Origin of the sequence: Bacillus sp. THAF10, from assembly GCF_009363695.1 — a bacterium.
Classification (GTDB): Bacteria; Bacillota; Bacilli; order Bacillales; family Bacillaceae_I; genus Sutcliffiella_A.
The window spans coordinates 838,625-1,761,370 of record NZ_CP045403.1 but is presented as its reverse complement, the minus strand read 5'-3'; the positions used below and the strand labels follow the sequence as shown (position 1 = coordinate 1,761,370).

Annotated in this window: 951 protein-coding genes, 18 tRNA genes, 3 rRNA genes, 6 pseudogenes, 12 riboswitches and 2 other annotated features (2 of these 992 only partly in view); of the genes and pseudogenes, 270 read left to right on the top strand and 708 right to left on the bottom strand. The window is 38.7% G+C overall.

Annotated elements, in window-relative coordinates; genetic code table 11:
* The 61 genes from FIU87_RS09260 to FIU87_RS08960 form a co-directional block, all read right to left on the bottom strand.
* On the bottom strand, positions 1–232 hold the start of the coding sequence (locus tag FIU87_RS09260; protein WP_152444331.1) for a chemotaxis protein CheA. Its footprint begins 1,796 nt before the window's first position; the window shows 232 of its 2,028 coding nt (coding positions 1–232); its start codon is at positions 230–232; the stop codon falls past the left edge of the window.
* An 11-nt stretch (positions 233–243) separates the two neighbouring features.
* A complete protein-coding gene (locus tag FIU87_RS09255; protein WP_152444330.1) occupies positions 244–1,326 on the bottom strand; it encodes a protein-glutamate methylesterase/protein-glutamine glutaminase in 1,083 nt (360 codons plus the stop codon).
* Positions 1,327–1,349: 23 nt separating this feature from the next.
* Positions 1,350–2,222 (bottom strand): MinD/ParA family protein, encoded by an 873-nt coding sequence (locus tag FIU87_RS09250; protein ID WP_152444329.1) that lies wholly within the window; start codon positions 2,220–2,222, stop codon positions 1,350–1,352.
* Positions 2,219–3,334, bottom strand: a complete 1,116-nt coding sequence (flhF, locus tag FIU87_RS09245) for a flagellar biosynthesis GTPase FlhF (protein ID WP_172971005.1) — start codon at positions 3,332–3,334, stop codon at positions 2,219–2,221. The genes FIU87_RS09250 and flhF overlap by 4 nt, the downstream gene beginning before the upstream one ends.
* A 2-nt stretch (positions 3,335–3,336) precedes the next feature.
* On the bottom strand, positions 3,337–5,376 hold the full coding sequence (gene flhA, locus FIU87_RS09240; RefSeq protein WP_152444327.1) for a flagellar biosynthesis protein FlhA: 2,040 nt from the start codon (positions 5,374–5,376) through the stop codon (positions 3,337–3,339).
* Between the two features lie 25 nt (positions 5,377–5,401).
* Positions 5,402–6,490 (bottom strand): flagellar biosynthesis protein FlhB, encoded by a 1,089-nt coding sequence (gene flhB / locus FIU87_RS09235; RefSeq protein WP_152444326.1) that lies wholly within the window; start codon positions 6,488–6,490, stop codon positions 5,402–5,404.
* A complete protein-coding gene (gene fliR / locus FIU87_RS09230; protein ID WP_152444325.1) occupies positions 6,491–7,267 on the bottom strand; it encodes a flagellar biosynthetic protein FliR in 777 nt (258 codons plus the stop codon). It lies immediately after the preceding gene.
* Positions 7,268–7,271: 4 nt separating this feature from the next.
* On the bottom strand, positions 7,272–7,541 hold the full coding sequence (gene fliQ, locus FIU87_RS09225; RefSeq protein WP_152444324.1) for a flagellar biosynthesis protein FliQ: 270 nt from the start codon (positions 7,539–7,541) through the stop codon (positions 7,272–7,274).
* A gap of 14 nt (positions 7,542–7,555) precedes the next feature.
* Positions 7,556–8,221, bottom strand: coding sequence for a flagellar type III secretion system pore protein FliP (fliP, locus tag FIU87_RS09220; RefSeq protein WP_152444323.1), 666 nt, complete (start codon positions 8,219–8,221; stop codon positions 7,556–7,558).
* Positions 8,218–8,883, bottom strand: a complete 666-nt coding sequence (gene fliO, locus FIU87_RS09215; protein ID WP_152444322.1) for a flagellar biosynthetic protein FliO — start codon at positions 8,881–8,883, stop codon at positions 8,218–8,220. The genes fliP and fliO overlap by 4 nt, the downstream gene beginning before the upstream one ends.
* A 17-nt stretch (positions 8,884–8,900) precedes the next feature.
* The gene (locus tag FIU87_RS09210) at positions 8,901–9,263 is read right to left on the bottom strand and encodes a chemotaxis protein CheY (RefSeq protein WP_152444321.1); all 363 of its coding nucleotides are present in this window, start codon (positions 9,261–9,263) and stop codon (positions 8,901–8,903) included.
* Between the two features lie 19 nt (positions 9,264–9,282).
* Positions 9,283–10,503 carry a flagellar motor switch phosphatase FliY gene (gene fliY, locus FIU87_RS09205; protein ID WP_152444320.1) on the bottom strand — a complete coding sequence of 407 codons (1,221 nt, stop codon included), beginning with the start codon at positions 10,501–10,503 and terminating at the stop codon, positions 9,283–9,285.
* The gene (gene fliM, locus FIU87_RS09200) at positions 10,493–11,491 is read right to left on the bottom strand and encodes a flagellar motor switch protein FliM (RefSeq protein WP_152444319.1); all 999 of its coding nucleotides are present in this window, start codon (positions 11,489–11,491) and stop codon (positions 10,493–10,495) included. Before fliM ends, fliY begins: the two co-directional genes overlap by 11 nt.
* 36 nt (positions 11,492–11,527) lie before the next feature.
* Positions 11,528–11,959 (bottom strand): flagellar basal body-associated protein FliL, encoded by a 432-nt coding sequence (fliL, locus tag FIU87_RS09195; RefSeq protein ID WP_152444318.1) that lies wholly within the window; start codon positions 11,957–11,959, stop codon positions 11,528–11,530.
* Positions 11,946–12,164, bottom strand: a complete 219-nt coding sequence (locus FIU87_RS09190; RefSeq protein ID WP_152444317.1) for a flagellar FlbD family protein — start codon at positions 12,162–12,164, stop codon at positions 11,946–11,948. Before FIU87_RS09190 ends, fliL begins: the two co-directional genes overlap by 14 nt.
* 41 nt (positions 12,165–12,205) lie before the next feature.
* On the bottom strand, positions 12,206–13,690 hold the full coding sequence (locus FIU87_RS09185; RefSeq protein ID WP_152444316.1) for a flagellar hook-basal body complex protein: 1,485 nt from the start codon (positions 13,688–13,690) through the stop codon (positions 12,206–12,208).
* Between the two features lie 58 nt (positions 13,691–13,748).
* On the bottom strand, positions 13,749–14,399 hold the full coding sequence (gene flgD, locus FIU87_RS09180; protein WP_152444315.1) for a flagellar hook assembly protein FlgD: 651 nt from the start codon (positions 14,397–14,399) through the stop codon (positions 13,749–13,751).
* Entirely contained in the window at positions 14,399–15,601 is a 1,203-nt protein-coding gene (locus tag FIU87_RS09175) for a flagellar hook-length control protein FliK (RefSeq protein WP_152444314.1), read from the bottom strand. The genes flgD and FIU87_RS09175 overlap by 1 nt, the downstream gene beginning before the upstream one ends.
* A gap of 14 nt (positions 15,602–15,615) precedes the next feature.
* Positions 15,616–16,200: a MotE family protein gene (locus FIU87_RS09170; RefSeq protein ID WP_152444313.1), complete on the bottom strand. Its 585-nt coding sequence runs from the start codon at positions 16,198–16,200 to the stop codon at positions 15,616–15,618.
* A gap of 4 nt (positions 16,201–16,204) precedes the next feature.
* On the bottom strand, positions 16,205–16,654 hold the full coding sequence (gene fliJ, locus FIU87_RS09165; protein WP_152444312.1) for a flagellar export protein FliJ: 450 nt from the start codon (positions 16,652–16,654) through the stop codon (positions 16,205–16,207).
* Positions 16,655–16,662: 8 nt separating this feature from the next.
* Positions 16,663–17,976 (bottom strand): flagellar protein export ATPase FliI, encoded by a 1,314-nt coding sequence (gene fliI, locus FIU87_RS09160; protein WP_172971003.1) that lies wholly within the window; start codon positions 17,974–17,976, stop codon positions 16,663–16,665.
* The gene (gene fliH / locus FIU87_RS09155; RefSeq protein ID WP_172971002.1) at positions 17,973–18,749 is read right to left on the bottom strand and encodes a flagellar assembly protein FliH; all 777 of its coding nucleotides are present in this window, start codon (positions 18,747–18,749) and stop codon (positions 17,973–17,975) included. The genes fliI and fliH overlap by 4 nt, the downstream gene beginning before the upstream one ends.
* The gene (fliG, locus tag FIU87_RS09150) at positions 18,742–19,761 is read right to left on the bottom strand and encodes a flagellar motor switch protein FliG (RefSeq protein WP_152444310.1); all 1,020 of its coding nucleotides are present in this window, start codon (positions 19,759–19,761) and stop codon (positions 18,742–18,744) included. Before fliG ends, fliH begins: the two co-directional genes overlap by 8 nt.
* Positions 19,762–19,780: 19 nt before the next feature.
* Positions 19,781–21,370 (bottom strand): flagellar basal-body MS-ring/collar protein FliF, encoded by a 1,590-nt coding sequence (fliF, locus tag FIU87_RS09145; protein ID WP_152444309.1) that lies wholly within the window; start codon positions 21,368–21,370, stop codon positions 19,781–19,783.
* A 57-nt stretch (positions 21,371–21,427) separates the two neighbouring features.
* Positions 21,428–21,721 (bottom strand): flagellar hook-basal body complex protein FliE, encoded by a 294-nt coding sequence (gene fliE / locus FIU87_RS09140; protein ID WP_152446484.1) that lies wholly within the window; start codon positions 21,719–21,721, stop codon positions 21,428–21,430.
* Between the two features lie 13 nt (positions 21,722–21,734).
* Positions 21,735–22,187, bottom strand: coding sequence for a flagellar basal body rod protein FlgC (flgC, locus tag FIU87_RS09135; protein WP_152444308.1), 453 nt, complete (start codon positions 22,185–22,187; stop codon positions 21,735–21,737).
* Positions 22,187–22,576 (bottom strand): flagellar basal body rod protein FlgB, encoded by a 390-nt coding sequence (gene flgB, locus FIU87_RS09130; protein ID WP_152444307.1) that lies wholly within the window; start codon positions 22,574–22,576, stop codon positions 22,187–22,189. Before flgB ends, flgC begins: the two co-directional genes overlap by 1 nt.
* A gap of 262 nt (positions 22,577–22,838) precedes the next feature.
* Entirely contained in the window at positions 22,839–23,618 is a 780-nt protein-coding gene (codY, locus tag FIU87_RS09125) for a GTP-sensing pleiotropic transcriptional regulator CodY (RefSeq protein ID WP_060665889.1), read from the bottom strand.
* Positions 23,619–23,841: 223 nt separating this feature from the next.
* The gene (hslU, locus tag FIU87_RS09120) at positions 23,842–25,242 is read right to left on the bottom strand and encodes an ATP-dependent protease ATPase subunit HslU (RefSeq protein WP_152444306.1); all 1,401 of its coding nucleotides are present in this window, start codon (positions 25,240–25,242) and stop codon (positions 23,842–23,844) included.
* Between the two features lie 17 nt (positions 25,243–25,259).
* A complete protein-coding gene (gene hslV, locus FIU87_RS09115) occupies positions 25,260–25,802 on the bottom strand; it encodes an ATP-dependent protease subunit HslV (RefSeq protein ID WP_152444305.1) in 543 nt (180 codons plus the stop codon).
* Between the two features lie 25 nt (positions 25,803–25,827).
* Positions 25,828–26,736: a tyrosine recombinase XerC gene (gene xerC, locus FIU87_RS09110; RefSeq protein ID WP_152444304.1), complete on the bottom strand. Its 909-nt coding sequence runs from the start codon at positions 26,734–26,736 to the stop codon at positions 25,828–25,830.
* A gap of 64 nt (positions 26,737–26,800) precedes the next feature.
* The gene (gene trmFO, locus FIU87_RS09105) at positions 26,801–28,102 is read right to left on the bottom strand and encodes an FADH(2)-oxidizing methylenetetrahydrofolate--tRNA-(uracil(54)-C(5))-methyltransferase TrmFO (RefSeq protein ID WP_152444303.1); all 1,302 of its coding nucleotides are present in this window, start codon (positions 28,100–28,102) and stop codon (positions 26,801–26,803) included.
* 99 nt (positions 28,103–28,201) lie between these two features.
* Positions 28,202–30,280 carry a type I DNA topoisomerase gene (topA, locus tag FIU87_RS09100; RefSeq protein ID WP_152444302.1) on the bottom strand — a complete coding sequence of 693 codons (2,079 nt, stop codon included), beginning with the start codon at positions 30,278–30,280 and terminating at the stop codon, positions 28,202–28,204.
* 426 nt (positions 30,281–30,706) lie between these two features.
* Positions 30,707–31,588, bottom strand: coding sequence for a DNA-processing protein DprA (gene dprA, locus FIU87_RS09095; protein ID WP_152444301.1), 882 nt, complete (start codon positions 31,586–31,588; stop codon positions 30,707–30,709).
* Positions 31,589–31,853: 265 nt separating this feature from the next.
* Positions 31,854–32,756: a succinate--CoA ligase subunit alpha gene (sucD, locus tag FIU87_RS09090; RefSeq protein WP_152444300.1), complete on the bottom strand. Its 903-nt coding sequence runs from the start codon at positions 32,754–32,756 to the stop codon at positions 31,854–31,856.
* A gap of 19 nt (positions 32,757–32,775) precedes the next feature.
* Positions 32,776–33,936 (bottom strand): ADP-forming succinate--CoA ligase subunit beta, encoded by a 1,161-nt coding sequence (gene sucC, locus FIU87_RS09085; RefSeq protein ID WP_152444299.1) that lies wholly within the window; start codon positions 33,934–33,936, stop codon positions 32,776–32,778.
* A gap of 227 nt (positions 33,937–34,163) precedes the next feature.
* Complete coding sequence (locus tag FIU87_RS09080; RefSeq protein WP_152444298.1) at positions 34,164–34,460, bottom strand: EscU/YscU/HrcU family type III secretion system export apparatus switch protein; 297 nt, start codon at positions 34,458–34,460, stop codon at positions 34,164–34,166.
* Positions 34,457–35,512, bottom strand: a complete 1,056-nt coding sequence (locus FIU87_RS09075) for a hypothetical protein (RefSeq protein WP_152444297.1) — start codon at positions 35,510–35,512, stop codon at positions 34,457–34,459. The genes FIU87_RS09080 and FIU87_RS09075 overlap by 4 nt, the downstream gene beginning before the upstream one ends.
* Before the next feature lie 12 nt (positions 35,513–35,524).
* A complete protein-coding gene (locus FIU87_RS09070) occupies positions 35,525–36,298 on the bottom strand; it encodes a ribonuclease HII (RefSeq protein WP_152444296.1) in 774 nt (257 codons plus the stop codon).
* A 69-nt stretch (positions 36,299–36,367) separates the two neighbouring features.
* On the bottom strand, positions 36,368–37,225 hold the full coding sequence (gene ylqF, locus FIU87_RS09065) for a ribosome biogenesis GTPase YlqF (protein ID WP_152444295.1): 858 nt from the start codon (positions 37,223–37,225) through the stop codon (positions 36,368–36,370).
* A gap of 35 nt (positions 37,226–37,260) precedes the next feature.
* Positions 37,261–37,812 carry a signal peptidase I gene (lepB, locus tag FIU87_RS09060; RefSeq protein WP_152444294.1) on the bottom strand — a complete coding sequence of 184 codons (552 nt, stop codon included), beginning with the start codon at positions 37,810–37,812 and terminating at the stop codon, positions 37,261–37,263.
* A 154-nt stretch (positions 37,813–37,966) separates the two neighbouring features.
* On the bottom strand, positions 37,967–38,311 hold the full coding sequence (gene rplS / locus FIU87_RS09055) for a 50S ribosomal protein L19 (protein ID WP_152444293.1): 345 nt from the start codon (positions 38,309–38,311) through the stop codon (positions 37,967–37,969).
* A gap of 128 nt (positions 38,312–38,439) precedes the next feature.
* Positions 38,440–39,174, bottom strand: coding sequence for a tRNA (guanosine(37)-N1)-methyltransferase TrmD (gene trmD, locus FIU87_RS09050; protein ID WP_152444292.1), 735 nt, complete (start codon positions 39,172–39,174; stop codon positions 38,440–38,442).
* Positions 39,175–39,693, bottom strand: a complete 519-nt coding sequence (gene rimM / locus FIU87_RS09045) for a ribosome maturation factor RimM (RefSeq protein ID WP_152444291.1) — start codon at positions 39,691–39,693, stop codon at positions 39,175–39,177.
* Between the two features lie 79 nt (positions 39,694–39,772).
* Positions 39,773–40,003 (bottom strand): KH domain-containing protein, encoded by a 231-nt coding sequence (locus FIU87_RS09040; RefSeq protein WP_152444290.1) that lies wholly within the window; start codon positions 40,001–40,003, stop codon positions 39,773–39,775.
* An 8-nt stretch (positions 40,004–40,011) separates the two neighbouring features.
* Positions 40,012–40,284: a 30S ribosomal protein S16 gene (rpsP, locus tag FIU87_RS09035; protein WP_152444289.1), complete on the bottom strand. Its 273-nt coding sequence runs from the start codon at positions 40,282–40,284 to the stop codon at positions 40,012–40,014.
* A gap of 120 nt (positions 40,285–40,404) precedes the next feature.
* Positions 40,405–41,751: a signal recognition particle protein gene (ffh, locus tag FIU87_RS09030; RefSeq protein WP_152444288.1), complete on the bottom strand. Its 1,347-nt coding sequence runs from the start codon at positions 41,749–41,751 to the stop codon at positions 40,405–40,407.
* Positions 41,752–41,763: 12 nt separating this feature from the next.
* Entirely contained in the window at positions 41,764–42,099 is a 336-nt protein-coding gene (locus FIU87_RS09025; protein WP_152444287.1) for a putative DNA-binding protein, read from the bottom strand.
* Between the two features lie 106 nt (positions 42,100–42,205).
* The gene (gene ftsY, locus FIU87_RS09020) at positions 42,206–43,201 is read right to left on the bottom strand and encodes a signal recognition particle-docking protein FtsY (protein WP_152444286.1); all 996 of its coding nucleotides are present in this window, start codon (positions 43,199–43,201) and stop codon (positions 42,206–42,208) included.
* A gap of 15 nt (positions 43,202–43,216) precedes the next feature.
* Positions 43,217–46,783, bottom strand: a complete 3,567-nt coding sequence (smc, locus tag FIU87_RS09015) for a chromosome segregation protein SMC (RefSeq protein ID WP_152444285.1) — start codon at positions 46,781–46,783, stop codon at positions 43,217–43,219.
* 90 nt (positions 46,784–46,873) lie between these two features.
* Positions 46,874–47,611: a ribonuclease III gene (gene rnc, locus FIU87_RS09010; RefSeq protein ID WP_152444284.1), complete on the bottom strand. Its 738-nt coding sequence runs from the start codon at positions 47,609–47,611 to the stop codon at positions 46,874–46,876.
* A 339-nt stretch (positions 47,612–47,950) separates the two neighbouring features.
* Positions 47,951–48,184, bottom strand: a complete 234-nt coding sequence (acpP, locus tag FIU87_RS09005) for an acyl carrier protein (RefSeq protein ID WP_152444283.1) — start codon at positions 48,182–48,184, stop codon at positions 47,951–47,953.
* Between the two features lie 53 nt (positions 48,185–48,237).
* Positions 48,238–48,978, bottom strand: a complete 741-nt coding sequence (fabG, locus tag FIU87_RS09000; RefSeq protein WP_152444282.1) for a 3-oxoacyl-[acyl-carrier-protein] reductase — start codon at positions 48,976–48,978, stop codon at positions 48,238–48,240.
* Positions 48,971–49,924 (bottom strand): ACP S-malonyltransferase, encoded by a 954-nt coding sequence (gene fabD, locus FIU87_RS08995; protein ID WP_152446483.1) that lies wholly within the window; start codon positions 49,922–49,924, stop codon positions 48,971–48,973. The genes fabG (FIU87_RS09000) and fabD overlap by 8 nt, the downstream gene beginning before the upstream one ends.
* Complete coding sequence (gene plsX / locus FIU87_RS08990; protein WP_152444281.1) at positions 49,924–50,943, bottom strand: phosphate acyltransferase PlsX; 1,020 nt, start codon at positions 50,941–50,943, stop codon at positions 49,924–49,926. The genes fabD and plsX overlap by 1 nt, the downstream gene beginning before the upstream one ends.
* 19 nt (positions 50,944–50,962) lie before the next feature.
* A complete protein-coding gene (gene fapR / locus FIU87_RS08985) occupies positions 50,963–51,529 on the bottom strand; it encodes a transcription factor FapR (protein WP_152444280.1) in 567 nt (188 codons plus the stop codon).
* Between the two features lie 117 nt (positions 51,530–51,646).
* Positions 51,647–53,695: an ATP-dependent DNA helicase RecG gene (recG, locus tag FIU87_RS08980; RefSeq protein ID WP_152446482.1), complete on the bottom strand. Its 2,049-nt coding sequence runs from the start codon at positions 53,693–53,695 to the stop codon at positions 51,647–51,649.
* The gene (gene sdaAA, locus FIU87_RS08975) at positions 53,688–54,575 is read right to left on the bottom strand and encodes an L-serine ammonia-lyase, iron-sulfur-dependent, subunit alpha (protein WP_152444279.1); all 888 of its coding nucleotides are present in this window, start codon (positions 54,573–54,575) and stop codon (positions 53,688–53,690) included. Before sdaAA ends, recG begins: the two co-directional genes overlap by 8 nt.
* A 64-nt stretch (positions 54,576–54,639) precedes the next feature.
* On the bottom strand, positions 54,640–55,302 hold the full coding sequence (gene sdaAB / locus FIU87_RS08970) for an L-serine ammonia-lyase, iron-sulfur-dependent subunit beta (protein WP_152444278.1): 663 nt from the start codon (positions 55,300–55,302) through the stop codon (positions 54,640–54,642).
* A 72-nt stretch (positions 55,303–55,374) separates the two neighbouring features.
* On the bottom strand, positions 55,375–57,042 hold the full coding sequence (locus FIU87_RS08965) for a DAK2 domain-containing protein (protein ID WP_152444277.1): 1,668 nt from the start codon (positions 57,040–57,042) through the stop codon (positions 55,375–55,377).
* A 15-nt stretch (positions 57,043–57,057) separates the two neighbouring features.
* Positions 57,058–57,420 (bottom strand): Asp23/Gls24 family envelope stress response protein, encoded by a 363-nt coding sequence (locus FIU87_RS08960; RefSeq protein WP_152444276.1) that lies wholly within the window; start codon positions 57,418–57,420, stop codon positions 57,058–57,060.
* A gap of 365 nt (positions 57,421–57,785) precedes the next feature.
* On the opposite strand from FIU87_RS08960, the gene rpmB reads away from it, so the two are divergent.
* Positions 57,786–57,974: a 50S ribosomal protein L28 gene (gene rpmB, locus FIU87_RS08955; RefSeq protein ID WP_152444275.1), complete on the top strand. Its 189-nt coding sequence runs from the start codon at positions 57,786–57,788 to the stop codon at positions 57,972–57,974.
* Positions 57,975–58,089: 115 nt separating this feature from the next.
* On the opposite strand, the gene spoVM is transcribed toward rpmB, so the two are convergent.
* The 17 genes from spoVM to FIU87_RS08870 all read right to left on the bottom strand — a co-directional run bounded on the left by spoVM (position 58,090) and on the right by FIU87_RS08870 (position 75,681).
* Positions 58,090–58,170 carry a stage V sporulation protein SpoVM gene (gene spoVM / locus FIU87_RS08950; protein WP_060665857.1) on the bottom strand — a complete coding sequence of 27 codons (81 nt, stop codon included), beginning with the start codon at positions 58,168–58,170 and terminating at the stop codon, positions 58,090–58,092.
* 47 nt (positions 58,171–58,217) lie between these two features.
* Positions 58,218–58,874 carry a thiamine diphosphokinase gene (locus FIU87_RS08945; protein ID WP_152444274.1) on the bottom strand — a complete coding sequence of 219 codons (657 nt, stop codon included), beginning with the start codon at positions 58,872–58,874 and terminating at the stop codon, positions 58,218–58,220.
* A gap of 48 nt (positions 58,875–58,922) precedes the next feature.
* Positions 58,923–59,573 carry a ribulose-phosphate 3-epimerase gene (gene rpe / locus FIU87_RS08940; RefSeq protein ID WP_152444273.1) on the bottom strand — a complete coding sequence of 217 codons (651 nt, stop codon included), beginning with the start codon at positions 59,571–59,573 and terminating at the stop codon, positions 58,923–58,925.
* A 4-nt stretch (positions 59,574–59,577) separates the two neighbouring features.
* Positions 59,578–60,456 carry a ribosome small subunit-dependent GTPase A gene (gene rsgA, locus FIU87_RS08935; RefSeq protein ID WP_152444272.1) on the bottom strand — a complete coding sequence of 293 codons (879 nt, stop codon included), beginning with the start codon at positions 60,454–60,456 and terminating at the stop codon, positions 59,578–59,580.
* A gap of 19 nt (positions 60,457–60,475) precedes the next feature.
* Positions 60,476–62,446 (bottom strand): Stk1 family PASTA domain-containing Ser/Thr kinase, encoded by a 1,971-nt coding sequence (gene pknB, locus FIU87_RS08930; protein WP_152444271.1) that lies wholly within the window; start codon positions 62,444–62,446, stop codon positions 60,476–60,478.
* A gap of 5 nt (positions 62,447–62,451) precedes the next feature.
* Positions 62,452–63,201 (bottom strand): Stp1/IreP family PP2C-type Ser/Thr phosphatase, encoded by a 750-nt coding sequence (locus FIU87_RS08925; RefSeq protein ID WP_152444270.1) that lies wholly within the window; start codon positions 63,199–63,201, stop codon positions 62,452–62,454.
* A gap of 9 nt (positions 63,202–63,210) precedes the next feature.
* Positions 63,211–64,296, bottom strand: coding sequence for a dual-specificity RNA methyltransferase RlmN (rlmN, locus tag FIU87_RS08920; protein ID WP_152444269.1), 1,086 nt, complete (start codon positions 64,294–64,296; stop codon positions 63,211–63,213).
* 2 nt (positions 64,297–64,298) lie between these two features.
* A complete protein-coding gene (rsmB, locus tag FIU87_RS08915) occupies positions 64,299–65,636 on the bottom strand; it encodes a 16S rRNA (cytosine(967)-C(5))-methyltransferase RsmB (RefSeq protein WP_152444268.1) in 1,338 nt (445 codons plus the stop codon).
* A gap of 1 nt (position 65,637) precedes the next feature.
* The gene (gene fmt, locus FIU87_RS08910; protein WP_152444267.1) at positions 65,638–66,582 is read right to left on the bottom strand and encodes a methionyl-tRNA formyltransferase; all 945 of its coding nucleotides are present in this window, start codon (positions 66,580–66,582) and stop codon (positions 65,638–65,640) included.
* A gap of 7 nt (positions 66,583–66,589) precedes the next feature.
* Entirely contained in the window at positions 66,590–67,069 is a 480-nt protein-coding gene (gene def, locus FIU87_RS08905; RefSeq protein ID WP_152444266.1) for a peptide deformylase, read from the bottom strand.
* A gap of 23 nt (positions 67,070–67,092) precedes the next feature.
* On the bottom strand, positions 67,093–69,501 hold the full coding sequence (gene priA, locus FIU87_RS08900; protein ID WP_152444265.1) for a primosomal protein N': 2,409 nt from the start codon (positions 69,499–69,501) through the stop codon (positions 67,093–67,095).
* Complete coding sequence (coaBC, locus tag FIU87_RS08895; RefSeq protein ID WP_152444264.1) at positions 69,498–70,703, bottom strand: bifunctional phosphopantothenoylcysteine decarboxylase/phosphopantothenate--cysteine ligase CoaBC; 1,206 nt, start codon at positions 70,701–70,703, stop codon at positions 69,498–69,500. Before coaBC ends, priA begins: the two co-directional genes overlap by 4 nt.
* Before the next feature lie 75 nt (positions 70,704–70,778).
* The gene (gene rpoZ, locus FIU87_RS08890; RefSeq protein ID WP_152444263.1) at positions 70,779–71,012 is read right to left on the bottom strand and encodes a DNA-directed RNA polymerase subunit omega; all 234 of its coding nucleotides are present in this window, start codon (positions 71,010–71,012) and stop codon (positions 70,779–70,781) included.
* A gap of 1 nt (position 71,013) precedes the next feature.
* Positions 71,014–71,628: a guanylate kinase gene (gene gmk, locus FIU87_RS08885; RefSeq protein WP_152444262.1), complete on the bottom strand. Its 615-nt coding sequence runs from the start codon at positions 71,626–71,628 to the stop codon at positions 71,014–71,016.
* A gap of 14 nt (positions 71,629–71,642) precedes the next feature.
* Positions 71,643–71,906: an extracellular matrix/biofilm regulator RemA gene (gene remA, locus FIU87_RS08880; RefSeq protein ID WP_152444261.1), complete on the bottom strand. Its 264-nt coding sequence runs from the start codon at positions 71,904–71,906 to the stop codon at positions 71,643–71,645.
* Between the two features lie 60 nt (positions 71,907–71,966).
* Positions 71,967–72,839, bottom strand: coding sequence for a YicC/YloC family endoribonuclease (locus tag FIU87_RS08875; RefSeq protein ID WP_152444260.1), 873 nt, complete (start codon positions 72,837–72,839; stop codon positions 71,967–71,969).
* 160 nt (positions 72,840–72,999) lie between these two features.
* Positions 73,000–75,681, bottom strand: coding sequence for a calcium-translocating P-type ATPase, SERCA-type (locus tag FIU87_RS08870; protein ID WP_152444259.1), 2,682 nt, complete (start codon positions 75,679–75,681; stop codon positions 73,000–73,002).
* A gap of 159 nt (positions 75,682–75,840) precedes the next feature.
* Here FIU87_RS08870 and FIU87_RS08865 point away from each other — a divergent pair, with 159 nt between their 5' ends.
* Positions 75,841–77,547: an Rqc2 family fibronectin-binding protein gene (locus FIU87_RS08865; protein WP_152444258.1), complete on the top strand. Its 1,707-nt coding sequence runs from the start codon at positions 75,841–75,843 to the stop codon at positions 77,545–77,547.
* A 95-nt stretch (positions 77,548–77,642) separates the two neighbouring features.
* The gene (locus tag FIU87_RS08860; RefSeq protein ID WP_152444257.1) at positions 77,643–78,413 is read left to right on the top strand and encodes a SurA N-terminal domain-containing protein; all 771 of its coding nucleotides are present in this window, start codon (positions 77,643–77,645) and stop codon (positions 78,411–78,413) included.
* Between the two features lie 340 nt (positions 78,414–78,753).
* On the opposite strand, the gene pyrE is transcribed toward FIU87_RS08860, so the two are convergent.
* From pyrE to FIU87_RS08635, 45 genes are all read right to left on the bottom strand, one after another.
* Entirely contained in the window at positions 78,754–79,386 is a 633-nt protein-coding gene (pyrE, locus tag FIU87_RS08855) for an orotate phosphoribosyltransferase (RefSeq protein WP_152444256.1), read from the bottom strand.
* Positions 79,383–80,105: an orotidine-5'-phosphate decarboxylase gene (gene pyrF / locus FIU87_RS08850; RefSeq protein ID WP_152444255.1), complete on the bottom strand. Its 723-nt coding sequence runs from the start codon at positions 80,103–80,105 to the stop codon at positions 79,383–79,385. Before pyrF ends, pyrE begins: the two co-directional genes overlap by 4 nt.
* Positions 80,077–81,018: a dihydroorotate dehydrogenase gene (locus tag FIU87_RS08845; RefSeq protein ID WP_152444254.1), complete on the bottom strand. Its 942-nt coding sequence runs from the start codon at positions 81,016–81,018 to the stop codon at positions 80,077–80,079. The genes pyrF and FIU87_RS08845 overlap by 29 nt, the downstream gene beginning before the upstream one ends.
* Positions 81,015–81,791, bottom strand: a complete 777-nt coding sequence (locus FIU87_RS08840; protein WP_152444253.1) for a dihydroorotate dehydrogenase electron transfer subunit — start codon at positions 81,789–81,791, stop codon at positions 81,015–81,017. Before FIU87_RS08840 ends, FIU87_RS08845 begins: the two co-directional genes overlap by 4 nt.
* Positions 81,788–85,006, bottom strand: a complete 3,219-nt coding sequence (gene carB / locus FIU87_RS08835; RefSeq protein WP_152444252.1) for a carbamoyl-phosphate synthase large subunit — start codon at positions 85,004–85,006, stop codon at positions 81,788–81,790. The genes FIU87_RS08840 and carB overlap by 4 nt, the downstream gene beginning before the upstream one ends.
* A complete protein-coding gene (locus FIU87_RS08830; RefSeq protein WP_152444251.1) occupies positions 84,991–86,088 on the bottom strand; it encodes a carbamoyl phosphate synthase small subunit in 1,098 nt (365 codons plus the stop codon). The genes carB and FIU87_RS08830 overlap by 16 nt, the downstream gene beginning before the upstream one ends.
* Complete coding sequence (locus tag FIU87_RS08825) at positions 86,085–87,374, bottom strand: dihydroorotase (protein ID WP_152444250.1); 1,290 nt, start codon at positions 87,372–87,374, stop codon at positions 86,085–86,087. Before FIU87_RS08825 ends, FIU87_RS08830 begins: the two co-directional genes overlap by 4 nt.
* On the bottom strand, positions 87,340–88,266 hold the full coding sequence (locus FIU87_RS08820; RefSeq protein ID WP_152444249.1) for an aspartate carbamoyltransferase catalytic subunit: 927 nt from the start codon (positions 88,264–88,266) through the stop codon (positions 87,340–87,342). Before FIU87_RS08820 ends, FIU87_RS08825 begins: the two co-directional genes overlap by 35 nt.
* A gap of 172 nt (positions 88,267–88,438) precedes the next feature.
* Positions 88,439–89,761 (bottom strand): solute carrier family 23 protein, encoded by a 1,323-nt coding sequence (locus FIU87_RS08815; protein ID WP_301538670.1) that lies wholly within the window; start codon positions 89,759–89,761, stop codon positions 88,439–88,441.
* Between the two features lie 150 nt (positions 89,762–89,911).
* On the bottom strand, positions 89,912–90,454 hold the full coding sequence (gene pyrR / locus FIU87_RS08810) for a bifunctional pyr operon transcriptional regulator/uracil phosphoribosyltransferase PyrR (protein WP_152444247.1): 543 nt from the start codon (positions 90,452–90,454) through the stop codon (positions 89,912–89,914).
* Positions 90,455–90,658: 204 nt separating this feature from the next.
* Positions 90,659–91,573, bottom strand: coding sequence for an RluA family pseudouridine synthase (locus FIU87_RS08805; protein ID WP_152444246.1), 915 nt, complete (start codon positions 91,571–91,573; stop codon positions 90,659–90,661).
* Positions 91,573–92,040 carry a signal peptidase II gene (gene lspA / locus FIU87_RS08800; protein ID WP_152444245.1) on the bottom strand — a complete coding sequence of 156 codons (468 nt, stop codon included), beginning with the start codon at positions 92,038–92,040 and terminating at the stop codon, positions 91,573–91,575. The genes FIU87_RS08805 and lspA overlap by 1 nt, the downstream gene beginning before the upstream one ends.
* Positions 92,041–92,334: 294 nt before the next feature.
* Positions 92,335–95,103 (bottom strand): isoleucine--tRNA ligase, encoded by a 2,769-nt coding sequence (ileS, locus tag FIU87_RS08795; RefSeq protein ID WP_152444244.1) that lies wholly within the window; start codon positions 95,101–95,103, stop codon positions 92,335–92,337.
* A 60-nt stretch (positions 95,104–95,163) separates the two neighbouring features.
* Positions 95,164–95,390: a binding site (T-box leader), on the bottom strand.
* Positions 95,391–95,455: 65 nt separating this feature from the next.
* Positions 95,456–95,956 carry a DivIVA domain-containing protein gene (locus FIU87_RS08790; protein WP_152444243.1) on the bottom strand — a complete coding sequence of 167 codons (501 nt, stop codon included), beginning with the start codon at positions 95,954–95,956 and terminating at the stop codon, positions 95,456–95,458.
* Between the two features lie 83 nt (positions 95,957–96,039).
* Positions 96,040–96,813 (bottom strand): YlmH family RNA-binding protein, encoded by a 774-nt coding sequence (locus FIU87_RS08785; protein ID WP_152444242.1) that lies wholly within the window; start codon positions 96,811–96,813, stop codon positions 96,040–96,042.
* 72 nt (positions 96,814–96,885) lie between these two features.
* The gene (locus tag FIU87_RS08780; protein ID WP_152444241.1) at positions 96,886–97,155 is read right to left on the bottom strand and encodes a YggT family protein; all 270 of its coding nucleotides are present in this window, start codon (positions 97,153–97,155) and stop codon (positions 96,886–96,888) included.
* Positions 97,156–97,161: 6 nt separating this feature from the next.
* A complete protein-coding gene (locus FIU87_RS08775) occupies positions 97,162–97,629 on the bottom strand; it encodes a cell division protein SepF (RefSeq protein ID WP_152446481.1) in 468 nt (155 codons plus the stop codon).
* Positions 97,630–97,646: 17 nt separating this feature from the next.
* On the bottom strand, positions 97,647–98,333 hold the full coding sequence (locus FIU87_RS08770; RefSeq protein ID WP_152444240.1) for a YggS family pyridoxal phosphate-dependent enzyme: 687 nt from the start codon (positions 98,331–98,333) through the stop codon (positions 97,647–97,649).
* Entirely contained in the window at positions 98,326–99,162 is an 837-nt protein-coding gene (pgeF, locus tag FIU87_RS08765) for a peptidoglycan editing factor PgeF (protein WP_172971001.1), read from the bottom strand. Before pgeF ends, FIU87_RS08770 begins: the two co-directional genes overlap by 8 nt.
* A 103-nt stretch (positions 99,163–99,265) precedes the next feature.
* Positions 99,266–99,526: a YlmC/YmxH family sporulation protein gene (locus FIU87_RS08760; protein ID WP_152444239.1), complete on the bottom strand. Its 261-nt coding sequence runs from the start codon at positions 99,524–99,526 to the stop codon at positions 99,266–99,268.
* Between the two features lie 116 nt (positions 99,527–99,642).
* On the bottom strand, positions 99,643–100,422 hold the full coding sequence (sigG, locus tag FIU87_RS08755) for an RNA polymerase sporulation sigma factor SigG (protein WP_152444238.1): 780 nt from the start codon (positions 100,420–100,422) through the stop codon (positions 99,643–99,645).
* Positions 100,423–100,562: 140 nt separating this feature from the next.
* On the bottom strand, positions 100,563–101,282 hold the full coding sequence (gene sigE / locus FIU87_RS08750; protein ID WP_152444237.1) for an RNA polymerase sporulation sigma factor SigE: 720 nt from the start codon (positions 101,280–101,282) through the stop codon (positions 100,563–100,565).
* Entirely contained in the window at positions 101,242–102,198 is a 957-nt protein-coding gene (gene spoIIGA, locus FIU87_RS08745; protein WP_152444236.1) for a sigma-E processing peptidase SpoIIGA, read from the bottom strand. Before spoIIGA ends, sigE begins: the two co-directional genes overlap by 41 nt.
* A gap of 321 nt (positions 102,199–102,519) precedes the next feature.
* Complete coding sequence (ftsZ, locus tag FIU87_RS08740) at positions 102,520–103,686, bottom strand: cell division protein FtsZ (protein WP_152444235.1); 1,167 nt, start codon at positions 103,684–103,686, stop codon at positions 102,520–102,522.
* 50 nt (positions 103,687–103,736) lie between these two features.
* Positions 103,737–105,026 carry a cell division protein FtsA gene (gene ftsA, locus FIU87_RS08735; protein ID WP_152444234.1) on the bottom strand — a complete coding sequence of 430 codons (1,290 nt, stop codon included), beginning with the start codon at positions 105,024–105,026 and terminating at the stop codon, positions 103,737–103,739.
* Positions 105,027–105,130: 104 nt separating this feature from the next.
* On the bottom strand, positions 105,131–105,499 hold the full coding sequence (locus FIU87_RS08730; protein ID WP_152444233.1) for a small basic family protein: 369 nt from the start codon (positions 105,497–105,499) through the stop codon (positions 105,131–105,133).
* Between the two features lies 1 nt (position 105,500).
* Positions 105,501–106,220, bottom strand: coding sequence for a DUF881 domain-containing protein (locus FIU87_RS08725; protein ID WP_253905544.1), 720 nt, complete (start codon positions 106,218–106,220; stop codon positions 105,501–105,503).
* Positions 106,221–106,251: 31 nt separating this feature from the next.
* The gene (locus FIU87_RS08720) at positions 106,252–106,938 is read right to left on the bottom strand and encodes a DUF881 domain-containing protein (protein WP_152444232.1); all 687 of its coding nucleotides are present in this window, start codon (positions 106,936–106,938) and stop codon (positions 106,252–106,254) included.
* Positions 106,922–107,728, bottom strand: a complete 807-nt coding sequence (locus tag FIU87_RS08715; RefSeq protein WP_253905543.1) for a cell division protein FtsQ/DivIB — start codon at positions 107,726–107,728, stop codon at positions 106,922–106,924. Before FIU87_RS08715 ends, FIU87_RS08720 begins: the two co-directional genes overlap by 17 nt.
* Positions 107,729–107,820: 92 nt before the next feature.
* On the bottom strand, positions 107,821–108,729 hold the full coding sequence (murB, locus tag FIU87_RS08710; RefSeq protein ID WP_152444231.1) for a UDP-N-acetylmuramate dehydrogenase: 909 nt from the start codon (positions 108,727–108,729) through the stop codon (positions 107,821–107,823).
* A 363-nt stretch (positions 108,730–109,092) separates the two neighbouring features.
* Entirely contained in the window at positions 109,093–110,193 is a 1,101-nt protein-coding gene (spoVE, locus tag FIU87_RS08705) for a stage V sporulation protein E (RefSeq protein WP_152444230.1), read from the bottom strand.
* A 75-nt stretch (positions 110,194–110,268) separates the two neighbouring features.
* Complete coding sequence (murD, locus tag FIU87_RS08700) at positions 110,269–111,621, bottom strand: UDP-N-acetylmuramoyl-L-alanine--D-glutamate ligase (protein ID WP_152444229.1); 1,353 nt, start codon at positions 111,619–111,621, stop codon at positions 110,269–110,271.
* Position 111,622: 1 nt separating this feature from the next.
* The gene (gene mraY, locus FIU87_RS08695; protein WP_152444228.1) at positions 111,623–112,597 is read right to left on the bottom strand and encodes a phospho-N-acetylmuramoyl-pentapeptide-transferase; all 975 of its coding nucleotides are present in this window, start codon (positions 112,595–112,597) and stop codon (positions 111,623–111,625) included.
* A 218-nt stretch (positions 112,598–112,815) separates the two neighbouring features.
* Positions 112,816–114,285 carry a UDP-N-acetylmuramoyl-L-alanyl-D-glutamate--2,6-diaminopimelate ligase gene (locus FIU87_RS08690; protein WP_152444227.1) on the bottom strand — a complete coding sequence of 490 codons (1,470 nt, stop codon included), beginning with the start codon at positions 114,283–114,285 and terminating at the stop codon, positions 112,816–112,818.
* 120 nt (positions 114,286–114,405) lie between these two features.
* The gene (locus FIU87_RS08685; RefSeq protein ID WP_152444226.1) at positions 114,406–116,337 is read right to left on the bottom strand and encodes a stage V sporulation protein D; all 1,932 of its coding nucleotides are present in this window, start codon (positions 116,335–116,337) and stop codon (positions 114,406–114,408) included.
* Positions 116,338–116,527: 190 nt separating this feature from the next.
* A complete protein-coding gene (locus FIU87_RS08680) occupies positions 116,528–118,744 on the bottom strand; it encodes a penicillin-binding protein (protein WP_152444225.1) in 2,217 nt (738 codons plus the stop codon).
* Positions 118,744–119,103: a cell division protein FtsL gene (ftsL, locus tag FIU87_RS08675; protein ID WP_152444224.1), complete on the bottom strand. Its 360-nt coding sequence runs from the start codon at positions 119,101–119,103 to the stop codon at positions 118,744–118,746. Before ftsL ends, FIU87_RS08680 begins: the two co-directional genes overlap by 1 nt.
* A 23-nt stretch (positions 119,104–119,126) precedes the next feature.
* Positions 119,127–120,065 (bottom strand): 16S rRNA (cytosine(1402)-N(4))-methyltransferase RsmH, encoded by a 939-nt coding sequence (gene rsmH / locus FIU87_RS08670; protein ID WP_152444223.1) that lies wholly within the window; start codon positions 120,063–120,065, stop codon positions 119,127–119,129.
* 113 nt (positions 120,066–120,178) lie between these two features.
* The gene (gene mraZ, locus FIU87_RS08665) at positions 120,179–120,610 is read right to left on the bottom strand and encodes a division/cell wall cluster transcriptional repressor MraZ (RefSeq protein WP_152444222.1); all 432 of its coding nucleotides are present in this window, start codon (positions 120,608–120,610) and stop codon (positions 120,179–120,181) included.
* Positions 120,611–120,910: 300 nt separating this feature from the next.
* A complete protein-coding gene (bshC, locus tag FIU87_RS08660) occupies positions 120,911–122,539 on the bottom strand; it encodes a bacillithiol biosynthesis cysteine-adding enzyme BshC (protein WP_152444221.1) in 1,629 nt (542 codons plus the stop codon).
* 82 nt (positions 122,540–122,621) lie between these two features.
* Complete coding sequence (locus tag FIU87_RS08655; RefSeq protein WP_152444220.1) at positions 122,622–123,011, bottom strand: DUF3397 domain-containing protein; 390 nt, start codon at positions 123,009–123,011, stop codon at positions 122,622–122,624.
* A gap of 55 nt (positions 123,012–123,066) precedes the next feature.
* Positions 123,067–123,984, bottom strand: a complete 918-nt coding sequence (locus tag FIU87_RS08650) for a 2-dehydropantoate 2-reductase (protein ID WP_152444219.1) — start codon at positions 123,982–123,984, stop codon at positions 123,067–123,069.
* 105 nt (positions 123,985–124,089) lie between these two features.
* Positions 124,090–125,634, bottom strand: a complete 1,545-nt coding sequence (locus FIU87_RS08645) for an acyl-CoA carboxylase subunit beta (RefSeq protein ID WP_152444218.1) — start codon at positions 125,632–125,634, stop codon at positions 124,090–124,092.
* A 39-nt stretch (positions 125,635–125,673) separates the two neighbouring features.
* The gene (locus tag FIU87_RS08640; RefSeq protein WP_152444217.1) at positions 125,674–125,886 is read right to left on the bottom strand and encodes an acetyl-CoA carboxylase biotin carboxyl carrier protein subunit; all 213 of its coding nucleotides are present in this window, start codon (positions 125,884–125,886) and stop codon (positions 125,674–125,676) included.
* A 33-nt stretch (positions 125,887–125,919) separates the two neighbouring features.
* On the bottom strand, positions 125,920–127,263 hold the full coding sequence (locus FIU87_RS08635; protein ID WP_152444216.1) for an acetyl-CoA carboxylase biotin carboxylase subunit: 1,344 nt from the start codon (positions 127,261–127,263) through the stop codon (positions 125,920–125,922).
* 221 nt (positions 127,264–127,484) lie between these two features.
* Between FIU87_RS08635 and FIU87_RS08630 the strand changes: the two genes are divergently transcribed.
* Entirely contained in the window at positions 127,485–127,988 is a 504-nt protein-coding gene (locus FIU87_RS08630; protein WP_152444215.1) for an N-acetyltransferase, read from the top strand.
* A 231-nt stretch (positions 127,989–128,219) separates the two neighbouring features.
* Here FIU87_RS08630 and FIU87_RS08625 read toward each other — a convergent pair whose 3' ends face one another.
* The 5 genes from FIU87_RS08625 to FIU87_RS08605 form a co-directional block, all read right to left on the bottom strand.
* Positions 128,220–128,621: a thiol-disulfide oxidoreductase DCC family protein gene (locus tag FIU87_RS08625; RefSeq protein ID WP_152444214.1), complete on the bottom strand. Its 402-nt coding sequence runs from the start codon at positions 128,619–128,621 to the stop codon at positions 128,220–128,222.
* Positions 128,622–128,725: 104 nt separating this feature from the next.
* Entirely contained in the window at positions 128,726–129,343 is a 618-nt protein-coding gene (locus tag FIU87_RS08620; RefSeq protein ID WP_152444213.1) for an RsfA family transcriptional regulator, read from the bottom strand.
* 91 nt (positions 129,344–129,434) lie between these two features.
* Positions 129,435–130,196: an enoyl-CoA hydratase/isomerase family protein gene (locus FIU87_RS08615; RefSeq protein ID WP_152444212.1), complete on the bottom strand. Its 762-nt coding sequence runs from the start codon at positions 130,194–130,196 to the stop codon at positions 129,435–129,437.
* 76 nt (positions 130,197–130,272) lie between these two features.
* The gene (gene rpmF / locus FIU87_RS08610; protein ID WP_152444211.1) at positions 130,273–130,446 is read right to left on the bottom strand and encodes a 50S ribosomal protein L32; all 174 of its coding nucleotides are present in this window, start codon (positions 130,444–130,446) and stop codon (positions 130,273–130,275) included.
* 32 nt (positions 130,447–130,478) lie between these two features.
* A complete protein-coding gene (locus FIU87_RS08605) occupies positions 130,479–130,994 on the bottom strand; it encodes a YceD family protein (protein WP_152444210.1) in 516 nt (171 codons plus the stop codon).
* A gap of 172 nt (positions 130,995–131,166) precedes the next feature.
* Here FIU87_RS08605 and FIU87_RS08600 point away from each other — a divergent pair, with 172 nt between their 5' ends.
* Positions 131,167–132,411, top strand: a complete 1,245-nt coding sequence (locus FIU87_RS08600; RefSeq protein ID WP_152444209.1) for a nucleotidyltransferase — start codon at positions 131,167–131,169, stop codon at positions 132,409–132,411.
* A 63-nt stretch (positions 132,412–132,474) separates the two neighbouring features.
* Here FIU87_RS08600 and FIU87_RS08595 read toward each other — a convergent pair whose 3' ends face one another.
* A complete protein-coding gene (locus FIU87_RS08595) occupies positions 132,475–133,494 on the bottom strand; it encodes a SepM family pheromone-processing serine protease (protein WP_152444208.1) in 1,020 nt (339 codons plus the stop codon).
* Positions 133,484–134,281, bottom strand: a complete 798-nt coding sequence (locus FIU87_RS08590; protein WP_152444207.1) for a patatin-like phospholipase family protein — start codon at positions 134,279–134,281, stop codon at positions 133,484–133,486. Before FIU87_RS08590 ends, FIU87_RS08595 begins: the two co-directional genes overlap by 11 nt.
* 306 nt (positions 134,282–134,587) lie before the next feature.
* Between FIU87_RS08590 and ylbJ the strand changes: the two genes are divergently transcribed.
* The gene (gene ylbJ, locus FIU87_RS08585; protein ID WP_152444206.1) at positions 134,588–135,805 is read left to right on the top strand and encodes a sporulation integral membrane protein YlbJ; all 1,218 of its coding nucleotides are present in this window, start codon (positions 134,588–134,590) and stop codon (positions 135,803–135,805) included.
* Between the two features lie 33 nt (positions 135,806–135,838).
* On the opposite strand, the gene coaD is transcribed toward ylbJ, so the two are convergent.
* Positions 135,839–136,324 (bottom strand): pantetheine-phosphate adenylyltransferase, encoded by a 486-nt coding sequence (gene coaD, locus FIU87_RS08580; RefSeq protein WP_152444205.1) that lies wholly within the window; start codon positions 136,322–136,324, stop codon positions 135,839–135,841.
* Between the two features lie 2 nt (positions 136,325–136,326).
* Complete coding sequence (rsmD, locus tag FIU87_RS08575) at positions 136,327–136,896, bottom strand: 16S rRNA (guanine(966)-N(2))-methyltransferase RsmD (RefSeq protein ID WP_152444204.1); 570 nt, start codon at positions 136,894–136,896, stop codon at positions 136,327–136,329.
* 367 nt (positions 136,897–137,263) lie between these two features.
* Here rsmD and FIU87_RS08570 point away from each other — a divergent pair, with 367 nt between their 5' ends.
* The gene (locus FIU87_RS08570) at positions 137,264–137,653 is read left to right on the top strand and encodes a DUF7147 family protein (protein ID WP_152444203.1); all 390 of its coding nucleotides are present in this window, start codon (positions 137,264–137,266) and stop codon (positions 137,651–137,653) included.
* Positions 137,654–137,704: 51 nt separating this feature from the next.
* Here FIU87_RS08570 and FIU87_RS08565 read toward each other — a convergent pair whose 3' ends face one another.
* On the bottom strand, positions 137,705–137,980 hold the full coding sequence (locus FIU87_RS08565) for a YlbG family protein (protein ID WP_152444202.1): 276 nt from the start codon (positions 137,978–137,980) through the stop codon (positions 137,705–137,707).
* A 105-nt stretch (positions 137,981–138,085) separates the two neighbouring features.
* On the opposite strand from FIU87_RS08565, the gene FIU87_RS08560 reads away from it, so the two are divergent.
* The gene (locus tag FIU87_RS08560) at positions 138,086–138,418 is read left to right on the top strand and encodes a hypothetical protein (RefSeq protein WP_152444201.1); all 333 of its coding nucleotides are present in this window, start codon (positions 138,086–138,088) and stop codon (positions 138,416–138,418) included.
* Positions 138,419–138,475: 57 nt separating this feature from the next.
* Here FIU87_RS08560 and FIU87_RS08555 read toward each other — a convergent pair whose 3' ends face one another.
* From FIU87_RS08555 to ylbD, 4 genes are all read right to left on the bottom strand, one after another.
* The gene (locus tag FIU87_RS08555) at positions 138,476–138,925 is read right to left on the bottom strand and encodes a YlbF/YmcA family competence regulator (RefSeq protein WP_152444200.1); all 450 of its coding nucleotides are present in this window, start codon (positions 138,923–138,925) and stop codon (positions 138,476–138,478) included.
* Between the two features lie 56 nt (positions 138,926–138,981).
* The gene (locus tag FIU87_RS08550) at positions 138,982–139,407 is read right to left on the bottom strand and encodes a hypothetical protein (protein ID WP_216647565.1); all 426 of its coding nucleotides are present in this window, start codon (positions 139,405–139,407) and stop codon (positions 138,982–138,984) included.
* A gap of 65 nt (positions 139,408–139,472) precedes the next feature.
* Complete coding sequence (locus FIU87_RS08545) at positions 139,473–139,712, bottom strand: YlbE-like family protein (protein ID WP_152444198.1); 240 nt, start codon at positions 139,710–139,712, stop codon at positions 139,473–139,475.
* A gap of 15 nt (positions 139,713–139,727) precedes the next feature.
* Complete coding sequence (ylbD, locus tag FIU87_RS08540) at positions 139,728–140,126, bottom strand: YlbD family protein (protein WP_152444197.1); 399 nt, start codon at positions 140,124–140,126, stop codon at positions 139,728–139,730.
* Between the two features lie 139 nt (positions 140,127–140,265).
* On the opposite strand from ylbD, the gene FIU87_RS08535 reads away from it, so the two are divergent.
* Entirely contained in the window at positions 140,266–140,751 is a 486-nt protein-coding gene (locus FIU87_RS08535) for a PaaI family thioesterase (RefSeq protein ID WP_152444196.1), read from the top strand.
* Positions 140,752–140,766: 15 nt separating this feature from the next.
* Positions 140,767–141,129: a hypothetical protein gene (locus FIU87_RS08530; protein WP_152444195.1), complete on the top strand. Its 363-nt coding sequence runs from the start codon at positions 140,767–140,769 to the stop codon at positions 141,127–141,129.
* A gap of 23 nt (positions 141,130–141,152) precedes the next feature.
* Here the strand turns inward: FIU87_RS08530 and FIU87_RS08525 are convergent, their stop codons facing one another.
* The gene (locus tag FIU87_RS08525; RefSeq protein WP_152444194.1) at positions 141,153–142,193 is read right to left on the bottom strand and encodes a CAP domain-containing protein; all 1,041 of its coding nucleotides are present in this window, start codon (positions 142,191–142,193) and stop codon (positions 141,153–141,155) included.
* Between the two features lie 151 nt (positions 142,194–142,344).
* Positions 142,345–142,758 (bottom strand): CBS domain-containing protein, encoded by a 414-nt coding sequence (locus FIU87_RS08520; protein WP_152444193.1) that lies wholly within the window; start codon positions 142,756–142,758, stop codon positions 142,345–142,347.
* A gap of 234 nt (positions 142,759–142,992) precedes the next feature.
* On the opposite strand from FIU87_RS08520, the gene FIU87_RS08515 reads away from it, so the two are divergent.
* Positions 142,993–143,349: a YugN family protein gene (locus FIU87_RS08515; RefSeq protein ID WP_152444192.1), complete on the top strand. Its 357-nt coding sequence runs from the start codon at positions 142,993–142,995 to the stop codon at positions 143,347–143,349.
* A gap of 48 nt (positions 143,350–143,397) precedes the next feature.
* Here the strand turns inward: FIU87_RS08515 and FIU87_RS08510 are convergent, their stop codons facing one another.
* Positions 143,398–143,736, bottom strand: coding sequence for an Asp23/Gls24 family envelope stress response protein (locus FIU87_RS08510; RefSeq protein WP_253905579.1), 339 nt, complete (start codon positions 143,734–143,736; stop codon positions 143,398–143,400).
* 230 nt (positions 143,737–143,966) lie between these two features.
* On the opposite strand from FIU87_RS08510, the gene ytvI reads away from it, so the two are divergent.
* Positions 143,967–145,025, top strand: coding sequence for a sporulation integral membrane protein YtvI (gene ytvI / locus FIU87_RS08505; RefSeq protein ID WP_152444190.1), 1,059 nt, complete (start codon positions 143,967–143,969; stop codon positions 145,023–145,025).
* Positions 145,026–145,231: 206 nt separating this feature from the next.
* Here ytvI and FIU87_RS08500 read toward each other — a convergent pair whose 3' ends face one another.
* From FIU87_RS08500 to cyoE, 7 genes are all read right to left on the bottom strand, one after another.
* Complete coding sequence (locus FIU87_RS08500) at positions 145,232–145,699, bottom strand: DUF420 domain-containing protein (protein ID WP_152444189.1); 468 nt, start codon at positions 145,697–145,699, stop codon at positions 145,232–145,234.
* 66 nt (positions 145,700–145,765) lie between these two features.
* On the bottom strand, positions 145,766–146,674 hold the full coding sequence (gene ctaG, locus FIU87_RS08495; RefSeq protein ID WP_152446478.1) for a cytochrome c oxidase assembly factor CtaG: 909 nt from the start codon (positions 146,672–146,674) through the stop codon (positions 145,766–145,768).
* Positions 146,675–146,852: 178 nt separating this feature from the next.
* Positions 146,853–147,185, bottom strand: coding sequence for a cytochrome c oxidase subunit IVB (gene ctaF, locus FIU87_RS08490; protein ID WP_152444188.1), 333 nt, complete (start codon positions 147,183–147,185; stop codon positions 146,853–146,855).
* A 6-nt stretch (positions 147,186–147,191) separates the two neighbouring features.
* Positions 147,192–147,815, bottom strand: coding sequence for a cytochrome (ubi)quinol oxidase subunit III (locus FIU87_RS08485; protein WP_152444187.1), 624 nt, complete (start codon positions 147,813–147,815; stop codon positions 147,192–147,194).
* Positions 147,815–149,701: a cytochrome c oxidase subunit I gene (ctaD, locus tag FIU87_RS08480; RefSeq protein WP_172971157.1), complete on the bottom strand. Its 1,887-nt coding sequence runs from the start codon at positions 149,699–149,701 to the stop codon at positions 147,815–147,817. Before ctaD ends, FIU87_RS08485 begins: the two co-directional genes overlap by 1 nt.
* A gap of 22 nt (positions 149,702–149,723) precedes the next feature.
* Positions 149,724–150,785, bottom strand: coding sequence for a cytochrome c oxidase subunit II (coxB, locus tag FIU87_RS08475; protein ID WP_152444185.1), 1,062 nt, complete (start codon positions 150,783–150,785; stop codon positions 149,724–149,726).
* Positions 150,786–151,027: 242 nt separating this feature from the next.
* A complete protein-coding gene (gene cyoE / locus FIU87_RS08470) occupies positions 151,028–151,972 on the bottom strand; it encodes a heme o synthase (RefSeq protein ID WP_253905542.1) in 945 nt (314 codons plus the stop codon).
* Positions 151,973–152,486: 514 nt separating this feature from the next.
* On the opposite strand from cyoE, the gene FIU87_RS08465 reads away from it, so the two are divergent.
* The gene (locus tag FIU87_RS08465; RefSeq protein WP_152444184.1) at positions 152,487–153,425 is read left to right on the top strand and encodes a COX15/CtaA family protein; all 939 of its coding nucleotides are present in this window, start codon (positions 152,487–152,489) and stop codon (positions 153,423–153,425) included.
* A gap of 126 nt (positions 153,426–153,551) precedes the next feature.
* Here FIU87_RS08465 and pyc read toward each other — a convergent pair whose 3' ends face one another.
* From pyc to glsA, 3 genes are all read right to left on the bottom strand, one after another.
* The gene (pyc, locus tag FIU87_RS08460; protein ID WP_152444183.1) at positions 153,552–156,995 is read right to left on the bottom strand and encodes a pyruvate carboxylase; all 3,444 of its coding nucleotides are present in this window, start codon (positions 156,993–156,995) and stop codon (positions 153,552–153,554) included.
* A 240-nt stretch (positions 156,996–157,235) separates the two neighbouring features.
* Positions 157,236–157,517, bottom strand: a complete 282-nt coding sequence (locus FIU87_RS08455; protein WP_152444182.1) for an Fpa/YlaN family protein — start codon at positions 157,515–157,517, stop codon at positions 157,236–157,238.
* A 94-nt stretch (positions 157,518–157,611) separates the two neighbouring features.
* A complete protein-coding gene (gene glsA, locus FIU87_RS08450; protein WP_152444181.1) occupies positions 157,612–158,541 on the bottom strand; it encodes a glutaminase A in 930 nt (309 codons plus the stop codon).
* 137 nt (positions 158,542–158,678) lie between these two features.
* Here glsA and FIU87_RS08445 point away from each other — a divergent pair, with 137 nt between their 5' ends.
* The gene (locus FIU87_RS08445; protein WP_152444180.1) at positions 158,679–159,179 is read left to right on the top strand and encodes a peptidyl-prolyl cis-trans isomerase; all 501 of its coding nucleotides are present in this window, start codon (positions 158,679–158,681) and stop codon (positions 159,177–159,179) included.
* 63 nt (positions 159,180–159,242) lie between these two features.
* Here FIU87_RS08445 and FIU87_RS08440 read toward each other — a convergent pair whose 3' ends face one another.
* On the bottom strand, positions 159,243–160,571 hold the full coding sequence (locus tag FIU87_RS08440; RefSeq protein WP_152444179.1) for a PhoH family protein: 1,329 nt from the start codon (positions 160,569–160,571) through the stop codon (positions 159,243–159,245).
* A 226-nt stretch (positions 160,572–160,797) separates the two neighbouring features.
* Here FIU87_RS08440 and FIU87_RS08435 point away from each other — a divergent pair, with 226 nt between their 5' ends.
* The gene (locus tag FIU87_RS08435; RefSeq protein WP_152444178.1) at positions 160,798–161,424 is read left to right on the top strand and encodes a YhcN/YlaJ family sporulation lipoprotein; all 627 of its coding nucleotides are present in this window, start codon (positions 160,798–160,800) and stop codon (positions 161,422–161,424) included.
* Positions 161,425–161,466: 42 nt separating this feature from the next.
* Here FIU87_RS08435 and FIU87_RS08430 read toward each other — a convergent pair whose 3' ends face one another.
* Positions 161,467–161,925: a PNPOx family protein gene (locus tag FIU87_RS08430; RefSeq protein WP_152444177.1), complete on the bottom strand. Its 459-nt coding sequence runs from the start codon at positions 161,923–161,925 to the stop codon at positions 161,467–161,469.
* 318 nt (positions 161,926–162,243) lie between these two features.
* Between FIU87_RS08430 and FIU87_RS08425 the strand changes: the two genes are divergently transcribed.
* The gene (locus FIU87_RS08425; protein WP_152444176.1) at positions 162,244–162,444 is read left to right on the top strand and encodes a YlaI family protein; all 201 of its coding nucleotides are present in this window, start codon (positions 162,244–162,246) and stop codon (positions 162,442–162,444) included.
* Positions 162,445–162,446: 2 nt separating this feature from the next.
* Complete coding sequence (locus tag FIU87_RS08420; RefSeq protein WP_152444175.1) at positions 162,447–162,893, top strand: hypothetical protein; 447 nt, start codon at positions 162,447–162,449, stop codon at positions 162,891–162,893.
* Between the two features lie 184 nt (positions 162,894–163,077).
* On the opposite strand, the gene FIU87_RS08415 is transcribed toward FIU87_RS08420, so the two are convergent.
* The 3 genes from FIU87_RS08415 to typA form a co-directional block, all read right to left on the bottom strand.
* On the bottom strand, positions 163,078–163,362 hold the full coding sequence (locus FIU87_RS08415; protein WP_152444174.1) for a hypothetical protein: 285 nt from the start codon (positions 163,360–163,362) through the stop codon (positions 163,078–163,080).
* Between the two features lie 16 nt (positions 163,363–163,378).
* Positions 163,379–163,693 carry a YlaH-like family protein gene (locus FIU87_RS08410; RefSeq protein ID WP_152444173.1) on the bottom strand — a complete coding sequence of 105 codons (315 nt, stop codon included), beginning with the start codon at positions 163,691–163,693 and terminating at the stop codon, positions 163,379–163,381.
* 87 nt (positions 163,694–163,780) lie between these two features.
* Positions 163,781–165,616: a translational GTPase TypA gene (gene typA / locus FIU87_RS08405; protein WP_152444172.1), complete on the bottom strand. Its 1,836-nt coding sequence runs from the start codon at positions 165,614–165,616 to the stop codon at positions 163,781–163,783.
* Positions 165,617–165,745: 129 nt separating this feature from the next.
* Here typA and FIU87_RS08400 point away from each other — a divergent pair, with 129 nt between their 5' ends.
* Positions 165,746–165,931 carry a YlaF family protein gene (locus tag FIU87_RS08400; protein ID WP_152444171.1) on the top strand — a complete coding sequence of 62 codons (186 nt, stop codon included), beginning with the start codon at positions 165,746–165,748 and terminating at the stop codon, positions 165,929–165,931.
* 39 nt (positions 165,932–165,970) lie between these two features.
* Here FIU87_RS08400 and FIU87_RS08395 read toward each other — a convergent pair whose 3' ends face one another.
* Together FIU87_RS08395 and FIU87_RS08390 are read right to left on the bottom strand one after the other, a co-directional pair.
* Positions 165,971–166,768: an inositol monophosphatase family protein gene (locus FIU87_RS08395; protein WP_152444170.1), complete on the bottom strand. Its 798-nt coding sequence runs from the start codon at positions 166,766–166,768 to the stop codon at positions 165,971–165,973.
* A 141-nt stretch (positions 166,769–166,909) separates the two neighbouring features.
* A complete protein-coding gene (locus FIU87_RS08390) occupies positions 166,910–167,101 on the bottom strand; it encodes a hypothetical protein (protein ID WP_152444169.1) in 192 nt (63 codons plus the stop codon).
* Between the two features lie 208 nt (positions 167,102–167,309).
* On the opposite strand from FIU87_RS08390, the gene FIU87_RS08385 reads away from it, so the two are divergent.
* Positions 167,310–167,960 (top strand): YktB family protein, encoded by a 651-nt coding sequence (locus tag FIU87_RS08385; RefSeq protein ID WP_152444168.1) that lies wholly within the window; start codon positions 167,310–167,312, stop codon positions 167,958–167,960.
* Between the two features lie 21 nt (positions 167,961–167,981).
* On the opposite strand, the gene FIU87_RS08380 is transcribed toward FIU87_RS08385, so the two are convergent.
* Positions 167,982–168,257, bottom strand: coding sequence for a UPF0223 family protein (locus FIU87_RS08380; protein ID WP_152446476.1), 276 nt, complete (start codon positions 168,255–168,257; stop codon positions 167,982–167,984).
* A gap of 50 nt (positions 168,258–168,307) precedes the next feature.
* Positions 168,308–169,267 carry an NAD(P)H-dependent flavin oxidoreductase gene (locus FIU87_RS08375; RefSeq protein ID WP_152444167.1) on the bottom strand — a complete coding sequence of 320 codons (960 nt, stop codon included), beginning with the start codon at positions 169,265–169,267 and terminating at the stop codon, positions 168,308–168,310.
* A gap of 223 nt (positions 169,268–169,490) precedes the next feature.
* Here FIU87_RS08375 and FIU87_RS08370 point away from each other — a divergent pair, with 223 nt between their 5' ends.
* Complete coding sequence (locus FIU87_RS08370) at positions 169,491–170,972, top strand: aminotransferase class I/II-fold pyridoxal phosphate-dependent enzyme (RefSeq protein ID WP_253905541.1); 1,482 nt, start codon at positions 169,491–169,493, stop codon at positions 170,970–170,972.
* A gap of 58 nt (positions 170,973–171,030) precedes the next feature.
* Here FIU87_RS08370 and FIU87_RS08365 read toward each other — a convergent pair whose 3' ends face one another.
* Positions 171,031–171,156, bottom strand: coding sequence for a GapA-binding peptide SR1P (locus tag FIU87_RS08365; protein WP_010192775.1), 126 nt, complete (start codon positions 171,154–171,156; stop codon positions 171,031–171,033).
* Positions 171,157–171,599: 443 nt separating this feature from the next.
* Positions 171,600–171,899 (bottom strand): DUF3055 domain-containing protein, encoded by a 300-nt coding sequence (locus tag FIU87_RS08360; RefSeq protein WP_152444165.1) that lies wholly within the window; start codon positions 171,897–171,899, stop codon positions 171,600–171,602.
* A gap of 150 nt (positions 171,900–172,049) precedes the next feature.
* On the opposite strand from FIU87_RS08360, the gene FIU87_RS08355 reads away from it, so the two are divergent.
* A complete protein-coding gene (locus tag FIU87_RS08355) occupies positions 172,050–172,472 on the top strand; it encodes a DUF1885 family protein (RefSeq protein ID WP_152444164.1) in 423 nt (140 codons plus the stop codon).
* 34 nt (positions 172,473–172,506) lie between these two features.
* Here the strand turns inward: FIU87_RS08355 and FIU87_RS08350 are convergent, their stop codons facing one another.
* Together FIU87_RS08350 and FIU87_RS08345 are read right to left on the bottom strand one after the other, a co-directional pair.
* On the bottom strand, positions 172,507–173,436 hold the full coding sequence (locus tag FIU87_RS08350; RefSeq protein ID WP_152444163.1) for a polysaccharide deacetylase family protein: 930 nt from the start codon (positions 173,434–173,436) through the stop codon (positions 172,507–172,509).
* A 112-nt stretch (positions 173,437–173,548) separates the two neighbouring features.
* Positions 173,549–173,791, bottom strand: coding sequence for a hypothetical protein (locus tag FIU87_RS08345; protein WP_152444162.1), 243 nt, complete (start codon positions 173,789–173,791; stop codon positions 173,549–173,551).
* A 218-nt stretch (positions 173,792–174,009) separates the two neighbouring features.
* Between FIU87_RS08345 and FIU87_RS08340 the strand changes: the two genes are divergently transcribed.
* Positions 174,010–174,417 (top strand): YbbN family protein, encoded by a 408-nt coding sequence (locus FIU87_RS08340; RefSeq protein ID WP_216647563.1) that lies wholly within the window; start codon positions 174,010–174,012, stop codon positions 174,415–174,417.
* A 41-nt stretch (positions 174,418–174,458) separates the two neighbouring features.
* On the opposite strand, the gene lpdA is transcribed toward FIU87_RS08340, so the two are convergent.
* The 5 genes from lpdA to FIU87_RS08315 form a co-directional block, all read right to left on the bottom strand.
* On the bottom strand, positions 174,459–175,871 hold the full coding sequence (gene lpdA / locus FIU87_RS08335; protein ID WP_152444160.1) for a dihydrolipoyl dehydrogenase: 1,413 nt from the start codon (positions 175,869–175,871) through the stop codon (positions 174,459–174,461).
* Between the two features lie 5 nt (positions 175,872–175,876).
* Positions 175,877–177,253, bottom strand: a complete 1,377-nt coding sequence (locus FIU87_RS08330) for a dihydrolipoamide acetyltransferase family protein (RefSeq protein WP_152444159.1) — start codon at positions 177,251–177,253, stop codon at positions 175,877–175,879.
* 96 nt (positions 177,254–177,349) lie between these two features.
* Complete coding sequence (locus FIU87_RS08325) at positions 177,350–178,327, bottom strand: alpha-ketoacid dehydrogenase subunit beta (protein ID WP_152444158.1); 978 nt, start codon at positions 178,325–178,327, stop codon at positions 177,350–177,352.
* Between the two features lie 3 nt (positions 178,328–178,330).
* A complete protein-coding gene (gene pdhA / locus FIU87_RS08320) occupies positions 178,331–179,446 on the bottom strand; it encodes a pyruvate dehydrogenase (acetyl-transferring) E1 component subunit alpha (protein WP_152444157.1) in 1,116 nt (371 codons plus the stop codon).
* A 774-nt stretch (positions 179,447–180,220) separates the two neighbouring features.
* The gene (locus FIU87_RS08315; RefSeq protein WP_152444156.1) at positions 180,221–180,886 is read right to left on the bottom strand and encodes a YkyA family protein; all 666 of its coding nucleotides are present in this window, start codon (positions 180,884–180,886) and stop codon (positions 180,221–180,223) included.
* A gap of 189 nt (positions 180,887–181,075) precedes the next feature.
* Between FIU87_RS08315 and def (FIU87_RS08310) the strand changes: the two genes are divergently transcribed.
* On the top strand, positions 181,076–181,630 hold the full coding sequence (def, locus tag FIU87_RS08310; RefSeq protein WP_152444155.1) for a peptide deformylase: 555 nt from the start codon (positions 181,076–181,078) through the stop codon (positions 181,628–181,630).
* Positions 181,631–181,650: 20 nt separating this feature from the next.
* Here def (FIU87_RS08310) and FIU87_RS08305 read toward each other — a convergent pair whose 3' ends face one another.
* Both FIU87_RS08305 and FIU87_RS08300 read right to left on the bottom strand, forming a co-directional pair.
* Complete coding sequence (locus tag FIU87_RS08305; RefSeq protein WP_152444154.1) at positions 181,651–182,442, bottom strand: Cof-type HAD-IIB family hydrolase; 792 nt, start codon at positions 182,440–182,442, stop codon at positions 181,651–181,653.
* A 19-nt stretch (positions 182,443–182,461) separates the two neighbouring features.
* A complete protein-coding gene (locus FIU87_RS08300; RefSeq protein ID WP_152444153.1) occupies positions 182,462–183,367 on the bottom strand; it encodes a DMT family transporter in 906 nt (301 codons plus the stop codon).
* 789 nt (positions 183,368–184,156) lie between these two features.
* Here FIU87_RS08300 and FIU87_RS08295 point away from each other — a divergent pair.
* Positions 184,157–184,366 (top strand): DNA-dependent RNA polymerase subunit epsilon, encoded by a 210-nt coding sequence (locus FIU87_RS08295; RefSeq protein ID WP_152444152.1) that lies wholly within the window; start codon positions 184,157–184,159, stop codon positions 184,364–184,366.
* Positions 184,367–184,372: 6 nt separating this feature from the next.
* A complete protein-coding gene (gene rnjA, locus FIU87_RS08290) occupies positions 184,373–186,040 on the top strand; it encodes a ribonuclease J1 (protein WP_152444151.1) in 1,668 nt (555 codons plus the stop codon).
* A gap of 44 nt (positions 186,041–186,084) precedes the next feature.
* On the opposite strand, the gene FIU87_RS08285 is transcribed toward rnjA, so the two are convergent.
* The 5 genes from FIU87_RS08285 to FIU87_RS08265 all read right to left on the bottom strand — a co-directional run bounded on the left by FIU87_RS08285 (position 186,085) and on the right by FIU87_RS08265 (position 191,775).
* Entirely contained in the window at positions 186,085–186,765 is a 681-nt protein-coding gene (locus FIU87_RS08285) for a potassium channel family protein (RefSeq protein WP_152444150.1), read from the bottom strand.
* 92 nt (positions 186,766–186,857) lie between these two features.
* Positions 186,858–188,705, bottom strand: a complete 1,848-nt coding sequence (locus tag FIU87_RS08280; RefSeq protein WP_152444149.1) for an ABC transporter ATP-binding protein — start codon at positions 188,703–188,705, stop codon at positions 186,858–186,860.
* 15 nt (positions 188,706–188,720) lie between these two features.
* Positions 188,721–190,475, bottom strand: a complete 1,755-nt coding sequence (locus FIU87_RS08275; protein ID WP_152444148.1) for an ABC transporter ATP-binding protein — start codon at positions 190,473–190,475, stop codon at positions 188,721–188,723.
* A gap of 226 nt (positions 190,476–190,701) precedes the next feature.
* Positions 190,702–191,151, bottom strand: a complete 450-nt coding sequence (locus tag FIU87_RS08270) for a TlpA family protein disulfide reductase (RefSeq protein ID WP_152444147.1) — start codon at positions 191,149–191,151, stop codon at positions 190,702–190,704.
* A gap of 81 nt (positions 191,152–191,232) precedes the next feature.
* The gene (locus tag FIU87_RS08265; RefSeq protein WP_152444146.1) at positions 191,233–191,775 is read right to left on the bottom strand and encodes a peroxiredoxin; all 543 of its coding nucleotides are present in this window, start codon (positions 191,773–191,775) and stop codon (positions 191,233–191,235) included.
* Between the two features lie 355 nt (positions 191,776–192,130).
* Here FIU87_RS08265 and FIU87_RS08260 point away from each other — a divergent pair, with 355 nt between their 5' ends.
* Positions 192,131–192,967: a mechanosensitive ion channel family protein gene (locus FIU87_RS08260; RefSeq protein ID WP_152444145.1), complete on the top strand. Its 837-nt coding sequence runs from the start codon at positions 192,131–192,133 to the stop codon at positions 192,965–192,967.
* A gap of 23 nt (positions 192,968–192,990) precedes the next feature.
* On the opposite strand, the gene FIU87_RS08255 is transcribed toward FIU87_RS08260, so the two are convergent.
* From FIU87_RS08255 to FIU87_RS08235, 5 genes are all read right to left on the bottom strand, one after another.
* Entirely contained in the window at positions 192,991–193,236 is a 246-nt protein-coding gene (locus FIU87_RS08255; protein ID WP_152444144.1) for a YkuS family protein, read from the bottom strand.
* A gap of 69 nt (positions 193,237–193,305) precedes the next feature.
* Complete coding sequence (locus FIU87_RS08250) at positions 193,306–194,436, bottom strand: N-acetyldiaminopimelate deacetylase (protein WP_152444143.1); 1,131 nt, start codon at positions 194,434–194,436, stop codon at positions 193,306–193,308.
* A 68-nt stretch (positions 194,437–194,504) separates the two neighbouring features.
* Positions 194,505–195,215: a 2,3,4,5-tetrahydropyridine-2,6-dicarboxylate N-acetyltransferase gene (gene dapD / locus FIU87_RS08245; protein ID WP_152444142.1), complete on the bottom strand. Its 711-nt coding sequence runs from the start codon at positions 195,213–195,215 to the stop codon at positions 194,505–194,507.
* A 308-nt stretch (positions 195,216–195,523) separates the two neighbouring features.
* Positions 195,524–196,363, bottom strand: coding sequence for a DUF368 domain-containing protein (locus FIU87_RS08240; RefSeq protein ID WP_152444141.1), 840 nt, complete (start codon positions 196,361–196,363; stop codon positions 195,524–195,526).
* 103 nt (positions 196,364–196,466) lie between these two features.
* The gene (locus FIU87_RS08235; RefSeq protein WP_152444140.1) at positions 196,467–197,336 is read right to left on the bottom strand and encodes a transcriptional regulator CcpC; all 870 of its coding nucleotides are present in this window, start codon (positions 197,334–197,336) and stop codon (positions 196,467–196,469) included.
* Positions 197,337–197,442: 106 nt separating this feature from the next.
* Between FIU87_RS08235 and FIU87_RS08230 the strand changes: the two genes are divergently transcribed.
* Complete coding sequence (locus tag FIU87_RS08230) at positions 197,443–198,180, top strand: sulfite exporter TauE/SafE family protein (RefSeq protein WP_152444139.1); 738 nt, start codon at positions 197,443–197,445, stop codon at positions 198,178–198,180.
* Between the two features lie 225 nt (positions 198,181–198,405).
* Here FIU87_RS08230 and FIU87_RS08225 read toward each other — a convergent pair whose 3' ends face one another.
* The 7 genes from FIU87_RS08225 to FIU87_RS08195 form a co-directional block, all read right to left on the bottom strand.
* Entirely contained in the window at positions 198,406–199,914 is a 1,509-nt protein-coding gene (locus FIU87_RS08225; protein WP_152444138.1) for an MDR family MFS transporter, read from the bottom strand.
* A 249-nt stretch (positions 199,915–200,163) separates the two neighbouring features.
* Entirely contained in the window at positions 200,164–200,613 is a 450-nt protein-coding gene (gene cbpB / locus FIU87_RS08220; protein ID WP_152444137.1) for a cyclic-di-AMP-binding protein CbpB, read from the bottom strand.
* Between the two features lie 272 nt (positions 200,614–200,885).
* Positions 200,886–201,233: a YhfM domain-containing protein gene (locus tag FIU87_RS08215; RefSeq protein ID WP_152444136.1), complete on the bottom strand. Its 348-nt coding sequence runs from the start codon at positions 201,231–201,233 to the stop codon at positions 200,886–200,888.
* A gap of 196 nt (positions 201,234–201,429) precedes the next feature.
* Entirely contained in the window at positions 201,430–201,600 is a 171-nt protein-coding gene (abbA, locus tag FIU87_RS08210) for an antirepressor AbbA (protein ID WP_152444135.1), read from the bottom strand.
* A gap of 20 nt (positions 201,601–201,620) precedes the next feature.
* Complete coding sequence (locus FIU87_RS08205; protein WP_152444134.1) at positions 201,621–202,139, bottom strand: ribonuclease H-like YkuK family protein; 519 nt, start codon at positions 202,137–202,139, stop codon at positions 201,621–201,623.
* 193 nt (positions 202,140–202,332) lie between these two features.
* A complete protein-coding gene (locus FIU87_RS08200; protein WP_301538662.1) occupies positions 202,333–202,725 on the bottom strand; it encodes a YueI family protein in 393 nt (130 codons plus the stop codon).
* A gap of 17 nt (positions 202,726–202,742) precedes the next feature.
* Positions 202,743–202,982 carry a YkuJ family protein gene (locus FIU87_RS08195; protein ID WP_152444132.1) on the bottom strand — a complete coding sequence of 80 codons (240 nt, stop codon included), beginning with the start codon at positions 202,980–202,982 and terminating at the stop codon, positions 202,743–202,745.
* Positions 202,983–203,183: 201 nt separating this feature from the next.
* On the opposite strand from FIU87_RS08195, the gene FIU87_RS08190 reads away from it, so the two are divergent.
* Positions 203,184–203,420 carry a glutaredoxin domain-containing protein gene (locus FIU87_RS08190; RefSeq protein WP_152444131.1) on the top strand — a complete coding sequence of 79 codons (237 nt, stop codon included), beginning with the start codon at positions 203,184–203,186 and terminating at the stop codon, positions 203,418–203,420.
* Positions 203,421–203,456: 36 nt separating this feature from the next.
* Here the strand turns inward: FIU87_RS08190 and FIU87_RS08185 are convergent, their stop codons facing one another.
* The 5 genes from FIU87_RS08185 to fadH form a co-directional block, all read right to left on the bottom strand.
* Positions 203,457–204,089 (bottom strand): DUF3993 domain-containing protein, encoded by a 633-nt coding sequence (locus tag FIU87_RS08185; protein ID WP_152444130.1) that lies wholly within the window; start codon positions 204,087–204,089, stop codon positions 203,457–203,459.
* A gap of 347 nt (positions 204,090–204,436) precedes the next feature.
* Positions 204,437–204,676: a hypothetical protein gene (locus tag FIU87_RS08180; protein WP_152444129.1), complete on the bottom strand. Its 240-nt coding sequence runs from the start codon at positions 204,674–204,676 to the stop codon at positions 204,437–204,439.
* A gap of 81 nt (positions 204,677–204,757) precedes the next feature.
* Complete coding sequence (locus FIU87_RS08175) at positions 204,758–205,975, bottom strand: EAL domain-containing protein (RefSeq protein WP_152444128.1); 1,218 nt, start codon at positions 205,973–205,975, stop codon at positions 204,758–204,760.
* A 90-nt stretch (positions 205,976–206,065) separates the two neighbouring features.
* Positions 206,066–206,638 (bottom strand): LysM peptidoglycan-binding domain-containing protein, encoded by a 573-nt coding sequence (locus FIU87_RS08170; RefSeq protein ID WP_152444127.1) that lies wholly within the window; start codon positions 206,636–206,638, stop codon positions 206,066–206,068.
* A gap of 121 nt (positions 206,639–206,759) precedes the next feature.
* Positions 206,760–207,527, bottom strand: a complete 768-nt coding sequence (gene fadH / locus FIU87_RS08165) for a 2,4-dienoyl-CoA reductase (protein ID WP_152444126.1) — start codon at positions 207,525–207,527, stop codon at positions 206,760–206,762.
* Between the two features lie 188 nt (positions 207,528–207,715).
* Here fadH and FIU87_RS08160 point away from each other — a divergent pair, with 188 nt between their 5' ends.
* The 5 genes from FIU87_RS08160 to FIU87_RS08140 all read left to right on the top strand — a co-directional run bounded on the left by FIU87_RS08160 (position 207,716) and on the right by FIU87_RS08140 (position 211,924).
* Positions 207,716–208,600, top strand: a complete 885-nt coding sequence (locus FIU87_RS08160) for a metallophosphoesterase (protein WP_152444125.1) — start codon at positions 207,716–207,718, stop codon at positions 208,598–208,600.
* A 98-nt stretch (positions 208,601–208,698) separates the two neighbouring features.
* Entirely contained in the window at positions 208,699–208,911 is a 213-nt protein-coding gene (locus tag FIU87_RS08155) for a hypothetical protein (RefSeq protein ID WP_152446475.1), read from the top strand.
* A 311-nt stretch (positions 208,912–209,222) separates the two neighbouring features.
* Entirely contained in the window at positions 209,223–209,720 is a 498-nt protein-coding gene (locus tag FIU87_RS08150; RefSeq protein ID WP_152444124.1) for a L,D-transpeptidase family protein, read from the top strand.
* 133 nt (positions 209,721–209,853) lie between these two features.
* Positions 209,854–211,368, top strand: a complete 1,515-nt coding sequence (locus FIU87_RS08145) for an HD-GYP domain-containing protein (protein WP_253905540.1) — start codon at positions 209,854–209,856, stop codon at positions 211,366–211,368.
* 73 nt (positions 211,369–211,441) lie between these two features.
* Positions 211,442–211,924, top strand: coding sequence for a YkyB family protein (locus FIU87_RS08140; RefSeq protein WP_152444123.1), 483 nt, complete (start codon positions 211,442–211,444; stop codon positions 211,922–211,924).
* A 202-nt stretch (positions 211,925–212,126) separates the two neighbouring features.
* Here the strand turns inward: FIU87_RS08140 and FIU87_RS08135 are convergent, their stop codons facing one another.
* The 22 genes from FIU87_RS08135 to FIU87_RS08030 all read right to left on the bottom strand — a co-directional run bounded on the left by FIU87_RS08135 (position 212,127) and on the right by FIU87_RS08030 (position 236,598).
* The gene (locus FIU87_RS08135) at positions 212,127–213,029 is read right to left on the bottom strand and encodes a chemotaxis protein (protein WP_152446473.1); all 903 of its coding nucleotides are present in this window, start codon (positions 213,027–213,029) and stop codon (positions 212,127–212,129) included.
* Positions 213,030–213,153: 124 nt separating this feature from the next.
* A complete protein-coding gene (gene pepF, locus FIU87_RS08130) occupies positions 213,154–214,965 on the bottom strand; it encodes an oligoendopeptidase F (RefSeq protein ID WP_152444122.1) in 1,812 nt (603 codons plus the stop codon).
* 144 nt (positions 214,966–215,109) lie between these two features.
* Positions 215,110–215,817 (bottom strand): trehalose operon repressor, encoded by a 708-nt coding sequence (treR, locus tag FIU87_RS08125; protein WP_152444121.1) that lies wholly within the window; start codon positions 215,815–215,817, stop codon positions 215,110–215,112.
* Between the two features lie 26 nt (positions 215,818–215,843).
* Positions 215,844–217,544 carry an alpha,alpha-phosphotrehalase gene (gene treC / locus FIU87_RS08120; protein WP_152444120.1) on the bottom strand — a complete coding sequence of 567 codons (1,701 nt, stop codon included), beginning with the start codon at positions 217,542–217,544 and terminating at the stop codon, positions 215,844–215,846.
* A gap of 27 nt (positions 217,545–217,571) precedes the next feature.
* The gene (locus FIU87_RS08115) at positions 217,572–219,254 is read right to left on the bottom strand and encodes a glycoside hydrolase family 13 protein (protein ID WP_152444119.1); all 1,683 of its coding nucleotides are present in this window, start codon (positions 219,252–219,254) and stop codon (positions 217,572–217,574) included.
* Positions 219,255–219,316: 62 nt separating this feature from the next.
* Positions 219,317–220,732 (bottom strand): PTS system trehalose-specific EIIBC component, encoded by a 1,416-nt coding sequence (gene treP / locus FIU87_RS08110; protein ID WP_152444118.1) that lies wholly within the window; start codon positions 220,730–220,732, stop codon positions 219,317–219,319.
* A 23-nt stretch (positions 220,733–220,755) separates the two neighbouring features.
* A complete protein-coding gene (locus FIU87_RS08105) occupies positions 220,756–221,265 on the bottom strand; it encodes a PTS sugar transporter subunit IIA (RefSeq protein ID WP_152444117.1) in 510 nt (169 codons plus the stop codon).
* 112 nt (positions 221,266–221,377) lie between these two features.
* Positions 221,378–221,899 (bottom strand): CBO0543 family protein, encoded by a 522-nt coding sequence (locus FIU87_RS08100; RefSeq protein ID WP_152444116.1) that lies wholly within the window; start codon positions 221,897–221,899, stop codon positions 221,378–221,380.
* A gap of 161 nt (positions 221,900–222,060) precedes the next feature.
* Entirely contained in the window at positions 222,061–222,549 is a 489-nt protein-coding gene (locus tag FIU87_RS08095) for a hypothetical protein (RefSeq protein WP_152444115.1), read from the bottom strand.
* An 81-nt stretch (positions 222,550–222,630) separates the two neighbouring features.
* Complete coding sequence (locus FIU87_RS08090) at positions 222,631–223,896, bottom strand: MBL fold metallo-hydrolase (RefSeq protein ID WP_152444114.1); 1,266 nt, start codon at positions 223,894–223,896, stop codon at positions 222,631–222,633.
* Between the two features lie 55 nt (positions 223,897–223,951).
* Positions 223,952–226,168 (bottom strand): alpha/beta hydrolase family protein, encoded by a 2,217-nt coding sequence (locus FIU87_RS08085; protein ID WP_152444113.1) that lies wholly within the window; start codon positions 226,166–226,168, stop codon positions 223,952–223,954.
* A gap of 227 nt (positions 226,169–226,395) precedes the next feature.
* Positions 226,396–227,859, bottom strand: a complete 1,464-nt coding sequence (panF, locus tag FIU87_RS08080; protein ID WP_152444112.1) for a sodium/pantothenate symporter — start codon at positions 227,857–227,859, stop codon at positions 226,396–226,398.
* Complete coding sequence (locus FIU87_RS08075) at positions 227,856–228,143, bottom strand: YhdT family protein (protein ID WP_152446472.1); 288 nt, start codon at positions 228,141–228,143, stop codon at positions 227,856–227,858. The genes panF and FIU87_RS08075 overlap by 4 nt, the downstream gene beginning before the upstream one ends.
* 7 nt (positions 228,144–228,150) lie before the next feature.
* Entirely contained in the window at positions 228,151–229,326 is a 1,176-nt protein-coding gene (locus tag FIU87_RS08070; RefSeq protein WP_152444111.1) for an acyl-CoA dehydrogenase family protein, read from the bottom strand.
* A gap of 158 nt (positions 229,327–229,484) precedes the next feature.
* A complete protein-coding gene (locus tag FIU87_RS08065; RefSeq protein WP_152444110.1) occupies positions 229,485–229,931 on the bottom strand; it encodes a PNPOx family protein in 447 nt (148 codons plus the stop codon).
* A 128-nt stretch (positions 229,932–230,059) separates the two neighbouring features.
* On the bottom strand, positions 230,060–231,256 hold the full coding sequence (locus FIU87_RS08060; RefSeq protein ID WP_253905539.1) for a D-alanyl-D-alanine carboxypeptidase family protein: 1,197 nt from the start codon (positions 231,254–231,256) through the stop codon (positions 230,060–230,062).
* Positions 231,257–231,466: 210 nt separating this feature from the next.
* Entirely contained in the window at positions 231,467–231,931 is a 465-nt protein-coding gene (locus FIU87_RS08055; RefSeq protein WP_172971000.1) for a GNAT family N-acetyltransferase, read from the bottom strand.
* A gap of 389 nt (positions 231,932–232,320) precedes the next feature.
* Positions 232,321–233,913 carry a M2 family metallopeptidase gene (locus FIU87_RS08050; RefSeq protein WP_152444107.1) on the bottom strand — a complete coding sequence of 531 codons (1,593 nt, stop codon included), beginning with the start codon at positions 233,911–233,913 and terminating at the stop codon, positions 232,321–232,323.
* Positions 233,914–233,965: 52 nt separating this feature from the next.
* On the bottom strand, positions 233,966–234,856 hold the full coding sequence (locus FIU87_RS08045) for a GNAT family N-acetyltransferase (protein ID WP_172970999.1): 891 nt from the start codon (positions 234,854–234,856) through the stop codon (positions 233,966–233,968).
* Positions 234,857–235,177: 321 nt separating this feature from the next.
* On the bottom strand, positions 235,178–235,723 hold the full coding sequence (locus FIU87_RS08040) for a GNAT family N-acetyltransferase (RefSeq protein ID WP_253905578.1): 546 nt from the start codon (positions 235,721–235,723) through the stop codon (positions 235,178–235,180).
* A 20-nt stretch (positions 235,724–235,743) separates the two neighbouring features.
* Positions 235,744–236,082 carry a hypothetical protein gene (locus FIU87_RS08035; RefSeq protein ID WP_152444105.1) on the bottom strand — a complete coding sequence of 113 codons (339 nt, stop codon included), beginning with the start codon at positions 236,080–236,082 and terminating at the stop codon, positions 235,744–235,746.
* A gap of 9 nt (positions 236,083–236,091) precedes the next feature.
* On the bottom strand, positions 236,092–236,598 hold the full coding sequence (locus FIU87_RS08030; protein WP_152444104.1) for a GNAT family N-acetyltransferase: 507 nt from the start codon (positions 236,596–236,598) through the stop codon (positions 236,092–236,094).
* A gap of 376 nt (positions 236,599–236,974) precedes the next feature.
* Here FIU87_RS08030 and nagA point away from each other — a divergent pair, with 376 nt between their 5' ends.
* From nagA to FIU87_RS08015, 3 genes are read left to right on the top strand one after another with little or no spacing between them, the layout of a single operon-like run.
* Entirely contained in the window at positions 236,975–238,165 is a 1,191-nt protein-coding gene (gene nagA, locus FIU87_RS08025) for an N-acetylglucosamine-6-phosphate deacetylase (protein WP_152444103.1), read from the top strand.
* Positions 238,166–238,169: 4 nt separating this feature from the next.
* The gene (gene nagB, locus FIU87_RS08020) at positions 238,170–238,907 is read left to right on the top strand and encodes a glucosamine-6-phosphate deaminase (RefSeq protein ID WP_152444102.1); all 738 of its coding nucleotides are present in this window, start codon (positions 238,170–238,172) and stop codon (positions 238,905–238,907) included.
* Between the two features lie 12 nt (positions 238,908–238,919).
* Positions 238,920–239,651, top strand: a complete 732-nt coding sequence (locus FIU87_RS08015) for a GntR family transcriptional regulator (protein ID WP_152444101.1) — start codon at positions 238,920–238,922, stop codon at positions 239,649–239,651.
* 77 nt (positions 239,652–239,728) lie between these two features.
* Here FIU87_RS08015 and FIU87_RS08010 read toward each other — a convergent pair whose 3' ends face one another.
* Positions 239,729–240,340 carry a TetR/AcrR family transcriptional regulator gene (locus FIU87_RS08010; RefSeq protein WP_152444100.1) on the bottom strand — a complete coding sequence of 204 codons (612 nt, stop codon included), beginning with the start codon at positions 240,338–240,340 and terminating at the stop codon, positions 239,729–239,731.
* Positions 240,341–240,459: 119 nt separating this feature from the next.
* Between FIU87_RS08010 and FIU87_RS08005 the strand changes: the two genes are divergently transcribed.
* Positions 240,460–241,011 carry a hypothetical protein gene (locus FIU87_RS08005; RefSeq protein WP_152444099.1) on the top strand — a complete coding sequence of 184 codons (552 nt, stop codon included), beginning with the start codon at positions 240,460–240,462 and terminating at the stop codon, positions 241,009–241,011.
* A 310-nt stretch (positions 241,012–241,321) separates the two neighbouring features.
* Here FIU87_RS08005 and safA read toward each other — a convergent pair whose 3' ends face one another.
* From safA to FIU87_RS07945, 11 genes are all read right to left on the bottom strand, one after another.
* Positions 241,322–241,942 (bottom strand): SafA/ExsA family spore coat assembly protein, encoded by a 621-nt coding sequence (gene safA, locus FIU87_RS07995; RefSeq protein WP_152444097.1) that lies wholly within the window; start codon positions 241,940–241,942, stop codon positions 241,322–241,324.
* Between the two features lie 101 nt (positions 241,943–242,043).
* Positions 242,044–242,793: a threonine/serine exporter family protein gene (locus tag FIU87_RS07990; protein ID WP_152444096.1), complete on the bottom strand. Its 750-nt coding sequence runs from the start codon at positions 242,791–242,793 to the stop codon at positions 242,044–242,046.
* Positions 242,794–243,258 (bottom strand): threonine/serine exporter family protein, encoded by a 465-nt coding sequence (locus tag FIU87_RS07985; RefSeq protein WP_152444095.1) that lies wholly within the window; start codon positions 243,256–243,258, stop codon positions 242,794–242,796.
* Positions 243,259–243,432: 174 nt separating this feature from the next.
* Positions 243,433–244,074: an SDR family oxidoreductase gene (locus FIU87_RS07980; RefSeq protein ID WP_152444094.1), complete on the bottom strand. Its 642-nt coding sequence runs from the start codon at positions 244,072–244,074 to the stop codon at positions 243,433–243,435.
* 148 nt (positions 244,075–244,222) lie between these two features.
* Positions 244,223–244,687 carry a FixH family protein gene (locus FIU87_RS07975; RefSeq protein WP_152444093.1) on the bottom strand — a complete coding sequence of 155 codons (465 nt, stop codon included), beginning with the start codon at positions 244,685–244,687 and terminating at the stop codon, positions 244,223–244,225.
* A gap of 17 nt (positions 244,688–244,704) precedes the next feature.
* Complete coding sequence (locus FIU87_RS07970; RefSeq protein ID WP_152444092.1) at positions 244,705–246,084, bottom strand: PepSY-associated TM helix domain-containing protein; 1,380 nt, start codon at positions 246,082–246,084, stop codon at positions 244,705–244,707.
* 76 nt (positions 246,085–246,160) lie between these two features.
* Positions 246,161–247,546 (bottom strand): sensor histidine kinase, encoded by a 1,386-nt coding sequence (locus FIU87_RS07965; RefSeq protein WP_152444091.1) that lies wholly within the window; start codon positions 247,544–247,546, stop codon positions 246,161–246,163.
* Entirely contained in the window at positions 247,543–248,214 is a 672-nt protein-coding gene (locus FIU87_RS07960; protein ID WP_152444090.1) for a response regulator transcription factor, read from the bottom strand. The genes FIU87_RS07965 and FIU87_RS07960 overlap by 4 nt, the downstream gene beginning before the upstream one ends.
* On the bottom strand, positions 248,211–249,182 hold the full coding sequence (locus tag FIU87_RS07955; RefSeq protein WP_152444089.1) for a YncE family protein: 972 nt from the start codon (positions 249,180–249,182) through the stop codon (positions 248,211–248,213). Before FIU87_RS07955 ends, FIU87_RS07960 begins: the two co-directional genes overlap by 4 nt.
* Before the next feature lie 250 nt (positions 249,183–249,432).
* Positions 249,433–249,828: a hypothetical protein gene (locus FIU87_RS07950; RefSeq protein ID WP_152444088.1), complete on the bottom strand. Its 396-nt coding sequence runs from the start codon at positions 249,826–249,828 to the stop codon at positions 249,433–249,435.
* Positions 249,829–250,040: 212 nt separating this feature from the next.
* Positions 250,041–250,952, bottom strand: coding sequence for a phosphatidate cytidylyltransferase (locus FIU87_RS07945; protein ID WP_152446470.1), 912 nt, complete (start codon positions 250,950–250,952; stop codon positions 250,041–250,043).
* Positions 250,953–251,067: 115 nt separating this feature from the next.
* Here FIU87_RS07945 and FIU87_RS07940 point away from each other — a divergent pair, with 115 nt between their 5' ends.
* The gene (locus FIU87_RS07940; protein WP_152444087.1) at positions 251,068–251,619 is read left to right on the top strand and encodes a C40 family peptidase; all 552 of its coding nucleotides are present in this window, start codon (positions 251,068–251,070) and stop codon (positions 251,617–251,619) included.
* 31 nt (positions 251,620–251,650) lie between these two features.
* On the opposite strand, the gene FIU87_RS07935 is transcribed toward FIU87_RS07940, so the two are convergent.
* The 19 genes from FIU87_RS07935 to FIU87_RS07845 all read right to left on the bottom strand — a co-directional run bounded on the left by FIU87_RS07935 (position 251,651) and on the right by FIU87_RS07845 (position 273,734).
* The gene (locus FIU87_RS07935) at positions 251,651–252,556 is read right to left on the bottom strand and encodes a DUF6612 family protein (RefSeq protein WP_152444086.1); all 906 of its coding nucleotides are present in this window, start codon (positions 252,554–252,556) and stop codon (positions 251,651–251,653) included.
* 304 nt (positions 252,557–252,860) lie between these two features.
* Positions 252,861–253,442 (bottom strand): 3-isopropylmalate dehydratase small subunit, encoded by a 582-nt coding sequence (leuD, locus tag FIU87_RS07930; RefSeq protein WP_152444085.1) that lies wholly within the window; start codon positions 253,440–253,442, stop codon positions 252,861–252,863.
* Complete coding sequence (gene leuC / locus FIU87_RS07925; RefSeq protein ID WP_152444084.1) at positions 253,442–254,863, bottom strand: 3-isopropylmalate dehydratase large subunit; 1,422 nt, start codon at positions 254,861–254,863, stop codon at positions 253,442–253,444. Before leuC ends, leuD begins: the two co-directional genes overlap by 1 nt.
* Positions 254,864–254,886: 23 nt before the next feature.
* Positions 254,887–255,981: a 3-isopropylmalate dehydrogenase gene (gene leuB / locus FIU87_RS07920; RefSeq protein ID WP_152444083.1), complete on the bottom strand. Its 1,095-nt coding sequence runs from the start codon at positions 255,979–255,981 to the stop codon at positions 254,887–254,889.
* Entirely contained in the window at positions 255,978–257,528 is a 1,551-nt protein-coding gene (locus tag FIU87_RS07915) for a 2-isopropylmalate synthase (protein ID WP_152444082.1), read from the bottom strand. Before FIU87_RS07915 ends, leuB begins: the two co-directional genes overlap by 4 nt.
* On the bottom strand, positions 257,515–258,540 hold the full coding sequence (gene ilvC, locus FIU87_RS07910) for a ketol-acid reductoisomerase (RefSeq protein WP_152444081.1): 1,026 nt from the start codon (positions 258,538–258,540) through the stop codon (positions 257,515–257,517). Before ilvC ends, FIU87_RS07915 begins: the two co-directional genes overlap by 14 nt.
* A gap of 30 nt (positions 258,541–258,570) precedes the next feature.
* Positions 258,571–258,828, bottom strand: coding sequence for an acetolactate synthase small subunit (gene ilvN, locus FIU87_RS07905; RefSeq protein WP_152444080.1), 258 nt, complete (start codon positions 258,826–258,828; stop codon positions 258,571–258,573).
* On the bottom strand, positions 258,825–260,495 hold the full coding sequence (gene ilvB, locus FIU87_RS07900; RefSeq protein ID WP_152446469.1) for a biosynthetic-type acetolactate synthase large subunit: 1,671 nt from the start codon (positions 260,493–260,495) through the stop codon (positions 258,825–258,827). Before ilvB ends, ilvN begins: the two co-directional genes overlap by 4 nt.
* 70 nt (positions 260,496–260,565) lie before the next feature.
* A complete protein-coding gene (gene ilvD, locus FIU87_RS07895) occupies positions 260,566–262,233 on the bottom strand; it encodes a dihydroxy-acid dehydratase (protein ID WP_152444079.1) in 1,668 nt (555 codons plus the stop codon).
* 66 nt (positions 262,234–262,299) lie between these two features.
* A complete protein-coding gene (gene ilvE, locus FIU87_RS07890; protein WP_152444078.1) occupies positions 262,300–263,244 on the bottom strand; it encodes a branched-chain-amino-acid transaminase in 945 nt (314 codons plus the stop codon).
* A gap of 639 nt (positions 263,245–263,883) precedes the next feature.
* Positions 263,884–265,146, bottom strand: a complete 1,263-nt coding sequence (ilvA, locus tag FIU87_RS07885; RefSeq protein ID WP_152444077.1) for a threonine ammonia-lyase IlvA — start codon at positions 265,144–265,146, stop codon at positions 263,884–263,886.
* 134 nt (positions 265,147–265,280) lie between these two features.
* Positions 265,281–266,150 carry a (2Fe-2S)-binding protein gene (locus FIU87_RS07880; RefSeq protein ID WP_152444076.1) on the bottom strand — a complete coding sequence of 290 codons (870 nt, stop codon included), beginning with the start codon at positions 266,148–266,150 and terminating at the stop codon, positions 265,281–265,283.
* A 123-nt stretch (positions 266,151–266,273) separates the two neighbouring features.
* The gene (locus FIU87_RS07875) at positions 266,274–266,648 is read right to left on the bottom strand and encodes a TraR/DksA family transcriptional regulator (protein ID WP_152444075.1); all 375 of its coding nucleotides are present in this window, start codon (positions 266,646–266,648) and stop codon (positions 266,274–266,276) included.
* Positions 266,649–266,714: 66 nt separating this feature from the next.
* Positions 266,715–267,599, bottom strand: a complete 885-nt coding sequence (locus FIU87_RS07870; RefSeq protein ID WP_152444074.1) for a TIGR01777 family oxidoreductase — start codon at positions 267,597–267,599, stop codon at positions 266,715–266,717.
* 278 nt (positions 267,600–267,877) lie between these two features.
* Positions 267,878–269,500 carry a long-chain fatty acid--CoA ligase gene (locus tag FIU87_RS07865; RefSeq protein WP_172971155.1) on the bottom strand — a complete coding sequence of 541 codons (1,623 nt, stop codon included), beginning with the start codon at positions 269,498–269,500 and terminating at the stop codon, positions 267,878–267,880.
* Positions 269,500–270,501, bottom strand: coding sequence for a CaiB/BaiF CoA transferase family protein (locus FIU87_RS07860; RefSeq protein ID WP_152444072.1), 1,002 nt, complete (start codon positions 270,499–270,501; stop codon positions 269,500–269,502). Before FIU87_RS07860 ends, FIU87_RS07865 begins: the two co-directional genes overlap by 1 nt.
* A gap of 21 nt (positions 270,502–270,522) precedes the next feature.
* Positions 270,523–271,677, bottom strand: coding sequence for a thiolase family protein (locus FIU87_RS07855; protein WP_152444071.1), 1,155 nt, complete (start codon positions 271,675–271,677; stop codon positions 270,523–270,525).
* 19 nt (positions 271,678–271,696) lie between these two features.
* On the bottom strand, positions 271,697–272,893 hold the full coding sequence (locus FIU87_RS07850; protein ID WP_152444070.1) for an acyl-CoA dehydrogenase family protein: 1,197 nt from the start codon (positions 272,891–272,893) through the stop codon (positions 271,697–271,699).
* A gap of 73 nt (positions 272,894–272,966) precedes the next feature.
* A complete protein-coding gene (locus FIU87_RS07845) occupies positions 272,967–273,734 on the bottom strand; it encodes a 3-hydroxyacyl-CoA dehydrogenase (RefSeq protein WP_152444069.1) in 768 nt (255 codons plus the stop codon).
* A 141-nt stretch (positions 273,735–273,875) separates the two neighbouring features.
* On the opposite strand from FIU87_RS07845, the gene FIU87_RS07840 reads away from it, so the two are divergent.
* Together FIU87_RS07840 and FIU87_RS07835 are read left to right on the top strand one after the other, a co-directional pair.
* Positions 273,876–274,838, top strand: coding sequence for a D-2-hydroxyacid dehydrogenase (locus FIU87_RS07840; protein ID WP_152444068.1), 963 nt, complete (start codon positions 273,876–273,878; stop codon positions 274,836–274,838).
* Positions 274,839–274,894: 56 nt separating this feature from the next.
* Complete coding sequence (locus FIU87_RS07835; protein WP_152444067.1) at positions 274,895–275,734, top strand: STAS domain-containing protein; 840 nt, start codon at positions 274,895–274,897, stop codon at positions 275,732–275,734.
* 193 nt (positions 275,735–275,927) lie between these two features.
* Here the strand turns inward: FIU87_RS07835 and FIU87_RS07830 are convergent, their stop codons facing one another.
* Together FIU87_RS07830 and FIU87_RS07825 are read right to left on the bottom strand one after the other, a co-directional pair.
* Positions 275,928–276,251, bottom strand: a complete 324-nt coding sequence (locus tag FIU87_RS07830) for a cyclic-phosphate processing receiver domain-containing protein (protein WP_253905538.1) — start codon at positions 276,249–276,251, stop codon at positions 275,928–275,930.
* A gap of 292 nt (positions 276,252–276,543) precedes the next feature.
* Complete coding sequence (locus FIU87_RS07825; protein WP_253905537.1) at positions 276,544–277,281, bottom strand: YwaF family protein; 738 nt, start codon at positions 277,279–277,281, stop codon at positions 276,544–276,546.
* Between the two features lie 364 nt (positions 277,282–277,645).
* Here FIU87_RS07825 and FIU87_RS07820 point away from each other — a divergent pair, with 364 nt between their 5' ends.
* The gene (locus FIU87_RS07820) at positions 277,646–278,434 is read left to right on the top strand and encodes an alpha/beta fold hydrolase (RefSeq protein WP_152444065.1); all 789 of its coding nucleotides are present in this window, start codon (positions 277,646–277,648) and stop codon (positions 278,432–278,434) included.
* Positions 278,435–278,706: 272 nt separating this feature from the next.
* Here FIU87_RS07820 and rsgA (FIU87_RS07815) read toward each other — a convergent pair whose 3' ends face one another.
* Entirely contained in the window at positions 278,707–279,711 is a 1,005-nt protein-coding gene (gene rsgA / locus FIU87_RS07815) for a ribosome small subunit-dependent GTPase A (RefSeq protein WP_253905577.1), read from the bottom strand.
* A 434-nt stretch (positions 279,712–280,145) separates the two neighbouring features.
* Between rsgA (FIU87_RS07815) and FIU87_RS07810 the strand changes: the two genes are divergently transcribed.
* Positions 280,146–281,177, top strand: a complete 1,032-nt coding sequence (locus FIU87_RS07810) for an SDR family oxidoreductase (RefSeq protein WP_152444064.1) — start codon at positions 280,146–280,148, stop codon at positions 281,175–281,177.
* 323 nt (positions 281,178–281,500) lie between these two features.
* On the top strand, positions 281,501–282,178 hold the full coding sequence (locus FIU87_RS07805; RefSeq protein WP_152444063.1) for a LysM peptidoglycan-binding domain-containing protein: 678 nt from the start codon (positions 281,501–281,503) through the stop codon (positions 282,176–282,178).
* Between the two features lie 306 nt (positions 282,179–282,484).
* Here FIU87_RS07805 and abc-f read toward each other — a convergent pair whose 3' ends face one another.
* Positions 282,485–284,203: a ribosomal protection-like ABC-F family protein gene (abc-f, locus tag FIU87_RS07795; RefSeq protein ID WP_152444061.1), complete on the bottom strand. Its 1,719-nt coding sequence runs from the start codon at positions 284,201–284,203 to the stop codon at positions 282,485–282,487.
* A 428-nt stretch (positions 284,204–284,631) separates the two neighbouring features.
* Here abc-f and FIU87_RS07790 point away from each other — a divergent pair, with 428 nt between their 5' ends.
* Positions 284,632–284,910, top strand: coding sequence for a hypothetical protein (locus tag FIU87_RS07790; protein WP_152444060.1), 279 nt, complete (start codon positions 284,632–284,634; stop codon positions 284,908–284,910).
* A 41-nt stretch (positions 284,911–284,951) separates the two neighbouring features.
* Here the strand turns inward: FIU87_RS07790 and FIU87_RS07785 are convergent, their stop codons facing one another.
* The 6 genes from FIU87_RS07785 to FIU87_RS07760 all read right to left on the bottom strand — a co-directional run bounded on the left by FIU87_RS07785 (position 284,952) and on the right by FIU87_RS07760 (position 292,074).
* Positions 284,952–285,941 (bottom strand): acyltransferase family protein, encoded by a 990-nt coding sequence (locus FIU87_RS07785; protein ID WP_152444059.1) that lies wholly within the window; start codon positions 285,939–285,941, stop codon positions 284,952–284,954.
* Between the two features lie 210 nt (positions 285,942–286,151).
* Positions 286,152–286,415: an HPr family phosphocarrier protein gene (locus tag FIU87_RS07780; RefSeq protein WP_152444058.1), complete on the bottom strand. Its 264-nt coding sequence runs from the start codon at positions 286,413–286,415 to the stop codon at positions 286,152–286,154.
* A 93-nt stretch (positions 286,416–286,508) separates the two neighbouring features.
* Positions 286,509–288,041: an AbgT family transporter gene (locus FIU87_RS07775; protein WP_152444057.1), complete on the bottom strand. Its 1,533-nt coding sequence runs from the start codon at positions 288,039–288,041 to the stop codon at positions 286,509–286,511.
* A gap of 148 nt (positions 288,042–288,189) precedes the next feature.
* A complete protein-coding gene (locus FIU87_RS07770; protein WP_152444056.1) occupies positions 288,190–289,503 on the bottom strand; it encodes a helix-turn-helix domain-containing protein in 1,314 nt (437 codons plus the stop codon).
* Between the two features lie 28 nt (positions 289,504–289,531).
* Positions 289,532–290,842: an amidohydrolase gene (locus tag FIU87_RS07765; protein ID WP_152444055.1), complete on the bottom strand. Its 1,311-nt coding sequence runs from the start codon at positions 290,840–290,842 to the stop codon at positions 289,532–289,534.
* Positions 290,843–290,877: 35 nt separating this feature from the next.
* On the bottom strand, positions 290,878–292,074 hold the full coding sequence (locus FIU87_RS07760) for a M20 metallopeptidase family protein (protein WP_152446466.1): 1,197 nt from the start codon (positions 292,072–292,074) through the stop codon (positions 290,878–290,880).
* A gap of 216 nt (positions 292,075–292,290) precedes the next feature.
* Between FIU87_RS07760 and FIU87_RS07755 the strand changes: the two genes are divergently transcribed.
* Entirely contained in the window at positions 292,291–292,536 is a 246-nt protein-coding gene (locus FIU87_RS07755) for a hypothetical protein (RefSeq protein WP_152444054.1), read from the top strand.
* A 14-nt stretch (positions 292,537–292,550) separates the two neighbouring features.
* The gene (locus tag FIU87_RS07750) at positions 292,551–292,793 is read left to right on the top strand and encodes a hypothetical protein (RefSeq protein ID WP_152444053.1); all 243 of its coding nucleotides are present in this window, start codon (positions 292,551–292,553) and stop codon (positions 292,791–292,793) included.
* A 9-nt stretch (positions 292,794–292,802) separates the two neighbouring features.
* On the opposite strand, the gene FIU87_RS07745 is transcribed toward FIU87_RS07750, so the two are convergent.
* The 5 genes from FIU87_RS07745 to FIU87_RS07725 all read right to left on the bottom strand — a co-directional run bounded on the left by FIU87_RS07745 (position 292,803) and on the right by FIU87_RS07725 (position 295,596).
* Positions 292,803–293,087: a hypothetical protein gene (locus tag FIU87_RS07745; protein ID WP_152444052.1), complete on the bottom strand. Its 285-nt coding sequence runs from the start codon at positions 293,085–293,087 to the stop codon at positions 292,803–292,805.
* Positions 293,084–293,485, bottom strand: a complete 402-nt coding sequence (gerPC, locus tag FIU87_RS07740; RefSeq protein ID WP_172970997.1) for a spore germination protein GerPC — start codon at positions 293,483–293,485, stop codon at positions 293,084–293,086. The genes FIU87_RS07745 and gerPC (FIU87_RS07740) overlap by 4 nt, the downstream gene beginning before the upstream one ends.
* A gap of 15 nt (positions 293,486–293,500) precedes the next feature.
* Positions 293,501–293,707 carry a hypothetical protein gene (locus FIU87_RS07735; RefSeq protein ID WP_152444050.1) on the bottom strand — a complete coding sequence of 69 codons (207 nt, stop codon included), beginning with the start codon at positions 293,705–293,707 and terminating at the stop codon, positions 293,501–293,503.
* A gap of 21 nt (positions 293,708–293,728) precedes the next feature.
* The gene (locus tag FIU87_RS07730) at positions 293,729–294,157 is read right to left on the bottom strand and encodes an Hsp20/alpha crystallin family protein (RefSeq protein ID WP_172970996.1); all 429 of its coding nucleotides are present in this window, start codon (positions 294,155–294,157) and stop codon (positions 293,729–293,731) included.
* Between the two features lie 113 nt (positions 294,158–294,270).
* Positions 294,271–295,596 carry an MFS transporter gene (locus tag FIU87_RS07725; RefSeq protein WP_152444048.1) on the bottom strand — a complete coding sequence of 442 codons (1,326 nt, stop codon included), beginning with the start codon at positions 295,594–295,596 and terminating at the stop codon, positions 294,271–294,273.
* Between the two features lie 164 nt (positions 295,597–295,760).
* Between FIU87_RS07725 and FIU87_RS07720 the strand changes: the two genes are divergently transcribed.
* On the top strand, positions 295,761–296,159 hold the full coding sequence (locus FIU87_RS07720; RefSeq protein ID WP_172970995.1) for a hypothetical protein: 399 nt from the start codon (positions 295,761–295,763) through the stop codon (positions 296,157–296,159).
* A gap of 38 nt (positions 296,160–296,197) precedes the next feature.
* Here the strand turns inward: FIU87_RS07720 and FIU87_RS07715 are convergent, their stop codons facing one another.
* Positions 296,198–297,460: an ATP-binding protein gene (locus FIU87_RS07715; RefSeq protein ID WP_152444046.1), complete on the bottom strand. Its 1,263-nt coding sequence runs from the start codon at positions 297,458–297,460 to the stop codon at positions 296,198–296,200.
* A 329-nt stretch (positions 297,461–297,789) separates the two neighbouring features.
* Between FIU87_RS07715 and FIU87_RS21230 the strand changes: the two genes are divergently transcribed.
* Complete coding sequence (locus FIU87_RS21230; protein ID WP_152444045.1) at positions 297,790–298,266, top strand: IDEAL domain-containing protein; 477 nt, start codon at positions 297,790–297,792, stop codon at positions 298,264–298,266.
* 11 nt (positions 298,267–298,277) lie between these two features.
* On the opposite strand, the gene FIU87_RS07705 is transcribed toward FIU87_RS21230, so the two are convergent.
* Positions 298,278–298,508 carry a hypothetical protein gene (locus tag FIU87_RS07705; protein WP_152444044.1) on the bottom strand — a complete coding sequence of 77 codons (231 nt, stop codon included), beginning with the start codon at positions 298,506–298,508 and terminating at the stop codon, positions 298,278–298,280.
* Positions 298,509–298,851: 343 nt separating this feature from the next.
* Between FIU87_RS07705 and FIU87_RS07700 the strand changes: the two genes are divergently transcribed.
* Positions 298,852–300,012, top strand: a complete 1,161-nt coding sequence (locus tag FIU87_RS07700; RefSeq protein WP_152444043.1) for an aminotransferase A — start codon at positions 298,852–298,854, stop codon at positions 300,010–300,012.
* A gap of 340 nt (positions 300,013–300,352) precedes the next feature.
* Here the strand turns inward: FIU87_RS07700 and FIU87_RS07695 are convergent, their stop codons facing one another.
* From FIU87_RS07695 to FIU87_RS07680, 4 genes are all read right to left on the bottom strand, one after another.
* Entirely contained in the window at positions 300,353–301,498 is a 1,146-nt protein-coding gene (locus FIU87_RS07695) for a S8 family peptidase (protein WP_152444042.1), read from the bottom strand.
* 272 nt (positions 301,499–301,770) lie between these two features.
* Positions 301,771–302,901, bottom strand: coding sequence for a S8 family peptidase (locus tag FIU87_RS07690; RefSeq protein ID WP_253905576.1), 1,131 nt, complete (start codon positions 302,899–302,901; stop codon positions 301,771–301,773).
* Between the two features lie 244 nt (positions 302,902–303,145).
* Positions 303,146–304,495, bottom strand: coding sequence for a sodium-dependent transporter (locus FIU87_RS07685; protein WP_152444040.1), 1,350 nt, complete (start codon positions 304,493–304,495; stop codon positions 303,146–303,148).
* A 333-nt stretch (positions 304,496–304,828) separates the two neighbouring features.
* Positions 304,829–306,673, bottom strand: a complete 1,845-nt coding sequence (locus FIU87_RS07680) for a PAS domain S-box protein (RefSeq protein ID WP_152444039.1) — start codon at positions 306,671–306,673, stop codon at positions 304,829–304,831.
* Between the two features lie 429 nt (positions 306,674–307,102).
* Here FIU87_RS07680 and FIU87_RS07675 point away from each other — a divergent pair, with 429 nt between their 5' ends.
* Positions 307,103–307,972: an NAD(P)-dependent oxidoreductase gene (locus FIU87_RS07675; protein ID WP_152446465.1), complete on the top strand. Its 870-nt coding sequence runs from the start codon at positions 307,103–307,105 to the stop codon at positions 307,970–307,972.
* Positions 307,973–308,299: 327 nt separating this feature from the next.
* Here the strand turns inward: FIU87_RS07675 and hutG are convergent, their stop codons facing one another.
* The 10 genes from hutG to FIU87_RS07620 all read right to left on the bottom strand — a co-directional run bounded on the left by hutG (position 308,300) and on the right by FIU87_RS07620 (position 321,588).
* Positions 308,300–309,256: a formimidoylglutamase gene (gene hutG, locus FIU87_RS07665; protein ID WP_301538661.1), complete on the bottom strand. Its 957-nt coding sequence runs from the start codon at positions 309,254–309,256 to the stop codon at positions 308,300–308,302.
* Entirely contained in the window at positions 309,249–310,508 is a 1,260-nt protein-coding gene (gene hutI / locus FIU87_RS07660) for an imidazolonepropionase (protein ID WP_152444036.1), read from the bottom strand. The genes hutG and hutI overlap by 8 nt, the downstream gene beginning before the upstream one ends.
* Before the next feature lie 3 nt (positions 310,509–310,511).
* Complete coding sequence (gene hutU / locus FIU87_RS07655; protein WP_152444035.1) at positions 310,512–312,182, bottom strand: urocanate hydratase; 1,671 nt, start codon at positions 312,180–312,182, stop codon at positions 310,512–310,514.
* A gap of 20 nt (positions 312,183–312,202) precedes the next feature.
* A complete protein-coding gene (gene hutH, locus FIU87_RS07650; protein WP_152446464.1) occupies positions 312,203–313,684 on the bottom strand; it encodes a histidine ammonia-lyase in 1,482 nt (493 codons plus the stop codon).
* A 146-nt stretch (positions 313,685–313,830) separates the two neighbouring features.
* Positions 313,831–314,268 (bottom strand): histidine utilization transcription antiterminator HutP, encoded by a 438-nt coding sequence (gene hutP, locus FIU87_RS07645; protein WP_152444034.1) that lies wholly within the window; start codon positions 314,266–314,268, stop codon positions 313,831–313,833.
* Positions 314,269–314,547: 279 nt separating this feature from the next.
* Positions 314,548–315,165 (bottom strand): YfgM family protein, encoded by a 618-nt coding sequence (locus FIU87_RS07640; protein WP_152444033.1) that lies wholly within the window; start codon positions 315,163–315,165, stop codon positions 314,548–314,550.
* A 29-nt stretch (positions 315,166–315,194) separates the two neighbouring features.
* Positions 315,195–315,980 carry an SDR family oxidoreductase gene (locus FIU87_RS07635; protein WP_152444032.1) on the bottom strand — a complete coding sequence of 262 codons (786 nt, stop codon included), beginning with the start codon at positions 315,978–315,980 and terminating at the stop codon, positions 315,195–315,197.
* A 75-nt stretch (positions 315,981–316,055) separates the two neighbouring features.
* Entirely contained in the window at positions 316,056–318,113 is a 2,058-nt protein-coding gene (locus FIU87_RS07630) for a zf-HC2 domain-containing protein (RefSeq protein WP_152444031.1), read from the bottom strand.
* The gene (locus FIU87_RS07625; RefSeq protein WP_152444030.1) at positions 318,113–320,227 is read right to left on the bottom strand and encodes a sigma-70 family RNA polymerase sigma factor; all 2,115 of its coding nucleotides are present in this window, start codon (positions 320,225–320,227) and stop codon (positions 318,113–318,115) included. Before FIU87_RS07625 ends, FIU87_RS07630 begins: the two co-directional genes overlap by 1 nt.
* Positions 320,228–320,691: 464 nt before the next feature.
* Positions 320,692–321,588 (bottom strand): manganese catalase family protein, encoded by an 897-nt coding sequence (locus tag FIU87_RS07620; protein ID WP_152444029.1) that lies wholly within the window; start codon positions 321,586–321,588, stop codon positions 320,692–320,694.
* 160 nt (positions 321,589–321,748) lie between these two features.
* Here FIU87_RS07620 and FIU87_RS07615 point away from each other — a divergent pair, with 160 nt between their 5' ends.
* From FIU87_RS07615 to FIU87_RS07605, 3 genes are all read left to right on the top strand, one after another.
* Entirely contained in the window at positions 321,749–321,841 is a 93-nt protein-coding gene (locus tag FIU87_RS07615; RefSeq protein ID WP_152444028.1) for a YjcZ family sporulation protein, read from the top strand.
* Between the two features lie 172 nt (positions 321,842–322,013).
* Positions 322,014–322,484 (top strand): hypothetical protein, encoded by a 471-nt coding sequence (locus FIU87_RS07610; protein WP_152444027.1) that lies wholly within the window; start codon positions 322,014–322,016, stop codon positions 322,482–322,484.
* A gap of 4 nt (positions 322,485–322,488) precedes the next feature.
* Positions 322,489–323,271: an alpha/beta fold hydrolase gene (locus tag FIU87_RS07605; RefSeq protein WP_152444026.1), complete on the top strand. Its 783-nt coding sequence runs from the start codon at positions 322,489–322,491 to the stop codon at positions 323,269–323,271.
* Here FIU87_RS07605 and FIU87_RS07600 read toward each other — a convergent pair.
* Complete coding sequence (locus FIU87_RS07600; protein ID WP_152444025.1) at positions 323,268–323,558, bottom strand: hypothetical protein; 291 nt, start codon at positions 323,556–323,558, stop codon at positions 323,268–323,270. The genes FIU87_RS07605 and FIU87_RS07600 overlap by 4 nt on opposite strands.
* A 242-nt stretch (positions 323,559–323,800) precedes the next feature.
* On the opposite strand from FIU87_RS07600, the gene FIU87_RS07595 reads away from it, so the two are divergent.
* Both FIU87_RS07595 and FIU87_RS07590 read left to right on the top strand, forming a co-directional pair.
* Positions 323,801–323,989, top strand: coding sequence for an aspartyl-phosphate phosphatase Spo0E family protein (locus FIU87_RS07595; RefSeq protein ID WP_152444024.1), 189 nt, complete (start codon positions 323,801–323,803; stop codon positions 323,987–323,989).
* A gap of 149 nt (positions 323,990–324,138) precedes the next feature.
* Positions 324,139–324,594: a DUF2269 family protein gene (locus tag FIU87_RS07590; protein WP_152444023.1), complete on the top strand. Its 456-nt coding sequence runs from the start codon at positions 324,139–324,141 to the stop codon at positions 324,592–324,594.
* A 5-nt stretch (positions 324,595–324,599) separates the two neighbouring features.
* On the opposite strand, the gene FIU87_RS07585 is transcribed toward FIU87_RS07590, so the two are convergent.
* The 4 genes from FIU87_RS07585 to FIU87_RS07570 form a co-directional block, all read right to left on the bottom strand.
* Complete coding sequence (locus FIU87_RS07585) at positions 324,600–324,860, bottom strand: hypothetical protein (RefSeq protein ID WP_152444022.1); 261 nt, start codon at positions 324,858–324,860, stop codon at positions 324,600–324,602.
* Positions 324,861–324,934: 74 nt separating this feature from the next.
* Positions 324,935–325,708 (bottom strand): hypothetical protein, encoded by a 774-nt coding sequence (locus FIU87_RS07580; protein WP_152444021.1) that lies wholly within the window; start codon positions 325,706–325,708, stop codon positions 324,935–324,937.
* A 12-nt stretch (positions 325,709–325,720) separates the two neighbouring features.
* Positions 325,721–326,413 carry an ABC transporter ATP-binding protein gene (locus FIU87_RS07575; RefSeq protein ID WP_152444020.1) on the bottom strand — a complete coding sequence of 231 codons (693 nt, stop codon included), beginning with the start codon at positions 326,411–326,413 and terminating at the stop codon, positions 325,721–325,723.
* Positions 326,406–326,786 carry a GntR family transcriptional regulator gene (locus FIU87_RS07570; RefSeq protein WP_152444019.1) on the bottom strand — a complete coding sequence of 127 codons (381 nt, stop codon included), beginning with the start codon at positions 326,784–326,786 and terminating at the stop codon, positions 326,406–326,408. Before FIU87_RS07570 ends, FIU87_RS07575 begins: the two co-directional genes overlap by 8 nt.
* Before the next feature lie 424 nt (positions 326,787–327,210).
* Between FIU87_RS07570 and FIU87_RS21005 the strand changes: the two genes are divergently transcribed.
* Positions 327,211–327,366, top strand: coding sequence for a hypothetical protein (locus FIU87_RS21005; RefSeq protein WP_172970993.1), 156 nt, complete (start codon positions 327,211–327,213; stop codon positions 327,364–327,366).
* A 59-nt stretch (positions 327,367–327,425) separates the two neighbouring features.
* Here the strand turns inward: FIU87_RS21005 and FIU87_RS07565 are convergent, their stop codons facing one another.
* From FIU87_RS07565 to FIU87_RS07540, 6 genes are all read right to left on the bottom strand, one after another.
* Positions 327,426–327,746, bottom strand: a complete 321-nt coding sequence (locus FIU87_RS07565; protein WP_152444018.1) for a TIGR04104 family putative zinc finger protein — start codon at positions 327,744–327,746, stop codon at positions 327,426–327,428.
* Positions 327,747–327,952: 206 nt separating this feature from the next.
* Positions 327,953–328,909: a nucleoside hydrolase gene (locus tag FIU87_RS07560; protein WP_152444017.1), complete on the bottom strand. Its 957-nt coding sequence runs from the start codon at positions 328,907–328,909 to the stop codon at positions 327,953–327,955.
* 61 nt (positions 328,910–328,970) lie between these two features.
* Complete coding sequence (locus FIU87_RS07555; protein WP_172970992.1) at positions 328,971–330,047, bottom strand: Ger(x)C family spore germination protein; 1,077 nt, start codon at positions 330,045–330,047, stop codon at positions 328,971–328,973.
* The gene (locus FIU87_RS07550; protein WP_152444015.1) at positions 330,034–331,137 is read right to left on the bottom strand and encodes a GerAB/ArcD/ProY family transporter; all 1,104 of its coding nucleotides are present in this window, start codon (positions 331,135–331,137) and stop codon (positions 330,034–330,036) included. Before FIU87_RS07550 ends, FIU87_RS07555 begins: the two co-directional genes overlap by 14 nt.
* Before the next feature lie 21 nt (positions 331,138–331,158).
* Positions 331,159–332,679: a spore germination protein gene (locus FIU87_RS07545; protein ID WP_253905536.1), complete on the bottom strand. Its 1,521-nt coding sequence runs from the start codon at positions 332,677–332,679 to the stop codon at positions 331,159–331,161.
* A 346-nt stretch (positions 332,680–333,025) separates the two neighbouring features.
* On the bottom strand, positions 333,026–333,352 hold the full coding sequence (locus FIU87_RS07540; protein ID WP_152444014.1) for a hypothetical protein: 327 nt from the start codon (positions 333,350–333,352) through the stop codon (positions 333,026–333,028).
* Between the two features lie 206 nt (positions 333,353–333,558).
* Here FIU87_RS07540 and FIU87_RS07535 point away from each other — a divergent pair, with 206 nt between their 5' ends.
* A complete protein-coding gene (locus FIU87_RS07535) occupies positions 333,559–334,023 on the top strand; it encodes a sigma-70 family RNA polymerase sigma factor (protein WP_172970991.1) in 465 nt (154 codons plus the stop codon).
* Positions 334,024–334,060: 37 nt separating this feature from the next.
* Here the strand turns inward: FIU87_RS07535 and FIU87_RS07530 are convergent, their stop codons facing one another.
* Entirely contained in the window at positions 334,061–334,255 is a 195-nt protein-coding gene (locus FIU87_RS07530) for a hypothetical protein (RefSeq protein WP_152444012.1), read from the bottom strand.
* Positions 334,256–334,601: 346 nt separating this feature from the next.
* On the opposite strand from FIU87_RS07530, the gene FIU87_RS07525 reads away from it, so the two are divergent.
* Positions 334,602–334,784, top strand: coding sequence for a YkvS family protein (locus FIU87_RS07525; RefSeq protein ID WP_152444011.1), 183 nt, complete (start codon positions 334,602–334,604; stop codon positions 334,782–334,784).
* 43 nt (positions 334,785–334,827) lie between these two features.
* Here the strand turns inward: FIU87_RS07525 and FIU87_RS07520 are convergent, their stop codons facing one another.
* From FIU87_RS07520 to queC, 6 genes are all read right to left on the bottom strand, one after another.
* Positions 334,828–335,142, bottom strand: a complete 315-nt coding sequence (locus tag FIU87_RS07520) for an AbrB/MazE/SpoVT family DNA-binding domain-containing protein (RefSeq protein ID WP_152444010.1) — start codon at positions 335,140–335,142, stop codon at positions 334,828–334,830.
* A 244-nt stretch (positions 335,143–335,386) separates the two neighbouring features.
* A complete protein-coding gene (locus tag FIU87_RS07515) occupies positions 335,387–336,052 on the bottom strand; it encodes an NAD(P)H-binding protein (RefSeq protein WP_152444009.1) in 666 nt (221 codons plus the stop codon).
* A gap of 135 nt (positions 336,053–336,187) precedes the next feature.
* Positions 336,188–336,685: a preQ(1) synthase gene (queF, locus tag FIU87_RS07510; RefSeq protein WP_152446462.1), complete on the bottom strand. Its 498-nt coding sequence runs from the start codon at positions 336,683–336,685 to the stop codon at positions 336,188–336,190.
* A gap of 16 nt (positions 336,686–336,701) precedes the next feature.
* Positions 336,702–337,421, bottom strand: coding sequence for a 7-carboxy-7-deazaguanine synthase QueE (gene queE / locus FIU87_RS07505; protein ID WP_152444008.1), 720 nt, complete (start codon positions 337,419–337,421; stop codon positions 336,702–336,704).
* Positions 337,418–337,861, bottom strand: a complete 444-nt coding sequence (gene queD / locus FIU87_RS07500) for a 6-carboxytetrahydropterin synthase QueD (protein WP_152444007.1) — start codon at positions 337,859–337,861, stop codon at positions 337,418–337,420. Before queD ends, queE begins: the two co-directional genes overlap by 4 nt.
* Complete coding sequence (gene queC / locus FIU87_RS07495; protein WP_152444006.1) at positions 337,858–338,529, bottom strand: 7-cyano-7-deazaguanine synthase QueC; 672 nt, start codon at positions 338,527–338,529, stop codon at positions 337,858–337,860. The genes queD and queC overlap by 4 nt, the downstream gene beginning before the upstream one ends.
* Positions 338,530–338,647: 118 nt before the next feature.
* A riboswitch (PreQ1 riboswitch) is annotated at positions 338,648–338,693 on the bottom strand.
* A gap of 107 nt (positions 338,694–338,800) precedes the next feature.
* Between queC and FIU87_RS07490 the strand changes: the two genes are divergently transcribed.
* Positions 338,801–340,135, top strand: a complete 1,335-nt coding sequence (locus FIU87_RS07490) for a DUF2254 domain-containing protein (protein ID WP_152444005.1) — start codon at positions 338,801–338,803, stop codon at positions 340,133–340,135.
* Between the two features lie 40 nt (positions 340,136–340,175).
* Here the strand turns inward: FIU87_RS07490 and FIU87_RS07485 are convergent, their stop codons facing one another.
* The 3 genes from FIU87_RS07485 to FIU87_RS21380 form a co-directional block, all read right to left on the bottom strand.
* Positions 340,176–340,604 carry a hypothetical protein gene (locus tag FIU87_RS07485; RefSeq protein ID WP_152444004.1) on the bottom strand — a complete coding sequence of 143 codons (429 nt, stop codon included), beginning with the start codon at positions 340,602–340,604 and terminating at the stop codon, positions 340,176–340,178.
* A 47-nt stretch (positions 340,605–340,651) separates the two neighbouring features.
* Positions 340,652–341,416, bottom strand: coding sequence for a hypothetical protein (locus FIU87_RS07480; RefSeq protein ID WP_152444003.1), 765 nt, complete (start codon positions 341,414–341,416; stop codon positions 340,652–340,654).
* A 294-nt stretch (positions 341,417–341,710) separates the two neighbouring features.
* Complete coding sequence (locus tag FIU87_RS21380) at positions 341,711–341,824, bottom strand: DUF6254 family protein (protein ID WP_253905535.1); 114 nt, start codon at positions 341,822–341,824, stop codon at positions 341,711–341,713.
* A gap of 108 nt (positions 341,825–341,932) precedes the next feature.
* Here FIU87_RS21380 and FIU87_RS07475 point away from each other — a divergent pair, with 108 nt between their 5' ends.
* Positions 341,933–342,529, top strand: coding sequence for a CPBP family intramembrane glutamic endopeptidase (locus FIU87_RS07475; protein ID WP_216647560.1), 597 nt, complete (start codon positions 341,933–341,935; stop codon positions 342,527–342,529).
* Positions 342,530–342,531: 2 nt separating this feature from the next.
* Here the strand turns inward: FIU87_RS07475 and FIU87_RS07470 are convergent, their stop codons facing one another.
* The 8 genes and pseudogenes from FIU87_RS07470 to FIU87_RS21225 form a co-directional block, all read right to left on the bottom strand.
* Positions 342,532–343,554: a YkvI family membrane protein gene (locus FIU87_RS07470; RefSeq protein WP_152444001.1), complete on the bottom strand. Its 1,023-nt coding sequence runs from the start codon at positions 343,552–343,554 to the stop codon at positions 342,532–342,534.
* Between the two features lie 91 nt (positions 343,555–343,645).
* Positions 343,646–344,728, bottom strand: coding sequence for a homoserine O-acetyltransferase MetX (locus FIU87_RS07465; protein WP_152444000.1), 1,083 nt, complete (start codon positions 344,726–344,728; stop codon positions 343,646–343,648).
* 73 nt (positions 344,729–344,801) lie between these two features.
* Positions 344,802–344,917: riboswitch (SAM riboswitch) on the bottom strand.
* Positions 344,918–344,977: 60 nt separating this feature from the next.
* On the bottom strand, positions 344,978–345,256 hold the full coding sequence (locus FIU87_RS07460; RefSeq protein WP_152443999.1) for a hypothetical protein: 279 nt from the start codon (positions 345,254–345,256) through the stop codon (positions 344,978–344,980).
* An 81-nt stretch (positions 345,257–345,337) separates the two neighbouring features.
* Positions 345,338–346,219: a polysaccharide deacetylase family protein gene (locus tag FIU87_RS07455; RefSeq protein WP_253905534.1), complete on the bottom strand. Its 882-nt coding sequence runs from the start codon at positions 346,217–346,219 to the stop codon at positions 345,338–345,340.
* 212 nt (positions 346,220–346,431) lie between these two features.
* Positions 346,432–347,922, bottom strand: a complete 1,491-nt coding sequence (locus FIU87_RS07450) for a UDP-N-acetylmuramoyl-L-alanyl-D-glutamate--2,6-diaminopimelate ligase (protein ID WP_152443998.1) — start codon at positions 347,920–347,922, stop codon at positions 346,432–346,434.
* A gap of 228 nt (positions 347,923–348,150) precedes the next feature.
* A complete protein-coding gene (locus tag FIU87_RS07445; protein ID WP_152443997.1) occupies positions 348,151–349,845 on the bottom strand; it encodes a M3 family oligoendopeptidase in 1,695 nt (564 codons plus the stop codon).
* Positions 349,846–350,127: 282 nt separating this feature from the next.
* Complete coding sequence (locus FIU87_RS07440; protein WP_152446460.1) at positions 350,128–350,583, bottom strand: MarR family winged helix-turn-helix transcriptional regulator; 456 nt, start codon at positions 350,581–350,583, stop codon at positions 350,128–350,130.
* A gap of 121 nt (positions 350,584–350,704) precedes the next feature.
* A pseudogene (locus FIU87_RS21225) lies at positions 350,705–350,833 on the bottom strand (phosphonate ABC transporter, permease protein PhnE); the annotation flags it as partial.
* Between the two features lie 783 nt (positions 350,834–351,616).
* Here FIU87_RS21225 and FIU87_RS07430 point away from each other — a divergent pair.
* Entirely contained in the window at positions 351,617–352,348 is a 732-nt protein-coding gene (locus FIU87_RS07430) for a ZIP family metal transporter (protein ID WP_152443996.1), read from the top strand.
* Positions 352,349–352,378: 30 nt separating this feature from the next.
* Here the strand turns inward: FIU87_RS07430 and FIU87_RS07425 are convergent, their stop codons facing one another.
* On the bottom strand, positions 352,379–352,555 hold the full coding sequence (locus tag FIU87_RS07425; RefSeq protein ID WP_152443995.1) for an aspartyl-phosphate phosphatase Spo0E family protein: 177 nt from the start codon (positions 352,553–352,555) through the stop codon (positions 352,379–352,381).
* 227 nt (positions 352,556–352,782) lie between these two features.
* On the opposite strand from FIU87_RS07425, the gene FIU87_RS07420 reads away from it, so the two are divergent.
* Entirely contained in the window at positions 352,783–353,556 is a 774-nt protein-coding gene (locus tag FIU87_RS07420) for a divergent polysaccharide deacetylase family protein (RefSeq protein ID WP_152443994.1), read from the top strand.
* A 40-nt stretch (positions 353,557–353,596) separates the two neighbouring features.
* Here the strand turns inward: FIU87_RS07420 and cbpA are convergent, their stop codons facing one another.
* The 8 genes from cbpA to FIU87_RS07380 all read right to left on the bottom strand — a co-directional run bounded on the left by cbpA (position 353,597) and on the right by FIU87_RS07380 (position 361,895).
* A complete protein-coding gene (gene cbpA, locus FIU87_RS07415; RefSeq protein WP_152443993.1) occupies positions 353,597–354,235 on the bottom strand; it encodes a cyclic di-AMP binding protein CbpA in 639 nt (212 codons plus the stop codon).
* Between the two features lie 110 nt (positions 354,236–354,345).
* Entirely contained in the window at positions 354,346–355,683 is a 1,338-nt protein-coding gene (locus FIU87_RS07410; RefSeq protein ID WP_152443992.1) for a CoA-disulfide reductase, read from the bottom strand.
* A 200-nt stretch (positions 355,684–355,883) separates the two neighbouring features.
* Positions 355,884–357,241, bottom strand: a protein-coding gene (locus tag FIU87_RS07405; RefSeq protein WP_152446459.1) for an IS1182 family transposase whose coding sequence is annotated in 2 segments (ribosomal slippage) — positions 355,884–356,668 and positions 356,668–357,241 — 1,359 coding nt in all. Because the reading frame shifts where the segments join, the coding sequence is not laid out codon by codon here.
* A 129-nt stretch (positions 357,242–357,370) separates the two neighbouring features.
* Positions 357,371–357,904 (bottom strand): 1,2-dihydroxy-3-keto-5-methylthiopentene dioxygenase, encoded by a 534-nt coding sequence (locus FIU87_RS07400; RefSeq protein WP_152443991.1) that lies wholly within the window; start codon positions 357,902–357,904, stop codon positions 357,371–357,373.
* Between the two features lie 18 nt (positions 357,905–357,922).
* On the bottom strand, positions 357,923–358,561 hold the full coding sequence (locus FIU87_RS07395) for a methylthioribulose 1-phosphate dehydratase (protein WP_152443990.1): 639 nt from the start codon (positions 358,559–358,561) through the stop codon (positions 357,923–357,925).
* Entirely contained in the window at positions 358,558–359,223 is a 666-nt protein-coding gene (locus FIU87_RS07390) for a 2-hydroxy-3-keto-5-methylthiopentenyl-1-phosphate phosphatase (RefSeq protein WP_152443989.1), read from the bottom strand. The genes FIU87_RS07395 and FIU87_RS07390 overlap by 4 nt, the downstream gene beginning before the upstream one ends.
* Complete coding sequence (gene mtnW, locus FIU87_RS07385; RefSeq protein ID WP_152443988.1) at positions 359,220–360,464, bottom strand: 2,3-diketo-5-methylthiopentyl-1-phosphate enolase; 1,245 nt, start codon at positions 360,462–360,464, stop codon at positions 359,220–359,222. The genes FIU87_RS07390 and mtnW overlap by 4 nt, the downstream gene beginning before the upstream one ends.
* Positions 360,465–360,541: 77 nt before the next feature.
* Positions 360,542–360,644, bottom strand: a riboswitch (SAM riboswitch).
* Positions 360,645–360,722: 78 nt separating this feature from the next.
* Entirely contained in the window at positions 360,723–361,895 is a 1,173-nt protein-coding gene (locus tag FIU87_RS07380) for a pyridoxal phosphate-dependent aminotransferase (RefSeq protein ID WP_152443987.1), read from the bottom strand.
* Positions 361,896–361,995: 100 nt separating this feature from the next.
* Between FIU87_RS07380 and FIU87_RS07375 the strand changes: the two genes are divergently transcribed.
* Positions 361,996–362,778, top strand: coding sequence for a carbon-nitrogen family hydrolase (locus tag FIU87_RS07375; RefSeq protein WP_152443986.1), 783 nt, complete (start codon positions 361,996–361,998; stop codon positions 362,776–362,778).
* A gap of 454 nt (positions 362,779–363,232) precedes the next feature.
* Here the strand turns inward: FIU87_RS07375 and cspD are convergent, their stop codons facing one another.
* Positions 363,233–363,430 carry a cold-shock protein CspD gene (gene cspD, locus FIU87_RS07370; protein ID WP_064100611.1) on the bottom strand — a complete coding sequence of 66 codons (198 nt, stop codon included), beginning with the start codon at positions 363,428–363,430 and terminating at the stop codon, positions 363,233–363,235.
* Between the two features lie 479 nt (positions 363,431–363,909).
* Positions 363,910–364,012: riboswitch (SAM riboswitch) on the top strand.
* 96 nt (positions 364,013–364,108) lie between these two features.
* Between cspD and mtnK the strand changes: the two genes are divergently transcribed.
* Positions 364,109–365,305, top strand: a complete 1,197-nt coding sequence (gene mtnK / locus FIU87_RS07365) for an S-methyl-5-thioribose kinase (RefSeq protein WP_152443985.1) — start codon at positions 364,109–364,111, stop codon at positions 365,303–365,305.
* Positions 365,302–366,363: an S-methyl-5-thioribose-1-phosphate isomerase gene (gene mtnA, locus FIU87_RS07360; protein ID WP_152443984.1), complete on the top strand. Its 1,062-nt coding sequence runs from the start codon at positions 365,302–365,304 to the stop codon at positions 366,361–366,363. The genes mtnK and mtnA overlap by 4 nt, the downstream gene beginning before the upstream one ends.
* Before the next feature lie 167 nt (positions 366,364–366,530).
* Here the strand turns inward: mtnA and FIU87_RS07355 are convergent, their stop codons facing one another.
* The 3 genes from FIU87_RS07355 to FIU87_RS07345 form a co-directional block, all read right to left on the bottom strand.
* A complete protein-coding gene (locus tag FIU87_RS07355; protein ID WP_152443983.1) occupies positions 366,531–367,109 on the bottom strand; it encodes a DUF2087 domain-containing protein in 579 nt (192 codons plus the stop codon).
* A 328-nt stretch (positions 367,110–367,437) separates the two neighbouring features.
* Positions 367,438–367,929 (bottom strand): methylated-DNA--[protein]-cysteine S-methyltransferase, encoded by a 492-nt coding sequence (locus FIU87_RS07350; protein WP_152443982.1) that lies wholly within the window; start codon positions 367,927–367,929, stop codon positions 367,438–367,440.
* Between the two features lie 24 nt (positions 367,930–367,953).
* Complete coding sequence (locus FIU87_RS07345; RefSeq protein WP_152443981.1) at positions 367,954–370,167, bottom strand: PAS domain S-box protein; 2,214 nt, start codon at positions 370,165–370,167, stop codon at positions 367,954–367,956.
* 253 nt (positions 370,168–370,420) lie between these two features.
* On the opposite strand from FIU87_RS07345, the gene FIU87_RS07340 reads away from it, so the two are divergent.
* Positions 370,421–372,184, top strand: coding sequence for a B12-binding domain-containing radical SAM protein (locus FIU87_RS07340; RefSeq protein ID WP_152443980.1), 1,764 nt, complete (start codon positions 370,421–370,423; stop codon positions 372,182–372,184).
* 5 nt (positions 372,185–372,189) lie between these two features.
* Here the strand turns inward: FIU87_RS07340 and FIU87_RS21000 are convergent, their stop codons facing one another.
* Genes FIU87_RS21000 through FIU87_RS21545 form a run of 3 tightly spaced genes read right to left on the bottom strand, consistent with a single transcriptional unit; the run spans position 372,190 to position 372,689 of the window.
* On the bottom strand, positions 372,190–372,354 hold the full coding sequence (locus FIU87_RS21000) for a hypothetical protein (RefSeq protein ID WP_172970989.1): 165 nt from the start codon (positions 372,352–372,354) through the stop codon (positions 372,190–372,192).
* Positions 372,355–372,366: 12 nt separating this feature from the next.
* Positions 372,367–372,522, bottom strand: coding sequence for a hypothetical protein (locus FIU87_RS20995; protein ID WP_172970900.1), 156 nt, complete (start codon positions 372,520–372,522; stop codon positions 372,367–372,369).
* Between the two features lie 35 nt (positions 372,523–372,557).
* Positions 372,558–372,689 carry a hypothetical protein gene (locus tag FIU87_RS21545; RefSeq protein WP_301538660.1) on the bottom strand — a complete coding sequence of 44 codons (132 nt, stop codon included), beginning with the start codon at positions 372,687–372,689 and terminating at the stop codon, positions 372,558–372,560.
* A gap of 87 nt (positions 372,690–372,776) precedes the next feature.
* Here FIU87_RS21545 and FIU87_RS07335 point away from each other — a divergent pair, with 87 nt between their 5' ends.
* Positions 372,777–373,124 carry a DUF3905 domain-containing protein gene (locus FIU87_RS07335; protein ID WP_152443979.1) on the top strand — a complete coding sequence of 116 codons (348 nt, stop codon included), beginning with the start codon at positions 372,777–372,779 and terminating at the stop codon, positions 373,122–373,124.
* Between the two features lie 10 nt (positions 373,125–373,134).
* Here the strand turns inward: FIU87_RS07335 and FIU87_RS07330 are convergent, their stop codons facing one another.
* Together FIU87_RS07330 and FIU87_RS07325 are read right to left on the bottom strand one after the other, a co-directional pair.
* Positions 373,135–374,346 carry a bacillibactin exporter BcbE gene (locus tag FIU87_RS07330; protein WP_152443978.1) on the bottom strand — a complete coding sequence of 404 codons (1,212 nt, stop codon included), beginning with the start codon at positions 374,344–374,346 and terminating at the stop codon, positions 373,135–373,137.
* Between the two features lie 120 nt (positions 374,347–374,466).
* Entirely contained in the window at positions 374,467–375,825 is a 1,359-nt protein-coding gene (locus tag FIU87_RS07325) for a TrkH family potassium uptake protein (RefSeq protein WP_172970988.1), read from the bottom strand.
* 177 nt (positions 375,826–376,002) lie between these two features.
* Here FIU87_RS07325 and FIU87_RS07320 point away from each other — a divergent pair, with 177 nt between their 5' ends.
* A complete protein-coding gene (locus tag FIU87_RS07320; RefSeq protein WP_152443977.1) occupies positions 376,003–376,191 on the top strand; it encodes an alpha/beta-type small acid-soluble spore protein in 189 nt (62 codons plus the stop codon).
* An 86-nt stretch (positions 376,192–376,277) separates the two neighbouring features.
* Here the strand turns inward: FIU87_RS07320 and FIU87_RS07315 are convergent, their stop codons facing one another.
* The 3 genes from FIU87_RS07315 to FIU87_RS07305 all read right to left on the bottom strand — a co-directional run bounded on the left by FIU87_RS07315 (position 376,278) and on the right by FIU87_RS07305 (position 379,717).
* The gene (locus FIU87_RS07315; protein ID WP_152443976.1) at positions 376,278–377,465 is read right to left on the bottom strand and encodes an anti-sigma factor domain-containing protein; all 1,188 of its coding nucleotides are present in this window, start codon (positions 377,463–377,465) and stop codon (positions 376,278–376,280) included.
* Positions 377,434–378,216 (bottom strand): RNA polymerase sigma factor SigI, encoded by a 783-nt coding sequence (sigI, locus tag FIU87_RS07310; protein ID WP_152443975.1) that lies wholly within the window; start codon positions 378,214–378,216, stop codon positions 377,434–377,436. Before sigI ends, FIU87_RS07315 begins: the two co-directional genes overlap by 32 nt.
* A 412-nt stretch (positions 378,217–378,628) precedes the next feature.
* Entirely contained in the window at positions 378,629–379,717 is a 1,089-nt protein-coding gene (locus FIU87_RS07305) for an SDR family oxidoreductase (RefSeq protein ID WP_152443974.1), read from the bottom strand.
* A gap of 139 nt (positions 379,718–379,856) precedes the next feature.
* On the opposite strand from FIU87_RS07305, the gene FIU87_RS07300 reads away from it, so the two are divergent.
* From FIU87_RS07300 to FIU87_RS07285, 4 genes are all read left to right on the top strand, one after another.
* Entirely contained in the window at positions 379,857–380,753 is an 897-nt protein-coding gene (locus FIU87_RS07300; RefSeq protein WP_152443973.1) for a non-homologous end joining protein Ku, read from the top strand.
* A 52-nt stretch (positions 380,754–380,805) separates the two neighbouring features.
* Entirely contained in the window at positions 380,806–382,644 is a 1,839-nt protein-coding gene (locus tag FIU87_RS07295; protein WP_152443972.1) for a DNA ligase D, read from the top strand.
* Positions 382,645–382,684: 40 nt separating this feature from the next.
* A complete protein-coding gene (locus tag FIU87_RS07290; protein WP_152443971.1) occupies positions 382,685–382,972 on the top strand; it encodes a hypothetical protein in 288 nt (95 codons plus the stop codon).
* Between the two features lie 81 nt (positions 382,973–383,053).
* A complete protein-coding gene (locus FIU87_RS07285; protein ID WP_152443970.1) occupies positions 383,054–383,437 on the top strand; it encodes a DUF4183 domain-containing protein in 384 nt (127 codons plus the stop codon).
* A 44-nt stretch (positions 383,438–383,481) separates the two neighbouring features.
* Here FIU87_RS07285 and FIU87_RS07280 read toward each other — a convergent pair whose 3' ends face one another.
* On the bottom strand, positions 383,482–383,886 hold the full coding sequence (locus FIU87_RS07280; RefSeq protein WP_253905533.1) for a DUF4183 domain-containing protein: 405 nt from the start codon (positions 383,884–383,886) through the stop codon (positions 383,482–383,484).
* A gap of 302 nt (positions 383,887–384,188) precedes the next feature.
* Here FIU87_RS07280 and FIU87_RS07275 point away from each other — a divergent pair, with 302 nt between their 5' ends.
* The 4 genes from FIU87_RS07275 to FIU87_RS07260 all read left to right on the top strand — a co-directional run bounded on the left by FIU87_RS07275 (position 384,189) and on the right by FIU87_RS07260 (position 389,140).
* Entirely contained in the window at positions 384,189–385,331 is a 1,143-nt protein-coding gene (locus tag FIU87_RS07275; protein ID WP_152443969.1) for a mechanosensitive ion channel family protein, read from the top strand.
* A gap of 121 nt (positions 385,332–385,452) precedes the next feature.
* Positions 385,453–386,892, top strand: coding sequence for a spore germination protein (locus tag FIU87_RS07270; protein WP_152443968.1), 1,440 nt, complete (start codon positions 385,453–385,455; stop codon positions 386,890–386,892).
* Positions 386,893–386,904: 12 nt separating this feature from the next.
* Positions 386,905–388,017, top strand: a complete 1,113-nt coding sequence (locus tag FIU87_RS07265; protein ID WP_152443967.1) for a GerAB/ArcD/ProY family transporter — start codon at positions 386,905–386,907, stop codon at positions 388,015–388,017.
* A complete protein-coding gene (locus tag FIU87_RS07260) occupies positions 388,001–389,140 on the top strand; it encodes a Ger(x)C family spore germination protein (protein WP_152443966.1) in 1,140 nt (379 codons plus the stop codon). The genes FIU87_RS07265 and FIU87_RS07260 overlap by 17 nt, the downstream gene beginning before the upstream one ends.
* A 13-nt stretch (positions 389,141–389,153) precedes the next feature.
* Here the strand turns inward: FIU87_RS07260 and FIU87_RS07255 are convergent, their stop codons facing one another.
* The 5 genes from FIU87_RS07255 to FIU87_RS07235 all read right to left on the bottom strand — a co-directional run bounded on the left by FIU87_RS07255 (position 389,154) and on the right by FIU87_RS07235 (position 392,828).
* A complete protein-coding gene (locus tag FIU87_RS07255; protein ID WP_172970987.1) occupies positions 389,154–389,876 on the bottom strand; it encodes an alpha/beta fold hydrolase in 723 nt (240 codons plus the stop codon).
* 69 nt (positions 389,877–389,945) lie between these two features.
* Positions 389,946–390,566, bottom strand: coding sequence for an arylformamidase (gene kynB / locus FIU87_RS07250; protein ID WP_152443964.1), 621 nt, complete (start codon positions 390,564–390,566; stop codon positions 389,946–389,948).
* Between the two features lie 14 nt (positions 390,567–390,580).
* Positions 390,581–391,852: a kynureninase gene (kynU, locus tag FIU87_RS07245; protein ID WP_152443963.1), complete on the bottom strand. Its 1,272-nt coding sequence runs from the start codon at positions 391,850–391,852 to the stop codon at positions 390,581–390,583.
* Positions 391,853–391,940: 88 nt separating this feature from the next.
* The gene (locus tag FIU87_RS07240; RefSeq protein WP_152443962.1) at positions 391,941–392,168 is read right to left on the bottom strand and encodes a hypothetical protein; all 228 of its coding nucleotides are present in this window, start codon (positions 392,166–392,168) and stop codon (positions 391,941–391,943) included.
* A 117-nt stretch (positions 392,169–392,285) separates the two neighbouring features.
* Complete coding sequence (locus FIU87_RS07235; RefSeq protein ID WP_216647558.1) at positions 392,286–392,828, bottom strand: hypothetical protein; 543 nt, start codon at positions 392,826–392,828, stop codon at positions 392,286–392,288.
* Positions 392,829–392,970: 142 nt separating this feature from the next.
* On the opposite strand from FIU87_RS07235, the gene FIU87_RS07230 reads away from it, so the two are divergent.
* Positions 392,971–393,567 carry a hypothetical protein gene (locus FIU87_RS07230; RefSeq protein ID WP_152443960.1) on the top strand — a complete coding sequence of 199 codons (597 nt, stop codon included), beginning with the start codon at positions 392,971–392,973 and terminating at the stop codon, positions 393,565–393,567.
* A gap of 52 nt (positions 393,568–393,619) precedes the next feature.
* On the opposite strand, the gene FIU87_RS07225 is transcribed toward FIU87_RS07230, so the two are convergent.
* The 4 genes from FIU87_RS07225 to FIU87_RS07210 all read right to left on the bottom strand — a co-directional run bounded on the left by FIU87_RS07225 (position 393,620) and on the right by FIU87_RS07210 (position 397,837).
* Positions 393,620–394,297 carry a phosphatase PAP2 family protein gene (locus FIU87_RS07225; RefSeq protein ID WP_152443959.1) on the bottom strand — a complete coding sequence of 226 codons (678 nt, stop codon included), beginning with the start codon at positions 394,295–394,297 and terminating at the stop codon, positions 393,620–393,622.
* Between the two features lie 126 nt (positions 394,298–394,423).
* Positions 394,424–395,311, bottom strand: coding sequence for a 3D domain-containing protein (locus FIU87_RS07220; RefSeq protein ID WP_152443958.1), 888 nt, complete (start codon positions 395,309–395,311; stop codon positions 394,424–394,426).
* Positions 395,312–395,546: 235 nt separating this feature from the next.
* The gene (locus FIU87_RS07215; RefSeq protein WP_152443957.1) at positions 395,547–396,533 is read right to left on the bottom strand and encodes a class I SAM-dependent methyltransferase; all 987 of its coding nucleotides are present in this window, start codon (positions 396,531–396,533) and stop codon (positions 395,547–395,549) included.
* The gene (locus FIU87_RS07210) at positions 396,530–397,837 is read right to left on the bottom strand and encodes an FAD-dependent oxidoreductase (RefSeq protein ID WP_152443956.1); all 1,308 of its coding nucleotides are present in this window, start codon (positions 397,835–397,837) and stop codon (positions 396,530–396,532) included. Before FIU87_RS07210 ends, FIU87_RS07215 begins: the two co-directional genes overlap by 4 nt.
* A gap of 134 nt (positions 397,838–397,971) precedes the next feature.
* Between FIU87_RS07210 and FIU87_RS07205 the strand changes: the two genes are divergently transcribed.
* The 3 genes and pseudogenes from FIU87_RS07205 (at position 397,972) to FIU87_RS21370 (ending at position 399,611) form a co-directional block, all read left to right on the top strand.
* Positions 397,972–398,229, top strand: a complete 258-nt coding sequence (locus FIU87_RS07205) for a transcriptional regulator SplA domain-containing protein (RefSeq protein WP_152446456.1) — start codon at positions 397,972–397,974, stop codon at positions 398,227–398,229.
* An 11-nt stretch (positions 398,230–398,240) separates the two neighbouring features.
* Positions 398,241–399,269 carry a spore photoproduct lyase gene (gene splB, locus FIU87_RS07200; RefSeq protein ID WP_152443955.1) on the top strand — a complete coding sequence of 343 codons (1,029 nt, stop codon included), beginning with the start codon at positions 398,241–398,243 and terminating at the stop codon, positions 399,267–399,269.
* 125 nt (positions 399,270–399,394) lie between these two features.
* A pseudogene (locus FIU87_RS21370) lies at positions 399,395–399,611 on the top strand (hypothetical protein).
* Here the strand turns inward: FIU87_RS21370 and FIU87_RS07195 are convergent.
* The 9 genes from FIU87_RS07195 to FIU87_RS07155 form a co-directional block, all read right to left on the bottom strand.
* Complete coding sequence (locus FIU87_RS07195) at positions 399,596–400,507, bottom strand: type II secretion system F family protein (RefSeq protein ID WP_152443954.1); 912 nt, start codon at positions 400,505–400,507, stop codon at positions 399,596–399,598. The pseudogene FIU87_RS21370 and the gene FIU87_RS07195 overlap by 16 nt on opposite strands.
* Before the next feature lie 2 nt (positions 400,508–400,509).
* The gene (locus FIU87_RS07190) at positions 400,510–401,475 is read right to left on the bottom strand and encodes a type II secretion system F family protein (protein ID WP_152443953.1); all 966 of its coding nucleotides are present in this window, start codon (positions 401,473–401,475) and stop codon (positions 400,510–400,512) included.
* A 3-nt stretch (positions 401,476–401,478) separates the two neighbouring features.
* Complete coding sequence (locus FIU87_RS07185) at positions 401,479–402,831, bottom strand: TadA family conjugal transfer-associated ATPase (RefSeq protein ID WP_152443952.1); 1,353 nt, start codon at positions 402,829–402,831, stop codon at positions 401,479–401,481.
* The gene (locus FIU87_RS07180; protein WP_172970986.1) at positions 402,831–404,009 is read right to left on the bottom strand and encodes a CpaE/TadZ family protein; all 1,179 of its coding nucleotides are present in this window, start codon (positions 404,007–404,009) and stop codon (positions 402,831–402,833) included. Before FIU87_RS07180 ends, FIU87_RS07185 begins: the two co-directional genes overlap by 1 nt.
* 1 nt (position 404,010) lies before the next feature.
* Positions 404,011–404,565 carry a Flp pilus assembly protein CpaB gene (cpaB, locus tag FIU87_RS07175; RefSeq protein ID WP_152443950.1) on the bottom strand — a complete coding sequence of 185 codons (555 nt, stop codon included), beginning with the start codon at positions 404,563–404,565 and terminating at the stop codon, positions 404,011–404,013.
* Between the two features lie 17 nt (positions 404,566–404,582).
* Positions 404,583–405,512, bottom strand: a complete 930-nt coding sequence (locus tag FIU87_RS07170; RefSeq protein ID WP_152443949.1) for a TadE/TadG family type IV pilus assembly protein — start codon at positions 405,510–405,512, stop codon at positions 404,583–404,585.
* Between the two features lies 1 nt (position 405,513).
* Positions 405,514–405,885 carry a TadE/TadG family type IV pilus assembly protein gene (locus tag FIU87_RS07165; protein WP_152443948.1) on the bottom strand — a complete coding sequence of 124 codons (372 nt, stop codon included), beginning with the start codon at positions 405,883–405,885 and terminating at the stop codon, positions 405,514–405,516.
* Complete coding sequence (locus FIU87_RS07160; protein WP_152443947.1) at positions 405,882–406,382, bottom strand: A24 family peptidase; 501 nt, start codon at positions 406,380–406,382, stop codon at positions 405,882–405,884. The genes FIU87_RS07165 and FIU87_RS07160 overlap by 4 nt, the downstream gene beginning before the upstream one ends.
* A 61-nt stretch (positions 406,383–406,443) precedes the next feature.
* Positions 406,444–406,620, bottom strand: a complete 177-nt coding sequence (locus tag FIU87_RS07155; RefSeq protein WP_152443946.1) for a Flp family type IVb pilin — start codon at positions 406,618–406,620, stop codon at positions 406,444–406,446.
* 226 nt (positions 406,621–406,846) lie between these two features.
* Between FIU87_RS07155 and FIU87_RS07150 the strand changes: the two genes are divergently transcribed.
* The gene (locus FIU87_RS07150; protein ID WP_152443945.1) at positions 406,847–407,203 is read left to right on the top strand and encodes a DUF192 domain-containing protein; all 357 of its coding nucleotides are present in this window, start codon (positions 406,847–406,849) and stop codon (positions 407,201–407,203) included.
* Positions 407,204–407,250: 47 nt separating this feature from the next.
* On the opposite strand, the gene FIU87_RS07145 is transcribed toward FIU87_RS07150, so the two are convergent.
* Positions 407,251–408,306 carry a M42 family metallopeptidase gene (locus tag FIU87_RS07145; protein WP_152443944.1) on the bottom strand — a complete coding sequence of 352 codons (1,056 nt, stop codon included), beginning with the start codon at positions 408,304–408,306 and terminating at the stop codon, positions 407,251–407,253.
* Between the two features lie 209 nt (positions 408,307–408,515).
* Between FIU87_RS07145 and FIU87_RS07140 the strand changes: the two genes are divergently transcribed.
* The 4 genes from FIU87_RS07140 to FIU87_RS07125 all read left to right on the top strand — a co-directional run bounded on the left by FIU87_RS07140 (position 408,516) and on the right by FIU87_RS07125 (position 410,927).
* Complete coding sequence (locus FIU87_RS07140; protein WP_152443943.1) at positions 408,516–409,193, top strand: cobalamin B12-binding domain-containing protein; 678 nt, start codon at positions 408,516–408,518, stop codon at positions 409,191–409,193.
* Positions 409,193–409,561, top strand: a complete 369-nt coding sequence (locus FIU87_RS07135) for a hypothetical protein (protein WP_172970985.1) — start codon at positions 409,193–409,195, stop codon at positions 409,559–409,561. Before FIU87_RS07140 ends, FIU87_RS07135 begins: the two co-directional genes overlap by 1 nt.
* 507 nt (positions 409,562–410,068) lie before the next feature.
* Positions 410,069–410,593: a hypothetical protein gene (locus FIU87_RS07130; protein ID WP_152443941.1), complete on the top strand. Its 525-nt coding sequence runs from the start codon at positions 410,069–410,071 to the stop codon at positions 410,591–410,593.
* A 13-nt stretch (positions 410,594–410,606) separates the two neighbouring features.
* Complete coding sequence (locus FIU87_RS07125) at positions 410,607–410,927, top strand: CHY zinc finger protein (RefSeq protein WP_152443940.1); 321 nt, start codon at positions 410,607–410,609, stop codon at positions 410,925–410,927.
* Between the two features lie 346 nt (positions 410,928–411,273).
* On the opposite strand, the gene FIU87_RS07120 is transcribed toward FIU87_RS07125, so the two are convergent.
* Positions 411,274–411,597, bottom strand: coding sequence for an SCP2 sterol-binding domain-containing protein (locus FIU87_RS07120; RefSeq protein WP_152443939.1), 324 nt, complete (start codon positions 411,595–411,597; stop codon positions 411,274–411,276).
* 153 nt (positions 411,598–411,750) lie between these two features.
* Between FIU87_RS07120 and FIU87_RS07115 the strand changes: the two genes are divergently transcribed.
* Together FIU87_RS07115 and FIU87_RS07110 are read left to right on the top strand one after the other, a co-directional pair.
* The gene (locus FIU87_RS07115) at positions 411,751–411,999 is read left to right on the top strand and encodes a hypothetical protein (protein WP_152443938.1); all 249 of its coding nucleotides are present in this window, start codon (positions 411,751–411,753) and stop codon (positions 411,997–411,999) included.
* Positions 412,000–412,016: 17 nt separating this feature from the next.
* Positions 412,017–412,271 (top strand): hypothetical protein, encoded by a 255-nt coding sequence (locus FIU87_RS07110; RefSeq protein WP_152443937.1) that lies wholly within the window; start codon positions 412,017–412,019, stop codon positions 412,269–412,271.
* A 90-nt stretch (positions 412,272–412,361) separates the two neighbouring features.
* On the opposite strand, the gene FIU87_RS07105 is transcribed toward FIU87_RS07110, so the two are convergent.
* A tRNA-Val gene (locus FIU87_RS07105) sits at positions 412,362–412,433 on the bottom strand.
* Between the two features lie 77 nt (positions 412,434–412,510).
* Positions 412,511–412,822, bottom strand: coding sequence for a hypothetical protein (locus FIU87_RS07100; protein WP_152443936.1), 312 nt, complete (start codon positions 412,820–412,822; stop codon positions 412,511–412,513).
* Between the two features lie 154 nt (positions 412,823–412,976).
* Here FIU87_RS07100 and FIU87_RS07095 point away from each other — a divergent pair, with 154 nt between their 5' ends.
* The gene (locus tag FIU87_RS07095) at positions 412,977–413,528 is read left to right on the top strand and encodes an HD domain-containing protein (RefSeq protein WP_152443935.1); all 552 of its coding nucleotides are present in this window, start codon (positions 412,977–412,979) and stop codon (positions 413,526–413,528) included.
* A 53-nt stretch (positions 413,529–413,581) separates the two neighbouring features.
* On the opposite strand, the gene FIU87_RS07090 is transcribed toward FIU87_RS07095, so the two are convergent.
* From FIU87_RS07090 to FIU87_RS07075, 4 genes are all read right to left on the bottom strand, one after another.
* Complete coding sequence (locus FIU87_RS07090) at positions 413,582–414,169, bottom strand: SCO family protein (protein ID WP_152443934.1); 588 nt, start codon at positions 414,167–414,169, stop codon at positions 413,582–413,584.
* A gap of 176 nt (positions 414,170–414,345) precedes the next feature.
* A complete protein-coding gene (locus tag FIU87_RS07085; RefSeq protein WP_152443933.1) occupies positions 414,346–415,341 on the bottom strand; it encodes an aliphatic sulfonate ABC transporter substrate-binding protein in 996 nt (331 codons plus the stop codon).
* A 29-nt stretch (positions 415,342–415,370) separates the two neighbouring features.
* Positions 415,371–416,126, bottom strand: a complete 756-nt coding sequence (locus FIU87_RS07080) for an ABC transporter permease (protein WP_152443932.1) — start codon at positions 416,124–416,126, stop codon at positions 415,371–415,373.
* Complete coding sequence (locus tag FIU87_RS07075) at positions 416,123–416,896, bottom strand: ABC transporter ATP-binding protein (protein ID WP_152443931.1); 774 nt, start codon at positions 416,894–416,896, stop codon at positions 416,123–416,125. The genes FIU87_RS07080 and FIU87_RS07075 overlap by 4 nt, the downstream gene beginning before the upstream one ends.
* A gap of 231 nt (positions 416,897–417,127) precedes the next feature.
* Here FIU87_RS07075 and FIU87_RS07070 point away from each other — a divergent pair, with 231 nt between their 5' ends.
* The 4 genes from FIU87_RS07070 to FIU87_RS07055 all read left to right on the top strand — a co-directional run bounded on the left by FIU87_RS07070 (position 417,128) and on the right by FIU87_RS07055 (position 419,727).
* Positions 417,128–417,850 carry an alpha/beta hydrolase gene (locus FIU87_RS07070; RefSeq protein WP_152443930.1) on the top strand — a complete coding sequence of 241 codons (723 nt, stop codon included), beginning with the start codon at positions 417,128–417,130 and terminating at the stop codon, positions 417,848–417,850.
* A gap of 104 nt (positions 417,851–417,954) precedes the next feature.
* Positions 417,955–418,476, top strand: a complete 522-nt coding sequence (locus FIU87_RS07065) for a YjcG family protein (RefSeq protein WP_152443929.1) — start codon at positions 417,955–417,957, stop codon at positions 418,474–418,476.
* A 3-nt stretch (positions 418,477–418,479) separates the two neighbouring features.
* The gene (locus FIU87_RS07060; RefSeq protein ID WP_152443928.1) at positions 418,480–418,905 is read left to right on the top strand and encodes a GNAT family N-acetyltransferase; all 426 of its coding nucleotides are present in this window, start codon (positions 418,480–418,482) and stop codon (positions 418,903–418,905) included.
* 117 nt (positions 418,906–419,022) lie between these two features.
* Positions 419,023–419,727, top strand: a complete 705-nt coding sequence (locus FIU87_RS07055) for a DUF421 domain-containing protein (protein ID WP_152443927.1) — start codon at positions 419,023–419,025, stop codon at positions 419,725–419,727.
* On the opposite strand, the gene FIU87_RS07050 is transcribed toward FIU87_RS07055, so the two are convergent.
* Positions 419,697–420,608, bottom strand: coding sequence for an MBL fold metallo-hydrolase (locus tag FIU87_RS07050; protein ID WP_152443926.1), 912 nt, complete (start codon positions 420,606–420,608; stop codon positions 419,697–419,699). The two genes, FIU87_RS07055 and FIU87_RS07050, sit on opposite strands and share 31 nt — an antisense overlap.
* A 44-nt stretch (positions 420,609–420,652) precedes the next feature.
* Positions 420,653–420,916 (bottom strand): hypothetical protein, encoded by a 264-nt coding sequence (locus FIU87_RS07045; RefSeq protein ID WP_152443925.1) that lies wholly within the window; start codon positions 420,914–420,916, stop codon positions 420,653–420,655.
* 134 nt (positions 420,917–421,050) lie between these two features.
* Here FIU87_RS07045 and FIU87_RS07040 point away from each other — a divergent pair, with 134 nt between their 5' ends.
* The 3 genes from FIU87_RS07040 (at position 421,051) to FIU87_RS07030 (ending at position 423,906) form a co-directional block, all read left to right on the top strand.
* Positions 421,051–423,042 (top strand): ATP-dependent helicase, encoded by a 1,992-nt coding sequence (locus FIU87_RS07040; RefSeq protein WP_253905532.1) that lies wholly within the window; start codon positions 421,051–421,053, stop codon positions 423,040–423,042.
* A gap of 160 nt (positions 423,043–423,202) precedes the next feature.
* A complete protein-coding gene (gene sda, locus FIU87_RS07035) occupies positions 423,203–423,418 on the top strand; it encodes a sporulation histidine kinase inhibitor Sda (RefSeq protein ID WP_253905531.1) in 216 nt (71 codons plus the stop codon).
* A 26-nt stretch (positions 423,419–423,444) separates the two neighbouring features.
* Positions 423,445–423,906: a hypothetical protein gene (locus FIU87_RS07030; protein WP_152443923.1), complete on the top strand. Its 462-nt coding sequence runs from the start codon at positions 423,445–423,447 to the stop codon at positions 423,904–423,906.
* A gap of 40 nt (positions 423,907–423,946) precedes the next feature.
* On the opposite strand, the gene FIU87_RS07025 is transcribed toward FIU87_RS07030, so the two are convergent.
* The 12 genes from FIU87_RS07025 to FIU87_RS06980 all read right to left on the bottom strand — a co-directional run bounded on the left by FIU87_RS07025 (position 423,947) and on the right by FIU87_RS06980 (position 429,770).
* Complete coding sequence (locus FIU87_RS07025) at positions 423,947–424,207, bottom strand: sporulation-specific transcription regulator SpoVIF (protein ID WP_152443922.1); 261 nt, start codon at positions 424,205–424,207, stop codon at positions 423,947–423,949.
* 115 nt (positions 424,208–424,322) lie between these two features.
* Entirely contained in the window at positions 424,323–424,463 is a 141-nt protein-coding gene (locus FIU87_RS07020; RefSeq protein ID WP_152443921.1) for a YjcZ family sporulation protein, read from the bottom strand.
* 141 nt (positions 424,464–424,604) lie between these two features.
* Positions 424,605–424,769, bottom strand: a complete 165-nt coding sequence (locus tag FIU87_RS20990) for a hypothetical protein (protein ID WP_172970984.1) — start codon at positions 424,767–424,769, stop codon at positions 424,605–424,607.
* 51 nt (positions 424,770–424,820) lie between these two features.
* Positions 424,821–425,681 (bottom strand): DUF421 domain-containing protein, encoded by an 861-nt coding sequence (locus tag FIU87_RS07015; RefSeq protein WP_152443920.1) that lies wholly within the window; start codon positions 425,679–425,681, stop codon positions 424,821–424,823.
* A 23-nt stretch (positions 425,682–425,704) separates the two neighbouring features.
* Positions 425,705–425,896 carry a hypothetical protein gene (locus tag FIU87_RS20985; RefSeq protein ID WP_172970983.1) on the bottom strand — a complete coding sequence of 64 codons (192 nt, stop codon included), beginning with the start codon at positions 425,894–425,896 and terminating at the stop codon, positions 425,705–425,707.
* A gap of 5 nt (positions 425,897–425,901) precedes the next feature.
* Positions 425,902–426,258, bottom strand: a complete 357-nt coding sequence (spoVAE, locus tag FIU87_RS07005; RefSeq protein ID WP_152443918.1) for a stage V sporulation protein AE — start codon at positions 426,256–426,258, stop codon at positions 425,902–425,904.
* The gene (gene spoVAD / locus FIU87_RS07000; protein ID WP_152443917.1) at positions 426,258–427,271 is read right to left on the bottom strand and encodes a stage V sporulation protein AD; all 1,014 of its coding nucleotides are present in this window, start codon (positions 427,269–427,271) and stop codon (positions 426,258–426,260) included. Before spoVAD ends, spoVAE begins: the two co-directional genes overlap by 1 nt.
* Complete coding sequence (gene spoVAC / locus FIU87_RS06995; RefSeq protein ID WP_152443916.1) at positions 427,271–427,750, bottom strand: stage V sporulation protein AC; 480 nt, start codon at positions 427,748–427,750, stop codon at positions 427,271–427,273. Before spoVAC ends, spoVAD begins: the two co-directional genes overlap by 1 nt.
* Before the next feature lie 9 nt (positions 427,751–427,759).
* Positions 427,760–428,209 (bottom strand): YhcN/YlaJ family sporulation lipoprotein, encoded by a 450-nt coding sequence (locus tag FIU87_RS06990; RefSeq protein WP_152443915.1) that lies wholly within the window; start codon positions 428,207–428,209, stop codon positions 427,760–427,762.
* A 107-nt stretch (positions 428,210–428,316) separates the two neighbouring features.
* Positions 428,317–428,670, bottom strand: coding sequence for a DUF1360 domain-containing protein (locus tag FIU87_RS06985; protein ID WP_301538659.1), 354 nt, complete (start codon positions 428,668–428,670; stop codon positions 428,317–428,319).
* Between the two features lie 56 nt (positions 428,671–428,726).
* Positions 428,727–428,876, bottom strand: a complete 150-nt coding sequence (locus FIU87_RS20980) for a hypothetical protein (protein WP_172970982.1) — start codon at positions 428,874–428,876, stop codon at positions 428,727–428,729.
* Positions 428,877–428,966: 90 nt separating this feature from the next.
* Positions 428,967–429,770 (bottom strand): hypothetical protein, encoded by an 804-nt coding sequence (locus FIU87_RS06980; protein WP_152443914.1) that lies wholly within the window; start codon positions 429,768–429,770, stop codon positions 428,967–428,969.
* A gap of 179 nt (positions 429,771–429,949) precedes the next feature.
* On the opposite strand from FIU87_RS06980, the gene FIU87_RS06975 reads away from it, so the two are divergent.
* From FIU87_RS06975 to FIU87_RS06940, 8 genes are all read left to right on the top strand, one after another.
* Positions 429,950–430,684 (top strand): BMQ_0737 family morphogenetic spore coat protein, encoded by a 735-nt coding sequence (locus FIU87_RS06975; protein ID WP_152443913.1) that lies wholly within the window; start codon positions 429,950–429,952, stop codon positions 430,682–430,684.
* Positions 430,685–430,820: 136 nt separating this feature from the next.
* Positions 430,821–431,576 carry a hypothetical protein gene (locus tag FIU87_RS06970; RefSeq protein WP_152443912.1) on the top strand — a complete coding sequence of 252 codons (756 nt, stop codon included), beginning with the start codon at positions 430,821–430,823 and terminating at the stop codon, positions 431,574–431,576.
* Positions 431,577–431,707: 131 nt separating this feature from the next.
* Entirely contained in the window at positions 431,708–431,983 is a 276-nt protein-coding gene (locus FIU87_RS06965) for a hypothetical protein (protein ID WP_152443911.1), read from the top strand.
* An 81-nt stretch (positions 431,984–432,064) separates the two neighbouring features.
* Complete coding sequence (locus FIU87_RS06960) at positions 432,065–432,883, top strand: hypothetical protein (RefSeq protein ID WP_152443910.1); 819 nt, start codon at positions 432,065–432,067, stop codon at positions 432,881–432,883.
* Between the two features lie 12 nt (positions 432,884–432,895).
* Positions 432,896–434,200, top strand: a complete 1,305-nt coding sequence (locus tag FIU87_RS06955; RefSeq protein ID WP_152443909.1) for a nucleotide sugar dehydrogenase — start codon at positions 432,896–432,898, stop codon at positions 434,198–434,200.
* A complete protein-coding gene (locus FIU87_RS06950) occupies positions 434,193–434,909 on the top strand; it encodes a GT-D fold domain-containing glycosyltransferase (protein WP_152443908.1) in 717 nt (238 codons plus the stop codon). Before FIU87_RS06955 ends, FIU87_RS06950 begins: the two co-directional genes overlap by 8 nt.
* Positions 434,910–434,937: 28 nt before the next feature.
* Complete coding sequence (locus FIU87_RS06945; RefSeq protein WP_152443907.1) at positions 434,938–435,675, top strand: class I SAM-dependent methyltransferase; 738 nt, start codon at positions 434,938–434,940, stop codon at positions 435,673–435,675.
* Between the two features lie 6 nt (positions 435,676–435,681).
* Complete coding sequence (locus tag FIU87_RS06940; RefSeq protein ID WP_152443906.1) at positions 435,682–436,347, top strand: glycosyltransferase domain-containing protein; 666 nt, start codon at positions 435,682–435,684, stop codon at positions 436,345–436,347.
* A 1-nt stretch (position 436,348) separates the two neighbouring features.
* Here the strand turns inward: FIU87_RS06940 and rfbD are convergent, their stop codons facing one another.
* Genes rfbD through FIU87_RS06915 form a run of 5 tightly spaced genes read right to left on the bottom strand, consistent with a single transcriptional unit; the run spans position 436,349 to position 440,540 of the window.
* Positions 436,349–437,185: a dTDP-4-dehydrorhamnose reductase gene (gene rfbD / locus FIU87_RS06935; protein ID WP_152443905.1), complete on the bottom strand. Its 837-nt coding sequence runs from the start codon at positions 437,183–437,185 to the stop codon at positions 436,349–436,351.
* A gap of 36 nt (positions 437,186–437,221) precedes the next feature.
* Positions 437,222–438,175, bottom strand: coding sequence for a dTDP-glucose 4,6-dehydratase (gene rfbB, locus FIU87_RS06930; RefSeq protein ID WP_152443904.1), 954 nt, complete (start codon positions 438,173–438,175; stop codon positions 437,222–437,224).
* 10 nt (positions 438,176–438,185) lie between these two features.
* Positions 438,186–438,734 (bottom strand): dTDP-4-dehydrorhamnose 3,5-epimerase, encoded by a 549-nt coding sequence (gene rfbC / locus FIU87_RS06925; RefSeq protein WP_152443903.1) that lies wholly within the window; start codon positions 438,732–438,734, stop codon positions 438,186–438,188.
* Positions 438,735–438,761: 27 nt separating this feature from the next.
* Positions 438,762–439,625, bottom strand: a complete 864-nt coding sequence (gene rfbA, locus FIU87_RS06920; protein WP_152443902.1) for a glucose-1-phosphate thymidylyltransferase RfbA — start codon at positions 439,623–439,625, stop codon at positions 438,762–438,764.
* Between the two features lie 15 nt (positions 439,626–439,640).
* Positions 439,641–440,540 carry a CgeB family protein gene (locus FIU87_RS06915; protein WP_152443901.1) on the bottom strand — a complete coding sequence of 300 codons (900 nt, stop codon included), beginning with the start codon at positions 440,538–440,540 and terminating at the stop codon, positions 439,641–439,643.
* 198 nt (positions 440,541–440,738) lie between these two features.
* Here FIU87_RS06915 and FIU87_RS06910 point away from each other — a divergent pair, with 198 nt between their 5' ends.
* A complete protein-coding gene (locus FIU87_RS06910; protein WP_152443900.1) occupies positions 440,739–441,302 on the top strand; it encodes a hypothetical protein in 564 nt (187 codons plus the stop codon).
* Between the two features lie 14 nt (positions 441,303–441,316).
* On the opposite strand, the gene FIU87_RS20975 is transcribed toward FIU87_RS06910, so the two are convergent.
* On the bottom strand, positions 441,317–441,478 hold the full coding sequence (locus FIU87_RS20975) for a hypothetical protein (RefSeq protein WP_172970981.1): 162 nt from the start codon (positions 441,476–441,478) through the stop codon (positions 441,317–441,319).
* Between the two features lie 145 nt (positions 441,479–441,623).
* Entirely contained in the window at positions 441,624–441,845 is a 222-nt protein-coding gene (locus tag FIU87_RS06905) for a hypothetical protein (RefSeq protein ID WP_152443899.1), read from the bottom strand.
* A 432-nt stretch (positions 441,846–442,277) separates the two neighbouring features.
* On the opposite strand from FIU87_RS06905, the gene FIU87_RS06900 reads away from it, so the two are divergent.
* On the top strand, positions 442,278–442,649 hold the full coding sequence (locus FIU87_RS06900) for a hypothetical protein (RefSeq protein WP_152443898.1): 372 nt from the start codon (positions 442,278–442,280) through the stop codon (positions 442,647–442,649).
* Between the two features lie 22 nt (positions 442,650–442,671).
* On the top strand, positions 442,672–442,881 hold the full coding sequence (locus FIU87_RS06895; protein ID WP_152443897.1) for a hypothetical protein: 210 nt from the start codon (positions 442,672–442,674) through the stop codon (positions 442,879–442,881).
* Positions 442,882–442,898: 17 nt separating this feature from the next.
* Here the strand turns inward: FIU87_RS06895 and FIU87_RS06890 are convergent, their stop codons facing one another.
* Positions 442,899–443,624 (bottom strand): glycosyltransferase family 2 protein, encoded by a 726-nt coding sequence (locus tag FIU87_RS06890; protein WP_172970980.1) that lies wholly within the window; start codon positions 443,622–443,624, stop codon positions 442,899–442,901.
* Between the two features lie 146 nt (positions 443,625–443,770).
* Between FIU87_RS06890 and FIU87_RS06885 the strand changes: the two genes are divergently transcribed.
* From FIU87_RS06885 to FIU87_RS06870, 4 genes are read left to right on the top strand one after another with little or no spacing between them, the layout of a single operon-like run.
* The gene (locus tag FIU87_RS06885) at positions 443,771–444,703 is read left to right on the top strand and encodes a glycosyltransferase (RefSeq protein WP_216647556.1); all 933 of its coding nucleotides are present in this window, start codon (positions 443,771–443,773) and stop codon (positions 444,701–444,703) included.
* A gap of 39 nt (positions 444,704–444,742) precedes the next feature.
* Positions 444,743–445,807, top strand: a complete 1,065-nt coding sequence (wecB, locus tag FIU87_RS06880; protein WP_301538658.1) for a non-hydrolyzing UDP-N-acetylglucosamine 2-epimerase — start codon at positions 444,743–444,745, stop codon at positions 445,805–445,807.
* Between the two features lie 16 nt (positions 445,808–445,823).
* Positions 445,824–447,341 carry a glycosyltransferase gene (locus tag FIU87_RS06875; protein WP_152443893.1) on the top strand — a complete coding sequence of 506 codons (1,518 nt, stop codon included), beginning with the start codon at positions 445,824–445,826 and terminating at the stop codon, positions 447,339–447,341.
* On the top strand, positions 447,338–448,348 hold the full coding sequence (locus tag FIU87_RS06870; protein WP_152443892.1) for a polysaccharide pyruvyl transferase family protein: 1,011 nt from the start codon (positions 447,338–447,340) through the stop codon (positions 448,346–448,348). Before FIU87_RS06875 ends, FIU87_RS06870 begins: the two co-directional genes overlap by 4 nt.
* Before the next feature lie 104 nt (positions 448,349–448,452).
* Here FIU87_RS06870 and FIU87_RS06865 read toward each other — a convergent pair whose 3' ends face one another.
* From FIU87_RS06865 to FIU87_RS06855, 3 genes are all read right to left on the bottom strand, one after another.
* Positions 448,453–449,856, bottom strand: a complete 1,404-nt coding sequence (locus FIU87_RS06865) for an N-acetylmuramoyl-L-alanine amidase (protein ID WP_152443891.1) — start codon at positions 449,854–449,856, stop codon at positions 448,453–448,455.
* Between the two features lie 141 nt (positions 449,857–449,997).
* Positions 449,998–450,768, bottom strand: coding sequence for an enoyl-ACP reductase FabI (gene fabI, locus FIU87_RS06860; RefSeq protein WP_152443890.1), 771 nt, complete (start codon positions 450,766–450,768; stop codon positions 449,998–450,000).
* A gap of 245 nt (positions 450,769–451,013) precedes the next feature.
* Positions 451,014–453,077, bottom strand: coding sequence for a cation:proton antiporter domain-containing protein (locus FIU87_RS06855; RefSeq protein ID WP_152443889.1), 2,064 nt, complete (start codon positions 453,075–453,077; stop codon positions 451,014–451,016).
* Positions 453,078–453,456: 379 nt separating this feature from the next.
* Between FIU87_RS06855 and prpE the strand changes: the two genes are divergently transcribed.
* Complete coding sequence (gene prpE / locus FIU87_RS06850; RefSeq protein ID WP_152446453.1) at positions 453,457–454,197, top strand: bis(5'-nucleosyl)-tetraphosphatase PrpE; 741 nt, start codon at positions 453,457–453,459, stop codon at positions 454,195–454,197.
* A 305-nt stretch (positions 454,198–454,502) separates the two neighbouring features.
* On the opposite strand, the gene FIU87_RS06845 is transcribed toward prpE, so the two are convergent.
* The 4 genes from FIU87_RS06845 to FIU87_RS06830 are packed head-to-tail and all read right to left on the bottom strand — an operon-like array spanning position 454,503 to position 457,253.
* On the bottom strand, positions 454,503–455,408 hold the full coding sequence (locus FIU87_RS06845; protein WP_152443888.1) for an RluA family pseudouridine synthase: 906 nt from the start codon (positions 455,406–455,408) through the stop codon (positions 454,503–454,505).
* 13 nt (positions 455,409–455,421) lie between these two features.
* Positions 455,422–456,219, bottom strand: a complete 798-nt coding sequence (locus FIU87_RS06840) for an NAD kinase (RefSeq protein WP_152443887.1) — start codon at positions 456,217–456,219, stop codon at positions 455,422–455,424.
* A 17-nt stretch (positions 456,220–456,236) separates the two neighbouring features.
* Positions 456,237–456,869, bottom strand: a complete 633-nt coding sequence (locus tag FIU87_RS06835) for a GTP diphosphokinase (RefSeq protein ID WP_301538657.1) — start codon at positions 456,867–456,869, stop codon at positions 456,237–456,239.
* A gap of 15 nt (positions 456,870–456,884) precedes the next feature.
* Entirely contained in the window at positions 456,885–457,253 is a 369-nt protein-coding gene (locus FIU87_RS06830) for a UPF0738 family protein (protein WP_152443886.1), read from the bottom strand.
* Between the two features lie 429 nt (positions 457,254–457,682).
* Here FIU87_RS06830 and FIU87_RS06825 point away from each other — a divergent pair, with 429 nt between their 5' ends.
* From FIU87_RS06825 to FIU87_RS06805, 5 genes are all read left to right on the top strand, one after another.
* On the top strand, positions 457,683–458,291 hold the full coding sequence (locus FIU87_RS06825; RefSeq protein ID WP_152443885.1) for a CYTH domain-containing protein: 609 nt from the start codon (positions 457,683–457,685) through the stop codon (positions 458,289–458,291).
* Positions 458,288–458,953 (top strand): lytic transglycosylase domain-containing protein, encoded by a 666-nt coding sequence (locus FIU87_RS06820; RefSeq protein WP_253905530.1) that lies wholly within the window; start codon positions 458,288–458,290, stop codon positions 458,951–458,953. Before FIU87_RS06825 ends, FIU87_RS06820 begins: the two co-directional genes overlap by 4 nt.
* Positions 458,954–459,111: 158 nt before the next feature.
* On the top strand, positions 459,112–459,519 hold the full coding sequence (locus FIU87_RS06815; protein ID WP_152443884.1) for a globin domain-containing protein: 408 nt from the start codon (positions 459,112–459,114) through the stop codon (positions 459,517–459,519).
* Positions 459,520–459,536: 17 nt separating this feature from the next.
* Entirely contained in the window at positions 459,537–460,388 is an 852-nt protein-coding gene (locus FIU87_RS06810) for a ClpXP adapter SpxH family protein (protein ID WP_253905529.1), read from the top strand.
* Positions 460,389–460,497: 109 nt separating this feature from the next.
* Positions 460,498–461,202 (top strand): hypothetical protein, encoded by a 705-nt coding sequence (locus tag FIU87_RS06805; protein ID WP_152443882.1) that lies wholly within the window; start codon positions 460,498–460,500, stop codon positions 461,200–461,202.
* Between the two features lie 548 nt (positions 461,203–461,750).
* Here FIU87_RS06805 and pepF (FIU87_RS06800) read toward each other — a convergent pair.
* The 4 genes from pepF (FIU87_RS06800) to mecA all read right to left on the bottom strand — a co-directional run bounded on the left by pepF (FIU87_RS06800) (position 461,751) and on the right by mecA (position 467,505).
* The gene (pepF, locus tag FIU87_RS06800) at positions 461,751–463,565 is read right to left on the bottom strand and encodes an oligoendopeptidase F (RefSeq protein ID WP_152443881.1); all 1,815 of its coding nucleotides are present in this window, start codon (positions 463,563–463,565) and stop codon (positions 461,751–461,753) included.
* 97 nt (positions 463,566–463,662) lie between these two features.
* A complete protein-coding gene (locus FIU87_RS06795) occupies positions 463,663–464,853 on the bottom strand; it encodes a competence protein CoiA (RefSeq protein WP_152443880.1) in 1,191 nt (396 codons plus the stop codon).
* Between the two features lie 380 nt (positions 464,854–465,233).
* A complete protein-coding gene (gene cls, locus FIU87_RS06790; protein ID WP_152443879.1) occupies positions 465,234–466,745 on the bottom strand; it encodes a cardiolipin synthase in 1,512 nt (503 codons plus the stop codon).
* Between the two features lie 67 nt (positions 466,746–466,812).
* A complete protein-coding gene (gene mecA, locus FIU87_RS06785; RefSeq protein ID WP_152443878.1) occupies positions 466,813–467,505 on the bottom strand; it encodes an adaptor protein MecA in 693 nt (230 codons plus the stop codon).
* Between the two features lie 406 nt (positions 467,506–467,911).
* Between mecA and FIU87_RS06780 the strand changes: the two genes are divergently transcribed.
* Positions 467,912–468,568: a TerC family protein gene (locus FIU87_RS06780; protein ID WP_152443877.1), complete on the top strand. Its 657-nt coding sequence runs from the start codon at positions 467,912–467,914 to the stop codon at positions 468,566–468,568.
* 52 nt (positions 468,569–468,620) lie between these two features.
* Here FIU87_RS06780 and spxA read toward each other — a convergent pair whose 3' ends face one another.
* Entirely contained in the window at positions 468,621–469,019 is a 399-nt protein-coding gene (gene spxA, locus FIU87_RS06775) for a transcriptional regulator SpxA (protein ID WP_152443876.1), read from the bottom strand.
* A gap of 542 nt (positions 469,020–469,561) precedes the next feature.
* Here spxA and FIU87_RS06770 point away from each other — a divergent pair.
* Genes FIU87_RS06770 through FIU87_RS06760 form a run of 3 tightly spaced genes read left to right on the top strand, consistent with a single transcriptional unit; the run spans position 469,562 to position 474,611 of the window.
* The gene (locus tag FIU87_RS06770; protein ID WP_152443875.1) at positions 469,562–470,779 is read left to right on the top strand and encodes an efflux RND transporter periplasmic adaptor subunit; all 1,218 of its coding nucleotides are present in this window, start codon (positions 469,562–469,564) and stop codon (positions 470,777–470,779) included.
* A 9-nt stretch (positions 470,780–470,788) separates the two neighbouring features.
* Entirely contained in the window at positions 470,789–473,857 is a 3,069-nt protein-coding gene (locus tag FIU87_RS06765; RefSeq protein WP_152443874.1) for an efflux RND transporter permease subunit, read from the top strand.
* Positions 473,858–473,867: 10 nt separating this feature from the next.
* Positions 473,868–474,611 (top strand): SGNH/GDSL hydrolase family protein, encoded by a 744-nt coding sequence (locus FIU87_RS06760; protein WP_216647554.1) that lies wholly within the window; start codon positions 473,868–473,870, stop codon positions 474,609–474,611.
* Between the two features lie 26 nt (positions 474,612–474,637).
* Here FIU87_RS06760 and FIU87_RS06755 read toward each other — a convergent pair whose 3' ends face one another.
* On the bottom strand, positions 474,638–475,213 hold the full coding sequence (locus FIU87_RS06755) for a GNAT family N-acetyltransferase (protein ID WP_152443872.1): 576 nt from the start codon (positions 475,211–475,213) through the stop codon (positions 474,638–474,640).
* 167 nt (positions 475,214–475,380) lie between these two features.
* Between FIU87_RS06755 and FIU87_RS06750 the strand changes: the two genes are divergently transcribed.
* On the top strand, positions 475,381–475,569 hold the full coding sequence (locus tag FIU87_RS06750) for a hypothetical protein (RefSeq protein ID WP_152443871.1): 189 nt from the start codon (positions 475,381–475,383) through the stop codon (positions 475,567–475,569).
* A 38-nt stretch (positions 475,570–475,607) separates the two neighbouring features.
* Here FIU87_RS06750 and FIU87_RS06745 read toward each other — a convergent pair whose 3' ends face one another.
* The 6 genes from FIU87_RS06745 to FIU87_RS06720 all read right to left on the bottom strand — a co-directional run bounded on the left by FIU87_RS06745 (position 475,608) and on the right by FIU87_RS06720 (position 482,964).
* Complete coding sequence (locus FIU87_RS06745) at positions 475,608–476,822, bottom strand: putative glycoside hydrolase (RefSeq protein ID WP_152443870.1); 1,215 nt, start codon at positions 476,820–476,822, stop codon at positions 475,608–475,610.
* A gap of 325 nt (positions 476,823–477,147) precedes the next feature.
* Complete coding sequence (locus tag FIU87_RS06740) at positions 477,148–478,092, bottom strand: ABC transporter ATP-binding protein (RefSeq protein WP_152443869.1); 945 nt, start codon at positions 478,090–478,092, stop codon at positions 477,148–477,150.
* Positions 478,082–479,161, bottom strand: a complete 1,080-nt coding sequence (locus tag FIU87_RS06735) for an ABC transporter ATP-binding protein (RefSeq protein WP_152443868.1) — start codon at positions 479,159–479,161, stop codon at positions 478,082–478,084. The genes FIU87_RS06740 and FIU87_RS06735 overlap by 11 nt, the downstream gene beginning before the upstream one ends.
* A gap of 23 nt (positions 479,162–479,184) precedes the next feature.
* On the bottom strand, positions 479,185–480,195 hold the full coding sequence (gene opp3C, locus FIU87_RS06730) for an oligopeptide ABC transporter permease (protein ID WP_152443867.1): 1,011 nt from the start codon (positions 480,193–480,195) through the stop codon (positions 479,185–479,187).
* The gene (opp3b, locus tag FIU87_RS06725) at positions 480,195–481,124 is read right to left on the bottom strand and encodes an oligopeptide ABC transporter permease (RefSeq protein WP_152443866.1); all 930 of its coding nucleotides are present in this window, start codon (positions 481,122–481,124) and stop codon (positions 480,195–480,197) included. Before opp3b ends, opp3C begins: the two co-directional genes overlap by 1 nt.
* Positions 481,125–481,275: 151 nt before the next feature.
* Positions 481,276–482,964, bottom strand: a complete 1,689-nt coding sequence (locus tag FIU87_RS06720; RefSeq protein ID WP_152443865.1) for a peptide ABC transporter substrate-binding protein — start codon at positions 482,962–482,964, stop codon at positions 481,276–481,278.
* A gap of 330 nt (positions 482,965–483,294) precedes the next feature.
* On the opposite strand from FIU87_RS06720, the gene FIU87_RS06715 reads away from it, so the two are divergent.
* Both FIU87_RS06715 and trpS read left to right on the top strand, forming a co-directional pair.
* Positions 483,295–483,672 (top strand): DUF3899 domain-containing protein, encoded by a 378-nt coding sequence (locus tag FIU87_RS06715; protein WP_152443864.1) that lies wholly within the window; start codon positions 483,295–483,297, stop codon positions 483,670–483,672.
* Positions 483,673–483,716: 44 nt separating this feature from the next.
* Positions 483,717–483,927, top strand: a binding site (T-box leader).
* Between the two features lie 48 nt (positions 483,928–483,975).
* Positions 483,976–484,965 (top strand): tryptophan--tRNA ligase, encoded by a 990-nt coding sequence (gene trpS / locus FIU87_RS06710; protein WP_152443863.1) that lies wholly within the window; start codon positions 483,976–483,978, stop codon positions 484,963–484,965.
* Positions 484,966–485,013: 48 nt separating this feature from the next.
* On the opposite strand, the gene FIU87_RS06705 is transcribed toward trpS, so the two are convergent.
* From FIU87_RS06705 to FIU87_RS06665, 9 genes are all read right to left on the bottom strand, one after another.
* Positions 485,014–485,763 (bottom strand): YjbA family protein, encoded by a 750-nt coding sequence (locus tag FIU87_RS06705; RefSeq protein ID WP_152443862.1) that lies wholly within the window; start codon positions 485,761–485,763, stop codon positions 485,014–485,016.
* Between the two features lie 217 nt (positions 485,764–485,980).
* A complete protein-coding gene (gene opp4C, locus FIU87_RS06700) occupies positions 485,981–486,895 on the bottom strand; it encodes an oligopeptide ABC transporter permease (protein ID WP_152443861.1) in 915 nt (304 codons plus the stop codon).
* A gap of 14 nt (positions 486,896–486,909) precedes the next feature.
* The gene (locus tag FIU87_RS06695; protein ID WP_152443860.1) at positions 486,910–487,860 is read right to left on the bottom strand and encodes an ABC transporter permease; all 951 of its coding nucleotides are present in this window, start codon (positions 487,858–487,860) and stop codon (positions 486,910–486,912) included.
* A 241-nt stretch (positions 487,861–488,101) separates the two neighbouring features.
* Entirely contained in the window at positions 488,102–489,790 is a 1,689-nt protein-coding gene (locus FIU87_RS06690) for a peptide-binding protein (protein ID WP_152443859.1), read from the bottom strand.
* A 110-nt stretch (positions 489,791–489,900) separates the two neighbouring features.
* A complete protein-coding gene (locus tag FIU87_RS06685; RefSeq protein WP_152443858.1) occupies positions 489,901–490,923 on the bottom strand; it encodes an ABC transporter ATP-binding protein in 1,023 nt (340 codons plus the stop codon).
* Entirely contained in the window at positions 490,923–491,903 is a 981-nt protein-coding gene (locus tag FIU87_RS06680; RefSeq protein ID WP_152443857.1) for an ABC transporter ATP-binding protein, read from the bottom strand. The genes FIU87_RS06685 and FIU87_RS06680 overlap by 1 nt, the downstream gene beginning before the upstream one ends.
* A gap of 407 nt (positions 491,904–492,310) precedes the next feature.
* Positions 492,311–493,093 (bottom strand): DUF2268 domain-containing putative Zn-dependent protease, encoded by a 783-nt coding sequence (locus tag FIU87_RS06675; RefSeq protein WP_152443856.1) that lies wholly within the window; start codon positions 493,091–493,093, stop codon positions 492,311–492,313.
* A 118-nt stretch (positions 493,094–493,211) separates the two neighbouring features.
* On the bottom strand, positions 493,212–494,450 hold the full coding sequence (gene fabF, locus FIU87_RS06670; protein WP_152446450.1) for a beta-ketoacyl-ACP synthase II: 1,239 nt from the start codon (positions 494,448–494,450) through the stop codon (positions 493,212–493,214).
* 262 nt (positions 494,451–494,712) lie between these two features.
* The gene (locus FIU87_RS06665; protein ID WP_152443855.1) at positions 494,713–495,645 is read right to left on the bottom strand and encodes a beta-ketoacyl-ACP synthase III; all 933 of its coding nucleotides are present in this window, start codon (positions 495,643–495,645) and stop codon (positions 494,713–494,715) included.
* A 231-nt stretch (positions 495,646–495,876) separates the two neighbouring features.
* Here FIU87_RS06665 and FIU87_RS06660 point away from each other — a divergent pair, with 231 nt between their 5' ends.
* Positions 495,877–496,110 (top strand): hypothetical protein, encoded by a 234-nt coding sequence (locus FIU87_RS06660; RefSeq protein WP_152443854.1) that lies wholly within the window; start codon positions 495,877–495,879, stop codon positions 496,108–496,110.
* A gap of 39 nt (positions 496,111–496,149) precedes the next feature.
* On the opposite strand, the gene FIU87_RS06655 is transcribed toward FIU87_RS06660, so the two are convergent.
* The 3 genes from FIU87_RS06655 to FIU87_RS06645 form a co-directional block, all read right to left on the bottom strand.
* On the bottom strand, positions 496,150–497,109 hold the full coding sequence (locus tag FIU87_RS06655; protein WP_152446449.1) for a BMP family ABC transporter substrate-binding protein: 960 nt from the start codon (positions 497,107–497,109) through the stop codon (positions 496,150–496,152).
* A 153-nt stretch (positions 497,110–497,262) separates the two neighbouring features.
* Positions 497,263–497,847 (bottom strand): hypothetical protein, encoded by a 585-nt coding sequence (locus tag FIU87_RS06650; protein ID WP_152443853.1) that lies wholly within the window; start codon positions 497,845–497,847, stop codon positions 497,263–497,265.
* Between the two features lie 54 nt (positions 497,848–497,901).
* Positions 497,902–498,651 (bottom strand): alpha/beta hydrolase family protein, encoded by a 750-nt coding sequence (locus FIU87_RS06645; RefSeq protein ID WP_253905528.1) that lies wholly within the window; start codon positions 498,649–498,651, stop codon positions 497,902–497,904.
* Positions 498,652–498,922: 271 nt separating this feature from the next.
* Between FIU87_RS06645 and FIU87_RS06640 the strand changes: the two genes are divergently transcribed.
* Complete coding sequence (locus FIU87_RS06640) at positions 498,923–499,105, top strand: YjzD family protein (RefSeq protein ID WP_152443852.1); 183 nt, start codon at positions 498,923–498,925, stop codon at positions 499,103–499,105.
* 53 nt (positions 499,106–499,158) lie between these two features.
* On the opposite strand, the gene clpB is transcribed toward FIU87_RS06640, so the two are convergent.
* The 5 genes from clpB to FIU87_RS06615 form a co-directional block, all read right to left on the bottom strand.
* Positions 499,159–501,753: an ATP-dependent chaperone ClpB gene (clpB, locus tag FIU87_RS06635; RefSeq protein ID WP_152443851.1), complete on the bottom strand. Its 2,595-nt coding sequence runs from the start codon at positions 501,751–501,753 to the stop codon at positions 499,159–499,161.
* Between the two features lie 108 nt (positions 501,754–501,861).
* Positions 501,862–502,041, bottom strand: coding sequence for a YjzC family protein (locus FIU87_RS06630; protein ID WP_152443850.1), 180 nt, complete (start codon positions 502,039–502,041; stop codon positions 501,862–501,864).
* Positions 502,042–502,143: 102 nt separating this feature from the next.
* Complete coding sequence (locus tag FIU87_RS06625; protein ID WP_152443849.1) at positions 502,144–502,482, bottom strand: DsrE family protein; 339 nt, start codon at positions 502,480–502,482, stop codon at positions 502,144–502,146.
* Between the two features lie 22 nt (positions 502,483–502,504).
* On the bottom strand, positions 502,505–502,816 hold the full coding sequence (locus tag FIU87_RS06620) for a metal-sulfur cluster assembly factor (protein ID WP_152443848.1): 312 nt from the start codon (positions 502,814–502,816) through the stop codon (positions 502,505–502,507).
* The gene (locus FIU87_RS06615; protein ID WP_152443847.1) at positions 502,794–503,600 is read right to left on the bottom strand and encodes an alpha/beta fold hydrolase; all 807 of its coding nucleotides are present in this window, start codon (positions 503,598–503,600) and stop codon (positions 502,794–502,796) included. Before FIU87_RS06615 ends, FIU87_RS06620 begins: the two co-directional genes overlap by 23 nt.
* Positions 503,601–503,904: 304 nt before the next feature.
* On the opposite strand from FIU87_RS06615, the gene FIU87_RS06610 reads away from it, so the two are divergent.
* The 3 genes from FIU87_RS06610 to FIU87_RS06605 all read left to right on the top strand — a co-directional run bounded on the left by FIU87_RS06610 (position 503,905) and on the right by FIU87_RS06605 (position 505,167).
* Positions 503,905–504,711 carry a Cof-type HAD-IIB family hydrolase gene (locus FIU87_RS06610; protein ID WP_152443846.1) on the top strand — a complete coding sequence of 269 codons (807 nt, stop codon included), beginning with the start codon at positions 503,905–503,907 and terminating at the stop codon, positions 504,709–504,711.
* Positions 504,712–504,802: 91 nt separating this feature from the next.
* A complete protein-coding gene (locus FIU87_RS20970) occupies positions 504,803–504,955 on the top strand; it encodes a hypothetical protein (RefSeq protein ID WP_172970979.1) in 153 nt (50 codons plus the stop codon).
* Positions 504,956–504,957: 2 nt separating this feature from the next.
* On the top strand, positions 504,958–505,167 hold the full coding sequence (locus FIU87_RS06605; protein WP_152443845.1) for a DUF3813 domain-containing protein: 210 nt from the start codon (positions 504,958–504,960) through the stop codon (positions 505,165–505,167).
* Between the two features lie 44 nt (positions 505,168–505,211).
* On the opposite strand, the gene FIU87_RS06600 is transcribed toward FIU87_RS06605, so the two are convergent.
* Entirely contained in the window at positions 505,212–506,072 is an 861-nt protein-coding gene (locus FIU87_RS06600; RefSeq protein ID WP_253905527.1) for a YitT family protein, read from the bottom strand.
* Between the two features lie 199 nt (positions 506,073–506,271).
* Here FIU87_RS06600 and FIU87_RS06595 point away from each other — a divergent pair, with 199 nt between their 5' ends.
* Positions 506,272–507,138: a DegV family protein gene (locus FIU87_RS06595; protein WP_152443844.1), complete on the top strand. Its 867-nt coding sequence runs from the start codon at positions 506,272–506,274 to the stop codon at positions 507,136–507,138.
* 58 nt (positions 507,139–507,196) lie between these two features.
* Positions 507,197–507,328 (top strand): DUF3941 domain-containing protein, encoded by a 132-nt coding sequence (locus tag FIU87_RS06590; protein ID WP_152443843.1) that lies wholly within the window; start codon positions 507,197–507,199, stop codon positions 507,326–507,328.
* A gap of 44 nt (positions 507,329–507,372) precedes the next feature.
* Here the strand turns inward: FIU87_RS06590 and FIU87_RS06585 are convergent, their stop codons facing one another.
* On the bottom strand, positions 507,373–508,224 hold the full coding sequence (locus FIU87_RS06585) for a CvfB family protein (RefSeq protein WP_152446446.1): 852 nt from the start codon (positions 508,222–508,224) through the stop codon (positions 507,373–507,375).
* Between the two features lie 147 nt (positions 508,225–508,371).
* Here FIU87_RS06585 and FIU87_RS06580 point away from each other — a divergent pair, with 147 nt between their 5' ends.
* Positions 508,372–508,863 (top strand): YajQ family cyclic di-GMP-binding protein, encoded by a 492-nt coding sequence (locus FIU87_RS06580; protein ID WP_152443842.1) that lies wholly within the window; start codon positions 508,372–508,374, stop codon positions 508,861–508,863.
* A gap of 44 nt (positions 508,864–508,907) precedes the next feature.
* On the opposite strand, the gene FIU87_RS06575 is transcribed toward FIU87_RS06580, so the two are convergent.
* Positions 508,908–509,411, bottom strand: coding sequence for a GNAT family N-acetyltransferase (locus tag FIU87_RS06575; protein ID WP_152443841.1), 504 nt, complete (start codon positions 509,409–509,411; stop codon positions 508,908–508,910).
* Positions 509,412–509,493: 82 nt separating this feature from the next.
* Here FIU87_RS06575 and FIU87_RS06570 point away from each other — a divergent pair, with 82 nt between their 5' ends.
* Positions 509,494–510,357, top strand: a complete 864-nt coding sequence (locus FIU87_RS06570) for an SDR family oxidoreductase (protein ID WP_152443840.1) — start codon at positions 509,494–509,496, stop codon at positions 510,355–510,357.
* 430 nt (positions 510,358–510,787) lie between these two features.
* Here the strand turns inward: FIU87_RS06570 and FIU87_RS06565 are convergent, their stop codons facing one another.
* The 7 genes from FIU87_RS06565 to FIU87_RS06535 all read right to left on the bottom strand — a co-directional run bounded on the left by FIU87_RS06565 (position 510,788) and on the right by FIU87_RS06535 (position 518,502).
* Positions 510,788–511,717, bottom strand: a complete 930-nt coding sequence (locus FIU87_RS06565; RefSeq protein ID WP_253905560.1) for an IS3 family transposase — start codon at positions 511,715–511,717, stop codon at positions 510,788–510,790.
* A gap of 17 nt (positions 511,718–511,734) precedes the next feature.
* Complete coding sequence (locus tag FIU87_RS06560) at positions 511,735–512,055, bottom strand: transposase (protein WP_152443397.1); 321 nt, start codon at positions 512,053–512,055, stop codon at positions 511,735–511,737.
* 210 nt (positions 512,056–512,265) lie between these two features.
* Positions 512,266–513,291, bottom strand: a complete 1,026-nt coding sequence (locus FIU87_RS06555) for a LacI family DNA-binding transcriptional regulator (RefSeq protein ID WP_152443838.1) — start codon at positions 513,289–513,291, stop codon at positions 512,266–512,268.
* 79 nt (positions 513,292–513,370) lie between these two features.
* On the bottom strand, positions 513,371–514,930 hold the full coding sequence (locus tag FIU87_RS06550) for an alpha-amylase family glycosyl hydrolase (protein WP_152443837.1): 1,560 nt from the start codon (positions 514,928–514,930) through the stop codon (positions 513,371–513,373).
* Between the two features lie 66 nt (positions 514,931–514,996).
* A complete protein-coding gene (locus FIU87_RS06545; protein ID WP_152443836.1) occupies positions 514,997–515,839 on the bottom strand; it encodes a sugar ABC transporter permease in 843 nt (280 codons plus the stop codon).
* The gene (locus tag FIU87_RS06540; RefSeq protein ID WP_172970978.1) at positions 515,839–517,131 is read right to left on the bottom strand and encodes a sugar ABC transporter permease; all 1,293 of its coding nucleotides are present in this window, start codon (positions 517,129–517,131) and stop codon (positions 515,839–515,841) included. The genes FIU87_RS06545 and FIU87_RS06540 overlap by 1 nt, the downstream gene beginning before the upstream one ends.
* Before the next feature lie 81 nt (positions 517,132–517,212).
* Positions 517,213–518,502, bottom strand: a complete 1,290-nt coding sequence (locus tag FIU87_RS06535; protein ID WP_152443835.1) for a sugar ABC transporter substrate-binding protein — start codon at positions 518,500–518,502, stop codon at positions 517,213–517,215.
* 387 nt (positions 518,503–518,889) lie between these two features.
* Here FIU87_RS06535 and FIU87_RS06530 point away from each other — a divergent pair, with 387 nt between their 5' ends.
* Entirely contained in the window at positions 518,890–520,647 is a 1,758-nt protein-coding gene (locus FIU87_RS06530) for an alpha-glycosidase (RefSeq protein ID WP_152443834.1), read from the top strand.
* A 40-nt stretch (positions 520,648–520,687) separates the two neighbouring features.
* Here FIU87_RS06530 and FIU87_RS06525 read toward each other — a convergent pair whose 3' ends face one another.
* Positions 520,688–521,554 (bottom strand): helix-turn-helix domain-containing protein, encoded by an 867-nt coding sequence (locus FIU87_RS06525; RefSeq protein WP_152446444.1) that lies wholly within the window; start codon positions 521,552–521,554, stop codon positions 520,688–520,690.
* 119 nt (positions 521,555–521,673) lie between these two features.
* Here FIU87_RS06525 and FIU87_RS06520 point away from each other — a divergent pair, with 119 nt between their 5' ends.
* The 7 genes from FIU87_RS06520 to FIU87_RS06490 all read left to right on the top strand — a co-directional run bounded on the left by FIU87_RS06520 (position 521,674) and on the right by FIU87_RS06490 (position 529,301).
* Positions 521,674–523,026: an MATE family efflux transporter gene (locus FIU87_RS06520; RefSeq protein WP_152443833.1), complete on the top strand. Its 1,353-nt coding sequence runs from the start codon at positions 521,674–521,676 to the stop codon at positions 523,024–523,026.
* A 383-nt stretch (positions 523,027–523,409) separates the two neighbouring features.
* Positions 523,410–523,751 carry a P-II family nitrogen regulator gene (locus FIU87_RS06515; protein WP_152443832.1) on the top strand — a complete coding sequence of 114 codons (342 nt, stop codon included), beginning with the start codon at positions 523,410–523,412 and terminating at the stop codon, positions 523,749–523,751.
* A 31-nt stretch (positions 523,752–523,782) separates the two neighbouring features.
* Positions 523,783–525,162, top strand: coding sequence for an ammonium transporter (locus FIU87_RS06510; protein WP_152443831.1), 1,380 nt, complete (start codon positions 523,783–523,785; stop codon positions 525,160–525,162).
* Between the two features lie 127 nt (positions 525,163–525,289).
* A complete protein-coding gene (locus FIU87_RS06505; RefSeq protein WP_152443830.1) occupies positions 525,290–526,081 on the top strand; it encodes a carotenoid biosynthesis protein in 792 nt (263 codons plus the stop codon).
* Entirely contained in the window at positions 526,050–526,709 is a 660-nt protein-coding gene (locus tag FIU87_RS06500) for a lysophospholipid acyltransferase family protein (protein ID WP_152443829.1), read from the top strand. Before FIU87_RS06505 ends, FIU87_RS06500 begins: the two co-directional genes overlap by 32 nt.
* Before the next feature lie 19 nt (positions 526,710–526,728).
* Positions 526,729–527,838: a glycosyltransferase family 2 protein gene (locus tag FIU87_RS06495; protein ID WP_152443828.1), complete on the top strand. Its 1,110-nt coding sequence runs from the start codon at positions 526,729–526,731 to the stop codon at positions 527,836–527,838.
* Positions 527,835–529,301, top strand: coding sequence for a phytoene desaturase family protein (locus tag FIU87_RS06490; protein ID WP_152443827.1), 1,467 nt, complete (start codon positions 527,835–527,837; stop codon positions 529,299–529,301). The genes FIU87_RS06495 and FIU87_RS06490 overlap by 4 nt, the downstream gene beginning before the upstream one ends.
* 43 nt (positions 529,302–529,344) lie before the next feature.
* Here FIU87_RS06490 and FIU87_RS06485 read toward each other — a convergent pair whose 3' ends face one another.
* The 4 genes from FIU87_RS06485 to asnB form a co-directional block, all read right to left on the bottom strand.
* Entirely contained in the window at positions 529,345–530,181 is an 837-nt protein-coding gene (locus tag FIU87_RS06485) for a phytoene/squalene synthase family protein (RefSeq protein ID WP_152443826.1), read from the bottom strand.
* On the bottom strand, positions 530,147–531,649 hold the full coding sequence (locus FIU87_RS06480) for a phytoene desaturase family protein (protein WP_152443825.1): 1,503 nt from the start codon (positions 531,647–531,649) through the stop codon (positions 530,147–530,149). The genes FIU87_RS06485 and FIU87_RS06480 overlap by 35 nt, the downstream gene beginning before the upstream one ends.
* Complete coding sequence (locus FIU87_RS06475) at positions 531,646–533,127, bottom strand: phytoene desaturase family protein (RefSeq protein ID WP_152446443.1); 1,482 nt, start codon at positions 533,125–533,127, stop codon at positions 531,646–531,648. Before FIU87_RS06475 ends, FIU87_RS06480 begins: the two co-directional genes overlap by 4 nt.
* A gap of 395 nt (positions 533,128–533,522) precedes the next feature.
* A complete protein-coding gene (gene asnB, locus FIU87_RS06470; protein ID WP_152443824.1) occupies positions 533,523–535,373 on the bottom strand; it encodes an asparagine synthase (glutamine-hydrolyzing) in 1,851 nt (616 codons plus the stop codon).
* A gap of 238 nt (positions 535,374–535,611) precedes the next feature.
* Between asnB and FIU87_RS06465 the strand changes: the two genes are divergently transcribed.
* Positions 535,612–536,190 carry a DUF2777 family protein gene (locus tag FIU87_RS06465; protein ID WP_172970977.1) on the top strand — a complete coding sequence of 193 codons (579 nt, stop codon included), beginning with the start codon at positions 535,612–535,614 and terminating at the stop codon, positions 536,188–536,190.
* 44 nt (positions 536,191–536,234) lie between these two features.
* Here the strand turns inward: FIU87_RS06465 and FIU87_RS06460 are convergent, their stop codons facing one another.
* Positions 536,235–536,579, bottom strand: coding sequence for a YisL family protein (locus tag FIU87_RS06460; RefSeq protein ID WP_152443822.1), 345 nt, complete (start codon positions 536,577–536,579; stop codon positions 536,235–536,237).
* Positions 536,580–536,738: 159 nt separating this feature from the next.
* Between FIU87_RS06460 and FIU87_RS06455 the strand changes: the two genes are divergently transcribed.
* Positions 536,739–537,935 carry an ornithine--oxo-acid transaminase gene (locus FIU87_RS06455; RefSeq protein WP_152443821.1) on the top strand — a complete coding sequence of 399 codons (1,197 nt, stop codon included), beginning with the start codon at positions 536,739–536,741 and terminating at the stop codon, positions 537,933–537,935.
* 325 nt (positions 537,936–538,260) lie between these two features.
* Here FIU87_RS06455 and FIU87_RS06450 read toward each other — a convergent pair whose 3' ends face one another.
* Positions 538,261–539,163: a fumarylacetoacetate hydrolase family protein gene (locus FIU87_RS06450; RefSeq protein WP_152443820.1), complete on the bottom strand. Its 903-nt coding sequence runs from the start codon at positions 539,161–539,163 to the stop codon at positions 538,261–538,263.
* Positions 539,164–539,321: 158 nt separating this feature from the next.
* Here FIU87_RS06450 and FIU87_RS06445 point away from each other — a divergent pair, with 158 nt between their 5' ends.
* On the top strand, positions 539,322–539,501 hold the full coding sequence (locus FIU87_RS06445) for an aspartyl-phosphate phosphatase Spo0E family protein (protein ID WP_152443819.1): 180 nt from the start codon (positions 539,322–539,324) through the stop codon (positions 539,499–539,501).
* A 19-nt stretch (positions 539,502–539,520) separates the two neighbouring features.
* Here FIU87_RS06445 and FIU87_RS06440 read toward each other — a convergent pair whose 3' ends face one another.
* A complete protein-coding gene (locus FIU87_RS06440) occupies positions 539,521–540,723 on the bottom strand; it encodes a DUF418 domain-containing protein (protein WP_253905525.1) in 1,203 nt (400 codons plus the stop codon).
* 133 nt (positions 540,724–540,856) lie between these two features.
* Here FIU87_RS06440 and FIU87_RS06435 point away from each other — a divergent pair, with 133 nt between their 5' ends.
* The 6 genes from FIU87_RS06435 to FIU87_RS06410 all read left to right on the top strand — a co-directional run bounded on the left by FIU87_RS06435 (position 540,857) and on the right by FIU87_RS06410 (position 542,905).
* Complete coding sequence (locus FIU87_RS06435) at positions 540,857–541,078, top strand: spore germination protein (RefSeq protein ID WP_152443817.1); 222 nt, start codon at positions 540,857–540,859, stop codon at positions 541,076–541,078.
* Between the two features lie 13 nt (positions 541,079–541,091).
* Positions 541,092–541,349, top strand: coding sequence for a spore germination protein GerPB (locus FIU87_RS06430; protein ID WP_152443816.1), 258 nt, complete (start codon positions 541,092–541,094; stop codon positions 541,347–541,349).
* A 90-nt stretch (positions 541,350–541,439) separates the two neighbouring features.
* A complete protein-coding gene (gerPC, locus tag FIU87_RS06425; protein ID WP_172970976.1) occupies positions 541,440–542,066 on the top strand; it encodes a spore germination protein GerPC in 627 nt (208 codons plus the stop codon).
* Positions 542,067–542,243, top strand: a complete 177-nt coding sequence (locus tag FIU87_RS06420) for a spore gernimation protein GerPD (protein WP_152443814.1) — start codon at positions 542,067–542,069, stop codon at positions 542,241–542,243.
* Positions 542,244–542,245: 2 nt separating this feature from the next.
* Entirely contained in the window at positions 542,246–542,617 is a 372-nt protein-coding gene (locus tag FIU87_RS06415) for a spore germination protein GerPE (RefSeq protein ID WP_152443813.1), read from the top strand.
* A 69-nt stretch (positions 542,618–542,686) separates the two neighbouring features.
* On the top strand, positions 542,687–542,905 hold the full coding sequence (locus FIU87_RS06410; RefSeq protein ID WP_152443812.1) for a spore germination protein: 219 nt from the start codon (positions 542,687–542,689) through the stop codon (positions 542,903–542,905).
* Between the two features lie 50 nt (positions 542,906–542,955).
* Here the strand turns inward: FIU87_RS06410 and FIU87_RS06405 are convergent, their stop codons facing one another.
* The 4 genes from FIU87_RS06405 to addB are packed head-to-tail and all read right to left on the bottom strand — an operon-like array spanning position 542,956 to position 554,849.
* A complete protein-coding gene (locus FIU87_RS06405) occupies positions 542,956–546,375 on the bottom strand; it encodes an AAA family ATPase (RefSeq protein ID WP_152443811.1) in 3,420 nt (1,139 codons plus the stop codon).
* The gene (gene sbcD / locus FIU87_RS06400) at positions 546,372–547,550 is read right to left on the bottom strand and encodes an exonuclease SbcCD subunit D C-terminal domain-containing protein (RefSeq protein ID WP_152443810.1); all 1,179 of its coding nucleotides are present in this window, start codon (positions 547,548–547,550) and stop codon (positions 546,372–546,374) included. The genes FIU87_RS06405 and sbcD overlap by 4 nt, the downstream gene beginning before the upstream one ends.
* A gap of 16 nt (positions 547,551–547,566) precedes the next feature.
* The gene (addA, locus tag FIU87_RS06395; protein WP_152443809.1) at positions 547,567–551,337 is read right to left on the bottom strand and encodes a helicase-exonuclease AddAB subunit AddA; all 3,771 of its coding nucleotides are present in this window, start codon (positions 551,335–551,337) and stop codon (positions 547,567–547,569) included.
* The gene (addB, locus tag FIU87_RS06390) at positions 551,334–554,849 is read right to left on the bottom strand and encodes a helicase-exonuclease AddAB subunit AddB (protein WP_152443808.1); all 3,516 of its coding nucleotides are present in this window, start codon (positions 554,847–554,849) and stop codon (positions 551,334–551,336) included. The genes addA and addB overlap by 4 nt, the downstream gene beginning before the upstream one ends.
* Before the next feature lie 398 nt (positions 554,850–555,247).
* Between addB and FIU87_RS06385 the strand changes: the two genes are divergently transcribed.
* Positions 555,248–556,393: an MFS transporter gene (locus FIU87_RS06385; protein WP_253905574.1), complete on the top strand. Its 1,146-nt coding sequence runs from the start codon at positions 555,248–555,250 to the stop codon at positions 556,391–556,393.
* A 30-nt stretch (positions 556,394–556,423) separates the two neighbouring features.
* On the opposite strand, the gene FIU87_RS06380 is transcribed toward FIU87_RS06385, so the two are convergent.
* The 7 genes from FIU87_RS06380 to FIU87_RS06350 all read right to left on the bottom strand — a co-directional run bounded on the left by FIU87_RS06380 (position 556,424) and on the right by FIU87_RS06350 (position 565,278).
* Entirely contained in the window at positions 556,424–559,480 is a 3,057-nt protein-coding gene (locus tag FIU87_RS06380) for an efflux RND transporter permease subunit (RefSeq protein WP_152443806.1), read from the bottom strand.
* Between the two features lie 132 nt (positions 559,481–559,612).
* Positions 559,613–560,350 (bottom strand): 3-oxoacyl-ACP reductase FabG, encoded by a 738-nt coding sequence (gene fabG, locus FIU87_RS06375; RefSeq protein ID WP_152443805.1) that lies wholly within the window; start codon positions 560,348–560,350, stop codon positions 559,613–559,615.
* A 265-nt stretch (positions 560,351–560,615) separates the two neighbouring features.
* Entirely contained in the window at positions 560,616–561,170 is a 555-nt protein-coding gene (gene lepB / locus FIU87_RS06370; RefSeq protein ID WP_152443804.1) for a signal peptidase I, read from the bottom strand.
* A 73-nt stretch (positions 561,171–561,243) separates the two neighbouring features.
* Positions 561,244–561,849, bottom strand: a complete 606-nt coding sequence (locus tag FIU87_RS06365) for a TVP38/TMEM64 family protein (RefSeq protein ID WP_152443803.1) — start codon at positions 561,847–561,849, stop codon at positions 561,244–561,246.
* A gap of 64 nt (positions 561,850–561,913) precedes the next feature.
* Positions 561,914–562,894: an aminoglycoside phosphotransferase family protein gene (locus FIU87_RS06360; RefSeq protein WP_152443802.1), complete on the bottom strand. Its 981-nt coding sequence runs from the start codon at positions 562,892–562,894 to the stop codon at positions 561,914–561,916.
* Positions 562,857–563,225 (bottom strand): VOC family protein, encoded by a 369-nt coding sequence (locus FIU87_RS06355; protein WP_152443801.1) that lies wholly within the window; start codon positions 563,223–563,225, stop codon positions 562,857–562,859. Before FIU87_RS06355 ends, FIU87_RS06360 begins: the two co-directional genes overlap by 38 nt.
* 70 nt (positions 563,226–563,295) lie before the next feature.
* Positions 563,296–565,278: a S9 family peptidase gene (locus FIU87_RS06350; protein ID WP_152443800.1), complete on the bottom strand. Its 1,983-nt coding sequence runs from the start codon at positions 565,276–565,278 to the stop codon at positions 563,296–563,298.
* 353 nt (positions 565,279–565,631) lie between these two features.
* On the opposite strand from FIU87_RS06350, the gene FIU87_RS06345 reads away from it, so the two are divergent.
* Positions 565,632–566,009 carry a YhjD family protein gene (locus tag FIU87_RS06345; protein WP_152443799.1) on the top strand — a complete coding sequence of 126 codons (378 nt, stop codon included), beginning with the start codon at positions 565,632–565,634 and terminating at the stop codon, positions 566,007–566,009.
* On the opposite strand, the gene FIU87_RS06340 is transcribed toward FIU87_RS06345, so the two are convergent.
* Both FIU87_RS06340 and FIU87_RS06335 read right to left on the bottom strand, forming a co-directional pair.
* Positions 565,996–566,718 carry a DUF421 domain-containing protein gene (locus FIU87_RS06340; protein ID WP_152443798.1) on the bottom strand — a complete coding sequence of 241 codons (723 nt, stop codon included), beginning with the start codon at positions 566,716–566,718 and terminating at the stop codon, positions 565,996–565,998. The two genes, FIU87_RS06345 and FIU87_RS06340, sit on opposite strands and share 14 nt — an antisense overlap.
* 107 nt (positions 566,719–566,825) lie before the next feature.
* On the bottom strand, positions 566,826–567,368 hold the full coding sequence (locus FIU87_RS06335) for a competence protein ComK (RefSeq protein ID WP_152443797.1): 543 nt from the start codon (positions 567,366–567,368) through the stop codon (positions 566,826–566,828).
* A gap of 184 nt (positions 567,369–567,552) precedes the next feature.
* Between FIU87_RS06335 and FIU87_RS06330 the strand changes: the two genes are divergently transcribed.
* Positions 567,553–567,792: an IDEAL domain-containing protein gene (locus FIU87_RS06330; RefSeq protein WP_152443796.1), complete on the top strand. Its 240-nt coding sequence runs from the start codon at positions 567,553–567,555 to the stop codon at positions 567,790–567,792.
* Positions 567,793–567,847: 55 nt separating this feature from the next.
* Here the strand turns inward: FIU87_RS06330 and aceA are convergent, their stop codons facing one another.
* Positions 567,848–569,134: an isocitrate lyase gene (gene aceA, locus FIU87_RS06325; protein WP_152443795.1), complete on the bottom strand. Its 1,287-nt coding sequence runs from the start codon at positions 569,132–569,134 to the stop codon at positions 567,848–567,850.
* 33 nt (positions 569,135–569,167) lie between these two features.
* Positions 569,168–570,763: a malate synthase A gene (aceB, locus tag FIU87_RS06320; RefSeq protein ID WP_152443794.1), complete on the bottom strand. Its 1,596-nt coding sequence runs from the start codon at positions 570,761–570,763 to the stop codon at positions 569,168–569,170.
* Positions 570,764–570,991: 228 nt separating this feature from the next.
* On the opposite strand from aceB, the gene FIU87_RS20965 reads away from it, so the two are divergent.
* Entirely contained in the window at positions 570,992–571,141 is a 150-nt protein-coding gene (locus FIU87_RS20965; protein WP_172970974.1) for a hypothetical protein, read from the top strand.
* 398 nt (positions 571,142–571,539) lie between these two features.
* On the opposite strand, the gene FIU87_RS06310 is transcribed toward FIU87_RS20965, so the two are convergent.
* The 7 genes from FIU87_RS06310 to FIU87_RS06280 all read right to left on the bottom strand — a co-directional run bounded on the left by FIU87_RS06310 (position 571,540) and on the right by FIU87_RS06280 (position 578,380).
* Positions 571,540–572,802: a M48 family metallopeptidase gene (locus FIU87_RS06310; protein ID WP_152443792.1), complete on the bottom strand. Its 1,263-nt coding sequence runs from the start codon at positions 572,800–572,802 to the stop codon at positions 571,540–571,542.
* 114 nt (positions 572,803–572,916) lie between these two features.
* Complete coding sequence (locus tag FIU87_RS06305; RefSeq protein ID WP_152443791.1) at positions 572,917–573,225, bottom strand: AzlD domain-containing protein; 309 nt, start codon at positions 573,223–573,225, stop codon at positions 572,917–572,919.
* Positions 573,218–573,943, bottom strand: coding sequence for an AzlC family ABC transporter permease (locus tag FIU87_RS06300; protein WP_152443790.1), 726 nt, complete (start codon positions 573,941–573,943; stop codon positions 573,218–573,220). The genes FIU87_RS06305 and FIU87_RS06300 overlap by 8 nt, the downstream gene beginning before the upstream one ends.
* 117 nt (positions 573,944–574,060) lie before the next feature.
* Positions 574,061–574,840 carry an enoyl-CoA hydratase-related protein gene (locus FIU87_RS06295; RefSeq protein ID WP_152443789.1) on the bottom strand — a complete coding sequence of 260 codons (780 nt, stop codon included), beginning with the start codon at positions 574,838–574,840 and terminating at the stop codon, positions 574,061–574,063.
* A 75-nt stretch (positions 574,841–574,915) separates the two neighbouring features.
* The gene (locus FIU87_RS06290; RefSeq protein WP_152443788.1) at positions 574,916–576,466 is read right to left on the bottom strand and encodes a fatty acid--CoA ligase family protein; all 1,551 of its coding nucleotides are present in this window, start codon (positions 576,464–576,466) and stop codon (positions 574,916–574,918) included.
* A gap of 184 nt (positions 576,467–576,650) precedes the next feature.
* Positions 576,651–577,637 carry a lipoate--protein ligase gene (locus tag FIU87_RS06285; RefSeq protein WP_152446442.1) on the bottom strand — a complete coding sequence of 329 codons (987 nt, stop codon included), beginning with the start codon at positions 577,635–577,637 and terminating at the stop codon, positions 576,651–576,653.
* Positions 577,637–578,380: an MBL fold metallo-hydrolase gene (locus FIU87_RS06280; RefSeq protein ID WP_152443787.1), complete on the bottom strand. Its 744-nt coding sequence runs from the start codon at positions 578,378–578,380 to the stop codon at positions 577,637–577,639. The genes FIU87_RS06285 and FIU87_RS06280 overlap by 1 nt, the downstream gene beginning before the upstream one ends.
* 151 nt (positions 578,381–578,531) lie before the next feature.
* Here FIU87_RS06280 and yhfH point away from each other — a divergent pair, with 151 nt between their 5' ends.
* Positions 578,532–578,666, top strand: coding sequence for a protein YhfH (gene yhfH / locus FIU87_RS06275; protein WP_152443786.1), 135 nt, complete (start codon positions 578,532–578,534; stop codon positions 578,664–578,666).
* A 52-nt stretch (positions 578,667–578,718) separates the two neighbouring features.
* Here yhfH and FIU87_RS06270 read toward each other — a convergent pair whose 3' ends face one another.
* The 8 genes from FIU87_RS06270 to FIU87_RS06235 all read right to left on the bottom strand — a co-directional run bounded on the left by FIU87_RS06270 (position 578,719) and on the right by FIU87_RS06235 (position 590,729).
* Positions 578,719–579,729: a LacI family DNA-binding transcriptional regulator gene (locus tag FIU87_RS06270; protein WP_152443785.1), complete on the bottom strand. Its 1,011-nt coding sequence runs from the start codon at positions 579,727–579,729 to the stop codon at positions 578,719–578,721.
* 174 nt (positions 579,730–579,903) lie between these two features.
* A complete protein-coding gene (locus tag FIU87_RS06265; RefSeq protein ID WP_152443784.1) occupies positions 579,904–582,084 on the bottom strand; it encodes a YhgE/Pip domain-containing protein in 2,181 nt (726 codons plus the stop codon).
* Between the two features lie 70 nt (positions 582,085–582,154).
* A complete protein-coding gene (locus tag FIU87_RS06260) occupies positions 582,155–582,673 on the bottom strand; it encodes a TetR/AcrR family transcriptional regulator (RefSeq protein WP_253905524.1) in 519 nt (172 codons plus the stop codon).
* Between the two features lie 180 nt (positions 582,674–582,853).
* Complete coding sequence (gene hemY, locus FIU87_RS06255; protein WP_152443782.1) at positions 582,854–584,278, bottom strand: protoporphyrinogen oxidase; 1,425 nt, start codon at positions 584,276–584,278, stop codon at positions 582,854–582,856.
* Between the two features lie 25 nt (positions 584,279–584,303).
* Complete coding sequence (gene hemH / locus FIU87_RS06250; protein ID WP_152443781.1) at positions 584,304–585,245, bottom strand: ferrochelatase; 942 nt, start codon at positions 585,243–585,245, stop codon at positions 584,304–584,306.
* Between the two features lie 339 nt (positions 585,246–585,584).
* Positions 585,585–586,637 (bottom strand): uroporphyrinogen decarboxylase, encoded by a 1,053-nt coding sequence (gene hemE / locus FIU87_RS06245; RefSeq protein ID WP_172971153.1) that lies wholly within the window; start codon positions 586,635–586,637, stop codon positions 585,585–585,587.
* A gap of 114 nt (positions 586,638–586,751) precedes the next feature.
* Positions 586,752–588,407: an ATP-binding protein gene (locus FIU87_RS06240; protein ID WP_152443780.1), complete on the bottom strand. Its 1,656-nt coding sequence runs from the start codon at positions 588,405–588,407 to the stop codon at positions 586,752–586,754.
* A gap of 228 nt (positions 588,408–588,635) precedes the next feature.
* Positions 588,636–590,729 (bottom strand): transglycosylase domain-containing protein, encoded by a 2,094-nt coding sequence (locus tag FIU87_RS06235; RefSeq protein ID WP_172971152.1) that lies wholly within the window; start codon positions 590,727–590,729, stop codon positions 588,636–588,638.
* A gap of 290 nt (positions 590,730–591,019) precedes the next feature.
* On the opposite strand from FIU87_RS06235, the gene FIU87_RS06230 reads away from it, so the two are divergent.
* On the top strand, positions 591,020–591,532 hold the full coding sequence (locus tag FIU87_RS06230) for an antibiotic biosynthesis monooxygenase family protein (RefSeq protein WP_152443778.1): 513 nt from the start codon (positions 591,020–591,022) through the stop codon (positions 591,530–591,532).
* Between the two features lie 319 nt (positions 591,533–591,851).
* On the opposite strand, the gene FIU87_RS06225 is transcribed toward FIU87_RS06230, so the two are convergent.
* The 4 genes from FIU87_RS06225 to FIU87_RS06210 form a co-directional block, all read right to left on the bottom strand.
* On the bottom strand, positions 591,852–592,496 hold the full coding sequence (locus FIU87_RS06225; RefSeq protein WP_152443777.1) for a response regulator transcription factor: 645 nt from the start codon (positions 592,494–592,496) through the stop codon (positions 591,852–591,854).
* Positions 592,496–593,557, bottom strand: coding sequence for a sensor histidine kinase (locus tag FIU87_RS06220; RefSeq protein ID WP_367643910.1), 1,062 nt, complete (start codon positions 593,555–593,557; stop codon positions 592,496–592,498). The genes FIU87_RS06225 and FIU87_RS06220 overlap by 1 nt, the downstream gene beginning before the upstream one ends.
* Positions 593,550–594,347: a cell wall-active antibiotics response protein LiaF gene (gene liaF, locus FIU87_RS06215; protein WP_152443775.1), complete on the bottom strand. Its 798-nt coding sequence runs from the start codon at positions 594,345–594,347 to the stop codon at positions 593,550–593,552. Before liaF ends, FIU87_RS06220 begins: the two co-directional genes overlap by 8 nt.
* Before the next feature lie 141 nt (positions 594,348–594,488).
* Positions 594,489–595,178: a phosphatase PAP2 family protein gene (locus tag FIU87_RS06210; RefSeq protein WP_152443774.1), complete on the bottom strand. Its 690-nt coding sequence runs from the start codon at positions 595,176–595,178 to the stop codon at positions 594,489–594,491.
* 135 nt (positions 595,179–595,313) lie between these two features.
* Here FIU87_RS06210 and FIU87_RS06205 point away from each other — a divergent pair, with 135 nt between their 5' ends.
* On the top strand, positions 595,314–596,522 hold the full coding sequence (locus tag FIU87_RS06205) for an amidohydrolase (RefSeq protein WP_152446440.1): 1,209 nt from the start codon (positions 595,314–595,316) through the stop codon (positions 596,520–596,522).
* Positions 596,523–596,570: 48 nt separating this feature from the next.
* Here the strand turns inward: FIU87_RS06205 and FIU87_RS06200 are convergent, their stop codons facing one another.
* Genes FIU87_RS06200 through FIU87_RS06190 form a run of 3 tightly spaced genes read right to left on the bottom strand, consistent with a single transcriptional unit; the run spans position 596,571 to position 599,264 of the window.
* Entirely contained in the window at positions 596,571–597,296 is a 726-nt protein-coding gene (locus tag FIU87_RS06200; RefSeq protein WP_152443773.1) for an EcsC family protein, read from the bottom strand.
* Between the two features lie 20 nt (positions 597,297–597,316).
* A complete protein-coding gene (locus tag FIU87_RS06195) occupies positions 597,317–598,531 on the bottom strand; it encodes an ABC transporter permease (RefSeq protein WP_152443772.1) in 1,215 nt (404 codons plus the stop codon).
* On the bottom strand, positions 598,524–599,264 hold the full coding sequence (locus tag FIU87_RS06190; protein ID WP_152443771.1) for an ABC transporter ATP-binding protein: 741 nt from the start codon (positions 599,262–599,264) through the stop codon (positions 598,524–598,526). The genes FIU87_RS06195 and FIU87_RS06190 overlap by 8 nt, the downstream gene beginning before the upstream one ends.
* Positions 599,265–599,923: 659 nt before the next feature.
* Between FIU87_RS06190 and FIU87_RS06185 the strand changes: the two genes are divergently transcribed.
* Positions 599,924–600,346, top strand: coding sequence for an HIT family protein (locus FIU87_RS06185; RefSeq protein WP_152446439.1), 423 nt, complete (start codon positions 599,924–599,926; stop codon positions 600,344–600,346).
* A gap of 36 nt (positions 600,347–600,382) precedes the next feature.
* Here the strand turns inward: FIU87_RS06185 and FIU87_RS06180 are convergent, their stop codons facing one another.
* Positions 600,383–601,255: a hypothetical protein gene (locus FIU87_RS06180; protein WP_152443770.1), complete on the bottom strand. Its 873-nt coding sequence runs from the start codon at positions 601,253–601,255 to the stop codon at positions 600,383–600,385.
* A 101-nt stretch (positions 601,256–601,356) separates the two neighbouring features.
* Between FIU87_RS06180 and serC the strand changes: the two genes are divergently transcribed.
* Both serC and FIU87_RS06170 read left to right on the top strand, forming a co-directional pair.
* Positions 601,357–602,436, top strand: coding sequence for a 3-phosphoserine/phosphohydroxythreonine transaminase (gene serC, locus FIU87_RS06175; protein ID WP_152443769.1), 1,080 nt, complete (start codon positions 601,357–601,359; stop codon positions 602,434–602,436).
* Positions 602,437–602,562: 126 nt separating this feature from the next.
* Positions 602,563–603,090: a tryptophan transporter gene (locus tag FIU87_RS06170; RefSeq protein ID WP_152443768.1), complete on the top strand. Its 528-nt coding sequence runs from the start codon at positions 602,563–602,565 to the stop codon at positions 603,088–603,090.
* A gap of 45 nt (positions 603,091–603,135) precedes the next feature.
* On the opposite strand, the gene FIU87_RS21540 is transcribed toward FIU87_RS06170, so the two are convergent.
* Complete coding sequence (locus FIU87_RS21540) at positions 603,136–603,258, bottom strand: membrane protein YhzF (protein ID WP_301538656.1); 123 nt, start codon at positions 603,256–603,258, stop codon at positions 603,136–603,138.
* Positions 603,259–603,533: 275 nt separating this feature from the next.
* Here FIU87_RS21540 and FIU87_RS06160 point away from each other — a divergent pair, with 275 nt between their 5' ends.
* Together FIU87_RS06160 and FIU87_RS06155 are read left to right on the top strand one after the other, a co-directional pair.
* A complete protein-coding gene (locus tag FIU87_RS06160; protein ID WP_152443766.1) occupies positions 603,534–603,899 on the top strand; it encodes a YtxH domain-containing protein in 366 nt (121 codons plus the stop codon).
* Between the two features lie 94 nt (positions 603,900–603,993).
* Entirely contained in the window at positions 603,994–604,596 is a 603-nt protein-coding gene (locus tag FIU87_RS06155; RefSeq protein ID WP_152443765.1) for an HTH-type transcriptional regulator Hpr, read from the top strand.
* On the opposite strand, the gene FIU87_RS06150 is transcribed toward FIU87_RS06155, so the two are convergent.
* Positions 604,583–604,915 (bottom strand): DUF1878 family protein, encoded by a 333-nt coding sequence (locus tag FIU87_RS06150; protein ID WP_152443764.1) that lies wholly within the window; start codon positions 604,913–604,915, stop codon positions 604,583–604,585. The two genes, FIU87_RS06155 and FIU87_RS06150, sit on opposite strands and share 14 nt — an antisense overlap.
* 179 nt (positions 604,916–605,094) lie before the next feature.
* On the opposite strand from FIU87_RS06150, the gene FIU87_RS06145 reads away from it, so the two are divergent.
* Positions 605,095–605,649, top strand: coding sequence for a DUF3267 domain-containing protein (locus tag FIU87_RS06145; RefSeq protein ID WP_152443763.1), 555 nt, complete (start codon positions 605,095–605,097; stop codon positions 605,647–605,649).
* Positions 605,650–605,793: 144 nt separating this feature from the next.
* Positions 605,794–605,979, top strand: a complete 186-nt coding sequence (locus FIU87_RS06140; protein WP_152446438.1) for a hypothetical protein — start codon at positions 605,794–605,796, stop codon at positions 605,977–605,979.
* A gap of 114 nt (positions 605,980–606,093) precedes the next feature.
* On the opposite strand, the gene FIU87_RS06135 is transcribed toward FIU87_RS06140, so the two are convergent.
* Positions 606,094–606,180, bottom strand: a complete 87-nt coding sequence (locus FIU87_RS06135) for a YjcZ family sporulation protein (RefSeq protein WP_152446437.1) — start codon at positions 606,178–606,180, stop codon at positions 606,094–606,096.
* Between the two features lie 34 nt (positions 606,181–606,214).
* Positions 606,215–606,298, bottom strand: coding sequence for a YjcZ family sporulation protein (locus FIU87_RS06130; RefSeq protein WP_152446436.1), 84 nt, complete (start codon positions 606,296–606,298; stop codon positions 606,215–606,217).
* A gap of 305 nt (positions 606,299–606,603) precedes the next feature.
* On the opposite strand from FIU87_RS06130, the gene FIU87_RS06125 reads away from it, so the two are divergent.
* Positions 606,604–607,485, top strand: a complete 882-nt coding sequence (locus FIU87_RS06125) for a peptidylprolyl isomerase (protein ID WP_152443762.1) — start codon at positions 606,604–606,606, stop codon at positions 607,483–607,485.
* Between the two features lie 42 nt (positions 607,486–607,527).
* On the opposite strand, the gene FIU87_RS06120 is transcribed toward FIU87_RS06125, so the two are convergent.
* The 7 genes from FIU87_RS06120 to FIU87_RS06090 all read right to left on the bottom strand — a co-directional run bounded on the left by FIU87_RS06120 (position 607,528) and on the right by FIU87_RS06090 (position 616,842).
* Positions 607,528–607,704, bottom strand: coding sequence for a sporulation YhaL family protein (locus FIU87_RS06120; RefSeq protein ID WP_152443761.1), 177 nt, complete (start codon positions 607,702–607,704; stop codon positions 607,528–607,530).
* A 113-nt stretch (positions 607,705–607,817) separates the two neighbouring features.
* Positions 607,818–608,762: a 3'-5' exoribonuclease YhaM gene (gene yhaM, locus FIU87_RS06115; RefSeq protein WP_152446435.1), complete on the bottom strand. Its 945-nt coding sequence runs from the start codon at positions 608,760–608,762 to the stop codon at positions 607,818–607,820.
* A complete protein-coding gene (locus FIU87_RS06110; protein WP_152443760.1) occupies positions 608,762–609,997 on the bottom strand; it encodes an MFS transporter in 1,236 nt (411 codons plus the stop codon). Before FIU87_RS06110 ends, yhaM begins: the two co-directional genes overlap by 1 nt.
* A gap of 82 nt (positions 609,998–610,079) precedes the next feature.
* Positions 610,080–613,109 (bottom strand): ATP-binding protein, encoded by a 3,030-nt coding sequence (locus FIU87_RS06105; protein WP_172970972.1) that lies wholly within the window; start codon positions 613,107–613,109, stop codon positions 610,080–610,082.
* Positions 613,110–613,113: 4 nt separating this feature from the next.
* A complete protein-coding gene (locus FIU87_RS06100) occupies positions 613,114–614,349 on the bottom strand; it encodes a metallophosphoesterase family protein (protein WP_152443758.1) in 1,236 nt (411 codons plus the stop codon).
* A 341-nt stretch (positions 614,350–614,690) separates the two neighbouring features.
* Positions 614,691–615,947, bottom strand: a complete 1,257-nt coding sequence (locus FIU87_RS06095) for an ABC transporter permease (RefSeq protein WP_152443757.1) — start codon at positions 615,945–615,947, stop codon at positions 614,691–614,693.
* Positions 615,940–616,842: an ABC transporter ATP-binding protein gene (locus FIU87_RS06090; RefSeq protein WP_152446434.1), complete on the bottom strand. Its 903-nt coding sequence runs from the start codon at positions 616,840–616,842 to the stop codon at positions 615,940–615,942. Before FIU87_RS06090 ends, FIU87_RS06095 begins: the two co-directional genes overlap by 8 nt.
* A gap of 139 nt (positions 616,843–616,981) precedes the next feature.
* On the opposite strand from FIU87_RS06090, the gene FIU87_RS06085 reads away from it, so the two are divergent.
* On the top strand, positions 616,982–617,167 hold the full coding sequence (locus FIU87_RS06085) for a YhzD family protein (RefSeq protein WP_152443756.1): 186 nt from the start codon (positions 616,982–616,984) through the stop codon (positions 617,165–617,167).
* 244 nt (positions 617,168–617,411) lie between these two features.
* On the opposite strand, the gene FIU87_RS06080 is transcribed toward FIU87_RS06085, so the two are convergent.
* From FIU87_RS06080 to FIU87_RS06050, 7 genes are all read right to left on the bottom strand, one after another.
* Entirely contained in the window at positions 617,412–618,182 is a 771-nt protein-coding gene (locus FIU87_RS06080; RefSeq protein ID WP_152443755.1) for an enoyl-CoA hydratase, read from the bottom strand.
* Positions 618,179–618,574: a hotdog domain-containing protein gene (locus FIU87_RS06075; RefSeq protein ID WP_152443754.1), complete on the bottom strand. Its 396-nt coding sequence runs from the start codon at positions 618,572–618,574 to the stop codon at positions 618,179–618,181. The genes FIU87_RS06080 and FIU87_RS06075 overlap by 4 nt, the downstream gene beginning before the upstream one ends.
* A 126-nt stretch (positions 618,575–618,700) precedes the next feature.
* On the bottom strand, positions 618,701–620,221 hold the full coding sequence (locus FIU87_RS06070; RefSeq protein WP_152443753.1) for a coproporphyrinogen III oxidase: 1,521 nt from the start codon (positions 620,219–620,221) through the stop codon (positions 618,701–618,703).
* Positions 620,222–620,994: 773 nt separating this feature from the next.
* On the bottom strand, positions 620,995–621,885 hold the full coding sequence (locus FIU87_RS06065) for a nuclease-related domain-containing protein (protein WP_216647553.1): 891 nt from the start codon (positions 621,883–621,885) through the stop codon (positions 620,995–620,997).
* Between the two features lie 145 nt (positions 621,886–622,030).
* Positions 622,031–622,891: a Cof-type HAD-IIB family hydrolase gene (locus FIU87_RS06060; RefSeq protein WP_152443751.1), complete on the bottom strand. Its 861-nt coding sequence runs from the start codon at positions 622,889–622,891 to the stop codon at positions 622,031–622,033.
* Between the two features lie 157 nt (positions 622,892–623,048).
* Entirely contained in the window at positions 623,049–623,405 is a 357-nt protein-coding gene (locus FIU87_RS06055) for a YlbF/YmcA family competence regulator (protein ID WP_152443750.1), read from the bottom strand.
* 96 nt (positions 623,406–623,501) lie between these two features.
* The gene (locus tag FIU87_RS06050; protein WP_152443749.1) at positions 623,502–624,635 is read right to left on the bottom strand and encodes a DUF445 domain-containing protein; all 1,134 of its coding nucleotides are present in this window, start codon (positions 624,633–624,635) and stop codon (positions 623,502–623,504) included.
* A 100-nt stretch (positions 624,636–624,735) separates the two neighbouring features.
* On the opposite strand from FIU87_RS06050, the gene FIU87_RS06045 reads away from it, so the two are divergent.
* The 8 genes from FIU87_RS06045 (at position 624,736) to FIU87_RS06010 (ending at position 632,476) form a co-directional block, all read left to right on the top strand.
* Complete coding sequence (locus tag FIU87_RS06045) at positions 624,736–626,103, top strand: YheC/YheD family endospore coat-associated protein (RefSeq protein WP_152443748.1); 1,368 nt, start codon at positions 624,736–624,738, stop codon at positions 626,101–626,103.
* Between the two features lie 4 nt (positions 626,104–626,107).
* A complete protein-coding gene (locus tag FIU87_RS06040) occupies positions 626,108–627,181 on the top strand; it encodes a YheC/YheD family endospore coat-associated protein (RefSeq protein WP_152443747.1) in 1,074 nt (357 codons plus the stop codon).
* Position 627,182: 1 nt separating this feature from the next.
* On the top strand, positions 627,183–628,541 hold the full coding sequence (locus tag FIU87_RS06035; protein WP_152443746.1) for a YheC/YheD family endospore coat-associated protein: 1,359 nt from the start codon (positions 627,183–627,185) through the stop codon (positions 628,539–628,541).
* Complete coding sequence (locus FIU87_RS06030) at positions 628,538–629,731, top strand: YheC/YheD family endospore coat-associated protein (protein WP_152443745.1); 1,194 nt, start codon at positions 628,538–628,540, stop codon at positions 629,729–629,731. Before FIU87_RS06035 ends, FIU87_RS06030 begins: the two co-directional genes overlap by 4 nt.
* 52 nt (positions 629,732–629,783) lie before the next feature.
* The gene (locus FIU87_RS06025) at positions 629,784–629,996 is read left to right on the top strand and encodes a YheE family protein (RefSeq protein WP_152443744.1); all 213 of its coding nucleotides are present in this window, start codon (positions 629,784–629,786) and stop codon (positions 629,994–629,996) included.
* Between the two features lie 47 nt (positions 629,997–630,043).
* Positions 630,044–630,235: a hypothetical protein gene (locus FIU87_RS06020; RefSeq protein WP_152443743.1), complete on the top strand. Its 192-nt coding sequence runs from the start codon at positions 630,044–630,046 to the stop codon at positions 630,233–630,235.
* A gap of 66 nt (positions 630,236–630,301) precedes the next feature.
* On the top strand, positions 630,302–631,240 hold the full coding sequence (locus FIU87_RS06015; RefSeq protein ID WP_152443742.1) for a PucR family transcriptional regulator: 939 nt from the start codon (positions 630,302–630,304) through the stop codon (positions 631,238–631,240).
* A gap of 132 nt (positions 631,241–631,372) precedes the next feature.
* On the top strand, positions 631,373–632,476 hold the full coding sequence (locus FIU87_RS06010) for an ABC transporter ATP-binding protein (protein WP_152443741.1): 1,104 nt from the start codon (positions 631,373–631,375) through the stop codon (positions 632,474–632,476).
* Between the two features lie 44 nt (positions 632,477–632,520).
* Here FIU87_RS06010 and FIU87_RS06005 read toward each other — a convergent pair whose 3' ends face one another.
* Positions 632,521–632,763 carry a hypothetical protein gene (locus FIU87_RS06005; protein ID WP_152443740.1) on the bottom strand — a complete coding sequence of 81 codons (243 nt, stop codon included), beginning with the start codon at positions 632,761–632,763 and terminating at the stop codon, positions 632,521–632,523.
* Positions 632,764–633,011: 248 nt separating this feature from the next.
* On the opposite strand from FIU87_RS06005, the gene FIU87_RS06000 reads away from it, so the two are divergent.
* Positions 633,012–633,212: an alpha/beta-type small acid-soluble spore protein gene (locus FIU87_RS06000; RefSeq protein WP_152443739.1), complete on the top strand. Its 201-nt coding sequence runs from the start codon at positions 633,012–633,014 to the stop codon at positions 633,210–633,212.
* Between the two features lie 114 nt (positions 633,213–633,326).
* Here the strand turns inward: FIU87_RS06000 and FIU87_RS05995 are convergent, their stop codons facing one another.
* The 5 genes from FIU87_RS05995 to FIU87_RS05975 all read right to left on the bottom strand — a co-directional run bounded on the left by FIU87_RS05995 (position 633,327) and on the right by FIU87_RS05975 (position 639,729).
* On the bottom strand, positions 633,327–634,070 hold the full coding sequence (locus FIU87_RS05995) for an amino acid ABC transporter ATP-binding protein (protein WP_152443738.1): 744 nt from the start codon (positions 634,068–634,070) through the stop codon (positions 633,327–633,329).
* Positions 634,071–634,098: 28 nt separating this feature from the next.
* Positions 634,099–634,800, bottom strand: a complete 702-nt coding sequence (locus FIU87_RS05990) for an amino acid ABC transporter permease (RefSeq protein ID WP_152446433.1) — start codon at positions 634,798–634,800, stop codon at positions 634,099–634,101.
* Positions 634,787–635,608 (bottom strand): amino acid ABC transporter substrate-binding protein, encoded by an 822-nt coding sequence (locus FIU87_RS05985; protein ID WP_152443737.1) that lies wholly within the window; start codon positions 635,606–635,608, stop codon positions 634,787–634,789. The genes FIU87_RS05990 and FIU87_RS05985 overlap by 14 nt, the downstream gene beginning before the upstream one ends.
* Positions 635,609–635,944: 336 nt before the next feature.
* Positions 635,945–637,966, bottom strand: coding sequence for an ABC transporter ATP-binding protein (locus FIU87_RS05980; RefSeq protein ID WP_152446432.1), 2,022 nt, complete (start codon positions 637,964–637,966; stop codon positions 635,945–635,947).
* Positions 637,967–637,971: 5 nt separating this feature from the next.
* Positions 637,972–639,729, bottom strand: a complete 1,758-nt coding sequence (locus tag FIU87_RS05975) for an ABC transporter ATP-binding protein (RefSeq protein ID WP_152443736.1) — start codon at positions 639,727–639,729, stop codon at positions 637,972–637,974.
* A gap of 669 nt (positions 639,730–640,398) precedes the next feature.
* Here FIU87_RS05975 and hmpA point away from each other — a divergent pair.
* Positions 640,399–641,616: an NO-inducible flavohemoprotein gene (gene hmpA, locus FIU87_RS05970; protein ID WP_152443735.1), complete on the top strand. Its 1,218-nt coding sequence runs from the start codon at positions 640,399–640,401 to the stop codon at positions 641,614–641,616.
* A gap of 102 nt (positions 641,617–641,718) precedes the next feature.
* Here the strand turns inward: hmpA and thiE are convergent, their stop codons facing one another.
* The 13 genes from thiE to FIU87_RS05905 form a co-directional block, all read right to left on the bottom strand.
* Positions 641,719–642,366 (bottom strand): thiamine phosphate synthase, encoded by a 648-nt coding sequence (gene thiE / locus FIU87_RS05965; RefSeq protein ID WP_152443734.1) that lies wholly within the window; start codon positions 642,364–642,366, stop codon positions 641,719–641,721.
* The gene (gene thiD / locus FIU87_RS05960) at positions 642,363–643,166 is read right to left on the bottom strand and encodes a bifunctional hydroxymethylpyrimidine kinase/phosphomethylpyrimidine kinase (protein WP_152443733.1); all 804 of its coding nucleotides are present in this window, start codon (positions 643,164–643,166) and stop codon (positions 642,363–642,365) included. Before thiD ends, thiE begins: the two co-directional genes overlap by 4 nt.
* Before the next feature lie 15 nt (positions 643,167–643,181).
* Complete coding sequence (locus tag FIU87_RS05955; RefSeq protein ID WP_152443732.1) at positions 643,182–644,207, bottom strand: thiazole biosynthesis adenylyltransferase ThiF; 1,026 nt, start codon at positions 644,205–644,207, stop codon at positions 643,182–643,184.
* The gene (locus FIU87_RS05950) at positions 644,207–644,974 is read right to left on the bottom strand and encodes a thiazole synthase (RefSeq protein WP_152443731.1); all 768 of its coding nucleotides are present in this window, start codon (positions 644,972–644,974) and stop codon (positions 644,207–644,209) included. Before FIU87_RS05950 ends, FIU87_RS05955 begins: the two co-directional genes overlap by 1 nt.
* A 1-nt stretch (position 644,975) precedes the next feature.
* Positions 644,976–645,179 (bottom strand): sulfur carrier protein ThiS, encoded by a 204-nt coding sequence (thiS, locus tag FIU87_RS05945; RefSeq protein WP_152443730.1) that lies wholly within the window; start codon positions 645,177–645,179, stop codon positions 644,976–644,978.
* A gap of 6 nt (positions 645,180–645,185) precedes the next feature.
* The gene (gene thiO / locus FIU87_RS05940; protein WP_152443729.1) at positions 645,186–646,307 is read right to left on the bottom strand and encodes a glycine oxidase ThiO; all 1,122 of its coding nucleotides are present in this window, start codon (positions 646,305–646,307) and stop codon (positions 645,186–645,188) included.
* Positions 646,304–646,909 carry a thiazole tautomerase TenI gene (gene tenI / locus FIU87_RS05935; RefSeq protein ID WP_152443728.1) on the bottom strand — a complete coding sequence of 202 codons (606 nt, stop codon included), beginning with the start codon at positions 646,907–646,909 and terminating at the stop codon, positions 646,304–646,306. Before tenI ends, thiO begins: the two co-directional genes overlap by 4 nt.
* Before the next feature lie 89 nt (positions 646,910–646,998).
* Positions 646,999–647,105: riboswitch (TPP riboswitch) on the bottom strand.
* 350 nt (positions 647,106–647,455) lie between these two features.
* Positions 647,456–648,238 carry an energy-coupling factor transporter transmembrane component T family protein gene (locus FIU87_RS05930; protein ID WP_152443727.1) on the bottom strand — a complete coding sequence of 261 codons (783 nt, stop codon included), beginning with the start codon at positions 648,236–648,238 and terminating at the stop codon, positions 647,456–647,458.
* Positions 648,219–649,655 carry an ABC transporter ATP-binding protein gene (locus tag FIU87_RS05925; protein ID WP_152443726.1) on the bottom strand — a complete coding sequence of 479 codons (1,437 nt, stop codon included), beginning with the start codon at positions 649,653–649,655 and terminating at the stop codon, positions 648,219–648,221. The genes FIU87_RS05930 and FIU87_RS05925 overlap by 20 nt, the downstream gene beginning before the upstream one ends.
* A 21-nt stretch (positions 649,656–649,676) precedes the next feature.
* Complete coding sequence (locus tag FIU87_RS05920; RefSeq protein ID WP_152443725.1) at positions 649,677–650,258, bottom strand: ECF transporter S component; 582 nt, start codon at positions 650,256–650,258, stop codon at positions 649,677–649,679.
* Positions 650,255–650,938 (bottom strand): thiaminase II, encoded by a 684-nt coding sequence (gene tenA / locus FIU87_RS05915; protein WP_152443724.1) that lies wholly within the window; start codon positions 650,936–650,938, stop codon positions 650,255–650,257. The genes FIU87_RS05920 and tenA overlap by 4 nt, the downstream gene beginning before the upstream one ends.
* 110 nt (positions 650,939–651,048) lie before the next feature.
* Positions 651,049–651,156, bottom strand: a riboswitch (TPP riboswitch).
* 270 nt (positions 651,157–651,426) lie between these two features.
* Positions 651,427–652,713 (bottom strand): MFS transporter, encoded by a 1,287-nt coding sequence (locus FIU87_RS05910; RefSeq protein ID WP_152443723.1) that lies wholly within the window; start codon positions 652,711–652,713, stop codon positions 651,427–651,429.
* A 324-nt stretch (positions 652,714–653,037) separates the two neighbouring features.
* The gene (locus FIU87_RS05905; RefSeq protein ID WP_152443722.1) at positions 653,038–655,110 is read right to left on the bottom strand and encodes a transglycosylase domain-containing protein; all 2,073 of its coding nucleotides are present in this window, start codon (positions 655,108–655,110) and stop codon (positions 653,038–653,040) included.
* A 271-nt stretch (positions 655,111–655,381) separates the two neighbouring features.
* Between FIU87_RS05905 and FIU87_RS05900 the strand changes: the two genes are divergently transcribed.
* The gene (locus tag FIU87_RS05900; protein WP_152443721.1) at positions 655,382–655,894 is read left to right on the top strand and encodes a universal stress protein; all 513 of its coding nucleotides are present in this window, start codon (positions 655,382–655,384) and stop codon (positions 655,892–655,894) included.
* 102 nt (positions 655,895–655,996) lie between these two features.
* Complete coding sequence (locus FIU87_RS21220) at positions 655,997–656,557, top strand: hypothetical protein (RefSeq protein ID WP_253905523.1); 561 nt, start codon at positions 655,997–655,999, stop codon at positions 656,555–656,557.
* A 52-nt stretch (positions 656,558–656,609) separates the two neighbouring features.
* On the opposite strand, the gene FIU87_RS05885 is transcribed toward FIU87_RS21220, so the two are convergent.
* Complete coding sequence (locus tag FIU87_RS05885) at positions 656,610–656,939, bottom strand: hypothetical protein (protein WP_152443720.1); 330 nt, start codon at positions 656,937–656,939, stop codon at positions 656,610–656,612.
* Between the two features lie 12 nt (positions 656,940–656,951).
* Entirely contained in the window at positions 656,952–657,110 is a 159-nt protein-coding gene (locus FIU87_RS20960) for a hypothetical protein (RefSeq protein ID WP_172970971.1), read from the bottom strand.
* A 155-nt stretch (positions 657,111–657,265) separates the two neighbouring features.
* Here FIU87_RS20960 and FIU87_RS05880 point away from each other — a divergent pair, with 155 nt between their 5' ends.
* Both FIU87_RS05880 and FIU87_RS05875 read left to right on the top strand, forming a co-directional pair.
* Positions 657,266–657,613 carry a DMT family transporter gene (locus FIU87_RS05880; protein WP_152443719.1) on the top strand — a complete coding sequence of 116 codons (348 nt, stop codon included), beginning with the start codon at positions 657,266–657,268 and terminating at the stop codon, positions 657,611–657,613.
* Positions 657,614–657,928 carry a DMT family transporter gene (locus tag FIU87_RS05875; protein ID WP_152443718.1) on the top strand — a complete coding sequence of 105 codons (315 nt, stop codon included), beginning with the start codon at positions 657,614–657,616 and terminating at the stop codon, positions 657,926–657,928.
* A gap of 37 nt (positions 657,929–657,965) precedes the next feature.
* On the opposite strand, the gene FIU87_RS05870 is transcribed toward FIU87_RS05875, so the two are convergent.
* Positions 657,966–659,216, bottom strand: coding sequence for a dicarboxylate/amino acid:cation symporter (locus tag FIU87_RS05870; protein ID WP_152446431.1), 1,251 nt, complete (start codon positions 659,214–659,216; stop codon positions 657,966–657,968).
* A gap of 315 nt (positions 659,217–659,531) precedes the next feature.
* Between FIU87_RS05870 and FIU87_RS05865 the strand changes: the two genes are divergently transcribed.
* The 5 genes from FIU87_RS05865 (at position 659,532) to FIU87_RS05850 (ending at position 664,754) form a co-directional block, all read left to right on the top strand.
* Positions 659,532–659,762, top strand: a complete 231-nt coding sequence (locus tag FIU87_RS05865) for a hypothetical protein (RefSeq protein ID WP_152443717.1) — start codon at positions 659,532–659,534, stop codon at positions 659,760–659,762.
* 195 nt (positions 659,763–659,957) lie between these two features.
* Positions 659,958–660,785, top strand: coding sequence for an STAS domain-containing protein (locus FIU87_RS05860; RefSeq protein WP_152443716.1), 828 nt, complete (start codon positions 659,958–659,960; stop codon positions 660,783–660,785).
* 119 nt (positions 660,786–660,904) lie between these two features.
* Positions 660,905–661,099, top strand: a riboswitch (cobalamin riboswitch).
* 21 nt (positions 661,100–661,120) lie between these two features.
* The gene (locus tag FIU87_RS21535; RefSeq protein WP_301538655.1) at positions 661,121–661,243 is read left to right on the top strand and encodes a hypothetical protein; all 123 of its coding nucleotides are present in this window, start codon (positions 661,121–661,123) and stop codon (positions 661,241–661,243) included.
* Positions 661,244–661,441: 198 nt separating this feature from the next.
* Positions 661,442–663,694, top strand: a complete 2,253-nt coding sequence (locus FIU87_RS05855) for a ribonucleoside-diphosphate reductase subunit alpha (RefSeq protein WP_152443715.1) — start codon at positions 661,442–661,444, stop codon at positions 663,692–663,694.
* Between the two features lie 16 nt (positions 663,695–663,710).
* The gene (locus FIU87_RS05850) at positions 663,711–664,754 is read left to right on the top strand and encodes a ribonucleotide-diphosphate reductase subunit beta (RefSeq protein ID WP_152443714.1); all 1,044 of its coding nucleotides are present in this window, start codon (positions 663,711–663,713) and stop codon (positions 664,752–664,754) included.
* A gap of 122 nt (positions 664,755–664,876) precedes the next feature.
* Here the strand turns inward: FIU87_RS05850 and FIU87_RS05845 are convergent, their stop codons facing one another.
* Together FIU87_RS05845 and FIU87_RS05840 are read right to left on the bottom strand one after the other, a co-directional pair.
* Positions 664,877–665,656, bottom strand: coding sequence for an undecaprenyl-diphosphate phosphatase (locus tag FIU87_RS05845; RefSeq protein WP_152443713.1), 780 nt, complete (start codon positions 665,654–665,656; stop codon positions 664,877–664,879).
* 11 nt (positions 665,657–665,667) lie between these two features.
* On the bottom strand, positions 665,668–666,255 hold the full coding sequence (locus tag FIU87_RS05840; protein ID WP_152443712.1) for an undecaprenyl phosphate transporter UptA: 588 nt from the start codon (positions 666,253–666,255) through the stop codon (positions 665,668–665,670).
* A 147-nt stretch (positions 666,256–666,402) separates the two neighbouring features.
* Here FIU87_RS05840 and FIU87_RS05835 point away from each other — a divergent pair, with 147 nt between their 5' ends.
* From FIU87_RS05835 to FIU87_RS05815, 5 genes are all read left to right on the top strand, one after another.
* Complete coding sequence (locus FIU87_RS05835; protein WP_152443711.1) at positions 666,403–666,762, top strand: hypothetical protein; 360 nt, start codon at positions 666,403–666,405, stop codon at positions 666,760–666,762.
* 289 nt (positions 666,763–667,051) lie between these two features.
* On the top strand, positions 667,052–667,723 hold the full coding sequence (locus FIU87_RS05830; RefSeq protein ID WP_152443710.1) for a hypothetical protein: 672 nt from the start codon (positions 667,052–667,054) through the stop codon (positions 667,721–667,723).
* 201 nt (positions 667,724–667,924) lie between these two features.
* Positions 667,925–668,119 (top strand): hypothetical protein, encoded by a 195-nt coding sequence (locus tag FIU87_RS05825; RefSeq protein WP_152443709.1) that lies wholly within the window; start codon positions 667,925–667,927, stop codon positions 668,117–668,119.
* A 165-nt stretch (positions 668,120–668,284) separates the two neighbouring features.
* Positions 668,285–668,386: riboswitch (purine riboswitch) on the top strand.
* A gap of 126 nt (positions 668,387–668,512) precedes the next feature.
* The gene (locus FIU87_RS05820) at positions 668,513–669,109 is read left to right on the top strand and encodes a xanthine phosphoribosyltransferase (protein ID WP_152443708.1); all 597 of its coding nucleotides are present in this window, start codon (positions 668,513–668,515) and stop codon (positions 669,107–669,109) included.
* 18 nt (positions 669,110–669,127) lie between these two features.
* Positions 669,128–670,654, top strand: coding sequence for an NCS2 family permease (locus FIU87_RS05815; protein WP_152443707.1), 1,527 nt, complete (start codon positions 669,128–669,130; stop codon positions 670,652–670,654).
* A 35-nt stretch (positions 670,655–670,689) separates the two neighbouring features.
* On the opposite strand, the gene FIU87_RS05810 is transcribed toward FIU87_RS05815, so the two are convergent.
* From FIU87_RS05810 to FIU87_RS05790, 5 genes are all read right to left on the bottom strand, one after another.
* Complete coding sequence (locus tag FIU87_RS05810; protein ID WP_152443706.1) at positions 670,690–672,216, bottom strand: potassium/proton antiporter; 1,527 nt, start codon at positions 672,214–672,216, stop codon at positions 670,690–670,692.
* A gap of 12 nt (positions 672,217–672,228) precedes the next feature.
* A complete protein-coding gene (locus tag FIU87_RS05805) occupies positions 672,229–672,777 on the bottom strand; it encodes a tyrosine-type recombinase/integrase (RefSeq protein WP_152443705.1) in 549 nt (182 codons plus the stop codon).
* Positions 672,778–672,905: 128 nt separating this feature from the next.
* Positions 672,906–673,718, bottom strand: coding sequence for an undecaprenyl-diphosphate phosphatase (locus FIU87_RS05800; protein WP_152443704.1), 813 nt, complete (start codon positions 673,716–673,718; stop codon positions 672,906–672,908).
* A gap of 12 nt (positions 673,719–673,730) precedes the next feature.
* Complete coding sequence (locus FIU87_RS05795) at positions 673,731–674,684, bottom strand: calcium/sodium antiporter (RefSeq protein WP_152443703.1); 954 nt, start codon at positions 674,682–674,684, stop codon at positions 673,731–673,733.
* A gap of 29 nt (positions 674,685–674,713) precedes the next feature.
* Positions 674,714–675,448, bottom strand: coding sequence for a DUF3784 domain-containing protein (locus FIU87_RS05790; protein WP_152443702.1), 735 nt, complete (start codon positions 675,446–675,448; stop codon positions 674,714–674,716).
* A gap of 121 nt (positions 675,449–675,569) precedes the next feature.
* Here FIU87_RS05790 and FIU87_RS05785 point away from each other — a divergent pair, with 121 nt between their 5' ends.
* Entirely contained in the window at positions 675,570–675,935 is a 366-nt protein-coding gene (locus FIU87_RS05785) for a hypothetical protein (RefSeq protein ID WP_152443701.1), read from the top strand.
* Positions 675,936–675,976: 41 nt separating this feature from the next.
* On the opposite strand, the gene FIU87_RS05780 is transcribed toward FIU87_RS05785, so the two are convergent.
* The 4 genes from FIU87_RS05780 to FIU87_RS05765 all read right to left on the bottom strand — a co-directional run bounded on the left by FIU87_RS05780 (position 675,977) and on the right by FIU87_RS05765 (position 681,953).
* Positions 675,977–679,033 carry an efflux RND transporter permease subunit gene (locus FIU87_RS05780; protein WP_152443700.1) on the bottom strand — a complete coding sequence of 1,019 codons (3,057 nt, stop codon included), beginning with the start codon at positions 679,031–679,033 and terminating at the stop codon, positions 675,977–675,979.
* A gap of 42 nt (positions 679,034–679,075) precedes the next feature.
* Positions 679,076–679,690 carry a TVP38/TMEM64 family protein gene (locus tag FIU87_RS05775; RefSeq protein WP_152443699.1) on the bottom strand — a complete coding sequence of 205 codons (615 nt, stop codon included), beginning with the start codon at positions 679,688–679,690 and terminating at the stop codon, positions 679,076–679,078.
* 162 nt (positions 679,691–679,852) lie between these two features.
* Entirely contained in the window at positions 679,853–681,265 is a 1,413-nt protein-coding gene (locus FIU87_RS05770) for a sensor histidine kinase (RefSeq protein WP_152443698.1), read from the bottom strand.
* Positions 681,258–681,953: a response regulator transcription factor gene (locus FIU87_RS05765; protein WP_152443697.1), complete on the bottom strand. Its 696-nt coding sequence runs from the start codon at positions 681,951–681,953 to the stop codon at positions 681,258–681,260. Before FIU87_RS05765 ends, FIU87_RS05770 begins: the two co-directional genes overlap by 8 nt.
* A gap of 375 nt (positions 681,954–682,328) precedes the next feature.
* A riboswitch (cyclic di-AMP (ydaO/yuaA leader) is annotated at positions 682,329–682,475 on the top strand.
* 266 nt (positions 682,476–682,741) lie between these two features.
* Here FIU87_RS05765 and FIU87_RS05760 point away from each other — a divergent pair.
* Entirely contained in the window at positions 682,742–683,398 is a 657-nt protein-coding gene (locus tag FIU87_RS05760) for a potassium channel family protein (RefSeq protein ID WP_152443696.1), read from the top strand.
* 3 nt (positions 683,399–683,401) lie between these two features.
* Positions 683,402–684,724: a TrkH family potassium uptake protein gene (locus tag FIU87_RS05755; protein ID WP_152443695.1), complete on the top strand. Its 1,323-nt coding sequence runs from the start codon at positions 683,402–683,404 to the stop codon at positions 684,722–684,724.
* 48 nt (positions 684,725–684,772) lie between these two features.
* Here the strand turns inward: FIU87_RS05755 and FIU87_RS05750 are convergent, their stop codons facing one another.
* The 6 genes from FIU87_RS05750 to FIU87_RS05730 all read right to left on the bottom strand — a co-directional run bounded on the left by FIU87_RS05750 (position 684,773) and on the right by FIU87_RS05730 (position 688,830).
* A complete protein-coding gene (locus FIU87_RS05750) occupies positions 684,773–685,408 on the bottom strand; it encodes an FMN-dependent NADH-azoreductase (RefSeq protein ID WP_152443694.1) in 636 nt (211 codons plus the stop codon).
* 390 nt (positions 685,409–685,798) lie between these two features.
* A complete protein-coding gene (locus tag FIU87_RS20955; RefSeq protein WP_172970969.1) occupies positions 685,799–685,945 on the bottom strand; it encodes a hypothetical protein in 147 nt (48 codons plus the stop codon).
* Between the two features lie 103 nt (positions 685,946–686,048).
* Entirely contained in the window at positions 686,049–686,813 is a 765-nt protein-coding gene (locus FIU87_RS05745; RefSeq protein WP_152443693.1) for a DUF4825 domain-containing protein, read from the bottom strand.
* Positions 686,803–687,330, bottom strand: a complete 528-nt coding sequence (locus FIU87_RS05740) for an RNA polymerase sigma factor (RefSeq protein WP_152443692.1) — start codon at positions 687,328–687,330, stop codon at positions 686,803–686,805. Before FIU87_RS05740 ends, FIU87_RS05745 begins: the two co-directional genes overlap by 11 nt.
* 188 nt (positions 687,331–687,518) lie before the next feature.
* Positions 687,519–688,169, bottom strand: a complete 651-nt coding sequence (locus FIU87_RS05735; RefSeq protein ID WP_152443691.1) for a serine/threonine-protein kinase — start codon at positions 688,167–688,169, stop codon at positions 687,519–687,521.
* A gap of 223 nt (positions 688,170–688,392) precedes the next feature.
* Positions 688,393–688,830, bottom strand: coding sequence for a DUF6376 family protein (locus tag FIU87_RS05730; RefSeq protein ID WP_152443690.1), 438 nt, complete (start codon positions 688,828–688,830; stop codon positions 688,393–688,395).
* 621 nt (positions 688,831–689,451) lie between these two features.
* Between FIU87_RS05730 and FIU87_RS05725 the strand changes: the two genes are divergently transcribed.
* The 3 genes from FIU87_RS05725 (at position 689,452) to FIU87_RS05715 (ending at position 692,007) form a co-directional block, all read left to right on the top strand.
* Positions 689,452–689,769 (top strand): PadR family transcriptional regulator, encoded by a 318-nt coding sequence (locus tag FIU87_RS05725; protein ID WP_152443689.1) that lies wholly within the window; start codon positions 689,452–689,454, stop codon positions 689,767–689,769.
* Positions 689,769–690,956 (top strand): chromate efflux transporter, encoded by a 1,188-nt coding sequence (gene chrA, locus FIU87_RS05720; RefSeq protein WP_152446430.1) that lies wholly within the window; start codon positions 689,769–689,771, stop codon positions 690,954–690,956. The genes FIU87_RS05725 and chrA overlap by 1 nt, the downstream gene beginning before the upstream one ends.
* A gap of 91 nt (positions 690,957–691,047) precedes the next feature.
* A complete protein-coding gene (locus FIU87_RS05715; protein ID WP_253905522.1) occupies positions 691,048–692,007 on the top strand; it encodes a nucleoside hydrolase in 960 nt (319 codons plus the stop codon).
* Positions 692,008–692,235: 228 nt separating this feature from the next.
* On the opposite strand, the gene FIU87_RS05710 is transcribed toward FIU87_RS05715, so the two are convergent.
* Genes FIU87_RS05710 through FIU87_RS05700 form a run of 3 tightly spaced genes read right to left on the bottom strand, consistent with a single transcriptional unit; the run spans position 692,236 to position 694,326 of the window.
* Complete coding sequence (locus FIU87_RS05710) at positions 692,236–692,721, bottom strand: arsinothricin resistance N-acetyltransferase ArsN1 family A (RefSeq protein WP_152443687.1); 486 nt, start codon at positions 692,719–692,721, stop codon at positions 692,236–692,238.
* Between the two features lie 19 nt (positions 692,722–692,740).
* The gene (locus tag FIU87_RS05705; RefSeq protein ID WP_152443686.1) at positions 692,741–693,184 is read right to left on the bottom strand and encodes a MarR family winged helix-turn-helix transcriptional regulator; all 444 of its coding nucleotides are present in this window, start codon (positions 693,182–693,184) and stop codon (positions 692,741–692,743) included.
* The gene (locus FIU87_RS05700) at positions 693,181–694,326 is read right to left on the bottom strand and encodes an NAD(P)-binding domain-containing protein (RefSeq protein WP_152443685.1); all 1,146 of its coding nucleotides are present in this window, start codon (positions 694,324–694,326) and stop codon (positions 693,181–693,183) included. The genes FIU87_RS05705 and FIU87_RS05700 overlap by 4 nt, the downstream gene beginning before the upstream one ends.
* A 582-nt stretch (positions 694,327–694,908) precedes the next feature.
* On the opposite strand from FIU87_RS05700, the gene FIU87_RS05695 reads away from it, so the two are divergent.
* Positions 694,909–695,337, top strand: coding sequence for a hypothetical protein (locus FIU87_RS05695; protein ID WP_172970968.1), 429 nt, complete (start codon positions 694,909–694,911; stop codon positions 695,335–695,337).
* Positions 695,338–695,420: 83 nt separating this feature from the next.
* Here the strand turns inward: FIU87_RS05695 and FIU87_RS05690 are convergent, their stop codons facing one another.
* Positions 695,421–696,836 carry a SpoVR family protein gene (locus FIU87_RS05690; protein WP_152446429.1) on the bottom strand — a complete coding sequence of 472 codons (1,416 nt, stop codon included), beginning with the start codon at positions 696,834–696,836 and terminating at the stop codon, positions 695,421–695,423.
* Between the two features lie 127 nt (positions 696,837–696,963).
* Between FIU87_RS05690 and FIU87_RS05685 the strand changes: the two genes are divergently transcribed.
* Positions 696,964–697,863 carry a sulfite exporter TauE/SafE family protein gene (locus FIU87_RS05685; RefSeq protein ID WP_253905521.1) on the top strand — a complete coding sequence of 300 codons (900 nt, stop codon included), beginning with the start codon at positions 696,964–696,966 and terminating at the stop codon, positions 697,861–697,863.
* A 283-nt stretch (positions 697,864–698,146) separates the two neighbouring features.
* Here FIU87_RS05685 and mgtE read toward each other — a convergent pair whose 3' ends face one another.
* Together mgtE and FIU87_RS05675 are read right to left on the bottom strand one after the other, a co-directional pair.
* Positions 698,147–699,508 carry a magnesium transporter gene (gene mgtE / locus FIU87_RS05680; RefSeq protein ID WP_152443682.1) on the bottom strand — a complete coding sequence of 454 codons (1,362 nt, stop codon included), beginning with the start codon at positions 699,506–699,508 and terminating at the stop codon, positions 698,147–698,149.
* Between the two features lie 394 nt (positions 699,509–699,902).
* Positions 699,903–700,067: riboswitch (M-box (ykoK) riboswitch) on the bottom strand.
* Positions 700,068–700,120: 53 nt separating this feature from the next.
* Positions 700,121–700,447, bottom strand: coding sequence for a DUF3889 domain-containing protein (locus FIU87_RS05675; RefSeq protein WP_172970967.1), 327 nt, complete (start codon positions 700,445–700,447; stop codon positions 700,121–700,123).
* A 186-nt stretch (positions 700,448–700,633) separates the two neighbouring features.
* Here FIU87_RS05675 and FIU87_RS05670 point away from each other — a divergent pair, with 186 nt between their 5' ends.
* Positions 700,634–700,891 carry a YhdB family protein gene (locus FIU87_RS05670; RefSeq protein ID WP_152443680.1) on the top strand — a complete coding sequence of 86 codons (258 nt, stop codon included), beginning with the start codon at positions 700,634–700,636 and terminating at the stop codon, positions 700,889–700,891.
* Positions 700,892–700,958: 67 nt separating this feature from the next.
* Here the strand turns inward: FIU87_RS05670 and FIU87_RS05665 are convergent, their stop codons facing one another.
* The 17 genes from FIU87_RS05665 to FIU87_RS05585 form a co-directional block, all read right to left on the bottom strand.
* On the bottom strand, positions 700,959–701,498 hold the full coding sequence (locus tag FIU87_RS05665) for an NADPH-dependent FMN reductase (protein ID WP_152443679.1): 540 nt from the start codon (positions 701,496–701,498) through the stop codon (positions 700,959–700,961).
* Positions 701,499–701,627: 129 nt separating this feature from the next.
* Positions 701,628–702,260: a response regulator gene (locus tag FIU87_RS05660; protein ID WP_152443678.1), complete on the bottom strand. Its 633-nt coding sequence runs from the start codon at positions 702,258–702,260 to the stop codon at positions 701,628–701,630.
* The gene (locus tag FIU87_RS05655; protein WP_152443677.1) at positions 702,257–703,396 is read right to left on the bottom strand and encodes a GAF domain-containing sensor histidine kinase; all 1,140 of its coding nucleotides are present in this window, start codon (positions 703,394–703,396) and stop codon (positions 702,257–702,259) included. Before FIU87_RS05655 ends, FIU87_RS05660 begins: the two co-directional genes overlap by 4 nt.
* A 1,514-nt stretch (positions 703,397–704,910) precedes the next feature.
* Entirely contained in the window at positions 704,911–705,633 is a 723-nt protein-coding gene (locus tag FIU87_RS05650; protein ID WP_152443676.1) for an SDR family oxidoreductase, read from the bottom strand.
* Positions 705,634–705,682: 49 nt separating this feature from the next.
* Positions 705,683–707,440, bottom strand: a complete 1,758-nt coding sequence (locus FIU87_RS05645) for a phospho-sugar mutase (protein ID WP_152443675.1) — start codon at positions 707,438–707,440, stop codon at positions 705,683–705,685.
* Between the two features lie 171 nt (positions 707,441–707,611).
* Positions 707,612–709,267, bottom strand: a complete 1,656-nt coding sequence (locus FIU87_RS05640; protein ID WP_253905571.1) for a glycerol-3-phosphate dehydrogenase/oxidase — start codon at positions 709,265–709,267, stop codon at positions 707,612–707,614.
* Between the two features lie 204 nt (positions 709,268–709,471).
* Positions 709,472–710,962, bottom strand: coding sequence for a glycerol kinase GlpK (gene glpK / locus FIU87_RS05635; RefSeq protein WP_152443673.1), 1,491 nt, complete (start codon positions 710,960–710,962; stop codon positions 709,472–709,474).
* Positions 710,963–710,983: 21 nt separating this feature from the next.
* The gene (locus tag FIU87_RS05630) at positions 710,984–711,541 is read right to left on the bottom strand and encodes a glycerol-3-phosphate responsive antiterminator (RefSeq protein WP_152443672.1); all 558 of its coding nucleotides are present in this window, start codon (positions 711,539–711,541) and stop codon (positions 710,984–710,986) included.
* A 147-nt stretch (positions 711,542–711,688) separates the two neighbouring features.
* Positions 711,689–712,414 carry a GntR family transcriptional regulator gene (locus FIU87_RS05625; RefSeq protein ID WP_152443671.1) on the bottom strand — a complete coding sequence of 242 codons (726 nt, stop codon included), beginning with the start codon at positions 712,412–712,414 and terminating at the stop codon, positions 711,689–711,691.
* A gap of 198 nt (positions 712,415–712,612) precedes the next feature.
* The gene (locus FIU87_RS05620; protein WP_152443670.1) at positions 712,613–713,515 is read right to left on the bottom strand and encodes an AEC family transporter; all 903 of its coding nucleotides are present in this window, start codon (positions 713,513–713,515) and stop codon (positions 712,613–712,615) included.
* 141 nt (positions 713,516–713,656) lie between these two features.
* Positions 713,657–715,087 carry an aldehyde dehydrogenase family protein gene (locus FIU87_RS05615; RefSeq protein ID WP_152443669.1) on the bottom strand — a complete coding sequence of 477 codons (1,431 nt, stop codon included), beginning with the start codon at positions 715,085–715,087 and terminating at the stop codon, positions 713,657–713,659.
* 16 nt (positions 715,088–715,103) lie between these two features.
* Positions 715,104–715,826, bottom strand: coding sequence for a GntR family transcriptional regulator (locus tag FIU87_RS05610; protein ID WP_152443668.1), 723 nt, complete (start codon positions 715,824–715,826; stop codon positions 715,104–715,106).
* A 43-nt stretch (positions 715,827–715,869) separates the two neighbouring features.
* A complete protein-coding gene (locus FIU87_RS05605; RefSeq protein WP_152443667.1) occupies positions 715,870–717,213 on the bottom strand; it encodes a sulfoquinovose isomerase in 1,344 nt (447 codons plus the stop codon).
* A 126-nt stretch (positions 717,214–717,339) separates the two neighbouring features.
* The gene (locus FIU87_RS05600; RefSeq protein WP_152443666.1) at positions 717,340–719,382 is read right to left on the bottom strand and encodes an alpha-glucosidase; all 2,043 of its coding nucleotides are present in this window, start codon (positions 719,380–719,382) and stop codon (positions 717,340–717,342) included.
* Positions 719,383–719,394: 12 nt separating this feature from the next.
* On the bottom strand, positions 719,395–721,173 hold the full coding sequence (locus FIU87_RS05595; RefSeq protein WP_152443665.1) for a solute:sodium symporter family transporter: 1,779 nt from the start codon (positions 721,171–721,173) through the stop codon (positions 719,395–719,397).
* Positions 721,174–721,212: 39 nt separating this feature from the next.
* Complete coding sequence (locus FIU87_RS05590; protein ID WP_152443664.1) at positions 721,213–721,890, bottom strand: DUF4867 family protein; 678 nt, start codon at positions 721,888–721,890, stop codon at positions 721,213–721,215.
* Positions 721,891–721,962: 72 nt separating this feature from the next.
* A complete protein-coding gene (locus tag FIU87_RS05585; RefSeq protein WP_152443663.1) occupies positions 721,963–722,643 on the bottom strand; it encodes a transaldolase family protein in 681 nt (226 codons plus the stop codon).
* A gap of 234 nt (positions 722,644–722,877) precedes the next feature.
* On the opposite strand from FIU87_RS05585, the gene FIU87_RS05580 reads away from it, so the two are divergent.
* On the top strand, positions 722,878–723,297 hold the full coding sequence (locus tag FIU87_RS05580) for a DUF4395 domain-containing protein (RefSeq protein WP_152443662.1): 420 nt from the start codon (positions 722,878–722,880) through the stop codon (positions 723,295–723,297).
* A 52-nt stretch (positions 723,298–723,349) separates the two neighbouring features.
* Here FIU87_RS05580 and FIU87_RS05575 read toward each other — a convergent pair whose 3' ends face one another.
* A complete protein-coding gene (locus FIU87_RS05575) occupies positions 723,350–724,657 on the bottom strand; it encodes a DUF4179 domain-containing protein (protein ID WP_152443661.1) in 1,308 nt (435 codons plus the stop codon).
* On the bottom strand, positions 724,650–725,171 hold the full coding sequence (locus tag FIU87_RS05570; protein ID WP_253905520.1) for a sigma-70 family RNA polymerase sigma factor: 522 nt from the start codon (positions 725,169–725,171) through the stop codon (positions 724,650–724,652). The genes FIU87_RS05575 and FIU87_RS05570 overlap by 8 nt, the downstream gene beginning before the upstream one ends.
* A gap of 482 nt (positions 725,172–725,653) precedes the next feature.
* Between FIU87_RS05570 and FIU87_RS05565 the strand changes: the two genes are divergently transcribed.
* Both FIU87_RS05565 and FIU87_RS05560 read left to right on the top strand, forming a co-directional pair.
* The gene (locus tag FIU87_RS05565) at positions 725,654–726,553 is read left to right on the top strand and encodes an EamA family transporter (RefSeq protein ID WP_152446427.1); all 900 of its coding nucleotides are present in this window, start codon (positions 725,654–725,656) and stop codon (positions 726,551–726,553) included.
* A gap of 132 nt (positions 726,554–726,685) precedes the next feature.
* The gene (locus FIU87_RS05560) at positions 726,686–727,603 is read left to right on the top strand and encodes an aldo/keto reductase (RefSeq protein ID WP_152443660.1); all 918 of its coding nucleotides are present in this window, start codon (positions 726,686–726,688) and stop codon (positions 727,601–727,603) included.
* Positions 727,604–727,746: 143 nt separating this feature from the next.
* On the opposite strand, the gene FIU87_RS05555 is transcribed toward FIU87_RS05560, so the two are convergent.
* The gene (locus tag FIU87_RS05555; RefSeq protein ID WP_152443659.1) at positions 727,747–728,835 is read right to left on the bottom strand and encodes a polysaccharide deacetylase family protein; all 1,089 of its coding nucleotides are present in this window, start codon (positions 728,833–728,835) and stop codon (positions 727,747–727,749) included.
* 327 nt (positions 728,836–729,162) lie between these two features.
* Complete coding sequence (locus tag FIU87_RS05550; RefSeq protein WP_152443658.1) at positions 729,163–730,698, bottom strand: bifunctional GNAT family N-acetyltransferase/carbon-nitrogen hydrolase family protein; 1,536 nt, start codon at positions 730,696–730,698, stop codon at positions 729,163–729,165.
* A 232-nt stretch (positions 730,699–730,930) separates the two neighbouring features.
* Between FIU87_RS05550 and FIU87_RS05545 the strand changes: the two genes are divergently transcribed.
* On the top strand, positions 730,931–731,365 hold the full coding sequence (locus FIU87_RS05545; RefSeq protein ID WP_152443657.1) for a disulfide oxidoreductase: 435 nt from the start codon (positions 730,931–730,933) through the stop codon (positions 731,363–731,365).
* Between the two features lies 1 nt (position 731,366).
* On the top strand, positions 731,367–731,837 hold the full coding sequence (locus tag FIU87_RS05540) for a thioredoxin family protein (protein ID WP_152443656.1): 471 nt from the start codon (positions 731,367–731,369) through the stop codon (positions 731,835–731,837).
* A 36-nt stretch (positions 731,838–731,873) separates the two neighbouring features.
* Here the strand turns inward: FIU87_RS05540 and FIU87_RS05535 are convergent, their stop codons facing one another.
* Positions 731,874–732,269, bottom strand: a complete 396-nt coding sequence (locus FIU87_RS05535) for a DUF5365 family protein (protein WP_152443655.1) — start codon at positions 732,267–732,269, stop codon at positions 731,874–731,876.
* Positions 732,270–732,428: 159 nt separating this feature from the next.
* Here FIU87_RS05535 and FIU87_RS05530 point away from each other — a divergent pair, with 159 nt between their 5' ends.
* On the top strand, positions 732,429–733,319 hold the full coding sequence (locus FIU87_RS05530; protein WP_152443654.1) for an RluA family pseudouridine synthase: 891 nt from the start codon (positions 732,429–732,431) through the stop codon (positions 733,317–733,319).
* A 29-nt stretch (positions 733,320–733,348) separates the two neighbouring features.
* Here FIU87_RS05530 and FIU87_RS05525 read toward each other — a convergent pair whose 3' ends face one another.
* Complete coding sequence (locus FIU87_RS05525) at positions 733,349–733,771, bottom strand: GNAT family N-acetyltransferase (protein WP_152443653.1); 423 nt, start codon at positions 733,769–733,771, stop codon at positions 733,349–733,351.
* Positions 733,772–733,918: 147 nt separating this feature from the next.
* On the opposite strand from FIU87_RS05525, the gene FIU87_RS05520 reads away from it, so the two are divergent.
* On the top strand, positions 733,919–734,704 hold the full coding sequence (locus FIU87_RS05520) for a FixH family protein (protein WP_152443652.1): 786 nt from the start codon (positions 733,919–733,921) through the stop codon (positions 734,702–734,704).
* A gap of 228 nt (positions 734,705–734,932) precedes the next feature.
* On the opposite strand, the gene FIU87_RS05515 is transcribed toward FIU87_RS05520, so the two are convergent.
* Positions 734,933–735,760, bottom strand: coding sequence for an aldo/keto reductase (locus FIU87_RS05515; protein WP_152443651.1), 828 nt, complete (start codon positions 735,758–735,760; stop codon positions 734,933–734,935).
* Between the two features lie 143 nt (positions 735,761–735,903).
* Here FIU87_RS05515 and FIU87_RS05510 point away from each other — a divergent pair, with 143 nt between their 5' ends.
* Complete coding sequence (locus tag FIU87_RS05510) at positions 735,904–736,227, top strand: hypothetical protein (protein ID WP_152443650.1); 324 nt, start codon at positions 735,904–735,906, stop codon at positions 736,225–736,227.
* A 36-nt stretch (positions 736,228–736,263) separates the two neighbouring features.
* On the opposite strand, the gene wrbA is transcribed toward FIU87_RS05510, so the two are convergent.
* The 3 genes from wrbA to FIU87_RS05500 form a co-directional block, all read right to left on the bottom strand.
* On the bottom strand, positions 736,264–736,878 hold the full coding sequence (gene wrbA, locus FIU87_RS05505) for an NAD(P)H:quinone oxidoreductase (protein ID WP_152443649.1): 615 nt from the start codon (positions 736,876–736,878) through the stop codon (positions 736,264–736,266).
* 333 nt (positions 736,879–737,211) lie between these two features.
* Positions 737,212–737,358, bottom strand: a complete 147-nt coding sequence (locus tag FIU87_RS20950; protein WP_172970966.1) for a hypothetical protein — start codon at positions 737,356–737,358, stop codon at positions 737,212–737,214.
* 12 nt (positions 737,359–737,370) lie between these two features.
* Positions 737,371–738,672, bottom strand: coding sequence for a helix-turn-helix transcriptional regulator (locus FIU87_RS05500; protein WP_172970965.1), 1,302 nt, complete (start codon positions 738,670–738,672; stop codon positions 737,371–737,373).
* A 346-nt stretch (positions 738,673–739,018) separates the two neighbouring features.
* On the opposite strand from FIU87_RS05500, the gene FIU87_RS05495 reads away from it, so the two are divergent.
* Positions 739,019–739,534, top strand: coding sequence for a MerR family transcriptional regulator (locus FIU87_RS05495; protein ID WP_152443647.1), 516 nt, complete (start codon positions 739,019–739,021; stop codon positions 739,532–739,534).
* 28 nt (positions 739,535–739,562) lie between these two features.
* Here FIU87_RS05495 and FIU87_RS05490 read toward each other — a convergent pair whose 3' ends face one another.
* Positions 739,563–739,835, bottom strand: a complete 273-nt coding sequence (locus FIU87_RS05490; RefSeq protein WP_152443646.1) for a hypothetical protein — start codon at positions 739,833–739,835, stop codon at positions 739,563–739,565.
* Positions 739,836–739,954: 119 nt separating this feature from the next.
* On the opposite strand from FIU87_RS05490, the gene FIU87_RS05485 reads away from it, so the two are divergent.
* Positions 739,955–741,250 carry a sensor histidine kinase gene (locus FIU87_RS05485; RefSeq protein ID WP_152443645.1) on the top strand — a complete coding sequence of 432 codons (1,296 nt, stop codon included), beginning with the start codon at positions 739,955–739,957 and terminating at the stop codon, positions 741,248–741,250.
* A gap of 46 nt (positions 741,251–741,296) precedes the next feature.
* Here the strand turns inward: FIU87_RS05485 and FIU87_RS05480 are convergent, their stop codons facing one another.
* Positions 741,297–742,361, bottom strand: coding sequence for an SDR family oxidoreductase (locus tag FIU87_RS05480; RefSeq protein WP_152443644.1), 1,065 nt, complete (start codon positions 742,359–742,361; stop codon positions 741,297–741,299).
* A gap of 175 nt (positions 742,362–742,536) precedes the next feature.
* Here FIU87_RS05480 and msrA point away from each other — a divergent pair, with 175 nt between their 5' ends.
* Positions 742,537–743,664 (top strand): peptide-methionine (S)-S-oxide reductase MsrA, encoded by a 1,128-nt coding sequence (msrA, locus tag FIU87_RS05475; RefSeq protein WP_152443643.1) that lies wholly within the window; start codon positions 742,537–742,539, stop codon positions 743,662–743,664.
* 41 nt (positions 743,665–743,705) lie between these two features.
* Here the strand turns inward: msrA and proC are convergent, their stop codons facing one another.
* Both proC and FIU87_RS05465 read right to left on the bottom strand, forming a co-directional pair.
* The gene (gene proC, locus FIU87_RS05470; RefSeq protein WP_152446426.1) at positions 743,706–744,515 is read right to left on the bottom strand and encodes a pyrroline-5-carboxylate reductase; all 810 of its coding nucleotides are present in this window, start codon (positions 744,513–744,515) and stop codon (positions 743,706–743,708) included.
* Between the two features lie 106 nt (positions 744,516–744,621).
* Positions 744,622–745,887, bottom strand: a complete 1,266-nt coding sequence (locus FIU87_RS05465) for a hemolysin family protein (RefSeq protein ID WP_152443642.1) — start codon at positions 745,885–745,887, stop codon at positions 744,622–744,624.
* 180 nt (positions 745,888–746,067) lie between these two features.
* Here FIU87_RS05465 and FIU87_RS05460 point away from each other — a divergent pair, with 180 nt between their 5' ends.
* From FIU87_RS05460 to FIU87_RS05445, 3 genes are all read left to right on the top strand, one after another.
* Complete coding sequence (locus FIU87_RS05460) at positions 746,068–747,036, top strand: ring-cleaving dioxygenase (RefSeq protein ID WP_152443641.1); 969 nt, start codon at positions 746,068–746,070, stop codon at positions 747,034–747,036.
* Positions 747,037–747,626: 590 nt separating this feature from the next.
* Positions 747,627–747,806 (top strand): hypothetical protein, encoded by a 180-nt coding sequence (locus FIU87_RS05450; RefSeq protein ID WP_152443639.1) that lies wholly within the window; start codon positions 747,627–747,629, stop codon positions 747,804–747,806.
* Positions 747,807–747,889: 83 nt separating this feature from the next.
* Entirely contained in the window at positions 747,890–748,774 is an 885-nt protein-coding gene (locus tag FIU87_RS05445) for a GNAT family N-acetyltransferase (RefSeq protein WP_152443638.1), read from the top strand.
* Between the two features lie 13 nt (positions 748,775–748,787).
* Here FIU87_RS05445 and FIU87_RS05440 read toward each other — a convergent pair whose 3' ends face one another.
* The 9 genes from FIU87_RS05440 to FIU87_RS05400 form a co-directional block, all read right to left on the bottom strand.
* Positions 748,788–749,783, bottom strand: coding sequence for a DUF3231 family protein (locus FIU87_RS05440; protein ID WP_253905519.1), 996 nt, complete (start codon positions 749,781–749,783; stop codon positions 748,788–748,790).
* Positions 749,784–749,883: 100 nt separating this feature from the next.
* A complete protein-coding gene (locus tag FIU87_RS05435) occupies positions 749,884–750,735 on the bottom strand; it encodes a VOC family protein (protein WP_152443636.1) in 852 nt (283 codons plus the stop codon).
* Between the two features lie 114 nt (positions 750,736–750,849).
* Positions 750,850–751,362 (bottom strand): DinB family protein, encoded by a 513-nt coding sequence (locus tag FIU87_RS05430; protein WP_152443635.1) that lies wholly within the window; start codon positions 751,360–751,362, stop codon positions 750,850–750,852.
* 24 nt (positions 751,363–751,386) lie between these two features.
* Positions 751,387–751,788, bottom strand: a complete 402-nt coding sequence (locus FIU87_RS05425) for a DUF1761 domain-containing protein (RefSeq protein WP_152443634.1) — start codon at positions 751,786–751,788, stop codon at positions 751,387–751,389.
* 80 nt (positions 751,789–751,868) lie between these two features.
* Positions 751,869–752,654, bottom strand: coding sequence for an AraC family transcriptional regulator (locus FIU87_RS05420; protein ID WP_152443633.1), 786 nt, complete (start codon positions 752,652–752,654; stop codon positions 751,869–751,871).
* Between the two features lie 291 nt (positions 752,655–752,945).
* Entirely contained in the window at positions 752,946–753,959 is a 1,014-nt protein-coding gene (locus FIU87_RS05415) for an ABC transporter ATP-binding protein (protein ID WP_152443632.1), read from the bottom strand.
* The gene (locus FIU87_RS05410) at positions 753,952–754,965 is read right to left on the bottom strand and encodes an ABC transporter ATP-binding protein (RefSeq protein ID WP_152443631.1); all 1,014 of its coding nucleotides are present in this window, start codon (positions 754,963–754,965) and stop codon (positions 753,952–753,954) included. Before FIU87_RS05410 ends, FIU87_RS05415 begins: the two co-directional genes overlap by 8 nt.
* A gap of 15 nt (positions 754,966–754,980) precedes the next feature.
* Complete coding sequence (locus tag FIU87_RS05405) at positions 754,981–755,907, bottom strand: ABC transporter permease (RefSeq protein WP_152443630.1); 927 nt, start codon at positions 755,905–755,907, stop codon at positions 754,981–754,983.
* A 21-nt stretch (positions 755,908–755,928) separates the two neighbouring features.
* Entirely contained in the window at positions 755,929–756,828 is a 900-nt protein-coding gene (locus tag FIU87_RS05400; protein WP_152443629.1) for an ABC transporter permease, read from the bottom strand.
* Between the two features lie 369 nt (positions 756,829–757,197).
* Between FIU87_RS05400 and FIU87_RS05395 the strand changes: the two genes are divergently transcribed.
* Complete coding sequence (locus FIU87_RS05395) at positions 757,198–758,781, top strand: glutathione ABC transporter substrate-binding protein (RefSeq protein WP_152443628.1); 1,584 nt, start codon at positions 757,198–757,200, stop codon at positions 758,779–758,781.
* A gap of 165 nt (positions 758,782–758,946) precedes the next feature.
* Here FIU87_RS05395 and FIU87_RS05390 read toward each other — a convergent pair whose 3' ends face one another.
* The 8 genes from FIU87_RS05390 to FIU87_RS05360 form a co-directional block, all read right to left on the bottom strand.
* Complete coding sequence (locus tag FIU87_RS05390; protein WP_152443627.1) at positions 758,947–760,197, bottom strand: ATP-binding protein; 1,251 nt, start codon at positions 760,195–760,197, stop codon at positions 758,947–758,949.
* A gap of 302 nt (positions 760,198–760,499) precedes the next feature.
* Positions 760,500–761,669 carry a sporulation protein YhbH gene (gene yhbH / locus FIU87_RS05385; protein WP_152443626.1) on the bottom strand — a complete coding sequence of 390 codons (1,170 nt, stop codon included), beginning with the start codon at positions 761,667–761,669 and terminating at the stop codon, positions 760,500–760,502.
* Between the two features lie 306 nt (positions 761,670–761,975).
* Positions 761,976–762,119: a hypothetical protein gene (locus tag FIU87_RS20945; RefSeq protein WP_172970963.1), complete on the bottom strand. Its 144-nt coding sequence runs from the start codon at positions 762,117–762,119 to the stop codon at positions 761,976–761,978.
* Between the two features lie 102 nt (positions 762,120–762,221).
* Positions 762,222–764,117 (bottom strand): PrkA family serine protein kinase, encoded by a 1,896-nt coding sequence (locus tag FIU87_RS05380; protein ID WP_152443625.1) that lies wholly within the window; start codon positions 764,115–764,117, stop codon positions 762,222–762,224.
* A 423-nt stretch (positions 764,118–764,540) separates the two neighbouring features.
* Positions 764,541–765,041, bottom strand: coding sequence for a tRNA (uridine(34)/cytosine(34)/5-carboxymethylaminomethyluridine(34)-2'-O)-methyltransferase TrmL (trmL, locus tag FIU87_RS05375; RefSeq protein ID WP_152446425.1), 501 nt, complete (start codon positions 765,039–765,041; stop codon positions 764,541–764,543).
* A gap of 111 nt (positions 765,042–765,152) precedes the next feature.
* On the bottom strand, positions 765,153–766,067 hold the full coding sequence (locus tag FIU87_RS05370; protein ID WP_152443624.1) for an amidase domain-containing protein: 915 nt from the start codon (positions 766,065–766,067) through the stop codon (positions 765,153–765,155).
* Positions 766,068–767,497: 1,430 nt separating this feature from the next.
* Positions 767,498–768,406, bottom strand: a complete 909-nt coding sequence (locus FIU87_RS05365) for a nuclease-related domain-containing protein (protein WP_152443623.1) — start codon at positions 768,404–768,406, stop codon at positions 767,498–767,500.
* Positions 768,407–768,439: 33 nt separating this feature from the next.
* Positions 768,440–769,099, bottom strand: a complete 660-nt coding sequence (locus FIU87_RS05360) for a B3/B4 domain-containing protein (protein WP_152446424.1) — start codon at positions 769,097–769,099, stop codon at positions 768,440–768,442.
* A 127-nt stretch (positions 769,100–769,226) separates the two neighbouring features.
* On the opposite strand from FIU87_RS05360, the gene queG reads away from it, so the two are divergent.
* Positions 769,227–770,366 carry a tRNA epoxyqueuosine(34) reductase QueG gene (gene queG, locus FIU87_RS05355; RefSeq protein WP_152443622.1) on the top strand — a complete coding sequence of 380 codons (1,140 nt, stop codon included), beginning with the start codon at positions 769,227–769,229 and terminating at the stop codon, positions 770,364–770,366.
* 123 nt (positions 770,367–770,489) lie between these two features.
* Here the strand turns inward: queG and FIU87_RS05350 are convergent.
* A tRNA-Gly gene (locus tag FIU87_RS05350) sits at positions 770,490–770,563 on the bottom strand.
* 452 nt (positions 770,564–771,015) lie between these two features.
* Between FIU87_RS05350 and FIU87_RS05345 the strand changes: the two genes are divergently transcribed.
* The 4 genes from FIU87_RS05345 (at position 771,016) to FIU87_RS05330 (ending at position 773,211) form a co-directional block, all read left to right on the top strand.
* The gene (locus FIU87_RS05345; RefSeq protein WP_152443621.1) at positions 771,016–771,294 is read left to right on the top strand and encodes a helix-turn-helix domain-containing protein; all 279 of its coding nucleotides are present in this window, start codon (positions 771,016–771,018) and stop codon (positions 771,292–771,294) included.
* Positions 771,295–771,297: 3 nt separating this feature from the next.
* Positions 771,298–771,972, top strand: coding sequence for a hypothetical protein (locus FIU87_RS05340; RefSeq protein WP_152443620.1), 675 nt, complete (start codon positions 771,298–771,300; stop codon positions 771,970–771,972).
* A 192-nt stretch (positions 771,973–772,164) separates the two neighbouring features.
* The gene (locus FIU87_RS05335; protein ID WP_172970962.1) at positions 772,165–772,515 is read left to right on the top strand and encodes a cysteine-rich VLP protein; all 351 of its coding nucleotides are present in this window, start codon (positions 772,165–772,167) and stop codon (positions 772,513–772,515) included.
* Between the two features lie 114 nt (positions 772,516–772,629).
* Positions 772,630–773,211, top strand: a complete 582-nt coding sequence (locus tag FIU87_RS05330; RefSeq protein ID WP_152443618.1) for a hypothetical protein — start codon at positions 772,630–772,632, stop codon at positions 773,209–773,211.
* 85 nt (positions 773,212–773,296) lie between these two features.
* On the opposite strand, the gene FIU87_RS05325 is transcribed toward FIU87_RS05330, so the two are convergent.
* Positions 773,297–774,286 carry a DUF4062 domain-containing protein gene (locus tag FIU87_RS05325; protein ID WP_152443617.1) on the bottom strand — a complete coding sequence of 330 codons (990 nt, stop codon included), beginning with the start codon at positions 774,284–774,286 and terminating at the stop codon, positions 773,297–773,299.
* A 133-nt stretch (positions 774,287–774,419) separates the two neighbouring features.
* On the opposite strand from FIU87_RS05325, the gene FIU87_RS05320 reads away from it, so the two are divergent.
* From FIU87_RS05320 to FIU87_RS05305, 4 genes are read left to right on the top strand one after another with little or no spacing between them, the layout of a single operon-like run.
* Positions 774,420–775,046 carry a hypothetical protein gene (locus tag FIU87_RS05320; RefSeq protein ID WP_152443616.1) on the top strand — a complete coding sequence of 209 codons (627 nt, stop codon included), beginning with the start codon at positions 774,420–774,422 and terminating at the stop codon, positions 775,044–775,046.
* A gap of 4 nt (positions 775,047–775,050) precedes the next feature.
* Complete coding sequence (locus FIU87_RS05315) at positions 775,051–775,254, top strand: hypothetical protein (RefSeq protein WP_152443615.1); 204 nt, start codon at positions 775,051–775,053, stop codon at positions 775,252–775,254.
* 44 nt (positions 775,255–775,298) lie between these two features.
* Positions 775,299–775,904: an HNH endonuclease gene (locus tag FIU87_RS05310; RefSeq protein WP_253905518.1), complete on the top strand. Its 606-nt coding sequence runs from the start codon at positions 775,299–775,301 to the stop codon at positions 775,902–775,904.
* A gap of 2 nt (positions 775,905–775,906) precedes the next feature.
* Positions 775,907–777,598 (top strand): hypothetical protein, encoded by a 1,692-nt coding sequence (locus FIU87_RS05305; protein ID WP_152443613.1) that lies wholly within the window; start codon positions 775,907–775,909, stop codon positions 777,596–777,598.
* Positions 777,599–778,090: 492 nt separating this feature from the next.
* On the opposite strand, the gene FIU87_RS05300 is transcribed toward FIU87_RS05305, so the two are convergent.
* Positions 778,091–778,843, bottom strand: coding sequence for a hypothetical protein (locus FIU87_RS05300; protein ID WP_152443612.1), 753 nt, complete (start codon positions 778,841–778,843; stop codon positions 778,091–778,093).
* A gap of 629 nt (positions 778,844–779,472) precedes the next feature.
* Between FIU87_RS05300 and FIU87_RS20940 the strand changes: the two genes are divergently transcribed.
* The 3 genes from FIU87_RS20940 to FIU87_RS05290 all read left to right on the top strand — a co-directional run bounded on the left by FIU87_RS20940 (position 779,473) and on the right by FIU87_RS05290 (position 780,579).
* Positions 779,473–779,628 (top strand): hypothetical protein, encoded by a 156-nt coding sequence (locus tag FIU87_RS20940; RefSeq protein ID WP_172970961.1) that lies wholly within the window; start codon positions 779,473–779,475, stop codon positions 779,626–779,628.
* 203 nt (positions 779,629–779,831) lie between these two features.
* A complete protein-coding gene (locus FIU87_RS05295; RefSeq protein ID WP_152443611.1) occupies positions 779,832–780,395 on the top strand; it encodes a recombinase family protein in 564 nt (187 codons plus the stop codon).
* A 4-nt stretch (positions 780,396–780,399) separates the two neighbouring features.
* Entirely contained in the window at positions 780,400–780,579 is a 180-nt protein-coding gene (locus FIU87_RS05290) for a hypothetical protein (RefSeq protein WP_216647552.1), read from the top strand.
* A gap of 449 nt (positions 780,580–781,028) precedes the next feature.
* Here FIU87_RS05290 and FIU87_RS21215 read toward each other — a convergent pair whose 3' ends face one another.
* The 11 genes and pseudogenes from FIU87_RS21215 to FIU87_RS05240 form a co-directional block, all read right to left on the bottom strand.
* Entirely contained in the window at positions 781,029–781,748 is a 720-nt protein-coding gene (locus FIU87_RS21215) for a restriction endonuclease (protein WP_216647551.1), read from the bottom strand.
* A 400-nt stretch (positions 781,749–782,148) separates the two neighbouring features.
* Complete coding sequence (locus FIU87_RS05280) at positions 782,149–782,376, bottom strand: hypothetical protein (RefSeq protein WP_152443609.1); 228 nt, start codon at positions 782,374–782,376, stop codon at positions 782,149–782,151.
* A 108-nt stretch (positions 782,377–782,484) separates the two neighbouring features.
* Complete coding sequence (locus FIU87_RS05275; RefSeq protein WP_152443608.1) at positions 782,485–782,877, bottom strand: transcriptional regulator; 393 nt, start codon at positions 782,875–782,877, stop codon at positions 782,485–782,487.
* 240 nt (positions 782,878–783,117) lie between these two features.
* Positions 783,118–783,342, bottom strand: coding sequence for a hypothetical protein (locus FIU87_RS05270; protein WP_152443607.1), 225 nt, complete (start codon positions 783,340–783,342; stop codon positions 783,118–783,120).
* Positions 783,343–784,126: 784 nt separating this feature from the next.
* On the bottom strand, positions 784,127–785,119 hold the full coding sequence (locus tag FIU87_RS05265) for a tyrosine-type recombinase/integrase (protein WP_152443606.1): 993 nt from the start codon (positions 785,117–785,119) through the stop codon (positions 784,127–784,129).
* Positions 785,120–785,534: 415 nt separating this feature from the next.
* Positions 785,535–786,512, bottom strand: coding sequence for a HEPN domain-containing protein (locus FIU87_RS05260; RefSeq protein ID WP_152443605.1), 978 nt, complete (start codon positions 786,510–786,512; stop codon positions 785,535–785,537).
* Between the two features lie 23 nt (positions 786,513–786,535).
* A complete protein-coding gene (locus tag FIU87_RS05255; protein WP_152443604.1) occupies positions 786,536–787,306 on the bottom strand; it encodes a hypothetical protein in 771 nt (256 codons plus the stop codon).
* Between the two features lie 14 nt (positions 787,307–787,320).
* A complete protein-coding gene (locus FIU87_RS21365; RefSeq protein WP_253905606.1) occupies positions 787,321–787,551 on the bottom strand; it encodes a hypothetical protein in 231 nt (76 codons plus the stop codon).
* A 102-nt stretch (positions 787,552–787,653) separates the two neighbouring features.
* Positions 787,654–788,120, bottom strand: a pseudogene (locus FIU87_RS21360) (nucleotidyltransferase); the annotation flags it as partial.
* A gap of 612 nt (positions 788,121–788,732) precedes the next feature.
* A complete protein-coding gene (locus tag FIU87_RS05245) occupies positions 788,733–789,284 on the bottom strand; it encodes a tyrosine-type recombinase/integrase (protein WP_152446422.1) in 552 nt (183 codons plus the stop codon).
* A 167-nt stretch (positions 789,285–789,451) separates the two neighbouring features.
* The gene (locus FIU87_RS05240; protein ID WP_152443603.1) at positions 789,452–789,721 is read right to left on the bottom strand and encodes a hypothetical protein; all 270 of its coding nucleotides are present in this window, start codon (positions 789,719–789,721) and stop codon (positions 789,452–789,454) included.
* Positions 789,722–790,623: 902 nt separating this feature from the next.
* Between FIU87_RS05240 and FIU87_RS21355 the strand changes: the two genes are divergently transcribed.
* Positions 790,624–790,971, top strand: a complete 348-nt coding sequence (locus FIU87_RS21355; RefSeq protein ID WP_253905570.1) for a type II toxin-antitoxin system PemK/MazF family toxin — start codon at positions 790,624–790,626, stop codon at positions 790,969–790,971.
* A 40-nt stretch (positions 790,972–791,011) separates the two neighbouring features.
* Here FIU87_RS21355 and FIU87_RS05230 read toward each other — a convergent pair whose 3' ends face one another.
* Positions 791,012–791,773 (bottom strand): hypothetical protein, encoded by a 762-nt coding sequence (locus FIU87_RS05230; protein WP_152443602.1) that lies wholly within the window; start codon positions 791,771–791,773, stop codon positions 791,012–791,014.
* A gap of 376 nt (positions 791,774–792,149) precedes the next feature.
* On the opposite strand from FIU87_RS05230, the gene FIU87_RS05225 reads away from it, so the two are divergent.
* The 5 genes and pseudogenes from FIU87_RS05225 to FIU87_RS21665 form a co-directional block, all read left to right on the top strand.
* Positions 792,150–792,413 carry a hypothetical protein gene (locus FIU87_RS05225; RefSeq protein ID WP_152443601.1) on the top strand — a complete coding sequence of 88 codons (264 nt, stop codon included), beginning with the start codon at positions 792,150–792,152 and terminating at the stop codon, positions 792,411–792,413.
* The gene (locus tag FIU87_RS05220; RefSeq protein ID WP_152443600.1) at positions 792,414–792,854 is read left to right on the top strand and encodes a hypothetical protein; all 441 of its coding nucleotides are present in this window, start codon (positions 792,414–792,416) and stop codon (positions 792,852–792,854) included.
* Positions 792,847–793,089: a hypothetical protein gene (locus FIU87_RS05215; protein ID WP_152443599.1), complete on the top strand. Its 243-nt coding sequence runs from the start codon at positions 792,847–792,849 to the stop codon at positions 793,087–793,089. Before FIU87_RS05220 ends, FIU87_RS05215 begins: the two co-directional genes overlap by 8 nt.
* A complete protein-coding gene (locus tag FIU87_RS05210) occupies positions 793,089–793,727 on the top strand; it encodes a hypothetical protein (protein WP_152443598.1) in 639 nt (212 codons plus the stop codon). The genes FIU87_RS05215 and FIU87_RS05210 overlap by 1 nt, the downstream gene beginning before the upstream one ends.
* Positions 793,728–794,142: 415 nt before the next feature.
* Positions 794,143–794,190: pseudogene (locus FIU87_RS21665) on the top strand (sortase B protein-sorting domain-containing protein); the annotation flags it as partial.
* Between the two features lie 534 nt (positions 794,191–794,724).
* Here FIU87_RS21665 and FIU87_RS05200 read toward each other — a convergent pair.
* Entirely contained in the window at positions 794,725–795,003 is a 279-nt protein-coding gene (locus FIU87_RS05200) for a hypothetical protein (protein ID WP_152443597.1), read from the bottom strand.
* Positions 795,004–795,416: 413 nt separating this feature from the next.
* On the opposite strand from FIU87_RS05200, the gene FIU87_RS05195 reads away from it, so the two are divergent.
* Positions 795,417–795,674, top strand: a complete 258-nt coding sequence (locus tag FIU87_RS05195; RefSeq protein WP_152443596.1) for a hypothetical protein — start codon at positions 795,417–795,419, stop codon at positions 795,672–795,674.
* 30 nt (positions 795,675–795,704) lie between these two features.
* On the opposite strand, the gene FIU87_RS05190 is transcribed toward FIU87_RS05195, so the two are convergent.
* The 24 genes from FIU87_RS05190 to FIU87_RS05080 all read right to left on the bottom strand — a co-directional run bounded on the left by FIU87_RS05190 (position 795,705) and on the right by FIU87_RS05080 (position 807,675).
* A complete protein-coding gene (locus FIU87_RS05190) occupies positions 795,705–796,916 on the bottom strand; it encodes a DNA-methyltransferase (RefSeq protein ID WP_152443595.1) in 1,212 nt (403 codons plus the stop codon).
* Between the two features lie 13 nt (positions 796,917–796,929).
* On the bottom strand, positions 796,930–797,562 hold the full coding sequence (locus FIU87_RS05185) for an ApaLI family restriction endonuclease (RefSeq protein ID WP_152443594.1): 633 nt from the start codon (positions 797,560–797,562) through the stop codon (positions 796,930–796,932).
* An 849-nt stretch (positions 797,563–798,411) separates the two neighbouring features.
* Positions 798,412–798,564, bottom strand: a complete 153-nt coding sequence (locus FIU87_RS20935) for a hypothetical protein (RefSeq protein ID WP_172970960.1) — start codon at positions 798,562–798,564, stop codon at positions 798,412–798,414.
* A 6-nt stretch (positions 798,565–798,570) separates the two neighbouring features.
* On the bottom strand, positions 798,571–799,560 hold the full coding sequence (locus FIU87_RS05180) for a tyrosine-type recombinase/integrase (RefSeq protein WP_152443593.1): 990 nt from the start codon (positions 799,558–799,560) through the stop codon (positions 798,571–798,573).
* A gap of 171 nt (positions 799,561–799,731) precedes the next feature.
* Positions 799,732–799,815: transfer RNA gene (locus tag FIU87_RS05175), tRNA-Leu, on the bottom strand.
* A gap of 24 nt (positions 799,816–799,839) precedes the next feature.
* A tRNA-Leu gene (locus FIU87_RS05170) sits at positions 799,840–799,928 on the bottom strand.
* Between the two features lie 39 nt (positions 799,929–799,967).
* Positions 799,968–800,041, bottom strand: a tRNA-Cys gene (locus tag FIU87_RS05165).
* A 9-nt stretch (positions 800,042–800,050) separates the two neighbouring features.
* Positions 800,051–800,125, bottom strand: a tRNA-Gly gene (locus FIU87_RS05160).
* Between the two features lie 6 nt (positions 800,126–800,131).
* Positions 800,132–800,206 (bottom strand) — tRNA-Gln (locus FIU87_RS05155).
* A gap of 50 nt (positions 800,207–800,256) precedes the next feature.
* Positions 800,257–800,332: transfer RNA gene (locus FIU87_RS05150), tRNA-His, on the bottom strand.
* A gap of 16 nt (positions 800,333–800,348) precedes the next feature.
* A tRNA-Trp gene (locus FIU87_RS05145) sits at positions 800,349–800,422 on the bottom strand.
* 32 nt (positions 800,423–800,454) lie between these two features.
* Positions 800,455–800,538 (bottom strand) — tRNA-Tyr (locus FIU87_RS05140).
* Positions 800,539–800,546: 8 nt separating this feature from the next.
* Positions 800,547–800,622 (bottom strand) — tRNA-Thr (locus FIU87_RS05135).
* Between the two features lie 38 nt (positions 800,623–800,660).
* Positions 800,661–800,736: transfer RNA gene (locus FIU87_RS05130), tRNA-Phe, on the bottom strand.
* A 5-nt stretch (positions 800,737–800,741) separates the two neighbouring features.
* Positions 800,742–800,817: transfer RNA gene (locus FIU87_RS05125), tRNA-Asp, on the bottom strand.
* A gap of 4 nt (positions 800,818–800,821) precedes the next feature.
* Positions 800,822–800,898, bottom strand: a tRNA-Met gene (locus FIU87_RS05120).
* A gap of 28 nt (positions 800,899–800,926) precedes the next feature.
* Positions 800,927–801,002: transfer RNA gene (locus FIU87_RS05115), tRNA-Val, on the bottom strand.
* Between the two features lie 87 nt (positions 801,003–801,089).
* Positions 801,090–801,164, bottom strand: a tRNA-Glu gene (locus tag FIU87_RS05110).
* Positions 801,165–801,173: 9 nt separating this feature from the next.
* Positions 801,174–801,265: transfer RNA gene (locus FIU87_RS05105), tRNA-Ser, on the bottom strand.
* Between the two features lie 4 nt (positions 801,266–801,269).
* A tRNA-Asn gene (locus FIU87_RS05100) sits at positions 801,270–801,344 on the bottom strand.
* Positions 801,345–801,353: 9 nt separating this feature from the next.
* A 5S ribosomal RNA gene (gene rrf / locus FIU87_RS05095) occupies positions 801,354–801,470 on the bottom strand.
* A 119-nt stretch (positions 801,471–801,589) separates the two neighbouring features.
* Positions 801,590–804,523 (bottom strand): 23S ribosomal RNA (locus tag FIU87_RS05090).
* A gap of 328 nt (positions 804,524–804,851) precedes the next feature.
* Positions 804,852–806,404, bottom strand: a 16S ribosomal RNA gene (locus FIU87_RS05085).
* The 16S, 23S and 5S rRNA genes sit together here with 16 tRNA genes alongside, the layout of an rRNA operon.
* Before the next feature lie 398 nt (positions 806,405–806,802).
* Positions 806,803–807,675 carry a nucleotidyltransferase-like protein gene (locus FIU87_RS05080; RefSeq protein ID WP_152443592.1) on the bottom strand — a complete coding sequence of 291 codons (873 nt, stop codon included), beginning with the start codon at positions 807,673–807,675 and terminating at the stop codon, positions 806,803–806,805.
* 161 nt (positions 807,676–807,836) lie between these two features.
* Between FIU87_RS05080 and FIU87_RS05075 the strand changes: the two genes are divergently transcribed.
* A complete protein-coding gene (locus tag FIU87_RS05075) occupies positions 807,837–808,190 on the top strand; it encodes a YgzB family protein (RefSeq protein ID WP_152443591.1) in 354 nt (117 codons plus the stop codon).
* A 348-nt stretch (positions 808,191–808,538) separates the two neighbouring features.
* On the opposite strand, the gene perR is transcribed toward FIU87_RS05075, so the two are convergent.
* The 5 genes from perR to FIU87_RS05050 all read right to left on the bottom strand — a co-directional run bounded on the left by perR (position 808,539) and on the right by FIU87_RS05050 (position 812,686).
* The gene (perR, locus tag FIU87_RS05070; protein ID WP_172970959.1) at positions 808,539–808,973 is read right to left on the bottom strand and encodes a peroxide-responsive transcriptional repressor PerR; all 435 of its coding nucleotides are present in this window, start codon (positions 808,971–808,973) and stop codon (positions 808,539–808,541) included.
* A 121-nt stretch (positions 808,974–809,094) separates the two neighbouring features.
* On the bottom strand, positions 809,095–809,649 hold the full coding sequence (locus FIU87_RS05065) for a cob(I)yrinic acid a,c-diamide adenosyltransferase (RefSeq protein WP_152443589.1): 555 nt from the start codon (positions 809,647–809,649) through the stop codon (positions 809,095–809,097).
* A 102-nt stretch (positions 809,650–809,751) separates the two neighbouring features.
* Positions 809,752–811,299, bottom strand: coding sequence for an AbgT family transporter (locus FIU87_RS05060; RefSeq protein WP_152443588.1), 1,548 nt, complete (start codon positions 811,297–811,299; stop codon positions 809,752–809,754).
* A gap of 354 nt (positions 811,300–811,653) precedes the next feature.
* Positions 811,654–812,121 carry a thioredoxin-dependent thiol peroxidase gene (gene bcp, locus FIU87_RS05055; RefSeq protein ID WP_152443587.1) on the bottom strand — a complete coding sequence of 156 codons (468 nt, stop codon included), beginning with the start codon at positions 812,119–812,121 and terminating at the stop codon, positions 811,654–811,656.
* Between the two features lie 151 nt (positions 812,122–812,272).
* A complete protein-coding gene (locus tag FIU87_RS05050; protein ID WP_152443586.1) occupies positions 812,273–812,686 on the bottom strand; it encodes an ion channel in 414 nt (137 codons plus the stop codon).
* Positions 812,687–813,033: 347 nt separating this feature from the next.
* Between FIU87_RS05050 and FIU87_RS05045 the strand changes: the two genes are divergently transcribed.
* From FIU87_RS05045 to FIU87_RS05035, 3 genes are all read left to right on the top strand, one after another.
* Positions 813,034–814,329: a glutamate-1-semialdehyde 2,1-aminomutase gene (locus FIU87_RS05045; protein WP_152443585.1), complete on the top strand. Its 1,296-nt coding sequence runs from the start codon at positions 813,034–813,036 to the stop codon at positions 814,327–814,329.
* A gap of 346 nt (positions 814,330–814,675) precedes the next feature.
* Positions 814,676–819,148: a glutamate synthase-related protein gene (locus FIU87_RS05040; RefSeq protein ID WP_152446419.1), complete on the top strand. Its 4,473-nt coding sequence runs from the start codon at positions 814,676–814,678 to the stop codon at positions 819,146–819,148.
* 228 nt (positions 819,149–819,376) lie between these two features.
* On the top strand, positions 819,377–820,474 hold the full coding sequence (locus tag FIU87_RS05035) for an FUSC family protein (protein WP_152443584.1): 1,098 nt from the start codon (positions 819,377–819,379) through the stop codon (positions 820,472–820,474).
* A 45-nt stretch (positions 820,475–820,519) separates the two neighbouring features.
* On the opposite strand, the gene FIU87_RS05030 is transcribed toward FIU87_RS05035, so the two are convergent.
* From FIU87_RS05030 to fabL, 5 genes are all read right to left on the bottom strand, one after another.
* Complete coding sequence (locus FIU87_RS05030; RefSeq protein ID WP_152443583.1) at positions 820,520–822,265, bottom strand: ABC transporter ATP-binding protein; 1,746 nt, start codon at positions 822,263–822,265, stop codon at positions 820,520–820,522.
* A 128-nt stretch (positions 822,266–822,393) separates the two neighbouring features.
* Positions 822,394–822,924 carry a nucleoside tri-diphosphate phosphatase gene (locus tag FIU87_RS05025; RefSeq protein WP_152443582.1) on the bottom strand — a complete coding sequence of 177 codons (531 nt, stop codon included), beginning with the start codon at positions 822,922–822,924 and terminating at the stop codon, positions 822,394–822,396.
* A gap of 140 nt (positions 822,925–823,064) precedes the next feature.
* The gene (locus FIU87_RS05020; RefSeq protein WP_253905517.1) at positions 823,065–823,313 is read right to left on the bottom strand and encodes a YgaB family protein; all 249 of its coding nucleotides are present in this window, start codon (positions 823,311–823,313) and stop codon (positions 823,065–823,067) included.
* A 169-nt stretch (positions 823,314–823,482) separates the two neighbouring features.
* A complete protein-coding gene (locus tag FIU87_RS05015) occupies positions 823,483–823,662 on the bottom strand; it encodes a gamma-type small acid-soluble spore protein (RefSeq protein ID WP_152443581.1) in 180 nt (59 codons plus the stop codon).
* Positions 823,663–823,752: 90 nt separating this feature from the next.
* A complete protein-coding gene (fabL, locus tag FIU87_RS05010) occupies positions 823,753–824,502 on the bottom strand; it encodes an enoyl-[acyl-carrier-protein] reductase FabL (protein ID WP_152443580.1) in 750 nt (249 codons plus the stop codon).
* Positions 824,503–824,613: 111 nt separating this feature from the next.
* Here fabL and FIU87_RS05005 point away from each other — a divergent pair, with 111 nt between their 5' ends.
* Positions 824,614–824,838 carry a hypothetical protein gene (locus FIU87_RS05005; protein ID WP_152446417.1) on the top strand — a complete coding sequence of 75 codons (225 nt, stop codon included), beginning with the start codon at positions 824,614–824,616 and terminating at the stop codon, positions 824,836–824,838.
* Positions 824,839–825,154: 316 nt separating this feature from the next.
* Here the strand turns inward: FIU87_RS05005 and mutY are convergent, their stop codons facing one another.
* Both mutY and FIU87_RS04995 read right to left on the bottom strand, forming a co-directional pair.
* Positions 825,155–826,264, bottom strand: a complete 1,110-nt coding sequence (gene mutY / locus FIU87_RS05000) for an A/G-specific adenine glycosylase (RefSeq protein WP_152443579.1) — start codon at positions 826,262–826,264, stop codon at positions 825,155–825,157.
* Positions 826,261–826,599 carry a hypothetical protein gene (locus FIU87_RS04995; RefSeq protein ID WP_152443578.1) on the bottom strand — a complete coding sequence of 113 codons (339 nt, stop codon included), beginning with the start codon at positions 826,597–826,599 and terminating at the stop codon, positions 826,261–826,263. The genes mutY and FIU87_RS04995 overlap by 4 nt, the downstream gene beginning before the upstream one ends.
* A gap of 74 nt (positions 826,600–826,673) precedes the next feature.
* Here FIU87_RS04995 and FIU87_RS04990 point away from each other — a divergent pair, with 74 nt between their 5' ends.
* Complete coding sequence (locus tag FIU87_RS04990; RefSeq protein WP_152443577.1) at positions 826,674–827,654, top strand: metal-dependent hydrolase; 981 nt, start codon at positions 826,674–826,676, stop codon at positions 827,652–827,654.
* Positions 827,655–827,677: 23 nt separating this feature from the next.
* Here the strand turns inward: FIU87_RS04990 and FIU87_RS04985 are convergent, their stop codons facing one another.
* Positions 827,678–827,947, bottom strand: a complete 270-nt coding sequence (locus FIU87_RS04985) for a YfhJ family protein (protein WP_152443576.1) — start codon at positions 827,945–827,947, stop codon at positions 827,678–827,680.
* 125 nt (positions 827,948–828,072) lie between these two features.
* Between FIU87_RS04985 and FIU87_RS04980 the strand changes: the two genes are divergently transcribed.
* Both FIU87_RS04980 and FIU87_RS04975 read left to right on the top strand, forming a co-directional pair.
* The gene (locus FIU87_RS04980; protein WP_152443575.1) at positions 828,073–828,237 is read left to right on the top strand and encodes a small, acid-soluble spore protein K; all 165 of its coding nucleotides are present in this window, start codon (positions 828,073–828,075) and stop codon (positions 828,235–828,237) included.
* A 33-nt stretch (positions 828,238–828,270) separates the two neighbouring features.
* Positions 828,271–828,441, top strand: a complete 171-nt coding sequence (locus FIU87_RS04975; RefSeq protein ID WP_152443574.1) for a YpzG family protein — start codon at positions 828,271–828,273, stop codon at positions 828,439–828,441.
* Positions 828,442–828,578: 137 nt separating this feature from the next.
* On the opposite strand, the gene FIU87_RS04970 is transcribed toward FIU87_RS04975, so the two are convergent.
* Positions 828,579–828,950: a YfhH family protein gene (locus FIU87_RS04970; protein WP_152443573.1), complete on the bottom strand. Its 372-nt coding sequence runs from the start codon at positions 828,948–828,950 to the stop codon at positions 828,579–828,581.
* Positions 828,951–828,990: 40 nt separating this feature from the next.
* Between FIU87_RS04970 and FIU87_RS04965 the strand changes: the two genes are divergently transcribed.
* Positions 828,991–829,650, top strand: coding sequence for an SDR family NAD(P)-dependent oxidoreductase (locus tag FIU87_RS04965; RefSeq protein WP_152443572.1), 660 nt, complete (start codon positions 828,991–828,993; stop codon positions 829,648–829,650).
* Positions 829,651–829,676: 26 nt separating this feature from the next.
* On the opposite strand, the gene recX is transcribed toward FIU87_RS04965, so the two are convergent.
* On the bottom strand, positions 829,677–830,486 hold the full coding sequence (gene recX / locus FIU87_RS04960) for a recombination regulator RecX (RefSeq protein WP_253905516.1): 810 nt from the start codon (positions 830,484–830,486) through the stop codon (positions 829,677–829,679).
* Between the two features lie 96 nt (positions 830,487–830,582).
* Between recX and FIU87_RS04955 the strand changes: the two genes are divergently transcribed.
* The 6 genes from FIU87_RS04955 (at position 830,583) to FIU87_RS04930 (ending at position 835,799) form a co-directional block, all read left to right on the top strand.
* Positions 830,583–831,494 carry a TIGR01777 family oxidoreductase gene (locus FIU87_RS04955; RefSeq protein WP_152443570.1) on the top strand — a complete coding sequence of 304 codons (912 nt, stop codon included), beginning with the start codon at positions 830,583–830,585 and terminating at the stop codon, positions 831,492–831,494.
* Positions 831,495–831,516: 22 nt separating this feature from the next.
* Entirely contained in the window at positions 831,517–832,644 is a 1,128-nt protein-coding gene (locus FIU87_RS04950; protein WP_152443569.1) for an amidohydrolase, read from the top strand.
* A 231-nt stretch (positions 832,645–832,875) separates the two neighbouring features.
* Complete coding sequence (locus tag FIU87_RS04945; protein ID WP_152443568.1) at positions 832,876–833,439, top strand: GNAT family N-acetyltransferase; 564 nt, start codon at positions 832,876–832,878, stop codon at positions 833,437–833,439.
* Between the two features lie 100 nt (positions 833,440–833,539).
* Positions 833,540–833,662 carry a YfhE family protein gene (locus FIU87_RS04940; protein ID WP_152443567.1) on the top strand — a complete coding sequence of 41 codons (123 nt, stop codon included), beginning with the start codon at positions 833,540–833,542 and terminating at the stop codon, positions 833,660–833,662.
* Positions 833,663–833,786: 124 nt separating this feature from the next.
* Entirely contained in the window at positions 833,787–833,978 is a 192-nt protein-coding gene (locus tag FIU87_RS04935; protein WP_152443566.1) for a YfhD family protein, read from the top strand.
* 312 nt (positions 833,979–834,290) lie between these two features.
* On the top strand, positions 834,291–835,799 hold the full coding sequence (locus FIU87_RS04930; protein WP_152443565.1) for a gluconokinase: 1,509 nt from the start codon (positions 834,291–834,293) through the stop codon (positions 835,797–835,799).
* A 30-nt stretch (positions 835,800–835,829) separates the two neighbouring features.
* Here the strand turns inward: FIU87_RS04930 and nhaC are convergent, their stop codons facing one another.
* From nhaC to FIU87_RS04905, 5 genes are all read right to left on the bottom strand, one after another.
* On the bottom strand, positions 835,830–837,218 hold the full coding sequence (gene nhaC / locus FIU87_RS04925) for a Na+/H+ antiporter NhaC (protein WP_152443564.1): 1,389 nt from the start codon (positions 837,216–837,218) through the stop codon (positions 835,830–835,832).
* 664 nt (positions 837,219–837,882) lie between these two features.
* Complete coding sequence (locus FIU87_RS04920) at positions 837,883–838,509, bottom strand: metal-dependent hydrolase (RefSeq protein WP_152443563.1); 627 nt, start codon at positions 838,507–838,509, stop codon at positions 837,883–837,885.
* Positions 838,510–838,565: 56 nt separating this feature from the next.
* Entirely contained in the window at positions 838,566–839,309 is a 744-nt protein-coding gene (locus tag FIU87_RS04915; RefSeq protein ID WP_152443562.1) for a DUF2161 domain-containing phosphodiesterase, read from the bottom strand.
* A gap of 24 nt (positions 839,310–839,333) precedes the next feature.
* Complete coding sequence (locus FIU87_RS04910; protein ID WP_152443561.1) at positions 839,334–842,429, bottom strand: DEAD/DEAH box helicase; 3,096 nt, start codon at positions 842,427–842,429, stop codon at positions 839,334–839,336.
* A gap of 93 nt (positions 842,430–842,522) precedes the next feature.
* Complete coding sequence (locus tag FIU87_RS04905; RefSeq protein ID WP_152443560.1) at positions 842,523–843,011, bottom strand: hypothetical protein; 489 nt, start codon at positions 843,009–843,011, stop codon at positions 842,523–842,525.
* An 85-nt stretch (positions 843,012–843,096) separates the two neighbouring features.
* Here FIU87_RS04905 and FIU87_RS04900 point away from each other — a divergent pair, with 85 nt between their 5' ends.
* Positions 843,097–843,690 carry a vWA domain-containing protein gene (locus FIU87_RS04900; protein WP_152443559.1) on the top strand — a complete coding sequence of 198 codons (594 nt, stop codon included), beginning with the start codon at positions 843,097–843,099 and terminating at the stop codon, positions 843,688–843,690.
* A gap of 53 nt (positions 843,691–843,743) precedes the next feature.
* Here the strand turns inward: FIU87_RS04900 and FIU87_RS04895 are convergent, their stop codons facing one another.
* Positions 843,744–845,246 carry an amidase gene (locus FIU87_RS04895; RefSeq protein ID WP_152443558.1) on the bottom strand — a complete coding sequence of 501 codons (1,503 nt, stop codon included), beginning with the start codon at positions 845,244–845,246 and terminating at the stop codon, positions 843,744–843,746.
* A 157-nt stretch (positions 845,247–845,403) separates the two neighbouring features.
* On the opposite strand from FIU87_RS04895, the gene FIU87_RS04890 reads away from it, so the two are divergent.
* Both FIU87_RS04890 and FIU87_RS04885 read left to right on the top strand, forming a co-directional pair.
* Positions 845,404–846,828 (top strand): hypothetical protein, encoded by a 1,425-nt coding sequence (locus tag FIU87_RS04890; protein WP_152443557.1) that lies wholly within the window; start codon positions 845,404–845,406, stop codon positions 846,826–846,828.
* A 218-nt stretch (positions 846,829–847,046) separates the two neighbouring features.
* Positions 847,047–847,457, top strand: coding sequence for a sporulation protein (locus FIU87_RS04885; RefSeq protein ID WP_253905515.1), 411 nt, complete (start codon positions 847,047–847,049; stop codon positions 847,455–847,457).
* 54 nt (positions 847,458–847,511) lie between these two features.
* Here FIU87_RS04885 and FIU87_RS04880 read toward each other — a convergent pair whose 3' ends face one another.
* The 4 genes from FIU87_RS04880 to FIU87_RS04865 form a co-directional block, all read right to left on the bottom strand.
* On the bottom strand, positions 847,512–848,144 hold the full coding sequence (locus FIU87_RS04880; RefSeq protein ID WP_172970958.1) for a lysoplasmalogenase: 633 nt from the start codon (positions 848,142–848,144) through the stop codon (positions 847,512–847,514).
* Positions 848,145–848,255: 111 nt separating this feature from the next.
* A complete protein-coding gene (locus FIU87_RS04875) occupies positions 848,256–848,708 on the bottom strand; it encodes a flavodoxin (RefSeq protein WP_152443555.1) in 453 nt (150 codons plus the stop codon).
* Between the two features lie 14 nt (positions 848,709–848,722).
* Entirely contained in the window at positions 848,723–849,610 is an 888-nt protein-coding gene (locus FIU87_RS21210) for a hypothetical protein (protein WP_216647550.1), read from the bottom strand.
* Positions 849,600–850,067: a flavodoxin gene (locus FIU87_RS04865; protein ID WP_152446415.1), complete on the bottom strand. Its 468-nt coding sequence runs from the start codon at positions 850,065–850,067 to the stop codon at positions 849,600–849,602. Before FIU87_RS04865 ends, FIU87_RS21210 begins: the two co-directional genes overlap by 11 nt.
* Positions 850,068–850,240: 173 nt before the next feature.
* Here FIU87_RS04865 and FIU87_RS04860 point away from each other — a divergent pair, with 173 nt between their 5' ends.
* Positions 850,241–850,474: a group-specific protein gene (locus tag FIU87_RS04860; protein ID WP_152446414.1), complete on the top strand. Its 234-nt coding sequence runs from the start codon at positions 850,241–850,243 to the stop codon at positions 850,472–850,474.
* A gap of 98 nt (positions 850,475–850,572) precedes the next feature.
* Here FIU87_RS04860 and FIU87_RS04855 read toward each other — a convergent pair whose 3' ends face one another.
* The 3 genes from FIU87_RS04855 to FIU87_RS04845 all read right to left on the bottom strand — a co-directional run bounded on the left by FIU87_RS04855 (position 850,573) and on the right by FIU87_RS04845 (position 858,919).
* Entirely contained in the window at positions 850,573–855,675 is a 5,103-nt protein-coding gene (locus FIU87_RS04855) for a lamin tail domain-containing protein (RefSeq protein WP_152443554.1), read from the bottom strand.
* 172 nt (positions 855,676–855,847) lie between these two features.
* Positions 855,848–857,866 carry a glucose-specific PTS transporter subunit IIBC gene (gene ptsG, locus FIU87_RS04850; protein ID WP_152443553.1) on the bottom strand — a complete coding sequence of 673 codons (2,019 nt, stop codon included), beginning with the start codon at positions 857,864–857,866 and terminating at the stop codon, positions 855,848–855,850.
* A 207-nt stretch (positions 857,867–858,073) separates the two neighbouring features.
* Positions 858,074–858,919 carry a glucose PTS transporter transcription antiterminator GlcT gene (locus tag FIU87_RS04845; protein WP_152443552.1) on the bottom strand — a complete coding sequence of 282 codons (846 nt, stop codon included), beginning with the start codon at positions 858,917–858,919 and terminating at the stop codon, positions 858,074–858,076.
* A gap of 378 nt (positions 858,920–859,297) precedes the next feature.
* Here FIU87_RS04845 and FIU87_RS04840 point away from each other — a divergent pair, with 378 nt between their 5' ends.
* Positions 859,298–859,852 carry an RNA polymerase sigma factor gene (locus FIU87_RS04840; RefSeq protein ID WP_152443551.1) on the top strand — a complete coding sequence of 185 codons (555 nt, stop codon included), beginning with the start codon at positions 859,298–859,300 and terminating at the stop codon, positions 859,850–859,852.
* Complete coding sequence (locus FIU87_RS04835; protein WP_152443550.1) at positions 859,849–860,586, top strand: anti-sigma factor; 738 nt, start codon at positions 859,849–859,851, stop codon at positions 860,584–860,586. The genes FIU87_RS04840 and FIU87_RS04835 overlap by 4 nt, the downstream gene beginning before the upstream one ends.
* 44 nt (positions 860,587–860,630) lie before the next feature.
* Here FIU87_RS04835 and FIU87_RS04830 read toward each other — a convergent pair whose 3' ends face one another.
* Together FIU87_RS04830 and FIU87_RS04825 are read right to left on the bottom strand one after the other, a co-directional pair.
* Positions 860,631–861,422: a hypothetical protein gene (locus FIU87_RS04830; protein WP_152443549.1), complete on the bottom strand. Its 792-nt coding sequence runs from the start codon at positions 861,420–861,422 to the stop codon at positions 860,631–860,633.
* A 14-nt stretch (positions 861,423–861,436) separates the two neighbouring features.
* A complete protein-coding gene (locus FIU87_RS04825) occupies positions 861,437–862,042 on the bottom strand; it encodes a hypothetical protein (protein ID WP_152443548.1) in 606 nt (201 codons plus the stop codon).
* A gap of 193 nt (positions 862,043–862,235) precedes the next feature.
* Positions 862,236–862,339, top strand: a riboswitch (SAM riboswitch).
* A gap of 176 nt (positions 862,340–862,515) precedes the next feature.
* Positions 862,516–862,619: riboswitch (SAM riboswitch) on the top strand.
* An 89-nt stretch (positions 862,620–862,708) separates the two neighbouring features.
* On the opposite strand from FIU87_RS04825, the gene FIU87_RS04820 reads away from it, so the two are divergent.
* The 4 genes from FIU87_RS04820 to FIU87_RS04805 are packed head-to-tail and all read left to right on the top strand — an operon-like array spanning position 862,709 to position 866,432.
* Positions 862,709–863,740, top strand: coding sequence for a methionine ABC transporter ATP-binding protein (locus FIU87_RS04820; protein WP_152443547.1), 1,032 nt, complete (start codon positions 862,709–862,711; stop codon positions 863,738–863,740).
* Entirely contained in the window at positions 863,730–864,380 is a 651-nt protein-coding gene (locus FIU87_RS04815; RefSeq protein ID WP_152443546.1) for a methionine ABC transporter permease, read from the top strand. Before FIU87_RS04820 ends, FIU87_RS04815 begins: the two co-directional genes overlap by 11 nt.
* A 15-nt stretch (positions 864,381–864,395) precedes the next feature.
* Positions 864,396–865,220 (top strand): MetQ/NlpA family ABC transporter substrate-binding protein, encoded by an 825-nt coding sequence (locus tag FIU87_RS04810; protein WP_152443545.1) that lies wholly within the window; start codon positions 864,396–864,398, stop codon positions 865,218–865,220.
* 15 nt (positions 865,221–865,235) lie between these two features.
* Positions 865,236–866,432: a M20 family metallopeptidase gene (locus FIU87_RS04805; protein WP_152443544.1), complete on the top strand. Its 1,197-nt coding sequence runs from the start codon at positions 865,236–865,238 to the stop codon at positions 866,430–866,432.
* A 331-nt stretch (positions 866,433–866,763) separates the two neighbouring features.
* Here the strand turns inward: FIU87_RS04805 and FIU87_RS21350 are convergent, their stop codons facing one another.
* The 7 genes from FIU87_RS21350 to FIU87_RS04770 form a co-directional block, all read right to left on the bottom strand.
* Positions 866,764–867,918, bottom strand: a complete 1,155-nt coding sequence (locus tag FIU87_RS21350; protein WP_253905514.1) for a hypothetical protein — start codon at positions 867,916–867,918, stop codon at positions 866,764–866,766.
* On the bottom strand, positions 867,905–868,429 hold the full coding sequence (locus tag FIU87_RS04795; RefSeq protein ID WP_152443543.1) for an RNA polymerase sigma factor: 525 nt from the start codon (positions 868,427–868,429) through the stop codon (positions 867,905–867,907). The genes FIU87_RS21350 and FIU87_RS04795 overlap by 14 nt, the downstream gene beginning before the upstream one ends.
* A gap of 94 nt (positions 868,430–868,523) precedes the next feature.
* Positions 868,524–869,021, bottom strand: a complete 498-nt coding sequence (locus FIU87_RS04790) for a GNAT family N-acetyltransferase (protein ID WP_152443542.1) — start codon at positions 869,019–869,021, stop codon at positions 868,524–868,526.
* 21 nt (positions 869,022–869,042) lie between these two features.
* Complete coding sequence (locus tag FIU87_RS04785; protein WP_152443541.1) at positions 869,043–869,222, bottom strand: DUF4083 domain-containing protein; 180 nt, start codon at positions 869,220–869,222, stop codon at positions 869,043–869,045.
* Entirely contained in the window at positions 869,219–870,184 is a 966-nt protein-coding gene (locus FIU87_RS04780) for a DUF2268 domain-containing putative Zn-dependent protease (RefSeq protein WP_152443540.1), read from the bottom strand. The genes FIU87_RS04785 and FIU87_RS04780 overlap by 4 nt, the downstream gene beginning before the upstream one ends.
* Before the next feature lie 70 nt (positions 870,185–870,254).
* Positions 870,255–870,851, bottom strand: coding sequence for a YdcF family protein (locus tag FIU87_RS04775; RefSeq protein WP_216647549.1), 597 nt, complete (start codon positions 870,849–870,851; stop codon positions 870,255–870,257).
* A 33-nt stretch (positions 870,852–870,884) separates the two neighbouring features.
* Positions 870,885–871,148, bottom strand: coding sequence for a hypothetical protein (locus FIU87_RS04770; protein ID WP_152443538.1), 264 nt, complete (start codon positions 871,146–871,148; stop codon positions 870,885–870,887).
* 91 nt (positions 871,149–871,239) lie between these two features.
* Here FIU87_RS04770 and FIU87_RS04765 point away from each other — a divergent pair, with 91 nt between their 5' ends.
* Positions 871,240–872,172: a phosphotransferase gene (locus tag FIU87_RS04765; RefSeq protein ID WP_152443537.1), complete on the top strand. Its 933-nt coding sequence runs from the start codon at positions 871,240–871,242 to the stop codon at positions 872,170–872,172.
* Between the two features lie 17 nt (positions 872,173–872,189).
* Here the strand turns inward: FIU87_RS04765 and FIU87_RS04760 are convergent, their stop codons facing one another.
* Complete coding sequence (locus tag FIU87_RS04760; RefSeq protein WP_152443536.1) at positions 872,190–872,798, bottom strand: rhomboid family intramembrane serine protease; 609 nt, start codon at positions 872,796–872,798, stop codon at positions 872,190–872,192.
* Positions 872,799–872,813: 15 nt separating this feature from the next.
* A complete protein-coding gene (locus tag FIU87_RS04755; protein WP_152443535.1) occupies positions 872,814–873,164 on the bottom strand; it encodes a VOC family protein in 351 nt (116 codons plus the stop codon).
* 175 nt (positions 873,165–873,339) lie between these two features.
* Here FIU87_RS04755 and FIU87_RS04750 point away from each other — a divergent pair, with 175 nt between their 5' ends.
* From FIU87_RS04750 to FIU87_RS04740, 3 genes are all read left to right on the top strand, one after another.
* Positions 873,340–873,672: a four-helix bundle copper-binding protein gene (locus FIU87_RS04750; protein ID WP_152443534.1), complete on the top strand. Its 333-nt coding sequence runs from the start codon at positions 873,340–873,342 to the stop codon at positions 873,670–873,672.
* A 295-nt stretch (positions 873,673–873,967) separates the two neighbouring features.
* Positions 873,968–875,335, top strand: a complete 1,368-nt coding sequence (locus FIU87_RS04745) for a sensor histidine kinase (RefSeq protein ID WP_152443533.1) — start codon at positions 873,968–873,970, stop codon at positions 875,333–875,335.
* Positions 875,310–876,002: a response regulator transcription factor gene (locus FIU87_RS04740; protein ID WP_152446412.1), complete on the top strand. Its 693-nt coding sequence runs from the start codon at positions 875,310–875,312 to the stop codon at positions 876,000–876,002. The genes FIU87_RS04745 and FIU87_RS04740 overlap by 26 nt, the downstream gene beginning before the upstream one ends.
* Positions 876,003–876,053: 51 nt before the next feature.
* Here the strand turns inward: FIU87_RS04740 and FIU87_RS04735 are convergent, their stop codons facing one another.
* The 12 genes and pseudogenes from FIU87_RS04735 to FIU87_RS04685 form a co-directional block, all read right to left on the bottom strand.
* Positions 876,054–876,644: a YdhK family protein gene (locus FIU87_RS04735; RefSeq protein ID WP_152443532.1), complete on the bottom strand. Its 591-nt coding sequence runs from the start codon at positions 876,642–876,644 to the stop codon at positions 876,054–876,056.
* 82 nt (positions 876,645–876,726) lie between these two features.
* On the bottom strand, positions 876,727–877,395 hold the full coding sequence (locus FIU87_RS04730) for an SGNH/GDSL hydrolase family protein (protein ID WP_152443531.1): 669 nt from the start codon (positions 877,393–877,395) through the stop codon (positions 876,727–876,729).
* Between the two features lie 18 nt (positions 877,396–877,413).
* A complete protein-coding gene (locus FIU87_RS04725) occupies positions 877,414–877,896 on the bottom strand; it encodes a hypothetical protein (protein ID WP_152443530.1) in 483 nt (160 codons plus the stop codon).
* 102 nt (positions 877,897–877,998) lie between these two features.
* The gene (locus FIU87_RS04720; RefSeq protein ID WP_152443529.1) at positions 877,999–878,388 is read right to left on the bottom strand and encodes a nucleoside 2-deoxyribosyltransferase; all 390 of its coding nucleotides are present in this window, start codon (positions 878,386–878,388) and stop codon (positions 877,999–878,001) included.
* A gap of 71 nt (positions 878,389–878,459) precedes the next feature.
* A pseudogene (locus tag FIU87_RS04715) lies at positions 878,460–878,912 on the bottom strand (ASCH domain-containing protein).
* 68 nt (positions 878,913–878,980) lie between these two features.
* Positions 878,981–879,199: a hypothetical protein gene (locus FIU87_RS04710; RefSeq protein WP_152443528.1), complete on the bottom strand. Its 219-nt coding sequence runs from the start codon at positions 879,197–879,199 to the stop codon at positions 878,981–878,983.
* 7 nt (positions 879,200–879,206) lie between these two features.
* Positions 879,207–879,308, bottom strand: a pseudogene (locus FIU87_RS21345) (ADP-ribose pyrophosphatase); the annotation flags it as partial.
* 78 nt (positions 879,309–879,386) lie between these two features.
* On the bottom strand, positions 879,387–879,887 hold the full coding sequence (locus FIU87_RS04705; protein WP_253905513.1) for a GNAT family N-acetyltransferase: 501 nt from the start codon (positions 879,885–879,887) through the stop codon (positions 879,387–879,389).
* Positions 879,888–879,901: 14 nt separating this feature from the next.
* On the bottom strand, positions 879,902–880,147 hold the full coding sequence (locus FIU87_RS04700; protein WP_152443527.1) for a hypothetical protein: 246 nt from the start codon (positions 880,145–880,147) through the stop codon (positions 879,902–879,904).
* 31 nt (positions 880,148–880,178) lie between these two features.
* Positions 880,179–880,457, bottom strand: a complete 279-nt coding sequence (locus FIU87_RS04695) for a hypothetical protein (protein WP_152443526.1) — start codon at positions 880,455–880,457, stop codon at positions 880,179–880,181.
* Between the two features lie 7 nt (positions 880,458–880,464).
* The gene (locus tag FIU87_RS04690; protein WP_152443525.1) at positions 880,465–881,442 is read right to left on the bottom strand and encodes a quinone oxidoreductase family protein; all 978 of its coding nucleotides are present in this window, start codon (positions 881,440–881,442) and stop codon (positions 880,465–880,467) included.
* A 357-nt stretch (positions 881,443–881,799) separates the two neighbouring features.
* A complete protein-coding gene (locus tag FIU87_RS04685) occupies positions 881,800–882,522 on the bottom strand; it encodes a D-Ala-D-Ala carboxypeptidase family metallohydrolase (RefSeq protein WP_152443524.1) in 723 nt (240 codons plus the stop codon).
* Positions 882,523–882,787: 265 nt separating this feature from the next.
* Between FIU87_RS04685 and FIU87_RS04680 the strand changes: the two genes are divergently transcribed.
* The gene (locus FIU87_RS04680) at positions 882,788–883,336 is read left to right on the top strand and encodes a PadR family transcriptional regulator (RefSeq protein ID WP_152443523.1); all 549 of its coding nucleotides are present in this window, start codon (positions 882,788–882,790) and stop codon (positions 883,334–883,336) included.
* A complete protein-coding gene (locus tag FIU87_RS04675) occupies positions 883,336–883,815 on the top strand; it encodes a DUF4188 domain-containing protein (protein WP_152443522.1) in 480 nt (159 codons plus the stop codon). Before FIU87_RS04680 ends, FIU87_RS04675 begins: the two co-directional genes overlap by 1 nt.
* A 412-nt stretch (positions 883,816–884,227) precedes the next feature.
* Here the strand turns inward: FIU87_RS04675 and FIU87_RS20930 are convergent, their stop codons facing one another.
* Genes FIU87_RS20930 through FIU87_RS04645 form a run of 7 tightly spaced genes read right to left on the bottom strand, consistent with a single transcriptional unit; the run spans position 884,228 to position 887,102 of the window.
* Positions 884,228–884,392, bottom strand: coding sequence for a hypothetical protein (locus tag FIU87_RS20930; RefSeq protein WP_172970955.1), 165 nt, complete (start codon positions 884,390–884,392; stop codon positions 884,228–884,230).
* Between the two features lie 34 nt (positions 884,393–884,426).
* On the bottom strand, positions 884,427–885,158 hold the full coding sequence (locus FIU87_RS04670; protein ID WP_152443521.1) for a phosphotransferase family protein: 732 nt from the start codon (positions 885,156–885,158) through the stop codon (positions 884,427–884,429).
* 12 nt (positions 885,159–885,170) lie between these two features.
* Entirely contained in the window at positions 885,171–885,371 is a 201-nt protein-coding gene (locus FIU87_RS04665; RefSeq protein ID WP_152443520.1) for a hypothetical protein, read from the bottom strand.
* 47 nt (positions 885,372–885,418) lie between these two features.
* On the bottom strand, positions 885,419–885,817 hold the full coding sequence (locus tag FIU87_RS04660) for an NUDIX hydrolase (protein ID WP_152443519.1): 399 nt from the start codon (positions 885,815–885,817) through the stop codon (positions 885,419–885,421).
* 32 nt (positions 885,818–885,849) lie between these two features.
* Positions 885,850–886,203, bottom strand: coding sequence for a cell division protein FtsK (locus FIU87_RS04655; RefSeq protein ID WP_152443518.1), 354 nt, complete (start codon positions 886,201–886,203; stop codon positions 885,850–885,852).
* Positions 886,200–886,763: an AAA family ATPase gene (locus FIU87_RS04650; RefSeq protein ID WP_152443517.1), complete on the bottom strand. Its 564-nt coding sequence runs from the start codon at positions 886,761–886,763 to the stop codon at positions 886,200–886,202. The genes FIU87_RS04655 and FIU87_RS04650 overlap by 4 nt, the downstream gene beginning before the upstream one ends.
* Before the next feature lie 39 nt (positions 886,764–886,802).
* The gene (locus tag FIU87_RS04645; RefSeq protein WP_216647548.1) at positions 886,803–887,102 is read right to left on the bottom strand and encodes a hypothetical protein; all 300 of its coding nucleotides are present in this window, start codon (positions 887,100–887,102) and stop codon (positions 886,803–886,805) included.
* Positions 887,103–887,200: 98 nt separating this feature from the next.
* Here FIU87_RS04645 and FIU87_RS04640 point away from each other — a divergent pair, with 98 nt between their 5' ends.
* A complete protein-coding gene (locus FIU87_RS04640) occupies positions 887,201–887,734 on the top strand; it encodes a GNAT family N-acetyltransferase (RefSeq protein WP_152443515.1) in 534 nt (177 codons plus the stop codon).
* Positions 887,735–887,752: 18 nt separating this feature from the next.
* A complete protein-coding gene (locus FIU87_RS04635; RefSeq protein ID WP_152443514.1) occupies positions 887,753–888,064 on the top strand; it encodes a hypothetical protein in 312 nt (103 codons plus the stop codon).
* A gap of 30 nt (positions 888,065–888,094) precedes the next feature.
* On the opposite strand, the gene FIU87_RS04630 is transcribed toward FIU87_RS04635, so the two are convergent.
* The 7 genes from FIU87_RS04630 to FIU87_RS04600 form a co-directional block, all read right to left on the bottom strand.
* A complete protein-coding gene (locus tag FIU87_RS04630) occupies positions 888,095–888,817 on the bottom strand; it encodes a S26 family signal peptidase (RefSeq protein ID WP_253905569.1) in 723 nt (240 codons plus the stop codon).
* Positions 888,814–889,362 (bottom strand): sigma-70 family RNA polymerase sigma factor, encoded by a 549-nt coding sequence (locus FIU87_RS04625; RefSeq protein ID WP_253905512.1) that lies wholly within the window; start codon positions 889,360–889,362, stop codon positions 888,814–888,816. Before FIU87_RS04625 ends, FIU87_RS04630 begins: the two co-directional genes overlap by 4 nt.
* A 162-nt stretch (positions 889,363–889,524) precedes the next feature.
* Entirely contained in the window at positions 889,525–890,286 is a 762-nt protein-coding gene (locus FIU87_RS04620) for a TerC family protein (RefSeq protein WP_152443511.1), read from the bottom strand.
* Positions 890,287–890,632: 346 nt separating this feature from the next.
* Positions 890,633–891,205: a histidine phosphatase family protein gene (locus tag FIU87_RS04615; RefSeq protein WP_152443510.1), complete on the bottom strand. Its 573-nt coding sequence runs from the start codon at positions 891,203–891,205 to the stop codon at positions 890,633–890,635.
* A gap of 46 nt (positions 891,206–891,251) precedes the next feature.
* Entirely contained in the window at positions 891,252–891,602 is a 351-nt protein-coding gene (locus FIU87_RS04610; protein WP_152443509.1) for a VOC family protein, read from the bottom strand.
* 39 nt (positions 891,603–891,641) lie between these two features.
* Positions 891,642–892,409 (bottom strand): hypothetical protein, encoded by a 768-nt coding sequence (locus tag FIU87_RS04605; RefSeq protein WP_152446410.1) that lies wholly within the window; start codon positions 892,407–892,409, stop codon positions 891,642–891,644.
* Positions 892,410–892,435: 26 nt separating this feature from the next.
* Entirely contained in the window at positions 892,436–893,686 is a 1,251-nt protein-coding gene (locus FIU87_RS04600; RefSeq protein ID WP_152443508.1) for an MFS transporter, read from the bottom strand.
* A 95-nt stretch (positions 893,687–893,781) separates the two neighbouring features.
* On the opposite strand from FIU87_RS04600, the gene FIU87_RS04595 reads away from it, so the two are divergent.
* Positions 893,782–894,135 carry a DUF3889 domain-containing protein gene (locus tag FIU87_RS04595; protein ID WP_152443507.1) on the top strand — a complete coding sequence of 118 codons (354 nt, stop codon included), beginning with the start codon at positions 893,782–893,784 and terminating at the stop codon, positions 894,133–894,135.
* Between the two features lie 16 nt (positions 894,136–894,151).
* Here the strand turns inward: FIU87_RS04595 and FIU87_RS04590 are convergent, their stop codons facing one another.
* The 4 genes from FIU87_RS04590 to FIU87_RS04575 form a co-directional block, all read right to left on the bottom strand.
* On the bottom strand, positions 894,152–894,463 hold the full coding sequence (locus tag FIU87_RS04590) for a hypothetical protein (protein ID WP_152443506.1): 312 nt from the start codon (positions 894,461–894,463) through the stop codon (positions 894,152–894,154).
* A gap of 28 nt (positions 894,464–894,491) precedes the next feature.
* Positions 894,492–895,061, bottom strand: a complete 570-nt coding sequence (locus FIU87_RS04585; protein WP_152443505.1) for a hypothetical protein — start codon at positions 895,059–895,061, stop codon at positions 894,492–894,494.
* 100 nt (positions 895,062–895,161) lie between these two features.
* Positions 895,162–897,033, bottom strand: coding sequence for a squalene--hopene cyclase (shc, locus tag FIU87_RS04580; protein ID WP_152443504.1), 1,872 nt, complete (start codon positions 897,031–897,033; stop codon positions 895,162–895,164).
* A gap of 128 nt (positions 897,034–897,161) precedes the next feature.
* The gene (locus tag FIU87_RS04575; RefSeq protein WP_152443503.1) at positions 897,162–897,428 is read right to left on the bottom strand and encodes a hypothetical protein; all 267 of its coding nucleotides are present in this window, start codon (positions 897,426–897,428) and stop codon (positions 897,162–897,164) included.
* A 327-nt stretch (positions 897,429–897,755) separates the two neighbouring features.
* Between FIU87_RS04575 and FIU87_RS04570 the strand changes: the two genes are divergently transcribed.
* Positions 897,756–899,129, top strand: a complete 1,374-nt coding sequence (locus tag FIU87_RS04570) for a copper amine oxidase (RefSeq protein WP_152443502.1) — start codon at positions 897,756–897,758, stop codon at positions 899,127–899,129.
* Positions 899,130–899,170: 41 nt separating this feature from the next.
* On the opposite strand, the gene FIU87_RS04565 is transcribed toward FIU87_RS04570, so the two are convergent.
* Together FIU87_RS04565 and FIU87_RS04560 are read right to left on the bottom strand one after the other, a co-directional pair.
* Positions 899,171–899,563: a DUF2178 domain-containing protein gene (locus tag FIU87_RS04565; RefSeq protein WP_172970953.1), complete on the bottom strand. Its 393-nt coding sequence runs from the start codon at positions 899,561–899,563 to the stop codon at positions 899,171–899,173.
* A gap of 1 nt (position 899,564) precedes the next feature.
* Positions 899,565–899,762 carry a helix-turn-helix transcriptional regulator gene (locus FIU87_RS04560; protein WP_152446409.1) on the bottom strand — a complete coding sequence of 66 codons (198 nt, stop codon included), beginning with the start codon at positions 899,760–899,762 and terminating at the stop codon, positions 899,565–899,567.
* 148 nt (positions 899,763–899,910) lie between these two features.
* Here FIU87_RS04560 and FIU87_RS04555 point away from each other — a divergent pair, with 148 nt between their 5' ends.
* Complete coding sequence (locus tag FIU87_RS04555; RefSeq protein ID WP_152443500.1) at positions 899,911–900,492, top strand: cupin domain-containing protein; 582 nt, start codon at positions 899,911–899,913, stop codon at positions 900,490–900,492.
* 14 nt (positions 900,493–900,506) lie between these two features.
* On the opposite strand, the gene FIU87_RS04550 is transcribed toward FIU87_RS04555, so the two are convergent.
* The 4 genes from FIU87_RS04550 to FIU87_RS04535 all read right to left on the bottom strand — a co-directional run bounded on the left by FIU87_RS04550 (position 900,507) and on the right by FIU87_RS04535 (position 903,889).
* Positions 900,507–901,715: an aminotransferase-like domain-containing protein gene (locus tag FIU87_RS04550; RefSeq protein ID WP_152443499.1), complete on the bottom strand. Its 1,209-nt coding sequence runs from the start codon at positions 901,713–901,715 to the stop codon at positions 900,507–900,509.
* 119 nt (positions 901,716–901,834) lie between these two features.
* Positions 901,835–902,581, bottom strand: a complete 747-nt coding sequence (locus FIU87_RS04545; protein ID WP_152443498.1) for a DUF3169 family protein — start codon at positions 902,579–902,581, stop codon at positions 901,835–901,837.
* A complete protein-coding gene (locus FIU87_RS04540) occupies positions 902,578–902,790 on the bottom strand; it encodes a helix-turn-helix transcriptional regulator (protein WP_253905511.1) in 213 nt (70 codons plus the stop codon). Before FIU87_RS04540 ends, FIU87_RS04545 begins: the two co-directional genes overlap by 4 nt.
* 322 nt (positions 902,791–903,112) lie before the next feature.
* Positions 903,113–903,889 (bottom strand): nucleotidyltransferase domain-containing protein, encoded by a 777-nt coding sequence (locus FIU87_RS04535; RefSeq protein ID WP_152443496.1) that lies wholly within the window; start codon positions 903,887–903,889, stop codon positions 903,113–903,115.
* Positions 903,890–904,025: 136 nt separating this feature from the next.
* On the opposite strand from FIU87_RS04535, the gene FIU87_RS04530 reads away from it, so the two are divergent.
* Entirely contained in the window at positions 904,026–905,711 is a 1,686-nt protein-coding gene (locus FIU87_RS04530) for a transglutaminase domain-containing protein (RefSeq protein WP_152443495.1), read from the top strand.
* Positions 905,712–905,761: 50 nt separating this feature from the next.
* On the opposite strand, the gene FIU87_RS04525 is transcribed toward FIU87_RS04530, so the two are convergent.
* From FIU87_RS04525 to FIU87_RS20925, 9 genes are all read right to left on the bottom strand, one after another.
* Complete coding sequence (locus tag FIU87_RS04525) at positions 905,762–906,424, bottom strand: type 1 glutamine amidotransferase domain-containing protein (RefSeq protein WP_152443494.1); 663 nt, start codon at positions 906,422–906,424, stop codon at positions 905,762–905,764.
* 163 nt (positions 906,425–906,587) lie between these two features.
* On the bottom strand, positions 906,588–907,517 hold the full coding sequence (locus tag FIU87_RS04520; protein WP_152443493.1) for an HD domain-containing phosphohydrolase: 930 nt from the start codon (positions 907,515–907,517) through the stop codon (positions 906,588–906,590).
* Positions 907,518–907,581: 64 nt separating this feature from the next.
* Entirely contained in the window at positions 907,582–908,133 is a 552-nt protein-coding gene (locus FIU87_RS04515; RefSeq protein WP_152443492.1) for a hypothetical protein, read from the bottom strand.
* A gap of 200 nt (positions 908,134–908,333) precedes the next feature.
* Positions 908,334–909,365: a Delta(5) desaturase DesA gene (locus tag FIU87_RS04510; RefSeq protein ID WP_152443491.1), complete on the bottom strand. Its 1,032-nt coding sequence runs from the start codon at positions 909,363–909,365 to the stop codon at positions 908,334–908,336.
* Positions 909,366–909,838: 473 nt separating this feature from the next.
* Positions 909,839–910,789 carry a DMT family transporter gene (locus tag FIU87_RS04505; protein ID WP_152443490.1) on the bottom strand — a complete coding sequence of 317 codons (951 nt, stop codon included), beginning with the start codon at positions 910,787–910,789 and terminating at the stop codon, positions 909,839–909,841.
* A gap of 84 nt (positions 910,790–910,873) precedes the next feature.
* Positions 910,874–911,767 (bottom strand): ABC transporter permease subunit, encoded by an 894-nt coding sequence (locus FIU87_RS04500; RefSeq protein WP_152443489.1) that lies wholly within the window; start codon positions 911,765–911,767, stop codon positions 910,874–910,876.
* 12 nt (positions 911,768–911,779) lie between these two features.
* Entirely contained in the window at positions 911,780–912,694 is a 915-nt protein-coding gene (locus tag FIU87_RS04495; protein ID WP_152443488.1) for an ABC transporter permease subunit, read from the bottom strand.
* Between the two features lie 118 nt (positions 912,695–912,812).
* Entirely contained in the window at positions 912,813–913,100 is a 288-nt protein-coding gene (locus tag FIU87_RS04490) for a hypothetical protein (RefSeq protein WP_172970952.1), read from the bottom strand.
* A gap of 39 nt (positions 913,101–913,139) precedes the next feature.
* On the bottom strand, positions 913,140–913,289 hold the full coding sequence (locus tag FIU87_RS20925) for a hypothetical protein (protein WP_172970951.1): 150 nt from the start codon (positions 913,287–913,289) through the stop codon (positions 913,140–913,142).
* Between the two features lie 160 nt (positions 913,290–913,449).
* On the opposite strand from FIU87_RS20925, the gene FIU87_RS04485 reads away from it, so the two are divergent.
* Positions 913,450–914,346 carry a helix-turn-helix domain-containing protein gene (locus FIU87_RS04485; protein WP_172970950.1) on the top strand — a complete coding sequence of 299 codons (897 nt, stop codon included), beginning with the start codon at positions 913,450–913,452 and terminating at the stop codon, positions 914,344–914,346.
* Positions 914,347–914,549: 203 nt separating this feature from the next.
* Here the strand turns inward: FIU87_RS04485 and FIU87_RS04480 are convergent, their stop codons facing one another.
* From FIU87_RS04480 to FIU87_RS04455, 6 genes are all read right to left on the bottom strand, one after another.
* On the bottom strand, positions 914,550–917,039 hold the full coding sequence (locus tag FIU87_RS04480) for a DUF2705 family protein (RefSeq protein WP_152443485.1): 2,490 nt from the start codon (positions 917,037–917,039) through the stop codon (positions 914,550–914,552).
* Positions 917,040–917,089: 50 nt separating this feature from the next.
* Positions 917,090–917,980, bottom strand: coding sequence for an ABC transporter ATP-binding protein (locus FIU87_RS04475; RefSeq protein WP_152443484.1), 891 nt, complete (start codon positions 917,978–917,980; stop codon positions 917,090–917,092).
* Between the two features lie 620 nt (positions 917,981–918,600).
* Complete coding sequence (locus tag FIU87_RS04470; RefSeq protein WP_152443483.1) at positions 918,601–919,677, bottom strand: Gfo/Idh/MocA family protein; 1,077 nt, start codon at positions 919,675–919,677, stop codon at positions 918,601–918,603.
* 90 nt (positions 919,678–919,767) lie between these two features.
* Positions 919,768–920,277, bottom strand: a complete 510-nt coding sequence (locus FIU87_RS04465; protein WP_152443482.1) for a YehS family protein — start codon at positions 920,275–920,277, stop codon at positions 919,768–919,770.
* Between the two features lie 113 nt (positions 920,278–920,390).
* Positions 920,391–921,473 (bottom strand): D-xylose ABC transporter substrate-binding protein, encoded by a 1,083-nt coding sequence (xylF, locus tag FIU87_RS04460; RefSeq protein ID WP_152443481.1) that lies wholly within the window; start codon positions 921,471–921,473, stop codon positions 920,391–920,393.
* A gap of 18 nt (positions 921,474–921,491) precedes the next feature.
* On the bottom strand, positions 921,492–922,746 hold the 3' portion of the coding sequence (locus FIU87_RS04455) for a response regulator (RefSeq protein ID WP_152443480.1). 284 nt of this gene lie beyond the right edge of the window; only the last 1,255 of its 1,539 coding nucleotides appear in the window; its start codon lies off the right edge, out of view — the gene reads right to left on this strand; its stop codon occupies positions 921,492–921,494.

Genomic DNA, 922,746 nt, shown 5'->3' with positions numbered 1-922,746 from the left:
TACTATTGCGAATTAAGTCTAGGACGTTTTCCATTTGATGTGTCAATGCTGCAAGGTCCTCATATCCCATCGTCGCAGACATCCCTTTTAAGGTATGCGCGGAACGAAAAATATCATTTACAAGTTCAAGATTTCCTGGAAACTTTTCAAGTTCCACAAGCTTATTATTTATCTCCTGCAAATGCTCTTTACTTTCTTCCAGAAAAACATCTAAATATTGGTTTAAATCCATACTTCGCACCCCTATTTAATAGTATATTGGTGGATCTTTTTTGCAATATCATTGATGGGATGTACTTCATCTACTAGCCCTGTGTGAAGCGCGGCCTTAGGCATCCCATATACAACAGCCGTTTCCTCTGACTCTGCGATGCAGATTGTATTGGGTGGTTTAGTTTGCTTCAATAAACGGATACCCTCCGTACCGTCATTTCCCATTCCAGTTAACACAACTGCAATTTTTTGATAGTTTTGCAGATGATTTACCGATGTAAAAAGAAAGTCAACAGATGGTCTGTGCCCCTTTAACGGAGGAGAGTCATGTAGATGTATATACAAATCTCTGCCTTTTTTAACTATGCCCATATGGTAATCACCCGGTGCAATGTATGCAGTTGCATTTTCCACCTTTTGATTATGTACTGCCTCCACCACAGTAATGTTACTCATCGTGTTTAAGCGATTAGCTAATGATTTGGTAAAATGCTTAGGCATGTGCTGGACAATTAATATTGGTGCAGGAAACGATTCAGGAAGCGAAGCTAAGATGGTTTGTAGTGCTCTAGGTCCTCCTGTCGATGTACCAATGCAAACGAGTGTATTCTTATTTTCGCTTGTCTTTTCTAATAGTTCTATTTTACTATTACCTGTTATTGCAAAGGGTATATTTTTATTCTCTTCAGAGAAATTTTTTAACGTTTTTATATTCGTTTTGGAGGCCAGAAGTATTTTTTCTACTAATTCCTCTTTTACTTTATGTATATCTAATGAAATGGCACCCGAAGGCTTGGCAACAAAATCTACTGCCCCATATTCCATCGCAACAATGGTATTCAAGGAACCCGTTAAGGTTGTGCTTGATAACATAATCACGGGGAGAGGGTGCTCTTTCATGATTTTTTTCAACGCTTCTAGTCCGTCCATTTTCGGCATTTCAACATCCAAGGTGACTACATCTGGTGCAAAATCATTAATTTTGTTTAGCGCATCTAGGCCGTTATTTGCCGTCGCAATCACCTCAATGGAAGGGTGTTTTGACAGCATATCGGACAAAAGCTTTCTCATAAAGATAGAATCATCTGTAATGAGTACCTTTACTTTTTTCATCCTTTACTCTCTCTCCTTCCATCCTATCCAAATAAACTACGCAACTTTGTAAAAAAGTTTTGTGACTCAATGACCGTTTGAACTGTATTATTACTTAGGTATGTAGAAGTGAGCTTTTTTAATGCTTTGCTTGCCTGACATGATGGAAACCTTAGGAAGAAAGGCGTTTGTTCCATTACAGCTTTCGGTACATGTTTGTCATCTGGTAAATAGCCAATATAACAAAGTTCTTTTTTTAGGAATTTTGCTGCAACAGAATTCAACCTTCTAGCTGTGCTTTTTGCTCCAAAGGAATCAATGGCTCTGTTAATAAGAAGTTGAAATTTAATAGAATCCGCTTCAGGATGACTACAAACAAATTTAATTGCCGAATAGGCATCTGTCATTGATGTTGGTTCACACGTTGAGAGGACAAATACTTCATCACAGGATAATATTATTTTTCTGCTTTCAGTGGTAATTCCAGCTCCCATATCAAAAAGAATAAAATCATAGTTAACGGAAATTTGTTGAAGCTGTAAGAAAAATTGATTTCTTTTTTGTTCATTAAAGTAGAAAATATCTCTTAGACCTGAGCCTCCTGCAATATAAGAAAGCCCTTCAGGACCTTTTCTAGTAATATCTTCTATGGTAAGTCCTCGCTCAAATAAATCGACAATGCTGTATTTCTGCGTCATTCCCATAAGGACATCAATATTTGCCATCCCAATGTCCAAATCTAGTAACAATACCTTATAGCCCTTTGTTTGAAGTGCTAGCGAAAAATTTAGAGAAAAATTCGATTTACCTACTCCGCCCTTGCCACTGATAACGGCAAATGTTTTTGCTTCCTTCTTGCCTTGATCACTACCTAAACTTTTCATGCTATCCCTTAAAGACTGAGCTTGATCAATCATATTTTTAGTTCCTCAATGACACAATCCACCATCTTATCCTTTGTCATCTCTAAAAGATCCTCTGGAACGTTTTGTCCATTTGTAACAAAGGCTGTCCCTTTTTTATAATGCCTCGTCATTTCAAACAAAGCGCTAGGTCCTGTCGTTTCATCCATTTTGGTAAAAATAAATTGGTCAATTCCAATATCCCAGAACTGTTCGGTAATCTTTTTCATGTCCTGTACTTTAGAGGCTAAAGACAAGACTAAAAAAGTACTCATTTCATCCCCAAAATTCAGGATTTCTTCTAATTCCTTTACGTACTGTTTATTCAGATAATTCCTTCCTGCTGTATCAATAAACACCACATCCAAGTCAGTTAGCTTCATCTTTGCTTTATGAAAGTCTTCAGCGGAATAGCAAACCTCAATAGGAGCCTCTAAAATATTTGCATACGTTTTTAACTGTTCTATAGCTGCTATCCTGTAGGTATCAGTAGTGATAAAGCCTACTTTTTTCCCATGCTTTAATTTCGCAGTTGCTGCAAGCTTAGCAAGTGTTGTAGTTTTCCCTACTCCGGTAGGACCAACAAGGCAAATGTATTTTTGCAGAAATGACCGATTCTCAAAATAAACATCGGAAATCGCTTCTTGCATTTTTTCTTCCGTATGCTCTAACAATTCTTGTAAACTCGGATGATTATTTTGCCACATACGATAGAGGTAATCGTTTATCTCCTCTGTAAAGGATGGATCTAAATCAAGTTTGGTCACCTTTTCTTCCAGCAGGATTAAATAATCAGGTACATCCGGATTTCTGCCTGCATTCTTTGTTAAGTGCTTCATCATCCTTTTCATTTCCTGGATGCTGTCTAAAAGCTTTTCTTGTTCAAAGGAAGAAATATTGTTAGGTTGTGGAGGTACCTCATTACGTGCAGAATGCTTACTTTTTATGTTCTGTTCCATGACAACATCATCCACAGCAGCAATTACTTCGACACTTTTTTTCGTGACCAGACCAAAAAATTTGTTTGTTTTTACAGCTTTTGAGTTCAAGATGACTGCATCATTCCCTAACTCTAACCGGACAAGCTCCATCGCTTCTTGCATGGTATCTGCTTTGTATTTTTTCACCTTCATCCTTCCACATTCACCACCCCGATGCTTTGTACTTCAATGCTGGCTTCTAATTCATTATAAGAGATAACCGGAACTTGTGGCAGGTACCTCTCTAGTAATTGTTTTACATACATTCTTACAGCAGGTGAACACAATAAAATCGGTGTTTGTTCATAAATAGTAAACTGCTCCATTTGTTCTCCCACTTTTTGTACTATATCCATGGCACGGTTAGGATCTAAGGAAAGAAAATTTCCATGATCTGTTTGTTGGATGTGATCGGCAATCATTTTTTCTATCTTTCCAGAAAGCGTGACAACTTTAAAGGTTTCATTTTCCACTACATACTGGTTGGTAATTTGTTTGCTTAACGCCTGCCTAACATACTCAGCAAGCAGATCAGTATCCGAGCTCATTTTTCCATAGTCTGCTAATGTTTCAAAAATGATAGGTAAGTTTCTAATAGAGACGTTTTCCTTTAATAGTTTTGCAAGCACCTTTTGCACATCACCAACGGATAGAGGGGATGGTGTTACTTCTTCTACTAGTATTGGTGCGTTTTCCTTTAAATGATCAATAAGTTGCTTTGTTTCCTGTCTGCCAAGAAGTTCGTAGGCATGCTGCTTCATTTTTTCTGTAATATGGGTGGAGACTACCGATGGAGGATCTACCACCGTATACCCATACATTTCTGCTTCGTCCTTAAGCTCCTCACTTATCCATTTAGCAGGTAAGCCAAAAGACGGTTCTATCGTATCAATACCTTCAATCACTTGCTCTTCCATTCCTGGACTCATGGCAAGGTAATGGTCTAGAAGTAGTTCTCCTTTTGCTACTTCATTGCCTTTTATTTTCAATCTGTATTCGTTAGGCTGAAGCTGTATATTATCCCGAATTCGAACAACGGGGATAACCAAGCCAAGCTCAAGTGCTAATTGCCTTCTTATCATAACAATCCGATCAAGAAGGTCCCCACCTTGTTTGGAATCCGCAAGTGGAATCAGTCCATAACCAAACTCAAACTCGATAGGATCAACGGACAATAGATTTACAACACTATCTGGACTCCGCATTTCATCAGATACTACCTCTTCTTCTGGCTCTTCTTCTACAAAGGCACTTTCTTTTTGTTTTTTACTTATTAGATACGCACCAACGATGATAAGTGCCGCAATAGGTGCAGTAAGGAGTGGTCCAATTGGAGTGACAATCCCTAACAACAATATTGTGCAACCTGCCACATACAGCATTTGAGGATAAGCAAATAATTGCTTGCTTATATCTCCACCAAGATTCCCTTCAGAGGATGCTCTCGTTACGACAATACCTGTTGCAGTCGCAATTAAGAGGGCAGGAATTTGAGATACTATGCCGTCCCCTACCGTTAAAAGCGTAAATTTTTGAGCCGATTCTCCAAAGCTTAAACCCATTTGCGCCATCCCTATTACAATTCCAAAGATAACATTGATAAAGACGATAATAATTCCTGCGATTGCGTCCCCTTTTACAAATTTACTGGCACCATCCATCGCTCCATAAAAATCGGCTTCTTTCGCAATTTTTTCCCGTCTTTCTTTGGCAACCTGCTCTGATATCATTCCTGCATTCAAATCAGCATCAATACTCATTTGCTTACCAGGCATCGCATCAAGAGTGAATCGTGCAGCAACTTCTGATACACGCTCGGCTCCTTTTGTAATAACAACAAATTGGATGACAACGAGGATAATAAAAACAACCAATCCTACCACAACGTTTCCTCCAACAACGAATGTACCAAACGTTTCTACAACAGTACCCGCAGTTCCTTCACTCAGAATGGATCTTGTGGTAGAAACGTTTAATCCTAGCCGATATAAGGTCAGTAGTAATAGTAATGAAGGAAAAATTGCAAATTGCAAAGGCTCCTGAATGTTCATCGTTGTTAACAGTACAATTAGAGCAAGGGAGATATTAATAATAATAAAGATACTTAGCATCCATGGATAAAATGGAATAATTAACATGGCAATAATCAGGATGACACTAAGTAAAACGGATAAATCTCTTGCTGACATCTTTTTCTATCTCTCCTTTTCGACTCTACTTTACTTCGTTTTTTAATCGATAAACATAAGCTAAAATTTCTGCAACTGCTCCAAAGAACTCTTCAGGAATGGCATCACCGATTTCAGCCTGACTATATAGGGAACGTGCCAGTGGTTTATTTTCTATGGTCACAACTTGGTGCTCTGCTGCTTTTTCTTTAATTTTTTTCGCAACATAATCCACACCTTTTGCAAGAACGATTGGGGCATCCCCTTTTGACTCGTCATATTTTAATGCGATAGCATAATGCGTTGGATTGGTAATGACTACATCCGCATTCGGAACATCTTGCATCATCCTCTGCATCGCCATTTCCCGCTGCTTTTGCTTTATTTTTGATTTAATTAACGGATCCCCTTCTGTTTTCTTATACTCATCCTTCACATCGTGCTTAGACATTCTGATGTTTTTTTCAAAATCATATTTTTGATATAAATAATCAAAAACAGATAAAAACAACAACGCGCCGCCTGCAAACAATCCCATTCGAATGGTAAGCGAACCTAGAAACGATAATGCCTCATGAATATTTTTTTGTGAGAGAATCAGCACCTCATCAAGACTAAACCATAAAATCGCAAAAGTAATAACACCAACCACGACAATTTTCAGCATGGATTTTACAAATTCAACAATAGCACGAACGGAATAAATCCTCTTAAACCCTTGAATCGGATCAAGCTTATTCAATTTCATTTGAATGGCTTCTGTTGAAAACAATGGTCCCACCTGCAGAAAGTTTGCAACGAGTGCTCCAATAATTGCTGCAAGCATAATGGGTCCGACAATCCAAATTAATTCAAGCAAAATATCAATAAATATTAGATGGATTTTATCTGGGGTTACTTCCTCTAACATATTAGTTTGAAAAGATTGAACAAAAAGAGCCAACACACCGTTTTTCATCCAAGGTCCGATTGCAAGTAAACAAAGAAAAACAGCGAGTAACACAATAGCTGTGTTTACGTCAGAGCTCTTAGCTACCTGCCCTTTTTTCCTTGAATCTTGCCTTTTTTTCGGAGTAGCTTTTTCGGTTTTCTCACCAGCAAAAAATTGTAAATTTAATTTCAGCATTGTTGCCATTTAGAAACCTCCAAGCAATTCCATCAAACCTCTCATGGTATGAAGCATCATTTCAAACAACTTATAGAAAAGGGTAAAAAGGATCGTCAGGGAAAAGATGATTGTCACAAAACTAACGCCAATCTTTAGGGGCAACCCAACGACAAACACATTAAGCTGTGGAACCGTTCGTGCGACAATTCCAAGAGCTACGTCTACTAAAAACAACACTCCAACGATTGGGAGGGCCATTTGCAAGGCGATCACAAACATCCCATTCACGGTGTTTAAAACTCTTTCAAATACCGCTTCCTCTCCAAGAGGTAACCATGACTGCGTTATAGAAATGAGCTCATAGCTATAGAAAATTCCATCGAGCATAAGATGATGTCCATTGACTGAAAGTAGTAACAGCAAAGAAAACATATAGAAAAATTGACCGATTATTGGACTTTGAATGCCTGTTTGCGGATCAATAACATTGGCAATAGCAAAACCCATTTGAAAATCAATAAATCCACCTGCGATTTGTATGGCGGCAAGAACCATATAGGCAACCAGCCCGATTAATAGCCCAATCATCATTTCTTTGATAACAAGGAATATATATGCACCATCAATTCCTAAAACAGGTAGATCCATCGAAAATGTCATTACAAGTGAAAAGAAAAATCCCAATCCCACTTTAAAAGTGGCAGGAACATTCCGATATGAAAAGAGTGGGAGCGTGACAAAAAAGGCTGTTACTCTCGTTAGTACCAGTAAAAATGCCGGAAAATAATTAATCCATTCTAGCATAGTACTAGTTTACAAATCGGTGAATGTTATTGAAAATTTCCAATGCGTAAGAAAGCATGGTGGACAACATCCACGGTCCGAATACAACCAACCCCACAAGTACTGCAACAATTTTCGGAATAAATGCAAGGGTTTGCTCTTGTATTTGTGTTGTTGCTTGAAAAATGCTGACAATTAACCCCACAACTAGAGCCAGTATTAAAAGAGGGGCGCTGATCAACAGAATCGTATACACGCCTCTTTCAGCCATTGAGATTACAAATTCCGGGCTCATGTTTACACCTCGTATTAAAATGTTTGCAATAAAGACTTCACGATTAAATACCATCCATCTACTAACACAAAAAGAAGGATTTTAAAGGGCAAAGAAATCATTACTGGCGGAAGCATCATCATACCCATACTCATAAGCACACTTGCTACCACCATGTCGATGACTAGAAATGGAATAAAAATCATAAACCCAATTTGAAAGGCTGTCTTTAATTCACTAATTGCGAAAGCTGGAACTAATACAGTCAAAGGAATATCTTCAATCGTTTCCGGCCTTTCCATTTGGGCATAATCCATAAACAACGCCAAATCCTTTTGCCTTGTATGCTTACTCATAAACTCTTTCATTGGTATGCTTGCCCGTTCGTAGGCTTCATCTAAAGAAATCTCTTCATTAAACAAAGGCTGCAAAGCGGTATCATTTACTTCAGCAAAGGTCGGCGCCATGATAAAGAACGTTAAAAACAAGGCAAGTCCGATTAACACCTGATTTGGTGGCATTTGCTGTGTTGCAAGAGAAGTTCTTACAAAGGACAACACAATAATGATTCGTGTAAAGCTTGTCATTAAGATGAGAATAGCAGGTGCTAAGGAAAAAATAGTTAATAGTAATAGTAATTGGATAGAACTTGAAACAGTGGATGCTTCATTTCCACTGAATAATTCAATAAAACCAATCATTTCTTAAATCCTTCCTTGTTTTGCATATCATTCATTTTAGTCTTTCTGTCTTCTGATATTTTTCCAAGCTGCTCTTTTAACAAAGAGGAAAAAGTGGAGGTACGTTTTGCTTTTTGGTAATGGTTCCATTTATCCGATATGTTCGCTAATAGATTTGGTGGTAACGCTTGAGAATCTATTTGCTCTTGATAGGATGTTAGGATGCGTTTTCTTTCCTCTTCATCAGTAATTTCCTTCAATAGACTGATAGATTCTCCAACACCCACTACTAAGATGTTGTCCCCTACTTTAACAAGCTGAAGTGACTTGTTAGCTCCTAAGCTCGTTCCACCTATTGTCTCTATTGCCCTTGTACCACCAAGTTTATTTCGCTTATTGATAAATTTCAGCGCAAGGTAAAGCAGTGCAAGCACAAACATTAATGCAAATATCATTTTGATAAAATCAAAAAATGTAACAGAAGGAGCATTGGCCACCAGCTCCTTGTCAACAGGTTCGGAATCCGAGATGTTATTTTCATCAGGATCACTACTTTCCCCTGAGGGTTTTTCTTTATCATAGGCATCCCGAACGCTATCTCCAACTGCAAATGCTACCTGTTGAAATGGCAAGGTGACCATAAAAATAACTGTCACCAATATCATGATGTGACGCTTTTTCACACACAAAAGGAACACCTCTACGCCAATGTTTTGTGAATGGCTTCAATTACTCTGTCAGCTTGAAATGGTTTAACGATGAAATCTTTTGCTCCAGCTTGAATAGCATCGATAACCATTGCTTGCTGCCCCATAGCAGAACACATGATGACTTTTGCATTTGCATTAATTGCTTTTATTTCTTTCAGGGCTGTAATCCCATCCATTTCTGGCATCGTAATATCCATTGTCACCAAATCAGGATGAAGCTCTTTATATTTTTCTACAGCTTGGGCACCATCAGCTGCCTCTCCTACCACTTCATAGCCGTTTTTTGATAAAATATCCTTTATCATCATTCTCATAAATGCTGCATCGTCTACAATTAGTATTCTTTTTCCCATGTCAATTCCTCCTAGTGTTTTAACGAAGTTTTCTAATTCTATCAGACTGACTAACGATATCTGTTACTCTCACTCCGAAGCTTTCATCTATTACAACTACTTCTCCTTGGGCAATGAGCTTATTATTGACAAGAATGTCTACCGGCTCACCTGCAAGCTTATCCAATTCGATAATCGAGCCTGTTGATAATTCCAGAATGTCTTTTACAGAACGTTTTGTTCTGCCAAGCTCAACCGTAACTTGTAGTGGAATATCTAAGAGCATATTTAAGTTGTTTGATTCTGTTTCTTCTACTGCTGTTGTTTCAAAGCTTGAAAAAACTGCAGGTTGGACGTTTACATGTTGCTGTTTTGCTTGTTGGTGATTTTCTACTTTTCTTTCTACTGGAGGACTTTGGTGATTTGAACCATATCCTTTGTCTTCATACCTAGAAGCAGATGCGGCGCTTTCGGTGTAGGAAGGTGGCAACGAGTGCTCCTGTTCATAAAAATTAGTCGCGTCATTTGAAAATGTGTCAGGCTCATCAAGCTTTTGTTCCACTTCATTAGAACCTTTTGGATTCAAAAGTTCCCCCACTAGGCTCTTCGCAAATTCTAAAGGGAGAATTTGCATGATAGATGAATCTATTAAGCTTCCTATTCTGATAGAAAAAGCAACTTTTATTAAAAGCTCATCTTCCGGAAGCTCTGTCGTACCTTCTCCTTCCTTGAAATCAAGGAGTAACACAGATGGTGGAGAAATGTCTATTTTTTTTGCAAAAACAGTAGACATAGAAGTTGCTGCAGATCCCATCATTTGGTTCATGGCTTCATGAACGGCACTTAGATGGATTTCATCAAATTCTATTTGCGGATTTTCTCCTGTCCCACCAAGCATCAAGTCAGCAATAATAGCGGCGTCCTTTTGCTCCACCACCAATATATTTGAACCTGAAAAACCTTCTGTGTAACTTACACGAATGGCGACATAGGGTTCTGGAAACTCACTTTCAAGCTTACTTTTTTCTATCAGTGATACTCTAGGAGTAGTGATGGACACTTTTTGATTTAACAAAGTGGATAAGGCAGTTGCTGAACTACCAAAAGATATGTTTCCTATTTCACCTAAGGCATCCTGTTCCATCATTGAAAGATAATCCTCTGTATTCAGATCAGCATAGAGGGGTTCTTCATCGTTGTTATCTGTCCCTCGAAGCAGGGCATCTATCTCATCTTGAGATAACATTCCATCACTCATCATCTTCTGATCCCTCCTTGATTTTTTCGATAATTTGTACTGCTAAGTTTTTCTTCACCTGGCCTACTTGTGCTTTAAAAGTAGGCTTACTATCCACGTTGAGAATAATGGGTGAGTCTATTTTTTGATCCAGTGCGATCACATCGCCTATGCTAATATTTAATAAATCTGCAAACGATATCTCTGAGGTGCCAAGCTCCGCACTTACCATTAACGGTGTGGCTCGAATTGCTTTTTCAAGGGCTGCAATTTCATGCGGTTGCCTTACTTTGTTTTTTTCTTCCATCCAATAATGTGCAGTCAGCTTAGGTATTACTGGTTCTAGCACTACATGTGGAATACAGATGTTTATTACTCCTGTTACATCCCCAATCGTAATATTCATTGAAATGACAATAACTGTTTCATTTGGAGAAACCATTTGCAGAAACTGGGGATTCACTTCTAAATCAGTTAGAATGGGCTGGATAGTAGCAATGTTATCCCATGCTTCTCCAAAGTTCTCAATAGCCCCTTCAAAAAGGGATGTCATTAGCCTTGTCTCTATCTCAGTTAAGCTGTCTACCTTATTTACTCCTGACCCTTTGCCACCTAGCTGTCTATCTAGCATCGCATAGGCAATGGTAGGGTTTATTTCAAGCACAACCCTGCCTTCAAGTGGAGCTACCTCAAAGACATTTAATATGGTCATCTTTGGAATGGACCGAATAAATTCTTCATAAGGAAGCTGATCAACTGAAGCAACACTAATCTGAATATACGTGCGCAATTGCGCTGAGAAATAGGTAGTCAGTAATCTAGCAAAATTCTCGTGTATTCTTGTTAAATTTCTAATTTGATCCTTTGAAAACCTTAACGCCCTTTTAAAATCATAAACTTTTACTTTTTTGTCCTGCTGTTCTTTCTTTAATTCTTCTGCATTCATTTCTCCTGTTGATAGTGCAGAAAGAAGGGCATCTATTTCACTCTGTGACATTATTTCAGTAGACATAACCCACCACCTATTCTCTTGTCGCCTTCTTGGTGATTAATTTTGAAGAAGAAAGGAGGTTGCGTATACCTTCACAATTTCTCCCTCTTGCATAATTTCGTTTATTTTCGCTTGAATATCCCCTTCAAGCTTTGTAATGCCTTCCCCACCACTTAAATCAGCGGAAGATAGATTTGAAATTTCATGAATGACGATATTTTTCACTTGAAATTCACGTTTTTGGAGCTCGGAAGTTGCTTTTTTTCCGTCAGTTTGCACCTTCATCGTAAGACGAACGTATCCACCGCTCTTCAAATTCGTCGTGATTTCTTCAAAATCAACAGAATACTTCAAGACCTCATCAATACTTGGTTCACCTGTTTCTTCATCTGCAAAAAATTTATCCATGGAGACGAGAGCTACTACGCCTAAAAGTGAAATAACTAGTAAAATAACGATCATTGCATTAAGTAGTTTATTGCGAAACATCTTTTTCCGCCTCCAAATATGTACCATGATGCATATGTGCATAAAATGCCTTGCTAAGTAGGAGCACGTCCTGCATTCTTTCTTTAACAATCAATTTCTTACCATTGTTGAGTGTAATCATGGTGTCAGGAGTTTCTTCTATCTGTTCTATATGCCAGACGTTTACCGTGAATTCTTTGCCATTAAGTTTGGTTAACTTTATCATGACAGTCGGGCTAAGCTTTTATCAGCTTAGCCCTTCCTCCTTTACCGCTTCAGATTGACAAGCTCCTGCAATATTTCATCGGATGTTGTAATGATTCTCGTGTTTGCCTGGAATCCTCTTTGGGCTGTAATCATCTCTGTAAACTCTTCTGAGAGGTCTACATTGGACATCTCTAAAGTTCCAGATATGATAGAAGCTGCACCATTATCACCAGGGCGGAACATTTCTTCTAACTGTATGCCATCTCCATTTTTGTCCATCGTCCCTGAATTGTTGGATTGTTGGAAAAGATTTTCCCCAACTCTTTCAAGACCGGCATCGTTTGGAAACTTAGCAAGCATCAGTTGTCCTGCAACTTTCAAATTACCGAACTGATCGATAAAGTTTACCTTTCCATCACCAGAAATACTAAAGCTTCTGGCATTAGGAGGAATCTGAATCAAACCGGCACTTCCGCTTAAAGAATCCGTCCATGTTGGCAATTGGACCATTTCAGCAGTGGCAACAAAATTTTCAAACGTACGATAAGCGGTATCTAGATTGCCTTTGACTGATTGAGCATAACTCACAAGGTTAGAAAGATTATTAATATTAGCAGTATCTTTGGTTGGCATTGCCCCAAAATTGTTATCTTGCACAACTGGATCATTAAGCTGATAAACAATTTCCCCACTATCACTTATAAAGCTAGCAATGGCATCATTTAATGCTACTCCTGATTGATTAAAAGCATCGAACTCACCGGAGTAAATATTATCGTAAAAATCATTAAACTGGTCACCTGCATTATCCCTTGCTTCAAGCGCTGCTTGTGCCGCTGCTAAAAGCTGTGGATCTGTTCCACCTGCTTCTAAGCTAGCTTTTTCAGCATCTTCATACGTGCGTTGTGCCTCTAAAAATCTCATTGCTAAATCAAGAAATTTGTTGGTATCATTACGGAAATCACGATATTCATCAAAGAAAATTTCCCCGGCATTTAATGCTGCATTAGAGGCACCAATGATATCATCGTTTGGTATCTTCTTTTCTCCAGTTTCCCCAATCAAATACATACCATTGGCATTTACAATATATCCATTATTATCAAGATAAAAATTACCAGAACGAGTGTAGTTAAGAGACATCGCATTATCAACGGCTCCACCCAAAATTCGATTATCGCCATACATAGTATCGGAATCAACGTTTACTCTTGTGATATCTGCTATCGATGCTACTGCAAAGAAGCCATCACCAGATAGCGCAAGGTCAAGTGGTCTTGCAGTAGTTTGCAAGGACCCTTGTGTTTGTATAGAATCGATGCTACTAATCATAGATCCTAGTCCCACTTGCTTTGCATTCATACCACCTCTGCCAGCTGCTGGTCCGCTTGCTCCAGATAACTGTTGTACCATCATTTCTTGGAAAGTTGCTCTTCCCTTTTTAAAGCCATACGTATTTACGTTGGCAATATTATTACCGATAACATCCAACTTGGTCTGAAAGTTTCTTAGGGCCCCTATACTTGAATACATGGAACGAAGCATGTAATTTCCCCCTCATATATTGGCTTTGCTTTCTTACAAAGCCAGAATAGTAGTTTACTTATTGCGAGATTTTCGTTATTGCATCCAGTGGAATGTGTCTATTTGTTAATCGCGGATCTTCTGAGATAAGAAAGATTTTCCCTTCTTTGATTACGACAGATTGGACCAGCGCATTTTCTATCGTTTCGTTGTCTTGATTGATTGATACTTGTTTGCCTATGAGATTACTTGCTGAAAGGAGGGCGTTAGCAGAAGCTTCCGTGCTTTCTCCTTGGTTCACTTTTGTAATCTGCTCTACTGCAATTTCAGTAGCATCATTCATGACTAGTCTTGCTTTCCCTTCTTGTAAAGAAATTCTCTCAACAGTCCCTGTTTTTTCTTCCACAAACTGTTCGCCATCTACTTCATAAATATTTTGATAGGTTAGATTCGCTCCTAAGTATGCTTGAAGTGAAAGAACGTTCATCTTATTTTGAGAAGAGATAAACCCTTCCATGCTTTTGTTTAAATTTGTCATCTGTTCTAAAGATGTGAAATTTGCCATTTGTGAGATGAACTCTCTGTCTTCCATCGGATTGAGAGGATCTTGGTTTTGAAGCTGGGCAATTAACAGGCGAAGAAAGTCATCCTTCCCCATTACATTATTGTTTTTAGCTTTTTCATCAGGGCGATTCTGGATAAACAAATCGGCTGAAATTTTATTGGTCATTATTGCTCACCTTCTGATTTTTCTTGTTCTAATTCTTCTATGAGTAACGCTTCAAATGAAGGAGCATCTTCCTTGTTTTTATCTTGTTCAGAAGAATTTCTATCCTGTTGCCGCTCTTGAAAAGTTTCTTTATGCTGCTGAGAGAAGCGTTGTTCTTGCTCATGAAACACGATATCAAGCTTGTCTATATTTATTGTAGAAGTGGTTAAGTTTTGTTTTAATGTCGCTAATTGACTTTCTAGAAGACTAGCAGCAGATTTTGAGTGAACAATAATTTTGGCAACAAGTCCTTGTTGTGTTTCTTGTAATTTAATGTGTAGGGTTCCAAGATGATCTGGAGTTAATCTAATAGTCATAGCTTGATTTCCATTGACAAATCTGGATTGGGCTTTAGACAGCACACCTTCTAGCTTTTGTAAAAGCTGTTCTCTAGCTTTATCGAATGTGGTTGTATCTATTGTCCATTGCAACACTGCTTGCTTAGGCTGTTGAAGGGTAGTGATGGATACTGGTCCCATTGATTGGTTTGCTTCATTCCATGAAGGAAGACTCGTAAATTTAATTGTTTTATCCTGTTGTTCAGATGGTAATCTTCTATCAGGAATTTGTGCCTTTAACCTTTGTTCCACCAACATTAACAGCTCTTTCATGCTGGAATTCTCTTTAGTTTCATTCAACTCTGTAGCTTGCTGATTTTCTTGTTTCGCCAAAAAATCTTTTACTAGTAAAACTACACGATTAGATAAACTTGCAAGCTGTTCACTCACTTCCTCAAGCGATGGAAGTGATGATTGTTGCGGCTGCTGAGATCCATAAACTGCAAGAATTTCAAGCATAAGAAAAGACTGCTCAAGAACAGCATAGAATTCTTCTGGTAAGGGAGTAGTTTCTTGATTCTTACTACTAATTAATTCCTGCAATTTATTTAATATGGAAATTTGCAAAGAGAGCAATTCTTCCATGCTACCCAAATCTTCAGTTGTAATTTCTAGATCCTCATCTGTCTTTACCGTCTCATTTAGCTTATTGATATCTCCAGACCGGTTATTTTGGCTAATTAAACCTGCACTCAATAAGTGATGAAACTGCCCAGCTAACTCACTTACGGAGTTATTTTCGTTTTGACTTCTAGTTGTTTTGGGTGTATCCCCCTTGCGAAGAGCTGTAACATCGCTTGAAACCATAACGTTCAAGGCGCTCATTCCTTTCCAGTAGCTTATTCTTCATTTGCTAAGCGCGTTGTTATTCTAGCCGCTTGTTCAGGGGGCATCTGTCCGAGAATAGAAGAGGTTTTGGCTGTGCTTAACTCTTGTAAAATACGAATGGCCATTTCTTCTTCAAGCTCTAAAATAATTTCGGATGCTTTTCTGGTAGACATCCCTTCATATAACTTTGCTAACTCTTTTGTCGATGCTTTCACGTTTTCCTGTTCTGTTTCAAGGTCCTCAATTCGTTTATTTGCTTGTTCTAGCTGAGCGACTAGCTTCGTAATTTCTTGTTGCTTTCTATTAATCTCACGCTCAAGCTGTACCATTTCCTGAGAAGAAGTTTCTTTTTCTGCTGGCTGTTTTTCATTAGTCTTTGTGTCCTTTTTTCCTTGATCTTCTTGTTCAGAAGCCGTTTCCACTTTATCCGGAATAAAGGTTTGTGCTATTTCAAACACATTTTTGCCCTGATACGTAAGATAGCCTAATAAAAGGACAGCGGCGAAAAGAAGTGGTATGACAAACAAATATAGAAGCCTTTGCATAAAAGAGTATTTTTCTTCTTCCGTTTCAATATTTTTTTCTTTTTTCATCATTTACTCACCTATTTGTGTGCTGCGAATAGTGGAGAATGGAAATTTCATCTATAAAGGTTGCCTCCATTTTTGAATCAACCTGTTTTCGATAGATCTTTCCTTTATCGTCTAGTACCTCATATTTTTTGTATTCAACCGAATGCTCTTTCAGCTTTTCTTCCTTGAGGGTCATATATGCTCTTGCATGACTCACTTTCTTTTGCTGGTGCATCAGGTTTTTTTCCAAGTTACCCATGAAAAATTGTTGTTGTTTGAGTGTTGCAATTGGAATACCTGATTTTAATTGATCTTGCAACTCAGCTTCTAACGTCTCTTTCTTTTTCAAGAGCTCATATAAAGCATGTCCTTCTGTTTCGAAGATGTTTAAGGCAAGTTGGTATTCTGAGCTTGCTTGATTTTTTTCCGCATTTTTTACAACAAGAATTTTTTCCAATCTATCCTTCTGTATGAGCATTCTTACACCTACTTCATAAGATCTGTGAGTTTATTCAATGTTTCTGTATACTCCCACTTTTCATCTACCTCTTGCTTAATAAAATTTATAATGGCTGGATGGGATTGAATGGCATCATCTATTTCTATGGAGCTACCACGTTTATAGGCTCCTATGTTGATAAGGTCTTCTGCTTGATAATATTTTGATAATTTATTTCTTAATTTTTCAGCACATAGCTTGTGATCTTTTTCTACCAAGTGATTCATCACACGACTTACACTCTTTAGAATGTTAATGGCAGGATATTGACCTTTATTCGCTAAATCGCGGTCTAATACAAAATGACCATCAAGAATTCCTCGTACGGTATCTGCGATAGGTTCGTTCATGTCATCACCATCCACTAATACGGTATAAAAGGCGGTAATCGTGCCATTTTTGTTCGTACCAGTTCGTTCTAATAGCTTTGGAAGCATGGAGAATACAGAAGGAGTGTATCCTTTTGTCGTTGGCGGTTCGCCTATTGCCAAACCGACCTCTCTTTGTGCCATTGCTACCCTAGTCACAGAGTCCATCATTAGCATGACATTGTAGCCTAAGTCTCGAAAATATTCAGAAATAGCAGTAGCAGTATAAGCTCCTTTTATTCGCATTAAAGCCGGTTGATCTGAAGTTGCCACCACGACGATGGAGCGCTTTAAGCCTTCATGGCCTAAATCCCGTTCGAGAAAATCCTTTACTTCTCTTCCACGTTCTCCTATCAGTGCAATCACATTAATATCTGCTGTTGTATTTCTCGCAATCATTCCAAGTAACGTACTTTTGCCAACACCACTTCCTGCAAAAATGCCTACCCTTTGTCCTTTTCCTACGGTCAAGAGGCCATCAATCACTTTCACTCCTACTTCAAGCTCTTCTGAAATAGATGGTCTTGACATAGGATTTGGCGGGGTTTGATCTGTGGTATATTTTTTCAGCCCGAGTGGCAGCTTTTCTTCTGGGTCTAAGGGTTTTCCTAACGCATCTAGTACCTTCCCACGTAGTTCTTCCCCTATTCTAATTTCTAATGGGTTGTTTGTGGCTTCTACCATACAACCAGGTCCTATATCATGAATATCTGTAAAAGGCATTAGAATAACATGTTCATCTCGAAAGCCGACTACCTCTGCTTGAACGATCTTTTTTTTATTTTTACTTATGATGATATTACAGACATCGCCGATGGAACTTTCTGGACCTTTAGATTCAATCATCAGGCCAATCACTCGCTTTACCTTTCCATACCTTTTATAGGAACTAATAGCTTCGACTTCTTTGATTAAATCTGTGACTGTTATCATGAGTTAGACTCCGAATTTATCAACTGCAACAAATGCTCTTTTATCTCACCTAACTGAATTTGAATGGATACTTCCATCCTTCCGGCAGAAGAATCAATGTAACAGCCTCCCTGAGAAAGGTCGGAATCTGGAAAGATGAGAAGTTCGTATTGACTGTTTAAGGCGCTTTGCAGAAAATCTTTGTTCTCTAAAAGGTATGGGAAATGAATAGGACTGGTATAGATGCGAACCTCTTCCTTTTCCTTTACTTCTTTAAGGGCTTCTTTTACCATTTTCGTAAATGCCTCTGGATTAGAATCTAGTGTAAAACCAAGGATCTTCTCTGCTACCTTCATACTAAGAAACATGATGTCTTCCACCGAGTTGTCTAGCTTGTCATGATAATCCTTTTTTGCTAGCTTCAATACATCTTCGGCCTCTTCAATTAAAGCACTGTATTGAAGTGATGCTGATTCTTTTCCTTCTTGAAAGCCCTGTTCAAGACCTATTTCTCTTGCCGCCTTTTCTAGCGCTTGTTTCTCTGTATCCCAGGCTTGTTTTTCTTGTTGAATTTTTTCTTCCATCGCCTGTCTGATTTGATTAGCTTCCATTAGAATTTGATCAGCATCTTGCTTAGCCTGTGCAAGCAATTGGTTTATGGAATCAATAGAAAGGGTATGGTCTTCTGTCAGCCCTTGATCTTTTTTTCGTTCTATAAAAATTGGGGCGACCTTAATTGCGACCGACGTACTTTTCTTTTCCTGTAAAAGAGTAGATTTGATCAACTTAGACAATGATGTCATCTCCTCCACCACGGGCAATAATGATTTCCCCAGCTTCTTCTAGCTTTCTAATAATGCCAACAATTCTTGATTGTGCCTCTTCAACATCCTTTAAACGTACAGGTCCCATATACTCCATATCGTCTTTCATTGTTTCGACCATACGTTTGGACATGTTCTTAAAGACAATTTCTTTCACTTCTTCACTCGCCACCTTTAAGGCAAGCATAAGGTCTTCGTTTTCCACATCACGAATCACTCGTTGAATGGCCATATTATCTAATGTAACGATATCTTCAAACACAAACATGCGTTTTTTAATTTCTTCCGCTAGCTCTGGATCCTGGATTTCAAGGGAATCCAGAATAGTTCTTTCTGTGCTTCTGTCCACTTGATTTAAAACATCAACCACCGCATCAATTCCACCTGTATTCGTATAATCGCGTGTAACAGTTGTTGATAACTTTCTTTCCAAGATTTGCTCTACTTCATTAATAATTTCAGGTGAGGTGCTATCCATGACAGCGATTCTTTTCGCAATATCTGCTTGTAGCTCTTGAGGCAGTTCTGAGAGAATCTGACCAGACTTAGTTGGTTCCAAATAGGAAAGAACTAGAGCGATGGTTTGTGGATGCTCATTTTGAATGAAATTTAAAATTTGTGATGCATCCGCTTTTCTAGCAAAATCAAAGGGCTTAACCTGTAAAGAAGAAGTGAGTCTAGTAATAATAGCGGATGCTTGCTCTTTTCCTAACGCCTTCTCCAACACCGTTTTCGCATAGCCGATTCCACCTTGCGAGATATAATCTTGAGCCAATGCGATTTGATGGAACTCTTCTAAAACATCTTCTTTAATATGAGAGTCCACTTTTCTAACTCCACTTATTTCTAATGTCAACTTTTCTATCTCTTCTTCAGAAAGATGTTTATAAACGTATGCTGACACGTCAGGTCCAAGTGAGATTAATAATATGGCTGCTTTTTGTTTATTGGTAAATGCTTTTGTTTGATTAGCCTTTGCCAATTACCTATCCCCTTTCACTTTATTCAGACAACCATGATCGCAGCAGCTTTGCAAACTCATCTGGTTTATCTTTCGCTAATTTTTCCAGCTGCTTTCTGCGCACAGAGCTTTCTGATTCTTTTTCGTTGTGAATGTCAGGAACGGATACTGGAACAACTTCCTCTTCCTCTACCAATTCTTCTTCTTCTGGTTCTTCTCGTTTTCTGCGTAATAACAAGAATAATAGAATTAAGATAACCACAAGTAGAATTCCTGCGATAACATACACAAACACCGGAATGACAGGAGATTCGGTTTCAGCTATTTCCATTTTTCCGTTAAACGGCTGGACAGAAACGACGATTTTCTCCTCTAAATTCTCTATTTCTTGATTTTCACCTAATGTTTTTTTATCAATGGAGGTTTGGACAATGGTAGAAAGGATTTGTCTGATGTCCTCGACCGTATTTTCCTGCATGGAAAGCGGGTCATCCGCAATTGGCGGTTCCACCATAACCTGTATGCCCATGTCTCTTATCTTATATGGACTTTCTACTATTTCTTTTCTTACTCGATTTACTTCATTGTTAATTCTTTCTTCCATTCTCTCGTAATCGCCACTGCCATTGCCTCCACCCGCTACATAATTAGGGATGTCCGCTTCACCTGTACCTCCGACTCCACCTGCTTCGTTCTCATTACCAGTGTAGGTTTCTGTTATCCTTTCCACACTAACGGCAAGACCTTCCATGTTTTCTTCATCCACAGGGGTTACAAGGTTCACTTCACTGTTTTCTTGCGTAAAGTCAATATCAGTAGTCACAGATACGACTACTTTGTTAAAGCCCATCATTACACCAAGCATTTGATGAACTTGTCTTTGAATATCTCTTTCTATTTCTTTTTTCAACTCAAGCTGAGAAGCCGCAGTAAAAGAATTTTCACTATTTTGATTATTTTTGTAATCAAAATACTCAACATTTTGGTTCATGATGACGATATTATCTGTAGATAAATTAGGAATGCTTTTGGATACCAGGTGATAAAGTGCGTCTATATGAGATTGATCAAAGTTGTAGCCAGGTTCATTATGTATAACAATAGACGCTGATGCCTCCTGGGTGGATTCTCTGACAAATACACCCTCTTGTGGCAAACTAAGCATTACTTGTGCATTCTTAACTCCTTCTATTCCTTTGATCAGGTTTGCTAGCTCCGTTTGCATAGCATCGAGTTTCATTACTTGAAACTCGTTATCTGTCATTCCGAAGCCAGATCTCTCGCCAAAAAAGCTGTAATCTATGCTTCCGCTTTTTGGTACACCCTCTGCAGCCAGTTCCACTTTCAAGCTGTCCACCACTTGTTCTGGAACTAAAATGGAAGTACCATTGTTTGTTATTTCTGAAGCGATCCCTCTGCTGTCCAAAACTTCCTTAATTTGTCCTGTTTCTTGTACGGTCAAGTCTTTGTATAGAGGGGCCATATTTGTTTTTGACATAAAGAAAATAATGGCTAAAATTGCAAAAAATGATACAATCACTGAACTGATTACGGCTGTCTTTTGGGCTTTGCTTCTATTGCTCCAAAATGAAGCTGTCTTCGTCTTAAAGGCTTGTAATTTCTCTTTCATTCCGTCAATTCCCCCGGTTATTATCTTGCAGCAACATTATGCAGTAAATAACCGCATTTAAACATGCATTCGCATGATTTCCTGATAAGCTTCTACACCTTTGTTTCTAACTTCTAATGTGAGTTGCATCGCAACACTAGCTTTTTGTTGTGCAATCAATACATCGTGTAGTTCCACGCCTTGATTGTGAACTAGCTTAGTCGTCATGTCATTTGAATGAATTTGTGATGTGTTTACCTCGTTTAAGGCATTTTTTAAAAAACTCGAAAATTGCTGTTGAACTTCACTGCTTGATTTCAGCTTGTCTCCTTGAAAAGTCATTTGCGGACTGTTTCCTATTTTGCTTATCATCATTTAGCCCCCTTTATTTCCCTATTTCCAACGTTTTCATCATAAGTCCTTTAGAAGCGTTAAAAACGGTAACGTTTGCTTCATAGGAACGGGTAGCTCCCATGAGGTCTACCATTTCTTTAAGAGGGTCAATGTTTGGCAACTCTACATAGCCCGCTTCATTAGCGTCAGGATGCTCCGGATCAAACACTAATCGAAAAGGTGTTTGATCTTCGATAATTTTAGTCACCTTCACACCATTTCCAGCTCCACTTCCAGATCCAGTCGCCTTTTGAAGATAGGATTGAAAACTATTCTCCCGCGGAGCTGTTTCCACCAATTTTCTTCGATATGGCTCCCATTGGCCGTTTCGGTACTCTCCTCTTGTTGTATCAACATTTGCCATATTAGAGGAAATAACATCCATTTTGAGTCGTTGCGCCGTGAGAGCAGAAGCGGAAATATTCATACTGTTAAACATAGACATTACGCTTTGCCTCCTTTAATCACATTCTGTATGGATTGAAACTTTCCATTCAATTGATCAACAAGCGTGTAGTAATAGATTTGATTTTCCGCAAGCTCTGACATTTCTTTATCAATGTCTACATTATTACCATTAGGTGAATATGAATGGTTGGAAGATGCTATTTGAAAAGATTGATTACCCCTACCTTGGAATTCATGGTGTCGTTTATCTGTTTTTGTCGATTGAAGAGCCTTATTAAATTCCTGACCAAAGCTTGGTGTAACCTCTCTTCTCTTAAAGTTAGGAGTATCAACATTTGCTATATTATGTGAAATTGCTTTATGCTTCGCACTGGAATATTGTATCCCCTTTTCCAAAGCTTGGATTGATGTCGAAAAAACCTTCATTTCTACCCCCGTAAATCTGTCTTTTGTTTCGAAATATATAGTTTTGTCGAAAATTGTATGTCTTGTTTAATTGTAAATTAAGGTAACGAATATGTCTATGTGTCAAATGTTAAAAAAAATCAGCATTTTGGCTCATTTTTGTTCATAGATACAAAGACCTAGATAAATATTCCATTTTTATCGAAAGGCATTATTCACAAAAAAAGGTCCGACATTACTACAATATGTAGTAATTTGTCGGACCTTTTTAATAATGATAAATTTAGTGGGATTTTAATTTTGATAATTCAAATAGGAACTTGTCGTTTAAGACTTTGATATACGTTCCTTTCATTCCTAATGAACGAGATTCAATAACACCAGCGCTCTCTAATTTACGCAATGCATTTACAATTACAGAACGGGTAATTCCAACTCTGTCAGCAATTTTACTTGCTACGAGCAATCCTTCTTTTCCATCAAGTTCTTCAAAAATATGTTCAATTGCTTCAAGCTCACTATAGGATAAGGAACTGATCGCCATTTGCACGACTGCTTTACTTCTTGCCTCTTCTTCAATTTCTTCTGCTTTTTCACGGAGAATTTCCATTCCTACAACGGTTGCTCCGTATTCTGCTAATATTAAATCATCATCGGAGAATGGCTCTTGTAAACGAGCAAGGATTAGTGTTCCTAATCTCTCTCCACCTCCAATGATTGGAACGATTGTCGTTAAGCCAGATTTAAACAGCTCCTTGTTTTCAACAGGGAAAGCAGTGTACTCGCTCTCTACATCAAGGTTAGAAGAAGTTTCTGAAATATTGAAAAGGTTTTTCGTATACTCCTCTGGAAACTGGCGATCTTCAAGCATTTTAATCATGCGCTCGTTTTCTATTTGTTGGTTAATGGAATAGCCTAATAGTTTACCGCGGCGAGAAAGAACGAATACATTCGCTTCAATCACATTGCATAATGTTTCTGACATTTCTTTAAAGTTTACTGGCTTACCAGCTGCTCTTTGTAGCATTGCGTTAATAGTTCTCGTTTTCTGTAATAATGGCATGTTTATTTCCTCCTAGAATCTACATTCACTTTTTATAAAATGGCTGTTTTCACAAACTTTGTTGCTCTGGGTATTATTAGAATTTCCGTAATTATCGTTGCTGTCGTGCTCTTTTCTTGGGAAGTAGTTTTAAATAGGTGGCAATATCTTGATTGTGTTATTGGAAAAAGTCCTAATTCCGACTTTTTCTTAGGTTTTTAGCAACAATCTTTTAGAATAGAGCCTATAAAATAAATTGACTTAAATCTTTATTTTTAACAATACTACCTAGTTTATCATCTACGTATTGTGGGGTGATGACGATTTTTTCTAAATTGATATCTGGAGCTTCAAAGGATAAATCCTCAAGAAGCTTTTCAAGGATCGTATGCAATCTCCTGGCACCGATATTATCCGTTTCTTGATTCACACTATAGGCTACTTCTGCTAGTTTACGAATAGCATCGTCAGAAAATTCGACTTTTATACCTTCTGTTTCCAGTAAAGCAATATATTGCTTAAGCAGGGCATTATCAGGTTCAATTAGAATTCTTACAAAATCCTCCACGGTTAGCTTAGTAAGCTCCACACGAATTGGGAAGCGCCCTTGAAGCTCCGGTATAAGGTCGGAAGGTTTTGCAATATGAAACGCTCCTGCTGAGATAAACAAGACATGATCCGTTTTTACTTGGCCATATTTCGTTACGACGGTGGAACCTTCTACAATCGGGAGAATATCACGTTGTACTCCTTCTCGGGAAACATCTGCAGAGGAACCACTGTTTTTCTTCGCAATTTTATCGATTTCATCAATAAAAATAATTCCAGTTTGCTCTGCTCTTACAATTGCTTCCTGAGTAACTTCATCCATATCAATGAGTTTTTGCGCTTCCTCATTTGTCAGTACCGGCCTCGCTTCTCTAACAGTAAGTCTACGCTTTTTCTTTTTCTTTGGCATGAGGTTGCTTAAGGCATCCTGCATGTTCATGCCCATTTGTTCCATACCCGACCCTTGAAGCATATCAAACATGGAGCCCGACTGTTCTTCCACCTCAACCGTAATATATCTGTCTTCAAGTTCACCAAGCGCTAATTGATGGGCTATTCTTCTACGTTGTTCTTTTATCGATAGTTCCTCTTGTTTTTCTTGCTCCTCTGTATCCTGTGAGGCAGTATTGCCGCCAAAAAACATTTCTAAGGGATTTTTATAGGAGGTGTTTTTTTGTTTTCCAGGAACCAATAATTCAACGATTCGTTTATTGGCATTCTCAAGCGCCTTATCCTTTACGCTTGTCATCTTTTCCTCTTTTACAAGGCGAACGGAGGTTTCTACGAGATCACGTACCATAGACTCCACATCTCGACCTACATAGCCTACTTCTGTGAATTTGGTTGCTTCCACCTTAATGAAGGGGGCCCCCACAAGCTTTGCGATTCTTCTGGCTATTTCTGTTTTACCCACTCCGGTTGGCCCAATCATTAAAATATTTTTCGGAACCACCTCTTCACGCAAGCTACCTTTTAAAAGACTTCTCCGATACCTGTTCCTTAAAGCTACAGCAACAGCTTTTTTAGCATTTGTTTGTCCTACAATATATTGATCAAGCATATCTACTATTTGCCTAGGGGTTAATTTTGTACTCATCTCCACAACCGCCTTTTCTATAGTTCTTCTACAATAATATTGTCATTTGTATACACACATATCTCGCCGGCAGTTTCAAGCGCTGCTTTTGCAATATCGTGAGCTGTTAAGGTTTCTCCGGCATATCTTTTTAATGCTCTACCAGCAGCCAGTGCGTAGTTTCCACCAGAGCCAATGGCAAGGACGCCGTCGTCAGGTTCAATGACCTCACCAGTACCTGAAACAAGCAGCAAAGTAGATTCGTCCATGACAATGAGCATCGCTTCTAGTTTTCTCAGAACTTTGTCACTACGCCATTCCTTTGCAAGCTCGACACTTGAGCGCTGGATATTTCCATTATACTCTTCAAGCTTTGCTTCAAACATTTCAAACAGCGTAAAGGCATCAGCCACTGAACCGGCAAAGCCAGCAAGAATTCTACCGTTGAAAAGCTTGCGTACTTTTCTGGCTGTGTGTTTCATCACCACTGCATTTCCAAAGGTAACCTGTCCGTCACCTGACATGGCACATTTTCCATTATGTTGAACAGCAAAAATTGTCGTTGCATGAAATGATGACATGAAATGCTCCTCCTCTTTTCTTTCCCTAAGCACGAGGGTGAAATTGATTGTACGTTCGTTTCAAGTGCTCTTTAGTCACATGAGTATAAATTTGAGTGGATGAAAGGTTCGCGTGCCCTAAAAGCTCTTGAACAACTCTTAAATCAGCGCCTTCATTCAAGAGATGGGTAGCGAATGTATGGCGCAGTGTGTGTGGACTGATATGTAATGTAGCACTTGCCTTCTTTACCATATCATTTAACACAACCCTCACTCCACGTGGCGAGAGGGGACCTCCCCGGAAATTTAAGAAGAGATGCCTTGTCTCGTTTGCAGATTGCTGATTTTGTGCGAGCTCCACTCGGCCATTTTCTAAATATGTACAAAGAGCCTTATGAGCGTAGCTACCAAACGGCACGTATCGCTGCTTATTTCCCTTACCTCTAACCAAAATTGTTTCAAGCTGCAGATCAATATCTTTAAGCTCAATTCCACAGCATTCACTAATACGAATACCTGTGCCATAAAGGAGCTCAAGTAGTGCTTGATTGCGTTGACCTAAAGCAGTGGAGGTGTCAGAGATTTCAAAAAGTTTTTCTAATTCCTCCTCATAAAGAAATTTTGGAAGCAATTTCTCTAGCTTTGGAACGGAAATCGCTGAGAATGGATGCTGATCCATTTTATTTTCTTTTAAAAGGAACTTAAAAAAGCTTCTTAAGCTTGATGCCTTTCTAGCAATTGTTCTTCGCGCGTATTTTTTTTGATGAAGCTTTGTTAGATACAAACGCGCTTCAACATGTGTCACTTCAAACAATTGCGGAATCGCTTCCTCTTTCATGAATTCAAAAAATTCCTCAATATCTTTTTCATAAAATACAATAGTATATTTTGAATAGTTTCTCTCGATTTGTAAATATTCTAAAAAAGACTGTAACGCAACTTTAACATTTTCCATCTTTTTCACCTCACAAGGGCTACTAAATATTATCACAATTTAGTAGCCCTTGCAATTAATTTGATTAACTTTTTACAAAATTCTGAATTGTTTCCAACGCTCTCCTAGCATGCGCTTCATTGCGCTCTTGCTTGTTTTTTATCTTAACAGGCAGATCTGGTAAGAGTCCAAAATTAGCATTCATTGGCTGAAAGTTTTTCGCGTTTGTGGAAGTAATATAATGAGCCATACTTCCGATGGTTGTTTCTTTTGGGAATACTAATGGCTCTTGGCCTTGTACGAGTCTAGCAGCATTTAATCCTGCAATTAAGCCCGAAGCTGCAGATTCCACATACCCTTCTACCCCTGTCATTTGTCCGGCAAAGAATAAATCATCTCTTTCCTTGAATTGATAGGTAGGCTTTAACAGGTTTGGTGAATTGATAAATGTGTTACGATGCATTACGCCGTAGCGAACGATTTCTGCATTTTCCAAGCCTGGAATAAGACGAATGACTTCCTTTTGGGGTCCCCATTTTAAATGTGTCTGAAAACCAACAATATTATACAACGTACCAGCTGCATCATCTTGACGAAGTTGAACCACTGCATAAGGTCTTTTTCCTGTTTTCGGATCTTCTAGTCCAACAGGCTTTAATGGACCAAAAAGCATGGTCTTTTTTCCGCGATTCGCCATGACTTCAATAGGCATGCACCCTTCGAAAAATATCTCTTTTTCAAATTCTTTTAAAGGAACCGTTTCCGCTGCGATGAGTGCTTCATAGAATCTGTTAAATTCTTCTTCGTTCATCGGACAGTTTAAATAAGCTGCCTCACCTTTATCGTATCTTGATTTAAGATAGACAATATCCATATTAATACTGTCTTTTTCAAGAATTGGCGCAGCTGCATCATAAAAGTAAAGATACTCTTCTCCTGTTAACGATTGAAGCTGCTCTGATAAAGATTTGGACGTTAAAGGTCCTGTGGCAATGATTGTTGGACCTTCTGGTATTTCATTTACTTCTTCATGAAAAACGGTAACATTTGGATGCTCTTTCACTCTCTCGGTTACTCTTTGAGCAAATTCATGGCGGTCCACAGCAAGCGCACCACCAGCAGGTACTGAACAGTCATCTGCTGATTTAATAATAACGGAATTAAGCATCCGCATTTCTTCCTTTAACACTCCGACTGCATTTGTAAGATTATTTGCTCTAAGAGAGTTAGAACAAACTAGCTCTGCAAATTTATCCGTATGGTGAGCAGGTGTTTGCTTCACTGGACGCATCTCATATAAATGGACATTAATTCCTTGGTTAGCAAGCTGCCATGCTGCTTCGCTCCCAGCAAGACCAGCGCCAATTACGTTTACTGTTGTTGTCATGTTGAATTCCTCCTAACTTTTGTGGCAAAGGAAAAAGGGCTGACATTCCTGCTTAAGTGCCAGTCCCCTTTTTTAGTGGATGAACATTCAAATTGGAAATTAGCCTTGAGCTTCTTCCTTGTAATCACATTCCACACATTGTACTTGTACACCTTTTTTGAGTTTTTTCTCGACGAGCATTGCTTCACACTTCGGACATTTTCGGGCAATTGGTTTATCCCATGAAAGAAATTCACAAGCAGGATATTGATCACAGCCGTAAAAGATTCGTTTCTTCTTACTCTTCCTCTCCACGATTGTCCCTTTATCACATTTTGGACAGGGAACACCAATATCCTTGACAATTGCTTTAGTATTGCGACAATCAGGAAAATTAGAGCATGCCATGAATTTACCATATCTGCCCATTTTATAAACCATTTCATGACCACATAATTCACAATCTTCACCAGCAGGTTCATCCTTAATTTCTATTTCCTGCATTTCCTTCTCGGCCTTTTCTAGCCTTTTAGCAAATTCATGATAAAAGCCGTCAATGATATTTACCCAGTTCACTTTCCCTACTTCTACATTATCTAGATTCGTTTCAAGATCTGCAGTGAATTCCACATTGATAATCTCAGGGAAAAACTCCAAGATGAGCTGAATCACAATTTCCCCTAGTTCAGTAGGAACAAAACGCTTGTTATCGAGTGCTACATAGCCCCTTTTTTGGATTGTATCCAAGGTTGGAGCGTAAGTGGACGGACGCCCTATTCCAAGCTCTTCTAGTGTTCGGACTAGCCTAGCTTCTGTATAACGTGGTGGAGGCTGAGTGAAATGCTGCTTTGGTTCTAGGTCTTTCGAGAAAACCGTATCCCCTTTTTCCAACGGAGGCAAAAGATTTTCTTTTTCCTCTTGCTGGTCATCGTTTCCTTCGACATAGACCTTCATAAATCCAGGAAACTTTACTGTCGAACCAGTTGCTCTGAAAATAACCTCATTTTGAGAAAGGTCTATACTAACAGTATCCAATATTGCCGGTGCCATTTGACTAGCAACAAATCTTTCCCAAATCAACTTGTATAAACGGAGCTGATCTCTTGATAAGTACTCTTTTAGCGATTGTGGATCCTTTATTGTAGAGGTTGGACGAATAGCTTCATGCGCATCCTGTGCATTGGCTTTTTTCGTTTCTTTTCTTTCTTCTGTTAAAAGAAACTTTTCACCATAGGTCTTCTCAATGTATTCTGCAGCTTCCTTTTTAGCTGTTTCAGAGATTCTTGTGGAATCTGTACGCATATAAGTGATAAGACCGACCGTTCCTTGTTTGCCTAGCTCAATTCCTTCATAAAGCTGTTGAGCGAGCATCATTGTTTTCTTCGCTCTGAAATTAAGTTTACGAGCTGCTTCTTGTTGCAAAGAAGATGTTATGAACGGAAGCGCTGGGTTTCGTTTTCGTTCCTTTTTCGTCACGCTGTTAACTGTAAAAGAGTTACCCTGTAACTTTTTAAGAACCTTTTGAACTTCTTCCTCTGAGCGAAGTTCTGTTTTCTTGCCATGCTCACCATAAAAGCTTGCTTCGAACTCTTTTGATTTATTTGTTACGAACATACTTTTTATGGACCAGTATTCTTCAGGTACAAAAGCTTTAATCTCTTGTTCCCTTTCAATGATAAGGCGAACAGCAACCGATTGAACACGTCCAGCACTGAGCCCTTTTTTCACTTTCTTCCATAGTAATGGACTAATATTGTAGCCTACAAGGCGATCGAGGATTCTTCTTGCTTGCTGTGCATCCACAACATCCATATTGATCGGTCTTGGATGCTTAAAGGATTCTTTTATGGCATCTTTGGTAATTTCATTAAAAACCACTCGACAATCAGAAGAAATGTCGATATCAAGGCTGTGTGCCAAATGCCATGCAATTGCTTCTCCTTCTCTATCGGGGTCAGCCGCGAGATAGATTTTTTTTGCTTTTTTGGCTGCTGTTTTTAATTCTTTTAAAACAGGTCCTTTTCCTCGAATGGTTATGTACTTAGGATCAAAATGATGTTCCACATCTACCCCCATTTGACTTTTCGGAAGGTCGCGAACATGACCCATGGATGCTTTTACTTTATATTTTTTTCCAAGATAGCGTTCAATAGTTTTTGCTTTCGCTGGTGATTCAACTATTACTAGATAATCTGACATTCAGGTAATCCTCCTCAAGAGGGTAAATTCTTTAGAAAAAACATTCTCACCGTTTCTTCAAAGTTTTTAGCTTCTATATTTATTCTATTTAAGGTTATCATTTTACAATTTACAAATCTTCCCCATTATTAAATAGAAAGAGACGGTTTGTCAAACTAGAGTAGTTCATACTATCTCTATTTTCCTTGTTGACATTCTGTTAAACCATTAAATCCTTATGTATTATATGTAGACACAGAATTAGTTTTATATACTTCTCCAACAGGAAAAAGGTACAATCTGCAATATCATTGTACCCTATAATAATATAGACATATATTCATTTGTAAAGTAAAAAAAGAAAATTAACTAAAAAAATATATATTTTTTGACATAATTCTGTATTTATCATGAAATTTCTACACTATTCTGAGTACAAGGATAAAGCTAGTATTGGGGTGGTGTTAATTCTTCTAAAATATCTTCATGTTGTAGCACTAATTTTGCTCCTTGCTTAATCAGAGTATTAGGACCTCGTGATGTTACCGAAAGGATGGAACCAGGAACTGCAAAGACTTCACGTCCCTGTTCAACGGCTTGATCAGCCGTGATCAGGGAGCCGCTTCTCTCTTTTGCTTCAATAACAATGACTCCTTCACAAAGACCACTGATGATTCTATTTCTTTCAGGAAAGTAATATTTTTTAGGAGATTCATAAGGAGGATATTCTGACACTAACAAATGATTCTTCCCAATTTCATCTGCAATAGCATGGTGTTCTTTTGGATATAGCTTGAGGATACCTCCACCGAGAACTGCAATTGTCCTGCCTTGATTTTCAAGGGTTATTCTGTGGGCGGAGATGTCGATGCCTTTTGCAAGACCGCTGACAATGGTGAATTGTTTATCTATTAAAGGTGGAAGTAATTTGCGGATGGATTGATTGCCATAGACTGTCATATCTCTTGAGCCAACTACAGCAATCATGCGGGTCTTAAAGAGTGCGAGATTCCCTTTAACGTATAGCACAAACGGAGGATCGTAAATCTCTTTAAGTAACCGGGGATATTCTTTGTCAAGTATAGTGGTTGTGAAAATGTTGTTTTGCTCATACTTTTTTAATAGAAGGTCTACATCTGTTTCTATTATATAGCGATAGATTTTTTGAACTTTATCTTGTGAAATACGAAGGGATGTAGAAAGCTTATCTGGAGAGGATGTAAAAAGGAATTGTAAGGTGGGATCTAGCTTAAGAATGTTACTTAATAGTAATCGGCTAATATGAGGGCAATGATGGAGAAGAATTAGCCTTTTTCTTACCTGTTTCATGAAAAATAATCACCTCATTTTATCTAGTTTTTTTAGCAGGATGTTTTCGAAAAACTTGTTGCTACTGCGTATAGTTAAGCCACACGTAACTTCCGCTGTCGTGCTTATTTCGTGGAGGTAGCTTTAAACTTGTGGCAATTGTTCTTCGCATAATGATGAAAAAAGTCCTAAAGCCGACTTTTTCCATGTTTACAGCAACAATCTTATAGAAAAAAGCTTATTAGAAAGAGGGATAGCCATTGTGACTATCCCTTTTTTCTTCCTATTAATGTGTTTTACACTTATCAAAAATTCCTTGCTCTTTAATTACTTTGATTAGTGTTTCTCCCATAACAGATGGTGTGTCCGCAACTTCAATGCCACACTCATTCATAACACGGATTTTCTCATCAGCAGTACCTTTACCACCAGAGATAATCGCACCAGCGTGACCCATACGTTTACCTGGAGGTGCTGTGCGTCCGCCAATAAAGCCAACAACTGGCTTAGTCATGTTCTCTTTTACCCATAGAGCAGCTTCTTCTTCAGCTGTCCCACCGATTTCACCAATCATAATAACCGCATAAGTATCTTCGTCTTCATTGAATGCTTTTAACACATCGATGAAGTCCGTTCCGTTTACAGGATCGCCACCGATACCTACTGCTGTGGATTGACCAATACCTGCTTGAGATAATTGATGAACGGCTTCATATGTTAACGTACCAGAACGGGATACAACACCAACATGTCCTTTAGTATGGATGTAGCCAGGCATGATCCCGATTTTGCACTCGTCTGGAGTAATAACGCCAGGGCAGTTAGGACCAACTAAACGAGTCTTTTTCCCTTCCATATAACGTTTTACTTTTACCATATCAAGAACTGGTATATGTTCCGTAATACAAATAGCAAGATCAAGTTCTGCATCCACTGCTTCTAAAATTGCATCTGCTGCAAATGGAGCAGGAACATAGATAACAGAAGCATTAGCACCAGTAGCCTTCACTGCTTCTTCTACTGTGTTAAATACAGGCACACCTTCTACTTCCGTGCCGCCTTTACCTGGAGTAACTCCACCAACGATTTGTGTACCATATTCAAGCATTTGCTTTGTATGGAACAACGCTGTAGATCCAGTAATACCTTGTACGATTACTTTTGTATCTTTATTAATAAAAACACTCATCAAATGTCCCCTGCCTTTCTTATCCTACTTGTGATACGATTTTTTGTGCACCATCAGCCATAGATTCTGCTGCCACAATATTTAAACCGGACTCATTTAAAATTTGTTTTCCTAAATCAACGTTCGTACCCTCTAGACGAACTACTAGCGGTACACTTAGTCCTACTTGTTTCGCTGCTTCTACAACTCCAGTAGCGATGATGTCACATTTCATAATTCCACCGAAAATATTAACGAAAATTCCTTTTACGTTATCATCGGATAGGATAATTTTGAAAGCTTCCGTTACTTTCTCAGCAGTTGCACCGCCCCCAACATCAAGGAAGTTAGCAGGGTCCCCACCGTAGTGTTTAATGATATCCATCGTTGCCATCGCAAGACCAGCACCGTTTACCATACAACCAATGTTACCATCTAAGCTGATATAGCTAAGGTCATATTTAGATGCCTCGATTTCTTTTGCATCTTCTTCCTCAAGGTCACGGTACTCTACGATATCCTTATGACGGTATAAGGCATTGGAATCAAAGTTCATCTTCGCATCAAGTGCCATTACATTGCCATCACCCGTTACAACGAGTGGGTTGATTTCCGCAATAGAGCAGTCCTTTTCTACAAATGCTGTATAAAGGCCCATCATGAACTTAACTGCTTTTCCAACCAGTTCCTTAGGGATATTGATGTTAAATGCTACACGACGAGCCTGGAAGCCTGTAAGACCTACAACAGGATCAATTACTTCTTTGAAGATTTTTTCAGGCGTTTGCTCTGCCACTTCTTCAATTTCCGTTCCGCCTTCTTCAGATGCCATTAAGACAACACGAGAAGTCGCACGATCAAGAACTAAACCAATGTAATATTCCTTTTTGATATCGCATCCTTCTTCAATAAGTAAGCGTTTTACTTCCTTACCTTCTGGACCTGTTTGGTGTGTAATTAACGTTTTTCCAAGAATTTCGTTCGCATATTCACGAACCTCGTCCAAATTCTTCGCAACCTTTACACCACCAGCTTTACCACGCCCACCAGCGTGAATTTGTGCTTTCACAACACAAACTTTTGTTCCTAATTCTTTTGCTGCTTCTACTGCTTCTTCCACAGTGAAGGCAACGCGGCCGTTTGGAACAGCAACCCCGTATTTTCTGAGGATCTCTTTTCCTTGATATTCATGGATATTCATTTCCCATCCTCCAATCTTATGTATAACAGATTATTATTTAAAAATAGACTGCGCTTTCATTTTATAAAATGCGCATACAAATGTCTACCTTTCTGCAAAAATATTATACTATTTTCAAAAAAATAAAATATAACCATTCTTCCAGTACCTTTAGAATATGATTGTTGAGCGTCAGTGAGGGAGAATTGACTGATTATTCAATCTTTTTTCATTATCCTAATAAACCTTCACGTGCCCTTTTTCACATTCTTTTCTTCTTCTGAATGAAGGCTATATACATAGGCTAATACCTCTGCAATAACCTCATATAACTCCTCTGGAATCGTGTCATTTAACTCTACTTGCATTAAGAGTTCGATAAGCGCTTCATCCTTTTGAATGGGAATATTATTTTTTTCGGCCTCTCGCAAAATATTATTGGCAATTAGCCCTGCCCCTTTTGCGTTGACAACCGGTGCCGACTTTTTGGATTGCTCATATTTTAATGCTACCGCTTTGATTCGTTTCTCCCGCTCATCGGTCATACTCTAATATCCAATCCTTTCTCTGGTGGTGTCAACACTCGCTCTAAAAGACGTAAGGATATCCCAGCTGTTGCCTCTTTCTCTAGAAACTCGGTTTTAACAGAGGTGAGGACATAACCTTGATCTGTTAATGATTCTTTTAATGTGTTAGCGCTATTTTCTATAAGTTTAGCAAGAGGTGGATATTCATGTTGGATGTGCAAATTAACTGATTTGTTTTGAACGAACATATCAAGCATGAGGGTAGAAAAGATAGGCATGTCTAAAAAAAGCACAATCCTACAATAATCAGGATCAATTGCTCCTTCTCTTTTTCTTGCATTAATATGGATGTACCAATCTTTTCTTTTTTCCTCATACTGCATTGGGAAAGGGATAAACCACTGCCCCATATTTGCGTCTTCCTTCGAGAGAAGCTGAAAGCCTGCTATTTTTGACAGTACAGCTGAAACGATTGCCTTTTCTGATGGTGCCTTCAAAGAGTGCAAGTATTCTATTAAAAGGGGCTTAAGCTGTTCCATTTTTATGCTAGTGAGAGCTTGATTTTTTGCAAGCATGGAAGCAATACTATTTTCAAAGTTTAATCCCAGCTTTGTAAAACTTGTTTTTAGTTGATGAACAAGTTCTATTGTTGTTGAGTCAGAGAAAGACAACGGCAAGCTTTTTAACAGAGAAATTAATTGCTGTTGAACAGGTGTTGGTTTATCTGTTTTACTAAGTAAGACTTCAAGCTTTGTAAGAGATTCTGAAAAAGTTTGAGAGTCAAACATAGCTTTTATAATACCTGGTAGCTCATTCACTTTTAAGGGGGAAGCGCTTCTTTGTAAAACCTCACCTACAAACGCTAAAGCAACCCCCTTTTTTTGTGGAGGGAGGATTTCAATAGTCTTGTGAACATCCGTCAAGTTACCTTGCAAAGGGGACTGCTCTTTGACAATAGCGGAAGAAAGCAATGCAGTAGTAGCTACTTCTTTCACAACAGAACTGTCCCTTACTACGTGTGATATAGATGAATTTGGAATTTTCGCCTGTAGTAGTTGCCAAATATTCATACGTTCTCCCTATTAGCGACGGACCATCTCTTTTACTGGTGAAAAGCTGATTCGATGTTCTTTAGTCACCCCGATTTCTTCTAAAGCTTGCAGATGCTCTTTTGTCCCATATCCCATGTTCCGTTCAAAACCAAAGCCCGGATACATCGTGCTTAACTCCTCCATGTATCTGTCTCTAGTTTCTTTTGCAAGCACTGACGCTGCAGCAATGGAAACGCTTCTGGCATCTCCCTTAATAATAGAAGTTTGAGGAATGGTAATCTCGAGTTTCATCGCATCAATTAAAAGATAATCGGGTTTTTCAGCCAGGCTATTGATTGCTTGTATCATCGCTCGTTTCGTCGCTTCGTATATATTTATTTGATCTATCTCATGTGAATCAATAATGCCTATACTATAGCTTAATGCATGTTCTTTTATGTAGGAATAAAATTCTTTCCGTTTTGCTGGAGATAGCTTTTTGGAGTCTGTTAAACCCCTCAGATAAAAATGTTGTGGTAACACCACTGCAGCAGCCACGACCGGGCCTGCTAAAGGACCCCGACCAACTTCATCCACTCCAGCAATTGCACGATAGCCCTTGTCAAAAAGGTCACGCTCAAAGCTTAACATTTCCTCGAATTGCTGTTTAAACGCTTTTTCTTGTATGTTGCTTTTTTCCCATCGTCTTAGTAGTGCTTGGACTCCTTTTCGCTCATCTTTTTGCAAACTATTTAAAATGGAGGAATCTTCTTCTGATAACTCTTGTATAATTGCCTCTATTTCTTTTATCGACTTTTCTCTCATAACGTTGACTCCTTGATTGCTTTTTGTCTAAAAATAAAGAAAAAGGCTCACGTCATGATGCGAGCCTTTTCAAAGGGTTTCTGGACGTTCGAAGCTCAGTTTACCAAGCTTTTCAGAACGTATTTCTCTGATAATCAATTCTGCTGTTTTGTCATAATCAATCATTCCGCCACTCATCATACAGCCACGTTTTGACCCAATTGCATCAAAAAGATCGACAATATCTGTTGGAATTTCATCGAGAGCGTAGCGTTCCTTTAGTCTATCAGGATAATGCTCCGTTAAAAATCGCAAAGCAAAAACAGCAATGTCTTGCAGGTTGATTATGGTATCCTTAATCGCTCCTGTAGTAGCTAAGCGGTATCCTACTTGTTGATCTTCAAATTTCGGCCAGAGTATTCCGGGGGTATCGAGTAACTCCAGTTCCTTGCCTACCTTTACCCATTGCTGCGCCTTTGTCACGCCTGGTCTGTCTCCGGTTTGAGCGATGTTTTTCTTTGCGAGTCTATTGATAAGTGTTGATTTACCGACATTAGGAATTCCCACGATTAAAGCTCTGATTGCTCTTGGACGAATGCCTCTGGATTGCATTTTTTCAAACTTCTCACGTAAAAGTTCTTTTGAGAGTGAGGAAATTTTTTGAATTCCCTTTCCAGTTTGTGAGTCAATGGCAATTGCTTTTGTAGTAGAACCCTCAACGTTAAAGTAATCCAGCCACTCACGTGTGATGTTGGAATCAGCCATATCCGCTTTATTAAGAAGGATAATTCTAGGTTTATTTGAGATAATTTCATCTATCATTGGATTTCTTGATGAAACAGGAATTCTTGCATCTACTAACTCATAAACGATGTCAATCAATTTAAGTTTTTCTGTTACTTGCCTCCGGGCTTTCGCCATATGCCCGGGAAACCACTGTATTGTCATGAATAAAGCCTCCTGAAAAACATAAAAGCTTTTTGTTATTTTACTTTTCTTAGATCTTGGAGCGGCCAGTAAACGACATTGGTTTTACCGAGTACTTCTTCTTTAGGAATCATGCCAATATGACGGCTGTCCTTTGAGAATCTGCGGTTATCACCTAATACAAATAAATGTCCATCTGGCACTTTTTGATGTCCTGTTTTTTCCTCAAGTGTAAAGTTTTCTGTTAACGGACCATCAGGATACTGCACTTTGTACTCTTCTAAATATGGCTCGTCATATGCCTTTCCATTAATATAAAGAACGTCATCTTTATACTCTATTTCATCACCTGGAAGGCCAATAATTCGTTTGATATAGTCCTTGTCCTCTGTGGCATGAAATACGACAATATCAAACCTGTCTGGTTCACCTATCATATAACCGACTTTATTAACAATCATTCTGTCTTGATTATAGAGGGTTGGCATCATAGAATCTCCATCGACTACAATTGGTGCAAAGAAAAAATATCGTATTGCTGCTGCTAAAATGACAGCAATAGCTAATGCTTTTATCCATTCCCATAGCTCATTTTTAGATCGTGCCATTTTAGTTCCTCCGCTGTTTACGTTAGGTTTCTCGTGCCAGGTTACTTTTTATGTACGAGTAATTATCATTATATACTTTAAAAGGTTTTTATGAAAACTATTTGAGGTTTGATTCTATAAAAAAGGGAGCTTGTCTCCAAGCTCCCCACTTTTATTATCGGATTTCTTTAATACGTGCTTTTTTACCACGTAATGCGCGTAGATAGTAAAGCTTCGCACGACGTACTTTACCACGACGAACTACATCAATTCCCTCAATCTTTGGAGAGTGAACTGGGAATGCACGCTCGACACCTACCCCGTAAGAAATCTTACGTACTGTGAATGTTTCGCTAATTCCGCCACCACGACGTTTGATTACTACACCTTCAAACACCTGGATACGCTCACGAGTTCCCTCAACAACCTTAACATGAACACGTACAGTGTCACCAGGACGGAAAGAAGGAAGATCAGTTTTTAACTGCTCTTGAGTAATTTCTTGAATCAATTTTTGCATGTTTTTCTACTCCTTTTCCACAGATGCTCATTCCATTCATAAAGATGCAGCGGAACATCGTTTTTAGACATAGCTTAAGCTAAGTCACAAATGATATCATAGCATAATGAATAAGTAAAATCAATCATTTAACGCTCTTTTTTTATCTCTTCCAGCCAGTTCTTTTGTTGATCTGTTAAAGGAAACGCTTCTAATAAATCCGGACGGCGATTCCATGTTCTTCGCAACGTTTCCTTCGTGCGCCATTCTTCAATATTGGCATGATTTCCTGATAAAAGCACATCTGGTACCCTCATGCCGCGGAAATCAGCTGGCCTTGTATAATGTGGATGCTCTAACAAACCTGTACTAAAACTATCCTGTTCATGAGAAGCAGCCTTCCCTAGCACGTCTGGCAAGAGTCGAACGACACTATCGACAACAACCATTGCTGCTAACTCCCCACCGGTTAACACATAGTCACCAATGGAAATTTCATCGGTTACCATATGTTCTCTGATTCTTTCATCATACCCTTCGTAATGACCACAGATAAGAATTATATGTTCTTCCTTAGCCAATTCTTCTGCTTTCCTTTGAGAGTATCTTTCGCCTTGCGGACACATTAAAACCACCCTAGGCTTTTTCTCAGACTCAGAAGTTAAACTCGTTATGGCATCAAAAATGGGCTGAGCTTTTAGGACCATCCCTGCTCCTCCACCATAAGGATAGTCATCCACGGTTTTATGTTTATTATCAGCATATTCTCTAAAATCTGTTACTCGATATTGTACCGCACCTTTTTCAGCTGCTTTGTTTAGAATGGACGACTCTAAAACTCCAGAAAACATTTCAGGAAAGATAGATAAAATATCAATCTTCATTTAAAACAGCCCCTCAAGAGGTTCAATGATGATGGTTTTCTCCGCTATATCTACCTTTTTAACAACAGAATCGATATATGGAATATAAATTTCTTTTCCTTTTTTCGGTTTCACAACCCACACATCATTTGCACCAGGTGTTAACACTTCTTTGACTGTTCCGATTTCCTCCATTGATTCTTGAAGAAGTACTTTACAGCCAATTATTTCGTGAAAGTAGTATTCCCCTTCTTCTAGGTCCCCTAGTTGATCCTCAGGTACTTTAATTATCGCACCTTTAAACTTTTCCACGTCGTTAACATTGTTAAAACCTTTGAAGGTCAAAAGGTCGAAGGATTTATGTACCCGTCTTGATTCTACGATTACTTCCATCGGCTCCGTGTGATTTTCTAAAAAAAGGTAAAGGCGATTTCCCTTTTGATATCTTTCTTCAGGAAAATCTGTTCTTGATACGACACGAACTTCGCCTCTGATACCATGAGTATTGACGAGCTTACCAACATTAAACCATTTTGCCAACTTACGCACCTCCAGGATAAAGGACTTCTTTTTAGGATGCCCCATTCAAACAGAAAGAGGGAAGCTAAATAGCCTCCCCCTACTCCATAATCTCTAATTGTACTCGTTTATTTTCATGTGCGGCTGCAGAGAAAAGAACCGTGCGGATTGCCTTAGCAATTCTCCCTTGCTTGCCAATCACTTTCCCTAAATCATCTTGATGCACTGTAAGCTGATACGTCACAGAGTTACCTGTATTTTTTTCCGTAACAACCACATTTTCTGGATGATCTACTAACGACGTCACAATTGTTTCGATTAAATTTGTCATTTTGCCTCTTACTTACCTAATTTAGCATTGTGGAATTTTTCCATAATGCCTTCGTTAGAGAAAAGGTTACGAACAGTATCAGAAGGCTTTGCGCCATCTTGTAACCATTTAAGTGCAAGATCTTCGTTGATTTTCACTTCAGCTGGTTGAACAACAGGGTTGTAAGTTCCAACTGTTTCAATGAAACGTCCGTCACGAGGAGAACGAGAATCTGCAACTACGATACGATAGAATGGGGATTTTTTAGAACCCATACGTTTTAAACGAATTTTTACTGCCATAATAAAATAGCACCTCCGAAAATATTTCACACAAGATAGTATGATAACAAGTAGTTAATAGTTTGTAAAGTGTTTTTTCTTGTCACTTTATTTATTTAGAGAAAAAATGGGAAACGATCGTTACATGAAAGGAAATTTAAAGCCACCTTTTTTGCCTTTTCCTTTTTGCATACTGGTCATTTGTTTCATCATTTTTTTCATCTCTTCAAATTGTTTTAAGAGACGGTTAACCTCTTGAATAGGTCTTCCGCTACCCTTTGCTATCCGTTTTTTACGGCTAGCATTCATTAAGTCTGGGTTGTCTCTTTCTGCTTTCGTCATCGATTGAATGATTGCTTCGACATGCCCAATCTGTTTTTCATCAACCTGAACATTTTTTAAGCCTTTCATCTTGTTTGCTCCAGGAATCATACCAAGGAGTTCATCAAGAGGACCCATATTTCTAACTTGTCCAAGCTGTTCTAGGAAATCATCAAACGTAAAATTCATGGTGCGAAGCTTTTGTTCCAGCTCTTTCGCCTTTTCTTCATCCACGTTTGTTTGTGCCTTCTCTATCAGAGTTAACACATCACCCATTCCAAGAATACGAGACGCCATGCGTTCTGGATGGAATGCTTCTAATGCATCAAGCTTTTCTCCCATACCAATAAACTTAATTGGCGTGTTCGTTACCGCCTTAACAGATAATGCAGCACCACCGCGGGTATCACCATCAAGTTTTGTTAAGACAACGCCTGTAAGACCAAGCTGTTCATTAAAACTTTCGGCAACATTAACAGCATCCTGACCTGTCATTGCATCCACAACAAGGAAAATTTCATCTGGCTTCGAAATTTCTTTCACCTGTTTTAGCTCATCCATTAGCTGCTCATCCACGTGTAAACGTCCTGCAGTATCAATCAGAACATAATCATGATGTTCATCCTTTGCCTTTTGGATGGCTTGCTTTGCAATTTCGACCGGACTAACCTGATCTCCGAGGGAGAAAACCGGCATGCTAAGTTGTTTTCCTAGAGTTTCAAGCTGCTTAATTGCGGCCGGTCGATAAATATCGGCAGCAACTAACAGTGGTTTTCTGTTATGTTTTTTGCGTAGAAGATTTGCAAGCTTTCCAGTTGTCGTCGTCTTTCCGGCACCTTGTAATCCAACCATCATAATAACAGTTGGCGGCCGGTTGCTTACGGCAATCTTACTTTGCTCTCCACCCATTAGCTCAGTTAATTCTTCTTTAACGACTTTAATAACCTGCTGACCGGGTGTTAGGCTTTTCATGACTTCTTGACCAACAGCTCGCTCGTTTACTCGTTTGACAAAATCTTTAACTACTTTGAAGTTTACATCCGCTTCAAGCAAAGCAAGGCGTACTTCACGCATCATTTCTTTTACGTCTTGTTCGCTTACTTTTCCTTTTCCACGAATCTTCTGAATCGTATTTTGCAAACGGTCGGCTAAACCTTCAAATGCCATGTATGCCGCCCCCTAATCTAATTTCTCAAGCGACTGAACAAGAGTATTCAGCTTAGAAGAGTTCATGATAGTGCTATCTTTAAGCTCTTCCTTTAACTGTTCGATCAAGCTCTGACGCTCTTGAAACTTTTGAAATAACAAAAGCTTTTCTTCATATTGCTCAAGCATTTGTTCTGTACGTTTAATGTTATCGTACACTGCTTGGCGACTAATGTCATATTCCTCTGCTATTTCACCAAGGGAGTGATCGTCTAGGTAATATAAAGACATATAGCTACGTTGCTTTTCTGTTAACAACGATTGGTAAAAATCATAGAGATAGTTCATTCTCGTTGTTTTTTCAAGCATTCTCTTTCACTCTCCCCTTGTTAAGTGAAATACCTTTACATTAGCATAGTTTACATGCTTACTCTTACTATGTCAAGTTTTTTTCTTGACTGTTTGATTTTACTACCTAGTCTTGTACTTCTTCTTTTTCCATCATATCAGCAAAAAGACCGTACACATATTGTTCTGCATTAAATTCTTGAAGGTCATCTGCTTTTTCTCCAAGACCTACAAACTTTACTGGAATTCTCATTTCATTTCGAATCGCAAGGACAATGCCACCTTTTGCTGTTCCATCAAGCTTCGTTAGAACAATACCAGTAACATTTGTTGCTTCAGAGAAAATTTTCGCCTGACTTAGGGCATTTTGGCCGGTTGTCGCATCTAAGACTAGAAGCACTTCATGTGGTGCTCCTGGTACTTCACGCTCAATTACTTTTTTCACTTTTTCTAGCTCTTTCATTAGGTTTACCTTATTTTGCAAACGGCCAGCAGTATCGCAAAGTAACACATCCACTTTTCTAGCTTTTGCTGCTTGAACAGCATCGTACATAACCGCTGCTGGATCGGAGCCTGAGGACTGCTTAATGACATCCACACCAACACGCTCGCCCCATACTTCTAGCTGCTCAATTGCACCTGCGCGGAAAGTATCTCCAGCAGCAAGTAGAACGCTTTTTCCTTCGTGCTTTAGCTTGTTTGCTATTTTACCTATGCTTGTTGTTTTTCCAACTCCATTGACACCAACAACAAGAATGACCGTTAAGCTATTTTCCTGTATGTTAAGAGAAGGCGTTACGTCTTCACCAGACTCATATATTTCCACAAGTTTTTCAGAGATAACACTCTTCACTTCAGCCGGGTCTTGAATGTTACGGCGTTTCACTTCCGTTTTTAATTCGTCAATCAATTCCATTACGGTATTTACGCCAACGTCAGCACTAATTAGGATCTCTTCTAGTTCTTCAAAGAAATCCTCATCAACCTTGCGATAGCGAGCCACAAGGTCATTTACTTTTCCAGAAAAGGAGTCCCGTGTTTTTGTAAGTCCTTCTCTGAATTTTTCAGTTACAGATTCAGTTTGTGTTGTTAGCTTTTCTTTCAGTTTTTTAAAAAAGCTCATGTTTTTGCACCCTCTCTATTGAACTAGTTCTTTTGATTCTTCTAATCGGACAGAAACAAGCTTAGACACCCCAGATTCCTGCATTGTTACACCGTAAAGAACATCACTAAATTCCATCGTTCCCTTACGGTGGGTAATCACGATGAATTGTGTTTCGGCGCTAAAGCGTTTCAGATATTGCGCAAACCGATGTACATTGGCTTCATCCAATGCCGCTTCTACTTCATCAAGAATACAAAACGGTACAGGGCGCACCTTTAAGATAGAGAAGAGAAGCGCAATCGCTGTTAATGCACGTTCCCCTCCTGATAAAAGCCCAAGATTTTGTAGCTTCTTACCTGGTGGCTGAGCAACAATATCCACACCTGTATTTAACATATCCTTTGGGTCTGTAAGCACTAGATCTGCTCTTCCACCTCCAAATAAAGAACGAAACACGTCATGAAAATGAGCCCTGATATTGGTGAAGGTTGTCTCGAAGCGTTTTTTCATCTCTTCATCCATTTCACCGATTACCTGGAACAACGTGTCCTTGGCCTGTTGAAGATCTTGCTGCTGCTCTTTTAAGAAGGTATATCTCTCGCTTACCCGTTCATATTCTTCAATCGCAGCAATGTTAACCGTTCCAAGCTCTTCGATTGCAAGCTTTATGAGCTTCACTCTTTTTCTAGCTTCTTCTATATCCAAATCTAAGGGATATTCTTCTTTTGCTGCTTCAAAAGATAGCATATACTCTTCCCTTAAATGCTCGAGTCTATTATCAAGCTCCACGTCCAGTCGATTGAGTTTGACTTCTTCGGCCTTTAACACCTCTGATACTTGCTTATATTGACGTTTAAGCTCTTTTAGCTCCCTTTCTTCACTTTCCACTTTTTCATAGAAAGCAAGACGCTCTGCACGTCGTTCAGCGATAAGCTTCACTGTGGTATCCTTGTCTTCTCGCTTTTGTATAGCAGCTTGTTCGAGCCTCTCTTCTCCAGATGAACTATCATCCATTTCACTATTAAGCAGCGCAAGGTCTTCTTTAATATCTGTTAGCTTTTCGGTTGACTGTTTTAAATCTAGTTGAATACCTGCTACTTTTTCGGACTGATTGTGTAGCTTTTCCTTCTTGCTTGCATACTCTATTTTCAATTGCGTTAACTCGTTTTGAACGGTTACTTTCGAAGCGTTCTGTTCGAGTTTTATTGTGTTTAGCTGAGATATTTTCTTATCCAGCTCTACGATTTGGAGACCAATCTCTTTTAAGCTTTTTTCCAAACTAACTTTCTTTTCTTCGGCATCTTTTAAGGAGGAAGTTAATTGTAGCTTTTCATAGTCGTATAAACTTAGGTGTTCATTGACATTTTTTTCTTCTAGCTCAACTTCTCTTAAAAGACTATTAATTTGTTGCTCTTTATAACGTAGTTCTTCTCCCGTTATTTTTTGCTCCTGTACGCTAGCTTCCTTTGCGGATATTTTCTCTTTTAAGGTTTTCACTTGGTTTTCTAAAAGATTTGTCTTCGTTTCCATTTCCTCTAATTTGTGGCTAATAGATTCAAGCTCTCTTCCTCTGCTTAACAGCGAATTCGATTTCTGCTTGAGCCCCCCACCTGTCATGGATCCGCCTGGATTTACCACATCTCCATCCAGTGTAACAATTCTATAACGATGACCAAGGAGATTTGCAAGCGTATTTGCACCTCTTAGATCTTTGGCAATGACGACACTGCCAAGGAGGTTATTTATGATGTTGCTATACTCAGAATCAAAAGAAACGAGTGTTGCAGCAATACCAATAAATGAATCATGATCATTTAATTGATTTAATTGATAGTCTGATAGCGTTCTTGGCTTCATTACCGTAATTGGTAAGAATGTCGCTCTTCCATAGCCATTTTGCTTCAAGTATTGGATGGACGTTCTTGCGTTTTGTTCGTTATCGACCACAATATGCTGTGTGGCACTACCAAGTGCGATTTCAATCGCCGTCTCATGCTCTTCCTTTACCTGCAGTAGCTCTGCGACAGCACCTTTTATACCTTGGAGCTTATTTTCATCCCTTGCCTTTAGAACCTCTTTAACTCCTTGAAAAAAGCCTGTGAAGTCACCCTGCATGGTCTCAAGCATTTCTTTCCTTGCACGTGTTTGTTGCAAATACTGATAGGCCTGATACAAAGTGGATTCTTTTTTCTCGTAAGATTGCTTGAATTGCTCAAGCTCGGCAAGTTCCTTTCTATATGTACCTACCGTTTTCTCTAAAGCATCTTTTACTTCTAGCAGATCAGCGGAGATTTTCTTCTTTTTCAAAAGGGTATTCTCTCGCAAATCAACGTACTTTCGATTACCTTCATCTAGCCTGTTAGCCTTCGAGCTTTCTTGTTTTTCTAGCTGTTCGATGTGTGATAGTTCATTCCTAAAGGTAGCCTGCTTGTTTAAAAGTTCAATATACTCACTTTTTAAAGTATCAATTTTGCTTTCAATATCTTCATCGAATTGTTCATGTAATGCTTGTTTTTCTTTGAGCTGTTGCTCTGTCAACACGAGTTCTTTTCGTAAATTTTCCAAATGCTCTTGATCGGATAAAAGCCTTGCTTTTTGAGTAGAAAGAAATTGTTCTAATTCCACAGCGTTTTTCTCTAGCTGTGCTCTATTAGTGCTTGCGTTCTTTTTTCTTTCCTTTAACACTTCTTTCCGGCCTTCAAGCTTCTCAAGCTCTGAGCTAGCTACAAGTAATGCTTGCTGCAAGGAATCAATCGATTCATCAAGCGCAGCAACTTTATCTTTATAACTCTCAAGAGTCGCTTCCTTTTCTGAAAGCATGGTGGAAAGAGAAAGTTCCTTCTCTGTGCTAGCCTTTACTTCCGTTGTTGTGTTTTCCCATTTTTGATGTAACTCTTCGATTTCAAATACAGTGACACCGACTTCAATTTGTTCGAGTTCTTCTTTTTTCTCCAGATAGTCCTTTGCAATAGAGGCCTGCATTTTTAACGGCTCCACTTGTCCTTCTAACTCGTATAGAATATCTGAAACTCTATTCAAATTCTCCTGTGTATCAGAGAGCTTGCTTTCGGCTTTCTTTTTTCTTGATTTATATTTTAGGACACCAGCGGCTTCTTCAAAAATACTTCTTCTTTCTTCCGCTTTACTGCTTAAGATCTCTTCCACTTTTCCCTGACTGATAATGGAGAAGGCTTCTTTTCCTAGACCAGAATCCATAAACAAATCCACGATGTCTTTTAATCGACAGGATTGTTTATTGATTAAAAATTCACTGTCCCCTGACCTCAGCGCCCTTCTAGTAACGCTTACTTCCATGTAGTCTATCGGAAGAATTCGATTGCTGTTATCAAGTGTCAAGGTCACTTCTGCCATATTAAGCGCTCTTCTACTGTCGCTTCCTGCAAATATGATGTCTTCCATCTTGGAGCCACGTAATGATTTAGCTGATTGTTCTCCTAAAACCCATCTAATTGCATCAATGATGTTACTTTTTCCGCTTCCGTTTGGACCAACTACTGCTGTTACACCAGGTACAAAATCAACGGATATTCTTTCAGCAAACGACTTAAATCCAACCACTTCTAATCGTTTGAGGTACATTAGATTTCACCTCATTTATTCTTTCCAAATTTTCTATGTACAGTAAGACAGCGATTCTGAAAAAAGATGTATCAGAATCGCTTACTATTCTTACTTTTTCTTTAGCTTATGAAGCGCTACTTGTGCTGCATGTTGTTCTGCTTCTTTCTTCGAACGGCCTATTCCTATTCCCATTTCTTCCTTATTCAAGGAAACTCTAGAGACAAATTCACGATTATGAGCTGGTCCTTTTTCCTCGAGAACCTCATACTCTATTGTACCAAGTGCATTGCGTTGAATGAGCTCTTGCAATTGACTTTTAAAATCCATCACATGAGAAAAAGCACCCTCATTTATTTTTGGATACACAAATCCCTCCAAAAATGTAAAAACCGTTGAAAGACCTTGGTCAAGATAGAGTGCACCAATGAAGGCTTCAAAGACGTCTGCTAGTAGCGCAGGTCTGGTACGCCCACCTGTAATTTCCTCTCCTTTACCAAGAAGAACGTATTGACCAAACGAAAGCTCGTTTGCAAAAGCTACTAATGAAGGTTCACAAACAATAGACGCTCTAAGCTTCGTCAATTGTCCTTCACTCATCATTGGATACTTTGTGTATAAGAATTGAGAAATGGTTAATTCCAATACGGCATCTCCCAGAAATTCTAAACGTTCATTGTCTTCATATGGCTTTCTGCGATGCTCATTCACATACGATGAATGGGTGAAAGCTTGGTATAATAATTTTTCATTTTGAAATTTTATATTGATGGAGTCTTGAAGTTGGGAAAATCGTTTTTTAATCGCTTCGGACTTCCATTCATTTGTTTTGCTCCTGTGTCTTGTCATTTTGGTGCCTCCAACATACAATCTTCTTTCTTTAATGAAAGTTGTATAACATTACTATTTTAACAAATTATTTTACGGATACAAATAGCAACGAAAAATTTTCAAGAATTGCTCGATGAAACTAGGCTATTGATTTTTGCTAAATTGTTTATTGTTCTTGGAGCAATGCTAAATCCTCCTCAGCAACACCTGTTGGCCTCTAGTCTATCGCTTCGTTCCTGAGAATTGTGTACACATTTGCTCCCATCATCAGCTGGGAACTCCTTAGTATCTACAATTGTCATGATCACAACCTTGAAAAAATAAAAAGCCCCACCGGAGTGAGGCAAATTGTCGTCATTATGCGTTTGCTTTTATGTAGTTTACCGCATCGGCAACCGTTGTAATGTTTTCAGCTTCCTCATCGGAAATTTCCATATCGAACTCATCTTCAAGTTCCATTACAAGCTCCACTACATCAAGAGAGTCTGCACCTAAATCGTCCTTGAATTTAGAATCTAAATTCACCTCAGACTCGTCAACTCCTAAACGATCAACGATGATCTTTGTTACACGCTCTAATACATCTGCCATAACTTTCACCTCCCCTCAAGTATTATAAGAAATTTCTTGTGAAAAAACCAGTATTACATCACCATTCCACCATCTACATGGATGGTTTGACCAGTAATATATCCACTGTTCTCAGAAGCTAAGAAAGACACAACAGAAGCAATGTCCTTAGCATCTCCAAATCTTGCTAAAGGAATTTGCTTTAGCATTTCCGATTTTACTTCCTCTGTTAGTTTGTCCGTCATGTCTGTAGTGATAAAGCCTGGTGCGATTGCATTCACCGTAATGTGGCGAGATGCAAGTTCTCGAGCAGTTGTTTTAGTTAGTCCGATCACACCTGCTTTTGCAGCAACATAGTTGGCTTGACCTGCATTCCCCATTACTCCAACGATAGACGCAATATTAATGATTCGCCCAGAGCGCTGCTTCATCATTTGACGGGTTACTGCTTTTGTAGCGTTAAAGACGCCTTTAAGATTAATGTTAATTACATCATCCCATTCATCATCTTTCATACGCATTAACAGGTTATCTCTAGTAATACCTGCATTATTAACTAAAATATCAATGGTTTCAAATCTAGCTACTGCTTCCTTCATCATAGCTTGAACTTCTTCCATATTTCCAACGTTTGCACGGAAGGAAAACGCGTTACCTCCAAGTTCTTGTATCGCTTCTACCACTTCCTGTGCTTTCGCTTCACTTCCTGAGTAATTGACAACCACATTAGCGCCAAGTTGTGCTAGCTCAAGGGCAATGGCACGTCCAATTCCTCGGGATGCTCCGGTCACCACAGCTGTTTTTCCTTTAAGCATTTTCTGCACCCCCATTAAAATGTTCCACTGCTTTTTGTAACGTTTCCTTATCATAAACAGGGAGGACGGTTACCTTCCTGTTCACCTTTTTAATAAGACCAGCAAGCACCTTCCCTTGGCCAACTTCTACAAAAGTGTCCACTCCAAGTTCCAGCATCTTTTCCACAGATTGCTCCCATCGGACAGGGGAATAAAGCTGTTCGACTAGCTTTGATTTAATTTCCACTTGGGAGACAACTGGTTCTGCATCCACATTTGCGATAACAGGAATAACAGGGTCGAAAATTTGAATCATGGACAGTGTATCCTCAAGCTTTGAAGCTGCTGGCTTCATTAAACTTGAATGGAAAGGTCCACTTACCACTAAAGGTATCACTCGTTTTGCCCCTTTTTCCTTTGCCAGCTCGGATGCAGCTGCCACTCCTGCAGCAGATCCTGAAATAACAATTTGCCCTGGACAGTTAAGATTTGCAAGCTGTACAGGCCCTGTATTATCCGTAGCTTCGTCACAAGCCTCTTGCAATAAAGCTTCCTCAAGACCAAGAACCGCTGCCATGGAGCCTTCTCCTGCTGGAACGGCTTCTTCCATGTATTTTCCGCGCATGTGAACCGTATACACTGCATCTTCAAAGCTAATAGCACCAGCTGCAACGAGTGCTGAATACTCTCCAAGACTATGACCTGCTGTAAAATCAGCTTTGATACCAGCATCAGTAAGCTTTTGTAAAATAGCGATACTAGAAGTAAGCAAGGCAGGCTGAGCGTTATAAGTTAAGGTTAATTCCTCTTGAGGTCCCTCAAACATTAAAGTGGAAAGTCCAAACCCCAGTTTTTCGTCTGCTTTATTAACAATTGCTTGTACTTCTTGATACGATGTGGAAAGCTCTTGCGCCATTCCTACACTTTGAGAGCCTTGCCCTGGAAAAACAAATGCTACCTTTCCCATCATTCTCCCCCATTCTCTTCAGATGTAACAAACTCCATCTTTTCGATAGTTTCGGAAATTGTTCCTACCATATTTGTTTCTAGCATTTCTCTCGTTTGCCTGATTGCATTGAAAATAGCATTTTCATCTGAGGATCCATGCGCTTTTACAACAGGTGCCTTTAGGCCAAAAAGGGCAGCACCGCCATATTCTGAGTAATCCATTTTATTTTTAATGCTCTTCAGCTTTGGTTTTAGTACCGCTGCTGCAAGCTTACTTTTCAAATCACTGGTAAGCACTTCTTTGAGCATATCAAAAACAGATAGTGCTGTTCCTTCAATCGCCTTTAAGGTTATGTTTCCAGTAAATCCATCGGTGACCACAACATCTGCTACACCATTTAACAGATCTCTTGCTTCTACGTTTCCAATAAAATGAACAACACCAGATTCTTTTATAAACTCAAATGCAGCTTTCGTTAACTCATTTCCTTTTTTGTCCTCTGTGCCAACGTTTAAAAGTCCGATACGAGGAGCCTTTATTCCTCGAACTTTTTCAGCATAAATAGAACCCATCAGTGCATACTGGAATAAATGCTCAGGCTTAGCATCTGCATTCGCCCCCACATCAAGCATAACAAACCCTTTTCCATCAACAGTAGGGAAAGTTGGAGATAGTGCCGGTCGTTCTATTCCTTTTATGCGACCAACAATTAACAAACCCGCCGTCATTAAAGCTCCTGTGTTACCGGCAGATATACATCCATCAGCACGACCCTCTTTCACTTCTTTGGCCATTAAAACCATGGATGAATTTTTTTTGCGACGAACGGCTCTTACTGGCTCTTCATCACCTGAAATAACTTCTTCTGTATGTAAAATGCTTATATTTGTATCTTTTGTTAAGTATTTGCGAATTTCTGTTTCATTGCCAACGAGTGTAAACGAAACATCCGTGTATTTTTCAACGGCTTGCATGACACCTTCCACAACTGATTTTGGTGCATGGTCGCCTCCCATTGCGTCAATAGCAATCCTCATCTTTATAACCTGCCTTTAACTAAGAACTTGTTTGGCGAAACATTTCAAATTCACCGTGGAAGACCTTTTCATTTCCTACTGAGCTTTTTACTTCGACAGTAGTTCTTCCCTTTTCTTTATCCACTTTGCCAACTGTTGCTTTTGCAACCACTCTTTCCCCTATTTTTACAGGTCTGGTAAAACGAATGGTCGCTTTGGCAGTTAGGGCCAGTTCATCATTAATGACTGCCACTGCAAGTGAATTCGCTTGTGCAAACAGATGATGACCTCTGGCAATCTGATTTCGTTTAAAAACATGTTCACCCTTTACATCAAAAATAGAAATCGCGCTGTCATCTAATTGTAAATCAATAATTTCACCAATCACTTCATCTAGAGGCAAAGAGCGAACCTCTTTTTCAAGCGTCCGAGCTGCAACATTTTTTATTCTTTCCCGAAGCTCTGGAATGTTTAATTCTAGCCGATCCAACCGCACTGTTTGGATGCTAACTTGAAAAAAATCAGCAAGCTCTTCATCGGTAATAAATGGATTATCTTTTATTTTTTCTTTTAAGAGTAATTGGCGTTCCTTTTTATTTCTTCTCATGTCAAACACCATCCGAACTATTATGACTAGGTACTAACAGTAGTATATATATTAATCTACAAGAATGCAAGATAAAATAAAGCAGTTCTGCCAAACTAGACAGCACTGCTTCATTCTTTAATCTAATTTATCTCCATCAAGGATACCGGAAGTGGTAATTAAATCACGCAGTCCTTCGTATTCTTCATCGTGCCAAAAGGAATCAGAGTAGAGAAGGTCGTGCGCATCCTGTCTTGCGACTTCTAGAGCACGATAATCATGTACCATGTCTGCGACTTTGAATTCTGGTACTCCACTTTGCTTTTTACCGAAAAAGTCACCAGGGCCACGCAACTCTAGATCTTTTTCTGATAACAAAAAGCCGTCGTTCGTTTCCGTCATGATTTTCATACGTTCTTTCCCTACTTCCGTTTTCGGGTCAGCTAGCAGGATGCAGTAGGATTGATGACTGCCTCGACCAACTCTTCCCCGAAGCTGATGAAGTTGTGACAGTCCAAACCGCTCGGCATCATAAATGACCATGATGGTGGCATTCGGTACATTTACCCCAACTTCTACAACAGTGGTGGATACCAGAAGCTGTACGTCGTTACTGGAAAACGCCTCCATCACCTTTTCCTTCTCTTCTGAGGAAAGACGACCATGCATTAATCCAATTTTCCATTTTTCCCGGTAATAGTGTGTCAGCATATCATGCACATCAATGGCATTTTGGACATCCAGCTTTTCTGATTCTTCTATTAGCGGACAAATCACATAGGCTTGTCTTCCTTTAAGCAGTTCTTTTTCCACAAAGCTAAGCACTCGATCAATCATTTGATGCTTCGCCCAATACGTTTCAATCGCTTTTCTTCCTGCAGGCATTTCATCGATAACCGATACATCCATTTCACCAAAAGCAGTGATAGCTAGGGTTCTAGGGATAGGTGTAGCTGTCATAAATAGCACATCAGGGTTTTCCCCTTTTTCCCGAAGGACCCTACGTTGCTCTACACCAAATCGGTGCTGTTCATCGGTGATAACCATGCCTAAATTGGCGAAATTCACCTCATCTTGAATCAGTGCATGTGTGCCTACTAAAATATCCACTCTACCAAGCTGTATTTCTTCTAATATTTCTCTTCTTTTTTTCCCTTTAACAGAGCTTGTTAGTAATCTTATCTGAACGGGTGTTTCAGCAAAAAGCTTTGTTAAGGATTGAGCATGCTGTTCTGCTAAAATTTCTGTCGGAACCATTAATGCTCCTTGACGTCCTGCCAGATATACTGCATAAAGGCTAATAGCTGCAATAACGGTTTTTCCTGAACCAACATCACCTTGCAGCAACCGATTCATTCGATACGGAGCTACTAAGTCATTCTGAATTTCATTCCACACTCTCTGTTGCGCTCCGGTCAACGGAAAAGGAAGCGATGAAATGAATTGCTCTAACCTTTTCACAGGAAAGGAATGTCCTATGCCCTTCGATTGCTCACGTTTATATTTTCTTAATGCCTGAATTTTTAATTGAAAAAAAAGAAATTCTTCATATACAAAATACCTTCTTGCATGTTTTAGCATGCTTTGATTTTCAGGGTTGTGTAAAGCTTTGACACACTCCTGCTTAGACGGAAGTTTATATTTTTGTAACAATAAGTGTGGCAACCTGCTTTCAAGCTGTTCCCCGTATAATGATAGTCCATTGGCAATGAATTTTCTCATCTGTTTAACGGTAATATTTCCTTTAACGGAATATACGGGCTCCACTTCCCGTTCCTTTAAGAAAGGTCCAAAATGAATCTCAGAAACAGTGATGGTCTGGCGATGCTGATCCCATTTTCCAGTAATGGTTACCGTATCATTAATATTTATTTTATTTTTAAAGTAAGGTCTGTTAAAGCAGATGGCCTTTACTAAAAATCTACCCACAAACACTCTGAACGTTAATCGCGATTTTTTTCTTGCATAATACATAAGAGAAGGCTCACCGTGAACCTTCCCCTCTACTGTTACTTTCTCATCATGCTTGACTTCCGATATATCTCTTAAACGATAATCCTCGTATCTGTACGGAAAATACAAAAGAAGATCTTCTACCGTAAAAATACCCATTGTTTGAAGGGAAGCGGCTGTTTCCTCTCCCACACCTTTAATCGTTGTAATTGGAAGGACAGATAAATTAGTCACCTTTTTGTAATGGAACACCAAAGATTTTCGCTTCAAGCTCGCGACCAGTTGGTGTTGCCGCCAACCCTCCTTGTGCAGTTTCTTTTAGTGCAGTAGGCATTGTCTGGCCAATTTTGTACATGGCATCAATTACCTCATCACATGGAATGGTGCTCTTTATTCCCGCTAAAGCCATATCTGCTGCAACCATTGCATTTGCCGCACCCATGGCATTTCGTTTTACACATGGCACTTCTACAAGACCTGCTACAGGATCACATACTAAGCCAAGCATGTTCTTTAATGTAATGGCCATTGCGTGTGCGCTTTGATCTGGCGTCCCACCAGCCATTTCCACAATTGCAGCAGCCGCCATACCAGAGGCCGAACCAACTTCTGCCTGACAGCCTCCTGCAGCACCGGAGATGGAAGCGTTGTTTGCAACTACAAATCCAAAAGCTCCAGAAGTAAAGAGAAAATCAATCATCTGTTCTCTAGTTGGGTTCAACACATCTTTGACCGCAAAGAGTGTACCAGGAACAACCCCAGCTGATCCTGCAGTAGGAGTAGCACAAATTGTCCCCATCGCGGCATTTACTTCATTTGTGGCAACCGCTTTGCTAACCGCATCCAGAATGTTTTTACCTGTAAGAAATTTTCCCTTTTCAATATATTGCTGTAGTAGAACTGCATCTCCACCAGTTAAACCAGAAACAGATCTTACACCTTCTAAGCCCTTGGCGACAGCCTGCTCCATAATTTCAAGATTTTTATCCATTTGATGCAAGATATCTTCTCTACTTTTTCCGGTGAATTCCATTTCTTGTTCAATCATAATTTCCGAGATTTTTTTATTGCTGCTATCTGCTAATTCAATTAATTCTGCGACATTACGAAACATTCTTTTTCCTCCTCAGACATAATACCTGATTTGATTGTAAGCGCTATCATTATTATTCTGCGAATTAATCAACTATTTTAGTAACCTGCGTGATGTTTGGAAGAGAGGATAGCTCTTCTAACACATGCTCATCAATATTTTGATCCACTTCAATGGTCATTAATGCTTTTTTTCCTCTTTCTTTTCTTGACACTTCCATATGGCCGATATTAATGGCAAACTTCGCCAACACATTTGCTACTCCTGCGATGGCACCATATCGATCGTCATGAACAACTAATATTGCCGGGTGATTACCTGAAAGTTTAAGTGCAAAGCCGTTTAATTCAATAATTTCAATCTTCCCTCCACCAATGGAAATACCAACAAGCTCAAGTTCACCTTGATCATCTCCAATAATAACTTTAGCAGTATTTGGATGGTCGGTTATGGCTTCTTCTTCATGAAAAGAAACCGTCATTTCTAAAGAATCTGCTATGTGCAAAGAGGTCTTTATGCGTTCGTCAAACGTATCAAAATCTAGAATCCCTCCGACAATTGCTACATCTGTTCCATGACCCTTATATGTTTTTGCAAATGAGCCATAAAAGTAAATGTTTGCCCACTTGGGCTGCCTTCCGAATAGACTTCTAGCAACTCTTCCAATTCTGGCTGCTCCAGCTGTATGGGAGCTTGAGGGACCAATCATGATAGGCCCAATTATATCAAATACACTTCTATATTTCATCTCAGCCCAATCCCCTTTACATCAATACAAAAGAAGGGTTTGATCCCTTCTTTTGTGATTTAAAATATCAAATTACTCAACAGAAAAAATAAAGGAATATAATGGTTGCTTTCCATTATGAACTTCTATTTCAGCATCAGGGTACGCTTCTTCAAGCTCACTTACAAGCTCGTCAGCATCCTCTTCTGATACATCCTCTCCATAAATTACGGTAAGGATCTCTGCGTCTTCATCCATCATTTCGTTAAGCAGCTGTTTTGCCGCTTCTTTTTTGTTTTTGTTCGTCAAAAGGATTTTTCCATCAGCAATCCCCATAAAGTCATCCTTTTGGATCTCCACACCGTCAATGTTAGTGTCTCTGACAGCGAAAGTAATTTGACCTGTTTTCACTGTGCTTAAAGCATCCTTCATCAAACTAACATTGTCTTCTAATTCTCCGGTAGGATTGAAGGCAAGAATAGCTGCCATTCCTTGAGGAACTGTTTTACTTTCGACTACCGCAACATGTTTCCCAGCAACCTCAGCTGCCTGTTTTGCTGCCATCACAATGTTACTGTTGTTAGGAAGAATGATGACATTGTCAGCATTCACTTCCTCAACTGCTTTTAGAATATCCTCTGTACTTGGATTCATCGTTTGGCCGCCCTCAATGACAGCTCTCGCTCCGATGCTTTTGAACAATTCAGAGATACCTTCTCCCATTGCCACAGTAATGATGCCAAACTTTTCACGCCTTTGCTTAGCTTCTGGCTTAGGAGTTGGATAAGCATCTTCTTCAAACAGCAGGTTGCTATGTTGTTCTCTCATATTCTCAATTTTCAGGTTGATTAAGCTACCATACCTTTGGCCATAAGTAAGAACATCACCGGGCTGTTCAGCATGAATGTGTACCTTTACAATTTCATCATCGGCAATGACAAGTAAAGAATCACCAAACTGAGATAAATCATTACGGAAGTCTTCCTCTGTAAATGGTTGTTTATTTTCTTCAAACTTCACCATAAATTCCGTACAGTAACCAAACTCAATATCTTCCGTGTTAATAGCGGAATGAACGTTTTTATGGTGTTCGGCGTTCACAAGCTCATTCATCGAAGTTTTTGGAACAATATCCTCTATACGTTCTCCTTTAAGCTCAGCAAGGAAACCTTCATAAATAAAAACAAGACCTTGTCCACCACTATCAACTACCCCAACTTCTTTAAGAACAGGTAATAAATCTGGCGTACGCTTTAAGGATGCATTCGCTTCTTTTAACGTTTCTTCCATTAATACGATAATATCATCTTCGTTTTTAGCCACTTCCACTGCTTTTTTAGCAGCATCTTTTGCAACCGTTAGAATCGTTCCCTCTACTGGCTTCATGACAGCTTTATATGCCGTTTGAACACCAGCTTCCAAAGCAGAAGCAAAATCTTTGCTTGTGATTGTATCCTTTGCTTCGATATGTTTAGAGAAGCCTCTGAACAATTGAGAAAGAATTACACCAGAGTTTCCACGCGCACCCATAAGTAAACCCTTCGCAAGTGCAGATCCTACCTTACCAATATGCTCTGTCACATTGTTTTTCACTTCTTTCGCTCCTGAAGTGATAGAAAGATTCATGTTCGTTCCCGTATCTCCATCCGGAACAGGAAAGACATTCAACGCATCCACCGTTTTTGCGTTGTTTGATAAATGATTTGCACCCTGAATAATCATTTGTGCAAAACGTTTTCCATTTAAAACTTTAATTGACACTATATTTCCTCCTTATTACGGGTTCGTCACTCGAACTCCCTGAACATATATATTTAATGAGTCTACGGAAAGACCGAGCATTTGGTTTAAGGTATATTTTACTTTTGTTTGCACATTATGCGCCACCTCGGAAATTTTCGTTCCATAGCTTACAATAATGTACATATCTATATGTAACAGATCTTCCTCTTGGCGTACAATCACACCTTTTGTGAAATTTTCTTTACGTAAAATTTCAGATAACCCATCTTTCAATTGACTTTTAGAAGCCATACCGACAATTCCATAACAATCTACTGCAGCTCCACCTGCAATTGTAGCAATGACATCGTTAGAAATATCTATTTGACCATAAGATGTTTTTAGTTCGATGGACATAAAGGTTCCCCCTTTAAATGTATTTTTCATCTTGTCTACTCGCTATTTTACTATAAATACGACCATTTTAAAAGCATTCGGGTACCATTGTAACAATACTATTATTATACTGAATGCTAAAAACATGTATGTCAAGGTTTTTTTCTTGAAAGCTTTTCACAGAACTATTGCAAAGTGTGGGGGAGTGTGTTAAATTATATAAGTATTTTCAAGTGATTATTTTAGTATAGAAAAACCATTTAAAAGTCCGCTTCTCATTGTCGTAGACTGCTTAGATTGTTTTTCTCGCTGTAAATAAGAAGGATCTTCTTATTACTGATGAAAATATTGAATGATGTTTCTTTGTAGTTAGGAGGGAATGGAATATGGCACGTAAATGTGTAATTACAGGTAAAAAGACTGGTTCTGGAAACGCACGTTCTCACGCAATGAACTCTACTCGTCGTAAATGGGGCGCAAACCTTCAAAAAGTTCGCATTCTAATTGACGGTAAGCCTAAGCGTGTATACGTTTCTGCAAGAGCTTTAAAATCAGGTAAAGTAGAACGCGTATAATCGTTCTGCACACTCAAAAGCGACAGGATAATTTCCTGTCGCTTTTTACTTATAATTTAATGTTTACATAATGTTATTACGATGAACTTTAAAAAGAGCACCCTTCTCAGGTGCTCTACTCTTTTTTAAACGACCCAAGCATTGCACGAATGATGCCGCCTAAAAACCTTGGTAATTTAATTGTATAAAACTTCATTCCATTCCCTCCTCAAAACTTTCCCTTTTACAATCATAAGGTCCGTTTTAAAATGATGAATGATAATCACGGCTCCTTATCACCATTAATATGCCTTCATGAAATGAAAAAGTACCATTTTCACAAACCATTTCATTACTAATACATAGTGTATCTCCCCATTTAATATTCCTGTTTGTTAAAGGATATTTAAAGCCTGTTAGTGTAATTCCTAAAACAAACCTGCTAACAGGAAGAAAGGAGGTATAAGGGAAGGAAGAATCTTTACACAATGAGTACGTTCCCTCTTTTACTACATGCATGCGATTTTGAATATCTAGAATCTCGATTCTACTCCCATGTTCCAAACCTTTTAGTAGTAGCTGAATGTTTGCAAGGAAGTGATCTAGCCTTCCTCCTGTTCCACCAAAGATTCTAATCAACGAAGGCTTTTGCTTTAAAGCCCAATTTATCGCTATTTCCGTATCTGTTTCGTTTTTTTCACTTGGAAAGATTTCTGCATCACTAAAGCGCTGTAATATTGTTTCCTTTTGTTCATTTGAGACAGAATCAAAATCCCCATATATTTTTTTAGGAGTTATGCCAGTCTCAAGGAGATAAGAAACTCCGCAATCTACTCCAATCCATAATACATCCTCACCATGAAAGCTCATTAAATCAGGAATGTTTTCTTTAGGGCCTCCTGCAACAATTTGAATGATCACGTTCTCACCTTCTTTCTAACGTAAAAAAGCCTTCCAAAAGAAGACTTTTTACTGGTTGTTTCGAATCGTTTGAATGGCTCTTTTTCGGTCTTCTTGATTATAAATGGCAGAGCCTGCAACAAGCACGTTCGCTCCTGCATCTACACAAAGCTTGGCAGTTTCGGCATTAACTCCTCCATCTACCTCTATTTCTACTTGTAAATTTCTTTCCTTAACATGTTGAGCAACCTGCTTTATTTTCGGAAGAACACTTGAAATAAAGGCTTGGCCCCCAAATCCTGGGTTTACTGTCATCAACAGAACGAGATCTACATCTTCAAGTATTGGCAAAATACTTTCTACCGGGGTTGCAGGATTGATGACGACCCCTGCTTTTTTACCAAAAGATTTAATGTGCTGGATGGTTCGGTGGAGATGAGGACAGGCTTCCACATGAACGGAAATAATATCCGCTCCAGCTTTAGCAAACGCCTCAATATACTTATCAGGATTTTCAATCATCAAGTGCACATCAAGCGGCAAGTCTGTCACAGGTCTCACTGCCTCTACGATTAAAGGTCCTATCGTAATATTAGGAACAAAATGACCATCCATCACATCAATATGAATATAATCTGCTCCTCCAGCTTCAACTTCTAGGATGTCTTTTTTTAGATTGGCAAAATCAGCGCTTAAAATAGAAGGTGCGATTTTTATCATAAGGTTAGTACCTCGGCTTTCTATTTCTTATTTCATCTACAAAGGAAAGGTAATGCTCATATCGAAAAGTGGCAATTTCTCCATTATCAACGGAAGCTTTTACCGCACACTTAGGTTCTTTTATATGCGTACAGCCCCTAAATTTGCAGCTATCGCTTTTTTCCACAAACTCAGGAAAGCAATCCTTTACTTCATCTGCATGAAGCTCTGTAAATTCTAGTGAGCTAAACCCAGGGGTGTCTGCAACAAAGCCATGATTAATTTCTATTAGCTCCACATGTCTTGTGGTATGCTTTCCACGACCTAAATGAGAGGAAATGATGTTTGTTTTTAGATCTAGCTCCGGTCGAAGGACATTCAAAAGCGAGGATTTCCCAACCCCAGATTGTCCTGCAATGACAGAAGTTTTATCTTTCAGATATGGAAGAATCTCTTTTAGTTGTTCTGGCTCTTTAGTTGACGTCAGCAACACTTCATATCCAACTTCACGGTAGTAATCTGCATACTGCATCAACTCTTCTTCTTTAGATAAAAGGTCCATTTTAGAGATGCAAATTAATGGAGTTACCCCTTTAGATTCAATTAGAACTAAGAACCTGTCTAGCAAACTTGTGCTAAATTCAGGTTCCATAGCAGAAAATACAAGGATAGCCTGATCAATGTTTGCAATCGGTGGCCTGATGAGTTCATTGGTGCGTGGGTGCACATCCATGATATAGCCCTCTTGGTCATTTTCCGCTTGAAAGACAACGATGTCCCCAACAAGAGGGGTAATTTTATTTTTTCTGAAAACCCCTCTTCCCCTACATTGGGTAACGGCACCGTCGGCTGTCAAAACATAATAAAAACCACTCAATGCTTTGACAATCTTGCCTTCTGGCATACACTCACTCCTTTAATGATTACTCAATATCGTCATAGTTTACTGTTTCTTTTTTGACAACTTCCCCATCAACACGTATCTCGTATTTAGCCTTTTGTTTGTATGCAACTGTTAAGGTGAAACTGGAAACTAAATCATCTGTAATGATATATCTTTCGATGGGCTCGTCCATATTTTCGCTATTTAAATCCTCCACAAACACTTCTACTGTTTGTTCTGCACCTTCTTCTTCCGGATCATATGTTACTTCAAGTGGAATATCCACTGTTTTTTCTTCTGGCTGTGGTCCTTTAGAGACCGTAAGTTTTATTTCATCGCCTTTAATCACTTGAGAATCTGGGGCTGGTTCTTGCTTTATAATATTTCCTTCTGAAACAGATTCATGATATTCTTCTGTCACTTTCGGTATAAGCCCTAATGTAGCTAAATGACGCTCAGCAAAGTTTAAGGAAGATCCTTCATAATTATCTAATTGAATGGGACTTGACCCTTTGGAAATATAAAGAGTGACAACCGTCTCATCAGGGATGACGGATTCGCCAGCTTCTGGCTCTTGACGAATAACAGAGCCTTCTGGGACGTCCTCAGAATATTCCTCTTCAGGCTCGTAATCCTTAAAACCTTTATTGGTTATACTATTAATTGCGACATTTGCTGGTTCATTTGTGTAATCTTCCATTTCCACCTTTTCTTTTCCAAGACTCAAGAAAATGGTTATTGCTTTACCCTCTTTCACTTCATCTCCAGCTGGTGGAACGGTGCGAATTACTTTTTCTTCTTCAAAATCATCACTGATCTCTTTTTTCGTCTCATCAATAACTAAGCCCATATCTGTAAGTTCTTTTATGGCATCTTCATGATCTTTTCCAGATACATCTGGAATTGTAACATCTTTAGGAAGAAGCAGGGATGGCAACCATGTTACCGCAGCAACCCCTCCCCCAACTAACAGAACCAATAAAATCAACAATGTCATGATCCATTTTTTCTTTTTCTTCTTTTTCGGAGGAGATGCTTTTTTTTCTTCTTTAGATGAATTATCCTCTACCGTCCTAATTTTAGTTTCGTCTTCATTAGGAAAGGAATGAAAACCACCTTTTATGATAGGAATTGCCTTTGTAGCTTCTTCATCTTCGTCAGGCACATGAAATTTAGGTTCATGCATACGATTTGGATCAAGGGCGGTCATGACATCCGTTTGCATTTCTTCAACAGAAGCATAACGATGAAGTGGATCTTTCGCCATCGCCTTTAAGATAATGTTCTCCATGCTTTGTGGAATACTTGGATTCCACCTTTTTGGAGAAGGTGTTTCTGATTGCAAATGCTTTAGTGCAATAGAAACAGCAGACTCACCTGAAAAAGGTAGCCTTCCCGTTAATAATTCAAACATGACAATTCCGAGTGCGTACACATCGGATTTTTTCGTTGCTAAACTTCCACGTGCCTGTTCTGGAGATAAATAATGAACAGATCCCAATAATGAGTTAGTTTGAGTAATGGTTGTTGAACTAAGAGCCATTGCTATTCCAAAATCTGTTACTTTAATGGTCCCATAATCATCAATCAATATATTCTGAGGTTTAATATCTCTATGAATAATTCCATTATCATGCGCGTGAGAAATAGCAGAAGTCAGCTGATTCATGATTTCTACCGCATTATAATGATCTACTGGAGCATATTGCTGTATATACTGTTTCAGCGTTTTGCCGGAAACATGCTCCATGACAATATAATATATATCATCCTCTTCCCCAATATCATAAATGCTAACAATATTTGGATGATCAAGGCTTGTTGCAGATTGAGCTTCTCTTCTGAATCTGCGAATAAATTCCTCATCGTTTGCAAAATCTAATCGTAACACTTTTACAGCAACATCACGGTCCAAAATCATGTCATGGGCAAGGTAAACATTCGCCATTCCCCCGCCACCGATGACTTCTTGTACTTTGTAGCGATCATTTAATCTTTTGCCTATTAACACCTATCTCACCCACTCCCTACTTCGGAGACAGATAATTCCAATATGGCTACCGTGATATTATCTTCCCCACCGTAATGGTTGGCGCGTTTTATTAGATCATGCGCTTTTTCAGAAACATCTTGGTCATCATTTAATAAGACCTCGGCAATCTCTCGTTGGCTTACTTTGTCACTTAATCCATCAGAACAAAGCAATACATAACCTGGATCGTCATATGTAATCGTTTTAACATCTATCTTCACTGTTTTTTCTGTCCCCAAAGCCTGTAGTATGACATTTTTTCTTGGATGATGCTCGGCATCTTCTTTTGAAATTTGTCCACTTTTCACTAACTCATTTACAAAGGTATGGTCCTCTGTAATCTGCTTGCTAATTTCTTTTGTAATGAGATAGATTCGGCTATCTCCTACATGCGCATAGGTGACAAAGGAATCTCCTAGAACCAACGCCACAATCGTTGTCCCCATGCCATTGCATTCCTCATGACTGTTTGCATGGTCAAATAAGAGCTGATTTGTTTGCATAACAAACGTCTTCAGCCAAGTTTCAGCAGGCTCAGGGGAAGAGATGTTTTCCGTCTCTTCCCACATTGCCTTCAAATGTTGGACAGCTTTTTCACTTGCAACCTCCCCAGCCTGATGACCACCCATGCCATCACACACAATTGCAAGTAATGTACCGTCTTTATTAACAAAGATTCCCCCATTGTCTTCATTATGTGAACGAACTCTCCCTCTATCTGTTAAAAAGACCATTAACCCCTGTCACCTCGTCTCTTCTTTCCGCTCCTTTGCACGCAGCTGGCCACATGCAGCATCAATGTCGTGACCTTGTTCACGACGTACAGTTACATTAACACCTTTACTCTTTAAGGTTTTTTCAAAAAGTTTAATTTGTTCTTTTGGTGTTCTGACATAATCACGCTCAGGAACATAGTTAACGGGAATTAAGTTAATGTGACATTTAACCCCCTTCACAAGTCTTGCAAGCTCTTCAGCATGTTCGACCTGATCATTCACTCCTCCAAACAATCCATATTCAAAGCTAACTCTTCGTCCTGTTTTCTTAATATAGTAACGAATAGAATCCATTAGCTCAGGTAGCTTATATGCTCGGTTAATCGGCATTAATCTAGATCTTAACTCTGTGTTTGGAGCATGAAGAGAAACTGCAAAATTAATTTGAAGATTCTCATCGGCAAATTTATAAATTTTTGGAATGATACCGCTAGTTGAAACGGTAATATGACGCGCACCAATATTAAGTGCTTTATCATGATTAATAATTTTTAAGAAATCTAACATCTCATCATAGTTATCAAAAGGTTCCCCAATTCCCATGATAACCACATGACTGACTCGCTCATCAAGTTCATCAATTGCTTGTTGGACTTTAACAACTTGCGCAACAATCTCACCGGCTTCTAGGTTTCGCTTTAATCCACCTAGTGTAGAGGCACAGAAGGTACATCCTATTCTGCAGCCCACCTGGGTTGTCACACACACCGAATTACCATATTCATGCCTCATCAGTACCGTTTCAATGGAATATCCATCATGAAGCTCAAATAAAAACTTCATGGTTCCATCGGAGGAGGTTTGTTGCACAATGGTTTTTAGCGTCGTCAGAGTATAAGTTTCCTCCAGCTTTTCTCGAAGGTTTTTCGACAAGTTGCTCATTTCATCAAAGGACGCTACTCGTTTTTGATACAACCATTCAAAAATTTGCGTGGTTCTAAATTTCTTTTCTCCAATACTTTCTAACCAGTCTTCCATTTCGTGCAATTGTAACGAGTAGATGGATGGTTTATGAGTTGCTTCTAGTTTGTTTTCTTTTTGTGTTTGTTCCATCTTTACACCTGCTTTCTTAGTCTAGCTATAAAGAATCCATCAGTACCGAAATGATGAGGCAAGAGCTGTAGCATCCCATCCTTCACAAGAGGGCTCACCTTTTTCGGCAATAGATCCTTCAAAGTTACATCTATTTCAAAATCACTATTCTTTTCAAGAAACTGTTGAACGACATCTGCATTTTCTTCTTTATCAATTGTACATGTACTATAGACTAAAGTTCCACCTTTTTTTACAAGAGGTGCCACTTCATTTAGTATAGCCAATTGTATCGAAGCTAATTGTTCAATGTCCTTATACGTTTTTGAATACTTCAGATCTGGTTTTCTACGTATAACACCAAAACCAGAGCATGGAGCATCCACCAGCACCTTATCAAACGATTCCTTTGTAAATACTTTCGTTGCGTTTCTGCTATCAAGAGACTGAGCTGTTAAATTGGAAAGCCCGAGCCTTTTTGCCTGATCCTTAATAAGTTTTACTTTGTGATCATGTAAATCAGTAGAGACGACACTGCCACTGCCTTGGAGTAATTCTGCAATGTGGGTGGATTTCCCACCAGGAGCAGCACAGCAATCATAAATATTGTCGCTGTTTTCCACTCCCAACGCTTTCCCGACAAGCATAGAGCTTTCATCCTGAATGGAAATGTATCCTTTTTTGTACGTGTCGGAAAACACCATATTTCCTTTAAGGGAAACTATGCTCTCTTCTGCTATTTCACCAGCTTGTACAGAAAACCCTTCTTCCAAAAGCATATCCAGAACTTCTTCCACATTGGCCTTCGTTGTGTTCACTCGGGCAGTTTGAAATGGAGCAACTAGGTTCATCTTACCCATATTTTCTGTTTCTTCTACTCCATACTGTGCTATCCATTTTTCTACGAGCCACTTTGGGTGACTGGTTGTAACAGATAGCCTTTCAGCATCGTCAGTTATAACAGAAAAATCAGGTGCGCCATTTCTTTGGAAGGATCGTAATACGCCATTTACTACTGCTGCAACCCCTTTATGACCTCTTGTTTTGGCAATTTCTACTGCTTCAAATATGGCAGCTCGTTCTGGAATTTTATCTAAATAAACCATTTGATAGACGGTCATTCGTAGCAGTACTTTTACCCAGTCTTGAAGTTTTTTCTGTTTTTGAATATATGGAGCTAAAATATAATCAAGGGTGATGCTACGCTGGATGGTCCCATATACAAGCTCGGTAAAAAGCCCTGCATCCTTTTTGTTTAACTTACCAGATTCAAGATAATTATTTAATAGCAGGTTGCTGTATGCCTGATTCTTTTCAATACTTAAAAGAGCTTCAAGAGCAACCTCTCTGACTTTTTTCATGTTATTCTCCTAGCTTCGTGCCTACTGTTAAATTGGCTCCGGCACCGTTTAAGAACTGTGAGCCTGACATTCTTTTTTTACCAGCAAGCTGTAAATCTGTTATTTTTATTGCCGTATCGTTACCAGTTTTTATAACCATACCATCCTCGTCTTTACGTATGATTGTCCCCACTTCACCTTCTGGGGAGCTTACAACCTTTTCCCCCCACCAGATTTTCATCACTTGACCCTCTAACGTGGTATATGCTACAGGCCAAGGATGCATGCCGCGAATATGATTATAGACCGATTCACCATCTTGTTCCCAGTTGATTTTTTCTTGCTCTCTTTTAATATTGGACGCAAAGGTAGCCTCTTGATGGTTTTGCTCCACTGCTGTTACCTTTTTCTCAAAAACTAACGGAAGGGTTTCAGAGAGAAGTTTGGCACCAGCAATGCTTAGCTTGTCATGTATGCTTCCAACATGATCATCTTCTTCAATTGGCACTTCCACTCTCGAGAGCATATCCCCCGCATCTAACTTTTCGACCATATACATGACGGTGACACCTGTCTTTTCCTCTCCTTTTATAATGGAGTAGTGGATAGGCGCACCTCCTCTATATTTTGGAAGCAACGAGGCATGGACGTTAATGCAGCCAAATTCAGGAGCGTCAAGCAATGGCTTTGGTAAAATTTGACCAAAAGCAGCTGTCACAATCAAATCAGGGTTTAGCCCGACTACTTTTTCATATTCTGAGGGCTCCTTTATCTTCTCTGGCTGTAAAACAGGAATGTGATGTTTCTCTGCTTCTACTTTTACAGGCGGTGGAGTTAGCACTTTTTTTCTGCCTTTTGGGCGATCAGGCTGTGTTACCACTGCAATAACCTCATAGCCATCTTTTATTATTTGTTGTAAAACAGGAACAGCGAAATCTGGAGTTCCCATAAACACAATTTTTTTCATCTCTTATTCACCCTTCTGCTTCTAGCTCGTTTTCTTCGAAGTATCTTGTCACTTTGCTGGTAAATAGAACGCCATTCAAATGGTCGATTTCATGTTGAATCGCTCTTGCAAGAAATCCACTTGCTTCTAACTCATACCACTTACCTTTTCTGTTTTGAGCCTTTATTTTCACCGTATTTGCTCGTTTGACCTCTCCATAAAGTCCAGGAAAACTTAAGCAACCCTCAGGGCCGACCTGCTCTCCTTGTGCATCGAGAATTTCAGGATTAATCATTTCAATTTTGCCGTGTTTATCATCAATATCCACTATGGCAATTCTTTTGGCAATCCCGATTTGTGGCGCTGCTAAACCGACTCCGTCCGCTTCAAGCATCGTGTTATACATATTGGAGAGTAAGCGATGTAATCTTTTATCAAAAACCGTCACCACTTCGCAATTTTCCTCTAAAACTGGAGACGGATATTTCACGATATCTAGTATTGTCAATCTTCATTCCTCCAAGCTTTTCTCTACATCAGCATATAAGGGTTTAAATCAATATGAATGGCTAATTTTTCTTGATCCATCGTTGTTTGATACTTTTCAAGAATACTCTTTAGAATCTCCTCAAGCTGTGGTTCTTTTTTATATTTAATAATACATTGATAGCGATAACGGTCCTTTATTCTCGAAATCGGCGAGGCAACAGGACCTAAAATAACCGCAGTGTTTGAAAGCTTTCCATTTAGATACCTTGTAATGCTCTCTGTTACGGATACCACCTTTGTCAGCTCCATATGAGTGACCGTTACGAGTGCAAGGTAGTAAAAGGGTGGATACTGATGAAGCTTTCGCACCTGCATTTCTTTATGATAAAACTGAAGATAATCATGGGAACCTGCCAACTCGACACTATAATGCTCAGGTGAATAGGTTTGAACCACAACCTCTCCTTTTAGAGTGTGACGTCCGGCTCTTCCTGAGACCTGGGTTAATAATTGAAAGGTTTTCTCAGACGAACGAAAGTCCGGAATATTTAGCATCGTATCAGCTGTTAGTACACCAACAAGTGTAACATAAGGAAAATCCAGACCCTTTGCTATCATTTGCGTCCCCAACAGGATATCAGCTTTACGTGCTCCAAACTGCTCTAAGAGCTTTTCATGGGCACCTTTTTTCCTGGTTGTATCAACATCCATCCGTATCACTCTAGCCTCTGGCAATAGCTTTGTCAGCTCTTCTTCTACCTTTTGTGTTCCCGTACCAAAAAAACGAAAATGCTCACTATCACAGCTAGGGCAAGTGGATTTGACAGGCTCTTCATACCCGCAATAATGACATTTCATCCCATTGGAACTTCTGTGATAGGTTAAAGAAATATCACAATGCGGACATTCTACCACATATCCACAGTCTCGACACATAACAAAGGAAGAATAACCTCTTTTGTTCAAAAATAAAACCGATTGTTCTCCTCGCTCTAAGCGCTCTTGAAGCTTTTCTAGAAGTGTTCTCGAAAACATCGATCGATTTCCTTCGCGAAGCTCTTCTCGCATATCCACGATATCCACATCAGGCATACCCTGTTCGCTCATTCGCTTGTCCATTTTCAAAAGCTTATACACGCCCTTTGACGCACGTGCAAAAGTCTCTAAGGTTGGAGTGGCACTTCCAAGCACAACCGGGCAATGATGGAACCGCCCTCTCTCCATGGCAATATCTCTTGCATGATATCGTGGGGAGTCTTCTTGTTTATAGCTGGTTTCGTGTTCTTCATCAATGATTATGATTCCAATGTTTTCAAAAGGTGCAAATATTGCTGAGCGTGCTCCCACAACTACCCGTACTTCTTTACGATGAATTTTGCGCCATTCATCATACTTTTCCCCCATACCAAGGCCACTGTGCAAAACGGCCACATCTGAGCCAAAACGAGATTTAAATCTGTTGACCATTTGAGGAGTAAGGGCAATTTCAGGTACCAACACAATCGCTTCTTTTCCTTTTTGCAAAACTTCATGGACAGCCTGCATGTATACCTCGGTTTTCCCACTTCCTGTTACTCCAAACATCACATAGCCATCATGCTTTTTTTGTTCAATCGAATCGAGAATAGGACTGATTGCTTCTTGTTGTTGGGGAGTAAGTGGAAGTGGAGAGGTGGGAGTGAACGTTCTGTCTTGATAAGGATCGCGATAGATCTCTTCGTCAACTTCTTCAATAATTCCATACTTCTTCAAGGCATCAATGGCAGCAGAACCTATTTGCAATTCCTCCATTAGCCACTTCTTTTCTAGTATTTCTTGTTGAGTCTCTAATAAATGATGAATTAACTTAATCTGGGCCTTTGCCCTTGTTGATATTTGCCCCTTTACCTCTAAGAGCTTTTCATGTGAAGCAATTATTTTAACAACCTTGTGTGTTTTCTTTTTTAGGCGATCTTTCACTTCGTAATAAACTTCAAGAGTATCCTCATCTATTAACGCTCTAATTTTCTGGAAATGGTTGGTCCCACTTAGTTCCTCAAACTTTATTTTGTCCTTCCCCTGAAAAAAAAGCTCTATTTCAGGTTGCAGTTTAGCGGGGTTTTTAACCATAATCCATTTTTCATATTTTGCCTTTAAAGCCGCTGGCAGCATAGCTTGATAAGCGGAAATCGTAAAGCACAAAGTGTGGTCCCTAAGCCATTCAGCCAGCTTCATTAGTTCGTTTGTCAGAATTGGCTCAATATCAATCAAGGCGGATATCGGTTTGGTTTTTTCGATGCTTGTGGTCTCTTTTACCTCAACCACAAACCCTTGAATTTGCCGGGGACCAAAAGGAACATTTACTCTCATTCCAGGCACAATTACTTCTCTCCATTGTTCAGGAATTTCATAATCAAAAGCACGATCCGTCTGTTTTACGGGTACATCAACGATTATACTGGCATATTTCATGCGTTTGGTTCCTTAAGCTTTTTGCTAATTTCATCTAATAAACGAGCAGCTACATCATTTTTAGACATCAAAGGGAGTGATTGAGCCGTTCCATCCTTATGAAATAGGGTAACAATGTTTGTATCTGTACCAAATCCGGCGCCGGTTTGGGTAATATTATTAGCCACAACGAGATCTAAATTTTTCTTTTGTAACTTCCCTTGCGCGTATTCTTCGACATTATTTGTTTCCGCTGCAAAGCCGACTAAGAATTGATGCTTCTTCTTCTCTCCAAGCGTTTTTAAAATATCCATCGTGCGCTCCATTTCAATAACCAGATCTTCCGTTTGTTTTTTCACTTTACGATCATAAACAAATTTTGGTCGATAGTCCGCAACCGCTGCTGATTTTATAACAATATCCGCTTCTTCGTAAAGGGAAAGAACTTTTTCATACATCTCTTGTGCAGATTCCACTCTATACGTACTTACATTCACCGGGTCACATAAATTGGTTGGTCCTGAAACGAGTGTCACCTTTGCACCCAAACTAGCTGCCTTTTCCGCGATTGCATACCCCATTTTACCCGAAGAATGATTGGAAAAGAAACGCACAGGATCGACCTTTTCCACTGTCGGACCTGCTGTGACAAGCACATTTTTTCCGCTGAGCGGCTTTTTTTCTTGAAAATAATTTTCCAAAGCAACCACAATGGACTCTGGTTCTTCTAATCTTCCTTTTCCAACATATCCACAAGCTAAAAAGCCCTCTCCAGGCTCAATAAAGTGGTAACCAAAAGATGCTAAGCGGGTCATATTATCTTTTACCGCTGGGTGATCGTACATATGGACATTCATGGCTGGTGCAATCCAGACTGGTGCGGTGGTTGCAAGGAGAGTGGTCGTTACCATATCATCTGCTATTCCATTGGCAAGCTTGCCGATGGTATTGGCCGTTGCGGGAGCAACAAGATTTAGATCAGCCCAATCTGCTAAATCAATATGGGAAATGACAGAAGGATCTTTCTCAGCAAACGTGTCGGTAAAAACTTCATTTCGTGAAAGTGCCTGAAAGGATAAGGGAGTCACAAATTTGCAGGCAGATTCGGTCATGATGACCTTTACTTCTGCTCCTTGTTGCACAAGCTTACTTGTTAAGGCAACTGCTTTATAGACAGCAATCCCCCCTGTGACACATAATAAGATTTTTTTGTTTTTCAACATGTAATCTACCCCCGTTTATAAAAAAGCAATGCCGATACCTTAAAAAAATAACAACCTATCTCTAGGTTGTTATTTTTACTTGTAATTAAGGATTCCTTCGCTTCTTTCAGCAGTTTTTATGGATTTTGCAGTTAAAAGTCCCGCATCGATCTCTTCTAGTGCTTTTCCGACGCATTTAAAGGAAGCTGTCTTTTCGATCATTTGATCATTTTGTTGCTGCATCTCTCTTGCACGTCTTGCTGATACAGTAACCAACGTGTATTTAGAATCAAGCTTTTGCATGAGTGAGTCAATAGATGGGTATAACATATTATTCAGCCTCCAGCATTTGTTTGTATTTTTCACGAAGTCGCGTCCGTTTACAATGTTCCGCTTGAACAATAGCTTGGATTCTGTCACAAGCTAGGTCTACTTGATCATTTTCGACCACATAGTCATAAGCATCCATCATTTCAATTTCTTCTTTTGCAACTGTCATTCGATTGTTAATTAGATCTTCTGTTTCCGTGCCTCTTGTTGTGATTCTGTTTTTTAATTCAGTAAGACTTGGTGGCATGAGGAAAATAAACACACCTTCTGGGAATTTATTCTTCACCTGAATGGCACCTTGTACCTCTATTTCTAAAAATACATCTTTTCCTTCTGCCAAGCACTGCTCCACATAATCAACAGGCGTTCCGTAATAGTTGCCAACATACTCTGCCCATTCGATAAATTTATCCTTTTCAATCAGTTCTTCAAAAACCTCACGGGATTTAAAGAAGTAATCCACTCCATCAACCTCGCCTTGCCTAGGGTTACGAGTAGTCATTGAAATGGAATAATGCAAACGAACATCATCTTTAGAAAACAAAGCTTTTCTTACTGTTCCTTTACCAACACCAGATGGCCCTGATAGAACAATTAATAATCCTCTATCCTTCATTTATCTATAAATACCTACCCTTCATCAGACATATCATCTTTATTAATTAGCCTTTGTGCAACAGTCTCAGGTTGGACTGCAGATAAAATAACATGATCGCTATCCATGACCAACACAGCCCTTGTTCTTCTACCATATGTTGCATCAATTAGCATACCTTGATCTCTTGCATCCTGAATAATACGTTTTATCGGAGCAGATTCCGGACTGACGATAGAGATAATCCTATTTGCAGAAACAATATTACCAAAGCCAATATTTATCAATTTAATATTCATGGTTCTCACCTCTAGTTACAAACTCTATTTTAACCTTGTTTTTCTATTGATAATCAAAGATTACTCAATGTTTTGCACTTGCTCTTTTATTTTTTCTAATGAAGCCTTCATATCCACTACAAAACTGGCAATCTTTGCATCATTCGCCTTGGAACCAATCGTGTTAATCTCCCGGTTAAGCTCCTGAGTGAGAAAATCTAGTTTTCTTCCCACAGGCTCTGAAATAAAGAGGCACTGTCGGCACTGCTCTAGATGACTATGTATTCTACTTAATTCTTCATTGATGTCTGCTTTTTCACTAAAGATCGCGGCTTCCGCAAGTATTCTTTGCTCATCAATTTGAGATTCGAGATATTCCTTGAGCCTTTTTTCTAATCTTTCCCGATAAGCAAGAGCGACAGATGGAGCTAACTGTTTAATACTGTCAGCATCATCTTCTATTTTGTCTAGGTGCACTTGGACATCTTCTCTAAGAGCTTCCCCTTCTATTTGTCTCATCTTGAGCAACTGTTCAGCTGCTGTTCGGACTTGCTCTAGTAAAGGAGTCTCTAATTCCGAGATGAGCTTTTCTGATTGTGATAGAACAAAAAGCTCTTCTATTTTAAGTATATCACTCACTTCAATAGAACCGGAAATATTATATCGATTTTTCATTTCTTGAATCTCTTCTATGTACATTCCTAAAAGATCCCAATCCACTGAAAGTTGTTTTCCAGATAAGCCTCCTTCAGTGGTGATAAATATTTCTACACGTCCTCTCTGGATGATGGACGCCACTTCTTTTTTTATTTTTTCTTCTAACAACATAAACTGCTTAGGCATCCTGACTATGATTTCACAAAATCTATGGTTAACAGATTTCATTTCGACCACGATTTTCACATTGTCATAGGATGCTTCTGAATGGCCAAAGCCTGTCATGCTTTTTACCATTAATCTCACGTCCGATCTTAAGTATATTTTTTTATACTTAGATGCTAAGCAACCACTATATTAGCACTCTTTGCCTTATTTTGAAAGTTATTTTTACAACATCCTAACACGTAAGAAAGGTAATAGAGACTTTTCTCTACTACCTTCTTTCACCATTATATCATATTTTTTTCTTTTTACTTGTAAAGAGAGATCCCACTAAAAGAAATGTTGGCAAGGAAGCCATTCCTAAGATCAGCAGCCATTCTTTAGGCGCAAGGGAGACAGTATGGAAGATAACTTGTAATGGCGGGTAGTAAATCACAATCAGCATGAGGATGATGCTAGAAATGACGGCTCCTACCAAATACAAATTCTGAAACGGGTTTCGATGAAAAATAGAACGGTCGCTTCGGCAGTCAAAGACATGAATCAACTGTGCCATAACTAAAGTTGCAAATGCTACAGTTTGTGCGTAGATAAGATTATCAGGATGTTGCTTATAGACAATCAAAAATGCGAGCAATGTAGCAAGTCCGATTAAAAAGCCTCTTGAGATTATTTTCCACCATAAACCGCGAGCAAAGACCCCTTCTTTTGGGTGTCTTGGCTTACGCTTCATTACATCACCCTCAGCTTGATCAAGTCCTAGCGCCATCGCAGGTAATCCATCAGTCACAAGATTCACCCACAAAATCTGGATTGGTACTAGTGGTAAAGGGAGTGCTAAAAGCATCGCAAAGAGCATCACGAGAATTTCTCCAACATTGGATGCTAGTAAATATCTGATAAATTTTCTTATATTCTCATAGATGTTTCTACCTTCTTTAATTGCAGCCTTTATCGTTGCAAAATTGTCATCAAGCAATACGAGGGAAGATGCTTCCTTTGCCACATCTGTACCGGTAATCCCCATCGCAATACCAATATCTGATGCCTTAATGGCAGGAGCATCGTTTACTCCATCTCCTGTCATGGCAACAATATGTCCTTTTTTCTGGAGCGCTTTGACGATGGAAAGCTTATGCTGTGGCGACACTCTAGCATAGACATACACGTCATCTACAATATCTTCTAGTTCACCTTGCGTCATGGTCTGTAAACTTTTCCCCTCTAAAACCTTACCACCCATTGGCAGAATCCCTATTTCTGTCGCAATGGCTTTCGCGGTAATCACATGATCACCTGTAATCATGACCGTTTTGATTCCAGCCTCCCTACACTCTTTCACTGCTTGCTTCACTTCTTGTCGTGGCGGATCAATCATCCCTTGTAGCCCTATGAAGATAAGATCTTTTTCTATATCCTTTTCTAACAACTCTTCATGAAAGGAGGAGATTGGTTTAAATGCCACTGCTATATTTCTAAGGGCCTGTGATGCTAAGCTGTGTACCGTATCTTTCACAGCATGCTGATGCTTATCAGAGAAAACCTCTCGTTTCCCTTGCCATAAAATCGCTTCACAACCATTTGCTATCACGTCTGGTGCACCTTTTGTAATAACAAACATCTTTCCGAGTTCATCCTTTACCACAACACTCATCATCTTTCTCTCTGAATCAAATGGAAATTCTTTTATCACTTGAAACTCTTTGCTGATGCCCTCCCGAGTATACCCTGCCTTCATGGCAGCAACCACTAATGCTCCCTCCGTTGGGTCACCGTCTAATACATATTGTTTGTTTTTTACTTTTAATTCAGCATTATTACATAAAAGCCCGAACGTAAGAAGTTGGACTAATGATTTTTCCATCACCGAGCTTTTATTGTTCTCTGTATGAAATTCTCCTTTAGGCTCATAGCCATTCCCTGTCACATGCCACATGTTACCTCCTGACCAGAGGTGAGTGACTGTCATTTTGTTTTGAGTGAGTGTGCCTGTTTTGTCCGAACAAATAACAGAAGCACATCCTAAGGTTTCGACTGCAGGGAGTTTTCTTACTATTGACTTTTGTTTAATCATCCGTTGAACGCCAAGTGAGAGCGCAACAGTCACAATGGCTGGTAATCCTTCTGGAATTGCTGCTACCGCAAGAGAAACCCCAGCAAGAAACATTTCATATAAGCTGTGACCTTGAATGACTCCCACTACTACGACAAGTACTGTTAAAATGAGGGCCACAGTAATTAAAATTTTTCCAAGCTGCTCCAATTTACGCTGCAGAGGCGTAATCGTTGATTCAGCAGATTGCAACAAATCGGCTATTTGACCCATGGCTGTATTCATACCCGTTGCCACCACTACACCAATTCCTGATCCTCTAGTTACAAGCGTTCCCATAAAGGCCATATTCTCTTGATCCCCTATTGCGACATCCATGCCGTGCACAGGCTTGTCACTTTTTATGGTAGGAACAGATTCACCTGTAAGCGCAGATTCTTCTATTTCGAGCGAGTTAGCCTGTACAATTCGTAAATCCGCTCCAATTCTATCGCCGCTTGAAAACTTAATAATATCACCAAGCACAACATCTTTTGATGCAACCTTTCGCCATTCGCTTTCTCTTAATACCATCACCTGTGGAGCAGATAGCTCTTTTAATGCCTGCAAGGATTTCTCGGCTTTTCTTTCCTGAAAGAAACCTAAAAATGCATTAATTACAACGATTGCAATGATGGCAACTGCATCAATGTACTCTCCTAATAGTCCGGAAATGAGTGTGGCAGCCAATAAAACGACAACCATAAAATCCTTAAACTGTTCTAAAAACAACAAAAAGGCGTTCGGTCGTTCCGCTTCCTTTAGCTCGTTCGTCCCAAATTGATGCAAACGGCTCTTCGCTTCTGACTCACTCAAGCCAGCATGGATATCAGAATTAATTTGTTGTTCTACTTCTTCTGCTCTCATTTCATGCCACTTCATCTGTCACACCTCACAACCTTTGCACAAAATCTATCTAACAAAGTCTATTCAGACCTGTCCAAAAAAATGATATACTTTTTGAGCGTTGCAAGAATCTATAAGCTATAATGAGAAAAAGAACCCTTGTATGCCGTGAAAAAGAAAGGAAGTTAATCCGACATGAGTTTTGATGGGATTTTTACATATGCCATGACAGCAGAATTGAAGAAGCTGGAAAATGGAAGAATTAATAAAATTTATCAACCTTATAAAAATGAATTAATAATCACTGTTCGCTCAGGAGGGAAAAACCACAAGCTGCTCATAAGTGCTCATCCTAGCTATGCTAGACTGCACTTAACAGAAGAAGCCTATGAAAACCCTGCAGAGCCGCCAATGTTTTGTATGCTGCTTAGAAAACACCTGGAAGGCAGCATTATCACAAACATCCATCAAGTAGGCATGGACCGTATCATCATCCTTGATGTGAAGGCACGCAATGAAATCGGTGATATTTCCTATAAACAGCTTATTGTAGAAATTATGGGACGCCACTCTAACATCATTTTTATCGATAAAGAAAAACAAATGATTCTAGATAGTATCAAGCATGTTCCAATGGCTCACAACAGGCATCGAAGTCTTTCCCCTGGTCAGCCATATGTGCTTCCTCCTTCACAACATAAGCTTGACCCTTTTGAAGTGACAGAAGAGGCAGTTAGAAACAAACTCGACTATTTCTCTGGAAAATTAGACAAGCAACTTGTTCAGCTCGTTGCTGGAGTTTCTCCATTATTTGCAAAAGAAGCAGTTTATCAAGCAGGCTTAGCTAACAGAGAGACGTTACCGAAAAGCTTCCTTCAACTCCTGGAGAAGGTAAAGCAACATGCGTTTCAACCGCAAATGATTATAACAGAAGACAACAAAGAACAATTTTACTTCATGAACCTTGAGCATCTAAAAGGAGAACGTAAGCATTTTCCAACACTCAGTGAGCTTTTAGACCGTTTTTACTTCGGGAAAGCTTCTAGAGATAGGGTGAAACAGCAAGCAAACGATTTGGACCGCTACATCACGAATGAAATTCAGAAAAACGAAAAGAAAATCCTAAAACTGGAACAAACATTAATAGATGCAAAAGAAGCAGAGAAGTATCAGTTGTACGGGGAACTGCTAACAGCAAATCTCTATCAGATCTCGCGCGGTGATAAAGAGGTAACTGTTACCAATTACTATGATGAAAATGGCGGCAGCATCACCATTCGTCTTGATGTACAAAAATCCCCATCAGCTAATGCTCAAGCTTATTTCAATAAATACCAAAAAGCAAAAAATTCCCTTTCCATTGTCGAAGAACAAATTGAAAAAGCTAAAAAGGAAATTCAATACTTTGACATGCTAAGTCAGCAAGTGGAAACAGCATCTCCTAAAGACATTCAAGAAATTCGTGAAGAGCTTATGGAAGAAGGCTATATGCGAATGAAACAAAGTCGCAAAAAAATCAAACCGCAAAAGCCTGTTTTAGAACAGTATACCTCTAATGAAGGCATCGAGATTCTGGTCGGTAAAAACAATAAGCAAAATGATTATTTAACAAACAAAGTAGCTCGCCGTGATGAAATATGGCTGCATACAAAAGATATTCCTGGGTCCCATGTGGTGGTCCGCAGTGAAGACCCTAGTGAGGAAACCATCATGCAGGCAGCGACCATTGCTGCATATTTCAGCAAAGCACGGCACTCAGGCTCTGTTCCTGTTGATTACACAAAAGTACGACATGTCAAAAAACCCTCTGGCTCAAAGCCTGGTTTTGTCATATACGAACAGCAGCAAACCGTGTATGTAACACCAGACGAAGAAGTAATTATCAGCCTGAAAAAATCATAAATCTATCCCAAAAAAGGGGTAAATATTTGCTTCCTCATAAAAACCATGTTTAAATGGAAAAATAGTTTTATATGCTTTAAATTGGAGGGTACAACATGAAAAAGATATCTTTATTTCTAGTGACCATACTTACAGTTGGAGTACTTGCAGCTTGTGGATCTAAAGATGACAATGCTGCTAAAGAAGGCAATAAAGAGCAAAACAAACAAGAAGAAAAAGCACCAGAAGCAGAAAAAGTAGATCCAAAAGAAACAGTCGCCATTGTAAATGGCAAAGAAATAAAAGGTGAAGAGTACAACATGATGCTCGAACAGACACAAATGATGATGATGCAATTTGGACAAGCTGGTGGCGACGCAGATAAAATGAAGGACCAAACATTAAATGCCCTAATCGACCAGGAAGTTCTATCTCAAGAAGTAGCTGACAAAGGCTACAAAGCATCTGAAGATGAAGTAAATAAATACTTGGAAGAAATCAAAGCTGGATATGAGAGTGAAGAAAAATTTAAAGAAGCTCTTGAAGGAACGCCATTAACCATGGAAACTCTAAAAGCACAACTTGCAGAAGAACTTGCTCTTGAAAAATACATGGAAAAAGAACTAGGCGAATCTAAAGTAACCGACGATCAAGTCAAAGATTACTACAATCAAGCAAAAGAACAAAGTGAAGCACAGCAAAAACAAGCTCCCGAAGGAGAAGAAAAAGCTAAAGAAGGCGAAGAAGCACCTGAAAGCAAATTCCCTGAGCTTGCAGAAGTAGAAGACCAAATTCGCGGTCAGCTTGAAAAAGAAGAAAAACAAAAACAACTACAAACCATCGTCGAAGACTTGAAAAAGAACAGCGACATTGAGAAAAAGATATAATGATGAAAAAGAGCTGTTAGAGCGTCTTCATTGACGTTCTAACAGCTTTTTATATGACCTTTATGGAAGAGTCTGCTCGTAAGGGTCCCCTCCACGTTTGATGTATGGGGTCACCAGTCTACCCTTACCGCACATTCCAACTAGAAAATAAACTATTATTTATTCAATTTTAACAAAAACTTTTTTGTAAAAAACAAAACCTCTCGTGATATCCCCTCTACCTTTGATAATAAACGACCAACCTTTCGAGATTCACCACAACCAGTAGCTTTCAAACCCACAGCCATTCATTTAAACAGTAAAACCCCCCTAATTCGGGAGGTTTTTTCAATTTTTTTCTTTAATAAGCCATCCAAGCCTCGCTTGTTGGGTTTTCTAGCCATTTGGATAGTTTTTTGCGGTCTGCTTCTCCAATATCACCGCGCTCAATCGCTGCTTCCATTAATGTTTGATAATCGCAAAGTGCCTCTGTTTTCACATTGAAATTTGCAAGATTATCAGCTGCCACATCTAAGCCATATGTAAAAATAGCTACCACACCGAGCACTTCACAACCTGCTTCACGCAGGGCTTCCACCGCCCCGATTGCACTACCACCTGTTGAAATCAGATCCTCCACCACTACTACCTTTTGACCTTTTGTGACCAACCCTTCAATTTGGTTGCCTTTACCGTGCCCTTTCGCCTTACTCCGCACATAGCACATTGGAAGGTTAAGCTCATTGCTTACAAGGGCAGCATGAGGAATTCCGGCTGTAGCTGTACCTGCAATCATCTCTGCCTCTCCAAAGCTGTTCTTAACTAGGGCTGCTAATGAATCTGCAACCTGTTTTCTCACTCTTGGATAGGAAATAGTCAGCCGGTTATCGCAGTATATGGGGGATTTTATGCCTGACGACCACGTAAATGGTTCATCTGGTTGAAAGAATACCGCTTTAATTTCTAGTAACTCTTCTGCTATTTTTTTGTTCATCCTATTTCCACTCCTTGCCATTGTTGTAGTATGGATTTATATGCTTGAACTGGGTCAACCGCACCAGTAATGCTCCGACCAACGACAATGTCCGTAGCACCTAATTTCCTTGCATCTTTAGGGGTGACAACACGCTTTTGATCATTAGCATCATCGCCTAACATACGAATTCCAGGCGTTACTTTTCTAAATTCGTTCCCAAGCTCTTCCATAAGCATGTTAGCTTCCAAGGAAGAACAAACCACTCCGTCTAAGCCTGCTTCTGCTGCTTTTTTTGCATAATGTAACACCGTTTCATTCATCGAAGCTCCCACTAATAAGTCTTCACGTAACCGTTGCTCTGTCATGCTTGTGAGCTGTGTGACTGCAATAAGAGAAGGAACATATTTTCCTGCAATAACAGCACCTTCCCTTAATCCTTCTAGACCAGCTTTCATCATCTCAGAGCCCCCTGCAGCGTGAAGATTTGTCATACTCACACCAAGTTTACCGAGTCCTTTCATTGCATGGTACACCGTGTTAGGAATGTCATGAAGCTTCAAATCAAGGAACACTTGATGTCCAGAAGCTACAAGTGCTTCAACGATGGTTGGTCCTTCTTGGTAAAACAATTCCATGCCTACCTTAACAGACAATTTTTCTTCACCAAATAGACTCAAGAAATGATCCACTTGTTGCTTTTTAGGAAAATCAAGTGCGACTATAAGCGATTTTTGCATGCTGCTTCCAGCTCCTTCCCGTGCATTCAGAAATATGTTCAAAACCAAGTTCATGAAGCTTTTGTGGTAGCTCCTCAATGATTGATGGACAGATATATGGATCAACGAAGTTTGCTGTTCCTACTGCAACGGCACTTGCGCCGGCATAAAAGTATTCCAACACATCTTCTGCTGATTGCACACCCCCCATTCCTATGATAGGGATACTCACCTTTTGGCTAACTTCGTGAATCATTCGGATAGCTACTGGCTTTATTGCAGGTCCTGATAATCCGCCTGTCTGATTTGCAAGAATTGGGCGGCCTGTTTTCAAATCAATACGCATTCCAAGTAAAGTATTAATCATGGTTAGACCATCAGCACCGGCAGCTTCAATACTTAAGGCAATTTCACTTATATTGGCTACATTAGGGGATAGCTTTACGTACACCGGAACGGAGGATACCTCTTTAACAGCTTTTGTCACTTGTCCAGCAATTACTGGGTCAGTACCAAAGGCAATTCCTCCTGTTTTTACGTTAGGACAGGATATGTTTAATTCTAAGGCATGCACATTTGGAGCTTTTGAAATTTCCTTGGCCACTTCTACATAGTCCTCTATTTTGGAACCTGCCACATTTGCAATAATTGGTACGTCATATTGTGCTAAAAAAGGCAATTCCTCGGAAAGTACTTTATCTAAGCCAGGATTTTGGAGACCGATGGCATTTAGCATCCCGGCATTTGTTTCTGCGACACGTGGTGTTGGGTTTCCAAAACGCGGTTCCAAGGTTGTTGCCTTAATCATTATTGCTCCAAGGACATCTAGATCATAAAACTTGGCATACTCCCTACCAAATCCAAAACAGCCGGATGCTGGCATGATAGGGTTTTTTAAATTCAATCCCGGTAACTGAACATCTAAGCATGTCATAAGACAACCTCCCCTGCTTTAAAGACTGGTCCGTCTGTGCAAACTTTTTTATAAGCATAGCCTTCAGGGTCTCCTTGTAGGTGACAAACGCAAGCAAAGCAAGCTCCAATTCCACAGCCCATACGCTCTTCAAGAGATAGGTACACATCATTTTTTGGATACATCGTTTCAATCGCTTTTAGCATAGGTGTTGGACCGCATGAGAAAAGGGTTGTAAATTCAGGGTTGATTTCCTCTAACAAATTGGTCACGTATCCTTCTTTTCCATAGCTTCCATCCACTGTTGTTACGTAGGTGTCGCCAAAGTAGGAAAAATCATTTTTATAGAAAACATCGTTTTTAGACTGAAAGCCGAGTACATGGGAGGTAGAAACACCTTTCCCATGCAGTTGTTTCGTAAGCTCTAATAATGGTGGAACACCGATGCCGCCACCAACAATTAATGCATGATCACCTCGTTGAAGATGTTGGATGGAAAAGCCATTTCCAAGGGGACCAAGAACATCTAGCATTTCACCTGGCTGCTTTAATGCTAACAGCTTTGTTCCTTTTCCTTCTGCACGATAGGTAATTTTACATTGCTGTTTTTCAGGAATAATGGATGAGATGCTGATGGGTCTACGCAGTAGCGTGTCCAACCCCTCTGATATTCGGATATGAACGAATTGGCCAGGAGAACTCATCTTACTTACGAGTTCTCCTTCCATCACCATTTCATAGATGTTACAAGCTATTTCTTTTTGGGAAACAACGGTCATCCATGCTTTTTTCATCCGCTGTACACCACCTCTTTGTTTTCGGAAACTAATGCGTCAATAGATTCTATGGAAAATGTCATAGATTCTAAGACTCTTAGAATTGCCTTAGCTGTATCAAGAGAGGTTAAGCAAGGGATACCGTTTTCTACTGATTCGCGTCTAATTCGAAAACCATCTCGTGCAGGCTGCTTGCCTTTCGTTAAAGTGTTAATGACAAATTGCGCTTCTCCTTTGCGGATAACATCTATTAGGTTAGGAGATTCGCCTCCAATTTTATTAACAACTTCGGATGGAATATTTTCTTGCCAAAAATACTCTGCTGTGCCTGCAGTTGCCAATATTTTGTAACCAATCTGGTGAAATCTTTTCGCAAGGGTTAATGCTTCCTCTTTATCCTTGTTTGCGATGGTGAAAAGAACAGAGCCGTAAGTCTTAATGGATATTCCTGATGCTACTAGCCCTTTATAAAGTGCTTTTTCAAGGGTAAAATCTTTCCCCATTACTTCCCCAGTTGATTTCATTTCTGGCCCGAGTGTGATATCGACATTTCGTAATTTTGCAAAAGAGAAAACCGGAACTTTTACGAACACTCCTGGTGTTTCAGGCTGTAACCCAGAATAGTAACCTTGTGATTGTAAGCTTTCGCCAAGGATAATTTTTGTAGCAACGTTAGCCATTGGAACATGGGTTATTTTGCTTAAAAATGGGACCGTACGGCTTGACCTTGGGTTCACCTCAATGACGTACACTTCTTCTTTATAAATGACAAATTGTATGTTTAGTAGACCAACGATGTTCAACCCTTTTGCAAGGCGAGTTGTGTAGTCCACTATCTTTTTCTTAATCTCATTGCTTAGTGTTTGCGGTGGATATACAGCAATAGAGTCTCCTGAATGAACCCCAGCGCGTTCAATATGCTCCATAATTCCAGGAATAAAAACATCTGTTCCGTCCGAAATTGCATCCACTTCAATTTCTTTTCCTGTCATATACTTGTCAATTAAAACAGGGTGTTCTGGATTTACTTTGACAGCATTTTTCATGTAAAGTAGCAGCTCTTCTGATTTATAGACTATTTCCATCGCCCGTCCACCAAGCACATAAGATGGTCTAACAAGTACTGGGTAGCCGATAGTCTCTGCAATTTCGACAGCCTGGGGAATCGAAGTTGCTGTTTTCCCTTTTGGTTGCGGAATGTCTAAGTTTGTTAATGTTTGCTCAAACTTATCTCTGTTTTCTGCACGATCTAAGTCCTCAAGGGTGGTGCCAAGAATTTTCACTCCTCTTGCTTCAAGCTCAGCAGCAAGATTAATGGCTGTTTGTCCCCCAAATTGGACAACCACACCTTTTGGTTTTTCAAGGTTTACGATATTCATGACATCTTCAATGGTGAGGGGCTCAAAATACAGTTTGTCAGAAATACTGAAGTCTGTTGACACTGTTTCGGGATTGTTATTGATGATGATTGCTTCATACCCTGCTTCTTTAATCGCCCACACAGAGTGGACCGTAGCATAATCAAATTCTACCCCTTGACCAATTCTGATTGGTCCAGATCCTAGTACAACAATACTTTCTTTTTGAGTGACAACAGATTCGTTTTCATCCTCATACGTTCCATAATAGTACGGAGTAGAGGATTCAAATTCGGCAGCACACGTATCAACCATTTTGTAGACAGGTTGAATGTCTTTGTCTAATCGAAGTTGATAAATTTCTCTTTCTGAGACACTCCAAAGCTTGGCAATGGTTTTGTCGCTAAAGCCCATCTGTTTTACTTCATGTAGGGTAGTCATACAACCTTTATTGGCAGTAATATGTTCTTCCATTGAAAGGATTTTGTGTATTTTTTGTAGGAAGAACATATCAATTTCGCACCATTCATGGATTGTTTCAATGGAATAGCCTCTGCGCATTGCTTCTGCGAGGTAAAACAAGCGCTCGTCCCCTGCTTTTCTGATTCTTTTTTCTACCAGTTCATCGGAAAAGCCTTCGCTGCCTTCAAGCTCTAGATAAAAGATGTTCGATTCTAAGGAACGCACAGCTTTCAATAAGGATTCTTCAAAAGTACGTCCAATTGCCATCACTTCACCTGTTGCTTTCATTTGCGTACCAAGGCGGCGGTTGGCAGATTCAAACTTGTCAAAAGGGAATCTTGGAATCTTTGTCACAATATAATCAAGTGCTGGTTCAAAGCAAGCATAGGTTTTTCCAGTGACTGGGTTCATCATTTCGTCGAGTGTCAACCCAACTGCTATCTTTGCTGCTAGCTTTGCGATAGGATAACCTGTTGCTTTGGAAGCTAGTGCAGATGAACGACTTACCCTTGGGTTTACTTCAATAATGTAATATTGAAAGCTGTGAGGATCTAATGCCAACTGAACGTTACAGCCGCCTTCAATTTCTAGTGCTCGGATAATCTTGAGAGAAACATTACGTAATAGCTGATACTCTCTATCACTTAAGGTTTGACTTGGTGCTACGACGATGGAATCTCCCGTATGAACACCAACTGGATCTATATTTTCCATATTACATACTACAATCGCATTATCATTGCAGTCACGCATCACTTCATATTCGATTTCTTTAAAACCGGCAATGCTTTTCTCTAAAAGACACTGTGTTACGGGGCTATTTTTCAGACCGCTTGAGACGATTTCATCTAGCTCTTCTGGATTAGAGCAAATGCCGCCTCCTGTCCCACCGAGGGTGTAAGCTGGCCTTACAATAACCGGGAACCCAATCTTTTCGACAAACTGATAGGCCTCATCAAGATTGGTAATAATCTCACTATCAGGAACAGGCTCATTCAGCTCCCTCATTAAGGTTCGGAAGAGGTCGCGGTCTTCTGCTTTTTGAATGGCAGATAGCTTTGTTCCAAGAATTTGAACATTACATTCTTCCAACACCCCAGCCTCAGCCAGCTCCACTGCAAGATTCAATCCTGTTTGCCCACCAAGAGTAGGGAGGATGGCATCTGGTCTTTCTTTTCGGATAATTCTGCTGACAAATTCCACCGTTAGTGGCTCCATATACACTTTATCCGCCATTTCTTGGTCGGTCATGATCGTTGCTGGGTTAGAGTTGACGAGAATTACGCGGTAGCCTTCTTCTCTAAGTGCGATGCAGGCTTGTGTACCTGCATAGTCAAATTCTGCAGCCTGCCCGATGACAATGGGGCCTGAACCTATTACAAGGATAGTGTGGATATCTAGACGTTTTGGCATAAGCGTTCTCCCTTCTTTGCTTCTTCAATTAAAGTCATGAAATGATCAAACAAATAGTTAGCATCTTCAGGCCCTGGGCTTGCTTCTGGGTGATATTGCACCGTAAAAACAGGGTGGATGGTATGCTTTAAGCCTTCAATTGTGCCGTCATTGAGCGCAATATGTGTTACTTCAAGATTAGTATCGAGAAGCGAATCCTCCGTTACCGTATAGCCATGGTTTTGCGAGGTAAGCGCAACACGGCCTGTGCTTAAGTCTTTCACTGGATGATTAGAGCCTCTATGTCCGAACTTCATTTTTTCTGTATTTGCTCCACATGCGAGGGCAAAAAGTTGATGGCCTAAACAAATGCCAAAAACCGGAACCACTCCAAGCAAATCCTGAATCATGCTTATTGCCTCAGGTACATCCTTTGGATCACCAGGCCCATTAGATAGCATCACGCCATCTGGACTTAATCTCATGATTTCTTCGGCTGTAATATTGTAAGGTACGACTACAACATCACAACCTCGTTTGTTTAATTCACGAAGAATTCCATGTTTCATACCAAAATCGACAAGAACGACTCGATACCCCCGACCAGGAGAAGGATACGCCGTCTTCGTTGACACTTGCTCCACTTGGTTGGTAGGCAACACACGAGACTTTAAGCTCGAAATCACTTCGTTTCTATCTACATCCAGCCCACATAGTGCTCCTTTTAAGGTTCCATGCTCTCGGATAATTCTAGTGAGCTTTCTTGTATCAATTCCAGCAATTCCCGGAATGTCCTTTGCTTTAAAAAATTCATCTAATGTCCACTGATTACGGAAGTTTGAAGGATATTCACTTACTTCTTTCACGATAAACCCATTGATAGCAGGGTCAATTGATTCAAAATCATCACGATTGATGCCATAGTTTCCAACAAGCGGATAGGTAAGAGTCACAAGCTGCCCGCAGTAAGAAGGGTCTGATAAGATCTCCTGATATCCTGTCATTCCTGTATTAAAAACTACCTCGCCAATAGAGTCCTTTAAGCTGCCAAATGCCTTTCCAACAAAGAATGTTCCATCTTCTAAAATTAGTTGCCGATTCATACTAGAACACTACCTTTCTGCCACACTAGTTTTCCATCTACAAACGTCATCACTGGCCAACCATTACATTCCCATCCCGAAAAAGGAGTGTTTTTTCCTTTTGATAAGAAATCTTCTGGATTAATCGTTGCTTTGCTATCTAAATTTATTACGGTAATGTCTGCTTTTGCTCCTACCTCTAACCTACCATAAGGAAGCTTAAACACCTGAGCCGGTTTCATTGTTAACCAATCTATCAGTTGCTTAAGGGTAAAAATGCCTGTCTCTACAAAATGAGTGTAAAGAAGTGGAAAGGCAGTTTCTAATCCCACAATTCCAAATGGCGCTCTTTCCATCCCTTCACTTTTTTCTTCCTTTGTATGCGGCGCATGGTCTGTAGCAATCATGTCAATGGTTCCATCGAGCAAGCCCGCAAGCAACGCCTTCTGATCCGCTTTTCCTCGCAAGGGAGGATTCATTTTAAAGTTAGCATCTAAGCCTGGTATATCCTCCTCACATAATAAGAGGTGATGCGGACTCACTTCTGCTGTCACATGTATGCCTGCTCTTTTTGCGTCTCTAACGACACGGACAGATTCTTTCGTACTAATGTGGCAAACATGATAATGACAACCTGCTGCTTCAGCTAGCAGTATATCTCGTGCGATGTGGACACTCTCACAAACCGATGGAATTCCGTTAATTCCATTTTCTTTGGAAAACATACCTTCATGTACTGCGCCTTTATTGATGAGGGTGTTTTCTTCACAATGAGCAACAATCGGCATGTTTAGTTCCGCCGCTCTTCTCATAGCCTCCAACATTTTCGAAGCATCCTGCACTCCAACCCCATCATCTGTGAAAGCAAATGCTCCTGCTTCTGTCAGCTCTTTAAAATTTGTGAGTTCCTGCCCTAGCTGTCTTGTTGTAATGCAAGCATAAGGAAGTACTCTGACCACTGCAGTTTCATCAATTTTTTTCGTCAACCAATGAAGTTGCTCTTTCGTATCTGGTGTCGGCCTTGTATTTGGCATCGCACATATTGTGGTAAAACCACCTTTTGCCGCTGCTTTTGTTCCTGTTTCGATTGTTTCTTTCTTCTCTCCACCTGGCTCACGTAAATGCACATGGACATCAATAAATCCAGGAGCAACTAGATTTCCTTCCAGATCGATTACGGTGTCAACACCTTCTTTATTAATATTGGAGGAGATTTCTTCAATGGTGTTGCCAGCTAACAAGATATCAACCTTGTCTATTTCTCCCTTTGAATTAAGCCATTTCCCATTCTTTAATAAGATTGTCATGTGCTCTTCCTCCTTCATTTTCTGTTAAGGCTCTTTTTAATACGGCCATTCTCATGTACAGCCCATTTTCCATTTGCTTAAAAATTCGGGAACGCTCGCATTCTACCAATTCTGCTGCAATTTCCACCCCGCGGTTTACTGGGGCAGGATGCATAATGATTGCTTTTTCTTTCATCTTCTTTTCACGTTGAATTGTCATACCATACTGATGATGGTAATCATCCAAATCATGTTGACTAGATAGGTGGCGCTCATGCTGAATTCTTAGCAGCATCACCACATCACTAGTAGAAATTGCTTCATCCATGGATATGTAGGTTTCTTTAGGATAGCTTTCATCCTGCCATTCTTGTGGGGCAACAAATTTTACATTACAGCCAAATCGTTTAAGCACTGCTGCATTGGATCTAGCAACTCGACTGTGGCGAATATCGCCAACTATTGTAATGTTCAAATCATTTAGTCTATCGAACTCCTGATAGATAGTCATTACATCTAGTAAGGATTGGGTTGGGTGATTTCCACAGCCATCGCCGCCATTTATAATCGAAGCGTTTATGGAAGAAAGTTGTTGAAAGTATTCTTCCTCAGGATGTCGTATAACCATCGCTCTCACATCAAGAGACTCTAGGGTTTTAACCGTGTCATACAGACTTTCACCTTTGTTCACACTTGACGTTGCTACCTCAAAAGGAATAACTTGAAGGCCTAGTTTTCTTTCGGCTACTTCAAAGCTACATTTGGTTCTCGTACTTGATTCATAAAATAGATTGGCCACAAATGTTTGGTGAGGGGGCGTCCAACTCTCCCCGTTTTGAAAACGGATAGCTTGTTCCATTAGTGTCATAATTTCCTCGTTTGATAAGTCTCTCATCGTTCGTAAATGTCCCATTTTCCACCCTCCGTTTCTATCAAAAAAACACCCAGTCCAAGATGGAAGGGTGTTTTAAGTACACTTAGTCTGATAGGAGGGTAAAATGGTACCCCAATAGCACATGTTCCACCTATCAAATCAAGCTTTTTTTCACCCTTGCCAGCCTCTCTGGACTTTTCTTAAAAGGTTGTTAAGCTACTGTATGTTGTTTTTCCTCTTCTTCAAAAAGATCTTCCTGCACTTTTTCTTTACCTGGCAATACGAGGTTTAAGATGATTCCAATAATCGCTGCAAGCGCCATTCCTGCAATCTGATACTCCGCCACTTGTACGAAAGCTCCTCCAACCCCGATAACTAGTGTTACAGAAGCGATAATTAGATTTCTCTTGATACTAAAGTCTACCTTGTTATCTATTAGTGTTCGAAGACCGCTTGCTGCAATGATTCCAAAGAGCAAGATGGAGACTCCACCCATTACTGCGCTTGGTATCGTACCTATTAATGCCGAAATCTTTCCAATAAAGCCGAACACGATGGCTAATACTGCTGCTCCTCCTACCACGAACACGCTGAACACTCTTGTAATAGCCAACACGCCAATGTTTTCACCATAAGTCGTGTTAGGTGGTCCACCGATTAAGGATGCAAGCATGGTTGCTACACCATCCCCTAATATGGAACGATGTAAACCTGGATTTTTAACAAAATTCTTACCGACAATCTTACTAATGACCATTTGGTCTCCGATGTGTTCCGCGATGGTTACTGCTGCGATAGGAACCATAAGGAATATGATAGAAGCTGTCATTGTTGGTGAATAATCTACAAATGGGATTATAAATTCTGGCGCTTCCACCCAGCTTGCTGCCCTAACAGAAGCAAGATTTACCAAGCCTGCAAAATAGGCGGTAACATATCCACCAACAATTCCGATCAGAATCGGGATGATACCAAAAATTCCGCGGAAGAAAATCGCACTAATAATGGTAATGGAAAGGGTTGTTAAAGCTACAAGTAAATGCTTGATGCTATACACCAGTTCATTTGGCGGAGCACCTGGATTTTCATACATAGCCATATCGACTGCAACCCCAGCTAGTCCAAGCCCAATAACAATGATGACTGGTCCAACTACAACTGGTGGAAGAATGTACATGATCCATTGATGTCCTAACAGCTTTATCAGCATTGCCACTAGCCCATAAACAAGACCTGCCATAAATCCTCCAACCATTGCTCCTCCAGGTCCTGCAAGCTCAGTGGCTGCAATTATTGGAACAATGAAGGCAAAGGATGAACCTAAATATGCAGGAATTTGTCCTTTGGTTATAAACAGATATGCTAATGTTCCTAACCCACTTGATACAAGTGCCACTGCTGGACTTAAGCCAACAAGTGCTGGAACGAGAATCGTTGCACCAAACATCGCAAATAAGTGCTGAATGCTAAAAATAAGCCATTTTGATTTTGATGGTACTTCTTTAATATCTAATACCGGTTTCTCTCTCATGATTTGACCTCCCAAAATTTCGCATAAAAAAACTCTTTGTGCAGCCTAGGGCACAAAGAGGTAGAAAGGTTCCACAATCTTTCTGTACACGTACAGAAATGTGAACCAGAATACCCCTTTGCGAGCCTCTCGGGACTGCAATTAAAAGGGTTTTTATTTTTCGTGTATACTAACTTGATCGTTAGAGTCTATTTCAGATAGCTCCACAACAATTTTTTCTGAACTTGCTGTTGGAATGTTTTTCCCAACAAAATCTGCTCGAATTGGCAATTCTCTATGACCTCTATCGACAAGCACTGCAAGCTGAATTTGTGAAGGTCTTCCAAAATCCATCAGGGCATCCATTCCGGCACGAACCGTTCTGCCTGTGAATAGGACATCATCCACTAGGATTACTTTTTTATCATTTATATCTACGGGAATATCCGAACCTTTTACCTGCGGCTCTTTATCTTCCGATTTTGTAGATAAGTCATCTCGATACAGAGTAATATCAAGCTCACCTACCGGAATTTCTTTTTCCTCAATTTGTTGAATTCTTGAAGCAAGCCTTTTCGCAAGATAGATTCCCCTTGTCTTGATACCTACAAGTACAGAATCCTCTATCCCTTTGTTACGCTCAATAATTTCATGTGCAATGCGAGTTAGCGCTCTTCTGATTGCCTGTTCATCTAGAACCAATGCTTTTTCTGCCATAGTGTTCACCTCTTTACTAAAATGTTCAGTAACAGAACAAAAAACCTCTCATCGTGCTGATGAGAGGTTTTTTCTAGGCGAACAGGAGAATGTGTGCACACAAAAACTCCTATCGTCTAGTTGCCGTTACCTTCTCAGCCTCACGGGACTGTCTTTAAAGGTCTTATTTAATTGATATGATTATCTCAAAATAACTTTAACCTGTCAATGATTTTTTATTCTCATTAAAACGCGCTCAAATTCTGGTGGAATTGGCGCTTGGAATTCCAAATATTCTTCTGTACGAGGATGGATAAAACCAAGAACACCTGCATGAAGAGCCTGACCATTAATATCTAGTGTTTTTCTTGGTCCATATTTTGGGTCGCCCGCAAGTGGATATCCAATATACTTCATATGAACACGTATCTGATGCGTTCTCCCTGTTTCTAATTGGCACTCTACATGAGTAAAGTCTTGATAACGCTCTATCACGCGGAAATGGGTTACAGCATGACGGCTATTTTCATCCGTGACTGTCATGCTTTGACGTTCTTTTTTGTCTCGTCCTATTGGGGCATCAATGGTTCCAACATCATGCGGAATCACTCCATGAACAATAGCTTGATACTTTCTGGTTACGGTCTTCTCGACTAGCTGGTTCACGAGTCTTTCATGAGCAAAGTCGTTCTTAGCAATCATCAACAGTCCAGAAGTATCTTTGTCTATACGATGGACAATTCCAGGACGCATCACACCATTTATTCCTGATAAATCCTTACAATGGGCCATTAAGCCGTTAACAAGCGTACCAGTATAATGACCTACTGCTGGATGGACGACCATTCCTCTTGGCTTGTTGACCACGATGACATCAGAATCCTCAAAATAGATGTCTAGATTCATCTCTTCAGGTAAAACATCTAGGATTTCTGGTTCAGGAATCGTAACAGTAATACTATCGCCAGTAGAACATTTATAGTTAGGCTTAATTGTTTCCCCATTTACAAGAACCTGTCCTTCTTTTATCCACTGTTGTACTTGAGATCGTGACCAATCGTCATGTTGGGTGGAAAGGACTTTGTCAATACGGTCGTTATTTTGTGATTCATCGATTGTAATCGTGAAAGTTTCTGTCATTAATTTGATAGCTCCTTCTTCTCTTTCTTACCTTCTAAGATAGTTAACACTAAGATAATTCCCACTCCAATTACGAGAGCAGAATCTGCCACATTAAAGATGGGAAAATCATATGTGAAGATAAATGTATTTATAAAGTCAATGACCTCTTGATGCAAAAGTCGGTCGATAAAGTTACCAATCGCACCACCGAGCATCAAACTCAATGCTAGCTTCATCCATGGTTGGTCCTTTGGCAGTTTTTGCAGATACACTATTAATCCAATGACCACGATCATCGTGATAGCATAAAAAAAGTACATCTGCCCTTCAAGGATACCCCATGCAGCTCCACGATTTCTGTGAGAGGACAAATATAAAAAGTTTTCAATGATTGGAATACTTTCTCCAAGCTCCATGTATCTCACTACTAACCATTTTGTAAGTTGATCAATAATAATAATAGCTAATGCGATTATGTAATACATTCTTACAGGTACCCCCAGCTTTTTATATGTACTTTTGAATTATAGCAAAACAATGTTTGTAAATAAAGTTAATTCACTATTATAAAAACCTCCACTAATCGTAGTGGAGGCCAAACATTCTCGCTGGTGATTTCCGCAAATCTGCTCCGCGTCCTTGGGGGGGCGATTGGTGAGCCTTCTCGGGCTTCGCCCTGTGGGGTCTTTAGTCTATCGCTTCTTTCCATTGGGAGTCTCTGCAGTTTGCTCCAATCAACAGCTGGGTTTTTCTTTCAACATTCATTTACTAAACTACATTTATGCTGTGTAGTTTTCTTTTACTACCGATGCACAACGCACACATAGTGTTGGGTGGTCGGTGTCTTGACCTACTGTTGGGGTAACCACCCAGCAACGGTCACATGTTTCCCCTTCAGCTGGCGTGACAAGGATGGCAGCATCATCGAATTGCTGTGCCGTTGATGGCGCATCTTCCTTACTGCCTGCAATTTCTAAACCTGAAACAATAAATAGCTGCTGCACATTTTCCTCAATGGAATCAAGCAGCGCTTTTGTTTCGCTAGTAGGATAAAGGGTGATTTTTGCTGCAAGAGACTTACCAATCACTTTTTCATTACGAGCAACTTCCAATGCTTTTAACACATCGTCACGCAATGTCATGAACTTATCCCATTTTGCTTCAATTTCCTTTGCATTTTCCACTGTCAACACGTCCGGCATATCAACAAGCTGAACACTTTCTTCTGTTACAAAGTCAATATGAGACCATACCTCATCCGCTGTATGAGGAAGAATAGGAGTCACAAGCTTTGTTAATGCAAGCAATGTTTCATATAACACCGTTTGGATAGCACGACGGTCATGCTGATCTTTTCCTTCGATATATAAGATATCCTTCGCAAAATCAAGATAGAACGAGCTAAGGTCAATTGTGCAGAAGTTATGAACGGCATGATAAATTCCTGCAAATTCGTATTCTTCATAGGATTTTTTCACTTTTGTAATCATGTTATTCAATTTTACAAGCATGTAGCGGTCTACTTCTCGTAAATCATTTACTGCAACAGCATTCTTTGCAGGGTTAAAATCAGCAAGGTTTCCAAGTAAGAAGCGGAAAGTATTACGAATTTTTCGGTATACTTCTGCTACTTGTTTTAAAATATTGTCAGACACACGAACATCCGCTTGATAATCTACAGATGCAACCCAAAGGCGCAGAATATCTGCTCCGAGCTGGTTCATTACTTTAGACGGTAGGACAACATTACCTACCGATTTACTCATCTTGCGGCCTTCGCCATCAAGTGCAAACCCATGACTGAGAATTCCCTTATACGGAGCTTTACCTGTAACGGCAACGCTTGTAGTTAAGGATGAGTTGAACCAACCACGATATTGATCAGATCCTTCTAAATAAAGGTCTGCTGGACGCTGTAGGTCGTCTCGTTCCTCAAGCACCGATTGATGAGAGGAGCCAGAGTCGAACCAAACATCCATAATATCCATCTCTTTATAGAAGGTACCACTCGGGCTACCCTCATGCGTAAAGCCTTCAGGAAGAAGCTCTTTTGCTTCCTTTTCAAACCAAATGTTGGAGCCATGCTCTCTAAATAATGCTGACACATGATCGATCGTTTCGTCTGTAATAATTTCCTGACCATTTTCAGCATAAAATACTGGAATTGGCACACCCCATGCACGTTGACGAGAGATACACCAATCCCCACGGTCACGAACCATGTTAAATAGACGAGTTTCTCCCCACGCTGGCACCCATTTTGTTTCAGCAACAGCCTGTAGCAATTGCTCTCTGATTTTATCAATAGATGCAAACCATTGGGCAGTAGCACGGAAAATCGTTGGCTTTTTCGTTCTCCAATCATGCGGATACGAGTGAGTGATGAAAGTCAGTTTAAGTAATGCACCAACTTCTTGAAGTTTTTCTGTAATTGGCTTGTTTGCTTCATCATAGAACAATCCTTCAAAGCCAGGTGCTTCCTCTGTCATTACCCCTTTTGCATCTACTGGACAAAGAACGTCAAGACCGTATTTTTTTCCGATTACAAAGTCATCTTCTCCGTGTCCTGGTGCAGTGTGAACACAACCTGTTCCTGCATCGGTTGTTACGTGCTCTCCAAGCATCACCAGAGAGGTGCGGTCATAAAGAGGATGTTTGGCCGTTACATTTTCTAGCTGTGAGCCTTTGAAGGTGTTTACCACTTGCGGGTTTTCCCATTCAAGTGTATTGGAAACAGACTCCAAGAGTTCCTGTGCAATAATATATTTATTTCCACCGGTTTCTACGACACTATAGTCAAGTTCTGCATGCACGGCAATTCCTAAGTTCGCTGGAATGGTCCAAGGTGTGGTTGTCCAGATGATAAATTGCTCTGTCCCATCTAATACACCTTTTCCATCCTCCACTTTAAACGCCACATAGATGGACGGCGAACGCTTATCTTGATACTCGATTTCTGCTTCAGCCAGCGCTGATTCACTAGATGGGGACCAATATACTGGCTTTAAGCCTTTGTAGATGAGCCCTTTTTTCGCCATATCACCAAAAACTTTAATTTGTTGAGCTTCATATTCTGGCTTTAAGGTGATATATGGATCAAACCAATCCCCACGAACACCAAGACGCATAAATTGTTCACGTTGATTGTTGATTTGGTCATAGGCATATTCTTCACAAAGCTTGCGGAAGTCTGCAACAGACATTTCTTTGCGTTTTACTTTTTTGTTTTTTGTTAATGCAGTTTCAATTGGCAAACCGTGCGTATCCCACCCTGGAACATATGGTGCATGGAATCCGCTCATCGATTTATAACGAACAATAAAATCCTTCAAGACCTTATTTAACGCATGACCCATATGGATATCACCGTTTGCATAAGGAGGGCCATCGTGCAACACGAACATTGGACGATCTTTTGTGCGATCTTGCACTTTTTTATAGATGTCCATCTCACTCCATTTTTCTTGTTGTTGCGGCTCACGATTAGGCAGGTTTCCACGCATAGGGAATTCTGTTTTTGGCATCAATAATGTATCTTTGTATTCCATCTGTCTTTCCTCCAACTATAAATGTATTTCCATCAAAAAATAAAAAAACCCCTCATCCCTAAAAGGGACGAGAGGATTTCCCGTGGTACCACCCTAAATTGACTAGAAAATCTAGTCCACTTTAGCATTCGTAACGTGAATGAGACGATTAAACCTACAAGCTTATTAGCCTTCAGAATAATACTCAAGGGTGATTTTCGCTACTGTTACTTATACTAGGCTCACACCATCCCCAGTTCGCTAACAATAAGTGATGCAGTAGTTACTGTCCCTCTCAGCGTTTTTATACGGTATATTAAAAAACATGATTTCGTTTCGTTATTATACTGAATATTACCTTATTTCGTCAAGGTTATACTCCGCTTTCTTCTAATTCTTTATCCTTTTCTTCGTATTCCATTAAATGCTCCCAATCGTCATTATCAATCAGCTCTAATTGAGCTTCTACGAGCATTTTAAAGCGATTACGGAAGATTTTGGATTGTTTTTTCAATTCATCGATTTCCACTTGAAGCTTTCTTGATTTTAATAAGGATTCATTGATGATTCGATCAGCATTTTTTTCTGCCTCTTTGATGATCAGCTTTGCTTCCTTTTGCGCATTTCTTCTAACATCCTCTGCCGATTCTTGAGCAACTAAAATCGATTTATTTAATGTTTCTTCGATTGTCGTAAAATGGGAGAGACGTTCCTTTAATTCTTTCGCCTTTTCTTCATGCTCTTTCTTTTCACGTAAAACCATTTCATAGTCTTTGATGACTTGATCTAAAAACTCATTTACCTCATCTTCATCATAGCCTCTGAAAGCTTTATTAAATTCTTTATTATGAATATCCAGTGGTGTTAAAGGCATTGAATGCCACCTCCATATAGTTCTCTTCTGCTACTATACATCATTCGACATACACAAGATATTTCCTGCATGTAGCATGCAATTTATTTTTGTTTTCCAGCGATGATTTTCCATTTATCCTTTTTTGTTTTTCCATCAATGGCAATGAGTTTACTTCTGCCAAATCCTCTTAAGGATAAGATATCTCCCTCTCTACATTCAAAGGCAGTTTCCTCTACAGTCTTCCAATTCACTTTTACTTTTTTCGCCCCTATTAATAGCTGAGTTTTTTGCCTTGATAGATTGTAAAGGGAAGCTAAAATGACATCAAGCCTTAAAGAGGCAGCGGTAGTGGAGTGCTCCTCCCAGCTTTCTTCGATGGCGTTTAGATAGGTTAATGGAATTTCTTTTAAAGCAACTTTAACTTTGCCTACCTCTTGCAATTGAAGTTCCACATAGGAGCTAACCTCTGCACTTAGGACAAGTTGTACATGTTTGTCTTGAAATAGGATATCGCCAAATTTACTCCGTTTTAAGCCAACGCCCATTAAAGAGCCCAGTACTTGTCTGTGTTCAATCTGGACAAATTTATCAGGATACGAAAGAGTATACCCTTTTAACTGAAAGTCCTCTTCAGACGGCACAAAATATGAAGGATAAAGGAGCGCTCTTTGTCTTTCCGCATTTTTTGCCCCGCCATGAAAAGCGAGTAAAACATCCTCGTTCTTTCCAATGACTTTTCTCACTATTTCTTGCTCTCTTGGGTCAAGAAAGTCTGTAAGTTTTGGTGCATATTGTGTTATGACTACTTCTTTCCATTCTAATACTTGGTCAATAAAGTCATGTTCTTCTGGTCGATAATGCTGATAAATACTCATTTTATCACTCTACTTACAATTAAATTGGCAAAATAAAGAGGGAAATCAACTCAGAGATTCCCCTCCTTTTGCTTATAATAAACCTAAAAGTCTAAACAATTCGTGTAAGCCGACTACTGCATAACGGAGTACAAAAATTGCCACAATCGGGGAAATATCAATCATTCCAAGTGGAGGAATGATTCTGCGGAACATATCCAGGTATGGCTCACAAATCTTCCCTAAAATCGCTCCAAATTGCGATTCTCTCGCCCCAGGAAACCAAGACATAAAGATATAGATGATTAATAAAATCGTGTAGAAAAACACTAATCTATCAAGTAAATAAAACAACAAATCCATAAACTTCTACCACCTCTTATTTGCAAAATCTTCTTGTTCCTGCTGAATCATTTCTGAAATGGATCCAGATACATCCACATTATCAGGAGTACATAAGAATATGTTTTGACCAATCCGTTGGATGTCGCCACCAATAGCGTAAACCGTGCCACTTAAAAAGTCGACAATACGCTTCGCTTGGTCGATATCAATTCTTTGCAGGTTCACAATGATTGCTCTTCTATTTTTTAAATGATCTGCGACATCCTGCGCTTCTGAATACGACCTTGGTTCATAAAGCACCACTTTTGATGTTTTTTGAACGCTTTGTAAGCTCACGACATTTTGTTTCGAGGATGAAGGCTGTGTTGTGCCTGAGCGGGTTCTCCTTGGCTCATCCACTTGTGTTTCCCCCTCATATTCCTCTGTTTCATTATACTCATATTCTTCATCATCTAATGCAAAGAAACTTTTAAATTTGGATTTAATCGTCATCATTCATACCTCCTCGTTTATTGTTCATTTCCTACAAGAGAGCTGCCGATTCGAATAAAAGTTGCACCTTCTTCAATCGCAATATGGTAGTCATTAGACATTCCCATTGATAATTCCTCACAAGGGGCATAGGGAAGATTCATATCCTGAATTTGATCCTTTAACATTCTAAGCTGTTTGAAGCATCCGCGGATAACGCTCTCATCCTCTGTGTGGGGGGCCATGGTCATTAAGCCAACTACTTCAATTTTTGGATAATGCTTTAATTTTTCGATAAATTCTATAACTTCTTCCTGGGCAAGTCCATGCTTAGATGCTTCTTCTGAAGCATTGACCTGCACAAAGCATTTGATGGTGTCTTCTGTGCGTTTATGTAACTCTTTTGCAAGTGATATCCGATCTAAAGAGTGGATGTACCCTACATGATTAATGACATTTTTCACTTTTTTTGATTGCAGGGAGCCGATAAAATGCCATGTCGCATCTTCCCCAATTTCTTCCCATTTTTCAAGAAGACCCTCATCACGGTTTTCACCAAGATGGACAATCCCTGCCTCTAATGCTTCTTTGGCTCTGTCTATAGAAACATACTTTGTAACGGCAATAATCTTTATTTCTTCTGGATTACGATTTAGATTTGCACATATATCTTGTATTCTTTCTTTTATTAATTGAAGATTGTTTTTGACGGGTTGATTACTCAAAGTGATTTGCTCCTTTCATTCCAATAAAGCTCATCATTCTCCCTGTATTCCCTTTATCCCGTCTGTGTGAAAAAAAGAGAGTGGAATCCTGGCTTGTACAATACTTGCTACAAAGGATATTTTCTTCTTTTACTCCAGCAATTTTAAGTAACTCAAAGTTAACAGCCCTTAAGTCTAATTCATATTGGCCAATGGATACTTCTGTGAAGGCTTTTTGATGACTTGCTTTGGGTAATACCTTCTTAACCTGATCGACTACGAAGTTATCAACAATATATTCATTTTTAGAGATGGAAGGACCAATTGCAACAAGGATATCTTTCACGTTAATCCCTTCATCCTTCCATCTTTGAATCATTTCTCCCGCAATATTATGAACCGTCCCCTTCCAGCCAGCATGGGCCAGGCCAATGAATTGATCTTCAGGAGAAATAAAATATAACGGCACACAATCTGCAAAGCATAGGGTTAATAAAACATCTTTCTTATTGGTGTAAACACCATCCGTTCTGTTTATTGCATTTGTATATTGATAGACACCTTTTCCTCGATGAGTGTGGTCTATCCTCTCAATATGATTCTCATGTGTTTGTTCACAGCCTACCCAATATTTTGTAGGAATATTGGTAAGCTTTGCAATTATTTCCTTGTTTTGTCCCACATGTTCCTCTGCATCATTCACATGTAATCCTGCATTGAGCGAGTGAAAAGGGCTTTCACTTACTCCCCCATTCTTCGTGGTAAATCCGACAGCAAGATTGGGCATGATACTTTTCCATTTTGGGACACCCAAAATTTGTTCTGTTTCTAAAACGAATGGTTCTGACATAAGTGGCACCTTCTTTATTACGGACATATTCCTTCATATTGTACCACATTTTTCTACATTCATTGAATGATATTCATCCCTTCGACAATAAATTTCGCGTTTTTCACTCCTCGTACGTTGTTTCCATTTTATTTTGATAGCGAACAAGAATAACATCAGCACCTATTTTAACAATATTGCGCCAAGGAATAACAACTTCTTCATCCTTCCCAAAAAAGCCTAACACTTTGCCACCACCGGTAATAATAATTGCTTCTATCTTCCCGTTTGTTAAATTAATGTCGATGTCTCCAATGTTTCCTAACTTTTTTCCGTCAGATACACTAACAACGTCCTTCATTTGAAAATCTGAAATTTTAACCATGCGTCATTCCTCCAAATTAATATCATTTATTAACTATATGATACTTGCCTCTTTCTTCATGAGGAAAAAAGAAAAAAAGCCAAAATCCCTTATAGCTGGAATTTTGGCTTCTTTCGTTAACTCTGTATATTTTTGTTCATTTGCTTTATTGCTGCTTTTTCAAGACGTGATACCTGGGCTTGTGAAATACCAATTTCGTCAGCAACTTCCATTTGTGTTTTACCTTGAAAAAATCTTTTTCTTAAAATGAGCTTCTCTCTATCATTTAGTCTTCGCATTCCTTCTTTGAGTGCGATTTCTTCAATCCACTGTATGTCCTTATTTTTTTCATCACTTATTTGGTCGAGAACATAAATTGGATCGCCACCATCATTGTAGATGGGTTCAAACAAGGATACAGGGTCTTGAATGGCATCAAGAGCAAACACAATTTCCTCATGCGGTACCTCTAATACCTTGGAAATTTCTTCAGCTGTTGGCTCTCTAGAGGTTTCACTCATCAATCTTTCTCTTACTTGCAACGCTTTGTAGGCAATATCCCGTAATGATCGAGAGACTCTTATTGGGTTATTATCTCTTAAATAACGTCTGATTTCTCCAATTATCATCGGAACTGCATATGTAGAAAATTTTACATTTTGTCCCAAATCAAAGTTATCAATGGATTTCATCAATCCAATGCAGCCAACTTGAAACAGGTCATCTACAAATTCTCCACGGTTGTTAAACCGTTGAATAACACTTAATACAAGCCTCAAATTCCCATTGACTAATTTTTCGCGCGCAGACAAATCACCGCTCTGCATTTCTCGAAATAACTTTCTCATTTCTTCGTTTTTTAGTACCGGAAGCTTTGAGGTGTCTACACCGCAAATTTCAACTTTATTACGTGTCATTCTTTCCCCTCCAGTCAGGAGTTGCTGTTCAGAGTCAGTATCTCCTTAGGAGGGAAAAATATGCACTTGTTAAAATCTATCTATTCTGACAAAAAGCGTAAACCCTTATCAATCTTAAGTAAAACTGAGAAAAAATTTTTTTACACCATTTTATTAAATTCTTTTCTTAATCTTTTTATGATTCTTTTTTCCAATCTAGAGATATATGATTGCGATATTCCGAGCATATCTGCTACATCTTTTTGTGTTTTTTCTTCTCCACCAACAAGGCCAAAACGCAGCTCCATGATTTGTTTTTCCCGATCACTTAAAGATTCCAATGCTTTTAATAATAACTTTCGATCGACGTTTGCCTCCAAATCCTTTGTAATGATGTCCTCATCCGTTCCCAACACATCGGATAATAACAATTCATTCCCGTCCCAATCAATATTCAGCGGCTCATCAAATGACACTTCTGAACGAACCTTGTTATTTCTTCGCAAGTACATGAGGATTTCATTTTCGATGCATCGAGAAGCATAAGTGGCTAGCTTAATTTTCTTCTCAGGATTAAAGGTATTTACAGCTTTGATCAATCCAATCGTTCCAATGCTAATTAAATCCTCAATATTGATGCCTGTATTTTCAAATTTTCTTGCGATGTAAACGACTAGTCGAAGGTTTCTTTCAATTAAAATCGATCTTGCTGCTTGATCACCTTTAGGAAGCTTAATTAATAAGTGCGCTTCTTCCTCCTTCGAGAGTGGTGGAGGGAGGGCTTCACTTCCTCCAATATAATAAATCTCATCAGTCTTTAATCCCAGTTTCATTAATAGTTTATACCATAAATACGTTAGCTTTATCTTGAGCTTCCCCAATGTTTATTCCTCCTTGCAGCATTTTTGGATGTAAGATGCACATATAGTCACCCTCAGATGAGAGGTTGGTTTTTGTCAATCCAATTAAAAACTTGCTCGTTTCTACATATTTTTGATCATGAATAATAATGGCTTTATCCGGCTTGATTGCAAGCATAAGCGTAGTAGCTTTTCCAACAGCCCGGTACGGGACAATTCGGATTCTATCTACCCACTTCGTATCAGATGAAAAAGTAGGCCAACCTTGTGTTTGTGAAATGGAGTCTACAGCTTGTATTAATTCTTGAGGAATGAATGCTTGCATCGCAGAGATTTCGGCAATCATAACGGGAGTTTTCGTGATAGGATCTAGTAGCTGATTACCGCTATCTACTAGAGCAGGGATAGTTATCACTTCCTTTTCTATCCAAATTTTAATGGTGGCTAATTGGTCGTATTTAAATTTTCTCGTCTCAATGGAGTCAAATTGTTTCTTGGAGAGAATTAAAAGAATGGGAAATCCGATAAGTACAAAGAGCCAGGATATAGGGTCCCCAAGTCCTCTTGTTAACGTCATGATGCTATCATTTGCAAATCGATGATCCACCTGTAATGCAAAATGAATGGCAAGCATGCCTCCTCCTATGGCAAAAGTCGTCACATAAAATACCAGTAAATTTTCCACAAAAGTTCGAATGCGGTGAAACCCAAAGGTTATTAGTATCATCGCAAAAGAAAACAAGATCTTTAAAAGGGGATTTGCGACTAGCGCTTGTAAAGGAGTAAACATAAGCACCACGATTAAGGAACCAATAAATGCACCAATACAAATTCTCCATGTCACCATTTGACGCTTTAATATATGCCCGGTAATTTTCAAGAGCAAAAAATCAAAACCAAAGTTTAATAGCCATATTGCATCTAAATAAACCGTCAAATTAAGTCCCTCATTTATTCCTCTTATATTTGAAACTAGTATAAATGACTGCTACTAGAAAGTCTGTCATTTCCTGCCGGTAGTAGATTACAATTTTTGAAAGATACGCACCATTTTTGTCGGAGTAATATTAGTGAAAAAATAAAGCTCTGTTTAACTACGCTGATGATTTCCGCAAAAGGGTCCGCTTCTGCGGGAGTCTACGCCTTTGCTACAATCAACAGCTAGAAACTTCCTTAATAACACTTTTCACTATCACCATTTTCAATACAAAAAGCACCAGACCTTATGATAAGGCTGGTGCTTTTGATTGCTTTTATATTAGCGACGACGATTTCTATTTCGTAGGAAAGTAGGAATGTCTAATGTTTCTTCCTGTTGATTTCCTTGATTTTGTGGACGTCTAGGTTCTTCCTGGCCTTGATAAACAGGCTCTTCACGTCTTTGTTCACGTTGTGGTGATTGCGGCTTTTGAGTAGGGGCCTTTTGAGCTCCAAAGACAGGACGACCACCTTGTTTGGCATGATTGATTTCTGCCTCACTAAAACCAGTCGCAATGACTGTAACGATAATTTCATCTTTTAGATTTTCATTGATTACAGAACCAAAGATCATATTAACTTCTTGATCGGAAGCAGACGCTACGATATCAGCAGCCTCTTGGACCTCGTAAAGACTGAGGTTTGTTCCTCCAGTGATGTTCATCAACACTCCTTGTGCTCCGTCAATGCTCGTTTCTAATAATGGAGAGGAAACGGCTTTCTTCGCAGCTTCGGATGCACGGTTTTCACCAGTTGCCACCCCGATTCCCATTAGTGCAGAACCTTTGTTACTCATAATTGTTTTCACGTCTGCAAAGTCAAGGTTGATAAGTCCTGGTGTTGCAATTAGATCAGATATACCTTGTACACCCTGACGTAACACGTTATCCGCTTCACGGAACGCTTCAAGCATTGGTGTATTTTTATCTACGATTTCAAGCAAGCGGTCATTTGGAATGACAATTAGGGTATCAACTGCTTCCTTCATTGCACCGATTCCACCTGCAGCTTGCGTAGCACGCTTACGACCCTCGAATGTGAATGGTCTTGTAACAACACCTACTGTGAGGGCATTCAAATCACGAGCAATCTGAGCAATAACTGGTGCTGCACCAGTACCAGTTCCGCCTCCCATACCAGCAGTTACGAATACCATGTCCGCGCCTTTTAACACTTCTTCTAACTGCTCCTTGCTTTCTTCTGCAGCTTTTTTACCTACTTCAGGGTTTGCACCTGCACCTAACCCACGAGTAAGCTTTCCTCCAATTTGCATTTTCACTTCTGCTTTTGATAGGTTAAGAGCTTGGGCATCCGTGTTAACGGCAATAAATTCCACACCTTGAACACCATGTTCAATCATGCGGTTTACTGCGTTATTACCTCCCCCACCAACTCCAATAACTTTAATCGTAGCTAATTGATCAATACTATTATCAAAATCTAACATGACTGTTCCTCCTAATTCTAAAAAAGTACTACCAATACAAAAACCGTCTATTATTCAAAGAAAAGTCCGAAAAATTTCTTTACTTTATTCCCAACCTTTTCTTCTTCTTGTTCTGGTTTTGATTGTTTTCCTTTTTGTTGAGTTTGTTTTCCACTACGTTTTTCTGTAAATTCATTTGAAGTTGCTGTAGCTTCAATTTTTCTGCCTTGAAGTTTCGCATTTTTATACGCAAATTGGATAAGACCTACTCCAGTTGTATATTGGGGTTCTCTGACACCAATATAATCCGGAACAGCTTTCCTGACATTATTGTTAAGAATAAGCTGAGCAAGCTCCAGGACTCCAGGCATGGAGGCAACTCCACCAGTTAAAACAAATCCTCCTGGTATCTCCTTAACTCCCAATCTTTTAATCTCGTGCTGGATTAATTCAAAGATTTCTTCCATTCTTGCTTCTATAATATCAGAAATTTCAAGCTGACTAAACTGTTGATGTTGATCGCTTCCGATTATTGGAACGCTGAAAACTTCTTCATCAGAGGCATGGTCATAAAAAGCATGTCCATGTTTTTGCTTTATTTTTTCTGCGTCCTCAGTAGAAGTTCGTAAGCCGATGGAAATATCCTTTGTAATATATTCACCACCCACAGGCAAAACGCTTGTCGCTTTTAAAAATCCATCTTCAAATACAGCGAGAGTTGTGGAGCCTCCACCAATATCAACTAGTGCTACTCCTAGGTTTTTCTCATCCTTTGAAAGTGCGATAGATCCTGCAGCAAGCGGCTGTAAACATATATCCGTTATTTCTAAACCAGCTCTTTCTACACAACGCAGTAAGTTATGTAACACAGTTTTTGATCCGGTAATGATGGTACCTTCCATTTCTAATCGAACACCAAGCATCCCTCTAGGATCATTGATTTCATCCAAACCATCCACGATAAATTGCTTCGGAATACAGTCGATAATTTCACGCTCTGGCGGGATAGAAAAGACTTGGGCAGCATCGATTACCCTTGCAATATCATCGTCTCCGATTTCTCTGTTTTCACTTGAAACAGCGACAACACCATGACAATCTTGGAGCTGAACATGATTTCCTGTGACGCCAACAACCACCCTGTTTATCGGCATGCCTACCATTCTTTCAGCTTGTTCTATTGCCTTATTTATGGAATGAACAGTTTCATCTATGTCTACAATCGATCCTTTTCTTAAACCAGTTGATTTTACATTACCGACTCCAATTATATTTAAAGTATCATTAACCATTTCTCCAATGATTACTTTAACACTGGATGTACCGATGTCTAAACTTACGTAAATCTCATTGCTGTTCATTCTCTGGCACCTCCTTCTACTCCTTAACAACCAATATTTTTTCAACAACAAACAAAAAACTTATTATATTAGAAAGTATTCCACACATATAATGTTTTCCCTTTTTAAAAATCACTTTTTTTCGATTTTTCTTTAGAAATAGACCATTTTGCTAATAATATTCTTCTTATCACCGCAATATTTTGGAAAAGCCTTACTCCAAACGCAAAAACTGCAGCTAAATATAAGTCTACACCAAGATGTACACCTAGAAAAGCTAAACTTGCTGCAAGCAGGATATTAAAGAAAAAACCAGATACAAATACTTTTTCATCATAATTATTTTGCAAATGAGCACGGATGCCACCGAATAGCGTATCAAGAGCTGCAAGAACAGCAATGGATAGATAGTTTGAATATTCATCTGGCACACGGATTTCCGAATACAACCCAAGCACAATTCCAATAATTAATCCTAGGAGAGGAAGCCACATGTCAACTCCCCTCCTTCCCAGCTTTTACCGGTTCCATATACTTTACTCTGATTTGTTCATCATAAGCTGGAACTGTCACTTCATTAATGGGTGTGCTTACATCTAGCATCAAATTTTCAATTGCAAATTCATCCATAGCCCTAGAAACCTGTAAACGATTGTAGAGCTTTGACGGGTCACTGGTAATTACGATGATTTCAAAATTGTCATTAGGAATCCAGGAGTTATTCACTTTCGTTCTGCCATTAATTTCTCTAATGACCGTGTGATTAACAATTCGTTGATTGGCGATACTAATTTCTTGGACCCCATAAGAATTTAACTCATTGACAAATCTTCTTAAAAGATCGGAAGATATATTATTCATTGGCTGTCCTAAAACTTCCTCACTAAACAACGGTTTGACTGTCATTCTAATTCCTGGCCCCTTCATCTCTGTTAGCCCTGCTTCTTGTTTTAATTCCTCAAGTGTCTCTCTGACAACCGTTCCCTTTGCTTCTTCCTGATCAATGGCATATTCCTGTATCATATTGTCATATTTTCTTATTTCTTGAATAATTTGCGACTGAATTTCTTGCTCTCGTTTCAAATCACTGCGAAGCTCCCATGTATCACGAGTGTCCCGAATGATCGGTTGCTTTACTGTTTGAAACTGTATGGCAATCATTAGTCCTACAATCATCGTAATAATGGTAAAACTTATTTTCCTTTTGTCCACCATGAACACCTAACCTCATAAGCATGCAGTCATTCTAACGGATAACAGGGTCGAGCACAACGAGATTATGCTCTTGTATCTTAACGGTAATATTATCAGCAACTAGTTGGTCCTTAACTCCCCCAAGAATATTGAGCGCTGCTACCATTACTTCCGAATCCCCTATCGCTGTTATGACGAATGGAGCAGGATGCTGATTGCCGTCAATAGTTATGACCGGACCATTGCAAATAATATAAGAGTCGTTTGTTATTCTCTGCCCATTAATAGCTACTGCAGCCGCACCAGAAATAAAAAGCTCATTCATCACTTTGAAAACATGGCTTTCATGCACAATGTAATTATTTATATTTTCTTCTGAAGGAGCATAAGAAGCATCCGCGAGTGTTACCTCTACTCCTTGTCCCTGTACTTTTACATTTCCATTATACATTCTGAGCTTGTCCACATCTTCCACGAGGTTAAACATTAATTGTTCTCCTCTAGCAAGCTCTTCTTCTATTGATTGTATTTCTTCTTGTTTTTGTAATAATTCCTGCTGAAGCTCTAAGTTGTGTTCTTCCGTTTTTAATAAAGTTTCTCTTATTGACCCATCTCGTTGCCATTGCCTGTCTGTAACATTTGCTTCTTCCTCATTTGTAAGTTGATAGGAATATGAAACGATAAACCCTAGCACAAGACAGACAAGCGACAGAACAACATGTTTACCCGTCACCTTCATCTGTTGCTTCCTCTTCCTCTCCAACTGATTCATATGGTTTAAAAAACGTACCAACCTCGATGTTTATAACTCCCTTAACAGCGGGATCTAGCTGCTCGACGATGGAAGGATAAGAGATCATTTTGTTAGCAAACCCAGGTATCGTCGCACTTACTTCAAATCCATCATTCATAAATAAAGTGATATGATGGGCATCGATGTCTGTAGGCGTGTGATGAATTTCTGAAATAGAATAAATGATAGATGGAGGAATTTTAATTAGCTCCCTAATAAAATTTTCCACCATCTCTCCGTTCTTCCAATTTAACATCAACGGAGCATCATCTGGTGTTGGTTCTTCTTTCGTAAGTACAGACAGCATTTTACCATTTTCCATGACAGGGTAATAGTTTTCGTTTTCGTATATATAAGCAACACGTTTAAATTCCTGAACGTTGATTACTACACTGTTGGGAAACTTTCTTTGCACTTTTGTTTGTGAAATCTCTTTGTGTTGTTTTATCAGATCCGCGACATCTTTTTCATTTACTCTCCAAATGCTAGTGTCCCCACTCAATTCTGCCAAAGTAATAATCTCTTTATCTGAGACGTGGAAGTTTCCCTCAACATCGATAGCTGATACTTTACTTAAGGGCGATTGTGAATAAATGATTAAAAAAAGCAGAATAAAAAACAAGGATAAATAAATGATTAATCTCCTGTTAGCCTTTTGCTTTCTTTGCTGCTTAATTTTCGGCACACGGTCTTCCAGTGTTACTACTTTCCCTTTTTCCATTGAAAACTTTTTCACCCCACCAAGCGTAATGATGCTACGCTGTTTTTATGCAAAGATTTTCTAGCATAATTATATCATAGATGGGGTGAATGCAAGGATAAAAACTACTATTTTCTTCCTATAATTTCAACTTCAGTTTCCATTTTGACGCCAAATTTTTCAAATACCGTCTTTTTGATAAAGGCGATTAAATCAAGGACATCCTGAGCCTTGGCATGGTTATCATTAACAATAAAATTACCATGCATCTCAGACACCTTTGCTCCACCAATCATATGGCCTTTTAAGCCTGCTTTTTCTATCAGCTGGCCTGCATAGTCAGGCAGTGGGTTTCTGAAAATACTACCTGCACAAGGATAAGAAAAAGGCTGGGTGTCACGACGGTAATCTTTGTTCTTTTGAAGAAGTGCGACTATTTCCTCTCTATTCCCTTCCTCAACTTCCAAAACCGCCTCTAAACAAATACCTGGTCGTTCTTTTTGAAGAATAGAAGTTCTGTAGGAAAAGTTTAACTCTTCTGGTGTTAACCAAGACATCGTTCCATCCTCAAAAAGAATATGAGCTTTTTTTAATACTTTTGACATATCTGATCCATGGGCACCTGCATTCATATACACAGCTCCACCTACTGATCCAGGTATGCCTGCAGCAAACTCAAGGTTAGCCAGCCCTTTTTTACTAATAATAGTGACAAGCTTGATAAGAGAGTAACCTCCACCAACATGAACCTCATTTCCTACTAACTCAAAATGATCCATGCCATTTCCAAGCTTGATGACGACTCCTTCTATTCCCTTATCTGATACAAGTAGGTTGGAACCTCTGCCAATTGCGGTCCACTTCATCTTATAAGCATCAATAACCTTCATTGTTTCTTGAAGTTTTTCTAGGCTCTTCGGCTCTACAAGAATGTCTGCTGGTCCACCAATTTTCATGGTCGTATGATTTGCCAATGGCTCATTGGGCAATACTTTGCCGACTTCTTTATCCTGCAGTTCTTTTAATAATTTTTCCAATGTCAAATCCTCCTAAACGCACGTTCATAAACACTTCAGCTTCATTATTTAATACACAGTGTATGCATTTATAAAATGAATGGTACATAAGCCTATCATATTAGAATCATTTGACCAAGTGAGTCTAGATTTCTATGTATGGAAGGAAAAAGGCTGTAGTTTAATACCCCTATCTCCCAATTGATAAACTTGTAAAAACAAACTGTGAATGGTACAAAATTGCACAATACTCTAATAGTATAACCCTAGTTAAAGATGTGCAACGAATATTAGTTATTGTAATCAAATTTTTATACTTTGTCATATAAACTCATAAAAACCCCTGACCGAAATGAATCCGGACAAGGGTTTTATTTTGTTGGACTAATATTTTGCATATCTGCTGATATTTAATAAAATCCCAACAGCAAGCAGCATTAATGTTAACGATGAACCTCCATAGCTTAAAAACGGGAGCGTGATACCAGTTACAGGCATTAAGCCCGTAACAACACCTACATTTATGATAACCTGGATGGCAATCATGGCTATAATACCAATGGCTAAAAAGCTACCATATAAATCAGGTGCTCCAATGGCAATTCTGACTCCTCGCCATAAAAGCAGCGCAAACAATAATACAACTAAGCTTCCACCAATGAAGCCAAGTTCCTCAGCTAGAATAGCAAAGATAAAATCCGTTTGCGGCTCAGGTAAGTAAAAGAATTTTTGCCTGCTTTGGCCGAGACCTAATCCTAAAAGCCCTCCAGGTCCGATTGCATAAAGAGATTGGATAATTTGAAACCCACTTCCTAATGGATCCTCCCATGGGTTTAAAAAGGAGGTAATTCGTTTTATACGATATGGTGCTGATAAAACGAGCCCCACAAACCCCGCTACTCCAAGAAGACCAAGCCAAGCAAAATGACTTATCCTAGCACCTGCAACATAAATCATCACGATACACGTGCCAACCATTACGGTGCCTGTTCCTAAATCCGGCTGCAGCATGATCATACCAAAGGCTAAAAAAACGAGTCCAAGACTTGGAACCAAGCCTTTTTTGAAGGAAGTAATTTTTTTTTGATTTTCACTTAAATATTTTGCAAGAAAAGCGATCATCGCTATTTTCATAAATTCTGATGGCTGAACGGAAAATGCGCCGACTCCAATCCAGCTTCTTGAGCCATTTCGCTCCATTCCAATTCCTGGTATCAGAACTATAACAAGCAGAAAAAAACAAACGAGAATCAATAGCTTTGCCCATGTTCGCCATGTCCAATAATCCACATTCATAATAAAAAACATCGCAGCAACACCTAAGCCAGCAAAGAGAAGCTGTCTTTTTGCAAAAAAGAAGGTATCCTGAAATTTATAGTCAGCCCATACTGCACTCGCACTATATACCATGATTAATCCGACTGCGAGCAGGGTCAATGTGGTTAGTATAAGGATAATGTCAGGAGTTGAACGCTTTTTAGACAAAGGAAACACCTCTAATAATGAAATTAGGGCTGCAGGATGTCTATACTCACTTCCAACACACATGTGGCCAAGCCCTTACTTAAGCTTATGCACCGCTTCTATAAAAATGTCTCCACGTTGTTCAAATGTTTTATATTGGTCCCAGCTTGCACAAGCAGGGGACAACAGGATAACATCTCCACTTTCTGACAATTCATAGGCTACCGGTACGGCTTTTTCCACATTATCGACATGTTTTACTTGATTTATTCCAGCCTTCTTGGCAATCTTTTTCAATTTTTCTGCAGTTTCTCCAAACGTCACAAGAGCTTTGACATTTTTAAGAGCTGGCAAAAGGTCATCAAACTCATTTCCACGATCTAGTCCGCCTGCAAGCAAAATCACATTGTCTTCAAATGAAGAAAGTGCAGCCTGTGTGGAAAGAATATTCGTTGCTTTAGAATCATTATAAAACCTTCTGCCTTGATAGCTTTCTACGAATTGCAAGCGATGCTTTACTCCGCTGAAAGTCGTTAACACAGCTTTAATCCCTTCATTTGTACCATTAAATAGCTTAACAGCTGAAATAGCAGCTAAAATATTTTCAAGATTATGCTTCCCTGGTAGTACAATCTCTTCGACCTCTATTATTGGTTCGCCTTTAAAATAAACCACTCCAGCGTCCATGTATGCCCCGTCCTCAACTTTACTTTTCGTTGAAAAAGGCACAATGGTAGCACCAGAACCTTTTACAAGCTCCATGACCTTCTTGTCGTCAGCATTTACAACAGCAAAGTCTTCACTTGTTTGATTCATAAAAATTCTCGCTTTGGCTCTTCCATATTCTTCTAGAGTTCCATGATAATCGAGATGCGCCTCAAATATGTTTAGCAGAATGGAAACTTTAGGGCGAAAGCTTTCAATGCCCATCAGTTGAAACGAGGACAATTCTGTTACCATCACATTCTGTTCGGTTGCCTCCTGTGCAACCTCTACTGCTACATTCCCAATGTTACCGGCAATCAACGGATTTTTATTAGAAGCTGTCAGCATCTCATGAATCAACGTTGTCGTCGTAGTTTTGCCATTAGAACCTGTGATAGCGATAAATGGAGCTTCACTTAATTCATAAGCAAGCTCCACTTCTGTATAGATTGGAATGCCTTTCTTTTCTGCTTCCACAAGCAGTGTATTGTTATAAGGAATTCCAGGGTTTTTGTAAATGACATCAATCTTTTGATCCAATAGAGAAAGAGGATGCCCTCCACAAACAACATCCATTCCAAGTGAAAGCAAATGCTGTGCATGTGTATTTCCTTCAAGAGGACTTTTGTCATTCACGGTTACTTTGGCACCTAGTTTATGTAATAATTCCGCTGTGGCAGTACCACTTTTTGCAAGCCCCAGCACTAAAACATGTTTATTCGCATAGTGATTAAGTTGTTTCATATCAGATCCACACCTCTAGATAAATTCCAAGGATTGAAAACAATAGTCCTACTGTCCAGAAAGTTACCACAACGCGCCACTCAGACCAGCCAACTAGTTCATAATGGTGATGCAATGGACTCATTTTAAAGACCCTTTTTCCAGTTGCCTTAAAGGAAATAACTTGTATGATAACGGAAAGAGTTTCAATGACGAATACTCCTCCTATAATAATAAGAATGATTTCAAGTTTCAATAAGACTGCGACTGTAGCGATCGCTCCACCTAGTGCAAGTGAGCCAGTATCGCCCATGAATACTTTTGCAGGATGTGCATTGAAAACTAAGAAGCCAAGGAGCGCCCCTACAACTGCTACTGCAAAGATGGATACTTCAAATTGTGACTGGTACCATGCTAGAACAGCAAATGCTCCAAAAGCCACCGAAGCTGTGCCTGAAACAAGGCCGTCCAGACCATCCGTTAGATTGACTGCATTAGAAAAACCAACTAACCAGAATATAAGAAAAAGAACATAGAAAAATCCAAGTTCAATAGAGATATCCGTACCAGGAATGCTAACCGCTGTGGAAAAATCAAATTGAACAAAAACGAAATAAAAAACAACGGCAATCACAATTTGCCCAATTAGTTTTTGCAAGGAAGTTAAGCCTAGGTTTCTTTTCAACACGACTTTAATAAAGTCATCCAAAAAGCCAAGTAACCCGTATCCCACTGTTACAAAGAGTAAAAGATACGTCTCAACAGATGCTTCAGCAAAGGTACCTGTTATAACAAGTGTCGTTACTACTATGGAAAGTAGTATCATAATCCCACCCATTGTCGGTGTTCCAGTTTTTACGAGATGTGATTGTGGTCCTTCTTCCCTGATGCTTTGACCAAACTTCAGCCTTCGCAGGAAGGGAATAAAAATTGGTGATAAAAGTACAGTAATTAAAAAAGATATAACGATTGCAAATAAAATAACCTGTTGTTGCATCGTTATTCCCTCCTTTCTTTTAGCAAAATAAGAGGTATTATCATCAACTATGATGAATAATACCATTTTGTCTTGATAATGAAACACATTATTAATTTCAGTGTACCAAACATAAATTTTATCTTTTTTTTATGCTCATGAAAATACTTTTTTTCATTTGTAATGAAAACGAAACGAATGTAGGAGCTTTGATGACTCATTACCCGTTATATTTTAGACTATGAACTTTTTTTTGCCTGTATGGCTTCAAGGGCTACTTTTCTGTCATCAAATTCGAGCGTCCTCTCACCAATAATTTGATAGGTTTCATGTCCTTTTCCAGCTATTAAAACAACATCTCCTGCTTTTGCTTCCGATATAACTTGGTAAATAGCTTTCTTTCGATCTTCAATAATCTCGTACTTTTTGTTTAATACACCAGCTTCCATATCAGCAAAAATTTGTGAAATTGCTTCTGATCTTGGATTATCTAATGTAAAAACCGCTTTATTCGCATAATTTACTGCAACAGCTGCCATTAACGGCCGTTTAGTTCGATCACGATCACCACCACAACCAACTACGCAATAGAGGTTTTCGCCTGACAGCTCTTTTGTTGCTTTTAGTACATTTTCTAGGCTATCGGGTGTGTGAGCGTAATCAACAATGACGGTGAAATCCTGACCTGCTTCTATTGCTTCAAATCTTCCTGGAACTCCCGTAATGCTCTCTACTACAGGAACAATTGTTTCCATGGGGATATTCGAAGCATAGCAAGCACTAATTGCAGCTAGCGCATTATAGACACTGAATTGTCCTACCATTTTTAAACGCACTGGAATAACCCTGTTATCAAATACAAGGTCAAAAGCAGTACCTTTGGCCGTGGCAACAACATTTTTGGCCATAATATCACTAGTTTCGGTGATACCGTATGTTAAAACTTGAGCGGCAGTAGCCGTTTTATAGAATTCACACGAAGGATCATCCGCATTTAATACAGCAAATTTTGGTTTACCTTGGTTGTATGTGTTTCCTAGTGAAGAAAATAGCAACGATTTTGCGAATTGATATTCCTGCATGGTTTGATGATAGTCAAGGTGGTCTTGCGTTAAATTGGTAAAAACAGCAACATCAAAGTCACAGCCATGCACCCTTCCCATGTGGAGCGCATGAGAAGAAACTTCCATTACAACCGTTTGAACATTTTCCTCTACCATTTGGTGAAAGGACTCCTGAAGTGTTAAGGCATCTGGAGTAGTATTTTTGACAGGAAAAGTTTCATTTCCGATTTTCATATAGATGGTGCCAATCATTCCTGTTTTTTGATTATACGCTTGATGAATAGCTTCAATAATATGAGTGGTGGTGGTTTTGCCATTCGTACCTGTAACACCTATTAGTTTTATCTTATGAGTTGGGTGGTGGTAAAAGACATCCGCTAAAATTGCCATCGCTTTTTTGGAATCAGGAACGACAATTACCGGTGCGGACAATGTCAGTTTTTTTTCAGAGATGATTGCTACAGCACCATTTTTAATGGCTTCAGAAGCGAATAAATGCCCATCAACCGTGTACCCTTTTATACAAAAGAATAAACTCCCCTTCCTCACGTTCCTAGAATCCATGGAAAGGGAGGTGATTTCAGGGTTACATTCAGAGGACACTTCATATCGATGAAGATTTTCTATTAGATGTTGAAGCTTCATGTAGATCAGACCCCTTTGGTAATCTTAAACCTAACTGCTACTTTACTTTATAATTCCATTCTATCCTATTTAGGAAAAATAAACCAATGACACCTATCTTTCTAAAACAGTATTTTTGGTTCAATCGCTCTCTTTCTTTCCAGATAGATACACTCTCACCGTGGAACCTTCCTCTACTTTTGTCCCAGGTGCAGGTGCTTGCTGGACAACGGTATCCCCTTCTCCGCTAACTTCTAGCTTGAGTGTTACAAGCTGCTGAAGTATTTCTTTTCTAGTCATTCCTTTTAGGTTGGGAACTTCTACAAGCGGGACGTCTGGCCATTGGAGTTCTTTTTCAATTTGACCTTTTCTTTTTTCCACATCCAGGGCAATTAGGCTATCCTCCATTATATTCCCGACAATTGGTGCTGCTACTACCCCACCGAATTGAACCGTCCCCTTAGGATTATCCACAGCAAGATAGACAACAATTTGAGGATCATCAGCTGGAGCGAAACCAATGAAGGAAACAATATGATTATTCTCCATATACCTTCCATCCTTCACTTTTTGAGCTGTCCCTGTTTTCCCGCCCACTCGATAGCCTTCAATGAATGCATTTCGGCCAGTTCCTTGCGCCACCACACTCTCAAGGGCATACCTTACCTGTTGAGAGGTTTCCTCTGAAATAACTCTGCGTTTCTCCACGGGAGTTTTTCTTGAAACCACCTCACCTGTTACAGGATCCACAAACTCCTTTGCAATATAAGGTGTATAGAGGATACCTCCATTAACCGCAGCAGCCACTGCAGCAACCTGCTGGATCGGAGTAACAGATACCCCTTGACCAAATGCTGTGGTTGCAAGCTCCACTGGTCCAATCTGCTCCGGTTTAAAAAGAATCCCTTTTCCCTCTCCAGCTAGGTCAATCCCTGTTTTTTCTCCAAATCCAAACGATTTAATATAATCAAAGAGTTTGTCCGTACCAAGACGTTGACCGAGCTCTACAAACCCAGGGTTGCATGAATTTTGGACAACCTCTAAAAATGTCTGATGGCCATGCCCACCTTTTTTCCAACAACGAAGCCTTGCACCATCTACCATCGCTGCGCCCCCATCATTAAATGTATCTTTTGTTAAGTTTACTTTGCTCTCCTCAAGAGCAGCAGCAAGTGTGATAATTTTAAAGGTAGATCCTGGCTCATACGTACTCCAAACAGGCAGATTTCTGTTATACACTTCTGGAGCAACACTTTGAAATTCTGCAGGATCAAAATCAGGTCTAGACGACATTCCGAGGATTTCGCCAGTGTTTGGGTCCATTGCAATGGCAATGATTCCATCTGGGTTGTACAATTCTTGTGCGAGATCAAGCTCCCTTTCCATAATGGTTTGAACCCGTGAATCAATCGTTAGTCTAAGGTCTAGTCCATCCTGTGGTGCCTCATAATCATCCGGAATATCTGGCATTCTTCTTCCTTTTGCATCGGAATAGAATTGAACATAGCCTTTTTCGCCCTTTAATTGCTCATCATAATATAGCTCTAAACCCATCAGCCCTTGGTTGTCAATCCCTGCAAAACCAAGAACATGGGAAAGATAGCTTCCAAAAGGATAGTGCCTTTTCGAATCCTCTGCAATATATACTCCTTTTAAATCGAGCGCTCGTATTTCCTTTGCTTTTTCGTGGGAGATTTTTCTTCCTTCTGGATTAATTTTTTCCATCGAAGAGTTTTTCGTGATCAGCTTGTACAACTTCTCTTTCGACATGTTTAAGACAGGTGCAAGTTTTTCGGCGGTTTCATTCGGGTCTTTAATTTGTCTAGGAACGACAAAAACGGTTGGTGCACTCATGTTGGTTGCTAGTGGAACCCCGTTTCGATCCATAATCTCCCCACGCTCTGGTTCAAAGGGAATATTGCGACTCCATGAATCCCTCGCCCTGTCCGTTAACATATTCCCAAGTGCAATTTGAACATACCCTAAGCGCAGATCAATGATACTGAACAGCAGAATTCCTACAAGAAGTACGATGGTTAGTCTTCTGCGCACCGTCACATGAGATACCCTCATCTATTCCGTTCCCCCTTTAAAAGTTTGCATCGAAAGCTCATACCACTATGAGCCCACTATATTCGTAGTAATATATGCTTGTACTTGAAGGGATAGAACTTTTCAACATCTCACAAAAAGAAACCTTAGAACAGAAAAACTGCTTTGCTAAAGGAGGTGTCCATCCTTCTGCAAAGCAGTAAATTGCACTTTATTCACCCTCTGAATTATTATCTTCGGAAGCTTCCTCTTCTGCTTCCGTTTGTGGTATCGGTCTGTTCGTACGAAGGGTTACCGTCAGTTCATTTCCTTTTTCCACAGGGGTTCCAGGTATGATGCTTTGCTCATGCACATACCCATTGCCCTTTACAGAAATGTCGAGGTCAAGTAAATTAGATAATTTCCTAACATCTCTTAGACTCCAACCAGTCATATCAGGAATAGGTGGAGAAGCCTCTGTTATTAAAATGACTCTCTCTCCTTTAATGACTTCCTGACCAGGTTGAGGGCTTTGTTTGATAATTTCCTTCCCTTCTCCTACAACCACATAGTCTGGTCCTTGACTCTCAGAAGAAACTTGCGTCACATTCTTCCCAACAAGCTCAGGAACCTTCACACCTACCTTCTTCTTTTTCGGTGTAGAGACTTGATTCTCATCAGGTTGAATGCTCATGTATTGAAGACTTCTTTTCATCACAGAATTAAACACCCCTGAGACTGGACCAGCACCATTTTCATGCTGCGCAATCTTGGGCTTTTCTACTGCAACATACATAATAAGTTCTGGGTCATCTGCGGGAGCCATCCCCATAATGGAATAGATGTACTCTCCATGACCTGATAAATAGCCTCCAGGACCAGGAATTTGTGCGGTTCCAGTTTTTGCAGCGACCTTATAGCCATCCACACTATATGGACGACCAGTTCCATTTTCCGCACTCACTACAGATTCAAGCACTTCTAATACTTTAGAAGCTGTATCCTCAGAAATCGGTTTACCTTGTTGTTTTGGTTTGTTTTCTAATACCACTTCATTAGTATTAGGATTAACTATTTTGTTAATCACGTAAGGCCTCATCATTTTCCCACCATTGGCAATGGCCGTTGCCGCTTGAATTTGCTGGATAGGAGTAAATGCAGAGCCTTGTCCAAAAGCGGTTGATATCCGGTCTCGATGATAGTGATAGTTGATGTTACTTGATACCTCATCTGGAAGATCTATCCCTGTTGGACTATCCATTCCGAATGCTTTTATATATTCTAATAGTTTATCTGTTCCCATTTTTTCAGCAAGCAACGCAAACGCTACATTGGATGAACGCTGTACGCCTTCCTTAAAAGAAATAACTCCCCAGCCAATTCTATTATGATCATAAACTGGAAATGGATCATTTGGGAGTTTGTAGGAGCCTGATTCATATAGCTCGTTACCGTTAAAAACTCCCTCTTCTATCGCAGCTGCAAGCGAGAAAATCTTCATCGTGGAGCCTGGCTCATAGCGGTACGAAATGGCATCATTATTCCAATTATCCGTAAGTCCTTCTCTTGTGTTCAAATCAAAGGTCGGTCTGGATCCCATCGCTAAAATTTTTCCGGTTTTCGGATCAGCTACAATCGCAATAATTCGTTCTGGTTGGTACTCTTTCACCACATTGTTCATTGCTTCTTCTAGAAAAGTTTGAATCGTGCGGTCTAAAGTAAGATGTACATTATTACCATTGATGGCAGGTGCATAGGAAACATCAGAATTCATTGATAGCTTAAAGCCTTTATTATCTGTTTTTACGGACAATGAGCCATTTTGTTCTTTTAATTCATCCTCTAACATTTTCTCTAAGCCTGATACTCCTTTAATTTCCCCATCATCATTTGGTCTTGCAAAACCGATTAGGTGACTAGCAAACTTCCCATTGAAATAAAATCGTTTGGAGCTTTCTACAAAACCAATACCAGGAAGCTCTAAATCTTCTATCTCCTTCTTGACAGAAAGAGGCAAATCTCTTCCGATCGCACCAAATTCAACTTGTTTTTTTTCTGATAAGAGTTTTTCTAAAATTATGCCAGAATCAGCTTCAAGAACTTCAGCGAGTTTAGCAGCTGTTTCCTCTGGTTTGACAACATGACGAGGCTCTTCTTCATCGACAGTCAAGCTTTCATCTAACACAGCAACGAGATTAAAGGAAGGCGTATCTTCAGCGATAGGCTTTCCTGTTCGGTCTAAAATAGCACCTCTTGTTGCTGTGATTTCCTTATTAACGTTGTATCTGTCACTAGCTTCAGCAGAAAGATTTTGACCATGAGCTTCTCCGGTAGCCTGAAGGTAGAAAAAACGCCCAATTAATAGAAAAAAGAGCAAAGCAAATAACACAAGTAAAATTGCTGCTCCTAAATGAATTCTCTTTTTTTGAACTAAGTTTTGGGTACTCATTAGTTGCCTACGTTCTTAACATTATTTCCATTTAAAGTAAGGCCAAGCTCCTTGGCTTTTTCTAAAATAACCTCGTAACTGCTTTCTTCAGCTACTCTTAATTCTAATTCACGGTTTGTTTTTAATTGGGACTCAATAGAACCTTCCATCGTCTGGATTTCTCTGTTCACATGATAAATTTCCACATGATTATTCACAATCGTTAACGACGTAAATGCTACCATTCCAACAAACATACAACCTAACACTTTTTCCCCTAAGGTAATCTTTGCTTGCTTTTTAATTGCGACTTTCTTTTTTGGTGCTTGTTGTCTACGTTCTTCATGTTGCCGTTGAATTTTATGCGCTAAATTACTCATCCTCATTCCCCCTGACTCTTTTTTTAGTCTCTTATTTTTTCTGCAACTCGCAGTTTCGCTGATCTTGCACGATTATTTACTTCTAGCTCTTCTTCACTTGGCAGGATAGGCTTTCGTGATACAAGCTTTAATATCGGCTGAAACTCATCCGGAATGATAGGCAACCCTGGTGGTAACTGGGGCAATTGACTTTTCTCTTTAAATGCCACCTTACAAATTCTATCTTCTAAGGAGTGGAAGGTGATGACACATACTCTTCCTCCTGGGTTCAGCACATCTATTGCTTGATGAATGGCATCCTCAAACACACCTAACTCATCATTGACTGCAATTCGGATGGCTTGAAACACTCTTTTTGCTGGATGCCCGCCTGTTCTTCTTGCTGGTGCCGGAATGCCATCCTTAATAATTTCTACAAGTTCCAACGTGGTAGGAATCGGTTTTGTCTTTCGATATTCTTCAATTTTTCTAGCAATTTGTTTGGAGAACTTTTCTTCGCCGTATTGAAAGAAAATACGAACGAGCTTTTCGTACGGCCATTCATTGACCACATCAAATGCACTTAATGGACTTTTCGTATCCATCCTCATATCTAATGGCGCATCATGATGGTAGCTAAACCCTCTCTCAGGTGTATCAAGTTGCGGAGAGGAAACTCCAAGGTCAAAGAGAACGCCATCTACTTTCGTTATGCCTTCTTCATATAATTTTTCTTTTAGGTGTTTGAAGTTACTTTTAATAAAGATCACTCTGTCTAGATAGTTATGTAACACACCTTTGGCATGTTCGAGCGCGCTGTCATCTTGATCGAAAGCAATCAGTTTACCTTTATCAGAAAGCCTCTTCACAATCTCAGAGCTGTGACCTGCTCCTCCAAGCGTACAATCCACATAAATACCATCTTCTTTAATGGCAAGAGAATCTACGGATTCATTTAATAAAACTGTTACATGGTGAAACATTCTCCACCGCCTTTCTAGCTCATGGCTGTTAACTTCTTGATGCTGCTAATTCTTTCACTATTTTCTCTAAGTTATTGTTGAATTATCCAAGCTGTATATAATCTATCCCTTTTTTATAAGTCAAAATCCACGAGGTTTTCTGCAATTTCTGCGAAGGAGTCTTCCGATTCTTCCACAAATGCATTCCAGTTTTCCCTGCTCCAGATTTCAATTCTGTTAGATACTCCAATCACTACGCAATCTTTTTCCAGTTGTGCATATTGAACAAGCGGGCTAGCAATATTGACACGCCCCTGTTTGTCCAATTCACATTCAGAAGCTCCTGAAAAGAAGAATCGTGTAAATGCACGGGCATCCTTTTTCGTAAGTGGAAGCTGCTTTAACTTTTCTTCAACAGTACTCCAATCAGAAAGTGGGTATCCAAAGAGGCATTTGTCTAAACCTCTTGTAAGAACGAAGGTTTCACCTAAGTGTTCACGGAACTTTGCAGGCACGATCATCCGGCCTTTTGCATCAATTGTATGATTATATTCCCCCATGAACATTCGGCTTTCCCACCTTTCTTCTACTTTCCCCCACAATCCCCCACTTCTCACCACTTACTTTATTGTACTATTCTCTTCCCTAAAAGAAAATCCTTTAAGCCTAATTTTTTTTCGTTTTTCATCTTTTTACAACATTTTTTGACAAAAGAACGAATTCGGGATGAACTTGACTTTTTTTGGCTTCGACTGAGCTTAAAACTGTGTTGTTTTTCTTTGTTTCTACAAAAACAGTCCTTTTTATTTTGTTTGATTGTCAGAAAAAAGACATAAAAAAAAGCAACGGAATTTCCGCTGCTTTCCCTATAATTTAATTACTTTATGTTTTCCGTTGTGGTGGAGTGGAAGTTGACAGACTCTATGGATGAGGTCGGTTCCATAGGTGTTCAGGAAATAAAAGATATTCCAAACTCTTTCCTGCGGCATCCCTTGCGGCCGTAGCGCAAGCTCCACTTTTTCATATTTTTTCATGATGTTTTCATGTTTTTCATAAGCAGATCGTTCCATCAAACGTTGTAAATAGGAGAACTGCCTGTCAATAAGACGCCAGTTTTTATCAAAAGCAGGTTCAAGATGGGGCATCATATCATTGCCTAAGTCTTTAAATTTCATATGCACTTCTTGGTATTCTTTTTGATAATGAGCTAGCTTTTCTTCTAATTGATGCAATTCTGTTTGATACAACCAAGCTTTCTTTTTGCTTTCTAGACCGTTCTCTAGTACATCTGTTAATGACTCTTCTAGATTTTTTAATGAAGCTTCTACATGCCGTTCAAGGAAAGTGAGAGAAATTCTTGGAACAACAGGGGGCATCTCTAAATTTACAGCCTCAAAGCTATCCTTTAATTCTGCCCAATAGCTGATTTCTCCAGGACCACCGATAAACGCCAGTGTTGGAAACAGAAATTCTTGCATTAAGGGTCTCGTGACAACATTATTGGAAAAATGTGCAGGAGCTTCTTCCATTTTCTTTTTAAGTTCTTCCAAGGTTAGCTTCAGGCCGGAATCTTTCGTTGTGGCGTACGCTTCTTTTTCATTCCAATAAAGGAGCTCTCTCTCCCCATTACGATGATAAAAAAGGTTCATCGAATCCTCGCTCACTTCAAGGAGTGGGGCATATCCGAGATTTTCGAGATTTTCCTGACTGTGTAAAACTCCTTTGGTTATTTCTTTATTTTTTTCTAAGAGCTCTAAAAAGAATTTTGTTTCAATTTTCCTTAAGTTTTTGTCAGAAGCATTTACAAGAACTAAACCGGTTCCTTTAAATAATTCAGTTATGATGTGTGCAAAAAAGTCGGTAATGCTTTGAGACTTAATAAGAGCATCTTCAAGCGAAGAGATAATGTTCACTGTATGGGCAGTTTCTCCAAAGCTTTTCACTACCTCTTTAGCCCATTCCTTCAATTCTTCCTTATTAAACTCAAGTTCAGAGACCATTTTTTTACCAGATCCCTTTAGAGAAAAAGCATATTTCTCCATTTTCTCCCCGAGTGGAGAATACACATGATTAATTTCTTGATAATCGTGATCCTCCCCAGCAATCCAAAAGACAGGAATGACAGGCACCCCTAGTTTTTCTTCTTGTTCGCTAGCAAGTTTGATGATACTGATAATCTTAGAAATAGAATAAATAGGTCCAGTTAATAAACCAGCCTGTTGGCCGCCAATAACTACTTGCGTTTTCGCTTCCTTTAATCTTTCAATATTTGTTTTTGTGTGATGATCTGCATCAAAATATGCATTGTATGCTAAAAGATGTTCTGCAAGCTCATTTCTAGGATAGTTTCTATTATTCAAGCTTTCTTTTCTTTTTTCATATGTATGCTGAATATGGGGATTATACGTGAAGAAGCGTAGGATGCTTTCTTCTCCCTCCATGTAAGCGGATGAAAATTTATTAATAGTAGGGAGAGATATTTCTACTACATTCATAAAGTACGTCCTTTCTAATCGTTCATATATGCTAAGTCTTTATGAGTATAGCACTGATTGTTATACATTCAAAAAATATTGCTTACACAAAAGAGTGATATACTCTTTGGAGAATACCGAAGACGGAAAGGAGAGAATAAACGACGAAAAACATAAGAAAATTTAGTCTCCAAAATCCCTTTATCACTCTTTTCAACTCTATTTCTTGTTTGACGATATAATTGGCAAGCACCACAAGGAATGCGCTGAACAAAAGGATAATCATGACCACCCAAAGCATGGTTTGATTCCAAATAATCACCAATAAAAAATGAACGGCCAAAATAAAAAAGAAAGTAGTCCCATCGATTGCTAGGTGAAAGGCCTTTTTATTATTTTTTGTGATAAATTTAGCAAGAGTATAAAAAAGGAACAATGCAATTATTGGGATGGTTACAAATGTAGCCACTAAGCCTACTACCAATTCCGACATAAAAAACAACCTCGTTTCATATAAGTTCACAAGCTGATGAAACTGTACCGGATGATTAGATGCCGCTTGTCTGTTTCCATTCCATAGCTTTAATGCTTTGATACATACATTCTGTAATAGGGAGCGCTTTTCCTTGTTTTTTTCCTAAATTTAAAATGTAGCCTAAAATGGCATCAACTTCTGTTTTTCTTCCTTCCCTTATATCTCTTTCCATTGACGAGAAATTAGAGGAAGTTGTTTGGCAAATCTTTTTCACATGCTCCCACTTTTCCTCTCTTTTATCTGGAGAGATTAAAAAGTCCACTTCCTTATACAGCAATTTCATCAAGCTATATAAATGAGGATTTTGTAACAGTTCACCATTTTTCACATGGTGGATGGCAGTGATTGGGTTAATGAGTGCATTTACCATTAATTTTGACATCAACATATCATGATAGTCTCTTTCAAATACAAGAGGAAAGACATCTCCCAGTAGCTGCTGCCAAATATTTAAGAAAGGGATATTTTCTATGTTTACACTCGAATGAAAAGCAGCAATCTTAGTTTGACCTACTCCTGTCCATTCATATGCTGCATCACTTCGTTTTTTTGCCCCGTGCTCCACGACCCCTAGCAATACTTCTTTCTGTTTGAAATCTTCCAAATGCCCTAGATGCGACATTCCGTTTTGTAAAAATAGAACCGTTTTGTCTATTGCCTGATTCTTAATCTTCTCCATTAGCTTCGGAAGGGAATATTGTTTAACAGCAACAAGAATAATCTCCTCACAAAAGACTGTATCTTCCTCCATCAAAGCTACTTTTACATCCCGTTTGCAAGCTTTTCCTTCTTTATATTGTGTGATTCCTTCCTCTCTAATTCTTGCAAGCTGCTCGTCTCTTCTAACATATAAAGTGACGTGAAACTCTTTGCGAAGATGATAAGAGAATAAAAGCCCTATTGCACCTCCGCCAATAATGGCAATCCTCATACAAACTCCTTCTTATTACCTATTTGTTGTTATTGTACCAATTAATCCTTCTATATAAAACACGATTAAAAAAGTTCAAGCCCGTAATTGGGCCTGAACTAATGGTTAAACCGGGTAAACAGGGTGCTTGCGTTGCGAGAAAGTCATCTGCTTGCTGGAATAGTAATGGAATCGATTGATTAAGACATCTCTCAGGTCCTTCGCCTGCACGATATCATCAACAATCATTTCTGAAGCAAGCTTGTAAATATCGATATGTTCTTTATATTCTTGATGCTTTTGCTGAACATAAGCGATTCTTTCCTTTGGATCTTCAATTTCATTAATCTTATTAGAATACACTGCATTCACTGCTGCTTCAGGTCCCATTACCGCAATCTGCGCTGTTGGTAAGGCAATACAACAATCTGGCTCAAATGCAGGGCCTGCCATCGCATAAAGACCTGCTCCATAAGCTTTCCTAACTACCACTGAGATTTTTGGAACAGTAGCAGAGCTCATGGCAGCGATTAACTTTGCTCCATGACGAATAATTCCTGCTCGTTCTACCTTGGTACCAATCATAAAGCCTGGAACATCCGCTAAAAATAGTAGAGGTATATGGTAAGCATCACAAAGCTGAATAAACTTAGCACCTTTGTCAGCTGAATCTACAAATAGCACGCCACCTTTTACTTTAGGCTGGTTTGCAATAATACCTACAACTTTGCCATCTATTCTGGCTAGGCCAGTAATCAATTCTGGGGCAAATAGCTTTTTAATTTCAAAGAAGCTATTGGCATCAATCAACTGATCAATTGCTTCGTACATATCAAAGGGAGCGTTCTGATTAACGGGAATAATATCCGTTAGAGAACGTCCTTCTTTTGGCGCAACAGGCTCCACTTCTTTAGAAACTTCTTGGTAACTTGCAGGGAAATAGCTTAGGTAGTTGCGCGCATGAGAAATAGCTTCTTCTTCCGTAGCTGCAAGCACGTCCCCACATCCACTTACAGAGCAGTGCATTCTCGCTCCACCCATTTCTTCCAATGTCACTTTTTCCCCAATAACTTTTTCAGCCATTCTTGGTGAGCCAAGATACATGGAAGCATTGCCATCTACCATGACAACAATGTCACAGAAAGCTGGAATGTAAGCACCACCAGCAGCTGATGGACCAAAAAGCAAGCAAATTTGCGGTACCATTCCGGAAAGCTTTACTTGATTATAAAAGATTTTTCCTGCACCACGGCGGTTTGGAAACATATCCAATTGGTCTGTGATTCTTGCACCCGCAGAATCCACAAGATACAAAATAGGAACCTTCAGCTTCTCCGCTGTTTCTTGTATTCTGATTATTTTTTCTACCGTCCGCGCTCCCCATGAACCAGCTTTAATAGTAGAATCATTAGCCATCACACAAACCGTTTGTCCATTCACTTTCCCTATGGCACAGACGACTCCATCTGCTGGTAACCCTTGTGCTTTATTGTTCGCAAAAAGGCCGTCCTCTTCATACTGGCCGTTATCAAATAATAGGGCAAGACGATCACGGACAAATAGCTTGTTTTGTTCCCTTAACTTGGCATGGTATTTTTCACTTCCGCCACTTTTAATCGTATCAACTGTTTCCTGAAACTCCTTTTCAAGCTCATTTGCAGTTTTTATCATAAGTATCCTCCGTTTCTCCCATCCTTGTTGTCAGAGCTGTTATTCTAGTTCCAATAAAATGTCTCCGTCATTAACGAAGTCGCCCTCTGCGATATTAATGGCAGCAACAGTACCATCCATCATCACTTCAACAGGTATTTCCATTTTCATAGATTCTAAAATAATGACCGTTTGACCAGCTTTTACTTCCTCCCCAGCTTGAACTAGTACCTTCCAAACTGTACCTGCCATCGATGCTTCTATTTTTTTCATTTCATTTTCCTCCTGAGATCATGTTGTATTTTTTTAGTTTGTTATAGGTTTTAATTCTTGAATAAATCCAGTATGATAGTCTCCTGATTGGAAGCTTTTTTCCTGTATGGCTCGAATTAAAAATGGAAGGTTTGTTTTAATGCCCTCTACTTTAGCCTGTTGAAGGTATTCTAGTGATTTCAGAATCGCTGCTTCCCTCGTCTCGCCACTAACGATAATTTTCGCAATCATCGGATCATAAAATGGCGTGACTTTCAGGTCTGGTCCATAACCACTATCAATTCGTACTCCATCCCTTTCAGGTAAATGCCAGGTGGTAATCAGTCCTGGAGATGGAAAAAATTTCACTGGATCTTCCGCATAAAGTCTAAATTCAATAGCATGGCCTTTACTGGAGATTTCCTCTTGCATAAGTGGTAATCTCTCACCACTTGCAACAAGAAGTTGCCATTCTACTAAATCTAGACCTGTGATAGCCTCTGTAATCGGGTGTTCTACCTGAAGTCTGGTGTTCATCTCTAGAAAATAAAAATTCTCTTTTTCATCCATAATGAACTCCACCGTACCTGCATTTTTGTAGTGTACCTGTTTACCAGCCTTCACTGCAGCCTCGCAAATTTTCGCTCTTGTTTCCTCGCTTAAATTTGGACTTTGGGCTTCCTCAATTACTTTTTGATTTCGTCTTTGTACAGAACAATTACGCTCGAACATATGTACAATGTTTCCGTGTGCATCACCAAAAATTTGCACTTCAATGTGCCTGCCGTTACCAACATATTTTTCAATAAACATATCTTCATTGTTAAAATAAGCCTTGGCACGTTTTTTTGTTTGTTCAAATGTATTTTCAATATCTTGCTTATTCTCACAACGGTGCATGCCAATTCCCCCACCACCGCCGCTTGCCTTTAACATAACAGGGAAACCAATCTCCTCAGCAAGTTCTAACGCTTCCTCTAGTGTGGCAACTGGTTCATTAGAACCTGGCACAACTGGTACACTTGCCTCAATCATGGCTCTTCGAGAGGAAAGCTTATCCCCCATCAAACGAATAACCTCTACATCAGGGCCGATAAAACGTAACCCAGCTTTTTTTAGCGCCTCTGAAAAATCTCCATTTTCCGATAGAAAGCCGTATCCTGGATGTACACCATCAACTTTTTCCTCCATCGCAATCTCTAAGATTTTTTCGACGTTAAGGTAGGATTGCTGTGGTGGCGCTTGTCCAATATGTCGGGCAATAGTAGCCTGCTGAACATATGGCATATCCTTATCTGCGTCGGAATATATTGCAACAGTTTCTATATTAAGACGGTTGCAAGTCCGGATAATTCGTTCTGCTATTTCTCCTCGATTCGCTATCAATATCCTTTTCATGTAACAATCCCCTTTCCCTCTGAACGTTTGCAGTATTCCTCCTCAAACTATTATTTCTACATAATTCTTTTAATTCCTGCTACATTTGCAAACGCTTTCTAAAATTATTGCAGAATTTTTTGTTATTTTGTTATATAATTAATATAAAAATAAACCATTTTACTTAATAAGTATAGTGGTAAGCGCTTTATTTAAAGAAGGATTTTGAAGGGGGAAGAAGTATGTCAGTAAAGAAACTATCCATTAACTATAAAACATTAGAAGAATTTAAGCAGTTTAGAGAATATGGCATCCAAGAGCTATCCATGCTAGAAGATCTTCAAGGAAACATTATCGACAATGACAGCGAATCTCCATTTTATGGTATCTATTACGGAGAGAAGCTTGTTGCAAGAATGAGCCTTTACAAAATTTCAAAAGAACTAGATCAATATTTTGAACCGCGTCAGGACTATTTAGAGCTTTGGAAGCTAGAAGTTCTTCCAAACTATCAAAGAAAAGGCTTTGGGAAGGAACTAGTAGAATTTGCCAAGGGCTATGGTTTGCCGATAAAAACAAATCCACGAATCAAGTCTCAGGATTTCTGGAATAAAATGGGCTTTACTGCCGTTCATTACGATGTACAGCGTGACCTTGGGGAAAATCCATTAGTTTGGTATCCAAAAGGCGTCACCGCTCAGGACAGACCTCAAGCTTCATTATCATTAGATGATTTAGATAATTAATTAGCAAAATGCTATCACCACTACTGTGATAGCATTTTTTCATAAAGCTCTTTTCTAAAAGATTGTTGCAAAAAACCTAAGAAAAAGTCGGCATTAAGACTTTTTCTATTCATTATTTGAAGAAAAGTTGCCACATATTTTAGCTTCCTCCACGAAAAGAGCACGACAGCAACATTGATAACAAGATGCTTATCTATACGCAGGTGCAACAATATTTACGAAAACAGTCTTTCATAAAAATCGGTTCTTTAGCTCTGGGCTTGGAAGCATGCAGGATTCACTTTTTCCAAACCACTTGTATCTGTTGTTTGCTATAAAAGAATACACCATGTCTCTAAGAGGTTTTGGAATAAGAATGAGTGGAAACAAAAACTTCCATGGCAGGTTTAATGCCTTGGCAACATAAAGAGCGGCTGATGATTTATCGTAGATTTTATCTCCTTGCACGAGGAAAAAGCTATTAAACTCTTCATTTGCATTGAATTTGTTTCTTAGAAGCTTTTTTCCAGCTTCTGATTGCAGGGATGCAAATTTAAAGACTTCATTTTTATCTCTTTTAATTACAAACGTCACTGCCGAATTGCAGAGATTGCAAACACCATCAAATAAGATGATTTGCTCACTATTTACCAAAACCTTTCCCTCCCAAAACTCTTCTGTCAGTCCCCATTATACTCCTATGAAACTCATAAAGAAAACCACCCTTTTGAAAAAGAAGTGGTTTACTGTTTTACCTTTTATTTTTCAACTCTTTCTAAATTACCGTTTCGGTCCATTTGAAATTTCACTTTTTTGTTTTTATCTTCATCTTGTAAAACCACCATTTTTCGAGCACGTTCCATAATTTCAATCAGGGCACGATAATCCTCTTCTACAAGATTCATCGATGATTCTAATGCAAGCTTTGCTTCTGCTAGCAGCTTCACATCATCTTCAAGCTCATTTATTTTTTTTCGGAGACTGATGTTTTCTTCTTTCATTTTTGTGTACTCATTTTCGAGCTGCTCCAAATGATTTAAATAGCTAATCACTGCTGATATGGTAAGATTGTCAGTTGGGTATAGCTTATTATTGATGGCTCTATAGGGATCCTCAACAGGGTGCTGTTGTTGCATAGCCTGTTCCTTTTTTAATTCTTTTCGCTGTTTCTTAGCAAGTTCTATACCAGCAGCATATTGCTTTCTCACATAAGAATTCCATCTAAATCCACAGGCAGCAGATGTTCTTGATAGCTTTTTTCCTACTTCCTCAAATGCTGTCAACTGTGTACCGCCTTCTCTAATATATCGTAAGACCACTTCCGCCAACAACAAGTCTTCATCTTGTGTCCAGGCATCTTGACGTACTGTAGACATGACTCTATCCCCCCACTCACTTTTTACCCTATACATATGCATGTAGTAGGAAAGATAGACTAATCATGTATTTAAAATAGAGGGGGTATCATTATCTTTTTTTTGCTTCTAAAAACATTTTTACTGCCTCGTGGTGCTCCTCGCTCTCCCAAAGGATTGCACACTGCTCTATTTCTGCTAGCATCCGCTCTTTCAAGTTGGATTGCTCCCATTTTCTTATAAAGGCTTTTTTATAGCTTCTAATAACAGGAGATGCAACATTTATCACTTTTTTCCATTCATCCAGTTCGTCTTCTAACACAATTCGTTGAATGAATCCAAGCTCTTTTGCTTCAGAAGCGGAATAAATCTTTGCAGATATTAGCATCTTCAAGGCATTGGCATGAGATAATTTTTCCATTAACATGCTTGCGCCACCCCAGCCTGTTGTAATTCCTAATTTCCCTTGCACAAACCCCATTTTACTTGAAGAAAAAGCCCATCTCTCATCACAAGCAGCAGCTATCTCACAGCCTCCTCCTATTGCGGTACCGTTGATTATCGCAATGGTAGGAACAGGTAGCGTCATAAGAGAATATAGAATTCTCCCCATTTTCTCAAGCATTCCTAAGGCTTCTTCTTTTGAGTATAATGCATGAAAAATGGAAAGGTCTCCCCCTGAACAGAAGGATTGATTTCCCTTCCCTGTGATCACAAAAGCACGAACGCTACTTTGTTCTTTCACTACAGTTAACGCATGTTCAAGCTCGTTCATGACATCAAAATCGATAGCGTTGCGTTTATCAGGACGGTTTATTTTAAACCAGTATAGTTGATTTTCATCTATGTATTGCTCGACTTTGGAACTCCCCATCTCCCTTTCCCCCTAAATAATCTTTTGAAAAAAACTTATATAAAAAAACACAAGGCGAGGGCCTTGTGTTTCTTTATTATTTATTTACTACTTCTTTTCCTTTGTAAGTACCGCATGCTGGGCATACACGGTGTGATAATTTCTGTTCACCGCAGCTTGGGCATTCTACCATACCAGGAACTTGTAGTTTAAAGTGTGTACGACGTTTTCTTTTTGCAGTTTTAGACGTTCTTCTAAAAGGTACAGCCATTCTTCCCACCTCCTTAAAAAAGAGTGAATTATCTACTCTTTGTCTTTCTCAAAAAACTTAGCCAAGCCTGCTAGGCGAGGATCCACTTTTTCTTTGGTTTCCTCTTCTGTGACAACTTCCCAGTCTTTTCCTGATTGTGGAGCTGCTTTCTCTTGATCAGGAGCTTCACTGAATACTTGCATTGGCACTTCAAGAATGATTGCTTCCCGAATGACAGGCATCAAATCTACTTGATCGCCTTCTACCAAATGAAGTTCTTCGTCTTCACTTTCATATTCGCCAGGCTGGAAAAGAAAAGTTTCAGTTGTTTTTATTGTAAAAGGATAGTCCACATCAACTAAAGTACGTGAACAAGGTAAAACCATCCTACCTTCCACAGTTAAGTGAAATGTAGCTTTTTTTGAACTTAAATCAGCTCTTCCAGTTACATGAACAGCATCAACAGAACGAATGTCGCTGTGTGCTGTAATATCACTTACATCAACTGTTTCGTCGATGTGTAACCCTTTATGCTGAAGCTGATTTAACTGAAATATTGTCCATTTCAACAAGATATTCACCTCAAGGCAACAAAAGTAATTATAGCTTTCAGAAGTTTATTTGTCAATGTTTTTTCTTTACACTATAATTATAGACATAATAACGTATTTCGAACAAAAAACCAATAAAAAATAGAAATTAATTATCTTTGCTTTTAAAGCTGAAATGAGTGGGTGAACGATGAAATCTTTAGGTGTAATTGTCGAGTATAATCCTTTTCATAACGGTCATTTATTTCATTTGACCCAATCGAAGGAAGCAGCACGTGCTGATGTAGTCATTGCTGTCATGAGTGGTCAATTCCTACAAAGAGGAGAACCTGCCCTTGTTTCTAAGTGGACTAGAACAAAGATGGCGCTTGCGAGTGGAGTGGACGTCGTTGTAGAACTACCCTACGCCTTTGCTACTCAAAAGGCAGAGGTATTTGCTAGTGGTTCTATTTCCATATTGTCTGCATTAAAATGTGATACCGTTTGCTTTGGCAGTGAACAAGGTAAAATAGAGGACTTCTATCGTACGTTACATATTATGGAGGAACATAAGGACAGCTATGACAGAAATGTTCAAAGATACATGAAGGAAGGATATAGCTTTCCAAAAGCATCTTCTCTTGCATTTATTCAGTTAACGGAAGATAAAGAGCATATTTTGGACCTAACTAAACCTAACAACATCCTAGGTTATCACTACATAAAAGCAATCATGGAACAGAATAGCTCGCTAAAAGGGTTAACAATTGAAAGGACCGCTGCTGGTTATCATGACCCTACTTTTAATGAAACCTCTATTGCAAGTGCAACTAGCATTCGAAAGCACATTTTTGGTAACAATGGAGATTTTGAGAAGGTACAGCGCTTTGTTCCTCCAAAAACCTATGAACTCTTATCTCTTTATTACAAGCAGACCGGAAGTTTTCATAGGTGGGAAGATTACTTCACTCTATTGAAATATCGCATTCTTTGTAGTACATCATCAGAGCTTGCAGAAATCTATGAAGTGGAAGAAGGCCTTGAGAATCGATTACAGCAAACGATAAAAGAAAGTCACTCTTTTCATGAATTTATGACAAGATTAAAAACAAAACGTTATACTTGGACAAGACTTCAAAGAGTTTGTACGCATATTTTAACAAACACCAAAAAGGAAGTTATGCTAGCTGTTTCTGCCAAAAAGCAGAGTGAATACATTCGTCTGTTAGGAATGAGCCAAAAAGGACGGGCATACTTAAGCAAGGTGAAAAAAGATTTGGACATCCCTTTAGTTGCAAAAGTTTCAGGTATTAATAGCACTATGCTTGAGATGGATGTTCGAGCAACACAAACGTATGCGATGAAATTTGATGAGCCCTCAAGAAGTCATTGGATGCAACAGGAATTCTCACGTCCCCCCATCCGTTATCATGAAGAGGAAGAAACATTTGATTAATCCTGATAGAAAAAGGCTGCTCAGATTAACCATCTAGAGCAGCCTTTTCTTATATAGATTTTCTTATTTAGGGTCTAATGCTTCTAAGTACGCAATTGCTTCATCGAATGTATCGACGGGAACAATCTTCATATCTGTGTTAATATCCTTTGCAGCTTTCATTGCTTCTTGATAATTGGAGCCTTCGCGACCATTTTCATTTGGAGCAAAGAAGATTTCCACTCCGGAATTATCGGCTGCAACGATTTTTTGTGCAATACCACCGATCCGTTGAACCTTCCCATTTTCATTCATAGCACCTGTCCCTGCAATTTCGTACCCTTTTGCAATATCTTCTTTTACAAGCTGGTTATAAATTTCCAAAGAGAACATTAATCCTGCTGATGGTCCGCCAATTTGAGAAGTATTGATTGAAATGTCAGGGTCCATTTCAATCGTATAATCTGTCATCAAGCTTATACCGATTCCTGGCCTATTAGGATCTTCAGGATGCTCTCCTAATGTAATCATTGCTGATTCTTGACGATCATCACGGTCAAAAATCAGTTCTATTTTATCACCAATCTTTTTTGAATTAACTTTATCGATTAATGCTTCAGCAGTGGTTGTATCTTCCCCATCTACTTTGGTGATACGGTCTCCTATCTTTAGCTTGCCTTCTGCTGCAAGCCCTTCCTTAACACTAAACACGTAGACGCCTTTCGTGATTAAATCGACCTTTTTCCCAGCCTTTTCATATGCAACTTTTATCGCTGTCTCCTTAGAGCTTTCCATCATATGTAATTGGCGGTAGGAATACTCTTCATCTGTTTCATCTTCACTACGTATTTGATTAATCGGAAAAATCGTTTGGTAATCGCTGACCTTCGCTAAGGCGTATGTAAATATATTGGCTTTTCCCATTTTCACGGTCGTCAGCATAAACTTTCCTTTATTTTCATAGCCGCCTTCCACTTCGACAAGTGGAGCTAAAACCTGAGCATCCCCTGGTCTTGTAACATAATAAGGTAGGGTGACAAAATTTAATACAATTGCGAGAATAACCCCTAACATTAATGACCTTTTAAACCATTTACTTTTCATGTTGCTGTTTCTCCTTCCACTCCTCCATAGACTTTCTAATATAAGGGATTTGTAACCTTGTTGCTTCCTCCCCAATCCTGATTATCTCTTCGATATTCGTAAATGCCCTGGAGCTATAATGGGCAACTGGTGGCCTAATCATGATGTCGGCCTCCAGTTCACTTCTTTTTACCAGTTCATTTTGCATGATATCTATGGTCTGAAGGATAACATCGAAAATAGAATCCACAGGCTCGTTTGTTTTTACTTGAGACACGTCAATGGCAATGACAATATCAGCTCCCATGTCTCTGGCAACACTTACAGGTACACGGTCAACTACGCCACCATCGACAAGTAGCCTGCCATCTAGCTTTTCAGGAACGAAAATTCCGGGAATAGAAATACTTGCTCTCACAGCGTCAGAAATGGGTCCCTTTTGGAGTACGACCTTTTCTGCTTTTTCAAGGTCAGTTGTAACAATGGACATTGGTATCGTTAACTCTTCAATATTTTTGTTTTGGGTAAACATCCTGATTAATTCCTTTACCCTATTGCCACTAACGAACCCCATTTTAGGAACGGTGAAATCCAAGTAATATTTCCGCTTAAATGCGGTGGCAATTTTATACAGACGATCCATATCATGACCCATTGCATAAATACTGCCAACTAAAGCCCCCATGCTGCTTCCTGCTATTAAATTGACAGGAATCTTTTCTTCCTGAAGTACTTTCAATGCACCAAGATGTGCAAATCCTCTTGCTCCGCCTGAGCCCAAAGCTATTCCAATTTTAGGATCCCTCAAGATATCACCCCAAGCTGTTTACAGCTACCTCTAGCCATACACCAGTCAAAATTAGTCAACTATTATTTACTGTATTTCCCGTCTCTTATATCATACGCTTCTCCTTTTACTAAGTGAACAAACTGACACATTCTTTACGTATTTTATGTTCTAAAAGAATACCCTTTCTACGTATGATTGAAAAGAACATAAACTCTTGTCCTCCATTGGACAAACCTTTACTTACAGGTAATTAATACTATTCTAACAAAAACCTGTTCATTCTTGTACAAAAAAGAAAGCCACGTATATAAGGAGGTAGCAAGATTGAATAAATCCAAGCTAAAAACTTCCATACTTGCACTTATTATTTTCCTCCTTAGCACATCTCTTATACTAAATCCTAAGGCATCATTTGAGGCGAGTGTGAGAGGATTAACGATGTGGTGGGAGATTGTGTTTCCTTCTCTTCTTCCCTTTTTAATATTAAGTGAGCTGTTAATAGGATTTGGTGTAGTAGCATTTATCGGTGTGTTGTTAGAGCCCTTTATGCGACCATTATTCCGCGTTCCTGGTGTAGGTGGATTTGTGTTAGCAATGGGAATGGCATCTGGGTATCCAACGGGTGCGAAATTGACGGTGCGTTTAAGAGAGGAAAATCAAATCACAAAACTAGAGGGCGAACGGCTCGTCTCCTTTACAAACTCCTCGAATCCTTTGTTTATTTTTGGTGCGATAGCTGTTGGTTTTTTTCACAACCCCAAAATTGGAATCATTCTTGCAGCCTCTCATTATATAGGAAATGTGTGTGTAGGCCTTGTTATGAGATTTTATGGACCCTACTATGAAAACTCACGTCATTCCTCTGTCCCACCTCAAAGAAGGATTCCTTTTATTCGAGCATTTTCTGAAATGCATAAGACGAGAATTGCCAATAACAAGCCGCTAGGAAAGTTGTTGGGAGACGCTGTCCTGTCCTCGGTTCATACACTTTTAATGGTTGGTGGCTTTTTAATTTTATTTTCAGTCTTAAACAGTATGCTAGCAATCGTATCTATTACCACTTTATTAGCAGCAATTATTAGTATCGTACTGGGATTGTTTGATATTTCAAAAGACCTAAGCTATCCTCTGATTTCTGGACTTTTTGAAATAACGTTAGGAGGGAAGCTTACAAGCGAAGTGAAAGATGTCGGTTTATTGGAGAAAGTAATAGTCACGAGTTTTTTCTTAGCTTTCAGCGGATTATCTGTTCAAGCACAAGTAGCCAGCATTCTCTCTGAAACAGATATACGATTTAAGCCGTTTTTTATCGCAAGAATCTTGCATGCCTTTTTTGCAGCTCTTCTTACTTTTGTCCTATGGAAGCCTCTTAGTAAAAGGCTTGGAGGGTTTGAAGCCTCGACAGGAGATGTGCCTGTTTTTTCTCCCATTATCGCAGATGGCTATTGGGAAAACATCATGACTAATTTACAACAGGTTGGACCTGTTTTTACTTTAGTCATGTTATGGATTTACATTTTTCTTTTGATGCGTAGAGCATAGGCCAGCACAACCAATTTGTGCTGGCCTAAAAAATTATCCTTGCTGGAATTTATGGCGAAGTGCTTCTTCAACAACTGGCGGAACAAGTTCTGATACTGATCCGTTATATTTGGCAACTTCTTTTACAATACTCGAGCTTAAAAATGAATATTGGTTATTTGTCATCATAAATAATGTTTCGATACTTTCATCTAACACTCTATTCATAGATGTGATTTGCATTTCATATTCAAAATCAGAAACCGCCCGCAGTCCTCTCACAATTGATCTAGCTCTTTTACTATGTGCATAGTCAATGAGGAGGCCATGGAACTCCTCTACTTCTACATTTCCAAACTCTTTTGTGACTTTTTGGATGAGTTCTACTCTTTCCTCCACAGTAAAGAGAGGTTTTTTGGAGGAATTATTTAATACACAAACATACACCTTATCAAACACTTTGGAAGCTCTTTTAATAATATCTAAATGTCCAAATGTAACCGGGTCAAAGCTTCCCGGACATACAGCAACACTAGCCATGGTTATTCCCCCTTATTCTCCGATCCGTAGCGGTAAACGGAAATGACAGTTAGTCCATAGTTTTCCTGTCTTACTCTTGTAAGCTCATCCATATTATCTTGCAAAACCACTTCATTGCTATGTTCTGCCATGATAATCCCCGATGGAGCTAAAAGCTTACAATCATGAATGATATGTAGTAACTCTTCTAAGTGATGCTTTTTATAGGGTGGATCCAATAAGATTAAATCAAATTGAATGTCACGTTTCTTTAACGCATTTAATGCTCGTTTCGCATCATTACGGTAAATTTCAACCTGATTCTCCATTTCAAAGCTCGCAACATTTTGCTTTATGGTCTGAATTGCTTTTCCATCTTTATCTACAAAAATAACCTTTTCTATTCCTCGGCTAACTGCTTCAATCCCAAGTGATCCGCTTCCTCCAAATAAATCAAGTGCCACACCACCATCAAAGTAGGGCCCAATAATATTAAACACCGCCTCTTTAACTTTATCCGTTGTAGGTCTTGTGTTCATTCCTGGAACCGCTTTCAGCTGTCTGCCTTTCCATTTCCCTGAAACTACTCTCATATGCTCACCTTACTTTTTTTCACTAAATTGCTAACCATCATTATCCTACCATATTAGACTTTGAATTCAAATGAATTTCCGATGTCTATACATGTTTTTAAAATCGTGTATAGCTTTTAGCGTTTTCGTTCATACTATTGTTTAACAACATCCTTTGTGTGATGTTGTTGCCAACCGCGGAGAAGACTTACGTTTCCCCATAAGTTCTTCCTCCGGTTTCTCCTCTCCCTTTGCCTTCTTAACCTTGATTAACTTCAAGGGATAGAAGGACCCTGCTTGGATATCCAGGCAGGGTTTTTTTTGTCGTGATAGCATGGTAAAGTTATGAATGAGGAAACACTGGTTTTTTATGAGAGGAGAAGTAGAAATGATACAACGTTTTATCGAACTTGGAGAAGGGTATTCAGATATTTACGAGCTGATGGAGCTTGCTAAAAGCAATAGTGATAGATTACAGCATATGATGATGTTACATACAGAAAAAAACGATCGTAAGCTATCATCTTTTGTAGTGGTAATGAAACCAACAAATCCTGGTGATTTTCAAGCACTTTATATCAGTTTAGAAGGAATTCCAAACTACCATCATCAAAGCAATAAACGTGCCGAGCTTTTCTTAAATTTAGCGGAAACACTAAACAAACAGGTTATTCAATTTGATGTAAAGCCATCTAGTACCTTTGTAGAAAAAGAGTTGTTCTTCCAATATCTCATTGGAATTCTTCGATTAAATCATTATATTCCTGCCCTGAAATAAGCAGAAAAAAGCAGTACAAATCAAACGTTACTTTGCTTGTACTGCTTTTTTTTATAGACCCATTTTGTAATCGTATTCTTTTGCTTTATCTGGTCGCGAATTTTCATAATGAGTTTTAATGGCATGCTTTGGAGAAACATCGACCTTTTTTACATAGGATTGTTTGTTCAGCTTTTCTACCAGCATCTCTACGTCATCACGATTACAATAGAAAAGCACATATTTTAACTTTTTGGATATATAAATAACGTTCCCGTAACGTCTTAAAAGCTTCGCCTGTTTCAATGAATGAAGCCAGACAACGATACCTTGTCTTTGTGATAACATACCTTTACCCCTTTATGTATCCCTTATTTATCTTTATCTAGTTTAGCATGAATGGAAAAATTATGACAAGTTAAAGAAAATATTTTATTGAGAGGGTGAGTGTGAATGGAGCTAGATGCGATTTGGAATTCTTTTTTAGAAGAGCTTCAAAAAAATGAACTAGTGCAGAATTGTTATCGAAAAAATGTTACCGGCATTCCCTTTCTCTATGTAACGGTTATGGAGGAACATAACGAAATCTGGGAAGAAAAGGGCCGCTCCTTTATACATGTCTGTGCAAAGAAAGCCATGTTTAAAAAGAAAGTAACGGCAGAAACGCATTTTTTCAGAAAACATCATTCTTTGTTTGTGTATCGTCATCGTTTTTTTGTACCTCAAGAAAAGATGTTTTGCTGTGGAAACCTTTGTGAAGACTGTATTCGTCTTAGAAAAACCTAACCTTAAAAAATCTCAAAAAAAAAGAAGCTGCAGCAAAGCACAGCTTCGTCATCACCCTTATCCAGCTTTACAGCCACATCCGCCGCCAGAGCCACATCCGCCACCACAGCTTGAGAGAGAATCAAAAAATGGATTTCCTGTTGGTACCTTTACATTTTCTGATACTGCCTTTCCAAGCATCACACTCACCTCATCGAGAAGCTTTTGAATATTGTTTTCCGCTTCCTTAAAGGCGTGAATGGTTTCATGAAGATCTAACTTGCGCTTAAGTTCCCGAGTCTCAAGTGTGACCTTGCGATAATCAGGATGATACTTTCCAAAACGTTGAACTTCTTCATATTTCTCTTTTATAGAATCAAATGAACGAATAAGCGCTTGAGCTTCTTCGTCATTTTGTAATTTATTTAATGAACGATGATAATCATCCGCAAGCTCTGATTGCCAGATCATCTTCGCCAATTCTTCTGCTCTTTCTGCCATCATAATGTGTTCAAGTGTAGCAAACATGGAATACACCTCCAATACAATCATACCATGATTTTCTAAAGATGTGTAATCCCCGCTCACTTTATCGTGATATTTATCGTTTCAGAAAGACCATATTCACTCTGATCATTATGTAGGAGCTTGATCGTTAATGGATGGTTACCCTTTTCCAAGTTTCTAAGAACGAATGCTCCTTTCGTATATGTTCCCATTTCTTTTTGGTTAGAATATACTTTAATCTTGCCTTCTCCGAAATGATTTTCTTCTTTATCACTAGTAAAATGAAAATCAGGGGTAACGATGCACTCAATATAAACATCATTTCCTTTAATAAAATGATGTACCACCATATCCATTTGTTCTTTCTTCTCTGTTGGTACGTGTGAAACCACCTTCATGACATTAACTCCTGCATCAACTGTAGATTCAGGTTTTTCGGGTTTATCTTTACACCCCACCAAAAGGAGAAATAAACATAAAAAGCTTATCCAACATTTTTTCATAAACAAACTCCTTTCTCAGCTAACCATTTTTCCTTAGTGTGAGAAAGGAGGACCTTTTCTATTCTTTAATCCATGTTCTTCATTGTTTGAAACATATGAACCATCATCGTTGCCATTTGGACTGAATTTTGAAACCTTTCCACTTTATGAGGAATTGTCTGTTTATAATAGTGCAAGGAAGACAGCTCAAAGTCCTCTAGTTTATCGGGATTACGTGTGAGTGTACGATACCAGCCAGGCTGCTCTCTCAAATAGCTTTTTAGGCTTTTCTTCTTCTGAATATATTCATATACGTCTTTACGCATCTATCTCACCCATTCTTAGTCTTTTCGGAAGGAAAACGGATTTTTGATGCCTGTAGAAGTGGAGGAACCACCTTTTGTTGAGTTGGGGAGAAATTGTTGAATTAGATCCTGAATATTCCCGATGGCATTGTTCATATTTGAAAGATGATATTGAACTTGGTTGACGTCCATTTTTTTTAAGGCTTGCATTACCTGAGGAATAACATCAGTTAAGGATTTTTCTTCCTTCTCAAGCTTTGCCTCTTCATTTCGAAAACTTTTCCAGCTTTCATCCTCTTCCCCAAGCAGGTACCATTCTTCAAACAGCTCTTGCCATGTTTTCTTTTTGCTTTTCACTTCCTCCGAAAGCTTTGGATGCCTTTTTACAAAATCCTTAAACTTTGCAATGCTTGGATGTTCCTCTTTCGTTGCCATTCTCTCACCTCACTCCTGTATAAATGCCTATAATATCTTATTGAAAAAAATGAAAAGCGTTCGCCTATTTTACTTTCCTTTTTCATCCTTACATTGTTAAGATGAAAATAGACTTTTTTGAAAGAAGGAAGGATAAATTATGAGCATTATTCAACAATGGACTGACTTTTTAAAAGATGCATCTGATGAAGAACAAGAAGCTGCTTCCTTATATTTAGAAAGCATGAAACGATTAAAAGAGGGAAAAAATGGCACTCCTATTGGTGCCTTAATGGGCATTAAAAGCACTTTCGAAGAGCCTGCAACGCTAACAATGGAGATACCAAACTCTCCGTTGCTGCAAAACTCCCTAGATATTTTGCACGGGGGATTGACAGCCACACTTCTTGATTCTGCGATGGGGACACTTGCCTTCAAAATAATCCCTGAGAACTGTGCAGCTGTCACGACAGAAATGAAGGTAAACTTTGTTGCCAAAGGTGTAGGTAATTCATTTAAATGTATTTCAAATGTCATACATCAGGGCTCAAAGATTCTTGTCATGGAAGGTAAAGTTTATCGTGAGGACGGAACATTAATTGCTCACAGTACAGGCAGCTTTTTCATCATCCCAAAAACCAAATAAAAAAGGGGTGTTTTGTTGGTTACCGCAATTGTCATTCCTGCTTTGATCCTATATTTTTATTTGGTGACAAAAAAGGAAAAAACAAAGCAAAGAGAACGCTGGGAGAAACTGAGCGAAATTCCCTTGGAAGCAAGTGTGGAGGGAGAGATCTTGGATTGTTTCACTGAGAAGAAACGATTTTATCATGAGTATTATTCCTTAGATACAACAATGAGAATCAAAGAAGGCAATAGCCTTATAAAAGCTCTTATCCGTCAGCAACTTAAGCCGGACACCACTCCATATTCCTTTTCAAAAGGGCAGACTGTACAATTACTTGGAAAATGGGAGGGCACCACTTTTCATATAGGAAAAATCATTCAAAAAAGACAGACATGAAACCCCATGTCTGTCTTTTTTAACTACCATTTTTCTATAAAATTTTGAGTATAATACTTTTCACTTACTCCGACCCCTAAATGCGTAAATCTTTTATTTAATAAAGTATTACGATGTCCTTCACTGTTAAGCCAACCTTCCACTGCGGCCATTCCATCTACATATTTAGCAGCGATGTTTTCTCCAGCTAAACGAAATGGAATCTCTCCTTCTGAAAGTCTATCAGAAAGACTACCCTTTGTAGGAGATGTGTGTGAAAAATAGTTTGTTTCACGCATGTCTTTACTATGAAAATATGCAACTTGTGAAGTTTCTTCGTCCCATTCCACATTATTTAGATCAAAGCGAAGGCGAATGATATTCGTGAAATCCATAATTTGCCTCGCATTTCCTTCTTCGACTTTTTTCCATTCTGCTGCTGTCAATTCCTGCGCTTCTAATAAAGGCCCCCTATACACCATTTCATAAGGACGTTGTTTAATAATGGTTTCTGAATCAATATAGCGTACACTTGATAATTTTTGAGTGAATTCATCAAAATAGAGCTGTACATAGAAATCCTTCACCTTTATCAATGGCCTAGTGGAGCGTTCGTTTTCTTTTAGTTTAAATTGGTAAGAACCTTCTTCATGTTCTACAGTCACACTCTCTTGAAAATCCATACTCTTATTCAAGTTTCCATAGCTCTCTCCAATAGGAAACTCTTGTTGAAAATTCTCTATTCCTGTATGAAAAATGGTAACCACTTTTTGATTCTTGACACCAAATTGTATGTAATTATCTAAATCCGAATTATACACCCACCACTCATAATCATAGGAGGAAAGGTCTTTTCTATTTGGTGGTCCAAACACTTCCTCTAACTTCTTTATGTCTTGTCCCATATAATTAGATAATCCTTCAATACTAGAATCTGTTTCTAATTCTGATGGGGTGTAGGTTTTCTCTTCTGTTCTATCTGCAATTCCTTGCTCTTTTATAAGACTTTCAATCTGATGAGGTTCGATGTTAACGAATAAATACAGGCAAAAAGCAATGAAAAGTAAAAATATAAGTCCTCTCATTCTATTTTCTCCTCCTCTTTTCCATTATATTTGCTGAATGGAAAAGCATTCTATTAAATTTATTCTATGTATACCCTTTTACAGAGAAATGAATACTCAAAAAAAAAAGGACTTTCACCAATGTTAATGGCTAAGTCCTATCTTTTTTTAATTAATGTTCAGAGATTTCACTTAGAGCATCTCCAGCTTGATCATCAGAATAGTTGTGAATGGCCAAATCTCCTAATGAAACAATGCCTATAAGATGTCCATTTTCTACGACCGGTAGCCTTCTTATTTGGTGTTCTGACATAAGCTCTGAAGCTTCAGCAAGTGATTCCTCAGGGGAAATGGTAATCAGGTGGTCGCTCATTACATTTGTCACTTGATTGGACCCCGGATGCTTTTCTGCTATACCTCTGACGACTAAGTCTCGATCGGTTATCATACCTAGAAGCTTTCCATTCTCCACGATAGGAATGGCTCCAACATCTAGGTCACGCATTTTCGATGCTACCTCGTAAACATTATCAAGAGGTGTGCAGCAATCCACATCTGTTGTCATGATATCTCTTACCTTTTTCATGTTTATTCCTCCATTTTATCGCATAGGTTTGTGTCTAAAAGAAGAGGATAGTAATAATCCATTCCACCATTTAGGATGACCATTTTCTACAAAATCATGACTTTTTCTGAAAAAACATTTCGTTGAAGAGAACTGTTGTCCTATTCTTTGTTGAAAGTTGTTCGCTTTCGTACTATTATTAACTAGGAGCATACTTTCTTACATATTAAGCGACACAAAAAGGAGTGCACATACATGAAAATTGAAAACACAGGTTTAGAAAATGAAAAAGTGGAATTATCACGCTGTACGGATATTATGGAAGACCTTGGTTTTGATCTTGCTGGTCAATGGGACTATGAACGCGTAACGTTTGATCGCAAGTTTGAGACGAAAGAGGGAGTATTTTATCTACGTGTGCAAGGATATGCTGTAGAAGGTGATATCGGAGGATCTCATGCAGTAATTAATTTTCTTACACCACTATTAGGGAAACACTATTATCCTCATGGAGTAGAATATGGGGAAGGCGAAACATTTCCCGCAAATGTTGTTTCCACATCTAAATCACTGCTGAAACAAGCAAAAGAGCGCATGGACGCAATAAAATAATGAAGTAATGGGTGAATTGCAATGCTTACATACGATTGCGTCACCTTTTTATTTTTTCCAAATTCCTTCAATGGACAGATTTACATTACTGACCTTGCACCCAGTAATAATCTCAATTTCTTCTTTAATGGCAAGCTGAAGTTTTTTACAAGCTCCTAGGATATCAGGTGTTGCAGAAATGGCTATTGTTAAATCAATGGTATATTCATTTCTGTCATTTATCTTAATATTTGCTGAGTTTCTTATCTCCCTTGTTAGTGCATAATAATACTTATTCAACGATCCAACAGGTAATAATTTTATCTCACTAAATTCAGAAACACAGATAGAAATAACTGTTTGTAAAATCAAATTACTCATTTCATCCTGCTTACTCATTAGTTGCATCAAAAGGCATCCCCCCTTACATTTTTTTGGAGAAATGACAGTGCAATGTACATATTGGTATTATTATTTTATGCTTTTGAAAAAATTAAAGTGCATGCCCTACTAGTAAAAATTACCCTTCATTTCACCACTATCTCTCCTACACATAATAATTTTCCTAGCTACTGTTCATTCCAAAGAAACCATACTATAATTAAGGTAGAAGTACTGGTTTAGAAAGGAGTCCATCATTGTCCACGCTTTTTAGTTTACGTACCCTGTTTATTCTTTTAATTATTGTGGCTGTGAGCTTGGTTGCGTTATTTATTTTACCAATTTCCGTTCCCATCATCGTTGCCTTAGTTACAGCATTATTTCTAGAACCTCTCGTGAGAGTAATCCAACAGCGAGCGAAAATAAAACGAAACTTGTCTGTTTTTATCGTATTTGTGATATTTTTAACAAGCATTGGCATTGCCGGTTATTTCTTAACAACAAAAGTAATTACAGAAGCCATCAACCTCGTAGAAAATGCACCTTCTTACATAAATGAAGTTAATCGTGTGTGGCGAGACTTTCAGGCTGACATTGAACTCGCTTCAGAAGATCTTCCGCCAGAGCTTGTGCGTGAGATAAGCAGTCAAATTGATAACCTTTTGTATGATTTAAGAATATACTTAACAGATTTATTTAATATAGAAAATATAAAAAGCATTTTCACTAATATTCCTAACTACTTAGTGAGCTTTATTGTCTTCTTAATTGCCCTGTTCTTATTTATGATTGACATGCCCCGATTAAAAGCGGGAATCTTTGCTCATCTGAAAGAAGAAACAGCTGACAAAGTAACATTTATGAGTTCCAGGTTATCCTACGTAATTTTTGGCTTTTTTAAGGCTCAATTTTTAGTGAGTGTTCTTATATTTTTTGTGAGTCTTATTGGTCTTTGGTTCATTGCTCCCGAGCACGCTCTCGTGATGTCATTACTTATATGGATTATTGATTTAATTCCTATTATTGGCTCGATTGTAATTTTAGGACCATGGGCATTGTATCATTTGATTACTGGTGACCTTGCACTTGGTACCCAGCTTGCTGTCCTTGCAGTCATTCTACTTGTCATTAGAAGAACTGTAGAACCAAAAGTAATGGGAACTCATATCGGGCTCTCTCCGCTTGCTACACTCATTGCGATGTATCTTGGCTTAAAGCTAGTTGGGGTATTAGGATTTTTTGTAGGTCCTCTTGTTCTCATTGCATTTAATTCTGCTAGAGAGGCCGGAATAATTAAATTGAACTTTAAAATATAACAAACATGCTGTTATCGCAGACTTTGTTGATACTGCGTATAGTTAAGCAACATGTAATCCACGTTGCTGTCGTGCTCTTTTCGTGGAGTAATTATCATATATATGGCAACTTATCTTCGTATAATGACTGGAAAAAATCTTAATAATCTTTTTGAAAAGAGCTAACAAAAAAAGTGTATGGAGTCTTCTCCAAACACTTTTTTTGCTTAATATCCTAGAATAGCTCTAACTACAGAAGTCGTTTCTCCGCCCTGGTAAATGATATAAAGCAAAGAGTAAACTGCAACTCCAGTGATGGCTGTTACAAACCACACGATACTTGTGACTGGGCCAAGCTTACGATGCTTATTCAATTTATTTTTATAGCCTGTCCATAATGAGATGATACCAAGAACGGCACCAACTGTTGCGAGTGTAATATGGAACAGTAAAAAAATCGTATAGTAGATCTTCACATTATCTGGTCCCCCAAAGCTTGTATTTCCGATAAAGATCGTTCGGGAGGCATAAATAATGAAAAACAAAATAGCAAAAATGGCTGCATAAAACATAACCTTCTTATGAGCTTCAAGTTTTCTTTGTAAAATTAAGTACCAACCAATCGCTACAAAAATGGCACTAAGTACAATAAAAAAGGTACTTATGGTTGGCATAATAGGAACAGAATAATCCATGTTGTTCTCCTCTCAATACTCTATGTAAAAAGCAGCAACAACACTGTGCTGCTGCTTTCTTTGCATTTACTCGACTGTTTTGGGGTGCATTGCTTTATTTAAATCCAATTCATCCTTTTCTCGCTCTTTTCTCGCCCAGCTAAAGAATACATAGGCTAGGATGCATCCATACATAATCTCTTGAATGATTTTCATGATAACTCCGCCAAGTCGTTGATCTTCTAAGAGTGGCATGGAATTGAACATTTCCGGTCCACCTAAATCTAATCCACTTAACGTTCCTGCAGGTACACATAATTCCAGCGCAGCAAGCCATGCGGTAAGCTCTGAATACGTAGAATATAAAGGTTGTTCTGCAAAAATAATTAATGCACAGGCTGGAGTTAGTAGCATGCCATCTGCCATAATATACCCTATTTTCTTTATACCTGATAACCGTTGTTCTTCAGGCAGTGGATTTACAAGCGGCCACCACATAATAAAAGCGCCTAAAAACATAACAGCAGTATATAGCGTATGGTAAACCATATCAACTTTAATGAAATCAAACACTACAGGCAAGTGATAAAGAGAGAACAATACATTAAAAACAAACAGTGCTATAAGTGGTTTGGAAAAGAAGCTAAAAACTGGTTTGATTACAGGAAAATTAATTACTTTTCGTAATACCCAAGCAGGCATGCCCATTAATAGAATAGGTGGTATTACAAGGTACAAGATAGCCATTTGTGTCATATGTGCACTTAGCATTAAATGACTCAATAGATCTACAGGTGAACCTTTTACAAGATAAAACAAAATCATACTGCTTAAAAAGAAGGTTTTTTGTTTAGTAGAGATGGGTTCAGAGTTCTTAAACCGATGTCTCCCTACTCCGGTAATATATAAATAAAACGAAATAATCAAAATGGTGGTTATTAATAAATACGGACTCCACAAAGCCTGAAATCCGAACATTTCTAGGTTGCCAATCATTTCTGTCACCTCAACTGTATGGAATGCTTCATCCATAGAACATACGAACATTATACTATATAATCCTGAGCCCCTTCAATGCACTGTAGAACTACTAGGATAGCTTTAAGGCAAATGTCATGATTTCGACAAAAAAAAGAGAAAGACCGTTCAATATGACGGTCTTTCTCAATTCCGCTTACCACCAGATAATAGTAGTAAACGCTAAGATAGTAATCAAGCCAACTGCTAAGCCAGAATATAAGAATAAAGCTGGCGTTTCATGTCCTTTATGATTCATATGCATGAAATAGTAAAGTTGGAAGATACATTGTACGATTGCTAGCAGAATGATGAATGGCATAATAAAGTACTTATCCATCTCCGCTCCAACCGCTAGGAATGCAAGCAATGTTAGGAAGATCATTAATACAAACGATACAACCTGATACTTCATTTCCTCTTTTGCTTTTTTACGACGATATGCTATATCTACTTTTGGGTTACCTGTATTTGATTGAGTATTTGCCATCAGTCATCACACCATCCCCATTAAATATACGACAGTAAAGATGAATAACCATACAACGTCGATAAAGTGCCAGTAAAGAGAAGCTACATAGAACTTAGGTGCATTGTATAGATCCAATCCACGATTCATGTTTCGGATAAGCAATGTTCCAATCCATAATAGTCCAAAAAGAACGTGGGCACCGTGAGTACCGACAAGTACATAGAATGCAGATCCAAATGCACTACTAGTAATTGTGTGTCCTAAATGTATATAATGATTGAACTCATAAATCTCAAGGCCTAGGAAGGATAATCCTAATAACCAAGTGATTGCTAACCATAACTGCATCTTTTTGAAGTTAAAGTTTTTCATGTGGTACATTGCGTACACACTTGTAAGAGAACTTGTTAAAAGAATCATCGTGGCAGCAAAAACAAGTCCAAGGTCAAACAAATCTTTCTTTTCCGGTCCTGCTACAATAGAGTCGGGACCACTTAAAGCTAAATATGTTGCAAAAAGTGAAGCAAATAGGACAGTCTCTCCGCCTAGGAAAAGCCAGAAGCCTAAGAATTTATTTTTTCCTTCAAGGGTAGCCTTTTCAGGCGAAGCTGGAAAAGTTTCTGCTGTGAATTTTTCTTCTGTATGCATTATAGCTTCGCCCCCTTGTCATCATCTTCTTTAAGAAGATCTTCTTTATGAATATGATATCCATGATCATCAATAATAGAACGGAAGAACATTCCACTTAATGTAACAAGTAATCCAATAATCATTACTGGAATACCCCACGCAAATGCGTTCTTAAACAAGATACCAAATGCTGCAATGAATAGTCCAAATGAGATAACAAATGGAATAATGGAACCGTTAGGCATATGAATATCCCCAATAGGCTCTGCAGGCGTCATGCCTTTCTTGCCTTCCATTTTTTCCACCCATAATGGATCAAGTCCACGTACAAGTGGCGTTTGTGTGAAGTTGTGCTCTGGTGGTGGAGAAGGAATGGACCATTCTAAAGTACGACCATGTCCCCAAGCATCTCCTGCAACCGTCTGCTTGCTTAAGAATGTTTTTACGATGTTAATTGCTAAAACTACTGTTGCAAGTGCCATGAAAATTGCACCAATAGAACTGATTAAGTTTGCCAAATCCCATCCTAAATCCCTTTGGAATGTGAATACACGACGAGGCATCCCCATTAAACCTAAGAAGTGCTGAATGAAGAACGTTAAATGGAAACCAATGAAGAACAACCAGAACGTAATCTTCCCAAGAGTTTCGTCCAAGATTTTTCCAAATATTTTTGGCCACCAGTAGTGTAGACCTGCGAATAGACCAAACACTACCCCACCAACAATAACGTAGTGGAAGTGAGCTACTACAAAGTAAGAGTCATGGTATTGATAGTCAGCTGCTGCTGATGCTAGCATTACCCCTGTTACTCCACCAAGTACGAAACTTGGAATAAAGGCAATAGACCAAAGCATTGCCGTGTTGATTTGTAACTGTCCGCCCCACATGGTGAACATCCAGTTAAAGATTTTAATACCTGTTGGTACCGCAATTGCCATCGTCGCAACTGCAAAGATCGCATTCGCAATTGGTCCAAGACCCGTTGTGAACATGTGGTGAGCCCATACCATGAATCCTAAGAATCCAATAAGAACTGTCGCGAATACCATGGAAGAGTATCCGAACAGACGCTTTTTCGAGAATGTAGAGAATACATCAGAGAAAATACCAAATGCAGGTAGGATCAAAATGTAAACTTCAGGATGTCCGAAAATCCAGAATAAGTGCTCCCATATAACGGTGTTACCACCAAGATTCGGATCAAAGAAGGCAGTTCCAAATAAGCGGTCAAACATCATAAGTGCCAACCCAACAGTTAATGGAGGGAAAGCGAAAAGAATTAATGCAGATGCTACAAAAGTAGACCAAGTAAATAATGGCATACGCATGTAAGTCATACCAGGTGCACGCATGTTGATAATCGTAACAAGGAAGTTAATACCCCCAATTAACGTACCAATACCGGAAATCTGAAGACCTAATGCATAAAAGTCAATACCAGACCCACTAGATGCCAAAGAAAGTGATGCGTAAGATGTCCATCCAGCATCAGGCGCTCCAGGTCCGTCTACACCAATAAACCAACTTAAGTTAAGGAAGATTCCTCCAAAGAAGAATAACCAGAATCCTAGTGCATTAATAAATGGAAAAGCTACGTCACGTGCACCAATTTGCAGTGGAACAGCCGCATTCATAAATGCAAATAACAAAGGCATTGCTGCCAGGAATATCATCGTTGTACCGTGCATGGTCAGGATTTCATTATAAAGCCCTGCAGCTAAAAAATCATTGTTAGGAATAGCTAATTGGATACGAATAAACATCGCTTCCAAGCCACCGACGATAAAGAAGAATCCGCCGGCCATAAGGTAAAGGATGGCAATCTTCTTATGGTCAACCGTTGTAAGGTAATCCCATACTGTTGCACCAAAGCCTTTTTTCTGTGCTAACGTACTCACAATGTAACCTCCCTTTCGATAGAATCTATTCTTCGTCCACTTTTAAGGACATTAAGTATTCAACAAGAGCGTCAATTTCCTCTTGATCTAAATTACCGTATTTTCCAGACATCAAGTTACCAGGCTTCACTTCATCTGGCTCTTTTAGCCATCTTTCCAGCTCTTCTGGATTATGCTCTAGAACGCCAGCAATCATTTGTCGGTCACCAAAGTTTGTTAAGTTTGGTCCCACGCCTGAATCGCCTTGGCTATCAGCACCAACAGCATGACAGGTGATACAGCTTTCATTGAAAATTTCTTCCCCAGCTTGAGCAAGGTCTGTATCAGCTTTATGCTCTTTTGCTTTCATGTTTTCAACCCATTGATCGAACTCATCACGAGGCAATGTTTTTACCTTGAAATCCATCAAACCGTGGGAAGGTCCGCATAGTTCCGCACATTTTCCATGGAAAAGATTCTTTGCTTGTCCAACACGTTTGGAATCAAAGTTTAACCAAAAACGGTTTGTGTTGTCAGTGTTGGTATCCATCTTTCCTCCTGCAGAAGGAATCCAGAAGGAGTGTTTAACTTGGCTTGCTTCTAGACTAAAATAAATGTTTTCATCGGTAGGTACATAAAGATCCTGACCTGTTGTAATGCCAAGTTGTGGGTATTCAAACTCCCACCAGTACAGATGTGCCGTAACATTTACTACAAGCGCATCTGATTCTTCTTTTTCCATTTCAGCTACATCTGCAAGCTGGAATGTGTAAGAAACAGTTGGAACTGCTAAGATAAGTAATAATAAAATAGGAATAACAGTCCAGGTAATTTCAAGCTTGTGGCTTCCTTCCACCTGTTTTGGAATGATATCTTCTTCGCCTTTACGTTGACGGAACTTTACCACAACATAAATGAAGATGATTGAAACCACAACTACAACTAAGATCATAATTGCGGAGCTTAACAGAATCAGTGATTTTTGAATATCTGCCACTTCACCAACTGGCTTAAGTGTAGATATAAACGGTTCACCACAGCCTGCTAAGAAAAGCGTCATGACACTGAAAAGTGATAATATACGCCAATTAGGTAGCCATTTCTTCATAGCCTAATCAAACCCCTCTTTCGTATTTAGTAAGTGAAGTAGAATGTATTGATAAATTCCTTCATTTCTTAGAGAAAGAATCTAATCATAAAATTATGTACCATTGCAAATAGAGATTAATCCGCAAAGTACAGTGGTTTTTTGCACCCATTGTTTACTATACCACAGGTTTAATACTTTCACCCTTTAAATTCAGGAAAATTAACAGCTATGCTTTGAAAGCAATAGCTGTTCTTCCTATTTTAAAAGATGGTTACGACAATCATGGAAACAAAAAGGATGGTGAGATAGTTAAGTGAGTAAACGAACATCAATGTCGCCCATTTCATTTCATCCTTCATTTTAAAGCCAGCTATGCTTAGAGCCAACCAACCAACATTCAATATCATGGCAAGAAAGATGAAAACCCCACCTAGATCAAACAACCAAAAAGGAAGAGGAAGTAAACATGCTACCCATACAAGCATTTGTCTTCTTGTCACAGCAAAGCCATGCACTACTGGAAGCATAGGTATCCCTGCATTTCGATATTCTTCACATCTTCTTATGGCAATGGCAAGGAAATGAGGAATTTGCCAAACAAACATAATAAGAAAAAGAATCCATGCTATTAATGAAAGATTAGCATCTACCGCTGCCCAACCAATCAATGGAGGTACGGCACCTGAAATGCTTCCAATAACAGTATTTAAGGTGTTTTTTCTTTTTGACCACATTGTATATAAAACCACATAGGTGAAAGCACCAATTAATCCAATTACTGCAGCAGTTATTGTTGTCATTGCCAGTACGATGGTACCGACGATTGTTAAGATAATGCCAAGGTATAATGCGCCTACCGGATTCATTCTACCGGTAACAGTCGGACGGTTTTTTGTTCGTGTCATTAAATGATCGATATCTCTATCTATATAGTTATTCAAGCTACAGGAGCCTGCAACAACTAATGAAGAACCTATCATCGTTAATAGAACAATATCTAAATTAGCAATAAACCCTTCAGGACGGGTGAAATATATGGCTAACCAGAGGCCGGTAAAAGTAGTAATAAAATTGGAATTAACGATTCCAATTTTAATTAGCGCTAAGAAGTCTTTCCATTTTGAAGGAGCAACTTCTATTCCTTGAGGACGTTCATCATTGGATATTGAAGCGGGCGCTTGGTCCATTGTCCTCAAATTTGCCATTTGAATTCCTCCTTTAAACCTATTGCAACAGCTATAATGTGAAGGCGTTTTCACACCTGAATTTCATGGAAAAAGCATTGAAATTACAGGGGACATTCGCAACATTCTCTCTGTATATTAAATCATATTTGCTAATTTCTTTGTGAATTATATTTGAAGAAAATATGACTAATTTGTGTCACCTGTTAAGAATGTTACCAACCCTTAATAAAACGGTATATAATAGGATTTGTTGTTGCTCTTATACATTCTTAAGAGCATCTTTGACACATCCCTTATATATTTCTAGCAAACTCCATCCCATTATTCAACCTTTTTTACAATAATAATTTCCTGCATCACACACATTGTAGGTTGTTGTCAATTTTCGTAGGATTGTGTAGTATTGGGAGGACGTTTATTATTTTACCATTTCTGTACCTTTTTTAATATGGCTTCGTTATTTTTTAAAGAATTTCTATCTAACATAGCCTTTCCTATAAGGGAGAAAAAAAATATCAAGAAGGTGAATCTTATGAACAAATTATTAAAATGGTTCGCCGTTTGCACTTCTATTATCATGCTATTTGTTTTAATCGGGGGAGCACTTGTAACAAAAACTGGTTCTGGCATGGGCTGCGGTAGATCCTGGCCTCTTTGTCACGGACAATTGATCCCAAGCAATATTGATCTTGCTCTCATTATTGAATTAAGTCACCGCATTGTATCATCCCTAGCAGGAATCATGGTGTTGATACTGGCAATATGGGCTTGGAAAGCAATCGGGCATAAAAGAGAGACGAAGTTTTTAGCGCTTGTTTCCATTCTTGTTCTTATATTACAAGGGCTTATCGGTGCAGCTGCTGTAATGTGGGGACAATCATCTGCAGTATTGGCATTGCATTTTGGAATATCACTTGTCTCCTTTGCTTCTGTATTTCTTCTTACACTTCTCATTTTTGAAGTAGACAAAAAGTTTGAAACGGAGCAATTAATAGTTGACCGACGAATGAGCTTTCATATCATTGGAATCATTGTTTATTGTTACTTAGTTGTATACAGCGGCGCACTAGTACGCCATGTTGGAGCAAGCTTAGCTTGTCCAAGTTGGCCAAGCTGTACAAGGAATGGACTCGGGCTACCAACACAAACGCATGAATGGATACAAATGGGACACAGGGCAGCTGCTGGCTTAATCGTGATTTGGATTCTTTATGTTACAATTCTTGCATTTAAAAAATATAAACATCAGCCTGTCATTCTTAATGGCTGGATTGTTTCTTCCATACTAGTGGTTTCCCAAGCAACAACCGGGGCATTGATAGTTGTTACCAACTTGAACATATTTGTTGCTCTACTTCACGCACTCATTATTTCTTGTTTGTTTGGAGTGTTAAGTTATTTGCTAATGCTAGTTAGTAGAAATAAGACAAATAGATTAAAGGTAGATAAACAAACTTCATCATCCATATAAAAAGAGAGGGGACACTCCCCTCTCTTTTTTTTAGCTCTTTTCTAAAAGATTGTTGCTATTAGCCTGAAATAAATCGGCGCAGTAGCAACAAAGTTTACGAAAGCAGCCTTTTATTATTGCTCGATGCTATACTTGCTCTACTTCAATTAGAAGATCGCCTGTTGCTATTCCCTCACCTGCTGAAGCATGAATTTCTTTCACCGTACCACTGAATGGTGCCTGAACGGTGGTTTCCATTTTCATTGCTTCTGTGATCATCAAATGATCCCCTCGTTTTACTTTTTCTCCCTTCTCCACTAAAACCTTAATGACGGTTCCTGGCATTGTAGCACCAATGTGGGATGGGTTGGATGGGTCTGTTTTTGGCTTGGTTAATACATCAGATTTCACACTTTCATCCTTAATGGTCACTTCTCGAGGCTGTCCATTAAGTTCAAAATACACGATTCTTGTTCCATCTTTTTGAGGCTGTCCAATGGATACCAGTTTTACATTTAACGTTTTTCCTTGTTCAATCTCCACTTGAATTTCTTCCCCAAGTCTCATTCCAAAGAAAAATGTTGGCGTATCTAGAACAGAAACATTTCCAAATTGTTCATATTTCTTTTGGAAATCCAAAAACACTTTTGGATATAAGGCATAAGCTAGCATTTCGTGGCTTGTTACTTGACGGTTTAACGTTTCATATAGCTCATTTCTCACCGCTTCAAAATTAACATCATCCAACAACTCGCCAGGGCGGACCGTAATAGGTGTTTTCCCCTTCAAAATGACCCTTTGAAGCTCTTGTGGGAACCCGCCATGTGGTTGACCTAAGAATCCTTCAAACAATTCGATAACAGAATCCGGAAAATCGATGGAGTCACCTTTCTCAAGTACATCCTGTTCAGACAGGTTATTTTGTACCATGAACAATGCCATATCTCCAACCACTTTTGAAGAAGGCGTTACTTTAACAATGTCACCAAACATATCATTTACGCGACGGTACATTTGTTTTACTTCTTCCCAGCGAGCACCCAGACCAACAGCTTTTGCTTGCTGCTGCAGGTTGCTATATTGTCCTCCAGGCATTTCATGCATATAAACCTCAGAGTGAGGACTATTCATCCCACTTTCGAAGTCGCTGTAATATTTCCGTACATCCTCCCAATAATGAGATAACTGTTCTAGTGCATCAACGGAAACATCCGGTTTACGGTCCATTTCCTCAAGTGCATAGTATAGAGAATTAGCACTTGGCTGGGAAGTTAATCCTGCCATGGAGCTTATAGCAACATCTACAATATCAACGCCAGCTTCAATCGCCTTTGCATACATATAGATTCCGTTTCCACTTGTATCATGGGTATGAAGATGGATTGGAATATCCACCGTCTCCTTAAGCGTAGAAATTAGTCTATAAGCGGATTGAGGCTTTAGCAAACCTGCCATGTCCTTAATTGCTAAAATATGTGCTCCGCTATTCTCAAGCTCCTTCGCCATGTCTTGATAATATTGAAGGTCATATTTCGTTCTGCTTGGATCGTTGATGTCACCTGTATAACAGATCGCTGCTTCTGCAAGCTTTCCACTATCACGAACAGCGTCGATGGCAAGCGTCATCCCCTTCACCCAGTTCAAGCTGTCGAAGATTCTGAACACATCTATACCAGCATGAGCAGATTTCTCAACAAACTCTTTAATTAAGTTGTCAGGATAATTTTTGTAACCAACTGCATTGGATGCACGAAGTAGCATTTGGAACAAAATGTTCGGTGCCTTCTCTCTTAGTGCCAATAATCTGTCCCATGGATTTTCACTTAAAAATCGGTACGCCACATCAAAGGTAGCCCCTCCCCACATTTCCATAGAAAATAAATTCGGGAGCAATTTAGCTGTTGGTTCCGCAATTTGTTTTAAATCGTTTGTACGTACTCTTGTTGCTAGTAAAGATTGGTGTGCGTCTCTGAATGTAGTATCCGTTAAAAGGACCTTATTCTGATCCTTTACCCAGTGTACTAGTCCATCTGCTCCACGTTGGTCGAGTATTTGCTTTGTTCCTTCTGGTACTTTTGTGATTAGTGAGGTATCTGGCATTCTTGGATTGGTGAAAATAGGCTTTTTCCTTTTTTCTACACCTGGAAAACCATTGACTGTTACATTACCAATATAGCTAAGCATCTTCGTTCCACGGTCTTTTCTTTTTGGAAACACAAATAGCTCAGGTGTTGTGTCAATAAAGGACGTATCATATTCCCCGTTCATAAATTTCGGATGTTTCACTACATTTTCCAAGAAAGGAATGTTTGTTTTAATCCCACGGATTCGAAATTCCTTTAAGTTTCTTTCCATTTTCGTCGCAGCCTGTTCAAAGGTGAGCGCCCAAGTGGAAAGCTTTACTAAAAGCGAATCATAATATGGGGTGATAACCGCTCCCTGAAATCCATTTCCGGCATCCAGGCGAACCCCAAAACCGCCACCGGAACGATACACATTGATTTTTCCAGTGTCAGGCATAAAGCCATTTAGCGGATCTTCTGTTGTCACACGAGACTGAATGGCAAACCCATTCACTTTAATATCTTCTTGCTTCGGAATTCCAAGCTTGTTGCTATGCAGGGCATGTCCTTCTGCAATTAAGATTTGAGTTTGGACAATGTCCACACCAGTCACCATTTCGGTGATTGTATGCTCTACCTGCACACGAGGATTTACTTCAATAAAAAAGAACTCGTCTCCAGCTACGAGAAATTCCACAGTTCCAGCATTAATATAGTCTACGTTTTTCATCAATGAAACCGCTGCATCACAAATGGAGTTTCTTAATTCTTCAGAAAGGGAAACACTTGGTGCAATTTCCACCACTTTTTGATGGCGTCGTTGAATAGAACAGTCGCGTTCATATAGGTGGATGATTTCTCCATGCTCATCACCAATAATTTGTACCTCAATATGTTTTGGATTCTCAATTAATTTTTCCACATACACATCATCATTACCAAAGGCAGCCTTTGCTTCTGATTTCGCGCGTTCAAATGATTCTTTAAGCTCTGATTTACTACGCACAATTCTCATTCCGCGTCCGCCACCGCCAAGAGCCGCTTTAATCATGAGCGGGTAGCCATATGTAGAAGCGAAATCCATCACTTCATCAAGTGAATGTACAGGACCATCTGTTCCTGGTATAACAGGTATGTTTGCAAGTTGAGCTTGCGTTCTTGCTTTTACTTTGTCACCGAACATGTCCAAATGTTTAGAAGTAGGTCCAATAAAAATAATACCCTCTTCTTCACATTTTTTCGCAAAATGAATGTTTTCGGACAAGAAACCATATCCTGGATGAATTGCATCGACACCATTCTTTTTTGCAATTTCAATGATTCCATCTATATCAAGATAGGCATCAATTGGCTTCTTCCCTTCTCCTACTAGATATGCTTCATCTGCTTTGTAGCGATGAAAGGAACCAATATCTTCATTGGAGTAAATAGCAACCGTTCGAATGTTTAATTCTGTACAAGCTCGAAAAACACGAATTGCAATCTCGCCACGATTGGCTACAAGTATTTTACTGATTTTCTTCGTCATTTTGTCTCCCCCTAGTAGCTACTTCTCTTTTGGAAAAGTTTAGAATATTTTTTCAATTATATTTGCCATTATACATGATATTGCGATAATTTTCCTCTTTTTCATATAAGAGTAGTGTAGATTAGTCAAAATCTTACTAAAAAACCGCAGTAGATCCTACGCGCAATCGACACTATCAAGATATTATTAGGTTAATAAAAACGCTCAATCAGTATTTTACCCGATTGAGCGTTTTTACTATTAATTTTTTTCCCAAGCTTCATATAAAGCAGAAAGTTCCTTTTCCAAGGTGGATAGGATGTCCTTTCCTTCTTTTTCAGATATAAGACCGAGTCGGACGGCAAAGTCCATCTCCCGGGATAATCCGAACATTTGTGTATCTAGCACCTCTTCATATAAAGGGCATTGGGGCATGGTCAAGTTGTCCATTTGCACTTGAATCAACTTCAATATTTTATCTGAATCGGCTTTTAAAAGCGAAATAGCTTTTTCACGATGATCGACCACGATTTCTGATGCCAATATCGATCCCTCCGTTTACGTACAAATACCTATCTTAATAATAAATTTTATCGTTAAATTAAAAAAAATGCAAGATAGATAAGCCTTTTCAAAACTAAAACATGCTTAAATCATACTTTTCCTGTAGTAATTCCAATAATTTCATACCTGTATGACTGTTTCCTACTTCATTTAAGGCAGGTCCGAAAATACCAATACCCATTCTTCCTGGTACGGCTCCCATAATTCCGCCTGAGACTCCGCTTTTTGCAGGAATTCCAATTTTAATGGCAAATTCGCCAGATGCATTATACATTCCGCAAGTGACCATAAAGGTTTTACATATTCTAGCGATATTTTTCGGGATGACCTGTTCCCCTGTGTATGGATTCAATCCGTCCATTGCAAATACAGCACCCATGCGTGCAAGCTGAAGGCAATTTAACTCAATGGCGCACTGCTTTGTATACACTTCCATTATTTCCTCGACATTGCCATGAATCACGCCATCGCCCTTCATATAAAAGCAGAGTGCCCTGTTTAAAAAGGAGGTCGTAAATTCTGAAATTGCCACCTCTTCACAGTAATTTATCTCGTCTTCATTTGTCAGTTTTTTGACAAAATCAATTATGTATTCTACTTTATCTTGAGCATTGCTACCTTTAATCATCGATGTTACGGCTAGCGCTCCTGCATTAATCATCGGATTAAGAGGTTTTGCCTTAGAAGAGGTTTCGAGTTTAATAATTGAATTAAATGGATCTCCAGTCGGTTCCATTCCAACACGATGGAAAACATGTTCAGGTCCATAATCCATTAAAACGATAGCCAAAGTAATAATTTTCGATACACTTTGGAGAGTAAATTTTCTTGTAACATCACCAGCAGAAATACATTGTCCATCAGGATAGGCAATCGCACATGAAAGATGATTTGGACTTTCACGTTGTAATGCAGGGATATAATTGGCTACTTTTCCTTCAAAATAAACCTGTTTTGCTTCTTCTACAAATGATTGTAATTCTTCACTGCTTCTGCATGCCATCACATAACACCCTTTTTATCAAAAATTCCTCTGAGGATTTATAAAATATCACCATGTTACTTAGATTCCCCACGGACATGACAAAAAAACACAGAAGTTATATAATAACGTAAAGCATTATATAGGAGGGGACAGCTGTGGAAAACATCATTAGAATAGAAGGTAAAGTCAATTACACCATCACGTTAGATCCTGGTGTTTGGATTTTTGATGACAGAAAAATAGATCTTACTACATATTTTACCGAAAAAAAACAGGCAGAAGCAGATACATTAGAAGAATACACAAAAGCGGTGTCAGAACATTGGGAACGAGAAATTAGAGAAGGTGCTATCTATCCACCTACCTTAAAGACGGAACGAAAATTTAAGAAGGAGCAGTTATTATCAGGTTCATTTGGGATTAAACTTAGTCCATTTTTGTTTAATGCAGAACCCCAAGCAGAGTCCTCCAAGGTTGTTTTTGTTGGGGAACACGAAAATATCGAAGTCGATATCTCTACAGCACAAAAGATGATTCTTGGCTTTTCAAAAGATGGGAAACCACTTTTAGAAACTGGACCAGTTCATGTTTATTATGAAGATGGTTCAAATAAAGACCATCCTTTAACACATGTTCATAAAATTGTCGTTAAATAATAGTTATTTTTTGATAAAGCTAGGGTCGCATCCATACCATGCGACCCTCTTTTTTTAGTTCCTTTATAAAAGATCCGCTGCAAGTTTGGCAAGCATGGATCTTTCTCCTTTAACAAGCTTCACATGTGCTGCAAGCTTTTGATCTTTAAACTTTTCCACAACATAGGTTAAACCATTGTTGTATTCATCAAGATAAGGATGATCAATCTGTTCTGGGTCTCCCATCAACACGATTTTGCTTCTGTCGCCCACCCGAGTCAGAATGGTTTTGACTTCATGTTTTGTCAGGTTTTGCGCCTCATCAATAATGATAAATTGTTCAGGTATGCTACGCCCTCTAATATACGTTAATGCCTCTACTTCTATGGAACCCATCCCTGCTAAAATCGCATCCAGCTCTCCAGGTTTCTTTGTATTAAAAAGATATTCAAGATTGTCAAAGATTGGTTGCATCCACGGACGAAGCTTTTCTTCTTTTTCACCAGGTAAAAAGCCAATATCCTTTCCTACTGGTACAATTGGCCTTGCGACAAGCAGTTTTTTATATCGATTTAAATCTTCGGTCTGCATAAGTCCGGCTGCTAATGCAAGTAAGGTTTTTCCGGTCCCTGCTTTTCCGATCAGCGTGACTAGCGGAATATCAGAGCGGAGAAGCGACTCAAACGCCATTGTTTGTTGTACATTACGTGGACGTATGCCCCAAATATGATCCTGGTCAAATACGAGTTTCTTCACTTTTTTTCCTGTCGAATCAATAATGCCAATGGCAGATGCGGAGCCACCTAAAGCATCCTTCATGATAATAAATTGATTTGCATAAAATGGATGACTCGCAAGCTCCCCTGCTTGTAGCTCCCCTTTCTCGTAGAAAGAATTAAGCAGGTCAGTTTGTACATAAATTTCCAAAAATCCCTTATATATATGGTCGACTTCAACCACCCTGTCATTTAAAAAGTCCTCTGAGTTTAACCCTATAGCATCGGCCTTCACTCTAACTAACGCATCCTTACTAACAAGAATAACAGAACGACCATTTTCTTTTGTTTCTTCCTCAAGCGAGAGGTTCTTGGCTACTGCAAGTATCCGATTATCATTTGTCTTTTCTATAAAAATTTCCTGCAACTCATGAAAGCTCCGGTGATTTAGCTCTATCCTTAAAGCACCACCGTTATGCAACGGAATCTTTTCATGAAGTTTTCCGCTTGATCTTAAAGAGTCAATAATTTTTGATACCTGCCTTGCGTTCCTTCCTATTTCATCCATATATCGTTTTTTCGAATCCACTTCTTCCAAAACCACAGCTGGAATAACTACTTCATTGTCACCAAATGAATAGATAGCATATGGATCCTGTAATAAAACGTTTGTATCGAGTACATAAATTTTTCCCAACTTGCCGCCTCCTACTCTCAGCTCTTCTATTTTCTTTCTGGAGTGAATCAAGGCATCCTCCTTCTCATTATATGGCCCCAATATAGATAGTGTGTTACTACTTGACCATAAAAGAGGGACGGACCGTTGATAAAATATATGTCGGAATGAATAAAGATAGAAGAACAAATAAACAATAAAATCAAGTCAGATGTATTTGGAATCAGTCCAAAAGGAGTGAAATGCGTTGAGTAAATATATAATCATGACACTAGCCTGTGTTATTATTCTGGCTGGTTGCAATAATCAGCCGAGAAATATTTCAAAAGAAGACGAGGACTCACGAATAATTCATGTAAAGGATTCTGCTGATGTTCACGTAGATCGAAAGACAGGACAAGAAGTATCTGCTCATCTTGTTGAGCTTGCATCTAGGGTTCCTAATGTTAATGATGCGACAGCTGTTGTCCTTGGTCCTTATGCCGTCGTTGGAATTGATGTAAATTCCGATTTAGATCGTGAAAGAGTAAGCACGATTAAATATTCGGTGGCAGAAAGTTTAAAGAATGACCCATACGGTGCAACAGCAATTATTTTAGCAGATGCAGACTCATTTGTTAGACTCGAGGAAATGGGAAGAGATATTCAAAATGGAAGACCAATTGGAGGAGTTTTGGAAGAGCTAGCTGAAATTGTAGGCAGAGTGATGCCTGAAATTCCAATTGATTTGAAAGAACCTACTGCACCAAATCCAACTGAACAAAATAATTCTCAACTGCCAAAAAATCAAAAACAACAACTAGAAAATAAACAACAAAAGCAGTCCAATCATCAAAAAGATGAAGACAGAAACAAAAAAGTGGAGCAAAACTAAACTTATACACATTCAAAAAGCCAGACGATTTTTCGTCTGGCTTTAAACATGGGAGCGGATAGAATTCATCACTTGCTCATCCAATTTCCTAGCTGCATCTAGGTCGTAGGTCTTCTCAAAAGTAGGAACATTACTGACTTTCGCACCATAAAACATGATATCTCTTACTTCTTGAATATCAAGCTGCAAGAGGGAAAGTCGTAGGGGTACCTCTTTCATTCGTTCTTCCTTCACAGTCGCAACAGTGTTGATGGAATAAACAGAGTTATTTGCTATGACCGTAATTACCACATTTTTATGAAATTGAATGTTCTCCATTATTCTTGAGGTAGAATTTACTGCGAGTAAGAGTGTTTTTTCATTTGAGGCATAAATCCATGAAACTGCATTTACATTAGGTCCTCTTGTATCATGATCAATTGTATGTACCGTCACTAAAATCTCTTGTTGAAGAGCGGCTAATAATGGCTGTATCAGAACATTTTCTACAAGATTTGGCATTGGTGATACCTCCTATAATCTCTCTAACCATTTATTTTTTTAGGCTCTTTTCTAAAAGATTGATTGTTGTGATTAACTTGGAAAAAGTCGGCTTTAAGGCTTTTTCCAATCTTTATCCGAAGAAAAATTGTCACATGACTAAATCTTCTTCCTCGAAAAGAGCACGACATCATCGTTGATTATGTTTGTCTTAGCTATTCGCAGTAGCAACAAAGTTTACGAAACAGCCTTTTTTTTATCATACCAAAAGATGAAAGAAGAAGAAACAGCCCCTTTATGCTATACTACTTCTATAATAATAGAAAATAGAGGTGTCGTATGAGAGTTAAATGTGTTATTTGCGAAAAAATTGAAAGTATAGATGATGAAACATTAATTGCAAAAAGGTTGCGTAACCGTCCCATTCATACATATATGTGCGACGAGTGCCATGATAGAATTGAAAAAAAGACGCTTGCTAGAAAAGCAACAGGAAACTTTCGTCTTTATGAACAAAAACAGAATCAGGATGAGTGGTAAAATTGATAAAAAGCGGTCTGATTTCAGGTTGTCTTAGTGGAATTTTAATGGGATGGTCGATGAAATTTTTTGAAGTAATCTCAGGAAAAAAAGTGTATGTGCTTTTATTAAATGTAGATTTTATTCCTGGCTTAAAAACTCAAAACTTCTCCGAGCTAACAGAGTTTCTGTTACATCTTATCATTGCTGTTTTCATTGGTTTTGTCTTTGGATACCTTGTAAAGAGATTAAAACTCCACTCTGTTAACAAACAGTTTCTTCTTTCTTTTATTCTAACATTCCCAACCATTCTCACCTTTTTTCCTTTAACCATTCTTGCAAAAAAAGCAACACCTCCTCCGTCCGATTTACTGGCGTTAACTCTTTGGTCCATAGGTCATCTTATATTCGCTATCGCACTTCCCGCTTTCTTTATCTTTTTTAATAGCTTTGGTAAACACCGCTCTTGATTTTAAGCAAATGGCTCCGCGTCTGCGTGGCTTGTTTAAAACTACCTCCACGAAAACAGCACGACTGCAACGTTGATTACGGGTGTCTTAACTATACGCAGGTGCAACAAAGTTCCTGCCTGTAATAAACAAAAAGGATAGCCTAATTTTTAAGTGGACTCACTTAAAAAAGGGCTATCCTTTTCTATTCATAGTTTTGGTATTTTTCTGGCTCATCGAGCATTTGTTCCAGCATCACATCAATTAACTCTATCGGAAACCTGACTTTATGCCGCTCCCCATCTTTATCATATTCCACAAAATACATCAAATCATCTTTTGTTACTTCAATATTGGATAACTGATGATCCTCATAAAGAATTCCCTTAAATAGGGCGGTTGTTTCCCTTGCTGATGTATCCTCTGGCCTTGCTTCTGAAACAACTTTAATGGTGAGCCAATTATAGAGTGTATCCTGAATGGATCTCATACAAGACGCCTCCCCTTTAGGTTTCTTGGCTCTCGGCTTGTTTAGAACGATGCAGACGAATTTTGTAGATTATGAGGATTAACGCTGCAACCACCAAGCCTTCACCAACAGGTAAAAATATACCTAGAAAGGTCAATACCGTACTTCCTAATATCAAGAACAAGTAGATGACTGCTGATTTTAGAATTGGTAGCTTCAAAGCAAATCCTAGCTTATATACAAGGATGGACAAACCTAAAATGGTAAAGTAAAGAAACCACATATTTACTTCAGGGTTTTCCTCGACACGATAGAGACTGGCAAAAAAAGATAGCCTTTGCGTAACATCCATTGTCTAGCCCCCATTTTCACAAAATTTTAGAAGGAAAGACACAGACGAATGTCCATGCCTTCCAACTTTTATAACATTAAACTTTCATTAAGCCTCTGCAAATTTTTTCTTTTTCGCTAAACGTTCGCGTTCGTTTTTGTCAAGAAGCTTCTTACGAAGACGAATGGATTGCGGTGTAATCTCACAATACTCATCGTCATTCAGATATTCTAATGATTCCTCTAATGTCATTAAACGAGGCTTTTTCATGCTGACAGTTTGATCCTTGGTAGCGGAGCGAACATTTGTCGCTTGTTTCATTTTACACACATTAACAACAAGATCATTTTCACGGTTATGCTCCCCAACGATCATGCCTTCGTATACCTCAGTGCCTGGCTCTACAAAAATAACGCCACGGTCTTCAATACCCATAATTCCGTAAGTGGATGCTTTTCCTGTTTCCATGGAAACTAGCACTCCCTGACGTCGTCCACCTACCTGACCTGGTGCCATTGGTTGGTAGCTATCAAAAGTGTGGTTGATAATTCCATAACCACGAGTTAAAGATAGGAATTCTGTCGTATACCCAATTAACCCGCGAGAAGGAACCATGAATATTAGACGAACCTGACCATTACCATTGTTAATCATATCCACCATTTCGCCTTTACGGGCACCGATGGATTCCATAATAGCTCCTGTGTAATCTTCTGGCACATCAATTTGTACGCGCTCCACAGGCTCAGATTTTACTCCATTTACCTCTTTAATAATTACTTCTGGCTTGGATACTTGCAGTTCAAAGCCTTCTCGGCGCATGTTTTCAATAAGAATGGATAAGTGAAGCTCGCCACGACCAGATACAACCCAAGCATCCGGGGAATCTGTTGGGTCTACACGTAAGCTTACATCTGTTTCAAGCTGTGCTTCCAAACGCTCTTCAATTTTACGGGCAGTCACAAACTTCCCTTCTTTACCAGCAAATGGACTGTTGTTCACTAGGAACGTCATTTGAAGGGTTGGCTCATCAATACGGAGTACCGGCAGAGCATCTTGATGATCGACTGGACATACTGTTTCCCCTACGTTGATGTCTTCCATTCCAGAAACAGCAACAAGGTCTCCAGCTTTTGCCTCTTCAATTTCCACACGTTTAAGACCGATAAAGCCAAACAGCTTCGTTACGCGGAACTGTTTCACTGAGCCATCAAGTTTCATTAAAGCAACCTGTTGTCCAACCTTCATTGTTCCACGGAAAACACGCCCTACACCAATACGTCCAACGTAGTCGTTGTAATCTAAAAGAGCAACCTGGAACTGAAGTGGCTCTGCACTGTTGTCCACTGGAGCTGGAATGTGGTCAATAATTGACTCATAAATAGCTTCCATGTTTTCGTCTTGCTTTTCTGGGTCTGTGCTTGCAGTACCGTTGATTGCAGATGCATAAACAACTGGGAACTCTAATTGCTCCTCTGATGCATCTAATTCGATAAATAAATCGATTACTTCATCAACAACTTCCGTCGGACGAGCAAAATCACGGTCAATTTTATTTACGACTACAATTGGCGTCAAGTTTTGCTCTAATGCTTTTTTAAGAACAAAACGTGTTTGTGGCATACACCCTTCATAGGCATCCACGACCAAGAGAACTCCATCAACCATTTTCATGATACGTTCTACTTCTCCACCAAAATCGGCGTGACCAGGCGTATCCATGATGTTAATACGAGTGTCCTTATAATTAATAGCAGTATTTTTTGCTAATATAGTAATCCCACGTTCTCTTTCCAAATCATTGGAGTCCATGGCACGTTCTGCTACCTGCTCGTTCGTTCTAAACGTACCAGCTTGATGTAGCAATTTGTCTACTAACGTTGTTTTTCCATGGTCAACGTGAGCGATAATTGCGATGTTACGAATATCATTGCGGATGTTCACTATTTCATCTCCCTAATTATACAACTTAATAACTTTAGTATTATACCACAAACATAGTAGAAAAGACGAAGGGACTTATGTAAAATATATGTTATATGTTTTTAGCGTTCCCAAAGGAGTTGATCTTATATGAAAGATATTAAATGGCCGATGTTAATTTTTGCTATTTTGGCAGCGGTTTCTCTTGGCTTAGTCGGCATTGCAATCGCAGAAAGAAGCCCACTTGGTATCGTTGGAGCTTTCGTGCTATTTGTGTTAGTAATGGGCTTTGGATTTAAAACAAAAAAGAAAATGCGTGAAAACGGGCAGCTATAAAATTAAAACCATGGAGCGAAATGGCTCCATGGTTTTTAGTTATTTTTTCAGTTTTGATAAATAATCTCTTGAAATTTCTTCATGTAAACCCGGTTTGCACACAAACACACTGTTCTGCCCTAAAAGGTTCAACGGTTCACCATGCAAGGTCGTTACCTTCCCACCTAATTCGGACACAATGATAAGTCCAGCGGCAAAATCCCAAGGAGACAACCTGAGCGTAAGGTAGGCATCTATTCTGCCCGTAGCGACATAGGCCATCTCTAATGCCGCAGACCCGTAGGATCTTGTACCTCTCACTTTTTTTACCAATGGTGACAATATGGTCGGGTCAATTCGCTTATTTTCTGTAATCCAAGTGGCATTAAGAGCAATGACTGCCTTTTCAACAGGTACTTTCTCGAGCTTTGGAAGTTGAAGGTCGTTTAAATAGGCTCCTTCCCCTGCTTTGGCATGATAAAGCTCGTCATGGACCACATCATAAATTAAACCGATTTTGCCCACACCATCTTCATAGACGGCAACCGAGATAGCAAAGTTTCGTTGCTGATGTACAAAATTCATCGTTCCATCGATGGGATCAATAATCCAGACAGTCCCATCTAATTTATCCAATTCATCGCCAAAGCCCTCTTCCCCTAAAATTTGATGCTCAGGGTAGGTTCCTCTTATTTTTTCAATAAAAAATTTTTCAGTATCTTGATCTATATCTGTGACAAGATCATCTGGTGATGACTTAGTATGTATCATGAGTTCTTTACTAAATGAGGACCTTATTCTTTCACCTGCTTCTTTTGTCCAGGCTTTTGCGTGCTTATCTATTTCAGACCAATTCAAGCTACTTCCCCTGCCTTTTACAATGTAATGGTAGAATAAATGTCGATATGTAGGTATTAGCTTACTCAATCATGCCCGATAAAGCAAGTAAAGGGGAACATAGAAAAACGAACCTCTTTAGGTCCGTTTTGTAGTATAACACTACGAAACCTCTAGACTTAGCATATCCTTGCGTAATTGCTCCAACTTGGCTTTGGATTTTTTGATTTTTTCCTGATCAGATTCTTGAATCGCTTCAAAAAGAACTGCCAGCTCGTAATCAATTTCTAGCTTTAGAACCGCTCGATGATTTTCCTCTTTTCTCTTTTTCCAAGGAGTCGCTACTTGTTTCATGTCATTCCCTCCCTCAAATGATATTCCTTTCCATAAACTTTAGATTCGTTTTTAAATGGTTGCTATATCATATGAAAAGAAATAAAGTTGGTAACTAAAATGTGCAGTTACCTACAGATAGTTTTTTATCCCATTAATCTTTTGGCAGAGAAGAATCGCTATGCTAAAATAAACCAGACAATAAAGATCAATGATGGAGTGAATGAGAATGGCAAAAAGGAAATTCAATGGGTTCAAAAAGAAGGATTTTGAGGTTTTTAACATAAATGGCTTAGAAAAAAGAATGGAAGCATTGCAATCACAGATTCAACCAAAATTCGAATTGTTAGGTGAGCATTTCTCTCCTACCTTATCAGCGATGACAGGAGATGAGATGCATTACCATGTTGCAAAACATGCTCGCCGCACAATAAACCCTCCTAAGGATTCTTGGGTTGCTTTTGCTAATAACTCCCGTGGGTATAAAATGCTGCCACATTTTCAAATCGGTCTTTGGGAAACTCATGTATTCGTTTGGTTTGCTGTCATATACGAAGCACCGTTGAAGGCTTCATTTGGAGAAACACTGTTAAAAGAGGTAAAAAAAATTCGAGATGAAATACCAACGGATTATGTTTGGTCTAAAGACCACACAAAGCCAGAAGTAATCAAGCAAAGTGAGTTATCCGAAAAGCAGCATAAGGAGCTTTTTGAGCGTCTTATTCAAGTGAAAAAAGCGGAAATTTTATGTGGTATTCAAATTCCTAAAGAAGAAGCTATAAAGCTTAGTGGGGATGAAACCATTGCTAGGATACAAGAAGCGTTCCAAACGTTAAGAGAATTGTACAATTTAACCAAACAAACAGCTGGCGCCTCTTAATCGGGCACCAGCTGTTTTGAATTATTTTGTCATCTTGACCTTATCTCCAGGTGAAAGTTCTTTTGCTTTTTTCATGGTTTGATAGATCGAAAAGCCACTTGATTCCTCGTACTCGTTCCCAAGGTTACGTTCTTGGGCTTTTCCTGGAACAATTTCTTTAAAACGGCGATATAATTCAAGTAGGCGATCTCGCTCCATCCCCTTTGTATAGGAATGCTCAACCGCTTCATAAAAGGCCATCACGTCAATCAGCTCTTCCGTTGACCAATCATAAGAAATGGGATATGTAAATTCCATCATTTCACCTCCATGTCATAATGAAAAATACAGTATAACATTTTTCTGCTTTAGTTTGCCCAGTTCTTTCTTATTTTCTCTCCATCGTTTATCATCCTTGAAATTAAGCTTTCAACGGACGGGACATCATCAATCAATCCCATCACTTGACCAGCCCAAGCAAAGCCTTCCTCTGTCTGGCCATCATAAATAAACCTTTTATTGGCTACCCCACTAATAAAACTTTTTAGATCTTCATATCCTTTAGCTTCTCTCTCCAATTGCAGAATCTGTTCCGTCCATTTATTATGAATTGCTCTTGCAGGTGCACCAAGACTTCTTTTTATTACCACCGTATCGCTTTCAGACCCTTTTACAAGTAACTCTTTATAGATGGGATGTGCATGTATGCATTCTTTTGTTGCAATGAATCTTGTGCCCATTTCAATCCCTTCTGCACCAAGTGACAACGACGCCATTAATCCTCTCCCATCGCCTATCCCACCTGAAGCGATAACTGGAATAGACAATGCATCCACTACTTTTGGGATAAGGACCATCGTGCCCAGATCGTTCTTGCCAAGATGTCCTCCCCCTTCTTGCCCTACAACCATTACAGCATCTGCTCCTAATTCCTCTGCTTTTTGTGCTTGTCGTTTTGCTGCAACCAGCACTAATTTCTTACACGACACCCCTTCTAAGCGATTAAAGATCGGAGCAGGATTACCACCTGTCATCGAAATAACCGGAACCTTCTCTTCTATTGCAACATCCAGCATATGTTCAAAAGGCCTGCCATGCTGCCCGATGGCATAATTCACTCCAAATGGTTTATCTGTTAGCTTCCTTGTTTTTCGTATTTCATCTCTTAACTGCTCAGGCGACTCTAGACTCATAGCAGTTATCTGTCCGAGTCCCCCTGCGTTCGATACAGCCGCAGCTAAGTCAGCATAAGCAAGATATGCTAGTCCCCCCTGTATAATTGGATACTTAATATCAAGCAACTTTGTCACGCGAGTTTCCCAATTCATAAAAGTATTCATCCTCTCTGTTGTTTCAATTGATGCTATTTTAATACTTTTCTTTTCCTATTTAAGAAATCCTGTTTTTTTTAGTAAAATAACCAAAATAAAATCTTTGCAACCTGACAGATAAATGCTATAATTTCATTTGTTTTACGTTTAAGTTTGTTCTATGAAAATAGATACGTTAAGATAGATGAATCTAAGAAAAGTAAAGAGGTGCAAAGGTAAGTTGACCTATACACAAAAAGATACTCCATTATTTTCAGGGCTCGTTCAGCACGCAGAGAAGAACCCGGTACAATTTCATATTCCTGGCCATAAAAAAGGAGCAGGTATTGATCCTGAATTCCGAAATTTTATTGGCGACAACGCTCTTTCAATAGATTTAATTAATATTGGACCACTTGATGATCTTCACCATCCAAAAGGAATGATAAAAGCTGCACAAGAACTTGCCTCCAAAGCATTCGGAGCGGATCATACCTTCTTTTCCGTTCAGGGTACAAGTGGAGCAATTATGACCATGGTAATGGCTGTTTGTGGACCAGGTGAAAAAATCATTGTTCCGCGAAACGTTCATAAGTCCGTTATGTCGGCTATTGTGTTTTCAGGGGCCGTACCTATTTTCATCCACCCAGAAGTAGATAAAGAGCTTGGAATCTCTCATGGCATTACTACAGACGCTGTAGAAAAAGCACTTCAGCAACACCCGGATGCTAAAGGAGTCCTTGTTATCAATCCTACTTATTTCGGAGTTTCGGCAGACCTTTGTCAAATCGTTGAGATTGCGCATTCGTTTAACGTACCTGTCCTAGTGGATGAAGCACATGGAGTTCATATTCACTTTCATGAAGAACTTCCGCTATCCGCCATGCAAGCTGGTGCAGATATGGCAGCAACTAGCGTTCACAAGCTTGGTGGATCCATGACACAAAGCTCTATCCTAAACGTCAAAGAAGGGCTTGTTAATGTCAATAGAATACAAAGCATCTTGAGCATGTTAACGACAACTTCTACCTCCTATCTATTACTTGCATCATTGGATGTTGCAAGAAAACGATTAGCAACAGAGGGACATGCGCTCATTGAGAAGACAATCCACCTTGCTGATAAAACAAGAAAAGCGATTAATGAAATAGAACACCTATATTGTGTTGGTTCTGAAATACTCGGTAGAAAAGCAACATTTGATTATGATCCAACTAAGCTAATCATCTCTGTCAAAAATCTAAATCTAACAGGTTATGATGTAGAAAAGTGGCTTCGTAAAAACTACAATATTGAAGTTGAGCTCTCTGACTTGTATAACATTCTCTGCATTATCACACCAGGGGATACGGAAGCAGAAACTGACATCCTAATTCAAGCGCTACGTGAGTTATCTTCTGAATTTACACACCAAGCTGGAAATGCAGATAATGAGACCAAGGTATTGCTTCCTGACATTCCAGTACTGGCAATTGCACCTCGTGATGCCTTTTATTCTGAAACAGAGGTCGTACCATTTGAGCAGTCTGCAGGTAGAATCATAGCGGAGTTTATAATGGTATATCCACCTGGTATTCCAATTTTCACACCAGGAGAAATTATTACGGATGATAACCTTACCTATATCAAAAAAACATTAGAAGTTGGTTTGCCTGTTCAAGGTCCAGAAGATGCTGAACTGAAGACCTTACGTGTGATCAAAGAACATAAAGCAATCAGATAGATAGTAGAATGAGAAAAGGGACCCCATTTGGAGGTCCCTTTTCTCATTCTATATATTTCTAGGCTAAATCTTCGCTTTTTTCAGAGCACTGGCAATCTGGACATTTTGCATAATAAGTCGTAACTTTTTCATCCTCAAAATGGTCTACCGCGCTGTTACAAGTTTGACAAATGATTGTACCCATACCCTCTAACCTCTTTCCTGTGAGAATTTTTTTGCAAAGCTGCCGTTAGTTTTGAAAGCGCTTTATGTTATTAATTATATGATAAACCGATAAATGTGTTATGTCAATAATTAAATTGTATGTCACATTTAAATTTTCATCACACAACGGTGTTGTTTTCCGCAAATGGCTCCGCGTCCTTCGGGGGTCTCATTTAGAAAAGCTCTTTTCTAAAAAATTGTTGCTAAAACCTAAGAAAAAGTCGGCTTTAAGACTTTTTCCAATCTTCGGGCTAAGAAAAATTGCCACGTTTTTAAAACTCCTCCACGAAAAGAGCACGACAGCAACGTTGATAACGGGTGTCTTAAAGATACACAGTAGCAACAAACTTTACGAAAACAGCCTTTAGAAAAGAGCAAAAAAAGAACATCGTCTTTTTTTAGACGATGGCTTTTGGTTAGGTGTTATTCATATTGCTCTTGGAATGGAATGGTTGGAATCGCTTCGGAAAAGAACTCTGCAAGGTCTTCTGCCTGCTGTGTTGATTCAATACGGAACACATGCTGAAGGTGGTTTAGGTCAGTAACATCTTTAGGATCGAGGAGAGTGGAGCGGCCGGTTTGCATGCAAATAACGAGTGGTTTACCAAAAAACATGTTTGTGTATACAATACCAAAATCATACCTGACATCTTTCGTTGTAAATCCAACAAAGCGAACTGGCACATTCTCATTGTTGTCATAAAGCTTGTCAAATAGGTTCATACTGTACCTCCTTATTATTTTTTGGTTATTCAGAATATTATTATAACTTATTGGATATTTAAATTGCAAGAATTTTCACTTAAGAGTTGTCTGCTTGTTTCTTCCAGTGCTAGAATAAGAATATGTTGTCTTATTTAGGAGTGAAAAACGATGGCCAGTAGTGCATATATTAACCTTGTGGAAAATTCAAAACAGAAAACCCTTACCATCGATGAAGTGAAAAATTTATTGCTCTATTATCAAGAAATTACATCAAAAACCGGGAAGCAATTAGCCTGGGAATATAGTGAAGCAGCCTTTCCTTATGAAATAAAGGAAAAGCCAGAAGGTGAAGGTGTTTGGTTTTATTTAAAGGCTAAGGAAGACCGTTATAACATGATTTTAATTGGAGTAGGAACGCAAGCAGCTACATCAGAAACAGAGCCGCTTTCTTACATTCAAATTACCCTTCATGATCAAAGTACACATGGAGATAAAGCCAAGGCCAATGAACTGTGTAAGTTTCTGGCAAAGAAGCTAGAGGCAGAATTAAAGTTGTTTACTGGCAGTATCATGTATTATTATAAACGTTAAAGAAAAGCCCACGTGTAAGCGGGCTTTTCTTTTATTATTCTGATGTGGTAACCTCTTCTTCCGCTCCAATTAAGTCAGGATCAACAATTTGATAGCCCTTTTCTTGAAGCCCCTTCACAATTCCTGGAAGAGCTTCGTTCGTCCATTCTCTGTCATGCATGAGAAGATTTGCACCGTTTCTTAGCTGATCGGAGTTTATCATAATCTCTTTCAGTGCTTCAGGTTCTCTGTATTCAGCTTCCCAATCGTAGCCATATGTCCAGTTCATGAGGATCATTCCTTCCTCTTTCACAAGCTCTCTAACATAATCAGTATTGGCTCCAAATGGGGCTCTAAAAAACCGAGGTTTTTCCCCTGTTATTTCTTCAATTCGTTCGTTCAATTCCATAATTTCTTCATACTGCTTGTCTTCTGGAATATTATCTAATGATTTATGCGACATGGTATGGTTTCCGATGGGAAACCCCATATCATAGATTTTCTTCAAGACAGCTTTTTCTTCTTCCGTTTCAATAAAATGTCCATTCACAAAAAAGATTGCTTTTACATTCAACTCTTGTAATGTTTTCGCCATCTCTAGCGCATACCTATCAGGAGCGTCATCAATAGTTAATAGGACAACCTCTGAAATAGCATCTTGAATTGGCTCGATGGAGTAATTGCCAGGGTTTACGATATATTGTGGTGTAACAGAAGTATTTTCATCTGGGGATGCGACCTCTTCATCCTCTTCACCCTTCCCGGGCTCTTCTTGCTCTTCTTGACCTTCGTCCGTTTCCTCCGTGTCATCTGGCGTTTCACCGTTAGTAGAGGCAGGGACTTCGCCATTGTTTTTATCCTTGTTTGAATGATTCTCCTCATTGGAAGCATTTTTTTCTTCTAATGCTTTCCCATCATTTTCGGGTGTGTCTCCACAAGCTGTTAGGAGGAGCATTAACAGTGTAGGTAGTATCCATTTTTTCATATTGTTTCCTCCAAAGGTAAAGTTCCTCTTTTATCATACTAGTAAATGCGGTTTAAAGGCAATAACTTTCCATATTTTTGGGGTCCTTTAAATGGAGGATTTAGTTCTTCCTTTAGAACACGAAGTAGAAAAAAAGCTGTTGAAAGCTAAAGAAAAATATAAAGCTTACGAGTGTTGTTACAAAAGCAGCTTTTTTCTTTTTCATTATAGCCATTGCCATCATATAACAAAGATAAATAAATATACCTAGAAGAATTATTTTAGCTTGTGTTTTATCTCTTGCAGAAAACCACTCTATGAAGCTGTAAGTACCCCAGAACATATTCTGAATGAGAAATACTACGTAACTTTTCATATAAGCAGCCCCTATTTGCATATTTCTATTTATGTAGCCGATTTTTGTAAATTAAAAACCTTATGAATAAATATGTTAGGAAGGAGTATTCTATTTTTCAATTTTGTAACATTTTGATAACAAATCCAGATTTGTGGATTTTTAATGGTAGAATAGCACCAATTATGTATAGACAAATGACATAAAAAACGTTATATTTCACCCCCATCGCACAGAAAGTGAGGATTGCCATGATAAGAGGCTCTGTTGTATTTTTTACGTTGTCTTTTTTCATTTTATCTTCCTGTCAGGAAAATGAATCTATCACACATATGGAAATTCCAGAGGATTCCCACACCCTTTTATTTTTCTCCGGGGAAACGAATGATCACGATGAAAGTACATATTATGATGCAATTATTGATGTGAAAAGTTCTGAGTCAGATGATTTGGAAAATATTGAATTTGTACATTCAGAAGGAAATAAGATTTTATATAAGCAATTTAATGTAACATCAACCCCTACTATAGTGGTTGTTCACCAGAATAAGATATTAACACAAATTGATGGCCCCCAATCAAAAGAGAACATTGTCGTTTCGATTGAAGAGGCATTAAATAAAGCTGACGGTTCAGCTTATAAATAAGTAAAAAGACCTCCTATTTTGGAGGTCTTTTTTAAATAATATTATTTTACAACATGAATCGGGCTACCCATCGCAACTTCAGCCGCTTCCATTGTGATTTCTCCCAATGTCGGATGAGCGTGGATGGTCATTGCGATATCTTCTGCAGTCATTCCTGCTTCGATAGCAAGGCCAAGTTCAGCAATCATATCAGATGCGCTAGAACCAGCAATTTGAGCACCGATGATTAAGCCATCTTCCTTACGAGTTACTAGCTTTAAGAAGCCGTCTGTTGCATTTAATGCTAAAGCACGACCATTTGCAGCAAATGGGAACTTAGCAGCAATTACTTCGATTCCTTCTTCCTTCGCTTGTGCCTCTGTATAACCAACAGATGCAAGCTCAGGCTCAGAGAATACTACCGCTGGAATTCCTAAGTAGTCGATTTCAGCTGGCTCACCAGCAATTGCCTCTGCAGCGATTTTACCTTCATAAGAAGCTTTGTGGGCTAGTGGTGGTCCATCTACAATGTCACCAATTGCATAGATGTTAGAAACACTTGTGCGGCATTGTTTGTCGATTTTCACTACGCCACGGTCCGTCATTTCTACCCCAACCTGCTCTAGGCCAAGTTCGTCTGTGTTTGGACGACGACCAACAGTAACTAGTACGTAATCAGCTTCGATTGTTTGCTCTTCGCCTTTTACTTCAATTGTTACTTTCACGCCATCTTCTGTTTCTTCTACACCTTTAGCCATAGCTTTTGTGAAGATTTCCACATTGCCTTTTTTCTTTAGATTACGCTTTACAAGTGAGCTCATTTGCTTTTCAAAGCCAGCCAAGATCTCATCTGCAGCTTCAACAATCACAACTTCTGTTCCAAAGTTAGCGTATGCTGTACCAAGCTCTGTACCGATATAGCCTCCACCAATAACAACAAGCTTCTTTGGAATGTCTTTAAGCGCTAATGCACCTGTTGAATCAAGCACACGCTTGGAATATTTAAACGTTGGAATTTCAATTGGGCGAGAACCTGTTGCAATGATACAGTTGTTAAACTTGTAAGTTTGTGCAGAGTTTTCGTCCATGATACGTACAGTGTTTCCGTCCACAAAGTAGGCTTCACCTGAAACGATGTCCACTTTATTCCCCTTAAGTAGACCTTCTACTCCGCCGGTTAATTTTTTTACTACGCCCGCTTTCCACTCTTGGACTTTAGTAAAATCAACTGTAACATTCTCAGCAGTAATTCCCATATCATCGGAGTGCTTAGCTGTTTCATAACGATGACCAGCAGAAATTAATGCCTTAGAAGGAATACAACCAACGTTTAGGCATACTCCACCAAGTGTGTTTTTTTCTACAATTGTTACCTTTTGTCCTAGCTGAGCAGCGCGGATTGCCGCAACATATCCACCAGGCCCTGAACCAATGACAAGCGTATCTACTTCAATTGCAAAATCTCCTACTACCATTTACCTTACCCCTCCATTAACAATAGTTGTGGATCGTTCAACAGACGCTTAATGTGGTTAAGCGCATTTTGAGCAGTAGCACCATCAATCATACGATGGTCAAAGCTTAGTGATAATGCAAGAACTGGAGCTACTACAATTTCTCCGTCTTTCACTACAGGTTTCTCAGCGATACGGCCGATACCTAAAATGGCAACTTCAGGGTGGTTAATAACTGGTGTGAACCATTGACCACCAGCAGAACCGATATTGGTGATAGTGCAAGATGCACCTTTCATTTCATCGGAAGCTAACTTTCCATCACGCGCTTTTCCAGCCAACTCATTAATTTCATTTGAGATAGAGAAGATAGATTTTCTATCCGCATCTTTTACAACAGGAACTAATAGTCCTTTTTCCGTATCAGCTGCGATACCGATGTTGTAATAATGCTTGTGCACGATTTCATCTGTTGCATCATCTAAGGATGTATTTAGAACCGGATACTCTCGTAACGCAGATGTAAGTGCTTTAACTACGTATGGTAAGAATGTTAACTTAATACCCTTATCTGCTGCAACTGTTTTGAATTTTTTACGATGGGCAACTAAATCTGTCACATCAATTTCATCCATTAGCGTTACATGAGGAGCTGTGTGCTTAGAGTTAACCATTGCTTTAGCAATCGCACGACGCATACCGCTCATTTTCTCACGAGTTTCTGGATATTGACCAGCAGGAATCGCTTGTTTTTCTTGTTTTGTTTCTTTTGCTTCCTCTTTTGCTGGAGCAGAATCTGTAGCAGTAGTAGCTTCTTCTGCTTTAGCGCCACCGCCAGAAAGGAAGGAATCGATATCACTCTTAAGAACGCGGCCATTATCTCCAGATCCTTGAACTTGACGAATTTCTACGCCTTTTTCACGAGCATATTTACGAACAGAAGGCATCGCAATCACACGTTTGTTCGGATCCACTTCTACTTGTTCTTGTGCGCCTGCGCCAGTTTCAGCTTTCGGCTCTTCTTTTGGAGCTTCTGCTTTTTTCACATCTTGTCCAGCTTCAGCAGTAGCTTGAACCTGTTCTTCTGTTTTTTCTTCTTTTTTCGGCTCTGGTTTTTCTTCGTCGCTACCGTGGTCGTCACCTTTGAATTTGAGGTCTTCGTAACCTGGTGCATCTAGTGTGATGATGGTTTGACCAACCGTTGCTACTGTTCCTTCGTCCACCTTTAATTCTTCAACCTTCCCTTTTACTGGGGAAGGAATTTCTACTACTGCTTTATCGTTTTGTACTTCACAAAGTATATCATCTTCTTCAATTTCGTCACCTGGTTTAACGAACCACTTAACAATTTCACCTTCATGGATACCTTCACCGATATCTGGCAATTTAAATTCGAATGCCACAGTCTTCAACCTCCTATGATAGATAAGTTATAGATAAAATGGAGAGCCCACTCTTTGCAAAGCTAAGAATGGACTTCTTCCCGATAGTTATAAAAATTAGAAGTTCAGAACTTTTTTCGCAGTTTCTAAAACATCTTTATGGTTTGGTAGCCATACACTCTCTGCTTGAGAGAATGGGAATACTGTATCTGGTGCAGCAACACGCAATACAGGCGCTTCAAGACTTAAAATAGCACGGTCATTGATTTCTGCAACCACGTTCGCTGCTATACCAGCCTGCTTTTGCGCTTCCTGAACAACGATAGCACGGCCTGTCTTTTCAACAGATGCAATAATGGTATCAATATCTAGTGGGCTGACAGTACGCAAATCAATCACTTCAGCAGAAACGCCGTCTTTCTCTAATACATCAGCAGCTTTTAAGCATTCATGAACCATAGCACCATAAGTAACCATAGTAATATCTGTTCCTTCACGTTTCACATCTGCTTTGCCAAGCTCGATTGTGTACTCCTCTTCAGGAACCTCCTGACGGAAAGAACGATATAATTTCATATGCTCTAAGAACACAACTGGGTCATTGTCGCGAATAGCAGCAATTAAAAGTCCTTTTGCGTCATATGGTGTGGATGGAATAACTACTTTCAGACCTGGTTGTTGTGCCATAAGTCCTTCTAAGCTGTCCGCATGAAGCTCAGGCGTGTGCACTCCACCACCGAAAGGAGAACGAATCGTTACAGGAGAGCTCCATTTTCCACCAGTACGGTAACGCATACGAGCAAGTTGTCCACTTACGGAGTCCATTACTTCGTATACAAAACCGAAGAATTGGATTTCCATTACAGGTCGGAATCCAGTTACACCAAGACCCACTGCAAGACCACCAATCCCTGATTCTGCAAGGGGCGTATCAAATACGCGATCTTCTCCGAACTCTGCTTGAAGGCCTTCAGTTGCACGGAAAACCCCACCGTTTTGCCCAACGTCTTCACCGAAAAGCAAGACATTTTCGTCATTTTTCAATTCTGTGCGTAACGCATCAGTGATTGCTTGAATCATAGTCATTTGCGCCATGGCTTACTTCGACTCCTTCTCTTTGTAAATTTCATTTTGTTCCTTAAGGTTATATGGAAGCTCCTCGTACATGAAGGAGATAAGGTCCGTTACTTTTTGTTTAGGTTGATCATCTGCTTTTTTGATTGCAACCTTAATATCTTCTTTTGCCTCTTCAATTACTTTATTTTCATCTTCTTCGCTCCAAATGCCCTTGTTTTCTAAGAACTTACGGAAACGAACTAGTGGATCCTTCTTTTCCCACTCGTCATCTAATTCAGAAGTACGGTAACGAGTTGGGTCATCCCCAGCCATTGTATGTGGACCATAACGGTATGTCAGCGTTTCAATTAACGTTGGACCTTCACCATTCACAGCACGCTCACGAGCATCACGAGTTGCTGCATACACTGCTAACGCATCCATTCCATCCACTTGAATTCCAGGAATACCTGCTGCTACAGCTTTTTGTGCAATAGTTGTTGCTGCAGATTGCTTTTCAACTGGAGTGGAAATAGCAAATCGGTTGTTCTGCACAACAAAAATTGCCGGTGCTTGATATGCTCCTGCAAAGTTTAACCCTTCATAGAAGTCACCTTGGGATGCTCCCCCGTCACCTGTATATGTAATAGCGACAGACTTTTTCCCTTTTTTCTTAAGACCAAGTGCCACACCTGCTGTTTGGATAATTTGTGCTCCAATAATAATTTGTGGTGGCAATAGATTTAAATCCTCTTGCATTTGGTTTCCGTGGAAGTGTCCACGAGAGAATAAAAACGCTTGATACAACGGCAAACCATGCCAAATCATTTGAGGAACATCACGGTATCCAGGAAGGATAAAGTCATCACTTTCTAACGCAAATTGAGAAGCAAGTTGAGATGCTTCCTGTCCAGCTGTAGGTGCATAGAAACCTAAACGTCCTTGTCTGTTAAGACTGATGGAACGTTGGTCAAGCACACGAGTGTATACCATGCGACGCATCAACTCTCTTAATTGATCATCACTTAATTCAGGCATTGCAGCTTCATTTACTACTTCGCCTTCTTCATTTAAAATTTGGAACGTTTGAAATTGCTCTTCCACTTTTGCTAACTGCTGCTTTGGATCTAACTTAGCATTTTTTGTTTTGGCAGCCATTAAAGTCACCTCTTCCTTTCTATTGAGAGAACTATTTTATCCATTGTTACATACAAAATTAGGTTACCCAAAAATTACATAAAAAGACATTTTTTCATATGCCCTGTACGAACTTCGTTGGAACCTGATACCGCTCAGTTAATTCTAGTTCTAAAAACTGTGCAAATTTCATCTGTATTAATAATACCAATGAAAATATTAATACAACTTTTCACCAAGGTCAAGTTTACAGTATAGGATTTAATTCCGTCAATTCCTTTGTATTACTAAGATTTCATACAACCAAAAAATGTAATAAACTTTCTGATAACTAAACTGTACTAATACAATTAACTTTTCTGTTTCATCACCAATCAACAAACTACAACAGACGGAAAATCACATTATTTTATGATAGCTTAATGTTGTTATTTACTCCTTTCCCGCTAATAACTCTTATTAATCTTTTGCTGCAAAAGATTATTCTAGCATACAAATAAAACAGATATTGTAGAGCCTTTGCTGTCCTTCGAGCAGAATTGTTATAAAACAAGGAGGGAAAAAAATATAGCTCTCTTCTTAATGATTGTTGCTTTTAGCCAGGATAAAGTCAGCTTTAGGATTTTTTCTAATCTTTAGGTAAGCTAAAATGCCACATATTTATATCTCCCTCTTCGAAAAAAGCATTACAACGGGTGTCTGAATAATAAACTGTAGTAACAAAGTTTGCGAAAACAGCCAAAAATAAAAACAACCCAAGGAACACAGTGTCCCTTGGGTAATTCTAATCACAGATTAATTATCATAGGATACATTTAAACCTGCTTGCTTGTAAAAATCTAATTTAGCTTTATTATATTGCTCAGTAAACGAATTAAAAGTTTCATTGGATTCGTTTACCTTATCATAGGATTCATTTAGATTGTTAATTTGTAATTGAAGCTCTTCTAGTGTTAAATCTTCCACTTGAAAAAGGCCATACAATTCCTTTTCTATTTCTACAGCTTCCATATAGTGGTTCCACAATGTTGTGTAAGCCTCATATCTTTGTTCCATCAGCTGATATAGAGATTGAGCTTCCTTTTTAAGTTTCTCATCCTCTAAAGCTTCAATAGAGGCCTTAACTTCTTCAAACTCTGCGCTTGCAGCTTCGATACTTTCTTTTTCCTTTGCCATCGCTGCTTCTTTTTGTTCAACAAGTGTTAATCCTTCTTGAGACAGTTTGACTATTTGGTCAAATTCTTTCATACCAAGACTAAGAATTTCCTCATAAATAGCAGACTCTTCTTTTTCTAATTCTAATAATGGATCTTGTTGTTCTTCAAAGCTAGCTTCTAATTCCACTACTTTTTCAAGTGTCTGGAAAATCTCTTGCTCTGGAGATTCCCCATTTACACAGCCAGACAAAAGTAAGGAAAAAGCGATCGCACTAGAACAAACCGTTTTTTTCCATAAATGCAATTTAATATCCCCCTAACATATCTTCTATTTAACTATAAAATTTATTGCTATTATTTACAATATTAAATTCCCTTCTCGAAGCATAAAAATAATACAGTATTCTTTATTCTTATTAAAAATCATCTTACTACCATTTAAAGCACACAATAGAGTATAGTAGCTATATATAGTGAGTTAGGAGTGACGAAAATGTTAACCTCAAAAGACATAATCAAAGAAGGAAATCCTACTTTGAGAAAGGTGGCAGAAGATGTACTTTTACCTCCATCTACAGAGGAAATCACCATTTTAAATCAAATGATGGAGTACCTTCAAAATAGCCAAAACCCAGAAATGGCTCAAAAGTATAACTTACGTCCTGGAATTGGACTTGCAGCGCCGCAAATCAACATTTCAAAAAAAATGATTGCCATTCATATACGGGATGAGTCAGGAAATCTACATAGTCATGCACTTTTCAATCCTAAGATTGTTAGTCATTCTGTTGAGAAAAGCTTTCTTACTTCAGGCGAGGGATGTTTATCGGTAGAACGGGAAGTGCCTGGGCTTGTGCCGCGATATGCTCGAATTACCGTAAAAGCAGTAAACACAGCAGGTGAAGAAGTGAAACTGCGCTTAAAGGGGCTATTATCTATTGTGTTTCAGCATGAAATTGATCATTTAAATGGTGTCATGTTTTATGATCATATTGATGCACAAAACCCATTTCAACCTCCACAAGGAGCCATTCCAATCGAGAGATAACAAAAGGCCTGATCAAGTGATCAGGCCTTTTGCTTTAACAACCCAAAATCGTGTAGTCCGTGCCAGATGCCGTCTTCTCCTACGTCCTTCGTTACATGCTTCGCTACTTTCAATAATTCAGGATGTGCATTTCCCATAGCAATCCCGTTCGCTACCGAACGTATCATTTCTATATCATTCAATCCATCTCCAAAGGCGTAAACATTTTCTGATTTGAAGGGTAGTTTTTGTAGCATTTTTTCAATTCCAATTGCTTTAGAACCGCCCTTTGGCAGAATGTCTGTGGAATATTGGTGCCAACGAATGTAGTGGAAATCACGATAAGTATCTACATAATGCTGCTGTTCATTTTCTTCGATGAAAAGCAAAGCTTGGTATATCTCTGTTGTTTCAAGGAAATCAGGTCCATATTCAGGATGAGTAAACTTTAAGCTGCCCATACTTTCATGAATGAATGGATGACTTTCTACATTTGACTTCATAACCTGATGATTTAAGTAAACAAGAGGATGATTCATCTTCTCAGAAAATTGTCTGAGCTCCTTCATCTTCTCAAGACTTAAAGGATTTTTATAAACCACTTCCCCTTCGAAAACAACATACTGCCCATTAAAGCTAACATAAGAGTGAATATCTAATTCCTTCCGAAGATCTTCAAACATAAAAGGAGCTCTTCCTGTTGCAATGGCTACATATACACCTTGTTCTTTTAATTCTTCTATTGCTTTTTTAGTGGAATTTGGGAGTTCCTTCTGATGATTTAACAACGTGCCATCTATATCAAAAAACACGATTTTATTTTCTTTGTTCATCTTTATCACCTAACTTCATTTAGACTGCGATTTTATTAACAGGTTTTTGTTTTTTTGCTTTCGTCTTATACGAGGATAAATATACACCAGAAAAGATAAGAATTAAACCAATAAGCATATGAGGTGTAATCTCTTCGTTTAATAAAAGGCTTCCCCACCCCATTGCTGTAAGGGGAACAATATAAGTAACAAGTGAAGCAAACTCGGCACTTCCCTCTTTTACCATGTAATAATAAAGAAGGTAAGCAATCCCTGATCCAAAAACACCTAATCCAATCAAGGAAAAAATGGTAGAAGCAGTTGTAACTGCTAGAAAGCCTTCTGGGGCAAGAACAAGCATAAAAATACCCGAAAGAATCCCTGCCATCGCAAGTGTACTGAAGGATATGATAGTAATTGGAATGTCTTGAAGGTATCTTCTGCTAAGGTGTGCGCCAAAACCATAGCAAATCGTTGCTCCAAGCATCGTACCCACACCAAAAAAATTATCCTGAAACAGTTGTATTATGTTCAACTTTAATAGCACCAAGATCCCAATAAAACCAACAAGCACACCAATCCATTGCATTGTTCTCATTTTACTAGAAAAAATCGAAAATCCAATAAGGATGGTCCATATAGGTGTAGTGGCATTAACAACAGATGCCATGCTAGAACTAATGGAAGTCTCACTGATTGCAATGAGCGCCCATGGAAGTGCGTTATTTAGTATTGCGATCAAAAGGATTGGAACAATTGGTAACTTTTTAATAACCTTCATTTTTTGTTGAATTAAAAGCAGAACGAAAAGTGTTCCTGCTCCGAACACACATCTCCAAAAAACCACCCCGAGAACACCTAAGTCCGTAACGAGAATTTTTATGAAGAAAAAGGACATTCCCCAGATTAAACTTAGGGTCAATAACGCTAAATAGAGACGTTTCATCTAGTTTTCCCACCTTAATCATTAGGGTTTCGAAATAAAAGTTTATTCTAACCTACATGAAGAAAACGCTTACTGTCAATGAAAACTTTAATCATTCTCTTTTCTAAACACAGTATGCGTATTCCCAACACAACAGTTATATGTTAATCTGATACTAACTATACGCAGTTTAAAAGTGGTCGTCTAGACGCAACCTACCATTCCTTTTGTGCTAAATTTCGTATTTTTACCAGCAACTATTTTTACTGTTTGATGCATATTAACTAGTAACAAACAGAACGATTTCGAGTACAGGGAGTGAAAGACTATGCTAAGAAGATTGCGAAGAAAACTGCTGCGGAGAATGAATGATATCTTAAAAAGAAAAACGATTGCTTAAATTTTTTTTAAAGAGTCCTCCATTCATAAAGAAGGACTCTTCTATATTTTCCCCACATAAATTTTACAAAGATACCTAGGGAAACTATAATAAGAATAACCCCGCCATAACCTGTCAGCGTATGCGAAAGCTCCCTGTGGGAAATATAGTATAAGGTTAGGTTGCATTAAAAGCATGAATTCCTGAGGCTTTTCGTATATAATAGGTTAATAATGGCTTAAAGGCCAATGAACGTTACATATAGTAAATACCATACTTACTGTCTTTTTGTAAGAAAAAAGTGCACAGAATGATGGACACATTTCTGCGTCGCCGGATACTTCCGCACTTTTTTCCTACTTAAAATATATTTATAAAACCATTTTCCAAGAGCTATGGGACGTGGGAGAAATGTTTAAGGAGAGATAAAGATGATTTTTAAAGTGTACTACCAAGAAGACGTTACGGAAGCACCAGTTAGAGAGAAAACCGAGGCTCTTTATATTGAAGCCACTGAAGTGTTTGAGGTTCGCAGGAAACTAAAGGACATGCCGTATAATATCGAATTTATCCAACCGGTTACTGGCGACTTCTTCGAATATGAAAAACAATCTGAAAACTATAAAGTATTGGAGATTTGATAGACAATGAAATTTGTAAAAAACAACCAAGCAGCGGTATTCGCTCTAGGAGGGCTAGGTGAGATCGGGAAAAACACCTATGCTGTTCAATTTCAAGACGAAATTATCCTAATTGATGCCGGTATTAAATTCCCTGAAGACGAATTATTAGGGATTGATTACGTTATTCCTGATTACACATACCTAGTTAAAAACCAAGAAAAAATTAAAGGACTTTTTGTTACCCATGGTCACGAAGATCATATTGGGGGAATTCCTTACCTACTTCGCGAAGTTGATATTCCTGTATATGGAGGGAAACTCGCTCTCGGTCTTATTAAGAATAAATTGGAGGAGCATGGTCTTCTTCGCAAAACAAAACTGATTGAAATTCAGGAAGATGATATTATTAAATTCCGCAAAACGTCGGTTACTTTCTTCCGTACTACTCACAGTATTCCAGATTCCTATGGTGTGGTTGTTAAAACACCTCAAGGTAACATTGTTCATACTGGTGACTTTAAATTTGACTTTACTCCTGTTGGAGAGCCTGCTAACTTAACAAAGATGGCGGAGATCGGAAAAGAAGGCGTTCTTTGCTTACTATCTGATAGTACAAATAGTGAAATCCCTGACTTTACAATGTCTGAGCGTCGTGTTGGTGAAAGTATTCAGGATATTTTCCGTAAAGTAGACGGAAGGGTCATCTTTGCTACCTTTGCCTCTAATATTCACCGCCTTCAACAAGTAACAGAAGCAGCGGTTGCTCATGGAAGGAAAATTGCTGTATTCGGACGCAGTATGGAAGCAGCGATTAATATCGGTCAAGAGCTTGGATATATAAACGCACCAAAAGATACATTTATTGAGGCAAACCAAATTAATAGAATGCCTGCTAACAAAGTGACCATCCTTTGTACTGGAAGCCAAGGAGAACCTATGGCAGCTCTTTCCCGCATTGCGAATGGAACACACCGTCAGATTCAAATCATACCAGGAGATACGGTTGTCTTTTCTTCTTCCCCAATTCCTGGGAATACATTAAGTGTCAATCGTACTATCAATATGCTTTTCCGCGCAGGTGCAGATGTAATCCACGGATCCTTAAGTGATATTCATACATCCGGTCACGGTGGTCAACAAGAGCAAAAACTTATGTTGCGCTTAATAAAACCAAAATACTTCATGCCAATTCACGGTGAATACCGCATGCAAATCACGCACAAACAACTTGCGATTGATTGTGGTGTTCGTGAGGAAAACTGCTTTGTGATGGATAATGGTGAGGTTTTAGCATTAAGTGAGGAAGAAGCATCTGTAGCTGGAAAAATCCCTTCTGGTAACGTCTATATAGATGGAAACGGCATAGGAGATATCGGAAACATCGTGTTACGAGATCGCCGTATCCTATCAGAAGAAGGCTTAGTAGTTGTTGTGGTTAGCATTAACATGAAGGATTTCAAGATTGCTTCAGGCCCAGACATTATCTCTCGTGGATTTGTGTATATGAGAGAATCTGGTGATTTAATTAATGATGCTCAATCTCTTATTTCTAAGCATTTGAATAAAATTATGGAGCGCAGAACAACACAATGGTCTGAAATCAAAAACGAGATTACAGACACACTTGCTCCATTCCTTTATGAAAAAACAAAACGTCGCCCAATGATATTACCTATCATCATGGAAGTATAAAAGACAAGATATAAAAACCTCAGGAGCTTAAGCTCCTGAGGTTTTTAATCTTCTACCACATTTTTTTCAAATCTATTGATATCTGTATCAGCACCTATGACAATAAGAATATCTCCTTGCCTGATTGGGTCTGTTGCTTGAGGAGAAACAATGATATCTCTTCCTCTTTTGATTGCGACAATATTAATTCCGTATTTGGCACGGATATCTAAACTTATTAAAGTTTTACCGTCAATCCTTCTGCTAGCTACAATCTCCACGATGCTATGTTCATCAGATAGCTCTAGATAATCTAATACATTGTTAGATACTATGTTATGGGCAATTCTTCTTCCCATATCTCTTTCTGGATGAACGACCTGGTCAGCACCGATTCGACTTAACACCTTTTCATGATAGTCATTTGTTGCTTTAACAGTTATATGCTTTACACCTAGCTCTTTTAGTATTAGGGTTGTCAGAATGCTAGCTTGGATATTATCACCAATAGCAACAATAACATGATCAAAATTACGGATCCCAATGCTTTTTAACACTGCCTCATCTGTACTGTCTCCAACTACAGCATGAGATGCAATGTTTGCAAACTCATTCACTCGTTCTTCATTATTATCAATGGCAAGTACTTCCACTCCCTCATTGCTCAATGCCTCCACCATGCTACCCCCGAAACGACCTAAACCAATAACGGCAAACTCTTTCTTTTTCAACGACTTTTCCCCCATATGGACTCAATTTTTATTCCTATTGTACCATAAAAAGAGCCAAATATATAAAAAGGACACCCTCAAATACGTTAGCGGGTGTCCTTTTTGCATCAACTTACATCAGACATGGTAAATTGAGCTTTTACAAGGTGATAATAAATCCCTTGATGCTCCATTAATTGGTCATGATTTCCTTGTTCCATAATGTTTCCATGATCAAGGACGATGATTTTGTCAGCTTCTCTTATCGTAGAAAGTCGATGCGCAATGATTATTGCAGTCCTACCATGTAAAAGCTTTTTCAAAGCAGTTTGAATTTGTACTTCTGTTTCTGTATCTATACTCGCTGTTGCTTCATCTAAAATAATGATGCTAGGATCTGCCAGTAAGGCTCTTGCAAAGGAAATCAATTGTCTTTCTCCTACTGATAATACATTTCCTCTTTCTTCTACCTCTGTTTCATATCCATTTTTTAATCTTTCAATAAAGTTATTCACACCTACTGCCTCTGCAGCTGCTTTTACTTCCTCATCCGTAGCCGTAGGACGACCAAAACGGATGTTATCATTAATGGTGCCAGAGAAAATAAAGGTATCCTGCAGAACAACGCTGATTTGCGAACGCAAGCTTTTTACAGAAATATCTCGAATGTTATGACCATCAATTTTCACTTCACCGCCAGTGGCATCATAAAACCGCGAAATTAAGTTGGCAATCGTGGTTTTCCCAGAGCCTGTATGACCGACTAAAGCAACCGTTTGACCAGCGTTCATGTGCAAGGAAATACTGTTTAAGGCCTTCCGTTTATTATCATATGAAAATTCAACATCTTTAAACTCGATCTCTCCCTTAATTGTATCTAAATGAATGGCATCTTCTTTTTCATCCACAATTGGTTTTTCATCTAGGAATTCAAAGATTCTTTCAGAGGAAGCCATCCCAACAAGCAGCATGTTATACAGCTGCCCCAATCGCGAAATGGGCTCCCAGAACATTCCTAAATAGAATGCAAAGGAAATAAATACCCCTAGTGTTAATGTGCTGGAGCCACCTGTTAGGTTTTGCTGAATTAAATAGGCACCAAACCAAATCAGGATTGCGGTACCAACTGCATTCGTCATTTCTACAAACGGTCTAAAGATAGCATTTTGTTGCGTTGCATTTCGCCAAGATTGAAAGTTCTCTGTATTAATTCTGTCGAAGAACCCCATGTTTTCTCTTTCCTGAGTAAACGATTGGGTCACACGAATTCCTTGAATACTTTCATTCAAATGTGAATTTAGCATCGCTTGCTTGATCCTTACATCCTGCCAAGCCCTTCTAATTTTCCTACGCAATTTAGTAGAAATTAAGAACATAATTGGCAATATGACAAGAATAGCAACAGCTAGTTCAGGACTTAAGGCGAATAGAATGATAACAATTCCTACTAAAAGAATAAAGTCCATTAATAGATTAATGACGCCATTTGTAAATAGCTCTTGAAGAGAATTAATATCATTCATTATCCTTACAAGAATGGAACCTGCTGAGCGCTGATCAAAGAACCTATGAGAGAGGCCTTGAACGTGAGTAAACAGATGTTTTCGCAAATCGTAAATAACATTCTGTCCAAGCATATTCATCCATCTAATCCTTAGCGCATTTGCCACATAGGACAAGCCATATAGCACGGATATAATAATAGCTAACTTAACAACCATATCCATATCGCGTTGATCAATGGCATAATCAAACATATATTTACCAATAATAATTGGCACAACCAGCCTTACTCCTGTAGCAATCAGCATCGTTATTATCGCCAGCGGGAGTAGGTTTTTGGAATACGGCTTCATATAGGAAAACAACCGTAACATTTGTTGCCAATTGAATGGTTTTTCAATCGCATTATCAGTAGAATAATAGAATCTTTTTTTCACATTGTCATTTAAGACAACCTTTTGTTTCTTACGCAACCTTCTCACCTGCCTTTAATTAGTCTGAGCTTCCAAAACCGTTTTTTGGTCTTTATATTGAATATCATAAATTCTTCGGTATGCACCGTTTTTGGCAACAAGTTCCTCATGTGTTCCTCTTTCGATCACTTTTCCTTCTTCCAGCACCAAAATTTCGTCTGCATGTTTTAATGAAGAAATTCTATGAGCAATAATGAACGTGGTTCTCCCAGCAAGTGCAGCTTTTAATTCTCTTTGGATGTTAAACTCTGTTTGCATATCAACGGCACTTGTCGCATCGTCCAATACTAGAATGCTAGGATCTAAAATCAACGCACGTGCAATGGCTATTCGCTGTTTTTGACCTCCAGAAAGCCCCATTCCACGTTCTCCAAGCATGGTATCGTACCCATCAGGTAGCTCCATAATAAAGTCGTGTGCCTGCGCCATTTTTGCTGCCCGAACAATCTCATCCATCAATGCATTCGGTCTTCCATAAGCAATATTGGATTTAATGGTGGAGGAGAACAGAAAAGACTCCTGCAACACAAAGCCAATTTGATTTCTTAAAGTGTAAAGGGAATAGTTGTTCACTTCTTCCCCATCAATTAAAATTCTTCCGGATTGCGGCTCATAAAATCTAGTAATTAATTGAGTGATACTTGTTTTCCCAGAACCTGTTTCCCCAATTAACCCAATTTGTTTCCCTGGAGGTGCATCAAAACTAACCTCTTCAAGCGCATTTTTTTCCTCATTGGGATAGGCGAAAGTGACACCTTCAAATGTCACATGGCCATCTAATTTAGCAACATCTTTTGCATCAGGATGATCCTGAATATCTTCTTCTGCTTCTAAAATCTCAAGCAAACGCTCTCCAGAGGCTTTTGCTTGAGAAAATTGATTTATCACAAATCCAAGGTTGGCAATTGGCCAAACAATATACCAAACAAGACTAAAGAACGCGACCAGTTCACCATTTGACAAATCCCCTGAAATGACTAAGTAGCCTCCAAATGCAAGCAACCCTACGACACAAGCATTCCCAATGAACTCCATTAGTGGGAAGAATTTTGCCCAAACATTAGAGGTAGCAATAAACTTATCCTTATAATCAACATTGGAATTATTAAATTTCCCTATTTGATGGTCTTCTCTAGATAGAGATTTTACCGTATTAATTCCACTGATGTTTTCCTGTACATTTGTATTCAATTTACCAAAGGATTTTCGTATTCCCCTAAAAGCCGGATGAACCCTTTTATCAAATCTGTAGGTAACAATCGCAAGAAATGGCATTGCCAAAAGTGTGACAAATGTCAGCGCGACGGAATAATAAAACATTAAACTTAAACTGATGGTAACTAATAATGCAAAACGAATCAGCTCGGCAAAACCAAAGGAAAGAAAGAAACGAAATCCTTCTACATCGGCTGTTAGCCTAGACATCAAATCCCCTGTTTTAGCATTATCATAGTATCGGAACGGTAGAAATTGCAATTTCTCATAAAGCTCGTTACGTAAGCGGTAAACCGACCTGATACCGAACAAATCACCGAGGTATTGGTTAAAAAACGTAAATACCCCTTTTAAGGCCATCAGACCGATAAATCCAATTGCAATGTACGGTACAAATTCAAACTGCTGTTTACTGATTACTTCATCTATTGTTATTTGTAATATCACAGGATAGATGACCGTGATCACTGTTACCAATAGTAAAAACACTAATGAAATATAGAAGTTTTTCCTGTAAGGCCAATAAAAATCTTTTAACTTCTTAAAAGTCTCCACATGTATTCCCTCCCTTTGTTTACTCATGCTGGAAAATATAAGATAGTATCTAATATATCGAGTTTCGAAATATTTATCCAGTCTTTTTTGGAAAAATTTAAATTATTTCTACTTTTATTCTAATCTTAAAATGATCCATTTGAAATGGAAGTGAGGTTGGATTTTCTCTACGACTTTAGAAGGAGATAAAAAAAATTGCCCAGAGTAAGGGCAATTTTTTGAAGGATTATTTGTCTGATTCCCCAAGCACACGATTGACACGCTTTTCAAGCATTTTCATGCCACTTCCTCCAGCTTGGAAATGGCGTAGATTGCCTTCTGCATCAAATACATAATAGGCGGGAACATATTGATTTTCAAAAGCATCCGTCAGCTTATGTTCACTGTCAACAAAGATTGGCTGCGTTATATCATGCTCACTTGCGGTTTTTTTAATTGCTTCTATATTAAGATCATCCTCAGATCGTGGCATATGAACGGCAATAACATTTAACTTATCCTTATAATTATCACGGAATTCATTAACCTGAGGCATCGCTTCCTTACATAGATGACAGCTTACAGACCAAAAATGGATAAGTGTTGGTTTTTCTCCAATCAGCTCTTCCTTCGACACTTGTCCGTTTAACCATTCTGTTGCACCAGTTAATTCTGGCATTGGGGAGCGTAATTTCATGCTCCTATCCCTCCTTTTTTATCTATTTGGTCAGAAAAGGCCTAACGCAATACGTTAGACCTTATTTCTTCATCAAATCAATTATAAAGTAGCTTGTCCAGGCTTCCAGTTCGCTGGGCAAAGACCACCAGTTTGTAATGCTTGAAGTACACGCAATGTTTCATCTACATCACGGCCAATGTTGTTATGGAATACAGTTTGGTACTGTAGTTCGCCTTCTGGGCTGATGATGTAAAGACCACGAAGCGCAATCCCCTCATCTTCAATTAGAACGCCATAGTCACGAGATACAACGTGGTTTGTATCTGCTGCTAATGGATATTTTAATTCACCAAGACCATTTTCCTTACGGTCAGTGTTAATCCATGCTAAGTGAGTGTGGATGGTATCTGTAGAAACTCCAATGATTTCTGCATCTAAGTCTTCAAACTCATCATAACGGTCACTCATTGCAGTAATTTCAGTTGGACATACAAATGTGAAGTCCATTGGATAGAAGAAAAGTACTGTCCATTTATCGTTTTTCATGTTTTCTTCCAAGCTTACTTTACCGAATTCTTTGTTTGGTAACACAGCATCCATTTCAAAACGTGGAGCCTGTTTACCTACCATGCGTTCTGCCATTTGTAAATCCCTCCAAGTTGTAATTTCAAATGAGAATTTAGCAAGTTAATTCTCATTTATTAAACTATTCAACATCAACTATTATATCTGTTGAGATTTTTTTAGTCAATATTAAATAATAATTAATTTAATTAAGCTTTATAGAAAATAGCTTCCGATTACCCTATGTTGGTATTCCCTGAAAAAAAGAAGTTCATCCCTTTGGGAATTTTTCTCGCTTTCTATACTATCATTCTTTTTTAGGAGAACAAAATGTTTCGCTTTAAAAATAAGCACTTTCCCCAATTATTTGGATTTCACAATAAAATACTTTATAATGCCTAAATAGGTATGACAAATATAAAGGAGAATCAAAATGGGAATTGACTTAACTGATATTGATTTTATGGCAATCTTGACGAGTTTAGGGATTATCGCAATTAAACTTCTTGTTATCCTCCTTGCATATGCCATCGTCAGAGCAGTAGGAACAAAAATTATTAGCAGGATCTTTGAAAAGTCAACACAGCGACAAGGTCTTTCACAAGGAAGAGCGAAAACTTTAGAGAAATTAACAACGAACATTTTTACATATGTATTAATTTTCTTTCTCGTCATTATGGTGCTTGAAAACGTATTTGAACTCGATACGACGGCAATTCTGGCAGGAGCGGGGATCGTTGGTCTTGCCATCGGATTTGGTGCTCAAGGCATCGTTAGTGATGTTGTAACTGGCTTTTTCCTTCTATTAGAAAAGCAAGTCGATGTGGACGATTATGTAACAACGGCAGGTTTTTCTGGAATTGTTGAGGAAGTAGGTCTTAGAACGACTAAAGTTAGGGATTTCGATGGTTCCCTTCATTATATTCCTAATCGTGAAATTACTAATTTAACCAACCATTCTCGTGGGAATATGCGTGCACTTGTGGATATTGGTATTTCCTATGATGATAATATTGACGAGGCTGTGGCAGTGATTCAATCTGTATGTGACCAAATTGCGCTTGAGGAAGAAGCAATTCTAGAGGGTCCAAATGTAGTGGGAGTGCAAAGCCTTGGAAGCTCTGATGTTGTACTGCGGGTCATTGCTAGAACAGCAAATATGGAGCAATGGGGAGTAGAAAGGAAGCTACGAAAAGCTATTAAAGAAGCACTCGATTCCAATGGAATTGAAATTCCTTTCCCTCATCAAGTATATATTGAAAAGAAATAAAAAAAGAGCCCTGGGCTCTTTTTTTATTGAGTAATTCTGCTTTCAACCTGCTGGCAAATTTGATCTGCGGTCATTCCACTAGCTTCTATAACCGAGCCAGCCGTTACACTATTAGAAATTCCCATTAAGTTGTTGTCAATTCCTGTAACAATACAGCAATCGCAGCCCTTTGCATCATTTTCATTTGTTAACGGTACAACCTCATACCCTTTTGCCTGCAATGCTTGTTGCACATCAGACAAGGATTGTTCTACACCGATTTTAGGCATAATTAATCCACCTCCTCCTCGATAATTTGGCTTGTTTCATTGAAATTATACGAGCAGCAGTAATATTGCCTAGTTTGCTTTAAAATTTAAGTATGAAATCATGGTATTAATGGCCACACCAATAGCATCCTCATTTGGATCAAGTTTGGCATGATGTAGCCCGTAAGGTGATTCCGCTCCTAACCAAAACATGAACCCGGGGATATTCTCAATCATATAGCCATAATCCTCACCCGTCATGGCTTCTTTACAAAGTATCATCTTCACATTTGTATTATCCTCCACAAAGCGCATAAACTCCTCGGTAAGAGCAACATCATTATCTACCTGATGATACATGCTTCCATAATCAATTTCTGTTTTACAGTTGTAGCCAACCTCCACACCTTGAACAAGTGCTTCGATTCGTTCTTTTACCTTTTTCATACTCTCTACAGACAGTGTTCTTATCGTTCCTTCAAGCCTTGCTTTTTCTGCAATGATATTTTGCACGGTACCGCCTGTTATTTTTCCGATGGTAATGACCGCACTATCTAAGGGATCAACATTTCTAGCTACAACGGTTTGTAGTTGGGTGACTAATGAGCAAGCTGCTACAACCATATCTATTGTTTGATGAGGGTATGCTGCATGCCCTCCTCGACCTTGAAGATCAATATACAATTCAGAAGTGTTCGCAAAAAGCAATCCTGGTTTTGTGGCTATTGTGCCAACTGGATATTCTGGTGCAATGTGCAAAGCAACAATCATATCCGGCTTCCAAGCAGAAAAAATGTCTGTCTTAATCATTTCTTCTGCCCCTCCTGGCCCTTCTTCTGCTGGCTGGAACATGAATAACAAGTTATCTTTAGGAGGATGGTGTGCAAAATGCGTGAGAATGCCAAGAGCAATACTCATGTGCATATCATGTCCACACGCATGCATCATTCCCTCATGCATAGACCGAAAAGTATAATCTGTTTCTTCTGTTATCGGCAATCCATCCATATCAGCACGATAACCAATAGTAGCGCTTGGATTTGTTCCGTTTACTTTAACAAAAATGCCTGTTTTCCATGTCTTCACCTCTAAATTATCTTGGGAGAGACCTTGTATATAGCGTAGCAAGTACCCTTGCGTTTTGGTTTCGTGAAAGCCCTTTTCAGGGATTTGGTGAAGCTCCCTTCTTACTTGCACAAAGGGATTATTTACATTAGACACAGTCAACCCTTCTTTCTTATCAATCTTAATAAAAAGACGTGGAAGAATTCCCACGCCTTTTTTCCTTATTATAACTGACGAAGCTCTTGTTTAATTTCCGTCTTTGATTTTGTCTTTTCGTCAATGTCTTTAATTTTTCTTGCTGGTGTACCTGCAACAACGGTATATGGAGCAACATCATCAATGACGATTGCACCTGCTGCAACAACTGCACCCTTACCAACTGTTACCCCTTCAAGGACAACAGCATTTGCTCCAATAACAACATCATCTTCAATGACAACCGGTTTAGCTGATGGCGGCTCAATTACTCCTGCCAATACAGTACCTGCTCCGATATGACAGTTTTTCCCAACAGTAGCTCTTCCGCCAAGGACTACGTTCATATCAATCATGGTACCTTCCCCTACGACTGCACCAATATTGATGGATGCCCCCATCATAATAACAGCATTGTCCCCAATTTCTACTTGATCACGAATGATGGCACCAGGCTCAATACGCGCTTTAACACCTTTCATGTCTAATAAAGGAATGGCAGAGTTGCGACGGTCGTTTTCTACGACAAAATCCTCTATTTTCTCTTCATTAGTCTTTAGTGCCGTTTCTATTTCAGCCCATTCTCCAAAAACAACTCCACTGTTACCGTTGAAAAATGTTTTTGAGGAAGCTCCAAAGTTGATTCCTTCTAGCTCTCCTTTAACATAAACCTTTACAGGTGTTGATTTTGTGCTATTTTGAATGAAAGAAATAATTTCATTTGCATCCATCATTTTCATTATGTATGTCCTCCTAAGCCTAAATGTCTTTATTCCTTTACTCTATCAAACAACAAAAATTGTGACAAGTAAAAATATTCCCAACCACCATTCTTATTTTATGACTATAAAAAAAGCGCTTTTCTAAAAGATAGTTGCTTTTAACCTAGAAAGAGTCAGCTTTAAGACTTTTTCCCATCTTGATGCCATAAAAAATTGCCACATGTTTAAGTCTTCCTTCACGAAAAGAGCACAACAGCAATGTTGATTAAGGGTGTTTTATCCATACGCAGTAATAAAACCATAAAAAAAGAGAGGTTTCCCTCTCCTCAACTTGATTCTTCCTGTTTTTTAACAAGCTTATTGTTGGTTCTAGCAATAAACTGGACGATGATTACGCCTGCGATAAATGCGAGAATGCATACAACATTTCCAAGCATGCTATTTGTAAAGCCTTTATATACTACCGCTGTTGAGCCCATCACAAGTCCGATGATGGCTGCAAAAGTCATTTTTGGATATTTATTTAAAATAATTTTGATCAATTTGCTTGAGACAATAAAACCAACTGCTACTCCTGCTCCAATAACGAAAATAACAGGGAAATTGAATGCTTGAACAGCTCCAATCGCTGTATGATAATAACCTAAGATTAACAGCACCATGCTTCCACTGATTCCAGGGAGAAGCATGCTCATGCTTGCAAGCCAGCCAGCAAAAAAGAGTGTAATTGCAGAGCCCACCGTTAATGTTTCAATGTCTGGCCTACTTGATTCCTGTAAAAATGCCATTGATCCGACAAGAAGAAGCGGGATAATTAATGCTATGTAATGCTGAGCCCTGAAGGTTTCAAGCATATTAGATTCTTTAGCCAATAATGGTAAAACTCCGACAATCAAGCCTAAAAATAAGAAATGTGTTTGCTGTGGATACGACTCTAATAAAAAGTCTAATACATGACTAAAGCTTACTAAGGCAACCCCTATTCCAATTCCCAGAGGTAGAAGAAATTTTAAATGTTTTGCCCAATCTCTACTGAAAAAGCCACTAATTGATTCGATTAAACGGTCATATATTCCTAAAATGAATGCAATCGTTCCCCCACTTACACCAGGAACCACATCGCATATTCCCATCAAAATGCCTCGATAAATGTTTTTCCATTCCATACGTTCTTTTTCCACCTTAATCTTTAGTCTAGTTTCTCAAGATACTATCATACTACTACTTCTTCTGTTAATCCAATGAAATCTTTTTTATCAACCACGAAGTTTATTTTTGATACGCAGAGACAATTTCCATAAATGCCTCTACCTGCTTTAGCCTAAAGGATGATTCATAACCAATTAGCCACGTATCACGATGTAAGTTAGAAAGATCATCTTCTTCTAGTGGAATTTTTTTAATTTTATCATAGTCATCCTTGATTGTAATGGAAGGAAGAATAGCATAGCCGATACCGTTTAATGCCATCTGTTTACATGTTTCAATTTGGTCTACTACAATGGTTCGTTTTGGTGGAGTCTGAAATTTCTTATGCCACCATACCTGTATTTCTTGGTAATAGGTAGAATCACTTTTAAATTGAATAAATGGTCGTTCCGTATGCTCAAGTGCGGCAATGTCATCAATTTCTGTATCCACTAGATACAGCTTGTCTGTCAATAAATGTTGTTTTACGCCCTTCCACTCGGGATTCCCTCTAATGATACCTAAATGAACCTCATCCTCATACAAACTTTTGACAATATCGCTGCTCCAACCGGTAACAAGAGACACTTTCGCATTTGGATATTCCTGAATATATCTTTTCAGCACTTTTGGGAGCCAGTACTGTCCTATGATAGTGGCAACGGCAATTTTCAACGTACCATATACCTCGTTTTCTAAGGAGGTAATCGCTTCTTTTACTTTCTCCTCTTTTCCAAGAACCTCTTGGGCAAACTCCACGATTTTTTCTCCTGCCGGGGTGATAAGCAACCCTTTTTGAGTACGAATAAAAATTTTCGTGTTCCATCCTTTTTCAATGGATTGTAGCCTTTGTGAAAGTGCTGGCTGTGAGACAAATAACCTCTCAGCTGCTTTGCGCATATTTTTCTCTTTTGCTAATATCGACAAAATATGAAATTCCGAAGTACTCATTGTCAACCCTCATCATAAGTTTTTCTTATATTATATCTTAATTATTACCTAATTTCATTATGACTATAAAAGGAATACACTAAAAGCAGAAAGAGGGTGCTAGATAATGGAAAGTACATACATGCTGCTGTCGTTGATAGGGTTTGTTGCCACATTCGTCGGTACTTTAGGAGGTGGAGGAGGTTTAATCAATCTTCCAGCCATGCTGTTGTTAGGTTTACCCATTCATACTGCTATTGCTGCAAATAAATTTTCCAATACGTTTAGTTCGTTTTCTAGTTTTTTCGCCATATGGAAAAAAGGAGAAGTAAATTTAAAAATAGGCTTGAAGGTTATTCCATTTACGATGGTCGGGGGAATCATAGGGGCTACCATTGCATCTCTGTTAAAAGAGGAAATTCTATTATTTATCGCTTTTTGTTTACTTATCTTCGCGACAACCTTAAACATCCTAAAAGGAAGAAGGAACAAACAGACGCAACCTGGGAATGAAAAACTTTTTTTACCTGCTTATATCGGGATTGGTTCCTACGATGGACTTTTTGGACCAGGTCAAGCAACGTTACTTATGCATAGTTTTATGAATGCGGGCTTCTCCTTTCTTACAAGTATCGGCCTTACTAGACTTCAAACCTTTTCAAGCTGCATCGTTTCCTTTATGGTCTATTTATCCTTAGGGCATTTTGACTGGCGCGTGGGGGTATCTTTAGGGATTGGCTCCGTGCTTGGGGCACAGGCTGCCATTAGGGTTGCTGATAAGCTTACTTTTTTGCCCTGGAAGCACATCTTAAGTGCCTTTTCTATTTACCTTATTTTTTACCTAGCTTACAAGCTTTTTATATAGCTCTTTTCTAAAACATTGTTGCTATAAACTAGGAAAAAGTCGGCTTTAAGACTTTTTCCAGTCATTATTCGCAGAAAAGTTGCTATTATATTTAAAACTTCCTCCACGAAAAGAGCACGACAGCAACGTCTATCACGTGTTGCTTAACTATACGCAGTAGCAACAAAGTTTACGAAAACAGCCGAAGGCCCCGAATTCTTATTGCACATAAATTCGGGGCCATGGTTAACTCTTTTTTGGCAAAAGTAAAATTAGAACAAAACTTATCAAGGCGAAGGCAGCGACGACTAGATACACTTGATGTAGGGCAAGTGATAAGCCGTCTTGAAGAAGGACCCTCATCGTATCTGAGAGCTGCTCACGTTGCTCTGCATTAAGCAACAATGTTGTGGAGTCTAAAGAAAACTCTTGTTCCACTCCATTGGTTTGTAAGTGTTTTTGTATGCGTGCATTTAAAATACCACCAAGTAAGGCAGCCCCTATAGTACTTCCAAGTGTTCTCATGAACATATTTGAGGCAGTTGCCACTCCTCGTTTTTGCCAAGGAACCGTACTTTGGATCGAGACAATAAAGGATGTTGTAGAAAAACCCATTCCTACTCCAATCATAAAGGAACCAAACGCAGCCCAAACAGGTCCATCATCTGGGCTTAAACTGATAAAGATAATACTTCCTAAAATCAGAGCCACTCCTCCGATAATGGATGTAGTTCGGAAGCCAATTTTAAGAAGTAGTCTCCCCGCAATCATCGCGGCAATTGGCCAGCCTATCGACATTGTTGTTAGCGTGAAACCAGCAACAATGGGGGAACGTTCCATCACACCTTGAACAAATGCAGGAAGGAAGCTCGAAATTCCGATTAACATGACGCCGGTAGTCAAAGAGGTGGTATTGGCGATTAAAATCGATCGTTCTCTCCAAATATCAAATGGCATCATCGGTTCTTTTGCCTTCTTTTCCTGTAGGATAAAGAGTAAGAAAGCTATGGCAGAGATCGAACTAAGCACGAAAACAGGACTCGATAGCCACGTCCACCTTACCCCTCCTTCCACCATGACGAGCATAAAACAGCTGACTGCGACGAATAATAGCCCCGCGCCTTTATAGTCAATGGAATGTTTTTTCTTTTCAATTCCTTCATGCAAAAACAAGTAAAGACCCACGATTGCAAGGATTCCAAGGGGAATGTTCACCCAGAAAACATATCTCCAGCTAACATACTGAACCAATAACCCTCCTATGGCTGGTCCCATAACCGCAGAAATTCCCCAAACACTTGATAAATACCCTTGAATTTTTGCACGTTCTTCTTTTGTGTACATATCCCCCACGATAGTAGAAGCGATTGGCATTACTGCACCCGCACCAAATCCTTGAATAAATCTAAAAAGTATCAACATCTCTATGGATTGAGCAAAGCCGCACAATAGTGAGCCTATCAAAAAAACGATGATTCCAAAGGTAAGTATTGGTTTTCTACCATACAAATCTGATAATTTTCCGTAAATTAAAACCGTAACGGCATTCATTAACAGGTAGGAGGAAAATACCCAGCTATATAAAGAAAAGCCCCCTAAGTCAGCTGCGATTGCAGGCATCGCCGTAGATACAATAGTTGCTTCTATGGCTGCCATGAACATAGCAAGCATGATGGCTGCCAGCACAAATGGTTTTTTAGTTTTATTTGGAGCTGCCTTTGCAATTTCTTTCCGTTCAATTGTTGCTGTTCCCATTTGCTTCCCTCTCTTTGCTTGTCCACTATTATTTCGTTTACCTATATAAATTCTAACGTTTATCGCAATTTTTGCAACATTTAGAGCTTTTCCTAAAGGCTGTTTTCGCAACTTTGAAGCTACTGCATAGAGGGATGACACCCTTAATCAACGCTGCCGTTATACTCTTTTCAAGGAGGAATATTAAAACATGTGGCAAAACTTCATCACATGGAGTCTGAAAACAGTCCAATATAAAAAAAGACCCTCTTATTGAAGGTCTTCTCTATTTTGAAAATGAACATGTAAGCGGTCAAGTATTGTTCTTCGGGTAAGTATCCCTTCAAACACACCTTCCTCATTTTTAACGCATACAAATGGATGATCGACTAAAAGTTCCAGCCCTTTTTCGACTGTATCAGAAAGCTGTAAACATGGTAACTCTTTGTTCATGACTTCTTCTACAATCATATTTTCCAAACGTTCGAATTCTATTCGTTCGAGCCCTAAAATGGAATCCATAATATGAGTAGTGCTTATCAAGCCATGAAGCATATACTTAGCGTCCAATACCGGTACTGCAGTGTACCCTGTTTTTGTAAGCACTAATAGGGCATGCTCTAAATTGTTCTTCACTTGAACATGTGCAACCCGTTCAGCTGGAATAATTAAATCTTTGATTGTTGCTCCTAATACTTTACTACTTGGGAGGCTGATCATTAATGTTCTTCCTCTCTTTATTTACTCTCTATTACAATATGCAAAAATGTGTAATTGACCAATATCATTGTAGCACACATTAGTCTTGTTCTCGAACTATTACGATTAATAATATTTCGCCTTTGTTCGACAGGCGATTTTGAAATATCTCAGGTTGAAATTATAAAAATGCATTAAAAAAACTTAAACAAAAGGTCTCGTATAATGACTATTCTACTAACTTCCTTAACTTATCTGTCATTTCTTCTGGAACAGTATAAATGATATGGGTATTATCCGTTTTCATTATGGCAGTTTTTTTGTCCTTTCTCTCCTATCCACAAATAAAAACTTTCCTGATTTTCATTGGTGTAGATGACTTCCAAAAAAAATTCAGGATTGGCCATATTCACATCTCCAGGTTCTTTTTTTGCAGCTGAGAAAATACCCTTAAACATTTTTATATCTTTATCTTTTTCAAAAACAGTTGGATTGACCCCTTTTGAAGTTGAAATAAAAACGTTAGAAATTGCATCATTTAATTTTAAGGTGTCGTTTTCTTCTGGTTCTATCTCAGATTTATTTGGTTCTCTTGCTGTAGTATGTATTTCTGACTGGCATCCGTAAAGATTGACAGACAAAAAAAGAAAGAATAAAAAAAAGAAATTTTTTTCATAGGATAGCCTCCAAAAAGTCTTGTACTCTTATTCAATTTAGACGAAAAAAACATCCATATAGTTACATTCGCCTTCATCATTAATAACCAGGTTTACGAAAACAGCCAAAAAGAAAAGAGAGATGCAGCATCAGATGCATACTCCTCTCTTTTTTTGGTGATTAAGAGATTTTCTCATATAATTCTATAAGCTTGCGATAAGTGGTTGCTTCCAGCATTTTTTGCCCTACCTCAAAATCATTTATTTCACTAATCACCAATTCTTTCCCAACATCTGTGGAAATAAGTAAGTTAACTAATAGCTCCTTCTCTTCTTGTGTTAAATGCAACATTTTTTTGCTCCCTCCTGCACTTACTTTGTATAGCGATTTGCATAGCAAAATGCTGTATAAGCGTCCGGTTTAATCTTGGCATCCAATCCCATCGCAGTTATTCTACCTGTCATTTCTTGAATGAAATCCTTTGTTGCACCTTTTTGTCCAATATCGAGGTGAATCTCAAAATGGAAATCTGCTCCATGTTCGATATGTGGATACAACAGGCTTTGAATCTCCGCTAATTTTTCCATCGTAAATAACATCGCAACTTCTTGGCTTAGAGCGGTTTCTAGTGATATCTTTTCGTGGAGACTTTTAATCACTCTCTTTGTAATATAAGGCCTGACACAGCCCCATGCACCTTTTCCAATTCTGTGAAGGTGAATAGCAGTCATGAACTTAGTTTCTCTTTGATAGACATGAGAATCTGTTCCAATTGATAGTAAGTATTGCGCCTTCACATCTTTTTGGATAAACAAAAGGATCTTTTCATAAGCTTGTTCAAAAGTAAGGTAGCCGTGGGTAATATTAAGAAATCTACTGGGGTTATCCATATAGCCACTTCCTTTATCCGTACTTTCCCTTATACTTATATGTTCCTTTTTCCCAAAAAATTAATGTTTTCTTTTTCTGATAAAATTGGACTATCTACATTATCGACTTGTAGCAAAAACTTTTATACGTAAAAAACAAAAACAAAAACCAAGCTAATTTTTTTTAGCTTGGTTTTTGTTCATGTTTTTTGAGTTAGATAAGATTTTTTTCAAAATCTTCCTGCGAGACGAAAATGTCTTCTTTATCAATCGCATGCTGCTCTACGAGGACAAGACCAATTTTCGTGGAGTTAGCTTTATTATCCACAATGGTAAAAGGAATGCCCGCTTCATTGGCCGCCTTGATATATTTAGAAAGGTGAGCGTAATTTAGATCTCCATCCAAAAATAGTCTAGAAGAAGAATGCTTTCTCATCAAATCTAAAATGGGTTTGTATAGTTTACTTTGCATCACCTGACCATTTGTTAGCGCGAGAATAATTCTTTCTCGAAGCTGAGACAAATACTCTCTCCGTTCATCAGGCTTTGTTTCAGGAGTCCCTTTTAGACCCCTATCTATATAGTCGTCCAAATTTCTACTCATCACACAAAATCCTTTCTAACCTAGTGAATCAAGTCAAAAATTTCGATGGCAATCATGTCGATATTATCAAATTGGTACGTTTTTGAGTTTTCTCCCTTTTGGAAAACTTCCAGCTCGTATGTATTGGATTTATCGAAAAACTTCACACTGCACACTTTTTCTCCATTTACTTCAAAATAACGCTGGGCAGGCTCATTTCCTGCTTCGGATGTTTCTTTTAAATCGTTTAATCTTTTTACAATTCCTACTAATAATGACATCTAACAACTCTCCTTTTATTCCTTCCTACCTATATCCTTTACCCAGAATTGTCTTTTTACACAATCCATTTATTTAAGGTAAAATACATGTAGAAATACATTTTATCATAGTCTTCGATTATAGCCTCTACTTTATTGTAGTCAAACATAACAAAAAAGTGGATGCTGTGAAAATTTTACTTATTAGGAGCTGACTTATTCATGAATATTACTCTTTATACACAACCAGATTGCCCTCCTTGCCAAGTGGTAAAGCAATTCTTAACACACTATAAGATAACCTATAAAGAAATAGATATTTCTCAAGATTCTCATGCAAGAGACTTCCTAGTACATGAACTTCAGTCATATTCCACTCCTACTGTAACAGTGGATGAAGAGATTGTAAAAGGTTTTGACCTTTCAAAGCTACAACAACTGTTAGGAATAGAGGAATAACTGCAAAAAAAAGAACGGATTTCGCTCCGTTCTTTTTTATCTTGTGACAACTGGCATACTTAAACTATAGCTTTCAGGGGTAAATAAAAAGGCGAGCATACTAAAAGGATAGTTTCCCTTCCATACTTTACTAAACGTACTTAAAGGGGTAATCGCTGCTTCTGGTTTTGATTCGAGAAAATCAGGTTTTTCATATTCAAAACCGTAGTCCGTTACGATAAATTTATTGTCGGTAAGCTGTAGCTTCACATATTCGTAATGATCAGCATATAGGCTTGGCATACTTTCATCCTCAGGGAAGAATTGATACACCGTAATGACGGATGAATTGTCTGACCATAACACCTTCGTGTCTTCATTATAGGAGAAAAAAGGAATGTAATAAATGGCAAAGTCTGTTCCGTACGTAGTGTAACCTTCTTGGTCCTTTACAAGATGCTCAGCTGTAAATAGCTGCTGATACTGCTTTGTAAAGTATGGATTTAATCGTTCCTCTACTTCAGCTTTAGTAAAATAATCCTCACCTATAGAAATTTGTGCAGAAAATGCTTCCTGTAAAAAAGAATAAACCTCTTTGTCCGAATACGGTTGTTGTTCCGCATGTGCTGAATGGTAACCACCTGTTAGGATTAGGAACAAAAGTATAAAGCCAGTCCACGTTTTTATCATGCAATTCTCCTCCTCTAGAGATGTGTTCTAATTGTATCAAGAACGTGAGCAATCTTGGCCAGTAACCGTTCGTGAAATTCATCTGAAAAATGACAAAATATTCACTCACTTCCTTTTTACCCTTCTCGTGGTTTATAAAACATGGCTGTGTTAAAGAAGAAGGTTGATAAGAAGTTGTTTCTAGCTATTGATTGTAGCAAAGGCGGAGGCTCTTCTCTCAGAAAGATGCGAAAGACTTGTGTCCCCACTGGCGTAGCCAAAGAGGCTTACAAATCGCCCCACAGAAGCGGAGCCATTTGCTTAAAACCTAATAAAAACCCTCTACAATTGTAAAGGGTTATTCTTCGTTACCATGTACGACTGACCGCAGCATAGGCGATATACAGCAAAATTAATACGGTTGCTACTGCCAATGCTACAAATACAGGGTTTTTTAAAACATAATGATGTTGCACTCCTTCACTAACGGACGAATCCTGAGTGGAAGATTGTGCATTTGTTTTTCTTCCAATCCTATAGGTGTATATCATTGCCCCAGCAACAATAAGCAAGGCCAATATTGCTAAAACGAAATCAAAAGAGCCCACTATCCCATCACCTCATTTGAGTGAAAATTATATTCTTAAGGTAAACAATGTGCTCTTTTCTATACGTTTTAGCTACAAATTTCACAAGAGGTCCTGATGTTCGTAAAGATAGTCATAGGAGATATCAATAAAAACAAAAAATGCTTGGGTTAGAGGATAGGAGTAGGTACGTACCGTCGCTCCAGTATCAATATCACTATATAAATCTGATAATATTCCTTTTTGTTCAACACTCATTTTCATTACATACTCTAAGAAATACGGTCTCCAGCTCCAGTTCTTTCCTCGAGCTTTTTCGGAAACAATCCATTGTCCCTTTATATTTTCAATGTTTGAGGAGAGTTGAAAACCATTTTCGTCACAAACATACATCCTAAGGCCAATATCTGAAAATCCCTTAGCAAGCGATAGCAACCATTTGTCTAGTTCTTCAATCGAAGTATTTTGTCTTAGATACGGTTGCATCCTTTCCTCAAGCATCGTAGTACATGAATAAATCGCCTGTAGCTTCCGTTTTTCATAGCGGATAAATTGTTGAAATTTTTCTATTAACATTTCTTTAGCGTGTGCGACATCAATGAAGTGTGGGCCTGGTTTATGAAGATAGAAGCCTTGATAATATCTTCCACCGTGTCTCCATGCATATTGGAGTTGAAAGGATGCTTCCATATTATGATACAACAAGGTTGCGCCTATTTTTCTTGCTAGTAGTGCTAGTGAATATAACATATCTTGTTGAGAGGCTACTTCATGAGATTGCCTCAGGATTCGCAAATCTACTTTTAGAATATTAGGAGCTAATCGCCCGATTTGATCCATGTTAGTACCGGAATCTCCAATATTAACAATGGCTACTTGAATGCCATAAGTTTTATAATAATTAAATAAATGCTCAAGGTACTCATTGCGTTCTCTTGTGGTATGTTTGTCGATTTCAATAACAATATTGGAAAGCTTTAAGCCTTTTGGTTCATAAGTAAGAAAGAGCTCAAGTAAGGATTCACCTTGGTCCTCTAATAACAATTCTACGTTTTGATTTAAAAAGAGTTTAAATGTACATCCGTTGTCTGTATATGTCTTTAACGCTTTATTAATGATCGTTCTTTCCACTTCAAAATGATAGTCACTAGGAACCGTATTGTCCTTAAAAAATGATCCAAGGCTAAAGGTGGTATTATCTTCAAGTTCAATTCTGCCTAACACCTCATAGCCAATTACTTCCTGTTTTTCTGCACTGAAAATTGCCTGATAATAGGGGATGACCCTGTTAATGTTTGCCATGATATCAAGTGGATCCATCCTAACTCCCCCTTATGTTCATTTATTTCATTATATCATGAGGAAAGTAGAATTAATGACCATGGATGTCACTCATAAATTTTTCACGTGTTATTTTGTACGTTTTGGAATGATTAAAGCTTGACCGATTTGTAGACAATCCGTATGAAGTTTATTGAGAATCCTGATTGCTTCTTTCGATACGTCATATTTATTGGCAATTTTATAAAGGCTGTCTGACATAACGACGATATGATGGTAACAAGGCACCTTTAATTCCATACCAACAAATACGGTATCTGAGGTTATACTATTAGCTGATTTTAATGACATTTCATCCATATCAAGGTTATGCGCAATGTCTTTTAACGTATCGCCTTCCTTAATTTTAATGTAGCCAAAAGTAGGTCCTTCCAAGACCTCCCTTACAGAGCCGTTTTTCTCTTCCAAAACAGCAATCAGAAATTGTTGAAATTTGATCCGATAACTGTTGATTGGTGTTCCTTTAGCTAAAGTCTTCCCAGCATAGTACCTAGCAGCTTCCAGAAGGGTTTTCCTTTTAGGGTGGATGTGATTTTCTCCCGCATACTCTGCAGCAAACTCATAGAAAGCTTCGTCTGAATTGATATAAAGTGTTAACTCGTGATTTTCTTCGTCCCATTCATGTTTATAAAAAATCCCCATAACATCCCGCCTTTTTCCATTAGTATGGACCAGGTTAGGATTAAATTATGAGGATCTTTGTTATATTTATTAGCACAGTTAAATCACACGGTTTATTTCTTCCATTTGCCCAGCCAATTCATTAAAATGGGAATGGGTGAAGCCATTGTCCACCGTCCATTGTGACACATTCTCCGTTTATGTATGCAGCTTTTTCTGAGCTTAAGAAATAGGCTAACTCAGCAATTTCTTCTGGAGTTCCAAACCTTTTCAATGGAACACTTTGTGCTACTTTTCTTGCTTCTTCCTCTGATTGCATTAGTTTGTCAGCGCCACCTGTCCTCTCAATTGGTCCTGGCGCAATTGCATTTACCCTAATTCCATACTTTGTTCCCCACTCCACTGCGAGGGTTCTTGTTAAGGAAAGCACACCAGCTTTTGCTGCAGCTGAATGAACAACTCCAGCTCCTGCATTCCAGGCATAGGTTGCAACCATGTTAATGATATTGCCTTTAATGTTTTGCTCCATCCAATACTTTCCAACTGCAGAACTACAATAGAATGTCCCATTTAAAACAATATCAATGACAGACTTCCAACCATTCACGGATAATTTTTCAGCAGGACAAATGAAATTTCCAGCAGCATTATTAATCAACACATCGATTCTTCCAAATTTCTCATGAGCGATCTCTACCATCTTGTCCACATGTGAAACTTCTCTTACATCCATTTGGAATGTTAAAACTTCTCCTTCTAATTCCTTCATTTCTTCCTTCGCCTTTTCCAGTCTTTCAACATCTCTTCCAGTGATGACTACGTTATATCCTTCCTTAGCATATTTCATTGCCATATACATTCCCATTCCACTTGATCCACCGGTAACAATCGCTACTTTTTTCTCAACCATACCTATCCCTCCATCATATTAATTTTGTGCTATTTTATTATTTTACTCTAATTTTCCAAATAATTAAAATGTTTTGTTAGTTTTTTCATAAATTGGAGGATGCTCGGGTAAGATAAAAACGAGAGATTGATGGTATAATAGAGCTGTTAAAATACTGATTAAAATTTTATAGCTAGGATGATTAATACATGTCTAAAATTACAAGAAGAAGCTTTTTTAAGCGAATATTCACCTCTCTATTTTTAGCATTTCTTGCTGGCGGAGTGGGGTATTATTATGCTAGATATATAGAACCAAAGCAAATGAATAAATTACATCATAAAATTGTTCATAAAAAAATTCCAAAAAGTTTTTCTGGTATAAAAATAGCTCAATTTTCCGACACACATATTGGACACTATTTCGATCGTGCAGAGTTAGAAAAGGTAGTCAGATTAGTGAACGAGGAACAACCTGATATTGTATTTTTCACAGGAGACTTGATGGATAATCCTTTGGAATATGACCGTTCTTACAACCTCATAAATATTCTTGATAAAATCCAAGCACCACTTGGAAAGTTTGCCATATACGGCAACCATGATCACGGGGGTTACGGAACAGAAACCTATGAAGCAATTATGGACAAGTCTGGTTTCACAGTTCTAAAAAATACTAATACGTTTATTGAACTTATTGATAAAAGTAGAATTTATATTGCAGGTGTAGATGACTTAATGTTAGGCAGACCGGATTTCAAGGAAACATTAAAGAATATTCCAGATGATGCATACACCATCCTTTTAGCGCATGAACCAGATGCTGCTAAAGCCATTTCCGAGGAGTTCAAGGTAGATTTGCAGCTTTCAGGGCATTCCCATGGTGGACAGGTGCAAATTCCTTTTGTTGGGCCACTTATCACTCCACCACTTGGAAGTAATTATTATGAGGGTTTTTATTATTTAAACGATATGACGCTTTATGTGAACAAAGGGCTTGGTACCACAAGGCAGCCTTATCGATTTCTTTCTCCACCAGAAATTACGTTTTTCACGTTAAAAACCGAAGAAGATGTTGAAGGTGAAACCCACTAGCTCCAATGCACGTTCCAAAATGGGCTAGCAAGTACAAGCGCACAGGCTCCTTTAATGCCATACATTATAGTGACACATTAAAGGAGGCATATGTCTTGATGTATCGAAATTTTCCACCTAATAGAAGATTGGCTGGATTTGGATTTGGGTTCCCTCTCTTTTTTCCATTTATAGGGGGATTAGCACTTGGAACGCTATTAGCTCCAAGACCATATTACCCGCCATACCCTTACTATCCACCATATCCACAGCCTTATCCGCAGCCTTATCAGCAGCCTTACCAGCAACCTTATTCGCCATATAATAGATAGGCTCTTTTCTAAAAGATTGTTGCTATTAACCTGGAAAAAGTCCACTTTAAGGCTTTTTCCAATCTTTAACCGAAGAAAAAGTGCCACATGATTAAATCTTGTACCACGAATAAGCATAACAGCCACGTTGATTACGGGTGTCCATTCTATACACAGTAGCAACAACGTTTACGATAACAGTCTATAGAAAAAATGGATGGTGATAAAGGGAAAGCCGTTGCATGGTGCACCGGCTTTTTTTAATAATGCTCTATTCTAGAAGATTGTTGCTAAAACCTAAGAAAAAGTCGGAGTAAAAGGAGGGAAGAAATTTGGCTGTTCATATCGTTAAGCCTGGAGAAACATTAAGCAGCATTGCCCTAAATTACAGACGAACATTAGCTGATTTACTAAGTGTCAATCCTCTACCAAACCCCAACATTATTGTTCCAGGCCAAAAAATCATCATACCGAACCTACCTGACGCAAACACCATTCCTTACACAATAGAAGTATCCATTTCCACTAGAAAATTGACCTTGAAGAAAAATGGAGTAGTTGTCAAAACCTATCCCATTGCAGTAGGAAGAATGCTTTATGAAACTCCTGTTGGAGACTATGTAATTGTCAACAGGGCCCCCAATCCCGGTGGTCCTTTTGGTGCGATGTGGCTTTCCCTTTCAAAACTTTCATACGGAATTCACGGCACAAATGATCCAAGCTCAATTGGGAATGCCGTATCTAAGGGGTGTATTCGCATGTACAATACGGATGTACTAGAGCTTGCATCTATTGTTCCAAACGGTACAAAAGTGTTGATTCGCCCCTAATTACTAATCGAATAATATCGGTAATCAGACTAGCTGTGAACACTGATTTTGTTTATACTTTAACTATACGTAGCAACAACAAAGTTTGCGAAATCAGTCTATATTAAATTTTGTCGACAAAGGAAGAGGTTTCTTGCACATTTCTATTTATTCTCAATTTATTAAGAGATTAATAATAAACTATCTAATCGGTTCGTCTATTGCTGTACTGGGTGTGGGAAGTGTATTAATTTTCACAACGCTTGATTTAAGTGAGCAAGAAACCTATATGATGGCTACCATATTAATCGTTTCTGCAGCAATCATGTTTATTTGTGAGCTCTCTTATTTTCACCATCAATTAAAACCAGTCAAGAAAATTTTTTCTTTTGCTACCCCATCAGTGGAGCAATATCATGCTGCATTTGTTCATTTACAACGCTTTCCTCTTTTGACGGTTAAACGTATTTTGGGCCCACATTTATTGGGACTCTCTGTTCCAGCAGTTTTGCTAGTATTGATTAGTATAAAGTTTAACTTCATCGAATTACCTTATAAGTATGTAATTTTCGCCTGCTTAGGGGCAGTCCTTATTGCGGGAATGCATGCGTTTATTGAATATTTTTTAACGATAAAAGCAATCCAACCAATTCTTATTAGTATTCAAGAAAAAGCCCAAGAAACTTTTCATTCGAAAATCACCCTAAATGGAGATATCATCGTTTCCCTGCGCTCAAAGTTTTTAGTAGGAGCCCTTTTTGTTGGTATCTTTCCAGTATTATTATTTAGCCTCGCGACACAGGTTCGCTTTGAAGTGGTATTATTAAGTATTAATTTTTGGAGCTGGGCATTTTTCATTCTTCTCATCGCTACAGGCTTCTCCATTTTTGGTGCCTTTTTATTGTTTAGAGACATCATCAAGCCTATCAATCAGTTAGTGACTGGGATGGAAAAAGTAAAAGACAACGACCTTTCTACCACAAACGAATTGTACTCAGATGAATTTTCAAAGGTAATAAAAGGGTTTAATTCTATGGTAACAGGCCTGCAAGAACGTAATGAGATAAACCGGCTATTACTGGAGAGCTTTTACCAGACGTTATCGACCACACTTGACGCTCGTGATCCCTACACTGCTGGGCACTCCTTGCGAGTTAGTCAATATTCATTGGAAATTGGAAGAAGAGCCAATCTGTCAGATATAGAGCTTGAATGTTTAAAAAACACTGCGCTTCTTCACGATATTGGGAAAATTGGAATAAGGGATTCTGTTTTATTAAAAGATGGCAAACTTACAGATGAAGAGTTTGAACAAATAAAAAAACACCCTGCACTTGGAGCTACCATTTTAGGGCAAGTTCAGCCTAAAGAAGCAATGTCTCCCCTAATACCAGGCGTACGTAGTCATCATGAGCGGTATGATGGAAGGGGTTATCCTGATCGATTATCCGGGGAAGACATCCCAGTTTTCGGCAGAATTATTGCCGTTGCCGATGCATTTGATGCCATGACTTCTGACCGCCCCTATCGGAAGGGAATGAATATGGATAAAGCGCTAAACATCCTAATAGATGGGAAAGGTACTCAGTGGGATCCTTTTTTTGTAGATATTTTTTATTCCATTATGTCTGAAAAGTCGAGAAAAAGTAAAAGAGTAGCCAATGAATAATGTTGGCTACTTTATTCTACCTTTCATTTTTCGCCCAGTAACTGTATAATAATAAAAAAGAAAGGAGTTTATTATGCATAATCAAAGCTATTATAATCAAAATAATAACAAATCCTCCGTAAAACCTTCTATTGAAAACCTCTCACGTGCCATCTTTACCGTGAATCGTCATGCGAAAACTGCACCTGATCCAAAGTATCTTTATACATTAAAAAGAAAAGCTTTGGAAAAGTTAATCATGGAAGGGAAAGCTACTAAAAAAGGATTACATTTCTCCAAAAACCCTAAAAACAGTCAACAACAATCGGATGTGCTTATTCATGCAGGAGAATATTTCTTTCATATTCCTCCCACTAAGGAAGACTTTGAAAAGCTTGAACATCTGGGAGAGTTGAACGATTATTACCGTAATCCTAAGGCCAACATGTCGCTTAACATTGCCAAGGAGCTACTGCAGCGCTATACCAATTTTTATCCAGATAATAATCAAAAGCATACTACTCGAAAAGCATACCAAAAACCTGTCTTTAAAAAGCTCGGTGAAAGCTACCTATAATCCTATTCAACAAACAAAGCTCATTCAAGAAATATTCTCTTGAATGAGCTTTGTTTTTATTGGTTATCTCTGTTAAACTCCGCTGTTGATTTTAAGCAAATGGCTTTGCTTCCGCAGGGCGAGTTGTGAGCGTCCTCGGGCTATCGCCCTGTGAGGTCACAAGTCTTTCGCTTCATTATGAGAGAAGAGTCTTCGCCTTTGCTTATTGGTTAAATAAAAGTTTGTCCAGTGTATCAATAAGCATGGATAATTGTGGTTTACTTATCTGTGCATCCGCACCAACACTTTCTCCTTTATGCTTAAGATGCTCCGTAATTAATGATGAAAAGATAATAACAGGGATTATGGAAAGTGAATGATCTTCTTTTATCTTTTTCGTTAAATGATGGCCATCCATTTGGGGCATTTCAATATCTGTGATTAGGAGATCTATTTGTTCTCCTTTACCTTTTACAGCATCTAACAAAAAGCCCCAGGCATCTGTTCCATTCTCAAAGAATTGAACATTTTTATATCCTGCCGATACTAAGGTTTCTTTCAAAAGCTTTCTTAGCATAGGTGAATCTTCTGCTATCATAATGCTTTTAGCACTTCTATCCAAGTTAACTTTCTTTTCATTTTGTTGAGACATTAAGCCAAGACCTGGATAAATATCAAATAGTATCTTTTCCACATCCAATAATAGTGTCATGGCTTCTCTTACCTTTATTACACCAGTAACAAATTCGTCCAAAGAGTGCTTTAATGATTCCGGCTTTTCTAAATCTTCCCATGTGAGCCGGTGAATTTGAGTTACTTCATCCACACGAAGAATGACTTTCATTCCATTAAACTCCGTGACTATAAATTTATCTTCTTTCCCAGTATGATCATTTATCATACCGAGTGTTCTTCTTAAATGAATAACAGGGAGTACCTCTCCTCTTAATTCTACCATGCCTTCTATATTAGGATGGGAGTGTGGGAGTTTTGTCACATGACAAGGTTTAATAATTTCCCTTACCTTTAAAACATTTATACCAAAGCTCGTATTTTCAAGAATAAATTCAAGAAATTCTACTTCATTTGTTCCAGAATCTAATAGTATGCTTGACTTTGTTTCCATTTGAAGACGCCCTTCCTCTGCTAATCTTATTATCTCTACTTCTACTATCGGCATAAGATCAGGTTTCTTGAGATTGGAGCCATCAAAAAAACGTCTTACAACGAAATGTAAGACGTTTTGGGCTTTAATGAAAAAGCTCTTCTAACTCATCAATTAGGGAACCAACATGTGCTACGGCAGTTTTGATAGGCTCCGGTGTAGACATATCTACTCCAGCCAATTGCATCAATTCCAGTGGTTGTAAGGTACTACCTGCCTTAAGAGCTTCAAGCCAACGTTGAACAGCCGGCTCTCCTTCTTCTTGAATTTGTTTTGCTGCGGCAGTTGAAGCGGTTAAGCCAGCCGAGTAGGTGTACGGGTAAAGCCCCATATAATAGTGAGGCTGTCTCATCCAAGTTAGTCCTGCTCCTTCATCAAGTTCTACACTATCTCCCCAAAAATCGCTAAGAACGGATGTCTTTTCTTCACAAAGCAATTTAGCAGTGATAGGGGTATCTTCATCAGCAAGTTTATAAATTCTTCTTTGCAGTTCCGCTTCTAAAATATGAGTAACAAAATTATGGTAGTAAGTTCCTAAGGACTGGAGAATAATCCAACGTCTCATTCTCTTATCATTTGGCATGGAAAGTAGGTGCTGACTTAACAGCATTTCATTCATCGTAGAAGGTGCCTCTACAAAATAACGGGATGGTCTTGTGCTAGAAATCCGTTGATAGCGGCCCGCTAATCTAAAATGACCCGCATGCCCAAGTTCATGAGCTAAGGTATAGGCGTTTCTCATCGAATCGCTCCATGTCATTAGAATATATGGATGAACGCCATAAGGACTTGAGCAGAATGCACCAGAGCCCTTCCCAACATTATCTGCCATATCTACCCAACGATTGTTTAACCCTTCTTCCATTATGGCGATATATTCTGGTCCCATCACTTCCAGGGATTTTAAAATTATTTTTGATGCTTCTTCATATGTAGTACTAGGATTAAATTCTGGGTCTAGTGGAGCTTTTAAATCACAATATTTCATTGTATCTAATCCTAAAACTCGTTGTTTAAGCTTTGCAAGCTTCCTCATATGTGGAGCGAGTTCTTTTTGGATAATATCCAATTGGTTGTGATACATTTCCTTTGTTACCTGTTGGCTATGAAGTAGCATATCCGTTACGGTATCAAAATTGCGGAGCCTTGATTCTATTACTTGTTTTTTCACTTCGGTTGCATAAGTGGCAGCATATGTATGCTTGTATTGTGATAGTTTTTCTGTATAGGCCTTATATGCTTTTCTTCGCAAATCTGTATTTGGTGATCCTTCGTAATTTGGAAAGGTATTAAATGTTAAGTGATGGGACTCCCCGTCATCTGTTTGAAAAGACGGAAACGATAAATCTGAAATTAAACTACGTTGATAAATCATATAAGGTGCCTGATGAACCTCAGAAAAAGCAGATAAGATCTCTTCTGCATCCGGGCTGAGCTTATGTGGTTTGGTTACGATAACATCTAATATTACTTTTTGAAAGTCCTGTAATTCTGGCTCATCGGCAAGGAATAACTTTAATTTTTCCTCATCTAATTGTAGAATCTCTGATTGAATAAACGAGGTTTCTTTGTTAAATAAGGAATAAACTCCTCCCACTCTAGAGGAATTTGCTTGATTTTCAGGATTTGTGCCATCCTCAGATTGCTTTAAAGATGCATACGCTAAGATTTTCCCCAATCGCTCTGTAAGGGCATCTTTTTTATTCATACAAGCTAATAAAGTAGCGGCATTTTCTATTACCCTTCCTTTAAACACTTTTAATAATTTCAAGTCTTCTTTTACCGCTATTAGTTCCGATTCCCATTCATAACTTGATGAAAAAAGGTCCTCCAGATTCCAAGTCTGCTCCACAGGTACTTCTGATCTTCTCACCGTTTTATTCAATAATTGAGCCATCGTTTTTCCCCTTTCTTCATTTATTTCGTATTACGAATTATCCTCCAGACTATTATACAATAATTTTCTTATTTTTTAAACAATTCCATTATTTATTCCTAAAGATAAAAAAACACCCCGCAAGTTGCGGAGTGCTAAAAGCCTTCATTTCATTCTTCTTGCAAAATCTACAAAACGGAACTTATCGAGGCGATGACGGGATTCTGTAAATTGAAAGGGGCTGGCATCGTCAAGGTGAACAATGCTCTTTACGACCACAACATGTCCTAACCCATGAAGATCTAAAAGCTCCTGATCCTTTACTGTAGCCTCTTCTACTGTCACTTCTTTATCAGCAAAAGCAATCACCAGACCCAGTTCCTCTTCCAAATAAGCATAAATAGAGCTTTTACAGCGGTCATGATTTAAATGATTCACCTGACTTTTTATGAAATAGTCCGTATCTAAAATAATGCTTTCACCATCTACTTTACGGGAACGCACCACTTTCCAAAGGTTTTCCTCCCCAAGCTTTGTCAGAAGCTCTGGGGATGCCTTCACCTCACTCAGTTCATGCACTTCTGTATCCCATGGTTTACCCATTTTTTCAGCTAGCTCTTTAAAGCTAACAAGACCAGAGATGGGAAAATCAAATTTATCCCGCTCTAACACAATAGACCCTTTGCCGCGAACTTTTTGGATAAAACCATTTTGTGAAAGCTTATTTAACGCCTTGCGTACCGTTTCTCTTGATGTATCATACATTTCCATTAGTTCATGCTCAGAGGGAAGTTTCTCACCTGCACTGTATACGTTGCTGTCCATTTTTTCTGTAAGCTCTTGATAAATGATTTGATATTTATTATTTTTCATTTTTACCACCTATAGAAATTGTAGCATTATTTCGTTAGGTGATAAATAATGGATTCATAGGGACGCAAAAGAATCTTTGAAAATTCTTCTGATGAATCGGAATAATTACTAAGTAAAATATTCGAATGATAGCCATCTACGTCCACATCCGTTGGCAAGGTAAATTCTGTATCCTTTCCATAATAGTTACTTACAACGAGCAGCTTCTCGTTTTCGCTATTACGCATATAGGAAAATACTTCAGGATGTTCTCCTTCTAAAATTTGAAAATCGCCGTGAGTGATGATGTCATATTCTTTGCGAAGAGTAATCAAGTTTTTGTAATGATAAAAAACTGAGTCTTTGTCTTCAAGAGCTGTCTCCGCATTTACTTCTTTATAGTTGTTCGCTACATTAATCCATGGAGTTCCCGTTGTAAAACCAGCATTTTTTGTGCTGTCCCATTGAACAGGGGTTCTAGAGTTATCACGAGATTTATGTTTGAGTATTTCTAGAATCTCTTCCTCCGTCATGCCTTCTTCTCTCTTTAAGTTATAGATATTTAAAGATTCCACATCACGATAATCACTGATTTTCACAAAGCCCGGGTTGGTCATCCCAAACTCCTCACCTTGATAAATGTATGGTGTTCCCCTCATCATATGCATGCTTGTTGCTAGCATTTTTGCAGATAAACGGTGATAATTTTTATCATCACCATATCGGGAAACTACGCGAGGCTGGTCATGGTTGCACCAAAAAAGTGCATTCCATCCTCCTCCTTTTTCCATCTCAACCTGCCAAGTAGAGAGAATATCCTTTAATTGCTGAAAATCAAATGGTGCCACCGACCACTTTTCTCCATTTGGGTAATCCACTTTCAAGTGATGAAAATTAAAGGTCATACTCAGTTCATGACGATCAGGGCGGGTATATTTTATACAATGATCTATCGTAGTAGAAGACATCTCTCCTACCGTCATGCTGTCATATTTACTAAAAACTTTTTCATTCATTTCCTTCATAAATTCATGAACTCTCGGGCCGTCGGTATAAAATTTCCTACCGTCTCCTGGAGGAACGGAACCATCATCATCTGGAAAGTCCTGGTCTTTAGAAATAAGATTGATTACATCTAATCGGAATCCATCTACCCCTTTTTCAAACCAGAATGTCATCATGTCATATACTTCCTGACGTACTTTTTCATTTTCCCAGTTTAAATCAGCTTGAGTGACGTCAAACAAATGCAAATACCATTGCCCTGTTTTTTCATCATACTCCCATGCATTCCCACCGAATTTTGATTCCCAGTTGGTAGGCTCCGTACCTTCTTCCTTGCTATCCTTCCATATATAAAAATCTCTATATGGGTTTTCTTCTTTCGCTTCCTTTGATTTTTGGAACCATTCATGCTCTGTGGAAGTGTGATTGACGACAATGTCCATAATTACTTTTATTTCTCTAGCGTGAGCTTCTTGTAAAAGTTGATCAAAATCATTCATGTTTCCATATTCATCATGTATGGAAAAATAATCGCTAATGTCATAACCATTGTCTTTTTGTGGAGACTTATAGATTGGAGTAAGCCAAATGACATCCACCCCAAGTTCTTTCAAATAGTCGAGCTTTTGGATGATGCCTTGAATATCTCCTACACCATTTCCTGTTGTATCTTGAAAGCTTTTTGGATAAATTTGATAAACGACAGACCTCTTCCACCAAGGTTCATTTTTTACATTTTTCATGTTCACACCGCTCCTCATTCAAACGCATTAATTTAACAAATACACTCTTGCCTCATAAGGCTGGAGAGTGAACTCAGTGATGCTGCTTTGTTCTTCCACCTCATAATTTCCAAGTAGTAACTGTTTGGTCATAAAATTGATTTCTCTTGGGAGTGTAAAGGTTGGTGTATTCCCATAGAAATTACACATAACCAGTAATTTTTTGTCTTCGTATTTTCTTGTATAAGCAAATATTTCTGGGTGATCTTCTAGTATTAATTCATAGTCACCATAAATAATTAAGTCTAATTGCTTTCGCAATTGAATAAGTGTTTTGTAATAATGAAAAATCGAATTTTTATCCTCAAGTGCAGCTTCTGCATTTATGTTTGGATAATTTGGGTTTACTTCTATCCAAGGTGTCCCCGTTGTAAATCCTGCATGTACTTCTTTGTTCCATTGCATGGGAGTTCTTGCATTATCTCGGCTTTTTGCAAATAAACTCTCCATTACTTTCTCTTCTGAGTATCCTGCTTCTTTTAGATCGTTATATGCCTGGATGCTTTCAATATCTTTATATTGATGGATGGAATCAAACTTCACATTTGTCATACCAAGTTCTTCTCCTTGATACACATATGGCGTTCCCTTCATCATGTGAAGTAGCGTAGCAAGCATTTTGGCTGATTCCACTCGGTACTCTTTGTCATCTCCAAAACGGGATACTGACCTTGGTTGGTCATGGTTATTAAAATAGAGACTATTCCATCCCTTTTCGACAAGCGCATATTGCCAGCGAGAAAGGCTTTGTTTCAGATCCATGAGGTCTAATTGTTTTAACTCCCATTTCCCTGATGGTCCATTATCAAGTCCCACATGCTCAAATTGAAATACCATATTTAATTCATTATTTTCTTCGGCAGTATATTCTAAGGCTTGCTGTGGAGAAACTCCGGGCATTTCTCCAACGGTCATCACATTGTATTTCGATAATACCTCTTGATTCATTTCTTTTAAATAGGAATGGATATTAGGGCCATTTCGATAATACTTGCTTCCAGATGCATACCGATTTCCTGGTTTCACTTCATCGTCTGGCAAGTACTCCTCTTTTGAGATAAAATTAATGACATCCATTCGAAAGCCATCAATACCTTTGTCCAACCACCACTTCATCATGCTGTAGATTTCTTCTCGTAATTCTTTGTTCTGCCAATTAAGATCCGGTTGCTTTTTGGAGAAAAGATGCAGATAATAATCTCCAGTTACCTCATTGAATTCCCAGGCAGAGCCACCAAAATTAGAACCCCAATTATTTGGTGCTCCTCCATCTTCCTTCCCATCTCTCCAAATATAGTAATCCCTATAAGGGTTATTTTTTGAGGCTTTTGCTTGTACAAACCATTCGTGTTCATCTGATGTATGATTGACCACTAAATCCATGACAAGCTTCATGTCACGGATATGTACTTCATCTAATAGATTTTCCCAATCCTCCATCGTGCCGAATTCTTTCATTATTTTTTGGTAGTTACTTATATCATAGCCGTTATCATCGTTAGGAGATTCATAAACAGGAGACAACCAAATGGTATCAATACCAAGCTCCTTTAAGTAGTCTAGTTTCATGATGATGCCTTGAATATCTCCAATTCCATCTCCGTCTGAATCCATAAAACTGCGGGGATAAATCTGGTATATGACACTCTCTTTCCACCAAGATCGATTCATTATGAGCCTCTCCTTTTAACCTAAAAACTGTAAAAAGGGGACTATCCCCCTTTTTACAGTTTTTACGCTTCTTTTTTCATTTTCACTTTTGCAATTAAGAATGTTAAAACAAACGGAACGACTAATACAATTCCCATACCTAAGAAGAACACTGGCCAGTATTGTGCCATGATAGAAAAGAAAGCAGGTATTCCTCCGACACCAATCGCTGGAGCTTTTACCCCTGCAATCGTGATAATTACACCAGCTATGGCGGAACCTAGCATTGCCGCAAAGAACGGATAGCGGAAACGAAGATTTACACCAAACATGGCAGGCTCTGTTATTCCAAGCCATGCTGAAATCGAGGATGTAAGAGCTAGACCTTTTAATTTTTCATCTTTAGTCGCAAGCATCATGGCAAAAGCAGCAGATCCTTGTGCAATATTAGACAAGGCAACCATCGGCCACAGGAATGTTCCACCAATTGCTGCAATGAGCTGAAAATCTACCGCTAAGAACGTATGATGCATTCCTGTTATTACTAGTGGTGCATATAATCCACCATAAATTAATCCACCTATAGCAGGTACTGCATCAAAAATATTTACAAATCCATCTGTTAAGAAATTACCGATAGCAAAGGTTACTGGTCCAATTGCAACAAACGTGATAAATCCAGTAAGCAATAGTGTAATCGGTGGAACAACTAACATATGAAACGCATCACTAACTCGTTTTGATAGGAAATTCTCAAATTTTGCAAGAACATAAGAAGCCACTAACACTGGTAACACTTGACCTTGGTAGCCTACTTTTTCAATCTCAAGGCCAAAGAATTTCCAGGTTCCTACTTCGCCAGCCTCCTGTGCTTCAGCATAGCCCCAGGCATTTAATAAATCAGGATGAACGAGCATCAAACCGAGCACGATACCAAGAAGCTCACTTCCACCGAAGCGTTTAACAGCTGACCACCCTATTAATCCAGGTAAAAATACAAAGGCTGTATTAGCGATCAAGTTAATGATGCTTGCTATATCGGCCCATTGTGTGTGTACGTCAATAACAGATTGTCCACTGTAAAAGATGTCTTTTCCAGTTAAAAGATTGTTAACACCCATTAATAAACCGGCTGTTACGATTGCAGGAAGAATCGGAATAAAAATATCTGCCAGTGTTTTAATCGCGCGCTGCAACGGATTTAAGTTAGACTCCGCGGCTTTTTTCACTTCATCCTTGGAAGCTTCTCCAACGCCTGTTATCTCTACAAATTCTTTATATACTTTATTTACGGTTCCTTGACCGATGACGACCTGAAATTGACCATTGGTAGAAAAGGAACCTTTCACAACATCAATTTCCTCTAGTGCTTCTTTATCTACCTTGCTTTCATCATGAAGGGCGAGGCGAAGACGTGTGACGCAATGTGTTGCTGCGCTAATATTCTCACTTCCCCCAAGTGCTTGGACAATCTCTTCTGCCTGTTTTCTAATGTCCATTTCTCTTCCTCCTGAATAACGATTTACGATTTCATTTTTATCTCAAATATTGCCGTTTGTCCCTTTGTTGCTTGATCTACAACATTCTTATCAAGACTTTCTATTACTTCACCATTTGTGATGACAATTGGAGTAATGGTATTTTCCGCCTTTTCCTTAACTAGATCTAGGTCAAAGCTAATCAATTTATCCCCAACTTTGACATTGTCTCCTTCCTTTACATGCCCATTAAAGCCTTCACCATTCATGGACACCGTTTCAAGCCCAACATGTATTAATATTTCCGCACCACTTTCAGAGCGAATACCAATGGCATGTTTAGTATGAAAGAACTGAATTATTTCCCCATTAACGGGTGATACCACTTCTCCATCTTCAGGAATAATTGCGATTCCATCTCCCATCATTTTTTGAGAGAAAGTAGGATCTGGAACCTCTGTCAACTCTGTCACTTTACCATTGATCGGAGCTAAGACGGTTTCTTCTGTTGGTGTTGGAGCTTGTTCTTTTTTTCCAAACAATTTTTTCAACATACAAATCCCTCCATTTTTATTTGCTAACCGCTTACATTTTGTATTCTTTGCTTCCTAACTTGTATATACATGTTTAGGTAATTAGTTTATCTTGTATATACATGTTCGTCAACTAATAACTTGATTGAAAATGTTTCTTTAAGAAAAAAAAGATTACTTTTGTGCTTAGTCCTAGTAGAAAAAAAGAAATTGCTGATTTCCAATGAGACCACTTTATCAATTCAAGCATGTGGAGCAATTGGAATATTGGTTCAAAAATATACGAGAAAATGACGGCTACTAGTAAAGCTCCAACTATGAAGGTTTTCCATGTTTTTGCATACTGATATAAAAGCATATACAAAACTGGAATAACTGCCACATCCGCGGATAAGAGCGTGGGAATATCCTTGTATAAGTCGTAAGGGTAATTCCAAAGATGGTAGGTTATCCCCGCTAAGTCAAACAAGCTTGCCAACAACGCCCAAAATAAACCGTAGGATAGGATTTCAAAAAATCGAGTGTTATCAACGATTTTCCACCAGAGGATCCATGGTAGGAAGAGAGACAAAAGTAAAAACCACCACCTGGGATCTGAAACAGTACTATTCATGATAAAGATACTGTGTAAAATGATGCTGTAGACCTTTTCCATTATGTACATTCCCTCTCTATGACAGCTTAAACACAGACTACCTCTGAATAAATCAATGGTCAGAAGCACTGTTATTCTTCCCCTGGGTGGTGTTTTTTACTCTTTTCAATAAAGAAATCGTATAAAGCAAAAAGCACCTTACCCAAGGTGCTTTTTGCTTTTTATAAACGGATAGTTGCTGTAAAAGGTATGACTGAAAACACTTTAAATGAGACGGTTACCTTCTCTGCATTTTGCACAGATTTTCGTTCTTTTGAATCGTCGGTTACATAAATACTGTAAAGCTCTTCTTTTTTTGCAGAATCACTAGGTATGGTGAATTCATTCATTTTTTCAAATTCATCTGTCTGGGTTTCCATAAAAGCTTGTTCCACTTCTTGGTCATTTCCACCACTTGAAAAACCGTTCATTTTTATGCTATAAGCTGTAGCTGGAACCTCTTTTTCATCTTTATCCAAAATCGTTGTTTTGAACACTTTAATCGGCATAACATATGGATTTTGAAGATTAATTGCTACACCATTTTGATGTTGTTCCATCGAGGCAGAAGCTACTATCTTCCCTTTCGTGGAATGGATGTAAAACAAAAACAGGCAAATGCTTAAGACGAATGCAAGGAGAATGCGAAATGGTTTACGAAATTTTTTCAAGTCATTAGACTCCTTTTGTAAATGAATTTCTCAAAAAAGTATCTTATCACCTTTACTATCACAAATCGAGAGAATTGAAACCTAGTCCTCTTTTACTATGTCTTCAAATTCGTCAATAAGCTCTCCTTTATTGTTATACAGCTGGGCTTTATCTCCTTTGTTGTTCCATAGATGGTCACTTAACCAATGAAGGTATTTTTTAATATGCTGTTTTTGTGCGCCTGACCCTATGTAGACGGTCTCACCTGCACCAAGCTTATAATTTTTTGGAAAATCAAAGGTCTGGTACCCTTTTTTGCTTACGAGTTTCCAGTCTGTCATATCGACCGTTTCCGAACTTTTATTTTCTAATGTGACCATTTCTTCCTTTACATCTAAATCTGTGATTACTACTGACTTTTCAGCTTCCTGCGGTTTCTGGTTTGCATAAAGCCATGGACGAACATTGACAAACAATAATTCTCCATCTGTCGTGAAGACAATGCTTCCTGATTCTGCAGTATTGTATATATCCGCACCGCTATCTAAGAGCCTAGAGACCACAGGAGAATGTGGATGATTAAAATCATTATTTCTTCCTGCAGAAATAACCGCAATTTTTGGTTGAACATCGTTTAAAAATGCGGTGGTAGAAGAGCTATTTGAGCCATGATGGGCTACTTTCAAAATCGTTGAGCCCAGATTGTACTTTCTGCTTAGCCTTTTTTCTTCTGCTTCCTCTGTATCACCCATTAACAAAAATTTCATGTCTTTATATGTAACATGTAAGACTATCGATGCATTATTATTTTCTTTTTCCTCTGAGCCACTATTGAGGACTTTTATTTCAAGATCAGGATCAATTTTCAGCTTCATCTTCTCTTTAGCGTATTGAACGGGCACGATATTATTCCATACGTACTGTTTATATTGGATAAACGTTAAGGTGGTATGAGCTTTTCCGCTATCTAATATTTTCTTTACTGGTACTTTCTCAAGCAAGGAAGGAATTCCACCAATATGATCAAAATCAGGATGGGTAATTACAAGTAAATCTAAAGAGGATACTTGAATGTTTTTCAAATAGTTTAACAGCATATTGGCCGATTTTTTCGGACCAGTATCAACTAAAATATTGTATCCTTTTGGCGTTTGCAACAAAATGGCATCTCCCTGACCGACATTAATGAAATGGACACGAAGTGTTTGCGTATCAAGAAGCTTATTCTCATCTGTGTCATATGTAAAACCATTAGAAGGGGAATATTCTCTGACTTTCGCCATGGAAGTCAGCATACTTGATTCTGTTATAGGTAGAGGATTAAGAAGAAACAGAATCAGAAACAAGGCTACAATTTTTTTAAACAAAAAGCTCTCCCCCTTTTGGATTTCTTATCCTTACTATGGGGGAGAGCACCTTATTTTATTCATCTTTCAGCTGGGTAGTAAATCCTATATTATCTAGTAAAATTAATCCACTTTCTGTTTGGTTAAACTCAAAAGAAATCTCTTCAATATCCTGATATTCTATGTCCGGAAAGCTTTCTTTAAGAAATGATATTGGCAGTTCATACGTTTGAAGCATGTGCTCATATTGGTTCCCTATTCGTTTGTTCCACCACTCAAAACGATAAAGCTTTGTAGTATAAGTTGGATCAATAAACATTGTTTTTCTTATTCTACTGTCAAAGTCGCCTACTCCTTTTGGCTTTAAACTAACGGAAATTGGGATAGCTTTATTCTCGTAGCCTTCAGGTAGAGGAATGTTATAAAAATCATACCTTTGTTTATGCGCTTGAATTGCATCAAACCTCAACACCGTATCTTTTTCAAAACTTGAAGAAATCCCCTCTGGTATTTGTAGTGTATAACGGCTAGTATTACTTCTCCAACCAAGCTTCACTACTTGATTTTCTTGCTTTTCTTGATTTCGGAGTAAAAGATTCATTTCCTTCCAAACAGATAAATTGTAACCGTTCAAATCGCCACCAGAAGAAGAAGTAAGGACATCCACATCTTCTTCAAAATTCGCCACAGGATCGAAGCTAGCATCTTCATATTGTATTCTTAAAGGATCTGTTGGTATAAAGGAAGCTGCTGCCTGCTTTTTCGTGAAGAGCGTCTTATATTCTGATTGATTTTTTAATGTAGCATCCAAAAATGCGGATATATAGGTCTTGGCAATATCTCTTTGAACATCTGGATCTAACAATTCTTCTCTATTCATAAACCACCAGTAAGGAGAAGGCTGATCCATTCCCCAGCTTGTGTTAAATTGGCCATGATTTGCACCATATAGATAGATACTGCTTTTAAACCCATCAAACTCTTCTGTGAACTGTATGCGTTTAAATTGCCTTATGCCCCAATAGTTCGTATGATCAGTGTCATTTCCGCCTTGAATCGTCAGATAGTTAACATCCTCTAAATCAACTGGCTGGTCTCCAGGTTGAAATCTGCCATCACCGGGAGAAATACCAATTAACGATTTAATGTTGAAATCAAAATTAAATCTTAACTTTGCATTGTTAGGAAAGCGCTCAAGTTCACTAAAGAGCTTAGCAGTACTAACAGCCTCTCCCCCTCTTGAGTGCCCTATTAACGCGATGTTTTCCATATCCACTTTCTGAAAGAGCTCGTGACTCTTACTATCATTCCACGTTTTCCATTGCTCTAAGTGCTTTAACAACAGCCACGCCCTTCCAGCGTTATCCCAGCCAATATGACCGGATTTCCCAGAGTTGATAAAATTTTGGTCAACAGAAACGGCAATATATCCCTTACTAGCCAGCATCTCTCCAAGGTATGCATATCCACCATCAGAATAGTCTACCATATTATGATTTCCATGAACCATTAACACAAGCGGATAGGTCTCGTCTTCGCTTCCAACCGGCATCCACACCCTCCCATTTACAGGAGCTTGTCTAAGGTTGAAACCCCAGAACCATTCCCTGTACCACTTGTTAAAGCCATGAGGTTGCACGGTATATGGTGCCAAGTTCACCGTTTTTGTTTTAAAAAGAACGTCTTTGTATTCCTCTCTTTTGTCCAAACCGCTTCCATATGTAAACTGTTTTACAGCATACTCTCCAATTTCAGCAGGATTACTGATGGTTGACGTCTCTTTCGCTCTTTCTAGGCTCCATTCTCCTCTTTCTCCATCTGTAGCTGTAAGATAAACAAATATACTGTGCAGAGCTAAGGTACACACAGCGGTGACGATAAAAGGAATCTTCGCTTTCTTTTTAAAAAAGTACATAGTAATACCAGTGAAACCACCTAACACTAAAACACTATACCCCATCATTCTAAAAAAAGGCCCCATATACATACCAACTGCGTAAATGGCAGAAACAGCACCTATTAAACATGCAAAGAGCAGTTTAGGCAATCCTCGTACAAATTTCCAAACTAGCACAGAGAGAAATACAGCTGTTGTCAAAGATAATAAGCCAACTCCAACTGTCAAAAGCACATCGATGTATTTTCCTGCACCAGTGTAAAAGAAAAACCCCATGAAAAATATGTAAATGCTAAGGTAGAAGCACAACCCAAAGACGATATACCTCCAACTACCCTTGATGAACGTACTATATTTTTCCATAATGTTCTGAAAAATTTTTTCCCACTTGTTCATTCTTTTTCACCTAGTCACATACGATTTTATTTTTAGATTAGGCTGTTTTCATCATGATGGTTGCTTTTAGCCAGAAAAAAGTCAGCTTTAGGATTTTTTTAATCTTCAGGTAAGCTAAATTGCCACATATTTATCTCTCCTTCTTCAAAAAGAGCACGACATCAACATGGTTTACGGGAGTCTTAAAAATACGTAGCAGCAACAAAGTTTGTGAAAACAGCCTTAGATTATGTAAGATACTCATCGATGATTTTGTTCTGTTCGTCCATACAATAGTGTTTACCAGCTAAGCTAAACCCTATATATGCTAAAAAGGATAATACGACCGGGATGACAACGCTATGCATACCAAATACATTTGGAGCATAGAGTGTAATTCCAATATACATCACCACACCTGTAATGATAGAGGCTAGTGCGCCCCATTTGTTACCCTGCTTCCAATAAAGCCCGAGGACAACTGGCCAAATAAAAGCCGCTTCTAAGCCGCCAAAAGCAAAAAGATTTAATGTAATCAAAAAGGCCGGTGGATGAATAGCCAAAAAAAACACGAGGATGCCTACAATGGTCGTTACTCCCATACTGATTCTTTTTATGCCTCTTTCTGATGCTTCAGGTTTTACATAATTTAAATATACATCCTTAACGATAGAGGAACTAACGATCAACAAGTTGGAATCCACAGTCGACATAATTGCTGCCATCGGTGCTGCTAATACAATCCCAGCTAACCATGGAGGTAAGACATGCAGCGCTAACAATGGCATTATAGTATCAGGGGTTTCAAGTCCTGGCAGTACTGCTCTTCCAAACACTCCCGCTAAATGCATACCAAGCATGATAAATCCAACCACAATGGTTCCAATAATCAAAGCCGCATGCATTGATTTAGTGTTACGATACGACATCGCTCTTATCGCTACCTGTGGCAAACCGACCACCCCTACTCCTACTAGTATCCAAAATGAGGATAGATATAACGGAGTAAGCGACTTGTCCGCACCAAATGGACTGATTAAATTAGGGTTTTCTGCAACGAGTTCAGTCATAATTGCAGGTACCCCTCCACCAGCAATGATCGTTCCTGCAAGAATGATGACCGTACCCACCACCATTACAATCCCTTGCATTCCATCTGTAATAGCAACTGCTCTGAATCCTCCAATGATTACATACACCAACACAGACAAAGCAAAAACAAATAAAGCAGCCGTGTAGGATAACCCTGTGACTGACTCTATCAGCCTAGCTCCACCAACCCATTGTGCTGCCATAGCCGAAAAGAGAAAGATGATAATACTACTAGCAGATAGCAAGACAACCCATTTACTTTTGTATCTTTCTTTAAGAAAGTCTATTAAGGTAATGGCCTTCATTTTCCTTGCGATGATGGCAAATTTCTTGCCTAAAATAGAAAGAACAAAATACCCTGTCACCACTTGAATCATCGCAAGCAAGACCCAGCCAAGACCTGTTTGATAGGCAATACCAGGTCCTCCAATAAAGCTTGAAGCACTTCCATAAGTAGCGACCATCGTCATGGCAAGCAATAGGCCGCCAAGTTCCCTTCCTCCAAGAAAATAATCTTGGACAAATGAGGATGAATCTCGCAGCTTTCTTGATGAGTATAAACCAATTAGAAAAATAAGAATTAAGAATACGAACAATGGAACAATAACTTGAAGATTCATGGCGAGTCCCCCTTTTCTTCCTCTTCTAGGGAGACATCCACAAACAAAAATTTCACCACAAGAACGACTAAGATCACCATGACGATAAATCCAAGCACACAGCTGTAAAAAAACCATGCGGGAAGTCCTAAAACATAGGAATACTCTAACACTGGACCAGAACCCAAACCATACGCAAACCCGTACCACCAAACAAATTGGAAAACTACGAGGGTTATTCCAATGAGTGCCTCCCGATGGGCAATACGATATCTACTATCTATTTTTTTCTTTTTCACTGTCATATTCCATTCACTTACCTTCATCACCAGAATCAAATGCCCTACTAGCAAAAAGATGGAGCGTTATTTCATCTGCTGGAGGATTATGCAGCCCTGCCCTAACATCTCGGTAGTATCGCTGCAGGGGGTGGTCGGCGTGAAGACTTTTCGCACCAACAATCCGCATAGCTTCATCGACCACCTTAATGCTTGCGTTTGTAGCCACTAATTTCGCTCCTGCCAAATCACTGATAAGCTCCTCTCTATCATCAGGATGCTCATCCCAATTCCTTGCTACACTATAAAGATAGTGCCGAGCGGAAGACAATTCTATATCCATATTCGCCACTCTGTCTCTTACTTTTGGCACATTCATTATCGGGTGAGGTAGGCTGTTCGGATGATAGGTCTTGGCAAAAGAAACTGCTTCATTTCTTGCAGCAATCGCAATGCCTAAATAACATGCTGGGATATGAAGCAACCACCCTTGAGGTTTAGGAGCCATTTTCTTTTTTATGTATAATAAAGCTTCTGAAGGTGCCACAACATTATCAATAAGTAGATCGTCACTTCTAGTTGCCCGCATACTCATGGAATTCCATGTTTCTTGTATGGATATTCCTTCCCACTCCCGCTTTAACAAGAATTCACCAACATCATCGGTGTCTTCTATAGACGCAGAAATAATGACATAATCAAGTGCTGGGGCAAGAGATGCGAAATTTTTTCTACCTTGTATTTTCCAGGTTCCATCTGAGAGCTGTTTTGCCATTGTTTCTGGTTTTCCCCCTCTAGCCGGACTTCCTGTTTTCGCCTCACTATGTGCACTATTAATGAGTTTTTTATATTGAATTACATCCTTACAAACCATTCTGTATGTAGCTTCAGGCCAACTATTATACACAGATACATTCATCATCATCCCGAGATGCCAACCTAGACTTAACGCAGTGGGGCCATCTCCTTGTGCAATGGTTTCTTGGAGTAGCAAAAAGTCATACAACCCTTTACCCTGTCCTCCAAACCTGGAGGGAATTGTAAAATCTAAAAACCCTGCATCCTTTAAATCCTGAAAATTCCGAAAAGGAAATTCAGCATTCTTGTCATAGTAAGCAGCTCGTTCTGAAAACGAAGCGGAAAGTTTTTTTGCTGTTGCCATAAACATTTTTTGTTGTTCTGTTTGGGCAAAATTTTTTATTGCATTCACGCATGTACCCACCTTTATGCAAGATATTCTTTATCTTATCATAATGAAAAACATAATCCATAAAAAAACAGCACCTTATTGAACTGCCCCGTAAAAATTAGATTAGTGTCTAACTTTATTGGGTCAGATCATATTGGCACTGTTTTATAAGACGTTTATTATCCTTTTAACATTTCATATACTTCATGATCGAGTTTTTTTGCAAGCTCCTCATCATATGTTTTCACATAATCAGGTTCCTGTGTAATCTTTCCGCCATAGAATATAACGTCTTCCACTGCTTCCACCTCTACCGTTACGATCCGATATTTCATTGTTTTATCAATGACATCAGAAACCGTTCCTTTTCCATTGATAGAATAGCAGCTTCCATCGCCATATACCCCAAGTATCAATTCTGGATTTTGCTGAATGTTAAAGGCGCTTTCCGCTTTGTGACCCAAGGCGAATTTAATCGTTTTACCGTCCTGATGGGCAACAAGCCAGGAAACAATACTTAAGTTTGGTTTATTTGTGTCTTTGTCTGAGGTGATAAGGGAAACGATTTTTTCTCCTTGTAATGCATCAATTAGTCCTTGATGGAGTTGTGTTTCTTTTTTTGGCATACCTATACCCCTCCTATTTTCTACCTATCTCCATTATATACAAATGCTGGACAAGAATCCAAATCTCAATAAACCTATACCCAAAGTATAAAAAAAATAACAGCATCCCATGCAAGGACGCTGTTATTTTAGCGATGAAAATTGCTTCTTTTTTGGTATCTTATGGAATTAGAAAAGCGTTCTTCTAGCTTTTTCCGCCTTTTCTTCTTTTGCTTCATGCTGATGATGAAAATAAATAGAAAAAGGCAAACAAAGATAAATACAATAAGGAGCATGTTACTTTTATTTTCAGTAGGTCTTTCTGCGCTCGCTACCGTCTCTGTTTTTGTGGAAGGAACCGGGCTTAGTTCATTCGTTTCCTTCTCCACGAGTACACCATCTTTTATTTGTTTCTCGTCACCCACTTGTACGACTAACTGCTTCTTCTCGTTCACTGCAAGCTGCACTTTGTCTTCTTCTTGCTTAGAAACATATACATGCTTTGCGAGCATATATTCTTTGCCCGATGCGTCTGCAATCATCTGACCTCTTTTTATTTTTTCTGAGGTAAAATATTGAAAGCCATAGTCCAAAATCGCCATGGTGTCATAATAACTGTAATATTTGGATGATGCCTTCAATGTCACTGCAATCAGGTCCATTCCATTTCGACTGGCTGAGGTAACTAAAGTATGACCAGATTCAGGAACATAGCCATTTTTCACACCAGTGGTGCCTTCGTAATCCCACAGTAAACGATGATGGTTATACAGAGTTGTTTCCCATCCTTCTCCAACCCAGTCCATGGTTTTTGTTCCGACTATTTCCATAAATATTTCGTTATTAAGAGCATATTGAGTAATTTTGGCCATGTCTTTCGCTGTGGTTACATGATCGGGATGGAATAAACCATGCGGGTTAGTAAAGTTCGTATTATCTACCCCAATCTGTTCTTTCACAAAGGTGTTCATTCTGTTTGCAAAAGCTGCTTCATTTCCGTCAAAATGTTCTGCTATCGCTGTTCCTGCATCGTTACCGGAGTTAATTAGCAATCCTTGGACAAGTTTTTTTAAGGATACCTTTTCTCCTTCAAGTAAGTAAACCCTTGAACCTTCTTGATTTCTGGCATTTTCACTTACCGTTACGGTCTCCTCCATATCTCCTTCTTCAATTGCAATAAGAGCGGTGACGATTTTTGTAATACTAGCAGGGTACATGACGCGTTCACTATCTTTCTCGTATAGTACTTCTCCAGATTTAGCATCTATTAAAATAGCAGATTCACTGAAAATTTCATTTATCGCTTCTGCCTGTATTGGTAGACTGTGACTAAGTAGGATAATCATTGTAAGAGGAATTATAAGAATGCATCTAAATATCATGTAAGGACAAACCTTTCTAAAACAAATCTTTTGGAAATCGACTAGAGTAAATTGTCATAAAAACTCGAAAACTCTCTACTAACCATTCTATATTAATTTCCGTGTATTTTCATAAGAAATTAATCATTTGTTAAAAAAGTCATAGATTTTTAATATTGAATGATCGTGTTCGTTTTATAGTTCTTTTTCCATTATAAATAAAGGTTTTTCACGATAAAATACCTTTCTCACCTTTTCAAACCCTAACTTCTTCCAATACAAAAGTCCCTTTTTATTTTCCTCTAAGCAGCCCAATCTAATTGTTTTTACATTCCTGCTTTTCATCATGCTCTCGTAATGGTCATATGCTTTTTTCGCCAGTCCCCTTCTCTCCCAATCGGAATGGATAATAAAAAGTCCCAACCAAGGATTGCCGTCTTTTGGATTTTTCATCGTAAAATCAATGATTCCTACGTAATTCTCTTCCCATCTAATGACGTATCTTTCCTTGTCGAGCTTTTCTTCTTTTTGTTCTTTTAGAATATCGTAGCGGGAAAGCGTTTCCTTTCCACTAGACAGCGCGTTATATGCTGGCTGCGAATTCATAATATCTACCTCTATTTGTAGTAAAGATTGTTGACTTTGTATGAACGTTATCATAAATTGGCCCCCCATGAACAAAAGCGCAATGCGCCCGTTTTGCGACGTACAAACTTTGTCTAGTTGCTGCGGCTAGCTCCTCGAGTCATAAGCCATCTTTTCTCCAGAGGCAAGAACAGCCTCCTGCAAAAAGCTGTCTTATGCTTGTCGGAGCTGAACGAGCCGCTTCACTTTTCGTGGCACTGAGCCGTATGAGATAAAGCAAACCCGAAGAGCGGATGCTTTTTCGTGTTGCCTTATCGTAAGGAGGTGAGGGAAGTTTGCTAGTCGCTGGCGCATGGAGCTGGACGCTGCTACTTTTGTTCCAGATATCCAAAGACATATTTTTTATAATTTCCTAAACAATAAAAAAGGTAAACAGAAGTTATCCCTCTGTTTACCCACTTCACCTAATATATCTCTTTTTCTGTTCGACAATATGATTTGACAAAATAGTCAGGGTTTAGTGGCTCCCCTGTTACTTTTTCAATCTTTTTGTTCCAATGGTAGCTTGCACCTGGAGCTAAAAATTCATCACGTATGAATGCTCCAACTCCTACATTGAAAAATTCTTTTGAGATGTGTGTGTGGATGTAATGGTATAGCTGAGCTGCTGTTAGTTCTCCTAACAAGTAATTCTGGTAATAAACCGGCGCAAGTGTAAAATGAATTTTTGCTGCCCAGTCGGGATTTGACTTGTCCTCTGGAGGGTTTAACAGCTGAATCTTTTCTACTGTTTCCCACCAGAGTGAAGGGAGATCTTGATCTGGATTTTCATATAATTTTCTTTCAAAGAAAACGAATGTAATAATCCAACGTGCAGAAACAAGCATTTTCAACTGCTCATGCTTTTCCAAGTCCGGCATAACCGACTCAAGTTTCGTTTCATCTAATTTTAGAAATTTCGAGAGCCATTCTCTATTCTCTGTCATTTTTCCAAAGAGCATGGCAATCGCTTCTGTTGTCAAAATGTGAGCAAAGCTTCGTAAAAGGTAAGGCAGATCTCGGTTTACATATTTATTATACGCCGCATGACCAAATTCATGGAGCATGGTACCCATCCAATATGTATTATCAAGGTTATTACAGAGCACTCTTATATCACCATCTCGGTTCATATCCATACAAAAAGCTGTTGGATTTTTCCCTTCTCTCGGGCTTAAGTCAGAAGAAGCATATAACCCGTCAATTGGCATATCCATAGAGTCAAACGTATCCGCAGTCAGCTGCTTTAAGTCTTTGCCTTTGAAGTAGCCGTCTAAGTTCGTCTTGTCATTGGCTGGCGCTTCTTGGAAAAAGGGATCAGCATAATGCCATGGTCTTAAGTCCTCTATATTTATAGAAAACTTGTGTGCTAACTCTTTGTCTAGTTCGTGTTTTAAAAGGCGAAATGTCTCTTCAGATTGGTCGAGAAGGTTCTCAAACATAGAAAATATCTCTTCTAGGTTTAACTCTTGATTAGCAAAAGCCATTTGATAATAATTATCATAACCAAGTGTGCGGGCAGCCTTGTTTCTTTTCTTAACAAGCTCTAACAATTTACTTGAAACGGCACCACCAACCTCTTTACTAGCTTTCCAAGCTTTTTCTCTTTCTACACAGTTTTTACTATTAAGTAAAATGTTTCGAATATCATTTGCAGATAGCTTCTTTCCATCAACTTCTGGTGTATATGTATTAAATATGTAGTTTAACTCAGAAGACAGAGCGGAAAGTTCTTCTATGGTTTTTTGATCTAATTGATTTTCTTTCATAGCCTTTTCTAATAATTCAAGCTGTCTTCTCTCGTCTTCTGAAAGAGTTGTGTCTTGCAAAAAAACTTTTACTTGCTCGTATTTTTGTTTATCCGAGTAGAATAAATTAAATTGTGCAGAAGCCTTTCCAGCTTCCTCTGCCCACTTCTTTTCCCCTGTAGTTTGCGCCATCCAGCTCGCATGCGTTGATTCTTTTAATAGTCTTTGAAAATGATCGTTTTGATCTTGCAAAAAAGTTGAAATCTGCATTTATAACCCCTCCTGAAATTTTTTCCTTTTTTTAGCTTTTTTCTAAGATAGTTTAGTTTCGTTCAGGTACTGGTGATTTTATCGATTTTTTCATCCACACTTGCTCAATTTTATGTTCAAAGCCTTTTTCGAGAAGATACTGATACACGGGCATGTTGGACGGTTGAAAAAATGCAACCATACGTTGATAATTCGTGGCAGAATAAGGAAACAATTGGGAAAACATGCTCTCTAGCACTCGGTCATGATTCTCCATTTCGTTTTTGATGAAACAATGCGTGACAATAACTGCGTTGAGTGTACCATCCTCCGTATATTGCCGTTTGAACATAGCGTATGCCACTGTTTCTCCTTCATCAGAAAGCAACTGTAGCGTTTGTCCTTCTTTCATGCACCACCACTGACTTTGCCATGGGGTATCTGTTTGATAGAGTGAGAGATGAGGTGCGGCAGAAGCGGAATTATAAACCGTCATAAAAGGATAACTGTCGTTGAATTCTGGTTGTCCTTCTGTACTTAGATGAATGACTTTATCTACAACTTCATAGCCTTTTGCTTGATAGAGGGATATCGCCTTTTCATTCTCTCCTATTGCTTCTAAGGTAGACAGGGTCACCCCTTCAGCGGAATAGATCTCAAGCGCATGATCTAAAAGCAGCTTTCCAACACCCTTTCTTCTGTAGGCTGTTGCTACCCCCGTGCCACCATTCCATGCTACCTTGTTCTTGCCAATGGTTCTTACACCACTCAATAGCAAACCGATTGGATTTTCTCCATCAAAAGCGACTAGAGAGAAAGAGGCTGAGATATTTTCCATACCTAGTCTTGCGGAAAATCTGTCCACATCCATTTTAGCATCAAAAAAGTAACCCTCAAAACCCTTGTTCCATGCTTCAACGGCCTGATTTAATGTACATTCACTTAATCTTTTAATCTGATACATGTACATTCCTCACCTTTCGTATAGATGGAATTTCATAGTAATCATACAATAGATTAACAAATAAAAACAGCAGATTTAGAATATTTAAATTTTTGTTCTAATAAGTATCCCATGCCCAGCCCTACTGATTTCCGCAGAAGGCTATGTTTTCTGCAGGGCTCCTCGGTTTAGCCTGTGGGGTGTGAAGATTTTTTGCTTCATTCTAGAGAAGAGTCTTCGCCTTTTGCTCCAATCTGCAGCTAGAAATCAATTTTTTTACTATTCATCATTAAGATAAAAAAACAGCCTGCCCATTAAAGGCAAGGCTGCAGTTTTAAAAATTTAAAGCTCCAGGTCTTCATGAAAGAAATCCTTTTTTAAAATGGAAAACACATTTGCATCATGGTAGACTCCACCCTGGTAAAGATAGCCCCTAAGTAATCCCTCATGGGTAAAACCGACTTTTTCTAATACTTTTCTTGAAGAAATATTCTCTGGATACACATTAGCTCCAATGCGATTATACTTCATCGAATCAAAACCATAATGAATGATAGCTGTAATTGCTTCAGTTGCATACCCTTTACCCCAATAAGGCAAATCAATTTCATAGCCTATTTCTGCTCTGGCATGCTTGTCTGATATTGCATGAAATCCGCACGTTCCTATTAATTTCCCAGATTCCTTTTCGACGATTCCCCATCTGTAAAGATTGGTGTAGTCATCAAGGAAATCTTTAATAAATTTATCTGCGTCAAGCTTTGTTTGAAATGGCTCCATACCATAAAATCTTGTCATTTCTGGTTGAGAAAAATATGCGTAGATAGTGTCAGAATCTTTCATTGATAAGTTGCGCAACTGAAGTCTTTCTGTTCTCAGCATTGGCACTGGCTTCAACGATAATCACCTTACCCCTCTGTCATTTCAGCAATAATGTACTCACTTGTCCACATTTTAAGCATGATGACTAGACTCTCTTCTTCTTTTGTAAACAAAAAAGTAGATCCTAGTTGATCTTCAAGAACCCAACCATCCTCTTCTATATAAGACAAAAGTACTTGAAAGCCTTCTCCCTCATTTAATTTTGTCATCATTGTCTTTGTATCGTTTTCTGTAGATACTGTAACAATAGATTTGGTTGAAAAAGCAAGCTTTACTGCTCCCCTTACATGTTCGTTAAAGGATAGAAGAATTCCTGTTACAAAAAGAATTCCTACAACAATTGTTATCGCCCACTTTATTCTCATTCCATCCTCCTATAATTCTATTTTTTTCCCAAGAATAATGAGATCCCTTTTCGTACCGTCAAGCTCTGCAACCTCAGGAAGCAAGCCCCATTGTGCAAATCCGTATTTTTGAAAAAGTCTGATACTCGGTTGATTATGTGCAAAAATAAATGCCACAAGATTTTCTATGTTTAGTCCAGGGCATTCCTTAATAATGGAGGAGAGCAACTGCCCACCAAGCCCTTTTCCGCGAGTATTTTCATGAAGATAGACACTAATTTCTGCCGTTGCTTGATATGCTGGACGTCCATAAAAATCCTGAAAACTTATCCAGGCACAAATGGTTCCATTGTTTTCAACCACCCATAAAGGTCTTTTTTCATGATGATCATAAAACCAGTTTAGGCGCATTTCTACTCCTACGGGTTCTGTATCTGCAGTTACCATTCTGCTCTCCACAGTGGAATTATAGATATCTACAATGGCTTGTAAATCTTTTATTTCTGCTTTTCTAATTGTTAGAGGGATGTTTGTCATGCTGGTTCACCTTTCTAGCATTTTATGCTTTTCTTCTTTAATTAGTATATTATTTCAAAAAAAATATAGATAGAATAAAATGATAGTAATAATCTGTCTATACCAATCATCGTTTTATAAAAACCCATGTGCTATCACTAAATTGGTATATACAACTATACATTTTTTTGGTAACCTTTTATAAAGAAGGATACTCGCTGTTGATTGCCGCAAAATGGCTCCGCGTCCTGCGTGGCGATGTGTAAGCCTCCTGGGCTACGCCTGTTGAGTCTACAGTCCATCGCTTCATTCCCGCGGGAGTCTCCGCCTTTTGCTCCAATCAACAGTTGCCTGCTAATAGTTAATATTTTCAACAAATCTAAAAAGGAGCTTATAGATGAAAAGACCTCCAAACAGTTATGCACTAATTTCCGTTCGTGTTATCACAGAAAAAAATATACTTAATGACGCGTATATAAAATGGAAAGACGGTAGGATTGTTGAGTATGGCACAATGGAAACCTACCAAAATAATGAGTCACTTATGGAATGGAATATGGGAGGTAAATTTATTGCAGCTCCAGGTTTTATTGACCTTCATATTCATGGTTCAAACGGTGCAGATGTGATGGATTGTAACGAGCAAGCTCTTCAAACCATCTCGAGCTCACTTGTAAAAGAAGGGACAACTGCGTTTTTAGCAACTACCATAACAAATTCCAAAGAAAAAATTACAAGCGCCCTTAAAAGTGTAAATCAATATATAAATAAAACAGCAGATACCCAAATTGGAAGCCAATTGCTAGGTGTTCACCTTGAAGGACCGTTCATTAACTCCATTCGTGCAGGGGCGCAACCATTAGAACATATTTATTCTCCATGTTTAGACACCTTTCAACAGTTTCAACTTGCATCTGGAAACCATATTAAAATCGTTACCATGGCACCAGAAATGCCTAATGGCTATCTGTTAGTGAAAAAACTTTCAGAAAGTGGAATAATTGCTTCCATTGGTCATTCAGATGCGCTCTACGAGGAGATGATTCTTGCAATGGAGGCTGGAGCCAAGCATGTAACACACCTATATAATGGCATGCGTGGTAGTCACCATAGAGAACCTGGTGTGGTAGGTGCCTCCCTTGCACACCCTGAGTTAATGCTTGAGTTAATTGCGGATGGAATTCACGTTCATCCTGCTGTCATTAAAGCTACTTATTTAGCAAAAGGAGCTAACGGACTTATTCTAATCACAGATGCCATGCGAGCAAAATGGCTAGAAGATGGGGAGTATGAACTAGGAGGACAAAGAGTTTTTGTAAAAAATAACACCGCACGTCTCCAAGATGGAACGCTTGCCGGCAGTGTGATAAAAATGAATGTTGCCGTTACGAATATGATGGATTTTACAGGTTGTACATTACAAGAAGCAATAAGGATGGCTTCCATCAATCCAGCCCGCCAACTAAAATTAGATCATCAAAAAGGAAGTATCGCCCTCGGTAAAGATGCTGATATTGTCATCTTGGATACAGATTTAAATGTAAAAATGACCTTTATTAAAGGAGAACTAGTATACAAGGGGGATTAGGCTGATGGATATTATTACGACTGCATCATATAAAGAAATGAGCAAAGTAGCTTCATCCATTATCATTTCAAATCTTCGAGTAAAACAAAATCTCGTCCTTGGTCTTGCAACAGGTAGCACCCCAAAGGGTACGTATCAATACTTAGTAGAAGATTATAAACAAAACCGCACTGATTATAGCAAGGTGAAGGCCTTTAACCTTGATGAATATATCGGACTAGGATTAGACCATCGGAACAGTTATTATTCGTTTATGCAAAAAAATCTTTTTCAATCTATCAATATGAAATCAGAAAATACGTTTATTCCAAATGGAACAGCGAAGGATATTTTCAGTGAATGTCAATCTTACGAAAATAAACTTGCTCAACACGGACCAATTGATATTCAGCTACTTGGTTTAGGTCAAAACGGGCATATCGGCTTTAATGAGCCAGGAACTTCTTTTCAAAGCACCACCCATCTTGTCGAGTTAACTCATTCCACTATAAATGCTAATGCCCGTTTCTTTGAAAGCAGCGATGAGGTTCCTACACATGCCATTACAATGGGAATCCACACCATTATGCAGGCGAAAAAGATACTCCTTCTCATATCAGGGAAAAATAAACAAGATGCATTCCAAAAGCTTCTTTACGGAGAATTATCAGAAAAATTTCCAGCTTCCATCCTGCAAACACATCCTAATGTTACGATCATTGCAGATAAAGATGTGCTTCAAAATAATCGCACCATTGCATGAAAGGAGAATCGTATGATTAATAAAACCTCACCCATACCAATTTATTATCAACTTGAATCACATCTAAAAGAACAAATAAAAGCTGGATTACTTTTGCCAGGTGATACCATTCCTTCTGAAAGGGAATTTGCCGAAAAATATGAAATAAGCAGAATGACCGTAAGACAAGCCATCAACTCTCTAGTGAACGAAGGACTTCTTTACCGTAAAAAGGGAAGTGGTACCTTTGTGGCAGAAAAGAAGTTAGAGCAACCACTACAAGGATTAACCAGTTTTACGGAGGATATGAAAAAGCGAGGACTGACGCCAACAAGTAGACTCATTCACTTCGAAATCGTCCCAGCGAGTACCTTTGTTGCAGAAGAACTACAAATTCGTGAATATGCTCCTGTTTATGAAATTAAGAGGTTAAGAATGGCAGACGGGGAACCTATGGCACTCGAAACAAGCTACCTTTCCGCAAATCTAGTAAAAGGACTTACAGAACAAGACGTTAATGCCTCTATTTACGCATATATAGAAGAAAAGCTACAATTAAAAATTTCTCATGCTGATCAATCTATTGAATCAGTCAAAGCTTCATTAGAGGATGAAAAGCTCTTACAAATGGAAAGACAACAACCTGTTCTTGCAATACAAAGAAACACCTACCTCCTAAATGGAACACCATTAGAGCTTGTTAAATCCCTATATAGGGGAGACCGTTATAAATTTCATATCCAAATGAACAGAATAAACGCGTAATAGAAAAAAGAGGCTGGGACCTAAAAAAACCGAACTGGTTTGATCAAATACTCCAATCAGTTCGGTTTTTACTTAGTCTAAAACCCTTTTGTCACAGCCTCTTTTGGTTTAATTATTTTTTGCAAATGTAAGTTTAACAGCTTTTCAGCTTTCAATCGAGGTAAGCTTTCTGGTTCAACAAGACCATGAATTGCGAGGCCGTCTACAAGAGCATGAAGAATCTCTGCTTCCTCTTCTTTCTTTATTCCCTCCTGCAATAATCCGAAGTGCTCTAATAAATCAAACATTTTCAATATCGCAGTGAATATACCGTCATCATACTTTACATAGGTTTCTTTTTTATGTAGTGAGTGAAACATAAAAGCAAACCATACTTCCATTTCTATTCTAGTTTCCGATGATGTGGGTATCATTTCAAGCAAGAGCCTTAATACTTTTTCAACAGGATCTAGGTCTCCCATGGCTATTTTTTCCATTCTTTTCGCTGCGTTTTCTTTCACTAAATTCATGGAATATAGCAACAATTCTTCATGTGTGGAAAAATAATGCCTTAGTGCTCCTAGTGATAACCCAGCCTCCTTTGCAATATTTCGGACAGTTGCTCCTTCCATTCCTTCTTTTTGAATAACTCTCCACGTAGCTTCAGATATTAAAACTCTTCTTTTCTCATGATCAACAATTTTTGGCATAGCTTCATTGTATCAAGAAAAAAAGGGAAAAACAATTTTAAAAATACACTTGTATTAAATAAAACGAGGTGTTATAGTACCTTATATAGCACAAATGTATTAAAAAGGAGCCGTCAGTAATGAATATGATTGCGTGGATGATTGTTGCTTGTGAAATATTATTTTGGGTTGTTATCATTTCTGGACTTGTTTTTCGGTATGTTTTTAATAAAAAAAGAACAGGTATTTTCCTTCTAGCTTTAACACCTGTCGTGGATTTAATTCTAATAGCTATTACTGGCTTTGACCTATATAAAGGTGCCACTGCTACAATCGCTCACGGCGTAGCTGCTATTTACATTGGCATTTCCATTGCCTTTGGAAAATCAATGATTAACTGGGCAGATCAACAATTTAAATACTACGTTACAAGAAATGGAGAAAAACAAAAAAAGCGTTATGGCAAAGAGTTTGCTTTTCATTATGCAAAGGGATTTCTGAGACATATTACGGCATTTATTATTGGTGGTTGCATTTTAGCGGGAATGATTTACTTCATTAATCAACCTGAAAGAACAGAGGCACTGCTTCATCTTTTAAGGGTGTGGACATTAGTTCTAGGGGTAGATTTTCTTATAACGTGTAGTTATTTTATCTTTCCCAAACCGAAAAAACTGAATGTACAGAATTAGAAAAAGAGGCTTGGACAAAACTTAAAAATACAAACAAAAAGACGAACAATAATAATGCCGGCATTAAATACCGCTATTGATTTCCGTGCAAGACTTCGCTTTCCGCGGGTGACCCGTGAGCCTCCTCGGCTTCGCCTGCGGGGTCTCACTTTGGCCACTTCTTTAAGCAGGAGTCTACGTCTTGCACTCCAATCAACCGCTGGTGTCATCTAAGAAGTAAAAGCATAAAAAACCGAACTGATTAGATCAAATACTCCAATCAGTTCGGTTTTTACTTAGGCTAAAATACTTTAATCCCAGCCTCTTTATATTATCTAGTAATAAACATCTGAGTCCAATAATGGCCGTATTGGCCACCTTTTGCATAGCCCACACCAATTTCGGTGTACTGACTTGATAGGATATTTTTACGGTGACCTTCACTGTTCATCCACGCGTTCATCACCTCTTGAGGTGAGCTCTGACCTGCAGCGATGTTTTCACCTGCAGCGCGGTATGAAATCCCGAAATCTTTTATCATCTGAAAAGGAGATCCGTACGTTGGAGATGTATGACTAAAGTACCTTTTGTCTATCATATCCTGAGATTTATATCTTGCAACTCTTGATAACTCCCAATTCAACTTTAATGGCTTAAGCCCATATTTAGCACGCTCTTGATTCACTAAAGCTGCTACCTTTTCTTCCTGAGTTTGTCCTTCTCCTTTTTCTGGAATAGTAATTCGTTGACCTGGGTATATCAAGTCCGGATTATTAATGGAAGGATTTGCAGAAATTAACTCAGATACACCTACCTGATATTTAACCGCAATTTTCCACATGGTATCTCCGGATTTTACCGTATGAGTTGTTGCTGCAAATGCAGCCGTACTACCACCAAAAACAAGTGCGACAACCAACAAAGTTATGAGGTATTTCTGTAAAGTTTTCATACTATTACTCTAATATGTCAATCGAAAACCGTAAACAAGTAATTATTGTAAAATAACGAAATATACTGTTAATTGCATGTCATGAATGTAACGAGAAAGATTTACCAAGAGAGAAATACAACCGCCACACCTGCACCGATGGCAAAAGCTGTGAGGAAAGCTTCTGCCCCTTTAGACAACCCAGATACAAAATGACCTGCCATTAGATCCCGTACTGCATTTGTTATTAAAAGCCCTGGTACAAGTGGCATCACTGAGCCAATAATAATCTTGTCCAGCTCCTTACCAATTCCTAAATTAACCATAACTAATGTAACTATGCCTATAATAAAGGCAGCAAAAAATTCCGCGAAAAATTTCACTTTTGTATAATGTTGAATGAATAAGAGGCCACAATAACCTAATCCACCTGCAATAATAGCTGGTAAAAAATCTGTCCATCCACCTTTAAACATAATGAGAAAGGATCCACTTACAAGTGCCGCAGCTAAAATTTGCAAGCTAATTGGAAAAAGTAAATGCGACGCTTCCAAATCCTCAAACGCATCTTTCGCATCTTTTACAGTGAACTCTCCAGCTGCTATTCTTCGAGAAATTTGATTCACTCGCGCTACTTTTTCCAAATCGGTAGTCCGAACATTAATTCTCACAAGTTGAGAGGGATTATCTCCATTTAAAGACATAAAAATACCAGTTGGAGTTACAAAACAATGTGTTTCCTCCATGCCAAATGAAGCTGCAATTCTTGTCATTGTATCCTCTACACGATATGTTTCCGCTCCACCCTCCATCATAATTCTCCCAGCGAGAAGACAGATTTCCATTATTGTTTTTGTGTTTTCCACCGCCATTTATTTCACCTCCTGGTTTGGCAGGACATTTCTTTTTATCACTTTCATCACTAGCTGCATAATAACCTCAGCAAAAACTAGTCCCATAGCAATAGCTCCAGAAATCATAAATGCCTTAGCTGCCAAGGGAATCGCACCCAAATAATCATTTTCAGCAACATGCCGCATCGTATTATAAGCAAGTCCTCCCGGAACAAGCGGGATAATCCCAGCAACACTAAAAATGATCATGGGCATTCGATACCTTTTTGCCATAATATGCCCAACAAGTGCAACCATAAATGAACCCACAAAAGAGGCTAAAACAGGGTCTATACCTGAATCTGCCAAAAGTATGTAAAAAATCCACCCAATCATCCCAACGGTGCCGCATTGTAGCAGTGCCCTTCTAGGAGCATTAAAGAGAACTCCAAAGCCTGCTGCAGCAATAAAACTAAAGCCAAGCTGTGATAAGATATAAAGCATGCTTTCACCTCATTCAAATCTAGTAAAGCTTATTATATAGTATATACATTGTTTATTCCTAGGTTTGTCATTAATTCAGTAAACTTTGGCATCAACACGTACCTTTTGGCACTTCGTTCAAATGCAATGATAACTTAAAAAAAGGCTGCCTCAATCTTTAGGCAGCCTCTAGCATCAGAATCTCTTTATTTCATCTTTTATCTCTGTATCTCCTGACACAAGGTCAAAGGATTTTCGATAGGTGTTTTTAGCATCCAATACCTCTACCAATACTTTCGCTACATCCTCCCGCGAAATTGATCCTCTTTCCAGTTTTTCTCCAACCTTCACCTTCCCAGTGCCAGGGTCATTTAACAAGCCGCCTGGACGCACGATGGTATAATCAAGCTGGCTTTCTATCAGCATCTTATCAGCATAATGTTTTGCCACATAATAAGGACGAAGGGCTTCATTCCAATTTTCACGATTGTTTGCTTGAAGTGCACTTACCATGACGAATCTTTTTATCCCTGCTTGTTCCGCTGCTTCCATCGCTTTTACGGCACCATCCAAATCAATTAACAAGGTTTTATCTGAACCAGTACTTCCTCCCGAGCCTGCAGCAAACACAATCGCATCGGACCCGTTTACAGCCTCTTTTATCTCGTCTACCGTACCTTCTAAGTCAGCTACAACAGACTCCACTCCATCATTTGAGAATTCATCCGCTTGTTCTTGTTTTCTAATCATTGCTATCGGTGTGTGGCCTTCAGTTTTTAAAAAATGAACAAGCTGTTTGCCAATTTGTCCATTTGCACCTACAACTGTAACTTTCATAAATGACACCCTCCTTAACAATTATTATGGGTATTATCGCAAACGATTAGCACAAAATCAAAGAAACTGATTCGACTTAAGGGAGATGATTAGGAAAATCAAAAACAACGCTAATTCTATTACGAATCGCGTTGCTTCAATAAAGAATTTAGTGATGATCATGCTCACTATTTTCTTCCTCTTTATTCACTTTTTCTTTTTCTAAAATGGCTTGGATATCCTCTTCTGATAGTTCACCAACAACAATTTGTTTTGTTGGCATGACATGCAAATCACGCGCTGTAACATGTGACTGAACACGATACACTCCCTTTTCTCTGAAAGAATGATCAGCAACATACTGACCGTCACTTGTGTGAACTGCATCCAAAAGAGTACTTTCTTCCTTACCCTCTTCCACATTCCAAATTTCAAATTTAACTTCTTTTGCATCCTCTACATTTTCCTCACCCTGGGTTACGTGTGTTTGAATCGTGACGGACTCATTCTCACTAACCTTTTCTGGCATGGAAATTTCCACCTCTATAATTTCAGGTGACGTGTTTTTTTCTGGTGCACTCGTGCAGCCTACTAACAAGAATGCCAGAATAAACACTAGTAATAGCTTCTTCATAAATCTACCTCACCTTTCTAATGTAACCATTCCTTTAAACCAGGGATTTTCTCCACTACTAATTTATCCAATATTAGAACAAGGATGATGGATATCCCAACAAGAGGCATGATGATACCAAGTAGGAGCATCATGACGGTTACCGTTCTTTTTATTTTGATATCCACATCTTTTCCTGGAGCACCTAGTTTGTTTTTAGGTTTTCTTTTTCTCCACATGATGATGGAGCTGATCATCATCGCAATTAAACCGATACATAATAGTAGTCCAATCAATTGGTTAGCTAAGCCAAAAAGCTTACCTTCATGCAAAGCTATCCCAAGTGTAATGGCTTTCCCCATTAGCCCATAATCATCATATCGCACATCTGTTAATACTGCTCCACTGTATTGGTCAACGTGTAAAGTGGCATTATCAAATGGCTTTGAATGAGAAGTGGAAATCGTATAGACTCCTCTCTCATTTTGTGGCATGGAGATCGTATAAGGCTTCTCGATATGCTTACTCTCTGCAATACTATTAACATCATGTAAGCTTAAAGATACATATTGGCTGTTTGCTGATTTTGGTACCGGAACATTTTCCGCTGCCCATGGAACATTCTCTGCAACATCCTTTGCTACTGTTACAGATTCTGGTTTTGGTCCAAACCCAAAAGAAAATGCTGGATATCCAGTATTCGTAGCCGTTGCTAGCTTGTTGATTTGTTCCCCCATTACACCCGACCATGGTAAACCTGTTAAGACCAAAATTATTAGGCCTAATGAAAGCCAAAACCCTAATGTAGCGTGCATATCACGCCAAAAGGTTCGACCCTTACTCCGCAGCCTTGGTAAGATGGTACCCCAAATGGTCAAGCGATTTCGCGGCCACCAAATATAAAGTCCTGTAAGCAACAAAAGGATAGCCCAGCATGCTGCTAGCTCCACAAGCCGATTAGCGACGGTACCTCCAATCAGCAGTTCACTGTGAAGCTTAACAAAAAAGGTCATTAGCTCTTTCTCCGCTGGAAGATTCCCCAATACTTTACCAGAGTATGGATCAACAAAGACACTTACCCTCTCGCCATTTTGCATAGTAGAGAATTTTGTACTTCTTTCTGCCTCTTGAAAAAAAGTTACACCTGATATACTTGCTTCAGGATAGGCTTCCTTGACCATAGTCATCTGGTTATTAGTAGATATACTACTTTCTTTTGTTTCCTCCACATAGTATAAATCCTGATAAAGAAAGGATTCAATTTGTGGTTTAAATAAATACACCGCACCACTAAATGCTAGAATGATTAAGAAAGGAGCAAAAATAAGACCTGCATAAAAATGCCATCTCCACATAGTTTGGTAAATACCATTTCTTGTTTGCTTTTTGTTCTCTTCCTGATGTACCTTTTTCTCCATAAGCATACTCCTTCATGTAAAATCTAACGTATGCCTATAGTGTAGAAGTCATTTGTGAAAAAAGAATGAAGGCTTATTAAAATTCAAATAATGGTAACTTTACGATTGCAGTTGTTCCAAAACCTTCTTCAGATTTTATAGTGATGCTACCGTTGTGCTTCTTCACAATTTGTTGAACAATGGAAAGCCCTAGACCTGTTCCCCCGAGCTTACGAGTTCTGGCTTTTTCAACACGGTAAAAGCGTTCAAATATATAGGGAACATCCTTTTCTGGAATGCCTACCCCTTCATCCCTTACTTTCAAAACTCCTTCCTCTTTTTCTTGATAAATAGAAATAGAAATTGTTTTACTAACTTCCGTATACTTAATGCTATTGCTTAATAGATTTACGATTACTTGATCCATACGAACAGGATCCCCTATGATGACAACGTCCTCATTTAAGTTAAGCTCAACCTTTAAATTCTTTTCTTTTATTTCCAAGTAAAAACGCTCTAGTACTTCTCTTAATAACTCTGTCAATATCACAGGCTCTTTGCTCATAGGGTAGGAGTCGCCTTCTAGCTGAGCTAAATCAAGAAGATCATGGACAAGTCGATTCATCCGTTCTATTTCCACTTCTATTGTCTGCATATACCTATCAGGAGTAATGATTTTTTCCTTTAATGCTTCATTATATCCTTTTAAATAACTTATCGGTGTTCTTAACTCATGTGAGACATTCCCTAAGAATTCACGTCTTTTTTCATCTACAGCTTCTAAATTTGTAGACATAACATTAATGGAGGTCCCAAGGCTGGCTATCTCATCCCTCCCTTTTACAGATACCTTTTTAGAAAAGCTTCCTTGTGAAATCTCTCTGGCCACAACGTCCATCTCTTTTAATGGTCTAACGATTCTATTCGTCATCTTCGTGCCAACTATAACTAATAGGACAAGTACAATAGCAAAACCAACTAATAAAAAGGTTTTGATTGGCTGAAATATCTCTGCTATCGCTGTTAATGGGACATACATAAAGATCACAGCTTCAAGTCTGTCATTAGATAATAACGGAATCACAACCGCCCGTATCTCTTGCTCTAACCCTTTATGATATTTAGTAAAGATAAGTGTTTTCCCTAAGAGAAGCTCCTGACGTTCACTAAATGTGATTAAATTTTGGTCTTCAAGTGAGTCAAAAGGAGCTCCGCTAGCTAACTCCATAGGATCATTAGTGAAAATGATTTTGGACTCAGAAGTTTCCTCCATCCAATTCAAACGTTCCCTAAACACTTCAAGATTTTCCTTGTAAAAAAACGATTCCAAGTGGGAACCTTGTTTTAATAGAAGCTCTGTTTGTTTTTCTATATAAAGTGTTTGATACAAATAATAGGAAACGATGACAATTAGTCCTATTGCTACAACTGATACCGACAAAATGGTAAGCCAAATTTTATTGCGTATTGATAAAGGCTTCATGCTTCATGATCCTCAATTTTGTAGCCTATTCCCCAAACCGTTTTAATATAGGAACCAGCATTTTTCAGTTTAAATCTTAACGTTTTTATGTGGGTATCTACTGTTCGATATGTGCCTTTTTCCGCATCTATTCCCCAGACAACATCATGCAATTGTTCCCTTGAAAAGACTTGTCCTCTATGTTCTAGCAAAAACAATAACAGATCATATTCTCTTCTTGCTAAAACAACCTTCTGATCAGCAACAAAGACCTGGCGAGCGTTTTTTTGAATGTGAATGTCGCAAAAGGACAGCATGTCAAAAAATGCTTGGTTTGAGCGGCGTAATAAAGCCTCCACCCTTGCTAGTAACTCTTTTGGGCTAAACGGCTTCATCACATAATCATCAGCTCCAAGCTTTAATCCTTTTACTTTATCCCATTCATCCCCTTTTGCTGTAACCATCAAAATGGGAGTGATATATTTTTGTCGTATTTTTTTACATGTGGTAAACCCGTCCATTTCTGGCATCATGACATCCAAAATTATTAAGTCTATTTTATGTAAATAAAGTAGATCCAGGGCTTCATTTCCGTTTTCCGCAAAAATAACTTGATAGTTTTCTTTTTGAAGATACATGCCCAGTAGCTCTCTCATATTCGCCTCATCATCTACCACTAGAATCTTCATTTTTCCTCGCCTCCTTTAAAAAGCAAGTAAGGACCACTTTCTGTAGGATAACTACCTGTAATCTCAAAATCGTTTATGTTAATTTTCGTTAACTCATTTCCATCTAGACTTGTTACGAAGATTTCTTTATCATCTGCAATCATATTTGTCGGATTATCGCTTAAGGTTACCTTCTTTTCTACTTCATATGTTTTTGGATCAATCTTCGCTACGGTATGGTCACCATGGCTAAGTACATACATTGGACCATCTTTTTCGTATTGTTTGATTTGTATTGGCATGAGCCCTGTTTCTACTGAAAGTTTTTCCTCTCCTGTCTTGGGATCATATCCAAAAATCCTCTTATTAGTTTCTGCACCTTCTCCATGCCCTCCAGTCCAAACATAATTCCCATCAAAGAATAACCCTTCTGGACGAGGGTTGACATCAAAGGTGTTCAAGATACCTTTGGTAGCTTTATCGACAACGGCTATATTCTCACTTCCAGCTGCAAGTACAAAAAGCTTCTCATTATGTAAAAACAAATGGGAAGGATACGCCCCTACATCAATCTTTTCACTGACTTTTTTTTCCGAAATATCTATCACCAATACTTGATTTGTTTCTACATTTGCCAGATAAAGGGACTTTCCTTCTTTATCATATGCAAGGTCGAGAGCTCCTTTTTCTAAATCCATAAATGGTGTGATTTTTTGTTTTCTCACATCAATTTGATATAACTTATCGGATTCTTTTACGGTTGCTAAAAATAAACCTGGCTTTAGCTCTTCTATCGCTGAAAACACAAACGGCATCGATACGGATGCTTTTGTTCCGTTCGTTGCATCTATGGCTGACATGGTTTTTTCTTTAATATGACTAACAAAAATAGTATTTTCAATGCTTATTTGTTTAGGCATATCAATTGTATCATCCGTACACCCAGCTAGGATAAGTATAATCGCTAGAACACTCCAAAATTTCAACATGAAAAACACTCCTAAAAAAAATACAGATTTAAGGATAAGATAAAATTTATTTTATAGAATAATTGTGAATAAATTGTGTGGAGTAAAAAGGAAACATAATAATTATTATTTTACACTAACAGTCTTAAAATAAGCGCTTTTGGGAATGGCAGATACAGAAAAATCGAGGAATGGAATGAAGGGTAGAGTTGATACACTCTAAAAAAGAAGGTGAGTGTAGAGGGAAACAATCCACCTATTTCCCCCTTTTTTAATCGTCATGTCTTACGAGTAATACTAATTTTAACAAAGGATAAAGCACAATGGCCATAGAAAGCTGGACATATAGGACCATCTCCACGGAAATTTTCTCCATAATTAACAGCAGCACCGAACAAACCACACTTGTTGCCATTAATATGTAGGCAACATGTCCACTTTTTTGATTAATCTCAGCACGTTTTTTCTTAGTTGGTTGATAACGGCGTCTCATCACGGACCGAATAATTTCAGAAAGTCCTAAAAGAATAAAGACCACTGGAATGTATTTTAACTTTCCAGAGTTGTGTGCTTCCACTAGTAAAAACACCCCAAATACCATAATAAATATAGGCAAACCAAAGGCAATTAGTGGTGTGTCATATAGAGATTGCTCTTCTTTTTCCAAAAAAAATCCCTCCCTAGCAAAAGATACGAGTATGTATAGTGTAAAAATAATCCGTAACAGTTGGTGCATTCAAAAGACCAAAAGAAGAATCGTTACATTATATGCAACGATTGCTAGAAAAAATGATAGATTTCTTTTTTACTTGGGCTCTTTTCTATTTCACTATATAAGCAAATTAAAATTGCCATATCAATCGTTTGCGAAAGCAGCCTTTACATGAAGTCAAAATAGTAACGAATGACGTGAAAGAAAATCGGAGCTGAGTAAGCAAGGCTATCTACTCTGGTTAAATAGCTTTTTTTCAGCACAGATGCTTTTTCCCCATCCCCAATTAATAAATCTCTCTTTAGTACAGAAACGGCCAAGCTCCCTCCAAAACATGCCACACTTATTAAAAGACCAGACAATATTCCGAACAATTCATCCAGTGGAGTTAAATATGGGAACAAGTTGTAGGATACACCTGTGGTTACAAAGGTAGAGATAAGAAAGCCTTCCCAAGTAATATTTGGGTTGGAAGTTGGAATGACCTTCTTTTTGCCAATATAAAGAGAGACAAGATATTGCACTACATCATGTAGCTGTGTAAGGACTACGAGATATAATACCAGGTTGGCACCGTATTCAGGTGTTGCTGTTTGGTAAAAAGCTAAATGACTTAAACCAAAAACCATCAGCATTAGTCCCCATTGAGTAGAGCTGACAGAACGTAAAAAACCAACTGTTCCTTTGCCAAGAATCCGAGGTAGTGGTAAAAATAAGAAAACGTATACCGGAATAAAAACGATAAACATCCCATACCAGCCAATATAAATCCAATAAAATTGAATCGGAATGGACAAGTACGCCCATAGAAAAAGCTGTCGGTCTACCTTTCTTGTCTTTAAAATAGAGAAATACTCTTTTAATGAGAAAAAGCATAAAAACATAAGTGCAAATAAGGAAACGAGAGGATTGAATAATGTGGCAACACTAAAAACAAATAACATTCCCCACCAGGTTTTAACTTTCACTCCCAATTCACTAAAATCCTTGGAAGTAGAGTTTTTCTTAACAATTAAATAAACGATAGTAAAAACACTAAGCCCGGCTGCAATTACCATCAAGGTAATGACCGCTTCCATTTCAAACATATTTATCCCCCTTCCTCCTTATTATGAAATTAATGGTTAAATTTGGTCAAGATAAATTATATAATGAAACTAGAAACCTATTAATAATGATACGTTGGTGATGGAGATGACAGAAAGCTATGTCTATATTTTACTTACAGATACTGGTACATTATTTACAAAATCGATAAAAAAGTATACAGGAGCACCCTATAACCATGTTTCCCTTTCCTTCGATTCGAACCTTGTTGAAATGTATAGCTTTGGTAGAAAACGGCCGAGTAATCCATTTAATGGGGGCTTTGTAAGGGAGGATGTGGAGTACGGTACATACCGGAAATATCCCGAAACCACCTGCGTGTTGTACAAAATGAAGGTAACACCTAGAGAGGTAGAAAAAATCAGGAGAATAATTGGTGTTTTTCAAAACAAAGAAAGAAAATGGTTTTATAACCTATTAGGGGTAATTGGTGTTTCAATCAATGAACCTGTTGAAATTGATTCAAGTTATTTTTGTTCACAGTTTGTGTCTGATGTATTACATCGAGCTGGAATAAAGCTGTGGAATAAACTTCCCTCCCTTGTTACGCCTGATGATTTTAGAAGTAGTGATCGACTTGAATGGGTATATGAAGGCAGGCTTTATGATTATGAGCCAGTGAAAAAAAGAGTAAAATAAAAGGTGGAAGATTTCCCTCCCACCTTTCTTACTACTCTTCGTCTGATTCTTCCGTATCTGGAAGGGAAATTTCCGTTGCTGCATCGACAATTTCTTGTGGAACGACAATTTCATCTACATCATTGAAATTGGAATAATTTGATATGACCTCTTGTACAACGGTTACTACTCCGCCATCGGAATCCATTTCCATGTCCATAAATATGTCCATTTTTACTAGATGAAATGATTCCTTTTCAATATGTATTTGGTAGTGAAACTGATTAACCGTAACCTCTTCATCTGGTAGATTACTATTTGTGATCCCATTAACCAATTTAATCAGTTCTGTTGCCTTCTCCCCTTCACTTTCAAAAGTCAACACATAGGAACCATTCTCTTCTGTAAGGACAAAATCTTCTGAGTAAGCTTTCAGCATCGATATCTCATCAAACATCTTTCCTTGCATATCCTTAAAACCATCCATCTGTAACGCATATTCTCTTGGTATACGAAGCCAATTTTCTTCAAAAGCATCATAATAATAGGCTCCATCATTTGCGATATATATCTCAATATCCACCTCTTCTGATGCTCCTGTATCATCTTCTAACACGGTAGAGGTAAGTTGATAAAGGGAAAATGGATTTTGAGTCACTTCTACTTCCATGGTGGAAGCAGATAACATCATTCCTTCTGTTGCAGAATTTATTTCTTGATTAATTTCAAATTCCATGGAATAACTAGACATATTATTCATTATCTCAGTAGACTTCTCCAATATTTCTCCTGCAGTCTGTTCTTTTTCTTTCTCTTCTGTAGTACTACCTTCTGCATTATTTCCATCTTTAGAGACTTCCCCTTCGCCTTTTCCATTAACAGAACTACCTGTTTGGCCACACCCCACTAGAAGCATGAATGAAAACAAAATAACTAGCAATAATTTAATACCTTTCACTTATTTCTCCCCTTTCCTTCTGGAAAATTCTACTCACTTAACATAACATTCTAATAATAACAGAATTTTCATATTTTTACGATTGTTGTAATATTTTTCTCAAAAAAAAGCTATGTTAAAAATTCTGTTGATAAAATGAGTTTCTAGCAGTTGATTGGAGCAGATGGCGGAGAATCTTCTCGGGAATGTTGCGAAGCTATGCAGGGCAAGCCAGAGAAGGCTTACAAATCGCCCCATGGACAAGGAGCAAATTTGCGGAAATCAACCGTGAAGTGTAAAAAAGCAAAAAAAAAAAAGAGAAACATTAAGTTCTCTTTTTTTCAAATGCAGCTATTTGTTTTTCATATATTTCTGTTAATCCTATATCGTCTAACCCTTTTAAGAGCATTTCTTTGCGATACGAATCGGTTGTGAACGGAAAAACACGTTCTCCTACCTGCAGCTCCTGAAACTCCAAATCAACATCTGCTTCTAAAACGTTTTTATCAGACAGAAAAAAAAGTTCTTCTACCTCTTCTTCTTTTAATATAATGGGCAAAATCCCGTTTTTGAAACAGTTGTTATAAAAAATATCTGCAAAGGACGAAGAGATGACTATTTTGATTCCATAGTCTAGTAGTGACCATGGTGCATGCTCCCTGGAAGAGCCGCAACCAAAATTCTTTCTAGCAAGTAGAATGGAAGCGCCACGATACTGAGGATTGTTTAAAATAAATTCTTCCTTTTCTCTGCCTTCTTCGTCAAATCGCCAGTCATAAAACAAGAATTGCCCAAACCCGGTCCGTTCAATCCGTTTTAAAAACTGCTTCGGGATAATCTGGTCTGTATCCACATTGGCTTTGTCTAAAGGAATAACCTTTCCTCTATGTGTGATAAGAGCTTCCATTAGACCACCTCCTCTGCTTTCAAGCCCCATTCATTCACATTAACAAAGTGACCCTTAATTGCCGCTGCAGCTGCCATGGCCGGGCTGACTAGATGCGTTCTTGCTCCTCTTCCTTGCCGGCCTTCGAAGTTGCGGTTTGAGGTTGAGGCACATCGTTTACCTGAGGGAACAACATCCGGGTTCATACTTAAACACATGCTACAGCCAGCGTCTCGCCACTCGAAGCCTGCTTCAAGAAAAACGTCATGCAGCCCTTCTTCCTCTGCCTGTTTTTTCACTTGTTTAGAGCCTGGCACCACTAGTGCAGTCACTCTAGATGATACATTTTTCCCTTTTACCACTTGTGCTGCCTGTCTTAAATCTTCTATTCTTGAATTGGTACAAGAACCAATAAATACATAATCAATCTCGATATCTGAAATTTTCATCCCCGGCGTTAGCCCCATGTACTCAATCGCTTGAGAAATGGAACGTCTATCTGATTCATCTTCTATGGCTTTAGGGTCTGGTACCCTCCCACTTATCTTCGTTCCCATTGATGGATTTGTGCCCCATGTTACCTGGGGCTCCAGATTGGTTATATCAAATTCTATCACTCTATCGTATACTGCTCCTTCATCTGAACGAAGTGCATACCATTCTACTTCTGCTCTATCACGATCTTCTCCTACTGGTGCATACTTTCTTCCATTTAAATAAGAGAAAGTTGTTTCATCTGGAGCAACTAACCCAGCTTTTGCCCCTGCTTCAATCGCCATGTTACAGATGGTCATTCGCTCTTCCATTGACATTTTTTCCATAACATCTCCTGTAAACTCTAGAACATACCCTGTCCCAAAATCCGTACCATGAGTGGCAATCAATGCAAGTATGATATCCTTAGCGGATACACCAAGTGGTCTTAAGCCTTTAAAATCAATTTTTAAGGTTTTAGGCTTGGTTTGCCATAGGCATTGAGTGGCCAATACATGTTCCACTTCGCTTGTTCCAATTCCAAAAGCTAGGGCTCCAAATGCCCCGTGAGTCGAGGTATGGCTATCTCCACAAACGATGGTTTTTCCTGGTTGCGTAAGGCCTAACTCTGGTCCGATAACGTGAACAATTCCTTGTTCGGAGCTGTGAAGATCTGCAAGCTTTATTCCAAACTCTTGACAGTTTTCCTCTAGAGTAGTCATTTGTTTTGACGCAATTTCGTCTGTTACATGAAAAGGATTGATGGTCGGAACGTTATGATCCATTGTTGCATAAGTCAGATCTGGCCGTCTTACTTTTCTTCCGGTTAATCTCAAGCCCTCAAAAGCCTGCGGAGACGTAACTTCATGGACCAAATGCAGGTCAATGTATAACAGATTTGGTTTGTTATTTTCTTTTACAACTGTGTGCCTATCCCAAATCTTCTCAAACAGAGTTCTAGGTTGCATGTCATTCACCTTCCTCATCCTATTTATCCATTCTGTATAGGTGTCCTTAGGTACCTTCTTACCGCTTCACCCATTTGAGCTGTTGTAAGAACTCCTTCCCAATCGGATGCAATATCACTTGTACGATTACCAGCTTCAAGCGCTGTATGAACCGCTGCCTCTAGAAATGCTGCCTCTTGTTCAAGTTTTAGAGAATGCCTAAAAAGCATGGCTACTGAAAGGATGGTTGCGAGCGGATTTGCCTTTTCTTGCCCAGCAATATCTGGAGCTGAACCGTGGATTGGTTCATAAAGTCCTAATCCAGTTTCTCCAATGCTTGCCGATGGGAGCAGACCAAGTGAACCAGTTAGCATGGAAGCTTCATCACTTAAAATGTCTCCAAACATATTTTCCGTCACTATTACGTCAAATTTTCTTGGATCTCTAATTAACTGCATGGCAGCATTATCAACAAGCATGTGGTCAAGCTCTACATCCGGAAATTCTTCTGCTAGGCGGTTTGCTACCTCTCTCCAAAGTCGGCTGCTTTCAAGGACATTAGCCTTGTCTACAGACGTGAGCTTTCCCCTTCTACTTTGTGCCACTTCAAAACCTTTACGAATAATTCTTTCTATTTCCTTTTCCGTATAAGATAAAGTGTCAATAGCCTCCAGCCCTTCTTCCCCATTTCTTCTCTCCCGTGGGGTGCCAAAATAGATCCCTCCTGTAAGCTCTCTGACAATGACAATATCTGTACCAATGACATTTTCGCTTTTCAATGGGGAGGCTTGCACAAGAGCATCATAGAGTTTTGCGGGTCGGATATTTGCGTAGAGGTTAAGAGCTTTCCTGATTCCGAGTAAGCCTGCTTCTGGCCTTTTTTCAGGCGGAAGATCATCCCACATTGGTCCACCTACTGCCCCTAAAAGAATGGCATCACTTTTTTGACACAATTCAACCGTTTCTGATGGAAGAGGAGTTCCCGTCTTGTCGACAGCAACTCCTCCAATGAGACCATACTGAATTTGAAATGTATGGCGAAAATGCTTGGCAACCTCTTCTAGTACCAGCACTGCCTCTCTTGTTACTTCCGGTCCTATTCCATCTCCTGGTAACACTGCTAACTTGAAATGACTCACCCTACCTCGACTCCTTTGGTTGCGTATCTTGAAAATTTTTCTTTAATGGATAGACGATTTACTGCATCTAAATAAGCTTTAGCTGAAGCTTCTAGCACATCATGCTCTACTCCTCTTCCATTAGATACATGACCATCGCAATTAATTTTCACATAAACCTCCGCTAACGCATCACTGCCGTTGGTGGTAGATTGAATGCGATAGTCTAATAAGGAAATTTCTTTGTCAAGAATGCGAGAAATAGTGTTATAAACAGACTCCACACTTCCCTTGCCAGTGGCAGATTCCTGCAAGATACTACCATCTTCCGTTTTTATAGCAATGGTGGTGGTTGGAATAATGTTGGAACCATAAGAAATCTGTAGGGTTTCCATTCGGTAATGAGGAAACAGTCCTTTAACAGAAGAATCCATCATTAATGCAAAAATATCATCCTCTGTAACTTCCTTTTTCTTCACCGTTAAATCCTTAAAGGCCTTAAAGAGCTTTTTGCCTTCTTCTTCTTTTAAAAACAATCCAAGTTCCTCACATCTCTGTTTAAAAGCATGGCTTCCTGAATGTTTTCCAAGAACCATCTTATTGGAATGAAGGCCTACCATTTCAGGATTAATCACTTCATAGGTGCTTTTGTTTTTCAATACACCATCTTGATGAATACCTGATTCATGGGCAAAGGCATTTGCCCCTACCACTGCTTTATTTTGTGGAACCATCATTCCTGTTAATTTACTGACAAGGTTGCTCGTTCGAACAGTTTGAGCTAAATCAATATTTGTTTCTACTCCATAAACATCTTTTCTGATTTGGAGAGCAACGATAATTTCCTCTAGTGACGCATTTCCTGCCCGTTCTCCAATCCCATTGATGGTTCCTTCGATTTGATCGACTCCACTTTTTATTGCCGACAATGAGTTGGATACCGCCATGCCTAAGTCATCATGACAATGAGCAGAAAGCTTCACTTTATGAATGTTCGGTACATGCCCTTTGATGTAAGTGATTAAACGAGCATATTCCTCAGGAGTGGTGTAGCCTACAGTATCAGGTAGGTTGACCACCTTCGCTCCTGCGTCAATTACTTTTTCGATGATATGGGCCAAAAACGGCCATTCACTTCTTGTGGCATCTTCTGCAGACCATTGCACATGATCGAAAAGCTTAGAAGCATATTCTACTGCTTTTACAGCTGTATCCACTACTTCTTTTGGTTTTTTCTTTAATTTATGTTCCATATGAATAGGAGAAGTAGCTAAAAACACATGCACACCATTCATTTCTGCATCCTTCACAGCTTCATAGACTGCGTCAATATCAGATTTCATCGATCTAGCAAGTCCTACAACCCGCGTGCGCTTGACTGCTTTTGCAATTTGTTGTACCGCTTGAAAATCTCCATAGGAGGAGGCAGGAAAACCTGCCTCCATAATATCTACTCCATATCTTTCAAGCTGCAGGGCAATCTCAAGCTTTTCATGAGGATGAAGGTTTACTCCAGCTGACTGTTCTCCGTCTCTTAGGGTTGTATCAAAAATGTCAACCTTTCGCACTGCCAACCACTCCTTTCTTTTTCGATTGAATGAATGGCATTTTGCTGCGGAGCTCCCTTCCTACCACCTCGAGTGGGTGTTGATTTTCCTGCTCATTGATGCTGTGGAACATTGGGCGATTTGCCTGATTTTCAAGAACCCAGCCCTTGGCAAATTGACCTGATTGGATTTCTGAAAGAATTTTTTGCATTTCTTTTTTCGTATCTTCATTTACGACTCTAGGTCCTGCAGTAAAATCTCCCCATTGTGCAGTATCAGAAATGGAATAGCGCATTCCCTCTAAACCGGATTCATATAAAAGATCCACAATGAGCTTTAATTCATGCAAGCATTCAAAGTAGGCAACTTCTGGTTGATAGCCCGCTTCCACCAGGGTTTCAAAACCTGCTTTTACGAGTGAAGTTGTTCCTCCACATAACACTGCCTGCTCTCCGAATAAATCTGTTTCTGTTTCTTCTTTAAAGGAGGTTTCCATTACAGCCGCTCTCCCAGCTCCCACTGCTTTCGTGTAAGCGAGAGCTACCGCTTTTGCTGTTCCCGTTGCATCTTGATGAACAGCAAACAACGCCGGAACACCGCCACCTTCTTCATAAACTCTTCTGACAAGATGTCCTGGACCTTTTGGTGCTACAAGGAATACATCCACATCTTCTGGGGGGACAACTTGATGAAAATGAACATTAAATCCATGTGCAAAAGCAAGGGCTTTTCCTGTGGTTAAATGAGGCTCTATTTCTTGTTTAAATACCTCTGGCTGTCTCTCATCTGGAAGAAGAACCATGATAACATCGGCTTGTGCTACTGCTTCTCCTACTGAGAAAACTGAAAATCCGTCTGCTTTTGCCTTTTCCCATGAACTACCTGGCCGAACACCCACGACAACCTCCACGCCACTATCTCTTAAATTTTGTGCATGAGCATGCCCTTGTGACCCATAACCGACAACTGCCACCTTTTTATCGTTTAATGCCGCTTGTGAGATATCATCGTTATAGTACATTTTTGCTCCCATTAATGCTCCTCCTTTTAATTGAAGATTCTGTCAATTTGTCATAGCAATTTGTTCGGATATATCAGTAATTTGTATCACATCGATTTGTTTATCAAGTTGTAGCTTTATTTTTTCTACCTCCTGCTCCTCTACTACCTTTACGACAATGGTCATCATGGAAATAGAAGATTCATTTACTGGAGCAACTGCAAGGCTTTCAATGTTCATTCCTTTCCGTAAAAACAAATTGGTCAACCTATTTAACACACCAAGCTGATTGTTGACTAATAGTGACAGTGTCCGCTTCATGGCTTCACACCTTCCATTTCTTGAATTCCCTTACCAGGAGCAATCATTGGGTAAACATTTTCCAGTTGTGTAACTCTGCAATCTATCAGGAAAGCTTCATCCAAAGAGAGAGCTTCCGCAAATGCTGCACGGAATTCTGCTTCATTGTGTACAAGTGCTGCTTTAATCCCAAAGGCATCTGATAGCTTAATATAATCAGGTTGATTAGGCAGCAAAGATTCTGAGTAACGCTCCTGATAGAATAGCTGTTGCCATTGTCGTACCATTCCCATAGATTGATTGTTTACGAGCACCACTTTAACGGGGAGCTTATATTCTTTTAATACGGCAAGTTCCTGTAAGGTCATTTGAAAACCAGCATCTCCTAGAATGGCAACAACTACTGCATCCTGCTCTGCCACTTGTGCACCAATTGCAGCAGGAAGCCCAAATCCCATCGTTCCAAGGCCTCCAGAAGTGACCCATTTGTTTGGTTTTTGAAAGCCGTGAAATTGAGCCGTCCACATCTGGTGCTGACCAACATCTGTTGTGACAATAGCCTCTCCCTTTGTCATCTCGTGGACTAATTCCACTAGTTTTTGAGGTTTAAAGGTTTGGTCATCCTCTTTGTACCATAAAGGGTATTCTTCTTTTAAACAGAAAAGCCTCTCTAGCCACTCTCCTGTTTCTCCACTTTCAGAAAGCTCCGTTAAGAGAAGCTCTATAGACTTTCTTGCATCCCCAATGACGGGATAATCTGTTGGAACATTTTTTCCAATCTCAGAAGGATCAATATCAAAATGAACAACTTGGGCAAACTTTGCAAATTCTTGTAGGTTGCCTGTAAGTCGATCATCAAACCTTGCTCCAATATTTATTATTAAATCAGCTTCGTATAAGGCAATGTTCGCCGTGTAGGTCCCATGCATTCCTGCCATTCCAAGAAACAAAGGGTGATCACTAGGAAAGCATCCCAGTCCAAGCAAAGTGTTCACTACAGGAATGGTAGTTTTAGCGACAAGGTTTTTTAAAACTTCTGTCGCTTTACTATGGAGCACGCCTGCTCCAGCTAAAATTACCGGTTTTTTCGCCTGTTTTATGGCGGTGGCTACTTTCCGAACTGCTTTCCCATCAGGCTCTATTTGTAACTTATAGCCCGGAAGATGAACTTCCTTTGTGTAATCAAAAATACCAGATACAGCTGTCACATCCTTTGGAATGTCAATCAGTACTGGTCCTGGTCTGCCGGTAGCTGCGATATGAAAAGCTTCTTTAAAGATTCGCGGTAGCTCTTTCACGTCCTGCACCTGAAAATTATGCTTAGTAATCGGCATGGAAATACCAAGTGTCGGCGCCTCTTGGAAGGCATCAGATCCGAGTACCTGAGAATTCACCTGGCCCGTGATGACTACTAAGGGAAGGGAATCCATCATTGCATCTGCAAGACCTGTCACAATATTTGTCGCACCTGGACCAGAAGTCGCAATAACCACACCGGGCTTGCCAGTTATTCTTGCATATCCTTCTGCTGCATGAATGGCTCCTTGCTCGTGTCTTGTTAATAGATGAGGAATGCCCCCGTCGTATAAGGCATCATAAATATTGAGCACTGCTCCCCCTGGATAACCAAAAATCACTTCCACTGCTTCTTCTTTGAGAGCTTCTACTATCATTCTTGATCCCGTCATAAGTCTATGTGCTACTTTCGTGCCATTGTGGTCACCCTTAGTCAATTGTTCTCCACCTCCTCATTTTTGTTTATACTTTTAAAACGCCTCCTGTATTGGCAGAGGTAACGAGTGCGGAATATCTGGCCAGATATCCACTTTTCACCTTAGGCTCAGGCTGTTTCCAGTTTTCTTTTCGTTTTTCCAGCTCTTCCTTTTCCACTAAAAGATGGATGCTACGCGCAGTTAAATCAATTTGAATCACATCCCCATTTTTCACAAAAGCGATGGGTCCTCCTTCTGCAGCTTCTGGTGAGATATGTCCAATTGAAATGCCTCTAGTAGCGCCGGAAAATCTTCCATCCGTGATCAGTGCAACCTTTGTAGACAATCCACGTCCAGCAATGGAGGAGGTGGGAGCTAGCATCTCTGGCATACCCGGTCCGCCTTTTGGACCTTCATAGCGGATAACCACCACATGACCTTCTTTAACTTCTCCGCTGTCAATGCCTTGTTGCGCTTCTTCCTGTGATTCATAAATAATTGCTTCTCCAGTAAAGGTTTTTATAGAAGGGTCAACAGCACCAACTTTAATGACGCCGCCATTTGGTGCCAGGTTACCAAAGAGAATACTTAATCCACCAACAGGGCTATACGGATTATCTTGTTTTCGAATAACCTCACTATTTACAATTTCAGCTTGTGCTACTACCTCCCCGATTGGTTTACCTGAAATCGTGAGTCGTTCTGGATGGATCGCGCCTTCAATCTGACATAATTCTTTAATGATGGCACTAACTCCACCTGCCTCATGAACATCTTGCATCGAATAATCTGAAGCAGGGCTGACCTTGCACAAGTATGGAACCCGTTCTGCAATTTTATTAACATCTTCTAGCTTATAATCAATGCCAGCCTCATACGCGATTGCAAGGGTATGTAAGACTGTATTCGTCGAACCCCCCATTGCCATATCAAGAGCAAATGCATCATCAATTGCTTCCTTGGTGATTATATCCCTCGGTCTGACATCATCCTCTATTTGACGAATTAAATGCTTGGCAGCTTCCTTGATTAGATTGTGACGTTCATTAGATGTTGCCACCATGGTACCGTTACCAGGTAGAGCAACTCCAAGCATTTCCATTAACGTATTCATGGAGTTTGCTGTGAACATTCCCGAGCAAGACCCACAAGTTGGACAAGCACTGGATTCGATTTCAAGTAGCTCTTCTCGAGACATTTTTCCAGAAAGTACACTTCCAACACCTTCAAAAACAGAAACAAGCGAAAGTGGCCTTCCGTCCTTTGTCCTTCCTGCTTCCATCGGTCCACCGGATACGAATACAGCCGGCACATTCGTTCTTGCCGCAGCCATTAGCATCCCAGGGGTAATTTTGTCACAGTTTGGAATATAAAACACACCATCAAACCAATGCGCATTAATGACGGTCTCTGCCGAATCTGCAATAAGTTCTCTGCTTGGTAACGAATACCTCATTCCAATATGTCCCATGGCTATTCCATCATCAACACCAATGGTATTAAATTCAAATGGTACCCCACCTGCTTCGCGAATCGCTTCCTTTACTACTTCGGCAAATTTATTCAGATGCATATGTCCTGGAATGATATCCACATAAGAATTACAGACACCAATAAATGGTTTATCCATATCTTCCGGTTTAACTCCCGCTGCATGTAACAAGCTGCGATGAGGCGCTCTATCAATACCCCGTTTGATTGTATTACTTCTCATAGGCTGTGACTCTCCTTTATAGGTGGCCGTTTATTTGCGGCCACCTTACTACTTTTTTAGATGTTTTTAATGGTTTAATGCTTCTCCTAAAAGCACTCCACCGCTAATTTCCCACCCGACCTTCGACTCTTCTGGATATACTTTATAGCCATCCTCCACTACCATTTGGCGGAAACGGTCTAAGATTTTATGTGTTTCTTTACCTGGTGTTCCATCTGCAATCTCTCTTCCATCTAAAGAAATTACTGGAATTACTTCAGCAGCAGTACCAGTAAGAAATACCTCATCAGCTACATACACATCATGTCTAGTAAAGGGCTGCTCCTGTACGTCATATCCCATTTCCCCAGCAAGTTCGATGATTGCGTTTCTTGTAATTCCTTCAAGCGCGCCTACGTAGCTTGGTGGGGTAAGAAGCTTATTGCCTTTAAGAATGAAAATATTTTGTCCAGAGCCTTCTGCAACGTACCCTTCTGTGTTTAATGTGAGGGCCTCATCAGCTCCGGCCATATTTGCTTCGGCTTTGACCATGATATTGTTCAAATAATTTAGGGATTTCACTTTTGGACTTAAAATATCTGGGCGATTTCTTCTTGTAGGAACCGTCACCATTCTAATTCCTACGTCATAAAGCTCTTTTGGGAATAATGCCAGCTGCTCAGCAATGACAATTAAGTTTGGAGTTTTGCATTTAGTGGGATCTAAACCGAGATCGCCGACTCCTCTTGATAGGACCAAACGAATATACGCGGTATCGTGCAATTCATTTTTCCTTAAGGTCTCCGCAATAATTTCCTCGAGTTCAGACATGGTGTAGGGGACATTCAAAAGCACAGATCTTGCTGAATCATAAAGTCTTTCCAAATGCTCTTTTAGGCGGAACACATTTCCGTTATACATTCGGATTCCTTCAAAAACACCGTCGCCATATAAGAATCCGTGATCATATACAGATACAACTGCCTTTTCTTTTTCTACTAGCTCACCATTCATATAGATGTATCTACACATTGTAATCTCCTCTTTTCTGTTTTTTGTTTTTTGAATATTCTGACACTTACAGGTTAAAAAGTTGCCTCTTGGCCAGGTTGAAAGAACGACATGCGTCCATCAGAACCTATCCGCAGAGGCTTTTTTCCTCACGGTGTACACGAATTCTAAATTGAATTGTGCTGGTATCGCTCGGACCAGACATGCTTTGAGCACCGGAACCCTAGACACCCTCCTGATATGAAAAAGGTTATTTCAGTTATCAATATTTCCTTGAGTTGTTGTTATTTTAATACCGTCCACACAGGAGGTCAACACTTAATTTCAGATAATTCTAATTTTACAGATAACATTAAAACGCTTTCATAATTACTGTTATAACAAAGAAACCGCTTACAAAAGTTTGTCAATTTTTTTTACAGGGCTCATTTTTCATTCAAAATAAAAAAAGACTGTTTTCGTAAACTTTATTGCTACAGGGGTATAGTTAATCAATACGTGATCGACGTTGCTGAAGTGCTCGTGGAGGAAATTTTATATAATCGGTTGGAAAAAGTCTTAAAGCCGACTTTTTCTTATGTTTTTAGCAACAAGCTTTTAGAAAAGAGCTTAAAAAAAAGAACGAGAATTCCTCGTCCTTCTTATACCGGTATTAAAAAGCTATATCAATAAATTAAACAGCTGCTTATCTTTATTGATTTCAATGTAGGCAAAACCTTTTCTATCCATTCGATCAATCAAGGAAAAATAGTCGTCAGGTTCTCTAAGCTCCACTCCAACCAGCACAGGTCCTTTATCTCGATTATTTTTCTTTGTGTATTCAAAACGGGTTATATCGTCCGTTTCTCCTAGGACATCTTCCATAAATTCTCTTAAGGCGCCGGCACGTTGTGGAAAATTTACGATAAAATAATGCTTTAGGCCTTCATAGATAAGAGACCGTTCTTTCATCTCTTGCATTCGGTCCAAATCATTATTTCCTCCACTCAAAATACAAACGACAGACTTTCCTTTAATTTGCTCTTTGTAAAAATCTAGAGCTGCAATAGGCATAGCGCCGGCTGGTTCAGCAATTATGGCATTTTCATTGTATAAATCAAGAATAGTAGTACATACCTTCCCTTCAGGTACAACAATGATATCATCAATGAGTTCCTTTGCTAGCTCAAACGGAAGATCACCCACTTTTTTTACAGCTGCACCATCAACGAAACTATCAATCTCTTGAAGGGCTACTACCTGATTTTCAGCTAATGATTGTTTCATACTTGGTGCTCCAAATGGCTCGACACCCACCATTTTCACTTCTGGTCTTTTTTCTTTAAAGTAGGAACCCACTCCTGAAATAAGACCACCACCGCCAATACTCATAAATACATGAGAACACTCTTCTGTCAGCTGCTCCTCTATTTCAAGCCCGACAGTTCCCTGTCCAGTTATCGTCAGCTTATCGTCAAATGGATGAATAAACTTCATTTCTTGCTCCTCACAAACCTTTCTAGCATGGTGATAGGAGTCGTCATATGTGTCGCCAATGAGAATAACTTCTGTGAATTCCCCTCCAAAAAATTCGACTTTTGATACTTTTTGTCTTGGAGTGGTAGTTGGCATAAATATTTTTCCTCTTATTTCTAGCTTTTTACACGCATACGCTACACCTTGAGCATGGTTGCCGGCGCTAGCACACACTACTCCTTTTTCACGTTGTTTTTCAGTTAAACTTTGAACAAGATAAAAGGCTCCTCTTAATTTAAAGGACCTGACAACTTGTTGATCCTCTCTTTTTAGATAGACTTTACAGTTATAACGCTCTGATAAAATCGGGTCAAGCTGAAGCGGTGTTTTGATAACTACGTCTTTTAGCACCTCATATGCTTGTTGAATTTCCATTGCTGATACCCTATCTTGCAATACTTTCGTCATGGAAGTCGCTCCTTTCGCAGGAATCATTACCTTATTTTTACAAATAACAAAATGAATATTGTGAATTATTGTACAACATGTAAATATTCGTTGTCACTATACAATTTGCCAAAAAAAAATAGCACACCGCAACTTTATCCAGTTGTAGTGTGCTTTTCCATTACTTCATGAAATTTTTTCTCACGCTCTGTTTTCTTCATTTTTGGACAAGTATAGCAAAAATGTCCTCCTTTGGTTTGGTAAGCAAGACAACACGATGGTTTTAATGGCAGTGGATCTTGTATATCCCATGGATTATCAATAAATATTAATTTTTTTGTATACGGATTTTTCTTGGTAGAAGCACCGAACAATTCCGGGAGAGCATCGTTCTTAAAGGTTTCCAATGCTTGTTCATAACTCACAAAAGTTTTTTGGTTAAGAGGTTTGGTCGAATGTATCATACGATGAGAGATCCAATAAAGACTGTGTGTAGCTTGATACCACATATGTTGTAAATTTGTATCAAATTGTTCACTCATTTTTATATACAAAGGAGTCATCACACTTTCATAAAAAGAGAATAGTACATTTGCATTCGTTAAAGGGACCAAATGTTTCTCATTGATAGTGAAAGAGAGCAGCATGGTGCCTTTAGCTGTTCTGTAAAGCTGAACAGTTATGTAAGATGGTTGTATATACTGAGATTGACTTTGCAAAAAATGCATCCAGCCACATAAATATCCAAACCAGCCAGCCAAATACATAGACGTTACACTATGATTGTCTGCCCTGATTCCCTCTCCATATAGTGTTATCAATTTATGTAGATTATCTTCGTTAATGATATCTGTTAAACTACATTCCCAGACAAGATTCGCTTTATTCTCCTTGGAAATGTAAAAATAGTGTTCCATCTGCTTCCAATCCCATTTTCTGTTGTCCAAGTTCCATTTCACCCTCCATTCCATGTTAATAAAAGGCTGACAAACTTCGTCAGCCTTTTCAGTAGAGTACTCTTCCATTTTCGTTTCAATTAATGATTTCCACTAATATTATAGATGGAGATATGCTAGATAGCTATGCACTTTTTCGACTATTCACATGGACTTTTTTGAACAAATTGGGTAGTTATGTTGTATTGGAAGTTATAATCCTTTATCAAATTTCTCTTGCGCGCTTGCGGTACGTTTGGCATAAGGAATTGCTTCTAAGCGTTCATAGGGAATCTCTTCCCCTGTATCCACGCAAATACCAAATGTGCCTTCTTCCAATCGTTCCAGTGCATCCTCAATTTCTTCAAGTAATCGTTCATCTATTTGTTCAAAGGTTTGCTCCTGTTCTCTTTCTACTCGCTCTGCATTCCCTTCTGCCAAATGATTACCTATCCCTGAAGTGATTTCGCCAGTTGACTCTTTTAATGATTGTTCCCGTACACTCTGCCCTTGTTTTGACTCTATATTTTCTTTCATCTTTTCTAATTTCTCTTTAAAGTGTTTTTTTTCATCCGTAGTTAGATTCATGAAATCTTCTCCTTTCTCCTAATGGAGGTATTCCCCAAAAGAAGTGGAGTAAAACAATCTTATATTCTATGAAATAATCTCTTTAAGAGCTTCTTCAATTGTAGGATATCGAAAGGTAAAGCCATTTTGAAGCAATCTCTCCGGCACTACCCACCTGCTTTTTAAGATTAATTCCGTTTCCGTTCTAATAACGACTGCTCCTAGCTCTAACATCCATGTTGGTGAGGGTAAACCTAATTTTCTATTCATTTTCAAACGCAACACCTTCATAAATTCTTTATTCGAAATAGGATTAGGTGCAGAACAATTAAATACTCCAGAAAGATCTTTTCTTGCTTTTAGATATAAAATGATTTGGTAAACATCTTCAATATGTATCCAGCTAAACATTTGGGTTCCTGGTCCCTGAACACCTCCAAGCCCAAACTTTACTAAATTCTTAAAAGGCGTCATCACACCTCCATCATTACCAAGTACTATGGCGATCCTTAGAGCAACCTGCCTTGTTTCTGCTAAGTCAAAATCAAAAAATGACTTTTCCCATGCTTTGGCAACTTCTACAGAAAATCCTTTCCCGATTTCTCCTGTTTCCTCTGTCATCGGGTGATCTTCTGCGTGCCGATAGATTGTTGCTGTGCTTGAATTGATCCATAGTTCCGGTTGGACCTTTGCAGCCGTTATTGCCTCTCCTAAAATTTTTGTTGTTTCGGTGCGCGAGTCGAAAATTTCTTGTTTGTTTTTTTCGTTGTAACGGCAATCGACGGATTTTCCTGCTAAATTTATCACCATTTCTGCTCCATTCACGGCTTCTGAAATCGCTTGTTTATTAGTCCAGGAAATATGCTGTTCTTGCCTTGAAATTATCAGGACCTGATATCCCTCGTTTTTAAATTTTTCTTCTAAGTAACGCCCAATAAACCCCGTTCCTCCAGCTAATACGACTTTCTTCATCGTGATCCCCCATTTTTTCCAACAGTTGCCTATATTTTACCACTATTAAGGACAAAAAACAGGACTCCCTTTTACAGAAGTCCTGTTTTTTATTAGGCTCTTTCTAAAAAATTGTTGTTATTTACCAGGAAAAGTCTGGTTTAAGACTTTTCCAATCTTTATGAAAAAATAATAGGAACATATTTAAATCTCCCGCAAAAAAAGCAGGTCAACAATGTTGCTAATGGGAAAAATTAATATGCACAACAGAAACAAAGTTAGCGAAAAAAAGCCTTTTATTATTCGACTGTGCTTTTCATTTCTTTTTCCACGATATCTCTAAGCGCTCTCTTTAAAAATTTCCCCACGGACGTTTTTGGAATTTCTTCCATGAAAATCACTTCATCGGGTAGCCACCATTTGGCAAATTGAGGAGCGATGAAATCTATTATTTCTCTTTTTTCCACTTTCCCCTTATAGGCATCCTTCAGAACCACACACGCAACAGGTCGTTCCTGCCATTCCTCGTGGGGGAGAGCAACTACACTTGCTTCAAATACTGCTTCGTGCGCCATAATCGCATTTTCAAGATCTACAGAGGAAATCCATTCTCCCCCACTTTTTATCAAATCCTTTGTTCGGTCCACAATTTTTACTACGCCTTCAGGATCAATCGTGACCACATCTCCTGTATGAAGCCAACCATCCACAAAAGCATCAGCTGAGCGCTCATCCTTATAATATTCATCGGCAATCCAAGGGCCTCGCAAGCATAGCTCACCCATTTCCGCCCCATTCCATTCTACTTCTCCTTCTGCACCAATGACCTTCATTTCTAAGCCTGGAACTAATAATCCCTGCATGGAACGGATATCAAGCATTTTCTCTTCGTCAAGCTCCGTTTGATGACTCTTAAGCCTAGACACTGTTGCAAGAGGGGTTGTTTCTGTCATGCCATACGCATGAAGGAATGGAATGCCATACTTCGTTTCAAATGCTTTAATCATTCCTCTTGGTGCAGCTGAACCTCCACATAATATGGCACGTAAACTAGAGGTATCATAAGAGCCTTTCTCCAGTTCATTTAATAAGCCTAGCCAAATGGTTGGTACTCCTGCGGTTACGGTTACTTTCTCCTTTTCGATCATTTCAGCCAGCAATTGTGGAGTGAATTGTGGGCCTGGTAGAACTTGAGTGGTACCAAACCAAGTAGCCGCAAAAGGCAAACCCCAAGCATTAGCATGAAACATCGGAACTACCGGCATGCATACGTCATATTCAGAAAGCGCAGCCGTATCAGCTAAACCAAGGGCAAAGCTATGAAGAACAAGTGAACGGTGAGAATACACTACTCCTTTTGGATTACCAGTTGTTGCAGAGGTATAGCAGATACCAGCTGGGTCATTTTCATCTATGTCTTTTACAAAAGCGTAATTAGGATCGGCTGTTTCTAATAGATCTTCGTAAGAAAAAACCGGATGCAAAGAGGTGGTAGGTATCTTTTCTTTATCTGTCATGATGATGAATGCTTTGACTGTTGAAAGTTGGTCTTTTACTCTTTCTATTAACGGGAGGAGATCTTCATCCACTAGCAATACAGAGTCCTCTGCATGATTGACAATATAGGTGACATGCTCTGGCGCTAACCGAATATTAATCGTATGCAGCACAGCGCCCATACCTGGGATACCAAAATAAGCTTCTAAATGTCTGTGGTGATTCCATGCAAACGTTCCAACCCTATCGCCTTTTTGTACTCCAATTTTCTCCAATGCACTGGATAGCCTCCGTGTTCTTTCGCCAATTTTACGATAAGACAGCCTTTGGACACCAGTTAACGTTCTAGAAACAACCTCTTTGTTTGGAAAGAATCTCTCCGCTCTTTCCAGCATCGAACTAACTGTCATTGGTACATTCATCATCATACATTACCCCTTTCAAAATTTTTCACATTTTGATAATAAGGAAATTGTGCGAGCTCTCCCACTTCTAAAACAGGAGTGAGACAGCAGTCTACATTCAAGCTAAATTGCATCCATTCTGAAAAACTTTTACTCCAAAAGAGTTGTTCCATCTCTTTAGAGAAAAGATTACTTTCATGTCGAGCGGAAAAATGTGCAGAGATCCACTCTTCTCTGTTAACGGCTTTACAAAAATTACTCCAAAACTTTTCCTCTAAAGCACCTAATGCCATAAACCGAGCATCCTTCGTTTTGTATAGCCCATAGCAAACTAGGTTCCCATTTAACTCTTTTATTCCATCTTCCTCTCCAGTTAGCTGATGAATCATGGTATGTACTCCCATAATGGATGTCATACAATCTGTGAGAGATATAGCATGATAGCCTCCTATTCCTGTTCGTTCTTTTTGAACTAATGCAGCGAGGATTTTTTCACAGGCTGCCATGCTCCCAAAATAATCAGCAAATGTGATGGAAGGATGAACCGGTTTCCCTTTATCATCCTTAAGTTGTGCCAACACACCACTTAGAGCCATATAATTAATGTCGTGACTGCCCAATAAAGACCACGGTTCTTCATTACGATAGCCATAAATCGAGCAATACACCATGTTAGGGTTTATTTTTTGAATATCTTCATAGCTTAAACCAAACCTTCCCATTACTCCTGGCCGGAAGCTTTCCACCATCACGTCAGAGGAAGAAAGATAATATTTCAATTCATGTTTGGCATCTGCTTCTTTTAAATTAATAAAAATGCTTTTCTTACCAGCGTTATTTGCTAAATAGACAACACTAGTTCCATCTTTTTTCACACCTGTATGACGGGCTGGGTCACCTAATGGAGGTTCCACCTTAATGACCTCCGCACCGAGCTCACTTAAACGTTGTGTGGCAAATGGCCCTGGTAGGTAGTTCGTAAAATCAAGAATCTTTACTCCCTCTAGCATTTTCTGCACCATGGTTAAGAAGCTCCTTATAATTTAGGAATCTAGTCTTTCTATAATTGTTGCATTTGCCATGCCATGTCCTTCACACATCGTCTGCAGGCCATATTTGCCTCCTGTTCTTTCCAGCTCATGCATCATACTAATCATGATCCTAGCACCACTTGCACCCAGTGGATGACCGAGCGCTATTGCACCACCATTAGGATTCAATTTGGCTGGATCTGCCCCGGTTTCTTTTAGCCAAGCCATCGGAACAGGAGCAAAGGCTTCATTTACCTCAAATACATCGATGTCTTCCAATGACAAACCCGATTTTTTTAGTACCTTTTCTGTTGCAGGAATAGGACCTGTCAACATTAAGGTTGGGTCAGATCCGACCACCACACGTGTGTGAACCTTAAAACGGGGCTTGAGTCCGAGTTCCTGAGCCTTTTCTTTTGTCATAAGTAATAATGCCGCTGCTCCGTCACTAATTTGACTAGCGTTGCCTGCATGTATGACTCCATTCTCTTTAAAAACGGTTTTCAACGTACCTAATGCTTCCACAGAAGTTTCTTTTCTCGGTCCAGAATCTTCCTTCATGATAAACTTGCTGCCATCCTCTAAAATAAGCTCCAACGGCATAATCTCTCGTTCAAAATAACCCGCTGCTTGTGCATTTAAAGCTTTTTGATGACTATGATAGGAGAAAGTATCCAATTCTTCTCTTGTAAATCCGTATTTCTCTGCAATTCTTTCTGCAGATAGACCTTGATTAATCATTTCGTATTTTTCCTGAAGCTTGTCACTGAATGGGGCCTTTTGGTAATTAGATCCCATCGGTACTCTTGTCATGTTTTCTACTCCACCGGCAATGACAATATCCATATCCCCTGCTAGAATTGCTTGAGCTGCAAAGTGCACTGCCTGCTGGGAGGATCCACATTGTCGGTCAAGAGTGGTACCGGGTACCTCGATTGGAAAGCCAGCAATCAGCGCTGCTACTCTAGCAATATCGCCTGCCTGCTCACCAGATTGAGTGACACACCCAAAGATAACATCCTCCACAAGAGCTGCATCAATTCCAACACGTGTCACAAGCTCCTTTAACACAACTCCTGCTAAATCATCGGGACGGTAATCTTTTAACAAGCCCTTCCTTCTTCCAACAGGTGTTCGTACTCCTTCCACAATGACAACTTCTCTCATGCTGCAAAGCTCCCTTCTATTACAATCCTAAGTTTTTGGCAATTATTGTTTTCATAATATCGTTTGTTCCAGCGTAAATACTAGCTACCGGAATATCTCGATATCTTCTGGCAATCTTATATTCTTCCATAAAGCCGTATCCACCATGTAGCTGCATGCATTGAGTGGCTATGTTTCTTGCAATCTCTGTAAGCTTCCATTTCGCCATGGATACTTTTGTGACTACATTCTCCCCTGCCATATGATCAGCAATAAGCTGGTCAAGAAATGCTCGTCCCATTTCCACTTCTGTTGCCATTTCAGCAATTTTGAACTGAGTATTTTGGAATTGACTAACTCTTTGACCAAAAGCTTCTCTGCTTTTCACATAGTCAATGGTAGAATGAAGCATATCCTCCGAGGCAATTTGAGCTCCAATGGCAACGAGCAATCTCTCCTGTTGAAGCTTGTCCATAAGGTAAAGAAAGCCCTTCCCTTCCTCCCCTAATAGATTCTCCTTTGGAACGATGCAATCTTCAAAAAACAACTCTGCTGTATCTTGAGAATGAAGTCCTACTTTATCTAGCTTTCTTCCCCTTGAAAATCCTGGATTATCTCGCTCAATCACTAAAAGACTAACTCCCTTATGCTGGGGCCTTATCTCTGTATCTGTTTTTACTGCGACTACAACAAGGTCTGCATGTATTCCGTTTGTGATGAACGTTTTTGTCCCATTAACGACATAGTGGTCCCCTTTAAGACGAGCAGTAGTCTTAATATTCGCAAGGTCTGAACCTGTCCCTGGCTCAGTCATGGCAATGGCCGTGATTGTTTTACCAGTTGTACATGAAGGCAACCAGCGATTTTTCTGCTCCTCTGTTCCGAAGGAGGTAATATAAGGAACCACAATATCATTATGAAGCGCAACTCCTATTAACCCTGTTCCAACTCTTTCCAATTCCTCATTAATAATAACGGAATAAGCCCAGTCTGTTTCACTACCGCCAAAACGTTCTTCAATATCTGGACAAAGATAACCCTGCTCACCCATTTTCGACCAAAAGGATCGGGGAATAATGCGATCCTCCTCCCACTGCTCATAATAAGGGAGGGCTTCTTTTTCAAGGAATTTGCGGAACGTCTTTCTGAATTGATGATGCTCTTCTGTTAAATATGGATGCTCTCGTTGCTTCTGTTTGTTTGAAAGCGATTTCAAATCTATCCACCTCTTTTCCATTTATTTCAGTAGGTCTATGCATGTAATATCTCACTTCTTCAAATGAGCCCGAATTCCCTCTTTCTAGCAGAAATTATTTTGGCTGCATTCGAATGGCCCCATCAAGTCTAATGGTTTCTCCATTTAACATTGGGTTTTCCAAAATACTTTGTACTAATTGAGCATATTCTTCTGGATAGCCTAACCTAGAAGGAAATGGCACCATTTTCCCTAATGAATCTCTCGCTTCCTTTGGAAGTGAGTCGAACATCGGTGTATGAAATAAACCAGGAGCAATAGTCATCACACGGACTCCAAACGCTGCAAACTCACGGGCGATTGGAAGTGTCATGCCTACAACGCCACCCTTTGATGCCGAATAGGCGGCCTGTCCTATTTGCCCTTCAAAGGCAGCAACAGAAGCTGTATTAATAATGACGCCACGCTCCCCTTTATCGTTAGGCTCGTTCTCTTTCATTTTTTCAGCTGTAAGTCGGATAACATTAAACGTACCAATCAGATTAATAGAGATCACTTTCGAAAAATCTTCGAGAGAATGTGGTCCGTTTCTGGTTAATACTTTTTGCGCAACACCTACACCCGCACAATTAACCAATGCATTTATATATCCAAATTTTCGTTCTGCCGCACTTAATGCCGCTTTTATTTCTTCATCTTTCGTTACATCTGCTCTTACATATATTACTGTATCTGCCAATTCCTCTTGAAGCATCCTCCCTCTATCCTCCGAGAGATCCACTATGATGGCCCTTCCGCCTTTGGCTACCACATTTCTCACCGTAGCCTCTCCTAGACCTGATGCACCACCTGTCACTAGTGCAACAACGTTTTGCATATTCATATACCTTACCTCCCTATTCTTTTCTCTATTACCTTTCGACAAATATCTAATTAATCCTCGAAAACTAGTCCTTAAATTTCAAAAAAGTGATTATTATCTGATAATATAGTGGTATCACTCTAAAAAGGAGATTGGACGTAGATGTCGAACAGACTTTTGCTCATTACACATAATATTGGAGAAAATTACTTAAAAGGTATGGAAACACTCCTTCCTAATTGGACCATTATCGCTGGAAAAGAAAAAGAAGTATGGTCTCCTCATATTAAAGATGCCGAAATTATTGTAGGGTGGAAAAAAGAGCTTGAAGCTTATGTTTTGAATAAAGACGCAAAACTTCGTTGGCTACAATCTTGGAGTGCTGGTGTAAATAGCATGCCATTAGCTAAAATGGCAGAGAAAGAGATTCTTTTAACAAGCGCCAATGGTGTTCACGCCTATCCCATTTCTGAAACAATTTTTGCATTAATGCTTAGTATGACAAGAAAAATACATACCTACGTCAATCAGCAACGTGAAAAAAAATGGCATCATGCCCATATGAGTATGGAGTTGCATGAAAAAACAATCGGAATAATTGGAGTCGGAGCAATTGGTCAGGAAACAGCCCGTATTGCCAAAGCATTTCGAATGAAGGTTCTAGGTGTCAGACATTCTGGACAGCCTGCTGAGAATGTAGATGAAATGTTCACTCCAAATCAGCTTGACGATATATTGCCACATTGCGATTATGTTGTCTTAACTTTACCTTTAACACCGGAAACAAAAGGATTATTTGATCAAAAAGCCTTTCAACTAATGAAAAATTCAGCCTTCTTCATTAATATTGGTCGCGGAGAAGTAGTGGAAGAGGAAGCTTTGATAAGAGCCCTTCAAACAAAAGAGATAGCTGGTGCGGGCTTGGATGTGTTTGTTACAGAACCACTGGAACAAGAAAATCCATTATGGGAAATGGAAAATGTCATCATCACTCCACATACAGCAGGCTCCACAGAGAACTATACAAAAAGAGTAATGGAGGAACTGTTTTTTCCAAATTTAAAAAAGTACCTTCAACACGATTTTGAGTTAAAAAATATTGTAGATTATAAAAAAGGGTATTAACAAAGGTTTACTATCATTGTATTTTGGGTATTATTCAACAGTTAGGGGGTATGGACATGCATCGAAACAGGGATTTGCATGACTATTTATTAAATAAGGCAAAGGTATTAACAGAAGAATGGTATGAATCACTGGATAAAAAAAATTCTTCGGGAGTATATGCTGCAACAAACCCGGAGATTATTAAAACGCTAAAGAGACAAAATTATGAGTTTCATTTACAGCTTTGCAAAGTATTTGTTGAAGAAGAAGAGAAATTTTTCAAAGACTTTGAGGTCTGGATTTTATCCATTGCACAAGACGAGCAACATCAAAGAACACCTATTCATCAAATACTAAGTGAATTTTTTCGAGTTAGAGAACAGTATCATTCCTTTATCACTGAATTTGTTCGGGAACAAGGGGAAACTAAAGAAAATGAACTCATATGGAAGGCTGTCGTTACGAGAGCATTTGATAAAGTTGTATTAAAGTTTGTAGAAGAAAATCAAAAGTATTCCACAAACCGTCTAGAAGCTCAACAAGCGATGATTCAGGAACTAAGTTCACCTGTAATTGCGTTGGATAATAAACGTGCGCTCCTTCCTCTTATCGGTGATATTGACACCACACGAGCGAAATTTATTCTTGAGCATACTCTTGAGCAGTGCGGAGAAAAAGGAATCCATCATTTATTTATTGACCTCTCAGGCGTTGTCATGATTGATACGCATGTGGCAGATCAAATCTTCAATCTTATAAAGTCGTTAAGCCTAATTGGTGTAAAAACGACACTATCTGGCATCAGACCGGAGATTGCGCAAACTACCGTCCAATTTGGTATATCCTTTAATGACGTCTCCATTAAACCTACTTTAGCAGGCGCATTGACACCTCCAACAAAAAATAAACGATAAACATAGAAAAAACTGAACGGTGGTTGAATCCGCTCAGTTTTTTTTATAAAAATTTCATTGTAATCATTGTTTGTTCACCAATTGATAGATGGTGTAGTTTAAAATGGATATCTTATCATGATGGAAGATTCGAATTATATAGTGGAACGAATCCTTTAAGCGGATGATGAAAGAACGTTCGTAGGGTTTCTTCCTAAAGAGGTAGCGGTCGAAGATAAACTTTAATTTCATATGGCATTTGGTTTTCGTGTTGTGCTTTTTTTAATCGATGATACATTGCTTTACTGCCAACCGAGTTTGCGGAATGAATTGTAATCCGATCCGCATACAGCTCGTACTCAACCATTTTTTCTACGAGAAGCAGACCATTTCTATACTTGTTTACCAAGTCATGGTCCAAAGAGAGATGCGCAATGGCATGATTCTCTAACAAGGCGAGGCATTGGTCAATGTCTTCTGCGAGGATATACCCTTCAGGACATTTGCGACTATCATCAAGAAAAACATTGATTTTCAAGATGACACCTCCAATATGCGACTTACCTTTAGTGTAACATATCTTTGGCTTTTTTAGTTGCTATCGACGTGGTATGAACGAAAAGCACTCTCAAAAGAGCTAAGACTGTGCTGAAAAACGGGATAGGCAATCTTACAATTTTACAGTAGAATAAAAGCAAAAGCCTCGGAGGTTGTAATTGAATGGGAATTTTAATTGATGTGCTAGTAATAGTAGTCTTTTCTCTCGTTTTTTTTGGTGTATACAAATACGTGATGAAAACACTTCGAAAATATTAAAAACGTTTGGGGCATTATCGCTCCAAACGTTTTTTGTTTTCAGCAGTTATCTTACTCTTTACATAAATTGGTAAATATAACAGGAAGAAGATTAGCAAAACGACCAATTCCAGCGTTAAAATATACCAAGGGTATGGCCCAAGTAAATCAATCAAACTCGCATTCGAGGGCTTTCTTGCGAGAAACATATAATTCCCACCTGTTGCCATGTTGATAAAAAAAACAATAAGCGCGATGATTTGTAACACCCCAAAAGCTTTCCATAAGGATTTTAAATTAATATGATATTTCTCCACCCAGAGCATGTAAAAGACCGCTAGGATAATGGCAATATGGGCAATGAAAAAGTGAAGAAAGCGAAAGTGCGGAAAATCATAGAACAATTCTGGCGTTATCATAGCCTGTAATGCTCCACCAAATCCGAGAAAATAAGCAATTTCAAAAGACCATTTTTGTTTACTCCAGATCATCCAAGTACATAAATAGATGCTGATGGAACAAAGTTGAAATGGAAGAGTAAAGCGAATGTCCCACATCCCTGTTACAAAGTACCAATAATTTAACCACAACTCTGATCCAATAAGGGCAATTAGGATTAACAGCCTGCCATTTGTTTTCATCCATTGTTTGTTTTTGAAAATGTACAGCAGCGCAATTAAGATGAAAAAGATACAAATTGCACTTAAATGCGAGCCAGAAAATAATAACGTTCCTTCCATATAAGCTTCTGGATCTGTATATGATTGAAGCACCCTATTCCCCTCCTAATCTTGTTATCTTTTGTTTTAACTATTTTCTCAAACTTAATTGTTACTTGCGTATAGTTATGACACCCGTGATTAACGCTACTGTCGTACTCTTTTCGTGGAGGAAGATTTAAACATGTGGCAATTTTATTTCGCATCATCATTAGAAAAAGTCTTAAAGCGGACGTTTTCAAGATGAATAGCAACAATCTTTTAGAAAAGAGCCTTTATATTCTATTCACAAAATAGTAAGAATTTGCAGGTTGAGTAATGTGCTCTTGAGCGTGTATACTTGAATTTGCAAGTTTTTTTTGTAGAATATTCGGGTATTAAAATGTTAATTTGAAAACGTTTATAAGTGAGGACCAATATGTATTATAAAACTCTAACATCTCCAAATTCGACAGAGTGGGTTGTCTTTTTTCATGGCTTTGGCGGAAATTCTTCTATTTTTTATAAGCAACTAAAAGCTTTTCGCTCTGAATATAATTTGCTTCTCTTGGATTTACCAGGACATGGGAAGTCTCCATATCCTAAAGGTGTGGACCTTTTTGAATATTCAGCTGAAAAAACGATGGAAATATTAAAACAGCTCAACATAAAAACGGCTCACTTTGTAGGTGTATCATTAGGCACCATCATCATGCAAGAAATTGCTCTTCGCAAACCCACCATCATTAAATCTATGGTTTTAGGTGGAGCTACCCCTAAGCTAAAAAAATGGGGTGAATTCCTTTGCCGTCTTTCGGTATTTTATCCACTAAGGAAAACGCTTCCTCATATGGTTCCGTACCGGATTTTTGCTAGGGTTCTTTTACCAAAGAAAAACCATTCTGATTCTAGAAAGGCCTTTATTAAGGAAGCCTACAAGCTCTCTAAAGAAACCTACCTTAGCTGGGTATTGGCAGGATTAAACGGCTATACCACTTATGACCGGTTAAAGGAGACGAAAAATAAAATTCCAAAGCTCTACATCTCTGGATCGGAAGACCATATGTTTTTACAGAACACGGAGGTTTATGCAAATCAAGAAGAAAATGCGGCGATGGAAATTATCCCAAAATGCGGTCATGTTTGTAACATTGAAGAGAGTGATAGATTTAACACCCTTTCCATTAGCTTTATGAAAAAGATAGATAAGATAAGTATCACTGCCTAACAGTTCGTACTTATCCCTAAGTTTAACATAGGAAAAAGCAGCTTTCCCTCGGAAGAGCTGCTTTTTTCATTAAGGCTCTTTTCTAAAGGCTCTTTTCTAAAAGATTGTTGCTAAAAACTTATGAGAAAGTCGGCTTTAAGACTTTTTCCAATCTTTAAGCGAGAAAAATTGTCATAAACTTAACATTTTTTCTATGAAAAGAGCACGACAACGACGAATATTGCGTGTTTCATATCTAGAAGCAGTAGCCACAAAGTCTGCGAAAACGGCCTTCATTCATTATTTTTTCTACTGTCACGAGCGTTGGATGAGATTTTTTTCCACTTTTGCTTCTCTGCTAGTTTCGCCTGCTTATCATTTTTTCGCTCAATGAAAGCAAGTTCTTTTTGCAGTTTTTGATAGCTTTGAAATCTTGAATGTTGAAGTTCTCCGTTATCAATCGCATTTCTAACAGCACAGTTTGGTTCTCCCTTATGTTTGCAATCACGAAAGTAGCATTGCTCCGCCAATATCTCAACATCTTGAAAGCTTTGACTTAATGCCGAATCTGCTTCCCACAACTGTAGCTCTCTCATCCCTGGTGTATCTAAAATTAAACCGCCTTGTGGTAATAAGTAGAGCTCCCGATAGGTTGTTGTATGACGGCCCTTGTCATCATCTGAACGTATTTCCTGAATAACTTGTTTGTCTTCATCAATCAAATAATTGGTCAGGGTTGATTTGCCTGTACCTGAGGAGCCTAACAACGCAACTGTCTTTCCTTCTTCAAAATATTGCCTAAGCTCTTCTGTTCCCATTTCTTCTTTGACACTGATCACATGCACTGGCAGGCCCATTGCAATCGTTTCTACAAGCGCTAGTTTTGACTCAACATCTTCACATAAATCTGCCTTGGTTAGTACAATGACAGGATTTGCTCCACTTTCCCAAGCCATAATTAGATATCTTTCTAGTCTTCTGGCATTGAAATCATCATTTAATGATTGCACTAAAAATACCGTATCCACATTTGCAGCAACAATCTGCTCTTCTGTCACTAACCCTGCTGCTTTTCTGGAAAATTTACTGAATCTAGGCAATGTTGCATGAATCGTCGCTTTTTTCTCAAGAGGCCTTTCAGAGATTACAACCCAATCACCCACAGCAGGGAAATCTTCTTTCGCGACAGCACTGTATCGGTATTTCCCTGAAATTTCAGCTAACCACTCTCCATTTTCTGCAGCAACTCTATACATTCTTTTATGCTCTAGCATGACTCTCCCAACGGCAAAGCCCAATGCTTCATAACTCTTATATTCTTGATTTAAATAATCATTCCATCCTAGCTTTGTTTTGTTCAAATTTGTTTCCTCCTAATGGAAAATAGATTTTTTTGGCATAACAAAAAGACCGCTCGCACGGTCTTTAATTTACATCATATAACCATGGGCAAAGTTACACAGCCCTGGAACAAATCTAATTTCCTTTAGAAAGATTAAAGTTTTCCACGCAAGGGCTGTGTGTTGATATTAAATTGATTTATTTTCATGATAGTAAATGTGCTCATACAACATCCCTCGCTTTCTTGTTTTCTTGAATATTCTTAATATATGCTAATTTCGGTAGAAAGTAAATAGATTTTTTTGCTACGAACCAAAACTCTTCAAAAAACAGGGATTAACCTTTAAAAGTAGAATACGTTATGTATTCAATTCTTTCAGGAGGCATGCAGATGAAAATTCTAATGATAGGCGGAACTCGTTTTTTAGGACGATTTATTGTCGAAGAAGCTTTAAAGCAAGGACATGAGGTGACGCTTTTTAATCGTGGCAATCATCCAGAAGTTTTCCCTCATGTAGAAACCATTGTTGGTGACCGTAATAAGGATCTGTCTCTTTTGGAAAGTGGAAAATGGGATGTGGCTATTGATACTTGTGGATATACTCCAACGGCTTTAGCTGAATCAACAAGAATTTTAGCAGATAAAGTGGATCATTATACCTTTGTTTCTAGTATTTCCGTTTATAAGGATTGGATACCTGACAAGATAACAGAAGATTATCCTGTACAAACTTTAACTCAAGAGAAGATAGAGCAAATTGGCTATGGAACGCAAGAAGAAATCTACGCTCATTATGGAGCGTTAAAAGCGGAATGTGAAAAAGCAGCAGAGCAACATATGTCAGATAAAATTCTCCACGTTCGCTCTGGTTTGCTTGTTGGTCCTTATGATTTAACTGACAGGTTCGCCTATTGGGTCAACAGAGTTGCACAAGGTGGAGAAATACTTGCACCCGGACGTAAAGAAAGGAACATCCAATTTATTGATGCTAGAGATTTGGCAAGCTGGATCCTCAAGATGGCTGATGAGAAAGTAACCGGTACATTTAATGTAACAGGGCCAACAACAAGCATTACGATGGAAGAATTCCTACACACATGTAAAGCGGTTACCGATTCCAACGCTACATTTATTTGGGCTGATGAAACCTTTTTATTAAATCAAAAGATAGCACCTTGGACAGAGATGCCCCTTTGGATACCAGAGGAATTTCCGTTAATAGAAGGTGGAGAGCCATGGCAAGGAGCAGGGACCATTAGCATTGAAAAAGCAATACAGCACAAGCTCTCTGTTAGACCACTCGAGGATACGATACAAGATATATGGAAATGGGAAGAGACACGGACAAGTGATGAAAGAAAAGCCGGGTTACATACCGACAAGGAACAAAAAGCACTAACTGACTGGAAAGTAAGAGATTAACCAAGAAAAACCTGGAGACATTCCAGGTTTTTTTAAATTAAGGCTGTTATCGCAAACTTTGTTGCTATTTTGTATAGATATGAAACACGCAATGATGGTTGCCGTCGAGCTCTTTTCGTGGAAAAAAGTTTTAAATATAGGTTGGCAATTTTCTTGATTGTATCACGGAAAAAAAACCTAATCGATTTTTTACTAGTTAATAGCAACAATCTTTTAGAAAAGAGCCTAATAAAAATGGGCTTCTTTATTTTCTATAGACAAGCGACGAAATACGATGCCAAACGTCAAATCTTATGTAGAAAAAAATACTAGGAGTGTACAACATGAAAAAACATCAAAAGCTAGCTTTGGCATTAGCTCTAACGCTAGGAATTTCAACAAGTATCGGTCTTTCCTCTCATGAAAATGCTGATGCTGCTCATATTTCATCTGAAGTAATTACGATAAAAAAAGGTGACACCCTTTATAGTCTTTCGAAAAAGTATCATATTTCTGTTGAGGATCTTAAAAAAAGGAATGATTTATCATCATCAAAAATTATTGCTGGTGACACATTAGTGATTCCTGAAATTCTCAAATCCACCGTAGAAAAAAGTGACACTCTTTATTCCCTTTCTAAAACATATGGCATAACGGTGAACGAATTAAAAACATGGAATAAGCTTACTCACGATACCATATACAAGGGGCAGTTATTATTAGTCAAGGAACCAAAAATCGTTAAGATAAAGAAGGGCGATACATTATACGCTCTTGCAAAAAAACACAACACGACCGTTAAGAAACTAAAGCAATGGAATGAGCTTACTTCCAATCTTATAATAACTGGAGAAATGCTCTATGTATCTCCTGCCCCAGAAAGCTTTACCATTACTGTGGCAAAAGGAAATACGTTGTATTCACTTGCAAAAAAATATGGAATAACAGTGAAGATTTTAAAAGACTTAAATAATCTCCAATCTGACACAATAAAGATCGGACAAAAATTAAAGCTAACCTAAAAGATTTAGAAAGAAACTGGGACAAAACTTAAAAACACATAAAAAAAGACGAACAATATTAATGACGGCATTAAATACCGCTATTGATTTCCCTGCAAGACTTCGCTTTCCGCGGGTGACCCGTGAGCCTCCTCTGCTTGGCCTGTGGGGTCCACTTCTCCCACAGGAGTCTACGTCTTGCACTCTAATCAACCGCTGGTGTCATCTAAGAAGTAGAAGCATAAAAAACCGAACTGATTTGATCAAATACTCCAATCAGTTCGGTTTTTACTTAGGCTAAAACACTTTTGTCCCAGCCTCTTTTTTTCATCCTATTTCCCGTTTTAATTTCATCAATGACTTCAACTCGTTATCTATCTCCAAATATTCTTTACTATCTTTATTCACAAGTGAGATTTTTCCTAGAAGTTCGGTAATCTTATTTTCCAAAATAGAAAGCCTTTCTTGCATTTCTTGTTTAGAAGGCTCCCAAGATTTTCTTCTATTTGCATCAAACTCTGTTAGTCCCGTTTCCACTCGGTGAATTTGATTCTGTTCAATAAGTAGGAGCTTATCACAAAGCCTTTCAATAAAGTATCGATCATGAGAGATGACAATCAGGGTTCCTTGAAAATTTGCCAAAGTATTCTCCAATTGTTCTCTGCTAGGTAAATCCAAATGATTCGTTGGCTCATCAAGGACTAACACATCATATTTCTTCATAATAATTTGAACAAGCTTTACTCGTGTTTTTTCTCCTAAGCTTAGGACCTGTAACAAATTATTCAACTTCTCCGTTGACATTCCCATGTTTGCAAACAACGTCCTTGCCTTCGTGATATTTTCCCAGCCCTGCAAATCCAGATAGTCCATTACCGTAATATTGTCAGGCATATCACTCACTTCTTGACTTAAATAAGCAACTTTTATAGAGGAGCTGACCCAAAGTGATCCTTTTGTAATTTCTTCTTCACCAAGCAACATTTTTACAAACGTTGTTTTACCTGTGCCGTTATCGCCAAGAAGCCCCATTTTCTCTCCATGTAATACATAGAAATTACTATCATGAAAAATAGTCCGTTCTCCGTAACATTTGGATAAAGCTTTTGCTTCTAAAATTCTTTTCCCTCTTTTTCCACTGTGTTCAAAATCAAATAAAATTTCCTGCTCCTCTTTAGGTTTCTCTATTTTATTTTGTTGAAGTTCCAATTCCAATCTTTTTGTTTTCGACTTAATTTGATTATCTTTCTTTTTTGCCTTGACGCGTTCATATTCCTTTAAGCCCATTTGCTTCCTTTCGCCAGGATTATCTCTTTTTCCAGCGTCCCGATGCGCTTTTTCTGACCACTGCTTTAGCGTAGCAATCTGATTTTCAATTTTATTTATTTTTCTTTGCTGCTTTTCATAGTCTCTTGCTTGTTGATCCATTCTCCTTTGTTTCTCTAAACGGTAATCTGTATAGTTTCCTTCAAAAATGGTCAGCTCCCCATTCTCCACTTCAAAGATTTTTGTTACCGTTTGATCTAAGAAGAATCTATCATGAGAAATGATAAGCGCGGCCCCCTGAAAACTTTTCATCTCTGAAACAAGCCAGCTTACCCCTTTCATATCTAAATGATTCGTTGGCTCATCTAGACATAACATTTGAGGAAGGTCCGCCCATATTTTTGCCAATGATAATTTTAAACGCTCGCCACCACTTAATCCGTTTTCTTGAATGGTTAGGACCTTTGTATTTAATCCCAGCTCACTTGCAGTACGCAAATAGTCTCTTTCCTTATCAAAAGGTAATGTATTCTTCAAGAGTTCATATTCGGTTGATTGCGGAAGATATCCTATTTTCAATGTAGGGTTTTTCCGAGAAATACTACCAACATCTGCCGTTATTTTTCCTATCATCAGCTTCATAAGCGTTGTTTTACCCGCTCCATTAATACCAACTAACCCAATTTTCTCTCCGTTTCTTATTTCAAGGGAAATATCCTTTAATACATCTCTATCTCCAAAGCTTTTACCGACCTGTTTTGCTTGTATTAATATGGTCATACCTAGCACCTCATTTTCTTTTTCTATTTTTTATGAATAATGAGCAGCTAAATTAATCATTAAAAAAACCTCCCTAGAATCCCTAGAGAGGTGGTAGTATGACAAGTCTGTTACTAGCATAAAAAAGCCAACAGCAAAAAACACATAGAGATAGTGTTTAATTTGTTGAATTTATGATAGGTAAAAAATGGGCAGACTAATCCAATTCTCTGGGATTCCTCATTTTATTAATAGCATGAGTACACTCCTAAAAATTAGATTAATTCCACATCGCACCGTTTACCTTCCTTTATCAATATTCTCTCTTAGTATATTTTCCCTTTTACAATGTGTCAATCCATATCGTGTTACTTTCTGAATTTTTTCTAAATTTTATGCTATACTATAGGAGAGAGATGTAAAATATTTTATTGGAGGTTTTGCAGTACATGGAATCTTTTTTTCCAGTGATTGCGCTTTTTCTGTTGGCAATTCTTGTACTTTCTGGTAGTGGTATCATGACTTATCTTAATCATAAAGTTCCTTTTGTTTTCGTAATCCTAACAATGGCCTCGTTTGGTATTCTTTACAGTATGCTGGCAAAAATCACAAGCCTTCTTCCAGTAATTATCACAATATCCACCATCCTCTCTCTGACTGGCATGTGGCTAGTGATTCATTACCGCTCCTATAGAGGGGGAAAACGATTAGAAAAACAAACGCCATAACATAAAAAACCCACTCACCTTTTATGGTGAGTGGGTTTGGTTTACCCATTTTTTATCGAAAGAGTTTCTTTTAAAAATCCAAAAGGTGCCGCTATTACCTTCACTACATATTTATTACCTGTTGCGACGGTAACAATAATACTTAATAACAGTAAAAACATATATCCTTCAGCAGAATTTATCGTTTGACCAATGACTGTTTCAAAGAACCATTTGATGATAAACCCGTGCAGAATATATACATAAAAGGATCTTCTTCCTATTCCTGTGAAAATATTTTTTTGCTTAGGAACTAGTGCAAAAAATGCAAAGGTTACCAGTAAGCTGCCACCATAAATACCAATACGTAGGAACATGTCAGCTGCTGATTCGAAAGTATACGTTCCATAAAGAATACTTGCACCATCAATTCCGCCTAGCAAGATGTAGATTGCTACAAACACAGTCACCAAAAAGCCTGCAGCATACCAACGATAAGCACCATCTTTTAAGCGTTCAAACAAATTTGTTCTAGTAAGAAAATATCCTATTAAAAAGAAAGGAAAGAAATAAAAAGTTCGATCAAGACTTAAAAACCTCTCTGGGATATCGATAAATCCAATACCAACACCAAGTAAAATGGCAATTGGAATGCTATACTGTGCTTTAAAACGAGCAAATAATGGCAATAAAAGCTTCCAAGCAATCATACTTAATAGAAACCACATTGCCCATCTTGGAGTGAAATATTCTAATGTCATAGATGGATCAGCATATAGCTTATTATAATACAGCGTAAATAGTGTTTGTAAAATTAAATAAGGTATTAAGAGCCTTGTAATTATTTTTACGTAATATCCTCTTTTGCGAAAGTTTGTACTAAAATGACCTGCAAGCAAAATGAAAGCAGGCATATGAAATATAAAGATAAAATGATAAATAGACACTAGCCACTCATCATCTGTGCGGTATGGTGAAATTAAATGACCAAAAACCACAAGGAAGATTAAAATAAACTTCGCATTATCAAAGAAGGAATCGCGGTTTTTCATGATGTTCTCCTCCATTTCTAGTTATACGAAGGTTTTTACCCAAGAATAATAGCATCATAAACCTGTTACATGTATATATTCGATGAGTATACCATGAACTTGTCCGTTCTCAAATGTAAAGTTTTCCTTTTGTAAAGGCTGTTTTCCAAGCCTTTAGAAAAGAGCTTAAATAAAAAATGCAGGAGAATATGTTATTCACCTGCAGCGATTTCAAAGAGGTTCTTCCCCTTTTAATATTCTAGAAAGGCACTCAACAGCTTCTTTCTCATCGGTTCCTTCTGCTTTTATTGTTACAACATTCCCATCTGTAATCCCAAGTGATAAGAACCCCATTAAACTTTTCGCGTTTATTGTCTTTTGGTGACGCACAATTTTTATGTCAGATACAAATTGACCTGCCATCTGAACGAATGCTTGATAAAACTGAGAATGAAGGCTATTTTCAATAACTACTGTAATCTGTTTGGAAACCATCACAAATCCCCCACATTACCATTAAATTTATATATGGTATGTGAGGGATAATCAATCCATGAATAATTTTTCTAAAATAGTACATTTGCCTAGTCACATGATTTTCATATCAATTCCAGGACCAAATGGTATACCTGCCAGAGCAAAGACGAGGAGCATGATTATCCAAAGTCCTAAGAAGATAAGACTATAAGGTAACATCAAGGAAATCAATGTTCCTAACCCTGCCTTCTTGTCATAATCCTTCATAAATGCCAATACAACCACCATATAGGGATTCAATGGAGTAATAATATTTGTAGATGAATCCGCAATACGAAAAGCTGCCTGAATAAATGCCGGGTGATAGTCAAGCATCCAAAACATTGGAATAAAAATTGGTGCCATTAAAGCCCATTGAGCAGATCCACTAAAAATGATTAGATTTAACACAGCAGCAAGAAGAACAAAGCCAATCACACCTGGAATGCCTGTCAGATTCATACTTTCTAATAAATCAGCTCCATTAACTGCAATCCACACTCCTAAATTGGACCAGTTAAAATAGGCAATAAACTGTGCCGCTGCGAAAATCAAAACGATATAGCCAGCCATATCTTTCATTGACTCCGCCATAAATTTTGGAACATCGCTAGTATTCTTAATTTTGCCGACTGTAGCCCCGTATGTTACACCTACAATGATAAAGAAAAATAAGGTTATGGGGACAATTGCTTCTAGAAACAATGAAGGAACAAGGCCTCCATCTTCATTACGTAAAATAGACTCTGGCCAGAAAACCGCAAGCGCTAAGAGTACAATATAGACAACTCCCGCAATAAGCGCATTTTTCAACCCTTTACTTTCTAACGGATTAGGCGCTTCAAGCTCTTTATCTACCTTGCCTTTGTAAATCCCTAACCGTGGTTCTATGATTTTCTCTGTAATTAACGCACCTGCTATCGCGAGGATAAAAACAGAAGTAACCATAAAATAGTAGTTATCCACAGGTGTAACGACCAACGTATCATCGAATGGCTTTATTGCCTCTGTTGCAATCCCTGATAAAAGTGCATCTGTTCCTGCCACAATGACGTTTGCCGTAAAACCAGCTCCTACTCCGGCAAAGCCTGCTGCCAAACCAGCAAGAGGATGGCGACCAATGGTATAGAAAATCATGGCCGCAAGAGGTGGCACAATGACAAAAGCTGCATCAGAAGCGAGGTTGCCTAGTATCCCAGTGAATACAATCGCATAGGTAACAATCGCTTTTGGCGCATTTAATATCGTTTTTTTAATCCCTGCTTCAATCAGTCCTACTTTGTCGGCAAGTCCGATTCCTAACATCATCGCAAGCACTAAGCCTAAAGGAGCAAAGCCAGTAAAGTTAGTCAGCATGGATGTGAGGATAAACTCTATCCCTTCAGCAGATAATAAGCTTTTGATCGGTAGCTCTTCCCCTGTCCCTGGATGCTCGACCGTTACCCCGAATTGTTTTACCATAAAAGAAAGTCCGACAATAAAAAGAGCTAAATAGACAAAGAGCATAAATGGGTCAGGAAGCTTGTTTCCTACTCGTTCCACTCCACCTAGTATTCGATCTAGAACAGAGGTCGATGTATCCTGCTTTGTTTGAAGTTGACTCATATTCCTCACTCCTTTTTTGGAAATGTTCCAAAATACTTCCTAAAATTGTTAGATTCATAATAAATTAAATTTTCAATCATTTCAGCAGTTTTTGATAAATGGAATATTTCTCCCTAAATCCCCATTTATTAAGGTATACTAACTAAACTTATGAATTTAAGAAACTTAATTCATATATCTTTCTAGGTCTTCCTCTATGACCTGATTGTTCTTCCCCAGAAACTTTGACGAGACCTGAGCGCTCCATTTCCATTAAAATTCTACGTGCATTACGCTCTGTGCTTTTCAACCATTTTGCGAGTTCTTGGGAAGTAATCACTTCTTTTTGATAATAGTGTGCTAATGATTTTATTTTCGAGACGATTGTTGGACTTATTTGAAGATCCTTAAATCTCTCTTCCCATTCCCTACCAAGAGAACGTGAGTGAAAAGATAACTTATCGGTTGAATGTGTAAATTCGGTAACTTCCCTATCCTCGTTTACACATACAAGCGTGGAGGATTGTTGCCTCGCATGGTGAAATGCTTGTCTAACATTTTCTTCTGCTGAAAGGACGGTTTCTCCAAACCCTAATCCTAATCTGACATCCAAATTACTTTGTACTCGAATATCTTCCATCAGTTCTAGCAGGGAACCCCCTTCAAGATGCCATTCCAATTCCCCTCTTGTAGTAAATAACAAGAACAGACCATCACCAAATTGCACAAAAGAGCCATTTACATCTTCTGCAAATCGTAGCATGAGCCGTTTGAGCTCCAATTCTTTTATTTTCATTTTATGTGAATAGTGCATTTCTTCCAGAGAAGCCGTAGTATGAATCACCTCAACGCCTAAAATGGCAATTTGTGATTTTCGATATCTTAGTGAGCGTGCCCGTTCAATGATTACTTCTAACGTGGATAATATTGCAAGGTCGGATGGAATCACGCGATAGCAAGGAATATTTGCTTCAGATAATGCTTGATATACCTTTTGAATACAAGTGAATGCTACCTCTATCTCCCCTTTTTCAAATAAGTTTTTATGAAAGGCGATAAGCTCTTCAGCTGGAACATACCCTTCATAAGAAAACGAATGAAACCTCATGGAATCAAGAGAAAAAAACGCTTTATTCATATCGATTCTATCCTGTCTGATGGTATCAAGACTTACTTGCTGAAAAATTTTTTGCTCCCTCACATGAGCTTCCAGAAGTGTCCCTAGGAAACTCGAACCAAAAAGCTCAGGGTAGTTTCCTTCCCTTTTTTTTATCAATTTTTTTGCAAGTGCATAGGAATAGGGAACTTGTCCAGAAAACATCCATTGCTCCACTATATTTTTATTTTGTTGGAAAATTTCGTCTATTTCTTCTAAAGCTTTATAAGGAAAAGATAAGAATTCAACATTACTAAACTCTTTTCCTACCGCTAAAATACGCTCAATTGAATCAGCTGGACCGATAATTCCAATTTTAATTTTCATAGCTCACCTCACGAAAAGTGTAGCAATTTTAGTTGTTATGAAGATATAGGATAGTGGAAAGATAAACGTCAAGTGCAACTTCTAAAACATCTTCATCAAAATCAAACTTTGGATGATGATGTCCCTTTGGCAAAGGCGTGCCAAAGACAAAGTAAGTTGCTTTTGCTCCATTCCTTCTCACATGATTGAGCATATAGGCGACGTCTTCTGATGCTTTTAAGGGTACCGTTTCAATCACCTTTTTTACTCTCGTGCTATTTTTAGTAGCATCTTCTACAATTTCTCTCCAGCCATTTTCACAAGCAGCTTCCACCCCTTTACCTACAAGCTGAATATCCGCAGATACTCCATATAGGTTGGCGGTACTTTCCAGTATTCTAACAGCTTCATCTTCCATGTATTGATTTAATAATGAGGTTTCCCCACGAGTTTCTAATGTCATAACTGCGTGATCTGCAATTACATTCCTCCCACTTCCTGCATGCAAAGTACCTACATTCACCCTTGTCACCCCATCAGAATGTCTCGGAATTGCATGAAGATGCAAGGATGAAGATGCTGCTGCTAGCAACGCGTTTTTACCAACTTGAGGCTCAACTCCTGCATGTGCTGCGCTTCCAATAAAGTTGACATCGATTTTAGAGGTGGCAAGGAATCCATGAGCAGATGCTACTACCTCACCCACTCTCATGGAAGAAATTCCAATATGACCACTTAAAAACAAATCCACTTCATCCAGCCAGCCTTTTGCAACCATCGACTTTGCGCCGCGGCTTCCTTCTTCAGCAGGTTGAAACATGAGGGTATATTTCCCTGTTAGTTTATCTTGATGACGGGAAAGATAGGTTGCAACGCCCAATCCTATTGCTGTATGACCATCATGTGCACATGCATGCATCACTCCTCTATTACATGAGGAAAAAGAGTGGGTGGAAGGAAAATGCTCTTCTTGCTGCTCTTTATTTTCCTCGATAGGTAAGGCATCAATATCAAAGCGAAGAGCCACATGCTTACCAGCTTTGTTTGTATCTAATGTTGCTACCAGTCCTGTATGGCCATCTTTCATTAACTGCAACCATTCCTCTGGTACACCCTTCTCTCTTGAGGTAGCCTCTTTGATTTTAAGTGTTACATCAGAAGGCACTCCCATTCTTTCCTCTGATACTAATGCATCCTTTCCAACAGCAAGAGAAAAACCCAACTCCTCTAAGATAGATCCTATAAAATAGGTTGTCTCATACTCTAGCCATCCAAGTTCAGGATTCTTATGAAGATGTCTTCTCCACGATAGTAAAGATGGAGATATTTCGGTTACAAAATCTGAGACGTTCTCCAACATGCCTCGCTCCTTTCCTCCAATCTAACGAGAATCTTTTATTTACTGAGTTTATCTAACGCTTTTAAGGTTACTTCAACAAACATATTTACCCCAAGAGGCAAGGCCAATTCATTAAATTCAAAGCTTGGATCATGTAGTGGTTTTTGATGCTCTCTTCCCTCTACAGCACATCCTAGCCAAAAGAACGCTCCTGGATATTTTTTCAGAAACCGAGAAAAATCTTCTCCTCCTAAGGAAGGATCTACGTCCGGAGTTGCTTTCTTTGAATGTAACAAATTCTGAGCAGTTTCTCGTACTAGCTGTGCCCACTTTGGGGTGTTAATGGTTGCTTCATATCCATCGATATATTCTATTTCAGCCCTTGCTCCCATAGCCTTTGCAGCATGGTCCACAATTTCATGAAACCTTTTTTTCACTACTTGTTTAATAGATTTTTTATATGTCCGAATAGAGCCTTCTATCACAACTGAGTCTGCTATACAATTGTATCTATATCCACCTTCTATTCGCCCAATTGTCACTACTGCTGCTTCTAAAGGATTGACGTTTCTACTGACAATTGTTTGCAGCATGGTGACTACATAATTCGCTGCGATAATCGCGTCATTCGTTTGATGTGGCATACTTGCATGTCCACCGTCTCCGTGAATCATCACCTTAAACCGATCTGTTGCACCCATCATTTCAAAATCTCGAATCCCCACTTGTCCAACCGGCAGATCCGGCCATACGTGCTGGCCAAATATAACATCAGGCTCATACTCTGAAAAAACTCCATCGTTCATCATCGGTTCCGCCCCTCCAGTAGGGGAAGCTTCTTCTGCTGGCTGAAAAACAAGTAATATGGTGCCAGCAATTTCTGATTTTTTTTCATTAAGGAGAATGCCTGCTCCTAACAACATGGCTGTATGAGCATCATGTCCACAAGCATGCATTTTTCCCTTTACTTTGGATGCGAATGGGACAGTTGCCTTTTCCGTAATTGGCAGAGCATCAATGTCGGCTCTAAGGGCAATCGTCGGACCTGGCCTCTCCCCTTTGATCATTCCCAGAATCCCTGTCTTTGCATATCCTGTTTGGTAAGGGATACCATTCTTCTTTAGCTGTGCTGCGATTTTCTTTGCCGTTTCATATTCTTCTCCACTTACTTCTGGGTATTGATGAAGATCTCTCCTAAAATCAATAAGCTCTCGATGGAGTGTTTCGTTTAACGTAGGTAATGATGATATCATCATTGGTATGTAACACTTCCCTTCGTGTGAATGCTAATTATGTCTTTAAAGGAAATAGTCCTTTTTTGTTCCGTAATTACATGTTAACATAGACAATTTCAATTTCAATAAACAATTTTTTATTTTCAGTTAATTTATCTCTTTGGTCACGTTCCTTATTTTTTTCGAATACTGTACACTAAAGGGTTACGTCGAAACGGGGATTGGAGGTAGCACATGCCAGTATCCATTATTTTCAATCAAATAAATGTTAACAGTATCAGTCAAAGCTCGGCCGTTGCCACAGGGCAAAACAACCAGCCCGATTGGACTACTCAAGGAAAATTAAATATGGGAAATGGAATTGAAATCGGTATCGTTGCCGTGACAAATGTTTGTAATGTTGTATTTGATCCTGATGGGGTTGATACTCCTATTGCTAACCCAGAGATTAACAATCCGCAGCCAACTGCTCAATTCTAGAAGGAGGTCTTTCTATGAAAAAGAAGGCTGCCTCTCCTATTCATATTTTGCTTGATAAAATAGAAGTAATGACAATCATGAATAACTCTGGGATTTTTACTGGAGATAATCTTCAAGCTAACTGGAGGACTTACCAAAAAACAAATATGGGTTTTGGATTAGTGGTTGGGGAAGACAATCATTCTAACTCTAACGTCAATATTGTCCATGATCCTGATGTAATGGATATGCCAATCCGTAGTACATCTAGTAATTAGTGTGTTTTCTCAAGTCTCTTTTATTTTCTTTTCACTTATTAGCTCCTGCAACCATTGTGGGAGCTCTTTATTTTCTGACAGCTCTAACATGTCAATGACGGAAGTATCACTAACTTGACTTTTCGTTCCATGAATTTCATGTTGTTCCCCGCTTATATTGCCAATGCCTTGATTATGTTTTTTGTTACTTTGAAAGTTTGCAGGATAATTGTTACCGAAATTAATGCATGAAGCGCTCTCCACTACACCAATTCTAATATTTCCAATAAAAAAATTAGGAGAATAGCTACTCATTTCCTCTTCCCCCTTGTATCGAAGGTAATGGTATACCCTCTTTTTTGTTCTGTTAACGTAATGCCATCTTTATCGGTTGATGTAATTTTAGTTGGTTTCGATTTCTTTATTTGTTTTTCGTGGATTAGTTTTTTTAAAGAATCCATTTGCCCCTTAGGACGATGACTCGGATTCTCAAAATTATTGCCAATGTTTAGGGTACCTGACAGCTGTTCAATATCAATATTATCAAGGTGATAATTGAATTTGTCTATGTGTGCTTCTTTAATCTCTAAATGTTTGATATGGTAGTGTAACTCTTGGGTTTTGTCTTCTTTTTTTGTTAAATAGTCTAACAGAAGATGTAATTGTTTTTCTAAAGCAACTAATCTCTTTTCCATATCTTGATTTTCCGTCATCTTAATCACAACCATTTAGTATGATTCTGTTCCAGCCTCTTCTGACTTAGCTAGTACTTTTTGTTCTGAGTAGCTAATATTGTTTTTCTCGCCAGAAATAATTCCAAATCCTTGGTTTTCTTTTTTCGTTGCTTTTGCTCCATAAATGATGTTTTCCCCATGATTAACAGAAGAAGAATTCATCAGCACATCCACTTTAAATTTATCGATTTGAAATTTCATTTCAACTTCTTGCCTCCTTTTTCATTCAGAGAAATCGATTTCTACTGTCATATCCTCTGTGTTTTTTTGAAAGGTAACATAGAGGATACCATTTTTGTATAATGCCTGAAGCTTTTGAGGAATGACGGAAAAGGGCAACGGAATGGCTCTTTTAAATTCTCCAAAAAAACGTTCACTCTGAATGAGATTTTCTTTTGAAATGGGATAGGGGTATGGGATCTTGCCTTTTATTAATAGTTGATTGTTTTTCACTTGTAGCCCAATATCTTCAGTGGAGGCTAATCCAGGCAATTCAAGGACAACCGTACCTTCTAATTCTGTTTCAAAAATATCCATCAATGGAATCCTTCTTGGTAATACTGGGAGCATATCCTTCCAAAATTTATCACCAAGAACTTCATCCAATTTTTCATTCATTGATTCCCATGGATTCTCATTCTTTTTCTTCATTCGCCTCCTCCCCATAAAAAATAGGATACTACCATGTATATGTGGGACATCTCTTTATTTATTCAGTGTAACGAGAAAAAGAGAAACCATGTCGTTTCTCTTTTCTCGAATGTTTATGCTTCTCTTTTGTACGGGACCTTTAGTGTTACGAGCATCCCTATCAAGGCAAGGATGATAAGGGATCCTAGAGCGGTTCTGCTTGCTAGATTACCATAATCAGCGAGCATCAAAGTGATCGTCCCGTATAATAGGGGGCCTACAATGGAAGACACTTTTCCAGAAAACGCGAAGAGTCCAAAGAACTGCCCCCTTTTCCCCTCAGGAGTTAGTTCAATAATAAACGTACGGGATGTTACCCAAGTAGCACCAAGGGCAACTCCAAATAAACTACCTGCTACCCAAAGCATCCAAGGCTGAACAGAAAATACCGCAAAGCACAGGGCCAAAATCAACAAACCTGCAACCGATGCAACAGCAAACTTTGATCCAATTGCTCTTGCGATATAGCCATAAACAAAGGAACCAATAATACTGGAAACGGTCGAGACTAAATACAATAAAATGAATTCTGATGCCGAAAAACCACCAATAGCCCTAGCATAAATCGCCATCATTGCTATGGCAGTTGCTATTGCATCGTTAATGAAAAAGTAAGCAATCATAAACAGGAAAACTGGTCGATAAAGTTTCATTTCTTTAAAGGTCGAATAAATTTCTTTATATCCACTAAAAAAGGACTTTTTTTCTATAACTTTCTTCGGCTTTTCTTTGAAAAAGAAAAACAACGGGAGGGAAAACAATAGGAATAATATCCCTGTTGGAATAAATGCCTTGTGAAACCCACTATCTCCTACATACAAATATACCGTTAATCCTAGAAGGGTTCCCATATAACCTACAGCTATGCCAAAACCTGAAATTAGCGGTAGTTCTTTTTTTGATCCTAAATCGGGTAGCATTGTGTCATAAAACACAAGGGAAGAATGAAAGAAGAATTTTGCAATCACAAACAAAATCAGAACAAGGATAAAGTTTATCTGCAGCCCCGCAAATGTTTGACTAGTTTGAAGTGAAGCAAACACTCCCATAAAGATGGTAGAAAAAACGGCAATGAAGGTAAATGGAATGATAAAACCCTTTCTTTTTCCTGTTCTATCAATTAACACACCGAATAAGGGAGAAAACATCACAAGGAAAAAACTTGCTGTTGCATTTGCATAGGATAAAAAAGTGCTAGCTATTTGATCCATTCGTTCGTTTGTACCGATTACTTCTTGAAGATAAAACGGGAAAAAGATGGTAATGATGTTAGAAGAAAAAATAGTATTTGCAAAATCATAAAGTGCCCACGATAAAATAGGTAGAGAAAAATATAATGCAAAAGGTGACCGAGGTTTTGGTTGATGATTTATTTTCGTACCGTTCTCCAGATTAGCCATCCTGCTTCCCCCATTTAGATATCTTTTATGAAGACAATTCTCTAATAATCCTTTTACTCCTCCTTTTTTATAAATATTCACAAAAAATTATTATAGAGAAGAACGAATGAATATTTTTCATTTATTTCATACTAAGGGATAAAAATAGGATGTGAGTAAATTTAATGAGTAAAATGTGTATTCTTCTTTCATGCATGCTTTTAGCTTTAACAGCCTGCACTAGTCCTGAGAGTTTAAAAAACACTGGTGATCAAGGGATTACGAATACAAAAAACCACGAGCTTTTAAGCGATGAAGAGCTAATTAATAATTCAAGAAATGAAGTCGTTTTAAACATTGAAAACAGACGGTTCACAAAAGAGGAAGCAAAAGCCCTTCTAAAAAATCATTTGAATTTATCTAATCATGATAAAACGGATCTTTCATATGAAGGAATAGACGGTGGCGAATATGTGTTTCACGCAACAGACCTTGTTCATTTTTCAAATCACCCAGAAAAATTATCAAGAGGATGGTATAAAGTGAATAGTTCAACAGGGAAAGTGTCCAAATGGAACAAATAAAAAAAAGCAGGATGGGTACTATGCCAATCCTGCTTACTTTATGTTGTTTTTCGAACAGTAGGTAACGTTACACTTACCCTTGTCCCAATATGTTCTTTGCTTTCATATTGAATTTTCCCCTTCATCTCATGAATAAGTCGGTTCGTTATCATACTTCCTAATCCAGTTCCTCTTGATTTCGTAGTATAATAAGGCAAGCCAATTTTCGCTAACTGGTCTTCTGACATCCCAATTCCATTATCAATGAAGGTTAATTGAACCGTGCCTCTATTCTCACCAGGCATTTTCTTTATTTTTAACAACCCACCCTGTTCTTCATCGATCGCTTCAATCCCATTTTTAATAATATTCATTATCGCTTGTTTTAAATGTTGTTCATCACTAAAAATATAATGTTCTCCGGCAAGTTCAAGATCAATGGAAACATTTCTGTATGACCCAAACGGTCGTAATAATTCTACAGAATCCTTTAACACCTTATTAATATCAACATAAGACAAGGTAAAATCTGTCGGCTTAGCCACTGTTAAATAATTTGTGATAATTTTATTCGTTCTATCAAGCTCATCGAGAATTAATGGCGCAAATTGTTTTAAGCTTTCATCCTTTGTATTCGAATTGATAAATTGGATAAACCCTCTAACAGTTGTAATCGGATTTCTAATTTCATGTGCAAACGCTGCCGCCATCTGTCCAACAGTTGAAAGCTTATCAAGATAAAGTGTCTCATCAAACTGTTGGTTGGCAATTATAAGTCGTTCTACCGTGTAGACTAAAGCAATGAACGTAATACCGAATGAGAGAAAATATACAATGTAGAAGTTCAAGTTCAAAAAGGAGACAGTGCTATACAATATAAAAATGTAGACCAGATAGTAAAACGAAATCACTATCATTCCATAAAGGATTTTATTAGCACTTCGAAGAAAAACGGATCGTAATAACAAACCAACTACTAATGCTAAGACAGAAACGGCGATACCAACATATACATATTCTCCTCCAATGAAAAAGCGTAAGCTAACCACAATGGATGCACAAAGAACACCTGGATACCAGCCCCCATATAAGGTAACAATCAAAATGGGAATCATCCGAAAGTCAAAGTGAGTATCCTCAAGCGTTTCAATAGGATACAGCATGCATAGCATGGCAGAAAAAGAACTAAAAAGTCCAAAAATCGTCATCTGTCTAAATGTTAGTGGTTTTCGTTTGCTAAACGGAAAAAACAAATTGACGTTAAAGAGCAAGGAGAAAATGATGGTAATATTCACAATCAACGGTTTGATAAGATACAGCATTTACATTAGAGCCTCCGATAGATTACACACTATATTGGTTACTTAACCCAGAATTTTGGTGACTTTTTGAAACAAAGACAATTTTTACACTCTCCCTATTATAAGGATGTTCCTTTATCCAGTCTAGAGTGGAGATAAAAATACAGGACTCTTTTCTAAAAAATTGTTTCATTCCATATAGAAAAAGTTGGATTTAAAACTTTTACCAATCGTGACGCGAAGAAAAAATGTCACATATTAAATCTTCCTCTACGAAAAGAGCACCATATCAACGTTGATTACGGGTGTCCTATCTTTATGCAGTAGCAATATAAAAACAGCCAAAAACAATGATGTTTTTCCTATCAAAATTATGGGTATATTCTTACCAAGCAATCAAATCAGAAAAACTGACACACATTGACATCATTTCCAGTATTTTTTCTGATATATCTAAATTTTCTAAAAAAACCTTCACAAATCAGCAAAAATATCAGATAATAGGAAAAAGGATGAGCAACACTCCCATCCTTTTCATGATTCACCCATCTTCAACCATTCAAAAATTAGCACAGGGGGTAGTAATTATGAATAAGCATTTTTCTTTTCAACCTGAACAATCTGTTTCATCTTCATTTAAAAGCTTAGAAATGACAAAAGAGGAAAAAGTAGCTCAAATCATCGTTGACTCTTCTGTATATCAATTTCATAAAAATAGGCTAATGAATGAAATAGATGAAGCACTTAGCAGTGGGAACCGAAAACAGTTTAAACTTTTATCAAGACAATATATTAAATTAAATAATGACTTTTCTCATTTGCAGTAAAAAGAAGCGGACTATTCCGCTTCTTCCTTACTGTCGGGAAAATTATTTTCTTTTACCGCTTCTTGTTTTTGTTTTTGACAACAAGAACAACCTCTTTTATTTATCTCTTTTTCCTGCTTGTACAAATACGCAAGCACCCCGACTAGTAAAAATGAAAAGACCCCAGATGATTCATTCTGAAAAAAAAGCTGCTCAGCATATTTCTCTAACAACCTTACCCAGATGTGAAGCACAATATCCATTACACATCCCCCTTTCAGACGGAATCCAACAGACATCAACTCCAGCAAATCAAAGGTGAAAGGAGCCAATATTGCGGCAATGGAACAGCAAGGTATTTTGTGAGAATATTCTGTGTTTATAATAATTATAGTTGATATGTAAGTAATTTCCTATCCTACTTGATACATATTTTTATAGGTCTTCACACGTATCCTCTTGACCAAACAGGTGTTTCCCTTTCTTTTATAGGTACCAAGATACCCCACTTCCTACCTAGAAAAAATCACTCGATAATACTTGGACAACTTACACAAAGTCAGTTAAAATGACAGAAAAAGTATCGTTTGTAAAAGGAGTATTTCGATGGAACATCTAATTAATCCGCAAGTCCGCACGATTGAAATATCAGGCATCCGGAAATTTTTTAATCTCGTAGCACAATATGAGGATGTTCTTTCATTAACCATTGGACAACCTGATTTCCCTACCCCCTCTCATGTAAAAACAGCCGGACAAAAAGCAATTGATGAAAATAAAACCGTCTATACACATAATGCAGGTATAATTGAGCTTCGAAAGGCTGCAGGTCAATTTGTTCAAAGTAAATATGGCCTTTCGTATAACGCAGAAAATGAAATTATTGTTTCTGTTGGTGCAAGTCAGGGTATTGATATTGCCTTTCGCACTATCCTTGAGCCAGGCTGCGAGGTGATTCTACCTGGACCAGTGTATCCTGGATATGAACCTATCATAAAATTATGCGGTGCCACTCCTGTTCATGTCGATACACGAGATACAAGTTTCCAGTTAACAGCTGAATTGATTGAAAAAAACATCAATGAAAAAACGAGATGTATCATTCTTCCATACCCTTCAAATCCCACAGGTGTGACATTGCCTATGGAAGAATTAGAAAAAATTGCGGAGGTACTAGCTGATAAGGAAATTTTCGTACTATCAGATGAAATATATAGCGAACTTGTTTTTAAAGGAAAGCATCATTCCATTGCAACCCTTCCTGGCATGAAGGAAAAAACGATCGTTATTAATGGTGTTTCTAAGTCCCATTCCATGACAGGTTGGAGAATTGGATTAGTACTTGGACCAGAATATGTGATGAAACAAATGCTTAAGGTACATCAATACAATGTATCGTGTGCCAGTTCTGTTTCACAATATGCTGCACTGGATGCGTTAACTACAGGAATACATGATGGAGAACAGATGAATGTAGAATATAAGGCTAGAATGGAGTATGTTTACGACCGTTTAGAGAACATGGGACTAGAGGTAGTAAAGCCTAACGGTGCCTTTTATCTCTTTCCATCGATTGAAAAGTTCGGCTTGTCTTCCTTTGATTTTGCATTAAAACTTGTTGAAGAAGCTGGAGTTGCCGTTGTTCCTGGAAGTGCCTTTTCACCCTTAGGAGAAGGATATGTCCGGTTATCTTATGCTTATAATATGGAAACTTTAGAAAAAGCGATGGACCGAATGGAGAGTTTTATTAAAAGGCTGTTTTCGTAATCTTTGTTGCTACTGCGCATAGTTAAGCAACACGTTATTGACGTTGCTGTCGTGCTCTTTTCGTGCAGGAAGTTTTAAATATATAGCAACTTTTCTTCGAATAAGGAATGGAGTAAAAGCAGACTTTTTCCTGGTTATAGCAACAATCATTTAGAAAAGAGCTTATTAAAAACATAAAATAATATAAGCATGGGGGAGTGTGTCATCACACACTTCTCCATGCTTTTTATTCTGAAGTTGCTAGAACAAAGCTTATTAATGCGGTTATATTACTTGAATTACATAAGAAATGCAAAATGCCTGCCCCAAAGTAGTGGGTACAGGCATTTTTACATTTTTCTTATTGAAGAGCTGCTTCTAGATTAATGACACCGTTTCCGTAATTGAAGGCGGACCCTAGATTTGTTGCAGTATCTCTTAATCTCTCACGAACTTGAACGTTTGTTAGGTTCGGATTTTGAGAGAGTAAGATAGCTGCTGCTCCGGCAACATGTGGAGAAGCCATGGAAGTTCCATTTAACTCACCATATTGATTGCCAGGTAGCGTACTATTAATGGAAACACCTGGAGCCATTACTTCCAGTTCATTACCAACACTAGAGAAAGAAGCACGCTTGTTATTTGCATCTACCGCACCGACCGCAATAACTGAATCGTATTTTGCCGGATAGCCGATAGTATTAACCAATCCAAAAAATGATCCACTGTTTCCTGCAGCTGCAACCACCACTACTCCACTATTGTAGGCATTATCACACGCTTGCTTTAAGGTTGTGGAGCCAGTGCTACCTCCTAAGCTCATATTGATAACATCGATGTTATTGTCGATGGCCCACTCAATTCCTTGAGCGATACCAGCAAGCGTTCCACTTCCATCTGCACCCAATACTTTGACTGCATAAAGATCAACATTGTATGCTACACCAAGTACACCTGTAGTATTGTTTAAACCAGCAATGGTACCTGCTACATGTGTTCCATGGCCATTTCCATCTGATAATGCATCTGGTTCACCAGAAACAAAGCTTTTTCCACCTACTACCTTTAAATCCTCATGACTAGCATCAATTCCCGTATCCAACACCGCTACTTTTACTCCAGAACCAGTAACATTCTGTGCGTGAGCAACATCTGCTTTTATGTGTGGAATTCCGTATGGTACAGTTTGAGCCGTTGCTTGCATTTTTACATTTTCTTCTACATAGTCTACAAGTGGACTTTTTTCAAGTGCTGCTGCAGCAACTTCTGGCAATGTAATATGTAAAACATTCATATGCTTGAAGCTATGTTCGACAGAGCCACCTAGTGTAGATACTAACGTACTGGTTTTTTTAGAAAGTGCGCCTGTGTTCAATCCAACTAAATATTCCTTCATAATTGGTTTAGCACTTACTTTTGCACTTGCATTGGATGGTGTTAGTGAAAAGGATAATACCATCACAGCCGCCATTACCAATACAGCAATTCGCCTTAACGTCTTGTTCATCTGTTCATCACACTCCGACTATTTTTTTCTAAATAATCTTACTATTTAGATACTTATGATATTAGCATAATACATCGGAGGATGTTATTGGGAAAATAAGAGAAAGGATCGTGAATGATACCGTCATTTCATTGGTCATTTTCCCAATGGTGCATCATGGAATAATTACTAAACTAAATACCTATTACTTTTCCCTTATGTTAGTATAATAAAAAATGCATCGGACACATTTTCCGTGTCCGATGCAAAATATATTTTAAAGGGGGAATTACCTATTGCAATGCACTTTCCACGTTGATTAAACCTTTACCATAATAAAATGAACTTCCAAGGTTAGTTGCTGTATTCTTAAGCCTGTCACGAACTTGAACATTGGTCATGCTAGGATTCTTAGCAAGAATTAGGGCCGCCGCACCAGCAACATGTGGAGATGCCATAGAAGTTCCATTATAAGATGCATAGTTGTTACCAGGTGTAGTGCTAAGGATACTCACACCAGGTGCCATTACTTCTAACTCATTACCAACACTAGAAAAGCTTGCCCGTTTATTATTTGAATCCACAGCACCAACAGCAATAACGGAACTGTATCGTGCAGGATAACCGATCGTATTTTGCTTTCCTCTCGTTCCTGAGTTACCAGCTGCAGCGACTACCACCACACCACTTGCATACGCATTATCACAAGCTTGTTTTAATGCCGTAGAACCAGAGCTTGCACCAAGACTCATATTGATAACATCCATGCCATTTGCAATAGACCACTCGATTCCTTGCGCAATGCCACTTATCGTGCCACTGCCTGAGGCACCTAGTACTTTAACAGCATAAAGGTCTGCATTATAAGCAACACCTAAAACGCCTGTTGTATTATTAAGTGCGGCCACCGTTCCGGCAACATGAGTGCCATGCCCATTCCCATCTTGATAAGGATTTGATTCACCAGAAACAAAGCTTGCTCCGCCTTTTACATTTAAGTCGGAATGATTAGCATCAATTCCTGTATCTAAAATCGCTACTTTCACACCACTTCCTGTTACACCCTGAGCATGTGCTTTATCAGCTTTAATATGAGGAACGCCCCATGGTACCGTTTGTGCAGTAGCAAAAACTTTAACATTTTCTTCTACAAAAGCAATATTTGGATTCTTCGCTAAAGCTTCGGCAGCCTTAACTGGTAGGGTTACTTCAACAACCTCCATGTATTGGAATGTATGTTGAATATCCCCCCCAACAGAAGTAAGAAGATTTTGTGCTGATTGGGCTTTTACTTTATTACCTTTTGCAAATCCCACTAAGTATTCTTTCTTCTCTAGCTTCGAGACATGAGTTTCGGCTTGTGCAGATCCAAAAGCCAAAGAGAAAGCAAGTATTGCAATAAGTATTACCGAAAAACCTTTCATCCACTTTTTCATTACATTCACTCCTTCATCCAATTTTCAGGTTCACAACAAATGAAAAAAAATGAAAATTCTCATTATTAAGAACCTTCATGAAAATTCTACCACCACAATGGTTTAAATCCTATTGGGAAAAGAAAGGAAAAAAAACGAAATCATTTCATCTATTCATTGACGTTTTCCCAATGGTAATAAATCCCATAAAAAAATACACCGGACAAATATCCGGTGTAAAGAAGAACATTATTTACTTGTCAAAAACCCCGAGAGACTGTAAAAACACAAGGAGAATTCCTCCTGGTATCACATATCTCATGAGAAAATACCACGTCTGGAAAAGTCCTTTTTTCACGGGGGATCCTTGGAAAAATTCATCTTCTAAGATGCTTTTCGGTACTCTATAGCCGACAAATATGGAAATCAATAATGCCCCTAGTGGAAGCCCAATATTACTTACCAAGAAGTCTGCAGCGTCAAACAGCAAAAGATCTCTAACTGTAATATGGGAAAGGACTCCAAATGATAAGGCAGACGGAATACCAAGGACAAAGATAATTAATCCTGTAATAAATGCAATTTTTCTTCTTTTTTCCTGGTTATCCTTAACAATAACCGCAACAATAATCTCTAATATTGAAAAAGCAGATGTTAATGTTGCAAACAATAGAAGAATTAAAAACATGGTCAAAAACATTGCCCCAAAAGGAAGTTGATCAAATACCGCTGGTAAAACGACAAACACTAATCCTGGCCCCTCATCTGGTTGTAAACCTAAGGCAAATACTGCTGGGAAGATAACAAGCCCGGACAACAGCGATATGATGATATTCAAACTAACAACAGACCCTGCAGATTTTACGAGGTCTTCCCCTTTTTCTAGGTACGAGCTGTATGTAACCATAATCGATATTCCGACACTAAGTGAAAACAGGGCCTGTCCAAGTGCCATCAAAAAGGTGTTCGGTGTAATAAGAGAAGGATCTGGTTTTAGAAAATATAATATTCCTTCTGACGCACCTTCTAACGTTAACGATCGAGCCAGTAATACAATAAAGATAACAAATAATAATGGCATTAAAATTTTGCTGGCTTTTTCTATCCCACTTTGGACCCCAGCCTGTACGACCCAAATGGTAATACCAAGGAAAATTATTTGGGCAATCAAAGCTTGTGATGGATTGGCAATGGTCTGTTCAAATAGACCTGTATATTCCTCCAAAGAAAATTGCGACAAGCCACCTGAAACACTTTTCCACAGATAGGTTAAAATCCAACCTCCTACTACGCTGTAAAAGGATAAAAGAATAAAGGAAGCAATAACCCCTAAAACACCTATGTAATACCATTTAGAATTTTTGGCGAGTTTTTTATAGGCGGTAACTGCATCTTTTTGTGTGGATCTTCCGATAATAAACTCTGCTAAAAGCATCGGTGCCCCTATAATTAGGGTGAAAAGAATAAATAAGAGAAAGAAAATCCCTCCACCATTTGTTCCAGCCATATACGGAAATTTCCATATTGCTCCAATGCCTATAGCAGACCCAGCTGCTGCTAAAATAAATCCTAGTTTTGACGTCCATTGCTCATGCTGTTTCATTTTTTAATACTCCTATTTTTCAGATTAGTCTCCTATCATACTATCCTTTAGAAAAAATGTATAGGGAATTTTCTGTCAAATACTACAGTAGTTTTTGGCAACTATTACATTGTAAGGATTCTCACTTTGGTGGTAAGATATTCTTTTTCTTATCTGTTTTCTATAATATTGTTGCTTTAAACTAGGAAAAAGTCAGCTTTACGACTCTTTTCAATCTTCAAACTAAGATAGAAAAATTGGTACGTGTGTAAAACTCCTCCACGAAAAAGAGCACAATAGCATGATGGGTGTCTTCACTATTCGCAGTAGCAACAAACAGGCCTTTACTTACGTTTATATTTTCGGAAAGCGAACTTCGATGATAGTTCCCTCTCCAACCTTACTTGAAACATGTACAGTTCCTTCATGGTTTTTAATAATGTTAAAGGTAATCATCAATCCAAGACCCGTGCCTGTTTCTTTCGTTGTAAAAAATGGGTCACCTAATCTAGATAGAATTTCTTCTGGAATCCCATCCCCTTCGTCTTGTACTTGAATTACCACTTCCTCGCCCTCTTCTTTTGAATGGATAAAGATTGTTCCTCCATTGGGCATCGCTTCGATTCCGTTTTTTAATAAGTTAATAAATACCTGCTTAATCTGATTTTGGTCGCATTTGATGGATGGGCTTGCAGCTTGAAATTTCATATTAAACCAGACATTGTTCATGATTGCCTGTGTCTCTAATAGGGTTGTAACATCATTAAGGAGGGAATGAAGGCTTACTGGATGTACGTAAGTTTGATGTGGTTTTGCAAGTAGTAATAATTCACTAAGAATCAACTCGATTCGATTAAGCTCGGATTCAATAATTTCAAAGTACTCTTTTCTGTCTTCTCTCTCCCGTTCCAAAAGCTTAAAAAAACCTTTTATTGCGGTTAAAGGATTTCGTATTTCATGGGCTATTCCAGCAGCTAATTGCCCTGCAACCGAAAGCTTTTCTGACTGCAGCATGATGGCTTCTGCTTGTTTTTTTTCTGTAATATCCCTGATAATTACTTGCAATGCGTCGTTGCCAAGATAGGTTGTTGGGATTGCCACAATTTCCGTATAAATCCGTTTTCCTTTCATTGTGGTCCATGCTTGTTCAAAAGTGGGAAGTTTCGCTCCACTCTTTTGACTAAATACCTCACTCCAAATTTTTACAAACTCACATCTATCTATATTGGTGTAAACACTTTTACCAAAAACATCACCATAATTTTCTACTTCGAGCATTTCAAGCCCAGATTCATTGATGAAGGTCCATTTTTCATCACAAATTACACCGATTGTATCGATAGAATTTTGCACAAGCTTTCGAAACCGCTCCCGGCTGTTTTGTAGTATTTTATGAAAATTCTTCCGATGAGAAATATCCACCAGCATCACAAAGGAAGCGGGATGGCCTTTATAGGAAGTTTGATTGGATACTACTTCCAAATCGATTGCCCTTCCATCAAAACGAATCCACCGTTGCTCCATCTGCCCGACTCTTAATCCCTCTTGTACTGATTTAATGCGCTTTTCTACAATTTCATGATAGTTTTCTTCTATGTATGTATACACAGAGGTTTCTAGTAATTGCTCCTTATGACAAGCTCCGAGCATGTTTGTTGCTGCTTCGTTCACAAACTTAATGATTCCGTCTGCAACAATTAACAACCCATTTGGTAAGTGTTCAATTAAATCATAAGCGGAATAATTCTCCTTGGCAGCATCAACAATCTTTGTGCGGTTTAATGTAGAGTTAATAGAAGCATTTTTAATCTCTACATGAGAGAATTCTCCAATATCTGAGATTGGTGAGAGCATGAGGACTATTTCCTTTATCCGATCTCCTGATGATTGCACCTCTGAAAGAAATGCCTCAAACCAAAGAAAGGTATGGTCTTTTTTTTGTATTCGAAAATAGCAATGTGTTTCTTGAGAAGGTTGATAAATTAGACTTTCAATTAAGTATAGATCTTCAGAATTAATCCACCTTTCTAATTTTGTTTCTAAAAGCTCATTCTTAGAAAAGCCAAGCAACGATTGACACGCAGAGGAGACATATTGAATTTCTCCTTCATCAGAAACCACCATAATCAACTGAATTTTTGAGGCAGACTCGTTCAATGGAGCTTTTTCCTTTTTAGCTAGAGAATCCTGGGTGTTCATCGTCTATTCCCCCCCTTTATGAATTATCTATAAGAAGCTATGATGGATATGACTTTTTTTCACTTTTCAATATTCCCTATTATACTACAATTTTCTTAATTTTTCTAAATATTAAAACTAATAACTCTTTGCAAATCTAGTGGTTTCTAAACATGTTTGTATGATGTAGAACATTATATAATGATAGAATACAAATAATTGATATTATCTAGATAAACTCTGTATAACACAGCAGTTGATTTCCGCAATTGACTAAGCGTTCTGCGGGGCGATTTGTAAGTTTTCTCAGGCTTTGCGCCTGTGGGACTCCAGTCTCTCGCTTTACTCCCGCGAGAGTCTCCGTATTTGCTTCCATCAATAGCAAGGAACGGCTTTCAATCAATATTCAGTTTTCATTACATAATGGAGAGGAAGTAGAGTATGAACACGATGAAAAAAATAGGTTTTATTGGAACAGGTGTGATGGGGAATAGTATGGCTCATCATCTACTAGCGATGGGATATGAAGTTCGTGTGTATACAAGAACTAAGGAAAAGGCTAGCTCTTTAATCGAAAAAGGAGCGAGCTGGGTAAATACACCAGGGGAAGCAACATATGGTGCAGATGCTGTTATTACGATGGTTGGATATCCAAAGGATGTGGAAGGAATATACTTCCATGAGGATGGTATTCTTGCTCATGCAACTACCGGGACCATGTTGATAGATATGACCACTTCCACACCAACTCTAGCCAGAAAAATCTATCTATCTGCAAAAGAGAAAGGGATCTATAGCTTAGATGCTCCTGTCTCAGGAGGGGATATTGGAGCAAGAGAGGCGAAACTAACTATTATGGTTGGAGGAGATAAGGAGGCCTTTGAACAATGTCTTCCTATTTTCAAAGCACTTGGTAGCAATATTATCCACCAAGGCGATGCTGGTGCTGGTCAGCATACAAAAATGTGCAACCAAATAGCAATTGCCACAAATATGATTGGTGTCTGTGAAGCGCTAGCCTATGCGGAAGCGGCTGGCCTTGATCCGGAGAATGTGTTAAAAAGTATCTCAAGTGGTGCAGCAGGAAGCTGGTCGCTGACAAATTTAGCTCCACGTATTATTGCTGGAAACTACGAGCCTGGTTTCTTCGTAAAGCATTTTATAAAGGATATGGAAATTGCCTTAGACGAGGCAGAACGAATGGGGCTGGAAGTACCTGGATTATCATTAGCAAGGGAAATGTATGTGAAGCTATCTTCTACTGGTGAAGAAAACAGCGGAACTCAAGCTCTGTATAAGCTCTTTGCAGAAAAAAAATAATAAAAAATGTAGAAGGCTGGGACAAAAGTGTTTTAGCCTAAGTAAAAACCGAACTGATTGGAGTAATTGATCTAATCAGTTCGGTTTTTTTAGTATTAAAATATGCTTTTACTTTTTAGATGACACCAGCGGTTGATTGGAGTGCAAGACGTAGACTCCTGCTTAGAGAAGTGGCCAATGTGAGACCCCCCAGGCGAAGCCGAGGAGGCTCACGGGTCACCCGCGGAAAGCGAAGTCTTGCACGGAAATCAATAGCGGTATTGAATTCCGGCATTATTATTGTTCGTCTTTTTGTTTGTGTTTTTAAGTTTTTTCCCTGATTCCTCTTTATTTTTTTCCTCTTAAAAATTCTAATAAACAATGAACGGCTACTCTGCTGGTCATGTCACGGATGTCAATCGTCGGATCTATTTCTACAATATCAAGACCACATACTAGGGGTTCTTTTCCAAGCTCAAAAATAGCTTCGAGAAGCTGTTCGCTTGTCATGCCACCTGGTCCAATTGCAGGACATCCTGGAGCAAATGCCTGATCAAGCACATCCATATCAATGGAAACATAGAGATGGTCCACTTTTTCTTTCAGTTGTTGCACAGCAGAAGCTAGTATCCTGTTTATCCCTTGCTTCCGTACATCAGCCATCGAATAAACCGTCACACCATGCTGTTTAGCATATTGATGATAGTAACTGCTGTTAGAGTAATTTCTAATTCCAATCTGCACAAGATGCTGTCCCTGGATCACGCCTCCCTCTATTAGGCGCCTGAATGGTGTCCCATTAGTTGGACCACCATCATCTGTATTTCTCAGATCATGATGTGCATCAAATTGAATGATTCCTATTTTTCCAGATTTAGATGCGGTTAACCCTTTAATAGTAGAATACGTTATGGAGTGATCACCACCAATAAAAAGTGGCAGGCAGTCTGGGTGCTTCCCTGTTATTTGTGCAACAGAGTTTTCAATGCGATGATAGGATTCCTCCACTTTTGTAGCATGCATATAAATATCTCCTGCATCATGTAGAACGTTGCATTCTCGTAAATCCAACTCATCCTCAAGTGCATAGGAAGAATATGAATGAAGAAGTTTTCTCACAACAGTTGGAGTAAAGCTTGCACCAGAATGACTGATAGATGGCTTGGATAGCGGTACACCAATAAGGGTGGGACCGCTCATTTCGGTAGTCCCATCCCAGTTTTTTAGAAGTTCAGCAGCCTTTGGGTATTGATGATCAATGAATCCAGGGCTCCCAGCCTGGACTAAAAATTCTGGTCTATGCAAAGGATGCGCCTCCTTTAGCCACTTCTTTGCCTTGTACATACACTGTATGTGCATGATTGACACCATAATGATAAGGCACATATTGATAATTTGGCGCGTTCCAAATGACTACATCTGCTCTACGGCCTACTTTAAGTCGACCTGCTTCCCCTTCTTTATGAATCGCTTTTGCAGCATTTACCGTAACCGCATTCCATATTTCCTCACACGTCATTTTCAGCTTGAGCATTGCTAGGTTCATGATAAACTGAATATTTTCTGTTGGAGAGCTCCCAGGGTTAAAGTCTGTTGCAAGCGAAACCGCTCCACCTGCAGCAATGATTTCCCTCGCCTTTGCAAATCCATCCTTATTTAAATAAAAGGTGGTTCCTGGCAACAATACAGCAACTGTATCTGATTGCCCAAACTTGGCGATTGCTTCATCTGATGCTGCGATGAGATGATCTGCCGATGCAGCTTGCAAATCAATGGCAAGCTCCGTACCACCAAGCGAGACGATTTCATCAGCATGTATTTTTACGGCAAAACCTGCTTCTTTCGCTTTTATTAAAAAATTGCGGGATTGTTCAATGGTGAAAACTCCCTCTTCACAAAAGATATCGACGAACTCTGCTAACTTTTCTTCTTTAATTTCTGCGAACATAGCCTCCATTTCCTCTAAAAAAGCATCAGGGTTCTGCTGAAATTCTTTAGGAATAGCATGTGCTCCTAAAAACGTAGAGGCAATAGTAACATTGTTATTTTTTTGCAATTCTTTTACCACTCTGAGCTGTTTTAGTTCTGTTTCCTTCTCTAAACCATACCCACTTTTCGCCTCGAGAGTTGTTACCCCAAAGCTAATTAAGCGGTTCAAGTGAAATTGGGCTTTGTGAACAAGCTCCTCAAAGGATGCTTCCCTTGTACTTTTTACAGTAGAATGAATGCCGCCACCTTGTTTTAAGATATCAAGGTATGGTACTCCCTGTTGTTTTAAGGCAATTTCGTGTTCTCTTGACCCACCGAAAACCAGATGGGTATGAGGGTCGACAAGGCCTGGGGTGACCAGACGATCCTCACAATCAACGGTGTTCTCTGCTTGATGAACGGTTGCTTCTTCTGTTGTTCCAATAAAAGCAATGATCCCATCCTTAAAGCCAATTGCTCCGTTTTCAATGTGTGGCAGGATAGTCATACTTTCCCCTTTTACCATGTCTGTCTCGTGGTCCATTGTTAATAATTGGCCGCAGTTGATTAATAAAGTATCTAATTTCATGGTTTAGTCACGCTCCTTCAAAAGAGGAATGTGCACGCCTTTTTCCTTTGCTACTTTTTTCGCAAGATCATAGCCTGCATCGGCATGGCGAACTACACCCATTCCAGGGTCTGATGTTAGCACACGCTCTAGTCTCTTAGCTGCAGCCTCGGTCCCGTCAGCGACAATCACCATTCCTGCGTGTAATGAATAGCCCATACCAACTCCTCCACCATGATGAACAGAAACCCAGCTAGCCCCGTTTACACCATTGATAAGTGCGTTTAGAATCGGCCAATCTGCTACAGCATCGCTTCCGTCAAGCATGGCTTCTGTTTCTCTGTTTGGAGATGCCACCGATCCACAATCGAGGTGATCACGTCCAATGACAATCGGTGCGGAAAGTTCCCCATTTGCTACCATTTCGTTAATAATCTTACCGAATTTTGCACGTTCTCCATACCCTAACCAGCAGATGCGGGATGGCAAGCCTTGAAAGGCCACTTTTTCTCTCGCCATGCGAATCCAATTGCATAAATGTGTATTGTCGGCAAACTCACGTAAAATTACTTCATCTGTTTTATAAATATCTTCTGGATCTCCTGATAATGCTACCCAACGGAAAGGGCCTTTACCTTCACAAAATTGCGGACGAATAAAGGCTGGAACAAATCCTGGGAAATCAAATGCATTCGTTACCCCTTCATCAAAGGCAACTTGCCTGATATTGTTACCGTAATCAAAGGTGATAGCACCTTTCTTTTGAAGTGTTAGCATCGCTTTCACATGCTCTGCCATACTCTCTTTTGCCAGTTTTACATATTGTGCCTGCTCATTTTTTCTTAGATTATTTGCCTCTGCAAGCGAGAACCCAACTGGAATATACCCATTTAAAGGGTCATGCGCGGATGTTTGGTCTGTTAATAAGTCAGGTGTAAAACCAAGTTCCACCAGCTGAGGAAGAATTTCCGCTGCATTTCCTAATAGTCCAATAGATAGAGGCTTTCCAAGTTTTTTAGCTTCTTCTGCTTTTTCTAGCGCCTCTTTGACACTGGTGACTTTCACATCACAATATCTCGTCTCTAAACGGCGGTCAATCCGGTGCTCATCTACTTCAATGGCTATACACACTCCACCATTCATCGTGACAGCTAACGGCTGAGCCCCTCCCATTCCACCTAAACCTGCAGTAAGTGTAATCGTCCCTTTCAGGCTGTTATGAAAATATTGCTTGGCTGCCTCTGCAAATGTTTCATAGGTTCCTTGCAAAATGCCTTGTGTTCCAATATAAATCCAGCTACCAGCTGTCATTTGGCCATACATCATAAGACCTTTTTGATCTAGTTCATGAAAGTGATCCCAATTTGCCCATTTTGGTACAAGATTGGAATTGGCCAAAAGAACTCGTGGTGCATCAGCATGACTCTTGAATACCGCGACAGGCTTACCTGATTGAACAAGTAAGGTTTCATCTTCCTCAAGATTTTTTAGTGATTCCACAATGGCGTCGAAGCTTCCCCAATTGCGGGCGGCTTTTCCAATTCCGCCATAAACGACAAGCTCTTCTGGAATCTCCGCAACTTCAGGGTCCAGGTTATTCATCAACATTCTAAGTGCTGCTTCCTGTACCCAGCCTTTTGTATTCAATTTGCTTCCTCTAGGTGCTTTTATCACTTTCACTTGTTCGTTTGCCATGTTCTTCATCCCCTTATATGTTAGTTACTTTCTTTCATCCATGAGGCAAGTGCTTCAATATCCTTAGAAAATACACGATCCTCTGAAATGGTCTCCACAATATTTCTGCCCTTTTGATACCATGCTTTCATCTCTTTAGAGGATAGGAATACACCTCTGTATTCCACTGCCTGCAAGGAGCAAATCCATTCAATTGCCAGCACTCTTCTGACATTTGCGATTATCTGATAAGCATGCCTTGCTCCAATGGTACCCATGCTCACATGATCCTCTTGGTTAGCAGAAGAAGGAATGGAATCTACACTAGCTGGATGGGCAAGTGTTTTGTTTTCCGACACTAGAGAGGCGGCACAATACTGCATGATCATCGCACCAGATTGGAGCCCTGGCTTAGGACTTAAAAACGGTGGTAAATCATTCAACTGCGGATTCACCAGTCGCTCTATTCGTCTTTCCGAAATATTTGCAAGCTCTGCCATTCCCATTTTTAGAAAGTCCATCGCAAAGGCAATCGGCTGGCCATGAAAATTCCCTCCGGAGATGACCTTGTCTCCATCATCAAATATTAATGGGTTATCGGTTGCAGCATTAATTTCAATCTCAAGCTTTTCCTTTACATAACCAAGCACTTGCCAGCTAGCACCATGAACCTGGGGAATGCACCTTAGCGAGTAGGCATCCTGCACACGTTTTTCCCCTTGCTTTGTAACAAGCTGACTTCCTTCAAGAAGCTTTCTCATTCTTTGAGCTACCTCAACTTGCTCTTTATAACCTCTAGCTATATGCACATCTTCATCAAGCGCATCGACAATTCCTTCTAGCCCTTCAAAGGTCATAGCGGCAATTCGTTCTGCTTGATAGGCCAGTTTCTCAGCCTCAAGGTAGGCAACCACCCCCACTGCTGTCATGGCTTGCGTACCATTAATTAAGGCGAGTCCTTCCTTTGCTTTTAACTCAAGGGGAATGATATTTTTTTCTGCTAACACACTAGCTGTATCCCGCTTTTCTCCCTTGTAAAAAACTTCTCCCTCTCCTAAGAGGGTTAATACTAGATGGGAAAGGGGTGCCAAGTCTCCACTAGCTCCAAGTGAGCCTTGTTGAGGGATGACAGGGTGAATACCTTCATTCACATAATCTAAAAGTCTTTCAATTAATATAGGCCTAACTCCTGAAAATCCCTTTAATAAGGCATTTGCTCTCAGAACAAGCATGGCACGAGCAATCCTTTCTGAGAATGGTTCACCTACTCCACAAGCATGAGAGAGAATTAAGTTACGTTGAAGTGCAGCCGTTTCCTCTACTGGTATTAGCACATCACTGAATTTCCCAAAGCCTGTGGTAATTCCGTATACCACTTTTCCGTCTAAGACTATTTTTTCAACAGCACCGCGACTAGCTGTTACTCGAACCATGGCATCTTTGCATGGTGTTACTTTTGCATTTTCAAACAAAATTTTGTTCAATTGTTCTAATGTCAAGGATCCTCCGTCTAAGGTTATCATTGCAACACTCCCCTTTTCCTTGTGTTTCTCCATTTACAAATCCCCCTTTTACACACAAAAAGAGGCCATACTTTAATTAGGTATCTAATCAAAGTACAGCCCCCTATTTTCTAAACAACTATGGGCATTGCTATTTTTTTGTTCTATTAAATATGATTGATGCCAAGGCCGATGGTTTCGTGCTCGGAGCCTCTAACAGGAGCGCCAATTGTGCCGTACAATGCAACAGCAATCCAATCGCCTTCTTCCATATCCTCATATGGATTTCCTCTGACAACGGCAAAGCGCAGGCCTACGGTTCTCATGACAGGACCTAATTGCACTTGCCCCCTTGTGACACCGCTAAGGGCATCCATTATCGCGTGATATAGCGCATGTGTTTCACGATAGCCGTCAGATTTAATAATTCCTTCTCGTTTGGCTGCCGTTTCAATCGCTGCAACTACCTTCTGAGAATCCATGGAACCTACTTTTCCAAGACAACTATTCCATTGAGATGGGATGCTAATACCCTCATCTTCCTGCTCCATCATAGCAAGTAAGATGGCATGCTTCCCTATTCTTCTATCCACTGCTAATACCATATGCATTTTCCTCAATACTGTAAATTTTCTAATAACTAATGTCTACTACAAGTGTATGATTGTTCAAGCTTCCTTGTCAAGGTGATTCTTTAGGTAAAGCTCTTTTCTAAAAGATTGTTGCTTTTATAGGAAAAAGTCGATTTTAAGACTTTTTCCAATCTTCAAGCTAAGAAAAATTGCCACATGTTTAATACTTTCTCCACGAAAAGAGCACAACAGCAACGTTGAATACGGGTGTCTAAACTATCCGCAGTAGCACCAAACTTTGCGAAAACAGCTTTAAGTTAAGTGCTCAAACTCTTTGTACAGCATGTAATATTGCAAGCCTTTCGTAACAGAAAGTACTTCCTGTCTTTTTTGTTTGGCAAGCGCAATGTCTTTCTTTTTTTGAGCTATCTCCAGCTGCATTGCGAGCTTCATCCAGTCTTTAGGCAAAAGAGCGATGAGATCTTCTGCTTGTTTGAACCTCTTCTCCTCTATAAGAATTCCCGCTTGAATGTAGGTTCTAATATCTGTTTGCTCTACCTTTTCTACTATTTCTTTTGCTTTCTCTAAGTTTTTTGCTTTCAAATGATACTGAGCCCAGAAAACAGCGGTTTTTTTCCCTTTCCATTTCCGTTCTAACTCTTCTAGTTCATTTTTTGCTTTACCTAGATCTCCATTTGCAAGCTCTAAAACAAAGCCGTAATACGGTTCTCTTCGCTTCTTTTCTAAATATTTTTCAATCTTTTCAACATCCCTTGATAGAAACATATAGCGGATATCACGGTAAGAAAAGGCGAAAAAAGCCAAAATAAGCAGGACAACAAAGCCCCAAAAATGAAATTGAATATCTAAAAATGCCAAAATGATACCGATGGCAAAACCACCAACAATAAGAAATAAGATGTTTTTCATTCTAGTAGTATTCCTCCACTATCTTCCTGTTAAATTGATTTAACCATTCCGCCATCTACAAGAAACGAGCTTCCTGTCATATAGCTATTTGCATCAGAAACTAAAAACGTCACAACCTTTGCAAACTCCTCCGGCTCACCGTAGCGGCCTAGCGGAATACCTGATTTCACCTTTTTCTCCATTTCTTCCTTTGTAATTCCTTGTTTTCCAGCATTAACTTCATCTAAAAAGGCAACTCGGTCGGTAGCAATACGACCTGGTGCGACGGTATTAATCAGGATGTTGTCACTTGCAAGCTCACCGGCAAGTGTTTTTGTCAAACCAACAATTCCCGTCCGAAACGTATTAGATAAAAGGAGTCCAGCAATCGGCTCTTTAATGGAGGAGGAAGCAATATTAATGATTTTTCCACCATTCTTTTTCAGATGTGGAAGAGCTTCGCGGATCATGCGAATGTAACTTAACAGATTCAGTTCAAAAGCGGACTGCCACTGTTCATCGGTAATTTGTTCAAAGCTGCCTGCTGGTGGACCACCTGCATTATTAATAAGCACATCAAGCTGCCCGAAAATATCGATCGTATGCTTGACTGCCTGTTTGATATCCTCAGGCTTTGTAATATCGGTTGTTATGTAAGTAACATGACCATGGTGCTTCATGGTTAACTCATCTTGAAACTTTTGAAGTTTCTCCTCATTTCTGCTTGCAAGGACGACGTTCATTCCTTCTTTTACGAAGGATTCTGCGATTGCTTTCCCGAGTCCTTGACTTGAAGCTAACACGAGTGCTGTTTTTCCTTTTAAGTTCAATTCCACAATCAACACGACCTTTTCGTTAAGATAGTTTTATTATAACGCAAAACGGCCCGATAGAAGGACCGTTTTGCACTGTTAGTTTAATGGAATGCGATGCTCGTTCTCTTTGAAAATATAATTATTTAGGATGATACCGGACTGGATGAACAAGGAGGATGATGGTGGACCTTGAGGAACTAAGCTCAAGTTAAAAAAAGTGACATTTTCCTCCACACCATTATCATCATACCTTGCCTTGTCTTCTGGATAAATTCTTGTACCAGTGTCATCATGGTATTCCCAATAAAAGTCCCTTGTTAAATTATATTGTGTTTTTCTCCCAGAAAGGATAACATCCAACCAGCCATATTCATTTCTATTAACAGTTAATGTCTCCGTCTTGTAGCCACCAAGGTCTATTTCAAACGGTTCATTTTCCACTTCCTTTAATGGAACAGTAAAGGAATGAAAGCCAGGTTCCATATACTGCAAATAACGAATCTCTGTTGAATAAGTTGAGTCTGGTGAATCCTCACCCTTGTATTCAGAGTAATCCCTATCTGCTGTAAGAGTGGAAAAAATCATTTCATATGGGCTTTTCTTATTAAAAGCACTATATGAAGGATATGGAATAGGGACAAGGTATTCGTTTTGATTATTTACGAGTGTGAGTCCACCTGTGATACGATGGAAGCTATCTAAAAAGGCTTTTTCGTAGTGAGCATCGGTTTGTTTCAGCTTTCGATCAATCCTACTAACTTCTTCCTCTTTCAAGCGCATATCATAGACGATTTTACTGCCATACTTCCCTTTTTCAAAGGTGAGGATTTCGACTTCAATCTTGTCATCTATAACCACTGTTTCATTCACGGTAACTAGCTCTGTTTTCCCCATGCCTTTTTTATACTGAAGGGGCACCTTTATATTCCAGACACCAGCCCAGCCATTTACGTTTCTAAATTTCACATGGAGGGTAAACTCAGGTGGCAGTGACCCGCTGTTCAGCGGTTTTACGTAAAGCTTCCTTTCTCTATTCTGTTCATAGAGTTCGGTTTCTTCATGTAATCCCTGTTGATTCATCTGCTCCAAATAATTTGGGGAGTACTCCATAGAATGCTTTTTCCCGTCCTCATCTACTGCTTCTACAAACACAGTGTCCAATCCATTTCTACTCATTAACTCCTTGTTATCACTATCCACCTTATAAGTGATTACCATATGAATAGGGTCAACTTCTATACTTGTAATGTCCACGGTGATCTCATTGTCGGTAACAGCATAGGACCCTTCATCCCATACATTATAAAAGCTTCCGTGTGCAAGATAGTTCCCAACCAATTTTGTATATGGTTTAATCGTTTGTACAAGCGGAAAAGTAATGCCAAATATGAATATCAATGCTCCAACAATGAGGAGCTGAAATTTCCATGTACGGTGTGCTGTTTTTTTCGCTGAATACGGAGTCAGACCTTTCATAACCTCTTCATTGAAGTCGTTGTTTAAAGCCGGCAAATGAATCAAGTCGTTCATTATTTTTTCTTCACTTTCTAACGCTTTTATTACATCCCTGCAAGGAGGACAGAATTCCAGGTGATCGATCATCTCTTGCCGCTTATCTTTAGATAGCTTTTCATCCTTATAGTCTTGAAGCTGCCACAGTTCATAGCAATTTTCTAATGGTTTTGGGATGGTTTCGTGCAGATACTTCCTTATGCTATTTTTTGCTAGCTTGATAGCTTCTTGGTATTCTATTAGCTCCATCTTACACAGATTAGCTTTATCTGCTTCAGACAACCCCACATTTAAATACGAGAGGATGAATGCTCTCTTTCTTCCATCTGGAAGCACACGTAACTCTCTTTCAAGCACTTCTTCACGTGGCTTAAGTGCGCGGAGCCACGGGTCGTCTACTTGCGTCTTAGCAGGTACTTCAGCAAGAACCATTTCCAATATCAAGAAGGAAATATTCCCTTCTATATATGGAAGCTGTTGATAAACTTTCACTAGAATGTCTTTTGTGTACTTTTTTGCCATCTCTTCATGTTGAATCAACCTTAGTGTGAGTTGAAAGATAGGATTCTTGTACTCGTCTATGAAATGATGATAAGCGTCGATTTTTCCACTTATCACATCTTTCATTATTTTTGTTTCCATCACTCGTTATCTCCCGTTTTCGTATCTATAAAGAGCGGAAACCTTCTCCCAGCATGTTCATTGAATTGAGTGTAAACAGAATCAACCCTGATTTTTAACGTTTCAAGATTATCTCGATTAGTTAAAATCTCGCCATGAAATAATTTTTTCACTCCTTGTTTACTCGATTCTTCGTAATGATACCAACCTTCCATTGGTAGATACTCTCCTTGTTGATCTTCAAATTGCCAACCAATTTCACGTAGATTCTCACCAGAGTCATGCGTATTCCCACGAATAATAAGCTCATATTTATTTTCGTTTTCTTCCATTTGTTTAATTTGATAATCTATGAGCTCAATTCCATTAATCCATTGATTTATGCTGGTGCTTTCCGTTTCTTCAAATGGTACTTCTATAGAGAATAAAGCAGGTTCGCTATAATGACTTCCGAATATTTCAGCATAAAGCTTTCCATTTAAACTATCTAACTCTCCTTTTACTTCATGGTAATCTTGATCCATATAGTAGGTGGACACGTGCATTTCTATTGGTTTAGTTTGGTCATAGTCGTATATCTCATTCATAAAGAAAAAGGGCACTAAGTGTTTTTTATCTTCTGTCATGACAGCTATGCCTACATGGTGATTTGTCGTAAACTCTTCCAGCCTATGCTCTTGGCCATGCTCTTTTAAATAAGCATTGATTCTTTTCTTCTCTTCTTCCGTTTGCGTCACCTGATAGCGAAATTTCGCACCGTGTTTTCCATAGGTAATATCAAGCAATTCAAGTTCCAGCTTGTCTTTAAAAGATAGCTTTTCATTTAAATCGACTTTTACAAGAGAGCTCTCTATCTTATCGTAGTGAATGGGAATGTCCACATCCCAATTCCCATATTGCCCCTTGAGCTTTGAAAGTTCAACTTTGATAAAAAACCGATCTGGTAAATTCTCCTGTTCTTTTGGATGGATGATAATATATGGTTGATAATTTTCCTTTACTTCCTTGGCAACCTGTCCATGGTTCAAATATTCAGGATGTCCTAATTGAATAGGGTATTCCTTTCCTTGTTCATCTACAATTTTTATTGGGTAATACGAGTAAAAATCAAAGTCCTCATATTGATTGATTGTTACACTCTTTCCTTCCCGTTTCACATCATAATAAAGGAGCATATGCAGGGGATCAACGTCTATTTTTGTCACTTCAAACGTAAGTTCTTTATCGGTGACAGCATACGTCCCCTCCGCCCAAACATTATAGATGGTTCCATGCTCTAAGTAGGTTTTTACGGTTGCAGAAAACGACTCAATATTTGGGTAGATCAAACTAATGGCAAAAACGACTGCACCAATCATACCTAATGTCCGCAGCTGGTACTTCCATGTTTTATGTTTTGGTTTTTTTGGTTTGAAAGCTGGAAGATGAGCAAGGATTTCTTGGCTAAAGTCTTCCTTTATTGTTGGATTGAAAAGGACTTCATCTAATAAATCCTCTTCTCTTTGCAACCCTGCTAAGAGATTTCTGCAATGTGGACAAAATTCTAAGTGTTCTTCTAGCTTTACCGTTTCGTTTTCTCCGAGTTGTTTTTCTTTGTATTGGTTTAATTCAGTCAGCAAGTGACATTCCCCACCTTCAGAAATTCTATTCTCTAAAGGATTCTTCTTATTTCTGATCGTTTCCATGGCTTTGCTGTAATAAGCTTCCATTTCCTCTATCTCAAGGTTGCTTGTCCTAGAAATTTGCTGTGGAGTTAATTCCAGTATTCTGAAGTAGAGTAGAATACTCTTTTCTTGTAATGGCAATTCGAGGATACCTTCTTCTATTTCAATAAGACGGGGATTATGAAAGGAAGAGTGATCAGCATATTTACTGACATGAAAATCCGAAGGTATCCCTTCAGAGATATATTGCTGGTATAACCAATCAGAAAAAAGAACGGTATCATTGTATTGAGGAAGTGCTGCATATATCTTCTGAAAAAATGAGGAAACAATACTTTCTGCCTTCTCTTTCTCGCCAGTGATGTAATAAGAAACAGAAAATAACCTATTTTTATATTGATCAATAATTTCTTGATATCTTTCCTTTCTGCCCGAAAGTATTTCTTGAATTATTGCTGCTTCATCCTTCAAGTTTCTTTCCACCTTTTGTATGTAATGAACGGAATTTACTTAATTATACCATTTTTCTACAAGAATTTTCTAAATTGATATAATTTTTTGCATTCAATAAATAAAAAAAAAGAAAGTTGCACTCTTTCTGCAACTTCCTTTAGTAGCGGTATGGTAAATCACTTTTGAGAAAAATTTCTCTTCTTTTTTCATCGATTGACATACCCTGTTTGATTTTCACTTTTTTACTTCCAAATAAAATGGTTAGCATTGTTTTCATCCTCCATCATCCTTTTAATTCGTTCTCATCTACAGTATAGATTTTTTAGCGTTTATGGATAACAAACTCGAGAACGGTTTTTTTTCATTCTTTTACCTACAGTCATTTCCAGCTTTATACCGATTAATACTACGTCTTGAGGAGGATGGAAAAATGCCCATGAAAAAAAGAGATGTAAACACATCTCTTAGCCAATTGTCATTCCTTACATACCTGCAGATCTTTGAAGTCTTTTCGCAATCTCCATAAACTCTTCTTGTGAGATGCCTGGTGCAAATTCTTCTGGCAGGTTTTCAAGGTCAGGAACAGGTGCACCAGGTGGAGAGCCTTGGATAACCTCGAGTTTCCCTCCATCTTCCGGATGGCTACCTTTCCATATCATCGCGACATCTTTAAAATCATTTGGACTAAACGTATAAAGCTTTCTATGGACGCCTTCTGCTTCAAATTTTCTTGTCGTTTCAAATGCTCTATTCTCTAAGCTAGGTATTGGAACAAGCTTCGTTATATCCACTCCTGTAGCAATTTCTAACGCTTTTGCATATGCCACTACGTGAACTCCTCCACGAACGAGTAAATAACCAATCATTTCTCTAGCTACAGGATTATCCGTCATTTGATACACTCTCATCTTATGTGTTCTTGCTCCACATTCGAGGAAGAAGTTATGAAGCAAATCAAGCACAAGATTTCCACTATTAAATACATTATCCCCTGTCCACGCTCTCCCCATGGAGTCTCCAGCAAGTGCCGTTTGTGCATTAACAATATAATGATAGCTATTTCGAAAATCCTTCGTATGGCCAAGTGGTGTATCATCTGGTGGGGCTGGATAAGTTACTCCCTCTAGCATAAGGTTGATGGTGGTTGTGACTAATTCCACATGTCCTAATTCCTCTGCCGTTATGCTAGCAACTAAATCATAAAAAGGCTTTAATTTTCGTTTGTTTCGGAAATTGTTTGATTGAAACATATAATTGTTTAATGTAGACATTTCTCCAAACTTCCCGCCTAACAGCTCTTGAACAGCTGCTGCTCCATTTGGGTCTGGATTTTTTGGTTTGGGCAAATGAATTAATAACCGATTTGATCTTGTATACACCGCTCTCCCTCCTATGCATGCAAACAACTCTTATACATGTATGAAAGAAATAATCTGTCCTATGACAAAGAAATATGGGAACTGGGTATTCGCCCAATCCATCTGGGTGTTTGTAACATAAAGTAAAGTATCAGTATGAAAACAAAGGAGAGACGAGTACATGACTAGAGAAGCAGGCTGTGGTTCGGGATTTACTCTTTTCATCATATTATTTATTCTTTTAATCATTATTGGATCAGCATATATTTGTTAACTGAAAGCAAATGGAAAAAACGTAGGGAGATTGTGTTCCCTACGTTTTTGCGTTTTCACACGAACATAACATATTTTATTTTCAAATGGTCAAGCTAACATTAGAGTAATGGCAGGAGGAAAGATAATGAATCGACTCAGAGTATCCCTAATAATTGAAGGTATCTATTTAGATGAACAATTCAATTGAACGCTTATTATGGAGCATTGCCTTGCCAGGATTCGGTCAATTACTCAACAAGAAATATGTGAAAGGAATTACGTTTATCCTCTTGGAATTTATTATTAATGTTCAAGCAAACTTCAATTCCATCATCATGTACAGCTTTCAGGGTGAAATTAATTTAGCTGCAACGGAAGCAAATTACCAGTGGCTAATGTTTTATCCTTGTTTATACTTTTTTGCGATGTGGGATGCCTTTAAAGATGCAGGCGGGGGACAAGCTTCATTTGCTTATTTGCCTTTTGTGAGCTGCGCGTACTTTGTAACGGTTGGACTGATGCTTTCAAGTAAAATAAAAATATTTGGATACATGATTGGACCCGTTTGGCTGCCAATGCTTTTTGTGGTTCCAGGTCTTGTATTTGGTTTTTTTGTAAGGTTTGTTCTTAATTATATGAATCATAAATGGTCATGGAGATGAACGGATGGGATATATAACAACACATGATAATGTAAAAATTTTTTATCGTCTAGTAGGGTCAGGATCGACAACACTTTTATTTATTCACCCACCAGGTATGGGTCATATCACCTTCAAGCAGCAATTACCATTATCACGAAATTTTCGATTATTATACATAGATCTTAGAGGGAATGGACGAAGTGAACGAAACGATACTCCAATCTCCTTTCATTTATTGTGCAATGATATTGCGGAAGTTTGTAAAACGCTTCAAATTGAAAATGTAATTGCATGTGGATATTCAAATGGAAGCTCGATTGCATTAGAAACGGCTCTTACTCATCCACACTTGATTAAAGGATTGGTATTAGCAGGCGCATTTCCAAAAGTAAATTCCTTCACTTTATATATGGAGTTTTTATTAGGAATTTTAACTTCAAAAATGAATGGCATATCCCTTATTGCAAAGTCTATCAGCCATGCTCATGCATATACTAAAGGATTTGAGAAAGAAATGGAAAACTATTTTTTAATGACCAATTCTCAAACACTGCACGAGATGTATCAGGAAGGTTTAAGGTATGACTGCACTGCTAGATTACATAAAATATCTGCACCAATTCAACTAGTATACGGACAAAACGACCACTATGTTCATCACTATATAAATGAGTTTTTAGCTTATTTACCTCAGTCAAAAATTACGTTTATTGGAGGAGCGAAGCATCATTTACCAACAAAACATTTCAATGAATTTAATACCATCATTTCCGACTTTGCCTTAAAGGTCAAAAGTTTAGATTAGTTTGAAATTGTTTTCGTATTACCTTTCTGGATCAACGGGGTATTCTTGGTGGCATAAACACAGTTACGAGCTATTTTCATCCTACTTAAACTCGTTTTCAATGCCTCGTTTACATCCTTTTCACGATTTAAGTGAATATTTGTCATATCAATCATGGCACGAGCAACGTTTTCAAATGCTATCTTTAGCTCTGCTTCTTTCATTTTCCCTCCATCTTTAACCATCATTTTTACTAATTCATTAGCATAAAGATTCATTTTTTCTACCGCTTGATTTTTTCCACTCATCTAACCAGCTCCTTTTCTATAGAAAGATATGTTTTTATTCTACGCTTTACTTTTACTTTCCTTCATTATGACAAAAATAGAAAAACAATGAGGTTATTCGACTTCTACAAACATGCACCTAAAATCCTTCTTTTCGATTTACGAAGTTTTCCACGATAATACCTACTTTTTACACCAATCCTATTTTCTTACATTCCATAATCGACTATAATAGAGAAAATCCTTTTACGGGAGTGATTAAGATGAAAATTCAGGAGTTTGAATTAGAACAAAAACGGATTCAAATGGTGAAATCCGCTTTTAAAACAGGATTAACTTCTGAAGAAACTGTTAAGCTCAGTCAGGAGCTTGATGAAATGTTGAATGTCTTGATTCCCCCAAATAAAAAACAAAGCCATAACCACCTATTAAAATCCACTCTTAAAAAATAACTGCCATTTTACATGTTCCTATTTCTTATTCTACTAAAAGCTTGACACGTGATAGAGTCGAGCTTTTTCTTGTCTTTAACACCAGTAAATAACATGAATATCACTTTTCTCTCATATATATAAGTATCTAACAAATAGGGGGGATGCCTTTGAAATGGCTAGTGCTTATTCATGTGTTGGTGGCAATCATTGGAATTGGTCCCACGTTTTTTGGAAATATTCTATTGCGCAAACAGCAAACCATCTCAGACCTTCGGCACAATATTCTCCTTCAACACAAACTAGATTATTTCCCAAAGATTGGTGGGACACTCGCTGTTATTACTGGCATCCTCCTTGTTCTCTTCGGAAATTATGGCTCCTTCTTGCAAATATGGCTTTTTGGTTCCTTGTTGCTGTATCTTGTGATTCAAGTCCTTGTGATTGGCTTCATTTCACCAGCCCTAAGCGAACTTCAGCGGTGGCTATTACATCCTGAAAATCGCTCTACAACTCAACTGCCTTCTTCTCAAATTTTGCTTCATCATAAAATTTGGAATTTATACTTGATTGCTTCTTTTTTAGGATTTATTATTCTTGTGCTGATGATTTTAAAACCATCATAAGAAGCTCAAGCATTATGCTTGAGCTTCTCTTTGTTTCGGCTTTTTCGTTTCAAGTACACACTTTCTTTTCCCAAATAGCTATTAAAGAGGAGTTCCATTTTTTCTAAATCCTCAGAAGTTACCACAGAGTCCCTCTCATCCCAATGGATATCTGATATAAAATAATAATTTTTCACAGGCGAAAAAACGACTTTTGAATACGGAAATCGATCAAAGAAACCTAAAATTTTTCCTTTTTTCAAGTAGGAAATATTCAATAGTTCCATCCTAATCACCTGCCTTGTGGGATTTATATTGCTTTCTATACTTATACCCCCAAGTTAAAAAAGCTAACGAACGATTATCCTTCTAATTTCTTTATGTTTTGTTGCGATAGGAAGAATATTACTATTGCTACTAGCGTGAAAACAGCCAGTAAAGGAAGGGAAAATGTAGACATGGTCACACCAAGAGAAATCTCACTATACTGTTCATTGTTCAGAATTACTGTAGTTCCTATGCTCACAGCTTTAAAACTACCGAACTTTTGGAAGTATTGAAAAAGTGGACTTGTAACAAACAGCTCATGCAAGGAAATGAAAAGAAACAACAGCAACACATTTAGTCCGTATCTTCCAATTTTAAGATTTTTAGAATTGGCAACAGCAAATAGCGACCAGAAATAAATAGCCCATAAACCTAAATAAATAGCCATCCCCATTATGGTGGTTATCAAAGCTAGTGCATCTGTAAAGCTTTTCTCTTGAAGCACAGGCTCATTTACTAGTAAACTAGCAATGATGTATAGGAAGATACACGCCGTAATAGACAATAAACAATTAATGAACGAAATGAAAAATTTACTTGCTAACAACACTTTTGAGGATAAAGGTGAATGAAACCAAAGCTTAACTTTTACTTCTTTACTCAAGCTAAAAAACATGTCTGTTCCTATATAAAAAATATGAACGACAATTAATGTGATACTAATTGTTAATAAAATTTCGGACATATCAAAATATAAGGTGCAGATTAATCCTATTAGCCATAAAATAGCTAAAGAAAGATAGTTATGCAGCTGGGTTCTTATGGAAACCTTCCAATCCTTCCAAAGCAAACCATTCACACTGTTCATATTTATCCCATCCTATTCATCAAAATTTGAAACCATCCATTCCTTCACAGACAGTCCATTATTCGCTCTAATTTCTTCAACATTTTGCTTAGCAACAAATTCTCCATTTTTTAACACAACAACTTCATCAAGTAGGGATTCAATTTCAGCAATTTCATGAGTAGCAATGATGAGGGTTTGTTTACCAAACTCCACATAGTGTAAAAGGCCTTTCACAATGGAAACTCTAACCATCGGATCGAGTCCAGAAAAAGGTTCATCTAGCAATATATATTCAGCATTTCGAGAAAGTGCCAGAACTAGCTTGAGTCTTCCTCTGTTCCCTTTTGAAAGGTTTTTTATTTTCTTTCTTTTATCAAGTTTCATAAAAGCCAATAACTTTTCAGCCTTTTCCATTTGAAAATCTGCAAATTGAGATTGATAGAACTTCATCATATCCCAAACAGTAAATGCATCATAGAACACATCCTGTTCTGTTAAGTAAGCTACCTTTCTCGCAATTTGTCGGTCCACTTTATCACCATCAATAATAACTTTTCCTTTATCTGGTAAAACAAGTCCAGCCATTAATTTCAGGCTCGTAGATTTCCCGCTTCCATTTGGACCTAATAGACCAATAATTTTCCCTTTTTCAAAGGTAATGGTTTCGTTTTTTAGTGCGATAGATTTGCCATACTTCTTAGCAACATTTTCAAATTTAATCATTCTTGCTCTCCCCTTTTAACAAGAATTTCTGCACACTTGCTACCATATCTGTCTCCGTTGCACCTATTTCTCTCATATTTTGCACAAAGCTTTCCACTAATTTCGACTCAACATCCTTTTTTAACTGAACTAATATCTCCTGATTTTCTGTCACAAATGTCCCCTGCCCTCGTTTTGTTTCCACGATCTCCATTCTTTCCATTTCGCTATATGTTCGTTGAATCGTGTTTGGATTTACTTCCGAAATAATGGCCATTTCTCTAACAGAAGGAAGCTTATCACCAAGCTTTAAGTCTCCTCTAACAATTTCTCTCCTTATTCGTTCAATTATTTGAAGGTAGATGGGTTTATCTGTATCGTATTTTGCTGTCATTTTGCTTCCACCGCCTTATTTAATAACCATGAAGACAAATAAAAAAGACCTATCGCTTCTATGACGGACAGTACGACACCAACACAATGGAACAAAAACATATTCTTGCTTACTAGCCTTTCTTTCTTAAAAAGCCCCCTACATGCCACAATAGTCATTTCTTCACTCCGTTTCGTATTAGTGTTCTATTTAGATAGTACACTAGTACAAATTAACAATACAAGGTTTTTTTCACATTTTTTGTAAAAAATTTTATTTTAATTATACTAATAAAGTAATTGCTAACTTCACTATTTACAGGTAAAATGCTACTATCATTCATTTTTTTAGTTTTTTTTACAAAATTCTACTTTAATCTTTATTATTTGTTAGAATATTTTGTATAATATACATACAGATTTTTCGTGTAAGTAGAGGTGTAGTGATGGATACAAGAGCAAGGAGAATTGTCCGAAACAACAAAAAAAGCCGTTTTCATTATGTTCATGTATTGAAAGATTTTTTAAGTTCTTTTATTCTTCATATGGTTTCACTTGTCATTGTGGCTGCATTCTTAATATGGGCATTAGAATGGGTTTAAAGGAAAACAAAAAAGCGAGAAGGGACAAAAAAGTCCGTTCTCGCTTCATTTTTATCTCGTTATTTATTTAACGATTGATGCTTTGCTTTATGATACCGCACTTTCGTTGCAGAATATAAAACGCCTATTGTTGCTAATAGCAACACAGATATTACCTGTACCCACCTATTATGAATTCCAGCAACAGCACTGAAGGAGTACACAAGAATAATGGGAATCATCACTGTATACAAAGAAAGGATAAATCGAAACTTTTCATCGACCTCATAAACCGTTTCACATCTCTTGCAGCTAATCGGACGATAGCCAAAAAACACGGAAAAAAGCTTGGTTTTATAATGGACATTTTCTTTACAGTTTGGACATTGATGAAATGACATGGTTACTTCTCCCTCTATTTCATAACATTCTTATTATTCTATCATATCAAAACAGCTCCAAAGGTAGAAGAGAAACCTGAAATAAAAAAGCGAGGCTGGGACAAAACACTTTTGTCCCAGCCTCGTACTATTTTAATGCATCTTTTGATTCTTTAACATTTCTCAATAGATTGATGACGAAAACGAGTGATGGAAGACTGGATTCACTATTCATATTCCGGGAGAGAAGAAGTCATTACTTCCATAAAGTTTTCGGTGAACGCACCGTTGTCAAATTCAAGTGCAATCGTGAGCGTATTACCCTCTTCATCAGGCTTTGGCCTAAAGTCAGCCATGCTTACCCCACGAAGATTGCCTTGATCCTGACCAACCTTCACAACTTTTTCCACATATTTAAAAGCCTGAGGCATCGTTACTGCAAACAGCGTCATAACGTCATGAAGAGGACCCCCTTCAATTCCTGGAACTAATTTTTGATAAGCTTTAAAATAGTAGTCAAAGATTTCTCTCATTAATGGCTGATAAGGATTATTATGTTCTGAAGTAATTTGTTCAATCATTTCAGGAGTGATAATAGCATCATTGGTGACGTTAAGCGGATAAAGAATTCCGTTTTTAACCGTAGCCATGACAACTTCTGCCGCGAGGGGATCACCGTAAAAATTCGCCTCAGCTCCAGCAGTTACATTTCCAGGTATTAAAAAAGCTCCCCCCATTAAGAAAAAGCCTTTCACACGATTAACAAGCTCTTCTCCACCAAGATTAAAAGCTATTGCTAAGGAAGTAGCTCTGCCAACATCTACAATAACTAAATCCTCACCATACCTTTCAATCACTTGAAAAATGGCATCAAAGTTAAGCAGCTCTCCTTTGATGGTGGCAGGTGGCCTAATAGGACCTAGCCCCTGCTCGCCGTGAATTTCTGGATAAAAGGGAGAAAACTCTCCTGAAAGTGGGGTTTTCGCTCCTCCAATTAGTAAGACACCTTTTCTATTAGCAAGCTCTAGTAAATATGCAACATTTTGAGTTGCTTGTTTTTGCCTTACGTTCCCATAGCTCGTTACAACAGCAACTAATTCGAGTTCAGGGTTTAATAAGCTGTAAATAATAGCCAATGAATCATCAATTCCTGGATCACAAAACAACATAATTTTTTGAGGCATGTTATGTCCTCCTCTAAACAGCTTTGTTTTACCAGTATATTCATATGTCCTACATATTTGACTACTCTGTAACTCCTGTACTTACAATTCTAACCTTTGCTGTAACGGAAACCTTTAATTCAGGATACAATTGATCTTTCCATTTTTTCATGTCAAAGCCTCTTTTTCGGGATTTTACTTCATATCCAAACCCGATGGGATCTACTCCTCTTTTTATAAACTCTTGAATCATAGAATCAGATTCGGCGACAATCTTATCCTCCAAAATCTTTTGGAATTTATTTATTTCCTTAGGTGTAACTTTATTCCCAGTAAATTCTCTCAGCATGCCATCCACCTTTACTTCAATTTCAATCGTAGGCACATCATTTTTCCACTTCACATCGATATTTTTATCCGTTTTTATGCTTCTCACAGAAACATATTCTTTTTTGTCTGGAAGTTTAAAATTGACTGTTCCATCTGAATACCTATCCACTAGTGTCTTAAAGTAAAACAGTCGATCATCAGGAATCATCATTTCAAATTTATCCTCTTTTAAAACAGCGACTCCCACTATCTCCACTTTATCCTCCTTTTTTTTGAGCATTGGTAGATTCGGATCTTTTCCCTTTTGATAATAATCTGAGAGAAAGATGTGCATATTTGTATTTGGAACGTCTCTTTGCTCTATGTTATGTTTAAGCAGGTTAAATAAATGGTCCCCTGTTCCTCTCGTGCCCATGTTTTGCTCCAGAATTTCTTTTGTTTGTCCTTCTACAATTGCAAAATATAATCCTGTTCCAATACTTGCATCCCGTTGCAATCCATCAGCTACCTGAATAATTCCTTTTTTGGCAAGGTCCATATTGAACAAGACTACTTCTAAGCTTCCATTTACAATCGGTGAGGAAGACTCCTTTTGCACACTTCTTAAAATGTCCTTATTTTGCTCTGCTACTGCTGTAAACCTTTCATTTACGATCGTTTTATCTGCCTTATAAATTGGAACAACAAAGGTACCCATTATCTCATTTTCACTTATCAGATCAAAGCCTTCCGCAGATTCTATATTTACATCATCCACAATCTCTTTTTGCAGACAGCCTGTAAGAAGCAACAGTAAACAAATAGTACTTAAAACCTTAAGAAGAGGCATTTTCTTTTTTCCCCTTTCTCCAACGCGCAAATATAACCAATAAAAACAGTAATGGAATATAAACATATAACATGTAGAACCCTACTTGACCTATATAATCGTTTAATTTATTTATCAGTTTTCTATCCTCAAATTGATTCATAAGGATAAAGACGATAATGGTTAAAAGAAGTAGGGTTGTTCTATGCTTTAAGTTTGTCATTCTTTTGGCAAGGCGACTAGCACACCAGAGAAATATACAAACATTTGGTAAAATAATTAAGCACCAGTTCGCAATCCCGATATATTCTACACGCTCTACAAAGGGAAGCTCGATAATTTTCCAAATAGAGAGTGTTGCCCAAATGTTCTTTGCCAGCTTTCCTTCACTAAAGTAAGAAAATGTTACAAGAGCAAAAGTAACATAAACAAAAGTAGTTACAAATACACCTAAATGAGCCCACTTCTTTGATTTTTCAGGATTCTTTAGAAATGGGTAATAAATAAGTAATGTTTCAAAGCCTAACATGCTTAATGTCATATCTTTACTTGCAAGAAAAATATCCTTAAAGGAATGATCAAAGATAGGCAGAATGTTACGGAAGTTGGCATATTCCAGTGGAATGATCATCATCACATATAGATAAGAGGGCAGGATTACTCCTAAAAAGGCAATTCCTGTTATTACTCTAAAACCCCCTGTAATGATGTAATACACTAATAAAAGAAAAAACAGTGAAAAAAACCATGTTTTGAAATCTGGAAATAACCATACTTGAATCACTTCAATATAGGTTCTTAATACATTCACCGTTGAAGCTATGAAATAGAGGATGAAAAAGAGATTAAATCCTTGTCCTATCCACTTTCCATACACAAGCCTATGCGCGCTTGCCAAGTCACCTTTGCTTTTCTCACATATCTTGTACATCATATACACAACGATATGTGTAAAAATTCCTATAAGTATAATACCAATCCAGGCATCATAACCGGCTGACATTGCAATAATACGCTGGTATCCAAGTGCCCCAACTCCAAACTGTGTACTGTGAATTAAATAAAACACTAGAAAAGGTGAAACCTGAAACCGCTGTGGTATTGTTTGCAATGTCAAACCTCCCTTCTGTTTTTATTCATCTATATCCTTCTTCTTCTTCAGTCTCTGCTTAGAGCCCCGAATCGGATTTTGTGTTCGCAATTGTTCTGGTCTTTCTGTTTGCATGGAAAATGGTAATCTTAACAATGCATCCTTCATATCTTTCACTCTTGGAGGATATATTGGTTCTAGATACGGACGTCCGAGAGAAGTCAGCCTTAAAAGGTGTGCTGCAAGAACACTAAAGCAAAAAACAATTCCAAGTAAGCCCCATAATTCAGCAAACAATAAAAAAGGAAAACGCAGTAATCGGATGGTGTTACCCATTTTGTAAACAGGAGTGGTAAAGGAGGCAAGCGCTGCAAGTGCAACAATAATCAAAAGAACATTACTAGTCAGTCCTGCTTCTACTGAAGCTGTCCCGATTACAATTCCTCCTACGATACCAATTGTTTGACCTACTTTTGTCGGAAGTCTTGCTCCGGCCTCTCGTAAAAGCTCAATGGTCAATTCAAGAAATACCGCCTCAAGAATTGGTGGAAGCGGAACCTCTCTCCTAGAGGAAATCAATGTGCTAAGTAAATCTTTAGGAATTAATTCATAATGGAAGCTTAAAACAGCCACATAAATTGGTGTAACTAGAATAGAAAAAGCCACCCCAAACAAACGAATTAATCTAAAAAATGAGGAGAGCCAGTAACTAATATAATAATCTTCAAAGGAGGAGAAAAATTCTACCAATGTAGTTGGGCCAATAAGTCCATGAGGTGACCCATCGACCATGATGACGACCTTCCCCTCTGCAAGGGCAGATACAACCCGGTCTGGCCTTTCTGAATCAAGCAATAATGGAAAGATGGTATTCCCATTATCTGAAATTAATTGTCCGATATAGGAGCTATCATTAATATGGTCGAACTCAACCTCATCTAGCCTTTGTCTAACCGTATTTACATTCTCCATATTGACAATTCCATCCATATACATAACAGCAATTCTTGTTCTAGACATGGTCCCTAGCTTTTTTTGTTCGATAGTAAGCATGGGAGTGCTCATTCTTCGTCTAATTAAATTTATATTGGAATCAATATTTTCAATAAACGATTCTTTCGGTCCTATAACACTAAATTCAACTTCAGGTAATGACACTGCCCTTGCTTGGACAAATTCAGATCGCACTAATAGACCCTTTTTATCATTCTCACCTAACTGAATAAAAACAAAGCCACTCAGCATCTTTTCAAGGATTTCTTTTGGATCATCGCTAATGGTCACTACTTCAATGGGTAGCAGGTTTTTAATATCTTGAATGCTTGACCACGGTATGGTGGTAATGGGCTTTAAAATGTCTCGATGTAAATAATCTGTATCAATTAACGTGTAGTAATAATTTACCCACACCTTCTTACTTCCATCATTTGTATAATCGGAGAATCTAAGAAAGTCTATCGATTTTTTCATCTGCAAAAGCAGGTCTGTCACTGTCATCTCTTCCACCTTTGTTGATGGTGAGTTTTTTCCGCCTTTAAACAATTTTTTCAATAGGTTTTTCACCGTGTCCCCCCCTTTCGTTTGACACTTATCCGAAGAAAATTCTTTCTTATTTTCCCTAGAAAGAATAGGAATATACTTCTTTGTTCTTTTGAAAAGGCTGTTTTCGCAAAGTTTGTTGCTACTGCGTATCGTTAAAACACCCGTCATCAACGTTGTTGTCGTGCTCTTTTCGTGGAGGAAATTGAAACACGTGTCAATTTTTCTTAGCTCGAAGATTGGAAAAAGTCTTAAAGCCGACTTTTTCTTAGGTTTTAGCAACAATCTTTTAGAAAAGAGCTTTTGAAAAAAATGATTCATGAAGAAAGGAATAAAAAAAAGAGCCCTCTATTAGGACTCCCCTACTCAATTATTTAAATGGTCTTCTGATAATCTCCATCACATCAAAAATGCGAATATGATAAATGTTTTTATCTAAATCCTTAATTGTCAGCTTGTTAGCCGTATAACGAAAAGATTGTATGCGCCCTGTTATTTGGATTACATCTCCTTCAAACCAGATCGACATTTTAAAAATCTCTTTTTCTAAGTACATATGTCTTAAGAGCTTTTTTATATATTTAATATCAGGTATGTTATCTGGGACCATTAAAAACCCTTGTACCGTCTGATCCTTGTCATTCTTCCAAAGGAACATAGATTGATTAGCCAATTTATTTTCTTTTTTATATTCCATCGAAAAAACCCCTTTATACGTATATTAACTGTTCTACTTAGGAGAACATTTTGCGTATGATGTATTCTACTTGAAGGTTTGCATTATTTTCCCTTAATGCAAATGAATATATGATACAAACAAACATGTGAAGATTCTTTAAAACCTTCTTATCATTAATTTACCGGTAATAAGAGAGAAGCTAGCTTTTCGTTAGGATCTGCCAATTGCAAGCACCCTTTGAAGAAATCCACCAACAATATACTCCCATGATACACCATATCATAAAAACATTGAACATCCATAGTGATAAGGAACTTTATTTTCATGAAGCATCTGTCGCTCTTTGGGAAGCCACTCTCACATTTAAATGTCATAAAGGAGCGTTTTCTTCTTATGCATATTCCTGCATGAGAGGAAAAGTACTAAATCTCCTCAAAAAAGAAATAAAAAGAAGCTCAACAGAGATTTGTACTCTGTCACTTCCTGAACAACCTATCTTTTTAACCAATGCCATGATCGAGATAAATATAAAAAATCTAACACCCAAACAAAAGATTTGGGTAATAGAATATGTAATCAACGGAAAAAAGCTGAATGAAATTGCGAAGGAAAATGAAGTGACGGTTAGCGCAGTAAAATCATGGAGAAAAGAAGCCATTAAAAAACTAAAAAAAGAAATGAAATATTGATAAAAAGTAGCGGCAGCTTTTTACCAAGCTCCGCTACTTAACTTCTTGCAGTTTGCAAATATTGATAGATAACTTCCCCACCATGTCTGGCAATTCCACGGAAATGTTTAAAATCATCTCGTTGAACGAGCACGGTACGAAACGTCATAAATTCTTCCTTACCAACTCTATATTCACTTAATTCTCCACTTCTCAATTTCTCTAATATGTCTTGTGCTAAAGCTTCATTCATTTCACTCACCCTTTCATTCTAGGCTTTATTTTATCACTAAACTTTTCTTTTGCACACCGAAAAAACCCCTTCTAAGTTAGATGGGGTTCAATGGGGGATAAGGAATAAAATGAATGGGGCAATATGAATAGCCCTGAATTATCATATGAACAACAAGGAGCATTTGTTCCTTCAATTGCTCCTTATACAAATTTGAAATTAAATGAAAATTTAAAAAATATCCCTTCAAACTATTTACGTTTTTGCAAAAATAATGCAAAATGTATGTAATACTTTTTATCCACTACTATAGAAAGGCTTGTCCTTAATTGGAACTTGCTAACAACAATTTCAAGGGGGAAGAATAATGAAAAAGGCGGAAGTAGGTAACATTATCGAGTTTCGAGAAGGGTTAAAGGGGATCGTAGAAAAAGTCAATGAAAACTCTGTAATTGTAGATCTCACGTATATGGATAATTACCGTGATCTTGAATTAGAACAAAGAACTGTGGTTAACCATAAAAATTATAAGATTGTAAAAAACCTTTAAATACAAAAGGCTGACAAGCTTTGCTTGTCAGCTCTTTTGTTTCCTAACCTGTTTGTTCATCAATAATCTCTAGAACAACAGCCGATTTCTCTTTATCCAGCATGACAGAAAAGTGAGTCTCCTCATTAATATTTAAATTTCGTCTAATTTCAATCGGGATGTTAACTTTTCCATTGTTTGACACGATGGATTCATTAAAAACATGCTCTTGTTCTATTGGTTTCATCATTAGACCTAAAGGCTGTTCCATAATCATCAAAACATCTCCATCAGTAATTTGCAGTTGGTCTCGAATAGATTTTGGAATGGTTAAATGGCCAGATTTGCGGATTCGTCTAAATTCCTTCGTTAGGCTCATAAATTACACTCCTCTATTTTTTATTCATATTCCCTGCATTTCTAAAATGAAAACGACTAAGATTTTATGATGGCTCTTTTCTAAAAGATGGTTGTTATATACTAGGGAAAAGTGGGCTTTATAACTTTTTTTCCAATTTTCAAGCCAAGGAAAATGGATATATCCACGATAAGAGCCCGACAACAACCTTCATTACGGGTATCTTAAATATTCGCAGAAGTAACAAAGGTTGCGAAAGCAGCCTTTAAGAAAAGAGCTTTTTGATTAAATCTGACTCAACGATATGAACACCATCTCTTGCATCCTTCAAAAACCTAATCATTGCTTTTGCCACTGCTTTTCCATGAACAGCTTGATATTTTCTCCACTTTCCTTTTAATACTGGATTTAACAGCCAAGCGACCTGTTCTCCAATCTTTTCACCAAATCTAAATTCCTTACGATCACCTAGCAGTAGAGATGGACGGAAAAAGTAAGTTGACCTAATTCCTATTTCTTTAACTGCAGACTCCATTTTCCCCTTCACATTATTGTAAAAAACCGAGGAGTTTTCATTTGCACCAAGGGCAGAAACAATGGCGATTCTCGTTACACCTGAAGATTTCGCCAGTTTTGCTGATTCTACCACAAGATCAAAATCCACCTTTTTAAAATTTTCTTTGGAACCTGCTTTTTTTCTTGTGGTACCGAGGGCAATAAAAACATCATCTACCTGAAAGTGATCAAGATATTGGGCTAGTTCATCAAAGGATACAACCACTTCCTTTAGTTTTGGGTGTGATTGATTTGTCGGTGTCCTAACAAAGGTCGTAAGTTGTTCGTAATCTGAATTTTCCAAAATTTCTTCCTGCAAATAGGAACCAATTAAGCCTGTTGCGCCAATTAATAGCGCCTTTCGCTTCGTATCCATCTTTTGTATCCAATCCTCTCTGTTTTTCTACCTTCTTTATACCAAAATTATCTCACATTAACAACTTTTGTGTGTTATTTTGTCAGAAAGAAGCATACAAAAAAACACAGCGTTTTGCTGTGTTTTTTTTTGTAGTTATCTGTTATCAATCGTCTCTGGATACATGTCATGATTCATTAAACGATAGTGTGCCATCTCTTCATACTTCGTTCCAGGCTTTCCATAGTTCGTGTAAGGGTCAATCGAAATTCCACCTCGAGGCGTGAATTTGCCCCAAACCTCAATATAACGTGGATCCATTAATTCGATAAGGTCGTTCATGATGATATTCATGCAATCTTCGTGAAAATCACCGTGATTTCTGAAGCTGAATAAGTAAAGCTTTAAAGATTTGCTCTCTACCATCAGTTTATCAGGAATATAACTAATATATATGGTAGCAAAGTCTGGTTGATTCGTTTTTGGACAGAGACTTGTAAACTCAGGACAATTGAATTTCACAAAATAATCACGGTTAGGATGTTTGTTTTCGAATGTTTCTAATACATCCGGTGAGTAATTGAATAAATAATTGGTGCCTTGATTTCCTAGAAGGGTTACCCCTTCTAGCTCAGAATCGTTTCTTCCTGACATCATGTTCTCTCCTTTTTTATACTCCGCGTTTATTTCCCCAGACAAGCGTATGAAGCTGAGGTAAAACACGGACATTATTCATATTTTCGTCTTTCATCACTTGTTCTATTAACCATTCATATTGACACAGTAAGGTTTTCACTAAGCTTTCATCATTTTCAGTTGTTGTATCCTCATTGCCTACCTGAACATAAAACGCAACTTCAGGGTACCGCATATGAACTTGTTTAGCGTATGCAAGATCTTCAGAATTGAAGACAACTACCTTCAATGAGGTTTTCGCCACTTCTACCTTACTGATAATATTATCAAGTATGTCAAAGTTTGTTTCCATCTTTGAGCTAGGGGGTTTGGGTGAAATCGTTAAATCATCTATCTCTAATAGCCAATCTTGCCATTTGCTTCCTTGTGTTTCTAAAGCAACCTTTATCCCCTCAAAATGTAGAATATGAATAAGCTCTGCAATATTTTTTATTAAAGCAGGATTTCCACCTGAAATGGTAACGTGGTTGAAAGCATTGCCGCCTAGCTCCTTCAATCTTTCATAAATAGCAGAAGGCGTCATCATCACAATACTCTCTTTGGCACTACCGTCCCATGTAAATGCAGAATCACACCAAGCACAGCTATAGTCACATCCGGCAGTACGAACAAACATCGTTTTTTGGCCAATGACCATCCCTTCTCCTTGGATGGTCGGACCAAAAATCTCTAATACAGGAATAGTTTTGTTCATGATGATTTCCCGCCTTTTTTTGGCCTGTAGATACAATAGCTTGTTGGCGTTTCTCTTACAAACACCTGCAAACAGGTAGGCTTAGATGGCAGCTGTTTTAAATGATTCTCAATTGTTTCCCACATTACTCTTGCCACGACTTCTGTTGTAGGAAAATAGTATGGATTATGATCATTAAAAACATCCTCATGATCATTTAACGTTGTATGGTCAAATTTATCATGCAATAGTTTTTTTAATAATTGAAAGTTTACTAAGAAACCCGCATCATCTAAATTGTCACCAGCCACCGTCACATTGACAAAATAGGTATGTCCGTGCAATTGCTTACACTTACCTGCCGCATCTGTTGGAACGTAATGTGCTGCCGCTATTTGCATATCTTTGTTTAATTCATAGTTGTAATCATGGCTTACTTGTGGGTAAATTTGCTGAATCATCTTGATTCAACTCCTTTGTTCCTAGATGTCATATAGTCATCAAGCCCCCGCTTTCTAAGCTTACAAGCGGGACATTCTCCACACCCATCTGAAATTACTCCGTTATAACACGTCAGCGTCTTTTCACGAACAAAATCAAGTGCATTCAGATTATCTGCCAACTCCCATGTTTCCGCTTTGTTTAACCACATTAAAGGAGTATGAATAACAAAAGGATAGTCCATTGAAAGGTTTAACGTAACGTTAAGTGATTTAATAAAAACGTCTCGACAATCCGGATATCCGCTGAAATCTGTTTCGCAAACTCCTGTTACAATATGCTTTGCGCCTATTTGTTTCGCAGCCACAGCAGCAAAGGACATAAAGAGTAAGTTTCTGCCGTCTACAAATGTACTCGGAAGCTCTCCCTCTTTTTCTTCTATTTCAATATCACTTCTTGTCAAAGCATTAGGAGTTAACTGTCCAAGTAAGGACATATCTAGAATCCGATGCACCACTCCTAGCTCTTTTGCAATACTTTTCGCACATTCAATTTCTAATTCATGCCGCTGTCCATAGTGAAATGTTACAGCTTCTACTTCATCAAAGCGTTCTAGTGCCCAGAGTAAACAGGTAGTGCTATCCTGTCCGCCACTAAACACCACCATTGCTTTCTCTTTTTGTTTCATTAGAATCTCTCCTTTATTACAACTATATATAAACAAAAAACGCTAACCAAAAGGATGGGCTAGCGCATAACTTAAAGAAAATAAAAAAAACTATACCCTAAGGAATATAGTTGATTGTTTGTCCTTAGTTTTTTATAGAGGGTATTCGCTAGAACCTCTCCTTGCATCCCAATTGGATGAAGATTTTATTCAATTTAACTTTGTTACTATAACATAATTCTATCACCGATTCTACAAAAAAATAAACTTTTCATCTTAAGGAAGTGCAAATATGGCAAAATCAGCACGCATGTTACGTTTAAAAACAAGCTTTTGGTATTTACCATCCTTTTATGGGCTTTTAGCATTTGGTCTGTCTGTTCTAACATTAATCCTGGATCATTTTTTATTATCATCCAATACATTGAAGGGGCTTATCCCTTCCATCTTCTTAGCAGATATAAATCTATCACAAACGATTCTAAGCTCTATTGCTTCATCATTATTGACCATGACCACCATCACTTTTTCTACCATCTTAGTTGTCCTAACCACCTATTTATCTCAATTCTCTCCTAGGGCATTGCAAAACTTCATTACAGATCATGCAACGCAAAGGGTTTTGGGGATATTCACGGGTGGCTTTATCTATAGTATTATCCTACTGCTTTTCTTAAAAGAATCACATGAGAGTCAGCTTTTTCTTGTACCTTCCTTTGCAGTAGCAATAGCGATCCTTTGTTTAATTGTATTCATCTTTTTCATCCATCATGTTACAACATGGATTCAAGTGAGTAATCTTTTACATAATATTACGATAGAAACGTTAGATAATATGAAAGAGTTGTTTGAAGATAGTGACGCTTCTATTCATGATTCGCCTTGGGACAATTGGGAAAGTGAAGAAATTATCACAAAAAAAGCTATCACAATAACGAGTAAGGAACCTGGATACATTCAATATATCGATATTGAAGCGCTTGTAAACTTGGGGTCAGAGACAGATTCCATTATCAGAGTAGAAAGACATCAGGGTGATTACATCAATGAACATACACCCGTCCTTTCTGTTTGGCCTTCTGAATCAAAAATAATGAAAGAACATTTTTTAGAGCATGTGACGGTATCATTATTTAGGGCACCACTAGAAGATGTTGAATTTGGAATTAGAAAGGTTACTGAGATTGGTGTCAGAGCCTTATCTCCAGGTATTAACGACCCAAGCACAGCCGTTCATTGTGTAGAGCAATTAGGCACGATTATTTCTAAGCTTGCTTCCATCCAAGGTCCTGCTCCATATTTTAATGACACCCACAAGAATTTACGGGTAATTGTAAAGACACCACAGTTCTTTGACTATTTGACGATTGCTTTTTCACCTGTCATTCGATATGGAAAAAATGACATTGATGTTATCTGTTCTGTTCTTAACGAGTTGAAATTTATCGCAGATCACTCACTACCCTTCAGAAAGGACGAAATTTGGAATTTCACCTTGCACATACTTGAGTCCACTAAAGAGGAAAAATACCTTACTTTAGAAACGAAAAGATTAAACGATAAATATAAAGAACTGTCTTACTCTTTAGGACGCCACAAAGAATTACTCAAGCTACTCGACTATTGATAAAGCGCAGCAAAAAACCCTTCAATTTTTTGAAGGGTTTTTATCTGTCCACAGTTCCGACTCCAAGAACAAGATTGTTCCAAAGAATATCTTCAATTTTATCCTGCTTTTCTAATGGACAATGAATCATTATAATGACATCGGCATCTGATTCTCTTTTTCTCATGCTTTTTTCACCTTTTTTAGTAAAATAATAATCAATCAGAAATCCAACAATAAACCCAAATAGCAATCCAAACAATCCCCATAGTATAGGTCCAAGATAAAAAACATAACCGTAAATTACACCAAGAAGCATAAAAATAATACCAAAAATTGCAGCCAAATCAACTAAACTTCTTCCATCTGTTCGATGCATCGAGTCAATTGTTTTCGTTTGGTATTTCACTTTATCAAGCGGAACAACTAAAATTTGGTCCTTTCTAAGACCTAGCTCTTCCAACTCTCGTAATGTAAGTTCCATTTCCATGTTATATTTAAAGGTTGCGAAAATGTACATTACTTCCCAGCTCTTTTCTATATTGGCATTTTATAATGTGGATCTTGATATTTATTCTTTAACTCTCTACCAAGGTACTTATCAATAAATTTATTCAACTCTACCGCAGTGACATAAGAGTCATAGGCAGCAAAGCAATAGATAGAAGGGATAAACAAAAACCACTGCGGAACGAGAATTTTTGTTGCCGATTGGAAATCTCCCACTAGCGTGTAATGAATGGCTGGAAAGACATTGGCTTCATATGTAATTACGAGCCACCAGGTCAATACAAATATGACAGATAAGACCCTTGTAACATATAAGTTTCCAAGGCCAGGAGTTATAAGGGACCAAACTACCGCAAGCACCGGATTTTTCTTATCAAGAACATTAATCTCAAACAAGGACGTATTGGTGATTTGATATGGAAAACCCTCATAGTATGCAAGAGAATAATGCTTGTTCAATTCAATGGTGAGACGATAGCTGTCCCAAATAGAAAACACATACATACAAATATATAAAATTATCCAATGCTCATCTAATACTGCGATTGCCTCATCAAATTTCCCTATCATCGTTAAAAAGATTGCTTCGTTTAAATGTGCAAGGTTGTTTATGATAACTTCCCAAGAAATTAGGATAAAAGCTGTCAAGTATTTGGAAAGCATGAAATGACCAAAGCCAGGAAAAGCAGCTCCCCACCAAGCGATAACAAAAGGTTTTCTGTAATGTAGCAAGCTAGTTGTATATGGGCTTACGATGGCCACATACCGCTTCTTCTCCTGGTGGTTCCCCAAAGCTACCTCCTCCTCAACCTGTAATTTCTTCCCATAGTATGCTTTTAAACACCCTTCAATATACCCAAAAAGCTTTTCCTACAAATAATGAAGGAGTTGGGTGTTCGGTATAATTTAATATGGAGGAGGTCCATGGTAAAAAGAGAGACAGAACGTTTGTGGGACAACTGCTTTAAGGTCCCTATCTTGGTTGTCGCGATTAGATGCTTTGCTCAACCAACCAAACAAAATAATTGCCCAGAAAGCTTGTTACCTAACGCTTCCTGGGCTCTCCATATTGAGATTCAATTAAGGTTATTTTCCTTTTCGATCAGCTAATTCTTCAAAGCTCTTCACTTTGCCATGCTGATTTTGGGATTCTTTTCTTACTCTTCTTTGCCTTTCCTGTTGGCTTTTTGATTGTGTCATCTTCTCGCTCCTTTCATCGTTCCCTCCTTCTTAGTATGGTCGTTTCCTGATTTGCATTTTACTGTTAAAATAAGGTTGCAAGGAGTGGAGGGAAACGTTTTGAGAAGCTTGCAATTTGTATTAATCTTTTGGATCTTAGCCTGTACAATGATTAGCTGGAGTTTTTTATCTCCTGACTATTTTTGGATATTATTTCCTTTATCTCTTTTTGTACTAGCTTGTTTTAGTATATATAAGGAGCATAAAAAGGCATTGTTTACTTTATCTAAGTCGACTTTTGTAATAGCTTTGCTTAGTGGAATTGGGATTTATCTTTTCTTCCTTTTAACTTATCTTTTCATAAAACAGGTACCTTACCCAATAATTGTGTATGTAACTGATTTGTATAATTTGGTAGGACCAAAGGAGTGGTGGCATTATGTATTACTTGTCTTTGTTATCATACCTGGTGAAGAATTGTTTTGGAGGGGATTTATCCAAAAGCAACTTAAAGAGTTGGGGCCACTGAGGAGTGTATTAATAGCTGCAGCCTTATACTCATTAGCACATGCGTGGACAGGAAATCCAATGTTAATGGCAGCAGCCTTTACAGGTGGCTCAGCATGGGGGTTTTTATTTTTAAGGACTGGATCATTATCTGTTGTGATTATATCCCATCTGGTATTTGATTTATTACTTTTAGTGCTAGTTCCATTAACATTTTGAGTTTATTTTCTTACAATTAATAACAGCAGAAATGCCATACTAACATAGCCAAAGAAGGGGTATAAATGTTCAATCAGGCTGCCATAGCCTATTTGACTAATCATATAAATGATGGTGACCAACACGAAAGTTATCAGATATTTAGATATCCCCAACATACTTTCCAACTGACGCTGCAATCCAAAGATATCGCTAACTACAGAAGTAAAGATTTCACCATATATTACGAATACATAGATGCCGAAAAAGGACAGCATTCCAAACTTCACCACTTCAGCCATCGGTATCTCAAACGTATGAAAATTTGGTAAGGATGCAATGGAAATATGACAGGAAATTAATATAAAGCACAGGATTAATCCTCCTAGAAATCCCCCACGTTTTATGACCCATTCATCCTTTGCTTCCTTTGCTAACGGAACAAGTACTGGCTGTGCCATGGCAAGATTAAAAGCAACATACATAAACGGTGCCAGCCAACCTTTCATTCCTTCTGAGACCGGCTTTAGAGTCATAAAAGTTAGACCATCCTCAAAAATTGCATGACAAGCGATGAGCAAGCTAAATAAAATCATTACAGGTACTACGATAATATTTACCCCAACAAGCCCTTTGACCCCTCCTATTACAACGGCTACTGCAAGAAACACAGTTAACAAAAGCCCAAGTTGATAGGACCAGCCAAGCTGTTCTTCAAAAACTGCTCCAGCACCAGACAACATCACAGCACCAACTGAAATTAATATTACTAGCATAAACAGATTAACAAATGCACCTGCGGATTTTCCAAATAAGTATTGATTGAATTCATTATAGGAATTAGCTTTTATTCGGCTTGCCATTAGCATCATTTTTGTTCCAAGCCATATAAATAATATCCCACTCATTAAAATCGTAATAAAACCAATCCAACCGTACTGAGTGAAAAACTGAACAATTTCTTTTCCTGTAGCGAATCCTGCACCTACGATTGTCCCTATATAAACAGCACCAATTTGACAAGCACTTAGCCAACTTCTTTTCACCGTTGCCCCACCTTCCGCCGAACTCCAAAATAAAAACCTGCTTGTCTATATATATGAAACAAGCAGGTAGGAAAGAAGGGATATCCTAAATTCAAGTATTATCTTTTTCGATGAGGTTTTTAATGGTGTCTCCCCATTTTTCAAATTCAACTAAAAAGCCATCATGTCCAAACATCGTTTCTACTTCAAGGTGGGTCGAATCCTTGTTTATAGATTGAAGGTACGCTACAGCTTTACTAACCAACGAACCCGGATAAAGCAAGTCTCCTTTAAAGGATATAAAACAAACGGTGGCTGAAATTTCTTTTAACGCATTTTTCCAGCCCTTTCGGTTGTCTCCAATATCAAATTTATCCATGGCATTTAACAATCGTAAGTAGCTATTTGCATCAAATCGACGAGAAAATTTCTGTCCTTGGTACTTTAAATAGGAGTCCACTTGAAATTCATGCTCTTGTTTTTTTTCTCTTTTAAATCGTTCATTAAAGAGTGTATCTGAACGATAGGTAACAAGACCAACCATTCTAGCAATTTCAAGCCCTTTAATCACTGCTCCTTCTTGATAATGGCCATTATCGAACTCTGGATCGTTTATGATTGCTTGCCTTCCAATTACATTATAAGCAAGGGCATAATCAGTAAAATAGGGTGTAACTGCTATTGGAACAATGATTTCAGCAAAATCAGGGTAAAGAATTCCCCATTCCAACACTTGCATACCGCCAAGGGAACCACCGATAATGGCTTTTACATTTTTCACGCCTAAAGTTATTAGTCCTTGATACTGAGCATGCACCATATCACGGATGGTAATGACAGGAAAATCACTACCATATGGTTTTCTTGTCGCAGGATTTATCGATGTAGGTCCTGTTGTTCCATTACAACCCCCGATTACATTCATCGTGATTACTTGAAATTTGTCTGTATCTACATATAGCCCTGATCCAATAAAATCTCCCCACCATCCCGGGTTATCTTGATTCCCAACTGAAACATGATTTCCTGTTAATGCATGACACACAAGAATGGTACCCAGCGTAGGAGTTCCTACTTTTTCATAAGCAATTACTACATCAGAAAGCTCTTCCCCACTTTCTGTTTTAAATTTACCGATGGAGACTGTTCTAATTTCTTTTTGAATGTCTTTTATACTCACATCATTTCCTCTCATTTCTATACATTTTTACATCACATCATACAAATAAAAAAACTCCCTTCCGATAGGAAGAGAGTTTTTTTATCTCCTCTTATCTTTCAGACATACTAGTCTGCAGGATGTAGCACCTTCTCAAGAAATTATTTTTCTTGAAGGGTTGCCGGACGTCTTCGGGCCTGTTCCCTCAGTCACTCTGGATAAGAGTTATACAATTATATTTAGACAGTGTGTTGTGTTAGCTTTTTGCAATTATAGCAATCCCCTTTAAAGAAAGTCAATACCATCTTCCTTCATTCGAAGCCACCGAAAGCCCCTGCTTTTGAATTCAGGTATTAGTTGTGATTTCTTCTTTGGAAATTCCTTTTTAGGGGATTTATGGATGAATTTCACCGAGTTTTTTATTGATTTATGTGCAAATTCAGCTTCTGCCACAATACGTTCTTCAAACTTCTCATTTGCCTTCTCTACTTTGTTTTTTGACTGACAAGCTGAAACGTTAAACAATAGAACAATGGAAAATAGACAATGAAAAATACAGGTCACGATTATTTACCTCCCAAATTTATCGTCACCTGTAGCACATTGAATATGCGCTTCTTCTTCATTTGTTACAGAACTGTAAAACTACTTTAATCTATATTCATGTAAATGAACAAATTGGAAACCTAAATTTATTAATTCTAAAACAGCTTCCTTTACACCGTCTGCGGTTTCGCTTTCAGGGTGATTCATGTGCAAAATAATAACGGAGCCTGCGGTGGCACTTTTCATGGAATCGACTACTTGTTCTTTTGAAAATGTCGCTCCTGCGTCTCCAATCACATCAAAGTTCACCACTTCCAAATGAAGATCTTCTGCAATTTTTACTGCAACATCGTCATAAAAGGCAGTTCCAGAACGATAATATTGCGGGAACTTCCCTGTCAGCTCAAAAATTTTTAACTGATTTCCCATGATTTCTTCTACAATTTCCTCTTTACTAGTAGTACTTTCTATCCCCCATGCGCTACGTCTAGAAACGGCAAGAGGTTTATGTTCGGTTCCATGATTTTGAATGGTAAACAAAGGATTTGCTGCGAGCTCTAGAAAAATGTCGCGGTTTGCATCTATCCATCTTGCATTAATAAACAAATCAGCCTTAATGTTATGTGTGATAAGGAAATGAATTAGCTCTTCGTCAAAGCCGCTGCCTGTCTCCCCGCCACAAGCATCCAGGGTAAGAGCAATTACCTTATCTTTTGTATCCAATTTTGTTTTTACACCACTAACGTATTCCGAGAATTCTGTCGGTTCTGCATACACTTGTCCAGAGACCTCATGCGCTCGCTGTGTCCATTCATTTCTTACCGTTACATTATGTTGATCTAACCAATAAAACTCTTTCCTTGCTTTACCTCTCTCTAATAAAGGTGCTTCTTCGACTATGGTTACTGCCTGATCTGTCTGTTTTGCACAACCAACTACAATCATGAAAATAATGAAAAAGATAAGGGTTTTTTTCAACAAGAAGCTTCCATCCTTTGTGTTTTTTACAAAAATATTTCTATACCAACGTTGCTGTCGTGTTCTTTTCGTGGAGAAAGTTTTAACCAAGTGGTTTAAAATGGCTTAAAGTGTTAATTGCCAACAATCTTTTAAATCAGATACAAAAAAGAAGACTAGCTGTTGGTTCACGTATTTGTGAACCAACCTTCTAGTCAGTAAATAGTTCCAATCATCTATGTTGTAGGTATTTTATCTGTTAATGGGAAGGCTTTTACTGCATTTAACGTGATTTCTTTTTCATCAAACGGGACTACTTCTTTTCCAACTAACTGATAATTTTCATGTCCCTTTCCTGCTATAAGGATAACATCACCACTCCCTGCAAGTTCAACCGCTCGGGTAATGGCTTCTTCTCTATCAGGAATACATTCATAGTTGTCATGAACGGAGCCAGCTGCCATCATCTCGACGATTTCTTCTCCAGGCTCATCAAGCGGGTTATCTGTTGTATAAATGACAAAGTCTGACTTCTCTGTTGCAATTCTCCCCATTTTAGGGCGCTTGTCTTTATCTCTTCCACCACCTGTGCCAATAATGGAGATAATCTTATTGGTCGTAAACATCCGAATGCTGTCTAATACTTTCCCAATTGCATCTTCCGTGTGAGCATAATCAATGATTACATTTCTGCTATCTCCAGTTGGGAATGTTTCCATCCTACCACTAGGAGGTGTCGTTTCATTTACGTGTTTTAGAATCCGCTCAAATGGCATACCTTTGTCCCAGAGCACGCAAATGACAGAGAGAATATTGTAGACGTTGAATTCTCCAAGGAATGGGATTTCCAGTTCAAATTCGCCAAAGTTTGTTATCAGAGTAAAGCTTGTTTTGCTTTGTTCAAAACGAATATTTTCTGCTTTGAAATCGGCATCGTTTTTTATGCCATAGGTAATAATTCTTGCGCCTGTCATATCCGAATAATCTTTCGTTGTCTCATCATCAGCATTTAGGATGGCTGCTTTATCTTTTCTAAGGTCCTGTCCAAGCTGTGCGAAAAGAAGCCCTTTTGCATTCTTATAGTGTTCCATTGTCCCGTGGAAATCAAGATGATCCTGAGTCAAGTTGGTAAACACGCCATTTTGGAATTCGATACCTGTAAGCCTTCCTAACACTAAACCGTGTGAGGACACTTCCATCACCACATCCGTGACACCCGCTTCCACCATGTCTTTTAACATTCTTTGCATGGTCAGTACATCACTTGTGGTATTTTTACTCTCAAATTTTTCTCCATCTATATCAATTTCAATTGTTCCGCTCAAACCTGTTTTATACCCCTCTTTTCGCATGATATTGTTTATCACGCTTGAGACGGTGGTTTTGCCATTTGTACCTGTAACTCCTACAATTCTGAGCTTTGTAGATGGATAATCAAAAAATTTGTTCGCTAAATGACCTAACGCCCTTTCGGTATCTCGAACATGAACATAGCAAATTCCATTTTGCAATTCATTCGGTAGATCTTCAACGACTATAACAGACGCTCCTTTGTTAATGGCTGAATCTATGTAGTTATGTCCATCAACGGTATAACCCTTTATACAGACAAAAACTGAATCGGGTGTTACTTGTCTGGAATCAGAAAAAATATTGGAAACCGATAAAGGAAACTCTCCATATACTTTACGTATGGACAGATGGGAAAACAGTGAATTTGTTTTCATGGATGCCACTTCCTTACTGTTACATTTTATGTGTTAATTTTAGTATTTTCATTATTGTATCTTTATCCCTTACCTAATATTGGTAGAATTATTATGGGTTAAAAAAATGAGAATGGATAAACTATATACCCTTTATTCTACAAAATCAACATCAAAAGGGAAAGGATAATCTATTGTTAAATCTAGATGGAAAAAGCTGCCGTAAGTACGACAGCTTCTCGATTTTCCTTATAATGCTTTATCGTCAATATTGTTGAGATAAGCTTCAATTTCACCTACTACCGATTCCACACAACCTTCTTCAAATGGAGACCGAAGACCTGCTACTTTAACTAGTTGAGTAAATGATTTGCTTCCCCCTTGTTTGCATAGCTCTAGATAAGACTCCCATGCCTGTTCTTGATTTTCTTGTGCAAGCTTCCAATATTGCAGGGCACAAATTTGAGCAAGAGTATAATCAATGTAGTAAAACGGAGAGCGGTAAATATGTCCTTGACGCTGCCAGAACCCTCCAGCTTCTAGATAAGTATTTCCATCATAGTCTCTTTCCGGCAAATACTTTTTCTCGATATTTCTCCAAGCTTGGTTTCTTTCTTCCGGTGTTGCTTCTGGATTTTCATACACAAAATGTTGAAATTCATCTACTGCCACCCCATAAGGTAAGAATGAAATGGCTCCGCTTAAATGAGAAAATTTATATTTATCTGTGTCCTCAAGGAAAAACTTATTCATCCATGGCCATGTAAAGAATTCCATACTCATCGAGTGAATTTCACATGCTTCATATGTTGGCCAGTTGTATTCAGGCACTTCATAACCGCGGCTCATATAAACTTGAAACGCATGGCCCGCCTCATGTGTTAGTACATCAATGTCGCCACTAGTCCCATTAAAATTAGAAAAGATATATGGTGACTTGTAATTAGAGATATACGTACAATAACCACCAGCTTCCTTGCCTTTCTTTGCAACAAGGTCCATGAGGTTATTATCAATCATGAATTGGAAAAATTCTTTTGTTTCTGGGGAAAGCTCCTCATACATTTCTTTGCCATTTTCGATAATCCATTCAGGAGAACCTTTTGGCTTTGCATTTCCAGATTTGTATTTAAATCCTTCATCATAATATTTCAAAGCCTCTACACCAATTCTCTCTTGCTGTTTCTCAGAAAGTTTTGATACAAGAGGTACAATGCTATCCTTAACCTGATCTCTGAATTTCGCTACCATTTCGGCATTGTAGTCTGTTCGGGTCATTCTTGCATACCCAAGCTCGACAAAATTACTGTAGCCGAGTTTCTTTGCCATTTTTGTCCGGACTTTTACAAGCTGATCAAATATCTCATCAAATTCAGCTTGATTTTCTTGGAAGAATCCAAATTTTGCTTCACTTGCTTTTTTTCTAATGTCTCGATCTTCTGATTCTGTGTAAGGATCAAGCTGGGCTAGGGTCAATTCTTCTCCATTAAATGAAATTTTAGCAGAAGCAACGAGCTTGGAATATTTCGTTGAAAGCTTGTTTTCCAATTGAAGATCTTCAATGATGGAATCATCAAACGTCTTAAGTTCACATTCTGCAAGCGCGAATAATTGATTTCCCCATTTTGCCTCTAACTCACTTCTAAAAGGTGATTGTACCAGGGCTTTATAAAATTTTGTCTCCAAAGATTTTGTGATTGGTTCTACTTCATCAAGAAAATCCTGTTCGCCCTTATAGAATTCATCATTGGTGTCGATGGAGTGACGAATATACACAAGATTAAAATCTGTACTAAGGTTGTTGCGGATTTCATTAATCTCTTTCATCGCTTCTTCTTGCTGCTCTAAAGTTTTGGCATTTTCAAATGTTTCTAGGGCACTTAAGAAAGCTTTTTCTACTTCATCCATATTAGGACGATTATAAACAAACTCTTCAAATCTCATTATGTAAATTCCCCTTTTTATAGACTTTTTACGATGTATAAATTCGACAAAAACTAGGGTATTCCTCTATTATTTATCCTTTTCTTTCACTTATCGAAAAAAAAGGCTGTTTTTGTAAATTTTGTTGCTACTGCGTTTGGATAAGGCAGCTGTCGGGGGTTTTTCGTGGAGGAAGATAAAGCAGCGGCAATTTGACTCAACATAAAAATTGGAAATAGATCACTTTAGACAAGTTACTAGCAACAATCTTTTAGAAAAGAGCCCAAAAAAAAGCAACCTTTCCTATGAAAGGTCGCTTTTGGTTTGGGCGTTGAGTCCAAGTTTTTTTATAAGGTCAATGGCATGTTCTTTTTCATTCTGTGAAAGGCCTTCTAAGAGCTGATGAATGTGCTCTTCGTGTTTAGGGAAGATTTTTGCGAGCAACTCTTTACCCTCTTCCGTAATTTGGGCATAGGTTACCCTTCTGTCTTTCGGGCAAGCTTTTCGGTTAAGTAAGCCCTTGCTCTCTAATTTGTCTACAACATAGGTTATGCTTCCACTTGCAAGCAAGATTTTACCACCGATTTGCTGAAGTGGCTGTTCACCCTTATGGTAAAGAAGCTCTAACACAGCAAATTCAGTTGGATTCAATTGAAAAGATTGTATGGACTTGTTCGCTTGGTCATTAATTGCTCTAAATGCACGCGAAAGCACGATAAATAATTTAAGAGAAGTATCTAATTCATGTCTTTGGGCCATCATTTTCATTCCTTTTTAATATCTTGAATTAAAACTAATTTTAATGCAACTTAGTTGGATAGTCAATGACCTTCTAAGAGTAAAAGAAAGAGCTGATCTAAAAGACCAACCCTTAAAAAAATTATACGATTCTTTTTCTGATGGATGAAGATAGGAAATCAATTACTCTAACAACAATAATTATAACAAATAGAATTAACCCCATCTCTTCCCAGTTGCGGTTCATTTGTGAAATTTGAATCAACGTACCATTCAGGAATGATGAGGGACGTCATTCCTGAAGGCTCAATAAAATGTGGATACAATTTGAATAAAATATCAGAACAAAAGCGCAATGCGCCCGTTTTGCGACGTACAAACTTTGTCTAGTTGCAGCGGCTAGCTCCTCGAGTCATAAGCCATCTTTCCTCCGGAGGCAAGATCAGCCTCCTGCAAAAAGCTGACTTATGCTTGTCGGAGCTGAACGAGCCGCTTCACTTTTCGTGGCACTGAGCCGTATGAGATAAAGAAAACACGAAGAGCGAAAGCGATTCGATGTTGCCTTATCGTAAGGAGGCGAGGGAAGTTTGCTAGTCGCTGGCGCATGGAGCTGGACGCTGCTACCCATGAGTATCCTAAAATTCAAAAGCGCAATTCGACCGTTTTGCGACGTATAAACTTTGTCTAGTTGCAGCGGCTAGCTCCTCGAGTCATAAGCCATCTTTCCTCCGGAGGCAAGATCAGCCTCCTGCAAAAAGCTGTCTTATGCTTGTCGGAGCTGAACGAGCCGCTTCACTTTTCGTGGCACTGAGTCGTATGAGATAAAGAAAACACGAAGAGCGTTAGCTTTTTCGTGTTGCCTTATCGTAAGGAGGCGAGGGAAGTTTGCTAGTCGCTGGCGCATGGGACTGGACGTTGCTACTTTTGTTCCAGATATCCACAGACGTATTTTTTATAATTTCCTAAACAATGATAAAAGGTGAGGCTGTTATTTCTAACAGGCACTCACCCTATAAACGTAAGGAAAATTAAAAAAGAAAGGAATTTCTATTATATGAAAGAAGCGATGATTGGGAGTGCTTTGGCAGCATTGTCGACAGGTGTTGGCGCACTGCCAATATTGTTCCTTAAAAATACACTTACACATAGATGGAGAGATACACTTCTTGCACTAACGGCTGGCATTATGATGGCAGCAGCTACCTTAAGTTTAATTCCTGAATCGTTATCATACGGAGGGTTCTTGCCCTTAAGTGTTGGGTTGCTTCTTGGTGTAATTACATTAACTGTTTTGGAAAAATCAATACCTCATATTGATTTAGAGCATACAAGGAGTGGCATTGCGTTTGATAAGAAGGCGATGTTGATTGTGGCCGCCATCACCTTACATAATATTCCTGAAGGTTTATCTGTTGGAGTAAGCTATGCATCCGATGCGTTAGAAACAGGAAAATTAATTGCCTTTGCGATCGGTTTACAAAATGCACCGGAAGGATTTCTTGTGGCGTTATTCTTAATGAACCAAAAAATTTCAAAAGGCAAAGCCTTTGTAGTGGCAACGTTAACTGGTGCAATTGAAATCCCTATGGCAATGCTTGGTTTTTATCTCACTTCCATTGTCTCTTCTCTAGTACCCTATGGATTAGCTTTTGCTGCAGGAGCAATGCTATATATCATCTATAAGGAATTGATTCCTGAAAGCCATGGGGATGGTCATGAAACTTCCTCCACCTACGCCTTTATCATCGGTATGTTGTTTATGGTCCTTCTTATACAGATTTTTTAGCCCTCAGTTTAGAAGGCTTCCAAGATTTTTCTAGTTTTTCTTTTCAAAAATTATTTCCTGATATTGATAAATCAACTTGTCCAAATCTTGGCTGCATTTTACAGTTTGTTCGCTAACATAGCCTGTCTTGTTAGCAACCGCTATCATGTTATCTCTTTTCTCTTTTATCATCAATAATAACTGATCTACATACCCTTCATACGACAAAATGATTCTCTCCTTCACTCAAAATAGTCACATTTGTAAGTATTACAATAATTTGAAAAATTGTAAATAGATTCGCAAAGTTAGACATATTTTTTAATGAATTATTTTTTAGCGGATTACAAACAATAGGATGAAGTACCTAGAGCGAGTAAGGATTTCATAATAATATAGGGAAAGAAAATTGCGAAAAATGTCGTCATTTAGCGAAAAAATAGGCAGGTGTAACTATGAGAATCGTACAAATCATTTCTATTTTTGTTATTTTTTCTTCATTCTTATTACCAGATGGTGTTAGCGCAAATGAACATACTTCAACAAAAGTCGCTATTGTTATTGATGATTTGGGGAACAACATGAAAGGAACAGAAGAAATACTCTCTCTTCCTGTAACACTAACCGTTGCCGTCATGCCTTTCCTTTCAACAACAGAAAAGGATGCAAAAATGGCCTACAAAATGGGGCATGAAGTGATTTTGCATTTGCCCATGGAGCCAATCAAAGGAAAAAGCAGCTGGCTTGGTCCTGGTGCGATTACCTCAGGTCTATCTAATGAAGAAGTCTATAAAAGGGTTAATGATGCAATTGATTCTGTTCCACATGCAGTAGGTATTAATAATCATATGGGGTCTAAAATAACTGCAGATGAACGTATCATGAAAATTATTCTTGAAATATGTAAAGAACGGAACCTTTACTACCTTGATAGTAAAACTTCTAAAAAAAGCGTAGTAGCACCTATTGCAAAAGAACTTGGTGTTCCATTTTTAGAGAATGAGATGTTTTTCGATGAAGTGATGACTACCAATCATATTGTTAAACAGACCAACCATTTGATAAAAAAAACAGAGGTGGATGATTCCATTATTGCTATCGGGCATGTGGGAATTGCAGGTGAAAAAACGGCTAGTGTTCTTAAAGAATACATTCCCATGATCCAAAAGCATGCTCAAATTGTAACACTATCCAATCTCTTGGTAGAAAAAGAACTTTTGCACGAATAAAAAATGGCCACTTTCTCTATGGAGAGTGGCCATTTCCATCTTATTTTGTTACATCAATTTGATCCACATGCGTCACTCTGAATTCTTTTTCTCCAAGCTTTTTGACAAGCTTATCTAATTTTTCTTGAGATAGCGATGCTGGGAGGTTGACGATAACCCTCCTCAAATATTTCTCACCATTATCTAGTGTTAACATTCCATCTATGTTAATATCCTTCATCATAGACACAAGGTCCTTTATTGCTCCCTTATGCTCAATGGTTGCTATTGTTAGAGTATATCCACCTGTCTTCATGCCAAATGAATCTGCTAAAACATCCATTACATTAGCGTGGGTAAGGATACCTAGAAACTCATTTTCCTCATTTAAAACTGCGATAAAAGGTAAGCGTTTAATTGTAAAAAATGCTGTAAAAAACGAGTCTTCCTCGTAGATAAAAGCATCTTTATTTTGAATAAGCACTTCAATCGAATCAGTCTCGCTGCCTTTTCCTTCATATAAATAATCTAGTAAATGCACCTTATACACAAGGCCTAAAAATGCATGTCCATCATTTGATAAGACGGGGATACATCTAAAGCCTGTATCTTTTATTTTTTCATAAGCCTCTTTCACTGTGTAACTTGGTTCACAGTATTGGACATTGATTTTCGGCACAAAATTGTAACGTACTTTCACGCAACTCACTCTCCAATCGTTTTCTCTCTATACTATGTAATCGATAAAACTACTATTACCATAGCATAATCCCTTAACAAGGTAAAGAAAATTCATAATATTATAATAAATCATTTCGCCGCATTAGCGGCAACTTGCACGGCATCCCATACAGTAGCATAAGGAGGTGCATAGCTCAAATCAAGCATGGCAATTTGCTCAGTTGTCATACCATTCGTAATAGCTACAGCAAATACGTCTGCTCTTTTTGCTATACTTGGGTCTTTACTAAGCATTTGGACCCCCAAGACTGTTTTGGCGTCTTTTTCATAGACAAGTTTTATATGAATTGTTTCCGCATCAGGGTAGTAAGAAGCATGACTGCCCGCTTCCACCATTACCGACTCATACGCAATCTTTTCTTTCTCCGCTTCCTTTTCCGTTAAGCCTGTCATCGCAGCGGTCCACTCCATTACTTTTACAACATTAGTACCTAAAATACCGGGAAACTCTTTGGAATTTCCGGCAATATTTTCTGCCGCTACTCTTCCATGTTTATTAGCGGTTGTACCAAGCGCAATATTGACAGGCTTATTCAAAAGCAAATGCATACTTGTAGCACAATCTCCTGCAGCAAAAATGTTCTCGACGCTTGTTCTCTGCTTTTTATCCACAATAATTGCTCCATTATCAAGCATGTTTAATCCGATGTCACTGACAATATCGGTATTTGGTTTGATGCCAACATTAATTACTACTGCATCTACCTCATAGCTTCCTTTATCAGTAAGGATATGTGTTACTTGATTTCTTGATACTTTTAACTCTTTCACTTCTTCACCTGTTCGAATCAACGCTCGTTCTTGTAGCGACTTAGCTAATATATCTGCCACGTCTTTATCATAATTTGGGAGAATTTGATCTTGAAGCTCAATGACAACTACTTCTTTTTTAAGCTCAAGCATTGTTTCCACCAATTCCATGCCTATGTACCCTGCACCAATAATTCCAACTTTTTTAATCTTCTCTTCTTTAAAATATTCTTTCATTCTTATACCATCTTCAAGCGTTTTTAATGTATAGATGTTACTTGCTTCTTTTGGGACGAATGGAGGCACAACTGGAATGGCTCCTGTTGCAATCAACAATTGATCATAAGCAGCGATGAATTGTTTTCCTGTTTGAAGGTTTATAACATGCACTTCTTTTTTTAATGGATCCACCTTAGTGACTTCATGATTTATATGAACACGTATCTCTCTTTCTTCAAAATCCTCCACGGTTCTTGCTAGTAGTTCTTCATGAGATGGCGTGACTCCTGATATATAGTAAGGAAGACCACAGGCACCATAGGAGATATGGGAATCCTTTTCAAAAACAGTAATCTTTATATCACCATTTAATCTTCTTAACTTAGATGCTGCACTCATTCCCCCAGCAATTCCACCAATGATGATGACATGTTCCATCTTAGCGCCTCCTATATTGTTTTCTCTCTTTATATTCCCACACGCCTCACTTAGTAGTCATATATCTAAAAAAGACCTCCTTAAGTGGAGGTCTTCAGCTTGTAGAGAAACCCTATGTTTTTCTCTACAAGCTTTTTTATTTTGGTGGACCATGTGATATTATCTTGCATCACACTTGAGAGAAAAAGGTTCCCACACACCTAGCCTAGCCGGGCTAGGTGTGTGGCAATCTTCTTCATGTTTTGGCAGGCTGCTGTGAGTAACACTTGTTCACTCACATTGCCTTCTCCCCTCAACCTACAGTAGCGAAGCCCATGCAGTTCTTTTGAATCTGCAAAGCTTCGCTCCACTTTTTCTTTCCTGTATTTATAAAGCATTTTTCCAGACTTAGAAAGCCTGTTTAATCGAACCTGTTCTTTATGATCTTCCCATACGTGACGGGTGACCACTTTTTGATGATTTTTGGATTGTGTACACTGATCAAGTAAAGGACAAACCTTACATTTCGAAGGATCCGATTTATACTCTCGATAGCCTTCGCGCGTGGTGGTTCGATAGGTTAAGACATCTCCGTTTGGGCAAATGTATTGATTGTTCTCTGGTTGATAGGTGAATTTCCATTTTGGAAAGAGACCTTTGATAGGGTGAAACCTTCTATGTGCGATTACTCCAAAGATGTTCCTATCCGATAATCCCTTACAAATGGGATTGGTAAGATAACCAGAGTCAAGTGCCACAGCTTCCACTTTAAATTCAAAGCGTTCCATTTGGCGGTCTATACGTGAGAGATAAGGAACAGAGTCATGAACGTTTCCAGGAGTCACAAAGGCATCAGTAATGATGTTAAATTTCATATCCGTCGTACGATGGTCAAGGTAACAGAACATTTCTTGCTTTTGATCTCGTGACATAAAGCCACAATCCGGATCCGTTAAACTTTTGCGGATTTCTTTGGTCTCTTTCACCTCCTCCCGTTCTTTTAGAGCTTTTTTCCGTTCTTTTCTCGATCCTCGCTGATAGCTTGATTTAATTCTTCTATGTATTCTCGTGTCTCTACTTCAACGGTTTTTCTTGTGAACTTATGCTTATTGGCGTTTGCTTTTAAATGGGTAGAATCCGTAAACAATACGCGTCCACCAACCATTTTGTGGTTCATGGCTTGAAGGACGATTTCATCGAATATCTCTTGGAAAATATTCGTCTTGTTAAAACGTTTGCGTCGATTCCAACTAATTGTGGAGTGGTGAGGAACAGGGTCGGTTAAACGTAATCCTAAAAACCAACGGTACGCGATGTTCATTTGAATTTCTTTTTCAAGTTGTCTTTCGGAGCGAATTCCATAAAAGTAGCCAATAAACATCATTTTGAAAAGTACGAGAGGGTCTAAAGAGGGACGTCCATTATCTTCAGAGTAGTAGGGGCGAACGCGTTCTAGGATGAAGGAAAAATCAATGTACTTATCAATTTTCCTGAGTAGATGATCTTGGGGAACGAGGTCTTCAATTGAGACAAACTCAACTTCATTTTGCGTTGTATTTCTTGTATTAAACAATAGAATCACCGCCTATATGTATTAACTATATTATAACATATTAACGCGGTAATTTGTTGAAGTTATTGAATATAAAAATGGCTGTCGAGACTTTCTCGACAGCCTGAAGACCTCCTTAAGTGGAGGTCTTTTTACTTAATTTTTCACTTCTTCTTTTTCGTAAATCGGAACCCATCCTTCTGTTGTAACAAAAATGCGAATGGCTACCACTTTTCTGTCTTCCATTAAGGTAAAATAATGACGTACATTTGGTGGAACAGATATAAGATCCCCAGGCTCTAATTCTACATCAAAAAAAGAGCCGTCCTTACCCTGGATAATAAAAATACCGTGTCCACTCACAATGAATCGAACTTCGTCATCAGTGTGGTGATGCTCTTGCTGGAAGTTTTTCAATAGTTGTTCCAAGTTTGGGGTTGTTTCAGATAACGAAATAACATCTTGTGATTTATAGCCTCTTTTTAGAGAAATGGCCGCAATTTCTTCCTTAAACACTTCTAGAATTTCCTCTTTGTTTTCATCGGTTAAAGTAAAATTTTCTTGGAGGTGCCCAGGCAATTTTGCAATTTCCCAGTTTTCATAAATAACCTCATTCCTGCTTAGAAATGCTTCTACCTGCTCCTTGCCACTTATTCTCTCACCAGTGTTATGTACTCTTATTTCTGCCATTAGTAATTCCTCCTTCTATTAAATTGATATTTTAGTTGGTAACAAGTTTTGGAGACTTAGTAGCTTTAATTGGTAGGAAAATAAAAACTCCCATGCCTCCAACTGTTTTTTCGCCTCAAATGCTGTTTTTCCCCACACCGTAATGCCATGATTTCTTATTAAAACAGCCCCATTATCCTTGTTTACATAACTTGTAAAAGCTAAAGCTAGCTTAGGGATATCGGCATAATTTTCAATAATAGGAATGGTGATTTCTCCATCCTCATCCCAAATTCCAAAAGCTTTAATTATCTCTTGCCCCTTAAATGTAATTTTCCCTCGGTCACCATACAGTTCTGATATCACATTATTGTCTACTGTATGAACATGCAGGGAGCAACCTGCATTTGTATGTTGATACACTTCTAAATGAAGCAGTGTTTCAGCAGATGGCTTTAACGTACTTGTTTCAATTGCCTTTCCATGCTCATCAACTAATAAAAAATCCTCCACTGTTCGTTTCCGTTTATCCTTCCCGCTTGAAGATACCAAAAAACGTAAGGGGTCATCTGATACCTTGATTGACAAATTTCCACTTGTACCCATAAACCAATCTCTTTGGGCAAGCTCTGCTTTTACCTCACTAAGCTCATTCCATTTTTGAATGAAGGTGCTCATGCCCTCACCTCGCTCTTTTTAAGGATTTCCATCACATCAAAAAACGTTTCAAAGCTAGAAAAAGGAATGCCCAAGTTTTTGCATTTGTCTGCTAGAAAGTCTCTGGCAATTACTTGATCTGCAAGCCTTGCAGCCTCTAAGTCTGTAATCGAATCGCCGATTACAATGATACGGTCATTTTCCTTACATAGACTTCTTATGATAGTTGGCTTACAGCACCCACAATCGTTTTCACAACTATTATCACAGGTGTGCGGCCAAACGATGCTAATTTGATTTTGTGAGAAATCAGAGCTGTTACAATAGATGTCCTCACTACTGATATAGCTGGCTAAAATGGGTTCTACAAAAAAATCGATTCCACCTGAGACAACGTACAAAGGAATATTCTTTTCCTTTGCATAAGAAACAAATTCAGCAAAGCCTTCTCTTATTTCCGCATGTTTCATAATAAAATTCTTAATGTCCTGTTTCTTAGAGGAAGGCAGTAAAGCAAACATCTTGCCAACTCCCTCTTTTATGGAGACTTCTTGGGCTAACACTTGATTCTTAATACCGTCCCATTCTGGGGGAGCAAACTCTTTCATAATGGCAATAATATTGTCACTGTTAGTAATTGTCCCATCAAAGTCACAAAAAATGATTGGTTGCTTGGTTGTCATTGTGCGACCTCAACATTACCCCATTGTTCAAGGGCAATTTTCAATTCCTCATGAGTAGAGGCATAGTTTTCTAACAGCTCACCAGCTAACACCGCTTCTACAGCTTGACGGAATGCTTTTCCTCCTGAAGCTGCACCAAGCTTATGTCCATGAATTCCTCCGCCTGCATTTATAATGGCATCCTTCCCAAAGTCTTGATATAAAAGAGGTACAAGACCCGGATGGATTCCTGCAGATGGTACTGGAATTGTCTTTTTCACATGTGCCTCCTCCAAGGTTAGGGCATCACGAATTCCTAAAGCCTGTTCTTTCGGTAGTGCGACACTTCCATATGGGGACGGAAATAACGAAAAATCTGCACCTGCGTACCTCAAAAGCTTTCCTAGTAGCAATTCATTTGAAATTCCATAAAATTCAGATGGAGTAAGGGCCCCACTTACAGCAGGATGAGCCATGATTGGAATAGAAATTTCCTTTTCCTCTACAAGCGCTTGTAGAGTGTCTAAACCATAGGAAAAAACATTAAACAAAAGTGCATCTGCCCCAAGCTCAGCTGCGCGCTTTGCTTTTTCTTTTAACTCAAATGTTCTACCGGTTAAATTAACGGCGTATCTTGCCCTGTGACCTGTTTCTTCGTAAACTTCCTCAAGCGCAATTTTCCCTTCTGTTATTCTTTTTTCAAATGGAGTGAAGTCGTTTTCAAAAAGAATCTCATCATCCTTAATAAAATCTACTCCTCCTTTTGCTTGCTCCTTTAACTGGTGGATAAGATAGTTCATATCTCTGCCAATGACACCTTTAAAAATACTCATGACAAACGGCCGATGAAAAACGCCAGTTAATTCTCTAAGACCAGTAATGCCAAGCTTTGGCCCTGGAAATGCTTGTTTTAGTTGCTCGTTAAACGTTAAGTCTATCAGCTTTATCTCCCCATCCAAGGAAAGCTTTCCGAAAACTGTCGTTAGAATTGCTGGAAGATCATTACTAAAGTTCCAAGCAGGGTAAGCAATTTGGATAATTCCTCTCGTGATGTTCTTATGCAAATAGCTGTTAACGACTTCGCTCGGTTCTAGCTCTTTTACACTTACCACTTTTCCTTTATGTTTTTTTAATTGTTCTTTTTCAAGCTGCGGTAAATCGGTCCAAGATCCGATTGTTAAGCCAAGCGCGATACCTTCTGCCTTTTTTTCAAGGTTTCCTTTATGATCATGAATCAGGTAAGTTGCGATTATTTCACTCATGTTCTTCATCCTTTCAACATGCTCTATAAAAAACAAAAAACCCCTTCGCTAAAGAAGAGGTTAGGTTATCTAACATCCTCTTATCTATCAGCGATTTGCTGCAAGAATTAGCACCGTGCTTGTAAAAAGTCGGTTGCCGGGTTTCATAGGGCTAGTCCCTCCACCTGCTCTTGATAAGATTGAATTAGGTTTTGATCATTTTTTTATAAAATCTAGTTGCGATTATGCCATCATTTCACGTGGATGTCAACAGAAATTTCAGAATATCTTCAACTCTCTGATTCTTTTTATTGCTTCTTTCAGCCTTTCCTCTTCTGTAAGCAATCCCACTCGGACGTACCCTTCTCCGTACTTCCCAAATCCAACTCCAGGTGCAACTACAACATGCGCCTCATGTAAAAGCTTGTCTGCAAAGGTAACAGATGTGTACCCATCAGGAACCTTTAACCAAGCGAAAAAAGATCCCTTAGGAGCTGTAACTTCCCAACCAAGTTGTTGAAGACCTTCGATTAGGATATTTCTTCTTTTCTCATACAAATTCACTAAATCCATCACACATTTTTGTGAATCTAATAGCGCTGTTGCTGCCGCCTCTTGAACTGCTCCAAATAAACTCACATAAAGGTGATCTTGCAAAAGATTTATGCTTGAAATAACATTTTCGTTTCCAATTGCGAAACCTACACGCCACCCTGCCATATTAAAAGTTTTAGATAGTGTATAGATTTCAATCCCCACTTCTTTTGCACCTTCTGTTTGTAAAAAGCTAATTGGCTTTTCTCCATCAAAGCCTATGGCACCATAAGCAAAATCATGAACCACACAAATATTATGCTTGGTGGCAAGCTCCACAGTTTGTTCAAAGAATTGTTTGTTCGCAACCGCTCCTGTTGGATTGTTTGGATAGTTAAGAAACATGAGTTTTGCTTTTTCTAAAACATCTGCCTCTAACTCTTCATAGTTTGGTAAAAAATGATATACTTCTTGTAACGGCATATATTCCATTTTTGCCTTTGCAAGCGCGACACCAGACCAATAATCAGGATAACCTGGGTCAGGAACAAGGACGGTATCCCCTTCATTTAACAAGCATAAAGGGATTTCCACTAGGCCTGCTTTCCCCCCAAAAAGAACTGCCACTTCCTTTTCTGGATCAAGATCCACGTCATATTCCCTTTTGTAGAATGACGCGATGGCTTCTTTCAAAAATGAGTGCCCTCTAAACGGGGAATATTTATGGTGATGTGGCTTTTGAACAGCGTTCTGTAAGGAGTTTACAATATGTTCAGGCGTTGGCTGGTCAGGATTTCCCTGTCCTAGATTAATAACATCATGACCCTGAGCCATTACTTTTCCCACTTTTTTCACTAAAGAGGCAAAAAACTGTACCGGAAGGGAATCTAAAAGTTCAGATTGTTGGAAATTCTTCATTTAGTCCACCTACTTAAAAAATTCTTGAAATCCTAGTCACAAATCATATATTGTTAGAATCAACTTGTAAAGCATTTTTTTCTATAAGGGAGGAAAGATTATGAGCTGGAAAATTGCTTGTATTCAATTTGATATAGCTTTTGGAGATCCTGAAAAAAACATTGATAAAGTGTGTGAATTAATAAAGAAAGCTGGGGAAGAACACCCTGATATAATCGTGCTTCCTGAGCTATGGTCGACAGGCTATGATTTAGAACGACTTGATAAAATAGCGGACTCTGGTGGTTTCGTAACAACAAAGTTACTCAAATCAGCTGCAAAAGAAGTTGGTGCACATATTGTTGGGGGCTCTGTTGCCAAAAAAACAAATAAGGGAATTTATAATACGATGTTAACAGTAAATAAAGACGGAGAAGTGGTCGGAGAATATAGCAAGCTTCACTTGTTCAGACTCATGGATGAACACCACTTTTTACAACCCGGAAAAACAGACGGGCTTTTTGAGCTAGATGGCGAAGCTTGTGCAGGCTTCATCTGCTATGATATAAGATTTCCTGAATGGATTCGCGCCCATACAACGAAACAGGCAAAAGCGATTTTCGTCGTTGCAGAATGGCCACTTGCGCGCGTGGAACACTGGCGAACGTTACTAATTGCACGAGCAATTGAAAATCAATGTTATGTGATTGCTTGCAACCGTTCAGGCGCAGATCCGAAAAACACCTTCGCAGGGCATTCCATGATTATTGATCCTTGGGGAGAAATTTTGGCTGAAGCAGGTGAAGAAGAAGAAATTATTACAGCCACTGTAGACTTAGCAAAAGTCGATGAAGTACGAAAAAAAATTCCAATCTTTGAAGATAGAAGACCACAATACTATTAATATCAAAAGCGAAATGCGCCCGTTTTGCGACGTACAATCTTTGTCTAGTTGCAGCGGCTGAACAAGCCGCTTCACTTTTTGTCGCACTGAGCCGTATGAGATAAAGAAAACACGAAGAGCACGAGCGTCGATGTTGCCTTATCGTAAGGAGGCGAGGGAAGTTTGCTAGTCGCAGGCGCATGGAGCTTGATGTATCAAAAGCGAAATGCGCCCGTTTTGCGACGTACAAACTTTGTCTAGTTGCAGCGGCTGAACAAGCCGCTTCACTTTTCGTGGCACTGAACCGTATGAGATAAAGAAAACACGAAGAGCTCGAGCGTCGATGTTGCCTTATCGTAAGGAGGCGAGGGAAGTTTGCTAGTCGCAGGCGCATGGAGCTTGTCGTATTAAAATCGAAAAATTGAACAAAAAATAAAAGGACCCTATCACTAGGGTCCTTTCTATTTGGCTAGCATTATTTTGTAACGTTAGCAGCTTGAGGTCCACGAGCACCTTCAACGATTTCGAAAGAAACTTCTTGACCTTCTTCTAAAGTTTTGAAGCCGTCGCCTTGGATAGCGGAGAAGTGTACGAATACATCGTCTTGACCTTCAACTTCGATGAATCCAAAACCTTTTTCTGCATTAAACCATTTTACTTTACCTTGTAACATGTTTGTTCCTCCTTGTGGTTAACCCACGTAAATATTACTATTCTTGCTCTTTCAAACATTTCAAGACGAAAACTTTGTTTCTGACTTTCCATATTCACGAACAAAAATAATAGTTTAATAATAACAGGTACTTATGTTTTTTTCAAGGTTAAATCCAAATTATTCATATTATCTTTTGTTATTTTTCAAAATAATCAGATTGCAAAAAGATGTTGACATTTTTCCAAGTGCCTTGTTATTATTTTCAACAAGTGATAATTTTCTAAATAATCAGCTTTGTTGAACAACGCTGTTGATTTTCGCAAATTGCTTCGCGTCCGCGGGGCGATACTGGAGCCTCCTCGGCTACGCCTGTGGGCTCTCCAGTCACTCGCTTCAATCCCGCTGGAGTCTACGCATTTGCTACAATCACCAGCTAGAAACTTCTTTAAATCACCGTTCATCATTAACAAAGCCAACTAATTAAATATGTTGTTTTACTCTTATCAAGAGCAGGTGGAGGGACTGGCCCTATGAAACCCGGCAACCGACTTTTTCAAGCACGGTGCTAATTCTTGCAGAAATTTTTCTGACAGATAAGAGGGGAGAAGTTAACTTCAAGCCTCTTTCTTGTGGAAAGGGGCTTTTATTATTGTAATAGCCCCGCTGTATTTTATTTCAATATAGGGGGAGAAAACCATGACAGTTACTTTAGCGAAAGACTATGAACCACTAACAGAGGCAACCGCTGTTACACTTGCCAAGGAGCTAAATTTTTTTAAAGAAGGATCATTATTGGCCTGCCGAGAAATTGGAGACGGAAATCTAAATTTAGTTTTTCATATTACAGATGAAAATAACACAGGAATTATCGTAAAACAGGCACTTCCCTATGCTAAGGTTGTAGGTGAAAGCTGGCCTCTTACTCTACACAGAGCGACGATTGAGGGAAATTATTTAAAGAATGCTGCTACCTTTGTGCCTAATCTTGTTCCAAAGGTTTACTATACGAATGAAACACTGGCAATTACGATAATGGAGGACTTATCACATTTAGAAATTGTCCGACATGGCTTTATTTCTGGCAAGGCATTCCCTCTTGTGTCCTCACATATTGGAGAATATCTAGCCAAAACGTTATTTTACACATCAGATTTTGGAATGAATCAACAAGAAAAGAAAAAGCTTCAACAGCTTTTTAGCAATCCAGAGCTTTGTAAAATCACCGAGGATTTGGTGTTTACAGACCCTTTCTTTGATAGTGAAACAAATGATTATGAGCCAGAACTCCTTAACTCTGTAGAAGATATTTGGAGCAATGATAAATTAAAATTGGAAGTAGCGAAGCTAAAGCAATCGTTTTTAACTAGTGGAGAAGCGCTGCTTCATGGAGATCTGCATACTGGAAGTATCTTTGCCAGTGAGATTGATACAAAAGTCATTGATCCAGAATTTGCTTTTTTTGGCCCAATTGGCTTTGATATCGGGCAGTTTTTTGCAAATATTTTATTGCAGGCCATCACTCGGGACGAAGATTCCAGAGGGGATATTACTAGACACATTCATCATGTGTGGGAAAGCTTCTCTCAAGTTTTTCGTTCACTTTGGGACAAGGAAAGTGTAGAAAAATTCACAACAACACCTCACTATTTCGAACATGTTTTAGAGAAAATTTTTAAAGATGCTATTGGATTTGCAGGTTGTGAGATAATCCGGAGAACAATCGGTCTTGCTCATGTCGCGGACCTTGATTCTATACAACCTGATGCCAAAAGGATTAACATCAAAAAACAGGCGCTTTCTCTTGGTAAGGCGCTTATTATAGATAGAGAATTGATTTCTTCCACTTCAGCGCTTGAAGAATTAATTAATATGAAGGAGTTGAAAGAATCATGACATTTACCTCTACCCTTCCTGTTTCCATCGAATGGAAGGAAACCTATATAAAGCTATTAGATCAGCAACGGCTACCTCAAGAAACAGTATTTTTAAACCTTTACACTTTAGACGAAGTGTATGATGCAATATCCTCCCTAAAGGTTCGAGGGGCGCCTGCCATTGGAATAACAGCAGCATATGGCCTTGCTCTTGCTGCAAAGTCATATCAAACAAAAAGCCTGGACGAATTTATTGAAAAACTAACAGAGGATAAAAATTATCTGGCGGGTTCACGACCCACTGCAGTTAACCTATGTTGGGCATTAGATCGATTATATCATTCCGCCCTTAAGGCAGTTACAATAAATGAAGCGAAGACAAACTTACTTCATCATGCAATACAGATTCAGCAAGAAGATGAAGCTACCTGCAAACAAATTGGCGAACATGCCTTAACTCTGTTTAAGAAAAATGATCATATCTTAACAATATGTAATGCAGGCTCTATTGCTACTGCTCGGTATGGCACTGCACTCGCTCCCTTCTACCTTGCAAAAGAGAGAAATTTCCCTTTAAAAGTATTTGCTTGTGAAACAAGACCTGTATTACAAGGTGCAAGACTAACTGCTTGGGAGCTGCAAAATGCAGGAGTGGATGTAACCCTTATTACAGACAATATGGCAGCACATACCATAAAGAAAAAAAATATAAGTGCTATCATCGTCGGAGCGGACAGAATCACTGCAAACGGAGATACCGCAAACAAAATTGGAACATACGGACTTGCTATTTTGGCAAAGGCTTTTGGTATACCCTTCTATGTAGCTGCTCCCTTGTCCACATTTGATATTTCAATAGCAACTGGAGATTCGATTATCATTGAAGAAAGAAATCCTGATGAAGTCACTCATATTGGGAACAAGAGGATAGCACCAGAAAATATCGACGTATTTAATCCGGCATTTGATGTAACTCCAAATGAGCTTATCACAGCCATCATTACCGAAGAAGGTGTTATTAAAGGTAATTTTACCGAATCGATTTTTTCTCTTTTCTCACAAAAGGATCTGTCGTAATAGACAGATCCTCCTTGTTTTATTTAGCTCTTTTCTAAAAGCTTGTTGCTATAAACTAAAAAAAATGCCACTTGTTTAAAACTCCTCCACGAAAAGAGCACGACAACAAGGAGATAACGAGTGTCTTAAAGATACGCAGTAGCCACAAACTTTACGAAAACAGCCTTTTATTTTAACCACATTTCTTTTGGATTCATTTCATAAATTCCAGCTTCACGATACATAAAATGGTTGATAATAAACTCTCTTCTAATCGTTGCATAGTCTTCATGGAATTGTTTGATATGCTCGTTTATTTCTTTTTCGGTATATTTCACGCCCATTTCTAAGTCCTTCATAATATGTTGAAAAATTATCAGCTTTTTCTTTCTCTGAGCTGGGATATTTTTTAATCTTCCGTCCTTTGTTAAAAAGTTTTGCAGAATTTCTTCTCTTTCTTTTTGTTCCATTATGGAAGCCTCCCCCTTTTTACTACGATTTAAAATATGATGAAGTCCTTCATGATACTGTGTTATGGATTTTTGATTAAGAAAATAAAAGACAGTGTTTTTTTCTCTTCTCTCGTATACAGCACTTATTTCTTTTAACTTACTTATGTGATGAGATACCGTTGGAGGCTTAATACCTAGTCGTTCTGCAAGTTCTTGCCCATTTAAAGGTTCCTCTGAAGAAAGTAGTACTAGCAATTTGATTCTTGTTTGATCTCCCATAACCTTATAAAAATTAACGAGTTTATCTAATTGCATGTTAAATCCCTCCCCTCTCTAATTAGATTTACATCTAATTAGAGAATAATCTAATTAGTGAGGGAATTCAATCTTTTTTACTTTCATTTTTCAATATTTGATTTTTTTCGTTATTATTAATGATTTGTAACTTTTCAACTATGTGTGTATAAAAAATTAATTTATTTACCCTTCCCATCATAATCGACTCCTGTTTTTTTGACTTAGGGAAACTTTTTTAGTCTTAGTAAATTATATGAGCCTAAGTAAAAAAATGACAAAGTTCTTTGCCTATTCTGTAAAAAAAAAAACGATAGAGTTTGTCACTCTATCGTTTTTGAAGTGTAGCCTATACAATGGCCCCTTCTAACTTTAGTAATTTTTCCTTAATATCAATTTTAGTTCCCGCATACCCTGTTAAGGCATTATTTTTTCCAATCACACGGTGGCACGGAATAATAATGGGAATTGGATTCCTTCTATTCGCTTGCCCTATTGCTCTAACTGCAAGTGGGCGATTAATTTCCATAGCTATGTCTTGGTAGCATTTCAATGTCCCATAGGAAATCCCATTTAATGCCTCCCACACTTGCATTTGAAAATCAGTTCCTTTTATTCTTAGTGGAATTTCAAAGTTTTTCCGTTCCCCAGCAAAGTACTCGCGCAATTGCTTTATTACCAATTGGCAAATTGGGTGTTCAGGAGCATATTGGTAGATAGGTGTGGATGAATCGATGTGTTTATTAAAGTCATCCTGAAAACCTACTTTTAATAAATAATTGTCATCACATACGACAAATAAATTTCCTACAGAAGTTTGTATCGTATCATAATAAAACATAAAGCTCCCTCTCTTTCATTATTTCTAGGCAGTTGGCGAGCCTACTGGAAGGTGAATATGAAAGGTTGTACCTCTCCCTACTTCACTCATTACTTCAATGCATCCGTTGTGTTCTTCTACAATTTTATAGCTTACCATAAGACCTAACCCTGTTCCACGTTCTTTTGTGGTATAGAATGGTTCACCTAGCTTTTTAAGCTTGTCATCTGGTATCCCAATTCCTTCATCTATTATGGAAATTAATATAAAATCATCTTTTTCTTTTTCTTTCTCAATGAAAACGGTAACTTTACCACCTTTTGGCATGACTTCTATTGCATTTTTCAAAATATTAATAAACACCTGTTTTAATTGGTTTGGCTCACAATATATATCTGGAACATTTTCTTCAAAGAAACTCGCAAATTGGATATTTTCTAACGAAGCCTGCGCACTTAAGAGATCCAGCGTTTCTTTCATGATCACAGTTGCATTTTTTCTTTGGTAGGAAATTGCTTGAGGTTTAGCTAAGACGAGAAATTCAGTGATAATCGACTCTATTCTTTTAAGCTCTGAGGTAATGACATCAAAATACATCGTATGCTGATTGTCCTCCATGCTATTTTGGAGGAGTTGAATAAACCCTTTTAAAGCGGTCATTGGATTCCTTATTTCATGAGCAATTCCTGCAGCAAGCTCTCCAACCACGGTCAACGTATCGGACTTTCTGAGTTGTTCCTCCATCTCCCTCTTTTCGGTTATGTTTCGGAAAATGGTCATATGCAGACCTTCAATGACATTCTTTTTAGCAGAGTATTCAATAATTTGAATTGAACCATCATTCTCATAACTAATTTCTCCACTTAGTTCATCACTGTCAGGACTTTGCTTCCACCTCTCTTTAATAGAATCAATTTGTTCTCTGTTAATAAATGATGACAGATAATTATTTATTAATTCTTCCTTTGAAAATCCTAGTATTTTGCTTGCATTAGGATTGGCGTCAATAATATTTCCAACTTCATCCCATAGAATGATACCATCCATTGCATTATCAAAAATCTTTCTGAATTTCTGTTCACTTTCTCTTAAGTCCTTTTCCATCTTTCTCCGTTCACTAACATTACGGAAAATAATCATGTTGTAGCCATCAATAATACCTTTATTTGCGGTAAACTCTAAAAGCTTTATTTGACCGTTAGGCATGTGGAATTCCAGCTCTTCGCGAATTTCGCCTTTTGCTCCAAATTGCTTCATAATCGAAAAGACTTTTTTGTTTTTCTTTGGAACAAAGTCATGAAGCTTTGACTGTATTAAATTTTCAAGTGGTAATTCAAAGGCTCTGCTTGCTGCTGGATTCGCTCTCATTATCTTCCCGTTATTATCGACAAGTACAATGGCATCAAGCGCATGCTGAAACATTTCCCTAAAACGTTTTTCACTTTTTTCAAGTTGAAGCTCCATGTTTCGTTTTTCCGTGACATCCCGCATAATAGCCAAATAATAGTCATCATATATGTTTGCTGTAATCGTAACTTCAAAAGTTTTCCTTTCTCCATTTTGGAGAGAAACAGGCAATTCTCCTCGTACTCTACCGTGCTTTTCGAGCAGATTCCATATCTTCTTCATCTTGATTTTAGAATCTGACTCAACAAAGTCATCTAGCTTTGACTGAAGAAGATCCATTTTTGGGAGCGCAAAATTGGAACAGAATGCTGGATTTACGTCAATAAAGTATCCATCTCTATCGAAAACGACAATACCATCTACTGCTCTATTTATCACGTCATGATACATTTGCTTATTTTTGCTTGTTTCTTTTTCCATCTGTTTCTTTAGGGTAATATCTCTAATGATACAAATATCTAAACCGCTCTCATCCGGATTTCGAACAGCAGAATATTCAATAAACTTAACTTTCCCACTATCCAAGCGGACGATTAATTCATTTTTCGATTCACCTAGTTCTTCTAATTGTGCTTCTTGATACTCTATTTCTTCCTTTGACATTAATTCTAGAAAATCATGAAGCTTTCTTTTTAGCAATTCCTCTTTTGGCAATTCAAAAAGATCACATGCTTTTTGATTTACTTGGAAAAACTCTAAATTCTCATTAAACAAGATTATGGAATCATTGGCATGTTCGAATGTAAGCTGAAGAAACCTATTTTCTTTTTCAAGCCGTTGAATTTGAGCAGTGAGTGTTCCTATTTCTGCCTCCAACTTTTTGGTTTCCTCTTTCACCATGTGTTGGATCATTGTACTTCCTCCACTTTTCAATTATTTCGCAGCAACGCTAATATCACATCTAATCCATATTCTTCTACGTTCCTCCTTAAAATTCCTTTGTTAGTCATATAACGCAATAAAAAAGTCATTTCAGAAATCATTTTGTAATATTTAATGCTATTGTGTAGATAATGGAAGAAAGAGCGTGTTACGTATAAATAGTAAGTATGATAAAATAGTTAAGTTAAACATTCTAGTATTATAGGAGATTGATGGATCTACCATGAAAATTATTGCTACAACCTTAAACGCAAAGTATATCCATACTAACCTTGCCATCCGCTTTTTAAAAGCTTATGCTGAGCCGGAGTATAAGATAGATATTACGGAATATACGATAAAAGATCCTGTGATGAATATAGTTTCAGATCTTATCCAACAAAAACCTGATGTTATCGGTTTTAGCTGCTATATTTGGAACATTGAAGAAACCATAAAAGTGATTAGCATGTTAAAGAAAATAAATCCTCATTTAGTCATCGTCCTTGGGGGGCCTGAGGTTACTTATGATGTTTCCTATTGGCTTGAACGCTTAAAGGATGTGGATTTCATTGTCCTTGGAGAAGGAGAAATTACCTTCAAGCAATTATTAAAAGAGCTCGAAGGAGACGGAGATTTTTCTAGCATTAGTGGGCTTGCCTACCGCCTTAACGAGGAAAATAAAATCTCTCCACAGCGTAATAAAGTCGATTTAAAAGAGCTGCCCTCCCCATATCGTTTCGAGGAAGATCTTCAAGCGCTGTCAAAGCGTGTCACGTATTTTGAAACAAGCAGAGGATGTCCCTTCAGCTGTCAATTTTGCCTCTCTTCCATTGAAGTCGGAGTAAGATACTTTGATCGGGAGAAAGTGAAAGAAGATATCCGTTTTCTTATGAAAAACGGAGCTAAAACGATTAAGTTTGTAGACCGAACATTTAATATTAGTCGTAGCTATGCCATGGAGATGTTTCGCTTTCTAATTGACGAGCATCTACCAGGAACCGTGTTTCAATTTGAAATCACTGCTGACATCATGCGTCCAGAGGTTATCGATTTTTTAAACAAGGAAGCACCAAAAGGGCTTTTCCGCTTTGAAATTGGTGTTCAATCCACCAATGATGCTACTAATGAGCTGGTGATGAGGAAACAAAACTTCTCTAAGCTTTCACGTACCGTCACGATGGTAAAGGATGGTGGGAAAATAGATCAGCATCTAGACCTTATCGCTGGCTTACCTGAAGAGGATTATCATTCCTTTAAGAAAACATTTAATGATGTCTTTGAAATGCGCCCTGAGGAGCTTCAGCTTGGATTCCTTAAAATGCTTCGTGGAACTGGATTAAGAATTCGTTCTGAAGATCATCATTATGTATATATGGATCAAGCACCATACGAGATATTAGGAAATAATGTGCTCTCCTTTGATGACATTATCCGAATTAAACAAGTAGAGGACGTTTTAGAAAAGTATTGGAATGATCATCGAATGGATGTAACGGTGGAATATTTAGTTACCAACGTGTTTGACACACCATTTGATTTCTTCCAACAGTTCGGGTCCTACTGGGATAAAGAGGGTTGGTCAAGAATTGGCCACCAATTGGAGGATTTGTTCAAACGCCTGGAAGCATTTTTACATTCGGTATCTCCCGAGGCGCTTTCTCTTGTAGAAAACCTAATGAAGTATGATTACTTGTTACATCAAAAATTTAAGCCTCGTAAACCGTGGTGGGAAAATAGAGTAGAGAAAGAAACAAGAACCAAGCTCTACAAAGAAATCTCTCAACAACCAGGTATTCTTGGTACCAGCTTTTCCGACCTGCAATTAACCGAAAAAGATCTTTACAAGCATACCATGATTGAATCCCTTCATTTTGACTTAGATCTTTATCGAAAAACAGGCAAGATAAAGAAAGAGGAAGGCTATGTGCTTGTGTATTTCAATCAATCGGAAAACAAAACAGTAATATATCCAATTAATAACATATCCAAAAAAAATGCTAGCTAATTCAGCTAGCATTTTTCCTTTTTATTCTTTTGTGTTTTAGCCTCTATCGCATTTTCAAAGGCTTTTGCTGCGTTGGGATCACCAAATTCTGGCCCAAACTCTTCATTCAAACTGTCTTGTGAAATAGCATGCTCCTCTTTATGAGCTTGCTTTTGTTTCTTATGTGTCATCTTAAATCCCCCTTATTTACCTTGTCTGCCTTTTTTTGAATTTCGGTTTGCTCCACGAATCATATCTTCCTTATCATATGCAGCAGAGAATTCTGTGTCTGGCAAGCTTTCCTTAGGAGTTTTATTGTTATTTTTGGCTGCATCATGTGCGACTTTCCTTTTTTCCACTACCTTCACCCCCATACTGTTAGAATGCCCAGCTCTTATTTTTCACATTCTTCATAAGCAATTAAAACGATATGCTCCCCAAGTTCCTCTTGAAGCTGTTTTTCAAATAGCGTAATTTTCGTTAAATTATCTTCTGACAGGTTTGCTAATTCAAATTCTTTCTGCAATTCATTCACCCCCTTTGGATTCTTTGTACATACTTATTTATTTTATAGAAAAGCTAAAAATATACCTTTAATGGGAGGTGAACAGGTATGACGGACAATAAAAAATCAAAAGACGTTCCATATTTAGAGGAAACAATGCCCCACCAAATCAATTCTCCAAGTTTTAAGGGAAGTAAAATTACCATGCAGCCACCGTTCATTAATGAACATGGAATTGTGATTGGAGATAGCTTATATAATTCTGATGATTCACCGTTAAACAATTGGAGTGACGAGGTAGATCCAGCCATCATGGCAGGAGATCATTGGGTGCATCCCACAAATGATATCGGTTGGAATTCTGCTGAAAACAGGGAGCTTATTGAAAAATCGAAGGCTCCTCAAGGTGTCCCATTTACTCACCCGGACAAAGACGTGAGCTATGATAGAGATTAAAAAACAGGGCTTAACTTTCCGCCCTGTTTTTGTCATTTTCCGGATGAATTCCTTTCATGGATATAAACAATGCAAGAGCACAAACTCCTGACAACACATAAAACATTAAAGTGTCCTCACCTTTTATCAACAGTGCAACTATTGGCGGTCCAAGTGCAACACCTATAAATCTCATGGAACTATATATAGATGTAATAGTTCCTCTTTCTTCTTTTTCGATTCCTTCTGTAATGAGAGCATCTAAACTAGGAAGTGCTACCCCTATTCCCAGTCCACCTACGGAAAACAGCGCCATCGTCATCCAAACACCCTCAAAAAAACTATTCGCAAACACACTGATCCCTAAAACCGTCACACTGAAGACAATAAGCCATTTCATTAGCACTTTGTTTTTTTGAATTTTTTTACCTGTAAAAAACGATGCGATGCATAAGGTAGCTAAAGGGACAGCTAAAAACACACCTTTTTTCACTCCCTCGATACCATGCTTCTTTTCCAATAAGTCAGACAAATAAAATAACACTCCAAATAAGACAAACATCAGGATGCAACCCACGAAGAAAATCGCAAACAGCCATTTGGAATCTTTGTGAAATATACCTTTTACAGCTAATAGAAATTCCTTAAACGGCAATGCTTTTTCTTTCTTCTTTGGACTTTTTACTAAAAAAAGCATGAGTACAATGGAAATAAGACAAAATACAGGGATAGAAAAAAAAGGAAGATACCAAACAATCCCCGCTAATAAGGCACCTAATACTGGACTAAGTACTTTTCCAAGCGTATTGGAAGTCTCAATAATTCCTAAGTTTTCACTAACTTCACTTTCACTCTTAAACATATCACCTACTAGTGGCATGACAATGGGAGCGGCTCCTGCAGCACCAATTCCTTGGAGTGTTCTCCCAACAAGTATAATCGAATAAGGATCTTCCATTTTCCAACCTGCCCAACCAGAAATAATACCACCAATTGCAGTAATAATTAGACTAGGAAGAATAACCGCCTTTCTACCGATTCTGTCTGATAAATAGCCTGCTATAGGAATAAGAATAATTGCTACGATGGAGTACACGGTAATAATCATACTAACCTGGAAAGAAGAAATATCGAGTTTCTTTTCAATCGTTGGAAGAACAGGTATTAACATCGAATTTCCTAAAGTCATTACAAGTGGAATCGATGCCAATGATACGATTGCCCATCTTTTTTCATGCTCCATCAATAGGACCTACTTTCATCATTTTCGTCTCTATTAATATGAATCCAAATGCTCTAAAATATTTACTCTAATAAAAGCTTTCAAAACAAGAAAAAGAGGCCCTATTCAAGGCCTCATTTTCTATCCAATTATGACACGCTCCACTGGATAGTGGTATTTAGGTGGTTTCTGTTTACTCTCCATAATGAAGAGAAAAGTAATCAGTCCTACACGTCCAATAAACATTAAGCAAATAATAACAAGCTTGCCAAAGGAGGATAAGTCAGGGGTAATTCCCATGGATAATCCTGTCGTACCAAAAGCAGAACACACTTCAAAAATAATTTGAATTAAGGCAAAATCCTCTGTAATAGACAAAATAATGATAGAGCTAAAACAAATGGTAATGGCGAGGATTAGCACCACTAAAGACTTGATAATATCCTCTTCGTGAATTTCTCTTCCAAACAATTTTATATTGCGATTCCCTCTAGCGAAATGATATAAAAACAAAATATTTAAGGCAAAGGTCGTCGTACGTATCCCGCCTCCAACAGAACTTGGAGACGCACCTATAAACATAAGACCGCTCATGACAAGAAGAGTTGGTAAGGTAAACTCGCTAACATCCATGGTAGCAAGGCCACCACTTCTCGTAGTTACAGATTGAAACATGGCATAAAACAGGCTTTCATGCCATGTCATACCCTTGAAATACTCATCAAACTCCAAAATGATGATGGCGATTGTCCCAAAGGTAATTAAAAAAGCAAATGTAATGCTGGTGATTTTCGTAAACAAAGAAAAACGGAATTTTCCATTCTTATGGACAATAAATTCTTTCACTTCCACTAGAACTGGAAAGCCAATCGCACCAGCAATAATTAGGATAATCACGATAAATTGGACAAAATAATCATTTGCAAATGGAACAAGAGAAGAGCCAGTTATGTCGAAACCACCATTTGTTGTGGCGCTTACTGCTGCGAAAAAACCTTGAAAATAAGCTTCCTGCCATGAATCGAAATAAGACAGAAAGTAAGTACCAAGAATGAAAGCCCCCACAAGTTCAATTGTAAGAATAAGCACAAGGATTTGCTTAACAAGCTTTACAATACCTGATAAATTTGATTGATTTTGATCAAGCATCATTAATCGACGTTCACGAAGGCCAATTTTTCTACCTAGTAACAGCCAAATGAATGTGCCTACCGCCATTACCCCTACACCACCAAATTGCAAAACGAAAGCAAGAATAAATACACCCGGAGTGGTAAATGTTTCTGCTGTACTAACAACAGTAAGTCCAGTAACACTTACAGCGCTCACAGCAGTAAACAAAGCGTTGATAAAACTCCATTCTGCTTCTTCATATCTCGCAATGGGTAAACTTAGAAGGCTAACAGCTACCAGCACAGCAATGAAATAAAAACTTACAATTAACTGCGCTGGAGATAAATTATGTACTTTCTCACTAAAAATAGCTTTAAATTTAATCATAACTTCCCTTTCAACAAACAGCATATATAAACAATATTAGTCTCATGGTAATCCACACCTATATTACAGTATTTGTCTAATACTTTCCAGTATGAATTAATTTGCAACAACAATACTAACGGTACAACTAATAATCCAAAAAATATTATTTAGTTGAACAAAAAAGGAGTGATAAAAATGGCACGACGTAATAAACTTCTCGTACCTGGAATTGAACAAGCATTAGATCAAATCAAATACGAAATTGCACAAGAATTTGGTGTATCACTTGGTTCTGACACAGTTTCACGCTCCAATGGTTCTGTAGGTGGAGAGATCACTAAGCGCTTAGTAGCTCAAGCTCAATCACAACTTAAAGGTAAATAACCATGGATAAAACCCAGAGATACAACTCTCTGGGTTCATTTATTATGTATAATCTAGATGGTAGAATAATTGTAAATAATTGCTGCTTAATGATGCCAGAGTTCTTTTTCCAGCTTGATGTTTTGTCTTACTTCATTTTCTTTTTTCTTCAAGTCTTTTTTACGCTCATTTATAATATGCTCTCTATCTTCTTTTCGATCTTGTCGACGTTCTTTTCTTTCCGCTTTGCGCTCTTCTTTCTTTTCTTTCCGTTCCGCTTTGCGCTCTTCTTTCTTTTCGTTCCGCTCCGTTTTACGCTCTTCTTTCTTTTCGTTCCGCTCCGTTTTACGTTCTTCTTTCTTTTCGTTCCGCTCCATTTTACGCTCTGCTTTCTTTTCGTTCCGCTCGGTTTTGCGTTTTGCTTTTTCATTTACCCGTGCTTCTTTTCGATCTTTCTTCTTTTCCTTTTGTTCTGCTTTTAGAGCTTTTTCAGCGCCTGCTTTCGAGACTATTTCAGATGTTTTTTCTGATTTAGGCGCATCAATGTTAACACCTGATGGCTTTGCCTTCACCTGTGTTGTTGGAATAACCTCCCGCTTTGAGGTATCTACACTATCCACAGTCTCCTGTTCTTTTTCTTTTTGAATAAACTTACCAGGAGAAAGTCCTTCTTTTAAGGCATCTGTTCTTTTATTTAAAGTGGATTCCATCGTAGTTATATTAACGTTTTCCGTTTTAATGGTTTCAGATAATGCGGTGATTTTCCCTTGCATTTCCGTTTTCCAACTCGATTTTGTTTCATTATTGATAAGAGAAGCGATTAATACCTCTCTGTTCTCTTTGAAATACCCTTGTTGCCGGATAACATCAAACAAGTCCGTTGTAACCTTCGAAATATCTTGTTTCTTCCATTCAACAAGTTGTTCAATGATTTTCCTGCCTTCATCATTATAAGCTTCCATAGAGATAACTTCCATTTTTTTATTGACCCCTAATTCAATACTTGGGTTTACATCCACTGATATATAAGCATAAACCTGGTTACTCACATATCTTGGATAAAATGAAAGTGCGAGGATAATAATTGCTGCTGCTACAATCATTGTCCATCTTGAAATTAAAATAGAATGAACTTTTTTCATTCTGCTTTTCTCTGTTTGATGAAGTGGGAAAAACGTTATTTCTTCCCCTATATCGACATGCCCCTTTTGTTTTCTTGATTTTAAAAATTCGCCCTCAGGGGTCAGAATAGTGACATCTTCGTCATGAACTTCGAGCACAATCCCTTTTTTCACTCGTAATCGCCCCTTTTAAATAATCTTTCAAATATATATAATCCCCCGATAATATAATCGAAACAGCGATGATATATTTACGGTTGCGCTCAATTGTTTTTCTGCTAACGTCAACCATCCCTTCTAACTGCTTCATTGGTATCATCTTTTTTTCAAATAGATGATTTTTTAATTCCGTTTCTTGAATAAGGGTATTGGCAACCTCAATAGCATTTTGCCTAGCATCTGCATGTTTTGGAGAGCACTCAATAAGGTCTGCAAAACTTAATCCAAAATCCTTTAAAACAGTTTGATAATACCGAATCTCTTCTCTGCGTTGCTCTTGTTCGATTTGCTTATTAAATTCTTCCACAGACAAAGTTGCCTCAATGCGATTGGAGGCATAATCATCTTGTTCCACGTCCTGCTCTGACATCGTAATGGTTGCATTCTTACTCTCTTTACGAATATAGTCAATCACTCTTCGTTTAATAATTAAGTCTGCAAAAGAAATAAGCGAGCTCCCTTTATCTTTAGAGTACTTTTCAATGGCTTCATTAAAAGCAATCAAACCAATACTGAATTCGTCGTCTGCTTCACTAATATATCGTTTACACACAGTTGATACACTTTTCGCAATAAAGGGTTTGTATTTATCAATCAATTTATTTTGTAAGTTTATATTGCCAGCTTGTATTTCCAGCACTTCATCTTCAAGAGTCTTTGTGCGTTGTTTGCCAAATTTAAAAAGTAGGCTCAGCACCGGCTTCACCTCTCCTCTTGCTTATATATAAAAAAATTCAAGTAATATAAGCATGTATTAAGAAGGAGGCTTTTTCATGCATAGAAAAAGTCACCTATCTATATATAAAGGTGTACTTTTATCTATAAAATGTCAATGTAAAAACCTGTTAAGGCTTGTGTGGATGTAAAAAAATTACAAATATTAATAAAAGGATTTCATTGAAGTAAATTTAGTGAATCAGAATTTGCTTGAAAAACATGTTTATTTAGGTGAATTTATTAATCCTCCCTTACTTTTTGTCCCTTTGTTATTGACTAGTCACTTAAATGTTACGTGAATGTTTCAATTTTTGCGGGGGAGAGTCAAAAAATAATTTTAGAATACTTCTAATTACCCAATTCATCATGCTCCACTAATTCTTTAGTAACCCTAAAAAAAGTTAGCTTATATGAATATGCTTTACGTTATCATCCTTATGTTCTACATAATATTTAACCATCGTTTCCGCCGTATCTATAAAACGAGGACAAACAATTCCTCCATCCTTTAGGATATTCTGTGCTTCAGAACAATCAAAGCTTCCCCTCCAAGTAAAATAATCTAATGCCTCTTTTTCCACTCTCAACCACTTTCGTGCACTTGGTACCTGTAAAAACAATTTAGCCATTTGCAATGGAAGAGAACCTCTCGGAGCTCGTTTTAACAGTTTTTCCATCAGAACACTATAAGCCTCTCTCATAGTAATAGGATGGGGATTCGTTAGATGCAACGTTTTTCCTAGTGCTGCCTCAGAATGGGTAAGATAGCACGTACTTTTTACAATATAATCAATCGGTACCACATTAAACTCTGCTTCTCCCTTCCCAAGATGCGGAATGACAGGAAGAAACCGTAAATGATCTAAAAAATTCAACATCAGGTATGGTCCATCGAACTTAATAGTCGCTCCTGTGAGGCTATGTCCTTTTACTATGCCAGGTCGGATAATCGTTACAGGGAGGTTATTCTTTGCTTGATTAACAATTATTTCCGCTAAATATTTCGTTTCTTCATAATGATTTTTAAAGCCTTCTTGATGAACAAGTTCACGTTCAAAAATCGTTCCTCCTCTCTTTCCTGCAACGTACGCTGTACTAAAATACACAAATCGTTTTAGATAAGGCAATGATGGCAGTAAATTTACTACTTGTTGGGTACCATTAACATTTACATGGGTAGCAATTTCTTTTTTTACTGCTAAATCATAAATAGCGGCCAAATGGAAAACATATTGAACGTTTTCGCGTATCAGCAAATGATCCTCGTTATTTAAGTTTAAATTTTGCTTGGTAATATCTCCTTCTATAAGGTGAAAGCTAGTATTTGGATAGGCACTTTTTAACTTTTGAATAAGCGAAGCGGAGATATTTTTTTGTGTAGGAAGTACCAAAAGAAAAAGATGATGAATATCCTTTCTTGTCTCTAACAATTCATGCACTAACTGTTGACAAATAAAACCAGGAAAACCCGTAAAGAAATAACCATTCACCCTTACCACTCCTTTTCTAACATACACTTTTAACTTTCCAAAAATAGTAATGCTTAACTTTTACATTAAGGATAAACTACAAACAAGCTGCTGAACAGAGGCTTTTATTATACTATTTAGAAAATTCAGGTGATATAACATGCACACAATGTGGAAGGGTTCCATCAGCTTTGGACTTGTGAATATACCAATCAAAATGTTCTCGGCAACTGAGGACAAGGACATTAAGTTACGTACACTTCATAAAGAATGCCACAGTCCTATTAAATATGAAAAAATCTGTCCAAACTGTGATAAAGAAGTAAAACAGGAAGATCTCGTAAAAGGGATCGAATATATAAAGGGAAAATTTGTCATTCTTGACGAAAAAGAATTAAAAGAACTTAAAGAAGAGCACGAGGATAAAAGTGTTAAAATCATTGATTTTGTCAAGCTAGAGGATATAGATCCTATTTACTTTAACCGCTCTTATTTTTTGGGACCAGGTGAGAATGGCAGTAAGGCGTATTCTTTACTTCGAGAAGCATTAGAAAGTTCTAACAAGATTGGAGTAGCGGAAATCACCATTCGCTCCAAGCAACAGCTAGCAATTGTTCGGGTGTACAAAGATTGTTTAGTAATGGAGACTGTTCACTATCCTGATGAAGTAAGAAGCACCACAGATGTCCCTGGTGTTCCGGAAAGAAAAAAAGTAGCAGAAAAAGAATTACAAACAGCCATCACGCTAATTGATCAACTTACAACTGAGTTTGACCCAGAGAAATATCATGATGACTATCGGGAAGCAGTCCTCCGTTTAGTTCATGAAAAAGTGAATAGAAAAGAAGGAACGACCACTCCAACAGAAAAGGCAGACAATGATAATATTGTGGATTTAATGAGTGCGCTCCAAGCTAGTATTGAACGAACGAAAGATCAAGGCCAAAAAACTGTAAAGAAAAAAAATGCTCAAGAAAAAGGTCAACCAAAGGAAAAAGCAGCTTCTTCAGCAACACCAAAAAAGAAAACCACAAAGAAAAAGAAAGCATCTAGCTAATTTGGTTAGATGTTTTCTGCGATTTATTAATTAAAGATTGGGAGGATTGAAAATGATCAAGCCGATGCTTGCCACTCAGCACCAGCAAGCACCAGAAGGTAGTGAATGGCTACATGAAGTGAAGTATGATGGGTATCGTTGTATTGCTATTATCACTGAAGCAAACATCCTTTTACAAAGCAGGAACGGAAGATCATTAAACCAAACATTTCCAGAAGTGGTTGACTTTCTAAATAACCTGAAACCAACTCTAAAGCATCGTCTCCCTATAATACTCGATGGAGAATTAACCATTCTTTTGTCCTCAAAGAAAGCTGATTTTGAAACACTTCAAAAACGGGGGAAAACCAAAACGGCTAATAAAATCACAGAACTTTCCTTGACAGCCCCAGCAACTCTATTAGTGTTTGACCTTCTTGAAGATGCAGGGAATTCAACAGTAGAGCAATCCTACGTAAAACGAAAAGAACATTTACGAAGGCTCTTAAGCGATTCTGACTTACCACTTAAACCTTCCCCTACATCAGAGTTAAGAGTGCAGTATCTTCCATATTATGATGAGGTAGAATTTTTATGGAATAGCGTGCAAAGTATGAATGGAGAGGGTTTGGTATCTAAAAGAAAAAACAGTACGTATCATTTCGGAAAACGCTCGGGAGAATGGATTAAAGTGAAAAATTTTAAAGTAGCAACTTGCTTCATTACTTCTTATGAAAAAGGAAATGGTTATTTTCATGTTGGAGTGTTTAATGAGGAAGGCACCATCATAAATGTGGGATTGTTTTCACATGGGCTTTCTTCAGAAGAGAGAAAGGCTCTTTTAAAGGTGATCAGAAACAATAGGATGAAGGAGGATACAAACTTTCTTTATCTCTCGCCTGGAATATGTGTCGATCTCAATTACTTAGAGCTCTATCAAGGTAAATTAAGACATCCAGAATTTAAACAATTTCGTTTTGACTTTAACGTAGGAGAGTGTTTGTTTTCTTCATTGTTTTTGCAGGAATTACCTCCAAATGTTGTCATTACTAATCCAAAAAAGCCGCTTTGGGACAAGCCACTCGTCACAAAGCAGGATTACCTGCATTTTCTTTTAGAATGCTCTCCCCTTCTGCTTCCTTTTATTAAAAATAGGCACTTGACCGTTATTCGCTTTCCACATGGAATGAATGGAGAAAGCTTTTATCAAAAAAACACTCCAGATTATGCACCTTCCTTTGTTCAAACGGATGAGTATGAGGGGAACCTCTATACTCTATGCAATAATTTAGACACGTTGATTTGGCTCGGCAATCAGCTCGCACTAGAATTTCACGTACCATATCAAACGATAGACTTTACGAATCCATCAGAAATTGTCTTTGATCTTGATCCACCTTCTCAAGATTACTTTTCTCTTGCCGTTATCGGGGCACTAAAAATGAAAGAGATTTTTGACACCCTAAAGCTTTCCTCATTTGTGAAAACTTCTGGTAGAAAAGGTCTCCAGGTATATATCCCTCTTCCTGAAAACAAATTTACGTATGAGGAAACCCGTAGATTCACAGAGTTTATCGCTTCCTATCTTGTAAAAAGTTACCCAGAGCAATTTACAATCGAGCGCTTAAAGAAAAACAGGGGAAAAAGAGTGTATTTAGACTATATCCAGCATGCAGCAGGAAAAACCATCGTTGCGCCTTATTCCTTGCGAGAAAATGTCTTACCTACAGTGGCAACCCCTTTGTATTGGGAAGAAGTAAAAGAGGAGTTACTTCCTGAGGCATTTACGATCTTTTCTGTGATGGATCGAATAAATAACAAAATGAATCCCTTCAGAGATTATTGGACTGTCGCTAATGCTCAAACATTTCGTGATGTACTCACTTTTTTGAATGGGAAAGATAAGGTATAGATTCATACATGATTGGGAAGGATGGACGTAAAAAAGAAAGGTGATGGATGTGCAAGCCTTTGTCATCGTCCCTCCAATTGTTGAAATGGAAGATAGCATTATCATTGAATTTATGGATGAAACAGAACCTGCTGAATTTAGGAAATATCGGTTGTTTTTACAAAAACATTCTTTGGATGTCGCAAAAATGATTGTATACCGACCAAATCTTTCATCTTGGCAAGACATTAGTAGTATGATTTCCCCTTTCTATCTTGCAAGTCTAAAAAATACCCTGCTTCTTCAAGCGAAAGAACATGCCTTTTTAGATAAGCAAGATATTTCTTAAATTAATGACCTCCCCATATACTCTTGTCCACTGCACTTTCCCTCTACTTACATACAATAGCAGTAGAATGGAGGTGAAAGTATGGCCCTTCAATTAATGAAATTGCATATTGTTGCAAACTCGACTGTTGGAGTAGATCCTACTATTACTAGGTTTTTTTATGTAACGACTGCTGACACAACTGCAGGTAATACCTTATCTATCGATACAGGTGATTTCTTTGATGATACAGGTGCTGCGGCTACCGCTCTTCCAGTACTAACGACAAATAATAGCTACTTTAATGTCTATGTTAATGGGGTGTTGCAAATGGAAGCTGTATCAACCTATACTCCTGGCGCACCACTTACGGGATCTTTAGATATTGCTGTACCTGCAGGGTCTGATCCGATTTTAAGTAATACTCCAATCGTACTAGAAGTTGCTAACTACAGTCCATCAGTGAATACAACGATAACCACATAAAGTAACATAAGGGTTCTTCACCAACAACAAGGGAGAACCCTTTTTTACTTGTTGTTATAAATGGTAATAAATTGAATGATAATCGGAGAGCCTGGGAGTGGGACGTCCTCTGTTTTCAGTTCTAGCTTATCTTTTTCAAGAGCATAGGTGACACACGGTTGTAAAACACCATTGACAAAGAGATTTGCATAGGAATATTCCTCTGAACTAAGAATACCTTTAGAACCATATTCCGTTAACTCATCTTTACTTGTATATATCCTTTTTTCACCTGCTGCAATGGCATTATATTGATACGTCTCTACATCTGCTATTTTTCTTTCAACAGTCACTGGTACTTGAATTTGGATACCTGTCGTCACATGTCGTTTATCAAACACCTTCTTTGTATGAATGACATGTTTGTTCTTATCGTTCTCCACACGCATCCCCTCTTTAAAGAAATTCATTTTCTATGTATAACTATATTTTTCTCCCTCCTTTGTTATTCATTGAATTATTATCTATTCCATAGTAATATTATGTTTTATGATGGCTGTTATCACAAAGTTTGTTGCTACTGCGTATCTTTAAGACACCCGTCATCAACGTTGGTGTCGTGCTCTTTCTTGGAGAAGTTTTATACACGTGGTAATTTTTCTTAGCTCTAAGATTGGAAAAAGTCATAAAGCGGACTTTTCTGGTTAAAAGCAACAATCTTTTTGAAAAGAGCTTTTATGATAGAATTCACTGCTCATAGGAGGTTTCCATTTTGAATGATATTATAAATGGGTTCATGGATTTTGCTACTGCAGATTTTTGGACAGACATGGGCTTTTGGATTGACCTTGGAGGAGCACTGGTTATTCTCCTGTTATTCCTGTTATGGAGAAAACTCTTTACGAAGTATTTTTTCAAAGGAATTTTGGCAATTTCTCAAAAGACACCGACTGACTTATTTACGTATATTGTTCTTTCTTTTAACAAACCTGTTCGGATGTTTTTTGTTATTCTAGGTTTATTCTTTGCTTTAAAAGCAGCACCTTTTTCCATAATGGAGCCTGTAACATTAGGTAGAATTATGCGCTCTGTTGTCATTGGATTGGTTTCTTGGGGTTTATATAACTTTATTCCTTATTCATCCAATTTATTTTCTAACCTTACACATCGTCTCGAAGTAGAAGTGGACAAAATCGTCATGCCTTTTGTTACTAAAGTGCTGCGGTTTATCCTCCTTGCACTATCTATTAGTATAATCCTTAGTGTGTGGGAATACGATGTTGGTGGAATTGTTGCTGGGTTGGGGCTTGGAGGTTTAGCGTTTGCTTTGGCTGCTCAGGAATCCATCAAGAATTTGTTAGGTGGAGTCATTATTGTTACCGAAAAGCCATTTACTATTGGAGATTGGATTAAAACACCTAGTGTAGAAGGGGTTGTTGAGGATATTACCTTCCGAAGCACGCAAATTCGCACTTTCGCACAGGCCGTCGTAACCGTTCCGAATTCCACGCTTTCTAACGAACCGATTACGAACTGGTCAAAAATGGGGAAACGACAAATCACATTTAAACTTGGAGTGCAATATGATACATCAAGGGCAAGCCTGGAGAGAGTTGTTCGCAGAATCGAAAATCTCCTCCGCAGTCATGTTGATATTGACCAAGAAACCATCATGGTTCGCTTTGATACCTTTGGTGCTAGCAGCTTAGATATATTTTTATATTTCTTCACAAAATCTGTAATGTGGAGCGAGTATCTTCAAGTGAAAGAGGATATTAACTTCAAAATCATGGAAATACTAGAAGAAGAAAATGTCGTTGTGGCATTCCCAACACGTACATTGCATTTTGAAAATAGCAAAGATGAAGAAAAAGTAAAAGAATATAGTGGATCAAGAGAACGTGAGAGAGCATAACCCTAGCAAAAGGGTTGTGCTTTTTTTTTGAGCCTTTTGATGGGCAAAACATTACCCAGTAAATGAATAATTACCACCTACCTAAAGGAGAATAAAGCTTAGAAGAGGAGGTGTATGTTTCATGGATAAAGAGACCTTAGTTTTTACAAATAGCTTAGAAGAAAATCTCTTACAGCTTAGGGAGGTATTTGTTTATTCTGAGGACTTTATCATAGACTATACACCAATTAACGGAGAAGACGCATTCTTAGTATACATAGAATCTATTGTTGATAAGAAGACAATAGAACAACGCGTGATTAAACCTCTTCACATAATGAATAGCTCTGATGAAAAAAGTAAAAGGACAGAAACCTTCGTCACTGAATCTAATAGTGTGAAAGAAATTACTAGTCGCCTATTAAACGGAAACTGTGTGTTACTTAAGAGGGGAACTGATTTACTCTTAGTGTTTGAGGCTGCCGCTTTTGAATCGCGAAGCATAAAAGAACCAGCATCTGAGGGGGTAATTCGTGGTTCTCATGATGGTTTTATTGAGTCACTTTCCACTAACATTTCTCTTATTCGCAAGCGGCTCCAAAACCCTAAACTAAAGATAAAGTACTTTACAATAGGGACAGAATCCAACACAAAAGTTGCAATGATTTATTTAGACCATATTGCTAATACATCGACCGTACAAAAAATCCAGGAGAAGTTATTGAGTATAGATATAGACTATGTGATGGCCCCTGGGCATTTAGAAGAATTTATCAGTTCAAATACTTCCATATTTCCAACCATGTTAAGCACAGAACGTGCAGATCGAACAGCTGCCAATCTTATGGATGGGAGAGTGGCCATCATAGCTGATAGTAGCCCAGGTGCATTGATTGCCCCATCCACCTTCTTTACCTTTTTTCAATCACCTGATGATTATAACAACAGGCCCTACTTCGGATCATTCATTCGTTTTCTTCGTATTTTTGGTTTTTTAATTACTGTCATGCTACCAGCACTATATATTGCAATTGTATCTTTTCACTATGAAATTTTACCAACAGAAATAGTATTTTCCATTAAGTCATCACTTGAATATGTGCCTTATCCACCTTTAATTGAGGCTTTTGCCATGCAAATCACGCTTGAAATATTAAGAGAGGCATCATTAAGACTTCCAAGTCGGATTTCACAAACGATTGGTGTGGTTGGTGGTCTTGTAATCGGGACAGCCGTAGTAGAAGCGAATCTTGTATCTAATACAATGATTATTGTTGTCGCTATAACTGCTATCTCCTCTTTTATTGTTCCTATAACGGAAATGGGATCTGCCATAAGGCTTCTCGGCTTTCCTTTCATGTTGCTTGCATCAATGCTTGGTTTTATTGGAATCAGCTTCTTTTTAATGTATGTACTAATTCATTTGTGCAAACTGGAATCGTTTGGAACCCCTTATTTCTCGCCACTTAGTACTTTGTCATGGAATGAATTAAAAGACACAATAATCAGGGCACCTGCTCCAACATTTACTCTCAGACCAAGAGATACGCAACCAAAGAAGAGACGAAAAACGAAAGGATAACGGGACTAAACGATGCAAAAGGTAATGGAAAGAAGTATCAGTCAAGGACAACTATTTTTCCTTATAATTCAAACACAAATTGGAGTTGGAGTCCTTTCCTTACCTTTTGCTGTCCATACTACTGCAAAAGGAGACGGATGGATATCCACTATACTTGCAGGGTTTGTTTTACAAATATGGATTTTCATCATAGTAAAACTTGCGCGCATGTTCCCAGAAAAAAATCTTTTTCAAACATTACGTGCTTTACTGGGTAAGTTTGTTGGTAATATACTCACCCTTGCCTACATTCTTTATTTTACAGCCCTAGCAAGCCTTGTAGCTGTTTTACAAACTGAATTAATAACCAAGTGGATATTACCTCTCACGCCTTATTGGGTAATCTATTTGTTCATTATTATCGTTGCAGTTTATTTAGCCACTGATAATATTTTGATGATTGCCCGTTTTTTCAGCCTATCTACAGGGATTATCATCTTCTTTATTATTCTTGTACTGACTGTTTACCAAGACGTAAATATCAACTATATTCTCCCGATAAAGCAAACGAGTTGGTTGGATATTTTTATTGGCATGAAAGAAGTCTTAATTGCTTTGGCCGGTTTTGAAGTGCTTCTTGTTATTTATTTTTGCGTATCGGACAAAAAGAAGACACTAAAAACGATGAGTTTAGCAAACCTAACCACCATGGCTATTTATACGTTTCTTGTATTTACAAGCCTCATATATTTTAGTCCAGAAGAATTGCCTCTTGTTCCAGAGCCTGTTCTCTATATGTTAAAGGCCATCTCCTTTGAAGTATTAGAGCGCCTTGACTTGATTTTTCTTTCCATATGGGTGATACCGATGACCAATACTTTTATCATCTACCTTTTTCAGGCTAGTGTAGGCCTTAAAGAGCTTTTTAAACGAGATACCCACTCCCCATTTGTGTTTATCATTGTTATCCCAATATTTTTATCTAGCTTCTTTTTACGTGACCAATTTTTAGTAGACGAAATCGGACAAGTGTTTCAAAATGTTGTCCTTTGGTTTGCTTTTGGTTTACCATTACTCCTCTTACTTATTGGCATGATTAGAAAATTAGTTAGGAAGGAGAAGGATCATAATGTCTCACCGTCGTAAGCTTTATTGTTTCATGATGACTATTCTTTCTGTGGTTTTGTTGACTGGATGCTGGGATCAAAGACTGTTAAAGGACTTAAAACTAGTTTTTACCATTGGCTTTGATAAAGGAAACAATGGAGAAGTTGTTTCTCATATCGCCGTAAGAGAAACGAAAAAACTTAGTATCGGTGGAAAACCAGGAGAGGCAACAATTGCAGTAATTAAAGGAGAAGGCGTTACATTGAGAGATACGAGATTATCTCTAGATAGAAGAATTCCGGGTGAATTTTCACCTAGTAAAACAAGGGCATTTATGATGGGAGCTGATTTGGCAAAAGAGGACATTTATTCTATTCTCGATATCATGTACCGCGATCCCAAGTCTCCCCTAGGAGCAATGTTAATGATAACGGACGGAAAATCAGAGGATATTATTAAAATGAAAACAGTAAAAGAAACGCTCTTAACAGAAGCAATCACAGATATTCTTCAAACCGCTGAAAACAACACGATTGTGGAAAACCACTCCATTCAAACGGTTTGCCCTATTATGTTTGATCCAGATGTCGACTTTTCCTTGCCGGTTATAAAAAAAATTGAGTCGAATGATATTGAAGTTTTAGGCATGGGTTTATTTAAAGAGAAGGCATATACAGGGGTACAGCTAGATGAAGAACAATCCATGTCACTACTGATGTTAATGAACAAAAAGGGGAAAATAGCAGAGGTAAATTTGTTGATACATCCAGAAGAAGAAAACATAAGAAACCGTTATTTGGCACTAAGAATAAATAAAGTTAAAAGAGAGATTAACACTACAGTACTTTCTCCAACTGATATTACAGTAGACATCACGCTTCATTTTTCTACTTCGATGGTAGAATACCCTAGGGATGGCGTAGTGGATAAAAAGGAAATTAAAGGGTTAGAAGAAAAAGCGGCAAAGCAACTAGAGGATAAAGCGAAAGAGGTTATTAGGCTTATACAAGATGCAGAGAGCGATGTGCTAGGGATTGGGCAAGAATTAAGAGTACACAACTATAAAGATTGGAAAAAAATAAAGTGGAGAGAAGTGTATCCATCTGTAAAAATAAATCCATCCGTTAGTGTGAAAATTATTGGTACCGGAATAATAAATTAGAAAAAGAGGAGCCTTAAAAGCTCCTCACAATCATTTCTGCGATCCTATCCCACTGCTCTTCTTTTGAAACTTTCGCTTCATTATCTCCCTTTTGAAGGCCATAATCCCCAAATTGCGAATGATTTCCCCCTTGGATGATGATCGTATTTGTTTGAACTGGCAAGCGTTCAAAGGCGTCGGTTAGATACTCCTTTTCAATTACACCATCAAGCTGTCCCTCAAGAGTAAGGACCTCTCCTTTAAAATCGCTCAAATCATCCTCTTCGGAAGGATAGGCAGCCATCAAAATAAGCCCAGCAACCTTATCAGGATTTTTCTTAACATATCGAGCTGCCATTGCCCCGCCTAGGGAATGACCAGCTAGGACCCATTCTCTGTCATCGAACTGTTTAAAAATCTTGTCAGCTTTATTAGAGCTTAAAACTGCAAGATGTAAGGGCATTTTTGCAATGATAAATGGTACCCCTTTCTCCGCAACCCTCATTCCTATCGGTGCGTATGCAGCTGCTTCCACTCTTCCGCCGGGATAAAAAATCACCCCGGCTTCATCTGTATCCTCTTTTGGATAAAATGTAATCCAGCCGCTGTTTTCACTCACTGAAACTTTGTCATTTGATTCCAAGCTTTCCTTATTCACTAATTTGTAAGGCGTTGCCCATAAAATTAAACAAGCAACTGCTACAACACTAAAAACGATACCAATCGTAACAAGACTGTATTTTTGCCACTTTTTCATTTTCATCCCTCATCTGTGTGGATTAGGTCTATTTTATGAAAACGAGAGAAAGAAAGCAAATTTTGGCAGTTACTTTAACAAGACTGCCCGAACAGGACTACCATCTGAGCCACTTATTTTAAGCGGAAGTGCCACTAATTGATACATCCCCTCTTCTACATGTGCGAGTTGGAGCCCTTCTAAAATAAATATACTCGCTTCATGCAGGGTATGGTGAATGAGTAAATCCTTACTGTCCAGAACATCCACACTTGGCAGGTCAAGACCAATAAGTGGAATTTCTAATTTTTTCAAGAATTCCACTACCTCTTTATCTAGCGTTGGAATGGTATCAGGAAAAACATCGTCATGCTCCCAAGCATTTGTCTTAAAAAGAATTCTTCTCCCTTGATGAGGAGCGAGCTTAGCTTTCATATTTTCTAAACTAAAAGCCTTCTGGTTACTCACATCGATTACCACTGCTTCACCAACAAAGGCCTCTAAAGGGATCTCTTCCAGCTTCTCTCCATCCTCTGCAAAGTGAAATGGTGCATCCACATGAGTGGCAGTATGGACACTCATATTGATACTGCCGACATTTACAGAACCTGTATGTTGCTTTGACCACTTAACATGATAAGAAAAAGGGGTGTCTCCTGGCCAGGTGGGCGTATTCTTATCAAGTGTTCGCGAAATATCAATTATTTTCATCACGTGCTCCTTTCTTATGCAACAACTTCCCGCTCATTTGAAAATTTCTCATATTTTTTATTTGTCATAATATCCTTTAATATTTGTACAGTGTTATAGACATCAGCGTAGGTAGAATACAGGGCAACAGGTGCTAACCGAATGATGTTAGGTTTTCTATAGTCAGGTACCACACCATGCTCCTTTAGTGCTTTACATATTCTTGCAGCTTCCGGGTGCATAAGGCTTACATGTCCCCCTCGAGAAGCATCTTCTCTAGGATTTACGATGTGGAATTGGTATCCTGATAACTCTTGTTGAATTAGTTCCATGAACACACTGGTTTGATGCAACGATTTTTTCCGGATATTTTCAATTCCCGCCTCTTCAAATATCTCTAATGACCCTAATAACGGGGCCATGCTAAAAATGTGCGGTGTGCCAATTTGATATGCCCCACTCCCACTTGCTTTAGTAAAGGTGTGGTCCATGTCAAACTGTTTTTGCTTGTCTGAACCAAACCAACCAGTAAGACCTGGCAATTTATCAAAATGTTTTTCATGAACAAATAATGCACCTACTCCACCTGGGCCGCTATTGAGGTATTTATAATTACACCAATACGCAAAATCAACTTCCCAGTCATGAAATTTGTGAGGGATTGCGCCAACAGAATGACAACCATCCCATCCTACGAGTATCCCTTTTTCATGGGCTGCTTTTGTAATTCTTTCGATTGCTAGTAATTGGCCACTACGATACAAAACAGTCGGTAATATAAGGAGGGCAACATCCTCCATTAAGCTTGAAAAAATGTCTTCTTCAGAAATGGTATAGCCGTCACGGCTCTTCACGCTGACTAGATGATCTTTGGGATCAAACCCTTTAAGCTTTAACATGCTTTGAATCGCATATATATCCGATGGAAAGTTTAATTCGTCTGCAACAATCTTGGTTCTTTTGCCTTCTGGTTGATAAAAAGTGGCTAGCAATTGATGGAGATTCGTTGTCGTAGAACCTGTTACAACTACCTCTTCCGCTTTTGCCCCAACAAGCGGTGCACTCCACTTTCCTAGCTTTTCAGCAAAATAGAACCATGGCTCCTCACCACTGGTCCAACCATCAATACCATGTTTTTTCCATGATTCTAGAAACTGAAGAAGGGATTGTTCCGCTCTTCTAGATAAAAGACCTAGTGAGTTACCATCCATATAGATAGTGCCTTCATTTATGTAAAACTCATTTCTGTAAGATTTTAGGGAATCGTCTCGATCCCATTTTTGTATACACTCTAAATTTATTGTCATCCTTCATCCCCCTTTACAGTCTTTATTATCTCATTTTTCTGAGAAAGAGGACAGCGTGCAAGAAAAAAAGACCCCGAAAAAGGGTCTCTTAACTGACATGCTGGGTTAATTGCTGAAACAAAACATTCATTTTCTTTTCTGCTTCTTCATTTAAATTATTACGTGTATGCAAGGAAGGATTACCACTAATTCGGAAACTATAGTCAAGAATTTCTGGATGCAATTCAGTATACATAAACTCAATTTTCACCTTATATCCTGCTGACTCCATCATCACTGTACAGACTTTATTACCCATAAACTCTGTGATTTTCACGATGGGGATTCCTCCTTCTCTCCTTTCACTTCGCTACGTAATATACTTCTACATAATCAGTCAAAAATCCTTGTATCCACGCCAAATTATTTGAATTTTCTGCAAGGTAATCTATTTCTAAAAATTTTGCTTTAAATAGTTGTTGATTCTTCTGATTTCTCGGTTATTCCCGAGTGCTTGGGTTACTCCCCAAATATTCGTTTCCCCTTCATCCTCCGTTACCTCATTTAATGTCACATCCAGGTCATGAAAAATGCGATGTAAATACTTCAATGCTGTCCGGTCATCCTCTCTCTCGACAAGAATCATCAATGCATTTGCGTTTTCCATATCATTTCGAACTTTTGAGGGACCAAATCCTTCTGTTTTCATCCAATTGACAGATGATTTTAATTCCTTCCATTCATCTGAAGTTTTTAGGTTTCGAAGGTCTACAGTATCTGCTCCTCCCCAACCAGTCACATTATTCAAATATTTGTGTTGGAGAGACAAGACTTCCAATGTTTGATTTTCTTTGTTTTCTTGAAAAATGACGGATTCTTCATACTCAAGATGCTCTATCTCCTGTACAGATGCAAGAGTAGTAGAGGAAAATAGAGATCCTTCATCTACAAAATCCACATAGTGGTACCCAATAATTCCTACTATAGAAAAACTCATTATCGCCATGATAGCCTTTAGCAAATCGCTTCACTCCCATAAAAGATGCCTCTTATCATCATTCTTCACCTGAACAGTTTTCGTATTTTTTGCTCATACATTGATAAATTGGTAACATAAAAGAAAAACATTAGGTGATCTCATGAAAAAATTACTTTATACCATTATTATCGTCTGTATTTTCATTATGTTAATAGGCTGTCAACAACAAGAAGAAAGTAATGAAGGCGGACCTTTAGATGGATTGTTTCAAGGGTTGGACCTTTCTTATAATGAATATAAATATATTTTTGAAGATGTTGTTCAGCGCGGGAAAAGCATGAATGTTGATAATGGGTTGGAAAAATGGGTAATCCGCGCCCTTGGAGACGAAAAACTAACGAATAAACGGGATTTAACAAAAGAAGAGGCAACAAAGCAAGCAGAATATGCTAAAAGCTATTACGAGGCACTTGAGGAGGTTTCTGAAGAAAAATACAACATTAGTATTTCAGATGCGGAACTTGATGAATGGATTTCAAATGGACCAGACCAACATGAATTCCCTCAGCAGCGCGCCTATGCTGAAGCGTTAGGGTTAACTGTTAAACAATTAAACCATGAATACGATAAAGACTTGTATCACCAAACCGTTCTTTATGAGAGATTAATTCCCGTTCTTCAAAAGGAATACGGTACACAGGATGGAGAAATTCTAAGAGAAAAATTTCATAAAGAGGTAGAAGACGCAATGAAATAGGACGGCTCTAAATTTACCGTCCTATTTTTCTTTGTTGTTATTATTTTGTTTCCTATTGTCGAAGCAGCTTCCATAGCTGAGCAGCAAAAATGCACGACAATAACCAAATCAACCCTAAGGAATAGCCTGCTAAAATATCTGTCGGATAATGAACAGTAAGATACACTCTACTGAGGCCAATACTTAAAATTAATAGGGAAAGTAACACAATGAAAAGGAGTCGCAACTTCCATTGTTTCTGCTCTTTAGCAAGTAAATAAACAATAAATCCATACAGAATAAAGCTTCCTAATGCATGTCCACTTGGAAAGCTATAGCCGCTCCCATCGTATTCCATTGCAATGGTAGGCCGCTCGCGCTGAAAGAAATATTTTAAAACTACGACAAAAAGTCCACCCCCAGCTGAGGCAATGACGATAAACAGCGCATGAATACGATCATGTTTTTTTAACCAAAGAAACAAGGCTACCACAATAGTAAGAGTGCTGATAACCCAAATAGAACCTAACTCAGTAATGATGGTAAATAACGATGTTAGAGTGTTATTCTCGATTGTTTCAAAATAATGGATGGTTATTTCGTCCAGGAGGAACTTTTCTTTTTCCAGCACATCCTCTGCAAGTTCTGCAAACAGCCCTCCTGCCGTAAACATAAAACATAGTCCCAATAAAACAAGAAAGCTCGGTAAAAGGATAGGCTTGTATTTTATCATCACATGTCTTTTATCCATTGAAATCTCCCATTTTAGTTTGTCCAGTTCCCTCTTTTCCTGTATTCCACGTTCTCTTACTCATAAACCTTTTGCCACAAATATAAGAGACCACCCAAAGCGAGTGGTCTCCTACATTCATTCGTATTATTTATAAACTTTCACTTGTACTTCTTGCACTCCAAAATCGATTGCATCTTGCTTGTCTGGAATAAAGATATCAATTCTGTTACCTTTGATAGCTCCACCAGTATCTCCGGCAATTGCTTCACCGTAGCCTTCTACCCATACTTTAGAGCCTAATGGGATAACATCTGGGTCTACAGAAATTACTTTCATATCAGGATTTTCTAATAAGTTAATTCCAGTAGATGTAATACCTGAGCACCCTTCACAAGTTGCTGTATACGCAGTTGCAGACATTGTCAGCTCTTGCGCTACTTCCGGCTCTCCAGCATTGTCTTCCTCTTCTGCTGGTGCTTCCTCAGCTGGCTTTTCTTCTGCTGGCGCTTCCTCAGCTGGTGCTTCTTCTGCTGACGCTTCTTCTGCTGGCGCTTCCTCAGCTGGCTCCTCCTCTACTGGAGCCTCTTCTGCTGGTTTTTCCTCAGCTGGTGCTTCTTCTGCTGGCGCTTCTTCTTTAACAGGAGTTTCTACTGCATCTGCGTTTCCAGCAGTATAGATAACAATTTCATCTCCAGCATAAATTAAATCTGGATTTGGAATCTCATTCCACTCAGCAAGTTTTTGAAAGTTTACACCATCATAGTTTTGTGAAATTCCCCATAGTGTATCACCTTTTTCAATTTTGTAGCGTTCAGAAAGGGCAACTTTCAACTGATCTTGAGGGTGAATAACGTTATTAGATAATCCGTTCCACTCTTTTATCTCATCCACTGTTATATTGTTTGCTTTGGCGATATCCCAAAGCGTGTCGCCTTTCTTTACTGTTACTTCTGCAGCAGAGGCATTGGAACCTAAGCTAAAAGTACCTGCAAGGGCCGCTGCTGTAACCAAGGAAACCATGGTCTTTTTCATAGTAACTACCTCCTATAGCATTGCCTATGTATTTGACTCACTGACTATCATCATAACATGTTTGAACTAGATTCAAAGAACAGTAGAATAACATTTTCGTTACAGAGATAACGGCTAGATTAAAGTACTGTTACGGGTTTTCCTTAATATAGAAGGTTAAGGAAAACTATTCTAACAAAGGATTTTCTAACCAAAAAAAGCTAAACTTGAACAAATTTCAAGTTTAGCTTTCCTTCTATTTTCTAAAAGTAATTTGATACCAGCCACCTTCTTTTATGACAGGTTGAATTTTTTCGAGCTTTAGGTTTGCTGCCTTAGCAAGTAAAGCTAATTCATTTTCTGATGGCAATGGGAAGAGGTTCTCAAAAGCAGTAAAAAAACTATTAAAAACACTGGAGAATTGTCCACCGTGCTTAGAGTGATGAATGGGAGTGACTACAGAAAGCACCCCATTATTTGGAATCCATTCACTTATTTTTTTGAAAAGGTCTTCTCTATCATCTGGAGAGATATAATGAAGAATATTATTAAGCATCACAAAATCGATTTTTTGCGATGGTGACCAACGATGAACATCTGCACAAATTATTTCAATTTGATCTTGGTTTTTGCAATTCTTCATTGCTTCTTTTGCGACTTCTTCATTCAATTCTATACCCATCATTTTCATTTTCGGGAATTTCTGTGAAAGCTGTAGCAAATATCCACCGCTGCCACATCCAACGTCGATTACTGTTTTCGGCTTAGTTTGTTTCATCACTTTCATCACCCTTGGTATAGCCAGCTTCTCTAATAACGAAGAAGTCTGAGCAACCACCATTCCATGTTCCTTTTGATTAAAGACTTCTTTTTTATCGGTAGTCATCATTTTCGGATATTTTATCAATGTTGGAATATGTAATTCCATCATTTCTTTTAACAGTATTCCTGTAGACCTAGGATTTTGTTTACTGGAGGGTACCATAAATTTTTTTACCGTCTGATACCGTTGCTTTGATTTTTCTTTTAAATATCCAATCACACCCCCAACTTCCACCCACCTTTTGAGCAACTCTTCTTGGAGCTCTTTTTCTTTTGCAACCTCTGTGACAGTTTTAGGTTTTTTAAATGCTTCATACAGGTCTAACTCATACCCCACATAAGCATGCCAGCTATATAAAAAAGGAAGATTTCTTTTCATATATCCCCTTGCTTTAAAAAGCCTTAAGTATTCACCAATCATCTACCTGTTCCTCCTTCTGTTCTCCATGGATAATCATCTTTTTCTGTATATAGATGGTCAATATCTAAACCGTCACCTTTGCTTTTTTTCCTTTTTGGAACAACACCAGATTGGATGGCTCTATCAACAATCGATTCCTTCCAGATTCCAAGTCCTGAAATATTAAGCATATGCTTTCTGTGAAGAATAGGATCATTTGTTAGTTGATGCAACACTTTGCTTCTCCAAGAAACAAAGTTTTTTAAAGGTTTAGAATAGGCAAGAGCCGAGAGATGACTTAGTTTAAGCACATATTTAACACGCGGTTTTCTAACCATTTCATAATAGGTTAAATGTGAGGAATCAAGATTGCTCTGGTCATACATCCAACATAGTAGTTCTCCTAAAACATCTCCATCCTGAATAGCAAGATTCATACCTTCTCCCGCCATAGGATGAACACTGTGAGCCGCATCTCCGAGCAATGCGACATTTCCCTTAAAATAACTAGCTGTATGATAATGAACGGGGATCATTAGTTGAATCTTCTTCCATGAATCCACCTGTTGAACATATCCATCAAGCTCTGGACATAATTCCAAGTACCTTCTATAAAATGAGTCAATCCCTTCCTGCACCATCTTCTTATATGACCCTTTTGGGATAAGATAAACCGTTCTAACCAATTTATTAGGTAGCGGAAATAGTCCAAGAAAGGTGTCATCGGTAGAGATGATTTTACCCTCTAATAAATGATCAGGTCTTGGAAAAGTTACCGTGAGAAAATGGTGATCATATTTCTTTTCTTTCATAGAAATATCCAGAGATTCTCTGACTTTCGATTTCCGTCCTTCTGCGCCAATGAAATAATCCGCTTGTATGTGTGTTTCTTCTTTATTAATCTTTACTACCGCTTTTTTATCTTCAAAGCCAATGAATCGAGCAGGTTGAATGTATTTAAAAGACGGATACTTTAAAGCTTCCTGTAACATAATTTTTTTTAACGTTTCATGAGGTATCATCAGGGCATAGTTATATGGTTCTGGTAGGATGTTGTAGCTCATGGAAGGGATGTTTTTTTGGGTTTTATCTTTTTCGACTAAATCAATTTTATTTATTTTGTGTCCATTTTCAAGGATTTTATCAAGTATATCCATTCTTTTAAAAATCGCGATTGTTTTTGGCTGTACAAGTTCTCCTTTGTACATATGTGGGCTCCCTTTTACTTGCTCAACAACAGTCACTCCAACTCCGCATTTTGCCAGTTTTAGCGCGACCGCAAGTCCCCCAACTCCACCTCCGATGACTAATACATTCGTTTTCATGTCCATTCACCACCTACCCATTTCATTCCACTAAATGATAAAAGCAAAACTTTCGAACTCTCCATAATTTCTCACGGATAATTTTTACTATGTACTTAAAACTAGTATGGAATAAAGAAAAGTAGGTGAACGTAGTGGACATATATCCTGAAGGGAATGCTTCTTCATTACAAGAAGGAGATACGATTTATTTATTTTACCGAAACCCACATACGCAAAATGTGGCTACCATTCAACAAGCTAGTATTGTCTCAAATCCTTATGATGGAGGAAAATTAGCGATGTTTCTTTATGATACCTACTATCCATTATCAGATGAGTTTGTATTTTTCACCTCATTAGACGAAGCCGAAGCATTGTATAACGATTATTTCGGTCCAACTTATGATTAAGAGAGGAGAATTTGATGAAACCTTTTGTTCCTCAGCTAGTATTTATTGAGCCTCGCGCACTAGAGTATCCACTTGGACGGGAATTGAAGAAGAAATTCGAAGGAATGGGGCTAGAAATTCGCGAAACAACCTCGCACAATCAAATACGAAATTTACCTGGAGATAATGACTTTCAAAAGTACCGAACCGCTAAATCAACCCTCGTGGTTGGAGTAAGAAAAACATTGAAGTTTGATTCCTCCAAGCCTTCTGCTGAATATGCGATCCCTTTTGCAACCGGGTGCATGGGGCACTGTCACTATTGCTATCTGCAAACAACGATGGGGAGTAAACCTTATATTCGTACCTATGTTAATTTAGATGAAATTTTTGATGCGGCCGAAAAATACATGGCCGAAAGGGCACCGGAAATTACCAGATTTGAAGCTTCGTGTACGTCTGATATTGTCGGTATTGATCATCTCACTCATTCCCTAAAAAAGGCAATTGAGTATTTTGGCAAATCTGAGCACGGTTTATTGAGATTTGTAACGAAATTTCATCATGTTGATCATTTGTTAGATGCTGATCATCAGGGCAAAACAAGATTTAGGTTTAGTGTAAATGCCGACTACGTAATAAAGAATTTTGAGCCTGGAACATCTTCTCTAGATTTGCGAATTGAAGCAGCCAAAAAGGTAGCAGATGCTGACTATCCGCTTGGATTTATTGTAGCACCCATTTATTTACATGAGGGGTGGGAGGAAGGATACAAAACCTTGTTCCAAAAGCTTTATGACAAGCTTCCAGCCAAAGCAACAGAGGATTTGACGTTTGAGTTAATACAGCATCGTTTCACTAAACCTGCTAAACGAGTGATTCAGCAAAATTATCCGATGACTAAGCTTGAATTAGATGAAGCAAAAAGACAATACAAATGGGGTCGTTACGGAATAGGAAAGTATGTGTATACAAAGGATGAAGCCACAGAAATAAAGGATACACTTTCTGACTATATTCATTCCTATTTTCCTCAGGCACGCATTGAGTATTTTACTTAAATAAAGAGGCTGGGACAAAAGTGTTTTAGCACAAGTAAAAACCGAACTGATTGGAGTATTTGACCAAATCAGTTCGGTTTTTTTAGTATTAAAATATACTTTTACTTCTTAGATGACACCAGCGGTTGATTGGAGTGCAAGACGTAGACTCCTGCGGAAGAAGTGGCCAAAGTGAGACCCCGCAGGCGAAGCAGAGGAGGCTCACGGGTCACCCGCGGAAAGCGAAGTCTTGCACGGAAATCAATAGCGGTATTTAATGCCGGCATTAATATTGTTCGTCTTTTAGTTCGTGTTTTTAAGTTTTGTTTCAGCCTCAACTTATCAGCTTATAAACCCCTTTGAATTAAATAAATTACCATCGGGCCGAGTAAAACAATAAAGATGGCTGGGAAAATAAGAAAGATTAAAGGAAAGACCATCTTAACCGGTGCTTTCATCGCTTGTTCACGTGCATTAAACACCCTTTGTTCCCTTATTCTTGTTGTAAGAATACTAACCGTTTTGGATAGACCCATCCCCAATTGATCGGCCTGTATTAATGAAGTGATGGCTTGTTGAAAGACAGGAATCTTCACTCGTTCCCGAAGTAACATATACGCCTCTTTTCTTGATTTACCAAGGCTCATATCTTCCATCATCTTCATAAACTCATCTGAAAGTGGACCAGCCAAGGTTTTGGAAACCTTCTGAAAGGATGCATCCAATCCCATTCCAGCTTCCATTGATAAATTTAGGAGATCAAAGAAGTCTGGCATCATTCGATCAATTTGTTTCATTCGTTTTTTGATTTTTACACTTAACATAAAGTTTGGAATGAACAGACCAAATAAACATAATACTATCGACAGGAAAAGGACAGAACTAAATGATTCTGCTCCTGGTACAAAAAGAAATAACGATAGAAAAAATAGCGATGTGCTAAATGTGAATTGAATAAGCATAAAATCTGCAGGACTCCAGCCGTTTGGCCTTCCCGCTTCTTCCAGCCTTTTTTCAAGATTAATCTTAGTTGATTCCTTCATTGCCTTCTTAATCCATAATCTTGCGCGATTCTTTAGAATAACAAATAAATCTCCTTCTTTTTTACCACCATTTTTCAGCTGTAAATTAGACAGTGGAAGAAAGGTTTGGACTCTTCTTTCCATCGCAAGGGAAGAGCGGAAAATGGTCATGGAAATAGCCAGGGCTAGTAAAGTCATCGTCATAAACGTTAATGCAACCAACAATAGGTTTCCCATGTTTACACCTCAATGCTCACAATTTTGTTTATGATAATCCATCCTAGAAACACGCCGATAAATGCCATGGAGAGCATCATCCAGCCTAGGGGATGTTGGAACATCATTTGAAAATAATCAGGATTTACGAGTTGGAGATATACTCCTATTGCAGCAGGAATGCAAATAATAACATACATAGAAAGCCTTCCTTGTGCTGTGAGGGTTTTCACCTCATCTTTTACCCTCAATCTCCCAATCATTGTTTCCTGTATGCTCTCTAATAACTTTGAAAGGTCTCCACCGCTTTCCCGTTGTATTAAGATAGAAGTTAACACCATTTCGAGATCGGGATTATTAAAAGTTGATTTTAATTGAGCAAATGATTCCTCTAGAGATAACCCTAGATTAACATTTTGGATTACTTTCCCAAACTCTTTTCCGAGTGGCTTTGGTGACTCTTCCGAAATTAATTTAATTACTTGCAAAAAACTGTACCCAGCACGAAGGGAGTTTGCCATAATTCCTAATGCCTGAATCAACTGTAGGCTTGCCAGTTTATTTCTTGAAATGATTGCTCTCTTCATTAAAATATATGGGACAATCAATCCAATGATAAAGCAGAGGACACCAATTAAAGCGGAAGAAAAAATCAGAAACAATACACAGCTAATCAATGCTGCCAACAAAATGGTTCTCACAAGAAATTCCCCTGGGCCAACACTGTATCCAGCGAACAAAAGCTGTTGTCTTAAGTTTGAAAGCTTAAAGTTTCTTTCGAGGGATTTGCTCATACCGATAATTGCTTTATTCTTTCTTTTTACTTTTTTCTTTCCATTTATCTCTGAAGGTATAGATGAATTCGATAATGACAAATATTTATACAGCCTTGCTATTTCTCTTGGTTGTTTATTTTTGATCATCATCAATAACAGGAAGAGGACAAAAAAGAATACAATGGAAAGAAATAATATTACAATCGTCTCCATTAACTATCCCTCCTCTGTGAACCATGAAGGTTGAATTTTTATTCCTTGGGCTTCAAACTTTTCAAAGAAGCTCGGTCGGATACCTGTTTTAACAAACTTCCCATTCACTTTACCAGTGTCACTCTTCCCTTGTTCTTCAAAAGTAAACAAGTCTTGCAGCACAATAGTGTCGTTTATGACCCCTAATACTTCCGTAATATGTGTAATCTTCCTAGTTCCGTCCTTTAACCTTACCTGATGGATAATTAAATCCAGAGCACCAGCAATTTGTTCTCTAATCGCTCGGACAGGAAGATCAAAACCAGCCATCATCACCATTACTTCAATTCTTGATAAAAGATCTCTTGGAGAGTTAGCATGACCCGTCCCTAAGCTTCCATCATGGCCGGTATTCATCGCTTGAAGCATATCAAGAGCTTCTGCGCTACGAACCTCTCCAACAATGATTCTGTCAGGTCTCATCCGAAGGGCGTTTTTCACGAGATCTCTTATTGTCACTTCGCCCTTTCCCTCCACATTAGCTAATCTAGCTTCCAAGGTAACAACATGCTCTTGAGAAAGCCTAAGTTCGGCTGAGTCTTCAATGGTAACAATTCGCTCATCTTCAGATATGAACGAAGACAACACATTAAGACACGTGGTCTTTCCAGATCCAGTACCACCGCTTACCATCATATTTAATTTTGCTTCCACACATGCCTTGAGGAAACTTGCCATATCATACGATAGCGCTTCGTTTCTTAAGAGATTTTTTATGGTTAATGGATTATCAGGAAATTTCCGAATGGTTAAGGTGGGTCCGTTCATGGCAAGGGGGGGAATGATGGCATGAACCCGTGATCCATCAGGTAAGCGGGCGTCAACCATAGGAAGGCTTTCATCGATTCTTCTTCCGATTGGCGCTACGATACGTTCAATAATCTTTAAAACATGTGCATTGTCTCGAAACGAAAAAGGAGTTTTTATTATCTTGCCATATTTCTCAATATAAATTTTATCTGGTCCATTCACCATCACCTCCGTTACTTCTTGATCCTTTAATAGCGGAGTTATAGGTCCATATCCAGTTAATTCATAGATGACATTTTGGATAATCACCTGTTTTTCCTCATAGTTTAATACATCATCTCTACTAAGGAAGAAATCATCGCTCAGCTCTGCAACTTTATCCTCTACTTCTCCATCCTCCACTGATAATCGTTTTAGTTCTTCTACTAAATAATTGTGCAGGAGTGTCTCTATTTCTTTAAATTGTAATGGATAGACTAATTTATTATTTTTACTTGAATGGCGAAACTCCTTTGGTTCTAAAACCATCTCGTTTTTTTCTCCATTCAGTCTTCTAAGTAAAGACATTATTTACTCCTCCCAGCACTTGCCACAGGTTCAGCCTTATATGACGCATGCTTTTGGATACATGCTTCAGCTATTTTTAAGTACATTTTTGACAGTGCACTTTTCGGACTATCGGCTACAAAAGGAACTCCTGAAGCAATGGATTTTTTTACGATTTTTTCATCAGAAGGAAGAACAGCAAGCTTATTCAATCCAAGAATTTTTTTCACATTCTCTTCTTTTAATGGATCATCTTTTTTTACATCATTCAGGACAATTAGGGGAGTCGCCTTCAACTGTAAAGAATGCAACGTATCAATAAAAAGCTTGGTGTTTCTAATAGCCGGGAGATTTCCTGTGCTTAAGACATAAATTTCATCCGAGAGTTCCAACGTTTCAAGGAAGAGGTCATCAACATGAGAGTGTGTATCCACTAAGATAATGTCATACCATCTTTTTAATTCTAAGAACAGCTCTCTTATATGTTCCGTTGTGATAATTTCAGAGAACTCAGGGCGTAATGGAGCGGCAATGATGGAGACATTTTCTACATACGTTTTTGTTAAATATGCTTGCACATTTCTATTTTTTCGGTCAAAATCTTCTTTCACCCACTCATAAATCGTTTTTTTGGGCTTTACATCGCAAAACATGCTAACATCACCAAATTGTAAATGAAGGTCAACGATGACTACCGATTGCTCCTCTTTCTGAAGGGAATAAGCAAGGTTAACCGCAAACGTCGTTTTCCCGACTCCTCCCTTAGTGCTGGAGACAGTAATAATTTTCCCTTCCTTATGTGTAAAACTTGGAACGAAAGTATCCTGCTTATGAATGTGATTTATATGTCTTTTGGATTCAAGCAAACAACTTTTGATTAATTCAATATCGTCCTGGAGGTTGATGCAGTCCATCATACCTGCTCTCATTGCTAGTCTGATATCCGCTTCTTTTAGATCCTTTCCTACCAAAATAACAAAGTTGTTTGGATGTAGCTTTTTTAACTGCATGGTTAGCGAATAAAAATTTGGGGAGATTGACTTATCGATAAAAATGATACGTTTGTCTGGCGCATTCATTTCATTCAGTAGTTCATCAATGGTTGTTAAGCCATTATAATTTTCATCTTCAGAAAGCCAGAGGATCATCTCTTGAATTTTTTCGTCATGTTCATTTAAAAAACCATACCATTTCAACATGTTACTGGCCTCCAATCTTAAGCAGCTGTTTTTCATCAATTAATACGTTTTCCTTTAATACAGAATCGTCTCCTTCAGGTCTGAGTAACGCATAGAGAGAATGTTGAGATGCAAAAGCAAGTTTTGCTCCTTCTTCAGGAGTTACTTCTACAGTAATCATCTGATATCTTGCAGCAGTTTCTGGGTCCTCTGCATTGTGGCCGATTGCTAATACTTTAATATTTTGTAAAACATAGGTTCCAAACTCAGCTGGTTCTTCTTCTTCTGAGTTTTTGTCCATTGAAATGATATTTGCGAAAATATCAATCATGGAACCAGATGTGAGGTTTCCTGATCCTCCTTGGACATCACTTACAGCGATAGATAGCGCTCTTTTTCCTTTTTCGATTGTTAACACTTCTTGAGGTGCTTCTGTTTCCGTTTCTTCAGCTGCAAGAACGACCTCTGAAGGTGAGGGATGCTTCTCTTTTCCACTAGGTATATAAAAGAGGGAGAAGCAAACTGTACTTACTATCCCAAATGTGATGGATAATAACCAAACCTTTTTCAATGTCATTTATGTTTTCCTCCTATTTAATAGTAGAGTTTTATTCTACTTATCCCATAATTTTTTACCTCATGACGAAACACTCCAGAAGTCACCATATTCACAAAATAACCCTTTACACTTTTCTCTGCTCCATTCGGTTCGACCTCAGCTATCCAATATGCAGCAAAACCAATAATTTTCACTTGGCTTCTACCATTTGCAACGCCGTAAGATTCTACCACAGGAACGATAGCTACCCTTGAACAATCTTTTGTTGCTGTGGAATGGGACTGACAATGGGCTTTTCCTTGATCATTTGCTATTCTTGTCTGAAAACCACTACGAACCTTCCCCCATTTTAGGCCTGGCTCTGTAGTTACTATGGTATTCACTTCTCCTTCAATCCCGTTTACAATATTCTCCTCTAACACATCGGCCCCGCGTCCCCCAATTGCAAGAAATCCAAAATTCCCTTGCTGAGGTCCTTCACTTCCACTAGCTGGTGTAAAATGCAAAGTATGTAGCTTATTTGGAACTGCTTTCGTTGCTGGAATTCCCACCGGCAAAACTTGAGAATGTTTTGCAAGTCCTTTTGAACTGTCCTTATATGCTTTCGTTTTAGCAAACACATCTACAGAAGAAAATCCAAATACTTTTGCAAAGGTCATCTCTTTCGGAACTGTTTTGTATATTGCTACATACCAAGATGTGACTGTAATCTCACTGGCTGCTACTGTTATTCCATTTTTAGCTGCCATTTCAATTGCAGTGTTCTTTATTTCCGTTTGCCCTTTCCCAAGCTGTTGTGCACCAGCTAGAGCAGCTGCGTCGATTGCTTTTTGAAGCTCACCCTTTTGATGGTATAGTCTGCCCCCATCAATGACGACACCACATAAACCTACCAATAGTGAAAGAATAAATGCCATCAACACTAAAGCATTTCCATCGTCGTTTTTTATCATTTTTCTCCACATATTACTCCACCCTCATGACAGACTTAGAAGAGAGAACAAATGTCTCTTGAAAGGATCTCCAAACGGGATTTACCATGTTGACTGGGTAACTAATCTCAATTTCAATATTTTCCCCAGGAATTCTTGCAGTAGAGGATATAGAAATGCTAACTGAATTGGAATCCAGACCTGTTGTTGCATTATTAATGGAAGTGATGACCTCAGAATTTGATTTTCCAACACTGGCCACTCTAGCACCCTCTCTAGCGGCATGCTCAAGTGCGATTGCTGCAAAAAGAACCCTCCCCATGTCAAACATCCCAAATAATAGAAACAAGATTAAAGGAAGAATAAGTGCAAATTCTACTAGCGATTGACCTTTTTGAGATTTCATATAAGTCCTCCAAAACAATAAAGACTTAAAACTCCTAAAGCAATTGGCACTCCATATGGAATGGAATGTTTAGCCAAAACTTTTTCCCCTTCCAAAGCAGGCTGCTTGTAAAAGAAACGAAACATTATGTTTCTTATAAAGAACAATATGTTCTTATTTTTCAAAAGAAGAATGATGGCAAACACTCCTCCGATTATCGCTGTATATAGAAAGGACTGAAATACTAGTTCTCCACCAATCATCGCACCTATCGAAGCCAGCAGCTTCACATCCCCTGCCCCCATTCCTCCAAATGCAAATGGAATAAACAGAAGAAAAAAACCTATAAACAGGCCTATAGCACTAAAAAGTAATCCATCGATGCCTGAAAGATACGTATTGTATGCTAAACCAAATAGTATCGCTGGGATTGTCACAGCATTTAAGATTTTTCTGTTTTGCAAATCTGTCAGAACAGAAATACCTAATACGAAAAATAATACTATGGTGATGAGCATGCTTTGCCTCCTTCACTATTAAAAAATAGCTCTGCTTTTTGTTGAAGCAGAGCTGTTAATGTTATTTCTTTTTCCCCCAGAGCTGATCTGAAATATCCTTAAATACATCATTTAGTGCGTCTCCAACTGTCGCAACTGCACTTATTACTGCTAATGCAATTAAACCAACAAGCAATCCATATTCTGATAAACCTTGCCCATCTTCTTCTTTAAACAAGCGAATCATTACATCCTTCATCGACAATTTCCTCCAGTCATTTTGTTCTTTATTTAGAACTTAGTTTGATAATATAACGAACTACCTAAAAAGAAAACTTCTGAATTTTGTTGTTTTCAGCCAAATTCTTGTAATTTTCTAACTTTTATTCTTGTTTTCTTCTAATATCTAACTATTTTGTTTTTTAAAACGAATGAGTTTTTCTTTATAATGAACAAAAAGGAACCATTTATATGGAGGGTTTAGCATGTTTATTGAAAAAAAAATAATACTTAAATCAGCAGATACGATATTTAGCAGGCTAATGGGATTAATGTTTAAAAAGGACTTGCTTGATGAGGGGTTGCTGATTACTCCCTGCAATAGTATTCATATGTTTTTCATGCGTTTTCCTATCGATGTCGTTTTTCTTGATAAAAATAATTGTATCGTTCTATGTATAAGACACTTTAAACCATGGCGGGTGTCACCTATTGTAAAAAATAGTTATTCTGTGTTGGAACTTCCGATAGGTAGTATTGATGAGTTTTGTCTAGAGGTCGGGAAATGTGTAACTCTTAAAACCGATGGGGCTAATCTTTCTATTGAAAAGATAACTTCATAAACATAAAAATTGCCCACAATCTTTTTCCAAGACGTGGGCAATTTCTTTTAATATTTCAGCATATCAGATAGCAAATAATGATAAATCAGCTTTTCCGTATTTTCAATAGAGCTTGTATGGGTTCGCTCGAAGGCATGGGATGATTCAATTCCGGGCCCAATCAACCCGTGAATAATATCGTGGCCGGACCGAATCGCAGCTGAAGCGTCTGATCCATAGAAGGGATAGATATCAAGTTTATATTCTATTTCGTTTTTTTCTGCCAAAGATACTAAATGCTTACGTAATCCATAATGATAAGGTCCACTAGAATCTTTTACACAAATGGAAACGGTATATTCATCAGATGATTGACCATCTCCAAGTGCCCCCATATCAACAGCCAAATATTCTACTGTTTCAGGAGTAATATTGGAATTCCCACCATACCCAATTTCTTCATTATTGGATATTAAAAAATGAGTGGTATATGGAAGCTTCACTCTCTGGGTTTTAATATGCTTTATTAGCTTTAACAAAATGGCAACACTTGCTTTGTCGTCTAAATGCCTTGATTTTATGTAGCCGCTCTCTGTCACTTGCACACGTGGATCGAAGGAAACGAAATCGCCTACTTCGATTCCGAGCTCACGAACATCTTTTTCATTCGAGACTCTTTCATCAATGCGAACTTCTATGTTTTCATCGTTTCGGGGAGCATCTCCAGCGTTTTTATAGACATGAACCGATGTTTGGCGCATTAAAATTGTCCCTGTGTACGTTTTTCCGGACGCTGTTTCTATTTCACAATATTCGCCTTCCACAGAATTCCACCTAAACCCACCGATAGTTGTTAGCTTTAATCTGCCATTTGGTTTAATCTCTTTCACCATCGCACCTAATGTATCCACATGTGCTGTTAGCATTCGATGCTCTTGGTGATTTGCTCCTTCAATGGTCGCAATTAATCCACCTTTTCTGTTACGTGCGATCTTCACATCGTTTGCTCGAAGAAACTCCTCCACATGTGAAATAACTTTTTCGGTATTTCCTGATGGACTTGGTATGGTCACAAGCTCTTTTATAAGTTTAATGGTTTCCTCCACATTTGGCTGATAATTCATTCATACACTTCCTTCCTGTTAAAATTTATGACATCACTCTTAGCATAATGGAAAATCCTGCACAAGTATAGACTTTGTCAAGGGATTTTCACGCCATAAAACATGGCTATTATCTTTGCATTCGGACATTTCAGAATACCTCTATATGATTTCAGCCTGTATATAGTATAATGGATTTCAAATATTAATGCTTCGTAAGGAGGGCTCACATGTTGGACACTTCCATAAAACTATCAGAATATCTACTAAAAAAAGATATTCAAAAAGGATGGGATTTACTTAATGAAGCAATAAATTGCGGTCATCATAGTGCATTTATTTACGACTCTCTCATACGTGATGCCATGTATCATGTTGGAGAGCTATGGCAGGAAAACAAAATTAATGTTGCTGAAGAACACCTTGCAAGCGCCACGTGTGAATATCTTTTAGCAATGTATGCTCAATCAAATTTAAAAAAACAATCATCGGATAAAGATACTTTCCCTCGCGTATTACTATTTTGTATTGAGGGCGAGGAACACAATCTTGGGTTAAAGATGGCTTCTTCCCTGTTTAAAGAGTTCGGGTGGGATGTGTATGACCTTGGAGATAATTTACCACTTGAATACGCTAAATACAGTCTGCAAACATGGAAACCAGATGTAGTTTGCTTGTCAGTATCAATAAGACATTATCTGCCAAAACTAAAAGAAACCTTACATACATTAAAAGAAATTAGTCCTTCCACCACGTTTATTGTTGGCAGCCGTTTGCACGATGAGTCAGCCTTTTTGTCGTGCTGTTTACCAGACACTTTGTTAGCAAAAGATCTTGATTACCTTTATCAATGGCTTTTAAGCTATCAGAGCCAAATGAAAGAATGGAACAGAGGAGTGATGATGTAATGTACCGAATTCCGGTTCCCTATTTAAAGCTTACTGATGACTTTAAAATTGTGGATGTGTCCCAGCCAGTCACTCATATCTTTCACCCGGTAATTAACTTCTTAGACCTTGTGGACCTTGAGAGCAAACGTAAATTCAAGCAAATTCTTCAAACAACGTCTATAGGTACAATGGAGGTCAATTTAAAAACAATAGAGTCTCCTACATCTTTGTTTAAAGTATTTTACAACTACCAGAAAAAGGATAAAATGATTCATTTAGTCTGTATGTCTGAAGATGCATCTTATCATACAGTGCAAAGTGAACTAAAAGAATGGCGACAGCTTCTTAGTGAAGAAGTAATTGATAATAATAACCGTCTTATTTAACATATTGACATTTGCAACTTAAAGTGTATAATAGAGTTTTGGGCAAACACCCAAAAATTATTAGTAACTTGATACAGAAAGGAAGAACGTTATGACATTCTTATGCTTTACGAATTATTCACAAGGATGCACTGGCGTTCCATATAGTTTTTCTCAGATAGCTTAATCGATCTGGCACGGTCTAGGAGCCGTAAGGACGTATGAGAGGTAGGGCTTACGTTGTTTAAGTAAGAAAACTACCATGGAATTTTAACCGCGGCAAACGAATTTAAATTCTTTTAATCACTATATACTATTGATTAAATCATGATTAATCAGATATTCAAAATAACCTTTTGAAATAGCATACTTGTGAAGAAGCAAGTTACTAATTAGCGCTTAAGTTAGCGCCACTAAACATAAGGAGTCAGGCTTATCTTTTAGATAACCTGGCTCCTTTTTCATTTGAAGCATTAGTAAAATTCGTGTATAATATAATGCTGTGTTTGTATTACAAGGGGGGATTAGATGTCTTTCACAAGCTTACTTTTAGCAAAAGAAGAGACAAAAGATAAAGAAGAGTTGAAAGAGGAGTTAGATCAATTAGAATTTCAAATGTTTCGGATGAAAGAAAACATGAAAGAAATCGCAAAAAAATGGCAGGTTATTGGCATTGACCAAACAAAAGAAGAAAACTGGGTGGTAGTATATACGAACGATGACCCGCACACCTGTAAAATAATGCTTAATGACTGCGAATCAGCCTATCGCGGCCATTGGGACTTCTCTATCCAAGCAACATATAAAGATAACGGTACTCTTTTCATCGGAGATATTAAAGGCCCAGAAAACAAAGGCTATGGCTCCATTTGTATGGACTATTTAAAAGAAGTAGCCAAAGATCAAAACGTTCATACCATTACAGGAGATATTGCTAAGAGAGACTGGGATCACCTTGAACGACTGGTTCATTTCTATAAAAAACACGATTTTGATGTAGAGTTGGACAAAGAGACAAAATCAGGAGAGATTGTCTGGCAGCCCTACAATTAACGGAGGTTTAACGATGTCCATTAAAGTTTTCGGCTCTACCATCGATCACGAAACGCGCTGTACACATTATCATTCCAAAAAGGATATCATTGCAATTAAATTTTATTGCTGTGGGGAATATTATCCGTGTTATCAATGTCATGATGAGCATGCTGATCATCTTACTACTGTTTGGCCAAAACAAGAGTTTCATCGTAAAGCGATTCTCTGTGGATGCTGTAAGACAGAAATGAGCATAGAAGAATACAAGGAATGTGATTCAGTATGCCCTTTTTGCAAGGAAGCCTTTAATCCAGGCTGTCAGCTGCATGCTCATCTTTATTTTGAGGTTTAACTGAAATAGTATAAAAGACAGGCGAAGTCACCTGTCCATCTTTTTCAAGTTTAGTCATCATCTTCATCATCATAAAAACCACAGCCACAGTTACTAGAACGCTCCTCTCTAAATACCCTTGGAGCTACAAAAGAATCGTCTTCCTCATCTCTGAAACAAGAATGGAAATGACAATGACAGCAACAATAGCATTTGCATTTCTTTTTACACTCAACATAAACGACACCCATGAGATTCACCTCCTCTATTGTTTCTAGTAAATTTTATGCAAAATGATAGATTTTGCTTGTACGAATATAACAAAATAAAAAAATAGACAGACGCATGGAGCGCCTGTCTATTAACTCTATTGATACTTTTCAAGTGCAGATTGAAGCTTTAATGCCAATCCTATGTCTCCCGTAACTTTTAACTTTCCTGTCATAAAAGCCATTGTTGTGTTAAAATTTCCAGCGATCATTTTTAAAATATTTTCGTCCGATAATTGTAGTGTGCAATCTGGCTGGGCCACTTCGCCAAGTTGCATCGCAACCTGGCCATTTTGGAATTGAATTTGATAAATCTTTTCATCACTTAAATTGAATTGATAGATTGCGTTCAACCTCTGGATACCTTCAGGATTCCCATTCATTTTCTCAATTAACTCTTCAAATGCTGCTTGTACACTCATTTTTTATCCCCTTTTAGAAATAGTTAATATTCTTATTTCGTTATAGTTTTTCAAATCCCTTTTTTCCAAATGAAAAACTTTTCTAATAATTTGTTCTCATATCAAGTACCGTATCATACATGTAGTATAACGCTTAAGGAAATGAGGGAAGGTATGGAAACTTGTAAAAGCTGTGCTTGTCATTATTTTAAAGATGCAAAAAAAGGAATATCATTCTTATTGATATTAGACGGAAGTAATGAACCATTATCTTTAGGTCAAACTGAAAGGCCAACCGAACTTTCATTTGTCTGTTTCAAAGACAACTGTTGCGTGACTTTTTCTTACCTAACAGCTGAAAGAGAAGTACAGCTTGTTATCCTTAATTGTGAGGAAATTGCCGTTGTTATTCCGTTAGACTAACCAGTTGGAGGGAAACTATGGAGAAGAGTAAGGCTAAATCACAACCAAGTAAGTGTAATAGCTGCTTATGTGACTTTTTTAAAGAGGCAAAGCCTGGACAACGATTTACTCCAATTTTAAGAGGACAAAGCACACCGGCACCTATCATTCTAACATTTATTAAATATGATCCAATGACATGTTGTGTTACTTTTTCATTCGACGAGGAAGGTTCGACTCTAATCGCTTATGGGGATTGCAACAAAATAGCTGGAATTATTCCACTTTCATAACAAACACGAAGAAAAAGACCACTTCCAAGGAAGTGGTCTTTTTTGGAAAACCCTTTGTTCCGAAAGGGTTTCATAGGGTTTGGCACCCAATGATCTGAGAGGGATTCGAACCCCCGACCCCTACCCTGTCAAGGTAGTGTTCTCCCACTGAACTATCAGATCGCAAATAAGTCGTATAACTTATTATAGTTAGCAGGAGCTTGATTGTAAAGCATTTTTTCTTAACTAGATACAATCAGTTAATTTTGATATTCTTTCTCTTTTCCCCCTGAAGAAAAAGCATCGATTAGTAAGATGATTGCTGTTACCGTATGAAGCGCCCAACCCAGTAAAAACACCCATGCCAAAAAGGAGGTTACTATTCCCCAAATACTGCCGTGATACTTTTGTCCTTCCTTTATCGAAAGTAGAAGGGTAATGATATGTAAAATCAACATAATACCTAAAGGAGCATATCCTGTTCCCATGACTACCAATCCACCAATAACAGGAATAGCCAAAAAACCTTCTAACCCACCTGTGATCCACTTTAACGTTGTTGATGCCTTCATAAAAACACCACCTCTAGTTTTATTCCAATTATATGCCAATATGGCATGAAAGCAACAAGAATATACGTTCGCGCGCTAAAGATTATTTTTCTTGAAGTTACTTGTACATATATGTTATTCTGTAAAGAAATACATTTTTTTAGGAGGGAGATAAATGAGAGACGTCACGTTAACCGAGATTTTCAAACACCCTATTACACAAAAATATTTAAAACGCTCAGGCTTTGCTCACGCTCTTGAAGTGGCAAATCATGCGTTTCATCTTGCCTTTAAATATAATGTAAGTGTAGACTTGGCAACAAAATCTGCTCTATTACATGATATTGGACATTATGAATGGTATCGTCAGGGAAAATGGGATTACGACCGTTACCGCGAGAACGATATTCACGCAATTAAGGGTGCAGAACGTGCCCATAAGCTTTTGATTCGCCTCGGAGAAAATCCACAAAACGCTAAACAAATAGCAGTTGCCATTCTCCTTCACACCGATTCTTATTTACCAGAAATGGATGTGAAAAGAAGTCCGTTACAAAAAGTCGTAAAGCTTGCTGATGAAATGGACGAAGAAAAAGGTGGCATGCATCATTACAAGCAGATTGACCAGGCAACGGCGCTTGAAAAAATTCAACAATTAGATCAACTTGTTGAGCATTACCTTCCAAGGCAACAGCTTCCTACACCTACTCAAGAAAACACCATATAAAAAAAGAGGTAGCATTGGCTGCCACCTCTTTCCTTGCTAGATACTGAAAGCCCTTACTCTACTACTTTTTCTAAATCCTCTATTACTTCCTCGTAAGGTACATCAAGACCACTATAGGACTCTCTTACAAATCCTTCTTTATCAATTAAATAAAAACTTGTGCTATGCATATATTGATCAGAGCCTTCTTCTTTCGCTGCTGGAACCAAAAAGGATACATTCGCAAAGCGTTCAATTGTTTTTTGATCATACCCAGTTACAAAGGTCCATCCAGAAAAGTCCGGTTTATAAACCTTCGCATATTCCTTTAGTACAGAGGGTGTATCCTCCTCTGGATCAATGCTAAACGAAACAATCGGAACTTCTACTCCTGCTTCTTTCATTTCTCTTTGCATCTTTGCCATATTCGCAGTCATCGGAGGACAAACTGTATCACAATTAGTGAAAATAAAGTTGGCAATCCAAAATTCCCCTTGTTGCTCCTTTGTGCGGAAAGGCTCTTCATCTTGCGTGACTCCTTCTAATTCGTCAACCTCTAGCTTCATGGAGAACTCATCATCTAAATTAATTTCCTTATCTGTACACCCTGCTAGGATAAACATCGCAAGAAGAACAAACAATAGTATCCAATGCTTTTTCATTTCATCAATCCTCCGTACTTAGAACAAAAGCGCAATGCGCCCGTTTTGTGACGTACAAACTTTGTCTAGTTGTAGCGGCTACTTTTGTTCCAGATATCCACAGAAAAATTTTTTGTGGTTTCCTAAACAACAAAAAAAGTGTCGAGACTATTATAGCCTGACACTCTATGAAAATGCTAGTCAACAAACCTCGTATCAATAAATTCTGTAAAATCCGGCTTCTCTTTTAAAAACTTCAGATCAAAAGACGAATTCGCAAATTCCTGAACTACTTCTGCATCTACTTCATGGGTAAAGCGGATGCGTTCCCACGCGGAGTCTACTACCTCCTTTGACAGTTCTTGGTTAGTCAAATCTTTTATAGAACTGATGGCAATCTCCTTTGCTTCCTCAGGATTTTCAGAAATAAAATCAACAGACTGCTGATGTGCGGTAACTAGTTTTTGTACCAGTTCGGTATTACTTTCTATTAATTTTCCACTAGTTACAAAAATCGTATTCGGAAGTGTCGTACCAAATGAAATTTCATCACTATCTACTAAAATGGTCGCACCATGCTCAATAGATAAAAGGGAAGCCCATGGTTCTGGTACAGCAGCAGCATCCACCTTGCCTGACTCAAACATCCCCCCATACTGAGCTGGGTTTCCGGTAACATGCTTCATTGTCCCTCCAATACGGGCAGACGTTAATCCGAAATCCTTTAAGAAGGTTTCCATTTGTACATCATGTGTACAGCCAATTCCTGGTGTGATAAAAGTAGCACCATCAAGTTCTTCAATGGAAGTAATTCCACTTTCCTTACTTGCAATAATGACCGTTCCACCAGAGGAAGCACCTGCTATCACCTTCACATCCGCTCCACTAACAAAGTTGTTCATAGCAGGACCCGGTCCTACTAGACCTCCATGGATGTCTCCAGTTTTTAGTGCCGTCATAAAGGCTCCACCATCAGGAAAGGTTTTGTATTCCACTTCAAAGTTTTCTCCTAATGCCTTTTCATACATTTTCTTTTCCCGTGCCACCATGGCAGGCACATGATCGATATTTGGGAAATAACCGATCACAATTTTTTCTTTTCCATTTGTTCCTCCTGTGTTCGAGCCACAGCCAGCAAGAATCCCCACCACTAGCAAAAACACCCCAATTAGCATTAACCAACCTTTTCTCATCGCGATACCTTCCTCTCCTCTGCTCTACATCATGAATCTAAGCCCCAGCGGCGAATTACATTTTTCTCAAAACGCTGGAAAATAACTAAATCAACAACAGAACCAATGACACAAATAATGATAATAACACCAAACACAAGACTCATCTGTCCAAAATCAGCTGCATACTTTAACGTATAACCAAGACCAGGTCCCATACTAAGTAGTTCAGCAGCCATCAAGGCTCTCCAGGCAAATGCCCAGGCTAGCCTTGCACCCGTTACGGCATAAGGAACCGATGCAGGTAAAATAATTTTCCAGAACATTTCAATTCCTGATGCACCCATGGTGGATGCGGCTTTTGTATATAATGGCGGAACACTTTTGATTCCCATGCGCATGTTAATGGTCATGACAAGCGTTCCACCGAGAGTAACAATAAAAATGATGGCTGTTTCGTTGAATCCAAACCAGATGATCGCCAGCGGCAACCAAACAATACTCGGAACACTTTGGAGGGCAAGAACTAAGGTACCTAAGGTTTCATCGGCAGTTTTTGATTTCGCTAATAAGATTCCTAGCAAAGTTCCGATGATAAGTGCCAAGGAAAGTCCAACTCCAAGCCTCTTAAAGCTTGCTCCAAGATCATATAGTAATGTTTTATCCATAAAACCATTGTATAAAGCAACTGCTACATCAGTTGGCTTTGGCATCACAACTTGTGACCAGCCAATAATTAACACCCCTACCTCCCAAATGGTAAACAGCAAAGTGAAGAAGATGAGGCGTTTTACACCTGGCTTCATAACCTCAACTCCTCCTGTACTACCTTCTCTATTTCTTCTTCCAACAAACGGCTTATCCTGGTCTCTAGAATTGCTACCTCTTGAGCTGTCCGCTCTCTAGGCCGCTCTATATCTACATGAATATCTGCAATGATCGTTCCTGGTCTTGTTCCCATCACAAGGATTCTGTCAGATAGCTTAATTGATTCATGGATGCTATGAGTGACAAACAGTACTGTTTTCTTTGTTTGCAGCCAAATGGTTTCTAGCTCATGCTGAAGACGCATCCGTGTTTGTTCATCCAACGCTCCAAATGGTTCATCCATTAATAGGACAATAGGATCCATTGCAAGTGCACGTGCAATGGCTACCCTTTGCTGCATTCCACCTGAAAGTTCATGAGGATACTGCTTTAGATTGCTGCTAAGCTGCACCATTTTTAAATATTGGAAAGCTCTTTGTTGCCTCTTCTCTTTATTTTTTATATCGCGTATGGCAAATAAGACATTCTCTTCCACTGTCATCCATGGAAACAGGGCTGCTTGTTGAAAAACCATCCCTCGATCTTTTCCAGGCTTTTTAATGACGGAGTTTTTCAATCGGATTTCTCCCTCACTTGGCTTCAATAGCCCAGCAACTATGGAGAGTAGCGTGGATTTCCCACATCCAGACGGGCCTAGAATGGAAACAAATTCTCCTTCTTTAATATCAACGTTTATTCTGGAAAGGACGGTCTTCTCTATACTTTGAAGTGTATAAGTTTTTGAAATATCTGATATCTGTAAAAACAACTGTTTTCACCTTCTTTATCCTTTTCCTATAATTCTGATTAAATTAATCGGATTAGTTTGATAAAATATATTATATAACGTATGTTTCAAAGGTCAATATATTGACAGAAAATTTTTTATCTTTTCACTACATTCATACGGATGCTCAAATTCTACACTTCAGGAAAAATATGATAAGATAAGTCATAAAGCGCTTACCTACACATAGAGACATCATGGGAGGTTATTAATATGAAGAAAAATATCGGGCGTATCGAGGAATTTTCGTTATACAGCAATGAATTAAAGGAAGAGATGACCTTAATGGTGTATACACCTGCAAATTATTCTCCTCTTTATAAATACAATATTCTAATTGCACAGGATGGGAAGGATTACTTTACCCTCGGCCGAATTGGCAGCACAGCGGATAAGCTACTTGAGGCAGGAGAAATTTCCAATACCATCATTGTTGGCATACCTTATAAGGATGTGAAGGATCGGTGGAGCAAGTATCATCCTGATGGGGAAAAAAACGGTGCCTATATACGGTTTTTGGCGCACGAGCTAGTGCCTTATTTGGATGAAAACTACCCTTCTTATCAAATGGGAATGGGACGTGCATTAATTGGTGATTCCCTAGCAGGGACTGTATCTTTAATGACAGCACTATCTTATCCGCATACCTTTGGTAAAGTCATCATGCAATCACCGTATGTGGATGAAAAGGTTCTTCAGAAAGTCGAAGAATTCGGACAACCCTCCTTCCTCTCGCTCTATCATGTGATTGGGACGAAAGAAACAGAGGTACCAACTACAAATGGAGAGAAGAAAAACTTCATTGATCCAAACAGAAAGCTACATGAATTGATGAATGAAAAAAGCTTTTCTGTTCATTATGAGGAATTCGAAGGCACACATACATGGACATATTGGCAGCCAGATTTAAAGAAAGCTTTGCCTTTGATACTATAGTAAGCAGCAAGTTATAAACTTACCTCGATTCTTTTCTATTCTTTTGAAAAAATTTAAGATAAAATAAAAGTAGTAGGAAATATAGATATTAGGAGGGATATTGGATGAAATATGGAATCGCTATTTTTCCAACAAAAAAATTACAGGACCTCGCAAATTCATTTCGCAAGCGTTACGACACACATTATGCGCTAATTCCACCGCATGTGACGCTGAAAAACTCGTTTGAAATTGATGAAAGTGATATGAAATCTGTGACGGATGAGCTTGCAGCTATTGCAAAAGAAACCGCTCCTATCCCTTTAAACATTTACAAAGTGAGCTCGTTTGCTCCTGTAAATAATGTCATCTATTTAAAAGTAGATCCAACGGACGAATTAATTCAATTTCATGAAAAACTTCATTCTGGATCCGGCTATTTCCAAGATAACCGTGAATATGCCTACGTACCCCATATTACCATCGGTCAAAATCTATCAGACGATGAGCACTCTGATGTTCTTGGAACGTTAAAAATGACGAATATAGAGCATGAAGAGATGGCAGACAGATTTCACCTATTGTATCAACTAGAAGATGGTATGTGGACCGTCTATGAAACATTCCGTTTTGGAAAGGATGCTTAAGCCTTGCACGTACAAGTCGTAAACACAGAAGAAGCGTTACAGCATGCATATGAGGTACGTAAAACCGTTTTTGTAAACGAACAACATGTTCCAATAGAAGAAGAAATAGACCAATTTGAAAAAGATGCTACCCATTTTGTTTTGTATGATGAAGATAAACCAGTGGGAGCGGGCCGTTTTCGAATTTTAGAAGGAATTGGAAAGGTAGAACGCATTTGCGTACTTCCATCCTATCGCACCAAAAAAGGGGCCGGAAGACAAATCATGGCTACCATTGAAGAGTATGCGAAAATGAAAGAAATCCATGTTCTAAAATTAAATGCCCAAACACATGCGGAACCATTTTATACAAAGCTTGGCTATGAAACCGTTTCGGATATTTTTTTAGATGCTGGCATTCCACATGTAACAATGACGAAAAACATATAAAAAGGATGTCTTTTTGCAGGGTAACCTACAAAGAGACATCCTTTTATTTTTTCATACTTCTTGCTATCTTAAGAAATACTACGTGTATGGATACTAGAAAAGGATGACGAAACAGCTATGCTAATGGACTTTGGTCGAATTACAATAGAACTAGTGGTTGGTTTCTTTGCTCTTTTTATCATCACGCAGTGGCTAGGGAAGACACAAATCACCCAAATCACTCCCTTTGATTTTATCTCGGCACTTGTTCTTGGGGAACTCGTTGGAAACGCACTTTATGACAATGAGATTGGAATAGAGAAAATTCTCTTCACGCTTGGACTCTGGGGGCTATTGATATTTTTACTAGAAACGATCACACAAAAGTGGCGCAAGACGAGAGGGTTTTTAGAGGGTAGACCTTCCATCGTCATACATAAAGGGGAAATCAATAAAAAAGAGCTTAAAAAAGCCAAGCTCGATATCGATCAGCTCCGACATCTTCTACGCTCGAAAGGAGCCTTTTCGTTACAAGAAGTGGAATATGCCGTACTTGAAACAGATGGGACAGTGAGTGTGTTAAAAAAACATCCGTACGCTGCACCTGTTAATGAAGATTTTCAAATTCCCTCCCGAAACGTAACACTTCCAGTACCTGTGATTTCTGACGGAGAAGTGTTGTCTGATAATCTAGATGAATTCAACCTTAAAGAGCATTGGCTGCTTCAGGAATTAAAAAAGACAGGCTACCATACCCCATCAAAAATTGCTTATGCTGAGTGGGAGGAAGGGAAACCTATCTTTGTCATTCCTTATTCACAAGAGGATCGGACTAATAACTGATTTTGGTACAGATGAAATTCAATGACGTTTTCCTGCATTAATTTTGTCAAATAAGCCGTTATAGCGGTGCGAAATAGCATAAAGGACGGCGCGTTTTTAATAGTAATACCTAGCTCTGTACATCCCATAGTAACCAGTGTTTCAATAGTGATACCTTGTTTTTGCTCTTGAATGAAACCTACAAGCATTTCTTCAACTTGTTGATGCACTGCTATGTTTTCTTCGATTGTATGTATAAAGGCTTCTTCATACCTTCCATGTCCAGGGACTGCCCCTTTACATGAAAGGTTTTTTATTTTCCTTAACGAAGAAAACGTTTGGTTTGCATCCACAATAAAGGGGATTTTATGCTTATGTAGAATATCTGCACCGAAGTAAGCATCTGCTGCAAAAAGAATATTTTCTACCACGACACCGTATTGAAAATAACTGTGACCAGGAAGCGAAATGGTTTGAAAGCTCCCCCCTCCGTTTATCTCAAAGGTTTTCTCTTCTGATACGACCCTATCCACTCTCATGGGTTTTCCTTCTAGAAACTTACTTCGCCATTCTTCCAAAGGGTGGGCACCATGAAACAAATAAAGAGGCTCTAGCATCGGGTTTTGTAGAATTGCGGATTCAAAATGAGGAGCAAACGTGTAGATATCGCGCTCACGTTGTAGATACGCTGCCCCACCATAATGGTCTGCATGGGCATGGGTTATAAAAAGATGCGAGAGAGGCAAGTTCATCTCTTCAAGCTTTCTTACTACAATCTTCATGGCCTGGTCTTCAAGGCCTGCATCAATTAACATTCCTGCATCGTTAGAAAATCTAATATACCCGATATTCACTGCTGCATGAAAGTAATATACATTTTCAGTAATCTTAAGTAACTCCATTTGTATACCCCTTTATCTTGAGAGAAAGCCATATTTTGAATAATTTACACATATTCTTGAAAAAGCTGACCTTTTCCTGTGAGCTGCGCTAATAATTTATCGTATTTTTTATCATCTGAAGCGTCTTTTTTCTTTATAAAACTTGGTTGCTTTAAATTTTGATGCACTTCCTGCCAGGTTAACTGTGAATCCAACTTGTAAAAATGAGGACGGATGACAGGGTCAAGCTTAATCCCTTCCTTCTCAGAAACAGTTCGGTTTGCATATTGCGTATAAGCATCCATTTGGACTGGTAGCAAATAGCCCATCCTATTCTCCCCTTTCTGAATCTACCTAACATTTTCCCCAAAATAGCGAAGAACAAACTTTCACTTACACATGTTTTCTCTATATATTATGTGATACGATGTATAAGATTGACCGGAAAAAGGAGTCTGTACATATGAAGTCAACCTATTCAAATAACAAAACGATGTTACTCGATAAGCTGCCAATCTTTACTAAAGAACTTACGAAGAGATCTACCAGTTTAAGTGGGTTTTTCCATAGATTACAAGAAAAAAACATCTTTTTAGATGAAGCTCAAAAGCAAGCTGTTTCTACAGTTGAAGGTCCCCTTTTAGTGTTAGCAGGAGCGGGAAGCGGAAAAACAAGGGTGTTGACGTCTCGAGTCGCATACATGATACAAGAATACCGTATTGATCCAAAATCCATCATGCTCATTACCTTCACCTCAAAGGCAGCAAAAGAAATGAAAGACAGACTCTCTCTTTATGATGATCCTGGCAAACATACTAATTCTCCTCTTTTATCCGGAACGTTCCATAGCATTTTTTATAGAATTTTGACGCATCATCAGCCACAGCGTTGGAATGGAGAAAATCTAATAAAATGGGATTGGCAAAAGGAACAGTTTTTAAAAACCGCTGGAAGGAAGATGGGCTTAGATGAGAAGGACTTTCCATATGACCAAGCCATTCAGCAAATCGGTTATTGGAAAAATAATATGGTGCTCCCTAACAAGACTTCAGCTGTTACAGAGTTAGAGCAGAAATTTACATCGCTTTACCAAGAGTATGAAGAATGGAAAAACACAAAAAATGTTTTTGATTTTGACGATATGTTGCTTGGCTGTTATACGCTTTTAGTAGAAAATCCTGCTCTCTTAGAAAAATATCAGGCTCGTTTTCAGTACTTTTTAATTGATGAATTTCAGGACATAAATAAAGTACAGTATGAAACCATGAAGCTGCTAGCCAAAAGCGGCAATCTTTGTGTGGTTGGAGATGATGATCAATCGATATATGCGTTTAGAGGAAGCAGCCCTGACTATATCCTTAATTTTCATCATGACTATCCTACAACAAAGGTTGTCACCCTTTCAGCAAATTATCGGTCTACACATGGAGTGGTTGCAGCTGCCAACGAAGTAATTGTGAAGAACGAAAGTCGCCGCCTTAAGAAAATGGTGGCTCAACGGGATAACAAGCATTTACCATTCCTTTTGTTTCCTCGTGATGAAGAAGAAGAAGCAACCCTCATTGTCCAAAATTTAAAAAATTTCTTAAGTTCAGGTGAGCAATTTCCTGACGAATTCGCGATCTTATATAGAACTCACACTGCAGCAAGAGCCATTTTTGAACGCCTGTCCCAATCTGGCCTTCCCTTTAGGATCGATCAAGACTTTGAGAGCTTTTATAAAAGAAGAGTAGTGAAAAGCATTCTTGGATTTTTACGATTAGGCCTTGATAAGGACAATGTCTCTGCCTTAGCAGATATCTTGCCTGCCCTTTTCTTAAAGCAATCCCATCTTCAGGATGCAAAGGCAATCAGTATTTTAGAAGATTGCAGCTTGGTAGATTCCTTGGATAAACTGACAAACATTCAACCCTTTCAGGCAAAAAAACTAAAGCGAATTCTTCCTTTATTCAACAGTTTGCAGGCTGTTTCCCCTTCCGTTGCGCTTGAGATGATTGAAAAAGATATGGGCTTTGATGATTACATAAAAAAACGTGGCAATGAAGGGAATACACTAGAGAAGGGATCTGATGATGTACGCGACCTAAAAGTTGTCGCTAGAAGTTTTAAAAGTGTCCAGAGCTTTTTAGACCATGTAGACGATATGATTGCTAAAACGGACGAAATGAAAAAGCTTAGTAAACAATATTCAAGAGCAATTCAGTTATCCACCATTCACAGATCGAAAGGCTTAGAATATAAACACGTCTACCTACTCGGAACGGTGGACGGATCTCTCCCACACGATTTTGCATTAGAAGCTTATAGAAATGGGGAAAAACAAGCTTTAGAGGAAGAACGTAGACTCCTCTACGTTGCCATGACAAGAGCACAAGAGAGCTTATCCATTTCCATCCCTGAAACGAGGCGAGGGAAAAAAGCAAATATGAGTAGGTTTATTAAAGAAATTCTCTAATCCACCAGGCAAATCCTTCTTTTTTCGTAGGATTTGCCGTTTATTTTTGTCAAGAGAACTAGCGGAAATTTTATTATTTTTTTCTTCCTAAAACTGCGTTTAACACCCTTGTAACTGGGTATGTACCCCATATAAAGGCAAGACGAAAGGGGTAGAATTAGTGAAGCCAACGAGTACTGTTTGCTCATGCTCGATTAGCAATCTTTCGGATGATTTATTAATCTTCGCATATGAACATGCCATTCAAGAAAAATTAGAAAAACATTTTATTGACTTGTTAGAAACGGAAATGAAAAATAGAAGGATTTTGTCTACTCAGAAATTGGAAAAATTCATCCCTTCCCTGCAAAAAAATGATACAATTTTAAATAGATAGAAAATTTAGTGCAAGGGGAGAATAACATGACGCAAGAGGTGCAAGAAAATCTAAAATACGATTTCCATAGAAAAACTGCTGTTACCTTATTCAATCAAGTGTGGGATTTGATGGAAAAAGAAGACCGTACGCCAGAAGAAGATTTTCAGATGATACATAAAGCACATGCTTCCAGGTTTCACTGGGGAGAAATTGGAGAACCTGTCAACTTTTCCAGAGGAGAATGGCAGATATCAAGAGTATATGCCGTATTAAAACGTGCTGAGCCTAGCCTCTACCACGCCAAAAGAAACATGGACATCTGCTTAGAGAACGATATAAAGGATTTTGACTTGGCATTTGCATACGAAGCACTAGCTCGTGCATATAGCATTGCTTTAGACCATAAAAATAAAGAAGCTTTCTTAAAGCTTGCTACAGAAGCAAGCTTTCACATTGAAAAAGAAGGAGATCGCAAGCTTGTGCTTAGTGATTTGGCTACCATTTAAAAAAACATCTGCCTTCCCATTTAGGTTGGCAGATGTTTTCTTATTTTTTCTTCTCATTTAGCATTTTAGTAATGGTCCCCATATCAATAGGTTTGTTTCCATTAATCAAAGTATGAACGATTTTATCTTCTAGTTCTTTAGGTACTTTTTTGTTCGCCATTGTTGCTACACGAGAAACAAGATTTCTGATCGTTTTTTCATCTTTGAAATTTGCGTTCTGCATGGAGTTCGCTAGTTCAAAGACATCCTTCATGTTTACCCCTGTTTTCTTTTCTATGCCCTTAAAAAGATTATTTTCCACACAACATCCTCCTCTCGGATATATCTCATTGTATGAAAATGCTAAAGGGTTGGTGACTACATAAAAAAGGAAAGCATAGGTGCCCTTCCCATACCTTCCTACTTTTCAATCATCATTAATAAAATTTAGATGCACCTACGATAATTAAAAGGATAAATAGTACAACGATTAAAACGAATGTACCACCGTAGTTGCCGCCGCACCCGTAACCGTACGCACCACCTACACCATAAGGATAGCCTCCATAATAACCCATAACCTCGCACCTCCTTGTGAAGTTTCCCTATTACTATATGATAGATGTTACAAAACGGTATGGGCGCATACAGAATAATGCCTTTTTATTTTTTTAAATGAACACACAAACGTACAAAAAAACAGAGTGATTTCACCCTGTTTAGCCTTCCAACCATTTTTCAAGATCGGAAATATGTTTGTTCAGTTTTTCTTCGAACGAGATAAAATCTTGATTCAAATTATTTGCCTTTCCTAACCCTTCTTCTATCCCCCAACGATCAAAAAGGAAACGTAGATGCTCTTCCCCAAAGTCAAATTCACTCATATGTTTTCACCTCTTTGATATTCTATGTAGAAATACCAAAGAGGTGGCTTCTCATTTCAATATTGGGCGTAGGATAGTTTCGGTTTCTTCTAAGCTAAAGGCGGTATTTTTGTAAAACACTCGGGCTTCATCAGAAACGGCCGTAACAGCTAAAAACTCAAAGTCGCTCACACATTTTTCAAGTGTCACCATTGTTAATAGTCTGTCTTTGTTTTTAGGTGATTCCAACTGATCGTTGTACAAATCAATTTTCATGTTCCCAAAGGTGTCAATCTGAGCTAAAAATACATCCTTTAAATGAAGCTTACGCTTGTTTAATTCCATCTCTACCCACTCAGGATTTAAACCTAATTGAGTAAGGGGATGCTCAAGGATATCGCCGTCCATAATAATTGTTTTTGGTTCCTTTTCCTCCACCGCAGCGTTAGGATGAAGATCGCCATAAGTAATAGGCTGTTTAAATTTCTTTAATAATACGCTCAAATCACCGTTAGACTCTAAAGTAGCAAATTCAATGTCATCGACCTCAAAGATGTCTTTTTTTCGGAGTTGCTCTAAAAATTCATCAATCGTATATTTTTCTTTTCGCAGATTTCCTTCTAATATTTTTCCATCTCGTACAAAGACAGTCGCGCTGCCCTCCAAAAAGTCGCGGAACTTTTTGTTTTTTAATGATATTCTGGATGTTATTAATGGAAACAAGGACCATATCAACACACTTGTTACGCCATTTTTTATATTTAGATCTGCATCCATTGACAGCGTTCCAGCAATGTCACCTACTGTTATTCCCACAATGTACTCAAAAAAAGACAGCTTTGAAAGCTGCTTTTTCCCTAGAAGCTTTGTTATGATAAATAAACCAATAATAATAGAAAAAGATCGAATGACAATCTCTATCCACTGGGGCAATCAAACCGCCTCCCTACCAACCCTTAACTGGATTTGCTCTCTAAATCCTGTAATCGTTGATCAATATTACTCAAAATAGTATCGATTTTCATCATAGATTCATGATAAGTGTTTTTTACAGCATTCCCATCTGCTTCTGCTGCATACACTTGCAAATTGTTACGAATCATTTTCAGACTTGCCTTGTTATGGGCTAACAACGTTCTTTCATCCATTTTCATTATCCTTTCGGTTTGAAAAGTAATGCTCCGATAAAACCAAACACGATCGCAGCGGAAATACCTGAGCTCGTCACCTGGAACATCCCTGTTAAAACCCCCACAAATCCATGTTTTTGTGCTTCTTCTAGTGCACCATGGACGAGAGAATTTCCAAAACTCGTAATAGGAACAGTCGCACCAGCTCCTGCAAAAGCAATTAAAGGTTCATATAGGCCAAGACCATCTAAAATTGCGCCACTAACAACGAGGATACTTAACGTATGAGCTGGTGTCAGCTTACATACATCAAACATTATTTGACCAATCACACAAATCAAACCGCCAACAACAAACGCCCAGAAAAATGATAATAGCATCAGTGCATCCCTCCCATTTCAATAGCCACAGCATGTGCGGTACATGGAATCGATTCTTTTTGTTGAAAGGACACAGGAGAAAGCAGCGCACCGGTTGCTACCACTAAAATACGTTGATAAGTGCCCTTTTTCATTTCATTTAGTAAATGTCCATATAAGACAACTGCTGAACAACCTGGTCCGCTTGCCCCTGCGAGAACTGGCTGACTTTTATCATAGATTTTCAATCCACAGTCCTGGTATTGTTGGTCTTCTATTTGTAATCCCTGTTCCTTTAATAAATCAAAGGAAACCTGCCTACCAATTTCACCAAGGTCGCCTGTAATGATTAGATCATAATAGGAAGGATCTCTGCCTGTATCCTTAAAATGGGCGGAAATGGTATCAACAGCAGCAGGCGCCATTGCCCCACCCATATTAAACGGATCCTTCAGTCCCATATTAACTACCTTTCCTATTGTAGCAGCCGTGACACAAGGACCTACTCCTGTATTACTGATAAGTCCCACACCAGCTCCTGTAACCGTCCATTGGGCAGTTGGCGGCTTTTGTCCTCCGTATTCTGTTGGATAACGGAACTGTTTTTCCACCGCTGCATTATGACTTGACGCTCCTGTTAAACAATAATTTGCCCCACCATAATTCACCATAAAGCTTGCTAATGCCAATCCTTCCATCGAAGTAGAACAGGCACCAAATACGCCAAGATAAGGGATTTCTAATGTTTCTGCCGCAAAGTTAGAAGGTGTCATCTGATTAATCAAATCGCCCGCAAGTAAAAATTGTACCTGTGATAAGTCAATGGCTGCTTTTTTTACTGCCGTCTGACATGCTTCTTCCAACAGAATACGATGTGCTTTTTCGTAGCTATCCTGCTCTAGCCATAGATCCTTATGTAGTCGATCAAAATCATCTGCTAGAGGTCCTTTTGCTTCAAATGGTCCACCAACTGTCGCTGATGAGAGAATAACTGGCTTATTAGAAAACAGCCATGATTGCTTTCCCTGTAGCATTAAATCCCTCCTAAGGAAATGATGGTGGTTTTAATTAGTGCAACGACAAAGGCGGAGAATACGCCAAAAAGAATAACCGATCCAGCTAGTTTAAACATATTGGATCCCACTCCAAGCACATATCCTTCTGTTTTATGTTCAATACATGCTGAAATTACCGCATTTCCAAAGCCAGTTACAGGTACAGCACTTCCTGCTCCACTAAATTGAGCAATCCGGTCATATACTCCAAAGCCTGTTAAGAGCATGGCAATAAATATCATCGTTGCTACAGTAGGATTTCCCGCTGTCACTTCCGTAAAATTAAAAAAATAAATATAAAACAGCTGTATTGCCTGTCCAACGATGCAAAATAGGCCACCCACGAAAAAGGCTACAACGCAATTTTTCCAAACTGGCCTTTTCAACTCTCTCTTTTGTTCAAATTGCTGATATTGCTTTTGCTCTGGTGACAGCTTAGAATCTTTTCCACTCACCATTGCCACCTCCTACTTTTCTTCTCGTAATGTTTTCATTTTATCTATTCTTTTTTCTAATTCTTTTTTAGGAACAACCTTTTGTTCAATATCTCTTCTAAGTCGCTCTATCTCCAAACGCATTTTCATGTCATGTGACACCACAACGTTCTCATCAGGAAATTCCTTCTCTAAGGCTTTCTTTACTTTCTTCTCAATCTTCTCTGTAAAGAATTTTTGGTATTGTGTTACGTGAAAGGCAACAACCAATTCATCTTCTGTATCAAAAGCTACTGCCCCTTTAACTTCTTTAAAATCCTTTGCAATTTCCTCTGCTCGCTTCTCTTTACTCGACGTTTCCTCTTTAGCATTCGATGTGCGCAAAAGTGTATCCTCCATGCGCTCCTTCACTTCTCCATTGCCACAACCTATTACGCTTAAAAAAAATAGTAAGATACAAAGCATACGTAAAATTCCGCTCATCTTTTCACCCCATTTACAACATCCTTGTTTAGGTTAATATTCTAATCCTTCGTCAAAAATATGTATGGTTCCATCAACAAAAAAAGCCCTCATAAAAAAGAGGACTTTTATCCTATCAGTTTTTCCACGACACTCTCTATTATTCCCGCTACTCCTGCTGCTGCAAAAATTAGTAACACCGGCTTACCGGCCATAGGATAAAACATAATCAATAAAAACAATCCCGTTGTTACCCACACACCTGTGCACCAATAGCAGCTAAGAAGCTCTCCCATCCAGCGTCTTAAGCCCTTCCCTTTTATGACAATATACTCTTCTATCTCGCCGTGCTCATTTTGTTCTTCCCGTTCTTCTAGAAAAGGCTTACGAATAAACCCTGCTATTTTGTCAAACACAATTAATCGTGTGATTCGGAAGCTTGCTAAGCCTAGCATTAAAAACCAAAACCAACTCTCTAACAAAAGAATTTCCCCCTTTCATATTGATAATATGTATGAAAGGGGGAAATAGTAATGAATTAAAATTCTTCCGTTATGATTTTTTTCTTTTTTCCACAATTACATCCGGAGGACTTTTTCTTCTTTTTTTGTGCTAATGTTTTGGAAGAAGTGATGATTTGCATCGGTTCCTTTGCGTAATGGTTGGAGTGAGAATAATGATACTTCATGCGAAAACCTCCATTTGTTCATAGTTAAGATACTATCATCTTATGCATGGATAACAAAAAGGGTTTCCGCGCCTGTACCAGAACGGTTGCTTAATTGTTTTTTTTCAAATTATTATAAAACCATGACTGCATTCTCTTGCTTTCTGTGAAAGTGTTCTGCTTTTTTTCTGTTAAACCCAAAACAGAGGTGGAGTCATGGACGAGCGTGTCATTTTTTTGTTCCAAATCACCTACACACATATTTAACTTTTCGATGTCCTCCACCAAAAGGCTGTTTTCATCCTTCAGACTTTTATACTCTGTTTGTAGCTCCTCTAGTTCCTTTTGAAAGTGCATGTTTTCCTTTTCCAGCTTTTCATTAATTTCTGCTACTATCTGATAACCACTTTGATCTCTGTTGGAGCGCTCGATTTTTTCAATGAGCACCTTGACCGTTTCCTTGACCATATCGTATTCTTTTTCCAGGTCTTCATTTATTTCTGTTTGTTTGGCTAGTTCTCTTTGTAATTCTTCCATTTCACTTTGAAGACGTTCTTTTTCATCTATGGCCTTTAAATGAGCATCCCGCTCCTTTTCACATTGTTGTTTCAACGCACTAAACTCTCCGCTAATGGTCAGTAGCTTTGTCTGATTATCTTCCTTCCATTTAGAAAGCTCTTTTTTAATCTGATTTGCTTCATGTAGCATTGCACTGTTTTTCTCTTTCAGTATCTGACATTGTTCCTCTAAAAAACGAATCGTGGATTTATATTCTGAGCGTTCACTTTCTACCTTTTTAAAAAATTCTTTGCTTTTCAGCCGTTTTATATCGGAAGTAAGGCGCCGTACTTCCGCACCAAGATGAATAATCTTCTGCTGTAAAATCACCTTGTTGTCTTTATCAGAGCTTTTCATGCTTATCCCTCCCAAAAACTCTCCCTTCTTACAAGTAATTCCTTTAAAGCCAAGAATATGACTACAAACTTGCAAAAAAGAAATTTGGGTTTTTGTCTCGGCACACTTACCCACCAAATTCATACTATACAGTAGCCCCGTAACCCAAATGGGTAATAAAAGTATAGGAGGAGTTTTTAGTGAGTCATAACGAAACTGAAAGAGTCTGTATAAAGGCTCGAAAGGTTTACGACTGGGTTACTCGCCAATTAGATGTTGCACTAAAACCTATCTGCAAAAACGACCTTGATGGCCTTTTTGCATGTAACCTAGACCACGAAGAAGATGACAACATAGCAGACATTTTGTGTGATAAAAAATTAGGACCATTGTCTGTTAAGTGCTTCTTATCCGATGATAACGGTCATAGAATTGATACGTTATCACATCACCATCACCGTCATCATAAAGGTCTTGTGTGCAAAGAAATCGAGCAAGCGGGAGGACGTCCTGACGTTGAAGTAGAAATCGACGGCACAGAGATCATCCTGCAGCGCGTGAAGGTTCTAATCAAAGGCTATGTAACTGTTCATATCGTAGATGAAATGGGTCAGGTAGTATGTTGCTCAGCACCAATTCCATTCGCAACAGTGCAAACATTCTTACTTTGCGCACCAGAAGGAACTGAGCTTGACTGCCATGTAACATTCTTTGAGTGTGACGCGAACCTTATCGCTACACCAGATCTTTCTCAACTAGACATCAACTTAATCTTGTGCCTAGACATCCAAATGGAAGCTGACGTAAAACTAGAAGTAGAAGCTAGAATCTGCAGACCACGTGAAGAAATCATTGAAGGACTACTATGCCCTATCAAAGAATTCCCACCACAATGTCCTGAGATATTCCCAGCACATACTAGAAGACGTAGATAATACCCTATTTAATAAAGGAAGATATCATACCTTTTAATCACCATCAAGGTCCAGGACTACTGGGACTTGATGGTGGTTTTGGTTTATCATGTGACAGCACATGATTACATAAAATAAAACAAGGAGGGATACCATTATGTCATCAAATCAAGACCTACAAATGTCAAAACAAATGATTATTCACTATAGATCGGAGCTTTCCAAATACAAACAAATGCTTGCAGAACTAGATAAACAGCTCGAAAAAGAAAAAGTTAGAAATGGCTATCTTCAAACGAAATTGAAGGATTTAATTGAAAATGACCTTTCTGAAATGCACAAAGAAATCAGCAAGCTCCATAACAAAATAACCTTCTTAGAAGTGGAGCTTGAGGAAGAAAGAAAAGTATATGCCTCACCAAAAGAAAAAACAACACCCATAGCATCTCAAACGACTTTTCATGTAAACGGCTACTTTAATTACGCCATCATCCTGCCAGATAAAGACGAAACCAACCTAACCGTTATAGGCGATCTTCACATTACTAACACAGGCTCACAGGATATTGAAAATCTACTTCTTTGCTTAAAGCTTTCCCCACCTCACACAGCAAGCCTATCTGGAAAAATTGCCACATCCAATATTTTAAAACAAGATCTTGATAACCAAGCCGTTGACTGGATATTTGCAACAGACGACTGGAAAACAAAAATCAAGAACGACGGAGAATACTGGATCTGCTCCACCAAATCACCACATCTTTCTGCAGGCCAAACCCTCTCCTTTAAAGGCTTTGAGCTATCAATACCAAGCGAAGCAAAAGGCAAACTTACATTGGAGGCCTTTATCTACGGAGAAAACCTACCAAATCCATTTGCCTCCAAAAACAAACTATCCATTCATCACCCATAGGCCAACTTACTAGATTACTAGAAAAAAGGCGCTTGTACTAAGGTATTAGCCCTAGCAGATAAACCCTCTAAGAATACATTAATGTAGGAAGTAAAATTCCTAATAACTCAAAATTAGAGGGAGGCAAAAAAATGAGTTTATACTATGAGTATAAGGCTTGTTGTAGCAAGAAAAAGGTTGAGGCGGTTGAAGATCGTAAGTTAGAGTGCTTTTGCAGTAAATTCCTAAAAGATTTTAGAGGTGACACTGTAACACTTCGCTTGATTGCAGGAGATGACCTTGAAAACGTAACTATTGCTTGTATTGATAAAGAAACAGGAATTGTAACTGTAACTAATGAAGATGGTACTTTATCATATGTTTGCTGCAAAGATATCATTGCAGTGCTACCTGAAATCACAGGATAATGGCAGTTTAATAGAATTAAGATTTTTACTTAAACCCTACCCCTTTCAGGGTAGGGTTTATTTTTAGAAGAAGGTGATCCTTTGACTAGAAGTATTATTGATAAACGCCTTAATCAATTTGAATCTCTTATTCCAAAAACAAGTCCTCTAAAAGAGCCTATAATTGTTTGTTTTGGTATTTCTTTCAAGAGTAAGAAAGTGTGCAAGAATTGGGAAATAGTACAAAAAAACTTATCCAATACATTAAGATCTATTTTTAATAATACAAAATCAAATTTTCTTATTGTTGTGGCAGGTCACGAAAAACCTAAAATAGCAGAAATTGAAAATGAAAAGGTAAAATGGATAAGCTCTCCATTCAAACCTCCAATTAGCCCAAAAGGCTTTAATTTAGATAAAAGGAAAAAACGTATTTTGATTGGAGCTTATTTAAGAACCATTCACTTTAATGGTTATTATATGCACTTAGATGCAGATGATTTAATCCATTATAAATTTATTGAATATCTCAACTCTCTTCCATTAAAAAAAGCATTCATTATCCGTGAAAGCTTCATGATAAATACAAATATAAAAGAAATTTGGGTTACAAAAAGGTTTTATCTCCATTGTGGATCGAGCAGTGTTATTTATTTCAATACCAATGAACTTCCATTAAGTTTTAAAAGAGATAAAAGTAAGTTTTCAAAGTTTGCATTTACTAGCCATAGATTAACACATTCAAAATTCAAAAAAAATGACTATCAATTCCTAGATCAGCCGTTAGTTCTTAGGGTCTTCGGATATGGTGACAATAACATGACAATTAAAGGTCTAATTAATATAAACGTTAGCTCACTTCAATATAGATCAAAAGGAGTAACATATGGTGATTGGATTTGGAATCATTTTAATGTATAGGTGGAAAAGAGGATGAAGTTTAAAAATGTTGATAACACTTACGAATCAAAAAGTGTAGCGGTTATTGGATTAGGCTATGTGGGTTTACCGTTGTCTCTTTTATTAATAAGAAAAGGTTTTAAAGTAACAGGCATTGAAAATAATCCTGCTAAGGTCAACAGTTTAAATGAAGGATACAGCCATATAGCGGATATTGATAACAGAGAATTAATAGAAGCAATACAATCAGGAAAACTATGTGTAACCACCGATTACAAGAAGATTAAGAATGTAGGGGTCATAATAATATGTGTTCCTACTCCCATTACATTAGAAGGGAAGCCAGATTTAACTTCCCTAGAGCAAGCCTGCCTCTCAATAAGTGCTCACTTACAAAAGGGACAGTTAGTTGTTTTGGAAAGCTCTACCTATCCAAGTACAACTAATACCGTTGTATTACCGTTGCTTGAAAAAGAAGATTTCAAAGCAGGAAAAGAGTTTTTTTTATCTTATTCTCCTGAAAGAATAGACCCTGGGAATGCAGTACAACTAGAAGTGATACCAAAAATAGTTAGCGGAGTTACTTCAGAATGTAAGAACAGAATTGCAAATTTATACAGCACCATTTTTTCAAAAGTTATTACTCTTAGCTCCACAGAAGCCGCTGAGATTACTAAGTTATTAGAAAACAGTTATCGTTTTATCAATATTACTTTTATCAACCAATTTGCGATGCTTTGCGACAAACTCAATATTAGTGCAAAAGAAGTAATAGACGCTGCTAGTACCAAACCATTTGGTTTTCAACCCTTTTACCCAGGTCCAGGCATAGGTGGCCATTGTATTCCAGTTGATCCCATGTACCTTAGTTGGTTATCTAAACAAAAAGGATTCTCTTTCGACTTATTGCAACTTACAAAAGAGATAAATGATAATATTTCATCTTACATTATTAATAAAATAATTGATTTCACCACACAAATGGAAAATAAAGAGATTCTTATCTATGGGATAACATATAAAAAGGACGTAGGTGATATAAGAGAATCAGTACCATTGAAAATTATGGAATCACTGAACAACTTGAAATTTGAAGTAAGTTACCACGACCCATATATAAGTAGCGTAACAATAAATAATCAGACATTACACAGTATTCCAATAACAGTAGAAAATATAAAGAAGGCATCAATAGTAGTTATATTAACAGACCACTCGTGTATCCCTCTTGAAACAATAGTTAATCATGCTAATTTAATTTATGACACACGAAATGTAACCAATAAATTTGATTTTAAAGAAAACATCTATTACTTTGGTGGTAAAAATTATGGATAAATTTTCTTTAAACTCGAAGTTCTTAACTAATAAAGATGTGCTAAACGAAATAAAAACTGCTCTAAATATAGGTAAGCCTTTATCATTGGTAAGAATTGGAGATGGTGAAAATATAGTATTAGCTCAAGACGATGTCTTACCTATGAAAAAAGTATTATCTCTCACATGGAGTAAGCGTGCAAACAAAGGTAAAAAAGGATTAAATCTACCAAATTTAAAACTAAAAAATGAACTAATACAATCTATTAGGGAAGCTTCTATTGTTGGGATATTACCTAATAATGATAGAAGAATAAAAGCTTCACCTCGACTGAAAAGAAAACTTACTGATAAAATATTTAAATTTCATAACATTGAGCCTAAAACTATTTGTGATGCATGTATAAACAGGGATTTTGCAAAGGATAAAATGTTTTGGAAGCTAATAAGAGGTAAGCGAATTTTACTGATTTACAGAAACCCAGTAGAGTTGAAGAATATTTTAACTGAAAAACCCTATAGTCAGAGAATAGAAGTCTGTACTTCATTTAGAGATTACAGTCAAATAGAAAAAACCATACACTTTGCCATTTCTAATAAAGATAAATTTGATATTGCGTTAATATGTTGTGGTGTAAATGCTGTTATTCTAGCCCAAAGGATTGCACAAGCAACTGATAAGGTATGTATTGATTTTGGAAAAGGATCAAACAAGGTATTAATGAAATAATTAAAACTCAATTTGATGGAGTGATTTTATGAATAGATATTGGAAAGATATAGTAGAACCCCTACTAGATTATTGCTCAGTAAATTCTATAGTAGAAATTGGAGTAGCAGGCGGTCTTAACACAAAGAATCTAATAAATTATTGTTCTCAAAAAGGATGCAATTATATAGGAATTGATCCCGCTCCTTTAATTGATATTTCTGAACTACAACATCAACATAGCTTTATGACTTTTTATAAAGATATAAGTTTGAATGCTTTATCACAAATTGATGAATTTGATGTGATTTTAATTGATGGTGACCATAACTGGTACACTGTTTTTAATGAACTAAAAATAATTGAAACTAAGACTTTGAAAAAAAATCAATTTCCATTAATTTTCTTACATGATATCTCATGGCCGTACGGAAGAAGAGATATGTATTATAATCCAGAATTAATTCCCCAGGAATTTAGAAAGCCATACGCAAAGCTTGGTATTAAAGAAGGAAAAAGTAAGTTAATAAAGAGTAACAATTCCAGGGATGTAAAAAATTCACATTTAAATAACGCTTTATTTGAAGGCGGTAAACAGAATGGTGTTATGACCGCAATTGAGGATTTTCTTAAAAGTACAAAGATGCCTGTTGGGTTTGAGTCAACAGAACTATTTCATGGTCTTGGAGTCCTTTTTCCTACTAACAACGAATACAAACTTCAGAAGGTTATAAAACAAAAACTTAGATTTGCAGAGAAAGAATATTTCAAAAACAAAAAAAGGTGATTAGTTATGAATAATCGTAAAATTGTAGTTTATACGGCAATTACAAATAATTATGATTCATTAAAAGAACCTACTTTTATTTCCCCAAATGTTGATTACATTTGCTTTACGGATAATAAGGATTTGGTGTCAGATATATGGGAGGTTCGTTTAATCGATAACACATTAACCTTAGATCATACAAGGAAAGCAAGAAAATACAAAATACTACCTCATCATTTTTTAAAGGAATATGAATATAGCATATGGATAGATGGCAGATATTTAATTAAAGGGGATTTGGTGGAATTATTAAATAAGCATCTTACTAAATCAAACCTTGCTGTGTATAATCACCCTCAAAGGAATTGTATTTATCAGGAAGCAAAGGCAGTTGTTGCTTTTAGAAAAGAAGAATATGCAATTGCGAAAAAACAATGTAACTTCTATAGACAAAAGGGTTACCCAAAACGAAATGGATTAATTGCAAGCCCAATAATTCTTCGAAAGCATAACGACCAAGGTGTTAGGAAACTAATGGAGGATTGGTGGGAACAGATACTATTATTTAGCAAGCGAGATCAGCTCAGTTTTAATTATTGTGCATGGAAAAACAATTTTAACTTTGAAATCATTAATGAAGGCACATATTACGATAACAATTATTTAGATATATTCAAACACTTGAAGTAATTTAAATTGTAAGGAAATCTTTTAAAGCCTCGCGCCAGCTTGGTAGAACATTAAATCCGTTCTTTATTATAGCGCTATTATCTAAAACTGAATTTTTAGGTCTGTATACATGACTAATGTATCTATCAGAGTTAACAGCCTTAATCACTACTGGGTGATTTAATTCTCTAAATATTTCACTGGCAAATTCAAACCATGAACAACTTCCAGAATTAGTAGCATGATATATGCCGAATTTGCCTGTTTTTATTAATTCAAGTAAAAATATTGCTAAATCTCTAGTGTATGTCGGACTTCCAAACTGATCATTTACTACTTCAATTTCATTAGAGGATTCCGCTTTTTCAATTATTTTTCTTACAAAATTATTCCCATTTGATCCGTATAGCCATGAAGTCCTTACAATAAAATATTTACTGCAAAGTGCTTGAACATTTTTTTCACCAAGATATTTAGACATTCCATAAATATTTTGCGGATTTGGTAAATCGGTTTCGGTGTAAGGTGATTTACTCATACCGTCAAATACGTAATCTGTACTAATATAACATAAACTAGCTCCAATTGATTCGGAAGCTTTTGCTACATTTTTTGCACCTAGTGAGTTAACTTGATAGGCTTTTTCCGGTTCTTTCTCTGCTAATGCAACATTTGTATATGCTGCTGAATGAATGACGACATCTGGCATATGCTTCCATAATAATTCTTCCACCTTTTTTCTATTTGTAACATCCAATTCTAATCTATTTAAACCGATAGTTTGCACCTTCTTCTTGTTTAGCATTTTCACTATTTCAAAGCCAAGTTGACCTTTTGCTCCTGTCACCAACACTTTCATTATCATCACACCTTTTTTTAGGCTATGAATGCAAAATTACCTCCACCATGATTCATTTTCTCTATACCATGCAATCGTTTGATTTAATCCATTAAAAAACTTGATTTTAGGATACCAACCAAGTTCATTCTTAATTTTGCTGGCATTAACTGCATAACGTTTATCATGTCCCTTTCGATCCTCTACATAGGAAATAAGATCTTCATCTTTCTTTAATAACCTCAATATTAATTTTACAAGATCGAGATTACTTATCTGGTTATTAGCTCCAATATTATAAACTTCACCTACCGCTCCTTTATTTAATACAACGTCTATTGCTTCACAATGATCCTTTACATGCAACCAATCTCTGACATTACTACCATCACCATATATAGGAATCATTTTATCCTCTAAAGCCCTTGTTAATATTAAAGGAATAAATTTTTCAGGATGCTGAAATGGACCATAATTATTTGAGCACCTTGTTATTATTGTTGGTAATTTATAGGTCTTATTATAGGAACGAACAAGGAAATCTGCGCCTGCCTTACTTGCACTATAAGGACTATTTGGAGAAAGATTAGTTTTTTCACTAAACATCCCTATATCGCCTAAAGTTCCATAAACTTCATCCGTTGACACCTGAATGAATTTTTCTATACCAAATTTTTTTGAAGCTTCGAGTAAAACCTGTGTACCGATAATATTGGTTTCTAAAAATAATTTTGGGTTACCGATGCTTCGATCAACATGAGTTTCTGCAGCAAAATTTATTACTGCATGCACGTTCTTCTTTAGAATTTTTTCAACTAAATCACTGTCTCTTATATCTCCTTTAATAAATTGGTAATTTAAGGAATCATTAACATTTTCTAAGTTTTTCATATTTCCTGCATAAGTAAGACAATCTAAATTGATTATTTTAATTTGCTTGTATTTTTGTAGCATATGTCTTACAAAATTACTACCTATAAATCCACTGCCCCCTGTTATTAGTATATTCATAAATCCTCCTTTAGAAAAAATTATTCTCACAATCTAGAAATGACGAAAGATTGTTATCCTTCTCAGAAGCTATAATTTTATCAAATGGCCAACTAATATTGAGGGATTTATCGTTCCAGATAATCCCTCTTTCATGTTTTTTAGAATAATAATTATCTACTTTATAAAATACATGAGTATCTTTTGTTAATGTACAAAACCCATGAGCAAAACCTTTTGGAACTAGTAGTTGTATGTTCTCGGCTGAATTAAGAATAAAACTTTGCCATTTCCCATAAGTTTTAGAGGACTTTCTCAAGTCAACAATCACATCCATTATCTCTCCAGCAATAACTCTAATAAGCTTTGTTTGAGCCCAAGGATTTAATTGATAATGTAAACCCCTTAATGTACCTTTATGCATAGAGTAGGAATGATTATCTTGAATAAATTGATAATGAAGCCCACTCTTATGAAATTCTTTTTCATTGAATGATTCAAGGAAATAGCCCCTACTATCGTCATGTTTTTTGACCTTGATTAACTTTGCTTCCTCAAAAATAGTATCAATTATTTCCAAACATTGATTCCTCCTTCATGTAGATTATTATTGAGAAATTCTTTTCAGATATGATCCATACTCGTTGTCTATATGATTATTCGCAAGCTTTTTCAACTGTTGCTTTGAGATAAAACCCTTATTAAATGCAATTTCTTCTATACAAGCTATTTTCAAGCTCTGTCTTTTCTCAAGCGTTTCTACAAAAAGCGAAGCCTCCAAAAGAGATTCTGGTGTACCTGTATCTAACCAAGCAAACCCTCTGCCTAGCACCTTAATTTTCAGCCTTTTTTGACTTAAATAATGTTTGTTTATATCAGTAATTTCTAGCTCTCCTCTTTTAGAAGGTTTTAGGTTTTTAGCTATATTCACGACATCGTTATCATATATATACAGTCCTGTTACCGCAATATTAGAATTGGGGTTCTGAGGTTTTTCAGTAATAGATAGAATTTCGCCACAAGAATTTATTTCTACTACTCCAAACTGGTTCGGATTATTCACATGGTAACCAAAAACTGTACCTCCAACATTATCGTTCGATGCTTCCTCTAGCAGGCTCGGAAATGTATGCCCGAAAAAAATATTATCTCCAAGAATTAAGGTAACATTATCTCCATTAATAAATTTTTCAGCGATAATAAACGCTTCTGCAATACCATTTGGAGCTCTTTGTTCTGCATATTCAATAGTTAATCCTAAATGAGAACCATCTCCTAACAAGTTTTGATATAATTTTATGTTATCCTCATCGGAAATCAACAATATCTCTTTTATATTTGCTAGCATCAATATTGATAATGAATAATAAATCATAGGTTTATTATATATTGGCAATAAATGCTTAGAAATTATTTTAGTAATTGGGAATAACCTGGTTCCTTTTCCACCAGCTAAAATTATTCCTTTCAAACGCACACCCCCAAATTATTTCTTTTTATATTTTTTTAGAATTTCCAAGAGCTCATTTACTCGTTGTTCAAATGTAAATTCCTCTCTAACTTTTTTTGTTAAGCTTGTAATGGTTTTTTTCACATCTGAATAAGAATTTTGTATTCTCTTATAGCAATCAGCTAATTCTTCCTTATTGTTATAAAATAAAATACCTTTTGGGAATAATTTTTCTAGTTCAGGATGATAGTCTGATATAATTGGTAACCCACAAGCCAATGCATCAAAAGTTCTATTGTTAATAAAACCGTATTTTTTCATATCTTCCCAATGGTCATTTAAGATTACTTTTGATTTTGAATACAATTGTCCTAAGTCCTCGTTTGGAACATAGGTATCAATTATGTATTTTTTTTCTATCCACTGTTCCCACCCGTTTCCCCATACTTTAATCGGAACATTAAGTTCTACAGACCATGGTACACACTGTCTCTTAATTCCTCTTGTATTACCTACAAAGATAACACCATCTCTTTTCAGTCCATCATTACCTTCATAAAACTCCTCCGTGTCTGTGCATTGAAGCAACGAAAAAACCGGCTTCTTTAATTTCTTTTTTAGGATTGCTGCATATTTTTCTGAGGCCACACAAATGATATCGTATCTTTTGTATTCGCTAAGCTTAACAGTTTCTGGATGACTAATATTCCACATAATGTTGATTGACTTCTTTGATGTTTTATATGGAAATCTCCCTCTAATAACAAATACAACATCTGCATTTCTTCTTACATTGTAATTTGGATAGTAATCAGTAACAACTTCAATACCACGTCTTTTAAGATATTTTGTAAGTGACCTACCAATATGATAATCTCCACTGTTCAATTGTTTATGATTTGCAACAGCTGGATTCTTTATTACCCATCTCAACATTTACACCTCCTCATAAAAATCAATATCTACATATATATATTTTTGTAATAACACGTACAATTACATATTTTTTACAAAAATAATCTGTTCAACTATTTCACATAAAATTTATTTATCTAAATATAGATAAATAATATTAGAGACTTATTGTTAAAGAACTATCAGGTCATCAACTCATTAATATTGGTGGTGAACACTATGATGGATGAAATAAAAAAGTTGGTTTTAAATAATCCTGGACAATTGACTGTTGAAGAATATTTAAATATTGCGCAGGAATTAAAACAATTGTCCCCATGTAACATGTTAGTTTTTGGTGCAGGAAGAGATAGCATATTGTGGGATACATTAAACAAGAATGGAAAAACAGTTTTTATAGAGGATAATATTGAGTGGTACGACCTAATATTGAATCAACACAAACATTTAGATATTAGATTAGTTCAGTACAATACAAAAAGAAGGGACTATCTAAAATTGTTAGATACTCCTCAATCACTTAACTTAAACCTTGATTTTGATTTGATAGAAACAAATTGGGATATAATTTTTGTGGATGGACCATTAGGAAATATTGATGATTCACCCGGTAGAATGAAAAGTATTTATACAGCTTCCTTTTTGGCACTCTCTTCAGATAGCACTTACGTTTATGTTCATGATTGCAATAGAGACACAGAAAAGATTTATTGTGATCGTTATCTACCAAAAGAAAGCTTAGTATTTACTACTTTTAAACTTAGAAAATATTATATAACTTAACTCAGAATCCTAATTTATTTTATAAACTGATTCAAAATCCAAGGCCTAACATTCAAATTCTGTAACCTAGGATCCATATTTCTCTTTTTGTCTTTCTTTATTTTTGCTTCCTGTTTTTTAATGTAGGTTGCCTCCTCGACTATTTTGCTTTCACCTACTACTCTTAATCCTTTCATGGTGTGCTCCACTCCTTTCTATATGCTGATAACAGTATATTCAAGCTTGTGTTACTTGTTTGTACTTGCTAAAAATTGTTCGTATGTCTTGCTTTATGGCATAGAAAAAACAGCTGCTTGAAAGTTGCAGCTGTTTTCTTTCGTGTTATTTTTTTTCAATGAATTCTCGTTGATTTGGCTGTGTTTTATCAGGTGCTTTTTCTTCCATCAGATATTCTACTCCGACTTGGACTTCTTTGGCTTCGCCGTTTCTGATGGCTAAAAGGATGGCATTTAGTGCTTCTTTTTCACTTATATCGGGTGGCAGGGTAAATTGCTTATGGAACGTGATGTGTAATTTTGCAGAGTGCACTTCTAGCGTCATCATAACTCCTCCCCTTTTTTTCACTAGGCTCTTTTTAAAAGATTGTTGCTAAAACCTATGAAAAAGTCGGCTTTAAGACTTTTTCCAATCATTATGCGAAGAAAAATTGCCACGTGTATAAAACTCCTCCAGGAAAAGAGCACGACAGCAACCTTTAACACGTGTGTCTTAACTATACGCAGTAGCAACAATGTTTGGGAAAACAGCCTTTCACTATTATTCCTAATCTATGCTGCGTGTGGCTTGTATCATGATAAAAAACCAGGCTTCAACCAAAAGCCTGTAGGTGTTTAAATCAGTTAGGGGGCTAAATAGAAAGTAATCAATTCATGAGAAGATGGACTTTTAAAAAGACTTAACCCCTTTAATTTGCAGGTACCTATTATTTATAGAATGAATAATGTAAGATAGCGAAAGAAAAAAGGAGGCAACACAATGGGAATTGTCTATATAGAACCATGTTTTGATAATAGCTGTTCAAGAGATTGTTCTTGCAATAAATGTAACCCGCTCCCCCCTCTGCCACCAGATGAGTTAATAGTAATTTTAGCAAGGCTTGCATCAGCGGAAGAAACAATTGCAGCAAATTCAGCCAAAATAACTGCCTTGGAAGCTATTGTTATGGCGCCTATAGATACCATTCGAACAGCATTTGAAGAGAATTTAGGAGAGACGGTCACCGTTAATACGACTTTTGACGTTGTAGAAGGAATCGTAACAATAGTAGGAATTGATGCGGTAGAAATAACAACCCAAACGGATGAAGTTTTTATTCTTCCATACACCAGTGTTATCAGCATATCCTAAGAGATAGAACGGAGGGAAAGTAGTGACATTTGCTGAAAATTTATCACTATATGTTAATCGTGATCTTGAAGTGTACGGAGCGAACCAGTTTTTTGTAGAAGGAATATTAAGGTCAGTCGGGACTGAATCTTTTGAAGTGGAAGTCAGGAATGGCTCTTATGTTACACCAACTGAATTAATAACCGTGTTCTTTGCAAACGTTGAAGGAATCCGGGTTTTAGCAACATCATAATAATAAAGGTAGCGAAATTATTCGCTACCCGAATTTATTTTTTCTAATAACCATTTTTTCCATATATTATATTCTGCTGTTTGTTTATTAGATGTACTGAATTTCCTCAGTCTCCTATTATATAAAATGTCATCAATAAATACGACTTTTCCTCTGATTGCTAAGGAACTTACCACATAAATATCCTCAAACATTCTACCCTCATACATATCTGATACATTCCAGCCTTTTATTCTTTTTACTTCAATAGTTTTATAAATTCTTGGTGCAATTGGTGTGGGATTATCGATATATTGTATATAGTTAACAAAATTACCTCCTTGTATTTTTGAAAAAAAAAGTTTCCCATCCCTCGTTCTTTCCCGCCATTCTTTATACTTTCCATATACTAAAACGACGTCATCTTGAAGTTTATTAATTTCTTCCCATGCCTTTTCTAAGCAATTGTTAGAAAGCCAATCATCTGCATCCAGTTCAACCAACCAATCTCCTTTTGACAGATCAAGAGCGATATTCATGCAAACTGATTTTCCTTTATTTTCTGAATTATGAATAATTGTCACATAGGGGAACGATTTCAATGAATTTAAGATTTCAAACGTGTTATCTACAGATCCATCATTTACCACGATAAGCTCCCAGTTCATCATGGTTTGAGCAAACACACTGTTGATTGCCTTTTTTAGGTATTCTCCATGATTAAATGTACAAATAACAATGGTAAATTTTAGATTATTTGTCAAATTTGCACACCTCCAATTATAAAATACATAATATAAAGTATATTTTTTTGCAATTAGATATGGAGAGTGGGTGATCTATCATCAACGTCATTATTTACCCTCCTACAATTGACTGGGATTTTATGAAACAGCGACCCCAACAATTAATGCAACAATTTGCGAAAAGAGGATTTACTGTTTATTACTTTAACAAAACGGAAAAAAATTGCGAAATGGAGCTACTCTCAACAAACCTTTTTCTAGTACATGATGATGATAAATGGTTTAAAGAAACATTACCCATAATTAAAAAAAGGAAAAATTGCAAAATAGGCATATGGTGTACTTGGGCTAAGCTTGCAAAAGAATTAGAAAGATATCAAGCAGATTGGATAATTTATGATTGTGTAGATGAATTCGCAGATTGGATGAAATATGAAGAGGAAATGATTGAAGTCGCAAATGCTGTTACCTGTACGGCAGAAAGAATTTTTCTCAGGTTAAAAAAAGCTTATCCCAACAAAAAGATTGAGCTACTTCCTAACGCATATGATGAATCGATGGGACTTCATTTACCAGCATCCAAATCATCGCCATTCCATGACAGAAAACAAATCGGGTACATTGGAGCATGGGCACCATGGATTGATGATCTTCTAGTAAAAAGACTCGCTCGGACTTTTAACGACGATGAAATTGTCATAATAGGTGTAGGATTTGGTAGAAAATTCAATTTAGGGTATTTATCAAATGTTACTTATTTAGGTCACCTTCCCCACCACCAACTTGGTACATATTTGAAGGAAATGTCAGTATGTATCATACCTTTTAAGATTACTCCTGTCACTTTAGCTACTAATCCTGTTAAGATGTATGAATATTTAGCCACAGGTAAACCCGTCATTTCCACTGCTTTACCTGAATGTGTTTTGGCCCAGCCATATGTTGATATAGGGAGAAACCATTCAGATTTTGTCACAAAAGTAAAATATCGGTTAGAACATCCAGGGGATAGTACAGGAAGACAACGTTTTGCTCTTTCCAACACATGGAAGCACCGGATAAATCAAGCTATCTCATTAATAAACAGCATATCTTAAACGAAAGGGTGTATTCCAATAACAAAGAAAATAGCCGTTGTGATAGGTACCCGTCCAGAGTTAATTAAAATGGGAGTGTTAATAACGGAACTAAAAAAAAGAAATTCTTCCCACCTTTATATACATTCGGGTCAACATTATGATTATCACATGGAGGCAATAGTTTCTGATATTTTTCAATTGCCTAAACCTGATTACCATTTAAGTGTTGGCTCTGGATCCCATGCTACAACAACAGCAAAAATCATGATAGAACTTGAACAAATTTTCCTAAAAGAAAAAATAGATACTGTAATTGTTCACGGTGATACCAATACCACCTTAGGAGCTTGTTTGGCTGCAGCAAAGGTACTAATTCCAGTTGCTCATGTTGAAGCAGGTTTGAGAAGCTATGATAAATCCATGCCAGAAGAAATTAATCGTATTTTAGTAGATAATATGTCCACTTACCTATTTACACCCACTATCATTGCATCCAACAATTTAAAAAAAGAAGGAATAACGAATGGTATTTACTATACAGGTCAATCCATTGTAGATGCAATTGAATATATAAAAAATTACAAAGGACTTAATGTTTTAGAAACTTATAAGCTTGCGCCAAAAAGTTATTTCTTTATTACCATCCATCGACAAGAGAACACAGACAATCATACGAGATTCACTTCTATAATTTCGGCTATTCTGGAATTAGCAGAACAAAAAACATTTAAACTTGTTATATCTATGCATCCAAGAACAAAAAAAATACTTAAAGAACATAACCTTTATCAAACCCTTCTAAACAATGCTTATATTCTTGTTCTAGATCCTCCACCAAACTTTTACGAATCTATCAAACTACAATCTTTTGCTAAATTAGTAATGACAGATAGCGGAGGATTACAAGAAGAATCATGTATCATCGGAACTCCATGTATCACTTTAAGGGAGAATACAGAAAGGCCAGAGACCATTCAGTGTGGCGCAAATTTACTTTCAGGTTACCAAAAAGACAAAATATTAAATGCTGTTCAAACAAGCATATTAAAACAAAATAATTGGACCCATCCTTATGGAAAAAATGGGGTCAGTGGAAAAATTTTAGACATAATTTTAAATTAATGTAAAGAGGTGAACCATGACTATCATCATTTATCCACCTACTATAGACTGGACATTTATGAGACAACGGCCTCAACACCTAATGAGTCAGTTTGCCCAGGATCATCACACAGTCCTATATTTTAATAAAGAAAATCAATCTGGAATGGTATGGAACGAAGTAGAAAAAAACCTCTTTACTATTAACCACGCACAATTCTTTATCGACCAAATTTTACCTTCTCTAAATGATAACAAATTATTTTGGACTTCCTGGAGCAAGAAAATCCCTTTTGCTAAACAATGTAGGGCTGACTACATTGTATACGATTGTGTTGATGATTTTCCCGAATGGGATATGGATGAAAAAAGATGGATTCATAAAGTGGATGCAATCATTTGTACAGCAACTAACTTAATGGACAAAATGAAAAAAATTGCACCCAAAACCCCCAAATTACTTGCACCTAATGGATGTGACTGGGAATTCTTTTATTCCTCTCAAAGCCTGAATACGAAAGTGTTAGAAGGCGTACCCACTACTGCTGGACCCAAGATTGGTTATATTGGAGCTTGGGCACCATGGGTAGACAAAGAGATTATTTCAAAACTAGCTGACACTTATCCACAAGGACAGATTATTATCATTGGACCATTATTATCTACTGAAATGATTAGCAAAAACAATGTACATTACCTTGGTTATAGAGATTATCATGAACTTCCTGTTTTAATTTCATATTTTGATACTTGTATTATTCCCTTTAAAATTAATCGAATTACTCAAAGTACAAACCCAATAAAGGTATATGAATATCTTGCTGCAGGAAAACCTGTTGTATCAACCGATCTTCCAGAAGTAAGAAATTTGACTCCTTTTGTTCACATAGCCAAAGATCACAATCAATTTCTTTCAATGGTTGATAATAGCATTGTGTCTAACAGTAATCCTTCAACCTTATCAAAATTTGCTAAACAATTTAGTTGGACTGAGCGCTATAAAGACATTTATCATTCGTTAGTAAATAGTTACCCTCTTCTAACTAAAAATAATAACAATTCAAAGCTTCTACAATCCTTCTCCTACCTTAATGAAACTTATGCCTTAAACCACTGCACTACCAATTCCTACTACGCTACTACTAACTTAAAAAATGACCCTCCTTTTATTGGCACAAAACCTTCAGGGGAGTATCATTGTTTTTTACTGAGTCCTAAAGAGGTTGTGAATATGAAAGCAGAGTACTATTATTTGGACATTGACGTAAATAATTCAGAGCAATTTAATACTCTGCATTTAGAAATAAAATACACCAAGGAATTAATTGATATTAACACCCTATCTTACTCAAACACTCTTTGCCTGCATTCTTATAAACACGTTCACTTATCCGAATCAATTAATAGTACTTTTTCAGTGAATATTACTGATTTAGTAATAAATTTAGGGTATATACCAAGCTTTCGATTAGCAAGTAAAAATCCTAGTCATATTAGGTTTAGTAACCCTAAATTATCCGTTTTTAAAAGAATCAAAGATGAGGTGAGTTTATGAAGTTAGGCATAGCGGGTTATTATGGAAAAGGAAATTTTGGAGACGAATTATTTTTGGAAACATTTAAACAAGTTTTATACAAGGATACAGTTTATCCTATAGTCAGTCATATAGACTTTCTATCCTCAGATGCTGTCATTATTGGTGGCGGTGATCTAATCATCCCCTATTCCTATAACAACACATATTTTCCAAAAGAGATACTGCACGTTCCTGTTTGGGTATATGGTGTTGGAGTAGTTGATTTTTATCCTCCTGAGACATGGCCAGAAGCTGAAGTTGAAAAGTATAGAGAAATTATATCGCAAGCTAATGGTTTATATGTAAGAGATTCTAATTCTGCAAAGTTAGCTAATTATATGAAGCTAAACTCCATGATTAGGGAAGTTCCGGATATAGCATTTAGTTATCGACAACCTAATTATCCAATCATAAAGAATCCACACAAAAAAACAATAGGTGTTTGTAGCTTCTCTTATGAAGATTTCCCCTTAGATAAAATGGCTAGAATTCTTTCCACCTTAAATTCTAAAGATTTTACCATTGTTTTAATTGAAGTTGTTGATATAAGAAATAAATTTACGGATCGTCAAACTTGTTTAAAGTTGAAAGAAAAAATTTTGAAGTATAACCCGAAATTTGAAATTATCATAAAGAACTATCAGTACCTAGATGTAACTTATAGTCATATTCAATCTTTAGATTATCTAGTCTCCTTTAAACTTCATCCATCACTGGTTGGAATTAGAAACAATATTCCTACGCTATGTCTTAGTAAATTAAGTAAGGTTAAAAGCTTGCTCCAGGCGTTTCATTTAACTGATTTTTATTGTGATTACGAAGAAGAAGAAGAAGCGATAAAAAACAAACTAGAGCAGCTTTTATTAATGGATGACCAAAGAATTAGTAAGGTAGCAATAAAAGTTAAAGAAAAAGAAAAATTAAGTGATGAATCACTTATCAATTTGAGAAATGATATAGAGAATTTTTTCAATATAATTAATTAGACAGTTTGTTTTAAGTTAACAAAGTCCGTTACCAATAAAGTCCTCATTTAAGAGTTATAATAGCATGATAAAAACCAGGCTTTATCCAAAAGCCTGGTATACCATTAGTTTGAGTTCCTTAATTCGACTAATGCATCTCGCATTTTTTCTATTTCTTGTTGTTTGATGGTTATCGTTTCTTCGAGTATTTTTTCATATATTTTTAGGATGAGCTGTCCATAATTTGTACCTGGAACTGCCCAGCGACCGTTGAGAGCAACCCATGTTGGAGCGATTCCTCTTGTCACCAAGTCAAAACGTGGGTCTACCTTGGGATAGGTGTTTGGTAGAGGCTTCTTGTTAGCGTAAGCATATAGGTGCTGAATATGTGCTAGCACTCCTTCTTCTGGAGTGGCAAATACTGCTCCTCTAACGTCACCTCCTGTGGCACCAATTCCTGCGAAGTTATTTTGGTTGGCTTTTACAGCCCCAGTAAAACGGAAATAGTTGGTCTCATGAATAGCTTGTGCGTAAGCTACATCTCCTCGAATTCCGTAAGTTTTTCCTAGTGCTATATAGTATTTCCCAAGTAGTGGGGCATTCGAATGAATGGTTTTTACAAATGCATCAAGCTCTTCTGCTTCGATTACAGCAGATCCTTCAATAGAAAGTCCGGTAGGTGTTGGACTTGGTTCTGGAGGAGAAGGAGGCGAGGGTGGGGTTGGCGCTGCGGGAAGGGTTTCTTCAACAAGAATAAATGCTTCCACTCCGTTTTTCTTTATTTGTTCCACATATCTTTCTGCATTCTCTCGGTCTTTAAAAGCACCAGCCTGCACCCTATAGTAGGGTGCTCCATTTAAGGTCGTCGTTACAATAATAGCTGTGATGCCCTTTTGCTGTAAATAGAGCAATCTGGCTTCGGCATTTTTACGGTCCTTAAAGGATCCTGCGATGACTTTATACAAATTGGTTGTCACCTTTTTTGGCAGGGCTAACGCTTTAGCAAGACCCTCTCCAATTGCCTTTGAGATATCCTCCTTGAAGCTTTCATGTAGTAGAAGCTCCCTATCCTGAGCTGTATCCATGAAGAGAAGCTCTAACAAAACAGCAGGCATCTTTGTTTCTCTTAACACATGGAAGTTGGCGGTCTTTATTCCTCTGTCTCTCCTATTGTATTTACCTGTCACCACATTTACTATTTCACGGTGAATGATTTCATGATAGGTGCGTTCCTTACTCGATGTGGAACCACTGTTCCGGTAGCTTTCAAAACCTGTTCCTCCACCTGCATTGTGATGAATGGAGCAGAAGTAGTCCGCTTTTATACTAGTTGCAAGACTTGTACGTGCCTCAAGACTGACAGTAGAATCCCCCTCCCTTGTCATCGAAATTTTCACTTCATATTCTTTTTCCAAATATGCTCTTACTCTTTTGGCTATGTTTAGATTTAAGTCTTTTTCCATTAGTGTTTGGTGCACAGCACCAGGATCCTGACCACCGTGACCAGGATCTAATACTATTATCTTCATTTAGTAAAACCCTCCTTTTACTATAGAATATGCTAGATTTGGAGGTTGGATTGGGTGTATATGGAGGTGTATGAGAGGAATTTTAGTAGAAGAAAGAAGCCCCGTCGAAGAAATGTTTCTCTCCTCAACGGGGCTGTTTTTTTAAAGGATGTGATAACCAGAGTCGACGTGAATGTTCTCTCCTGTGATCCCACGGGAAAGATTGCTAAATAAGAACAATGCGGCATCGCCAACTTCTTCTTGTGTAGTAACTCTGCGCAGTGGTGCAGTCTCTTCAATTTCTTTTAGAATGGAGTTAAAGTCACTTACACCTTTAGCAGAAAGGGTACGAATTGGTCCAGCAGAAATGGAATTCACACGGATTCCCATTTTTCCAAGATCATTAGCAAGGTATTTCACACTCGCATCAAGGCTTGCTTTTGCTACACCCATGACGTTGTAGTTTGGAACAACTTTCTCACCGCCAAGGTAGGTTAATGTAACAATGCTACCGCCTTCTGTCATAATTTCTTTCGCTTCTTTTGCAACAGCAGTTAACGAATACGAGCTGATGTTATGCGCTAGAAGGAAGCCATCTCTTGTCGTGTTCATGTAATCGCCTTGCAGCTCTTCTTTGTTAGCGAAAGCGATACAGTGAGCTACACCGTGAATCGTGCCAACTTCTTCTTTAATTTGCTGGAAGCACGTGTGCACTTCTTCGTCCTTTGTTACATCGCATGGAAGCACGATGCTGTCGTTTCTCTCAAGTGATTCAGCTAGCTCGCGAACACTTTTCTCCAAGCGCTCTCCTGCGTAAGTAAATACAAGACGCGCTCCTGCATCATGTAGGGACCGAGCAATTCCCCATGCAATGCTTCGCTTGTTGGCAACACCCATTACGACATATGTACGTCCATCTAAGGATAAATTCATTATTTATATCCTCCTATTTATATAAGTTATTAGTACCTAGTCATAATTATAGCATATTGTTTTGAAAATGCGAATACGAAAAATTCTATTATAAATACCGCTGTTAATTTCCGCAAAATGGCTAAGCGTCCTGCGGGGTCTCACCAGACGCACTATTTCCCGCTGGAGTCTCCTTCATTTGGTCCAATCAACAGCTATACTCATTAGCCAATAAAAAATAGAGAGGTGCAAGTTGCACGCTCTCTTTAGTCATAATCTCTTCCAAGTAATACTTCTTTTGGTATTTCCGTTCCACGTGTTCCACGGAGGTCTTCTTTTTCTTCGGTAGGATAAAAAATGATAAAGCTTTCTGGGTTTATTTTTGCAAGCTTTCCTGGTATTTTTTCCAGCTGTGGATGCCAGCCGGTTGTACCACGTCTTGCACTTAAAACCACCACAATGTCATCAGCCCGGAAGTTCGGCAGCTTATTTTCATATAGAGCATGCCAGCCTTCTACCCACTCCACAACGGTTGGAGGATTTGGTTTGATTTCTTTCATATGAGCTTTATATGTGTCAGGAAATCCTTTGATACAATAGCATTGAATTGTGGCACCTAGGTTGCTCGCAATTAATTTAATGGTTGCAAGCGCATCCCAGTACCCAGATTTATGATCGATTCCTTTAGGTAGAATGAGCACGATCCGTTTAGTAGTGTTCAGAGGATGACCGAGTTTTGAGATTAATACCGACACATTTGTTTGATCTAGTACTTGATCAATAACTCCACCAAAGATTTTTTGCGGCGCGGTTCTTTCGCCATTCCATCCGGCAACAAGTGTCGTGATTCTTTCTTCTGCAATCGCACGATTAATACCAGTGGCAATATTTCTATCTACCCTTGTAGTAACACGTAAAGGGATATCAGCTCCACTAGAATACGATACTGCCTGACCTAGCATCTTCTCTGCTTTGGCAACATCCACATCTGAGCCCCACATATCACGCTGCACCACACTTAGTGCGTAAAGAGGGTGGTCAATGGAATTGGATTGACGGATGACAAAAGCCAAATCCATTAAGGATTCCATCGTATTTGGGTTTGCAATGGGAATCAAGATTCGCTCCGGTGCATCCCCCTTTTGAACAGGCTTCATTTCCTCTGCAAGCGCAAGGTTACGGCCATATTTTTCCACAAGGTATGGTCCGATAATACAAGTGATTAGTATCATGATGATGACACCATTGACAGTTGCTTGATCAAGTAGCCCTACATTAAAGCCAACTAAGGTTGCGGCAAGAGTAGCTGCTGCCTGAGGTGTTGTTAATCCGAAGATAACAAGCCGCTCATCTTTTGAATATTGATAAAAGATACTCGTAAGCCAGGCAGCAATGTATTTACTAAATAATAGTCCAAGAACAATCGCAACGGTTAAAATCCATGCTTTTGAATTTCCAATGAGCACGCGAAGATCCATCAGCATCCCTACAGATAACAGGAAAAATGGAATAAAAATACTGTTTGCAGTAAATCGAATTCTGTTCATTAGAGGACCTTGATCAAAAATAAAACGGTTAAGCGCGAGACCTACCAAGAATGCTCCAATAATTGGCTGCAATCCAGCAATGAGGGCAAGCGAGCCTGCTGTAAATAGCATGACCATTACATAAATGAATTCCCCTGTTCCCTCTGTTGCGATGTTGCGGAAAAACCATCTAGAAAGATAAGGAGTACCAATAAAGATAATGGCAACAAAAACAATCAAGGAAAATGTCAGCTTGATACCAAAATAGATGTCAAGCTGACCTGCAGCTGCACCTGTTATGACAGCCAGCACAAGTAAAGCAAACGTATCGGTTAGAATACTTCCACCAACAGCTGTTGTAATTGCTTTACTTTTTCCTATGCCAAGACGACTGGCGATAGGATAACCAAGGAGGGTATGAGACCCAAGAATGGAGCCAATTAAGATGGAGGCTGCAACACTATATCCAAGCATTAAACTGATGATCGTTCCAACAATTAGAGGAATCCAAAACGACATCATTCCATATACAATACTGCGGTTTCGGTACTTCTTAAACCCGTCTAAATCCATTTCAAGTCCGGCAATGAACATGATAAAGAGCAATCCAACTGTGCCAAGGAGTTCAATGGTAGAACTTCTCTCTAACACTGCTAGTCCATTAGGTCCAATGATGACACCTGCTAATATTGGTCCGATAAGCCCCGGTATACGCAACAATTTCATGAAATAGGGAAAAATGAAGAAAATAATCATGGCAATTGTAAATACTAATACTGGCTCTTTGATTGGCAGCTCAAACATTCTATCTTCTCCAATCAGAATATTTTATAGTTTATGCTGTTGATTGAAGCAAAAGGCGGAGTCTCTCGCGGGAATGAAGCGAAAGACTTAAGACCCCACAGACGTAGCCGAGGAGACTTACTAATCGCCCCGCAGGACGCGGAGTCATTTTGTGGAAATCAACAGCGGAGTTTTCTATTAATAAGAAAAAATTATACCACGAATTTACTGCACTAACACAGTAATCTGATAAAAAATAACAATAATTTTACATAAGCATACAGGCTATTTGATACAATGAAGAAATTAACAATAGTATTACCTTTTTCCAATTATCACTCTCATATGTATGGAAGAGGTGGAAAAGTTATGTATAGAAGAGGAAGGAGTCGTATATGTAATGAAAATAGATGTTATTGGTGATATACATGGATGTGTAAGAGAGTTCAAAGAGCTTCTTCAAAAGTTAGGGTATACAGTTGAAGCAGGTCATTACTCACATAAAGATGGACGAAAGCTTGCCTTCGTTGGCGACCTGACAGACAGAGGTCCTGATTCTATCGGGGTAGTAAACATGGTCGCCACAATGGTTTTAAGCGGTATGGCCTACTATGTTCCCGGAAACCATTGCAACAAGCTTTATCGCTTCTTATTAGGTAATAAAGTGCAGCAAACGCACGGACTAGAAACAACTGTTGCAGAGTTTGAGGCTCTTTCCGTAGAAGAGCAAAAGGTTTTCCGGTCAACATTTATTGAACTATATGAGAAAGCCCCGCTCTATCAGGTGTTGGATGGTGGGAAGTTGATAGTCGCTCATGCGGGCTTAAAGAAGGAATACATTGGGCAACAGGGAAAGAAAGTGAAAACTTTTGTGTTGTATGGAGATATCACAGGTGAGTTTCACGCAAACGGGATGCCTGTTCGAAAGGATTGGGCACAAGATTACAATGGCGAAGCTTGGATTGTTTACGGACACACACCAGTTCGTGAAGTGCGAGTAGTGAATCGGACCGCGAATATTGATACAGGAGCCGTGTTTGGTGGAAAGCTCTCGTCACTGCGTTATCCTGAGATGGAGGTTGTCTCTGTTGACTCTAGTATGCCGTTTGTACGGGAGAAATTTCGAGAGCTTTGGGATTGAAACACCCTGTTGGTGGCAGCGAGTTTAAAGGTTGGTTTCAAAAGAGGTGTTTGCGTAGGGGTTGGGATTGCAAACACCTCTTTTTTGAAGCCTAGGAGCGATATTTAGGATTTATGAGCGAAAAATGAAATTTGCGAGCGATAATTTTAATTTACGAGCGAATATCCTCATTTACGAGCGAATATCCTCATTTACGAGCGAACCCCAAAATTCATCAAAAACCACCCTTGACCTTACACTCTCACTCATCTATTTCATCCTCGACGATGCCCCTTACTTGTATCGCACCTTGCCAAAAGGAAAAGTCACTTCCCCTGCCCACCGTCCAACATCCTCTTCATATCCCGAGGCAATTCACTACAAAATGTCAGCTCCTTCTCCAAATAAGGATGAAAAAAGGTCAGTTCGCAGCTGTGAAGAGCCTGACGAGTCAGATCACCAACTTTCTGGCCTCCATAAAGCGTGTCTCCAACTAACGGATGCCCAATATGTGCCATATGTACGCGAATTTGATGGGTCCGACCGGTTTCCAATCGGAGAGAGAGATGACTCCATGCTTGTCCCTGCTTCAAGACCTCATAATGAGTAACGGCCACCTGACCGTCTTCTCGAACCTCTCGTTCAATGATACTGGTGTCTTTTCTGCCGATTGGTGCATCTATTGTCCCGACAGCTTCCTTCACTATTCCATGCACCACTGCCTCATATCTCCGTCTCACAGCAAACTTTTTCTGCTGTAAGGAAAACAGGTGATGCGCATGACGATGCTTAGCAATGAGCATTAACCCTGAAGTGTCCCTATCAAGCCTTGTCACAATATGAATGGTAGCTTGAAAGCCTTGCAAACCATAGTAATGCAGGATTCCATTAGCCAGCGTTCTAGAGCGGTGTTCACGCGAAGGAATACTCGAAATGCCTGCATGCTTGTTAATCACAAGGACATATTCATCTTCATACACAATGTCCAAAGGAATGTCCTCTGCTAGGAGATCTTCACTTGGAGACTCTATGGGAAAATACACCTCCACTACATCTCTTTCTTGAAGAGGATAGCGCACAGTAACGGCGCTGCCATTTACAAGCAGCGCCCCTCCGTGAAATTTAATATCCACAAGGGCTGCTTTGGAAATTTGCTTATCTTTTAAGAAATCACGCAAGAGCATCCCTTTGTTTTCTTTTTGAATGGTAAATGTTAGACAGAACCCTTTCATGTTAAGATCCCTCTTATTTATCGGTAATGAATGAATCGCTGACTCGTTTCCAAAAAGGAAATGGGCGGAAACGTGCAAAACGAATTTTCTCTTTTGCCACCCTGCACTGAATCGATTTTACATCCTTATGTAACAGGGTAAGATGGTCAATGGTAATTTGATAATCCACATCATTAACAGGCTTTAACAGACAAGTATGATGCTGGGGCAAAACAAGTGGAGATCCGATGGTCCTAAATACCCTGTTATTGATAGAGGCCATTTCAGCAAGCTGGATGGCTGGCAAGGATGGATGCAAAATCGCCCCTCCAAGTGCCTTGTTGTAAGCCGTACTTCCTGATGGAGTGGAAATACAGAGTCCGTCTCCACGGAAGGTTTCAAACAGCTGTCCTTTAATTTCAACATCCATTACGAGTGTCCCCTCTACACTTTTGACGGTACATTCGTTTAAGGCAAGATAGCGTGCCTCTCTGCCTCCATCATTGTAGCGAATGATAACTTCGAGCAATGGATATTCCACCGTTTGGTAAGGTGTTTTGGCGATTGCGATGACTAGCTTTTCAATCTCTTCCGGTACCCAGTCTGCATAAAATCCGAGGTGACCTGTATGGACGCCAATAAACGCCGTTTTATCGAGTCTACTGCGATAGCGGTGAAACGCGTATAGCAAGGTCCCATCACCACCAACTGAAACAACCAAATCAGGTTGGTCCTCATCATAGGTAAGATCAAAATCTTGTAAATAGGTTCTCATTTTGTGCATCAGTGTATTTGAAACAGAATCCCCTTTGGAGGTTACCGCAAATTTCATATTTTCACCCCTGAATGTTAATCCTTATCCATTTCTTTTTTTCTGGAGAAAATCACTTGTGCTTCTTGAATCTCACCACGTATTTGCGACATTTCGGCATCTAATAAGTAGGCTGCTTCTGCTGCTCGAACGAGTCTTTCTTTTATATCCTGTGGGAATTGTCCACTATATTTATAGTTTAATGAGTGCTCAATCGTTGCCCAAAAGTTCATAGCAAGCGTCCTGATTTGTATCTCTACCAGGATGTTTTTTTCCCCATTGATGGTTTGTACAGGATAACGGACAACCACATGATAAGAGCGGTACCCACTGTTTTTGCGAGAGGACACATAGTCCCTTTCCTCGACAATGTCAAAGTCATTTCGGTTTCGTAAAATTTCTACTACAGTATGTATATCATCCACAAACTGGCACATCATCCGGACACCTGCAATGTCCTGCATTTCATCTTCTAGCTTTTCTAACGGAATCCCTTTTCGCGTTGCCTTGTCCAATATACTTGCAATCGGCTTTACTCTTGCAGTGACAAATTCAATTGGTGAGTGTTCTGATTGCATCATGAACTGGCCGCGCATCCCCTTTAATTTTACCTTCATTTCATCAATCGCCTGTTTATAAGGCGCCAAAAACAAATCCCAATGTTGTATCATAATTGGCCATACCCCTTAAAAAATCTCGTTTACTCTTCTCTCCATCTCTTCACCATAATTGGCATTATCTCTAATGTTATCTATTAAATATCCTAATTCCTCTTCTATATTGGTAAGCAGTAAAGCTAGATCTCCTACCACAAGGACCACCACTTTTTTTTCAACCAATGCTGTTTTCATATCTTTCCAAAATTGATCCTTTATGCTTACATAAATAAACTCAGATGCTGTTTCAAGCTTATAAATAAATGCCAGGTTATCAGAATCTACTAGCATTTGGTTGCTGGCAGTAACCCCTTCTAATGAAAAGGGTGCGTTGTCTGCCTCAAGCAAAAGTTGTTGTTCTTTCCATGATGTTTTTGTAATTTCTATTCTTTTTTGCATAATGATCTCCTTCCAACCAAATTCCTAATCATATATTATCATACTTCCCAGTCTGCAACGAAATGGAAACATGGATTTTTCCTATTTGTTTTTTCGTAAGCTCTTTTCTCCAAGCTCTTTTCTAAAAGATTGTTGCTAAAACCCTAATAAAAAGTCGGCTCTAGGACTTTTCCACTCATGAAGTAAAGGAAAATTGCCACATATTTATAACTCCTTAACGAAAAGAGCACGACACCACCGTTGAATACGAAGGTACTAAATATACTTCTGAGCAACAAAGTTTGCGAAAACAACCTTTCTCAAAGCTTGTTGTTGCAACAAAGTATGTATAAACAGCCTTTTAGTAGTAAAAGAATATCGTTTAGGATTGCCAATCTTTTAAATGAGCGTAATAATAGAAGTAATTATAACGAAGAGAGGTCGTTTTGTATGAGCCACCAAGAACTTGAAATTGAATTTAAAAACCTGCTGACCTTTGATGAATTTACCTCCCTTTGTTCAGCATTTAAAGTCGAGCCTGAGCATTTCTTTGAACAAGTCAACTATTATTTTGATACACAAGATTTCTCCTTAAAATCAAAAGGCTGTGCTTTGCGCGTCAGGATCCTCGGTGAGAGCCATACCTTAACACTTAAACAACCAGCAAAAGACGGAAAGCTAGAAACTCATCAGGCGATAAGCGAAGATGACTTTCACCACATGCAGAATCATGGCGGCATAGTAGATGGAGCCATTTTTACTATTGTTAAGGAAGAGCTTATGATTGATCCTTCTTCTTTCACTTTTTTCGGATCATTAAAAACTAACAGAGTGGAAGTCCCATATCAAGATGGGTTGTTGGTGCTTGATGAAAGCCATTATCTTGATACTAGTGACTTTGAATTAGAATATGAAGTAAAAAGCTATGAAAAAGGAAAAGAAGTGTTTCAGGAACTCTTAAACGCGTACGGAATCACTGTTCGAGATACGAAAAACAAGGTTGCCCGTTTTTATGAGGCAAAGGGTTGTTCGTTAAAAGAAAGTGGTGATTTAGTGTGAATGTGGAACATTTGCGGTCGATGATGCAACTCCAGGCATTGCAAGGAATGTCATCCAAAAGTAATACCAGTACACCAAACTCCCAACAGCATTTTGCTGACATATTGGAGAGCTTATTAGCAAATAGCGGTGACAAGCAACAAGCTACGTCGTTTTCGTCCATGCCTCCTAGCATGCCATTTGTACATCCCTTGAACACAGCAGAGCTATTGAACAAAGTAAATTCTTTCAGCTTGGATCATACTCCTGCTCCTGTTCCTATCACTCATAATCCTCTTACGAATGGATCTGATTTTGAAGAGATCATTCAAGAAGCTGCAAGCCGTTTTGGAGTTGATCCAAAACTGATCAAATCCATCATTAGGCAGGAATCCAGTTTCAATCCAAATGCTCTCAGTCATGCAGGTGCGGCAGGGTTGATGCAATTAATGCCTGGTACCGCTAAAGGGCTCGGTGTTAAAAACTCCTTTGATCCCTATCAAAACATTATGGGCGGCACTAAGTATATCAAGCAGATGCTTGATAAATATGATGGAAACGTAAAACTAGCTCTCGCCGCTTATAATGCAGGTCCAGGTAATGTAGATAAATATAACGGCATTCCACCATTTAAAGAAACGATGAATTATGTTCGGAAAGTGACGGAAAGCTTTCACACCTAACCACCTTTTTTAAGGTGGTTTTTTTCTATTTTTCTTCCCAGCTTCCTCCCTTTTTTCCCTGTTTTTTGCAAGCGTGGAATCGAATTGTTTGAGATATAATAATCACATTGCTAAAATATATATACAATCGTTACTTTAAACACATGAGGAGTTAACATATGAATCCCATCTCATCACCCTATGAAATGTTAGGCGGAGAACAGATTATCCATCAACTTGTTGATGCTTTTTATGAACGTGTTGGTCAGCATCCGAGCTTAGCTCCAATATTTCCAAATGATCTGTCAGAAACGGCGAGAAAGCAGAAACAATTTCTCACTCAGTATTTAGGAGGTCCTGCACTTTATACAAGTGAACATGGTCATCCAATGTTAAGAGCACGCCATATGCCTTTTGAAATTACGCCTAAGCGTGCCAATGCTTGGCTGTCCTGTATGGAAGAAGCAATGGACGAAATTGGACTAGAAGGTCCTCATCGAAAAGAATTTTTTCAGCGTTTAGTTTTAACGGCTCAGCATATGATTAATACCCCAGACAAACCTGAAGAAAAGGAAGATTCAATGTGACCTGTCATGATAAGAAGTTGTTTTATTTAAAAAACATACAGCACACGACAAATAAACCAATTGAAATATACTTTTTTATTGATCCACTATGTCCAGAGTGCTGGGCATTGGAGCCAATGTTGAAAAAGTTATATGTTCAGTTTGGCCAGTATTTTACGATTAAGCATATTGTAACTGGTAGACTAACCTCCTTAAACCTAGCTAAAAAGCATTATGCAGCATCCATGGCCCAGGTTTGGGAGAGAACTGCCACTCGTTCTGGAATGTCCTGTGATGGGTCCTTGTGGCTTGAAAACCCAATCGAATCGCCCTATGTGGCCTCTGTGGCTATAAAGGCTGCCGAGCTCCAAGGACGCAGAGCAGGAATTAAGTTTTTGCGAAAAGTACAAGAGGTTCTTTTTTTAAAGAAACAAGACATCTCTGAGCTTTCCGTGTTGAATTATTGCGCACAATCTGTTGGACTTGATATGGATGAGTTTGAAAAAGACATGCAAGGTGATTGTGCATCTAAAGCATTGAATTGTGATTTCAAGATTACAAATGAAATGGAAGTATCCGAAATTCCTACCCTCGTTTTCTTCAATGAAAATATTGAAGAGGAAGGAATTAAAGTGTCGGGCTATCATTCCTATGAAGTCTATGTCCATATTCTGCAAGACATGCTCGGAGAACAGCCGTTTCCGAAGATGCTTCCACCTCTAGAGGAGTTTTTAAAGCAATTTTCTTTTGTAGCAACAAAAGAGATATCTGTTGTGTATAATCTACCTATAGCAGAAGTGGAGCACGAGCTTAAGAAACTGCAACTAGCGCAAAAAGTTGAAAAGGTCCCCGTTAAATACGGAACATTTTGGAAATATATAGAAAAGTAAACAAACACACTAAAAACCAGGTTCATTCGAACCTGGTTTTTTTAGGCTTCTGCCGTGCCCGTCTAATCATTAAATTCATATTATTTCTATTAGATAGAGGGGGAGTAATATGAAAAAAAATGATAAATCAATAGATCATTGTTTGTGTGCTTCAAACAAAGCAACAATTGTCCGTAACCAAACAAATAAGCCAACAGAGTTTTGCTGTCCTACGTATGCATCCTACTTAGAAATTCAGCGAAGAAAAAAAGCTTGCAACTGTCCCCCTGGACCTCCAGGGCCACCTGGTCCAAAGGGGTCAGAAGGTCCTCCTGGAACTTTCTCTCCTGTTTATGGGAATATCTTCGATAACGCTGAACAAACACTCGGGCGTGGATCAAATGGAATAGTAAGATTTAATCAATTTGATCAACCAACTTCTGTATTATTTGGCGGGGTTACTGCTACAGCCACATCCTTAACAGTACCTGTAGATGGGGATTATGCAGTCTATTGGCAAAATGCTGTTGTCACTAACACTAGAATTCAGCATGCTGCTTTTGGTGTATTTGTTAATGGAACACTACAGGATTCCACTCGATCAGGTTTATCATTGTTTACTGGTCAAGAAAATTCATTGGTAGGGGTAGGGTCTTTCTCGATTCTATCATTGAAGGCTGGTGATGTAATGACACTTCAAGCTTTAATACCTGCAACGAGCAATCAAACCATTATAAATTTATCATCAAATGTACAATACCCACCTTTTGGAGGAACGGCCGATCAACCTATTAACAGCGCTTCCCTTAAAGTTATTAAGTTAGGACCAACATAAAACAAAAAAAGCCCCGGTCAACGGGACCAGGGCTTTTTTGTGTCATTAAAGACAACAAAGGGGATGGGAGAAATTTTTCACGGTCAAACAAAGGGGTATATGTTTGTTTGTGAATCGTTTCACAGTTAATAATATATCAGATGTTGTCGAGTTTTGACAAGAGGTTAGACCTCTGTTTCACAACTTTGTCACAATAAAAATTATGGAATGGTTGGAAAAGAATTAGCGTACATATAAACAATGGAATGGACAAAGCTTAAGAAGGAGGAAACCAATGGCGAAAATCCTTTTAGTACTATGTATTTTTTTTATCATTTTTAGTTTTTTTATCAATACATTGGGTTTAATGAAAATGTATCCGATTTATTTGACCTCCCCTTTATTGTTTCTATCATTATTTCTGTTTATCTCTCTATTGAATAACAGAAAGCGATTTCGAGGATATAAATAACCACCTTACACAGCAGGGCTGCCATAAGGTGGTTTTTTTTATTAGCTCTGTTAAATTATTACGCAGTAGCAACAAAGAATGCGAAAATAGCCTGTTATTAAGAGAGCAACGCTTCCATCTCTTTAAGCTTCTCTTCAAAAACTTTACATGCTTCTTCAATTGGAGTGGTTTGTGTCATATCCACGCCAGCTTTTTTCAGTACTTCAATCGGATAATCAGAGCTTCCAGCTTTTAAGAACTCTAGGTATCGTTCAACAGCTGGCTCGCCTTCTTCTAAAATTTGCTTACTTAGCGCAGTTGCTGCACTGTACCCAGTAGCATATTGGTACACATAATAATTGTAATAGAAGTGAGGAATTCTAGCCCACTCTAAGCCAATTTCTTCATCGATCGTAATATCATCACCAAAATACTTTTTGTTTAGTTCATAGTAGGTTTCTGTCAATAAGTCAGCTGTAAGCGCTTCTCCGTTTTGCGCAAGTTCATGAATCTTATGCTCAAATTCAGCAAACATGGTTTGACGGAAAACAGTACCACGGAAGCCCTCTAAGAAGTGATTTAGTAAATATAGACGTTTCTTATCATCGTCGATAGTTTTTAATAGATAATCATTTAACAACGCTTCATTACAAGTTGAGGCAACCTCAGCTACGAAGATGGAATAATTCCCATAAGGATATGGCTGAGTTTTCCTTGTATGGTAGCTATGAACGGAATGACCGAATTCATGTGCAAGCGTAAACAGGTTATTTACATTGTCCTGCCAATTCATTAGAATGTATGGATTGGTTCCATAAGTCCCTGAGGAATACGCTCCAGAACGTTTCCCTTTGTTTTCATGGATGTCTACCCACCTGTTATCAAAGCCTTCTTGGACAATATCCAAGTACTCTTGACCAAGTGGCGCTAGACCTTTGACTAAATATTCTTTCGCCTCATCGTAGCTCACAGTCATATTTGCTTCTTTGATTAACGGTGTGTAAAGGTCATACATATGCAACTCATCAAGCTCTAACACCTTTTTACGAAGCTTTACATAACGATGCAAGAGGTGAAGGTTTTTATTGATGGTATTTACAAGATTATCATACACCGTTTCAGGTATATTGTTGTTGCTAAGTGCTGCCTGGCGAGCAGAGTCATAATTGCGAACCTTTGCTTGGAAATTATCTTTCTTCACAGCTCCACTTAATGTACTGGAAAATGTGTTGCGGTAATTTCCATATGTCTCATAAACTGCTTTAAATGCATTCTTACGCACTTCCTGAACTTCACTTTCTAAAAAGCGAATATAACGACCATGCGTGATTTCGACTTCTTCCCCATTTTCATCTTTTACAGAAGGGAACGTCAAATCCGCATTGTTTAGCATGCCAAATGTGTTAGAGGAAGAAGACAACACTTCCGAAGCTTCTGCTAAAAGTGCTTCCTCTTTTGCAGATAATACATGCGGACGTTGGCGGTTTATTTCATCTAAGGAATGCTCATACAATTTTAGCTCTTCTTTTTCTTGTAAGAACGAGGAGATCTCCTCTTCCTTCATGGTCAAAATTTCTGGAACAACAAAGGATAATGCACTTGCCACCTGTGTATAAAGATTAGCAGCTCGATCATTTAGCCCTTGATAGAAGGAATTAGTTGTATCCTGGTCATAACGCATATGTGCATATGTATAAAGCTTTCCTAATCTGCTTGAGATAGAATCTTGGTATTGCAAGGCTTCATACAATGTATCGGCAGATTCTGAAAGTTTTCCTTCATAATCTTTGATTTTTGCAATCAAGCCCTTCACTTCTTGAAATTCCGTCTCCCATTCTTTATCACTTTCAAAAATATCCTCTAATCTCCAAGTGTCTTCTACTGTGATATCTTTACGTTCCTGAAGTTTTTTTACTGCAGTTTGTTCTGCCATTTTAAAGGCCCCCTCCATTACTAAAAATTTCTTTCCTTAAACCTATTCGACGCGAGCTTATTATTCCCTTTTTTCTTTTCGCAACCCAAATAAATCTCTATTTCTTTTTCATGACTTTTTCCAACAGAATTTGATCTTCCTGGACAGCTTGTTCTAATGAGTGCATCGGATTTTCTGCTTTTAATTTTTGGTAGGTGAGAGAATCCATCTTTTCTAGGTGTCCAATGTTCACAAGGCAGTCTAAATACTCTATTATCGCGTTTTCATAGGAAAGGTGATGGAGGAGAGGAAGTACACGAGGCATTATTTGCTTGTTCCTTATTCTGTATCGGATTCGTTCGAAAACAGATGGTAAGTGGATCGTCGATTTTGCGGGAAGGGTAAAAATATTATCAAAATAAACCCAAGCCTGCCACTCTAGAAGAGGGGTATGCATCAAATAAAAAGAAGGTACAGGTAAACCGATTGCTGCTGGAATTAAGGAAAGGGGAAGATGCAGTTTTTGATAACAGTAACGCTGCAGTAGGGAGTATTGTTTAGAAAAGGAATATTGATAGCGCCATTTTTTCTTATAATGGAGATAATGGGCCATCCACTTGAAAGAGGTTGGATGTGGCTTTTGGGGAAGATATTCGAGCCAAGTGGAAGATTTTATCCAATGAACATACGTATTTGAACTGTTTAGGCAGAATTCTGGGATAAGGTAATAAAATTGTTTTTCTTTAGGGCAAAAGCTGAGAATAAATGGAGGGCTTTTCTTATTGGGTTGCTGGAGAAATTGCCAATGAAAGGGATTAAGTTTTATGGCTGAGTAGGTAGGACCTAGCTTTTCTTTCCCGATAATCCAAATTGGGATAATGGATGCATTTTGATATAGCTTTGTTCTCTTCATAAATTCGCTAGAGGAAAGATTCGAACATTGAAACTCGAAGGCATAAGACCTTTCCTGACTTTGAACAAATACATCTGCCCGCTGATTGGTTGAAGGTACAACATATTCCATCTCGATATGAGGAAATCCTTGAAGCTTTTCGTATAACTTTGCCTTTCCCTCTAAATGATAGAACGATTCTGGCTCTGTTGATGCCTTGCACTCCTTGTTCTGGTGAGCAAAATGAGCTCTTCTAACATTTCCTTGCTTAAGTAGGAGCTTATTTTCACAAGCCGGGCAATAGAAGCTTTCTCCTTTGGTGAGCTTATGGATATCATCACGCAACGAAACATGCAATAAAGAGAAAAAAGATCCATCCTGTTTTCTTGCAACAAACATTCCATCAATCCTTTCCATTTTTAATGTGTTCCCTATACCTATTCTCCACCATTTGACAAATACCTTTTCATTCTCGGAAATTTCGCGGGAAATAAAAGAGGCTGGGTGAAAACTTAAAAACACTAATAAAAAGACGATCAATATTAATGCCCACTTAAATACCGCTATTGATTTCCGTGCAAGACTTCGCTTTCCGCGGTTGACCCGTGACCCTCCTTCGGCTTCGCCTGCGGGGTCTCACTTTGGCCACTTCTTTAAGCAGGAGTCTATGTCTTGCACTCCAATCAACCGCTTGTGTCATCTAAGAAGTAAAAGCATAAAAAACCGAACTGATTTGATCAAATACTCCAATCAGTTCGGTTTTTACTTAGGCTAAAACACTTTTATCCCAGCCTCTTTCAAAGAAGTGGCGACGCTAACCTTGCAAGCGATTCGAACACTTTCTGATAAAATGGTCTGTTTGCAAAAACGGCCTTTACAATTTGCTTGGATTCCTTGAGATCATTTTCATAGTCTTCTACTAATGTGTTGACACTTTGAGTGTTATAAAGAAACGCATTCACTTCAAAGTTTAAGTGGAAGCTTCGCATGTCCATATTGGCAGTACCAATGGAAGCAATTTCTTCATCCACAATAACAACCTTACTATGTAAAAATCCCTTTTCATAGTGAAATATTCTAACGCCTGCATCCATCATTTCTGGAAAATAAGAACGGGATGCATAATAAACAATTCGTTTATCCGGGCGTTTAGGTACTAAAAGACGCACATCTATTCCACTTAAAGCGGCCACTTTTAATGCTGTGAAAATATCATCATCTGGAACAAAATACGGGGAAGCAATCCAAATAGATTTTTTGGCAGAGGTAATCATGGAAAAGTACAAGCTTTTAATTACTTCCCATTCTTGATCAGGGCCACCAGCAATCATTTGTACACCACCATAATTTATCTCTTCATCAATGGTGGGTGTCAGATAACTAGGAGTTAAAAGCGATTCGTCTGTTGCGTAATACCAATCTTGAAGAAAAATTAGCTGCAACGTTCTAACTGCTTCTCCTCTCACAAAAAGGTGTGTATCTCTCCAAAAACCGAAATACTTATCTCTCCCAAGATATTCATCTCCAATATTTAATCCCCCAACAAAACCCACTTCTCCATCAACGACTATAATTTTACGGTGATTTCGAAAATTTATTTTATTGTTAAAGACAGGTAAACGAACAGGAGAAAACGGGACAATTTCCACCCCTGCTGCTCGTAATTCTTTTATGTATTTCCCTCCCAGCTGAAAGCTTCCAACTGCATCATACAAAAACCGTACTTGCACTCCCTCTTTTACTTTCTCCATTAATAGGTCTTTCATTTGTTCCCCAATTTCATCATCACGGACAATATAATATTCTAAGTGAATATGATGGGTTGCTTTCGATATTTCCTCTAGAATTCTTGTAAAGGTTTGATTGCCATTAGTTAGCACTACTGTTTCTGTTTGAAAGGAAATAGGGCTTCTTCCGATGTTTTGGGAAAGCTGGAAGATGCCGCGCTTTCCTTCATCTAGAAGACGACGCTCTTCTGAGGAATATTCCTTATTACCTTCCACTTCGACAAGAACTTCTTTATCAATGAGAGCCTTTCTTGCGAATAAGCGTCTTTTGCGAATATTTCTTCCAAAAAGCAAGTAAAAAAAGAAGCCAAGTACCGGAAAAGCACCTAAAACGACGAGCCAAGTTAAGGTTCTTGTTGGATGACGGTTTTCTAAAGATATTAAAAAGCCAATGAATACAACTGATATGGTAAATAAAATGGAGATTGTCCCTAACAGCCAGCCTTCCCAAAGTCCACTTGTAGCAAAGAGGACTGCTCCGATTGCTAATACAAACACCAATACATGGATGGTATTTTTCACACGTGCTTCATCTCCTATGTATCCCTTTATTTGAAAAAACCGATTTCAACAGCGTGAAATCGGCCTTTTATTTGAGTGGAAAATGTTTTTTCATTTGTTCCATTGCGTTATCTTTTGCTACTTCCGAACCATACTCCTGTAATCGGTGAATCGAGATGGCAGATTCTTCTCCATATTCAAGAAGAACACTTAAGACATTGTCAATTTCTTCATCAGTGTAATGTTCACTTGAAAAGTCAGCATATAGATAATAGTTTTTCTCGTAAAAATACACGTTATTTTTCAAGTTTTCTAGGTGACTTAGTCGATGACTGGCAGATATGAGATACTCTAGATCCCTAAAGCGAATCATAAATTGTAAAAGGTCCTGTTCATCATCTTGCTTTTCTTGTTTTGCTTCATCAGTCTTGGAAGAAGAGTTAAAGTGTTGATCTAGCAGGGCTTCAATTCGTTCGTCTACTGGTATATCTATTCGTTTGTCATCTGATACTGGTACTTCAAAGTTTTTCCCGTCCTTAGAAATCTGAGCACGAGTAACTATTACTTCGAGACCCTTATCAAGTGCTTGAACCTGGATCCATAGGGGACCTTCCACCATAAAATCCTCTTCATCGTGAGCTTCATCCATCATTTCCCAGAATAGCTCTTCACTACGCTCGCGATTATACCAGATTTCTTCTCGGTCGAATCCACGTTCCTCTATATCACCATAAGAAATATAAAATTTAACTGTATGATCATTTATGCGTTCTATTTCCATTAAAAACAACTCCCTTCTGTTTTAGGTAAATGATCAGCGGATTCCTTTTGTACAATTCTCATTCTCTTCTATGAGAGTTGCTTGCTTTTTCCTAGTGCGCTTCTCATCTTCCTGCTTCTTTCTTTGGAAGGGACCCTCCACAAAATGTCTTCAACCTTATTGTAACAATTTAACCATTTTGCAATACAGGTAAACATTCTCTGTTTGCAAATACGTGAAAAGCTAGTAGTAACAAGATATACTTGTACTCTTATTTTATGATAAAAAAAGGAAGAAGGGAAATAAAAAAGCTTACTTTTTTAAAAATCGTTAAAATGCCTATACGTTTCAAAAAATTTCAGATAGTCATAATATTGGACAGCCTTCACTATATTATAAAGTACTCTTCCATAAAAGGGGCGATAAAGTGGAGCTGGAGATGATAACGTCTATTCTTATCATTATCGGAATTGATATTGTTCTTGGTGGTGATAATGCTATTGTAATTGCTCTAGCATGCAGAAACCTTCCAGAACATCAACGAAATAAAGCAATTTTAGCAGGCACATTTCTCGCAATCATAACAAGGATTCTGCTTACCATCGGTGCCGTATTTTTACTCAGTATTCCTTTTGTTACATTTATAGGAGGAATATTATTGCTTTATATTGCATTTCAGCTTATAGGGGACCACAAGGATTCTACAGTAGTAAAAGGAAGCACTACTTTAATGACAGCAATAAAAACTATTGTTATTGCTGATATTATCATGGGTACTGATAATGTCATGGCGGTAGCAGGAGCTTCCCATGGTAATCTTACTTTAGTTGCTATTGGGCTAGCATTCTCCATTCCCATTATTATATGGGGAAGTAAAATCATCCTTTTTGCGATGGAAAAATATCCTGTCATCATTTATTTAGGGGCGAGTATTCTGTGCTATACTGCAGGTAAAATGATCACGGCAGAACCAACCATTGCATTTCTTCTTCCTGATCAAGTCTGGCAGATGTTTCTACCCTATCTGTTAATATGCATTATTGTTGGAACAGCCTTTTTTAAGAGAAAAGTAAAGATAAAATAAAAACTTCTACATGGATCCATGTAGAAGTTTTTACTTTTTGATAGAGTTTTACTTAGCTGTTAACAAGACGTTGCGCTTCTCTTAATTGGAAAGTTCTTACCTTTCTTGGAAGGAAGCGGCGAATCTCATCTTCGTTGTACCCTACTTGTAGTCGTTTTTCGTCTATAATGATAGGTCTTCTTAGCAGACCAGGGTGTTCTTTAATAACAGAATATAATTCTTGAAGCGGCATTGCTTCAACATTAATATTCAGTTTTTGAAAGATTTTCGATCTAGTTGAAATTATTTCATCTGTTCCATCTTCTGTCATTCGAAGGATTTCTTTAATCTCATCAATGGACAGAGATTCAGAGAAAATATTTCTTTCTTTATATGGAATGTTATGCTCTTCTAACCAATTTTTTGCTTTACGACAAGATGTACAACTTGGAGATGTATATAGAGTTACCATGAACGTCCTCTCCTTTATCATATGTTATTAGAAAAGAACATGCTGAACGTTTCTAATTGTGAATCGCTCTCAATTTGAAATCACTCTAAACAAGTAATTTCTATTGTTTATTATACACGATATCCGACTAAAAAGGTATAGTATTTTTAAAGTCAGACAAGTTGTCACAACATGTTCAATTTTACTACCTGTTATAAGCCGCAGTTACTTTCCGCAAAATGGCTCCTCGTCCTGCAGTGTCTCCAGTCTATCGCTTCATTCCCAAGGGAATCTCCTCCATTTGCTCCAATCAACTGCTAGATATTTCATTTAATCATCATTTCTTTCTTTTTTATCTTACTGTGATATTCTACATCCTCTTAGACGTTTTACCTAACAGGAAAGTTTCAGATAAAAATGAAATTAGTTCTCATTATCTACTTACTGTTCACAAAGTAGTAACAATTACTGAGTAAAAAAACTTCACAACACTCTAAGAATTGTAAGGGCTTGTAATACATGTTAGTTTTATAATTAGACAAGATAAGTATGAGGTGATTTCTTTGAAAAAAAATTGGCTGATTCCAGCCCTAGCTATGCTATTAATCTCTACTGCCTGTAGTCAAAAGGAGATTACAAGCCAAAATACCGAGTCCAATAAAGTACCCGTCACGGTTGCTGAAGTTTCAAAACAAAGCATCAGTGACACGATCGAACTTGTTGGATTAGCAGTACCTGAAACGCAGGTTCCACTCCTAACAACTTCCCCCCTAACTGTTGAAGATGTTCATGTGAAAATTGGAGATATAGTAAAAAAGGGTGATTTAATTGTTTCCTTAGATTCTGAGGCTGCTCTAGAGCAAGTTTCTCAAGCTCAACAAGCGGTAACAGAACTAGAAAATGCCCTCTCTAAAATGCAAGAAATGCAAAAGACTGCTGAAAATCAGGCCTCTCTTTCTGATATACCCAAATTGCAGGAAGAATTAAACCAAAGTTTAGAAAAATCTCAGGCTCTTTTAAATGGAGTCGATACAGGTGCAGTAACCTCTCTTGATTTACTGCAAAGTACCATGGACGTAATGGTAAAACAAGCGCAGTTGGCAAATGCTGCTTCACAAGCTCAACAAATACCCACTTTTAACACAACAGAATTAGAGATGAGCTTAACACAGGCTCGTCAAAGCCTTAAACAGGCAGAACAAATGGCAGATGCCACCACAATAACAAGTCCAATAGATGGCATTATTTCTGAATTGAATGTGGTCAAAGACGGTATCGCCACCCCAAATGTTCCAATTGGTACTGTCATCCAATTAGAAGAAATTGCCGCTACCTTCCAAGTCAACAGCTATCAGGTTAGCAAATTAAAAAGCGGACAAAGAGCAACGATTTCCTTTGAAGGGGTGACAGAAACGTTTCAATCAAAAATTGAGAGTGTCTCACCTACCGTAAATCCGCAAACAAACATGTTTTCTGTGACTGTTCCAGTAAGTAACTCTGAACTTGGGATAAAGGGCGGTATGAGGGCAACTGCGTTTGTCGAAGTAGAGAATATGGAGTCTCAAACCGTTGTACCGATGAATGCAATCTTGTACGAGGAAGATGTTGCCTATGTCTTCGTAATTGAAAAAGGAAAAGCCAAGAGACAACAGGTTACCACCGGTTTTCGAGATAAAGAATTTATGCAAATCGTAGATGGTCTTAAACAAGGCCAGAAAGTTGCCGTAAATGGGAAAGAACGCTTAAAAGATGGCATCGAAATAACAGAACAAAGTGAGTGAAACCGATAAATGAAAATTGCTAAGCTGTCCGTATTGCGTCCCATTGCGATGTCAATGGTCATTATTCTAATGTTAATCCTAGGTGCTGTCAGTATGCGCAGCATGACAGTAGATTTATTTCCAGAGCTAACCTTTCCGATTGTAGCTGTTACGACTACCTATGAGGGGGCTGGGCCTGAAGAAATCGAGAACCTTGTTTCTTCTCCTCTAGAGGATGCGATGAGCACCCTCCCTAATGTCGAATCGGTCACTTCTATTTCTAGGACTGGTGGCTCCCTTGTTCTTGTGGCATTTACATGGGGAACGAACATGGACTTTGCCGCGTTAGATATGAGGGAAAGAATTGATTCTGTGCGCGACTTTCTTCCACCTGGGGCAAACTTGCCAAGAGTATTGCGATTTAATCCAAGTGATTTACCAATTATTCAGCTCGCCATCACAGACCCATCTGGGGAAATGACAAAAGCAAAACAGTTGGCAGAGCAGGAAATTGAACCTCAATTAAATAGTGTTGATGGTATTGCCTCCATTTCGGTTGAAGGTGGAGCTGAGAATGAAGTCCGGATTACTTTAGATCCTAATGCACTATCTTCCTTTGATGTTAGCATTGATCAGCTACAACAAATTATAGGATCTGAAAATTTAAATTTACCTGGTGGTTCTTTGAATGACCAAAATCAGAACCTTCCGATTCGAATAACTGGTGAATATGAATCTATATTCGATGTTCAAACATTGCCAATCCCCACTCCAAAAGGGGTTATTCAGCTTGATCAATTAGGCGAAGTAAAAGAAACACTTCAGCCAACCACTCAGCTGAGCTATTTGAATGGTGAACCTGCTGTTGGAATGTCAATTCTTAAACAATCAGGCAGTAATACCGTGACGGTTGCAAACAATATTGAAAAAAAGCTGGAAGAAATTAAGAAGACCTTACCAGAAGGGGTAGAAATAAAACCGATATTCAACCAAAGCGACTTTATTGAAAAATCTATAAAGGCTGTTGCTTTGAATATGGTTATTGGAAGTCTACTAGCCGCTGCCGTCCTTTATTTCTTTTTACGAAATGTAAGAAGTACCTTAATTATTGGATTATCGATTCCAATATCCATTGTAACCACATTTATTTTCATGTATTTTAGCGGTCAAACATTGAATTTGCTGACCCTAGGGGGCCTTGCTTTAGGGATTGGGATGATGGTCGATAATGCCATTGTTATCTTGGAAAACATTTATCGCCTACGTCAGAAAGGCTATTCTCTTAAAGATGCAGCGATTGAAGGGGCAAGTGAAGTAGGACCTGCCATTATCGCCTCCACTTTGACAACCGTCATTGTGTTTTTGCCAATTGTGTTCGTTGATGGCTTGGCAGCTCAGCTGTTTAAACCGCTAGCTCTTGTAGTTTCCTTTTCCTTACTAGCATCTTTATTTACTGCCTTGATTATCGTTCCGCTGTTTTCTTCTATACTTTTAAAGGTGAACGATAAAACATCTAGATTTGAAGAGCGATTTTCCATTTTCACCAGCTGGTATCGTAAAATGCTGGAAAAAGCTCTAAAAAACCCTAAGAAAACCGTTGTTTCCATCATCATTCTGTTTCTTGTTTCCTTAGCAGGCATCCCTTTTATTGGAAAAGAGTTTTTGCCACAACAAGATCAAAGCTTTATCTCGATGACCGTCCAATTACCAGACGGCAGCTCTCTTGATGCAACCTATGACGTGATGGAGAATATTGATGAACGGTTAAAGGATATTTCTGAAATTGACCTCTCCTTTGTAACCGTTGGTGGGACTGATAATTTTTCCGTTTCCGCTGGCACCCAGACAAATAGGGCCAATTATAGCATTCTTTTAACACCTGTCACCGAAAGAAGTCGTTCTGATAAAGTAATTGGAGATGACATTCGCGAGAAGCTTGCAAATATTCCAGGTGCTGAGATTTCTATTTCATCGGGTGACTCAGGTTTCTCACAAACCCCTGTTTCCTTAAATATTACAGGTCCTGATTTGACTACCTTGAAATCTATGGCAGATCAAACGGTTGAACTTTTGGAAAAAATAGATGGAATTCGGGAGCCATCTTCAAGCTTCACTGAAGGTAATCCTGAAATTGTTGTGGATATAGACAGAGTAAAAGCTAGCCAATTCGGTATTGGCAGTGCTCAAGTAGCATCAGCCGTTTCAAATGCCACAAAAGGTGTAGTGGCAAGCAGAATGGCAAGAGATGGTGAAGAGCTCGATATTCGCCTAACCATTGAAGACACCTACACTGCCTCTTTAGAGGATTTAGAAACCCTGCTCATCAATACACCTACTGGCGAAAATATTCCCCTGCAGGCTGTTGCTTCTGTTGAAAGAGCTCAGGGCCCGAGTCAAATTAGACGAACAGATAGAAATCGAGAAATTACCGTGACTGCTGATATTGTAAATAGAGACCTCGGAAGTGTAATAGAGGATGTAGAAAAAACGTTAAAAGAAAATATCTATATCCCCAATAATCAATATAAAATTGCAATCGGCGGTCAGGACGAACAAATGAATGATGCATTTTTCAAGCTTGGCGGGGCATTGGCTCTAGCTATTGTCCTCGTATATATGGTAATGGCAGGACAATTTGAATCCTATTTCTATCCATTTATCATTATGTTTTCCGTTCCATTAACGGTGATAGGAATTATTTTTGGTTTGTTAGTCACGTTTCAGCCCCTTGGTGTCGGATCGTTAGTTGGAATGCTGATTCTCACCGGAATCGTCGTGAATAATGCCATTGTGTTTGTGGACTATGTTAACATCATGAAAAAGGATGGCAAATCAACATGGGATGCCATATTAATTGCTGGGTCCACTCGTTTAAGGCCGATATTCATGACCGCTTTGACTACCATACTTGGTTTGATTCCCCTTACTCTAGGCTTTGGAGAAGGAATGGAAATTCAACAACCAATGGCCATCGTTATTGTCTTTGGATTAAGTTTCGCCACAGTCATAACGCTAATCTTAATTCCTGTTGTTTACTATTTATTTGACCGATATAGTGATAATCGCAAGCGAAAGAAACTTTCTAGTCTAGAAGGCTAAAAAACGGGGAGTGAATGAGGCAATGCTTAAAAAATTCAGCTTATTTTTTGTTCTGCTTTTTGCAAGCAGTCTTTCCTATGCTCCCGTCATTGCGGAATCTCCCAAAGAACTTACCTATCTAGCTATTGGAGATTCTCTAACAGCTGGATTGGGTTCTTCAGAAGAAAATTATTTACGAATTCACGGATTTGTCCCACAGTTTACAAAATTCCTTCGTGAAGAAAATAATGTGAAGGTAGAAAACTATGGGATTCCTGGATTAACATCAAGCGGTCTACTTGCTTTTTTGAGTGGAGATGAAGCCGTGCGGAATCGATTAAAAACCGCTGACATCATAACCGTTTCCATTGGTGGTAATGATTTGCTGCAAGCTTTGGATGCTGATTTTGAAGAGCAAAGCTTGGATTTGCGATTGGAGATATTAAACAGAACCTATAAAGAATTATTCAATATGCTGCAAGAGATTAATCCTAATGCTACTCTCATTCTGCTCGGGCTGTACAATCCTTATCCTGAAGATCATAAGTTTCACGAGTTGGCAGAGGAATATGCACCTCAATTTAATACCATGGTGAAAGACTACGCTGAAGACACCAAATCACGAAAAGGCAAAACGCTTGTTGTAGACCCTTTTGAAGCTTTTTTGGGAAAAGCGCAAGAATGGACCCATATAAAAAAAGATGACATTCACCCTAATGATAAAGGGTATACAGAAATTGTTAGATTGATGAAAAATGCATATAAAAATCCCTGACCGCTAAAGCAGCGGCAGGGATTTTTTTATAGCTTTGCGAGGATATCCTCATTGCCTTCGTCCTCATCATACGTAAGGACCTTATCTACGTTATCATAGGATTCTCCGTATAATTGTTTATCTTTATATGTGTGAATTTGTTCATATGTAGCTTTCATCCCTTGATAGATAGCTTCTTCATCTGCGTTCGTTGGAGACCAATAGAGAATTTCCATTGGATTCACTTCATTTGTCGCAAGAGACCTCCTGCGGTAACCAATGGAGGAAGCATGTTCAAATCCTTCTCGTTTATAAAAACGGAGGCGCTTCTCCGTATCTGTGTCCTCATAATCAACAGGTTCTACCTCAAGAATAATCGCTTTCCCTTTTTCCTTTAGCTTATTTAGAAGCTTGTGTCCTAATCCCATGCCTCTTGCATCCTTTGAAACAAATAGATAGTCAATAAAAATGAAGTTATCGAGTTCGACATACATTAAAACATGATGTTCCCCTTCATCCTTATGATAAATATCACCTTTTTCTTTTAACAAAAGCTCCATGTGCTCTCTGGATTTCATCTCTTCTACTGGAAAATACTGATTTAGTTTCTCATACCAATTCATTCTCTTGTAAATGTCCCCTTTCTAATATATCTATGTACATTATAAGTATAACAAAAATTAAACAGACTTCACTGTTAATATACCCTCTTCCTTTTCTTATAAACATATCCTACAATAGAGAACGAGGGGTATTGTATACGATTACATATGCAAAGGGGTTGAAGGTAGTGATTGAATATTTTATCGATTTTACGATTGTAGCTGTTTTAGTTATTGGAATTACAGCCGTTATGGGTGTTTTAACAAATGGAATCGGTGAAGGGCTTTTTGGAAAAAAGAAAGGCTCTGAAAGCTTTGATAAGTCTATGAGTGTTCAAGCTGGCTGGAAAAATGTTGGTGGAAAAAATAAAGATTAAGAAAAAAAGCTGCCAAGTTTTGGGCAGCTTTTTTACCTTTAGTCATTAAGTGGCGTAAAGTCCACGTTTTCAGTATAGGAATTTCCTGCGTTCCATATTAAAAATTCATTAATACCGTTTTCGTTTAATGCTCTTATTTGATCTTCTACCTCTTTCGCTCCATAAGGAATATAGTTGCCACTACCAAGCCAGGTAGCTGTGAAATCCTGAATCCATGGCCTTGATACCGGTCTATCCTCAAGCTCATCCAGCTTGGCATTCTCAAGCTTGGCATATTCCTTCACCAGCTTATAAGGTTCCGTGTCAGGTTTTGCTATTCCAAAATAAGATGTCCAGTGACTTGGATAAATCATAGAGGAGATAACATCCACATGCTCTGATATTCGCGTAAAGTTTTGACCAATTCCTGGTGCTTCTGGCAACGTTGCCGTATAGCCAAAAATATCAACGGATACTTGAACATTATATGGTTCAAGTCTTTCTCGTGCATATGCTACAAAGTCCGATACTGCTTCCACTCGTTTTTTTACATTATCCAAATCTTGATTTTCGTATTCCCCGTACCCATATTTAAGGGTAGTATCTCTTTTTTCAAATCCTTCAGGAAACCTGACATAGTCAAACTGAATCTCCTGAAACCCCATTTTCGCTGCTTCAATTGCTATATCAATATTATAATCCCAAACTTCTTTTAAGAAAGGATTCACAAACGCTTCCCCACGTCCATTAACCCATACATTGTTATTTTCTTGGAAAGATAGATCTGGTCGTTTCTTCGCTAAAACAGAATCTTTAAAAACTACAATTCTTCCTATTGGATAAACTTCATTTTTCTCAAGAGTCTTCATCATTTCCTGAGGGTTTTTTATGTAGGGTTGAGCTATATCTTGAAAAGGAGAGTCCTCTTCTTCTGGAACATACGTTAAATATCCATGATCGTCTTTAATATCAATGACCATCGCATTTAAATCCGTCTTGTTCAATAAATCTAGCAATCTCTCAAATCTTTCTCCACCTGCTGAGTGTCCTGTTACATAAATACCTCTTACCGCATCCGGATAAGTAAACGTATAACCCGAATCAAATGCAAATCGTGCCAATGATACTGGCAATTCTCTCATCTCAAGATTCACCTGTTTTTGTGCGTGCTTTGCCGCATGCAACACTTCGTCTTCTGCTGCATCAGCTGTCAAAACGTTCCCTGCAAAAATGCTTGCTGCAGCTACAAGACTTGCTATCCATTTCTTTTTCATTTTTCCATCAATGCCCCTTTTTGTTTGTTACTTCTATTATACTGGAAAATCGTTGGTTTTTTGCCTTTTTCAACAAATTTCTTCAAAATACTTCTCGAGTACTATAGGTGGAGAAAAACTACACTATTGTTTTCCGCAAATGGTCCTGCCGAGCAAATTGTGAGCCTCCTAGCATATGCTTATGGGGTCCTCCAGTCAATCGCTTCCTTCCCAAGAAGCCTTTGCTCCAATCAACAGGTAAAAATGTTTAACAAAACCTATAATGTAATAATCCATATGTATTTGGTAAAAAAAAAATACCCCCAAAATTTGAGGGTATGAAAAATTAATGGCCAGTATGTTGTGCTTTGTATTGGTTATATTCTTGCTCAGAGCAAAGCACGTAATGACCAGGTTTGATTTCACGCATTTCTACAGAATCGTCTTCTGTGTAGCCATGAGAATTAGGATCATATGCGACACGTTTACGCGTGCGTTCTGAATCTGGATCTGGCTGCGGAATAGCACTTAACAATGATTTTGTATAAGGATGAATCGGATTGTTGTAGAGCTCATCTGCATCAGCAAGCTCCACCATTTTACCAAAATACATAACCCCAATCCGATCAGAGATGTACTTAACCATGGAAAGATCGTGGGCAATAAATAGATATGTTAAGCCTTTTTCTTTTTGTAGCTTTTTCATCAAGTTAACAACTTGTGCTTGAATGGACACGTCAAGAGCAGAGATTGGTTCATCAGCAATGATAAAATCAGGCTCTACTGCCAAAGCTCGTGCAATTCCAATCCGTTGGCGTTGACCACCACTAAACTCGTGAGGATAGCGGTTAGCATGTTCTTTATTCAAGCCAACTGTTTCAAGTAGTTCATGAACACGGGCAAGACGTTCTTTTCTATTTTTCGCCAAACCATGAATGTCAATTCCTTCTGCAATGCAGTCTGCAACCGTCATTCTTGGGTTTAGGGAAGCAGAAGGATCCTGGAAGATCATCTGCATTTTTCTGTTGAATTTTAACAATTCATTTTTCGATTTCTTGCCGTGAACATTTTCTCCTTCAAAAAGAACTTCTCCATCCGTTGCGTCATAGAGACGGATGATGGTGCGTCCAGTAGTTGATTTACCACATCCGGACTCTCCAACCAAACCTAATGTCTCTCCTCGGTAAATATCAAAATTTAACCCGTCGATTGCTTTAACCATATTTGGTTTGCCTTCGTTAAAGTACTGTTTCAGGTTCCGGATTTCTAAAAGTTTTTCCTTAGAAGTCATTGTGTTCACCGTCCTTTACCATAACAGGCTTTTCAAAGTTTTGCGGCATACTGCGACGACGTTTTTGAACAGCAAGCGGAGGCTCTACTGCTGGAGCGTCTTCATGAAGAAGCCACGTTTTTGCAAAGTGAGTTTTGGAAATTTGAAACATTGGTGGCTCCATTTCCATATCAATTTGCATGGCAAACTCATTACGCGGAGCAAACGCGTCCCCTTTAGGAGGATCTGTTAAGTCAGGTGGAGACCCTGGAATCGCGTATAATTCATTTGCATCTGCAAGCTCAAGATCAGGCATGGAGCTCAACAGTCCCCACGTGTATGGGTGTCTTGGGTCATAAAAGATTTCGTCTACGGTACCCATTTCAATAATTTGTCCTCCATACATAACAGCCACACGATCGGCAACATTTGCTACCACCCCAAGATCATGGGTAATAAAGATGATAGAGGTATCAATTTTTTGTTGCAGGTCTTTCATCAAATCCAGAATTTGTGCTTGTATCGTAACGTCCAACGCTGTTGTTGGCTCATCAGCGATTAACACCTTAGGGTTACACGCAAGAGAGATAGCGATAACAACCCTTTGTCTCATTCCCCCTGAAAATTGGTGAGGATATTGTTTAAAGCGCTCTTCTGGCATTGGAATTCCTACAAGTCGTAAAAGGTCAATTGCTTTTTCCTTCGCTGCACTTTTACTTAATTTTTGATGCTTAATGATTCCTTCCATGATTTGTTTCCCAACCGTCATCGTAGGGTTTAAGGAAGTCATTGGATCCTGAAATATCATGGAAATGTCTTTTCCGCGTATCGCTTGCATTTCCTTTTCAGAAAGCTTCGTTAAATCTTTACCATCAAAGATTATTTCACCGTGTTTTATATTGGAGTTATTAGGAGGCAATAGTCGCATTACCGTCTTTGTCGTAACTGATTTACCTGAACCAGATTCACCAACGATAGCAAGCGTTTCTCCTTTTTTCAGGTTGAAGTTCACGCCACGGATTGCCTTTACTTCTCCTCCAAATGTATCAAAAGAAACATGTAAGTTCTTTACTTCAAGAATTTTTTCCACTGTCTTTCACCTGCCTTTATTCCTTAGTCTTTCATTTTCGGATCTAATGCATCACGGAATCCATCCGCAACAAGGTTAAACGCAATCATCAACAAACTGATGATAATTGCTGGGAAAATCATAATATGTGGGAAGATTTGTAATGACTTAAATCCATCGTCAATTAACGTTCCAAGAGAAGCCATTGGAGCCTTCAACCCTAAACCGATGAAGCTTAAAAATGCTTCAAAGAAGATCGCACTTGGAATCGTAAACATGGTGTTAATAATAACCACACCTACTACGTTTGGTAATAAATGTTTTGTGATGATTCGGTTATTTGTGGAACCTAACGTACGGGAAGCAAGGACATATTCCTGACTTTTCAGCTTGAGCACTTGTCCCCTGACTACCCTGGCCATACCAACCCAGCCCGTTATTGTCAGGGCAATGGTAATGGCGATGATACCTGGATCTAGTACTAAAATCATTAGAATAACGATAACTAAGTTAGGAATACCGACAAGAACCTCAATAATACGTTGCATCGTGTTATCCACACGACCTCCATAAAATCCAGAAATTCCACCGTAAGCTACACCAATTACCATGTCGATGAATGCTGCAAGAAGCGCAATGTAAAGAGAGATTCGCGTCCCCGTCCATACACGGGTCCATTGGTCACGTCCAAGGCTGTCCGTACCAAACCAGTAGTATTCTTCAACATTACGTTGTGCATAAATATCAACACCATTTCTCGTTCCGTCCAGAATACCAAGGTTTTCTACTACTGGAACTTTTGGTGGTAAATTTGATTGTGTAACGTTTTGTGTATTGAAGCCATGATTATTCATATATGGTCCAAAAATGGCTAAAATTGCAATGATTATTAGAATAACGGAACCTGCAATGGCCGCCTTATTTTTCTTGATTCGAAGCCATGCTGTTTGCCAGTAAGTAAGACTGGGTTTGGATATTTTTTCACTTTTACTTGGATCTTGATCAGCTGGCTGAAACAATTCCTTTGGAAGTTTTTCATAGTTGTTGTTATTCATTATTTCTTACCTCCTGCTATGCGAATACGCGGGTCGATAATTCCATAAAGAATATCAACTACAAGAACAATCACAATAAATAATGTCGCGAAGAATAGTGTTGTTCCCATAATTACCGGATAGTCATTTGTCGTAATGGAACGAACAAATTGTTCTCCAAGACCTGGGATAGAAAAGATTTTTTCAATTACAAGTGTTCCGGTCATCAAGCTAACTGCTAGCGGGCCAAGAACTGTAACAACTGGAATTAACGCGTTTCTTAAGGCGTGTTTTACCGCAATGTCGTAGTTCGTAGCACCTTTTGCACGTGCTAAAGTAATATAATCGGAATTTAATACCTCAATCATTTCAGTACGCATAAAACGTGCTGCAATTGCAATCGGGAACATGGAAAGCGCAATCGTTGGTAATACCGTGAACTCCCAACCTTGCCAGAATGCCACTGGGAACCAGCCCAGTTTTACTGCGACAAAATATTGTAGAAGACCTGCAAAAACGAAGGAAGGTATAGATTTACCTAATACAGCTAAAATGGTGGAACCATAATCAACCCACGTGTTTTGACGCAACGCTGCTACTACACCTAAAAAGATACCAATGATGGTACCGAATAGCATCGCTTGAAACCCAAGCTGTGCAGAAGGTCCAATACGTTGCATGATTAAATCGGTAACACTTCTGTTGTCATATTGAAAAGAAATCCCAAGATCTCCTTGCGCAAGACTGATTAGGTACTTCCCGTATTGAACAGGTAGTGGATCATCTAAGCCATATTTAGCATCTAAAATAACTTTTTGTGCGTCTGACAATTTATCTTGCATTGTAAATGGGGAACCCGGCATCATTTTCATTAAGAAGAATGTAAATGAGGCAATTAAAAACAAGGTGATAAACATGTATAAGATACGTTGCAACAAATACTTTGTCATATGTGCACCTCCTATAAAAATGTTGCGTCGAATTGTATATAATTTTCCCTAAAATTCGACAATTTCATTACAGGGAAAAAGAGAGTATATGATTAAATATACTCTCTTTTCCTCTTTTTCAAAAGAAAATTTTTTATATCAGTATAATGTTTTATTTACCACTAATATATGCCCATTTGTAGCTAAAGTCAGGGCCAAAGTTATGACGGTACACATTTTGAACGTATGGTTTCCACAATCTTGTAGTACCACGTTGGTAGATAGGTGCAATCGCTGCATCCTCTTCAAGTAAAATTTTCTCAGCATCTTGCATTGCTTCAAAACGTTTTACAGGATCGTTTGCGTACGTTGTCATTACATCATTCAACAGCTTGTCATACTCTTTGTTAGAGTAGCCCATCTTGTTGTTTCCACCATCTGTCATCCAAAGATTAGCGAAGGAAATAGCATCAAGGTAGTCAGGACCCCATCCAGCAAGTTGCATGTCATAATTCATTTCAGAATCTAAATCTAAACGCTGAGCGAATGGAACTTCTTTAAGGTCAATTTTCAGACCTGGTAGGTTTGTCTCTAATTGGTTTTGAAGATATTCTTGCATAGTTTTAGCAGACTCTGTGTCTCCACCAAGAATTTCAATAGTTAAAGAATCAGTTCCAAGCTCTTTTAACCCTTTTTCCCAATATTCTTTTGCTTTCTCTGCATCAAACTCATTAAAATCTCCGTGTTTGTCGCGGAAATCTTCTTTAGTCTCAGGGTGTTGAACAAATTCAACTGGTACAGAGTAGTTTGCTGGAATAGAACCGTTATTTAAAACGATATCTGTCATATCCTTTTTGTTGAAGCCCATGGAAATAGCTTTACGGATGTTAACGTTAGCAAGTGCTTCATTCTTAGTTTGGTTAAACTTAAACCAGAAAATTGTTGGCTCTAAATAAGAGATTAAATCTGGATTGTCTTTGTTCAGTTCAACGAATTCAGAAGTTAATCCAGGAGAAATATCAATTTGTCCAGCAGTGTAAAGGTTTACACCAGTAGATACTTCTTTTACTACTTTTACGTTAATTTCATCTAATTTTACAGTTTCAGCATCCCAATAATCTTCGTTCTTTTTCATTGTCCAGCCAACTTCATGCTCCCAGCTGTCTAAAACAAATGGACCATTGTAGACTAGAGTGTCTGATTCTAGTGCGTATTTATCTCCCTGCTCTTCCAAGAACTTTTGATTTTGCGGGAAGAAAGTTGGGAATGTCATAAGTGATTCAAAGTAAGCAACAGGTTGCTCTAGTGTTACCTCAAGTTTGTAATCATCAAGTGCTTTTACTCCAAGCTCTTCAAGTGGAAGCTTCCCTTCAGATACTTGAGTTGCATTTTTGATTTTGCCGTTCATCATATATGGTCCGTACTCAGATCCACTATTTGGGTCAACAGCACGTTGCCATGCAAACACGAAATCTTTTGCAGTTACTGGGTCCCCATTAGACCATACGGAATCTTCACGAAGAGTAAATGTATAAGTTAGACCATCTTCAGAAACTTCATGACTTTTCGCAACACCTTCTACTACTTCATCATTTTCGCTTAGTCTGTAAAGGCCTTCAAAAACGTTGTTCATTACATTAAATGCTACTGCATCTGTACCTTGTACAGTATCCATTGTTGGAATTTCAGCAGAATCTACAACATTTAATACTTGTGGTCCGGTAGGCTCACCTTGTCCTGCTGGCGGCTCGTCACCTTGACCTTTATTATTTTGTGCTGAATTTCCTCCACCACACGCTGCCAAAAATGCACTAAGCACAAGTGTAAGCGCTAAAAGAAATAAATATTTTGACTTTTTCATTTACTTAACCCCCTTGAGAATTGTGTCGAATTTTGCTGTTTTTCGAGGTAACGATTTCTATTATACAAGTTTTCTAAACATTGTGCATACATTTTTTTGACGATAATTTTACAAAGTACTGTTATTTCAAGAAAGTTCATTACAAAAATAGGCACAAAGACCTAGTGGTCAGACTGCAATATCAGTTATATTATTACAAAAATATTACAAATAATACACAGATATTTCTATTTATTTTTACAAGTAATTCCTTTTATAGTTTCTTTAAATTTGTCTTATTCTATTCATTTTATTACAATACAATTTAGTGATGTTTTTTTAGGAGGAACTATGAATAAATTATTTGTATCATCTTTTCTTTCTTTTGTTATTTTGTTTCTTATATCTTTACTAACTGGTTACCTTTATTATGGGAGCATGAGTGTATTAAGCTTCATTAATACCTCATTTATTTATGCAAGTATTTTCATATTCGTATCTTTGCTTCTGTTAGTGACACAAAAAGGGTTCTTTGATGGCATCACTTATGGATTCAGAAGAATTTTTGCATCAAGTCAATATGATAAAGAGCTTGAAGAAGATGTAAACAAGAACATGCGACCTCCTTCTGTGCTCACACAATCTTTATCTATAAAACCATTGTTACTCGGCTCTATCATTCTTTTTGGAGCGATGTTGATTTCCCTTTATTTTTACTACAGCAATTGATATTTGGCGTTTAATTGGCTATAATGAATAGTAATATTTTAATAAAAATAGCGATGATAAAGAGTAGTACTTAACATGGCCGTTTATTAGAGAGTTTGTGGTTGGTGAAAACAAACAACGGCGGTTTAGGAATGGACTTTTGAGCTTCTCTGTTGAAATAATAGTAGACAGTGACGTTTCCTTACGATACAAGGTTAAGTGATTTCTTAATGCAAGAAATAATAAGGGTGGTACCACGGTCCATTCGTCCCTTTTTCGGGGATGAATGGGCCTTTTTGTATTTTTATAGAGGAGTGGAAGAACATGAAAACAATTTTTTCAGGAATTCAGCCAAGTGGGAATGTCACACTTGGTAACTACATTGGAGCAATGAAACAGTTTGTGGAGCTGCAACACGACTACAATAGTTACTTTTGCATAGTCGACCAGCATGCTATTACCGTCCACCAGGATCCACAAGAATTAAGAAAAAACATTCGAAAACTAGCGGCACTTTATTTAGCTATTGGCTTAGATCCAGAAAAAGCTACCCTTTTTATTCAGTCTGAAGTTCCTGCACATGCTCAGCTAGGATGGATGATGCAATGTGTTGCATATATCGGTGAATTGGAGCGAATGACACAATTCAAGGATAAGTCAACTGGAAAAGATGCTGTTACAGCAGGTTTACTCACATACCCACCACTGATGGCTGCAGATATTCTACTATATAAAACGGATGTGGTTCCAGTTGGGGAGGATCAAAAGCAGCATTTGGAGCTAACCCGTGATTTAGCAGAACGTTTTAATAAGAAATATCGTGATATCCTAACAGTCCCTGAGGTGAAAATAGCCAAAGTTGGTGCTCGTGTTATGTCCTTAACAGAACCAACGAAAAAAATGAGCAAGTCAGACCCTAATCAAAAATCCTTTATTTCTTTACTAGATTCACCAAAGCAATTGGAAAAGAAAATTAAAAGTGCGGTGACTGATTCAGAGGGTATTGTGAAGTATGATAAAGAGAATAAGCCAGGAGTTTCAAATTTATTATCGATTTATTCGATCCTGTCTAACAAATCGATTGAAGAGTTAGAGCTTCATTACGAAGGCAAGGGATATGGAGAATTTAAAGGTGATTTGGCTCAGGTGGTTGTAGAGGCACTCGAGCCAATTCAAACAAGATACAACGAGTTAATTGAATCAGATGAATTAGACCGAATTCTCGATGAAGGCGCAGAAAAAGCCAATCGAGTTGCCATGAAAACACTAAAGAAAATTGAAAACGCGATGGGGCTCGGAAGAAAACGCCGATAAAAAGAAAGAAAGACCGAATCAAGTAGTAACTTGACTTCGGTCTTTCTTTTAATTTACTTTCGGCTGTTGCTCGAGCTCCCATAGCTTTTCAAAGAAAGGTTGTCCTTTCACAAGGGATTCACAAAATGCAAGGTGCTTTTCTGACCATCCATCTCTAGTTTCCTCAATAAGCTGGGACCATATTTCTTCAAATGACATCGTTTGTGATTCCCGGTAATGAAGCGGGTTCCATTCTGTATACCAGTATCGCACTTCTGCAACATTACAAGTCGATTTCAGTTGATCTAACGCCATAAATAAAAGCTGCTTTAGCTGTCTTTCTTTTCTTGTTAATCCATGCATTATTGCTGGAGATGGTGATAAAATATGATAATCTTCTTCTGTTTTATGAGTAGGTGAAAATGAATACATCAGAAAATCATGATTCTCCACCATATCATAAACAAGTTGTTCCTGCCTTGGAATAAGTCGGCTTTTTCTAATAGGTATGTTGTACCCAATCGTATCGACTGCAAGAATTCCTTTTCCATCTGTTACAACAAAACAATAATCCAATTGAATGCGTTCATGGTTTTTGCGGATATAGCTTTTTTGAAAGATATCGTCCAGTAAAGTTGATGGCAGCTCTTGGAGGTCGTTTTCAATATAGTTAAATAGGACAGATTCCACTTTCAATAAGGGTACTTGATCCAACAGTTCTACACTGTCATCTTTTCTCCATTCATGAAAATGACAAACATTATAGCCGTTTTCTTCTCCTTCAAACCAATTAACCCAGACATCATGAAGATATAACATCACTTACCCCTCACTTCGCATCTAACTTTTATTTATCCAACAGTATGAACAGGGTAGTGCATAATTATTCCAGTTTAGCCAAATAATTTTCTCCTTTAGGCTTGTCCAAGGCATCTTTTCTCTTCCAGCTTTTAATTCTACCTTATGTTAAAATCACACGTTCATCACCAAAAAAACGCAAAAAAAAAAAAAAGCCAAGAATGAATCTTAGCTTTTCTTATTTGATCGATTTTGGATCTAGTGCATCTCGTAATCCGTCTCCAACAAAGTTGAAGCTTAAAACGGTAATTAAAATCATGATACCTGGAATTAACGGATACCACCAGTGCTTTAACATAATCGTAAAGTTCTGAGCGTCTTGAAGCATATTGCCCCAACTTGGAGTCGGTGGTTGAATACCAAGACCTAGGTAACTTAATGCTGATTCAGCAAGTATTACTCCACCAACATTTAGCGTTGCCGCAACGATAATTGGCCCCATCGCATTAGGGAGTATATGACTGAAGATAATCTTATAGCTTCTTGTTCCAATCGTTTTTGAAGCTAAGACAAATTCCCTTGTACGAAGAGATAAGAACTCACCACGAACAAGACGAGCCGTCCCAGTCCAACCTGTTAATGCAAAAATCAAAATTAGCTTGTCCACACCTGGGTTAAAGATAGTAACGAGTGTGATCAAAAGGAAAATTGTTGGAATGGAAATAATAACATCCACAAGACGCATTAATACTGCATCGATTTTTCCTCCAAAGTAACCTGCAACGGAACCAACTACTGTTCCAATTGTAATGGAACCAGCAACAGAAGCAAATCCTACAAGCAATGAAATTCTTGCACCGTATAGAACACGAGACAATACATCACGACCAAAACGGTCTGTTCCAAGCAAATGCTCGCCCGTGCCTGGTTTTTGAAGCTTATTTAATAAACTTTGTTTTTGTGGTTCAAATTGTGTAATCCACGGTGCTAAAATTGCCAGCGTAATAATAGTGAGAAGTAAAATCCCACCAATGATGGCAAGTTTATTTTTCATAAACTTTGAAACAGTGATTTGAAATAGCGTCTCAGGTTTACCTTGTAATCCGGGGTTTCCGAGTTGATTATTTGGTTGAGTTGATGGTTGAGTTTGCATCGCTGTTCCCCCTTTTAATACTCAATTCTCGGGTCAAAAATTGCATATAGAATATCGGCAATTAAGTTCCCGATAACTACAAAGACCGCTGAGATAACTGTTAGTGCCATAATAACCGGATAATCACGTTGGAAAGCTGACTCAAAGAATAATAACCCGATACCTGGCCATGCAAAAATACGTTCTACAATTACGGAGCCTCCAATAAAACCAGGAAGCATTAAACCAAAGATTGTGATGATTGGAATTAATCCATTTCTCAAACCATGTTTATATACTACTTTACGTTCCTTTAATCCTTTTGCTCTTGCAGTACGCATATAATCTTGTCTAATTACTTCTAACATACTTGATCTTGTATATCTCGTTAATCCAGCCATGTCAGCTGTTGCCAATACAAATGCCGGTAACACTAAGTGGTGTATTCGATCAAGAATACTAAAATCGGCATTCAAAGTTGAAACCCCACCTGTTGGGAACCAATTTAATTGGACTGCAAATACCATGATTAATACAAGACCTATCCAGAAGTTAGGAGTGGCTAAACCTAAGAAGGATGTTACCGTAACTGCATAGTCCGTCATGGAATATGGTTTTCTAGCTGAAACAACCCCAAATGGGATGGCAATTAGTATTGCTACAAAAGTAGAAACAATCATAAGCAGCAACGTATTAGGTAAACGGTTCATTATCATTTCACTTACAGGTACTCCACGGCGAATAAGAGAGTCTCCAAAGTCTCCTTTTGCCATGTTTGAAACCCATTTGAAATACTGTTCGTGCACTGGATCATTTAATCCGTATCGTTCTTCATATTTTTTCATTGCTTCTTTACTAATATTCGGATCCATCATCAGGGAGGTAGGACCACCTGGAGCCATTTGCATAATAGCAAAAGATAAAACAGTTATACCGAATAATAGGGGAATCGCCATTAAAGAACGGCGGATGATATATGAGATCATAGCAGATTCTCCTTTTCTGTCTTTACTTTAGGAAGGTATGGGTAAACGTGATTGTTTATTTTAATACTGTGAAAACTACCTTTCACAATAATGCGTTCAAAGTTAAGGAAAGAAGGCTTGTCCATGACAGTCACCTAGGCTTTCAAATCCATAAGTAAGTAGGTACAGTTCGATTTAATTCAGAAAAAAAGAGGGAAGGGAAAACTCCCTCCCCTCTCTTTCCCTTTAAATGGGGGTTAAATTAGTTAGTTGTATTAGGGTTTAACCACCATTTGTGGATGTTGTAATATTCTGCTCTTGCATGGAACTCAAAGCCTTCAAGGTTAGTAGGCATTGCACGGTGAGCATTTGGATAGTACAAGAAAGTATATGGTTGCTCTTGAGCAATAATTTTGTTGATTGCTTGGATCTTAGTAGCACGCTCTTCACGATCCATCGTTAGGTTAGCTTCATCCATTAACTTATCAGCTTCTGTATTAGACCAACCAACGAAGTTCAAGCCTTCTTCGATTTCTTTAGAGTGGAAGATACCAGATGGATCTGGATCTGTAGATAGTGCCCATCCTAAGATGATTGCATCGAAGTTCCATTTTGGAGGATCGATGTCAGCTAAGAATGCAGACCATTCCATGATATCTGGAGTAACTTTAATTCCAATCTCAGCGAACTGCTCTTGAACTACTACAGCGATATCTTCACGAACTTTGTTACCTTGGTTTGTTTTAAGAGTGAATTCAAATTTCTTGCCGTCTTTCTCAAGCGTACCGTCAGCACCTGGTTTCCATCCAGCTTCTGCAAGCATTGCTTTTGCTTTTTCTACATCGTATTCAAATACTGGTACATCTTCGTCATAAGCCCAGCTAAGTGGAGACTCAGGAACGTTTGCAACTTCACCGTCTCCGCCCATTACAGACTCAACGATTAGTTCACGATCAAGTGCATGAGTTAAAGCTTGACGTACTTTTACATCTTTGAATAAGTCGTTACGTAAGTTGTATCCTAAGTAAGAGTAAGAAAGAGCTAAACCAGACTCGATCTTAAGTTGACCATTAGCTTCCCACTCTTGAGCAGTAGTGATGTCAGAAGCAGGAACTGTGTAATAGTGAACATCTCCAGCAGCTAAAGCTGTCATTAGAGCATCCGCATCAGGAATAATACGGTATGTTAAAGAGTCAAGGAAAGGACGACCTTGCCAGTAATCTTCGTTTGCTACAACTTTAACAAATTGACCATCTTCCCAAGTTTCGAATTTGAATGGACCAGTACCGATTGGGTTCTTTACGTTGAACTCAGTGTACTCACCAAGCTCAGCAACTGGAACATCTTTCAAAAGGTGCTCAGGTAAGATAGAGTATCCAAGAGCGATATGGATTGTTGGATCAACTGCTTTAAGAGTTACTTTAACAGTTAAGTCATCAACTTTTTCGATTTTCTCGATTTTCTCGAAGTAAGAAGCACGAGGACCATCATAGTCTTCATTTAAAGGAATGCTTAAAGTGAATACTACGTCATCAGCGTTCATAGGCTCGCCATCGTGGAACTTGATGCCGTCTTTGATTTTCAATGTGTGAACTAGGTCATCTTCAGAGATATCCCAGCTTTCAGCCATGTTTAGTTCAGTTTCAAAAGAAGTGTTGCTAGTTAAAAGACCATCATAAATGAAACCTTCGATTGCAGAACTTGCAGTATCTGCAGAGTAAAGCGGGTTGAACATTGTTGGGCTACCAGTAGAACCTAATACAAGGTCTCCACCTGCAACTGGGTCGTTATTAACTGCTTCTTCTTCTTCTTCTTCACCATTGTTACCAGCTTGTTCTTCACCATTGTTGTTGTTCTTTGGATCTGTGTTTGTTGAATTACCGCCACATGCAGCAAGGAACAAAGACAGAACCAACGTTAAAGCGATAAGTAATAGAGTTTTTTGCTTCACGTTTACTCCCCCTAAAAATTTTTTAATGTTCTGAAAATGAAAGGCAAAGAATGATATAGTTTGAGCTTATCTCCCCCTTTCAAAGGGTATATATTTTATGTACTTGCCACCTATTCATATAGGTGACAAGCAACAAAATGATCCGGTTTAACCTCTTTGAATTGAGGAACAATTTGCTTACAAACATCCATTGCAGCTGGACATCTCGTATGGAAAACACAGCCAGTAGGTGGGTTTGCCGGACTTGGCAGCTCGCCCTTTAGAACGATACGTTCTCTTTTCACTTGGCCTTTCTTTCTTGTAGAAGGTACAGCTGAAAGTAATGCTTGTGTGTAAGGATGTAATGGCTCGCTATAAAGGTCATTCTTAGAAGCTAGTTCCATCATACGCCCTAAATACATTACGCCTACTCGGTCACTAATATGACGTACAACACTGAGGTCATGTGAAATAAATATATAGGACAAGCCCATTTCCCTTTGTAGGTCTTGCATTAGGTTGATGATTTGCGCTTGAATGGAAACATCTAGTGCAGATACAGCTTCATCCGCAATAATCAATTCAGGATTAAGCGCAAGCGTTCTGGCAATCCCAATTCTTTGTCGCTGTCCACCAGAGAATTCATGCGGATAGCGATTAATGAAACTTGGATCCAATCCTACTTTTTCTAAAAGCTCTTGCACCTTTTCTTCGCGTTCTTTCTTTGGGAAAAGATTGTGGGTGTTATATGGCTCTTTCAAAATTGCCCGCAATGTTTTTCTTGGGTTTAGTGTAGCGAATGGGTCCTGGAATACCATTTGAATGTCTTTTCTAACCGTTTTCCTTAATTCGCTTTCACTCATCTTCGCTATATCATTGCCTTTGAAGATGATGTTTCCTTCTGTAGGCTCATATAATCTAATAATCGTTCTGCCTGTTGTGGATTTCCCACAGCCAGACTCTCCTACAAGACCAAGGGTTTCACCTTTTTTTATGTAGAAGTTCAAATCATCAACTGCTTTTACATCTCCTACATGTCTTTGTAAAAGTCCTGCTTTAATTGGAAAATATTTCTTTAATCCTCTGACTTCTAAAATGTTATCAGAGCTTGTTTCCGTTAATACAGATTCCGTTTTACTCTCAGTTGCAGTCATCAATTAACCTCCTCGCCTTCGTATAAGAAGCATCGAACGGAGCGACTTCCACCTTGCTTCAGCAATTGAGGAATTTCGCTGTGACATCGATCGAATGCTTTCGGACAGCGTGGAGCAAATCTACAGCCCTGTGGCAGATTTGTTGGTGGTGGGACATTACCTTCAATGGAGTTTAATCGAGTGATTTCTCCTTCAATTTCAGGTATAGACCCAATCAAACCTGTCGTGTAAGGGTGCAAGGGCTCATCGAACAGATCTTCAACAGATCCTTCTTCCACAACCTGGCCACAATACATAACAACTACCCTATCAGCAACTTCTGATACTACCCCAAGATCGTGTGTGATCAAAAGAATGGAAGTATCAAATTTATGACTTAAGTCTTTCATTAAATCTAATATTTGAGCTTGAATCGTTACATCTAATGCTGTAGTAGGCTCATCCGCTATAAGAAGCTTTGGATTACAGCTCATTGCCATCGCAATCATTACCCTCTGTCTCATACCACCAGACAACCTATGAGGATAATCATGAACAAGTTCAGCTGCTCTTGAGAATCCAACTACTTCAAGCATTTCTATTGCTTTTTTCATTGCTTGTGTTTTTGTCATCTTTTGATGAAGCTCTAACACTTCTGTAATTTGTTCACCTATTGTTAAAACGGGGTTTAACGATGTCATAGGCTCTTGGAATATCATTGAGATATCATTTCCTCGAACTTTACACAATTGGTTTTCAGACAGTTTCACTAAATCCTGTCCATCGAACAAAATCTCTCCACCTACAATTTTTCCTCCTGGACTTGGAACAAGACCCATTATGGATAATGATGTAATGGACTTGCCAGATCCCGACTCCCCAACCAGTGCGACTGTTTCCCCTTTTTTAATAGAGATATCTACACCATCAACTGCTGGAATAGCTTGCTTTTTTTTAAAAAAGTGAGTTTTTAAGCCTCTCACTTCTAATAAAGCTGACATATAGCCTTCACCATCCTTTTCTCTATCGATGCATGGTCTGTATGATGTCTAAATATGTAAATTAAAGATTAATTTCTTTAAGCTACAAATTTACAATTCTACTAGTTTTAATCTATTAATTGTAACGATTGATAGATTTCCATGCCGATTATTACGAAATTTTCAGTCATTTAACACTAAAATTACTGTAAAAACTAAATTATCGGAAAATAATTATCGTCTGTTTGTATATTATTACAATTCCGTTACAAATTCAAGCTAATTTTGAAAATTAACTAAAAATTTTTTTAATTGGAACTAGCAACAATCTTCTACAAAAACTGATTATATACAAAAAAAAACAAAAAAACTAGCCTTTTTTGCTAGAATTTTTGTTTTTTGTCATTATTCTCCTATTCCTCAAAGAATTATTCTTCTAATAGCATCGTTATTTCTGATAATGACTTTTTAAGCAACATTGGATAAGGGATGGATTGCTTATTTAAAATGTCTTGAATTAAATAATAGCCCACACAATATCCGAGCATTTTTGGGTAAAATCCTTTACCGTAAAGAAGCACCATATGATTTTTCTCACTTTTTTTTATCTCTTTATTAGGAAGAATGTATTTTTCATAAAAACTCTTTAATTCTTTATTAGAGTAATAGGACGTCCAGCTTGAGGTATATTCCTTCCCAAGTAAATGGGAAACAGCACTTTCTGCTAATCCTTCTATTAGTGCTGAATCAAGTAAAGTATATTGATCGTCTTTTCTCCTGTTTTTTTCCAGCACACATATATGATTATACTCGTGAATAAGCAAGGCCTTTAATTCATTTACTTGAATATCCTCTGGTAAAAAAAGAAACAGCTTATCTTTAAAAGCAACTCCTGCTTTTCCTTTAAAATCTCGTTTGATTTGTAGGTTATACTTATCAGAGGGAAAAATAAAGATGGGTATATCAGGGCCATTCCAGAGCTTTTTTAAGCTGCGCCATTCCTTCATAACAATATTCCAGCAATCAAGCAATTTCAGCTTCTCCACAGTTTCTTTACCGTTTTTAAACGGTCGATACATACCATGCATAATCAAATAATCATAAAGCTCTGCTTCTGTGACATCCTCGAAATACTTTAACAGCCTTTTGGAAATATTTAATGGTTGGTGGTAGTCCTCCTCTAACCATCTGTCCGTATGAATGATACTCATGTTCTACAGCCCTTTTCATATCTTTTTCTCATTGTATGTTTTGGACTGGGTGGAGGTGTAAAAAAGAGCTGTCCACCAAGTCAACTCTTCAAGACTTGGAGACAGCTCTTTTCTTTGTTTATTCGTATTTTTTAAATACAATCGTTGCGTTATGACCACCGAACCCTAAGGAATTGCTCATCGCTGCTCTTACTTCTTTTTGTCTTGATTCATTCGGCACGTAATCCAAATCACACTCAGGATCTGGTGTTTCAAGATTGATGGTAGGAGGCAGGATGGATTTTTCAATTGCTTTAATCGTAAAGATGGCTTCCACTCCACCTGCAGCACCTAGTAAATGCCCTGTCATAGACTTTGTGGAACTAATTGCAACTGTTTTCGCATGTGAACCAAACACTTCTTTAATCGCAAGCGTTTCAAACTTATCATTATATTCTGTGCTTGTACCGTGTGCGTTAATATAGTCAATATCTTCTGGGGTTAGGCTGGCATCTTCAATCGCCATTTTCATCGCGCGAACGCCACCTTCCCCGCCAGGAGCAGGAGCTGTAATATGGTGTGCATCACCTGTTGCCCCATATCCCACTATCTCCGCATATATTCTAGCTCCACGTGCTAAGGCATGCTCTAATTCTTCCAGGACAACAATTCCTGCTCCTTCTCCCATTACGAAGCCATCACGATTTGCATCAAATGGACGACTAGCAGTGGTAGGATCTGGGTTTAAGGATAGAGCCTTGGCTGAACTAAAGCCAGCAAAACTCATCTCCGTTAATGGAGCTTCCGTTCCACCTGACACCATCACATCGGCATCACCACGTTGAATAACTTTAAACGCATCCCCAATCGAATTTGTTCCTGTAGCACATGCAGTCACCGTACAAGAGTTAACACCCTTTGCTCCTAAAGCGATACTGATTTGGCCTGTTGCCATATCAGGTATCATCATTGGTACAAAGAACGGACTCACACGACGGGCTCCCTTTTCCAAAAACGTTCGATACTGTTGTTCAAAGGTTTCCATTCCGCCAATACCAGAACCAACCCACACACCCACTCGTGGTGCAATTTCATCGGTTATTTCTAGGTTCGCATCTTTTACTGCCATAAAGGAAGCAGCGATGGCGTATTGAGTAAAGCGGTCCATTTTTCTTGCTTCTTTTTTATCCATAAACTCTTCGGCATTAAAATCCTTAATTTCCGCAGCCACTTTTGCAGGGAATTTTTCACTATCAACTCTTGTTAGATTGGTAATTCCAGATACTCCATTTATCGCATTTTGCCATGCTTCATTTACATTTAAACCGATAGGAGTGATAGCCCCCATTCCTGTAACAACTACGCGTTTTTTCGGCATTTGCATGTTAATTAGCTCCTTTCAAGCTTATCCTCTTTATCATTTATTTATAAAATTTTTTGTTCTATTGAACACCGTTGTTGATCTTTGCAAATGGCTCCTCGTCCTCGGGGCGATCGAATTTGTAAGCCTCCTTTGCAAAAGGCTACGCCTCTGGGTTTCGCTTCATTCCCGAAAAGAGTCTCCGCCTTTGCTACAATCAACAGCTAGAAAACTTCTTAATATCAGCCTGCATCTTTCAATAAGCCAATCATTAGAATATTTATTTCCCCCAACGAATTGCGATGGCGCCCCATGTAAGGCCTCCACCAAATCCTACCATAACAATTAAATCATCGTCATGTATTTTACCATTCTCCACCTCTTCCACAATAGAAATAGGAATAGATGCAGCGGAAGTATTGCCATATTTGTGAACCGTCATGGACATTTTTTCCATTGGCAATCCAAGTCTCTCTCTGGCCGCTTCCATTATCCTTATATTCGCTTGATGAGGAATGAGAAAATCAACATCTTCTTTAGATAAACCAGCTTTCTCTAAGACATTTACTGCCGATTCTCCCATTTGGCGAACGGCAAATTTAAAAACTTCTCTGCCATTCATTATAATGGTTTCATCCTGGTAAAGATGCTTAGCGCCTGTACCATCTGCCCCAAGTTCAAAGGATAGAATTCCTCTGCCTTCTGAGACTGGTCCTAAAACAGCGGCACCAGCGCCATCACCAAATAGAACAGCAGTATTACGATCTTCCCAGTCTACAATTTTTGATAGTTTTTCTACTCCAACTACTAAAACATGTTTATAGGTTCCTGCCTCAATAAACTGTTTTCCAGTAATCACTCCATACATAAAACCAGCACAGGCAGCGCTCATATCAAACGCACACGCTTTTTTGGCACCAAGCCGCTCCTGTATCATGCAAGCAACAGATGGAAATGGATTATCCGGCGTGACGGTTGCTACAATTATCATATCTAATTCTTCTGCGCTTATTCCAGCATCCTTTAACGCCTTCTCCGCTGCAAAGAAAGCCATATGAGACGTATCGATATCCTCACTTGCAATCCTGCGTTCTTCTATTCCTGTTCTCGTTTTTATCCATTCATCTGTCGTATCTACTATTTTTTCTAAATCAGCATTTGTGAGTATTTTTTCTGGTACATATCTTCCAATCCCTAGTATCCCTGCATTCATAGACTTAACACCTGTCTTTCTGGAATCTGTAGCATTTTAGCATGCCACGATTGTTATTATCAAATATTATGACTTGGTACTAATATTAACTTATTCCTTTCTTATTGACAATATGTAACTGCCTAATTTAAGGCTAATTTACATTTTTGGACTAATACCCAGCCAGTTTTACATTGGGTGCATACAATATGGTCAAGGGAAGAAAATAGCTTCATTCTGTGAGGTGAGAACATGAGTAATGACGGCAATAGCAATCAAGATAGTCAAGAGGTAGATCCATTCACGAGGCTGATGTTTGGTGGGGGACCGAGACAGGAAACAAAGGTACCAGCTGAAGAAAAAAAGCTAGGCGATGACTATGAAACATTGATGGAACAAGTAGATTCCATTATGGATTCTGTGAATAAACTTAAGCCAATGTTAAAAGATTTTTCACCGCTTCTGGATTACTTTAAAAATAAATAATGAAAAGGTCTGCTCCTTGAGAGCAGACCTTCGCTTTTTCTATTCATTAGGCAATTTGCCAGATTCTTTATATCTGTTAATTTGTTGCTGCATTGATTTTTGATAGTCTTCACTAACCAATGGACTAAATTTACCGAGTGAAATGACATCATCCTTAAAGTCAAAGTATTGATTTCCACCCTTTAACTCACCAAGAAAGTGCCTCTTGGCTACTAACTCATATAATGCAGGAACATGCTGTACCGTGCTTGTAAGGACGGTGTTTTCACCAAGATCCGATTGATCGGAAACATACCCCACAGCTAAAAGGCCATTTTCTTTTAACGTATTGATAACAGGCACATTAAAGCCATCACCAGCAGGATAAACAACGTCTACCCCTTTATTCATCATGTCTTGCAAGGCGATTAAAGCCTTATCAGGGTCATTCCAATCTTGAGTATAATCAATTAGTACCCTTGCATCTGGGTTCTCATGCAAAACTCCTTCAAAGAAACCATTTACTTCAGGCTGCCATTCAAAAGCAGCAATAATGCCCACATTATTTGATTGTGTCATCTGCCCAGCTACCATTCCTCCAAAAAAGCCCATTGCATTTGATTCGAAATTCAAGCTGGTAACATTATCGCCACGAACATCAGAATTGAAGCAAACAAAATGAATGTCTGGATAATCTTTTGCGATAGAATTAAAGGCTTTTGCATATTCGCTTCCGTGGCCAAAAATTAAAGTAACTCCATCTTTGTGAAATTCTTTGACGGATTTCTTTATCGCTTGATCAGTATGTATGCCTTCTTGATAATAAACGTCCACTTCATATTCCGTTTGTATTCGCAATAATCCCTTATAGCCTTTCGTTCCCCATACCTGGTCATTGATGCTATCCGGAACTAATAAACCAACTTTTTGTTCTTCTACACTTGGAACAGATTGTCCACATGCAACGGATAAAAAAAGAATAAATATGATAGATATAAATAGCATTAATGTTCTTTTCATGAATGTAACACCCCATCCTTCAAAAAGGAACACCCCTCTGTTTCCCATTATTACATTAATATTGTACATGTTGTTCGATAAAAGGAAAAGCGAAAATATCCATTTTCTAGCCACAGGCTATTTAACTGTGACTGTAAAATGGATATTAACCCTCTATTTCTTTTTGTATGTTAGGGGTAATAGTAAATATTGTTTTGATTCCAATGTTTCTTGTGCAATTTTACAAATGGCCGCTGCCGCATTTTCTACATAAATGGTTTCATACTTTTCTTCCAGTTCTAAATCGCTAGATACATCTGTTTCCAATGGTTCATAAATTTCTGGAAGATAAATAGAACAATTTGGTTTTTTTATGTTCTTTTCCTGAAGAATCTTTCTTTCTAAATTTTTTCTACTATATTTTGAAATAATTAAAAGTTTGGAGCTGTTTTCAAGATACGCATCGATTATCTCGTTATCCTCTTTTGTATTTTCATCGACAAAGTAAAACGCTGTCTCATAAGAGGTCTCATCAGCGTTTTGATTCCTATTCATATGAAAAAAAGCATTCCTTCCAATCCCCATTAACCGTTCTTCAGCTGAGGCATCCATCCGTTCTAATCGTTCAAAACCTGTTACTTCCACCTCTTTAGCAATCAATTCCTGGCAAACAGCTAATCCAACATGTGAGGTGGCACCAATCACCACTGCATTTTTCATTATCCCCACTCCACTCTTCCTTACTTTTACTGTATCCATATGCTTTTACCCATAATAATAGTCCCTATTTCACATGGTATGAAATGGGACTAATTATAATTCCTGCTCATGTTTATGAAAAAACTGGCATATGGATGGACCGTAGGAATATCTTTTTTCCACTAGGTGATAGGTGACCGCAATTGGTTTTTGTTGTTTTTCTCTTAATTCCTCAAAACGTTTACAATGCAGTCTTGGGTCATAAGTGAAATTAGTAGTAGTTTGCCAAATCTTTATAGGTGTGGAGCTTTTCTCAAAAGAATTTAAATCTGGGAACCCCTCATATTCTTCCAATTCCTTCACTGGTACCTGATAGGCTTTGGATAATTCATTCTTTACTTTTTTATAAAAGAATTTCCGGTCTTTTTCATGTGACAACTGCGCTTTTACATCCAAACAAGGATTGATAAAGGCTGCCGAGCGCAGGTTCTCTTGTAACTCCTCCATCAGCTGTAAGGCCGTTAATGCCCCCATTCCTTCTGCTAAAATATGAATTTTATCATTTAGAATTTCTTGCTTTAAAATAATATGATAAAGCTGTTTAGCATGAATGACGGATTGCTTACTCCCCCAATGCGCTCCAAACAAATTCGAATAGAAAAGAGTGTACCCGCATTGTAAAATTTCCTCTATTATTTTCTTTCTGCCAATATGCTGTAACCAAAGGCTATTATGCGGATCTACAAAATGATTTGCATCTCCAATAATAAGAACACCGAAGCCGTTTGGTTTTTCTGGAACATGAACAGCATTCCACTGACCGCCAAGTTGAAAAAATCGTTGATTTAAGCTCATTGTTCTCATCCAGTCCTCCAGTCCACGTACTTATATAACATATGCTATGTATGTATTTCTTCTTCTGCTAAAGGCGAAAGACTTATTTTACCTGGGCCATGGGATGTAGCTACGATTATTTGGTGCCAATTTTACCATAAAGGCCATCATTCATCATTTACCAACCCATAATTCAAAAAATCTAAACATATTTACATTTATTATATGTTCCTATTGTGGTAAAATATCCGATGAATAAGTATAGTGAAAATGAACGAAGGAACGGAGGGGACATATTATCATGCGCGTATTTTGGACATTGTTTTGGTCACTTCTTTTAATAAACATGTTATCATATGTGGTTGCAAACATGCAGGGTGATACATACAACTACGTATTAGCTTCTATCATTGCTGTTGTTTTTGCTGGTATTGTTATTCTTATCGGGGAAGCGTTACCAAACGAGCCTGTTGAGAAACATTAATGATGATTGAAAAGAACTTGTTCTCAGGAACAAGTTCTTTTTTCTATCTCTATTTATTTGTCAAAGATAACTAGTTTTCCTTCTTCTAACCCAATAATAATTTTTTGGAAATCTTGAATTGACCCTTTGATTATTTCCTTGGCTATCAATGTTTCTATATGCTTTTGTATAAACCTCTTTAATGGCCTCGCACCATAAACGGGATCATAAGCGTTGGTGGCAATAAATTTTTTTGCCTCCTCTGTTAATGTCAATTCCATATGCTTATCCTCAAGCCTTCCTTGGAGATCGCTAATAAGCTTTTCTACAATCAAGGCAATTTGTTTCTCTGATAGAGGAGAAAATATTACGGTGTCATCTATTCGGTTAAGAAGCTCTGGCCTAAAATGGGAGCGGAGTTGCTGCATGACTTTCTCTTTTGTTTCTTCGGATATGTCCTCCTTCACTTGTTCGAGTAAAAAATGGGAGCCAATATTTGAAGTCATAATAATAACTGTATTTTTAAAATCAACCGTTTTCCCTTGAGAATCTGTTATTCTTCCATCATCAAGCATCTGTAAAAGCAGGTTGAAAACTTCAGGATGGGCTTTTTCAATCTCATCTAAAAGAAGGACCGAATACGGCTTTCGGCGGACAGCTTCTGTTAGTTGACCTCCCTCTTCATACCCTACATAGCCTGGTGGTGCCCCAATTAGCCTTGATACGGCATGTTTTTCCATGTATTCAGACATATCTATTCGTATTAATTGTTCTTCACTGTCAAACAGCGACTGTGCTAAAGCTCTGGCAAGCTCTGTTTTACCCACTCCCGTTGGACCAAGGAAAATAAAGGAGCCAATAGGACGATTAGGATCTTTAATTCCGGCCCTTGCTCTGATTACAGCTTCAGAGACAAGCTGCACCGCTTCTTCCTGCCCTACTACCCGCTTGTGGAGAATTTCTTCTAGTTTTAATAGCTTTTCTCGTTCTCCTTCCACAAGCTTAGTGACTGGGATGCCAGTCCACTTTGCAACTATTTGGGCAATTTCTTCTTCCCGAACTTCTTCACGTAGGAGCTGGCTCGTTTCCTTTTTTCTTTTTGCCTTTTCTTCGAGCTCGGATATTTCTTTTTCGATTGTTGGTATTTTCCCGTGCCGTAACTCAGCCGCCTTATTTAAGTCATAATCGTTTTCAGCAGCCTCTAACTCCCTTTTTACTTTTTCAAGCTCTTCACGTTTTTCGCGAATCTCTTGAATATCCTTCTTTTCAAGCTCCCATTTCGTTGTCATGGAGGTCGCTTTTTCCTTTAGATTAGCAAGTTCAGCCTGAAGAGATGCTAATCTTTCTATGCTCGCTTGGTCTTGTTCTTTTTTTAATGCTGCTTCTTCAATTTCAAGCCTCATTACTTTTCTCGTAACCTCATCCAATTCCGTTGGCATCGAATCAATCTCTGTGCGAATCATGGCACACGCTTCATCAACCAAATCGATTGCCTTATCTGGTAAGAAGCGTTCGGAAATATATCGATTGGATAAGGTAGCAGCGGATACTATCGCTCTGTCGTGAATGTTCACACCATGGTGAATTTCAAAACGTTCCTTTAATCCACGTAAAATCGAAATAGTATCTTCTACAGTAGGCTCTTGAACCAATACCTGCTGAAAGCGTCTTTCTAATGCCGGATCTTTTTCAATGTATTGGCGGTGCTCGTTTAATGTGGTAGCACCAATGCAATGCAGCTCTCCTCTGGCTAGCATTGGCTTTAACATATTCCCTGCATCCATCGATCCTTCTGTTTTCCCCGCTCCAACAATGGTATGAAGCTCATCAATAAACAAAAGAATTCGGCCATCACTTTTTTTAATTTCTTGCAAGACCGCCTTAAGACGCTCTTCAAATTCTCCTCGGTACTTTGCGCCTGCCACAAGGGAGCTTAAATCCAAGGAAAAAATCGTTTTATCTTTAAGACCATCTGGTACATCCCTTCTGACAATTCGCTGAGCAAGCCCCTCGACAATTGCTGTTTTCCCTACTCCTGGTTCTCCTATAAGAACGGGATTATTTTTTGTCTTCCTGGAGAGTATTCTTATCACTCTGCGAATTTCTTGATCACGGCCAATAACTGGGTCAAGCTTGCCGCTTTTCACCTCTTCTACCAAGTCTCTACCATATTTTTTTAACGCCTCATAGGTTGATTCTGGCTCTTTTGACGTCACGCGCTGGTTCCCCCTTATTTCCTTTATCGCTTGGTACACTCTAGTTTCAGTCAATTGATACATTTGAAGCAGCTTTTGAAAATGGTGGGTGGATGCAGCAGTTTTCAATAAAGCCAAAAGGACATGCTCTACAGAAAGATACTCGTCTTCCCATTCTTGTTCATACTCCTTTGCTTGTTTGAATACTGTTTGTAATGCTGTACTTATGTAGGCTTCCTGGGTACTGCCACTAACCTCAGGTTTTAAGGCGAGCAGTTCTATTACCTTGTTTTTTAATTGTTGTGGATCCTCCTTCATATAGAGAATAATTCTTTCTGTTAAACCCTCATGTTGTTGAAGTAAGGCTAGAAAAAGGTGTTCATGCTCTATTTGTTGGTGCTGGTGGTTTTCTGCAATGCTTTTGGCCATGACAATTGCTTCCTGGAGCTTGGTTGTCATCTCATTTAGGTTCAAGGGTAAACCACTCCTTTTTGGTAGTACGTTTTAATACGAGACTGAAAAGGAAAAGTTCCGTTTGTTTGATTGAAAAAAGCCACCCCCACAAAGAGGATGACCTAAAATTTATGGACGTCGCTTTTTGGCCCATAAACGGTTATGGTTGGAGTTTTCCGGGAAAGTGTCGCCCGCTTTCATGTGAATCTTTTGCGGGTTTTTCACGCCGCTTCCGGTTTCCCCAATTTCCAAATAAATACCGTTGTTAGGTGCTTTTTGTCCAGCTTTAAATTGCTGATTCTGGCCCATTCGATTCCCTCCTATTTTGAGAAGCATATGTGCAAGAATGTAATGCGTGAGATGAAATCATCTCGACTATAGCATTCCCAAAAGTGAAGGTTTCATGATAGCTTAGCTAATTGTCAACACCTCATGTTTACTTGCTAGTTCTATAAAATGTCCCATTCCACTGATTTCCCCGCTTATAAGCTTTTCTTCAACCTGATAATGATCTACACACGTTTTGCAGGCATAAACAGGGACCCCCGCTTCATGAATTTCCTTTAAATGAACGGAAACGTAAGATTCTTCGGTTAACGTGAAAACGCCTGTATTCATTAAAAATATTGCTTGTGGTTTCTCATCTTGTTGCTTTAGGATGGTAAAAAAAGTTTCAAGTACCCCTTCCCCAAGCGCTTCATCTCCATTTCCCAACCTGTTTGAGCTTACAAGTACTACTTTGTTTTTCATGCTTCACCTCTCCCTTATGTAGTTAGTCTGTTACATTTAAGGCAATTTTGGCGAGTCTTGACATCCGATCCTTGCTCCAAGGCGGATTAAAAGTAATATTCACATGAACATCGTTAACTTCCTCAAGTGGAGCAAGCTTCTTTTTTACATCCTCCACAATTTCTCCTGCAAGTGGGCAGCCGATGGAAGTGAGTGTCATCGTTACTTCCACATTTTTTGAATCGTCTATATCCACCTCATATACCAATCCGAGGTTTACAATGTCGACACCAAGCTCTGGGTCCTCTACTTCCTCTAATTGTTCCATTATTTTATCCTTGAGTGCTTCCTGCATGATATCGCTCCTTCTTTTCTTGTTTTAAATGCATGGCAAACCAATTTACCGCTGCAAGGACACCGTCTCTTGATACTTTATGGTCAGCATAATCGTCTACCATTACTTTCAAATGTTCTGGTACATTTTTATAATAGCCTTTAATTTGATTTACAAACGTTAATAGTGGATCAATTGGCACTTCATTGTCCTGTTTTCCGTGCCAGCAAAGCAGTGGTCTTTCGTCTAAAAGATGCGCTTCAACCGCTAAATCATACGGTTCAAGCTTTGTAATATAACCTTTCACTTGCTCAGGTGAAAACGGCAACACAAATCCTGTCTCCACCACTTTATCAATTTTCCATTGAGCAAATTCCTGATAGCTTGGGCAACCCATCAAGCTTACTGCTGCTTTAATCCAAGGATAACGTTTTAATGCACCAAAAGTGACTATTCCCCCCATTGAAGTCCCAGCTACCCCAACATCTTCTGCTAATCCCCTCGCATCAAGGTAGTCTTTTAGTACTTGTATTTCATGAATAGTTTGAATGACGATTTCCCAAAAAGCCTGCATCATTCCTTCGCTATTCAATCCACTATCACGGTCCCCATGATAAATGCAGTCCGGCAAAATCACACGGAACCCTTTTTCAGCAAGGAGGTAAGCATAATGTAAATTATTTTCTTTTACACTTTGGAACCCATGTATAAAGATAACGGTTGGTTTCTTTTCTGAAAAGGAATCTGCCTGACAGATATGTAAAAAAGAAACCGCACCAGTGCTTTGCTTCTCTACATTGATCATTTTTTAACCTCCATGATTTTGGTCTATTTTTCCTTTTAACACTTCTTGTCTAGTGTAACATGTGGACAAGGAAAATTAAAAAAGGTTACACTTGAAATACAAAAGCGGAATGCGCCCGCTTTGCGACGTACAAACTGGACTGAGCCGTATGAGATAAAGAAAACACGAAGAGCTCAAGCGTCGATGTTGCCTTATCGTAAGGAGGCGAGGGAAGTTTGCTAGTCGCTGGCGCATGGAGCTGGACGCTGTGAGTATGCTTTTTAGATAGTTAAACTACTATTACCAATAAAGGGGAATCGATAACGTGGAGAAGCATCTGATAGCAGTAGATTTAGACGGGACATTATTAACAGATGATAAAAGAATTTCCAAACGCAACAAAACAGCTTTAACGAAAGCAATGGAGCAAGGACATGAGGTTGTTATTGCAACAGGCAGACCATATCGAGCAAGTATCATGTACTACGAAGAATTGAATCTGAACACTCCTATTGTGAACTTCAATGGGGCCTTTGTTCATTTTCCTGGCAATGATGAGTGGGGTATTTACCACGAACCACTCTCTATTGAAACCGTGAAGGAAATCATTGAAGTGAGTGAAAAATACCACATTCATAACATTTTGGCTGAAGTAATGGATGATGTGTATTTTCATTTCCATGACGAGAAATTATTAGATATTTTCGGGTTTGGCAATCCAAAAATTGAAACAGGCGACTTAAGAAACGTACTAAAAAAAGATCCAACCTGTATTTTAATTCATGCTAGTGAAGAAGAAGTGCCTAAAATTCGCAAATACTTATCGGAAGTTCATGCAGAAGTGATTGATCATAGACGCTGGGCTGCTCCGTGGCATGTTATTGAATTAGTGCGCACAGGGATGAACAAAGCAGTTGGTTTGCAAAGAGTTGCCAAGCATTTTGGCATTTCACAGCAAAATATCATTGCATTTGGTGATGAGGACAATGATTACGAAATGATTGAATATGCAGGTACTGGTGTTGCGATGGGGAATGCCATCCATGGTCTAAAAGAGAAGGCGAATGAAATTACCCTTTCAAACGAAGAGGACGGTATTGCCGTATTTTTAGAAAAGAAGCTGAATCTGTAAGCCCAATTATTGCCCATAATATTTTTGACAATCTAACGAACACTACATAGTGGACATAGCTTTCGTCCAAGTTGAAAAGGGGGGCTTTATAATGGGTAGAAGCAGCAAATCTAAACGCTTTGTTCAACAAGGTAAAAACTCAGTACAGCTTCATGATCAACAAATCCCTTACCACCAAACCATGGAAGAGTCGGAATCCCGTAAAGCACAAAGAGCCGAACGAGATTCACTCGGAGGGATATAAGGATGGGAAATCAGTTATTTCAAGCTGCCCGTGATGCTGTGCGTAATGTTCTGAATGGACGGGAACATAGTTCTTCAGAGCATAATGAACATTCGATGAGCATTGCTAAAAACGCATTATCCTCTGCTTATGCAAATTCCTCTGAAGCTGAAAAAGCACAGCTTCATGAATTGCAAGAAGAACTTTTCAGCAATAACCAAAAAAAGCACTAATATAAAAAGCGCAAAAGCTACCTATGCTTTTGCGCTTTTTCGTATTAATCTCTACGGAAAAATCCAAAGATTCCAGCTGTTTGCACGATGTTAGTAAATGCTTGTGGATCTGCATCCTTCAAAATCCGCTCCAAGTCGTACAATTCATACCTAGTAATAACGATCATCAGCATTTCCTTATCTTCGCCAGTAAACGTTCCCCGTGCAGGTACAGACGTAATTCCACGCACAAGCCTAGCATGAATCGCTTCCTTAACAGCCTGTCCTTTTTTCGTGACAATCATCGCCGTTAGCTTCTCATGACGAGTGTGAATCGCATCAATGACACGTGTTGAGGCATAAAGGGTTACGAGTGTGTACAGTGCTTTTTCCCACCCAAACACAATACCTGCCGTCAAAATGATAATCGCATTTAATGCAAAAAAATAAGTGCCTACAGGTTTATCCTTCATCCGCGACAAGATCATTGCGATAATATCAAGACCACCTGTAGAGGCTCCCCATTTCAGCGTAAGGCCTACCCCCACAGCAGCAATAACTCCGCCAAACACCGCGTTAAGTAAAATATCTTCATTAAAACGATAAATAGGAACGATTTCTAAAAAAATACTCATTAACAAAACACTCAAAAAACTATAGACCGTAAAGGATCTGCCTACCTTTTTCCATGCCAATATTGTAACAGGAATGTTTAATAACAATAACGTAACTCCTGTTGAAATGGTAAAAGGCAAAAAATCCTCTGAAATTCTAAATATTAGCTGTGCTACGCCAGTAAATCCGCTTGCATAGACATCTGCAGGGATTAAAAAGAAATTCATGGCAATCGCATTTAACAAAGCCCCTACTAATACAATTAACACCTTTTTCACATGCTGCTGCATGCTTAAACTCAAATCATTCATATCACCGTAAGCCTCCTACTACACGCCAGTCTTATTTTATGTATTTTGCCTCTTTTTACCCTTCTGAAACGAGAAACTTGAATTTGATTCTTGAAGAGATTGCCATTAATAGATACACTTAAAAAAGAAGCATGTCTTCCAAACATTTTTTCCTTCATAAAAACCTCATGCTTGTAAGTATAGTAAAGAAGGTGACAAAATGACAATAAGAATAATTGCGGATAGTGCCTCAGACTTACCAAAAGATTTTTTTTCAACAGAAAAAGTGGATCTACTTCCGCTAAAAGTACTGTTTGCTGATAAGGAATATGAGGATATGGTCACAATTGATTCTCAGCAAGTTTACGATGCGATGCGAGGAGGACAAGTCGTCAAAACCTCACAAGCATCCCCAGCTCAGATGAAGAAGCTTTTTACGGAAATTGCTGAAAAGAAAGAAACAGCCATTTATATTGCTTTTTCTTCCGAGCTATCTGGTACATACTCCACGGCAGTATTGATGCAAAAGGAAGTACAAGAAGAGTTCCCAGAGCTTGATTTAACAATCATAGACTCGAAATGTGCCTCCCTTGGCTACGGCCTTGTTGTGAAGAAGGCTGTTGAGATGGCGAAGCGTAACGCCACGAAGGATGACATCCTTGAATCTGTCCGCTTTGACATTACTCATATGGAGCACGTCTTCACGGTGGATAACCTCGAGTACCTAGCACGTGGTGGCCGTGTCAGTAAGGCGTCTGCATTCGTTGGTGGCTTACTAAACATCAAACCACTACTCCACATGGAAGAAGGAAAACTCATCCCGTTGGAAAAGATTCGCGGCCGTAAGAAAGTATTACGCCGTATGGTAGAGGTTATGGTGGAGAGAAACGGCTTCCTCAAAACAAATCAACGGATTGGCATAAGCCATGGTGATGACGAGGAAACAGCTCTTGCATTAAAGGCGATGATAGAAGAAAAACTCGAAGGTTCCCATGAGTTCACTATTACTTCCATCGGTTCTGCTGTTGGTGCACATGCTGGACCAGGAACAATTGCCCTCTTTTTCCTTAATGACAAAAAAGCATAAGTTTTTAACTCTTGGAAAACCTACTCCTATCATTAACAGAAAGGGGTAGGTTTTTCACATGCCACATACAAGCGATAACGACAAAAAAGCACAAGACAATAATGCCAAGCGCCATGAAAAAAACATGCAGCGTGAGAAGAATGAACAAAAGGGAGAGCGTCAATTCTCCAAAAAAACGGATCATCTATAATATGCAAAAGCCGCCTTTTCATCTGGCGGCTTTTTTACGTGAATTTATTCTTCTTTTTTCTTATATGTCCAGCCCTCAGACTGTGTAACAAGCCCGTCTTTCATTAATTTCCCCATTGCGCGTTTAAAGGCACCCTTGCTTATCTGGAATCGTTCCAAAATATCTTCAGGAGCACTTTTATCGCTATACGGCATCGCACCACCACGAGCTTCCAAATACTCCATGATAATTTTGGAGTCATCATCCATGGCATCCTGTTTTCTTGGCATTAAAGAAACATTAATCGTTCCATCTTCTTTCACGTCAATCACACGGCCTTCTACTACTTTTCCCAGCCTTGGCTCTTCTTTACGCTCTGAGTGATGAATGAATCCCACATAGCCTTCATTGGTGATCATATAGCTACCAACTTTTAATAGGCGATAAATCGTTCCTTGAATATTGTTATTTAACAGATTCGACGGGGCCTTGATGGAACGATCTAGCATCACATCCTGAGTGGCAAGCTTTCCAATCAATTTCCCTCTTCGATCTGTTTTCACCCTGCATAATAGCTGATCCCCAACCTGCGGCCAAATATCTTCAAACACAGGTAAGTCATCGGATGGAATAAGCGCGTCTTTTGCAATCCCAATATGCACGAATGCACCTAAGCCAGGGAGAACTTCCACGACCTCCACCCATTCATGCCCATTAAGTCCTTTAGGGATAGTCATCGTTGCAGTGATCCTACTTTTTTGATCTGAATATAGGAAAACTTCTACTGTTTCATCTTCTGCTAATTCCCTTGTTGCTTCGTTTCGGTGTAACAAAATAGTTTCTTCTCCATCTGTAAGCATATATCCTAGCGGCGTTTCCCGGTCTACTGTTAATTCTAATACCGTACCTGTTTCCATCATTGTGTATTTCCTATCCTTTCACGCTTATTATATGTAGAGTGTACATGACTTTCCTTCTGTTGTCCAAATCGCTTCATTCTACTATAATTAAGAACAGAAAGCGATAGTTTCATTTAATTACCATCTAAAAGTGGAGGGGTTCCTATGGCAAAAGAAAGCTCATTTGATATTGTGTCCAAAGTGGACATGTCCGAAGTAACCAACGCCATAAATATTGCGTTAAAAGAAATTCAAAACCGTTTTGACTTCAAAGGCTCTGTTAGTGACATAAAGCTTGAAAAAGAAGAGCTTGTGCTACTTTCTGATAGTGAATTTAAACTTGATCAGCTCAAAGATGTCCTTGTAAGTAAAATGATCAAAAGAAATGTTCCGACGAAAAACATCCAATACGGAAAAATTGAAGATGCCTCTAAAGGTGCTGTTCGACAACGCGGCAAGCTTGTCCAAGGGATTGATAAGGACAATGCGAAGAAAATTAACACAATCATCAAAAATTCCGGATTAAAAGTAAAGACCCAAATTCAAGATGATCAGGTTCGTGTAACAGGCAAAAATCGTGATGATTTGCAGCAGGTCATTTCTGCTTTGAGGCAATCAGATTTGGATGTTGACTTACAATTTGTTAATTATCGTTAAAAAAGAGGTGCCATGTCTCCTAGTGGAGGACTCGGCACCTTATTCTATTTCACAAATTGACTCATTAGTAGTTCATCGGAATAGGTTCCATCTTCAAATTTAACATGCCTCTCCTTTTTTCCTTCTATTTTAAATCCTAGCTTTTCATAAACATGAATCGCTCTCTGGTTATGTGTAAAAACTTCCAAGCATACTTTTTCAATGTCACTATCTTGCGCTGCCCATAATAGCATTTGTTGAATCATTTTACTGCCTAGCCCTAAATTACAATATGCTTCCTGAATGCTTATTCCGAAATGGCAAATATGCTTGACTCTCTCCCTAGAGCCCCTTCTGACAGTTAACATGCCGATGATCTCTGTCCCTTTTTCAGCCACAAGAATGAGCTGGCGTTTATTCATATTTTCTGTGATCCATTCGATTTCCTCCTCAAGTGTGATAGTAAATTCATTTGGAGATGTTAAAAGATTTCGACCCTGCCCAATGGTAATTTTACTATGTTTGATAATGCTAGCTGCGTCTTCAAGTGTCGCCTCTCTAATTCTCATAAGTAGTTCCCCCTTGTTTTCTCCCATTGGATAAATTATATGGCTTCTTCTCATAATAGGAAAGATTATTGGAGGTGTTAGGATGGGTAATCAACAAAAACAAACCTTGCCACCGCAGCATCAGGCTCAACAGCCAGGAATGGAGTCGCAAATGAGTCCTGCTCCTAAATTTGAAGATATTCATTATAAAGGAAGCAGTAAACTAAAGGATAAGGTTGCGATTATTACTGGTGGCGACAGCGGGATTGGGCGTGCCATATCCGTCTATTTTGCAAAAGAAGAAGCTGATGTAGTGGTGGTATATTTAAATGAGCATGCCGATGCTGAGGAAACAAAGCACCAAGTAGAGGCAGAAGGACGGAAATGCCATCTGATTGCCGGTGATATTGGTGACGAAGCATTTTGTAAACAAATAGTCGATGAGACGATGGCTAACTTTAATAAGATTGATGTGCTTGTAAACAACGCTGCAGAACAACATCCTCAAGGTAGTTTAGAGGATATCACTGCCGAGCAGTTAGAAAAAACGTTTCGGACTAACATATTTTCCTTTTTTTATTTGACGAAAGCAGCACTGCCATTTTTAACGAGTGGAAGTTCTATTATTAATACGGCATCTGTAACCGCCTATGCAGGAAATGAGCAGCTATTGGATTATTCTGCTACAAAAGGAGCGATTGTGGCTTTTACACGTTCGTTGGCTCTGCAGCTAGCCGGGAAGGGTATCCGGGTGAATGGCGTAGCACCAGGTCCAATATGGACTCCGTTGATACCTTCGACGTTCTCCAGTGGAAAAGTCGCAACCTTTGGCGCAAACACGCCTATGAAGCGGCCAGGGCAGCCTGAGGAGGTAGCACCGAGCTATGTGTTTTTAGCAAGCGATGACGCATCTTATATGAGCGGGCAGATGCTGCATGTGAATGGCGGGAAGATTGTGAATGGGTAGTGCTTAGGGGGCATTTTGGGCTGGTGCGTGCGAGTTGGGTTTATGAGGAAATTGCGGTTTTGATGGGAATTTGAAAGCTTTTACTTAAAGTTACCTGTTTTTTGGAGTTTAAAGTAGGTATTCTGAGTATTTTCCGTCATTTTTTGAGCTTTAGTTTGTGTCTGACGTGGTGTGGCTGAATTTTTTTTGCGACTTTTCGATGTAATTAAGCCACTTTAGAATTATTTAATCCACTTTTCGATTTTTTAAGCCACTTTCCAATTATTTAAGCCAAGTCGAGCTAGATACGGTTCAACCCCCTAAGTTTGGACACATACTACTATTTACTAGGGTTATCTCATTATTTTAATCTTCTACCGCGCTTGCGCTTGGTTGCCCCGAGAAGAAAGGTTAAAGTGAATCGCTTTAACCTTTCTTCTCGGGGTAAACGTTACATCGTTAGCTCTACTGGATCCATGGATTTTGCCAACCATTTGGCATAATACTCACTTGGACTGTAGTCGTTTAAACTGCCGTGATACCTTCTATTATTATAAAATTCAATATAAGCATCCACAGTATTAAACGCATGATCAAAAGTTATAAATTCGTTTTTCTGATAACATTCTCTTTCAAGCACACTATGAAAAGACTCTATATAAGCGTTCATATTTGGTGATTTTGGTGGAATTCGTTCGTGTTCGAATTTATCCTCACTAAACTGTTGGAAATGGTTGCTGATAAACTGAGGGCCATTATCTGAACGAATAATGAGTCTACTTTCCCCTTGTCCAACTTCTTCAGCTGATGTCATTTTGACACCACGTTTCATCATAGCTTTCATCAACATCTTGGTAACTTTAGTCGCTTCACACGTCTTCCCAAGATAGTACCCCACAATCTTTCGATCAAACACATCTATTGCGCTCACAAGATAGAAAAAACGGCGAGAATTCATCACATATCCATATTTAATATCTACTTGCCACAACTGATTAGGACCTGTAATCTTACGATTCTTTGCGAGTCTGCGTAGGTGTTTCTGCTTCTTTTCCCTTTGAGGCATCAAGATATCAAGCTCTTTACATAGACGATACACTTTCTTTTTGTTGATAATGAGATGATGTTTTCTTCTTAAAGCTTTTGTTAACTTCCTATATCCGTATATCTCTTCTTCCCCTTCGATAAGCTGCATGAGATACACTTTGATTGACGTATCTTTTACTTTCTTTTTCGTCTTTCTGTTCAGGGAATAGCCAGGTATAGGTCTTCCCCCTGTAGGAACCTTAGCTTTTGGTGGATTGGCCAAACGGTAATAATAAGTAGAACGAGTAATGGAAGCATACTTTAATACACGGCTGGCAGGGAATCCCTCGTCAATCCACTCTTTAGCGAAAGTTATTTGTTCCGAAAGGTTGGTAAGTTTTTTTTTACCATTTGGCGAAGCATCGCTACCTCTAGTTCTTTTTCACCTAAAAGTTTCATGGCATGGTCATACTTCTTTTGAAGTTCTTGAGTAGAAGTAGACTCTGAAAGTGGCCTAACACCGTCTTTTTCCATCTCTGCTTCTATTTCATCGCGATACTGTCTTATCCAATTTCCTAGAGTAGAACTGCTCACTCCAGTTTTCCTAGCGATAAAAGCAGTATTCCCAGATTCAAGTGCCATTCTCACATATTGCTTTTTTACATCTTCCATCGGTCCATTACGTTTACTCATTTGGACTCCTCCTTTGATACTTCTATGATAATATCTTTTGAAGTAGGTGTCCAAATCAGTTAGGGGGCTAAATAGGATAAAGGCCATTCGACACACATCGGCAAATTTCGCGCGCCGCACCGCACCCCACCTCCCCTCTCTCTCAAAACCGCTCCCCTAAACTACCACCTAAAAAAAACCGGCCTCGCCCCCGAGACCGGTTTTCCACTTTTACTTTTCTAATTCCTTACACGTATGTCGCTTCACCATTGAATGCGGAATGATTATTCGCTTGACCGGCTCACTCGGATCCTTTACCTTCTGTATTAACGTCTTCGCAGCCTGAAAGCCAAGCTGGAAGATGTTAATATCTACAGAAGTTAACGGTGGACGTGCCACTTCCGCTAATAGCACATTATTAAAGCTCACAATGGAGATTTGCTCTGGAACGGAGATCCCCATATCATGGAGGGTATTTAATATCCCCAGGGACATTAAATCATCCGATACTACTAGTGCCGTTGGTGGCTCCTCTAAGGATAACAATTCAGATATTGCTTCCTGTCCGCCCTCTTTTAAAAATTCCTCATGAACGATATATTCATCTCGATATTTGATTCCTGAATCCCTAATTGCCTTTTCGTAGCCTAGTAACCGGTCAATGGTTACCACAAGCTGAATGCTTCCTCCTACAAATGCTACCCGCTCATGACCTAGTGATAGTAAATGCTGAGTGGCTTCCTTTGCAGCTCGGTAGTTATCATTGTCCACATGAGTGATTTCCTCCACCTGATCAAAGGGTTTTCCAATTACTACAAATGGAAAGCATTCTTTTTGGAGGTATTTGATAATTTTGTCCTCTACTGCCGAATAAAGAAGGATGACACCATCTACTCTTCTTCCTTGAACCATTTGTCTGACGCCTTCTAAAATTTCGTCAGCCGTTACACCTGTTGTCATTTGAAGTGCATACTGCTTTTCATGAGCGGCTGTGCTTATTCCCCTAATCACCTCTGGGAAAAAGGGATTTTGAAATGTTTTATCTGCCGATGCCGGCATAACTAGTCCAATTACTTGAGTTGACTGGTTTGCAAGACTTCGAGCAATAAAGTTTGGATGGTATCCAAGCTCTTCCATCGCTTCTCTCACGCGTATTTTTGTTTTATCGCTTATTCTCGGATTATTTGCGATCACACGAGAAACTGTGGAAGGTGCAACGTTGGCAAGCTTTGCAACATCTTTTATGGTTACTGCCATGCACCTTTTCCCCCTTAAAATAAATTGTAAACGCATACATATCAGAGGGGTTTTTCCCTGCAAATGCAGGAATTCACCCTCAATCTTTGTTATTTTTCATCTTTTTCCTTCTAATAATGGCTGCTGCGATAAAAGCAACAAAGCCACCGTAAATGAGCGCCATGGCACCAACAAAAGCAATGTTAACACCGGAGTCTTCGGATACGGTATAAATTTCTGCTGTTTCTCTGTCTAGTCCAATGGAGTACTTTCCATCTGAATTTCGAACAAGTTCATCCCCAAGTGTTCCTCGAAGCTCCATATTCTCGCCAACCAATTCAGCATCTATTTGTGCTACTTTCGTTTCAGTAGTATTGTTTATCGCCACAAAAGTAATTTCGCCTTCGTACTCACGCTTAATAACAGCCATTCCGCCGTTGTCATAGACCATGTCATAGGTGCCATGGGTAAGGCTTGGAAGCGTCTTTCTAAGTTCGGCAAGCTTGGTGATATAGTTCATCAATTCTTTATCAGCTCGGAAATTCATGTCTCTCCGGTTGTCAGGGTCTTCCCCGCCATCAAGCGCAATTTCCGTTCCATAATAGATAATAGGAATTCCTGGTGCTCCATACATATAAGTAAGAGCAAGCTTTAATCTTGTAGGAGGATGATGATTCTTTTTCACTGCTGCTCTAGTAAACCTCTCTACATCATGATTATCAAGAAATGTGCCAAGAATATTAGGATTTTCGTAGGAATTTTGATTATGATAATGAATAGAACTTAGCCGTGTCAGCGGTTGGTTTGGTGTGGTAAAAATTCTAGTTAACTCGTTGTAGGTTGGATAATCCACAAGTGAGTCAATTCCCGTTTCCTGATATCCTGCAACATATTCAGGATTATCGTGCCACACTTCCCCAATTAAAAAGAAATCTTCCTTGACGGATTTCATTTCTTTAGAAAAATCTTCCCAAAAATCTTTAGGAACGTGCTTCACGGTATCAAGCCTGTATCCGTCAATATCTGTTTCTTCAATCCACCATTTTGCCATGTCTAATAAATACTTGCGAGTTTCAGGATTATTTTGATTGATATCTGGCAATCCATAAATCCATCCATTCTCTACCTGCTCTTGATCATTCCAATCGCGAATGCTTTCGTTTGGATTAAACCAATCTTTTTTATCTTCTTCCTTAAGCCAAGCATGTTGGTAGCCTGTATGGTTGACGACTAGGTCTACAATGATTTTCATATCACGTTTATGAGCTTCAGCCACTAATTCCTTAAAATCTTCTAGTGTGCCAAAGTGCTCTTCCACATTATAAAAATCCTCTGTCCAGTAGCCATGGTAGCCTTTTTCTTCATTCTGAACAATAGGAGTAAGCCATAGGGCAGTAAAACCCATATCCTTCAGATAATCCAGTTTTTCTGTAATTCCACGAAAGTCCCCACCATGATAAGCCTTCGGGTCATCACGGTTCACATCAAAGTCATTAGAAGTGTCTCCGTTATTAAAACGGTCAATCATAATAAAATACATAATCTCATCTTGCCATGCGTGTTCTTCTTTTTCAGCTTGTACAGGTTGAACGAATGGAACAAACCATGCAGAAAAAAGAAGAAACGGAACGAGAATGAGCCCCATCACTCTTTTCTTCAATTCCGCTTCCCTCCCTTAAATCGTTTTTGTGTTTATCTAGATTCCATAAACGATTATATACTATTTTTATCCTTTTGTTCCACCTGCAGTTAATCCAGAGATGAGATAGCGCTGTAAGAATAAGAACATTAGCGCAATCGGGATTGCAATAAGGATGGAACCGGCTGCAAATCGGGTAAAGTTGTTGGCAAACTGATCATTAATAAAGTTAAACAAGCCCAGTGCCAGCGTATAGTTATCCGGATTTCTCAACACAATACGTGGCAGGATAAAGTCTGTGAATGGTGCCATAAAGTTAAATAGCGCTACAACTGCTAGAATAGGCTTTGCAAGTGGAAGCATGATTTTGAAAAACACCCCAAAATGTCCTGCTCCATCCATGCGTGCTGCTTCGTCCAATTCTTTCGGAATCGTATCGAAATAACCTTTTACAAGCCAAGCGTTAAATGGAATTTGTCCACCGATGTAAACGAGTGTTAAGCCCACTAAGCTATCTAACAGACCAATCATATTCAAAAGAATGTAAATTGCTACCATTGCCATTAGCGCAGGGAACATTTGAAGAAGCAAGAATGCATAAAGTCCATATGTTCTTCCTCTAAAGCGGTAACGTGAGAATGCATAAGCTACAAAGGCAGTAATCATTACAGAAAAGAAGGAGTTAGCTACTGCCACAATAATACTGTTTTTATACCAGATTAAATAGTCACTCTGCGGATCTGTAAACAGCCATTTGTAATGAACCAAAGACCAGTTCTCTGGAATGATGGAAGCAGAGTAAAGGCTATTGCCAGGATTAAAGGATAATCCTATTGTCCACAGAAGCGGGTAGGCAATAATGATAAACATAAAACCGATAAATAAGTAGATAAGTGACACTTCTAGTTTGGATTTTGTTTTTCTATTCATTAAATGCTACCCTCCTCTTTAAACGAACGAGTTCGGCGGAATTGGAAGAAAGCAAATCCAGCAACAATCAATCCGAGGATAATAGAAATCGCTGCCGCCATGTTATAGTTACTCGTATCAAATGTTAGCTTGTATACCCAGGAAATCAAGATATCGGACCCTCCAGCATTTTGTCCACGTACTGCAGGCCCCCCCTGGTTAAATAGATAAATAATGTTAAAGTTATTGAAGTTACCTGCATATTGCATAATTAATAATGGAGCTGTTGCATATAAAAGATGCGGTAGTGTGATAAAACGGAATTTCTGGAAACGTGTTCCCCCATCCACATCTGCAGCTTCGTACCAATCCTTTGAAATACTTTGAAGGACCCCAGTAAATAGTGCAAAAACAAATGGGAAGCCTAGCCATGTTTGAATCATGATGATAGCTATTTTTGTATAGAACGGGTCTGTTAACCAAGGTAAGGCAACACCAATTGTGCCTAGAATGTCACGGTTAATTGCTCCAAAACGATCATTAAACATCGCAGCAAAAATAAGAATCGTAACAAATGCCGGCACTGCCCAAGGTAAAATTAAGATTGTTCTAATCGTACGTTTAAATTTGATGCGCGGGTCGTTAACTAGTAGAGCAAGGAATAGCCCAAGTGCGATTTGTCCTGTTGTGGCACAAACTGTCCAAACAATCGTCCAGGCAAAAACACTAACAAACGTATCTTTCCAAATTGGAATCGATACCATGTTTACAAAATTCTCGAATCCTACCCAGCTTAAAAGTGCTCTTGGTGGCGTGTTGTACAGATTGTAATCCGTAAAAGCTAATGACACCATGAACAACAATGGCAGTACAACGATGAAAATAAGCATGATTAGACCTGGAATAACCATAAAGTAAGGGAATCCAGTGTCATAGAAGTTTTTTAATGCTTCTTTTACAGTTGGCTTTTCTTTTCCTAGCTTGAGGTCGATAGCATTGTTTTTCGCATCTACAACATTAAGATAGTATAAGGCCACTGCAAACACAGTGATAATGACAGAAATTAGTCCTTGTATAAGTAAAATGATAGAGTGGTCAAGTCCCGGGATTTCTCCTAGCGTGAATAATCCCCAGTAACCGATGTTTAGAAATTCAAAGAACGTAATCAAAAATGCTGCCTCAATGATGATGAAGCTAATCCCTTTCGCATATCTGCGGTTATAGAGTTGACCTAACCCAGCAAAAACTATGGAAAGGATCATTGCCAAGGTTGGATTGTGCGAACGCATTTTTTCAGTTTTAGTCCCAGACATAGTAGATCCTCCTCTTAAAGAAATATAGTGGATAGACTAGCGTCGAAGCATAGTCTACCCACCAGGTCTAGTCAATAATTATTATTCTGCTCCACTAGCTGCGATATTATCTTCAATTTGTTGAACTGCTTCAGATAATACTTCTCCAACATCATCGCCATTAGCGATAAATTGAAGCGCGCTACCCATTGGCTCCCAAACTTGTTGCATTTGTGGGATATTTGGCATTGGCTCACCATATTGAGTTTGCTCAGCGAACGCACCGATTAGCTCATCATTAGCAATCTCATCACTTTCTAACGCTTCTTGAAGAGCAGGCATTTCTCCTGCAGCTTTATAATACTTCATTGCATTATCATAGCTTGTGATAAATTTCATTAAATCGATTGCCCACTCTTGATTTTTAGAGTAAGAGCTTAGCATCCAAGTTTTTACTCCAACAAAGGATTTAGGAGTATCTCCATTTTCAAGTGTTGGAAGTTTCGCAGTTCCAAGTTTATCTCCTAAAGCTTCTTTATAAGAAGCAATATTCCAAGGACCTGTAAGTACTGTAGCAACTTTTCCTTCTGTGAATAGACCACTCATGATATCGCCAGTGATTTCTTTTGGAATGTAGCCATTGTCAAACCAAGATTGAATAAGGTCTCCACCAGAAACGGCACCTTCGTTAGCTAGTCCGATATCTTTCGCATCGAATCCAGAACCATCATTTTTGAAAACATAACCACCGTTACCAGCAAAGAATGGATATACAAAATAGAAGTTTGTTGCTTCCATTAAGAAACCGTACTTATCTTGACCTTGATCCGTTTGCTCTTCTGCAACCTTTAGAACGCCTTCCATTGTTGCAATTTCTTCTTCAGAAACAAGATCTTTATTGTAGAACATACCATATGTTTCAATTACTTGTGGTACTCCAAAAGCTTCGCCATCAACTGTTACAGCGTTCATTGCTGTTTCACTGTATAGAGAAGCATCTTCTCCTAAGTCAATTGGACTTGCTAAACCACGAAGAACGATGTCACCGATACGGTCATGAGGACCAAAGAAGATATCAGGACCATTTCCAGCTGGACCATCAAGCGCAAGTGCCTCTACTTGATCTAACATAGAAATAGCAGTTGTTTTTACTTCAATACCAGTTTCTTCTTTATAAGCTGCGAAGATTTCTTCTAATGCAGCTTTTTGTTTTTCATCATCATTTACCCAAACTGTTAAGCTTTCAGGCTTTTCTACACCTTCAGTTGTTGTACCTTCGCCTTTTCCTTTACCTTCACCTTCAGTAGTGCCTCCCTCACGCTGTGGACCACAAGCAGCAAGTACTCCTAAAGTTAGGACGGCAACCATAAGCATTGCTAGGAACTTTTTCATTTTGACCCCTCCGTCATATTTGTTGAAAAATCTTTTCTACTAAATCGTACAAACGATTGCATAAAATGAAAGCGAATCCATATAGCGCTTTCATTTCTCGTGAAAACGATTGCACAACTTTCACTTTTTATTATACATGTAATCCTCAGATTGACAACCAGTTTTTTTCAAAAAATTTAATAATGTTTTATATTGGCAGTTTTTAAGCTTTCAGTCTTTCCACTCTCTCAAAAGCTAATGACTATCTACGTTTCTCACCAATAGTACGTTCTCATTGACAACGCTTTCTTTTTAACATAACCTTAAGTTGATATTTTTCATAGGATGCACCAAATACTTTTATATTAAAATGCAATCGATTGCATTGGGGAAAGAGGTTGATTTAACATGCTTAAAGAAGCGATTTATCATCGTCCTTCTGGTAATTTTGCCTACGCATATAATGACACAACGCTTCATATTCGTCTGCAGACAAAAAAAGATGACGTGAACTCTGTTGACCTCATTCACGGAGACCCTTACATATGGGAAAAGGATAAATGGGTATCCGAAAAAAAACCGATGATCAAAACAGGTTCTGACTCCCTTCACGACTATTGGTTAGCAGAGGTTAGTCCACCTTTCCGCCGTCTTCGCTATGGGTTTTCTCTACGAACTGGGGAAGAAACAGTAGTTTATAATGAAAAAGGTTTTTTTGAAGAGGAACCTACAGATTGTGGTTTGTATTTTTGCTTTCCTTATTTGAATAAAATTGACGTATTCACTGCACCTTCATGGGTAAAGGATGCCGTTTGGTATCAAATTTTCCCTGAACGATTTGCTAATGGTAATCTCTCAAACGATCCAGAAGGAGCATTAGCCTGGGGAAGTACGGAACCAACGACCACTAATTTCTTTGGCGGTGATTTTGAAGGCGTCATCGAACATATAGATCATCTTGTTGACCTTGGTGTGACAGGTATTTACTTTACGCCAATCTTCAAGGCTCACTCCAACCATAAATACGACACCATTGATTACATGGAAATAGACCCTCAGTTTGGTACAAAGGAAACCTTTAAGAAGCTTGTTGAGGTTTGTCATGAAAACGGGATAAAAGTAATGCTTGATGCAGTATTTAACCATAGCGGATTCTACTTTGAACCATTTCAGGATGTATTGAAAAACGGCGAGAACTCTAAATTCAAGGATTGGTTCCACCTTTGGGACTTTCCAGTTCAAACGGAGCCAAAGCCAAATTATGATGCTTTTGCCTTTGTTGCGAGTATGCCAAAGCTTAATACTGAGCATCCAGAAGTGAAGAAATATTTGTTAGATGTTGGACGTTATTGGGTAAGGGAATTTGATATTGATGGCTGGAGACTTGATGTCGCTAATGAAGTAGACCATCAGTTCTGGAGAGAATTTAGACAAGCGGTGAAGGAAGAAAAAGAGGATGTTTATATTCTTGGGGAAATCTGGCATGATTCCATGCCTTGGCTGCAAGGAGATCAATTCGACGCTGTCATGAACTACCCTTTCACAACAGCTACCTTGGATTATCTCGCTAAAAACAAAACAAAAGCAGAGGATTTTGCCCACTCCATTACAAAGGTGCTACATTCCTATCCAAACAATGTAAATGAAGTAGCATTTAATTTACTTGGCAGCCATGATACTCCACGTATCCTGACCATTTGTGAAGACGATAAAAACAAACTAAAGCTCTTGTTTTTATTTCAGCTATCCTTCATTGGCACACCTTGTATTTATTACGGTGATGAAATTAGCATTACTGGCGAACAGGATCCAGGGTGCCGAAAGTGCATGATTTGGGAAGAAGAGAATCAAGACAGGGACATGTTTAGCTTCGTGAAAAAGCTCATTACTCTTCGTAAAGAAATGCCTGCCTTTGGTAATAATGGAGATATCCGTTTTATAGAAGCAAACAATGAGACCAACCATGTTATGTATGAAAAGATAGAAGCGGACAAAACCCTCCTATTCATTGTGAATAACAGTGGAAATGAGCTTACAGTCACACTACCTGAAGCTACATCAGGAAAGCTTTTAACAGACGTTTGGACAGAAGAAGACTTTGCGGCGGAAGCAGAAAGCTTACAATCCAAGCTCCCTCCATATGGTTTTCAAATTTTATCCTACTAATCTTCTCAGTGCCCCTCGTCCACTAACGAGGGGCACTGTCTTATTTCCGATGCACAAGACGTCGATATTCCATCGGTGTGGTGCCTTCCATTTTTTTAAAAAGCTTAGAAAAATACGTGACATCCTCAATTCCCACTTCTCTTGAGATAGCTGAAACCTTGTATTCTGAATCTGCCAGTAACCTTTTTGCATGATGAAGTCTGAAATGTGTTAAATATTGCATTGGGCTTTTTCCGATCGTCTTTTGCATGCATCGGGTCATATAATCTGGATGAAAGTTTAACTTCTCTTTCAAGACTGTCATATTTATCGGTTCCTTATAATGATCTTGGATATATTTCATGGAGATTTCGCATACTTTTTCCGTTGCACTCGGGATGGAGAATGCCTCTTTTTGGAGTTGGACAATAAATTCAGAGAAGTGTATTTGTTGCTTTAAATAGAAGTCTGGGACATGCGCTTCACTTTTTGCTAACAACGATGTCAGCTGTTGTTCCACAATTTCCCTTCTCTTCACTTCACCGTATTGGGGAAGATGAAAGTGATAATGCCCTACTTCTGTAAAAGTTGGTTCTTTTTTGTACACGAATGACCAGTCTAGTTGTTTGTCTGCAACCATTTGGAACTTATCGTTTTCTACAGTAAAATGCAGCCAAAAATAATCCGTTTTTGTCCGGCAATCCTCATAGCCCTTATGTTTTTTCCCAGGCACCAAAATAACGTATTGCCCTTCCTTTACCTCAAACTGTTCCTCTCCTTCCTGCATATAGAGAGTCCCTTTTTTCACATACAAAAGATCAAAAACAGTAAATACTCGTGTAAAGTGTCGCTCTCCCTTTTGAAAGGTATATTCCCCTCCCCTAATAAAACTAGGAAATGGTGGAATGGACATTCCTATCATTGCCATTGTGGTCACCTCATGTCGGATTAATCCAAATAGAATCGAAATCATCTCTTTCTATTATAGTAAATTACCATTAAACTAGGAATGATTTTATGTCGGAATCATCAAAAGGAGTATCATCCATGAAAGAATCAAAAACAAAGAAGCTTACCCTTTTCGCCTTAACCTGGCCAATATTTATTGAAGTACTCTTACATATGCTAATGGGCAACGCGGACGTTCTCATGCTTAGTCAATATTCTGATGACTCCGTTGCTGCAGTTGGAGTTGCAAATCAAATACTGTTCATGCTTATTGTGATGTTTGGGTTTATCGCTACTGGTACCTCCATTTTGGTTGCGCAATATTTAGGTGCAAAAAATAGAGTAATTGCCGCGGAAGTGACCGTTGTATCAATCGGGGCAAACCTTTTATTCAGCTTCATTATAAGTCTTGCGGTTTTCTTTTTGAGCTCGCGCTTACTTTTATTGATGAATCTCCCTCCTGAGCTTTTGTCAGAAGCAGATTCCTATTTAAAAATTGTTGGTGTGTTTTCTTTTGTGCAAGCACTCGTCATTACAGCTGGAGCAACGTTAAGAAGCTACGGTTTCACAAAGGATGCGATGTTTGTAACAATCGGCATGAACATTATTAACGTGATTGGAAACTACCTATTTATCTTCGGCCCTTTTGGAATTCCTGTACTTGGAGTGGAGGGTGTTGCCCTTTCTACAATAACTAGTCGGTTGATTGGATTAATTGCCATTTTCATTTTATTATTTAAGCGAATCGAAGAGCCTCTTCCATTTAAAAATTTGTTCAACCTACCAATCACTCATTTGAAGAATCTCTTGAAAATCGGTATTCCATCAGCCGGAGAACATCTCTCTTATAACACATCTCAGCTTGCTATAACGTATTTCATCGTGATGCTTGGTACCAACGCATTGACAACAAAGGTGTATGCACAAAGCTTGATGATGTTTATTTTCCTCTTTAGTGTGGCTATTAGTCAGGGGACACAAATTATGATTGGTCATCAAATTGGTGCCGGTAACATAGAAGAGGCGTATAAACGCTGTTTAAAGAGCTTGCGACTGGCCATTGCGATATCGGTTTTGACTGCCATCCCGTTTGCTCTTTTTTCAGACACGTTGCTAGGTATCTTCACCACAAATCCTGATATCATCGCCCTTGGTGGGACCTTGATTTTGTTGACGATTATTCTCGAACCGGGCCGTTCCTTTAATCTCGTTGTCATCAATAGCCTAAGGGCAGCAGGTGATGTGAAGTTTCCAGTATATATTGGTATCCTTTCTATGTGGGGAGTAGCAGTTACCGCCTCTTATATTCTGGGCATCCATTTTGGACTCGGACTAGTGGGCATTTGGATAGCTTTCATATTGGATGAATGGTTGCGAGGCATAATCATGCTCTACCGCTGGAGATCTCGGGTTTGGGTAAACAAATCCTTTATAAAAGAAAAAGCATCATAGAATTGAAGTCTGAAAGGTATCAATAATAAGAACGCGAGGAGAAAATTTTTCTTCCTTGCGTTCTTTTTGTTTCCATATATTTTCTTGAGAGTAATCTTCAGCTGTTGATTGGAGCATATGGCGGAGACTCCCGCGGTAATGAAGCGATTGCGTAACCGGGGAGGCTTACAAATCTACCCGAAGGACGCGGAGCCATTTTGCCGGAAATCAACAGCGACTTTTTTATGTAATAAAACCATATGTAAGAAAACCTTACATACTTGTAAACGCTTTCGACTGAATTTTTTGATAATTCCTATTGCAAGTGAGGTTTTTTTCTAATATGATATAAAACATAACTAGTGATGTTAGAAAACATAACATTTAATAAAGGAGTGATTCACATGAAAAAAGTAGAAGCGATCATCCGCCCAGAAACCTTTCTTGCTCTTCGCGAAAAGCTTGAAGAAGTTGGAATCAATGGCCTAACGGTGTCTGAAGTTGCGGGCTGCGGTCAGCAAAAAGGACAGCAGGGGTTATTTAGAGGAAACACATTCGAAATTAAACTTCTACCGAAAGTAAAAGTTGAAATGGTAGTGGAAGCAGAATATGTAGATGAGATAGTTCAAATTATTCAGGAAACCTGCTCAAGTAACACAGTAGGAGACGGAAAAATATTTATTTACACCATTGAAGACGCCATTCGTATCCGTACAGGAGAATCTGGAAAGCTTGCCATTTTATAACGATATCCTAAAAATGAAAGGATGAATGAACATGAAGAAAAAAGTTGGATTTTTGTTAACTAGCGGCCTTTTACTGAGTTCCCCAGCCTATGCCCAAGCACCTACTGTTGAAGGCTTAAGTGTCTCCCTTGATACAATTTGGATTATGGTGGCTGCATTGTTAGTATTTTTCATGCATGCTGGATTTGCCATGGTAGAGTCTGGGTTTACTCGTTCTAAAAATGCATTGAACATTTTAATGAAAAACTTTCTGACCATCTCTGTTGCTTCTATCTTATATCTTGCCGTTGGCTATGCACTAATGTTTGGAAGCACCATCTCTGGGTTTACCGGTTTTGATGGCTTCTTCTTAACTGGACACGAGGACAAAATCGGATTTTTTGTCTTTCAAGCTATGTTTGCCGCCACTTGTGCAACCATCATTTCTGGTGCTGTAGCTGAGCGGATGAAGCTTAGCAGCTATATTATTCTAACAGTCGGTATGACAGCCGTGATATACCCAGTAGTCGGACATTGGGTTTGGGGTGGCGGCTGGTTGTCCGAGCTTGGTTTTACAGATTTTGCAGGCTCCACCGTTGTTCATCTTACCGGTGCCCTCGGTGCCATTGTTGCTGTAAAGTTTCTAGGTGCACGCCTAGGAAAATATTCAAAAGGAAAAATAAATGTTATTTCTGGACATAACATCCCCCTTGGTGCCCTTGGTGTCTTCATATTATGGTTTGGATGGTTTGGTTTTAATGGTGGCAGTACATTAGCGGCTGATCCTACGTTGATCCCTCACGTCATTACAACCACATTACTATCGGCTTCAGCTGGCGTATTGGCTTCTGCATTCTATACAAACTTCCGCTATCAACGTGTAGATGCTTCCCTGACACTAAATGGTGCTTTGGCAGGCTTAGTCGGTATTACGGCTGGAACTGGAGATGTTTCACCAATTGGTGCCATTATTATCGGCTTAATCTCAGGAGTACTTTTAGTGGAAGCTGTCACATTTATTGATCGAAAACTAAAGCTTGATGACCCTGTTGGAGCTATCGCCGTTCATGGAGTTTGTGGGGTTTGGGGAACTCTCGCGGTTGGTTTATTTTCTACCTCCTCTGGTTTATTCTACGGCGGTGGTATTACCCTTTTAGGTATTCAGGCTATTGGAATCCTTGCTGTCATGGCCTGGACAGTTGTTACTGTATCTGTGTTTTTGTTCATCCTAACAAGATTTTCAAGCATTCGTGTTACAAAAGAAGAAGAGATTTCCGGTCTCGATTTTGCTGAACATGGATCTGCTGCTTATGAGTTGAAAGAATCAGTATTTCAAGACAATAACTCAGCACCGGAATTTGGAACAGGCTTAGTTCACCGTTTGAACAACCTCGGGAAAGCGTCAAAGGAAGCTAAGACTAACCAAGCTTAATAATATTCATAAATAAGGATCGGCTCCAGACACTTTGTCGGAGCCGATTTCTTATGTTATCGGAGTATACAAAACCTATACATTCCTTTTACTATAATGATATAATCTCACATAAGAGGTGATACTGTTGGAGATTCGTCTATGGGAAAAAGCACTTTTTCGTTTTTTTATCCTTTGGTATATTTGTGGTGTTTTGTTACTTACCTTTGACCTTTTGCCTCCTTGGCTTGAATGGGCAAATGTGGTCTTTCTTGTTACTGCTGGATTACTAGCTATCGTTTATTTTATTCAAAATTATCGTGAACGAGGCTTGATTATTGCAGTTTTTGTTTTCTTTGTCTCGATGGCAGCAGAGCATGTTGGGGTAGAGTATGGATTTCTCTTCGGAGACTACTATTATAATTCTTATTTTGGCCCTAAACTGTTTGAAGTTCCCATCACAATTGGGTTTGCATGGGTGATGGTCATTGCTACCTCCCACGTTTTAGCCCACAGAATGATGCCTTACGCTTCCGCTTGGACAAAAGCAATGGTTGCGGCATTTGCCGCAGTGGTACTGGATCTTATTATCGACCCCGTAGCCTTTATCGCGAAGGAATATTGGATATGGGAAGGAAGCAGTTTTTACTATAATATCCCGCTCTATAACTTTATCAGCTGGTTTGTACTATCCCTTTTGTTTCATTTTATTTTGATTATGTCCACCTCAAAACTGTCATCCAAACATAATCTCTACTGGGAAAAAAATATGTATACCTTATATGCATTGATGGTTATTATGTTTTGTATCATAGCCCTTAGTGCACAGCTTTATTTAGCGATCGTTGTGACGATGATTCCTACCTTACTTTTTTTCTGGTTTTCAAGGCAAATGAAGGAGATTAACGATGATTCCAGCCAAAAAAAGCAGACCTTTTAATGTATTTTTTCACCAATTTAATAAACGCTTTCTTAAGCTTCACTTTCGAAACATCATGCTTTCAAAAGAAACCAATAATGAGCAAGGACCTCATTTATTCATTGTCAATCACAGTACCTGGTGGGATTCGCTCATTCTTTTTCATCTAAACCAGACTGTCATCAAACGAGATAGCTATGTGATGATGCACGAATCAGGGATAAAACAATACCCTTTCTTCAGAAAAATAGGTGCATTTTCTGTGAACAGAAACAATCCAAAGGACATTATTAAATCCTTGCAATATGCAAAAGAAAAGCTAACAGAAGGCAAAGTCCTTTGGTTGTTTCCTCAAGGTGATGAACGGCATCAGGAAATCAGGCCACTTGGCTTTCTACCTGGTGCTATACACCTTGTCAAAAACACAAAGATACCTATAACGCCTGTTTGTTTGTACTATACATTTACAAATGAGCGAAAACCAGACGTATTTATTAAGCTTGGGAATCCTATTTATTACTCTGACTTAATAGGGGGTAATGGGAAAGAGAAAAACGCTGCTTTGGAAGAGATTTTCACAAACTACCTAGAGCATGTGAAACGAGAAGTGATAACTCAAGACACCTCTTCCTACAAGCAAATCCTCTAGCGGCAAAGGAGAAAAAAACTTGCATCTACTTGTCTATCTATTAGCGATTGTTCTTTTTTTAATATTGTGTTGGATTGTCATCAATGGTTTGTTTTATCCCAAATATCAAAGACCCTTGAAAAATGCCCCACACCCCCTCGTTTCTATTTTAATTCCAATGAGGGATGAAGAACGTAATGTTCAAGCTCTCATAACGAATCTGCAAAAACTAACCTACCCTTCTCTTGAGATTATCCTGCTCGACGATCACTCTGCTGATCAAACACATCACATTGCCTCCAAGCTAATAAAGGGCGACGAGCGTTTTCACATTATTTCAGGTGCTCCACTAAAAAAGGGTTGGGCTGGAAAGGTACATGCTTGTTATCAATTAGGAAAAGCTGCTAGTGGAGACTATATGCTCTTTTTAGACGCCGATGCTCGATTGAATCAAAACACCATTGAAAATATGCTGCCTTTTTTCCAGAAAAAAAAGGTAGGGCTAGTGACTGGATTTCCTCATTTTCCTGTTACTACTTTCTTAAGTAAATTACTCGTTCCGATGCAGCATTTTGTTATTTGGTTACATCTGCCGATTGGATTGGCAAATAAGAGTACCTTTCCTGCAGCAAGTGCTGCTCATGGAGCTTTTATGTTTTTTAAAAGAGAGGCCTATGAGCATGTAGGCGGTCATCATGCTGTTAAGTCTAGCATTGTGGAGGACGTTCACCTGGCCCGCGAAATGAAAAGAAGTGGATTTCATGTCCGACTGATAAATGCCACTCCATTTGTTACTTGTTATATGTATGAAACGAACAAAGAAGTGTGGAACGGATTTTTAAAGAATATATACATTGGCATCGGGAGGTCACCGTGGATGGTAGGTGTCTTGACTATTTTTTATACTCTGTTCTACATCCTTCCTCTTCCTTTAGCTACCCTAGCACCATTTTATGGATTTTGGTTTGCACTTCCGCTTGTGTTGGTATGGTCACAAAAGCTATATATTGACCTTAAAACAAAGCAGAAAAGTTATTTATTCCTTTTTATGCCTCTTAGCGCCATTGCTTTTTTATTCATATTGCATGCCTCTATGTGGAAATCCTTAAGAAAACAACATTATATTTGGAAAGGACGTGCCTATAAATGAAGAAAGTAGCCATCATTGGTGGGGGACTTGGTGGTTTATCTGCAGCGATTACCCTCTCAGCCAATAACTATGATGTCACTCTCTTTGAGAAAAACGGACATCTTGGCGGAAAGCTAATGGAAGTAAAAGTAGGAGATGCTTCCTTTGATTTTGGACCAAATACCATTACTATGCCTGATGTGTTTAGAGAGGTCGTAAGCCAGACTGGGGATTCGCCTGATGATTATTTCGATTTTATCAAGCTTTCCACCCATACAAGAAACATCGCTAAGGATGGTACCATCTTTGACTTCACTACAGACAAGGAAAAAATGATAGAGCAATTGCATTCCTTAGATTCAGAAGGAGCCAAAAACTATCCTGCGTTTATCGAGGAGGTAACACGACTTTATCAGCTAGGAGAGAAACATTTTTTTCGGAAGGCTTTTACTTCAACTAGAGACTATTTATCACCTAGCCTTGGAATCTCCTTTAGTAAAGTTCGGCCACTTCAGTCACTTCATCGTTTTCATAAAAAGTATTTCAAAAATCCCTTTGTTGTTCAGGCGTTAGACCGCTATGCAACGTATATCGGCTCTTCGCCATATGCCTCTCCTGCCACCTTTGCTCTTATTGCATATTTAGAATTAGTAGATGGTGTGTATTATACAAAAGGAGGGAATATTAACATAGCAGCAGGCTTTAAGAAAGCTGCTAGGAAGCTTGGAGTTAACCTAAAGACAAACTGTAAAATTGCTAGTATTGAAGTGAAAAATAAACAAGCCATCTCGGTTACAGCAGTTACAGGAGAACGATATGAAACAGATATGGTCATTATGAACGCCGATTTGTTATCAGCATATCCAGAACTGGTAAGAGAAGTAGATCGACCGCATTTTAGCAATCCTAAAGCAGCCGCTTTTGAACCTTCCATTTCAGCTTTTGTTCTGCTTGCTGAAACAAAGGTGCGCTATTCAGAGTTATTGCATCATACGGTTTATTTTTCAGATAACTATCAAAATGAATTTCAACATTTATTTGAAGAAAGAAAATATCCAAATGATCCTACTATCTATCTTTGTAATTCTTCATACACAGATCAAGCTAAAAGCCCTAATGGTGATAATCTTTTCATTCTAGCAAACGCTCCGGGAATAAATGAACAGAATGTAAAATCAGAATCAGATTATAAAAATATTATCTATGAAACATTAGATAAAAGGGGCCTAAGCATTCAGGGGAATGTTTTAGCAGAAAAGATAATCTCCCCTTCCATGATTCAGGATACGTTCGGAGCATTCCGGGGATCACTTTATGGCCTAGCCTCTAACAAAAAAAGAGACGCTTTTTTTCGTCCAAGTAATAAGGCGGCTGATATTGGTAATCTTTATTTTGTCGGTGGTTCAACACATCCAGGTGGCGGATCACCATTAGTGACTCTGTCAGGATTAAACGTTGCACATGCCATTATCCGTGGAAACTAAAAGCCACAGGTTCCCTACTTGCTAGGTTCCTGTGGTTTTTTTCCTACATAATTTTCGCTATGATTTCCTGTTTTTCCTCATTTGTAACAAAGTGCTTTGTTTTAAATACTGCATAGCCCTTTTTTCTAATGGAATTCAAAATGGCTCGATAAAGATAAGCCGCACCTTTTAAAGGTGTTCTTGAATGAAGGGGGTATAGATGGATGGAACCTAGCGCTTGTTCATACAGCTCCTCTGCTTTTCTGGCCATCTCCTCCCAGGTTGCAATAAAGTTTTTATTGATTACATGTGAGGATAAATCTTGTACAGAATAGCCCGCTTCTTCAAGCTTTTGAATCGGCATATAAATTCTGCCTCGCTCCAAGTCTTCTCCAATATCCCTCAGTATATTGGTAATTTGCATGGCCTGACCGAGAGCAATAGCATCATGCCTTAACGCTTCTTTATTTTTTGGTGCAAGGATTGGAAGCAACATAAGCCCAACAGAACTGGCAACATAATAGGAATATTCCAATACCTCCTGTTCTGTATAGTAGTGCTTTTTATACAAATCCATTTCTTGACCTGTAATCATATCATGAAAAGCTTGAACATCCATTTCATAGGTTTTAAAAACGTCCTGCAACGCTAACCACATCGGATCAAGTGAAGGAGTTCGCCCCTGTAGGAAAGCAGCAAAGTCATGTTTAAATGCCTGTAGCTCTTCTTTCGGGTTCTTCCCTTCATCGACAATATCGTCTACCTGGCGGCAAAAGGCGTACACTGCCCATACAGCATGCTTTTTCTCTGTTGGCAATAGCATAAACGCCTTATAAAATGTTTTTGAATGCTTCTTAATAATGGATTCACAATGAAGATATGCTTTCTTTAAGTCGCTCATTCTGATTCACATCCTTTGTAAATGAATGGTGGGCAAAATCTTTTACGATTTGGTGAGCAGCATGTCTGGCACTTTGTAAAACAATGGGAATTCCTCCACCAGGGTGAATAGATGCACCAGTTGCATAAAGATTTGCAAGCTTTGTTGGCTTCACTTGGGGGCGGAACACACCTGATTGAAGTAATTCAGGTGCCAGTCCAAAGCTTCCCCCCATAAATAATCCTTTCTCCCCGGCATCATTTGGCGTTTTGACTTCCAGCCATTCCATCCGCTTCTTTAACTCAGGGAATGCTCTGCTCTCTATTTCATCTACCATTTTGTTTATGAAGGCGGTTTCCTCTTGCCAATTGATATGGTCACCGGAGGGAACAGGTACAAGAGTATAAAGAACACTTTTACCGTTTGGAGCAAGTGTGGAATCCATTCCTGAAGGATTAAACGTATAGAAGGATGGGTCTGTAGGCACCTTTTTCTCTTCGAAAATCTCTCGCATATGCTTTTCAAAGTTTTCCCCCATAAAAAACTGATGAACGTTTTTGTTTTCATAAATTCCATCGATCCCAAAGTAAAACAGTAAGCAGCCAGAAGACGGTTTATATCTTTTTTTATCACCTAGCATGTTGGCAGCTTGGGGATAGTCTCCATTCCAGACAAGTGCATCAACTTGAATGTTCTCCCCATTTACTTTTATTGAAACTACTTTACCATTCTCTTCAGCAACTTTCTCTACTCTAGCACTCAAGTAAATGGGAATGTCTCGTTTTGCAAGTTCCTCCTCTAACACGCTAACAAGTGACGCATAGCCACCTTCCACATAATAGATTCCATGTTCATGCTCACTAAAAGGAATTAGGCTGTACATCGCAGGAGCAGTGTGTGGATTTCCCCCAATATACAAGGTTTGTAACGAGTAAGCTTCTTGTAGCTGCTTGTTCTTAAAGAAAGTACTTGTAAGTTTTTTGGTGGATTGATACGCCTTTAGCTTCATCAGCGACTTCATGTTTTGGAAGGTCCAAAAGTCTTTTCCACGTACAAAGGATTTTTGCAAAAAAGCGGCATTGCCAATCTCAAAACGCTCGTGCATCTCCTTCATGTATCTTTCAAAACTTGCTTCTTCTCCAGGAAACTGTCGGGAGAGTTCTCGTAGCTGCTCATCCTTATCCTTAAACTTTGTATACGTTTTTCCATCCTTAAATGTAATAGAGTATAAGGTCTCAAGCGCTTTTAGACTCCAAGCACGCTCATCCACTCCCGCTTCTTCCATTACTTCTTTTAATAGGTGAGGCAGCAGGACGATGGTAGGTCCCTCGTCAATTCTATATCCATCTCTTTCGATAAAAGATAGTCTTCCTCCTGCTTTTTTTTCTTTTTCAAAAATTGAAACATCAAAGCCTTGCTTTTGTAAAAGAAGGGCCGTGACCATTCCTCCGATACCAGCTCCAGCAATTGCAATTTTTTTCTTCGTCATTGCACCTTCTCCATTCTTGTCGATTTTTGGGAAAGGAACGGATTACTACTGGAAATGGCATGCTTCTCCTCTAATAATCTAGTGGAGATTCTAGCTGACTCCAAAATTGTAGGGAGGCCGCTTCCAGGGTGGGTGCCCCCACCAACAAGCCAACAGTTTTTCAGTTCTTCAAATTGGTTATGTGGCCTGAGCACCATCATCTGAGATAGTTGGTGACCAAGATTAAACGTCGCACCTTTATAGACAAGCACTTCCTTTTCCCAATCATTTGGAGTAAGAATTCTCTCCTCTTCAATATGCGCTCGTAAATTTTTAAATCCACTCTTTTTTTCTAATGTATCAAATACGAGATCCCTAAAGGATTCCTTATGGGTTTCCCAGTCAATTTGGCTAAAATTGTTCGGAACTGGTGCTAGAATATAGAGTGCGGATTTCCCATCTGGTGCAAGTGTTGGATCTGTTACAGATGCATTTTGAATATAAATGGATGGGTCTTTTGAGAGTTTTTTGGAAACTGTTATTTCTTCAACATTCTTTTTATAGTCATCTGCAAAAATGATCGTATGATGTGGGAGGTTATACTGTTTATTTAAACCAAGATAGATCATAAAAGTAGAACAGGAATATTTCTTTTTTGCTAGTTTTTTATTGCTATATTTTTGAAGAATTCCTTCATCCACCAAACTGGTCATAACATGTGCGAAATCCCCATTAACGACAACTTCGTCTGCTTTAACTTTTGTTCCGTCCGCTAGTTCAACACCTTGTACTGCTCGCCCTTTCAACAACAGCTTCTTTACAGGGGTGTTTAGTTTAACTGCCCCCCCATATTCTTCTATTACCTTTGCCATCGCCTCTGAAAGTTTATTCACTCCGCCTATCGGATGATAGATGCCATACTCATGCTCCATCCACGAAAGAATGGAAAATGCACCAGGACATTCCCATGGAGACATTCCTAAATATTTTGATTGAAAGGTAAATGCTAGTTTGAGCTGTTCATGTTGAAAATATTTACTTAGCTGATCATATAGACTGCTGCCAAAGCTCAAGTAAGGTAGCGCCTTTAGTACTTTCCACTGAAAATAGTGATAAAAACGGTCCATCTTGCCTTGTAGTATCGGCGTCAAAGCATCCATGCGGCTTTTTGTTTCTGTCATAAAACGATCGTACCCTCTCCCCTCTCCTGGGAAGTGGGCTTCTATGGAATCTCTCATTTTTTCAGGATTTCGTGAAACCATCATTGATTTATCTGGAAAAATGAGTTCATACATATCCTCTAATTCTTTTAGGTCAAGGTAATCATGTAAATTCCGTTCACATTCTGCAAATATTTCTTCTGCAATGTGCGGCATACTTAAAAATGTTGGTCCCATATCAAAGGTATAATCGCCTAATTTGATGGCAGAATTTCGACCTCCTACATACTCTTGCTTTTCCAGTACCGTAATTTCATAGCCTTTTGACGCAAGTAGCATTCCCGCCGCTAAACCGCCTGGCCCTGCCCCAATGATAATTACTTTCTTCTTGTCCAAAATCGCACACACCTCACTTCTTCTTCCTATTAAACATTTATTATACAAATATTATACAAAATAACTTTTTCGGTTACAATTCTAAACACTCTTTTTTAAAGGTTGTTTTTGTAAACTTTGTTGCTACTGCGAATAGATAAGACAAGCGTACTCAACGTTGCTGTCGTGCTCTTTTCGTGTAAGTATATTTAAACATGTGGCAATTTTTCTTCGAATAAAGATTGAAAAAAGCCTTAAAGCCGACTTTTTTCAAGTTAATAGCAACAATCTTTTAGAAAAGAGCTTTTTTAAAACAAATAAAAAACTCCTTATCAAAAGGAGTCTTTAAAACAACCACCCTATTCTTTAATTGTTACTCCATAATGTGTAAACCATACATGAATTTGTGCAAGATGGGCTAAAAGCTGAGGCCCCGTCATTAACTGACCAAACCATGGAACCTGAAAAGCTTTCCCTTCTGATGCCACAATCCCCTCCAGTTGCTTTTTATCCAAAAATTCATGCAGCGGACTATTCTTATCTTGCAGGATTTCCCCGAGCCAGCCTTTGACAATCTTTGTGTAGACTGGGTGATGTGTTTTCGGATAAGGACTCTTTTTCCGGTACAACACTTCATCTGGCAGTATTCCTTCCAGTGCTTTTCGAAGCAACCCTTTTTCTCTATTTTTATACATTTTCATCTCCCAAGGAATGTTCCAGACATACTCTACTAGGCGGTGATCTGCAAATGGAACACGCACCTCAAGACTTGCTCCCATGCTCATCCTGTCTTTTCGATCAAGCAGCGTCGTCATAAACCAAATCATATTAAGATAGAATAATTCTCTTCTTCTCGCTTCTAGTGGGCTTTCTCCATCAAGCACAGGAGTTTCTTCCACTGTTTCTTGATATTTTGTGGAGATATACTCCTCCAAATTCAACTTTTTCCGCCATTCTGGACGAAGCAGCTCCATTCTTGCCTTTGTGGAGCGCATCCATGGAAAATTAGCCGCCTCAAGGTCTTCCTTCCGATGAAACCAAGGGTATCCTCCGAATATTTCATCGGCACACTCCCCAGATAAGCCAACAACGAAGTTTTGCTTTATTTCACGGCAAAACCATAACAGCGAAGAATCTATGTCCGCCATGCCGGGTTGGTCGCGCACAAGCACCGCTTCCTTTAAGTAGGCTGCGAGATTGGTTTGCGAAATAACAGAGCGATGATGAACGGTTCCAAAGGTTTCTGTCATTTTTCTAATCCATTTTTCATCTGAATTTGGCTGAAATTCATTGGCTTTAAAATAAAGCTCATTCTCTTCATAATCTATGGAATACGTTGTTAACGGTGGTTTCCCTTCATTTTTAAATGCATTAGCTGCAATCGCAGTAATGGCACTTGAATCAAGTCCGCCTGATAGAAAAGTGCACACGGGAACATCCGACACAAGCTGTCTTGTAACCGCATCGGTAAAAAGGGTGCGTACCTTTTCCACGGTCTCATCAAAGCTATCTGTATGGACTTTACTTTCGACATTCCAATACCGCTCTATCTTTAATCCATTGTTTTTGGAATAGATAAGTGTGTGGGCTGGACGTAATTCCTTTATTCCATGGAACAAGCCATGACCAGGAGAACGTGAAGGTCCTAATCCAAAAATCTCTGCTAGCCCATCATAGCCTACTGTGCTACTCACTTCCGGGTGAGCAAGTATCGCCTTTAACTCTGAGCCAAATACAAGACTTCCATCCTTTTCATAATAAAAAAACGGCTTCACTCCTAATCGGTCTCTTGCAACAAAAAGCTGTTGGCGTTCATCGTCCCAAATGGCAAAGGCAAAGATTCCATTAAGATGATGCACACAATTTTCCTTCCATTCCATGTACGCTGTTAATAAGACTTCTGTATCGGAATGACCTCTAAATTGATATCCTTTACCTAACAGCACTTTTCTTATGTCTTCTGTATTATAAAGCTCTCCGTTATAGCAGATAGTAAACTCTTTTTCAGCTTTTACCCGAGACATTGGTTGCTTACCACCTTCTATGTCAACCACTGCAAGACGTTTATGTCCGAAACCGACATGATTTTCCATCCAAATATTTGTATCATCAGGCCCGCGAAACGATAAGGTTTCCGCCATTTTTTTGACCATATCTTTGTTTCCTCTAATGTTTTTTCTCCAATCGATCCACCCTGTAATACCGCACATATTGTTCTTTCACTCCTCTGTTTTCTAGCATAATACGACTGCTTTATACTATGCCAGGAGTGCTTATACCATGAATTTCAATTAACTATCCTCAGATTTTAAAGGTCCGTTTTTCTTACAGTTAAATTTTATAATCGTAAAAATTGTGGGTATAGTATGAAAAAGGGGAACAAGGGAAGAATGGCAAACACAGTGATATTCTAACGAACAAAACTGCACCTATTGGAGGATAACTCTTGTGAATCTTCAAAAACGAAAACGTATTATTTATGAACAAAAAAGATCCTATACTTGCGGAACGGTAGAAAATATCAATGATCAGTGGATATTCTTTGAAGCAGAAGACGATGAGGCCTTTTTATTAGAGGAAATTACAGAAGATGGAATTGAAATCCTTCTTAATAATGAGTGGGTATTAGGCGTACTTTTAGAAACAGGGCAAGTGATTTTACATACAAATCACCTTTATGAACTCAGTAATGGAGACGCAGTTCGTGTTAGGAAACGTCTGCCTCAACCTTATATGGAAATGCTAGAGGAATTATCAGAAGACGCTTTTACTAATTTTACCAATCTTTTAAACAAATCGGATTTTTCGTTATATGATTGTATCTATTGCCACAATACGATGCAGTTTATGGATTCTGATGATGAGCCTAATGGAGTAAATTTTCTTGTTTTCGACAACGATACGTACATTTGTTCTGTACAGCACCACTTCATCCGAGGAAGCAATTTAACAGATAGATTTGAGTACACGTTGCAAACAGGAAAACGATATTTATATACGAACTTGGAGCATCGTAAAGCGGAATAAAAAATGCCTGGTGTCTGTTTTCAATCAGATACCAGGCATTTTTTTTAGATGCTCATTGGCAAGCTAAATCCTAAATGCAGAATGTAAGCAAGCGCCAATACAAAAAGGACCCAAACAACCTTGGTTGATTTGCCTTTTCTTGTGCGGACTGCTATCATTTCCATTAATCCGATAACAACAATCCCAAGCACCATCTTCAAAATATATTGGCCATTTGAGAGCCAGCCCCAGCCAAGCTGCAAGCCTGTTACCACGATTAATATGTAGAACAAACGTAGTACCATGGACGTGATTTTGGCACCTTTTGCTTTTCCTGCTTTTGTTAAAATTAGAACAACAACAAACAGAATGAGTGCTACTGCCCAAGTAGAAATATGCGCATGAGTCATGGTTCTTTTCCTCCTATAAAAATCTCAAAAACTACTTGTATCATACCATAGTGAAAGAAAAAAACTAAATAAATCGCGTCATTAAAAGATTTAAAATATCAGTAATGATATAATACTTTGTGAAAGCCATTACATTTACTAGATGGAGGTATTTCATATATGACTACAAAAACACATGACATTATCAGCATGACAGAAAAATACGGAGCAAATAACTATCACCCTCTCCCAATTGTTATTTCAAAAGCAGAAGGTGTATGGGTGGAGGATCCTGAAGGCAACAAATACATGGATATGCTTAGTGCATATTCTGCCGTAAACCAAGGACATCGTCACCCTAAAATTATTCAGGCATTAAAAGACCAAGCAGATAAAATCACCTTAACTTCCCGTGCATTCCATAACGACCAACTTGGTCCTTGGTATGAAAAAATGGCCCAACTTACGAAAAAAGATATGGTTCTACCAATGAACACAGGAGCTGAAGCAGTGGAAACAGCGGTAAAAACCGTTCGTCGCTGGGCTTATGATGTGAAAGGGGTTCCTGTTAACCAAGCAGAAATCATTGTGTGTGAGGACAACTTCCATGGCCGAACCATGACTGCTGTATCTATGTCTTCTAGTGAGGAATACCAACAAGGCTTCGGACCGATGCTACCTGGCATAAAGGTCATCCCTTATGGAAGTATTGAAGCGTTAAAAGGAGCAATCACACCAAATACAGCTGCCTTTATTTTTGAGCCTATCCAAGGCGAGGCTGGCATTAATATTCCAGAGGAAGGCTTCTTAAGTGAGGCATATGACGTATGTAAAGCAAACAATGTCCTTTATGTAGCAGATGAAATTCAAGCTGGTCTTGGCCGTTCAGGCAAACTGTTTGCATGTGACTGGGAAAATGTTGAACCTGATATGTACATTTTAGGAAAAGCTCTTGGCGGCGGTGTATTCCCTATTTCTTGTGTAGCAGCAAATAAAGACATTCTTGGTGTATTTAATCCTGGTTCACACGGTTCTACTTTTGGAGGTAATCCATTAGCGTGTGCTGTTTCAATCGCCGCTCTCGATGTCATTAAAGAAGAAAAGCTTGTGGAACGTTCTCATGAACTTGGCGAATACATGATGGGGGAATTACGCACCATCGATAACCCTATCATTAAAGAAGTGCGCGGTCGCGGATTGTTTATTGGAGTAGAATTAACCGAGGCTGCAAGACCTTATTGTGAGAAGCTCAAGGAAGAAGGGCTTCTATGTAAGGAAACGCACGAAACGGTGATTCGTTTTGCTCCACCACTTGTGATTTCTCAAGAGGATCTTGACTGGGCAATCGAAAAAGTGAAGAAAGTATTATCTGTTTAAATAACAAAAGCTGGGCAGAAAGGGGAGTTTCCTTTTTGCTCAGCTCTTTTTTTGAAATTGTTGTTAATTTGACGTGATAAATCGACTTTTTTGCTTATTATTTGTGCTCCCGTTCAACATATCATGCAGTTCCATCTTAAAAATCCACATTTATTGAACGCACACAATCGATTTAAGTGTGCTAGAGGTACTATTTTTCCAAGTTCGTGCCAAAATGAGTAGAGTTGATGCCAAAATGCCACGAGTTCGTGCCAAAAGGTGCCAAGTTCGTGCCAAAAACACCTGAGTTCATGCCATCCCCTCTTCTCAGCCACTATATCTCCATTTATCCTACCGTATTTCGCAGCACACCTAAACCTTCAACGCTAATTTCAATCACATCTCCCTTTTTCAGAAATCTTGGCGGCTTAAAGCCCTTTCCTACTCCAGAAGGTGTTCCTGTGGCAATAATATCTCCAGGCTCTAGGGTCATTCCTTGTGATAAGGTTGCAATGATTTCTGCAAGTGGGAATATCATCAATGCAGTAGACGCCTCTTGTCTTAGCTCTCCGTTCACCCTTGTTGTCACTGTTACTTTTTGCATGTCTCCTAGTGCTGATTTATGCACTATGGCTGGCCCAATTGGGCAAGAGCCATCAAGACTTTTCCCTAAAAAGAATTGCTTATGCTTTGCCTGCAAGTCTCTTGCTGTGACATCATTAAGAATGGTATATCCAAAAACATAATCTAATGCTTGCTCCACAGGTATTGCTTTTCCTACTTTCCCAATAACGATGGCAAGTTCACCTTCATAATCAAGTTGAGAAGTCAAACCTTCATGAAGAGGAATGGTCTCATCAGGACCTATCACACTTGTCGGTGCCTTTGTGAATATCATGATGTTTTCTGGAATATCCGCTTCACTTCCCATTTCCAGCACATGATCACGATAGTTTTTTCCAACACATAAAATATTTTTGGAAGGTCGTGGAATAGGTGCTTTTAGCTTCACTTCCGACACTTTATGTATATATTTGGATCGGTCTGACTGCTGGTAGACCCACGCCCCAATCTTCTGAACAATCGGTAAAATATCCTCAAGAGCCAAACATTCCAATAGTGTCGTAGGTAAAGAATAACCAAGATCACAATCGTTGCTTGCCACGGTTAGATTTAGTACCTCTTGTTGAGATTCATCGAGGACTCCCACATAGTTCTTTCCTGTTAATTCATACGTTACAAAGCGCAATGTACTTCCTCCTTCACTGGAAAAATATGTTGGTTAAAGTAGTATTTTGTTGTATTATGACTTGTTTTATCGAAGGTCTTTTTTTCTGCCAAAAACCGTGCCATAATAGGGACAACCGCTTGCGTTACTTAATTTTATCGAAATTGGAGTAGAAGAGAATGCTAGCTTTACAAATCGAATTAAAGAGAAAACAAATGATTTATTATGCGAAAGAGTACGGCTTTACTGCCACGCAAACAGTAAGGTGTAGCCAGGAGCTAGACGTGCTTCTGAATAAAGAATCTCAGCAGCAGCTAAGTAGGATGCAGAATCGTAACAATTATAGCTTTTCTCAATAAAAAGATGTGAGCCGTTTGCTCACATCTTTTTCAATTTTGGCCAAATTCGATATGTTCCAGCACGCCATAGCCATTCGGCGGGACCATAATAAAACCTCGCAACCCAAATTTTGCTGATAATAACTTGTAATGTAAAGAATCCTATCACAACCAACAATCCATAGAAAGGCGTAAATTGTCCATACAACCCAAATCCATAACCATAAAAAACAATGGAAAACACAATGGATTGAAGTAGATAGTTTGATAGACTCATTTTTCCAACATACTGAAGCGGCGACAATACTTTTATCCCTACATTTGTTCTTGTTGCCAACACAACAGTCAAAAAGTAAAAAATCGCACTCGCTGGTCCTCCAATTCCATCCTGCAGGTATTCTGTGACAAAGTTTTTTTCTGTGTAATACGGCAAGAGCTTGAAAATAACAGCAAGCAAGAACGTTGTGATCCATAATTTCTTCATAATGCTAAGCTTTTCCTCGACCTTGGTTAACCATTGCGCCTTGGCAGCTGCAGCACCTAGGAAAAACATTGGAATTATGGAAACCAAAATGAAAATAAACCCACTAATGTTTACATAGGACCAATCATAGATACGTTGTTTGGTAATCTCCATAAACGTGCCATTTGCATACACTTCTAAGGATTGCTTTATCAACATCTCCATTCCCGCATATGGGTCAAAATCCCCCATTAATTTTTGCGAGACTAACAATAGAAGTGATATCAATGTTACCTGAACAGCGATAATAGCTGTCCCTGTCCACACCATCGCCTTTGCAGACATGTTTCGAGCCAATAACAAGGCAAATCCACAAATGGCATACGTGATTAAAATATCACCATGCCAAACAAAAAAAGCATGAATCACTCCGATAATTAATAAAACGAGGAGCCTCCTTGTAAAGTATTTTGGAACGGACAGCCCTTTTTCAGCAATTCTATTTGTAAAAATGATAAATCCATAGCCAAATAGAAATGAAAACAGGGTATAAAAGCTTGCCTGAGCAAAAATATCCACCGCATTAAACACAAAAATATCCTTTGCTTCCGTCCAATATTCCATTGGATTTGTGTAGATAACTGGTGCAAAGAACGATGGCATGTTGACTAAAAATATCCCTAATATCGCTAGTCCTCTGACAATATCTAATGCTACAATTCTCTCTTTCTCTTGAATCGGGTTAGCTCCCATATCTTTTCCTCCCTTTCCTTTTCTCATAAAGCTTATTATAGCTGTTTTTCCTATTTATTCCTAACTGTTTTTCCTTCACTCTTACAATTTTGTCCACTCACCATACAGGGCTATTGTCATATGATAAAGCATAAGAGATGTGGTAAAGGAGTTCGCGTGTATGCCAGCAATCGTTGGAGCTGTAAATGTCAATAGTATTGGTAACTCTGGAGTGTTTCAAATTGGCGATGTGTTTCAAATGTCACTTGCCAGCACAGCAAAAACATTTGCAGGAGCAGGGAGCTTTAATACAGGAGACTATATCACGGTTAGCAATACGAACAGTCAGACCAACACGTACGATGGGGATGCAGTAGATCAGCCAATTGCCCTGAATTTGTAGGAAGGGGGATCCCATGACAACCAATTTTTTTATTAATCAGAGTATCGTTATTCATCAGGTGAAAATTGGGGGAATTTCTAACTCTTCTGTTTTTCAAATTGGAAGTGCAGGGATGATTAAGTCCCTTTCCAACCTTTATAACACAGGAGATTTTACCGGTCCTGGACCGGATAGCAGTGCAGAAATTGCTTTACTTTCCTCCCAAGAAGCACAAGGCAGTGTTCCATTGGAGACAGGAGCTTTTGTTCCATTAAAAGGGTCCACAAATTAATCTAGGCATACACCCATTTTTCAATCTTGCATATTGTATGAGAGAAGTGTTTTTCAGGCAGATACGCAAAGAATGAAAGGTGGTGATCGAATGTATTATAATTACCAATATGTCTACGATTCACAGCAAAGAATAAATCAGCTTCAAGAAATTGTCGAAAAGCAGTCACAGCAAATGTCCACATTAGAGGAACTGGTAAGAATTATGCAGCAGGAGATCATCCATCTGAGAGAAAAGCCTAGTATGAACATCGAAAAAATTGAATACAAGTTCGATCAGCTAAAGGTGGAAACGTTAGAAGGAACATTAAATATTGGATTAACCCCTGGATCAACAGGTGAAATAGAGGATTTTTTAGTCACACAAAATAACCTGGAAGTTCCTACACCAATGCAACCTCAGAAGCTTTACCAAGGGATTGAAAATGAGTTGAAAACTTATCTTGAAAAAAATGGCACTAGCAAAATAAAGCAGATTGCCCAAACAAACGGTAAAAACTTAGAAGAACACTATTATGATTTCATGATTCAGGATGTTAGAAAACAGCTTCCATCCAGAATCAATCACACATTAAACACGTTAACTGCAGAGGCGCTTGAAAAAGGATATAAAGAAGACAAAATCAAAGAGATAACCATCAAGCAGTTAAAGCGTGACATGGATAATGCCTTTACCGCATTTATTCAAAACCTTCCAAAAAACCAGGGGGTAAATTAAATGAATTTTCAAGTGACCAATCATAATCTACAAGTAGATCATATAGATATCTTAGGGGTATCCTCCTCCTCGTTATTTATAGTCGGGGACACACAAACCATCTGCCTTTCTTCCTACTTTGATACACCTCCAGAGGGGCTGACTATTGGACCATTTGTTCCGCTAACGGTTGAGTAAAAATGAGAACTTCCAAAGTAAATGATATTAATTTGCAATCACTGTCCTTTAGTTCGTATTTTCACATTGGAGATACTTGTTATATTTATGCAAAATCAAGGGCTTTTGCAGTTAAAAGGGAATACCCAAAATTTTTTGGGAATGAAGGAAATTTCTCCGAGTACCCAATCTATTCAATACAAAATCCCATCCCTGCATTATCAAATGAAGTGAATATGCATGTGATCAATGAACAACCATTAATCAATGTAAATCATATCGAGATAAAAGGGGTTTCCTCCTCTTCCTTGTTACAGATTGGTACTTCAAAAACGATATGTGCAGAGGCTCGTGTAAAAAATGTCCGTCAGCTTTTAGGTCCAGAAAATCTGTAATTTAGCAAGTTCACGCTTTTTAAAAATATTCATATAGTATTACTATCTGAAAGATAAAGGGTGTTTTTCATGCCAGCTATCGTAGGTCCAGTTGCTATTACTAGCGTTGGTGGCGGTGTGGTCAACTTTGGGGATACATTTTATATCTCTCCAAAAGGGGCCTCAAAAACCGCTACAGGTTCGGGTGCACTAAACACAGGGAATTTTGTCATTACAAACAATGGACTGAGTGCCACCAATACCTTAGATCCTGATTTCAGTGATCAAGATATTGTTGCAAACAAATGATAAAAAAAGCTGTAGGAGAGGTCATTATGACCTTTCTTACAGCTTTTATTTTATAAGCTTTCCAGTTTTACTGTAGACCCTTTTCCTGATGCTTCTGCCGGGGTTACCATTAGCCGCTTCGATAATCTTGCCCGCAGCTCCTGCACGTGACTGATTACCCCAACTGCAAGATGATTGGATTGAAGCCTTTCTAGGGAAGTCACAACCGCATCTAACAATTCACTATCTAATGTACCAAATCCTTCGTCAAGGAAGAAGAATTGCAACGGATACTCTCCTCTTAACTGTATTTGAGCAGATAAGCTTAAGGCTAAAGCTAAGGATGTCAAAAATGTTTCTCCCCCCGATAGCGTGCTAACAGGTCTTCTAACTCCACCATTCGCATCGTCTCTGATGACAAAACCACCTTGTGAATCCATTTCTAAAGCATACCGTTGACGGGTAAGCTGTCCCAGCCTTTCCGATGCTTCTCTACTAATCTGTTGAAGTTGCTCTTCGGCTAGATATTCTACAAAGCTATTGCCCCTAAATGCATGTTGAAGCTTTTGAAACAGCTGTTGCGCTTCTTTCACTTCTATTTTCTTCTTTTCTAGAGCTAAAAAGCGCGCATTTCTCTCTTTTACAGAGGAGAGGTGCTGAGCTGTTGCACTCTTCTTTTCCACTGCTGTCCGCAGCTCCTGTCTCGTATCTTGCAGGTTTTGTTGCAGCTCCTTCCACTCTTGCTCTAAAAGAACATCAGAACCAATTAGCTTGTTTAAGCGCTGCAAGTCTTTTTCCACTGCTTTCTTTTGATCCCAATAGTCCGCAATTTGTTGCTTCCACCTATGCTTAGAAGGGATTTGGAGCATATTTTCCTCCACCTCATCCATGGAAGAAAAGGAGGAGTCTTCAAGCGTCGAACTCCATTTTTCATGAAGTTTTTGGGCACGCAGATTAAATTCCTCTACCATTCTCTCACTTTGAGAAGCTTGCTTTTCACTGTGATGTAGCTGTTCTTGGGAGGATTGAAAGTCTTGATAACAGCTTGATTCTGCAGAATTTAACTGTTTCATCGCGTTTTCAACTTTTTTCCATTCCTCACTAACTCGCGTTTCTCCAGCAAGATCATTTATCTCTTTTTCTATTTCATCAAGACGGGATTGAAGCTGCTCATGTAGGAGCTTTGCCTCATACAGCTCTCTTTCAAGGATGCCGATTTTGCTTTCATGCTCCTTTACTTCGTTCCCTCGTTCTTCAATATAATCCACGCTTTTATTGATTCTATTTTGTAGATCTGTTCTTTGTTTTTCGGCTTGCTTTGCTTGGTGATACACATCTTCCATATGATCAAAAGGAATGTCTGGATACTGCTCATCCCATTGCTGTCTTTGCTTTTTCCATTGAGACGAGTATTGTTCATGTTTTTTGTTCCAGCTCTGCCACTCGTGTTTGTATGTCTGTGAGAGCCTTTCATTTTCCTGAGCTGTGTTTTTCAAGCTTCTTACTTTTTCCATCAGAAGCTCCTTTTTTTCTTGAAGCTCCAAAATGTCTTGCAATAGGCCTTTTTGGTCTGTTGAAATTTGTTCAAATTTTCCCGTCAAAAGTTCTACTGCATCGGATGCCTGAGCCATTTCCTTTTTCCAGTCCGCCATTATTTTATCTGCATCCTTTGGTTGTGGAAGTTCATGGCTTTCTTCAAGCTCTTTAAAAAGATCGGATGCAATCTGTTCCAGCTTGATTTTTAGCTTTAGATTTTCCTGCTTTTGTTGTGAAATTGAAGGAGGTTGAAAGCTTGTCATTTCTTTTGCTGTTGCTACCTCCTGAAAGCCTTCATGTCCAGAGTGTCCCGGATGCTCCTTGGAACCACATACTGGGCATGCTTTTCCAGCTTCTAACGATTTTGCAAGTTCAAGAGCTAGTTGCTGCACTTTTAGATCATCTGCTTGTTTTTGTTCTTCTTTTTGATAATTTTCAAGTTCTGTTTCTAACAGATCCAGGGACAAAGCAAGTTCACCTGACCGGTGATAATACTTTTCGGTTGCTTGGAATAGGGACAGTAGCTTATTCTTCTCTGTTTCAAGCTGCATTCTCGCTTGATTCATTTCTGTATCAAACTTCGAGAAATTCTCAAAATGCTTTTGAGCCTCATTCCCTGTTTCCATACTAGATTTTTCAAGCTGCACCATCGTTTGTTTCTGTTCATTTGCTTGTTGAAGGTATTCAAGCTGCTCTTCAGTGATTGAAATGGTTGCTAGTTCTTCTTTTAATAGCTTTTGTTTGTTTACTGCTTTTACATATAAATCGTTTGCTTTTTGCGCAGCTTGAGAAAACGAGGAGTGCTTTTCCATTGCCGCACTGATTTTCCCCTTCAAATCGTAAAGCTTCTGTTGTTGAGGGATAATGCTTTCCTCTAGCTTTAGAGCGCGCTCTAGCTTTTCTTTTTTTGAAAGAAGTAGTGGCAGCTCCTTTCCCTTTCGCTCTCTGGCTTCTTCATAAAGCCTACTTTTTTGAAGAAAAAGTTCCTTCGCACTTGTTTGTGCTTTCTTATCGTCCGTTTGTTTCTTTTTCCACTGAGAAAGGGCTTTTTCTACCTCTTTTAGGTCATCAAGCAATGGTTTTAGAGCTTCCGCTTGTTCTGTTACCGAAACCTTTTCTTCTAGTTCCAAAATCCCCTTTTCTTCTTGTCTTAGGTTGGCAAGCGAGGCTTCAACAGGCTTTCTCTCCTCCTGCCATTCCCAAATTTTCTTTTTGATTTCAAACGTCGCTTCTATGTCAGAAAGTGTTTTTTCAGCTTGAACAACTAGGCTTTGAATCTCTTCGTAGGCTTGTTCTGCTACTTTAACGGCCTCATTGGAAGCTTCTCCAAGTCCTAGCTGTTCCGCTTCCAATTCACCAATAATTTGTGTTTTCTCCTGTAGCTCTTCTTTTATTTTTCTAGATAATTGATCTCCGAATCTTTCCAATTGGAAAAGTCGTTGCAGCATCTGCCTCCTGTCCGCTCCTTTTAAGGAGAGAAACTCGGCAAACTTCCCTTGTGGTAACACGACGGCCCTAGTAAAGTCATCAATTGTTAGTCCGATGATGTCATGAATTTTTGCGTTCACTTCATTAGCCTTATCCGCAAGCACAATATGCTCTTCGTCCTTGATTTCAGTTAATCGGGAAATTCCTGATTTGACGCGAATATCATCGGTTCTTTTAAAGGTACGTTCCACTTTGAAACGCTTTTTCCCCTTGGCATTTTCTAGCTCAAACAGATAGGATACATCTACGACATTTTCGGCGTGGTTCATGATCCCTTGTGTGTTATTGGAGGCCCGTTCTACTTTTCCATAGAGTGCAAGAGTCATGGCATCTAGAATGGAAGACTTGCCGCTTCCTGTTGGCCCAAAAATACCAAAAACTCCTCCTTCACAAAGCGCTTCGAAGTCGATGGTTTGTTTTTCCCGGAAGCTGTGCAAGCCAGCTACTGTTAACGTAATAGGCTTCATGCTTGCTCCTCCTCTTTTGCTTCATCCTTGATTAAAGAAAGGAATAAGTTTATCAGCTTTTCTTCTGGCTTCGCGCCTCCTGATTGCTTTTCATAAAAACGGATAAAATGCTCCTCCATCGGAATGCTATCCATTTTTACATAGGCTGTCTCTCCAACCATTTCGGGAAAAATAGGTCGAATATGCAAAATGCCTTCATGGTGCTTTCTTATTTGATGAATCTCTTCCATCGATAGCGCATTCGTTACATGCAGCTCTAGGTCGACCCAAGCATTCTTATCCTTCTTTTCCTCTAGCCACTGATACACCTGCTGAATGCCTTTTGTTGCCTTCCACCTAACAAGTGGTTTTCCGCTAGAAAGAAATACTTCCTTCACTTCCGCTTTTTCGCCCGGCTTCACATCCACAATGGAAACACTTTTTGTGTAACCAGCCTCCGAAAAACTATATGCAAGTGGAGACCCTGAATACCTCGCAACTGTTTTGGCACGCTTTAATGTTTGCGGCCGATGCAGATGTCCAAGTGCCACATATTGTGCCATAGGCGGCAGGCTTTCCGCTGCTACAGTAAATGCTCCGCCAACCTCAATCGGGCGCTCGGAATCAGTTGAGCTTCCTCCGGCTACAAATAAATGACTCATCCCCATGTTCACGGTGTTTTCAGAAAACTGCTCACACATTTTATGAAAAAATTCACGAATTCTCGTATCATAGTGATCACGAATGACTTTCTCATCAAACTGCTCTGCTAACACTTCGTTTAACCTTGATTCCGATGGATAAGGCAGGGAAGCAAGCTTCAGCGTTTCACTTGTACGAGGCACATAAATAGTTTGAATATCTGTGGTTGGATAACCGAGCAGCGAAATTTGTCTGGAGCTTGCTAATGGCTTAGAAGCGGTTAACCGGTCGGGATTATCGTGATTTCCTGCAATGACTGCTATCGGACGCTTTCCATCAGCCGATAGCTTTTGCAGAGATTCGTAGAATAATACTTCAGCTTGCGCGGGAGGATTCACGGTATCATACACATCTCCAGCCATTAAAATGACATCCACTTTTTCCTCATCTACTATTTGGGATAGCTCGTCTAAAAACTCCGCTTGCTCTTTTAATCTGCTTCTCCCTTCCAAGGTTTTTCCTAAATGCCAGTCGGCTGTGTGAAGGATTCTCATTCATTCTCGCTCCCTTTTAATCCATTTGAATCAGGTGATTTCCATCAAAGAAATATAAATACTTGGCAGAAAGCTGCTTTTTCCAAATATGTTCTACTGCTTTTCCATACAGGGCAACCTGTTCTTGATATCTTCTTTTTAAAATTGGTTCTGCTTCTGTAATACTTGAATAGCGTTCATTAATTTTATCTGTCTTGTAATCAATCAAAATGATCCCTTCTTCATCCTCTATCAAACAGTCAATAACACCTTGGATTAAAACGGTTTCCTCCGAAACTCCAGGCTTTTCCATCATGTCATCGCCTTGAAGGGCATAGCTGAACGGAATTTCTCTATGAATTTGTTTAGCATGAAGCATTTTTCTCCCAATCTTTGTGTGGAAGAATGACAGGATTGCTTCAAAATCGATGACTTCAGCTTGTTCTTTTGAGAGTAACTCTTTTTGCACCATCTCTTGGACCTGTGCCTGCAGATGGTCCCTGTTCATCTCCTCTTCCAAGCTCAGCTTGATATTTTGCATGACAGCATGCATAGCGGTCCCCACCTCTGTAGGTGATAGCTGTTTCTTTTGTAAAAAGGCGGGTCTGTCAAGGAAGAATCTTTTTTCCTTACGAATCATCGTCTGTTCTGCATAAGGATCTTGTTGCTCTCTCAACCTTTTTATTTCCGACACTGACTGTTTTGATCGTTGAAGACTCGCTTTTGTATAAGGGTAATTCCAGTATAGTTGGGACTCAACCTGAGCTTTTAGAGGACTTTGCATCGATACTGGTAACCCACTTCTCAGCCTATTAATTTGTTCGTCTTCCACTGCTTTATCCTCTTCTATCTCTTCTAGAAGCTCGTGGACGTTGGTCATCGTAACCTTCCATTTTGAAGGATGAGCAGTGATTTCAGCAGCACACTCTGTTGTTTGCTCTTTATCACGAAGTAACTCTGTATCGTTATGGCGAATAAGAGCTGGACCAATCCAGTCCATATAGGACTTTGCATTTGCTCTTACGTAATCTGGTAGAAGCCAGTCTGAATGCGTAACAGATTCATTCCAATTTTGCATTGATTTTTCTGCGTCCTTTAAAGTACCGACTAGGTAAAGCTTTTCTTTTGCACGAGTCAGCGCCACATAAAGCACCCTCATTTCTTCTGCAATCAGCTGTGCTTTTGCTTTATGCTTCATGGCGAGCTGTAAAATAGTCGGATACGTAATTCTCAGCTTAGGGTTGACAAAGCTAGCACCAAAGCCAAGCTCTTTATCCATTAAGTAGCTTTTTCTCAAATCCATCATATTAAATTGCTTGGATAAACCAGCTACAAAAACGATTGGAAACTCTAACCCCTTGCTTGAGTGAATCGTCATTAAACGAACCACATCTTCCTGTTCTCCAAGGGCTCTTGCTGCTCCAAGGTCCTCCCCGCGGTCTTGCATTCTTTCAATGAAGCGTAAAAAGCGGAAAAGTCCTCGAAATGAGGTAGCTTCATATTGTCTTGCTCGGTCATATAATGCACGTAGGTTGGCCTGGCGCTGTTTTCCTCCAGGCATGCCTCCAACAAAATCATAAAAGTGTGTATCTTGATAGACTTTCCAGATCAGCTCTGATAAGGCTCCTTCTCTAGCTTGAGTTCTCCAAGCCTGAAGCAACTCATAAAACTCTTTTACCTTATAAAGGAGTTCTCTCTCTTCTACTGAATCAGGCTGTCGCTCTAAAAAGGCCAGAAGTGCTTCAAAATAGGTGCCCTTTTTTTGTTGTATTCTTATCGTAGCGAGATCATTGGAATCAAGCCCTACAATAGGAGAACGTAAAACGGCAGCAAGCGGAACATCCTGATATGGGTTATCAATTATTTTTAGCAACGACAAGAGTATGGCCACTTCCGTTGCTTCAAAATAACCTGTGCTTAGATTTGCGTAAAGGGGAAGACCCTGTTGTTTGAACTCATCCATAAATTGTGGCGCCCATGGCATCGATCGCATTAAAATAACAAAATCTCGATAAGTGACAGGCCGCATCACTTTCAGATGCTTGTCATACACCTCATAGCCATTTTGAATAAGCTGTTTGATCCTTTTTGCGATGAGTTTTGCTTCCACTTGTGCTGTTTCAAGCTCCGTTTTATCAAAAGCTGTGTTTGTCTCTGCCCCATCACTTGGTTGATCATCATCTTCTTCATTCAAAAGAGAGTCACTTCTATCAATTAAAAGAAGCTCTGTTTCTCTGTTGCTGGCCTCAGGGTAATAGGAGGCTCCAAATTTAAGCTCCGCATCGTCGTTATAGTCAATTTCCCCAACTGTTTCACCCATCATTTGTTTAAAAAGGAAGTTCGTCGCATCAAGAATTTCAGGACGAGAGCGGAAATTTTGATTTAGATCAATTTTTAATCCTGTTTCATAACCCTCTGAATGAAACCTTTTATACTTGCTTAAGAAAAGGAATGGTTCTGCTAATCGGAAACGATAGATGGACTGCTTCACATCCCCAACCATAAACATGTTTCCTTCCTCTTCTGAATCCTTTGTAACTAGCTTTAATATTGCTTCTTGCACCATATTCGTATCCTGGTATTCATCGACCATGACTTCTTTAAAGGTAGACTGATATCGAAGGGCCGCTTCAGAGCGGGTCCAGCCGTCTCCCGTTTTCTTCCTAAGAATACGTAAGCATAGATGCTCCAAATCAGAAAAATCGACCAATCCTTTTTCCTGCTTTAGTAAATGAAAGGCGTTTCCATATTTTTTCACCAATTTCACTAACATGTCCATAACAGGGGCAAGCTCCGCCAAGTCCGTTAACAAGGATTCTGGCCTTCTAGTGAAAAATTCTTCCTTTATTCCATTCACGATGTCTTTTGCTTGATTACGAGCCTTTGTCCACGCTTCCAGCAAATCTTTGTCATATTCATCGCCACGGCAGGTTTTTGCTCGAGGAAACTCTAACTCCTGCATGGAAGCGTATAAATCCTCCCATGATAGATTTAGCCCTTCCAGCAGCCGGAATAGCTGAGAAAGATCTTGTTCTACATTTTCTGCACGCGGAGCAGGTCCTCCTGGGCGAAGCGTAAGCTCACTCGCCTTTTCCAAAAGAGTACGAGCAGCTTCAAGTTGAAGCTTTATCATATTTTTCAGCATTTCTATAAAGGGAAAATGATCGATGCTCTCCTCATTTGCTGACCGATAAAACGTCACAATATCCTCAAGCCACTGCTCTGGGTCTTCGTTTGCACGAGAAAATTCATAAAGTTTGAGGACTAACTCCTGTAAGGCATGGTCTGTTCGGTCGCTTGTAAAACGGTCAACAAGGTCAAAGAAAGCATCGTTCTCTTGTCCATACTCCTCTTCAAATACCATTTCTAAGACTTCTTCCTGCAGCAATTGAATTTCCGTTGTATCTGCAATACGAAAGCCTGGATCGATATCAATTAAGTAATAATATTTTCTAATTACCTCCAGACAAAAGGAATGGATGGTAGAGATGGATGCACGATTTAATAAACTAAGCTGCCTGCGCAAGTGCAAAGAGGCTGGTTTTTTCTCAAGCTCTTTTTCTAGTGCTTCTCCAATTCTGTGCCTCATTTCGGCTGCTGATGCATTGGTGAACGTTACAACAAGAAGTCTGTCTACATCCACATGCTCACTTACCATTTTAGTAATAATCCGCTCGACTAACACGGCTGTTTTCCCGGAACCAGCTGCTGCGGCAACAAGCATATCTCTGCCAGAAGCTACTATTGCCTTCCATTGATCGTCTGTCCATTGTGCCCCATCTGGCTTTGGAATAACGTCTAATATCACCTTGTACCTCCTCCTTCCAACTTATCTTTAATGGAGGTGATAACCTCATCTTTCGGAATACTCTGCAGAACTCTGTAATCATTCTCATCAAGTGATGTGTCAAATTGACAAAAAGGCTTATAGGAACAAAATGTACATGGAACCTGATCTTTTAGTTTATACGGTGCAATGGCTGTTTCTCCTTCTGCTATTTTACTTCCAATCTCCTCAAAGGTTTGCCTTACGTATTTTCTAAGACTCGTAAACTCCTCTTCACTTGCGATGGAGGAGGCAGCTTGAAAGCCACCGTTCTTTTTGAAGGAGGCTGAGACAATTTTGGAGTGACCGCTATCTACCGTTTGGTCCATTAATCGAACGGTCTCCTCATCGCCTAACAGCAAGCCTTTCATTTTAAAGCTTTTAAAAATTTCTTCTTCAATGATATCCTCTGGTATCATTCCACTCTTTTTAATCATTGGATTATGCACATGAAAATACAAGACACCTGCTGGGTTCGCCTGATCACCTAACCAGCTTTTGGAATGCGTGATGACGATATCCAAATAGGTAAGCATTTGTAGGGCTAAACCGTAGTACACTTCCGTAAGATCGAGTGCCTTTTTGCTAGATTTGTAGTCAACAATTCGTAGGAGCAAGCCGTTACTTCCTTCCGCACGGTCGACTCTATCAATTCTGCCAATCAGCTCCATCGTTACATCATTTGGTAAGTCAATTTTTATTGGCGGAAGCTCGCCCGTTCTTCCAAACCCAAGCTCGAGTCCTACCGGTGTAAATTTACTCGCTTTTGCGTGATCGCTTAGGATTTGTGATGCTCTCGTAATGACTGTTTCAAGCTTCTTTTTAATGTATTGGAACCGGTTGGAGCTAAGCAGAATCTCCCCTTGCAGTTTAGGAGAAAGCATATCCACCGCTTCCCTTGCCAGTACTTCACATTGCTGCTTCGTGAGACTTTTCCAATCCGTTTTGTTGTGTCTTAGAACATCTGAAATATGCTTTAAGGCCGCGTGAAAAAGCTCTCCAATATCGGGTGCTTCCAAACGATAGATTTTCCTGTCCTTTAATTTGAGACCATGAGAAGCAAAATGGGAAAATGCGCATGCACTGAACTTTTCCATCCTCGATACACTTGCCTCCATGTGTGTACCATAAAGCTCTCTGCTGATAGAGTTTGTTAATTTTTTGGCTTCATTTTTATAAAACAAGCTATTCACGACATGCTTGGTTCGCTCTGACCATTTTTGATTTTCAAGTAGCGTATTATAGACATCCCACCAAGTAGGTTCCACAGGATATTTCTTCATCCATCCTTGAAGCTGTATGGCAAGGTTGGAGAGAGTTGTCGCTGGGGTGTGAATGTACCGTAATGGATGTTCCTGTTTATTTTCAGTTGGATCATTTAACAGAAGTTGCTCTTCTATTCTAGGAAACATCTCTTTTATCCGTTTTATATAGGAGGAGGCTAATAAGGATTTTCCTTCTTCATCGGCTAAACTATAGCTTATATACAGGTGCTGGGATGGTGTTAAAAATGCTGTATATGCTAAAAAATTCTCGTCAAGAAGTTTTTCCATGCTAGAAGGTGCTAGCTCCATCCCATAGTTTGCGAGCAGCTCCCGTTCCTCTTCTGAAACAAACCCTTCATCCTTTACTTTTGCAGGGATAACAGCGTCATTTACACCAATCACAAAGGTATGCTTTATGTCTGTTAACCGGGAAAGATCGTAGTTTGCCACAATAACCTGATCCATTGATGGAGGGACAAGACTGAAGCGAAGACTTTCTAATCCACTTTCAAGCATCTTTGTAAACATGGAGGTACTCATTGGCTGGCCTTTTAGAAGCTCCACCATTTGATCGAGCATCTGAATAATCGCTTTCCATACCTGTTCATGTTCCCTTGCAGCTGCTAAATTTCCAGATGCTTCGCTTTTCCTCATCCTCGCTTCCAGCTTTTGCGGGATTTGCAATTCCTCTAAATATTCATATAGTGCTTTACAATAGTCCTCGATTGTCTTCGCTTTTTTCCAACGTTTTTCTAGTGTATGAAGTGGCTGAACGATCATTTTTCGCAGTTCATTTAATTCTTGTTCGTATGCAATTTCATCTTCTTTTTGAATGTAAGGACCATCTGTATCTACACTGAAATAACGGCGATATGTCCATGGAATTTCACTTGTCCATTTCTTGCCTTGTATTCCATAGGAAAGACAATAATTTTCTAGCTTATCCGTTTTCTCTCTCATCTCTTGAACAAGTTGATCGGTAGAGTAAAAGAAGTCCGTTTTCACGCAACGAAACACAGATTCATAGCGCCAATTTTTCGTAATAACCTCCATACTGGATCTCAGCAGCTCGACTAAAGGATGGTGAAGCATCGTTCGTTTCTGGTCAATAAAGAAAGGTATCTGAAAATCCTGAAACACTGTATTAAAAAGGTCCGCATAGGCTTCACTGTTACGTATAATAATCGCAATATCCCTATAACGGTTACCCTTATCCCTAACGAGTGAAATAATCTCTCTAGCAATCCCTTCCACTTCTGCTCTTCTGTTTACAGCTTGTAGTATCGTAACGTCCGTTGTATTTTCATAGCTAACTGTTGGCCGAACATCAAAAAATTTCTCCAGATGATGAAGGGAATGAGAAGTTGAAAATCTACTAGCTTCCTCTAAAACAATTGGCTCTTTCATTTCACAAGCTTCTTCTAACGCAAGACTTCTTAGCCTTTGATACGTCATGCCTGTGGAGCGGAACAGATGTAAATCATATGGCGCCTCTTCGTCATATGGTTTATCTAACGTTAATGCAATCGTGACAGAATTAGCATGTTTCATTAATTCTTTTAGGACATTTAATTCCTGTGGTGTAAAGCTATGAAAGCCGTCAATATAAATATCAGCTTTTTGAATGTAGGAGGACTCGGGAATTTTTTCGGCAAGCAATGCCAAGTAATCCTCTCCATCAAGATACTTTCCTTCTAAGGCTTGTTCAAGCTGACGATAAACTACAAGAATATCGGTTAGCTTTTTAGCAAGCATTTTCTCGTGCTCAGTAATCGAAGCATCCTGTCTCATTTTTGTGATGTCCGCTTCTAGTGTTTCCGGTGTAATGCAATAGCGTTTGAATTCCGTTATCATGCCTTCCATTTCCTCAATAAAACCAAATTGTTCTGCAGATCTACCGAAAACATGAAACTCTTGCTTATGCTCTTCTACCACTTTTCTAAGCAGCATATGTATCCCTGTTTGGTCAATATGAAAACGGCTGATTCCCCCGACCTCTTGCAGAATCCTCCATGCTAGTCTTGTAAAGCTAAATACTTGCGAACGAATCATCCCTTTAATTTCAGGTGATTGTACAAGTCGATATTCTGATTGAAAGGTCATTTGTTCAGGAACGAGGTAAACAATTGGAGTTCCTTGAGGGTCTTCCTTCAGTTTATGAAGGATGTGCTCATGACACCAATGGGTCTTTCCACTTCCTGTTCTCCCTATTAAAAATTGCACAGACATGAGCCTTCCTCCTTTTATAGAAAAAATAAGCTCTTTTCTAAAAGATTGTTGCTAAAAACCAGGAAAAAGTCGGCTTTAAGACTTTTTTCAGTCCTTATTCGAAGAAAAATTGCGATATATTTAAAACTTCCTCCACGAAAAGAGCACGGCAGCAACGTCTATCACGTGTTGCTTAACTATGCGCAGTAGCAACAAAGTTTACGAAAACAGCCAAAAAATAAGACGGCGACCCCTGGAATGCCGGCTCGCGTCTTCTTTATCTTTTTAAAATACGCACTTATGTTCCTCTTCTATTGTACTTAAAAACTTGTTTTTTTTCCAATCCATCATCTACCTCTCAGAACAGGTCAAAGCCCTGTTGCATAAGGTATTATGGGCAGGTGATGTGGGTGAATAAAATGAATAACCATTATTTTTCAGCTGGTCTGTTAATTATAATGGGATTTTTAGTTGTTTGTAATTTGTATTCGCTCATTCCTCTGTATGAGAGTATCTATCAAACTTGGAATGTTCCAATGGGGGATGTCATACTGGCTAGTAGCTTCTTCAGTGTATTTTACGCGATTGGACTACTTACGTTTGGGCCAGTTTCCGACCGCTACGGCAGAAAGAACATCATCAGCTATGGATTTTTTTGTGCAGCATTTGCCACACTGCTTGTCTCGTTTTCTACTAATCTACCTCAGCTATACTTCTATCGTTCCCTGCAAGGGTTTGCTCTCGGTTGCTTTGCTCCTGTTGCCTTTGCCTATTGCTTTGATTTTTTCTCCACTTCATTACGAACGTTTACTATTTCTCTTATAAATGCCGGTTTTCTGCTCTCTGGTATATTCGGTCCTTTGATTAGTCAGGTTATTGCTGTCCATACTAATTGGCAAGCAGTATTTAGTAGTTTTGCCTTTGTTAACTTTTTGTTATTTTTATGTTCTCTCCTGCTTCTGCGTCACCGTATTCCAGTTATACACAAAAAAGAGGATGGGAAGCCTTGGCTGCACTTTACTAGATTTCTAAAAGACAAGGAGATGCGGATTTTATATTTCATCGTTTTTTCCTTAATGTTATCCTATGTGACTTTCTACGACAGCTTCTTTTTGCATCTTGTACATTCCTTTGACGACCATTCCCTCTTTTTCATACAAGCAATCGGTCTAGTGGGAGTTTGTGCATGCTTATTTGCTAGCTACTTAGAAAGAAAACTCGGTGCTAAACGATTCATTTTTTGTTGTTCCTCTAGTACTGCTGCTACTTTTTTCATCATGTTCGTCAGTAGTGATAATCCGTATTTCTTGGGAGCTTTGTCCATTATTTATGTTGGGTCCATCTCTCTTTTCTTACCTGGTATGATTACTTATATCGGTATCTTAGGAGGAAAACAACGAGGAAGTGCAATCTCACTTTATTCGTTTATCCTGTTAATTGGTACTGCCTTTAGTCCAATAATTAGTCATTTATTCTCCTTTGAAGCTGTATTGCTTCTATTATGTTTGTGGTTCTGTTTAAATTCTTTCCTTATCTGGAGCTTGCAAAAAAGCAAAAGCACCTAGCCACAGACTAGATGCTTCGCTTCCTCTATTTTATTCATTCATTACTTTTTTCCGTTTTAACACCACATAAAATGCTGGTACAAACAACAGCGTAAAGAAGGTAGAGAAGAAGATACCGGATATAATAGAGATAGCTAAAGGTGTAAATAACACATCTCCGCTAAAAGCAATCGGCAGTAATGCAGCAATCGAAGTGAATGCAGTTAATACCACCGGACGAAGACGAGCATTACCAGAGTCGATGACAGCCTCGGACAAGGTAGCTCCCTCTGATAGACGCTGATCCATAAACTCAATAAAGACAGTCGCATTTCTCACGACTATTCCAGCTAAGGAAACAATCCCCATCATCGCCATAAATCCAAGCCCTGTTTGCGTTAAGAACAAGCCAATTACCGCTCCTGAAATTGCCAAATAAACAGAACTCATAATAAGCAATGGTATTCTTAATGAATTAAATTGAACCACCATTAAAATATAGATAAGAAAGATAACAACGATAAATAGCTTTCCTACCTCCACGAAGAAATCACTTCTTGCCGAGGATTCTCCTCCTACGGAAACGGATACGCTATTCGTATTGTAGCTCTCGGCAATTTCTTTAATGTTCGTTTCGAGCTTTTGTTTATCCTCTTCATTTGGATAGACGCGAATCGTGACGGTCCGCTCCCCATTTTTATGAGGAATGAGCGGAAGTACTTCTGTTTCCTCTTCGGTCACTAGCTCAGAAAGCGGGACAAGAACTGGTGCTCCAAATTCCCCTCTTTCTGTTTTACTTGGAAGCTCAAGCTCACGTAGATCGACAGTCTGTTCCTCTTCCATGCGATCTTGAATAATGGTCAGTAGCTCTCGTTCCATTCCAGCTTCATAGGAACCAACTGGAATTCCCTCTGTGACAAGCCTAATACTATTGCTTATTTCTTGCGCTGTAATACCATGTTCTTCCATCAATTCTCTGTTTGGTACATATTTTATGGTCGGCTGCAATGGTCCAACATCGTCAATAATTGCACCACTTTCCTTCAAGCGTTCCATTTCTTCTTTTAATCCATTAGTGGCATTCATCACTTCATCTATGTCTTCCCCAACAACTGTTAAAGCAATTGGTGCTCCAACTGGTGGGCCTGCTTCAATAGTAGAAAGCATTACCACCGCCTCTGGGAATGCTTCTCTAAGCTTTGGCTGCCATTTTTTAATTGTCGCCTCTGCAGATTGTTGTTCTTTGTTTACTCTTATGACAATCTGCCCTGTATTTTCACCAGAATTGGATAAAGTGCTGCCAAAGATACCAGGCTCCCCACTTCCGGCAAATATAGTAGTTTCATATACAGCCTCGTCATCTTTAATAGCTGATTCCATTTCCTGAAGTCTTGCTTCTGTTTCTGATAGCGGTGTTCCTGCAGGATAGGTCACCGTTACCGTCACTTCTTCCCGGTCCGCACTTGGGAAGAACACGACAGGAATAAAGGGAACTAGACCGTAACTTGCCGTACAGAAAACTAACACCGACATTCCAGTTAACAGTGGTTTTTTTATGACTTTTGTAAGCACTTTAGAACTGTACCAGCTACTAAGGTTATTAAACTGTGTGCCTAGCAAGCCATCCTTCACTTTTTTCTTCGTTCTTTTCTTTTGACGCCATGCCATAAAAATTGGTACCACCGTCAAAGCAACAATCGTAGAGCCGATAATGGTAGAGATTAATACAGTTGGCAATGCAGAGATGAAGGCACCATTGGGACCTCCTAGAAAGGTTAACGGCAAAAAGGTGAATACAATAGCAAGTGTGGAAGTAATGATGGAAACGCGCACTTCCTTTGTCCCTTGTAAAGCTCCCTGAAGCGGCTTATCACCAAGCTGGTAACGCCGTTGGATATTATCGTTGACCACAATTGCATCATCGACTAATATTCCAAGGGCAATAATTATTCCGATAATCGATATTTGATTTAGATCGACGTTTGCATAAGGCAGCGGTATCAATCCTAACGCAATCGAAATAGGAATAGCCAAAGCAACTAAGATAGCGGACACCGCATTTAATCCAACAAAGGTAATCAGTACCACTGCAAAAATGGAAATGAGAAAAGAGATCCCTAAATCTTTGAAGATTTTCGATACAATCTCATTCTGGGTGTAATAAAGGTCTAGACTAAAATCCTCAGGCAAATCTTTTGATAATTGTTTCATTTGTTTATCCACATTCGCATGAAGGGTTGGAATGTCGACACCTTTTTTCTGCATGATCGTAAAGGAGATTGCAGGTGTACCGTTATAGGTAACGATATCCTCCTTGTCTTTTGGTACTTCTTCAAATTCTGCAATATCGCCTACATAGACGGCATTACCCTCTGCATCTTTTTTAATAAAAACCTTTTCCACATCTTGAAGATTCTCAATATGTTCTAAGGTAAGTTGGGAGATTCTATTTTCTTCCTGTTGACTTCCCAATGGCGTAATTTCTAATTCATTTTGAATGGCAGAAATGACATCAGGAACGGTAATCTGTGAATCTTGCATGTCATTCGAGTTAAGGTTTAACATAATTTGCGTTTCATCAAACCCTTTTATTGCTACCTTCCGAACTCCAGCGATTTTTTCTAATTCAGAAACCCACGACTCTATTGTCTCTTTTTCCTGCAGCAATGCTTCGCGGTCTTCGTTCAGAATATGATAGGACGCGATCGCTCCCATTTGAATATCCGAATTGACAGTCGGCTCCATGGCATCCTCTGGAAACGCTCTGCTCACATCAGATACCGCTTGACGTACAGCTGAAAACACTTGATCTCTATCCGCATCATCTGCAAGTTCAAGCACAATATTAGAGATACCAGCACCAGACACTGAGCTGACATTTTCCATTCCTTGAATATCCAAAAGTTCTTTCTCTAGTGGTGTTGTTATATCCCTCTCCATTACTGTTGGTGAGGCACCAGGATATACTGTCGTAATCGTACCTACATTTAAAGAAATTTCAGGAATTTCTCGTTTTGGAACTTGAAAAAACGTAATAGATCCGATGAATACTAATAATAAGATGAAAATTAATGTTACTTTAGGTTTTTTGATAACTGCGTTAAACACCCAGTTGCCCCCATTCTATATCTTTGTTTGTTGCATCTGTGTCTATCATAATAATTCCCATTCCATTTTGCCAACTTTTAGTATGCTAAAAATGAAAAAACCAGATGTACTGTAAACATCTGGTTTTTGGTGTTATATCATCATTCCGCCATCTACTTCGAGCACGGTGCCGTTTACATAGTTTGATTCATCAGAGGCTAAGTAAAGGTAGGCGTTCGCAATATCAGATGGCTTTCCTAGGCGCTGTAGCGGGATAACCTGCAACAAGCCTTGCATCACTTTTTCCGGAACGGATGCGACCATATTTGTTTCCACAAACCCTGGTGCCACTGCATTTACATTAATATTTGCTCGACCGAATTCTTTGGCCCAAGATTTTGTCATTCCCACTACGGCAGCCTTTGAGGCAGCATAGTTCGTTTGTCCAACGTTTCCATAAATGCCTGCCACAGAGGATGTGTTGATAACCTTGCCTTTGCCATTTTCAAGCATATGGGGAATGACTGCCTGTGTACAATGGAAAACGCCATTCACATTAACATCCATCACCTTTTGAAAATCTTCTGCACTCATCTTCAATAACATGTTATCTTTCGTGATTCCTGCATTGTTGATTAAGATATCTATTTTTCCAAAGCGCTCTTTCACCATCGATACCATTTCAAGTACTTGTGTTCTGTTGGAAACATCCGCTTCGAAAAAAACAGCATCATGATCGGCTTCAAGTTCCGCTGCTATTTTTTCACCTGCAATTGCATCATAGTCTACAAGTGCCACTTTTGCCCCTTCTTTAATAAAAAGCTTTGCTGCTTCTAAACCTAATCCACTTGCAGCACCTGTAATGATGGCAACCTTACCTTCTAGTCTCATAAAAAAATCCCCCTTTTTTTCTATTATTATAAATAAGGCTTTGTTATAGATGATTGTTGACGTCAAAGGAGTTCCTAGCTGTTGATTGTAGCAAAGGCGTAGTCTCTTCTCGGGAATGAAGCGAAAGACTTGTGACCCCACAGGCGCAGCCCAGGAGGCTCTCAACTCGCCCCCGCGGACAGAAAGCCATTTGCGGAAATCAACTGCGATGTTTAACAAAGCTATAAATAAAAAAAGAGCAGTTCACCAACTTTATGACTGCTCTTTATTTGAACGTGGTATTAAAATCATCTACCGGCCAGTAGCGGATGTGAACTTTTCCAACAATGTCTTTTACTGCAACATAGCCGAAATGTCTGCTGTCAAAGCTGCTAAGTCGGTTATCTCCTATGACAAAAACATGACCCTTTGGAACTTTTTCTACGCCGGTTAATTCCTCAAGTGAAAAATCCCCGGTAAAATTCCCACCAAACACTTTCAAATCATCAGAAGAAATGAAGGGTTCCATCACTGGCTGGCCATTTACATAGAGAATATCTTTTATATACTCTATCTCATCTCCTGGCAGTCCTATCACCCGTTTTACGTAGTTAACATCTTGGCCTTCTTGGCGAAATACGATGACATCAAATCGCTCTGGTTGACTGAAGGCGTAAACCATTTTATTGACCATCAAAAAGTTTCCCTGCTCTAACGTTGGGTTCATGGAATGTCCTTCCACTACGTAATTAGAGAAAAACAAAGCTCGAACAAAGATAATAATTAGAATTGGAGTGATGAACCATTTCAGCGCAGTTAGATGTTTCTTCTTTTGTTTCAATGTATAACCCCCGAAAATTATCGATAGTTATATTGTACCAACAGTTACTTATTATCACAATATACTGACTTTTTTATTTTTCACCAGATACTTGCAGGTGCAATTCTACCTTTTTACCAATAAACCATAATATAAGCATAATAAATATCACAACAGCTGTCTTTATCGGTGCTCGAATAAAGGACAATAAATCATAGCCAATATAACTGATGGTAAAGATCATTACCATTTTTCCTGCAAGTAGGGCTAAAAAGAATTGAAAAAATTTAATTTTCGATAGTCCTGCCACGACATTTATCAGGAATGATGGGGTAAAAGGAAAGCATAGCATTAGAAAAATCGGACCAAACCCATGCCTTTCCACCCAAGACATTGTTCTTCTGATTTTTTCTTTTTTCAGCCATTTTTGAATCCAATGATATCTTTTTACTTTTTGCACCAGATAATAGACCACACATGCTCCAAAGACGGAGCCTGCCCAGGAAATGAGAAAGCCAAGCCATAGTCCAAAGGCAGCAGCATTTGCCATGACAATTACAATTAACGGCAGGAATGGCAAAAAAGCCTCGAGCACGACTAACAAAAATCCACTAATAGGACCAAATGATTCATATTCATGTAAAAAATCTAACAAGTTTTCTAATGTTAATAACTCTTTCATCAGCTCAATAAAATCCATTATTGCCATTCTCCACTTCTTTTCATGATGTACTCTCTATTGTACTAGTTATTCCTTTTTTATCCTAATACATAACATCATTTTTTGCACGTGGACAACTGTTTTCATACATTTTTTCAAAAATCTCTATGCTTTTATAAAAGAGGATGCAGTAGTCTTCGCCTTCTTCTAGAGACCAACAAATGGAGAGCGTGCTATGAGCAAAACCATATGCGAGTAACCTTTTTACATCTAAGTTTAATCTTTTGACTAAAAGTTGTATTCTGTTTTCTAATATCGGCTGTAACTCTGCTTCTTGAGGCAATTTGTTTAATAGAAGCTGAATGGTGTCATATTCTCTTTCCCCTACGAGCCCTTTTGGATCTATGGCTGTCCAGTTGTCCCCTTTTAAGATATTGTAATGATGCAAATCACCGTGAAGGATGTACCGTTGCTTGTTATCTGAGAGTAAGCTCTTAAACACCTGCAACGCTTTTTGAAGAGTAGCTGCAGAAATAGGTCCTTTACCTTTGGGATGCCTGTTGAGAAACCTTTGCAGACTTTGTTGCCTTTCTTCTATTTGGGGTAAGGTTGAGGTTTTTGTATCTTTTACCCACAACGATTGCATGATATCAGCTGCAATCTCCATCGCCACATTTCCATCCTCTAATTCTGCTAACGTATATCCTGGCGTTAGACGTTCTAAGATTAGAATCCCTCTTTCAGGCTCCATATCAACAACCCTCACCATGCTTCTTCCCGCAAAATACTGCAAGGCTTCTACCTCAGAGTAAAATTCATCATGAACAACAGCAAGCTTTACTACTACCTCTCGCCCACTGTCCGTTTGTGCAGGTGCGACAAAATTATAGGAAAGCTCAAAGGGAGGTTGAATAGCTAATTTCCACTTCTCTTCAATATAGCGAAGCAGTTCCTCAAACTGTTCAAGCCACAACTTACCTTTGTTTTTATGTACGTTGATAATTGTTTTTTTAAACGTTTCAGAAAGGGAGATGAGATGCCTGTTTTTATTCATCTCGTTGGGTAAATGCCCATCTGTGTCCATCAAGATCCTCCAATTCAAACTGAATGTCTCCCCATGGTCTTGTAACAGGTCCCTCTAAAGGAAGGTTATTATTTTGGTGATCTACTGGAAGTAAGCCTTTTTCCTTTACAGTGTTGAATAAAGAATAAACATCACTAACAGCCGCATGGACCTCTGTTAATCCTGCGTTTGTTTCTTCAGCCGGATGCAGCATCACTAAGCCCTCTCCAAGCTTAAACCAGAACATTCCCTCATAGCCGTGTGAAAGGGTAAAACCTGCTTTTTCATACCAGTCTTTTGACGCTTCGGTATCTTTGCAAAATAATACAATGTGATCCATTCTCTTGATCATGTTTAGTCCTCCTAATCTTAATCGAAAGAGGCCCTCCCTTGAAGAAAGGACCGCTTTCTAATAGAATTTTTTATTGTAAATAGTCAACAAACCAATTTTTGATATGATCTAAACGGTGAATGCGTAAAGCAGGGTCGCCGCTTCTGGATAGTTCATGATTCGCACCAGGGAATCTTACAAGTTTCGTCGTTTTTCCTTGCTGCTTTAAGGCTATAAACAGCTGCTCTGCTTGTTCTACAGGACAACGATAATCTCTCTCTCCATGAAGAATTAACAGTGGAGTTTCAATATTCCCGACATATTTTATCGGCGAATGCTCCCAAAGCTTTTCGACCTTATCCCCCATATCTCCGCCAACTTCCCATTCGGAGAAGTAGTAACCAATATCACTCACTCCGTAGAAACTAAGCCAGTTTGAAATGGAACGCTGTGTGACAGCTGCTTTAAAGCGATTGGTGTGACCGACCACCCAGTTTGTCATAAAGCCGCCATAGCTTCCCCCAGTAATGCCGAGATTCGTTTCATCGATAAAGTCAAACGTCTCCAGTGCATAATCCATCGCACTCATCACATCCAGGTAATCCTTACCACCATAATCTCCACGTACCGCATCAACAAATGCTTGCCCATAACCATGACTTCCTCGTGGGTTTGTAAAAATAACCACAAAACCTTGGGCGGTTAATGTTTGGAATTCATGAAAATAGGAGTTAGCATACATTGCATGTGGACCGCCATGCACTTCGAGAATGGTAGGGTATTTCTTTCCTTCCTCAAATCCGATTGGCTTCATGACCCACCCATGTAGATCCCAACCATCCTTTGCCTTATAGCGGATTGGTTCTGCTACACTTAATTCCACTTCCTCTTTCCAAGCTGTATTCACGTTTGTTAGCTTATTCTTTGTTTGTGCTTTGAAATCCAAATGATAAAGCTCACCAGGGTCTGTGGAAGAGCTAATTCCAACAATTGCTTCATGGCTTGAGGTAAGCATACTTACTGCATAAACATGCTCATCTGGCAAGTGAACTGGGTACATGCCCCCGTCTAAGCCACCATAATAAATGCCAGTTCCTCCCTGATCACTCATTAAGAAATAAAAGCCTTCACTATCCTCTGTCCACATGAGGCCTGGGTTAACATTTCCGGAATGGAAGTCCCCAATTGCTACATCTCCAACCTCCACATCAAGGTTCTCTGTTAAGCAATGTGTCTCTCCACTGGCTACTTCTGTCACCCATACACGCGTTAAGGTCGCACTCAAGAACTCTTTTTCATGACCAAGATACCCAAGATATTTGCCATCTGGTGAGAATGAAAGAGTGGAAAAGAAGCCCTTGCTGCCTGTTATTTTTTTCTGTTCCTTTGTTTCAAGGTTCATCACAAATACATCGGAAACGAGTGAAACATCTGGGTTTTCTTCCAGATTGGCAACAAATGCAATGCTTTTTCCGTCTGGAGCCCAAACAGCACTACCGTAATCTCTATCTCCGTTGGTTAACAAACTTACCTCTTTTGTTTGTAAATCCAGCACAGCAAGATGGTCGTTCTTTTCATCCAGAAAGCCTTTTGCATCGGATTTATAACGCATTTTTTCCACAACTAACGGCTCTGGCTTTTTCTTTTTCTCTTCTTTTTCTCCTGCACCCTTTAAATCTGCCTCACTTTCGACAGAAGTGCCAAAAAGAAGCTTGGTTCCACATGGAGACCATACCGGTCCTCTTGCTCCATGTTTGCAGAAAGTTACCTGCTCCGCTTCGCCTCCACCAACAGACATGACGAACACTTGATTTTTTTTCGTTCTGTTTGAGACAAAAGCTAGCTTGCTACCGTCTGGGGACCACCTTGGACTCGTTGCTCTTCCTTTGCCGGCAGTATAAGGGACCTTATTTCCCTCTAAATCACCAACAAAAATAGTGGATTCATACTCATTTTCTTCTTCATTTATTGTTGTTTGAACAAAGGCATATTTCCTTGACTGCTTATCCCACTGTGGATCTGTTACAGATACAAGCTTAAATAAATCGTTTGAATTTACTTTTCTTTTTGTCATATGTATCTCCCTCCCAAGTTAATATTTCGACAAATGAAATAATTTCCCTTTTGAAACATGCGAAAAAGCTCGAATTTTTTTTCGAGCAAAATTTCCTTGCATATTTTTAAAGATTTAGGATAAAATAAATACGAACAGATGTTCTATTTAAGAGACTCTTAAAACTACGCTGTTAATTTGCGCAAATGACTCGGCGTTCAGCGTAGACTCGTGCTGGAATGAAGCGATAGACTCGAGACCCACAGGCGTAGCCGAGGAGGCTCTCAACTTGCCCCGCTACAATCAACAGCTAGGAAATTCTTAAAATCAACATTCATCTTTAACAAAGACATTTTAAAAAGGAGGAAGAGACTGTGACACGTTTATCTAAAGAGCAAATTTTTCTGTTTGAGCAGGCAATATATCTTCCTTTGCTATTAATTGTGCTAGAAAGAGACACCAGCATTATTAAACAAAGCAATATAAAATTGAAAGAGCCCTATTTGACGCTAATAGATGGAGCAATGCGCAACATTCAGCTGCAATTGAAACAAATCAAAGCAGACATGAAAAAGCAACAAATGAAGTTGCATAAGTTAAAACAGGATGAGTCCTTTACCATGTACGCCTTTCTTTTTAACGGCTACGAAGAACATCATAACTATTTTAATCCTAGAATCAGAAATAAGGTGAACGAGCTATTAATGAAATACATCTTACACGACGAAAAACAGATTGCTAATGAAAAATAGGCAAGGTCACCTCCGTGGCTTGTGTTCGTAAGGAGACATGAAGTTGATTGTTTTCATTCACCCCTGCGTAGAATACGTCTTTCTCATGGATAATGTCCTGACGTAATAATTCTTCCTTTAGCCATGCTTCTGACAGCTTTAAAAAAGTTAAGGCTTCCTTCTGAATTCTTCCATCAATAATAACTGCAATCTCTAAAGCCGTTTTTGTAGGAGGAAGCTTGAAATCCTCCAGCTTCACCGTGTCTTTTCCTGGTTTTAATTGAACAGACAGCTCACCATTGGCTTCAACGAGAGCAAAGTGAACATCTTCAGCCCGAAAAATTCCCTTTTCTCTGAGCATTTGCAAAATATTATCAATGGAATAGCTGATTTTTTTCATATTCTGAAGATGAAATTGCCCGTCATACATCACCATGGTAGGTTCAAAGGATAAAAATCTTCCAACACGATGATTTTTTATTTTCCACCACGCAATCAGCTTTTGTAGTAACGCAATGGCTATGACTGCTGCAACCGTCGGCAGATGATTCACACTTGGCTCTGCGATATCTGCACCTACCACAGATCCAAGTGTCAGAATGACCAAAAAGTCAAAAACCGGAAGTTCCCCGATTGATCGTTTTCCCATAAATAATGTCACCAAAAGCATAATAGGCAGAATGGTTCCAACCCGAAAAAGCACCTTTAATACATCAACTATCAAATCCATATGCTTTCCTCCTGCTTGTTTTTATTAGCGTAATTCAAATGAGGAAAGATATACCTAAAAAATGAAACGCCCTCCGAATTGGATAGGTGCTTAAAATCAGTCTTCCTCTACCTTCTGGCACGATACACAAATCGTGGTGCGCCAACAAGGCTTTGATTCATAGAGTGACGTTTCCTGCTTACACGCTGCTGCAGCTTCGATCGCACAACAGATGTACGGTATACTTGAGTTTCAAAGGAGGTTTTGGAAACAGGAATTTCAACAGAAGTGTTATTTGGGAAAGTGACATGTGTGTTGGCTGAAGGAGTGGAGTTGTATTCATAGGCATAATGGAGAGAGACCCAGATACAATTCTCATTTGTAGGTGATGCTGTAGGAAAAAAGAAGATGTCATTCATTTGATCGATCACAATAGGGGGCTTATGTGTATATCCAGAAACGGTTTTTGTTCCCTGCTTTCTTCCTTCAAAACTTGAACAATAAAACTTACAACTATTTTCAATAATCTTTATTGGGGAAAGCGAAACATATATCTCCTGCTCTTCTTCTAAGACTTTAGCAAACAGTTTCCCCTCCCATTCAAATGGAAAAATCACCATCGTAAATTCATTGATTTCATACTCAGCTCGAAAATTCTTCAAATTAATCACCCATCCTCCCTTGGCTCGCTGTCACAATGGTGACAAAATAACCAAATATTTGTCTATTTATGTATATTCTCCCAAAACTTTGTAGGCTTGTAAAGAGTTTTGTAATATTTTAAATATTTTAAATATTTGTTGATTTTTATCCCAATCCTCAATATACTATTAAAAAGACTCGAGGTGGGAGCTCATGAAAAATGAGAAGTCTTATACGGAATTAATGAAATCCCGTAAGATGAACAAAAAAGTGTCCGTTGAAGCCTATATGATGAATGTGTACGTTCAGATGATCATTGATGAGTCTTATTTTCACTATCAAAAAAACCTGTTGCAAAGAAAAATTGATGACGCCCTTGATTCAAACGATGCGGTATTATTTCAACACCTCTCCATTAGGTATAAAAAATTTATGGCAGAATGGGGCGCTTAGAAAATTTTCAACAAAAAAGAGAAGAGCTACGATGGCTCTTCTCTTCTTCTATTTATCAGCTTTTTTGATAAAATTGCTCATCCTCTGTTGATCCCTTTAAGGCAGTAGTGGAAGAAGTTCCACCAGATACTAGCTTTGCAACTTCATCAAAGTATCCTGTACCAACCTCACGCTGATGACGTGTAGCTGTGTATCCATGCTGCTCACTATTAAACTCTGCTTGTTGAAGCTCAGAATATGCTCCCATCCCTCTATCACGATACCCTCTTGCAAGCTCGAACATGCCATGGTTTAATGCATGGAACCCAGCAAGTGTCACGAACTGGAACTTATAGCCGAATTGAGCAATCTGCTGTTGGAAGGTCTCAATGGTCGCATCATCAAGCTTTGCCTTCCAATTAAAGGATGGCGAACAATTATAAGCTAACAGCTTTCCAGGGAATTTTTCATGAATCGCCTCTGCAAAGGCTCTCGCCTGCTCAAGGTTCGGTTCTGAAGTTTCACACCAAATTAAATCAGCATAAGGCGCATACGCTAGACCCCTTGCAATTGCTTGATCAATGCCAGCTCGTGTACGGTAAAACCCTTCAGCCGTGCGCTCTCCTGTTAAAAATTGTTGATCATTAAAATCAATATCACTTGTAATCAAGTCTGCCGCATCCGCATCTGTTCTAGCAATTAATACAGTCGGTGTTCCCATGACATCTGCTGCTAACCTTGCAGAAACTAAATTCTTCACTGCCGTTTGTGTAGGTAGTAACACTTTCCCACCTAAATGTCCGCATTTTTTCTCTGAGGATAATTGATCTTCAAAATGCACACCAGATGCACCAGATTCAATCATTCCTTTCATTAATTCAAACACATTTAATTGCCCGCCAAACCCTGCCTCTGCATCTGCCACTATTGGCGCAAAATAATCAACATCCTCTTTCCCTTCCATATGCTGAATTTGATCAGCCCTTTGAAGCGCTTGATTGATCCGTTTAACAACATGTGGCACACTGTTAGCAGGATAGAGACTTTGATCGGGATACATATGTCCAGATAGATTGGCATCTGCAGCAACCTGCCAGCCGCTTAAGTAAATTGCTTTTAACCCCGCTTTTACCTGTTGAATCGCTTGGTTCCCTGTTAAAGCTCCCAGTGCATGAACATAATCCTGTTGATGTAGGAGGTCCCACAGCTTATTTGCACCTCTTTTGGCCAAGGTATGTTCGATGTCAATGCTTCCTCGTAACCTGATAACCTCTTCCGCCGAATAGGGACGCTCCACTCCATTCCAACGCTGATCCATCGCCCAATTTTCTTCTAATTTTGCAATTCGTTCTTCTCTGTTCATCTTCTCTTCCTCCTTTAAATGTTTGGTTATCTATTAATCTTCTAGCAACTCGTATGCCGGAAGTGTTAAAAATTCAACAAACTCGTCATTGTCGATTAGTTCCTCAAACAACACGACTGCCTTATCAAGGGTTCCTTCTTTAAATCGCCCCTGCTTCCCTTTTTCTAAAATTGCTTGTTTTTCTTGTTGAATATAGCCTTTTACAAGATCTAGGGTAATAGGAATGCCATCCTCAAGCTGTGCATCTTTATGCCGCACCCATTGCCATACTTGAGTTCTTGAGATTTCAGCAGTAGCTGCGTCCTCCATAAGATGAAATATAGGAACCGCACCACTACCATCTAACCAGGCTGCGATGTACTCCATGCCAACATGGATGTTTTTCCTTAATCCTTCCTCTGTAATCGTACCCTCTGGTAGTTGAACAAGCGCTTCTGCATCAACAACAACATCATCTCGCAATCTATGAAGCTGGTTCTTTCCCTCCATGAACTCATTAAAGACGTCTAACGCAACGGGAACTAAGGAAGGATGAGCGACCCAAGTTCCATCATGTCCATCTTTTACTTCCCGTAGCTTATCCTCACGCACTTTCCCAAACGCTACTTTATTTGCTTGCGCATCATTTTTCACAGGAATTTGTGCAGCCATTCCACCAATGGCGAACGCGCCACGCTTATGACATGTTTTAATGACAAGCTGTGTATAGGCTCTCATAAATGGTACTGTCATCGTCACTTGCGTTCTCTCTGGTAAAAGAAACGAAGGATTGTTACGGAATTTTTTAATATAGCTAAAAATATAATCCCAACGTCCACAGTTAAGGCCCGCCGCATGCTCCTTTAACTCATAGAGGATTTCCTCCATCTCAAACGCTGCGGTTATGGTTTCGATAAGTACCGTTGCTTTGATGCTTCCCTGTCCGATGCCAAGTTCATTTTGCGCATATACAAACACATCATTCCAGAGCCTCGCTTCTTCATGACATTCGAGCTTTGGAAGATAAAAATATGGTCCACTGTCATTTTGCAAAAGCTGTCTTGCATTGTGGAAAAAATAAAGTCCAAAATCGAAAAGGCTAGCCGAAACTGGCTCTTGATTCACTAGAACATGTCGCTCCTCTAAGTGCCATCCTCTAGGTCTGACTAGGAGCGTTGCTATTTGCTCATTTAGCTTGTATTCCTTGCCATTCTCTGCAATAAAGTCGATGGCTCTTCGGTTGGCATCTCTTAAATTAATTTGACCTTCTATCATGTTGGACCACGTTGGAGAAGATGCATCCTCAAAATCAGCCATAAATACTTTTGCACCGGAGTTAAGGGCGTGGATAATCATTTTCCGATCCACAGGACCTGTGATTTCCACTCTCCTATCTAGCAAGTCGTGAGGGATATTGCCAACCTTCCAATCACATTCTCTAATTTCTTTTGTGTGAGGGAGAAAATCTAGCTTCATCCCCTGATCGATTTTATATTGCCGTTCTTTTCTTGCATCAAGAAGCTCTCTTCTACGTTGGTCGAACGTGATGTGCAATTTTTCAATAAACGCGAGCGCTTCCTGTGTTAGTACAGTTTCATAGCCATTTTTCAGCTTGCCTGTGACGCCAATACTTGGTGTGTCTGTATTCAAGGTTATTACACTCCCTTTCTTGTTATGAAACAGTTAATATATTTGTATTGTATTATATAACAGAGTGTTCATAATAAAAAGAGGTTTTTTAAAAATATTTTGAATTTTTTTTTGGAACAGGAGAATGAGGAGAAATTAGAGGTCATAAACGAGCACAACTCGGACAAAAATGAACTCATGAAACAAAAGGAGAGCTTGCGCAAGTGCATATCGGACAAAATTAAACTCATGAAGCAAAAAATGGTCTTGAGCAAGCCCATATCGGACAAGATTGAACTCATGAAGCAAAAAAATGGTCTTGAGCAAGCGTATATCGGACAAAATGGAACTCTTGAAGCAAAAATAGGTCTTGAGCGAGCATATATCGGACAAAATTAAACTCATGAAGCAAAAAATGGTCTTGAGCAAGCCCAAATCGGACAAAATTAAACTCATGAAGCAAAAATAGGTCTTGAGCGAGCATATATCGGACAAAATTAAACTCATGAAGCAAAAATTGGTCTTGAGCAAGCCCATATCGGACAAAATTAAACTCATGAAGCAAAAATTGGTCTTGAGCAAGCCCATATCGGACAAAATGGAACCCAAGAAGCAAAAAGTGGTCTTGACCAGCAACAACTTTTTCATCATTTATGCCATTTCAAGCAATATAAAGTTCATTCGACACTCAGCGACAAACCTCCCCCCACACACAAATAGAATCCGCACCTCTAACAATAAAAAACCGGCCTCACACAAGAGACCGGTTCCCTACTAGAGTAACTAAGCTCATGTGCTTAGTTGCCCTCCTCCGAATGTTTTTCCAAATAAGAGATTCTATCCGTCATCGGAGGGTGCGTGTAACGTAACAGCTTCACTAACAAAGGTGGATTCACCTCACTTAAACTTGACCTGGTGATCTCCTGAAAAGCAACAATGGCTGCTTCAGGTTCCTGCGTGAGCTCCAGTGCGTATACATCCGCCGTGTGCTCCTGGTGTCGAGACACCGCATTAACAACAGGACTTGCCACAAACAGCACCAGCGAGACAAGGAGCATGAGTAACGGCAGGGACGCAATCTCCCCCAAACTTCGTACACGTAGCCGCTGCCCATATCTCCCAATCACCCATGTTGCACACCTCTTCACTAAATAAAACGCAAAAAAGGAAAACAAAATGTAGCCTGAAAGTCCAACAATAATATGGTGCATCACATAATGTCCCATCTCGTGAGCCATGATGAACAAAATTCCGTCATCATCAAGTCGTGTTAACAGCGTATCCCATAGGACAATCCTTGAATTACCGCCAACCCCCGTTACATAAGCATTGATGCTATTCGTTTTTTCAGACATATTGACTTCATATACCCTATCAGCAGGAATGTCTGATTCTGCAGCAAGCCCAAGTATTTTGCTCTCTAACTCTTTATCCTGCAGCTCTGTGAAATCATTGTACAATGGATCAATAACTACTGGTTGAAGGTACATCATTAAGAAAATAAATGGAATAAACAAGAGCCAGGAATAGACCCACCACCACTTTTTAAACTTGTTTATCAGAAAGAAAACAACGAGAACAACGAGCCACATCAGCAACAATCCTTCCCAGAAACCAACAAGCTGATCTCGCATCCAACCAGAGAAGGATTGTACGGTGATGTTATACTGCACAGAAAAGAAATACCGAACATAACTAAAAGGAAAGTGAACTAAAGTTACGAACAAGGTGAGCCAAAATAAATAAATCCCCGCTTGAAGCGACGTATATTTCGTGATTTTTTCGGCCCAGCTTTGGATTGCTCTAGAGCCGCCTAACAATAACAACAGAAAATAAAAAATCCATTCCAGTGGCAGCATCAAAAAGTAAAACGTGTTTCGGATTTTTGAATACTCATTCACCAACACTAGTTCCTCTTGTCTTAGAAAGGTGTTGGGATCTGCCTTTGTACCAGCTAACTCAGAGGGAATACTTGTATCCGACCAAATCCATATGTACCCTAGCATCATAAGTGCATAGATGAAGTAAACCGCTATTGTCCAACCTACCGTTTTTTTCATGTTCACTTCTCCTCGTCCATTCTGTATCCTGCTTTATTTTATGGGACTTAAAAGAAATATATTAATATTCTTGAAAAAAGCCCGCCAATCTAAACCGGCCGGCTTCACAAAAAATTATCCAACAATCCATGAGTACACACTTAAAGCCGCAATTGCGCTAATCACAACAACAATTACGTTTGCACCAAGATACGCAACAATAGCCGCTACAGCTGCCCCAATGACTCCATACATAATGTCTTCATTGATTAAGAATATCCCAGGAACAATCAATGCACCCAACGTGGCATAGGGAACATTTTTCAATACAGCCTGCACAAAGGGTGGCAGCTCTTTACCTTGAAACATTACAAACGGAATCAGCCTCGGGATATACGTCACCACAGCCATTCCAATGATCATGATTAAAATCGTACTATTCATTTATCCGCTCCCCCTTTGTCCATTTTTGAAAAACTACCTCAACGCCAATCGCACTGAAGATTGTTGCCAACACAATCGACCAGCCCGCTGCCACACCAAGGACCAAAGAAAAAACTGAATTCAAAATGGCAGCAACACTTGCTAACACCACGACTTTCCGGTGCTTCTTTAACGACGGCATCAATAGCCCAACAAACATGGCATATAATGCCACACCCATGCTTTCCTGAAGCGAAGAGGGTAAGCTGCTTCCGATAACATGGCCAATACCAGAGCTAATTACCCAGCTGGAGTAGGCAATGAAAATAACGCCAAACATATAGCCCGTTTTCAAAGAGCCTTCTTTTGTTGCAGCCACCGAAAACGTTTCATCAGTAATTCCAAAAGAAAAGAGCGATTTTTTCCAAAGACTATCCTCCTCCACTTTTTCATTAAGCGAGGCACTCATTAAAAAATGACGGATATTTAAAATAAACGTCGTCATAACAATTTCGAAAACGCCTGACCCAAGAACAATCATATTTAACGACATATACTGTGCTGCGCCTGCGAAAACTAACAAGCTCATTAGCACCGTTTCGGAAACGGATAAACCCGCTGATTTAGCCAATAACCCAAATGTTATGGCAATTGGAATATAGCCAATTGCAATACTCACTCCTGCTTGTAAACCGTTACGAAACGAAGAAGGTTTTCCTGCTGCGATGGTGGTTGCCACTTTGCATTTCTCCTATTCCTTTAATTTAATTACTAGTAAATATACTAGTAGATTAATAGAGATGTAAAGGAAATTTCGAAATTCGAAAAAAACAGCCCACAATCGTGGACTGTTTTTCTATTTCCCTCTAAATAGTGGTGCTCTCTTTTCCCCAAAGGCAATAAGGGCTTCCACTCTATCTTCTGTCGGGATAATTACTTCATATGCTTTTCGTTCCATTTGCAGTCCGGTTTGCAGGTCCACTCCCATACCTTGGCGGATCGCGAATTTTGCTTGTTGCACAGCAAGTGGACCGTTCTTCATCATTTCATGGGCAAGCTCTACCGCACCATCCAACACTTGTGATGCACTCTCTACAAGTCTTGTAACAAGTCCAAAGCGATTCGCTTCTTCTCCTGTGAACCTTCTGGCCGTCAAAATCAGTTCCATCGCCTTTGCCTCGCCAATAATTCTCGGGAGACGTTGTGTTCCGCCAGCACCTGGTATGATCGCAAGGCTAGTTTCTGTTAATCCCATTTTCGCCTCAGAATAAGTTACTCTGAAATCACATGCTAATAACAGCTCCATTCCCCCTCCAAATGCATAGCCATTAATGGCAGCAATGGTAGGCTGTGGAAGGTCTGCAATCCGGTTAAATACATCACCAATTTTATAGACATTTCGCCTTACTTGTTGCTCTGAAAGTGTTTTTCTTTCCTTCAAGTCGGCTCCTACACTAAAGGCTTTATCGCCTGCTGCAGTGAAAATAACAACCCTCACATCTGGATTGGTGCGTAATTCTTCTACTACATTTCCTAGTTCAACAAGCATATCGTAATTAAATGCATTCATCGCATCCGGTCTGTTTAAGGTAACGATAGCTAGATGGTCTTTTACTTCTGTTAAAATATGTGTCAATTTTTGTCCCTCCTAGATTGTTAGCGGTTACAAATTTCGCTATTTTATACATTCTCTAGTGAGAGCAAAATTCCTTTAAACCGTAAGTTTTTCTTTTAAGGCTCTTCGTAAAATTTTCCCAGTGGTGTTTTTTGGCAATTCCTCTAAAAACTCAATGGAGGCCGGTACTTTGTATTTGGCGAGTCGCTCTGCACAATAGGAAATTAAACTTTCTTCTGAGACAGTGGTATTTGTGACCACAAAACACTTCACACTTTCGCCAAACTGCGGATCAGGTAATCCAATGACTGCCACTTCCACGACATTTTCGTGGCTATATAATATTTCTTCGATTTCTCGAGGATAGACATTATAGCCACCAACAATAATCATATCCTTTTTACGGTCGACAATGTAAAAATATCCGTCCTCATCCATTTTCGCTAAGTCTCCTGTGTACAACCAACCGTCTCTAATAGCAGCCGCAGTTTCTTCTGGCAATTTGTAGTAGCCTTTCATCACGTTTGGACCTCTGACCACCAGCTCTCCCACTTCTCCTGGTGGAAGCTCCTCGCCAAGCTCATTGACCACCTTGTTTTCGATATTCACAATACTAGTACCAATCGAGCCTGCTTTTCTCGGTCTGTCTAATGGATTAAAGCAAGTCACTGGAGACGCTTCAGATAGACCAAATCCCTCGGAAATAATAACATTGAACTTCTTCTCAAAGCTTTCTAAAAGTGCGACAGGCATAGATGCTCCGCCTGAAATACATAAACGTAATGATTTAAAGTTTTCCTTCTCACCTGGAGCCTGAAACAAGAAGTTGTACATTGTCGGCACACCGGCAAACACCGTTGCTTCGTATGTATGAACCACCTCGAAAATGGCCTGTGGAGTAAAACGCGGTACAATAATCACTGTCGCACCATTCATAAGCGGAGCATTTAAAGCAACCGTCAAGCAGAACACATGGAACATTGGCAGTGTTGCAACCACTTTATCCTGATCATTCATTTTTAAGAAATCCGCAGAGTCTTTGGCATTACGATACAAATTTTTATGTGTCAACATCGCACCCTTAGGCTTTCCTGTTGTACCAGAAGTGTATAGTATCACTGCCACATCGTCGTCTTCTAATAGAGGACCTTCGTAATTAAAACTTCCGGACGCCATAATCCCTGTAAACGATTTCAATTTTGCGTAAATCGATAGTTGCTCCACAGGATACTTCTTCGCCTTCTCCTTGCCATCAGGCGTTTCACAAATAATGTAATGCTCTGTTTCTGTCAAATGAGGGTGTAGCTTTTCAAATAGTGGAACAAGTAAATCCAATGTGATGATTGCTTTCACATCACTGTCTTTTAAAATATACGTTAGCTCATCTGGAGTGTAGATCGGATTAATCGGTACCACGGTTGCACCTAACCTGGCAGCACCATAAAGTCCAATTACAAAGTAAGGGGAATTTCCTACAACCAGTCCAATATGATCTCCTTGTTTTATACCAAGCTTTTCTAATCCACTTGCAAAAGCGTTAATTGCAGCATTTAGTTCCGCGTACGTCTTAGTATCCCCTTCAAAAATATACGCTGCTTTCATCGGATTGGTTTTTGCTGTTTGTGCCAATTGTGATGAGATATTCAATTAATACATCTCCCCTCTTAAATTGAATGAATGACCATTCATTCTTCTCCCAACCTCCATTATAGTAGAATGCTAGATTTCTGTCATTAATTATGTCAATAAAATTAAAATTTTCAGATAAAATAATTCAAGAAAAGAGTGCGATGCTTAAGCACCACACTCTTTTAGGGATCTACTAATGAAATTAATATATCAGATTAATCAATTCTTCTTTGGTAATATTTCCAAAATAATGTTTTACGTCCACATCTTCTAGCGCATGGGCGATTGCAGACTTCTCAAAATTAATGCCAATTAGTAGCTTCTCCACCTCTGATACATCGCCAACGCCAAAGAAATCACCAAAGATTTTTACATTTTCAATTTTCCCTTTGTTCACTTCCAAGCGAATATCAATCTGTCCAACCGGGAAGCGGTGAGAATGTTGGAGGTTAAACTTTGGAGATTTCCCATAATTCCACTCCCAGTTTTGATAGCGTTCTTTTGAAAGCTTATGAATGTTTTCCCAATCTTCATCCGTTAATTCATATTTTGGAATGTCACTTGTCTTAAAGATTGCTTCTAGTAAGAGCTGACGGAATTGTTCAATGGTAAGACTTTCTTCCAAAAACTCACTTATGTTCGCTACTCGGCTGCGAATCGACTTTATCCCTTTCGATTCAATTTTGTCTTTTTTTACATTAAGGGCTGCGACAACATGCTCAATTTCAGAATCAAACAACAATGTTCCATGGCTGAACATCCGTCCTTTAGTTGAGAACTGTGCATTTCCTGAAATTTTTCTTCCTTGTGCAAGAATGTCATTTCTTCCGCTCATTTCTGCTTCCACACCTAAGCTTTTCAAAGCTTCTACGACAGGTGCGGTAAACTTCTTGAAATTATGAAAGCTCTCCCCATCGTCTTTAGTAATAAAGCTAAAATTTAAGTTTCCGTGATCGTGATACACTGCTCCGCCACCAGAAAGACGCCGGACCACATGAATCCCATTTTCTTCTACGTAATTTGAGTTGATTTCCTCGATACTGTTTTGATTTTTCCCAATAATTATGGAAGGTTCATTGATATAAAATAAAAGATATGTATCTTCAATATCAAGATTTTTCAAGGCGTATTCTTCAATAGCCAAATTTATTCTAGGGTCTGTAATTCCTTGGTTATCAATAAAAAGCATCATTCTTTATCACTCTCCCAACTATATCCTTTATGTGCTAATGTAATTTTTCCTTTATAACGCTCAGATGCCTCTTTGACGAGCTGTAACGGGTTCCCAAAATGGGGAAGATGTGTTAACAGCAACTGTGGTACACCAGCACCCTCGGCAATGTTTGCAGCATCATGACTGTTCATATGACCAGGATTCGTACCATCTTGATGAGCATACAAATTACATTCACTAATTAGTAAGTCTGCCCCACTAGTAAACGAAATAAATGATTCCTGATAGCTAGAGTCTGCCGTGTAAACAAAGCTCTTATTCCCCGCTGACACTTTCATTGCATAGCAAGGTACGGGATGCGTTGTTTTTAGAAATTCAATCATAAAAGGTCCGATGTGCAAGGGGGCATCTGGTTGGTATGCTATTCCTTTGGTAAATTCTTTGTGGTCTAGTGCTGTAAAACTTTGTTCATCTTCCTTGTGACCATATATTGGCAGAGTAGCAACCGATTTGCCCATATAATAGGAGACCAGCCTTGCATATTGAAGCGGACCGATATCTGCCACATGATCGTGATGATAATGAGACAAAATGACGGCATCAAGCTCTGTTACATCTATGTAATTTTGTAGCTGTGCTAATACACCACTACCGCAATCTATCAAAAGTCGGAAATTATCATGCTCAACTAAATAGCCTGAAGTGGCACTATTTGCTGCTGGGTAACCACCCCAAAACCCTACAACTGTAAGCTTCATCGCTTTCAGCTCCTTTTTTGCTTTTTCCAAATCTAAGTCTATCACACCCCTTCCATTTTTCCTATTTTTACAGTTGTTTTAAAACAGTTGTTGACAGGACGAGTTCTGTTATAATACACTATTAACAAATAACAAACGGAGGGTGATCACAATGCTAGTAAAAAGTACTGAATTTTTCAAAACCTTGCCGCCGAAAAAATGCGTAGAATGCAAAAAAACAATGGATGAACAGCACGAGTGCTATGGTAACCATTGTAATGAGTGTATGTCTAGTCAACTAAAATAATAGTCTATAAGAAAGAGCGCTCATCCCCATAAGCGCTCTTTTTTCTGTACTTCTATACGTAAACCCCTTGTTTGACCGTTGATTCCCGAACAATTAGCTCGAGATCATATTCAAATATTTCCTTGTGACGGTATCTCTTCGACTGTATCTTCTCCATCATCACCTGAAAGGCTTTACGTGCCATCTCATCTATTGGCTGATTAACAGTAGTAATCGTTGGTTCCACCAGCTCAGTTATCGCCTGGTTATCAAAGCCAACCACAGCAAGATCCTCAGGCACTTTCCAACCATGGCGTTTTGCTTCTGATATAATTCCCGCTGCTACTTCATCTCCCCCACTAAAAATAGCCGTTGGTTTGTCGTCTAATTCGAGAATTTCGCGAAAAACCCTTCTGCCATCCTCTATAGTAAAGGCTTCCATAAAGACGAATGCTTCGATAAAATCTGTATTGTACTCAGCCAAGGCCTTTCTAAATCCAGCTTCTCTTCCCATTGCAACACTGCTTTTATAGCCTCCTGTACAGTAAGCAACTTTACGATGACCAAGCTCTAATAAGTGTTTAGTAGATATGTAGCCACCATATACTTGATCAAGCCTAACAGACGGCACTTCTGCTTCATCTTCGTATTCATTGCACAAAACAATCGGACCATAATCCAAAAAGGGCTGAATGATATTCCAGTCATTTTGAATGGAAGAAAGAATAATCCCATCCACTTGCCTTGTTTTTAACAGATTCAAGTAATCTAGTTCCTTTTTTTTCGAGTATTTAGTTTGACAAATGATGAGCTGATAGCCATTTTCTGCAGCTGCCATTTCCATTCGTTCAATAAGCTCGCTAAAAAAAGGGTTCATTACACGAGGAATCAAAAGCGCGATCATTTCCGTTTTCTGACTACGCAGGCTTCTAGCTGATGAGTTTGGAACATAGCCAAGCTCGCTCATTGCCTTTGATACGAGCATACGCTTTTTTTCTGATACATATGGATGATTGTTGATGACACGGGAAACTGTGGTTCGGGATAACCCTGCTAATCGTGCTACATCTTCTATTGTTGCCACAAGTCTCGCCACCTTAAAGAATTGATAGATTCTGTGAAAAGATTTTGAAATCGTTTTCACATCTACTAGTATAAAAGGAAATGTAAGTGTTTACAATCCTATTTTTGAAATTAGAAAAGGAGCCCTACTCTTTTGGGCTCCTTCGGCAAATGATTGACACATACTATCTGTATTCTAATTCTTATAAAGCTTCCTATACTTAAACATAAAATAGGACCAAGTTCCAGCGAGCATTACCAACATAAATCCTATTAGTACATTTACATTTTCCCTCATAATACTGAAATCACCGCTTGAAATAATAGCTTTAAAACCTGATACCGAATAAGTCATCGGTAAAAACAGATTAAATGGTTGTAGCATGTTAGGAATAAGCTCAAGCGGGAAAGTACCTGCGCTGGTTGTTAGTTGCAAAATCAAAATGATGATAGCAACAAATCTTCCTGGATCACCAAGCGTGGTGACCAAAAATTGGACTAGAGCAATAAAAGTAAAAGAAGTAAGAATGCTGAAAAAGATGAAAAATGTAAGGTTTTGCACTTCCACTCCTAAACCTAATATTAACACACCGTCTGCTAAAAGAGCTTGTAATACTCCCACTACTGCAAGTACTGCTACTTTTCCTACGAACCACCATGTTCCGGATTTCGGAGTTCCTGCAGGATCTCGTAAAGGAAACACAATGGATAAAAGCAACGCACCCACAAATAAACCTAAGGATAAAAAGTAAGGGGCAAAACCGGTTCCATAATTAGGAACACCGTTATCAACCTCTGCCTTTACGTGCACAGGATTAGCAAACATATCATACGTTTGCTCTGTTCCATTCACCGATCCTGATTTTTCAGAAGCTTCCTCTAACTTCTCTTTCAAGGTTTCTGTTCCTTTTCCAACTTCTGCTAAACCGGAATAAATATTCTTTGACCCTTCTGCCAATTCAGAGGTACCTTGTTGAAATAGTGATGCTCCTCCATTCAGTTCTTGTATACCAGCCACAAGTTGATTAGTACCTTCAGTAAGCTTTGCGCTACCTTTGTTTGCTTCTCCTAATCCCCTGCCGAATTCTGTGAATTTTTGATTAAATTCTTGGTGATTAGCTACAAGTTCAGACGAACCTACTGTAAGTTTTTCAGACCCTTTTGCCAAATCTTCTAAGCCCTTTGCAAAACCCATCTGAACCTCGGCAAGTTTCTTTCCGTTCTGCTCCATCATAACTGTACCTTGTTCTAATCCAATTGCACCTTGTTCTAGCTGTGACAGTCGTTGTGAAAGTTCGTTTGAGCCATTGGTAAGCTCTGCAATTTGTGCTGTAATTTGAGCTTTTTCTTCCTCACTGGCCTCATCGATAATTGGCTGTAGCAATTGTTTCAGTTGTCCCATTCCTTCCGCTAACTTAACGGCTTGTTCTTTTGCCTCGTCCCCTCCTTTTTTAAACTGAGTGGTCTCTGCAGCGATATGAGATAACCCTTCTGCCAATCCTTGCACTCCTTTAGAAAGCTCACCCTCTACTTGAAGCAGTTGAGAAACGCCTGCATCGCTATCTTTTAAACCTTCGTTAAGTGCTTTTGCTCCATTATGGAGATAAACCGATCCCACGGATAGCTTTTCCTGTCCTTTAACGAGTTGCGCCAATCCTTTTGACAGTTCTTCATTTCCATGATGAATACCCGCAACGCCTGCTTCTACTCTCCCTACTCCTTTTTGAAAAACAATGGATTTATCAGCAATCTCTTCTAGCCCTTTTTTCAACGTCTCGGAGCCGTCTTTTAATTCATGCACCCCACTATTTAAACTATTGCTACCTTCTGCTGCCTGTTTATACCCTTCTGCCATTGTTTCCACATTGGAAAACATTGCTTCTGCATACGTACTAGTCAGTTCGCTTGAGACTTCTTCCTTGATCTTTTCTATAGCTGTGGAGCCTATCTGCGCAGACAGAAAATTATAGCTTTCGTTTGGAACAAATTTCATTTCCAAGGGAGAAGGTTTATCATCCAAAAGAGTTGTGGCATGTTTAGAAAAATCACTAGGGATTTCAATCACCATGTAATAATATTGCTCTTTTAAACCATCATAAGCCTCATCCTTTGAGACAAACTCCCATTTAAAGCCGTCATTTTTTTTAAGGTTTTCTTGAAGATCTTCACCGATTGTTAATGTGTTTCCCTCATATATAGCACCTTCATCCAAATTTACTACTGCAACAGGAAGCTGATCCAGTTGGTCATATGGATCCCAAAAAGCCCAAAGGAACATTCCACTGTAAAGTAGTGGGATAAATAGTACTGCTAAAACTGGGACAAGCAGTTTTTTATTTGTAAATAATTCTTTCCATTCTGCTAAAATACTTTTCATTTTATAGGGTCTCCTTTACTTTATGACTACTTTTCTCATTTGGTCATTCATTTGCAAATGTAAAGGATCATCACAATGACAATCCTTTTACAAAATATAATTCAAATAAGTTAGCAATTTCCTCTTTTGATAAGGGAGTATGATGCTCTTCCCAATCCACCACTAATGCCACGTAGAGCTTGAGCATGATAAAAGCAGTTATTTCTGAATTACACTTTCTAATCTCCTCTTTTTCTATCGCTATTTCAATTTTTTCCTTGATAAAACAGATGATCATTTCTTCTAGGCGATGTAATTCCTGATTTACCACCTTTGTCCCTATCTCTTTTTCTTCTTGAATTAGTTTAACAGTTAATTGATGTTCATTTCGAAAATCAAGTAAACTAATAAGAGCTAAGTGAGCATTTTCAAAAAATGATTTGTCTGGTTTAATCGAACGTTCGGCTACAGTCCGCATTTCTTTTAAGATTCCAGCTATAATCTCGCTGAAAAGTTCCTCTTTATTGGAATAAAAAGTGTAAATGGTTCCTTTTCCTACATTAGCAATTTTGGCTACTTGATCCATGGTAGTGGCCTTATAACCAAACATGGAAAAGGATTTGAGTGCAGCATCTAGAATACTTTGTTTGCGATCCAGTTGAGTTCCCTCCTCACAATGACTAAATGGTCAATTTAGTCAATTAGTCTTTTTATATTTTAGTCCCTTTACAATCGAAATGCAAGAAAAAAAAGATTCAGCTGCTGTGTACACCAACTGAATCTTTTGAGGTTAAACTCGTATAACAGGTTTTTCTGTATTTAATGTTTGCAATACTGCTTTAACAGCAGCCTCTCCTGAATCAATACAATCAGGAAGACCGACGCCTTCAAAGGAACTACCAGCTAAATATACACCAGGCATATCTGTAGCAAGACGCTCACTTATTTGACGAAGCATTTCCTTGTGACCAACCGCATATTGAGGCATCGCCTCTTTCCAACGGGTGACAATGGAAAAGTCCGGTTCGGCATCAATTTTCATGATCTTATTTAAATCATCTAAAACAACTTTTTTGATTTCTTCGTCACTTTGATCAACGATGGCTTCCTCTCCCACTCGACCTACATAACAACGAAGAATTACTTTTCCTTTCGGCGTTGTATGAGGCCACTTTTTATGTGTCCAGGTACAAGCAGTAATCGTATAATCATTATTTCTTGAAACAACAAAGCCAGTTCCATCAATGTCCTTTTTAAGTGCAGAGGCATCAAACGCCATAGCAATAGTAGCAACAGAGGTAGAGTTCATCTGTTGTAGGGGAGCAAGATAATCAATATCTTTCATCATATTTCCAATCGTATGATGAGGAGTTGCTACAATTACACTCTCACAGTCAATAGTTTTGCTATTGCTAAGGGATAACCGGTAGCCATCACCATTTTTCTTTAAAGTGTCTACTTTTACCGCTTTTAGTATTTTCACTTGATTCAGCTTATCTTCAATTGCACCAACGAGCATTTGCAGACCACCTCTAAGGGTTTGAAACATTCCCTTTTTCTTATGAGCAGGTTGCTTTGGAGTGGTCTGTTTGATTCCTAGTATAAGGCTCCGGTATTTTTCTTCCACCTGTTGAAACTGGGGAAAAGTTGATTGCAGGCTGAGCTTATCAATATCTCCGGCGTAAATTCCAGATAATAAGGGCTCAATGAGATTTTCCACAACTTCATCTCCAAGTCTTCTTCTGAAAAAAGAGCCAAGTGATTGGTCTTTTCCTTCGCTTTTATATGCAGGTAGAATTAAGTCTGCAGCTGCGCGAATCTTCCCAATCGGAGAAAATAAACCAGTTGTTACAAAGGGGGATAGCTTTGTTGGTATGCCCATAACAGCCCCTTCAGGCATGCGGTGCAGTTCGCCTTTAAGCAGGATGAATGCCTGACCAGTCGCATTGTTTACAAGTTGATTTTCAAGACCAACTTCTTTTACCAGTCTGCCTGCACTTTTCTTTCGCTCAAGAAAAGAATCTGGTCCGCGTTCAATGATATAGCCATCTTTTTTAACCGTTTGGATTTTGCCCCCCAAGCGATTACTTGCCTCGATTAGGGTAATTTCTATATTAAGATTTTTTTCTTTGCTTTCTTTTTGAAGATAGTAGGCTGCGGATAGGCCTGTAATGCCTCCTCCGATGATGACAACCCTTTTTTTCTCCTCAATCATGGTTCCATCGCCTTCTTTTTTAGATTTACATTTTACTCTTTTTCAATTCTTCTAATACTACCGTTGCCATTGCATCAATAAACGCTGGTTGCGTATTTGGCATTTCCGGACGATAGTATTTGGCACCAAGCTCATCTGTTACGACCTTGCACTCATAGTCGTTATCATAGAGCACTTCTAGGTGATCTGATACAAATCCTACTGGTGTATAAACAAAGGAAGTGAATCCTTTCGTTTCATGCAGCTCGCGGGTGATATCCTGAACATCTGGGCCTAGCCATGGATCAGGTGTATTTCCTTCACTCTGCCAAGCGATAACATAATTTTCGACTCCTGCACCTTTTGCAATCAAATCAGCTGTTTCTTGCAGCTGCTGTGGATACGGGTCGCCTGCTTGAATAATTTTTTCTGGAAGGCTATGAGCAGACACAATCAACACTGCCTTCTCACGCTCTTCATCCTGCATAGAGCCAAACGTTTCTTTCACACGGTCTACCCAGTACTGAATAAACTTTGGCTCGTCATACCAGCTTTCCACGGAAACAATGGATGGTCCACCAATTTTTTCAGCCTCTTCTTTTGCACGGCCATTATATGACTTTACGCTGAACGTGGAGAAATGAGGGGCCAGAACGATACTTACCGCTTCCTCTATTCCATCATCCTTCATTTGCTGTACGGCATCTTCCACAAATGGCTCAATATGCTTTAATCCAAGATAAACCGTAAATTCAATCTCATCTTGAATGCTGTTTAAATGCTCCTTTAATGCGTTTGCCTGATCTTCGGTAATGCGAGCTAAAGGAGAAATACCTCCAATAGCATCATATCGGTCACGTAAATCCTGCAGCATGTCAGGGGAAGGTTTTCTTCCATAACGAATATGAGTATAGTAGCGCTCTAGGTCATCTTCTTTGTATGGCGTACCGTATGCCATTACTAATAAGCCCATTTTTTTCTTTGACATAGTAGCTTACCTCGCTTTTATAGATTAGTTTTTATTAGAGGCGAATTTCGCACTGATTGTTGCTTTATATATGTGGCAATTTTTCTTTCTTTAAAGATTAGCTCTGTTAAACGACGCTGTTGATTTCCGCAAATGGCTCCGCGTCCTGCGGGGCGGTGCTAGAGCATCCTCGGCCTTGCCTGTGGGGTCTCCAGTCAACCGCTTCATTCCCGCGGGAGTCTCCGCCTTTGCTACAATCAACAGCTATAACCTTCTCATGATCAACATTCTTCTTTAACACAGCCTAATGATTAGAAAAAGTCTAAAGCCGACTTTTTCATTGTTAATAGCAACAATTTTTTAGAAAAGAGCCTTATTAGAAGAATAGTCATGAACAAACTGAGCTAAACGTTTTAATGTTTCTGGTTGAACCTGCGGGAATACACCGTGCCCTAAATTGAAGATGTAACCTGGTTGCTCCATCCCTTGGTCAAGAATCGCTTTGGTTTTCTCTTCAATAACCTCCCAAGGTGCCAACAAAATGGCAGGATCAAGGTTTCCTTGAACTGTTTTCGTAATTCCACGCTGTCTTGCTTCCGCTATCGGTAAGCGCCAATCAAGGCCAACAACGTCAAGAGGGAGGTCATGCCATTCGTTTGCAAGGTGACTAGCACCAACACCAAACATGATTAAAGGAACTTCTTCTTCTTTTAAAGCAGAAAAAATTCGGTTCATGGTTGGTTTAATAAAGTAGCGATAATCCTCTACATTCAATGCTCCTACCCAGCTGTCAAAAATTTGAATGGCCTTTGCACCTGCATGAATCTGAGAGCGTACATAAGTAATCGTCATTTCTGAGAGCTTATCCATTAATGCAAACCATGCTTTAGGCTCAGCATACATAAACGCCTTAGTTTTATTGTAGTTTTTGGATGGTCCGCCCTCGATCATATAAGATGCTAACGTGAAGGGTGCACCAGCAAAACCAATTAAAGGTACATTAAGCTGTTCTTTAGTAAGTAGCTTAATGGTATCAAGTACATAAGGCACATCCTCTTCAGGGGTGATTTCTCCAAGCTTTTCCACATCCTGTAGGGAACGAATTGGGTTATCAATAACAGGACCAATTCCAGATTTAATCTCCACATCCACACCAATAGCAGGTAGCGGGCTCATGATATCTTTATAAAGGATGGCAGCATCCACATTGTATTGGTCCACAGGTAGCTTTGTTACATAAGCACAAAGCTCCGGTTGATGAGTAATTTCAAAAAGGGAATATTTCTCTTTTATTTTGCGGTATTCTGGCTGAGAGCGTCCTGCTTGTCTCATATACCACAGTGGAACATGTTCTGTTTTTTCCCCTCTACATGCTCGTAAAAATGTATCGTTAAACTTTTGTTGATTCACTATGATGACCCCTTCCCATGTTCTTCTTTTACTACGTTTCACTTCTGTCATGTTACACTATACCTATAAATGTAAGGAAAGTATAGAATTAGCGCGTATTGTTCATAAAATTGACGATTATTCGGGTTTAGCAGCAGTCGAAAATGGAAGGTAAATGTTCACCGTCGTTCCACTCTGTTCCTTGCTGTCCATGATAAAATTTCCACTGTGGTTTTCAATGATTTTCATTGAAACCATTAATCCAAGTCCCGTTCCATTATCTTTTGTCGTAAAAAAGGGCTTTCCTACCTTATCAAGCAAGTCTTTTGGAATCCCACAACCCTCGTCTTTAATGGCAAGATGTACATACTCGTTCTTAAGGCCAGTTTGAATATGAATCTTCCCACCACTAGGCATTGCTTCCATTCCATTTTTAATAATATTAATCAGTACCTGTTTTATTTGATTTGGTTCACAATCAATCCAAATTTCTCCGTTAGGATGATAAACCTCTATTGTGACCTGGTGAATAAATGCTTCACTTTCTAGAAAAGCATAAACCTCTTGGATAAGGTTTTTGAAATTTACTTTCTTTATCTTTATCGCCTGTGGTTTTGCAAGCGCCATAAACTCATTAGTAATTTGATTGATACGTTCTAGTTCTTTGTCCATTATGTGATAGAATTCTTTGTCATCCGTTTCCTTGGATAATAGATGAACAAAACCTTTTAAAACGGTAACGGGGTTACGTATTTCATGTGCCACCCCGGCAGCAAGCTCCCCAATAACAGACAGCTTCTCCGATTGCATCAAGGCTTCTTCCGTTCTTTTCTTATCGGTAACATCCTTTATGAGGAACACAAGTGCAAGAATTTCGCCATTTTCCCCACGTACGGGAGTGACAGTAATATTAACATCAATCTGAATTTCCATAGCTGTATGGGTCAATAATTCAAAGGACAATTGCTTCTGATTGTCTAATTTCGTTTGTAGCACGTTTAATGATTTACTAGATGTAAAGGATAAGAAATCTGTCGAAGTACCAATGTATTTTTCTGCATTTACCGCAAACATTTTTTCAAAAGACCCGTTTGCATTAAGAAGCATTCCTGATAGATCATATACCCCAATTGCATCTGTTGTGTTATTGAAATATGCCTCTAAGTATTCTTTTGTTGATAATAGCTCTCGAGTTGTCCTCTTCTCTTTTTCTTCCGCTTTGTGTAAAATGTTGCCGATAAATCTACTTGAGAAAATTAAATACACCGTCACAAATAATGTAAACAGTAAAAAATAAAAGACATCGACTTTCAAATTATTATAGAATACGGCTTCGTAATAATAAAAATAGAAGTATATCATGGTTATGAAAGTAAGTGCGCTGGCTATTATTATTGGCAATAGTCGATTATAAATGGATGACATGATTAATGGCAGAGTCAAAAAGAAAAAATTAATCACATCTAAATCCAAATACGCAATCACCCAAAATGGTACAAAAGAGATGCAGACGATAACATACATTCCCTGCTTTGCAAGATTTGGATGCCGGACAAAATATGTTACGATTGCAAATCCAACCATTGAAGTAATGATGATAACAGGTACGATGACAGGAAATATAAAGAGATTGGTAACCAGTCCACACGATACTAAAATGATAAAAACAGCGAGCATTAGCTTGTTTTTTTTATGAATCATGTGGAGCTGGTTGGCATTTATTGTTTTCTCCATCGTCCACACTTGCCTTGCTTGTGAAACAACACCAGGTAGCTTCTCCGTTATTCTATTCATTTTTTGCTACTCCCTTAATGAATCTTTTTCTATTTTTTAAAGGCTCTTTTCTAAAAGATTGTTGCTAAAACCTTAGAAAAAGTCGGCTTTAAGACTTTTTCCAATCTTTATGCGAAGAAAAATTGCCACATGTTTCAATCTTCCTCCACGAAAAGAGCACGACAGCAACGTTGATTACGGGTGTCCTCACTATACGCAGTAGCATCAAAGTATGCGAAAACAACCTTTTCAAAACACTGGTTTTATTTTTTCAGATGGTGTTCCTTCTTTTTTCGTTTGGGTGTTGTATGGGACAACGTAATACTCAGGCGTATGAAAGATGTTGACGTTTTTCACGGTATAGTTGCTGTCCCCTTTGACCTCGTCCACAAGTTGCTCCTCGTTTTTTACGACAGCATAAATTCTGTAGACCACTCTTTCATCCTCTGCTTTGTTCCAGCTTAAATTTGCCTTAAACAGGGAAAACGGATGAAATCCGATACTGCCTTTTAATGTTAGATTGTCTGGGAGTACTATAGGATTCTCTAAGTCGGTTACTCCAGCTGGCACCGCAAATGACTGATTATCAAGATTAGCATCCGTGAGAATATCCTTCATTAGTCTCGTTGGGTAGGCTCCTCCGCCGGTTAAATACTGCTCTTTTGTTGTCGAATCGTATCCCATCCAAACCGTACCAACGACATCCTTTGTATATCCAACAAACCACGTATCTTTAATGGCTCCATCCACTTCTGGATAATTGGTTGTACCTGTTTTGCCTGCCAAGTCACCTTCTATGTCTCCCTCAGCTGCCGTTCCATCTTCCACAACACCTTCTAGCATTCTTGTCATATTCCAGGCAGTTTGAGGACTAAATACGTTTTGTTCCACTTTTTTCGCCTTCGCTATCACTTTACCCTTTCTATTTTTTATCTCTTTAATGAAATACGGTTCAACGGACTTTCCATTGTTACCAAAAGATCGATATGCCTTTGTCAGGTCGAGTGGTGTTACCCCATCCTGTAAACCCCCAAGGGCAATAGCCAAACCGCTATCTGGAATGGATAACCCCATTTTATCGAGATATTGCTTGCTCTTTTCAATGCCAAGCTCATTAAGAGCCCATACAGCTGGAGCATTTAAAGAATCCTGTATTGCCTCATACATGGTTACTTCCTTTTTATACTGATGGTGATAGTTTCTTGGCTGATAGCTATTTTCGCCGTCTCCATAGGTTAATAGTTCGTCCCTTAATAAGCTATACGGCTCATACTTCCCTTCCTCTAACGAAGGACCGTATACAGCCAAAGGTTTAAACGTCGATCCTGGCTGCCTTTTAATTTGCACCCTGTTAATCCCCTTCGTCACATAATTACGGCCACCAATGACAGCAAGAACACCACCGTCTTTTTGATTCATCAGGACAAAGGCACCTTCTACATCAGTATTTTTCCCTGGAAAGTATTGATTGTCTTGAAAGCGGGTAAAGGCAGCATCTTGTGCCTTTACATTCATAGGAACAGTAATTACGTAGCCACCTCTGTGTAACTCCTCTCCACTTATTCCATATTTCACTTCCGCCTCTTCTGTAACCATATCAATATATGTAAGGTAGGCTTGTTTTTCTGGGGTTTCTAGCACATTCAGTCCGAGCGTTTTCCCCATTAACGTTACTGCTTCTTCAGGCTCTAGATATCCTTGTTTCTCCATGACATTCAAAACAAGGTCTCTTCTTGCCTTTGCCTCATCAGGATGATTGATTGGAGAATAACTATTTGGAGCTTTTGGTAGTGCTGCAAGCATGGCACCTTCTTCTATCGTTAAATCCTCCACACTCTTATTAAAAAACAGCTCTGAAGCTGCCTGAACTCCATAAGCTCCATGCCCAAAATAAATTTGATTTAAATACATCGCCATAATTTCATTTTTCGTGTACCGTCTTTCCAAATTGATCGCAATGGTTGCTTCTTTTGTTTTTCGCAGCCAAGATTTTTCGTTTGAGAGAAAAATATTTTTCGCAAGCTGCTGAGTGATGGTGCTTCCCCCTTCTGCCTTGCTTCTCGCAAGAATATCTTTGTAGACGGCTCTTCCAATTGCCCTTAAATCTATGCCTCTATGTTCATAAAAGCGAGAATCCTCCACAGCAACAAACGCCTGCTGAACATGTTTTGGAATCTGATTTATTTCAACAATGTCCCTATTTTCAAAAAATAACGTTGCAATTTCCTCACCCTGTTCATCCATCATCGTAGTAGTCGAATCCATCACCAATTTTTTTTCATCAATGACATAGTCTCCTAAAAAAATGATAAACAAGTACCCAATGAAGCCTATTAACGCCATACAAAGTAATGCTATAGGAACAAGAAAATATTTTTGAGAGATTACGGATTTTAGATTTATTATTTTTAGTAAAGGAAGCTTTTTTCGTTCGGAACGTTTCAAAGTAGTTTACCTCCTCCTGTAAAACGGGAATAATCAATTATGTATGTCAAAAGGTAATGCTCACTAAATAAATAGGGTACAATGACAGTAGTTTACTTATATTCTACCTTATTCTACAAATTTTTTCTCACCTATCCCTTATTTTGTAATTTATTTACCTATATTAACCGCGAAGGAGTGTGTTTCCTATGAATTTTTATATGACGTTTGGAACAGCTGATTACTTAGACAATCTAAAATCAGAGATTGGACACGGGGAGTTACTGTTAATGCATGGAGAGGATAATGCCGTCCTGATGCATGAAACAAATGAACAGTCTAGTTTTAATTCAGGAAAAAGGTTCGAGATATTAGATGCCGTTGGGGAAATGTCACGTGGAAAATTTGCCGTACTGAACAATATTCCTGTTTCTGAAGAGGGTCGACCAGTATTTGAATATCGCTTTAGCCAGCGAGCAGGACTTATTGAAAAAGAGCCTGGTTTTGCTGCGATTCGGGTGTTGCGTCCTATAAATTCTGACACCTATTGTATTCTAACTCTATGGGAAGATGTAAAGTACTTTACACAATGGCAGGAATCTAAAGCCTATGATAAGGCACATGAAAAAAGAGGAACTTCAGAAGGAGTCGACCAAAAGCAACAAATCTTCCCACGACCATCTTATGTAACCACCTATCATCTCGTTGCCCAACAAGACTAAAAAAGAGACTAGGACAAAACTTAAAGACACAAACAAAAAAACGAACAATATTAATGCCCGCATTAAATACCGCTATTGATTTCCGTGCAAGACTTCGCTTTCCGCGGGTGACCCGTGAGCCTCCTCGGCTTCGCCTGCGGGGTCTCACATTGGCCACTTCTCTAAACAGGAGTCTACGTCTTGCACTCCAATCAACCGCTGGTGTCATCTAAGAAGTAAAAGCATATTTTAATACTAAAAAAACCGAACTGATTAGATCAAATACTCCAATCAGTTCGGTTTTTACTTAGGCTAAAACAATTTTGTCCCAGCCTCTTTCTTAATTTCTTTCTTTTAAAACTCCATGCCGATTTGCATAGATGGCGGCCTGTGTTCTGTCTGCCACCTGCAGTTTACTTAAAATATTGCTAACATGTGTCTTTACTGTTTTTACGCCGATATATAGGGAGTCACTTATCTCCTGATTCGTTAAACCATCCCCAAGACACATAAGTACCTCAAGCTCACGATCTGTTAATTCATCATGTAGAACTTTCGTTGGCGTACGAAACCTGTTCATCATTTTATTGGCCACTTTTGGTTCAATGACAGGCTCATTGCGCATAGCCTTGCCAATTGCTACAATAATGTCTTCAGCCCTGGCAGTTTTTAATAGATAGCTATATGCTCCTGCTTCAATAGCTGGAAACACCTGTTCATCATCAAAATAACTCGTAATAATAATAATTTTACAATCTGGTAAAAATGCAATAATTTCCTTTGTAGCTTCTATACCGTTCCCATCTTCCATCAGTAAATCCATCAATATCACATCCGGTTGTTCACGTCTGGCAATTTCCACAGCTGCTTTCCCGCTATTTCCTTCCCCAACAACCTCGATCGTTGATTCTGTCTCTAAATATGCAAGCAGCCCCTTTCTAACCATATCATGGTCGTCCACCACTGCTACTTTGATTCTTTCCATCAACCTTCCTCCTTTCTAAAAGGTACATGTATTTCGATATGTGTTCCTTCCCCTTTTTTAGATCGAATATTGAACTGTCCACCAATCTCTTCACAACGCTCTCTCATTGTATGCAATCCAAAAGAAGACTGCTTGTGCTGATTTAAATCAAATCCCTTTCCATTGTCACCTATAAATATGTATACATAATTGCTTCCCTTTTGCTGCATGGTTATTTTCACATTTGTAGCATCCGCATGGCGAAGAATGTTGGATATGGCTTCCTGAATAATTCTGAACAAATGGTCCTCCGTTGCATTCGTAAGATTCTCAATTTCAGCAATGTCTTTTTGAAAGGAAATTGGCGTTCTTTCCTCCAGTTCGACAAGCAGCTTTTGAATCCCTACAGAAAGGGAATCGTTTGTTAAGGACACTGGTCGTAAATGTAATAACAACGCTCTCATTTCCCCTTGCGCTTTGGCAGCAATCGAAGCGATTTCGGTGAGCTGTTTTTTTGCCTTTTCAGGATGCGAATCAAACAGTCTTATAGTCGCAGATGACATGATACTTAGTGCAAATAACTGTTGACTGACCGAATCATGCAGCTCTCGTGCAAGCCGTTGTCTTTCTTCAATAGTTGCTGCATTATGTGCTTTTATTGCGAGTTCATTTTTTTCTTCCGCAAGCTTTTGCAGGGATTTCACTTGATTTTGTATCTTATTGGCTAGTTGATTGATATCTTCTGCTAACCTACCCAGTTCGTCCTTTTCTCCAACAATAATCCTCTCGGAGTATTTCCCCCTTGTTAAGGTAGCGATAAATGTGGAGATACGGTCGAGCCTATTCTTCATATAGCTACTATGCTTATAGCCAATATAAACGCTCGTCAAGACAGTGATCAAAAATGCGACCAGAGTAAGAAGGACACTCCATTGTACATTGATTAGCAGGCCTCTTTGATAGAATAATAATATCGTTTGCATAAAAAGAAAGAATAAGAAGGAGGACACGATGGAAACTAGTAAAAAGGAGCGAATATACCAAAATCTTAGACTTTCAATTCTTTTTCCGTTCTTAGACATGATCAATTCGAACATCTCCTATTTTCATATCTAATATAATGTTGAGCTTTCTTGTCGCTTCCTCATAGTTAGAAGTTTCGTAAAAAAGCTTATTACCCTTTCCATCTGAGGTGTCTCCAAAAACACTAAGCTGCCCTAATTTTACATTTGCAGAGATTTTAACTGGCAAATCCTCTGGAATTAACATTTTAAGATCTGCCACTACACCTTTAATTTGAATATGTGTCTCTTTGTCAGGAATGTACGCCTTACTAAAATCAAAATAATAATCTCCCACTACATTCCATACCTTCAATGGCTCCACAGGCCAATTTTGCTTATTCATCTTCATATCGCCGATTGTAATGACTCTTTTCGTACCGGTTCTAGGTTGATCTGCTTCCTCATCATTCTCAGAGTAATCTGTAAAAATCTCGTCTAAGTCGTCATCCGTTTTTGTCACTTGAAATTTAACAGGTCTCTTATTAACAAATAACTTAATACCGAAATATATGATCAAAAGGGGCCATAATTTCCAAAACATCTGAAATTCAAACCTCATATAGTCTAACCGATCTAACAGTAATAAAGTCCCGAGTGATAACAGGAAAATACTCACAAATAATGAGCTTTTGTAATGAAAGAGTGCGTCTATTAAAAGCTTCAATCCTAAAAGAATAATGAGAATAGGATAATAAGTGACAAAAATCTGTTTTATTTCCAAGGAAATGATACCAATGTTGACTAAAAGTAGCATAATCCCTAAAAAGACAACAAAAATTGCAAATAATTTTTGATTTACTGTTTTCATGTTTATTCATTTCCTCCTTCCCCTATTTTCATTGGTTACTTATATTGTACTATTCTGATGGGTAAAAAAACCCAATCTCTAGCTAGTTTCTCTATCCGTCTCAGGTCGGAAAAATACGAAATTAGGGGAAGCTGGAAGACATTAATTTGATACATCCTTCGTTTCTCTTTTCACCAGTAGCATTTGTAGCCATTCATAAACAACTAAACCTAAAAGCAAACAAGTATACCCCATTGCATAACCAGCAAGAACATCCGATGGATAATGGTAATTCAAAAAAATTCTGCTTGTACCAAGTAAAGCGATAAAGAGGACTCCTAAAACAGCTACAACAATTCGAAAAGTTCCCTTCGTCATATATGCGAGTGTTAAATATAATAACAGACCATAAAAGAACAACCCTACCATGGCATGTCCACTCGGAAAGCTCAGACTTTCTGCACCAGGACCTGTCATCGGCCGTTCCCTACCTGTAAAGTCCTTTAACCATTTATTCGCTTCATTAACAAGAATCACACCAGCTACAAGAACTCCCATTGCCGGATAGTCCCTCTTCTTCCACCAAATCAGTACTAGCGCAATCACTAAGACAATAATTACACCTGTTTTATCCCCGAGCATCGTAAAAATTTTAAAAAACGCAACGACACTTTCTGCTCCGAGTCCCTTTACAAAATCCTGGATCACAGAGTCATAGCCTATTGTGCTTTTCTTCATGATTTGTGTAAAAGACCATACAAAAAACATACTGCAAATAGTGAACAAAACTATCCTGCTCCAATTTTTGTTTACCATTCCCTTTTCTCTTCCTGTTTTAATTTCTGTTTTCATTTCAAATTCCCCCTTTCAAACCACCATACTTCTCTTATTTTACTAAATTTATGAAAGTTATGACTATTCTTTTTCTTCATAGTCATATAGAATACTAATTAAAAACAATTCACGTGAAGGGAAATGGTAGAGGTTATGTTAGAAAAACTACATGCGCTATTGGAAAGTCGTTATCAAGAAATGGTAGAAATACGACGCTATTTACATCAATTCCCTGAAGTTTCTTTCAAAGAATTCCATACTGCTAAATACATAGGAGATTACTACACAGACTTAAGCATTCCTCATCAAACAAATGTTGGTGGCAATGGGGTTGTTGCAAAAATTGTAGGTGCGCTTCCGGGAAAAACCGTAGCCTTACGAGCAGATTTTGATGCGCTTCCCATTCAAGATGAAAAAGACGTAGAGTATAAGTCAAAAGTTCATGGTGTGATGCATGCTTGTGGGCATGATGGGCATACGGCAACCTTACTCGTGCTTGCCAAATGTTTAAACGAGCTAAAAGACGAATTAGAAGGAACCGTTGTTTTCATTCATCAGCACGCCGAAGAATATGCACCAGGTGGAGCAATTGCCATGATTAATGATGGATGTTTACACGATGTGGATGTGATTTTTGGCACCCATCTTTGGGCAGGTGTTGATGTAGGAACTATTCAATATCGTGTGGGCCCAGTAATGGCAGCAGCTGATCGTTTTTCTATCAAAGTTCAAGGGTCTGGTGGGCATGGAGCACAGCCTCATAAAACAAAAGATGCGGTAGTGACCGCCTCTCAATTAGTGCTAAACTTACAACAAATTGTCAGCAGAAGAGTAAACCCAATCGATTCCGCTGTTATTTCCGTTGGATCGTTCATGGCGGAAAATGCCTTTAATATCATTGCTGATTCGGCAAAGCTTGTTGGTACGGTTAGGACATTTAATGATGAAGTACGAGACCAAATAGAAGCAGAAATTGATACTGTTGCAAAGGCTACCTGTGCGTTGAACGGGTCCACTTACGAATATGTGTTTGACCGTGGCTACCCTGCTGTTGTAAACCATAAAGCGGAGACCGATTATCTAGTTGAGGTTGCCTCTACCATTGATGATGTTCAAACTGTTGAGGAAACCGAGCCTCATATGGGCGGAGAAGACTTTTCCTACTACTTAAGGCATGTGAAGGGGACCTTTTTCTTTACTGGAGCAAAACCAGAAGGAGTAGAGGTGGCTTATCCACATCACCATCCGAAATTTGACATAAATGAAAAGGCGCTTTTAGTAGCTGCAAAAACATTAGGGGCTGCTACGGTTATGTATCACCAGCATGAAAAATTAAACCTTGTACCAACAAGTCAACAATAAAAAAACAGCATGCCAGCTCCTTGTAGGAGAAATCTTGGCATGCTGTTTTTATTTGTATCCTAGTTCTTTAAGGATTCGCATTCTGTAACAATTTTTCGCCGTATTTCCTAGCTGATCAAGAAAATTGTAATTGGCATAGGCACCAACAATGGCCCCCAGTCCAGGAATCATCTGTAGCATTTTAATTAAATCTATGTGATCTCGGTATTCCTGTTGAAAGATGCGCCAGTCAAGATTTTTAGCCTTTTCTTTATGCTCCTCCCAATTTTCCAAATACATGAATACCTCTTTTTTTCTTTTTTCACTTGAAAATGCGAGTTGAAAAATATACAGAAGGTACACGCGTTCTTCATAATTTTTAATGTTGTAGCCGTAAATGTTTGCAACCTCAAATAAAAATTTCATTTTAATGGATAAAAGGAGAGGAAAATCGGCAATACCAAGTAAAATGCCACCTGCACCTGTTCCTGCACCTTCGACAGCAGCCGTTTTCTTGTAAACATTTAGTTTTTGCGACAATAATTCATCCTTTTTTTCCAAAGAGAGACGACTATTTTCCACGTTATATTTGGTGGAAATATTACTTCCTACTAAGGTTGCCTGCACCATTTTCTTGATACTCTCCGTCATCACGTGATGAACCTTATCGGGAATATAAGTATTCACTTTATTTTGCGCTTCTTTTGAGATTCGTTGAAGCATGGATGGCTTTTTCAAAAGCAGCATTTTCCATTTTATTACTTCCCCTAACACCTTCTCTTCGTACACATTAATCTACTCCTTAACCTCCGCATTTATAGCTTGGCTAGCTTTCCTTTTACAACAAACTGTACATAAAGATAAGAAAACACAATACCGCCTGCTATACTCACTAAAGCATAATGCCAGGGAGCAACAAAAAATGTTACCCCACCAAGAACGATCGCCTGAACGGATAAAATGTAAAAAATCCACTTGGTAAAGGCAGTAGAGCGATGTTCCTCTTCCACAGGATAAATTGTAATCCACAGCTTATTGTAATGATGCCTCCACATCGGAATGAGCTGAAAGCCAGTGAGGTAAAGCACGAATGCAGGAATAAAGTAGGTCGCATAGCCGACAGGCAGCGTCAAAAGTAACGCTATACCTATAATCAGAAGGCGCGCAAACAGTCCAAAATAGTCACCTGAGCGAAGAAATGTACGCAAATATAAATACTGATATGCATTTTTATTTTCATACGCTACTGTGCCTAAAAGGAAATCGAGCCACCTTCTCCGCTTTACTTTTTCTTTTAAACCTGGAACATCCACAAATAGATTCGCCACTCGGTAAAACAACTGCATCCGTTTCGTTTCATTTTCAATTAACAAATCCCATTTCCAGTTCATGGTTTTGGACGCTTGTTGGAAATAAAAGAGCATACCAACCATCGCTCCAATTAGAATAAGTACAAGGAATACATTCGCTTTTGAAAAAACCAGGAAAAGCAAGCCGAAATTTAGTCCAAACCGAATAATCCAGTCCACTCTTCGAACCTTCTTATCGGTATATAAATTTAAAAGCCATGCTAGCCAGAGGTTCCATGCTTTAACTCCAACTAGAAGCAAAAGAATGGATAACAGCACAGGGAAAGTTGTATCTGTTAGCGTAAGAAACAATGGCACCGAAACAGCAAACACGATGAGTAAGAAATAGCTTTCTAAAACAATGGAAAAGAGAAATGACTTTTTTATATAGGGCTTCAGCTTTTCTTCTAACGGTAAAAGAAAAACAAGATCAGGATCCTTTAAAAACGTATGAATCGTTCCTCTTGTTAATAAAAGCGATAAAACTGCTCCCATGATTAAAGCATAAGGGAAGTCAGGTGGTACCACATCAAGCCAGTTTTGATAAGCAAGTGCCAGGCCACTTAGCAAAAATATCATGACAATCACTAAATGATCGTTAAACATATATTGCAGGTACTTACGTGTATCCGTTACATATTGGCTAAATCTTGTTTTCCAAAGCTGTTCCACCTTAAACATTGCTCTCTTCCTTTGTCAGTTGAATGTATAAATCATCTAGAGAAGCACTCGGCAGGTTGAATTGCTGTCTTAACTCCTGAAGCGTTCCTTTCGCACGTACTTCTCCCTCATGCAATATAACAAAAGAATCACAGTATTTCTCTGCTGTCGCCAAAATGTGAGTGGACATCAATATTCCAGCTCCACTCTTTTTGACCTTGTCCATCATTTCTAATAGCGCATGAATTGCTAATGGATCTAGTCCAACAAATGGTTCATCGACTATATATAATTTAGGCTCTACTAAAAAGGCAGAAAGAATCATTACCTTTTGTTTCATCCCTTTTGAAAAATGAGCTGGAAACCACTTTAATCGCTTTTCCATTCTGAACTCTTTTAACAAAGGATGTAGCCTTTCTTCAAAGGTTTCTTTACTAAGCCCATATGCCATTGCCGTTAATTCCAGATGCTCATACAGCGTCAGCTCATCATACAAAATAGGCGTTTCTGGAATAAAGGTAAAAGTTGAACGATACTTTGTTGTATTCTCCTTGATAGAAAGACCATTTATCTTAATGGAGCCTTTCTTTGGTTCCATCGTTCCAATCACATGCTTAATAGTGGTACTTTTCCCAGCCCCATTTAACCCGATTAATCCTACAAGCTGATTTGGTTTGACTTCAAAGGAAATATCCTTTAACACTGCTTGGTTTGTATACCCACCAGTTAACCCGTTAATTTCCAATAAACTCATCTAGATCTATCCTTTCTAAAAAACCAAAGTATGTACTGTAATATAAATTTTACCATAACATAATTTCAAATGATTTGCGCAAGATATATAACGAAGGGGATAGAGTTGCTAACAAGCCTTAAATGACTTCTTATAAATGAGGTGACTGTCAAAGACAGTTTTGCTCTTTTGTAAAAAAAGCGTTAAGACACTCTCGGTCGTTGCGGGACTTAACCGATTCGCAAAGCCGAAAACAATCATCAGAAACATGAGCTCCAACCATTGTGAAATGAGGTGCTTACGGGAGACACTTTTACTAGCTGTTGCCTGTGATGAATCATTTTGAAAATGAGGTGTTCATCAAAGAGACTTTAATGTCGCTTCCACGTTACTCTAGTTGTGAAACTAATGTAACAAGGGGATGATTGTATTGAACAGGAAAGCTGACGATTAGACGCATTTTTAGAATCAGATGAGGTGTTTATCAAACACAGTTGTTTGAATGAAAAATGTTGTTCGTAAAAAGCTTCTCCTTATTAGGGTAGGGAAGCTTGATGCCTCTATCCCCTTCTATGCAAGCAGGAGCCTACGCTCTTGCTTGTTTTGTTATGTTAGGATTAGATTATGATACTTGTCTCAAACATGGTAATATAGAGAAAATAAAAGTTGAGGTGAAGATGATGAGCGATTGCATTTTTTGTAAAATTATCGATGGTTCTATTCCAGCAGCCAAGGTTTACGAGGACGAAGATGTGCTTGCCTTTTTAGATATCAGCCAAGTAACAAAAGGTCATACCCTCGTTATTCCAAAAGTACATAAAGAAAACATTTATGAATTAACCCCTGAAATCGCCGAAAAGCTATTTAAAGTAGTGCCTAAAATTGCAACTTCAATTAAAGAGCAATTCAACCCAATTGGCCTGAACCTCTTAAATAACAATGGAGAAGCTGCTGGTCAGTCAGTCTTCCATTACCATATGCATATTCTGCCACGCTATGGTAAAGGGGATGGCTTTGGAGCAGTCTGGAAATCCAATCAAAGTGACTATACACCAGAAGACCTGCAAAACCTATCGTCCCAAATTTCCGAAGGCATAAAATAAACTATTCTAGACGTGGAGAAGAAGGCTTTTCCACGTCTATTTTCTCATTTCTCCAATGGTAATAATCTGCTCACAGGGCTGCCAGTCAGGATGCTCAAATCTAAAGGTGCAGTTCCTTTGTAGGTAATCTTCCACAAAATCCCGATAGCTTCGGTCCCACCTTAGTAGATGAATAAACTCCTCCCTTGTTCCTTTATGCTCTACTTCATGCTTTAATTCATTCAGCATGTCACACTGCCAGACAGATTTTAGCCTGCTTGATCCTGGGATATCTGCAAACCTTCTGAGATCTCCCTGCCATAACAATGCTTCTGGATAGTAGTAAGCATATACTTTGTCATATACTTCTCCTGTATCAAGATGCACCTTCTTTCCTGCGTGCTCCCTGAATTCATAGCCCTTTTCCGTTGAATTGATTAACTCCAACTGCTTTTTGTCTATGAACGTCACCCATACTTCACAGTTTGCTCCTTGTACAGGAGCTATCACAGCCGGTAATGAACCATAAGGAGCGAGAAATGGTGCATACACGATATCTGAATCCACTATTTCGCCCTTAATACAGAGGAATGCGTCATCTTCTGCAGGACGGAGCTGAAATTTATATTGAAGCTGCGCAAGGCACACATTCGAGCCATAGGCAATAACTGGTACTTTTTCCTGCCAGGACTTTTCACCAAAGAACTTTCCTACTTTCACCTTTTCCTGAGAGTGAAAAGCAAGGCTTCCCAAAATATGATCTACCTTAGAAAGGTGAATTTCTTGCTCAGCTAACGATAAGTCCTTGTGAACGTTTAGACGATGCGCCCTTCCTTGCCAAAATAAAAAAGAGCTTGCTGGTCTTGGCCCTGGATAAATATCAGGATGGTCATATGGACTAAGGTTTATCGGTTTATGCTCTCGATACATAAAAAAATCTCCTGTCTTTTTTCGAAATCTTTTATGTATTCTAACACAATTCATGTTAGGATATATATTAATATTTTCAGACACTTTAGGAGGTTAACGGGATGAAGAGTACCTATAATTTTAATGCTGGCCCTGCAGCACTTCCAAAGGCAGTATTGCAAAAAGCCCAACAAGAGTTTATGAATTTTGATGGAACAGGAATGTCAGTGATGGAACTAAGTCATCGCAGTAAGGAATACGAAAGAGTTCAAGATAACGCATCTCAACTTATTAAAGAACTTATGAACATTCCTGATACATACGAAGTCTTGTTTATGCAAGGTGGAGCAAGCCTGCAATTTTCAGCTATACCGCTCAATTTTCTACCAGAAGGAAAAATTGCCAACTATGCTTTAACCGGGTCATGGTCTGAAAAAGCCTTAAAAGAAGCGAAGAAGATTGGCCACACCCACATCGCTTCCTCTTCTAAGGATGATAATTATTGCCGTATTCCACAAGAGTTAGAGCTGTCAAATGAGCCAGCATACCTTCATCTCACAAGTAACAATACCATCTTTGGAACACAGTGGAGCAAGTATCCAAGCCTGCCAGCTGACATTCCACTTATTGCAGATATGTCGAGTGATATGTTAAGCAGAAAGATAGAGATAGAAGATTTCTCTCTCCTCTATGCAGGTGCTCAAAAGAATCTCGGTCCATCTGGTGTCACGGTGGTGATTATTAAGAAGGCTTTGCTTGAACATTGCCCTCCTGATATCCCAACAATGTTAAACTATCAAACCTATGCAAAAAATAAATCGTTATATAACACCCCTCCCACCTTTTCTATTTACATGCTCTCACTTGTTTTAGAATGGGTAAAAGAAAACGGAGGACTCGCTACCCTTGAAAAAAATAATCGGGAAAAAGCAAGCTTACTGTATGAGACGATTGACTCCAGTGAAGGCTTTTATTCTGGCACATCATCAACAGAGTCAAGATCAAGCATGAATGTCACATTCAGACTCCAATCCGAAGAGCTCATTACTGACTTCTTACAAGAAGCGAAAGAACATGGATTTGTTGGGTTAAACGGTCACAGACTTGTGGGAGGTTGTCGAGCATCGATTTATAATGCTGTTCCATTAGACTCCTGCTACGCCTTGGCCGAATTTATGAAAAAATATCAGTCCAAATATTAGCAGTTATCACTTTTCCCTTTTCAAAAAAACAATAAAATTATATACTTGTAACTATTAATCTGCATTAGACAATGAGTGTACTAATGAGATTAAACTTTTAAAAGATTAGTTGAGGAGAGATGAGAAATGAATACGAAAGTTTTAGTGTCACTTTCATTATTAGTTGGCATTGGTGCAGTATTGCACACCATTGTGCCAGGATTTGTACTTGGGATGAAACCTGATGTCGCATTAACGATGATGTTTTTAGGAATTTTACTTTTTCCTGAAAAGAAAAATGTATTGCTGCTAGGAGTGGTAACTGGGTTAATTTCTGCAATGACTACTACCTTTCCAGGTGGACAAATTCCAAATATGATTGATAAACCAATAGCAGCATTTTTGTTCTTTATCATGCTGATTTCACTTAAAAAAATTGATCGCCCATTAATAAAAGCAGGAGTATTAACTGCGATTGGCACCCTACTATCTGGTGCAATCTTCTTATATGCAGCACTTACTCTTGTGGGCTTACCTGGCGGAGGAACCTTTACGGTACTAATGGTTTCCACCGTTTTACCTACAGCTGCTTTAAATATTGGATTAATGCTACTCTTATATCCGATCGTTACCTCTATCGCGAAGCGTTCCAATCTAATTACAGCTACAGAATAACAAGTAATGGGGAATTCCAGTTAACGGAATTCCCCATTTTCATTTCTATACAATCATAATCGCAAATATAGCTAATAAGAATAATACTGCTCCTGCTCCTCCCACTGCCATCGCTTTTTGCTGTAACACTCTCTTTGGTGGGTAAGCTCCTGCTCTTTGGGACGCCAAAAAATAATTACCCCCTCCAAATAAAAGCAAGCTACTAAGGATGAATAATATAAATGCTATGCCTGCCACTTTTTCTCGCCTCCCATTTTCATTTCCTACCCTATAACTATGCACGAACATACAAGCTTATGTAATGGTTGTATGCAAACCCTATCAATAAAAAATGCAAAGAATGGAAACATTAAAAAGAGGATTTTTTTCGTAAATGTTGAATTATATAATAATCTTGGGGTATTGAACTATATTCACATAATTTTTAATATGAGGTGATTTGCATGAATGGGAAATCATTCATCTATGGTGTACTTATTGGTGGAGCAATAGCTGGAGTTTCTACCCTTCTAACGACCCCTGCATCTGGTGCAGAAGCACGTTTAAAAGTTAAAAACACTAAACGAAACATTCAACTTGCACTCGATGAGGTGAAACAAGAAGCAATAAACGTGAAAAATCAACTTACAGAAGCGATGGAAGAAGGAAAAGCAACCGTCGGAGATCTTACAAACGAAGTAAAGATTTCTGTGGATTTATGGAAAAACAGCATTAAACCACACCAGGAATCCATCCAGCAAAATATTGCAGCATTAGAGAAAGAGTTAGAAAAGCTTGAGAAATCAATAGAGAAAAATACAACAAAATAAAAAAATTTTAATTTTTTGTAAATTTTGACCTTTATTAATTTTTATTTTATTGTCATAATAGATAGTAATATATTAGAAAAAAGTAGGTGAGTTTGTGAATACCCAAAATGGACAGTATTCATTGAAAGAGGCGATGCTATTTAGCCAGCGTGTCGCACAGCTTAGTAAAGCCCTATGGAAGACAATCGAGAAAGACTGGCAACAATGGATTAAGCCTTATGACTTAAATATTAATGAACACCATATTTTGTGGATTGCCTATCATTTAAAAGGGGCTAGTATATCTGAAATTGCTAAATTTGGGGTTATGCATGTTTCGACCGCATTCAACTTCTCGAAAAAGCTAGAAGAAAGAGAATTGCTGCGTTTTTCCAAAAAAGAGAATGACAAACGAAACACGTATATCGAACTGACAGAAAAAGGGGAAAAAATTCTTCTTGATTTAATGGAAAGCTATGATCCTAGTAAAAACTCCGTATTTAGCGGTGCATTGCCTATGCATGACCTTTATGGGAAATTCCCAGAATTACTGGATATCATGTGTGTAATTCGAAACGTTTACGGGGAAGATTTTATGCAGATTTTCGAAAGATCCTTTAACAATATTGAAGAGGACTTCGTAGAAATTGATGGAAAGCTTGCTAAAAAAGAAGAAGAGCTTCTTACAGAAAAAAATGAAAGCGTTACTTCTTCTTAATAAGCTTTAAGAATGCCGACATAAGTGGAACATATTTATCTTGTTTAATTAGGGCATCAATCGTCTCCATCCAATCCAAATTTGGATGCAAGTCCTGTTGAAATTTCTGAAGAAGCGGAGCGAACGTAACAAATCCTTCCGCTTTTTGTTTTTCCATCTCCTTGCTCAACTCTTCACAAGTATGGAATAGAAATTGAACATCCTCTCTTGTCAGTTTCCTGCGAATAATTAAGTAGTCTAATGGAAATTTCCCTTGATCAAGTTGCTTGGTTACTAATTCCATATAAAACTCCAAAGCGGCCAGTCTTTCTTCTAACATGCTTCATCCTCACTCGTTTTCAAAAATTCTACTCCCTATTTTACAACAAAAGAAACAGCTTACCAATATTTATAAGGAGGATGGCGAAAAATATTTCTAAACTACTATTGATTTTTACCCTAAATTAGCTTACAGTAGGTTAGTAATTTTGATTCGACTAACTGGTAGGTGAAACAACCATGAATTGCTGGAAATCCATTGACCTAACCCGTCAGTATGGCTTTCACCGCATTACCCTTATTTCGTTCATTGTCACACTACTTTCGTTTATAGTATTCTATTTGTCTTTTAGCTTGTATTACCATGACATTACTGTTTCTTCTGCTAATTTTGGATGGTTTATCTTAGCTCTTGCGGCAATTTTCACCCTCCATAAGCTATGTCATGCCCTACCGCTAATTGCAACCTTGAATCAAGTAGCATTTCAATGGAAATTTAAGTGGTTTATGCCATATATGAAAATAAAAACTAAAAAGCCTTTTACTAAATTGCAATCGTATGTTGTATTTATGGCGCCTTTTGCCATCCTAACAACTTCGTTTGTATTACTTTCGCATATTTTTCCAAGCTATTACCATTATTTCTCCATTCTAACTGCAGTGAACATTGGATTATGCATTCCTGATTTTATTTATGTAAAATTGATTCAACGTGCACCAAGCAAATGCCAGATCGAGGAATTAGATCATGGCTACGATATTTTAATAGTAAAAGATAATGAGATAGCATCCTAAAAGAGGATGCTTTTTTTATCCATTTTTTGAAAACTTTCTGGGATGAGAGTATCTTTTTTCTTTAATGTTTGGTAAGGTAGAAAACATAAGAACTTTCATCCGAAAACATTGGTGGAATACCGCCAAAGGAGGGATTTTATGGCTATCGCATCTTTATTCGTACTAGTTGCTGTAGTTATACTCTTCTACATAAATAAATTAACGAATGCGTTATGCGTTCAGAAAGAAATTCCGGAGGAGCGTCAGCCGAAAGTTTTCCGAACCATTAATGTCCTCATTACCATTCTATTAATTTCTTCTTATGTAGATATATTACTTAGCTCCAAATAGCTATAGCCTGAAGCCACGAATAGGAAAACACCTTTCATTTTAAATGAAAGGTGTTTTTTCATATTAGGGTTTTTGTCCAACAGGACAAGGAGCCTATTCTCCATTTATGCTAGCTTAGTATAACCAAGCTGCACCTACGATTACTAACAAGATAAATAGTACTACGATTAACGCAAATCCGCCGGAATATCCTCCTGACATGTGTGTTTCCTCCTTTTATTTAGGAATGTATTAACTACAACCAAGCTGCACCTACGATTACCAACAAGATAAACAATACTACGATTAACGCGAACCCACCTGCATACGCATTACCCATCTTAGTAACACCTCCTTTATGAGTTGTTACGTTATCTTATGCAACTTTTTCTAAGGGGGCATAGGCATTTATCCTGCCTCTTAGGTTTTTTACATGAAATCCTGGGAAACATGGTTGGTGTTGGTGTATTTCATGATTCGTATTATCATATGTATTAATGAAAAAATTGGTATAGGTAAACGCCCAGTTTTTACATATGAATGATATATTCATGTAAAAACGAATTAGTAATACATTTCATAATCTTAGAAAATTATGCTATAGTATGAATTGGAATGCCTTACTACATATGGGAGTTGACTAGAATGAAAAAATGGATGATTGCTGCGACTGCAGCTGCCTCTATCCTTGCTCTTTCTGCTTGTAACAATGACAAGAGTGACAATTCTGAGGTTATTGTTGAAACATCTGCAGGAAATATCACACAGGGTGAACTGTATGAAGCAATGAAGGACCGATTAGGGGAAGAAGTGCTACGTGAGCTTGTCTATGAAAAAGTATTAAGTGAAAAGTTTGAAGTAACGGATGAGGAAGTTTCGGAGCGTGTAGAGGAATTAAAGCAACAGTTAGGACCTCAATTTGAAATGGCCCTCATGCAGAGTGGCTTCAAAAATGAGGAACAGCTGACACAAACATTACGAATCTCTATGCTCCAAGAAAAAGCGGCAAAAGAAGACATAGAGCTTACGGACGAGGAAGTTCAAGAGTATTACGACCAAATGAAACCTGAAATCAAAGCTAGTCATATTCTTGTGGAAGATGAAGCAACTGCAAAAGAAGTGAAGCAAAAGCTAGATGAAGGTGCCGATTTCGCAGAGCTTGCGAAAGAGTATTCAACAGACCCAGGTTCTGCTCAAAACGGTGGAGATCTTGACTGGTTTGGCGCAGGAATGATGGTTCCGGAATTCGAAGAAGCTGCTTATAGCCTTGAAGTTAATGAAATCAGTGAGCCTGTTCAAAGCACACATGGTTTCCATATTATTAAAGTAACAGACAAAAAAGAAAAAGAACCACTTGAGGACATTCGAGGAGAAGTAGAAGAAGAATTGATGAATTCAAAATTACAGCAAGAATCTGTTGATGCAGCTGTAAAGAAAATCCTTGATAAAGCCAATGTCGAAGTGAAAGATTCCTCCCTTAAGAACACCTTTGAAGAGAAAGAGGAAGCAGAACAAGAAAATCAATAACAATACGACAGAAGAAGCGGGATGACATTCCCGCTTCTTTTTTTATGACTGCAATATTTGTTGTTTTTTGTCCCGCTCTTCCTGAATTCTGTCCATATAGACTTGTCCTTCTTTTTCTATAATTGCGGTCTCTACCTCTTTTTCTTCTTTTGCCGAACGTAATGTCATATAGGCACTAAAACAAATACCTATCACAACTAAAAGCATCCACCATGGCATAAAAAGCCCCTCCTCTCTTTCATATCGGCTCACAAAGCTTGCGAAAACAGCCTTCACATGTGATGCTAGTTTATACATATGATAGAGTAAGAAGGGCTAGTACTATTTATATGTTATTTGTGAAATGTAGGTTTATAGAAATTACGATTATCCATCGCAAAGATTCTTTCTGTATATTCTCCTGGTTTCACGCGCTCTAGTGCGCGATCTAGCATGTTCATTTTGGCATCAATATTATCAATGTAATGGAGAATTTCTGCTTCCTTGATGAGTGGAAGCTTAGGACTTCCCCATTCTAGCTTTCCATGATGGCTAAGCACCATATGCTGAAGCACCATTACTTCTTCGCCCTCTATTCCAAGTTCCTCTGCTGCTTTTCCAATTTCATTGACCATAATCGAAATATGTCCAATCAAATTTCCTTCTACGGTATAACTAGTTGATAGAGGACCTGATAGTTCGGTTACCTTCCCTAAATCATGAAGAATGACGCCTGCATACAGAAGGTCTTTATCAAGAGAAGGATACAAAGTGGAAATCGCCTTGGCTAAATCCAGCATCGAGACAACATGAAAAGCAAGCCCAGATACAAACTCGTGATGATTTTTTGTTGCAGCAGGATACTCTAAGAAATCCTGCTGATGCTTCTTTAACAGATGCCTTGTAATTCTTTGTATGTTAGGGTTCTTCATTTCGAAAATTGCTTGTGTAATTTTATCCATCATGCTTACCTGATCCATCGGAGCGGTTTCAAGCAAATCTGAAATACTCACTTGCTCATGGTCTTCTTTCGGCTTGATTTTTCTTATTTTCAGCTGATTTCGTCCGCGATAATGATGAATATCCCCATAAACTCTCACAATGCTTTGAGGAGTATACAAACCCTCATCATCAGGAGAGGCATCCCATAGCTTTGCTTCTATCTCTCCACTCTTATCTTGGAAAATGAGCGTTAAAAAAGGTTTTCCATTGCTGGCAATCCCCTTTGTTGCTGTTTTAATAAGTAAATGCACATCCACTTGCTCTCCCACTTCAAAGTGGAGTATTCCTTTATTCATCATTCCTGCCCCCTATTCAAATTGTCGTACACTCGATTTCCTTGCTTTTTTGCGAGCCAAAGTTTTGTAAATATTAAACCAAACAGCATAATTGCTGCTCCAAATAGGTAAGGAATATGAATGTTTATTTCAAACAATAGTCCTGCTAAAATAGGTCCTGCCACATTCCCTAAGCTTAAAAATGAATTATTTAGTCCCATCACCAAACCTTGCTTGGCACCTGCAAGCTTTGAAATAAAAGCATTTAGTGCAGGCCTTAACAAAGAAACGCCTGTAAAAAAGATACAGGTTGTTATCATAACGGTAGTCAATCCAATGGCAAAGGTCATCGATACAAAACCGATAGCACTTAGCAACAAAGCGCCTGTTACGACACGTTCTTCACCAAATTTTCTCGTCAGCCTGCCTACCACTCCGCCCTGAACAATGGTTCCTACTAGACCTACAACCAAAATAATTAATCCTATTTCACTAGGATTATAGTCAAATCTGGTCATTGTATAATAGCTAAAAATGGACTGAAAGTTGGCTAGGCCAAAGCTCATAATAAAGACAAGCAATAGCAAAAAACCAATCGGACTTTTTATTGCTTTAAACATCACCACAAATTGATTTTCAAATTTCTGCCCTGCCAGTAGTTTCCCATCTTCCTCTCGTTTCTCTTTCGGGTACGACTCTGGTAAGACTGCTATGGAGATGAATCCAGCAATTGTGGCTGCAATGCCTGCGACTAAGAAGGGCAATGACAAACTAAACTCTGCAAGCCATCCACCAATCCCAGGTCCCACAACAATACCAAGCCCCATAGCTGCCCCCATCATTCCCATTCCTTGTCCTCTTTTTTCTGAGGAAGTAACGTCTGAAACGTACGCCATTGCTGTTGGCATGAGGGCAGAGCCAAATGTACCTGCAAGGATTCTCGAGATAAATAACATCGTGATACCATTGGCATATGCAAAAATAAATTCAGCAAGAGCAAAACCAAAAAGCCCAATGGTGATTAATGGTTTTCTTCCAATTTTATCAGAGAGTCTTCCCCACAAAGGCGCAAATAAAAATTGCATAAAGGAAAAGACTGCTACAAGTAATCCTAACGTTTTTGCATCGGCACCGAATGCTTCCATATAAAAAGGTAAAATCGGAATGACCAAACCTATCCCAATCATAACGATGAAAAGATTAATGCTAAGAATTATTAACGGAACTTTCTTCTGTCCAATCACACTTCCATTCATTAAGGTTACCTCTCATCATTCTTTCTTCAATGTGTCCATTTCTAAGGATAGCATTCTCCACTGAAAATAGACAATGTTCACTTCAGCTCCATAATGTAACTTTCCCCTTTTCGCTTTCATCAATTGTATGAATCATCGCACTTGACTTGATAGCAAAAAGATTTTTTATATGGCTATGACAGGTGAAAAACATAATTTGCTCTCCATTATCTGCTAATTTTTCTAATAGGGAAATGGCCTGTTCTGTTCTAAGCTCATCAAAGTTTACAAAGCTATCATCTATAATAAAAGGAAACTGTTGCTCTCCCCAAACCGAAGCCACGGCAAGTCGAATGGAAATAAAGAGCTGTTCTATCGTTGCTTGACTCAATTCTTTGGGAGCAAAAACTGTTCCATCTTGATGTTGAACATACAGCTTTCTATGTTCCTCATTATCTATTATCCGGGTATACTTCCCCCCTGTTAGATACTGAAAATGCTTGGTGGCTTGCTCTAAAACCTTTGGAAGCTTCACATCTCGGTAAAATTCTATTGTCCTCAAAAGCATTTGCTGTGCTGTTGCATAGACTGCCCATTTTCTCGCATACTGCTGTAGCTTCCCTTTTGACAATTCAACCTGCTGAACAGCATCAGAATAGCTTCCCTCTTCCTCTAACTGACGGATGGTTTCCTTCACAGCTGTTCTGTTTTCAATTAATTCCTGTTCCTGCTGTTTTAAGTCTCTCAGTAGCTTTTCTTGCTCTACCTTCTCTGCTTTCCAAACCTCTAGTGGCTTATGCTCTGTGTAAGATACCTGATAAAGCTTTAACAGGTGCTCAAGTTGACTGCTTAGTAGCGTATATTCCTTTTCAAGTTCTAAGCTCACTACGTATTGCTCACTTTTTAATCGGTACTGCTCTTCATCCTCAACCTGTGCTTGCTCGAATAATAGCTGTATTTGCTTGTCTGCCCCACTATATTGAACAGAAAGTTCCCTGCTTTCGTTTTCTAGCGCTTCTAGTTCTTGTTTTATTTTCTGGCTTTGTTGCCTTTTTTCCATTTCTTTGTTCAATTTTGAACGCATTAAAGGTAAGGCGTCTTCAATTGTAATTCCATGCTCTAATTCATCCACACCCGCTACTAGCTGGGATACCTTCGTTTGAAATTCTTGACATGCTTGCTGAAGGTGATTAATTTTACTTTTTAAGGCTTCCAGGTTGGAAATAGATTGTCTTAACAATACCGCCTTTTCAAATGCTTCTTCAATAAAAGAAAGAGAAATATGTTCCAAGCTCCTGACTTTTGCCCATCTTTCCCATCTTTCCTCTATATGAAAGCTTTCCTTTTCCCATTCCTCAAACTGTTCAATGTTTCTATTATATGCCCGCTCACACTGGGTAAGAAGCAACCTCTCTTTTTGCAGAAGCTCTATGACGCTTTTTTGTTTGGATAGCCTTGCTTTATACTCCTCAACTGTTGCCGACACATCAGAAGCATATAGCTTTTCCTTTAATCTATCCCGTTTCGTTTTTAGATCTTGGTATTCATCCTTCATCCTTTTCAAACTCGTGTTTGCTGTAGAAGGTTTTATGTTCAAAGCAGTAAAAACAAGCGCAAAAACAAGCATCACAACTGCGATGAATATATTGTTTTGAATGAAGAAATAGCTTGAGCAAGCTATTCCAATAACTATTGCGGATAGTGCAATAATCTTAGCTCTTCCCTGCTTAGATACATTCTCTTGTTCCTGGTATTCCATCTGTTTTTCAAGCTGAGAGATTAGTTGATCGGTTAGTTTCACATCTTGACTGACACTATCAAGGTTTTGTTTCGATACTAAACTCTCCATTCTCTGAATCTCATCGGTTGGCAATAATTCTTCTTCGAGGGTATTTACACGCACCTCTTGTTTTTCTAGTTCATCCTTCAAGACTTTAAATTCATCATCTAATCGCTTCTTTTGATTGCTCAGCGCTTGATTTTTTGCATACAATTCCTTCATTTCTGCTTTTGATGGAATACTACTATCAAAAGACTGAATGCTATCTGAGTCTAGCTGCTGCCAGTTTAACTCCTGCTTTATAAGTGCTATTTGTTTTTCCAAGCCTTCTCTTTCAGTTTCTAGTACGGCCAATCTTTCTTTCATCTGATCATAGCGAGGTCGCTCTGCAACAAGCTCTTCCATTAGACCCGCTTTTGCTAAAAGAAGGTCATCTACTGATAGATTTTTCAGCATTTGCTCACAATCTACCATATCACTTTTTATCTTTTCAAATTTCGTCAGGTAAAAATTCTTCTCTGTCTGCCATTTTTCCAGACGTGCGATAGGATCTCTAGGAAAATTATTGAAACCCTCCATCCGTTCTAGCTCTATTTTTACTCTTTCCTTTTTATCATGAATTGGCTGGATGGAAAGCAAGGTGTCGATTAGTTTTACACTTTTTTCTGCTTCAAGCTTCCTTTCTTTGGTCTCAGACAACCTGTTCTCAAGCTGCTTTGCCTCTACTTGAAGCTTTTCATAGCAAGCTAATTTTTCTTCCCACTGCCAAACAATTCTCTGCTCCTCTTTCAAATCAGCAAGAAGTTTATTCATTACCGGCTTTCTTCCCCCGGGCTTAAAAAGCTCCTCCTGCTCTTTTGTAAGCTCTTGAGAGAGCCTATGCAACTTGTCATTTCCAATAATGCCAGAAGAAAATAAGAAGCTGCCAAGCTCGTCCGAATCTATCAGCTTTACATTTTGGACATCCATAATGTTGAAGGAAAAAATAGCTTTAAACATATTTTTGTCGATGCCATCAAGCAGCTCATCCAATGAGCATGGATGACCTAAATCATTTATCACCGTTACATCCCCAGCTTGTTTTCCTGCAACTCTCTCGATAGTGTACGAGTGCCCATTTCTCGATTCGACTATCAGCTTCCCTCCATAGGAAGCTCCCTTTTTCGGTTCGTATCTAGAATCTAGCTGATTTTTAGCAGGAAATCCAAATAAAATCGCATGAATAAAAGCCATTATCGTAGATTTTCCTGCCTCGTTTTCTCCCATAATAACATGCAAGCCTGATGACAAATCATCGATCATTAGGTTCTCTAGCTTTCCGAAGCCGTAAATGTGTATGCCTTTTATTTTCATATTTTCACCCCTTTTCATGCTCAAGGAATTTTGTTACTAGCCAATTTTCCGCTTCCGCAATAATTTCTTTTTCTTCCTCCTCTGAAAACGTATCAAGAAATTTCCTCGCCTCTCCATGCTTAAACAATGGACGAACAATCTCCTGCAAACTATTTGTTTGTTCTGTTATGGCAAAAAGATCTTGATAAAATGTTTTTTCACGAAGCTCCTCTTTTGAATACGAAATCATCGTGCTTAGCTTTATCGAGTAAACAAAGATAAAATTGTCCTTTCGCTCTTCCCCTTCATTTAACAGTACAAGCAAATCATCGAGCTGATGAGGGTCCTGAAGAACATGATGAAGCTCTCCATTTCCAATGAATTCAAAGGATAATAACGCCCCCCTGTTCTCCCCTCTAACACCTTCAACCGTGTTCTTCATGCTCTCAAGAAGTTCATCGAGCGTCATATGCTCATCAATGGAGAGTTGAAAACTTTCCCAATTAATAGAGGAGGTTGGAATAAATTGAAGCTCTGTTTTTTTTCCTTCATGCATTTCAGCCAAGTACACACCTTTTAAACCTGTTTCCTTTTTATGGCGACCTTGAATATTTCCTGGATAGACAATGGGGGGGTGCTGATGAAGCACTTCCCGTTTATGTATATGTCCAAGCGCCCAGTAGTGAAAATCTTTGTCTAACAAATCCGGTAATGTAAATGGAGCATAAGGATCATGCCCATCTCTTCCTGAAAGATTTCCATGCAATAATCCAATATGAAAAGGTACATGATGATCTTGCTTTATGTAGTTTACACTCATGTTTTCTGTAAAGTGCCTTTTGTTATAACTAAAACCATATAAATTGGCAAGGTGCTCCCCATTTTTTATGAATGGCAGGCAGCCTACTGTGTCTGCAAAAATATGAACATTATCCGGATAATGAAAGCTTTGGGAGCGTTGATCAATAAAATCGTGATTTCCATGGATAACATAGACAGGAATATGCTGCTTTTGAAGTCGTAAAAACTCATTTCTCAGCTTTGCCTGTGCAAATAAACTACGCTGTTCCATGTCAAAAAGATCTCCAGCAAGCAAAACAAAGTCCACTTTTTGATCAATTGCAACATCAACCAGTCTTGTTAATGATTGAAAGGTACTCTTACGGACTTTTTGAAAAATTTCAGCGGGCAGATGCTCCAGCCCCTTAAAGGGACTATCCAAATGAAGATCTGCGGCATGAAGGAAACGAATTTTCACCATGCATGTTCCTCCTTACAATTTCTTTATTCTTCTATTTTATCATGGTGCAAATACGAATGCACGTTCGTTCAAAAGCGAAATACGCCCGTTTTGCGACGTACAAACTTTGTCTAGTTGTAGCGGCTGAACGAGCCGCTTCATTTTTCGTGGCACTGAGCCGTAGAGATAAAGAAAACACGAAGAGCGGAAGCTTTTTCGTGTTGCCTTATCGTAAGGAGGCGAGGGAAATTTACTAGTCGCAGGCGTATGTAGCTGGACGCTGATCCTAAATTTAAAAGTTAATCATAATAATAAACAAAAAAATGCACCCGATATCAACGGATACCGAGCGCATTCTTTTGTTATTTTTCTCTCGTAAGCTGCAATGCTTTCTTGATATCTTTTAATGAAGAGGACTTTCCATACATTAATACTCCACCGCGATATACTTTTGCACCAAACCATGCCAAGAGAATAATGGTTGAGATTAGGAGTCCAATGGCCACTGCGATTTCCCACATTGGTACATTTAGCATTCCAACACGCAAGAACATGATCATTGGAGCAAAAAATGGAATAAAGGATGTTACTTGAATAAAGGAGTTTTCTGGGTCTCCCAGTCCAAACATCGAAATCATGAAGCCAGCCACAATCAAGAGTGTCATTGGCAAAATGATTTGTTGAATTTCTTCAATTCTACTTACCAGTGAACCTAAAAATGCAGCAAAGGTTGCGTATAAGAAATACCCTAACAAGAAAAATACAACCGCATATACAAAGGTGGAAACAGGTAAATCTCCTACACCGAAATACTCAAAAACACCTCCTGCTTCTGCCATGCCATCTAAATTTCTGCTTAAGGAAAAATAACCGATCAGTATCCAAAAGCTTAATTGTGTTAAGCTCAGCAAGGCAATTCCTAAAATCTTCCCAAACATATGCATGATAGGAGATGCTGAGGAAATGAGGATCTCCATTACCCTTGAGGACTTTTCGACAGCTACCTCAGTTGCAATCATACTTGCATACAATATCACCGAAAAATAGATTACAAACAATAAGACATACACTAGGCCCCGTGCCTGATCGAGCTCTTCTGCCGACTTTGCAGAATCCTCCAGTGGCATCACATCAAAAGAGATTGGTGTGTAAAGCTGGGCAATCTGTTCCTGCGTTAATCCAAGCTTACTTGTAGCCATTTCATTTTTGACTTGCTGAAGCATCGATTCCACCTGCATCAGTGTTTCTGTATCAGTAATAGAGGCTGCCTTGAAGGTACCTGATGGCAACCCTTCACTGTCTGCTGTCACGATAAGAAAACCAACATACTCGCCGTTTGTTACTTTTTCTTCCGCTTCGGCCTCACTTTGAACTTTTTCTATCTGCAGAAGATTATTGGGTACCAAGGATTGCTGCTGCTCTAACCTCTGAACCATTTCCTGATCCTCCGCAAGCAAGCCAATCACTTTTTCTTCTTCTTTATCAAAAATATCAATAATAGATTGAATATTGGATAATCCCAATATTAATACCGTCGTGACAAGGGTCGATATGATAAATGATTTGGATTTCAGCTTACTCATGTACGTATGCAGTAAAATAATAAGAAATTTATTCATGATAAGAAGCACCTACCTTTTCTATGAAAATATCATTAAGAGAAGGCTCTTCTAGAATGAATTTTCGTATATAGCCTTTTCCGGTAATTTCATGTAGAAGGGTTTGTGATACATCCTCATCCTCTACTTGAAGAACAATTCCTTCAGCTGTTTGTTTTGACTTTCTCACACCTGCTACATTTGCAAGATAGCTTAAATCAAAATCAGCATGAATAATGACATTTTTCTTTCCAAAGGAACGCTTAATTTCTTTTAGAGAGCCGTGCACTACTGGACTGCCATGATGCATAATGCACAAGTGCTCACACAACTCTTCCACATGCTCCATACGATGACTAGAAAATACAATCGACGTTCCTTGCTTTTTCAAATCAAGCACAGCCTCTTTCAAAAGTTCCACATTCAATGGATCCAAACCACTAAACGGCTCATCTAAGATTAACAGCTTCGGATTGTGAATGGTCGAAGCAATAAATTGAATCTTTTGCTGATTCCCCTTTGATAGCTCCTCTACCTTCTTATTCAAATATTCTGGCACACGAAAACGTTCCAACCAATAATCAAGCTGCTTCAAAACCTCTGCTTTTTCCATTCCACGCAGCCTACCTAAATAAATCATTTGATCCTTCACCGACAGCTTCGGATAAAGACCTCTCTCCTCTGGTAAATATCCCACCAAATGACTTTCCTTATATGTAATCGGTTTACCGGCCCAGGCAATATCTCCACTTGATGCCGACAACAACCCAAGTATCATTCGAAATGTTGTTGTCTTTCCTGCGCCATTTGCCCCTAAAAACCCAAACATCTCACTCTCCGGTATTTCCAAGGTCAAGTTATCAACTGCAGTATGCTTTCCAAACCTTTTGGTTACACCATTTAATTTTAGTGCCATCATCGATCCCCTCCTATGTACTTCACATTATATACGATTAAAAAGACTTATAGTTTCATATAACTTTTACAAATAGATTTTCTTCTAGTAAAATAACCTTAATGAATTGTTATTCAGTTTTAATCGGGAGGAAAAAAGGATGGGAAAATACACACTCACAGTATTCAGCAAAAACGGGGAAACATTATTAGAGGAATCATTCGAAGCATCAACCGAAAAGGAAGCCAAACAGATTGGCGAAAAAAAACTTGAAGAATTAAACTATTTAGACACCACACACCGCTGCACTAACTCCAGCGGGAAGCTAGTGTTGTTTCACAGGTAAACACAAAAGCGGAATGCGCCCGTTTTGCGACGTATAAACTTTGTCTAGCTGCAGCGGCTAAACGAGCCGCTTCACTTTTCGTGGCACTGAGCCGTATGAGATAAAGAAAACACGAAGAGCGGAAGCTTTTTCGTGTTGCCTTATCGAAAGGAGGCGAGCGAAGTTTGCTAGTCGATGCGCGTGGAGCTGGACAAATAAAAAAACGCTTAGAAGATTCTGTAGCCTTCTAAGCGTTTTTTGTTCATTATTCTCCTGTAAACTGCGGTCTTCTTTTTTCCAAAAACGCACGTATACCTTCTTTATGATCCTTAGACTGCCTCATTCTTCTTTGTGCATTCTTTTCAAGCTCCATTACTTGCTGCAGCTGCGGTAATGCTCTTTTTGCATAAATCATTTTTGTTTCAAGCATTGCTCCAAGTGGTGATTGTAGAATGGTAGCCGCCCGTTGTGTGACTTCCTCTTCTAGATTGTCACCTACCACCGCATCAATGAGACCCAAATGATGAGCATCCTCTGCAGCAAGAGATTTCCCTTCCCAAATCAACTGCTTTGCTTTCGCTTCCCCTAGTCTTTTTTCCATAAAGTAGTGACCGCCACCGTCAGGAATCAAGCCAATTTTGATGAAATTCATCGCAAGCTTTGCGCTTTGATGTGCCACGACCACATCACTCGCAAGCGCAAGACTTAAGCCAAGTCCAGCAGCTGCACCATGTATCGCGCTCAAGGTAATCTTCGGCATCATGTAAAGCTTGGTTATGATTGACCCAATTGTATCCATTACTTCATCAAATTCCGCACCAACATTGTCCTCAAGCATCATTTTAATGTCCCCGCCAGCACTGAATGCGTTACCATTTCCTTTTAAAATAAGTACTTTACTGTCATCCTGCGCTAACTCTTCAAAAGTTCGCTCAAGCTCTTGTAACATCTCCACATTCATCGCATTTAATGCATCTGGCCTGTTTAACTCCACAATGGCAATTTGACCTCTTTTTATTAGGTTAACTGTACTCATATCTCCCGCTCCTCTCCATCTTTGATAATGCCGGAACTTGTGCCAACTAGAACTTCTTTACCAATTTGATTTTTGTAAATGGAGGTAACCGCTACCTCTTTGTAGCCAGCTTTTTGTACAACATCACTAAGGGTTGCTTCACACGTTATGGTATCTCCCGTAAAAACAGGCCTTAGGAAATCCAAATTCATGTTTCTAGCAATATAATTGAGGTCTCCCCCTATTTTGGTCCCAATACTTGCTGTTAACAATCCATGAACCATTAACCGACCCTGCTCATCCTTCTCCACATGATGCGTTCCTTGATCACCAGTTATCTCACCAAATTGCAGTACTTCCTCAACGGTGAATGTTCTGCTGTAAGTTAAAACACCACCTGCTTGAATCGCCATGCAAGATCCCCCTTTTGATGGTAGTATCCTAAGTATAATACAAATCATCGAGTTGTGAATGATTATTCACTCATATTTTTCAAAAAAAGAAACTGGACACCATTTGAGAACGGGTGTCCAGTTTTGTTAACTTTTAACTGCTTGCTGTTCTGCCCCAAAAAAAAGATCATCAAGGATACGAATCTTTTCCTTTGTATAATGCTCAAATCCATCATTATACGATTTTGGATCCTTCGGGTTGGCAAAATGCATGATTTTCCCTGTCTGCGGATGGATAAATTTGCTTGCTGCACCACACCCAAGTCCAATGATTGTTTGCTTTTCTTCCATAATCATGATGTTATAAATGCTATCCTGGCCCGGAAGTGCGTACCCTACATTCTCCAAATTCCCAAGAATGTTTTTCTGACGATACAAATAATATGGCGTATAGTTGTGGGAGGCTGTCCACTCATTTGCCATATCCATCATTTCCCCAATCTCATACCGGTCTGCCACTTTATAACGCTGTTTGTTTTGCGTCATTTCAGAAGCACGCTTAAAGGATAGCGTGTGCACCGTTAACGATTCTGGCATCAGCTTTTCTGTTTCTTCGAGCGTGTGTTGAAATTCCGTGGTTCCTTCATTTGGTAGCCCAATGATTAGATCCATATTAATATTATTCATTCCCATGTCCCGTGCCATGTGGAATTTGTCTATCGTCTCTTCCACCGTATGATGACGACCAATCGCTTTTAACGTCTCCTGCGTATACGACTGCGGGTTAATACTAATTCGGTCTATATTCCACTTTTTTAAGACTTCTAATTTCTTCGTTGTGATAGTATCCGGTCTTCCCGCCTCCACCGTTACTTCCCTTACCGTTTTCATATCAGGAAAAGCATCATACATCCGCTCATACAGCATATCCATTTCTTCAGCCGTAATACTTGTTGGAGTGCCCCCACCATAGTAAACGGTAGTGATTTTCACATTGTTTTCTTGGAGCCACTTCCCAATCGCTTCAATCTCATAATGAAGCCCTCCTAAGAAAGAATCCACCTTGCCTTGCTTGCCATTAATGGCATAGGCCGGAAAAGTGCAATAGGCACACTTTGTTGGACAAAAGGGAATGCCAATATAGATGCTAACCTCGTTTTGCAAGTGGTAAAGGTCCGGTACGACCTCAAGCTGCCTGTCCACAATTTGTTGCATAAGGTTAATTTTTTCTTCTGAAATGAGGTAATTATCTCTTAGCTCTTGATGGGCTTGTGCCATTGTTGTGCCTTGCTGGAGCTTGGAATGTAGCAGCTTTGTCGGCCGTATCCCCGTGAGAATTCCCCATTTTTGAATGATGCCCGTGTGCTGTTGAAGCAGTGTTAAATAGACATAACTAATCGCTTGTTTTTGGCGGCGGAAGTTTTCTTTTATGTTGTCTTCATTTGTTAGCTCTTTTGTGTGGGAGCTGGTGTGTCCTTCGAGTTGCCCCGTCACGTGGAAGAGCGTGTTGTCGTTTGTGACTTGCATTTGGTGGGTGAAGGTAATTTCGAGATCGGCATGAGTGTTTTGTCCGAGCGTGATCTCGGTCTCTTCGAAAAATAAGTCCCCAATGAGTGCAAGTGGGCGTTGAAATCTATCATCATCTAATCCTAAGATTGCAATTTTCAAGCGTATCACCTTTCAGCTTGCACGTTGTTGTTGTTGTTGTGGATGTGTGTGCAAGGTTTTTTTGCTGTTCTTAGTGTAACGGATGGGAGGGGGAGGTGGCAAGGGGTGGGTGTGAGTCCTTTTTACGTCCACTACGCCTGCTTGACCTATTTTCTTAAACTCAGCTCTTTTTTGCGTCGTCCACTACGCCTGCTTGACCTATTTTCTTAAACTCTGCTCCTTTTTGCGTCGTCCACTACGCCTGCTTGACCTACTTTCTTAAACTCTGCTCTTTTTTGCGTCGTCCACCACGCCTGCTCGACCTATTTTCTCAAGCACAGCTCCTTTTTGCGTCGTCCACTACGCCTGCTTGACCTATTTTCTTAAACTCAGCTCCTTTTTGCGTCGTCCACTACGCCTGCTTGACCTATTTTCTCCAGCACAGCTTCTTTTTGCGTCGTCCACTACGCCTGCTTGACCTATTTTCTCCAGCACAGCTCTTTTTTGCGTCGTCCACTACGCCTGCTTGACCTATTTTCTCAAGCACAGCTTCTTTTTGCGTCGTCCACTACGCCTGCTTGACCTATTTTCTCAAGCACAGCTCTTTTTTGCGTCGTCCACCACGCCTGCTCGACCTATTTTCTCAAGCACAGCTCCTTTTTGCGTCGTCCACTACGCCTGCTTGACCTATTTTCTCAAGCACAGCTTCTTTTTGCGTTGTCCACTTCTAATCTATTTTTAGGGATGTTACTCTACTTATTTCCTAAATTAGATTCCTCTCACAAGGATAGGTTTCAACATTCATAATAAGTGTGGTGCCTCTCCCCTTTTTTATCAAAATGTTTAATAAGTATTCTTCTAACAACCCTTGTGCTTATCCCACCGCACCATATAGATACATTGTTTGTTGTTACTCTCTTTTCCGGAAATAGCAAATTAAATTCTTTTACATTTCTAACCACCGATTCTGATAAATTTCCCTTGTAACCACACTCATAACATACTATCCTATTTCTGTTACCCTCATATATTCCCGTATTCAAATCGCCACACCCCCCACACCGAATCCCCTTCCTCAACCCAGCAAAATCATAAGAAGGCACATTTTCAAACGGGTAGTCGGTTATGTGAAGTGAAACCAGCTGACTAGCCAAGGCTTTCATGCTCGGAGATATCACAGATTTTTTCACATTCAAGTGTCCAAGAGTTCGTTTTAGCTGAGAAGGAAAAAGCAGTGGTTTATCGATAGGGGCTTGATACAAGGTGAATTCGGGATGAACGAAGGCTACAAAGGCGTGGACAGGCGTTTGATAACCTAGCTTTTGAAGCAGCTGGCGGAACAGGGTTTCACATCGCTGTAGTTGAACCAAGGGGCTGGTTATTTCCGTTTTAGTTTTGTTTTTCAAATAAAAGCGGTCATCACGATAAATGAAGTCCCCTTCAAAGTTCTTCACTTCAAAGAGATAAAGGGAATCTTGGAATAGCAGCAAGGAGTCTATTTGGAAGACTGAGTTGTGGTGTCGGAGCAGGAGGTCATTTAAAATGAGGCAATCACTATGGAGATGTTCTTCTAGTAAACAATCAAACTTGATCTCGCCTTCATATCCTTTTCTAAGATTGTCGAGATACTGTTTGTCTTTCACAGTTAAGTCCATTCTTTGATGCAACGAATTAAAAATTTCCAATTCAGGATTTATCGTTCTTTTTTTAAAAAACACTTCATCCATCACTTCCTTTCAAATTTTACATCCACGTACCTCCTCCTCCCTTCCAACATTATACAACAAAAAAACAGGCTACATGTGTAGCCTGCGAAAACAAACAAGTACCCTAAACCTTCATTTTATTCAAAAACGCAATACGTTGTTGTTTCCGGAAGTGTTCCTTGATCATGTAAGCGACGCCGTTTTCGTCGTTGGTGCGGGTGATCCAGTCGGCAGCGAGCTTTACTTCTTTAGGAGCGTTGCCCATAGCGACACCTAGACCCGCTACTTCAATAATTGGCATATCCTCCAACGTATCGCCAATGACAACCATCTCTTCGGGGTGAATTTTCAAAACATCTCCTAGCGCTAATAGACCGTCCATTTTATTGCCGCCCTCTGGAAGGATATCTACTTTCCCTTCTGCGTGAACGAGTATCTCGATGCCGTTAAAAGCTGACTTTAGGGTAGAGATTACCTTTTGTCTTTCTTCTGGTTCGTTAAAATAGACCTCGATTTTCGGCGGGGAAATGGGGTTATCAATTAACGTATCGCCTAAGGATTCCACAAATTGCATTGGGTAGATTAGCGGGTCACTTGAGCCTAAAACGGCTCTGGCCATCAGATTGTTGGCGCCGCGAAGCCTGTTTCCTATCGAGTATCGCTCATGCAGAATGCGTACGGTGCAATCGTAATTTTCCAAGACTTGAACTAGGTTGAACGTTTTGTCCTCTGAAATTCGCTTGGCTAGAAGTGGCTGCTCCAGTTTGGAGGCAATAAAGGCTCCTCCATGGGTTACCAAAAATGTATCCAGCTTTAAAGATTTGGCGACCTTTTTGGCAAAAGCAAAGTTGCGGCCTGTAACTAGTGTTACATAGACACCTTTGTTCTTCACATAGTCTATTGCTTGTTTCGTTTCCTTTGTTAGTTTTCCATTTGATTTTAGCAGTGTACCGTCAATATTGATGGCAAGCAGGCGGTATATCATGGGAAACCCCCTTATCTATGGTGTTTGTACGTATTCTTATTGATATGAGTATGAGGAGGTAAAAGAAATTAGAACGAGGCAATAAAAAATTGCAGTGGTCGCAAACTTATAAGCCTAAAAAAAAACGCACTTCCAAAAAGGAAGTGCGTTCTAGAAATTATTGTGCGTCAACGTTGCTGTACAGCTCTTCAAGAGGCTTCATGATGATTTTGTTTAGTTCGCTTACCATCATGCTCATGCGTTGCTCTGCTTCCATCAGCTTAGCAATCGCTTCGTTTTGTTGAACAAGAGCAACTGTTTGTTGTGCTTTTTCAACTTCCTCTTGTGAGATTTCTTGTCCGCTCATTTGTTTTTGTTGAAGCTCTAATTGAATGTTACGGAAGTTTTCGAACATTCTTTTTGTGGATTCTTCTGCGAATACCTCTTTATATAATGCTTGGAGATTTTTGAACTCCTCGCTTTCCTTCACTGCTGTTTCAAGATTGTATGCTACATCATACACATTGTTTGCCATTTGACTTCATTCCTTCCTTTTTTGCCCATCTTTCAGGCATGCTAGTGACCAGTATAACAAACCGTATCCAGTCATACAAACCAAAAGGTCATAGGTCTAAAGAAACAGGACGAGTACACCTTGCAAAAACCCTATTAGACCGCCAAGTAGCGCTCCCAAAAAAGTAATCAGTTTTAATTCTCTGCGCGAGACCGAGAGAACCATTTCTTCGACTTCCTTTAAAGAAAAGGACTCCACTTGATCTCTGACAACCTCCTCTAGCTTTAAACGAATTAAGAGCTCTTCCATTTTATCTAGTAAAAGCTGACTGCCGAGATCAAAAGTGGCAGGAATGACTGTTTCCTTTATCCAAGGATAGATTGGACTTATAGCTTCTTTGACAGATTTAGTTAACATGTTAGGTACATCCACCGTCTGATCTACAGCGCCATAAATAGACGTGAGAATGGTCTCTTTGCCAAAGATGTCCTCCACATCGGAAAGCTTTACGTCTTTTAGCTTATGCCACTCACGATACATCACTTGTAGGAGCACGTCTTTCGTTCCATCATGCTTCAAAAATTTAATAATTTCAGGCTGTACCTTGTCCTCAAGCGGATAGTTACCCATGAACATTTGCACAATGCTACCGAGCTTCCCTCTTGTTGCGATAAAATCATGGATCATTTTCGCTAGTTGCCTTTTTCCTTCAGGGCTTTCGAAATGTAGAATGGCTTTTTTCAATAATAATTCTACAGCAGAGGGAATCGTGACATCGACTTTGTTCAGTAAATGGGCAGGCAACACCTGCTGTATGGACTTTGTACGAACCTCCGCCATTACTGCATCGTATTTAGAATCAATGAGCTTGTGTAGGTTTTCAGTTAAAAGTTCATCCGCATGCTTCACTCCAAATTTAGCAAGTAGCTCCTGAACGCTTTCCCCCTTTTCTAAATAGGTTTCTATTTCTTCTTTTAACCATTCTTCAGATTTTGCTTGAAAAGAGCTGTTTACAAGCCTTCGTTTCATGCTTTCCGCTGTTAAAAGGTGTTCCATTACGAGCTTTCCGAGTTGATCAGCTAGCTCTGATTTTCTTTTTGGGATCAGACCTGGTGTAAAAGGCAATCTTTTTCCAAAAATATAGACGGCTTTATAGGGCCGAAAGAGCATTCTTATGGCAAGCGAGTTTGTTAAGCCTCCAATTAGAGCTCCAATCACGATCATTAACAGAATGATCCATACAACATCCATATGTCGTCAACCTCTTTCCAATCACCGAATTATTCCTTCATCAATACTATAAAAACAAGCGAACAAAGTTCAGAAAAATCATAGAAAATGAGTGGAGATCATGAACTTTCAATCAGTCAGGGTTCTACCTATTGAAAATAAAACTTCTTTCCCAATTATACAAGTAAGTCAAGCTTTGGCAAGAGTATTGAAAATACCAGAAAGCGCCTCGGTTGTGGATGTCTGCTGTAGTAGGAATAGAATAACTTGCCAGGTCGTATGTATCAAAGAGAAAGACTTTATGTTAATGGTAGACAAAAACATTTTAGAAAGCTTAATGCTTTCACTAGAAGAGAGAACGTATCTTCTATCATATGAAAACGGCTTGCTTCATATCGGACCAGTTATTGGACTTTTGACAGAAGTAACAACAAATGGCGGAAAGGCTCATTTAAAAAACATAGAAGCTTATTGTCAGGAGCTGGCAGGTTACGCTGAGGACATTGGGGTCATTTTTTATGTTTTCACGCTTGATGAACCTTGGTCTTTTTCCAGTGTGAGCGGTTATGTTTTAGAACAGGGAGAGTGGTGTAAAGCGGAACTTCCTTTTCCCCAGGTTGTGCACAATCGCCTCCATAAACGTACGAATGAGAGAAGTGAAATGTTTCAGCGTTTTATTAAAGATTTACAGAACGGAGGAATTCCGTATTTTAACAACCACTTTTTGAACAAGTGGACCGTCCATGAACAACTAGCCAATACGGACTACTTGTTGCCATATTTACCCGAAACTGAGCTTTTTTCGTTTAAAAGGCTAGAGGAGGCTCTTACTAAATTTCCTGTTTTATTTATCAAGCCCATACATGGTAGTCAAGGAAAACAAATTTTCAAAATAGGGTGGGAACAAGAAGGGTTTTCTCTTCGATATTCCTCTTTTCAGCAGGAGGTCAGCCAAACATACAAGAGTCTTAAAGAGCTTTATGACAGGATTAGTGTTCAGACGAAAAAACGGCAATATATCATTCAGCAGGGCCTCGATTTATTGAAAATGGATGGGAGGCCCATCGATTTTCGTTATCTTTGTCATCGTGCAGAAAACAATCGATGGCGAATTACGTCTAGTACTGCAAGAGCGTCAAAAAGTGGCTCTTTTGTCTCTAACGTTGCTCAAGGTGGAGAATTATTGACCGTTGAAAAAGCAATCCGGACAAAGTTTGCAGCAGAAGAATGTCCTCAAATTGTTAAGCATTTAAAGGAGCTTGCTCTTGAAGTTTCTAAAGAAGTTGGCAACGTCTCAGAAGGAATCTTTGGAGAGCTAGGAATTGATCTTGCCATTGATACAGAGGGAAGGCCTTGGATTATTGAAGTGAATACAAAGCCCTCCAAAAACATGGATTCACCTTCCAATCCAGTTAAGACAAGGCCTTCTGCCAAGGCTGTGATTCTTTATTGCCTGTTTTTGATACATGAACATTTAAAGGAGAGATAAAATCGTGATATCACTCGGCATTATGACGTTCACTGGAGTTACTCCATATATGACAAAGCTTGCAGAACACAGTGCGCCACTTGGGGTTGAGCTTTCTGTCTTCTCCCCTGCTGAACTAGCAGGCATAGAAGATGATGTTAAGGGCTTTGTCTATGATTTTGTTAAAAAGGAATGGGACGAAAGAAAAATTCCCATTCCTCCCTTTGTTTATGACCGCTGTTATTACAATTCGGAAAATGCAGGCTTGAAAATATACAGTACTATTCTTAAAGAAAATAAGAATGTTCAATTTCTAGGACACGGTCTACCTGATAAATGGAAGGTGTATAAAGCCCTCCAACATAACGATGAAATACAAGATTTTTTGCCATTAACAAAAAAACTAACCAGCATTACTTTTTTACTCGCACATTTTCAAAACTATAAATGCTGGCTTTTAAAGCCCGTTAAAGGCTCACAAGGACAAGGTATCATTAAGCTAGAAGAGCTTGATGGACAATATCTTGTAAAGGAAGTTATTCAGCCAAAGGAGCAGCTACTTACCTTCCATCATCAAGCTCCATTGATGGACTGGCTTCATAAAAAGATAAAGAGCACAGATTATCTTTTTCAGCCGTTCTTTAGATTTCAAACTAGAAACAACATTCCGTTCGATATTCGGCTGTTTCTCCAAAAAAACTCGGATGGAGTGTGGATAGAAAGATTAAAGATAATCCGTTTAGGGCAGCCCCATCACATTACGGCTAATCTTGCTGGTGGAGGAAAAATGCTTCCTTTCTCCTTCTTAGAACGAACGCTTAAAAGAGAACAAAAAGAATCCTTCTATCAGCAAATAGCCACCATTAAAGCTTCCCTGCCACAGGCATTAGAGGAAACATGCTCCTCTCTTTTTGAGCTTGCTGTCGATATTGGCATGGATGAGGAGGATAATTTGTGGATTTTAGATATTAATTCCAAGCCCGGACATAAAATAGTAAAGATGGGGTCACCTTTGCTACAAAAAGAAATGTATGAAGCACCGGCAAAGTTCTGCCTGCATCTTGCTACCCTTAAAGGCTATAGAACGGGAGTTGATTGATATGAAGGAATTATTGACTGTTGTGTGCAATGAAAAATTACGAGGGCACCAATTAATTATACCGGAACATTTCAAAGAGTTTCAGATTAATTCTATTGCATTTGGCACCATTGAATTACCGTGTAACGTAAGTTTTCACAGCAGTTCACATCTTTCTATTTCTAAGGAATTGTATGATGAGTTATTGCTTCCTTATAGTGGGAGTATCCATGTTTTTACCCATGAACGTACACTTCACCTTGGACCTTTGATTGGTATTTTCACAGCAGGGTTTACAAGTTCCATTCTCAGGCCCATTGGAGAACGCTCGATATTTTTTTCAAAACTACTTTCCACAGAAAAAAAGGTTGGAGCCTATATGTTTTTATTTGGTGCCAATCATATTAATTGGGAAAACGGAACGATGGAAGGATACATGTTTACGGAGGCTGGCTGGTGCAAGAAAACATTGCCTTTTCCACATGTTGTCTATGACCGTCTTCCTAACAGACGATCGGAAAAGCACAGGCTCTTAGCCAGCACCAGGGAAAAAATGCAAAGAGACTATGCAATTCCCTGGTTCAACCCTGGATTTTTTAATAAATGGGACATTCATCAAAAATTAAGGATTGAAGAAAGAATTGTCTCCTATCTCCCAGAAACGACCAATGATGTGTCGATTGAATCCATTGAAAGATATCTCTCTAAATATCCCTTTGTCTATTTAAAACCCATGAATGGCAGTCTTGGCTTTGGGGTTTACAAAATCATCTACAACCGTGAAGAAAATATGTATTATGTTCGCTATAAAAATAATGAACAAGTGAACAAGCTGCAACGTTTTCTTAATCTCGAAACCTTACTTTCCCACATTTTTAAATATAGAGAAATGTCAAGTTATCTATTACAGCAAGGAATTGCTTTAATTAAGGTAGACGATTCCTTTGTAGATTTCCGTGTTCATACGAACAAAGATGAAAAAGGGGAATGGGTGGTTAGTGCGATGGCTGCCAAGGTGAGCGGCAAAGGCAGCATCACCACACACGCTAATAATGGAGGGGTCATAAAAACGGTCGCAGAGATTTTTTCAGAAAAAGAAGAACACGCCACTATCGTGGAAAAACTTGAGCATGCTTCCCTTTTAATTAGCAGTGCCATTGACACTCATTTACCAGGCTTTATTGGGGAAATCGGCTTTGATTTTGGGGTCGATAAAGAGAATAAGGTATGGCTGTTTGAGGCGAATTCCAAACCTGGGAGATCCATATTCCATCATCCTAAGCTAAGAAATGAAGATATGTTGACGAGAAAGCTTTCCATTGAATATGCGGTTTATTTAACAGAAAAAATGATTAAGCATCCGGAAGGAGTGTTCACATGATAGAGCTTCATTACGAACCCAGCAGCCGTAGCTGGTACCAAATGTTCGATGATGTGAATATGGTGATGCTTGGGAAACATTACGCTGTTCCATATCGGGCAGTACACACAAAAAAACACATTAGCTTTTCTTTTCTTGCCAATGATAGGAAAGCAGGGCCTTTAATAGGCATTTTAGCCAGCCCTAAAAACAAAGGATTTATTGGCAATATCCCCCTATTTAAAAGAATCCAAGTAGCACTACAAAAAAAAGGTGGATTATCGGTCGTTTTTACTCCTGATCAGTTAACGGAGGACGGACTAAGGGGTTATTGTTATTTGCCTAAAGAGGATCAATGGGTAAAAATTCATACCCCCATTCCAGATATTATTTACAATCGTCTCTCTCGCTACCGTGATGAAAAACTATTGATAGATGAAACAGAAAAAATCACATCCATCTATAGCATTCCCATTATCAATCCTGGTTTTTTTGATAAATGGGAGTTGTATTTACAATTAAAGGACAATGATCAACTTCTCCCCCACCTTCCAAAAACCACTCTATTGTCAGTGGAGGGGCTAGAGGAATATCTTGCTCTTTATCCAAGTGTGTATATTAAAAAGAGACGTAGTCATAAAGGGAAAGGCGTCTACCTTATCACTCGAAATGGCGACGCGTTACTAATGAAAACAACCTCTACTACTACCGTTTTATTTCCTAGCATACAAAAACTAATCCTTTATTTTTATAAAAAATCAGGTGTAAAAGACTATATCATTCAAGAAGCCATCCCTACGTTAGGAATGAAAGGCAAGAAATTCGATTATCGTATTTTGGCACATGCAAGTAAAAAGCGTTTTACTGTTACAGGTGTCGGAGTTAGAATGGCGAAAAAACAACAGGTGACCACCCATGTCCCGGCTGGTGGTGTGGTAATCTCCACAGAAGACCTCCCCATGAAAACTGACCAAGAAATCATCGAAAAACTCGTTTCACAATGTGGAAAGCAGCTTATTGCTTTTTATGATGATATTGGAGAGTTTTCAGCAGATGTTGGTGTTACTCCTGATGGGAAGTACTATATTTTTGAATTGAATGCCAAACCGATGGATTTTGATGAGGCTCCCATAAAAAAACATGCAGCAGAAAGAATCACGCGAGTTTTTTATGAGAGAACCAATTTTTTCTTGCAGGAGAATTCGACCTAATGGCGAAAAAATATAGAGAGTAGTTACTTTTGATGATAGGAGGGAGCATCGCTTGATTTCACATTTTCAATTAAAACCCTTATACCAAAACAATCAACTACCGGGCTGGCACCTTTCTTTTTACTACAAGGGGCATTCCGTAAAAGCCGTTTATCATAAAAATGGAACCATTGAATGGCCAGAATCCCAAGCCTTTTCAGAGGAAGAAAGACAGGCTGTGGAAGCTCAAATTCATGAGCTTATGCTTTTTCACGTATATGATTGAATCATTTTCCCTCCTTTAGCTACACTAACAGCTAAGGAGGGATTTTTATGTCAGATAAAAAACAAAAGCAGGAAAGAAAAGACAAAAACAATGAAGGCCGGGATGAGTACTTCATGGATGTGGATCGATATATTAATGAAGGCATGGCTGGTGGTACCGTTTTTGAACGAGATCACTATACAAACATAGAAGAAGCGAGAGACCTTGAAATAGAAGAACCACCTGCTGAGTACCCTTAAGCTCCTCAAACATGAGGAGCTTTTCTGTTATAATAATCCTAACAGAAAGCAGGAGAGGAAATTCATATGGACAATAGATTAGAACAATTATTCCCACATGCACTTATTAAGTCTGCAGTCCCCCATAGTTTTTCAGACTATGTTTGGTTTCTTTCATCAGATGATGAATATATTGGCATTGAAAAAAAAGCGATAAGCGAAAAAGAAACCCTCTTGATTGGTTCTTTTTTACAAAAAGTAGAAAAGGACTCACTAGAGATTTCAGATTCTGAAAAGAGCTGGTTTCGTTTTTTATTGAGACAAGGAGCTACTGGCGAATTCCCCAAAAGTATTTCCTATGACAGGCTTCGGTTTATTCATTTTCAGTTTTCAGAGCGAACCATTCAAAAAAATGAATGGTGGGAGGCGCTGGTTGCTTTTTTTGATAAAACGATAGAAGTGATTTGGGATTCTCCAACAAGTGGTGTCATCATTGAACCATATCTTCCTGACTCTGATGATTCTATTTCATTTTCTGACCTTGCTGATACGATCGCCACGGATTTTTACACGAACCTTAAATTATATATTGGCCCCTACCACCTTTTAGAAGAGGCACTGCCAAACAAATATGAGTGGGAAAAAAGCTGCTTTCAACTGTCTCAAAAAGGTCGGAAACAACGTAATATCCATACCTTTGAAGATGCAATGCCTTACGTATTAACTCAAGATTTAAATGATAGTTTACAACAACAAATACATGAGTTATTCCAACCCATTCTTTTAGAAGAACAAGATTTAATTTATAGCATTAAAGCCTACATTGAAAATAACCTAAACGTCTCGCTCACATCAAAAAAACTATTTATGCACCGCAACACCCTTCAATACCGAATTGACAAATTCATCGAGCGGACGGGCATCGACATCAAACACTTTACTGGTGCCCTTGCCGCCTTTCTTGCGATCATTATTTTAGAGAAGCAGGGATATGGCTCTTCTGCCCCAACAGATGATAAAAAGTGACATTCTCTTTTAAAAAGTAACGTTGCACAAAGACGTTGCTTTTTTTTGTGCACCTTGTACATTTACGAAATGTATGCGTTTTCGGTAAACTGAAATCAGAATAAGAAAACGATTTCATTAGGAGGAGCAAACATGGCAGAATTGAATTTAGATCATATTTATAAGGTGTATGAGGGCAATGTTACTGCGGTGAAGGATTTCAACCTTCACATTAAAGATAAAGAATTTATCGTATTCGTAGGTCCATCTGGATGCGGAAAATCCACTACTCTTCGTATGATTGCAGGACTTGAAGAAATTTCAAAAGGAGATTTCTCCATTGACGGCAAGCGCATGAACGATGTTGCTCCAAAGGATCGCGACATAGCGATGGTATTCCAAAACTACGCGCTATATCCTCATATGAATGTATATGATAACATGGCATTTGGACTAAAGCTTCGTAAATTCCCAAAAGAGGAAATTGATCGTCGTGTAAAAGAAGCAGCAGCAATCCTTGGACTTGAACAATACTTAGACCGTAAGCCTAAAGCGTTATCTGGTGGTCAGCGTCAGCGTGTGGCACTTGGACGTGCAATTGTCCGCGATGCAAAAGTATTCTTAATGGATGAGCCATTATCCAACCTTGATGCTAAGCTTCGTGTTGCGATGCGTGCGGAAATTTCTAAGCTGCACCAACGTCTACAGACAACAACTATTTACGTAACTCATGATCAAACGGAAGCAATGACAATGGCAACTCGTCTTGTTGTTATGAAAGACGGTCTTATTCAACAGGTTGGTTCTCCTAAAGAAGTTTATGAGAATCCAGAAAACATTTTCGTTGGCGGATTCATTGGCTCCCCTGCTATGAACTTCTTCCAAGGTAAATTAGAAGACGGTGCCTTTATGATTGGCGAGCAAAGAATCAGTGTTCCAGAAGGGAAAATGAAAGTGCTTCGTGACCAAGGGTATGTTGGGAAAGAAGTTGTGCTTGGAATTCGTCCAGAGGATATTCACGATGAGCCTGTGTTCATTGAATCTGCTGTTGGCTCTACCATTGAAGCAGTTATTGAAGTATCTGAGCTACTTGGAGCAGAATCGATGCTTTACTCTCAAATTCATGGTCAGGAATTTGTTGCACGCGTGGATTCTCGTACCGACGTGAAACCACAACAGAAACTACAGCTTGCTCTTGATATGAACAAATGTCATTTCTTTGATGCAGAAACAGAATTACGTATTCGTACAAAATAATAAAAAAAAAGAACAGGCCCATCAAGGTGCCTGTTCTTTTTTTCTTATTCCGTCACTGCCAACATTTGCTCAGACTGGCACCCATAACAGACGACCAAATGAAGACACTTTTGGTTTTCTAAACTAGTAAGATCTCCATCGACAAGCTTTAATGTGTTTATCTCCATGTAGGCACTATAATCATCAAGAAAATCAGTGATTCTCCCAAGGTCTATCATATTACCACCACACTCTTGGCAGATGGCATGATACTCCTTTAAACCATTACATAGTGGACAGATTTCCATAAAGGTTCCTCCAATTAGAATGATTGCAACCTCTCATTACTTTTTACCACTATTATAAAAATAATGCTTATATTAATTACCATAAATTACCTCAACAGAACATGAATAACGATATTATCAATTTCAGATAATACAAGTAACAACTTATCACCTCTGGACCATCCCTAGATGGGGGCATTCTTGCATAATCTGGTGCAAATCCAGTCGGTCCAACCAAAAAACTTTATTATGAGGAGATGAATCACATCATGGCAAACAGAAACAATTCGTCTAATCAACTAGTTGCACCTGGAGCACAAGCTGCTATCGACCAAATGAAGTATGAAATCGCTACTGAGTTTGGTGTATCACTTGGTGCAGACACAACTTCTCGCTCTAACGGATCTGTTGGAGGAGAAATCACAAAGCGCCTTGTTCAAATGGCTGAACAACAACTAGGCGGAAGATAAGTTTTCGTTTTTTGTAATAACATAATTTTATACGTTATGGCAAAAGACACCTCATTATTTGGGGTGTCTTGCTATTGTGCATGAAAAAAACCCGAGCCGCAGAAGGCGTCGGGGTTATACTCCACTTTCTATGAGACGTAAGAATTGTTTGGTGCGTTCTGTTTTTGGTGAGTGAAAGATTTCATGTGGTGGTCCCTGCTCCACTATTTTTCCATCATCCATAAAAATCACTTCATCTGCCACTTCCTTGGCAAATTTCATTTCGTGGGTAACAACAACCATGGTCATCCCTTCGTTTGCGAGCTCCTTCATGACGCGAAGCACTTCTCCTACTAGCTCTGGGTCTAGTGCGGAGGTTGGTTCATCAAATAGCATTACGTTTGGTTCCATCGCAAGTGCTCTGGCAATTCCGACGCGTTGCTGTTGACCTCCTGATAGTTCAAACGGATAACTATTAAGCTTTTCTCCCAGCCCCACTTTTTGAAGAATACTCACTGCCCGTTCTTTTACAGAAGACTTCTCTTCCTTTTTAACGGTGACAGGACCCTCCATCACATTTTGAAGCGCCGTCATATGTGGAAAAAGATTATAGCTTTGAAAAACCATGCCTGTAAGCCTTCTGAAGGCAGCAATGTCTTTTGCTGACACCTTTGCAGAAAAATCGAGTGTTTTGGAATCAATTTCAACGAATCCCGATGTTGGTTTCTCTAATATATTTAGGCAGCGCAAAAGCGTGGTTTTACCAGATCCAGACGGTCCAATGACCACCACAACTTTCCCTTTTTCCACATTCAAATCTATTCCTTTTAATACTTCTAAATCACCAAATTGCTTGTGTAAGCTCTTTACAGAAATCATCTTTTGAGCTCCTTTGCTTTGAAACTTATTATTTTGCAACATATCTGTCTAGTCGTCGTTCAATTCTACCTTGAACTAATGATAAACAAAAGCAAATTACCCAGTAAATTGCCCCTGCTTGTCCATATAAGAGTAAAAATTCATAATTAGTTGCTGCAATTTGCTGAGCAACTCGGAACATCTCTGTTACTAATATCAAGGAAGCCAGAGATGTATCTTTTATCAAGCTTATAAACGAGTTAGACAGCGGCGGAATAGATACCCTTGAAGCTTGTGGAAGAATAATTCTTTTTAATGCTTGAGGATAACTCATTCCCATCGAATAGGCTGCTTCCCATTGCCCTTTTGGTGTAGAAAGGATTGCTGCACGAATAATTTCTGAAGCATATGCACCCACATTTAAGGAAAAAGCAATTACCGCTGCCGGAAAGGAGGCAATGGTAACACCAATAGAAGGAAGACCATAAAAGATTATGAAAAGCTGTACTAATAATGGTGTTCCCCTAATAATGGAAACATAGACCCTTGCTAACATTTGCAGCGGCTTTACAGGAGATATCCGAGCTAAAGCTGTTAACACGGCAATCATTAAACCAATGCTAAAAGATAAAAGCGTCAAAGGTATGGTATAAGACAAAGCTCCCTTCACCAAAGGGAGAAGGGAACTTTGTGCTATAGTCAGCCATCTATCCAGACGTTCTGGGTCTGTAAAAATACTAGTCAAGTACATTTTCGCCAAACCATTTCTCAGAAATTTCTTCGTACGTACCGTCTTCAATAATTTCAGCTAACGCTTCATTCACTGCATCTGTTAGTTCGTCACTGCCTTTACGGAACATGAAGCCACTTTGGGCAGCATTTTCGTGTTCTGCAGCAATTTTAATTGCAGCATTCGGACGATTTTTTTGGAAGTCTAAAACAGATAACTTATCATTTATCGTAACATCTACACGTTTAGAGTTAAGTAATTCAATCGCTTGATTAAATCCTTCTACCGATTCTATTTCTGCTTTATATTCACGAGCAATATCGGCATAGTTACTTGTTAAGGATTGGGCAGATTTTTTCCCTTCAATATCTTCAAATGCCTTGATATCCTTGTTATCCTCTCTCGTTACAAGGACAGCTGCAGAGGTAATATAGTGATCGGAGAAAAGATATTTTTCTTTTCGGTCATCACGAATACCAACCTGATTGGCAATCATGTCAAAGCGCTTTGAGTCCAGACCTGCAAACATGGCGTCCCATTGTGTTTCCATAAACTTCGCTTCCACTCCAAGCTTTTCAGCTACGGCTTCTGCTAATTCCACATCAAAACCAGTTAGCTTTCCGGAATCATCATGGAAGGTAAAAGGAGGATATGTACCTTCTGTACCGATTAACAGCTCCCCTTCTTCCTGAACCTTAGTTAAGAGGTTATCTTCTTCTTTAGGAGCAGATTCTCCTGCACCACCATTATTATCCGTGTTTCCGCATGCTGCTAAGACCACACCAGACAGAAGAACGGGTGCAAATATAGATAATAGTTTTTTCTTCATTTCATTAAACCCCCAGTATTCTTATATGAATTAAAATTTTTCACAACATCTTGTATAGTATATAAAGTCACAGCACTTGTCAAAGACTTTGTTTACATAAATTCTTTTCTAACGCCTTTAAGACTAAATCCACTTTTTCAGCGAACGACAAATTTAAATTTACTTGCATGAAAAGAGCACGACAGTAAGGATGATAAAGGGTATGTAAGGTGTGACCAGGAGCAAAAAAGGTTGTGAAGTCGTTCTTTACCATTTATCCTTTCCATAGACTAAGGAAACTTATTCTACTCTTTTCACATTAAAAGGCCCATGGAATTGTATCCATGGACCTAAATATTATCCTGTAAGTCCTTTCGTCCCCTGTTGAAGCTCATACATTTGATAATACTTGCCTTTTCTACTCATTAACTCTTCATGGTTTCCACGTTCTACAATGGCACCACGATCTAACACTAAGATTTGATCTGCATTTTTTATAGTAGAAAGCCGGTGCGCGATTATAAACGTAGTACGGCCTTTTTTCAATACTTCCAAGGCCTTTTGAATAATCGCTTCTGTTTCTGTGTCAATACTGGCTGTTGCTTCATCTAAAATAAGAATCGCTGGATCAAATGCAAGTGCGCGCGCAAAGGAAATTAACTGCCGTTGTCCTGATGAAAGGGTACTTCCCTTTTCAATAACTGGCTCTTCTAGCCCTTTTGGGAGTGCGTTGACAAAATCCATCGCTCCCACATCCTCCAAGGCTTTTTTTACTTTTTCTGGAGAAATTCTTTCATCATCTAAGCTTACATTCGATGCTATTGTTCCAGAAAACAGGAATGGGTCTTGAAGAACAATTCCCATATGCTGCCTTACTACTTGTTTAGGCAAGTCTTGTATATTCTTTCCGTCTATAAGGATGCTTCCCTTTTGAATATCGTAAAAACGGAAAAGCAGGTTCATAATCGAGCTTTTACCCGAACCAGTGTGCCCTACTAATGCGACTGTTTCTCCTTTTTTTGCTTCAAAAGAAATGTCTTTTAATACATATTCATTTTCTTTATAGCCAAACCAAACGGAATTAAAGGAAACATTTCCTTCATACCTTGGGTGCTTTTCATCGGAAACGGCAATTCCAGCTTCATCCATCAGTTCAAATACCCTAACTGAGGATACACGTGCCTGTTCTAGGTTTGCTAGCTGATTGACGATTCCGGTAATCGGACCGAACATCCTTCCTAGATAATCCACAAATGCATAGAGAACTCCCAACGATACCATGCTCCCAATTCCTAAAGATGCACCGCCAAAGTACCAAATCACTGCGACAAAGGAGATATTCCGTAATACCCCTACCAGATTGTGGGAGGTTAGTGCGTTCAAACTTAGCAATTTATTTTGATACGTGAAATGCTGAGTGTTCCAGCCTTCAAACTCTTCCTTTGCTTTCTTTTGTCTGCGAAATGCTTGAATGATCGGCATCCCTTGTATAGATTCATTGATGTTTCCATTGATGTCACTTAGTAATGCTCTAATTTTGTGGTTATAAACAGATGCATATTTTCGATAAATAATAAACCAAACAATTAATATTGGAATAAGCAGCAAGCAAATCGCTGCCAATTTTACATCAAGTAAGAAAAGGGCAATATAGATCCCAGTAATGTAAATGATTCCTGAGAAAAAGGTTGCTAATACTGTGACATATAATTCTTTAATCGTTTCTGTATCATTGGTAATTCTTGATACTACCTTTCCGGCTGGTAAATGATCAAAATATTGTATCGGTAATTTTTGAATCTGACCAAAAACATCTTCTCGCATTTTTTGAATAATGCGATTGGCGGAGGTTTGTAAATAGTAGCTTTGGCCGTATTGGAAAAAGGATGCTACTACAAGCAAGCCAAAATATAAAGCCACTAAAAAAATTAAATATTTCACTTCTGATTGGTAAAAATTCAAAAGTTCACTATTGGAGAGCTCCTGAACCTCATAGGTTTCAGTCTGCTCCCCTCTTGAGATTGTCAATTCATTTCCTTGAACGCTTCTTTCTCCGTCAAAGGCGATATCACCGGCTAGGAAATAATAGTCCCTGCCAACTTGAAGCACTCTGTTTATTTTATTTTCTGCAATCGTTTCTTGTTCCGCTCTATCTTCTCTTATATAGGAGTCACCTTGATATTTTACGGTGTCTGGGGACGTTTGCTCTGTTAGTACCCAGCGTTTTTCAATGCCAAGGATATGCTCATCTATCATTCTTTTTGCAATAAATGGCCCTGTCAATTCTGCAGTCACTGCAATGGAAAGCATAACTAATGCGATGATAATGACTTTCTTTTGTGTTAGAGCGTATCGAAAAAGTCGTTTTCCTGATTTAATTTCTTTCATGTTAATACTTCGCCTCCCGTCGGCGATTGAACCTGCTGTCTTTCATACTGCTCCTTATACCACCCACCAATAGCCATCAGCTGATCATGCATGCCTGACTCTACAATTTTTCCATCCTCTAATACGATGATCCAATCTGCATGCTGAACACCGGACAGACGATGTGTGGTAATAAGGGTTGTTTTTCCAGCTCGTTCTTTTCGAATATTTTCAATGATTTTTGCTTCTGTTTTTGCGTCAACAGCGGATAAGGAATCATCTAAAATTAAAATTTCAGGATTCGCAATGAGTGCACGAGCAATCGATATCCGTTGCTTTTGACCTCCAGATAAGGACACTCCTTTTTCCCCAACAAGGGTAGATAATCCTTCTGGTAGCATTTCTAAGTCTTTTTCAAAGGCTGCAGAGGAAATAGCATGGTTGATATCTGTCTCTGTTGCATTTTCTTTTCCATAAAGGATATTTTCTTTTACCGTTCTCGAAAAAAGAATATGATCTTGTGGCACGTATCCTATCCAGCTGTGAATGTTATCTAAAGATATTTTGGAAAGGTCAACACCATTCACGGTGATGCTACCAGCTCCTAATGGATATTCTCTTAAAAGCTGTTTAATAAGGGTTGTTTTCCCACTACCTGTTTTCCCAACAATTCCAAGCGTTTGCCCCGCTTTTAAATGGAAGTTGATATTTTTTAAATTGTCTGATGTGGCACTTGGATACCGGAAGGACACCTCTTGAAACTCAATTATTTCCGGTCTTTGCACCTTTTCTGTTACATGTGGGTCAGCCACGTCCGCTACATATGCTAACGTTTCATTTACACGGTCTAAAGAGGCATTTCCGCGCTGCATGACATTGATTAATTCACCAATGGCAAACATGGGCCAAATCAGCATTCCTAAGTAAACGTTGAAGGACACTAGCTCTCCAAGGGTGATTGCTTTATGAAACACCAAGTAGGCCCCATAACCCAATCCAATTAAGTAGCTTGCCCCGACGAGCAATTTAATGGTTGGATCAAATAAAGAATCAATGATGGCTACCTTTACATTTTTCTTATACACATCATCTGTCATTTGATGAAATTTATTTTCTTCTGCTCTTTCTTGAACATAAGCACGAACTACACGTACACCTGCAATCGATTCTAAAACTCTGTCATTCATATCACCAAAGGCGTCCTGCGCTTCGGTAAAACGCTGATGAATTTTCTTACCGTAAATTTTCATCGCCAGTGCCATCAATGGCAGAGGAATAATTGCTGCAAGTGTTAATTTCCAGCTAATCATAAAACCCATTGTTCCAAGGATAATAAGCATAAATACACTGGAATCAATGATGGTAAGAACACCAAACCCGGCAGTTGTCGAAATCGCCTTTAAGTCGTTAGTTGCTCTTGCCATTAAATCTCCCGTTCGGTTCTTTTCATAAAAGGTTGGTGTCATCTTAAGCAGATGTCCCATTAATTTGGATCTTAATGAGCGTTCCACTAAAAAAGAGCTTCCAAAAAGCTGATACATCCAGGTATAGGTTATGCCGTATATCACAATTGCCAACACAGCAAGAAAAGCCACATACTGTAAAAGCTTTTCGGATGTAAATGCTCCCGCTTGAATATTATCAATGGCCATTCCAATCATCTTTGGTGGAATAACCTCTAAAAACCCTGCAAAAATAAGCAAACCAATGGCTATTGTGTATCTTTTCCAATGTTGTTTAAAAAACCAACCCAATTTTCCTAGTACTGAAAACATAATGATAAATTCTCCCTTCTAAGCTGAATTCAATTTTTTTGCTACCCTCCATCTGAAGCTACCTTGTACATCATAAACCGCACATAAACATTTTCCATTGTCCATTCCTCCTAAAAATACTTCGTGAAATCAGTGGAAAAATATAGAAATATCCGAACACAAAAAGGTGGCATACCGAACGCAATGCGGTATGCCACCTTTTTATTCCATAAAAAAAGCACACGTCACGCCCTAATGGCGACCTGTGTCTCCCTAGAATAATCCATTATCTAAAAAAGGACAAAACAGAACAGTCTGTTAAATGTTAACAGAAACCACTCTTACAGGACAGGTCACGAGATGTATGAAGTTGTTGGCAGTTGCAGCTACTCTATCTTTCATCATTAAATTTTTCATGCTCGTTACCCTCCTTTTCCTTATTTTTATTATTCATATTTTTTCCACTTTCTTAACTTACCACCAAAGATAAGCTATTGTCAATCTCCATTTTGCCTAATTTTAAGATTGTTTCGAAAATAATTATATTCCTCTTTTTTAGAAAATCACAAATTTGTCAAAATCTTATGGCAGATTTGTTAAAGAAGTATTATATATATATCTTTACATTCTTTTTCTTATACAATAAAGATGTATTCAAAATACATGTTTTAACCAGAGGAGGAAATTCTCATGTTAAGTTCGAAGACCATTTCAATAGTAAAAGCAACGGCACCTGTACTCGCTGTAAAAGGAGAAGAAATAACCACTCATTTTTACCAATCTTTATTTACTAATCACCCTGAACTGTTAAACATTTTTAATCATGCCAATCAAAAGAAAGGCAGACAACAAACAGCCCTTGCAAACACTGTTTACGCTGCAGCTACTTACATTGATCAGCTGGAGGTCCTACTTCCGGCAGTAAAAAAAATTGCCCATAAACATAGAAGTTTAGTCGTTAAACCTGAGCACTACCCTATAGTAGGAAAGTATCTGATAGAATCCATTAAAGCTGTGCTTGGGAAAGATGCCACGGATGAAATTTTAGCAGCTTGGAAAGAAGCCTATCAGGTAATTGCAGATGTTTTCATTTCCGTGGAGAAAGAAATGTATGAGGCATGTGATTGGACAGATTTTAAAGCGTTTAAAGTAGTGAAAAAAGTCAAAGAAAGCCGCGACATTTCATCTTTTTACTTAAAACCTATAGATGGACAAAAGCTACCATCCTTCCTTCCAGGACAATACATTACCATTAGGCTTAACATACCTGGAACAGATAATCTGTTTAATCGCCAATACAGCTTATCAGATGTACCTAATCAGGAATACTTTAGAATTTCTGTCAAACGTGAAGCTGAGGAAGACCGGCCACATGGAATTATTTCAAATTATTTACACGATTCCGTTGAGGTGGGAACGACTTTGGAGGTAACAGCACCCGCTGGAGAATTCACTCTTCAAACCGACCAACAATCACCCTTGTACCTCTTAAGTGGAGGAGTCGGTATCACTCCACTTCTATGTATGTTGAAAAGTCTTCCTGTTCACCAAACAAAACGCGAAACTACGTTTATCCATGCAACAAAAAATGGTGAGTCTCATGCATTTAAGAAGGAAGTAGAAGAAGTGATGGCAACACTCGAAAACGGAAAAGCACACTTTATTTTTGAAAAACCTACAGCAGAAGATAAACTCAAGGAACTCTATCATTTTGAGGGGTATGTAACAAAACAGATGTTAGAAGAGATGAAGATAGATGTGAACGGTCAATTTTACATTTGTGGGCCTGTTCCATTCATGAAAGCTATCATTTTCAACCTTGAAGATTTAGGTGTAAGCGCGGAAAACATCCACTACGAATTTTTCGGACCAGCGATTGAACTAAAAAAAGAAGAAATTCAATTGTAAAAAAATACCCCACTCCTCCTTTAAGAGGGGTGGGGGGAAATGCAAACATGTTATAAAGCAAATGGTCTTTTTATTATATCATTGATTTTTAGAAATGGTGAACTATTTTTTTACAAATTTATAAATCTCTTTCAGATTCAAAGTTGCTTCAAAGGGCGATACTGCATGAGAAATAGCAGAAATAACAGCAATCCCATCTGCTCCATGCTCCAGAACTTCTTTAGCATTACTAGGGGTGATGCCGCCTATGCCCACAATTGGGATGGTGTAACCAGCCTTTCTTATGCTTCGAATTACTGATGGGCCTTTTATCTCACGAATATCTTTTTTAGTAGATGTGTAAAACATGGGACCTACCCCAATATAATCTGCCCCATCAGCAACTGCTTTTGCTGCTTCTTCCAACGTATGACAAGATACACCTATAAGCATATCCTCTGGCAGTATTTCTGATACCTTAGAAAATTCTTCATCTTCCTGTCCAATATGGACACCATCTGCATTTACGGCTAAAGCAAGGTCAACATCATCATTGACGATAAAAGGTATATGGTGCTTTCGGCATAGATCTCGTAAGTCCTTTGCTAACGCAAGCTTGTCTGCACCATTTAGAGCACCCTCTCCTTTTTCCCTGAACTGAAAAAAAGTGATTCCGCCCTCGATTGCCTCCTGTAACACGTAACGAGGATCTTTTCCTTGGCAATTCACTGACCCCATGACAAAATAAATGCTTAATTGCTCCCTGCTCATGCTCTCACACTTGCCCTTTTGTAAGCCCAATGGTTGGTGGGACCATGACCACTGCCAATTCCCAGTTCCATTTCAATGGCACATTGGATAAAAGCCTTCGCGTTTTTTACAGCTGTATCCACTTGTTGACCTTTTGCAAGTCCAGATGCAATAGCAGCTGCAAACGTGCATCCCGTTCCATGGGTATGACGAGTATCGATTCGACTGCTTGTTAGCTCTGTGAAGGCGATTCCATCGTAGAACAAATCAATAAGCGTCTCTCCGTTTCCATGTCCTCCCTTAATTACAACATGATCAGAGCCGAGCTTACAAAGGAGTTTTGCCGCTCCTTTTCTACGCTCTAGTGTATCTAGATTCATTTCTGTTAGCACTTCTGCTTCGGGAATATTTGGTGTTGTAATCGTAGCTAATGGCAAGAGTTTCTCACGGATTGCCCGAATGGCTTCCTCCTGTAACAGTCTGGCGCCACCTTTTGCAATCATCACAGGATCCACAACAAGGTTACCCCACCCATAATCCTTTATCTTCTTTGACACTGCATCAATAATGATATTGCTAAAGAGCATTCCTGTTTTTACAGCGTCAGGTGGTAAGTCATCTTGAATGGATTGTAGCTGCTCTAAAATCATATCTAGTGGAATGGGATAAACGCTTTGTACTCCGAGCGTGTTTTGAGCAGTTAAGGCGGTAATGGCGGACATTCCGTAAACATCAAGCTCCTGGAAAGTTTTTATATCCGCCTGTATGCCCGCTCCGCCACCACTATCTGAGCCAGCTATGGTTAAAACTTTTGGTATCATAAACTTCTCCGTCCCTTATCCAAAATATCGGTGATACATTGTTTTTGCTCGTGATATATCTTTTGTTCCATGCACTAGTACTCTTCCATCCTTAAAAGCTACCATTCTATGCTCATCCACTTGAAAGGATAGGAGATATGGATTGGCATCTACCTTTATTCCCTGTGCGGTTAGAGCTGCTTTTACCTCTATGAGATTTCTGCTTTCGCTTGTATCTGATGGACGTATTTGCACAGAATCCCGGCCACATAAAACCGCTGTTTTGGTTTGATTTTCATACGAGAGGTACGGGTAACTACGGGAGCTTCCACAGCTGTCGCATGTTGCATTTTTCAGCTTATCCACATTCAAGGAAACATGTTGGTTTTTCCATAAATCAAAGGATACGAGCTTACGGTTACACGCAGCATGGTTTCCTGAAAGTATTTTTAACGCTTCTGCTGTTTGATGGGCAACCACCATGCCAACAGCAGGAGCAATAATTCCTACCGTGTCACAGGTAGCACCGCCAAGAGGCACCTTTTGTAACAAGCAATTTAAGCAAGGAGTTTCTCCTGGCAGAATTGTGTATGAAATACCGTAGCTCCCCACACACGCTCCATAAATCCAAGGGATTCTGTATTTTTGGGAAACATCATTAATCATCATGCGAATGTCAAAATTATCGGTAGCATCCACGATTAAATCGACACGCTCCCCTTTTATGATTACCTCGAGATCTTCAGCAGTAACATCCATAATATGTGCTACTAGCTCCACCTCTGAATTTACCTCTTTCAGCCGCTCTTTCGCTGACACCGCTTTAGGTAGCCTCTTTCTTGCATCTTGTTCTGTATAAAGCTGCTGACGCTGTAAATTGCTCCATTCTACATAATCACGGTCGACAATCGTGAGTTTCCCCACACCTGCTCGTACGAGAACTTCCGCATTGCCAGTACCTAGCGCACCAGCACCGATTAGAAGGACATGTTTTTGGATGAGGCGCTCTTGTCCAGCTAGTCCAATCGGGTCAAATAAGGTTTGACGCGAATATCTGTCCATTACCCAACACTCATTCCCTCTGTTGGACTGCTTGCAGTGGCATAGCGTTTTTTCTCCATTCTTCCTGCCTCAAAACCAAGGCGTCCGGCTTCAATAGCAAGCTTCATTGCTTGAGCCATTTTGACTGGATCTTTTGCTGCGGAAACAGCTGTATTTAAAAGTACGCCATCTGCTCCTAGCTCCATCGCCTTGGCAGCATCAGCTGGAGAACCAATACCAGCGTCCACAATAACTGGCACCTTTGCTTGTTCGATAATGAAGCTAAGGTTCAGTTCATTGATGATTCCTTGGCCAGAGCCAATTGGAGACGCTCCAGGCATAATGGCATGAGATCCCAACTCCTCTAACTTTCTTGCAAGCACTACATCATCTGACGTATATGGTAAAACCGTGAAGCCTTCCTTTAGCAGCTCTTCTGTTGCTTTTAAAGTCTCAACTGGATCTGGAAGCAGCGTTTTCCAGCAACCGATTACTTCGACTTTAATCATGTCACATAGACCGGATGCTTTCGCTAGCTTGGCAATCCGAACAGCCTCTTCTGCCGTTTTCGCACCTGCTGTGTTCGGAAGGAGTGTATAGCGATCCAAATCAAGTTTTTCTAAGAAGTTCGGCTGGCTTGCTTCAAAAATATTCATCCGTCTTACTGCGAAAGTAAGAATATCTGTTTCAGACACATCTACTGCCTGCTTTTGTATATCAAAATCCGGATACTTTCCTGTTCCTAATAAAAGTCTTGAGTTAAAGGAATACGAACCAATTTTCAACATATTAACCGCCTCCTACAAAATGTACGAATTCAAGTTGATCGCCATCTGTTACACTTTCTTTTACATGCTGATCTTTCTCTAAAATATCCTTGTTCTTTTCCACAATCACAACTTTTTGATCAAGCTGAAAATGCTGTAGTAGCTCGAAAACGCTTTGTATAGAATCTGGCACTTCCATAACGTCACCATTAATTACTAACTTCATCGTTTGTCACCTGTCCTTTTCTAGTGTTCTATCAAGGGAAAAAGCATCAATATAGTTAGGCAATGAATCTCCGGAGATCATGCTGGTTACTAGTTTCCCTGTTAAGGGTGCTAGTAAAATGCCATTACGATAGTGACCTGATGCAATAATTAGATTTTTAGTTTCTGGATGTTTCCCTAAATAGGGAAGTCCATCCCCTGTTTGCGGACGAATTCCCGACCATGCTTTTTCAAAAGTTGCCTGTTTGATTTTTGGAAGTATATTTATCGCTTCCTTCATCAAAGTTGATATCCCTCCAAGCGTTACATGTTCAGAAAACGTGTTGGGAAGCATTGTAGCCCCAACAATCAGTCGATTTCCGCTCTTAGGAACAAGGTAGCACTGTTCAGAAAAAATCGTACTCTCAAGAAGCGGTTCATTCGTGACCACAGAAAAGCACTCCCCTTTTACCGGGTAGGCATCTATAGGAGTCTCATATTCTCTTATTAGCTGTTTACTCCACGCTCCTGCTGCGACGACTACACTGTCACCGTAAAAATCTCCTACACTAGTAGACAGACCAACAACTCTTTCGCCCTGCTTTAAAATACTGATTACCTCGACATACTCCATTATTTCTGCGCCGAAGACTTTTGAAGCTTGTAGAAAAGCATGTGTAAGTTTAACAGGATTCACATGGCCATCAGAAGGAATATCCATGCCTCCCACAAAGGAGTTACTAAGATGGTTTTCACGTGCTTGAACCTGCTCCATCGTCAGCCATTCTGCTCTTTCCCCAAGCTTTTGCTGAAATTTCACGATGTTTTTGATCTTCTCCGCTTCTTCTTCGTTCATGGCAAGCTTTAGCATTCCTCTTTGTACAAGCTCAAAATCTATTCCAGAATGCTCCTTCAGTTCATATTGCAGAGATGGGAACATCGCTCTGCTTTCCTTTGCCATCTCAAATAGTGGACCTTCCTCGGTTACTTCCACCTGGGCTCCAAGCATCCCAGCAGCTGCCTTAGAAGCTTTATCGCCAACTTTCCCCTTTTCCAGCAGTAGCACCTTATATCCTTTCCTACTCAAAAAATATGCTGCCGAGCATCCGATGACACCACCACCAACAATAATCACATCATACGTTTTCAAGCCATCTCCTCCTTACCATTGAGGTGATAATCTTGCACTGCTCTCACACAGTCTGCTTCATCCCAAATTCCTGACATCACCGCAATTCCTTCTGCTCCTGCAAGTAATACTTCGGGAGTTCTTTTAGGTGTGATCCCACCGATAGCAATGACAGGAATATGTAAGAGTTTTGATATCTCTCTTAACTCATGAAGGGCTTTTGGCTTTTTCCCAAGCTTAGAGGCGGTCTCATAAACATGCCCATAGACCACAAAGTCTGCTCCATCCCTTTCTGCACGCACCGCTTCTTCCAAACTATGCACGGAGCTTCCGACCTTTAGTTGAGGAAAGCATCTACGAACCTCTGATACTGGCAAGCTATGATAGGCAAGCTGTACGCCACCTAGTTCCATGACCACTGCAACATCTACTCGGTCATTAAGCAATATCTTCTTAGGAGGCACACCAGCATCAATCAGATTGCTCACGAGCTGAATTAGCTCTCTAGCAGGGCGGTGCTTTTCACGAATATGGATAAAATTTACCTGCTCGTGAATGAGGAAAAGCTTTTCAGTTAGCTCTTCTATTGTTCTCTTTCCATCTGTGATGACATGTAACTGCATGATTTCCCACCTTTTTTTATTCAAAACAACAAAAAACCACCCTTTAGCGTAAAGGGTGGTTATATATCTACATCATAATTCTTTAAATGAATAGAGTTTCGCCACTTCCCTACGCTAGTATGAACTAGATCAGGTTCAAAGGGTCTGGAAATTACTCTTTCCATCTCAGTCACTTCTGACTCCCCTAGTGTTTCAGAGTATGTAATTGTAAATATAGTATAGCATAAAATACTTATCCAGAAAAATCATAACTTATAAACTTTTATTCATGGTACTATCATGATATACATTTAATTTAATGGATAAAAAGAAAGCAGGTGAAATTGTGCTAAAAGAAAAAATCTCTTTTTATGCCATAACTGTAATAACATTTATTATTTATTACAATATTTTCGTTTATCTTTGGGAGAGAACGATTGTGCCTTTGTTCGGAGTAAAAAGTGTTTTTGATTTGCTGGGACTTATATTATTAATATTTTTTATTCTTCCTCTATCATTACTATCATCACATAAAATCACTAGATTTTTCTTATCGAACTAATGATATTAGTGCCGTACATCCGTTACTGGTATGTATGGGTAAAACATCCCCAGATAAACAGCAAACACATACAAACTCAAAAACAATAAGATAAATAATGGCTCTAAGTAGGAATAGCCCGTTTTATAATAGTAGGTTCGTTTGTAAGTGGAGTTGAATTTTTTTGCCTCCATTGCCACTGCAATTCGATGTGCTCGTCTGATGCTTTGCGAGAGTAATGGAATGCTATAAAGGTATATTTTTTTTAACAACGAACCTTTTACACCCCGAATTTTCCATGCATTTCTAAGCTGCAAAAATTCATAACCGATTAACGGGATAAGCCGAAAGCCTGCCATAAAGCTATAGGCGTATTTAGCCGGGAGCTTCCACTGCTGCATTAACGAGTAAAATAAGAGCACAGGTTTGGTTGTAAGAACAAAAATCAGGCCAAAAAAAGCAATGGCTAAAGAGCGTAATCCAAGGTGAACCCCACGATAAAAGCTTTCCTCGGTGATGTGAATCAAACCATATTGAAACCAGGTTGTTTCTCCTTTTCCAAACAGAATCATCGAAATGGCTGAAGTAAAAAACATAAACGAAAATGGAATAAGGATCATGAGCTTTAATCGATAAGTTTGGCCAGTTAAAAAGAGATAAAGGAGTAACAGCAGCAGGGTAAGGTTTATCATGATATTCAGGTTGTGAATGAAAAGCAATGTAACAAACAGGATGACCATCATTCCTAGCTTAAAGCTTGGATTTACATCATGTAACCAGGTTTTATGTTTATATAGCTCCAACTGCATGAGATTTACTCCTTCTATTATTTTCGATTATTTCGACAAGCCTGCCATCCTGTATTGACCAAACTGTATTGGCAAAGCTTGAAACAATCTGTTCGTCATGAGTTACCATCAAAATTGCGACACCTTCTTGTCTCAGCTTTTCCAGCCATTCAAGCATCCTGAACGTGTTTTTGCTGTCCTGGCCAAAGGTTGGTTCATCTAATAAGAGGATTTTGGGACGATGGACAACTGCCGCTGCGACACTCAGTCTTCTCTTTTGTCCCATTGATAGCTGATATGGATGCTGTTTCCTGACATGCTCCAGCTGAAACAGCGATAACAGCTCATCAATCCGCAACCTTATGTCCTCTTGTGAGAATTTTTTCTGAAGCAGGGTGTACCCGATCTCCTCTTCCACTGATTTTGTGACAAATTGATGCTCTGGATTTTGAAAAACAAACGTCATCACATCTGACGGAACATCCTTTACCTTTTTCCCATCTAGCAACAGATCACCTCTTGTTTTCAAAAGCTTCATGAAGGATTCGAGCAGGGTGCTTTTCCCTGCTCCATTCTCCCCAGTAATCGCAATCCATTCGCCTTTTGAAACAGTAACCTCTGGCACCGTTATTTTTCGTTCCCTGCCTCTAAAACCAGAAAAGTCTGTTGCATGGAGTACCACTTCAGGTGATGAATCGTTATTTAATGGTGTTCCTCGTTCAGACAAATAATCTCGCCATGCACCCGGATACCAAACACCGTACTTTTTTAAAAGTGGACGTTCTTGCTGGAAAACGTCTGCGGGAGTGGCATCTGCCATTATTTGGCCTTCCTCATTCAGGACAATCACTCTATCAGAGAAACCCTCAAGCTGTTCAATTTTATGCTCGACAATGATAACGGTTTTGTCTCTGCACACCTTTTTGAGGATATCCCAAACCTCCATTGTTCCTACAGGATCGAGTAAAGCTGTCGGTTCATCTAAAAATAAGACATCTGGCTCCATTGCTAAAACAGAAGCAATCGCAAGACGCTGCTTCATTCCACCGGAGAGCTCCTGAATTTTTGTCCGTAGATTCAGTCCTTGTAGACCGACCATTTCTAAAAGATCCATCATTCTCGCTCTCATATTCTCTCTAGGAACTGCTAAATTTTCCAATACAAAGGCCAGCTCTTCATCGACATAGGGCATACAAAACTGAGTATCAGGATCCTGAAAAACATATCCCCATGAGTCAGGTACTTCATGCTTTTCTGCAAGCAACGGCACATCCAGCACATTTGGGATAAGGCCACATAATATCTGTAATAACGTAGATTTCCCACACCCGGAAGGTCCTATAATTAACACCTTTTCTCTTTGCTGAATAGACAAGTGAAAGTGTCGAAAAAGCTGTTTGCCACCGGGGTATTTTGCATTCATGTTGACAAGCTCCATCGTTTCTCGCCACCTATTTTTCTAGTTTTTTAATGATTCATAGTCTTCTTTGGAAGAAGGCCGTAGGAGGCTGGTAATTCCGGTTGCCTCTAGCGCTTTGACAAGAATGACAGCCAAGACACCTGCTAAAAGAATGCCCGAAATAATTCGGAAAGAGATTAATAGCATGAGATTCCACCAAACATAATCAAATAGATATCCCCTGAATAAATCCAATAGCAATGACCCAATTGCCGCAGCCGCTCCTGCTAGTGAAGCCACTAGCATGTTATAGCGCTTATATCGAAAAGCAGCGAAAACCATTTCCGCGAACAAGCCCTGGATTACTCCGTAAATTAACACCATCAACCCGTATTCTGATCCAACCAAAAACTCTCCAGATGCAGCCGCAACTTCTGCGAGAAATGCTACCCCTGCTTTTCTGATAAGCAAGTAGGCAACCGTCGCGGCAATAAACCACATTCCATAACTTAGCTCCTGTAGCTGTAGGCCAAATGGGCTCAGCATGTTATATACCGGGGACCATATTTTATACACAATGCCAAAAACAAAGGCGATAACAACCGTAACTAATATATCTGTAAGCTTCAATCCTTTTGTCATAGTACAATCTCCTTCTCAGCTACAGGCCATTGTTCTAAGGTGTAGGCCATTTCCCAAAAGGAGTATTCGTACTGACTGCTGAGGAGGAAGTACTCCAGCATTCTCGCCCTTTCCTCTTCGGTTGCTTTTTCTGCTAGTTCATCCAATCTATTTATCTGTTCTTCTACTAATTCACGGAACCACTCCCCACCATAGGCCGCAATCCATTCCTGATAGATTGGTTCTGCCGGTGTTGCTTCTTGAAGTCTTTCGCCAATCTCGTAATATAGCCAATAGCATGGCAAGAGGGCTGCAATTACTTCCCCTAAGCCTCCCGTTAGCACTGCTCGATACATGTGGGAAGTGTAAGCATGAGCAGTTGGCGCAGCTTTAAAATTTGCCTTGTCTGCTTCCGTTACACCAAGACGTTTCGAAAAATTTTCATGCAAGCTCAGCTCTGCTTCATATGTACCTTGCGCATGAGCGGCGAGTCTTGAAGTAGTATGTAAATCAAACGCCTTTGCACCTGCATATGCCTGCACTTTTGCAAAATGACTTAAATAGTATGCATCCTGCAGCACATAATACTTAAACGCTTCTAGCGATAATGTCCCGTCTGCTATTCCTGTGACAAACGGATGGTGAAAGCTTGCCTCCCAAATGTGATCTGCCTTTTCTCTTACAAACTGTGAAAATTTCATCTTACATTCCTCCTCTTATTTGTTTAAACAAACAAAAAACCACCTTTCCCGCATGCGCAAGAAAGGTGGTTGTATACACGTATAATACTATGTAACTCTCATAATAGCTGTCGTGTTCCGCTCCACTTCCCTACGCTGGTGTTAACCAGATCAGGTTCTAAGAGTCTTGAAGTCACACTTCAATCTCAGCCTTATGAAAGGCACCCCTAGTGGTAAAATCGTATAAAGTTGTTGGAAAGGTCATTTCTTGATTCTTATCATATCAGCTTTTTCTTTTTTGTCAAAGCTCTTTTCTAGAAGATTGTTGCTAAAAACCTAACAAAAAGTCGGCTTTAAGACTTTTTCCATTCATTATTCGAAGATAAGTTGTCACATATTTAAAACTTTCTCAGCGAAAAGAGCACGACAGCAACGTTGATTACGGGTTGCTTAACTATACGCCGCAGTAGAAACAAAGTTTACGGTAACAGCCTTTGTCAGAGGTGAATTTACACCGAAGCAGATTTCTCTAGGTTACCTGGTGCTTCCTCTACCTCGCCCTTTGATGCGTGCTTTGGCAGGGTGAACATATAGAAAATCCCTACAAATACTAAGCAGCCTCCGACAAGTACATGCAGTCCTTCGACTGTGAGCATTTTTTGGAAAGTTAAGGCGATAACACCAAGGGTGATAGATTGTGATAGCATCATCAGAGGTGTAATCCAGCCCTGAACACGCCCCATCATTTTTGGGTCCACTATTCTAGGAAGCCAGCCACCAATCCCGATATTTACAAAAGGTAAACCAAGGCCGATAAACCCAGTAAATGCGAGGTAATAGGGAATGGACGGACTGTATCCACTTGCTACCACAAATGCCCCTGATATTGCTAAACCTATTATCACCATTTGATAAAGCTTTAACTTTTTTGCCATCATGGATGCCACAACACTTCCCATCATCACGCTGATTCCAAAAACAACACCCATGATCATCATGATTTGCTCATAATCTGTCGGAGCAAGCTTGTATTTTAAAATATAGGCTGGCATCACGGATAACCCTCCGTTAACAATTCCAAATACGAAAAAGCCAATAATCAAATAAACTAATAAAGGATTTTTTAAAATATACAGCATACCTGCCTTAAAATCATTGGCAACAAATTTCACATTTAATTGGTTCCAGCTGTGACTTCCGTTTGGTAGAACAACTTCCTCTTTAAGCTTACAGGCTTTAATAAAGAATGCGCTCATCATGTACGTGAGAAAGCAAACGAAGATCGCTCCTTGCAGGCCAACTGTCCAATAGATGAATATTCCTAGTGCATTTCCAAATAACATAAACAAGCTGCTCGTCATTTGGTTTAGTCCAGCCGCTACGGTGTATTCATCCTTTGAAAGAATACCTTGGATGATAGCTGCTTGTGCAGGATGAAAGAATTTAGATACTGCACTTCTCAGGAAAAGGAGGGCGAAAACAAGCGGCATCCAATCAATGTAGATAGCTCCCATAAGGGCAAGGGAGAGCACCGCGCAAATATAGTCACTGTAGATAGCAATTTTCTGCCTATTCATTCTGTCTGCAAGCACTCCGACTAGGAAAAAGACTGCCAGAGTAGGTAAGGAATACATTAATTCTGTGAGAGCGGCGTAAAAGGGCTGCTCTGAATAGCGATCTAACAGATACAACATCAGGGCAGCAATCCCAATGATACTTCCCATCATGGATGTAAAAGATGACCAGAATAAAAGACTATAATTCTTGTTTTTAAAAATTTGCAGCATATTTTTCATCTTGAATGTTCCTCCGCCCAAAAGTATTTTCTGATTCTATCATACTTTTACCAGAAAATTCAGGTAACCGACTTTTGGTTCTTTTTTTCTCGGTCTGGAGGTGGAGTGGGGCCACACTCTAAGTGACTTCATTAGATGCTTGACGCTTTTTTGATGTAGAGACTACTGTTAGACATCACTTTGGTTAAACGTTTTCTTGTTTTAGATGATTAGAACCTCCCTATTCCTCGCTTCACATAAAATCTCCCTTCCTTCCTATAATTAGAGCCTCTTCCCTTGCTAGCACTAAAAAATCCCCCTCCACATCAGTGGAGAGGGATGGCCTCAATCGTCATCGTCATCATCTTCGTCATCGTCGTCATCATCACGGTCTTTCTTTTTCTCACGCTTTTTCTTTTCCTTTTTCTTTTTATCCTCGCGTTTCTTTTCTTCCTTCTTCTTTGCTTCTCTTTCTCTAGCCTGAGCTTCTTGTTGCTTCTTTTTTTCTTTATCCTTTTCCTGCGCTTTCTTTTTTGCAAGACTTTCCGGAAGTTTGAAGGTTTCTACTGGCTCTCCTTCTAGTGCTTCACTCACCACTTGTTGAAACACTTTCGCAGAAGGACTTCCTGCTCCTGAAATAATCGGGAGGACATTTTCCTCGGATTCTTTATCAAATCCAATCCAGAAGGCCCCGACAATTTGAGGAGTAAAGCCGACAAACCATTGATTTGAGGTTGCTCCGTCGTTATTATCCGTTGTTTGAGTGGAGCCTGTTTTTCCTGCCACTTCACGGCCGTCAATCTTAGCGTTCTTTCCGCTACCTTCTTCGACGACACCTTTGAGCATGAACGTCATTTTTTCAACAGCTTCTTTAGAAAATACTCTTTCTTTTTCTTCTTCAAAGGCTGCCACTTCTTCACCAGTAACTTTTTCTATTTTTACAATGGCATGTGACTCTATGATCTCTCCATTGTTTGCATAAACAGAGTACGCTTCTGCCATTTGTTTCGGAGAGGCGCCATAAAATCCGCCAAGTGCAAGATTTCCAAGTGTACGATGTTCTTTTTCATCTACAGGAAGGTACAGCTTTTTCGCTGCGTCCATTCCCTTTTGAATACCTATTTCGTTAAGTAGAGATACGGCAGGGACATTGTAGGAGTTGATTACAGCATCATACATGCTAACTTTCCCTCGAAAATCCTTCGTATGATTTTGTGGAGAATATCCTCCTTCAAACTCGGTTGGTGAATCATTGAGCATATCAAAAATGTCATACCCCTCTTCTAAAGCTGGGGTATAAACTAACAGAGGTTTGGCTGTAGAGCCTGGTGGCTTTTTAAGACGGGAGGACCGGTTAAAGTCTCTAAATTTATAATCCCTGCCACCAATCATGCCTAGGATTCCCCCTGTTTTAGGATCAAGCAGGACGCCACTGCTTTGTGCCACTTCTCCTGAGGAACCTGCTGGAAAATTATCAGGATTGGCATATACTTTTTCCAGCGCTTCCTGAACTTTTGGCTCGAGGGTGGTGTAAACCCGGTATCCTCCAGCCAAAAGTTCACTTTCACTAATTCCATACATTCTTTCCGCTTCTTCAATTATATAATCTGTAAAACTTGGATATTTAGCTCTGTATGGATCGACATTTCTTGTTTCTAATTTTAACTCATCCTGTTTCGCTTCTTCTACCTGCTCTGCTGTGATAAAGCCTTGTTTGTGCATAAGGGAGAGTACTAAGTTTCTACGCTGAATGGCACGTTCCTCGTTGTTTAACGGGGATAAGGCAGATGGAGCCTTGATAATGCCTGCTAAGGTTGCTGCTTCAGATAGTGATAAATCCTGTGGATCTTTTGCAAAATAAACAGCTGCCGCTCGTTTAATTCCCCATGCCCCTTCGCCAAAATAGATCTGATTTAAATACAAACTAATGATTTGGTCCTTAGAGTATGTTTTTTCTACTTTTTTTGCTAAAAAGAATTCATCAGCTTTTCGTTTTAACGTTTTATCATGAGACAAAAATACATTTTTTGACAATTGTTGTGTGATGGTACTTCCACCCTGCACATATCCACCTGACTTCACATTTGTAGTTAGTGCTCTAACGGTGCCAACAAAGTCAAAACCATCATGCTCATAAAAGCGTTGGTCTTCCACAGCCACGACAGCTTGCTTCATCACATCCGGGATCTCCTCTGATGACACTCCTTCAATTTGATTGGAAGTTACTCTGCTCGCAATCTCTCCATGTCGATCATAGATGACGGAGGATTGAGGGAGCGGGTCCGTTAATGCACTGACATCTCTTGAATTTATATATAATTGCATGCCGATTAATATGATCAAGGCAAATAATCCTGCAATAAGAAGTAATGCTCGTATACTTACTTTTCGTTTGCGTCTTCCAACTCTTTCCGCCATAAGAACCCCCTGTTTCTGCAACAAAATCTTCATAGTCATTCGTAGGTAAAGCTCATTTTATTAGGGTGATTAACTCTATGTCAATATAAGATGATATTAACATTCCTCAAGCCCAATCACTAATATATACCCATAAAAGTAACAAGTAAATCTTTTAAAATACGGTATTATTGCTTTGTTACCAAAGTTTAAAAGTTCCTCTAAAGGGTACTTAATTTACAAAGAAAACAATTTATTTCAATTACTTTACTTAAAAAAGGAGTGGAAGATTATGTTAAATTTTTCAAACATCTTAGTTGCTTACGATGGTTCGACAAGCAGTATGAAGGCAGTAAAGATGGGGATTGAAATGAAAAAGCAGTCTAATGCAGCGCTCACCATTTTGCATGTGCTAGAAGAGACTACTGGTTATATCCCAGTTCAGAGCACTAGACCGGATACGGTGCCAACTGGTGGAATGGGAAGTGTGGACGGGTTGAACATTTACACCCATAACGCTAGGGATGACGCTTATAGAGAACAAAAAGTTGCTGTCCAGAACGCTACAACAGAAGAATCAATAAATGAAGTGCATTCCTTACTCGCACAAGAGCGAGTGAATGCAGCGGTTGAGGTTCTCCATGGAGATCCTGCAAAAACCATCTGCAATTTTGCAGAGGAGCAAGCAACAGATTTAGTGATCATTGGTAGCAGAGGCTTGGGTGGTTTAAAAAAATTAATCCTTGGCAGTGTAAGTGATAAAGTGACCAATACTGCTAACTGTCCAGTGTTGGTTGCAAAATAAAAGTCAGGCGTTGTGCCTGGCTTTTTTCGTTGCCCTTTTCCTTTCACCAACATCTAGGCATATGCATACCGTATAAAGAATGAAAGTGAAGGGAGCAAAGCTATGTATCCTTATCGTCAACTTAACTTTCCACCTATGGGACCACCCCCTGGGCAACCACCTGGGCAATCCCCTGGTTTCCCAGGTAGTCCAGGTGGTCCAGGATTCCCTGGTAGTCCTGGTGGACCTGGGTTCCCTGGTAGCCCTGGTGGACCTGGATTTCCTGGTAGCCCCGGAGGACCTGGGTTCCCTGGTAGTCCAGGTGGACCTGGGTTCCCTGGTAGTCCTGGTGGACCTGGGTTCCCTGGTAGTCCCGGAAGTCCTGGAAGCCCAGGCGCACCCGGAAGCGGACCACCACCAGGACCACCACCTTCTACACCTCCACCTGAAACAACGGCACTTGGAGCACCTGGAGGAGGACCGAGTGTCTTAGCTGTAGATCCAGGAGCTTTTTTTGGATGCCTTTATCGGTATACATGGGTTCGTTTAAACAACGGAGAAGGCTTTTGGTTCTATCCAACCTTTATTGGTAGAAGATCTGTTGCAGGCTATCGTTGGTTCTTCTTTACCTGGATGTATTATGGAATTGACACAAACAGAATCCGATCTTTTCAATGTGTCTAGTAAAACGCAACAACAAAAGCACACCGTCGTCCATGCGTCGGTGTGCTTTTAGTCATCCTTGTACTTTTGTTGCTTCAATATTTACTTCCTCATCATTTTCTTTCAATTTATTTACCATGTTATGAAATGCGCTCCATTTTGAGAGTTTATCAATGGCTTCTTTCTCAGATTGGACGCCTGTTACACGGAAGGAATGTTCGTTAACAGAAACTTCATATGCTGGCTGTAACGCTTTTTGGTTTTTTTTATTTTGCTCCCGCTCCATATGGCGACCGATTCTATTTACACTTTTTGCATCCTTTTTTAGGCCTGTGCTTTCATTTGCATACTCTGCCTTTTCCATAAAATGTTGATTTTTCTTTTTTAATGTATTGTCACCCATGTAAATTCCTCCTTACCTCTGCCCTTTTTCTTGTAGTCCTTGATGTGTGTGAATGAGAGCACTATGGCGCGAAGCAGATAAGCGGATGGTTTGTCCAATTTCACGATGCTTTGTTTGAGATTTAAATAAGGCCATCCGCTTTTCTATCTTAGCCTTTGATCTTTTTTTCACATCAATTCCTCCCTCATCTCTTATTATTTATATACCCGATTTCCATTCAATAAAACGTCAGGTGAAGTCTAATGCTTTGACGGAGAAAATATGGACATGGTAATATTTTATATTACTGTGATTAGGATAACGCCTGTAAATAAGGAGGGCTTAACATGCAATGGATATACATCTTTATTGCCGGGGTTTTAGAAATAGTTTGGGTACTGGGGCTAAGGTTTTCAAATGGATTTACTGTCCTAGTGCCAAGTATCATAACAGTTGTTACACTTGCCATAAGCTTTTACTTGTTTTCTAAATCGTTAAAATATATACCAATTGGAACAGCTTATGCTATTTTTACAGGCTTTGGTGCGGCAGGCACAGCTTTAGTTGGAATATTATTTTTTCACGAATCAACCAGCTTCTCCAAGCTGTTTTTTATTGGACTCATGCTAGCTGGAATTATCGGATTAAAAATCACTACTCCTGATGAAAAAAACGTAGAAGAGGAGGGGAATTAAATGGCATGGTTGTTTCTTATGCTTGCAGGATGTTGTGAAATAGGAGCTGTCCTTTCCTTGAAATTAACAGATGGTTTTAAGCGACTGAAACCGACTATTTCCTTCGCTGTTATTGGAATGCTTAGCTTTTACTTTCTCTCACTAGCCTTAAAAGAAATACCTATGGGCACGGCTTATGCAGTATGGACTGGCATTGGCTCAGCTGGAAGTGTATTGCTTGGAATGATTTTCTTTCAAGAATCAAGGGATCGAGTAAGGCTTATCCTACTTTCTTGTATCATTATAGGTGTAGTTGGATTAAAAATTACCCAATAAAAAAACCATTCGGAATCAAAATCCGAATGGTTTTTCTTTAAATTTTTTGCTTTTCTGGCATAATCACTTCTCCGTCTTCAGATCTTGCAACGATATACGCACAAGCGGCATCACCTGTAATATTCACAGCAGTTCTTGTCATATCTAGAAGTCTGTCAATACCAAGAATTAAAGCGATTCCCTCAACAGGTAAACCGACTTGTTTTAATACCATCGCAAGTAAGATAAAGCCTACACCAGGGACACCCGCAGTTCCTATACTAGCAACTACTGCAAGTCCAACAACGGTAAGAAGCTGGGTTAAGGATAAGTCAATACCATAAACTTGGGCAATAAACACGGTTGCTACCCCCTGCATGATAGCTGTTCCGTCCATATTGATCGTAGCGCCAAGTGGCTGAACAAAACTACTGATTCGTTTTGGTACGCCAAGATTTTCTTGTGCTACATCCATTGACATTGGCAAAGTTGCGTTACTACTTGAGGTACTAAAAGCGACACTCATAGCAGGAATGAATCGTTTAAAGAAGGTAATTGGGTTTGTTTTACCTAATAATAAAATTGCAGTACCATACGTAACGATGAAATGAATAACTAAGGCTAATAATACGACACCAAAATAAGCACTCATCGCTTTAATAGCATCGATACCTAATCCGCCTACTGCAGATGCAATCAATCCGAATGCCCCATATGGTGCAGTCTTTATGACGATATGAACGAGGAGCATAACAATTTCATTTGCTTGTTCTAATAATGTTTTCACTCTTCCTGCTTTTTCGCCTAAAGCATTAATCGCAAACCCGAGCAGGATAGAGAACGTAATAATTTGCAGCATTTCTCCCTCTGCCATTGCTTTTATCGGGTTAGTAGGGACAATATTCAATAGTGTTTCCATAACAGGAGGAGCATCTTCTGGCTTTTGGTCATCAGCTAGCTCATCAACCATCATGCTTTCAAAATCACCAGCAAATCCTGGTTGAATTACAGAAGCTAGCGATAGCCCAATAGTAATGGCAATACATGTCGTAATTAAGAAGAATAAAATTGTTTTAAGACCAATTGTTCCTAGTTTTTTTGTATCACCAAGACCAACCACACCAAGAGTGATAGAAATTAATACGATTGGAACCACTAGCATGGTTATTAGATTTAAGAATATCTTTCCAAGAGGCTGGAATAAGTATTTGTCTAATGGGTCGAATAAAGATGGAGCATAAAGATTTAAGGCAAGACCAACTAAAATACCTAAAATTAGACCAATGATGATCTTTTTTGTTAAAGTCATCTTCATATAGAAATTCCTCCCTTTTGTAATACTAATATAATTTCTTTTTTCTGAATTGTACAAGTAGTAACATAATTCGACAAAAGGCGACTTTTTTCATTCTACGTGGGATTCGTCCATCTGTAAAGTGATTTATGATAGAAATAAGTACTTCAAGCTGTTATAATACACAAGAAGAGTACGAAAGTAGTATTGTATCTCTTTCTTTTTTTTGATATATTAATGAACGATTTTCTACTTTTATTTACCCATTAATTTAACTTTTATAGCATTTACAGATAGAAAGTTTTCATGCATCTTATTGGAGGGGTTTAATTGAAATTAATATGGAGAGTAATCGTCACTATTTTTGTGCTGATTGCAGTTAAGGTAGTAATGGATACGTATCAAATACTTAAGGTTGCAGCATCTGGAGATCACATTAGAATAGATCCTGCTTTGTACTTTAATTTATCTTACTTAACTTTCGGTCTCGTAGGGCTCATGCTTTTTTCCGATATCATTAAACGATTAATGGAAAAGCAAGGAAAACAATACAAATATTAATAAGGGAACCAACATTAAAAAACAGGACATAGGTCCTGTTTTTCTTTTTTTAATCTAAAAAAAACTATATAGTTTTTAAAAATAATGTTTAACTTTCAATAATAATAGGAATCTAATAAAGGATATACAACTTATACATATTTATATAAAATAAGGAATATCTACAAAAATATTCTTTTATGAGGGGAATAAAAAATGACGAAGCTTGCATCTTCACTAATTGGCAATCAATTTTTATTAAGCAAAAAGGAACTAGCACAAAAAATGTTAGAGGAGTTAATTCTTTCTGATCCAGATAATCCCCAATACCAACTAGAAGAAACGCAAGTTCAGGTTATCCATATTTTTGAGGTTTTAATAGAGTTTTTAGGAGAATATGTAATGGATCCTGAACAGTCTGTATTAGAACGAGCAAAAAGCTGGGGAGAATCTGTTGGATTTATGTCAGTGAAAGCTGGAGGCTCATTAGAGAATGCGCTTTCAAGAATGACGCTTTATAAAAAGTGTTTATGGGAATTCATTCAGATAACAGGAACAAAAGAAGACCTTAAATTCAGAGAGATTACCGATATTTTTATTAAAATCGATGAAATTTTTAATGTAATCGTGTTTGGATTTAGCCATGCGTTTTCCATTGCAACAGAACAGAAACTCCTTCACACTCGTGCGGAGTTTATTCGCTTGTCCATTCCTATTGTTCCCCTCCTAAAAGGGCTAGCAGTTCTCCCATTGGTTGGAGAAATTGACGAAATTAGAGCAGGAATATTGATTGAAGAAACGCTAGAAAAATGTAAAAATCTTTCTATTTCAAAACTTATTGTTGATTTCTCTGGGGTTTATCAGCTCGATAACACCGCAATACATACTATAGAATTACTTATACGGTCATTAAAATTGATTGGCATCACTCCGGTTATTACTGGTTTACGTCCAGAATTAAGCCTACAATTTATTACTTCTGGATTAGTTCTTAGAGATATTGATATTACTAGTTCTATTGAACAGGTTTTACAAAAACAATAACCTATCTTAAAAATTATCTTTTTTTTACTTGTTATTTTATTTTTCATCCGATATGATAGTACTATCACTCACAACAAAACACAACATATTGTATCAAATATAATTAACCACAACTATATACAGTAATTATGTTGAAAGGTGTCTTTCATTAGACTTAATAGGGAATCCGGTGCAATTCCGGAACTGTCCCCGCAACTGTAAGTGCAGAGATTTTGCAATGCCACTGTATGAGAATGCTTTACGGCACTCATATGGGAAGGCGTAAAATCGTGTAAGCACGAGTCAGGAGACCTGCCTATCATCCATTAGTTTCTTTTTCTTCGGGAGTTGAGAAGATGAAACGATACATAGAATTTGAAAGTTCCATAGTACTGTTTATGGGCTATTTTCTTTTCTCCTTCTATGATCGTTTGATCCACTCAACAGATGAGTGGATTTTTTTTATGCTGTTTTTTTAAAAAATTTGGTGCTACTGGCTATAGTTAAGCGACACGTAATCAACGGTGTTGTCGTGCTCTTTTCGCGGAGAAAGTTCTAACTATGTGGCAACTTTTCTACGAAGAGTGAATGGAAAAAGTCTTAAAGTCGACTTTTTTCTAGTTAATAGCAACAATCTTTTAGAAAAGAGCTTTATGCAAAGATGAGGAGTGAAAAAGATGAATGTTCTAATAGAAGAAAGAAGTTCCTTAGATAAGGAAAGCATCTTAAAGCTTGTGCATGAAAGTTTAAACAATTTTCCACAGCTAGAAGGATTGGAGTTTCTTGAGAAAACCAGTCGGATTATATCCACCTTCCCTGAAAATAAAGACTGGAAAAACCTGTTCAATCAACTCATTCTAGAGGCCTTAAGCCGTTTATCTGAAGTAGAACCTGACTGGACGTTTATTGCAGCAGAACTTCTCACAAAACAGCTTCAACAAGAGGTTTGCAATAATAGAAAAGTACAAACTCCTTATACCGGACTATATTCATTACTTCAAGATTTAACAAAACTTGATATTTATGATTCCAAGCTGTTAAACTCTTACAGCATTTCGGAGATAGATGAATTAGAAAGCTATCTTGTGCCAGAACGTGACAAGCTTTTCACCTATATTGGTCTGAAAACGCTAGCGGATCGTTATCTAACACGAGACCATCATAAGAATCTCTTTGAGCTGCCTCAAGAAAGGTTCATGATTATCGCCATGACGCTAATGCAAAAGGAAGAGATTAATAGAATGGAACATGTAAAAGAAGCTTACTGGGCAATGAGCAATCTATATATGACAGTAGCTACTCCTACATTTGCCAATGCTGGTAAAACATACGGCCAACTGTCAAGCTGCTTTATTGATACGGTCGATGATAGCCTTCAAGGAATCTATGACAGTAACACTGATATTGCTAACCTCTCAAAATCTGGAGGTGGAATTGGCGTATATCTTGGTAAAATCCGCAGTCGGGGTAGTGATATTAGAGGGTTTCAAAATGTCTCAAGCGGAGTCATTCCCTGGATGAAGCAACTTAACAATACAGCTGTCAGTGTTGATCAGCTTGGCCAGCGTAAAGGAGCTATCTCGGTTTATTTAGATGTTTGGCATAAGGATATCTTCTCTTTTCTAGACAGCAAGCTTAATAATGGAGATGAACGACTTCGTACGCATGATTTATTTACAGGGGTTTGCATACCAGATTTATTCATGGAAAAGGTAGAAAACAGAGAAGATTGGTATTTGTTTGACCCCCATCAAGTCAGAAAAGTGATGGGCTTTTGCCTGGAGGATTATTTTGACGAGAAGCATGGTAGTGGGAACTTCCGAAACAAATATGAAGCATGTGTTGCAAATCCAGAGCTTTCTAAAGAAAGAGTTCCAGCCATAGAAATTATGAAATCGATCATGAAAAGTCAGCTAGAAACAGGAAGTCCTTTTATGTTTTATAGAGATGAAGTTAACAGAATGAACCCTAACCACCATAAAGGAATGATCTATTGTACAAACCTATGCACCGAAATTGTCCAGAACATGAGTGCCACGACTACCAAGACTCAATATGTAGAGGATGGAAGTATTATTACAGTAAAAACACCAGGTGACTTCGTTGTGTGTAATCTATCCTCCATTAATTTAGCGCAAACAATCAAAAACAAGGTGCTTAAAAGATTAATTCATATTCAGGTAAGGATGCTAGATAACGTCATAGATTTAAATCAAATTCCTGTTCTTCAAGCGAAAATAACGAATGAAAAATATCGGGCGATTGGACTTGGAACTTTTGGCTGGCATCACCTCCTAGCAACGGAAGGAATGAAATGGGAATCAAAAGAAGCAGTAAATTATGCAGATAACTTATATGAAAAGATAGCCTACTACACCATCGAGGCTAGCGCAGAGCTTGCGAAGGAAAAAGGGACGTATCCTGCCTTTGAAGGTTCTGATTGGCAAACCGGAGAATATTTCACAAAAAGAAACTACGACTCTTCTAGCAACCTAGAATGGCAAAAACTTAAAAGAAAAGTAGCTACAAGCGGCATCAGAAATGCGTATTTAATGGCAGTTGCCCCTAATGCTACTACTTCCATCATTGCGGGTAGTACGGCAAGCATTGATCCGATTTTCCGTAAGGTTTATTCAGAGGAAAAAAAGGATTACAAGATTCCAGTAACAGCACCAGACTTAAATTCCGAAACAACATGGTTTTATAAATCAGCCTATCATATCGATCAACATTGGAGCATTGCACAAAATGCAGCACGTCAAAAGCATATTGACCAGGCTGTTTCTTTTAACCTTTATGTTTCTAACACGATTAAAGCTAAAGCATTGCTGGATTTGCACATTGATGCGTGGAAGCAAGGCTTGAAGACGACCTACTATGTGCGCTCTACCTCTACAGAAGTAGAAGAATGTGAATCATGTGCCAGCTAACAAGGAGGAATGAACGATGAGCGATCAGCTTTTAACAAGGTCTATTATGGATGCGAAAGCACCGAACAGGTCCACAGGGATCATAAATGGGAAAAGCTCCAACGTATTAAATTGGGATGATGTAAGATTCTCATGGGCTTACCCAAAATACAAAAAAATGCTTGCAAACTTTTGGTCACCATTTGAAATAAATATGGCACAAGATATTAAGCAATTTCCTGAGCTTTCTTCAAAAGAGCAGGATACCTTTTTAAAAATCATCGGCCTCCTCTCTCTGCTTGACAGTATTCAAACCGACTATGCAGGAAAGGTTGCTGATTACCTAACTGATTCGAGCTTAAATGCTTTAATGATTATGCTTGCTCAGCAAGAGGTGGTACATAACCATTCCTATTCTTATGTATTGTCCAGTCTAGTTAGCCGCTCTAAACAAGAGGAAGTGTTTGAATACTGGCGAACAGAACCAATCCTGCGCAAAAGAAATGACTTTATTACAGATGGATATCGGGATTTTGCTGAAAATCCGACTGTGGAGAATTTATTGCATTCCATTGTATATGATGTAATTTTAGAAGGTCTCTTCTTTTATTCAGGGTTTGCCTTTTTTTATCATCTTGCCAGAAATCAAAAGATGGTTGCATCAAGCACCATGATTAATTATATTAATCGAGATGAACAGATCCATGTCGATTTATTCGTGAAAATATTTCAAGAAATTTTAACAGAATATCCCGAATACCAAACAGATGAGCTCTCTAAATTTGTGGAAAGCTCCTTTACACAAGCTGCTATGATGGAAATCGATTGGGCAAGACACGTCATTGGAAATGAATTTGTCGGTATTGATTTAGAGGACGTAGAAGCATATATTAAATTTTACGCTAATGTTCGTTGTCATCAACTAGGCTTCAACCGCCCTTTTGAAGGCTACCGGACAAATCCATTAAAATGGATTAAGGCATATGAGGAAGTGGATCTTGGCAAATCAGACTTTTTCGAACAAAAATCTCGCCAATACACCAAAGTAAACGTTGTAGATAATGGTTTTGATGAGCTGTAAGTAATGTTTCATAAAAAAAATGCCGTTTTCCCTATTTGGAAATGGCATTTTTTCTTTATTAAAAGCTCTCTTACGTATTGCTTAACTATACGCAGCATCAACAAAGTTTACGAAAACAGCTTTCAAAAAAGACCAAAATACTGCAAAATAATAATCCCAATTCCAAGTATCCAAACATAAACAGCAAATGTCCGTAACGAATGTTTTTTTAAATAATTTATCATCCATTTCACTGCAATATATCCAAAAAAACAAGACGCCAATATCCCAATCATTAAAGAAGTTAACGTAATATCCTCTTTTCCTACTTCAGCTACTTCAAGTGTTTGCAAGAATACCGCGCCTGCAATAGCAGGAGTAGACAGAAGAAAGGAGAAATAGGCAGCTGTTTCTCGGTCCAATTTTCGAAGTAGTCCAGCAGCAATGGTTAAACCAGACCGTGAGATGGCTGGGAAAATGGCAGCAGCCTGAAAGGATCCAATAAATAGAGCATCCTTCCACGTAATTTCATCCATCTTCTTTGCCCCTTTTTTTATTGAGTCAGCAAACCATAACACTGCCCCAGTAAGGAGGAATTCCCAGCCAATGGTGACACCTGTCTTTGAAATAGCTTCAAAATAATCCTTAAATGTTAGTCCAATAATAACGGCTGGAATGGTACCAACAATTAACAATAGGGTTAGCTTATGAAACGGGTTCCGAAGTATTTTAAAGAATTCTTCCCGATAAAAGTAGAGGACCGCGATTAGTGTGCCAAAGTGTAACATCGTATCTAGAAGTAAGCCTGCTTCTTCTAGATTGAATAAATTGCGTCCTATATATAAATGACCGGTGCTGGAAATAGGTAAAAATTCCGTTAACCCTTGGATAATCCCTAGAATGAAGGCTTCAATTTTGGACATGCCTCTCTCCCCTATCGCATTCTTTTTCTGTCAAACACAAAATAAGTAATGGCACCTAATATAATTAAGATCATCAGCGGAATCACTAACGGTTGCGCCGCATGCTTAATATCCCGCCAATTTTCACCCAATTGAAAGCCAAGGTATAAAAATAGAACAGTCCAAGGTATAATCGCTGCTATTGTGTAGAGTAAAAAGTGCGAAAATTTCATTTTAGCAATGCCTGCTGGGATGGAAATGGCATGTCTTACTATCGGAATGAACCTAGCAGTAAAAACGACAATAGGTCCATAATGCTGAAACCATCTTTCTGATATATCTAAATGCTTAGGCTGAATGAATATGTATTTTCCGTATTTCTCAAGAAAGGGTCTCCCTCCCATGCTACCAGCCCAATATAAGAAAAGCTGTGCAAATGTCCCTCCAACAACCCCAGCAATAAGCGCACCGGTGCGATTGACTTCTCCTTTAGAAATGAGATAGCCACCATAACCTAACACAATTTCACTTGGAATGACTTCCACCATTAAGCCCAACATAATTCCCCAAACACCCATTTGTGCAAAAAAAGCAAAAATTGTTAAAAAAAATTGTTCCATGCTATCGCCTCATTTATGAAAGAGTTGTCCCTATCAATGTATGTAGACAAGTCCTTGAAAAGCACTTAAATCAAGCAATTCCTAAATTTCACCATAAAAAAGGAAAAAAGCATATTGTGTCGAATATTAGTTGTGGAGGTGTTGTAGATGATGAAAAAGCTGATTCTTCTGCCCATCTTCCTACTTTTCATGACAGCCTGTATGCAGCAACAACCGTCTGAAAGATATTCTTTTATCGAGGTTGTCGAAAATACGGAAGAAGCAACCTTGTCTCAGATAGAAGATATTGAACTAATTTTGGATAACAGTGAAGTCATTATCGGCTTAGACGAAGCAAACGAACAGTATCCAAAATATGAATTCGATCGTGCTCCTGCTTATATTATCTTTGAATATACCGGTTACCTCACCAGTGACATGTTGTTATTCACCTATGATAAAGACGAGGCTGTTACATTTTTGGAAGAGAAAATACAAGCAGAGAAAGACAGAGAAGAATGGGAATGAATAATAAGTCGGAACGCTCGTTTCGGCTTTTTTCTATGGATGTTCCATTTATTTCAAGGTCTATTCTCTATAAAATTTTCATACTATTACAAATATTTATTGATGGAGGGTCTATATGGGAGAATTTTGCATGCAACAAACATGTGTTGGCTATGATCTCATCTTGATAACAATTGGATGCCTTATCCTTCTCTACATAGGGTATCGCTTTCTTGGTCATGAGGACTAATTAATTTCTATATAAGTGGGAACACTATCGAAACCATAACCATTACAAGGAGGTTTGTCGTTGCGACGTGTTCTCGTTACCCTACTTACGGGATTAATAGTTGTTGTCCTTTCTAGCTGTGGAACTGCTGTAGAAGAGAAATCAGGTCAAGCAGAAGAGGCTCCTCCCCCATCATTACTACCTTCTTCAGGAGACTATACCTTTCAACGATATGTTGAAGAAAAGGAACATAGTAAATACCGTGTACTTTATAATAAAGTTTCAGATAGTAACATTATTCAGGTGAAAACTGTCCACACGACCACAGAAAATAAAACAAAAGAAGTAAAAGAAACAAATAATTTCTATGAAGAAACAAAGGATGGAATTTTCGGGTTTATTGTCTTATCAGAGGACTTTCCATCTGAATGGGATGCAACAGACATTGAAAAATTTCCAAAAACAAAAATTATCTCTTATCCCTTGGAAGAAAATTTTTCATGGACAGAGGAAATGAAAGAGCTTGAACTAATAATATCCTATAAAGTACGCTCCATTGATGCAGAAATTAAAACCCCTGCAAAAACATTCAAGAATTGTATTGTGGTGGACTTTGAGGAAAAAGATCAACAAGGAAATGTAATTCGAAGAGGTAATTCGTCATTTGCCCCAAAAGTGGGATGGATAAGACATGAAATTGAAGAGGAAGTTTTAAAGGATGTTCATAAGCTGATAAAAATAAATGAAAGATAATTCAACTTATCTTTCATTTTTTGGTGAAAACTTGCAACCTTTTTGCTATTTACCTCGTCTAAGAATTATTAGAACTTCGAATATTTTACATAACTGTAATGATGAGTTAACAAGAAATATTGTATAATTACCTCATATGCCTAGCCACTTTGGGTAATTACATACTACTGCTTACGACCAATTTAAGGAGGAGATGTACCCTTGAGTTTGAGTAAAATTATTTTTGTTGTAAGTATTATTGCAAGTTTCCTCATGCTGGTCGCTGCCGTGATTGCATTCGTCATCCATGATATTGGTTACTTTTGGACGATGGTCACTTTAATGGTCATAAGTATCTTGCAAAATATATCTGTGTACAAGCACATCTCTACTAGTGATGAGCCTGTAAAAAGCTAGACCGCTTATTTCATAAAATTATTAGCGGTCTAATTTTCATCTCATTTCTTCTTTTCCCCTAGGTAAACTCTTAACTATCCTCCTCTTCCAGATATTTTTATTCGTATTTTTCACACAAAAGTCTTTTCAAAGGTCCTAATTTCCTTTATAATCACTTCATAATCCAAACAATCCTATATCACAACTCGTATAATAGTAGGAATATGGCCTACAAGTCTCTACCAAGCTACCGTAAATGGCTTGACTACGGGTGATACTATACTTTTTTTCTTACTCTTTTTTACCCTGAGTAAGACTACTCATAATCCCAAAAGTAAAAGTGGTCACTTGTAGTCGGACACACTTGCTTTTGGGTTTTTTTATTGGATTTTTTTAGCAAAGGAGCAGATACAAATGAAATTATTGCAGAACGCCATCGTAGAAAAAGGCTCCGTCCTTCCTAACGGAGTATTGAAGGTAAACAACTTTCTTAATCACCAAATTGATACAGAACTAATGATAGAAATAGGAAAAGAGTTTGCACATCGTTTCTCTAACTCTCACATTGACAAAGTCATAACTATCGAATCGTCTGGCATTGCCCCGAGTTTCTTTGCCGCACATACCCTTGGTGTCCCTCTCGTATTTGCAAGAAAGAAAAAATCTTTAACGCTAAAAGACAATGTTTACACAAGCGAGGTTTTTTCCTACACCAAACAGGAATCAAGTGAAATAACGATTGCTAAAGAATTTTTACAAGAAAATGAACGCGTATTAATCATTGATGATTTTCTCGCAAATGGACAGGCTGCCCAAGGGTTGATCGATGTAGTCAAGCAAGCTGGTGCAACCGTTGAGGGCATTGGTATTGTTATTGAAAAATCATTTCAGCCTGGAAGACAACTATTAGAGGAAAAAGGATACCGTGTGGAATCGTTAGCACGGATTCAATCGCTTAACGATGAGCAAATCACATTTTTAGATGAAGCTACCGTCACACAATCAAACTAACACATAGGAGGCCTTTCCATGAAATCAACCACCATCCATTACCCTTGGTATAAAAAAGAAGATACGGATGCTTTTTTTGCCCTTTTTCAAAATAACCTCGCCAATTTTGTCATCATCGCTGTTACGATGCTTGGTATGGGATTCCCAGCAAGCATTGTGTTTGGAAAAGTAATCCCTGGTGCTGCAGTAGCGGTGATGGTTGGTAATCTTTATTATGCCTTTATGGCAAAACGCCTTGCTGAGAAAGAAAAACGGACGGATGTTACCGCGCTTTCCTATGGAATTAGTACTCCCGTTATGTTTGTGTTTTTATTTGGAGTACTAGCACCAGCTAATGCATTAACTGGAGACCCTGAGCTTGCTTGGAAAATTGCCGTAGCTGCTGCTTTTTTAAGCGGTTTGATTGAAGCGTTGGTTAGCTTTACAGGTAATTGGGTAAGAAACAACCTTCCACGCGCTGCCATGCTTGGAGCACTAGCAGGTGTGGCTTTAACGTTCATTGCTGGAGAAATGCTTTTTAATACATTTTCTATTCCTGTCGTTGGATTAGTTGCACTCGTCATTATCATTGCTGGTGTTGTTGGGAAAATCAGCATGCCATTTAAAATCCCAGCTTCCCTCTTTGCTGTTATCATCGGAACAATTTTGGCCTTTGCACTTGGTTATCAATCGCCAGGTCAAATTTCTGAAGGGCTAGCAAATATCGGGTTCTATCCTATTCTCCCTAGCTTTGCTGCTTTTGAAGGAATGAGCTATTTGTTTACAGCCTTAGTTGGCTTACTTGCCATCATATTGCCGATTACTTTGTATAATGCTATTGAAACGATGAACAACGTGGATGCCATGGCTGCTGCAGGTGATTCTTATGATGTTCGTGAGTGTCAAGCAGTCGATGGAGTGGGTACGATGCTTGGGGCAGTTTTTGGCGGTCTTTTCCCTACTACCGTTTATATTGCGACAGTAGGCTCGAAATGGATGGGTGCAGGACGAGGTTATAGCATCTTAAACGCTATTGTTTTTGGTCTTGCAGCCATGACTGGAGTAATTGCAGCCCTTGCCGCCATTATCCCGCTCGCTGCGGTCGCTCCAATATTAGTATTCGTGGGAATTTCCATGGTCTCTACTGCTTTTCAGTCCAATGAGAAAAGATATTTCCCTGCTGTTGCCATTGCCATGCTACCGTACTTTGCAAACTATGTCATGACCAGATTTAATAAAAGTGCTGGAGAAGTAGTTGCTGGAATTTCAGAAGGAATTGTCCCTTTAGGACAAGGAGCGATGTTCACTGCCATTATTTTAGGAGCCATTACGGTTTATATTATTGATCAAGATTACAGAAGAGCTGCTTCCTTTGCTCTCATCGGTTCATTCTTATCTTTTGTCGGATTTATGCACGCACCAAAGCTGTCTATAAATGCAGCACCTGATTTTGCATTAGGTTATGTTTTGATTTCCGTATTTTTAATATATTGCAGCTTCCAATATAAATCTGGAGCTCTCGATAATAAGACTAAGAGAACATTAAAACAAAAGATTGCCTCATAATTAGAGAAAGGTTACCCAAAAAATGGGTAACCTTTTTAATTTTCTACCTTAGATAGTTCTTTCTCCTCTTGTTCTTGTTCTTGCTCTGTTGGTTTTTTCTTTTTCAGAAATTCCTCTAAAGCTAGCTTACTTTTTCTTGAAGTCAATATATAGAGAAAATCTTTATCTTTTATCACCGTATCTCCAGATGGAGTGACAAGGATGCCTGATCGAATCACGGCATTAATGAGCGTTTTATCTGGGAATTTCAGCTCTGCTAACGTTTTTCCCACCATATCTAAATCCTGCTCCACTTGAAACTCAATAATTTCAGCATTTGCTTTTCCAATCGAAACAAGCTCTAACGAATGAATAGGGGCAATTTTTTGTGGGCCAGTAAGTTGAAGCTTTTGAGCAAGCATCGTAATGGTCGACCCTTGTACAAGTGTTGACGTTAATACAACGAAAAATACAACATTAAAGAAAAGCTGGGCATTTGGAATTCCTGCAATCATTGGGAAAGTCGCTAATACAATTGGTACTGCCCCTCTTAATCCTGCCCAAGAAAGAAAGACCTTTTCTTTTACAGTAAAATTCATGCCTAGTGTCGATAAGAATACTGCTATTGGTCTTGCAACAACAATAAGAATAATGGAAAGTAATAGTCCTTTTAACATGATATCAAATTGAAAAAGTTGTCCTGGAAATACTAAAAGCCCTAGGATTATAAACATTAAGATTTGCATCATCCAAGCAAAACCTTCATTAAAACGGAAAATTGATTGACGATAGGTAAGTTCATTATTTCCGATAATTAATGCCGCCACATAAACAGCCAACAACCCACTTGCTCCCATTAATGCAGCAATACTATACGTAAGTAAGGCAAAGGCCATCGCAAAAACGGGGTATAAACCAGAAGAGTCCAAATTAATTTGATTAATAGAATAAGAAGCTAATTTTCCTAATCCAAGTCCTAAGAGTAAACCAATGCCCATTTGCCAAAAGAAGCTTCCAACAAATCCGATATAGCTTGGATCTGAGGCGGTAAGTAGTTCAATAAAAGAAAGAGTTAAAAACACCGCCATTGGGTCATTTGTCCCCGATTCCGCTTCAAGCGTTGCACCCATACGAGCTTTAATATTTTGTCCTTTTAAAACTGCGAAAACCGCTGCAGCATCTGTAGATCCTACGATTGCACCAAACAAAAATGCTTCTAGCCAAGTGACATCCAAAATCAATTTGGCGGACACTGCAACGATAGCGGAAGTCAAAATAACACCGAAAGTCGCTAAGGATAAGGAAGGCTTTATAACCTTGCTTACCGTATTCCACTTTGTTTGCAGTCCACCCTCAAAAAGAATGATGACTAATGCAAAAATACCGATGAGCTGAGCATATTTCACATTATCAAAAAAGATCAATCCAAAACCATCGCTACCTGCTGTCATTCCAACTATAATGAACAGTACAAGAGCTGGCACACCAAGTCTGGAAGAAAATTTTGTGGTAATAACTCCTACTATTAGTAGAAATGCGGTTAATAGAATAAAATAGTCCACATGAAAGGCTCCTTGAAGCATTCTTATTCCTCCCTATAAATTTACATCTATTTTTACAGGTGTATCGTCTCGTTTTTTTACACCTAAATATCGTAACGTTTCAGACGGAGTTGCGTGACGAAAGTGTTTTTGTAATAAGGATACTGCCACACCACTACTATAAGCGTGGTATCCAAAGGTTTTTCTTAACGTATGCGTTCCTATTTTTCCCGGAACTCCAATTTCCTTGGCCGCCTTATTGATGATGCGGTATGCCTGCTGTCTTGTAATGGGGGTTTTGCATTTTTTGGACTTAAAGAGATAGTCTGATGAAGAAAGTGGCCGATGGTGAAGGTATAGGGATATAGCCTGTTTTACTTGGTGATTAATATAAATTGTCGTATGGTCATCTGTTAAAAAAAATTCCTTTATCTTCTCGTCTTCCTTCATATCTTCTACTTTTAATTGAAGGAGCTCACTTATCCGAAGACCCATATTGATTCCCATTACGAAAAATAAATAGTCACGTAAGGAATGTTCTTTTAAGTATTCTTTCATTTGAAGGATATAACTACGTTTTTTTATTGCTTCGACATACTCCATAAAAACCCTCCATAATGTTACTTATCTCTATAGTATCATATATATATGTAACATTATATTCATATGCATATAAAAAAAAGACACTTCACCTAAGGAGTGTCTTTTGATTGTTTTACAAGTTAATAAGATTATAAGAATAGGATCACAAGTGTTCCTACAATAAAACAGTATATAGAGAAATAAGCAAGGTTACCTCTAGCCATAATTCCCATAAACCATTTTAACGAAAAATAAGATGCAATTAATGCGGCAATAAAAGCTAAAGAATATGGCAGAACAATTTCATTTAGATTTTCCATCCCCAATAAATCTTTAATTGCTAATAGCATACTTCCTACACTTACCGGAACAAATAATAAAAAGGAAAACCTAAGTGCAGTTTCTTGCTTCATCCCACGTGCCATCGCAGCAACAATGGTCGCACCAGATCTACTAATACCAGGTATAAGTGCGATAGCTTGAGCAAACCCGATGATGATGGAATCCTTGAAGGACAATTCTGCATCGTTTTTTCGACCGCGTAGATTGCGTATTAACCATAAGGCAATACCAGTCACAATGAGGGTAACTCCAATAACCTTGATGTTGTCTAACGCATCAGAAATGGCATCTCCGAAAACCACTCCAATAATTCCAGCTGGAATCGTACCTACCACTAAATACACGACAAACATAAAATCTGCTTTGTCTTCCTTCTCTTTCTTCGCAATAAATCTCAACGCTCCAAAAAACAGTCGTGAAATCGATTCGCGATAAATAATCAAAATGGCAAGTAAGGAAGCAGCGTTTACCACGATTTCAAAAGTTAATCCCTCAAGCTCCATACCCAAAAGCTCTTGCAGAATCATGACATGTCCGCTAGATGAAACAGGTATAGGCTCGGTAATTCCTTGAAAAATCCCAAGGAATATATACTTTAACAAAACAATGATTTCTTCCATAAAGATAAGCCCTCAATTTCTAAGAATAATGAAAATTAAATATACCACATATGCAACAGCCATGAAGCTTCCCTCTATTTTCCCAATTCGATAATTCGTTCTGGAAAATATCAACAAAACTACCGTCAGGAATAGCATCAATCCAATATCAACAAAGACCCTGCTATCCACAGGTAAAGGAATAATTAAGGAAGAGGTCCCAAGTACAAAGAAAATATTGAAGATATTACTTCCCACAATATTTCCTAGGGCAATCTCACTTTGTTTTTTTATCGCAGCCATCACCGACGTAACTAATTCAGGTAAGCTCGTTCCGATTGCAACAATGGTTAACCCGACAAGCGTTTGGCTCATTCCAAGTGAAACAGCAATTTCGGTACTGTTTCTTACAACAAGCTCTCCTCCAAAAATAATCGCAGCTAGACCTACGAAGGTAAGAATGCTGTTTTTTCCCCATTTAGGAGCTTCCTTTTCATTTTCGGCTGCAATTGTTTCTCGATTGTTTCTGGCTACTTCAAAAATATAATACATGAAAATACTAAAAATCAATAAAAAAATCAAACCATCACTTCTAGTTAGCAAGTTTTCAGTCAAACCTTGCAAGAACATATCACTGATCAACACTAACAGAACTGTGCTACCAAGTAAGGTAAAGGGTATTTCTTTTCTTATGGTTTCACTTTCCACTTTTAGAGGATTTAATAAGGCAGTAATCCCCACGACTAAGGTGATATTAAAGATGTTACTACCAATCACATTACCAAGAGACACCTCGGCATTTCCATCAAGTGCTGCTAGAATACTCACCGTTGCTTCTGGGGAGCTAGTACCGAAGGCCACAATGGTCAATCCTATCAGTAACGGAGAAATTCTGAGAATCTTTGCAATTTGAGATGCTCCATCTACAAACCAATCCGCTCCTTTAATCAATAAGGCGAAGCCGACTACTAACAAAACGTAAGTCATTGTCCGTATTCCTTTCTATGATAGAATAATTATTCCTTTTCTTTTGATACATGTTCCTTTAAAAAATCATACCAGCTTTCGGTATTATCTGCACTTTTTGAATTAATAATAATTGTTTCTTCCTTGGTTTGTATGAATAAATATGGTGAGCTATCACGATAAACAAACAAAAGACCCTTCCCATATTCCTTTAGCTTAAAGTGCCCTTTTGAAAGAGTTGGCATTCCATAACCATTTGTGCGAGCCGTTACTTCTGGCATTTCTGATAATAAGCGAACCTCCTGCACTTCCTCATAACTCCATTCGTCACCATAAACGCCTGTAATTTCAAAAGATTCCTCCTGTGCTTTTAGCTCAAAATCCTGATAGCCAAAAAAGAAAACAATTCCAAGAAAAACGAAGGTAGTTACTGCTATGCTTGAGCTGATAATATAACTTAATTTTTGTTTTCTCGGAACTTCATACTTGGATAAATAGATGAAGCCTCCTAATAAGAAAAACATCATCACCATCACGCTTATCTCTAATACAAACGAGATGCCTGTAAATAGCAATGGCAGTAAGCATAATAAAGCAACACCAGTAATAATTAGTAATTTTCCTGCCTTTTGTGGGTAGCCGCGTTGTATCAGTTCTTCCTGTTCTTCTTTTGGTCTGCCTCTAAAGTTAGAAATAAGGCCATACGCTTCTTTTTTAACAATCATCCATCCTAACAATATAAAAATTAAAATTAATGCAAGCTGTATAAAGAAAAAGATCCACATCTCTAAAACCTCCCCTATTTCTTTTACTACTTATACGTTTTTCAACGTCTATTAGTTTCAAAGTGAAAATACCTTTATAATAGGAAGTGTAATATAGTTTGCACAGAAAAGGAGTGAGGGCATGATTAGGGTTGTCTATTACTATGTTATTTTATTTATGACGTTAATGATGACAATTGGCGGAAGTGTTGCAGCCTTCATGGCTATTGCCGACATTGTCTCTCCATCAAGCTATTACCAAACCTATCATGAATACAAAGAAATGACCATTGCTGGGAAAACCAAGCATGATGAGAACGGGAAACCGATTTCCGAGCCGGAAATAGAGGAAGAGGAGCTACTTGCTGAATATGAGGCTGTTGTAGCTCAAGATAAAGAACGCAATCGTGAAATGGCTTGGAACACACTTATAAAAAGCTTCGGTTGGATTGTCATCCCGCTACCGATCTTTATTTATTATCAAAGAAAAGTCCGAAAAAACGAATAAAATTAGGGCCGTGCTCCCATTGGAGCTACGGCCCTGTTACTTTATCCTTCTAATTTAGCTAACCTCTTTTTTTCCTGTCTGCTCGTAAGCAAGCTATAAATAACCGGAATAACAACAAGGGTCAATACTGTGGAGCTTAATAATCCACCAATAACCGCTACTGCCATAGGCGCCTGTAATTCTGTTCCTTCACCAAGACCAATAGCTAAAGGCAATAAGCCCAGGATTGTCGTTAAAGCTGTCATAATGATTGGCCTTAGCCTTGTAACTCCTGCTTCCATTAGTGCTTCTCTAACAAGCAAACCTTTTGCTCGTAGCTGGTTGGTGTAATCAATAAAGACTATGGCATTGTTGACGACAATTCCTACAAGAATGATGATTCCAATAAAAGCGGTCACACCAAATGCATATCCTGTAAAGAATAACCCTAAAACAACCCCAATGATGGCAAGCGGTAATGTAAACATGATGATAAATGGCTGCAAGAGAGATTCAAATTGACTCGCCATGACCATGTATACAAACACTATTGCAAGCACCACTGCAAGAAGAAGACTTGCAAATGCGTCGTCCATCATTTCCGCTCCGCCACCAGTTTTAATGGTAAATTGGTCAGTATTAATATCCAGCTCTTTGACCATATCATCAATTTCGGCTTGAACCTTCATGGAAACGGTCCCCATATCTTGGCCTTCAAAATTTGCGGTAATTACGACTGAATCTTGTTGATTCTCTCGTACCACTGTAACAGGTCCTTCCCCTCTTTCGATTTCACCAATATCTTTCAAGGTAATCTCCTGACCTGACCTATTAGGAATAGAGAGATTTTCTAGCTCCTCTTTTGAGTTTGAGATGCCTTCCATATGCACTCGAATTTCCGTATCAAACATGGTGGCTGCTACATTTCCTTGTAGAGCTTCATTAATTATATTTCCAACCTGACCGGCAGTTAAGCCATACTTGAATGCTTCTTCCTTATCAAGGATAAATTGATACACTGGTTTTCCAGTTTGAATGCTATCAGACACCGCATTGACTTCTTCAAGCGCTTGTAACCTAGTTGTTAGTTCCTCCGTATACGTTTGAAGCTTTTCCTTATCATTTCCTAACAACATGACCTCAACAGCATTTTGAGCACCACTCATCGCTTCCATAGAATTGCTCAAATTATATGTTAGCTCAGCTTCACTTTCCAATGATGCAAGGTCCTTTTTCAAAGCATTCATCACTTCTTCTGTCGAGCGCTCACGTTCATCTGCACTAACCAGCTTTACAGTAAGAGAACCAACATTTTCTCCACTTCCAGTTGCAGCAGCCATAAATTCATCGGCATTTCCAATTGTTGCCGTCACGATGTCTACTTCTGATACATTCTCTATGGAGCCTTCCACTTCCTCCACCAGCTCTAGGGTTCTTTCAAATGACGCCCCCTCTGGCAATTCCATGTTTATCGAAAAGGTACCTTCATCCTGTGCTGGCATGAACTCTGTACCAATCCTCGGAGCTAGAAACAAAGAGCCTACCAATGTGAAAATTGCCAACAGAATGACGATTAGTCGGTGATCTAGCGCCCATGAAATAATTTTCTTATAAAGCACGCTTTCTTTCTTACTCTTTACTTTTTCAGGCTTTAAAAGTAGGCCTGCAAGCGCTGGTACAACTGTGAGCGCCACTGCCCATGAAGCTAAGAGGGCAAACGTAACGGTTAAAGCCAGTTCCTTAAAGATATCTCCAATCATTCCCCCTACAAATACAATAGGTAAGAATACAGACAGCGTTGTCAGCATGGAAGCTGTCACAGCTCCCCCAACCTCTGCTGCTCCTGTAATGGCAGCTTCTTTTCTAGAACCTCCTTTGGTTAAATGACGGTAGATATTTTCTATTACGACAATGGCGTTATCAACAAGCATTCCCACCCCTAAGGCAAGCCCACCTAATGACATAATATTTAAGGTCATTCCTGAAAAATACATCAGAACAAAGGTAGCGATAACAGAAAACGGGATAGCAATTCCTACAATTAATGTGGAGGCTATGGAACGTAAAAATACAATAATAACAGCTACCGCAAAGATACCACCAAACACAAGGGCAAGCGTAACGTTTGAGATTGATCGTTCTATTACTTCCCCTTGGTCCATTGCTACATCAAAGGTAAGATCACTGTTCTGCTCCGCAATAGATGAAAGTCTGTCCTGTACCTGTTTGGATACCTCTGCCGTATTGGCTGTTCCTTCCTTTTGAATACTTACCATCAGGCTTTCGGTTCCATTTGTCCGTGCAAAGGATGTCACATCTTTTGGAGAGAGTTCAACCTTCGCTACTTCTTCTAATGTCACCACCTCTAGCTCTTGCCCTTTAGGCTCGATGCTAACTGGAAGATTTTTCAAAGCATCGACCGTTTCTACTTTTGCCAAAATACGAAGGTTTAGCTTTTCTCCATCTTCCTCAATAATTCCACCTGGCATCGTTAAGTTATTCCCTTGAATGAGCTGCACAATTTGTGATTGAGTTAAGTCGTATTTTTTTAGATTTTCTTCATTTAGGGTGACTTTAATTTCTTCATCAAAGCCTCCGGTAACATTAACACTTGCCACCCCTTCAATGTTTTGCAGCTTTGGAACAACCACGTCATTCACTGTTTCTTGAAGCGCTTGGATTTCCTCCCCGCTCGAAACAGAAAACTGAACAATCGGCATCATCGTTGGATCAAATTTCATGATCATTGGTTGATTTACTGCATCAGGAAGCCTAACAAGATTCAGAGAAGAACTTAAATCCTCCCTTACCTCCGATATTTCTGTTCCCCATTCGTATTGCGCAATAATTAAAGAGGAATTGGAGCTGCTGCGGGATTGCATCGTTTGCAAGCCGGCACTTGTACCAACTACATCTTCAATAGGTTTCGTTACAATCTCTGCCACTTCTTCTGGACCTGCACCAGGGTAAGAGGTCATGACCGCCAATACAGGCGGGTTAATGTTTGGCATCAAATCTAATTTCAAATTTGTTAACGAGACAAAACCAAGTAATAAAACCAACAACATCATCATAATGGTCGTTACGGGTCTTTTCACTGCTATTTTTGGTATGATCATAATAAACTATTTCCTCCAGCATAAGAAAAGAGAGGCCCGAAGTTAGCCCTCTCCTACCTTCTTTTTTTGATGTTCTACATAATGAACTTTTGGCTTTACATTTTTAAAGTAGTAATAACTTGGGATGAGAGCTAACACTAGCGCCACTAATATATATCCTTCAATTCTTGCAGTCATTAAGCCATTTGCTACAAAACTGAGTAATAGGATATAGACGCTATTTCCTATGAGGGTGGCAAAGGAAAAGGAAAGTAGCCGAATAGAACTTACCCCACCAGCTAGATTAATAATACTTGATGGTATGAATGGTATCATTCTTAATAAAAGGACAAACCAAAAGCCTTTATGCTCAAGCCTTTGTAAGTAAATAGGGGGTACTTTCTTCGTTAGGATGGATTGAAACCAATATCGATAAAAAATAAAGCTCATGATGCCAGCAGCAATGCTCGCCACTACACTCCAAATGTAGCCAATGCCAAAGCCAAACAAAGCTATATTAATAACAATAATCCCAACAATAGGAATCAATGTGAAGAGATTTTGGAACAACATTAAGATAAAAGTAAGAACCAAGATAGCCGGGATATCTTCTTTAAACACCGTTTGAATTCTATCGATATCACCGGTTTTTATCACGTCAATCCACTCAGTCTGCATGATCCATAAAAAAGAACCTACGATGAAGATAAACGTCCCTATTTTCCATGCTCTTCTATTAACGATAACTACTCCCTCCCCTCTTCCTCAATAAAACAGCCCAATGGTTATTTCCTACCTAGTTTATAGTTTACGATGTGAATATGAACACAACATGAACAGTCAGCTTTTTTTAATGCTTATTGGAAGAGAAAAGGTAAAAGTCGTTCCTTTTCCTACCTTGCTGTCCACAGTGATTACTGTTTCATGTTGATCTAAAATTTGTTTTACAATAGATAACCCAATTCCAGTTCCAATTTTGTTGGATCTTGATTTATCCGCTTTAAAAAATCGATCCCAAATAAACGGTAAATCTTTATCATCAATACCCATTCCATAGTCTTTAATGTCAATAAAGACCGCATTTGCTTCCTCATTAGTAAACAAGTGAACTTCCACCTTGCTTCCTTTACTGGAAAAGTGAATACTATTGTGAATAAGATTCGTTAATACCTGTTCTATTCGATCCATATCAGCAAAGACCTTTATTTCCTTTGAATCTGATTTGAACTCCATTTCTATCTCTCTTTTTTGTAAATCCGGTTCCATTTTGGCTATCACTCTTCTTATCTGTTCTACCATATTGTAACTTTCTTTGGATAATGCTAATTGATTGGATTCAAAAAGCGTGATATCTAATAAATCATTAACAAGCTTAATTAAACGATTCGTTTCATTTTTCATAACAGAGAGGTAATGATTTCTTCTGTTTTCAGGAATGGTACCATCTTGAATGGCAGTTAAAAATCCATTAATGGATGTAAGTGGAGACCGTAAATCATGCGAAACATTTGCGACGAAATCTCGCCTTGCCTTCTCCAAACCAGCAAGTTCCTTTGCCATATAATTCACAGATGCTCCCAGCTGTCCAATTTCATCTTGACGATTGATTTTTACTTCGTTTGAAAAGTCACCTTTGGCAAACTCAAGAACATTTCGATTTAATTCAAGCAAAGGAGCGGTAATTTTTCTAGAAGCAAAATAGATGATAACCCCCGTTAAGATAATCGTTACTGCAATAGCCGATAAATTGATGAAACGTATAGGGTTTGTATCTTGGTCAAATCCGTGAAAAATAACGACCATCGCATGGTTAGATGGCGTTTCAGATTTCAATTCCATCGGCAGTGCCACAAGAAACATTGGACGTCCATTCACTTTTATTTTTTTCTTTACTTCTTTATTTGATAATGCTTTTTGAATATCCTCTTTTTCCACGAGGGACAAGAGATAATTATCCTTATTTAAATAAGCAATTTCTTCATTTGCATTAAAAATATAGGTAGTTTGGTCGTCCTTATCCAAGCTAAGAGCAAGAGATTCGTACAAAATATCTCTTTCCAAGCCCTTCTCCGACATCAAATTAATATAATTTGTGAGCTGATCCCTTTGATAGTATAAGGTCTCTTGGTAGTTTTTCAAGATAACATTGTGTAATAAATAATTGAAAATAAGGGCAAAAATCATAAAGGAAACGGAGAGAATCAGTAAGGAGGTTAAGAAAAGTTTGATGAAGATAGATTTTCGTTTAATCACTTTCCTTCACCTCTAGCTTATAGCCTATGCCCCTGATTGTTCTTAAATTCCATCGTTCTGACTGCTCCTCAAGCTTTTCTCTTATCCGCTTGATATGAACATCTATAGTTCTAGAGTCCCCATCGTAGTCATAGCCCCAAATATTGTCGAGTAGCTGCTGCCTTGTAAACACTTGATTTTTGTTTACTACAAAAAAATATAAAAGCTCAAGCTCTTTTGGAGGCATGGTAATTTCGGCATTATTTACATACACCTTATACTCATTCATATTTATGGTTATTCCAGGAATGTTTACAACTTCATGAAGACTAGAAGGATTAGATCTTCGTAGAACAGCTTTTACTCTTGCAATTAATTCGTTCGGATCAAACGGCTTGACCATATAATCATCTACACCTAGTCCAAATCCTCTAATTTTATCGTAGCTTTCTCCTTTGCCAGTTAGCATTATAATGGGGATGCCACTATTGTCTCTTCTTATTTCCTTGCAAATTTCAAAGCCATCCATACCTGGGAGCATAATATCTAAAATGACAAAATCAGGGCTCACTTCGTAGTATTTACCGAGGCCCTCTTCTCCGTCCCAGGCTATCTCAATGGAGAAGCCTTCTTTTTCAATATAAAGGGAGATTAATTCTGCAATATTCGGATCATCTTCTATTACTAGTACTTTGAATAACTTCTTCATCCAATTCCTCATTTCAGGAAATTTACTCTACTTTCATTATAGCTGTATTATATGAACAAAAGATTAACAAACATACATCTGCCCCTTTACAAAGGCTCTATTCTAAAAGATAGTTGCTAAAAACTTAAGAAAAAGTCGGTTCTAGGACTTTTTCCACTCATGAAGTAAAGTAAATCGCCACATATTTATCTCTACCTTCACGAAAAGAGCACGACAGCAACGTTGATTACGGGTGTCTTAACTATACGCAGTAGCAACAAAGTTTGCGAAAACAGCCTTACAAAAACATCCTTTTGTAAAGAATGTTCTTTTTATGAAAATACATATTGACGAAGTGCTAAAAGGGGAGTAAATTTAGTATCATCGTTAAAATATTTAATCCTATTGCTTAATCTTATTAGAGCGGGGGAACCATAATGATATCTGTTTCTATCGATATCTTGGGGTGAATCACATTACTAGTGAAGAGGACTCTCATCCTCTAACCCGACAGCTAACCTCGTAAGCGTTTTGAGAGAAGGGTCTAAAACTTTTTATTAAAGACCATTCTTTGAGATGCAAAGAAACTGGTCTTTTTTCTTTTTATTGATGGCTGTTTTCGCAAATTTTGTTGCTACTGCGTATCTTTGCGTGGAGGAAGATTGAAACATGTGGCAATTTTTCTTCGCATAAAGATTGGAAAGAATTCTTAAAGCTAACTTTTTCTTAAGTTTTTAGCAACAATCTTGTAGAAAAGAGCCTTATTGATTAAAAGAGCTTATCCATAATATACGAGAGAAGGAATAACGATGAAGAAGCAATTTGTTGTCATTGGATTAGGAAGGTTTGGAGGCAGCATTGTGGAAGAGTTTTCTACACTAGGTGTCGAAGTACTTGCCATTGACAAAAATGAAGATAGTATCAATAAAATTAGTAAATATGCTACACATGCGGTGCAAGCAAATGGGACAGATGAGGCTACCTTGAATTCACTTGGAATACGCAATTTTGATCATGCCATTGTTTCCATGGGGGATGATATTGAATCTAGTATCCTTACAAGCTTACTGTTAAAGGAAATGGGTATTCAACAGGTGTGGGTAAAAGCAACCAATAAATATCATCAAAAGGTGTTAGAAAAAATCGGTGTAGATCGCATCATTCAACCAGAACGAGACATGGCCAAAAGGGTGGCACACCATGTTGTTTCAGATAAAATTTTTGACTACATTGAGCTATCTAACAATCATAGTATTGCAGAATTGTTCGCATCCAATAAAGTGAGTAATAAAACACTGACAGAACTCGATCTTCGAGCAAGGTTTGGCTGCACGCTTATTGGCATACAAAGAGATGGAGATATCATCATTTCTCCTCCCGCAGATGAAGTGATTGTGGAAGGGGATTTACTGATTATTTTAGGAAGAAATGAAGACATACATCGTTTTGAAGCAATGGGGGTTTAGTAGATGTGGCGAAGAGCATACATTAAACTTAACCCTCCTCAACTCTTAATTTTAGTTTTTATCCTTTTTGTAGCGCTAGGCACCACTCTTTTGTTATTGCCTTTTGCAACTACGGAGCCGTTGTCTTTCATTGACGCTCTTTTTACGGCAACATCTGCCATGACAGTAACGGGTTTAGTTGTAGTAGATACAGGAACGGTCTATACCTTATTCGGACAGATGGTAATCCTTGCTCTCATTCAATTCGGCGGAATTGGTATTATGACTTTTGCGGTCTTAATATTTCTTATGCTTGGTAAAAAAATCGGCTTTCATCAAAGATTAGTGTTGCAACAAGCGTTAAACCAAACCTCTGTTGGAGGAATAATCCTTTTAGTAAAAAGAATCATTCAGTTTTCATTTTTAATAGAGGGGATTGCGGTTTTACTTCTTTGTTATCGTTGGATTCCAGAATATGGTTGGGTAGATGGCTTTTATTATAGTGTGTTTCATTCGATTTCAGCTTTTAACAATGCAGGGTTCTCTATCTGGTCAGACAGTCTGATGAACTATGTCGGAGATCCTGTGGTGAATATCGTTATTTCCTTTCTTTTTATCATTGGAGGGATTGGTTTTACCGTACTCACAGACCTTTGGTACACAAAAGAATTTAATAAGCTTAGTTTGCATACCAAAATCATGCTATTTGGAACGTTGATTATAAATTTGACTGCGATGCTACTGTTTTTTGTATTGGAGTACGCGAACCCTAATACACTTGGAAATTTCAGCCTTATTGAAAAGCTATGGGCCTCCTATTTTCAAGCGGTAACAACGCGAACAGCCGGTTTCAATTCCATTGATATAGGATCCATGGAGACGTCCTCTATCATTTTTATGCTATTACTGATGTTTGTTGGTGCAGGAAGTACATCAACGGGTGGTGGAATTAAATTAACGACCTTTGTCATCATCATTTTAGCGGTAAATACCTTTATCAAAGGAAGACCAGAAATTGTCCTTTTTAGACGCTCCATCAATCAGGGCTATGTTTTAAAGGCACTAGCCATTTCAAGTATCAGTGTTTTATTTATCTTTCTTTCCTTATTCATTTTGACCATAACAGAAGATGTTGAGCTTTTACCTCTGTTGTTTGAAATAATTTCTTCATTCGGGACAGTAGGTCTGTCTATGGGCATTACTGGAGAATTAACGACGATTGGAAAAGCAGTAATTGTCTTTATCATGCTCCTTGGAAAGCTTGGACCATTAACATTGGCCTATTCTATAGCCAAGCCGAAACCTTCTAAGGTAAAATATCCAAATGCAGATTTATTAACTGGTTGATATGAAAACCTCCCTATCACGAAGGTGACAGGGAGGTTTTTTTGTGACTTAGAACGTATGCGCTTTGTCTTTTGCACGATTGATAGCATCTTCTTTGATTTGCTCGGCTTTATCTGGCATAGCAGCATGACCTTCTACAAACACTCCTTCAAAGGACGGCACTCCGAAAAACTGCATTAATACGTTGAGATATCGGTGTCCCATTTCCATTGCTGCAGCTGGTCCTTCAGAATAAACTCCACCACGAGCTTGAATATGCAATGCTTTTTTATCAGTTAGAAGTCCCACAGGTCCCTCTGCTGTATATTTAAACGATTTTCCTGCAACAGAAACAGAATCAAGATATGCTTTCATCACAGGAGGGAAGGAGAAATTCCATAGTGGGGTGACAAACACATATTTATCAGCTCCAATAAATTGCTCCGTTAGTTCCGAGAGACGACTTACTTTTCCTTTTTCTTCTTCGGAAAGCTCTTCAAAGCCTTTTCCTGTTTGAAGTTTTCCCCAGCCACTGAACACATCCGCATCAATATGAGGAATATGCTCTTTGTAAAGATCCACGTGCACTACTTCATCTTGAGGATTTACCTCCTTATACGTATCAATAAATGCTTTTCCAACTGCCATACTATATGATTGCGTGTCATCATGTGGATGTGCAGTAATATACAATACTTTTGCCATGTTGATTCTTCCTCTCTTGTTTGTAATGGTTTATTTTATTTTGTGTCTAAAAGGCATAAGTTACCAACTATCTCGAATTAATTTATTTTTAATTCGAGATAATAATATAAGATTTTTTATTGAAAAGCAAGTAAAATACTTTTAAAAAAATAAAACTGTGTTGGTACCTCTATTGATTTCCGCAAAATGGCTCCACGTCCTGCGGGGCGATACAGGAGCCTCTTCGTGCTTCGCCCTGCGGGAACTCCTGTCGATCGCTTCATTCCCGCGGGTGTCTCCGCCATTTGCTCCAATCAACAGCTTAATAGCTTTTACAACATTACAAATTAAATTTAATTATAAAAAAAGAGCTGCCATTTAATAGTTGGCATGCTCATTAAACAATTATACTTATTCCTCATTTTTCAGGAAAAATGGATTACCGGTAATGTTTTTTCTTGCTTCTTCCGTCAAGATAAAAGTCTCATTGTCTACTTCTGTTGTGTTCTTCATTTCCGCTTGCATGCTGCCATCATAGTGGTTTGGCTTTCCTTCCATCCTGACACCCCCCAATAATTTCAACTTATTGTATGCAACTATTGTACTATTATATCCATTGCATTTAAAGAAGATTTGGGTAGATTATGAAATAATTTACAATTCATTCCCCTTTTGAAGTAATCTCAGTGAAAAAGTCCTGAACTTTATCTGAATCCATCAATACATTCTCCATAACTTCTTGCTCCCAAGCTTGCAAATCTGATTGAAAATCCTGCACGTCTTTTTCGTATAAGCCTTCGATTTGTTCCCTAGTAACAGAATATGTTTTTGTTTCCATCCCATCATTTATATGAAAATTTACGAACTCTCCATTTTTAAAAAATGTAAAATAGGCGGTGGCATTGAATAGCAAGGTATAGGGAAGATTTTTCTCCGAGAAAACCTCCCTGTCAAAGCCCTTTGCAGAATTGTCTTCGTTTATCAAATAGTTCATGTTGATCCCCATCGGCGCGTCCTCGGAAGTTTCCAATTCCATTCCGTCTGCATAATATTTTCCAGGCAAAATGTTTCCATGGAAAGTTATGAGCGAACCAGCATTACCGATAAACGCAGTTTCTGGGTTTATTTGTTCATGTACTTCTATTTTGCCCAAGAATTCCACATACGTTTTTGATGTTTGTTGTGGATTATCTCCAGACATATTAGGATTATCCACCACGTTTGTATTCAAAATTATGAAGAAAAATAATGCAACGGCAGCAACACTTGCAGCCATCATGTAAACCGGCTTTAATTTGGACATCATAGTTCCTCCCTTCACTTGCTCATTCGTATTTAGAATATTTTGGTGAATGATATGTTTTTTCTCCTCGCCAAGCGTCGGTTTCGGTATAGATTTTAAGCGCTGATCTACATTATTTTTCAAACGACTCACCTCCCAGTTTTGCCTGCAATGCAAGTTTAGCTCGATGCAGGGTAGAGCGAACTTTATTTTCACTCCAACCTAAAATCTCTGCTGTATCAGACACAGTTAACTCCTTGATACTCCTCATAATCAACACATCTTGATAGGATTCTTTCAGGGATCTGATAGCTTGCAGAAGCTCGAATTGACCTTCTGAGGATAGAAAAATACTTTCAGGGGATTCACTATTATCTCTTGGTGTATCTTGACCGCTATCAAATGAGAGAAACCATTTCCATTTGTCGCGTTTTTTCTTCCTGATAGCATCTGTTGCTACATTCTTTGCAATACTATAAAGCCATGTTTTTGGAGAAGATTTCCCTTGAAAATCTTCTATGCTTCTTAAGGCTTTGATAAATACTTCTTGGACTAAGTCCTCCACATCATAGTGTTTGGAGCTTAGCCGATAGTACAAAAACTGATATATATCATCGCTGTATTCATAAAACCATGTTGAAATGATTTCTTTCTTTGACATCCCATTTCCCCCACAAAAAACAGTTTCTACTCAATTAGACGAATCCTTTTTCATTTTATCGCAATCCAAACGAAAAAAAAGAACCTTTTCCTTTTCAGAAGGATTAGGTTCTTTAAACACCGCTGTTGATTTTTGCAAACTGGCTCCGCGTCCACGGGGCAAATTGTACCTAGAAACTTGTTCATACTTTAATTTAACCTTGCAATCAAATATTTTAGTAAATTCTTCTTATAAAAGTAAGCAATTAATAATAGTATCATGGCGGGTAATTTTTTTGGGAAGTACTTTTTGGAATAGTAAAGATAATAGCCTTTTTTGAGGTCGTTCCACTGGGTACACGATTTTTTCTGTGTAAAACGTACCACATCAATAAGCTTGACCTTTTCTGATTCGGTTATGAGTATATTGTGTAAGTGAATATCAGAAGGATTCAAGCCTCTCTCTTTTGCAGCATCTATGGCAAGGTCTACTTCGGTGAGTACCTTGCTACTTATTTCTTTCCCTTTTACCAGGCATTCAAAAAGCGTCATACCTTTTATATAGTCGATGACAATAAAGTTTTTTCCATGTTCATATAAGTTGGGATAATAGGGTATTCCCTTTAACAGCTGATACACATGTGCCTCTTCTTTCGCTAGGAGTTCGTATGGAGGATAAAACACTTTTAATGCTTTATTTTCCCTCTTCATTCGAAACACATAGGCACTTCTTCCAAACCCCACTAGCTCTAATTCTTGCTTGTTGTAGGACTTTACCTGTATACCTTTAGACTGCTGTTGAAAAATAACGGATTCTGCAAGCTTTTGATAGGGTGTTGGACGTTTTTCAGCTACCTTCATTTATCATCGCTCACTCTCATTTTACAAGGCTCTTTTCTAAAAGATTGTTGCTAAAAACTTAAGAAAAAGTCGGCTCTAGGACTTTTTCCACTCATTAAGTAAAGGAAAATTGCCACATATTTATATCTCCCTTCACGAAAAAAGCACGACAGCAACGTTAATTACGGGTGTCATAACTATACGCAGTATCAACAAGTTTGCGAAAACAGCCTATTACGAAAACTTATTGACCAAGCTCTTCTATTAAATTCATCATCGTTGATAAATCATTTATTAACGTCATCATTTCAGAGTCTTGTAGCTTTTCTATTGCTACCTCACCATTTGTCATCGAACTATCTATGACATTTTTCAGCTGTTCATTTTTGTCTACGATCTGCTGATGAATGCTTTCGGCGACAGCTGGAGGTTCTGTTTTATTAAATGCTTCTATTTCTTCTGATAAGGAATTTAATTTCGTTTCCAATTCTTCTTTTGCTTCTTGATTCGTAGCTGCTTCTTGAATTAATTGTGGAGCTTCTTGACCAAAGTCCTGCCACATATTAATGTGGTCGGTTGCTTTGTTTGCATATTCCAGTGAGTTGTTGACTTCCTCTAGCACGGAACATCCACTAAGCAGGAACGATACCAAGATTGCAAAAGTTATCATCATCTTTTTCATATTCTATCTCCCCCTTTATTTTTTCATCCTTTTTTTAACTTCTTTCATCACAACAGGTAAAACTTTCTTCTTTGCGACAGAAACTCCTTTTTTTAGAACAAATGCCTTGATTAATTTTTTTATCATTTTACATACCTCCCTAAATTTTTTTATACAAATGCTCTGTTACATTACGCTGATAATTTCCGCAAATGGCTCCGCGTCCTGCGGGGAGTCTCCGATTTTGCTACAATCAACAGCTAGTTACTGCTTTGAATTCACAATCATCTTTTTCATGCCTATCCAAAAAGGGACCTCCTACCACGGTGATGGCAAAAGGTCCCTTTTATAATGGAAAAGACCTTTGCCAGAATGGTAGAACTGACAAAGGTCTCGCTAACAACGAACGTTGCCTACAAAGCCGAGGATATTCATCCCGTAGTGACGACTTTGTTGTAATATAGCTACTCCCCTTTGGGAAAAAGATTCATAATTAATACTGTAAGCATAGCGTATTTTCATATACAGGTCAACTTATACCCCGCCTGTTGAAATATTGATTTTTTATGGCTTGGGGCAAGCTAAATATTATGGTATATTAATATCGAAATCCGATATCGGTTTGCGTTAGGAGGTAAAATTTTGGAAGATAAAGTGCTACGAAAGCTGTTTCTTGGATTTATACAAATTCATATACTCCATCATGCGAAAGAACAACCGATCTATGGTGCATGGATGCTTGAAGAATTAAAAGAGCATGGGTATTCCATCAGTGCAGGAACCTTATACCCCATTCTTCACTCTATGGAAACAGACGGACTGCTATTAAGACAAAATCAAAATGTCGAGGGAAAAATAAGAAAATATTACTCCTCAACAGAAAAAGGTGATCTTGTCTTAGTGGAAGCTCGGAAGAAAGCTTATGAATTATTTAAAGAAATTAAGGAAGGTGATTCATGATGAAAAAAAATAATAGGCTAGCAGCACTACTTGAGATACTAATGGTCTCTACTCGCCTTGGTTTTACCTCTTTCGGTGGACCTGTTGCGCATCTAGGATATTTTCATGCTGAATATATCCGCCGCAGAAAGTGGATGGATGAAAAAAGCTACGCTGATTTAGTGGCACTATGTCAATTTCTCCCTGGTCCTGCAAGCTCACAAGTTGGAATTGGTATTGGTGTGATGCGTGCTGGGGTGTTGGGCGGCATTGTCTCCTTTTTAGGGTTTACTTTACCATCCGTTATAGCATTGATTATATTTGCACTTATTCTTCAAAGCTTTGACGTTGGAAGTGCTGGTTGGATTCAAGGGTTAAAAATCGTGGCAGTTGCCGTGGTTGCCCATGCCATTATTGGGATGGCAAACAATTTAACCCCAGATATAAAAAGAAAAACAATCGCATTATTCGCCCTTGTTGTCACCTTACTTTGGCAAACGGCTTTTTCTCAAGTAGGTGTAATCGTGATGGCAGCATTGATCGGGTTTTACTTATTCAAGCAGCATGCGGAAGCAGATAATACAAGATTTGTGTTTCCTATTTCGAAAAAATTCGCTGTTGGTTGCCTTTCTATTTTCTTTGGCCTTTTGATCCTACTGCCGATTCTAAAAGAAGCTACCTCATTGAATTGGATTGTCCTTTTTGATAGCTTTTACCGCTCAGGCTCTCTAGTTTTTGGCGGAGGCCATGTTGTGCTTCCCCTGTTAGAAAGAGAATTTGTCCCAACAGGTTGGATTAGTGAGGAAGCATTTTTAGCAGGTTACGGTGCAGCACAAGCGGTTCCAGGCCCCCTCTTTACCTTTGCTGCTTATATCGGTGCTGTCATTGATGGGTGGAAAGGTGGATTGCTTGCAACAGTGGCCATCTTTTTACCTGCTTTCTTATTAATTGTTGGTGCTCTCCCGTTTTGGGATTCGCTGAGAAGAAATGTGAAAGTAAAAGCTGCCTTGATGGGTGTAAATGCTGCAGTAGTTGGTATTTTAATTTCTGCATTTTACTTTCCTATCTGGACAAGCTCCATTAATGCGCCAATCGATTTTGCATTTGCAGCCATATTGTTCAGCATGCTCGTATATTGGAAATTACCGCCTTGGATTGTTGTCCTAACAGGAGCTATTGGAGGAACGTTGATGGGAATGTTTCTATAAATTTTTTTAAAAATAGATTTCATAAATTCTACTAACTCTAGTACGAACATACAAGCACCTCCTACTATTTTTTCATAGTTAATAGTAGGAGGTGAAAGTATTGAAAAAGATTATTCTGTTTGCTGATACTGGCATTGATGACGCAATCTCCATTATTTATGCTCTACAAAATCCAGACTTAGATGTACTCGCCATTGTAGCAGGGTATGGAAATACTGATAGAGATAAAAGTGCTAGAAATGCTGCGTATTTACTAGAACTTGCTGGTAGAAAAGAGATTCCTATTATTGCCGGTAGTACAAGACCTTTAAGTGGTCAAATCCCTGAATTTTTCCCTGACATTCATGGAGCAGAAGGCTTAGGTCCAATCGTACCACCCATTTCTTCAAACCGATTTAAAAACCGAACAAATTTTAGTCTTCTTTTCGAAATTATTAAAGAAAATCGAAACGATGTAACCATCGTCAATGTAGGGCGATGTACCTCACTTGCGATTGCTTGGTACTTAAGTCCATCTGTGATGAGCCTTGTGAAAGAGACATATATTATGGGTGGTGCCTTTTTAGAACCTGGAAACGTAACGGAGGTAGCCGAAGCGAACTTTTTTGGAGATCCAATTGCAGCAAATTTTGTTGCGCAAAATGCACCAAACCTCACCATCATCCCCCTTAATGTTACTCGCAAGGCCATCCTTACCCCGGCATTGGTCAACTATATTGATAGCGTTGCCTCTACTCCCCTTCAGCAAATCATTAAACCTATTCTCGATTTTTATTATGAAGCTTACCAAGAACTCGAACCCGGAATTTCGGGTACTCCTCAGCATGATTTAGCTGCTGTCATGGCAAGCCTGCAAATTCCGGGATTGTTCATCTACACTTCTAAGCAGGTAAAAGTGGAGTACAAGGAGGGTTTTGCCGATGGACTATCTATTGCAGATTTCCGTCCTGGAGCTGAGGAATGTTCTGGTACAGGCTGTGTTAAAATTGCCACTGATATAAATGAGAATATTTTCATTGCAAATACGTTGAGAATATTAACAAGAAGGTAAAAAACATGAAGCATTTCACCGCTTCATGTTTCTTTTTTTAACGTTCTTTGCTAAAAGATTGTTGCTAGAAACCTTTGAGATTTTTTCCAGGTATGATTCGAAGAAAAATTGCCACCTATTGAAAACTTTCTCCACGAAAAGAGCACGACAACAACGTTGACTACGTGTTGCTTCACTATCTGCAGTAGCAACAAAGTTTGCGAAAACAGCCTTTTTTAAAGAGAGCTCTTATAGTACTTTTTCCATTGCCACGACATCAATAAACGCTCCATCTAACTTTCCTTGATTTTTGAACACGCCAACCTCTCGATAGCCACTTTTCTTATACAATCCTTGACCTAACCCGTTAAATGGGAATGTAAACAAGACTATTTTATGAAAGCCATTCTGTTTGGCCTCATTTTCTAAGGAGTGGAGCAGTCCTCCTCCCACTCCTTTTCCACGATACTCGCGTTTTATATACACCGATAAATCAGCCACCCCGTCGTAGGCACAGCGATGGCTATAAGGGTTTAAACTTGCCCAGCCAATTACCCTTTGATCTAACTCCGCAACCAGCACCGTATACCGACCACTTCGTTTTGTTAACCACTCAAGCATATAGGCCTCATCTTTTGGAACACTTTCTAGCGTTGCAATTCTATCTTCTATTCCCTCGTTATAGATTGTTAGTAGCTCTTGCACATCCAGATTAGTAGCAGCACGAATAATCATGTGTCCTTCCCCTTTTCCCTTAGCAATCTTTCTTGTCTTCACAGCTTCCCGAGTTTTTTGTCATCACACTTGCAAGATAGTGAATGGCTCGCTGCGTTGTTTCCCGTTCAAAATCTGTCATCTCCGAAAAAATCCTCTCTAAGTAGGAGTTCACCTGCTGGTCAATTTCCTGCGCTACTCTTTTCCCTTTTTCGGTTAAAGAAAGGATACTCGCCCTTTTATCCTCTTTGGAAGGTACTTTTATGACAAGCTCCATTTTCATTAATGTTTGAATTTGTCTACTAAACGTCGTAATGTCAATCCCTAGAAGATCAGCCACCTGTTGCATCGTTGGTTGATCGTTTATATCGATTTCGTAAAGAATATGACTCTGTGCAGCTGTCACATCTATTCCATCAACAGAACAACAGGTTTTATTTAATACTCCAAAGCTTCTTGTGATTGCTTGAAAGGAACGTCTCAAGATAACACCTTCCTTAACAAATTATTGTCGTACTTCTTCCTTACAATATCCGGAATAATCGAGAATGCTGTTTTCCTTAATCCTAATATAAAGCGGAAGGTTGGTCCATGACTATGGGAAGAAAGAGGCCCAGCAAAATATAAGCCTGGAAGATTTGACATAAACGATTCATTTAGCATTGGAAAGGAAGCATACCCTTCCTCTCTTTTGATGGAGTTTAATAAGTCTTCCTTGAAAAAAGGTACACGATCGATATTGATATGAAATCCTGTTGCCGCAATGAGATAATTAGCTATTTTTTCCTCACCATTTGATAATAAAATCCTGATTTCTGCTTCATTCACGGGCTCAACTTTCACCATTTCTACACCAGGGCTTTGTGGTACTATTCCTTCAACATATGGCTTTAAAAAATGAGCCACGCTTCCAGGTGATTGCCCCCAGCCAGCCTTCTTTTCTTCTAGTGGAAGAGAATAAAAGACATCTCCAAGATCTCGTAAGGCTATTTCGTTCTCTCTGCTTCCAGCATAATTAGGCTGCTCTTTTCGATAAACCAATTCAACCTCTGCACCCTCTCTGTGTAATAATCCTGCAGCTTCCCAGGCACTTTGCCCACTTCCCATCACCACAACCTTACTATCTTTGAACCTTGAAAAATCGGTGTATCCAGAGGTATGAGAAACATAGTGCGAAGGAAGGTCCTTCAAAAAATTAGGTAAATATTGATAGTGTTCTACACCGGTAGCAACAATAACATTTTTTGTTAAATAGCGATCTCCAGATTCCGAAATCACCTCATAATAGTTACCATTGTTGTGAACAAGTTTCACCTTTTCATTCGTAAATTCAATCCCAGACTTCTTTGCAAACCAGTTCGCATATGCCACAAAAACTGGTCGAGGTAGCGGGGTAACCAACTCTGTTCCCGTTTCCTTTGCAAAGTTTTGTACGGTCCATTCATCCTTTGCATCGGAGAGGCTAACAAACTCATGCGGTGTCCGAATGAACATATCTTGCGGCATTTGATTTTTCCAAAAATCCATGGGATACCCAAATAATTTATAGCTAAGCTCATGTGAAACTACATGGGAAGCTAATGAAATCCCAAACGGTCCTGCTCCAATAATAATAACGTCTAACATGATACCACTCCTTTTTTATTTGTTGTTTTCAAGTTTTATTTGTAGTTAAATATTTAGTTATAGATTATTTATATTATATTTACTTGTATTTTGCAACTTATTTATTATATATTTTTTAATTTAAAGCTCTGTTAAACACCGCTGTCGATTTCCGCAAATGGCTTCGCGTCTGCGGGGCTAGTTGTGAGCCTCCTCGGCTACACCTGTGGGGTCACAAGCCTTTCGCTTCATTCTGAGAGAAGAGTCTCCGCCTTTGCTACAATCAACAGCTAGAAACAACTCATTATCAACATTCTTCTTTAACACAGCCTAAATTAAAAAAGACTGCTCGAGAGCAGCCCTTGCAAGCCTATATTATTTTTTATACATTCTGGTCAATCTGCAAACTTTCTCGATATTTCTCCTATATTCTAAAGGCAAAGGTAGCTTCACATTTAGATAACAATAATATTACTATTTTTAATAGGAGGAAAAACATCAGTGGAACAACTATCTAAAGCTTGGAATTTAATTTGGTTTCCTTATGTTATTTATATCATGTACTTTTTAGGTGTAGGGCTCATTTCGGGCGGAATTGTCCATATGCCAATTGAACCAGTTCGTTATTCCATCATATTAATTTTTGGCTCCATCTTATTTATATCAGCCTCTTTTGTAAATGAATATTTTGTAGAAAAAAAAGAAATGAATTTCAGCCAAGCTGTTAAACTTTTATTTTTTTCCCTCCTACTTTCGTTAGGAGTGGGTATGGTCAGCGGAGGAATCCAGCATTTTGGTGACTTAGGTGGATATGCTGTAATATTAATACCCACTGGCATTGTTTTATCAGTTTTTAGTTTTATTTTCAAAAACAATATCCCTTTAAACATAAAACAAGCTGCTTTAGTAATGACAATGCTTTTCCTATTGGTTTCTCCTCTTTCCTTCATTCTTAACTGGTACGTTGAGGGAGGAAGTCATAATGAACATAATAGTGAAGTTAACGAAGATGGGCACGGACATGGCCATTAACATTTATTAATAAAAAAATAAAGAAGCCACCTTTCTAATCAAGGTGGCTCCTTTGTTCTGTCTCTTTAGTAAATTTTATCTATTTAGATATACTTCCTATGCACACTCTTCCCATCATAGGTGAAAAGAACATTCTTCGTCTCGATAACCGACTCCATATGAACAGGGCGCCCCCAGATCTGAAAAATGTACGGCATGACTTTTTCTAGGTATTTAAGATCCAGTTCAATTCCCTCATACCAGTGTTTCAGGTAGAGCTCACCAGTACGAAGATAATCCCCGTCATTAACGGTGATATATGGAAACCCTCCGTTTACTCTCATATTGACCAGCTGATCTCGCACATTCTCCCAAGCCTTATCGACAATTTTATAATCCTTGCCTTGCTTTTGGAAAAGGTACATATCCTCTCTCATGACTAGATCCTTGTTTAAATAATTGCGCAAGAAGGAAATATCCGACTCTACCTCGCGCACTTCAAACATTTTCTCTCGACCAGACCCTGGCTGCACGCCATCTCGCTTCATTTCCTCCGTTGGATTGTTGTACCGCTCCTCGATATCCTCAAATATTTTTATTCCAAGGTAGTAGGGATTGATGCTTGTTTTGGACGGCTGCACGACCCCTGCGTTCAGCTTGGCATATTCGAGTGCCTCATCACTTGTGAGGTCCATCTCTCGTAGGATGCGTTGATGCCAGTAGGAAGCCCAGCCCTCGTTCATGATTTTCGTTTCCATCTGTGGCCAGAAATAGAGCATTTCCTCTCGCATCATCGTTAAAATGTCACGCTGCCAGTCTTCAAGCTCGCTGCTGTACTGCTCAATAAATAAGAGAATATCCTTTTCAGGCTGAGGTGGGAATTTCTTCTTCCGTTTTTTCGGAACGGCCTTTGGTTTATTGCGTTCATCTAAATTCCATAAGTCATCATAGATGGTTATCTGCTTTGGTGATTCCTCCTCTTCTTCGAGATCATGAATGCTCCACGCAAGCTTAGATCTAATTAATGAGGGATCAATATGCTCTTGGATGGCCAGTACCGCATTGAGGAAATCCTCCACTTCTTTTTTTCCATAATCATGCTCATATTGCTTGATTCGTTCCGCTGTCGCAGCCATGCTCTCCACCATATCCCTATTCGTGTTTTGAAAACGACAATTGTTTTTAAAAAAGTCACAGTGCGCCAAAACGTGCGCGACAATCAGTTTATTTTGAATAAGGGAATTGGTATCTAATAAAAAGGCATAGCACGGGTTTGAGTTAATGACTAATTCATAAATTTTACTTAACCCCAAGTCATAATGCAGCTTCATTTTATGAAATTGTTTACCAAAACTCCAATGTGAAAAGCGTGTGGGCATCCCGTAGGCTCCAAACGTATAAATGATGTCTGCCGGACAAATTTCATACCTCATCGGGTAAAAGTCGAGGCCAAACCCTTTGGCAATTTCGGTTATATCATCAATGGCATGGAATAAGGCTTTTTCATCTTTGGCTTTCATCATACTACCTCCCTTTTCCTCTTATCACAATGTATGAACAAGGTGACAATATCATGAAAGGCAGATAGCAATTAAAGTTTTTTTCTATTTCAGACCATAGGACCATTTTCGAATGGTATACTTTAGAATGGAACGAAGATTGAAGGAGTTAACCGTGATGGAATTTATTTTATTTATACTTTTAGGATTTTCAATTAGCATGCTCTCCGGCTTCTTTGGAATTGGTGGGGGCCTAGTACTTACCCCCATTTTACTTTTATTTGGCTATAGCCCCATTGAAGCAATTTCCACAAGCTTGATGTATACCATCGGGACATCCTTATCGGGAGTTTATGCCCATTTCAAGTTAAAAAATATTCAATGGAAAGCTGCTGCGATAATGGGTGTAAGCGGAATTGCTGCCACACAATTCGCCTATCCTTTTGTTGATTGGCTTGAACACAACGGCTACGATACAACCGTTGTCCCAATTTTGTATTTGGCGCTTCTTACATACTTTGCTTATAAAATGCTGAAGCAGTCACCTGATGCTCCTCGACCAGCTTATGATGCTGGCTCCTCTGGTAACGGGTGGATGAAGTTCGTCTTTATCGGTTTTTTTGCTGGGTTCCTCTCCACTGCCCTTGGTGTTGGCGGAGGTTTCATCATTGTGCCACTTGTTATTGCGTTTTATGGGTTTAACTCAAGGCAGGCTGTTGCCACAAGTCTTGCAAGTGTTATATTAATTGTGAGTGCCGGTTTTGTAACGTATGCGGTAAACCATCCGATACATTTTAAAGTTGGCCTGTTTTTGATAGCAGGTGCAGTGATTGGTTCCCAGTTGGGCGCTCGAGCAACTTCTTATTTCAAAAGTCGCTCCATTCAAACTTTGCTTGGTTTTCTGTATATCATGACTATGGCAAGCTTAGTGTTTGATATGATGAAGCTTTCCCTTGTGGGTCTTATTGGACTTGGTTCCTACACGATCTTTATCAATGTGTTTCTTATTGTTCGCCTGCTGCAGAAGAAAGTGCAGGTGTCGAATTAGGAAAAGCCACTCTTTTTGGGGTGGTTTTTTTGGTTGGTGGGAGGTGTAATGACTCTTAATGGGTAGCGGTTACGTCCGTTTGGGGTTATCTGATATTTTTCCGACTAATGGGACTTGTTGAGGACCTTCTTTGGGGGTTATTCTGCTGCTTTGCAATGCAACGACACCACACACTCTCTCCGGTGCGTCCCATTTTCCCATTCACCTCCAATCAAACCTCAATAAAAAAAGCCACCCTCTTCAAAAAAGAGAGTGGCGTGGCCTTACTGGTCTTCTAAATACCTTAACTCAAATAAGCCAAAAACGTTGTGGCTAATCCAAAATAAATGAATAAGGACAAAATATCATTTAAAGTTGTAATAAGTGGACCTGATGCGATGGCAGGGTCTATGTTTAACTTGTATAAAATTAACGGAATGATGGTTCCAGCCAATGTTCCAATGATAAGGGTTAAAAATAATGAAGCTCCGACTACTAAGCCAAGAATCCAGTTCCCATCCTGCCAAACGTAGGCAATGATGGTAATGAGAAAGGCACAAGTTATGCCTATGGTTAGGCCCACACGGAATTCTCGGAAAACTAATTTGAACACGACTTTTTTATCGATTTCACGAGAGATGAGTCCGCGAACTACTACAGCAAGCGACTGAGTTCCAGTATTTCCTGTCATTCCAGCTATCATCGGCATAAAAAACGCCAATGCTACCACGCTATCCAAGGTCGTTTCAAATCCGCTAATAATGCTTCCTGATATAAGACCAATAAATAATAATAATATCAACCATGGCAATCTGCGGGCAGAAGCCACAAGAGCGGGTGTATCAAAGTCGATGTCTTTACCTGATGCGGAGAGCTTTTCAATATCTTCATTTGCTTCTTGGATGACTACGTCAATGACGTCATCGACGGTGATAATTCCAACTAGTGTTTTGTTATCATCTACTACTGGTACCGCTAAGAAGTCATAGCGCTCAATGACATGTGCTACTTCTTCTTGGTCCGTATCCACGTGAACGGAGATAACACGGGAAAACATGATGTCCATAATTTTTTCTGTTGCATCCGCAAGAATCAGGTCACGATAGGAAACAACCCCTACTAGTCGCTTCTCTTCATCAATAACATATAAATAGTTGATGGTTTCTGCGAGTTCCGCGAAGGATTTTAATTTATCTACTACTTCTCGAACGGTATATTCCTGTGGAATCCAAACATAACGGTTGGTCATTAAACGACCGGCTGTTTCTACTTCATATTTCATGAGGTCCTGAACAGCGGTTGATTCTTCCTTGTTCATTTTGGAAAGGAAGCGTTCTTTCACTTCAGGGTCCATTTCATCAAATAGGGCAGCCAGATCATCGTTGTCCATTAAGTCCATAACTTTTGCTGACTTTTCGACGCCGATTTTTTGTAGAATTTCAAGCTGTAATTCCTGATTTAATTCCCCAATTAGTGCTGTTAATTGATCGATTGTTAAATAGGTTAAAAATCGTACTTTATGTTTTTCAGGAAGCTGTTGATAGATGATGCCCGTATCGTACGGTTGCAATTCTTCTACGATGTCTTGAAAGGCTTTTCGTTTTCCTTCTTTTAGGAAATTAATAATATTTAATATAATTTGATCCTCTGTAAGGTTCTTTACCATGAGCTTCTCCTCCTTCTCTCTTTCTAAGGAGTACAAGGAATGCTATAAGATTGCTACCTAGAAGGGTGGTAACAAAATGATAAGTATTCGCTTGCACTGTTTTTGGTCCTTGGACTTGGACTACTATCCATTTTTGTTACCACCACCTGTAAATGATTTTTTTTCATGAGGCTGTTTTCGTAAATATTGTTGCTACTGCGTATTGTAAATACACCCGTTAACAACGTTGCTACCGTGCTTTTTTCGTCGAGGAAGATTTAATGATTAGAAAAAGTCCTATAGCCTACTTTTTCTTAGGTTTTTAGCAACAACCTTTTAGAAAAGAGCTTTTCATGAAAAAAGCACCTTTCATTGATGACGAATGAAGGTGCATAAAGGCATAGTTAATCCTTATGTAATCCCTCATTCGTAGAGCTTTAGCACTGTGTGGCATAGGAAGATTCCAGCTGCATTAAATACCACCTTATCTCGATGGTCTCTGTTGACCCATTGGCGTCTTTGGACGTTTCTGGGCAGCAGCGTATCTCCAGCACAGGAGCCTCACCTAACGAAGGTTTTTTGAGTTTCACAAGTACTACTCTACAAGGGAAAAACAGACGATGTCAACCTATTTTAGTTACTCTTTTTTTCTTCAATGGTTAAAACTTTTAATTGTTTTGTTTGCGGATTGAATGTAAGCGCTACAATGATTTTAAAGGTTTTTTGTCCTTTTTTTGCGGATAGTTCAAAGGTATCTTTTGTTTCTGTATCAGAGATGTTTTCTCTTCCTACATATTTATACTCGGAAATCTCCATTTCATCATCATTTTCTTTTGCAATTTCAACCGCAATTTTCCCCCATTTTTCGTAGTCCACTTGACGGTTTCCTTCAGCTTCGACGAAATGACTTCCAGAAAACACAATGAAAACAGTTAACCAACTTAATACCCATTTCTTCAAACAAAAAAACCTCCCAAAAATAGTGAATACGAGTATTCTTCCTCCATTTTCATCATTTCATTACAATTTTAAGAATGAGGCTTTTTAGGTTTTTGTTTGGGGAAAAGACCAACATTTTCAACGAAGAATTCCTCCTTTTTGAAGCAAAATAATAACACTCCTTAACATAGAGGAGGAGAGGAAAAAGTGAACACAGTTGACTATGACCGTGCCCTATATTACACCCACCGTTCAGAATGGGATAACCTGCTCATTTTGATGGTGCGGACAAAAGATGACTTTCTCTCCAAGAATATCGAGCATTTTCTTCATTCGTATAATTTCTCAAAAGATTATAAAGAAATTGAGAGAAATTTGTATCAATTGCTACGTTATATTGATCATGCCGTAACGAAAAATACGGAAGATCATGTGGAGGAAGTTAGTCACGGGTATTTAGTTTAAATCAAAAGCAGTAATTCGAGGTAAAAAAAGCCTGGAATTACTGCTTGATATAAAAAAGAGACCCTCATTAGGCCTCTTCGTTTTCATAAAGATACTCTCGCATTTTCACATACATAACAAGCTCTTTATAAAGAGCATCGACTAGGTCGGCACTCTCAGAGTTTAACGTATCATTTTCATACTCAAAGCAGTGAGGGTCCAATACGAGTTGCCTTGGTATCACATTTGCGTACACACCTCTGCCAACGACACGCATATTATTGAGAGCGTTGATTCCGCCTTTCCCTCCACCAGCAACAGCCAAAAGTCCAACCGGCTTGCTGTGGAACTGTTCACTGCTAAGAAAATCTAAAGCATTTTTTAAGGCACCGCTCATTCCACTATGGTATTCAGGTGACAAAAGAATAACTGCGTCAGCTTCTCCTACCTTCTTTCGCAGGCTAACAATGTTCTCAAGCTCTGTTTGATAGGATTCACCATTATATAAAGGGATACTTCCCTCGCTTAAATCCATTACTTCTACTCCGTATTTTTCTGCCAAAAATCTCGCTGCGATACCAGTCCTGCCTTTTTTACGCGGGCTTCCACTTATCGCTAAAATATTCATTTTTTTGAACTCCCTTCCATTTCCTTTATACCATTAGTATATAGAAAAATGAGAAGGGCTAAATCAGCAGATATGGCTAACTTTTCCTACGAAAAACGAATCATTCCATCTACGACTAAAGTTGTAGATTTAGGCAATGCCATGCTTGACCGCATAAAGAGCTGCCTGTGTTCGATCTGCTAGCTCAAGCTTGGCTAAAATATTGGAAACATGCGTTTTCACCGTCTTTTCTGTAATAAAAAGATCAGCTGCAATTTCTTTATTGCTCTTACCTTTAGCAATTTCAGCTAACACTTCAAGCTCTCTGCGGGTCAAGTCTTCATGAAGCTTACGACTCGCTGCCCCTTTGGAGAAATGTGACATAACATGAGAGGTTACCTTCGAATGAAGCTGACTCTCGCCTCGATAGACAGCCCGAATGGATGCGATTAATTGATCAGGCTCAACATCTTTTAACTGATATCCCGCTGCACCAGCTCGAATGGCGGGAATCACATGATCTTGGTCTGAGAAGCTTGTTAGGATTAGCACTTTTGAAGGAATGTTTTTCTCCATTATTTGTTTTGTTGCTTCAATGCCATCAAGTTCTGGCATCACTAAATCCATCAAAATCACATCAGGGTGTAAGGAGTCTGCTAACTCTACTGCCTCTTGGCCATTTTTTGCTTCCCCAACAATTTCAATATCCTTTTGTGTTTTCAAAAAGAATAACAAGCCTCTCCTAACTACATGGTGATCATCTGCAATCACAACCCTGATCATTTATTTTCCTCCTTTGTCACTGGCATTTCTACACGTACCACAGTTCCTTTTCCAAGCTCACTTATCACCGTGAATTTCCCCTTTAACGCTTCTGTTCTCTCCTTCATGCTCCTCAACCCTAAAGAGGGAATCTCCTTGCTTTGGGTAAAAGAAAAGCCCGCTCCTTTGTCTATGATTTCCATTGAAACATGTTTATTTTTCACTTCGATATTCATGCATGCTTCCTTAATTCCTGCATGCTTTTTACAGTTATTCAACGCCTCTTGCCCTATTCTCCATAAGCATTCTTCCATATGATTTGGAAGATCGACTACACCCTTTACCTCTGAATGAATGGTCAATCCTAATACCTTTCCGTAATTCAATAATGCACTTACTACTCCATTTTCCAGCCCCTGTGGCCTGAGTTGCCAAATGAGCGCTCTCATCTCACTTAATGCCTCCTGCGACAGCTCTTGCATATATTCCAGCATTTCTACGATTTGCGGGTCTTGGGTTAGCTCTTTTGTTCCCCTTGCTGTTAGCATTAGTGAAAAAAGAAGCTGGTTCACGGAATCATGAAGATCTCTTGCCAGCCTGTTTCTTTCAGCTAAAATGGACAAATGCTGTTCATTTTCAGTCAGGCGAATGCGTTTAATTGCCGTACCAATCTGAAGAGCTACTGATTCTAAGAGAGCAAGCTCCGAATCTTCAAAATGTGTTTTATTCGGGGAAGCTATATTTAAGAGGCCGAATTTTTCCTCGCCAGCTCTTAAAGGAACCGTCGCATGATGGGTAATATCATTTGTATCCCCCCACTCGAAAGCAAGGGCATCCTCTATTCTTTTGCAAGCAATGATATTGGAGGCACGCTTTAATCTCCCGTCCTGATAACGATCTAAACACCAGCAACCCCCTTCACACATCGGCTTTTTATTTTCTTTTCTTAGAGCCTCTGGCAGCTGATGGTCGGCTGCAAGTGAATACCTTCCTTTTTCATCTATAAGATAAATCCAACCTGTTGTAAGGCCAGTCACTCTTAACAATTCTTCCAGCACACTTTGGAGCATAGTTGATAAATCATTTGCCTGATTTAAGGATTCTGCAATGATTTTAAGCGCACGAAGCTCTTGAATTCGCTGATTTTCCTGAAGCAATCCTACACTCCCCCTCTAATAAAGCTATCTTTTATCTTTCTATTGTAACAGGAGAAATCCCTCTTCACGTTCGAAAAAAGTATGGGGTTTTTCTGAGACTTTGGTCGTAGAGGAAAAGGCTTTCCTTTCGGTGACGTAAATTAGGTGATTGGGGAGATGGGATGTGGAGTTGACTGTCTCTAGGAGGTGAAAATGAGGACTATTGGTTGGTAATTCACGCTAGTTGTCTTTATAGTGCTGTATGGGGAACATTACCTTCCTTCGTTGTCTTCATTGACGCTCTATGAGGACTACCAAACCAAATTAGCTGCCTTGGTTGTCTTCATTGACGCTGTATGAGGACTACCAACACAAATTAGCTGCCTTCGTTGTCTTCATTGACGCTGTATGAGGACTACCAACACAAATTACCTTCCTTCGTTGTCTTCATTGACGCTCTATGAGGACTACCAACCCAAATTAGCTGCCTTCGTTGTCTTCATTGACGCTCTATGAGGACTACCAACCCAAATTAGCTGCCTTCGTTGTCTTCATTGACGCTCTATGAGGACTACCAACCCAAATTAGCTACCTTCGTTGTCTTCATTGACGCTCTATGAGGACTACCAACCCAAAATAGCTGCCTTCGTTGTCTTCATTGACGCTCTATGAGGACTACCAACACAAATTACCTTCCTTCGTTGTCTTCATTGACGCTCTATGAGGACTACCAACCCAAATTACCTGCCTTCGTTGTCTTCATTGACGCTCTATGAGGACTACCAACTCAAATTAGCTTCCTTCGTTGTCTTCATTGGCGCTCTATGAGGACTACCAACCTAAAATAGCTGCCTTCGTTGTCTTCATTGACGCCCTATGAGGACTACCAACCCAAATTACCTTCCTTCGTTGTCTTCATTGACGCCCTATGAGGACTACCAACCCAAATTAGCTGCCTTCGTTGTCTTCATTGACGCTCTATGAGGACTACCAACCCAAAATATCTTCCTTCGTTGTCTTCATTGACGCCCTATGAGGACTACCAACCCAAAATATCTTCCTTGGTTGTCTTCATTGACGCTCTATGAGGACTACCAACCCAAATTTGCTGCCTTCGTTGTCTTCATTGACGCTCTATGAGGACTACCAACCCAAATTACCTGCCTTCGTTGTCTTCATTGACGCTCTATGAGGACTACCAACCCAAATTACCTGCCTTCGTTGTCTTCATTGACGCTCTATGAGGACTACCAACCTAAAATAGCTTCCTTCCTTGTCTTCATTGACGCTCTATGAGGACTACCCACCCAAATTACCTTCCTTCGTTGTCTTCATTGACGCTCTATGAGGACTACCAACCCAAATTACCTGCCTTCGTTGTCTTCATTGACGCCCTATGAGGACTACCAACCCAAATTACCTTCCTTCGTTGTCTTCATTGCCAACACATGAGGACATTTTATTCACTATCTTTTCTAAATAAAAAAACTGTCCAGAAGGTCATATAAAAAACATTCTGGACAGCAGCAAGCTCTTTATGAAATTGGGTAATTTTGTACTAGTGGATGAACAACTATTTCATCTACTAGCATATGCTTTGGTGCACTTGCCATATAGACAACCGCTTGGGCGATGTCTTCCCCTTTTAACCAATCCTTTTTGTCGTCCACGCCTTGTTCTGAGTTATTGAAGTAGCTGTCTACCATACCTGGGTTGATGGTGCCAACTCTGATTCCAAATTCGCGTACCTCTTGAGAAAGTGCTCCGCAGAATCCTTGAACCGCATATTTTGTCGCCGTATAGGCAGACCCATTGGCAATGGTATAACGAGCGACGTCAGAGGAAATTGTGACGATGGTACCGGATTTTTTCTCTTTCATATGTGGCAGAACTGCTTTGGAGCAAAGGAATACTCCTTGAACATTGACATCAAATACCTGCTTCCATTCTTCAAGGGAAGTATCCTCCACCAATTTAAAGAATCCGACACCAGCATTGTTTACAAGTAAGTCCACTCCGCCGAACTCCTCTATGGTGGCAGAAACCATCTCTTGTACTGATTGCTCATCGGTTACATTAACTTGATAGCCTTTTACATCGGCATACCCTTGTTCTTTTAGTTCCTTCTCCACATTGAATATTTCTTCAGAGCTTCCGACTAATGATAGCTTTAGTCCCTGTTCAGCTAGTTTATATGCAATGGCCTTCCCAATTCCGCGGGAAGCCCCTGTAACAATAGCAACTTGATTTTTTAACATATACTAAGTCCTCTCTTTATAAAAAAAATTTCAAACGATTTCCGTGATTTCAACCTTCTGAGCTTATGTTATTCAAAAGCTCATCAACCTTTTTCATCAACGATTCTGAAATAGCGGTCAGTTTATCTTGACTTGCCTCCATCGAATCCGCTTGCGTTCCGATATAGAATTTGACTTTTGGCTCTGTACCGGATGGTCGTACACAAACCCAAGTGCCGTCCTCTAAGAAATATTTTAATACATTCGATTTTGGAAGGTCGATTGGTTCAGTTGTTTCTGAAGCCACCTGTAATCTTTCCTGAGTAGAGTAGTCCTCCACCACTTTCACTTTGTAGCCTCCTACTTCTGTTGGAGGTGTGTTGCGGAAGGCAGTTAACAGGTTTGCGATTTGCTCTGCTCCTGCTTTTCCTTTTAATGTGAGTGACTTCATGCCCTCTAAATAGAATCCATATTGCTCGTATAGCTCAAGAAGTGCTTCATACATAGTCTTGCCTTGTTTTTTGTAGAAGGCACATATCTCTACTGCCATAATGCAGGCCTGTACAGCATCTTTATCACGGGCAAAGTCAGATATTAAAGAGCCATAGCTTTCCTCATATCCAAACTGGAAGGAATACTCTCCCGTCTTTTCGTATTCCTTAATTTTTTCGCCGATAAATTTAAAGCCTGTCAGCGTGTCAACTGTTGCCACTCCAAAGCTGTCGGCAATAACCTTTCCAAATTCAGAAGTAACAATGGTCTTAAGCATCACACCGTTTTTGGGAAGCTTACCCGTTGCTTTTCGTTCAGAGAGCAAGTAGTGAAGGAATAGTGCACCAGTTTGATTCCCTGTTAATACTACATAATCACCTTCTGTGTTTTTTACCGCTACCCCGAGTCGATCTGCGTCAGGGTCTGTTGCAATCAACACATCTGCGTCGATTTCTTTTCCATCACGAATTGCAAGCTCAAATGCTGCGTGCTCTTCAGGGTTTGGTGAGGCTACTGTAGAGAAGTTAGGATCTGGCTGTTCCTGCTCTGCTACTACTTTCACATTTTGATAACCTAATGCATGTAACCCATCACGGACTGATACATTTGCCGTACCATGAAGTGGTGTAAAAACTACTTTCACATCCTCGCCCATTTCTTGTCCGAGCTCAGGGTGAATGCTTATCGTTGTTAAATGCTTTAAATATTCCTTGTCCACTTCTTCCCCAATAATTTTAATAAGGCCTTTGTTCTTTAGGGCTGTTTCCGCTTCTACTTGTATTTCAAGCTCATTTTCTATCTCATTTACTTTGGAGATTACTCTGTCTGCTTCAACTGGCGGTAATTGGCTACCATCTGGACCGTACACCTTATAGCCGTTGTATTCTGGTGGGTTATGACTTGCTGTTACTACAATCCCAGAAAAAGCATTTAGATGGCGAACCGCAAATGACAGTACTGGCGTTGGACGCAGGCTTTCAAACACATACGTTTGAATTCCGTGACTTGCCAACGTTTTTGCTGCTTCCATCGCAAATTCAGGTGATTTATGACGGCAATCATATGCAATCGCCACTCCTTGTTTTTTTGCATTTTCTCCAAAAGTTTCTATGTAACGTGCCAAGCCTTCAGATGCTTTACGAACGGTATAAACATTCATGCGGTTGGTTCCCGCGCCAATTTCCCCACGCATGCCACCTGTACCAAACTCCAAATCTTTATAAAAGCTTTCTTCTTTCGCTTTGTCATCGTTTTTCATTTCCTGTATAAGCCTTTGCATTTCTTCATCTAAATTGGTGTGAGACTCCCACAGGTCATACTTTTTCATCCATTCCATCTGTTTCTTCCTCCTTGCGTTTGTTGTCAGGATACTATTGACTTCTACTTTCTAGGCCTTGCTTCCTGCCAAAAAAATACGTCGAATTTTGACAAAAAACGCGTACGTGAACGTTTTCACTTGTAATTATACTAAAAAAGAAAAGGAATTGCCTTAAGCAACTCCTTCCTTTTAGCTTATTTTGTTGGTCCGTTTGCTTTTGGGTAAGTCCTCTTCATCTATTGCGTTCACTGCATCCAGTAAATGCTGCTCTAAAACATGGAGGTGCTTTTGTTTTTGTTCTCTAGACCAAACCAGTTCACTTGCCATCACATCAAGAACTTTCATTTTCCATTTTTGTACCCATGCTATGTCGAAAAACAATGCCCCTGTTCTGCGGATAAAAAAATCTTGAGGGGTAGCTGTCATTTCTTCTCTAATTGCATACAGAATCTGTGCATAAACATCAAGAGAAATTCCGGCTTTTCTTGCATCTTCTGCATGCTCTTCTCCAAGGGTAAATAACTTATTAACATTAGAGCCATACATTTTTGCAAGCTTCTTCGCTTGTGCTTCCGTGAATCCAGATTCTATGCCTTTTTTTACTTGCTGATTTATATATACTGCAAGGTTTTTGGAGCCCCCAACATCACCGCCTGAGATTGGCATGTTTTTTGTTTTGGAGTTTCCGAATGCTTTTCCAGCTTCTTTTTTCACTTGCTCATTTATTAGATTAACTACCATTTCCGCCATTTTCCGGTAACCCGTTAATTTGCCGCCCGCAATGGTGATAAGTCCTGACTCTGAAACCCACACTTCATCCTTCCTAGATATCTCTGAAGCCGACTTTCCTTCCTCATGTATCAACGGTCTTAACCCAGTCCAGCTCGATTCAATGTCCTCTTCTTTCAGCGCCAAGGATGGAAACATGTACGAGATTGCAGACAGTACATACTCCTTGTCTTTTCTTGTCATTCTTGGGTGTACCATGTCTTCTTTATAAACGGTATCTGTCGTGCCAACATAGGTTTTTCCGTCACGTGGGATGGCAAAAATCATCCTTTTATCCTCTGTGTCAAAATATATCGCTTGTTTTAACGGAAATTTGGACTGATCAAACACTAAATGAATTCCTTTTGTTAGCTGAAGATGCTTCCCTTTTTTGCTGCCATCCATTTCCCTTAAGTTATCTACCCAAGGCCCTGCGGCGTTGACAATTTTTTTCGCATAGATACTATAGGTTTTATTTGAAAGTTGATCGGTTACTCTTGCGCCCACTACTCTTTCATTCTCATATAGCAACTTCTCCACTTTCGCATAATTAACGGCTTCCGCTCCATGCTTTACTGCTTCTTTTAACACTTCAATTGTGAGGCGGGCATCATCTGTCCGGTATTCCACATAAAGTCCCCCACCTTTTAATCCGTTTCTATTAAGAAGTGGCTCTTTTTGTAACGCTTCCTCAGCGCTTAACATTTTCCGTCGTTCTGCTTTTTTTACATTTGCTAAGAAATCATAGACCCGTAAGCCTACAGAAGTAGAGAATTTCCCAAACGTTCCACCCTTTTGAATTGGCAACAGCATCCATTCTGGTGTGGTGACATGAGGACCATTTTCGTAAACCACCGCCCGCTCTTTGCCAACTTCAGCCACCATTTTAACCTCAAATTGTTTTAAATAGCGTAGGCCACCATGAACGAGTTTAGTAGAACGGCTGGATGTTCCCGCTGCAAAATCCTGCATTTCTACAACGGCAGTCTTCATGCCCCTGCTTGCAGCATCTAAAGCAATCCCACTTCCGGTAATGCCACCGCCAATCACAAGGACATCGTATGTTTTTTCTGTCATTTTTTTTAAAATAAGGCTTCTGTTAAAACTAGCAAAATGTAATTTTTTCAATGTCGGTGCCTCCATCCCTCTTATTAATATATATACAAAAAGAGACCACAGGAAACATCCTCAAAGCATAAATGTCGCTTTGAATATGTTCTGTGGTCTCTCCAAATCTCCAACCGAAATATTAACTTATTTATACTATATCATATGCAAAGACTATTTAAAAGCCATAGTCGCATTAACTGCTTTTTTCCACCCAGCATAAAGCTTCTCTTGTTCTTCTTCTGCCATTTGCGCATCAAAGCTTGCTTCCATTTGCCATTGTGACGCAATTTCCTCTTTGTCGTTCCAAAAGCCCACTGCAAGTCCAGCAAGATAAGCCGCACCTAACGCAGTAGTTTCGTTTATTGAAGGCCGCTCCACACCTACCCGAAGCATATCACTCTGAAATTGCATGAGAAAATTGTTTTTCACCGCTCCTCCATCGACTCGAAGAGCCTTTAAAGAAATTTCTGAGTCTTGCTCCATCGCTGTTAAAACATCCTTCGTTTGATATGCCAGTGACTCCAATGTCGCACGAATGAAGTGCTCCTTAGATGTTCCTCTCGTTAAACCAAAAGCCGCACCTCGAACGTCACTATCCCAATAAGGCGTTCCGAGTCCAACGAATGCTGGCACTAAATACACACCCTCTGTTGACTCAACACGGGTTGCATACTCCTCGCTTTGAGCGGCATCCTTAAACATTCTTAAGCCATCACGAAGCCATTGAATGGCAGAACCTGCAACAAAAATACTGCCTTCAAGCGCATAGGTTACCTTCCCATCAAGCCCCCAGGCAATCGTTGTCAACAGACCACTCTTAGATTCGATAGGATTTTCGCCTGTGTTCATCAGCATAAAGCAGCCTGTTCCATAGGTGTTTTTTGCCATCCCTTCTTCATAGCATGCTTGCCCGAACAGCGCTGCTTGTTGGTCTCCTGCAGCACCAGCTATCGGGACCTCCTGCCCAAAGAAATGATAATCCACTGTTTGTGCATAAATTTCCGATGATGGCTTTACTTCTGGTAGCATACTAGAGGGGATATCTAAAATATCCAATAACTCTTCATCCCATTTTAATTCGTGAATATTGTAAATAAGGGTTCTTGAAGCATTGGAATAATCCGTCACATGCGCCTTCCCGCCTGAAAGCTTCCAGATTAACCATGTATCAATGGTGCCAAAAAGCAACTCTCCCTTTTCCGCACGATCACGGGCCCCTTCTACATGATCTAGCAGCCACTTTATCTTTGTCCCCGAAAAGTAGGCATCAATTAATAAACCTGTTTTATCGCGGAAAGTCTGTTCATGTCCAGCTTCCTTCAATTCTTCACATATAGCAGCTGTTTGTCTCGATTGCCAAACAATCGCATGATGGATCGGTTTTCCCGTTTGTTTGTCCCAGACAACTGTTGTTTCTCGTTGGTTGGTGATACCAATACCAGCAATCTGCTCAGGTTTAATACCGGACTCTGATAAGCACGATGCAATGACAGACAAAATGGAACTCCATATTTCATTTGCATTATGCTCCACCCAGCCCGATTTAGGAAAATATTGTTGAAATTCCTTTTGCGCAATATACACCGGCTCTCCCTTTTTATTAAATAGAATGGCGCGCGAGCTAGTGGTTCCTTGGTCTAATGATAAAATATACTTATCCATTTCTAGCACTCTCCTATTTCTTTACTTTGAATAATGCTCCCATAGGTCCTGTTTAGAAGTGGTAACTGCTGTTGCACCTGCTTCTATAGCTCTGTCAACATCTGTAACAGAACGAATCAACCCTCCGGCAAATACAGGAATGCCTGTTTTCTCTTTTACTTCCTTAATCATGTGAGGAACAACCCCAGGTAATACTTCAATAAAATCGGGCTGGACCTTTTCAATAACTTGATAACTTTTTTCCACTGCGTTGGAATCAAGTAAGAAGAGACGTTGTATCGCGTAGATGCCCCTTTGTTTAGCTTTGGCTATTACAGCAGCTCTAGTTGAGACCAGTCCTGCTGGTTTTAAGCTTTGGCACAGGAATTCCGCTGCATGCTCGTCATTTTTTATGCCTTGGATTAGATCCACATGGACAAACAATTTTTTATTGCCTTTTTTCGCTGCATTTATATAACTGGGTATTTGCGATAGTTGACTGTCTAAGATTACCCCATATTCATAGCTACTCTGTAAAAATCTCTCAAGCGTCTTGCCGTTTTTTACAGCTGGGAGGACGGTTTGGTTTTGGAATGTCATCGTTTTACCTCAATTCAATGATAATCGAGTATTGTTAGAACGCTTACATTTTCTTATCTACATTTTAATACGTTTTGTATTAACGTTACAACCTTTTTGCAGAAAAAAAGTCACAGACTATTACTTAGCGCTGTGACATTTCATAAATTATCTCGTTAGTTCTACCTGGTATTGATATTGATCTGAGCGGTATTTGGTTTTTGCAAATTCAATTGGCTTATCATTTATGCCATAGCTTACTCTAGTCATTTCTAGTAAAGCTTGTCCACCACTTATACCTAGAAGATCAGCATCATGAAGCGTAGAGTTGACAGCGGATATTTTTTCTTTTGCTTTTTTCAACATTACGCCGTTTTCTTCTAATATTTGATAGAATTTAGCGTTGTTTAGGTCGTGTTTTAATAATATATTTCCTATTTCCTCCGGCCAACATGTACGTTCTAGGGCAATAGGGAGATCGTTCACGAAACGAATTCTATCAATCACTAATATTTTTTCTTTATCACCTAAATGGAGTTTTGCTTTCTCTATAAAAAGGTCGTCTCTGAATTCGGTTCTTAATAATTTGGAATGTGGCAGGAGACCTTTTTCCATCACTTCTTCTGCAAATCCAGTTAGACGGCCTAATGAACCTACTAACTTTTGATATTTGACTGTGGTACCTTTTCCTTGCTTTTTCTCTAATAATCCATCATGCACCATAGATGTAATAGCTTGCCTAATCGTTGTTCTACTTACATCAAATTCTTTCATCAGTTCCTGTTCTGTGGGAATCAAATCACCTGGTCCCCATACTTTATCGACAATTCTTTTCACCAATATATCTTTAATTTGATGATAAAGCGGCACAGGACTGCTATGGTTTATTTTCACTTTTGCCGACACTCCTTTTACCTATCTTCTTCTATTATAGTATGTTCTAACTGTAAAAGATAGTATCGTCATTACCATTTATTGCAAAACATCTTATCCCTTAACAGAACCAGCAGTCATACCTGCAACAAAGGAACGTTGAAGGAACAGATCGGCTATAACCATTAGAGAGCCAGCCTCCCTAATAGGAAACTGACTCTATAACACGATCCAAAACATGACGGGTAAACTTATGATCGTCAACAAGGTACTAATCAACGTACTACTCGAAACAAAATCCGGCTCTGTATTAAATTCCAAGGCATACATTGTGGTATTAGCAGCAGTGGGCATAGCGGCCATAATAATCATCAACTGCTTGACCATAGGATCCACAGGCAGTATCAAGGTTAAACCAAAAGCAATGAAAGGCGAAAGAAACAATTTAATTCCAATGGCATAAGCCAATTTTTCCTTGGATGCTTGTTTAATAGATATTTTAGCTAATTGCATCCCTAATATAACCATGATTACAGGAACGGTTGCATTTGCAACAAGGTCCACTGCTTCCATTATAGAAGTAGAAACGGGAATGGAGAGAAATTGAAAGGACAATCCGGTAATGGCCCCGTAAAGAATAGGCATTTTTACTACGGCTCGTAAAGCAGTTTTCACGCCTGCATTATCCGGGCTGCCCTTCGCTGCATAGTACACTCCCACTGTACCCATTAGTAGAGATTGAACGACCATCAATACAATGGCATATTCAAAGCCTGCAGCGCCAAATAGTAATAAAGCGACAGGAGTACCATAGTTTCCATTGTTCATGAAACTTGCAGCAAGAATCATTCCACATGTTTCCGCCCTAGTAAATTTCTTTAACCAAGAAAGTAGATGCACAAATCCTATTAGTGCAAAGCATAAAAGAAACGTATATAAAATAATGTACAGATGGTTACTACTAAATGCATTTGTATAAAAGGTCCGGAATACCAGTACGGGAGACAGCAAGTACAGAGCCATCTTAGATAAGGTTTTTGTATCAAACCCCAATGTCTTCTGTCCGATAAATCCTATTGAAAATATCATAAATACAGGTAGTAGTACTTGTAAAAAACCCAAACCTTTTCGCCTCAATCCTCTTGTTAAAAATGGAAAAGCCCTGGCTCCACCAAACCGAGCCAGGCCATCCTTTTACTTTATCATACTAGTTAATAATATGATTGCGGTGACTTCAACACAAGTGTTAACAATCAACTATTATTATAAATTAAATACGACGATTCTCTCTTCTGTCATTTCTTCAATTGCATATCTAGGGCCTTCTTTTCCAGTTCCACTTCTCTTCACGCCACCATAAGGCATATGATCCACTCTATACGCAGATGCATCATTGACTATTAATCCGCCCACTTCAATTTCTTTGGCTGCCTTCATGGCAAAGCCCAAGTCCTTCGTAAACAAGCCTGCCTGCAAGCCGTATTCAGAATCATTCACTTTCGCGATGACTTCCTCTTTTTCTTTATAAGGTGCGACAGATACGACTGGACCAAATAACTCCTGACGGCATACTTTCATATCATCATGTACGTTTGTAAGGATGGTAGGATAATAGAAAGCTCCATCCCTTTTCGCACCTGTTACCACATTTGCCCCTTGCTGCACAGCTTCGTTGACCCAAGCTTCCACACGCTCTGCTTCGCTTAAACGGATCATCGGACCGATAGCGGTTGTTTCTTCTAAAGGATTGCCAACTACCAGTTTTTCCGTTTTCTCTTTAAGTTTTTGAACGAATGTATCGATAACATCCTCATGCACATACACACGTTGGACAGAAATACATACTTGACCTGCATTATTAAAGCTCTTTTGGGCGACCATGGAAGATGCAAGCTCTAAATCCGCATCAGAATGTACTACTGTTGCTGAATTGTTACCAAGTTCTAATGCTACTTTTCTAAGACCAGCTTTTTGACGAATCAACTCACCCACTCGTGGACTTCCTGTAAAAGTGAACATGTTAACATCCTCATTTTCTAATAACCAATCCCCGATGCTTGGGCCATCACCAGTGATGACATGTAAGCGTCCCTTAGGTAATCCAGCTTCTATAAGTACTTCCGCTAGCATATAGGCACAAACAGGTGTCACTTCCGCAGGCTTTAATACAACACTATTTCCTGCTGCTAATGCTGGGCCAATTTTATGGCAAACAAGGTTTAGAGGCACGTTGAAAGGTGTAATCGCTGCAATAACTCCAACTGGTACCTTCAGTGTGAATGCCATGCGGTTTTCAGAACCTGGTGCAGCCTCGACGGGAACACCTTCCCCATGAATTCGTTTTGCTTCTTCTGCAGAAATTTCCAAGGTCTGTGCTGCCCGCTCTACTTCTCCTCTTGATTCGTTAATCGGCTTGCCTACTTCGGTTGCCAATACTCTAGCAAACTCTTCTTTTTTTGCTAATAGGAGCTTGGCAGCTTTCAACAAAACTTGATAACGCTGATAAGGAGGGAACTCCTCTTTTAGAGAAGCTTTTGCTACTTGAACAGCTTCATCAACATGTGCTTGCTCTGCAACACCAACATGGTAGGCAATTTCTTGAGAGTATTTATTCAATACTGGCATGGTTTCCTTCGTTTCTACTTTTTGTCCATTGATATATAATTCGTGAGTGGAGAAAGTTGTTGTTGTCATATTAGCAGCCCCTTTATCATCTTGTTAGTTCCACATTATAGTGGTATTGATCACTTCGAAATTTCGTTCTTGTGTACTCAATTGGATTGTCATCGAGTCCATAACTTAGTCTTGTCATCTCAATTAGGGCTTCTCCTGCCCTAATTCCAAGCAGATCTGCTTCATGCATCGTGGCATTCATCGCAGATATCCGTTCGTTTGCTTTCCGTAAGGCGACACCATTTCTCTCAAGTATTTGATAGAAATTTGCTACATTCAGCTCTTCTTTCATCAGCATTTCGCCAATCGATTCTGGCCAGCAGCTTCTTTCAAAGGCTATCGGAAGGTCATCTGCAAACCGAATTCTCTCAATCACTAGAATAGAGGGCTCCTCGGTTTGCAGCATCGCTTTTTCATGATATAAACTCGTGGAAAATTCAGCCCTTAAAAGTTTGGAATAGGGTGTTAATCCTCGCTCCAACACTTCCTCTGCAAACCCCTTTAATCTTCCTAAGCTTCCGACAAGCTGTTGCGATTTGACAATCGTCCCTCGTCCTTGCTGGCGCTCCAATAATCCATCCTGAACCATCATGCTTATTGCCTGTCTGATAGTTGTTCTACTAACCTCAAACTCTTTCATCAACTCTTGTTCCGTTGGTATTAATTTATTAGGAAGCCAAATCTTCTCTTGGATACGATGAATGAGCGTTTTTTTGATCTGAAGATAAAGTGCTCCTTGTTTGTTGCTATGTTGTTGCATATTAGTAACCCCTTTGTTGTTCCCTTAAACAAGTAAACTCTTTTTACGAGCCATAAATCTCCGTTTTGATTCCAAGCATTCTTCCAAGCTCTACAAGTTCTTCCACCACATCATCGTATACTAAGGCAAAATGGGGCTCAAACCCTTCATTCATCACCTCATATAACGTCTCTGTTACATCTTTTTGTAAGGCCACTTCCACAGAAGTACCTTGGAAATGTTGAGGAGAGTCAAGCGCTTCTCCCTTCATGATCAATAATCGGTACCCCTCTGGTGTATGACTCACTCGAAAAATAGTGACACCACCAGCTTTTAATCCAAAATCCATCGTGAATCCAAGTTTTCTGTTTGGGTGAACTCCAGCTGTTGCACCAGTTTCTTCTCGCGCTAAGGAATAGGATCCTGCGCCACAATGCCAAAATACAACAGAATTATTCTCTTCATTTACATGGACGAGGTCTCCAAGGTAAGGCGCTTTTCCACCGCTCAGTTGTTGTAAAACAAACATAGAAACAGAGCCATGGATGTCGGACTCACAGGATGAAACAACACCATCTTCTGTAAACTGAGACAGGGTAGAGCAAGCAGCAGCTCCCAAATCATTGAAAAAGTCAGGCCAGCAGCGTACGGCAATTGCTTGAATATCATTTGTTTCAATATGCTTTTTAACATAAGTGGAGAATTGTGCGAACTTCGTTACGGTTTCATCAGAGCGATTTAATCCGATGACTTGCTGCTCTGCTCTTTCAATGGCAGGTAGCCACTCCTCTTTTGGAAGCTCCATACATTCTTTGAATGCTTTTTGCAGGTCCATTTTGTATAAGTTCACACCAAGTGCACGTTTTAGTTCCTGTTCGTTCGTATCGGAGAAAAAGAATCCTGGTGGATGCTCTCCAACTACACCTATGGTGAGATCATTTAATTGAGCAAGTACTTTCGTTACTTTTAATTGTTTGGTTAATTTTTCTTGAAGCGTTTGTTCATCTGGATTTCCAAAAACAAAGGCGAATGTGTGGTTATGGTTACGCAACACATTACTGGTGCTGTTACCGCCTGTTAATGAATTTAGGCGTAAGCGCCCTCCTACACTTGGTTCCCTGACAGACCAAACAATAACAGGTTCTGTTCGATTTTTTAATATTTCTACCATGAATTCACCATCTGCAAACGTGACACTTTGATAAAGAATGGTATCAATTTTTTCGTTTTTTGCTTCTTCTAAGAATACTTCTAATTCTTCTACAGAGGTTAAAATGCCTTTTGGTTCAATTACCTTTTTACAGGTTGCATTCAACCATTCCGAGCTCTGAAGGCGGTATGCTTCACCAGCTTCTAGATCAAATGTTTTTCTTCCAATAGGTACATATAAAAGATTGTTAGTTAGCATGATTAGTTCCCCTTTATGAGTAGGCTTACATTGAGTATAACATAGGTTACTACCTTTTTGTAAATATCGTAACCTTTTAATTTAATAGAAAGGGACTGTTTGTGTAAAAAAGCAGTCCCTGTTCTGTTATTTTATTTCTTTTAATTTACCAAATAACTCTGCCCATTTAGAATTTTTTCGGAAGAATACCGGCGGTTCACCAATTGGAGCTTCGACTGTAATGTCCCCACCTGTAAATTCTTGTCCACTCCATACATGAACCCATTCATCCTGTGGAAGATACACATCCCATGTTGATACCCCTTCTTCATACACAGGAGCAACAAGAAGATCTTCACCATACATGTATTGATACTGAATAACATAGGTTTCTTCATCATGCTCGTAATGCATAAAAAGAGGGCGTTGTACAGGAGTACCCATTTCTGCATTCTGCTTCACTAGGCTCTTTGTATATGGAGCCAAGGCTGTATATACCGTAGTCATTTTTGCCAATTGATTGAAAGAACGATCTGTGTCGTCAAATTGGAAGCAGTCATATGGTCTATTCCCTTCATGTGACCGCATAACTGGAGTGAACGCTCCAAGCTCTGTCCAACGAAGTAAAAGCTCTTCGTTTCTCTTATTGCCAAACAGGCTCGTGTATCCTCCAATGTCACTATGATGTAATCCATTTCCAAGCATCCCTGCTGATAGGGCTGCAGGGATGACAGAAGCTAAACCATCATCTATGGTAAAATCAACACTCTGGTCTCCACCCCAAAGTAAGGTATTGTATTTTTGAATGCCTGTATAGCCTGCTCTCATGAAATACACAACTTCGCCTAGCTTGCCTGCCTCTTCAACCGCTTCATAGTTGACTTTCGCCCACATGGTCGGCCAGGCATTATGCATTTTCATTGGGTCTTCCCCACTGTGCAGCTTCACATCTGTAGGTAGGTACTCTCCAAAGTCAGCCATCCATCCGTCCAAGCCAAAACCAATAAGATTGTCTTTAATGACCGTTTTATACCATTTCGCTGCTTCCGGATTTGTAAAGTCAACCACTCCACAATAAAACTCACCAAAATCCACCAAGTAGACTTCATTCTCTTCATTTAATGCCAAATATCCTTTCTCTTTGGCTGTTGCAAATAAATTACCTTCCACTGCTACATAAGGGTTGATATACCCTAGAAAGCGTATTCCTTTTTCTTTCCATTCATGAATCTTTGTGTCCAGATTCGGATACACTTCAGGATTCCACTGCCAATTCCACATCAGACGTTTTCCAAAAGAAGTCATCCGAATACCTTGCCAATCCTGACACCAGACTCCACCAACCTTGACCCCTTTGGCCAATGCCTTTTCAACCTTTTCTTCGACGACATCTGTGCCTCCCTGTATACCTAACCAAATACCATTATACGTCCACTCTGGTAGCTCTGGCTGACGTCCAAAGCGATCCGTGATTTTTCCAACTAATTCTATAAAATCATTTGCCCCTTCAAGAACCACTTCTTTTGGCATTTCCCAAATCTGAAGTTCATGGAATGCATTATTTCTAAAATCAAAATCTGCATAAGCTGTCGTTTCCACATGACAATAATATTTTCTGCTTGAAACAAAAGTCGGTTGAGGGTAATTGGTATGATAATAATCTCCACCTGCCATTCCCGTTACATCTGACTGCCACGTTACATAGGTGCTTTTATTCCTTCCAACTCCAGGTTCAGAGGTCCAAAGAGGGAAATTCTTCCCCCTCATGTTAAAGTGGGTAAGCTGTTCGCCACATCCATATACTTTCTCCTCTTTATTTGCCTTGAGGCGAAGCCAGAAGCGATTGATGTCCTTGTTTGCTTGTTGAAAAACAAGCTTTATTTCATCTGTACTTTGCACTAATTGTACCGTTACAACCGATGGGCCATCGGGATAACTTGTGAAATCTATTTCTACACCATTGTTATCGTTGTTTCTGACAATAATAAACGGAAGAGCTACACGCTCTGTAACATAATCCTTAATGTCAAAGTTCCCTCGAAACATTTTAACGTTTTCCTGTCCTTTTCCTACAAAAAGGAAGGGAGATTCAGGAGAGTGATGAAGGATCTCCTCCCCTCTCCAAGTAACAGTTAAACGATTATTCTCTGTTACTACTCTCATTGTTTCAATCTTTGTGGAAGTTGCCATGAGATATCCCCCTTAAGCTGATTTTTTTTTATTGAGTAGCTCTTCTTGCTTCTTATCAAGATAGCTTTCGTATTTTTTGTACCATACCTTTATGGAAAAATAACTCATGATAATGGATATTAAAAGTACACCACCGATTATCGGCCAGAAATATGGTGAAACAATAGCAGATTCGTAAGCTAGACCGATTGGCGAAAAGACCACATACGTCATCACCACAAGTGTTAGTAGAATAACGGTTGTCAATAAAGAATACTTCCACGGTGTAAGCTCTACTTTTGCATTCTTTTTATACACATATGGTGTTTTCAATGGCTTAATATTTCCAATAAGCAGCATGATTCCTGCCTCTACAAAGAACAGAATCGCATAAATATGGATAAAGTTTAAATCCACTGTAAATCCAAACAGATGATTTGTCCCCCATACAAGCATGTAATACGTAATCACGTGGAAAATGACTACCACTTTTGCCGCTAATGCTGGAACGCGCTTAGAAAGCAATCCTACTAAGACAATTGTAATGATTGGAATATTAAAGAACCCTGTAAAACGACGAATCAAATCCCAAAGTCCTGTAGACGCTTCCATTAATAGGGGCGATACACAGAACGATACAAGGGCAATGAGCACTCCGAAAATTTTACTGATTCTAATAAGTTGTTCATCAGTTGCATTAGGATTCATTGTTGGTTTATAAATATCTAGTGCAAACATTGTTGCAGCTGAGTTTAATAAAGAGTTAAAGGAACTGAACACTGCTCCAAGCAATACAGCCAAGAAGAATCCAGACATGTATGTAGGCAACAGGTCCGCAACAAGTGCTGGGTAAGCCAAATCTACGGATTCAAAATTCCCTCCATATAAATGAAACGCAATGATTCCCGGTATCATCATGAATAATGGAATGGCTAATTTGAAAAAGCCGGAGTAAATAACCCCTTTTTGACCTTCAGATAAGCTCTTTGCTCCTAAAGTACGTTGAATGACATATTGATTTGTCCCCCAATAGAAGAGGTTAGCAAATATCATCCCTGTAAAAATGGTCCCAAACGGTACCGAATCATCACTTCCGCCTATAGCATTTAATTTTTCAGGATGTGTCAGGGCGATGGTTTTCATTCCTTCTACCATGCTTCCGTTTCCAAGTGCGATAAAGCCCAGGATTGGAATCAACACCCCAATGACAAGCAACCCTATTCCATTGATCGTATCTGAAACGGCAACTGCCTTTAACCCTCCAAAAATGGCATAAACCGCTCCAATGATCCCTACTACCCAGATAATCAACCAAACAGACTGACCATAGGATATTCCAAGCAGTTCTGGCACATCAAATAGCTTCAAGATAGCCAAGGCACCAGAATAAAGTGTAGATGGTATCGTTACAAGAATGTACCCTAGCATAAATAAAATAACGGTGTAGCGCCTAACACCCTCGTCATATCGGGTGCTTAAAAATTCTGGTAAGGTGGTAAAAGCTCCACCTAAATACTTCGGAAGCAGATATAAAGCCATGATGGTAATAGCAAAGGCAGCTGTTACCTCCCACGCCATATTGGTCATGTTTTTCCCGTAAGATGCGCCGTTAAGGCCGACCAATTGTTCAGCAGAGAGGTTTGTCAGCAACAAGGAACCTGCAATAAACATACCTGTCAATCCCCGACCTGCCAAGAAGTAACCAGTGGAATCATTTACTTCTCCTCTTGTTTTCAGATAAGAAAACCAAGCTACTAGACCCATAAAAAACATACATGATAATAAAGTAAAAAGGACATTAGACATCCCCATATCTGTCACCCCTTCGATATCAAACAGGTATTTAAGCGTTTACAATTTATAGAAAATTTCGATATTTACTCCATTAATTCCTGGGTGTGCCCCTTTTTCCATGAGCACTTTTCTTTCCGGATGTGCAAGAAGCCATTTGTTTTTCATAAACAACAGCTCGTCTTCTTTTGACTTTCTTTCCAGTCCTTCTTCTAAAGGTTCATTCGTACCTTTTGGTAAAATAACAACTGTTTTAAACCCTTCGTCCTGCACTTTGCAAGGAGCAAAATGGAGCGTGGTCGCATAAAGTTCAACCGCTTTTCCTTTTGGCACAAAGAAACCGGTTACATTTTCACTGCTAAAAGTATTGTTAGCAATATCTTGGAGCTTCCCAAGTAGAAGCACCATATCAGTACATGCCACATTTATTTCGCTGGATTTATGATATTCTAATCCATTTAAAGTGGAATTTACTCCATTACAATAGCCTACCTGGATATCCATTCCACCAAAGAAATTGTCCTTGATCTTGCTCGAAGTAGCATCGTGTTCCATTTCAGAAATCGATGCCATATAGACATTTCCTTCCTTTGGGATTTCCGTATTTGTCATGTAGTTAAAATAATTCGAAACATCAAATTCTTCTACTATTCTACCAAAAGGTATGAATTCTTTATCATCCGTATGGAAAATGGATAGATTTGCATTTAAGGATTTTAACAACTCAAGCTTAGACATTCTACAACTCTCCTATAGTCCCACCGTTATATTAGGCGGGCTCTCCTTGTTTGGAGAGCCCCTTCAAAGACGTTACTTTACTTCTTCTAATTCCTTTGCTGTGTTATCCCATGCATCACGGAACACACCTAATCCGTAATCTGTAAATGGATGAGCAAAGCTTGTTTTATAAACATCAAATCCGCATGTCACAATATCCGCTCCCGCTTTAGCTGCGTCCGCAATCTGTTTCCCGTTTCTTAGAGCTGCAACAATAATTTCCGTTTCTACATTGTACATTTTGTAAATATCTACAATGTCTTGAATGTAAGGCGCAGTATCTTCTCCGCTATTTTCTTTCCAACCAACGAATGGTGAAACAAATTTTGCTCCGACTCTAGCAGGCTGTAAAGCTTGAGAAGGTGAGAATACTAACGTTACATTTGTACGGATTCCCTCTTCTTCCAATCTTTTCGCAGCAATAAGACCAGGCTCTGTGCAAGGAATTTTAATGATGAAATTGTTTGATAAACTAGCAATCTCTTTTCCTTCACGTACCATGTCTTCAGGATTGTCCAAATGCGGATTGATTTCAACGGAGATTGGAAAATTCTCTACATGTTTAAATTCTTCCCCTAATTCTTTTAAAACTGTTAAAAATGGCTTGCCACTGTTCATGATATGTCTTGGATTAGTGGTAACCCCATCAATTCCCCAATTCTTATACGCATAACGAATCTCTTCAATTTTTGCACTATCTAAAAAATATTTCATTCTATTTCCCTCCTAAAATGTTTGGATGTTTCTAAAATGATAATAATATTGTTACCTTTTACAAAAGGTTATTACCTTTAAATACATAATAAGAAAACGTATTCAATTTTGCAAGAGTTTTTATTCATAAATTTTTCAGATAAATTTACCAAAAATTAAAATTGCACATTGGACCCTATTTCGAGTATGATATCATTAACAAATATCCGATTATACAGGTGGGATTAATGCGTTATGAAAAGTAAAACCATACCCAAACCATTAGTTACCTTTAACCAGTGGTTTATTTTATCGTCTGTTATCTTGGCTTTAGTGTCCGGGTTCTATTACATTATGTTTTTACCCTTACTAGCCGGCTTATCAGGGCTTATTTTGGGGAGAAATCCAGTCTTGATTGTAGCTAGGAAATTTTTGAGAAACCCTGTTACTTCCTATCCACAAGAAGAAATAGCACAGCTACAATTTAACCAAACAATAGCCGTTGCTTGTCTAGGATTGTCTTTGATTGGATTTTATGTTGGTAATGCTTTTGTTGGTTATGCCTTTTCCATTATGGTTGGAGTTGCGTCAGCAGTTGCATTGATGGGGTTTTGTGTAGGATGTTTTATGAGATATCAGTGGCAACAATACAAGTATCGGAGAGCGAAAGCTTAAAGGTTGTTTTAAGTAGAAAGGTGGACCTGACTTAATTGGTCCACCTTTCTTATTACTTCACTTTAATTTTCTCATTTCCTTTAATCCATTGAGGATAATACGAAATTTCCATTGTAATCGGATTTTGAGCACTCGTTATTTCAGGCAAATTCATCCCTAATTTGCTCAAACCTTCTTCATAAAAAGAGCTCAATGTTGAGGAAGAGTATTCTAGTTCTTTTCCTTGTGCATCCGTCACTTTGTTGAACATAAAATAGTTGAATTCCTCTTTTGTCCGAAAGTCAAAAACCAGTTCATCATACTCTTCCCTAACATTCTCCAGAATATTTCCAGAAGGCTGGTTAAGGATCTCGAGTTTTTCTATATCCACTATAACCTCTGCATTATTTTTATCAACCGCTTGAGCCTTGTTTAAAACAAGATACAATTCTTTAGGCTCCTTAAAATAGTTGCTTTGCAAATAGATTTCCTGTTCTGAATTTTTTTCACCTGTCCCCGTAATCCCATTAGAAATCTTCCCCCATACTTCATTGTTCTCATCAATAAGGCGAAGGTCTTCTAGATGCAGAATATGCTTTTTATTTTTTGGGTCCATTTTCAAATGAACCGCCGCTCTAAGGGGATAGATGGTCACCTTTTCAATATTTATCTTTTCCCCTTCTAACTCCAACGTTTGGTTAACAGGGTATTCTTTTTTACCTTTAAATTCATTAAGTGTAAACGGTATGGAGAACTGTTTTCCTTCCACCTCTAATTCTACCTCATACGTCTTAGCTGTTAGAGGCTTATCAAAAAAATACTCAATCGTACCACTTAATGAGTGCTCCTTTTCATCTGTTTTATTTGGTCTCCCTAGGGAAATAGATTTCATATCAAGAGGGGTGCCGTTTTGAGCTTTAATGTTCACCTCATCAATCATAATCCCATTTATCTTCTTGTCTGATTCCAATGTATAAAAAAGGACGATTCCCATTTCATCGGATATGGCTCCATCAATCGTTACTTCTAGGCTACCATTTTTATCAGACGCATCAATCTCCTGATAGTATTGATGTTCAACAGCAGCAATCCTCCCTTTATCATCCCTGATTAACTCCACAATCTTTTCCATGCCGGGAATTTCGGAAATATAGTTTGCAAAAGTAGGTGAAGCTCGAATGGTAGAAAACAATCCAAAGAGTAGAACTGCTGCAACAAGAAAGCTATAGAAGCCTTTCTTTTTTCTAGAAAGCTTTCTTTCATCTGTTTTCGCTCGATCAAACCCTGCCATGATTGCTTTATCTAGCGAATCAAGTGAAACAGGGATGTTTTCTAAATCCTGCTTTAAATGATTCAACTGTTCCTCTTCTCTCTTAAACATTAATATTTCCTCCTTTCTCCTCGAGCTTTTCACGTAGAGCTTTAAGTGCTTTATTCAGCCACGTTTTCACCGTTCCCTCAGGGCATTGCATCGAATCGGCGATCTCCTTTATCTTCAAGTCATGAAAATACTTTAAGGTCAGAATTTCTCTCGATCGCTCATCAAGACTAAGCATAGCGTCTTTTATTTCTAGCCTACTATGATTCTCTGAAACCCCCTGAGACTTTAGAATCTCCTCATCATTCAACACTCGCTTCTTCTTTTTTAGCTGATCATTACAATAGTTAATCATTATTCGGATGATCCAGGTCTTAAAATAAGCAGGTTCTTTTATTTTCCGAACTCCTTTGTATGCTCGATATGTGACTTCCTGAACAGCCTCTAGCGCTTCTTGATCGTTCCTTAAATAAGATAGTGCTGTTTTATATAAATCGATTTTAAACAGCTGAATGAGCTGTAAAAATGCATCGTCATCGCCTTTAATGGCTTTTTTCACTAATTGTTCTATATCCAAATTCTCTCCTCCTAACCCTATACCTATATATTAGACCGTAAAGATTGAAAAAAGTTTTTAGATTGATAAATTTTTCCCTATAAAAAATAGAGCGCCATTCTAATTCTCAAGAATACTCTCCAAAGTTTCCAATCAAATTGGTAGGAAAGTTATCGCTGCTGAATCTGAAAAATTTTGGTTAAAGCTAGTTTCATATTTCTTAAATTTAGTAATATCACGCCCCTCTATTACTGGTACCAAATACTTTTATTAACAATCTATTTAACGTTTAAGTTTTTTTATAAGTTATTTATCACCAAAAAAGGGCATGAGATTTTCTATTGTAAAAAATAATTTTTTCAATTATAATTCCATTTATAAACTCAATAATAAAATTTCATTTGTGGATTTTTCTAGAGGTAACTCTATTTTCGCCACACGATTGTCTTACGACGGTCGTGTGGCTTTTTGTTTTTTCAATACTAGGAAAGAGGGAATTTATGATGAAGACTTGGCATTATGCTTTACTTGTTTTTATTGGAGGCTGCAGCCTTGGAATCTTATCCACGTTTGTAAAACTCGCATATTCTGCAGGGTTTTCGATAGGGGAGGTTACAGGAAGTCAGGTATTGTTTGGGACCTTGACTATTTGGCTGGTGGCTGGATTCGGTAAGAAAACCAAAATAAAATTCTCACAAGCCGGAATCATATTGTTGGCTGGTATTCCCATGGGATTAACCGGTCTACTTTACTATCAGTCTTTACAGACACTCGATGCCTCATTAGCCATCATCTTTCTATTTCAATTTATCTGGATTGGCTCCTTAATCGAATGGATTGTTTATAAAAGAAAGCCGTCATCAGGAAAGGTAGTTTCAATAGTGATTCTCCTTGCTGGATCAACATTTGCAGCAGGACTTTTTGTAGAGGACATACATTCTGTTTCCTTGCAGGGGGCTTTGTGGGGAATCCTTTCTGCGATAACTTTTTCCAGCTTCATTTTTTTGAGCAGTATTATTGGCAAGGATGTTCCAGCTATTCAAAAAAGTGCCCTTCTCTCAACTGGAGGCATGATTGTCACTTTCATATTATTTCCACCTGTATTTCTTCTTGATATAACGACCCTTACTGGGGTGATACCTTACGGAGTAACTTTAGGAATATTTGGTGTGGTTTTGCCACCATTACTATTTTCACTTGGTATGCCACACGTTGGAGCTGGACTTGGCACGATTCTTTCAGCTTCTGAGCTCCCCGTTGCCATTATTATGTCTGCCCTTGTACTTTCAGAAGAAATAGCGTCATTACAATGGTTTGGGGTTGTTCTAATTTTAGGGGGAATTGTTATCAGTAACCTAACTGAGGAGAAAATACCTCCCTCAACACCTCGAGTGATTTCTTGAAAACGATATCCCTGTGTGTCAAAATACAAAAAGGATAGATGTAATTTTTAAATCTGTCGTATACATATTTTCGACACCAGTGTGAGGATGTTCCAAATGAAATTGCACAAAGACAAACGAGGAGGAAATGTGATGAGGACTATGAAGCTTGGAAACAGCAATTTAGAGGTGCCGGTTGTTTCAGTCGGCTGTATGCGAATTAATTCTCTGGATAAAGCCAAAGCTGAGCGCTTTGTGCAAACAGCACTTGAACTTGGTGCAAATTTCTTTGACCATGCAGATATTTATGGTGGTGGCGCATGCGAGGAAATTTTTGCTGATGCTATCCATATGAACGATGACATTCGTGAAAAAGTTATCCTGCAATCGAAGTGTGGGATTCGAGAAGGAATGTTCGATTTTTCAAAAGAACATATTCTACATTCCGTTGACGGAATCTTAAAGAGATTGAATACAGATTACCTGGATGTTTTCTTGCTACACCGTCCCGATACGCTGGTTGAACCAGAAGAAGTGGCAGAAGCTTTCGATCTTCTTGAAAGTTCAGGAAAAGTTCGTCACTTTGGTGTTTCCAATCAAAATCCAATGCAGATCGAGTTACTTAAGAAGTCTGTGAAACAACCAATCGTTGCTAATCAACTTCAATTAAGTATTACGAACGCAAATATGATTTCCAATGGATTTAATGTGAACATGGACAATCACTCGGCTGTGAACAGAGATGGCAGCATCCTTGATTATTGCAGACTCAACGATATCACGATACAACCATGGTCTCCCTTCCAATATGGTTTCTTTGAAGGAGTATTCCTTGGGAGCGACAAATTTCCTGAATTGAATCAAAAAATTGATGAAATCGCCAGCAAATATGAAGTAAACAATACAACCATCGCTATCGCGTGGCTACTTCGTCATCCCGCAAACATGCAACCGGTTATCGGTACGATGAATGAAGAACGTTTAAAGGATTGCTGTAAGGCAAGTGACATCCATCTTACTCGTGAAGAGTGGTATGGCATCTATCGTGCGGCTGGAAATGTGTTGCCTTAATCTTTATGTGTTTTATATCTAAAAATCAAGCCCCCTTTTTGTTGAAAAAGGGGGCTTAGTTTTTCAGTGGAACACCTTATTTTTTTGGACCTCGTAATAGCCAAACATTTTATCTTTGGCTCCTTTTTAATATATAAAACAATTTATTTTGCTAACAATTGGTCAATTGTTACAAATTCATAGCCTTCAGCTCTTAATTGGTCAATCATCTGAGGTAGCGCATCAACAGTTCCTTGTAATTTAGAGTTTTGAAAGTTGTGCTGGAGGACAATTGCTCCTGGCGATTTATCCCTATGCACGATGCTCAGTATTTCCTCTGCTGATTTACCGCTATAATCGATTGTATCAATAGACCACATGATGTTTTTGAATCCCAGCTTATCAAATACGAGGGCATCAGCTGCTGTATAGTCTCCGTAAGGTGGTCTAAATAAAGTGGCTTTTACTCCTGTTACCCGTTCCACGATTTCATTAGTAGATGTAATCTGTTGGATGACTTGAGACGTGTACAGTTTGGATAATTCAGGATGATCCCATGTATGATTTGCAATGGTATGCCCTTCTTCTACCATCCTTTTCGTCAACTGCGGAAAATAAGAAACTTGCTTTCCAACTACAAAGAACGTAGCTGATACACCTTTTTCTTTTAAGATATCCAGTAGTTGAGGTGTAATAACTTTGTCTGGGCCATCATCAAAAGTTAAGGCAATTTTCTTTTCGGTGGTATCGCCTTTTTCAATAGCGATAGGCTTATTCTCAACTGGAGTGTTAGTTTGAATAAAGGTTCGATTAATTTTAAAATCGTAGGAAACGGTCATGCCTAATTTTTGGGCAGTTACCAATAATGGAATGTACGGACGACCATTGATAACAGTTGTTGTTGTTGCAAGGTATTCACGAATCCATTTATTTTTTTCTTTCACGTAGTAGTCCATGTAGGTCTTTTCCAATGGTAGAGCGACAATATTATTTCTTTCAACAGCAATAGAATTGTATTTTTCATTTTTGTCAACAGAAGCACCTGTATGCTTGAAAAATAGATCTGGTACCATCACACGGCCATTTTGCATAAAATAGGTCGACTTGATAAGTTGACCATCGACAGAAAAGTAGGCAGATGATACTGTTGCAGCGTTTGCTGGCGCTGCACTAAATAGGCCTGTTATGATGAAGGTAATAAGAAGACTGGCCAAAATTAATCTTTTCCCTTTTATGTTGTTAACTTTAATCATTGTTTCCCCCTGGGTATTTTCTTTTTCTCACAAAAAGGATTTTATCAACAAATCATAAATTACAAAACAGTTTTTTAATGGAAAAAATAGAAGGCATTAATTTAGAGTGGAAGTGCTGAAAAATTCACAGCGGAGTACCAAATAATTTTTGTAAGGCTATTCTGCCAGTTTTCTAAACCTTATTTGCTATTATCTTGCTTCCAAGTCTTTTATCTTCCATTATATGGCCTTTATGAATAAGAACATCTTTTCGTCAATGCCTTAAGAAATTGAAAAAGCACGCGAGGAGAAATGATCTCCCTCACGTGCTTTCATGTGGTATACCGTTTATTTTTTATACTTTATCTCATAAACATCTCGTCGTCTATCCTTCAACTGACGTACGGTTCCTGATTGTCTCTGACGACGCAGAATTTCAAGGTCCACATCCCCAATAATCACCATTTCAATATTAGGATTACATTCGCCAACGATGCCATCACGGGCAAACTCAAAATCGGATGGTGCAAAGATAGCGGATTGAGAATACTGGATGTCCATATTTTCTACCTGTGGCAGGTTACCACACGTTCCGGCGATAACGGTATAGATTTGGTTTTCCACCGCACGAGCCTGCGCGCAATAACGTACTCGTAGGTAGCCTTGGCGGTCTTCGGTGTTAAATGGACAAAAAATGATATTGGCTCCCTTTTCTGTTGCAATTCGGGCAAGCTCTGGGAATTCGATGTCATAGCAGATTTGGATGGCAATTTTTCCGCAGTCGGTATCAAATACACGGACGCTATCTCCTCTGCTAATTCCCCACCATTTACGTTCGTTTGGCGTGATATGGATTTTGTACTGCTTTTCAATGGTTCCATCGCGGCGGAACAAATACGCGATGTTAAAGACCTTTTCATCCTCTTCTACGAAATGGGAACCACCGATAATATTGACGTTGTACTTCACAGCAAGGTCTGTGAAAAGCTGGATGTATTCTTCCGTGTATTCTGTTAAACGTTGCACCGCCTTGGACGGAATTTTTTCATTTAAAAAGCTCATCAGCTGTGTTGTAAATATTTCCGGGAAAACAGCAAAGTCCGCTCCAGCGTCAGATGCCACATCCGTGTAATACTCCACCTGTGTGGCAAATTCATCAAAGGAATTAATGGATTTCATCATATATTGAACCACACAAATACGAACAGGGAAGCTTGTTTTAAAGTGACGCTTTGTTTGCGGAATGTATTCAACATTGTTCCATTCCATTAAGGTTGCATATTTGTTTGATGCCATATCATCTGGAAGATATCCTGGGTTGATCCTCATTAAGGTAAATTCATTTAATAGCTGAAAGGATAGTACAGGATCATAAATTTTATGACGCATCACCTGACGCACATATTCTCGTGGTGACATTTCGTCCGCGTATTTATGATAGAAAGGAATTCTGCCACCGATAATGATACTTTTTAAATTAAGACGTCTTGCTAAATCCTTACGTGCCTCATACATTCGGTGACCAACCTTCATGCGGCGATATTCGGGGTGGACCATAATCTCAATTCCATACAGATTGTAGCCGTCTGGATTGTGGTTGGTAATATAGCCTTCATCTGTGATGTCATCCCAGGTATGGCGATCATCATACTCATCAAAGTTTATTAGTAGGCTTGAGCAAGATCCGATGATTTCCCCATCATACTCCGCACAAAGCTGACCCTCTGGAAACATAGTTAAGTGACTTTCCAAGTGCTCTCGTTTCCAAGGTTCCATACCAGGAAAGCATAAATGCTGAAGCGCAATAATATCATCTATGTCTTTCATTTCTATGTTTCGGATAATCATTTTTTTTTCAAACTTAGATAAATCAATTTTAGACATGCTCTCATCTCCTGAACGTATGTAAACTCATTTTGTGGGCCAGAGAGCCCAATATTATATTCCCCAATTTTATCATACCAAAACAACTATGCCTTCATGATAGGCTTTGTGCTTATAGAAAAGCAAGTCATAAAACGTTCACATTATTCATTTGGGAATACCTTTGCATTAGCGCCAAGTTAGGACTATAATTTTAAGAAAAGTATCTTGAAATCAAGAGAGGCGAAGACTGTTGGATCATTCCAAAAGAATTGAAAACCTTTTGCTAGCCGCAGCGGTAACCGCCTTGGTGGCCATGCTTGGCAGCTTGTATTTTTCAGAAGTATTGATGTACATACCATGTGAACTATGTTGGTACCAACGTATACTTATGTACCCGCTTGTGGTGTTACTCGGAATTGCAGCGATAAAAAAAGATGCGGGGATTGTTACCTATGCCCTACCCTTCTCCATCATCGGTGGATCTATTTCCATTTATCACTATTTAGTACAAAAGGTCGCTTTTTTCGGGGAAAATTCCATTTCATGTGGAGTTGTTCCATGTACAGGACAGTATATTAACTTGTTAGGGTTCATCACCATACCATTTTTAGCACTTATCGGTTTTACTGTCATTACCATCATTTTATTCTATGTAAAAAATCTAGCAAAGAAAGCAGGGAACTAAGATGAAAAAGCTAATACTCTTTGTAGGAATTATTATGGCCATTTTTATTGCCTTAGTCGTCATTACCAACATTCAGCAAACACAAAATGCAGAGGGAAATCCTTTTGGTAAAAGCAAGCTTCATCCTGAAACACAAAAGCAATTAGATGATCCGCTATATCAAAACGTGATTACACCTGACGAGCTAAAAGAAGATTTAGATGCTGGAGAAACAAAAACGGTGTATTTTTATAAATCAGATTGCCCGGCGTGTCAACAAACCAGTCCGGTTGTTGTTCCAATGGCAGAAGAAATGGGAATTGATTTAGAAATGTACAACCTGTTGGAATTTGAAGAAGGCTGGAACGAATATGCTATTGAATCTACTCCAACCTTTATCCATTTTGAAGATGGCAAAGAAGTGGACCGATTAGCAAACTATCACCAAGACCACAGCGTGTTTTCAAGCTGGTTTGAAGGTCTAGGCGAATAACAAAAAACTCCTGGGCTATGTGCCAGGAGTTTTTTGTTACACTAAGTATTGGTTGGAAGCTCGCATAAATTTACTAAAAAAGCTGCCGTTATTCTTTTTTTTTGTGAATTGATCTAGTCCATATGGGAAGCTAAAGCCAAATTCTCTAAGACTAATAACATTTCGTCTAAAGATGTCTCGATGCTTAGTGAGGATGGATTCTTTTTGTACAGATTCAATCACTGCAATCATTGCTTGCAAGCTTGAGATAATGTGAAATGCTTCTGTCAGCGTTCCGTTGTAATTTGAAAAGGTATCGTGGACTGTTTCGGTTTGGAGGTTTTCTATCTCTTTATCTGTGAAATAATAGGGCAGAATATTAGTCAATAAATGCTGAATTAGTTCACCGATATACTCCTCCTGTTCTGGAGTTGATGCAAGTACTACTTTCACGTAAAACCCACCTTTTTTACTTCTATATATGAAAAGAGTAACACAAATAGTATAACGATGGCGGAGGTAGTTAATGGAATCCTATGACTATTTCCGACAACTTCTAAAGCGTAAAGCGCGCGTTTTCCCAAGTAAAAATTAAGAAAGAAGGAGATAGACATGGTCATTCAAACAATAAGTCTTGTGATACAAGACCCCCCAGACATGAATTTACAAGACTTTTTAAAGGCAGACATGCTCGTACCTAAAAAGCTACTACACGAAATGCGTATGTCTAAGAAGGTAACTGTTAATGATGATCACCCTCTTTGGACAAAACCGCTTCAGTCTGGTGATAGAATCACGCTTCCTATTTTTCCAGAAAGAGTGGAACCGCAAGCCACAGCTATGCCTGTTGATGTGTTAGCAGAGGACGAACACCTATTGATTGTTAATAAAAAAGCTGGTGTTGATACACATCCTTCCTCTGAAACTGACCATTTGTCCTTGTCAAACGGTGTTGCCTATTATTTTCAACAAACTAATATTCAGGCAAAAGTTAGACACACACACAGACTAGACAAGGATACAAGTGGTTGCATACTGTTTGCAAAACATGCAATGAGTGGCGCAATCCTAGATAAGCTACTTGCAGAAAGAAAAATCAAACGAACGTATTTGGCCCTTGTGGAAGGGATCATGAAAACAAAACAAGGTACGATTGAGAAATCTATTGGGAAGGATCGTCATCATGCACAAAGACGAAGGATTTCTCCTTCAGGGCAAAGGGCTGTAACCCATTTTAAGGTTATCAAGGAATTTTCCAGCGAAAACCTGACACTTGTTGAGCTACATCTTGATACCGGGAGAACTCATCAAATTAGAGTTCATCTAAGCAGCATTGGTCATCCGTTATTTGGAGATACATTATACGGAGCAAAAAACAAGTACCACCGCCACAGCCTTCACGCTTGGAAGCTTGCTGTCCCACATCCGTTCAACGATTCTACGATCACAGCAGAAGCACCATTACCTAAAGATTTTGGTCCTGCCAAGCTCTCGTTAACGTAAAAATGGGCTCCAAAATAGGAGCCTATTTTTTATAGAAGATTTTTCCTAAAAACGTAGCTTGATTTGTCATACTTCATTCTCTCTTCATAGAATCGGTGAGCATCCACCCGTACCAAACCAGACGATAGCGTTACATTTTCACAGCCTTTCTCTCTCCCCATCTCCTCGATGAAATGGAGAAGTTTTTCTCCGTATCCCTTTGATCGTTCCGTACTTTTTGTCACAAGATCATACACATAAATATGATAACCGTCATAAAAGTTTGTTAGAGTAATAATTCCAGTTACAGCAACTGCCTCATTTTCGTCATAAAGAGCATACAGCTCATAGCCTTCTTGTTTCATGGCTTCGTATGTTTTTAGAAAAGTTGTTTGCTCCAAATGCGGTCTTAATTCCTGTAACACATCAAATCCTTGTAGCAATTCTTCCTCTGTGATCAATTTTTTTATCATCTTATACAGCTCCCATCATGAATAAAGGTTGAAGTTTTTCCCAATAACAATATAGTACTATGTTTGTTCACAGGATTGATCCTTTTTTTATAAAAAAACGTTAGGATTCTAGTTATAATATTAAGCATTATGGAAGGAGCGTTTTACATGAAAAAATTTAGTATATTTATCGGTTTCCTTACACTACTTGTACTGGCGGCATGTGGTAATGCTGAGCAAAAAGAAAATAGCAACAGCGACGAAATGCCTGCCATGGTAGAAGTTGAAGTGAAATTACCAGAACACGCTGAGCCTAATAAGAAAGTCAAAATAGAAGCCTTCGTTACCCAAGGAGAGGAAAAAGTCGATGACGCCTCGGAAGTGAAATTTGAGATCTGGAAAAAAGGCCAGGAAGAGAATCATGAAATGGTAGAAGCTTCAAATGATGGAGATGGCATCTACTCCATAGAAAAAACCTTTAAAGAAGAAGCTGTTTACTATGTTGTTGCCCACACTACAGCTAGAGAAATGCACGTGATGCCACGAGTGGAGTTCACGGTTGGTCATCCAGAAGATACCGAGCATGATCATGAAGAAGAGGGTCATGACCATAAGGAACACGAGAAAACAGACCATCATAACGAAGATAGTCATGGACATGACAATACGTTAACTATGAATTTGCTAACAGACGCGAAGGTTTCTGCGAATAAGGAAACTACTTTGACAACCGAGCTGACGCGAGATGGTGCTGAGTTTGAAGGAGCAAATGTACGCTTTGAGGTGTGGCATGAGGACTCAGAGAATCATGTGTTTATTGATGCAAAGGAAGTTAGTGAAGGCGTATATGAAGCAAAAGCAACTTTAAAGGAAACTGGCCTTCATTACGTGCAAATTCATGTGGAAAAGGATGAGCTGCATGAGCATCAGAAGGAAGAAGTGGAGGTTGAGTAAGATTTTTAGTTGAGTTTGGAAAGTGTAAGACATGGTTTTTCAGCCGCATTTTGGATTTTCCAGCAACAATTTATATTTTTCGGCCACTTTTTGGATTTTCCAGCCACATTTTAGATTTTCCAGCCAGCTTGACGGTTTTTCAGCCACCTTAGTTTTCACTAGGTGTGCCCTAAACTAATCCAATCAAAAAAGCTACCACACATTCAATCTGCGTGGTAGCTTTTTTCATTAGAAGTCAAAATTGTCAGGATCTGGACCAACTCGTTTGTCTTCATTCAAACCATTAATTTTCTGCATTTCTTCAACAGATAACTCAAAGTCGAAGATATCGGCATTTTCTCTAATGCGATGCTCCTTGACGGATTTAGGAATCGTTACCACACCGTTCTGAAGATCCCAGCGAAGAATTACTTGGGCAACGGATTTGTTGTGGGTAGCCGCTATACTTGCAAGTACTTCGTTATCAAGAAGCTGACCTTGCATTAATGGTGACCATGCCTCAAGCTGAATCCCGTTTTCTTTACAGAAGTTTAAAAGTTCTACTTGAGAGAGCTTCGGATGGTACTCAACTTGGTTAACCATTGGCTTTATTTCCGCCACATCTAAAATATCCTGCAAATGATGGATTTGGAAGTTACTTACCCCAATTGCTTTCACTTTTCCGTCCTTATAAAGCTTCTCCAGTGCCTTCCAAGTATCCACATACTTCCCTTTTACCGGCCAGTGAACAAGATAAAGATCTAAATAATCAAGGCCTAGCTTTTGCATGCTATCCTCAAATGCTTGTAGGGTAGATTCATAGCCTTGATCAGCATTCCAAACCTTTGTAGTAATGAAAAGTTCTTCACGGGGAACATCTGACTCTTTGATTGCCTTTCCGACACCTTCTTCATTCTTGTAAATCGCTGCAGTATCAATGCTTTTATAGCCTGCATTGATCGCCATTCTTACGGAATCTTCCACCTGTTGGCCTTCTTCAACCTTAAATACCCCAAGACCAAACCAAGGCATTTTAACGCCATTATGTAGTGTAGTTGTAGATGCTAAACTTTTCATTCTCTCTCACCTTCCATTTTTAGAATACTTTAATTATCCTCTAATGGTGAGATTATGCAAATATTTTGCTTTGTCACTCACTCCTAATTTTGTCCTTTAATATACTTTAAAAAAGGGTCTCCCCCTTCCAAAGGAGTTTTAACATGGAGATGTATGATTACATTATGCTGCTGAATGTGTTAGCCATTGTTTCATCTGTTTTGGTGAGTTATCTTTATGTCTCCTACATGGTGGTTCGAAAAGGTGCCTTCTTTTTTCACACCAGCATCAGTCTTTCCTTTATTATTCTTACGTGGTTTATCACGACAAGTGTTTGGTATTTTCTCACCTATCATGCAGAAGGACTTATCTACATTGGCGGAATGCTATTTAATATGATTGCAGCGATTTTTTGTGTGACGGTTTATTTGGCCTATCTGTTTGTTCAGCGGTCCTATTTATTAAAAAAATTCAAAACCCGAATCTAAGAAAACACCTGTCACAGCAAATGACAGGTGTTTTTTCTATTGCATTCCATGTTTTATTGCAGAAGCTACCTGAAGCGTTCTTTTTGTCTGATGGGTGACGGCTGCGGCTACATCATCTTTCCAGTTGCCATCTTGATCTGCTGTTACACTTGTTCCATATGGATTTCCGCCAGTTTCAAAGATAACGCTGTCTGTGTAGCCTGGAGCAGCGACGATTACTCCCCAGTGGTACATGATCGTGTATAAATTTAAAATAGTTTGCTCTTGTCCTCCATGGGGGTTGCTCGCAGAGGTCATGGCACTTGCCACTTTATTCGCGAGTTTCCCTTGAGCCCAAAGGCCGCCTGTGGTATCTAAAAATGACTTCATTTGAGAAGGCAAGGTTCCATATCTAGTTGGTACGGAGAAAAGATACGCATCTGCCCACTCTAAATCATCCAAGCTTGCTTCTGGAACATCCTTTGTTTCCTCATAATGCTTACTCCATGCAGCATTAGACTCAATGGCTTCCTTTGGAGCGGTTTCCTTCACTTTTAAAAGCCTTACTTGGGCACCAATAGATTCTGCCGCATCCTTTGCTGTTTGTGCTAGCTTATAGTTTGTACCAGTGGAGCTATAATAGATAATGGCTAACTTTACGTTTGTCTCCATTTCCCAAACCTCTCCTTTTTTTGTTTCATGTTCAATTTACTATTTCCTGCTACATTATCCTTTACCCATATATCTTGAATTCAAACAATTTTCACCATGAAAAAAAGGGCCGCCCAAAGTCATAAATAGTTTACTTTGGGCAGCCTCTGATTTGAGTACTAGCTTTCAATTTCTGCTAAAAAAGCTCCACGGCCTTCAGGGCGATTTGGAAGCCTCTTCACGCTTCGCCTTGCTGGGTCTCCTCTCGCGGGAGTCTCCGCCTTTTGCTCCAATCACCAGTTAGAAACTTCTTTGATTCTCTCCGCTTTGTAGACATTTTGATTTTTCTTCAAATTACACAGTTTCGATTGGTTCTGGATGCATATCTTTTGTAACTAGGTGCATTTCTTGTTGAGATGGAGCTACTTGCATCACTGTTCCAATAACACCTCCGTAAAGAAAAAATACAGCTAAAGTTGCAACAATAAGCTTCTTTTTCATGGTCCTACCTCCCTACTGTAAAAATGTTTGTTTCTTAAGCTCTCTATAGCACATGGAGTAATAATAGCTTGCTTTTTTGTATTTATAGGTACTCTCAAAATATTGAGCAAGGATTTCTGAATAGATGATAATAGGTTCTTGGATGCCCTTATCTTGAAAATACGGTAAACCCTTTTCCTGAAAAATCTCATCGAACCGGTCATATTCCCCTAAAAGAATGCATTCATGGAAGGTAAAATATAAATGGTATTCAATATCATCCTGATGGTATTTAAGTAAATCCTTCCCTATTTGCAGCCATTTTTTACATTGCAGTTGATTTCCCATTTTGTCATATTCTAATAGAATGCAATAAACAGAGTTTACATTTCTTAGGGAAATTTCATTTTTGGAAAGGTCGTAGCTTTTTTCATATTCTCTAATCGCCTCTGTCTGTTGATTTTGCATAGCATATAACTTCCCAAGGTTATGATAAATAAGCTCCTGTAAATACGAGTTACCTAGAGATTCAGAAAGCTTTTGCGCAAGTATGTAGCTTTCTTCAGAACGATCATACTCTCCTATTCTCCGGTAGGAAATTCCTAAAAGCACCTGACATTCTGCACTTCTTTTAAAATCATAAATTGATTGAAATGCTTGGAGTGCTTTGGTGGTGTAGGTAATACTGAGTGGGACTTTCATCGTTTGACTATACGTTAATCCAAACAAGTAAAACAAATCGGCTTCTTCAAACTTGTCAATGATGGGGTTACGATGTAGTAGCTGCTCCGCCTTTTTCAGATGCACCAACGATTCATTGAAGTTATTATGATTGTATTCAAAAATCGAATAAAACTTTTGAAAATAGTAATGCATTGGTACGTCAAAAACATCCATAAACTGCTGAAGCTTTTCTATAAGCTTTTTAGAATGAGAAAGGTTTTTCATGTATAGATAATACCTTAGTTCAAAAAGCACAAAATACATATAGGTTTTTGTATCTGCAGATTGTATCTTATTGGAGAATTCTTCATACAAGGTGTGAACCTTTTCTCCTCTACTTGACATCATCGACTTGTACCAGGATAAAAGTTCTTCGAAAATGTTCTCATCCTGTTGTTCAGCTAAGCTTACATCCAGTCGTTTGCATAAAAGTTGGAGTACCTCTTCGCTAGGGGAAGTGAGGTTATTTTCAATTTTTGATAAGTAGGAAACAGAAATGATTCCTTTTGCCAGATCTTCCTGCTTCAGATTTTTTTGTATGCGAAAAAATTTTATTTTGCTTCCTATATCCATTTTTGTTGTATTCGCAGTGGTTTGATTAAGATGTATCATATGGATCATTCCTTCGCTATATTCTATTTTCGCTTATAAGAAGACGATATGTAAGTCAAATGATGGATAGATTTCTAAAAATTCAGATTACAATAGATGCGTTTGTATGTCAAAGAGACTAAAGACCTTTGTCTTTCTATTATAAAAGGTTTAGGTCCATCCGTAATCCTTTTTTAATAGTTATCTAGGAATATTTGATTAGGAATAATTGACAAAAGATGTGCATATAGACATATCCATTGTTATATCCTCACTAGTTTTGGCGAACAATAACTAGTTTTGTCTAGTGTGAAGGAATTCAAGGAAAAATGTATAAATAGTCTAAGTACAAAGGGAGGGATATGGAATGCTATTAAAAACACATGAAGTGGCAAAAGAATTAGGAATGGCTCCAAGAACCGTCCGAAAATGGGTAAAGAAGTATGAAATACCTTGTACAAAGAACGATTATGGCCACTATGTTTATGACGAGGAAGCAATAGCATTATTAGAAACCATGAAAGGTAGTTCAGAGACCGCTGGGACAATGGAAATGGTAGAGATAGAGGAAGAAACTGAAATAGAAGAAAGCCTGACAAGAGGGCCTTCACAGACAGGGAAAGAAATAAAGGCTTTAACGGAAAGAATTATGCGCACAGAGCAGCTATTGCATCAGAAGGCAGACGAGGTTGTATCTTATCAGCTTCTTCAGCAAAGAAAGGAAATTGAAGAATTGACAAAAAAAGTAGAAATGCTAGAACAAAAGCTCGATAAGTCCAATGGGAAGTCTGCACCAACAGAGGATCCCCCTTTGGTTTTTGATTATGAAAATCCTTCAAAGACAAAACGAAAAAATATGTTCCGCTCCATTTTCGGACTATAAAGAGGCTGACCTTCGACAAATCTGTTGGTCAGCCTTCTTTTTTTATTTGCTCAAATACGAAAGTAAATTCTCTAATAAGTGCAAGCTGTTCTGCTTCCTTTAATGGAGAATGGAGAATTCTTTTCATGGCTAATAGGTATTTATCGGATGGCTGCTTTCTTGTTCTTGGATGTGTTAATTCATCCAACAATTCTACGCGGATTGCCTGATGAAGCATTTCTATCTCGTCCATCGCTTTTCCACTCTCCATCGAACGGTTATTCCACAGCATTTTGTATAGTGTGATGACCTTCTCCTTCATCTTTTTATTCCTCCAAGTTTCTACAATTTTTTTGAATTGTCTAGAATTTTCTTTCTATTTATGGTAATTTGAAATTATTAGTACCTATTGCAATTGCCAACACGATAAGGGGTTTAGTAATGAATGTACTGAAAGATATTTTACTACAATTATTCTTTATGGTCGTCCCTCTTGTATTTTATTATGAGTTCGTTTATAAACGTCAAGCAACGCCATCTGCGTTTATTCGCCAGCTTTTTGCATTTTTGTTTTGTTCTGCTTCCTCGATTCTATGTATACTTTTTCCTATCACCATTTCGGATAATATAGTCCTTCATTTTGCCTTTATTCCTATTTTGATGGCTGTATTATATAGCGGATTTTTGGCTGGATTTTTAACTCTTGGAGCTGTTTTTATCTATCCTTTTTACTCATCAGTTCCACCAAGCTTTCTACAAACCTATTTGTTTACTCCTTGCATCTTATTGATTCCCTTTTTTGTACAAGACAAATGGCGCAATTTCAGTAAATCAACGAAATACCAAATTGCATTGATTATTTCTTTTATTGCTTTTTCCTTTCACGTCCTTGAACATCTTTTACCTATTTTAACTGAGAAGAGTCCCCTTCCAACAAATATGATGGGTTATGTGTTTCAAGTCATTTCCTCAGGTTTCCTTGTTATTGCCTATACCATGCTCGTTTTTTACTTAGTTGAGTACTTCTGCACCTTAGATGAACTACAAATACAAATAAAAAAACTTAGAAAGCTACACCATATTAACACCTTAGCAGATGATATTTCAGAAGAAGTGCATAAACCACTAACCCTTGTAAAAGGCTTTACGGAGATTTTGGGTGCAGAGCAAAATAAAACGAATAAAGAATATGTCCCCATTATTTTAAAAGAATTACATAGAGCGGAGAAAATATTTCTATCTTACTTCAAATTGGCAAAAGTAGAACCCCCACCATCGAGAAGTATCTCTTCCACTGATTTGTTAAATAACGTGATGAGTTCTTTAAAAGCATACGCAGAAAACCAACAATCAACAATAAAAATTAACAGCAGTCGAAGTTTTAGAATTAGAGGGAATATGAATATGTTATCGGAGGCTATGTTAACTCTACTCAAAAATTGCATCGATCATGGTAGTAGAAAAAACCTAACCATTCATCACTATCTACATCAAAATGAAGTGATGTTTGAAGTCGAGTTATCTAAGGGCTTTATGCAAAATGAGCAAGGAAAATCGTTTGAGCACCTTTCTGCGATACTTGATAATCAATCCGACCCTTCCCTTTACCACGCTTATACTCTTATTCTTGCTCACGGTGGGGATGTGATATATAAAAGTAGCTTGTTCAAAAAATCACTTGTCCTGTCTCTTCCTGCTCAAATGAAAAAAAGCAATGTGTTAGAGAAAACGGTGTAAGGATACATACAAAAAAGGAGTGGAATTAGCTTTCCACTCCTTTTCCTTATAGCTTTATAGCATCTTTTTCTTGTGAAAAATAGGCGCGAACAATAATTTCTAAGATTTCATTTGTCATATTCAAGTGTGCGATTGGGCTTTCTTTTAACAGCCCTTGCGTATTTCTATCCTCAAAGTGAATACTTCTATCCAAATAAGGTCCAAAAACGTCAATCATTTTGTTTAATTGTTCTTCCACTGGAGTGAGGGAAAAACTTGTCCCTTTTTCATAGATTCCTAATGATTCAAAGTTAAGATGATATTTAATCGTCTCTAAAATCTCCCTATTAGTAGGAGGAGCGGGGTTGGTGATGTTATAAATTTTGTTTCTTTCCGCCCTTTTTGCCGCCAATGTTAGGATGTCCGCAACATAATCCACAGGTACGAGATTGGAAGTACCATCCTTTGATCCAATAAGGTGTACTTTACCAGGATAATTCTTTCTTTCCAACCGTTTTTTAAACAGCTCTAAGCCTCTCATAAAGCCATACAAGGTAAAGGTCGAGTCTGCTTCTCCAGTTTTGGAATCGCCTACAATAATGGCCGGCCTGAATATGGAAACATTCATCTTATCGCTATACTTCATTACTTCATTCTCAGCTAATGCCTTGCTTTCCTCATACGGATTATTAAATTCCTGATTTACATCATATAATGTTTCATTGCCTTTATTTGAAGTGCCCACAGTATATGCCGTGCTCACGTGAAAAAACGTGGAAGCTTTGATCTCATGGGCGAATGTAATAGCATTTTTCGTTCCTTCATAGTTTAATAGCATGAGCGTATCGCGTAAATCATGATCAAACTTTACGAGTGCGGCAAGGTGATAAAAAACATCTATATTATTTATCAATTTCTTAACCATTTCTTTAGCAATCCCTAAATTGTGTTGAACAATATCGCCCTGAATGATATGCACTCTCTCTTGAAATGAGTGTGGTAATCTTGCTTTCATGCCTTCCGCTTTCTCAAGGTTCCGTGCAAGTATAAAGACAGTATGCTCTTGTTCTAAGAGGTTTTGTACCAATCTTCCTCCTAAAAAACCAGTAGCACCAGTTAAAAATATATTCATTGAAGTCCTCCATCGTTGAACATGATTTTTCAATCAAATCTACTATCATATTAATATAGAAACACACATAAATCAAAACTTGGAAAATTTTGCAGCAAACCGCTTATTATTATTGAAAACGGTTCTCATACATTATAATGGAAATAAGAAAACTTCAAAAAGGAGTTTGTTTGTGATGAAAAAATACATGATGTGGATTATGTTAGCGGTTGTGTGCATAGGTGCCTATTTGTTTATACCCAAGATATATGCCGCCTTAACCCAAAAATCGCTTGGTAGTATTCCCTATGATTTAAACGAAAGCGAAGATCGAGCTTACGCAACGTTTGCAGGAGGGTGCTTCTGGTGTATGGAACCACCGTTTGAGGATTTACCTGGTGTATACGAGGTTGTGTCTGGATATACTGGTGGGACTGTGGAAACCCCCGCTTATGACCAGGTAACCACAGGAGATACAGGACATGTAGAAGCCGTCATTGTTTCCTATAATCCTAACATCATAGATTATGAGACACTTTTAGAGGTATTTTGGAGACAGGTGGATCCCACTGATGATGATGGTCAATTTGTTGATAGAGGCACACCATATCGTTCTGGTATTTTTTATCATGACGATAAACAAAAGGAACTCGCCGAAAAATCGTTAAAAGAACTTGAAGATTCAGGCCGGTTTGATAAGCCAATTGTGACGGAAATTACTAGTGCAGAAACCTTTTACGTAGCCGAGGATTACCATCAGGATTATTACCTCCAAAACTCTATCCGCTACAAATACTATCGCGAAAACTCCGGTCGAGACGCGTTCATAGAAGAGGTTTGGGGTGACGATAAAACAGTTAGTGTCTCCGCCATTGAGGACAATGAGACCTACCTGCATTTATCTAAAGAAGAATTAAGATACGTGTTAACTCCTGAACAGTTCCACGTGACACAGGAAGATGGAACGGAAGAGCCCTTTAATAATGAATTTTGGGATTCTGAAAAAGAAGGAATTTATGTGGATCTTATCTCTGGAGAAGCACTTTTTAGCTCAACAGACAAATACGACTCCGGTACAGGCTGGCCGAGCTTCACCAAGCCGCTTGTGGAGGAAAACATTGTGGAATTAGAAGACCAAGGACTTTTTCAAACTAGAATTGAGGTGCGGAGTAAGCTTGGTGATGCTCACTTAGGCCATGTTTTTGATGATGGCCCTGATCCAACCGGACTTCGATATTGTATCAATTCAGCCGCGCTTCGGTTTGTTCCAAAGGATAAGCTGGAAGAGGAAGGCTATGGGGAGTTTTTGGAGTTGTTTAAATAAGAAAAAATATACCCCATCACATCTTATGGGGTATATTTTTTTCACGAGTCCTTCAACGCTTTTGATTTTTCGGTACAGGCATCCATTGCAGCCAGAACTGCAGCACGGAGTCCATTTTTTTCTAGGGCAGCGACTGCTTCAATCGTGGCACCACCAGGTGTGCATACATTGTCCTTTAATTCACCTGGGTGATTACCTGTTTCAAGCACCATTTTCGCTGCACCCAACACTGCTTGGGCAGCAAGCGTGTATGCTTGCTTTCGGCCTATGCCTTGTTTTACAGCTCCATCTGCCAATGCCTCGATAAACATGTACACATAGGCTGGAGAGGATCCACTAACTGCTGGCACTGCATCCATTAGTTTTTCAGGTAGAACTTCTGCTTTTCCAAAGCTTTCAAAGAGACGAATAACTGCCTTTAATTCTTCCTCTTCTACTCGGTCGTTCGCACAAATGACGCTCATTCCTTCACCAACTAGAGAAGGGGTATTAGGCATTACTCGTACAGCCTTTATACCCTTGCCAAACGCTTGCTCCAGAAAGGATAACGTAATACCTGCTGCTATCGTCACAATTAATGCATCCGATTTTACTCTGTCTGCTATTTCTTCAACCACACTTGCATGTAAATCTGGTTTCACAGCTAGAATTATAATATTCGCGTGTTCTGCCACTTCTACATTATTTGTGGTAGTATTAATGCCGAATTTTGTTCTCATTTTCGTTACGGTTTCTTCAGTTTTTGCACTTGCGTATATGGCAGATGCTTGGGTTATCTCTGATTTAACTAGTCCACCAATAATCGCCTCAGCCATTTTTCCGCTACCAATAAAACCAATCGTTTTGTTCATCATAAACTATCACTTCCTCCTGTTCGATTATATAGAATGAGGAATGAGAATGCCAACATCAAAAAAGCCCAAACCATATTTTTCATTTGGTTTAGGCTTTTTATATTTATGCGGAATAAACAATATCCAAATTTCTTTCGACAACAACCTTTTGAATGCGGTGCTTTTTCACTTCTTCAATAAGAATGACAAAGCTTTCATACTCGACTCGCTCTCCCTTTTTCGGAAGATAGCCAAGCATATCAGATATCCAGCCACCTAAAGTATTGGCCGTTGTTTCCTCAACATCAAACTGCAAGAGCTCTGAGAAATCCTCTACAGGTAGCCTGCCGTCCATTCGGAATTTTTGTTCGTCAAGCACTTCTACTAAATTTTCGTTTTCGTCATGCTCATCCCAGATCTCCCCGACAATTTCCTCAATAATATCCTCAATCGAAATGATCCCTGCGGTTCCCCCATACTCATCCAGCACGATGGCCAAATGATTTTGTGAAGTTTGCAGTTCTTTTAGGAGGTTGGATATCTTTGCAGAACCAATAACAAAATATGGCTTTCTGGCGATCTCTTCTAAGGAAAAATCCGGATTTTGTACATATTGTGCGAAAAAGTCTCTATGTGAAATAACGCCGATTATATTATCTATAGAGTTCTCGTATAATGGTAAACGTGAATATTGTTCTTTTATAAAAATATCTTTAATTTCTTCAATGGAGGTTTCATTTGAAACTGCGACAACATCAGGTCTTGGTGTTAAGATATCTTTGACCACAATATCATCGAAAGCAATTGCATTATGAAGCAACTCTTTTTCCTGTGTGAGAAATGTCCCTTCCTCTTCTCCGATTTCCACCATCGCAATGACGTCTTCCTCTGTCACTGTCGGTTCTTCTTTGCCATTCCCAAATAGAACGTTAAGACCACGTCTTAGCTGCACGAATAACCAGGTGATCGGATAAAAGAGCTTCATGACTGTCATTAAAGAAGCTGATATTACTAATAGATACTTTTCGGCAAATTGCTTTGCTAATGATTTTGGCAAAATTTCTCCAAAAATAAGGACTAAAACGGTGATAACAGCTGTTGTTATCGCAAGCGTACTACCTGTTGTCCCATAAATTTGGGTGGCGATGCTTGTCGCGATGGTAGCAAGCGCAATATTTACAATATTATTACCGATTAGAATGGTAGAAATGCTTTGATCAAAGTTCTCCGCCATTTTTAAGGAGCGTTTTGCTCTAGCATTGTTGTCTGCCTGATTACGAAGGCGCACTTTATTCACGCTCGTAATGGCTGTTTCCGATGCGGAAAAATATCCTGATAATATTAACAATGCCCCTAATAAAATTATCGAGTCATAGGGTATACTATCCAAGTTCTCATCACTCTCCTGCATATTTATATTATAAATATATTTTGAAATGAACGATTTAGCAATAAAAATGCAAAAAAAACCTTAAAAATTTGCATTTTTCTAAAATTTGTTCACTCAAACTAATCATGATATAATTATCTTGAATTCAAGATAATATTCCATATAAAGGAGCAATGCATAATGAACCTATTAGGATTGCACCATGTTTCTTTGTTAACAGCAAAAGCTGAGAATAACTATCTATTTTTCACAAAAATTCTTGGTATGCGCCTTGTAAAAAAAACAGTAAATCAGGACAATACCTCCTCTTATCACCTATTTTATGGCGACGCAAAGGGTAGTCCAGGTACCGAAATAACCTTTTTTGATATACCGAGTCTTGGCAGGAATTACGAAGGAACATCTAGCATATCTCAAACTTCCCTAAGAGTTCCTACAACAGAATCTTTACACTTTTGGAAACAACGATTTGAGAAGTTTAACGTAAAACACGGTGAGATAGAAAAAAGAGCAAATCGAGATACTTTATCCTTTGAAGACTTTGAAGGAACAAAGCTACTTCTTGTAGCAGATAACCACGAAGAAGGTGTGTCAGCTGGAATTCCTTGGGAGCATAAGGATATCCCGATAGAGCACGCAATCTTCGGGTTAGGTCCGGTTACCCTGACGGTAAAATCAGCCCCTCCTACCACAAGTATTCTTAAGAACATTTTAGGATTTCGCTATGTTGGCTCGTACCCATCTTTAAAAGGGGATTTTCCTGATATAGAGGTGTTTGCTACAGGAGAAGGCGGTTCAGGCGCTGAGGTTCATATCGAAGTAAGACCAGATTTGCCGAAAGAACGCTTAGGTCGTGGCGGGGCTCATCACGTTGCTTTTCGTATTCCCAATGAAGAAGAGTACCAGCAATGGGTACAGCGGATTAAACAAACCAGATTGCCTAATTCCGGAGAAGTGGAAAGGTATTACTTTAAAGCACTTTATTTTAGAGAGCCCAACGGAATTCTTTTTGAGCTTTCTACCGATACCCCTGGGTTTGATGTGGATGAGTCACAAGATTCGTTAGGACAAACGTTAGCACTTCCGCCATTTTTAGAGCAGAAGCGTGAGGAAATTGAGAAAAGTTTAAGGCCGTTAGAAATGAATTAATTAATGTAGATGATGCTGGGACAAAAGAGTTCTACCCTAAGTAAAAATCGAACTGATTGGAGTATTTGATCAAATCAGTTCGGTTTTTTTAGTATTAAAATATGCTTTTACTGCTTAAACGACACCAGCGGTTGATTGGAGTGCAAGACGTAGACTCCTACTTAGAGAAGTGGCCAATGTGAGACCCCGCAGGCGAAGCCGAGGAGGCTCACGGGTCACTCGCGGAAAGCGAAGTCTTGCACGGAAATCAATAGCGGTATTTAATGCCGGCATTAATATTGTTCGTCTTTTTGTTTGTGTTTTAAATTTTGTACCAGCTTCTTTTTTATTGGCTGTTTTCGCAAACTTAGTTGCTACTACGTATTTTTAAGAATCCCGTAAACCATGTGCTGTCGTGCTCTTTTCGAACAAGGAGATATAAATATGTAATTTAGCTTATCTGAGGATTAGAAAAGGTCCTAAAGCTGACTTTTTCCTGATTAAAAGCAACACTCATAAAGAAAAGAGTAATTTTATTTTATTTTTTGAAAGCGCTGACAAGTTTAAGCCTAGATACATATAGTGGTAGCAAAGGGAAAGGAGGGTGTCACATGGAACGAGTCTTATTATTTTTCGCTGCCATGCTAGCAGGTTTTGGACTTCTTAGAGTACCAATGACTGGAACGTTTGCTGCATTGGAGCCTGTTACAAGCATCGTTGGCGTTATTACCGTTTTAATATTCTCACTTGCCTTAATTTATCTAGGGGTACGGAACCTCATAAACCGCTAAGATTTTATGGTATAATAGTTGTAATTATCTGAAACAATTGGGTAAGCGCGCATACCCAGTTGTTTTTTTGAGGTGAAAAAACCATGACAGGACATATTGTAAGTACACCATCGAGAGATACGATAGAGGAAGTGGCCGCCTTTATTGCTACATTAAATAAGACAAGCTCACATCATATTGGATACTGTGGCAAAAACAAGCAGGAACTAGCGTTTATGTTGAAGTCGGAGCTTGAGGTGCCATATGAACAATCGTTTTTGCTCGCTTACGATAAAGATACCCTTATAGGAGTTATTGGCTTTGATGCCGATTTGCAGCAGCACTCAGCGGAAATTCTCGGGCCGTTTGTTGCAGAACCACATTCCGATTTTGCTAGCGAGCTTTATTTTGAATTGGAAAAGTATCTTCCAGAACAAATCCATGCTGTTTCTCTTTTTCCCGATAGAAGTAATACTACCGTCACAGCTCTTGCTGAAAAAGCTTCATTTAGTAAAAAAAGTGAACAGGCGATCTTAACGAAGCAAAAAAGCGAAAGTACTGTATCGTATTGTTTAGAGGAGCTTCCTTCTTATTTACATACTGAATTTACGAGACTTCATGACCTTGCTTTTCCTCACACATACTATAGTGGAGAAGAAATTATTCAGAGAATAAATGAGAATCGAAAAGTGTTTGTAGTAGAAGAGAATAAAAAACTAGCTGGGTACATTTATGTGGAAATCGAACCGAATTTTGGAGAAGCAAGCATTGAATTTTTCGCAGTTGACGCCATTCATCAAGGAAAAGGAATAGGAGCACAGCTTCTTTTAGGTGCAGTGAATTGGATTTTCTCGTTTGATAGCATCTTAAGTTTGCAGTTGTGTGTGGAAGCAACGAATGAAAAGGCGCTTCGAATATATGAACGGGTGGGATTTCACGTAGACCATCAACTCCATTACTATGTAAAAAAGCTGGAAATCATTAAATGATTCCCAGCTTTTATCACCTTAATTTTTCTCGATCCATCGCTTGCGGTGGCTGCTCCATCCACCCTCTTTTGATGAGCATTTCTAAGCCATCTTCTCCATATTTAGCTACCTCTACCATAATGGTTGCATAGTGAGTGGCAATATCCTTTCTCAAGGAAGTTGCCATTGCGTATGCTAACAAGTCAAGGCCAGCAGAGCTTGTGGCAGTTATTAAGAATAAAATCAACTTGTCCGAAAATGGAGAAACCGTAGAATCTGTTACTTCCATGCTAACCGGAATATTTCCTAGATGGTTTTCTTCCTTTAATACTTTATTAAAGACTTCCACTTGTTTCTCCGCTAATTTTTTCCCTTTAACTAAATAATCTTTCACTTCCTTATCTTCCATCACTTGAATGAGGCCAATGAGCATCACCAGTCCAATATAATTTCTTTCAATGACATAAAAAATTTCCCCTAGCTCCATCGCATTTAAAGGGCGTTTATCTCCAAACCATGAACCAAGCATAGATTGCTGTTCATGTATGTAGTGGACTTTCTTCGGATAGGGGATTTTCGGTGGTCTATCATATACTCCTTTTCCAAGCATCAGCTCTAAGGCATTGCGGTAATGCTTGACAGATGTTCTTAAACATTCATCAAAAAATGCAACCACATCTCTGCGAGCAATTTTTGTTAACACAGAAGCATAGTATGGAACGGTCATCTGTCCGACACGATAAACAAAGCTTAATGCAAAAAGATCGGTGAAAATTCGTGGTGCAGAAAGATACACATCTTTATCAGAAAATCCATCTGGTATAGGAAAACCCTCAGAGGAAAAAATTTTCACAATCTCCTCGTTATATTTTTCTCCTAGAAAAAGTGCTTCCTTTACTACTTTTTCAATTTCTGAGTCTTCTACTTTTTGAAGAAAATGCTTAAAGAAACAATTGGTGGCACTATTTTGTATGTAGGTTGTCCACAGAGCTGCTATCTCTGGTGTTGTCAGCTGAATGTTATGTTCCATCAATTAAAAACTCCCATAATTCCATTATTTCCTTTTAAGTTGCTTCATTTACTTGGGTTTTATTCGAATGAAAAAAACAGACCTCTACTAGAGGACTGTTTTAAACCAATCTAATTTTATTTCCTGATGGATCTGTAGTAAAGAAAGCGCCATTTTCTTCTTCGATAGGAATATTTTGTTCTCGCAGTGCACTCACCACAGCCTGTTTCTCTCCTTCTGAAGGATAAACAAGCGTATACCATCCTAACCCAATTGAATTTGCTTGTGCCTTTGGTGCACCTACACCATTCCAAGTGTTCAAGCCGATATGATGGTGATACTTTTCAGTAGATATAAATAATGCCTGACCACCATATCGAGTAACAACTGCAAAGCCGAGTAGCTCTGTATAAAACGTTTCCGCTGCTGTTAAGTCTGATACATGCAGGTGGATATGTCCCATTATTGTTTTCTCAGGCAGGCCACTCCACTTACTCTTGCTGCCTTCTTCCAAAAGAGACTCTGCATCTAACGCCACCGAAGCCATTTCTACTTCTTCTCCCTTCCAGGTCCAAGTGGAAGCTGATCTATCACAATAGATTTCAATTCCATTTCCGTCAGGATCACTCAAGTATAGCGCTTCACTTACAAGATGATCCGAAGCGCCTTGAAGCCGAATATTGTTCGAAACAAAGTGCTGCAACATACTCCCCAAGTCTTCCCGTGATGGCAGCAATAGGGCAAAATGATACAATCCCGTTGTGCGTGGCTGTTTTGGCTGAAAATCTTCCCTTTGCTCTACAGAGAGGATTGGAGTAGTTCCATCAGCTGTAAAAGTAGCTTTTGTTTCTGTTTCCATTAAAAGCCTGAAACCAATAACATTTGTATAAAATTCTATAGAGCGTCTGAGATTTTGTATCTGTAAGTAGACCTCTCCAACAAATGTGGCTGGAGCTTGATGAAATTTCGCCATTCTTCTTCCTCCTAATAATATATCTCGAATTAAAGATATTTTACCACAAAGGACTTGTTTTTCCTATAATAAAACCGCGAAAGCCATGAAAGCCTCCGCGGTCGATTTGTTCTATTATATATGCTGATCTTGCTTTTCTTTAACAGGACTCCATAAATCCTCCACACCTAGAGCACGTTTAATGGTGTTCACCGTACCCTGATGCAAGCCTTCATGCCAAATAGCAAAGCTTAATACTTCCCCAACGGAAACCAGTTCATATTCCCCTAATTTAAAAGGTTTTTGCAGGGGTTCTTCAAGCTTACCTGCGAAGTCTTGTTTCATTCTCTCTGGCTGCTCTTCTAGATATTGTCTGAGTTCTTTTAATGACGGTCCATTACCTATCCAATCTTTGGGACTAGTGCCCATCGAAAAATGCTTTACTAAGTCTTCAGAGGCATGGTGCTGTTTCCCAATTAACGGATAAAGCAATGTATCATGCGAAACAAAAATGTGACCATAATTCCAACGCAACGTATTATTTACACCATCCAGCAGCTGATCTGCCATACTTTCCTCTGTTGCATCCAATGCTGCTAACGTTCTTTTTCGTACAAATTCCATCTGTTTAAAAAGTAACGCTTCCATAATAAATCCCCCTTAGATAAATGATTAGGACATGAAGCCCAAAATAAATCCCATTAATGTAAAAGTCACAATATGATACCCTGCATCAATTAAGAAAAGCTTGAATGGTTTGCGTTCAAATAAATAAGTAATTCCTAGAGCAGCAGCAACAAAAAATGCCCCTGCCATAAATCCAGCAAACACCCCAAAGCTAGCAGTACTATTTGGTCCAATAAACATCGCTAATGAATAGGAAATGATAATTGCCAAGACAAAGGAGCCACCAAATACCCTCGGTGCACTTTTTTTCAACTCTTCGTCGCTAAAGTTATGTATTTTCATCCATGCTTTTCCGAAAAGTACAGTGTACCAAATACCTCCAATTAGAAATGCAGAAACTGCTGCTAGCAAGACCGATAAAAAACTGATGCCCTCTACTACATCCACCTAATCCACCTCCCTCCTCCTTCTTTCATTAAATTTTAATAAATTGCCTATTGTGATGTATTGTAAAAATAGGACATTATTTAAAGGAAATTACTAGCGTTTTTCGCTTTCTGTTTATATACTTCTGGAGTCATCCCAGAAAACCTCTTAAATTCCTTTAAAAAATGTGATTGATCGTAAAAGCCAAGCTCAATAGCACGATTGACATTTGGGGCATCAGGACAGCCAAATAGATTGGAGAGAGCTCTTTCAAAGCGAAAAATCCGTGCAATCATTTTTGGAGAAACCCCAAATTGATCCCTACACAATCTCGTTAAATGGCGTTCTGTATAGCCAAGATTAAGAGCCAAATCAGATATTGCCTGATTTGAGTTCTTTTGCAGTTGAGAAGAGATTTCTTTCATTAATTTGTATTGCTTCGTTTTCATTTCATTAATGAGGTTTAGCAAAAAATGATCGATACTCTGCCCAATATACGATTCATGATTTAATTGTAAAAGCACATCATAAAGTTGTTGATACACCGAACCAAATATATCTGAGCATGGCTCCACAAAATTCGCCGTTTCACATATTGGAATTGTCAAGAAAGGAAACAATCCATAAGGCTTAAAGCGAATACCCACCAGATTTGAAGTGCCACTATACTCAATATGCAAAGGTTCAAGTTGTAACCCCGAAAGCCAGGCTTCTTTTACATGTTTGGTTTTTCTGTTTACCACTTGATAATTTCCTTGTAATGCAAAAATCATTTCTACCTTCCCGTTAGGCAGGATTGTTTCTTCTTTTACATTTAATCCACTCTCAAACTGCACCTGCCAGTAACATTCCACCCAAGGAGAAAGTGCTGCAGTAGGCTTAATCATCCGATAGTACAAAAACAGTCACCTCATTTGTATCTTTTAATAATGCTCTTTTCTAAAAGATTGTTTTATTAAATAGGAAAAGTCGGCATTAGGACTTTTTCCTATCTTTCTGGGATGATAAATTGCCATAGATTTAAAACTATCTCTACGAAAAGAGCATGACAGCAACGTTGATTACGGGTGTCTTAACTAATCGCAGTAACATCAAAGTTTACGAAAACAGCCTTTAATAAATTCATTTTATCACTAAAAAAAAGCCACCCTCAAAAATTGCTTGAGAGTGGTTTTTGGTTAATAATTTGCTTTTAATTGTGAGAAATCTACCTGTCCATCCTCTACAAGGTGACAAGCGGATTGTTGATTTTTTCCTGGTACAGCATGAAGCTGTGGTTCTTCTGATCTGCAACGATCAAAAGCAAATGGGCAACGTGTATGGAAACGGCACCCTTGTGGTGGATCAATTGGTGAAGGGACGTCTCCCTTTAGGATGATACGTTCTTTCTTCTCTTCAAGATTTGTACTTGGAATGGCAGAAAGAAGTGCCCTTGTGTATGGATGCTGAGGATTAGCAAAAAGTGCATCTTTATCCGCAATTTCTACTATTTTTCCTAGATACATAACAATAATTCGGTCCGATATATGACGAACAACACCAAGGTCATGTGAGATAAAAAGATACGTCAGCTTAAATTCACTTTGTAGCTTTTTCAATAAATTAAGTACTTGCGCTTGAATAGACACATCAAGAGCAGATACTGCTTCATCACATACAATTAACTTTGGATCTACAGATAATGCACGGGCTATACCGATACGCTGGCGTTGACCACCACTAAACTCATGTGGATGGCGGTCCACCTGATGAGCACCAATTCCAACTGTTTCTAGTAGCTCAATAATCTTTTTTCTGCGATCCTTTTTCGGTACTACCTTTTGAATTTCTAATGCTTCCTCTAAGATTTGACTTACTGTTTGACGTGGGTTGAGAGATGCATATGGATCCTGGAAAATAATCTGCAGGTCCTTACGTTTCTTTCTCATTTCCGCCTTACTTAATGCGAGTAGATCTTCTCCTTGGAAGCTTACTTCTCCAGAATAAGGATTATCTAAACGAAGAATGGCACGACCTGTTGTAGACTTACCACAGCCTGATTCCCCTACGATACTAACCGTTTCTCCTTCTTTCACCGTAAAGCTGATATCATCCACTGCCTTTACGTGATTTACCGTTCTTCCGAATATTCCACCTTTAATAGGGAAATATTGCTTAAGGTTTTTTACTTCTAGCAATGTTTGATTACTCATGGCTTGCTGCAACCTCCTCATCTTCCCACTTATCTGTATAAATCCAGCAACGAACCTGGTCACCATCTTCTGTCTTCTTCAATTCTGGAAGACTACTATGACAGATTTCTTTCGCGTGTGGACAACGAGGTGCAAAGCGACAGCCCTGAGGTAAATTGAAAGGACTCGGAACAGAACCATGAATAACGGATAGTTCTCCCTCCACGTCTTCATCATGCTTTGGTACAGAGTTTAGTAGACCTACAGTATACGGGTGTTTAGGACTTGTAAAAATCGTTTTCACATCTGCATACTCTACAACTTTTCCACAATACATAACTGCAACGTTATCACACATTTCCGCTACTACTCCAAGATCATGAGTGATAAGCATTAAGGAAGTTCCTAGCTCATCTTGAAGCTTTTTCATTAACTCTAAAATTTGAGCTTGGATCGTAACATCAAGTGCTGTTGTTGGCTCATCAGCAATCAACAATTCAGGGTTACAAGCTAGTGCAATGGCAATCATTACTCGCTGGCGCATCCCACCGGAAAGCTCGAACGGATATTGCTTCGCGCGTTTATCAGGGGAAGGAATACCGACAAGACGAAGCATATCCACTGACTTTGCCCATGCTTCTTTACGGCCAAGCTTTTGGTGGATCCGGATTGATTCAGCAATTTGCTCTCCACAGGTTAATGTCGGATTTAACGATGTCATTGGCTCCTGGAAAATCATGGAAATATTATTTCCACGAAGGTTCATCATTTGTTTCTTGGTTTTATCTAATAGGTTCTCACCCTTGAAAACTACTTCTCCACCGACAATTTTCCCATCACCCAGTCTCATAATAGAAAGAGAAGTGATACTTTTACCAGACCCTGATTCTCCAACAATTCCTATTGTTTTACCTTTTTCAATTGAGAAGTCTACACCATCAACCGCTTTTACTTCTCCTTCGTCTGTAAAGAAGGAGGTGCGCAAACCTTTTACTTCTAATATATTTTCGTTTTTCGCTGTATTCATGTTCTTCACCGTCCTTTAGTTAAGGTCTATACGTTTATTAATAACTCTGTAGGCAATATCCACAAGGAAGTTAACCATTACAAACAGTAACGTACTAACAAGAATGGTTCCTTGCACCATTGGGAAATCACGCATGGTTATCGAGCTAATAATTAGTCGTCCTAAACCGTTAATGGCGAAGACAGACTCTGTAATAACAGCTCCACCTAATAATGTACCAAACTGTAAACCTACTACTGTTACTACTGGAATTAAAGCATTTCTTAAAGCATGTTTGTAAATAACATATTTATCGCTTACACCTTTTGCATATGCTGTACGTATATAATCTTGATCAATAACATCGAGCATGCTTGAACGTGTCATACGGGCAATGATGGCAGCACCACCAGTTCCAAGCGTTATGACAGGTAGAATTACTTGCTTCCAATCATTCCCCCACCCTGCAACTGGTAACCAGCCAAGGTTTACGGAAAACAAATAGATTAACAAAATTCCAAGCCAGAAGTTTGGCATGGAAACACCGAACAAAGCTACAATCATAAGAGAAGTGTCGGCAAAGGAATACTTTCTAGTTGCCGAAATAATTCCTGCAACAAGGCCAAGGAACACGGATAGAATAGTTCCCCAAATGGCTAGCTCCACCGTTATCCAAAATCGATTAGTGAAAATTTCCGATGTAACATCTCGGTTTGTACGTACAGAAGTACCAAGGTCCCCCTGTATAGCTCCGGTTATATAATTAATATATTGAATATGATATGGATCATTCAGACCAAGCTTGTCCCTCATCGCTTCTACTTGTTCAGGACTCGCTTGCTCACCAGCCATAATCTGAGCAGCATCTCCTGGAATCAAGTGCACCATCATGAAAACTGCTAACGTCACTCCAAACAAAACTGGTATCGTTTGAAAAAGTCTTCGTATGATAAAAATCAACATGTTAATTCACCTTCTTCTCCATTATTTTCTCGATTTTGGATCTAAAGCATCACGTAGTCCATCGCCCATCACGTTAAATCCAATAACGACAAGGAAGATGACAAGCCCAGGGAATAATGTTACGTGAGGGGCTTGTGCTAAATAAGCACGACCTTGACTCAGCATCGCTCCCCATTCAGCTTGAGGCGGTCTTGTTCCCATCCCTAAGAAGGAAAGTGCACTTGCCGTAATAATGGCAGAAGCAATATAAAGTGTTGTTTGAACAATGATTGGAGACATAATATTCGGTAAAATATGTCGGAAAATGATTCTTCCGTCCCTTGACCCCATTGCGCGAATAGCATCGACATATTCAAGCTTTTTCACGCTAAGTGTTGACCCACGTACAATCCTTGCAAAAGATGGGACAGCATAAAAGGCAACGGCAATGATTACGTTTCTAGTGCTTGCACCTAAAACGCTTACAATGGCTAATGCTAATAGGATTCCTGGAAATGCCAGTAAGACATCACTGATTCTCATGATTAAACTATCAATCCATCTACCATAGTAGCCAGCGATAACACCTAGAGCTACCCCTACTATTGCTCCTAGAAATGTTGAGAGAAAACCAATACCCAATGAAATTTTTGTCCCATAAAGCAGGCGGCTAAAAATATCTCGTCCCATTTCATCTGTTCCCAAATAATGCTCAGCAGATGGACCTTGTAGCTTATTCATGACATTTGTCGTATTTGGATCATGAGTAGCAAGTACTGGCGCGAGTGCACCGAGTATAACAACTGCTATGATAATAAAGGCTCCCACCAGGGCAGCTTTATTTTTGGCCAATTTTTTGTAGAAAGCCTTCCAACGGAGCAACTTTGTATTGCCCATCGTTACCTGCATTCCCGTTGGTGTTTGTGGTTGCGGTTGACTCATGGTTTTCTCATCCCTTCATCTGTTTGTAACATTCTTAAAAATTCTAAATTTTCAACACAGCTAGGTATTATAATAACGATTATTATGTAATATTACAATAGTTTTAAAGAGTCATAGCATACATAATTTTTAGAAAGATAGGAATTATTCATGAAAATATTCTTCATTATATGCAAGAAAAAATTAACAAAACCGTAATAAATAAAACTATGTTTCGTTCTATTATTACGAAAATAATAAAATTGTTAAAATTTATTGTAAAACAACTCTTGTGAATTTTCAGTTTTTAGATTATGATAAAAATCAATCATGGCTTATCCATTGATTACAAAAAGCGTTAAATCAAATTCTTCAAGGGGGTAAATTTACATGAAAGCAAAAAAGAATGTGTTTTTCTTGCTTCTGCTTTCACTAATGCTAGTACTATCGGCATGTAGTGGTGGCGGAAACAGCACTGGCGGATCGAAAGACGGATCTGATGGTGGTGAAGTAGAAGGTCAAGAGGGTGGCGATTTATCATTCGTAGTTGGTGCCGATGCTCCGACACTTGATCCACACGGAATGAATGATACTTCTACTACAAACGTAACAACACAAATTTTTGATCGATTAACTGCTTATGAAGGAGACGGAACGGTTATTCCTTCACTAGCTGAGTCTTTTGAAGCTATTGATGATACTACATGGGAATTCAAATTACGTACAGATGTTAAATTCCATGATGGCTCTGATTTTACTGCAGAGGCAGTTAAATTAACGCTTGACCGTATCTTAGATCCAGAAACTGCATCTCCACGTGCAGTAGTACTTAACATGATTAAAGAGGTTGTCGTAGTGGACGACCACACAGTTCATATCAAAACTGATAAACCATTTGCTCCACTACCAGCTCACTTAGCACATAACGCTGGTTCTATCATCGCTCCTTCTGCAATTGAAGAAGAAAAAAGCGGTGGAAAAACAGTTGACGAAAACCCAGTTGGTACTGGTCCTTTCGTATTTGACAACTGGAACCGTGGTTCTGAAATCACGTTAAAGAAAAATGAAAACTATTGGAATGGCGCTCCAGCTCTTGATTCCATTAAGTTTGTTGTAGTACCTGAGCAATCTACTCGTATTGCGATGCTAGAAGCTGGCGAAGCAAACGTAACTCAAATCGGAGCTTCCGATGTAGCTCGTGTAGAAGGTATGGCTAGCGCTGGTATTGAACTTACAAACGTTCGCGGTACTCGTATGGACTACTTAGGCTTCAATATGGAAAAAGAGCCATATAACATTAAAGAAGTTCGTCAAGCTATTTCCATGGCAATCAACAAAACAGATATCGTTGACGGAATCCTAGATGGTCAAGGTGTACCTGCTGTTGGACCACTTGCTCCTACAGTTGTAGGTAACTACCAAGATCTTAAGCCACTTGCATATGATGTAGAAGCTGCAAAGAAATTACTTGCAGAAGCTGGCTTTGAAGATGGTTTCGAAACTACTCTATATGTAAACTCTGCAAACGCTGAGCGTGAGCAAATTGCTACACTTGTTCAAGACCAATTAGGTCAAATCGGAATCAAAGTAAACATTGAAATCATTGAGTGGGGTGCATTCCTTGATGCAACTGCTAATGGTGAGCACGAGCTATTCATCCTTGGATGGACTACTGTAACAGCTGATGCTGACTACGGTCTATATGCTCTATTCCATTCTTCTACATTCGGAGCTCCTGGTAACCGTTCATTCTATGCGAACGACCGTGTAGATGAGCTACTTGACCTAGCTCGTTCCGAGACAGATCAAGCTAAGCGTAACGAAGCTTACAAAGAAGTTTCTGAGATTCTTGTAGACGAAGCTCCAATGGTTTACCTTCAACATCCTGACTTCAACTATGGAACAAACGGTGCAAACGGTCTATTCGTAGACTTCAGTGGTACTCCTTATTTCCACGGTGTGAAGCTTAAATAATGAAATGAACAAAACCCCTACAGCTGCAAATTAGCTGTAGGGGTTTTTTATGTGAAATATTCTTTAGTTAGGCGCTTTTCAATAGATTGTTGCTATAAACCAGAATAACGTTGATCACGTATGTCTTTTCTATACGCAGTAGCAACGAAGTTTACGTAATCAGCCTTAGGTTTCTTCTAATGGTAGTTTGATGGCGAAGGTGGTACCCTTCCCTACTTCACTTCTTACTTCTATCTTTCCTTGTAGAAGCTCTATTATTTGAAAGGATATCGTTAAACCAATACCAGTTCCTTTGTCCTTCGTTGAATAAAATGGGGTACCCAATCTATCTACTTGCTCAGGCGACATTCCAATGCCGTTATCTATTATTTCAATGTAGGCGGATGTATCACGTACGTATGAGAGAACCTTCACTGTGCCACCTTGTTCGATGGCCTCTATTGCATTTTTAATCAAATTGATTAATACCTGCTTCATTTCATCTCGATTTGCTCTAATATAAATATCTGGAATCACTTCATGCTCAATTGCCGTGTTTTTAATATTGGTATAGGTCGACATTAACTGGATGACGTGTTCTACTTCAACAGAAAGATTAATTCGATCAATTCCCTGTTTATTCGGTTTCGCTAGCGAAAGATAGTCCTGGATGATGGATTGCGCTCTATCCAGTTCTTCAATTGATATGGCTATATACTTTTTTTGGGCACTATTTAAATTCTCATCTGTACTCATTAATTGAAGAAAGCCCCTGGTGGAAGTCATTGGATTTCGCACTTCATGCGCAACAGAGGCAGCAAGCTCACTTACTACTTTCAGCTTTTCTGACCTTTGCAATTCATATTGCAATTTCATCTGCATATTTAAATTTTCGATAATCATAATAGCCGTACACAATGAAATCCAAGTAATAATAGACACAATAATAGATAACAATAACGCTTCATCATTTCCCATATAAATTAGCCGAATAATTCTAGTAAGAGTAATTAGAAAAAATAGCGAAGTAATAATTCCAATCTTCTTTTTTAAGGCAAGTGACTCATATTTTTTTGCAGATAAAGCCAAAAACAAACCAACAATGGAATAATTCACGGCCATGATCCATATATGAGTATCCCCTACAACGTATAGATAATAGAGCATGGACAGCAGTACAGCTGTTCCGGTTAGCCAACCGCCATATAAAAATGCCAAAATAAATGGAATTATTTTTTGATCATAGAAGGCTCCCTCTGATACTTCAATTGGAAAAGACATTGTACAAAGAAGCATCACAAGTAAGGTAATGAGAAAGCGATAATTAATTCTGGACGTTAAACAAATTGCTCCTTTATTTAAAAATTGATAGTAAAATAAGATTGGAAACAAAATGATTAATACGTGATATAGTACATGACCGATATTTTCAAGCATACCAACGCTCCTAGCTAGCAAAGAATCTTTCTCTCTAAAAATACTTCGACTCCCTCAGCTTCTTTTCCTGCTTTTATTAAATCGCTCTTTTCTAAAAAATTGTTGCTTTTAACGCGAAAAAGTCGGCTTTATGACTTTTTCTAATCCGTAAGGTAGGAAGAATTGAAAAAAGCACGACAGCAACGTTGATTACGGAAGTCTTATCTATACGCAATAGCAACGAAATTTTCAAAAACAGCCTATCCAATTTATTAGTTGTAGCCGTTAAAACATAAGAAAACCAGCTCTATGGCTGGTTTTTGTTAAGCAAATTTTTTGTTTTCTTCCTTCTTAAAAAATTCCTTCATGGCATGAAACACATCTGGTTTTTGCTTTAAAATAAAGTGGCGGAATTTTTCATCCTGCACATTTTTGTAAGCTGACATTAACGTGGAATGTCGGTTATACTGATTGACTTCTCCATATCCAAACATATTGGAAACCTTCATCAGCTCCCCCACTAGTTTGACACAGCGTTGGTTATCAGATGTTAAATTGTCTCCATCTGAAAAATGAAATGGATAAATATTAAACATTGTTGGATTGTATTTTGCATCAATTAATTCTAACGCTTTCCTATAGGCGGATGAGCAAATGGTTCCACCACTTTCGCCTTTTGAAAAGAAATCCTCTTCACTTACTACCTTGGCTTCGGTATGATGCGCTATAAACTCTATGTCCACCGTTTCATACTTTGTTCTTAGGAACCTTGTCATCCAGAAGAAAAAGCTTCTCGCCATATACTTTTCCCACATTCCCATTGATCCGCTCGTATCCATCATCATCAAAACGACTGCCTTAGAATCTGGTTTGACCACTTCGTTCCACGTCTTAAATTTCAGGTCTTCCTGATAGATTGGATGAAAGGTTGCCTTGCCTTTCATTGCATTGCGTTTATAGGCTGACATCATCGTCCGTTTTTTATCGATATTCCCCATAAGACCTGTGCGTCTAATATCATTAAACTCATAATGCTCAATCACATTTTCCGCTCGTTCTTTTTGTTGCAGGTTTGGAAGCTCTAGCTGATTAAAAAGGGCAGCTTCTAAATCCATTAATGAAACTTCTGCTTCATAATAATCCTCACCAGCCTGATCTCCCGCTCCTTCTCCCTTACCTGGACCCTTCTGCTGACCTGACCCGTCCCTGGCAACCACATCTCCAACCTGACTTTCTCCATCTCCTTGGCCAACATGCTTGTTTTTGTCATAATTATAACGAATTCTGTATTCATCTAAAGACCTTATCGGAATCTTTACGACCTCTCTGCCATTGGACATTACAATATTCTCTTCAGTAATAAGATCTGGCAAGTTATTTTTAATAGCCTCCTGGACCTTTTCCTGATGGCGCTTTTGGTCGTCGTGGCCTTTTCGATGGAGGGACCAATCCTCTTTGGACACTACAAAATTCGTATCATCTGACATGGTCATCGATATCCCTCCCTGCTTATTTCATTTTACGTATTCAGGAACCTTTTCATCACTATTTTCATAAACTATCTTGGTGAATTTTATCCGATTCGTCCAACCTATTTTCAAATAGGGTTGGTTACTCTATCCTATGCAAAGACGAGGAATAATTGACAGATTATTTAGATAATTAGGCGCGTATCGATAACTTTTAGACAAGCATGAACGATTCTTTAGTATTATTAGATTTATGCTGTAGAAGGGTAGTACTATACGGTTTTTATATCAAAAAAGAAAAAACCCTCCCAAAAAAACTGGAAGGATTTCTTACTCTTTTTCATTCTCTTTATTATCTTTATGCTGCTTCGGACTTCTTTCTTTATCTGTCTTATTTTCCTTCATCTGCTCCATTTCCTTCGCCAGCTTTTCCATTTCCTTCTCCGTTGGTGCCATCGTATTCTCATTTTTCATTGTTCTCACCTCTTACTTAAATATTCCCTTCTTACGCAAGATGCAAACCTAAAAAGAAGCAGAGGGACGGTTCTTGTGCCTCGGATCCGCCCCTTGCTTTTATTATCTATTTAATAAACTTCCTACATATCTTAAAAGATCATTAGCTGAAGTGGAATTATACCCATGCTCATCAATTAGCCTAGCCACCACTTCATTAATCTTTTTGAGCTGCGTTTCATCCGGTGTTTTGGACGAGGTCGTTATTTTAACGACATCCTTTAAATCTGCAAATAACTTTTTCTGAATCGCTTCACGCAAACGTTCATGAGAGTTATAATCAAAGCGTTTTCCTTTCCGTGCATAGGCAGAAATACGAATCAATATCTCTTCTCTGAACGCCTTCTTTGCATTTTCAGAAATACCAATCTGCTCTTCAATCGAACGCATGAGCTTTTCATCTGCATTCATTTCTTCCCCAGTTAACGGATCGCGGAGTTTCACTTTATTGCAATAAGCCTCCACATTATCCAAATAATTATCCATTAATGTTTTCGCAGACTCCTCATACGAATACACAAACGCTTTTTGAACTTCTTTTTTCGCAATATTATCGTACTCTTTTCTTGCTACAGAAATAAAATTCAAGAATCGCTCTCTATCTTCATTGGAGATGGACGCATGCTGATCTAATCCCTCTTTTAAGGAGCGCAAGACATCCAACGCATTAATAGACGGCGTTTCTTTTCGAATGATCGTTGAAGAAATGCGGTTAATCACATAACGTGGGTCAATTCCACTCATTCCTTCATCTGGATATTCTTTCTTCAATTCTTGAACATCCACCGAATTAAAGCCCTCCACCGATTCTCCATCATACAAACGCATCTTTTTCACAAAATCGATATCCCCGCGTTTGGCTTCCTTTAACCTCGTGAGAATCGTGAACATCGCCGCTACTCGTAAGGTATGTGGAGCAATGTGAACATCAGCCACATCACTTTCTCTAATCATTTTTTCATAAATTCTCTCTTCCTCTGACAGCCTTAAATTATATGGAACAGGCATGACAATAATACGAGAATGTAAGGCTTCATTCTTTTTATTGGAGATAAAAGAGCGATATTCCGTTTCATTGGTATGTGCGACAATCAATTCATCGGCACTGATTAACGCAAACCTACCCGCCTTAAAATTACCTTCCTGGGTGAGGGAGAGCAAATGCCATAAAAACTTCTCATCACATTTCAGCATCTCCTGAAACTCCATCATCCCACGATTGGCTTTATTGAGTTCGCCATCAAATCTGTACGCTCTTGGATCAGACTCCGACCCAAATTCTGCAATTGTGGAAAAATCAATACTACCAGTCAAATCCGCAATATCCTGTGATTTCGGATCAGACGGGCTGAATGTGCCTATTCCTACCCGCTGATTTTCAGATAAAAAGATCCGCTCAATGAGCATATCCTCAATCCGGCCTCCATATTCCTTTTCCAATCTCATCATATTTAAAGGAGATAAATTCCCCTCAACCCTAATCCCATATTCTTGATAAAAGTCATCCCGCAAGTGATGTGGAATCAAATGAAGCGGATCCTCATGCATCGGACACCCTTTTATCGCGTAAACTGCCCCTCTATTTGTATGACTATATAGCTCAAGTCCTCGCTTTAAAATCGTAACAAGCGTAGATTTCCCCCCACTAACTGGCCCCATAAGTAAAAGAATCCTCTTCCTCACATCAAGACGCTTGGCAGCTGGGTGAAAATACTCCTCCACCAACCGCTCCAATGCCTCCTCTAAACCAAAAAGGGCATTGCTAAAAAAATTATACTTTCGCTGCCCGTTTACCTCTTCCACTCCAGCATCTTTAATCATATTGTAAACCCGAGAATGTGCAGACTGTGCCACCCAAGGTTCTTGCTTCAAAATTTCCAAATACTGCCCGAAGGTTCCTTCCCATTTCAGCCTCTGCTCTTCTTCCCGATACTTTTCAATTTTACGTAAAATATCCATAAGGACCTCCCCTTTTAATACAGCTTCAAGAGTCATGATTGCGTGATTAATATACTCTATGCTCTGTCACAATGAAACATGCTTTTTTTAAGGAGGTAGTTTCACCTAACAATCAGAAACTTTTCCGCAACAAAAATTTATACTCTGTCAAAAATTATCCATACATTTCATTCACATAAGCCCTTTGTTGGGGTATACTATAGGTAATATGCTTATTTGAACTTTCCATACATAAGGAGGAAACAATCCATGGGTACACCCGGATTCCTAATTCTTGGCGTATGTATTGCATTCCTTACAGCTATCTTCACAGCAGGATATGATACTCGCCCAGGTACACGCAAAAAATAAGACTTCCTGATAGATGAAAAAGAGCCCTTCAGATTAACCTCTGAAGGGCTCTTTTTCGTTCTCAGCTTACAATTACGCCTCAGGAAACTCCAAAGAAAGGTTTGGATAATCCTGCTGACGCAAAGCTTCATATATAAGTATCGCGGCTGTGTTAGAGAGATTTAACGAGCGTACATTCGTTGTCATAGGAAGACGCAAGCATTGATCCAGGTTACTTTGGATTAACTCCTTCGGCAGACCCGTTGTTTCTCTTCCAAAAACAAAGAAATAGTCTTTCTCAAGATTACTGTAATCAAAGGATGTGTGTGGCTTCATCCCAAACTTCGTAATATAGAAAAACTCAGCTTCCTTATTTTTCTCAAACAATTCATCTAACGAGTCATAATACACGACATTCACAAATTCCCAGTAATCAAGCCCCGCACGCTTTAGCATTTTATCATCGGTTGAAAAGCCAAGCGGCCTAATTAGGTGAAGCGTCGTATTAGTCGCAGCACACGTTCTTGCAATATTCCCTGTATTCGCCGGAATTTCTGGTTGATATAAAACTACATGAATTCCCACCATTGTCACCTCATAATTCTTCACGTTGGCACACCTCTTTCGCTTAAGCTGTAGAGGTCTGTGCCAACTATATTATCCTCTACAACAATACCTTTTTCTTTTTACGGAATCAAGTACTTATTACCGGTCTAGAATATGAAAAAACTTGTATTTCATATTTGGAGTATATGCCGTAGAGTCTTCATATTTCCAATACCTCATCCGACAATTATACGTATTGGCATTCACAAGCGGTTCCTTATTTTCATCTTTTGCTACAACAATCGTGGTATGATCAAACCTGCCATCTCCTTCAAAATCATAGCAAATTACATCCCCCGGCATAAGCTGCATGACCGTGTTAACCTCCTTCGCCTTCAATCCCTGCTTCGCTTTAGGCAAATACCATCTCATTGCATGTGCAACCGTCCACGTATAGCTCCAATCATTGTTCCTCATCCACCACCCTCCTGATTTTTTAGGATAGCCAATCATCGGCGCACCACCCGCATATAAACACTGCGAAATATAATTCGTGCAATTTACATCAAACTTCTTAAATTGCGGATTGTAGCTATTCCAATATTGCTCCGCATATTTTACGGCCTCCATCCTACTGAATTTAAAGCGGGCTTCATGTTTTTTGTCAGATGAATATGGGGAAGCTACATCATCTTCTTCCAGAGGTGGCAGGAATCTCGGCAGCTTCGTCTCACCTTCGTCAATAATGGAAAAGTCTTGCAGGATGGTACCATCTATCATTTGCACATAACGGTGGTCAACTTCTTCTTCAAGATACAGATTGTTTTTTTGCTTAATAAGGTAGCGAGTGTGGATTTCATAAATAATGTTTGCTTCGTCTTCATTTGGTTGTTGATGAATGGAATGTATTTTAGCAGTAGCTGAGCATTTAACAATTTCGGCACCCCGGCGTTTGTGTGAAGCTTGCTTTTGGTTTATAGTGTCTTCATTAGTTATGCTGCGTCCAGTGGTATTGGATATGAGTACGTAGGTGTTAAGTCGGTTTTGTATGTGTGATTTTAGGATGTCTTTCATGGTCGTGTGGATCCCCTCCCTGAGAAAATTAACCCTTGTTGTTATGTTTATGTTGGATGGGCGGGGATGTTGTGTAGGGATTTTGGGGAATGGGTGGGAATAATTAAACGGATTAAAGTTATATGACTCCCTTTGATATGACATGTTGAGTACAGATTAGTTATGAAGGCACAGAGTTAATTCACTATGGAGACTAGCGGACTACGGTTTTTACTTTGGTTGTCTTCATTGTTGTTCTATGGAGACAACCGGACTTCGGTTTTTCCTTTGGTTGTCTTCATTGCCTCTCTATGGAGACAACCGGACTACGGTTTTTCCTTTGGTTGTCTTCATTGCCTCTCTATGAAGACAACCGGACTTCGGTTTTATCATCGGTTGTCCTCATTGCCGCTCTATGGAGACAACCGGACTTCGGTTTTACCTTTGGTTGTCTTCATTGCCGCTCTATGGAGACAACCGGACTTCGGTTTTACCTGCAGTTGTCTTCATTGCCGCTCTATGGAGACAACCGGACTTCGGTTTTCCCTGCGGTTGTCTTCATTGAAGCTCTATGGAGACAACCGGAATTCGGTTTTCCCTTTGGTTGTCTTCATTGCCTCTCTATGAAGACTACCGGACTTCGGTTTTTCCTTTGGTTGTCTGCATTGACGCTCTATGGAGACAATAGGACTCCGTTTTTACCTTTGGTTGTCTGCATTGACGCTCTATGGAGACAATAGGACTCCGTTTTTACCTTTGGTTGTCCTCATTGCCTCTTTATGAAGACAACCGGACTTCGGTTTTCCCTTTGGTTGTCTTCATTGCCTCTCTATGAAGACAACCGGCAACCGTTTTTCCCTTTGGTTGTCCTCATTGCCTCTCTATGGAGACAATAGGACTACTTTTTTACCGTTGGTTGTCTTCATTGCCTCTCTATGAAGACAACCGGACTCCATTTTTACCGTTGGTTGTCCTCATTGCCCTTCGATGAAGACAACCTGACTCCATTTTTACGTTGGTTGTCCTCATTGCCTCTCTATGAAGACAACCCGCAACCTTTTTTACCTGCGGTTGTCCTCATTGCCTCTCTATGAAGACAACCCGCAACCTTTTTTACCTGCGGTTGTCTTTTATGTCTCTCTATGAAGACAACCGGACTTCGGTTTTCCCTTTGGTTGTCCTCATTGCCGCTCTATGAAGACAACCGGACTACGGTTTTCCCTTTGGTTGTCTTCATTGCCTCTCTATGGAGACAACAGGACTACGGTTTTACCGTTGGTTGTCTTCATTGACTCTCTATGAAGACAACCGGCAACCGTTTTTCCCTTCGGTTGTCCTCATTGCCTCTCTATGAAGACAACCGGCAACCTTTTTTCCCATCGGTTGTCCTCATTGCCGCTCTATGAAGACAACCGGACTACTTTTTTCCCTTTGGTTGTCTTCATAATTACTTATGAAGTATATTTCGATGATTTACCATGTCCAATCAAATCATATCTTTCATTTAAAACCCTAGAAATAGTCTTAAGCGACACCACTTCTCCACACCATTCATAAATAACCTTTGAAGTAAGTTTGCCTTTAGGAAATAACGTTAAATATTCGATTATTAGTCTTCTTACTGCAGCTTGATTTGTTTCTTTCTTCTCACAATCTAAGCATACTAAATAATATTTAGAGTCTCGAACACACTTCCCCCCACACCCTAAACAAAAGACACCCTTACGCAATTCGTCAAATTCATACTGCGGAAACTTTGAAAATGGTGAATCCTCCATATGCATACCAACTAGCTTTTCTGCCAGGCGCAAATGATTTGTTGGGCATTTACCACTACACTCTAATAACATTTTTCGTTTGTAACGTTCCATTTGAGAATGAAATATTATCGGAAGATCAGAAGGACATTGATAAAGTTGAAACTGTGGGTTTACAAAAATGAGGTTTGAAACCATGGGTAGATTATAACCGGAGTCATAAAGCAGTTTTCTTAACATTGTTTCACTACGTTGAAGTTGAAGAAGTTGGTTTTTAATTTCTTTTTTATTTAATGTAAACCATCTCTCCCCCTCAATAAAGAAATCTCCTTCAAAATTCTTCACATCAAACAAATAGATGCGTTCCTTAGTAAGAATAAGTGAGTCTAGCTGAAAAACGTTGCGAGAATGCTCCAATAACAAATCATTCACCACAATCCATTCGGGTAACTTCCAACTTTCCAACCAGCAATCATACTGTCTTTCCCCTTCATACCCTTTTTCAAGATTCCAATAATACGCTTCATCCATCACCTCCAATCTTGGTCGCAACATCCGATAAACCTGCAATTCCTTTGGCACCAATCGTTCTTTAAAAAACATCACATACCTCCATATATTTAAATCAAAACAGTTTTACCTGCTTTGTAACACCTGAGCTTCAGCCGTTCCACCGTGTACTTGTACAAACATTTCACTGATGGCAGCCAGCATCTTTTCACATTCTTCTACTCCCATTGATGGTTTAAAATACACTTCATGAAGGGCAGATGTTGTTTTCTCAGAAACGCTAGTGTGTACACTATCTACAAAAGGACTTCCAAAAGGTCCGTTAGCATCTTTTGTATGAATCATTTGATTTAGCTTGATTTCTCGCCCGTTAAGTCCCTCATAGCTCGAGTTCTCGTCACCAATACTCACCGTCACATCTCCTTCTAGCTTACTGAGGTCATAAATACCAAAAGGAATTTCGTATTTTAATGAAAAAAAGTTATTCAGGTCCACCGCAGAGTGAATCGGCTCTAAAAATTGGCCCTTTTTTATACGACGGTACAATGCCTCAACAGAAGGTCGATACCTAGAAGGATCTGTTCCTGTTTTTTTAAAATATGCGCGCCACTCTTTCACACCATCAATATCAGTCATATCTTTGTCTTCTAAATCTAAGTGCAAGGATTCCTGAAACAATCTAATTCTCCCTTTTAACATTTGCGGGGACTCTCCTACAGTGATTCCTTTGTATAGAATTATTCCGAAACTACTGGAAGGAACATTCGAATCAATCATAAACTGCATCATTCTCAAACCTTTCGTTGCTTATTTATGGTAATTGTACCATACTGAAATACAAGCTAAACAAGACAGTTAAAAATATGATAAAATAATTCTTGGTCAAAAAATACAAGTAAAGGAGGTGTTCACATTGAACAAACAGCTAAAAGACGAGATTATCGCCTACAGTAAAGAAATTGGGATTGATAAAATCGGCTTTGCAAGTGCAGGGGTATTTACTGGTTTAAAAGAGAGACTCAAAACACAGCAACAGCTTGGCTATCAATCTGGTTTTGAAGAGCCAGATATTGAAAAACGGACTACTCCAGAACTTCTTGTCCCAAAAGCCAAAAGTATAATTGCTATCGCCCTTGCTTACCCCTCTAAAATGAAAAATGCACCACGAAGCACGAAAGAAGAAAGACGAGGTATCTTTTGCAGAGCGTCATGGGGGACAGACTATCATCACATTTTACGTGATAAGCTTGCTCAACTCGAAGCTTTTATTAAAGAAAAACACCCTGAGGCACTTACTAAAACAATGGTTGATACAGGTGAGCTTAGTGACCGTGCAGTAGCCGAGCGTGCTGGTATTGGCTGGAGCGGGAAAAATTGCGCGATTATCACTCCTGAATTTGGTTCCTATGTATATCTTGGAGAGATGATTACCAATATCCCCTTTGAGCCAGACACCCCACTTGAACAAAACTGTGGAACTTGCAATAAATGTGTAGATGTTTGCCCGACAGGTGCTCTTGTTCAAGGTGGACAGCTCGATTCTAATAAATGCATAGCTTTCTTAACACAAACAAAAGGATTTCTAGCGGATGAGTACCGTACGAAACTAGGAAATCGTCTGTACGGCTGTGACACCTGCCAAACTGTTTGTCCAGAAAACAAAGGAATAGACTTTCATCTCCATCCTGAAATGGAACCAGATCCTGAAATTGTAAAGCCAAAGCTAAAGCCACTATTAACAATTTCTAATCGTGAGTTTAAAGACAAATTCGGGAAGATATCAGGTTCTTGGCGTGGAAAAAAACCAATCCAACGAAACGCTATCCTTGCCCTTGCACACTTTAAAGATACAACAGCTCTGCCAACCTTAATGGAATTAGTAAAAGAAGATCCACGACCGGTTATACGTGGTACAGCGGCATGGGCAATAGGAAAAATGGGTGATTCAAGCAGCATGGAGTTTTTAATTCATCAAAAAGACAAGGAACAAAATGAAGATGTATTACGTGAAATTGAAAAAGGAATGAAAATGTTAGAAGGCGAGAGGCGTTAAGTTCTCTCGCTTTTTTGCGGGAGTGGGGCGTAGTTTACATGTGGAAAATATATTACCTATTTGGGCGTAATGTATACAAAAAAGACTTTAACCATTTAGGTCAAAGTCTTAAGAAGTTATGTATGGAGCGGGTGATGGGAATCGAACCCACGACATCAGCTTGGAAGGCTGAGGTTTTACCATTAAACTACACCCGCTAGTGGTACCGGTGGCCGGGGTCGAACCGGCACTCCAGAGGAACACGATTTTGAGTCGGTTAGTTCCTTGAAATACTATTTTATATCGTAAGTTTCCAATGATATTAAGTAATTCTACAGCAATTGATTGTTGTATGTTTATTAACTGTACACACGATTTACTGACAAGATTCATTATACAATCATATAAAAATGATTGCAACTACTTTTTCAATAAAACTTTTATCTAAAACTTTCTCCCATTATTCATTTAAAAATAGACTTCGTTTGATAGATTTCGATAATAAAACTAGTCTAATTGAAAATTCTTTGTTTCCTACATGTTTTTCTAACCTTTTCATGTTCTATTAAGTATAAATATGATTATTTAAAGTGGGACTTTTATAGTCTCACTTTTTTGTTGCCAACTAGTTCATAATTTAAGAGTTTTAAAAGAAAGAAGGTGTAACTTAATGATTGATGTAAGTAGTCTACCCTATAGTCAGAAGGTATCACATCAAATGCTAAAATACATTAGGTTAGCTAGAAACTTATCCCAAGATAGGTTTAGTGAAATATGTAAGATAAATCAAAGTGTTTTAGCAAAATTAGAAAGTAATGAAATAGTACTATCACCTCACTATGAATCAAAAATATTAGAAGGTTGTCGAAAATTATCAATTAGTCATAACGAGTTGGAAGCAATAAAAACATTACTTGAATACAAGAACACAAAAAATGGAGGAAATTAAAACATGATTAAAGTAATCTTGGATATCGATAGGCAAGAACTAAAAAAATTGATAAAGCTAATGGATCTTTATCCGAATACAAAAAAAGCTATTGCTGAGTATAAGTTGATAGAGAAAAAACTAATTGATAGAGAGTCAATATTACTAAAGCAACTAGCTGAATTGAAAGGAGTATTTACTCAGAACTTATTGGATCAGGAAGTGGCGGAAGTATCCGACCTTATCTACCTTAAGAAACAAGCAAAAAAATGTACGGGGGAAATGGAGATAATTGACGTACTGCTTGCAGAAACTCGTACTGAAATCGAGGAATTAAAATACGATTACTATAAAATCTATCAAAAAGCATTATCCACAGATGGTGCAATTCCTTCAAAATACGACGTAACTACTTTAATAGATTCTACCTTAAATCAAGTATTGGCTATTATTGGGGAGGTTGGTAAAGAAGTTCATGAACAGTATCATGAAATTTTCCCAGAAGTAAACGAGATTTTTAGTGACAACAAGGTTCGTCAGCGTTTTCCTCGAATTCACGATGAAAGTTTTAGACTTCATCATCATCAACCACAATACAGAGGCTCTAAAGTAATTTTAGAAAATCAAGACATCAATTCAGCTGCTATAGGATTCATTCCTACCAGATTTAAGGTCAATGGTGGTGTTGAAAATGAATAAGGATGTTTCTTTTTCGGTAAACAATTCTTTAATAAAAATAATTAAGGGATTAAGCGAAATGGAGGACAAGAACGAAGTTATTTTTGATAACGAAAAGATTGCAAATTTTATTAAAGACAGTAACAAAAATACACGGAACTACTGATCCCTATGGTCAGTGGTTCTTTTTAATGTGAAGTGAGGTTGAAACTAGTGAAAAAGAAAATAAAGAAGTTAGTTGTTTCTAACTGTGCTAACTATACAAATGGTAACTGTGTGCTACTAGATAAGAAATGTCCAATAGTCATTGGTGGTAGCTATCGTGGTAATGATATTCCTCCAAGTGATTGTTCTTGTTCTTATTTTACAACATCTGTCTTACCAATCGATAAGGCAATAGAAGCTCAATATTATGGGAGACCTACTCAAGATAAGAAGAAATGTAAGAGTTGCGGAACACAATTTGCTACGGCATCTAATCGTGCTACTTACTGCGGTGATAGTTGTAGGAAATCAGCTAGAAATAAGACTCATATTAAATACAATCAAAATCGAGTTAAATAACGACAGTTAGGCCTAAATCAATGCCGTCACATCAACGTTTGTGATGGGTCAAAATCAGGGTCGGCTACCTTACTATTAAGTTGATTACTATCTGTCGTTAAAAGGAGAAGAATTATGGGTAAATGCAGTAAAAAACGAATTCAAAAGAAACGAATGAAACGGCAGCTCAAACGGAGGTGCTTTTCGAAGAGAATAGTTAAGGTTGATACGATTACCGTAGTAGACTCTTATAAACTTACGTCCAATGTAACTCCCCCCCATTTAGGTTATACCGATCATCTACTTTATCTTGGGAAACATTATAAAGATAACAAACTTTACCAGAAATCATTGGATAATGTATATGGTGTAAGTTATATAACACCTGTTGAAAAATTTATTAACGGTAAGGCTACAATACTTCACCACTGTAGCAAGTGCAGTTCATACTTTTATGGTAAACCCCAAAATCTATTAACCATCCAAACCCAACATCATAGGTGCAGCTTGCCTTATGGTTCCATTGTTGGAGGTAATCGACTTGGTAAGTCAGGTCGTACTAACGAAAGACTAAAAATCAATCTTACTAATAACAGCCATGACGAACTATTCGATTATTTGCTTTGGAATGATTTTACTCCAAAAGAGATTGCAAAAAAGTTAGAGGTTACTCCTAAAATAATCCAAGATTATTTTAAACAAGAAGGTTTAATATAATTAAAATTTCAGCGTAATTAAGAGACTTTATGAAAATAGTAAATACACCTTATTTAATTGACAGGTGTATTTACTAATAAATATCTTATTTTGCGGAATCAAGAATAGATTGTTTTTGTTTGAACTCATTATTATTTGATACTTTTAAAAATTTCAAGCCAGCTTTTGATGTTTGTACCCTCTGTATCCGATTTGCCAATTTAATTTTCTCTAATAATCCATAAGTTATTAGTATAGGTGCAACATAATAAAATAGAAAGTTTTCAACCTTTGACATACTACTGGCATTATTTGTTATCCCAATAGTAAAGTCATCTTGAAAGACAATAAATAGCAGAAATAGCGATATTTTTTTTCCATCATATTCATCATCATTAAATGTTCCAATTGGAATAACTACCTCTTTATGTTTTAATACCTTGAGTATTTCTTCATAGTCATTTCCTTCGATATCATCTTTCTTTTTCAAGTCCGTTGCCATTTTATTTAGCTTCTTTTTTAAGTCCGTAACTTCTTTAAGCAAATTATAGTTTTCAGTTAATAGGCTATGGTTTTCGGTGACCTCTTTTCCCGATATCCAACCAGTTAAATCTTCTCTTCTTTCAAATTCCTTTAGTGACTCATAGATAACTAACTTTATATCTTTATTATCAGTATAGAATTTCGATATTTTCTCTAACACAAGCTTTCTGAAATTCTCATATAAAGGATAATTTACTTTTTCTATTACGTTTGATCCTAATTCTTTTACTTTATTTTCTAAAGCTTCTTCATGTATTATTATAGCAAAACGTGGTTTTCCTATTTCACCAGCGTATTCATACTCCCAATGTGTATAACTAATACCTGTTTCCTCATCAATTACTCCGTATCGACCACCTAAAATCAACATATATACATCCGAATCATTTATCCATTTTTTAATAACTTCTTTTTGAGACACATCTCCTGATTTAAATAGTTCCATCCCCGCAGGAATATGACCAGCATTTAAAACGGCTTCTACCGCTGCTTGTCGTTCTTCTTGTAAATCGGTAAAAGTGGAAGATATAAATACTTGTAACTTCTTTTTCATAAATACTTAGTCCTTTCATTATGAAAATTATTATTATTTAGAAATCTATTATTCATTTTATCACAATGTCGGATAGATATCTTACTTTAATTACCATATAATATATACATACCTTTAAATTACGGAGGCTAATATGAAAAAGTTATCTCCACTTTATATATCAGAATTTCGAGACTTAATGAATTACAGTGATTATGGTTACCGGAACTTTAGTAATTTAAACGGTAAAGATGATTGGGGTCGAATTTGTTCTCTCATGGATTGGATTGAAGCATGGGTAAATGAAATTGAGGATATTAACACAAATAAAAATAATAGACATAAAGATACGATAAATATAGCACAATTTATCTTGGGAATAGATACAATAGTTTCCGCAATAAAACACCTTACAGATTATTTTAATATCAATAATAAAGACTTATTAACTTCCAAAAATATCTTTACAAAAGAATATTTTACTAATGAAACAGATTATAACTATTTTAAAAAAATTAGAACTACCTGTGCTATACACCCTTATGATATTCATGCTGGAAATGGAAAAAAATATTATGCAGGTTGGATAGTTAATGATTTCATTGATGATCAAAATTTTAATATTTTTATTTATCATGATCTATTTGGAAATAGGGACATTTGTTTGATAGTAAAAAAAATTGAGTTACTTCTTTTTGCAAAAGCATGGAACAATAAGATTATTGAATTAAATAATCACCTTTACCAAATAATATCACCCAATTTTCCAAAAAGGAGATAATTAAATGTTTGCAATAGCACCAACAGATAAAAACTGGTATGAATTCTTTTTAAATAATGAAATCCCTTCTGCAGTTAATTTTTGGACCCCTACACCTTGGAACATAAAAAAATTAACAGAAGGTGATAAATTTTTATTCCTTTTAAAATCACCCTACCGAAAATTTGTGGTTATGGTACATTCGTTTATTACGAAAATCTTTCAATAGAAGATGCTTGGGACAAGTTTGGAAATGGTAATGGTGTTAAATCATTGAATGATTTAAGAAGACGTTCAAACAAATATGCAATTAAACATTCTGTTAATGATATATTACATGATGATTCGAATAGAGAAATAGGATGTATAGTACTTACCGATGTTAAGTTATATAGAGAGGAAGAGTTTATTTCAACACAGGAAATAGGAGTATCATTTCCTAACCAGGTTGTAAAGTTAAAGTATTATGATATAGAGCTGCCGAGTATTATTGATTCAAATTACATACCACTGCCAGAAGAAGTATCTTCAAGGGAAGAATTATATGAAGGTGGACTCAAGACAATATCAGTTAATGCATATGAGAGAAACTCAATTGCAAGACAGAGATGTTTAAATCATTATGGATACGAGTGTGCAGTCTGCAATTTCAATTTTTATAAGTCTTATGGTGATATAGGTAATGATTTTATTCATGTTCATCACCTATTGGAATTAAATCAGATTGGAGTAGAGTATAAAGTTGATCCAATAAAAGATTTACGTCCTGTTTGTCCTAATTGTCATGCTATGTTACATAGAAAGAAACCAGCTTACACTATTGATGAGTTGAAAGTTTTATATAATACGGCTATTAAGTTTGGAGAGAGAGGAATTTAGACATGAAATGGTTAATAGGTATTTTGATCGCTACCGCTGGAATAATAATTCCCATCCTTTATGATATGAATGTTAATAAACCTGACTTAGTATATACAATATCTGATTACATACCTATAGAAAGCAATAATGAAAATACAAATAACATTCAACAAATTACTGTAAAGAATATAGGAGACAAGCCTTCTAACGACATACAGGTAAAAATCAATGGAGAAATCTTAGAATCTCGGGTTGTTACTGACTCTGCAGAAGATACTTATGAAGTGTATCCTTACATTTTTGAATTAGTTTATTCTGAACTTCCTCCTGAAGGGAGTTTTCAATTAGTTATTGAAACATCAATAAATGGGTTGAATGAAGATGTATTGACTATAAAAAGCGAAGATGGTCTAGCTAGGAACGGTTTGGATGAAGAAAGTACTTCCTTAATAGGACTAATAGTACTCTTATTTTTTCCTATTATATATTTTATAATTATGTTTTTTTCATTAAGGGATATTAGAATTCATTATTTAACTAGAAAACTAGTGTTTTCTTCACTTGAATCAATTGAGTATATTCATAAAAAGAAACCTTTTTATTTCCGTGAGAATGATTGGATTGAACTATTAAAAACATTTATTTCATTTAAAATTAAGTCCGATTTAAAGCGAATTTCAATTGAAGATGATTTTGAAGGATTAAATTCTTATCAAATCCTTAAAAGTGAAAAACCTACAGTACTAACCGATGATGAATGGCGTATTATTAAAGAAGACGCTAAACGAGTAATAACTATTAAAATTGAATACTCTTTTATTAAATGTTATTCGGTTGACTCCATATTAAGGCTTTCTACTAACATAATAGACTCTAAATTTAATTTACCAGAAGCATATATGTTGGAACTAAAAAATATGATAAGCGAAAATTTTATTCGTTATAAAATGAATCATAAGCATTTTTTATCTATTGAAGAGATAAATAAAGCACTTACTGAGGATCTTCCTTCTTTTGTAAAACAAGGAGATAAAGAAATGTACTTGAGATTTTTAGCTAACATTCAAAATATATTTATATTGGATGATATGATGAGACATTTTTATGATCCTCTGGAAGTCTATAAACAAAATGAACAATTTATTGTTTCAAAAAACAAAGAATCTCTCAAAAACACTGCATATGATATTAAGTTCTTTAACACTGCCACTAAACTTACCGAAGATGTTATGATAGGAAAAAAGGTAATTTTAGAAGAAATGCCTGAATGGATGAAACTATATGATTTTAACAAACTTAATAATTTCTTAAAGGCCATAGAATCAGCGAAAGAAAATGAAGCAAACTCCAAGCAAATCATTGAGATAATATACAATTCAATTCAATTAAAAGATTTACCTGACCAAAAACCTGTTTTCGTAGATTCTTACATGTGGAATCAACTTCAGGAGTTTATAAAATTATCTAGAGATACAAAAGAACTCAAAGGAAGTTTATTAGAAAAAGAAGAGGAATACAAAAAAGAAAAAGTTGAATTTAACAAATTAAAACTAAAAATAGAGAAACAACTTACTTTTATTAACGATATATTTAACGATCCTACTATTGTAGATAGAGTAGAAAGCTATAATCAAATTTTTGCAAAAGGTAACTTTCACAATCTCCGTGAGTTATCAAAATATTTACTAGAACTTGAATCCAACAAAGAATAATGATGAAGTAAAAACCACTGTAAATGTTCCAGTGGTTTTTTACATTAAAATTAAAACTCTGTTAAGGTCATAAATTAACCAAAACAATATTTCAATTCTTAGATAGTGTTAATAGAGGCAGTACCATTTCACGATGCAGAAGGATAAGATTAAGCAATTCTACAATAAAGTTAGATAACCTAGAATTTATGGATGTAAAGCTAATTTATTTTTATCCAATAAAATTAAGTTTCAAATAATTTAAAAAACCACCTTTAATAAAAGATGGCAAGTTGACTAAATTTTATTCTTATATTGTCTTTGTAATCTTTTGGTTAGTTTCTGCAGCCTACGATTTGTCAACTTTTTTTCAGCGTTTTGCCTAATACTGTTGGTAATAATGGCTTCACCAATGAAAGTGTTTACTTGTAACTGTTCTTCATGAGAAAGTACTGTTGACGATGTTTTCAAGCCAGTGACAAATTTCCTTGAATTTCTATAACCCATCGATTATCACCCTTTCTTTTTCCATAAATCGGGGATATTATTAGATAAGTTTAAACAAAAATAATCAATTGTTGTATATATATTTTTTTTATGTTGGCTAGGTATATCTATTTCAGTTAAACTATCGAAAGAAAAAATTACAATAACTTGGTTTTTTTCATTAAGAATTGGTACACACATAACAAATTTTGTGTCACTTACCAACTTCTTTTGGTAAGGATTTAAATTATGTTTTTTATAAAAGCCTGAGACATCAGAAATATGTGTGGTTTCTTTATCATTATAACATATTCCCACTAAACCTTGGAAGTTTGGACTAACAGTAAAATACAATTTGTTTTTATTATCTTCCTTACTAATATTAGATATTGATTTAACAAAGAACACTTTGTCATTAAATTTTGTGCCATATTTAAATATTTTAGTAATGGGATTTTTTTCTTCAATCCAAATTCTCATATTCAAATTGTTAAATTCACTGTTTAATCCATACGTAGTTGTCATGTATGATAACACAGCTTCTTTTTGAGCTGCTAGTATGAGATCTCTTTGGGTCTTCATTGATTGATATCTCCATTTTTTCACTTCATACATTACCAATAGAACTAAAGTCGGTAAAGCAACACTTAATATGGAAAAAAACATTTTCCAACTTTCTTTACTCTCTTTTTTAAGTATATTTTTTGAAGCTAAAAAATTTACGACACCATCACTAGTTCCTGCATAAGTAAGTAGTGTTGGAATTGTTGTAACAAGCAAGATAAATATTAAATCTCTATGTGAAAATTTATTATGTTCCAGTGTCCTCTCCCCCTATCCAAAGTAAAATAAATTCGACAGAAAAAGAGAAATTCCTTTAAAATCCTTTTAAAATTTTCAGAAACTGACAAAAAACTTAAAAAAATCCCGCAAAATTTTTTTAATGGAAATGTTTGTAGCGATCCGTGAATACCTGGACACCCCCTTTAGCTTGTGGTAGTTTATGGTAGCCTACTTTTCTAAAAAGTGGTATATATTTTTCAGGTAGCAGTCCACCGGAGGGAGGCCCCCACGTCCCCCCACCGTACCCTTCGGTGCAGCAGAACCCAGGCGGATCAAGGGTTTAACCTCCCTCAACCGAACAACCATTCTGATAGTGACTTTTGATAGCGAACGAACGCTGATATATCAACCTCCCTCAACTACTCTCATATCTCTTGGTATGTGATTGGTTACTGAGGAGGTGTTGAGTACCGCTGATCTCATTGTATTTGATTACTAACTTAGCCTGTGAAGTCCTATTCTTTATGTATGTTGACGGATAATACTGAAAACCAACAGAACGAATAATTGTGTACATGAAATTCATCGCCATACCTAATCCTAAAGTTGGTTAGGAGGTGAATTCTATGATGTACTTTAAACACGATATAATTGTAATAAAATCTAAACTCATACCGATCATTGGAATGCTTTCAGATGATGAGATTTATACAAAAGAAAAAGCAGCTAAAGATTTAACTAATATTTTACGATTGTTAGATGAAGCAGAACCGAGAGTTTAGCTACATTCCAGGATTTAGTTTTCACTTTGCAGCTAGTAATAAAGTGGCAGTATCGACCGTCCAGAAAGTCATAAGTTCCAGACAAGTAGAGATATTCTAAAAAAAAATAACAAAAACCCCCCTGACGCAGTCTAAAAGTTAGTCTAGAATTATTTGTACAGAAGTCATTAAGACTTTAAGACAATAGTATAGGGGGAATTTTAATGTCTTTAATAGGATATGGACGTGTTTCTACAAATGATCAGGATTTATCTTTACAAGAGGAAAAATTAAAAGAATACGGATGCGATAAAATTTTTATGGAGAAACAAAGTGGTGCAAAAAGTGACCGTGAAGAACTTGCTAAAGCACTGGACTATCTTAGAGAGGGAGATAAGCTGGTAATCTATAAGCTGGATCGATTAGCTAGAAGTACATTTGATTTACATAAGATAGCTAATGAGCTGCAGGATCGTAAAGTAGGATTAGTATTCATTAAGGAACAAATAGACTTCACTACCCCATCAGGAAAGCTAATGTTTACCATGTTAGGTGCTATTGCAGAGTTTGAAAGGGATTTAATCAATGATAGAACTCGTGAAGGTCGTGAACGTGCAAAGGCACAGGGGAAGCATATGGGACGTAAAGGAAGAGACGATAAAGACGTTCTACAGGCTTTAAGGTTGTATTCAGACAGGACTAATAATGGGTTAAGTGTGAATGATATTGTAAAAATGACTGGTGTGCCACGTTCTACTATTTACACTAAAGTAAAAGAGATAGGTTAAAGTGATGTCAACTTATAAAAGCTTTAATTTGGATGATGGTAGTAGAAAACGATTAGCGTTAGGGGAAATAACAAAAGTTTGTATAGATTTATATTTGGAAAATCCTAAGAGATTTAACACAGAATTTTTAGTTGAGGAAATTATAAAGGAATACTCTAAGCAGAAACTTGATCTGGAAGCTTGAACGATGTGGATGGCACTATAATAGGTGTCGTCTTATTTTATTGTTCAATTGTGCATACACCCAGCCTCGTGACTCCTAAAACACCGTTTACCGCCTTTGCTATCAGTGAATTTCATCTATAAGCAAAAAAAATATTAGACCAAATTTGCACATAAATAATGCTAGGTGGCGGTTTTTTAGGTAGGAATGTTTACTTAGGTTATAGATGGAATAATCATCTTTTTTTGTGGGTTAATCACTACTTAAAAGTAATTTAAAATACTTCCTATTCTTTATGGATAAACAAATTAAAAATAAATATCAAGAATCGCCGGAAATACTTCCTAAACGTATATAAAGCTAATTAAGGAAGATCGCAGCCACCCAAAGTCTCCCCCTTTAATAATCACCTACATATGTGCTTAATAACCTCTATAAACTTTGCTATATCAAGGGGGTTAATCCCTATCTTAAATTATTTGCTTTCTATTGTTCACCATTTTAAATAGAATATCTCTATCGATTAACCTTACCCCAACCTTATCCGCAAGGTTTCTAGCATGACTTGTAAAGTAGGACGTAGTGATCACCCAGCATTCAGTACAATCATAATATAGTTTACCCGTAGCAACTTCCTGGATTGCTGAATTACCTACACGATTTTTCATACTATACCTTTTGCATTGTACAGCTATCCTTCTCCAGTCCTTTTGCAATATTAAATCTACACCTTGATCTCCAGAAAGAGGTGTAAGTGTTACTTTAAACCCTTCACCTTCAAAATGCCTTTTTAACAACAATTCAAAGTCCTGACCACTCATACTATCTATACTCAGGTCGTTTTTGGGACTATTATGTATTGTATTTACCTTAAATTTATCTGCAATTGAAAATGATATTGCCTGATGAACAACCAGGAAACTATAACTTTTCCGATAATATAGTTGTAATTCTTTCTGCAACTTCTTAACATCACTTCTTAACACGTTATTATAATTTCCATTCGGTAAAGACTTAACATAGTTGGTTATAATATCACTTTTGGATAACTTATCAGTTAATCTTAAATTGTAAGTTAGATACAAAATAACTACTGTTCCAATACCTGTAATATAAGGAGGATACTCTTGAGATATGATTACTAAAGCACCTATTGAAACAACTATCATAAAATATGCTAAACCCTTCAATTTTCTTCCCCCTTCCATTACTTTTACTTATATTATAGTATAAGTTTACAAATAAGAATTAAAAAAATGGCTACCTTTATCCATTTAATACAAAGGATGTCAGCAGCCGTAATAGTATAAAATTTGTACTGTCGTGGTAAATATACTTTCTTTATTACTACCTAATATATATTAGATTTTCTTTGATAGGTTCTGTTCTTTAGAACAGTAATGTAAATCTGTATAAGTAAATCTGTATAAGTAAATTTGTATAACGTTCAAATTCTGTACTACCATAATTCTATTTTTATACTATAAGTGTTTAAGTTTAATACTCTATACAATAATCATCTACATGTGTGATTTTAAGAACCTACAAAGTCAGTATTTTCAATGTGGTTAGGCACATAAGATAACTCTGTTAATCAAGTAACTTTATAAATTCATTTTTGTGAGTGTCTTTATATTTGATAAACACGGCATAGCAATCTTTTCGACTTTTTCCATTCACAATCTTGCTAATAGTTTTTTTCGTGACAGGAAACATTGTTTCTAGCTGATGAGGGGGTACTTCTTTCACATGGTTTAGATATAGAATTTTATATACATCTCTATCCGTTAACTTTACGTTAAATGCGTTGGTAATCATGAACTATCCCTCGATTCCTCGGAAAAACTCTTGTTGCTTGAATGTCAGTTGTGAGACTTTGTTTAGATTTAATATATTCTTGTAAGCGAATTTTATCTGATTCAGCATTTAGTTCTTTCTTCTTCTTTTTTTTTCAAGTTTTAATAGCAGGTCAGGTACTTGTTCATATAATTCATCTTTCTTTAACGGTTTATAAACTCCATATACATTATTCCCCTTTCTTCCTTTAGCTTTTTTTATTAAACCAACATACTCTAGTTTTTTCAGAGACTCTGTTAAGGTAGATCTAGACAATTTAGTCATAACTTCCAATTGGTCTATTGTTGGATAAGCATAACCATAATCCAAATTATATAAATCAAGTAACTTAATAAAAACTGTCAAGTCATTCCCAGTAATTAACCCTAATTCAATATAGTTAAATATATCATCAGGAACAGATATAAAGTTTGCACTTACATTCCCCTTACAAGTAACATCACTACTTTTTATTCTTATCATTTTTCTCAGCATCCTTTTTAAAGTGTAGTCTAATTATTAGACTCATTGATGTACTTGCAAAAGGAATTGAAAAAAGGACACTCATCATTTCTATTTTTGAATATGTTATATGTCCAATTCTCCCTAAACAAGCACCATTTTAATTTGTTCAACGTCTCTTTGTGGTACTTGCAAAATTAAATCTATTTAGGACATGAATTTTTGATAAACAAAAAATGACTACCTCCAAGGGGAAGTAGTCTATTCCTTTAAATCTTTAATATTCGTTACCGTAACAACACCTATCACTCCATCTGTCTCTCGCCAGTCATTCCACCTCTTATTGTTTGCAGCTCTTGCATTCCTAGACAAACCTCTAACCTCTTTAGGTCTTTTTCTTTCGGTATTCTTTTTCTTTTTGTTCCTTTTACTTTTATTAGATCCCCAAATCTTCTTATTCTTGCCTTTAGTTTTATTATCACTCATATGCTATCCTCCAAAAACAAATGTTATCTATAATGATTTTGTAGTTTTTAATAATTACAGTTCCACTAATTTTTTCACTTTTATTGATAGGTGTACTTGACTATGCTTTTGATTTTTATCATGCTGAAGCGAAGTTAGGAAATGGCTGGTAGACAGACTTATCCCCTACTCTCGAAAAGTAAGAAATAACTTTAGCGAGTATAGAGAGGATAAGTGACTATCTTTTTGCCATGCGTTGCTTCATCAGGTATCCGTATGTATAGTCCCTATTCACTTAACAGTTTTCACCGTACATACCCTTTAACAAGGCTTGTCCACATAAAGCCATCCCTATGCGACTAGCTGAGTATATTCCCTAGCACCGTAGTACTAATGGCTACCACCCGAACCTTTAAGGTCGTTCTCACCTTCCCCCAATAAGTGAATAGGAACTCATTGAAGGTTAGCAGACTCTCGGTATCTACTAGTAAAATATACTAGGAATCCCTGCACGGCCTCTACCAAGCCAAACCATTAGTTAGTAATGGGAATCAGTTTTTTACATGGTTTTCAGGCAATTCCATGTGAGTAGTACCCTTTCCTAAAAATGACATAACTAAAGAGACCCTTGCATTTTATAATTTTTTTGCTAAAATGAAGGAGGATACGTACTTCGTATTAAGTTTTAAGCATATTTTTTCGGTCACCTATTGCAGTAGGTGGCTTTTTTGTATATATTTCTTTCACACTGCTTTTTTTAGTTCATCGTATTTGAAATTAGATTAGCCTTAGATAAACCAAATGTTTATTTGCTACTTTTATTCAGTATCTTAACTGGCGAAAATTTCTTATGACTTTCTCTAACGTCAGTACCAAACAAGTTAACATAGGTTTTAACTATCTCCATACTTGTGTGACCTAATATTGCTTGGAGTTCAAAGATATTTGCACCTTGCTGGACACTTAGCTTTGCAAAAGTATGTCTGAAAGTATGACAACTGCAACGAACATCTTTTAATTTAGCTTTTCTTCCATAAATAATAATTCTTTGTTGCACACCTCTCCTAGATAATCTTGTTCCATCAACTGTAACGAATAATGCTGAACTATCCAGGTCTCCTCGTATCGCAATGTATTTTTTTAGTTGTTCTCTCATCACTTTCTGAATAGGTACTAAACGTTCTCTATAACTTTTAGCGTTACGGATACATAAAAGACCATCTTCCCACTTAATGTCCTTTAAAGAGATTCCTACTAACTCATTTACTCTAATTCCCGTCTCAAGCATTAACAACATAATTGTGTAATCACGGAGTCCTGTAAATGTTCTCATATCAGGCTGCCTGAACAGTTTATTTAGTTGATCCTTTGTAAATGTAGCTATAATACTCTTTCTATCCTTTAATTCTCGAACATTTCCCATAGGATTCTTCGGTATATGTTTTTGTTTATATAAAAAATTAAAGAAGGATCTTAATGCACGTAATCGAGTATTGATTGAAACAATTTTTATTCCTTTAAAATTTCGCATATATCTAATTACATTCTCTTTAATATGTTCCTCAGTTACGTTGTAAGGTCTTAATTTTTCTACATCAATTTCTTGTTCCTTCAAGATATTAAGGAAAGCATAAAATTCATTTAAATAATACTTAATAGTAAAGGGTCTGAGATTCCTTAACTCACAATCCTTAACAAACAAATCAATTGCCTCACTAAACAACTCTACGTAATTCTTCTTGTTCTTTTCTATAATTGCTATCTCTTCTTTATCAAGAATGTTCTTTCTTCTTGGCAATAAATTACCTCCATTCCCATAGTGAACACGATAATATACACACGATATTAAAAAGACTGCATTTTTTAAAAACGACAAAAAAACGCCTCTACAAATACTGTAGAGACGTTCTTAAAACGTTGATATTACTTAATTCTATTGCAATTGACGATAAAAACTTTAGTACCGGTGGCCGGGGTCGAACCGGCACTCCAGAGGAACACGATTTTGAGTCGTGTATTTATTTTAACAAGTTTACAAATCATTGAGAAACAGTGATATTATCGAATATTCCAACGTTAATTGTGGTTTTCCTTCTGTCACTATTCATACGATTAGCGAACAATATTCATTATATTAGCATATAAAAGAAATTTCAACCCTTTTTTTAGTTTCTTTTTAAAAAGAAAATCATACAGTGTTAAACCGTATGATTTTAAGAAAGAGTTAGTTCGTTAAACCATTGTCTAAGTTCTTCAATATTATCTCTAATATAAATGCCCATTAACTCATCGTTACTGAGTATTTTCTGAAAAAGTTGTCTAATATATTCATCTAAGTCAGTTGAGATTTCCCTTTGTTTTTCAATACTCCTAAAATTTTTAGACAGTTTATCACCATGAACATTAGATGACCGTATTGAATATGCAGTTTTAATAAATTTAAATACCTTGTCTCTTGAAGGAAAATCATTTCCAAGCATTCTTGCCATTCTCTCAGAAATCTTATGGCTAATCTCTTGATTATCTGTTGAAAGAAGTGTTTCAAGTGCTGTACAGTAAAAAGAAATCCTATTTGGTAAGAATCCTTCGTTTCTGGCAGCTTGAAGAAAATAGTTAAACCTTTCAATACGGTTTGCTGTTGTAGTGACAATACTTCCTGTTTGAGTGTGGTCTAAGGGGGCAGCTTGAGTATTATTAAAAAATATCTTAAAAGTGTTTACAGCAGCAGTAATCTCTTCATATGTGAAAAGTGTATCATTTTGACCTCCTTTAGAGTCTAAGAAGTAAGTACTTCTTGAATTGGATGACACTGAATTATTCTCAATAGTGTTTTTAGTTTCGTCATATATATAAATAAACCCTTGTTCAGTTCTTATACTATTATCCCTATACAGCCATAAAGCAGCACTTAAAGTCTGACTTAGACTCATAAAATAATTTAATAGGTTCATTCTGTTATGTTCATCTTCATTTTCGATATAATCATATTTTCCTTCCGCATATACATATGGTCCAGCTTTCAAGTCACCATATTCAAGAAAACCTATTCCATCTTCAAAAAATTTATCACATACTCTCTCTAATTTATCCTGACTTGTCGAAAGTCTCAAATTTTCATCCAATTGTAAACCTCTATTTAAGGTTCTGTTTAATTTTAATCCATATATTCTTGCTACGAAAAAATATTTCATAATAATTCTCCTTAATCGTCTTTTTAAATTTTTAATTTACTCTTTATATCCTTCCATTCTTCTGAGACTCTTTTATTAATCTTATTAAATATTTTAGTATCTTGCTTTACTCCTGAGTAAGCTTTTGCTGATTCATATTTTACAAAACAATCTACTAGCTTAGCGGTTAATTTGGCATCAATTTCATTCTGTTTATTATAAAGTAAAAAAATATCATATAAGTTATTAAAAATAACTTTATTTTTAAAGTGTAATACTTCTAATCGTATATAAGCTGGTAACAAAGTACTTGCAAATAATGTTTGGGCTAAAATAGAGATTATTTCATATCCTGTAGTTCTAAACAAAAGGGCACTTAAAAAGACAATTCCAAAGATACAAACTTTCACTCTTTGTTTAACTGCCATTTCACGGGTTACTCTTTCTGAAAACAAGGAATTCTCAAAGATATTTACACCTAGCTTTAATAGTGAGGGTTCAATATTATTGTTGTAATAATTTTTTGTTACTTCACTATCTAAAGGAACGTTAAATGAATTAGAAAGTAAATGAACTCTTCTTTTTTCTTCAATGGATGGAATCTTAAAGATAGCTAAATAATTATCAATTCCAAAGTAAGTTACAGTAGTCAAAATAAATATGTATAGCAAGAAGTTCTTAATTTCTAGGTTACTTTCTAAGAAAAATACTAAGATAGACAAAGAAGCGTTCACCCAAAATAAATATGTTGTAATTGTATTAAGTTTTTCAATACTCTTATAATACTTATCTAAGGAATCAAAGCGTTCAACCATTTTTATAACCTCTCTTAGAACTCAGGAAAAAGTTTAATAATTTCATTTTTGGCTTTTTCAGGATGTCCTTCATCTTCATACATTCTACTATTATATATTATTCGTTTTGAATGATTAATTTTATCAATAATTGACATTGAGTCATTATATCCATAGTTGAATGACTCTATACAATCATACACATAGCCTTTCAAAGAAGGTTTTGAAAAGTTAATTTCATTTCTATCTACAATCCATTTTTCCAATAGGTATGATGAATAATAATGATTTAGTTTACTAACATTCCAGTATTTGATTAATCTAATTAATGGCTTAATTTTTGAAGAGTTATTTACATTGACTCTTGTAAGCATATTATTAAATTCAATTGGTTCTGTTGAAATCCATTGATATAATACATTGTTTGGTGCTGGAATAGATAGATTTCCCCAATAATCTTGTATAGCTGGTACTAATTCGAACCTTATATGATTCAGATTCAGAACAATTGTTGGCCATCTAAAGCATTACTAGAATTAGAGTAGTACTTTAATACAAACTTTCTAAGATGCCCTAGTAAAGTAGCAGGTTTATAATTGTTTAGATTCTTAAATACAATCATATAATCAACATCTGATTTTGAATCCACTCTTCTTGGTAATATGGTGCTTCTGGTATTTGAACCAAATTGAAAATGCCTATGTAACTCTCCTTTATTAAAATGCCAATCTAACCTCTTTGATAATGTTTCGATGGACAATCTAATACTTGAATTTTCAGCAGATGACAATACTAGATTACTAGATAAATTGGTAAGATAGTTATTAACCGACATAAACATCACTCCAAATTTATGTATTCAATTATATTATACACAATTATGTAATTTTTTTACTGCATTACTATTTAGGATGATTTTCATTTTACATTTTTTCGAATTTAAAATGAAAGATATAAAAAAATAAAAAAAAATTGTTAAGACCTAGTTTGCAGGATTAAACATACCCCATCCCCCGTGGTAGGGGCCATCAACCATCAGAAACAACTTTTGATTATTAATATACAAAAAGCATAAATGTACTGCTTAAAGGAATACGAAAGAATTTTTATAATTATTGAGTTTAATCTCATTATTAATTTATTTTAAATGGACCTTTGTTTAGCTTTCGGCTTCGTATTCCATTAGAGAATAAGCAAGTGGGTTATACGGCGATATATTAGCCTATTTATTGGCTTTCATCCCTAAGTTTATTTTCAATCCCATTACTTTTTGAAGAGAAGTGCTTATGTAGGTTCTTACAAGGCTGTTCCTGTAATAGATAAAATTATGTCTATCCAAGCAAGTTGTCTTCTCACCCTTTTGTCTCAGATTCCACCCTAATAACTACCACCCCAAAAATATAATAAAAACGTACTAGCCCGGTTAAGTTTGCCAGTACGTATTAGTTCATAATACAAAGTTATTCAGTTCTTCTTCAATCTCTTCAGCGGTAATTCCGATATATCTTAAAGTAATTTCCGGATGTGAATGGTTTAATATCATCTGTAGCTTTGCAACGTCTTTACTCTGTTTATAGAACCAATAACCGAATGTCTTTCTCATGGTATGAGTACCAATACCTTCTTCTATATCAACCATGCTAGAAGCCTTATTTAGCTGTCTGTAGGCCTGTGTAGTTGTAATAGGTTTATCCCCTTTTCTACTTGGGAACAGCCACTGTGAATCGACTCTACTTATGTAATCTTGGAGTTCTTCGTATATGTTAACCAGGTTAATACTACGGGGCTTTTTAGTTTTCCCCTCTTTAATGACCAGCTTCTTCTTTCTTTTAACATCAGCTACCTTCAGCTTTAACAAATCCCCCACACGTAAGCCGGTGTTAATCCCAATCAAAAATAGAATGTAATCTCTTTCTCCACAATGCCTTTTTAAACTCCATTTCATATCTTCAATTAATTGCTTGTTTCTAATAGGCTGAACATCTTTAATCTGGTTTATTGCTGTCATTTTCTCATACCCCTTAAGCTTAGTTAAATCAATGATTTGAATGTACGTTTTTTTAACTAATGCTATTATAACAGCAAAAAAGCAAAAAACCAATATTATCAGCATATTGAATGTATGTTTTTAAATAATAACTTACATTGGATAGTTTTTATATATACCTATACAAAGTGCTTTCTCTCATGAAGGATTTCGTACTTCTTTTCCTTCACAAATCCTAATACACCTCTTACATATTCACCATATTGGCCATTGTTAGGTATTTGATGGCTTCCACGTACAAGTTCCACGTAAGCAAAGGTTTCTAGCAGTTCGTGATTTAGTACTTCAAGCCAGGATTCCTGATTACCCTTACCAGCTAATAGCATTTCTTTTATCTGTAATTGTATGGAATCCAAAATGTTATCTTTAGCTTCTTGAATTTCTCTCATTGGAATCACCTCTCTAATACCATTTACTAAACAGTAAAGATTTAGTGTTCCTTTTGAGAACAGTTTAGTTGGTTGTTCTCATTAAGAACATGAAAAAGTGCCATTTTTATTTTATGTAAACTCATACCTTCATTACTTCATGGCCAGGAACATGCCTTTATTCATCAGCCATAATCCATATAAATATACATTTTCCAATGCATCATGTTTGTAAATCATGGCCACTTTACATTCCTTGTTTGTGTTAATTGTTCAACTTGTTTTCCTGGTAATAAAAAAACTATTTCACTAATCTACAACTTCCTTTATAATAACCAAAGAAAGGAAGGGAAAATATGACAATAAGAGACTATAAGTGGACTATAGGTATTTTAGTAGGAATTAACTTATTTATTTTAACTTATAAGATTTGGGGGAAACCTGGTAACTTAACAGACTTAATCTCTATTGGAAGCGGTCTAGTTTCTATTGCTTTAGCCGTTGTAGCCATAATAATTTCTGTGGGAGAAAGTGTTAGAACAAGTGGTAAAGAAACAAAAGTCAACACTGGTTTAGATTCAATAATAACTAATTTAGAAATAATGAAGAAATTAATTAACAAACTTAATAGTGACAACACTAAAACCCAGAAAGAAGTTACCAAAATAGCTAAATACTTCAATAAAGAGGATTATTCTAAAGATATCGTCTCATTTACAACTCTAAATGAAGAGAAATTACATACTGAATCTGATAAACAATCAAAGGAGAAGGTTAGTATTAATAAGGACTCAGTTAGTCCTGAAAATAAACAAAACCCTCAAAAACCAGTTTCTCCAGAAGAGAATACACAACAAAATGAACAACAAATTGATGATAAAGAATCATTAATTAACTTTTCCCCAAAACCATCTTCACCTTTTATTGTTGTAAGAGGAGATATTTTTTTAGCAGATTTATCACCAGTAGTTGGGTCTGAACAGGGGGGCGTAAGACCGGTATTAGTTATTCAAAATAATATAGCTAATAGGTTTTCCCCTACAGTTACAGTTGCAGCGGTTACAGCACGAATTAGAAAGGCTAAATTGCCTACTCATATTGAAATTGATGCAAAAAAATATGGACTTTCTAAGGATTCGGTAATTCTTATAGAACAAACAAAGACCATAGATAAAACAAGACTGATTGATAAAATAACCCAAGTTGATGCGGAAGTTATGGGTAAAGTAGAAGATGCACTATTAGTCCAATTCGGTTTAGTTGAGTTTTAATTAATATTACAAGCATTCTTCGGAGTGCTTTTTCTTTACTTTAATAGAGATTGTACTTTGCAAGTTTTCTCTTAAGCGATTTATACAACCTCCTAACTGTTTCCTGATGGTTTAAACCTAACTGTTCCCCCCAATTCCTTAAACTATCATTCGGATTCTCATAAATAGCACCTAAAAGCCTTCTTTCATTATCTATCAGGTTAGTATCCGAAAAGATTTCGGACACTGTTTCATTAATTAATAGCTGTTCCTCTGGCAATAGTGAAGTATCAGACCAAAATTCATTAAAATCTTCAGCCAACGAAACGGCATTATACCAAGGACTATGTTTTTCCGTATAAAGACAACTTCTAATGAAATCAATCATCCTATTCTTCCAAAACATCTCTAACGTTTCTACTAATGTAAATTCAGCCCCTACATAAGATTCAATATCTCCGCCTTGTTGATAGTATTCTATGGCATCCCATGCTATCTTCCATAATTCGGATTCAAAATCATGATAGGAAAGTCGCTTGCTTCTGTACCTGTATTCATACCATTCGGCTTTCTTATCTATGGTAAATTTTAATTCCCTTATTAGCTTCCAATAATCAGCTTCAAGATTCCCATTGTCTAATAAAGTGAAATCAGGATTATTATATAGTTCTTGAACTTTCCAAATGTACGTTATTTTAGATGGTTTGTACTTCCTGCCTAGTCTAGTATTTATCTTATCTCTCAATTCCTCATAAGATTCTGCCTTAAGCATTTTTATCCTATCTATATCATTTCCCTTGTTGGTAAAAAGACTTGTTGTCAAAATTGATACCCTCTCTCTTTCTATTCATAGGTGTGGGTATCACTTACTCTCTTATACAGTATATATAGTAGGTGGAACACCCACATTAGATATAATTATATTCGTAAGAAATTTAGTTTTGTCACACCTATTTTAGTAACGAAATAGAATTTTTTTTCTGACACACATCCAAGTATTACACCTAAATATTGTTAACAATATCGACACAACTTTTTTGTCAGTCAAAACATACTTCAAGCATCTATAAGGATAGGAAGGCTTGGATAACCTTCCAATACCTAGGACAAGGGTATTTTCTTTTTGCTATAAAATCCTTCCCCTTAACAGCTTCAGGCCTTCCGGCTTGGGGCTGTTTTAATTTAGAAAGGATGAACGTATGAATACTTACGATAAATCAAAGCTTATAAACCTGTTAGATTCAGCTACAATTACAGCCCTTCTAAGATTGTACGGGCTAAACTATAAACATTTTGCAATCAGATTCAACGTTACCAGGGAAGCCATTCACTACCGTATGAAAACAGATTGCTGGAAGGCTTATGAACGTGAACTAATACTAGAATTATTTATCAGTCACGGCCTAGAAATGGCTGAACTGATGTTAATACACCAAATGGTTACAAAAAGGAAGGTGATTTAATTGAAGCTGATTGAAGAAATGGTACAGGAACTAACTGAATACAGCACGGAATACAACAAAAGAGAACTTTGCAAAGAAGAACTTAACTTGAAGATACAGCTAATCATCAAGCGGATAGAATATGTTCAGATTGATTATAGTCATAGCCCGTTTATTTACTTGCCTAGTGAAGTATTAAAGGTATTCAGTAACCTGTTAGCTAGATACAAGTCCAAGGCCGTAGACAGCCTTAAACAGCTGTTAAAAGCAGATAACAAGGCTTCCTATAACAAGAAGGCCCGTTATCTAGTTCAAAGGAAACTGTACTTCTTATCCTTTGATTCAACTATTCAACGCAATGTTCAAGCCTGGGCTTTTAAAAACAACTCAAAATATCCCACTCTAAGGGATTATCTTATAGTCAATAAATTATTAGAAATGGAAGGTGCTGTACATGAGTAATACAGATAGATTGAACTTCATCAAAGCGTACTTTGCTGTTGAAGATAAAGTAAAGGTAGAAGTACCACCCACAGTTTCAGAAACCATAAAGGGGAAAGTTATTAAATACTTTGAAGGCCAACGCTTGGGCTATAGCTTCAAACGTGGAATTGCCTTAGTAGAAAGAAAAGATGTACACCTGTTCCATAAGCACCCACACTTTATAATCCATGATGTGAAAAGAGGTGATGAATAATGAAGGCTACAGAAAAGATTCAAAATTTCATCAGTGAATACAGAATCAAGGTAAATAAACTGAAAGAAAGAACTGCTGCCACTAACCAACAGATTGAAGAGATTAAACTTGAAGCTAGGTTTATCCGTGAAAAAGAACTGCCAGAAGCAAGCGTAAAACGTGTGCTTGAAGGTGATTCAGCATTAGAAACTAAACTGAAGAAGAAGCTAGAAAAGTTAGAAGCGGAACTAGCGGAGAAACAGGAAGAAGAAGTTATCCTAATGGCTACCATTCAGCGATATAAGTTTCAATCTGCTGGAGAATTAAAAAAGCTACAGCCGCTATTCAATGATGAAATGGCCATAGCAAAAGAAAAAGCATACAGTAGAATGATGGCTAAGAAGCGTGAATACGTGGAAGTTATGAAAGCTGAATCAGATGTGCTTCACAGATATCATAACCTTGATGTACAACTTCAATCAATTGAAATAGAAGCCGGTTTAAGGAAAGATGTATATAATATCTTTACAGTTGATTCAGCACCTATCCAGGGCCATTTAAACCGTCATAACGGTATTTATTTGGCATTTACCCATGAAGATGTAAAGAAGGTTTTATCCAATCATAAGATAGACTTAAACTATCTTAGTAAATATTAACTAAAAAAGTACAATAAATTTATTTCTCTGACAAAACAAGGGGTACAGAATTCGTTATGCATTTAATCTGTACTCTCTTGTCTTACTACATTTAGAAAAACACCGATTTGAAATATTATAAATTACACCTACAAAAATAGGTATTATTATAGTGAAAACTATTACTATTTTTTTCGACTGTTTCCTATAAAATTTTTTGTGTTCCGGTCCGAAAACTAATTCTATCTTTGGCCATAACCTATTTAAATACAATTCTATCATCCCCTTTGCAGACATAAATCCTATGGACCAGCTAGAGACTAAAAATGCAACATAATAAAGCCAAGAAGTTTTAAAGCGAAATCTATTATATTCTCTGATGGATTTTCAATTGGTTTAACAATTAATGATACTAAGGAGGTTATTACAGTGAGAAGCAAGTAAAATGGGATTATACCTAACGCTATTGCTAATAAGTGTGTAATAAAATTTTTATATCTATTTGTCCAATTATCTTGGTTATTTATTGTCAATATTATTTCAACAAATTGAGAAAACTTTAAATCAATTCATTCATTATCTATAGAAGATATTATAAAAACACCTTCTCCTTTATCTGACCTTATATTAAAAGATAATAGTAATCTTCTAAGGGATTGTTCACTTGAAATCTCATGCTTTCAATTTTCTTATCAACAAGTTTTCTTCCTCAAAAAAGGTTTGAACAATATCACTTCCATAAAAAGTACTATCTTCATAAACTACTTCATAATATACTTGTGGTTTGCATATTTAGTAGCTTTCTCCCCTAATTGGATTAAACTATTATCGAAAAACACGCAATTTTCCTAATATCCTTTTCATTCAATAACAGAATTTTTTTGCTTTCTCAAATATGTATCTCTCCTCATGTTTCCTTTTTAATTCCATGTTACTAAAAATAATCCCATGATATTACAAAAAACATACTAGCTGTTTATTCGGAGAAAAAAACTGAATAAACGGCTAGTATTATTAGTTATTCATCATTTTCGTGTTTATCAATGTAGCTATCAAGCTGTTCCCTTAAAATGCTTAAATCACCAAATAGCCCCATGTAGAAATGATATTCTGTGACTTCTACTTCTTCTATTTCTCCTCCATCAATTTGCCTTAATCTATACCCCACAGCCTCTAGCATCCTATTTACCCGACGGTACATGTCACCCAATTCATATCTATAACTAACTCCGTAAAAAGGTACACTTTCTACACCAAAATAATTAAAGTCACTTAACTCTTTTACATTCTTTCCCATATGATAATTCCTCCTAACTAAATTTTCGGAATAAAAAATAAGATTTAATATCTTCCAATGTACAGCCTTCAATTACTATAGATTGGTAGCAGCCTAGGTATTAGAGAGTTCTTTAAATAGGTCATTTCTATATTATGAGATTCTGAATAGTAATCTATGTGAATGTTTATCTCTATAAAGTCTTTAATTGCTGCCTTAAGCACTCAATAAAATTTTTCTGAAAATTGTCGATATCCACAATACTCTTTTGTACCTACCCTTCGCTGTTCCAACCCATATCACCTCTTAAATGAATTATATTTGATAAGCTAAAAGATTAGTAAGTATGGTAAAATAAGTATGAAATCAGAGTTGTCCTTTGTTTGAGAGAATGCCTTATTTAAATATCTACATTACTTTAGGAGGTAATACGCATGAACATTGAAGGAGTTGTAATACCTGGAACTAAGGGAAGGTACGGAAGGGCAAAGGTGATAATACACGTTTTATATAATGGATATAATAAAGTTTATGGTGAAGAATACATGGCTTTTGCGTTGTCAAAACATGGTTTGTTTATAGAGATGGGTAGAACCCTACAGCAAGCCATAAAACAAGCTGAAAAGAAAGCTGTTTTATTTCAGAACTTAATCATAGAAGAACGTAAACAAAAAGCAAAAAAACCTAAGTGATAATGCACCTAGGTTCTTTATTATTTTTTCTTACTTGAAGAAACTTAATTGAGGTTTTTCTTCTTCAAGTTTACTTTTAACTATTAATTCATAGCTATCAATAATTAGTAGGTTTTCAGATTGGAAATTTTGTTCCATTAATTGTCTATTTGTATCAAAATTAGTTCTAATTAAAACTTTTAACACACAATCCCTTTTCTTACTTGCAAATAAAAGTTTATCTATCGCTTCTTCAATAGTTTCATTTGCCTTTTGTATTTTAACTGATACTGGCTTTTCCTCATAGTATTCCTTTAGAAAACCATCTATACCAGTATTTCGTTGTACTGGTCTAGCGTTTAGGCTACTTAATATAGCAAGTTCTTCTTTTGTTTTTGTTAAATATTCTTTTTCACCTTTATTTAACAAATGAGATGAAGTCTTAATAGGATTTTCAAGCCTTTGTTTCGTTAATTCGATAGCGTCCTCTGATACGTCTATCCCGATGTACTTCCTATTCATAATCTCGGCAGTGACAAGAGTTGTCCCACTCCCACAAAACGGGTCTAATACAACGTCCCCTTCATCAGTTACTAACTTCAATATCTGTTCAATTAATAGAATAGGTTTTTGAGTAGGATAGCCCGTTCTTTCTTTTGCTTTTGGATTCAAGTAAGGGATATTCCAAACATCCGATAAAGGAACACCCTTTTTCTCTCTCCCAATAATAGGTTTACCGTTCTCATCTAATTTGTAAACAGCCTTTGCATTCTCATCTCGAACTCTATCTTGTAAAATTTGGTCAATGTTGGTAGTAGCAGAATAATCTGTATAAATTTTATTGAACTTGAACTTCTTAGTTTTGCTATAAAAATAAATTGTTTGATGATTATTTAACAACCCAACTTTAGAATTTGACCAACGCTTATATGCCCAAACAATTTCGCTTTGGAATTTGTCCATTCCAAAAACTTCATCTAGTGCTAACCTTAAATAATGCGAAGCTGATTTATCACAGTGTAAAAATATACTTCCAGTCTTTTTTAAAACTCTATGACATTCCTCTAATCTATCTTTAATGAATTTGAAATATTCTTGAACTGATTCCCAATTATCCTCAAAAGAATATTCTTTTAAGTTATCTCTTGTTTTTAACTTTTGAGTTCTTTGAGTATAAAAAGGAGGGTCTAAGTATACTAGGTCTACTGTTTCGTCAGGTATTTTTTTCAGTTGTTCTAAGCAGTCCCCTAAGAAAATTGACATAAACAAATTACTCCTATCTTGACATATTTTCCTCAGCTATCTTCATTAGTATACCTTTTAGGTCAACGTCGGTAACTTCATGAATATGTTGCCATGCAGCATCACCATAGTAATAATGCCCTTCTGCACCTAGGTATAAGGTTTCTAATGTTTGTTGAATACGAATAGCTTGAGTCCTATTTGGATAATAAAACATTATACGGTTTGGGGTATAACCCGCGTCTTTTATAACTTTCATCCGAGTATGTTCTTTTGTAATATGGTCTCCATCTGTTGTAGCATCTCTCCATTTTATCTCATAAGCATTATCTCCGACAAGACAATCTATCTCAAATGTTTTTGGTTTTTGTCCAATCGTATTTGGAATCTTCACTCTATTTAATGCCTCTTCACCAAATTTATACTCAAAACAAAGTATCGCTGCCTCTTCTAAGAATGAACCCGCGTACTTATATAAGAAACGTCCTTTATTTTGGTATACGTCTATCATTTCTCCTTCTCTTAAGGAAACCTTTAACACTTGATAAATAAGATAGTGTGATTTGTCATCCCATTCCATATCTTCAACTCTTTTTAAGACTTGTTTGTTAAGTCTGTCTGAGTACGCCGCAGCTAGTGTTCTAATTGCATTCTCTACAACTTTCATTATTAATCCCCCTATTTGTCTCTATTTAGAAATTTCTTCAAGTTAATCATATCATTACTATTAAGTCATATGAAGAAACAATCTTAGAAAAATAAAAAATAGAATAGGAGGTGTAGGTGTAAAAATTTTATTGGGAGAAAATAAGAATTTTATTGTTATATGTTTTGACTTTTGCTTGATTGGTTGAAAGAAAGGAAAACGGCTTGGACGAAAAATCGACTACCTTATGAAAGACAAAAGTGTCAATCATAAGAAACAGACAATTCTTCTAGCAACACTTGATTGTATATCAAGTTAAGGTATCCGTGTTGTATCGCCCTATTAATCGTTTGGATTTCTCCATAACAAGCCTACTGCAACAAGTAGCCCTAGCAGGTTCACACTCTCCCTAACCTTACGCTTTTGCTTCTCAGTTAGCTAATTCGACACCCTTTTATATTGGGACTAGAAATGGAATCTATGTTAGTTGTGGCTTGTCCTACACCGTCCTTAAACGGTCTACCCTTCCTTCGTTCAGCACTTAAAGGTAGCTTTCACCCTTCGGACACAAAACGCAATAGGGAACGTTAAAGTGTGTCCTAGTCCATCTTATTGCGTCGGCATGGCGAACCTTTCAAGGTTATATTATCGTCGTATTAGTTGGCTATCCACGACGAGAAAACCTGCATTGCTTCAAAATAGGCATTACTTAATAAGCCTTGCATATACTAATTTTTTTAGATAATATATGTAAGTAGCTATACAGTATTCATTATTTAGTTATAGTGAGTTTTGAGGTCACGCGTTGCACCGCGTGGCTATTTATTTAGCTAAAAACCTTTGTTTTTGTTCTAATTTACATCTTCAATTTTAACTTTGCTTCCACTCATTTAAAGATTTCAAATACTTCTCAGAATATGTTCCATTAATACGTAATACACGACTAGTAACTTTTACAACCTCGGCTGTGTACCAATTGATAACTTCTATATTAGTCATTTTTTCTATGTTAGGTAGGTTCAAACTAGGTTACCTCCGTCTCTTTAACACCTTTAACGGTGAAAAATCTTTATGACGTTCTCTTACATCATTTCCGAATAAGTTTACATAGGTCTTAACTATCTCCATGCTTGTATGCCCTAGAATAGTTTGCAACTCAAAAATATTAGCCCCTTGTTGAACACTAATCTTTGCAAACGTATGGCGGAATGTATGGGGGCTACAACGAACGTCTTTTATTTTTGCTTTAACGCCGTATATGTCAATTCGCTGTTGTACTGACCTTCTTAACAAAGGTGTACCGTCAATTGTTACAAATAAAGCGTCACTTTCGACTAATCCTCTAATGGAGATATACTTCCTAAATTGCTTCTTCATTTCGCTTTGTATGGGTACTAGACGTTCTCTATACGTCTTAGCATTCCTTATCCTTAACAAATTATCTTCCCATTGAATATCGGCTAGTGATAGCCCTACAAGTTCATTAACACGAATTCCAGTTTCAAGGAAAACCATCATTATTGTATAGTCACGAACTCCCGTAAATGTTGTTAAATCGGGTTGATTGAACAATGTGTTTAATTGTTCTTTTGAGAACGTAGGAATTACATGTTTTCTATCCTTTAATAACGTAATATTCTCCATAGGATTTTTAGGAATGTGTTTCTTTTTGTAAAGATAATTGAAGAACGAACGTAGCCCACGTAAACGAGTATTAATTGAAACAATTTTTATCCCCTTATATATACGCATATAACGGATTACATTCTCTTGGATATGTTCTTCAGTAACGTTATACGGCTTTAACTCTCTCGTATCTATTCCTTGTTCTTCTAACTGATTAAGAAATGCTTGTATTTCATTCTGATAATACTTAACCGTATATGGCCTTAAATTTCGTAAATCACAATCATCAAGAAAAAGTTGTATCGCTGCTTTAAATGTTTCTGCATACGACTTCTCATCTTTCCGGACGATAGATAATTCACTGTCATTTAAATTGTTTTTACGTCTTGCCATATATAACCTCCCTTCGACCTATTCGCACGATAAATTCACACGATTAGAGTAGATAGGAAAACACTAAAAACTAACGTCTTTTAAACACAAAAAAACGTTTCCCACAATGTGAGAAACGTTGATATTACGGTATATTCACAGTTAATTAATGATTTAAAACTTTGAAAAAAGTGGTACCGGTGGCCGGGGTCGAACCGGCACTCCAGAGGAACACGATTTTGAGTCGTGCGCGTCTGCCAATTCCGCCACACCGGCATAACGTAATCGTAATAATATTTATGGTGCCGAGGACCGGAATCGAACCGGTACGGTAGTCACCTACCGCAGGATTTTAAGTCCTGTGCGTCTGCCAGTTCCGCCACCCCGGCTGGGCAGCAATATGTCAATACTTTATTTTAAAATAACATTGGAGGTGGCAACCGGATTTGAACCGGTGATAAAGGTTTTGCAGACCTTGGCCTTACCACTTGGCTATGCCACCGAATGTTTTTGGAGCGGAAGACGGGATTCGAACCCGCGACCCCCACCTTGGCAAGGTGGTGTTCTACCACTGAACTACTTCCGCTAAAAATGGCTGGGCTAGCTGGATTCGAACCAACGCATGTCGCAGTCAAAGTGCGATGCCTTACCGCTTGGCTATAGCCCAATAAAACTAGAAATAAAAACGACTCAAGTAAAGTCGATAATGAAAAAATATGGGGCGACTGATGGGAATCGAACCCACGAATGCCTGAACCACAATCAGGTGCGTTAACCACTTCGCCACAATCGCCATAATAATTTAAAATTGGCAGGGGCAGTAGGAATCGAACCCACACCGGAGGTTTTGGAGACCTCTGTTCTACCGTTAAACTATGCCCCTATTATTAAAAATGTACCTGTACTAAGAAAAAATGGTGGAGGGGGGCAGATTCGAACTGCCGAACCCGAAGGAGCGGATTTACAGTCCGCCGCGTTTAGCCACTTCGCTACCCCTCCAGAAATGATGGTGCCGGCGATAGGAGTCGAACCCACGACCTACTGATTACAAGTCAGTTGCTCTACCAACTGAGCTACACCGGCATTTAAGTTAATTGCTTTCACTGAGTGTGAAAAAATCATGGTGGCTCGGGACGGAATCGAACCGCCGACACATGGATTTTCAGTCCATTGCTCTACCAACTGAGCTACCGAGCCAAATATGGCGGTCCCGACCGGGATCGAACCGGCGATCTCCTGCGTGACAGGCAGGCATGTTAACCGCTACACCACGGGACCTTTTTGGTTGCGGGGACAGGATTTGAACCTGCGACCTTCGGGTTATGAGCCCGACGAGCTACCAGACTGCTCCACCCCGCGACAATATTAATTCATGCTTATAAAATAATGGTGGAGGATGACGGGATCGAACCGCCGACCCCCTGCTTGTAAGGCAGGTGCTCTCCCAGCTGAGCTAATCCTCCGTTATATTTCACTTATGTGAAAGAAAGGAAAACTATTTTCGCTAGCGCGAAAAATGGACAATTATTTTCACTAGCGTGAAAAAATTCTGGTGACCCGTACGGGATTCGAACCCGTGTTACCGCCGTGAAAGGGCGGTGTCTTAACCGCTTGACCAACGGGCCAGTTAAAAATGGCGGAGAGCAAGGGATTTGAACCCTTGAGACGGCGGTAACCGTCTACACGATTTCCAATCGTGCTCCTTCGGCCACTCGGACAGCTCTCCATATTGGCTCCACCAGTAGGATTCGAACCTACGACCCTTCGGTTAACAGCCGAATGCTCTACCGCTGAGCTATGGTGGATAAATACCAGCCTGGCAACGTCCTACTCTCACAGGGGGACAGCCCCCAACTACCATTGGCGCTGAAGAGCTTAACTTCCGTGTTCGGTATGGGAACGGGTGTGACCTCTTCGCTATCGCCACCAGACAAATATTATTATAATATATCTTTGAAGAAAATCAAGCTATTTTTTAAACTTTTATTCCTTCAAAACTAGATAATGTGTTCATATCAAGAATTCTATCGTGTCATCATGTAAATCATATTGGGTTAAGTCCTCGATCGATTAGTATTCGTCAGCTGCACGTGTCGCCACGCTTCCACCTCGAACCTATCTACCTGATCATCTTTCAGGGATCTTACTTACCGAAGTAAAAGGAAATCTCATCTTGAGGGGGGCTTCATGCTTAGATGCTTTCAGCACTTATCCCGTCCGCACGTAGCTACCCAGCTATGCCTTTGGCAAGACAACTGGTACACCAGCGGTGCGTCCATCCCGGTCCTCTCGTACTAAGGACAGCTCCTCTCAAATTTCCTGCGCCCACGACGGATAGGGACCGAACTGTCTCACGACGTTCTGAACCCAGCTCGCGTACCGCTTTAATGGGCGAACAGCCCAACCCTTGGGACCGACTACAGCCCCAGGATGCGATGAGCCGACATCGAGGTGCCAAACCTCCCCGTCGATGTGGACTCTTGGGGGAGATAAGCCTGTTATCCCCGGGGTAGCTTTTATCCGTTGAGCGATGGCCCTTCCATGCGGAACCACCGGATCACTAAGCCCGACTTTCGTCCCTGCTCGACTTGTAGGTCTCGCAGTCAAGCTCCCTTGTGCCTTTACACTCTGCGAATGATTTCCAACCATTCTGAGGGAACCTTTGGGCGCCTCCGTTACTCTTTAGGAGGCGACCGCCCCAGTCAAACTGCCCACCTGACACTGTCTCCCAGCCCGATAAGGGCTGCGGGTTAGAATTTCAATACAGCCAGGGTAGTATCCCACCGACGCCTCCACCGAAGCTAGCGCTCCGGCTTCCAAGGCTCCTACCTATCCTGTACAAGCTGTACCAAAATTCAATATCAGGCTACAGTAAAGCTCCACGGGGTCTTTCCGTCCTGTCGCGGGTAACCTGCATCTTCACAGGTACTATAATTTCACCGAGTCTCTGGTTGAGACAGTGCCCAGATCGTTACGCCTTTCGTGCGGGTCGGAACTTACCCGACAAGGAATTTCGCTACCTTAGGACCGTTATAGTTACGGCCGCCGTTTACTGGGGCTTCGGTTCAAAGCTTCGCTTGCGCTAACCTCTCCCCTTAACCTTCCAGCACCGGGCAGGCGTCAGCCCCTATACTTCGCCTTACGGCTTCGCAGAGACCTGTGTTTTTGCTAAACAGTCGCCTGGGCCTATTCACTGCGGCTCTCTCGGGCTTTAACACCCTAACAGAGCACCCCTTCTCCCGAAGTTACGGGGTCATTTTGCCGAGTTCCTTAACCAGAGTTCTCTCGCTCACCTTAGGATTCTCTCCTCGCCTACCTGTGTCGGTTTGCGGTACGGGCACCTCACTCCTCGCTAGAGGCTTTTCTTGGCAGTGTGAAATCAGGAACTTCGGTACTATATTTCCCTCGCTATCACAGCTCAGCCTTATAGGAGAAGCGGATTTGCCTACTTCTCAGCCTTACTGCTTAGACGCGCATATCCAACAGCGCGCTTACCCTATCCTTCTGCGTCCCCCCGTTGCTCAAACGGAGTGGAGGTGGTACAGGAATATCAACCTGTTATCCATCGCCTACGCCTTTCGGCCTCGGCTTAGGTCCCGACTAACCCTGAGCGGACGAGCCTTCCTCAGGAAACCTTAGGCATTCGGTGGAAGGGATTCTCACCCTTCTTTCGCTACTCATACCGGCATTCTCACTTCTAAGCGCTCCACCAGTCCTTCCGGTCTAGCTTCAACGCCCTTAGAACGCTCTCCTACCACTGTTCGTAAGAACAGTCCGCAGCTTCGGTGATACGTTTAGCCCCGGTACATTTTCGGCGCAGAGTCACTCGACCAGTGAGCTATTACGCACTCTTTAAATGGTGGCTGCTTCTAAGCCAACATCCTGGTTGTCTAAGCAACTCCACATCCTTTTCCACTTAACGTATACTTGGGGACCTTAGCTGGCGGTCTGGGCTGTTTCCCTCTTGACTACGGATCTTATCACTCGCAGTCTGACTCCCATGGATAAGTCTTTGGCATTCGGAGTTTGACTGAATTCGGTAATCCGATGAGGACCCCTAGTCCAATCAGTGCTCTACCTCCAAGACTCTTACTACATGAGGCTAGCCCTAAAGCTATTTCGGAGAGAACCAGCTATCTCCAGGTTCGATTGGCATTTCACCCCTACCCACACCTCATCCGCTCACTTTTCAACGTGAGTCGGTTCGGGCCTCCATTCAGTGTTACCTGAACTTCACCCTGGACATGGGTAGATCACCTGGTTTCGGGTCTACGACCACGTACTCATGCGCCCTATTCAGACTCGCTTTCGCTACGGCTCCGTCTCTTCGACTTAACCTTGCACGGGATCGTAACTCGCCGGTTCATTCTACAAAAGGCACGCTATCACCCATTAACGGGCTCTAACTACTTGTAGGCACACGGTTTCAGGATCTATTTCACTCCCCTTCCGGGGTGCTTTTCACCTTTCCCTCACGGTACTGGTTCACTATCGGTCACTAGGGAGTATTTAGCCTTGGGAGATGGTCCTCCCTGCTTCCGACGGGATTTCTCGTGTCCCGCCGTACTCAGGATCCACTCAGGAGGGAACGAAGTTTCAACTACAGGGTTTTTACCTTCTATGACGGACCTTTCCAGGTCGCTTCATCTACCCCGTTCCTTTGTAACTCCATGTTGAGTGTCCTACAACCCCAAGAGGCAAGCCTCTTGGTTTGGGCTAATTCCGTTTCGCTCGCCGCTACTCAGGAAATCGCATTTGCTTTCTCTTCCTCCGGGTACTAAGATGTTTCAGTTCCCCGGGTCTGCCTTCCATACCCTATGTATTCAGATAAGGATACTGCTCCATTACGAGCAGTGGGTTTCCCCATTCGGAAATCTCCGGATCAACGCTTACTTACAGCTCCCCGAAGCATATCGGTGTTAGTCCCGTCCTTCATCGGCTCCTAGTGCCAAGGCATCCACCGTGCGCCCTTAATAACTTAACCTCAGACCAAACGGTCTTGTGTCGATATCAGCGATGATATCTATTAGAAAATTACTAAGATGAACGATATTTTGTGAATATCTTGATATTAGTTACATTATCTAGTTTTCAAGGAACAATCGACAATTGATAAGCGTCGAATCTCTTCGTCAGCTGCAGTCATTCACATCCTCATGTGCTAGAGCACATTCCGGTGTTCATTCCTTTGCTTCCTCGACCTTCTCGCTTCTTATTTGCCTTATGGGTGCCTCATTAACATCATAGATGCTAGAAGCATGAGAGAATGCTCTCTCAAAACTAAACAAAACAACAAGCGTCTTTATCCTTAGAAAGGAGGTGATCCAGCCGCACCTTCCGATACGGCTACCTTGTTACGACTTCACCCCAATCATCTGTCCCACCTTAGGCGGCTGGCTCCAAAAGGTTACCCCACCGACTTCGGGTGTTACAAACTCTCGTGGTGTGACGGGCGGTGTGTACAAGGCCCGGGAACGTATTCACCGCGGCATGCTGATCCGCGATTACTAGCGATTCCGGCTTCATGCAGGCGAGTTGCAGCCTGCAATCCGAACTGAGAACGGTTTTATGGGATTGGCTCGACCTCGCGGTTTTGCTGCCCTTTGTACCGTCCATTGTAGCACGTGTGTAGCCCAGGTCATAAGGGGCATGATGATTTGACGTCATCCCCACCTTCCTCCGGTTTGTCACCGGCAGTCACCTTAGAGTGCCCAACTTAATGCTGGCAACTAAGATCAAGGGTTGCGCTCGTTGCGGGACTTAACCCAACATCTCACGACACGAGCTGACGACAACCATGCACCACCTGTCACTCTGTCCCCCGAAGGGGAAGGCTCTATCTCTAGAGTGGTCAGAGGATGTCAAGACCTGGTAAGGTTCTTCGCGTTGCTTCGAATTAAACCACATGCTCCACCGCTTGTGCGGGCCCCCGTCAATTCCTTTGAGTTTCAGTCTTGCGACCGTACTCCCCAGGCGGAGTGCTTAATGCGTTAGCTGCAGCACTAAAGGGCGGAAACCCTCTAACACTTAGCACTCATCGTTTACGGCGTGGACTACCAGGGTATCTAATCCTGTTTGCTCCCCACGCTTTCGCGCCTCAGCGTCAGTTACAGACCAGAGAGTCGCCTTCGCCACTGGTGTTCCTCCACATCTCTACGCATTTCACCGCTACACGTGGAATTCCACTCTCCTCTTCTGCACTCAAGTTCCCCAGTTTCCAATGACCCTCCACGGTTGAGCCGTGGGCTTTCACATCAGACTTAAGAAACCGCCTGCGCGCGCTTTACGCCCAATAATTCCGGACAACGCTTGCCACCTACGTATTACCGCGGCTGCTGGCACGTAGTTAGCCGTGGCTTTCTGGTTAGGTACCGTCAAGGTGCGAGCAGTTACTCTCGCACTTGTTCTTCCCTAACAACAGAGCTTTACGACCCGAAGGCCTTCATCGCTCACGCGGCGTTGCTCCATCAGACTTTCGTCCATTGTGGAAGATTCCCTACTGCTGCCTCCCGTAGGAGTCTGGGCCGTGTCTCAGTCCCAGTGTGGCCGATCACCCTCTCAGGTCGGCTACGCATCGTCGCCTTGGTGAGCCGTTACCTCACCAACTAGCTAATGCGCCGCGGGCCCATCTGTAAGTGATAGCCGAAACCATCTTTCAACAAGAAACCAGGAGGTTTCTTGTATTATCCGGTATTAGCTCCGGTTTCCCGAAGTTATCCCAGTCTTACAGGCAGGTTGCCCACGTGTTACTCACCCGTCCGCCGCTAACTTCTATAAAAGCAAGCTTTTAAGAAGTTCGCTCGACTTGCATGTATTAGGCACGCCGCCAGCGTTCGTCCTGAGCCAGGATCAAACTCTCCAATAAAGAGTTTGAGCTGTTGCTCAAAATTTGTTGCTAGCTTGTTACTTAAATTCGTTCATGTTAACCTCGTAAGGTCAACGTGGACGCTGTTGTTTTGTTTAGTTTTCAAAGAACATTTTGTTGCTTCATCTCTCAGAAGCGACTTTATTAATATAACATGTTTGACGTTTCTAAGTCAACATATTTTTTGAAATAATTTTCGTTGTCGCTATCTTTATGCTTAGGTGTGAAACGCTTTAGCTCGTAGCGACGAATAATAATATACCATGCTTCGACAAAGAGCGTCAATAGCTTTTGAAAAGTTTTTTGGAATAATTTTCTCCTGGGTAAAAAACCATGAAGTGCCCTTTAGTTTAACAGCTGACAAAAGGGCACTCAAACACTTAACTTTCCACTATCATTTAGTCTGTAGTCACATGGTACAGGCGGTGGTAAACTCCATTACCCTTTGTTTCTTTCCGTTCAACCTGAAGAAAGCCTTTTTCAACAAGGTATTCTACAAGTACACTTAGATCCACGGAGTATTTTTCAAGTTTTGGATGATGAAGCATTTCATTGTATGACCAAGCATCCTCTCTTTCTGCCAAAACGGCTAGCAGATGTTTGGCCCCAGTTCTTGTACGAGAATAGATCATAAACTCGTTCGCAAGAAACAAAAGCTCTAACCTTTTATCAATTGGTTCATCCCCTTGAATTAATTCTTCATATAACTTGTAAATCTCCGGTTCAATCTTTTTCACCTGATTCCACACCGTTAACTCTGGGTGAAAGCCATGATCGATTACTGCTAATCGTGCTAAATGATGTAGAGAGTGAACAATGTGATTATAGGCATCGATATAATGCTTGGAATCAAAGAAGTCCTTTCCTTCAAGGTATCTTCTAATGAGCTTAGCAAATTCGAGTCCAATTTTTAGTTTTCTGTCTTCGAGAGGAAAATCAAGTAGTTTCCCTCTTAAGGAATAGATGAATTCATTTCTGTCAAAGAGTACCTTTCCGTTTATGATCCAATCAATCACTCTTCTATTGGTACCTAAGGTAATCCATTCATCTAATTGCTGCTCACTCGCAATATAAAGAGCAGCTTTTTTTTGCAGCAGTTCATAATGTTTAACATACAGAGATTGCTCTTGTTCTTTAACGACCATAAATAGAATAACATCAAACTTGTCCGTGTTCGGGCTTACGGGGTTTTTCTTTTCTATCATTAAGATTCCTTGTGTATTGGATTGACTTGCACGTTCTTGGTAGATAGGACGCAATAAATCTTCCATATTAAGACCTCCATCTATTAAAAAGGGTTTCCCCCCTACTATTCGACACTTTTATTCAAAAACCTCTTTAACAATTTTAATACAGAACATTCGGTCAACTTTCTTCCTCCATTCTTTTTTTGTCATTTTGTGCTATGATATATTTTTGGGAGGTTATGAAAATGGCTCGTAAATATTCCAGTAAAATAAATAAAATTAGAACGTTTGCACTTAGCCTTGTGTTTGTCGGCTTTTTTGTGATGTATCTCGGTATCTTCTTTAGAGAAAACATGTTAGTGATGACGATTTTCATGTTACTTGGACTATTATGTATTATTGGTTCGACAGTTGTCTACTTCTGGATTGGGATGTTATCGACAAAAGCAATACAAGTTGTGTGTCCAACCTGCGGAAAGCATACAAAGGTTCTCGGGCGAGTGGATATGTGCATGTATTGCAATGAACCACTGACTTTGGATCCTTCCTTAGAAGGAAAGGAATTCGATGAAGATTATAATCGAAAAAAAGAAAGCTGATAGGAATAAACCCTATCAGCTTTTTTTAATTGAAGATTGTGTCTGCGAATAGCAAAACAGGTACATTCCGATTATGATTCGAGCAGCTCCTTACGCCAGAGAAAAGCAAACTTCCCTCGCCTCCTTGCGATAAGGCAACATCGACGCATCAGCTCTTCGTGTTTTCTTCAGTCCAGTTTGTACGTCGCTAAGCGGGCGCATTCCGCTTATGATTCGACCAGCTCCTTACGCCAGCGACAAGCAAACTTCCCTCGCCTCCTTGCGATATGGCAACATCGACGCATCCACTCTTCGCGTTTTCTTCAGTCCAGTTTGCACGTCGCTAAGCGGGCGCATTCCGCTTTTGTGTCAGTGTGCTCCTTTATCGCATTCGGGACATGTTCCGTAAATTTCCATGCGATGACGGGAAATTTTGAATCCTGTAACATGGGCAGCCAGTGCCTCCACTTCATCCAATCCTGGATAGTGGAAGTCAACAATTTTGCCGCAATCGTCACAGATTATATGGTAGTGGTCTGTTGTAACATAGTCGAAACGACTTGAATTATCTCCATAGGTGAGCTCCTTTACAAGTCCAACTTCCCGAAAGACTCGTAAGTTGTTGTAAACGGTGGCAACACTCATGTTTGGAAATTTGCCTTCTAGCGCTTTATATATATCGTCAGCTGTCGGGTGAGACATGGATTGAATTAGGTACTCCAAAATCGCATGACGCTGTGGAGTTATGCGAACTCCAGTCTGCTTTAGCGTTTCAATCGCTTCTTTTAATTGTTCGTTTGCCACAGTCATGCACCTCACTTTTTCATAAAGATTATTACTTTATAATATTTATAATTAGTGTACAGTGTTTTTGTTATTTTTGTCAATCCACTTACTTATTATATAGTATGAAGTCTCCTCGATTTTAAACCTCTGGAGTTAATACAGGTTCTTCTTGTTTTAACTGACTGTTCATGTAGCGCGCTGCTATGAAAAGGTAATCGGAAAGTCTATTTAAGTAGGCTAGCACATAAGGTGAAATTTCCTCATTCAAAACCACCGCGGAACGTTCAGCTCTCCTTACAATTGTCCTTGCGCTATGAAGAGCGGCACCAGCTTTAGAGCCTCCTGGAAGAATGAAGTTAGTCAACGGAGGCAAAACAGCATCCATTTCATCCATTTCCTCTTCTAGTTTTTTCACATGTTGTTCTGTTAGTTTCCATTTCACGTCTTTTCCCTTTGGAGTGGCAAGCTCAGCTCCAACATGAAAGAGTATGGTTTGGATTGTCGAAAAAGATGTTAACAACTCTTCCTTTTTGGCAAATTGCTCTTCTTTCATATAGGATACTGCTAGTCCAATCATCGAATTTGCTTCATCACAGGTTCCATAAGCTTCTACTCTCGCATGGTTTTTCCCTACTCTTTGACCATAAACCAACGATGTTTGCCCTTTGTCCCCAGTTTTCGTATAAATTTTCACCCTTCTCCATCCCCTTTTTATAAGTAGTAAAATACGTGTTACTTATATTTTATATAAAAAAACACCTGCTTGTCCAAATTGAACAATGCAGGTGTGATTAATTTAACCAGGATAATTGATTGGTGCGTTTGGTCCAAGTGGAAGACCAGTTAATATCCAGATGATTAGCATTACCACCCATGCAATCGTAAAGAAGATGGAGTAAGGAATCATCGTGGAGATCAGTGTTCCAATCCCAACTTTTTTGTCATATTTTTGAGCAAAGGCAATGACAATTGCAAAATATGGCATTAAAGGTGAAATGATATTTGTTGTGGAGTCAGCAACACGGTAAGCAACCTGTGTAAGCTCAGGAGAATACCCTAACCCCATCATCATTGGTACAAATACTGGGGCCATAATTGCCCATTTAGCCGAAGCACTTCCGATAAATAGGTTAATGGATCCAGCTACAAGCATAAATACAAGAATTAGCAGTATGCTCATAAAGATATTTCCACTATCAAATCCTAATCCTTGAATCAATTCTGCTCCATTTACTGCAAGAACAATACCGAGGTTTGTTTCGTTGAAGTACGCAACAAACTGACCAGCTACAAATGCAAGAACAATGTAGGCACCCATGGTTGCCATCGTATCAGACATTTGATTCGCTACATCTTTATCGTTTTTAATTGATTTTGTAATCATCCCATAAACCAGTCCAGGAATGAAGAACGTGATTAAAATGACTGGTACTAGTGTGTGGAAGAATGGCGCCTCTAAGAATGATCCATCTCCACGTAGAGGTCCCCATGACGGAAGAACAAGTAAAGCCAATACTGCGATTGTTCCTAGGAATGCGAATAACGCAGCCCATAAACCCTTTTTCTCTTCAGGTTTTAGGTAATCAACGTCACCTTGGTAAGCACCCTTGTACTCTCCAAGGCGTGGTTCAACAATTTTATCCGTGACAAACGTACCGATGATGGTTAAAAGGAATACAGAAACGAACATGAAATAGTAGTTCATCATATAGTTCATTCCTGCTGCATATTCAGGATTAACGGTAGCAGCTGCCTCTTGAGTTAAAGATCCTAGTAATGGATCAAGGGAGGTTAGCAATAGGTTTGCACTAAACCCAGCAGATACACCTGCGAATGCAGCAGCCAATCCAGCTAATGGATGGCGGCCAAGTCCAGCAAATAGTACAGCTCCGAGTGGAGTTAATACCACGTAACCTGCGTCTGCGGCCATGGAAGACATAATTCCACCAAATACAAGTGCAGCCGTCATTAGTTGTCTTGGTACTGACGTTACCAACCCACGAAGACCTGCACTGATAAGACCAGATCTTTCAGCAATACCGATACCAATCATCGTTACAAGAACGGTACCAAGTGGAGCAAAGCTCGTGAAGTTAGAAACAGCACTTTCAAAAATGTAGGCTATTCCTTCAGAACTTAAGAGGTTATTAACTTCCAAAACCTCTCCTTCATTAAGCGGATCATCTACTTTTACATCCATTGCGGAAAAGATTCCAGATGCAACAATAACCAATAACGCAAAAATAGCGAAAAGAGTTACTGGATGTGGTAGCTTGTTCCCCACACGCTCAATACTATCCAATGCGCGCATAACAAAGCCACGTTTCTTTTGTGTAGCTTCCATGTTATCGTCTCCTTTCATAATCGAAGAAATTTTCAAAATATAATAACAAAAATCCTTTACTAGTATAATAAAAAATCCTTTAAGATGGAAGGGTTATAGGAAAAACCATAAAATAATCAATTTTCAAAATAATGTTAATACTATGCATCTTCATAACATGCCATTCATCACCATTTTTTCCCTACCCTTATTGCATAAAACATAACCTCAAAAAAAACAAAAAAAGAGTGCTAGCCGAAGCTTTGCACTCTAATCACGTCAACTTTTGAGGAGGTATGCCCTACACTTATAGCATACTCCCATGGGTGCTTTTTGGAGTTAGTCTTTTGCCTTATTTATCAAAAATTAGGCTTTTTAGAGATTGTCTTTAATATAATTTAAAGCCTCTTCCACATGTCCTTTGACTTTCACTTTTCTCCATTCCTTCACAAGTTGTCCTTCTTTATTAATGAGGAAAGTGGAACGTTCAATTCCCATGTATTCCTTGCCAAAGTTTTTCTTTAATTTCCACACACCAAATTGCTCTGCAACTTCATGGTCTTCATCTACTAGAAGTAAAAATGGCAACCCATGTTTTTCGATGAATTTTTCATGCCTCGATTGCGGATCTGGACTTACGCCAAGTATCACCGTATCTAAGTCAGAAAAATCTTCGTGCATGTCACGAAAATCACAGGCTTGGGTAGTACAGCCGGGAGTCATATCTTTCGGATAAAAATACAACACCACATTTTTGCCTTCAAAATCGGATAGAGAGACAGTTTCTCCTGTATTGGATAGCAAGGAAAATTGCGGAGCTTTTTTACCTGTTTCAACAGTCATCTTTATTCCTCCTCATTTATAGTACCTTCCTTTAGACTAGCGAAAGAGGTGGATAATTTCAACTGATGACCGGCTACTTAAATAATGATTGTTTTCGTAAACTTTGTTACCACTGCGTATAGCTAAGCTAAACCCAATCAACTTAGCGCTTTTATTTTTCCCTGCTGTCCATATGCAGCACAACCCGCACAACGAATGCAGCTGGCATCACAAAGCCTATCAATGCTTCTATAATTGCAATTGCTCTGCCAATACCTATGGGAGTAACATCTCCATATCCCACTGTCAAAATGGTGATGGCACTAAAGTAAACCGATTGAAAAAAAACGGAAAAATAACTGCCATTAATGGCTTTCCCTCTTTCCAAAAGCACTTGATGTCCTTCAAAGTGTAAGACCGTATATAATAATCCAAAGGATAGCAAGAGTGTGGAATAGATGAGCAGCAGAAGTAAAAGTGTTTCCTTTGACACATAAGGAATGCTTTTCGTTCCTGATGAAAATATATGTGAGAAGCTAATGATGATGGCAATTAAGATAAAGAAAACAATAAATATATAAAGCATCCTTCTCCTCCCATGCACGGACATGCTATTAATACAATATACGCAAGGAAGGAACAGGTATGCTTTTTTTAAGCTTTGTTAAAATACGCTATTGATTTCCGCAATTGGCTCCGTGTCCTGGGGGCGAATTGTAAGCCTACTCTGCTACGCCTGTGGGGTCACAAATCTTTCGCTTCATTTCTGAGAAGAGTCTACGCCCTCTCTACAATCAACAGCTAGAAACTGTTTGAATTTAAAATCCTCTCTAACTAAGCATTTTAAATGTAACCATAAGGTAGCTTGAGTTACATCCATCTCAATTCATGTTAAAATAACATATCTTATTTTCCTTGAAGGAGGAACAACCAATGAATTTCACAAAATCCGAACAACTTCATGAAGAAGCGCTCCAGCATATTGTAGGTGGTGTAAACAGCCCTTCTCGTTCGTATAAAGCAGTTGGTGGCGGATCACCTGTTGTAATGGAAAGAGCAAAAGGAGCTTATTTTTGGGATGTAGATGGAAACAAATATATCGATTACCTCGCAGCTTATGGACCAATAATTACAGGTCATGCACATCCACAGATAACAGAAGCCATTACAAGAGCAGCTCAATCAGGAGTGCTCTATGGCACGCCTACTCCACATGAAGTAAAATTTGCAAAGATGTTAAGAGAAGCGATGCCAGCGATGGACAAGGTTCGTTTTGTAAACTCTGGTACAGAAGCTGTGATGACGACGATTCGTGTCGCTCGTGCCTATACCGGCCGAGACAAAATCATTAAATTTGCTGGCTGCTATCATGGGCATTCTGATCTTGTACTTGTGGCAGCGGGTTCTGGCCCCTCCACTCTTGGGACACCTGATTCTGCAGGGGTGCCAAAAAGTATTGCAAATGAAGTAATCACCGTTCCATTTAATGATATAGAGCCATTCCGCGAAGCTATTCAAAAATGGGGAGATCAAATTGCTGCTGTTTTAGTGGAACCGATCGTTGGAAACTTTGGAATTGTAGAGCCTCATAAAGGGTTTTTGGAAGAAGTGAATGCTCTAACACATGACGCTGGTGCCCTTGTTATTTACGATGAAGTGATCACGGCTTTCCGTTTTATGTACGGAGGCGCACAGGATATGTTAGGAATAAAGCCAGATTTGACCGCCCTTGGGAAAATAATTGGTGGAGGCTTACCTATCGGTGCATACGGAGGACGTGCAGAAATCATGGAGAAAGTGGCACCACTCGGACCTGCGTATCAAGCAGGAACCATGGCAGGAAACCCCGCATCCATTCTTTCGGGTATCGCTTGCCTAGAAGTGTTGCAACAAGAAGGTGTATATGAACACCTAGATCATATAGGTAGCCTTTTAGAAGAAGGAATTTTGGCTCGTGCACAAAAACACGGAATAACGATAACGATTAATAGATTAAAAGGTGCCCTTACGATCTATTTTACAGATGAGAAAGTTGTAAACTACGAACAAGCAGAAAATACAGACGGAGAGCAGTTTGCGAAATTCTTTAAGCTTATGTTAAACCAAGGAATCAATTTAGCTCCATCAAAATATGAAGCTTGGTTTGTGACCACAGCGCACACGAAAGAGGATGTAAACGTCACATTAGATGCAGTAGAGCATGCTTTTGCACAAATGAATCCTGCATAAATATACAACATAGCGTGTACAATGCACGCTATGTTATTTTTCCTCATACACTGAAAACGCTTACAAATTAACCTTCCAACTACCCCTTTCTTCTTGTACCCAAAACACTATTTTGCATAAAAAATTGATTTTTATTGTTAGAAATGTTAGTATATAATTTAAAGTCTGAAAATTCCCTTTTTTATTTTTTCCTCAATACTACCTATTTATAAGTTGATAACCACAAAAAAGTTTCTCTTATAAACTATCAAACTACAGGAGGTGAATGGCTAGTTAGGGGCCCCTCTTATAGTGTGAGTTCAAAGCCTTTTGAACATCCTCTAATCCCTAGTTTATGCCAGTCCATATGACCAAATGGAGTCCAAGTACATTTAAAGATTTTCACAATGCAGAACATGATGCATGTGGAATTGTATCCGCTATTGAAAAGAAGAAGATCCCCACAAAGAAAAACATTGATGACTGTATCGATGCACTTGTCAAAATGAACCACCGTGCAGGTTTTATTAACGGTGAAGGGGACGGTGTGGGTATTCATATCGACATTCCTCGTGCCCTATGGAAAGAAAAGCTTGATAAAGCTGAAGCCGATCCAAGCTTAGCGGAACGACCTGACTTTGTTGTCGGTCACTTTTTTATCAACCACCACATTGATGTGGAACAAGCACAGAAGGAAATTTCAACTATTCTAAGTAAAGAAGGCTTGAAAGTCGTTTATTCTTCTGAGACTGTGACATCATCTGAAGCCTTAGGTCCTATCGCAGTAATTCAAGATCCCGTATTCTGGCAGATTGCCTTAATTTCTGAAAATGGGGACATCACACAAACTCAGTTGTTTCAAGCTTCTATTGAAATAGAGAAAAACGATGATGTGCATGTTGCCTCTCTATCAAACTATCATGCTGTCTACAAAGTGATGGGTGCTGGTGATATTTTGCCTAAATTTTATCATGACCTTGCAAATCCTTTAGTTGCCTCTGCCATGACACTTGGACACAATCGCTATTCTACAAATACGCTTTCTAACTTTTTTCGTGTGCAACCATTTAGTGTCCTAGGTCATAATGGCGAAATCAATACCATTGCTAAGCTTCGTGATGAGGCAAAAATGGTAGATGTTCCACTTACAAATGGTGGAAGTGATTCACAGGATTTAAATAGAACCATCGAAACGCTTATTTCCAGAGATGGATTTACTCTTTTTGAAGCATTGGATATTGTTTTCCCACCTATCATTAATGAGATTAAAAGTTATCCAGAGCATCTGCAAAATCTCTACACTTATGTTAGAGAAACATGGGGGCATTTTTCTCAAGGCCCAGCAGGGATTATCTCTCGCAATAAAGATGAAGCAGTATTCAGTTTAGATGCGCTTGGTCTGCGTCCATTATGGATGCTAGAAACAGAAACATCCTATTATTTTTCGTCCGAACCAGGTATTGTTCCAACAACAGAATACCTAGCAGAGCCTAAGCCGTTTTCACCAGGGGAAAAGGTTGGATTGAAATGGGAAGGTGACTCTATTAAGGTATATGACTATCATGCCTATCAAGAAGAGGTTTACAAGCGAATGAATGAGAGATTTTCTCTAGAGAACTTTAGAGAACGTCTCCAAACGCCAAAGCTCGATGCGTTCGTATCCTCCACTCCTCTTGCTAAAGTGCACAATGGTCATTACGCAGCCTTTGGATGGGACAGAGAGCATATTCAATTGGTAGAACAGATGGCGGAAAAAGGCGCAGAGCCTATCCGTTCTCTTGGCCATGATGTTCCACTAGCTGCCATGAATCCAGGCCGAAATAATATAGCTGATTTTATTAAAGAAAGTGTAGCGGTCGTAACAAATCCTGCAATTGACCGTGATCGTGAAACAGAGCATTTTTCAACTAGAACCGTATTAGGTGCACGTCCTAAGTTACGAGAGCTGGATCATGTTCCAAATGACTATACGCTAGAACTATTATCTCCACTATTAATAGAAGGCCAAATAGGACTCGACTGTGCTGCAGAGATTTCTCAGCCTTCCTATGATCAGGTGGTCAACAGCTTTCAGTCCCAGGGTCTGAGTTATTATGTGGATGCTACCTGTGGTCAGGAGGAGTCAATCCCTGAAGCTATAGAGCGGTTAAAGAAAGAAGCTGTGGAAGCTGTTAATGGAGGAAAAACGTTGTTAATTATAGATGATGCAAAAGCACATAGGTCAGATGCGCTATGGCTCGACCCTCATCTAGTTACAGCAGCAATTAATGAAGAATTAGTTCAAAAGCAGCTTCGTCGCCAATGCGCGCTATTACTTCGTTCTGGAGCAATCCGTTCCCTTCATGATGTGATGGTTGCAGTTGGACTTGGGGCAAATGCCATTAGCCCATACCTTCTGTTTGGAACAGTTAGCGAGGATACGACAAAGCCTGTTGTGAACCTCTACAATGCTTTGACAAAAGGAATGGAAAAGGTTATTTCCACTATTGGTATTCATGAGCTGCGCGGCTATGGACGTCTTTTCTCAAGCATTGGTCTTCACACCGAAGTGGAAGAAGCGCTCGGCATCGTAAACTTTCTTGGTTCTGACAAGCTTGGCTTTAATTTTAGCAAGCTGAAAGAAGATGCGATTGCACGTGTGGAAGATTTTGAAGATGAAAAGGCACGCCCTGGTAAGTCATTTCACCTTTTCCCTCGTATTTGGAAGGCTATTGGGGATGTGGCGAAAACAGGAAACTATGATGATTATCGTGAAAAATTGGATGAACAGGAAACGAAAAATCCCATCACCATTCGTCATTTAACCGATTTAAAAGCAAACCATTCGAAAAAGGTTTCAAAGGATAAAGTAAATATCGGTGTTGGCACACATAACTTACCATTTGTTATTGCTTCCATGTCCTTTGGATCTCAAAACGAAATTGCGTTCAGAGCGTACGCAGAAGCTGCCGATAAATTGAACATGGTTAGCTTAAATGGTGAGGGTGGAGAAATTAAAGATATGCTTGGACGATATCCAAATACACGGGGACAACAAGTTGCTAGTGGACGATTTGGAGTCAATGCCGAGCTTCTAAACTCCTCCAACCTTTTAGAAATTAAAATTGGGCAAGGTGCGAAACCAGGTGAAGGCGGTCACTTACCAGGCTCTAAAGTAACAGCAAAAATCGCTGAAGCACGAAATGCAACCATTGGTTCGGACTTGATTTCTCCTTCCAACAACCATGACATATACTCTATCGAGGACTTGGCGCAAATGATTGCCGAGCTAAAAACGGCTAACGACCAAGCAAAGGTTGCTGTAAAGGTTCCTGTAGTACCAAACATCGGAACAATCGCAGTCGGTATTGCCAAGGCTGGAGCGGATATCATTACGATCAGTGGCTTTGATGGAGGAACTGGTGCAGCGAGAATCCATGCCCTACAATATGTTGGGTTACCAGTGGAGATTGGAGTAAAAGCAGCGCACAACGCATTGTTAGAATCTGGCTTGCGCAACAAAGTCGAGATATGGGCAGATGGTGGAATTAAGAGTGCCCTTGATTGCATGAAGGTGATGCTGCTTGGAGCAAACCGTATTGGCTTTGGTACCCTTTCCATGATTGCGATTGGTTGTACAACATGCCGTGGCTGTCACCTAGATACTTGTCACGTTGGAATTGCCACTCAAATCGAAACAGAGGCTCAAGCAAAGGATCATGGCCTTCGACGATTTGTTCCAAGACAATCCGACCTTGCCGTACAAGGCTTGACCAATCTTTTTACTGCTTTTGGAAAAGAATTGCAAGCTTTAACTGCTAGTTTAGGCTTTGACAACCTTCAGGATATTGTGGGACGCTCCGATTTACTTGAGCAGGCAAGAGGAAAGGAAAGTCTAGACCTTTCTAACCTCCTTCATACGCTGGATGTTCCGCAGCTTGCTCAAAAAGAAGTAGCAGCGAGCATGGAAAAAGAAAAGCTATTAGTGGCTGCAGGAGCAGAATATCTCGATTATCACGAAAGTGAATTGCATGAATCCCGTGAATTTGATGCCATTACAGCTGAACAACGTGTTCTAGGAAGCCGCGTATCCTGTCACCGTGTTCGTGGAAGATTAGACGGCTCGTACTTAAAGCTGCCTGAGGTGGAGCTACGCTATAATAAGGGATCTATTCCTGGAAATGGGCTTGGTGCTTATAATACAACAGGTATTAACATAAAAGTAGCAGGTGGAGCGCAGGATGGTATCGGAAAAACAGCGTTTGGCGGAAGCATATTTGTCTTCAAATATAAAGGCAAGGATGGAAAGTTCTATAATGGATCTGTTGGAAAAGGTTTTGGATATGGCGCACAAAAAGGCGCACTTGTTGTTCAAGGAAATGCCGATGCAAGAGCTGGTATCAGGCTCTCAGGGGCGGACATGATTATCGGTGGAAAAGTAACAACTCCAATTCCTGAAACGGAAAGAGGAAATCTAGGTGTGAATGCCAACATTAAAGGTTTTGCGTTTGAGTATATGACAAACGGGCGCGGCCTTGTTCTTGGTGACCCAGGACCTTGGATTTGTGCAGGCATGACAGGTGGTGCAGTCTATCTTCGTCATCAGCCTGAAATGGGACTGACAAAGGATGCACTTCAACGCCGAATTGCCAAAGGTGCAAAAGTAAGCATGGAGCCTTTAAATGAAACTGGCTTAAAGGATGTAATAGAGCTCTTAACAATCTACCAGCAATCCTTGTTAGACCAGCATCAGGAAGAAGCAGCTGCTGAAATTAACATCCTCTTGGAAAACCCTAAAAAGCACTTTATTCAAGTAATTCCTGTCAAGGAACAGGCAGACCCAGCTGTATCTACAGAATAATATGTGCTACAATGGACGAAGCTTGACCCGCAAATTACCTTTGCGGGTTTTTCTTATCTCCTTAAGACCTTTTCCTTCCATTTTCCTGTTGCAGGAAAGAGGGAAACGGTGTATAGTACATTAGTGTTTTCAGCATGATAGAAATTTTCTGTACATATACTAACAAGTGTTTATTCTTAAGTATTAAAGGCAATATATACGGAAAATAAAGAAAGGAATTTACTAATCATGAAATTTGGTGCACGTATAGTAAAAACAGGAATTGCGATTACTCTTGCTCTGTTTGTTGCACAATGGTTTGATGTTCCAACACCATTTTTTGCAGGTATCGCAGCGACTTTTGCTATTCAACCATCTATCTATAAATCGTATCAGTCTATCATTGAGCATGCCCAAGCTAATATTATTGGGGCAATACTGGCTATAATTTTTTCATTATTATTTGGCCATGATCCTTTCATCATTGGATTAACTGCTATTTTTGTCATAGCCATTAACATAAAATTAAAGAAAGAAACAACGATTCCCCTTGCACTCGTTACGGTTATTGCGATTATGGAAAGCCCAGGAGAGAATTTCTTAGAGTTCTCACTTGTCCGTTTTTCTACCGTGATGATAGGGATTCTCTGCGCCTTTTTGGTCAACTTGATTTTCTTACCACCCAAATACGAAACTAGACTTTACTACAAGGTAAAGTTAACTACAGAAGACATACTAAAATGGATTCGCATCAATATTAGACACGGTACGGAACATAGTTTACTCAAGACAGACATTGAATCGTTATATCAACGAATTTTAAAACTTGAACAGTTATTTAACTTATACAAAGAAGAACGCACCTATTTTACAACTTTAAAAAAGTCTAGCTCTAAAGCCCGTAAGCTTGTTATTTTCCGTCAGCTCATTCTAACAAGTAACAGAGCATTATATACCTTAAAGATGCTTCATCGCCTTGAAAACGAGCTGCACCATATGCCGGTGGAATATCAGCATTACATTAAATCTGAATTAGACCATCTTGTTAACTTGCATGAACAGATTCTTCTGAAATTTGTCGGCAAAATTAAGCAACACAACACCTCAGAAATGTATGCAGAAGAGCTATTCAACAAACAACAGTTTATTGATGAGTTTATGGTACATAAAGACAATTGGTGCGAATATGAAGGGAACGCAGACGTTTGGTACCACCTCTTCCCACTAGTATCTAAAATCATTGATTACAGTGACCAGCTCCAACATTTAGATAAGCTTATTGATAGCTTCCAAAGGTACCATCTCGACGATAATGAATTTGACATTCAGTCCAGAGATGAAGAATAATCCCTACAAAAAAAATCCCCTACACTGCTGTAGAGGATTTTTTTGTTATCCAATTTCTTGTATGGTGAAAAGGTTATAATAGTGACCTTTTTTCTTCATTAATTCTTCATGAGAGCCAATTTCGGTAATTTCACCATTTTCTAGCAACACAATTCTGTTAGCATGGGTAATGGTAGATAGACGATGGGCAACAACAAAGGTTGTCCTGCTTGCTGCAAGTCTTTCTAATGACTCTTGGATTAGCTGTTCACTTTCAAGGTCAAGTGCTGATGTTGCTTCATCCATCACTAGAATTGGCGGGTTCTTTAAGAACACACGCGCAATGGCTACTCGCTGCTTTTGACCACCTGAAAGCTTCACTCCCCGCTCGCCTACCTTTGTTTCATAGCCTTCAGGAAGGTTCATGATGAAGTCATGGGCATTTGCTGCCTTCGCTGCTTCGATAATTTCTTCCTTAGTTGCATCCGGTTTTCCAAGGGCAATATTTTCCCTCACTGAATCACTAAACAGGATACTGTCTTGTAGCACGATGCCAATTTGTTTTCGCAAGGAATGGACCGTAACATCGCGAATATCTACTCCATCAAGCTTTATCTGTCCCTTGGTTACATCGTAAAAACGCGGCAATAAACTCACTAAAGTAGACTTGCCTCCCCCACTCATTCCAACAAGCGCGATGGTTTCACCTGCTCGAACATAAAGGGACAGATTCTTTAATACTTCCGCTTCCTTTTCCTCATATTTAAATGAAACCTGTTCAAAGCTTACTTCTCCCTTAGCAGTTTTTATTTCTACTGCAGATGGTTTATCCTGAATATCATATTTTTCATCCACAAATTCAAATACACGATCCATTGAAGCTATGGACTGAGTAAGTGTTGTTGAAGAGTTTATCAGCCTTCTTAACGGGTTATAAAGCCTGTCAATATAAGCTACAAACATCACCATTTCCCCAACAGTTAACCCGCTATTTATGACCTGATAACCTGCAAACCCAATAACAAGCAATGGGGCAATATCTGTAATCGTATTTACCACTGCAAAGGTTTTCGCATTCCAGCTAGTATGATCCAAGGCTTTTTGTAGGAAATTACTGTTTTGCTTTGTAAATTGCTCTTGTTCATAATTTTCTATGGCCATGCTTTGGATAACAGGCATCCCCTGTACTCTTTCATGGAGGTGACCTTGAACCTCTGCAAGCGCTTGAGACCTAACCCTAGTCAAATGGCGCAGCTTGCTATAAAAATACTTAATGGAAAATCCATAAAACGGAAAAAGAATAATGGACACAATCGCAAGAGAAAAATCAACGGTAAACATTATAATGATAACAATCACGATTGTTGCAAGATCTAACCAAAGATTCATTAATCCAGTGATAACGAAATTCTTTGTTTGCTCTACATCATGAATTACCCTTGAGATAACCTCTCCTGCCCTGTTATTAGAATAAAACCGCAAGCTTAGACGTTGAATATGATCAAAAAGACGATCGCGAAGGTCATATAATATCTTATTCCCTGTCCATTGAGCAAAATATTGTCGGTAATATTCAATTGGTGGTCGTAATACTAAAAAGGAGACGAAAATTACACCCATTATCATCAACAGTTCTGAGGTTTTCTCCTCCGCCGACCTTCCATCTGTTAGTAAAATATCATCCACTACATATTTAAGTAATAAAGGAATTAATAATGGCAATCCGAATTTAAACATTCCAATAATGATGGTACCAACAATCTGCCACTGGTATGGTTTAACAAACTGCATGTACCGTTTAATACTATCCAATGAACTTCCTCCCAAAATAACAGGTTACTATATCTATCCTGTTATCATTTTCAAACAATCTTAAACCCATTCCCAAAACAAAAAGGCCGGGTGTTATGTTACCCGCAGCCTTTTAAAGCTAATTTATCCTATCTTCTGTACGTAAGGTAGCGTTCATACCAAATATCAATAAAGTCTGGAGCAAAAGGGCCCTTACGCTGTCTTATCCAGCTTATCAGAGTGTCAACATTATTTCTAAGTATTTTATCTATCACAGTAGGATAATTCATTTCTTTACGATGCTTTTCATACTCGTCCTCATCTAACAAAATAAATGTCATGTCTGGAAAGACCTTAATGTCGAGGTCATAATCTATGTACTTTAACGCCTCATTATCCGCGATAAAGGGGGAGCTAATATTACAATAGTAGTATACGCCGTCTTCTCTTATCATTCCAATAATATTAAACCAATGCTTACCGTGGAAATAACAGATTGCAGGTTCCCTTGTAATCCATGTTCTTCCGTCCGATTCGGTTACAATGGTTTTATCGTTTCCGCCGATTACAAGGTTTTGCGTTCCTTTTAGCACCGTTGTTTCTTCCCAGACTCTGTGAATTTTTCCATTGTGCTTATAGCTATGTATTTGTATGGATTCACCTTCTTTGGGACCACCCATTCCTCTTTTCCCTTCTTTCTTTCTGCCCGCACTTCTCAGTTAAAAGCAACCGTTTCCTACTATTATAACGGTTAATGCACGATTTTAAAACAAAAGAGCCACCTTTATAAAAGATAGCTCAAAAAGCTGCAACTCTTCACCTAAATTGACCCCATTAATTGATAGGACCGAATAGCGTCTTCGGTTTGCGTCTCGAACTCCAACTGGATTTTCTGCAGCTCCTCTTTTTTCTTTTTTATTTCTTCTTGAAGTTGAGAACATCCTTCATTATTTCCTATCGATTGTTTTTGACGTTCCTGAATTTTTTCCATTTCCAATTGTAACGTTAATAGCCTGTCCATTGTTACTAACTGCTTCGCAACAGCTTGATCAAACTTATTCATGTTCATGCCGTCCTATCTCCTTCTCCAGCCAGATTTTCTTTATCTACATACATTCTCTTCCCCCTCATTAATCCCTTTGACTAGTTATGTTGAGCAATTAGAAGTTTTGTCGAGGAATAGAAAGAAGCACTCCCTATCGCTGAGATAAGAAGTGCTTCTTCGTTATGCACATTTATTATTGTTGGTTTTGTTGGTTCTTTTTAGCTTGAGATTGAGCGTTTTGTTGTCTAACGTGTTGTGCGTTAGTTTCTTGCGCATACTCAGCACCATATTGTTGTTGGTTTTGTTGTTGTTGCGCTTGTTTTTGAGCTTGTTGTTGTTGCTGTTGTTGTTTGTTTTGTTGGTTGTTTGCCATTGTTTATCACCTCCACGACACTTAAGATAACCAAGTTCTCGTGAAAGTATTACAAAAAGGCAAAATTTCTTTTAGCAAATTTTTATCTATTTAAACCAGAAGAGATCTTCCTCCATCGACGATAATTGTTTGGCCACGAATCATACTTGCTTGCTCGGATAATAGGAACATTACAGTGTTTTTAAGGTCGTCAGGCTCGACCATCCGCCCTGCTGGTGTGTTTTTCTTTGCATCTTCTAACAGCTCATCACGATTTGGGAAGTGTTTTAAGGCATCGGTATCCACTGCTCCTCCAGACACCGCATTGACAACAATATTTCTATCTGCAAGCTCAACCGCCAAATACCTTGTTAGTGCTTCAATAGCTGCTTTTGACACCCCTACTGTTGTGTAATTCTTTAAATAGCGGATAGAGCCTAAAGAGCTAATACTGACAATTTTTCCACCACCGACTTTTTCCATTCTTTTTGCCGCTTCCTGGGCCAAAAATAACAATGCCTTGGAGTTGATATTCATCGTCCAGTCCCAATGAGATTCTTCTAGCTCCATCACATGACGTAAAACCCCTGAAGCAGCATTGCTCACAAGGATATCGAGCCTTCCGAAGGTTTCATCGATTTGTTCAAACATCTCTTTAATTTTTTCAGGCTGACCTACATTCGCTTTTACAGTTAAAGCCTTTACCCCAAGCTTTTCAATTTCTTCTGCTGTTTCCTTTGCAGCTGTTTTACTACGGTTATAATTGATGACAATATCATAGCCCTCTTTTGCTAATTCAAGAGCTATTTTCTTTCCTATTCCTCTACTGCTTCCAGTAACTAATGCAACTTTGTTTGACATGTCATGGCACTCCTTTATGTATGGTAACTATATTTAATATCCTTTTAGTATAGTCTTATTTTAAATATCGAACAATAAAAGCATAACATGATTAGTAAGGTGGCGGAATATATGTATGTTGGGCGAGATATGACGGAGCTATCAATGACATCCAAGAAAGAATGGCGGGACGAAGAGCTTGCCTATTTTCACCATTCTCTTCAGCAAATGGTTCCTTATTTAAATGAGGAAGGACAAAGCATTCATCGAGAAATTGTAAAAGAAATTGAAGCACGTGGAGGCTTTCAACGCCACGAGGCTGATTGGACCCATGGAACACATATTAGTTATGATTAACAACAAAAGCGGAATGCGCCCGTTTTGCGACGTACAAACTTTGTCTAGTTGCAGCGGCTAGCTCCTCGAGTCATAAGCCCTCTTTCCTCCGGAGGCAAGAACAGCCTCCTACAGAAAGCTGTCTTATGCTTGTCGGAGCTAAACGAGCCGCTTCACTTTTCGTGGCACTGAGCCGTATGAGATAAAGAAAACACGAAGAGCGTAAGCTTTTTCGTGTTGCCTTATCGTAAGGAGGCGAGGGAAGTTTGCTAGTCGCTGGCGCATGGAGCTGGACGCTGCTACCATAAGTATCCTAAACAACAAAAGCTGCCCCAGATTATAGCTTAGGGGCAGCTTCTTGCTGATTTTTATATTCCTTCCACATGTTCAAATGTGAAACAGGAAATGCGTATTGTTTCATTTCCTCTTCCGTTACGGCCTTTAGTTGGGATTCTTTTGGAATTTCACCTGTCCATGTTCCATCATACACACCTACATTCCATACTAAATGGGAAAAGACATGATTGATGTCACAAAGAAAGTCTCCCAATAAAATATTTATGCCATATTCCGAGGAAACTAAAGCTTGTAATTGTTGTTTTGGAGTTCCTAATTCATCTATTTTCACAAAGTTTGGAAACTCCCAGAGATTGGCCAATAAACCATCACTCGCCCTTTTATGAATGAGATAGCGCCCTTGTTCATCCTTTAAAATGGCAGCTACAAGCGCAACCTGCTTAGTGGATTTCTTTTTTGTTTTTACAGGAAGCTCTCGTTGCTTTCCTTGATGAAATGCTCTGCAATGCTCTCGAACAGGGCAAAGCAAGCAAGAAGGTGACGTTGGTGTACATACTAAAGCTCCTAGTTCCATTAGTCCTTGATTAAAAAAGGAGGGATTTTCTTTGGAAATTAATTCTCGAATTACCTCTTCAAACAATTTTCTTGTTTTCACCTTTGCGATATCTTCTTCAATGAGGAGAATTCTTGATAACACCCTCATAACATTCCCGTCCACAGCTGGCTCGGGTACTCCATACGCAATGCTTAATATTGCTCCTGTCGTATAGGGACCTACTCCCTTTAAAGCAGATATTTCTTTTGCATTGTTTGGTACCTTTCCCTGATAGCTTTCGTGCACTTCTTTGACAGCACTTTGAAGATTCCGGACACGTGAATAATATCCAAGTCCTTCCCAAGCCTTTAACACTTTTTCCTCTTCTGCTTCTGCCAGGCTTTGTATGTTTGGGAATTGCTCGATAAAGGAATTAAAATAAGGAATTACCGTATCGACTTTTGTTTGCTGTAGCATAATTTCTGAAACCCATACTTTATAGGGGTCTTTGTCTTTACGCCAAGGAAGGTCTCTTTGTTCTTTTTCAAACCAAGCTATTAAATCATGTTGAAATTCATTTATATGAAAATTTTTTAGTCGTTCATGTTGTGTCAAAACAATCCTCCATATTCATTGGTTATTTTAAGCCCAAGGTATTGAACTGGTAATCCCGCTTCTTTATCAATACATTGTGATAGTTCATGAAAGGGAAGGCACTCAGCAGAGCTCCGCAATTCTTTTAATGCATAATAATGGGCTTCTGTCGGAAGTAAAAATGTCTCTCGATAAACAGCAACACCATTTTGTAGATACTCCCTTGACCATTTAAATTCATTGGCACCAATATTGCCCATAAGTCTATTAACTCTAAGCATCGTATCCTCATATTGTTGTATTACTGATTCCTTTATAGGATATTCAATGAAAATATGCAACTGTTTTGTTAACATGTTTGAAAACACCCCTTTTAACCAAAACTGATAAACAAAAGCTTTTGTAATCATTACCCGAAAGGAGGCCGAACATGGATACAGGAACACACATCGTTATGGGATTGGCGCTTGGATCGATAGCCACCATTGATCCATATGTTGCAAACAATCCAGAAACTGCTACTGCGATAATGGTCGGAGCTCTAATCGGGTCACAGGCTCCTGATCTAGACACCATTTTAAAAGTGAAAGGGAATGCTACGTATATAAGGAATCATCGTGGCCTTACGCATTCCATCCCTGCAGTATGCCTGTGGCCTCTGTTAATTGCTCCAATCATCTATTTATTTCTGCCAGAGGCTAATTTTCTCTATTTATGGATTTGGACATTTATAGCCGTAATCCTTCATGTTTTTGTCGACATTTTCAACGCTTATGGGACACAAGCTTTAAGGCCTTTCACAAAAAGATGGGTAGCTCTTGGTATTATTAACACATTCGATCCTATTATTTTTGGATTTCATATTGTAGGACTGGTTTTATGGGGCGTAGGCTTTCATCCAGGATACAGCTTTTTGGCGATATATGGAATATTAATCATCTATTATGTTCTTCGATTTAGAATGCAAAAGAAGGTATTGCGTCAAGTTCGAGAAATAATCCCAGACGTGAAACAGATTATTATTTCTCCAACGCTTTATTGGAATCAATGGCATTTGGCCATTACAACGGAAGACAATTTCTATGTCGCACGCGCTGTAAAATACCAAATATTCATTCATGATACGTTCGATAAAGTACCGCTACCTGAAAATGCCATTATTGAAGCGGCAAAATTTGACGACAATGTATCTGCCTTTTTATCCTTCTCTCCTGTTTATAGATGGGAAGTGGAAGAATATGACGACCATTATGAGGTTCGATTTATTGATTTGAGATATAGAAGTAAAGGATACTATCCATTTGTGGCAATTGTTCAGCTTGACCACAATTTAAACATTGTCAGCTCTTACACGGGCTGGATATTTAGTGAGGCAAAGCTTCGAACGAAACTGGATATCATCATAGATTAAAACCGCTCCCAAAATGAGCGGTTTTAATGTTTCATCGAGTCATCCCCATTTAACAAGTGACTGTATTTCGGATTGTTGGAGAAAAATTCATGCAGCCTATCTCCATGCCGCTCTATGATTCCAACCACCATTTTTTCTGTCATATCTTTTCCCTTATACTGATATCCTGCTTTTGCATAAGAACTTTCAAAATCCTCCCACAAAAGCTCTACCCACGTTCTTGCTTTTTCATATGTTAAAGAAGGATTTACTTCGAGCAGTCTATCCGTTAAACGCTCAAAATATTGTTCCATCACGATTCCCCTTTTCTCTTGGTTTTAATTCACACTCTTATCTTTACATAGAAATCTGTCTAAAATCCAATATTAATGTTAGGTGTTTCAATAAAACACCTATTTTTTTAAAGGGGGCGAACAGCATGAGGAATAAATCTAAAAACTTTCCTAACCCCAATGACAATAAGTTTGAAGGGGAAGGCAGAGCGAAAGCGGAATATGCATCTAAACGAGCAAACGGAACCATTAACACGCATCCTCAAGAACGTATGCGTGCTTCCGGAGCAAGAGAAGACGGCACATTTTAGCATAGTGAGATGATCTAACAGGAGGTCGTTATTATGGCAAAACAAAACCACAAGCCATCAAGAAATAACCCTTTTTCGTTAAATAGTCAGCCTTTTCCTCAGCCACATGCGCACGCCAAACACACGTTTAGACAGGTAAACGGTGAAACCCAACAAGCTCAAAACATACAGATTCTCGAGGTACAAACGAGAAAAAGATCGTAACAAAGATCTCCAAGTACATGGAGATTAAGGTAAAAAAGCAAAGAGGCGATGAAACCTCTTTGCTTTTTTCGTATGAGAGGGCTTATGTGGTCTGGTTTCTAGTCACTCTAAAAACATGTCTCGCATTGGAATCTAAATCAATGATCTATCTTAACAAGCATCGAAATTGGCAGTCCTTCCTCTTCGGTGCTAACTGTTTCCCCATGAATTCGATGACCCCAAGCGAACACACCGTTCATATACGTAATCTTAAAATGAACGCCCGGATCTCCTTCTATTTCATAAACCGCCCCAGGCTTAAAGTCCTCTGGATTCAGCATATAGGCCTTGGCCATTGTCATTTTTCGTTCCAGCACAGCAAACTCGTTTACGATGCCGAGCTGTTCTGCTTTACGAGCTTTTTCCTTTAGACTTGCAATCTCCTGATGTAGCTCATATGAGGTCATTTGGCTATAACGCTTTTCCTGTTCCACTTGCGTTCCCCCTATAATTTCTATATAAATAAGCATAGCATGATTTATAAAATCAAAAAAGAAAAAGAGGGATTCGATGCGGACAATATTAATTACCGGTGCAGGAACTGGCCTTGGTAAGGAGCTTGCCCTTCATTATGGAAAATCTGGTCATACCATCTTACTTACAGGAAGAAGACTTGCACCTTTGCAAGCTGTTGCAGAAGAAATTACCAAAAGCGGAGGAACAGCTTTCTGTTACCAACTTGATGTTTCCAACCTTACTCAAGTGCAGGAAACCATTGTTGAAATCACAAACAAACATTCCATCTGCTACCTTTTAAACAATGCAGGTGCTGGCTGCTTTGGTCCTCTAGAGGAGCTAAATTATGAAGAGATACATATAGCTATTCAAACAAATGTCCTTGGAACAATCTATTTAACAAAAGAACTTCTACCTCATTTACTTCTGCAAAAAGATCCAAAAATAATGAACATCATCTCCACTGCAGGTCAAAAAGGCAAGATAAATGAGAGCGTTTATGTTGCGAGTAAGTTTGCTGTGCGTGGATTTACAGAAAGCCTTCAAAAGGAATTAGAAGGAGTAGTAAAGGTAACTGCTACGTACATGGGTGGGATGGATACTCCTTTTTGGAATGAAACAGATCATATCAAAGATAAATCTCGGTTAAAATCGCCAGCTGAGGTTGCAAAAACCATCGCAGAACAGGATGAAGAATCCTCTATCCAAGTTTAACGAATCAAAGGCTGTGATATAAATTCTCACAGCCTTTCTTCATTTTCAAGCCACTGATCAATCATGTCCATGGTAAAGCCTTTACGATAAAGAGCGCTTTTTACTTTCATTACATATTCGTACCCTTCCAAGCTTTTGTATTTTCGGTGAACCTTTTCTGCCTGCTGTGTGAGTGCCTCCCACTCTTCAGATGGTTCTTCCTGCAATTGAGCCTCTTCTAATGCCAGCTTTATCACATCGAAACTGTACCCTTTCCTAACAAGCGCACTCTCTATTTTTTGAATCATCACCTTATAGGCACCTTTTTTATATTTTGGGGCGTTTTTCATTACAAGCTTCACCGCATGCTCAAGCTCTTGCTCTTGTGAATATTCTGCTTCGAGTGCCTCTACCACCAACGCTTTATCCACGCCTTTTTCATAAAGCTCCTGTTCGATTACTCCTCTGCCCTTTTGTGTGGTGTTCACTTGGGTTCTGACATAGGCAACGGCAAACTCCTTATCATTTAAATACCCTTGCTCTTTAAGCTTTACTACAATCTCTTTTGCGACAAAGTCTTCGTACTCTTTTTCTCTTAAGTATTCGCCTATTTCCTTTTCCGTTCTCATTCGAAAGGATAGATAATGAACAGCGGAAGTATAGGCTTTGTTAATTTGATCTGTATAAAGTATCTCTTCGATTTCGAGTTCATCAAGTTCCTTCCCTTTTGCAAGGTGATACTTTAACAAGGTGGATTCATAAACCGCAAATGCATATTCCTCATCCAAAAAAATATTAAACCGTTCTTTGTTTTTTTGCTGTACAGAAATTTTAGTAATGACGCTCAATACGCTCACTCCTTTTCATTAAGCACATTTACTTGTACTAGGGGCAGGATATTTAGGGAAAAGAACTAATATAGTAGGTAAGTTTACTTTGAGAGGATGTTTTTTATGAAAATCGCCATTGCTGGAGGTACAGGTCTAGTTGGAGACGCACTAACGGATCACTTAATAAACCTAGGGCATTCTATTTATATTTTAACTCGAAACAGCTCGAATAAAAAGGAAAAAGCCCATGTTACGTATGTTGAATGGCTACACCAATCCGCAAAGCCTGAGATGGAACTAGAAGAGATGGACGCCTTTGTTAACCTTGCAGGAGAATCCATAAACAGCGGCCGTTGGACAGCCGAACAAAAACAGAAAATTGTTGAAAGTCGTATTACTTCCACTAAAGAAATAAACAGAATCATTGCAGCCCTCCAAAAAAAGCCTAAAACGCTAATAAACGCTAGTGCCATTGGCTATTATGGCACCTCAGAAACCGAAACATTTACAGAAAAAACAACCGAACCTGGAAGCGATTTTCTTGCATCAACTGTTTATGCTTGGGAAAAGGAAGCTGAACAAGCCAAGACCCAAGGAGTAAGGGTTGTATTCACGCGGTTTGGAATCATCCTTGATAAAGAAGAAGGGGCACTTCCCAAAATGCTTCTTCCTTATAAAATGTTTGCTGGAGGTAAAATTGGCTCCGGGGAACAGTGGATGTCTTGGGTACATATCAAGGATGTGGCTGGCGCAATTACCTTTTGCCTTGAGAATGCTTCTATAGAAGGAGCAGTTAATGTCACAGCCCCACACCCCAAAAAAATGAAGGAATTTGGTAAAATCTTAGGCAGGGTGATGGGTCGACCACATTGGTTTCCGACACCAGGTTTTGTATTGAAAGCCGCTTTAGGGGAAATGAGCGTCTTAGTTTTGGAGGGACAAAAGGTGCTTCCTGAAAAATTACAGGCTCAGGGCTATAATTTCTTTTATTCACATCTTGATGATGCTCTGTCCGAAATATTACAATCAAAGTAACGACAAAATTTAGGAGCCATATATGGGAATGATAATGTTTAAAAATGCTACCGTTTATCCAATCACATCCAAGCCTTTGTACGGAGCAGATGTCATAACGGAAAATGGGAAAATTAAAGCTATTGGTCAAAAGCTGGAGATACCTCAAAATGCTCAGCTCGTTGAATGTCACGAGAAGTATTTGTTTCCTGGATTTATTGACGTTCATACACATTTAGGACTGTATGACGAAGGAACAGGCTGGGCTGGGAATGATGCCAATGAAACAATCGAGGTGCTTACGCCGCATATTCGGGCATTAGATGGTGTTCACCCTCTAGATCAAGGCTTTCAGGATGCTATTCAAAATGGAGTCACAACTGTCCAAATCTTACCCGGAAGCGCAAATGTAATTGGAGGAACCACTTCGGTCATTAAAACTCATGGAGTGAATATCTCTAAAATGCTTCTTCAGGAAACGGCAGGACTAAAAATGGCATTTGGGGAAAATCCAAAACGCATTCACAGTCAAGGTAATAAGGATTCTATTACAAGGATGGGTATCATGGGAATGCTTAGGGAAGCCTTCTACCATGCCATGCATTTTGATAATGCCGATAGTCTTCGGATAAAACCAATTGTCATGGCTCTAGAGAGAAAAATCCCTGTGCGCATTCATGCTCACCGTGCAGATGACATCATTTCTGCTATGAGGTTTGCTGAAGAATTTAACCTTCGCTTTACCATTGAACATTGTACAGAGGGTCATTTAATTGCCAATGAACTTGCAGGAAGCAACCTTCAAGTGTGTATTGGACCAACCATGACTAGAAAATCAAAAATCGAACTGAAAAATAAAAGCTGGAAAACCTATCAAGCATTATCGGAACAAGGAGTGCAGGTTTCCATTACCACAGATCACCCTTATACTCCTGTACAGTATCTAAATGTGTGTGCTGCCCTTGCTGTTCGGGAGGGACTAGATGAGCAAAAAGCATTAGAAGGAATTACGATAACTGCTGCCAAACACCTTAATGTTTCTGACAGAGTTGGGAGTATAGAAACAGGGAAAGATGCCGACTTAGTTCTATGGTCTCACCACCCCTTCCAATTCCTTGCAAAGCCTGTTATGACAATGATTGACGGTGAAATAATTTACCAAAAAAATTAACAAAAAAGTTGTATCTTTTTTAAATAAAATCGAGTATGATACGAAGGTAAACAAAATTTAATCAACTAACAAGTTTTTAAATGTTAGGGAAGGCAAATGGTGCGCCACCAGGTAAACTGGTTCTAGTGGGTTCGATTCCCACCCCGAAATTTTTTGTAATTTAAAAAATTTCGAGGGTGGGTCAGTCTTCACGTTAACGTGACATTTCTGCCCTCAATTGGAGGGTTAGACATGCTCAAAAAACGTGATTTCCAAGAATCTCAAACTCTTTATGAGTTAATGGTGCACCCCGAAGTCTTCCCTTTTGTGCGACATAAAGCGTATTCCTATGATGAGTTTCTTTTTCTTACAAAGCAAACCATCGAAGCGGAAGATCGCGGAGAATTGATTTCACGGACCATTCTTGATGAGTGGGGCACTCCAATTGGAACAATCAATCTGTTTGACGTACAAGAGGGCGCTGGCTTTCTTGGCACTTGGCTCGGCAAGCCTTTCCACGGGAAAGGCTACAATCAAGTTGCGAAAGATCAATTTTTTGAAGAGCTTTTTTACGAGCTCGATATTAAATCAATTTTTATGCGTATTCGTAAAGTTAATGTTCGTTCTACCAAAGCAGCAGAAAAGCTTCCTTACGTTGTATTAGCTAATGAGACACGTAAAAGCCTCTTAGATGAAATTAATCATGGGGAAGACATTTACAACCTTTATGAAATCTCTCGTGATCAATACACACTCTATAAACTGCGTACTGGACATGAAGTACTTCATGAAGAGCATCATTTAAAAGAAGCGTAAACATGTTATCCCACTCCCTTATTGGAGTGGGATTTTTGTATATTTTTCCATCATTTAGTGAAGAATGTTATTAGATTCAAGTGCGAAGGAGGGATTGCAGATGAATGAGAAGAAACGTCGTGAGAAAACGAAAAGTTCTTTAAGCAAGTCACAAGCAGTTACATATTCGCGAGAATTCAGAATGGCCGACCGTGTTGGTGGATATACAGATAAACCGAGATAACCTTCCTTTAATTAGGAAGGTTTTTTTGTCCAACAAATACCGGCTATGTTCCTCGCATCTGTAGGTGATTCTAATGAGGAGGACTGGATTATAGTCCATCACGTATTTTCTTGGAGGGCATCGAATGGGACGTTCCCGTGGATCTAGAAGCAAAAGTAAAGCATCTCTGCCACAAGTACCTAAGAACATGAAGAAGCCTGCACAGGATACTGAATTTGCGCATGAGCATGGTGCGGATAATGAAATATTAGAAGCACAGGCACGTGCATCCGCTGCTGGAATTACGCGCAACAGTAAAAAGGATACGTTTAGATAGTCTGTATGTGAGAAGTATCGTGCGGATGGTTGTCCGCACGATGCTTTTATACGAATTTTACTTTCTGAATATTACATTTTGTTAACAAACTTGTTCACATGCATGTGGATAGTGTGAATAAACTTGTGTATATCCCGCATATCAAGGGTTTTAATTGTGTATAACTTTTTGATAACTCCTACTTTTGTAACAGAATATACTGAAAATTACCTACTTTCCGTCTGTATGATGATGATTCATCTTCTACATTGATATTCACATGCATCTCCGTTTAAACTAAGGTTATATTCTAAAGATGATAGGTGAACAAAGATGAGCAAATACATGATTGGAATCGATATTAGCACAAGCTTAGTAAAGTCTATCGTCTTTACAAGAGATGGACAGGTTATTTCTGAATACACTTGCAGTTATTCTACATATAGACCAAAATCAAGTTACGCAGAACAGAGTCCCCATGAAGTGGAACATGCAACGAGAGCAGCTCTGAAGCATAGCATCAAACAACAGAATATAAACATATCGGACATTATTGGGATAACTTTTTCCTCTCCCATGCACAGCTTGATCTGTATCAATGAAGAAAATGACCCTATTTCTCCTATGCTCACCTGGGAAGATAAACGGAGCTATTCTCAGGCTGGAATTATGAAGGAATCCTATGGACGAGGGCTTTATGAACAAACAGGGACCCCTATTCACCCAATGTCCCCTTTTGTAAAGTTAGTTTGGATGAAAGAAGCAAACTATCCTCCTTATTATCAATCAGCTCGATTTGTTTCCATAAAAGAATACATTTTATATAAATGGTGTGGAACCTGGCAGGTCGATATTTCCACTGCTTCTGCAACAGGTCTATTGGATTTACATACCTTAAAGTGGAATTCTGATGCCCTTACGATTGCAGGTATAAATGAATCTCAATTATCTACCCTTGTTCCCTGCACCCATCAGCTAGAAGCATTAAACACTTCCATTGCAGACGAAATAGGAGTTTCCAAGGCAACCCCCATTATCATCGGAGCAACAAATGGTGTTCATGCCAATATTGGTATAGGAGCAACAGGTGTACATGACACCGCTTTGTCAATAGGCACTAGCAGTGCAATCAGAAGGTTTACAAACGAGCATGTCGTCGATTTAGAGCAACGTACCTTTCAATATGCTTTTACAGAAAGCTTACGAGTCGTTGGAGGTGCTTCAAACAATGGCATGTCTATCATGCATTGGCTTGCACGGCAATTCTCAAGCTTAACCAAGAAAGAAACGATCGAGATCATGGACTTAGAAGCATTAGCTGCCAATTCCTCTGCAGGAGCGAACGGGTTATTTTTCCTACCTTATCTTAGTGGAGAAAGAGCCCCTAAATGGAATGCCAAAGCTAAAGGGGGCTGGCTAGGATTGACACTTACTCATACGAGTGCAGATATGATTCGTAGCGCCATGGAAGGTGTTATTTTTAATATGTATGAAATTTACGATTCTATTTCTGGAAATTACGGTATGGGTAGTGGTCTTGTGGTTAGTGGAAGCTATGCTGACTCAACCTTATGGGTCCAAATGACAGCTGATATCTTTAGGAAAACCGTTAAGCTTCCCTCTACAGAACATGCTACAGCATGGGGAGCAGCCTGGTTAGGGTTAATGGCCTTAGGCAAGGTAAACACCCTTGAAGAGATTAAAGACTTCATAAAAATAAAACATGAAGTTTTTCCTAATGTGAGAAGCGTCGTAAAATATGAAGAGCACTATGAACTTTACAGGGAAATTTATAATAAAAATAAGCCTCTGTATAATGATATAGATCGCTTGCAATACTAAAAAGCGCCGGTATGCAGTCCGGCGCTTTTTTTACGTTCTTTTTTCTATACTAATCCCAGTAAATCCATAAAACAAGCTCAATAATGGACTAACTAAGCAAAATAAGGCGAATGGCAGATAATCTAAAACTGGAACACCAAGTGTACTTGCCATAAAAGCTCCACTTACTCCGTAAGGAATTAGCGGGTTGATAACTGTTCCTGCATCCTCCAACACCCTCGCAAGATTTTTCCTCTCGATTCCTTGCTTATCAAATTCGGACTCAAACGCCTGTCCTGTCAAAATGATGGACATATATTGCTCTCCTATCGTGATATTGACGCCAATTGCTGTAAAAACAGTGGCAAGGAAAAGTCTTCCTGTGGAAACAAGCAAAGAACGAATGGCATCAAGTAAACTCTCCATCACTTTCAGCTGTTGAATCAGCCCGCCCATACTTAGTGTTAGAAGCACTAATGATACGGACCACATCATTTTTTGAATTCCACCTTGTGTGAGAATGCTATCCACTGCTTCATTCCCTGTTTGCCCTTGGTACCCATTTTGCATCACACCCATAAGCTCAGAGACACTAACACTAGGGTGCAGGATGAAGACCATAATTGCCCCTGCGATGATGCCAATTAGCATAACAAAAATAGCTGGAATTCGCTTGAGTGCTGCCGTAAACATAAGGACAGCAGGCAACAATGCCCAAATACTAACCATCCTCTCTTCCTTTAACACCATCGGAAGCTCAGAAAATCCCCCAGTTCCTCCGGTATTTTCACCATTTCCAATAAAGCTAAAAAACACAAGACAGATAACTGCCGCAGGAATGGTTGTCCAAAGCATATGACGAATATGTTCAAACAAGTCCACTTTACTGACTGCAGAAGCAATGTTCGTTGTATCTGAAAGTGGAGACATTTTATCTCCTAATAGTGCACCTGAAATGATGGCACCAGCAACAATTGCAGGATTAAAGCCCATTCCAGATCCAAGTGCAATGAAGGCTACTCCAACCGTGGCTGCAGTTGTAAAGGAACTTCCGATACAAATTCCTATGATTGCTGTGATTATAAACACACTAGGAAGAAAGAATGAAACAGACATTAGCTGTCCACCGTAGTAAACTAGGGTCGGAATAGTACCAGATTGCATCCATACAGCAATGAGAATGCCAATTAAGAGAAATAAAAAGATTGGAATAAGTCCTTCTTTCAACCCATTTCTAATTCCACTTTCAATAAATGTCCAAGAATGCCTTTTAATGACCGAATAGCCAATCAACACCACGATACTTGCGAAAATGGGGATATGTGGCTCTGCCTTGAAAATAAATAGGGACACAGAGATGATGGCGATAATACTTAGCACCAAACCTAATGCTGCACCCCTGCCAATTTGTATTGTTTGATTATTTGTATGCTCCTTCATGTTGAACCCTCCACCTAAACAATTGCATTACTGTTAATTTGCAGAACAAAAGCGCAATGCGCCCGTTTTGCGACGTACAAACTGGACTGAGCCGTATGAGATAAAGAAAACACGAAGAGCGTAAGCGATTCGATGTTGCCTTATCGTAAGGAGGCGAGGGAAGTTTGCTAGTCGCTGGCGCATGGAGCTGGACGCTGCTACTTTTGTTCCAGATATCCACAGACATATTTTTTATTATTTCCTAAACACCCAAAAAAGCTTCTTCATCCCAACAAGGGACGAAGAAGCTCCGCGGTACCACCCTACTTAGCAAAAGTAACTTTTGCTCACTCATCTGTTTCGATAGCCTTTACTGTGTATTGTACTTCATCCTTCATTCTGCCTGGATTTTCACCAACCATCCAGTCTCTTAAACTTGCAGCAATGGGGATTACTAGATACAAAGCTATCCTTCTATTTATTTACTATGCTCTACTCAGCTCGAAAACGAATTCGCTAACACACTTAAACGCTTAAACGCTTTTAGGTGTTAAAGTGTTGTTCTTAGAATAATACACTTTCAGATAGTTGTCAAGGGGACATATTTATATTCCAATCTTTCTACCTTTCTTAGCCAAAAAGCACGATTGCAACTCATACTATGTGTAGGAGATAGTGTTAATAGCTAAAATTCTTTTGATGATAAAGGCAAGAAAAGCTTGATCCCCTTTTTATTTACAGGAAGAAGCTTCATATCCATTAGAAGATGAGAAACAAAGCCTAACAAACATGCGTAAAATACACCTGAAATGGCTAAGGATTGTTCCAACTCGATTGCAATAAATGCAAAAAATACTGCCCCTAACAACGAATGAGTATAGCTTCGGTGGGAAACAATTGAAGCTACCATGATAAACACACCAAAGAGAATCATCCATTTCTCAGATAAAGAAAAACCACCAATCAAAACGCCAAGTCCAGTGATGGTCAGCATATGTTTTTGTTTAATAAAGGTAGAAAATATCAGCATTAATGCCCCAATTCCAACTCCTCGAAGCTTTTCTTGTAGTGTACCTTCATATAAGCTGTAAATAATTAACATCACCCCTATAACTTGCGCAATAAATTTTGTTACCTTGTGTGACAAGGTAATCTTCCCGCGTAAAGTACCATCAATATCTAAATCCGGAGCTAAGGCGGAAATTACTCCTAAGCCAATTAAGATTAAAGTAGTATCTGGCGTCGCCTCAAGAAAATTCGCAACGGCAAATCCACATGCTGCCCCACTTCCTGCATGAACAGTGCCATTCATGATGTATCACCTCTAAAGTTGTTTAGTTGTTTAATAGAAAAGGAGACTTTTCCATGTTAGATGGTGGAAAAGTCTCCCTCACTATCTAGTTTTGCTTTAAAAAACTCAACAAGCTCAGGAAACTGTTGCAATTCCTGTTTGCCTTTTTCGCTAATCTTATATTTACCTCGACTAACCCGCTCAAACCATCTATAGTAGTTTTTCGTTAAAATGGTGGAAGTTTTTTCTCCTGTTCCAAGCTCCCTTAATTGCTTTGGTGATAGGACCTCGAAAGTATCTAGATAACAAGCAATTTGTACACAGCTTTCCTTGTAGGCAGTCATAATTTTCACGCGATTACTGCCACCTAAATTGGAATCCGAGCTTCGGCCATTCATTTCCTTCAGCAACGCCTCTCGCTTTCTTTTATTTTGCTGCATACTCCGATGACGGTCGAAGGGTAAGGGATGACAAACAATTTCCATCGTTTTTCTTTTTCCACTGATCGATACAATAATTAAGCCAAGCTCCAAACGCTTTATCAGGTGACATAAATCGGTCCAGCGCTTGGAGCGTCGATTAAAAGAGGGCTTCGGTATGGCGATGTAAACTAGGTCTGTTAGCTTTTGCCGTTTGGTTGCCTGAATGAGGAGTTGCACATTCAACGTCAGCTTCAACTCCACAACAACGAGAGTCTCGCCTTTTTTCATGGCAATGTCACAATCCTTTACTTCTCCATATACCTCATAGCCCTCTTTTACGAAAAAGCGTTGAATAGGCTTATACAAATCCACTTCATATAGTTTTTCCTTTGCTGGCATGGTTACAGCATTCCCCCACCTTTCTTAAATCGAGAGTATATCTCGGATGTCTTCCTCTGTTAAAGAAGAAGCAATCCTCTCGTCAGGATTCATTATCTCTTCGATTAGATGTCTCTTTTTCTCTTGAAGCTCATTCATCTTCTCCTCAACTGTACCTCTTGTCACTAATCGGATTACCTCCACTTTATTTTTTTGCCCCATCCTGTGCGCTCGGTCAGCCGCTTGTTCCTCCACGGCAGGATTCCACCAAAGGTCGTATAAGATAACGGTATCTGCTCCGGTAAGGTTTAATCCTGTTCCTCCTGCTTTTAAGGAAATGAGAAAAAAGTTATTCTCCCCTGCATTGAAGCGTTCACAAAGTTCCACTCTTTCCATTGATGGCGTTTGACCATCTAAGTAAAAGTAAGGCAGCCCTTGATACATTAATTCCTTCCCTATCAACTCGAGCATTTTTGTAAATTGAGAAAAAATCAACACACGTCTACCAGAACGTTGCGCCTCCTCTACTAGTTCTAACAATAATTCGAACTTTGCAGATTTCCCGTTGTATTCATTTACAAACAGCGTCGGATGGCAGCAAATTTGGCGCAGTCTCGTAATCCCTGCTAAGATTCTAATCTTATTTTTCCTGAGGGTATCCTTGTTTAAATGCTTTAGGGTATCATGACGTAACTTTGCTAGATAAGCTGCATACAACTTCTTCTGTTCTGGCAAAAGCTCGACGGTTTCCATGCTTTCCTGCTTTTGTGGCAGTTCCGATAAAACATCTTCCTTCACTCTTCTTAGCATAAATGGCCGAATTCTGCGGGCGATTGTTTTCTTTTGTAAAAAGCTATACTCCCTGTGCCCCATGAATAATTGCGGGAATACCACATGATAGATCGACCACAGCTCCTCAAGGGCATTTTCTACTGGCGTTCCCGTTAGCGCAAACTTGTGATCGGCTTCGAGTCGTTTGACCGTTCTTGCTGTTTGCGTTAGGGGATTCTTAAAGGCTTGTGCCTCATCAAAGAAAACAGTGTGAAAAACCTTTGCACTATAGGAGGAACTATCCCTTCTTAAAGCTGGGTACGAGGTGATGAGCACATCAACGTCCCTCCAACGCTTTAAGACCGCCTCCCGCTCGTTACGAGATCCGTCCACCACTCCTGCCACTATTTCTGGGGTGAATTTCTTGATCTCACTTAGCCAATTATAGGTTAAGGAAGATGGACAAACGATCAGCACTGGCGATTGAAGATGACGAATCATTTCTAGCTCTGATTTTATGTATGCAATACTTTGAATGGTTTTTCCTAGCCCCATATCATCTGCTAGAATCCCGCCAAATCCGTAGGTCGCTAACGTTTTCAGCCATTGATACCCTTGCTTTTGATAATCACGTAAAACATCCTTCAAGCTTTCTGGCACGGGATACCTCTCAGGATCAGGGTGTTTAATTTGTTCCAGAAACTCTATAAAAGAGTCCTCCAAGTTAAACACTGCTTCTCCGCCAAAGGTGTCGATAAATCGAAATCCATCCACTATGGGCATATTTAATCCTTGTTCAAGGTCCTCTTGCTGAATGGGAGCTTCTTTTAAAAATCGCTGAATTTCTTCAAACTCCCTCGTTTCTAAAGAAAACAGCGTCCCATTCCGCATGCGAAAATACCGTTTCTTTTCCTCTAGGGCTGCCAAAAGCTCACGGATTTCAATATCCTTGATTCCGTCCATCTCAAATTTAAACTCGAGCCAATTGGTCCGTTCTTTTTTTACTCTGACACTAATACTCGGCTTTGAAGCTTCACGAAAAATACGATTCCTTATAGCGGTTGTTGCGTAAACATGAACAAATTTCTCGAGCTTTGGAAACACATGATACAAGAAATGATACTCTAATTCTTCATTGTGGAGATAAAAGCCCTGTTCCGATTTGGCAAACTTACTTTCTTCAAGGAGGTCGAGAATCTGATTCTCTTTCTCCCTCTCTCTCATGACCATAACACTTTCCGCTCTTTGGTCTAAAGGATTTATCACAATCTGATCATATTTGAATTCAAGCGATGCTAAGAGTCTGTCCTTCACTCTGTCTATGTAAAATTTCGCGACTAAAGGGGTTTTGGAGAAGCGACTCGTGACAGATGGATCCAATGTGACCGTACCTAAACTTCTTAATCCCGGAATAACCTTTTCCATAAAAAGAATGGCCTGTTCTTCAGGAATTGGAATTTCGCTTGTCTTGGAATGATCGATCATTCGCTTTAGCTCAGCTAGTCTCTTAGTGTCATCAGCTGAAAAAAGCACCAGCTCTGTATCTGTTAGTGCTGCATGGTACGATGGAAACACCGTCATCTTTCTCAAACCGTCTACTTTTAACACATATCCTTTTGCGGTTTTTCTTTCAAAGTGAAAGCGGAGGTCTAGGTGCTGTTCCGATATTTTTAAAGGGATATTGTTGATGGTTGCGTCGTCCACTTTATGCAATAACCTTACCAAGGATGAAAACGCAAATGGTGGGATAACCAAAGCGTGTTTTTCTTCATTAGTAGTTTGCCCCTCTTGTAAAACAATGGAAACCAACTCTTGAACTACCTCATTTTCTACTTGTTTGAAGCATTGAGTTGTGGCATCAAATTGCTCGTATGGAGTACCAGTACTGATAGCAAATAGCAGCTCTCGGATATCTCTTACCTGCTTCCCGTTGAGTGATAATGTTAATGTTAACAATGAATTCGGTTGTGCTATCTGCAATTGAAAAGACAATTCCATGAGAGTTCGGTGTTCAAAATGCTTTTGATGTCCAGTTGCAGGCGCTCCTCTGGCAAAAAGATGAAACACTTCCTCTGATAATGTCGAGCTTTTTTCTTCCTTAAGCAATGTATGTAAAACAGCAGCAACATGCTGACAATCATTTTTTACTGATGCAAGCTTTGGGCAGCTGCAATACGCTTCAAAGTCTTCCTCGGCCATCGCGTGCAGCACCACCTCAAAGTCCTCTACCCCTGATACCATTGCCTCACATTTTTTTTCATCTCTATATTGAATGGTGACCTTTCCTTTTCGGTAGAATTCCTCGCCCTTTTTAAAGGAAACAGACCCACAACGCTCTTTCATTATTTTCTCGTTTAATTGAATGTCCAATGGGCCCGCCCCTTTCTCATTTACCCTATTTTATCATAGTTTTTATTTAAAAATAAAAACACAGCCCGTAGTAAAACAAGCTGCGCTCCCTTCTTATTGGACAACTCCCAAAGGCTTTAAATGAAACCGATCCAAATATTCATTCACCTTATTAAGGCTATAAATCTCTCTTTCTAGAAAAAAGCGAACCACCAGATCATATGTTTCACTCTCAGATAAGGAAAATCCGCCAGAATCCAATAATTCCTCCGCCTCATCTACGGTTAACTCCAGTGCAAATGACAGGGCAATGACCGTGGTTTTCTTTGGTTTGTAATCCTTGATGGAACGAATTTTAGAAAAATGCTTGCGGTCGATGCCAGCTCTCTTATACACCTCTGCATCTGTAAATCCCTTCTCATCAATATATTGGAAAAGTATTTGCTTTAGGGAGGGCCTTCTCTTTTCGTTGATATATTCCTCTAGCCCTATCATTTCAGATTGTTTTAGCACAGGATCGCTCATTATCATTTCGCTTAAAATAAGGCTCTGATGAAGTTGAACGTATTCCTGTAGCTCCTGCCACAATTGATTATCCATCATTTCTTCTCCTCCAAATGTCGCTTTCTAGGCGACCATCTACTGGAAATAGTTAGTTATTATTATAGCATGAAGGAGGATGATAAATATGAACAAAAATTTAACGGAGATTGTATTTTTACTAGATAGGAGCGGCTCGATGTCTGGGCTCGAAAAGGACACCATCGGGGGTTTTAACTCCTTTATAGAAAGACAGTGTCAGGAAGAAGGCGAGGTAAAACTAACAACTGTTCTTTTTGATGATAACGTAGAGGTTTTATGGGATGGAGTGGATGCTAAGCGTGTTAGCTTAACCAGAAATGAATATTTCGTTAGAGGCTGCACCGCATTGTTAGATGCCATAGGAAAAACAATTCTTGATGTTGGCATCCGCTTGTCTAACACCCCAGAAGGAGAACGGCCTAGAAATATCATCTTTGTCATTACAACTGACGGAATGGAAAATTCAAGCCAGGAATTTACTTATGAAAAAATAAACTCTCTCATTCATCATCAAGCGGAAAAATACAACTGGCAATTTCTCTTTATGGGGGCTAATATTGATGTCGCAAAAGAAGCAGAAAATTTGGGTATCAAACAAGAACAGGCATTTCAATTTGAAGCTACTGATGTTGGTGTGGAAAAAATGTATGAATCTGTTTGTGAGATGGTGTTAGAAAAAAGGAATACAATGAACGAATAAGTGGGTAAAAATAGGCAGGTAACCAGTTTATTATCTGATTTCCTGCCTATCTACTAAGCTTTTATTCCCTGATGAAGTGCTTTTGTACCTTCCCAAACATCAGATTCCTCTAGTTGTTTTGCAAGCTGTAGCAGTATATCTTCTTTTCCTCGGGCAGCCATGAATTGTGTACCTACAGGGAGCCCATTTGATGTTACATGTACAGGAACCGACATCGCAGGTTGGCCGGTAAGGTTGGCAAGTTGTGTGAAAGGTACTCTTTTCAAGCTTTCATCAACGAGCTGCTCCACAATCCCTATTTTTTTCAAAAGAGTAGCGGATCCTAATTTTCCTGTCACCTGCAAGGCAATAGCTTCTAACCTTTTTAATTTATGCTCCCCAATTTTTGCAGGTGGACAAGCAGTAGTTGGCGTGACATATAAATCATAGGTTTCATGGAATTCTTCCATCAGATAGGCAGCAATATCCCATTCCCTTAAACTGAGTACAAATTCCTGTGCGGTCATTGATTTCCCGAGCATTCCAAGCAACCAGGTAGCTGGTTCGACCTCTTGGCTGGTTACTTTTTTCCCTTGTTCCTTCTCTATCATGGCAAGCATGGCACTCACTTCACCAAAATAAAGTGATAAGTAACTGCTGGCAATTTTCCTACCATCTACAGGTGCGTCGACTTCTTCCACATGATGACCCATCGACTCTAGCATTCTTATCGTCTTATACACTGCTTCCCTACATTCCTCATCCACGTCTGTACCAATTGGCGATTTGGTGGAAAAAGCAATACGCAACTTTTTGTTTATCGGTTCGCTCATTTTTTCTAAGTAGCTTCCGTCAAAAGAAACACAGGTATATGCTGCTCCTTTTTCAGCACCTTGTAAAACATCGAGCATGGCAGCACTATCCCTAACAGAACGACTAACAATATGTTCCACTGCTGCCCCTTGCCAGAACCGTCCGAGCTTTGGCCCAACGGGAGTTCTACCTCTTGTTGGCTTAAGTCCAAATAAACCGCAATAGGCTGCAGGAATACGAATGGAGCCTCCGCCATCATTGGCACCAGCAATAGGAACCATCCCCGAAGCTACCGCAGCGCAAGATCCACCGCTTGAACCTCCTGGAGTGTAGTCACGGTTCCATGGATTCCTCGTTGGACCATAATGGATGGGTTCTGTAATAGCCATTAGTCCAAATTCAGGCACATTCGTTTGACCTAAGAATAAAACTCCGCTCTTTCGAAGCCTTTTCACATATTCCGAATCACAGCTTGCCCGATAATTCTGCAACGCTTTAGAGCCTAAGGATTTCACTTCTCCTTTCATTTCTTGAGATATATCCTTTAATAGCATCGGTACCCCTGCAAATACACCTTCACTATCGAGCGAGGAAGCTAGTCTTGCTTTTTCATATCTCGTATAAATAACTGCATTTAGGTTGGGATTTTGCGTTTCAATTTCACTTATGGCAGCATCTAACAACTCTGAGGAAGTAACCTGCTTTGTTTTAATCAATTCCGCAAGCCCCAGTCCATCATATTGGATGTATTCCTGCTTGTTCATATTTATCACCTCCCTACATATTATTCGCCACTCCGATACGATAACCCTATTCTTTTCTTGATGTTACACCAATGCCTATCTTTTCACATAGGCTGTAATACACCATATTGTGTGTAAGCATTATAGGCTCTTTGCCTTAAAAAGGGGTTTTGTAAAAATGGAATTAACAGCTGCACATTGGATGTATTTGGTCGGTACGCTTGTTATAATCCTTACCATGCTTTTTAGACAGAATGTCGTTGTACCTGCAGTAATTGTAACGTTTTTAGTAGGGTGGATTTTTAGTGGTTCCTTTATTTTTGGGCTTCAGACAATCTTTACGGCGAGCTTAGTTGCTGCAGGTGAGTTATTTAATATCTTCCTCATCATCGCTATCATGACAGCCTTGCTTCATTCACTAAAAGCTCTTGGAACAGATGAACAAATGATCACACCTTTTCAACGAATTATGAAAAACGGTCATATTTCCTTTTGGGTTATTGTTTTTGTTACCTATGCCATATCCTTATTTTTCTGGCCAACACCTGCCGTTCCTCTAGTAGGAGCACTTCTAATTCCAGTAGCTATTAGAGCTGGTCTTCCACCAATTGGAGCCGCCATTGCCATCTCACTTGCAGGGCAAGGTATGGCATTATCCTCAGATTATATAATTCAAATTGCCCCATCACTAACTGCCACAGCAGCAGCGGTTGATATTTCTGCAGTTGCAGATCGCGGCTTTATTCTATCTCTCATTACTGGATTAGTTGCCATTACCCTGGCATATATGTCTATTCGAAAGCTTATCTCTCGCCCTTCAAGCGAACATCTTGTTGCTTGGAATCAACGAGATAACGCAGCGACAGCGGAGGAAAGTACGCTTGAAACGGTCCAAAAAAGTAAATACAGCTCTATTTTTGCCATTGTCGTTCCTGTAACCTTTCTCGCCATTATTCTTTATATGATTCTTGCAAAATTTTCTGATGTTCTCCCACAAATGGAGGGTGGAGCAGGAGCAGCATTAATTGGAGGAGCTTCCGTTGTTTTACTTATCGCGGCTTCTTTCTTTCGGAACGCACGCCAATCTCTCCAACATGTCAGTGACGATATAGTAAAAGGGTTCGTATTTGCTTTTAAAGCAATGGGGACTGTCATTCCAATAGCTGGATTCTTCTTTATCGGGAGTGGCGAACTTGCTGCAAAGATTCTTGGTTCCTCATCAGAGAGTACCCCATCCTTTTTATTTGACCTAATATTAGCAGGACAGTCCTATATACCTGAGAGTGCTTTTGTTGCTGGCTTCGGCATATTGTTGATTGGCATGATTACTGGTTTAGATGGATCTGGTTTTTCAGGCTTACCTTTAGTTGGAGCTCTTTCAGGGGCACTTGGGGATAGTGTAGGTGTGGATAGTGCTACGCTTAGTGCAATCGGACAAATGGGCGCCATTTGGGTTGGAGGAGGGACACTTATTGCCTGGTCATCTCTTGTTGCTGTCGCTGGCTTTGCAAAAGTACCGGTGATGGAACTAGTTCGCAAAAGCTTTATTCCAGTTGTAACAGGCTTGATAATCTCTACCATTTTCGGACTGTGGTTCTTTTAGGTAAGCTCTTTTCTTAAGGCTGTTTTCGTAAACTTTGTTGCTACTGCGTAAAGATAAGACAAACGTAATCAACGTTGCGGTCGTGCTCTTTAAAAGATTGTTGGAAAAAACCTTCGTCGAAAATGAGATGAAGGTTTTTTCATTTAGGTGAAACCTTTACCTCCATTCCTCGTATTTATAATATATATACAATTAATTTTGTCTTTGTTGGAGGATTTATGATGATAAAAAAAATGATGAGTCTCTTAAAAATTGGTTCTCCTCGAGTAGACTTAGTTTTGAAAAAACACAAATTGAAGCGTGGCGAAAGCGTGACAGGCGCCTTTTATATTGAGGGTGGATGGGTAAAACAAAATATTAGGCGGTTGGAGTGTGATCTGGTAAAGGTATTTCAAGGAGAAGTTGTGGAAACCGTCGATGCAGTAACTACTATTCTTATGTCTCACGATATCGATGCAGAGGGAAAAACAGAGTTTCCTTTCAGCTATCAACTTCCTGTTCATCTCGAGCCGACTAACGATTTTATCACCTATCGCCTCAACACAAGATTGATTTTAGAAGATGATATGAACACCTTCGATCATGACGAAATTGTTATATTAAAACAAAAACAAAAAGTAAAGAAATAAGGCCTGACTCTTTTTGAAGAGCAGGCCTTTACAATATATAAAAGATAGAAATTATTAGCTAATAGTCAATGATAAAGCAAACAAATATTGTGCCAAAAAATAAGTGCTCATGACCAGATTGTCTCTATACTTCAATGGGTGTACAAATCTATCCCAAGCAAGCGTAGCATCAGATAGGAAAAAGAGTACTGCAGCTATAATTAAAAGGCTTTCTCCTGTGCTAACAGCTGTTACTACCATAGCACTGATTAGTACAACATAAAAAACCACTGCAGTAAGTAACTTTCCTCCACCTTGCTTCAGCACCCCTGGTGTTAACACTTTTATAAAAAGAACTGCTGATAGCACCAATACAACTATCACCACAATGTTTAACGTAAGTGGAGCTTTCTGTATAAAACCTATCACATAGCATACATGTGCGATAAGGAAGGCAATCAATCCAAATAAAAAACGATTCTTTGGAAGCATTAGAAATATATCTCCAACTAGGGAGAATAATAATCCGATCAGAATCCACCATCCGAAAGCTGGAGGCTCAAATGGAGCTCCCCAGAGTGCCAAAGCGATGATAAAAACCATCGTACCTGGCTTTAGAGTATAAATCCATCTTGTCTTTCTTTTTGAAACTGCCCATAAATAAGTGAGAGCTGAAAAAGCAACCAGGATAGAAAAAAAGATTAACATGAGCTCAACCTCCATTGCTAGTAATGCTAAGGAATTATTTTCAACAACCATGCTGTAAAATCCTTCATAAAAAAACCGCCTTTCCTATGAAAGACGGTACGGTTTCATCAGCTACGCAGATTGTTTCAGTTTAATCATGACGTCAGCAACAAATTTACTAATTTCTTCCTCATCCTCTGGCTCAGGATTAAATTCTATTTTCAGAGGGGAATTGATCACGGTACCTCCTCTATTTTCAATAAGCTCCAGCAAAAGATCTAAAGCTCCGCAAAAATCTGGATAAGAAGTATCTCCAGAGCCGAAAATCGCGAAAGAGTGTCCATTCAAATCCATCTCCTCTAATTCATCAACAATATCAAGACACTCATCTGGATACTCTCCATCCCCCCAGGTATACATTCCAATAAACGTTACGTCATAGTTTAATAGCCCCTCAGCACTATCCAAGCTATGAACATCCTCTAGAACAAGCTCACATGAATAGTTTTCGAGTTTTTCTTTAATACTGTCGGCAATTGCCTCTGTGTTTCCAGACATGCTAGCATAATATATTCCGATTTTCATTATTTGTCCTCCAATCAATGAACCAATGTTGGTGTTTTATATGGATTATGAATCCATTTGCTTTCCACCGGCGAGCAAATAAAAAGCTGATCTTGGAATCCAGCACCACGAAATCCGTGTCCTTGGACAGTTTCAATGGGGATCAAGCTTTTTGTCTTTTTTTGTACTTCATAGATTCGTGAGTAGCCAAATTCATCTCTGCTTGTTGTGGCATAAAGTCTGTTATTCGCCATAAATAAATCAAGGAATGCCTTTTCTTTTATAGGCTTGTTATACTCCAACCAAACTTCGCTTCCTAGCTTGCTTCCTTCCACAGAACCCACACCTGTTTGAACATTTCCTTTTGTTATGAAAATATTACTCTCCCTATTAATAAAAACAGATGAAATCATAGAGTTTTCTTCAGACTTTACTCGTTCCAGCTTTTCCGTTTGCAAGGAGTATCTCCAAAGACCACCAGATTCTTTGTTAACCTGTGTTCCAATATAAATGTAATCTTTTTCATAAAATAAAGACCGTATTAGAGGAGGTGTCTTTAAAGAACGAAAAGGCTTGATAACAGACCAAGAGGAGCCAAAATTATAGGACACAAATAGCTTGTTCCCACCATGTGTGACAATTAGTCCATCCTTATTTCCTGTGATATCCCAAAGTCTTTGCGGGGAAGGAAAGGTCGTATGTGTCCATTTTTTCTGATAGGGATCATAGCGCAGTATCGTTCCATGATCTCCTATCCCAAAGATAAAATCCCCCAAACAGACAAGCTTATAAATACCTTGAGATAATCCATATTGAAGAAGCCATTCTCCCTCTTCAAAGGAGTAGATTCCTTCCCTTTTAACTGCTACTAGAAATGGCGTTTCTGGGGTAGAAAGCACTGCTGTCGAGCCTCTATGAAACATGCTGTATATTCCTCTCTTTCAGCCAAAAATAAAAAGACCTAGCAAACTCTTTACAAGCCATTTGCTGTTCTGTAGATTCAGGACTTAATTCCACTTTTAACAACTGATCGAAAACTTGTGCTCCATTTTCATTTAGCTTGCTAGCGAATATATCGACAGCAGCACAAAACTTCGGATAGTCATAATCTCCAGATCCAAAACAACCTGCCATTACTCCACTAAGTTTCTTGTCGCCTAATTCCTCATAAAAATCCTCTGCTTCATAAGGAAGATCTCCATCTCCCCAGGTGTAAGAACCAATAAGCACTCCTGTATATGTTAGTAGCTCTTCTGTATCAACCGTATCCAAGCATTCCATCAATACATCGCACCCTAAACTGTTTAACTCGTCATAAAGAAGGGTTGCTATATCCTCTGTATTTCCAGACATGCTTACATAACCGATAAAAACACGCATCATTAAACACCTCTAATTGAAAATCATTTTCAATGAACAACTACATTTTAGTTGATAATGATTATCAATGTCAATATAGTTAGAGGAGATTTTTTAATTTTTTGAGAAAGAATCCCCATCCTTCTCATATAATTTACTTGTATATTTCTTTTAAAGGGGGAGAGATATTTTTGATGAATAAGGATGGCTATCGTCTACGAAAAATACAAGGATTGGCACAGGAAATTATGGATGAAGTTAATCGGCATAGCATGGAAGAAGTGGACTTAGAGCTCCTGCATTTAGTAATAGATAACTTATCGCGAGCGGTGGTAGATGTGACTGATCCATCCGGCTCTTATTCCATCGATTACCTAGAACGAAAAGTATCAGATGCGCATACTTTGTTGATGAAACGGGGCTCATGAATAAAGAAAAGGACAGTACAAAGCAAACGCTGCTGCTTTGTACTGTCCTTTTTATTGTTCGCCTGTTCTACCAACTAAGAAAAACTTTAGACTTAACTTTACAATCTGCTAAGCCTTCTTCTAAACCTCAAAACAGCAATCAACATACTTCCTGCTGCAAGGAGGATCAATCCTACAATCAAGTAGTTATATAGATTAGTTGCAGTATGAGGTAATAGGGAATGGCCTCCGTTTTGATCATTTCCAAGTGCTGTTGCAGGAATGCTATTCTCGTTATCTTCCTCAGATTTATTTGTTTCCTCTACGTCTGGTGTTTCTGGATTGTTAAGTTCGCTTTCCGGTTTTTCTGGATTTTCCGGCTGGATTGGTGGGTTTTCAGGCTTTTCTGGATTTCCAGGCTTCTCGGGTTTATCCGGAATTTGTGGGTTATCAGGTTTTTCTGGGTTTGGTGCTTTGCCTTTTACAAATGACCAAATATCCGAAACTGTGCGACCTGTATGCTCATCTTCCACTACAACATACCACCAATAGGTTCGATCTTCCTCCAGATCACGCCATACCATCTCCGCTGTTTCTCCACTTGGTACCTTTTTAACAGAGCCAATTTCATTTTCTGTGTACACATTTACGGAGAAATAATCTGTTGCTACTCGTTTTTTTGTTGGTGCTAAGTCCAATTCAAGAATGAATTCATCCTTCCCTGGAAAGGAAGCTGGGTCGTAATAATTATACTGATCAAGATAAGGAGAATAGGTGTTTACAAGTATTCTATTATTTGCTGTATCAAAATGTAGCAGTCTCATAAAGCCCTGCCCACCTTCTGGACCTGCTTGATAGTCTGCAAGCATTTGATATACTTGCCTATCAGGAGTTCCGTCTCCATTATCATCCACTTCATCCACTAGCAGCTGACTTTCATGATAATGTCCGCTTAATACGGCCACTACATTTTCATTTGGAAGGACTATTTCTTGATATAAGCGGTCTCCCATTGGATGACGTACACCTGTTGCCTGTAAGTATTCATGGAAGCTCAAAATCGCGATTCTATCCGGGTGAGCTGCAAGCACTTCATTCACCCACTTGATTCCCTCATCATCTATTCCCCATCCAAGATAGACCATGATATAATCGTTTCCTTGTGAGGAAATCAAATCATAATGACCTTTGTTATTTAAGTAGGATCCGCCATAATACGGTTTATTTTCAAAGCGGTCGGCACCGAAGTACCTATAATACTCCGTATAATCTGCCGTTTTTTGATCCACATCATGATTTCCAGCAAGCACGCCGTATGGAATCTCTTCTTGATCTAGAACTCCCATAAATTTGTCTGCATACTCCCATTGATACTGTTGATTGGAGGCATTGACAAGATCTCCAGTATGGAATACATATTCAATCTTCATTTCTTCTTGCTTCGCAGCAATCCATTCTGTTTGTTGTTCATAAATATGGGGAAAGCTTTCAGAATAATACTGTGTATCCGACATCCATACAAAGGTATAGTCGTATTCCTCCGGGCTTTCGGGAATTTCATCTTGGATCAGCACATTGATCTCTTGATTTTCTACAAACGAGGCGACATCTACCTCTCCAATTAGTTCAAAATCTTCTTTTCCAGCAACCTGGTAATCAACAATTTCCCATTGTTTTGTGTCATGACTCCATGCATACATGGTTACCTTTCTGCCTTCAAGGGAATTTCCTTTCCATACGAGCTCCACACGGTCTTTTTCCATGACGGAAGCATCTACTTGCACATTGAAACGGTGGTAGGGAAATTGTGTGCTTGAATCTGTAATCAGGTATTCCTTATCCTCTTTTGTCACCCGCGCAATATCATCATCAGAAAACGCAATTTCTCCCTCTGGAGCGAGCACAGCAGGTGGTTCTATGTCATTGGCATGCTTAAATCCTTTTACGTTTTCAGAAATGCTAGCATCATATTGAAAGCCACCATAGAAGGTTACATCCATATCATCCTCTGTGGGATCTGTAACTTTTACCTTTAAGGTTGGATCGCCGTTCACTGGCTCTCCATTTTCCAATGGAGCAACTAACTCAGGTAGGAGTGGATTTTCATCCACTACGGTAAAGTGAAGAAGTTCTTCGCTCTTGTTCCCCACCTTATCAACAGCTACTATCTTCAACTGGCGCTCTCCCGTAGGTAGCTTGGAAGAGCTTGTGTCATAAGGAGTTTCAATAATCTCATTATCTAAGAATGTCGTAATTTCCTGAACACCTGCTATTTCATCTGTTGCAGTAGACGAAATCGTAAAAGCTCCTTTGTATTCCTTTCCTTCTTCGATTGAAGTGGAGATGGAAGGCGCTGTGTTATCCACAATAACTCTAGATGTCACCTCTTCGTCTGTATCAACAACTTTTACAGTGTGCTCTCCATCAGGGACAGTTGTCGTATCCCATTTGTAAGATTTGGAAGGTGCTAGCTCTTCCGTTATGGAAAAAGTAAAATCTTCATGGATGCGATAGGTGCCATCATTTCCCATGTCATATACTTTGGTGGGGTCGTTTTTTTCTTGATCTCTAACAATGGTGCCATCTGCTAGCACAAGTCGTACATTGCGCAAATTAAAGTCATCGCGGTTATCCGTTGACTCCAAATCAAACGGGGAAGCTTTAGTTCCTGCTCTAATGGTGAAAGTATTTTCTCCTAAAGGCAGACGGTCAGGATTTATGGGAACAGTAACCGTTTGCCATTCATTAATCCAATCATCAAAAATTTGAAGAACTTCATCCCCAATGGTCACCCCATTTTGAAAGTACGTATTAATTCCACTGACCTCAAAAGCAAAATAGGCGGTATGCTCGACGCTTGAAAACGTTTGGCCTACTTCATTTTGATTAATAAAAAGCTTAACTTTTTCTGGTGCATCCACACTAGATGTGCCTTTAATTGTTTTGTTTCCGTTTAAAATGTCCCCATCCTTGACGTTTAAACGTAAGCTAGAAAAATCTAGCTCTGTTGTTACGTCAATTTTATACGTTTCACTTTTCACGACATTCCAGCCATCTGATACTTCCACATAATATTCTACATATTCCTTTGCAATAATATCAGGTGAAAAAATAGTGTAGTGATAGAGTAGATCGTTGTAATCCTTTGGAAGAATTGCTTGAGAAAATTCTTCCTGGTCATTGGTACGATAAAAGACCCGAACTGTTTTTACCTCATTATTGTCTGATGCATCAAAAACTAGCTTAATATCCTCTGTTTGATCCACTACTGTTGTAGATGTAAGGTTTTCATAGGTTGGCAAAACGGTATCTTCTTCTAACTTTACTGCCTCTTTTGGAACTTGATGTCCTTCCACTGCTCCTGGTGAAGCAGCTTTTTCTGCAGCACTAATTTTCAGCATCTGAGTAGATCCGTCTGTAGGGTATTTATAGAGAATAGCTTTATCCGATGCTGTATCTTTCACATTCGTGACATCATTGTAATAGGCAACTGCGAGCTCCTGTTTCGCATTGGTAGCAACAACAAGTCCTCTCATGGCCGCATTTGCCATACCATCACTATTAATCCTTACAATTTCCTGATTTTCCACTAAATTGACGCCATAATTCGCATTAAAATCCGCTACCGTTTGTTCTTGATTTTGATTATTAATAATCCAAAACACAAGCGTCTTTTTTGAAGGAATGACTACATCATCTGGAATGGAGGGCCAAATAACATCCGTAGCACTTTCAGCTCCATAACGGTACTGTATCTTGTAATTCTTAAAATTAATGTCCTTGTCGGTGTTATTGTAGATTTCAATAAATTCATAGCCATCCGCTGATCCAACATTCGTAGAATCTGGTACCACTTCTGTCACCAAAAATGGAGGCAGAGATTGAAAATCTACTTCTTCTTTCGCGATATCAATAAGATATTCTTCTGTTTTACTAACATTTTTCCCATCTGAAGCTTCTATGTAGTAGGAAATGGAACTTTGCACATCTGCCGCAGGGATTTCTCCTGAATATGTTCCTTCATTGTTTCCATCTCGATTCATTACAACGGAACGAAATGTCTCTTCTTCCATTGTTTTGTAGTAAAGAGTGACAGCATTTACAGCTATGTTATCCGTAACACTTGCCTCTATTTTTACAGGAGTAAAAGCAGTTCCTGATGTTACTTCCTTGTGTGTAATGACTGGTGCTTCTATATCTTCTTGCTCTTCTTCCACCTCTAGGGGCAACGTTGGTACCTGTTCATTTTTGATTGCACCTGGGGTAGGAGCAGCAAGCACTTCAAGTTTTTTCATGTCTGTTCCTGTTTCAGGTTCAGGATAGATATAGTTTATTCCATTTCCATTATTATCGTTTTCCGTACCAAGATAACTAGCAGATACGATGTCCTGTCCTTGCTGATTTTTTACAACTAAAGCACGATTTCCCCCATTCGCAAAACCTGGGAAAACATCGGTGAAGGCTACAACTTCATCCTCAGACAGATTCGCACCAAAATTCTGGTTAAAATCCTCCAATGCCAACTTTCCGACGTTAAACCATAACACAATAGTTTCTTGCGGTTCTAATTCAACCATAGGTACTTGAAAAGCAAGCTCATTTCCACTATCAGTATATTTATAAAAAAAGGAATAGCTTCCAAGATTCATAGGCTGATTTGTATTGTTATAGACTTCAAAAAACTCATAAAAATCGGTGCCCCCACCTTTAGAGTTTGGGCTCAGTTCTGTTATGAGCAATGGCAGCTCACTATAAGTTTCTTCTGTATTACTACTCTTTTCCGTTTGTTCTTTTTCGGTTTCTGAGTTTTGTTCATTAGCAGGTGGATTCATCTCCAACTCAGATTCAGGAAGTTCTTCTGATGGGGAATCTTCCAACTCTTTTTCTTCAGATGTTTCTTCTTTTGGGGACTGCACAGAATTTGTTTCATTTTCTGGAGCTACAGTGGTTTCATTTTCTGATTCGACTGTGGATTCATTTTCTGGTTGGACTGTGGTTTCATTTTTTGATTCCACTGTGGATTCATTTTCTGGTTCCACTGTGGTCTCACTTTCTTCACTTTCCTCATCTGGCACAAGCTCTACCGATGGAACAGTTTCTTCCTCAGCTTCTTCTGCACTAACCAGAACTGGTCCCTCAGCATGATAACTGGGAACTAAAATGATAAAACACATCCAAATAACTAACAGCTTTCTTAATGAAATTTTGAGATTCATTTGCATTCCCGCACTCCCTTTGTTTTTATCTGACAATTTTAATGTTAAGGGAGGATTGTTAATGAAATATAAAGGACATGTAAAAATATGTTGCTTTTTAACGTAAAATGTAAATGCAGGAATATATAGAAAGACCGTTCAGCATTTGACAGCTAAACGGTCTTTTATTGTTTGTGAACTATTTTATTGTAACGTACCCTTTATCCCCAGCACGCACACTACCATCTTTAATCTCTACCGCTTCACCAGCAGCCAAGTTAGTAAAAATAATTGGCGTAATAATGGATGTTGCTTCTTGTGCTACAATCCGTAAATCAACATGTAACAAGGTTTGCCCCTGTTCAACGATATCGCCTTGGGCAACTAGGGCTTCAAAGCCTTTTCCTTTTAAATTTACCGTATCAATGCCTACGTGTACTAGCACTTCACGGCCATCCTCTGTTTCAAGTCCTATCGCATGCTTTGTTGGAAACAGATTGACGATTTTTCCCGCTACAGGAGCAACGACTTTTCCATCAGAAGGCTCAATTGCAAAGCCATCTCCCATCATTTTTTGCGAAAAGATTTTATCAGGTACTTCTGAAATCGGTAAAAGTTTCCCAGTCATTGGCATAGCAACATTCAGCTTACCACTTGATACAGGCGCTGCTTCTGTCGCTGCGGCCACTTCACTTTTGGCTGGCGTTTTCCCACTAAGAATATCCTGAATCTGTCCTTTAATCGTTTCAGAACGAGGGCCAAAAATCGCCTGGATATTACGGTCGATTTGCATGACACCTGCTGCGCCAAGCTTTTTCAAGCGTTCTTTGTCTACCTGACCGACATCTTTGACACTTACACGCAAACGAGTAATACAAGCATCAAGATTATCTAAGTTTTCTCTTCCACCTAATGCTTCTAACACACCGTATGGCAGTTCATCCACACTTCCAGCAACTTCTTCATCGTCTGTGTTTTTTTCTTCACGACCTGGTGTCATTAAATTGAACTTTTTAATCGCAAAACGAAAGCCGAAATAGTAAATTACAGAGAATACTAGTCCAACAGGAATCACTAGCCACCAAGGAGTTGCATTTGGTAATACACCAAACAAAATGTAATCAATCACTCCACCGGAGAAGGTCATTCCAATTTTCACATCTAAAATATGCATGACCATAAACGAGAATCCTGCAAACACAGCATGTATCGCAAACAGGATCGGTGCCACGAATAAAAAGCTGAACTCAAGTGGCTCTGTGATACCAGTTAAGAAGGAAGTTAATGCTGCAGAACCCATGATTCCGGCTACATACTTCTTGTTTTCTGGACGAGCACAATGATAGATTGCTAACGCAGCTGCAGGTAATCCAAACATCATGAATGGGAATTTACCAGTCATAAAGGTCCCCGCAGTTAGCTCTGCACCATCCTTCACCTGCTCCATAAAAATTCGTTGATCTCCTCGAACCATTTCTCCTGCTTCATTTGTGTAAGAGCCAAACTCAAACCAAAACGGAGAGTAGAAAATATGATGAAGTCCAAACGGAATCAGGCCACGTTCGATCACTCCAAAAATAAATGCTGCCAGCGTCCGATTGGATTCCGTCATAAAGTAAGAGAAACTGTTAAGTCCTTCCTGTGCAAACGGCCACACAAAGTTCATGACAATTCCTAATATAAGTGCTGATGCCGCCGTAATGATTGGAACAAAACGCTTTCCAGCAAAAAAACCTAAGTAAGATGGCAATTCAATATTATAAAATTTGTTGTACATATACGCCCCAAGTACGCCGGCAATAATTCCTCCAAAAACTCCGGTTTGAAGCGTTGGTATCCCTAATACATTAGCAAGAGCAGGATCTGAGCCTACCTGGTCAGCAGTAACTCCACTGATGACACTCATTGTCACGTTCATGATTAAATACCCAATCATAGCTGCAAGCCCGGCAACTCCGTCTCCTCCAGCAAGACCAATGGCTACCCCAATGGCAAACAATAATGGCAGATTGGCAAATACAATGCTACCTGCCTGCTCCATAATTTGCGCGAGCAGCACGATTCCATCTGCTTCTAAAAAGCCAAGTCGGCTTGTCATATTTGGGTTTTGCATCGCATTACCAAAAGCAAGTAATATCCCAGCTGCTGGTAAAAGTGCAACAGGTAGCATCAACGCTCTTCCAATGCGCTGCAGCAACCCGAACGATTTTTTAAACATTCTATTTCCTCCTCTTGTATGCAGAACTTGTGCAAAAGACTGTGTTAATAAACAGCCGTGTTTAACACAGCCTTAAAATAAAAATAGGCATGAGTCAAAAGAAAAGGTACACGAAAAAGGATAGACTTCTTCTATCAATTTCGTTTACGCTTTCTTTCGCTCATGCCTGCTTTACCAGTAACACGTGAAAAAATGCTGTTGGTTTATTTATTTTGCAAGCCTTTGCAAATGCAGGGTCAGATAAACTGCCTCCGCATCCGGCACAGACTTGTGTAAGTTCTGTTGCATAATTTTTATCAATTTCCAAGCAAGATTGTAGCACACTGGATATTCTGCTTGCAACACTTTTGCGAGTGCTTCTTGATTTTCTGGACGGTTTTGATCCTTTTGCACCCGCTCGATGGAGGCATGAAAATGGCGGATTAGACGCAGGTAATTCACATCCGTTCGGTCAATGGATATTTTCAAAGACTCTTCAATCACATCCACCATCTGACTAATCAGCTGCGTGTGCCTGTTCACCTCTGAGAGATCTCGGTTTGTCAGGGCACTATGAATATGCAGCGTGATAAATCCAACCTCTCCTGTTGGAACAGAAATTTGCAGTTCTTTATTTAACCATTCGACAATTTCTAGGGCCACCCTATACTCTTTCGGGTAAGCGAGCTCTGTTTCCGTCAAGAATGGATTTTTTATATCAAGGCCCTGTTGAATGCGTTTAATCGCAAAATAAAGATGATCGGTTAAACCAACATGAATGTGCTCGTTTAGCTTCACATCAAACCTGCGTTCAATCCTCTCCACACACTCATTCATAAGGCCAATAAAAGATTCGTCAACATAATTAAGAAGCTGCTTGTATTGCTGCTGCTCACTTTGATCCTGGAGAACGAAAAACTTCTCTGCATTCTCCTCGGTAATTTCTTCTCCTGTTCGTTTGCCGAAGCCAATTCCTTTTCCAGTGAGGATTACCTCATTGTACTCAGGGTGAGCGGCAATCAGGACGTTATTATTTAGTACTTTCTTTACACGCATAATCATTATTTCCTCCATGCACCTATTGCAATATATATAAGGTACGTCAGGTTGGATTCTTAGTCAAGTTAAGGTGATTTCCAGCTATATACTGATCCATCATCCATTTTCCAGCGTTATGTAAATAAGAAGGCTCTTTTCTAAAAGATTGTTGCTAATACCTAAGAAAAAGTCGGCTTTAAGACTTTTTCCAGTCTTTATCCGAAGAAAAATTGCCACATGTTTCAATCTTCCTCCACGAAAAGAGCACGACAGCAACGTTGATTACGGATTGTCTTGTCTATACCTGTAGCAACAAAGTTTACGAAAACAGCTAATAAGAAAGCCTTATTTCTTCTTTTAAACAATAAAAGAAAGATATAATAATAAGAAATCTACCTAAAAAGGAGAACCTCTATGCAGAATAAGGACACTCTTCTTTATGAGCGGATAAGGCAAAAGGACAAAACCGCTTTAGAAGAAATGTACGACCGTTACGAAAAAATCCTGTACTCCTTTCTATTAAAAATCACCAATGATCATGAGATTGCCGAAGAAGCAATGCAGGATGTGTTTATCAAACTCTGGCAAGGAACAGGCATCTATGACGAATCTAAAGGAAAATTCCGTTCTTGGTTGTTCACCATTGCCCGGAATAAGGCTTTGGATATTATAAGAAAGCATCAGCGTACACAAAATGCATCAATGGAGGATGTCGAGCCTTATCTTCAAGCTACTGATTCTACGGAAAAAGAAACAGAGTGGAAAGAGGAACAATCGGTCATCCGAGAGGCGGTTTCCACCCTTTCAGATGAGCAACGAAAGATGGTGCATTTGATGTATTTTAAAGGATACACTCAACAAAAAATTGCGGACCTCACTGGCATACCGCTCGGTACCGTTAAGGGCCGAATACGACTGGCATTAAAGAAATTAAAACCGCTGCTTGCAGATAGGAGGGGGAGCATATGAGTAAGAATTGTGATCACATAATCGACTATTTCAACGGTCACCTTTCCCAAACAGAGAGAGAAGAATTTGAACAACACTTAGCTACTTGCCCTGATTGTCAGGAAGAATTGCAGGAGCTTCAAGAACTGTTAGGAGATGTTGCCCTTGTGTCTGAACAGGCATCACCACCACCAGAAATGAAGAAACGAATACTGGATAATGTCTTTGCAGCAGAAGATCAAACTGAAACTACAACATCTGTTACACCGATAAACAAAACAGAACCAGCAACAAAAGCACCAACGCAAAAGAAAGCATGGCTAACGACAATACTAGCTGCATCCCTTTTACTTTCCTTACTTGGAAACGGCTATTTGCTGATGCAAAACCAAGATGACATTGCAGCAACCCCGGACATCACACCTCCAGATAGCATTGTAAACCTGCAACCATCAGAAACCAGTGCCAACGGATTTGCCGCACTCTACCAGAAGGAGGAAGCACTGAGTGTTATGGTTCACACCGAAGAACTTCCTGAACTCTCAGGAACTGAAGTGTACCAGGTTTGGCTCTTAAAAGACGGCTCACCAATACCAGCTGGTGACTTTATCGTCGACAGCCAAGGAAAAGGGTATGTCCTTTACAACATCGATGAAACAACTGTAAAGGAATGGGATACCATTGCCATCACCTTAGAGCCGCAAAAAGGAAACGAATTGCCTGAAGGGAAAGTACTTCTTTCTGCAGGTTTATAAAAAAGCAAAAGCTCAAAGCACCATATTGGCGGCTTTGAGCTTTTTTATTCTGCAATGAATTTTTCCCCTGTAATGATTGGAAAAAGCTCTGCTGCGGAAGCTTCTGAGAGCTTTGCATACTTTGCTTCTCCCTCTACTACAACCTCCATGCCATCGCCGAGTGGGGTAACCCACAAGGCATAGGTGGAGCCGTTCATGTGAAATCGATAGTCAGGGTCTCTTACCATCTCCACTTTCACTTTACTTTCCCCGAACCTATTTGCAAAGAAATCTTCCAATCGTTGAAGTTCTGTGGCCGCTTCCACTATTTTCACCGTTTCATACCCAGCGTCTGTGCGCTTCTCTACCTTTACTGGCTGAAGCTTTTGGGCGTTCTCTTTTTTCGCCAGCCACTTTTCATTGCTGCCATGAACTTCTTCTCTCGTTTTTCCATCCAGTGAATATGGTGCACCTGCTAACGCTTCATCCGAATACGGAAAGGACCACCCACCAACAACCTTGTTCTCAATCAGAAATACGGTTGCATGACTTTTCCCTTTTTTATATTGATCATCTAACGGATGACCACTGACTAAAAAGTGAACAGTAGCCATCACTTCATCCAAATAATCATCTAATTCCCCGTATTGCACACTTAGCAATTGGTCATTGGGCATCACATTGACAAAGTTCCGTTTAAACTCTATTTCCCCTTCCTCTTCAAAGGAAACAATCGAATAGCCTAATCCTTCTAAATGAGACTTTGCAATTTCTCCTTGTTCACTGAGCGTCGCAACACTCATATTATAGCTACAACCACTTACCAAAAACACACAAATAAGGAGCATCCACTTCATCTAAGCACCTCCCTTTAATTTAGTAGCATCTGTAGATCACTTTGCTTTTCATAAGATAAGCGATTTAATCCTCGTAAAATATCAATCCAAAAATCATCTGTGATGCTAATCTCAGCACTGCCTTCCTCATTTAGCTCCAAATGCTGTGTCCGTCTATGAAGCTCTTTTATGCAGTTACTATTAAATAAGACCAACATTTCCACCTTTTTAACAAAGGTATCGTCCACATCCATCCTAGTTTTTATTTCAAGTTGCCCCTGCTGTCTGTTGAACACGGCTTCTGTTAAAAACGCAGCACTTGCAATCGAATACGCATCATGTTGATAACGGTCTAAGTGGACCGCCAGTCCGTGGTAATCCTCATAATATCGCACTTGAACATAGACGTTTTCTCTCACCTGAGCGAGTTGCTCTTGAGAAAGAGTCCCCTCGTTCAAAATAGCTTTAAAAATTCTATCGTTATCTTCAAAGCTAGCTATAAAATGAGAGGTATCATTCCGTACCGCTGCAGAATGGTACTCTGCATAGCCTTTATTGATTTTATATGTATTAATTAATGCTACCACTACCATAATAAAACTTAGAAAACTAATGCTAATTACAATACTAGACTTCTTCAACTCACTTCTCTCCTTTGCCATATATCCCCATTAAATATGACGAATTGGAACACCCATAGGTTTCATTTTTCAAAATATTTTCATAATAAGCCCAGCAAGGACGTAAGCGTTTACACAATCATTTATTGTAAAAAAACCTATTGACACTCAAAAAAAACCATACTAAACTAAGCATCAATCAAATAAAACTTTTTTCTTATCCAGAGAGGTGGAGGGAACGGCCCTGTGAAACCTCGGCAACAGGCTTGCATAAGCACTGTGCCAATTCCATCAAGCGATTCGCTTGAAAGATAAGAAGAGCAAAAGTTCACCCGGACTAAAAACCTCTTCTTATCTATGTAGGAAGAGGTTTTTTGTTTTTGTAATAGACGAATGCATCTTTTCACAATCTTGAGACCCCGCAGGCAAAGCCGAGGAGGCTCAAGGTCGCCCTTAGGAAGTCATAAGCGACGTATAACAACTTTATAATTGTTTTCTTATCCAGAGAGGTGGAGGGAATGGCCCTATGAAACCTCGGCAACAGGCTTACATGAGCACTGTGCCAATTCCATCAAGCAATTCGCTTGAAAGATAAGAAAGAGCATCGATCCCCCAATGCCCTTTTCTTGTCTTTTCAAGAAAAGGGTATTTTTTATATTTTTTCAAGAAACGGAGGAAGCACCCAGCATGATCTCATTTAAAGATGTTAAAAAGGTATACAAAAGTGGTGATAAGGAGGTTCATGCCCTTGATGGTATTGACCTCAACATTGAAGAAGGAGAAATTTACGGTGTCATCGGTTTTAGTGGAGCCGGCAAAAGCTCGCTCATTCGTTGCGTGAACCTGCTTGAGCGTCCGACTTCAGGAAGGGTTTTGATAGGCGGAGTAGATTTAACCCAGCTTTCCCCGAAAAAAATTCGCGAAGCCAAGCGAAAAATCGGCATGGTCTTTCAACATTTCAATCTTCTAAACTCGAAAACCGTGTATGAAAATGTTGCAATGCCCTTAATCATTAGTGGTACAAATAAGGCAGAAATAAAAGAAAGAGTGAAGGAGCTACTCGAATTTGTCGGGCTTGCTGATAAAAAAGACAATTACCCTGATCAGTTATCAGGCGGACAAAAACAACGTGTTGGTATCGCCAGAGCCCTTGCCACAAGGCCTTCTGTCCTGCTTTGTGACGAAGCAACCTCCGCTCTTGATCCACAAACAACAAGCTCCATCCTAGAGCTTTTGAAAAAAATAAACAAGGACTACAAAATTACCGTTCTCATGATTACGCATGAAATGTCCGTCATCCGCGACATTTGTGATAAAGTCGCTGTTATTGAAAAAGGAAAAATCATTGAGCATGGAACAGTATTTGATTTATTTTCTAACCCACAAACAGAAACAGCACGCAACTTTGTCAGCTCCGTCTTAAATGACAAGCTGCCAAAATCGATTCTAGAGCTCGTAAGCAACAAAGATGACCATCAAGGAGTTTATCGCATTAACTTTGTTGGTGCCTCCACTGGCCAGCCCTTTTTGTCTCAGGTGGCCAAGAAATTTAAAGTCGACGTCAATGTGCTCTTCGGTAACATAACAGAGCTTCAAGGAATTCCATTTGGTAATTTGATCGTGGAGTTAAAAGGAGAGCCATCTGAAATAAAAAGAGCCCTATTTTACATCCAACAAGAAAAAGTTCTAGTGAAAGAGGTGAACGCACATGCGAGTTAGACCAGATCAGATTATTGATGCCTTACTTGAAACAGTATCGATGGTAAGCTTCTCCTTACTGTTCTCCGTCCTACTGGGCTTGCCGCTTGGTGTGCTCCTAGTGGTTTCAAGAAAAGGACATATTTTAGAAAATACTTACCTATTTAACCTAATAAATCCTGTCATAAACGTATTTCGCTCGATACCGTTCATCATTTTACTTGTTGCCATCATTCCGATTACCAGATTGCTTGTTGGTACCTCGATCGGGACCGCAGCAGCAACTGTACCTTTAATTTTTTACGCAGCGCCATATTTTGCAAGACTCGTAGAAAACTCACTTCTCGAGGTGGAGCCAGGTGTTTTGGAAGCAGCAGAAGCAATGGGGGCGACACCAAGGCAAATCATTTTCAAATTTTTGCTACCAGAAGCATTAAGCTCCCTCGTCTTAGCCATCACGATCGCCACCATTGGACTTATTGGGGCATCCGCCATGGCAGGGGCTGTTGGCGGGGGTGGCCTTGGTGATCTTGCCATTACCTATGGCTACCAGCAATTTGACGAAGTAACGATGTTAATCACCGTCGCCATCCTTGTGGTATTGGTACAGGGTGTTCAGAGTTCCGGAAATATTTTATCAAAAAAAATTAGAAGACGATAAGGAGAGAAAGACATCATGAAAAAATTACTAGGTTTTGCAGGATTATTTTTATTACTACTGGTAGCGGCAGGCTGCTCAGATGATGAGAAAACAGTAAAAATTGGCGTAAGTGGTACTGACACAAGAATTTGGGACTTTGTAGCTGAAAAAGCAGAAAAGGAAGGAATTAATATCGAAATTGTCACTTTTAATGACTATGTGCAGCCAAACCTTGCCCTTGCACAGAAGGAAATTGATGCAAACGCATTTCAGACCATCTCTTATTTTGAAGCATTTATTAAAGAGCACGACTTAGACTTATCACCAATTGCGACCACTGTTATTGCCCCACTCGGTCTATACTCTGAAAAACATGAAAAGGTGGAGGACATTCCGGAGGGCGGAAAAATTGCGGTGCCTAATGAAGCAACAAATATGGGAAGAGCCTTCCTACTCTTACAGGATGCCGGCCTTATCACCCTGCCGGAGGACTTTGACGGCAATGGCTCCTTAGACAAAATCGTAGAAAATCCAAAGAACCTCGAGATTGTTCCTGTCGTTGCGGGCCAAACACCGCGCGTACTGGCTGATGTGGATGCTTCTATCATCAATAACGGAATTGCCGTAGACGCAGGCTTCAATCCAATTAAAGATTCTATTTTCCACGAGGATGAAACTGCCACTCCATATATCAACATCATTGCCACACGTACTGAAGATAAAAACCGCGAGGACCTGAAAAAAATTGCCGAGCTTTATCAAGAGGACGATGTGAAAGAGTTTATTGAGAAAGAATACAAAGGCAGCACCATCCCAACCTTTGTGCCCCTAAGCGAAATTGGCGTTGACGAAGAAGAATAAGGAGGAGTGATTCACATGACAGTAGCTGTAAATGAGCATTCCATAGTAATCAAGGAAGATATCCAATCAAAACAAGCACTCTATTTATCTACCAGTCACGACATTCATGAATATCCAGAGATTGGGAACGAGGAATACTATGCCTCCTCCCTCCTCACCTCTATTTTAAAGGAAGAGGGATTTCTGATTGAAACAAATGTGGCCGGTCATGAAACTGGATTTATTGCCACAAAAAAATCCGGAATACCAGGCCCGTCCATCGGTTTCCTTGCCGAATATGACGCCCTTCCGGGGATAGGTCATGCGTGCGGACACAACATTATTGGAACAACCAGTGTGGCCGCTGCCGTTGCGTTAAGCAAGGTGCTAGATGAGACAGGTGGCGAGGTAACCGTTTTTGGAACTCCTGCAGAGGAAGGTGGGCCAAATGGCAGTGCAAAGGGTAGCTTTGTGAAGCACGGCTTGGTGCAGCATTTGGATGCCGCTTTAATCGTTCATCCAGGGAGTGACACAAGATTAACTGGTCCGACTCTAGCTGTTGATCCCCTGGACTTTGAATTCATTGGAAAACCGGCGCATGCTGCCGCCTCTCCTCACGAGGGTATCAACGCGTTGGATGCAGTAATTGGGCTGTTTAATGGGGTGAATGCTCTGCGCCAGCATGTCACAGATGATTTTCGTATTCATGGCATTATCACCCATGGTGGAGACGCTCCGAACATTGTACCGGAATACGCAAAAGCCCGCTTTTACATTCGCGCCGCTACTCGGGAAGGGTTAAATGAAGTGACGAGGAAAGTGAAGGCAATTGCGGAGGGTGCTGCTTTGGCGACCGGTTCTGCGGTGAATGTCATTGCCTTTCAGAATGAGGTCGACAATATTGTGTTGAATGAAAGCTTGGATGAGGTGTACCAGGAGGTCGTGGAGTCACTTGGTGAGACGGTCGTGTTCGAGGGGCGCGCTGGCATTGGCTCTACGGATGTTGGGAATGTGAGCCAGGTGGTGCCGACAATTCACCCTTATATTAAGATTGGGGACTCCGCGCTTGTTGCACATACAGAGGCATTTAAAGCTGCGGCCCGTTCACCCCAGGGAGATCATGCGTTACTGGTTGGTGCGGAGGCGCTAGCGCTGGTCGGGCTGCGATTGTTGACGGATGTGGAGTTGTTGGAGCGGGTGAAGGGGGAGTTTTCTGCGAAACGGGGTTTATAGTGGGGGATTTTATGACGTTTGAGGTGTGATTGGTGATATTGGTGGGTGGTGAGGCTTAATTTTACGGGTTGTCGGGGGTTTTTTGGTAGTTTGGTAGCTGGTGGAAATTTTATTTGCGGCTTTGGATGTTTTATTTGCGGAGATTTGATTTTATTTGCGGGTTTAGCGGTTTTATTTGCGGAGGTTTCGATTTATTTGCGACTTTGGTGGTTTTATTTGCGACTTACCTGAAGATAAAGGCCTTTCGACAAATACCGCTAATATCCGCACTCCGCATAAAAGGAAGCCAGCAAGTAGTCTTCCCGGGCTACTTGCTGGCCTCACATCTTGATTACTGAAGTGGTATAAATGACACACTCCAGCTACCATCTTCCTCTTTCACCATGGAAAAGCCCCACACCTCTCCACTTATATTCATAAAGCTAATGTGGCCGCCACTACCATCTTCAGATTCACGGAAGGTCCCATCCTGTATTCCAAAAAAAGAGTTCTCAATTTGCTCCTTTGTTTGATTGGTCATTTCATTAAAGTATTCTTCTTTCGAAATTTGATGCCTATCCTCTCTATCTGTATAGAGCTCATATTTTACCTCCCACTCCTTATCAAGGCTAGCCTGCACATAAAGTTTAGCTATACTAATTGGAGGGAGATCTTTCGCATGCTTCACATCCAAATCCGCTTTTAATAATTCATATACTTTCCCCTCCTCTTCCGTTAACTCGAAATCTAATGCACTTTCATTATGTGTCAGTGATGATTGTATAGGCATACCGTTCTCACCGACTCCTTGGATTTCATATGCATCAAGAGAATTAGCATCCACAAAAGCATACCAGTAGCTCTTTCCATTTTCAGATGTGATTATCTCTGCTGTGTATTCTTGCTTATTGTCCAGGTTCGTCACTTGCACCTGTGTGATTGCTGGGTCGATGATGCTACCAAACAATAATGGGAAAGGTGATTGATCACTTGAAGCCAGCAGTAGCTGGTAGCTGAGCTCTGTCTGTTCCAGGAAAGTATGGCTGCCCCCATCCAAAGATTTATCCCAGCCATCCTCTGTTTTTCTAACAAACACGGCATTTAACTCAATAATATTTACATCTTTCTTAATATAATCCGTGAATAATACCACTACCCCATTCTCCACTTCTTCCTGATGAAGTATTTCTGCATATCCGTAGGAGGATAGAATCTCTTCTAATTCTGCTTGTGAAGAGTGTTGGTCTGTTATTGTTCCTCCTTCAGAAAGATTCGGCTTATTAAAATTGGACAGTAAGGATGGCACCAAAACCAACATAAACACAACCGCAGCAGCTGCCATCGCAAAATAATACTTCCGTGGTGGCGAAGACTTTCGAGTGGTCGGTGCCACATCAATCTTTTCATGTATCCTCTCTAACACATCATGTCGGTCCTTCTCATTTAGCGATATTTTTCGGTTCAACGCTTGAAAGTCCGTATCTTCATATCTACTAGATTGCTTCATGCTGATAACCCTCCTTTTCCAATTCTGCGCGTAATACTTTTAGCGCTCGAAACAAGTCGACCTTCACCTTTGCTTCTGTACAACCAAGGATATCCGCAGTTTCGCTAATCGAAAACTCCTTTATTTTTCGTAAAATAATGACATCCCTTTGTGAGGCTTTCATTTTACTTAACGCAAGGTATAATTGCTTTTCCGTTTCGTTTAAAATTGCCAGGTCTTCTGCTGACTTTTCATTGGACAATTTATAAGGAGAAAAACTTAAATAATTTAAGAGAGTTTTTTTCTTTCTGACCGTATCAATGGTTAAGTTCCGCGCAATCCGAAACAACCAGCTTTTCTCTTGCCCACCGCGAAAATGCTCCAAATTATTGAAGGCTCGAACAAAAGTATCCTGCAGGATGTCCTTTGCCTGCTCCTGGTCACCAATCATAAAAAAAGCGTAATTATACACATCATTGCTATATTTTTCATACCAACTATCAATCTGTTGTTTTTTTCGTAAATGATTCACCCCATCAACTCCCTCCCTTTTTCACCTATTACAACGTGCTACCTTATAAAAAGTTACAAAATAAAAAGCTGGCCCAAATAGACCAGCACAAATCTTATAACGCTAAAACCATCATTTCCTCATCATAATAGGTATTTCCAACCTTCAACGCTCGAACATCCACTCCAAACGTGGTGAAACCCAGTGACTGATAAAGCTTTTTAGCAGGCTCATTGCTCGCATTAACGGTTAATAAAACTTGTTCTACACCTTCTTGCTCACTAGCCCGATGAATCGCCGTTTCCATCAACATTTTTCCCACACCTTGTTTGCGAAACTCATCTGAAACATACATCGCGACAATATGACTGCGATGCTTAATTTTGATCTTCGTTTCACATATTAAAGTCACCGTACCTGCTAGTTTCTGCTCTATAAATGCACCAAAAGTAAAAACGTGCGCAGCTCCAAATCTACTTGCAAAGGCAGCCACATCCATCTTACTTTCCTCATCAAAACTCGAACTAAAGGCTTCTGGCACTCCCTTTAATCCCTCAAGGCGAAGCTCACGATATTGCTTGGCATCTTCTTTACCTAACACTCTAATTTCCATCGTACCGTCCTCCGAAATCATCTAACTTTTCTTTTCTACCTGTTTTACTAGTCTATCCAATTTTTCATTCATTTCCTTCAATTGTTGATTTCGTACAGATGCATTGATGAGTAGTCTTCTAATGAAAAATGTAAAAGAGACAACAAATAAGATGATTAAACCAAACACGAAAAGCTGAAACAGTGTATCTACTAAGTTCATGGCTTATCACTCTCCAATTGTTCTAAAATTTCAGCAGCTTTTATCAATGACCAATCCTTAGTGGCTAATTCGTTATTTTTCTCCAAATACTCTTGCATCATCTGATAACCCACTCTATAAAGTGCCCACTTAGGAATCCCACTACTTGGAATGCCTGCTCGCATCTGATAATAGTGATCTAAATCATAGGAACTCTGATATTTATCTAAATAATTTCTAATAGCTCCTTGTTCGTTTTCGCTTAGTGGTTCAATCCAGCCAACTTCATAATCTGGATAAACCAATTTTGTAAAAGAATCCGCCTTCCCTTCCATCATCACAAGTTCCATCAAATTATGTTTGCGTATTTTATAATCCGATATTTCCATATAAACGAGATGATGATACTCATGAGCAATGGTTTGTTTAATACTGTTTTCCGTATAATTATCTGGGTCGATTTGTAGTAACATTGCACCTTTGTCAGTAGCAAAGCCAGCCACACCTTCCATATCTAGTGAACTGATATCAGGATTATATGGAGTTAGATAAATTTTGTAGTCACTGCCAGATAAAAGTCGTGAGGAGTCACCAATACTTTTTTCAATAATATTTTTTATTTCACTAAATTTTTCATCAAGATTTTTTATGTAATGTTCAAGCTTATCGATATTACTTGGAACAATAAAGTGAAGATCATTCTGTAAATAGTATTTTGATCCATAAATTTCCTGACTTATTTCTTTCGTTACTAATTCGGAAAAGACATCCTCTCTATTACCTTTTTTCTCCCTTTGGCTAGAGATATATTCCATGTAAGGTTCAAATAAAGGAATAACATCAACATGCTGACCGTTAACAGAAACCGAGTAAGCTTGCGTATTTTTAAGCTCGAACCCTTCCACTAGACTAGTTTCTTCAATCGTTTTAGTGCATCCTGCTAGAATCAGAAACATCATTATTATAATACTCAACTTTCTCACTTAGCCACTCCCTTTTTACACCATTACAACGTAGAAAAGATCTTCTGTAATGGTCCCTCTCTTACTGATATTACCTCAATGGTAAACTAAATAGATAACCGATATAGAAAAACAACTCACGTAGGAAGAATGGTACTTTGCTATTCAATGTTTTGTATACGGAACTTTGAGTAGGGGATGAATATGCTTCCATTCCAGTGTTTTTTGCAATCAAGATTGCTCTTTTCATATGCAAAGGATCGCTTACAATTGTAAATGTGTTGAGGTTATTCTCCTTCGCAATTTCATATGCATATTTAAGGTTCTCTTCTGTAATTGTTGATTTAGTTTCTATCAAAATATCATCAGAATGAACATTGTGTTTGATAGCATAATCTCTTGCAATCTCAGATTCTGCATACTTATCACCTTCACCCTTACCACCAGTAAAGATAATTTTATCTACGTAATCATTCTCATAAAGCCAGATTGCATGATTTACCCTCTCACGCAAAACAGGAGATGGCTCATTATCCCAAGCAGCAGCACCAAGGACCACAGCAACATCCGATTTAACTAATTGAACATTGTTACCAAAGGACCAAATACTAAAAGCAGAGTAACTTATGAAAAAAAGGCAGAATACTATTAAAGAAAAAACTAATCTTAACCAGATCTTCTTGGTCAATATAAATCAATCCTTTGCAAATAAAACTGTTTATCATCTGCTACGATAACGTTGCTGGTCGTTATTTTTATCTAGCCTTCCAATCAAAAAATATAAACAAATCCCTAATAGAGTAAACACCATCCCACCGCGCAGTACTTTCCAATAGGAGGTTGTCCAAACTTCTAACTCATCCGTGTGCTTGAGTAAGCTGAGAGCTCCCCACCAATCCTGAGTAGAAGCAATATACACAGCACAATAAACCCAAATTAGAAACAAAAACCATGTGATTAAAAATACCGCAACTTTTCGATTCATAATGGCCACCTTTTTCTACGAATTGGAAAGAGGAAAGTTTCCATCTCGTGTAGAATGTTTTTTTATCCAATAATGAACAGGAGAATGAAACATGTTGAATCTTGATATCGAGTCACAAAGCTGGGCTGAGGAATTGCTAGACCGTGAAATTGGGGACACGAAAATAATTAAAAACACGGATCTTTCTTTTATAAAAAAAATTACTAGTATGAATGGCAGTCTATATTTTAAAGCCATCGGTCCTTCAGCTAAATTTGAACCTAGATTAACAGAAGAATTGTTTCAACGGCATCCTGATAAAATAGTGGAGGTGGTTGCTTCTCACCCGTCACACCCCTGGTTTTTTATGAAAGAACTGCAAGGCACCCTTCTAAGGGAAACAAAGGATAAAAGCGTATGGAAAAAAGCGTTACAGGAATATGCAGATTTACAGGTTCAAGAAACAAAACAGGTTGCTACCTTGCTTGCAACAGGTACTCCTGACAGACGCTTTCCAAAATTAATAATTGAAATACAGGAAAACTTATTAGCTATGTGCGAAACTGGATTGTCACAAGAAGAAACAGAACAGATAATGGCGCTAGATTCCGAAATTATTCACATGTGCGAGCAGATGAATGGCGTAGTTCCTTATTCCATCGATCATGGTGATTTGCATTCTGGGAACATTCATGTGTGGGAAAATGAAGTCATGTTTTTTGATTGGGGAGATGCTGCTGTAACGCATCCGTTTTTCAGTACAAGGGTTTTCTGGCACGCATTAGATGATTTAATAGAATCAGAAGCAGAGTGGTTTGATATGGTCAATGAGTTCAGGCCGTATTATTTAGAGCCATGGACCACTTTTGCGCCAATGAAAAAATTAGAACAAATTTCACACATCTCCGACCAGCTTTCTTGTGTTTATCGGGCCCTTGGCTGGCACCTTTACATCAATCCATATCGCAGCGAAAAGAACGACTCCTTCAAAAATCCAGCTCAATGGCTGCGATTATTACTTGAGCACCGAGAGCTTGTGAAGTAGTAGAAAAAGGTGCGCCGTTAGTATGGTGCACCTTTCTTTGATTTAGAATTTTCCAGGTGAGAAATCATTCCTAAAAACAAGCCTGTCATAAAACCACCCAAGTGTCCCATTATTGTTACGATTTGTTGGGTAAAAGCAGAAAAGATAAATGTGAATACCCAACTAAAAATCGTAAACTGTATGATTAACTTTCTATCAAATTCATCTTCGAGCAAGTAGCGTCGATTGAATAAATAAAACCCCAACATTCCAAATACGAAGCCAGAAATTCCAACTCCTGCAATAGGTGTTGTAAAAATAATTGGAATAGGTGTCAGTATGACCGTGCCAATAATTAACATAAGAAATCTAGTTTTTCCAAGCTTTTCTTCAAGCGGAGGACCAAAAATTAGTATAGCACCCGCATTAAATAAATAGTGATAAACGTTATGGTGTAGGAATGCATACGTAACAAAACGCCAATATTCTCCTGTTTCTAAAACTCCCCTTTGTATACCACCAACCTCATAAGGATTATTGCTAGAAAAAACCATGTAAATCATTACCGCACTTATTATAATTATTGTAATTGTAGATAATAAGTAACTTTTAAAATATTTCCTGTAGGACTCTGTTCTAATAAACATTGAATAGTTTTTCGCTTAACACTGCGAAACCATCAATCTATTACCATCCGGATCCTTAAACACAAAATAATGACCATGCTCAATACCTGTCACCATCTCCACATCTTTATCCTTCATCTTATGAAAGGATGCTTCAATATCATCTGTACCAAACTGAATAACAGGAGCTTGTAAGACTGGTAGCTCTCCATTTTCATTGCGCCATTTTGGCATCATATCAAGGATGACCGTTGCGCCTTGCATCTCTGCCACACATAAGTGCTCAAACTGAACCTCGCCAAATTCGATTCCCAACACGCTAGAATACCATTCCCTAGCGCTTTGAATTTCACTTACAGGTATGAATACTGTTTCAATGCGGTACATTGTAAAATCCCCCCAGCTTCAATAGTCTCTTAATTTTAGCATAATTACCCATTTTATTGAGAGAATAGATTTTGTAACAATTTTGTGCAGATTATATGGAGTTTTCAACTTTCCGTTAAACATTGGATAGATTGGGTACATAAAAACGGAAAGCAAATAGGAAAGGAGTTTTTACATGTTAAGTCAGGAACACCTACAAAAATGTTTAGAAGAATGCTTAGCGTGCATGGAGGCGTGTAACACCTGTTTTGATGCTTGTTTAGCAGAAGAAGATGTGAAAATGATGGCTGCTTGTATTCGTACAGATCGAGAGTGTGCAGATATTTGCGCCTTTACGGCAAAAGCCCTTCAATCAAATAGCCCATTTATTCAACAAGTATGCGGACTTTGTGCAGAAATATGTGAGGCATGTGCAGATGAGTGCGAGAAGCATCAGCATGACCATTGCCAGCGATGTGCAGAAGCTTGCAGGCGTTGTGCTGCTGCTTGTAGAGAGATGATGGCATAAAAGATTAACACATCCCCTTGTAAAAGGTGGGTGTGTTTTTTCTTGAAGACTCTTTTCTAAAAGATTGCTTCTTAAAACCTAAGAAAAAGTCGACTTTAAGGCTTATTCCAATCATTATGCGAAGAAAAATTGCCACGTGAAAAAACTCCTCCACGAAAAGAGCACGACAGCAACCTTTATCACGTGTGTCTTAACTATGTTTGCCGAAAACAGCCTTCTTGTACAAATCTGCACACATTTTTGATAAATTTCATTTAAAATAATAGGTATGTCTACATAGAATAGGGTGTTTCACATGAAATTTTCAACAAAGTTAGGTATTTGGTTTTTTCTTAGCATCCTTGTTATAGAAGCAATATCCATGAGTGTTCTTCATCGGCATGTGGTGAATTCGCTAATAGAAGAAGAGCTTGAGGCTTTGCTAGCTAGAGGAAACAGCCATCGAGATGTTCTTGAGACGTCTTTTGATTCAAGCACCCTTAACCATATTGAGTTAATGGAATTAATAACAGATACGGAAGTTATCATTATGTCACAAGAGCAAGAAGTACTCGCTTCTTCTCTTTCAGAAGCGGAAATCCCGGATGACATACGAGAAAATAGAGGGAAAACGGAGCAAATACTACAAGATAATTGGAAGGACAACCGCTATGTATCCACGGTTTCCCCATTTCAAACAGAAGGCACTACTGGCATTGTTTATATGTTAAAAAGCACAAATCAATTTCAACAACTTGTACAACAATTAAACCATCATTTTGGCATTGCTGCAGTTATTATTCTTTTCTTTTTGTTCTTGACTAATTTCTTTTTAATTCGTTTACTCACGAAACCTCTTGAAAGAATGAAAGATGCAACAGGAAGGTTAAGCAAAGGGGATTTTTCGGTTGAACTACCAGTTAAAAAACAGGATGAGATAGGGGAACTGGCTCAGTCCATTCAAGCCCTATCAAATCATTTGCACCATTTGCAAATTGAACGAAATGAGTTTCTTGCTAGCATCTCCCATGAACTAAGAACGCCACTTACTTATATTAAGGGATTTGCAGAACTTGGTAAAAAATCACACCTAAGTGAAGCAGAAAGAATGCGCTATCTCCATATTATTCATGAAGAATCTCTTAAAGTATCAGACATGCTAAAAGATTTATTTGAACTTGCGAAAATGGATCAAAACACGTTTTCTATTCAAAAAGAAAAAACAAGAATGAGCGCATTTGTACAAGCTATATATGAGAAGACAGTACCAGTTTTCCAATATGAGGAGCAGCATTTGGAATTCCACCATCATGACGACTTTGTAGCGGATATTGATCCAGCCCGATTTGAACAGATAATCGTAAACCTATTAGATAATGCGCGTAAGTTTTCCGATAAAGGGGCAACAACTTCTATCTTTTTAACGAAAGCAAACATAATCATTCAGGACGAAGGTATCGGAATTACTGAAGAAGACCTTCCCTTTGTGTTTGACCGAATGTTTCGCGCAGAAAGATCGAGATCCAGGCTAACAGGTGGAACTGGACTAGGCTTATCAATTGTAAAAGAATTAGTCGAAGAACATAATGGAGAAATTACCATACAATCCGAAGTTAACAAAGGAACGACGGTAATCATTGCACTTGAGGTGAAACATGATGAAGAAAATACTGTTAATAGATGATGAAATACGAATGTTAGAGCTTCTGTCTTTATATTTAGCTCCCTATGAATATCGTTGTGTAAAAGTACAATCCGGTAAAGAAGGAGTGGCATTTCTAGAAAAGGACGATGCAGATTTGATTCTGTTAGATATAATGATGCCGGAAATGGATGGATGGGAAACGTTAAGAAATATTCGTATTTTTTCCGACGTCCCTATCATCATGCTTACAGCAAGAAACGATAAAGAGGACATTGTAAAAGGCCTGAAAAACGGAGCAGATGACTATATTCCCAAACCCTTTAATGAGGAGGAACTTCTAGCAAGAATAGAGGCCGTACTTAGAAGAACAAAAATTACTTCTAGCACTGATTTACCAATCCATTTTAAAGGACTAAATCTTTACACTTATTCTTTTCAAGTGACCTATAAAGAAACTACCATTACCCTTACCCCAAAGGAGTTCGCTTTATTAGAAAAGTTTCTTCTTCACCGAGACAAGGTATTCTCAAGAGAGCATCTAATTGATTCGATCTGGGACTTTAAAACAGAAACAGAAAACCGCACGATTGATTCTCATATTCGAAATCTCCGAGATAAACTTCGAGCAGGCGGTTTTCCAGTCGAAGCGCACCTTCAAACTATTTGGGGTGTGGGATATCGTTGGAATGATAAATATAAGAAATAAAAAACTTGGGAAGATTGCCTATTGATGGCATCGCCCCAAGTTTTTTTTATCCTATTCTTTTTCAGAAAGCTCACTTTCGGTTACCCATTTATGGTTGGTCACTTCTTCCCCATTATCTGTTAGCGTGAAATCTACCATATAAACGGTTGTTTTTTCCATGGAATCAATGGTGGCAGTAGCACCTTTCATACCTTCCATGTGCGCTGCTTCTATCACCACTTCGTCACCAGGGTCATAAGGATTATCCTGGGCATCTTTCACTTCCTCATGAATGATCCATTTATGGTTCTCTACTTTTTCTCCACCTGTTGTAGGTTCATATGTCACCGTATAAACGTATGTGTCATAAGCACCAACAATGGTTGCCTCTGCACCTTCCATGCCTGGCATATGGGCGTCTGTAATCATTGCAGTACTTCCCACTTTAAACTTAGGGTTTTCCGCTTCCTTTAGCCCTTCTGGCACTTCACCAGAGCCTGACATATCCATGCCTTCATGTCCACCATGATCACCATGCTCTTCTTGCGAATCTTCTTTGGTTTGGTTTTGATTTGGCGCTGCACCATCATCATCTGCAGCACAACCTGATAACGTAATGGCAGTCGCTAATGTAAATGCACTAAAAAAATATCGTTTCTTCATTTTCTTACTCCTCCTTTTGAGTTCCATAAAAGCTAGTTTACCCAAAATTTTTGCAGAAAATATGGAGGAGGTTTAAGAGATTTTAAAACGAATCGATCACCTTTGCATATTCTTTAGCAACCAACTCCGCACCTTTACTGTTCAAATGGATGCCATCCATCGTCAGGTGTAGGCCACGCTCTGCTGCCAGACGGTCTACTCGCTTTGCACTCTTATAAAAGAAAACATCCTTTAAAAGAGTCATGACTCCGGTGCTCAAGTAATCCTTGGTTTGTAATGTCTCCAATCTCTTCATAAACGTCGCATGAAGATCAATAAAGGAAACATTTTTATGTTCTTTTGAAATCTCTTCTATAATCATCGACAGATTGAGAAGTCCTCTATTAGAAGGGTTAATAGTCTCCCCTATTAGGGCAGGAGTAACTACTACTACCTTTTTGGAAGACTTTAATATTAATTCTAATAGATTCTCATAGCACTCCTTAAATTCCTCTGAACTTCTTGTGATTGGCTGGGCTTGGACTTTCAATAACCGTGAATAAATATCATTAACTCCTATCCAGAGGAAAGCTATATCAAAATCCTGATCCATCGGGCTTTTCGTTAATCTCGTATGTAAGCTTTTTACCGTTTCCCCGGCTTTGCCAAGATTCACAAATCGAATTTCAGGGAATCTCTTTTTTAATATTTTCACAAAAGAAACTCCTGGTTTACCATCTGTGAGACTATCACCAATGCAGGCAATTTTCACTGTGGCTTCCTCCTTCCATTAAAGGCGATCTAATACTACAAACTTGAGAGCAGTCAACAAGATTAGAGCAGCGATTAAATTGCGCCATACGATAACTATTCTACCATTTTTCGGCTGCACCACACCCATTGCAATGACATTCCAAAACCATTTGTGATCAGACCATCTTTTCTTTATCTGAATATTTCCAGCTTCCTGCGCCTCTCGCTTTCTGTTTTCGTTACGAGCCCAGAGAAGAATGATCGCAATATCCAATATGGAAGCTAGTATAAGTATAGGTGCTGCAATATGATTTGGTACATCCCATAATGGTTCTTTCTTTGCCTTCTCTTCGTTTCTTTTCTCCGTGTGTGCCAAACTCTCTTGAAAGGATTTAGTGAATTCTTCTTTGCTACCCTTTCCAGTCAAATCCGTGGATGAAGAAAAAAAGATTAACGCCAACATTAAGATTAAGTAACCCCCGAAAAAGTAAAATAAGAACTTTCTTGATTGAATCTCCAACTTCATCCCCTCTTTCCATAGTTAGAAATTATCTTTATATCCTTATTTTACTAAATGTTACCGGTCAAATTTATTAGACATGTGTCAGAATGATGGCTGGAATCATTTATGTAATGCTACTCGCTCCACCAACTCTTCTTTCGAACCTACGATTTTTTCAACGTTATTTAGATGATAAAACGTACTTGTAGTTTCCACGTTATTCATTTCATCATTATCGGCGTACAGATAGATTTTCTTCCCTTGTCCAAGTGCGACTCCAAACTCGATATGACTACCTTTTCCAGCTGGTAACATCACAATGATAAAATCTGCTTCCAAGACTGCTGAAAGTTCTTCTTCGCCAATCAGCTTCAAGTCTTCCAAGGTTTCCACCCGTTCATTTTGAGTCCAATCATAGGTTTGGGTGAAGCCCTTCATACTTAGATGATTGCTAACTTCACGCACAGCATTTTTATTTTTCAAACTGGATGCTATGTAAAATTTGGTCATTTTTTTCTCTCCTGTTCATGTTTGATTTTGCACATAAAAACGCTTGGATACAATCCCAAGCGTTTTCTCCATTATTTTTTAGCATGCACTAACTCAAAACGCTCACATACCAATAACATATCTTCCGAGTATTCAAGCCCTAAATCTTTTAATTCTTTTGTGAAGAATTTTTCATGAGCTTCTTTCCAATAACGATACGTTCTGTCCCCTTCACCCTCAGCGATAGCAAATTCCTCCGAAACCTCATTCATCGGCAATACATTCACTTCTGTAGTTTTAATAATTGCTAAAGGTTCATCTTTACTATTTAAGATAATACTGTAATCTTCCACAGTAGGCAAAGGTTCGTTTTCGATTTCATAGAAAATATGCCCAGAACAAGTAGCTGTTTTCACACCATCAATTACTTATTGAGCCAATTGGTCTGGTTTAGCTCCAAACTGCCAAGCACTTACACTTCCTGGCGCATCTTGCCCCTTAGAATCCCAAAATTTTTCCCAGTAGTTCTGCGATGCTTCATTCATAAAACTCTCTCCTTAAACAAGTATATAGGCTAACTATTAAAAATAAATTATAACATCCCCTATTGTTTTTACTTCACCAAATGAACCACGAGTTCCTCATACCAAATTCCATCCTGTTCATAATGATTCAAGAAAAAGGCATCAAAGGTATAGGAGTCATTCTCAAAATGAATGCTGTTGGATCTTTCAATTGCCATCATTAATCCGCTGAGGTCTGTTGTGTGTGTTTCATAGATTAGTTCACCTTCATAAAAGTATTTGACATCCATCATATCAATCCTTATCAATAAATAGTTAAAACTCTATGTAGAAAGGATGCATTGTTTCATCTAAACAATACTCAATCCCCTTGTTAAAATTTTTGAAGTTAACCATCTTCAATGCTTCGTCAATTGGACTTCATTTTTTTCATTCAATACAATCGCTGCAGCAGAGATAATATGCCTTGGAGTTACTCTTTCCGTTTGTATCATTCTACCATTCCCCCCCTTTAAATCTGTATTGTATTAGCTGACCTTCACTCCCCTTGTACATCTCCCTACCAATTCTGCTAACCTCAACGAACCCTAGTTTGTTCAGCATCTTTTTTGAGCGGATATTCTCCTCATGAGTTTCCGCTTCAAACACATAAATACCTAGTATTTCTTTTGCATAGTCCATGAACTGCTCAAGGGATTTTGTTCCTATTCCACTACCCCAAAGTTTGCTCTCGCCGATTGCTATACCAATCTCCGCGGTATTATCTTTAATATTGGCTAAGTCAGCATATCCTATTAATCTCGAATTATATTCAATTCCCATTCTTACAAAATCCCTAGAGTTGTTCTGAACACAACGAAGCCACCATGAATAGAGCTCATCCTCGCTTCTCCTGATTCCCCAACCATTTGCAATACAAAACCGATCATCCTTGCTCCACATGGAAACGTATGAATAATCCTCCAAATCAATTGCTCTTATTGTTGGAACCCCCACACCATCACCACTTTTTATAGACTTCTATCTGTATTTCGCTCATTCCCACGCTTAAAGTTTCCAGTAACTTTAGCCATGATTAACTGCATTTCTTTTTCCCCGGTTGCAAAATCCATTTTCTCTAGAAATTTAGTGGCTTCTTTTCCCTTTAAAATTTTCACCTGTCTTCCTTCATATTCAAGGAAAACGGTGCTATCTTTTGATGTTCTATAGCTAAAGGGAGATTCGTCCAGCCTGTTTCTTTTATCTATATTTGTCATTTTTTTATCCTTTCTGGTACAAGTTTCAGCGCTAAAGGTTTTCCCCTGTCACCTTTTTATAAATTCCTGCAAATAATATGCCAATTCCCACTAGAAACAGTACCGGGAACAATACTATCAAAATTCCCATTGCAGCAAAACCATTCTCTACTTCTGTTCCATAAAGAATAGCAATGATCCATGAAAAGAAAGGAGCAACCGAAAACATCGTTACTAAACCCCAGATAATCAGCTTTTTCTCGTTGTATATTCGACTTAAAAAAACGCCAAGTAATAAGGATAAACATAAAGCAATAATGGCAAACATCATAGGCTGGCTACTCTCCTACATTTATAATAATTTTCCCTTTATTCTTCCTACCTTCCATTAACAGATGTGCTTGGGCAATATCTTCAAGTGCAAATTCATGACCTATTTTCATTTTCAATTGTTTGTTAGCTAAAAGAGGCAATACCTTAGAAGCAGTTTCCTGTAAGAGCTGCGGGCGAAGCTTTCTCGTCGTTCCAAGACTGAAACCCAATACAGATCGGCAGCTTGAATGCAAATCTACTGTTGTTATCTCTCCAACCTTGCCGCTAGAATTTCCGAAATGAACCAATCTCCCATATGGGGCCAAACAGTTCATACTGTTTTCTGTCACTTCCCCTGAAACTGAATCGAGGATAATATCCACTCCATTACCAGCTGTCCATTCATTCGTCTTTTCTGCAAAATCTTCCTCTTCATAGCAAATCACATAATCAGCGCCACTTTCCTCTGCCATCTTTATTTTCTCATAGCTACCAACGGTTCCAATGATTTTACCTGCTCCCATAAGCCTTGCCAGTTGAATGGCAGTTGTCCCCACTCCACCTGCCGCAGCATGAACAAGAACCGATTCGCCTTCTTTGATTTGTGCAACATTGTAGAGCAGTCGATGTGCCAAAAAGGAAACAATGGGACAAGCTGCTGCGGTTAGAAAATCCAGTTCATCTGGAATCGGAAATACAAGGAGGGAAGATGCAACTACATATTCTGCATACGATCCGTTCTTCGGAAAGGCAATAACCCGTTGCCCCTTTTTCAATCTCGTCACATCTTTGCCTGTTTCTTCAATGTAACCTGTGGCATCCAAACCCGGGATAAATGGCAGTGCTGTTCCTTTTTTGCCATACCTAGATTTAATATCTGCATAGTTGACACTTGTCTTTATAACTCTAATTAAAACCTCATCAGCCTTAATTTTTGGAATATCTATTTCTTTCAGCTTAAGAAACTCAGTTCCTCCAAAGTCTGTCACCATCATCGCCTTCATCTATCTTCATCCTTTCAACATTCTAAAGTTGTCATTTCCACTTTAAGTAATTCCATATAGTGGATGAATTGTCCTTCTAACAAGAGGATATTTGTAGCGTCTTCATAAAAGGCTGTTTTCGTAAATTTTGTTGCTCCTGCGCATAGTTAAGCAAAACGTGATAGACGTTGCTGTCGTGCTCTTTTCGAGGAGGAAGCTTTAAATATAAAGCAACTTTTCTTCGAATAATGACTGGAAAAAGTCTTAAAGCCGACTTTTTCCTAGTTTATAGCAACAATCATTTACAAAAGAACTTCATAAAAAAACACTCCCACTCGTACAATGAGTGAAAGTGCAATTTAGCTGTCATCTATCTATTTAGTCCCACCACCAGAACTGTGCTCCGTATGCGTATTCTACACGACTGTCCATGTGCGTGAAGCTGCCTTCACTGTAAATGCCGCTGAATCCTGAGCTTTTTGCTGCATTTTGCACGGTATTATTGCTCACACCGGACACACTGATATCGGCTGCAATTCCGTAAGTATGCTGACTATTTGATGTTCCGCCAACATTGCGGTTGTGAGAGATGCTTCTAAACCCAGAATTAATGTTGATGGCACGATTCCCGAGCTTTACACGAACTGCCTCAAGCTTGTACATCGTGCGACGAACATTTTCTTTAACAGTCGCTGCAGAGACATTGCCTCCATTAAACTGACTGCCATCTTTAGAATAAAATTCACTATAGCTAAAATGTTTCGTACCATTTGCTGATTCCAAGTCGTTTAATTTTGCTTGTGTTTGTGGACCTACTACGCCATCTGCTGAAAGTCCGTAAGCCCGTTGAAATCTGATAACTGCTGCCTTTGTTCCAGGTCCAAACTCACCATCCACAGACACCACTGTTTGTTGTGGGGAATCTGCAGCCCATCCAGCAACACGAATCTGCAACTCCCTAACATCGGCACCGCTTGATCCTTCACTTAATGTTCTCGTCCAGTTATAAGCGGACACTTCTTCAGCAGAAACTAATGACAATACCATTCCAAGCATAAGCGTAAAACTGAATACCAAAAAACCACGATACATTTTGATCATGCAAACATCTCTCCCAACCACAATTATTTTTCAATAAAAAACAGCAGCGACTACTTTTACATTTAGGAGATTAATAGATTACTAGATTACTTGAAAATCCACTCCTTCATTTAAAAATTCTATGTAATTCTGGAAGCACAATTGTAGAATACAATATTTTAATAAACTAAAGGGCGAATATTCCTAGAAGAATCAGAAAATATTGACTTCGGTTGCTTGATATATCATAATGATATATATCAAAAAGATATAAGTAGGTGCTTTCATGTCTAAGGAAAATACACAATATGCAATCCTTGGTCTTCTTACTACTGGCTGCAACACAGGATATACCATTAAACAAATGATGGACGGCAGCTTAAATCACTTTTGGAAAATTAGCTACGGACAAATTTATCCCCTTTTAAAACAGCTTGTCGATAAGGGCTACGCTTCTGTCAGTCATACCATTCAAGAAGGAAAACCAGATAAGAAGGAATATAAAATCACCAAAGCTGGAGAAATTGCTTTACGTGATTGGTTGGAGAAACCGGTAGAAGAACTTGAAACAATCAAAAATGAGCTTTTACTAAAGTTGTTTTTTAGTCGTCACCAAGACAGAAGAAACACTATTGAAAATGTCTCTAAGTACAAAGAAAAACTAACGGCCCGTTACCAAACATACGAGACAATTAAACATAATTTAAGTGAACACCACAAAGATCATGTCGATGCCATCTATTGGATTATCACTTTAGATTATGGGATAGCTACTACAGAAGCAGCCATGAAGTGGTGTGAGGAAACAATAAGGAAGCTAAAGGAGGAAGAATAATGGGGGAAACGGTTTTTCCAGGACGCTATACGTTAAAGGAAAACAAAGAAGACCTTGTTGTATTCATCATTGGAATGAGAATAAACAAGTGGTGGGCTGTTCACAAATGGCTGCCTGTGCTTCTCGCCATGCCGCCTATGATCAAAGAGCTTTATAAGAACAAAGAGCTAGGCTGCCTTTCGATGGAAAACTTCTTGAGACCCCGCACTTCATTGTTGATTCAATATTGGCAATCCGAGGAACATCTGCTTGCTTATGCAAAAGGCCACAAACACTTAAAGGCATGGGCTGATTTTAACCAAAAGGTAGGAAATAACGATGCTGTCGGAATTTATCATGAAACCTATATCGTGGCTGGTGGAAACTATGAAACAATTTATGGCAACATGCCGAAGTTTGGGCTTGGAAGAGCACTTGGTACCGTTCCAATTACTTCTGCCACGAAAACTGCAGAGAAACGGTTGAAGAAGACCTTATGAGGATATGTTAAGGGGGACATTTTCGTCCCCTTTTATGACGGGGAAATTAACACTTAATCGACGCCCTCAAGGCCTTATTTCATCACTCAGCGCAAATTTTGTCCGTGTTTGGACTCTTCAAGACCTATTTTTATCACTCAGCACAAATTTTGTCCGTGTTTGGACTCTTCAAGACCTCTTTTCACCGCTGAGCGCAAATCTTGTCCGTGATTGGACTCTTCAAGACCTCTTTTCACCACTCAGCGCAAATTTTGTCCGTGATTGGACTCTTCAAGACCTCTTTTCACCACTCAGCGCAAATTTTGTCCGTGATGGACCTTCTTAAGACCTCTTTTCACTGCTAGAAGTAAATAATGTCTCAGATAATAGCCATAGAAGGTATTATTGATACATAATCATCAAAAATTCAGGTTTAACTTTTATCCGTCACCCTCATCGCTACCCAAAGGAGAATTCCAATAACAAGGCTAAACCCCATCTGTAGTACTGATTTCTGTCCCATTTGCTCTCCCATATTTAGTGTGACAAGCAGGAACACTATCGCAAAGATAATGACAAAACCAAAAATCTTAAACATAATGCTCCCCTTCCATACTGCTTGTGCATTCTCTCTAACAATTTTCCTGCACAATGCTCAATAGACGTTCCTGACTCTCCGTCTGCACGTTCTCTGCCAACCTTGCCGCTGCAATTATTGGTGCCCATTCAAAGATAGCTTCTTTTGTTAGTCCGCTCTTCTGGCAGTAAAGGCTAATATACATCTCCGCCAAGTCTACGGAAACCTGTGAATATAAAAGATAGGAACGATACACATCTGCACGGATATCTCCTAAGGTTGCGTCCACCCAATCGATTATGTAGATACGTTCTTTCGATTTAATTAGATTATGTAAATGAAAATCACCATGACAAAGCTTAGGCTTATAGGTCATCGTTGACAGCTTAGCTATTAGCTTGGACTTAGTAACTGAATCAAGACTGTCTGCCATGGCAATTTGCCGCTGTAGTTTATCTTTCATAGATTCCAAGTTATTTGGATTCTTATGATGAATCTCCCTTTGCACATTTACCGATAACTCCAAATAATAACTTGCCTGATTCATGTCCGCCAGTGCAAGCTGTCCCACTGTTTGTCCGTTCACATATTCCATTACCAAAGCATTGTCGATGACCTCTAAAATTTTTGGAACAGACAGACCACATTCATAAGCAGCCATTTGTTTACTAGCTTCATAGGAAGATGCTGTTTCAGGAATATGGTTATGATAAATTTTAATCGCAGTATTATTTTTCAAATAAATATTCGCAGTATTACCTGCTGCAAAAGGGGTTCCAAGCTTCATATTTGATTCTCCTTAATTCAGGCTACCACTGTCTCCTCCACCACTATCACCATATTGCTGGTTGTTTAGCTGATACATGTTCGTTTCTGCTTCCATGTTATGGTTCCCTTTATTTGCATCAAGTGGAGAATTCCAGCCCTTATTCTTCTTTTCGGTTATAACAGCAATAATGATTAGGATTAAAATCGGAATTATCACGTAAAGCCAGATCATTTGAACTCCCCCTTTACATAGTATGGTTCTTCATTTAATACTACGATTTATATCGAGGGAAGTTTCAGCAATATTCTAACTATTTTATCTGGTCTAACATCCAAATTAGCCAGATCCTCTAGTTTTATCCAACACGGGGTATACGAACCTCTCTCACTAGACGTAGAATGATACTCCTCACCATGTCCTGTTCCAAAGGTACCTGCTAATACTTCAGCTTCAAAATAATATTGGATGCCATGGAATAGAACCTTTGCTAAACATTCCTTAACTTTTACATTTAGTCCTAGCTCCTCATACGCCTCTCTGACTGCCGCTTCTTCTGGTGACTCCCCTTCTTCGATTCCTCCACCTGGGAACACATAATATACGGAATCCTTTACCACTCTTTTTATTAAACATACCTGTTCATCTTTTACAATCACTACAGCTGCTCGATTTCTCATGTTTTTGACTCCTTCTTTTTGCATCACCATACTTAACGCAAGTGATGTTCATGTAGCATCTCATTTATGTTCATCCATAAACCAATGAAGCTCAACCCCAACCCGATGTAAAATGTCCACGGATTATCTTCTCTGTTTTTATCAAAGGTTCCAAACGAAATAAGAAACAAAATAATGGTGGTTACAGGTATGGTTAATGAAACCGGCCCAAAAGTAAAGGACGCGCCACCTAGTATGAGCACAACCAAGCCAAATGGATTTTGTCTTTTTATTGTGGAAAGGTGTTCAGCCTCTTCTTCTGTTAGCCCTTTGTTGCTCCCTTTTAGTAAGGCGTGTTTCAGTAAATGCATGTAGAGCAATGTACTTATCCATCGAAACACTTTCATTTATCCTTCTCCAACCTCCTCTCCAACTCCACAATTTCAGAGATAACCGCTTCATACTCATCTCCCATTATCTCAAACAGATAGTCTGTTTCCTCTGGTAAAGGGTCCTCTGCTGCCTCTGCCTGTTGTCTTTTCAGCACTTCTTCAAAGCTTACATACGGTCCTCGGAAAATATTCGTAGTTCGCTCACTATTCCTTACTCGCTCAAGTAGCACATCATCCCGAATGTCAAAATGAACGATAACACGCATAAATTTGTCTCTCGGAAAAAACTTTTCAAAAACAGCTTGCCTGCCTTTCCTACTTCGGTTGGCATTGCAAAGAATGAGGTGAGCGTTTGTGTGTTCAATCGTGTAGCTAACAATCAACTCTGATATCGCATGTTTAAGCGTATTTGGTCCGTATGAGGGCTGTAGTTTCTTATAATGTTTATTAATAAATTCAGCGTGATTATCTTGATCCATTACCACCGAATCCGTCATCGCTTGCTCCAACCTTTTCGCAAAGGTGGTTTTTCCACTATGTGTTTTACCGACCGTCATCATAACTAATCTTTTCATAAAAATTACTCCAATCAACATATAGAAAGAGCGATTCCCTTAAGGTAATCGCTCCACGTTTATTTTTTGCCATAAAAAATAGGAAATGGAAAAGGTAATGACAAATAACAGTAAGAAACAACTACCTAGGATCATTGGAATAACAGTAAATGCCTGAATTAATTCATTGGATGTTGACCAAGAAGAGGCATTTGCCGGTCTTGAGACTGTGCTGGCAAACTCATGCCCATTACCACTTATAATTAGTAGCAAACATCCTAGCAAAAAAAATCCAACAGGAAAACTAAATGATTTAACGATACTTTTGTTCAAGGTCATCATCCCTGCCTTATCTAACAAATTTTTCCTTACTCTCTTCTACAAAAACCATCTTATTCCTTCATTCACCATGAAATTTTTGGTATAATTTTCAGATTAGGGTATAGGTGGGATGTTAAATGGAAATCTCAATCAGACAAGAACGCTTAAAGGAATATTCCATTACAGAAGAAGTCGTAAGAAGAGCTTTTTCACACGAAAAGTTTAGCGATAAACAAGAGCATTTTCTTGTGAGTAGGATTAGAAAATCAGGTGAATTCATCCCAGAACTTTCCTTGGTAGCTGTAACTCCAAACTCGGAAATCGTCGGCCATATTCTTCTATCAAAAATAAAGATTGTAGATGTGGAACAGGAGATTGAATCTCTAGCTATGGCACCTGTTTCTGTGATACCAGAGTTTCAACACCAAGGAATTGGCAGCAGATTGATTCATACCTCTTTACACAGAGCAAAAGAGCTTGGCCACTCTTCTGTTATCGTATTAGGGCACCAAGATTATTATCCGAAGTTTGGCTTTAAGCCTGCTAGCCTGTGGAATATAAAAGCTCCTTTTGACATACCTGATGAACTGTTTATGGCACTGGAGTTACAAAAAAATTCACTACAGCATGTGCAAGGGGTGGTACAGTATCCCCGTGCATTTACTACATAGTAGCGAGGGGAGATACTATTGAAAACAACTCTACAACAAACAGAAACTCAAGTAGAAAAACAAGGAAGTATAAAACTAGTGATGAACTTGATTGGGTTGCTCATCTTTGGAGGTACCGCTCTTACAGCACTAACGAATGCTGCCTACCAAAGCACAACTTTCAAGTTCTACTTATCCCTTGTTGGAGGTGCAGCGGTTTATTATTTGCTAATATATGTGTTCTTCCTAGAACAAGGGTGGCGTAAAGTATTTTTTATTATTTTATTTTCCCTCGGCTGTGCTTCAATAGGGATGGTTTTTTATCTCGCAATCAATGGACCTCTACATTAAAACGACCAGCGCTTTGTCTGGTCGTTTTTCTTATTTGCTTCTAATTCCTACCACTTTTCCGATGATCTGCTCTTTGGAAATTAACCCATGAGTCCCTCGCATCCAATCGTCACTCATTCCGTAAAAGTGGTTTTTCCCAACTTCAATTTCAGGCATATTGGTTTCAAAGAGCTCCATCATTCCCTCTCTGTTATATTGCATTGTTAACTTATCCATCGCAGGAAAATACGCTTCTTTATCCAGCCCGAGACGGTGTGCTTTTCCATAGAAGGTATCCAGTCGTTTGTTATCAATATAAACCTGCCCGCTCATTACTTCCAAGATTTCTCCCTCAAGTCCAACGATTCTAGTCAGCCATTCCATACCATCCTTCCCTTTGTAATACACAATATCTCCTCGGGAGAAATCTTTAACGCGCGTATCCACAACCACTAGCTCATCATAAAAATCATGATTGCCCCTGTCCATATTGTCAGAAAGATAATGCTCAAGTTCCATGCCCTCTACCAAATCATCAATTTCTGGTATGTCTACTGAGGTAGTTGGATCCGTTATGGATTTCTCTCCACTCATGGAAGAGAAAACCAATACTGTTAAGATGGATGCCGCTATCACGCTTGCAAGATAAAGCTTGATTGGGGTACGTTTCTTTTTGTACGGCCTTCCTAACCCTTCAAGAAATCGTGACTTATCCCTATCTGTAACGGTAATGTCCGCTAGCACCGTATCCTCCAATACTTTTTTCAGCTTCACTCCCAATGGTAGTCACCACCCTTCAGCATTTCCTTCAAGCTTGTTCTTGCCCTGTACAGCCTTGTTTTAACTGTACTTTCGTTGAGGTCTAGCAGCTTGCTAATTTCCCAAATACTTAATTCCTGATAATAATATAAGATAATAACTTCTCTTAGTTTTAGGGGCAGTCCAAAAACCGCTATTCTAAGCTCTGCCCCAGTTTCATTCCCTATCGCCAGTAATTCAGGAGTACGCACGTCTACTAAATGCTCTCCAACATCTTTTCTACTAAAAATATTTCTAAAGCTCCACCTTCTAGCATGATCTCGACACTTGTTAACGGTAATCCGTATCAGCCAGGTTTTATAGGTACACTCCCCTCGAAAAGTGTCAAAGCTGTTGTAGCATGAAATAAAAACATCCTGTAGTATATCCTCTGCTTTACTGACATCCTTTACATAAAGAAAGGCTGTCCTTTTCACATCAATTGCATATTGTTCAAACAGCTGCTCCATAAGAGCATTCCTGTTTACGGCAGTAAAAATATTTTCTTCACGTTCTCCCACACACATCACCTCTTTAAGCCTTTCAAACCTATAGACGCAACTAGAGGCTTGAGGTTCCCTAAAATTTCACAATGACCAATACAAGTTAAAAATATTCGACAACCGCCGGCATAAACCTTTTGCATCCAATAGAAAAGACGCTAACCTCAACAGGTTAACGCCCTAACTTAACGCCTCTTCTTCTTTTACTTTTGAAAAGAACCACCCACCTGCCGCTATCAATAACAACACCACATAAAAAGTGATCTTCCACTCTGTTGACTTCGGAAACCCTTCAGGCAAAATACCGAGTTCAGGGTGTGCCATTGTGTAGACAAGGAGCTTCACTCCGACCCATCCTACAATTAAAAAGGCCGCAATTTCCAAACCTGGTCTCTGCTTTAGCAATTTGACAAACAAATTCGCCGCAAACCGCATAATGATAAGTCCAATTAATCCCCCTGCAAATATAACGAGAAATTTCCCGCCATCCAATCCTCCGATGGTTGGTAATGGCGTGGAAGGTAAGGTTACAGCAAGAGCAACAGCTGCGAGGATAGAGTCAACGGCAAACGCGATATCTGCAAGCTCTACTTTAAACACCGTACCCCAAAAACCAGCCCTGTTGTTTTCCTTTTTCTTCACCTTTTTCTTTTTCCAAACATATTTTCTTAAAATATGGTTTAAAGAAATAAATAGGAGATAGAGGGCTCCGATGGCTTGAACCTGCCAGACATCCACTAAAAATGAAATAGCAAACAATGATCCAAATCGAAACACAAACGCACCTGCTAATCCATAAAACAACGCTTTTTTCCGCTGTTTTTCAGGGAGGTGCTTCACCATAATTGCCAACACGAGAGCATTATCGGCTGCAAGTAACCCCTCAAGTGCAACAAGCAACAACAGCACCCAAGCATATTCTAATAAAATGGAAACATCCATGAAAAATCCTCCTAAAAGCTAACGTGCTTGATACTTAGAATATGCAAAAACGAAAGCTTTTAGTTAGAAAAAAGTTTGGAAATATACATCTGATGAGAAGCACTTCACTCGTGGCATTCTATGGATTCAATGGTATTTTCAAACCGGCTTCTGAAATTTACATGGGTATATTTCGTTTTATTTGCGACTATTTGATTTTTTTTGCGCTATATCATTTATTTTTGCGCTATTTGGTTTTTATTTGCGCCTTTTACTAATATAAAGGCCATTCGACACATAACGACTATATTCGTACGCTGCGCGGCACAACTAACCCACACTGCCCTCAAGATTGTATAATTTCAGCCTAAATCAAGCTTTCCTGGCGGCTCCATAATCTTTCGGAACAAATAAATCTTTTCTCTTCAAACGTCAATTTATATATATCCGGCATATCGAGCTTTTCCCAAAAAGCAAAATCAAAGGTTGAGTCATAATAGTTCATAATAAGAGCCATGATGTTGCCGTGAGAACCGATGACAACATTTTTCCCTTTGTATTTTTCAAGAACTTGTTCAATGACCAAAATCCCTCTTTGCTGTGCAGTGTGGTTTGATTCCCCACCCTCCCAAGCAAAATTAGGCTCCTGCCACACTTTTGTGATAGCCTCAGAAAAATTAGCAACTGCCCCTCCAGCCAAAGTCCGCTCTCTAAGGTCTTCCATTACCTCTATTTCTAGCCCAAAGTGTTCTGCTACTGCTTGAATAGTTTGAATGGCGCGCATGTAAGGGCTAGATAGAACCACATCAATCGTTTCTCGCTTTAGTACTTCTGTTACTTGGATTGTATCAAGCATTCCCATTTCCGATAAAGGTCTCGCTAACTCGTCTGGGGTGTATACGGAATGAGCATGCCTTACAAAATATAAATTTGTACCCAATCTTTTCACTCCTACCTACGCATAAAGAAGCCCTCAAATATTTGAGTTATTTTTCCCACAGCTCAATCTTTCTACCTTCTGGATCCTCAATCCAGATGAACTTTCCATATTCACTAACCTCTAGCTCTTTGATGAGCGGGATATCAAGCTGTTTAAGATGATTCATACTGTCTTCAATAGACTCCACTTGAAAATTCAACATCACCTGTTGTTCGTTTGGAAAGTAATCACTTGCTTCGGTAAATAGAGAAAAGATCGTCATGTTGCCCTCTTTTGGTGTTATAACTGCTCCACCCCAGTCCTGCATATCAAGGTTTAATACTCGTTTGTACCATTCTTTCAATACATCAACATTTCGACTTCGATAAAAAATACCGCCAATACCTTTAATCTCCATTTCATTCACCTCTTTACCCTTTTAATTCGACAACATTAATTAAATTCCTTCGTTTCCCAATTTCTCATATCCCTCTAATACTTGAAGCAAAAATCCTTTATCATAGCCTGTTTTTTGGTGAATTCGCTCAACCCATTCTTCTAACGAAGTGAGATGTTCGTCATGCTTAAGTCCCATCGTTGTACTGAGAAAGCTTTTCCAATTATAAAATTCCCAATGAGCGATTTCATTTTCAAAAGGAATCCGGCACTCTAGTAAAGGCTTAGGACGTAAGGTTTTTTGCGATACTTCAGCAGCTTGTAAAAAGGTAGACATCTCTACAGGAGTTGTATGGAAGGTTTGGCGAGACACCTTTCCATTTGGGCGGTGGTACATAATTTCCACTTCATTTTGTCTGGGCATCACCTGAATCTCTGCTGCAGGAAAAAAGCCACTAAGTTTTTCAGAGGTAAAGCTCTCTGCGTCGTTTATTAAGATAGGCTGAAGCCATTGATCTCCTAAGTCACACAGATAACGATTTCCCTGTTCATCCAGTGCCATTACCCCAACATGCGCATGCTCCGTGCCAAGGTCATGACCAATAGGATACGCCTCCACACCATCCTTTTTACACTCATCCAGTAACCATATGGCAAGGTCAAAGCAATTGCCTGTAACTCCAAAAGCTTCTTTATCTTCTTTCATTTGAGAAACAGACCTTTGCTTAGGTTGGTCGCTGTTTTGACAAACCCACATCTTTGTTAAGGTCTCCATCGGAAAAGCATCAAACTTTTTCCATGTAGATAGAATATATTTTGGCGGTTGCATAAAATCACCTTTCTCTCCAAGCTTTATCAAGCAAGACCATTCTTGTCTTTTTTTATCACCATCACAAACAAACTTGCCAAAAAGCACATCGCTCCTGCTCCTAAGAAAGCAGCGGTGTAAGAGGATGCCATCTCAAAAGCAATTCCCCCACCAAAGGATGCAACTGCCGCTCCAGCTTGATGAGCCGCAAAGATCCACCCGTATATAATGACGCTTTTTTGTAAACCGAAAACCTGACGGGAAATATTAATCGTTGGAGGAACGGTCGCTATCCAATCGAGGCCATAAAAAATGGCAAACATAAAGAGTAGCCCAATGGAGCCCTCTGATAAAGCCATGGGCAATAGCAACAAACTTAAACCACGCAATAAGTAATACCAAAAAAGCAGCCAGCGATTATCGATTCGATCTGATAACCATCCTGATAACGTCGTTCCTACGAGGTCGAAAATTCCCATTAAGGAGAGAAGTGATGCCGCTGTGACAGCCGCAAAGCCAAACCCGATACAATAGGCGATAAAATGGGTGCCAATTAATCCGCTTGTGGAGAGACCGCAAATAAAAAAGCTTCCTGCAAGCAACCAAAATTCTTTAATTTTAAGAGCTTCCAAGAGCGGTAAAACAGCAAGCTTAAAGGGATTTTTTCCTGTCATGGGCAAAGCTGTGTCCTCTGTGGCACTACCTCCATAAGGCACCACTCCAACTTCTTCTGGTGTATTTTTCATAAAAAGACCGATTACCACAAACATCCCTACGCTCAACAGAAGAATCAACAGGATGGCGATTCTCCAAGAGTATGTATCGTTGATAAATGCTAGCACCGGCAGTAAAATGAGCTGACCAGTTGCGGTGCTTGCGGTCAAGATTCCAACTGCCAACCCTCTTTTTTTCACAAACCATCTATTCGCGATGATTGGACTTAAAACAGTGAGAAATAGTGCTGACCCTAGACCGATCAGTCCTCCCCAAATCACTAAAAGTTGCCACGTCTCCTGCATAAAGTAGGTCATGACTAATCCAACCATTAAGGTTCCCATTGATATCAGCATCATTTTTCTGAGCCCTATAATTTGAACAATAGCGCCCATAAAGGGACCAGAAATTCCGTAAAGAAACAAGCTGACACCAAAGGAGAGAGATATATTTGCCCTGCTCCAGCCAAACTCCTCTTCAAAAGGAATGACAAACACACCGGAAGAGGAACGAACAATTCCGGCAACAATAATGGAGAAAAAAGTAATACTTAGAATAATCCAGCTATAATGTAGTTTTCTCATGAAGAGTTCCCTCACTTAGGTTTGATAGTTCTATCACCAATTTTAAACTAATTTAGCGAAAAGTGGGTAACCTAAGTTCAATAGGAGGGCTGAAAATGATACGCTTTACTCAATTCATCATCATTATCGGGGTACTGTTAATAGGAAGTAATGTGGGTGCACTAGCTGAAACGTATAATGAATCGGAAAATCAGGTCCCAAGCTATGCAAAATGGGGGCAGCTAGCAATGAAGAAAACGAAAGATAAGTATCCTGATGCAGATATCGTGGATTATCTTCACATCGGAAGGCAAGAAGGACCAATCAATACTACGGAAAGATTCCGCTTATGGCTAAGAGAAGGTGAAAAGGAATTTGGGGTGAATGTGACCATTACCTTTGATACGAAAACGGAGAACGTGAAGGAACTCAAAATAGAAAAGGTGAAAAGAAAAGGGAAAAGAAGATGAGTTCTTTTCCCTTAATCTAATATCCGTAATGCTCTACTGTGTGGAAAAATCCGAATTTCTTAACGAGGTAGTTTTTTAACTCGCCTTGTGTGGCTCTTTCTACCGGTGGCTCAGTCAGTGAATACAGTTTTTCATTTCTACTTTCCATAACTACTTTTTCTTCAGGATTATTATGCACATAATCCTCTATACCTGTTGTCAAAGCAATGATGGGATTACCTCCAAAGAAAACATAGGTACGAATGGCCAAGCCAGGTGTTAAATGAAGAATAATGATGAAACTAAGTACAATTGCTAATCCGGCTATTTCCATTTTTCTCTTTGACATGCGAGAATCCCCCATAATGGCACCTTACTTATCCTTTTATCTTCAACACTCGAAGTCCACTTTCCTCAACCTTATCAATTACACGTTTCAAACGTTGTCCGTGCTCTAACGTTCCTTCTTTTGAAAGGAAAAACTTTTCATCCTCAAGCTTTCCATTTCGAACATAAAATAAATAGTTTCTCGTTGTTTCGTGGACATTTACCGACTGATTAATCTGTACTTTTTTCTTGTGTTTCCCAATAAAAAATGCCACTGCATGGGGGTCAAAACTAAGTTGATAAGGCGAACCGTCCTTTTGAAAGGCGTGAAGGCTTCTTTTTTCGATTCCTTTATTCAAAAGAAAACGCGCTAAAAACCGAATCAAAAAATACATAATGAATCCGCAAACAACGGTGATAAGATTTAAAATAAGAAACTGTGTTCCGTCCTCTGCATATTTTAAATTCTCCTTGATGTTATATCCGCAAAAAGTGATCAAGGCGACGAGGTTACCAAGCATTGCTAGTTTGAAAATTGTTTTGAAATATGGTGCGTTTTTGTAAAGCTCTTTAAAATCTTCATAATTCGCTTGAAACTGAAACGAAATATTCTTCTTCAATGTTTTCCTCCTGATGTGTTTCCAAGTATCTTCTATAATTGTTGGAATTTTATAATTTTATTTTAGCATAATCTTATAGCAAACTAGTGTTTTATCTTAACTATTCTCCAAACTTATTACGATAATGGCTTAACGTTTGCAGCGGCCAAATGTAGTTGTAGCTGTGGTAGTGAATATAGAAACCACCTGGAAGTCCTGCCCCTGTTGGATATTCTTCTCTCCAATCTTCGTTATCTAGTAAGCGGAGCAGTGCCTTTATTCCTCTTTTCATTTCTGGACTTGGAACATCAGATGCGGAGATTAATGCATCTAGTGCCCATGCGGTTTGAGACGCCGTACTTGCGTGGAGTGGGACATATTGTTTTACAAAATCACTTTTGCACGATTCTCCCCAGCCGCCGTCTTCATTCTGAATTTTATAGAGCCATTGTACGGCACGTTGCAAAGCCTGAGAACGAAGAGTTTCTCCTACTGCTGTTAACCCAGTCACTGCTGCCCATGTTCCGTAAATATAACAAACTCCCCAACGCCCATACCAAGAACCATCCTCTTCCTGATTTTTGACGAGCCATTCTTTTGCTCGGCGAACGGCCTTATCGTCAGTTGGAATGGTCGTATTCTCCCCTAAAAAATATAGCGCTCTTCCCGTTAAATCTGCAGTCGATGGATCAAAGAGAACTCTGTCTTCATACGAAAAGGGAATCATAAATAACAAATAATTGTCTGTATTTTTTTCGAAGGCGGACCAACCACCATCATCATTTTGCATGGACAAGAGCCAGGATATTCCTTTATTCCATCCATCAAGATATCGAGAATCCTTGTCAACAAATGCTGCAAGCACCCTTAAAGCAGCTGTGGTATCATCAATATCTGGCACAAAGGTATTACTTTCTGAAAAACCCCAGCCTCCTGGTGCGACGTTAGGATTTTTCACTGCCCAGTCCCCATATTTGGTTTGCTGCAGTGTGAGAAGATAACTTGCTGCCTTTTGAATGGCCTCTTGGTTGCTTGAAACACCAGCCTGCATCAAAGCAGCTGTCAATAAGGAAGTATCCCAAACAGTTGAAGGAGAGTTCTCCACGTGAATCATGTTTTCATCCTTATACACATACGATTTCATACCTTGAAATGCATGCTGGATAAGAGGATGAGTTCGATCATACCCTAACGCTAAAAAGGCAAATACCATAAAAAAGCTGGAACTAAAATAACTATACAAGGTGCCGTTTTCTTCTATTCTATTTGTTATATATTTTTCTGCTTTTGAAAATGCCCTATCTCGTAATACCTCTGGAGTATCAGCAAGCTTATTCACAAAGCCCTTCACGTAATGTTGTATCAATTGAAGGCCTTTAGTAATTTCTAGCTTTGGTGCCCTAACTTGAAGATGCGAAATATCTGGTGTGCTAGATGTAGAAATTGATATGTTTTTTGAACTACTTATAATAATTGGCACCCAATGAGCTCGGTTATACCCAACAAGCTGGTAGAGATTTACTGGAGACCATTTTGGCAATAGCATAATTTCTATTGGAATACTTTTTATAATGGTTGGCCACTGAATTTGTCCAGTCAAAGCAAGCATCACCCGCGTCAGCCAATCGGTACTCGTCAAACCACCTTTTCTTTTTATAAATTGCTCTGCCTTTTGCATTAAGGGATCGCTCTGACTAACATAACCAGAATAAAGCAAGGAGAAATACCCCTCAATGGTTGCGTTTAAATTTCCCTCTTCTTCATCTTTAAACACCTTCCAAGCGCCATTATCAAGCTGCTGCTTTGATTTAATTCTTTTGACTAATTGCTTCACTAACTCCTCTTCGTCCGTCCTCTGTAAAACTCGAATCAATATAATCATATAGGCGTCTGTCATGATCGTGCCTTCAAAGCAGAAAATCCAGCTGCCATTTTCCTCTTGTTTTTGCAAAAGCTCCGTCACCAGTGAATGTATTTTTTCGTTAATTGACATAGTTTCCTCCCCAATAAAAGTGTTCGTTCTAACTTATGTATGGACGACACTTTTTTAGAAGGCAGAAAAAAAAGAGCACCACCTTATAGGTAAGGTACGCTCATCTATTTGCGATATTATGAAAAATGCTAGTAATTACATCCCCTAATTAACAACGTCAGGAAAAAACCAATAACTATAATTATTAACGACGCCTTTGCAAAATTCTTAAGGCTAATGTTATGATCGCCAAACGCTAGTACCAGCAAAACAATGATATTTAAAATAGGAATAGCAATTAATAACAGAACGATAATCCAGGTCCCAAGGGTAACTTCCCCATCCCCAGATCCGCCAGAGTGATAGTGTTGAGTATCATTTTCATGGCGATATTGCTGATGCTGATAATGCTCCATAATCCCCCTCCTCTTTTTCCTAATTTTAACATATGTTTCATTTATCTTTTGTTCTTTTTTTAATGTGATTGGATTTAAAATGAAGTACCTAGCTGGTAATTGGAGCAAAAGGCGGAGACTCCCGCGGGAATGAAGCGATAGACTGGAGACCCCACAGGCGCAAATCCTAAGGAGGCTCACAATTCGCCCCGCAGGACGCGGAGCCATATTGCGGAAATCAACAGCGTAGTGTAACCGAATTTAATTTTTTTGAGAAAAAAGTGATCCATATAAAAAAGCCCTCCGTTAGGTAAGTGAAATCATTAAAAACAAAGGAGTGCTTAGAACATGAACTGGAAAAAAGCAATGATTGCGGTCCCACTTAGTATCGGATTACTCGTTCCAACTTTTCAAGTAGCAAATGCACACGATCATGAAGAACATAAACACTCTATGTCAATGGAGGTTTCCACACCAGCCTCTGATTTAAGAGCTTCTCTTGATGCATTACTTTCAGAGCATGCATTCCTTGCTGTCGTAGCCATGCAAAAAGGAGTGGATGGTGCAGAGGATTTTGATCAAGCAGCAGCTGCATTAAATGCAAATGCAGATGATCTCTCAGCAGCAGTAGCTTCTGTTTATGGAGAAGAAGGCGGAGCTGCATTTAAAGAAATCTGGAGCAGCCATATCGGGTACTTTGTAGACTATGTCACTGCAACCGCTGAAAAGGATGAAGAAGGAAAAAAACAAGCCTTAGCTGAGTTGGATGAATACACAGTAGAACAAGCAGAGTTTCTTGATACTGCTACAGAAAGTCGCTTAAAAGCAGATGAGCTGCAAGAGGGCTTAAAAATGCACGTAGAACAGCTAATTTGGGCTTTTGATCATTATGTTGAAGGTAACTATGATGAAGCATATAAAAACCTTAGACATGCCATTGAACATATGTATGCACCAGGAAAAGGATTATCCTGGGCAATTACTGACCAATTCCCTGACAAATTTGAGAACACGACTGTGGACACACCAGCTGCAGACCTACGTGCAGACTTAAACCACGTATTCGCTGAGCATGCTGCCCTTGCTGTACTTGCGATGCAAAAAGGAATAGATGGAGCAGAAGACTTTGATAATGCCGCCGGTGCCTTAAACGAAAATACAGATGACCTCTCTGCAGCCGTTGCTTCTGTTTATGGTGAAGAAGGTGGCGCTGCATTTAACGAAATCTGGAGCAGCCATATCGGATACTTTGTTGATTATGTTGTTGCAACAGGGGAAGAAAATGAAGAAGGTAGAGAAGAAGCCGTTGCAGAACTTGAAGAATATAAAGTGGAACAAGCAGCATTTCTTGAAACCGCAACAGAAGGTCGCTTAAAAGGCGCTGACCTTGAAAAAGGCCTGCAAATGCATGTTGACGAATTGCTTCTTGCCTTCAACAGCTATAATGAAGGAGACTATGAAACAACCTACAACACGTTCCGCGAAGCCTATTCACATATGTTCGGTGTTGGTGAAATGATGTCTGGAGCCATTGTGGACCAATTCCCTGACAAATTCGCAGCAGAAAAAGGCGAAGAAATGCCATCTGAAATGCCGAACACTGGGATGGGCGGAGGATCTGGCATGAACATGAATGCCTTACTTGGCTGGACAGTCGCTGGCATCATTTCTGCCATGGTGCTTTTACAAGTGATTAGACGTAAGAAGGCTACACAAGAATAATAGATTGCTATAGAGAGGGATTTCGAATTCCCTCTCTATTTTCATCTGAATTTCCGAGCGTAAAAAAACTCTGTTACTGGGAGAACAGCTAAGGATAAAAACACCACGACCGCAAGTGGCACATTTTGAATATCATTTAAGTTACCTACGCCCTCTGTAATGACCAAGATTAAGAACGCCAAAGTCATTAAGATAAAATAGCCGATTTTAGCACTTTGCGTTTGGATATGTTTATCCAGCTCATCTTTTGTTTCATCTCCATTAATATCTCCCCAGGTTAATGCATTGAACAACCACCCAACTGCAATTGCGCCTGCAAACATCGCATTTAAATCTATGAAACCTTTAGAAAACCAATTAAATATGCCAAAACCAACTATAACGAGCAAAACCAATGACGATATAACAATGCTAAACATTTTGAATTTCCCCATCTTACCCTTCCCTTCTAATGAACAATTCATCAACTGTAATCCCGAGATGCTTTGCAAGATCAAACGCTAGCTGCAGGCTCGGGTCATATTTTTCATTTTCTATCGCATTGATCGTTTGCCGACTGACATTACATAACTCCCCAAGCTTTCCTTGCGAAATCCCTTTTTCCTCTCGTAACTGTTTGATTTGATTTTTCACTTTCATCACCTTCATATGTAAAAAACTTTTTACACCTATAGTTTAATATATGGAAATAAATAGTGTCAAAGATATTTTACATTCGAATCCTCATACATGCCCACTGAATACTGTATTAGTATTGTAAAAGGCAGGGAGGAACGATCAAATGACAAAGGAAATGGACTATAGCTCCCCTAAAACTCAGTTCTTTTTTGATATGAATAAAAGTAATTTAATGGCGAAGGATAACCAAAATTACATTAATATCGTCGGAGAAAAACAGCTTAATACGTTAGATAATGTGTCTTTATTGGATATTTTTTTGAGTAAGGATAATGTAGTAGAACCTCATTACCATCAAAATGCAGCTGAGACTGTCTATTGTATTTCTGGGGCAGCGCTTGTGGCAATTTTTAATCCCTTTACTAAGCAGCTGTTGAATTATCAAATCACTCCAGGTCAAGTAGCGAATGTCCCCCAAGGCTGGTGGCATTATGAAATTGCAACGATGGATAATACGCATCTACTAGCCATTTTTAATGCCGGCACCCCTGAAGTAATACTTGGGTCAGATTTATTAACATTTACCCCAGCTAATGTAATGGCGCACACATACTGTATGAATGAGGAAGCCTGGAAACAAACCACTGCACCTGTGGAGGCTGGTACGTTTATCGGACCAACCGTTAATTGTCAACGGCAGTATTATCAGAATCAGCGTTCTCCCTATCCTTATAGATACTATTGATTGAAAAAAGCCAGTTACTCGAGTGGAGTAACTGGCTTTTCTAATACTATCTCACTTAAAAGTCGAATTCCTTTTTCAATCTCTTCCTCCCTTTCAAAGCTGAAGGAAAGTCTTAAGTACTCTTTACCATCGTTTTGATTTAAGAAAAAATACTTCCCTGGAAGGAAGGAAACTCCTGCTTCACTCGCTCTTTGAAGTAGCTGTGACGTGTCTGTTCCTGGGATTCGTACCCAAACAAAGTACCCTCCTTTGGGAACAAACCAACTCACGGACTCCGGCATATACTTTTCAAGCGCAGCAAGCATCGCCGCACACTTTTCTTTATACCGTGCACTTAGCTTGTCCAATCGTTCCTGATAATTCATGCTCTCTAAAAGTACAGCCATGGAAGCGTGAGAAAACGGATGATCAAGGTCCTTTTTAAACCAAAATAACGCCTCAATAAACCTCTTTGCTGCAGCGATCCACCCAATCCTCATGCCTGGTGCCACCACTTTTGATAGCGAACCCACATACAGTACCCGCTCACTTTTGTCGAGCGCTTTTAGCGGAACAGGACTTTCGCTAAAAGCAAGCTCCCCGTACGCGTCATCCTCAAGAATTAAAAAATCATATTCCTCTGCAAGCTCTAACAGTTGTTTCCGACGTTTTAGTGACATCGTGGTTCCAGTTGGATTTTGAAAAGTAGGGATGGTGTAGAGAAGCTTTGGAGTAGGTAGTCCCTCTGCTTTTCTTTTAGAAAGGAGCTGTTCTAGCACTTTTGTTTGCAGCCCTTCCTCATCTATTGGAACACTAATAATTTGGCTAGTGTAGTTCTGAAAAATCTCTAGTGCCTCCATATAAGTTGGTGCTTCCACGATGACCACAGACTCTTCATCTAGAAGAATACGAGCAATCAGGTCAATAGCCTGGCAAGCCCCCGAAGTTATTAAGAGTTCATCCTCTGATGCAGGAAAACCCCGTTCCTCTTGTCTTTTTTGAAGAAATGCTTTCAAATTATCAATTCTCGGACTGCCTATATAGTGGAGGGGCAGATCCTTTTCTTCAGTCAATAAGACCGACACTGCCTCCTTTAATTCAACACTTGGCACAAGCGAAGGATCCGGATAGCCAGAGCTTAGGCGGATACATCCTTTTGGCACAGAAGGCATCCATGCACCTGGAGGACTTTTATGTAGAGCATGTTGGATTGTGTTTGGGAAAAAGCGGTCTAGGTTTGACATTTATAATCACCTTTCTAGCGCTAACAATTATATAGTCGATTGTACAATTTTCATATGAAAGTTACCACCTTTATAAAAAAGCAAGTGCCCCTTCTAAAAAAAGAGAGGACACCTAATTCTTACCCTTCCACTGAAAACTGCTTCTTACTTTCCTGATAATGAATAATATACATCGTTAACCAAAGTCCACCAACAAGTAAGATAGGAACGATATGAAACTGAACAAAAGAACCGTAGCAAAGGAGCCCTCCTAAAGCGAAACAAAAAACAAAGGTCATTTTCCGAAAAACGGAAAAGGATGCTTGGTAGGTTAAAAACTTCTCCCCTTCGTCTAGTTGTTTAAAATATTCCTTTTGCGGATCAGGAGAAAAAATATTGTACCTCCTGTCAGGGAATTGCTTATTGTGAATTTTTACTGCATAGTATTGCGCCACGCCAGTCAAAACAAAGGATAGCCCTGCTGCTATCGTGTTCAAGGTCACAAACCAAAACTGTTCTTGGGGTGGACCAGCTTTGAAATGACCCACTGCAATTGCCAACCACATGAAGGATACTACTATCATGAAGGAAGTGGAGTAGAGGAGAGTGAAACACGTTTTCTCCAGCAATGCGGCAACTCTATCTTCATCATTGGCATGCTGCATTCGCTGAAGATGTTTGTATTTTACTAGATTTTTCAAGAAGAAAATGAAAAGACTCCCTATGACAAGAAATAGTAAGGCATATAGAAAATCATATGGAAAAACAATATACCCGTTTGGAAAATAATTTTCAAAAATTGCAACTGATGCACCAATTACTCCACCTAAGATAAGACAGCCAAATGATATGATGAGACCTATCAGAAAAAGCTTTTTATATGTCACTCTTCCTTCTCCCCCTCCAAAATAAAAATGTCTTCTACTTTTTCATGAAAAACTCTGGCAATCTTAATGGCCAACACCACGGAAGGAGCATAATCTCCTCGCTCCATAAGGCTAACCGTTTGCCTCGACGCCCCAATTTTTTTCGCCAATTCCGTTTGATTTAGCCCATCTCTAGCTCTAAGCTCCTTTAATCTGTTTCGGAACTCCACCACCATCACCTCTTACTACCATAATAAGGTAACTTCGCTATTCCGACAACTATTATTGTCAAAATGACAATGAATATTTTCATTCGTTCATGAGTGTATAACATATTCCTTGCATCTAAATAGGCTTAAGAGCGATTTTTGGAGATTACGAGCGAATGTAAATTTTTGCGAGCGAAAATAGAAATTTAAGAGCGAAATTCCCAATTTGCGAGCGGAAAATAAATTATATGAGCGATTTTTCAAATTTGCGAGCGAAGCCAAAATAGCAGGCCAGCACCAGCCCCCAATAAAAAAACAGCCCTCCACAGGCTGTCTCCGTTATCTAACCCTTCCACTCATGCAAAACTCCTACCATCTCAAGCAAAAACTCTCCCGCCTGTGTCTCCTTCCCAAGCTGTCCTTGCAACCAATCCAACTCATCCGCTAGCAACCTTACCAAACAAGCAACGGAGTTAAGATGCTGATTAGGAGTCATCAGATTACTAATCTCTTTTACTTTCAAAAGTACCTCAACAGGAAGCTCTTGCTCTAACGCCTTAATCCCAAGCTGGGCCCTATCTGGAGAATATCGGTGCAGCAACACCCGCGCCAAATTTCCAAACACATAACGCAACATATCCACCGCCCATAAATCGTTTCTTCTTCTCGCTGCTTTATGATATTGAAAAAGATACCATGCAACATCATAAACACAGTCTTCATACTCTCCTTGCGACAAACATAAATCTTGTGTCTTCTTAAATTGTTCAAGCCTTCCATCTGGATCATACAGCACCTTAAAGTAATCCTTCTTTTTAAAAGTTTTCTCAGTCACCGTGAAAAGGTCCACATGCAAAAAGTCTTCAAAAACAGCAATCGTTTGGGGTGCAATGATAAAAATATGCTCATAGAATTTGATGCTTTTATATGAGGACAAATGAGTGATGCGGTCCTGCAAAAACTCACTCTCATCTGCTTCTTTTACAAGACAGTACAAATCCACATCAGAAAACTCATCGTGCTCGTTCCTTCCCATCGACCCCTTCAAAAAGATGGCATGAACACGCTTGTCCTTTTTTAAACTCTCGGAAATCTTCTGTACCGCTAGCTCTTGCTTCATCCCAGTTCCCACCCTCTATTTTTTATTACCATACACTAACTATTCATATTCTTCCAGTTAAATAGTAAGATAGCATTAGAAACCTACTAAAAATCCCATCGTACATAATGTAAGGATTTTTTCTGAGGAGGAAACAATGGCCATTAACTATTCCTTTGTTGCGACATTACTGTTAAGTGGTTCCCTGTTATTAACAGCATGCACGGATAAAAATGCCACCAGCATGAATGAATCCCAATCACCTGAAGCAATAACAGACCCTCTGACACAGGAAGTAAATGAGAAAAATGAGAAGTTGAACTTAAAGGCTCTTCAGCTGACAACCTATGCCCAAGAAGTAGGTGCTAGCCTTCAAGCCCCTGTCCATCAAGAATTTTCAGCCAACGGTACTGTAGAGATTAAAGGTACGGTAGAAAAGCATGAAGAACTGAAATCCAATTATGTTTGGATAAAAATTAATGCAAAAAAGGAACATCCACTAGGCCAGCAAATGGATTACTATACTCCCATAAAAAATGGAGAATTTACCCAGACCATCTCGCTCTTTAACGGAGAAGATGAATATGAGGTTATTGTTCAGCTTCCTGACAGCAAACAAGAAAACTACTACTATGATCTTGCAAGCTTCACTGTACATAATGTAAATCCTGAAATTCAGCGAGATGTGACCATGACTACTTTTGGTCAAGACGCTGGCCTAAAGCTAGATTATGCTTCAAGCTATGTGAAAGCAGCCGAACAAATTTCATTTTCAGGGATTGTAGAAAGCACGGAAATTATGATTCGTCTTAAAAAGGACGCTGACACCTGGAAGCATATTGTTCCTGTTAAAAATGGAGAGTTTTCAATGATGGTTCCGCTCTTTTATGGCCGTGGCCTTCACGAGCTTGAGATCCTTGTCCCTGACAAAGAACGTGAAAATTACTATCAACCAGCAACCACTATCCTCATTGAAAATGACTCAGACCGTGTCATGCAGCCTCTCGAGTTTTACAGAGCATATGATGAACGAGGGGTTACACTTCTCCAACCAACATTTGGTGGCGATGAAGCAGAGGGAACCTATTCGGTAAAAGGATATTTGAATCCAAGCGCGGAGTTTGCAAAAGAAACGACCCACATTTATGTCAGCACCAAAAAAGGGGAGGACGAAGCACTCGATGTCATTCCAGTGGAAAATATGGCATTCGATGGCTCTTTTTACTTACGCTTCGGTTCTGGGACGTACGAAGTCACATTAAGCGTGCCAGAAATCACAGAGGAGAATAGTGACCGATTCCGTTTTTATGGCTTTGCAACGTTTGACGTGACATCAAATGCTGAGGATCAACGCGACCTATTGCCATCTAGAGGTGTCCAATCAGATGCACCACAGATTATAAGCTTGGCCCAAGACTTAACTGCCGAAAAATCCTCCACACGGGATAAAACTCTCGCAATCTTTGAGTATGTGGCCAAGAACATTACCTATGATGTGAAAAAATATAAAAACAATGAATTCAGATGGGATGACAGTGCCCTAAAAACCTTAGAGCGAAAAACCGGTGTTTGTCAGGATTACGCCTACTTAACCATTGCGCTTTTGCGTGCAAGCGGTATTGAAGCGAGATATGTAGAAGGCCGTGCTGGCTCACCTTGGCCTGGAAATCATGCATGGGTGGAAGCAAACATCGATGGTGAGTGGGTGGAAATGGATCCAACCTGGGGCTCTGGCTACCTAGACCGTGAGGATAGATTTGTTCCAGCGTATAATGTTGATTACTTTGATCCAGATCCTGATGAACTTGGGAAAACTCATACTCGTACTGGAGTTCAATATTAATGCATGCAAAGAAAAACCTGCCTCCATTTTATTGGAAGCAGGTTTTTCAATTACCCTAATTTTCGTATAACCTCTTTTGCCACACTTATAGTAGATTGTGGATTTTGACCTGTAATCAAATTGCCATCCACCTGCACATGATCTGTCCAGTTCGCAGTGGCAATAAATTCTGCCCCTAGCTTACGAAGACGAGATTCTAATAAGAAAGGCATATGCTCATCTAAGGTTGTTTCTTTTTCCTCTGAGTTGGTAAAGGCAGTTACCTTCTTGCCGGCTACAAGCGGTGTTTCATCCTCTAATATTACTTCTACAAGTCCTGCTGGACCATGGCACACTGCGGCAACAATTTTTCCTTCATCATAAATAACACGAATCAATTCCTTTAACGTGTCATTATCAGGAAAATCAAACATTGTTCCGTGTCCACCAGGTAAGAAAATAGCATCAAATAACGATCCATCACTTACTTCAGACAGCCTCAACGTATTTTCAAGATGCATGGCCGTATCAAGAATTTCTTTTGGCGTATCATTCTCAATACTTCTAGCATCAACCGGTACACTCCCACCCTTGGGACTTGCAACGGTTACCTCATAGCCCTTCTTTACAAATTCTAAGTATGCTTCACCAAATTCTGAGAGCCACAATCCTGTTTCATGTCCCCCGTTCATCTTATCTGCAGTTGTAACAACCATAAGTACGTGCTTGCTCATTATAGAACTCCTCCTAACTTTGGTGCGAAACTAATTAGAGCCCGTAAAACATGATTAACGGGCACACACACAAGTACAGTACCCGAATATGGAGAAAACATGCATAAATCAATTGATAGTTTCAAAGAGAAAGCTAGAATCAAAAAAAACAGCCCATTTCACATTATTCATGTGTTTGAGCTGTTTTCTTTAGCTTGCCTTCTTCTTCTAAAATTTCTATAAGTGCGTTAACTACATCTTCATCATACTGAGAAGGCGAAAGTCTTTTTAATTCCTCTACTGCAAACTCTGGTGTAAATGCTTCTCTATACGCACGATCCTCTGTCATTGCATCAAACGTGTCACTAACTGCGATGATACGAGCTTCTAATAAAATTTCATCACCTTTTAGCCCTTTAGGATATCCTACTCCATTCAGGCGTTCGTGGTGTTGTTCGATAATGGTAGCGATGTTATCCCCATAATATAGGTCTTTCACCATTTCCGCACCGTCACCTGGATGTTTTTTTATTAGATCGAACTCTTCTTTTGTTAGTTTTGCAGGTTTGTTTAAAACTTCCGATGGGATATTAATTTTTCCTATATCATGAAGGATAGAAGCAATGAATAGATTTTCAAGTCTATCCGTCGATAAAGTAAACTTTTTTGCGATTTTTATGGAATACTCTGCAACTCTCTCACTATGATTAAAAGTATATCTATCTCTTAGTTCCACTCTTTGAACAACTTCCCTCAGAGATCTGATACTATCACTTAGTTGATGAAAGGTTGGTTCTGTAATAACCCAAATGTAAGTTACATCTGTAAGAGCTGAAAAGTGAACAGGGACTTCTATATCTGTTGCAGTAAAATAGTCTTGTGGACCTAAATTAATTTTTTCACCATTAACCTCACAAAGTACCTCACCACTCAGAATGTAGAAAAATTCCATTACTTCTTCATTTTCGCTAGGATAAACATAAAAAATATTTCCCTTTGCAATATTTTGGAGTATGACTTCTGTCCCATTACCTTTGGCTATCAGACTCATATCAAAATTGTTTAAAGTAACTTGTTCTAAGCTGGTACCTTTCTTTCCTATCGTAAAAGCCACCCTAATCACTCACCTCTACCGTTTTAGAGCGTCTTTTAACCGAGTCGCTCTATTTGAAATTTTATCAAGTAGCTACCACTCGTACAGGGTCGATCCATGCCCAACGATCAGCAAATCTAACATACTTCCAGTAGCATTCAGCAACAACACCATATTGTGCTACTTCATCTATGGTATCTTGAGTCATTTCAAGAGTAATATCAAAAACGTAGCTGATGATTTCATCAACTTCTTGATCAAATTTAGCTGTTTTTTGTGCCATCGCTTCTTCTAATAAAGATTTTTCTTCTTGAAGACTTGCTAATTGTTCACTTAAAGCTGCTAGTTCAGCAGATTCAGAGGAATTCTCCATGGATGCTTCTACAGCTTGGATTTGTTGGGATAGCGCTTCCAACTCCGCTTTCATAACATCATATTCTGCAAGGTAAACTGCCCAAATTGCATCAGCTTCTTCTACACCAGCATCGATGATTTCGTCCATCTCAATATTTGCTTTTTCGATTATTTGCAAAGCCTTTTCGATGTCACCTTCTGAAGCATGAGCAGTGGATGATACTCCTAATGATACTCCAAAAAATAATAGTGCAAAGAACGTCAGAAACCCTAACTTTTTCATTGTTTTCCCCCTATTTTATAATTTTTTCTAGGTGTAATAATCTGCAACTTGCCTCGGAAGTTACGTTATGTATTTTCGTGCATTTATCCTATATATCACCATAATTATACAAGCTTCTAATGGTTAAATCTATATTTTTTTGTAATATTTTGTTTTCACCTAAAAAAAATCAGCCTAATGATAAGGCTGATTCATGATGTTTATAATTCTGGATTTATTTTTGCTGTAGAAACAGTGTGGCGAACGAGTTTTTTTGCTTCCCTAAAGCTTACAAAGTTTTTGCTACTTTCATCCCAAAGTCTGAATTTTAAAGACTTTAAGCTAGTAGCTAACGTTATCGTTGGCACATGATGTAATGGTGGTGTGTTCTCATGGCATTTTTCTAATTCATAATTAGGAACTCTTGGGCTCAAATGATGAATATGATGGTAGCCAATGTTACCTGTTAAGAATTGCATTACTTTAGGAAGTTTATAAAAGGAGCTACCCTCTACAGCAGCTAACACATACTCCCAGTCCTTATCCATTTCAAAGTAGGAATCCTCAAAAGTGTGCTGAACATAAAATAACCAAATTCCGACAATACCGGCAATCATAAAGATCGTGCCGTGAACAATTAAGAAATTCTGCCAGCCAATTAATAGGCTTAATCCAACAACAACAAGTAAAATTAATAGGTTGGTTAAATAAAGGTTATACTTTTCTTTTTGTCTTGCATCTTTTCTGTTAAAACGGTTTTTAATTAAGAAAGTATAGATAGGTCCTAGTCCGAACATAACAATCGGATTGCGATATAAACGGTATTTAAATTTTGTAAAAGAAGAAGCTTCTTTATACTCTTCTACTGTTAATGTCCAGATGTCACCGACTCCACGCTTGTCTAGGTTTCCACTGGTTGCGTGGTGAACCGAGTGATCATGGCCCCATTGGTCAAATGGGAATAGTGTTATCACTCCCATAATTGTTCCTACGAATCGGTTTGCTTTTCGGCTTTTGAAAAAAGAATAATGTGTACAATCATGAAAAATAATGAAAATTCTAGTCATAAACCCTGCTGCAAAAATCGCAGGTACTAGTGCAAGCCAATAGGATACGGACAAACTAATATAAGTAAGGTACCAAAGCGTAAAAAATGGCACCAACGTATTGATCATTTGCCAAATGCTTTTTTTCAAATTTGCCTTTTCGAAAGGGGCAACTTGTTTACGTAAGTTTTTGGTTTGAGCTGTCATGTATAGAATCCCTCTTTTCGAGTTGATACAAATTATTATATCCAAAGTGAAATTTTTAGTTAGTAGCAGGTGTCATATGCAGCGTATGACAAATGTCATATATTTTTTGGAAAGGATTGTTAAAATCACTTAGATGTGTTGGGGGACATAGGATTTGCAGAAGAGGGCAGGTAGAAATTGGATGTGATTTTTTTTTATTTTTATAGTAAAGTGTATCTTTTGTTATTTTTGTACAATAAAGATTACGTTTGTGAGTTCCTTCTTATTTTCATTTCGTAACTAAAGATTCTAGTCTACACCTCTACACCGCATCACCTGTTTAAAGGAAAACTTGCTCTATTTTTCACTTCCAGCTATTTTCACGCCTCTTTCGAACAGTTTCTATTCTTCCTTTCCAGCTACTTTCTCCTTTCTTCAAATGGTTAGCTACTATCCATAAAAAAAAGAACCTCCAATTAGGTTCTCTTCCATCTTCAAGCTGCCATCCGCTTAGGTCGAACGCCGCTTTTGCTAAAAAAGCTATGAAGTAGCATTCCAATAATGATAGTAATCAAGCCAACGGTTGCCAGTTCATTTGGCAGAGGTGTTGAGAGAAGTACAACTTCGCCAGCTAACACGAAAAGCACTTGTGTTGATTGGGCGGCTTCGACAGCAGCAAGTTTTTCTTGATTCCCACGTACCATGTCCGTTGCCAGGAAAAAAAGTGTAGTGGCGATAACACCCGAACAAATAGCAACAATAAAGGTTTGCAGCACTTGACTTTCTGACGGTGGGCCCACGGATAAATAACCAAAGATTGCAACAATGATCCATACCGGAATGGTTGCCAATGTCATGCCGAGTACCCGTTGGAATGTGTCAAGCCTTCCTCCGCACACCTCCATCATCTTCCGGTTACCTAATGGGTAGGCAATTGCGGCGATTGATACAGGCAGCACACCAAGGAGTAACATTTGTACTGAAATCGATGCTCCTTGCTGCAATTGAATCAAGGCCACGCCTGCAAAGATAATGACCGAAATGTACAGCCCTTTCAAAGGGATTTTTTCTCGCACTTTTTTCCCCAGTTCCTCTTTATAAAAGAAAGGAGTTAACAGTATCCCAGCAATAATGGTTAACTGCCATGTCCCCGCAACAAGCCAACCTGGACCAGATGCTGCAGCAAAGGTAAAGGGAGCGTAGAATAGGACAAATCCGACAAAACTCCAAACACCCCATTCTAAAGGGTTAGCCTTCATCTCAACAAATAATTGCCGTAAATTGCCACGCCACCAAACAATAAGCAGCAATAATGGCACCATGAAAAAGAAACGAAGGGATGTACTCCATAGCCAGCTTCCACCTGATAGCTCCATGGAGCGGTTTAGAATAAAGGTGACAGCAAAGAACATGGATGCAAGAATGCCTGTTAGTATTGCTTTCATGCGAATGGACACCTGACTCTCTAAAGGTAGTTTTTCTCATTATATTCTGGAGCCACGCCTCTTAACTAATAATATGCTTTAAGGTTAAGCGTTCTTTCTGTCAAACACCCTTCGCAAACCTTCTCCCAATATATTAAAGGTAAGCACCAAATAAAGAATTGCCATCGCGGCATAAAGCGGAATCCAATAGGAGGTGTAGAGATCTTTTTTTGCCTGACCGAGCAGTGTTGCCCAGTTCAAGCTGTTATTTTCAATTTTTCCAAGGCCTGCATCTACTTGAATGAATTCTTGTGTGACAAAAATAGAAAACACCCCAAGCTGGCCAACAATGAGGGCAACTCTTCCTAGGTCATAGCAAAAATTCACAATTAAAGTAGGGAGGATATTGGGGATATAATAATTTTTTGTCATCGTGAACGGTGAGACCCCAACGGTGATGGCAGCGTCAATGTATGGTTCTTTTTTTATCGAAAGAATTTGATCTTTAATGGTAACCCCAACCCGACCTGTTTCTATAATCGCAATAATGAAGATTACAATAATGAAGCGATTATCTAAGAAAAGCAGAAAAGGGAGATTCAAAAGCAGCACCGCAAAAAACACAACCGGAAGACTAGAAAACATTTGATCAAAAGTGTCCAGCACTGAGTTAACAAGGCGATTTCCAAATGTGGCAATTACCCCAAGGATAATGCCAACACCATATCGGATTAACGTTATTAAAGTAATAATCAGCAAGGTATCCTTGGCTCCAATCACCAGAACACTAATCAGATTACGACCTTCTCTATCTGAACCTAATGGGAAATCAGCAGATGGTGGATATGGAGCAGTCGTTGCCTTGCCATCGCCTAAAAATGTCACCCTGCTCCCTTCAATTCCCTCTTCCACATATGGTAATAATGGAAGGATAAACGTTACGAGCAGCAAAAGAAGAAGCATGATGCCGCCAAGCTTTACATAAATATTTTGGAACATACGTGTTTCCTCCTATTTGCTAAGCTTCCATGAAAAGAATAATCGCACAAAATGAGTGGATAAAATGAGGATCAAAAAGCAAAGTCCAATGCCAAGCACTAATGATGCCTCATACGTTGGGGGCATATGGGGCCTTATGGTTGTTTGGACGCCTCCTAAGGCAATAAAAAGTCGGTATGCGGCACCCTGATAATTTAACAGATACTCCACCATCAGCAGATTAGACAAAATGATAATCATAATGGTGGGAATATGTCTGTTCAAATCCTGCAAGCTAAGACGTAGCATATGCCTGTTGATCACCTGTCTTTTTGTCAAGCCCTTTGACTTTGCCACCTTGATGTAATCCTGGCCATCCTGAGCAAGTAAAGAGACAGAAATTGTCCTTGCCACATACATGATGGGGTAAAGCGAAATTAAGCCGATAATGATGAGAAAGTTATACCAGCTTCCTTCACTAAATAGCTTTAATTGGGGCAAAAACGTAATCCCCACAAAAAATGCAAAAATTACTAAAAAGAAATCGGGAATCGACTGAAACAACCAGGTTGTCCCACTTCCAGCAATATTTTTCTTCGAATATGTATTTCGGTAATCATAAATCCCCTTCACAACACCTAACACGAGACAAATAATAAACGCAGGGAGCACTACCTTTAAGCTCTTAGGAAAATAGTGTGAGATCTCATCCTCCACACTTTTTGTTTGATACCTTGTTCCCCCCAAGGTTCCTTCATTACCCAAATCCTTTACAAAACTTGTGATGCTTTGACGATATTCTTCCATGCTAAATGAGTAGGAATAATCAATCACCTCACCTCTCCCTTCCGCTGTAATAGTTGGCGTTCTTGGAAAGAAGACAATGAGTACTAGCACTGTGACTGCCAACAAAACAGCCATTGATATTTTTAAAAGCTCCCTTCTCATGGCTGACCCCCCCTGAAATTATTCTACTATTCTATGTTTTCTAAATAATACCATAAAAATAATAAAAAAAGACTATAGTAAGTTTCTATAGTCCTGCTAACCTATATGATCTGTTGTTTTAATTTAAAATCTGTTCACCAAGAGGAGTTGGATATTTGATTCCTGCTTTAAAAATTATGCCTTCGTAATAATGCTTTCCACTAAATTCGCCAGAATATAAGAGATACCCCCTGTATTGTGTACCAAATTTTGTTTCGTTGTAAAAAGTACATGATCCACTAAATGGTAGCTGTACACTGTGGACATGATAACTTCTTGGAACAATGTTGCCGCTTGCGTTTTGTTCATTCCTTGAAGCTGCATTACTAGAATTCATTAATATAAAGTCCATCTTTTTATTTCGCATCTATCCACCCCACTAATTAGAAATGTTTAAACAATCCTCTCACCTATACTCTGGAGGGAGAATGGGACCATCGTCTTCTAATTCAGTTCCATTATCGTTGACACTTGTTTCTGCTATCACTTTTTCATTAGGAACTAATAAGATACCTAAAACAATTACTAATACAATTACCCTATACAGCTTTACCACAAATACCTCCTATAAAATCCCTTTTTATAGTATAATTATAATATATGTATATATTTTCCGTATTTTTGATTAGTAGCTAAATTCTTAGATATTTTGCCATCCAGCTCAACAATAGGCCCTAAGTCACAAATAAATATAAACTTATTAATATTTTTTGGAGGTGGGCAACATTAATAACCAGGCTGCTGTAATTGGACAAACAATAAAAGAATTGCGCAAAAACCAATTACTTACTCAGAAGTCTCTTGCTGAAGGAATTTGTTCTCAGACTACCATCAGCCTTATTGAGAGCGGGCTCACCTTGCCAAGTGTTGATATTTTATATTATTTGTCCAAACGGTTGAATGTCTCCCTCGATTATTTTTTTCAAGAGAGTGAGCGAGAAATTGCCAATTACGAGATTACTACAACTGAGTTAATAGAACAGCTATGGAAAACGAAGGACTATGAAGAAATATACAGAATAACAGAGTCAGAAAGAAAGCAACAAAAAAACAGGGACTTAAGTCATGAATTTTATCTCTTCATTGAACTACATTACTATTTAACCTCCAACCTGTCGGGAAAAATGGCATGGGACACATGCATAAGAAAACTTAAGAAATTAATAAGGGATAACACTATACATAAGCCAAAGCTCTTGGATCTTAGGATAAAAAACGCCATTGCCAACATTCTTGTTGAACATGGTAAAAATAAAGAAGCAATGAAAATTTACGAAGATCTTTTAAGGCTTAATTATATGGAGGATAGTTATAGCTCTGTAAGATTAAGGTTGAAGGTATACTTTAACTTAGCAAGACTTTATTACCAATCTTTAGATTATGAAAAGTCATATTCTACTGCGTTAAATGGAATTAAGCTATCGATAAAGTTTGAGGATGTTTCAATGATTGGAAACTTATATGTACATGGTGCACAATGCTTACAACAATTAAATCGCCACAAGGAAGCGTTAGAGTTTTTGAATCAAGCAAAATTTATTTATACTCTTTTAAAACGAAGCTGGTACCTGGAATTTGTTGAAAATCTATTACAAGAAGCCAAAGGCAGGTAGCCCTTGGCTTTTTATAAGGCTCTTTTCTAAAAGATTGTTGCTATTATCCAGGAAAAAGTCGGAATTAGGACCTTTTCCAATAACACAATCAAGAATTATTGCCACCCTTTTTAAACTACTTTCTAAGACAAGAGCACGACAGCAACGATAATTACGGAAATTCTAATAATACGCAGAGCAACAAAGTTTGCGAAAACAGCCTTTTATAAATATAATTCTTTCTTGGTTTTGGTGGAATCCTGGTTACTCCTATCATTTGATGACCTTTGCTTTAATTTCAAAAAGCCAAAAATCAGAAAGAGAAGGACGTATATAATAATTATCACGCTACCTATTTGCGGGTTAACCAGCGGATTATTTAAAATAGTTGCCAGTTCTCCATTTACTATTTTAGGAATATTGAAATACGTAAACGGAGAAAGATGTGCATGCTCAGCTAGAAAATAAATGCTTAAGACATACCCACTCCCAAAAAACAAAACAGCTGTCATAAAAACTGTATACACTTTTTGAAATAATATCGAAAAAGTAATTGTAACCACTAGAACGAATAGAATTACTAATATTAGCAGCCCAATTTGATACAATAGATGTTCTCCTAGTGGAACAAAATGAAACCCATATTCTCCTGATCTTGTGCCGGAATAAGTATCACCTGCAGCTTGTGCTTTACTTGCATAATGTAGAATAGGATAATTCCAATCTCCAAATCTTTTGAAAATCGTTCCTAGAATCACTATCAATCCAAAAATCCCCAAGGTAGTTAATAATCCTGTTATCGTTGCATGAATTGCTTTTCCAAAAAAAATGTGGGTATTTTTAAGCGGCTGTGTCAGAAGAAGCTGTATTGTTGCTTTTTTTCCTTTTTCGGATGCGAACCCTCCACCGAATAAAAATAATAAAACGAATAGAGGTATTAGGAAAATATAATTCTCAAAATACAAATAGAGTGTGAACAAACCGCTATTATCTACCTTGCTATTCTCTTCTGTCCATCCAGCGTATTCTTCCTTCCCATCTAAATAATTATGGATGGTATACGTATATTCTCCTGAAAAAACAGGACGAATGTTTCGCTCAATCATCCAATATTTTTCTGCAATACTGACATCAAGGGTAAACTGGCCAAATATCTCCGCATATGTTCTTTCCGTGCTCGGTTCAATCTCTCCATTAAAATCCCTATTAATATATAGCTGATACTCGTATAAAGGGGACCAGTCTTGCTTACGGTAGCCTTCCAGGGCTTTTATGGTTAACTCCTGCTGCTGTTCATACTTACTAATAATTTTCTCTGTATGCTCAATCTGTGCTGAATTATCAACGTCTGTAGTTTCTTCCAATTCTTTCAGGTGGACTATTGAATCTTCGAACATGGAGAGATCATCCAATAGCACAACCCCTTCCTCCAGACTTTGGATATATCGCTCTTCTTTTTCAATAGTACTGGATGTTACCATGTAATATCCTAGGAAAAGTAGCAATATCAGCAATACGTTACTTTGATGGTAAAGACCCTTCCTCTGAGTTTTTCTCCATTCAAACCGCAATATGGTGACTAGTTGATGTGTACCACTTCTGGTTTTCCGATTGGGAAATGGTCTTTTCATAAGAGAAGTTTTCCCTAAGAATCCAACTTCTTTTTGTTTAAAGATAATGCTTAAACCTAATAAAAGAGTGCTCCAAATTAATGCGGAAACAAGATAAACCCATTCCTTCTCAGAGAAGGTGTCCAATACTGAAAAGTGTAAAAAGTAGAATGGATTGTATGGTGTCTGCAAGCCTTCACTAAATCTTGTTATCACAAAACCGGATATTAAAAGGAATGCAAGTACCATAGTGGAACTAAAAGAGTTGTTTGTCCACTTACCTAACAAAAGGATAGTATTAAAAATGAACAGACAAGCACATAGAAACAAACATATATTCCGAATTAAATACGTAAAGGTAGAAACGATTAAGAAGTCTTCACCATTTAGTAGTACTTGGGGATAAGCTAACTCAAGTGTTTCTCCTGACAGAACAGCCGCAATTCCCCATCCTGCTAGTAACACAAAAGCCGTGTAGATCATTAGGACAATGAACAAGATACTTAGCTTAGAAATGCTCTGTTGCCATGGCTTAATTGGCTGTGTATTCAATAATAAATATGTCCGTTGTTCCCTTTCAATGGTGACAATATTACCAAACATTAAAATGATGATAGTCAACCCGAATAATTGAAGAAGCAAAGAAGCACTTTCTACCATTAAAAGATGAGGAGAAGTTGGATATTCTTCGTCTTCATATGGCAGTGAATGTTCCAATAGCCAGTTGTTTTTTTGGTTGGCAAGGTCCTGTTCTACGCCTTCTAAAGTTTCAAACCTCCCCCCATTCTCAACAAATTCTGTGAGGGCTTGAAAGAAATCAGCCTTCCATAACGGAACCTGGTCCCATTCTTCATCATTTATGGCAACTCTCCAATACAAAAGGGCACTTCCCATTTCCTTTAATGCCGCAAATTGTGGTTCCTGATATTCCTCTAAATTACCCTCCCGCTGTAAAGTTTCTAAATCTCTGCGTAAGGTATTGACGTTATTCTGATAGACTTCATTCTGTTTTATAGCCCGGTCAATCTTTCCTTCTTTTTCTTTTATATTTGGATATAAAAGTGCCGTTGTACAAATAAGGACGATCAAAAATAACCAAATCAACTTTCTTTGCTTCCATATTTTTAACCATTCGAACCTCAGTAAACTGTTCATCATACTGCACCATTTTTCGCGTCTGACTCAAAAATGACTCGATAACGGTCCTCAGATCCAAATACCTTTTTCTCCATATCTAAAATGGAAATATCATTTGCTGCAAAGAGCTTTAAGATTTCTTGAATCTGCATATGTATCAATTCTACTGATATAATCGCACCATTCCGTTTAACTACATTATTTTTTTCCTGCAATAAAGCTTCTGCCAGGTTTGGATTATCCACCTTGATTTGATAGGAAATTTTCTCAAAGAGTGTCATATCCTCTTCTATTAACCTACCCTGTTTCAAAAACATAACCTTTGATGTAACCTTATCAATTTCAGAAAGATTATGAGAAGATAGAAGTATTGTGGCCCCTTCTTCCTTTAATTCAATTAATAGATTTCTTACTTTAATTGCGCTGGTCGGATCAAGTCCGTTTAATGGTTCATCTAAAATAATGAGCTCAGGTTTATTTAAGATTGCCATTGCCAAAAGTAAATGCTGCTTCATTCCTAGAGAATAATTGCCTACTTTTTTATGAAGGTATCCAGTTATTCCAATCCGTTCAGCAGTTGTATTTATTTGGGACTTAGGAAGCTTTTGCACATCAGCTATAAATTGAAGATGATCATTGCCTGTGAGGTAATCATATAAAACTGTATTGTCCTGCATAAAAGCAATCTTTTTAAAAATGGTATGATTTTTATTGGTTTGACCAAGAACACTTATTACACCACTGTCAGCCTCAATCAAATTGGTTATAATGCTAAGAAGCGTGGATTTACCAGAACCATTTGGACCGACAAGCGCGACAATTTCAGGCTTATCCATGATAAAAGAAACATCCGACAGCACCCTTTGTTTTCCAAATGATTTATTAATTTCTGATACTTGTAGAATCATGAGCTACCTCCTCAACTTATCTATAGCAATATATAGGACAAAAACCCTACCAATAATTATATATTTTGGTAAGGTATTGATATAATTAGTGACGTAAAGGTTGAGCTATCATAGGTGTAGGATAAGTAATTCCAGTCCTATAGATATATCCTTGGTAATAATGTTTCTTGTTGAATTCACCAGAGTAATAGAGATACCCTCTATAAACTGTTCCGTACTTTGCTTCAGAGTAAAATGCATAATTCCCACTGTATGGAAGTTGCACATTAGAGACTTGGTACTTATCTGGTGCCGAAGTAGTAATTTCAGCATTTGCTGATGCAAAATTAGCCGGTCCACTCAACATGAGAAACATTGCCCAAGAAAAAAACAATAAAGATACTAGATTTCTGTTTTAACACTTTTTTACCTCCAATCTGAATTGTTTTAACAACAACTTAATATTAATACTGAAACTATCAAACTGTAAAAGCTCTGTTTCCATTAAATTCTAGATTCTATGACTGCTTAGTTCTAAAAACTCTAATCTTTCTCAACGTTTTATAAAAAATATTAAGATACTTATATTTTGATTCACACATAAGAAAAGAACAGCAATCCTCTGCTGTTCTTTTCACTCGCTATTGTATTTTCACTCTACGTCCTTCTTCATGTGACTGCTTTATTGCATCCATCAACACTTGTACCTGGTATCCCGCATCAAAACCAGGTAAATGAGGATGTTCAACTTGTTTAGAAATTAGCTGATTTACTTGTTCTAGTGAACGATAAAAGGCATTATAGTATCCTGCTGCAACCGGATTCATACTCTCTGGAACTGCTAATGCTTCTTCTAACTCTACTTCAGCTAGCGGTTCATTCCCAATTCCAAGGAGCACTTTATTATCCTGAAGCATTTGAATCGTCCCATCTGTGCCAAACACCTCTAACTTCCAACCTTCATCAGCGTGACGAACCACGATGTTGGAACCAACCGAAAACGTACCGCCTCCTACGAAATTACCGATTGCCTGAAACGCATCATCAGCTGTACGGATCTCTGTCTCTCCTTGCTCATCTGTGAATTCTGGAACATGAGTCGTAAGTTGACCACTGACCGATTCAACGCTCGCATCTGTCCACCAAAGCATCGAATCAATTAAGTGTGATCCAACGGCACCCAAGATTCCGCCAGCTTGATCCTTTTGACTGAGCCATCCTCTTTTACTTGTCGCATATCGCTCGTATCCAGCAATATTAAGTGAAAAATTAACATGAAGGATTTTACCGATCTTGCCACTTTCAATCATTTCTTTCACCTTTTGTCTTGCAGGTAAAAAGCGGTACTCAAAATTGATTAGACCAACTTTGCCAGCCTCATCTCTCGCTTTCATCATGCTTTGGGCTTCTTCTGCAGAAAAGGCCATTGGTTTTTCACATAGCACGTGACAGCCGTGATTAAATGCTTTTACTACCATATCATGATGAAGCATTGGAGCAGATGCAACAGAAACTAAATCCAACTGCTCATTTTCTAGCATTGCCTCCCAATTGTCATAAACTTTATCGACTCCCGTTTCCTCTTTTACTTCTTCAAGGCGGCCTCGCGAAACACTAGCAACAGCCACAACTTCATATCCAGGATGATTTTGCATAACAGGCACATGCACCTTTGCACCAAAACCTGTTCCAATAACCCCAACTCTAATTTTCTCCATCGATGACTCCCCTTTGTATGTAATGTTGTACTCTTTCTATTTCGACAAAAAACAGCACATTTCCTTTAAGGAAATTGTGCTGTTTCAATTCTAACGGTATTTGTAAGCAAGTCCTTTTAGAAAGTTCCGAGCAAACTTATCGCCGCACTCTTTATAATTTTTGTGTCCTTTTTTTCTTAATAGCGCGCCTAGCTCACTTTTCGTAATCCTCACACCAGCTTCCTCTAACGTGTCCATCATGTCCTCAGCAGTTAGAGCTAGAGCAATTTTCACTTTTTTCAACAGAATATTATTTGCTGGTTCATTAGAAAATGGAGGTCTTTCCGGCTGACCTGGCTTTGGTTCCTGTTTACCTCTTTTAAAGGTAATGAATCCGTTTAGGAACGATTCCAGTACTTTGTTGTTTATTGGAATGACCTCGCCATCTTCCACGGCAAAATCGTAATCTTCCTCTGATTCAAAATCTCTAGGGTTAGTGAGAATCTTGCGGACTTCCTCCAGCGTATAATCCACACCACCTAATTTAAAAATTTCGACCATGTCTTGGTCTTTGATATCAAGGGCATAGCGCAATCTAATTAACATGTCATTGTTTGTCATGGGAAACTCCTTCTTATTAAAGCTGTTTGTTTCTACGGATATATTTAGGATATCCGAATGTTTATTAAGCTATTATTGTAGCAATCAAACGGTATTTTTTCAAAAGGTGTTTATCATTCCTCATTGTATACATCTTCCTTGGCGTGAAACCCATCCAGAATGACTGTACTATCGAGGTTAGTTCTATCTACTGCAATTGGTGAAAGCAAAATCGAAGGAACTTCCATTTTTCCATTATTTAATTTTCTATCTGTGTCGATATATTCCCCTTCCGCCATACTAACAGCTAATCGGGCAGCTTCTTCAGCGAGTAATGAAATAGGTTTGTAAACGGTCATCGTTTGAGTGCCTTGAACAATTCTTTGCGCTGCAGCAAGTTCTGCATCCTGACCTGCAACAGGAATCTCTCCCGCTAGGCCTGCTTCCTCAAGTGCTTTGATAGCCATCCCCGCAGTGGCATCATTGGCTGCGATTACGGCATCTATCTTGTTGTCATTTGCAATTAATGCTTCCTTCATATTTTCATAGGCGTTTGTGGGATCCCAGTTTTTTGTCCACTGATCATAAACAATCGTAATATCACCTTTATCAATTAATGGCTTTAAAATGTTAAAGACACCTTTTTTAAAAAGATGTGCATTGTGGTCAGTGTCAGCGCCTCCGATATACACATACTTCCCTTTTGGTACGAGCTTGGTGATTGCTTCTGCTTGTAACTCTCCGACTCTTTCATTATCAAATGACACATACAAATCGATCGTTGCATTTTTTACAATTCGGTCATAAGAAAGCACTTTGATTCCAGCCTGATGAGCTTTGTTGATAATGGCCGCTGCCGCTTCAGCATTATGCGGGACAACTACAAGCAGATCTACTCCTTGGCTTATCAATGTTTCAGCCTGTAACACCTGAAGCGCATCATTTCCGTTAGCAGCCATAATCTCAACTTCTGCTCCTAGATTTTCCACGGCATTTTTAAAAAGATCACGGTCTCTTATCCAACGTTCTTCCTTAAGCGTGTCCATTGAAAAGCCAATTTTCAGCTTATTGGATTCTAAAGGGGCTTTTGTCACCTCGCTTTGAGTGATGGTCGGAGCTTTAGAAATGATTGTGGTTGGTTTTTCACAAGCTGTGAATGCCAACAACAAACTTAAAGCGATAAAAATGTATGTTAACCATTTTGTGTTGGGCTTCATACTTGAAATCCCCTTCTACTAAATTTGTCCAAGTAACGTTTTGCGATATTCTTTAGGAGATATACCAGTCATTTTTTTAAATACCTTACTAAAATAGTTTGGATCATGGTAACCTACCTCAAACGTAATTTCTTTAATACTTGTATCGGTGTCACTCATAAGTTTCTTTGCTTTTTCTATCCGACATTCTGTTAGGAAGTCAATATAGTTAATCCCCTGTTTTTCTTTAAATAACTTACTGATATAAATTGGACTAAGCCCCACTTTTTTTGCAAGGGAATCAAGCGATATATCTTCATGAGAATGCTTTTTTATATATTGTTTCACCTGTTGAACGGTATCTGCTTCTAGTAGACTAATATGCTTTGTAAAGGCGTGTCCCATTATTTCCAAAAGCCGAAGCGTTTCCATTCGAAGCTGTCGGTAATCTGTTGTTTGTATGGAATATAACGGAGTACCTGTTTCTATTCCTATTTCATTCATTATGCGAGAAACTCCCCAAAGAGCCTCTAGCATTAATTGTTGACTTTGAAGAATGGGTGCATGTTTTTTTTCATAAACGTCGAGAACACCTAATAGCTCTGCACGAATCTTTTCCCACTGTCCAAGACGAATAAGGTCTGCGAATCCCTTGTCCTTGAAAAGATAATGCTGACTATTTACTTTAGTATCAGATACGAGGCTATCTGAATGAAAGCTATAATGAAGAGAAGGTCTACTATCAATAGTAGCAACCAATGCATCCTGATAGGATTGACGAACGTGTTCTAAGGAAGTACAAGCTCTGCCAATCCCAATGAAACAATTTGTACTAGATTCTTTTTTGACGGTAGAAAGTATTTGACGAGCCAAATGACTTGCCTGAGAGCGATACGTTTTTTCAGGCTGACGGAAAACAATGATTGGTAGCTGATGTCCATACAAAGCCCCTACCCAACCACTTTTCGTTTGCCGAATAAGCTCCTTTATTCCCATATAACACCTGTCTCCGTCTTCATCCATAAGAACAAGCATGACAAACATTTCATCTGTTGATGGGAGTTCTAGCATCTCTACTAGCATGTCTACATGAACATCATGTACATGATCAAACAGCAACTGCGTAACCACATCTGTCTCCATAAGTGCTAATGCTTTTTGCCGTTCTGCCTGCTGTTCGAGCTCCCAAATTAACGCTCGTTGTTCCTCTTCAATAAGTTGAATGACCTTGCCTACTGTATCCTTAATTTCAGAAGCTTTACTCGGTTTTAACACATAGTCCTTCACACCAAGC

Coding starts and splice junctions, on each gene's coding strand:
- FIU87_RS09255 (WP_152444330.1), bottom strand. CDS start 1,326: ATGAAAAAAGTAAAGGTACTCATTACAGATGATTCTATCTTTATGAGA.
- FIU87_RS09250 (WP_152444329.1), bottom strand. CDS start 2,222: ATGATTGATCAAGCTCAGTCTTTAAGGGATAGCATGAAAAGTTTAGGT.
- flhA (WP_152444327.1), bottom strand. CDS start 5,376: ATGTCAGCAAGAGATTTATCCGTTTTACTTAGTGTCATCCTGATTATT.
- flhB (WP_152444326.1), bottom strand. CDS start 6,490: ATGGCAACAATGCTGAAATTAAATTTACAATTTTTTGCTGGTGAGAAA.
- fliR (WP_152444325.1), bottom strand. CDS start 7,267: ATGCTAGAATGGATTAATTATTTTCCGGCATTTTTACTGGTACTAACG.
- fliQ (WP_152444324.1), bottom strand. CDS start 7,541: ATGAGCCCGGAATTTGTAATCTCAATGGCTGAAAGAGGCGTGTATACG.
- fliP (WP_152444323.1), bottom strand. CDS start 8,221: ATGATTGGTTTTATTGAATTATTCAGTGGAAATGAAGCATCCACTGTT.
- FIU87_RS09210 (WP_152444321.1), bottom strand. CDS start 9,263: ATGGGAAAAAGAATACTAATTGTAGACGATGCAGCATTTATGAGAATG.
- fliY (WP_152444320.1), bottom strand. CDS start 10,503: ATGATGAGTGATGGAATGTTATCTCAAGATGAGATAGATGCCCTGCTT.
- fliM (WP_152444319.1), bottom strand. CDS start 11,491: ATGTCTACTGAAATAATGTCACAGAGTGAAATAGATGCCCTTCTTTCT.
- fliL (WP_152444318.1), bottom strand. CDS start 11,959: ATGTTTCGCAATAAACTACTTAATGCAATGATCGTTATTTTACTAGTT.
- FIU87_RS09190 (WP_152444317.1), bottom strand. CDS start 12,164: ATGATAAAGTTAACCAAACTTAATGGCAAAGAATTCACGGTAAACGTC.
- FIU87_RS09185 (WP_152444316.1), bottom strand. CDS start 13,690: ATGCTTCGTTCCATGTATTCAAGTATAGGGGCCCTAAGAAACTTTCAG.
- flgD (WP_152444315.1), bottom strand. CDS start 14,399: ATGACCAATAAAATTTCAGCCGATTTGTTTATCCAGAATCGCCCTGAT.
- FIU87_RS09175 (WP_152444314.1), bottom strand. CDS start 15,601: ATGAGCGCCTTGAACGTTATGGTTTCAAGCGATGTTACAGCTCTTCGC.
- FIU87_RS09170 (WP_152444313.1), bottom strand. CDS start 16,200: ATGATGAAAAAAGAAAAAAATATTGAAACGGAAGAAGAAAAATACTCT.
- fliJ (WP_152444312.1), bottom strand. CDS start 16,654: ATGCTCATACAGAAGGATAGATTGGAAAAAATTCTTGTTGTAAAAAAT.
- fliI (WP_172971003.1), bottom strand. CDS start 17,976: ATGATAACAGTCACAGATTTAATCAAAGAAGTCGAAGCTATTAGTTCC.
- fliF (WP_152444309.1), bottom strand. CDS start 21,370: ATGAAAGAGAAATTACAAGCCTTTAAGACGAAGACAGCTTCATTTTGG.
- fliE (WP_152446484.1), bottom strand. CDS start 21,721: ATGATAAGCAAAATAGGAAACAGTCCGCAAATGACTTTTCAAGGAGAC.
- flgC (WP_152444308.1), bottom strand. CDS start 22,187: ATGTCTATGTTTAACAGTATGAATATTTCCGCTTCTGCTCTCACGGCG.
- flgB (WP_152444307.1), bottom strand. CDS start 22,576: ATGAAGGTTTTTTCGACATCAATCCAAGCTTTGGAAAAGGGGATACAA.
- codY (WP_060665889.1), bottom strand. CDS start 23,618: ATGCCATTATTACAGAAAACGAGAACTATTAACGCAATGCTACAAAGA.
- hslU (WP_152444306.1), bottom strand. CDS start 25,242: ATGAGTACAAAATTAACCCCTAGGCAAATAGTAGATATGCTTGATCAA.
- hslV (WP_152444305.1), bottom strand. CDS start 25,802: ATGTCATCATTTCATGCAACGACAATTTTTGCTGTTCAACATAATGGA.
- xerC (WP_152444304.1), bottom strand. CDS start 26,736: ATGGAAAATGTTAAAGTTGCGTTACAGTCTTTTTTAGAATATTTACAA.
- trmFO (WP_152444303.1), bottom strand. CDS start 28,102: ATGACAACAACAGTAAACGTAATTGGCGCTGGTCTTGCTGGGAGCGAA.
- topA (WP_152444302.1), bottom strand. CDS start 30,280: ATGTCAGATTATCTAGTAATAGTTGAATCACCAGCGAAAGCAAAAACT.
- dprA (WP_152444301.1), bottom strand. CDS start 31,588: ATGAAACAGGTAAGAAAAAGGCTAATTCTTCTCCATCATTGCCCTCAT.
- sucD (WP_152444300.1), bottom strand. CDS start 32,756: ATGAGTGTTTTTATTAATAAAGATACAAAAGTAATCGTACAAGGTATT.
- sucC (WP_152444299.1), bottom strand. CDS start 33,936: ATGAATATCCATGAATATCAAGGAAAAGAGATCCTCAGAAAATACGGG.
- FIU87_RS09080 (WP_152444298.1), bottom strand. CDS start 34,460: ATGACCGATGAGCGGGAGAAACGAATCAAAGCGGTAGCATTAAAATAT.
- FIU87_RS09075 (WP_152444297.1), bottom strand. CDS start 35,512: ATGAATATTTGGCAACTACTACAGGCGAAAATTCCAAATTCATCTATA.
- FIU87_RS09070 (WP_152444296.1), bottom strand. CDS start 36,298: ATGAGAGAAAAGTCGATAAAAGAAATAGAGGCAATTATACAAGAGTTA.
- ylqF (WP_152444295.1), bottom strand. CDS start 37,225: ATGACAATACAGTGGTTTCCCGGGCATATGGCGAAAGCCCGGAGGCAA.
- lepB (WP_152444294.1), bottom strand. CDS start 37,812: ATGGCACGATCTAAAAATGAGCTATGGGAATGGATAAAAGCATTAGCT.
- rplS (WP_152444293.1), bottom strand. CDS start 38,311: ATGCAAAAATTGATTCAAGAAATTACTCAAGAGCAGTTAAAAACTGAT.
- trmD (WP_152444292.1), bottom strand. CDS start 39,174: ATGAAGATTGATATTTTATCTATCTTTCCTGAAATGTTTTCTGGAGTT.
- FIU87_RS09040 (WP_152444290.1), bottom strand. CDS start 40,003: ATGACAAATTTAATCGAAACAATTGTGACGTCGTTAGTAGATCATCCA.
- rpsP (WP_152444289.1), bottom strand. CDS start 40,284: ATGGCAGTAAAAATTCGTTTAAAACGTATGGGTTCTAAAAAATCCCCA.
- ffh (WP_152444288.1), bottom strand. CDS start 41,751: ATGGCATTTGAAGGTTTAGCCGACCGTTTGCAAAATACGATTCAGAAG.
- FIU87_RS09025 (WP_152444287.1), bottom strand. CDS start 42,099: ATGCTTGAAAAAACAACGAGAATGAACTATCTCTATGATTTTTACCAA.
- ftsY (WP_152444286.1), bottom strand. CDS start 43,201: ATGAGCTTTTTTAAAAAACTGAAAGAAAAGCTAACAACACAAACTGAA.
- smc (WP_152444285.1), bottom strand. CDS start 46,783: ATGTACCTCAAACGATTAGAAGTGGTTGGATTTAAGTCGTTTGCTGAA.
- rnc (WP_152444284.1), bottom strand. CDS start 47,611: ATGACAAGACACAGGAGCAAAACAAATGAATGGAAGTCCGAAGCGATT.
- acpP (WP_152444283.1), bottom strand. CDS start 48,184: ATGGCAGATGTATTAGAGCGTGTAACAAAGATCATCGTTGATCGTTTA.
- fabG (WP_152444282.1), bottom strand. CDS start 48,978: ATGCTTAAAGGAAAAACAGCTGTGGTGACCGGAGCATCCCGAGGAATT.
- fabD (WP_152446483.1), bottom strand. CDS start 49,924: ATGGGAAAGGTAGCATTTGTTTTTCCAGGGCAAGGCTCTCAAAGTGTA.
- plsX (WP_152444281.1), bottom strand. CDS start 50,943: ATGAGGATTGCTATTGACGCAATGGGAGGCGACCATGCACCAAAATCA.
- fapR (WP_152444280.1), bottom strand. CDS start 51,529: ATGAGAAGAAATAAAAAGGAACGCCAATTACTCTTAAAAGAAAAAATA.
- sdaAA (WP_152444279.1), bottom strand. CDS start 54,575: ATGTTTCGTAATGTCGCAGAATTAATTGAATTAGCAGATAGCAGCAAT.
- sdaAB (WP_152444278.1), bottom strand. CDS start 55,302: ATGAAATATAGAAGTGTATTTGATATAATTGGGCCTATCATGATTGGT.
- FIU87_RS08960 (WP_152444276.1), bottom strand. CDS start 57,420: ATGTCCATCGAACTAAAAACATCTTATGGTCAAATAGATATTTCTAAC.
- rpmB (WP_152444275.1), top strand. CDS start 57,786: ATGGCACGTAAATGTGTAATTACAGGTAAAAAGACTGGTTCTGGAAAC.
- spoVM (WP_060665857.1), bottom strand. CDS start 58,170: ATGAAGTTTTATACAATTAAATTACCAAGGTTTTTAGGCGGCATCATT.
- rpe (WP_152444273.1), bottom strand. CDS start 59,573: ATGATAAAAATCGCACCTTCTATTTTAAGCGCTGATTTTGCCAATCTA.
- rsgA (WP_152444272.1), bottom strand. CDS start 60,456: ATGCCAGAAGGCAAGATTGTCAAAGCATTGAGTGGTTTTTATTATGTT.
- FIU87_RS08925 (WP_152444270.1), bottom strand. CDS start 63,201: ATGGTCTTTTTAACAGATAGAGGGAGAGTTCGTTCACATAATGAAGAC.
- rlmN (WP_152444269.1), bottom strand. CDS start 64,296: ATGGAACAAACACAAAAAGAAAACAAACTAGAAGCAACTCATAAACCA.
- rsmB (WP_152444268.1), bottom strand. CDS start 65,636: ATGAAAAAAGTCAGAGAGGTTGCTCTTGAAGCTCTTTTAAGTATTGAA.
- fmt (WP_152444267.1), bottom strand. CDS start 66,582: ATGAAAAAAATTGTGTTTATGGGAACTCCAGATTTCGCTGTTCCTGTT.
- priA (WP_152444265.1), bottom strand. CDS start 69,501: ATGAAATATGCCAGTATAATCGTTGATGTACCCGTAAAACAGACGGAT.
- coaBC (WP_152444264.1), bottom strand. CDS start 70,703: ATGTTGAAAAACAAAAAAATCTTATTATGTGTCACAGGGGGGATTGCT.
- rpoZ (WP_152444263.1), bottom strand. CDS start 71,012: ATGTTATACCCATCTATTGACTCACTCATGCAAAAGCTTGATTCTAAA.
- gmk (WP_152444262.1), bottom strand. CDS start 71,628: ATGAAGGATAGAGGATTATTAATTGTTCTATCAGGGCCATCTGGTGTT.
- remA (WP_152444261.1), bottom strand. CDS start 71,906: ATGAATATTAAATTGATAAATATTGGCTTTGGTAATATTGTTTCTGCA.
- FIU87_RS08875 (WP_152444260.1), bottom strand. CDS start 72,839: ATGGTAAAAAGCATGACAGGCTTTGGCCATTCAGAAGCATCCTATGAC.
- FIU87_RS08870 (WP_152444259.1), bottom strand. CDS start 75,681: ATGAAGTGGCATGAAATGAGAGCAGAAGAAGTAGAACAACAAATTAAT.
- FIU87_RS08865 (WP_152444258.1), top strand. CDS start 75,841: ATGAGTTTTGATGGGATTTTTACATATGCCATGACAGCAGAATTGAAG.
- FIU87_RS08860 (WP_152444257.1), top strand. CDS start 77,643: ATGAAAAAGATATCTTTATTTCTAGTGACCATACTTACAGTTGGAGTA.
- pyrE (WP_152444256.1), bottom strand. CDS start 79,386: ATGAACAAAAAAATAGCAGAAGAGTTACTAGAAATTAAAGCGGTATTC.
- pyrF (WP_152444255.1), bottom strand. CDS start 80,105: ATGCAAAAATCGCTTATAGTCGCACTTGATTTTCCTAAAAAGCAACAA.
- FIU87_RS08845 (WP_152444254.1), bottom strand. CDS start 81,018: ATGACATGCTTAGATGTTCAGTTACCGGGATTGAATTTAAAAAACCCT.
- FIU87_RS08840 (WP_152444253.1), bottom strand. CDS start 81,791: ATGAAAAAAGCATGGATGACCGTTGTTTCCCAAAAAGAAATAGCTTGT.
- carB (WP_152444252.1), bottom strand. CDS start 85,006: ATGCCAAAACGTCTAGATATCCACACTATCCTTGTAATAGGTTCAGGC.
- FIU87_RS08830 (WP_152444251.1), bottom strand. CDS start 86,088: ATGAATCGGCAACTAATTTTAGAAGATGGAACATTCTTTGTTGGAAAG.
- FIU87_RS08825 (WP_152444250.1), bottom strand. CDS start 87,374: ATGACAATCTTATTAAAGAATGGGAAATGGCTTAATTCAAAGGGAGAA.
- FIU87_RS08820 (WP_152444249.1), bottom strand. CDS start 88,266: ATGGGACATTTACGAACGATGAGAGACTTATCAAACGAGGAAATTATG.
- pyrR (WP_152444247.1), bottom strand. CDS start 90,454: ATGGCAGAAAAAGCATTGGTTCTAGATGAACAGGCAATCAGAAGAGCG.
- FIU87_RS08805 (WP_152444246.1), bottom strand. CDS start 91,573: ATGACAGAAACTTTCACGATTACAATCGATGAATCACAAAATAACGAC.
- lspA (WP_152444245.1), bottom strand. CDS start 92,040: ATGTATTACATAATCGCATTAGCTATTATTATTATTGATCAACTTACA.
- ileS (WP_152444244.1), bottom strand. CDS start 95,103: ATGGAATACAAAGATACATTATTGATGCCAAAAACAGAATTCCCTATG.
- FIU87_RS08790 (WP_152444243.1), bottom strand. CDS start 95,956: ATGCCTTTAACACCACTGGATATTCATAATAAAGAATTTAATAAAGCT.
- FIU87_RS08785 (WP_152444242.1), bottom strand. CDS start 96,813: ATGAGTATTTATCAGCATTATCGACCAGAAGAACATGACTTTATTGAC.
- FIU87_RS08780 (WP_152444241.1), bottom strand. CDS start 97,155: ATGGATTTGTTGTTTTATTTACTTGATAGATTAGTGTTTTTCTACACG.
- FIU87_RS08775 (WP_152446481.1), bottom strand. CDS start 97,629: ATGACGATTAAATCCAAATTTAAAAGTTTCTTTGCATTAGATGATGAA.
- pgeF (WP_172971001.1), bottom strand. CDS start 99,162: ATGTCAGAACCATTCGTTTTAGAAACAGAACAAATTTTGGGTGTCCCA.
- FIU87_RS08760 (WP_152444239.1), bottom strand. CDS start 99,526: ATGGTTAAAATTTCAGATTTTCAAATGAAGGACGTTGTTAGTGTATCT.
- sigG (WP_152444238.1), bottom strand. CDS start 100,422: ATGACACGTAATAAAGTTGAAATTTGCGGTGTAGACACCTCAAAGCTT.
- ftsZ (WP_152444235.1), bottom strand. CDS start 103,686: ATGTTAGATTTTGATAATAGTATTGATCAATTAGCTACGATTAAAGTT.
- ftsA (WP_152444234.1), bottom strand. CDS start 105,026: ATGAACAGCAATGAGATTTACGTAAGTTTAGACATCGGTACATCCAGT.
- FIU87_RS08730 (WP_152444233.1), bottom strand. CDS start 105,499: ATGTGGCTTCCTCTCCTAGGATTAATTATTGGAATTGTGCTTGGGTTG.
- FIU87_RS08725 (WP_253905544.1), bottom strand. CDS start 106,220: ATGGTGGACAAAAGGAAAATAAGTTTTACCATTATTACGATGATTGTA.
- FIU87_RS08720 (WP_152444232.1), bottom strand. CDS start 106,938: ATGAAGGTGACGGGTAAACATGTTGTTCTGTCGCTTGTCTGTCTTGTG.
- murD (WP_152444229.1), bottom strand. CDS start 111,621: ATGAAACAACTTAATCACTATGCGAATAAACATGTTTTAGTGCTGGGG.
- mraY (WP_152444228.1), bottom strand. CDS start 112,597: ATGCAACAACAGGTTATTTTATTTGCAATCGTTATATCTTTTTTAATT.
- FIU87_RS08690 (WP_152444227.1), bottom strand. CDS start 114,285: ATGAAGCTTCAACATCTAATAGAAAATCTTCATCGATATGAAGTGTCC.
- FIU87_RS08685 (WP_152444226.1), bottom strand. CDS start 116,337: ATGAGGGTATCTCATGTGACGGTGCGCAGAAGACTAACCATCGTACTT.
- FIU87_RS08680 (WP_152444225.1), bottom strand. CDS start 118,744: ATGAGTACCCAAAACTTAGTTCAAAAAAAGAGAATTCATTTAGGAGCA.
- ftsL (WP_152444224.1), bottom strand. CDS start 119,103: ATGAGTAATTTAGCGCATAAAATTCAACGGCAACATGAAGAACGTAGA.
- rsmH (WP_152444223.1), bottom strand. CDS start 120,065: ATGTTTCACCATGTAACAGTTTTATTAAATGAATCCGTAGATTCTCTT.
- mraZ (WP_152444222.1), bottom strand. CDS start 120,610: ATGTTCATGGGGGAATATAATCATACAATTGATGCAAAAGGCCGGATG.
- bshC (WP_152444221.1), bottom strand. CDS start 122,539: ATGAATGTAGTAGAAATATCTCTCCCTACTATTAATAAATTTTCATCC.
- FIU87_RS08655 (WP_152444220.1), bottom strand. CDS start 123,011: ATGTCGGAATTGGTAGTAGGCTTAGTGGCTACATTTGTAACCATCCCA.
- FIU87_RS08650 (WP_152444219.1), bottom strand. CDS start 123,984: ATGAGGATTGCCATTATTGGCGGAGGTGCAATAGGGCTTTTATTCTCT.
- FIU87_RS08645 (WP_152444218.1), bottom strand. CDS start 125,634: ATGATAAAAACTGCAAATGAGCTTGAAAAGGAGTTTCAGGAAACAGTT.
- FIU87_RS08640 (WP_152444217.1), bottom strand. CDS start 125,886: ATGAAAAAAATAGAAGCATCGATGGCAGGTACAGTTTGGAAGGTACTA.
- FIU87_RS08635 (WP_152444216.1), bottom strand. CDS start 127,263: ATGAAAAGGATATTGATAGCGAATCGAGGAGAAATAGCAGAACGAATT.
- FIU87_RS08630 (WP_152444215.1), top strand. CDS start 127,485: ATGTCAGTAAAGAAACTATCCATTAACTATAAAACATTAGAAGAATTT.
- FIU87_RS08620 (WP_152444213.1), bottom strand. CDS start 129,343: ATGTCTACAGTACGTCAAGATGCCTGGACACAAGATGAAGACTTGTTG.
- FIU87_RS08615 (WP_152444212.1), bottom strand. CDS start 130,196: ATGGGGAGTTCCAAAGTCGAGCAATACATAGATGAAAATCAACTATAC.
- rpmF (WP_152444211.1), bottom strand. CDS start 130,446: ATGGCTGTACCTTTTAGAAGAACGTCTAAAACTGCAAAAAGAAAACGT.
- FIU87_RS08600 (WP_152444209.1), top strand. CDS start 131,167: ATGAAATCTTTAGGTGTAATTGTCGAGTATAATCCTTTTCATAACGGT.
- FIU87_RS08595 (WP_152444208.1), bottom strand. CDS start 133,494: ATGAAAAGTAAATGGTTTAAAAGGTCATTAATGTTAGGGGTTATTCTC.
- coaD (WP_152444205.1), bottom strand. CDS start 136,324: ATGGCTAGTGTTGCTGTATGTCCGGGAAGCTTTGACCCGGTTACATTT.
- rsmD (WP_152444204.1), bottom strand. CDS start 136,896: ATGAGAGTAGTTTCAGGGAAATGGAAAGGCAGACAGCTGAAAGCGGTT.
- FIU87_RS08570 (WP_152444203.1), top strand. CDS start 137,264: ATGATACAACGTTTTATCGAACTTGGAGAAGGGTATTCAGATATTTAC.
- FIU87_RS08565 (WP_152444202.1), bottom strand. CDS start 137,980: ATGTTATCACAAAGACAAGGTATCGTTGTCTGGCTTCATTCATTGAAA.
- FIU87_RS08560 (WP_152444201.1), top strand. CDS start 138,086: ATGGAGCTAGATGCGATTTGGAATTCTTTTTTAGAAGAGCTTCAAAAA.
- FIU87_RS08555 (WP_152444200.1), bottom strand. CDS start 138,925: ATGTTTGCTACACTTGAACACATTATGATGGCAGAAAGAGCAGAAGAA.
- FIU87_RS08550 (WP_216647565.1), bottom strand. CDS start 139,407: ATGAAAAAATGTTGGATAAGCTTTTTATGTTTATTTCTCCTTTTGGTG.
- FIU87_RS08545 (WP_152444198.1), bottom strand. CDS start 139,712: ATGCGTAAAGACGTATATGAATATATTCAGAAGAAGAAAAGCCTAAAA.
- ylbD (WP_152444197.1), bottom strand. CDS start 140,126: ATGGCAACGAAAGAGGAACATCCAAGCATTGCAAAGTTTAAGGATTTT.
- FIU87_RS08535 (WP_152444196.1), top strand. CDS start 140,266: ATGAGCATTATTCAACAATGGACTGACTTTTTAAAAGATGCATCTGAT.
- FIU87_RS08525 (WP_152444194.1), bottom strand. CDS start 142,193: ATGAGAGGACTTATATTTTTACTTTTCATTGCTTTTTGCCTGTATTTA.
- FIU87_RS08520 (WP_152444193.1), bottom strand. CDS start 142,758: ATGAAAAAGGTAAGAGATATCATGACAACAGATGTGGATTGCTGCACA.
- FIU87_RS08515 (WP_152444192.1), top strand. CDS start 142,993: ATGAAAATTGAAAACACAGGTTTAGAAAATGAAAAAGTGGAATTATCA.
- FIU87_RS08510 (WP_253905579.1), bottom strand. CDS start 143,736: ATGCAACTAATGAGTAAGCAGGATGAAATGAGTAATTTGATTTTACAA.
- FIU87_RS08500 (WP_152444189.1), bottom strand. CDS start 145,699: ATGGATTATTCTGTTCCTATTATGCCAACCATAAGTACCTTTTTTATT.
- ctaG (WP_152446478.1), bottom strand. CDS start 146,674: ATGATTGGCAACCTAGAAATGTTCGGATTTCAGGCTTTGTGGAGTCCG.
- ctaF (WP_152444188.1), bottom strand. CDS start 147,185: ATGGCAAATACTCAATCAAATACAGGTAACCCAAAAGTAGATATAGCA.
- FIU87_RS08485 (WP_152444187.1), bottom strand. CDS start 147,815: ATGCATACAGAAGAAAAATTCACAGCAGAAACTTTTCCAGCTTCGCCT.
- coxB (WP_152444185.1), bottom strand. CDS start 150,785: ATGAAGAAATGGCTACCTAATTGGCGTATATTATCACTTTTCAGTGTC.
- cyoE (WP_253905542.1), bottom strand. CDS start 151,972: ATGGCAAATTTGAGGACAATGGACCAAGCGCCCGCTTCAATATCCAAT.
- FIU87_RS08465 (WP_152444184.1), top strand. CDS start 152,487: ATGAACAAATTATTAAAATGGTTCGCCGTTTGCACTTCTATTATCATG.
- pyc (WP_152444183.1), bottom strand. CDS start 156,995: ATGACGAAGAAAATCAGTAAAATACTTGTAGCCAATCGTGGCGAGATT.
- glsA (WP_152444181.1), bottom strand. CDS start 158,541: ATGGCATGCAGAAGCAGTGAAGAATTACAATCATTTGTAGAAGAAGCA.
- FIU87_RS08430 (WP_152444177.1), bottom strand. CDS start 161,925: ATGCCAAATCTTGTAGAAAATGTTCTGATACAGCCATTATTAGCCGCT.
- FIU87_RS08425 (WP_152444176.1), top strand. CDS start 162,244: ATGAGAGTTAAATGTGTTATTTGCGAAAAAATTGAAAGTATAGATGAT.
- FIU87_RS08415 (WP_152444174.1), bottom strand. CDS start 163,362: ATGAGATCCATTCAGGATACACTCTATAATTGGCTCACCATTAAAGTT.
- FIU87_RS08410 (WP_152444173.1), bottom strand. CDS start 163,693: ATGGATGTTACGCAAAGGCTATCTTTTTTTGCCAGTCTCTATCGTGTC.
- FIU87_RS08400 (WP_152444171.1), top strand. CDS start 165,746: ATGAAAGATATTAAATGGCCGATGTTAATTTTTGCTATTTTGGCAGCG.
- FIU87_RS08390 (WP_152444169.1), bottom strand. CDS start 167,101: ATGAAACAAGTAGCGACTCCTTGGAAAAAGAGAAAAGAGGAAAATCAT.
- FIU87_RS08385 (WP_152444168.1), top strand. CDS start 167,310: ATGGCAAAAAGGAAATTCAATGGGTTCAAAAAGAAGGATTTTGAGGTT.
- FIU87_RS08380 (WP_152446476.1), bottom strand. CDS start 168,257: ATGGAATTTACATATCCCATTTCTTATGATTGGTCAACGGAAGAGCTG.
- FIU87_RS08375 (WP_152444167.1), bottom strand. CDS start 169,267: ATGAATTGGGAAACTCGCGTGACAAAGTTGCTTGATATTAAGTATCCA.
- FIU87_RS08365 (WP_010192775.1), bottom strand. CDS start 171,156: ATGGGTACAATCATTTGTCAAACTTGTAACAGCGCGGTAGACCATTTT.
- FIU87_RS08360 (WP_152444165.1), bottom strand. CDS start 171,899: ATGAACCTATTTGACAAGCTTTATGACAACAATGAGAATGTGCCAGTT.
- FIU87_RS08355 (WP_152444164.1), top strand. CDS start 172,050: ATGGCCAGTAGTGCATATATTAACCTTGTGGAAAATTCAAAACAGAAA.
- FIU87_RS08350 (WP_152444163.1), bottom strand. CDS start 173,436: ATGAAAAAATGGATACTACCTACACTGTTAATGCTCCTCCTAACAGCT.
- FIU87_RS08345 (WP_152444162.1), bottom strand. CDS start 173,791: ATGAAAAGTTACGTAGTATTTCTCATTCAGAATATGTTCTGGGGTACT.
- lpdA (WP_152444160.1), bottom strand. CDS start 175,871: ATGGTAGTAGGAGATTTTGCAATTGAAGTAGATACGCTTGTCATTGGT.
- FIU87_RS08325 (WP_152444158.1), bottom strand. CDS start 178,327: ATGGCGCAAATGACTATGATTCAAGCAATCACTGATGCGTTACGCACA.
- pdhA (WP_152444157.1), bottom strand. CDS start 179,446: ATGGCTGCCAAAACAAAAAATGCTAAGTTAGATCCAAAGCAGCAGTTA.
- def (WP_152444155.1), top strand. CDS start 181,076: ATGTTAACCTCAAAAGACATAATCAAAGAAGGAAATCCTACTTTGAGA.
- FIU87_RS08305 (WP_152444154.1), bottom strand. CDS start 182,442: ATGAACAAAGAAAATAAAATCGTGTTTTTTGATATAGATGGCACGTTG.
- FIU87_RS08300 (WP_152444153.1), bottom strand. CDS start 183,367: ATGAAACGTCTCTATTTAGCGTTATTGACCCTAAGTTTAATCTGGGGA.
- FIU87_RS08295 (WP_152444152.1), top strand. CDS start 184,157: ATGATTTTTAAAGTGTACTACCAAGAAGACGTTACGGAAGCACCAGTT.
- rnjA (WP_152444151.1), top strand. CDS start 184,373: ATGAAATTTGTAAAAAACAACCAAGCAGCGGTATTCGCTCTAGGAGGG.
- FIU87_RS08285 (WP_152444150.1), bottom strand. CDS start 186,765: ATGGGGGAAAAGTCGTTGAAAAAGAAAGAGTTTGCCGTTATTGGTTTA.
- FIU87_RS08270 (WP_152444147.1), bottom strand. CDS start 191,151: ATGAAATTACGCTCCCCAATGCCAGAATTAACTGGTGCAACAGAATGG.
- FIU87_RS08265 (WP_152444146.1), bottom strand. CDS start 191,775: ATGGCAGAACGCATGGTAGGTAAACAGGCTCCACGTTTTGAAATGGAT.
- FIU87_RS08260 (WP_152444145.1), top strand. CDS start 192,131: ATGGGAATTGACTTAACTGATATTGATTTTATGGCAATCTTGACGAGT.
- FIU87_RS08255 (WP_152444144.1), bottom strand. CDS start 193,236: ATGCCTAAAATCGGTGTAGAACAATCCTTGTCTGATGTGCAACAAGCA.
- dapD (WP_152444142.1), bottom strand. CDS start 195,215: ATGAAAATGATGGATGCAAATGAAATTATTTCTTTCATTCAAAATAGC.
- FIU87_RS08240 (WP_152444141.1), bottom strand. CDS start 196,363: ATGGAATGGAAAAACATTTATCGAGGCATTTTGATGGGAATATGCGAT.
- FIU87_RS08235 (WP_152444140.1), bottom strand. CDS start 197,336: ATGAGTACTTCGGAATTTCATATTTTGTCGATATTAGCAAAAGAGAAA.
- FIU87_RS08230 (WP_152444139.1), top strand. CDS start 197,443: ATGGAAAGTACATACATGCTGCTGTCGTTGATAGGGTTTGTTGCCACA.
- FIU87_RS08225 (WP_152444138.1), bottom strand. CDS start 199,914: ATGGGAACAGCAACAATTGAACGGAAAGAAATTGCAAAGGCAGCTCCA.
- cbpB (WP_152444137.1), bottom strand. CDS start 200,613: ATGATCAGCCTCCCAAGTAGTAAAGTATTAGGAGCAACAATCAAAGAT.
- abbA (WP_152444135.1), bottom strand. CDS start 201,600: ATGTTGCATTTAACACAAGAAGAGAAGGAGCTATTAGTTAACTTACTT.
- FIU87_RS08205 (WP_152444134.1), bottom strand. CDS start 202,139: ATGGATAACCCCAGTAGATTTCTTAATATTACCCACGGCTACCTTACT.
- FIU87_RS08195 (WP_152444132.1), bottom strand. CDS start 202,982: ATGTCATTATTAGTAGGAATTGTAAAAAGATTAAACGATTTAAAAGAA.
- FIU87_RS08190 (WP_152444131.1), top strand. CDS start 203,184: ATGAATATTACTCTTTATACACAACCAGATTGCCCTCCTTGCCAAGTG.
- FIU87_RS08185 (WP_152444130.1), bottom strand. CDS start 204,089: ATGATAAAAACGTGGACTGGCTTTATACTTTTGTTCCTAATCCTAACA.
- FIU87_RS08175 (WP_152444128.1), bottom strand. CDS start 205,975: ATGGATCCACTTGATATCATGGCAAACATTAACAGGGTCATCCCCTAT.
- FIU87_RS08170 (WP_152444127.1), bottom strand. CDS start 206,638: ATGGGGATTTTTTATAAACATGAATGGGACGAAGAAAATCACGAGTTA.
- fadH (WP_152444126.1), bottom strand. CDS start 207,527: ATGGTTGAGAAAAAAGTAGCGATTGTTACCGGTGGATCAAGTGGAATG.
- FIU87_RS08160 (WP_152444125.1), top strand. CDS start 207,716: ATGTCTAAAATTACAAGAAGAAGCTTTTTTAAGCGAATATTCACCTCT.
- FIU87_RS08155 (WP_152446475.1), top strand. CDS start 208,699: ATGTATCGAAATTTTCCACCTAATAGAAGATTGGCTGGATTTGGATTT.
- FIU87_RS08140 (WP_152444123.1), top strand. CDS start 211,442: ATGCATAATCAAAGCTATTATAATCAAAATAATAACAAATCCTCCGTA.
- FIU87_RS08135 (WP_152446473.1), bottom strand. CDS start 213,029: ATGGAAACAAAGTCAAGCATACTATTAGATTCTGGAACAAATGAAGTA.
- pepF (WP_152444122.1), bottom strand. CDS start 214,965: ATGGCTCAATTATTGAATAAAACGGTGAGAAGATCAGAAGTACCTGTG.
- treR (WP_152444121.1), bottom strand. CDS start 215,817: ATGAAAAATAATAAATATCAAATCATTTATCAAGAGCTTACAGAAAAA.
- treC (WP_152444120.1), bottom strand. CDS start 217,544: ATGAAAAATGTAAAAAATGAACCTTGGTGGAAGAGGTCTGTCGTTTAT.
- FIU87_RS08115 (WP_152444119.1), bottom strand. CDS start 219,254: ATGAATCGATCTTGGTGGAAAGAGAGTGTCATATACCAGATTTATCCC.
- treP (WP_152444118.1), bottom strand. CDS start 220,732: ATGGACATTAGAAAACAGGCAGAAGAGATTGTCCAAGCACTTGGGGGA.
- FIU87_RS08105 (WP_152444117.1), bottom strand. CDS start 221,265: ATGTTGAAAAAATTGTTTGGAAAAAAAGAACAAGCTCCAACACCAACA.
- FIU87_RS08100 (WP_152444116.1), bottom strand. CDS start 221,899: ATGGAAAAGGTCTACAGCATCATTTTACACAGTATCTTTATCATGAAT.
- FIU87_RS08085 (WP_152444113.1), bottom strand. CDS start 226,168: ATGAACAAGTGGGAAAAAATTTTTCAGAACATTATGGAAAAATATAGT.
- panF (WP_152444112.1), bottom strand. CDS start 227,859: ATGAATCTTCAAGTTATTGTTCCATTGTTCGTATTCTTAATTCTTATT.
- FIU87_RS08075 (WP_152446472.1), bottom strand. CDS start 228,143: ATGACAGTGAAAAAGAAAAAAATAGATAGTAGATATCGTATTGCCCAT.
- FIU87_RS08065 (WP_152444110.1), bottom strand. CDS start 229,931: ATGCCAAAAAAAGAAACACAACTCCATCAAGGACTAATTGATGCATTA.
- FIU87_RS08060 (WP_253905539.1), bottom strand. CDS start 231,256: ATGATTATCCTACTTAGTCACAGTCTACCAATACAGGCAGAAGCGATA.
- FIU87_RS08055 (WP_172971000.1), bottom strand. CDS start 231,931: ATGATAACGTTCATACAAAGTCAACAATCTTTACTACAAATAGAGGTA.
- FIU87_RS08050 (WP_152444107.1), bottom strand. CDS start 233,913: ATGCAGATTTCAACTTTTTTGCAAGATCAAAACGATCATTTTCAAAGA.
- FIU87_RS08045 (WP_172970999.1), bottom strand. CDS start 234,856: ATGTATCAGATTAAAAGATTAAGTGAATGTACATTAAATCAGGCCGTT.
- FIU87_RS08035 (WP_152444105.1), bottom strand. CDS start 236,082: ATGAGAATAAAGTGGGCGATAACAATTGTTGTAGGAATTCTTTTTGTA.
- FIU87_RS08030 (WP_152444104.1), bottom strand. CDS start 236,598: ATGACAAACATCCCTCTAACAATTAGAAAAGCAGAAATAAAAGATTTA.
- nagA (WP_152444103.1), top strand. CDS start 236,975: ATGAAAAGACCTCCAAACAGTTATGCACTAATTTCCGTTCGTGTTATC.
- nagB (WP_152444102.1), top strand. CDS start 238,170: ATGGATATTATTACGACTGCATCATATAAAGAAATGAGCAAAGTAGCT.
- FIU87_RS08015 (WP_152444101.1), top strand. CDS start 238,920: ATGATTAATAAAACCTCACCCATACCAATTTATTATCAACTTGAATCA.
- FIU87_RS08010 (WP_152444100.1), bottom strand. CDS start 240,340: ATGCCAAAAATTGTTGATCATGAGAAAAGAAGAGTTTTAATATCTGAA.
- FIU87_RS08005 (WP_152444099.1), top strand. CDS start 240,460: ATGAATATGATTGCGTGGATGATTGTTGCTTGTGAAATATTATTTTGG.
- safA (WP_152444097.1), bottom strand. CDS start 241,942: ATGAAAACTTTACAGAAATACCTCATAACTTTGTTGGTTGTCGCACTT.
- FIU87_RS07990 (WP_152444096.1), bottom strand. CDS start 242,793: ATGGCGGTGGAAAACACAAAAACAATAATGGAAATCTGTCTTCTCGCT.
- FIU87_RS07985 (WP_152444095.1), bottom strand. CDS start 243,258: ATGCTTTATATCTTATCACAGCTTGGCTTTAGTTTTATTGCTGCAGCA.
- FIU87_RS07980 (WP_152444094.1), bottom strand. CDS start 244,074: ATGAAAGTTACAGTTGTAGGTGCAAATGGACAAATTGGCAAACAGCTT.
- FIU87_RS07975 (WP_152444093.1), bottom strand. CDS start 244,687: ATGAAGAAGCTATTACTAGTGTTTATTCTGGCATTCTTGTTAGTAGGC.
- FIU87_RS07970 (WP_152444092.1), bottom strand. CDS start 246,084: ATGGAGAAAAAGGTACATCAGGAAGAGAACAAAAAGCAAACAAGAAAT.
- FIU87_RS07965 (WP_152444091.1), bottom strand. CDS start 247,546: ATGAAGCCTTTATCAATACGCAATAAAATTTGGCTTACCATTTTGTCG.
- FIU87_RS07960 (WP_152444090.1), bottom strand. CDS start 248,214: ATGAAGATTCTAGTGGTAGATGATGAGGCGAATATGAGAGAGCTACTG.
- FIU87_RS07955 (WP_152444089.1), bottom strand. CDS start 249,182: ATGTTGAAATTTTGGAGTGTTCTAGCGATTATACTTATCCTAGCTGGG.
- FIU87_RS07945 (WP_152446470.1), bottom strand. CDS start 250,952: ATGGAAGCGGTCATTACCTTGATGGTAATTGCAGCCGGGCTTAGTGTT.
- FIU87_RS07940 (WP_152444087.1), top strand. CDS start 251,068: ATGACAGAAAGCTATGTCTATATTTTACTTACAGATACTGGTACATTA.
- leuD (WP_152444085.1), bottom strand. CDS start 253,442: ATGGAAGCTCTTATCACACATAGAGGAAAGGTTATTCCTTTAGACAAA.
- leuC (WP_152444084.1), bottom strand. CDS start 254,863: ATGCAACCTAGAACTCTGTTTGAGAAGATTTGGGATAGGCACACAGTT.
- ilvC (WP_152444081.1), bottom strand. CDS start 258,540: ATGGGAGCAAAAATGTACTATAACGATGATATCTCACAAGCGGCATTA.
- ilvN (WP_152444080.1), bottom strand. CDS start 258,828: ATGAAGCGGACACTGTCACTATTAGTCAACAATCAGCTTGGTGTGTTA.
- ilvB (WP_152446469.1), bottom strand. CDS start 260,495: ATGACGGGATCAAGAATGATAGTAGAAGCTCTCAAAGAAGAAGCAGTG.
- ilvD (WP_152444079.1), bottom strand. CDS start 262,233: ATGAGAAGTAATACAATCAAACGGGGTATTGATAGAGCGCCTCATCGC.
- ilvE (WP_152444078.1), bottom strand. CDS start 263,244: ATGTGTAGATACATCTATATGAATGGTGAGCTAGTAGAAAAAGAAAAG.
- ilvA (WP_152444077.1), bottom strand. CDS start 265,146: ATGACGAAAGTATTGCAAGATAGGGTATCAGCAATGGAAATTCAACAA.
- FIU87_RS07880 (WP_152444076.1), bottom strand. CDS start 266,150: ATGGAAGAGTACTCTACTGAAAAGGCTGACGAAGTTTGTCAGCCTTTT.
- FIU87_RS07875 (WP_152444075.1), bottom strand. CDS start 266,648: ATGAATCTAACTACGGATGAAAAAAAACACTTTAAAGAGAAATTAGAA.
- FIU87_RS07870 (WP_152444074.1), bottom strand. CDS start 267,599: ATGAAGAAAGTCGTATTAGCTGGAGGAACGGGGTTTATTGGGCGTTAC.
- FIU87_RS07865 (WP_172971155.1), bottom strand. CDS start 269,500: ATGATGAATGTACCAATGACAGTTAGTTCGATGCTGGAAAGAGCGGAG.
- FIU87_RS07860 (WP_152444072.1), bottom strand. CDS start 270,501: ATGGTGCAGAAAATGCTAGAGGGAGTAAAGATTCTTGATTTTACGAAC.
- FIU87_RS07855 (WP_152444071.1), bottom strand. CDS start 271,677: ATGAGAGAAGTTGTCATTGTGGAAGGAGTACGAACACCTGTTGGAAGA.
- FIU87_RS07850 (WP_152444070.1), bottom strand. CDS start 272,893: ATGGAAAAGAGGTGGATAGATTTGAAATCGCTTTCAAACAAACAGAAG.
- FIU87_RS07845 (WP_152444069.1), bottom strand. CDS start 273,734: ATGAATATGCAAAACGTTGTTGCACTAGTGACAGGTGGTGCATCAGGT.
- FIU87_RS07840 (WP_152444068.1), top strand. CDS start 273,876: ATGTCGAACAGACTTTTGCTCATTACACATAATATTGGAGAAAATTAC.
- FIU87_RS07835 (WP_152444067.1), top strand. CDS start 274,895: ATGCATCGAAACAGGGATTTGCATGACTATTTATTAAATAAGGCAAAG.
- FIU87_RS07820 (WP_152444065.1), top strand. CDS start 277,646: ATGTATTATAAAACTCTAACATCTCCAAATTCGACAGAGTGGGTTGTC.
- FIU87_RS07810 (WP_152444064.1), top strand. CDS start 280,146: ATGAAAATTCTAATGATAGGCGGAACTCGTTTTTTAGGACGATTTATT.
- FIU87_RS07805 (WP_152444063.1), top strand. CDS start 281,501: ATGAAAAAACATCAAAAGCTAGCTTTGGCATTAGCTCTAACGCTAGGA.
- abc-f (WP_152444061.1), bottom strand. CDS start 284,203: ATGACCATATTAATACAAGCAAAACAGGTCGGTAAAAGCTTTGGAGAT.
- FIU87_RS07790 (WP_152444060.1), top strand. CDS start 284,632: ATGGAATCTTTTTTTCCAGTGATTGCGCTTTTTCTGTTGGCAATTCTT.
- FIU87_RS07785 (WP_152444059.1), bottom strand. CDS start 285,941: ATGAAAAACCGCGATTCCTTCTTTGATAATGCGAAGTTTATTTTAATC.
- FIU87_RS07780 (WP_152444058.1), bottom strand. CDS start 286,415: ATGGTTTCCAAACAGATTACAGTAGTTATTGAAAATAGCCTTCATTCT.
- FIU87_RS07775 (WP_152444057.1), bottom strand. CDS start 288,041: ATGAGTCAACTTCAAACAAAGCAGGATACATCGACCTCTGTTCTAGAT.
- FIU87_RS07770 (WP_152444056.1), bottom strand. CDS start 289,503: ATGAAAATTAAAATTGGAATTATCGGTCCAGCTGATTCAATTGAGCGT.
- FIU87_RS07765 (WP_152444055.1), bottom strand. CDS start 290,842: ATGTTGGAGAACGTCTCAGATTTTGTAACCGAAATATCTCCATCTTTA.
- FIU87_RS07760 (WP_152446466.1), bottom strand. CDS start 292,074: ATGATATCATCATTACCTACGTTAAACGAAACACTCCATCGAGAGCTT.
- FIU87_RS07755 (WP_152444054.1), top strand. CDS start 292,291: ATGCCAGTATCCATTATTTTCAATCAAATAAATGTTAACAGTATCAGT.
- FIU87_RS07750 (WP_152444053.1), top strand. CDS start 292,551: ATGAAAAAGAAGGCTGCCTCTCCTATTCATATTTTGCTTGATAAAATA.
- FIU87_RS07745 (WP_152444052.1), bottom strand. CDS start 293,087: ATGAGTAGCTATTCTCCTAATTTTTTTATTGGAAATATTAGAATTGGT.
- gerPC (WP_172970997.1), bottom strand. CDS start 293,485: ATGACGGAAAATCAAGATATGGAAAAGAGATTAGTTGCTTTAGAAAAA.
- FIU87_RS07735 (WP_152444050.1), bottom strand. CDS start 293,707: ATGAAATTTCAAATCGATAAATTTAAAGTGGATGTGCTGATGAATTCT.
- FIU87_RS07730 (WP_172970996.1), bottom strand. CDS start 294,157: ATGAAGAAAAAGAATGAGAATCCATGGGAATCAATGAATGAAAAATTG.
- FIU87_RS07725 (WP_152444048.1), bottom strand. CDS start 295,596: ATGGCTAATCTGGAGAACGGTACGAAAATAAATCATCAACCAAAACCT.
- FIU87_RS07720 (WP_172970995.1), top strand. CDS start 295,761: ATGAGTAAAATGTGTATTCTTCTTTCATGCATGCTTTTAGCTTTAACA.
- FIU87_RS07715 (WP_152444046.1), bottom strand. CDS start 297,460: ATGCTGTATCTTATCAAACCGTTGATTGTGAATATTACCATCATTTTC.
- FIU87_RS21230 (WP_152444045.1), top strand. CDS start 297,790: ATGATGTTTTTCCTATCAAAATTATGGGTATATTCTTACCAAGCAATC.
- FIU87_RS07705 (WP_152444044.1), bottom strand. CDS start 298,508: ATGGATATTGTGCTTCACATCTGGGTAAGGTTGTTAGAGAAATATGCT.
- FIU87_RS07700 (WP_152444043.1), top strand. CDS start 298,852: ATGGAACATCTAATTAATCCGCAAGTCCGCACGATTGAAATATCAGGC.
- FIU87_RS07695 (WP_152444042.1), bottom strand. CDS start 301,498: ATGAACAAGACGTTAAGGCGAATTGCTGTATTGGTAATGGCGGCTGTG.
- FIU87_RS07690 (WP_253905576.1), bottom strand. CDS start 302,901: ATGAAAGGTTTTTCGGTAATACTTATTGCAATACTTGCTTTCTCTTTG.
- FIU87_RS07685 (WP_152444040.1), bottom strand. CDS start 304,495: ATGAAACAGCATGAGCAATGGACGTCAAAACTAGGATTTATTTTAGCA.
- FIU87_RS07680 (WP_152444039.1), bottom strand. CDS start 306,673: ATGAACACCCAGGATTCTCTAGCTAAAAAGGAAAAAGCTCCATTGAAC.
- FIU87_RS07675 (WP_152446465.1), top strand. CDS start 307,103: ATGAAAAAAATAGGTTTTATTGGAACAGGTGTGATGGGGAATAGTATG.
- hutI (WP_152444036.1), bottom strand. CDS start 310,508: ATGAAATTAGATACTTTATTAATCAACTGCGGCCAATTATTAACAATG.
- hutU (WP_152444035.1), bottom strand. CDS start 312,182: ATGGCAAACGAACAAGTGAAAGTGATAAAAGCACCTAGAGGAAGCAAA.
- hutH (WP_152446464.1), bottom strand. CDS start 313,684: ATGATAACCTTAGACGGAGGATCCTTGACATTAGAACAATTGAACAAA.
- hutP (WP_152444034.1), bottom strand. CDS start 314,268: ATGGTATTAGCAGTGGATAGAAGAATAGGGAAGCATGCCATCTTACTT.
- FIU87_RS07640 (WP_152444033.1), bottom strand. CDS start 315,165: ATGAAAAACATCTTATTTCTTATTGTTGGTGGTTTTGCCATCGGTATC.
- FIU87_RS07630 (WP_152444031.1), bottom strand. CDS start 318,113: ATGGAAACAAAAATAATGAAAGATGTGATAAGTGGAAAAATCGACGCT.
- FIU87_RS07615 (WP_152444028.1), top strand. CDS start 321,749: ATGACTAGAGAAGCAGGCTGTGGTTCGGGATTTACTCTTTTCATCATA.
- FIU87_RS07610 (WP_152444027.1), top strand. CDS start 322,014: ATGAACAATTCAATTGAACGCTTATTATGGAGCATTGCCTTGCCAGGA.
- FIU87_RS07605 (WP_152444026.1), top strand. CDS start 322,489: ATGGGATATATAACAACACATGATAATGTAAAAATTTTTTATCGTCTA.
- FIU87_RS07600 (WP_152444025.1), bottom strand. CDS start 323,558: ATGAGTGGAAAAAATCAAGCGGTAGAAAAAATGAATCTTTATGCTAAT.
- FIU87_RS07595 (WP_152444024.1), top strand. CDS start 323,801: ATGAAAATTCAGGAGTTTGAATTAGAACAAAAACGGATTCAAATGGTG.
- FIU87_RS07585 (WP_152444022.1), bottom strand. CDS start 324,860: ATGGAACTATTGAATATTTCCTACTTGAAAAAAGGAAAAATTTTAGGT.
- FIU87_RS07580 (WP_152444021.1), bottom strand. CDS start 325,708: ATGAACAGTGTGAATGGTTTGCTTTGGAAGGATTGGAAGGTTTCCATA.
- FIU87_RS07575 (WP_152444020.1), bottom strand. CDS start 326,413: ATGATTAAATTTGAAAATGTTGCTAAGAAGTATGGCAAATCTATCGCA.
- FIU87_RS07570 (WP_152444019.1), bottom strand. CDS start 326,786: ATGACAGCAAAATACGATACAGATAAACCCATCTACCTTCAAATAATT.
- FIU87_RS21005 (WP_172970993.1), top strand. CDS start 327,211: ATGGATACAAGAGCAAGGAGAATTGTCCGAAACAACAAAAAAAGCCGT.
- FIU87_RS07565 (WP_152444018.1), bottom strand. CDS start 327,746: ATGTCATTTCATCAATGTCCAAACTGTAAAGAAAATGTCCATTATAAA.
- FIU87_RS07560 (WP_152444017.1), bottom strand. CDS start 328,909: ATGCCTCAAAAAATTATGTTGTTTTGTGATCCAGGAATTGATGATTCA.
- FIU87_RS07555 (WP_172970992.1), bottom strand. CDS start 330,047: ATGCCTCTTCTTAAGGTTTTAAGTACTATTTGTTTACTGTTGCTTCTT.
- FIU87_RS07540 (WP_152444014.1), bottom strand. CDS start 333,352: ATGGAATATAAAAAAGAAAATAAATTGGCTAATCAATCTATGTTCCTT.
- FIU87_RS07530 (WP_152444012.1), bottom strand. CDS start 334,255: ATGAATGAAGCTTTAGCACAAGACATATTAGAGAAATTGAGAAGTGGA.
- FIU87_RS07525 (WP_152444011.1), top strand. CDS start 334,602: ATGAAAAAGGCGGAAGTAGGTAACATTATCGAGTTTCGAGAAGGGTTA.
- FIU87_RS07520 (WP_152444010.1), bottom strand. CDS start 335,142: ATGAGCCTAACGAAGGAATTTAGACGAATCCGCAAATCTGGCCATTTA.
- FIU87_RS07515 (WP_152444009.1), bottom strand. CDS start 336,052: ATGGATACGAAGCGAAAGGCGCTATTAATTGGCGCAACAGGCTTAATT.
- queF (WP_152446462.1), bottom strand. CDS start 336,685: ATGTCAGGAAGAAACGATTCTGAGCTAGAAGGGGTAACCCTTCTAGGA.
- queE (WP_152444008.1), bottom strand. CDS start 337,421: ATGAACAAAACTATTCCTGTATTAGAGATTTTTGGTCCGACCATCCAA.
- queD (WP_152444007.1), bottom strand. CDS start 337,861: ATGATTCAGCAAATTTACCCACAAGTAAGCCATGATTACAACTATGAA.
- queC (WP_152444006.1), bottom strand. CDS start 338,529: ATGAAACAAAAAGAGAAAGCAATGGTGGTGTTTAGTGGCGGACAGGAT.
- FIU87_RS07490 (WP_152444005.1), top strand. CDS start 338,801: ATGGCAAAATCAGCACGCATGTTACGTTTAAAAACAAGCTTTTGGTAT.
- FIU87_RS07485 (WP_152444004.1), bottom strand. CDS start 340,604: ATGGAAATGGAACTTACATTACGAGAGTTGGAAGAGCTAGGTCTTAGA.
- FIU87_RS21380 (WP_253905535.1), bottom strand. CDS start 341,824: ATGACACAATCAAAAAGCCAACAGGAAAGGCAAAGAAGAGTAAGAAAA.
- FIU87_RS07465 (WP_152444000.1), bottom strand. CDS start 344,728: ATGAGAGGAAATGATGTGAGTATAAAAGACATTCAAAAAGAAATTAGA.
- FIU87_RS07450 (WP_152443998.1), bottom strand. CDS start 347,922: ATGAAAACAAATTCACTGTTTTCCCATCTGTCCATACGTAAAGTATAT.
- FIU87_RS07445 (WP_152443997.1), bottom strand. CDS start 349,845: ATGAGATTTGAAGAGTTTGTTTATAATCGTCCTAATATGGATGAAGTA.
- FIU87_RS07440 (WP_152446460.1), bottom strand. CDS start 350,583: ATGGCCCAAAGACATGAATTAGATACTTCTCTTAAATTATTTATCGTG.
- FIU87_RS07430 (WP_152443996.1), top strand. CDS start 351,617: ATGAAAGAAGCGATGATTGGGAGTGCTTTGGCAGCATTGTCGACAGGT.
- FIU87_RS07420 (WP_152443994.1), top strand. CDS start 352,783: ATGAGAATCGTACAAATCATTTCTATTTTTGTTATTTTTTCTTCATTC.
- FIU87_RS07410 (WP_152443992.1), bottom strand. CDS start 355,683: ATGGAACATGTCATCATCATTGGTGGAATTGCTGGGGGAATGAGTGCA.
- FIU87_RS07400 (WP_152443991.1), bottom strand. CDS start 357,904: ATGGCAGAAATAAGAGTACATAACACTGGTGAGAGAATAAGTGGCAAG.
- FIU87_RS07395 (WP_152443990.1), bottom strand. CDS start 358,561: ATGAGCACCTTCATTCAAAAATGGAATGAGCTTAGTGAGGTAAAAGCA.
- FIU87_RS07390 (WP_152443989.1), bottom strand. CDS start 359,223: ATGACAACCAAGCAACCAATCATTTTTTGTGACTTTGATGGGACAATT.
- mtnW (WP_152443988.1), bottom strand. CDS start 360,464: ATGAGTGAAATAATCGCAACTTACCTGATTCATGATCATAAAGGAAAC.
- FIU87_RS07380 (WP_152443987.1), bottom strand. CDS start 361,895: ATGAAGAATTTCCAACAATCTGAACTTTTAGATTCCCTTCCGGTACAG.
- FIU87_RS07375 (WP_152443986.1), top strand. CDS start 361,996: ATGAGCTGGAAAATTGCTTGTATTCAATTTGATATAGCTTTTGGAGAT.
- cspD (WP_064100611.1), bottom strand. CDS start 363,430: ATGTTACAAGGTAAAGTAAAATGGTTTAATGCAGAAAAAGGTTTTGGA.
- mtnK (WP_152443985.1), top strand. CDS start 364,109: ATGACAGTTACTTTAGCGAAAGACTATGAACCACTAACAGAGGCAACC.
- mtnA (WP_152443984.1), top strand. CDS start 365,302: ATGACATTTACCTCTACCCTTCCTGTTTCCATCGAATGGAAGGAAACC.
- FIU87_RS07355 (WP_152443983.1), bottom strand. CDS start 367,109: ATGCAATTAGATAAACTCGTTAATTTTTATAAGGTTATGGGAGATCAA.
- FIU87_RS07350 (WP_152443982.1), bottom strand. CDS start 367,929: ATGTTTTATTATGATACGATACAAACTTCTGTAGGAAATTTATTTGTC.
- FIU87_RS07345 (WP_152443981.1), bottom strand. CDS start 370,167: ATGATCCAACACATGGTGAAAGAGGAAACCAAAAAGTTGGAGGCAGAA.
- FIU87_RS07340 (WP_152443980.1), top strand. CDS start 370,421: ATGAAAATTATTGCTACAACCTTAAACGCAAAGTATATCCATACTAAC.
- FIU87_RS21000 (WP_172970989.1), bottom strand. CDS start 372,354: ATGACACATAAGAAACAAAAGCAAGCTCATAAAGAGGAGCATGCTATT.
- FIU87_RS07335 (WP_152443979.1), top strand. CDS start 372,777: ATGACGGACAATAAAAAATCAAAAGACGTTCCATATTTAGAGGAAACA.
- FIU87_RS07330 (WP_152443978.1), bottom strand. CDS start 374,346: ATGGAGCATGAAAAAAGATGGGCAATCGTATCATTGGCATCGATTCCA.
- FIU87_RS07325 (WP_172970988.1), bottom strand. CDS start 375,825: ATGATTAAATTTAAAGCTATTTTTAGTGAGAAAGTACATAATTTATCT.
- FIU87_RS07320 (WP_152443977.1), top strand. CDS start 376,003: ATGGCACGACGTAATAAACTTCTCGTACCTGGAATTGAACAAGCATTA.
- FIU87_RS07300 (WP_152443973.1), top strand. CDS start 379,857: ATGCACACAATGTGGAAGGGTTCCATCAGCTTTGGACTTGTGAATATA.
- FIU87_RS07295 (WP_152443972.1), top strand. CDS start 380,806: ATGATCAAGCCGATGCTTGCCACTCAGCACCAGCAAGCACCAGAAGGT.
- FIU87_RS07285 (WP_152443970.1), top strand. CDS start 383,054: ATGGCCCTTCAATTAATGAAATTGCATATTGTTGCAAACTCGACTGTT.
- FIU87_RS07280 (WP_253905533.1), bottom strand. CDS start 383,886: ATGAATTTCTTTAAAGAGGGGATGCGTGTGGAGAACGATAAGAACAAA.
- FIU87_RS07270 (WP_152443968.1), top strand. CDS start 385,453: ATGGATAAAGAGACCTTAGTTTTTACAAATAGCTTAGAAGAAAATCTC.
- FIU87_RS07265 (WP_152443967.1), top strand. CDS start 386,905: ATGCAAAAGGTAATGGAAAGAAGTATCAGTCAAGGACAACTATTTTTC.
- FIU87_RS07260 (WP_152443966.1), top strand. CDS start 388,001: ATGTCTCACCGTCGTAAGCTTTATTGTTTCATGATGACTATTCTTTCT.
- FIU87_RS07255 (WP_172970987.1), bottom strand. CDS start 389,876: ATGAAAAAGTGGCAAAAATACAGTCTTGTTACGATTGGTATCGTTTTT.
- kynB (WP_152443964.1), bottom strand. CDS start 390,566: ATGAAAATAATTGATATTTCGCGAACACTTGATAAGAATACGCCCACC.
- kynU (WP_152443963.1), bottom strand. CDS start 391,852: ATGACAATAAATTTAGAGTGTATACAAAAATGGGATCGAGACGATTCC.
- FIU87_RS07235 (WP_216647558.1), bottom strand. CDS start 392,828: ATGAGTTTTTCTATAGTAGGAATTATTGGGTACCACTATGTGGATTTT.
- FIU87_RS07230 (WP_152443960.1), top strand. CDS start 392,971: ATGAAAAAATTACTTTATACCATTATTATCGTCTGTATTTTCATTATG.
- FIU87_RS07225 (WP_152443959.1), bottom strand. CDS start 394,297: ATGGATAAAAGACATGTGATGATAAAATACAAGCCTATCCTTTTACCG.
- FIU87_RS07220 (WP_152443958.1), bottom strand. CDS start 395,311: ATGAAAAAGACCATGGTTTCCTTGGTTACAGCAGCGGCCCTTGCAGGT.
- FIU87_RS07215 (WP_152443957.1), bottom strand. CDS start 396,533: ATGATTGGTGAATACTTAAGGCTTTTTAAAGCAAGGGGATATATGAAA.
- FIU87_RS07210 (WP_152443956.1), bottom strand. CDS start 397,837: ATGAAAACGAATGTATTAGTCATCGGAGGTGGAGTTGGGGGACTTGCG.
- FIU87_RS07195 (WP_152443954.1), bottom strand. CDS start 400,507: ATGGGAAACCTATTGTTGGTTGCATTAACGTTTATGACGATGACTTTA.
- FIU87_RS07190 (WP_152443953.1), bottom strand. CDS start 401,475: ATGGAGACGATTGTAATATTATTTCTTTCCATTGTATTCTTTTTTGTC.
- FIU87_RS07185 (WP_152443952.1), bottom strand. CDS start 402,831: ATGTCTTTACTTAGAAGACTGAATGGAGAAAAAAACGAGATGGTTTTA.
- FIU87_RS07180 (WP_172970986.1), bottom strand. CDS start 404,009: ATGTTGAAATGGTATGGTTTTTTAAATGAACATGACGAAAAAATTCAA.
- cpaB (WP_152443950.1), bottom strand. CDS start 404,565: ATGACATTGAAAAAGGTTTGGTTATTATCCATCACATTTGGGATAGTA.
- FIU87_RS07170 (WP_152443949.1), bottom strand. CDS start 405,512: ATGTGGAGAAAAATGATAAAAAACGACGATGGAAATGCTTTAGTGTTG.
- FIU87_RS07165 (WP_152443948.1), bottom strand. CDS start 405,885: ATGAAATCTCAAAAAGGTCAATCGCTAGTAGAATTTGCACTTATTCTT.
- FIU87_RS07160 (WP_152443947.1), bottom strand. CDS start 406,382: ATGCTCATCACCATAGTATTATTTTTCGTATTAGGTATTTCTGTTCTG.
- FIU87_RS07155 (WP_152443946.1), bottom strand. CDS start 406,620: ATGAAGGATGTAATGATTCGCTTGTTTAAAGAAGAAGATGGGCAAGGT.
- FIU87_RS07150 (WP_152443945.1), top strand. CDS start 406,847: ATGTTTATTGAAAAAAAAATAATACTTAAATCAGCAGATACGATATTT.
- FIU87_RS07145 (WP_152443944.1), bottom strand. CDS start 408,306: ATGAATTATCAGCCAAATGTGGAGGAAACCATTAAACTTATAAAAGAG.
- FIU87_RS07140 (WP_152443943.1), top strand. CDS start 408,516: ATGTTGGACACTTCCATAAAACTATCAGAATATCTACTAAAAAAAGAT.
- FIU87_RS07135 (WP_172970985.1), top strand. CDS start 409,193: ATGTACCGAATTCCGGTTCCCTATTTAAAGCTTACTGATGACTTTAAA.
- FIU87_RS07130 (WP_152443941.1), top strand. CDS start 410,069: ATGTCTTTCACAAGCTTACTTTTAGCAAAAGAAGAGACAAAAGATAAA.
- FIU87_RS07125 (WP_152443940.1), top strand. CDS start 410,607: ATGTCCATTAAAGTTTTCGGCTCTACCATCGATCACGAAACGCGCTGT.
- FIU87_RS07120 (WP_152443939.1), bottom strand. CDS start 411,597: ATGAGTGTACAAGCAGCATTTGAAGAGTTAATTGAGAAAATGAATGGG.
- FIU87_RS07115 (WP_152443938.1), top strand. CDS start 411,751: ATGGAAACTTGTAAAAGCTGTGCTTGTCATTATTTTAAAGATGCAAAA.
- FIU87_RS07110 (WP_152443937.1), top strand. CDS start 412,017: ATGGAGAAGAGTAAGGCTAAATCACAACCAAGTAAGTGTAATAGCTGC.
- FIU87_RS07100 (WP_152443936.1), bottom strand. CDS start 412,822: ATGAAGGCATCAACAACGTTAAAGTGGATCACAGGTGGGTTAGAAGGT.
- FIU87_RS07095 (WP_152443935.1), top strand. CDS start 412,977: ATGAGAGACGTCACGTTAACCGAGATTTTCAAACACCCTATTACACAA.
- FIU87_RS07090 (WP_152443934.1), bottom strand. CDS start 414,169: ATGAAAAAGCATTGGATACTATTGTTTGTTCTTCTTGCGATGTTTATC.
- FIU87_RS07085 (WP_152443933.1), bottom strand. CDS start 415,341: ATGAGAAAAGGTTGGTTAATGCTAATTGGGGTGTTTTTGCTAGTGGTG.
- FIU87_RS07080 (WP_152443932.1), bottom strand. CDS start 416,126: ATGAAGCCAGGTGTAAAACGCCTCATCTTCTTCACTTTGCTGTTTACC.
- FIU87_RS07070 (WP_152443930.1), top strand. CDS start 417,128: ATGAAGAAAAATATCGGGCGTATCGAGGAATTTTCGTTATACAGCAAT.
- FIU87_RS07065 (WP_152443929.1), top strand. CDS start 417,955: ATGAAATATGGAATCGCTATTTTTCCAACAAAAAAATTACAGGACCTC.
- FIU87_RS07055 (WP_152443927.1), top strand. CDS start 419,023: ATGCTAATGGACTTTGGTCGAATTACAATAGAACTAGTGGTTGGTTTC.
- FIU87_RS07050 (WP_152443926.1), bottom strand. CDS start 420,608: ATGGAGTTACTTAAGATTACTGAAAATGTATATTACTTTCATGCAGCA.
- FIU87_RS07045 (WP_152443925.1), bottom strand. CDS start 420,916: ATGGGCTATTTGCTACCAGTCCAAATGGATGCTTATACGCAATATGCA.
- FIU87_RS07040 (WP_253905532.1), top strand. CDS start 421,051: ATGAAGTCAACCTATTCAAATAACAAAACGATGTTACTCGATAAGCTG.
- FIU87_RS07030 (WP_152443923.1), top strand. CDS start 423,445: ATGACGCAAGAGGTGCAAGAAAATCTAAAATACGATTTCCATAGAAAA.
- FIU87_RS07020 (WP_152443921.1), bottom strand. CDS start 424,463: ATGGGTTATTATGGAGGCTATCCTTATGGTGTAGGTGGTGCGTACGGT.
- FIU87_RS20990 (WP_172970984.1), bottom strand. CDS start 424,769: ATGAGTGAATTTGACTTTGGGGAAGAGCATCTACGTTTCCTTTTTGAT.
- FIU87_RS20985 (WP_172970983.1), bottom strand. CDS start 425,896: ATGGATGAAAGAACGTTGTTAGCCCATAACAAGGCAAGTCTGAAAATG.
- spoVAE (WP_152443918.1), bottom strand. CDS start 426,258: ATGCTATTATCATTTTTCTGGGCGTTTGTTGTTGGCGGTTTGATTTGT.
- spoVAD (WP_152443917.1), bottom strand. CDS start 427,271: ATGCTACAGGGAAAGCAATCATGGCTGTTTTCTAATAAGCCAGTTATT.
- spoVAC (WP_152443916.1), bottom strand. CDS start 427,750: ATGGTGAGTGGAAAAGATTCTAAGCTGTCACCAGAGCAAAAGCAATAT.
- FIU87_RS06990 (WP_152443915.1), bottom strand. CDS start 428,209: ATGAGCGGAATTTTACGTATGCTTTGTATCTTACTATTTTTTTTAAGC.
- FIU87_RS20980 (WP_172970982.1), bottom strand. CDS start 428,876: ATGAAGTATCATTATTCTCACTCCAACCATTACGCAAAGGAACCGATG.
- FIU87_RS06980 (WP_152443914.1), bottom strand. CDS start 429,770: ATGAAAAGCTCTGATAAAGACAACAAGGTGATTTTACAGCAGAAGATT.
- FIU87_RS06970 (WP_152443912.1), top strand. CDS start 430,821: ATGTCATCAAATCAAGACCTACAAATGTCAAAACAAATGATTATTCAC.
- FIU87_RS06965 (WP_152443911.1), top strand. CDS start 431,708: ATGAGTTTATACTATGAGTATAAGGCTTGTTGTAGCAAGAAAAAGGTT.
- FIU87_RS06955 (WP_152443909.1), top strand. CDS start 432,896: ATGAAGTTTAAAAATGTTGATAACACTTACGAATCAAAAAGTGTAGCG.
- FIU87_RS06950 (WP_152443908.1), top strand. CDS start 434,193: ATGGATAAATTTTCTTTAAACTCGAAGTTCTTAACTAATAAAGATGTG.
- FIU87_RS06945 (WP_152443907.1), top strand. CDS start 434,938: ATGAATAGATATTGGAAAGATATAGTAGAACCCCTACTAGATTATTGC.
- FIU87_RS06940 (WP_152443906.1), top strand. CDS start 435,682: ATGAATAATCGTAAAATTGTAGTTTATACGGCAATTACAAATAATTAT.
- rfbD (WP_152443905.1), bottom strand. CDS start 437,185: ATGAAAGTGTTGGTGACAGGAGCAAAAGGTCAACTTGGCTTTGAAATA.
- rfbB (WP_152443904.1), bottom strand. CDS start 438,175: ATGAATATACTAATAACAGGGGGCAGTGGATTTATAGGTAGTAATTTT.
- FIU87_RS06915 (WP_152443901.1), bottom strand. CDS start 440,540: ATGTTGAGATGGGTAATAAAGAATCCAGCTGTTGCAAATCATAAACAA.
- FIU87_RS06910 (WP_152443900.1), top strand. CDS start 440,739: ATGATGGATGAAATAAAAAAGTTGGTTTTAAATAATCCTGGACAATTG.
- FIU87_RS20975 (WP_172970981.1), bottom strand. CDS start 441,478: ATGAAAGGATTAAGAGTAGTAGGTGAAAGCAAAATAGTCGAGGAGGCA.
- FIU87_RS06905 (WP_152443899.1), bottom strand. CDS start 441,845: ATGATGACGCTAGAAGTGCACTCTGCAAAATTACACATCACGTTCCAT.
- FIU87_RS06900 (WP_152443898.1), top strand. CDS start 442,278: ATGGGAATTGTCTATATAGAACCATGTTTTGATAATAGCTGTTCAAGA.
- FIU87_RS06885 (WP_216647556.1), top strand. CDS start 443,771: ATGCAACAATTTGCGAAAAGAGGATTTACTGTTTATTACTTTAACAAA.
- FIU87_RS06875 (WP_152443893.1), top strand. CDS start 445,824: ATGACTATCATCATTTATCCACCTACTATAGACTGGACATTTATGAGA.
- FIU87_RS06870 (WP_152443892.1), top strand. CDS start 447,338: ATGAAGTTAGGCATAGCGGGTTATTATGGAAAAGGAAATTTTGGAGAC.
- FIU87_RS06865 (WP_152443891.1), bottom strand. CDS start 449,856: ATGAAGATAATAGTATTAGATCCTGGTCACGGTGGTCAGGATCCTGGT.
- fabI (WP_152443890.1), bottom strand. CDS start 450,768: ATGAATTTATCCTTAGATGGACGTACATATGTCGTAATGGGTGTTGCC.
- FIU87_RS06855 (WP_152443889.1), bottom strand. CDS start 453,077: ATGTTTGAGCTGCCAATCAAAGAGCCAGTATTAGTATTTACAATTGCC.
- prpE (WP_152446453.1), top strand. CDS start 453,457: ATGAAAATAGATGTTATTGGTGATATACATGGATGTGTAAGAGAGTTC.
- FIU87_RS06845 (WP_152443888.1), bottom strand. CDS start 455,408: ATGAAAGGGTTCTGTCTAACATTTACCATTCAAAAAGAAAACAAAGGG.
- FIU87_RS06840 (WP_152443887.1), bottom strand. CDS start 456,219: ATGAAATTTGCGGTAACCTCCAAAGGGGATTCTGTTTCAAATACACTG.
- FIU87_RS06835 (WP_301538657.1), bottom strand. CDS start 456,869: ATGATACAACATTGGGATTTGTTTTTGGCGCCTTATAAACAGGCGATT.
- FIU87_RS06830 (WP_152443886.1), bottom strand. CDS start 457,253: ATGCAAAAAAGAATAGAAATTACAAAAACATCATGGAAAGAACAACAA.
- FIU87_RS06825 (WP_152443885.1), top strand. CDS start 457,683: ATGAGCCACCAAGAACTTGAAATTGAATTTAAAAACCTGCTGACCTTT.
- FIU87_RS06815 (WP_152443884.1), top strand. CDS start 459,112: ATGAATCCCATCTCATCACCCTATGAAATGTTAGGCGGAGAACAGATT.
- FIU87_RS06805 (WP_152443882.1), top strand. CDS start 460,498: ATGAAAAAAAATGATAAATCAATAGATCATTGTTTGTGTGCTTCAAAC.
- pepF (WP_152443881.1), bottom strand. CDS start 463,565: ATGGCAGAACAAACTGCAGTAAAAAAACTTCAGGAACGTAAAGATATC.
- FIU87_RS06795 (WP_152443880.1), bottom strand. CDS start 464,853: ATGGAAAGGATTGATGGAATGTTTGTTGCAAGAAAACAGGATGGATCT.
- mecA (WP_152443878.1), bottom strand. CDS start 467,505: ATGGAAATAGAACGCATAAATGATCATACAGTTAAATTTTATATTTCT.
- spxA (WP_152443876.1), bottom strand. CDS start 469,019: ATGGTAACTCTATATACATCTCCAAGTTGTACATCTTGTCGTAAAGCA.
- FIU87_RS06765 (WP_152443874.1), top strand. CDS start 470,789: ATGAAAATTGCTAAGCTGTCCGTATTGCGTCCCATTGCGATGTCAATG.
- FIU87_RS06755 (WP_152443872.1), bottom strand. CDS start 475,213: ATGAATTGGTATGAGAAACTAAATCAGTATTTTCCAGTAGAAGAGATG.
- FIU87_RS06745 (WP_152443870.1), bottom strand. CDS start 476,822: ATGAAAAAGAAATGGATAGCAAGTCTTGTAGCTGCAGCAAGCATTTTT.
- FIU87_RS06740 (WP_152443869.1), bottom strand. CDS start 478,092: ATGACTTCTAAGGAAAAACTTTTAGAAATCCGGAACCTGAAACAGTAC.
- opp3C (WP_152443867.1), bottom strand. CDS start 480,195: ATGAATAACAACAACTATGAAAAACTTCCAAAGGAATTGTTTCAGCCA.
- opp3b (WP_152443866.1), bottom strand. CDS start 481,124: ATGACAAAGTATTTGTTGCAACGTATCTTATACATGTTTATCACCTTG.
- FIU87_RS06720 (WP_152443865.1), bottom strand. CDS start 482,964: ATGAAAAAGTCAAAATATTTATTTCTTTTAGCGCTTACACTTGTGCTT.
- FIU87_RS06715 (WP_152443864.1), top strand. CDS start 483,295: ATGAATAAATTATTTGTATCATCTTTTCTTTCTTTTGTTATTTTGTTT.
- trpS (WP_152443863.1), top strand. CDS start 483,976: ATGAAAACAATTTTTTCAGGAATTCAGCCAAGTGGGAATGTCACACTT.
- FIU87_RS06705 (WP_152443862.1), bottom strand. CDS start 485,763: ATGTTATATCTTCATGATGTCTGGGTTAATTGGTTTGAAGGAGAAGAA.
- opp4C (WP_152443861.1), bottom strand. CDS start 486,895: ATGCAAACTCAACCATCAACTCAACCAAATAATCAACTCGGAAACCCC.
- FIU87_RS06695 (WP_152443860.1), bottom strand. CDS start 487,860: ATGATCTCATATATCATCCGCCGTTCTTTAATGGCGATTCCCCTATTA.
- FIU87_RS06685 (WP_152443858.1), bottom strand. CDS start 490,923: ATGACTGCAACTGAGAGTAAAACGGAATCTGTATTAACGGAAACAAGC.
- FIU87_RS06680 (WP_152443857.1), bottom strand. CDS start 491,903: ATGTCAGCTTTATTAGAAGTGAGAGGCTTAAAAACTCACTTTTTTAAA.
- FIU87_RS06675 (WP_152443856.1), bottom strand. CDS start 493,093: ATGAGTATCATTCATACGGACAGATGGTTAGAGGAGGACTACCACCAA.
- fabF (WP_152446450.1), bottom strand. CDS start 494,450: ATGCCGAAAAAACGCGTAGTTGTTACAGGAATGGGGGCTATCACTCCT.
- FIU87_RS06665 (WP_152443855.1), bottom strand. CDS start 495,645: ATGAATGCAGGGATACTAGGGATTGGAAGATATGTACCAGAAAAAATA.
- FIU87_RS06660 (WP_152443854.1), top strand. CDS start 495,877: ATGAGTAATGACGGCAATAGCAATCAAGATAGTCAAGAGGTAGATCCA.
- FIU87_RS06655 (WP_152446449.1), bottom strand. CDS start 497,109: ATGAAAAGAACATTAATGCTATTTATATCTATCATATTTATTCTTTTT.
- FIU87_RS06650 (WP_152443853.1), bottom strand. CDS start 497,847: ATGGATACAGTAAAAGTAAGGAAGAGTGGAGTGGGGATAATGAAAAAT.
- FIU87_RS06645 (WP_253905528.1), bottom strand. CDS start 498,651: ATGAGAACAATGAGCTTAAATCAACGATTTTTTCAACTTGGCGGTCAG.
- FIU87_RS06640 (WP_152443852.1), top strand. CDS start 498,923: ATGCGCGTATTTTGGACATTGTTTTGGTCACTTCTTTTAATAAACATG.
- FIU87_RS06630 (WP_152443850.1), bottom strand. CDS start 502,041: ATGGGCCAGAATCAGCAATTTAAAGCTGGACAAAAAGCACCTAACAAC.
- FIU87_RS06625 (WP_152443849.1), bottom strand. CDS start 502,482: ATGAAAAACAAAGTAGTACTTGTAAGCTCAAACAGGTTGGGAAATGGA.
- FIU87_RS06620 (WP_152443848.1), bottom strand. CDS start 502,816: ATGCAGGAAGCACTCAAGGATAAAATAATGGAACAATTAGAGGAAGTA.
- FIU87_RS06615 (WP_152443847.1), bottom strand. CDS start 503,600: ATGATCAATGTAGAGAAGCAAAGCACTGGTGCGGTTTCTTTTTTACAT.
- FIU87_RS20970 (WP_172970979.1), top strand. CDS start 504,803: ATGGGTAGAAGCAGCAAATCTAAACGCTTTGTTCAACAAGGTAAAAAC.
- FIU87_RS06605 (WP_152443845.1), top strand. CDS start 504,958: ATGGGAAATCAGTTATTTCAAGCTGCCCGTGATGCTGTGCGTAATGTT.
- FIU87_RS06600 (WP_253905527.1), bottom strand. CDS start 506,072: ATGAATGATTTGAGTTTAAGCATGCAGCAGCATGTGAAAAAGGTGTTA.
- FIU87_RS06595 (WP_152443844.1), top strand. CDS start 506,272: ATGACAATAAGAATAATTGCGGATAGTGCCTCAGACTTACCAAAAGAT.
- FIU87_RS06590 (WP_152443843.1), top strand. CDS start 507,197: ATGCCACATACAAGCGATAACGACAAAAAAGCACAAGACAATAATGCC.
- FIU87_RS06585 (WP_152446446.1), bottom strand. CDS start 508,224: ATGGAAACAGGTACGGTATTAGAATTAACAGTAGACCGGGAAACGCCG.
- FIU87_RS06580 (WP_152443842.1), top strand. CDS start 508,372: ATGGCAAAAGAAAGCTCATTTGATATTGTGTCCAAAGTGGACATGTCC.
- FIU87_RS06575 (WP_152443841.1), bottom strand. CDS start 509,411: ATGAGAATTAGAGAGGCGACACTTGAAGACGCAGCTAGCATTATCAAA.
- FIU87_RS06570 (WP_152443840.1), top strand. CDS start 509,494: ATGGGTAATCAACAAAAACAAACCTTGCCACCGCAGCATCAGGCTCAA.
- FIU87_RS06560 (WP_152443397.1), bottom strand. CDS start 512,055: ATGAGTAAACGTAATGGACCGATGGAAGATGTAAAAAAGCAATATGTG.
- FIU87_RS06555 (WP_152443838.1), bottom strand. CDS start 513,291: ATGGCAGTAACCATAAAAGATGTTGCAAAGCTTGCCAACGTTGCACCT.
- FIU87_RS06545 (WP_152443836.1), bottom strand. CDS start 515,839: ATGAATAGAAAAACAAAATCCAAACTAGAAGTGTCACTTATCTACTTA.
- FIU87_RS06540 (WP_172970978.1), bottom strand. CDS start 517,131: ATGTCTGGGACTAAAACTGAAAAAATGCGTTCGCACAATCCAACCTTG.
- FIU87_RS06535 (WP_152443835.1), bottom strand. CDS start 518,502: ATGAAAAAGTTCCTAGCAATGCTTATGGTTGCCGTCCTAACTTTAGGA.
- FIU87_RS06530 (WP_152443834.1), top strand. CDS start 518,890: ATGCTTAAAGAAGCGATTTATCATCGTCCTTCTGGTAATTTTGCCTAC.
- FIU87_RS06525 (WP_152446444.1), bottom strand. CDS start 521,554: ATGGCAATGATAGGAATGTCCATTCCACCATTTCCTAGTTTTATTAGG.
- FIU87_RS06520 (WP_152443833.1), top strand. CDS start 521,674: ATGAAAGAATCAAAAACAAAGAAGCTTACCCTTTTCGCCTTAACCTGG.
- FIU87_RS06515 (WP_152443832.1), top strand. CDS start 523,410: ATGAAAAAAGTAGAAGCGATCATCCGCCCAGAAACCTTTCTTGCTCTT.
- FIU87_RS06510 (WP_152443831.1), top strand. CDS start 523,783: ATGAAGAAAAAAGTTGGATTTTTGTTAACTAGCGGCCTTTTACTGAGT.
- FIU87_RS06500 (WP_152443829.1), top strand. CDS start 526,050: ATGATTCCAGCCAAAAAAAGCAGACCTTTTAATGTATTTTTTCACCAA.
- FIU87_RS06490 (WP_152443827.1), top strand. CDS start 527,835: ATGAAGAAAGTAGCCATCATTGGTGGGGGACTTGGTGGTTTATCTGCA.
- FIU87_RS06485 (WP_152443826.1), bottom strand. CDS start 530,181: ATGAGCGACTTAAAGAAAGCATATCTTCATTGTGAATCCATTATTAAG.
- FIU87_RS06480 (WP_152443825.1), bottom strand. CDS start 531,649: ATGACGAAGAAAAAAATTGCAATTGCTGGAGCTGGTATCGGAGGAATG.
- FIU87_RS06475 (WP_152446443.1), bottom strand. CDS start 533,127: ATGCTACTTGCGTCAAAAGGCTATGAAATTACGGTACTGGAAAAGCAA.
- asnB (WP_152443824.1), bottom strand. CDS start 535,373: ATGTGCGGTATTACAGGGTGGATCGATTGGAGAAAAAACATTAGAGGA.
- FIU87_RS06460 (WP_152443822.1), bottom strand. CDS start 536,579: ATGACTCATGCGCATATTTCTACTTGGGCAGTAGCACTCATTCTGTTT.
- FIU87_RS06455 (WP_152443821.1), top strand. CDS start 536,739: ATGACTACAAAAACACATGACATTATCAGCATGACAGAAAAATACGGA.
- FIU87_RS06445 (WP_152443819.1), top strand. CDS start 539,322: ATGCTAGCTTTACAAATCGAATTAAAGAGAAAACAAATGATTTATTAT.
- FIU87_RS06440 (WP_253905525.1), bottom strand. CDS start 540,723: ATGAGAAAAGGAAAGGGAGGAAAAGATATGGGAGCTAACCCGATTCAA.
- FIU87_RS06435 (WP_152443817.1), top strand. CDS start 540,857: ATGCCAGCAATCGTTGGAGCTGTAAATGTCAATAGTATTGGTAACTCT.
- FIU87_RS06430 (WP_152443816.1), top strand. CDS start 541,092: ATGACAACCAATTTTTTTATTAATCAGAGTATCGTTATTCATCAGGTG.
- gerPC (WP_172970976.1), top strand. CDS start 541,440: ATGTATTATAATTACCAATATGTCTACGATTCACAGCAAAGAATAAAT.
- FIU87_RS06420 (WP_152443814.1), top strand. CDS start 542,067: ATGAATTTTCAAGTGACCAATCATAATCTACAAGTAGATCATATAGAT.
- FIU87_RS06415 (WP_152443813.1), top strand. CDS start 542,246: ATGAGAACTTCCAAAGTAAATGATATTAATTTGCAATCACTGTCCTTT.
- FIU87_RS06410 (WP_152443812.1), top strand. CDS start 542,687: ATGCCAGCTATCGTAGGTCCAGTTGCTATTACTAGCGTTGGTGGCGGT.
- FIU87_RS06405 (WP_152443811.1), bottom strand. CDS start 546,375: ATGAAGCCTATTACGTTAACAGTAGCTGGCTTGCACAGCTTCCGGGAA.
- sbcD (WP_152443810.1), bottom strand. CDS start 547,550: ATGAGAATCCTTCACACAGCCGACTGGCATTTAGGAAAAACCTTGGAA.
- addB (WP_152443808.1), bottom strand. CDS start 554,849: ATGTCTGTGCAATTTTTAATAGGGAGAACAGGAAGTGGAAAGACCCAT.
- FIU87_RS06385 (WP_253905574.1), top strand. CDS start 555,248: ATGAATAACCATTATTTTTCAGCTGGTCTGTTAATTATAATGGGATTT.
- fabG (WP_152443805.1), bottom strand. CDS start 560,350: ATGAGACTAGAAGGTAAGGTTGCCATCATTACAGGTGCTGCAAGTGGA.
- FIU87_RS06365 (WP_152443803.1), bottom strand. CDS start 561,849: ATGGATTTTATTGAGCTGATGAAAGAGTTATTAACATTAGAAAACTTG.
- FIU87_RS06360 (WP_152443802.1), bottom strand. CDS start 562,894: ATGGACACAGATGGGCATTTACCCAACGAGATGAATAAAAACAGGCAT.
- FIU87_RS06355 (WP_152443801.1), bottom strand. CDS start 563,225: ATGATCAAGAGAATGGATCACATTGTATTATTTTGCAAAGATACCGAA.
- FIU87_RS06350 (WP_152443800.1), bottom strand. CDS start 565,278: ATGACAAAAAGAAAAGTAAATTCAAACGATTTATTTAAGCTTGTATCT.
- FIU87_RS06340 (WP_152443798.1), bottom strand. CDS start 566,718: ATGGATTTGATAGTTGATGTATTAAAGGTGCTTTTTCGGGTTGGAACC.
- FIU87_RS06330 (WP_152443796.1), top strand. CDS start 567,553: ATGAAAAATGAGAAGTCTTATACGGAATTAATGAAATCCCGTAAGATG.
- aceA (WP_152443795.1), bottom strand. CDS start 569,134: ATGAACAGAGAAGAACGAATTGCAAAATTAGAAGAAAATTGGGCGATG.
- FIU87_RS20965 (WP_172970974.1), top strand. CDS start 570,992: ATGAAGCAAAAAATGGTCTTGAGCAAGCCCATATCGGACAAGATTGAA.
- FIU87_RS06310 (WP_152443792.1), bottom strand. CDS start 572,802: ATGAAAAAAACGGTAGGTTGGACAATAGCGGTTTACTTCATCTATGCA.
- FIU87_RS06305 (WP_152443791.1), bottom strand. CDS start 573,225: ATGAATAGTACGATTTTAATCATGATCATTGGAATGGCTGTGGTGACG.
- FIU87_RS06285 (WP_152446442.1), bottom strand. CDS start 577,637: ATGCTTTTTATTGATAACCAAGGAATTACAGACCCTAGAATAAATTTG.
- FIU87_RS06280 (WP_152443787.1), bottom strand. CDS start 578,380: ATGAAGCTTACAGTTGTAGGGTTTTGGGGTGGTTACCCAGCAGCAAAT.
- yhfH (WP_152443786.1), top strand. CDS start 578,532: ATGCTAGTAAAAAGTACTGAATTTTTCAAAACCTTGCCGCCGAAAAAA.
- FIU87_RS06265 (WP_152443784.1), bottom strand. CDS start 582,084: ATGAAAAGTATTTTAGCAGAATGGAAAGAATTATTTACAAATAAAAAA.
- FIU87_RS06260 (WP_253905524.1), bottom strand. CDS start 582,673: ATGTTTGGTTATAAGGCCACTACCATGGATCAAGTAGCCAAAATTGCT.
- hemY (WP_152443782.1), bottom strand. CDS start 584,278: ATGATTGAGGAGAAAAAAAGGGTTGTCATCATCGGAGGAGGCATTACA.
- hemH (WP_152443781.1), bottom strand. CDS start 585,245: ATGTCAAAGAAAAAAATGGGCTTATTAGTAATGGCATACGGTACGCCA.
- FIU87_RS06240 (WP_152443780.1), bottom strand. CDS start 588,407: ATGAATAGAATAACGGAGAAGCTACCTGGTGTTGTTTCACAAGCAAGG.
- FIU87_RS06235 (WP_172971152.1), bottom strand. CDS start 590,729: ATGGCGTTAATAGGCTTCATTGGGTACTTGTTTATCATTTTTTTAGGA.
- FIU87_RS06230 (WP_152443778.1), top strand. CDS start 591,020: ATGAATTTTTATATGACGTTTGGAACAGCTGATTACTTAGACAATCTA.
- FIU87_RS06225 (WP_152443777.1), bottom strand. CDS start 592,496: ATGGAAAGAATCAAAGTAGCAGTGGTGGACGACCATGATATGGTTAGA.
- FIU87_RS06220 (WP_367643910.1), bottom strand. CDS start 593,557: ATGTCTAAGAACGGAAAAAGAATTGAAAGTCTAAGATTTTGGTATATT.
- liaF (WP_152443775.1), bottom strand. CDS start 594,347: ATGAAAACAGTAAATCAAAAATTATTTGCAATTTTTGTTGTCTTTTTA.
- FIU87_RS06210 (WP_152443774.1), bottom strand. CDS start 595,178: ATGAAAACAGAAATTAAAACAGGAAGAGAAAAGGGAATGGTAAACAAA.
- FIU87_RS06205 (WP_152446440.1), top strand. CDS start 595,314: ATGTTAGAAAAACTACATGCGCTATTGGAAAGTCGTTATCAAGAAATG.
- FIU87_RS06195 (WP_152443772.1), bottom strand. CDS start 598,531: ATGTTTAAGGTGGAACAGCTTTGGAAAACAAGATTTAGCCAATATGTA.
- FIU87_RS06190 (WP_152443771.1), bottom strand. CDS start 599,264: ATGAGTTTATTGGAAATTAACGGGTTAACTGGTGGGTATACAAACCAA.
- FIU87_RS06185 (WP_152446439.1), top strand. CDS start 599,924: ATGAGCGATTGCATTTTTTGTAAAATTATCGATGGTTCTATTCCAGCA.
- FIU87_RS06180 (WP_152443770.1), bottom strand. CDS start 601,255: ATGTATCGAGAGCATAAACCGATAAACCTTAGTCCATATGACCATCCT.
- serC (WP_152443769.1), top strand. CDS start 601,357: ATGAAGAGTACCTATAATTTTAATGCTGGCCCTGCAGCACTTCCAAAG.
- FIU87_RS06170 (WP_152443768.1), top strand. CDS start 602,563: ATGAATACGAAAGTTTTAGTGTCACTTTCATTATTAGTTGGCATTGGT.
- FIU87_RS06160 (WP_152443766.1), top strand. CDS start 603,534: ATGAATGGGAAATCATTCATCTATGGTGTACTTATTGGTGGAGCAATA.
- FIU87_RS06150 (WP_152443764.1), bottom strand. CDS start 604,915: ATGTTAGAAGAAAGACTGGCCGCTTTGGAGTTTTATATGGAATTAGTA.
- FIU87_RS06145 (WP_152443763.1), top strand. CDS start 605,095: ATGAATTGCTGGAAATCCATTGACCTAACCCGTCAGTATGGCTTTCAC.
- FIU87_RS06135 (WP_152446437.1), bottom strand. CDS start 606,180: ATGTCAGGAGGATATTCCGGCGGATTTGCGTTAATCGTAGTACTATTT.
- FIU87_RS06130 (WP_152446436.1), bottom strand. CDS start 606,298: ATGGGTAATGCGTATGCAGGTGGGTTCGCGTTAATCGTAGTATTGTTT.
- FIU87_RS06125 (WP_152443762.1), top strand. CDS start 606,604: ATGAAAAAATGGATGATTGCTGCGACTGCAGCTGCCTCTATCCTTGCT.
- FIU87_RS06120 (WP_152443761.1), bottom strand. CDS start 607,704: ATGCCATGGTGGATGCTTTTAGTTGTGATAGGTATTTGTTTTAGTGCC.
- yhaM (WP_152446435.1), bottom strand. CDS start 608,762: ATGAATAAAGGAATACTCCACTTTGAAGTGGGAGAGCAAGTGGATGTG.
- FIU87_RS06110 (WP_152443760.1), bottom strand. CDS start 609,997: ATGAATGGAAGTGTGATTGGACAGAAGAAAGTTCCGTTAATAATTCTT.
- FIU87_RS06105 (WP_172970972.1), bottom strand. CDS start 613,109: ATGAAAATAAAAGGCATACACATTTACGGCTTCGGAAAGCTAGAGAAC.
- FIU87_RS06100 (WP_152443758.1), bottom strand. CDS start 614,349: ATGGTGAAAATTCGTTTCCTTCATGCCGCAGATCTTCATTTGGATAGT.
- FIU87_RS06095 (WP_152443757.1), bottom strand. CDS start 615,947: ATGAATAAATTTCTTATTATTTTACTGCATACGTACATGAGTAAGCTG.
- FIU87_RS06090 (WP_152446434.1), bottom strand. CDS start 616,842: ATGGCACTAAAATTAAATGGTGTAACCAAAAGGTTTGGAAAGCATACT.
- FIU87_RS06085 (WP_152443756.1), top strand. CDS start 616,982: ATGGGAAAATACACACTCACAGTATTCAGCAAAAACGGGGAAACATTA.
- FIU87_RS06080 (WP_152443755.1), bottom strand. CDS start 618,182: ATGAGTACAGTTAACCTAATAAAAAGAGGTCAAATTGCCATTGTGGAG.
- FIU87_RS06075 (WP_152443754.1), bottom strand. CDS start 618,574: ATGGCGATTCAAGCAGGTGGTGTTTTAACTTACAGCAGAACATTCACC.
- FIU87_RS06060 (WP_152443751.1), bottom strand. CDS start 622,891: ATGATATACCGCCTGCTTGCCATCAATATTGACGGTACACTGCTAAAA.
- FIU87_RS06055 (WP_152443750.1), bottom strand. CDS start 623,405: ATGGCAAACAATGTGTATGATGTAGCATACAATCTTGAAACAGCAGTG.
- FIU87_RS06050 (WP_152443749.1), bottom strand. CDS start 624,635: ATGGATGTTGTATGGATCATTCTGTTAATGATCGTGATTGGAGCTCTA.
- FIU87_RS06045 (WP_152443748.1), top strand. CDS start 624,736: ATGAACTTTCAATCAGTCAGGGTTCTACCTATTGAAAATAAAACTTCT.
- FIU87_RS06035 (WP_152443746.1), top strand. CDS start 627,183: ATGAAGGAATTATTGACTGTTGTGTGCAATGAAAAATTACGAGGGCAC.
- FIU87_RS06030 (WP_152443745.1), top strand. CDS start 628,538: ATGATAGAGCTTCATTACGAACCCAGCAGCCGTAGCTGGTACCAAATG.
- FIU87_RS06020 (WP_152443743.1), top strand. CDS start 630,044: ATGTCAGATAAAAAACAAAAGCAGGAAAGAAAAGACAAAAACAATGAA.
- FIU87_RS06015 (WP_152443742.1), top strand. CDS start 630,302: ATGGACAATAGATTAGAACAATTATTCCCACATGCACTTATTAAGTCT.
- FIU87_RS06010 (WP_152443741.1), top strand. CDS start 631,373: ATGGCAGAATTGAATTTAGATCATATTTATAAGGTGTATGAGGGCAAT.
- FIU87_RS06005 (WP_152443740.1), bottom strand. CDS start 632,763: ATGGAAATCTGTCCACTATGTAATGGTTTAAAGGAGTATCATGCCATC.
- FIU87_RS06000 (WP_152443739.1), top strand. CDS start 633,012: ATGGCAAACAGAAACAATTCGTCTAATCAACTAGTTGCACCTGGAGCA.
- FIU87_RS05995 (WP_152443738.1), bottom strand. CDS start 634,070: ATGATTTCTGTAAAGAGCTTACACAAGCAATTTGGTGATTTAGAAGTA.
- FIU87_RS05990 (WP_152446433.1), bottom strand. CDS start 634,800: ATGTACTTGACTAGTATTTTTACAGACCCAGAACGTCTGGATAGATGG.
- FIU87_RS05985 (WP_152443737.1), bottom strand. CDS start 635,608: ATGAAGAAAAAACTATTATCTATATTTGCACCCGTTCTTCTGTCTGGT.
- FIU87_RS05975 (WP_152443736.1), bottom strand. CDS start 639,729: ATGTTTTCAGTACTAGGAAAATTGGGTTGGTTTTTTAAACAACATTGG.
- hmpA (WP_152443735.1), top strand. CDS start 640,399: ATGTTAAGTTCGAAGACCATTTCAATAGTAAAAGCAACGGCACCTGTA.
- thiE (WP_152443734.1), bottom strand. CDS start 642,366: ATGAGCAGGGAGCAATTAAGCATTTATTTTGTCATGGGGTCAGTGAAT.
- thiD (WP_152443733.1), bottom strand. CDS start 643,166: ATGATACCAAAAGTTTTAACCATAGCTGGCTCAGATAGTGGTGGCGGA.
- FIU87_RS05955 (WP_152443732.1), bottom strand. CDS start 644,207: ATGGACAGATATTCGCGTCAAACCTTATTTGACCCGATTGGACTAGCT.
- FIU87_RS05950 (WP_152443731.1), bottom strand. CDS start 644,974: ATGTTGAAAATTGGTTCGTATTCCTTTAACTCAAGACTTTTATTAGGA.
- thiS (WP_152443730.1), bottom strand. CDS start 645,179: ATGAAGTTAGTAATTAATGGTGACGTTATGGAAGTGCCAGATTCTATA.
- tenI (WP_152443728.1), bottom strand. CDS start 646,909: ATGCAGTTACATGTCATCACAGATGGAAAGAGAACAATAGAAGAGCTA.
- FIU87_RS05930 (WP_152443727.1), bottom strand. CDS start 648,238: ATGCAGTTGGAGCTATATAAACATAAAACCTGGTTACATGATGTAAAT.
- FIU87_RS05925 (WP_152443726.1), bottom strand. CDS start 649,655: ATGGAGCTTGTCAACATGAATGCAAAATACCCCGGTGGCAAACAGCTT.
- FIU87_RS05920 (WP_152443725.1), bottom strand. CDS start 650,258: ATGACAAAAGGATTGAAGCTTACAGATATATTAGTTACGGTTGTTATC.
- tenA (WP_152443724.1), bottom strand. CDS start 650,938: ATGAAATTTTCACAGTTTGTAAGAGAAAAGGCAGATCACATTTGGGAG.
- FIU87_RS05910 (WP_152443723.1), bottom strand. CDS start 652,713: ATGAAAAATATGCTGCAAATTTTTAAAAACAAGAATTATAGTCTTTTA.
- FIU87_RS05905 (WP_152443722.1), bottom strand. CDS start 655,110: ATGGCGGAAAGAGTTGGAAGACGCAAACGAAAAGTAAGTATACGAGCA.
- FIU87_RS05900 (WP_152443721.1), top strand. CDS start 655,382: ATGTTAAATTTTTCAAACATCTTAGTTGCTTACGATGGTTCGACAAGC.
- FIU87_RS21220 (WP_253905523.1), top strand. CDS start 655,997: ATGTATCCTTATCGTCAACTTAACTTTCCACCTATGGGACCACCCCCT.
- FIU87_RS05885 (WP_152443720.1), bottom strand. CDS start 656,939: ATGGGTGACAATACATTAAAAAAGAAAAATCAACATTTTATGGAAAAG.
- FIU87_RS05880 (WP_152443719.1), top strand. CDS start 657,266: ATGCAATGGATATACATCTTTATTGCCGGGGTTTTAGAAATAGTTTGG.
- FIU87_RS05875 (WP_152443718.1), top strand. CDS start 657,614: ATGGCATGGTTGTTTCTTATGCTTGCAGGATGTTGTGAAATAGGAGCT.
- FIU87_RS05870 (WP_152446431.1), bottom strand. CDS start 659,216: ATGACTTTAACAAAAAAGATCATCATTGGTCTAATTTTAGGTATTTTA.
- FIU87_RS05860 (WP_152443716.1), top strand. CDS start 659,958: ATGACGAAGCTTGCATCTTCACTAATTGGCAATCAATTTTTATTAAGC.
- FIU87_RS21535 (WP_301538655.1), top strand. CDS start 661,121: ATGAAACGATACATAGAATTTGAAAGTTCCATAGTACTGTTTATGGGC.
- FIU87_RS05855 (WP_152443715.1), top strand. CDS start 661,442: ATGAATGTTCTAATAGAAGAAAGAAGTTCCTTAGATAAGGAAAGCATC.
- FIU87_RS05850 (WP_152443714.1), top strand. CDS start 663,711: ATGAGCGATCAGCTTTTAACAAGGTCTATTATGGATGCGAAAGCACCG.
- FIU87_RS05845 (WP_152443713.1), bottom strand. CDS start 665,656: ATGTCCAAAATTGAAGCCTTCATTCTAGGGATTATCCAAGGGTTAACG.
- FIU87_RS05840 (WP_152443712.1), bottom strand. CDS start 666,255: ATGGAACAATTTTTTTTAACAATTTTTGCTTTTTTTGCACAAATGGGT.
- FIU87_RS05835 (WP_152443711.1), top strand. CDS start 666,403: ATGATGAAAAAGCTGATTCTTCTGCCCATCTTCCTACTTTTCATGACA.
- FIU87_RS05820 (WP_152443708.1), top strand. CDS start 668,513: ATGAAATTATTGCAGAACGCCATCGTAGAAAAAGGCTCCGTCCTTCCT.
- FIU87_RS05815 (WP_152443707.1), top strand. CDS start 669,128: ATGAAATCAACCACCATCCATTACCCTTGGTATAAAAAAGAAGATACG.
- FIU87_RS05810 (WP_152443706.1), bottom strand. CDS start 672,216: ATGCTTCAAGGAGCCTTTCATGTGGACTATTTTATTCTATTAACCGCA.
- FIU87_RS05805 (WP_152443705.1), bottom strand. CDS start 672,777: ATGGAGTATGTCGAAGCAATAAAAAAACGTAGTTATATCCTTCAAATG.
- FIU87_RS05800 (WP_152443704.1), bottom strand. CDS start 673,718: ATGGAAGAAATCATTGTTTTGTTAAAGTATATATTCCTTGGGATTTTT.
- FIU87_RS05795 (WP_152443703.1), bottom strand. CDS start 674,684: ATGACTTACGTTTTGTTAGTAGTCGGCTTCGCCTTATTGATTAAAGGA.
- FIU87_RS05790 (WP_152443702.1), bottom strand. CDS start 675,448: ATGTGGATCTTTTTCTTTATACAGCTTGCATTAATTTTAATTTTTATA.
- FIU87_RS05785 (WP_152443701.1), top strand. CDS start 675,570: ATGATTAGGGTTGTCTATTACTATGTTATTTTATTTATGACGTTAATG.
- FIU87_RS05780 (WP_152443700.1), bottom strand. CDS start 679,033: ATGATCATACCAAAAATAGCAGTGAAAAGACCCGTAACGACCATTATG.
- FIU87_RS05775 (WP_152443699.1), bottom strand. CDS start 679,690: ATGCAGACTGAGTGGATTGACGTGATAAAAACCGGTGATATCGATAGA.
- FIU87_RS05765 (WP_152443697.1), bottom strand. CDS start 681,953: ATGAAGAAGTTATTCAAAGTACTAGTAATAGAAGATGATCCGAATATT.
- FIU87_RS05760 (WP_152443696.1), top strand. CDS start 682,742: ATGAAGAAGCAATTTGTTGTCATTGGATTAGGAAGGTTTGGAGGCAGC.
- FIU87_RS05755 (WP_152443695.1), top strand. CDS start 683,402: ATGTGGCGAAGAGCATACATTAAACTTAACCCTCCTCAACTCTTAATT.
- FIU87_RS05750 (WP_152443694.1), bottom strand. CDS start 685,408: ATGGCAAAAGTATTGTATATTACTGCACATCCACATGATGACACGCAA.
- FIU87_RS20955 (WP_172970969.1), bottom strand. CDS start 685,945: ATGGAAGGAAAGCCAAACCACTATGATGGCAGCATGCAAGCGGAAATG.
- FIU87_RS05740 (WP_152443692.1), bottom strand. CDS start 687,330: ATGTCAAAGAAAGAAATCATTTCAACATGGTTTTATGAATACAGCGAT.
- FIU87_RS05735 (WP_152443691.1), bottom strand. CDS start 688,169: ATGAAGGTAGCTGAAAAACGTCCAACACCCTATCAAAAGCTTGCAGAA.
- FIU87_RS05730 (WP_152443690.1), bottom strand. CDS start 688,830: ATGAAAAAGATGATGATAACTTTTGCAATCTTGGTATCGTTCCTGCTT.
- chrA (WP_152446430.1), top strand. CDS start 689,769: ATGAAAAAAAATAATAGGCTAGCAGCACTACTTGAGATACTAATGGTC.
- FIU87_RS05710 (WP_152443687.1), bottom strand. CDS start 692,721: ATGATTATTCGTGCTGCTACTAATCTGGATGTGCAAGAGCTACTAACA.
- FIU87_RS05700 (WP_152443685.1), bottom strand. CDS start 694,326: ATGTTAGACGTTATTATTATTGGAGCAGGACCGTTTGGGATTTCATTA.
- FIU87_RS05695 (WP_172970968.1), top strand. CDS start 694,909: ATGCCAATTGAACCAGTTCGTTATTCCATCATATTAATTTTTGGCTCC.
- FIU87_RS05690 (WP_152446429.1), bottom strand. CDS start 696,836: ATGAAAGCCAAAGATGAAAAAGCCTTATTCCATGCCATTGATGATATA.
- FIU87_RS05685 (WP_253905521.1), top strand. CDS start 696,964: ATGGAACGAAGATTGAAGGAGTTAACCGTGATGGAATTTATTTTATTT.
- mgtE (WP_152443682.1), bottom strand. CDS start 699,508: ATGGTAAAGAACCTTACAGAGGATCAAATTATATTAAATATTATTAAT.
- FIU87_RS05665 (WP_152443679.1), bottom strand. CDS start 701,498: ATGAATATTTTAGCGATAAGTGGAAGCCCGCGTAAAAAAGGCAGGACT.
- FIU87_RS05660 (WP_152443678.1), bottom strand. CDS start 702,260: ATGATCAGGGTTGTGATTGCAGATGATCACCATGTAGTTAGGAGAGGC.
- FIU87_RS05650 (WP_152443676.1), bottom strand. CDS start 705,633: ATGTTAAAAAATCAAGTTGCTATTGTTACAGGGGCTTCCCGCGGAATT.
- FIU87_RS05645 (WP_152443675.1), bottom strand. CDS start 707,440: ATGGAATGGATGAAAAAGTATGACCTGTGGGAGTCTCACACCAATTTA.
- FIU87_RS05640 (WP_253905571.1), bottom strand. CDS start 709,267: ATGACAGAAAAAACATACGATGTCCTTGTGATTGGCGGTGGCATTACC.
- glpK (WP_152443673.1), bottom strand. CDS start 710,962: ATGGATAAGTATATTTTATCATTAGACCAAGGAACCACTAGCTCGCGC.
- FIU87_RS05630 (WP_152443672.1), bottom strand. CDS start 711,541: ATGACATTCCAAAACCAAACCGTCCTCCCAGCTGTAAAAAACGGCAAG.
- FIU87_RS05615 (WP_152443669.1), bottom strand. CDS start 715,087: ATGACAACAACAACTTTCTCCACTCACGAATTATATATCAATGGACAA.
- FIU87_RS05610 (WP_152443668.1), bottom strand. CDS start 715,826: ATGCAACAACATAGCAACAAACAAGGAGCACTTTATCTTCAGATCAAA.
- FIU87_RS05605 (WP_152443667.1), bottom strand. CDS start 717,213: ATGCTAACTAACAATCTTTTATATGTACCTATTGGAAGAAAAACATTT.
- FIU87_RS05600 (WP_152443666.1), bottom strand. CDS start 719,382: ATGGCAACTTCCACAAAGATTGAAACAATGAGAGTAGTAACAGAGAAT.
- FIU87_RS05595 (WP_152443665.1), bottom strand. CDS start 721,173: ATGGGGATGTCTAATGTCCTTTTTACTTTATTATCATGTATGTTTTTT.
- FIU87_RS05590 (WP_152443664.1), bottom strand. CDS start 721,890: ATGTCTAAGCTTGAGTTGTTAAAATCCTTAAATGCAAATCTATCCATT.
- FIU87_RS05585 (WP_152443663.1), bottom strand. CDS start 722,643: ATGAAATATTTTTTAGATAGTGCAAAAATTGAAGAGATTCGTTATGCG.
- FIU87_RS05580 (WP_152443662.1), top strand. CDS start 722,878: ATGAAAAGTAAAACCATACCCAAACCATTAGTTACCTTTAACCAGTGG.
- FIU87_RS05575 (WP_152443661.1), bottom strand. CDS start 724,657: ATGTTTAAGAGAGAAGAGGAACAGTTGAATCATTTAAAGCAGGATTTA.
- FIU87_RS05565 (WP_152446427.1), top strand. CDS start 725,654: ATGAAGACTTGGCATTATGCTTTACTTGTTTTTATTGGAGGCTGCAGC.
- FIU87_RS05560 (WP_152443660.1), top strand. CDS start 726,686: ATGAGGACTATGAAGCTTGGAAACAGCAATTTAGAGGTGCCGGTTGTT.
- FIU87_RS05555 (WP_152443659.1), bottom strand. CDS start 728,835: ATGATTAAAGTTAACAACATAAAAGGGAAAAGATTAATTTTGGCCAGT.
- FIU87_RS05550 (WP_152443658.1), bottom strand. CDS start 730,698: ATGTCTAAAATTGATTTATCTAAGTTTGAAAAAAAAATGATTATCCGA.
- FIU87_RS05540 (WP_152443656.1), top strand. CDS start 731,367: ATGAAAAAGCTAATACTCTTTGTAGGAATTATTATGGCCATTTTTATT.
- FIU87_RS05530 (WP_152443654.1), top strand. CDS start 732,429: ATGGTCATTCAAACAATAAGTCTTGTGATACAAGACCCCCCAGACATG.
- FIU87_RS05525 (WP_152443653.1), bottom strand. CDS start 733,771: ATGATAAAAAAATTGATCACAGAGGAAGAATTGCTACAAGGATTTGAT.
- FIU87_RS05520 (WP_152443652.1), top strand. CDS start 733,919: ATGAAAAAATTTAGTATATTTATCGGTTTCCTTACACTACTTGTACTG.
- FIU87_RS05515 (WP_152443651.1), bottom strand. CDS start 735,760: ATGAAAAGTTTAGCATCTACAACTACACTACATAATGGCGTTAAAATG.
- FIU87_RS05510 (WP_152443650.1), top strand. CDS start 735,904: ATGGAGATGTATGATTACATTATGCTGCTGAATGTGTTAGCCATTGTT.
- wrbA (WP_152443649.1), bottom strand. CDS start 736,878: ATGGAGACAAACGTAAAGTTAGCCATTATCTATTATAGCTCCACTGGT.
- FIU87_RS20950 (WP_172970966.1), bottom strand. CDS start 737,358: ATGAAAAAGAAGCTTATTGTTGCAACTTTAGCTGTATTTTTTCTTTAC.
- FIU87_RS05500 (WP_172970965.1), bottom strand. CDS start 738,672: ATGATACATCTTAATCAAACCACTGCGAATACAACAAAAATGGATATA.
- FIU87_RS05495 (WP_152443647.1), top strand. CDS start 739,019: ATGCTATTAAAAACACATGAAGTGGCAAAAGAATTAGGAATGGCTCCA.
- FIU87_RS05490 (WP_152443646.1), bottom strand. CDS start 739,835: ATGAAGGAGAAGGTCATCACACTATACAAAATGCTGTGGAATAACCGT.
- FIU87_RS05485 (WP_152443645.1), top strand. CDS start 739,955: ATGAATGTACTGAAAGATATTTTACTACAATTATTCTTTATGGTCGTC.
- FIU87_RS05480 (WP_152443644.1), bottom strand. CDS start 742,361: ATGAATATATTTTTAACTGGTGCTACTGGTTTTTTAGGAGGAAGATTG.
- msrA (WP_152443643.1), top strand. CDS start 742,537: ATGAAAAAATACATGATGTGGATTATGTTAGCGGTTGTGTGCATAGGT.
- proC (WP_152446426.1), bottom strand. CDS start 744,515: ATGAACAAAACGATTGGTTTTATTGGTAGCGGAAAAATGGCTGAGGCG.
- FIU87_RS05460 (WP_152443641.1), top strand. CDS start 746,068: ATGAACCTATTAGGATTGCACCATGTTTCTTTGTTAACAGCAAAAGCT.
- FIU87_RS05450 (WP_152443639.1), top strand. CDS start 747,627: ATGGAACGAGTCTTATTATTTTTCGCTGCCATGCTAGCAGGTTTTGGA.
- FIU87_RS05445 (WP_152443638.1), top strand. CDS start 747,890: ATGACAGGACATATTGTAAGTACACCATCGAGAGATACGATAGAGGAA.
- FIU87_RS05440 (WP_253905519.1), bottom strand. CDS start 749,783: ATGGAACATAACATTCAGCTGACAACACCAGAGATAGCAGCTCTGTGG.
- FIU87_RS05435 (WP_152443636.1), bottom strand. CDS start 750,735: ATGGCGAAATTTCATCAAGCTCCAGCCACATTTGTTGGAGAGGTCTAC.
- FIU87_RS05430 (WP_152443635.1), bottom strand. CDS start 751,362: ATGGAAGCGTTACTTTTTAAACAGATGGAATTTGTACGAAAAAGAACG.
- FIU87_RS05420 (WP_152443633.1), bottom strand. CDS start 752,654: ATGATTAAGCCTACTGCAGCACTTTCTCCTTGGGTGGAATGTTACTGG.
- FIU87_RS05415 (WP_152443632.1), bottom strand. CDS start 753,959: ATGAGTAATCAAACATTGCTAGAAGTAAAAAACCTTAAGCAATATTTC.
- FIU87_RS05410 (WP_152443631.1), bottom strand. CDS start 754,965: ATGAATACAGCGAAAAACGAAAATATATTAGAAGTAAAAGGTTTGCGC.
- FIU87_RS05405 (WP_152443630.1), bottom strand. CDS start 755,907: ATGTTGATTTTTATCATACGAAGACTTTTTCAAACGATACCAGTTTTG.
- FIU87_RS05400 (WP_152443629.1), bottom strand. CDS start 756,828: ATGAGTCAACCGCAACCACAAACACCAACGGGAATGCAGGTAACGATG.
- FIU87_RS05395 (WP_152443628.1), top strand. CDS start 757,198: ATGAAAGCAAAAAAGAATGTGTTTTTCTTGCTTCTGCTTTCACTAATG.
- FIU87_RS05390 (WP_152443627.1), bottom strand. CDS start 760,197: ATGCTTGAAAATATCGGTCATGTACTATATCACGTATTAATCATTTTG.
- yhbH (WP_152443626.1), bottom strand. CDS start 761,669: ATGACCATGTCAGATGATACGAATTTTGTAGTGTCCAAAGAGGATTGG.
- FIU87_RS20945 (WP_172970963.1), bottom strand. CDS start 762,119: ATGAAAAATGAGAATACGATGGCACCAACGGAGAAGGAAATGGAAAAG.
- FIU87_RS05380 (WP_152443625.1), bottom strand. CDS start 764,117: ATGGATATTTTACGTAAAATTGAAAAGTATCGGGAAGAAGAGCAGAGG.
- FIU87_RS05370 (WP_152443624.1), bottom strand. CDS start 766,067: ATGAAAGACATCCTAAAATCACACATACAAAACCGACTTAACACCTAC.
- FIU87_RS05365 (WP_152443623.1), bottom strand. CDS start 768,406: ATGTTTTTTAAAGAACGATTGGTGCCAAAGGAATTGCAGGTTTATCGG.
- FIU87_RS05360 (WP_152446424.1), bottom strand. CDS start 769,099: ATGCAGTTTATGATTGATTCGAATGTTCCTTCCAGTAGTTTCGGAATA.
- FIU87_RS05345 (WP_152443621.1), top strand. CDS start 771,016: ATGATTGATGTAAGTAGTCTACCCTATAGTCAGAAGGTATCACATCAA.
- FIU87_RS05340 (WP_152443620.1), top strand. CDS start 771,298: ATGATTAAAGTAATCTTGGATATCGATAGGCAAGAACTAAAAAAATTG.
- FIU87_RS05330 (WP_152443618.1), top strand. CDS start 772,630: ATGGGTAAATGCAGTAAAAAACGAATTCAAAAGAAACGAATGAAACGG.
- FIU87_RS05325 (WP_152443617.1), bottom strand. CDS start 774,286: ATGAAAAAGAAGTTACAAGTATTTATATCTTCCACTTTTACCGATTTA.
- FIU87_RS05320 (WP_152443616.1), top strand. CDS start 774,420: ATGAAAAAGTTATCTCCACTTTATATATCAGAATTTCGAGACTTAATG.
- FIU87_RS05315 (WP_152443615.1), top strand. CDS start 775,051: ATGTTTGCAATAGCACCAACAGATAAAAACTGGTATGAATTCTTTTTA.
- FIU87_RS05305 (WP_152443613.1), top strand. CDS start 775,907: ATGAAATGGTTAATAGGTATTTTGATCGCTACCGCTGGAATAATAATT.
- FIU87_RS20940 (WP_172970961.1), top strand. CDS start 779,473: ATGATGTACTTTAAACACGATATAATTGTAATAAAATCTAAACTCATA.
- FIU87_RS05295 (WP_152443611.1), top strand. CDS start 779,832: ATGTCTTTAATAGGATATGGACGTGTTTCTACAAATGATCAGGATTTA.
- FIU87_RS05290 (WP_216647552.1), top strand. CDS start 780,400: ATGTCAACTTATAAAAGCTTTAATTTGGATGATGGTAGTAGAAAACGA.
- FIU87_RS05280 (WP_152443609.1), bottom strand. CDS start 782,376: ATGATTACCAACGCATTTAACGTAAAGTTAACGGATAGAGATGTATAT.
- FIU87_RS05275 (WP_152443608.1), bottom strand. CDS start 782,877: ATGATAAGAATAAAAAGTAGTGATGTTACTTGTAAGGGGAATGTAAGT.
- FIU87_RS05270 (WP_152443607.1), bottom strand. CDS start 783,342: ATGAGTGATAATAAAACTAAAGGCAAGAATAAGAAGATTTGGGGATCT.
- FIU87_RS05260 (WP_152443605.1), bottom strand. CDS start 786,512: ATGAAATATTTTTTCGTAGCAAGAATATATGGATTAAAATTAAACAGA.
- FIU87_RS05255 (WP_152443604.1), bottom strand. CDS start 787,306: ATGGTTGAACGCTTTGATTCCTTAGATAAGTATTATAAGAGTATTGAA.
- FIU87_RS05240 (WP_152443603.1), bottom strand. CDS start 789,721: ATGAGAGAAATTCAAGAAGCTAAAGATAACATTTTGGATTCCATACAA.
- FIU87_RS05225 (WP_152443601.1), top strand. CDS start 792,150: ATGAATACTTACGATAAATCAAAGCTTATAAACCTGTTAGATTCAGCT.
- FIU87_RS05215 (WP_152443599.1), top strand. CDS start 792,847: ATGAGTAATACAGATAGATTGAACTTCATCAAAGCGTACTTTGCTGTT.
- FIU87_RS05210 (WP_152443598.1), top strand. CDS start 793,089: ATGAAGGCTACAGAAAAGATTCAAAATTTCATCAGTGAATACAGAATC.
- FIU87_RS05200 (WP_152443597.1), bottom strand. CDS start 795,003: ATGGGAAAGAATGTAAAAGAGTTAAGTGACTTTAATTATTTTGGTGTA.
- FIU87_RS05195 (WP_152443596.1), top strand. CDS start 795,417: ATGAACATTGAAGGAGTTGTAATACCTGGAACTAAGGGAAGGTACGGA.
- FIU87_RS05190 (WP_152443595.1), bottom strand. CDS start 796,916: ATGTCAATTTTCTTAGGGGACTGCTTAGAACAACTGAAAAAAATACCT.
- FIU87_RS05185 (WP_152443594.1), bottom strand. CDS start 797,562: ATGAAAGTTGTAGAGAATGCAATTAGAACACTAGCTGCGGCGTACTCA.
- FIU87_RS05180 (WP_152443593.1), bottom strand. CDS start 799,560: ATGGCAAGACGTAAAAACAATTTAAATGACAGTGAATTATCTATCGTC.
- FIU87_RS05080 (WP_152443592.1), bottom strand. CDS start 807,675: ATGGAAGATTTATTGCGTCCTATCTACCAAGAACGTGCAAGTCAATCC.
- FIU87_RS05075 (WP_152443591.1), top strand. CDS start 807,837: ATGGCTCGTAAATATTCCAGTAAAATAAATAAAATTAGAACGTTTGCA.
- FIU87_RS05060 (WP_152443588.1), bottom strand. CDS start 811,299: ATGGAAGCTACACAAAAGAAACGTGGCTTTGTTATGCGCGCATTGGAT.
- bcp (WP_152443587.1), bottom strand. CDS start 812,121: ATGACTGTTGAAACAGGTAAAAAAGCTCCGCAATTTTCCTTGCTATCC.
- FIU87_RS05050 (WP_152443586.1), bottom strand. CDS start 812,686: ATGCTTTATATATTTATTGTTTTCTTTATCTTAATTGCCATCATCATT.
- FIU87_RS05045 (WP_152443585.1), top strand. CDS start 813,034: ATGAATTTCACAAAATCCGAACAACTTCATGAAGAAGCGCTCCAGCAT.
- FIU87_RS05040 (WP_152446419.1), top strand. CDS start 814,676: ATGACCAAATGGAGTCCAAGTACATTTAAAGATTTTCACAATGCAGAA.
- FIU87_RS05035 (WP_152443584.1), top strand. CDS start 819,377: ATGAAATTTGGTGCACGTATAGTAAAAACAGGAATTGCGATTACTCTT.
- FIU87_RS05025 (WP_152443582.1), bottom strand. CDS start 822,924: ATGGGTGGTCCCAAAGAAGGTGAATCCATACAAATACATAGCTATAAG.
- FIU87_RS05020 (WP_253905517.1), bottom strand. CDS start 823,313: ATGAACATGAATAAGTTTGATCAAGCTGTTGCGAAGCAGTTAGTAACA.
- FIU87_RS05015 (WP_152443581.1), bottom strand. CDS start 823,662: ATGGCAAACAACCAACAAAACAAACAACAACAGCAACAACAACAAGCT.
- fabL (WP_152443580.1), bottom strand. CDS start 824,502: ATGTCAAACAAAGTTGCATTAGTTACTGGAAGCAGTAGAGGAATAGGA.
- FIU87_RS05005 (WP_152446417.1), top strand. CDS start 824,614: ATGTATGTTGGGCGAGATATGACGGAGCTATCAATGACATCCAAGAAA.
- FIU87_RS04995 (WP_152443578.1), bottom strand. CDS start 826,599: ATGTTAACAAAACAGTTGCATATTTTCATTGAATATCCTATAAAGGAA.
- FIU87_RS04990 (WP_152443577.1), top strand. CDS start 826,674: ATGGATACAGGAACACACATCGTTATGGGATTGGCGCTTGGATCGATA.
- FIU87_RS04985 (WP_152443576.1), bottom strand. CDS start 827,947: ATGGAACAATATTTTGAGCGTTTAACGGATAGACTGCTCGAAGTAAAT.
- FIU87_RS04980 (WP_152443575.1), top strand. CDS start 828,073: ATGAGGAATAAATCTAAAAACTTTCCTAACCCCAATGACAATAAGTTT.
- FIU87_RS04975 (WP_152443574.1), top strand. CDS start 828,271: ATGGCAAAACAAAACCACAAGCCATCAAGAAATAACCCTTTTTCGTTA.
- FIU87_RS04970 (WP_152443573.1), bottom strand. CDS start 828,950: ATGCTTATTTATATAGAAATTATAGGGGGAACGCAAGTGGAACAGGAA.
- FIU87_RS04965 (WP_152443572.1), top strand. CDS start 828,991: ATGCGGACAATATTAATTACCGGTGCAGGAACTGGCCTTGGTAAGGAG.
- FIU87_RS04955 (WP_152443570.1), top strand. CDS start 830,583: ATGAAAATCGCCATTGCTGGAGGTACAGGTCTAGTTGGAGACGCACTA.
- FIU87_RS04950 (WP_152443569.1), top strand. CDS start 831,517: ATGGGAATGATAATGTTTAAAAATGCTACCGTTTATCCAATCACATCC.
- FIU87_RS04945 (WP_152443568.1), top strand. CDS start 832,876: ATGCTCAAAAAACGTGATTTCCAAGAATCTCAAACTCTTTATGAGTTA.
- FIU87_RS04940 (WP_152443567.1), top strand. CDS start 833,540: ATGAATGAGAAGAAACGTCGTGAGAAAACGAAAAGTTCTTTAAGCAAG.
- FIU87_RS04935 (WP_152443566.1), top strand. CDS start 833,787: ATGGGACGTTCCCGTGGATCTAGAAGCAAAAGTAAAGCATCTCTGCCA.
- FIU87_RS04930 (WP_152443565.1), top strand. CDS start 834,291: ATGAGCAAATACATGATTGGAATCGATATTAGCACAAGCTTAGTAAAG.
- nhaC (WP_152443564.1), bottom strand. CDS start 837,218: ATGAAGGAGCATACAAATAATCAAACAATACAAATTGGCAGGGGTGCA.
- FIU87_RS04920 (WP_152443563.1), bottom strand. CDS start 838,509: ATGAATGGCACTGTTCATGCAGGAAGTGGGGCAGCATGTGGATTTGCC.
- FIU87_RS04915 (WP_152443562.1), bottom strand. CDS start 839,309: ATGCCAGCAAAGGAAAAACTATATGAAGTGGATTTGTATAAGCCTATT.
- FIU87_RS04905 (WP_152443560.1), bottom strand. CDS start 843,011: ATGATGGATAATCAATTGTGGCAGGAGCTACAGGAATACGTTCAACTT.
- FIU87_RS04900 (WP_152443559.1), top strand. CDS start 843,097: ATGAACAAAAATTTAACGGAGATTGTATTTTTACTAGATAGGAGCGGC.
- FIU87_RS04895 (WP_152443558.1), bottom strand. CDS start 845,246: ATGAACAAGCAGGAATACATCCAATATGATGGACTGGGGCTTGCGGAA.
- FIU87_RS04890 (WP_152443557.1), top strand. CDS start 845,404: ATGGAATTAACAGCTGCACATTGGATGTATTTGGTCGGTACGCTTGTT.
- FIU87_RS04885 (WP_253905515.1), top strand. CDS start 847,047: ATGATGATAAAAAAAATGATGAGTCTCTTAAAAATTGGTTCTCCTCGA.
- FIU87_RS04880 (WP_172970958.1), bottom strand. CDS start 848,144: ATGTTAATCTTTTTTTCTATCCTGGTTGCTTTTTCAGCTCTCACTTAT.
- FIU87_RS04875 (WP_152443555.1), bottom strand. CDS start 848,708: ATGAAAATCGGAATATATTATGCTAGCATGTCTGGAAACACAGAGGCA.
- FIU87_RS21210 (WP_216647550.1), bottom strand. CDS start 849,610: ATGTTTCATAGAGGCTCGACAGCAGTGCTTTCTACCCCAGAAACGCCA.
- FIU87_RS04865 (WP_152446415.1), bottom strand. CDS start 850,067: ATGCGTGTTTTTATCGGTTATGTAAGCATGTCTGGAAATACAGAGGAT.
- FIU87_RS04860 (WP_152446414.1), top strand. CDS start 850,241: ATGAATAAGGATGGCTATCGTCTACGAAAAATACAAGGATTGGCACAG.
- FIU87_RS04855 (WP_152443554.1), bottom strand. CDS start 855,675: ATGCAAATGAATCTCAAAATTTCATTAAGAAAGCTGTTAGTTATTTGG.
- ptsG (WP_152443553.1), bottom strand. CDS start 857,866: ATGTTTAAAAAATCGTTCGGGTTGCTGCAGCGCATTGGAAGAGCGTTG.
- FIU87_RS04845 (WP_152443552.1), bottom strand. CDS start 858,919: ATGGAGGAAATAATGATTATGCGTGTAAAGAAAGTACTAAATAATAAC.
- FIU87_RS04840 (WP_152443551.1), top strand. CDS start 859,298: ATGCAGAATAAGGACACTCTTCTTTATGAGCGGATAAGGCAAAAGGAC.
- FIU87_RS04835 (WP_152443550.1), top strand. CDS start 859,849: ATGAGTAAGAATTGTGATCACATAATCGACTATTTCAACGGTCACCTT.
- FIU87_RS04830 (WP_152443549.1), bottom strand. CDS start 861,422: ATGAAGTGGATGCTCCTTATTTGTGTGTTTTTGGTAAGTGGTTGTAGC.
- FIU87_RS04820 (WP_152443547.1), top strand. CDS start 862,709: ATGATCTCATTTAAAGATGTTAAAAAGGTATACAAAAGTGGTGATAAG.
- FIU87_RS04815 (WP_152443546.1), top strand. CDS start 863,730: ATGCGAGTTAGACCAGATCAGATTATTGATGCCTTACTTGAAACAGTA.
- FIU87_RS04810 (WP_152443545.1), top strand. CDS start 864,396: ATGAAAAAATTACTAGGTTTTGCAGGATTATTTTTATTACTACTGGTA.
- FIU87_RS04805 (WP_152443544.1), top strand. CDS start 865,236: ATGACAGTAGCTGTAAATGAGCATTCCATAGTAATCAAGGAAGATATC.
- FIU87_RS21350 (WP_253905514.1), bottom strand. CDS start 867,918: ATGAAGCAATCTAGTAGATATGAAGATACGGACTTTCAAGCGTTGAAC.
- FIU87_RS04790 (WP_152443542.1), bottom strand. CDS start 869,021: ATGGAAATTAGAGTGTTAGGTAAAGAAGATGCCAAGCAATATCGTGAG.
- FIU87_RS04785 (WP_152443541.1), bottom strand. CDS start 869,222: ATGAACTTAGTAGATACACTGTTTCAGCTTTTCGTGTTTGGTTTAATC.
- FIU87_RS04770 (WP_152443538.1), bottom strand. CDS start 871,148: ATGAATCGAAAAGTTGCGGTATTTTTAATCACATGGTTTTTGTTTCTA.
- FIU87_RS04765 (WP_152443537.1), top strand. CDS start 871,240: ATGTTGAATCTTGATATCGAGTCACAAAGCTGGGCTGAGGAATTGCTA.
- FIU87_RS04760 (WP_152443536.1), bottom strand. CDS start 872,798: ATGTTTATTAGAACAGAGTCCTACAGGAAATATTTTAAAAGTTACTTA.
- FIU87_RS04755 (WP_152443535.1), bottom strand. CDS start 873,164: ATGTACCGCATTGAAACAGTATTCATACCTGTAAGTGAAATTCAAAGC.
- FIU87_RS04750 (WP_152443534.1), top strand. CDS start 873,340: ATGTTAAGTCAGGAACACCTACAAAAATGTTTAGAAGAATGCTTAGCG.
- FIU87_RS04745 (WP_152443533.1), top strand. CDS start 873,968: ATGAAATTTTCAACAAAGTTAGGTATTTGGTTTTTTCTTAGCATCCTT.
- FIU87_RS04740 (WP_152446412.1), top strand. CDS start 875,310: ATGAAGAAAATACTGTTAATAGATGATGAAATACGAATGTTAGAGCTT.
- FIU87_RS04735 (WP_152443532.1), bottom strand. CDS start 876,644: ATGAAGAAACGATATTTTTTTAGTGCATTTACATTAGCGACTGCCATT.
- FIU87_RS04720 (WP_152443529.1), bottom strand. CDS start 878,388: ATGACCAAATTTTACATAGCATCCAGTTTGAAAAATAAAAATGCTGTG.
- FIU87_RS04700 (WP_152443527.1), bottom strand. CDS start 880,147: ATGACAAATATAGATAAAAGAAACAGGCTGGACGAATCTCCCTTTAGC.
- FIU87_RS04695 (WP_152443526.1), bottom strand. CDS start 880,457: ATGATGTTTGCCATTATTGCTTTATGTTTATCCTTATTACTTGGCGTT.
- FIU87_RS04690 (WP_152443525.1), bottom strand. CDS start 881,442: ATGAAGGCGATGATGGTGACAGACTTTGGAGGAACTGAGTTTCTTAAG.
- FIU87_RS04685 (WP_152443524.1), bottom strand. CDS start 882,522: ATGATCAAAATGTATCGTGGTTTTTTGGTATTCAGTTTTACGCTTATG.
- FIU87_RS04680 (WP_152443523.1), top strand. CDS start 882,788: ATGTCTAAGGAAAATACACAATATGCAATCCTTGGTCTTCTTACTACT.
- FIU87_RS04675 (WP_152443522.1), top strand. CDS start 883,336: ATGGGGGAAACGGTTTTTCCAGGACGCTATACGTTAAAGGAAAACAAA.
- FIU87_RS20930 (WP_172970955.1), bottom strand. CDS start 884,392: ATGTTTAAGATTTTTGGTTTTGTCATTATCTTTGCGATAGTGTTCCTG.
- FIU87_RS04670 (WP_152443521.1), bottom strand. CDS start 885,158: ATGAAGCTTGGAACCCCTTTTGCAGCAGGTAATACTGCGAATATTTAT.
- FIU87_RS04665 (WP_152443520.1), bottom strand. CDS start 885,371: ATGATCTGGCTTTACGTGATAATTCCGATTTTAATCCTAATCATTATT.
- FIU87_RS04660 (WP_152443519.1), bottom strand. CDS start 885,817: ATGAGAAATCGAGCAGCTGTAGTGATTGTAAAAGATGAACAGGTATGT.
- FIU87_RS04655 (WP_152443518.1), bottom strand. CDS start 886,203: ATGAAAGTGTTTCGATGGATAAGTACATTGCTCTACATGCATTTACTG.
- FIU87_RS04650 (WP_152443517.1), bottom strand. CDS start 886,763: ATGAAAAGATTAGTTATGATGACGGTCGGTAAAACACATAGTGGAAAA.
- FIU87_RS04640 (WP_152443515.1), top strand. CDS start 887,201: ATGGAAATCTCAATCAGACAAGAACGCTTAAAGGAATATTCCATTACA.
- FIU87_RS04620 (WP_152443511.1), bottom strand. CDS start 890,286: ATGGATGTTTCCATTTTATTAGAATATGCTTGGGTGCTGTTGTTGCTT.
- FIU87_RS04610 (WP_152443509.1), bottom strand. CDS start 891,602: ATGGAGATTAAAGGTATTGGCGGTATTTTTTATCGAAGTCGAAATGTT.
- FIU87_RS04605 (WP_152446410.1), bottom strand. CDS start 892,409: ATGCAACCGCCAAAATATATTCTATCTACATGGAAAAAGTTTGATGCT.
- FIU87_RS04600 (WP_152443508.1), bottom strand. CDS start 893,686: ATGAGAAAACTACATTATAGCTGGATTATTCTAAGTATTACTTTTTTC.
- FIU87_RS04595 (WP_152443507.1), top strand. CDS start 893,782: ATGATACGCTTTACTCAATTCATCATCATTATCGGGGTACTGTTAATA.
- FIU87_RS04590 (WP_152443506.1), bottom strand. CDS start 894,463: ATGTCAAAGAGAAAAATGGAAATAGCCGGATTAGCAATTGTACTTAGT.
- shc (WP_152443504.1), bottom strand. CDS start 897,033: ATGTCAATTAACGAAAAAATACATTCACTGGTGACGGAGCTTTTGCAA.
- FIU87_RS04575 (WP_152443503.1), bottom strand. CDS start 897,428: ATGGAGCATTATCAGCATCAGCAATATCGCCATGAAAATGATACTCAA.
- FIU87_RS04570 (WP_152443502.1), top strand. CDS start 897,756: ATGAACTGGAAAAAAGCAATGATTGCGGTCCCACTTAGTATCGGATTA.
- FIU87_RS04565 (WP_172970953.1), bottom strand. CDS start 899,563: ATGGGGAAATTCAAAATGTTTAGCATTGTTATATCGTCATTGGTTTTG.
- FIU87_RS04555 (WP_152443500.1), top strand. CDS start 899,911: ATGACAAAGGAAATGGACTATAGCTCCCCTAAAACTCAGTTCTTTTTT.
- FIU87_RS04550 (WP_152443499.1), bottom strand. CDS start 901,715: ATGTCAAACCTAGACCGCTTTTTCCCAAACACAATCCAACATGCTCTA.
- FIU87_RS04535 (WP_152443496.1), bottom strand. CDS start 903,889: ATGAAGCAAGAGCTAGCGGTACAGAAGATTTCCGAGAGTTTAAAAAAG.
- FIU87_RS04530 (WP_152443495.1), top strand. CDS start 904,026: ATGGCCATTAACTATTCCTTTGTTGCGACATTACTGTTAAGTGGTTCC.
- FIU87_RS04525 (WP_152443494.1), bottom strand. CDS start 906,424: ATGAGCAAGCACGTACTTATGGTTGTTACAACTGCAGATAAGATGAAC.
- FIU87_RS04515 (WP_152443492.1), bottom strand. CDS start 908,133: ATGAAAAAGTTAGGGTTTCTGACGTTCTTTGCACTATTATTTTTTGGA.
- FIU87_RS04510 (WP_152443491.1), bottom strand. CDS start 909,365: ATGACAGCTCAAACCAAAAACTTACGTAAACAAGTTGCCCCTTTCGAA.
- FIU87_RS04505 (WP_152443490.1), bottom strand. CDS start 910,789: ATGAAAGCAATACTAACAGGCATTCTTGCATCCATGTTCTTTGCTGTC.
- FIU87_RS04500 (WP_152443489.1), bottom strand. CDS start 911,767: ATGTTCCAAAATATTTATGTAAAGCTTGGCGGCATCATGCTTCTTCTT.
- FIU87_RS04495 (WP_152443488.1), bottom strand. CDS start 912,694: ATGAGAAGGGAGCTTTTAAAAATATCAATGGCTGTTTTGTTGGCAGTC.
- FIU87_RS04490 (WP_172970952.1), bottom strand. CDS start 913,100: ATGCGAAATAAAAAGATGGACTTTATATTAATGAATTCTAGTAATGCA.
- FIU87_RS04475 (WP_152443484.1), bottom strand. CDS start 917,980: ATGATTCTACAAGTATCAGAAATTAATAAATCATTTGGAAAACAAAGG.
- FIU87_RS04470 (WP_152443483.1), bottom strand. CDS start 919,677: ATGGAGAAAATTAGAGTTGGGGTTATTGGAACAGGTTTTGGTGCAAAG.
- FIU87_RS04465 (WP_152443482.1), bottom strand. CDS start 920,277: ATGACAAACAATGACATGTTAATTAGATTGCGCTATGCCCTTGATATC.
- xylF (WP_152443481.1), bottom strand. CDS start 921,473: ATGAAGCCCAACACAAAATGGTTAACATACATTTTTATCGCTTTAAGT.